This is a genomic window from Mycobacterium sp., assembly GCF_965230835.1.
Classification (GTDB): Bacteria; Actinomycetota; Actinomycetes; order Mycobacteriales; family Mycobacteriaceae; genus Mycobacterium.
The window spans coordinates 288,358-1,211,103 of the sequence record NZ_CBDDLW010000002.1; the positions used below are offsets into that span (position 1 = coordinate 288,358).

Annotated in this window: 783 protein-coding genes, 8 tRNA genes, 1 other RNA gene and 57 pseudogenes (2 of these 849 cut by a window edge); 339 read left to right on the plus strand and 510 right to left on the minus strand. The window is 62.7% G+C overall.

The genetic code is table 11. The features are described from left to right. The 11 genes from coaBC to pyrR form a co-directional block, all read right to left on the minus strand. Window positions 1-1,108: the 5' portion of a bifunctional phosphopantothenoylcysteine decarboxylase/phosphopantothenate--cysteine ligase CoaBC gene (gene coaBC / locus ACO07W_RS01810; RefSeq protein ID WP_421845764.1), read on the minus strand. It extends 143 nt beyond the left edge of the window; the window shows 1,108 of its 1,251 coding nt (coding positions 1-1,108); its start codon is at window positions 1,106-1,108; the stop codon falls past the left edge of the window. Between the two features lie 98 nt (window positions 1,109-1,206). Continuing rightward, window positions 1,207-1,539 carry a DNA-directed RNA polymerase subunit omega gene (rpoZ, locus tag ACO07W_RS01815; protein WP_421840268.1) on the minus strand — a complete coding sequence of 111 codons (333 nt, stop codon included), beginning with the start codon at window positions 1,537-1,539 and terminating at the stop codon, window positions 1,207-1,209. Between the two features lie 88 nt (window positions 1,540-1,627). Continuing rightward, window positions 1,628-2,251 carry a guanylate kinase gene (gene gmk, locus ACO07W_RS01820; RefSeq protein WP_421840269.1) on the minus strand — a complete coding sequence of 208 codons (624 nt, stop codon included), beginning with the start codon at window positions 2,249-2,251 and terminating at the stop codon, window positions 1,628-1,630. Between the two features lie 108 nt (window positions 2,252-2,359). After that, window positions 2,360-2,677 (minus strand): integration host factor, actinobacterial type, encoded by a 318-nt coding sequence (gene mihF / locus ACO07W_RS01825; RefSeq protein ID WP_015355818.1) that lies wholly within the window; start codon window positions 2,675-2,677, stop codon window positions 2,360-2,362. Window positions 2,678-3,082: 405 nt separating this feature from the next. Further along, entirely contained in the window at window positions 3,083-3,907 is an 825-nt protein-coding gene (pyrF, locus tag ACO07W_RS01830; protein ID WP_421840270.1) for an orotidine-5'-phosphate decarboxylase, read from the minus strand. Then, on the minus strand, window positions 3,904-7,281 hold the full coding sequence (carB, locus tag ACO07W_RS01835; protein WP_421840271.1) for a carbamoyl-phosphate synthase large subunit: 3,378 nt from the start codon (window positions 7,279-7,281) through the stop codon (window positions 3,904-3,906). The genes pyrF and carB overlap by 4 nt, the downstream gene beginning before the upstream one ends. Next, the gene (carA, locus tag ACO07W_RS01840; RefSeq protein WP_421840272.1) at window positions 7,281-8,411 is read right to left on the minus strand and encodes a glutamine-hydrolyzing carbamoyl-phosphate synthase small subunit; all 1,131 of its coding nucleotides are present in this window, start codon (window positions 8,409-8,411) and stop codon (window positions 7,281-7,283) included. Before carA ends, carB begins: the two co-directional genes overlap by 1 nt. Then, on the minus strand, window positions 8,404-8,940 hold the full coding sequence (locus ACO07W_RS01845; protein ID WP_421840273.1) for a transporter: 537 nt from the start codon (window positions 8,938-8,940) through the stop codon (window positions 8,404-8,406). Before ACO07W_RS01845 ends, carA begins: the two co-directional genes overlap by 8 nt. Further along, a complete protein-coding gene (locus ACO07W_RS01850; RefSeq protein ID WP_421840274.1) occupies window positions 8,937-10,256 on the minus strand; it encodes a dihydroorotase in 1,320 nt (439 codons plus the stop codon). The genes ACO07W_RS01845 and ACO07W_RS01850 overlap by 4 nt, the downstream gene beginning before the upstream one ends. Then, window positions 10,253-11,230: an aspartate carbamoyltransferase catalytic subunit gene (locus ACO07W_RS01855; protein WP_421840275.1), complete on the minus strand. Its 978-nt coding sequence runs from the start codon at window positions 11,228-11,230 to the stop codon at window positions 10,253-10,255. Before ACO07W_RS01855 ends, ACO07W_RS01850 begins: the two co-directional genes overlap by 4 nt. Continuing rightward, a complete protein-coding gene (gene pyrR, locus ACO07W_RS01860; protein WP_421840276.1) occupies window positions 11,227-11,811 on the minus strand; it encodes a bifunctional pyr operon transcriptional regulator/uracil phosphoribosyltransferase PyrR in 585 nt (194 codons plus the stop codon). Before pyrR ends, ACO07W_RS01855 begins: the two co-directional genes overlap by 4 nt. A gap of 149 nt (window positions 11,812-11,960) precedes the next feature. Between pyrR and ACO07W_RS01865 the strand changes: the two genes are divergently transcribed. The 3 genes from ACO07W_RS01865 to ACO07W_RS01875 all read left to right on the plus strand — a co-directional run bounded on the left by ACO07W_RS01865 (window position 11,961) and on the right by ACO07W_RS01875 (window position 14,559). Then, window positions 11,961-12,641: a class I SAM-dependent methyltransferase gene (locus tag ACO07W_RS01865; protein WP_421840277.1), complete on the plus strand. Its 681-nt coding sequence runs from the start codon at window positions 11,961-11,963 to the stop codon at window positions 12,639-12,641. Between the two features lie 157 nt (window positions 12,642-12,798). Further along, the gene (locus ACO07W_RS01870) at window positions 12,799-14,004 is read left to right on the plus strand and encodes a serine hydrolase domain-containing protein (RefSeq protein ID WP_421840278.1); all 1,206 of its coding nucleotides are present in this window, start codon (window positions 12,799-12,801) and stop codon (window positions 14,002-14,004) included. A 15-nt stretch (window positions 14,005-14,019) separates the two neighbouring features. Continuing rightward, entirely contained in the window at window positions 14,020-14,559 is a 540-nt protein-coding gene (locus ACO07W_RS01875; RefSeq protein ID WP_421840279.1) for a GNAT family N-acetyltransferase, read from the plus strand. A 45-nt stretch (window positions 14,560-14,604) separates the two neighbouring features. Here the strand turns inward: ACO07W_RS01875 and ACO07W_RS01880 are convergent, their stop codons facing one another. The 5 genes from ACO07W_RS01880 to ACO07W_RS01900 form a co-directional block, all read right to left on the minus strand. After that, window positions 14,605-17,445, minus strand: coding sequence for an aminotransferase class I/II-fold pyridoxal phosphate-dependent enzyme (locus ACO07W_RS01880; protein WP_421840280.1), 2,841 nt, complete (start codon window positions 17,443-17,445; stop codon window positions 14,605-14,607). A 265-nt stretch (window positions 17,446-17,710) separates the two neighbouring features. Then, window positions 17,711-18,118, minus strand: coding sequence for an antitermination protein NusB (locus tag ACO07W_RS01885; protein WP_421840281.1), 408 nt, complete (start codon window positions 18,116-18,118; stop codon window positions 17,711-17,713). Next, complete coding sequence (nusB, locus tag ACO07W_RS01890; protein ID WP_421840282.1) at window positions 18,118-18,636, minus strand: transcription antitermination factor NusB; 519 nt, start codon at window positions 18,634-18,636, stop codon at window positions 18,118-18,120. Before nusB ends, ACO07W_RS01885 begins: the two co-directional genes overlap by 1 nt. A gap of 9 nt (window positions 18,637-18,645) precedes the next feature. Continuing rightward, window positions 18,646-19,209: an elongation factor P gene (gene efp, locus ACO07W_RS01895; protein ID WP_421840283.1), complete on the minus strand. Its 564-nt coding sequence runs from the start codon at window positions 19,207-19,209 to the stop codon at window positions 18,646-18,648. A gap of 14 nt (window positions 19,210-19,223) precedes the next feature. Then, window positions 19,224-20,366, minus strand: coding sequence for an aminopeptidase P family protein (locus tag ACO07W_RS01900; RefSeq protein WP_421840284.1), 1,143 nt, complete (start codon window positions 20,364-20,366; stop codon window positions 19,224-19,226). A 33-nt stretch (window positions 20,367-20,399) separates the two neighbouring features. Here ACO07W_RS01900 and ACO07W_RS01905 point away from each other — a divergent pair, with 33 nt between their 5' ends. After that, window positions 20,400-21,098: a B-4DMT family transporter gene (locus ACO07W_RS01905; protein ID WP_421840285.1), complete on the plus strand. Its 699-nt coding sequence runs from the start codon at window positions 20,400-20,402 to the stop codon at window positions 21,096-21,098. Between the two features lie 3 nt (window positions 21,099-21,101). Here the strand turns inward: ACO07W_RS01905 and aroQ are convergent, their stop codons facing one another. The 10 genes from aroQ to ACO07W_RS01955 form a co-directional block, all read right to left on the minus strand. Continuing rightward, on the minus strand, window positions 21,102-21,557 hold the full coding sequence (gene aroQ / locus ACO07W_RS01910; RefSeq protein ID WP_421840286.1) for a type II 3-dehydroquinate dehydratase: 456 nt from the start codon (window positions 21,555-21,557) through the stop codon (window positions 21,102-21,104). Continuing rightward, window positions 21,554-22,642 (minus strand): 3-dehydroquinate synthase, encoded by a 1,089-nt coding sequence (aroB, locus tag ACO07W_RS01915; protein ID WP_421840287.1) that lies wholly within the window; start codon window positions 22,640-22,642, stop codon window positions 21,554-21,556. The genes aroQ and aroB overlap by 4 nt, the downstream gene beginning before the upstream one ends. Beyond that, window positions 22,639-23,181: a shikimate kinase gene (locus tag ACO07W_RS01920; RefSeq protein ID WP_421840288.1), complete on the minus strand. Its 543-nt coding sequence runs from the start codon at window positions 23,179-23,181 to the stop codon at window positions 22,639-22,641. The genes aroB and ACO07W_RS01920 overlap by 4 nt, the downstream gene beginning before the upstream one ends. A gap of 5 nt (window positions 23,182-23,186) precedes the next feature. Next, complete coding sequence (gene aroC / locus ACO07W_RS01925) at window positions 23,187-24,410, minus strand: chorismate synthase (RefSeq protein ID WP_421840289.1); 1,224 nt, start codon at window positions 24,408-24,410, stop codon at window positions 23,187-23,189. A gap of 62 nt (window positions 24,411-24,472) precedes the next feature. After that, complete coding sequence (locus ACO07W_RS01930) at window positions 24,473-24,913, minus strand: prepilin peptidase (protein WP_421840290.1); 441 nt, start codon at window positions 24,911-24,913, stop codon at window positions 24,473-24,475. A gap of 23 nt (window positions 24,914-24,936) precedes the next feature. After that, the gene (locus ACO07W_RS01935; protein WP_421840291.1) at window positions 24,937-25,815 is read right to left on the minus strand and encodes a shikimate dehydrogenase; all 879 of its coding nucleotides are present in this window, start codon (window positions 25,813-25,815) and stop codon (window positions 24,937-24,939) included. Continuing rightward, the gene (locus ACO07W_RS01940) at window positions 25,793-27,037 is read right to left on the minus strand and encodes an endolytic transglycosylase MltG (protein ID WP_421840292.1); all 1,245 of its coding nucleotides are present in this window, start codon (window positions 27,035-27,037) and stop codon (window positions 25,793-25,795) included. Before ACO07W_RS01940 ends, ACO07W_RS01935 begins: the two co-directional genes overlap by 23 nt. Next, window positions 27,030-27,548: a Holliday junction resolvase RuvX gene (ruvX, locus tag ACO07W_RS01945; RefSeq protein WP_421840293.1), complete on the minus strand. Its 519-nt coding sequence runs from the start codon at window positions 27,546-27,548 to the stop codon at window positions 27,030-27,032. The genes ACO07W_RS01940 and ruvX overlap by 8 nt, the downstream gene beginning before the upstream one ends. After that, the gene (alaS, locus tag ACO07W_RS01950) at window positions 27,549-30,257 is read right to left on the minus strand and encodes an alanine--tRNA ligase (RefSeq protein ID WP_421840294.1); all 2,709 of its coding nucleotides are present in this window, start codon (window positions 30,255-30,257) and stop codon (window positions 27,549-27,551) included. A gap of 151 nt (window positions 30,258-30,408) precedes the next feature. Then, on the minus strand, window positions 30,409-30,810 hold the full coding sequence (locus tag ACO07W_RS01955) for a YjbQ family protein (RefSeq protein ID WP_421845765.1): 402 nt from the start codon (window positions 30,808-30,810) through the stop codon (window positions 30,409-30,411). Window positions 30,811-31,012: 202 nt separating this feature from the next. Here ACO07W_RS01955 and ACO07W_RS01960 point away from each other — a divergent pair, with 202 nt between their 5' ends. Next, the gene (locus ACO07W_RS01960; protein WP_421840295.1) at window positions 31,013-31,636 is read left to right on the plus strand and encodes a hypothetical protein; all 624 of its coding nucleotides are present in this window, start codon (window positions 31,013-31,015) and stop codon (window positions 31,634-31,636) included. 56 nt (window positions 31,637-31,692) lie between these two features. Here the strand turns inward: ACO07W_RS01960 and ACO07W_RS01965 are convergent, their stop codons facing one another. Next, on the minus strand, window positions 31,693-33,075 hold the full coding sequence (locus tag ACO07W_RS01965) for a replication-associated recombination protein A (protein ID WP_421840296.1): 1,383 nt from the start codon (window positions 33,073-33,075) through the stop codon (window positions 31,693-31,695). Window positions 33,076-33,229: 154 nt separating this feature from the next. Between ACO07W_RS01965 and ACO07W_RS01970 the strand changes: the two genes are divergently transcribed. The 4 genes from ACO07W_RS01970 to ACO07W_RS01985 all read left to right on the plus strand — a co-directional run bounded on the left by ACO07W_RS01970 (window position 33,230) and on the right by ACO07W_RS01985 (window position 42,615). Further along, complete coding sequence (locus tag ACO07W_RS01970) at window positions 33,230-34,282, plus strand: hypothetical protein (protein WP_421840297.1); 1,053 nt, start codon at window positions 33,230-33,232, stop codon at window positions 34,280-34,282. A gap of 211 nt (window positions 34,283-34,493) precedes the next feature. Next, entirely contained in the window at window positions 34,494-37,853 is a 3,360-nt protein-coding gene (locus tag ACO07W_RS01975; protein WP_421845766.1) for a DUF2126 domain-containing protein, read from the plus strand. After that, window positions 37,853-40,546, plus strand: coding sequence for a circularly permuted type 2 ATP-grasp protein (locus ACO07W_RS01980; protein ID WP_421840298.1), 2,694 nt, complete (start codon window positions 37,853-37,855; stop codon window positions 40,544-40,546). The genes ACO07W_RS01975 and ACO07W_RS01980 overlap by 1 nt, the downstream gene beginning before the upstream one ends. 1,454 nt (window positions 40,547-42,000) lie before the next feature. After that, entirely contained in the window at window positions 42,001-42,615 is a 615-nt protein-coding gene (locus tag ACO07W_RS01985) for a TetR/AcrR family transcriptional regulator (protein WP_421840299.1), read from the plus strand. 165 nt (window positions 42,616-42,780) lie between these two features. Here ACO07W_RS01985 and eccE read toward each other — a convergent pair whose 3' ends face one another. From eccE to eccD, 3 genes are read right to left on the minus strand one after another with little or no spacing between them, the layout of a single operon-like run. Then, on the minus strand, window positions 42,781-44,607 hold the full coding sequence (eccE, locus tag ACO07W_RS01990) for a type VII secretion protein EccE (protein ID WP_421840301.1): 1,827 nt from the start codon (window positions 44,605-44,607) through the stop codon (window positions 42,781-42,783). Further along, a complete protein-coding gene (mycP, locus tag ACO07W_RS01995; protein WP_421840303.1) occupies window positions 44,604-46,040 on the minus strand; it encodes a type VII secretion-associated serine protease mycosin in 1,437 nt (478 codons plus the stop codon). Before mycP ends, eccE begins: the two co-directional genes overlap by 4 nt. After that, a complete protein-coding gene (eccD, locus tag ACO07W_RS02000) occupies window positions 46,037-47,599 on the minus strand; it encodes a type VII secretion integral membrane protein EccD (RefSeq protein WP_421840305.1) in 1,563 nt (520 codons plus the stop codon). Before eccD ends, mycP begins: the two co-directional genes overlap by 4 nt. Before the next feature lie 345 nt (window positions 47,600-47,944). Between eccD and ACO07W_RS02005 the strand changes: the two genes are divergently transcribed. Next, on the plus strand, window positions 47,945-48,589 hold the full coding sequence (locus ACO07W_RS02005) for a TetR/AcrR family transcriptional regulator (protein ID WP_421845767.1): 645 nt from the start codon (window positions 47,945-47,947) through the stop codon (window positions 48,587-48,589). Window positions 48,590-49,051: 462 nt separating this feature from the next. Here the strand turns inward: ACO07W_RS02005 and ACO07W_RS02010 are convergent. Beyond that, a protein-coding gene (locus ACO07W_RS02010) for an IS3 family transposase (protein WP_421840068.1) occupies window positions 49,052-50,280 on the minus strand; the annotation gives its coding sequence in 2 pieces (ribosomal slippage) (window positions 49,052-49,965 and window positions 49,965-50,280; 1,230 coding nt in all). A gap of 365 nt (window positions 50,281-50,645) precedes the next feature. Here ACO07W_RS02010 and ACO07W_RS02015 point away from each other — a divergent pair. Both ACO07W_RS02015 and ACO07W_RS02020 read left to right on the plus strand, forming a co-directional pair. After that, complete coding sequence (locus ACO07W_RS02015; protein ID WP_421840307.1) at window positions 50,646-50,951, plus strand: PE domain-containing protein; 306 nt, start codon at window positions 50,646-50,648, stop codon at window positions 50,949-50,951. A gap of 78 nt (window positions 50,952-51,029) precedes the next feature. After that, window positions 51,030-51,497, plus strand: a pseudogene (locus ACO07W_RS02020) (PPE family protein); the annotation flags it as partial. Between the two features lie 359 nt (window positions 51,498-51,856). Here ACO07W_RS02020 and ACO07W_RS02025 read toward each other — a convergent pair. Then, a complete protein-coding gene (locus ACO07W_RS02025; RefSeq protein ID WP_421846174.1) occupies window positions 51,857-52,093 on the minus strand; it encodes a hypothetical protein in 237 nt (78 codons plus the stop codon). A gap of 159 nt (window positions 52,094-52,252) precedes the next feature. Between ACO07W_RS02025 and ACO07W_RS02030 the strand changes: the two genes are divergently transcribed. The 8 genes from ACO07W_RS02030 to ACO07W_RS02065 all read left to right on the plus strand — a co-directional run bounded on the left by ACO07W_RS02030 (window position 52,253) and on the right by ACO07W_RS02065 (window position 64,632). Next, the gene (locus ACO07W_RS02030; RefSeq protein WP_421840309.1) at window positions 52,253-52,684 is read left to right on the plus strand and encodes a hypothetical protein; all 432 of its coding nucleotides are present in this window, start codon (window positions 52,253-52,255) and stop codon (window positions 52,682-52,684) included. Between the two features lie 186 nt (window positions 52,685-52,870). Next, on the plus strand, window positions 52,871-53,212 hold the full coding sequence (locus ACO07W_RS02035) for a hypothetical protein (RefSeq protein ID WP_421840311.1): 342 nt from the start codon (window positions 52,871-52,873) through the stop codon (window positions 53,210-53,212). Between the two features lie 56 nt (window positions 53,213-53,268). Further along, window positions 53,269-53,565: a hypothetical protein gene (locus ACO07W_RS02040; RefSeq protein ID WP_421840313.1), complete on the plus strand. Its 297-nt coding sequence runs from the start codon at window positions 53,269-53,271 to the stop codon at window positions 53,563-53,565. Between the two features lie 379 nt (window positions 53,566-53,944). Next, window positions 53,945-54,829 carry an ESX secretion-associated protein EspG gene (locus tag ACO07W_RS02045; protein ID WP_421840315.1) on the plus strand — a complete coding sequence of 295 codons (885 nt, stop codon included), beginning with the start codon at window positions 53,945-53,947 and terminating at the stop codon, window positions 54,827-54,829. A 313-nt stretch (window positions 54,830-55,142) separates the two neighbouring features. Then, window positions 55,143-57,059, plus strand: coding sequence for an AAA family ATPase (locus ACO07W_RS02050; RefSeq protein ID WP_421840317.1), 1,917 nt, complete (start codon window positions 55,143-55,145; stop codon window positions 57,057-57,059). Window positions 57,060-57,113: 54 nt separating this feature from the next. Next, window positions 57,114-58,682 carry a type VII secretion protein EccB gene (gene eccB, locus ACO07W_RS02055; protein ID WP_421840319.1) on the plus strand — a complete coding sequence of 523 codons (1,569 nt, stop codon included), beginning with the start codon at window positions 57,114-57,116 and terminating at the stop codon, window positions 58,680-58,682. Between the two features lie 66 nt (window positions 58,683-58,748). Next, on the plus strand, window positions 58,749-62,807 hold the full coding sequence (gene eccCa / locus ACO07W_RS02060) for a type VII secretion protein EccCa (protein ID WP_421840321.1): 4,059 nt from the start codon (window positions 58,749-58,751) through the stop codon (window positions 62,805-62,807). Window positions 62,808-63,330: 523 nt separating this feature from the next. Continuing rightward, window positions 63,331-64,632 carry a hypothetical protein gene (locus tag ACO07W_RS02065; protein WP_421840323.1) on the plus strand — a complete coding sequence of 434 codons (1,302 nt, stop codon included), beginning with the start codon at window positions 63,331-63,333 and terminating at the stop codon, window positions 64,630-64,632. On the opposite strand, the gene ACO07W_RS02070 is transcribed toward ACO07W_RS02065, so the two are convergent. The 3 genes from ACO07W_RS02070 to ACO07W_RS02080 all read right to left on the minus strand — a co-directional run bounded on the left by ACO07W_RS02070 (window position 64,619) and on the right by ACO07W_RS02080 (window position 66,451). Continuing rightward, on the minus strand, window positions 64,619-64,783 hold the full coding sequence (locus tag ACO07W_RS02070; protein ID WP_421840325.1) for a hypothetical protein: 165 nt from the start codon (window positions 64,781-64,783) through the stop codon (window positions 64,619-64,621). The genes ACO07W_RS02065 and ACO07W_RS02070 overlap by 14 nt on opposite strands. Window positions 64,784-64,855: 72 nt before the next feature. Further along, the gene (locus ACO07W_RS02075; RefSeq protein ID WP_421840327.1) at window positions 64,856-65,803 is read right to left on the minus strand and encodes a transglutaminase family protein; all 948 of its coding nucleotides are present in this window, start codon (window positions 65,801-65,803) and stop codon (window positions 64,856-64,858) included. Window positions 65,804-66,046: 243 nt separating this feature from the next. Then, a complete protein-coding gene (locus ACO07W_RS02080; protein WP_421840329.1) occupies window positions 66,047-66,451 on the minus strand; it encodes a heavy metal-responsive transcriptional regulator in 405 nt (134 codons plus the stop codon). 126 nt (window positions 66,452-66,577) lie between these two features. On the opposite strand from ACO07W_RS02080, the gene ACO07W_RS02085 reads away from it, so the two are divergent. The 3 genes from ACO07W_RS02085 to ACO07W_RS02095 are packed head-to-tail and all read left to right on the plus strand — an operon-like array spanning window position 66,578 to window position 69,716. After that, complete coding sequence (locus ACO07W_RS02085; protein WP_421840331.1) at window positions 66,578-66,877, plus strand: DUF1490 family protein; 300 nt, start codon at window positions 66,578-66,580, stop codon at window positions 66,875-66,877. Between the two features lie 55 nt (window positions 66,878-66,932). Then, window positions 66,933-69,278 carry a copper-translocating P-type ATPase gene (locus ACO07W_RS02090; protein ID WP_421845768.1) on the plus strand — a complete coding sequence of 782 codons (2,346 nt, stop codon included), beginning with the start codon at window positions 66,933-66,935 and terminating at the stop codon, window positions 69,276-69,278. A gap of 48 nt (window positions 69,279-69,326) precedes the next feature. Beyond that, entirely contained in the window at window positions 69,327-69,716 is a 390-nt protein-coding gene (locus tag ACO07W_RS02095) for an MmcQ/YjbR family DNA-binding protein (RefSeq protein ID WP_421840333.1), read from the plus strand. A gap of 19 nt (window positions 69,717-69,735) precedes the next feature. Here ACO07W_RS02095 and ACO07W_RS02100 read toward each other — a convergent pair whose 3' ends face one another. Genes ACO07W_RS02100 through aspS form a run of 3 tightly spaced genes read right to left on the minus strand, consistent with a single transcriptional unit; the run spans window position 69,736 to window position 73,050 of the window. Next, window positions 69,736-70,782, minus strand: coding sequence for an FUSC family protein (locus ACO07W_RS02100; RefSeq protein ID WP_421840335.1), 1,047 nt, complete (start codon window positions 70,780-70,782; stop codon window positions 69,736-69,738). Window positions 70,783-70,822: 40 nt separating this feature from the next. Continuing rightward, a complete protein-coding gene (locus ACO07W_RS02105; RefSeq protein ID WP_421840337.1) occupies window positions 70,823-71,278 on the minus strand; it encodes a nitroreductase family deazaflavin-dependent oxidoreductase in 456 nt (151 codons plus the stop codon). 14 nt (window positions 71,279-71,292) lie between these two features. Continuing rightward, complete coding sequence (aspS, locus tag ACO07W_RS02110; protein WP_421840339.1) at window positions 71,293-73,050, minus strand: aspartate--tRNA ligase; 1,758 nt, start codon at window positions 73,048-73,050, stop codon at window positions 71,293-71,295. 114 nt (window positions 73,051-73,164) lie between these two features. On the opposite strand from aspS, the gene ACO07W_RS02115 reads away from it, so the two are divergent. The 3 genes from ACO07W_RS02115 to ACO07W_RS02125 are packed head-to-tail and all read left to right on the plus strand — an operon-like array spanning window position 73,165 to window position 75,556. Beyond that, the gene (locus tag ACO07W_RS02115; protein ID WP_421845769.1) at window positions 73,165-74,064 is read left to right on the plus strand and encodes an oxidoreductase; all 900 of its coding nucleotides are present in this window, start codon (window positions 73,165-73,167) and stop codon (window positions 74,062-74,064) included. A gap of 37 nt (window positions 74,065-74,101) precedes the next feature. After that, window positions 74,102-74,617, plus strand: coding sequence for an SRPBCC family protein (locus ACO07W_RS02120; protein WP_421845770.1), 516 nt, complete (start codon window positions 74,102-74,104; stop codon window positions 74,615-74,617). Between the two features lie 57 nt (window positions 74,618-74,674). Next, on the plus strand, window positions 74,675-75,556 hold the full coding sequence (locus ACO07W_RS02125) for a neutral zinc metallopeptidase (RefSeq protein WP_421840341.1): 882 nt from the start codon (window positions 74,675-74,677) through the stop codon (window positions 75,554-75,556). Window positions 75,557-75,584: 28 nt separating this feature from the next. Here the strand turns inward: ACO07W_RS02125 and ACO07W_RS02130 are convergent, their stop codons facing one another. Beyond that, entirely contained in the window at window positions 75,585-76,070 is a 486-nt protein-coding gene (locus ACO07W_RS02130; RefSeq protein WP_421840343.1) for a hypothetical protein, read from the minus strand. 39 nt (window positions 76,071-76,109) lie between these two features. On the opposite strand from ACO07W_RS02130, the gene ACO07W_RS02135 reads away from it, so the two are divergent. Beyond that, a complete protein-coding gene (locus ACO07W_RS02135; RefSeq protein WP_421840345.1) occupies window positions 76,110-77,714 on the plus strand; it encodes a purple acid phosphatase family protein in 1,605 nt (534 codons plus the stop codon). A gap of 1 nt (window position 77,715) precedes the next feature. Here ACO07W_RS02135 and ACO07W_RS02140 read toward each other — a convergent pair whose 3' ends face one another. Together ACO07W_RS02140 and ACO07W_RS02145 are read right to left on the minus strand one after the other, a co-directional pair. Continuing rightward, a complete protein-coding gene (locus ACO07W_RS02140) occupies window positions 77,716-78,744 on the minus strand; it encodes an Rv2578c family radical SAM protein (protein ID WP_421840347.1) in 1,029 nt (342 codons plus the stop codon). 167 nt (window positions 78,745-78,911) lie between these two features. Then, window positions 78,912-79,685: a CPBP family intramembrane glutamic endopeptidase gene (locus ACO07W_RS02145; protein WP_421840349.1), complete on the minus strand. Its 774-nt coding sequence runs from the start codon at window positions 79,683-79,685 to the stop codon at window positions 78,912-78,914. 677 nt (window positions 79,686-80,362) lie between these two features. Between ACO07W_RS02145 and ACO07W_RS02150 the strand changes: the two genes are divergently transcribed. Beyond that, entirely contained in the window at window positions 80,363-81,262 is a 900-nt protein-coding gene (locus ACO07W_RS02150) for a hypothetical protein (protein WP_421840351.1), read from the plus strand. A 180-nt stretch (window positions 81,263-81,442) separates the two neighbouring features. Here the strand turns inward: ACO07W_RS02150 and hisS are convergent, their stop codons facing one another. Next, window positions 81,443-82,714 (minus strand): histidine--tRNA ligase, encoded by a 1,272-nt coding sequence (gene hisS / locus ACO07W_RS02155; protein WP_421840353.1) that lies wholly within the window; start codon window positions 82,712-82,714, stop codon window positions 81,443-81,445. Beyond that, entirely contained in the window at window positions 82,711-83,385 is a 675-nt protein-coding gene (locus tag ACO07W_RS02160) for an MBL fold metallo-hydrolase (protein WP_421845771.1), read from the minus strand. The genes hisS and ACO07W_RS02160 overlap by 4 nt, the downstream gene beginning before the upstream one ends. 445 nt (window positions 83,386-83,830) lie before the next feature. Between ACO07W_RS02160 and ACO07W_RS02165 the strand changes: the two genes are divergently transcribed. Next, the gene (locus ACO07W_RS02165) at window positions 83,831-84,286 is read left to right on the plus strand and encodes a PPOX class F420-dependent oxidoreductase (RefSeq protein WP_421840355.1); all 456 of its coding nucleotides are present in this window, start codon (window positions 83,831-83,833) and stop codon (window positions 84,284-84,286) included. Between the two features lie 216 nt (window positions 84,287-84,502). Further along, on the plus strand, window positions 84,503-85,384 hold the full coding sequence (locus ACO07W_RS02170; protein WP_421840357.1) for a peptidylprolyl isomerase: 882 nt from the start codon (window positions 84,503-84,505) through the stop codon (window positions 85,382-85,384). A gap of 103 nt (window positions 85,385-85,487) precedes the next feature. Here the strand turns inward: ACO07W_RS02170 and ACO07W_RS02175 are convergent, their stop codons facing one another. The 6 genes from ACO07W_RS02175 to yajC all read right to left on the minus strand — a co-directional run bounded on the left by ACO07W_RS02175 (window position 85,488) and on the right by yajC (window position 93,960). Further along, window positions 85,488-87,890 carry a RelA/SpoT family protein gene (locus ACO07W_RS02175; protein ID WP_421840359.1) on the minus strand — a complete coding sequence of 801 codons (2,403 nt, stop codon included), beginning with the start codon at window positions 87,888-87,890 and terminating at the stop codon, window positions 85,488-85,490. Window positions 87,891-88,031: 141 nt separating this feature from the next. Beyond that, window positions 88,032-88,574 (minus strand): adenine phosphoribosyltransferase, encoded by a 543-nt coding sequence (locus ACO07W_RS02180; RefSeq protein ID WP_421840361.1) that lies wholly within the window; start codon window positions 88,572-88,574, stop codon window positions 88,032-88,034. A gap of 7 nt (window positions 88,575-88,581) precedes the next feature. Continuing rightward, window positions 88,582-90,183, minus strand: a complete 1,602-nt coding sequence (locus ACO07W_RS02185; RefSeq protein WP_421845772.1) for an ABC transporter substrate-binding protein — start codon at window positions 90,181-90,183, stop codon at window positions 88,582-88,584. A gap of 99 nt (window positions 90,184-90,282) precedes the next feature. Continuing rightward, entirely contained in the window at window positions 90,283-91,635 is a 1,353-nt protein-coding gene (secF, locus tag ACO07W_RS02190) for a protein translocase subunit SecF (RefSeq protein ID WP_421840363.1), read from the minus strand. A gap of 4 nt (window positions 91,636-91,639) precedes the next feature. After that, on the minus strand, window positions 91,640-93,460 hold the full coding sequence (gene secD, locus ACO07W_RS02195; protein WP_421840365.1) for a protein translocase subunit SecD: 1,821 nt from the start codon (window positions 93,458-93,460) through the stop codon (window positions 91,640-91,642). A gap of 119 nt (window positions 93,461-93,579) precedes the next feature. Then, a complete protein-coding gene (yajC, locus tag ACO07W_RS02200) occupies window positions 93,580-93,960 on the minus strand; it encodes a preprotein translocase subunit YajC (protein WP_421840367.1) in 381 nt (126 codons plus the stop codon). Window positions 93,961-94,285: 325 nt separating this feature from the next. Between yajC and gabT the strand changes: the two genes are divergently transcribed. The 3 genes and pseudogenes from gabT to car all read left to right on the plus strand — a co-directional run bounded on the left by gabT (window position 94,286) and on the right by car (window position 100,312). Further along, window positions 94,286-95,626: a 4-aminobutyrate--2-oxoglutarate transaminase gene (gene gabT / locus ACO07W_RS02205; protein WP_421840369.1), complete on the plus strand. Its 1,341-nt coding sequence runs from the start codon at window positions 94,286-94,288 to the stop codon at window positions 95,624-95,626. Between the two features lie 7 nt (window positions 95,627-95,633). Beyond that, window positions 95,634-96,515 carry an alpha/beta fold hydrolase gene (locus ACO07W_RS02210; RefSeq protein ID WP_421840371.1) on the plus strand — a complete coding sequence of 294 codons (882 nt, stop codon included), beginning with the start codon at window positions 95,634-95,636 and terminating at the stop codon, window positions 96,513-96,515. 255 nt (window positions 96,516-96,770) lie between these two features. Continuing rightward, window positions 96,771-100,312 (plus strand): annotated as a pseudogene (gene car, locus ACO07W_RS02215) (carboxylic acid reductase). A 66-nt stretch (window positions 100,313-100,378) separates the two neighbouring features. Here the strand turns inward: car and ruvB are convergent. From ruvB to ruvC, 3 genes are read right to left on the minus strand one after another with little or no spacing between them, the layout of a single operon-like run. Beyond that, on the minus strand, window positions 100,379-101,443 hold the full coding sequence (gene ruvB, locus ACO07W_RS02220) for a Holliday junction branch migration DNA helicase RuvB (RefSeq protein ID WP_421840373.1): 1,065 nt from the start codon (window positions 101,441-101,443) through the stop codon (window positions 100,379-100,381). Further along, window positions 101,440-102,054, minus strand: coding sequence for a Holliday junction branch migration protein RuvA (gene ruvA, locus ACO07W_RS02225; RefSeq protein ID WP_421840375.1), 615 nt, complete (start codon window positions 102,052-102,054; stop codon window positions 101,440-101,442). The genes ruvB and ruvA overlap by 4 nt, the downstream gene beginning before the upstream one ends. Then, window positions 102,051-102,617, minus strand: coding sequence for a crossover junction endodeoxyribonuclease RuvC (ruvC, locus tag ACO07W_RS02230; protein WP_421845773.1), 567 nt, complete (start codon window positions 102,615-102,617; stop codon window positions 102,051-102,053). Before ruvC ends, ruvA begins: the two co-directional genes overlap by 4 nt. A 236-nt stretch (window positions 102,618-102,853) precedes the next feature. Between ruvC and ACO07W_RS02235 the strand changes: the two genes are divergently transcribed. The 5 genes from ACO07W_RS02235 to ACO07W_RS02255 are packed head-to-tail and all read left to right on the plus strand — an operon-like array spanning window position 102,854 to window position 106,529. Next, window positions 102,854-103,462, plus strand: a complete 609-nt coding sequence (locus ACO07W_RS02235) for a DUF4178 domain-containing protein (RefSeq protein ID WP_421840377.1) — start codon at window positions 102,854-102,856, stop codon at window positions 103,460-103,462. A gap of 20 nt (window positions 103,463-103,482) precedes the next feature. Then, window positions 103,483-103,995: a DUF2617 family protein gene (locus tag ACO07W_RS02240; protein WP_421840379.1), complete on the plus strand. Its 513-nt coding sequence runs from the start codon at window positions 103,483-103,485 to the stop codon at window positions 103,993-103,995. Beyond that, window positions 103,992-104,423 (plus strand): DUF4247 domain-containing protein, encoded by a 432-nt coding sequence (locus tag ACO07W_RS02245; protein WP_421840381.1) that lies wholly within the window; start codon window positions 103,992-103,994, stop codon window positions 104,421-104,423. The genes ACO07W_RS02240 and ACO07W_RS02245 overlap by 4 nt, the downstream gene beginning before the upstream one ends. A 46-nt stretch (window positions 104,424-104,469) precedes the next feature. Next, a complete protein-coding gene (locus ACO07W_RS02250; RefSeq protein WP_421840383.1) occupies window positions 104,470-104,925 on the plus strand; it encodes a DUF350 domain-containing protein in 456 nt (151 codons plus the stop codon). Continuing rightward, complete coding sequence (locus ACO07W_RS02255; RefSeq protein WP_421840385.1) at window positions 104,922-106,529, plus strand: polyamine aminopropyltransferase; 1,608 nt, start codon at window positions 104,922-104,924, stop codon at window positions 106,527-106,529. Before ACO07W_RS02250 ends, ACO07W_RS02255 begins: the two co-directional genes overlap by 4 nt. A 1,558-nt stretch (window positions 106,530-108,087) precedes the next feature. On the opposite strand, the pseudogene ACO07W_RS02260 reads toward ACO07W_RS02255, so the two are convergent. After that, window positions 108,088-108,336, minus strand: a pseudogene (locus ACO07W_RS02260) (PGRS repeat-containing protein); the annotation flags it as partial. 81 nt (window positions 108,337-108,417) lie between these two features. Continuing rightward, window positions 108,418-108,639: pseudogene (locus ACO07W_RS02265) on the minus strand (PE family protein); the annotation flags it as partial. A gap of 305 nt (window positions 108,640-108,944) precedes the next feature. On the opposite strand from ACO07W_RS02265, the gene ACO07W_RS02270 reads away from it, so the two are divergent. Together ACO07W_RS02270 and ACO07W_RS02275 are read left to right on the plus strand one after the other, a co-directional pair. After that, entirely contained in the window at window positions 108,945-109,094 is a 150-nt protein-coding gene (locus ACO07W_RS02270) for a hypothetical protein (RefSeq protein ID WP_421840387.1), read from the plus strand. A 285-nt stretch (window positions 109,095-109,379) separates the two neighbouring features. After that, window positions 109,380-110,921: an NCS1 family nucleobase:cation symporter-1 gene (locus ACO07W_RS02275; protein WP_421840389.1), complete on the plus strand. Its 1,542-nt coding sequence runs from the start codon at window positions 109,380-109,382 to the stop codon at window positions 110,919-110,921. A gap of 86 nt (window positions 110,922-111,007) precedes the next feature. On the opposite strand, the gene ACO07W_RS02280 is transcribed toward ACO07W_RS02275, so the two are convergent. Together ACO07W_RS02280 and ACO07W_RS02285 are read right to left on the minus strand one after the other, a co-directional pair. Next, window positions 111,008-113,617 (minus strand): hypothetical protein, encoded by a 2,610-nt coding sequence (locus ACO07W_RS02280; protein ID WP_421840391.1) that lies wholly within the window; start codon window positions 113,615-113,617, stop codon window positions 111,008-111,010. Further along, entirely contained in the window at window positions 113,563-117,030 is a 3,468-nt protein-coding gene (locus ACO07W_RS02285; protein WP_421840393.1) for a hypothetical protein, read from the minus strand. Before ACO07W_RS02285 ends, ACO07W_RS02280 begins: the two co-directional genes overlap by 55 nt. A 528-nt stretch (window positions 117,031-117,558) precedes the next feature. On the opposite strand from ACO07W_RS02285, the gene ACO07W_RS02290 reads away from it, so the two are divergent. Further along, a complete protein-coding gene (locus ACO07W_RS02290) occupies window positions 117,559-118,281 on the plus strand; it encodes an aspartate/glutamate racemase family protein (protein ID WP_421840395.1) in 723 nt (240 codons plus the stop codon). Window positions 118,282-118,491: 210 nt separating this feature from the next. On the opposite strand, the gene ACO07W_RS02295 is transcribed toward ACO07W_RS02290, so the two are convergent. Next, the gene (locus ACO07W_RS02295; RefSeq protein ID WP_421840397.1) at window positions 118,492-119,082 is read right to left on the minus strand and encodes a TetR/AcrR family transcriptional regulator; all 591 of its coding nucleotides are present in this window, start codon (window positions 119,080-119,082) and stop codon (window positions 118,492-118,494) included. A 181-nt stretch (window positions 119,083-119,263) separates the two neighbouring features. Here ACO07W_RS02295 and ACO07W_RS02300 point away from each other — a divergent pair, with 181 nt between their 5' ends. From ACO07W_RS02300 to ACO07W_RS02335, 8 genes are all read left to right on the plus strand, one after another. After that, window positions 119,264-120,100 carry a flavin-containing monooxygenase gene (locus ACO07W_RS02300; protein WP_421840399.1) on the plus strand — a complete coding sequence of 279 codons (837 nt, stop codon included), beginning with the start codon at window positions 119,264-119,266 and terminating at the stop codon, window positions 120,098-120,100. Window positions 120,101-120,186: 86 nt separating this feature from the next. Next, a complete protein-coding gene (locus ACO07W_RS02305; RefSeq protein WP_421840071.1) occupies window positions 120,187-121,461 on the plus strand; it encodes an IS256 family transposase in 1,275 nt (424 codons plus the stop codon). A 58-nt stretch (window positions 121,462-121,519) separates the two neighbouring features. Continuing rightward, window positions 121,520-121,870, plus strand: a complete 351-nt coding sequence (locus ACO07W_RS02310; protein ID WP_421840401.1) for a hypothetical protein — start codon at window positions 121,520-121,522, stop codon at window positions 121,868-121,870. Window positions 121,871-121,972: 102 nt separating this feature from the next. Then, window positions 121,973-123,247, plus strand: coding sequence for an IS256 family transposase (locus ACO07W_RS02315; protein WP_421840071.1), 1,275 nt, complete (start codon window positions 121,973-121,975; stop codon window positions 123,245-123,247). A gap of 60 nt (window positions 123,248-123,307) precedes the next feature. Then, entirely contained in the window at window positions 123,308-123,589 is a 282-nt protein-coding gene (locus ACO07W_RS02320) for a hypothetical protein (RefSeq protein WP_421840403.1), read from the plus strand. Then, the gene (locus tag ACO07W_RS02325) at window positions 123,586-124,386 is read left to right on the plus strand and encodes an SDR family NAD(P)-dependent oxidoreductase (RefSeq protein WP_421840405.1); all 801 of its coding nucleotides are present in this window, start codon (window positions 123,586-123,588) and stop codon (window positions 124,384-124,386) included. Before ACO07W_RS02320 ends, ACO07W_RS02325 begins: the two co-directional genes overlap by 4 nt. Further along, complete coding sequence (locus ACO07W_RS02330; RefSeq protein WP_421840407.1) at window positions 124,386-125,159, plus strand: acetoacetate decarboxylase family protein; 774 nt, start codon at window positions 124,386-124,388, stop codon at window positions 125,157-125,159. The genes ACO07W_RS02325 and ACO07W_RS02330 overlap by 1 nt, the downstream gene beginning before the upstream one ends. Window positions 125,160-125,163: 4 nt before the next feature. Then, window positions 125,164-126,378: an NADH:flavin oxidoreductase gene (locus ACO07W_RS02335; protein WP_421840409.1), complete on the plus strand. Its 1,215-nt coding sequence runs from the start codon at window positions 125,164-125,166 to the stop codon at window positions 126,376-126,378. A gap of 11 nt (window positions 126,379-126,389) precedes the next feature. On the opposite strand, the gene ACO07W_RS02340 is transcribed toward ACO07W_RS02335, so the two are convergent. The 11 genes from ACO07W_RS02340 to ACO07W_RS02390 form a co-directional block, all read right to left on the minus strand. Continuing rightward, entirely contained in the window at window positions 126,390-127,145 is a 756-nt protein-coding gene (locus tag ACO07W_RS02340) for a YebC/PmpR family DNA-binding transcriptional regulator (RefSeq protein WP_421840411.1), read from the minus strand. Window positions 127,146-127,233: 88 nt separating this feature from the next. Beyond that, window positions 127,234-127,830, minus strand: a complete 597-nt coding sequence (gene pdxT / locus ACO07W_RS02345; protein ID WP_421840413.1) for a pyridoxal 5'-phosphate synthase glutaminase subunit PdxT — start codon at window positions 127,828-127,830, stop codon at window positions 127,234-127,236. After that, window positions 127,827-128,684, minus strand: a complete 858-nt coding sequence (locus ACO07W_RS02350; protein ID WP_421840415.1) for an acyl-CoA thioesterase II — start codon at window positions 128,682-128,684, stop codon at window positions 127,827-127,829. The genes pdxT and ACO07W_RS02350 overlap by 4 nt, the downstream gene beginning before the upstream one ends. Window positions 128,685-128,693: 9 nt before the next feature. Continuing rightward, the gene (gene pdxS, locus ACO07W_RS02355; protein ID WP_421845775.1) at window positions 128,694-129,590 is read right to left on the minus strand and encodes a pyridoxal 5'-phosphate synthase lyase subunit PdxS; all 897 of its coding nucleotides are present in this window, start codon (window positions 129,588-129,590) and stop codon (window positions 128,694-128,696) included. A gap of 412 nt (window positions 129,591-130,002) precedes the next feature. Beyond that, window positions 130,003-131,058 (minus strand): NUDIX hydrolase, encoded by a 1,056-nt coding sequence (locus ACO07W_RS02360; RefSeq protein ID WP_421840417.1) that lies wholly within the window; start codon window positions 131,056-131,058, stop codon window positions 130,003-130,005. Beyond that, a complete protein-coding gene (locus tag ACO07W_RS02365) occupies window positions 131,058-132,182 on the minus strand; it encodes a glycosyltransferase family 4 protein (RefSeq protein WP_421840419.1) in 1,125 nt (374 codons plus the stop codon). The genes ACO07W_RS02360 and ACO07W_RS02365 overlap by 1 nt, the downstream gene beginning before the upstream one ends. 10 nt (window positions 132,183-132,192) lie before the next feature. Then, window positions 132,193-133,125 carry a phosphatidylinositol mannoside acyltransferase gene (locus ACO07W_RS02370; protein ID WP_421845777.1) on the minus strand — a complete coding sequence of 311 codons (933 nt, stop codon included), beginning with the start codon at window positions 133,123-133,125 and terminating at the stop codon, window positions 132,193-132,195. 26 nt (window positions 133,126-133,151) lie between these two features. Further along, window positions 133,152-133,853, minus strand: a complete 702-nt coding sequence (pgsA, locus tag ACO07W_RS02375; protein ID WP_421840421.1) for a phosphatidylinositol phosphate synthase — start codon at window positions 133,851-133,853, stop codon at window positions 133,152-133,154. Continuing rightward, window positions 133,850-134,428, minus strand: a complete 579-nt coding sequence (locus ACO07W_RS02380; protein WP_421840423.1) for an HIT family protein — start codon at window positions 134,426-134,428, stop codon at window positions 133,850-133,852. Before ACO07W_RS02380 ends, pgsA (ACO07W_RS02375) begins: the two co-directional genes overlap by 4 nt. Then, window positions 134,421-136,475, minus strand: a complete 2,055-nt coding sequence (gene thrS, locus ACO07W_RS02385; protein ID WP_421840425.1) for a threonine--tRNA ligase — start codon at window positions 136,473-136,475, stop codon at window positions 134,421-134,423. Before thrS ends, ACO07W_RS02380 begins: the two co-directional genes overlap by 8 nt. 105 nt (window positions 136,476-136,580) lie before the next feature. Beyond that, window positions 136,581-137,204 carry a PaaI family thioesterase gene (locus ACO07W_RS02390; RefSeq protein WP_421840427.1) on the minus strand — a complete coding sequence of 208 codons (624 nt, stop codon included), beginning with the start codon at window positions 137,202-137,204 and terminating at the stop codon, window positions 136,581-136,583. Window positions 137,205-137,453: 249 nt separating this feature from the next. Between ACO07W_RS02390 and ACO07W_RS02395 the strand changes: the two genes are divergently transcribed. Next, window positions 137,454-137,954, plus strand: a complete 501-nt coding sequence (locus ACO07W_RS02395) for a DUF1990 family protein (protein WP_421840429.1) — start codon at window positions 137,454-137,456, stop codon at window positions 137,952-137,954. Window positions 137,955-137,993: 39 nt separating this feature from the next. Here ACO07W_RS02395 and ACO07W_RS02400 read toward each other — a convergent pair whose 3' ends face one another. From ACO07W_RS02400 to ltrA (ACO07W_RS02415), 4 genes are all read right to left on the minus strand, one after another. Continuing rightward, the gene (locus ACO07W_RS02400) at window positions 137,994-138,338 is read right to left on the minus strand and encodes a cupin domain-containing protein (protein WP_421840431.1); all 345 of its coding nucleotides are present in this window, start codon (window positions 138,336-138,338) and stop codon (window positions 137,994-137,996) included. Between the two features lie 24 nt (window positions 138,339-138,362). Further along, entirely contained in the window at window positions 138,363-138,788 is a 426-nt protein-coding gene (locus ACO07W_RS02405) for a hypothetical protein (RefSeq protein ID WP_421840433.1), read from the minus strand. After that, on the minus strand, window positions 138,785-139,465 hold the full coding sequence (locus tag ACO07W_RS02410; protein ID WP_421840435.1) for a helix-turn-helix transcriptional regulator: 681 nt from the start codon (window positions 139,463-139,465) through the stop codon (window positions 138,785-138,787). The genes ACO07W_RS02405 and ACO07W_RS02410 overlap by 4 nt, the downstream gene beginning before the upstream one ends. 110 nt (window positions 139,466-139,575) lie before the next feature. Beyond that, entirely contained in the window at window positions 139,576-141,078 is a 1,503-nt protein-coding gene (gene ltrA / locus ACO07W_RS02415) for a group II intron reverse transcriptase/maturase (RefSeq protein ID WP_421840437.1), read from the minus strand. 567 nt (window positions 141,079-141,645) lie between these two features. Between ltrA (ACO07W_RS02415) and ACO07W_RS02420 the strand changes: the two genes are divergently transcribed. Next, on the plus strand, window positions 141,646-142,425 hold the full coding sequence (locus ACO07W_RS02420; RefSeq protein WP_421840439.1) for a class I SAM-dependent methyltransferase: 780 nt from the start codon (window positions 141,646-141,648) through the stop codon (window positions 142,423-142,425). Window positions 142,426-142,853: 428 nt separating this feature from the next. Here the strand turns inward: ACO07W_RS02420 and ACO07W_RS02425 are convergent, their stop codons facing one another. Beyond that, complete coding sequence (locus ACO07W_RS02425) at window positions 142,854-143,339, minus strand: hemerythrin domain-containing protein (RefSeq protein WP_421840441.1); 486 nt, start codon at window positions 143,337-143,339, stop codon at window positions 142,854-142,856. A gap of 948 nt (window positions 143,340-144,287) precedes the next feature. Here ACO07W_RS02425 and ACO07W_RS02430 point away from each other — a divergent pair. From ACO07W_RS02430 to ACO07W_RS02440, 3 genes are all read left to right on the plus strand, one after another. After that, entirely contained in the window at window positions 144,288-145,640 is a 1,353-nt protein-coding gene (locus ACO07W_RS02430; RefSeq protein ID WP_421840443.1) for a Rieske 2Fe-2S domain-containing protein, read from the plus strand. A gap of 376 nt (window positions 145,641-146,016) precedes the next feature. Further along, window positions 146,017-146,784, plus strand: a complete 768-nt coding sequence (locus tag ACO07W_RS02435) for an enoyl-CoA hydratase/isomerase family protein (RefSeq protein ID WP_421840445.1) — start codon at window positions 146,017-146,019, stop codon at window positions 146,782-146,784. Continuing rightward, complete coding sequence (locus ACO07W_RS02440) at window positions 146,784-147,422, plus strand: TetR/AcrR family transcriptional regulator (RefSeq protein WP_421840447.1); 639 nt, start codon at window positions 146,784-146,786, stop codon at window positions 147,420-147,422. The genes ACO07W_RS02435 and ACO07W_RS02440 overlap by 1 nt, the downstream gene beginning before the upstream one ends. Window positions 147,423-147,474: 52 nt before the next feature. Here the strand turns inward: ACO07W_RS02440 and ACO07W_RS02445 are convergent, their stop codons facing one another. The 3 genes from ACO07W_RS02445 to ACO07W_RS02455 all read right to left on the minus strand — a co-directional run bounded on the left by ACO07W_RS02445 (window position 147,475) and on the right by ACO07W_RS02455 (window position 150,505). Beyond that, window positions 147,475-147,855, minus strand: a complete 381-nt coding sequence (locus ACO07W_RS02445) for a VOC family protein (protein WP_421840449.1) — start codon at window positions 147,853-147,855, stop codon at window positions 147,475-147,477. A 209-nt stretch (window positions 147,856-148,064) separates the two neighbouring features. Further along, entirely contained in the window at window positions 148,065-149,156 is a 1,092-nt protein-coding gene (locus ACO07W_RS02450; protein ID WP_421840451.1) for a hypothetical protein, read from the minus strand. Between the two features lie 74 nt (window positions 149,157-149,230). Beyond that, entirely contained in the window at window positions 149,231-150,505 is a 1,275-nt protein-coding gene (locus tag ACO07W_RS02455) for an IS256 family transposase (protein ID WP_421840071.1), read from the minus strand. 339 nt (window positions 150,506-150,844) lie between these two features. On the opposite strand from ACO07W_RS02455, the gene ACO07W_RS02460 reads away from it, so the two are divergent. After that, the gene (locus ACO07W_RS02460) at window positions 150,845-151,501 is read left to right on the plus strand and encodes a DedA family protein (protein ID WP_421840453.1); all 657 of its coding nucleotides are present in this window, start codon (window positions 150,845-150,847) and stop codon (window positions 151,499-151,501) included. 601 nt (window positions 151,502-152,102) lie between these two features. On the opposite strand, the gene ACO07W_RS02465 is transcribed toward ACO07W_RS02460, so the two are convergent. Next, window positions 152,103-152,549, minus strand: a complete 447-nt coding sequence (locus ACO07W_RS02465; protein ID WP_421840455.1) for a cupin domain-containing protein — start codon at window positions 152,547-152,549, stop codon at window positions 152,103-152,105. Between the two features lie 281 nt (window positions 152,550-152,830). Here ACO07W_RS02465 and ACO07W_RS02470 point away from each other — a divergent pair, with 281 nt between their 5' ends. Further along, window positions 152,831-154,015, plus strand: coding sequence for a hypothetical protein (locus tag ACO07W_RS02470; RefSeq protein ID WP_421840457.1), 1,185 nt, complete (start codon window positions 152,831-152,833; stop codon window positions 154,013-154,015). A gap of 41 nt (window positions 154,016-154,056) precedes the next feature. On the opposite strand, the gene ACO07W_RS02475 is transcribed toward ACO07W_RS02470, so the two are convergent. From ACO07W_RS02475 to ACO07W_RS02490, 4 genes are all read right to left on the minus strand, one after another. Continuing rightward, on the minus strand, window positions 154,057-154,764 hold the full coding sequence (locus ACO07W_RS02475) for an alpha/beta fold hydrolase (RefSeq protein ID WP_421840459.1): 708 nt from the start codon (window positions 154,762-154,764) through the stop codon (window positions 154,057-154,059). 85 nt (window positions 154,765-154,849) lie between these two features. Continuing rightward, window positions 154,850-155,656 (minus strand): SDR family NAD(P)-dependent oxidoreductase, encoded by an 807-nt coding sequence (locus tag ACO07W_RS02480; protein ID WP_421839996.1) that lies wholly within the window; start codon window positions 155,654-155,656, stop codon window positions 154,850-154,852. A gap of 49 nt (window positions 155,657-155,705) precedes the next feature. Further along, window positions 155,706-157,043, minus strand: a complete 1,338-nt coding sequence (locus tag ACO07W_RS02485) for an IS256 family transposase (RefSeq protein WP_421840121.1) — start codon at window positions 157,041-157,043, stop codon at window positions 155,706-155,708. Window positions 157,044-157,103: 60 nt separating this feature from the next. Next, window positions 157,104-157,442, minus strand: coding sequence for an alpha/beta fold hydrolase (locus ACO07W_RS02490; protein ID WP_421840461.1), 339 nt, complete (start codon window positions 157,440-157,442; stop codon window positions 157,104-157,106). Window positions 157,443-157,524: 82 nt separating this feature from the next. On the opposite strand from ACO07W_RS02490, the gene ACO07W_RS02495 reads away from it, so the two are divergent. The 5 genes from ACO07W_RS02495 to ACO07W_RS02515 all read left to right on the plus strand — a co-directional run bounded on the left by ACO07W_RS02495 (window position 157,525) and on the right by ACO07W_RS02515 (window position 162,695). After that, window positions 157,525-157,719, plus strand: a complete 195-nt coding sequence (locus ACO07W_RS02495; protein ID WP_421840463.1) for a hypothetical protein — start codon at window positions 157,525-157,527, stop codon at window positions 157,717-157,719. A gap of 212 nt (window positions 157,720-157,931) precedes the next feature. After that, complete coding sequence (locus ACO07W_RS02500; RefSeq protein ID WP_421840465.1) at window positions 157,932-158,618, plus strand: TetR/AcrR family transcriptional regulator; 687 nt, start codon at window positions 157,932-157,934, stop codon at window positions 158,616-158,618. A gap of 22 nt (window positions 158,619-158,640) precedes the next feature. Beyond that, window positions 158,641-159,903 carry a cytochrome P450 gene (locus ACO07W_RS02505; RefSeq protein WP_421840467.1) on the plus strand — a complete coding sequence of 421 codons (1,263 nt, stop codon included), beginning with the start codon at window positions 158,641-158,643 and terminating at the stop codon, window positions 159,901-159,903. Beyond that, window positions 159,900-161,564 carry an AMP-binding protein gene (locus tag ACO07W_RS02510; RefSeq protein WP_421840469.1) on the plus strand — a complete coding sequence of 555 codons (1,665 nt, stop codon included), beginning with the start codon at window positions 159,900-159,902 and terminating at the stop codon, window positions 161,562-161,564. Before ACO07W_RS02505 ends, ACO07W_RS02510 begins: the two co-directional genes overlap by 4 nt. A 3-nt stretch (window positions 161,565-161,567) precedes the next feature. Next, window positions 161,568-162,695, plus strand: a complete 1,128-nt coding sequence (locus ACO07W_RS02515) for an NDMA-dependent alcohol dehydrogenase (protein WP_421840471.1) — start codon at window positions 161,568-161,570, stop codon at window positions 162,693-162,695. A 233-nt stretch (window positions 162,696-162,928) separates the two neighbouring features. Here the strand turns inward: ACO07W_RS02515 and ACO07W_RS02520 are convergent. Continuing rightward, window positions 162,929-163,003: transfer RNA gene (locus tag ACO07W_RS02520), tRNA-Val, on the minus strand. A 181-nt stretch (window positions 163,004-163,184) separates the two neighbouring features. Here ACO07W_RS02520 and ACO07W_RS02525 point away from each other — a divergent pair. The 5 genes from ACO07W_RS02525 (at window position 163,185) to ACO07W_RS02545 (ending at window position 164,915) form a co-directional block, all read left to right on the plus strand. After that, window positions 163,185-163,257: transfer RNA gene (locus ACO07W_RS02525), tRNA-Gly, on the plus strand. Between the two features lie 29 nt (window positions 163,258-163,286). Continuing rightward, a tRNA-Cys gene (locus ACO07W_RS02530) sits at window positions 163,287-163,360 on the plus strand. A 13-nt stretch (window positions 163,361-163,373) separates the two neighbouring features. Continuing rightward, window positions 163,374-163,448: transfer RNA gene (locus tag ACO07W_RS02535), tRNA-Val, on the plus strand. A 738-nt stretch (window positions 163,449-164,186) separates the two neighbouring features. Then, a complete protein-coding gene (locus tag ACO07W_RS02540) occupies window positions 164,187-164,450 on the plus strand; it encodes a hypothetical protein (protein ID WP_421840473.1) in 264 nt (87 codons plus the stop codon). Between the two features lie 60 nt (window positions 164,451-164,510). Continuing rightward, window positions 164,511-164,915, plus strand: a complete 405-nt coding sequence (locus ACO07W_RS02545; RefSeq protein WP_421840475.1) for a hypothetical protein — start codon at window positions 164,511-164,513, stop codon at window positions 164,913-164,915. Window positions 164,916-166,062: 1,147 nt separating this feature from the next. Here the strand turns inward: ACO07W_RS02545 and ACO07W_RS02550 are convergent. After that, complete coding sequence (locus tag ACO07W_RS02550) at window positions 166,063-167,337, minus strand: IS256 family transposase (RefSeq protein WP_421840071.1); 1,275 nt, start codon at window positions 167,335-167,337, stop codon at window positions 166,063-166,065. A 113-nt stretch (window positions 167,338-167,450) separates the two neighbouring features. Here ACO07W_RS02550 and ACO07W_RS02555 point away from each other — a divergent pair, with 113 nt between their 5' ends. From ACO07W_RS02555 to ACO07W_RS02565, 3 genes and pseudogenes are all read left to right on the plus strand, one after another. Further along, entirely contained in the window at window positions 167,451-171,254 is a 3,804-nt protein-coding gene (locus ACO07W_RS02555; RefSeq protein WP_421840477.1) for an acyltransferase domain-containing protein, read from the plus strand. Between the two features lie 86 nt (window positions 171,255-171,340). Beyond that, on the plus strand, window positions 171,341-172,615 hold the full coding sequence (locus ACO07W_RS02560) for an IS256 family transposase (RefSeq protein ID WP_421840071.1): 1,275 nt from the start codon (window positions 171,341-171,343) through the stop codon (window positions 172,613-172,615). A 64-nt stretch (window positions 172,616-172,679) separates the two neighbouring features. Beyond that, a pseudogene (locus ACO07W_RS02565) lies at window positions 172,680-173,066 on the plus strand (acyltransferase domain-containing protein); the annotation flags it as partial. 75 nt (window positions 173,067-173,141) lie between these two features. Here the strand turns inward: ACO07W_RS02565 and ACO07W_RS02570 are convergent. Beyond that, on the minus strand, window positions 173,142-173,309 hold the full coding sequence (locus ACO07W_RS02570) for a hypothetical protein (protein WP_421840479.1): 168 nt from the start codon (window positions 173,307-173,309) through the stop codon (window positions 173,142-173,144). Between ACO07W_RS02570 and ACO07W_RS02575 the strand changes: the two are divergent. Then, window positions 173,286-173,477, plus strand: a pseudogene (locus tag ACO07W_RS02575) (hypothetical protein); the annotation flags it as partial. The gene ACO07W_RS02570 and the pseudogene ACO07W_RS02575 overlap by 24 nt on opposite strands. Window positions 173,478-173,645: 168 nt before the next feature. Next, window positions 173,646-174,251, plus strand: a pseudogene (locus ACO07W_RS02580) (polyketide synthase dehydratase domain-containing protein); the annotation flags it as partial. Here the strand turns inward: ACO07W_RS02580 and ACO07W_RS02585 are convergent. The 3 genes and pseudogenes from ACO07W_RS02585 to ACO07W_RS02595 form a co-directional block, all read right to left on the minus strand. Further along, complete coding sequence (locus tag ACO07W_RS02585) at window positions 174,241-175,857, minus strand: hypothetical protein (RefSeq protein WP_421840481.1); 1,617 nt, start codon at window positions 175,855-175,857, stop codon at window positions 174,241-174,243. The pseudogene ACO07W_RS02580 and the gene ACO07W_RS02585 sit on opposite strands and share 11 nt — an antisense overlap. 64 nt (window positions 175,858-175,921) lie before the next feature. Next, complete coding sequence (locus tag ACO07W_RS02590; RefSeq protein ID WP_421840483.1) at window positions 175,922-176,098, minus strand: hypothetical protein; 177 nt, start codon at window positions 176,096-176,098, stop codon at window positions 175,922-175,924. Further along, window positions 176,098-176,250 (minus strand): annotated as a pseudogene (locus ACO07W_RS02595) (hypothetical protein); the annotation flags it as partial. The gene ACO07W_RS02590 and the pseudogene ACO07W_RS02595, both read right to left, overlap by 1 nt. A 72-nt stretch (window positions 176,251-176,322) precedes the next feature. Between ACO07W_RS02595 and ACO07W_RS02600 the strand changes: the two are divergent. The 4 genes from ACO07W_RS02600 (at window position 176,323) to ACO07W_RS02615 (ending at window position 181,904) form a co-directional block, all read left to right on the plus strand. Continuing rightward, entirely contained in the window at window positions 176,323-177,486 is a 1,164-nt protein-coding gene (locus ACO07W_RS02600) for a tyrosine-type recombinase/integrase (protein WP_421840486.1), read from the plus strand. Continuing rightward, window positions 177,483-179,921: a tyrosine-type recombinase/integrase gene (locus ACO07W_RS02605; protein ID WP_421840488.1), complete on the plus strand. Its 2,439-nt coding sequence runs from the start codon at window positions 177,483-177,485 to the stop codon at window positions 179,919-179,921. Before ACO07W_RS02600 ends, ACO07W_RS02605 begins: the two co-directional genes overlap by 4 nt. After that, a complete protein-coding gene (locus ACO07W_RS02610; RefSeq protein ID WP_421840490.1) occupies window positions 179,918-180,505 on the plus strand; it encodes a DUF6262 family protein in 588 nt (195 codons plus the stop codon). Before ACO07W_RS02605 ends, ACO07W_RS02610 begins: the two co-directional genes overlap by 4 nt. Window positions 180,506-180,665: 160 nt before the next feature. Further along, complete coding sequence (locus ACO07W_RS02615; RefSeq protein ID WP_421840491.1) at window positions 180,666-181,904, plus strand: hypothetical protein; 1,239 nt, start codon at window positions 180,666-180,668, stop codon at window positions 181,902-181,904. Between the two features lie 240 nt (window positions 181,905-182,144). On the opposite strand, the gene ACO07W_RS02620 is transcribed toward ACO07W_RS02615, so the two are convergent. Beyond that, window positions 182,145-182,711, minus strand: a complete 567-nt coding sequence (locus tag ACO07W_RS02620; protein WP_421840492.1) for an IS607 family transposase — start codon at window positions 182,709-182,711, stop codon at window positions 182,145-182,147. A 76-nt stretch (window positions 182,712-182,787) separates the two neighbouring features. Here ACO07W_RS02620 and ACO07W_RS02625 point away from each other — a divergent pair, with 76 nt between their 5' ends. The 4 genes and pseudogenes from ACO07W_RS02625 to ACO07W_RS02640 form a co-directional block, all read left to right on the plus strand. Beyond that, window positions 182,788-185,505 carry an SDR family NAD(P)-dependent oxidoreductase gene (locus tag ACO07W_RS02625; protein WP_421840493.1) on the plus strand — a complete coding sequence of 906 codons (2,718 nt, stop codon included), beginning with the start codon at window positions 182,788-182,790 and terminating at the stop codon, window positions 185,503-185,505. A gap of 12 nt (window positions 185,506-185,517) precedes the next feature. Beyond that, window positions 185,518-190,911, plus strand: coding sequence for a type I polyketide synthase (locus tag ACO07W_RS02630; protein WP_421840494.1), 5,394 nt, complete (start codon window positions 185,518-185,520; stop codon window positions 190,909-190,911). An 86-nt stretch (window positions 190,912-190,997) separates the two neighbouring features. Further along, window positions 190,998-192,272: an IS256 family transposase gene (locus ACO07W_RS02635; RefSeq protein ID WP_421840071.1), complete on the plus strand. Its 1,275-nt coding sequence runs from the start codon at window positions 190,998-191,000 to the stop codon at window positions 192,270-192,272. Between the two features lie 88 nt (window positions 192,273-192,360). After that, window positions 192,361-192,450: pseudogene (locus tag ACO07W_RS02640) on the plus strand (acyl carrier protein); the annotation flags it as partial. Window positions 192,451-193,124: 674 nt separating this feature from the next. On the opposite strand, the gene ACO07W_RS02645 reads toward ACO07W_RS02640, so the two are convergent. Continuing rightward, a complete protein-coding gene (locus ACO07W_RS02645; protein WP_421845748.1) occupies window positions 193,125-194,351 on the minus strand; it encodes an IS110 family transposase in 1,227 nt (408 codons plus the stop codon). 381 nt (window positions 194,352-194,732) lie between these two features. Here ACO07W_RS02645 and ACO07W_RS02650 point away from each other — a divergent pair. Beyond that, window positions 194,733-195,026, plus strand: a pseudogene (locus ACO07W_RS02650) (beta-ketoacyl synthase N-terminal-like domain-containing protein); the annotation flags it as partial. Between the two features lie 65 nt (window positions 195,027-195,091). Here the strand turns inward: ACO07W_RS02650 and ACO07W_RS02655 are convergent. Then, on the minus strand, window positions 195,092-196,366 hold the full coding sequence (locus ACO07W_RS02655; RefSeq protein WP_421840071.1) for an IS256 family transposase: 1,275 nt from the start codon (window positions 196,364-196,366) through the stop codon (window positions 195,092-195,094). A 132-nt stretch (window positions 196,367-196,498) separates the two neighbouring features. On the opposite strand from ACO07W_RS02655, the pseudogene ACO07W_RS02660 reads away from it, so the two are divergent. Further along, window positions 196,499-196,804 (plus strand): annotated as a pseudogene (locus tag ACO07W_RS02660) (beta-ketoacyl synthase N-terminal-like domain-containing protein); the annotation flags it as partial. Window positions 196,805-196,865: 61 nt separating this feature from the next. Here the strand turns inward: ACO07W_RS02660 and istB (ACO07W_RS02665) are convergent. Then, window positions 196,866-197,657, minus strand: a complete 792-nt coding sequence (gene istB / locus ACO07W_RS02665; protein ID WP_421839995.1) for an IS21-like element helper ATPase IstB — start codon at window positions 197,655-197,657, stop codon at window positions 196,866-196,868. Continuing rightward, window positions 197,657-198,892: an IS21 family transposase gene (gene istA / locus ACO07W_RS02670; protein ID WP_421839994.1), complete on the minus strand. Its 1,236-nt coding sequence runs from the start codon at window positions 198,890-198,892 to the stop codon at window positions 197,657-197,659. Before istA (ACO07W_RS02670) ends, istB (ACO07W_RS02665) begins: the two co-directional genes overlap by 1 nt. A gap of 92 nt (window positions 198,893-198,984) precedes the next feature. Between istA (ACO07W_RS02670) and ACO07W_RS02675 the strand changes: the two are divergent. The 5 genes and pseudogenes from ACO07W_RS02675 to asnB form a co-directional block, all read left to right on the plus strand. Further along, window positions 198,985-201,042 (plus strand): annotated as a pseudogene (locus tag ACO07W_RS02675) (type I polyketide synthase); the annotation flags it as partial. Between the two features lie 69 nt (window positions 201,043-201,111). Further along, on the plus strand, window positions 201,112-205,365 hold the full coding sequence (locus ACO07W_RS02680) for a type I polyketide synthase (RefSeq protein WP_421845778.1): 4,254 nt from the start codon (window positions 201,112-201,114) through the stop codon (window positions 205,363-205,365). 121 nt (window positions 205,366-205,486) lie between these two features. After that, the gene (locus tag ACO07W_RS02685) at window positions 205,487-206,125 is read left to right on the plus strand and encodes a class I SAM-dependent methyltransferase (protein ID WP_421840495.1); all 639 of its coding nucleotides are present in this window, start codon (window positions 205,487-205,489) and stop codon (window positions 206,123-206,125) included. A gap of 11 nt (window positions 206,126-206,136) precedes the next feature. Then, on the plus strand, window positions 206,137-206,637 hold the full coding sequence (locus tag ACO07W_RS02690; protein WP_421840497.1) for an SRPBCC family protein: 501 nt from the start codon (window positions 206,137-206,139) through the stop codon (window positions 206,635-206,637). A gap of 49 nt (window positions 206,638-206,686) precedes the next feature. Then, complete coding sequence (asnB, locus tag ACO07W_RS02695) at window positions 206,687-208,528, plus strand: asparagine synthase (glutamine-hydrolyzing) (protein ID WP_421840499.1); 1,842 nt, start codon at window positions 206,687-206,689, stop codon at window positions 208,526-208,528. Between the two features lie 187 nt (window positions 208,529-208,715). Here the strand turns inward: asnB and ACO07W_RS02700 are convergent, their stop codons facing one another. The 11 genes from ACO07W_RS02700 to ACO07W_RS02750 form a co-directional block, all read right to left on the minus strand. Then, window positions 208,716-209,948 carry an aminotransferase class V-fold PLP-dependent enzyme gene (locus tag ACO07W_RS02700; protein WP_421840501.1) on the minus strand — a complete coding sequence of 411 codons (1,233 nt, stop codon included), beginning with the start codon at window positions 209,946-209,948 and terminating at the stop codon, window positions 208,716-208,718. Continuing rightward, window positions 209,938-210,774: an alpha/beta fold hydrolase gene (locus ACO07W_RS02705; protein WP_421840503.1), complete on the minus strand. Its 837-nt coding sequence runs from the start codon at window positions 210,772-210,774 to the stop codon at window positions 209,938-209,940. The genes ACO07W_RS02700 and ACO07W_RS02705 overlap by 11 nt, the downstream gene beginning before the upstream one ends. Beyond that, on the minus strand, window positions 210,767-211,609 hold the full coding sequence (locus tag ACO07W_RS02710) for a tryptophan 2,3-dioxygenase (RefSeq protein WP_421840505.1): 843 nt from the start codon (window positions 211,607-211,609) through the stop codon (window positions 210,767-210,769). Before ACO07W_RS02710 ends, ACO07W_RS02705 begins: the two co-directional genes overlap by 8 nt. A 46-nt stretch (window positions 211,610-211,655) precedes the next feature. Next, window positions 211,656-212,423: an SDR family oxidoreductase gene (locus ACO07W_RS02715; protein ID WP_421840507.1), complete on the minus strand. Its 768-nt coding sequence runs from the start codon at window positions 212,421-212,423 to the stop codon at window positions 211,656-211,658. Window positions 212,424-212,435: 12 nt separating this feature from the next. Next, on the minus strand, window positions 212,436-213,038 hold the full coding sequence (locus ACO07W_RS02720; protein ID WP_421840509.1) for a 2Fe-2S iron-sulfur cluster-binding protein: 603 nt from the start codon (window positions 213,036-213,038) through the stop codon (window positions 212,436-212,438). 140 nt (window positions 213,039-213,178) lie between these two features. Continuing rightward, window positions 213,179-213,664 carry an iron-sulfur cluster assembly protein gene (locus tag ACO07W_RS02725; protein WP_421840511.1) on the minus strand — a complete coding sequence of 162 codons (486 nt, stop codon included), beginning with the start codon at window positions 213,662-213,664 and terminating at the stop codon, window positions 213,179-213,181. Continuing rightward, complete coding sequence (gene paaC, locus ACO07W_RS02730) at window positions 213,661-214,425, minus strand: 1,2-phenylacetyl-CoA epoxidase subunit PaaC (protein WP_421840513.1); 765 nt, start codon at window positions 214,423-214,425, stop codon at window positions 213,661-213,663. Before paaC ends, ACO07W_RS02725 begins: the two co-directional genes overlap by 4 nt. Beyond that, complete coding sequence (gene paaB / locus ACO07W_RS02735) at window positions 214,422-214,736, minus strand: 1,2-phenylacetyl-CoA epoxidase subunit B (RefSeq protein ID WP_421840515.1); 315 nt, start codon at window positions 214,734-214,736, stop codon at window positions 214,422-214,424. The genes paaC and paaB overlap by 4 nt, the downstream gene beginning before the upstream one ends. Continuing rightward, complete coding sequence (paaA, locus tag ACO07W_RS02740) at window positions 214,733-215,740, minus strand: 1,2-phenylacetyl-CoA epoxidase subunit PaaA (RefSeq protein WP_421840517.1); 1,008 nt, start codon at window positions 215,738-215,740, stop codon at window positions 214,733-214,735. The genes paaB and paaA overlap by 4 nt, the downstream gene beginning before the upstream one ends. A 41-nt stretch (window positions 215,741-215,781) precedes the next feature. Beyond that, entirely contained in the window at window positions 215,782-219,639 is a 3,858-nt protein-coding gene (locus ACO07W_RS02745; protein ID WP_421845779.1) for a type I polyketide synthase, read from the minus strand. Window positions 219,640-219,688: 49 nt separating this feature from the next. Further along, the gene (locus ACO07W_RS02750; protein ID WP_421840519.1) at window positions 219,689-228,553 is read right to left on the minus strand and encodes an amino acid adenylation domain-containing protein; all 8,865 of its coding nucleotides are present in this window, start codon (window positions 228,551-228,553) and stop codon (window positions 219,689-219,691) included. A 517-nt stretch (window positions 228,554-229,070) separates the two neighbouring features. Here ACO07W_RS02750 and ACO07W_RS02755 point away from each other — a divergent pair. Next, a pseudogene (locus ACO07W_RS02755) lies at window positions 229,071-229,491 on the plus strand (transposase); the annotation flags it as partial. A 240-nt stretch (window positions 229,492-229,731) separates the two neighbouring features. Continuing rightward, window positions 229,732-230,892 (plus strand): phthiocerol/phthiodiolone dimycocerosyl transferase family protein, encoded by a 1,161-nt coding sequence (locus tag ACO07W_RS02760; protein ID WP_421845780.1) that lies wholly within the window; start codon window positions 229,732-229,734, stop codon window positions 230,890-230,892. A 93-nt stretch (window positions 230,893-230,985) separates the two neighbouring features. Here the strand turns inward: ACO07W_RS02760 and ACO07W_RS02765 are convergent, their stop codons facing one another. Beyond that, window positions 230,986-232,212, minus strand: a complete 1,227-nt coding sequence (locus ACO07W_RS02765; RefSeq protein ID WP_421845748.1) for an IS110 family transposase — start codon at window positions 232,210-232,212, stop codon at window positions 230,986-230,988. 377 nt (window positions 232,213-232,589) lie between these two features. On the opposite strand from ACO07W_RS02765, the gene ACO07W_RS02770 reads away from it, so the two are divergent. Both ACO07W_RS02770 and ACO07W_RS02775 read left to right on the plus strand, forming a co-directional pair. Continuing rightward, entirely contained in the window at window positions 232,590-232,820 is a 231-nt protein-coding gene (locus ACO07W_RS02770) for an acyl carrier protein (RefSeq protein ID WP_421840521.1), read from the plus strand. A gap of 40 nt (window positions 232,821-232,860) precedes the next feature. After that, window positions 232,861-234,363, plus strand: coding sequence for a class I adenylate-forming enzyme family protein (locus ACO07W_RS02775; RefSeq protein WP_421840523.1), 1,503 nt, complete (start codon window positions 232,861-232,863; stop codon window positions 234,361-234,363). Window positions 234,364-234,457: 94 nt separating this feature from the next. Here ACO07W_RS02775 and ACO07W_RS02780 read toward each other — a convergent pair whose 3' ends face one another. Both ACO07W_RS02780 and ACO07W_RS02785 read right to left on the minus strand, forming a co-directional pair. Continuing rightward, window positions 234,458-234,682 (minus strand): hypothetical protein, encoded by a 225-nt coding sequence (locus ACO07W_RS02780; protein WP_421840525.1) that lies wholly within the window; start codon window positions 234,680-234,682, stop codon window positions 234,458-234,460. 995 nt (window positions 234,683-235,677) lie between these two features. Further along, window positions 235,678-235,938: a hypothetical protein gene (locus ACO07W_RS02785; protein ID WP_421840527.1), complete on the minus strand. Its 261-nt coding sequence runs from the start codon at window positions 235,936-235,938 to the stop codon at window positions 235,678-235,680. A gap of 755 nt (window positions 235,939-236,693) precedes the next feature. Here ACO07W_RS02785 and ACO07W_RS02790 point away from each other — a divergent pair. After that, window positions 236,694-237,506: a lytic polysaccharide monooxygenase gene (locus ACO07W_RS02790; RefSeq protein WP_421840529.1), complete on the plus strand. Its 813-nt coding sequence runs from the start codon at window positions 236,694-236,696 to the stop codon at window positions 237,504-237,506. Window positions 237,507-237,686: 180 nt separating this feature from the next. Then, the gene (locus tag ACO07W_RS02795) at window positions 237,687-238,277 is read left to right on the plus strand and encodes a hypothetical protein (protein WP_421840531.1); all 591 of its coding nucleotides are present in this window, start codon (window positions 237,687-237,689) and stop codon (window positions 238,275-238,277) included. A 636-nt stretch (window positions 238,278-238,913) separates the two neighbouring features. Here the strand turns inward: ACO07W_RS02795 and ACO07W_RS02800 are convergent. The 6 genes from ACO07W_RS02800 to ACO07W_RS02825 all read right to left on the minus strand — a co-directional run bounded on the left by ACO07W_RS02800 (window position 238,914) and on the right by ACO07W_RS02825 (window position 244,673). Beyond that, window positions 238,914-239,582: a 2OG-Fe(II) oxygenase gene (locus tag ACO07W_RS02800; protein ID WP_421840533.1), complete on the minus strand. Its 669-nt coding sequence runs from the start codon at window positions 239,580-239,582 to the stop codon at window positions 238,914-238,916. Between the two features lie 807 nt (window positions 239,583-240,389). Next, entirely contained in the window at window positions 240,390-240,764 is a 375-nt protein-coding gene (locus tag ACO07W_RS02805; protein ID WP_421840535.1) for a transposase, read from the minus strand. 151 nt (window positions 240,765-240,915) lie between these two features. Next, window positions 240,916-242,190 carry an IS256 family transposase gene (locus ACO07W_RS02810; RefSeq protein WP_421840071.1) on the minus strand — a complete coding sequence of 425 codons (1,275 nt, stop codon included), beginning with the start codon at window positions 242,188-242,190 and terminating at the stop codon, window positions 240,916-240,918. A gap of 172 nt (window positions 242,191-242,362) precedes the next feature. After that, the gene (locus ACO07W_RS02815; protein WP_421840537.1) at window positions 242,363-242,956 is read right to left on the minus strand and encodes an IS110 family transposase; all 594 of its coding nucleotides are present in this window, start codon (window positions 242,954-242,956) and stop codon (window positions 242,363-242,365) included. Window positions 242,957-243,266: 310 nt separating this feature from the next. After that, the gene (locus tag ACO07W_RS02820) at window positions 243,267-243,911 is read right to left on the minus strand and encodes an HAD-IA family hydrolase (RefSeq protein ID WP_421840539.1); all 645 of its coding nucleotides are present in this window, start codon (window positions 243,909-243,911) and stop codon (window positions 243,267-243,269) included. A 387-nt stretch (window positions 243,912-244,298) separates the two neighbouring features. Next, complete coding sequence (locus ACO07W_RS02825) at window positions 244,299-244,673, minus strand: hypothetical protein (RefSeq protein WP_421840541.1); 375 nt, start codon at window positions 244,671-244,673, stop codon at window positions 244,299-244,301. 94 nt (window positions 244,674-244,767) lie between these two features. Here ACO07W_RS02825 and ACO07W_RS02830 point away from each other — a divergent pair, with 94 nt between their 5' ends. Both ACO07W_RS02830 and ACO07W_RS02835 read left to right on the plus strand, forming a co-directional pair. Then, a complete protein-coding gene (locus ACO07W_RS02830) occupies window positions 244,768-246,042 on the plus strand; it encodes an IS256 family transposase (protein WP_421840071.1) in 1,275 nt (424 codons plus the stop codon). Window positions 246,043-246,753: 711 nt separating this feature from the next. Beyond that, window positions 246,754-247,209 carry a hypothetical protein gene (locus tag ACO07W_RS02835; RefSeq protein ID WP_421840543.1) on the plus strand — a complete coding sequence of 152 codons (456 nt, stop codon included), beginning with the start codon at window positions 246,754-246,756 and terminating at the stop codon, window positions 247,207-247,209. A gap of 201 nt (window positions 247,210-247,410) precedes the next feature. On the opposite strand, the gene ACO07W_RS02840 is transcribed toward ACO07W_RS02835, so the two are convergent. From ACO07W_RS02840 to ACO07W_RS02850, 3 genes are all read right to left on the minus strand, one after another. Then, window positions 247,411-247,806: a hypothetical protein gene (locus tag ACO07W_RS02840; protein WP_421840545.1), complete on the minus strand. Its 396-nt coding sequence runs from the start codon at window positions 247,804-247,806 to the stop codon at window positions 247,411-247,413. A gap of 154 nt (window positions 247,807-247,960) precedes the next feature. After that, window positions 247,961-249,634: a tetratricopeptide repeat protein gene (locus ACO07W_RS02845; protein ID WP_421840547.1), complete on the minus strand. Its 1,674-nt coding sequence runs from the start codon at window positions 249,632-249,634 to the stop codon at window positions 247,961-247,963. 118 nt (window positions 249,635-249,752) lie between these two features. After that, the gene (locus tag ACO07W_RS02850) at window positions 249,753-250,157 is read right to left on the minus strand and encodes a DUF732 domain-containing protein (protein WP_421840549.1); all 405 of its coding nucleotides are present in this window, start codon (window positions 250,155-250,157) and stop codon (window positions 249,753-249,755) included. A gap of 136 nt (window positions 250,158-250,293) precedes the next feature. Between ACO07W_RS02850 and ACO07W_RS02855 the strand changes: the two genes are divergently transcribed. Next, window positions 250,294-250,818, plus strand: a complete 525-nt coding sequence (locus tag ACO07W_RS02855; protein WP_421840551.1) for a hypothetical protein — start codon at window positions 250,294-250,296, stop codon at window positions 250,816-250,818. 7 nt (window positions 250,819-250,825) lie between these two features. Continuing rightward, window positions 250,826-251,359 (plus strand): GNAT family N-acetyltransferase, encoded by a 534-nt coding sequence (locus ACO07W_RS02860; protein ID WP_421845781.1) that lies wholly within the window; start codon window positions 250,826-250,828, stop codon window positions 251,357-251,359. Here ACO07W_RS02860 and zapE read toward each other — a convergent pair. Then, complete coding sequence (zapE, locus tag ACO07W_RS02865) at window positions 251,346-252,437, minus strand: cell division protein ZapE (RefSeq protein ID WP_421845782.1); 1,092 nt, start codon at window positions 252,435-252,437, stop codon at window positions 251,346-251,348. The two genes, ACO07W_RS02860 and zapE, sit on opposite strands and share 14 nt — an antisense overlap. On the opposite strand from zapE, the gene ACO07W_RS02870 reads away from it, so the two are divergent. Genes ACO07W_RS02870 through msrB form a run of 4 tightly spaced genes read left to right on the plus strand, consistent with a single transcriptional unit; the run spans window position 252,436 to window position 256,738 of the window. After that, entirely contained in the window at window positions 252,436-253,260 is an 825-nt protein-coding gene (locus ACO07W_RS02870) for a pyrimidine reductase family protein (RefSeq protein WP_421840553.1), read from the plus strand. The two genes, zapE and ACO07W_RS02870, sit on opposite strands and share 2 nt — an antisense overlap. A gap of 60 nt (window positions 253,261-253,320) precedes the next feature. Beyond that, window positions 253,321-254,910, plus strand: a complete 1,590-nt coding sequence (locus ACO07W_RS02875) for an alpha/beta hydrolase (RefSeq protein WP_421840555.1) — start codon at window positions 253,321-253,323, stop codon at window positions 254,908-254,910. A 35-nt stretch (window positions 254,911-254,945) separates the two neighbouring features. Then, window positions 254,946-256,256 carry an arabinofuranan 3-O-arabinosyltransferase gene (gene aftC, locus ACO07W_RS02880; protein ID WP_421840557.1) on the plus strand — a complete coding sequence of 437 codons (1,311 nt, stop codon included), beginning with the start codon at window positions 254,946-254,948 and terminating at the stop codon, window positions 256,254-256,256. A 50-nt stretch (window positions 256,257-256,306) separates the two neighbouring features. After that, window positions 256,307-256,738, plus strand: coding sequence for a peptide-methionine (R)-S-oxide reductase MsrB (gene msrB, locus ACO07W_RS02885; protein WP_421840559.1), 432 nt, complete (start codon window positions 256,307-256,309; stop codon window positions 256,736-256,738). 71 nt (window positions 256,739-256,809) lie between these two features. Here msrB and ACO07W_RS02890 read toward each other — a convergent pair whose 3' ends face one another. Then, the gene (locus ACO07W_RS02890) at window positions 256,810-257,955 is read right to left on the minus strand and encodes an acyl-CoA dehydrogenase family protein (protein WP_421845783.1); all 1,146 of its coding nucleotides are present in this window, start codon (window positions 257,953-257,955) and stop codon (window positions 256,810-256,812) included. Window positions 257,956-258,099: 144 nt separating this feature from the next. Between ACO07W_RS02890 and ACO07W_RS02895 the strand changes: the two genes are divergently transcribed. Then, entirely contained in the window at window positions 258,100-258,795 is a 696-nt protein-coding gene (locus ACO07W_RS02895) for a TetR/AcrR family transcriptional regulator (protein ID WP_421840561.1), read from the plus strand. Between the two features lie 587 nt (window positions 258,796-259,382). Then, window positions 259,383-259,892 (plus strand): hypothetical protein, encoded by a 510-nt coding sequence (locus tag ACO07W_RS02900; RefSeq protein ID WP_421840563.1) that lies wholly within the window; start codon window positions 259,383-259,385, stop codon window positions 259,890-259,892. Between the two features lie 101 nt (window positions 259,893-259,993). Here ACO07W_RS02900 and ACO07W_RS02905 read toward each other — a convergent pair whose 3' ends face one another. The 4 genes from ACO07W_RS02905 to hemE are packed head-to-tail and all read right to left on the minus strand — an operon-like array spanning window position 259,994 to window position 264,010. Next, complete coding sequence (locus tag ACO07W_RS02905) at window positions 259,994-260,743, minus strand: class I SAM-dependent methyltransferase (RefSeq protein ID WP_421840565.1); 750 nt, start codon at window positions 260,741-260,743, stop codon at window positions 259,994-259,996. A 21-nt stretch (window positions 260,744-260,764) separates the two neighbouring features. Continuing rightward, window positions 260,765-261,472 carry a hydrogen peroxide-dependent heme synthase gene (gene hemQ, locus ACO07W_RS02910; RefSeq protein WP_421840567.1) on the minus strand — a complete coding sequence of 236 codons (708 nt, stop codon included), beginning with the start codon at window positions 261,470-261,472 and terminating at the stop codon, window positions 260,765-260,767. A 4-nt stretch (window positions 261,473-261,476) separates the two neighbouring features. After that, window positions 261,477-262,940 carry a protoporphyrinogen oxidase gene (locus tag ACO07W_RS02915; protein ID WP_421840569.1) on the minus strand — a complete coding sequence of 488 codons (1,464 nt, stop codon included), beginning with the start codon at window positions 262,938-262,940 and terminating at the stop codon, window positions 261,477-261,479. Further along, window positions 262,937-264,010: a uroporphyrinogen decarboxylase gene (hemE, locus tag ACO07W_RS02920; protein WP_421840571.1), complete on the minus strand. Its 1,074-nt coding sequence runs from the start codon at window positions 264,008-264,010 to the stop codon at window positions 262,937-262,939. The genes ACO07W_RS02915 and hemE overlap by 4 nt, the downstream gene beginning before the upstream one ends. Before the next feature lie 150 nt (window positions 264,011-264,160). On the opposite strand from hemE, the gene ACO07W_RS02925 reads away from it, so the two are divergent. From ACO07W_RS02925 to ACO07W_RS02935, 3 genes are all read left to right on the plus strand, one after another. Further along, window positions 264,161-264,991, plus strand: coding sequence for an enoyl-CoA hydratase/isomerase family protein (locus tag ACO07W_RS02925; protein ID WP_421840573.1), 831 nt, complete (start codon window positions 264,161-264,163; stop codon window positions 264,989-264,991). A gap of 104 nt (window positions 264,992-265,095) precedes the next feature. Beyond that, window positions 265,096-265,632: a DUF3000 domain-containing protein gene (locus ACO07W_RS02930; RefSeq protein WP_421845784.1), complete on the plus strand. Its 537-nt coding sequence runs from the start codon at window positions 265,096-265,098 to the stop codon at window positions 265,630-265,632. A gap of 13 nt (window positions 265,633-265,645) precedes the next feature. Then, complete coding sequence (locus tag ACO07W_RS02935) at window positions 265,646-266,962, plus strand: HRDC domain-containing protein (RefSeq protein WP_421840575.1); 1,317 nt, start codon at window positions 265,646-265,648, stop codon at window positions 266,960-266,962. 3 nt (window positions 266,963-266,965) lie between these two features. Here the strand turns inward: ACO07W_RS02935 and dxs are convergent, their stop codons facing one another. Next, window positions 266,966-268,891: a 1-deoxy-D-xylulose-5-phosphate synthase gene (dxs, locus tag ACO07W_RS02940; protein ID WP_421840577.1), complete on the minus strand. Its 1,926-nt coding sequence runs from the start codon at window positions 268,889-268,891 to the stop codon at window positions 266,966-266,968. A 363-nt stretch (window positions 268,892-269,254) separates the two neighbouring features. On the opposite strand from dxs, the gene ACO07W_RS02945 reads away from it, so the two are divergent. Further along, the gene (locus ACO07W_RS02945; protein WP_421840579.1) at window positions 269,255-269,698 is read left to right on the plus strand and encodes a CBS domain-containing protein; all 444 of its coding nucleotides are present in this window, start codon (window positions 269,255-269,257) and stop codon (window positions 269,696-269,698) included. A 52-nt stretch (window positions 269,699-269,750) separates the two neighbouring features. Next, window positions 269,751-269,876 (plus strand): annotated as a pseudogene (locus tag ACO07W_RS02950) (hypothetical protein); the annotation flags it as partial. 54 nt (window positions 269,877-269,930) lie between these two features. Here ACO07W_RS02950 and ACO07W_RS02955 read toward each other — a convergent pair. The 4 genes and pseudogenes from ACO07W_RS02955 to ACO07W_RS02970 all read right to left on the minus strand — a co-directional run. Next, window positions 269,931-270,323 (minus strand): transposase, encoded by a 393-nt coding sequence (locus ACO07W_RS02955; RefSeq protein ID WP_421840581.1) that lies wholly within the window; start codon window positions 270,321-270,323, stop codon window positions 269,931-269,933. Window positions 270,324-270,370: 47 nt separating this feature from the next. Then, on the minus strand, window positions 270,371-271,162 hold the full coding sequence (gene istB, locus ACO07W_RS02960; RefSeq protein ID WP_421839995.1) for an IS21-like element helper ATPase IstB: 792 nt from the start codon (window positions 271,160-271,162) through the stop codon (window positions 270,371-270,373). Next, window positions 271,162-272,397, minus strand: coding sequence for an IS21 family transposase (gene istA, locus ACO07W_RS02965; RefSeq protein WP_421839994.1), 1,236 nt, complete (start codon window positions 272,395-272,397; stop codon window positions 271,162-271,164). The genes istB (ACO07W_RS02960) and istA (ACO07W_RS02965) overlap by 1 nt, the downstream gene beginning before the upstream one ends. Window positions 272,398-272,507: 110 nt before the next feature. Continuing rightward, window positions 272,508-273,389 (minus strand): annotated as a pseudogene (locus ACO07W_RS02970) (IS256 family transposase); the annotation flags it as partial. A gap of 126 nt (window positions 273,390-273,515) precedes the next feature. Here ACO07W_RS02970 and ACO07W_RS02975 point away from each other — a divergent pair. Further along, window positions 273,516-274,688: pseudogene (locus tag ACO07W_RS02975) on the plus strand (ArsB/NhaD family transporter); the annotation flags it as partial. Window positions 274,689-274,704: 16 nt separating this feature from the next. On the opposite strand, the gene ACO07W_RS02980 reads toward ACO07W_RS02975, so the two are convergent. From ACO07W_RS02980 to ACO07W_RS03000, 5 genes are all read right to left on the minus strand, one after another. Next, window positions 274,705-275,460 carry an ABC transporter permease gene (locus tag ACO07W_RS02980; RefSeq protein ID WP_421840583.1) on the minus strand — a complete coding sequence of 252 codons (756 nt, stop codon included), beginning with the start codon at window positions 275,458-275,460 and terminating at the stop codon, window positions 274,705-274,707. Next, window positions 275,460-276,170 carry a fluoroquinolone transporter permease gene (locus ACO07W_RS02985; protein ID WP_421840585.1) on the minus strand — a complete coding sequence of 237 codons (711 nt, stop codon included), beginning with the start codon at window positions 276,168-276,170 and terminating at the stop codon, window positions 275,460-275,462. Before ACO07W_RS02985 ends, ACO07W_RS02980 begins: the two co-directional genes overlap by 1 nt. Beyond that, on the minus strand, window positions 276,167-277,072 hold the full coding sequence (locus tag ACO07W_RS02990) for an ABC transporter ATP-binding protein (protein WP_421840587.1): 906 nt from the start codon (window positions 277,070-277,072) through the stop codon (window positions 276,167-276,169). Before ACO07W_RS02990 ends, ACO07W_RS02985 begins: the two co-directional genes overlap by 4 nt. A gap of 167 nt (window positions 277,073-277,239) precedes the next feature. Beyond that, on the minus strand, window positions 277,240-278,469 hold the full coding sequence (locus ACO07W_RS02995; RefSeq protein WP_421840589.1) for a class I SAM-dependent RNA methyltransferase: 1,230 nt from the start codon (window positions 278,467-278,469) through the stop codon (window positions 277,240-277,242). Between the two features lie 35 nt (window positions 278,470-278,504). Continuing rightward, on the minus strand, window positions 278,505-280,502 hold the full coding sequence (locus ACO07W_RS03000) for an APC family permease (RefSeq protein ID WP_421840591.1): 1,998 nt from the start codon (window positions 280,500-280,502) through the stop codon (window positions 278,505-278,507). Between the two features lie 130 nt (window positions 280,503-280,632). Here ACO07W_RS03000 and ACO07W_RS03005 point away from each other — a divergent pair, with 130 nt between their 5' ends. The 3 genes from ACO07W_RS03005 to ACO07W_RS03015 all read left to right on the plus strand — a co-directional run bounded on the left by ACO07W_RS03005 (window position 280,633) and on the right by ACO07W_RS03015 (window position 284,168). Then, on the plus strand, window positions 280,633-281,316 hold the full coding sequence (locus ACO07W_RS03005; RefSeq protein WP_421840593.1) for a potassium channel family protein: 684 nt from the start codon (window positions 280,633-280,635) through the stop codon (window positions 281,314-281,316). A 28-nt stretch (window positions 281,317-281,344) separates the two neighbouring features. After that, window positions 281,345-282,007 carry a potassium channel family protein gene (locus ACO07W_RS03010; protein WP_421840595.1) on the plus strand — a complete coding sequence of 221 codons (663 nt, stop codon included), beginning with the start codon at window positions 281,345-281,347 and terminating at the stop codon, window positions 282,005-282,007. A 247-nt stretch (window positions 282,008-282,254) separates the two neighbouring features. Further along, window positions 282,255-284,168 (plus strand): hypothetical protein, encoded by a 1,914-nt coding sequence (locus ACO07W_RS03015; protein ID WP_421840597.1) that lies wholly within the window; start codon window positions 282,255-282,257, stop codon window positions 284,166-284,168. Between the two features lie 276 nt (window positions 284,169-284,444). Here the strand turns inward: ACO07W_RS03015 and ACO07W_RS03020 are convergent, their stop codons facing one another. Beyond that, entirely contained in the window at window positions 284,445-285,044 is a 600-nt protein-coding gene (locus tag ACO07W_RS03020; RefSeq protein ID WP_421840599.1) for a DUF3159 domain-containing protein, read from the minus strand. A 52-nt stretch (window positions 285,045-285,096) separates the two neighbouring features. Next, window positions 285,097-285,465: an OB-fold nucleic acid binding domain-containing protein gene (locus tag ACO07W_RS03025; protein ID WP_421840601.1), complete on the minus strand. Its 369-nt coding sequence runs from the start codon at window positions 285,463-285,465 to the stop codon at window positions 285,097-285,099. A gap of 165 nt (window positions 285,466-285,630) precedes the next feature. On the opposite strand from ACO07W_RS03025, the gene ACO07W_RS03030 reads away from it, so the two are divergent. Then, window positions 285,631-286,365: an alpha/beta hydrolase gene (locus ACO07W_RS03030; protein WP_421840603.1), complete on the plus strand. Its 735-nt coding sequence runs from the start codon at window positions 285,631-285,633 to the stop codon at window positions 286,363-286,365. Here the strand turns inward: ACO07W_RS03030 and ACO07W_RS03035 are convergent. Both ACO07W_RS03035 and dut read right to left on the minus strand, forming a co-directional pair. Beyond that, window positions 286,362-287,096, minus strand: a complete 735-nt coding sequence (locus tag ACO07W_RS03035) for a DUF3710 domain-containing protein (RefSeq protein WP_421840605.1) — start codon at window positions 287,094-287,096, stop codon at window positions 286,362-286,364. The two genes, ACO07W_RS03030 and ACO07W_RS03035, sit on opposite strands and share 4 nt — an antisense overlap. Before the next feature lie 49 nt (window positions 287,097-287,145). Next, window positions 287,146-287,610 carry a dUTP diphosphatase gene (gene dut / locus ACO07W_RS03040; RefSeq protein ID WP_421840607.1) on the minus strand — a complete coding sequence of 155 codons (465 nt, stop codon included), beginning with the start codon at window positions 287,608-287,610 and terminating at the stop codon, window positions 287,146-287,148. A gap of 25 nt (window positions 287,611-287,635) precedes the next feature. Between dut and ACO07W_RS03045 the strand changes: the two genes are divergently transcribed. Beyond that, window positions 287,636-288,121 carry a DUF3093 domain-containing protein gene (locus ACO07W_RS03045; protein ID WP_421840609.1) on the plus strand — a complete coding sequence of 162 codons (486 nt, stop codon included), beginning with the start codon at window positions 287,636-287,638 and terminating at the stop codon, window positions 288,119-288,121. Between the two features lie 4 nt (window positions 288,122-288,125). On the opposite strand, the gene ACO07W_RS03050 is transcribed toward ACO07W_RS03045, so the two are convergent. Next, window positions 288,126-288,428 carry a DUF4193 domain-containing protein gene (locus tag ACO07W_RS03050; protein WP_003899437.1) on the minus strand — a complete coding sequence of 101 codons (303 nt, stop codon included), beginning with the start codon at window positions 288,426-288,428 and terminating at the stop codon, window positions 288,126-288,128. 192 nt (window positions 288,429-288,620) lie between these two features. On the opposite strand from ACO07W_RS03050, the gene cei reads away from it, so the two are divergent. Then, window positions 288,621-289,271 (plus strand): envelope integrity protein Cei, encoded by a 651-nt coding sequence (gene cei, locus ACO07W_RS03055; protein ID WP_421840697.1) that lies wholly within the window; start codon window positions 288,621-288,623, stop codon window positions 289,269-289,271. Window positions 289,272-289,275: 4 nt separating this feature from the next. On the opposite strand, the gene ACO07W_RS03060 is transcribed toward cei, so the two are convergent. After that, window positions 289,276-290,145 carry an inositol monophosphatase family protein gene (locus tag ACO07W_RS03060; RefSeq protein WP_421840699.1) on the minus strand — a complete coding sequence of 290 codons (870 nt, stop codon included), beginning with the start codon at window positions 290,143-290,145 and terminating at the stop codon, window positions 289,276-289,278. A gap of 133 nt (window positions 290,146-290,278) precedes the next feature. On the opposite strand from ACO07W_RS03060, the gene ppgK reads away from it, so the two are divergent. The 3 genes from ppgK (at window position 290,279) to ACO07W_RS03075 (ending at window position 293,277) form a co-directional block, all read left to right on the plus strand. Next, window positions 290,279-291,073, plus strand: coding sequence for a polyphosphate--glucose phosphotransferase (ppgK, locus tag ACO07W_RS03065; RefSeq protein ID WP_421840700.1), 795 nt, complete (start codon window positions 290,279-290,281; stop codon window positions 291,071-291,073). A 175-nt stretch (window positions 291,074-291,248) separates the two neighbouring features. Beyond that, window positions 291,249-292,760, plus strand: coding sequence for an RNA polymerase sigma factor (locus tag ACO07W_RS03070; RefSeq protein WP_421840701.1), 1,512 nt, complete (start codon window positions 291,249-291,251; stop codon window positions 292,758-292,760). 139 nt (window positions 292,761-292,899) lie between these two features. Then, entirely contained in the window at window positions 292,900-293,277 is a 378-nt protein-coding gene (locus tag ACO07W_RS03075) for a RidA family protein (protein ID WP_421840702.1), read from the plus strand. On the opposite strand, the gene ACO07W_RS03080 is transcribed toward ACO07W_RS03075, so the two are convergent. After that, window positions 293,262-293,657 (minus strand): DUF952 domain-containing protein, encoded by a 396-nt coding sequence (locus tag ACO07W_RS03080; RefSeq protein WP_421845785.1) that lies wholly within the window; start codon window positions 293,655-293,657, stop codon window positions 293,262-293,264. The two genes, ACO07W_RS03075 and ACO07W_RS03080, sit on opposite strands and share 16 nt — an antisense overlap. Before the next feature lie 115 nt (window positions 293,658-293,772). Here ACO07W_RS03080 and ACO07W_RS03085 point away from each other — a divergent pair, with 115 nt between their 5' ends. Further along, on the plus strand, window positions 293,773-293,958 hold the full coding sequence (locus tag ACO07W_RS03085; RefSeq protein WP_082960005.1) for a DUF7455 domain-containing protein: 186 nt from the start codon (window positions 293,773-293,775) through the stop codon (window positions 293,956-293,958). A 65-nt stretch (window positions 293,959-294,023) separates the two neighbouring features. Continuing rightward, the gene (locus ACO07W_RS03090) at window positions 294,024-294,992 is read left to right on the plus strand and encodes a YihY/virulence factor BrkB family protein (RefSeq protein WP_421840703.1); all 969 of its coding nucleotides are present in this window, start codon (window positions 294,024-294,026) and stop codon (window positions 294,990-294,992) included. Here ACO07W_RS03090 and ACO07W_RS03095 read toward each other — a convergent pair whose 3' ends face one another. Next, entirely contained in the window at window positions 294,993-295,232 is a 240-nt protein-coding gene (locus ACO07W_RS03095) for a DUF3039 domain-containing protein (protein ID WP_421840704.1), read from the minus strand. 68 nt (window positions 295,233-295,300) lie between these two features. On the opposite strand from ACO07W_RS03095, the gene ACO07W_RS03100 reads away from it, so the two are divergent. The 3 genes from ACO07W_RS03100 (at window position 295,301) to ACO07W_RS03110 (ending at window position 297,710) form a co-directional block, all read left to right on the plus strand. Further along, window positions 295,301-295,750, plus strand: a complete 450-nt coding sequence (locus ACO07W_RS03100; protein ID WP_421840706.1) for a DUF3099 domain-containing protein — start codon at window positions 295,301-295,303, stop codon at window positions 295,748-295,750. A 165-nt stretch (window positions 295,751-295,915) separates the two neighbouring features. Beyond that, window positions 295,916-296,875 carry a sigma-70 family RNA polymerase sigma factor SigB gene (sigB, locus tag ACO07W_RS03105; RefSeq protein ID WP_421840707.1) on the plus strand — a complete coding sequence of 320 codons (960 nt, stop codon included), beginning with the start codon at window positions 295,916-295,918 and terminating at the stop codon, window positions 296,873-296,875. Between the two features lie 145 nt (window positions 296,876-297,020). After that, complete coding sequence (locus tag ACO07W_RS03110; protein WP_421840708.1) at window positions 297,021-297,710, plus strand: metal-dependent transcriptional regulator; 690 nt, start codon at window positions 297,021-297,023, stop codon at window positions 297,708-297,710. A 21-nt stretch (window positions 297,711-297,731) separates the two neighbouring features. On the opposite strand, the gene ACO07W_RS03115 is transcribed toward ACO07W_RS03110, so the two are convergent. Then, entirely contained in the window at window positions 297,732-298,790 is a 1,059-nt protein-coding gene (locus ACO07W_RS03115; RefSeq protein ID WP_421840710.1) for a DUF4192 domain-containing protein, read from the minus strand. Window positions 298,791-298,895: 105 nt separating this feature from the next. Between ACO07W_RS03115 and ACO07W_RS03120 the strand changes: the two are divergent. Beyond that, window positions 298,896-299,261: pseudogene (locus tag ACO07W_RS03120) on the plus strand (FAD-dependent oxidoreductase); the annotation flags it as partial. 55 nt (window positions 299,262-299,316) lie between these two features. Here ACO07W_RS03120 and ACO07W_RS03125 read toward each other — a convergent pair. Further along, on the minus strand, window positions 299,317-300,591 hold the full coding sequence (locus tag ACO07W_RS03125; RefSeq protein ID WP_421840071.1) for an IS256 family transposase: 1,275 nt from the start codon (window positions 300,589-300,591) through the stop codon (window positions 299,317-299,319). 128 nt (window positions 300,592-300,719) lie between these two features. Between ACO07W_RS03125 and sthA the strand changes: the two are divergent. From sthA to ACO07W_RS03145, 4 genes and pseudogenes are all read left to right on the plus strand, one after another. Further along, window positions 300,720-301,775: pseudogene (gene sthA / locus ACO07W_RS03130) on the plus strand (Si-specific NAD(P)(+) transhydrogenase); the annotation flags it as partial. A gap of 311 nt (window positions 301,776-302,086) precedes the next feature. Continuing rightward, window positions 302,087-303,061, plus strand: coding sequence for a proteasome assembly chaperone family protein (locus ACO07W_RS03135; protein ID WP_421840712.1), 975 nt, complete (start codon window positions 302,087-302,089; stop codon window positions 303,059-303,061). Between the two features lie 35 nt (window positions 303,062-303,096). Beyond that, the gene (locus tag ACO07W_RS03140) at window positions 303,097-304,122 is read left to right on the plus strand and encodes an alpha/beta fold hydrolase (protein WP_421840714.1); all 1,026 of its coding nucleotides are present in this window, start codon (window positions 303,097-303,099) and stop codon (window positions 304,120-304,122) included. Between the two features lie 29 nt (window positions 304,123-304,151). Continuing rightward, the gene (locus ACO07W_RS03145) at window positions 304,152-304,850 is read left to right on the plus strand and encodes a PhzF family phenazine biosynthesis protein (RefSeq protein WP_421840716.1); all 699 of its coding nucleotides are present in this window, start codon (window positions 304,152-304,154) and stop codon (window positions 304,848-304,850) included. Between the two features lie 19 nt (window positions 304,851-304,869). Here the strand turns inward: ACO07W_RS03145 and ACO07W_RS03150 are convergent, their stop codons facing one another. The 3 genes from ACO07W_RS03150 to ACO07W_RS03160 form a co-directional block, all read right to left on the minus strand. Then, window positions 304,870-305,355 (minus strand): peroxynitrite isomerase, encoded by a 486-nt coding sequence (locus ACO07W_RS03150; protein WP_421840718.1) that lies wholly within the window; start codon window positions 305,353-305,355, stop codon window positions 304,870-304,872. A 39-nt stretch (window positions 305,356-305,394) separates the two neighbouring features. Further along, window positions 305,395-305,859, minus strand: coding sequence for a transcriptional regulator NrdR (gene nrdR / locus ACO07W_RS03155; protein WP_421840720.1), 465 nt, complete (start codon window positions 305,857-305,859; stop codon window positions 305,395-305,397). A gap of 172 nt (window positions 305,860-306,031) precedes the next feature. Then, window positions 306,032-306,547 (minus strand): LysM peptidoglycan-binding domain-containing protein, encoded by a 516-nt coding sequence (locus ACO07W_RS03160; RefSeq protein WP_421840722.1) that lies wholly within the window; start codon window positions 306,545-306,547, stop codon window positions 306,032-306,034. A 338-nt stretch (window positions 306,548-306,885) separates the two neighbouring features. Here ACO07W_RS03160 and ACO07W_RS03165 point away from each other — a divergent pair, with 338 nt between their 5' ends. After that, on the plus strand, window positions 306,886-307,794 hold the full coding sequence (locus ACO07W_RS03165) for a transposase (RefSeq protein WP_421840724.1): 909 nt from the start codon (window positions 306,886-306,888) through the stop codon (window positions 307,792-307,794). 111 nt (window positions 307,795-307,905) lie between these two features. On the opposite strand, the gene ACO07W_RS03170 is transcribed toward ACO07W_RS03165, so the two are convergent. Then, window positions 307,906-309,861 (minus strand): WXG100 family type VII secretion target, encoded by a 1,956-nt coding sequence (locus ACO07W_RS03170; protein WP_421840726.1) that lies wholly within the window; start codon window positions 309,859-309,861, stop codon window positions 307,906-307,908. 487 nt (window positions 309,862-310,348) lie between these two features. Between ACO07W_RS03170 and lexA the strand changes: the two genes are divergently transcribed. Further along, window positions 310,349-311,062, plus strand: a complete 714-nt coding sequence (lexA, locus tag ACO07W_RS03175; RefSeq protein WP_421840728.1) for a transcriptional repressor LexA — start codon at window positions 310,349-310,351, stop codon at window positions 311,060-311,062. A 35-nt stretch (window positions 311,063-311,097) separates the two neighbouring features. Here the strand turns inward: lexA and ACO07W_RS03180 are convergent, their stop codons facing one another. After that, a complete protein-coding gene (locus ACO07W_RS03180) occupies window positions 311,098-313,281 on the minus strand; it encodes an LGFP repeat-containing protein (RefSeq protein ID WP_421840730.1) in 2,184 nt (727 codons plus the stop codon). Window positions 313,282-313,748: 467 nt separating this feature from the next. On the opposite strand from ACO07W_RS03180, the pseudogene ACO07W_RS03185 reads away from it, so the two are divergent. Further along, window positions 313,749-314,655 (plus strand): annotated as a pseudogene (locus ACO07W_RS03185) (IS3 family transposase); the annotation flags it as partial. Between the two features lie 31 nt (window positions 314,656-314,686). On the opposite strand, the gene ACO07W_RS03190 reads toward ACO07W_RS03185, so the two are convergent. Next, the gene (locus tag ACO07W_RS03190) at window positions 314,687-315,325 is read right to left on the minus strand and encodes a class I SAM-dependent methyltransferase (RefSeq protein ID WP_421840732.1); all 639 of its coding nucleotides are present in this window, start codon (window positions 315,323-315,325) and stop codon (window positions 314,687-314,689) included. Window positions 315,326-315,786: 461 nt separating this feature from the next. Between ACO07W_RS03190 and ACO07W_RS03195 the strand changes: the two genes are divergently transcribed. Next, entirely contained in the window at window positions 315,787-316,452 is a 666-nt protein-coding gene (locus ACO07W_RS03195; RefSeq protein ID WP_421840734.1) for a TetR/AcrR family transcriptional regulator, read from the plus strand. A gap of 496 nt (window positions 316,453-316,948) precedes the next feature. Here the strand turns inward: ACO07W_RS03195 and ACO07W_RS03200 are convergent. The 3 genes from ACO07W_RS03200 to ACO07W_RS03210 all read right to left on the minus strand — a co-directional run bounded on the left by ACO07W_RS03200 (window position 316,949) and on the right by ACO07W_RS03210 (window position 319,346). Next, window positions 316,949-318,093 (minus strand): IS3 family transposase gene (locus ACO07W_RS03200; RefSeq protein ID WP_421840069.1). Its coding sequence is split into 2 segments (ribosomal slippage): window positions 316,949-317,826 and window positions 317,826-318,093, totalling 1,146 coding nucleotides; the frame shifts between segments, so codons are not numbered across the junction. A 461-nt stretch (window positions 318,094-318,554) separates the two neighbouring features. Further along, window positions 318,555-318,983 (minus strand): acyl-CoA thioesterase, encoded by a 429-nt coding sequence (locus tag ACO07W_RS03205; RefSeq protein WP_421840736.1) that lies wholly within the window; start codon window positions 318,981-318,983, stop codon window positions 318,555-318,557. A 222-nt stretch (window positions 318,984-319,205) separates the two neighbouring features. Then, the gene (locus ACO07W_RS03210; protein ID WP_421840738.1) at window positions 319,206-319,346 is read right to left on the minus strand and encodes a hypothetical protein; all 141 of its coding nucleotides are present in this window, start codon (window positions 319,344-319,346) and stop codon (window positions 319,206-319,208) included. Window positions 319,347-319,444: 98 nt separating this feature from the next. Between ACO07W_RS03210 and ACO07W_RS03215 the strand changes: the two genes are divergently transcribed. From ACO07W_RS03215 to ACO07W_RS03225, 3 genes and pseudogenes are all read left to right on the plus strand, one after another. Then, a complete protein-coding gene (locus ACO07W_RS03215; protein WP_421840740.1) occupies window positions 319,445-320,275 on the plus strand; it encodes a hypothetical protein in 831 nt (276 codons plus the stop codon). Window positions 320,276-321,111: 836 nt separating this feature from the next. Continuing rightward, a pseudogene (locus tag ACO07W_RS03220) lies at window positions 321,112-321,378 on the plus strand (PE family protein); the annotation flags it as partial. A gap of 234 nt (window positions 321,379-321,612) precedes the next feature. Then, window positions 321,613-321,876 (plus strand): annotated as a pseudogene (locus tag ACO07W_RS03225) (PE-PPE domain-containing protein); the annotation flags it as partial. Window positions 321,877-321,938: 62 nt separating this feature from the next. Here ACO07W_RS03225 and ACO07W_RS03230 read toward each other — a convergent pair. Next, on the minus strand, window positions 321,939-323,213 hold the full coding sequence (locus tag ACO07W_RS03230) for an IS256 family transposase (protein ID WP_421840071.1): 1,275 nt from the start codon (window positions 323,211-323,213) through the stop codon (window positions 321,939-321,941). Between the two features lie 115 nt (window positions 323,214-323,328). On the opposite strand from ACO07W_RS03230, the pseudogene ACO07W_RS03235 reads away from it, so the two are divergent. Then, a pseudogene (locus ACO07W_RS03235) lies at window positions 323,329-324,261 on the plus strand (PE-PPE domain-containing protein); the annotation flags it as partial. 183 nt (window positions 324,262-324,444) lie between these two features. On the opposite strand, the gene ACO07W_RS03240 reads toward ACO07W_RS03235, so the two are convergent. The 6 genes from ACO07W_RS03240 to ACO07W_RS03265 form a co-directional block, all read right to left on the minus strand. After that, the gene (locus ACO07W_RS03240) at window positions 324,445-325,605 is read right to left on the minus strand and encodes an acyl-CoA dehydrogenase family protein (RefSeq protein ID WP_421840742.1); all 1,161 of its coding nucleotides are present in this window, start codon (window positions 325,603-325,605) and stop codon (window positions 324,445-324,447) included. A 150-nt stretch (window positions 325,606-325,755) separates the two neighbouring features. Continuing rightward, the gene (gene hflX, locus ACO07W_RS03245; RefSeq protein WP_421840744.1) at window positions 325,756-327,240 is read right to left on the minus strand and encodes a GTPase HflX; all 1,485 of its coding nucleotides are present in this window, start codon (window positions 327,238-327,240) and stop codon (window positions 325,756-325,758) included. An 85-nt stretch (window positions 327,241-327,325) separates the two neighbouring features. Beyond that, window positions 327,326-328,195 carry a diaminopimelate epimerase gene (dapF, locus tag ACO07W_RS03250; RefSeq protein WP_421840746.1) on the minus strand — a complete coding sequence of 290 codons (870 nt, stop codon included), beginning with the start codon at window positions 328,193-328,195 and terminating at the stop codon, window positions 327,326-327,328. A 4-nt stretch (window positions 328,196-328,199) separates the two neighbouring features. Next, window positions 328,200-329,195, minus strand: coding sequence for a tRNA (adenosine(37)-N6)-dimethylallyltransferase MiaA (gene miaA, locus ACO07W_RS03255; protein ID WP_421840748.1), 996 nt, complete (start codon window positions 329,193-329,195; stop codon window positions 328,200-328,202). Window positions 329,196-329,232: 37 nt separating this feature from the next. Further along, entirely contained in the window at window positions 329,233-329,928 is a 696-nt protein-coding gene (locus tag ACO07W_RS03260; RefSeq protein ID WP_421840750.1) for a hypothetical protein, read from the minus strand. Between the two features lie 30 nt (window positions 329,929-329,958). Continuing rightward, the gene (locus tag ACO07W_RS03265; protein ID WP_421840752.1) at window positions 329,959-330,981 is read right to left on the minus strand and encodes a DMT family transporter; all 1,023 of its coding nucleotides are present in this window, start codon (window positions 330,979-330,981) and stop codon (window positions 329,959-329,961) included. Between the two features lie 419 nt (window positions 330,982-331,400). Here ACO07W_RS03265 and ACO07W_RS03270 point away from each other — a divergent pair, with 419 nt between their 5' ends. After that, window positions 331,401-332,753, plus strand: coding sequence for a DUF349 domain-containing protein (locus ACO07W_RS03270; protein WP_421840754.1), 1,353 nt, complete (start codon window positions 331,401-331,403; stop codon window positions 332,751-332,753). Here the strand turns inward: ACO07W_RS03270 and ACO07W_RS03275 are convergent. From ACO07W_RS03275 to recA, 4 genes are all read right to left on the minus strand, one after another. Next, window positions 332,750-333,406 (minus strand): hypothetical protein, encoded by a 657-nt coding sequence (locus tag ACO07W_RS03275; protein WP_421840756.1) that lies wholly within the window; start codon window positions 333,404-333,406, stop codon window positions 332,750-332,752. The genes ACO07W_RS03270 and ACO07W_RS03275 overlap by 4 nt on opposite strands. 21 nt (window positions 333,407-333,427) lie before the next feature. Then, window positions 333,428-334,993: a tRNA (N6-isopentenyl adenosine(37)-C2)-methylthiotransferase MiaB gene (miaB, locus tag ACO07W_RS03280; protein WP_421845786.1), complete on the minus strand. Its 1,566-nt coding sequence runs from the start codon at window positions 334,991-334,993 to the stop codon at window positions 333,428-333,430. An 85-nt stretch (window positions 334,994-335,078) separates the two neighbouring features. After that, window positions 335,079-335,600 carry a recombination regulator RecX gene (gene recX / locus ACO07W_RS03285; protein ID WP_421840758.1) on the minus strand — a complete coding sequence of 174 codons (522 nt, stop codon included), beginning with the start codon at window positions 335,598-335,600 and terminating at the stop codon, window positions 335,079-335,081. Further along, on the minus strand, window positions 335,566-336,606 hold the full coding sequence (recA, locus tag ACO07W_RS03290) for a recombinase RecA (RefSeq protein ID WP_421840760.1): 1,041 nt from the start codon (window positions 336,604-336,606) through the stop codon (window positions 335,566-335,568). The genes recX and recA overlap by 35 nt, the downstream gene beginning before the upstream one ends. A gap of 268 nt (window positions 336,607-336,874) precedes the next feature. On the opposite strand from recA, the gene ACO07W_RS03295 reads away from it, so the two are divergent. Continuing rightward, window positions 336,875-337,531: a (2Fe-2S)-binding protein gene (locus ACO07W_RS03295; RefSeq protein ID WP_421840762.1), complete on the plus strand. Its 657-nt coding sequence runs from the start codon at window positions 336,875-336,877 to the stop codon at window positions 337,529-337,531. A 25-nt stretch (window positions 337,532-337,556) separates the two neighbouring features. On the opposite strand, the gene ACO07W_RS03300 is transcribed toward ACO07W_RS03295, so the two are convergent. Together ACO07W_RS03300 and ACO07W_RS03305 are read right to left on the minus strand one after the other, a co-directional pair. Further along, window positions 337,557-337,751: a DUF3046 domain-containing protein gene (locus ACO07W_RS03300; RefSeq protein ID WP_421840764.1), complete on the minus strand. Its 195-nt coding sequence runs from the start codon at window positions 337,749-337,751 to the stop codon at window positions 337,557-337,559. Between the two features lie 10 nt (window positions 337,752-337,761). Beyond that, window positions 337,762-338,928, minus strand: a complete 1,167-nt coding sequence (locus tag ACO07W_RS03305) for a glycosyltransferase (RefSeq protein ID WP_421840766.1) — start codon at window positions 338,926-338,928, stop codon at window positions 337,762-337,764. Window positions 338,929-338,981: 53 nt separating this feature from the next. Between ACO07W_RS03305 and ACO07W_RS03310 the strand changes: the two genes are divergently transcribed. Beyond that, entirely contained in the window at window positions 338,982-339,422 is a 441-nt protein-coding gene (locus ACO07W_RS03310) for a limonene-1,2-epoxide hydrolase family protein (RefSeq protein ID WP_421840768.1), read from the plus strand. 40 nt (window positions 339,423-339,462) lie between these two features. On the opposite strand, the gene pspM is transcribed toward ACO07W_RS03310, so the two are convergent. From pspM to pgsA (ACO07W_RS03330), 4 genes are all read right to left on the minus strand, one after another. Then, window positions 339,463-340,284, minus strand: a complete 822-nt coding sequence (gene pspM / locus ACO07W_RS03315; protein ID WP_421840770.1) for a phage shock envelope stress response protein PspM — start codon at window positions 340,282-340,284, stop codon at window positions 339,463-339,465. A 17-nt stretch (window positions 340,285-340,301) separates the two neighbouring features. Beyond that, window positions 340,302-341,117 (minus strand): phage shock protein PspA, encoded by an 816-nt coding sequence (gene pspA / locus ACO07W_RS03320; RefSeq protein WP_421840772.1) that lies wholly within the window; start codon window positions 341,115-341,117, stop codon window positions 340,302-340,304. A 149-nt stretch (window positions 341,118-341,266) separates the two neighbouring features. Continuing rightward, on the minus strand, window positions 341,267-341,605 hold the full coding sequence (gene clgR / locus ACO07W_RS03325; RefSeq protein ID WP_421840774.1) for a transcriptional regulator ClgR: 339 nt from the start codon (window positions 341,603-341,605) through the stop codon (window positions 341,267-341,269). Between the two features lie 97 nt (window positions 341,606-341,702). Continuing rightward, window positions 341,703-342,293: a CDP-diacylglycerol--glycerol-3-phosphate 3-phosphatidyltransferase gene (gene pgsA, locus ACO07W_RS03330; protein ID WP_421840776.1), complete on the minus strand. Its 591-nt coding sequence runs from the start codon at window positions 342,291-342,293 to the stop codon at window positions 341,703-341,705. 58 nt (window positions 342,294-342,351) lie between these two features. On the opposite strand from pgsA (ACO07W_RS03330), the gene ACO07W_RS03335 reads away from it, so the two are divergent. Beyond that, on the plus strand, window positions 342,352-342,876 hold the full coding sequence (locus ACO07W_RS03335; protein WP_421840778.1) for an amino-acid N-acetyltransferase: 525 nt from the start codon (window positions 342,352-342,354) through the stop codon (window positions 342,874-342,876). A gap of 35 nt (window positions 342,877-342,911) precedes the next feature. On the opposite strand, the pseudogene ACO07W_RS03340 reads toward ACO07W_RS03335, so the two are convergent. Beyond that, window positions 342,912-345,592, minus strand: a pseudogene (locus ACO07W_RS03340) (DNA translocase FtsK 4TM domain-containing protein). On the opposite strand from ACO07W_RS03340, the gene ACO07W_RS03345 reads away from it, so the two are divergent. From ACO07W_RS03345 to ACO07W_RS03355, 3 genes are read left to right on the plus strand one after another with little or no spacing between them, the layout of a single operon-like run. Beyond that, window positions 345,591-345,902 carry a putative quinol monooxygenase gene (locus ACO07W_RS03345; protein ID WP_421840780.1) on the plus strand — a complete coding sequence of 104 codons (312 nt, stop codon included), beginning with the start codon at window positions 345,591-345,593 and terminating at the stop codon, window positions 345,900-345,902. The pseudogene ACO07W_RS03340 and the gene ACO07W_RS03345 overlap by 2 nt on opposite strands. Beyond that, on the plus strand, window positions 345,899-346,723 hold the full coding sequence (locus ACO07W_RS03350; RefSeq protein WP_421845787.1) for a mycofactocin-coupled SDR family oxidoreductase: 825 nt from the start codon (window positions 345,899-345,901) through the stop codon (window positions 346,721-346,723). The genes ACO07W_RS03345 and ACO07W_RS03350 overlap by 4 nt, the downstream gene beginning before the upstream one ends. A gap of 3 nt (window positions 346,724-346,726) precedes the next feature. After that, window positions 346,727-347,599: an SAM-dependent methyltransferase gene (locus ACO07W_RS03355; RefSeq protein WP_421840782.1), complete on the plus strand. Its 873-nt coding sequence runs from the start codon at window positions 346,727-346,729 to the stop codon at window positions 347,597-347,599. A gap of 76 nt (window positions 347,600-347,675) precedes the next feature. Here ACO07W_RS03355 and ACO07W_RS03360 read toward each other — a convergent pair whose 3' ends face one another. The 8 genes from ACO07W_RS03360 to ACO07W_RS03395 all read right to left on the minus strand — a co-directional run bounded on the left by ACO07W_RS03360 (window position 347,676) and on the right by ACO07W_RS03395 (window position 356,367). After that, on the minus strand, window positions 347,676-349,352 hold the full coding sequence (locus ACO07W_RS03360) for a ribonuclease J (protein WP_421840784.1): 1,677 nt from the start codon (window positions 349,350-349,352) through the stop codon (window positions 347,676-347,678). A gap of 37 nt (window positions 349,353-349,389) precedes the next feature. Then, on the minus strand, window positions 349,390-350,292 hold the full coding sequence (dapA, locus tag ACO07W_RS03365; RefSeq protein WP_421840786.1) for a 4-hydroxy-tetrahydrodipicolinate synthase: 903 nt from the start codon (window positions 350,290-350,292) through the stop codon (window positions 349,390-349,392). 98 nt (window positions 350,293-350,390) lie between these two features. Further along, entirely contained in the window at window positions 350,391-351,158 is a 768-nt protein-coding gene (gene thyX / locus ACO07W_RS03370) for an FAD-dependent thymidylate synthase (RefSeq protein ID WP_421840788.1), read from the minus strand. A gap of 105 nt (window positions 351,159-351,263) precedes the next feature. Next, complete coding sequence (locus ACO07W_RS03375; protein ID WP_421840790.1) at window positions 351,264-352,313, minus strand: restriction endonuclease subunit S; 1,050 nt, start codon at window positions 352,311-352,313, stop codon at window positions 351,264-351,266. Next, on the minus strand, window positions 352,304-353,815 hold the full coding sequence (locus tag ACO07W_RS03380; protein ID WP_421840792.1) for a type I restriction-modification system subunit M: 1,512 nt from the start codon (window positions 353,813-353,815) through the stop codon (window positions 352,304-352,306). Before ACO07W_RS03380 ends, ACO07W_RS03375 begins: the two co-directional genes overlap by 10 nt. Beyond that, the gene (locus ACO07W_RS03385) at window positions 353,815-355,041 is read right to left on the minus strand and encodes a winged helix-turn-helix domain-containing protein (RefSeq protein ID WP_421840794.1); all 1,227 of its coding nucleotides are present in this window, start codon (window positions 355,039-355,041) and stop codon (window positions 353,815-353,817) included. Before ACO07W_RS03385 ends, ACO07W_RS03380 begins: the two co-directional genes overlap by 1 nt. Before the next feature lie 46 nt (window positions 355,042-355,087). After that, window positions 355,088-355,570, minus strand: coding sequence for a dihydrofolate reductase (locus ACO07W_RS03390; protein WP_421840796.1), 483 nt, complete (start codon window positions 355,568-355,570; stop codon window positions 355,088-355,090). After that, window positions 355,567-356,367, minus strand: coding sequence for a thymidylate synthase (locus ACO07W_RS03395; RefSeq protein WP_421840798.1), 801 nt, complete (start codon window positions 356,365-356,367; stop codon window positions 355,567-355,569). Before ACO07W_RS03395 ends, ACO07W_RS03390 begins: the two co-directional genes overlap by 4 nt. 98 nt (window positions 356,368-356,465) lie before the next feature. Between ACO07W_RS03395 and ACO07W_RS03400 the strand changes: the two genes are divergently transcribed. After that, window positions 356,466-357,206 carry an alpha/beta fold hydrolase gene (locus ACO07W_RS03400; RefSeq protein WP_421840800.1) on the plus strand — a complete coding sequence of 247 codons (741 nt, stop codon included), beginning with the start codon at window positions 356,466-356,468 and terminating at the stop codon, window positions 357,204-357,206. A gap of 73 nt (window positions 357,207-357,279) precedes the next feature. Here the strand turns inward: ACO07W_RS03400 and ACO07W_RS03405 are convergent, their stop codons facing one another. The 9 genes from ACO07W_RS03405 to dapB all read right to left on the minus strand — a co-directional run bounded on the left by ACO07W_RS03405 (window position 357,280) and on the right by dapB (window position 364,866). Next, complete coding sequence (locus ACO07W_RS03405; protein WP_421840802.1) at window positions 357,280-358,404, minus strand: acyl-CoA dehydrogenase family protein; 1,125 nt, start codon at window positions 358,402-358,404, stop codon at window positions 357,280-357,282. Then, window positions 358,401-359,594 carry an acyl-CoA dehydrogenase family protein gene (locus tag ACO07W_RS03410; protein WP_421840804.1) on the minus strand — a complete coding sequence of 398 codons (1,194 nt, stop codon included), beginning with the start codon at window positions 359,592-359,594 and terminating at the stop codon, window positions 358,401-358,403. The genes ACO07W_RS03405 and ACO07W_RS03410 overlap by 4 nt, the downstream gene beginning before the upstream one ends. Further along, window positions 359,591-360,373, minus strand: a complete 783-nt coding sequence (locus tag ACO07W_RS03415; RefSeq protein ID WP_421840806.1) for an SDR family oxidoreductase — start codon at window positions 360,371-360,373, stop codon at window positions 359,591-359,593. Before ACO07W_RS03415 ends, ACO07W_RS03410 begins: the two co-directional genes overlap by 4 nt. Before the next feature lies 1 nt (window position 360,374). Then, a complete protein-coding gene (locus ACO07W_RS03420) occupies window positions 360,375-360,758 on the minus strand; it encodes a hypothetical protein (RefSeq protein ID WP_421840808.1) in 384 nt (127 codons plus the stop codon). Window positions 360,759-360,883: 125 nt separating this feature from the next. Next, the gene (locus ACO07W_RS03425; protein WP_421840810.1) at window positions 360,884-362,044 is read right to left on the minus strand and encodes a PPE family protein; all 1,161 of its coding nucleotides are present in this window, start codon (window positions 362,042-362,044) and stop codon (window positions 360,884-360,886) included. 75 nt (window positions 362,045-362,119) lie between these two features. Next, a complete protein-coding gene (locus ACO07W_RS03430; RefSeq protein WP_421840812.1) occupies window positions 362,120-362,932 on the minus strand; it encodes a PPE family protein, SVP subgroup in 813 nt (270 codons plus the stop codon). A gap of 283 nt (window positions 362,933-363,215) precedes the next feature. Beyond that, window positions 363,216-363,671, minus strand: a complete 456-nt coding sequence (locus tag ACO07W_RS03435; protein WP_421840814.1) for a flavodoxin family protein — start codon at window positions 363,669-363,671, stop codon at window positions 363,216-363,218. Then, window positions 363,668-364,132, minus strand: a complete 465-nt coding sequence (locus tag ACO07W_RS03440) for a hypothetical protein (protein WP_421840816.1) — start codon at window positions 364,130-364,132, stop codon at window positions 363,668-363,670. The genes ACO07W_RS03435 and ACO07W_RS03440 overlap by 4 nt, the downstream gene beginning before the upstream one ends. Next, a complete protein-coding gene (gene dapB, locus ACO07W_RS03445) occupies window positions 364,129-364,866 on the minus strand; it encodes a 4-hydroxy-tetrahydrodipicolinate reductase (protein WP_421840818.1) in 738 nt (245 codons plus the stop codon). The genes ACO07W_RS03440 and dapB overlap by 4 nt, the downstream gene beginning before the upstream one ends. A 414-nt stretch (window positions 364,867-365,280) precedes the next feature. Between dapB and ACO07W_RS03450 the strand changes: the two genes are divergently transcribed. Then, window positions 365,281-365,805, plus strand: coding sequence for a GNAT family N-acetyltransferase (locus ACO07W_RS03450; protein ID WP_421840820.1), 525 nt, complete (start codon window positions 365,281-365,283; stop codon window positions 365,803-365,805). Between the two features lie 127 nt (window positions 365,806-365,932). Here the strand turns inward: ACO07W_RS03450 and ACO07W_RS03455 are convergent, their stop codons facing one another. Both ACO07W_RS03455 and ACO07W_RS03460 read right to left on the minus strand, forming a co-directional pair. Beyond that, the gene (locus ACO07W_RS03455) at window positions 365,933-366,406 is read right to left on the minus strand and encodes an SRPBCC family protein (protein ID WP_421840822.1); all 474 of its coding nucleotides are present in this window, start codon (window positions 366,404-366,406) and stop codon (window positions 365,933-365,935) included. A 40-nt stretch (window positions 366,407-366,446) separates the two neighbouring features. Next, entirely contained in the window at window positions 366,447-366,962 is a 516-nt protein-coding gene (locus tag ACO07W_RS03460) for an Lrp/AsnC family transcriptional regulator (RefSeq protein WP_421840824.1), read from the minus strand. 100 nt (window positions 366,963-367,062) lie between these two features. Between ACO07W_RS03460 and ald the strand changes: the two genes are divergently transcribed. After that, window positions 367,063-368,178 (plus strand): alanine dehydrogenase, encoded by a 1,116-nt coding sequence (gene ald / locus ACO07W_RS03465; RefSeq protein WP_421840826.1) that lies wholly within the window; start codon window positions 367,063-367,065, stop codon window positions 368,176-368,178. Window positions 368,179-368,248: 70 nt separating this feature from the next. Here the strand turns inward: ald and ACO07W_RS03470 are convergent, their stop codons facing one another. The 14 genes from ACO07W_RS03470 to ACO07W_RS03535 form a co-directional block, all read right to left on the minus strand. Beyond that, on the minus strand, window positions 368,249-369,283 hold the full coding sequence (locus ACO07W_RS03470) for a nitronate monooxygenase (RefSeq protein ID WP_421840828.1): 1,035 nt from the start codon (window positions 369,281-369,283) through the stop codon (window positions 368,249-368,251). A gap of 5 nt (window positions 369,284-369,288) precedes the next feature. Beyond that, a complete protein-coding gene (locus ACO07W_RS03475; protein ID WP_421840830.1) occupies window positions 369,289-370,677 on the minus strand; it encodes a M16 family metallopeptidase in 1,389 nt (462 codons plus the stop codon). Continuing rightward, window positions 370,655-372,952: a polyribonucleotide nucleotidyltransferase gene (locus ACO07W_RS03480; RefSeq protein ID WP_421840832.1), complete on the minus strand. Its 2,298-nt coding sequence runs from the start codon at window positions 372,950-372,952 to the stop codon at window positions 370,655-370,657. The genes ACO07W_RS03475 and ACO07W_RS03480 overlap by 23 nt, the downstream gene beginning before the upstream one ends. 361 nt (window positions 372,953-373,313) lie before the next feature. Further along, window positions 373,314-373,847: an LppU family putative lipoprotein gene (gene lppU, locus ACO07W_RS03485; protein WP_421840834.1), complete on the minus strand. Its 534-nt coding sequence runs from the start codon at window positions 373,845-373,847 to the stop codon at window positions 373,314-373,316. An 11-nt stretch (window positions 373,848-373,858) separates the two neighbouring features. Then, entirely contained in the window at window positions 373,859-374,128 is a 270-nt protein-coding gene (rpsO, locus tag ACO07W_RS03490) for a 30S ribosomal protein S15 (RefSeq protein ID WP_421840836.1), read from the minus strand. 99 nt (window positions 374,129-374,227) lie between these two features. Continuing rightward, window positions 374,228-375,202: a bifunctional riboflavin kinase/FAD synthetase gene (locus ACO07W_RS03495; RefSeq protein ID WP_421845788.1), complete on the minus strand. Its 975-nt coding sequence runs from the start codon at window positions 375,200-375,202 to the stop codon at window positions 374,228-374,230. A gap of 167 nt (window positions 375,203-375,369) precedes the next feature. Continuing rightward, entirely contained in the window at window positions 375,370-376,062 is a 693-nt protein-coding gene (mntR, locus tag ACO07W_RS03500; RefSeq protein ID WP_421840838.1) for a manganese-binding transcriptional regulator MntR, read from the minus strand. Window positions 376,063-376,576: 514 nt separating this feature from the next. Beyond that, the gene (gene scpB / locus ACO07W_RS03505; protein WP_421840840.1) at window positions 376,577-377,347 is read right to left on the minus strand and encodes a methylmalonyl-CoA decarboxylase; all 771 of its coding nucleotides are present in this window, start codon (window positions 377,345-377,347) and stop codon (window positions 376,577-376,579) included. 10 nt (window positions 377,348-377,357) lie between these two features. Continuing rightward, window positions 377,358-378,680, minus strand: coding sequence for an acetyl-CoA hydrolase/transferase family protein (locus tag ACO07W_RS03510; protein ID WP_421840842.1), 1,323 nt, complete (start codon window positions 378,678-378,680; stop codon window positions 377,358-377,360). Between the two features lie 251 nt (window positions 378,681-378,931). Beyond that, window positions 378,932-379,576: a hypothetical protein gene (locus ACO07W_RS03515; protein WP_421840844.1), complete on the minus strand. Its 645-nt coding sequence runs from the start codon at window positions 379,574-379,576 to the stop codon at window positions 378,932-378,934. Window positions 379,577-379,825: 249 nt separating this feature from the next. After that, window positions 379,826-380,296: a YiiD C-terminal domain-containing protein gene (locus ACO07W_RS03520; protein WP_421840846.1), complete on the minus strand. Its 471-nt coding sequence runs from the start codon at window positions 380,294-380,296 to the stop codon at window positions 379,826-379,828. 251 nt (window positions 380,297-380,547) lie between these two features. Next, window positions 380,548-381,468, minus strand: coding sequence for a tRNA pseudouridine(55) synthase TruB (gene truB, locus ACO07W_RS03525; protein WP_421840848.1), 921 nt, complete (start codon window positions 381,466-381,468; stop codon window positions 380,548-380,550). Continuing rightward, a complete protein-coding gene (locus ACO07W_RS03530; RefSeq protein WP_421840850.1) occupies window positions 381,465-382,148 on the minus strand; it encodes a 4'-phosphopantetheinyl transferase family protein in 684 nt (227 codons plus the stop codon). The genes truB and ACO07W_RS03530 overlap by 4 nt, the downstream gene beginning before the upstream one ends. Further along, complete coding sequence (locus ACO07W_RS03535) at window positions 382,145-383,119, minus strand: metallophosphoesterase family protein (RefSeq protein WP_421840852.1); 975 nt, start codon at window positions 383,117-383,119, stop codon at window positions 382,145-382,147. The genes ACO07W_RS03530 and ACO07W_RS03535 overlap by 4 nt, the downstream gene beginning before the upstream one ends. 159 nt (window positions 383,120-383,278) lie before the next feature. On the opposite strand from ACO07W_RS03535, the gene ACO07W_RS03540 reads away from it, so the two are divergent. Together ACO07W_RS03540 and ACO07W_RS03545 are read left to right on the plus strand one after the other, a co-directional pair. Continuing rightward, window positions 383,279-383,863 (plus strand): DUF3558 domain-containing protein, encoded by a 585-nt coding sequence (locus ACO07W_RS03540; protein ID WP_421840854.1) that lies wholly within the window; start codon window positions 383,279-383,281, stop codon window positions 383,861-383,863. Window positions 383,864-383,872: 9 nt separating this feature from the next. Further along, the gene (locus tag ACO07W_RS03545) at window positions 383,873-385,579 is read left to right on the plus strand and encodes a CocE/NonD family hydrolase (protein ID WP_421840856.1); all 1,707 of its coding nucleotides are present in this window, start codon (window positions 383,873-383,875) and stop codon (window positions 385,577-385,579) included. On the opposite strand, the gene ACO07W_RS03550 is transcribed toward ACO07W_RS03545, so the two are convergent. Both ACO07W_RS03550 and ACO07W_RS03555 read right to left on the minus strand, forming a co-directional pair. Next, window positions 385,538-386,083: a DUF1802 family protein gene (locus ACO07W_RS03550; RefSeq protein ID WP_421840858.1), complete on the minus strand. Its 546-nt coding sequence runs from the start codon at window positions 386,081-386,083 to the stop codon at window positions 385,538-385,540. The two genes, ACO07W_RS03545 and ACO07W_RS03550, sit on opposite strands and share 42 nt — an antisense overlap. After that, complete coding sequence (locus ACO07W_RS03555; protein WP_421840860.1) at window positions 386,080-386,217, minus strand: DUF2277 family protein; 138 nt, start codon at window positions 386,215-386,217, stop codon at window positions 386,080-386,082. Before ACO07W_RS03555 ends, ACO07W_RS03550 begins: the two co-directional genes overlap by 4 nt. Before the next feature lie 35 nt (window positions 386,218-386,252). Here ACO07W_RS03555 and ACO07W_RS03560 point away from each other — a divergent pair, with 35 nt between their 5' ends. Together ACO07W_RS03560 and ACO07W_RS03565 are read left to right on the plus strand one after the other, a co-directional pair. After that, window positions 386,253-387,002: an enoyl-CoA hydratase gene (locus tag ACO07W_RS03560; protein WP_421840862.1), complete on the plus strand. Its 750-nt coding sequence runs from the start codon at window positions 386,253-386,255 to the stop codon at window positions 387,000-387,002. Window positions 387,003-387,051: 49 nt separating this feature from the next. Then, on the plus strand, window positions 387,052-387,996 hold the full coding sequence (locus ACO07W_RS03565) for an NAD(P)/FAD-dependent oxidoreductase (RefSeq protein ID WP_421840864.1): 945 nt from the start codon (window positions 387,052-387,054) through the stop codon (window positions 387,994-387,996). Between the two features lie 54 nt (window positions 387,997-388,050). Here ACO07W_RS03565 and ACO07W_RS03570 read toward each other — a convergent pair. Then, a pseudogene (locus ACO07W_RS03570) lies at window positions 388,051-388,380 on the minus strand (sugar ABC transporter ATP-binding protein); the annotation flags it as partial. A gap of 126 nt (window positions 388,381-388,506) precedes the next feature. Between ACO07W_RS03570 and ACO07W_RS03575 the strand changes: the two are divergent. Further along, window positions 388,507-389,781, plus strand: a pseudogene (locus ACO07W_RS03575) (IS256 family transposase). Between the two features lie 54 nt (window positions 389,782-389,835). Here the strand turns inward: ACO07W_RS03575 and ACO07W_RS03580 are convergent. The 14 genes and pseudogenes from ACO07W_RS03580 to rimP form a co-directional block, all read right to left on the minus strand. Next, window positions 389,836-390,615, minus strand: a pseudogene (locus ACO07W_RS03580) (ABC transporter ATP-binding protein); the annotation flags it as partial. Window positions 390,616-390,619: 4 nt separating this feature from the next. Further along, window positions 390,620-391,927, minus strand: coding sequence for an ABC transporter substrate-binding protein (locus ACO07W_RS03585; protein WP_421845789.1), 1,308 nt, complete (start codon window positions 391,925-391,927; stop codon window positions 390,620-390,622). A gap of 15 nt (window positions 391,928-391,942) precedes the next feature. After that, a complete protein-coding gene (locus ACO07W_RS03590) occupies window positions 391,943-392,728 on the minus strand; it encodes a carbohydrate ABC transporter permease (protein ID WP_421845790.1) in 786 nt (261 codons plus the stop codon). 47 nt (window positions 392,729-392,775) lie between these two features. Next, entirely contained in the window at window positions 392,776-393,699 is a 924-nt protein-coding gene (locus ACO07W_RS03595; protein WP_421840866.1) for a carbohydrate ABC transporter permease, read from the minus strand. Between the two features lie 54 nt (window positions 393,700-393,753). Continuing rightward, window positions 393,754-393,993: pseudogene (locus ACO07W_RS03600) on the minus strand (MATE family efflux transporter); the annotation flags it as partial. A gap of 145 nt (window positions 393,994-394,138) precedes the next feature. Beyond that, entirely contained in the window at window positions 394,139-394,945 is an 807-nt protein-coding gene (locus ACO07W_RS03605) for an SDR family NAD(P)-dependent oxidoreductase (RefSeq protein WP_421839996.1), read from the minus strand. 49 nt (window positions 394,946-394,994) lie between these two features. Next, a complete protein-coding gene (locus ACO07W_RS03610) occupies window positions 394,995-396,332 on the minus strand; it encodes an IS256 family transposase (protein WP_421840121.1) in 1,338 nt (445 codons plus the stop codon). A 72-nt stretch (window positions 396,333-396,404) separates the two neighbouring features. Continuing rightward, a pseudogene (locus tag ACO07W_RS03615) lies at window positions 396,405-397,550 on the minus strand (MATE family efflux transporter); the annotation flags it as partial. A gap of 5 nt (window positions 397,551-397,555) precedes the next feature. Further along, a complete protein-coding gene (locus tag ACO07W_RS03620) occupies window positions 397,556-398,578 on the minus strand; it encodes a DHH family phosphoesterase (RefSeq protein ID WP_421840868.1) in 1,023 nt (340 codons plus the stop codon). Next, window positions 398,553-399,080 carry a 30S ribosome-binding factor RbfA gene (rbfA, locus tag ACO07W_RS03625; protein WP_421840870.1) on the minus strand — a complete coding sequence of 176 codons (528 nt, stop codon included), beginning with the start codon at window positions 399,078-399,080 and terminating at the stop codon, window positions 398,553-398,555. The genes ACO07W_RS03620 and rbfA overlap by 26 nt, the downstream gene beginning before the upstream one ends. Window positions 399,081-399,126: 46 nt before the next feature. Beyond that, window positions 399,127-401,916 (minus strand): translation initiation factor IF-2, encoded by a 2,790-nt coding sequence (gene infB / locus ACO07W_RS03630; RefSeq protein ID WP_421840872.1) that lies wholly within the window; start codon window positions 401,914-401,916, stop codon window positions 399,127-399,129. A 97-nt stretch (window positions 401,917-402,013) separates the two neighbouring features. Next, window positions 402,014-402,361, minus strand: a complete 348-nt coding sequence (locus ACO07W_RS03635; protein ID WP_421840874.1) for a YlxR family protein — start codon at window positions 402,359-402,361, stop codon at window positions 402,014-402,016. A 94-nt stretch (window positions 402,362-402,455) separates the two neighbouring features. Continuing rightward, complete coding sequence (gene nusA / locus ACO07W_RS03640) at window positions 402,456-403,499, minus strand: transcription termination factor NusA (protein ID WP_421840876.1); 1,044 nt, start codon at window positions 403,497-403,499, stop codon at window positions 402,456-402,458. Next, window positions 403,496-404,026: a ribosome maturation factor RimP gene (rimP, locus tag ACO07W_RS03645; RefSeq protein ID WP_421840878.1), complete on the minus strand. Its 531-nt coding sequence runs from the start codon at window positions 404,024-404,026 to the stop codon at window positions 403,496-403,498. Before rimP ends, nusA begins: the two co-directional genes overlap by 4 nt. A 213-nt stretch (window positions 404,027-404,239) precedes the next feature. Between rimP and ACO07W_RS03650 the strand changes: the two genes are divergently transcribed. Both ACO07W_RS03650 and ACO07W_RS03655 read left to right on the plus strand, forming a co-directional pair. Next, window positions 404,240-404,776 carry a hypothetical protein gene (locus ACO07W_RS03650; RefSeq protein ID WP_421840880.1) on the plus strand — a complete coding sequence of 179 codons (537 nt, stop codon included), beginning with the start codon at window positions 404,240-404,242 and terminating at the stop codon, window positions 404,774-404,776. Further along, window positions 404,773-405,261 carry a ferritin-like domain-containing protein gene (locus tag ACO07W_RS03655; protein WP_421840882.1) on the plus strand — a complete coding sequence of 163 codons (489 nt, stop codon included), beginning with the start codon at window positions 404,773-404,775 and terminating at the stop codon, window positions 405,259-405,261. The genes ACO07W_RS03650 and ACO07W_RS03655 overlap by 4 nt, the downstream gene beginning before the upstream one ends. Before the next feature lie 30 nt (window positions 405,262-405,291). Here ACO07W_RS03655 and ACO07W_RS03660 read toward each other — a convergent pair whose 3' ends face one another. From ACO07W_RS03660 to mqo, 8 genes are all read right to left on the minus strand, one after another. Then, complete coding sequence (locus tag ACO07W_RS03660) at window positions 405,292-407,040, minus strand: proline--tRNA ligase (RefSeq protein ID WP_421840884.1); 1,749 nt, start codon at window positions 407,038-407,040, stop codon at window positions 405,292-405,294. A 126-nt stretch (window positions 407,041-407,166) separates the two neighbouring features. After that, a complete protein-coding gene (locus tag ACO07W_RS03665) occupies window positions 407,167-408,759 on the minus strand; it encodes an MFS transporter (RefSeq protein WP_421840886.1) in 1,593 nt (530 codons plus the stop codon). Between the two features lie 22 nt (window positions 408,760-408,781). Further along, window positions 408,782-409,999, minus strand: coding sequence for a uroporphyrinogen-III C-methyltransferase (cobA, locus tag ACO07W_RS03670; RefSeq protein ID WP_421840888.1), 1,218 nt, complete (start codon window positions 409,997-409,999; stop codon window positions 408,782-408,784). A gap of 188 nt (window positions 410,000-410,187) precedes the next feature. After that, on the minus strand, window positions 410,188-411,576 hold the full coding sequence (locus ACO07W_RS03675; protein WP_421840890.1) for a cobyrinate a,c-diamide synthase: 1,389 nt from the start codon (window positions 411,574-411,576) through the stop codon (window positions 410,188-410,190). Window positions 411,577-411,589: 13 nt separating this feature from the next. After that, entirely contained in the window at window positions 411,590-412,204 is a 615-nt protein-coding gene (gene cobO, locus ACO07W_RS03680; RefSeq protein ID WP_421840892.1) for a cob(I)yrinic acid a,c-diamide adenosyltransferase, read from the minus strand. A gap of 32 nt (window positions 412,205-412,236) precedes the next feature. Further along, window positions 412,237-414,153, minus strand: a complete 1,917-nt coding sequence (locus ACO07W_RS03685; RefSeq protein WP_421840894.1) for a magnesium chelatase subunit D family protein — start codon at window positions 414,151-414,153, stop codon at window positions 412,237-412,239. After that, window positions 414,150-414,620, minus strand: a complete 471-nt coding sequence (locus ACO07W_RS03690; RefSeq protein WP_421840896.1) for a GNAT family N-acetyltransferase — start codon at window positions 414,618-414,620, stop codon at window positions 414,150-414,152. The genes ACO07W_RS03685 and ACO07W_RS03690 overlap by 4 nt, the downstream gene beginning before the upstream one ends. Further along, window positions 414,617-416,107 (minus strand): malate dehydrogenase (quinone), encoded by a 1,491-nt coding sequence (mqo, locus tag ACO07W_RS03695; protein ID WP_421840898.1) that lies wholly within the window; start codon window positions 416,105-416,107, stop codon window positions 414,617-414,619. Before mqo ends, ACO07W_RS03690 begins: the two co-directional genes overlap by 4 nt. A gap of 94 nt (window positions 416,108-416,201) precedes the next feature. On the opposite strand from mqo, the gene ACO07W_RS03700 reads away from it, so the two are divergent. The 4 genes from ACO07W_RS03700 to ACO07W_RS03715 all read left to right on the plus strand — a co-directional run bounded on the left by ACO07W_RS03700 (window position 416,202) and on the right by ACO07W_RS03715 (window position 421,123). Beyond that, entirely contained in the window at window positions 416,202-417,230 is a 1,029-nt protein-coding gene (locus ACO07W_RS03700; protein WP_421840900.1) for an alpha/beta hydrolase, read from the plus strand. A 12-nt stretch (window positions 417,231-417,242) separates the two neighbouring features. Further along, window positions 417,243-418,619, plus strand: a complete 1,377-nt coding sequence (mtr, locus tag ACO07W_RS03705) for a mycothione reductase (RefSeq protein WP_421840902.1) — start codon at window positions 417,243-417,245, stop codon at window positions 418,617-418,619. A 169-nt stretch (window positions 418,620-418,788) separates the two neighbouring features. After that, entirely contained in the window at window positions 418,789-419,907 is a 1,119-nt protein-coding gene (locus ACO07W_RS03710; RefSeq protein WP_421840904.1) for a HoxN/HupN/NixA family nickel/cobalt transporter, read from the plus strand. A gap of 97 nt (window positions 419,908-420,004) precedes the next feature. Continuing rightward, a complete protein-coding gene (locus ACO07W_RS03715; RefSeq protein ID WP_421840906.1) occupies window positions 420,005-421,123 on the plus strand; it encodes an alkaline phosphatase family protein in 1,119 nt (372 codons plus the stop codon). A gap of 493 nt (window positions 421,124-421,616) precedes the next feature. On the opposite strand, the gene ACO07W_RS03720 is transcribed toward ACO07W_RS03715, so the two are convergent. The 8 genes from ACO07W_RS03720 to ACO07W_RS03755 form a co-directional block, all read right to left on the minus strand. Further along, the gene (locus tag ACO07W_RS03720) at window positions 421,617-422,396 is read right to left on the minus strand and encodes a 3-oxoacyl-ACP reductase (RefSeq protein WP_421840908.1); all 780 of its coding nucleotides are present in this window, start codon (window positions 422,394-422,396) and stop codon (window positions 421,617-421,619) included. Between the two features lie 3 nt (window positions 422,397-422,399). Next, on the minus strand, window positions 422,400-423,764 hold the full coding sequence (locus ACO07W_RS03725) for an aldehyde dehydrogenase family protein (RefSeq protein ID WP_421840910.1): 1,365 nt from the start codon (window positions 423,762-423,764) through the stop codon (window positions 422,400-422,402). Then, window positions 423,761-424,534 carry a gamma-glutamyl-gamma-aminobutyrate hydrolase family protein gene (locus tag ACO07W_RS03730; protein WP_421845791.1) on the minus strand — a complete coding sequence of 258 codons (774 nt, stop codon included), beginning with the start codon at window positions 424,532-424,534 and terminating at the stop codon, window positions 423,761-423,763. The genes ACO07W_RS03725 and ACO07W_RS03730 overlap by 4 nt, the downstream gene beginning before the upstream one ends. Beyond that, entirely contained in the window at window positions 424,500-425,834 is a 1,335-nt protein-coding gene (locus ACO07W_RS03735; RefSeq protein ID WP_421845792.1) for a glutamine synthetase family protein, read from the minus strand. The genes ACO07W_RS03730 and ACO07W_RS03735 overlap by 35 nt, the downstream gene beginning before the upstream one ends. A gap of 125 nt (window positions 425,835-425,959) precedes the next feature. Then, window positions 425,960-426,514 (minus strand): alpha/beta fold hydrolase, encoded by a 555-nt coding sequence (locus tag ACO07W_RS03740; RefSeq protein ID WP_421840912.1) that lies wholly within the window; start codon window positions 426,512-426,514, stop codon window positions 425,960-425,962. A 248-nt stretch (window positions 426,515-426,762) separates the two neighbouring features. Continuing rightward, window positions 426,763-427,620 carry a type I methionyl aminopeptidase gene (gene map / locus ACO07W_RS03745; protein ID WP_421840914.1) on the minus strand — a complete coding sequence of 286 codons (858 nt, stop codon included), beginning with the start codon at window positions 427,618-427,620 and terminating at the stop codon, window positions 426,763-426,765. A gap of 18 nt (window positions 427,621-427,638) precedes the next feature. Then, on the minus strand, window positions 427,639-428,220 hold the full coding sequence (locus ACO07W_RS03750; RefSeq protein ID WP_421840916.1) for a DUF1707 SHOCT-like domain-containing protein: 582 nt from the start codon (window positions 428,218-428,220) through the stop codon (window positions 427,639-427,641). A gap of 132 nt (window positions 428,221-428,352) precedes the next feature. Further along, window positions 428,353-430,167: a penicillin-binding transpeptidase domain-containing protein gene (locus tag ACO07W_RS03755; RefSeq protein ID WP_421840918.1), complete on the minus strand. Its 1,815-nt coding sequence runs from the start codon at window positions 430,165-430,167 to the stop codon at window positions 428,353-428,355. On the opposite strand from ACO07W_RS03755, the gene ACO07W_RS03760 reads away from it, so the two are divergent. Beyond that, the gene (locus ACO07W_RS03760; RefSeq protein WP_421846175.1) at window positions 430,112-430,312 is read left to right on the plus strand and encodes a hypothetical protein; all 201 of its coding nucleotides are present in this window, start codon (window positions 430,112-430,114) and stop codon (window positions 430,310-430,312) included. The genes ACO07W_RS03755 and ACO07W_RS03760 overlap by 56 nt on opposite strands. Window positions 430,313-430,368: 56 nt before the next feature. On the opposite strand, the gene ACO07W_RS03765 is transcribed toward ACO07W_RS03760, so the two are convergent. Continuing rightward, the gene (locus ACO07W_RS03765; RefSeq protein ID WP_421840920.1) at window positions 430,369-431,133 is read right to left on the minus strand and encodes a FadR/GntR family transcriptional regulator; all 765 of its coding nucleotides are present in this window, start codon (window positions 431,131-431,133) and stop codon (window positions 430,369-430,371) included. Window positions 431,134-431,290: 157 nt separating this feature from the next. Further along, window positions 431,291-432,793: a group II intron reverse transcriptase/maturase gene (gene ltrA / locus ACO07W_RS03770; RefSeq protein WP_421840437.1), complete on the minus strand. Its 1,503-nt coding sequence runs from the start codon at window positions 432,791-432,793 to the stop codon at window positions 431,291-431,293. A gap of 415 nt (window positions 432,794-433,208) precedes the next feature. Between ltrA (ACO07W_RS03770) and ACO07W_RS03775 the strand changes: the two genes are divergently transcribed. Continuing rightward, window positions 433,209-434,471, plus strand: coding sequence for an MFS transporter (locus ACO07W_RS03775; protein ID WP_421840922.1), 1,263 nt, complete (start codon window positions 433,209-433,211; stop codon window positions 434,469-434,471). 148 nt (window positions 434,472-434,619) lie between these two features. Here the strand turns inward: ACO07W_RS03775 and ACO07W_RS03780 are convergent, their stop codons facing one another. The 4 genes from ACO07W_RS03780 to dxr all read right to left on the minus strand — a co-directional run bounded on the left by ACO07W_RS03780 (window position 434,620) and on the right by dxr (window position 439,216). Next, on the minus strand, window positions 434,620-435,474 hold the full coding sequence (locus ACO07W_RS03780; protein ID WP_421840924.1) for a GNAT family N-acetyltransferase: 855 nt from the start codon (window positions 435,472-435,474) through the stop codon (window positions 434,620-434,622). A 64-nt stretch (window positions 435,475-435,538) separates the two neighbouring features. Then, window positions 435,539-436,735 (minus strand): flavodoxin-dependent (E)-4-hydroxy-3-methylbut-2-enyl-diphosphate synthase, encoded by a 1,197-nt coding sequence (gene ispG, locus ACO07W_RS03785; protein WP_421845793.1) that lies wholly within the window; start codon window positions 436,733-436,735, stop codon window positions 435,539-435,541. A gap of 25 nt (window positions 436,736-436,760) precedes the next feature. Further along, window positions 436,761-437,975: a M50 family metallopeptidase gene (locus ACO07W_RS03790; protein ID WP_421845794.1), complete on the minus strand. Its 1,215-nt coding sequence runs from the start codon at window positions 437,973-437,975 to the stop codon at window positions 436,761-436,763. 8 nt (window positions 437,976-437,983) lie between these two features. After that, window positions 437,984-439,216 (minus strand): 1-deoxy-D-xylulose-5-phosphate reductoisomerase, encoded by a 1,233-nt coding sequence (gene dxr / locus ACO07W_RS03795; RefSeq protein WP_421840926.1) that lies wholly within the window; start codon window positions 439,214-439,216, stop codon window positions 437,984-437,986. 244 nt (window positions 439,217-439,460) lie between these two features. Here dxr and ACO07W_RS03800 point away from each other — a divergent pair, with 244 nt between their 5' ends. From ACO07W_RS03800 to ACO07W_RS03830, 7 genes are all read left to right on the plus strand, one after another. Further along, window positions 439,461-440,126 carry a fasciclin domain-containing protein gene (locus ACO07W_RS03800; protein ID WP_421840928.1) on the plus strand — a complete coding sequence of 222 codons (666 nt, stop codon included), beginning with the start codon at window positions 439,461-439,463 and terminating at the stop codon, window positions 440,124-440,126. A 125-nt stretch (window positions 440,127-440,251) separates the two neighbouring features. Beyond that, window positions 440,252-442,000 carry a cytochrome c biogenesis protein DipZ gene (locus ACO07W_RS03805; protein WP_421840930.1) on the plus strand — a complete coding sequence of 583 codons (1,749 nt, stop codon included), beginning with the start codon at window positions 440,252-440,254 and terminating at the stop codon, window positions 441,998-442,000. Window positions 442,001-442,096: 96 nt separating this feature from the next. Next, entirely contained in the window at window positions 442,097-442,675 is a 579-nt protein-coding gene (locus ACO07W_RS03810; RefSeq protein WP_421840932.1) for a fasciclin domain-containing protein, read from the plus strand. Window positions 442,676-442,809: 134 nt separating this feature from the next. Further along, window positions 442,810-443,064, plus strand: a complete 255-nt coding sequence (locus ACO07W_RS03815) for a DUF2631 domain-containing protein (RefSeq protein ID WP_421840934.1) — start codon at window positions 442,810-442,812, stop codon at window positions 443,062-443,064. Window positions 443,065-443,192: 128 nt separating this feature from the next. After that, window positions 443,193-443,801, plus strand: coding sequence for a cysteine hydrolase family protein (locus ACO07W_RS03820; RefSeq protein WP_421840936.1), 609 nt, complete (start codon window positions 443,193-443,195; stop codon window positions 443,799-443,801). Further along, complete coding sequence (locus ACO07W_RS03825; protein WP_421840938.1) at window positions 443,798-444,439, plus strand: cysteine hydrolase family protein; 642 nt, start codon at window positions 443,798-443,800, stop codon at window positions 444,437-444,439. The genes ACO07W_RS03820 and ACO07W_RS03825 overlap by 4 nt, the downstream gene beginning before the upstream one ends. A gap of 23 nt (window positions 444,440-444,462) precedes the next feature. Further along, a complete protein-coding gene (locus tag ACO07W_RS03830) occupies window positions 444,463-445,032 on the plus strand; it encodes a TetR/AcrR family transcriptional regulator (RefSeq protein ID WP_421840940.1) in 570 nt (189 codons plus the stop codon). A gap of 96 nt (window positions 445,033-445,128) precedes the next feature. On the opposite strand, the gene ACO07W_RS03835 is transcribed toward ACO07W_RS03830, so the two are convergent. From ACO07W_RS03835 to pyrH, 6 genes are all read right to left on the minus strand, one after another. Beyond that, window positions 445,129-446,010 carry a cytochrome c biogenesis CcdA family protein gene (locus ACO07W_RS03835; RefSeq protein WP_421840942.1) on the minus strand — a complete coding sequence of 294 codons (882 nt, stop codon included), beginning with the start codon at window positions 446,008-446,010 and terminating at the stop codon, window positions 445,129-445,131. Window positions 446,011-446,023: 13 nt separating this feature from the next. Further along, the gene (locus ACO07W_RS03840; RefSeq protein ID WP_421840944.1) at window positions 446,024-446,533 is read right to left on the minus strand and encodes a protein disulfide oxidoreductase; all 510 of its coding nucleotides are present in this window, start codon (window positions 446,531-446,533) and stop codon (window positions 446,024-446,026) included. 72 nt (window positions 446,534-446,605) lie between these two features. Further along, window positions 446,606-447,709 carry a 23S rRNA (adenine(2503)-C(2))-methyltransferase RlmN gene (gene rlmN, locus ACO07W_RS03845; protein WP_421840946.1) on the minus strand — a complete coding sequence of 368 codons (1,104 nt, stop codon included), beginning with the start codon at window positions 447,707-447,709 and terminating at the stop codon, window positions 446,606-446,608. A gap of 24 nt (window positions 447,710-447,733) precedes the next feature. Continuing rightward, window positions 447,734-448,675 (minus strand): phosphatidate cytidylyltransferase, encoded by a 942-nt coding sequence (locus ACO07W_RS03850; protein WP_421840948.1) that lies wholly within the window; start codon window positions 448,673-448,675, stop codon window positions 447,734-447,736. Between the two features lie 31 nt (window positions 448,676-448,706). Beyond that, window positions 448,707-449,264 carry a ribosome recycling factor gene (gene frr / locus ACO07W_RS03855; RefSeq protein ID WP_421840950.1) on the minus strand — a complete coding sequence of 186 codons (558 nt, stop codon included), beginning with the start codon at window positions 449,262-449,264 and terminating at the stop codon, window positions 448,707-448,709. A 63-nt stretch (window positions 449,265-449,327) separates the two neighbouring features. After that, window positions 449,328-450,125 (minus strand): UMP kinase, encoded by a 798-nt coding sequence (gene pyrH / locus ACO07W_RS03860; RefSeq protein ID WP_421840951.1) that lies wholly within the window; start codon window positions 450,123-450,125, stop codon window positions 449,328-449,330. 269 nt (window positions 450,126-450,394) lie between these two features. Between pyrH and ACO07W_RS03865 the strand changes: the two genes are divergently transcribed. Next, window positions 450,395-450,814 (plus strand): MarR family winged helix-turn-helix transcriptional regulator, encoded by a 420-nt coding sequence (locus ACO07W_RS03865; protein ID WP_421840952.1) that lies wholly within the window; start codon window positions 450,395-450,397, stop codon window positions 450,812-450,814. Window positions 450,815-450,828: 14 nt separating this feature from the next. On the opposite strand, the gene ACO07W_RS03870 is transcribed toward ACO07W_RS03865, so the two are convergent. The 3 genes from ACO07W_RS03870 to rpsB all read right to left on the minus strand — a co-directional run bounded on the left by ACO07W_RS03870 (window position 450,829) and on the right by rpsB (window position 454,002). Further along, window positions 450,829-452,244 (minus strand): amidase, encoded by a 1,416-nt coding sequence (locus tag ACO07W_RS03870; protein ID WP_421840953.1) that lies wholly within the window; start codon window positions 452,242-452,244, stop codon window positions 450,829-450,831. An 83-nt stretch (window positions 452,245-452,327) separates the two neighbouring features. Then, complete coding sequence (gene tsf / locus ACO07W_RS03875) at window positions 452,328-453,152, minus strand: translation elongation factor Ts (RefSeq protein WP_421840954.1); 825 nt, start codon at window positions 453,150-453,152, stop codon at window positions 452,328-452,330. 1 nt (window position 453,153) lies between these two features. Continuing rightward, window positions 453,154-454,002: a 30S ribosomal protein S2 gene (rpsB, locus tag ACO07W_RS03880; protein WP_421840956.1), complete on the minus strand. Its 849-nt coding sequence runs from the start codon at window positions 454,000-454,002 to the stop codon at window positions 453,154-453,156. Window positions 454,003-454,328: 326 nt separating this feature from the next. Here rpsB and ACO07W_RS03885 point away from each other — a divergent pair, with 326 nt between their 5' ends. Beyond that, a complete protein-coding gene (locus ACO07W_RS03885; protein ID WP_421840958.1) occupies window positions 454,329-454,820 on the plus strand; it encodes a M23 family metallopeptidase in 492 nt (163 codons plus the stop codon). Between the two features lie 44 nt (window positions 454,821-454,864). Here ACO07W_RS03885 and ACO07W_RS03890 read toward each other — a convergent pair whose 3' ends face one another. The 12 genes and pseudogenes from ACO07W_RS03890 to rplS all read right to left on the minus strand — a co-directional run bounded on the left by ACO07W_RS03890 (window position 454,865) and on the right by rplS (window position 466,834). Next, on the minus strand, window positions 454,865-455,773 hold the full coding sequence (locus tag ACO07W_RS03890; protein WP_421840960.1) for a tyrosine recombinase XerC: 909 nt from the start codon (window positions 455,771-455,773) through the stop codon (window positions 454,865-454,867). Window positions 455,774-455,806: 33 nt separating this feature from the next. Continuing rightward, entirely contained in the window at window positions 455,807-456,979 is a 1,173-nt protein-coding gene (locus tag ACO07W_RS03895; protein WP_421840962.1) for an alpha-hydroxy-acid oxidizing protein, read from the minus strand. A gap of 35 nt (window positions 456,980-457,014) precedes the next feature. Next, on the minus strand, window positions 457,015-457,866 hold the full coding sequence (locus ACO07W_RS03900) for a siderophore-interacting protein (protein ID WP_421840964.1): 852 nt from the start codon (window positions 457,864-457,866) through the stop codon (window positions 457,015-457,017). A 33-nt stretch (window positions 457,867-457,899) separates the two neighbouring features. Beyond that, window positions 457,900-459,090 carry a DNA-processing protein DprA gene (gene dprA, locus ACO07W_RS03905; protein ID WP_421840966.1) on the minus strand — a complete coding sequence of 397 codons (1,191 nt, stop codon included), beginning with the start codon at window positions 459,088-459,090 and terminating at the stop codon, window positions 457,900-457,902. Further along, entirely contained in the window at window positions 459,087-460,598 is a 1,512-nt protein-coding gene (locus ACO07W_RS03910) for a YifB family Mg chelatase-like AAA ATPase (protein WP_421840968.1), read from the minus strand. Before ACO07W_RS03910 ends, dprA begins: the two co-directional genes overlap by 4 nt. Continuing rightward, window positions 460,598-460,975 (minus strand): YraN family protein, encoded by a 378-nt coding sequence (locus ACO07W_RS03915; RefSeq protein WP_421840969.1) that lies wholly within the window; start codon window positions 460,973-460,975, stop codon window positions 460,598-460,600. Before ACO07W_RS03915 ends, ACO07W_RS03910 begins: the two co-directional genes overlap by 1 nt. 115 nt (window positions 460,976-461,090) lie before the next feature. Beyond that, window positions 461,091-461,912 (minus strand): formate dehydrogenase accessory sulfurtransferase FdhD, encoded by an 822-nt coding sequence (fdhD, locus tag ACO07W_RS03920; RefSeq protein WP_421840971.1) that lies wholly within the window; start codon window positions 461,910-461,912, stop codon window positions 461,091-461,093. Next, window positions 461,912-464,263: an FdhF/YdeP family oxidoreductase gene (locus ACO07W_RS03925; RefSeq protein ID WP_421840973.1), complete on the minus strand. Its 2,352-nt coding sequence runs from the start codon at window positions 464,261-464,263 to the stop codon at window positions 461,912-461,914. The genes fdhD and ACO07W_RS03925 overlap by 1 nt, the downstream gene beginning before the upstream one ends. A 108-nt stretch (window positions 464,264-464,371) precedes the next feature. Next, entirely contained in the window at window positions 464,372-464,677 is a 306-nt protein-coding gene (locus ACO07W_RS03930; protein ID WP_066983311.1) for a DUF2469 domain-containing protein, read from the minus strand. 69 nt (window positions 464,678-464,746) lie between these two features. Then, window positions 464,747-465,524, minus strand: a pseudogene (locus ACO07W_RS03935) (ribonuclease HII); the annotation flags it as partial. Window positions 465,525-465,526: 2 nt separating this feature from the next. After that, window positions 465,527-466,390 carry a signal peptidase I gene (gene lepB, locus ACO07W_RS03940; RefSeq protein ID WP_421840975.1) on the minus strand — a complete coding sequence of 288 codons (864 nt, stop codon included), beginning with the start codon at window positions 466,388-466,390 and terminating at the stop codon, window positions 465,527-465,529. Between the two features lie 102 nt (window positions 466,391-466,492). Then, window positions 466,493-466,834: a 50S ribosomal protein L19 gene (gene rplS, locus ACO07W_RS03945; protein WP_421840977.1), complete on the minus strand. Its 342-nt coding sequence runs from the start codon at window positions 466,832-466,834 to the stop codon at window positions 466,493-466,495. Between the two features lie 346 nt (window positions 466,835-467,180). On the opposite strand from rplS, the gene ACO07W_RS03950 reads away from it, so the two are divergent. Beyond that, window positions 467,181-468,134 carry a hypothetical protein gene (locus ACO07W_RS03950; RefSeq protein ID WP_421840979.1) on the plus strand — a complete coding sequence of 318 codons (954 nt, stop codon included), beginning with the start codon at window positions 467,181-467,183 and terminating at the stop codon, window positions 468,132-468,134. Window positions 468,135-468,146: 12 nt separating this feature from the next. Here the strand turns inward: ACO07W_RS03950 and trmD are convergent, their stop codons facing one another. The 5 genes from trmD to ACO07W_RS03975 all read right to left on the minus strand — a co-directional run bounded on the left by trmD (window position 468,147) and on the right by ACO07W_RS03975 (window position 470,811). Next, window positions 468,147-468,839, minus strand: coding sequence for a tRNA (guanosine(37)-N1)-methyltransferase TrmD (trmD, locus tag ACO07W_RS03955; RefSeq protein ID WP_421840981.1), 693 nt, complete (start codon window positions 468,837-468,839; stop codon window positions 468,147-468,149). A 14-nt stretch (window positions 468,840-468,853) separates the two neighbouring features. Next, entirely contained in the window at window positions 468,854-469,396 is a 543-nt protein-coding gene (gene rimM / locus ACO07W_RS03960) for a ribosome maturation factor RimM (RefSeq protein WP_421840983.1), read from the minus strand. 24 nt (window positions 469,397-469,420) lie between these two features. After that, complete coding sequence (locus tag ACO07W_RS03965) at window positions 469,421-469,663, minus strand: RNA-binding protein (protein WP_085180768.1); 243 nt, start codon at window positions 469,661-469,663, stop codon at window positions 469,421-469,423. Window positions 469,664-469,671: 8 nt separating this feature from the next. Further along, on the minus strand, window positions 469,672-470,190 hold the full coding sequence (gene rpsP, locus ACO07W_RS03970) for a 30S ribosomal protein S16 (protein WP_421840986.1): 519 nt from the start codon (window positions 470,188-470,190) through the stop codon (window positions 469,672-469,674). Window positions 470,191-470,391: 201 nt separating this feature from the next. Beyond that, entirely contained in the window at window positions 470,392-470,811 is a 420-nt protein-coding gene (locus tag ACO07W_RS03975; protein WP_421845795.1) for a nuclear transport factor 2 family protein, read from the minus strand. A 118-nt stretch (window positions 470,812-470,929) separates the two neighbouring features. Between ACO07W_RS03975 and ACO07W_RS03980 the strand changes: the two genes are divergently transcribed. Further along, window positions 470,930-471,814 (plus strand): D-alanyl-D-alanine carboxypeptidase family protein, encoded by an 885-nt coding sequence (locus ACO07W_RS03980; protein WP_421840988.1) that lies wholly within the window; start codon window positions 470,930-470,932, stop codon window positions 471,812-471,814. Window position 471,815: 1 nt separating this feature from the next. Here the strand turns inward: ACO07W_RS03980 and ACO07W_RS03985 are convergent, their stop codons facing one another. From ACO07W_RS03985 to ffh, 5 genes are all read right to left on the minus strand, one after another. Beyond that, complete coding sequence (locus ACO07W_RS03985; protein WP_421840990.1) at window positions 471,816-472,409, minus strand: TetR/AcrR family transcriptional regulator; 594 nt, start codon at window positions 472,407-472,409, stop codon at window positions 471,816-471,818. 1 nt (window position 472,410) lies between these two features. Beyond that, window positions 472,411-474,264 (minus strand): N-acyl-D-amino-acid deacylase family protein, encoded by a 1,854-nt coding sequence (locus tag ACO07W_RS03990; RefSeq protein WP_421840992.1) that lies wholly within the window; start codon window positions 474,262-474,264, stop codon window positions 472,411-472,413. 73 nt (window positions 474,265-474,337) lie between these two features. Then, window positions 474,338-476,149, minus strand: coding sequence for a serine/threonine-protein kinase (locus ACO07W_RS03995; RefSeq protein ID WP_421840994.1), 1,812 nt, complete (start codon window positions 476,147-476,149; stop codon window positions 474,338-474,340). A gap of 117 nt (window positions 476,150-476,266) precedes the next feature. Continuing rightward, window positions 476,267-477,355: an amidohydrolase family protein gene (locus ACO07W_RS04000; RefSeq protein WP_421840996.1), complete on the minus strand. Its 1,089-nt coding sequence runs from the start codon at window positions 477,353-477,355 to the stop codon at window positions 476,267-476,269. 7 nt (window positions 477,356-477,362) lie between these two features. Beyond that, entirely contained in the window at window positions 477,363-478,952 is a 1,590-nt protein-coding gene (gene ffh, locus ACO07W_RS04005; RefSeq protein ID WP_421840998.1) for a signal recognition particle protein, read from the minus strand. 474 nt (window positions 478,953-479,426) lie between these two features. Here ffh and ACO07W_RS04010 point away from each other — a divergent pair, with 474 nt between their 5' ends. Further along, window positions 479,427-481,247, plus strand: coding sequence for a DEAD/DEAH box helicase (locus ACO07W_RS04010; protein ID WP_421845796.1), 1,821 nt, complete (start codon window positions 479,427-479,429; stop codon window positions 481,245-481,247). Here ACO07W_RS04010 and ACO07W_RS04015 read toward each other — a convergent pair. The 11 genes and pseudogenes from ACO07W_RS04015 to sepIVA form a co-directional block, all read right to left on the minus strand. Then, complete coding sequence (locus tag ACO07W_RS04015; protein ID WP_421841000.1) at window positions 481,244-483,760, minus strand: [protein-PII] uridylyltransferase; 2,517 nt, start codon at window positions 483,758-483,760, stop codon at window positions 481,244-481,246. The genes ACO07W_RS04010 and ACO07W_RS04015 overlap by 4 nt on opposite strands. Window positions 483,761-483,829: 69 nt before the next feature. Then, window positions 483,830-484,168, minus strand: coding sequence for a nitrogen regulatory protein P-II (glnB, locus tag ACO07W_RS04020; RefSeq protein ID WP_421841002.1), 339 nt, complete (start codon window positions 484,166-484,168; stop codon window positions 483,830-483,832). Further along, the gene (locus tag ACO07W_RS04025) at window positions 484,165-485,598 is read right to left on the minus strand and encodes an ammonium transporter (RefSeq protein WP_421841004.1); all 1,434 of its coding nucleotides are present in this window, start codon (window positions 485,596-485,598) and stop codon (window positions 484,165-484,167) included. Before ACO07W_RS04025 ends, glnB begins: the two co-directional genes overlap by 4 nt. Before the next feature lie 142 nt (window positions 485,599-485,740). After that, window positions 485,741-487,057: a signal recognition particle-docking protein FtsY gene (gene ftsY / locus ACO07W_RS04030; protein WP_421845797.1), complete on the minus strand. Its 1,317-nt coding sequence runs from the start codon at window positions 487,055-487,057 to the stop codon at window positions 485,741-485,743. 80 nt (window positions 487,058-487,137) lie between these two features. Beyond that, on the minus strand, window positions 487,138-490,746 hold the full coding sequence (smc, locus tag ACO07W_RS04035; protein ID WP_421841006.1) for a chromosome segregation protein SMC: 3,609 nt from the start codon (window positions 490,744-490,746) through the stop codon (window positions 487,138-487,140). 21 nt (window positions 490,747-490,767) lie between these two features. Further along, window positions 490,768-491,028 (minus strand): acylphosphatase, encoded by a 261-nt coding sequence (locus ACO07W_RS04040; protein WP_421845798.1) that lies wholly within the window; start codon window positions 491,026-491,028, stop codon window positions 490,768-490,770. An 18-nt stretch (window positions 491,029-491,046) separates the two neighbouring features. Then, window positions 491,047-491,457, minus strand: a pseudogene (locus ACO07W_RS04045) (OsmC family protein); the annotation flags it as partial. 135 nt (window positions 491,458-491,592) lie between these two features. Then, complete coding sequence (gene mutM / locus ACO07W_RS04050) at window positions 491,593-492,480, minus strand: DNA-formamidopyrimidine glycosylase (RefSeq protein WP_421841008.1); 888 nt, start codon at window positions 492,478-492,480, stop codon at window positions 491,593-491,595. Between the two features lie 55 nt (window positions 492,481-492,535). Further along, window positions 492,536-493,268: pseudogene (gene rnc / locus ACO07W_RS04055) on the minus strand (ribonuclease III). Next, complete coding sequence (locus tag ACO07W_RS04060) at window positions 493,265-493,864, minus strand: YceD family protein (protein ID WP_421841010.1); 600 nt, start codon at window positions 493,862-493,864, stop codon at window positions 493,265-493,267. Before ACO07W_RS04060 ends, rnc begins: the two are co-directional and overlap by 4 nt. Window positions 493,865-493,981: 117 nt before the next feature. Then, window positions 493,982-494,719, minus strand: coding sequence for a cell division protein SepIVA (gene sepIVA, locus ACO07W_RS04065; RefSeq protein WP_421845799.1), 738 nt, complete (start codon window positions 494,717-494,719; stop codon window positions 493,982-493,984). Window positions 494,720-495,050: 331 nt separating this feature from the next. On the opposite strand from sepIVA, the gene ACO07W_RS04070 reads away from it, so the two are divergent. After that, a complete protein-coding gene (locus tag ACO07W_RS04070) occupies window positions 495,051-495,179 on the plus strand; it encodes a hypothetical protein (RefSeq protein WP_421841012.1) in 129 nt (42 codons plus the stop codon). A gap of 110 nt (window positions 495,180-495,289) precedes the next feature. Beyond that, window positions 495,290-496,081: pseudogene (locus ACO07W_RS04075) on the plus strand (enoyl-ACP reductase); the annotation flags it as partial. A gap of 477 nt (window positions 496,082-496,558) precedes the next feature. Here the strand turns inward: ACO07W_RS04075 and ACO07W_RS04080 are convergent. Further along, the gene (locus tag ACO07W_RS04080; RefSeq protein WP_421841014.1) at window positions 496,559-497,224 is read right to left on the minus strand and encodes a DivIVA domain-containing protein; all 666 of its coding nucleotides are present in this window, start codon (window positions 497,222-497,224) and stop codon (window positions 496,559-496,561) included. Window positions 497,225-497,359: 135 nt separating this feature from the next. Continuing rightward, on the minus strand, window positions 497,360-498,298 hold the full coding sequence (gene sigB / locus ACO07W_RS04085) for an RNA polymerase sigma factor SigB (protein ID WP_421841016.1): 939 nt from the start codon (window positions 498,296-498,298) through the stop codon (window positions 497,360-497,362). A gap of 18 nt (window positions 498,299-498,316) precedes the next feature. On the opposite strand from sigB (ACO07W_RS04085), the gene ACO07W_RS04090 reads away from it, so the two are divergent. The 3 genes from ACO07W_RS04090 to ACO07W_RS04100 all read left to right on the plus strand — a co-directional run bounded on the left by ACO07W_RS04090 (window position 498,317) and on the right by ACO07W_RS04100 (window position 500,259). Continuing rightward, the gene (locus tag ACO07W_RS04090) at window positions 498,317-498,523 is read left to right on the plus strand and encodes a hypothetical protein (protein ID WP_421841018.1); all 207 of its coding nucleotides are present in this window, start codon (window positions 498,317-498,319) and stop codon (window positions 498,521-498,523) included. 508 nt (window positions 498,524-499,031) lie between these two features. Continuing rightward, a complete protein-coding gene (locus ACO07W_RS04095) occupies window positions 499,032-499,646 on the plus strand; it encodes a TetR/AcrR family transcriptional regulator (protein ID WP_421841020.1) in 615 nt (204 codons plus the stop codon). A 265-nt stretch (window positions 499,647-499,911) separates the two neighbouring features. Continuing rightward, window positions 499,912-500,259 carry a hypothetical protein gene (locus tag ACO07W_RS04100; protein ID WP_421841022.1) on the plus strand — a complete coding sequence of 116 codons (348 nt, stop codon included), beginning with the start codon at window positions 499,912-499,914 and terminating at the stop codon, window positions 500,257-500,259. Window positions 500,260-500,414: 155 nt separating this feature from the next. Here ACO07W_RS04100 and ACO07W_RS04105 read toward each other — a convergent pair whose 3' ends face one another. Next, window positions 500,415-500,987, minus strand: coding sequence for a hypothetical protein (locus ACO07W_RS04105; RefSeq protein ID WP_421841024.1), 573 nt, complete (start codon window positions 500,985-500,987; stop codon window positions 500,415-500,417). Between the two features lie 187 nt (window positions 500,988-501,174). Continuing rightward, window positions 501,175-502,122, minus strand: coding sequence for a hypothetical protein (locus tag ACO07W_RS04110; protein ID WP_421841026.1), 948 nt, complete (start codon window positions 502,120-502,122; stop codon window positions 501,175-501,177). Between the two features lie 56 nt (window positions 502,123-502,178). Here ACO07W_RS04110 and ACO07W_RS04115 point away from each other — a divergent pair, with 56 nt between their 5' ends. Together ACO07W_RS04115 and ACO07W_RS04120 are read left to right on the plus strand one after the other, a co-directional pair. Further along, window positions 502,179-502,571: a hypothetical protein gene (locus ACO07W_RS04115; protein ID WP_421841028.1), complete on the plus strand. Its 393-nt coding sequence runs from the start codon at window positions 502,179-502,181 to the stop codon at window positions 502,569-502,571. A gap of 64 nt (window positions 502,572-502,635) precedes the next feature. Beyond that, window positions 502,636-502,773 carry a hypothetical protein gene (locus tag ACO07W_RS04120; RefSeq protein ID WP_421841030.1) on the plus strand — a complete coding sequence of 46 codons (138 nt, stop codon included), beginning with the start codon at window positions 502,636-502,638 and terminating at the stop codon, window positions 502,771-502,773. 416 nt (window positions 502,774-503,189) lie between these two features. Here ACO07W_RS04120 and ACO07W_RS04125 read toward each other — a convergent pair whose 3' ends face one another. After that, the gene (locus ACO07W_RS04125) at window positions 503,190-503,606 is read right to left on the minus strand and encodes a zinc ribbon domain-containing protein (protein WP_421845800.1); all 417 of its coding nucleotides are present in this window, start codon (window positions 503,604-503,606) and stop codon (window positions 503,190-503,192) included. A 73-nt stretch (window positions 503,607-503,679) separates the two neighbouring features. Then, window positions 503,680-504,434: pseudogene (locus ACO07W_RS04130) on the minus strand (transposase); the annotation flags it as partial. 423 nt (window positions 504,435-504,857) lie between these two features. Here ACO07W_RS04130 and ACO07W_RS04135 point away from each other — a divergent pair. Further along, entirely contained in the window at window positions 504,858-506,486 is a 1,629-nt protein-coding gene (locus ACO07W_RS04135) for a metallophosphoesterase (RefSeq protein ID WP_421845801.1), read from the plus strand. Window positions 506,487-507,422: 936 nt separating this feature from the next. On the opposite strand, the gene ACO07W_RS04140 is transcribed toward ACO07W_RS04135, so the two are convergent. Next, complete coding sequence (locus ACO07W_RS04140) at window positions 507,423-507,830, minus strand: hypothetical protein (RefSeq protein WP_421841032.1); 408 nt, start codon at window positions 507,828-507,830, stop codon at window positions 507,423-507,425. Window positions 507,831-508,126: 296 nt separating this feature from the next. On the opposite strand from ACO07W_RS04140, the gene ACO07W_RS04145 reads away from it, so the two are divergent. Further along, window positions 508,127-509,194: a class I SAM-dependent methyltransferase gene (locus ACO07W_RS04145; RefSeq protein WP_421841034.1), complete on the plus strand. Its 1,068-nt coding sequence runs from the start codon at window positions 508,127-508,129 to the stop codon at window positions 509,192-509,194. Here the strand turns inward: ACO07W_RS04145 and coaD are convergent, their stop codons facing one another. The 6 genes from coaD to ACO07W_RS04175 form a co-directional block, all read right to left on the minus strand. Next, entirely contained in the window at window positions 509,195-509,689 is a 495-nt protein-coding gene (gene coaD / locus ACO07W_RS04150) for a pantetheine-phosphate adenylyltransferase (protein WP_421841036.1), read from the minus strand. It lies immediately after the preceding gene. 23 nt (window positions 509,690-509,712) lie between these two features. Then, on the minus strand, window positions 509,713-510,267 hold the full coding sequence (gene rsmD / locus ACO07W_RS04155; protein WP_421845802.1) for a 16S rRNA (guanine(966)-N(2))-methyltransferase RsmD: 555 nt from the start codon (window positions 510,265-510,267) through the stop codon (window positions 509,713-509,715). Continuing rightward, window positions 510,264-513,659, minus strand: a complete 3,396-nt coding sequence (locus ACO07W_RS04160) for a pyruvate carboxylase (protein WP_421841038.1) — start codon at window positions 513,657-513,659, stop codon at window positions 510,264-510,266. The genes rsmD and ACO07W_RS04160 overlap by 4 nt, the downstream gene beginning before the upstream one ends. Window positions 513,660-513,701: 42 nt before the next feature. Continuing rightward, entirely contained in the window at window positions 513,702-514,361 is a 660-nt protein-coding gene (locus ACO07W_RS04165; RefSeq protein WP_421841040.1) for a vitamin K epoxide reductase family protein, read from the minus strand. A 5-nt stretch (window positions 514,362-514,366) separates the two neighbouring features. Continuing rightward, the gene (locus ACO07W_RS04170; RefSeq protein WP_421845803.1) at window positions 514,367-515,122 is read right to left on the minus strand and encodes a DsbA family protein; all 756 of its coding nucleotides are present in this window, start codon (window positions 515,120-515,122) and stop codon (window positions 514,367-514,369) included. A 161-nt stretch (window positions 515,123-515,283) separates the two neighbouring features. Continuing rightward, window positions 515,284-516,402 carry an alpha/beta hydrolase gene (locus ACO07W_RS04175; protein WP_421841042.1) on the minus strand — a complete coding sequence of 373 codons (1,119 nt, stop codon included), beginning with the start codon at window positions 516,400-516,402 and terminating at the stop codon, window positions 515,284-515,286. A 201-nt stretch (window positions 516,403-516,603) separates the two neighbouring features. Here ACO07W_RS04175 and ACO07W_RS04180 point away from each other — a divergent pair. Next, a pseudogene (locus tag ACO07W_RS04180) lies at window positions 516,604-516,780 on the plus strand (oxidoreductase); the annotation flags it as partial. A gap of 63 nt (window positions 516,781-516,843) precedes the next feature. Then, window positions 516,844-517,632 (plus strand): aldo/keto reductase, encoded by a 789-nt coding sequence (locus ACO07W_RS04185; protein ID WP_421845804.1) that lies wholly within the window; start codon window positions 516,844-516,846, stop codon window positions 517,630-517,632. 10 nt (window positions 517,633-517,642) lie between these two features. Here the strand turns inward: ACO07W_RS04185 and ACO07W_RS04190 are convergent, their stop codons facing one another. Genes ACO07W_RS04190 through ACO07W_RS04200 form a run of 3 tightly spaced genes read right to left on the minus strand, consistent with a single transcriptional unit; the run spans window position 517,643 to window position 522,275 of the window. Further along, window positions 517,643-518,356, minus strand: a complete 714-nt coding sequence (locus tag ACO07W_RS04190) for an HNH endonuclease family protein (RefSeq protein WP_421841044.1) — start codon at window positions 518,354-518,356, stop codon at window positions 517,643-517,645. Further along, on the minus strand, window positions 518,353-520,596 hold the full coding sequence (gene recG, locus ACO07W_RS04195; RefSeq protein ID WP_421841046.1) for an ATP-dependent DNA helicase RecG: 2,244 nt from the start codon (window positions 520,594-520,596) through the stop codon (window positions 518,353-518,355). The genes ACO07W_RS04190 and recG overlap by 4 nt, the downstream gene beginning before the upstream one ends. Before the next feature lie 2 nt (window positions 520,597-520,598). Continuing rightward, window positions 520,599-522,275 carry a DAK2 domain-containing protein gene (locus tag ACO07W_RS04200; RefSeq protein ID WP_421841048.1) on the minus strand — a complete coding sequence of 559 codons (1,677 nt, stop codon included), beginning with the start codon at window positions 522,273-522,275 and terminating at the stop codon, window positions 520,599-520,601. A gap of 497 nt (window positions 522,276-522,772) precedes the next feature. On the opposite strand from ACO07W_RS04200, the gene rpmB reads away from it, so the two are divergent. Next, entirely contained in the window at window positions 522,773-522,967 is a 195-nt protein-coding gene (gene rpmB / locus ACO07W_RS04205) for a 50S ribosomal protein L28 (RefSeq protein ID WP_421841050.1), read from the plus strand. Between the two features lie 76 nt (window positions 522,968-523,043). On the opposite strand, the gene ACO07W_RS04210 is transcribed toward rpmB, so the two are convergent. From ACO07W_RS04210 to ACO07W_RS04220, 3 genes are read right to left on the minus strand one after another with little or no spacing between them, the layout of a single operon-like run. Beyond that, on the minus strand, window positions 523,044-523,727 hold the full coding sequence (locus ACO07W_RS04210) for a uracil-DNA glycosylase (protein WP_421841052.1): 684 nt from the start codon (window positions 523,725-523,727) through the stop codon (window positions 523,044-523,046). Then, window positions 523,724-523,873 carry a hypothetical protein gene (locus tag ACO07W_RS04215; RefSeq protein ID WP_421841054.1) on the minus strand — a complete coding sequence of 50 codons (150 nt, stop codon included), beginning with the start codon at window positions 523,871-523,873 and terminating at the stop codon, window positions 523,724-523,726. The genes ACO07W_RS04210 and ACO07W_RS04215 overlap by 4 nt, the downstream gene beginning before the upstream one ends. 9 nt (window positions 523,874-523,882) lie before the next feature. Then, a complete protein-coding gene (locus ACO07W_RS04220) occupies window positions 523,883-524,851 on the minus strand; it encodes a thiamine-phosphate kinase (protein WP_421841056.1) in 969 nt (322 codons plus the stop codon). Window positions 524,852-525,047: 196 nt separating this feature from the next. On the opposite strand from ACO07W_RS04220, the gene ACO07W_RS04225 reads away from it, so the two are divergent. Next, a complete protein-coding gene (locus ACO07W_RS04225) occupies window positions 525,048-525,617 on the plus strand; it encodes a DUF3515 domain-containing protein (protein ID WP_421841058.1) in 570 nt (189 codons plus the stop codon). On the opposite strand, the gene ACO07W_RS04230 is transcribed toward ACO07W_RS04225, so the two are convergent. Beyond that, window positions 525,614-526,777 carry a D-alanine--D-alanine ligase family protein gene (locus tag ACO07W_RS04230; protein ID WP_421841060.1) on the minus strand — a complete coding sequence of 388 codons (1,164 nt, stop codon included), beginning with the start codon at window positions 526,775-526,777 and terminating at the stop codon, window positions 525,614-525,616. The genes ACO07W_RS04225 and ACO07W_RS04230 overlap by 4 nt on opposite strands. A 106-nt stretch (window positions 526,778-526,883) precedes the next feature. Next, entirely contained in the window at window positions 526,884-527,891 is a 1,008-nt protein-coding gene (locus ACO07W_RS04235) for an NAD(P)H-dependent glycerol-3-phosphate dehydrogenase (RefSeq protein WP_421841062.1), read from the minus strand. A gap of 97 nt (window positions 527,892-527,988) precedes the next feature. Here ACO07W_RS04235 and cofC point away from each other — a divergent pair, with 97 nt between their 5' ends. The 4 genes and pseudogenes from cofC to ACO07W_RS04255 all read left to right on the plus strand — a co-directional run bounded on the left by cofC (window position 527,989) and on the right by ACO07W_RS04255 (window position 533,443). Further along, window positions 527,989-528,639: a 2-phospho-L-lactate guanylyltransferase gene (gene cofC / locus ACO07W_RS04240; RefSeq protein ID WP_421841064.1), complete on the plus strand. Its 651-nt coding sequence runs from the start codon at window positions 527,989-527,991 to the stop codon at window positions 528,637-528,639. Between the two features lie 221 nt (window positions 528,640-528,860). Next, a pseudogene (locus ACO07W_RS04245) lies at window positions 528,861-530,135 on the plus strand (IS256 family transposase). Window positions 530,136-530,209: 74 nt separating this feature from the next. Continuing rightward, window positions 530,210-532,429 carry an RNA degradosome polyphosphate kinase gene (locus ACO07W_RS04250; protein WP_421841066.1) on the plus strand — a complete coding sequence of 740 codons (2,220 nt, stop codon included), beginning with the start codon at window positions 530,210-530,212 and terminating at the stop codon, window positions 532,427-532,429. 78 nt (window positions 532,430-532,507) lie between these two features. Beyond that, window positions 532,508-533,443 (plus strand): NUDIX hydrolase, encoded by a 936-nt coding sequence (locus ACO07W_RS04255; RefSeq protein WP_421841068.1) that lies wholly within the window; start codon window positions 532,508-532,510, stop codon window positions 533,441-533,443. 58 nt (window positions 533,444-533,501) lie between these two features. Here the strand turns inward: ACO07W_RS04255 and ACO07W_RS04260 are convergent, their stop codons facing one another. The 3 genes from ACO07W_RS04260 to leuC form a co-directional block, all read right to left on the minus strand. Next, window positions 533,502-534,152, minus strand: a complete 651-nt coding sequence (locus ACO07W_RS04260; RefSeq protein ID WP_421841070.1) for an HU family DNA-binding protein — start codon at window positions 534,150-534,152, stop codon at window positions 533,502-533,504. Window positions 534,153-534,377: 225 nt separating this feature from the next. Continuing rightward, entirely contained in the window at window positions 534,378-534,974 is a 597-nt protein-coding gene (leuD, locus tag ACO07W_RS04265; protein ID WP_421841072.1) for a 3-isopropylmalate dehydratase small subunit, read from the minus strand. 23 nt (window positions 534,975-534,997) lie between these two features. Continuing rightward, window positions 534,998-536,446: a 3-isopropylmalate dehydratase large subunit gene (gene leuC / locus ACO07W_RS04270; RefSeq protein ID WP_421841074.1), complete on the minus strand. Its 1,449-nt coding sequence runs from the start codon at window positions 536,444-536,446 to the stop codon at window positions 534,998-535,000. An 84-nt stretch (window positions 536,447-536,530) separates the two neighbouring features. Here leuC and ACO07W_RS04275 point away from each other — a divergent pair, with 84 nt between their 5' ends. Then, window positions 536,531-537,232, plus strand: a complete 702-nt coding sequence (locus ACO07W_RS04275) for an IclR family transcriptional regulator (protein WP_421841076.1) — start codon at window positions 536,531-536,533, stop codon at window positions 537,230-537,232. 182 nt (window positions 537,233-537,414) lie between these two features. Further along, on the plus strand, window positions 537,415-537,933 hold the full coding sequence (locus ACO07W_RS04280) for a PPOX class F420-dependent oxidoreductase (protein ID WP_421841078.1): 519 nt from the start codon (window positions 537,415-537,417) through the stop codon (window positions 537,931-537,933). Between the two features lie 10 nt (window positions 537,934-537,943). Here ACO07W_RS04280 and ACO07W_RS04285 read toward each other — a convergent pair. The 4 genes from ACO07W_RS04285 to ACO07W_RS04300 all read right to left on the minus strand — a co-directional run bounded on the left by ACO07W_RS04285 (window position 537,944) and on the right by ACO07W_RS04300 (window position 540,571). Further along, window positions 537,944-538,016, minus strand: a tRNA-Glu gene (locus ACO07W_RS04285). Between the two features lie 73 nt (window positions 538,017-538,089). Further along, a tRNA-Gln gene (locus ACO07W_RS04290) sits at window positions 538,090-538,161 on the minus strand. Between the two features lie 125 nt (window positions 538,162-538,286). Continuing rightward, window positions 538,287-539,765: a glutamate--tRNA ligase gene (gene gltX / locus ACO07W_RS04295; RefSeq protein WP_421841080.1), complete on the minus strand. Its 1,479-nt coding sequence runs from the start codon at window positions 539,763-539,765 to the stop codon at window positions 538,287-538,289. Continuing rightward, window positions 539,762-540,571 (minus strand): fumarylacetoacetate hydrolase family protein, encoded by an 810-nt coding sequence (locus tag ACO07W_RS04300; RefSeq protein ID WP_421841082.1) that lies wholly within the window; start codon window positions 540,569-540,571, stop codon window positions 539,762-539,764. Before ACO07W_RS04300 ends, gltX begins: the two co-directional genes overlap by 4 nt. Window positions 540,572-540,801: 230 nt before the next feature. Here ACO07W_RS04300 and ACO07W_RS04305 point away from each other — a divergent pair. Further along, window positions 540,802-541,815 (plus strand): annotated as a pseudogene (locus ACO07W_RS04305) (MFS transporter); the annotation flags it as partial. A 133-nt stretch (window positions 541,816-541,948) separates the two neighbouring features. Here the strand turns inward: ACO07W_RS04305 and ACO07W_RS04310 are convergent. The 5 genes from ACO07W_RS04310 to ACO07W_RS04330 all read right to left on the minus strand — a co-directional run bounded on the left by ACO07W_RS04310 (window position 541,949) and on the right by ACO07W_RS04330 (window position 548,406). Further along, complete coding sequence (locus ACO07W_RS04310; protein WP_421841084.1) at window positions 541,949-542,965, minus strand: 3-isopropylmalate dehydrogenase; 1,017 nt, start codon at window positions 542,963-542,965, stop codon at window positions 541,949-541,951. An 84-nt stretch (window positions 542,966-543,049) separates the two neighbouring features. Next, window positions 543,050-544,636 carry a phosphoglycerate dehydrogenase gene (gene serA / locus ACO07W_RS04315; RefSeq protein WP_421841086.1) on the minus strand — a complete coding sequence of 529 codons (1,587 nt, stop codon included), beginning with the start codon at window positions 544,634-544,636 and terminating at the stop codon, window positions 543,050-543,052. A gap of 278 nt (window positions 544,637-544,914) precedes the next feature. Next, a complete protein-coding gene (gene ilvC, locus ACO07W_RS04320; protein WP_421845805.1) occupies window positions 544,915-545,916 on the minus strand; it encodes a ketol-acid reductoisomerase in 1,002 nt (333 codons plus the stop codon). Window positions 545,917-546,001: 85 nt separating this feature from the next. Beyond that, on the minus strand, window positions 546,002-546,520 hold the full coding sequence (ilvN, locus tag ACO07W_RS04325) for an acetolactate synthase small subunit (protein WP_421841088.1): 519 nt from the start codon (window positions 546,518-546,520) through the stop codon (window positions 546,002-546,004). Next, entirely contained in the window at window positions 546,520-548,406 is a 1,887-nt protein-coding gene (locus ACO07W_RS04330) for an acetolactate synthase large subunit (protein ID WP_421841090.1), read from the minus strand. The genes ilvN and ACO07W_RS04330 overlap by 1 nt, the downstream gene beginning before the upstream one ends. A 347-nt stretch (window positions 548,407-548,753) precedes the next feature. Here ACO07W_RS04330 and ACO07W_RS04335 point away from each other — a divergent pair. Further along, window positions 548,754-549,089 (plus strand): annotated as a pseudogene (locus tag ACO07W_RS04335) (PH domain-containing protein); the annotation flags it as partial. A gap of 9 nt (window positions 549,090-549,098) precedes the next feature. Here the strand turns inward: ACO07W_RS04335 and ACO07W_RS04340 are convergent. Then, window positions 549,099-549,941, minus strand: coding sequence for a DoxX family protein (locus ACO07W_RS04340; RefSeq protein ID WP_421841092.1), 843 nt, complete (start codon window positions 549,939-549,941; stop codon window positions 549,099-549,101). 213 nt (window positions 549,942-550,154) lie between these two features. Here ACO07W_RS04340 and ACO07W_RS04345 point away from each other — a divergent pair, with 213 nt between their 5' ends. Next, window positions 550,155-551,276, plus strand: coding sequence for a PQQ-dependent sugar dehydrogenase (locus tag ACO07W_RS04345; RefSeq protein ID WP_421841094.1), 1,122 nt, complete (start codon window positions 550,155-550,157; stop codon window positions 551,274-551,276). Window positions 551,277-551,283: 7 nt separating this feature from the next. Here the strand turns inward: ACO07W_RS04345 and ACO07W_RS04350 are convergent, their stop codons facing one another. Beyond that, a complete protein-coding gene (locus ACO07W_RS04350; protein ID WP_421845806.1) occupies window positions 551,284-551,889 on the minus strand; it encodes a flavin reductase family protein in 606 nt (201 codons plus the stop codon). Between the two features lie 66 nt (window positions 551,890-551,955). Further along, entirely contained in the window at window positions 551,956-553,485 is a 1,530-nt protein-coding gene (gatB, locus tag ACO07W_RS04355; RefSeq protein ID WP_421841096.1) for an Asp-tRNA(Asn)/Glu-tRNA(Gln) amidotransferase subunit GatB, read from the minus strand. Between the two features lie 321 nt (window positions 553,486-553,806). On the opposite strand from gatB, the gene ACO07W_RS04360 reads away from it, so the two are divergent. Then, window positions 553,807-553,995 carry a hypothetical protein gene (locus tag ACO07W_RS04360; RefSeq protein WP_421841098.1) on the plus strand — a complete coding sequence of 63 codons (189 nt, stop codon included), beginning with the start codon at window positions 553,807-553,809 and terminating at the stop codon, window positions 553,993-553,995. A gap of 55 nt (window positions 553,996-554,050) precedes the next feature. On the opposite strand, the gene ACO07W_RS04365 is transcribed toward ACO07W_RS04360, so the two are convergent. Then, a complete protein-coding gene (locus ACO07W_RS04365) occupies window positions 554,051-554,455 on the minus strand; it encodes a WXG100 family type VII secretion target (RefSeq protein WP_421841100.1) in 405 nt (134 codons plus the stop codon). A gap of 120 nt (window positions 554,456-554,575) precedes the next feature. Beyond that, window positions 554,576-554,821, minus strand: coding sequence for a hypothetical protein (locus ACO07W_RS04370; protein ID WP_421841102.1), 246 nt, complete (start codon window positions 554,819-554,821; stop codon window positions 554,576-554,578). A 421-nt stretch (window positions 554,822-555,242) separates the two neighbouring features. On the opposite strand from ACO07W_RS04370, the gene ACO07W_RS04375 reads away from it, so the two are divergent. Next, entirely contained in the window at window positions 555,243-555,923 is a 681-nt protein-coding gene (locus ACO07W_RS04375; protein ID WP_421841104.1) for a class I SAM-dependent methyltransferase, read from the plus strand. A 24-nt stretch (window positions 555,924-555,947) separates the two neighbouring features. On the opposite strand, the gene ACO07W_RS04380 is transcribed toward ACO07W_RS04375, so the two are convergent. Both ACO07W_RS04380 and ACO07W_RS04385 read right to left on the minus strand, forming a co-directional pair. After that, window positions 555,948-557,267 (minus strand): cytochrome P450, encoded by a 1,320-nt coding sequence (locus ACO07W_RS04380; protein WP_421841106.1) that lies wholly within the window; start codon window positions 557,265-557,267, stop codon window positions 555,948-555,950. Window positions 557,268-557,410: 143 nt separating this feature from the next. Beyond that, window positions 557,411-557,632, minus strand: coding sequence for a hypothetical protein (locus tag ACO07W_RS04385; protein WP_421841108.1), 222 nt, complete (start codon window positions 557,630-557,632; stop codon window positions 557,411-557,413). Window positions 557,633-557,650: 18 nt separating this feature from the next. Here ACO07W_RS04385 and ACO07W_RS04390 point away from each other — a divergent pair, with 18 nt between their 5' ends. Then, a complete protein-coding gene (locus ACO07W_RS04390; protein WP_421841110.1) occupies window positions 557,651-558,454 on the plus strand; it encodes a nucleoside phosphorylase in 804 nt (267 codons plus the stop codon). A gap of 239 nt (window positions 558,455-558,693) precedes the next feature. Here ACO07W_RS04390 and ACO07W_RS04395 read toward each other — a convergent pair whose 3' ends face one another. From ACO07W_RS04395 to gatC, 3 genes are all read right to left on the minus strand, one after another. After that, the gene (locus tag ACO07W_RS04395; RefSeq protein WP_421841112.1) at window positions 558,694-559,725 is read right to left on the minus strand and encodes an ATP-dependent 6-phosphofructokinase; all 1,032 of its coding nucleotides are present in this window, start codon (window positions 559,723-559,725) and stop codon (window positions 558,694-558,696) included. Window positions 559,726-559,822: 97 nt separating this feature from the next. Then, the gene (gene gatA, locus ACO07W_RS04400; RefSeq protein WP_421841114.1) at window positions 559,823-561,304 is read right to left on the minus strand and encodes an Asp-tRNA(Asn)/Glu-tRNA(Gln) amidotransferase subunit GatA; all 1,482 of its coding nucleotides are present in this window, start codon (window positions 561,302-561,304) and stop codon (window positions 559,823-559,825) included. Further along, complete coding sequence (gene gatC, locus ACO07W_RS04405) at window positions 561,301-561,600, minus strand: Asp-tRNA(Asn)/Glu-tRNA(Gln) amidotransferase subunit GatC (RefSeq protein ID WP_421841116.1); 300 nt, start codon at window positions 561,598-561,600, stop codon at window positions 561,301-561,303. Before gatC ends, gatA begins: the two co-directional genes overlap by 4 nt. Before the next feature lie 132 nt (window positions 561,601-561,732). On the opposite strand from gatC, the gene ACO07W_RS04410 reads away from it, so the two are divergent. After that, a complete protein-coding gene (locus ACO07W_RS04410) occupies window positions 561,733-562,389 on the plus strand; it encodes an amino acid-binding protein (RefSeq protein WP_421841118.1) in 657 nt (218 codons plus the stop codon). A gap of 8 nt (window positions 562,390-562,397) precedes the next feature. Here ACO07W_RS04410 and ACO07W_RS04415 read toward each other — a convergent pair whose 3' ends face one another. From ACO07W_RS04415 to ACO07W_RS04425, 3 genes are all read right to left on the minus strand, one after another. Beyond that, window positions 562,398-562,826 (minus strand): tautomerase family protein, encoded by a 429-nt coding sequence (locus tag ACO07W_RS04415; RefSeq protein WP_421841120.1) that lies wholly within the window; start codon window positions 562,824-562,826, stop codon window positions 562,398-562,400. Window positions 562,827-562,860: 34 nt separating this feature from the next. After that, complete coding sequence (ligA, locus tag ACO07W_RS04420) at window positions 562,861-564,948, minus strand: NAD-dependent DNA ligase LigA (RefSeq protein WP_421841122.1); 2,088 nt, start codon at window positions 564,946-564,948, stop codon at window positions 562,861-562,863. Window positions 564,949-565,060: 112 nt separating this feature from the next. After that, window positions 565,061-566,074 carry a methionine synthase gene (locus ACO07W_RS04425; RefSeq protein ID WP_421841124.1) on the minus strand — a complete coding sequence of 338 codons (1,014 nt, stop codon included), beginning with the start codon at window positions 566,072-566,074 and terminating at the stop codon, window positions 565,061-565,063. A 36-nt stretch (window positions 566,075-566,110) separates the two neighbouring features. On the opposite strand from ACO07W_RS04425, the gene ACO07W_RS04430 reads away from it, so the two are divergent. Beyond that, entirely contained in the window at window positions 566,111-566,797 is a 687-nt protein-coding gene (locus ACO07W_RS04430; RefSeq protein ID WP_421841126.1) for a sensor domain-containing protein, read from the plus strand. Between the two features lie 18 nt (window positions 566,798-566,815). Here the strand turns inward: ACO07W_RS04430 and mnmA are convergent, their stop codons facing one another. Together mnmA and ACO07W_RS04440 are read right to left on the minus strand one after the other, a co-directional pair. Then, window positions 566,816-567,889 (minus strand): tRNA 2-thiouridine(34) synthase MnmA, encoded by a 1,074-nt coding sequence (gene mnmA, locus ACO07W_RS04435; RefSeq protein ID WP_421841128.1) that lies wholly within the window; start codon window positions 567,887-567,889, stop codon window positions 566,816-566,818. Then, on the minus strand, window positions 567,886-569,067 hold the full coding sequence (locus tag ACO07W_RS04440; RefSeq protein WP_421841130.1) for a cysteine desulfurase family protein: 1,182 nt from the start codon (window positions 569,065-569,067) through the stop codon (window positions 567,886-567,888). Before ACO07W_RS04440 ends, mnmA begins: the two co-directional genes overlap by 4 nt. A gap of 199 nt (window positions 569,068-569,266) precedes the next feature. Here ACO07W_RS04440 and ACO07W_RS04445 point away from each other — a divergent pair, with 199 nt between their 5' ends. After that, entirely contained in the window at window positions 569,267-570,103 is an 837-nt protein-coding gene (locus ACO07W_RS04445) for a class I SAM-dependent methyltransferase (protein WP_421841132.1), read from the plus strand. Between the two features lie 223 nt (window positions 570,104-570,326). On the opposite strand, the gene ACO07W_RS04450 is transcribed toward ACO07W_RS04445, so the two are convergent. The 5 genes from ACO07W_RS04450 to ACO07W_RS04470 all read right to left on the minus strand — a co-directional run bounded on the left by ACO07W_RS04450 (window position 570,327) and on the right by ACO07W_RS04470 (window position 576,446). Continuing rightward, on the minus strand, window positions 570,327-572,453 hold the full coding sequence (locus ACO07W_RS04450) for an MMPL family transporter (protein ID WP_421841134.1): 2,127 nt from the start codon (window positions 572,451-572,453) through the stop codon (window positions 570,327-570,329). A gap of 295 nt (window positions 572,454-572,748) precedes the next feature. Further along, window positions 572,749-573,648, minus strand: coding sequence for a lysophospholipid acyltransferase family protein (locus ACO07W_RS04455; RefSeq protein WP_421841136.1), 900 nt, complete (start codon window positions 573,646-573,648; stop codon window positions 572,749-572,751). Next, window positions 573,645-574,496 (minus strand): GNAT family N-acetyltransferase, encoded by an 852-nt coding sequence (locus ACO07W_RS04460; protein WP_421841138.1) that lies wholly within the window; start codon window positions 574,494-574,496, stop codon window positions 573,645-573,647. The genes ACO07W_RS04455 and ACO07W_RS04460 overlap by 4 nt, the downstream gene beginning before the upstream one ends. Before the next feature lie 139 nt (window positions 574,497-574,635). Beyond that, a complete protein-coding gene (locus ACO07W_RS04465) occupies window positions 574,636-575,592 on the minus strand; it encodes an electron transfer flavoprotein subunit alpha/FixB family protein (RefSeq protein ID WP_421841140.1) in 957 nt (318 codons plus the stop codon). Window positions 575,593-575,645: 53 nt separating this feature from the next. Next, a complete protein-coding gene (locus ACO07W_RS04470; RefSeq protein WP_421841142.1) occupies window positions 575,646-576,446 on the minus strand; it encodes an electron transfer flavoprotein subunit beta/FixA family protein in 801 nt (266 codons plus the stop codon). Between the two features lie 290 nt (window positions 576,447-576,736). Here ACO07W_RS04470 and ACO07W_RS04475 point away from each other — a divergent pair, with 290 nt between their 5' ends. The 3 genes from ACO07W_RS04475 (at window position 576,737) to ACO07W_RS04485 (ending at window position 580,555) form a co-directional block, all read left to right on the plus strand. After that, window positions 576,737-577,579, plus strand: coding sequence for a class I SAM-dependent methyltransferase (locus ACO07W_RS04475; RefSeq protein ID WP_421841144.1), 843 nt, complete (start codon window positions 576,737-576,739; stop codon window positions 577,577-577,579). 14 nt (window positions 577,580-577,593) lie between these two features. Further along, window positions 577,594-579,168: a 1,4-alpha-glucan branching protein domain-containing protein gene (locus ACO07W_RS04480; protein ID WP_421845807.1), complete on the plus strand. Its 1,575-nt coding sequence runs from the start codon at window positions 577,594-577,596 to the stop codon at window positions 579,166-579,168. A 142-nt stretch (window positions 579,169-579,310) separates the two neighbouring features. Continuing rightward, complete coding sequence (locus ACO07W_RS04485; RefSeq protein ID WP_421841146.1) at window positions 579,311-580,555, plus strand: glycosyltransferase family 4 protein; 1,245 nt, start codon at window positions 579,311-579,313, stop codon at window positions 580,553-580,555. Here the strand turns inward: ACO07W_RS04485 and ACO07W_RS04490 are convergent. Further along, window positions 580,552-581,526 carry an SDR family NAD(P)-dependent oxidoreductase gene (locus tag ACO07W_RS04490; RefSeq protein ID WP_421841148.1) on the minus strand — a complete coding sequence of 325 codons (975 nt, stop codon included), beginning with the start codon at window positions 581,524-581,526 and terminating at the stop codon, window positions 580,552-580,554. The two genes, ACO07W_RS04485 and ACO07W_RS04490, sit on opposite strands and share 4 nt — an antisense overlap. Before the next feature lie 1,126 nt (window positions 581,527-582,652). On the opposite strand from ACO07W_RS04490, the gene ACO07W_RS04495 reads away from it, so the two are divergent. Genes ACO07W_RS04495 through ACO07W_RS04505 form a run of 3 tightly spaced genes read left to right on the plus strand, consistent with a single transcriptional unit; the run spans window position 582,653 to window position 586,169 of the window. Continuing rightward, on the plus strand, window positions 582,653-582,829 hold the full coding sequence (locus ACO07W_RS04495; protein WP_421841150.1) for a hypothetical protein: 177 nt from the start codon (window positions 582,653-582,655) through the stop codon (window positions 582,827-582,829). Further along, complete coding sequence (locus ACO07W_RS04500) at window positions 582,826-583,254, plus strand: MmpS family protein (protein WP_421841152.1); 429 nt, start codon at window positions 582,826-582,828, stop codon at window positions 583,252-583,254. Before ACO07W_RS04495 ends, ACO07W_RS04500 begins: the two co-directional genes overlap by 4 nt. Continuing rightward, entirely contained in the window at window positions 583,251-586,169 is a 2,919-nt protein-coding gene (locus ACO07W_RS04505; RefSeq protein ID WP_421841154.1) for an RND family transporter, read from the plus strand. Before ACO07W_RS04500 ends, ACO07W_RS04505 begins: the two co-directional genes overlap by 4 nt. A gap of 353 nt (window positions 586,170-586,522) precedes the next feature. Here the strand turns inward: ACO07W_RS04505 and ACO07W_RS04510 are convergent, their stop codons facing one another. Further along, complete coding sequence (locus tag ACO07W_RS04510; protein WP_421841156.1) at window positions 586,523-587,272, minus strand: CTP synthase C-terminal region-related (seleno)protein; 750 nt, start codon at window positions 587,270-587,272, stop codon at window positions 586,523-586,525. Window positions 587,273-587,365: 93 nt separating this feature from the next. Next, window positions 587,366-588,180 (minus strand): annotated as a pseudogene (locus ACO07W_RS04515) (mycofactocin-coupled SDR family oxidoreductase). A 293-nt stretch (window positions 588,181-588,473) separates the two neighbouring features. Between ACO07W_RS04515 and ACO07W_RS04520 the strand changes: the two are divergent. Genes ACO07W_RS04520 through ACO07W_RS04530 form a run of 3 tightly spaced genes read left to right on the plus strand, consistent with a single transcriptional unit; the run spans window position 588,474 to window position 589,360 of the window. Then, on the plus strand, window positions 588,474-589,064 hold the full coding sequence (locus ACO07W_RS04520) for an OmpA family protein (RefSeq protein WP_421841158.1): 591 nt from the start codon (window positions 588,474-588,476) through the stop codon (window positions 589,062-589,064). Window positions 589,065-589,076: 12 nt separating this feature from the next. Next, window positions 589,077-589,229, plus strand: a complete 153-nt coding sequence (locus tag ACO07W_RS04525; RefSeq protein ID WP_421841160.1) for a hypothetical protein — start codon at window positions 589,077-589,079, stop codon at window positions 589,227-589,229. Further along, on the plus strand, window positions 589,229-589,360 hold the full coding sequence (locus ACO07W_RS04530) for a hypothetical protein (RefSeq protein ID WP_421841162.1): 132 nt from the start codon (window positions 589,229-589,231) through the stop codon (window positions 589,358-589,360). Before ACO07W_RS04525 ends, ACO07W_RS04530 begins: the two co-directional genes overlap by 1 nt. A gap of 125 nt (window positions 589,361-589,485) precedes the next feature. Here the strand turns inward: ACO07W_RS04530 and ACO07W_RS04535 are convergent, their stop codons facing one another. Beyond that, complete coding sequence (locus ACO07W_RS04535) at window positions 589,486-590,130, minus strand: SOUL family heme-binding protein (protein WP_421841164.1); 645 nt, start codon at window positions 590,128-590,130, stop codon at window positions 589,486-589,488. 189 nt (window positions 590,131-590,319) lie between these two features. Between ACO07W_RS04535 and ACO07W_RS04540 the strand changes: the two are divergent. From ACO07W_RS04540 to ACO07W_RS04555, 4 genes and pseudogenes are all read left to right on the plus strand, one after another. After that, window positions 590,320-590,562 (plus strand): annotated as a pseudogene (locus ACO07W_RS04540) (hypothetical protein); the annotation flags it as partial. Window positions 590,563-590,653: 91 nt separating this feature from the next. Beyond that, on the plus strand, window positions 590,654-591,889 hold the full coding sequence (istA, locus tag ACO07W_RS04545; RefSeq protein WP_421839994.1) for an IS21 family transposase: 1,236 nt from the start codon (window positions 590,654-590,656) through the stop codon (window positions 591,887-591,889). After that, a complete protein-coding gene (gene istB, locus ACO07W_RS04550) occupies window positions 591,889-592,680 on the plus strand; it encodes an IS21-like element helper ATPase IstB (RefSeq protein ID WP_421839995.1) in 792 nt (263 codons plus the stop codon). Before istA (ACO07W_RS04545) ends, istB (ACO07W_RS04550) begins: the two co-directional genes overlap by 1 nt. 47 nt (window positions 592,681-592,727) lie before the next feature. Beyond that, window positions 592,728-592,898 (plus strand): annotated as a pseudogene (locus ACO07W_RS04555) (hypothetical protein); the annotation flags it as partial. Between the two features lie 36 nt (window positions 592,899-592,934). Here ACO07W_RS04555 and ACO07W_RS04560 read toward each other — a convergent pair. Beyond that, window positions 592,935-593,426, minus strand: a complete 492-nt coding sequence (locus ACO07W_RS04560; RefSeq protein ID WP_421841166.1) for a MarR family winged helix-turn-helix transcriptional regulator — start codon at window positions 593,424-593,426, stop codon at window positions 592,935-592,937. A 227-nt stretch (window positions 593,427-593,653) separates the two neighbouring features. Between ACO07W_RS04560 and ACO07W_RS04565 the strand changes: the two genes are divergently transcribed. The 3 genes from ACO07W_RS04565 (at window position 593,654) to ACO07W_RS04575 (ending at window position 596,121) form a co-directional block, all read left to right on the plus strand. Further along, window positions 593,654-594,145, plus strand: a complete 492-nt coding sequence (locus ACO07W_RS04565; RefSeq protein ID WP_421841168.1) for a TspO/MBR family protein — start codon at window positions 593,654-593,656, stop codon at window positions 594,143-594,145. 8 nt (window positions 594,146-594,153) lie between these two features. Continuing rightward, entirely contained in the window at window positions 594,154-595,491 is a 1,338-nt protein-coding gene (locus tag ACO07W_RS04570) for a cryptochrome/photolyase family protein (protein ID WP_421841170.1), read from the plus strand. Between the two features lie 84 nt (window positions 595,492-595,575). After that, window positions 595,576-596,121, plus strand: a complete 546-nt coding sequence (locus ACO07W_RS04575; protein WP_421841172.1) for a DUF4333 domain-containing protein — start codon at window positions 595,576-595,578, stop codon at window positions 596,119-596,121. 291 nt (window positions 596,122-596,412) lie between these two features. Here ACO07W_RS04575 and ACO07W_RS04580 read toward each other — a convergent pair whose 3' ends face one another. Next, window positions 596,413-597,150 carry an acetyltransferase gene (locus tag ACO07W_RS04580; protein ID WP_421841174.1) on the minus strand — a complete coding sequence of 246 codons (738 nt, stop codon included), beginning with the start codon at window positions 597,148-597,150 and terminating at the stop codon, window positions 596,413-596,415. A 187-nt stretch (window positions 597,151-597,337) separates the two neighbouring features. Here ACO07W_RS04580 and ACO07W_RS04585 point away from each other — a divergent pair, with 187 nt between their 5' ends. Beyond that, a complete protein-coding gene (locus ACO07W_RS04585) occupies window positions 597,338-598,618 on the plus strand; it encodes a PQQ-binding-like beta-propeller repeat protein (RefSeq protein WP_421841176.1) in 1,281 nt (426 codons plus the stop codon). 9 nt (window positions 598,619-598,627) lie between these two features. Here the strand turns inward: ACO07W_RS04585 and ACO07W_RS04590 are convergent, their stop codons facing one another. From ACO07W_RS04590 to ctaD, 8 genes are all read right to left on the minus strand, one after another. Then, on the minus strand, window positions 598,628-599,320 hold the full coding sequence (locus ACO07W_RS04590; RefSeq protein WP_421841178.1) for an esterase: 693 nt from the start codon (window positions 599,318-599,320) through the stop codon (window positions 598,628-598,630). Between the two features lie 72 nt (window positions 599,321-599,392). Continuing rightward, entirely contained in the window at window positions 599,393-600,598 is a 1,206-nt protein-coding gene (locus ACO07W_RS04595; RefSeq protein ID WP_421845808.1) for a THUMP-like domain-containing protein, read from the minus strand. Further along, complete coding sequence (locus tag ACO07W_RS04600; protein ID WP_421841180.1) at window positions 600,595-601,578, minus strand: class I SAM-dependent methyltransferase; 984 nt, start codon at window positions 601,576-601,578, stop codon at window positions 600,595-600,597. The genes ACO07W_RS04595 and ACO07W_RS04600 overlap by 4 nt, the downstream gene beginning before the upstream one ends. A 22-nt stretch (window positions 601,579-601,600) precedes the next feature. Beyond that, the gene (locus ACO07W_RS04605) at window positions 601,601-602,404 is read right to left on the minus strand and encodes an enoyl-CoA hydratase (RefSeq protein WP_421841182.1); all 804 of its coding nucleotides are present in this window, start codon (window positions 602,402-602,404) and stop codon (window positions 601,601-601,603) included. Beyond that, entirely contained in the window at window positions 602,401-603,252 is an 852-nt protein-coding gene (locus ACO07W_RS04610) for an NUDIX hydrolase (RefSeq protein WP_421841184.1), read from the minus strand. Before ACO07W_RS04610 ends, ACO07W_RS04605 begins: the two co-directional genes overlap by 4 nt. Next, window positions 603,249-604,115 (minus strand): ABC transporter ATP-binding protein, encoded by an 867-nt coding sequence (locus tag ACO07W_RS04615; protein ID WP_421841186.1) that lies wholly within the window; start codon window positions 604,113-604,115, stop codon window positions 603,249-603,251. The genes ACO07W_RS04610 and ACO07W_RS04615 overlap by 4 nt, the downstream gene beginning before the upstream one ends. Window positions 604,116-604,231: 116 nt before the next feature. After that, window positions 604,232-605,467 (minus strand): phosphoserine phosphatase SerB, encoded by a 1,236-nt coding sequence (serB, locus tag ACO07W_RS04620; RefSeq protein WP_421841188.1) that lies wholly within the window; start codon window positions 605,465-605,467, stop codon window positions 604,232-604,234. A 46-nt stretch (window positions 605,468-605,513) separates the two neighbouring features. Beyond that, window positions 605,514-607,235, minus strand: a complete 1,722-nt coding sequence (gene ctaD, locus ACO07W_RS04625) for a cytochrome c oxidase subunit I (protein WP_421841190.1) — start codon at window positions 607,233-607,235, stop codon at window positions 605,514-605,516. A gap of 215 nt (window positions 607,236-607,450) precedes the next feature. Between ctaD and ACO07W_RS04630 the strand changes: the two genes are divergently transcribed. Both ACO07W_RS04630 and ACO07W_RS04635 read left to right on the plus strand, forming a co-directional pair. Then, the gene (locus ACO07W_RS04630; protein ID WP_421845809.1) at window positions 607,451-608,515 is read left to right on the plus strand and encodes an iron-siderophore ABC transporter substrate-binding protein; all 1,065 of its coding nucleotides are present in this window, start codon (window positions 607,451-607,453) and stop codon (window positions 608,513-608,515) included. Window positions 608,516-608,635: 120 nt separating this feature from the next. After that, on the plus strand, window positions 608,636-609,676 hold the full coding sequence (locus ACO07W_RS04635; protein WP_421841192.1) for an NAD(P)-dependent alcohol dehydrogenase: 1,041 nt from the start codon (window positions 608,636-608,638) through the stop codon (window positions 609,674-609,676). A 24-nt stretch (window positions 609,677-609,700) separates the two neighbouring features. Here ACO07W_RS04635 and ACO07W_RS04640 read toward each other — a convergent pair whose 3' ends face one another. From ACO07W_RS04640 to ACO07W_RS04680, 9 genes are all read right to left on the minus strand, one after another. Further along, on the minus strand, window positions 609,701-610,042 hold the full coding sequence (locus ACO07W_RS04640) for a DUF3349 domain-containing protein (protein ID WP_421841194.1): 342 nt from the start codon (window positions 610,040-610,042) through the stop codon (window positions 609,701-609,703). A 92-nt stretch (window positions 610,043-610,134) separates the two neighbouring features. Beyond that, window positions 610,135-611,109 (minus strand): class 1b ribonucleoside-diphosphate reductase subunit beta, encoded by a 975-nt coding sequence (gene nrdF, locus ACO07W_RS04645; RefSeq protein WP_421841196.1) that lies wholly within the window; start codon window positions 611,107-611,109, stop codon window positions 610,135-610,137. Between the two features lie 141 nt (window positions 611,110-611,250). Continuing rightward, window positions 611,251-612,840: a flavin-containing monooxygenase gene (locus tag ACO07W_RS04650; protein ID WP_421841198.1), complete on the minus strand. Its 1,590-nt coding sequence runs from the start codon at window positions 612,838-612,840 to the stop codon at window positions 611,251-611,253. Between the two features lie 150 nt (window positions 612,841-612,990). Next, window positions 612,991-613,731, minus strand: coding sequence for a TetR/AcrR family transcriptional regulator (locus ACO07W_RS04655; protein WP_421845810.1), 741 nt, complete (start codon window positions 613,729-613,731; stop codon window positions 612,991-612,993). A gap of 180 nt (window positions 613,732-613,911) precedes the next feature. Continuing rightward, a complete protein-coding gene (locus ACO07W_RS04660; RefSeq protein ID WP_421840071.1) occupies window positions 613,912-615,186 on the minus strand; it encodes an IS256 family transposase in 1,275 nt (424 codons plus the stop codon). A gap of 238 nt (window positions 615,187-615,424) precedes the next feature. Further along, window positions 615,425-617,590: a class 1b ribonucleoside-diphosphate reductase subunit alpha gene (gene nrdE / locus ACO07W_RS04665; protein WP_421841200.1), complete on the minus strand. Its 2,166-nt coding sequence runs from the start codon at window positions 617,588-617,590 to the stop codon at window positions 615,425-615,427. After that, window positions 617,560-618,006 (minus strand): class Ib ribonucleoside-diphosphate reductase assembly flavoprotein NrdI, encoded by a 447-nt coding sequence (nrdI, locus tag ACO07W_RS04670; protein ID WP_421841202.1) that lies wholly within the window; start codon window positions 618,004-618,006, stop codon window positions 617,560-617,562. Before nrdI ends, nrdE begins: the two co-directional genes overlap by 31 nt. Window positions 618,007-618,035: 29 nt before the next feature. After that, on the minus strand, window positions 618,036-618,275 hold the full coding sequence (gene nrdH / locus ACO07W_RS04675) for a glutaredoxin-like protein NrdH (protein ID WP_421841204.1): 240 nt from the start codon (window positions 618,273-618,275) through the stop codon (window positions 618,036-618,038). Between the two features lie 703 nt (window positions 618,276-618,978). Further along, entirely contained in the window at window positions 618,979-621,015 is a 2,037-nt protein-coding gene (locus ACO07W_RS04680; protein ID WP_421841206.1) for a PAS domain S-box protein, read from the minus strand. Between the two features lie 379 nt (window positions 621,016-621,394). On the opposite strand from ACO07W_RS04680, the gene ACO07W_RS04685 reads away from it, so the two are divergent. Then, window positions 621,395-622,558, plus strand: a complete 1,164-nt coding sequence (locus tag ACO07W_RS04685) for a beta-ketoacyl synthase N-terminal-like domain-containing protein (protein ID WP_421841208.1) — start codon at window positions 621,395-621,397, stop codon at window positions 622,556-622,558. A 228-nt stretch (window positions 622,559-622,786) separates the two neighbouring features. Here the strand turns inward: ACO07W_RS04685 and ACO07W_RS04690 are convergent, their stop codons facing one another. The 3 genes from ACO07W_RS04690 to ACO07W_RS04700 form a co-directional block, all read right to left on the minus strand. Next, entirely contained in the window at window positions 622,787-624,220 is a 1,434-nt protein-coding gene (locus tag ACO07W_RS04690; protein ID WP_421841210.1) for an amidohydrolase family protein, read from the minus strand. An 18-nt stretch (window positions 624,221-624,238) separates the two neighbouring features. Next, window positions 624,239-624,949, minus strand: coding sequence for a class I SAM-dependent methyltransferase (locus ACO07W_RS04695; RefSeq protein WP_421841212.1), 711 nt, complete (start codon window positions 624,947-624,949; stop codon window positions 624,239-624,241). A 421-nt stretch (window positions 624,950-625,370) separates the two neighbouring features. Then, entirely contained in the window at window positions 625,371-625,562 is a 192-nt protein-coding gene (locus ACO07W_RS04700) for a hypothetical protein (RefSeq protein WP_421841214.1), read from the minus strand. A gap of 94 nt (window positions 625,563-625,656) precedes the next feature. Here ACO07W_RS04700 and ACO07W_RS04705 point away from each other — a divergent pair, with 94 nt between their 5' ends. After that, a complete protein-coding gene (locus ACO07W_RS04705) occupies window positions 625,657-626,931 on the plus strand; it encodes an IS256 family transposase (RefSeq protein WP_421845811.1) in 1,275 nt (424 codons plus the stop codon). Between the two features lie 349 nt (window positions 626,932-627,280). Here the strand turns inward: ACO07W_RS04705 and ACO07W_RS04710 are convergent, their stop codons facing one another. Continuing rightward, window positions 627,281-627,850 carry an NAD(P)H-dependent oxidoreductase gene (locus ACO07W_RS04710; protein ID WP_421841216.1) on the minus strand — a complete coding sequence of 190 codons (570 nt, stop codon included), beginning with the start codon at window positions 627,848-627,850 and terminating at the stop codon, window positions 627,281-627,283. Between the two features lie 89 nt (window positions 627,851-627,939). Here ACO07W_RS04710 and ACO07W_RS04715 point away from each other — a divergent pair, with 89 nt between their 5' ends. Beyond that, a complete protein-coding gene (locus tag ACO07W_RS04715; protein WP_421841218.1) occupies window positions 627,940-628,542 on the plus strand; it encodes a TetR/AcrR family transcriptional regulator in 603 nt (200 codons plus the stop codon). A 63-nt stretch (window positions 628,543-628,605) separates the two neighbouring features. Here the strand turns inward: ACO07W_RS04715 and ACO07W_RS04720 are convergent, their stop codons facing one another. Together ACO07W_RS04720 and ACO07W_RS04725 are read right to left on the minus strand one after the other, a co-directional pair. Beyond that, window positions 628,606-629,472 (minus strand): SDR family oxidoreductase, encoded by an 867-nt coding sequence (locus ACO07W_RS04720; protein ID WP_421841220.1) that lies wholly within the window; start codon window positions 629,470-629,472, stop codon window positions 628,606-628,608. 59 nt (window positions 629,473-629,531) lie between these two features. Next, window positions 629,532-630,182 (minus strand): TetR/AcrR family transcriptional regulator, encoded by a 651-nt coding sequence (locus ACO07W_RS04725; protein WP_421841222.1) that lies wholly within the window; start codon window positions 630,180-630,182, stop codon window positions 629,532-629,534. 105 nt (window positions 630,183-630,287) lie between these two features. On the opposite strand from ACO07W_RS04725, the gene ACO07W_RS04730 reads away from it, so the two are divergent. Further along, entirely contained in the window at window positions 630,288-631,766 is a 1,479-nt protein-coding gene (locus ACO07W_RS04730) for a cytochrome P450 (protein WP_421841224.1), read from the plus strand. Between the two features lie 77 nt (window positions 631,767-631,843). Here the strand turns inward: ACO07W_RS04730 and ACO07W_RS04735 are convergent, their stop codons facing one another. After that, a complete protein-coding gene (locus ACO07W_RS04735; RefSeq protein WP_421841226.1) occupies window positions 631,844-632,359 on the minus strand; it encodes a homocitrate synthase in 516 nt (171 codons plus the stop codon). 324 nt (window positions 632,360-632,683) lie between these two features. On the opposite strand from ACO07W_RS04735, the pseudogene ACO07W_RS04740 reads away from it, so the two are divergent. Next, window positions 632,684-633,199 (plus strand): annotated as a pseudogene (locus ACO07W_RS04740) (PPE family protein); the annotation flags it as partial. Here ACO07W_RS04740 and ACO07W_RS04745 read toward each other — a convergent pair. From ACO07W_RS04745 to ACO07W_RS04760, 4 genes are all read right to left on the minus strand, one after another. Further along, window positions 633,142-633,570: a hypothetical protein gene (locus tag ACO07W_RS04745; protein ID WP_421841228.1), complete on the minus strand. Its 429-nt coding sequence runs from the start codon at window positions 633,568-633,570 to the stop codon at window positions 633,142-633,144. The pseudogene ACO07W_RS04740 and the gene ACO07W_RS04745 sit on opposite strands and share 58 nt — an antisense overlap. Before the next feature lie 99 nt (window positions 633,571-633,669). Beyond that, entirely contained in the window at window positions 633,670-633,960 is a 291-nt protein-coding gene (locus ACO07W_RS04750; RefSeq protein ID WP_421841230.1) for a hypothetical protein, read from the minus strand. 350 nt (window positions 633,961-634,310) lie between these two features. Further along, complete coding sequence (locus tag ACO07W_RS04755; RefSeq protein ID WP_421841232.1) at window positions 634,311-635,768, minus strand: FadR/GntR family transcriptional regulator; 1,458 nt, start codon at window positions 635,766-635,768, stop codon at window positions 634,311-634,313. 22 nt (window positions 635,769-635,790) lie between these two features. Beyond that, entirely contained in the window at window positions 635,791-636,984 is a 1,194-nt protein-coding gene (locus ACO07W_RS04760; protein WP_421841234.1) for a thiolase family protein, read from the minus strand. A gap of 59 nt (window positions 636,985-637,043) precedes the next feature. Between ACO07W_RS04760 and ACO07W_RS04765 the strand changes: the two genes are divergently transcribed. After that, window positions 637,044-637,394 (plus strand): Zn-ribbon domain-containing OB-fold protein, encoded by a 351-nt coding sequence (locus ACO07W_RS04765; protein ID WP_421841236.1) that lies wholly within the window; start codon window positions 637,044-637,046, stop codon window positions 637,392-637,394. 27 nt (window positions 637,395-637,421) lie between these two features. Here the strand turns inward: ACO07W_RS04765 and ACO07W_RS04770 are convergent, their stop codons facing one another. The 7 genes from ACO07W_RS04770 to ACO07W_RS04800 form a co-directional block, all read right to left on the minus strand. Next, window positions 637,422-639,587, minus strand: a complete 2,166-nt coding sequence (locus ACO07W_RS04770; RefSeq protein ID WP_421841238.1) for an acyl-CoA dehydrogenase — start codon at window positions 639,585-639,587, stop codon at window positions 637,422-637,424. Window positions 639,588-639,720: 133 nt separating this feature from the next. Continuing rightward, window positions 639,721-640,488, minus strand: a complete 768-nt coding sequence (locus ACO07W_RS04775; protein ID WP_421841240.1) for an SDR family NAD(P)-dependent oxidoreductase — start codon at window positions 640,486-640,488, stop codon at window positions 639,721-639,723. Window positions 640,489-640,556: 68 nt separating this feature from the next. Then, window positions 640,557-641,768, minus strand: a complete 1,212-nt coding sequence (locus ACO07W_RS04780) for a cytochrome P450 family protein (protein ID WP_421841242.1) — start codon at window positions 641,766-641,768, stop codon at window positions 640,557-640,559. Between the two features lie 24 nt (window positions 641,769-641,792). After that, a complete protein-coding gene (locus ACO07W_RS04785) occupies window positions 641,793-642,656 on the minus strand; it encodes an ABC transporter permease subunit (RefSeq protein ID WP_421841244.1) in 864 nt (287 codons plus the stop codon). Further along, window positions 642,653-643,429 (minus strand): ABC transporter permease subunit, encoded by a 777-nt coding sequence (locus ACO07W_RS04790; protein ID WP_421841246.1) that lies wholly within the window; start codon window positions 643,427-643,429, stop codon window positions 642,653-642,655. Before ACO07W_RS04790 ends, ACO07W_RS04785 begins: the two co-directional genes overlap by 4 nt. Further along, window positions 643,422-644,351, minus strand: coding sequence for an ABC transporter ATP-binding protein (locus ACO07W_RS04795; protein ID WP_421841248.1), 930 nt, complete (start codon window positions 644,349-644,351; stop codon window positions 643,422-643,424). The genes ACO07W_RS04790 and ACO07W_RS04795 overlap by 8 nt, the downstream gene beginning before the upstream one ends. Next, window positions 644,348-644,860 carry a GbsR/MarR family transcriptional regulator gene (locus ACO07W_RS04800; protein WP_421841250.1) on the minus strand — a complete coding sequence of 171 codons (513 nt, stop codon included), beginning with the start codon at window positions 644,858-644,860 and terminating at the stop codon, window positions 644,348-644,350. Before ACO07W_RS04800 ends, ACO07W_RS04795 begins: the two co-directional genes overlap by 4 nt. 312 nt (window positions 644,861-645,172) lie before the next feature. Between ACO07W_RS04800 and ACO07W_RS04805 the strand changes: the two genes are divergently transcribed. From ACO07W_RS04805 to ACO07W_RS04815, 3 genes and pseudogenes are all read left to right on the plus strand, one after another. Next, window positions 645,173-645,349 carry a hypothetical protein gene (locus tag ACO07W_RS04805; protein ID WP_421841150.1) on the plus strand — a complete coding sequence of 59 codons (177 nt, stop codon included), beginning with the start codon at window positions 645,173-645,175 and terminating at the stop codon, window positions 645,347-645,349. Continuing rightward, a complete protein-coding gene (locus ACO07W_RS04810; RefSeq protein WP_421841152.1) occupies window positions 645,346-645,774 on the plus strand; it encodes an MmpS family protein in 429 nt (142 codons plus the stop codon). Before ACO07W_RS04805 ends, ACO07W_RS04810 begins: the two co-directional genes overlap by 4 nt. Then, a pseudogene (locus ACO07W_RS04815) lies at window positions 645,771-646,286 on the plus strand (MMPL family transporter); the annotation flags it as partial. The gene ACO07W_RS04810 and the pseudogene ACO07W_RS04815, both read left to right, overlap by 4 nt. Before the next feature lie 51 nt (window positions 646,287-646,337). Here the strand turns inward: ACO07W_RS04815 and ACO07W_RS04820 are convergent. Continuing rightward, window positions 646,338-647,612 carry an IS256 family transposase gene (locus ACO07W_RS04820; protein ID WP_421840071.1) on the minus strand — a complete coding sequence of 425 codons (1,275 nt, stop codon included), beginning with the start codon at window positions 647,610-647,612 and terminating at the stop codon, window positions 646,338-646,340. A 109-nt stretch (window positions 647,613-647,721) separates the two neighbouring features. Here ACO07W_RS04820 and ACO07W_RS04825 point away from each other — a divergent pair. From ACO07W_RS04825 to ACO07W_RS04850, 6 genes and pseudogenes are all read left to right on the plus strand, one after another. Beyond that, a pseudogene (locus tag ACO07W_RS04825) lies at window positions 647,722-650,154 on the plus strand (RND family transporter); the annotation flags it as partial. A gap of 69 nt (window positions 650,155-650,223) precedes the next feature. Continuing rightward, window positions 650,224-651,777, plus strand: a complete 1,554-nt coding sequence (locus tag ACO07W_RS04830; protein ID WP_421841252.1) for an ATP-dependent DNA ligase — start codon at window positions 650,224-650,226, stop codon at window positions 651,775-651,777. A 76-nt stretch (window positions 651,778-651,853) separates the two neighbouring features. Then, a complete protein-coding gene (locus tag ACO07W_RS04835; RefSeq protein ID WP_421841254.1) occupies window positions 651,854-654,109 on the plus strand; it encodes a carbon starvation CstA family protein in 2,256 nt (751 codons plus the stop codon). A gap of 428 nt (window positions 654,110-654,537) precedes the next feature. Continuing rightward, window positions 654,538-655,614 (plus strand): phosphatase PAP2 family protein, encoded by a 1,077-nt coding sequence (locus ACO07W_RS04840; protein WP_421845812.1) that lies wholly within the window; start codon window positions 654,538-654,540, stop codon window positions 655,612-655,614. Between the two features lie 53 nt (window positions 655,615-655,667). After that, window positions 655,668-655,991 (plus strand): SMR family transporter, encoded by a 324-nt coding sequence (locus ACO07W_RS04845; protein WP_421841256.1) that lies wholly within the window; start codon window positions 655,668-655,670, stop codon window positions 655,989-655,991. Further along, on the plus strand, window positions 655,988-656,578 hold the full coding sequence (locus tag ACO07W_RS04850; protein ID WP_421841258.1) for a TetR/AcrR family transcriptional regulator: 591 nt from the start codon (window positions 655,988-655,990) through the stop codon (window positions 656,576-656,578). The genes ACO07W_RS04845 and ACO07W_RS04850 overlap by 4 nt, the downstream gene beginning before the upstream one ends. Before the next feature lie 31 nt (window positions 656,579-656,609). Here ACO07W_RS04850 and arsB read toward each other — a convergent pair. From arsB to ACO07W_RS04865, 3 genes and pseudogenes are all read right to left on the minus strand, one after another. After that, window positions 656,610-658,117: pseudogene (arsB, locus tag ACO07W_RS04855) on the minus strand (ACR3 family arsenite efflux transporter). Beyond that, a complete protein-coding gene (locus ACO07W_RS04860; protein ID WP_421841260.1) occupies window positions 658,114-658,494 on the minus strand; it encodes an ArsR/SmtB family transcription factor in 381 nt (126 codons plus the stop codon). The pseudogene arsB and the gene ACO07W_RS04860 overlap by 4 nt, the downstream one beginning before the upstream one ends. An 80-nt stretch (window positions 658,495-658,574) precedes the next feature. Further along, window positions 658,575-659,054 (minus strand): ArsI/CadI family heavy metal resistance metalloenzyme, encoded by a 480-nt coding sequence (locus ACO07W_RS04865; protein ID WP_421841262.1) that lies wholly within the window; start codon window positions 659,052-659,054, stop codon window positions 658,575-658,577. A 99-nt stretch (window positions 659,055-659,153) separates the two neighbouring features. Here ACO07W_RS04865 and ACO07W_RS04870 point away from each other — a divergent pair, with 99 nt between their 5' ends. Continuing rightward, window positions 659,154-659,513, plus strand: coding sequence for an Rv2640c family ArsR-like transcriptional regulator (locus ACO07W_RS04870; RefSeq protein WP_421841264.1), 360 nt, complete (start codon window positions 659,154-659,156; stop codon window positions 659,511-659,513). Window positions 659,514-659,526: 13 nt separating this feature from the next. Here ACO07W_RS04870 and ACO07W_RS04875 read toward each other — a convergent pair whose 3' ends face one another. The 3 genes and pseudogenes from ACO07W_RS04875 to ACO07W_RS04885 all read right to left on the minus strand — a co-directional run. Next, window positions 659,527-660,429 (minus strand): CobW family GTP-binding protein, encoded by a 903-nt coding sequence (locus ACO07W_RS04875; RefSeq protein WP_421841266.1) that lies wholly within the window; start codon window positions 660,427-660,429, stop codon window positions 659,527-659,529. A 16-nt stretch (window positions 660,430-660,445) separates the two neighbouring features. Then, on the minus strand, window positions 660,446-661,672 hold the full coding sequence (locus ACO07W_RS04880; protein WP_421845748.1) for an IS110 family transposase: 1,227 nt from the start codon (window positions 661,670-661,672) through the stop codon (window positions 660,446-660,448). Window positions 661,673-662,023: 351 nt separating this feature from the next. Beyond that, window positions 662,024-662,656, minus strand: a pseudogene (locus tag ACO07W_RS04885) (amidohydrolase family protein); the annotation flags it as partial. Between the two features lie 93 nt (window positions 662,657-662,749). Here ACO07W_RS04885 and ACO07W_RS04890 point away from each other — a divergent pair. The 3 genes from ACO07W_RS04890 (at window position 662,750) to ACO07W_RS04900 (ending at window position 668,429) form a co-directional block, all read left to right on the plus strand. Then, entirely contained in the window at window positions 662,750-662,959 is a 210-nt protein-coding gene (locus ACO07W_RS04890; protein WP_421841268.1) for a hypothetical protein, read from the plus strand. Between the two features lie 45 nt (window positions 662,960-663,004). Then, window positions 663,005-665,362, plus strand: a complete 2,358-nt coding sequence (locus tag ACO07W_RS04895; RefSeq protein WP_421841270.1) for an arylsulfatase — start codon at window positions 663,005-663,007, stop codon at window positions 665,360-665,362. Between the two features lie 157 nt (window positions 665,363-665,519). Further along, window positions 665,520-668,429: a UPF0182 family protein gene (locus ACO07W_RS04900; RefSeq protein WP_421841272.1), complete on the plus strand. Its 2,910-nt coding sequence runs from the start codon at window positions 665,520-665,522 to the stop codon at window positions 668,427-668,429. A gap of 35 nt (window positions 668,430-668,464) precedes the next feature. On the opposite strand, the gene ACO07W_RS04905 is transcribed toward ACO07W_RS04900, so the two are convergent. The 12 genes from ACO07W_RS04905 to ACO07W_RS04960 form a co-directional block, all read right to left on the minus strand. Continuing rightward, window positions 668,465-668,989 carry a bifunctional adenosylcobinamide kinase/adenosylcobinamide-phosphate guanylyltransferase gene (locus tag ACO07W_RS04905; protein WP_421841274.1) on the minus strand — a complete coding sequence of 175 codons (525 nt, stop codon included), beginning with the start codon at window positions 668,987-668,989 and terminating at the stop codon, window positions 668,465-668,467. Window positions 668,990-669,088: 99 nt separating this feature from the next. Next, complete coding sequence (locus ACO07W_RS04910) at window positions 669,089-669,982, minus strand: hypothetical protein (protein WP_421841276.1); 894 nt, start codon at window positions 669,980-669,982, stop codon at window positions 669,089-669,091. Window positions 669,983-670,385: 403 nt separating this feature from the next. Beyond that, on the minus strand, window positions 670,386-671,660 hold the full coding sequence (locus tag ACO07W_RS04915) for an IS256 family transposase (RefSeq protein WP_421840071.1): 1,275 nt from the start codon (window positions 671,658-671,660) through the stop codon (window positions 670,386-670,388). An 86-nt stretch (window positions 671,661-671,746) separates the two neighbouring features. Beyond that, window positions 671,747-672,148 (minus strand): hypothetical protein, encoded by a 402-nt coding sequence (locus ACO07W_RS04920; RefSeq protein WP_421841278.1) that lies wholly within the window; start codon window positions 672,146-672,148, stop codon window positions 671,747-671,749. A gap of 677 nt (window positions 672,149-672,825) precedes the next feature. Further along, on the minus strand, window positions 672,826-673,317 hold the full coding sequence (locus ACO07W_RS04925) for a hypothetical protein (RefSeq protein WP_421841280.1): 492 nt from the start codon (window positions 673,315-673,317) through the stop codon (window positions 672,826-672,828). A 182-nt stretch (window positions 673,318-673,499) separates the two neighbouring features. Further along, a complete protein-coding gene (locus ACO07W_RS04930; protein WP_421841282.1) occupies window positions 673,500-675,077 on the minus strand; it encodes an alpha/beta hydrolase in 1,578 nt (525 codons plus the stop codon). Window positions 675,078-675,185: 108 nt separating this feature from the next. Next, window positions 675,186-675,482 (minus strand): hypothetical protein, encoded by a 297-nt coding sequence (locus tag ACO07W_RS04935; protein ID WP_421841284.1) that lies wholly within the window; start codon window positions 675,480-675,482, stop codon window positions 675,186-675,188. A 594-nt stretch (window positions 675,483-676,076) separates the two neighbouring features. Next, a complete protein-coding gene (locus tag ACO07W_RS04940) occupies window positions 676,077-677,267 on the minus strand; it encodes an RtcB family protein (protein WP_421845813.1) in 1,191 nt (396 codons plus the stop codon). Window positions 677,268-677,598: 331 nt separating this feature from the next. After that, a complete protein-coding gene (locus ACO07W_RS04945; protein ID WP_421841286.1) occupies window positions 677,599-678,102 on the minus strand; it encodes a hypothetical protein in 504 nt (167 codons plus the stop codon). Then, window positions 678,099-678,431, minus strand: a complete 333-nt coding sequence (locus tag ACO07W_RS04950) for a hypothetical protein (RefSeq protein WP_421841288.1) — start codon at window positions 678,429-678,431, stop codon at window positions 678,099-678,101. Before ACO07W_RS04950 ends, ACO07W_RS04945 begins: the two co-directional genes overlap by 4 nt. Window positions 678,432-678,699: 268 nt before the next feature. Next, window positions 678,700-679,206: a hypothetical protein gene (locus tag ACO07W_RS04955; RefSeq protein ID WP_421841290.1), complete on the minus strand. Its 507-nt coding sequence runs from the start codon at window positions 679,204-679,206 to the stop codon at window positions 678,700-678,702. 108 nt (window positions 679,207-679,314) lie between these two features. Continuing rightward, window positions 679,315-679,611: a hypothetical protein gene (locus ACO07W_RS04960; RefSeq protein ID WP_421841292.1), complete on the minus strand. Its 297-nt coding sequence runs from the start codon at window positions 679,609-679,611 to the stop codon at window positions 679,315-679,317. 941 nt (window positions 679,612-680,552) lie between these two features. Between ACO07W_RS04960 and ACO07W_RS04965 the strand changes: the two genes are divergently transcribed. Continuing rightward, a complete protein-coding gene (locus tag ACO07W_RS04965) occupies window positions 680,553-681,368 on the plus strand; it encodes a type IV toxin-antitoxin system AbiEi family antitoxin (RefSeq protein ID WP_421841294.1) in 816 nt (271 codons plus the stop codon). Continuing rightward, window positions 681,365-682,252 carry a nucleotidyl transferase AbiEii/AbiGii toxin family protein gene (locus ACO07W_RS04970; RefSeq protein ID WP_421841296.1) on the plus strand — a complete coding sequence of 296 codons (888 nt, stop codon included), beginning with the start codon at window positions 681,365-681,367 and terminating at the stop codon, window positions 682,250-682,252. The genes ACO07W_RS04965 and ACO07W_RS04970 overlap by 4 nt, the downstream gene beginning before the upstream one ends. A 323-nt stretch (window positions 682,253-682,575) precedes the next feature. Here the strand turns inward: ACO07W_RS04970 and ACO07W_RS04975 are convergent, their stop codons facing one another. Further along, window positions 682,576-683,550, minus strand: coding sequence for a hypothetical protein (locus ACO07W_RS04975; protein ID WP_421841298.1), 975 nt, complete (start codon window positions 683,548-683,550; stop codon window positions 682,576-682,578). A gap of 864 nt (window positions 683,551-684,414) precedes the next feature. On the opposite strand from ACO07W_RS04975, the gene ACO07W_RS04980 reads away from it, so the two are divergent. Then, a protein-coding gene (locus ACO07W_RS04980; RefSeq protein WP_421840069.1) for an IS3 family transposase occupies window positions 684,415-685,559 on the plus strand; the annotation gives its coding sequence in 2 pieces (ribosomal slippage) (window positions 684,415-684,682 and window positions 684,682-685,559; 1,146 coding nt in all). A 25-nt stretch (window positions 685,560-685,584) separates the two neighbouring features. On the opposite strand, the gene ACO07W_RS04985 is transcribed toward ACO07W_RS04980, so the two are convergent. The 3 genes from ACO07W_RS04985 to ACO07W_RS04995 all read right to left on the minus strand — a co-directional run bounded on the left by ACO07W_RS04985 (window position 685,585) and on the right by ACO07W_RS04995 (window position 692,498). Continuing rightward, entirely contained in the window at window positions 685,585-686,061 is a 477-nt protein-coding gene (locus tag ACO07W_RS04985; protein WP_421841300.1) for a hypothetical protein, read from the minus strand. Between the two features lie 763 nt (window positions 686,062-686,824). Beyond that, window positions 686,825-688,195, minus strand: a complete 1,371-nt coding sequence (locus ACO07W_RS04990; protein WP_421841302.1) for an esterase/lipase family protein — start codon at window positions 688,193-688,195, stop codon at window positions 686,825-686,827. Continuing rightward, the gene (locus ACO07W_RS04995) at window positions 688,188-692,498 is read right to left on the minus strand and encodes a hypothetical protein (RefSeq protein ID WP_421841304.1); all 4,311 of its coding nucleotides are present in this window, start codon (window positions 692,496-692,498) and stop codon (window positions 688,188-688,190) included. The genes ACO07W_RS04990 and ACO07W_RS04995 overlap by 8 nt, the downstream gene beginning before the upstream one ends. 243 nt (window positions 692,499-692,741) lie before the next feature. Here ACO07W_RS04995 and ACO07W_RS05000 point away from each other — a divergent pair. Further along, window positions 692,742-694,016: pseudogene (locus tag ACO07W_RS05000) on the plus strand (IS256 family transposase). Window positions 694,017-694,047: 31 nt separating this feature from the next. Here the strand turns inward: ACO07W_RS05000 and ACO07W_RS05005 are convergent. Further along, on the minus strand, window positions 694,048-694,605 hold the full coding sequence (locus ACO07W_RS05005; protein ID WP_421841306.1) for a caspase family protein: 558 nt from the start codon (window positions 694,603-694,605) through the stop codon (window positions 694,048-694,050). A gap of 614 nt (window positions 694,606-695,219) precedes the next feature. On the opposite strand from ACO07W_RS05005, the gene ACO07W_RS05010 reads away from it, so the two are divergent. Then, window positions 695,220-695,468 carry a hypothetical protein gene (locus ACO07W_RS05010; protein ID WP_421841308.1) on the plus strand — a complete coding sequence of 83 codons (249 nt, stop codon included), beginning with the start codon at window positions 695,220-695,222 and terminating at the stop codon, window positions 695,466-695,468. A gap of 366 nt (window positions 695,469-695,834) precedes the next feature. Here ACO07W_RS05010 and ACO07W_RS05015 read toward each other — a convergent pair whose 3' ends face one another. From ACO07W_RS05015 to pgm, 4 genes are all read right to left on the minus strand, one after another. Beyond that, window positions 695,835-696,161 (minus strand): helix-turn-helix domain-containing protein, encoded by a 327-nt coding sequence (locus tag ACO07W_RS05015; protein ID WP_421841310.1) that lies wholly within the window; start codon window positions 696,159-696,161, stop codon window positions 695,835-695,837. 145 nt (window positions 696,162-696,306) lie between these two features. Next, complete coding sequence (locus ACO07W_RS05020; protein WP_421841312.1) at window positions 696,307-697,404, minus strand: tyrosine-type recombinase/integrase; 1,098 nt, start codon at window positions 697,402-697,404, stop codon at window positions 696,307-696,309. 77 nt (window positions 697,405-697,481) lie between these two features. Further along, a tRNA-Ala gene (locus ACO07W_RS05025) sits at window positions 697,482-697,554 on the minus strand. Window positions 697,555-697,620: 66 nt separating this feature from the next. Continuing rightward, on the minus strand, window positions 697,621-699,255 hold the full coding sequence (gene pgm / locus ACO07W_RS05030; protein ID WP_421841314.1) for a phosphoglucomutase (alpha-D-glucose-1,6-bisphosphate-dependent): 1,635 nt from the start codon (window positions 699,253-699,255) through the stop codon (window positions 697,621-697,623). A 102-nt stretch (window positions 699,256-699,357) separates the two neighbouring features. Between pgm and crcB (ACO07W_RS05035) the strand changes: the two genes are divergently transcribed. The 4 genes from crcB (ACO07W_RS05035) to ACO07W_RS05050 all read left to right on the plus strand — a co-directional run bounded on the left by crcB (ACO07W_RS05035) (window position 699,358) and on the right by ACO07W_RS05050 (window position 702,704). Next, window positions 699,358-699,756: a fluoride efflux transporter CrcB gene (crcB, locus tag ACO07W_RS05035; protein WP_421841316.1), complete on the plus strand. Its 399-nt coding sequence runs from the start codon at window positions 699,358-699,360 to the stop codon at window positions 699,754-699,756. Next, window positions 699,753-700,127 carry a fluoride efflux transporter CrcB gene (crcB, locus tag ACO07W_RS05040; RefSeq protein WP_421841318.1) on the plus strand — a complete coding sequence of 125 codons (375 nt, stop codon included), beginning with the start codon at window positions 699,753-699,755 and terminating at the stop codon, window positions 700,125-700,127. The genes crcB (ACO07W_RS05035) and crcB (ACO07W_RS05040) overlap by 4 nt, the downstream gene beginning before the upstream one ends. Continuing rightward, window positions 700,124-701,245, plus strand: a complete 1,122-nt coding sequence (locus ACO07W_RS05045) for a DUF190 domain-containing protein (protein ID WP_421841320.1) — start codon at window positions 700,124-700,126, stop codon at window positions 701,243-701,245. The genes crcB (ACO07W_RS05040) and ACO07W_RS05045 overlap by 4 nt, the downstream gene beginning before the upstream one ends. Window positions 701,246-701,306: 61 nt before the next feature. Next, window positions 701,307-702,704: an amidase gene (locus tag ACO07W_RS05050; protein WP_421841322.1), complete on the plus strand. Its 1,398-nt coding sequence runs from the start codon at window positions 701,307-701,309 to the stop codon at window positions 702,702-702,704. A 48-nt stretch (window positions 702,705-702,752) separates the two neighbouring features. On the opposite strand, the gene ACO07W_RS05055 is transcribed toward ACO07W_RS05050, so the two are convergent. After that, complete coding sequence (locus ACO07W_RS05055) at window positions 702,753-703,109, minus strand: DUF488 domain-containing protein (protein WP_421841324.1); 357 nt, start codon at window positions 703,107-703,109, stop codon at window positions 702,753-702,755. Between the two features lie 128 nt (window positions 703,110-703,237). Beyond that, on the minus strand, window positions 703,238-704,155 hold the full coding sequence (locus ACO07W_RS05060; RefSeq protein WP_421841326.1) for an HpcH/HpaI aldolase/citrate lyase family protein: 918 nt from the start codon (window positions 704,153-704,155) through the stop codon (window positions 703,238-703,240). Window positions 704,156-704,392: 237 nt separating this feature from the next. On the opposite strand from ACO07W_RS05060, the gene ACO07W_RS05065 reads away from it, so the two are divergent. Beyond that, the gene (locus tag ACO07W_RS05065; protein WP_421841328.1) at window positions 704,393-704,860 is read left to right on the plus strand and encodes an SRPBCC family protein; all 468 of its coding nucleotides are present in this window, start codon (window positions 704,393-704,395) and stop codon (window positions 704,858-704,860) included. Further along, window positions 704,853-706,667, plus strand: coding sequence for a sulfatase-like hydrolase/transferase (locus tag ACO07W_RS05070; protein WP_421841330.1), 1,815 nt, complete (start codon window positions 704,853-704,855; stop codon window positions 706,665-706,667). The genes ACO07W_RS05065 and ACO07W_RS05070 overlap by 8 nt, the downstream gene beginning before the upstream one ends. Before the next feature lie 83 nt (window positions 706,668-706,750). Here ACO07W_RS05070 and ACO07W_RS05075 read toward each other — a convergent pair whose 3' ends face one another. Both ACO07W_RS05075 and ACO07W_RS05080 read right to left on the minus strand, forming a co-directional pair. Beyond that, a complete protein-coding gene (locus ACO07W_RS05075) occupies window positions 706,751-707,689 on the minus strand; it encodes a cation diffusion facilitator family transporter (RefSeq protein ID WP_421845814.1) in 939 nt (312 codons plus the stop codon). 306 nt (window positions 707,690-707,995) lie between these two features. Beyond that, entirely contained in the window at window positions 707,996-708,823 is an 828-nt protein-coding gene (locus ACO07W_RS05080) for an LLM class F420-dependent oxidoreductase (protein ID WP_421841332.1), read from the minus strand. A 204-nt stretch (window positions 708,824-709,027) separates the two neighbouring features. Between ACO07W_RS05080 and ACO07W_RS05085 the strand changes: the two genes are divergently transcribed. The 7 genes from ACO07W_RS05085 (at window position 709,028) to ACO07W_RS05115 (ending at window position 715,767) form a co-directional block, all read left to right on the plus strand. Next, on the plus strand, window positions 709,028-709,408 hold the full coding sequence (locus ACO07W_RS05085) for a hypothetical protein (protein ID WP_421841334.1): 381 nt from the start codon (window positions 709,028-709,030) through the stop codon (window positions 709,406-709,408). Between the two features lie 194 nt (window positions 709,409-709,602). Next, window positions 709,603-711,291 carry a patatin-like phospholipase family protein gene (locus ACO07W_RS05090; protein ID WP_421841336.1) on the plus strand — a complete coding sequence of 563 codons (1,689 nt, stop codon included), beginning with the start codon at window positions 709,603-709,605 and terminating at the stop codon, window positions 711,289-711,291. A gap of 56 nt (window positions 711,292-711,347) precedes the next feature. Beyond that, a complete protein-coding gene (locus tag ACO07W_RS05095) occupies window positions 711,348-711,917 on the plus strand; it encodes a DUF732 domain-containing protein (protein WP_421841338.1) in 570 nt (189 codons plus the stop codon). A gap of 254 nt (window positions 711,918-712,171) precedes the next feature. Further along, complete coding sequence (locus tag ACO07W_RS05100) at window positions 712,172-712,819, plus strand: ABC transporter permease (protein ID WP_421841340.1); 648 nt, start codon at window positions 712,172-712,174, stop codon at window positions 712,817-712,819. Next, complete coding sequence (locus tag ACO07W_RS05105; protein ID WP_421841342.1) at window positions 712,812-714,017, plus strand: ABC transporter ATP-binding protein; 1,206 nt, start codon at window positions 712,812-712,814, stop codon at window positions 714,015-714,017. The genes ACO07W_RS05100 and ACO07W_RS05105 overlap by 8 nt, the downstream gene beginning before the upstream one ends. Window positions 714,018-714,088: 71 nt before the next feature. Then, a complete protein-coding gene (locus tag ACO07W_RS05110) occupies window positions 714,089-714,802 on the plus strand; it encodes an ABC transporter permease (protein WP_421845815.1) in 714 nt (237 codons plus the stop codon). Next, on the plus strand, window positions 714,802-715,767 hold the full coding sequence (locus tag ACO07W_RS05115; RefSeq protein ID WP_421841344.1) for a glycine betaine ABC transporter substrate-binding protein: 966 nt from the start codon (window positions 714,802-714,804) through the stop codon (window positions 715,765-715,767). The genes ACO07W_RS05110 and ACO07W_RS05115 overlap by 1 nt, the downstream gene beginning before the upstream one ends. A gap of 58 nt (window positions 715,768-715,825) precedes the next feature. On the opposite strand, the gene ACO07W_RS05120 is transcribed toward ACO07W_RS05115, so the two are convergent. The 3 genes from ACO07W_RS05120 to ACO07W_RS05130 all read right to left on the minus strand — a co-directional run bounded on the left by ACO07W_RS05120 (window position 715,826) and on the right by ACO07W_RS05130 (window position 719,691). Continuing rightward, window positions 715,826-716,545, minus strand: a complete 720-nt coding sequence (locus ACO07W_RS05120) for a pyridoxamine 5'-phosphate oxidase family protein (protein ID WP_421841346.1) — start codon at window positions 716,543-716,545, stop codon at window positions 715,826-715,828. A 396-nt stretch (window positions 716,546-716,941) separates the two neighbouring features. Next, complete coding sequence (locus ACO07W_RS05125; protein WP_421841348.1) at window positions 716,942-717,757, minus strand: enoyl-CoA hydratase-related protein; 816 nt, start codon at window positions 717,755-717,757, stop codon at window positions 716,942-716,944. Window positions 717,758-717,912: 155 nt separating this feature from the next. Beyond that, complete coding sequence (locus ACO07W_RS05130) at window positions 717,913-719,691, minus strand: acyl-CoA dehydrogenase family protein (RefSeq protein WP_421841350.1); 1,779 nt, start codon at window positions 719,689-719,691, stop codon at window positions 717,913-717,915. A gap of 343 nt (window positions 719,692-720,034) precedes the next feature. Here ACO07W_RS05130 and ACO07W_RS05135 point away from each other — a divergent pair, with 343 nt between their 5' ends. Next, window positions 720,035-721,213: a TetR/AcrR family transcriptional regulator gene (locus tag ACO07W_RS05135; RefSeq protein ID WP_421841352.1), complete on the plus strand. Its 1,179-nt coding sequence runs from the start codon at window positions 720,035-720,037 to the stop codon at window positions 721,211-721,213. A gap of 78 nt (window positions 721,214-721,291) precedes the next feature. On the opposite strand, the gene ACO07W_RS05140 is transcribed toward ACO07W_RS05135, so the two are convergent. The 4 genes from ACO07W_RS05140 to ACO07W_RS05155 all read right to left on the minus strand — a co-directional run bounded on the left by ACO07W_RS05140 (window position 721,292) and on the right by ACO07W_RS05155 (window position 724,637). Beyond that, entirely contained in the window at window positions 721,292-722,002 is a 711-nt protein-coding gene (locus tag ACO07W_RS05140) for a DsbA family protein (protein ID WP_421841354.1), read from the minus strand. Beyond that, window positions 721,999-722,787 carry a maleylpyruvate isomerase family mycothiol-dependent enzyme gene (locus ACO07W_RS05145; protein ID WP_421841356.1) on the minus strand — a complete coding sequence of 263 codons (789 nt, stop codon included), beginning with the start codon at window positions 722,785-722,787 and terminating at the stop codon, window positions 721,999-722,001. Before ACO07W_RS05145 ends, ACO07W_RS05140 begins: the two co-directional genes overlap by 4 nt. Window positions 722,788-723,032: 245 nt before the next feature. Beyond that, complete coding sequence (locus ACO07W_RS05150) at window positions 723,033-723,962, minus strand: DUF808 domain-containing protein (protein ID WP_421841358.1); 930 nt, start codon at window positions 723,960-723,962, stop codon at window positions 723,033-723,035. 198 nt (window positions 723,963-724,160) lie between these two features. Beyond that, on the minus strand, window positions 724,161-724,637 hold the full coding sequence (locus ACO07W_RS05155; protein WP_421841360.1) for a hypothetical protein: 477 nt from the start codon (window positions 724,635-724,637) through the stop codon (window positions 724,161-724,163). A gap of 159 nt (window positions 724,638-724,796) precedes the next feature. Between ACO07W_RS05155 and ACO07W_RS05160 the strand changes: the two genes are divergently transcribed. The 4 genes from ACO07W_RS05160 to ACO07W_RS05175 all read left to right on the plus strand — a co-directional run bounded on the left by ACO07W_RS05160 (window position 724,797) and on the right by ACO07W_RS05175 (window position 729,185). Then, on the plus strand, window positions 724,797-725,507 hold the full coding sequence (locus tag ACO07W_RS05160; RefSeq protein WP_421841362.1) for a TetR/AcrR family transcriptional regulator: 711 nt from the start codon (window positions 724,797-724,799) through the stop codon (window positions 725,505-725,507). A gap of 460 nt (window positions 725,508-725,967) precedes the next feature. After that, window positions 725,968-727,242, plus strand: a complete 1,275-nt coding sequence (locus ACO07W_RS05165; RefSeq protein WP_421845816.1) for an IS256 family transposase — start codon at window positions 725,968-725,970, stop codon at window positions 727,240-727,242. 156 nt (window positions 727,243-727,398) lie between these two features. After that, window positions 727,399-728,703, plus strand: coding sequence for a GH-E family nuclease (locus ACO07W_RS05170; RefSeq protein WP_421841364.1), 1,305 nt, complete (start codon window positions 727,399-727,401; stop codon window positions 728,701-728,703). Further along, entirely contained in the window at window positions 728,700-729,185 is a 486-nt protein-coding gene (locus ACO07W_RS05175; RefSeq protein ID WP_421841366.1) for an ankyrin repeat domain-containing protein, read from the plus strand. The genes ACO07W_RS05170 and ACO07W_RS05175 overlap by 4 nt, the downstream gene beginning before the upstream one ends. A gap of 41 nt (window positions 729,186-729,226) precedes the next feature. Here the strand turns inward: ACO07W_RS05175 and ACO07W_RS05180 are convergent, their stop codons facing one another. The 5 genes from ACO07W_RS05180 to ACO07W_RS05200 form a co-directional block, all read right to left on the minus strand. Continuing rightward, window positions 729,227-729,817, minus strand: a complete 591-nt coding sequence (locus ACO07W_RS05180; RefSeq protein ID WP_421841368.1) for a hypothetical protein — start codon at window positions 729,815-729,817, stop codon at window positions 729,227-729,229. Further along, entirely contained in the window at window positions 729,814-730,908 is a 1,095-nt protein-coding gene (locus ACO07W_RS05185) for a tyrosine-type recombinase/integrase (RefSeq protein WP_421841370.1), read from the minus strand. Before ACO07W_RS05185 ends, ACO07W_RS05180 begins: the two co-directional genes overlap by 4 nt. Window positions 730,909-730,990: 82 nt before the next feature. Further along, window positions 730,991-731,358: a transfer-messenger RNA gene (gene ssrA, locus ACO07W_RS05190) on the minus strand. Window positions 731,359-731,472: 114 nt separating this feature from the next. Continuing rightward, a complete protein-coding gene (locus tag ACO07W_RS05195; protein WP_421840071.1) occupies window positions 731,473-732,747 on the minus strand; it encodes an IS256 family transposase in 1,275 nt (424 codons plus the stop codon). Between the two features lie 268 nt (window positions 732,748-733,015). Further along, window positions 733,016-733,345, minus strand: coding sequence for a hypothetical protein (locus ACO07W_RS05200; RefSeq protein ID WP_421841372.1), 330 nt, complete (start codon window positions 733,343-733,345; stop codon window positions 733,016-733,018). Between the two features lie 120 nt (window positions 733,346-733,465). On the opposite strand from ACO07W_RS05200, the gene ACO07W_RS05205 reads away from it, so the two are divergent. Both ACO07W_RS05205 and ACO07W_RS05210 read left to right on the plus strand, forming a co-directional pair. Next, window positions 733,466-734,344 (plus strand): universal stress protein, encoded by an 879-nt coding sequence (locus ACO07W_RS05205; protein ID WP_421841374.1) that lies wholly within the window; start codon window positions 733,466-733,468, stop codon window positions 734,342-734,344. Between the two features lie 196 nt (window positions 734,345-734,540). Next, a pseudogene (locus ACO07W_RS05210) lies at window positions 734,541-734,655 on the plus strand (hypothetical protein); the annotation flags it as partial. Window positions 734,656-735,037: 382 nt separating this feature from the next. On the opposite strand, the gene ACO07W_RS05215 reads toward ACO07W_RS05210, so the two are convergent. From ACO07W_RS05215 to ACO07W_RS05225, 3 genes are all read right to left on the minus strand, one after another. Then, window positions 735,038-735,271 (minus strand): hypothetical protein, encoded by a 234-nt coding sequence (locus tag ACO07W_RS05215; protein ID WP_421846176.1) that lies wholly within the window; start codon window positions 735,269-735,271, stop codon window positions 735,038-735,040. Next, window positions 735,243-736,820, minus strand: a complete 1,578-nt coding sequence (locus ACO07W_RS05220; protein WP_421841376.1) for a sodium bicarbonate transporter family protein — start codon at window positions 736,818-736,820, stop codon at window positions 735,243-735,245. Before ACO07W_RS05220 ends, ACO07W_RS05215 begins: the two co-directional genes overlap by 29 nt. A 446-nt stretch (window positions 736,821-737,266) precedes the next feature. Further along, entirely contained in the window at window positions 737,267-738,643 is a 1,377-nt protein-coding gene (locus tag ACO07W_RS05225) for a flavin monoamine oxidase family protein (RefSeq protein ID WP_421841378.1), read from the minus strand. 151 nt (window positions 738,644-738,794) lie between these two features. Between ACO07W_RS05225 and ACO07W_RS05230 the strand changes: the two genes are divergently transcribed. Then, a complete protein-coding gene (locus tag ACO07W_RS05230; RefSeq protein ID WP_421841380.1) occupies window positions 738,795-739,037 on the plus strand; it encodes a hypothetical protein in 243 nt (80 codons plus the stop codon). Window positions 739,038-739,497: 460 nt separating this feature from the next. Here the strand turns inward: ACO07W_RS05230 and ACO07W_RS05235 are convergent, their stop codons facing one another. The 9 genes from ACO07W_RS05235 to ACO07W_RS05275 form a co-directional block, all read right to left on the minus strand. Further along, on the minus strand, window positions 739,498-740,838 hold the full coding sequence (locus tag ACO07W_RS05235; protein WP_421841382.1) for an MATE family efflux transporter: 1,341 nt from the start codon (window positions 740,836-740,838) through the stop codon (window positions 739,498-739,500). Window positions 740,839-740,903: 65 nt separating this feature from the next. Next, window positions 740,904-742,277 carry a Y4yA family PLP-dependent enzyme gene (locus ACO07W_RS05240; protein WP_421841384.1) on the minus strand — a complete coding sequence of 458 codons (1,374 nt, stop codon included), beginning with the start codon at window positions 742,275-742,277 and terminating at the stop codon, window positions 740,904-740,906. Further along, the gene (locus ACO07W_RS05245; protein WP_421841386.1) at window positions 742,268-743,317 is read right to left on the minus strand and encodes an ornithine cyclodeaminase; all 1,050 of its coding nucleotides are present in this window, start codon (window positions 743,315-743,317) and stop codon (window positions 742,268-742,270) included. Before ACO07W_RS05245 ends, ACO07W_RS05240 begins: the two co-directional genes overlap by 10 nt. A gap of 2 nt (window positions 743,318-743,319) precedes the next feature. Next, entirely contained in the window at window positions 743,320-744,612 is a 1,293-nt protein-coding gene (locus tag ACO07W_RS05250; RefSeq protein WP_421841388.1) for a PLP-dependent cysteine synthase family protein, read from the minus strand. Between the two features lie 109 nt (window positions 744,613-744,721). Beyond that, a complete protein-coding gene (locus ACO07W_RS05255; protein ID WP_421841390.1) occupies window positions 744,722-745,297 on the minus strand; it encodes a hypothetical protein in 576 nt (191 codons plus the stop codon). Between the two features lie 276 nt (window positions 745,298-745,573). Next, window positions 745,574-747,832 carry a heavy metal translocating P-type ATPase gene (locus tag ACO07W_RS05260; protein WP_421841392.1) on the minus strand — a complete coding sequence of 753 codons (2,259 nt, stop codon included), beginning with the start codon at window positions 747,830-747,832 and terminating at the stop codon, window positions 745,574-745,576. A gap of 37 nt (window positions 747,833-747,869) precedes the next feature. Then, the gene (locus ACO07W_RS05265) at window positions 747,870-748,076 is read right to left on the minus strand and encodes a heavy-metal-associated domain-containing protein (protein WP_421841394.1); all 207 of its coding nucleotides are present in this window, start codon (window positions 748,074-748,076) and stop codon (window positions 747,870-747,872) included. A gap of 111 nt (window positions 748,077-748,187) precedes the next feature. Then, window positions 748,188-749,435, minus strand: a complete 1,248-nt coding sequence (locus ACO07W_RS05270) for an MFS transporter (RefSeq protein WP_421845817.1) — start codon at window positions 749,433-749,435, stop codon at window positions 748,188-748,190. A 144-nt stretch (window positions 749,436-749,579) separates the two neighbouring features. After that, a complete protein-coding gene (locus ACO07W_RS05275) occupies window positions 749,580-750,779 on the minus strand; it encodes a PPE family protein (protein WP_421841396.1) in 1,200 nt (399 codons plus the stop codon). A 679-nt stretch (window positions 750,780-751,458) separates the two neighbouring features. On the opposite strand from ACO07W_RS05275, the gene ACO07W_RS05280 reads away from it, so the two are divergent. Continuing rightward, on the plus strand, window positions 751,459-752,685 hold the full coding sequence (locus ACO07W_RS05280; protein ID WP_421845748.1) for an IS110 family transposase: 1,227 nt from the start codon (window positions 751,459-751,461) through the stop codon (window positions 752,683-752,685). On the opposite strand, the gene ACO07W_RS05285 is transcribed toward ACO07W_RS05280, so the two are convergent. Then, the gene (locus ACO07W_RS05285; protein WP_421845818.1) at window positions 752,588-754,636 is read right to left on the minus strand and encodes a PE domain-containing protein; all 2,049 of its coding nucleotides are present in this window, start codon (window positions 754,634-754,636) and stop codon (window positions 752,588-752,590) included. The two genes, ACO07W_RS05280 and ACO07W_RS05285, sit on opposite strands and share 98 nt — an antisense overlap. Window positions 754,637-755,038: 402 nt before the next feature. Between ACO07W_RS05285 and ACO07W_RS05290 the strand changes: the two genes are divergently transcribed. Both ACO07W_RS05290 and ACO07W_RS05295 read left to right on the plus strand, forming a co-directional pair. Then, entirely contained in the window at window positions 755,039-756,076 is a 1,038-nt protein-coding gene (locus ACO07W_RS05290) for an NAD(P)H-dependent flavin oxidoreductase (protein ID WP_421841398.1), read from the plus strand. A gap of 20 nt (window positions 756,077-756,096) precedes the next feature. After that, window positions 756,097-756,882: a crotonase/enoyl-CoA hydratase family protein gene (locus ACO07W_RS05295; protein ID WP_421841400.1), complete on the plus strand. Its 786-nt coding sequence runs from the start codon at window positions 756,097-756,099 to the stop codon at window positions 756,880-756,882. A 128-nt stretch (window positions 756,883-757,010) separates the two neighbouring features. Here ACO07W_RS05295 and smpB read toward each other — a convergent pair whose 3' ends face one another. From smpB to prfB, 6 genes are read right to left on the minus strand one after another with little or no spacing between them, the layout of a single operon-like run. After that, complete coding sequence (gene smpB, locus ACO07W_RS05300; RefSeq protein ID WP_421841402.1) at window positions 757,011-757,493, minus strand: SsrA-binding protein SmpB; 483 nt, start codon at window positions 757,491-757,493, stop codon at window positions 757,011-757,013. Window positions 757,494-757,495: 2 nt separating this feature from the next. Beyond that, window positions 757,496-758,389, minus strand: coding sequence for a permease-like cell division protein FtsX (ftsX, locus tag ACO07W_RS05305; protein WP_421841404.1), 894 nt, complete (start codon window positions 758,387-758,389; stop codon window positions 757,496-757,498). After that, on the minus strand, window positions 758,389-759,078 hold the full coding sequence (gene ftsE / locus ACO07W_RS05310) for a cell division ATP-binding protein FtsE (RefSeq protein WP_421845819.1): 690 nt from the start codon (window positions 759,076-759,078) through the stop codon (window positions 758,389-758,391). The genes ftsX and ftsE overlap by 1 nt, the downstream gene beginning before the upstream one ends. Window positions 759,079-759,122: 44 nt before the next feature. Beyond that, the gene (locus ACO07W_RS05315; RefSeq protein ID WP_421841406.1) at window positions 759,123-759,548 is read right to left on the minus strand and encodes a hypothetical protein; all 426 of its coding nucleotides are present in this window, start codon (window positions 759,546-759,548) and stop codon (window positions 759,123-759,125) included. Beyond that, entirely contained in the window at window positions 759,545-760,501 is a 957-nt protein-coding gene (locus ACO07W_RS05320; RefSeq protein ID WP_421841408.1) for a mechanosensitive ion channel family protein, read from the minus strand. Before ACO07W_RS05320 ends, ACO07W_RS05315 begins: the two co-directional genes overlap by 4 nt. Next, window positions 760,491-761,606 carry a peptide chain release factor 2 gene (gene prfB / locus ACO07W_RS05325; protein WP_421841410.1) on the minus strand — a complete coding sequence of 372 codons (1,116 nt, stop codon included), beginning with the start codon at window positions 761,604-761,606 and terminating at the stop codon, window positions 760,491-760,493. Before prfB ends, ACO07W_RS05320 begins: the two co-directional genes overlap by 11 nt. 173 nt (window positions 761,607-761,779) lie before the next feature. Between prfB and ACO07W_RS05330 the strand changes: the two genes are divergently transcribed. Then, window positions 761,780-763,147, plus strand: coding sequence for an FAD-dependent oxidoreductase (locus ACO07W_RS05330; RefSeq protein WP_421841412.1), 1,368 nt, complete (start codon window positions 761,780-761,782; stop codon window positions 763,145-763,147). On the opposite strand, the gene ACO07W_RS05335 is transcribed toward ACO07W_RS05330, so the two are convergent. Further along, window positions 763,148-764,749: an FAD-binding oxidoreductase gene (locus tag ACO07W_RS05335; RefSeq protein WP_421841414.1), complete on the minus strand. Its 1,602-nt coding sequence runs from the start codon at window positions 764,747-764,749 to the stop codon at window positions 763,148-763,150. Window positions 764,750-764,758: 9 nt separating this feature from the next. Then, window positions 764,759-764,962 (minus strand): hypothetical protein, encoded by a 204-nt coding sequence (locus ACO07W_RS05340; RefSeq protein WP_421841416.1) that lies wholly within the window; start codon window positions 764,960-764,962, stop codon window positions 764,759-764,761. A gap of 147 nt (window positions 764,963-765,109) precedes the next feature. On the opposite strand from ACO07W_RS05340, the gene ACO07W_RS05345 reads away from it, so the two are divergent. Further along, window positions 765,110-766,120, plus strand: a complete 1,011-nt coding sequence (locus ACO07W_RS05345; protein WP_421841418.1) for an Acg family FMN-binding oxidoreductase — start codon at window positions 765,110-765,112, stop codon at window positions 766,118-766,120. Beyond that, window positions 766,117-766,545, plus strand: a complete 429-nt coding sequence (locus tag ACO07W_RS05350; RefSeq protein ID WP_421841420.1) for a pyridoxamine 5'-phosphate oxidase family protein — start codon at window positions 766,117-766,119, stop codon at window positions 766,543-766,545. Before ACO07W_RS05345 ends, ACO07W_RS05350 begins: the two co-directional genes overlap by 4 nt. A gap of 24 nt (window positions 766,546-766,569) precedes the next feature. Here ACO07W_RS05350 and ACO07W_RS05355 read toward each other — a convergent pair whose 3' ends face one another. Together ACO07W_RS05355 and ACO07W_RS05360 are read right to left on the minus strand one after the other, a co-directional pair. Next, window positions 766,570-767,982 (minus strand): WS/DGAT/MGAT family O-acyltransferase, encoded by a 1,413-nt coding sequence (locus ACO07W_RS05355; RefSeq protein ID WP_421845820.1) that lies wholly within the window; start codon window positions 767,980-767,982, stop codon window positions 766,570-766,572. 214 nt (window positions 767,983-768,196) lie between these two features. Next, entirely contained in the window at window positions 768,197-769,423 is a 1,227-nt protein-coding gene (locus tag ACO07W_RS05360) for an IS110 family transposase (RefSeq protein WP_421845748.1), read from the minus strand. A gap of 374 nt (window positions 769,424-769,797) precedes the next feature. Here ACO07W_RS05360 and ACO07W_RS05365 point away from each other — a divergent pair, with 374 nt between their 5' ends. Beyond that, window positions 769,798-770,796, plus strand: coding sequence for an Acg family FMN-binding oxidoreductase (locus ACO07W_RS05365; RefSeq protein WP_421841422.1), 999 nt, complete (start codon window positions 769,798-769,800; stop codon window positions 770,794-770,796). 17 nt (window positions 770,797-770,813) lie between these two features. Here the strand turns inward: ACO07W_RS05365 and ACO07W_RS05370 are convergent, their stop codons facing one another. Both ACO07W_RS05370 and dosR read right to left on the minus strand, forming a co-directional pair. Beyond that, window positions 770,814-772,538 carry a GAF domain-containing protein gene (locus ACO07W_RS05370; RefSeq protein ID WP_421841424.1) on the minus strand — a complete coding sequence of 575 codons (1,725 nt, stop codon included), beginning with the start codon at window positions 772,536-772,538 and terminating at the stop codon, window positions 770,814-770,816. Further along, complete coding sequence (gene dosR / locus ACO07W_RS05375) at window positions 772,535-773,185, minus strand: hypoxia response regulator transcription factor DosR/DevR (protein WP_421841426.1); 651 nt, start codon at window positions 773,183-773,185, stop codon at window positions 772,535-772,537. The genes ACO07W_RS05370 and dosR overlap by 4 nt, the downstream gene beginning before the upstream one ends. A gap of 584 nt (window positions 773,186-773,769) precedes the next feature. Between dosR and ACO07W_RS05380 the strand changes: the two genes are divergently transcribed. Beyond that, the gene (locus ACO07W_RS05380) at window positions 773,770-774,903 is read left to right on the plus strand and encodes a PPE family protein (protein WP_421841428.1); all 1,134 of its coding nucleotides are present in this window, start codon (window positions 773,770-773,772) and stop codon (window positions 774,901-774,903) included. A gap of 8 nt (window positions 774,904-774,911) precedes the next feature. Here ACO07W_RS05380 and ACO07W_RS05385 read toward each other — a convergent pair whose 3' ends face one another. After that, a complete protein-coding gene (locus ACO07W_RS05385) occupies window positions 774,912-775,259 on the minus strand; it encodes a hypothetical protein (protein ID WP_421841430.1) in 348 nt (115 codons plus the stop codon). Window positions 775,260-775,282: 23 nt separating this feature from the next. Between ACO07W_RS05385 and hisN the strand changes: the two genes are divergently transcribed. The 27 genes from hisN (at window position 775,283) to nuoN (ending at window position 805,264) form a co-directional block, all read left to right on the plus strand. After that, the gene (gene hisN, locus ACO07W_RS05390; protein ID WP_421841432.1) at window positions 775,283-776,071 is read left to right on the plus strand and encodes a histidinol-phosphatase; all 789 of its coding nucleotides are present in this window, start codon (window positions 775,283-775,285) and stop codon (window positions 776,069-776,071) included. 81 nt (window positions 776,072-776,152) lie between these two features. Continuing rightward, window positions 776,153-777,586, plus strand: a complete 1,434-nt coding sequence (locus tag ACO07W_RS05395) for an acyl-CoA dehydrogenase family protein (RefSeq protein ID WP_421841434.1) — start codon at window positions 776,153-776,155, stop codon at window positions 777,584-777,586. A gap of 29 nt (window positions 777,587-777,615) precedes the next feature. Beyond that, entirely contained in the window at window positions 777,616-778,824 is a 1,209-nt protein-coding gene (locus ACO07W_RS05400; protein ID WP_421841436.1) for an acyl-CoA dehydrogenase family protein, read from the plus strand. Window positions 778,825-779,067: 243 nt separating this feature from the next. Then, window positions 779,068-780,039 carry an NADPH:quinone oxidoreductase family protein gene (locus tag ACO07W_RS05405; RefSeq protein ID WP_421841438.1) on the plus strand — a complete coding sequence of 324 codons (972 nt, stop codon included), beginning with the start codon at window positions 779,068-779,070 and terminating at the stop codon, window positions 780,037-780,039. 107 nt (window positions 780,040-780,146) lie between these two features. After that, on the plus strand, window positions 780,147-781,235 hold the full coding sequence (locus ACO07W_RS05410; RefSeq protein WP_421841440.1) for a homogentisate 1,2-dioxygenase: 1,089 nt from the start codon (window positions 780,147-780,149) through the stop codon (window positions 781,233-781,235). A gap of 2 nt (window positions 781,236-781,237) precedes the next feature. Next, on the plus strand, window positions 781,238-782,431 hold the full coding sequence (locus tag ACO07W_RS05415) for an alpha/beta hydrolase family protein (protein ID WP_421841442.1): 1,194 nt from the start codon (window positions 781,238-781,240) through the stop codon (window positions 782,429-782,431). Beyond that, on the plus strand, window positions 782,428-783,633 hold the full coding sequence (locus ACO07W_RS05420) for a CaiB/BaiF CoA transferase family protein (protein ID WP_421841444.1): 1,206 nt from the start codon (window positions 782,428-782,430) through the stop codon (window positions 783,631-783,633). The genes ACO07W_RS05415 and ACO07W_RS05420 overlap by 4 nt, the downstream gene beginning before the upstream one ends. Further along, window positions 783,630-784,547, plus strand: a complete 918-nt coding sequence (locus tag ACO07W_RS05425; RefSeq protein WP_421841446.1) for a hydroxymethylglutaryl-CoA lyase — start codon at window positions 783,630-783,632, stop codon at window positions 784,545-784,547. Before ACO07W_RS05420 ends, ACO07W_RS05425 begins: the two co-directional genes overlap by 4 nt. Next, the gene (locus ACO07W_RS05430) at window positions 784,547-785,182 is read left to right on the plus strand and encodes a TetR/AcrR family transcriptional regulator (protein ID WP_421841448.1); all 636 of its coding nucleotides are present in this window, start codon (window positions 784,547-784,549) and stop codon (window positions 785,180-785,182) included. Before ACO07W_RS05425 ends, ACO07W_RS05430 begins: the two co-directional genes overlap by 1 nt. Window positions 785,183-785,191: 9 nt before the next feature. After that, window positions 785,192-786,430, plus strand: coding sequence for an acyl-CoA dehydrogenase family protein (locus tag ACO07W_RS05435; protein WP_421841450.1), 1,239 nt, complete (start codon window positions 785,192-785,194; stop codon window positions 786,428-786,430). A 7-nt stretch (window positions 786,431-786,437) separates the two neighbouring features. After that, window positions 786,438-787,802, plus strand: a complete 1,365-nt coding sequence (locus tag ACO07W_RS05440; protein WP_421841452.1) for a phosphotransferase family protein — start codon at window positions 786,438-786,440, stop codon at window positions 787,800-787,802. Between the two features lie 89 nt (window positions 787,803-787,891). After that, window positions 787,892-788,437, plus strand: a complete 546-nt coding sequence (locus ACO07W_RS05445) for a YceI family protein (protein WP_421841454.1) — start codon at window positions 787,892-787,894, stop codon at window positions 788,435-788,437. An 89-nt stretch (window positions 788,438-788,526) separates the two neighbouring features. Further along, entirely contained in the window at window positions 788,527-788,928 is a 402-nt protein-coding gene (locus ACO07W_RS05450; RefSeq protein WP_421841456.1) for a hypothetical protein, read from the plus strand. 506 nt (window positions 788,929-789,434) lie between these two features. Next, complete coding sequence (locus ACO07W_RS05455) at window positions 789,435-789,815, plus strand: NADH-quinone oxidoreductase subunit A (protein WP_421841458.1); 381 nt, start codon at window positions 789,435-789,437, stop codon at window positions 789,813-789,815. Window positions 789,816-789,823: 8 nt separating this feature from the next. Next, on the plus strand, window positions 789,824-790,378 hold the full coding sequence (locus tag ACO07W_RS05460) for a NuoB/complex I 20 kDa subunit family protein (RefSeq protein ID WP_421841460.1): 555 nt from the start codon (window positions 789,824-789,826) through the stop codon (window positions 790,376-790,378). Next, window positions 790,375-791,091, plus strand: coding sequence for an NADH-quinone oxidoreductase subunit C (locus ACO07W_RS05465; RefSeq protein WP_421841462.1), 717 nt, complete (start codon window positions 790,375-790,377; stop codon window positions 791,089-791,091). Before ACO07W_RS05460 ends, ACO07W_RS05465 begins: the two co-directional genes overlap by 4 nt. After that, window positions 791,091-792,422 carry an NADH dehydrogenase (quinone) subunit D gene (gene nuoD / locus ACO07W_RS05470; protein ID WP_421841464.1) on the plus strand — a complete coding sequence of 444 codons (1,332 nt, stop codon included), beginning with the start codon at window positions 791,091-791,093 and terminating at the stop codon, window positions 792,420-792,422. The genes ACO07W_RS05465 and nuoD overlap by 1 nt, the downstream gene beginning before the upstream one ends. After that, a complete protein-coding gene (gene nuoE, locus ACO07W_RS05475) occupies window positions 792,419-793,225 on the plus strand; it encodes an NADH-quinone oxidoreductase subunit NuoE (RefSeq protein ID WP_421841466.1) in 807 nt (268 codons plus the stop codon). The genes nuoD and nuoE overlap by 4 nt, the downstream gene beginning before the upstream one ends. After that, window positions 793,225-794,589: an NADH-quinone oxidoreductase subunit NuoF gene (gene nuoF / locus ACO07W_RS05480; RefSeq protein WP_421841468.1), complete on the plus strand. Its 1,365-nt coding sequence runs from the start codon at window positions 793,225-793,227 to the stop codon at window positions 794,587-794,589. Before nuoE ends, nuoF begins: the two co-directional genes overlap by 1 nt. After that, window positions 794,586-797,081 carry an NADH-quinone oxidoreductase subunit G gene (locus tag ACO07W_RS05485; protein WP_421841470.1) on the plus strand — a complete coding sequence of 832 codons (2,496 nt, stop codon included), beginning with the start codon at window positions 794,586-794,588 and terminating at the stop codon, window positions 797,079-797,081. The genes nuoF and ACO07W_RS05485 overlap by 4 nt, the downstream gene beginning before the upstream one ends. Next, on the plus strand, window positions 797,078-798,382 hold the full coding sequence (nuoH, locus tag ACO07W_RS05490) for an NADH-quinone oxidoreductase subunit NuoH (protein WP_421841472.1): 1,305 nt from the start codon (window positions 797,078-797,080) through the stop codon (window positions 798,380-798,382). Before ACO07W_RS05485 ends, nuoH begins: the two co-directional genes overlap by 4 nt. After that, a complete protein-coding gene (gene nuoI / locus ACO07W_RS05495; protein WP_421841474.1) occupies window positions 798,375-798,920 on the plus strand; it encodes an NADH-quinone oxidoreductase subunit NuoI in 546 nt (181 codons plus the stop codon). Before nuoH ends, nuoI begins: the two co-directional genes overlap by 8 nt. Beyond that, complete coding sequence (locus ACO07W_RS05500) at window positions 798,917-799,705, plus strand: NADH-quinone oxidoreductase subunit J (RefSeq protein WP_421841476.1); 789 nt, start codon at window positions 798,917-798,919, stop codon at window positions 799,703-799,705. The genes nuoI and ACO07W_RS05500 overlap by 4 nt, the downstream gene beginning before the upstream one ends. Continuing rightward, window positions 799,702-800,001, plus strand: a complete 300-nt coding sequence (nuoK, locus tag ACO07W_RS05505; RefSeq protein WP_421841478.1) for an NADH-quinone oxidoreductase subunit NuoK — start codon at window positions 799,702-799,704, stop codon at window positions 799,999-800,001. Before ACO07W_RS05500 ends, nuoK begins: the two co-directional genes overlap by 4 nt. Window positions 800,002-800,011: 10 nt before the next feature. Continuing rightward, a complete protein-coding gene (gene nuoL / locus ACO07W_RS05510; protein ID WP_421841480.1) occupies window positions 800,012-801,898 on the plus strand; it encodes an NADH-quinone oxidoreductase subunit L in 1,887 nt (628 codons plus the stop codon). Between the two features lie 181 nt (window positions 801,899-802,079). Continuing rightward, on the plus strand, window positions 802,080-803,666 hold the full coding sequence (locus tag ACO07W_RS05515) for an NADH-quinone oxidoreductase subunit M (RefSeq protein WP_421841482.1): 1,587 nt from the start codon (window positions 802,080-802,082) through the stop codon (window positions 803,664-803,666). Then, window positions 803,663-805,264 (plus strand): NADH-quinone oxidoreductase subunit NuoN, encoded by a 1,602-nt coding sequence (gene nuoN, locus ACO07W_RS05520; RefSeq protein ID WP_421841484.1) that lies wholly within the window; start codon window positions 803,663-803,665, stop codon window positions 805,262-805,264. Before ACO07W_RS05515 ends, nuoN begins: the two co-directional genes overlap by 4 nt. 160 nt (window positions 805,265-805,424) lie before the next feature. On the opposite strand, the gene ACO07W_RS05525 is transcribed toward nuoN, so the two are convergent. After that, on the minus strand, window positions 805,425-806,687 hold the full coding sequence (locus tag ACO07W_RS05525) for an FAD-dependent oxidoreductase (RefSeq protein ID WP_421841486.1): 1,263 nt from the start codon (window positions 806,685-806,687) through the stop codon (window positions 805,425-805,427). Between the two features lie 302 nt (window positions 806,688-806,989). On the opposite strand from ACO07W_RS05525, the gene ACO07W_RS05530 reads away from it, so the two are divergent. After that, a protein-coding gene (locus tag ACO07W_RS05530) for an IS3 family transposase (protein WP_421840068.1) occupies window positions 806,990-808,218 on the plus strand; the annotation gives its coding sequence in 2 pieces (ribosomal slippage) (window positions 806,990-807,305 and window positions 807,305-808,218; 1,230 coding nt in all). Between the two features lie 500 nt (window positions 808,219-808,718). On the opposite strand, the gene ACO07W_RS05535 is transcribed toward ACO07W_RS05530, so the two are convergent. The 4 genes and pseudogenes from ACO07W_RS05535 to ACO07W_RS05550 form a co-directional block, all read right to left on the minus strand. Next, window positions 808,719-809,863, minus strand: a protein-coding gene (locus ACO07W_RS05535; protein ID WP_421840069.1) for an IS3 family transposase whose coding sequence is annotated in 2 segments (ribosomal slippage) — window positions 808,719-809,596 and window positions 809,596-809,863 — 1,146 coding nt in all. Because the reading frame shifts where the segments join, the coding sequence is not laid out codon by codon here. A 40-nt stretch (window positions 809,864-809,903) separates the two neighbouring features. Then, a complete protein-coding gene (locus ACO07W_RS05540; protein ID WP_421841488.1) occupies window positions 809,904-813,359 on the minus strand; it encodes a PPE family protein in 3,456 nt (1,151 codons plus the stop codon). 345 nt (window positions 813,360-813,704) lie between these two features. Further along, the gene (locus ACO07W_RS05545) at window positions 813,705-815,072 is read right to left on the minus strand and encodes a beta strand repeat-containing protein (RefSeq protein ID WP_421845821.1); all 1,368 of its coding nucleotides are present in this window, start codon (window positions 815,070-815,072) and stop codon (window positions 813,705-813,707) included. A 39-nt stretch (window positions 815,073-815,111) separates the two neighbouring features. Next, a pseudogene (locus ACO07W_RS05550) lies at window positions 815,112-817,250 on the minus strand (PPE family protein); the annotation flags it as partial. Window positions 817,251-818,085: 835 nt separating this feature from the next. On the opposite strand from ACO07W_RS05550, the gene ACO07W_RS05555 reads away from it, so the two are divergent. Next, window positions 818,086-819,423 (plus strand): IS256 family transposase, encoded by a 1,338-nt coding sequence (locus tag ACO07W_RS05555; RefSeq protein WP_421840121.1) that lies wholly within the window; start codon window positions 818,086-818,088, stop codon window positions 819,421-819,423. Window positions 819,424-819,472: 49 nt separating this feature from the next. Next, window positions 819,473-820,279 (plus strand): SDR family NAD(P)-dependent oxidoreductase, encoded by an 807-nt coding sequence (locus ACO07W_RS05560; protein WP_421839996.1) that lies wholly within the window; start codon window positions 819,473-819,475, stop codon window positions 820,277-820,279. A gap of 141 nt (window positions 820,280-820,420) precedes the next feature. On the opposite strand, the pseudogene ACO07W_RS05565 reads toward ACO07W_RS05560, so the two are convergent. From ACO07W_RS05565 to ACO07W_RS05590, 6 genes and pseudogenes are all read right to left on the minus strand, one after another. Next, window positions 820,421-820,852: pseudogene (locus ACO07W_RS05565) on the minus strand (hypothetical protein); the annotation flags it as partial. 1 nt (window position 820,853) lies between these two features. Continuing rightward, window positions 820,854-822,128, minus strand: a complete 1,275-nt coding sequence (locus tag ACO07W_RS05570; protein ID WP_421841490.1) for a DUF58 domain-containing protein — start codon at window positions 822,126-822,128, stop codon at window positions 820,854-820,856. A gap of 13 nt (window positions 822,129-822,141) precedes the next feature. Continuing rightward, the gene (locus ACO07W_RS05575) at window positions 822,142-823,119 is read right to left on the minus strand and encodes an AAA family ATPase (RefSeq protein ID WP_421841492.1); all 978 of its coding nucleotides are present in this window, start codon (window positions 823,117-823,119) and stop codon (window positions 822,142-822,144) included. Then, window positions 823,116-823,598, minus strand: coding sequence for a hypothetical protein (locus tag ACO07W_RS05580; protein WP_421841494.1), 483 nt, complete (start codon window positions 823,596-823,598; stop codon window positions 823,116-823,118). Before ACO07W_RS05580 ends, ACO07W_RS05575 begins: the two co-directional genes overlap by 4 nt. Continuing rightward, entirely contained in the window at window positions 823,595-824,572 is a 978-nt protein-coding gene (locus tag ACO07W_RS05585; RefSeq protein ID WP_421841496.1) for a DUF4129 domain-containing protein, read from the minus strand. The genes ACO07W_RS05580 and ACO07W_RS05585 overlap by 4 nt, the downstream gene beginning before the upstream one ends. Before the next feature lie 362 nt (window positions 824,573-824,934). Next, window positions 824,935-825,537, minus strand: a complete 603-nt coding sequence (locus ACO07W_RS05590) for a TetR/AcrR family transcriptional regulator (RefSeq protein ID WP_421841498.1) — start codon at window positions 825,535-825,537, stop codon at window positions 824,935-824,937. Between the two features lie 43 nt (window positions 825,538-825,580). Here ACO07W_RS05590 and ACO07W_RS05595 point away from each other — a divergent pair, with 43 nt between their 5' ends. The 3 genes from ACO07W_RS05595 (at window position 825,581) to ACO07W_RS05605 (ending at window position 829,520) form a co-directional block, all read left to right on the plus strand. Then, on the plus strand, window positions 825,581-826,717 hold the full coding sequence (locus ACO07W_RS05595; protein WP_421841500.1) for a phosphotransferase family protein: 1,137 nt from the start codon (window positions 825,581-825,583) through the stop codon (window positions 826,715-826,717). After that, window positions 826,717-827,832, plus strand: a complete 1,116-nt coding sequence (locus ACO07W_RS05600) for a hypothetical protein (RefSeq protein WP_421841502.1) — start codon at window positions 826,717-826,719, stop codon at window positions 827,830-827,832. The genes ACO07W_RS05595 and ACO07W_RS05600 overlap by 1 nt, the downstream gene beginning before the upstream one ends. Before the next feature lie 341 nt (window positions 827,833-828,173). Beyond that, complete coding sequence (locus tag ACO07W_RS05605) at window positions 828,174-829,520, plus strand: flavin monoamine oxidase family protein (protein WP_421841504.1); 1,347 nt, start codon at window positions 828,174-828,176, stop codon at window positions 829,518-829,520. Here the strand turns inward: ACO07W_RS05605 and ACO07W_RS05610 are convergent. Further along, window positions 829,515-830,486, minus strand: a complete 972-nt coding sequence (locus ACO07W_RS05610) for an alpha/beta fold hydrolase (protein ID WP_421845822.1) — start codon at window positions 830,484-830,486, stop codon at window positions 829,515-829,517. The two genes, ACO07W_RS05605 and ACO07W_RS05610, sit on opposite strands and share 6 nt — an antisense overlap. A gap of 252 nt (window positions 830,487-830,738) precedes the next feature. On the opposite strand from ACO07W_RS05610, the gene ACO07W_RS05615 reads away from it, so the two are divergent. Continuing rightward, complete coding sequence (locus tag ACO07W_RS05615; protein WP_421845823.1) at window positions 830,739-832,013, plus strand: IS256 family transposase; 1,275 nt, start codon at window positions 830,739-830,741, stop codon at window positions 832,011-832,013. A gap of 146 nt (window positions 832,014-832,159) precedes the next feature. Here the strand turns inward: ACO07W_RS05615 and ACO07W_RS05620 are convergent, their stop codons facing one another. Both ACO07W_RS05620 and ACO07W_RS05625 read right to left on the minus strand, forming a co-directional pair. Continuing rightward, a complete protein-coding gene (locus ACO07W_RS05620) occupies window positions 832,160-832,537 on the minus strand; it encodes a nuclear transport factor 2 family protein (RefSeq protein WP_421841506.1) in 378 nt (125 codons plus the stop codon). Between the two features lie 168 nt (window positions 832,538-832,705). Further along, window positions 832,706-833,398, minus strand: coding sequence for a potassium channel family protein (locus ACO07W_RS05625; protein ID WP_421845824.1), 693 nt, complete (start codon window positions 833,396-833,398; stop codon window positions 832,706-832,708). Between the two features lie 174 nt (window positions 833,399-833,572). Between ACO07W_RS05625 and ACO07W_RS05630 the strand changes: the two genes are divergently transcribed. Then, window positions 833,573-835,069: a potassium/proton antiporter gene (locus ACO07W_RS05630; protein WP_421841508.1), complete on the plus strand. Its 1,497-nt coding sequence runs from the start codon at window positions 833,573-833,575 to the stop codon at window positions 835,067-835,069. A gap of 278 nt (window positions 835,070-835,347) precedes the next feature. On the opposite strand, the gene ACO07W_RS05635 is transcribed toward ACO07W_RS05630, so the two are convergent. Genes ACO07W_RS05635 through ACO07W_RS05645 form a run of 3 tightly spaced genes read right to left on the minus strand, consistent with a single transcriptional unit; the run spans window position 835,348 to window position 838,548 of the window. Beyond that, window positions 835,348-836,844, minus strand: coding sequence for a flavin-containing monooxygenase (locus tag ACO07W_RS05635; RefSeq protein WP_421841510.1), 1,497 nt, complete (start codon window positions 836,842-836,844; stop codon window positions 835,348-835,350). Then, window positions 836,789-837,430 carry a TetR/AcrR family transcriptional regulator gene (locus tag ACO07W_RS05640; RefSeq protein ID WP_421841512.1) on the minus strand — a complete coding sequence of 214 codons (642 nt, stop codon included), beginning with the start codon at window positions 837,428-837,430 and terminating at the stop codon, window positions 836,789-836,791. Before ACO07W_RS05640 ends, ACO07W_RS05635 begins: the two co-directional genes overlap by 56 nt. Beyond that, window positions 837,427-838,548, minus strand: coding sequence for an NAD(P)H-dependent flavin oxidoreductase (locus ACO07W_RS05645; protein WP_421841514.1), 1,122 nt, complete (start codon window positions 838,546-838,548; stop codon window positions 837,427-837,429). Before ACO07W_RS05645 ends, ACO07W_RS05640 begins: the two co-directional genes overlap by 4 nt. A gap of 488 nt (window positions 838,549-839,036) precedes the next feature. Here ACO07W_RS05645 and ACO07W_RS05650 point away from each other — a divergent pair, with 488 nt between their 5' ends. The 3 genes from ACO07W_RS05650 to ACO07W_RS05660 are packed head-to-tail and all read left to right on the plus strand — an operon-like array spanning window position 839,037 to window position 842,193. Further along, window positions 839,037-839,999, plus strand: coding sequence for a hypothetical protein (locus ACO07W_RS05650; RefSeq protein WP_421841516.1), 963 nt, complete (start codon window positions 839,037-839,039; stop codon window positions 839,997-839,999). After that, window positions 839,996-840,325, plus strand: coding sequence for a hypothetical protein (locus tag ACO07W_RS05655; protein ID WP_421841518.1), 330 nt, complete (start codon window positions 839,996-839,998; stop codon window positions 840,323-840,325). The genes ACO07W_RS05650 and ACO07W_RS05655 overlap by 4 nt, the downstream gene beginning before the upstream one ends. Beyond that, window positions 840,322-842,193, plus strand: a complete 1,872-nt coding sequence (locus ACO07W_RS05660) for a GMC family oxidoreductase N-terminal domain-containing protein (protein ID WP_421841520.1) — start codon at window positions 840,322-840,324, stop codon at window positions 842,191-842,193. Before ACO07W_RS05655 ends, ACO07W_RS05660 begins: the two co-directional genes overlap by 4 nt. 19 nt (window positions 842,194-842,212) lie before the next feature. On the opposite strand, the gene ACO07W_RS05665 is transcribed toward ACO07W_RS05660, so the two are convergent. Next, a complete protein-coding gene (locus tag ACO07W_RS05665) occupies window positions 842,213-843,025 on the minus strand; it encodes a hypothetical protein (protein WP_421841522.1) in 813 nt (270 codons plus the stop codon). Between the two features lie 123 nt (window positions 843,026-843,148). Here ACO07W_RS05665 and ACO07W_RS05670 point away from each other — a divergent pair, with 123 nt between their 5' ends. From ACO07W_RS05670 to ACO07W_RS05680, 3 genes are read left to right on the plus strand one after another with little or no spacing between them, the layout of a single operon-like run. Continuing rightward, complete coding sequence (locus tag ACO07W_RS05670; protein ID WP_421841524.1) at window positions 843,149-843,730, plus strand: hypothetical protein; 582 nt, start codon at window positions 843,149-843,151, stop codon at window positions 843,728-843,730. After that, window positions 843,727-844,035, plus strand: coding sequence for a PE family protein (locus ACO07W_RS05675; RefSeq protein WP_421841526.1), 309 nt, complete (start codon window positions 843,727-843,729; stop codon window positions 844,033-844,035). Before ACO07W_RS05670 ends, ACO07W_RS05675 begins: the two co-directional genes overlap by 4 nt. A gap of 2 nt (window positions 844,036-844,037) precedes the next feature. Then, window positions 844,038-845,567: a PPE domain-containing protein gene (locus tag ACO07W_RS05680; protein ID WP_421841528.1), complete on the plus strand. Its 1,530-nt coding sequence runs from the start codon at window positions 844,038-844,040 to the stop codon at window positions 845,565-845,567. 203 nt (window positions 845,568-845,770) lie between these two features. Here the strand turns inward: ACO07W_RS05680 and ACO07W_RS05685 are convergent. From ACO07W_RS05685 to ACO07W_RS05695, 3 genes are all read right to left on the minus strand, one after another. Beyond that, a tRNA-Met gene (locus ACO07W_RS05685) sits at window positions 845,771-845,847 on the minus strand. A gap of 128 nt (window positions 845,848-845,975) precedes the next feature. Beyond that, complete coding sequence (locus tag ACO07W_RS05690) at window positions 845,976-848,957, minus strand: UPF0182 family protein (RefSeq protein ID WP_421841530.1); 2,982 nt, start codon at window positions 848,955-848,957, stop codon at window positions 845,976-845,978. 207 nt (window positions 848,958-849,164) lie between these two features. Further along, on the minus strand, window positions 849,165-850,187 hold the full coding sequence (locus ACO07W_RS05695) for a PDZ domain-containing protein (protein ID WP_421841532.1): 1,023 nt from the start codon (window positions 850,185-850,187) through the stop codon (window positions 849,165-849,167). Between the two features lie 79 nt (window positions 850,188-850,266). Between ACO07W_RS05695 and ACO07W_RS05700 the strand changes: the two genes are divergently transcribed. The 3 genes from ACO07W_RS05700 to ACO07W_RS05710 all read left to right on the plus strand — a co-directional run bounded on the left by ACO07W_RS05700 (window position 850,267) and on the right by ACO07W_RS05710 (window position 854,488). Next, a complete protein-coding gene (locus ACO07W_RS05700) occupies window positions 850,267-851,685 on the plus strand; it encodes a zinc-dependent metalloprotease (RefSeq protein ID WP_421841534.1) in 1,419 nt (472 codons plus the stop codon). A gap of 38 nt (window positions 851,686-851,723) precedes the next feature. Beyond that, window positions 851,724-852,578, plus strand: coding sequence for a cyclodehydratase (locus tag ACO07W_RS05705; RefSeq protein WP_421841536.1), 855 nt, complete (start codon window positions 851,724-851,726; stop codon window positions 852,576-852,578). Between the two features lie 566 nt (window positions 852,579-853,144). Further along, window positions 853,145-854,488, plus strand: a complete 1,344-nt coding sequence (locus ACO07W_RS05710; protein ID WP_421845825.1) for an ABC1 kinase family protein — start codon at window positions 853,145-853,147, stop codon at window positions 854,486-854,488. Between the two features lie 30 nt (window positions 854,489-854,518). Here the strand turns inward: ACO07W_RS05710 and ACO07W_RS05715 are convergent, their stop codons facing one another. Next, window positions 854,519-854,785 carry a WhiB family transcriptional regulator gene (locus ACO07W_RS05715; RefSeq protein WP_421841538.1) on the minus strand — a complete coding sequence of 89 codons (267 nt, stop codon included), beginning with the start codon at window positions 854,783-854,785 and terminating at the stop codon, window positions 854,519-854,521. Between the two features lie 434 nt (window positions 854,786-855,219). Beyond that, window positions 855,220-857,331, minus strand: coding sequence for an ATP-dependent DNA helicase UvrD2 (locus ACO07W_RS05720; protein WP_421845826.1), 2,112 nt, complete (start codon window positions 857,329-857,331; stop codon window positions 855,220-855,222). A 109-nt stretch (window positions 857,332-857,440) separates the two neighbouring features. Between ACO07W_RS05720 and mrx1 the strand changes: the two genes are divergently transcribed. After that, window positions 857,441-857,683: a mycoredoxin Mrx1 gene (mrx1, locus tag ACO07W_RS05725; protein ID WP_421841540.1), complete on the plus strand. Its 243-nt coding sequence runs from the start codon at window positions 857,441-857,443 to the stop codon at window positions 857,681-857,683. A 9-nt stretch (window positions 857,684-857,692) separates the two neighbouring features. Here mrx1 and nudC read toward each other — a convergent pair whose 3' ends face one another. The 4 genes from nudC to ACO07W_RS05745 form a co-directional block, all read right to left on the minus strand. Beyond that, complete coding sequence (nudC, locus tag ACO07W_RS05730; protein WP_421841542.1) at window positions 857,693-858,616, minus strand: NAD(+) diphosphatase; 924 nt, start codon at window positions 858,614-858,616, stop codon at window positions 857,693-857,695. A gap of 54 nt (window positions 858,617-858,670) precedes the next feature. Then, window positions 858,671-859,741, minus strand: coding sequence for a potassium channel family protein (locus tag ACO07W_RS05735; protein WP_421841544.1), 1,071 nt, complete (start codon window positions 859,739-859,741; stop codon window positions 858,671-858,673). A 61-nt stretch (window positions 859,742-859,802) separates the two neighbouring features. Beyond that, complete coding sequence (locus tag ACO07W_RS05740; RefSeq protein WP_421841546.1) at window positions 859,803-863,174, minus strand: ATP-dependent helicase; 3,372 nt, start codon at window positions 863,172-863,174, stop codon at window positions 859,803-859,805. After that, window positions 863,129-866,347 (minus strand): ATP-dependent helicase, encoded by a 3,219-nt coding sequence (locus tag ACO07W_RS05745; RefSeq protein WP_421841548.1) that lies wholly within the window; start codon window positions 866,345-866,347, stop codon window positions 863,129-863,131. Before ACO07W_RS05745 ends, ACO07W_RS05740 begins: the two co-directional genes overlap by 46 nt. Window positions 866,348-866,424: 77 nt before the next feature. On the opposite strand from ACO07W_RS05745, the gene ACO07W_RS05750 reads away from it, so the two are divergent. After that, complete coding sequence (locus ACO07W_RS05750) at window positions 866,425-867,210, plus strand: alpha/beta fold hydrolase (RefSeq protein ID WP_421841550.1); 786 nt, start codon at window positions 866,425-866,427, stop codon at window positions 867,208-867,210. 2 nt (window positions 867,211-867,212) lie between these two features. Further along, window positions 867,213-867,515, plus strand: coding sequence for an MGMT family protein (locus ACO07W_RS05755; RefSeq protein ID WP_421845827.1), 303 nt, complete (start codon window positions 867,213-867,215; stop codon window positions 867,513-867,515). Window positions 867,516-867,543: 28 nt separating this feature from the next. Here ACO07W_RS05755 and ACO07W_RS05760 read toward each other — a convergent pair whose 3' ends face one another. The 3 genes from ACO07W_RS05760 to ACO07W_RS05770 form a co-directional block, all read right to left on the minus strand. Next, entirely contained in the window at window positions 867,544-868,398 is an 855-nt protein-coding gene (locus ACO07W_RS05760; protein ID WP_421841552.1) for a TIGR02569 family protein, read from the minus strand. Window positions 868,399-868,502: 104 nt separating this feature from the next. After that, complete coding sequence (moeZ, locus tag ACO07W_RS05765; RefSeq protein ID WP_421841554.1) at window positions 868,503-869,681, minus strand: adenylyltransferase/sulfurtransferase MoeZ; 1,179 nt, start codon at window positions 869,679-869,681, stop codon at window positions 868,503-868,505. Window positions 869,682-869,859: 178 nt separating this feature from the next. Next, entirely contained in the window at window positions 869,860-870,885 is a 1,026-nt protein-coding gene (locus ACO07W_RS05770) for a DUF3152 domain-containing protein (RefSeq protein ID WP_421841556.1), read from the minus strand. A 196-nt stretch (window positions 870,886-871,081) separates the two neighbouring features. On the opposite strand from ACO07W_RS05770, the gene ACO07W_RS05775 reads away from it, so the two are divergent. Next, window positions 871,082-871,768: a TetR/AcrR family transcriptional regulator gene (locus tag ACO07W_RS05775; RefSeq protein WP_421841558.1), complete on the plus strand. Its 687-nt coding sequence runs from the start codon at window positions 871,082-871,084 to the stop codon at window positions 871,766-871,768. Here ACO07W_RS05775 and ACO07W_RS05780 read toward each other — a convergent pair. Continuing rightward, complete coding sequence (locus ACO07W_RS05780) at window positions 871,755-872,030, minus strand: DUF3107 domain-containing protein (protein ID WP_421841560.1); 276 nt, start codon at window positions 872,028-872,030, stop codon at window positions 871,755-871,757. The two genes, ACO07W_RS05775 and ACO07W_RS05780, sit on opposite strands and share 14 nt — an antisense overlap. A gap of 206 nt (window positions 872,031-872,236) precedes the next feature. Between ACO07W_RS05780 and ACO07W_RS05785 the strand changes: the two genes are divergently transcribed. Beyond that, window positions 872,237-872,986 (plus strand): hypothetical protein, encoded by a 750-nt coding sequence (locus tag ACO07W_RS05785; protein ID WP_421845828.1) that lies wholly within the window; start codon window positions 872,237-872,239, stop codon window positions 872,984-872,986. Window positions 872,987-872,995: 9 nt separating this feature from the next. On the opposite strand, the gene ACO07W_RS05790 is transcribed toward ACO07W_RS05785, so the two are convergent. Next, a complete protein-coding gene (locus ACO07W_RS05790; protein WP_421841562.1) occupies window positions 872,996-873,691 on the minus strand; it encodes a ferritin-like fold-containing protein in 696 nt (231 codons plus the stop codon). A gap of 251 nt (window positions 873,692-873,942) precedes the next feature. Between ACO07W_RS05790 and ACO07W_RS05795 the strand changes: the two genes are divergently transcribed. Both ACO07W_RS05795 and ACO07W_RS05800 read left to right on the plus strand, forming a co-directional pair. Beyond that, window positions 873,943-875,523, plus strand: a complete 1,581-nt coding sequence (locus tag ACO07W_RS05795) for a DEAD/DEAH box helicase (protein ID WP_421841564.1) — start codon at window positions 873,943-873,945, stop codon at window positions 875,521-875,523. A gap of 14 nt (window positions 875,524-875,537) precedes the next feature. Further along, the gene (locus ACO07W_RS05800; RefSeq protein WP_421841566.1) at window positions 875,538-876,773 is read left to right on the plus strand and encodes a hypothetical protein; all 1,236 of its coding nucleotides are present in this window, start codon (window positions 875,538-875,540) and stop codon (window positions 876,771-876,773) included. A 17-nt stretch (window positions 876,774-876,790) separates the two neighbouring features. Here the strand turns inward: ACO07W_RS05800 and ACO07W_RS05805 are convergent, their stop codons facing one another. After that, entirely contained in the window at window positions 876,791-877,591 is an 801-nt protein-coding gene (locus tag ACO07W_RS05805; protein ID WP_421841568.1) for a ParA family protein, read from the minus strand. Between the two features lie 487 nt (window positions 877,592-878,078). Here ACO07W_RS05805 and ACO07W_RS05810 point away from each other — a divergent pair, with 487 nt between their 5' ends. The 3 genes from ACO07W_RS05810 to ACO07W_RS05820 are packed head-to-tail and all read left to right on the plus strand — an operon-like array spanning window position 878,079 to window position 880,266. Then, entirely contained in the window at window positions 878,079-878,690 is a 612-nt protein-coding gene (locus ACO07W_RS05810; protein WP_421841570.1) for an acid phosphatase, read from the plus strand. Continuing rightward, window positions 878,687-879,787 (plus strand): isochorismate synthase, encoded by a 1,101-nt coding sequence (locus ACO07W_RS05815; RefSeq protein WP_421841572.1) that lies wholly within the window; start codon window positions 878,687-878,689, stop codon window positions 879,785-879,787. Before ACO07W_RS05810 ends, ACO07W_RS05815 begins: the two co-directional genes overlap by 4 nt. Beyond that, window positions 879,784-880,266: a GNAT family N-acetyltransferase gene (locus ACO07W_RS05820; RefSeq protein ID WP_421841574.1), complete on the plus strand. Its 483-nt coding sequence runs from the start codon at window positions 879,784-879,786 to the stop codon at window positions 880,264-880,266. The genes ACO07W_RS05815 and ACO07W_RS05820 overlap by 4 nt, the downstream gene beginning before the upstream one ends. Here ACO07W_RS05820 and ACO07W_RS05825 read toward each other — a convergent pair. Then, complete coding sequence (locus tag ACO07W_RS05825; protein ID WP_421841576.1) at window positions 880,218-880,649, minus strand: hypothetical protein; 432 nt, start codon at window positions 880,647-880,649, stop codon at window positions 880,218-880,220. The two genes, ACO07W_RS05820 and ACO07W_RS05825, sit on opposite strands and share 49 nt — an antisense overlap. Window positions 880,650-881,020: 371 nt before the next feature. On the opposite strand from ACO07W_RS05825, the gene ACO07W_RS05830 reads away from it, so the two are divergent. Then, complete coding sequence (locus ACO07W_RS05830) at window positions 881,021-881,986, plus strand: diacylglycerol/lipid kinase family protein (protein ID WP_421841578.1); 966 nt, start codon at window positions 881,021-881,023, stop codon at window positions 881,984-881,986. A gap of 282 nt (window positions 881,987-882,268) precedes the next feature. Next, complete coding sequence (gene whiB1, locus ACO07W_RS05835; protein ID WP_421841580.1) at window positions 882,269-882,523, plus strand: transcriptional regulator WhiB1; 255 nt, start codon at window positions 882,269-882,271, stop codon at window positions 882,521-882,523. Window positions 882,524-882,584: 61 nt separating this feature from the next. On the opposite strand, the gene ACO07W_RS05840 is transcribed toward whiB1, so the two are convergent. Both ACO07W_RS05840 and ACO07W_RS05845 read right to left on the minus strand, forming a co-directional pair. Further along, window positions 882,585-884,087, minus strand: a complete 1,503-nt coding sequence (locus ACO07W_RS05840) for a sensor histidine kinase (protein WP_421841582.1) — start codon at window positions 884,085-884,087, stop codon at window positions 882,585-882,587. 53 nt (window positions 884,088-884,140) lie between these two features. Beyond that, window positions 884,141-884,356, minus strand: coding sequence for a biotin/lipoyl-binding carrier protein (locus tag ACO07W_RS05845; RefSeq protein WP_421845829.1), 216 nt, complete (start codon window positions 884,354-884,356; stop codon window positions 884,141-884,143). 204 nt (window positions 884,357-884,560) lie between these two features. Here ACO07W_RS05845 and ACO07W_RS05850 point away from each other — a divergent pair, with 204 nt between their 5' ends. Further along, the gene (locus ACO07W_RS05850; protein WP_116645811.1) at window positions 884,561-884,635 is read left to right on the plus strand and encodes a 50S ribosomal protein bL37; all 75 of its coding nucleotides are present in this window, start codon (window positions 884,561-884,563) and stop codon (window positions 884,633-884,635) included. Window positions 884,636-884,695: 60 nt separating this feature from the next. On the opposite strand, the gene rsrA is transcribed toward ACO07W_RS05850, so the two are convergent. Together rsrA and ACO07W_RS05860 are read right to left on the minus strand one after the other, a co-directional pair. Continuing rightward, window positions 884,696-884,998, minus strand: coding sequence for a mycothiol system anti-sigma-R factor (rsrA, locus tag ACO07W_RS05855; RefSeq protein WP_421841584.1), 303 nt, complete (start codon window positions 884,996-884,998; stop codon window positions 884,696-884,698). Then, the gene (locus ACO07W_RS05860) at window positions 884,995-885,645 is read right to left on the minus strand and encodes a sigma-70 family RNA polymerase sigma factor (RefSeq protein ID WP_421845830.1); all 651 of its coding nucleotides are present in this window, start codon (window positions 885,643-885,645) and stop codon (window positions 884,995-884,997) included. The genes rsrA and ACO07W_RS05860 overlap by 4 nt, the downstream gene beginning before the upstream one ends. A 287-nt stretch (window positions 885,646-885,932) precedes the next feature. Between ACO07W_RS05860 and ACO07W_RS05865 the strand changes: the two are divergent. Continuing rightward, window positions 885,933-886,349 (plus strand): annotated as a pseudogene (locus ACO07W_RS05865) (SDR family NAD(P)-dependent oxidoreductase); the annotation flags it as partial. Between the two features lie 55 nt (window positions 886,350-886,404). On the opposite strand, the gene ACO07W_RS05870 reads toward ACO07W_RS05865, so the two are convergent. Next, the gene (locus ACO07W_RS05870; protein ID WP_421840071.1) at window positions 886,405-887,679 is read right to left on the minus strand and encodes an IS256 family transposase; all 1,275 of its coding nucleotides are present in this window, start codon (window positions 887,677-887,679) and stop codon (window positions 886,405-886,407) included. 128 nt (window positions 887,680-887,807) lie between these two features. Between ACO07W_RS05870 and ACO07W_RS05875 the strand changes: the two are divergent. Continuing rightward, window positions 887,808-888,245 (plus strand): annotated as a pseudogene (locus ACO07W_RS05875) (short chain dehydrogenase); the annotation flags it as partial. 160 nt (window positions 888,246-888,405) lie between these two features. Here the strand turns inward: ACO07W_RS05875 and ACO07W_RS05880 are convergent. After that, window positions 888,406-889,185 (minus strand): SOS response-associated peptidase, encoded by a 780-nt coding sequence (locus tag ACO07W_RS05880; protein ID WP_421845831.1) that lies wholly within the window; start codon window positions 889,183-889,185, stop codon window positions 888,406-888,408. Window positions 889,186-889,238: 53 nt separating this feature from the next. Between ACO07W_RS05880 and aroA the strand changes: the two genes are divergently transcribed. Both aroA and rsgA read left to right on the plus strand, forming a co-directional pair. Then, window positions 889,239-890,549, plus strand: a complete 1,311-nt coding sequence (gene aroA / locus ACO07W_RS05885) for a 3-phosphoshikimate 1-carboxyvinyltransferase (protein ID WP_421841586.1) — start codon at window positions 889,239-889,241, stop codon at window positions 890,547-890,549. After that, the gene (gene rsgA, locus ACO07W_RS05890) at window positions 890,546-891,538 is read left to right on the plus strand and encodes a ribosome small subunit-dependent GTPase A (protein WP_421841588.1); all 993 of its coding nucleotides are present in this window, start codon (window positions 890,546-890,548) and stop codon (window positions 891,536-891,538) included. Before aroA ends, rsgA begins: the two co-directional genes overlap by 4 nt. 57 nt (window positions 891,539-891,595) lie before the next feature. Here rsgA and ACO07W_RS05895 read toward each other — a convergent pair whose 3' ends face one another. The 6 genes and pseudogenes from ACO07W_RS05895 to ACO07W_RS05920 form a co-directional block, all read right to left on the minus strand. Then, window positions 891,596-892,882: a fatty acid desaturase family protein gene (locus ACO07W_RS05895; protein WP_421841590.1), complete on the minus strand. Its 1,287-nt coding sequence runs from the start codon at window positions 892,880-892,882 to the stop codon at window positions 891,596-891,598. A gap of 79 nt (window positions 892,883-892,961) precedes the next feature. After that, window positions 892,962-894,104 carry a ferredoxin reductase gene (locus ACO07W_RS05900; RefSeq protein ID WP_421841592.1) on the minus strand — a complete coding sequence of 381 codons (1,143 nt, stop codon included), beginning with the start codon at window positions 894,102-894,104 and terminating at the stop codon, window positions 892,962-892,964. A gap of 190 nt (window positions 894,105-894,294) precedes the next feature. Continuing rightward, window positions 894,295-894,792, minus strand: a complete 498-nt coding sequence (locus tag ACO07W_RS05905) for a DUF6912 family protein (RefSeq protein ID WP_421841594.1) — start codon at window positions 894,790-894,792, stop codon at window positions 894,295-894,297. A gap of 32 nt (window positions 894,793-894,824) precedes the next feature. Further along, a pseudogene (locus ACO07W_RS05910) lies at window positions 894,825-894,920 on the minus strand (2-isopropylmalate synthase); the annotation flags it as partial. Continuing rightward, the gene (gene ppk2 / locus ACO07W_RS05915) at window positions 894,921-895,784 is read right to left on the minus strand and encodes a polyphosphate kinase 2 (RefSeq protein WP_421841596.1); all 864 of its coding nucleotides are present in this window, start codon (window positions 895,782-895,784) and stop codon (window positions 894,921-894,923) included. 66 nt (window positions 895,785-895,850) lie between these two features. Then, window positions 895,851-897,260: a WS/DGAT/MGAT family O-acyltransferase gene (locus ACO07W_RS05920; RefSeq protein ID WP_421841598.1), complete on the minus strand. Its 1,410-nt coding sequence runs from the start codon at window positions 897,258-897,260 to the stop codon at window positions 895,851-895,853. Between the two features lie 230 nt (window positions 897,261-897,490). Here ACO07W_RS05920 and ACO07W_RS05925 point away from each other — a divergent pair, with 230 nt between their 5' ends. Then, on the plus strand, window positions 897,491-898,054 hold the full coding sequence (locus ACO07W_RS05925; protein ID WP_421841600.1) for an Rv3235 family protein: 564 nt from the start codon (window positions 897,491-897,493) through the stop codon (window positions 898,052-898,054). Window positions 898,055-898,073: 19 nt separating this feature from the next. On the opposite strand, the gene ACO07W_RS05930 is transcribed toward ACO07W_RS05925, so the two are convergent. From ACO07W_RS05930 to ACO07W_RS06000, 15 genes and pseudogenes are all read right to left on the minus strand, one after another. Continuing rightward, a complete protein-coding gene (locus ACO07W_RS05930; protein WP_421841602.1) occupies window positions 898,074-899,231 on the minus strand; it encodes a cation:proton antiporter in 1,158 nt (385 codons plus the stop codon). Window positions 899,232-899,235: 4 nt separating this feature from the next. After that, entirely contained in the window at window positions 899,236-899,718 is a 483-nt protein-coding gene (locus ACO07W_RS05935; protein WP_421841604.1) for a cation:proton antiporter regulatory subunit, read from the minus strand. A 153-nt stretch (window positions 899,719-899,871) separates the two neighbouring features. Next, the gene (gene secA / locus ACO07W_RS05940) at window positions 899,872-902,718 is read right to left on the minus strand and encodes a preprotein translocase subunit SecA (protein ID WP_421845832.1); all 2,847 of its coding nucleotides are present in this window, start codon (window positions 902,716-902,718) and stop codon (window positions 899,872-899,874) included. Between the two features lie 108 nt (window positions 902,719-902,826). Further along, window positions 902,827-903,528: a ribosome hibernation-promoting factor, HPF/YfiA family gene (hpf, locus tag ACO07W_RS05945; protein WP_421841606.1), complete on the minus strand. Its 702-nt coding sequence runs from the start codon at window positions 903,526-903,528 to the stop codon at window positions 902,827-902,829. 333 nt (window positions 903,529-903,861) lie between these two features. After that, window positions 903,862-904,512 carry a ComF family protein gene (locus ACO07W_RS05950; RefSeq protein ID WP_421841608.1) on the minus strand — a complete coding sequence of 217 codons (651 nt, stop codon included), beginning with the start codon at window positions 904,510-904,512 and terminating at the stop codon, window positions 903,862-903,864. 36 nt (window positions 904,513-904,548) lie between these two features. Beyond that, complete coding sequence (locus ACO07W_RS05955) at window positions 904,549-905,379, minus strand: hypothetical protein (protein ID WP_421841610.1); 831 nt, start codon at window positions 905,377-905,379, stop codon at window positions 904,549-904,551. 64 nt (window positions 905,380-905,443) lie between these two features. Further along, window positions 905,444-907,210: an MtrAB system accessory lipoprotein LpqB gene (gene lpqB / locus ACO07W_RS05960; protein WP_421841612.1), complete on the minus strand. Its 1,767-nt coding sequence runs from the start codon at window positions 907,208-907,210 to the stop codon at window positions 905,444-905,446. Continuing rightward, a complete protein-coding gene (gene mtrB, locus ACO07W_RS05965; RefSeq protein ID WP_421841614.1) occupies window positions 907,210-908,889 on the minus strand; it encodes an MtrAB system histidine kinase MtrB in 1,680 nt (559 codons plus the stop codon). The genes lpqB and mtrB overlap by 1 nt, the downstream gene beginning before the upstream one ends. A gap of 196 nt (window positions 908,890-909,085) precedes the next feature. Beyond that, entirely contained in the window at window positions 909,086-909,772 is a 687-nt protein-coding gene (mtrA, locus tag ACO07W_RS05970; RefSeq protein WP_421841616.1) for a two-component system response regulator MtrA, read from the minus strand. Window positions 909,773-909,897: 125 nt separating this feature from the next. After that, a complete protein-coding gene (locus tag ACO07W_RS05975; RefSeq protein ID WP_421841618.1) occupies window positions 909,898-910,530 on the minus strand; it encodes a dTMP kinase in 633 nt (210 codons plus the stop codon). A 45-nt stretch (window positions 910,531-910,575) separates the two neighbouring features. After that, window positions 910,576-912,054: an adenosylhomocysteinase gene (ahcY, locus tag ACO07W_RS05980; RefSeq protein ID WP_421841620.1), complete on the minus strand. Its 1,479-nt coding sequence runs from the start codon at window positions 912,052-912,054 to the stop codon at window positions 910,576-910,578. Window positions 912,055-912,171: 117 nt separating this feature from the next. Next, window positions 912,172-912,777 carry a TetR family transcriptional regulator gene (locus ACO07W_RS05985; RefSeq protein WP_421841622.1) on the minus strand — a complete coding sequence of 202 codons (606 nt, stop codon included), beginning with the start codon at window positions 912,775-912,777 and terminating at the stop codon, window positions 912,172-912,174. 54 nt (window positions 912,778-912,831) lie between these two features. After that, window positions 912,832-913,014 carry a rubredoxin gene (locus ACO07W_RS05990; protein ID WP_421841624.1) on the minus strand — a complete coding sequence of 61 codons (183 nt, stop codon included), beginning with the start codon at window positions 913,012-913,014 and terminating at the stop codon, window positions 912,832-912,834. Then, entirely contained in the window at window positions 913,007-913,204 is a 198-nt protein-coding gene (locus ACO07W_RS05995) for a rubredoxin (protein ID WP_421841626.1), read from the minus strand. Before ACO07W_RS05995 ends, ACO07W_RS05990 begins: the two co-directional genes overlap by 8 nt. Next, window positions 913,204-914,259: pseudogene (locus ACO07W_RS06000) on the minus strand (alkane 1-monooxygenase); the annotation flags it as partial. The pseudogene ACO07W_RS06000 and the gene ACO07W_RS05995, both read right to left, overlap by 1 nt. Window positions 914,260-914,333: 74 nt before the next feature. Between ACO07W_RS06000 and ACO07W_RS06005 the strand changes: the two are divergent. Continuing rightward, window positions 914,334-915,562, plus strand: a protein-coding gene (locus ACO07W_RS06005) for an IS3 family transposase (RefSeq protein WP_421840068.1) whose coding sequence is annotated in 2 segments (ribosomal slippage) — window positions 914,334-914,649 and window positions 914,649-915,562 — 1,230 coding nt in all. Because the reading frame shifts where the segments join, the coding sequence is not laid out codon by codon here. Window positions 915,563-915,599: 37 nt separating this feature from the next. Continuing rightward, window positions 915,600-915,929: pseudogene (locus ACO07W_RS06010) on the plus strand (transposase); the annotation flags it as partial. Window positions 915,930-915,986: 57 nt separating this feature from the next. Here ACO07W_RS06010 and ACO07W_RS06015 read toward each other — a convergent pair. Further along, window positions 915,987-917,261 (minus strand): IS256 family transposase, encoded by a 1,275-nt coding sequence (locus tag ACO07W_RS06015; protein WP_421840071.1) that lies wholly within the window; start codon window positions 917,259-917,261, stop codon window positions 915,987-915,989. Between the two features lie 113 nt (window positions 917,262-917,374). On the opposite strand from ACO07W_RS06015, the gene ACO07W_RS06020 reads away from it, so the two are divergent. After that, a complete protein-coding gene (locus ACO07W_RS06020; protein WP_421841628.1) occupies window positions 917,375-917,848 on the plus strand; it encodes a transposase in 474 nt (157 codons plus the stop codon). 56 nt (window positions 917,849-917,904) lie between these two features. After that, window positions 917,905-918,756, plus strand: a pseudogene (locus ACO07W_RS06025) (IS3 family transposase); the annotation flags it as partial. Window positions 918,757-918,794: 38 nt separating this feature from the next. On the opposite strand, the pseudogene ACO07W_RS06030 reads toward ACO07W_RS06025, so the two are convergent. Together ACO07W_RS06030 and ACO07W_RS06035 are read right to left on the minus strand one after the other, a co-directional pair. Then, window positions 918,795-918,989, minus strand: a pseudogene (locus ACO07W_RS06030) (alkane 1-monooxygenase); the annotation flags it as partial. A gap of 59 nt (window positions 918,990-919,048) precedes the next feature. Beyond that, complete coding sequence (locus tag ACO07W_RS06035; protein ID WP_421841630.1) at window positions 919,049-920,536, minus strand: APC family permease; 1,488 nt, start codon at window positions 920,534-920,536, stop codon at window positions 919,049-919,051. 53 nt (window positions 920,537-920,589) lie between these two features. Between ACO07W_RS06035 and ACO07W_RS06040 the strand changes: the two are divergent. From ACO07W_RS06040 to ACO07W_RS06050, 3 genes and pseudogenes are all read left to right on the plus strand, one after another. Further along, window positions 920,590-920,985 (plus strand): annotated as a pseudogene (locus ACO07W_RS06040) (oxidoreductase); the annotation flags it as partial. A gap of 149 nt (window positions 920,986-921,134) precedes the next feature. Further along, the gene (locus ACO07W_RS06045) at window positions 921,135-921,665 is read left to right on the plus strand and encodes a hypothetical protein (protein ID WP_421841632.1); all 531 of its coding nucleotides are present in this window, start codon (window positions 921,135-921,137) and stop codon (window positions 921,663-921,665) included. Window positions 921,666-921,692: 27 nt separating this feature from the next. Beyond that, a protein-coding gene (locus ACO07W_RS06050; protein WP_421841634.1) for a WXG100 family type VII secretion target crosses the window boundary here: on the plus strand, window positions 921,693-922,746 show its 5' portion. Its footprint extends 323 nt past the window's final position; only the first 1,054 of its 1,377 coding nucleotides appear in the window; its start codon is at window positions 921,693-921,695; its stop codon lies off the right edge, out of view.

The following is a 922,746-nucleotide window of genomic DNA, read 5'->3' on the forward strand; positions in this document are numbered from 1 at the left end:
GACCTTCGCCGACAGCATTGACGACTAGTAGATCACACCCCTTGCGCCGCAATTTGGTGCGGGCGTGAAACAGCACATCACCGTTGGCGTCACCGGTTTCCGCCGCGAAGCCAACAATAGCGCGCATATTGGGCAGCTGCCCGTGCGCGCGGGCCTGCACCGCGCCGGCCAAGACGTCGTCGTTGCGTACAAGTTCAATCATCCCCGGCGCTTCTGAGCCCTCTGAGCCCTTCTTGATCTTGGCGGCTGAGACTCGCGCGGGCCGGAAATCGGCGACAGCAGCGGCCATCACCAGCACATCTGCATCAGGAGCATGCTTCGACACCACATCACCGAGCTGCTGCGCCGAGGTGATGTGCACCACGTCGACACCCGCTGGATCCACCAGCCCGACGGTATGCCCAGAGACTAAAGTCACATCGGCACCGCGCTGGGCAGCGACCCGTGCCACCGCATAACCCTGCTTGCCGGAGCTGCGATTGCCGATGAAGCGCACCGGGTCGATTGGCTCGCGGGTGCCGCCTGCCGTCACCAGCACCTTCCGACCGGCAAGGTCGTAGGGCAGGGCGTCGTGCCGCTCCAGTAGCAACTGAGCGAGAGTGGTGATCTCCTCAGCCTCGGGCAACCGCCCGGCGCCGCTGTCGGCGCCGGTAAGCCGCCCGGACGCGGGCTCGAGCACCACCGCCCCGCGACGACGCAATGTGGCGACATTGTCGACGGTAGCGGGGTGCAACCACATCTCGGTATGCATCGCCGGGGCGAACAGCACCGGACAACGAGCCGTAAGCAATGCTGCGGTCAACAGATCATCAGCCCGGCCGGCCGCCGCCCGAGCCAGCAGGTCCGCGGTGGCCGGCGCCACTATCACCAGGTCGGCCTGCTGCCCGATATGCACATGGGGAACAGCTGGAACGTCGTCGAAAACCCCGGTGTGTACCGGCTGGCCGGACAGCGCCTCGAACGTTGCGGCCCCTACGAATCGCAACGCCGATTCAGTGGGAATCACCCTGACCTGATGGCCAGCCTCGGTGAGCTGACGGACAACCGTACACGCCTTGTAGGCGGCGATACCGCCGGAAACCCCGACAACGATCCGCCTCAGGTCCATCACGCCGGCTCTTTGCCTGCCAGATGCCTACAGACGCCGCGACGTCGCTTTACGAGGCGACTCTCCAAAACGATCACAGCGCCTCCGGCCCGGCCCCGCTACTCGCCCTCAGTGTGTTCGAGCAGATCCGTGTGGATTTCGCGCATCGCTATCGATAGTGGCTTTTCCTGCAGCCCAGGCTCAACGAGCGGACCAACATACTCAAGGATGCCCTCGCCGAGCTGGTTGTAGTAATCATTGATCTGCCGTGCCCGCTTCGCCGCGTAGATGACCAAGGCGTATTTGCTCGAGACCCGTTCAAGCAATTCGTCGATGGGCGGATTGGTAATGCCCAGCGGGGTGTCGTAGGCGCTTTGTCCACCTGACGACGGATCAAACTGATCCGCGAGCGGAACTGCGGCCAACGACGCGTCGGACTGCGAAATACTCACGTAGACAATCTCCTGGCGGCGTAGAGCGGCTGAACGGGCATTGAAGTCGGGGTTGAACGTGGTGGTGAACTCTGTCCGGCCAGATGACTCACGGCGAGCCGGGCACAGTTCCCACCAGCAAGGATACCAATTCCGCGCACGCGGATTCCAATCGACTGTTCACCACGACCTCATCGAAGTCGTCTTGAGCGGCCAATTCGATCCGGGCGGTGTCCAGGCGGCGGCGGATAACCGCAGGTGTCTCGGTGCCACGGCCGACCAGCCTAGCCTCCAGGTCATCCCAGCTCGGTGGAGCTAGAAACACCGCGACGGCCTCCGGCATCGCCTTCTTGATCGCCTTGGCCCCGGCCAGGTCAACCTCGATTAGTACTGGCGCACCGGATGCGGTAGCGGCCCGTACCGGCTCAGCGAGGGTTCCCGATCGGTGCAGTCCGCCGTGGATCTCAGCCCACTCCAGCAGAGCGCCGCGGTCGATCAGCTGCTGAAACCGGGCGGGGCTGACGAAGTGGTAGTCGACTCCGTCGACCTCTCCCGGGCGCGGTGCTCGGGTGGTCGCCGAAATGCTGAAGTGCAGGTTCGGGATGCGCTCCCGCAGACACCGAACCACCGTCGACTTACCGACCGCCGAGGGACCGGACAGCACAACCACACGCCCCGCGGCAGGGCTGCGGTCTGCGGCGCGATCAGCTTCCGGCCCCCAACCCGCGCTCACCAGCACTCCCGGGTGGGCTCTCGCACGAACCACCAGACCTGCCGCACCGGCGAACGCGTAGGACTGCCTACCTGCTCCGCAGGCCACCCGGCCCGCATCACCGGCGAGCTAAGCGGAGCCGAATTTTTCCAGCAGGGCCTTGCGCTGACGATCACCGAGACCACGTAAGCGGCGGGTCGGAGCGATTTCAAGCTCGGTCATGATTTCCTGCGCTTTGACTTTTCCTACCTTCGGCAACGCCTCAAGCAGGGCCGATACCTTCATCTTGCCCAAGACTTCGTCAGTCTCGGCGTCTTTGAGCACCTGCGTGAGGTTGGTACCACCGCGCTTGAGCCGATCCTTGAGCTCTGCTCGCGCTCGACGCGCGGCAGCAGCCTTCTCCAACGCGGCGGCGCGCTGCTCGTCGGTCAACTGGGGAAGGGCCACAGTTCCTCCGTCTCTCCTCGATAGCAATCAGTATTTGTTCTCAGCCGGGTACTCCAGCCAGCGCAGACGACCGTACTCACGCTTCCGGACGAAATCTAACCCGACCCCCCGGTTTCGGGTACAAACTCCCAGCGTGGGCCAGTTTGTGTCGTCGATCAACGACCCGCAAAGCGCCGCTCAGAGTGGCCGGTCGCGGCGTCCTCTGCGCCGAGTCAGGACCAAGCTTCACTCTGAAATAGCATCGCCTAGCTGCGGTTTTCGCACCGCGCCGTCGGCTGGAGCACTCCCGACGACAAGAGCGGCTGATGGTCTTACCTGGCCATCCACAGGTCCGGCGCCATTGATCATCAATAATTCTGGCGTGTCGCGCGTGTCGCGCCGTTGCTTAGCGACTGCCAGCCATCGCTACATTGTCGACAAATACGCAACAGTTTCGAGCATCCGCTGGCCCGCGGCTCGCAGCTCCGGCACCGATGGCCCAGCCCGCAACACCTCACGCGATACCGCCGGTAACAGCTGCCCCGACGCCGCCCCACCCAGGCCGGCGAGTGCAGCAGCCTGCCCACCCTGCGCTCCCACCCCAGGCACCAGCACCGGGCCGCCCAGCGCGCTCAGCTCAGGTGGCTGGACAACCGTAGCGCCGACGACCACGCCCACAGATCCCGGCTCGGGCGCAGCGGCGGCATTGATCGCCGCTGCGTGGTCCACGATGAGCTGAGCCACGGTACGCCCGTCCGCGTCCGCGCGCTGTACCGTCGCACCCTCAGGGTTGGATGTTGCCGCCAGCACGAATACCCCTCGGTCATGTGACGCAGCAACCTCAAGCAGGGGTCGAAGCGAACCAAACCCCAGAAAGGGCGAGGCCGTCACCGCATCCGCCGCCAGCGGCGAGTCACCCGCCCAAGCAGCGGCATATGCAGCCATCGTCGACCCGATGTCGCCACGCTTTGCATCGGCCAACACCAGCACGCCCGACGACTGCAACGCGCCGATGGTGTTTTCGAGCACCGAAAGACCCGCAGCACCATATGCCTCGAAAAACGCGACCTGTGGCTTGACGACGGCAAAGTCGGCGTAGGCCGCCACGCAGATGTCACAGAACGCGGCAAGCCCCTCGGCTGTGGCCGGCAGTTCCCAGGCCCGCAGCAGTTCAGGGTGGGGATCGATGCCCAGGCATAGCGGTCCGCGACGCGACTTCGCGTCCATCAGACGGGCGCCGAACCCAGTCACCGATCGCTGCTTCGCAAACCGATCTTTCGGTGCAGCTCCTGCAATGAGCGCACCCCGATGGCACCGCGAATCCCCGCTTCGATGCCCTGTACGGCAGCCGAAGCGCCCTGCACCGTCGTCACACAGGGGATATTGGCCGCCACCGCAGCGGACCGGATCTCGTAGCCGTCGACACGCGGGCCTGAGTTGCCATAGGGCGTGTTGATCACCATGTCGACCGCACCGGCTCGGATCGCCTCGACTGCCGACACCTCGGGGCGACCAGGCTGCGGAGACTCGAAATGCTTGCGCACCTCTTGGCAAGGAATCCCGTTACGGCGCAGCATCTCTGCGGTTCCATCGGTCGCAAGGACGCGGAATCCCAGGTCAGCCAACCGTTTGACCGGAAACACCAGTGAGCGCTTGTCGCGGTTGGCGACCGACACGAACACCGCACCCTGAACCGGCAACGAACCGTAGGCGGCAGCTTGACTCTTGGCGAAAGCGCTACCGAAATCACGATCGATACCCATCACCTCACCGGTCGACTTCATCTCCGGGCCAAGCAGCGAATCGATAGCCGCACCGTCTGCGCGCCGGAACCGATGGAAAGGCAGCACCGCCTCCTTGACTGCGATCGGAGCATCTGGTGCCACATTGGCGCCGTCCCCAGAAGCCGCTAGCACGCCTTCCACGCGAAGCTGGGCAATGCTGGCACCCAACATGATCCGGGCACACGCCTTTGCCAGCGGGATCGCAGTGGCCTTCGAGACGAACGGCACGGTCCGGCTGGCTCGGGGGTTGGCTTCCAAGACGTAGAGCACGTCGTCCTTCAGGGCGTACTGCACATTGAGCAGCCCCACAACACCGATGCCCCGCGCAATGGCCTCAGTGGCCTGCCGCACTTTGTGAATGTCGGTGCGACCAAGCGTAACCGGCGGTAACGCACACGCGGAGTCACCGGAATGAATACCCGCCTCCTCGATGTGCTCCATAATCCCACCGATGTAGACCTCGGTGCCGTCGCACAAAGCGTCCACGTCTATCTCGACCGCGTCCTCAAGGAATCGGTCGACGAGCACGGGGTGCTCCGGGGATAGCTGCGTGGCGCGGGTGATGTAACCCTTCAACGTCTCCTCGTCGTAGACAATCTCCATGCCACGACCGCCCAGCACGTACGACGGCCTCACTAGAACCGGATAGCCGATCTCCCCCGCGATCCGACGAGCCTGAGCGAAAGTGGTTGCCGTGCCGTAGCGGGGGGCCGGCAATCCCGCGGCGCTCAGCAGGTCACCAAACGCGCCGCGATCCTCAGCCAGGTCGATGGCTTCAGGCGGAGTGCCAACGATGGGAACGCCCGCGTCAGCAAGCCGCTGGGCGAGCCCGAGCGGAGTCTGACCGCCGAGCTGCACGATGACACCTGCCACACCGGCGCCGGGTCCTGGTCGGCAACCGGACTCGCCCATCGCCGACCGCACTTCGGCGTGGAACACCTCCAGAACGTCTTCGAACGTCAACGGCTCGAAGTACAGCCGGTCTGCGGTGTCGTAGTCAGTCGATACCGTTTCGGGATTGCAATTAACCATTACGGTCTCAAAACCCGCATGCGACAACGTCGTTGCCGCATGCACACAGCTGTAATCGAATTCGATCCCCTGACCTATCCGGTTGGGCCCGGAGCCCAGGATCAGTACCTTCGGCTTCTCACTCTGCGGAGCCACCTCAGTCTCGGCGGCCGCATCGATTTCATAGCTGCTGTAGTGATACGGGGTCTTGGCCTCGAACTCCGCTGCGCAGGTATCCACCGTCTTGTACACCGGGTGGATACCCAGCCGCTGCCGCAGCGAACGTACACCGTCTTCCCCTGCCAGTTCCGGTCGCAGCGAGGCAACCTGGCGGTCCGACAGGCCGCTGTGCTTGGCACGCCGCAGCAAGTCTGCGTCAAGCACCGCAGCGTCGACCAATTCGGCACGCAGCACCACCAATTCGTTGATCTGCGCAACGAACCAGGGGTCAACGCCGGATGCGTGCGCCACTTCTTCGACCGAAGCACCCAGCCGCAGCGCCAGTTCGACGTCATAGAGCCGGCCTTCGGCCGGGACTCGCAGCCGGTCTAGCACCTCGCCGACCTCGCCGTCGGCATCTGGTGCGGTCCAGAACCCGGCACGACTGCTCTCCAGCGACCGCATGACTTTGCCCAGCGCCTCGACGAAATTGCGGCCTAACGACATTGCTTCACCGACGGATTTCATCGTCGTGGTAAGAGTTTCATCTGCACCGGGGAACTTCTCGAAGGCGAACCGGGGCGCTTTGACCACGATGTAATCCAGGGTCGGCTCGAAGCATGCCGGCGTTTCATTGGTGATGTCATTAACGATCTCGTCCAGGGAGTAGCCGATGGCGAGCTTCGCGGCGATCTTGGCTATCGGAAAGCCGGTGGCTTTGGACGCCAGGGCGCTCGACCTAGACACTCGCGGATTCATCTCGATGACGATCAACCGACCGTCTTTCGGGTCGATCGCGAACTGGATGTTGCACCCACCGGTATCCACGCCGACCTCACGCAGAATCTCGATGCCCAGGTTTCGCATCCGCTGATATTCCCGGTCGGTTAGCGTCATCGCCGGCGCCACCGTCACTGAGTCCCCGGTGTGCACGCCCATCGGATCGACGTTCTCAATCGAGCACACCACCACCACGTTGTCGTGGCCGTCGCGCATCAACTCGAGTTCAAATTCCTTCCAGCCGTATATCGATTCCTCGATCAACACATTGGCGCTCGGCGAAGCCGCCAATCCGGCACCGGCCATCCGTTCGACATCGTCAGCCGAATAGGCCATTCCAGAGCCCAGTCCACCCATGGTGAAGCTAGGCCGCACCACGACAGGAAGGCCGAGTTCAGCGACCGTTTCTCGAACCTCCTGCATGGTGAAGCACACTCGGCTACGGGCAGATTCACCGCCCACTTTGGTCACGATGTCTTTAAACCGCTGCCGGTCTTCGCCGCGTTGGATGGCCTCGAAATCAGCACCGATGAGTTCGACACCGTAACGTTGCAGCACCCCGTTGTCATGCAGCGCGACAGCGGTGTTGAGCGCGGTCTGCCCGCCCAGGGTGGCCAGCAGAGCATCGATCTTGTTACCGCACTCAGCTTGCTGGGCTATCACCCGCTCAACGAAAGCCGCTGTGATGGGCTCGATATAGGTGTTGTCGGCGTACTCCGGGTCGGTCATGATGGTGGCCGGATTGGAATTGACCAGGCTGACCTGCAATCCTTCAGCGCGAAGCACCCTGCAGGCCTGCGTACCGGAGTAATCGAATTCGCACGCCTGGCCGATAACGATCGGGCCGGACCCGATCACCAGCACGTGGTTCAAGTCGGTGCGGCGCGGCACTACCGGTCCTCCCCGTCCATCAGGTCGACGAATTGATCGAACAGATATTCCGCGTCGTGCGGACCGGCGGCGGCCTCCGGGTGGTACTGCACCGAAAATGCTTTTCCGTCAACAAGTCTGACTCCCTCGACCACGCCATCGTTGGCACAGGTATGACTGACGACTGCGGGGCCAAACGGCGTGTCGAACCGCAGACCTGCCTCCCCTTCCAGCGCGAAACCGTGATTCTGCGCGGTCACCGCGACTCGACCCGTGGCGTGGTCGACCACCGGGATGTTGATCCCGCGGTGGCCGAACACCATCTTGTAGGTCGACAACCCAAGCGCCCGGCCCAGGATCTGATTACCGAAACAAATGCCGAACAGCGGAATACCGGTGCCCAACACCTCCTGGGTAAGCGCCACCATGTGCTCGGCGGTAGCCGGGTCGCCAGGGCCATTGGACAAGAAAACACCGTCCGGCTTGATCTCGGTGATCTGGTCAATGGTCGATGCCGCGGGCAACACATAGCTACGGATTCCGCGCCGGGCGAAGTTCCGCGGCGTGTTTGTCTTGATTCCCAGATCCAAAGCCGCCACGGTAAACCGATGCGGCCCTTCGGGTTCAACGACGTATGTCTCAGGAGTGCTGACGTCACCGGCCAGATCTGCGCCGAGCATCGACTGCTGGGATCGCACCCGCTCCACCAGAACCTCCGGTTCTGCGTGCTCATCAAGTGCCGCCCCGGAGAAAACCCCTGCTTTCATCGACCCTCGGCTACGCAGGTGGCGCACTACGGCGCGGGTATCGATACCGGCTATCCCAACGATGTGCTGGCGGACCAATTCAGCTTCCAGCGTCCCGGTGGCGCGCCAGTTGGACACCCGAGGCGACGGATCCCGCACGGCGTACCCGGCTACCCAGATCTTGCCACCGCGACTCTCGGCATCTTCGTCGTTCCAGCCGGTGTTGCCGATCTGCGGTGCAGTGGCCACCACGATCTGACGGTGGTAGCTGGGATCGGTCAGCGTCTCCTGGTAGCCCGACATGCCGGTGCTGAACACCGCTTCCCCGAATGTCTGCCCGGTCTCGCCGAACGGCGTCCCAGTGAACACACGGCCGTCCTCGAGGACCAGCAGGGCTTTACTCACGAGGCTCCTTCTGTCGGGACTCCTGCCAGCCTTCCAGCCAGACGTTGTATTCGCCGTGATCGCCCGCGCGAAACCCGGTGTCAATCTGCACCCCGGACGGCAGCCGCCACCGGATCACCAATATCCCGTCGCCGACTGCCACCGCACCGGCTCCGCTACCCATCAGGCCACGCTCGGCGCGGACGGCCGTGATCGACTGACGCGGAATCCAAATCGAGCGAGCTCGAACGCGTTGCACCAAGATCCCCTCCTGGTAGCCGATCAATATCGCGCCAGTACGGTAGCCAAGGTCGCCGACCATGACCCGCTCGTTCCAGCTGGGCGCCAAGGTGCAGCCGACATAGCGGCCATGGGTAGCGATCACCGCTGAGCGCACCGTGCCAGGCAGGTTGGGCAGGTCGCCGACCAGTTCCGCCTGCCGCCTGGCGCGAAGCCGCCAGTCACGCAGCATCAGCTGTGTCACCACGGCGATCACCACAACCAGCACCGTCGCGAAGACCAGCGAACCGAACAGAGTTCCCGAGTTCATAGCGGGCTCTTCTGATCTCGCGCGGTGATCTTGCCGCGAAGCATCGTCGCGGTCACGCTGGCAGGCAGAGACATTGCCTCATACGGCGTATTGGCTGACCGGCTCGCCAGATCGGCCCCGGCGACCGTCCAGGTGGAATCGGGATCCACCACGGTCAGATTGGCCGGCTCCCCCACTTCCAACGGTCGGCCGTGATCGGGCAACCCGACGATGCGCGCCGGATTCTCACTCATCACCCGAGCTACATCTCGCCAGGTCAACATGCCCGGTACCACCATGGTCTGCACTACCACCGACAACGCGGTCTGCAAGCCCAGCATGCCGGGACGAGCGGCGGAAAACTCGACACACTTCTCGTGCTCGGCGTGCGGCGCGTGGTCCGTGGCCACACAGTCGATCACTCCATCGGCCAGGGCCTGGCGCAACGCCCGCACGTCAGCGGCTTCGCGCAGCGGTGGATTGACCCGATTCACCCCGTTGTAGCTGGTCAGTCTGCCGTCATCAAGAAGTAGATGATGAGGGGTGACTTCGGCGGTGATCGCAATACCTTGCCCCTTAGCCCATTTAAGAATCTCGACGGTTCCCGCGGTAGAAGCGTGGCAGATGTGCACCCGCGCACCTGCGTCCCGGGCCAGCAGGGCGTCGCGGGCAACAATCGATTCCTCGGCGGCACGGGGCCATCCGGAAAGTCCCAACATGGCGGCGGTACGCCCCTCGTGCGCGACTGCCCCAGCGGTCAGCCTCGGCTCCTCAGCGTGCTGAGCGATCAGCACGCCCAGACCGCTGGCGTATTCCAGAGCGCGACGCATCACCAACGGGTCGTGCACGCAATTGCCATCGTCGGAGAACATCCGAACCTGCGCGGCGCCGGCGGCCATCATCCCCATCTCAGTGAGCTCAGTTCCGGCCAGCCCGGCAGTAACCGCCCCGACGGGGTGCACGTCGACTAGGCCGACCTGTTGACCGCGGTGCCATACGTGGTCGCAAACCACCGGACTGTCCGCCACCGGAGTGGTATTGGCCATCGCGAACACCGCCGTGTAGCCACCAAGAGCCGCTGCTGCCGAACCTGTTTCGATATCCTCGGCATATTCGCGCCCCGGCTCGCGTAGGTGTGTGTGCAGATCCACCAGGCCCGGCAGCAACACCTGACCGGCAGCATCGATAACGTCGACGTCCTTATCCAGACCTGGCACCGTCGCAGCGAGTCCCGGACCGATATCGGCGATCTGACCTTCGTAGCCGGCACTGTCGACCAGTACGTCGACCCGCTCACCCTCGCCATACAATCGGACGCCGCGAAGCAGCACACTCATGCCGCACCCTCTTCAGTAGCGGGCTCAGTACCCACCAACACATGAAACAACACAGCCATCCGCACATGCACTCCATTAGAAACCTGTTGCAACACAGCCGATTGCGATGAGTCCGCCACCGAGGATGCGATCTCCATGCCCCGCAACATCGGCCCCGGGTGCAACACCACTGCATGGCCGGGGAGCATCGCCTGACGTCGGTCAGACATCCCGTACAGAGCCGAATACTCGCGTACCGAAGGGAAGAAGCCGCCATTCATCCGCTCAGCCTGCACCCGCAACATCAACACGGCGTCGGCAGCCGACAACTCAGCGTCGAAGTCGTTGGACACCGAGGCCGGCCAACCAGCCACCCCGACCGGCAACAATGTCGGCGGCGCTACCAGCACCACCTCAGCGCCAAGTGTGTCGAGCAACATGACATTGGAACGGGCCACCCGGCTGTGCAAGATGTCGCCGACGATGACAATGCGCCGGCCTTCGATTCCGCCTAGCCGTTGCCGGATAGTCAACGCGTCCAGCAGCGCCTGAGTCGGGTGCTCATGGGTGCCGTCCCCGGCGTTTATCACTGACGGGCCAGCTGCCTGGTCAGACATAGCCTCACCTGTGAGTGCCGTCCAATCGGCGAGCAAATGCGCCGCCCCAGACGCGGGATGCCGGATAATCAGCGCATCGGCGCCGGCCGCGCGTAGCGTCAGCGCGGTATCGCGCAACGACTCCCCCTTGCCCACCGACGATCCGGTGGCGCTGACGTTGATGACATCGGCGCTCATCCATTTACCAGCAACTTCGAACGACACCCGGGTGCGGGTCGAGTTCTCGTAAAACATTGTGACCACGGTGCGACCGCGCAGCGTCGGAAGTTTCTTGATTTCGCGCCCCACCAGCGCCTGAGCGAACCGGTCGGCATCATCGAGGATCGCCGTGGCCTCCTCGCGGCTCAAGTCACCAGCTGCCAGCAGATGTCGGCTCATTCGGCCCCCGCCCAGGACAGAAACACACCGTCTCGACCATCGGATTCCCTGAGCTGAACGCGCACGCTCTCGCTGCGCGAGGTCGGCACATTCTTGCCGACGTAGTCAGCGCGCAGCGGCAGCTCGCGATGGCCACGGTCGACCAGCACCGCCAGTTGCACGGCCCGCGGCCGGCCCACGTCGCGCAGCGCGTCCAAGGCCGCGCGCACCGAACGCCCGGAATACAGAACGTCGTCGACCAGGATCACCAACGCGTCGTCTACACCGCCGGGCGGGATCGCCGTCGCCTCAAGCGGTCGCGGCGGCTGCATCATCAAGTCGTCGCGATACAGCGTAATGTCCAACGCGCCCCAGCCAATCTCGACACCGCTGTAGTCGGCGATATTCGTTGCCAGGCGCTCGGCCAGGATCACACCACGAGTCGGGATACCCAGCAGCAACACTTGGGGCGCGTCGGGAGCATCCAACGCAGTTTTTTCGATGATCTGGTGCGCAATGCGGGACACCGTGCGACCGACATCGGCTGCGGTCATCAATTCCCGGGATCCCCGGCCGGACGCGGCATCACCGGCTGCACCCATGAGGACCCAGACCTCCTTCTCCGCCTCTCCGGACGGATCGTTAAAGGATGTCGACTGCTCGGCAGCGTAACACTGTCAACCACCTCCAACGACGCGGGGCGCGCAGTAGCGCCAGTCAGGCCGGGCAGTCGAGTTATACGCTGGCGAGAATGGCAGACTCGAACCCCTCAGCGAAATCCACCGGTTCTCGCGCCGAGGTACCACACATCGATTTCGACGCGCTCTACCGCGGCGAGAGTCCTGGCGAAGGCCTCCCACCGGTGTCGACGCCGCCCTGGGACATCAAGGCACCCAAAGAGAGTGTCATCACCTGGCACACCCGAGGATGGATCAGCGGTGCCGTTCTCGATATCGGCTGCGGGCTCGGCGACAATGCGATCTACCTGGCCAGGAAAGGACACCAGGTCACCGGCTTGGATATTTCGCCTGCCGCGTTGATCACCGCAGAACAACGGAGGAAGGACGCTGGGGTCGCCGTGACTTTCGCCGTAGCCGACGCCACCACACTCGACGGATACACCGACACGTTCGACACTGTGATCGACATCGCCATGTTCCATTGCCTCGACGACGCAGCCAAGCGGAGCTACGCCACCGCCGTGCACCGCGCCACCAAATCGGGCGCGAGCCTGTTGCTCAGCTGTTTTTCCGACGCTAATCCCCCCAGCCAAGACTGGCCACGCCCCTCGGTGTCGGAACGTGTGCTGCGCGACGTCCTCGACGACGCGGGGTGGGATGTCGTGTCGCTGGAGCCGGCCACAGTGCGTCGCGAAGTAGACAGTGCCGAAATCGAAATGGCGTTTTGGTATGTCCGCGCGCGACGCCGCTAGTCGGCCTCCATCGGTCGTCGACCGTTCCGGACACCCTCAGGAGCTCACGTGATCGCGGCTTCGGCAACCATGGTGAGCTCAGGCGCACCGATCTTGCAAAGCTAGCTCGTCAGTGGCTGCCAGTCCGCGAGAACCCGCTGTTGCTAACCTAAGGCCGGTGAATCTCGACGGCAATCAGGCGTCCATCCGCGAGGTATGCGATGCCGGCCTGCTCTCTGGTGCGGTGACGATGGTGTGGCAGCACGGACAAGTGCTGCAAATCAATGAGATCGGGTACCGCGACGTCGAGGCTGGGCTGCCTATGCAGCGGGACACGCTGTTTCGCATCGCGTCGATGACCAAGCCAGTCACCGTGGCTGCGGCCATGAGCCTGGTCGACGAGGGCAAGCTGGCGCTAAACGAGCCGATCGCGCGTTGGGCACCGGAGCTTGCCGCCCCTCAAGTGCTGGACGACCCGGACGGCCCATTGGACCGGACCCATCCTGCCAAAAGGGCCATTCTGATCGAGGATCTACTGACCCACACCAGCGGCTTGGCGTATGGGTTTTCGGTATCCGGTCCCCTCTCCCGGGCATACATGCGGCTGCCATTCGACCACGGATCTGATACCTGGATGGCCGAACTGGCCGCGCTCCCGCTGGTGCATCAGCCCGGCGACCGTGTGACGTACAGCCACGCGATCGACGTGTTGGGGATCATTTTGTCGCGCATCGACGACAAACCGCTTTACCAGGTCCTCGACGAGCGGGTGTTGGGTCCGGTGGGAATGACCAACACCGGCTTCTTCGTATCAGCGCGAGCTCGGCAGCGCGCCGCGACCATGTACCGTCTCGACCAGCAGGGCCAGTTGCGGCACGACGTGATGGGTCCACCACATGTCACACCGCCGGCATTCTGCAACGCCGGCGGCGGGCTGTGGTCGACCGCCGACGATTACCTGCGGTTCGTGCGAATGCTGCTGGGCGGCGGGACCATCGACGGTGCTCAAGTGTTGTCGCCTGACGCAACGCGCCTTATGCGCACCGACCGACTAACTGACCAGCATCGACAGCACAACTTCCTCGGAGCGCCATTTTGGGTCGGACGCGGCTTCGGGTTGAATCTGTCGGTGGTGACCGACCCAGCGAAGTCCGCACCGCTTTTCGGGCCGGGTGGCCTCGGAACGTTCAGCTGGCCCGGCGCGTACGGCACATGGTGGCAGGCCGACCCCGCGGCGGATCTCGTCCTGTTGTATCTCATTCAGCATTGCCCAGACCTGTCCGTAGACGCAGCCGCTGCTGTCGCGGGTAACCCGCCACTGGCGAAACTCAGGACGGCACAACCAAAGTTCGTCCACCGCACCTACCGTGCGCTGGGCCTTTAGCGGCAGGACAAGACGATGGCCACGTACTTCCCTGACCACATGGCCGGGCCGCGACTGTTGCTGCGACCGCCCACAATCCACGACGCGGACGCGCTATTCGAACGAGTCGCCCGGGACCCCGAAGTGACGCGATACCTGTTGTGGTCACCGCATCTGGACGTTTCGCAGACACGACGGGTGATCACCGAGCGGATCAATCGCAGCGAAGATGACCGGACCTGGGCGATCGCGCTACGCAACGCCGACCGCGTCATCGGCCTGACCAGCTGTCGACGCCACGCACGTCATTCGGTCGAGGTCGGCTACTGCATCGGCCGGCAATGGTGGGGCGAAGGATTTATGTCCGAAGCGCTCGCGGCGCAGTTGGACGCACTGGCCGCGGACCCCAGCGTGTACCGCGTCTGGGCCACATGCAGTGTCGACAACGTACGGTCGGAAACGCTGCTCGAGCGAGCCGGGTTCGTCTTGGAAGGCCGGCTCGCTCGACACGCCGTATACCCCACCATGGGGCCCCAACCGCGCGACAGCTTGCTCTACGCAAGGATCCTTCGGTGACGCGCAACGATCGAGCGTCGCGTGTGATACCGCCAAGCTGGGCGCTCACACCTGGTCTGGGATTACCTGTAACGCGCTGTCGCCGTTGACCGCCGAGGCGTCGTCCGATACCTCGAAAGCCGGCAGGCCAGCACGAGCGGCCGCAACGGCGTTGCGAGCAGCCTCCATCCGCGCCAACGCCGTCTCGGTGAACACCGACAGCCCCAGTTCGTGGTTGTATCCGTGAATCTCTTTGACGTCGAGCTGAGCCAGGAAGTAAATGATCTCCTTCGACACCACCTGACCCGGGACCAAGACCGGGAATCCCGGCGGGTAGGGCACAACAAAAGTAGTTGACACCAGGGTCTTCCCCTCCGCCAGCCGTCGCCCTGCCATTCCGATCAGCACATGCTCGCGGTCGGACTCTTCGTAGCCCGCGTAGAAAGCCGACCGCATATCACCGAACGAGCTGGCGTCGTTGGGCCGGAAAGCAACGTCGAACGCGCTGAAATCAGGCAAGTGCGGCAGATCCTCGGTGATCTCCTCGATACGGCGCCGCTGCAGAGCGAGGTCGGCAGCGCTGGCCGCCTTCTGGATCCGGTCGAAGTCGGTAGCCACCCGGCGCAGCACGTCGAGCAAATAGTGCACGCTCGACCAGGTGACGCCGATGGTGAAGATCAACAGCACGCTGTTGATCGAAGTCTTGTTGATCTGAATGCCGAATCGCTCCATCAGGATCTTCTCGCGGAAGTCATATCCATTCATCCCGGTCGCGCCGATGAACAGCGTCACCCGAGTCGCATCGAGCACGAACTGATCCGAACGCCACGCCTCGTTCCAATCCGCAAGGGCCCCTTGGCCGACTTGACGGTACGAGCTGACAGCGGAGGCCCGGTACTCGTCGGGGACCAAGTCAGACTCGTCCAGAATGCGAAACCACTTGCTGATCAGCCGATCTTTTCGGACGCGATGACGGAAAACCAGTGCCATGTCGTAGACCAGCCGAACCATATCGAAACCCTCTATATCGACCTGCCGGCGTGCCAGATCCAGCGATGCGAGCAATTGCTGGTTCGGCGATGTCGAGGTGTGGGTCAAAAATGCCTCAGCGAACGAGTCTCGGGCGAGCGCGTTGAAGTCCTGATCGCGCACGTGAACCATTGATGCCTGCCGCAGCGCCGACAGCGACTTATGGGTGGAGTGCGTCGCGTACACCCGAACGCGGGCACGGCCTGGATCGGGAAGAAGTCGGCGGTCGGCCCATTCCGATCGGTCGACGCCTTCCATTGATGTGCGCCAGTTCCGGTATTCCTGAGCGTATTCCGGCGATGAGAGCATGGATTCGAGTCGCTCGGCGGACACCATGGCGGTCCGCTGACGAGCCCACGGCACTGCGGTCGCAAAGGCATACCACGCCTCGTCCCATAGGAAGCAGATGTCCGGCTTGATCGCCAACACCTCCTCCATCACCCGCTGGGGGTTGTAGACGACGCCGTCGAAGGTGCAGTTAGTGAGCAGCAGCATACGCACCCGATGCAGCTGTCCGGCCGCCTCGAGATCCAGCAACGCCTTCTTGATCGTGCGCAGTGGTACAGCGCCATAGATCGCGAACTGCGGCAGCGGATATGCATCCAGGTACATCGGGTACGCGCCTGCCAAAACCAGGCCGTAATGATGCGACTTGTGGCAATTGCGGTCGATCAGAACGATGTCGCCCGGCCGGGTCAGTGACTGCACCACGATCTTGTTGGCGGTCGATGTTCCGTTGGTAACAAAGTATGTGTGATCAGCGCGCCACGTAGCTGCAGCTTTATCCATGGCGATCTTGATATTCCCGTGTGGATCCAGCAACGAATCAAGCCCACCGGAGGTGGTCGATGTTTCAGCCATAAAGATGTTGCGGCCATAGAACTCACCCATGTCCTGCAACGACTTCGAATTGAAGATGCTGGCGCCACGCGCGACAGGAAGAGCATGGAATTGTCCGACCGGCGCCGCCGCATAGGCACGCAAAGCATCGAAAAACGGCGTCTCGAAACGGTTTCGGAGACCCGCCAGCACCGTGCTGTGTAAATCGGTGACATCGTTGAGCCGGTAGAACGTACGATCGTAGACGTCGGAGTCGGTGTCAGTGCCGGCAGCGATCGACTCATCGGTAAGTAGATAAAGATCGATATGCGGTCGCAATTCCCTGATCCACTGGCCACATTCGACCCAGTCGTGCACGGGGTCGGTGACGGCTGCTCCTTCGACTTGGTCGTTGGCACCTAACAATGTGTTCATCAATGGCACCCGGTCGCGCGAACGCAGCGGCAAATCATGACGGATAATCGCGGCCTGGATCTCGCCGTTCAATGCCACCGCGGTTATCGCGTCCTCGACGCTGGGGACCACCAACAGTTCGAACTGCACGTCATCGGAAAGGTTGCGCAGTGCCCGCAGATTCTCCGCCAGGCAATCCGGAGCCGTAGGCGGCGCATCGTCGGCAAGGAGCACCGTGTAGAACTGCTGCTGTTTAGCTTGGGCAACCAGCTCCTGGTCGGCCAGCGGCGCGGATGTGTCGAACAGCGCTGTGCGGTCGCCATATTCGGACAGCAAGCGCACCGCCAGTGACACCTCCTCCGTGAGCCGCACAGTGGAAAGACTTTCGAGGTGAGCGCGGAAAGATGCCAGGTTCTCCGCTCCCGGATACAGCCAATATCGCTCGTAGGCACCAATCCGATCCATCAGGCGCCTCACTCGGGCCAAATCGTGGGAGATCTCCTGACCAGCGAGGTCGACTTCGGCAAGATGACGGCACGCATCGTCGAGCATGTTCCATGTGTCGATCCGCGCATATGACGGATTGGCTACAGCCGCCAACGCGGAAACATGTAGTCGCCGTGGGCGGGCGCTGTCTCGACTCACGTCGTCACCTTCCTCTGATGGAGGTACCGCTATCAGCGCAACTCGTCAATACCGCCACGAGGGCACATCGCTGTGGCCGCCGTGGACCCGCGGGCCTTCGATCCACGGACATCCGTCAGAAGCACCATTGCCACACTCTTCGACCTGACCGCCCAGGCCCGTTGCAGCATCCATCAGGGCCAGTAGCTTTCCATCGTCAACAGGACCCATTGTGTCCCGCCTGCAGCCTGCGCGCGAACATTCGGCCAGGATTCGACTAAGTCGGTTAAGAGTCCAGATCGCCTTCGACGTCCGCGATCCGCCGGCCGCGCCGACTACCCAACGGGTTATCTGCCCGGCGCAGTACCGGCAATTGCGGAAAATCCCGACGCCGCCCGGGCAGATCGGTGACATCACCCAGTGACCGCACGACCGCCTGCGTCAGGCCCATAAGAGCGGCCACCACCGGCAGCAACGGCTGTAGCGGCTTGGCTGCCGTGCGCACGGTACTGATGCGACGGGCCACAATCAAGCGTTCGATGCAGTGGTATAGCCAGGCACCGACGCCCATCGCATAGATCGACAGCGCCGCAGCGACAATTGCCCACCCGAAGGCAGCGCAAACCACCGCGCCGAAAACCACCGTCGCGGCCAACCAAGCAGCCACAACGACGCGCAACTGAAGCCGGCCCATTAGCGCGATCCGTGCTTCTCCGACAGTCGCGAGTCACACCCCCGGACTGCCTCAGCGGCCGCACGGATCTGCGGGGTCAGCAGCATGACCTGGCCCAGCACTCCGTTGACGAAACCCGGTGATTCGTCGGTGGACAGCTCCTTGGCCAGCTCAACTGCCTCATCGACAGCGACCGCCGCCGGCACGTCCTCCGCATGCAGCAGTTCCCACACCGAAACTCGCAATATGGCCCGGTCCACCGCGGGCAACCGGTCCAGTGTCCAAGCCTGCAAATGGGAGCTGATCAGTTCATCGATATGCGCGGCATGCTCACTGACCCCCCGAACCACCAGTGCCGTATAGGGGTGCAACGGTGCTACGTCGCGGTTTGCGTTGGCTAGTGCGGCACGGCCGTCGAGCACGTCGTTGGGGCTCATTCGCCGAGCCTCGGCTTCGAAAAGCAGGTCAACAGCGCGTTTTCGGGCCTGATGGCGTCCTTTGATAAGCCGTGTCGGCTTGCCCGGCTCGCCGTCAGGCATAAGCGGTGCTCATGCGTTCACTCGTCCCAGATAGCTGCCGTCGCGCGAATCCACCTTCAACCTGTCTCCTGTGTTGATGAAAAGAGGCACGTTGATCTGTGCACCGGTCTCTAAAGTGGCTGGCTTGGTGCCTGCGCTGGATCTGTCGCCCTGCAGACCCGGCTCGGTGTGAGTAACTTCGAGTTCCACGGTCACCGGCAGCTCGAGGTACAGCGGCTCCCCATTGTGAAATGCGACCTGCACAGGTAAGCCCTCCAGCAGAAACCGCGCGTCATCGCCCACCAAGGACTCCGGCAATGGATGCTGTTCGTAATCCTCACTGTCCATGAACACGTAGTCCGAGCCGTCGCGATAGAGATAGGTCGTGTCGCGCCGATCGACGGTGGCGGTGTCCACTTTCACACCTGCATTGAACGTCTTGTCGACAACCTTGCCCGACAACACGTTCTTCAGCTTGGTACGAACAAAGGCTGGGCCCTTCCCTGGTTTGACGTGCTGGAACTCGGTGATGGTCCACAGCTGTCCGTCGATCACCAGGACGAGTCCGTTCTTGAAGTCGGCAGTGGTCGCCACGGTCGTTGAGTCTCCTAGAGGATGGTCAGTTCTTTGGTGAACCGGGTCAACAGTTCGGGGGTCTGCCCGGTAGGTTCTGGCGTCTTTGCCGTTCCGCCGCTTACTACCAACGTGTCCTCGATCCGGACACCGCCACGGCCTGGCAGGTAGACGCCGGGCTCCACGGTCACCACGGAACCCCCACGGAGTGTACCGGCGGACCTGGCGCCGATGCCGGGCGCTTCATGGATCTGCAAGCCAACGCCATGCCCCAGACCGTGGGCGAACTGCTCACCGTAGCCAGCCTCGACAATCAGCTCGCGCGCTGCGGCATCCACATCGCGCAAGCCGGCCCCGGGCCGTAATGCGTCCCGTCCGGCCTGCTGCGCCGCAGCGACCAGCTGATAAATTTCACGCTGCCAATCGGCCGCCGGGCCGAGCACGAAAGTGCGGGTCATGTCGGAGTGGTAGCCCGCGACCAGCGCACCAAAATCAATTTTGACGAAGTCACCCGACTTGAGTGCCGCGTCGGTCGGCCGGTGATGCGGGATCGCCGAGTTCGGCCCAGCGGCAACGATCGTTTCGAACGACACCGCGTCAGCACCATGGTCGAGCATCAGAGCTTCTAGCTCGCGGCTCACTTCGCGTTCGGTGCGCCCCGGCCGCAGACCGCCCCGGTCCAGCAAGTCGACCAGCGCGGCGTCAGCCGCTTCGCAGGCCAATCGCAGCAGCGCTAGCTCTCCGGCGTCTTTGACCTCGCGCAACGCTTCCACCGTCCCGGATGCCCGTACCAACTCCGTGGTCGCGCCCGATTGCCTGCCAGACTTCCGCTCGTCCAGCGCGCCCGAAAGGGCATCCAAACCATCCACCGTGACGACGTGGCTCTCGAAACCCAGCTTCTGCACACCTTCTGCAGCCGCCTGCCCAGCCAGGTGGGGCCCGCAGGCCCGTTCGATCGCCACATCGAGCCCCGGTGCTTGCTGCGCGGCTTGACTTCGATACCTGCCGTCAGTTGCCAAAACAGCCTCGCGCTGGTCGGCGAACACCAACAACGCGCCGTTGGACCCAGTGAATCCCGTCAGATATCGCACATTAATCAGATCGGTGACCAGCATCGCATCCAGATCGGCGGCAAGGAGCCCTGCTTTGAGATTGTCTCGGCGCTGGGAATGTGTCACGCCCACTGACGGTACTCGCTACGCTGATGCCTCATGACTACCTGGATGCTGCGCGGCGTGGTTTTCGCTGCCGCAATGGTCGTTGTCCGCCTGTTTCAAGGGACATTGATCAACGCATGGCCGGCGCATTCCGGGTTGATCAGTTTGGTGCTGCTGCTGTTTTTCCTCATCGGCGTGATTGCGTGGGGGTTACTCGACGGCCTTGCCGATGCCAAGGCGAACCCCGACCCGGATCGCCGCCAGGACCTGGCAATGACCTGGCTGCTGGCTGGTCTAGTCGCGGGCGTGACCAGTGGCGCGGCCGCCTGGCTCATCTCATTGTTTTACAAGAGCCTCTATGTCGGCGGGCTCGTTAGCGAGCTGTCGACATTCGCCGCCTTCACCGCACTGTTGGTTTTCGTACCCGCGCTCTCCGGCGTTGCCGTGGGCCGCTGGGAAGTGGACCGGCAGCTCGCCAAGATCCCTGTTAGGCATCACGGGCTTGCCGCTGAGCGCGAGCGCGCCGACACCGACGTGTTCGCTGCCGTCCGCGCCGATGACACGCCGACCGGTGAGATAACACTTGACGCCGACGGAGCCCGGCAAGACGAACCCACAGCAGCCATAGCCACGGCCGAACGCGACGACGCGACCAATGTCATCTCGACAACCTCGAGCGAAGCCCCCACCGAAGTAATCCACACCGAGGCAAACCAGATCAAGCCGTTCGGGGAAGAGCCGACGAAGAATTAGCCGCTAGTCCACAAAACGGCTGGCAATGTACCGCAAGGCAAGCAGATAGCCATCGATCCCAAGCCCAACGATGACTCCAGTGGCGACTGGGCTGAGATAAGAGTGGTGCCGGAATTCCTCGCGGGCGTGCACATTGGAAATGTGCACCTCGATCAGTGGAGCAGTCAGTTCGGAGCAGGCGTCGCGAAGCACCACCGAAGTGTGCGTGAGGCCACCCGCGTTGAGGATCACCGGCTCCCCGGCGTCAGCCGCCCGATGTATCCATTCCAACAATGTATTCTCGCTGTCACTCTGCCGCACAACAGCTTTGAGGCCCAGTTCAGCGGCCTCACGCTCAATCAGCGCGGACAGCTCGTCGTGGGTAGTGCTGCCGTAGACATCGGGCTCGCGTTGGCCCAGTCGGCCCAGGTTCGGGCCGTTGATGACGTTCACGACCACTGGCGCTGTTGCCTTACTCATGACGCACCCAGCCCAGCGTAGGCAGCCGCCAGGAGCGACGGATCCGGCCCCTCCAACCGGCTCGGCTTGGCCAAACCATCCAGAACCACGAACCGAAGCACACCGGCCCGGACTTTTTTGTCCCCCGCCATGAAATCGAGCAGTTGCGGCAATGCATCTGGGTCGTAGCCGACCGGCAGGCCCAGCGAAGCCAGGATCGTGCGGTGCCGTTCGGCGGTCGCGTCGTCGAGTCGCCCGGCGAGTCTCGCGAGCTCTGCCGCGAATACCAGGCCTACCGACACAGCGGCCCCGTGCGGCCACTTGTACTGCTCTCGTCGCTCAATCGCGTGGGCCAAAGTGTGACCGTAGTTCAAGATTTCGCGCAGTGCCGATTCTTTCTCATCGGCGGCGACCACCTCTGCTTTGACAGTGATCGCACGCCGGACCAGCTCTGGTAGTACGTCACCTGCCGGATCCAAGGCAAGCTGCGGGTCGGCTTCGATGAGATCCAAGATAACAGGGTCAGCTATGAATCCCGCCTTGACGACTTCTGCCATGCCGGACACGATTTCGTCGCGCGGCAAAGTCTGCAAGGTCGCCAAGTCGACCAGGACGGCGAGCGGCTGGTGAAACGCGCCGACCAGGTTCTTGCCGGCTTCGGTATTGATACCTGTCTTGCCGCCAACTGCCGCGTCAACCATACCCAGCAACGTTGTCGGCACATGCACGATCGAGACTCCGCGAAGCCAGGTGGCTGCAGCGAACCCGGCAACATCGGTAGCGGCGCCGCCGCCAAGGCTAACGAGTGCGTCTTTGCGACCAATTCCGATGCGGCCCAGAACTTCCCAGATGAATCCCACGACAGGAAGATTCTTCCCGGCTTCGGCGTCTGGGATTTCGATGCGATGCGCGTCGACGCCCTTTTCTGCCAGGCGACCACGGATCGCCTCCGCCGTCTCGGCCAGCACCGGTTGATACAGGATGGCGACCCGGTGCCGGCCGGAAAGCAGCTTGTCCAATTCATCGTGCAAGCCGGTGCCGATCACCACCGGGTAGGGGGGGTCGACGGCCACCCGCATGGTGACCGGTGCGTGGTTGTCCGTCATTCGGCGGCCTTATCTGAGGCGGAAGTGGGAGTGGTGGACTGCAACCGCGAGACGATGTAGCGAACCACGGCCCCCGGATTACGGCGGTTGGTGTCGACCCTGATTGTCGCGACTTGTCGGTACAACGGGGCTCGCTGGGACATCAAAGCGCGGTACTTGTCAGCACGGTTGGGTCCGGCGAGCAAAGGCCGCACCGACTTGCCGCCGGTGCGCCGCACGCCTTCTACAGCACCTATTTCCAGGTAGACGACCATATGGCCGGCAAGGGCCGAACACACCCCGGGACTGGTCACCGCGCCGCCACCGAGCGAAAGAACGCCATCGTGTTCGGCCAGTGCAGCGCGCACGACTTCCTCCTCGATGCGTCGAAACCCCTCTTCGCCATCAGCGGCAAATATCTCGGCAATGCTGCGTCCGGTCTGCTGCTCGATCGCCACGTCGGTATCGAGCAAACCGACCCCGAGCGCCTTGGATAACCGCCGCCCGATCGTGGACTTACCGGAACCCGGCAACCCCACCAACACCGCTACGGGTACCACCGCGCCTATTCCCCCGACACCCGGACGTGACCCACGTTTGATTCGCGGTCAGCTACCGCACGCTGGTATGCCTCGATATTGCGCCGAGTTTCGGTAAGCGAATCCCCGCCGAACTTCTCCAGCGTTGCACGGGCCAACACCAGCGCCACCATCGTCTCGACCACAACTCCGGCTGCGGGCACCGCGCAGACGTCGGATCGCTGGTGGATGGCGACGGCCTCGTCGCCGGTAGCCATGTCGACGGTCGCCAAAGCCCGCGGCACAGTAGAGATCGGCTTCATGGCCGCGCGCACGCGCAACGGTTGACCGTTGGTCATCCCGCCTTCGAGTCCACCTGCGCGATTGGTCGAGCGGACCACTCCATCGGAGCCGGGATACATCTCGTCGTGGGCGCGGCTGCCACGACGGCGCGCGGTCTCGAACCCGTCGCCGATTTCGACACCTTTGATCGCCTGAATACCCATGACCGCCGCCGCGAGTTGGCTATCCAGCCGATTGTCGCCGCTGGTAAAAGAGCCCAGCCCAACCGGAAGACCCACTGCTACGACCTCTACCACACCTCCCAGAGTGTCCCCGTCTTTCTTGGCCGCCTCGATCTCAGCGATCATGTTCTTTTCACTCTGCTCGTCGAAAGCACGAACAGAACTTGCATCGATCGCGGGTAGGTCTTCGGGTCGCGGTGGTGGACCGTCATAGGGCGCCGAGGCGCCGATGGCGACAACATGCGAAAGCACCTCGACACCGAGCGCCTGTCGCAAAAACGCTCGGGCAATCGTCCCAGCCGCCACGCGGGCGGCGGTTTCGCGCGCACTAGCTCGCTCTAACACCGGCCGCGCATCATCGAAACCGTACTTGAGCATGCCGGCGTAATCGGCATGACCCGGCCGCGGCCGGGTCAGCGGGGCATTGCGCGCCGACCCTTCCAGGTCCCGCAGCTCCGACGGGTCAATGGGATCGACAGCCATCACGGTTTCCCACTTCGGCCATTCGGTGTTGCCGATCTCGATCGCGATAGGACCGCCCAACGTACTGCCATGCCGTACCCCGGACAGCACGGTCACCGCGTCGCGCTCGAACGCCATCCGCGCACCGCGGCCGTAACCCAGCCGGCGGCGAGCCAGCTGTTCAGAGATGTCTACCGAGGTAATTTCCACGCCGGCAACCATCCCTTCGACAACGGTCACCAACGCACGCCCGTGCGATTCCCCGGCGGTGATCCAGCGCAACACGTGATCATCTTCCCACGCGCGGTGCGGCCACCACCAAACCCTGGTTCCGGCGCCGACAACGCTCAGTAGACGGCCAGCGCCGCCGCCGCGGCGGTACACAGGCACATTGAGGGACCATGAGGCACCGTCGGCCCTGACTGGCGAAGCGCCGCGATCATTCCAAACAGCGCTGTCAGGAGCGGCGCAGCCAGCGCCGCTAGCAGCCACACCTCGAGACCAAAACAGCCAGCCAGTCCACCGAGGCCGATCGCCAGCTTGACGTCGCCAGCACCCAGCGCCGCTGGTGCCGCCAGGTGCACCAACAGGTAGACACCAGCCAATGTTGCCGCTCCGACCAGTGTCGCGAACCCACGGCCGGCCACGTTGCTGGTCAGCAGAATCACACCGGCGCCGGGCAGAGTCAAAACATTTGGTAGCCGACGTTCCCGAATGTCGTACCAGCTCAGTACCGCAAGCCAGGCAAGAACCAAACCGGCCAATGCACCGGACACGCCAATCCGCATACCCATCCCCCTTTCGGGGCAGGTTAATCCGATAGCGCCAGCGCGCAAGTCATCGCATCACGGGGCGCAGGCTGCCCGGTGAACTGTTCCACTTGCGCGAACGCCTGATGCAAAAGCATCTCTAAGCCGCTGACCACCAGGCCTCCCGCGGCGGTCACCGCGGCGGCTAGCGGTGTGGGCCACGGATCGTAGATCGCATCCAACAGCACCGGGATAGCAGCGAACACACCCGCATACCGCGCCGCCACGTTCGCAGGGATAGTGCTCACCAAAACCGCAGCGGCTGCTACCTCGGCGGCCAACCCGTCACTGTCCAGCCCGCAGAACCGGGTCGCCACGCCAACTTGCTCGCCCAGCTCCACCAACCGGGTGGCTTTGTCCGGATTCCGCGCAATAACAGTGATGTTGGCGAAACCAAGCTCCGCGAGCCCCAAGACCGCCGCTGGCGCGGTGCCGCCTGACCCACAAACCAGGGCACGCTCCGAGGTACGTCCCGACAATGGCCCTAATGGCCCTAATGGCCCTAATGGCCCCAATGCCCCCGCAACGCCGTCGATATCGGTGTTGTCGGCCCGCCAGCCACCCGCGGTGCGTACCAGCGTGTTGGCCGAGCCGACCCGGGCCGCGCGGGCGCTGCGCTCGTCGGCAAACTCCAAAGCTGCGAATTTGCCCGGCATCGTGACCGAGACACCAACCCACTCCGGTCCGAAATCAGCGACGACCGCGGGCAGCTGCTCAGCGCTGCACTCGATGCGATCGTAGGTCCAGCCATCCAACCCCAAAGCACGGTAAGCCGCCAAATGTAGCTGCGGGGAACGGGAATGGGCGATCGGCAAGCCCAGAACCCCGGCCTTTCTGGCGCCCTGTGCGTTTGGCTTGCTAGCGCGCGCTGTCGAGGACACCGTTGTGCTTTGCCAGCTCGATATTCGCCAAATGCTGTTGATAATCCCTGGTGAACAAGGTTGTCCCGTTGCCATCGATGGTGACGAAGTAGAGCCAGTCGCCCGGCGCGGGGTGCTCAGCGGCATGTAGCGCGTCAACGCCTGGCGAGCAGATGGCGGTTGCCGGCAGCCCTTCGGACATGTAGGTGTTCCACGGTGTTCGTTGGGTCCGGTCAGCGTCGGTGGTGGCAACCTCCCGGCGGTCCAGCGGATAGTTCACGGTGGAGTCAAATTCAAGCGCACGGTGTTCGTGCAGCCGGTTGAAAATAACTTCCGCCACCTTCGCGAAATCCCGCACGTAAGATTCTTGCTGCACAAGAGAAGCCACAACGAGGATGTCGTAGGGCGACAGGCTCTGCGCATTAGCTGTTCCCACCAGCCCGGATTGCAAATACTTCGCAGCGCCGGCGCTGATCAAGTTTGCCAAGGTAGTCTCCGCCGAGGCTGCCGGGTCGACATTGAAGCTGCCCGGTGCGATAAGCCCCTCAATCCGGCGATGATCGTCGCCGAGTTCCATCACGGGCTCAAGCGCCCAGGACGGCACCGACAGCCTGGCAGGCGTGCTCTTACGTGCCGCTAAGCGAAGGTCAGATACTGAGACGCAGCGATGGATCCCGTCCAGATCTACGCACGTGGCACGCGAGATCAAGGAAAATATTCCAAGGTTTACTTTGTTCGTCTTCATGTCGGTGGTGTCGTCGAGCTGCCGCCCTTCTGGAATTACCAGCTTCCCCACCCTGTTTTTCGGATCCACCAGTTTGGCGACCGCCGCGGCCGCCGGGATCTCGGTTCGGGTCCGGTAATAGCCGGGCTGGATCGACGAAATCGCGGCGTTACCGTGAGCGGCCTCAAGGAATGCACGGACGGTGGCAACGACGCCGCGTTTGCGCAACGTCTCCCCTACCGCGGTGGTCGAGTCACCAGCGCGTATTCGGATCACGATGTCGCGCTTTCCGACGCCTGTGTAGTCGTTGCCAGAGTTCCACGTTGCCAACAGCTTCGACCCAACGAACACGGCCGCCACAACGACTGCAACAAGCACAGCGACAACAAACCCGCCAGCGACGCGCCGCCGACGGCGCTGCCGCGCCCGTCGCTGCCGGGTCCGATCGACACGCTTGATCCGATGGCTGTGCGGCCCAACCGCTACCGGCACCGCGCGACGGGGGCCGCCCTCAGGCATCGGTGCCTTCCTCAGCGGCCCGACCGGCCAGCACAGTGCGGCGTTGATCCAGCCAGCCCTGCAGAATCGCCACTGCGGCAGCCTGGTCGATCACTGCACGTTGGTTTCTGGATCGTACGCCCGCCTCGCGCAAAGATCGCTGCGCGCTGACGGTGGTCAGCCGTTCGTCGGCCAACCGAACCGGAATGGGAGCAACACGCTGGGCCAACGCTTCAGCCAGATCGATCGCGTCACGGGCCGAAGCGCCGGTGCGGTCGGCTAGCGTCCGCGGCAGTCCCACAATCACCTCGACGACCTCCAGTTCGGCCGCCAGCGCAGCCAGCCGACGCAGGTGCTGGCCCGAACGGTCGCGGCGTACCGTCTGCACCGGAGTGGCCAGGATGCCGTCCGGGTCACTGGATGCTACCCCGATGCGCACACTGCCCACATCGATGCCGATCCGGCGTCCCCGCCCGGCATCATGGTCTGGATCGCCGGGCCGGTCGGGCAACCGATGCTGTACGTTGGCCACTCAACCGACCCGCGCTATCTCTGCACGTACTGCGTCGAGCGCGGCGTCGATACCGGTTGGATTCTTGCCCGAACCCTGCGCAAGGTCGGACTTGCCGCCGCCGCGGCCATCTACCGCCACAGCAAGTTGTTTGACCAGATCGTTGGCGCGGATCCCGAGGTCCTGGGCAGCCGGATTGGCCGCCACGGCGTACGGCACCGTTGAGCCCTCCGTCTCCGAAGCTATCAAGGCGACCACCGCAGGATCACTACCCAGCTTGCCGCGGATGTCGCCGACAAGAGTACGTAGGTCAGCAGCATTCATCCCGCCTGACATCCGCTGCGCTACCACGCGGACGTTGCCTATGCGCTCGGCGCCGGCAGCGGCACTAGCCGCAGCTTCTCGCGCACTCGCCAGCCGGGAGCGCTCAAGTTCTTTCTCCGCAGCCTTGAGCCGGTCTACCAGGTTGGCTACTCGGGCAGGCACCTCTTCGGACGGAACCTTCAGCGACGAAGCTAGCCCGGCCATCAGCGCGCGTTCCTTGGCCAAGTGGCGAAACGATTCCAACCCAACGTAGGCCTCGACCCGACGCACGCCGGAGCCGATCGACGATTCGCCCAGGATCGTCACCGGACCGATTTGCGCCGAGTTGCGCACGTGCGTGCCTCCACACAACTCCAGGGAAAACGGCCCACCGATCTCCACCACCCGCACCTCGTCGGGATAGTGTTCGCCGAACAGCGCCATCGCCCCCATCGCCTTGGCCTTGTCGAGCTGCTCGGTGAAAGTATGCACCTCGAAATCGGCTTGCACAGCCTCGTTGGCGACCTCTTCAATCTGGGTGCGCTGGTCCGCGGTCAACGGACCCTGCCAATTGAAATCAAACCGTAGGTAACCGGGCCGATTCAGCGACCCCGCCTGAACCGCGTTGGGCCCCAACACTTGCCGCAGCGCCGCATGCACCATGTGAGTACCGGAGTGTCCCTGCGTAGCGCCCCGCCGCCAGCCCTCGTCCACCGCCAGCATCACCGTGTCGCCCTCGACGAATTCTCCCGACTCAACATTAACCCGATGCACCCAAACGGTTTTGGCGATCTTCTGTACGTCGGTGACGGCAGCGCGCGCACTCGCGCCAGCACCTGCTCCGGTGATGGCGCCAGTATCAGCCAATTGCCCACCGGACTCGGCGTAGAACGGTGTGCGGTCCAGAATCAGTTCGACTCGGATTCCGTCGACAGCTTCCCTATTCAGGCTATGCGCAGCGACCGGAACTCGCTTGCCATCGACGAAGATGCCTAGAATCCGCGCTTCGGACGTTAACTCGTCGAACCCGGTGAACTCGGTAGGGCCGGCGTCGACCAACTCGCGGTATGCGGTCAGGTCGGAATGCGCGTGTTTACGGGCGGCGGCGTCGGCCTTGGCACGCTGACGCTGTTCGGCCATCAGCTCGCGGAATCCAGCTTCGTCGACCGCCAACCCGGCTTCGGACGCCATCTCGAGAGTAAGTTCGATCGGAAAACCGTAGGTGTCGTGCAGGGTAAATGCGTCCGAGCCGGATACTACGGCGGCACCTGAGGATTTGGTGGCGTCTGCTAGCTCATCGAACAGCTTCGAACCCGCTGTCAACGTGCGATTGAATGCCGTCTCCTCGGCAACGGCAATGCGACTAATCCGCTCGAAGTCGTTGACCAGGTCAGGATATGACGGGCCCATCGCATCGCGCACCGTCTCCATCAGGTCGCCAACGATCGGTGCGTCGATACCTAGCAGCTTGGCCGAGCGGATAACTCGGCGCAGCAGGCGGCGCAATACATAGCCGCGACCGTCATTGCCAGGGCTCACACCGTCGCCAATCAAGATCGCCGCAGTACGGCTGTGGTCGGCGATGATGCGGTAGCGCACGTTGTCTTCGTGGTTACCGACGTCATAACCGCGAGGCGCGCGCGCGGCAACCAGGTCTATGACGGGGCGCAGCAGGTCGGTCTCGTAGACGTTGTGCGCATCTTGCAGGACGAGCGCGACCCGCTCGACACCCATGCCGGTGTCGATGTTCTTGCGGGGCAACGGCCCGAGGATCTCGTAGTCCTCTTTGCTGGTACCTTCACCGCGCTCGTTCTGCATGAACACGAGGTTCCAGATCTCGAGGTATCGGTCCTCGTTGACCACCGGACCGCCCTCGGCGCCGAATTCGGGCCCTCGGTCGTAGTAAATCTCCGACGACGGGCCGCAGGGGCCAGGAATGCCCATTGACCAGTAGTTGTCGGCCATGCCTCGACGCTGGATCCGCTCAACTGGCAGACCGGCAACCTCCTGCCACAGCCCCGCGGCCTCGTCGTCGTCGAGATACACCGTGGCCCAGAGCTTTTCTTGATCCAACCCGTAGCCGCCGTCAGCGATGCTGTTGGTCAGCAATGCCCAGGCCAGTTCGATGGCCTCACGCTTGAAATAGTCGCCGAAAGAGAAGTTGCCGGCCATGGCAAAGAACGTGTTGTGCCGGGTGGTGATACCCACCTCATCGATATCGGGAGTGCGGATGCACTTCTGGATACTGGTGGCCTTCGCGTACGGGGGTGTGCGGGCGCCCAGGAAGAAGGGCACGAACTGGACCATGCCGGCGTTGATGAACAACAGATTGGGGTCGTCGAGGATCACCGAGGCACTCGGCACCTCGGTGTGACCCGCCTTCACGAAATGATCAAGGAACCGCTTCCTGATCTCGTGTGTCTGCACTCTCTCTTCGCTTCCTTACGTCCCTGTGGCGCCTCCGCCATATCGGTCTCATGGCGGCGGCCAATTCCCAGCCTATTCGTCGGACCGCTGGGTGGCTGTCCGTAGACGCATTTCGACCGCACACAGTACCGGCCTGGTGCCAGGCGTCGTCCTAGCCGGCCAGGTAGCTCAATCGCACCGACCGCCTCGGATTGTCGCGGTTGAGATCGACCAGAACGACGCTTTGCCAGATGCCGAGCAACGGTTCACCACCAGAGACCGGCACCGTCACCGACGGAGCGACTATTGCCGGCAACACGTGATCAGCACCGTGTCCCGGGGAACCGTGCGCGTGCCGGTAGCGGTCGTCGCGGGGCAACAGCCGCTCCAACGTATCGATCAGGTCGTCATCGGAGCCGGCACCGGTCTCGATAATGGCCACTCCGGCGGTCGCATGCGGCACGAAGACATTGCACAGGCCATCTGGATGGTCGTTGCGGCGCGCAGCGCAGAATTCACGCAAAGCGCCAGTTAGATCGACGATGCGCCGACGCGCGGTGTCCACGTCTAGCACCTCGGTATTCACCCAACCCAGCCTAACGGGGCATAAGCCACCGTCCAATCTGTTGCAATGCGCAGCCACCGAGACCCCCGGAGAAGCCCGGAGAACCCCGGAGAACACCGGAGAACCATTGCCAGGTCTAGTCAGGAGGAGGAAGGTATTTGTTAGGACCGGTGGCGCCACCGGGGCGCTGCCCCGACGGAGGAGGCCGATCGTGTACGCACGTTCTACCACCATCCAGGCGCAACCCTTGTCGGTCGACATCGGGATCGCGCATGTACGTGATGTCGTGATGCCCGCCTTGCAGCAGATCCCCGGGTATGTCGGGTTGTCGCTACTAGTCGACCGGGAGTCCGGGGAATGCATCGCCACCAGCTCGTGGCAGACGTTGGACGCAATGCGGACCAGCGCCGAGCGGGTCGCACCGATTCGGGACCGAGCCGCCCTGATGTTCTCGGGCAGCGCCAGGGTCGAAGAGTGGGATATCGCTCTGCTGCACCGCGACCACCGCTCGCATGATGGCGCATGCGTGCGAGCCGCGTGGCTCAAAGTGGTTCCGGATCACACCGACCGATCGCTGGACTTTTACCGGACACGGGTACTTCCCGAGATGGAGCATCTAGACGGGTTCTGCAGTGCCAGCCTGATGCTCGACCACCCAGCGTGCCGGCGCGCAGTGTCATGTTCCACGTTCGACAGCATGGAGGCGATGGCCCGAAATCGCGACCGCGCCACCGAGCTGCGCAGCAGGCGCGTCAGAGATTTGGGCGCCGAGGTGCTTGACGTGGCTGAATTCGAGCTGGCGATCGCTCACCTTAGGGTGCCCGAGCTGGTGTGAGCGCGATGAGTTCGGCCCAACGTGCTAACTCACCAACCTCCATCGATCCGGGTGTTTCATCGTCGCGTTTTCTTGCGGATAACCGCTCGCAGCCGCTGCACTCGGCCTGCGATCTCCCGTTCGACACCACGACCGGTAGGTCGATAGTAGTCAACGCCCACCAGCTCATCGGGCGGATATTGTTGAGCAACAACGCCATCCGGGTCATCATGAGAATACTTGTAGCCACGCGCATTACCCAGCGCGGCCGCACCGGAGTAGTGCCCGTCCCGTAGATGGGCAGGCACGACGCCGGCCTTACCGGCCCTGACATCCGCCACTGCCGCGGCCAAGGCGGTCGTTACCGCGTTTGATTTGGGCGCGGTGGCCAGATGGACCGTCGCGTGCGCGAGGGTGAGCTGAGCTTCTGGCATCCCGATCAACGCCACGGTCTGCGCTGCGGCGACCGCAACCTGCAAAGCTGACGAGTCAGCCATGCCGACATCCTCGCTCGCCAGGATCATCAGACGTCGCGCGATGAAGCGGGGGTCCTCCCCAGCGACGAGCATGCGGGCCAAGTAGTGCAACGCGGCGTCCACGTCGGAGCCGCGCACCGACTTGATAAAGGCACTGATCACGTCGTAGTGCTGGTCACCATCACGGTCATAGCGGACCGCGGCTTCATCCAAAGACTGCTCAATGGTCTCGACGCTGACCACAGCGCTGGCCTCCTGAGTCGCTGACCCGATCGTCGCAGCAGCCACCTCTAGCGCTGTCAGCGCGCGGCGCGCATCACCGGCCGCCAATCGCACCAGCTGGTCTAGAGCTTCTGGCTCGACTGCGATCCGCCCTCCCAGGCCACGAGGGTCGTCGATGGCCCGCTGCACTACCGCGCGGATATCGTCAGGCATCAACGGCCGCAACTGCTGGATCAGCGATCGCGACAACAACGGGGCCACCACCGAAAACGACGGGTTCTCAGTCGTCGCCGCCACCAACAGCACCACCCGGTTCTCGACGGCCGACAGCAGAGCGTCCTGCTGAGTTTTTGAGAAACGGTGCACCTCATCGATGAACAGCACTGTCTGCTCGCCGCGCAGAAGCGCCTTCCGGGCGTTCTCTATGACTGCCCGTACCTCCTTGACGCCGGCCGACAACGCCGAAAGCGCTTCGAACCGGCGGCCGGTCGCCTGCGAGATCAAGGCCGCCAGCGTTGTCTTTCCACTTCCAGGTGGGCCGTACAGGATGGCCGATGCCACACCCGAGCCCTCGACCAAGCGACGCAACGGCGAGCCGGGTTCCAGCAGGTGGCCCTGCCCCACCACTTCGTCCAGCGACGCCGGACGCATCCGTACCGCCAGCGGCGCCCCGGCCGACCCGCCCGAAAAGTTTGAGCCATGACCGGTCGTCGTCGTTGGACCGGGCAGGTCAAAAAGACTGTCGGACACGATTTCAGACATACACCCACAGCTTAAGACCCGCGGCGGCGTGAACGGACACGTACGCGAAATGCTCCAATCCGCGCGATTTCAGCGCATATTTGCTAAGTTCCGGTTTGCTAGGTTCCGCGTGCGTACCGACATAAGCGAACTACCAAGCCAATTTAGGACGGCAATGAACCAGCCTCCCGAGCATCCAGGTAACCCAGCTGAGCCCCAAGGCGGCAATCAGGGCCCGCCTGGCTACCCGCCGCCGCCAGGCTACGGAACACCACCCCCGCCGCCGGGATACGGTGCTCCACCGCCGAGCCCCGGCTATGGTCCGCCCGGGGGCCCGCCGCCCGGCAGCTACGGCCCGCCACCCGGGGGATACCCACCGCCTGGCTATAGCCCACCACCCCCACCCCCTGGTTACGGTGCCCCACCCCCCGGCTACGGTGCGCCGCCCCCCGGCTATCCAGCCCAGCCAGGTTTCGGCACCGCACCAAAGTCCGGGTTCAGCATCGGCGATGCCGTGAGTTGGTCGTGGAACAAATTCACCCAGAACGGCGTAGCACTGGTTGTTCCGGTGCTTGCATACGCAGCGGCGCTGGCTGCGCTGATCGGCGTGCTAGCGGTCATTATCATCGGCTTCTCGGACGACACAACCACCAGCTACACCGATACCGGCGCAGCAGTGAACGTGACCTTGGGGCCGGTTGCGAGCATTATCAGTACCTTCGGCTACATCGTCGTGTTCGCCGTGGCGTTGTTCATGCATGCTGGATTGGCGACGGGCTGCCTTGACATAGCCGATGGACGACCGGTGAGCATCGGAACATTTTTCAAACCGCGCAATCTGGGCATGGCACTCGTTACCGGATTACTGGTCGGTGTTCTCGTCGCGCTTGGGTCAGTGCTGTGCATCATCCCGGGCTTGATCATCGCTTTCCTCGCTCAGTTTTCCGTCGTGGCCGCCGTTGACCGGTCCCTTTCACCAATCGAATCGTTAAAGGCCAGCATCGCGACCGTCCGCTCCGATGTCGGGAACAGTCTGCTGTCCTGGATCGTGCAGTCCGCAGCACTGGTGATCGGCGAACTGCTGTGCTTGATAGGCCTGCTCGTCGGCATTCCGGTCGCCGCGCTGATCCAGGTCTACACCTACCGCAGGCTCTCGGGTGGCCACGTCGCGCCGGTAAGTCAGCCAGGCCCCCCAGCCGGTATGCCGCCGGGGTCCCCGCCGGTATAGCAAGGGTTGCGCGACATCAGCTAGCCAGCCCCGACCAAGCGGCCCGGCTTTCTGCAAACGTCGGCAAATCGAGACCGGCCAACCCCATCACTTTTCGCTGGCTGTCTCCAAGCGAGTACGGCTCGACGCCACGCGAGACTTCCGGCCCGAACGAGGCGCCGCCGGACCGCGGCACTGCGGCGTTCTGGTTCCTGTGATGAGATCAGCGAGTATGAGCATCAAAGTTGCGCTGGAGCACCGCACCAGCTACACCTTTGACCGGCTGGTCCAGGTGTATCCGCACGTCGTGCGGCTGCGCCCGGCGCCTCACTCCCGAACGCCTATCGAGGCCTACTCGCTGCACATTGAGCCGACCGATTACTTCATCAACTGGCAACAAGACGCGCTGGGCAACTTCCTGGCACGGCTTGTCTTTCCGAATCCCACGCGGCAGCTGACGATCACCGTCGGGCTGATCGCCGATCTCAAAGTGATCAACCCGTTCGACTTCTTTATCGAGGACTGGGCCGAGATATGGCCTTCGACTGGGCTGGCCTACCCGAAGACGCTGGCCGATGACCTCGAACCATATTTGCGCCCGGTCGACGAAGGCGGCGAAGGGTCAGGTCCCGGCGAAATCGTCCAGGAGTGGGTGCGCAATTTCTCAGTTCCAGCAGGCACTCGCACTATCGACTTCCTGGTAGCGCTAAACCACGCCGTCAACGCCGACGTCCGGTACAGCGTGCGGATGGAGGCCGGCGTGCAGACTCCGGATTTCACACTGCGCACCGGCGTCGGCTCGTGCCGAGACTCGGCCTGGCTGCTGGTGTCGATCCTGCGCCAGTTGGGACTGGCCGCCCGATTCGTCTCCGGCTATCTAGTACAGCTGGCATCCGATGTCGAGGCACTCGACGGACCGTCGGGACCCGCGGCCGACTTCACCGACCTGCACGCGTGGACCGAGGTGTATATACCCGGCGCAGGCTGGATCGGGCTGGACCCGACATCGGGGTTGTTCGCTGGCGAAGGCCACATACCCCTGGCAGCCACCGCACACCCCGCCACTGCCGCACCCATCAGCGGCGGCACTGAGATCTGCCACACGGTGCTCGAATTTTCTAACACCGTCACACGCGTTCACGAGGATCCGCGGGTAACTTTGCCGTACACCGACGAGGCATGGCGAACGATCTGCGCGGTCGGCCAGCGTGTCGACCAACGATTGGCGGACGGCGACGTCGGGCTGACCCTCGGCGGCGAGCCCACCTTCGTGTCGGTAGACAACCAAGTCGACGAAGAGTGGACAACGGCCGCCGACGGGCCGCACAAGCGCGAACGAGCATCCGATCTAGCCGCCCGCCTGAAAGCACAGTGGGCGCCGAAGGGCCTGGTGCAGCGCGGGCAAGGCCGATGGTATCCGGGAGAACCGTTGCCGCGCTGGCAGGTTGCGCTGTACTGGCGCACCGACGGAAGTCCACTGTGGATCAACGACTCCCTTCTTGCCGACCCCTGGGGCGACACGCATACCGGGGGCAACGCACCTGTTCAGAACGAGATGGCCTACCAGGTGCTCGCCGGAATCGCCCAGGGCCTCGGGCTTCCTTTCACACAGGTGCGACCCGCATTCGAAGATCCGCTGAGCCGGCTGGTGGCCGCCGTGCGAATGCCTGCCGGCGAACCGGTGGAGCCTGGCGACGATCTCGGCGCCACCACCAACCCTGACACCACCGCCGGCCGCGCCGCTCTGCTGGCTCGCCTCGACAAGGCCATAACGGCCCCGGCCGTTTTTGTACTTCCTTTGCACCGCCGCGACGACGACCTGGGTTGGGCCAGTGCGAACTGGCGGCTGCGCCGCGGGCGCATCGTTTTGCTCGAGGGCGATTCGCCGGCGGGTCTACGACTCCCCTTGGACTCGATCAGCTGGCGTCCGCCGCGGCCGTCCTTCGACGTAGACCCGATGAGCATCGACGGCACACTTTCGGCCGAACCCAGCCCTTTGGAGATATCCGCAGCCGTCGTGGAAGAGCCCGAGGACGCGCCGCCGACGGCGATGGTCGCCGAGGTCCGGGATGGACTGCTCTACGTCTTCATGCCGCCTACCGACGCGCTTGAGCACTTCGTCGATCTGATCGCACGTATTGAGGCCGCCGCGGCGCAGGTGGACTGCCCCGTGGTGGTCGAGGGGTACGGCCCACCGCCGGACCCCAGGTTAAAGTCGATAACGATTACCCCAGACCCTGGCGTCATCGAGATCAATATCGCGCCTACCGACTCTTTCGCCGAACAACGACGACAGTTAGAAACCCTGTACGAACAAGCACGGCTGGCTCGGCTGTCGACGGAGTCGTTCGACGTAGACGGCACCCACGGCGGTACCGGTGGCGGCAATCACATCACCCTCGGCGGCATCACACCCGCCGACTCTCCGCTGCTGCGCCGCCCGGACCTGCTGGTTTCGTTACTCAGGTACTGGCAGCGGCACCCGTCGCTGTCCTACCTATTCGCCGGCCGGTTCGTGGGCACCACGTCTCAGGCGCCGCGCGTGGACGAGGGTAGTGCCGACGCCTTGTACGAACTCGAGATCGCGTTCGCTGAGATTGCGCGCCTGACATCGTCTTCGAAGAAAGGCACCGCTCAGCCGTGGGTGATCGACCGCGCGCTGCGGCACCTGCTCACCGACATAACCGGCAACACCCATCGAGCTGAGTTCTGCATCGACAAGCTGTTCAACCCCGATAGCACCCGCGGCAGGCTCGGCCTGCTAGAACTGCGCGGGTTCGAGATGCCTCCGCACCTGCACATGGCTATGGTGCAGTCACTACTCGTGCGCTCGCTGGTGGCATGGTTCTGGGAGGAACCGCAGCGCGCGCCACTGATCCAGCACGGCGCCAACTTGCACGGCCGATACCTGTTGCCACACTTCCTGATCCACGACATCGCCGAAGTAGCCGCCGACCTGCGCGCACACGATATCGGGTTCCAAACCAGCTGGTTGGACCCGTTCACCGAATTCCGCTTCCCGCGCATCGGGACCGCCGTCTTCGACGGCGTGGAGATCGAGCTGCGCGGGGCAATCGAGCCATGGAACACCCTCGGCGAGGAATCATCGGCTACCGGCACCGCGCGCTACGTCGACTCGTCGGTAGAGCGCATCCAAGTCCGCATCATCGGCGCCGATCGCCACCGCTATTTGGTGATCTGCAACGGCTATCCAGTACCGCTGCTGGCCACCGATAGTCCCGACATTAACGTGGGTGGTGTGCGGTTTCGGGCGTGGCAGCCGCCTAGTGCTCTGCATCCGACGATCTCAGTCGATGGGCCCTTGCAGTTCGAACTCATCGACCTCACCGCTGGAACATCGCGAGGCGGGTGCACATACCATGTCGCCCATCCAGGCGGGCGCGCTTACGACAAGCCGCCCATCAACGCCGTCGAGGCCGAGGCGCGCCGCGCTCGCCGATTCGAAGCGACCGGCTTCACCCCGGGGAAACTTGATATGTCCGATCTCCGCGAAAAACAAGCCCGGATATCCACCGACATCGGCGCGCCAGGCATTCTCGACTTAAGACGCGTGCGTACCGTGCTGCAGTAATGGTATCCGCAGAAGTGTCACTCGAATCCGATGGATCGTCAGCGGCGTTCACCGACCGCTACGACGCCGACCGCCTACTAGCCGGATACCGCGCTGCCCGCGCCCAGAAGGCCCTGTTCGATGTGCGGCCTGCCGGCTCAGAAGGACTCCGAATCAGCCACGACGAATTCATCGATGAGGCTGGAAATGTTCGACCGGCATGGGCCGAACTGGCCGAGGCGGTTGCGGGGCGCGGCCGAGCCGGGCTGGAGCGGCTGCGCACGGTGGTACACAGCCTGATCGACAATGACGGAATCACCTACACGGGGGTGGATTCCGACCGCGGCGTTGCTGCGGTGGGCCACCCCCCAGAACCACGTCCCTGGATCCTGGACACCCTGCCAATGGTGGTGTCCGCGGCCGATTGGGAGGTGCTTGAGGCGGGTCTGGTTCAGCGATCACGCTTGCTCGATGCCGTGCTCGCTGACCTGTACGGGCCCTGCAGCCTGCTTACCGAGGGCCTCCTGCCACCCGAGTTGGTATTCTCCCATCCCGGTTACGTGCGCGCCGCCAGCGGTATTGAGGTACCCGGGCACCACCAGCTTTTCATGCACGCTTGTGACGTCAGCCGGCTACCGGACGGCAGCTTTGCGGTGAATGCGGACTGGACACAGGCACCGTCTGGCGCGGGCTACGCCCTCGCTGACCGACGTGTTGTCGCGAATGCGATTCCCGACCTGTATGAGAACATTGGGCCTCGACCCACTACGCCGTTCGCGCAGGCGCTGCGCCTGGCGCTTATTGATGCCGCACCCGATGTCGCGCAGGATCCTGTGGTGGTCGTGCTCAGCCCGGGCATCTACTCAGAGACCGCGTTCGATCACGCGTACCTTGCCACGCTATTGGGTTTCCCGCTTGTGGAAAGCGCGGACTTGGTGGTGCGCGACGGCATTTTGTGGATGCGCTCGCTGGGCAGCCTGAAGCGCGTTGACGTTGTTCTTCGTCGTGTCGACGCCGCCTACGTCGACCCACTGGATCTTCGCGCCGATTCCAAGCTCGGAGTCGTTGGTTTGGTGGAGGCACAACACCGCGGAACGGTAACGGTTGTCAATACACTGGGTAGCGGTATCTTGGAGAGCCCTGGACTACTTCGGTTCATGCCCGACCTCGCTGAGCGCTTACTCGGTGAAGCCCCGCTGCTGAGCACCGCTCCGGTTTACTGGGGAGGCATCCGCAGCGAACGCTCGCATCTGCTGAACAATCTGTCGTCACTCTTGATCAAACCCACAGTGGGTGGCCAAACTCTCGTCGGACCCATGCTTTCAGGTGCGCAGCTGGCTGAACTAGCCGCCCGCGTCGAGACAATGCCGCAGCAGTGGATCGGCCAGGAGCTGCCACAGTTCTCCGTAGCGCCCACCGATCACGCCGGTGTGTTGTCGTCTGCCAGTGTCGGCATGCGATTGTTTACCGTTGCTCAACGTAGCGGCTATGCGCCGATGATCGGCGGCCTTGGCTACGTACTGGCCAGCGGGCCCGCCGCGGCTACCTTGCAGACTGTTGCAGCAAAAGATGTGTGGGTACGCCCTACCGAGCGTGCGCTCGCCGAGACGGCGACCCCTCCGTCGTTGGAGCCACCGGCGAAGACTGCGGCGGGTACCTGGGGGGTCAGCTCCCCGCGCGTGCTCTCCGACATGTTCTGGATGGGGCGCTATGGCGAACGCGCGGAGAACATGGCCCGACTGCTGATAGTGGCCCGCGAGCGTTACCACGTCTTCCGACACCAGCAAGACGCGGAAGAAAGCGAGTGCGTGCCAGTGCTGATGGCAGCGCTGGGCCAGATTACCGGCACCGACACCGGCGCGGGCAATGACAGCGCTCACGACCGGGCCGAGATGATCGCCGTAGCTCCCTCCACGTTGTGGTCACTGACTGTGGACCCGGACCGGTCGGGGTCTCTCGTTCAATCCGTGGAAGGGTTGGCCCTGGCGGCCAGAGCCGTGCGCGATCAGTTGTCCAATGACACGTGGATGGTACTGGCCGGCGTAGAGCGCGCGGTCGCGCACAGGTCCGATCCGCCGCAGTCACTCGCGGAGGCCGACGCGCTGCTGGCCTCCGCTCAGGCGGAGACGCTGGCAGGAATGCTCACCCTGTCCGGAGTCGCCGCCGAGTCGATGGTTCACGATGTGAGCTGGACGATGATGGACATCGGCAAACGTATCGAGCGGGGCCTCTGGGTAACTGCGCTTTTGCAGGCCACTCTAACTACGGTTCGGAGCGCCGCTGCCGAGCACACCGTCATCGAGTCAACCCTGGTGGCGTGCGAATCGTCGGTAATCTACCGGCGACGTACTGTTGGCAAGGCCAGTGTTGCCGCGGTGACTGAACTAATGCTTTTTGACGCCCAGAACCCGCGATCGCTGGTGTACCAGCTGGAACGCTTACGGGCCGACATCGGAGCATTGCCCGGCTCATCGGGGTCGTCGCGTCCAGAGCGGGTGGTCGACGAGATCAGTACGCGCCTGCGCCGGTCAGATCCGGCCGAGCTGCAGCGCGACATCACCGACGGGCATCGCACCGAGCTGGCCGAACTGCTCGCGGCGGTGCATGCCGCACTGCGCGACCTGGCCGACGTCATCACGGCTACGCAGTTGGCGTTGCCCGGCGGCATTCAGCCGCTGTGGGGACCCGACGAACGACGGGTAATGCCTGCCTGACAACTTAAATTGCGCACCAGTTGCCGTCTGGCCCGGACGATCACTGCAGTGGGTGGTCTCCGTTGATACGAAAATACACATAATGTGATCGAAGTCACAATTTCTCTACATTTGTCCAGGGCTTTCCCAGGAGCCTTCGAGGTGCCGGGAATTCGCTTTGGGCGTAACATAAATCACACAAAATCGGCCAGCCGAGGGGTGTTCCTCGATGACCTCGCCTGATAAGAAAGGTCACCTTCCGCATGATTGGGACAGTTCTTAGTCCAACACGGGCGATGATGCGCAGCCAGGCGACGAAACATTTACTACGGGCCGAGCCTCGCGAATGAAACAGAAATAGCGGTTGACGGTGCAACAGAACCGGCGGCCGGGACAACACCCGCCAATCCGAACCGTGACCCGAAACGAAGCCGCGACCAATGCGAGGAAATTGAGAATCGCTGAGCTCATGGTAGGCGGACACGACCACAACGGAAAAAGCTCTTACGATGTATTGAGAAGGGCCGTAGCGGCGACGGAATGCGGCACGCGAAGCGCGGCAACACCTGCTAGCAGATCTGCACTATATAAATGGGCCAGCGTCCGTCGCCCGGCCGCATCGAGTTTCGGGAGGACTGCGAACACCGGAGCCGGGAGCACCCGCTCCAGAATGGCTGCCTGATGAACTCAGCCGGTGGGGCCTCGAATTTACTCGACCATGCATCTGCAGCGCAGCAAATAACTGCGCCAGCTCAATCCGTTGAATCTCTCGCTCAGCCCAGGCGCGTGCGCAGGTGACCACGCCGGTACTGGCGACGTCTGGGTCGGAGTGCGTCATCGAAAGCCCACCACGCGTGGACAGCAGCCATCCGGCTGCTGTCTGCCGAACGCTGCACAGGCTTCGGACGCTGACTCGGGATGACCGGCCAGCTCGCAACGAACAGCCGGTGTCGTCCTCAATACGCCAACGCGCGGTCATGAAGGGACCATCCAGTCCATCAACGTGCGCGGCAGCGACTGCACGCGACAAGAACCGATCAGTCGGACTCGTCCGCGGTTCAGCCGCAGGCGCATCGGCAATTTCATGCTCAAGCAGGGTTTGCTGTCTCGGCGGCATCGGCGTTTTACTGGCGCCCGCTTGCGCCCGGCCGATCGCAGCCGAAGCGGACGGCGTCGGCGTCACGGCATGAAGACTTCGCATCTCGTCTACGACGCGCTGCCAGAGAACTCTTGAAATTTTTGCGTCCGCGCCACTGAGCATGTCAAGACCCACAACGAGAAACATCGTTGTCTTGCCGTCTCGGTCTCTGTCTCATCGAGAACCGGCTACCGGCTGCTGCACCTAGACAAACAGCACGCGCGGTCTCATGATGATATGAGAATGTTCGCCTGAACAGCAAACCCCGCCGAATCGTGCGCTATATTCGCGCGGTGAGATAGGACCGGGAGACAGAGCCACCTTGGGAGATGTAACAGTGGCTAGCAGCGTACAGCCCACGTACTGGATAACCGGCGAAGATCGGCGCAAGCTGGTCCTCCAACGAATCTACGATTCGGCCTGCGAGGTTGCCGCCGAGCGCGGACTTGACCAGCTTGACATCGACGTAATCGCGCAACGCACAGGATGCTCACGGGCGACGGTGTATCGCCACGCGGGCGGCAAGAACGCGATTCGCGGCGCGGTGTTGGCCCGCACAGCCGCTCAGATCGTCGCTTCAGTCCAGGAGAAAATTACCGAACTGACCGGCGGAGAACGGATCGTCGCGACGATACTGTTCACGTTGAAGGCGGTTCGCGCCAACACCGTGTCAGCGACAGTGCTGGCAGGCGCGGCCCACCCAACCACCAACAGCTCGCGCTGCACGACGCGGGAATGGGCTGCGGCGACCGCAAAGCTCGCAGGCCTAGACCCAGAGTGCTCGTTTGCCGGAAGGTGGATGGTCCGGGTCATCCTGTCGCTCTTGTTCTGGCCGATGCCGACCAAAGACATGGAAGAACAGACCGTGCGCAGCTTGGTCGCGCCGATGCTGGAATGCCGGCAGCCGACTAATGGCATCGGCTCGTTGCCACACACCAACGGCCACGCCTAGACCCCACCAAGCTTCGCCGGGAACCCCCCGTCGCCTTGATGCGGATTGGCAGCACATCGTCGATGCCGGCGAGCATGCATAATCCGACATGTGAACGCAGCCAACGAGCGCGTGACGTCACGGTGCGAAAGCTACCCGTTCATCAAAGCGGCCGCTCAAGCCGACTTATCGTCTACCGTGACGCGGCTGGTACTGCGTGTTCCGGGCCAATCGTCGGCGCCGCCAGCGGCTTTTTTTCTCAGCAGGCAAAGCGTCCGGCGCACGGCGCCGAGACCCGAACCGTAGAACACGTCCGATCGCCGCGGCCACCGACGCCAGCCGCCGACGGCGCGGTTGGCGTTCCACGGTGGACTCATCTTCATCTGGTACTTGTTGCAATTGGCCGGCGGGCCGTGTGGTCGTGTTCTTCCTACCCAGGTTCAGATAGCGACTTTCCTCAGGACTCCGCCCAATAGCAACCATGACAGGCTCGTCGTCGCCGACGATGACTTCCATCACCGAGGCCTGCTTCTGCACGAAAGTTAGGTCGACCCCATCATCGGGCGGGCCGTCCCGCGGCGGCGACAACACCATAACGGTGCGCGCGGCCACCGCGCTCACTGACTTACCGTCGAACACCGCGATACCGCTTCGCTTGGCCCCGGCAGTGGCAAGAAACAGAAGATCCGGATTGTTGACTGCGGCGATAAGCCCCTCCCAGCGGGCGCGGTTGTCGGCGTGAACCGAAACAACCGTGCCGGTCGCAACCGCTCGCAACGCCATCTGGTGAGCTAACGCGAGCTGTACCCGGGCGTCGATTCGCAGCCGCTTCGGGTATTCGCTGTGGTCGCACAGCGGTATGGCTACCGCGGCGCCGTCGACGTGGCCGATGATTTGCCCGGCGGGTCCGATCGGTACGTTCACAACATCAAGATCGGCTAGACGCACGGTGGTGATGTCAGCGGGGAAGCTGCGGTCACCACAAGGCAGCGTTGCCGTGAATACCCTCCGCTGGGTCCCCGTTGTCCAGAAGAGCGCTCCTGGTTCAGCACGCACATGTCTACGCCTAATCCGCGCTGGCGCAACATAACGCACCAACACTCCCACTCTGGGGTCATCGGGCTTGATGAGTTTGATTGCCACCAAAGTGCTTTCGGAGTGCCATGCCCACCATCTATCGAGCTGGACATCCGATAGCTTCGCCGGGTCAGCCACACATGTTGTCGCGTATACCTTGTCAGCGCGCATGGCCGACCACCTTTCCCGCACCTGATCCAGAGGTGTGGGCTCCAGTAGCACTTCGGTCATCGTTTCGAGCTGCTTCGCCGACAACGCATGGGCGCGGATTCCCTGCTCACGCAACCGCTGCGCCACTCGCTGGGCGGCCGCTTCCAGCGCACGCGGTGCCGCGGTGCGCGACGGGCCACGCGCAACGATACCGGCGAGACTCTCGATAACGTTGAGCCGCAAAATAAGCCATGTGCGGCGTTGCCCAACCAAGGGGCTCTTACCAATGATCTCGGAGTACTGCGTGCGGTAGTCCGAGCCCGACGATACGCGCTGGCCCGCGGAAATAATGTCGATGGCAAGGTCGAGTCCATACTGGCGCATGCATTGAGCCACGAGCTGCACGGGCAGCACATCGTCAGCGGTGACAGCTCTTCCGTTTGCTGCAGTCATCGCCAGCGTCGGCGCCACCTCAAGGACGGCCACCAGCGTCTGGCCCTCCCACCTGACACCGACCGTTTCCGAAACCACACTGCTGTTGATCGAAGCTAGGCGACTACCTGCCGAACGCCGAAATCGAAAAATAAAGACAAATGCGACCACGAACCAGTCCATCAGTGTTCTGCGCCCCCGCACCGGTACCAGCAGCACCAATCCGGCCACAGCTACGACGATGCCTGCCGACCGCGCCGGCAGCACTCTGGCCACAGCCAGCCCCCACATTGCGCACATCAGCAAAGCTAGGAGCTGAATGTATCTCCACCGGCGACGTTGGTTACGGGTCATGGCCGAGGTTGCCGGCTGATGCCCACGAGCAGCATTATCAGCCACAACGCCGTGATCAGCCCCAGAACCAAACCCGCTACCAATGCCGCAGTCGATTTTGGTCGCGCATCGGGCGGTGGATCTGGCGCTGGCATAGCTAATGTGTCGGTGTGCTCAGTCCCGGTACGTTGCCCCCCAGCCGGCATGTCATAGGTGAGGGCAGCCAGGGGGTCGATCAGACCGTGACCGACAACGTTGTCCACCTGCCCCCCGGCTGGGGGGTGCGCGGTGGCGATAATTCGATCTACCACCTCATGCGCGGACAACTCGGGAAACCGCGAACGAAGTAGCGCTGCAGTTCCGGATACGAAAGCTGCCGCAAACGAGCTGCCAACGATAGGAACGAAAGACCGGTCCTTTCCTGGCATCCCGTTGATCAACGTACTGTTGTCGCCCGAGCCCAACGACACGATCCCGTAACCCGGCGCGGCCACATCCACCCACGGTCCAGCCATCGATTCTTTCACCCGAGTGGCGTCGGGAAGCACAAATCCCACCGACAACACCAGGTCGTCAAACCACGACGGCGAAGACACCACCTCAACGTCCGCCCAGTTGCGCGGATCCTGCGAACTAACGTGGTTCACGTCGGGGTTGCTTGCACACTTATTAGAGACGCCACCAGAAGCTCCCCCACCTCCCACATCCCCCGCAGCGGCAACCACGAGCGCATCCTTGCTATCGACAGCGTATTTCAACGCTCCTCCGAGCATTGTCTGATCCCCCGGATCAGAAGACTTTGTGCAAATGGCCACCGAGATGTTTATAACGCGAGCGCCGGAATCCGCCGCATGCACGATCGCCCGCGCCAATGATCGAATGTCGACCGCGGTGCGCGACGTTTTCGGATCGTCGGGTTTGGATGCGCTGTTGTCCAGCGTGAATGCCGCCGATGTCTGGCGGATCGCCATGATCTGAGCATCCGGCGCCACCCCAACGAATCCATCAGTCCCCGAACCAGCACCACCGATGAGACCCGCCACGATGGTGCCGTGTCCATCGCAGTCGGAAAAACCGTCGCCGTCAGCGACGTAATCCCCGCCTGGCAACATTCCAGGTAGTCGCGGCTGAGCCTTCACACCAGTATCGATTACGGCCACCGTTACGCCCGCTCCGGTCGAGAACTTGTGCGCCTGATCTAGGCGCAGCGAGACCGCGGCCGGCGGCATTTGCGCAAGGTCGGAATTCGGTAGCACACCGCCGGTAACGCAGAGAGTTTCTTGGCGCATCGGAAATTCCGGGCTCGGAGGTTCGTCCTTCGGGGCAGCGGCAATATCTGGGATGGGCGGGGAAACGAATGCGTGAGCCGGTATCGAGGAACTTGTGACTACAAGAGCCGACGTAATCGCGGCCACCGCGGCAGATCGCCGGGCCCCCGCTATTAATACGGTCATCGGTTCCGCACGGCGGAGTAGGCACCAACGATCCAAAAAGCCAGCGGCGCAAGCGACAAGATGCACATGAATTCCAACTGCTCGACACGACGCAAGGTAATCGGCGACAGTTTAGCGCCAACAAGCAGCATGCCGCTCAGTACCGCAAGCACACCAATCACCACGACCGCACCTACCACAGACAACAGCTTCGCTGGAGTATCAACTTCGAGTACTGCGGTCACTGACAGACCCGCTGTCACCAGAAACGCCCCGAAGAAAAAGAGGATAGCGTGCGCACGGTCGGTCAACGTTCGTCCTCTTAGCACAAGAACCAGCACTGTTAGCACCGCGACCGCCAATTCACCGTAGAAGTATTGACCATGTGGCTCGAGAGCGGCGACCGCTCCAATTACCACGGATATCACCGCTGCGGTGAACATCCCGGTGAGGTACTTGTTGGCGAGTCGCGACCTCCGCTCTAACAGGGTGTCCTCTGAGTCGGACAACTCCACCTCCGACACCCTGTTGTCGTCCCCAGCATCGGAAACTCCAACAACCATGGCGGCCTCGTTGAGCACACTGTGGTCAATATTCTCACCGGGGACCGGCAAGCTCGGCGGACGAACCCGCGCCAGAAACAGCGCCGTGCCCGGCGCAGCCGCCACCAGGATCATCCCGAGCAGAACAACCATGGTGCCGACATGGCGTGCATCGAACTGAGTGAACGTCAGCACAGTCGCGGATGCCGCGGCGAACCCGGCGCTCAATGTCACCGCGGTATGCACAACAATTCCGATCCTGGTCAAGCGTGCTACCGCCAGGGAGGTTCCAACCACGGCGAACATAGCGGCCATGAAATTAGCAGCGGTCCACTGCCCATCGACCCCGCCTGAGGGTGGGACCGAGACCCATCCAGCGCTGAACGCCAACGGCAATGCCGCTATCCCCAACGCATAGGAAAGCTGTGTCGCAGAACGCCGTCGCTCGGCCACGATCGCCAGGCCAACGAGCAGCACTGCCAGTGTCGCCGAAAGCGGCAGCCACCACCTCCAGGTAGAGACAGACCACCACGCCATTACCACCAACGCCGCCACCAATACCGAAAAAGCGATGACCGAACTCAACCCCAGCGCCCGGGCAGTCGCGGTGGTGAATGACGCGAACTTCACGGCGTTAAACTCCGAGATCGCATCCGCGACGTCTTCAATGAGGGGCTTGAATACCTCTGTGGAATGAATCCGCCTAAGGACGAGCCGAGTACCGTCGACAACTCCAAGATCAGCCAGGGTCTGCGACCGAACGAACGGCGCACCACCCTCGGGAGCCAGCGAGTACACCCCGGTCGCGGTAAACGTTGAGGTAAGACCCTCGTCAGACAGCGCGTTGAGTAAAAAGGGCACCAAATCTTCCATGACCATAGAGAGCGGGGTGTGCATCGTCAGGGACACCTCGACTAGCCATGAGTCCACATGAACTGCAACCCGAACCTGCTCGGGCACGGCAGTCGCGGCGTCGTCACCCGATACGCCCTCGGGACCTTCCGACACAGGCAAGTCGTCTCGCACGGGAAAAACCACCGCTATCGTCCATTTCCCTATGGCCCAAGACAGGGCGCGTAATCGATGGATCAAGCCCAGATCGTCTGAGCGCCGTAAAGTATTGCGAGGTTTCTCCCAGAACTCAACATTTCCGCGCCGGCGGTTCAAAGGTTGCCAGACGCTAGGTGACCTACCGCGAGGGCCGACTGGCGTGCTCGCTAAAATCTGAAATCGGTGCTGTCGCCATCGAACTGCAAGCTGAAATCAGTGTTTGACCGGATTCCACCAATAGCCGCGTGACCGGGAAGCAAACGCGATGGGGTGGCTCATCTCGACACATAGTACCTATGCATTACATAGGTACTATGTGTGGGCATGGACTGGATGACCGGTGAAGGCCGCCGCAAGCTGGTTGTCGAACGAATCTACGATTCGGCGTGTGAGTTGATCGCCGAGAACGGATTTGATCGGCTTGACGTCGACGCGATCGCGCATCGGACGGGCTGTTCGCGGGCGACAGTCTATCGCCATGTGGGCGGCAAGCACGCGATTCGCGGCGCCCTGTTAGCCCGCACAGCCACGCAGATCGCCACCGCCGTGCAAGAACAGGTGAGTAAGTTCAGCGGCGAAGAGCGCATTGTCAGGACCATCCTCTGTACGTTGAGCGCGGTTCGCACCAACGCCGTGTCAGCCACCGCGCTGGCGGGTGCACTCACCCATCCCAGTGCCAACAGTTCGGTGCTGCCGTCCCGCGAACTGGTTGCAGCCACGGTCAAGCTGGCGGGGCTCGACCCGGATCACCCGCTTGCCGGGCGGTGGATGGTCCGAGTTGTCCTGGCACTGTTGTTCTGGCCGATGCCGAATAAAGACATAGAGGAACAAACCGTACGCAGCCTGGTCGCGCCGATGCTTGAATGCAAACAATGGCCCCCTGGCTCCCAGCGCACCCTGCAGCAGCCGCTCAGCACCACAGCCGCCACCGCGCACATCGCGCGGGAACGAGCACCGCAATCGGCGCATACCGCATAGTCGGCTGGCTCCATGCGCTATGTTGCCCACGCCCACCCCGGCGTAGCAGCCCTTTCGGTCTACCAGCACGACTAGCCCCGCGAGCAGGCTACGTCCGCCGCCCTACCGCACGTCCACCACTACGTCACCAGGCAGCAACGTTTCGCCCCTGCCCTGCCCGATCGCGACGAAGAGCCGATGGCGCTGATCTACCTGCCGCAACCACAGTCGCTGTTGTTGCCGGCGCAGCGAGCGGTCACACCACGTTGGCGCCCAAGTGGCCACGCCACGGCGACCCGCGGTTCGAACACGCCGGCTTCGCGACCATCGGCCGGCCACCATGGACACCAGCCGATTCATCCGCGGTAATTCAGCCGAACCGGGCCTTAGGTAACCAGACAGCCCCATCACTTATCCAGTTCAGCCAAACACCGCCAACCAGCACGGGGGCTTGACCCCTTGGGTTGGACACGGGATTTGTGGTTAGGCGGCTTGGGGCAGCGTAGCGGATAGGTGGGTCCTCTCGTAGGTGGCGGGGCTGAGCTGGTTGCAGTAGGAGTGGCGTCGTGTGGTGTTGTAGCGGGCCAGCCAGCGAAAGACCTCGCGTCGGCAGGTGGGGGCGTCGTCCCAGCTGTGTCGGTCTTGGAGGACCTCGCGTTTGAGGGCGGCGTTGACCGATTCAGCCAGGGCGTTGTCGGCGCTCGATCCGATAGCGCCCATGGACTGGGTGACCCCCAACCGGGTACACAGTTTCGCGAAATCCTGTGACGTGTACTGGCGTCCGTGGTCACTGTGGAATACCGCACCACCCAGACTGCCCCGTAGCGCCTCGGCGGCCTTGAGGGCATCTTCGACCAGTTCGGTGCGCATATGCTCTGCGATCGCCCACCCAGTGATCCGCCGAGACCAGCAGTCGATGACGGTGGCCAGATACAGGTTAGCGCCGCTAGCCAGCGGCAAGTACGTGATGTCCCCAACGTATCTCTTGTTGGATTCAGAAGCGGTGAAATCTCGTTTAAGCAGGTCAGGATATTTCTGTGTGGTTTTATCTGGTCTGGTTGTGCGGACACGGCGGCGGCACCGATACCCAGCGATCCCCGCTACGCGCATGACTCGGGCTACTCGCTTGTGGTTGACCCGCTCAGTATCAGCAACACCGTCGTTGAGTTCAGCGGTGATCCGCGGGCACCCATAGGTGTTGTCCTGATCATGTATTGCGCGAATACGCTCGGCCAACACCGCATCAGCAGCGGTTTGAGCTGCCCGCGTGGCTGCTGCCTGACACCAGGTGTAAAACGATGATCGAGCGATCTCGACGACCTGGCATAGCCGCTTCACCTCGAAGGCGTGTCGGTGATCGGCAACGAACTGAAAGCGACTCACCAGTTCGTCTCCCCAGCGAAATACTTGGCCGCCGACCGCAAAATGTCCCGCTCGGTGGCCAGCCGGGTCTTCTCGGCACGCAACGCCTGGTTCTCAGCATGGAGCCGTGCCACCGCTTGTTCGGGGGTCTCGCCACCCGGGGCCCCTACGGCAACCGAACCGGGTTTACGGTGCCGAATCGGCACACCGTGGGCCTTGCACCACGCCGATAACGTTGGGTCGCTCAAGCCAAGCTCAGCAGCGATCATGCTGATCGTCGCACCAGCGGTATCCCGATACAACGCAACCGCATCCCGCTTGAACTCATCAGGGTAACTTTTCCTTGCCATAGGGGTGGATCATCTCGCTTCCCCCAGGAACATCCTGGGATTCAGCGTGTCCAACCCAAGGGGTCAAGCCCCACGCTTCGCCCAGACCGCATTTTCGACCAGCCGCGTCGGGATTACATGCATCATTGAGACGCAATTGCCCATTTCAGTGGTGTTCGATTTGTCTCACGACAACTCTACTATCAGGGATTATGCTGATTTATCAACGTTGCTTTTGTATCTCATCGCGACCTCCCGCCCATGCAGGATAAAGTTGACCACAATGACCCTAATTTCTATCGAGAGCACAGTTCACATAAATTTCACCGATAAATTCTTGGCCATGAACTATCCGGGCATCGATCAGAGCGCTAGGGTGTTGAGGTATGCCTTCACCTATCACTGTTTCGGTGCACACTCCTCAGCTCGAAGAAGCAGCGCAAGAAGTTGAGGTCTTGAGTGATCAGTTCATTGGTGTTATACGCAGCAATTCGGCGGCCACATTTCCAGCTCCCGCTGGTACCGACGAGGTATCGATGCTCGCATCAGAGAAAACCGGGCAATTCTCGCAACAGCACGAGGCTTCGGCGGATCAGCTCGTAGTTGTGTTCAAAAACTATGCCGCAGCACTACGCGCATCGGCAGCCAAATACAACGCCCAAGACTGGCAAGGGGCAAGGAATTTCCTCTAAAACACCGTCACTCTGTAAAGGTTTTCCGATACTCTGTAAAGTCAATTTCCAGGTACGCTAACCTCACGAGGACAGCACATGAGTTACTTGCCACCGGAAGTAATCGCCGGACAATTAACCGCCGGTCCGGGCGCTGCTCCCATGGAAGCGGCTGCCACATCTTACCGCAGTTCGGCGGAGGCCTATCAAAGTCTCGCCGGTAGCGTGGAAGCGCATTCCCAAAGACTGGTCTCCAACTGGTCAAGTGCCGCAAGTCTGCAACTGCGAAAAACAACGCCCCAACTTGTCTCCCATTTGCAGCAACACGGCGCTGCACTGCAAAAAGCGAGCGCGCAAGCAACTACTCAGGCGCAACTATTTACAACTGCCCGAAATTCTATCGTTCCTTTACCTACGATCACGGCGAATCGAACCGAATCAGCCATTTTGCAAGCGACGAATTACTACGGTCAGAACAGCGCAAAAATCGCGAAACTACAAGCCCAATACACAGAATACACGGTGCAGAACAACACAGTCTTGGAGACGTACCGAGCGGGTACCGATGCGAACACCACGTTCACCCCCGTCGAACAGCCCCCACATCTTGTTTCCGCCGTTGCACCAGACCCAGGTACAGGTACCGGTACCGGCCCGGGGAAAGGCGGGGACCAGCCCAATCCGAACCCAACCCCCAACCCCAATCCGAATCCCACCCCAAATCCCACCCCATCCCACACACCGAGCGAATTCATGGCATGGCCCGGAGGAATGGCCATGCCATCAGGATCGATGCCAGGCGGCACGGGCACCGGCTTGACAACGCCTCATGGAGTCACAACTGCCACATCGCCGACACTAACGGGCTTAGGCGGCAAAGGAATACCCAGTTCAACTGGGCCGATAATTAACGAACGCGTTTCCAGCTACGCAGGCCTGCCGGGCGCATCGCCGAAATCCGGGATTCGCACTCCTACCAGTTGGAAGTCCCCCTCGCCCGGAGTCACCGCGCCAAGGACGTCTGGATTTAGCTCTACCCCCACCCCCACCTCGGTCCCCCGGGCCGCTCCCGCCCCTCCTGGTGTGATGATGCCGCCACCGGTAGCGGGTGGTTCCCAGCTTGCTGCCACCGGCGGCGGCGCCGGCAGCTCCAGTCCCCACACTCGGGCTGACGTATCTGGCGGACCAACGGGGCGCCGTCGACGTGGATGAATGGCATTAAGGGGAAAGGAAAAATCCTGTAGAGCAAGGCTACATTTTGGACACAAAATAGCTCCCGCAACACCATCCGGGCGCTAACAACGACGAGGAGGCTAAAAACAGTGGTTGCAGAAGAATCTGTATCAGGACTTTCTTCGATGGTCGGCGGACCTGTAGGAGGATCCGCATCTCGATTCTCGATGGATGTCGACAATCAGCTGACCCAGATACAGAAATTAGAAATGCTCGAAGCGGAAACGTTGGCAAACAATCAGGAGCTGCAACGCATCGCGGAAGAGATGCTAGCCACAGCAGCCAAAGGTAAGATGGCCGATGCCTTCGGGAGGCATTTCGAGGCAATCTTGAAAGTGTGCCGAGAAACGAATGAAAAACTCGGCAGTACAAACGCCACCCTGCGCAAGGGCACAAACACAATGGCAGGCCTGGATGAAGAAAGTGTCGCTATGTTTGCCGTAGACCTCACCAACACTATGGTCGACAACGCGCTCAATAGCGAAGCCTCGTACGGCTATTTCAACAGTCTGGTCAAATAACGAGGCCAGCCGACACCTCAATCGATGCCCGCATATTAACATCGAGCGACCTATAGTCCGCAGCTACGGATAATCCATCTAAAATAGCCAAAGGGGCGAAATGTAAATATTCGAAATCAGCGCGCATAATCAGACGACCCAGCGAAATATCAAGATAATCAGAGATAGCAGGAGGTTTACGACAAAATGACAGCACCAGGTAGGTTCGCACAGGATACCGATGCCCAGGCAGTATACGTAAGGCATTTTAATTTATTGGTTGATAGAACCGGCAAAAATATTTTGTCGTTCCAACAGCACGTTGATGAGTCCGCTCAGTTCTTCCAAGGTCAAGCCGCCCTTGCATTTCAGCACTACCAAGCAAAAGTTCATATGAAGTGCCGACAGGCTCTACAAAGGTTGCAGCAGATCGCCGAAACCCTGCACACCGGACTGGGCCAAACCCTGGGTCAAGACGAACAAGGCGCGGCAGCCTTCAACCAAGGCGACATCGCCGGCGGCAGCTTCTTCACCACGGCGGTAACGTAAAACACGTTAGCATTCTTCCCACAACAACAGCTCGATAAATAAACGGAGGAGCAAAAATGCCATCAAGTCAAATCGTCGTCGATCAGGCCGGAATTGATACGGTAGTCGGTAATCTAACGAGAAATCTCGCCGAATCCGGTGACATTAACGGTGAAATTCGCCAAGAGGCAGCCGCTGCCCAAGGAACCTGGCACGGTAGTTCCGGCAATGCATTTCAGGAAGCGGCAATGAAATTGATGCAGATCAACGAACAGATTATGGAAGAAGCTCGTTACGGTCTGCAAATGTTCCAAAAAGTCACCTCAGAGTTCATGAGCACCGACCAGCAAATCGCAACACAATTCATGCACTAGATGCCAGAAATGCCATGGCTTCACGCTAACCCCTTGGGGAAGCCAAGGTTAAAGCACGTGCCGTTTCATTGGCAGACCAGGGCAACACAGCGCGAGCCTCTGCAAAGGAGTTACCGAACGATTAACTGAACGCATTTTTCAGGTCCGCGCGCCAGCGGTCCAACGCCGCATCTCGCGGCCAGATTCGTTTACCACCGAAACGCTGCGCACTCATGCCCCATGTGCGCGCGCCTTGGTAGCTGCCACGGCTCTAATCCAGATGCTGGAGGGTGCGCACGTCGCTATCCCAGGGTGGTAGTATCCGACTGCTTCCAGCTCGGAGCGGTAGAGGAATATGTCATTTGGAGTAAAACCATTGGGTCAGACTAACGATTCCATCTTGGCAGCAGCCCACCTCAATGTCGATAGCACCCTCTATCTCCTACGGGCGCTTGGAATTGAGAGTGTTCCATTGACATTGGAACTACACGCCAATGTCTACTACAGTCATGAGCAAGCGCTTGTCGATGGCGTCATTGCACCCAAACTTGTAGAAGCCAAGTTCATCGACAGCAACGGTAACATTGACCCTGCCCTAGCTAGATGGTTGCGGGTATTAGAACGTCCGGATATCACCGCATGCGCGATCTCCAGGACAGGCACACATGTGCGGCGAGTGGTCGTAGCGCGGCAAGGCAGGGACCACGTAATGGCTTTGCGCGTCGGCGATGAAGTCGTCGTCCAATCAATATGGTCGCGGGAGCGTTCCGTTGACAATCTGGTGGCTGCACCACTGTGGGATGCGCTGAGGCTGTCCGAAAAGAACATGGACCCGTCACCTGCAGAGATGAAGTCGATTACATGGGAATACACGAAGGATGATTTGAGAAATCAATCCAACGATATTCCGGAGGAAATCCGAAAAGCGCTATCGACACCAGGACCTACTGCAAAAGTCCTCAAAGAACTTATGACCTCCGACGGTCAGCGTTGCGAAATAATGATACAGCAAGAATGGAATCTGAAATCGGTCTATGCCCCTTCTGCGGTATTGCTCGCTGACACGAAATTTGGCCGCGTGGTGTTGGGTACACGTAAAGAACGATCGCACATGATTACAACAATAGGCGCGGGAACCTACGCTCGGTTCCGGACCGCGATAAACGACCTCATCGCCATGGCCCCTTCACGCGATTGGTTTGCTATGGGAGCCGTTGCATCGCCGAATAATAGCGATGCAACAGGCGGGCAACCTAGCCTAAAGGGAACTATGGGTATGCGATAAAACGCGAATCTTGAAGTCTATTCACAAAATTGGTCGACACGATATCCAGCAAAGAATGAACACCATGGCCAAATATTTCCCGCACAGGCGCGATGCGCGACATGCCGTGACGGCCCGCCGACGGGCCTGCGACCGTCCCACAGCCGTATCCTTGTCGGTCGATTGTTAATTGCGATATGGTGGTGGATCGCGACCGTCTAGCCGTCGTGCGGTGGATGCCGGCCGAACGGACACGCCATTCGGCCGACACTTGACTAGCTAGTCGATCCTGCGATTTGAAATTTGGACTATCGTTCGCGAAGGTGGGTTAATAATGGCAGCTGTAGGCGTCGTCAGCCCTTTAAGCATGTTTGTGATGGGTTTTCGCCACCTTCGCAATAATGAGCTTGAACAAGCTCGTCAAGCATTTGCCCAAGCCGTCGTTGCCGACCCGACGATGTGTGATGCTTGGCTCGGCCGTCTTGCCACCGGGGAGCAGACAATCGAGGTGACCGGAGGGGCATACGAGGCACGCAGGAATTTAGGCGCGGCAACCGGTAGTAGCCGCGTGACTGTCGACGATCTCAAGGTTCTGATGACGTTGCACCTGGGCGCATTTCAGCTTCAGGTTCCGCTACGCACCTCGGCGCATGTGGCAGTCGCCTACGCGGCAACGCTTGCCGAAACCAACCCGCCACAGCTGGCCGCCGCAGCCAAGGTGATCGAGCAACATCGGAAAAAGTCTCAGCCACAGTCTGATGACAGCCTTGATGAGGACCTCTTCACATACGTGAAGTTGTGCTTGATGGGGCTTGCCCGGCGGTGGCCTGACATCCTCAGTTTCACCCAAACTCAGCGATGGCAGTCACAAGGAATGCGCGGCAACGACTACCAGGCATCGTATCGTCAGCAGCTCTTGCAGTATCTGGACATCGGATTGCTGGTGTGGAAGACGCGGGCGCTTATTGGCACCGGCAATCCGGGAGAGGCTGAACAGCTAGCGACTAAAGCCCTTGAGCATGAAGGACTTCCCGGTGAAGTGTATCAGCAGCTGAGAATGGCGAAAGGCTATGCACTTCGGGCGCAGGGACGCCGCGACGAATCCATGCGTACGTTCAAGGATCTTCAGGCGGTGTGGGCCAGCAGCGAGGTGGCCGCGGCGATCAGCAGTCCGGACAAGATCATCGAGGTTGTCACCGCCGAATCATTGTCCACTCGTACCGACCCCTGGGATCCAGATTCGGGGCAATCGACTGTTCAGTTGGAAACCGCGGAACGAGACCGCAGCCGTGATGACGTGCGTGCCGCCGCTATGGCGCTGTTGGACAAGCAAATTGGCATGGAAGCCGTCAAAGCGCAGATCAAGCGGCTTGAAGCGTCGGTCCTGGTGGCGCGGCGCCGCGCGGAGCTGGGTATACCTACCGAAGATATCGCGTTGTCGTTCATTTTCTCCGGACCAGCCGGCACTGGAAAGACGACGATGGCGCGGGTGCTGTCCCAGTTGTTGTTCGGATTGGGCATCATCGCTCGCCCCGACGTGATCGAGGTATCTCGTCCGCATTTGGTCGGTGAGTATTTGGGAAAGTCCGCTGTCATGACCAACGGAGTGATAGACAAAGCCTTGGGAGCTTTGTTATTTATTGACGAGGCTTACTCGCTCGTTGGGAAAGGCTATTCTTCCGGCGACGCTTATGGCGAAGAGGTTATCAATACGCTGCTCGCTAGGATGGAAAATGAGCGCCGGACGGACGACCCAGCACGGAAACTCGTCGTGGTGATCGCCGGCTACGACGCAGACATTGACAGGCTTCTAGCGGTCAATGAAGGTCTAGCGTCACGATTCACAACACGAATTCCTTTCCAGTCCTACTCGCCCGAAGACCTGGTGGCTATCGCGGTGCAAATGGCCCGCGACAAGTCCTCGACATTCTCTGAAGCCGCTTGTGCACTACTCCTTGAGCGCACACGGGAATTGGTTAATTACACGGTTCCAGATCTCGATGACGGTGAAATGCCGCGATCGATTGCCGCGATCGACAAAGTGGGCAACGCTCGGTTCATACGCACAGTAACCGAGCTCGCAACGGGACTCCGCGACTATCGACTGGGTAAACTTGACCTGGCAGCCGTCTCTCGTGAGCAACTAATGACCTTCGAACCCCAGGACATCGCTGCGGCGTTCGCCGAAGCCTGCGACGCCCAGAAGATTGCCCTGCCCGGCGACGGCGAGGTTCTCGCCGCGAACAGCTGACCGCCAGCAAGCGGCTAGCAGCAGAAATACCAGATCGCGACCGAGGGGATTTCGTTGTCTGAGTGGGAAGGCCCTGAGCGCCGGCGCCCGCGCGGATTCCGGCTTACCACCAAGTACCAGCTGTCCGGGTGGCGGTTCCTCATCAAACGTATGCGACATGCATTAGTGCGTCGTGATACGCGCATGATTGATGATCCACAGCAATACCAAGCCTCTCCGCTGGCGCTTGGATTAGTCCTGGCCGTGGTGGGCCTTGTCGGAGCACTGGTGCTGGGGTTGGTTTTCCCAGCTGGAAAAGTTGGCAACGCCAAAATTATCGAGGTCAAACAGTCGGGCTCCTTATACATCCACCTTGATGACCGGCTGCATCCTGTGACGAACCTGACTTCGGCCAGGTTGATTATCGGCAAGCCAGATAGTCCCGTCAAAGTTGCTCCAGCTGAGATTTCGAAATATCCCAGCGGCCCTTTGGTCGGCATCCTTGGCGCGCCAAATGATATTCGCGACAGTGACAATCCGTGGTCGGTGTGGACGATATGCGATCTCGTCTCGATACGGTCAGCCGCGCCTGTCCCGTCAGCCGATACGTCGGCGGCACCGCTGATCACGACCGTGGCGTTTAGCGGTCAACTCTCCCGTCAGCCGTCAGCGCGGGCGGTAACGGGCAACATCGCCCGTCTGGTTGCGCATGGCGGCACCACGTGGCTGGTATATCCCCGTCCCGATGGTGTGGTCGTTCGCTCGGCCATAGACCTCAACCATCCGATAGTCACTGATGCGCTAGAGGTGCGTCCAGAAGATTCCGTCCTACCTATCTCACGCGGCCTCTTCAACGCGTTGCCGCTCGAACCGCCCCTAGACGTTCCAGTGATCACGAACATCGGCGAGCCACCGAAATTCGCGTCGAGGCGCTCCTTGGTGGTGGGTGACATCCTCATGACCAGGGCCTTCAAAAAGGAACCCAAGTACTATGTGGCATTGGACGACGGTATCCAACAAGTGGGCGAACCAGCAGCCGAAATGATCGCGAACGCCAACAGCGCAGTGACCGCCTTAGTCGAGGTCGATCCCGGCGAGCTGCTCGCCTATCCGAAAGTCGATCAGCTCCAAGTAGACCACTATCCGAAATCTCCGGTACGGCTCATCCCAGCATCACGATCACCGGTGACATGTTGGTCGTGGTCGAACTATCAGGGTGGACCTGAAGCTCAGATCGACGTCCTCGCTGGTTCGGATCTACCGTTGCTGCCCGAGCAACAAGCATCAGCAGTCAACCTGACGGGGGCAAGCACATCAAAAGAAACGACCGCCAACCGTGTCTACATGGCGTCTAACACCGGCCGGTTCGTCCAGGCGACTGGGGCAGAACACGACGTCAGCAAATGGGCAAGCTATTTTTGGGTCGCAGCCAACGGCGTCCGTTTCGGCCTGGACACCACCGGCGACCCCAAGAAGGGAACTTTGTCGGCGCTGAACCTCCGCCACCCTGCGCCGGCACCGTGGGCTGTGGTCTCGCTGTTCACTCCAGGACCGACACTGTCGCACCGCAACGCGTTAGTCCTGCATAGCGGTATCGCACAAGATCAAATGCTAGTCAATCGCGATACAAGAACGGCGCCTTAGCCAATGCGTATCCTATTCGTCCGCCCAGTATCTCCCCAAAAACCGCCGACGGTAATCCGCCATGAAGTGGACGTTCCGGCGCCTCTGGAAGTCGGCGAAACGTCGTCCGGCCCTAAATGGGCCATGATCGGCATGCCACTGTTGATGGTGGTCGTCATGGCCGGCATGGTAACCATGATGGTCAAGTCAGGACGCCCATTCAACCCACTCACCATCGTATTTCCAATGTTAATGCTTGGCGGAATGGGCACGATGATGGCGAATAACGCTGGGGGGAAGTCCAACAAGGCGGAATTACTAACAGATCGTAAGAGTTCGATCCGCACGTTAGCCATTATACGAGAAAACGTCTTTTCGTGCGGACTAAGCATGCACAAAAACCGTCAGCACTATCATCCGGAATTTAGTACGTTATTAGGGCTTATTGGAACCGACCGGATGTGGGAGGTAACGCCGACTTCTGAGGAATTCACCGCTCTGCGGTACGGTCTGGGCGAGATCAAGCTGGCGGCGCGGATCATGGTTCCCGAGGCTCCTTCTGGCGAATTTCTTGAGCCTGTCTCATGGGTCTCGACGCTACGTTTTCTACAACACCAGTCGACAGTGAAAGGTATGCCGACAGCGTTAACTGTCGCTCAATTCCCCCGAATCAGGTTCTGTGGTGACCGCGATGTCGTACTCGGGGTGGTTCGATCAATGTTAGTGCGCGCAGCCGTTACCCACGGACCAGACAACCTAGCGATCATCCTGCTTACCGATGACACGGATAGCACAGAATGGTCCTGGTTGAAATGGCTACCGCATACTCAACACCCATATGAGGTGGATCGTTTAGGCAAAGCACGAATGATGTATACGGACTGGTCTACGCTGACTACAAGTCTCAGCGGCGAAGAGGAAGGCCGACCTTCCGTCGTAGATTTTTCCCGGAACTTTGTACCGAATCGTGAATTCACCAGTGAGGCGTACCGTCATGTGCTGGTACTCGTGGATTCGTCGTCTCACGAAAAGCGGACCGACTCAGCGATTATCCCCCTCGCTGATGCAACGTGGCTCCTGATTGAGCCGGCCGCCGATGCCTCGAACGAAGAGGAAGGCTTGACGATGCGCTGCGACGCCGACGGCGGCGTGTGGCGCACGGTTCCAAACGACCCAAAGGCAGACCCCATTCGGGTAGCAGTAGCCGACCAAATCAGCATTACCCAAGCCCGTTCCGCAGCCCGCCAGTTAGCTAAGTTCGAAGTCGCTACGCTCTTGAACCTCAATCAGAGCACTGTCCAGGTTGAACGCGGCCGAGATTGGGCCACACTGGTGCGCGTTAAAGACCCGGGCGCTTTGGACCCAATTGCCACATGGAGCACAATCACTCACTATAGCGACAAGAATCGCTTGAAAATTCCTATCGGTTTTACGCCAACCGGCGACCGTCTCAACTTGGACATAAAGCAGGTCGCAGATGGCGGTACCGGCCCGCATGGGATGCTGATCGGTACGACGGGATCCGGAAAATCAGAATTTTTGCGCAACATGGTGCTCAACGCCGCAGTAACTCATTCACCGGACTTACTCAACTGGCTGTTGGTGGACTTCAAAGGTGGACCTACCTTTTTAGGAATGAGCGAATTGCCGCACGTGAGTGCAGTAATAACCAACATGGAAGAAGAAGCCCATTTGGTGAGTCGTATGCGGGAAATGGTCAACGGCGAGATCGAACGCCGCTATGCGGTCCTACGTGCCGCCGACGAGAAATTCCCGCGGGTGGACATCAAGGACATCAAGGACTACGAAACCCAGCGTGAGCGCGGCGCTGACTTACCGCCACTCCCATCGCTCGGCATCATTATCGATGAGTTCGCTGAGCTGCTTCGCGAATATCCCGAATACGCAGACCTCTTCAAAAGAATCGGACGTGTGGGCCGGTCAGTCGGTGTTCACTTGCTGTATGCCTCGCAAACCATGGAGACCGCTGGACGCACCAGCGGGCTGGAAGCTAATATCGGTTACAAGATTGGTCTGAAAACCCTAACGGCTAGCGACTCACGAGCACTGCTCGACGGTTCTGATGCGGCTTTTCGGTTGTCAGGCACGCCGGGCCATGGCGTTTTGAAGACTACCGACGGAACGATGACCGTCTTTCACTCCGGGTTTACCGGCGCCCCGTACCTCCCCCCTCTGAACAGCCGCGAAACTAGCAAAAGTGCCGCATCGAGGCCGTCCGCCAATATTGGCCCGCAAAAATTCACGGCTCATTCCGTGCCGTTGCCCAGCAATAATCAAGTTCACGTCGAAGAGGAGAAACCACAGCACACAGCCGAAGAAATCGAACAGGCACCCACGGTCTTCACGACTGTGGTCGCGCGGTTGCAATCGGGAAGTACGACAGAACCGTACCGTATGTGGCTGCCGCCGTTGTCGGTCAAGACACTTGGTGACGCCGCGCCCACATTGCACGAGTGGACGCCGTCGAACAGCACGGATCCTCCAGAGCTAAATGTTCCATTCGGGCTATTCGATGATCCGAGCCACCATAAACAGCCGACCTGGGAGCTGGATCTCACTACTAACCACCTGCTGATTACCGGTGGTAGCCAGATGGGCAAGTCTACGGCGGTGAAAACACTGGTGTCTTCGTTGGCGCTGAAGAACCACCCCAGACGAGTCCAGATGTATATCATCGATTACGCCGGCGGGGGCCTGGCACCACTGCTCGACCTTCCGCATGTTGGCGCGGTCGCCACGCGAGTCGAGCCGGACGCTATCAACCGCATGCTGGTTCAAACAAAGAATCTTATCGCTGACCGAGAACGCCTTTTTCGCGAACACCGCATTCCGACAATGAGTGCATACCGCGAACTATTGAATCAGCCCAACTCGCCTTTCCTGTCGAAAGATCAATTTGGCGACGTGTTCATGATTATTGATGGGTGGGATGCCGCGGTAGGAGCCGGCCAGATTCTGAGTGGGCGCGGCGGCGAGATAGAGTCGCTCATGTCGGGAGCGCTAAATTACGGGATCCATTTTATACTCACCACATCACGCACCGTGGAGATGCGTGGAATCGAACCTCATATTAATCTATTCGTTGAGCTTCACAGCGGCGAGATGACGAGATTGAAGTCTGCACTGGCGAAAGAAAGGCGACCGGCGCCCGGCTGCGCAATCACCACGGGGTCAGAGCTGCAGGCCCTTGTCGCGCTGCCCCGGGTGGACGGCATTGCAGACACTGAGAGTGCCGGCGAGGGACTTGAGCGCCTAGTAAAAATGGTTGCGGCGCACGAATTTACGCAACAGGTGCAAAAGCTGCGCACACTACCGACTTCGCTTCTGCATAGCGAACTAGCCGAGTCCGTTCCCCCGGTGAACGGTGATGAACGCAGGCGTCTACGTATCCCCTTCGGGTTGCGGGAGTCGACACTACGCCCGGCATACGCCGAAATGTACAAAGAGGCGCATCTAATCATATACGGCGAACCGAAATCAGGTAAAAGTGAGCTGATTGGCACTATCGTCGACAGCATCACCCGGCTATTCCCCACACGGTTCGAGGCTGAGATTATTCTCCTAGATCCGCGCAGCCGCCACTTGGATAAACTACCGGACAAAAACCTTTTTGCGACGGTACGCCGAGATCATGAACTTGAGCCCGTCATCAATGCCCTGAATGACGAATATAATCTGGGTACACGGACCGTACCCGACGATGCGTCCGCTGAGATGCGCAAGGCGCGCTCGTGGTGGCAAGGGCCAGAAATTTTTGTGATCATTGACGACTACCAGATAGTCGCTCCACGGCACTCCTCTCCCCCCATTCACCACCTCCTCCCCTGGGTGCGCAATGACTCGGTCGAACGAGGTTTCCACTTCGTGATAGCACGACAATCGGAAGGACTCATGACAGCCGGACAGTCCGATCCCATACTGCGACAGCTCGCATCCGACCGAGCACCTGCGGTATTGCTTTCGGCCGATAAGTATGACGGCGGGGTCGGCGAGGTTAAGTTTGAGCGTTTTGGCATCCCGGGCCGAGCCCGCTACGTTGAAACCACGTTCGGACGAATCGAGCGTATCCAAGCGGCATGGTCTGGCATTCGCGAGGATGTCACGGCGGAGTTCGACGACGATTAGAGACAATGCCGCTAGTTTCACACGCCGCATCCCGGTAAGCCGGGCTCGCAGGCTTCCGTTTTGTCGCTGGTCAACCAACCGACGACAGGTAGTTTGGCTGAATCCGGCGACTATGCACCATTCGCACGGCGCACGCCCGATCCCAATCGAGAAAAGACCCGACGGCCGCCCTGCGTCCCCCGCTCTGCAACAACGGCCGACGCGACCGTCAACCTCAGATCCGCGCCTACCACCGAACCGCGGAGCAGCCACGCAGCTATCCCTTTGTCGGCGGAGCGGCTGGCGCGCTTCGGCTCTGTGCCCTAACGCGACAACTAGGCCGTAACCCCTCGGTTACGTATCCCTGGGATTCTGCGCCGCTGGCATCTTCGATTAGTTCCGCACGATTAGAGCCGCGTGTTGCTCGATAGGCTCAGCCACTCACCCATGCGGCGCACGTTCAATTGTGCAGACCCGCGCAATCCTCGACAGAGTGTTCTAGGATGTACAAAGAATCGATTCCGCACTCGACTAGGCGGGCATCTTGTCAGGCAGTGGCGATGCAACTGAGGGCATCACCAGGGGAGCTGGTGATGCCGTCTTCGACTCTGCCAAAGGCGCGTCCGGGGGTGGCGGCTATTTCCGAAGCCTCGGCGGCGAGGCCGCAGGTGTCGGCGGCGGCATGGTCGGTAGCGAATTCGGCAAAACTGTCGCTGGCTCCACTGGCTCCGCAGTAGGCAACGCCGCCGGCAGTGTTGCCGGTCAGGCGGCCTCCGAGGCTCTCAGCGGCGGCGGCAGCAGCTTTTTCCGAAATGCTGGCGGCATGGGCCTGAGCATGGGCGCCATGATGGGCGGCAGCATGGCCGGCGGCGAACTCGGAAAGGCCATCGGCGGCACCACTGGCGAAACGATCGGCAACGTGGCTGGCGGTATGGTCGGTCAGGTTGCTGCGGACGCCCTTATGGGTAATGGCGGCAGCTTTTTTCAGAATATCGGCAGCATGGGCGCCATGATGGGCGGCAGCATGGCCGGCGGCGCGATCGGAAATGCCGTCGCTGGCCCCACTGGCGCCATGATCGGCAGCCTGGCCGGCGGTATTGGCGGTCAGGTTGCCAGCGAAGCTATCGCCAACCAGTTTCGGAGTCGAGGTGGTGCCGCCAAGGGCGGCGCCAGCGCCGCTAAGGGCACCGCGAGCGCCGCTAATGGCAGTGCCAACAGAGCATCCCCTGCGTCCGGCGGACGCCAGCGACTCCTCCGAGGTGTCGAAGAAGAAAACAACCCACTCACCCGGTCCCCCAACGGCGGACGCCCGCGCGACCTCAGGGGCGTCCAGGAAGAGACCCACACGCTCACCCCCTCCCCCAACGGTGGACGCGCGCGCGACCTCAGAGACGTCGAAGAACTCCATACACCCACCCAGACCGGCCTGTCTGGGCAAGCCCGCTCTGGTCTAACGGGGCAAACAGCCGAAGTGGCCGATGGTGGTCCGGGCAACACGGGTGGACTGACCACTGGTAACGCAGCCCAGGTAGCGGGGACCAATGGCGCCACTCCAAGTTCGCTTGTGTACGACTTTGCAAATATCGAGGCTATGGCCCAGCAGCTTGAGAAGAGGATCGGCGTAGACCAGCAATTGGTAGAAAGAGCCCGTGCCTTGCGGCTTTCACTAAAAGACAGTGCGAATGGCGCATTCGAGAGTGCCGCCCAGGAGACACTGTTTTTCATAGAGACCGAACGCCAGAAATCTATCGCAGTGTCTCAACAAGCGGTACTCGTCTTGCGAAAAGCCGCCGCGGAAATGGCCAGCAACGAAGCCGCGTTCGCCAAATCGTTCAGATATGGCTAAGCCAGTTCAGCTCCGTTAGCCCGGATGATCCACCGACGACGGCCAATGGAATTCGGCGACGTCGGCATTGGTTCATGGTCATCGGCAACGAGGACGCCGCCGGCTCGGTGGTCAGCAGCGTAGCCATCGCGTCGAGCGAGAACTCCGGCATCCCGCGCCAAGACAGGCACGCACGTTCTCACGCGTCAGGAGCTGAGCACGGCCGAAACCGCGGGGGTCACACCTACAAAACATCACCATCGAACGGCACAACATCGACCGCGACATCGATCACGCTGTTCTCGGAGTTGGTGTAAATGATGCCCCGCAACGGTGGCACATCCGCATAGTCGCGACCACGCCCCACCGTGATATATCGCTGGTCAACCATCTGGTCATTGGTGGGATCAAACCCTAGCCACTCAAACTGACCGGTCCGCTGCGGAGTCCACACCGCAGCCCACGCATGGGTGGCATCACAGCCGACCATCCGGTCCTTTCCTGGTGGTGGGTCGGTGGCCAGATAGCCGGATACATAGCACGCCGCCAGACCGTTAGCGCGCAGACAGGCGAGCCCGAGCCTGGCAAAGTCTTGACACACCCCCTCGCGCGCTGCCAAAACCTCGTTGACGCCGGTGGAAATCGTCGTCGACCCGGAACGGTAGGTGAAGTCGTGATAGATCCGCGACGTTAGATCTTGCAATACCTCAACCAACGGACGTTCGGGCGCAAAACTGGGAGCGGCGTACTCCCGCACTTCATCGGTGATTTCCGGCGGGTTCAGGTCCAGCGCGAAATCAGTCGCGAGCGCCCCGTGGAACCCGGTCGGCCGGGCAGCCTCCCACGGTTCGCACGCTGGACCGTGGCTGTAGAGCCCGGGATCTGGCGGCTTTACATCGACGATGGAGTCGCTGGTGATCGTCAACGCACGATGCGGCTCGGTCACGTGGAAATACGAGCTGATGTTGCCGTAGCCATCGCGGCTCGTGGAGCTGTCGCCTGGAACCGGCAGAATGACCAACCGGTGGGCAACACAGCGTTGCCGCGCAGAGTCCCGCGGCGTCAGAAACCCTCGACCATAGGAACTGGTCACGACGTCGGAATAGCGGTATTCGGTCCGGTGAGTGATTCGGTACCGCCGGGTCTTCGTGGATTCCGTGGCGCAGGCTTCGGGGCCGTCTAGCGAGGTCATTAAAGCGCCCAGCACCAGACGGAGCCGCGCGCCTGCTCGCGCGCCCACGCTGAGCTGGACTCGACTTCAGCCGGCAACGGCACGAATGACCTCCTGACGTCTCTGCAACGACCTACACCACGCACGTGCCCCGTAGTGGCAACGCTGATCACATCACACACCAGGTTTTGCCGTGAGATAGTGCCCCGTTCGTGTGTCGCCCGCGCTGAACTTTTCGTCGGGCCTTTTGCTGAATCGGAGTTCTTATCCCAGGTCGCTTTCTAAAATCCAGCACACTGTGGATTGGTCATGCTCGGTGGGTGCGCCCTTCGAGGCACGGTCAACAAGTGTCTGCAAGTAGCCTTCCAGGGCCACCAGCTCCGCGATTTGTGCCCGAATTTGGTCGATACGGGCATTCAAGAGCTGTCGGACGTGCCCGCACGGCACCTCGCCACGATCGTGGATCACCAGGATTTGGCGTACCTTTTGTAACGTCAGCCCCGCCGCTTGGCCCCGACGGATGAACCGCAACCGAGCCACGGATTCGGGCCCATAGTCACGGTATCCGGCGCCGTTTCGCGCAGGCGGCGGCAGCAGCCCAGCATCCTCGTAGAAGCGAATTGTCTTGGTGCTCGTGTTGCCCAGTCTCGCTAGCTCGCCGATCCGCATTGCCGCACCCCTTGACCTTCCAGCGCGCTGGAAGGATAACACTGAGTTCGCATCGGCTGCCAGTGCCGTCAGGGATGTATCACTGCCATCGACTGGTAGGACCACCACACGAAGGGAGCTCTGTGAATGCCCTCTTGGAACGCCCATTTGGCGAAGACAGCGCCCACCGTCGTCACCGGCGTCGTTGGGCTTGCCGCGTACGAAGCGCTGCGGAAGGCGGCTTCGAGAGTTCGGCTGCGGAAGGCAACTGTCATCGCGACCGCCTGGGGCCTGCGGATTGTCCGTGAGGCCGAGCGCAAGGCCGCGCTAAGCGCCGAACAGGCTCGACTGAGCGTCGCCGACGTGATGGCCGAGGCGCGAGATCGCGCCGGCGAGGAAGGTTCGCCGCTGCTGGTGTTGGACGTGGACGGCGCCCATGAGCACTGATACTGACACCGCGGCCGGTATCACGCTGAAAGTTGTTTCCGACGCCGCCGGGCGGATGCGTGTGCGCACAATTGGGTTTCGCTTCGATGCAGTTCGAGCGGTGGCGATCGAAGATACCGTCAGCAAAGTAACCGGTGTGCATGCTGTGCACGCCTATCCACGCACGGCATCGGTCGTGATCTGGTACACGCCTGAACGCAGCGACAACACCGACATTTTGTCGGCGATCACCGATGCGAAACGACAGCCCGCAGAGTTGGTGCCCGCGCGTGCCCCCCACTCGGCTCGTCCACGTCACACAAGTGTGGTGCGGAGGTTCATCGGAGGGCCTGCTCTGGCGCTGTTCGGTCTGCGACGTCGTAAGCCAGACCACCCGTCGAGCACCGGCTGCGGGACCGGCTCAGCCAGTGCGGGCCAGGTGCCACCGGCCGAACAGAACCGGCGCCAGCAACGGAATTGGTTGCGTCGAGTGTGGCTAACCTGGCCATTGGCACTGCTGACATCCGCCGCCACAATGCTGTTCGGCTCGCACCTGTGGGCGGGATGGTTGGCCTTCGCCGTCACGGTGCCCGTGCAATTCATAGCGGGCTGGCCGTTTCTCAGAGCGGCTACGCAGCAGGCACGGGCGTTGACCGCGAACATGGACACACTGGTCGCGCTGGGTACGTTGACTGCTTTTTTCTACTCCACCTATCAGCTATTTGCCGGTGGACCGCTGTTCTTCGACACCGCGGCGTTGATCATCGCGTTCGTGGTGCTGGGCCGCTACTTCGAGGTTAGAGCCCACGGCAGGGCATCAGAGGCAATTGGCAGGCTGCTGGACATGGGCGCTAAGGAAGCCACGCTGCTTGTCGGCGACGACGAGCGACGGGTTCCGATTGACCAGGTCCGAGCCGGCGACGTGGTGCGGGTTCGGCCCGGGGAGAAGATCCCGGTGGACGGGGAGGTCATCGGCGGGCGCGCAGCTGTTGACGAGTCGATGCTGACCGGCGAGTCCGTCCCAGCCGAAAAGGGATTGGGTGACCACGTTGCCGGCGCGACAGTCAACATCGACGGGCTGTTGACCGTGCGTGCCACCGCCGTTGGAACCGATACCGCACTCGCGCAGATTGTGCGACTGGTCGAACAAGCGCACAGCGGCAAAGCTCCGGTACAGCGGCTAGTCGACCAGGTCTCGGCGGTGTTTGTGCCGGCGGTTGTCAGCGTCGCCATCGCGGCGTTCGCCGGGTGGGCTCTGGTCGTCGCCAACCCGGCAGCTGGGATCAACGCGGCGGTCGCTGTGCTGATCATCGCCTGTCCGTGCGCGCTGGGTCTGGCCACGCCTACGGCTATCACTGTGGGCACCGGTCGCGGCGCCGATCTGGGGATTCTCGTCAAGGGCGGCGAGGTCCTGGAAGCTTCGAAGAAGGTCGACACCGTCGTCTTCGACAAGACCGGTACGCTCACGCGCGCCCAGATGCGGCTTACCGACGTGGTTACCCACATGCTGCCGCAGCCCGATCTGGTGTTGCGGCTTGCGGCCGCGGCCGAGTGCGGCTCCGAACACCCCATCGGCGCGGCGATTGTCGCCGATGCGCGCGAGCGGGGCCTAGAGGTTCCTGCCGCCACCGGGTTCGCCAATCTCGCCGGCTACGGCGTCCGGGCGGAGGTGGACGGCCAGGCGATATTGGTCGGGCGGCGAAAGCTCGTCGAAGAACACGATCTGGTTCTGCCCGACAACCTCGCAGCGGCGGCTACCGAACTGGAAGAGCTCGGCCGAACCGCCGTCTTCGTTGGCCGAGGCGAACAGGTCGTGGGTGTGCTGGCCGTGGCTGACACCGTCAAAGACGAGGCCGCCGCCACTGTCCGCCAACTGCACGCCATGGGGCTGCAGGTCGCCATGATCACCGGCGACAACGCCCGCACCGCGCAGGCGATCGCCCGGCAGGTCGGAATCGACCGAGTTCTCGCCGAGGTATTGCCGCAGGAAAAGGTATCCGAGGTTGAGCGATTGCAGGCCGAGGGCCATGTTGTGGCGATGGTCGGCGACGGCGTCAATGATGCCCCCGCACTGGTGCAGGCCGATCTAGGTATTGCGATTGGCACCGGCACTGACGTGGCCATCGAGGCTTCCGACATCACGCTGATGTCCGGCCAGCTCGACGGCGTCGTGCGTGCGATCCAACTGTCCAGGCGAACTCTGCGCACGATTTACCAGAATCTTGGCTGGGCTTTCGGCTACAACACCGCCGCGATCCCTCTTGCCGCGCTGGGCTTGCTCAACCCGGTGATCGCGGGCGCGGCGATGGGATTCTCCTCGGTCAGCGTCGTAGCCAACTCGCTACGGTTGCGCCACTTCGGCTACGACACGCGCCGGCTCGAAAATCGTTCGACGCATCCCGGGACCCCATCGGTGGAATGACCGACAAATTCGGCTCCGCACGCACCGGAAGCGGAGCAGAATCAAGATATGGCTACGTGGAGCGATGTCGCCCGCATCGTGGGTGAACTGCCGCGCACCGCGGAGCAGGCACCGCACGACTGGCGAGTAGGTAAGAAGCTCATGGCCTGGGCGCGGCCGCTGCGGGCAGCCGAACGCGAAGCCCTGGTGCGGAATGGCTCCGAGCCACCGTCCGGCGACATCCTGGGTGTCCGGGTGTCCGACGAAGGGGTCAAGTTGGCACTAGTAGCCGACGAACCTGAGGTGTACTTCACCACTCCGCATTTCGACGGCTATCCGGCGGTACTGGTTAAACTGGCCGAGATCGGAGTCCTTGCGCTTGAGGAGCTGATCACCGAGGCCTGGCTGACCCAGGCCCCGAAAAAGCTGGCCCGGGAGTTCCTAGCCGATTCGTGCTGACCAGTCTCGCGATCCAAAGCTAGTGGCTCGCGACCACTCGTTGCAGATCATCAGCACAAACCTTGACAACGTTGGCTAGCATCACATCGGTTCTGCTCCGCGCAGCCGATTCCAACCTGCACGCACGGTCACGGGCCGCGTCCGCATGCGCGCTGGCTGCGGCAGGATCTGCATCGGCAACGGCTATTCCCGCCGCAAGATCCCAGACCGCGGCGCGCAAGGGTTGGAATAGCCAGTCGTCAAGGGGGCGAGCGGCCGAGCAGACCAGGTGCAGCACAGAGTTGCCCAGCAACCCCAGTAGCGCGGCCTGCTGATCGACATCGCGAATCGCGTGGCGCATGGCAAATCGGCGTGGCGCTCGCCGCGCCACTAGGCGAGCTGTACTGCGAGCCTCCATAAGCGCACCCAGCTGGTTGTTCAATCGACCAACACTGGCCATGTCGCAGTCGGAAACCACGTGACTCAGATCGTTCAGCATGTCTGCGAGTTCGACGAGGGCGTCGTGCAGTGCGGCCAAAACCGTGGCACGAACATGAGCGAGCAACGTCGCTGGGTTGGCGGGGAACAGGATAATGCTGAACACGATCGCCAGACCACCACCGATCAGGGCGTCGAAGAGGCGTTCGGCGACCACACCGCCTGAGCGGGCGAAAACCAAGACCAGTATCGCCGAAACGGTGGTCTGGTTGATAAACATCAGCCCCTGCGCGATGAAACCACGTCCGATAAGTACCGCCACCGCCAACGAAATGAAGACCGCCGCACCAATAGCCACATCCCCGGTTCCCAGGACAACCTGGACACCGGCGCCCAACACGATCCCCAGCGCTACACCGATGATCATCTGCGCGGCGCGCCGTCCGCGCAGGACGTTCGTTGCCGACAGGCACACTGCGGCGGAGATGGGCGCGAAAAAGGGTTGGGGGTGGTCCAGCACGTCATAGGTGATGTACCAGGCGAGGCCCGCGGCAATCGATGCTTGGGTGATCGGCCACACCACGGCACGCAAACGTTGGACTGCCACGAGGCCGCCGTCTGCAACCCTGGTCAGCAGTGAGGCACTCATGGGGTCTGCTTACCTTGGCTCACCGGGTAAGTCTCGCCAATCACAAGGCGGGATTGGTGCTGACCATCCGATACAGCTCGAACAACGGGATCACCCGGTCCGTCTTCGCCTGGTAATCGGCGAATCGTGGTGCCGCGGCTATGACCTTCGAGAAAGTCTCAGCGCGCTCGGCATCCGGCAGCTCGCGGGCGGTCACATCGAACTCCGCGGTACCGATCTCGATATGAGCCTGCGGATTGGCCCTGAGGTTACCCACCCAGGCCGGATCCGCGTCGGAGCCCGCATAGGACCCCACGATGATCAGCTTTCCGTTGATCCGCAGATAGGCAAGCGGCGTCAGCCTAGGGTGACCGGACTTGACACCCGTCGTCGTGAGCAGCAGCAGATCAGCATCGGCGAACGGGCCGCCGACTTTTCCATCGTTAGCTCGGAATTCCTCAACGATGTCGCTGTTGAATGCCTTCATCGCTTCGGCGTCCGGGCGCTGTTTGGTCATGCCTGGTCAACCTGCTAGGGCTTGGCGTCTATTCCGGACTCTTTGCGCTGTAAGGCGGTGATGGGCGCCGGCGCGTCGGTCAGCGGGTCGATTCCACCCCCGGTCTTCGGGAACGCGATCACTTCACGAATCGAGTCCACTCCGGCCAGCAGCGCGTTGGCCCGGTCCCAGCCAAACGCGATCCCGGCGTGCGGCGGTGCGCCAAACATGAACGCCTCCAACAGGAACCCGAATTTCTCGGCTGCTTCGGTTTTATCCAAACCCATCACCGCGAACACCCGCTCCTGGATGTCGCGGCGGTGAATACGCACCGACCCCCCGCCGATCTCATGGCCGTTGCACACGATGTCATACGCATCGGCTAGCGCAGCACCAGGATCGGTGTCCAGTAGGTTCTCGTATTCCGGCTTGGGCGCGGTGAATGCGTGATGCACAGCGGTCCACGCCCCAGCGCCGACAGTCATTTCACCAGCTTCGACAGCCTCATCGGCTGGCTCGAACAGCGGTGGGTCGACGACCCATACGAAGGCCCACGCAGCGGGATCGATCAGGTTGAGCCGGTGGGCGATCTCGATACGAGCCGCGCCCAGCAGTGCCCGTGACGATTTCGCCGGGCCCGCCGAGAAGAAGATGCAGTCACCGGGATTGGCTCCGACGTGGGCCGCCAAACCGTCCCGCTCGCCTTCGCTCAGATTTTTGGCCACCGGACCACTCAGCGCGCCGTCATCGCCAACCAGCACATAGGCCAGTCCCCGGTGTCCACGCTGCTTGGCCCACTCCTGCCAGCCGTCAAGCGTTCGCCGTGGCTGCGCGGCCCCGCCGGGCATCACTACCGCACCGACATAAGGCGCTTGAAAGACCCGGAATGTGGTGTCTTTGAAGAATTCTGCACATTCGACCAGTTCCAAACCGAATCGCAGGTCGGGTTTGTCTGATCCGAATCGCCGCATGGCTTCCGCATAGCTGATCCGCGGAATGGGCGACGGAATCCGGTAGCCGATCAGATCCCACAACGCTGTGAGGATCTCTTCAGAGAGCGCGATGACGTCCTCAGCGTCGACGAAGCTCATTTCCAGATCGAGCTGCGTAAATTCGGGTTGCCGGTCGGCGCGGAAGTCTTCATCGCGGTAACAACGGGCGACCTGGTAATAGCGCTCCATCCCGCCGACCATCAGCAGCTGTTTGAACAGTTGCGGGCTCTGCGGCAGTGCGTAGAACGAACCCGGACGCAGCCGCGCCGGCACCAGAAAATCACGCGCCCCTTCCGGCGTCGATCGGGTGATCGTCGGTGTCTCGATCTCGACGAAGTCATGGCGCGCCAGCACCCCGCGCGCGGCGGCATTTACCTGGGAACGCAATCGCATTGCAGCTGCGGGACCATCACGGCGTAGGTCCAGGTAGCGGTATTTCAACCGCAGTTCCTCGCCCGCTGGCTCGTCCAGCTGGAACGGCAATGGAGCACACTCGCCAAGCACCGTCAGCGACGTCGCGTTCACCTCGATCTCGCCGGTGGCAATCTCCGGGTTCGCGTTGCCTTCTGGACGGATCTCAACAACACCTGCCACCGCGATGCAGAATTCAGCACGAAGCAGATGAGCCTGTGCAAGCACGTCGGTCGCGCGGAACACTACCTGCGAGATGCCAGTCGAGTCCCGCAGATCGATAAATATGACGCCGCCGTGGTCACGCCGGCGAGCTACCCATCCGGCCAACACCACCTGCTGGCCGGCATCGCGATCCCGTAGCGAACCAGCGGCGTGGCTGCGCAGCACAACGACTCCCTACTCACCGATCAACGATGCACCTGGCTCGAACGACTGCTCAGTCTAGAGGCAGCCGCGGCCCGCACCGCCGACCGGCACCGGGCACGCGGTACCTTTGCCCATATCGCCAGGAAGAAGCAATCGAACGTCGCGGTGGTCGGTCCCGGTGCGGTCGGGACGACCATCGCCGCGCTAGTGCACGCCGCCGGATACCCGGTGTTGCTGTGCGGCCGCACCCCCCGTGACAGCATCGAACTGCGGCCCGACGGCGCCAACTCCATCGTGGTTCCTGGCCCGGTGCACACCAATCCCAAACAGGTCCCGGGCCCGGTCGACCTGGTGATCTTGGCGGTCAAGGCCACCCAGAATGACGATGCACACGGGTGGCTGGCTAGCCTCTGCGGCGAACAGACCGTGGTCGCTGTCCTGCAAAACGGCGTCGAGCAGGTCGAAAGTGTCCAGCCGCACTGTCCATCCTCGGTGATCGTTCCTGGGATCGTTTGGTATGCGGCCGAGACCCAGCCAGCCGGCTGGGTCCGACTGCGTGGCGAGGCGTCGTTGGTGGTGCCCACCGGGCCAGCCGCACAGGCGGTCGCCGAATTGCTGCGCGGCGTCGGTGTCAAGGTCGACTGCGACCCCGACTTCACGACCGCTGCGTGGCGCAAGCTGCTGCTCAACGCGTTGGCCGGATTCATGGCGCTGTCCGGACGGCGGTCTGGAATGTTCCGACGCGAGGATATCGCGGCGTTGTCTCGCCGATACGTCGCCGAATGTTTGACAGTAGCTCGCGCCGAAGGCGCCCAGCTCGACGACGAGGTGGTCGAGGAAATGGTCGACCTGTTCCGGTCGGCTCCCGAAGATCTGGGCACCTCGATGCTCGCCGACCGGGAGACCCACCGCCGACTGGAATGGGACTTGCGCAACGGCGTGATTATCCGCAAAGGCCGAATTCACGGCCTAGCCACACCGATTAGCGACGTCGTGGTGCCGCTGCTAGCCGCGGCCAGCGACGGCCCCGGCTAGATGCCCCGCGCGATGTCGTGGCCTAGTGTTGATGACCATGTTCCCCTGTAAGCGCGTCGACGTGAGCTTCGTCGACCCTGCTTCTCGCGCAGCACCATTTCTGTTCCGCAATAGCGTCGACCTCGCCATCACGCCTGAGCAACTGTTCGAGGTCTTTGCCGACGCCGAGTCTTGGCCCCGTTGGGCACCGGTCATCACAAAAGTGACCTGGACAAGTCCCGAACCTCGCGGCATCGGCACTACCCGCACTGTCGATATGCGCGGGGGGATAGTGGCAAACGAAGAGTTTCTTTCGTGGGAGCCGTTCACTCACATGGCATTCCGGTTCAACGAGTGCTCGACTCGAGCTGTCGCGGCATTCGCCGAGGACTACCGGGTCGAGGATATCCCGGGGGGCTGCCGGCTGACCTGGACGATGGCGCAGAAACCGGCCGGCGCCGCATGGCTGGCGATGTTTATAGCCCGTCCCATACTGAACCTGGCGTTCCGCCGGTTTCTGACCAACCTACGCAAGTACACCGAAGCCCGGTTCACCGAAGCACGGCGACATTAGCTGACTCGGCCCGGGCAGCAAGCCCAGCAGACACATGGCCAGGTTCGGGAGCGTGCGATGACCTTCAACGAGGGTATCCGGATCGACACCAGTACCACGTCGACCTCGGGCTTCGGCGGCCGACGCTTGGCCATCGGCGGCGGCCTCGGCGGACTGTTGATCGTGGTGGCCGCGATGTTCCTCGGCGTCGATCCGGGCGGCGTGTTGAGCCAGCAGCCGCTCGACACTCGCGAAGACGTCGCTCCCGGATTCGACCTGAGCCAGTGCCGGACGGGCGCGGACGCCAACAGGTTCGTGCAATGCCGCGTAATGGCAACCGGGAACTCTGTGGATGCGGTTTGGCAACAGCTCATTCCTGGTCGCTACGAACGCCCGCGGTTGCGGCTGTTCAGCGGCCATGTCCGCACCGACTGCGGTCCCGCTAGCAGCGAGGTGGGGCCCTTTTACTGCCCGATAGATCAGACAGTCTATCTAGACACCGACTTCTTTCACGTTCTGGTTACCCAGTTCGGTTCTAGCGGTGGACCATTCGCTGAAGAGTACGTGGTAGCTCACGAATATGGGCACCATGTCCAAAACTTGCTAGGGGTGCTGGGCCGCGCCCAGCAAGGTGCGCAGGGCGCGCAGGGCAACGGCGTGCGCACCGAACTGCAGGCAGACTGCTACGCGGGCGTGTGGGCGCATTACGCGTCCACGGTGAAACAAGAGAGTACCGGTTCGGCGTTCCTGGAGCCGTTGAGCGACGACGATATCCAAGACGCGCTTTCAGCCGCCGCGTCAGTAGGAGATGATCGCATCCAGAAGCAGGCGACCGGACGAACCAACCCCGAGTCCTGGACGCATGGTTCGGCGGCGCAACGGCAAAAGTGGTTCACCGTCGGGTATCAGACCGGCGACCCGAACAAGTGCGACACTTTCTCCGCCACGGATCTGGGTTAGCGGACCGCGAGCCTCAGCGGTCACGTCTTTACCAGGGCCGGGTCGAGCACTGTACCCCGCTTCCGCCGTTCTGCGACACCACGATTTGTCCGTCGACCGCAATCTCACAGTGGAATTGAGGATTGATCCGCAGGCCACCGCTGGCGGTGACGATCGCCCACTGGTCCGGGCTTGTCAGCGTGGTCGTGTAGACCAGCGGCTGTCCGCCGGCGATCGGGGTGTGCACTGTGTTCATGTACTTCGACGAATCAGCATCGAAGGCGGCCTGGCTGGGCGGATCGGCGTTCATATATTGGATATTGGCCGTGAGGCCGCTGGTAGTTGACACGGTATAGGTGACCTGATGTCCCACTGGATCCGCTTGTGAGATCGCAGGCGTCAGCAGGTTTGCCGCAGCGCCCAGCACCACGGCAAACGTCGCCACCCCGGCGGCCGCGGCGGCCGCTGTTCGCGCGTTCGTCATGTCGACAACGCTACCGGTTTCGGTGGCGATGGTCTGCTGGGCGCGACCCATCTATATCGCCATACTGCCCGACTCGGGTATGAAGCATGAGTGAGCGACGAACAACACAACGCCAGCCGCAGTGACTCAAACCCCTCTGGGGTGGGCGTGGAGACCAGCCGCCGAAGATTCCTGACCGCGGGCGCGGCCTCGGCTGTTGTCGGCATGGGTGTGGGGGTGGGTGGTGCCGCACTGCTGTGGTCGCATCCGCGCGGACCTACTGTCTGGCATCAGGCTGATCGCAGCGGCGCCCCGCCAGTTGGTGGGCTGCATCTGCAGTTCGGCAAGAACGCCGCTACCGAAGTCGTCGTGTCATGGCACACCACCACGGCAGTCGGCAAACCCCGAGTGATGCTGGGTACGCCGAATTCCGGTTTTGGCCGAGTAGTAGCTGCCGAGACGCGAACATACCGGGACGCGAAGTCCAAGACCGAGGTCCGCGTAAACCATGCACGCCTGACCAACCTCACCCCAGACACCGACTACGTGTACGCAGCCGTACACGACGGAGCCAACCCAGAGCTGGGCACGGTACGAACAGCGCCGCTCGGACGAAGCCCGCTGCGATTCACCAGTTTCGGTGATCAAGGTACACCGACACTGGGCAGGTTGGCTGGAGGCAAATATGTGAACGACAACAATGGCTCTCCCGCAGCCGGCGATACCGCGACTGCCATCGAGCGCATTGCACCACTGTTCAATTTGGTCAATGGCGATCTGTGTTACGCCAACCGATCGCAGGACAGGATTCGTACCTGGTCGGATTGGTTCGAGACCAACTCACGCTCGGCACGGTACCGGCCGTGGATGCCGGCTCCGGGCAATCACGAAAACGAACTGGGTAATGGGCCGATCGGTTACGGCGCTTATCAGACGTACTTCGCGATGCCTGATTCAGGCTCTAGCCCAGAACTGCGAGGGCTCTGGTACTCATTCACCGCCGGCTCGGTGCGAGTGATCAGCTTGAGCAACGATGACGTCAGCTTGCAAGACGGCGGCGATTCCTACGTACACGGGTACTCGGGCGGAGAACAGAAGCGCTGGCTTGCCGCTGAACTCGCTGACGCACAGCGCGATACCGCGGTCGACTGGGTGGTCGTCTGCATGCACCAGACGGCTATTTCAACCGCCGACCACACCAACGGTGCCGACTTGGGGATCCGACAGGAATGGCTGCCGTTGTTCGACCAGTACCGGGTCGACCTCGTCGTATGCGGCCACGAACACCATTACGAACGGTCACATCCGGTGCGCGGATCGCTGGGTACCGATACCCAGACACCAGCACCCGTCGACACCCGCACCGACATCATCGACGCAACCCAGGGAACGGTGCATCTCGTCATCGGCGGCGGCGGAACGGCTAATCCGTCCAACTCGCTGTTCTTCCCCAGACCACGCTGCCGCGTGGTTACCGCCGTCGGAGCATACGATCCCGCGATCCAGCGCAAGGCGCCGACATTTGTGACCGAGGATGCGCCGTGGTCGGCGTTTCGCGACCGCGACAACCCTTACGGCTTTGTGGCGTTCGACGTCGATCCTGGTCAGCCCGGCGGCGATACTTCGATTGCGGCTACCCACTACGCTGTCACCGGGCAGCTCGGCGCAATCACCGTGATAGACCAATTCACGCTGCGCAAACCACGCCGCGCTTAACTCAATACAACGTCGGTTGAACTACTTCCGGCACTGCCACGGCTTCCGTCTGTGGCGGGGACGCGCGATGATCTCCGGCCAGCTGATATTTCGTGGCCAGTGCCGCCGCACGATCACGCAACATCTCGCGGTAGCCAAGGGGCAGATACGCGCTACGCCGGTACAACTCGCGGTATCGGCCAACCAGCTCGGGATGTGCGCGCTCCAACCAGGACATGAACCAGCCGCGCGTCGAGCCGCGCAGATGCAGGCCGAAAACCGTCACACCCGTGGCACCCGCGTCGGCTACCTGGCCGAGCAGCCGGTCAAGATGCTCGACCGAGTCGGTGAGGTATGGCAGCACCGGCGCAACCATCACGTGACAGCCCAGACCGGCCTCGCGGATCGCGGTTATGAGCCCCAGCCGCGCTTGCGGTGGCGGCGCGCCCGGTTCAACATCACTGTGCAGATCCCGGTCTGCGACCGCCAGCGACACCGCTACCGACACCGGCACCTCGTGTGCCGCCTCGGCAATCAGCGGCAAGTCCCGCCGGATCAGCGTCCCCTTGGTCAGGATCGATATTGGCGTACCGGATCCGGCGAGCGCGCTAATGATGCCCGGCATCAATTCGTAGCGTCCCTCTGCACGCTGATAAGGATCGGTGTTGGTGCCCAGCGCGACGGTCTGACGCCGCCACGACGCACGGCACACCTCGCGACGTAGGACATCGGCGACGTTGGTCTTCACCACTATCTGAGTGTCGAAATCAGTGCCGCAATTGAAATCGAGGTAATGATGGGTAGGACGCGCGAAGCAATAGCGACAGCCGTGCGAGCAGCCACGGTAAGCGTTGACGGTGTACCGAAATGGCAATGCCGCCGCATCGGGCACCTTGTTCAGGGCAGACTTGCACAACACCTCGTGAAACGTGATGCCCGCAAAATGCGGCGACCGCACACTTCGAACGAAGCGGGTCCGCTGCAACCCCGGCAACGCTCCGTCGTCTATGGGCATGCCGTTGACCGTGACAGCCTGATCAGTCCAGCGCATCCCTTAATTCGAACTTATGTTCGATTGCATGTCAAGCTCGAGGTCCACCAACCCGGGCACCACATGGTGACCTCTCCCCCGGTGGCCCAAGGCCGGCACAAGAGACACCCGATGCCGACTTCCCGTTGGCCATACCCGTGATCAGACGCAACTGCGTCGCGACCCGACTACCTCAGCCAACCCAGGTGCCGTGCCGCGACCGAGTATCCGACGAATACGACCGTATCGATGATCCCGTGCGCGATGATCAGCGGCCAGAGTCGGCCGGTGCGCTGCCACGCATAGCCGAAAGCGAGGCCCATGACCAGATTACCCAGGCCACTGCCCCAACCCTGGTAAAGGTGGTAAGCGCCGCGCAGCAGGCTCGACCAGATCAGCGCGCCGGCATTGCCGGACCCAAGCTGCCGCAATCGGGTGCCGAGATAAGCCACAACGATGACTTCTTCGGCCCAGCCATTCGCAAACGCGAAGGCGATCAATTCCGGCACCCGCCACCAGGTATCGGCAGGCGATGATGCGATCACCGATACGTTCAGACCGGCGGTTCGCGCAACTACATACTGCCCCAACCCCGGCACGCCGATCAGCGCGGCCAACCCAACCCCGCTTAATAGGTCGGCCCGCACCCGATACCTATCCAGCCCTACCCGTGCCGGGCCGTATCCGCTGCGCCACAAAAGGTAGAGCCCGAGTGCACCCCATGCCAGCAGCTGAGCGACAACAGTCAGATTCAGCCCCAAGTCAATAAGATCGAATTGCGATTGACGCGGGTGGAGCTGAACAGCCTGCTTACCCAGATCACGCAGCACCGAATCGATCAATCTGAGCACAGCACTAACAGCACTTAGCCCGAACGTCACAACGAGGACGATGACGACTTCCACCTGCAGCGCACGTCGACCAAGCCGATCGACGACGAACTCTCCGTCAGCCGCGGTCATGTCATCACATCCAGTCGCACATCACGGCGCGAACGCCGGCCATGTGGCAACCAACACCAAGCCCAGGAACGCCAGCGGCCGGGCTGGTGCGCGCTAGCACTGCGGTTGAGTCCCCGCGCAGCGATCTCTTAGACCACGTCGAGTAACAGCGCCGCAGCACTGCCAGTCCGACCACTTGGTTGCCGAGTGCGCGAAACATGGTGCCGGACATAGTACATGGCCGGCGGGCCATTGATACCGGCCTCGGGCAGCGCCCTTTTAGGTTGCGCCCGGCGATATCGCGAGCTCGGCCAAAACGCTAGTCCGGCGACTCCGCTGCCACCGAACGGCCCATCGCTTCGTCGACGAGTCATTCCCGAGTTAACGAGGCGCTGGCATTTACCCACCGAAGCGATCGCTTATTTTTTAAAATACATCACTTTGTGATGGTCATTAGCTCGGGAGAGTTTCGATGCCCTATCAGCACATGCCGGTTCCATGTGGGCGAATTCAGCGGATGCTGCCGTTGGCTGGTTTAGCGGCGCGCAACTGGAGACTCGACAGCCAGCGGAAGCGCAGTCACCGCGGCGCCGCGAGGCTGTGTCACCAGCTCACACCCAGCCGTCGCACCGAGTTTGTCGACTAGTCGCCCGCTCATTGAGCCCACGTCAGCCAACTCGTAGGAAGGGGTTTCAAGCGTGCCCAACGAAGCGCCAGGACCTTTCGACCACACCTCGCGTCAGGGGGAGGCTAATCCGGGTTTCCCCCAACTGCCGCCGTTTGAGGATCTTCCCGTTGGTAGCGACGTGGCCGGCCAATATCGGGCCGCGATCAACGAACAGCTACGTCTGCAACAGGAACAAGTCGGCGTGTACGAGCATCAAGCCGCCGACCTTGATCACCGAGCACGAGCCCTCGGCGATCAAGCAGTCAGCACGCAGCGAGAAGCTAACCAGGCCGCAGAACTAGCCGAATACCACGGCAACTGGCAGGACCAGTTGAGCGAATACCAGGATGCTGTGCAGTACCACCGGGAGTCTGCGCAGGAGTCCGAAACCAGAGCCGCAACATCGACACTGCAACAATTGATGGCCGACGACGACCAAGAACTGCAGCAATACCAGCGCGATGCAGACCGATACCGGCGACTGATCACCTACCACCAGGAACATGCAGCCGAGGCCGAACAACAAGCGCGGGAAATAGAGCGACTCGGCCCGGAATACCATGAGCAAGCCGCTCAGAGCTACGGCGCACAGGCTGAACAAATTCGCGCCTACTCCGACGAAGCACGAGCAAACGCCCGTGGCGCTCTGCTGCTGTACGACCATGCCGCAATTAATGCCGCAGTAACCGAGCTGCGCCGGGTCGCTGCACGCGCGCAAACCAACCTGGATGCTGCTCGCAGAGCACGGTTGCAACTGCAAAACTCAGCGGCTGGGGCCTCGACACAGGCCTCCCAAGACACGCTGGCGCGCCTGGAACAAGTCAACCAGCAAATCATCACCGCCTGCGAAGCAGCACTACGCGATCTCACCACAGCCAACCACGGCATGGCCGACCTGGACCAGCACCTAGCTACCGAATTCCCCGGTTAAAAAGTCGGGATCGTGCAATCCCAGCACAAATCCGATTCCCGATAGGTCCCACCCACCGAACCAACACATCAACTCGCTGTACCGGCTACCAACGCCGATGCCCGATTGCGCGCCCAAGCCCAGATAGACGAGTCGAACAAAGCGGAAGCCGGGATCGAACCCGCAGCGAAGGATAGCGAGCTAGTTACCCAGCCGTGAAAGCACCTCGGCAACAATCGACTCCATCGGTGCCGAAACTTGCTCGCCGGTAGCAAGATCCTTTACGCCAACCATGCCGGCCTCGACGTCACGGTCACCTGCGACCAGCGCGACACGGGCACCGGAGCGGTCAGCGGCGCGCATCGCACCTTTGAGCCCGCGGTCACCATAGGCGAGATCGACTCGGACACCACAGGAACGCAGCTGCGCGGCCAGCACCACCAGCCTGAGCTTAGCCTGCTGACTCAGTGGGACGCCAAACACGTCACACCGGGTCGCCACCCCCGCGCTTTTTCCTTCAGCCCGTAGCGCCAGCAGCGTCCTGTCCACCCCCAGCCCGAATCCGATGCCAGACAAGTCCAGCCCACCGAGCTGGCGCATCAACCCGTCGTACCGTCCGCCGCCGCCGATACCGGATTGCGCACCCAAGCCGGGGTGGACGAACTCGAACGTGGTCTTGGTGTAGTAGTCCAGCCCACGCACCATGCGCGGGTTGATCACGTAGGGAACCCCGAGCGCGTCCAGATAGGCCAGCACGGTGTCGAAGTGCTGCTTTGATGCATCGGACAAATGATCGAGCAGCACCGGCGCACCGGCCGTCATGGCACGCACCTGCGGCCGCTTGTCGTCGAGTACCCGCAGCGGATTAACCGCCGCGCGCCTGCGGGTCTCGTCGTCGAGATCTAATGCAAGCAAGAAGTCTTGCAACAGTTCCCGGTACCGTGGACGGCAGCTTTCATCGCCTAGCGAGGTGATTTCCAGCCGGAAACCGTCAAGCCCCAGCGAGCGGAACCCGGCGTCGGCAATCGCAATCACCTCAGCGTCCAGCGCCGGATCGTCGACCCCGATCGCCTCGACCCCGACCTGCTGCAGCTGGCGATAGCGGCCCGCCTGCGGCCGCTCGTAGCGGAAAAATGGACCCGAATAACTCAGCTTCACCGGCAGCGCAGCACGGTCCAGGCCGTGTTCGATCACCGCGCGTACCACCCCGGCAGTGCCCTCTGGCCGCAGCGTCACCGAGCGGTCGCCACGATCGGGGAATGTATACATTTCCTTGGCCACCACATCGGTGGATTCGCCGACGCCGCGAGCAAACAGCGCAGTGTCCTCGAAGATCGGCAGCTCGATGTGTCCGTAGCCGGCGCGGCGAGTCTCCTCCAGCAGGCCAGAACGGACCGCGACAAATTCAGCCGATTCCGGCGGGACATAGTCCGGTACGCCCTTCGGCCCAGCAAACGCGGCGAAGTCCGTCACCGGCTTAAGCCTTCAAGGAACGGATTGAAGCGCCGCTCGGCGCCGATAGTGGTGGAATTGCCATGTCCGGGCAGCACCACGGTTGTGTCGTCGAGCACCAGAAGTTTGTCGACGATCGAACGCAACAGATCACGACCGCTGCCACCAACCAGGTCAGTGCGACCTATCGAACGTTCGAACAGCGTGTCACCGCTAAAGGCTATGTCCTTGTCGTCCTTGGTCGCCTGATCGACCCGGAAGATCACCGAGCCCCGAGTATGCCCAGGCACGTGGTCGACATTGACCGAAATGCCCCCGAGATCAATCTTGTCGCCGTCGCGGTCGAGTTCGACGACCTGTTTGGGTTCCCGAAAAAATGCTCCTGCCACCAACTGCGCCACTCGGGGGCCCAAACCGTAAATCGGGTCACGCAGCATGAACCGGTCTTCGGGGTGAATATAGGTGGGGCAGCCGAAAGTGTCGGACACCTTCTGCGCGGACCACATGTGGTCGATGTGCCCATGGGTGAGCAACACCGCCGCCGGAGTCAGCCGATTCCGGTCGAGGATGCGCCGCAGCGGGCCCATCGCACGTTGGCCCGGATCCACGATGACAGCGTCGGCGCCAGGCCGTTCGGCCAGCACGTAACAGTTGCACTGCAGCAGCCCGGCGGGAAATCCGGCAATCAACACGGTTCCCAGTTTCCCATCCCTGGCGGTCGGCCCTGATATGGGCTGGGCGGTGCCGGAAATGTGGTGGCGGGCCAGTTTGAACTCAGCGGCCCCGAGCACGCCCGCACCGGCCGCAACCTTTGGCCCGCTGTCCAACCACATCCGCGACCCCAACTGGCGGATACGCCACGTGCATGCCCAATGGGTGTCCACGCGGACACACCCGAAATGCGTGGCGGCCGAGGTTGTATGTGGCCACTGTGAGCGCGGCGGCGATGCGCTTGATTCTGTCCAAGATCCATTCGACGGTTTCCCGGGCCCATCAGCGGGCACTGCAGTCGCTTAGGAGCACAGCCAGTCTCGATGCCGCGATTTGCGAGAAGACACCAGGCTCATCGGTGAGAAGTGCAAGGTGGCAATCAAGCCTCGAACAGATCAGTTGGAAGGTCATCTCTAGGGTGGTTTCATGGCCAGGCAGATAGCTACCACCAAGGTTGCCAACCTACCTGAATTGCTGAACTTCATCCGGCCTCGACACCGTATGGTGCTTGCCACGTTTCGTGCGGACGGATCTCTGCAGACCTCGCCAGTCACCGGGGGCGCTGACGAACAGGGGTGCATTCTCATCGCCAGCTATCCGCAACGGGCGAAGTCGATCAACATCCGGCGCAACCGGCATGCCACCGTCACTGTGTTGTCGGATGATTTTTCCGGCCCCTACGTTCAAGTCGATTGCCACGCCCAGGTGGTTGACCTGCCTGACGCTGTCGAAGAACTGGTCAACTACTACCGGTGTGTTGCAGGCGAACATCCCAACTGGACCGACTACCGGCAAGCGATGGTAAATCAGGGCAAGTGTCTGATCCGCGCCGTTCCGCAGCGTTGGGGCCCGATTGCCACGGGCGGCTTCCCTGCGCCGTAACGACCGAACTCCCCCGGTCTAAAGTTCGCAACATGCCGAAAGCCGCTCAGTGCCGGGGCTGGAAGCGCATCGAACCCATTGGTGAAACGGCTGCTGGGTGCGGCAGGCGAATTGGCAACGGAAAAGTGGGAAACTTGACACGAGTCGCGGCACGCACCTTAGCTTGGATTAGCCATTCGGCCCCGACTCACCGGACAACCATGGAGGACATCGGCCGTGCCGACCAACCAACAACGACGTGCCACAGCCAAGCGGAAACTCGAACGCCAACTGGAGCGCCGCGCCAAACAAGCGCGACTGCGCCGCATCGTGACAATCGCCCTCGGCGGGGTCGCCGTAGTCGCGGCAATCGCAGTGGTGGTGATCACGGTTATCGTCAACAAGGACGACGATCAAAGTACCGCGGCCGCGCCCGAGAGCAGTTCGGCATCCCCCACCCCCTCCCCCCAACCAGGGGCTGCTCCCGCACTGCCGCAGTTTCACCCGTCGGCCGCGCTCGGCGCGGACTGCCAATATCCGGCATCGCCGGACAAGGCCGTCAAATCAGTGAAGCCGCCCCGGACCGGAAAGGTGCCTACCGACCCGGCAGAGGTGAGCGCAAGCATGGTGACCAACCAGGGCAAAGTCGGCCTTTTGCTAGCCAACAACGAATCGCCTTGCACAGTAAACAGTTTCGCGAGCCTCGCCAACCAAGGCTTCTTCAACGACACCACATGCCACCGGCTGACTACCTCACCGAACCTTGCCGTATTGCAATGCGGCGACCCGAAAGGCGACGGCACTGGCGGCCCCGGCTACCAGTTCGCCAACGAGTACCCCACCGACCAATACCCGCCGAACGCCCCTGAGTTGAAGGAGCCGGTCATATACCCGCGCGGCACGCTGGCGATGGCCAACGCCGGCCCTGACACCAACAGCAGCCAGTTCTTCATGGTCTATCGCGATTCGCAATTACCGCCGCAATACACCGTGTTCGGCAAGATACAGGCCGACGGGCTTGCCACCCTGGATAAGATCGCCAAGGCCGGCGTCTCCGGCGGCGGTCAAGACGGACCGCCTGCCTCCGAAGTCACCATCACATCGGTGCTGCTGGACTAGGCGGGATCGGCGAACAAGCGCGGTATCGCGCGAATTCGTGGGCGCGGCGCACTTTCGAGTTCCCGGGCGAGCTTGTGGTGCACCCGAAACTCGGCGCGGCAGGTCACGCGGCGGATGTCACACGGTAGACGTCGTAGACGCCTTCTACGTTGCGGACGACGTTGAGCAGATGCCCGAGGTGCTTGGGATCACCCATCTCGAAGGTGAACCGGCTTATTGCCACCCGGTCACCCGAGGTGGTAACCGATGCCGACAGAATGTTTACCTTCTCGTCCGCTAGAACACGTGTGATATCGGAGAGCAGCCGATGTCGATCGAGGGCCTCGACCTGGATCGCCACCAGAAACACCGACGACGGCGACGGGGCCCACAGCACTTCGATGATGCGCTCGGCCTGCTGCTGCAACGACGCGGCATTCGTACAGTCGGTGCGGTGCACACTGACCCCGCCGCCCCGAGTGACGAACCCCATGATCTGGTCGCCGGGCACCGGCGTGCAACACTTGGCCAACTTGCTCAACACGCCTGGGGCACCCGGCACCGAGACTCCGACATCGTCGGTGCTGCGCGGGCGCCGCAACATCGTGGTCAGGGTGGACCGCTCGGCGAGTTCCTCTTCGGCTTGGTCAATTCCGCCGAGCTCCGCCAACAGCCGCTGCACGACATGCCGGGCCGATACATGCCCTTCGCCGATCGCGGTGTAAAGCGCGGACACGTCGCTGTAGTGCAGTTCGTGCGCGACAGCGGCCATGGAATCGCCGTTGACCAGGCGCTGCAACGGTAGCCCGCCACGGCGTACCTCGCGAGCCATGACGTCCTTACCGGTTTCGAGCGCCTCCTCACGCCGTTCCTTGGCGAACCACTGCCGGATCTTCGTTTTGGCGCGCGGTGACACAACGAACTGCTGCCAGTCCCTCGACGGCCCGGCATTGGCCGCCTTCGATGTGAAAATCTCGACGACTTCCCCGTTTTCCAACTTGCGTTCCAGCGCCACCAGTCGTCCGTTGACCCGCGCACCGATGCATCGATGCCCCACCTCGGTGTGCACGGCGTAGGCAAAGTCCACCGGCGTCGATCCAGTGGGCAGCGTGATCACGTCGCCTTTCGGCGTGAACACGAAAATCTCTTTCACCGCAAGGTCGTAGCGCAACGACTCCAGGAATTCACCCGGATCGGCGGCCTCCCGTTGCCAGTCAAGCAACTGACGCATCCAGGCCATGTCGTCGATTTCGGCGGCGGCATGGGGTTGGGGAACGCCGTTGCGTCCCTTGGCTTCCTTGTAGCGCCAGTGTGCGGCGATGCCGTATTCGGCGGTGCGGTGCATATCGCGGGTGCGGATCTGCACCTCCAGCGGGTTACCCTCAGGACCGACAACCGTGGTGTGTAGCGATTGGTAGACACCGTATCTCGGCTGCGCGATGTAGTCCTTGAACCTTCCTGCCATCGGCTGCCACAGAGAATGCACCACCCCTACTGCGGCATAGCAGTCCCGGATCTCGTCGCACAGGATGCGAATACCAACCAAGTCGTGTATGTCGTCGAAGTCACGCCCCTTGACGATCATCTTTTGATAGATCGACCAGTAGTGTTTGGGCCGCCCTTCCACCGTCGCTTTGATCTTCGACGCGCTGAGTGTGGCGATGATCTCGGCGCGAACCTTGGCCAGATAGGTGTCACGAGACGGTGCACGACCAGCGACCAGCCGAACGATTTCCTCGTACTTTTTGGGGTGCAGGATCGCGAACGCCAGGTCTTCCAGCTCCCACTTAACTGTCGCCATACCCAGCCTATGCGCCAGGGGCGCAATGACTTCCAAGGTTTCGCGGGACTTGCGGGCTTGCTTCTCTGGCGGCAAGAAGCGCATCGTACGCATGTTGTGCAACCGGTCGGCCACCTTGATCACCAGCACCCGCGGATCGCGGGCCATCGCGGTAATCATCTTGCGGATAGTCTCCCCTTCGGCAGCGTTGCCGAGCACGACGCGGTCCAGCTTGGTCACCCCGTCGACAAGATGGCCGACCTCTTCGCCGAACTCCTCGGAGAGCGCAGCCAGCGTGTAGCCGGTGTCCTCGACGGTGTCGTGCAGCAGCGCGGCCACCAACGTGATGGTGTCCATGCCCAATTCCGCCAGGATGTTGGCCACGGCCAGCGGGTGCGTGATGTACGGGTCCCCCGAATACCGCAACTGGGTGGCGTGCCGCTGGTCGGCTACCTCGTAGGCGCGCTGCAGAAGCGACACGTCTGCCTTGGGATGAATCTCCCGATGCACTGCCACCAGCGGTTCGAGTACCGGGTTCACAGTGCTGCGCTGTGCAGTCATCCGTCGAGCCAGCCGGGCCCGGACTCGACGCGAGGCGCTGCTGGTCGCCGTTTTGAGGGTCTCTACCGGCGGCTCAATTGTCTCGCCGACAGGCTCGCTGACCGTCTCCGAAGCCCGCTCCGGGACGCAGGTAGCTTCTTCCTTGGGCGGCGCGACGGCTTGCGGTGTGCTCTGGTCGTCTGCCACAGTGGTCACCTCCGACCTCGAGGATATCTCTCGGTCTATCTGCCGCGACTCTCGTTAGAACATTCCCATCCGCATCGTCGCGCGGCTAGGCCGGATTGCCCCGCTCCTCACCGGACCACGCCGATCCGCATCGTCGCGCGGCTAGGCACAGCTCAAGCTGTGCACTTGCAGCGGCGCAATCGCCTCCCGTCCCCGCAACGCGCGAAGTTCCACGACCACCGCAACAGCTGTGACGATAGCGCCGGCGCGTTCAAGCAGACGGCTCGCCGCGCCAAGGGTGCCGCCGGTTGCCAACACATCGTCGATCAGCACGATATTGCGTCCTTGCACGTCGATGCAGTCGGCAGGAATCTCCATCGCGGCGGCCCCGTATTCCCGCTCGTAGTCCTCGGTCAGAACTGGTGGCGGCAACTTACCTCTCTTGCGAATAGGCAGCACGCCGGTCCCGAGCCGCGCCGCGGTGGCCGCCGCCACCAACGAACCCCGGGAATCGATTCCTGACACCAAATCAGCGCCAGATACGACATCGCACAGCGCGTCGATCACAGCAGACATCGCGTGGCGGTCGACGAACAGCGGCGTGAGGTCCTTGAACTGGACACCCGGCTGCGGAAAATCAGCCACATTCCGGGTCAACTGCGCAATCACGTCGGCCACGGGCACACCGCCCCGAACAGTCATCATTTCGCCATCACTGCATTAACGCCCATCGGTCCATGTTCCAGCCCGCACCCCAGCGGGTCGGGTTTCGGCCTACGGCATACATCTTTGCCGACTTCAACAACGTCCGCTGCTGCCGGTACAGCGGCAACGTTGGAAGCTCGCCCCACAGTACCGGCGCCGCGTCGGCGAGCAACTTGACGCGCTCCGCCGGGTCCACCGACACCGCTAGCGCACCGATGATCTCGTCGACCTGATCGTTTGCATACCCGGACAGGTTGTTTCCATTGCCGCTGTGCAGATCATAGGCATCCATAGCCGATGAACCACTCGATCCGCTGCCGCTCGCCCCGCCGGTGCTGGCCAGCAGAACGTCAATCTTTCCTTCCCTAAGCGCCTGCGGACCCGACGTATCCAGAGCCACATCGGAGACGGCAATTCCGGCCTCTGCGCACGACTTAGCGATAGTCCCGATCGTGGCTGCCAACCGAGGATTGGGCCCGCGATAGCCGACCCGAACCGACATCGGCGCTCCGTCCAGCGCTTCACGAGCCGCAGCTGGATCTGCCCTGCTAAACCGTTCCGCTTCGGCGACACCGTCGGCCGTGGCGACCGCGTCCTGACTCGCCGGGCTCAGTCGTGAGTTAGCGATCGCTACGCCGGCGTCCCGCGCGATCGCATCGCGCGGCGTACACAGGGCGAATGCACGTCGTTTAGGAGGCTCGGACAACGCGCCCCGCGGCGCGAAGATCAACTGCTCGATACCAGCCGAGGGCCAATCCGTGCGCTTGTAGTTGTCTGGAGTAACAAGCGACCCTGACGACCCGGCCGCGACGTCGACCACATCGACGCTTCTGTTTTTGACCCGATCTTGGATATCCGCTCCCTGCGGCCGTACCAGAATCCGCTTGGTGATCGCCCTGGCACCCCACCAACGACGATTGGCGACAAGCACCACGACACCACCGTCCAAGATCGATTCGATCTTGTACGGTCCCGACGACGGGAAGCGTTTCAGGTCAATTCCAGGCTTAAGATCCCAGGTGGTATTCCACAATCGGGCGATCTGTTCGACCTGCTGGACCTTGTTCGTCAGCAACGCCTCGGTGACATTGATATCCAACAGGTCAGCGATGACATGCGAAGGCATCATCGTGGTCGCGGTAAACAACTGCCTATAGTCGGCGACTTCACGGTGCGGCTTGAAGGACACTCGAGCCTTCTTCTGCCCCTGCTTGCATCCGACAGAGGCAATGTCGACATAGCCAGCCCTGGTCGCGGCGTCGAAGCTGGGAAACCGCCCAGACTGAGCTGCCCAGGCCAGTACCAGGTCATCACAGGTCACCGGCTTGTCATCGGAATAAACCGCGTCGTCTGCGATCTGATAGTCGAGCACCAAAGGCGCACCAGCCACCACCGAGATCGTTCCGAAGTCGTGGTCAGCCACTACCTGCCCGTCGGGGCCATGATAGCCAAAGCCAGTGAGTGTGCGGCCGAATGCCTGAGCACCTGCCGATGCCGCACCGATGACAGTGTTGGTGTTGTAGGTGACCAATTCGCCGTCGACCACGTAGTCGATCTGGGCGGCCGCGCTATCCGAACACGAGGTCAGCGGGAATGCCGCCGCCAGCATCGCCACCGTGGCCAAGGCGATCCGCCGCACGACCTTTCGTGAGCCGGTCCCCAAGCTGACGTTGTCTCCGGTTTGCCGCCGCCAGGTGGCCATGAAGACTTACCGCCGGCCGACGTTTCGCTTGCCCGTCGGACGCCGAGTGCCGGTAGGTCGCACTGGCCGCGCCCCCGGCACTGGCTTGTTCGACGCCGCCGGCTTAGCTGAGTCCGTGGCAGGTCGCGACGCGGCTTCGCCGCCGGCCGCGGTAGCCTCCACCGCTTGACCATCAGCGGGTCGGTCCTGTTCGGAGCCGTCCGCGGTGACCTCAGTTACGCCGGTCCGTGACCCAAGATTGCGTCGTTTGACCACACGGCGAGTGTGAGCGCGCACCAACTCGGTGCGCTCACGCAGCGAAACCAGCAACGGAGTGGCAAAGAAGATCGATGAATAGGTTCCAACCATGATGCCGATCAACTGCACCAGCGCCAGGTCTTTGAGAGTGCCGACACCCAGCAGCCAGACTGCTACCACCATCAATGCGACCACTGGCAACACTGAGATCAAACTGGTGTTAATCGATCGCATGAACGTCTGGTTGACCGCAAGGTTCGCCTGCTCGGCGAACGTGCGCCGGGTGGTGTGTTGGAAACCGTGCGTGTTCTCCTCAACCTTGTCGAACACGATGACGGTGTCGTAGAGCGAGAAACCCAGAATGGTCAGCAAACCGATCACGGTAGCCGGAGTGACTTCGAAACCCACCAGAGAATAGACGCCGGCGGTCACGGCTAGGTCGAAAACCATCGCCACAATAGCGGCGATGGTCATATAGCGCTCGTAGCGCACTGTGATGTAGAGAGCAACCAGCACCAGGAAGACCACCAGCGCTATCACCGCTTTTTTGGTGATCTGACCACCCCAGGTCGACGATACGGCCGAGTCACTGATGGCCTTCTTACTCGGCTTACCATCGGCGCCAATGGGCTCGAATGCGTCAAACAGGGCGTTTCGCAGCTTCGCCGTCTCATCGTTGGTCAACGTTTCCGAGCGAATCTGCACCGTTGCCGATTTGCCGCTGCCGACAATAACCACAGATTGTGGATCCGCGCCGAGGGCGGTATGGAAGACGTCTTCCACCTGCTCGACAGCGGCCGTTCCTGTCCCCCCAACGACGGGCATCGACACCGTGGTGCCGCCCTTGAAGTCGATTCCGAAGCTGAATCCGCGAAGGATGATGGACAAAACCGCGACGGCGACAATCGCTCCGCTGATGCCGTACCAGAGCCTGCGACGCCCCACTACCTCGAACGCGCCAGTGCCGGTGTAGAGCCGGGACAAGAAGTTGTGCTGCGGTAACTCGATGGGCCGCGCGCCGTCGGTCAGCTCCACCGCGCCAGAAGTGGCTTCGGCGATTTCGACGGCACCCGCGGTGTTGTCGTTCCCGCCGGTTGCGTCGGTCTTGGCTTTGGACGCCATCGCGTTATCCCCGTCCTGTCTTCGGAGACCCCGAACGAGCCAACGCTCGGCGTTCGCGTGCGATCTGTTGAACAGCTCCCAGCCCGTTGTAGCGCGGCTTCCCCAGCCCGGCAGACTTGGAGGCCAGATACACCAACGGCCAGGTCACCAGGAATACCACGACGACATCAAGGATCGTGGTCAGCCCCAGGGTGAAAGCGAAACCCTTCACCTGGCCGATTGCCAAGAAATACAGCACGGCAGCGGCCAGGAAAGTGACCGCGTTGCCCGACACAATCGTCTTGCGGGCCCGCGCCCAACCGCGCGGCACAGCCGATCGGAACGACCGCCCTTCGCGGATTTCGTCTTTGATGCGTTCGAAGAACACGACAAACGAATCGGCTGTGGTGCCGATACCAATAATAAGACCGGCGATACCCGCCAGATCCAGGGTGTAGTTGATATACCGACCCAAAAGGACGAGAACCGCGAAAACCATTGCGCCGGAAGCAACGAGCGACAAGGCGGTGAGCAATCCCAAGACGCGGTAGTACACCAAGGAATACAGCAGCACCAGAAGCAGTCCAATCGCCCCGGCGATCAGGCCCGCACGCAGCGACGTCAAACCCAATGTCGCTGAAACCGTTTGGGCTTCCGACGATTCGAATGACAGCGGCAGTGACCCATACTTCAAAACATTGGCCAGTTGGCGTGCGCTGGACGCGCTGAACGGCGGGTCTCCACCACTGATCTGAGTCCGCCCGCCAGGTATCGCTTCGTTGATCACCGGCGCACTGACGACCTGCGAGTCCAAGGTGAAGGCCGTTTGGGTACCGATATTGGCAGCGGTGAAGTTGGCCCAGGTATCGGCTGCCGGACCCTTGAACTGCAGGTCGACAACATAGCCGAGTCCACCCTGATTCATACCTGAAGTAGCGTTTTGAATCTGATCGCCGCTGATGATCGAAGGACCCAGCACGTATGCGCTCTTGTGGTCCGTGGAGCACGTCACCAGAGGCAGCTTCGGGTCGTCGTTGCCGGCCAGGATGTCGTCCTGATCGCAACGAGTTGCCTCGAACTGCAGCGCCAGCATTTGAATGTACTGGCCGGTGTTCTGCCGCCACTTCTTCTCTTGGGCGATGCGCTCAGCAAGGTCCTTGCGTGGATCGGGGGGCGCCGGTCGGTCAGCCGGCGGCGCTTCGCCTGCAGCTGGCACTTCGGCCGTCGCCGGGGCCGGCGACGTCACGCTGGGGGCCGGGCTTGGCGTTGGCGCCGGTTCTCGAGGGTAGGGCCGCGGTTGAGCCGGCGGCGGTGCGCCTGGCCGGCCAGGTGGAGTGCTGGCCTGGCCAGGCGGAGTGCCTGGTTGGCCGGGCGACGGTGGTTCGGCACCTGGTGGCCCGCCGGCGGGGGCACCGGGTGCGTCAGGTTGCGCCGGAGCGGGCTGATTTTCTCCCTGAGCCGGCTGGGCCGGCATCGAGTTGAGGACCGGCCTGATGTAGAGCCGGGCTGTCTGTCCGAGATTGCGTGCCTCGCTGCCATCGTTGCCTGGCACCGTGATGACCAGGTTGTCACCGTCGACGACTACTTCGGAGCCGGAGACGCCTAGCCCGTTGACCCGCGCACTGATGATCTGCTGCGCCTGCGCCAAGGCCTCCCTACTCGGACGTGAGCCGTCCGGAGTACGCGCAGTCAATGTGACTCGAGTACCGCCCTGCAGGTCGATGCCGAGCTTGGTGACGGCCCGCTTATCCCCGGTAAGAAACACCAGCAGGTAGACGCCGATGAGTACGACCAGGAAAACCGACAGATAGCGGGCAGGATGCACCGGCGCGGAAGACGATGCCACGTGTCTCGTATCTCCTTGAGAATCGGTTTTTACCCCCGACTGAGCCTACGTGGCGCGGTGGAACTCGCTTCGCGCAAGCGGCTCGTCGGTTGTCCTTGGCTATCCAATCAGGATGCGCGTCAGGATTCCGTCGCTGCCCGGCTTTCTTCTGCGGTAGCTGCCAACCCGGTCGCATGCTCAGCATCCCCGGCGCTGTCGAGCTCGTTGGCGGCGTCATTCACGTCGTCGTCTTCATCAGTATCCGGCGTGATCCGGTCGCGAATCGCCAGCTTCATCCATCGGGTCACAACACCGGGGGCGATCTCCAGGTCGACGGTGTCGTCAGCGATGCCTGCGATGGTGGCTTCCAGGCCGGACGTGGTGTGCACCTTATCGCCGAGTTGCAGCGAATCGTGCAGGTCGATCGTGGCTTGCATCGCGCGCCGCTGACGCCGCGAGGCAAAGTACATAAACCCGCCCATGATGAGCAGGAACGGCAAGAACAAAACCAAACTCTCCATTAACGCGCCTGTCTTTCGTATCCGATATCGCCCAAACATCCGGCAACGGTGCCGAACCGACCCGAAGGTTGTACACCCGTTAACCCGTGTAGCCGTCCAGTCTGCCATTCCCGCAGGTCGCAAACCGACGCGCACCGAAGAAAAACTGCGAAAAACCGTGTTGATAGAACCACGGGACAGTTCCCGGCCTACCGGCTGCTTTCTCAACGAGCACCTATCTGACGGCTCTGGGACCCATGCTCACCTGCGAGTCCCAGCCGGGCATCGGCAAACAGCTACGCTGTGTTCACGACGTGACCAGCGCGCCGCCGTAAGGAGGGATCCCGTGGCCAGCCTGGAGCAAAGCCGCTACCTGGTCACCGAAATCCCGGGTCCGGCGTCATTGGAACTGACCAGACGGCGGATCGCGGCGGTATCCCGTAGCGTCGGGGTCACCATGCCGGTGTTCGTGGTGCGCGCCGGTGGCGGCATCGTCGAGGACGCCGACGGGAACAGGCTCATCGACCTGGGATCGGGCATCGCCGTCACCACGATCGGCAACTCCTCCCCTCGTGTGGTGGACGCGGTGCGCGCACAGGTAGCCGAGTTCACCCATAGCTGTTTCATGGTGACGCCATACGAGCAATATGTCGCCGTCGCTGAGCAGCTGAACCGGATCACGCCGGTGTCCGGCGAAAAGCGATCAGTGCTGTTCAACTCTGGTGCCGAAGCAGTCGAGAACGCCGTCAAGATCGCGCGCTCCTACACGGGTAAACCCGCGGTGGTCGCGTTCGACCACGCGTACCACGGCCGCACCAACATGACGATGGCCTTGACCGCTAAGTCGATGCCCTATAAGAGCGGCTTCGGCCCGTTCGCGCCGGAGGTATACCGGGCGCCGCTTTCTTACCCATATCGCGATGGTCTTGTCGACAAGGAAATGGCGACTGACGGCGAATTGGCCGGCGCGCGCGCCCTGAGCGTCATCGACAAGCAGGTCGGCGCCGGCAATCTGGCTGCTGTCGTCATCGAGCCGATTCAGGGCGAAGGAGGGTTCATCGTTCCGGCCCAGGGGTTTCTGGCCACCCTGCTGGACTGGTGCCGCAAGAATGACGTGGTGTTCATCGCCGACGAGGTGCAAACCGGGTTTGCCCGCACCGGAGCGATGTTCGCCTGCGAGCACGACGGTGTCGATCCGGACCTGATCTGCACAGCCAAAGGCATCGCCGACGGATTACCTCTTTCAGCCGTGACAGGTCGAGCCGAGATCATGGATGCTCCGCACGTCAGCGGTCTGGGCGGCACATATGGCGGAAACCCAGCCGCCTGCGCGGCCGCCTTGGCGACCATCGAGACCATAGAGCGCGACGGCATGATCGAACGTGCCCGACAAATCGAACGCATGGCGACCGACCGGCTAACACACCTGCAGACCAGCGACGATCGGATCGGTGACGTGCGTGGGCGCGGCGCCATGATCGCGGTCGAGCTGGTGAAGTCTGGAACAGCGGAGCCCGACGCCGCATTGACGCAGAAGCTGGCCGCCGCGGCTCACGCCGCCGGCGTCATCGTCTTGAGCTGCGGCACGTTCGGAAACGTAATTCGGCTGCTGCCACCCTTGACCATCAGCGACGAGCTGCTGGCCGAAGGGCTCGACATCCTGTGCGGGATTCTCGGCGACTTGTGACGACCCGGTGCTAGACCTCGTTACCTGCGAACAGCGGCTACCTGATGGACGGACCATCAGCTACACCCAGGCCGGGACCCCAGCGGGTGATCCGATCTTCTACCTGCACGGCGGTCCTGGGTCGCGGCTGGAGGCAGTACTGTTCCACGACGCTGCCGCACGGCATGGATTTCGACTCATTGCGATCGACCGCCCAGGGATGGGACGGTCGACGTTTCTTCCGGGTCGAACGCTGCTCGACTGCCCGCGGGACCTGACGTCGCTTGCCAACGCCCTGAAGCTGGATCGGTTCGGCGTGATCGGCTGGTCGGGCGGCGGCGCGCATGCCACCGTGTGCGCCTACGCCCTGCCTGACCGATTGACCTGCTGTGTGAGCCTGGCCGGATATACGAACTGGGCCGAATTACCCGACGCCGACCGGATGCTGCACTTCGCCGGCGACCGGCTGGCGGTAACTCTCGCCAGAACTTGGCCGCCACTGCTTCGGGTCTTCTTCTGGATGATGCAGCTCAGTGTCCGGTGGAGCCCTAACGCCCTGATCAGGTCGTTGCGCACGTCAGCTTCTTCGGCCGACCAAGCCATCCTTGCCGATCCGGCGTTTGTCGATGTGCTGATCCGCGACCAGCGAGAGGCATTCCATCAAGGTGGGCGAGGCCCGACAACCGATGCCCTTGTCCACTACCAGCCCTGGGGTTATCGTCTCGCAGCGACCCAGGGCAGAGTGCACGTATTCCATGGCACCGACGACACACAAGTGCCGATCGCATACGGCCGTCATCTCGCCGCTCACCTTCCCGACGTCGTCCTACACGAACTTTCCGGCGAGGGGCACCTGTTCCCGGTCACCCATCAGGATCTGATCTTCGCCACCGCGCGATCAGAGCTGTGACCACCGGGATTCCCGCGCCGCGGCATTCGATCTCCCAATCCTGGCCGCCGCCGGAATTTGCGGGATACGCGCAGTCAGAACCGTGAACGTGCACGGCGGCTAACCCCACCCTTCAGGGAGGATTTATGGTGCATATCACACTAAATCAGCCGAGGTCGCCATTGAGTAATATCATTACTTTCGCTAACGTTCTTTCTGGCGGCGCGATGCTGCGCGGTCGGCTCTTCTCATTCGGTCAGTTCAAGGGGATCTGCTATGGAAATCACCACCCGTGACGAGCGTTTTGCCCGCCGCCTCGAAGACCTCTATGCCAACGATGAGCAATTCGCCGCCGCCAAGCCCAACAACGAGATCTCGGAAGCACTCGATCAGCCCGGCGTGGGGATGCCCGACATTTTGCAAACTGTGATGGAGGGTTACGCCGACCGGCCAGCACTCGGTCAGCGCGCGCTGCGGTTTGTCACTGATCCAGAGACCGGTCGCACTGAAGCGCACGCACTCGCGACGTTCGACACCATCACCTACCGAGAGTTGTGGGATCGCTGCGGGGCCTTGCTCAACGCGCTGCGCGCTGAGGATTCGGTCCGGCCCGGCGATCGGGTCTGCGTGTTGGGCTTCTCCAGCGTCGACTACACGACCATCGACATCACGCTAAGCCGATTAGCCGCGGTGTCGGTGCCGCTGCAGACCGGCGCGTCACTGACGCAGCTGCAGCCAATCGTCGTCGACACCGAGCCCACCTTGATAGCGGCAGGAGCCGACTACCTAGCCGATGCCGTCGAGCTGGTCCTGAGCGGGCATGCACCGAACCGAGTGATCGTGTTCAACTACCACCCCGAGGTGGACACACATCGCGAGGCCGTCGAAACCGCCCGTGCCCGGCTGGCCGGTTCAGCCACTGTCGAGACTCTCAGCGAGGCGCTCACGCGCGGCAAAGCCCAGCCCGGAACGCTGGCCTCAGCTGACGCAGACCAGTCGGAAGATCCACCAGCGCTACTGGTCTACACCTCAGGCAGTACCGGCGCACCCAAGGGCGCCATCTACCCGACGAGCCATGCAATGAACTTTTGGCGCAAGTCAGGTGCATGGTTCGAACCTTGCAGTCATCCCTCGATCACTCTGAATTTCATGCCGATGAGCCACATCTTGGGACGTCAGGTCCTCTACAGCACGCTCTCCAATGGCGGAACCGCCTACTTCGCCGCCAAGAGCGACCTGTCGACCCTGTTCGAGGACCTAGCTCTGGTGCGACCCACCGAGTTGAGCTTCGTGCCGCGCATCTGGGACATGTTGTTTGAAATGTTTCAGAGCGAGGTCGACAGGCGGTCGCTCGACGGCACCGACCGGGCAACTGTTGAAGAACAGGTGCTGACCGAGTTGCGGCAGAACCTGCTGGGCGGGCGGTACACCGCGGCAATGACCGGCTCTGCACCAATCTCCGACGAGATGAAAACGTGGGTGGAGTCCTTGCTCGACGACGTGCATTTGGTCGAGGGTTATGGCTCCACCGAAGCCGGGATGATCCTGATCGACGGCATGGTTCGACACCCTGCGGTGATCGACCACAAGCTAATCGACGTTCCCGACCTGGGCTATTTCCTCACCGACCAGCCATATCCCCGAGGCGAGCTGCTGGTCAAGACGCAGAGCCTATTCCCCGGCTACTACCGGCGGCCTGAGACGACCGCCGATGTCTTCGACGCCGACGGCTTTTACCGGACTGGTGATGTCATGGCCGAAGTTGGACCCGAGCAGTTTGTCTACCTGGATCGCCGCAACAACGTGTTGAAGCTGTCGCAAGGCGAGTTCGTGACGGTCTCGAAGCTGGAGGCGGTGTTCGGCGACAGTCCCCTGGTGCGCCAGATCTTCGTCTACGGCAACAGCGCCCGGGCCTACCTGCTGGCAGTGGTGGTGCCCACCGACGAGGAGTTGTCGCGTCACAACGTCGCCGACTTGAAGCCCCTGATCATCGACTCCCTGCACGAGATTGCCAAGGCGTCTGGCCTGCAGTCCTACGAGATCCCGCGCGATCTCATCATCGAGGCCACACCGTTCACCCTGGAAAACGGCCTGCTCACCGGCATCCGCAAGCTGGCTCGACCCCAGTTGAAGAAGCACTATGGTGAGCGCCTAGAACAGCTCTACACCGATCTGGCCAATAGCCAGGCCGACGAGCTACGTGCTCTCCGCAACGACGCTGCCGACCGGCCCGTGCTGGAGACCGTCAGCCGCGCTGCGGGCGCACTACTGGGCAGCGCGGCCAGCGACTTGCAACCCCACGCCCACTTCACCGATCTGGGCGGCGACTCGCTCTCGGCGCTCTCGTTCGCCAATCTGCTGCAGGAAATCTTCAGCGTCGACGTGCCAGTTGGTGTCATCGTCAGCCCAGCCAGCGATCTGGCGGCCCTCAGCGAATACATCGTTGCCGAACAGCGCGCTTCTGCTGCTGGACCGGACGCTAAGCGACCCACCTTCGCATCGGTGCACGGCCGGGACGCGACCGAGGTGCGCGCTGGCGACCTCACATTGGGGAAGTTCATCGACGCCGCCACGCTGACTGCGGCCTCCGATCTGGCCGCCCCCAACACGCAGGTGCGCACCGTCTTGCTGACCGGGGCAACCGGCTTTTTGGGCCGGTACCTGGCGCTGGAATGGCTAGAACGGATGAACTTGGTCAACGGGACGCTGATCTGCCTGGTCCGGGCCAAGTCCGACGAGGATGCCCGCGCGCGCCTAGACAAGACATTCGATAGCGGCGATCCCAAGCTGCTACGGCACTACCGAGAGCTGGCAGCCAATCGCCTTGAGGTGCTCGCGGGCGACAAAGGCGAGGCCAATCTTGGCTTGGATCAGGAAACGTGGCAGCGGCTGGCTGACACGGTTGATGTGATTGTCGATCCGGCCGCCTTGGTCAACCATGTGCTGCCGTACAGCCAGCTGTTCGGCCCCAATGTGCTCGGTACCGCCGAGCTGATCCGACTGGCGCTGACCACCAGGCTCAAGCCATACACCTACACCTCGACGATCGCGGTCGGCGTCGAGATCCCGCCCGCGACGTTCACCGAGGACGCCGACATCCGGGTTATCAGCGAAACCCGACAGATCGACGAGAGCTACGCCAACGGCTACGCAAACAGCAAGTGGGCCGGGGAAGTGTTGCTGCGCGAGGCACACGACCTGTGCGGCCTGCCGGTCGCTGTGTTCCGTTGCGACATGATCCTGGCTGACACGACTTATGCGGGTCAGCTCAACGTGCCTGACATGTTCACCCGGTTGATGCTGAGCTTGGCGGCCACCGGTATTGCGCCTGGTTCGTTCTACGAACTCGCTGAAGACCCAGCGGACGGGGCCCGCCAACGCGCCCACTACGACGGGTTGCCGGTCGAATTCATCGCTGAAGCGATTGCGACCATAGGCGCCCGTAGCGGTGACAGGTTTGCCACCTACCACGTGATGAACCCGTACGACGACGGCATCGGGTTGGACGAATTCGTCGACTGGCTCAACGACGCCGGCTGCTCGATACAACGGATTCCCGACTACGCCGACTGGCTGCGCCGATTTGAGACATCCCTGCGCGCCCTACCGGATCAGCAGCGGCACCATTCACTACTGCCGCTGTTGCACAAAACTATCAGACACCCGAGATCCCTATCTGCGGGTCTATCGCTCCCACAGATCGGTTCCGCGCGGCGGTTCAGGAAGCCAAAGTCGGCCCGGACAAAGACATACCGCACATCTCGGCCAAGATCATCGCCAAATACGTCAGCGACCTGCGACTACTCGGGCTACTCTGAGCTGCACCGCACGGCTGGGGGCAGCCCCCAGCCGTGCGGTGCATGCCCACCCGACCGCGGTTCTTCCTAATCGAACAAATCCGGCTGGCCCAAACCAACGACCCCAGCTGGCGGGGTCATGCCCAAGTGAGCCCACGCCTGTGCGGTGGCGACCCGCCCACGCGGTGTGCGCGCAACCATGCCGGCGCGCACCAAGAACGGCTCGCATACTTCCTCGACCGTGGCAGCCTCCTCCCCGACCGCCACCGCCAGCGTCGAAACGCCCACCGGGCCACCGCCGAAGCTGCGCGTCAGCGCCGACAAAACCGCTCGATCTAGCCGGTCCAGACCAAGTTCGTCGACGTCGTAGACCGCGAGCGCAGCCTTAGCGACATCGCGGGTGATGAAACCGTCTGCACGCACCTCGGCGAAGTCACGGACGCGACGCAGAAGCCGGTTGGCAATCCGCGGCGTCCCGCGTGAACGACGCGCGATCTCAGCGCCGGCCTCGGCGCCCAGCTCGATACCCAGAATTCCGGCAGATCGGGCCAACACCCGATCCAGTTCCGCGGGCTCATAAAAGTCCATATGCGCGGTGAAGCCGAACCTGTCGCGCAGCGGACCCGTCAGCGCACCGGACCGGGTAGTCGCGCCGACCAGCGTGAAGGGCGCTATGTCCAGCGGAATCGAGGTAGCCCCAGGACCTTTGCCGACGACAACGTCGACCCGGAAGTCTTCCATCGCCAGATAGAGCATCTCCTCGGCCGGCCGCGCGATTCGGTGGATCTCATCGATGAACAGCACATCGTGCTCGACAAGATTCGATAGCATCGCGGCCAAGTCGCCAGCACGTTCCAAGGCCGGTCCAGACGTCATCCGCAGCGCCGAGCCGAGCTCGGCGGAGATGATCATTGCCAATGACGTCTTGCCCAGTCCGGGCGGACCGGACAGCAGAATGTGATCCGGTGCGCCACCGCGATTCTTGGCCCCCTCGATGACCAGCTGAAGCTGTTCGCGAACTCGGGCCTGGCCGATAAATTCACGCAACGAACGAGGCCGAAGGCTGACGTCGATGTCGCCCTCGCCAACGGTCAGCGCCGGCGACACGTCACGTTCGTCGAGATCCCCCGACGAATCCTCGGGACTGCTCATCGCGCCTTCCCCAGTAACGACAGGGCAGCCCGCAGCGCACTAGACGTCGTGCTGGCCTCAGCTTGCTCGGAGTGCGCGGCGAGGACCTTATCCGTGGCTTCCTCGGCTTGCTTGGCAGCGAAACCAAGACCGACTAGCGCATCCACCACCGGACCTCGAACCGCGTGTCCGTTCACCGCGGGCGCGGCACCGGGCGCGCCCGCCGCTCCTACCGGACCTACCTTGTCGCGCAATTCCAGGATCATTCGCTCGGCACTTCGCTTGCCGATACCTGGAACCCGGGCCAACGCGGCGACGTCGCCGCCAGCCAACGCCTGCCTCAGCGTCGCTGCATCGTGCACAGCCAGAGTCGCCATCGCGAGCCGGGGCCCCACACCGGAGACCGATAGCAGTGTCAGAAAGAAGTCGCGGGCTTCGCCATCGACGAACCCGTACAGCGTCATCGAGTCCTCGCGCACGATCATCGCAGTAATCAGCCGGGCCTGAGCGCCCTCCCGCAGCGTCGCCAGCGTCGATGGTGTCGCGTTCACCCGATAGCCGACACCGGCGGCCTCAATCACGACGTGATCAAGCGCCACTTCAAGTACTTCTCCGCTGACTGAAGCGATCATCGCGCGGCCCGTGCTTTGACGGCCAGCTTGGCGGTGTATGCGCGACGCTGCTGCTCGGCTAAAGCTTCGGCCTTGGCCATCTGGGCGATCATCGGCGCCCGCCAGCAATGGCAGATAGCCAGAGCCAATGCGTCGGCCGCGTCGGCTGGCGTTGGCTTGGCCTGCAGCCCGAGGATTCTCGTAACCATCGCGGTGACCTGGGCTTTGTCGGCGGTCCCGTTGCCAGTGACCGCGGCCTTGACCTCGCTGGGGGTATGAAAGTACACATCGGTACCGCGCTGCGCTGCCGCCAGCGCAATCACGCCACCCACCTGCGCGGTACCCATCACTGTCGAAACGTTGAGCTGAGAGAACACCCGCTCGATGGCCAACACGTCTGGGTGGTGGGTATCCAGCCAGTGCTCGACGGCATGGTTGATGGCCAGCAGTCGCTTAGACAGAGGTAAGTCCGCCGGCGTGCGTACCACATCGACGTCCAGGGCGGTGAGCTGTCGACCGCGCCCACTTTCGATCAGAGACAACCCGCACCGCGTCAAACCGGGATCGACACCCATCACCCGCACCGCATGCTCCCACTTCGCCGCCAACCAATTTACGAACAATTGTTCGATAGCGTAGTGGGTGAGCTAACCATCGGCCGTGAGGACACGCGGTCGTAACGCCACCTAGAAGCGCCGGCCGCATCTTGGCCCGCGACGCGCGGCAAGACTGTTACGTTGAAGCCGATACTTTCAAGCCCGCATTCGCTCGATTTTGGCTCGATTTTCCTCGATTTCGCTCGATGAAGTAGGGGGTGTGCGTGGGAACACTGTTGGTCCTGGCCGCTCTGGGATTGCTGGTTGCGTCGATCGTGATTTTTCGCAAGGCGCTCCGACAGCCCAAGAACCCCGCTCAGCCAGCAGGGCGCCAAGATCCACTGTCCTTTAGCGCGATGCCCGAATTCGGTCCGCGGCGAATCGGTCCAGGGGCAATCGTCAGCTATGGCGGTGTGGACTACGTGGTGCGCGGATCGGTAACTTTTCGCGAAGGGCCGTTCGTCTGGTGGGAGCATCTGCTGGAAGGCGGCAACCAGCCAATCTGGTTCAGCGTCGAGGAGGAAGACGGACGCCTTGAACTGGCCGCCTTCGTCAAACGCGCCGATCTTGAGTTGGAACCCGGCGGGAGGCACCAGGTTGACGGCGTGATCTATCGCGAATCGGAACGCGGTAGCGCCGGATACACCACTGAAGGTACGACGGGTCTGCCGCCGGGCGGCGAGATGTACTACGTGGACTACACCGACAACGACGAGACGTCCTTGCTGTCATTCGAGCGCTGGGCGCCAAACATGCCATGGGAAATATCGACTGGTAAGTGCGTGCTGCCAGGCGAGCTCACCGTCTACCCCGCTCCCCCGGCGCCCGCCTAGGATTCCTGGGGATTAGGCCAGTGCCGCTCCTTCAGCTCGCCGTAACCCCGTCCGATGTATCGGGAACCAGGCTTGGGCTCGCGCTCAACGCGCCGGCACCGCAGACGCTGGCCCACCATCGCCTTGAGCACCCGGCCGGGGGCGCGCTTGTGCTGGGTGTCTTGGGCGCGTCCCATGTCGTCACGGTGGAGCATGTCACCGGCAGCTTCTCCGAGCAGGTCTCCTGCACGGCGCACGGTCACGGTGGCGATCTGCCCAACCGCACCGATGCCCCCGGCTACTGTCTTCAATCCCAGCGCAATACCTACGATGAGGTGCCGTTTCGTGAACTGGCGCACCGCCTGCGCGAACGGTGTGCACGTGAAACCCGTTGGCTCGGTGGCACGTTCCCGGGCGACGACGCCGCGCTCACTGCACTTGCGGCCGAACCTGACGGCGCCGGTTGGCATTGGCGGACTTGGCATCTGTACCCCCTGCGTCGCTGCGAGGCCGGGGGCACAGTGGTCTACACAACGAGCCATTGGCACCCATGAGCCGCAACCGCCTGTTTCTGCTGGCCGGTGTGCTGGCCATCGCCGCATTCGTGTGCCTGGTAAGCGGAATAGCTCTGTTACATAAAGACATCCGCTCGTACGTTGCCGAGCACTATCAGGAGTACTTCCACGACGCGAACGGGACGCGGTACGTGTGCGAGGGATCACCTGCGCAGGTGGCAGACAGCCTCGCCGCCTATCAAGCACCCGCGGCGCGCGCGTTCAGCGGCGGCGACCACTACTTGCGCTTCCACCGCAACATCGTGATCGTCGGCCCCGATGGCACATATCCGTGCAGTATCCGTGTCGAACGTCTAGGCGGCCGGTACAACCACGGAGCATTCATCTTTCTGGGCCCGGGGTTTTACCCCGGGGCCCCGTCAGGCAGCTCAGGTGGCAGCTCCGGCGGACCGGGAGGCAGCAAGTAAGGCCGCTACTCCGCACACACCCCTAGGGATTGCAAAGGAGACAGTCATGTACCTAGCCGTTGATTTCGGCACCATCAGCGTCGATCCGCTCATCCGGGGCGCCGTCGCCAGCGTGCTGTATTTCCTGGTCGCCGCGGTCGTTCTGGTCGCCGGCTTTCTGATGGTCAACGTGTTGACACCGGGAAATCTGCGCCGACTGGTTTTCATCGAACGACGCCCCAATGCCGTCGTTCTGGCTTGTTCGATGTATACGGCGCTGGCCATCGTCATAATCAGCGCCATCTTCACCAGTTCTAGCCAGTTGGGCGAGGGGCTGCTGGGAGTTGCTGTGTACGGAACGGTCGGCGTGGCTCTTCAGGGTATCGCGCTGGTGATTCTCGAGATTGCGGTGCCGGGTCGTTTCCGTGAGCACATTGACGCAAGGGAGCTGCATCCAGCCGCGTTTGCCACTGCCGCGGTGCTGCTTTCGATGGGGGGCGTGATCGCCGCGGCGCTGTCATGACAACCACCGATCGAGCGGACCCGCAAGTCGCCTCGCCGGTTCCCTTAGCAGAACCTGAGGCGCGTGCGTCCATGCAGTCGTCGGGGCACTGGCGGGTTTTGCTGCTGGCCGCCGTCGCCGCCTGCGCAGCGTGCGGCATCATTTACGAACTTGCGCTGCTGACGTTGTCGGCGAGCCTGAACGGCGGCGGCATCGTCGCCACCTCCCTGATTGTCGCGGGGTACATCGCGGCACTCGGCGCTGGCGCTCTGCTGGCCAAACCGCTGCTCGCGCATGCTGCCATCGGCTTCATCGCGGTCGAGGTGTTGCTGGGCATCATCGGTGGATTGTCTGCAGCAGCGCTGTATGTTGCTTTTGCCTTCGTCGACGGGTCGACATGGGTGCTCGCAGCGAGCACCGCTCTGATCGGCGGATTGGTCGGAGCCGAAGTTCCACTGCTGATGACTCTTTTGCAGCGTGGCCGATTGGCCGGCCCTGCCGATACCGGCCGAACCCTGGCGAACCTCAACGCCGCCGACTATTTGGGTGCACTGATCGGCGGCCTGTTCTGGCCGTTCATTTTGTTGCCAAAACTGGGGATGATCCGCGGCGCGGCAGCCACCGGCATTGTCAACCTGGCGGCAGCCGCGATCGTGGCGCTCTTCTTACTGCGGGTCATCGTTTCTAAACGCGAGCTGCTGGCAGCTTTGTGCACACTGGCCGTGGCGCTCGCGCTGCTGGTCACCCTGCTTATACGAGCGCAAGACATCGAGACGACCAGCCGCCAACAGCTCTACGACGACCCCATCATCGCCTACCGGCGCACCGCCTACCAGGAAATCGTGGTGACCCGCCGCGGCGGCGATATGCGTCTGTACCTCGACGGAGGACTGCAGTTCTCCACGCGCGACGAATACCGCTATACCGAATGTCTTGTCTACCCCGCACTCGGCGACGGCGCCAGCTCAGTGCTCGTGCTGGGGGGCGGCGACGGCCTGGCCGCGCGTGAACTGTTGCGCCAGCCCGGAATCCACACCATCGTTCAGGTCGAACTCGACCCCGCCGTGATCGACTTGGCACGCACAACCATGCGCGATGCCAATGGTGGTTCCCTCGATAGCCCACGCGTGCACGTCCTCATCGACGACGCGATGAACTGGCTACGCCACGCACAGGCCCCGAAGGGTGGGTTCGATGCGGTGATCGTCGATCTTCCCGACCCCGACACACCGGTGTTGGGCCGGCTGTATTCCACCGAGTTCTACGCACTCGCGGCTGGGATTCTGGCGCCTCGCGGGCTCATGGTTGTGCAGGCGGGCAGCCCGTATTCGACCCCTACGGCTTTCTGGCGCACGATGTCAACAATCCAGTCCGCGGGCTACGCAGTTACCCCATATCACGCGCAGGTGCCCACTTTTGGTGACTGGGGATTCGCGCTGGCCCGCCGCGGTGACATCGCGCCCAAACCTAGGGTTCCACCGAACGCCCCGCGGTTGCGCTTCCTCAACCAGCAAGTCCTCAACGCTGCCACGGTCTTCGCGACCGACACCCGCCCCCGGATACTTCAGCCGTCGACACTAGACAATCCGCGCATCGTCGAAGACATACGCAGCGGGTACCGCTGACACAACGGCACGCAACATCCATACCGAGACAGTCTCGTTCTCTGGGCCGCACCGAGCAGATACCGGCTTTCCAGGCACCCCAACGCAAATCTCCCCCAAGCGGGTGCCAAACCTCACCGCCAGCCACCTGGCCAGGACGCACGATCGGTGACGTTTATGGGTCGGTGCCCGGCGCTGGAGCCGGCAACCCGTCCATCCCATTCACACCCAAAAAGCGCCCGCCGGCGCCGCCAGTACCACCGGAGCCCATCGTTGATCCGTCGCCGCCATTGCCGCCGTTGCCGCCATTGCCGACTAGCGTCGCGTCGCCGCCGGCGCCCCCATTGCCGCCTGGCCCGGACAACGTGGCGGTGCCACCGGCCCCGCCGTTACCGCCGTTGCCGAACAAAAACCCACCGTTGCCGCCGGCTCCACCGCTTCCGGCGGGATTGGCACCGGTGCTCGTTCCGCCAGTGCCGCCAGCACCACCATCGCCGAGTAGCAGCGCGTTGCCACCGTCGCCGCCGGCCCCGCTGGTGGTACCGCCAGCCCCGCCGTTACCGCCGGCGCCACCCGAGCCCAGGATCGTGCCGCCCGTGCCGCCAGCCCCACCAGCTCCGCCGACTGAACCCGCGCCATCACTGAAGCCGCCGTCGCCGCCAGCCCCGCCGCCACCGGCCAGACCGCCGACCCCACCAGCGCCGCCAGCATCGCCAGCCCCCGCAGCACCACCATCGAAGCTCGACCCGCCGGCCCCGCCAGCGCCGCCGGCCCCACCAGCACCAAACACTTTGCCGGCCCCACCGAGCCCGCCGACGCCCCCAGCCCCGCCGTTGCCGCCGCCAACAGCCACGCCGCCGGCTCCACCGACACCGCCATTGCCAGCATCGCCGGACACGATGCCGCCCGCGCCACCGATTCCGCCAGCACCACCGGCGCCACCGTCACTGCCGCTAGCACCCACGCCACCGGCCCCACCGACACCGCCATTGCCACCGCCGCCGGCCACACCACCGGCCCCGCCGGCTCCGCCAGCGCCACCGGCGCCACCATCGAAGCCCACCCCGCCAGCACCGCCAGCGCCGCCAGCGCCGCCAGCACCACCGGCTCCGCCGCCGCCAGCACCACCGGCACCGCCTACACCACCATCGGCACCCAGCCCACCGGCGCCGCCAGCACCGCCTAAGCCGCCGGCTCCACCGGGGCCACCCACACCGCCGGCCCCGCCGTCACCACCAGCGGCACCGGCAAAACCCGATCCGCCAGCACCACCGGTGCCGCCGTTGTTAAGCAAACCCGCGGCACCGCCTACACCGCCGTCGCCGCCCACACCGCCGTTGCCGCCCACACCACCAACACCGCCAGCGCCACCCGAACCCGCGAAGCCGACCAGGCCGCTGCGACCTCCCGCCCCGCCGATCCCGCCAGTCATGCCAGAACCGCCCACACCACCAGTGCCGCCAGCCCCGAATAATCTGCCGCCGATCCCGCCGGCCCCGCCCGCACCGCCGGTGCCAAACATCCCACCGGCGCCACCGGCACCACCGTTACCACCATCTCCGAATAGGAAGCCACCGGCGCCACCGGCGCCGCCGTTGGCACCCGCACCGCCAGCACCCCCGGCACCGCCAGCACCGAAGAGGCCGGCGGCGCCACCGGCGCCACCGTTGACTCCAGGTGCCCCCGAGCCTCCGGCCCCGCCGTTACCAAACAAGATCCCCCCGGCCCCGCCAGCAGCCCCACTACCTGGAGCCCCGTTAGCGCCGTTGCCGATCAACGGACGCCCAAACAACGCCAAAGACGGGTAATTGATCGCGTCGAGCAAGTCGTTGAGTAGTTGGTGCTGCGTGTTTTGAGATTCGGTGGACTGAAACGCTTGGGCATTACTGGCCATATTGGCCACAAACTGTTCATGCACAGCAGCTGCCTGGGCACTCAATTGTTGAAAACCCTGCGCGTGGGCGTTGAAAACCTGCGCCAATGCCGCCGACACCTCATCCGCACCCGCTGGAGCGATCGCCGTCGTCGCCGGTGCCGCCACAGCATTAGCCGCAGTGATTGACGAACCGATACCGGCTAAATCACCGGCGGCAGCAGTCAGCTCATCAGGATCCACAGACACAAACGACACGACACCCAATCCCTTCAAACCTCAACAACACAAACTTCCCACGCACTCAATGCGCCGAAGAACTCACCGCAGCCGTGTCGCAACGGCCCCCTAGGCCAGATAACACCCGCACCAACACGTCCTCGAATCCACGCCACCATTGCCGCACAACCACATACAGGCGCATTAACACAGCATAGGCGCGCCGGTTAGCCGCAGTGTCGGTCAACCAAGAGTTTCACCACCGCCACCAGCGAGACGTTCCACGTGACCACTGTCACGTGGCTAGGGGCCAACCGGGCTACCCACCGCGCCGTATTACTAGCATGACCTTCGACATTGCTCTCGTGGTCCTGCTTACCTTGCTCGTGGTGGTCAGCGCCTTGTGTCGGGTCGCGTCTCGGCTAGGCCCCCGGCCCACCGATAGCCTTGCCGAGGAGGCGACCAGATCCCGCGAACTAGCCCACAGCCAGTAAGAAGCCATCCATCCCCGTGTTCAGCCGCCGACAACCTGGCGCCTAAGAACAAAGCACCACGCAAGAATTCAGCGCCAATTCGACAACGTCGCGCCCAACGACATCCAGGTAGGACCAGATCAAGCCACTCGCCGCGGCTTGTGGTAAGCGCCTTGAACATGCACCCCTCCGACGCCTTGCATACCACCGCAAAAACCGGCAAACTCAACCCACCCAGGATCCCGACGATGTTGTCTGATCAAACACAGATCTATATCGCAAAGTCAGACACACTCAGCTTCCACGATGCTCGGGCACCAGAAACCTTACTTTTCAGACGACGACCAACCATGTCTAGGGCGAGGCGAGCGATCCAGCACGGCATTAGATGCAGCGAATTCTGCGGTGATCAGTGACCGCCTCTACAATCAGGATCTCGCGCCCACCACGCCCAGTGACCGGCATTGGAACGCGTACAACATCTTTGCGCTGTGGGCCAATGACGTGCATAGCCTGGGAAATTATGGGTTTGCCCTAGGCCTTTTCGCGGTAGGCCAGGCCGCCTGGCAGATTCTCTTGGCCCTGGTCCTCGGCGCAACCCTGCTGTTCTTCCTGCTGACGCTGTCTGGTCTCATGGGCTACAAAACCGGGGTTCCATTCCCCGTCGCAAGTCGCGTTTCCTTCGGCATACGAGGCGCTCAGATACCCGCACTGATTCGCGGCACTGTCGCCATCGTGTGGTTCGGAATTCAGACCTATCTGGCCTCTCTGGTGCTACGGGTATTGCTGCTTTCCTGCATGCCGAACCTGGAAAATTTCGACAAGAACTCGATCCTGGGTCTCTCGTCACTCGGCTGGCTGACCTTCATGGCGCTGTGGATCGTCCAGACCGTCATCGTCCAGCGTGGAATGGATACGATTCGCCGATACGAAGCGTTCGCCGGACCAATCATATTGATCACCATGACCGCGCTCGCGACATGGGCCTTTATCAGGGCTGGCGGCTCTATCGCTTGGTCTACCGGCCGCCCGCCCAGCGGCGCCGCGATGTGGCGGCAGTGTTTTGCCGGTGGCGCGTTGTGGGTTTCTATCTATTCGACCTTCGTGCTAAATTTCTGCGACTTCACCCGGTATTCTAAGACCCGAAAATCCATCATCCGTGGCAACTTTTGGGGTATTCCTATAAACACGGTCATTTTCGGAGTCATCGTGACGGTGATGGCTGGTGCACAGGTCAGGATCGACGGCGTGGCGATTACAAGCCCCGCCGAGATTGTGCACGCTATCCCCAACACATTCTTGTTGGTAGTCGCTTCCCTGGCCTTGCTGATCTTGACCATCGCGGTAAATCTTATAGCAAATTTTGTGGCGCCGATTTATGCGTTGACAAATCTATTTCCAAGATTTTTTACGTTTCCGCGCGCCGGTTTGTTCAGCGCGGTTATCGGCCTAATAATCCTGCCGTGGCACCTATACAACCAACCGGTGGTTATTATCTACTTCCTGGGCGGCCTCGGCGCATTGCTCGGCCCCTTGTTTGGCGTCATCACGATCGACTACTGGATGATGCGACGCACCAACATCAACATTCCGGACCTGTACACCGAAAACCCCACAGGCAACTACTACTTCCGCGACGGCGTCAACCCTCGCGCCCTCGCCGCGTTCATCCCGGCAGCCATCACCGCACTTCTGATCGCGTATATCCCGGCGCTGGAACCTGTGGCGCCGTTCTCGTGGTTCTTCGGCGCCGTTCTCGCCGCCGCCATCTACTTCTTCCTAACCGACTGCAGAACGGCTGTTCAGGATTCCTCAGCAGAGCCCGTGGCGGCCTCCGCCATTCGCTGATCCGACTCTCCAGAGCTGAGGTCGCTGACGTAGGTTTTTGTTGTTGGCGGCGTGTTTGGGCGCCCAGATGGGCAGGCTCGGCAGCGTCAGCTGGTTCTGAGCATGTTGGCAAGGTTGTCTTGGACTTGCTTCATCTCCCACGTGAGGTCGATTAGGTCGGCCGTTGCCGAATTCGACACCTCGACGAGAGCCTTGTTCATCTTCTCGAGCGCATCCCACTTTTGCTGTGCGGCTTGGCTCATTTGACCACCTGACGTACTTCTTAACGCAGCCTGAGCATCCCTTACCTGGGCTAAGGTGTTTTGAATCTTCCGCAGCACTTCTCGCATCTGCCGCGCTTTTTCATCCATCTCGCTGTAGTTGTACTCAAGAGCATTTGGGTCGCCGCCGGCCGAGGTCATCGGCCCCCCATTATGCTGAATCGACTCCAGTCGATTCTTTGCGTAAGCCTCGCGCAACCGATGCCCCTTAGCGATGGGCTCTAGCTTATTTATCCGCCGCTCCTCTATAGCCGCACGTCGGCGCAGTTCCCGCGCCTCATCCTGCTGTTTCCGCGACAGCTGACGATGCTCATCAAAGTCTTTTTGCAATTTTTCTTTTTTCTTAGTGCGCTGTTCTTCATGTTTTTTGTGAAGCTGCGCTTTCCCTAAGCCGTCCTCGACTTCTAAATCGGCGTGCCATTCGGAATCATGCGCTTTCGGCGTGGCTACTGTCATGGCTTTCACCACCACCGGATTGCCCATAATTGGCCCTATTATCGGGCGCTCCAAAAAACCTTTTACCCCATCTTTATCCGTAAAATTTCCCAGCAGCGGGTAATTGGCTTCCGCCTGAGCCATCCCTTCGCGGTAACCGGCCCTATGATCACGTATCGCACCCTCAGCCTTGCTGATTTGCCCACGCTCCCGTTGCGCCGCGTGTTCGTTATCCCTGGACTGCGTTTCTAAGCGTTCCGCTTTCCTCTCTAAATCCGCTTTTCTCCGCTGATGCTCCCGAATCTCTTGTTCGAGCTGTTTCGCTTTTTGCCCTTCCCGTATATAGCTGAGTTTATGCTCGTTCACCTCTTTCATTGAATCCGTGAGAGACGGCTTCTCGGAAGGTCTAGGGGTCAGAAAGCTCGGCGTATCAGCCATACGGGGATCGGGGCCAGGCGCCCCGAAGGGCTTCGAGTTCAAAAAACTCGGTGAATCCTGCGCCCAACTGGGAACCGGGTTCGACGGCTCAAATCGCGGCATATCTGGGGGGTCATTAAAAGCGCCCGAAATGCGCGGCGGCTCGAAAGACTGAGACGTCCAATCCGGTGCAGCAGCCGAGGCACCCCCAAGGTTCGGTTGATTCATCGAGTTCACCGCACCCGAGGTATTGGGCGAGATGGGATCGTGCAATGGCGCGGGAGCGTTTGGATCGTGAGTGACCAATTGATACCGGTCGTCAGGAACAGAGGGCCTGTTCCCTAACTCGGCTGGTACCGGGGGCTGGTTGCCCCCCGTCGTAGTTGTCGGTGCTTCGCTCCCCGTGACACTCGGTCCCGCCCCTGTCGCCGATGATGTGGGGACTGTTCCGGGCATTTTTGGGGAGCTGTTGGTGCCAGGGTGCGAATCCTGGAAAGGATTCAAGCTTGAAGATTTCTGCCCCGCGCCCCCAGGAGAATGCGGCCCATCGACAGAACCCCCGCCCGGAGGTTTCTGCCCCCCACCACCGCCAGTAGGCGAATCCTCGAATGGGTTCGGGGGTTTCTGTCCCCCACCCCCAGGACTATGCGGCCCATCGACAGAACCCCCGCCCGGAGGTTTCTGCCCCACATCAGCGTCAGTAGTCGAATCTTCAAGACCATCGAACGGATTCGTACTTACCTGCCCCGCACCGCTAGTAGGCGAATCTTCAAGACCATCGAACGGATTCGTACTTACCCGCCCCACATCAGCGTCAGTAGGCGAATCTTCAAGACCATCGAACGGATTCGTACTTTCCGGCCGCGCACCGCTAGTGGCGCCGACATGGCCGCCTTCGTCGGACGTCGAGTCCAGTAGTTCACTCGGTGAAGCGCTGGCAGTGGGGGGATGGTGCGAGAGCTGTGGCTCGTTCTGGAATGCTTGATGGTCGGCTTTGAGTTCATCGCGGTAACGCCCGGCCTGATCGGCGTTTACCTGTGCTACGTGCTGAGTTTCGGGGACCTTCTCGTGGCCATGTTTGGCCAGCTCTTCAAACTGTTGTTCTTTCTGCTGGTGTCGCCCGACCTGTTCGTCGCCATCGATCTTCGCTAGTTGGGCATGTTCAGACTTATAGCGATCAAGATCGCCGGTGGTCTGCTTATAGTGATCGGCCTCCTGACGCGAGTACTGCTCACGGTCTTCTAGCTGGTGCAGATGGTCAAGATCGTCCACCTTGCTCTGATAGAAATCAGCCTTCTGGCGGTGATTGACCTCAAGCATCCGCGCCTCGGAGCCAAGACGTCGGTGCTCTTCAGCGATTTTCAAAGCCTGGTCGCGATCCACAACAGGCGACCCTGACTGAAACTGGTCCGACTTCCCCACCCGGGCCAGATCGCTGTACTGGCGAAGCCGCTCAGGGTCGTCGGCTAGCCGGTGGTACTCCATCCCCCGCTTAAGGTGATGGTCGGCCTGCTCACGATATTGCTGTTCTAACCCCCGATGTTCTGTCCGCTGGTCATGAAGCCACTGCTCATAGTCCGGCAAAGGCTCCCCACGCACCGCTCCACCACCATTGGGTGATTGGGTGACAGCGGACCAGGCAATTCAGCTTCGGGCGAACCCAAGGATGACACCGTTTGCCCAACGTGAGCCTCCGATGGCACCGGCTGCCCAACGCCAGTTGGCAAAGTCTCGGGCGAAACACCAGGTGGTCCAGGGCCATGCATATTGCCCTCGGGCAAACCCGCCGATGACACCGGCGGCCCAGCAGGGGGAACAGTCTCAGGCGGACCACCAGGGGGCACAGGACCATTCACATTGCTCTCAGCCGAAACCGGCGACCCACCAGGGGGAACAGTCTCAGACGGACCACCAGGCGGAATAAGACCATTCCCATTACCCTCAGCCGAAACCGGCGGCCCACCAGGCGGACCACCGGGGGGCACAGGACCATTCACATTGCCCTCAGGCGAAACCGGCGGCTGCACCGACTGCCCGCCACCAGACGACACAGGATCAGGCGGACCGCCCACGAGCGAATCCGCCGATCCCACGGACTGCCCACCAGCTGGTGTCACAGTGTCAGGCGGAGCATTTTCCAGTGAATTCGCCGATGACAAAGGCCCCCCGCCATCGGTGGGGGGAAGCTTGTCCTGGTAACGCTGAGCCAGCCTGCTGTGGTCGTCGGCGAGTTCCCGCGCGTGCCCCTCTAAATCTCTGTTCCGCGCTGCCCAGGTCCGATAATTTTCCGCCCGCGTTTGATGTAGCGCTGCTTCACTCGGGTCGGACTGCGAAGCTAACCTGGTGTGGTAGTCGGCTTGCCGGTCATACTCGCCTGCCTGTCGCGCGTATTCGTCGGCCCGCCCATTGTGTTCGCTTGCTCTTTGCGAATGATACTGAACACGGTCTTGTCGATATTGTTGAAGGTCATTTTCGTGACGCTGCGCTTGGAGTTCACTTGCTTTCGCGCTCGCTAAGTTCTGATCGGCGTTCCATTTTTTGACGTCTGCACCAATCCGATAATTTTCCGCGAGACCGGGGTCATAGTTCTCCACGTCGCTGGGATTTGATGCGAGCTCGGCTTGAGACCTCAATGAGGCCTCTTGCTCTAAATAACTATTCGCCGCCTCCCTTTGCTCCTGCGCCTGTCTTGAATAGAAATCAGCTTGCTCCTGCGAGAAATATTCTTTTTGATCACCCGGAACCGACGGCCCATGCTCTTGCAGCTCTTGCAGGGAGTCCTGGTGATGCTGAGCATGGCTGCTGTGCTCTCTTTCCTGCAACTGAGCCTGAGATGCACGCGTCTTTTGTTCATCTATCAGGGGACGGTAGGTGTCGGCATACTCGGGCCGGTCACGAGCTTGCTGCTCGTAGTAGGCAGTCCGGTCAGTGTGATATTTGTAATTTTCGGCGCCTTCCTGCGCCTGTTTCGTGTGGTAATCGAACTGCTCCTGATGCAGCTCGGATTGGCTGGAGTAGGTTGGCGGGACGCGGCTTTCGACCGGATTATGCGCCGATTCTTCTATACTAGACTCATGAAAGCCCGATTCGAGATTGCCGGCAGGATTATGCTGCAAAGAGTTCGGCGGTAGATCACTATCCAACTGACCCGAAGGTAGATCACTGGCCGGCGGGCTCGAAGGTAGGCCGCTGTCGGGTTGGTCCGACGGTAGACCACCGCGAGTTAGAATACCGTCCGGCGGGACGGTGGGTGGATCACCGCCTGGCGGGCCTGGAGGCGGCAATTCAGAAGGCGTTCGGGAACCAATACCACCCGGTTTGTCTCCAAAACTGGTATCAATGGTTTCAATCCGACTAATCTGATCCCGCAACTTGGCCAGATCCCTGTCGAAGTCCTCTAGATCAGGAAGCGGTGGCGGCCCACCGCTCGGCGGCTCTAGAGGCGTTCGGGAACCAAAGCCACCCGGCTCGTCGTCAAAGAGGTCGTAGAGTTCATGCCCCGGCGGAATAGCCGTCAGGGGGTTCCTTGGTTCCTCGAAAGATTGCGTGATATCGGCAGTGTCTGGCGGATCAACACCCTTACGGCCATAAAAACTGTCGGCTTGCTCGCCAGCCTCGCGAGCAGCCTCGCGATGCTCAGCCGCGGTCGCCCGCGCCTTCTCAGCCTGGTCTCGAAAAAAATCGCGCTGGTCGTATGGGTCTATTCTGTCCGCGAGTGCATCTTCGGCGAGATTTTTGGTTACGACGTCATGCCATTCAACGCCCTTCCTAGGCAAGTGAAATTCTTCGTCATCACGCCATAGGGAATCTACCTTAAATTCTCGCTCTTCCCACCATGCTGGCTCGACCTTCTCCGTCCGCAAAAGATGGCCACCTTCTGCAGCATAGTCGCGACCGCCGCCGGACAGATAATCGCGATATACCTCATCTTTATATCCATAGTAGTCTTCATGACGCCATGGACGTCCCGCACTATCTAAAAGCGGCCTACCTTCGCTATCTAAAACTGGAGCATTTTTTGCATCTTCAATCGCTTGGCGAGCTTCCTGCGGGGATTTCTGCGGGACATCGAATCTTTCTATTCTCTTTTTTCCGTTGTCATCGAATTCAACAACATCTTGATATCTAGGAAGATCGGGGCCCCTTTCTGCCAATTTTTGGAATTTTTCAAGGGATTCAGGATTGTTATATTTGTCATCAAAAGCGCGCCCCAGCGTGTCCCACTCTTCAGCATGTCTGTCCGCGAGTTCTGCCCGCTCGAGATGAAACTTCTGATCGTCCCGAGCCATCTCCTGATAAGTCGATAGTTGCTCATTCGTCGCACCTTCAGCGAGCTTTTCGTAATTCCACTTGGGAGGCGCTCCCGGCTTATCCGGATCGTATTTAAGCAGATCCATATCATCGATACGCCTGGGAACCTCGTTGGCTCTAGCTATATCGACATTGTCGAGGTCCGGTGAATCTTCGGCGCGTTGGAAATATGTGTCTGCTTGTTTTTGAAGCCTAAGACGCTCCGCAATATCCGGATGGCTTCTAGCCATTTCTGGCGTTAACTCGTCCGGTAACGGCCGACGGGAGTCTACCGGTATATCACGGTAATGATTGTCGAAATAGTCGTCGCCGGATAGCGCCCTAGGATCGGGACGCGTCGACCTACTAGCCTGGCGATAATCCTCTTCAGGAATAAGGTCCGGATGTAACTGAGAATGAAGATCTTTGATCTCGCCGTCGAGGTTGTAATCGCGGTCAACTCTCCGATATTCATCCCATAACGGGCCTGATTTAGGCTTGCCCGCGCTCTCCCAAGCGTTCCGTACACGGTCGATATTGGCATGAGCATATGCACGGTCTTGTAGCCGATCTCGCAAATTATCGAATGCGGCTCGCTGCATCCGTTGGTATTCTTCGTCGATTTGGGCGAGCGAAAGATACCTATCCGCGAAGCCTTTGGCCTTCTGCCTATACAGCGCAGCCCAATCCGGTGGGACATAGCTCACAGGCGGAGTCTACCGTGGCTCAAGACTCACGCTCAACACGTACAAGAATCCAAACGAACAAGATCAACGCCACCCGGGTCCGGTTTCATCTGGGTGCGCAGGTGTTGTCGCACACGACAATTCAATGTCGTCTCACATCGGGCTCTGGACGTCAGACGATGCGTCTACGAGGCCGGTCTGAGGTTCACCGTCGGTGCACACGGTATGAAAGCGCCGATCGATCTGGCATCTCATTTCCCTTGAAACGGTGACGTGTTCACCGACAGGCAGATCTGTTGCCACCAGCCAGCCGCGGGCCTGGTCCTCATCACCACGATCAAACAACGACGGCCTTCGCGATCCGCCACACCACCAGGACGTTGGCACCCTAGAACCCAGCACCCCAACGACAAATCCTGGCTTACCTCGGTATCTCCCGACCACGAAACCACGCCAAGCGTCCTACCTTGGAGGCGATTGCCGCACCCCGCCTTTCACTGATACGACCGCCGATGCCCGATACCACCCCGTTGAGGAGACGCCCCACCGATGCGCATTCTTCTAGCTAACGTGAACACCACGAGATCGATTACTGAGAAGATGGCGAACCACGCGGCCTCCGTGGCAGCTCCTGGCACCGAGATCGTTCCCATGACCCCGCTGTTTGGAGCAGAATCCATTGAGGGCAACTACGAAAGCTACCTTGCCGGTGTCGCAGTCATGGAAACCGTTCGGTCCTACCCTGGCGAATTCGACGCCGTAATCCATGCTGGCTATGGTGAACACGGGCGCGAAGGCCTGCAGGAACTTCTCGAAGTGCCCGTGGTGGACATCACCGAGGCATCAGCGAGCACCGCGATGTATCTCGGCCGTCAATACTCAGTGGTGACCACCCTTGACCGAACGGTTCCTCTTATCGAAGACCGACTCAAACTGGCCGGCTTGGACGCCCGGTGCGCATCCGTCCGCGCAAGCGGGCTTACGGTATTGGAACTCGACCAAGACGATCCGCGATATGCCATCGACGCGATTGTTCAACAGATCGAACACGCTGTCCTACAAGACAAGGCCGAGGTTGCCGTGCTCGGGTGTGGCGGGATGTCGCGGCTGAACAGCGCGATCCGCGGTCGCGTAAACATTCCACTCGTTGACGGTGTCCTCGCCGCGGTAACGATTGCTGAATCGCTAGTGCGGCTGGGGCTTACCACGTCCAAAGCCCGCACCTACGCCGCGCCGCAGCCCAAGGCTTTCACAGCTTGGCCGCCACACTGACCGTTTCAACACACCGTTTGACTGACCCCGGCCCCTAATATGCCCTGTTCGTAGCGAAGCCCGAAACCCCGCCGATGCGAACGTTTCGGCTTCTGCGCAGACCTGAGCTAGTCAATGGCGCCTCGTCAAAGAGGCTCTTTCCCGAACTGAAGTCCGGCTGGGTTTGCGCGGCACGCTGACGTGCCATGTTGAGCCCGAAAGTCCAAACGGTCATGGGCCTTTTGCGTGTTCAATCGCGAGTGCCGATATCAGCTTGCTCATACTGGCCATGAGACGGTCGTGGGGAAACTCATTGGGTTGGGTGAGCAGGAGTCGACCCGCGTCCCACACTGTGGCCAGAATCTGGTACGCGACAAGCTCAAAATCGGTGTTCGGGTCAAGTTCCTGCGCGGCCCGAAGGATTTCCTTTAGTTGGCCTGCCAGAGTGCTGCGACCACGTTCGACGCGTCGGTGGAAAGCTGGAGTGCCGCTATCGGCAACAACATAGATTGCCCGCCATCGCTTCGGGGCTTCGGCCACAGCTTTGAGGTAGGCGTCGAATATGCCGATGATCGATGCCACGAGATCACCTTGAGCGGCGGCGGGAGGCGCGCCGGCAATCTGAGCCAGGGCACGCTTTTCCTCGCGGTCAAGCGAGGCACGCAAGAGGTCGTTGGTATCGGCGAAGTGGGCATAGACAACCGGGCGTGTGACGCCGGCGCGACGAGCGACGCTGTCCATGCTGACCACGCCGATTCCGTCGGTATCGATGAGGTCTAGCACCACATCGAGGAGTTGTTCACGCCGCTGTTCCGGGGTCATCCGTGCGGCGTAGGGCCGGTTGCGCCGCGTCGCGACCTGCGCCATTCCCTTGCCCCCTGACCTGCTACGTGGCGTGTGCCCACCGCGCCTTCGTTTGAGCCTTCGTTGCAAAGCTACACAACTGTAGCTATGGTACTGCAACCAATAGCTACAGTTGTGTAGCTTTCGGCGAGGAGGTTAGGTGACCACAACCGCGTCAGGGCGGTACTGCATCATCGGGGCCGGATACGCCGGAAACGGCATCGCTCGGGCATTTCGGCAAGCCGGGATCGCCTACGACCACTTCGAAGCGACCGGTGCGATCGGCGGCAATTGGTCCCACGGCGTCTATGACTCAACGCATCTGATCAGCTCCAAGAAGTCCACACAGTACGTCGAATATCCGATGCCCGGCGACTATCCGACGTTCCCCAGCCGCGACCAGATGCTGCGCTACCTCAACGACTACGTCGATCATTTCCGCTTGCGCGAGAACATCGAATTCGACTGCGCGGTGGTCCAGGTACGACCGCTGGACCGCACTGGATTGGCCGGCTGGTCGGTGCGGCTGGCCTCCGGGGAAGTGCGAACTTACACCGGAGTGGTCGTCGCCAATGGCCATCACTGGCAACGCCACATCCCCAACTATCCGGGCGTGTTCAGCGGGCGACAGCTGCATTCCAAGGACTACAAGCGACCCGCCGATCTCGGCGAAGGGGGTCGAGTTCTGGTGGTAGGTGCCGGTAATTCGGCCAGCGATCTAGCCGTAGAGGCGGCGACCACATTCGGTCGCGCCGATATCTCCATGCGTGGGGGCTACTGGTTCATCCCGAAAACGATGTTCGGCATCCCATCTTCGGAGCTGGATCGAGTGTGGGTTCCGCAGGCGGTGCAGCGACCCATACTCAAGCTTCTGTTGCGCTTGTCGTACGGCTCGTACCAGCGTTACGGACTCGAGCGCCCCAACCATGAGTTGTTCACCAAGGACGTGACGGTGAAGGTCGCGTCTCATCGCTGGTGTAAATGGTCACGGGCGTAGGTTCCGTCGCAACCGACGAAAGCTATGAAGGAGGGGCTACGCCCGTGACCAAGCGAGTATCGCCGATTGAGCGTGTGCGTGTTGAGATGGATCAGTTGTTCGCCGCGACCGAGCGGCCGTTGACCGAGATTTTGGAGGAGGTCGGGCGGTTATCGGTGCGTCTGGTGTTTCAGGTCGCCGTGGAGGCCGAGGTAGAAGCAGTGTTGGGCCGAGCCCGTCACCAGCGTCGGGTTCAGGACGGCCCGGGCGGGTACCGCAATGGGTATCAACCGCCGGCGACGGTGAAGACCACGATGGGCTCGGTCGAATTATGCCGCCCGAAACTACGCGACACCGACGAGCGGTTCTGTTCGCGGCTATTCGGTGCCGGGGTGACGCGCACCCACGCTCTGGAGGCGTTGGTGATTTCGGGATGGGTGCGCGGTTTGTCGGATCGCGACATCGAGGCCGCGTTGGCCGAGGTGCTGGGCTCGCAGGCGGCGTTGTCGCGCTCGACGGTGAGCCGGATTTGTGCGGCCATCAAAGACGAGTTCGCTGCGTGGTCGTCTCGACGCCTTGATGAGCTGGTGTTGGACTACCTGTTCTTGGATGCCTCGAACTTTCGGATGCATCCCAACGCCCCGGCCGAGCCGGTGCTGGCCGCCTGGGGCATCTGCACCGACGGCAAGCCCCTGTTTATTGGGCTGGCCCCAGCCGCAGCGGAGTCGGCTGATGCGTGGGCCGACTTCTTGGCTGACCTGAGGAACCGGGGACTACGCCCGCCGCTACTGGGCATCTCCGACGGGGCGCCGGGCCTGATCGCCGCATGGGAGACCACGTTTCCGGCAAGCCTGCGTCAGCGGTGTCTGATCCATCGCTGCCGTAACGTCATCGCCAAGACACCTGTCGCGGTCCAGGACGAGATCAAAGCCGCGTTCTGGTCGATCTTCGATGACATTGACCAGCCACCCGGCCAGCAGGCCGTGGATGAAGCCACCCGCCGCGCCGAGGAGTTCACCACCACATACCGCGGGCTCTACCCAGCCGCGGTCGCTTGCCTGGCCAACGACTTCGCCTCGCTGAGCGTGCATTTGCGCTTCCCCCGCCAACACTGGACACGCATCCGCCATTCCAACCTCATCGAACGCACCTTCGGAGAATCCCGTCGCCGGGTCAAGGTCATCGGCCGCCTACCCGGCGAAACCAGCTGTCTGTCGCTGGTATGGGCCGTCCTCGACCGCGCCAGCCGCGGCTGGCGCGGAGTCACCCAAACATCAGCGACCAGCCGCCACCTCCAAGAACTACGCCACCAACTGCTCGAGCCACCCCGCCCACTGCATCCCCCCACCACAACAACCACGACCGACACCACCGCCGCGTAACATGACCACCAGGAACATGCGCCCAGCGTTTTTACACCAGTCCTAAGACGCCACCACGGTGAACTCATCGCTGATGTACGCGTTGCTGCACGGTACCGTCGCCCGGCGGGTGGAGATATCCCGGCTTGACGGCGCTACAGTGCATTTCGCCGACGGCAGCGCCCGCGAGTACGACACCATCGTATGGGCGACCGGCTACCGCACCCGATTCCCGTTCTTGGACGAATCACTATTCGTCTGGGAGAACAACAATCCGCTACTCATCGAGCACGTACTAGTACCGCGATACGCCAACATCTACCTGTGGGGCCTGGTGGCACCGAGGTCCGGTGCGGGCCGCATCATCTCCCACGGCGCAGACTTCGTAGCCGAACTCGTCGATATGGGTCGCGTCTCATCGCTGGTGTAAATGGTCACGGGCGTAGGTTCCGTCGCAACCGACGAAAGCTATGAAGGAGGGGCTACGCCCGTGACCAAGCGAGTATCGCCGATTGAGCGTGTGCGTGTTGAGATGGATCAGTTGTTCGCCGCGACCGAGCGGCCGTTGACCGAGATTTTGGAGGAGGTCGGGCGGTTATCGGTGCGTCTGGTGTTTCAGGTCGCCGTGGAGGCCGAGGTAGAAGCAGTGTTGGGCCGAGCCCGTCACCAGCGTCGGGTTCAGGACGGCCCGGGCGGGTACCGCAATGGGTATCAACCGCCGGCGACGGTGAAGACCACGATGGGCTCGGTCGAATTATGCCGCCCGAAACTACGCGACACCGACGAGCGGTTCTGTTCGCGGCTATTCGGTGCCGGGGTGACGCGCACCCACGCTCTGGAGGCGTTGGTGATTTCGGGATGGGTGCGCGGTTTGTCGGATCGCGACATCGAGGCCGCGTTGGCCGAGGTGCTGGGCTCGCAGGCGGCGTTGTCGCGCTCGACGGTGAGCCGGATTTGTGCGGCCATCAAAGACGAGTTCGCTGCGTGGTCGTCTCGACGCCTTGATGAGCTGGTGTTGGACTACCTGTTCTTGGATGCCTCGAACTTTCGGATGCATCCCAACGCCCCGGCCGAGCCGGTGCTGGCCGCCTGGGGCATCTGCACCGACGGCAAGCCCCTGTTTATTGGGCTGGCCCCAGCCGCAGCGGAGTCGGCTGATGCGTGGGCCGACTTCTTGGCTGACCTGAGGAACCGGGGACTACGCCCGCCGCTACTGGGCATCTCCGACGGGGCGCCGGGCCTGATCGCCGCATGGGAGACCACGTTTCCGGCAAGCCTGCGTCAGCGGTGTCTGATCCATCGCTGCCGTAACGTCATCGCCAAGACACCTGTCGCGGTCCAGGACGAGATCAAAGCCGCGTTCTGGTCGATCTTCGATGACATTGACCAGCCACCCGGCCAGCAGGCCGTGGATGAAGCCACCCGCCGCGCCGAGGAGTTCACCACCACATACCGCGGGCTCTACCCAGCCGCGGTCGCTTGCCTGGCCAACGACTTCGCCTCGCTGAGCGTGCATTTGCGCTTCCCCCGCCAACACTGGACACGCATCCGCCATTCCAACCTCATCGAACGCACCTTCGGAGAATCCCGTCGCCGGGTCAAGGTCATCGGCCGCCTACCCGGCGAAACCAGCTGTCTGTCGCTGGTATGGGCCGTCCTCGACCGCGCCAGCCGCGGCTGGCGCGGAGTCACCCAAACATCAGCGACCAGCCGCCACCTCCAAGAACTACGCCACCAACTGCTCGAGCCACCCCGCCCACTGCATCCCCCCACCACAACAACCACGACCGACACCACCGCCGCGTAACATGACCACCAGGAACATGCGCCCAGCGTTTTTACACCAGTCCTAAGACGCCACCTCGATATGCAACGCCTGTTCCCTATCCCCTTATCGGATCTGGTCGCCACCCGAGTACCGGCACGCAGCTCGATGCTGGCCGGCTCGGCGGAGATTCTCCACCGAATCAAGATGCTTCGACGTTCGTTGCGCTGGTATGCCCGGCTCGGCCGTCTCATCGGCGGAGGGCTGGCCGTCCGCGCCCTGCCCGGATGCCCGGCTGCCGCCGAATCCAGCACAACCAACCCGAGAGAACGCCGGCACGCACGCATGCCGCAACCAGCCGACTGCGCGGAGTCCATGGCATGACGCTGCCCAGTCCCACCCGGCGCAATTGCGCCGTCATCACCGGCGCGTCCTCCGGCATCGGCGAGGCGCTTGCAGAAGGACTTGCGCGCCGCGGTTACTCGTTGATCCTGGTTGCGCGCCGCGCGAATCGGCTGCAGAAACTGGCCGACCGGCTCGGCGACGAACATGGCGTCTGCACCGAGATCCGTGGCTGCGACCTGGTCGATCGCGGCGCGCGGGCCGAACTCACCGATGACCTGGCCACCCGCGATGTCGCGATCTTGTGCAACAACGCCGGTTTCGCCACCTATGGGAACCTCGCGCGGCTGAATCAGCAACAAGAGATCAGCGAGGTGGAGCTGAACTGTGTAGCGGTGCACCAGCTCACCCTGGCCGTGTTGCCTGCCATGGTCGAACGCAAAGGCGGCGCAATCCTGATCACCGGCTCCACCGCAGGCAATCAACCCGGTCCCGGCAATACCACCTACGCCGCGACGAAGGCCTTCGCCAACACTTTCGCCGAGTCCTTACACACCGAACTCTCCGGCACCGGCGTCACCTGCACACTGCTAGCGCCCGGCCCGGTCCGCACCGAATTCGGCCAGGTTGCCGGACTGGCGAATCTGGAACGGCTGCTCCCGAATCCCCTATGGGTAAGCGCCCCGCAGGCCGCGGATGCGGCAATCGCGGCCATGGCCAAAGGCAAGCGTCGAGTAGCGCCGGGCGCGTTCGCCAAGGCGCAGACCTTGGGCGGCCAGTACACCCCACGGGCCATCATCGGACCGCTACTGCACAAGGTCTACGGAAAGGTCACGTGATGCAGTGGCAACCGCCGATCCGCAGCGGCGGCCGAAGGCTCGGTGATGATCTTCGCCGGGCGTTCACGCTGGCCGACCCGCGCCACACCTTGTACCGCAACGCGCACTATTTCACGGCCACAGTCGAAGTAGATCCTGACCAGATGCAGCCCTGGATGCCGCCGGGCGTGCGGCTGGCCGATCCGCCTCGCGCGGACGTCTTCACGGCGTTCTTCCCAGACTGCAATTTCGGGTCGGTCTATCACGAGGCCGGGCTGTTCGTGCACATCAAGGCCGGCCGAAAGATCGGGATCCATTGCCCGTGGATGATCCTCGACGACGATGTAGCCCTGATCCTCGGGCGGGAACTGCTCGGCTACCCGAAAAAGCTCGGGGAAATCGAATGGCGGCTGACCGATACCGAGATCCGCGCCGACGCTACCCGGCGAGGCCAGAAATTGATCTCAATGAACGGATATCTCGGGGAAACCCTCACCGCCGGGCCCCCGATCTTAGGCCGCCCACACCGCAATGTCGCAGGCCTGGCTGGGCTTTTCGTACCTTGGGTATTGGCCTTCACCCCGACCGAGAAACCGATCGAGGTGCGACGCGTCGACGACTTCGTGCTGCGGATCGACGGCTGCGAACGTGATCCGCTCGACAAGATGGGTCTGGGTCACGTGATCGAGGCGCGGCTGCACCGTGTCGATCTTTCCGCGGGAATGCCGCCTATTCCGATCCGCCCACTAACTCCGCTGTTCACTGTGACGCGCTTACGACCGAGAGTGCTCTGACACGATGACTGACATACTCAACCAACCTGTCGAACTTCCCTGCGGCGCGACACTACCCAACCGTGTCGTCAAGGCCGGCATGAGTGAGCAGCTGGCCGCCCGGAACGGGAGCGTCACCGACGATCTTCTGAAGCTTTATGCGACCTGGACGCGCAGCGGGGCTGCACTGTTGATCACCGGCAACGTGATGATCGACCGAACCAGTCTGGTAGAACCTCGCAACGTCATCGTGGACACCGCCGCCGCCTCACCTGGATTGCGGAGTTGGGCCGAGACCGTACATCAGACCGGCACCAAGTTGTGGATTCAGATCAACCATCCGGGCCGGGTGTCCACAGTGCCGTTTACGTGTCGCCCCGTCGGCCCGTCTGCGTTACGCGAACCCGTGCCCGGCTTCAGTTTCCGAAAGCCACGTGAACTGTCGGGTATCGAGATCCAGCAGCTCATTGCCCGCTACGCACGCACAGCCGCCCTCGCGGTGGAAGCCGGGTTCGACGGCGTACAGATCCATGCCGCGCACGGTTTTCTGCTGTCACAGTTTCTGTCCCCGCTGGCCAATACCCGCACCGACCGGTACGGCGGTAGCGCGGCAGGGCGACGCCGCATACTGCTCGAGGCTGTGGCCGCCGTTCGCGAAGCCGTCGGGCCGGCAACACCTGTGACAGTCAAGCTCAACTCAGCCGACTTCCAGCACGGCGGTTTGAACGAAGACGAATCCCTAGATGTCGCACGGGCACTCGCCGATTCCGGGATCGATCTGCTGGAGATCTCCGGCGGAAATTACGCCATGCCAGCAATGGAAGGCGTCGCCCACCGCGGCACTACCGGCGGCTACTTCCTGCGCTACGCCACTCGAATCCGAGGCGCGGTGCCCATTCCGCTCATGATTACCGGTGGGATGCGCACTCGCGCCGCCATGGAGCGGGCCTGCGCCGAAGGGATCGACATGATTGGAATTGCCCGCCCGATGGCGTTTGTGCCCGACTATCCCGCCCGCATTCTGGCGAGCGAGCGTGAGCCGCTACTGCCCCGCGGGCCGCGCGCCACCGGTTACCGCCCCTTGGACGGGTATCTCCAATTGGCCACCCACAACCACCAGTTCCACCGCATGGCCGCCGGGTTCGCCCCAGGACGTACCGCCGGATTCGCCACAGTTGCTAAAGCACTGGTGCGTATCGGCGTTGCGGCGGCAACCCAGGTTGTTGTCCCCGGCAAGTAGTCGACTGTAGGTCAGTCGTCGTCCAGCGCGGCCAGCACTTCGTCCGACAACTCGATGTTGGTCCATACGTTCTGCACGTCGTCGCTATCTTCCAGGGCCTCGACGAGCCTAAAAACCTTTCGGGCACCGTCGATATCGACCGCAACACTGACTGAAGGCTGAAAGCTGGCCTCAGCGGATTCGTAGTCGATGCCGGCATCCTGGAGCGCCATGCGAACCGCCACCAGATCACCAGGCTCCGAGATGACCTCGAAGCTGTCCCCCAGATCGTTGACGTCCTCAGCGCCAGCCTCTAGTACCGCGGTCAGCACGTCGTCTTCGCTCAGCCCGTTCTTTTCCAATGTCACCACGCCTTTACGGGAGAACAGGTAAGACACGGACCCCGGATCGGCCATGGCGCCGCCACCACGTGTCATCGCCACCCGCACCTCACTAGCCGCGCGGTTGCGATTGTCGGTAAGACACTCAATCAGCACCGCCACACCATTGGGTGCGTAGCCTTCGTAGGTGATAGTCTGCCAGTCCGCGCCACCGGCCTCCTCGCCCGCACCCCGTTTACGAGCACGTTCGATGTTCTCGTTGGGCACAGAACTCTTCTTGGCCTTCTGGATCGCATCGTAGAGCGTCGGGTTGCCCCCTGGGTCGCCACCACCGACGCGGGCCGCGACCTCTACGTTCTTGATCAACCGAGCGAACATCTTGCCGCGACGGGCGTCGATGACCGCCTTCTTATGCTTGGTGGTGGCCCACTTAGAATGGCCGCTCATCGCCGTCCTTACCTCAAATCTTCTGTAGTTGTGGCCAGACGAGTCTACGTGGATAGCCGATCGCAGCGAATGTCACGCCGGCTCAGCCCTACCGCTGGCCTCTGACGATATCGACGAACAACTGGTGAACGCGGCGGTCGCCAGTCACCTCCGGGTGAAACGCGGTTGCCAGCACAGGCCCCTGCCGCACCGCGACAATGTGGCCTCCGGTCCGCGCCAATACCTGCACACCGTCACCGGCCCGCTCAACCCACGGTGCCCGGATGAAAACCCCACGTACCGGATCATCGAGACCGGCAACCACGATATCGCCTTCAAAAGAGTCAACCTGACGCCCAAATGCATTTCGCCGCACCGTCATATCAATCGCGCGCAGTGGCAGCGCCGCGCGGCCGTTGGCGCCAGCGTCCAGGATCTCGCTGGCCAGCAGGATCATCCCGGCGCACGCGCCATAAGCGGGTAGTCCTTCGGCCAGCCGCGCACGCAATGGCTCCAGCAAATCCAAATCAAGCAGCAGGTGGCTGATTGTGGTGGATTCCCCACCGGGAATCACCAGCGCATCCACCGCGTCAAGCTCGTCGCGGCGTCGCACCGGCATCGGGTAGGCCCCGGATTCGCGCAGTGCGGCCAGGTGCTCCCGAGTATCACCTTGCAGGGCCAGAACACCGACCCGCGGGGCGCTCACTGCCCACTCGCTGAAACGTCAGCCGGCTGCTCGCGCAAATAGCGGGTCAGCCCCTCCTGCATCACCGCCGCGACCATCGCGCCGCTTCTGTCGAAAATCTTGCCTTGGGTCAGAGCGCGGCCAGCCTGCGCGGACGGCGATGACTGATCGTAGAGCAGCCATTCGTCGGCGCGGAACGGTCGCATGAACCACAGCGCATGATCGAGCGAGGCGACCTGCAGATCGTCGCGTTCCTCCGGGTGGATCGACCACGCCGTACCCAGCAACGTCAGATCGCTCATGTAGGCCAGCGCGCAGATGTGCAGCACCGGATCGTCGGGGAGCCGGTCGCGGTGGCGGAACCACACCTGTTGCTGGGCGGCCTTGCCGGATCTGGGCACCAGTAGATTCTGCGGCACCCTGCGCAGTTCCCATTCCGCGAACTGCTTGAAACCCTCGCCGTCGAACGCCTTCATGCCGATGACTTCGGGCAGCTCCTCAGGATCCGGGGCCGGAGGCATCTCGTCTTGGTGGGTGACACCCTCCTGAACAGTCTGAAACGACGCCGACATGTCAAATATGATGCGGCCGTGTTGCAGAGCGCTGACCCGACGGGTGCAGTAGGAGCCGCCGTCACGGACCCGCTCGACCATAAAGACCGTCGGCGCCATGGGGTCGCCCGGCAGCAAGAAATACCCGTGCAACGAGTGCACCTGGTAACGCTCGTCGACCGTCCGCACCGCGGACACCAGCGACTGACCCGCCACCCGCCCACCGAAGGTCCGAGTACGGTTTTCGCCGCTTACATCGACCACACCGCCCCGGAAAATATCGATCTCAAGCTGTTCGAGAGCAAGAATTTCCTGGATCGCCATGCAGATCGGTTACCAGCCGCGCTCAGCGAGCCGGTGTGGCACAGCGATCTCCTCCACGTTGATGCCCACCATCGCCTCGCCCAGCCCACGCGACACTTTGGCCAGCACGTCTGGGTCATCGTAGAACGTGGTGGCCTTGACAATCGCGGCCGCACGGTGCTCGGGAGCACCGGACTTGAAGATCCCCGAACCAACGAACACGCCCTCGGCGCCGAGCTGCATCACCATCGCCGCGTCGGCCGGAGTCGCGATACCCCCGGCGGTGAACAACGTGACGGGCAACTTGCCCGACCGAGCCACCTCGACAACAAGCTCGTAAGGCGCTTGCAACTCCTTTGCCGCGACGAACAACTCGTCCTCGGATAACGACGTCAGCCGACGGATCTCACCACCGATGGCCCGCATATGCGTTGTGGCGTTGGAAACATCACCGGTACCGGCCTCGCCCTTGGAACGAACCATCGCCGCGCCCTCGCCAATGCGCCGCAACGCCTCACCTAGATTGGTCGCACCACACACGAACGGCACAGTGAATTTCCATTTGTCGATGTGATGACCGTAGTCGGCCGGCGTCAACACCTCGGACTCGTCGATGTAGTCCACCCCGAGGCTCTGCAGGATCTGCGCCTCAACGAAATGTCCAATCCGGGCTTTGGCCATCACCGGGATAGTGACCGCGGCAATGATGCCCTCGATCATGTCCGGGTCGCTCATCCGCGACACCCCGCCCTGGGCCCGGATATCAGCCGGCACCCGTTCCAGCGCCATCACCGCGACTGCCCCGGCGCCCTCGGCGATACGAGCCTGTTCCGGAGTGACGACGTCCATAATGACGCCGCCCTTCAGCATTTCGGCCATACCGCGCTTGACGCGCGCGGTGCCCGTCTGGCTGGCAGCCGACCTCAACGGCTGGTCCTTGCTCGACGGTGCCCCACCCGAGGGATACGACTGAGCCCCATTTGATTGGGCGGCGCTGTCCACTTAACCGTTCTCCTTCACCCTGATACCGCAACCAGTCTAGTAGTGACCTGTCGGCGAGTTTTCGCAGCTCTCCTCGCCCTGCGCGAGGCTGACACGGCGGCTATCCCAACCGGTTAGCCGCCGCAGCTGCTTTGGCGCCCAGTTGGGCGAATCTGGTACCCGATTGGGTTCGGCACCCGCCGGCACGTGGGATGATTTTGCCGTAGACGGCGTCGAAATCGGCCCTCGTGACAGAGCGCTTTAGCGCGGGTCGCTCGAAAAGTTGGGCGCGAATCGCTGACGTGTCCAGGTTGGTAGGAACCTCACGATCCTTTGCGATCATCCGGCCAGGCGCGCATTAGTGAATCGGCACCGGGGCATGCCCCAAACGCACTCCGCCGGCAGCAGCTGAGTCGTCGATCACTTGGTTGGCTGCCGGCAACAGATCGCCGAGTTGCAGCGGGTATACCAACTCGCCGGCAGCGGCGAGTTCAGCGATGTCGTTTGCATCGCACCAGCGAGCACGGTGAATACAGCGGCGCTCCAGTTCAGCACGCTCTGCGACTGGCAGCTCGAACCGACGAGTCCGGTACACCAGGTAAAACTCCTCGCTATCGATCATCGAGCCGTTGAATTCAAACACCTCGTCACGGCGCCAGATGGGTCCAACGAGGTCAGCTGGTTCCACCCGCAAGCCGGTTTGATCGGCCAACTCACGTGCGCCGGCCTCGGCCAATCGCTCACCGTGACGCACCGGTCCGCCGATGGTGAACCACCATCGTGGTGTGGCACCGTCCCGCGAGGCCGGATTCGCCGAACCCACTCGACACATCAGTAACACCGCACCGCTATCGTTCAGCAGCACCACTCGCGCCGAGGTGCGGTGGTTGAGCACGCGGTGATCGCCATGTGCGAGGGCGTGGGGCCGCTCGGCGATTTCAAAATAGGTAGGCAACGTTGCGGTCCCACCGAGCCGCAGGCCACGCACAACAGGTCGCCCGCCAAGCGCGATTGTGTCACGGACCGCGTCGTTGTGAAATCGGCGGGCCAGCAGCAGCCGGGCTTCGGCGTCGGCCAACTCGGCGATCAGTGCCGCCGGCAACGACACCGGGTCGACCAGTGCCAGCGCGGCCGACAGCTCGTTTTCGGCGTTCTCGCGCTCATTCCGTGCGGCGCACTCCGCGGCATCGGCCAGAGCGGCTAGTCGCCGACCCTCGGGAGAACCGCCGTACGCGTCGACCGCGACCGCACGCGCCACCACCGCTCGCCGCGCGAGCGCACCGTCCAGCGCCTGCCAAGACAGGTCATAGCGAACATTGAGACGGTTCAGCCGATTGGCAGTTTGGTAACCCCAGGCGCCGACCCCAACCAGCGCAACCGCCAGCGTCGCGATGGCTACAACCAGCCACATCATCAGCTGGCTACTTGGACCTTGACGCCGGCACCGGCCACCGTCTCGTACACCCGCATGATCTGGCTGGCCACCACCGACCAATCGTACCGGCGGACCGCTTCGGAACCGGCCGCCAGATAACGCTCCCGCACGACGTCGTTCTCGAGCACCGAGATAAGGGCCTCAGCTAGCGCTGCGCCATCATCGACTGGCACCAAGCTGCCAAACTCACCGTCACCTAGCACTCGCCGGAAGGCATCCAGGTCACTGGCAACCACCGGGGTTCCGGCAGCCATCGCCTCAACGAGGACGATTCCGAAACTCTCGCCGCCGGTGTTGGGCGCACAATAGACGTCGGCGCTGCGCATCGCCGACGCCTTCGCCGCATCATCGACCTGCCCCAAGAAGCGCAGGTGTTCCACCAATCCGCCTGCTTGACTGCGTAATTGGTCCTGGTCACCGCGTCCAACGATCATTAGCTGCACATCCGGGAAGTGTTCCACCACCTTGGGCAGCGCTGCGAGCAGAACCGCAATGCCCTTGCGGGGCTCGTCATAGCGCCCCAGAAACAGCACCGTCTTCCCGGCCCGTGGATATCCGTCTAGCCGCGGAGCAGCGGCGAAGGAATCGACGTCGACCCCGTTGGGGATCTCCACAGCGTCGGATCCGAGCGCCTCCATCTGCCAGCGCCGAGCCAGATCCGACACCGCGATCCGACCGACGATCTTTTCGTGCATCGGCCGCAGAATGCCCTGGAATACCGACAACGTCAGCGACTTGGTAGTCGAGGTATGAAATGTCGCCACAATCGGACCCTCAGCGATGTTTAGGGCCAGCATCGACAGGCTCGGCGCATTGGGCTCGTGCAGGTGTAACACATCGAAATCACCCTGCAGAAGCCATTTTCTGACCTTTCGGTGAGTCGCTGGGCCGAAGCGCAGCCTCGCTACCGAACCGTTGTAGGGAATCGGGACGGCCTTACCACCCGAAACGACATAGTCGGGCAACGCTGCATGCGGCGAAGCCGGCGCCAGAACACTGACCGAGTGCCCGCGCATACGCATCACCTCAGCCAACTGCAACACGTGCGACTGGACCCCGCCCGGAACATCGAACGAGTACGGGCAGATCATGCCGATCCGCATCAGACTTTCCTCACGGGGATTCCAGGTGCGCCCGCCGGGCATCAGAGAGATCTGCCAACCACTGCGGCTGCAGCATGTGCCAGTCCTCGGGATGGGCCGCGATGTTCTCCGCGAACTGGTTTGCCAACGCCTGGGTGATCACGCCGACGTCGCCGCTGGCACACTCCAGCTCCGGATGCACGCTGAAACCCCAGCCTGCGCCCTCAAACCAGCAATGCGCGGGCAGCAGCGCGGCCCCCGTCTCAATCGCCAGCTTGGCCGGCCCAGCCGGCATCCGGGTGGCCTCGCCGAAAAAGTCAACCTGAACACCGGTCCTGGTGAGGTCGCGCTCGGCCATCAGACACACCACGCGGTTGTCCCGCAACCGCTCACACAAAACCGCGAAAGGCGGTTGAGAACCACCGGACAGCGGCAGCACCTCAAAACCAAGTCCCTCGCGGTAGTCGATAAAGCGCCGGTAGAGCGACTCGGGCTGGAGGCGCTCCGCGACGGTAGTGAAGGTGCCATACATCTGCGCTAGCCACATTCCGGCCATATCCCAGTTGCCGCTGTGCGGCAATGCCACCACGACACCACGGCCCGCGTCCAAAGCCGCGTCCAGATTGTCGATCCCGTGGAACGAGTCACAAAGCTCTCGGGCAACCCTGGAGTGGTTCATCGTCGGCAGCCGAAAGGCCTCCCGCCAGTAACGGCCGTAGGAAGCCAACGAGGCGCGCATCAACGAGTCCGGCACGTAGCCGGGACGCACACCCAGCACCCGAGCCAGGTTCTTACGCAGCTGCTCTGGCCCCCCGCGACGGGCCGCGTAGCGCGCCCCGGCGTCGAAAGCGTTACGCGCGGCAAATTCAGGCATCGCCCGAACAGCCGCCCAACCGGCCGCATACGCCCAGTCCGTCGGCGCACGCGGGGTAAGGCGGCTCAGCAAGCGGCGAGGCGCCTCAATGACCTTCCGGCCCGCGGACGTCGGGATCACGGATCACTCTTTCCGAGATTGTCTGGGCCGGACTCCGCATGACCGCTGGTGTTCTCCGACCCCGGCGCGGCAATACGTTCGCCCGCCCCCGGCGAGGTCCGCACCCTATGCAGCCGCTGCGCACAGGTAACCACGCTGGCCACCGCCAAAACCCACATCGCTACCGGCAACGCCCACGGCATCGTGATAACGGGAAACTGCGTCAGCCAGGCACCGGCCAGCACGATAATCAGTCGTTCCGGGCGTTCGATGAAGCCGCCGTCGCCGCGCAGTCCGCTGGCTTCGGCCCGGGCTTTGATGTAGGAAATCACCTGCGAGGTGACCAAGCAGATCAACGTCGCCACCACCAGCGGTCGGTCCCGCATGTGAAACGCTATCCACCACAACAGGCCGCAGAAAACGGCGCCGTCACTGATCCGATCACAGGCAGCGTCAAGCACCGCGCCGAAGCGCGTGCCCCCGCCCCGCTCGCGCGCCATCGCCCCATCGAGCATGTCGAAAACCACGAAGAACGCCACCACAAGCGCGCCGGAGAACAACTTGCCCATCGGGAAAAGGGTCAGCGCCGCCACCACAGTCGCGGTGGTGCCCACGATCGTCACGGCATCTGGCGTGAGGCCAACTCGGAGCAAGGCTCTGGCGAGAGGGTTGGTGACCCGCGCGAATGCCGCTCGGGACAAAAACGGCACCTTGCTCATGGCTGGCTGGCCCATTCGTCGGCCAACAATCGGCGAGTGTCGCGTAGCAGCTGCGGAATCACCTTGGAGCCGCCGACGATGGTGATGAAGTTCGCGTCACCGCCCCACCGCGGCACAACGTGCACGTGCAGGTGCTCGGCCAGCGACCCTCCCGCCGAGGTCCCCAAGTTCATACCGACATTGAAGCCATGCGGCCGCGACACATTCTTGATAACGCGGATCGCCTTCTGGGTGAACGCCATCAGCTCTGCGCTCTCCGCATCGGTCAAGTCCTCGAGTTCTGACACCCGCCGGTAGGGCACCACCATCAAGTGCCCGGGGTTGTAGGGATAGAGGTTCAGCACGGCATAGACCAGCTCGCCGCGGGCGACCAACAATCCTTGTTCGTCCGACAGGTGCGGGATGTCGGTGAACGGCTGCGACCGGGTCGCGTCGCCGCGCTGCAGCGGCGCTTCCGCGAGGTAGTTCATCCGGTACGGAGTCCACAAACGCTGCAGCTGGTCACGCTGGCCAACACCGCGATCCAGGATGGTGCGGTCGTCGGCGGCACTATCTGTGCCCGGGTCCTCACTCACAGCTGGCCGCTTTCACCAGTTCCGCTGTAGGTGCCGAGTTTTGACGGCCAGCGATCCAGTCGACGATAGCTGTGATCGCGACGTCGCGAGAGACCCCGTTAATTTGCGTGCGGTCACCGAACCGGAAGCTCACCGCGCCGGCCGCCACGTCGCGGTCGCCGGCTAGCAGCATGAAGGGCACCTTCTGGTTAGTGTGGTGCACGATCTTCTTCGCCATTCGATCGTCGCTGCTGTCCACCTCGACCCGCACCCCGTGCGTTTTCAGTTGCGCTGCAACATCTTCCAGATATCCAACATGCTCGTCGGCGACCGGGATACCGACCGCCTGAACAGGCGCCAGCCACGCTGGGAACGCCCCGGCGTAGTGCTCGGTGAGGATGCCGAAAAATCGCTCGATCGACCCGAACAGCGCTCGGTGGATCATCACCGGCCGTTGGCGGGTTCCGTCAGGCGCGGTGTACTCGAGATCGAAGCGCTCCGGGAAGTTGAAGTCCACCTGGATCGTCGACATCTGCCACGTGCGACCCAGCGCGTCGCGTGCCTGCACCGAGATCTTCGGACCGTAGAACGCCGCACCGCCGGGATCGGGCACCAGCTCCAACCCCGATTCCTCGGCCACCTCGGCCAGTGTGGCGGTGGCCTCCGCCCAGATTTCGTCGGAGCCGACGAACTTTTCGGGGTCCTTGGTTGACAGCTCCAGGTAGAAGTCGTCCAGCCCATAGTCGCCAAGCAGGTCGAGCACAAACGTCAGCAGTGACGCCAGCTCGTCACGCAGCTGCGCGCGCGTGCAAAAGATGTGCGAATCGTCCATCGTGAAGCCGCGCGCCCGGGTCAGCCCGTGCACCACACCGGACTTCTCGTAGCGATACACAGTGCCAAATTCGAAGAGCCGCAACGGAAGCTCCCGATAGGACCGCCCGCGCGAGGCGAAAATCAAGGTGTGCATTGGGCAGTTCATCGGCTTGAGGTAGTAGTCCTGGCCCGGTTTGCGCACCGCTCCGTCGTCGTCTCGCTCTGCGTCGAGATGCATCGGCGGGAACATGCCGTCCGCGTACCAGTCGAGGTGGCCCGAGGTGTGGAACAGCTGCGCCTTGGTGATGTGGGGAGTATTGACGAACTCGTAGCCGGCCTCAATGTGCTTGCGACGCGAGTACTCCTCCAGCTCCCTGCGCACAATGCCGCCTTTGGGATGAAAGACCGGCAGACCGGAGCCGATTTCGTCGGGGAAGCTGAACAGGTCCAGCTCAACACCCAGCTTGCGATGGTCGCGGCGCTGCGCCTCGGCGAGCAGCTCAAGGTGGTGGTCCAGCGCCTCCTGGGACTCCCAGGCGGTCCCGTAGATGCGTTGCAGACTGGCGTTTTTCTGATCACCTCGCCAATAGGCGGCGGAGCTGCGCGTGAGCTTGAACGCCGGGATGAAGCGGGTGGTGGGAATGTGCGGACCGCGACAGAGATCGCCCCAAACACGATCCCTGGTGCGCGGATTGAGATTGTCGTAGGCGGTGAGCTCGTCGCCGCCGACTTCCATGATTTCAGAGTCGCCGGACTTGTCGTCGACGAGTTCCATCTTGTATGGCTCGCTGGCGAGCTCTGCAAGAGCCTGCTCTTTGGACTCGTAGACCCGGCGCGAGAACAGCTGTCCGTCCTTGACGATCTGGCGCATCCGCTTTTCCAGCGCCGCCAAATCCTCGGGGGTGAAAGGTTCAGAAACGGCGAAGTCGTAATAGAAACCGTCGGTGATCGGCGGCCCGATTCCCAGTTTGGCTTCCGGGAAGAGATCTTGCACAGCTTGGGCAAGAACGTGCGCAGTCGAGTGCCGGATGACACTGCGTCCGTCGTCGGTGTTGGCCGCCACCGGGGTGACCTCAGTGTCGGAGTCGGGCACCCAGGCCAGGTCGCGCAGTTTGCCGTCGGCATCACGGACCACCACGATCGCGTCGGGCGCGCCGCGCCTCGGTAACCCTGCCTCGCCGACCGCGGCGGCCGCAGTAGTCCCCGCAGGAACCCGGATCGGGGCTGCTGGGGCGAGGTCTGCGGCGGCGCTCATCGGTTCGGTCTCCAGGGTTTGAATATGGGCGGAAAGTGTCTAGGTAGGTTTCAGCCGTGTCTAACGATCGCGACCATGCTATCGGTGCGAACCTCGACCGCGGCCCTACGGCTGGCTGGGCTTGGGGCGCACGAACAAGCCGTCGGCTTCGGTAAGCAGCGTGTCGCCATCGGACAACCGGCCCGACACGAAGATCTTGCGCCCCTCAGCGTGGTCGACAACAGCATCGATCTGCAGCTCTTTTTCGATCGGCACGATGTTGCGGTAGTTGAGCTTGAGGTATGCGGTGCGTTGGAAGAGACCGCCCGTGTGCACCGAAGAAGCCAAGCCCAGCACATTGTCGAACAACAGCCCTAGGGCTCCACCATGCGCGGCTCCGTCGCGCCCGAGGTGAAACCGAGCGAACCGGACCCATCCTCGAATCCGGCCGTCTTCAGTCTTTCCGACCGACATGGGGACAGTCAGGATGTTGCCGCGCACCGGCAGGTCCATTCGGCGACCTGACGGCGATTGCCATTCGTCGACGTCGAAAGGGCTCAGCAGCGCGGATGCTTTCTCCAGCAGATCCGCCGCCTCGGTGATCACTTCGTCGGGCGCATCGGCAGCCCGGGCACGGTCCTGCACCGCACGTACCGCATCAATGAACCTGCCGTAATCAGGCCCACCGCTACGGGTCGGTTCGCGCGGATTGGCTCCTCCGCCGGTGGGCCCAACGTGTTCGCTAGCCACCAGGCAGTATTTGCACCTTGACAGCAAAAGTGCAACCGCCGACCAGTTGACCCGCGTGAAGCGGTGTCGACGGCGTGGTCACGGTCAGATGGTACGAACCTGAGTCCATGGCCCACTCCCAGCTAAGAAGTCTGTCGTTGCGTGGCGATTTCCACGCACGCGAATTGACCGTGGGCGAGTCAGCGATGTGTCGGCGATATCAGTGACAGTTGCCACTGCGGCGGCAGTTTCGCGTGGCAAGCTGGGCAGGTGGACCTGGACAGCCTCACCAACCTACCCCTGACCTATCCGGAGGTGGGTGCAACCGCGTCTGGCCAACTACCTGCAGGGTATGGCCACCTCAGCGTCGTGACTCAGATCGGCTCAGGTGATCAGCGCTTCGAGCAGGCCGCTGACGCCGTCATGCACTGGGGCATGCAACGCGGCGCCGGGCTACACGTGCAGGCCAGCTCCGAGGTCGCAGTTGTCTCCGCGGTGCTCCTGGTAGGAATCGCCTTCCTACGCGCCCCGTGCCGCGTGGTGTACGTCGTCGACGAACCCGACGTGCGCGGATTCGGATATGGCACCCTGCCGGGCCATCCGGTGTCCGGCGAAGAACGGTTCGCCGTACGTCGTGATCCCACCACCTCCGAGGTGTTCGCTGAAGTGATGTCGTTTTCCCAGCCCGCGACCTGGGCAACCAAAGTCGCAGGGCCGTTTGGAGCCGTCGCGCAGCGCGTCATAGCCAAGCGCTATCTGCGCGCGGTTTGACCGCTCGAACCGATCCGTTCGAGCGCCAGCACATGCCTGCTATGTCGCGGCAGGAAGGGACTTGAGCACGGTCAGCATGACCACTGAATCCTCGACGGCGTGCAAAGCGTGCCGTTCGCGCGGAATCGCGACGTAGTCGCCGGTCCGACCGTCCCAAGCGTCGTCTCTGGTGGTCAGGCGCACGTACCCCTGCAGTACCTGTAGCGTTGCTTCACCCGGACTGTCGTGTTCGGACAAGTCGTGGCCGGCAAGCAGCGCCAGCACCGTCTGGCGAAGTTCATGCGTGTGTCCGCCGTGGATGGTGTGGGCGGCCCTGCCGCTGTGTGAGCGTTTGGCCTCCGCGAGTTTTTCGGAGCCCAGGCTGGTCAACGAGATGGATTCCATCGGTATGTCCTTATCAGCCGTCTCTTAGCTGTTCAGTAGCAGTGTCCCCGCCACAACCAAGGCAATCACCTTGACCACCTCCAAGGCAATGTAGACATGGTGCTCACGGGACCGCGGCACATCCTTTCCAGCCAGAACCTGGTTGGAGCGGCGAGTCAAGCGCGGACGGACCGCGATCAGCTGAAAAAACAAGGCAACGAACACGACCGAAAACCACACCACGATTTCCACCGGCGCCGCACCGAACGCCATGCTCACCACGATGACAAGCGCCAAGCCGACTTCAACGCTATTGAGTGCACGGAAGACCAGGCGACCGATGCCGAGCCCGATCCGCAATGTCACATCGGGCGCTCGAAACTTCAGCGGCGTTTCTAGAAACGAGATGGCCAACAACATGCCAAGCCAAACAAAGGTGACGGCAACCTGAATGGCGGCTCCGATGCTCATTCGGTAGTACCAACCTGGGTGAGGTGGGCCAGACATAGATCCGGCTCGACGAACGCGTCCAGCCGGTCGACCGTAACCGGGGCCGACCTGGTTTCCAGAGCGCCTTGCATCAGACCGAGATGAATTGGGCAGATAACACTGGCCCGGGTCTCAGCGAGTTCCAGGAACGGACAATGCCGCAAGCCGACTTGTGGCTGTCCGTCAGACACTCGGCGCTCAGGGGCGAAACCCAGCTCGTCAAGCACCTCGATCAATTGGTCGATCGACTCCCCCGCGCCGCCGGCACCGGCCCCCGAATCCAACCCTGATTCCAGGGTCCGCCCCCACGCCCGACCTGCAGCCAGCGCCTTTTCCCGCGGGTTCTTCTCAGCCGTAAGGCTTTTAGCGAGGATCTCAGCGAGCAGCCGGTAACTCCGCACACCGCCACGATCCATCTGCCGAACGGCCCGGAACATCAGCGGTGGCCGCCCCGGCCCGCTGTGGCCGGGCTCAACCTGCTCCACCTGGCCGCCGCCGACAAGGCTGTCGAGATGGAAGCGGACAGTGTTGGGATGCACACCCAACTCGTCGGCGATCGCAACGATGCTCATCGAAGCGCCAGACGCTCGCAACACCCGCAGCACCTCGCGACGACGTCCGGCCGGTGGGGCGACTGCTCTGGCGTGCTCGTACGTCATTGGTAGTCAGGGGCGCAGTTCCCGCGTTGCGGGCCTGTTTCCCCATTCCCCTTTCAATCCGTGCGTGCGGTTTTCCCGCACACGGCTTACCGATGATCTTCTGGACATGGTTACGCGGCCTTCGGGTATTGGATGGTGCCGCGAAGCCGGTGCAGGCCGTGTTCGTTAAACCACTGTTCGGTCCATTGATCGGCTTGACCAGCACGCAGGTTACGGCCACGCTTTGCCACCATTAGGCGAAACAACCGCCACCACACATACCCGTCGATCTGCCCGAACTTGACCGCGGCGTTGCCAGTACGAAAGTAGTTACCCCAGCCCCGCAGGATCGGATTCAACGACACGATTATCGTCCGAATGTCCAGACCTGCGCGCGAGCGCCCAGTCAGGCCACGAACCTTCTCACGTAGTCGTTTCATCGCTGCGCGGCTCGGCCAACGGTGCAGGTAGTAACGCACGATCCGGCGCTGCTCCCACAACCGCCCCGACATGCGCGCCCGGAAGTGACAGCCCAGGAAATCCAAGCCCTCACGGCCGTCCCGCAGATCGATTACCTTCGTTTTATTCGGATGTAGCCGCAATCCCAGCCCAGCCAGGATTTCTCCAACCAAGACCAAGGCGTGCTCGGCTTGTGCCGCACTGCGGCACAACACCACACCATCATCGGCGTAGCGCACCAACTCACCCACCGCGCGGCGGGTCAGTTCGGTATCGAGCACATGCAAGAAGATGTTGGCCAAAAGCGGGGAAATAACCCCGCCCTGCGGGGTGCCAGCGACCGTCCGCTGGGCCACCCCATCAACCAACACTCCTGCCTGCAGCCACAGACGCAGCAGTTTGAGCACCCGACGATCCGACACCCGCCTGGCCACCTGTTCCAGCAGGCGGTCATGGTCGATCTCGCCGAAGAAATCAGCGATATCAAACTCGACCACAAACACCTGACCCGCGATGAAGCCGGTACGCAACCGCTCCATCGCCTGAGTAGCCGAACGCCTCGGACGAAACCCATACGAGCACGACAAGAAGTCCGCCTCGAAAACAGGCTCCAACACGATCTTGGCAGCCGCCTGGGCCACCCGGTCTCGAACCGTGGGAATCCCCAACGGCCGCTTACCGCCACGGGGTTTAGCGATCTCCACCCGGCGTGTCAACGCCGGACGGTACACACCCCGGCGCAGGTCCTGACGTAACTCACGCAACATGCGGTCCACGCCATAGTCCTGCACCGCAGCCACGGTGACACGATCCACCCCAGCCGCACCCTTGTTCCTCAACACCCGCTCCCACGCCTCCCACAAGACGTCACCCCTGTAGATACGGTCATACAGGGCGTGGAAACGCCGACCCTCAGACTGCTTGGCCGCAGTCCATAGCGCGCGTTGCAGTTGTCGCACTTTCACCGGCGACGCCTGCAACGGCTCGTCGTCGGCTACGACAGGCCATAGCCTGCCGGGGTGGTTGGACCGAGACACCTCGGTCATGCCCTCACGCTTACCTCCGTCACGCGCGTGATCAAAGTTGGGGTCCTTTCCTCCCGGCGCGTTATGTTGCACGCCGATCAGCGGTACTACGACCCCATCGGACTCCCGCTGCCCTCCACGAGATTTCACCATCGGCTTATACCCGCGGTCTTTGCCCGACGCAGGCTGAGCAGACGGGTCTCTCCTGTTCCGAACCAGACTATGTGCACGTGCCGCCTCCCATACCCCGGAAAGACCCGGTGAGCTAACCCCGGACCAGGGCTCACCAGACATGGCCTTCGCCGTGATATGAGCGGCTCGGCTCTCCCGTTGTGAATCTGACGAGGCTGCAGAGTTCGCTTGACGCTACGGCCCGCGCACTTGCTCCCTCCGAAGAGGCTTTCGACACCCCGCTCAGCCCGCCGTGTCTCCACAACGAACCGGGGCCTGCTACCCGGCGCTCCGGTACCTACCGAGACGGGACTCCCACCCGCTAGCCCAATCCAACTTTCAGGACGCACCATACGGTAGCATTTTACACAATTCGAAATGTAAAAACGAAGGAGGCCGCTGGCCTATGCGCGACACGCGCCGGTCACTTTTCGGCACCTTCCTGACACCAGCATTGGGCGCCGCCTCATCCAGCGGCCACGGCCGAGACTACTTTCCATCGTGAGAGCCAACAAACGACACACCTCGGGGCAGTCGTCATCCCCGATGCCTTTGGCAAATCGAGCCGATGACAACGTCCAAGGACACTGGCTGCTGGCGCGATTGGGCAAGCGGGTGCTGCGCCCCGGAGGTGTCGCGATGACTCGGACCCTTTTGACCGGCGCCCAGGTGAACGGCGCCGACGTGCTTGAGTTGGCCCCAGGCCTGGGCCGTACTGCAGCCGAGATCCTGGCTCGCGGCCCACGGTCGTACGTCGGCGCCGAAAGCGACCCCGATGCTGCCGGTTTGACCCGCAAGGCCATCGCCGGACGCGGCGAAGTCCTTACCACCGACGCAACCGATACGGGATTGCCGGACGCGAGCACCGATGTCGTCATCGGCGAGGCCATGCTGACCATGCAAGGCAATGACGCCAAAAACGCGATTGTCTCCGAAGCCTCGCGCGTACTGAGGCCTTACGGGCGCTACGCAATCCACGAACTGGCCCTGACGCCGGACGACGTCCCCGAGGAAATCAGCACCGACATCCGACAATCACTTGCCCGGGCGATCAAAGTCAACGCACGCCCACTGACCGTCGCCGAGTGGTCGCAACTGCTGGCAAACCATGGGCTGATCGTCGACCACGTTGCGACCGCCCCGATGGCGCTATTGCGACCGCGACGCCTGATCGCCGACGAAGGCCTCTTCGGCGCACTGCGGTTCGCTAAGAACGTGCTTCTACAACCCGCTGCTCGCCGACGAGTCCTGACAATGCGCAACACATTCCGCAGGCATCGTGACCGATTGACCGCTGTGGCCATCGTTGCCCACAAACCCGGCTAGATCAGCCGACGGATCGTTGACGCCACCGACAACCAGACACCGCGGCGAGATTGAATCAGCATCAGCGCCACCGCGTATGACCGAGCCCTTACAAAGCCGAGAAACCTACGGCCCCGGCCGGGCCACGCATACGCGAATCGACCGATGGATTTCCGCCGACGGCGCCGCATTGTTATGAGCAGACCAAGACAACGCCGTAACAAGCAGCAGGATGGGATAAGAAGATCCGCCGCAAACCTTCCGCACGCAAGGAACTCGACCATCGCCGATGCTCGCCGCTAGCTTCGCACAGCGCAGTCGACTATGCCGGTGCACGACCCGTGGTCGAGATGCGCAGTGCGGCTATAGCTTTCGTCACGTTGACCGAGAAAGCACGGTACCGACCGAGGCTAGGCGCGGACGTCAGTCCGGGCCGGCAGGGACGTCGTTTATACCGCGCGCGCCAGCGCCGCTTTGCCCCTGGTGCGAAGCTTGTACAGCCCCGAGCCGCGCATCTCGTCGATGCAGGCGGCCATTTTGGCACCCAGCTCCTCAAGCTCGGCGTCGGTAATCTGCACCGACGGGGGCGCCGGAATCAGGACGCGTTCCTCGTCGTCGGCATGCTCTTCCAGAACAGTCTTGAACGAGTCCCACTCCCGCTCGTAGCCGGGCGCGCTCTGGGGGGTGTGCAGCAACGTAGCAAGCTGGTCGACCACCCGGCGATGCTCAGCATGGGCGACCGCTACCAGCTTGCCGGCGGCCGACAGAGCCGGGTAGTAAAGGTCGTCCTCGATGCGAAAGTGAATATCCAGTTCGATCAGAATCTCATCGAACAGATCATGCCGCTCTTCGCTGTTCACCGGCGCCTCGCTAACCTTGCGGCCAAGGCCCTTGATCACGCTGTTGTGTTCCTTCAATACTTCGTAGGCGTTCACTTCCCCGTCACTTCGTAGGCGTTCACTTCCCCGTCCTTTCCGCCACGCCAAAAGCTGCACGCCCGCCGCCGCGAACGTCGATCATTCGCCATGAGCACGCGATCCAGCAGCGCTCGACCATGGCGCCGTACCTCCCTCAACTACTCAGCGCCAAGATCACGCCAAGATCACGGTGCCCGCAAGTAAGCCTTCAACCCCGAAACTTGTTTGCGTTCACCTGTGCAATGGATGCGACCTAATCAACCGTAACGTCGGTATCGCCCCACGCCACGGATCCCCAATTGTGAAGTACCTGTGAATCAACTTATTATCTTCTGTGCATCGCAACAATCCTTGATTATTGGGCGTCAATATGTTCTCGCGAACCCATGAGAGCCCGTGCACGTCCGATGGCAAAACACTTTTACAAAGATGGTTGGCCAATTTCGAATTAGGGCATACTCACCTGGCAGTCAGAGACCAATTCTCTTGACCGCCTTCACAAGTGCCGGGGTAACCACCTAGGCGCGGAAGAGGCTGCCGCAATGCGTTCCCAGTATACGCGCGTTGGCAATTACCGCATCTGACGTTCGACGACAGCGAACCACGCCCTGGGGTCTGCTCGACCAGTTGCTAGGCCAGCAAGGAAAACGCTTCTCAACTAGGGCGGTACGTTGTCAGCGCCGTTGCTGATAAGCGGGCATTGATTGCCGTCGACACCCAACTGCCACCTGGCGACTCGCACCGCACGAACCGCCCAGCGCCGAATCGTGACCTACGCCGCCCGTTGCACCGACCTGGCCAGGGCAACCGTTTCCATGCTGCTCGCCACCACAACTCGACTGCCGGCCGGCGAACCCAATCGGCCGCCAAGCGACAAATACCGCTTTATGATGGCCTACACGATCCCAACGATTTTTCGTGCCGGCCCGATACTCGGCCACGCTCGTGACATCGGCCGGCCCCCAGGTGACGGGAGAGCTGATCTTGGCAACCGCCCGCTTCGAGGACCGTCTCGCGACCGAAAATCGATCGAACTCAGCCGATCGGAAGCCAGCTCACAAGCGCGTCAACCCCCGGCCACAGCGACTCCACACCTGGTTCAACCTGATTCCTGTCGCCGAATACGAAAAAAGAGGCCGACCCGAGCGCATCCTCTTCCTTGACACGTTCGTCACGATCACACCGAAAACCAGCGACTCGCAATACGACGTGCTCTTCGAAGGAGAGCACCCAATGACCGCCGTCGTCGAGTTCGGCGTCATTTTCGTCTGGTACGGCGAGCATCTGCAAAGGCCCGACCGCCCATTCCCGATCCTGTTTGCAAAACCGTACGAGTCCACCTACGTGACCAGCACCGCGACGCTGTTTCACGATACCCACGTCATGGATTTTGTCGAGAACGGATCGGACAACCTGCATTTCGGCGCGGTGCACCTCTGGGAATACTCCAAGATCTACGACCACAGAGTCAACGACGACACCATAACCCTGAAACAGGACACACGATTCCGCTACGGCTCATGCTCGACCCGACGCACGATCCGGTGGCTGTCGAAGGTGCTTCCCAAATTGGAACTCACCCAAGACTACGTCTACCACGGACCGGGCCTCGCCGTCGTCGGCGCCACAGGCTCGCGAATACCCCGCATGCACGCGCTGGTGAGCCTCACACCGGAGGGCCCCCATCAGACCCGCGTCTATGTCACGCTGGCGATCGATCCGACGACCTTCCCCGCCGCGGTGGAAAACTTCTACCGAGCAGCCACCAGGGGGCGCCGACTCTGCGACCTGCTCGCCAAGGTAATGGCGAATTACATCAAAAACGAGTTCGACGTCGACGCGATCATCTGGAAGAACAAGAAGTATCTGGGCGCTTCGGCCCTCCTTCCTTCTGAGAAGCACCTCCGCGACGTGATTAGCTGGGGTGAGACTTTCTACCCCAAAGACTTCCAGGCTCCACTCACGCCCGTGCGGCCGGCAGACCAGCCGCGCTGGCGGCGCCTCGACACTGCCGAGAAAGTCACCGCTGACGCGGTGCGCCGTTACACGGTCAACGACGCAGAGTTGATCGCACGGCGTGATGCTGGCGGCGCCGTCCGGGTCTACGACGCGTTCTGCCCGCATCAGGGGGCGCATCTCGGATTCGGCGGGGTCGTCGAGCGCGACTGCCTGCGATGCCCCTTTCATGGCTTCTATTTCGATGCCGACGGGCGCTGCATCGGGCCCAACATCGACAACCGGGGCACTTTCATTAAGTCACTGAATCTGAGTCCGATATCGAATCGGGTGCGCGACGGACAAATCGAGGTGTGGCTCTAAGCGAGGCGATACCCGCTGTTGTAACGGCCAATTCGGCTCTATAGCCCTAGTTTTGGCACGTCATTTCGGTGCGGGAAGTCAAGATACCTGTTTGATGTTGACCAACGCGACGTGAGCAGGCGGCATCACCATCTCAATCGGCACTATCAGTGATGTCTTGGACGGCGAGAAATCTCCGGCGGCCCAGGATGCTTCGACGTATCCAACACTCTCGCCGCAGGTTGCCTACGTCGATGGGCAGCGCGTCTCGACCGCCGGCCCATCATGCTAGATTATTGATCTAGATTGATAATCTAGCCGGCCGGCCTCGACTTTGGGTAAACCTAGGCCCGATGTCGCCAGCTGGTTGTCGGACATCAACTGGTTGGAGGTATCTGTGGGAGTCGCCATCAGCAGTCGGGGAAGAGTGCGTGTGCTGACGCTGGATGACCCAGCTCGGCACAACTGTCTGTCGCGAGAGATGGCGGTCGATTTAGCAGAGGCGATCAACGGATTCAGCCGCGATGAGAGCGCGGATATTCTCGTCATCACGGGCGCTGGCAATCAGGCATTCTGTTCAGGTATGGACCTGCGTGGCATGCATGAGGTTGCCGACCATCCCTGGACTTACCTGGCAGGGCCACTCGGTTTTGCACGGTTGGAAGCCGGCAAGCCCACAGTCGCGGCGGTCAACGGTTACTGCTTTGCCGGTGGTATGGAGCTTGCCGCATGGTGCGACTTCCGGGTGGCGGCCAGCAATGCAGAGTTCGGCGCACTCAACCGGCGCTGGGGGGTGCCGTTCACCGATGGCGGCACCCAACAGTTCATTCGGCACATGGGCAAGGGCAATGCCCTATATCTGCTGGAGACCGGTGTCCGCGTCAGCGCGCAGCGCGCACAGCAGCTGGGGCTCGTTCAAGAAGTTGTCGGCGAAGGCGAGGCGTTACAGCGGGCCCTGGAACTTGCCCAACACATGACCACCTATCCGCAAGCTAGTCTGCGGGCCGATCGCATGGCCGCGATTCGGGGTCAAGGTTTGCCGTTGTCAGAGGGGCTGAAGCTGGAGTGGGACCTCACTGTGCCAACTGCCTACGACGCCGGCACGGCCGAGGGGCTACGCCGCTACGACGTCGGTGATCGGCCCGCCGCTCCGGCTCCGCGCTGATGACAATCTCAACCGTTGAAAAGGTGCTTGACGCAGCCGAGCATCTGATTCATCGGCGCGGCTACGACGGCTTCAGCATGGCCGACCTCGTTTCGGCCAGTGGGGTGAGCAACGGCAGCGTCTATCATCATTTCGGCACAAAGGACGGTGTGCTCGGCGCACTATTGCTGAGGGTGGTCGAGAACTACCAAAATTCGATCCTGATTGTGCTCGACGACCATCCCGATGATCCCGAACAAACGGTCCACGCGATTGTCACAACTCACCTGCAGTGGACCGAGAGCCATCCTCGACAAGCCAAGATGTTGCTGGAGTACCGGCATGTGGTGACCGCGCAGCCGTACCGTAGACGGTTGCAAGCGCTGAATCATGCTTTCCTAGACCGCCACACCTCGTGGCTGCAGGCGCAGGTGCGAGCAGGACGCATACCCGACGTAGATATCGAGGCCGCCCATGCGATGGTATTCGCCCCCGCACAGGAGCTATCGCGCCGTTGGCTCACACAACGCAGCACTCGACCGCCCACCCAGTTCGCCTCCGTCCTGGGGGCGGGAGCCTGGGCGGCAATGTCGGCCGCCAACAAGACCATCGATGTTCGGCCAAATGGCGAGCCCGTGGAAAGACCGGCTAAGAACTGAAATCGGCGCCGGGGACACAGCAACTGCGAGGGCATCCCACCTGTCCACGAATTCAGTCCCCATCGGCTCGTGAATCGTGGCGCAACGGATGTTCGGGCGGCACCTGAACAAAGATCAGCCGCACACCGTCGGGATCGACAACATGCATCTCGTGCAGCCCCCACCGTTCTTGACGGGCCTCGCGGGCGATATGAACACCACGACCGGTGAGTTCACGCTCGGCGGCGTAGATATCGCGGACCTGCAGCCACAACGTTCCGCCCGCATCCGACTCACCGTGGCCTGCTAGCTCAAGCAGCGACGGCCCTAGAAAAAACACGATCCCAAAGGCGTAGTCACGAAAGATCGCCAAACCGATGTCGTCCCGATAGAAAGCCACGGAGCGTTCGTAGTCTGTCGGCCGAATCAGGAAGCGGCAGTTCAGAATCTCCATGAGTGCATGTGTACCAAATGTTGGCGGTGCGACGCATCAATTCGTGATCGCCGCGAAATCGGGGCAGCTGCTGGTTTTGCGCGAGATGCGGAGGCCGGCCTGCCCCGCCCGAGCCACATCAGCACAGGATGGTCGGGCATGTTGGGTGCGAGAGCGATGGGACCGCTTCGATTGATTGAGTGAGGCGGTCCCACCGCTGCTGATGAGTTCTAGCTGTTCGTGGTTGTGTGACTGCCGTAGAACGCGTTGCTGTATTCGAGGGCCGCCGAGTTGGGGATGCCATTGCACGTCGGCGATGCTTGTGCGGTAGCGACGGTGGTTGGGCAGGGCGTATCGCGGTCTAGAGACCACCAGTGCACGCCGGCCAGGCCTGCTTTTTGGGCGTAGGAGTTGACTGCCTTGACGTTATCGATGGTTGTGACCTCGTCTGCCGTGTCGTTTTGTCCGAGCATCAGGGTGACTTCGGTTCGATTCGCCGGCGTCTCGAAGGAGTGCTGCAGGTTTTTGACCGCCTGTATCGCCGACTGGCCCATGTCGCACTTGCCGTTGGAGACGACACACGCACCCGGGCTGGCGCTGCCGTAATCCATGGCCATGAGGTTGACGCTGTAGTCCTTCAGCGACGACTGCTTAAGTTGGCTCATGACTTGTTGGCCGAGTGCGTTTAGACCACCGAAGCTTCCATCGGATGCGGCCAGGGTCGCGAGGGTGAACGAGACGTGAAGCTTCGGCTTAGTTGCCTGAGCGTGCTCGGCAGTCGTGATTATGTTGGTTACGTCGGCGGCCGTTTGGCCGCCTTCAATGTCATAGTCGATACCGGCAAGCTGCGCCGAGTCGTAGTTCGCCAGAAATTTGTCCATGCCATCGTTTGATGTGCAGGTGAACACGCCGGCGTGGCCGCCGGTGGAAATTGTGTAGTCGAGTCCGGCCGCCGAGAATTTGCTGATGTTTGCCTTGGCGAGAGTGCTTCCGGGAATTTGGCCCCATTTTTCTTGACCGCATTCCCCGGTCGCAAATGCCAGGGTGACGGAGTCGAGCTGCGGTAAGGCGGTTGCTTTTAGGCTTCCCGGTCCGACAAGTGGGATAGCGCTGCCGGTAACCGCGGTTTGTATCTGGTGGGTGCTCCAGTCCAACGAAATCGTGGCGTCTTTGTAGGGACTCGTCGCCGGAGCAGAAGCGCCGTGCGCCATGCCGTAGCCAGCGGCCACAAGCATCGATGACGCGGTTACCGCCAGCACTGCTGTGGACCCCAGTATTCTTGATACGTTCACCGTTTTGGGCGAGTTGGATACATCGGTCATGCCCCTAAAGCGTCCGGCGGGTGGCGTCTTAGGACTGGTGTAAAAACGCTGGGCGCATGTTCCTGGTGGTCATGTTACGCGGCGGTGGTGTCGGTCGTGGTTGTTGTGGTGGGGGGATGCAGTGGGCGGGGTGGCTCGAGCAGTTGGTGGCGTAGTTCTTGGAGGTGGCGGCTGGTCGCTGATGTTTGGGTGACTCCGCGCCAGCCGCGGCTGGCGCGGTCGAGGACGGCCCATACCAGCGACAGACAGCTGGTTTCGCCGGGTAGGCGGCCGATGACCTTGACCCGGCGACGGGATTCTCCGAAGGTGCGTTCGATGAGGTTGGAATGGCGGATGCGTGTCCAGTGTTGGCGGGGGAAGCGCAAATGCACGCTCAGCGAGGCGAAGTCGTTGGCCAGGCAAGCGACCGCGGCTGGGTAGAGCCCGCGGTATGTGGTGGTGAACTCCTCGGCGCGGCGGGTGGCTTCATCCACGGCCTGCTGGCCGGGTGGCTGGTCAATGTCATCGAAGATCGACCAGAACGCGGCTTTGATCTCGTCCTGGACCGCGACAGGTGTCTTGGCGATGACGTTACGGCAGCGATGGATCAGACACCGCTGACGCAGGCTTGCCGGAAACGTGGTCTCCCATGCGGCGATCAGGCCCGGCGCCCCGTCGGAGATGCCCAGTAGCGGCGGGCGTAGTCCCCGGTTCCTCAGGTCAGCCAAGAAGTCGGCCCACGCATCAGCCGACTCCGCTGCGGCTGGGGCCAGCCCAATAAACAGGGGCTTGCCGTCGGTGCAGATGCCCCAGGCGGCCAGCACCGGCTCGGCCGGGGCGTTGGGATGCATCCGAAAGTTCGAGGCATCCAAGAACAGGTAGTCCAACACCAGCTCATCAAGGCGTCGAGACGACCACGCAGCGAACTCGTCTTTGATGGCCGCACAAATCCGGCTCACCGTCGAGCGCGACAACGCCGCCTGCGAGCCCAGCACCTCGGCCAACGCGGCCTCGATGTCGCGATCCGACAAACCGCGCACCCATCCCGAAATCACCAACGCCTCCAGAGCGTGGGTGCGCGTCACCCCGGCACCGAATAGCCGCGAACAGAACCGCTCGTCGGTGTCGCGTAGTTTCGGGCGGCATAATTCGACCGAGCCCATCGTGGTCTTCACCGTCGCCGGCGGTTGATACCCATTGCGGTACCCGCCCGGGCCGTCCTGAACCCGACGCTGGTGACGGGCTCGGCCCAACACTGCTTCTACCTCGGCCTCCACGGCGACCTGAAACACCAGACGCACCGATAACCGCCCGACCTCCTCCAAAATCTCGGTCAACGGCCGCTCGGTCGCGGCGAACAACTGATCCATCTCAACACGCACACGCTCAATCGGCGATACTCGCTTGGTCACGGGCGTAGCCCCTCCTTCATAGCTTTCGTCGGTTGCGACGGAACCTACGCCCGTGACCATTTACACCAGCGATGAGACGCGACCGTCCGGCGCAAACATCAACATTTGATTTCATGCCAGCAGCTTTCGCGTCTCGCTCTTCCGATTCGCATTCGCGCCACCCGCAGCTACCGCAGCAACCCGCCGAGCCACGTGGTGACCACGGCAGCGTGGTACAGCTACACGTCCTGAAACCACACAACGCATCCTCAGAGGCATTGCGCCGCGCGGCCAACGCGCCTCAGGCATCCTTAACACATGAACGTCGACGCCCTGCTGCAGTCAATCCCGCCTCTCGCGGTGTATCTACTCGTTGGCGGCGTGGTGGGGGTCGAAAGCCTGGGCATCCCCCTACCCGGAGAAATCGTGCTGGTCAGCGCCGCGTTGCTGTCATCGCATCAGGAGTTGGCAGTCAACCCGATCGGCGTCGGAGCCGCCGCGGTGATTGGGGCTGTGGCCGGCGATTCGATCGGGTACACAATCGGTCGCCGGTTCGGGATGCCACTCTTCGACCGACTCGGCCGCCGGTTCCCGAAACACTTCGGTCCTGGACATGTCGCGCTGGCCGAGCGACTGTTTAGCCGCTGGGGCGTCCGAGCGGTGTTTTTCGGGCGTTTCATCGCGCTGCTGCGGATCTTGGCCGGGCCGCTCGCCGGCGCCTTGAAAATGCACTACCCGCGCTTTCTGGCGGCCAATGTTTCCGGCGCCATCTGCTGGGCCGGCGGCACCACAGCACTCATCTACTTCGCCGGCATAGCCGCTGAACGTTGGCTGGCACGGTTCTCCTGGGTCGCCCTTCTCATCGCCGTCGTGTGCGGCGTTGTCGCCGCAATCTTGCTGCGTGAACGCACGGCTCGCGCGATCGCCGAACTCGAGGCCGAGCACTTCGGTAAGACCGGCACTACCGCGGCATGACTTTTCTGTCCGTGTGATACGACCGAATCCGGTGGCCGGCTTGCCCGGTTCGACCCGAAGCTGAGCCGCCCGCGCGCGACACCCTCCCCTACCGCATTCCCGCCCTTTGAGCCCACTAGCTTTTTCAATCTTCAATTGCCGACCATCGATCCACGTTCGACGTTGGTCGACACGCAGCCGAACTAACCTGATGCACCCACAACGAGGTTTTCTCCGGGACGGAATTCGGCGCAGTTCGCCCAGAATCGAGCACGGGCTGGACCCAGGGTGATTGACAAAGTCAAGCGGCTCTGCAAAGCACCGTCGTCACGCCTGGCAAAGCCGACCTGGACTATCAAACCAGGCCCCTACCTTCAGATCAGGGCGCGCTGACTAACCACGCACGCCAGGTTGCCAAGCCAGAAACCTTACCGGGCTTGGCCATGCAGCAAAAATATCCGCATTTTGGCCGATGTTTTTTGCCCGGCAGAATTCGATGATGACGTGATCATCGTCCGTGCAGCTAACCCTAAACAGAAAAAGGCGATGCTCATTAAGGCGCATGGGACGTGCCGGCAAATGGCACGGATCCGCGTGGAATCACAAGACAGCGGCGCGCGAGCTACGTACAGGCCGCGGGTGCGTCGACAACGGGGGCAACATCGGCAGACACGGTGAACGTCGACAACGTCTCAACCTCGTCAGAGCCGTGGTTCATCCCTCGGTGTACGACACCCGGGTCAGCGTAGAGCACCTCGCCGGGACCGTACGCCACCACGTCACAAGTCTTCGCGTCCTGAACCTCAAGAGTGCCCTTGGTGATGATCGAGTACTCAAAGCCCGGGTGAGAATGCCACCCGCTGCTGGCCCCCGGCATTATTTGCAAACGTTGCACATAGAAGGCGGTATCCTTGCCGGTCGTCACGATGGAAATCGCGGTGTTAGTGGCGCCTTTGGCAATATCGGTGCGAACGACCTGTCCAACAGAGGGCGTGGCAGCAGCCGGGCCGGACAAGATTCCCGCGGCCACCGCGACCGGAACCACCATTGTGATGGCGTGCTTTCTCAACGTTTTTCTCCTTCGTGAACCTGCGCACTCAAAGCTGGATCCGCGCCCCCGAGCGGGGAGTATCGCCGGCTGTGCACACCTCGCTACGTGTGGCCGGTGTGTTTTCCGGCGTGCGATTGAGCGTAGTACGGGGACTTCAACGCGCACACTCGGTCTTTGCGCAACCCGATCGGCGTCGCGCAAAGCGCGTTCTCGATGGCGTCGGCGGCTGTCTCGGCCGACGCCCGCCGCCACCGGCCATCAGCGTCTCGCCGCAATGTGTTGCGGTGTAACAACTTCCGGTGTCGCCACATGTACCCTTAGCAGCCACCCAGGAGGCCGGAGCTTTGCCCAGGCGCAATAATTCACCGCTGCCGCACTTCGCTGGCGACAACACAGCTGACGGCGACGATGGGGCCGGCGATGAACCAGTTGCACCGCCTTTTCGGCGTGCTCCTAGATTTGCCGAACCGCCGTTTTTTGATCACGACCCAATCGACGATCCGGCCGCGCAATACCGGGCCGCAATCAACAACGAGATTCGCGTCCACGACGAAGCCGCTCTCGATGCACAGCACCAGATCGACGCACTCAGTGAGCGCACGCAGGTAGCACTTAGCTACCAGCAAGACGCCCGATATGCCGCCCAACAAGCTGACTATCACCGCAATTGGCAACAGCACGTCCAACAGACCCAACAGCAAGCCGAGGGCTTCGAAAAGCAGTCGAAAGAAGGCAAGCAGCAAGCCGCGAAATACCGGAAATGGGCCGAAGAAGACGGGCAGCTAGAGCAGCACTGGCGAGAGTCGGCGCGCACGCACTCGTCTCTGGAAGAGTACTGCCACAAAAAGGCCGCCGAACATCAGCAGCTCGCGCAGGAGCACCTTCGGCAGGCCGAACAATACGAGCAGCAAGCGCAACATGCCGAACAAAAAGCACTGGCTGCCAGCTCCCGAGTGCGCCAGCTGGAGCAGCTGGGAGCCGATGGCAATGCGCGGGCTGCTGAGCGTTACCGTCAGCGGGCAGTTGACTTGGGTTGGCACGCTAGGGACGAGGCCGCGCGTATCCGTGGCAGCGATGCCTTCCCCGCTGTTGACCATGCCGAGGAGAGTCTGGCTCATGCACGTAGCCGGGGCCGGGCGTATCGCTTGTTGGGTGAGTATTTCGACGTCCCACCGCCACCACCGCTGGGGGGTGGGCATCATGTGGTGGTCTATGACCACGACGCCATCGATGCCGGGATCCGCGAGCTGAACCAGATCGCCGCTCGCGCGCAAGCCAACCTCGATGCCGCCCGCCAAGCCAGACTCGATTTGCGTCAGGGCGCGACCGGGGCCTCCGCGGATGCCTCTGAGCTAGCCCTTGTGCAGGTCGAGCAGATCAACGCTCGAGTCTTGGCCGCCGTGGTAGGCGCCCTGCGTGATCTTGGGGTAGCCAACGACGACATGGCCTGCCTCGATCAGCAAAACGCGGCCGCCTTCCCCTAACACCCCCACGGCTACGGCAACCTGGCCGCGCTACAACACGTCTAGGCGGCGAATCGTTGAGCACGAGCGGGGAACATCGCGCAACTGATGGCATCGTTGACGGCCTCAGGCTGCTCACCGGGCAGCATGTGGCCGGCCGAGGGAATGTGCACGTGCGCAGAGCCGCGGATGGTGTCGGCAAGCTCTCGTGAGTGCGTTAGCGGCGTCACCGGGTCGCTACCGCCGCTCATGACAACCGTCCTGGCCCGGATTTGGTCGAGGGTCGCGTACTGGTCATAGTTGCGTAGCGAAGGTAAGAATCCAGCGACGGTTGGTACGGGCGCGGTGACCACTGCCTCGGCGGCAACAGTCAACATTGCGCGTTGCGTAGGCCAGATTCTGCACAGCGTTGAGCACACCGGTCCGGCTAGTGCTTCGAGGGCCGACCTGGGAATACGGTTGGCCAATGTAAGCAGCGTGCCGAGTCCGGGTGCGGCCAACAATCGGCCCAGACCCCGCTGGCTGAGTTTGCGCGCGGCGGTAGCTACGAGAACCAGACCTTGCGGATCGACTGGCCGATTGGTGTGTGGGCGGGCGAGGTAGGCCAGCGCCGTCATCCCGCCCATAGAATGGCCGACCAAAGTCAGCGGTCCGCTAACCCGGAGCGCGGCGAGCACGTCAGCAAGGTCGCTGGCTAGCCGGTCGATTCGGTAGGCTGCGTCCAGATGCCGGTGTAAAAGGCAGGGCCAGTTTCGCTCCGCTGTTAGCATACGGGCGTCTGGTTCGGCGGCAGGTCGATTCGCGGGTTGGGGGTTGTACGGGCCGGTCGTGGTTCGTGCGCCGGCGATGTTTGGGCTATGAGGGCGCTGGTGGTTGTTTCTGCGTGGTCGAGGTGGCGACCGCAGGCGATTCGGGACGCTGACCAGTGGCGCGACGCGATGCCGCGGTGATGAGGGTGCGCTGCCAGTCGGGTGGGACCGCAGCGAAGATTCCGCGGTCGATAGTGGCCAGCGCCTGTGCAGCGACCTCGGCGGGGTCGATGCCGTCGGTGGACATGCCTGTCGAGACCAGGGCGGGGCAGATCATGCTCACGCCGATCGGCGTGTCGGCCAGTGCCAGCGCGGTGTGTTCGGCCACGGCCACGACGGCGTGCTTGGAGGGTCCGTAAGCGCCGCCGCTGGGAAAGGTCAGCACCCCAGCCAATGAGCCGGTGATCAGGATGTGCGCGGGCTGGTTCGCGGCCAGCAGTCTGGGTACGAACGCACGCAAGCCGTTGACAACGCCACCGACGTTGACCGCGAACACCCTGTTCCAGTCAGGAGCGGCCACTTCCCACGGAGCACCAAAGCTCCTACCGGTGATTCCGGCGTTCAGGCACACGACCCGGGCGTCGCCGGCGGCTTCAGCGAGCGATTCGACCGCATCCGGCATGGCAACGTCAGTGGGAACCGCTTGTGCCCCCAGTGACTGCGAAACTTCGCTCAATGTGACGGTGTCGATGTCGGCGAGCACGAGGTTGGCTCCACGGTCGGCCAGTGCATGCGCCAACGCGCGCCCGATGCCACTAGCTGCGCCGGTCACCACCGCTGTCATCCCATTCAGATCCACATTGTGCAGGCTATCGACCACGGCCACGCCGCCGTGGCAAACGGTTTCCCTCACCTCCCCTTACTGGGACCGGGTGGGCGTCGTCACGCGTGCGTGCGCCTCGCTACGCCGTGGCGGAGACGGGATCTGCCTGGCCGGTAGGTGCTTGACTTTGAGGCGGTCGCAGTTGGCGGGGTGAGTCGAGCAGGGATCGGCGTAGGTCTTGCAGCAGTCGGGTGCCGACCGGTGTCATGGTGAGGCCGCGCCAACCGGCCGAGGCGCGGTCGAGCACGGCCCACACCAGGCTGATGGCGCTGGTCTCGCCGGGGAATCGGCCAATGACCTTGGTCCGTCGCTTAGTTTCTCCAAAGGAGCGCTCAATGAAATTTGAGTGCCGAACGCGGCCATGGTGTTCAACCGGAAACCGCAGATAGGCGGTCAGCCCTGCTTTGTCGGTGAGCAGGATCCGCATAGCCGCCGGGTAGAGGTCGGAGTATTTAGCGGCGAACGCCTCGATCCGCTTGTCGACGATCTCAACCAGCTGCGGTCCCGGCTCGATACCCAGGCCGGTGGTATCAAAAATCGCCCAGTATCCGTCACGGACCTCGACTTGCATCCCGGTGGGGATCTTCGCAAGCACGTTGCGAAGGCGATGAATAAGACATCTCTGGCGCAACGCTTTTGGGTAGATTTGTTCGATGGCTGCGATCAGTCCCTTGGCGCCGTCAGAGACGATCAGCAGCGGAGTGGCAAGACCGCGTTCGCGCAGGTCGGTCAGGAAGTCGGACCACGCGTCGGTGGACTCTCCGGTCCCGGGTGACAATCCGACGAACACGGGTTTGCCCTCGGTGGTGACGCCCCAGGCGGCGAGCACAGGCTCGGCCGGCGACCCGGGATGCATCCGAAAGAAACTGGCGTCCAAAAACAGGTAGTCCAGAGCGATCTCACCGAGTGGGCGACGAGCCCACGCCTGGTATTCGGCCCGGATCGCCTTACAGACTTCCGAAACCGCGGACTTGGAGATCGCCGCCTGATCGCCGAGCGCTTCAGCGAGGGTGGCCTTGACATCCCGGACGGACAGGCCGCGGATGAACGAGGCGATCACCAGCGTTTCCAGGGCGTTGGTTTTCGTCACATGCTTACCGAACAGCCGAGAGGCGAACGCTTGCATGGTGCCACGCAGTTTCGGCCGCTCCAAGGTGACCGCACCTGTGGTGGTCTTGATGGTCACCGGCCGATATCCGTTGCGCGAACCGCCGTTAGCGTCGGCACAGGCGGCGGTACGTTGGTAGCGTTCACGACCGAGGAACTCGGTGACCTCAGCCTCCAGGGCCGCCTGCATCAGTAGCTGGGCGCCGAGGCGGGCGATTTCTTCAAGGATTTCAGGCAGTTCCCGATCCTCGGCGAACAGGGCGTCGATTTTGGTGCGGATACGGTCGGTCGCTGATACGCGGACAGGCACGGGCGTGACTCCTTCTTCGCAGACTTGCAGGTCGTGAAGCGGAACCTACGCGCGTGCTCCCTATTTACACCGGATCCCGGACACGACCATTCGGTAGGTGTCGGCGGGTGCGGCGCTTGATTCGCCGTGACCGCGGTGGTCGTAGGCAATAACCCGTACGTTGTCGCCATAGCGCCGCAACAGGTAGTCGATTTGACTCGACCAGACTGCATTGTTGACGAAGAGTCCATGCAGCAATACCACGGTGTGACGCGGCGATGCGGCGCCGTAGTCACGCACGGCTAATGCGACCCCGTCACTTGTCGTCACCTCCACGTCGGTGTGTCTGAGAATGCGCAAGATGGGCTGGCCAACACGAGGGATTGCCGGCTCTGCGGCGGTCGGCGTAACGAGGTTCATGACTCAACTCCTTTTCGGTTCCGGGAGCCAGAGTCATAGACGTGGATGAGAACAACCGGGTCTACTTCATGAAAAACTTCTCATGCTGACCCGGCTGGCTGGAGCAGCAGGCACCTTGGGTGACGGCGGGTCGATCGCCGGCCATGGGCATCGCTTCTTCGCCCGACACCCATACGCGGCCGCCGTCAAAGCCACGTTTCACCCGGATGCCGCCGACAACGCTCGCCGAACAACCCACCCCCAGACGACTGCCCTTGCGGTGCGCAAACGTCCATAATCAACCAGTCGATTGGTACGAGCCACCTTGGCGTGGCGGCCTGTCTTGCACCACCTGTCCTGCCCAACGTCGTTTTCTTGCGGATGAAGCCACTCCACGGCAGCGGTTTCGCGGCGGATATGATCTAATCAATTGATCGATTGATTTGTGATACACGACTCTTCCTCAACAGCCAACGGTGACCCACCAGCAACAATCGAAAGCGGGCGTGGATGAGCGCTACACCGGCACAGCTCGGCCGGCCGGTCGGCGCCAGCAACGAGCACACGCGCCAGCGGATTCTGACCGCCACGATGCGCTGCGTCGCCGAAGTGGGCTACTCGCAGGCGAGCATCCGCGAAATCGCCAAGGCTGCGGGCATGACCAGCGCCAGCCTGTATCACTACTTCCCCACCAAGGCTGAGCTGCTCACGGCGGCGGTCAACGAGATTGAGACGATTGCGCTGCCACGGCTACGAGCCGCCGGCGCTCGCGGCACCGACGTGGTCGAACGGCTCGACGCTGTGCTCGACGAATCGGATCAACTGATGCGCGAGTATCCCTACCTAGCTACCTTTGAGCGCGCCATCAGAGCCGAAAGCGCCGCATTCGTCCGCAAGAAGTCTCCCGGTCAGGCTGACTTCGCGGTGTTGCGCGACATCATCGCAGGCATTGTGGCCGACGCCCAACGGCAAGGATTCTTGGAAAGCGGCATTAGCGCCGACGGAGCCGTCGACGCGATCTACGCATTGACACGCGGCCTTACTGAGCAAGCCGCCGTCCTCCCACCCGGCGAGTATCACAGCACGCTGCGTGCCGCCAAAGCACTGCTACGCGGATCTCTGTTTTCCGGCCAACCCGCACCCCCGCTGCCGAACAGATCTGAGGGGCCAAAGCCGTACACAGAAGAAGTGAAGTGAGCTAATCAGAGGAGTAGCTGTGGTGTTATGTCCGAACCTGCCCGCCGGCTTCGATTTCACCGATCCCGACATCTACGCTAAGCGTCTCCCCGTAGACGAGCTCGCCGAGCTTCGCCGAACAGCGCCGATCTGGTGGAACGAGCAACCGATTGGCAAAGGCGGATTCAATGACGGCGGCTTCTGGGTGGTAACCAAGCACAAGGACGTCAAGGAGATATCGCTGCGTAGCGACATCTTCTCGACCTACGAGAACACCGCAATCCCCCGCTATCCCGACGACGTGGAGCGGGCAAACATCGACGTGGCCCGAGCATCGATCCTCAATATCGATGCCCCACACCACACCCGGCTGCGCAAAATCATCTCCCGTGCTTTCACACCGCGAGCAGTCGGGCGTATGCGCGCCGAACTCAACGAACATGCGCAGGCCATAGTCAAAGCCGCAGCAGCACAAGGCTTTGGGGACTTTGTTGAGCAGGTGTCCCGCGAGTTGCCGTTGCAGGCCATCGCCGGCCTGCTCGATGTGCCGGTGGCCGATCGCACGAAACTGTTCCGCTGGGCCGACGAAATGACCGGAAGCGAAGACCCCGAATACGAAGACATCGACGGCCAGGCTTCATCGGTGCAGGTGCTGACCTACGCGATGGAGATGGCCGAGCTGAAGACAAAAAACCCCGGCGAAGACATTGTCACCACACTACTGCGCGCCGATATTGACGGAGAGAAGCTGTCCGACTCGGAGTTCGGCTTCTTTGTTCTTACCCTGGCCGTAGCCGGAAACGAGACAACTCGGCATTCGATTACCCAGGGCATGATGGCGTTCAACGACTTTCCTGATCAGTGGGACTCGTACCGGCGGCTGCGACCAGAGACCGCCGCCGACGAAATCGTGCGGTGGGCTACACCGATCACCGCGTTTCAGCGCACCGCACTTGAAGACACCGAGGTGAGCGGAGTAGCGATCAAAAAGGGCCAACGGGTTGTATTGTTCTACCGCTCAGCCAACTTTGACGCAGACGTTTTCGACGATCCGCATTCGTTCAACATTTTGCGCAGCCCCAACCCGCAGGTTGGTTTCGGTGGCACCGGAGCGCACTACTGTATTGGCGCCAACTTGGCCCGCACGACGATAAACCTCATCTTCAATGCGATCGCAGACCACATGCCTGACCTGCGTCCGCTGTCCCCACCGCAACGCCTGCGTTCAGGGTGGCTCAATGGCATCAAGCACTGGCAGGTCGACTACACCGGCGGGTCATCATCGCGGTGTCCGGTGGCCGAATGACCCCACGGCACCGGGGCATTTCGCCGCCGGCGGCCACCAAGCGGCTGGCCGCGGCGGCATCGCGAGCTGGTAAGGAACTATGGTCCCTACACCGGGCGGCCCGCGCCGGTGCGCTACGCCCCGTACCGCCGTGGCGGCTTGGCCGAGTGGTCCAGTCGGTGCGCAGATATGGACCGACAGGCGCAGCGGTGACCATAGCCGCCGCCCGCCATGGAAGCCGGGCCGCACTGATCGATGAGCGTGGCGCGGTCAGTTTCACCGAGCTAGAGGTCCGATCCAACGCCATAGCCAACTCATGGCGGACGCGGGGACTGCGCGCTGGCGACGGCGTGGCCATCCTCGCTCGCAATCACCGAGGTTTTCTGGACGCGCTGTTCGCAGCCGCCAAATGCGGCGCACGAATCATTCTGCTCAATACCGACTTTGGCGCCCCACAACTGCGCGACGTGCTCGACCGTGAAGGCGCCGATCTGCTCGTCCACGACAGTGAATTCGCCCACCTGACCTCCGATGCGTCGTACCGACTGGGGTGTATCACGGCGTTTAGCGATGCGTTGGTGCCAAATAGCCTCGAATCGGCGATCCGCGACGGTGATCCCTCGCCGCCACCGGCGCCCAGCGGCCGCGCCAAACTGGTCATTCTGACCAGCGGCACCACTGGAACACCGAAGGGAGCTCCAAGATCCGAGCCACGATCGATGCTGCCCGTCGGTGGTCTGCTCAGTCGGGTGCCGTTTCGTGCCCGTGAAGTGACCGAATGCTGCGTTCCACTGTTCCACGGGCTCGGCTTTGGTCACATCATGTTGGGCTTGCTGCTGGGCTCAACACTGGTGTTAAGGCGCCGCTTTGACGCGCGACAAACCGTAAAAAATCTTGCCGAACACCGTGTCACCGCCATGATCGCCGTGCCGATCATGCTGCGCCGAATGCTGGATTTGGGACCTGCCGCTCGATCAGAACTTGACCTCGCGGCGCTTCGGATCGTCTTCGTGGCGGGCTCCGCGCTGGGGACAACACTGTGTCTCGAAACCATGGATGCCTTCGGTCCGGTCCTTTACAACATGTACGGGTCCACCGAGGTCGCTTCCGCCACCATCGCCACACCAACCGACCTGGCAAACGAGCCAGGTTGTGTTGGAAGGCCAGTGCCCGGCGCGGTGGTCAAGCTATTCAGCGATACCGGTCTTGAGGTGCCGGCGGGGCAGCAAGGACGAATCTTCGTCGGCAACAGCATTCAGTTCGACGGCTATACCGACGGCGGCGGGAAACAACGCATCGAAGGGCTGCTCGCTACCGGTGACATCGGTCACTTCGATTCCGTGGGAAGGCTTTTCATCGACGGACGCGACGACGAGATGATCGTCTCGGGGGCGGAGAACGTCTTCCCTGCCGAAGTCGAGGAGACGCTGAGCGCCCATCCCCAGATCCGCGAAGCGGCCGTCATCGGCGTGCCCGATGACCAGTACGGCCAGCGACTGCGCAGCTTCGTCGCGCTCCGCCACAATGCTCAGCTGTCGGAACAGGAGGTCAAAGACTATGTACGAGATCAGCTGGCGCGGTTCAAGGTTCCCCGCGATGTCATTTTTGTCGAGCAGCTGCCCCGCAACCCGACCGGCAAGGTCGTCAAGCGCCTGCTCAGCGCCGACACCGTAAACGAGTGACCGATGCAGACCAAAGGGGCACTGATCTGGGGGCTCAACGAGCCGTGGTCGATCGAGCAGATCGAGCTGGGCGACCCGTGCGCAGGTGAAGTGAAAGTTCAGCTGGAGGCCGCCGGGATGTGTCACTCGGACCTTCATCTCGTCACCGGCGGTGTGCCGATGGCGGGCTTTCCGGTGCTGGGCGGCCACGAGGGCGCCGGAATCATCACCGACGTTGGCCAAGGAGTTGAAGATCTGGCGGTCGGCGACCACGTAGTGCTGTCCTTCATCCCCGCATGCGGCAAGTGCTCGTCGTGCCAGCAGGGCGCGCGTAATCTGTGCGACGTCGGCGCTGGCGCGTTGCTGGGTGTCGCCGTCGCTGACGGAACATTTCGCGTTCATGCCGGTGGGCGGCCGGTTTATCCGATGGCCCTGCTCGGCGCGTTTTCCCCCTACACCGTCGTGCATCAGACGTCGGTAGTGAAAATCAACCCCGCCATCCCGTTCGAGGTGGCTTGCATCGTTGGCTGCGGTGTCACTACTGGCTACAGCTCGGCGACCCGCATGGCCGCAGTGGCGCCGGGCGACGACGTCGCGATTATCGGTATCGGCGGGTTGGGGATCTCAGCGCTGCAGGGCGCCGCACATGCTGGAGCTCGCCGTATCTTCGCGGTTGACCCGGTCGAATGGAAGCGTGAGCAGGCACTCAGGTTCGGCGCTACCCATGCGTATCCCTCCGCCGAGGCAGCTCTAGCCGGGATCGCCGAAGCCACGTGCGGGGCCATGGCCCGCAAAGTGATCGTGACCGTGGGGGATGTCGATGGCGCACAGCTCGATACGTGGATGTCGCTGACCAGCAAAGCGGGCACCTGCGTCCTGGCCGCGGTGGGCAGCATGCTGAACACGGCAGCGACGGTGAACACGTCGATGATGACGCTGCTGCAGAAAAACTTGCAAGGCAGTCTTTTCGGCGGCGCCAACCCCGACCACGATATTCCTCGCCTGCTGTCGATGTATCAGCTGGGAAAGCTCAACCTCGACGACATGGTCACGCGCCAATACCGGCTCGAGCAGATCAACGATGGCTACCGCGACATGCTGGAAGGCCGCAACATCCGTGGCGTGATCCGCTACACCGATGCGGACCGCTAAGCACGCTGCGGCCGTCACGATTCATGAGCTATGTCATACCTGCGACCGCTTGACCCGCTGACACCGATCAGCACAGCCAGCGGCTAGGCCGACCACCATTTCGACGAATCTGACCCCGCAGCTGCGAACCCACATCGCCATCACGCACACGAAAACGGGCGGTTCAACAGTGACCAGCGAGCACAAAGTGGACAACCAACCGGGTCATCGGCCGCATTCATGCAGGCCAAACATGGTGGTCCCGGCTGGGATCGAACCAGCGACCTTCCGCGTGTGAAGCGGACGCTCTCCCACTGAGCCACGGGACCGACGCCGAGAGACGAACGAGGTCGAAGACTAGCACGATCGACCAGCTGACAGAACGCGCCACATGCGCTCCACGCGAACGCGCGATAGCCTAGCAGCACAACGTTCCAAGGGATTTGTGCGCGCCCGCTCGGGTCGACTATCGTCGTGCTTCGCACCGGGCGACGATCTCGTTCGTTGCGCGCGGATGTAGCGCAGTTGGTAGCGCATCACCTTGCCAAGGTGAGGGTCGCGGGTTCGAATCCCGTCATCCGCTCGAAGGTGCTAGTGGCATCAATCCCCAGCGGTGGAGTGGCCGAGTGGTGAGGCAACGGCCTGCAAAGCCGTGCACACGGGTTCGATTCCCGTCTCCACCTCCAAAATCAAGACCCAGCGCGATTAGCTCAGCGGGAGAGCGCTTCCCTGACACGGAAGAGGTCACTGGTTCAATCCCAGTATCGCGCACCAGCGTTTGTGCAGGTAGAAGGCATGTTTTAAGCCTCAACTAGGCGGCCGTGTCAGATAAATGCCAGATGCGCTCGGCGGCTCGGGACGACCCGAGAGGCAAACCGACGACCATGCAGCAGCGGGCGATTTGCTGCATTTGCGGGCAACTGCGCACCACCAGTTCGAAGTACCGGCGACTCGATGCGAACCATAGGTGCGGCGGCACCGATGAAAAAGACCGCCTTCGGGCGCATCACGCGACCGCCACCGGTGCCCGGTCGACTGGTGCACCACCAGACCCACAAAGGCCGACGAGTACAACCTGGGCAGCGGTCACATACCCAACCGCATCCCTGAATCAAAGCGACCTCGATCATCTTAGTCGCGACCAGGCTCGGCGAGTGCTGAAACCCCGCATCAATGCACATCCGGTGCGAGCGTGGTCATGGTCGTTGCTATCGGCGACGATCGCGCTCGTAGATGCTGCGTTTGAACCACGCCCCGCGGCCTAGCTTACGACCGTGCCTCGCAAGATGAGCGTCAGGCACCCCGACACATCCGAGAGCATTCCTCCGGCCAGTCATGACCTGCTGGCAAGCTCAGTGTGTGACCGCTGAGTCAGACTGCAGCGCGGATAGCAATCCGGCCGCTCGCAGGGCAGCGGTTTAGGCGGCGCGGGGACCGAGCGCCGAATGTCGCTGCTAAAGCTGGTGGCCGCTGGAACCGGCGTAGTCACGCCAATTCGGCACGGCAATATTCGTGTTGCTAGCGTGGCTACTCAGCCACCAGCCGGCGCCGGTGCCCGGCGGCACCGGATGGTTCGACTGGTTGAGCCACGTATATGGCACCGGCCTGTTTAGCGCTGCTCGCACTAGGGCCACAATTCTCGCCGTCGTCGGTATTGGCGGTGCAGCGCTGGTGGCCTACCGGCGCCAAGACACCACCGAGCGCGCACACGAAGCCGCGATCGCAGGACAAAAAACCGCGCCCGAACAGCACACACTTCACTCGAGGAAGTATTAGCTCGACCGCGACCGCCACCAACTTGAGATAAATCGACAGAAGGATGATCCCGAAAGGGAGTTGCGCACCCGTTTCGCCACCCTCGCCGAGCAATTAGGATCACCGAATTTCGCCGTACGTCATGCGGGCGCATATGCGATGGCATCTCTCGCGGACGATTGGCATCGCTTCGGGAATGACGATGAACGCCAGGTATGCGCAGACCTTCAATGCCCACAGTTGCGGCAACCACGTCCTCCCACCGAAATCGTGCCGGGGTTGCAGGAGCTCCCAAACGACAAACCGGCCGAGGACCTTGAGGTTCGGAAAACCATTGTGACCCTGCTCGACGCCCTGCCTCCGCTTCATAGAACCCACTTCACCTACGCCGATCTGAGTAATGCCCGGTTCGAGCACGCACAGCACAATGACGGAACCAACTGGGCCAACGGAGTGATTCCGCAAGACGTCGTGCCGGCGGACTAGAGGGCCGATCCACCGGGTAGATCCCACGGTGTCTTGGTGGAAAAAATATGGGAGGGCTACCGCGACAGTCCCGGTGGCTCTGGTGCCCATTATTACCGCGGCCGCAGATCGAAGTCGTTGGTTCTCTCTGCGTCGGCAGCGGGATGGGCGGGCTCGGTATTGACGTCGCCGTGGCCTTCGGCGACTCGAGCGCGGTCCTGGTGATTGGACCAGACCCGGGGATGCGAACAAGGGCACGCTACAGCGTTGGCGTGCCACGCCAGTACAGCTAGAGCCCTGATCGAGAGACGGTCGAGGATTCCTTTAGATCGCCTTGGACTCGATTGCATCCAGTTGTCGACGCTGTAGAGTCGCCGCGTACACCATTGGCCTTGGGGTCCATAGTGTTTCGCGTACTACCCGTGCGATATAAGGGCCTGATTGTGCGAGATCAGGTATTTAGACAAGGAGTTTTGGCCTTGGGGTCCATAGTGTTTCGCGTACTACCCGTGCGGTATAAGGGTCTGATTGTGCGAGCTCAGTTTTTAGACAAGGTGATTCGACGCTTTTTCACCAGTAGCTAAAGCAGCACCTGACTCGCCAGCTAGCCTGGTCCGTGCACTATTCGATAGCGATCACGGAATCCAGTAACCATCAGAGGATTTCGCGAAGTTCTGCAGACGGCTTAGTCACCTAATCGATGGGCACCATTGGGCCTCCTGCCGACAACCCGCTCAAGTCGCTGGACGGCGCCCTCAAACGCGAAGTCGCTCTGAGACCCAACAGCTGGCCCGACGAGCCCAGCCGACAAATCCCGTGTCCACCGCAGGGGCCAAGCCCCCCAGAGCCAACCGCCAATAGCCGCTGTACCCGGATGAAATATCGAGGTATACGTTGACCCCGAAACCGTTTCGACCCGAGCCGAATCAGCTCTCAAGCAGCCCGCCGTTTCCGGATGCACAATTCGTCTCAGGTCCACCACCTTTCGTCACACCACTGGTGCCTCTCGTCCTGTCCGCCCGCACAGATTCAGCTCTGCGCGACGAAGCACATACGCTGTTGGCTCTCCTCGCGGCCGACACGAATGTGACTGTGACAGACCTTGGCTTTTCCGGTGGCGTCTTAGGACTGGTGTAAAAACGCTGGGCGCATGTTCCTGGTGGTCATGTTACGCGGCGGTGGTGTCGGTCGTGGTTGTTGTGGTGGGGGGATGCAGTGGGCGGGGTGGCTCGAGCAGTTGGTGGCGTAGTTCTTGGAGGTGGCGGCTGGTCGCTGATGTTTGGGTGACTCCGCGCCAGCCGCGGCTGGCGCGGTCGAGGACGGCCCATACCAGCGACAGACAGCTGGTTTCGCCGGGTAGGCGGCCGATGACCTTGACCCGGCGACGGGATTCTCCGAAGGTGCGTTCGATGAGGTTGGAATGGCGGATGCGTGTCCAGTGTTGGCGGGGGAAGCGCAAATGCACGCTCAGCGAGGCGAAGTCGTTGGCCAGGCAAGCGACCGCGGCTGGGTAGAGCCCGCGGTATGTGGTGGTGAACTCCTCGGCGCGGCGGGTGGCTTCATCCACGGCCTGCTGGCCGGGTGGCTGGTCAATGTCATCGAAGATCGACCAGAACGCGGCTTTGATCTCGTCCTGGACCGCGACAGGTGTCTTGGCGATGACGTTACGGCAGCGATGGATCAGACACCGCTGACGCAGGCTTGCCGGAAACGTGGTCTCCCATGCGGCGATCAGGCCCGGCGCCCCGTCGGAGATGCCCAGTAGCGGCGGGCGTAGTCCCCGGTTCCTCAGGTCAGCCAAGAAGTCGGCCCACGCATCAGCCGACTCCGCTGCGGCTGGGGCCAGCCCAATAAACAGGGGCTTGCCGTCGGTGCAGATGCCCCAGGCGGCCAGCACCGGCTCGGCCGGGGCGTTGGGATGCATCCGAAAGTTCGAGGCATCCAAGAACAGGTAGTCCAACACCAGCTCATCAAGGCGTCGAGACGACCACGCAGCGAACTCGTCTTTGATGGCCGCACAAATCCGGCTCACCGTCGAGCGCGACAACGCCGCCTGCGAGCCCAGCACCTCGGCCAACGCGGCCTCGATGTCGCGATCCGACAAACCGCGCACCCATCCCGAAATCACCAACGCCTCCAGAGCGTGGGTGCGCGTCACCCCGGCACCGAATAGCCGCGAACAGAACCGCTCGTCGGTGTCGCGTAGTTTCGGGCGGCATAATTCGACCGAGCCCATCGTGGTCTTCACCGTCGCCGGCGGTTGATACCCATTGCGGTACCCGCCCGGGCCGTCCTGAACCCGACGCTGGTGACGGGCTCGGCCCAACACTGCTTCTACCTCGGCCTCCACGGCGACCTGAAACACCAGACGCACCGATAACCGCCCGACCTCCTCCAAAATCTCGGTCAACGGCCGCTCGGTCGCGGCGAACAACTGATCCATCTCAACACGCACACGCTCAATCGGCGATACTCGCTTGGTCACGGGCGTAGCCCCTCCTTCATAGCTTTCGTCGGTTGCGACGGAACCTACGCCCGTGACCATTTACACCAGCGATGAGACGCGACCGCTTTTCCCTCGCCACGGTGCGCAGGGAGATGTCCGAGCGACGCGCCGTGATCCTCGCCGCTGACCGGGAAGGAGCAGCGCGCGGACTTCAGGCGATCGCCAACGACGGGTTCGAGTCCCTGGTATTCCGGACGCCACGCGGTGCCCAATCCCCCGGTGACGCCCGCATTGTCCACGTCTTCTCCGGCGTCGGTCCCCTGTGGACTGGTATGGCCGCGGATCTGCTTGAGCAATCTGAGGTGTTCCGGAGCCGGATGCAGGACTGCGACCGGGCACTGGCCGAACACGTGCCGTGGTCACTGTTCGACGTATTGCGCGGTACGCCGGGCGGACCCGAGTTGGAGTCCGTGGAGGTAATTCAACCCGTCTACTTCGCCCTCGCCGTCGCATTATCGGCCGTGTTGCAGGAATGCGGTGTACATCCGACGACGGTGGTGGGCGCCAGCCTCGGCGAGATCGCGGCCGCACATGCCGCAGGTGCGCTGAGTCTGGCCGCCGCCACGAAGATCGTGGTCTTGTTGAGCCGGATGCAGAGCGCCGCCGTCGGCGAAGGCGAGCTGGCCTCGGCCCGGATATCCCGGGCCGAGCTGCTCGAATGGCTCCAAACCGACAACCTGCGCAGGCGGGTGCATTTCGCCGGCAGCAATGGCCCCCGCTCGGTGCTGTTCAGCGGCGAGCGCACAGCTGTGCTGGAACTCGTCGGCGCGCTAACCGACGCTGGGTTCCGGGCAAGTGTCCTGAGTAATCGCCTGCCCGTGCACGGGCCAGGCCTCGTGACCGACCCGGCGATCCTGCTCGCCGGTGCTGCCACTGTCGCGCCGGTGTCCTCCGCCATTCCGTTCCACTCCGGTTTTGTGGGCGGACCGTTCGACACCGCGGGGCTTGACGGACCGTATTGGTATCGCATGGCCACCTCCGAGATCCGGCTCGAGCAGGCCGTGCGCCGCCTGGCTGAGGCGGGGGCGCGCACCTTCCTCGAGCTCAGCCCGCACCCGACCCTGCTGGGCGCGATACAGGAAACCCTGGAGGACGTAGCCGCGACGAAATCCGCGGACTGTCCGACCGGTGTCATAGGCACGCTGCGCCGCGACCAGAACTCGGCTACCTGTCTGCTGACCGCCCTCGCCCAGCTGTACGCATTGGGCGGCAACGTCGACTGGGCCAACCTGTTCCGCGGTACGCGGGCGCGGCAGATCACGCTGCCAACACATGCGGGCAGCGATGACGCGAACGCCGAGACAGGCCCGCTAGCAAGCGACAACGTCCACACCCAGTTCTCGCAGCTAGCCGACAGCGACCAACGGCTATGGACCGATCGGCTCGTGCGCAGTCAAATCGCCGTGCTGCTCGGGAATCACGACGAGGTGCGGTCTGACACCTCATTCAAGGACATGGGTTTCGACTCGATCGCCAGTGTCACACTGCGCAATCTGCTCGTGGAGGCCACCGGTCTGGCTTTACCCGTCACACTCCTGTTCGACCACCCGACACCAGCCGCGGTCGCCGACTGCATCCACGCAACCTTGGCCGGCGCCACCACCCCCGTTCCAAACGAAACCCCTACGCAGGTAGCGAACACCGAAGAGCCGGTTGCGATCGTCGGTATGGCGTGCCGGTTTCCGGGCGGGGTTGGTTCGCCGGAGTCGCTTTGGCGGGTGATCGAGTCTGGGGTGGATGCTGTGTCGGATTTTCCGGTTAATCGTGGTTGGGATTTGGCTGGGCTATACGATCCAGAGCTTGGCCGGGTCGGCACGACTTATGCTCGCGCCGGCGGTTTTCTTCATGATGCCGATCAGTTTGATGCCGCGTTCTTCGGGATTAGTCCGCGTGAGGCTTTGGCGATGGATCCGCAGCAGCGGGTGCTGTTGGAGGTGTCGTGGGAGGCGTTGGAGCGGGCGGGGATCGATCCGACGCAGCTGCGCGGTAGTAGCACGGGCGTCTTCGCGGGTGCGCTACACCAGGATTACGGCCCACGCATGCACGAGGCTGACGAGGCGGTCCAGGGCCATGTGCTGACCGGAACAACGATAAGCGTCGCCTCTGGGCGGGTTGCGTATTCGTTGGGTTTGGAGGGTCCGGCGTTGACGGTGGATACCGCGTGTTCGTCGTCGTTGGTTGCGTTGCATTTGGCAGGTCAGGCGCTGCGGCGCGGTGAGTGTTCGCTGGCGTTGGCCGGTGGTGTGACGGTGATGTCTAGCCCGGGTGCGTTTATCGAGTTCAGCCGGCAGCGTGGGTTGGCTCCAGATGGCCGGATCAAGCCCTTCGCGGCGGCCGCCGATGGTACTGGTTGGGGCGAGGGTGTGGGTGTGTTGGTGTTGGAGCGGCTTTCAGATGCTCAGCGTCACGGGCATCGGGTGTTGGCTGTGGTGCGTGGGAGTGCGGTCAACCAAGACGGTGCCAGCAATGGGTTGTCGGCGCCGAATGGTCCGTCGCAGCAGCGTGTTATCCGGGCGGCTCTCGATGATGCCCAGCTAAGCGCCGATCTCGTTGATGTCGTCGAAGCACACGGCACCGGTACCACACTTGGTGATCCCATCGAGGCCCAAGCCCTGATCGCAACCTACGGCCAGGACCGCCCGGCAGACCGGCCGTTATGGCTAGGCTCGCTGAAATCTAATATCGGCCACACCCAAGCCGCCGCGGGAGTCGCCGGAGTCATCAAAACAGTACTGGCCATCCAGCACGGCGTGTTACCGAAAACCCTGCACATCGACACCCCCACCCCCCACGTCGACTGGTCAACGGGCACAGTACAACTGCTCACCGAGGCCCAACCCTGGCCCGAAACCGGCCGCCCCCGCCGCGCAGGCGTATCAGCCTTCGGCATCAGCGGCACCAACGCCCACATCATCATCGAACAACCACCCGAACCCACCGAAACATCCAGCGACACCACCGAACCCACCGAAACGTCCCCATCTTCGCCCACCGGCGAACCCGACATAGCCACCACACCTACGGTTCTGCTGCTGTCTGCCCGCACCAACGAGGCGCTACGCGCCCAGTCCGCCCAACTACACCAAGCCGTGACCAACCATCCAGAATGGATGCCACATACACTGGCCCACGCATTAATCACCCAACGCGCCATGCTCGACCACCGCGCAGCCGTGCTGGGAACCGACCGCGAACAACTACTCGCTGGCCTCGACGCACTGGCCACCGCAACCGAACATCCCGCTGTAGTCACCGGGTCGGCCACCACCACCAGCCCAGTATTCGTCTTCCCCGGCCAAGGCGGGCAATGGACCGGCATGGCAACCGAACTACTGGCGTCATCAACAGTATTCGCCGACGCGATCGCCGAATGCGAGCACGCACTACAGCCCTACGTGCCATGGTCACTAACCGAGGTCTTAACCAACGGCCAACCACTCAACGACGTCACCATCGTTCAACCCGCACTATTTTCCATGATGATCAGCCTGGCCCGAGTCTGGCAATCCCTCGGCGTACACCCAGCCGCAGTCATCGGCCACTCACAAGGCGAAATCGCCGCCGCCGTCATCGCCGGAGCCCTCGACCTGCACCAAGGCGCCAAAATCGTTGCCCTACGCAGCCAAACACTAACCGAAATCACCGGTCACGGCGCAATGGCCGCCATCGCACTCAACCCCGAACAAACCACCACACTCATCCAACCCTGGCAAAACCACCTATCCATCGCCGCACACAACAGCCCCACCAGCACCGTCATCGCCGGAAACACCAACGCCATCTACCAACTACTCGACCACTGCGAACAACACAAGGTCGCGTCTCATCGCTGGTGTAAATGGTCACGGGCGTAGGTTCCGTCGCAACCGACGAAAGCTATGAAGGAGGGGCTACGCCCGTGACCAAGCGAGTATCGCCGATTGAGCGTGTGCGTGTTGAGATGGATCAGTTGTTCGCCGCGACCGAGCGGCCGTTGACCGAGATTTTGGAGGAGGTCGGGCGGTTATCGGTGCGTCTGGTGTTTCAGGTCGCCGTGGAGGCCGAGGTAGAAGCAGTGTTGGGCCGAGCCCGTCACCAGCGTCGGGTTCAGGACGGCCCGGGCGGGTACCGCAATGGGTATCAACCGCCGGCGACGGTGAAGACCACGATGGGCTCGGTCGAATTATGCCGCCCGAAACTACGCGACACCGACGAGCGGTTCTGTTCGCGGCTATTCGGTGCCGGGGTGACGCGCACCCACGCTCTGGAGGCGTTGGTGATTTCGGGATGGGTGCGCGGTTTGTCGGATCGCGACATCGAGGCCGCGTTGGCCGAGGTGCTGGGCTCGCAGGCGGCGTTGTCGCGCTCGACGGTGAGCCGGATTTGTGCGGCCATCAAAGACGAGTTCGCTGCGTGGTCGTCTCGACGCCTTGATGAGCTGGTGTTGGACTACCTGTTCTTGGATGCCTCGAACTTTCGGATGCATCCCAACGCCCCGGCCGAGCCGGTGCTGGCCGCCTGGGGCATCTGCACCGACGGCAAGCCCCTGTTTATTGGGCTGGCCCCAGCCGCAGCGGAGTCGGCTGATGCGTGGGCCGACTTCTTGGCTGACCTGAGGAACCGGGGACTACGCCCGCCGCTACTGGGCATCTCCGACGGGGCGCCGGGCCTGATCGCCGCATGGGAGACCACGTTTCCGGCAAGCCTGCGTCAGCGGTGTCTGATCCATCGCTGCCGTAACGTCATCGCCAAGACACCTGTCGCGGTCCAGGACGAGATCAAAGCCGCGTTCTGGTCGATCTTCGATGACATTGACCAGCCACCCGGCCAGCAGGCCGTGGATGAAGCCACCCGCCGCGCCGAGGAGTTCACCACCACATACCGCGGGCTCTACCCAGCCGCGGTCGCTTGCCTGGCCAACGACTTCGCCTCGCTGAGCGTGCATTTGCGCTTCCCCCGCCAACACTGGACACGCATCCGCCATTCCAACCTCATCGAACGCACCTTCGGAGAATCCCGTCGCCGGGTCAAGGTCATCGGCCGCCTACCCGGCGAAACCAGCTGTCTGTCGCTGGTATGGGCCGTCCTCGACCGCGCCAGCCGCGGCTGGCGCGGAGTCACCCAAACATCAGCGACCAGCCGCCACCTCCAAGAACTACGCCACCAACTGCTCGAGCCACCCCGCCCACTGCATCCCCCCACCACAACAACCACGACCGACACCACCGCCGCGTAACATGACCACCAGGAACATGCGCCCAGCGTTTTTACACCAGTCCTAAGACGCCACCCAACACAACATCCACGCCCGCCGCATCAACGTCGACTACGCCAGCCACTGCCACCACATCGACCCCCTACACACCCCCATCCACAACGCACTACCCAACATCACCGCACACACCAGCAACATCACCTTCTACTCCACCGTCACCACCACAGCCCTCGACACCACACAACTAACCACCGACTACTGGTACACCAACCTGCGCAACCCCGTCCGATTCTGCGAAGCCACCCAAACCGCCATACACGACGGACACACCACCTTCCTCGAGATCAGCCCCCACCCCGTCCTGACCCCCGCCCTAGAACAAACCACCGAAACCACCACCACCACCGACACCCTGATCACCGCCACACTGCACCGCGACAACGGCGGATGGAAACGCCTACTCACCAACGCAGCCCACCTAGCCACCCACACAATCCCCATCACCTGGCCCACCACAACACCCCACAACAACCACACCCCAATCGACCTACCCACCTACCCCTTCCAACACCAGCGATACTGGATCAACGCCACAACCACAGCCAGCAACCTCAACACCATCGGCATCGACCCAAACCGCCATCCCCTCCTCGGCGCCTCGATACCAGTAGCCAACACCGATCAACTCCTGCTGACCGGCACACTGTCCCAACACACACAGCCATGGCTAGCCGACCATGCCGTATGGGACACAGTGCTCGCACCAGGCACAGCACTACTGGAACTCGCCACCCACGCCGCCCACCAAACCGGCTGCGCCACCGTAGCCGAACTCACCCTGCACGCACCGCTAATCCTGACCGCTGACCAAACACGCCGACTACAAATCACCATCGAAGCACCCGACGAAACCAACCGACGCCAACTCAGCATCCACACCCGACCCGAACACCCAACCAACGACACCGCATGGACCCGCCACGCCACCGCCCTGCTGTCACCCACACCCCCAACACACACACCCACCAGACTCGACACCACCTGGCCACCAAACAACGCAACACCAGTCAACATCGACAACCTCTACGAAAAACTCGCCGAAACCGGATACCACTACGGGCCCGCCTTCCAAGGACTACAAGCAGTCTGGCGACGCGACACCGAACTATTCGCCGAAGTACAACTACCCCAACCACAACAAGACACAGCCGCACAATTCGCAATACACCCAGCACTACTCGACGCAGCACTACACCCACTGCTCATCGACAACAACCAAACCAACCAAAACCACGCCCTACAACTACCGTTCACCTGGACCGACGTCACCATCCACTCCACCGCAGCAACAACCCTACGAGTACACATCACCACGACCAGCGATGCCGTCTCGATCGTGGCGACCGACCCCTACGGCGGGCTAGTCGCCGAGATAGGCGCACTAATCAGCCGCCCCATCACCATCCAACAACTCCCCACAGCAAACACACCCAACCTCACAGGTCTGCTGCATCTAGCCTGGACCGAAACCCCACTGCCCGACACCTGCATCACCACAAACCTCGCCGTCCTCGGCCAAGACGTCCTCGGACTAGGTCTGCCGCTTCGGACCGAACTAGAAACCGCCGAAGCCGGCGACACCGTTCCTAGGCACTGAGCGAAACTGAGTTTTGCTCGGTGGGAGGCCCCGAACGGTGTTGGGGCTCCTGGCTTCCCGCGTTCGTGGTCCCGGGCGGACATGCAGATCGTGTCTGTGGTCCTGGCATGGGGTGGCGGGTTGCCTCACGCTCGCGGATGCTTGATTGGGCCTGCGTGGTCCGATGCCTGGCCACATCGCTCTGGTGTGGTCGGGGCGGTGCCACGCGACGCCGAATCGTGTGTCCGAGCGCGCGCCGTCCGATCGCCACGCTCGCAGCGTGGTGACGGGTGGTCTGTGGGTGGTGGGCGGTCAGTGGTTTCTGCCAGTGCTGCGCGCCCCACTTGCTGGTGTAGGCCGGGTCGACGGCGATCACGCTGATCCCGGCATTGGTGGCCATGGCGAGCAGTCGAGCGCGGAGTTTAGCGGTGGGCATACCCGAGACGACCTGGCGGAACCGGCGGCGCCGGCCGTGCTTTTCGCGGGTCTTGCTGTCGGTGAAATCGAGGTCCTCGACCGCGATGGCCTTGACCCCAGTGTTGTTGGCCCAGTGCAGCAGAGCGGTCAGGGCGTGGCGCAGTTGGGCGTCACGCCGGTCGGTGCCGTCAGACAAGTCGTAGCCGAACGTACGTGGGGCACCGATCGGGTTGCCGTGGGGGTCCAGGCGCCAGGCGGCGAGGTGATCGGCGTTCATGTCCACCCCGACAAGCTCGCCGGTGCGCAACGCCTCCAACGGCACCGTTGGTGGCTGCTTGCGTTGCCAGGAGGCGTCGAGGTACCAGCGCTGCTTGGCTGACGAGAAATGGATGCGGTAAGCCACCGCCTGGTTCGCGGTCACCCGGTCGGCCCATTCCTGGCCCCGATGGGCAAACTGCACCGTGGCGGATAGGACGTAGCGGCCATGCGGGGCGTTGGCCAGGTGCTCCAACGCAGCCGGCAGGCGCAGCGATAGTTCACCATCGCTGGTCACCCGGATAGTTTCGTTGCCCCAGCGTTTCCCCGACTCGCCGTCGGCGGACAAAAACCAGCGGGCTGCTTCCCATTGATCGCGCCACTGCTGCTCGGTGAGCCCGGACTCGGTGAGGTGGTGTCGCTTGCCGAGCAACCGTTTTCCGCCGCGCACCACGCTCACATGACCGGCGCCCCGGTCAGCCTCCACCGCGGCGAAGCGCTGTTGCAGGACCGCCAAACGCCTGGTCTTGGCGAACCACTCGCCTCGGGTCCGGTACCCGCCCGGCATACCTCTGCTGCTCTTGGCTCCTAACTCCTGGCCAAGCCGGTGACCGATCATCGCGATACCTTCGCGCAGGGACTGAGCATGTGCTGACTGCGCTCGCCGGGCCAGCCCCCACTGATCATGGGTGGCTTTCGTGATGGCCCCCGCCCACCTCGACGACGACTCGGCCGTCAGGTCGCGTTTGCGCTCAGCCCAAGCATCGTTGTCGTGGTCCAAACCGGTCCGCACCCGCGCCGCCAGGTCAGCGCTGGCCAACCGGCCCAGATGCCTACCCACCTGACGCAGCACCGCCTCATCAAAGCCGGTCAACCCTTTCAGCCGGGTACGAATGCACACACCGGTCACGGGATCGGCGACGAACGGGGCAGCTATCTGGCGCAATGGGCTCACGACGAGTCTGCCCCCGGCTGGATCGCGGCCACATCGAACCAGCCGCTTCGCCACTGGCAGGACTTCAACGAGTACACCGCCTCGAACAGCGGGCCGCCAGCTCAGCCACCGGGATACCGACCCGTGCAGCGACCGCGGCCGGGGCAAGGTCACAATCCTGCCGACGGCGGTCGGCTTTGGCGTGCTTGCGCCGCCGTCGCTGCTCGACTCGCGCCTGTGACTGTTCGGTCTTCGTGCTCATCACCGGCCATCCTTACCGACACCACCGACAGTTTCAGCGCCCACAACCGCCTGCGGGCCGATATCACGCTGCGCGCAGCCAACAGCTTTCAATGCACGGTTACGCGCAGAACGACGCCCGTACAGGCGCGCGCAGAACGACGTCAGCACCTCCATTATCTGTAGTGAGGACACAGGTTGTTCTCCACGTACTTCATGACGAGATGTCGGTAGATGCTGACAGCAATGTCTATAGTATGTCATGACGTTATTGACGTCAGTCAGGTGTGTCAATCCTTGTTGCTTGAGGAGGAGCGGGCGGTGGCGTTCCAGGCGTTGCGGATCGAGGCACCGGCCGATGGCCGGACCGCGTGGACCGTGGTCGATGAGGGCTACGAGGTTCACCCCGAGGCGGCGGCGTGGCTGTATTCGCTTCGGTTCGGGGCCGACCGCGCGGAGAACACCTGCCGGTCCTATGCCCGGCATATCGCGGCGTATCTAACGTGGCTGTCGGAGACGGGGCGCGACTGGCGGTCGGTGACCAGTAAGGACGTCGCGTCATTCGTCGTATGGTTGGAACGCACACCGGACCGTCGGCGGCGAGCCCCCGGTCCGACGCCATTGAACGAGACGACCCGGGCGCCGAACACCATCAACGCGATCACGACGGCCGTTCGTGAGTTCTATCGGTGGTCGTACGCCCACGATAGGGTGCCCGAGCCTGTGGTGCGCCGGTTCGAGCGTGCCCGCATCCGTAAGAGGGTTCCGCGACCGGCGCCCAAGGCGTTGAGTACTGATCAGGTGCGGCAAGTGGTCGCGGCGTGTCGATCCGCTCGTGACGTCGTGCTTGTTCTGTTGATGTGGCGGTGCGGATTACGGATCTCCGAGGCGTTGGGACTTCGTATCGAAGATATGCACTTTCTTCCGTCATCAACCCACCTGGACTGCGACGTCGCCGGCCCACACGTGCATGTCGTGCGTCGAGATAATGAGAACGGCGCATCGGCCAAGTCCCGTCAACCCCGCTGGGTTCCAGCTGATGCCAGCGTCGTTGACGCTTACCGTCGGTATCGCTGGGAACGTGACGACGTGCCGTCGGCGGCGGCGACAAGTTTCGTCTTCGTGAATCTGAAGTCGGGTGTTATCGGGGCGCCGATGACACCATCGGCCGCTGAGGATTTGTTCCGGCGGCTCACCACGAGGTGCGGTTTCAAAGTTGAACCGCACATGCTGCGTCACTCGTTTGGGACAGCGCTGGCCGAGGTCGACGTACCGGCAGACCTAATCCAAGTGCTGATGGGCCACGCCTCGATCCAATCGACTGAGCGGTATCTGCATGCGAGTTGGGAACGCATGTGCGACGCCGTTGACCGCCTGGCAGCCCGCTACCCGTTACCGGTGCTGGTATGACAGTAGCGCCGCTTTTCGACGAACCGCGCTCATCGCTGACCATCGACGGGCGGATGACCGCGCTACGGTGCCTGATTGACTCCGACTGGCGTCGTGATTGCTGGGATGATCAGCGGCTCGTTTTGCGTTATCGCCGCGATGACCCCTACCTCGGCGGGCGGTACTGCTGCGCGCCGGGGTGCGACGCTCAGACCCAAGACAAAAAGCGTGGGCTGTGCAAGACCCACCGCAGCGCGTGGCAGCGCTGCGGGCTCCCGCTAGACGAGTGGGTGAACGGTTTGCCCCCAGTCGATCGCGAGGCCGCACGTTTGTGCGCTGTTCAACGCGACACCCGTCAGTGTGAGCGGCCGTCGATCACCGCGAACCGCTTATGTAACGCTCATCAGCAGCAGTGGCTACGTGCGAAGCATCGCGGTGAGAGCCTCGCCGAGTTCCTCATGTGGGCAAGCCCGCACCGAAGCCTCGGGATTTGTATGGTCGCCAGTTGCAGTTTGCACGTGCATTTGTCGGGGCTGTGCCCCGGCCACCACTCGGCGTGGCTGCGGGCGGGAAAGCCGACCAAACAGCACCTCGATGCTTGGTTGTTGACTGCGGCACCAATCACAAACACGTTGGAGATCAACCTTATTGGGCTGCGGCCGCTTGCGGCGATGGAGGTTCGTTACGCGTTGCAGCGCCGCGACCGTAGCGGAGCTAAGACCGACCCGAGCTTCCTGGTCACCTGGATCAACCTGTTGCGGACATCGCAAGCCGAATCGATCCTCGACACCTCATCAACCGATTTAGCGGCCCTCAATGCAGTCACGCGCAGCGTGGCCGCCGTCGCGGGGGACTGCGTCAGTCTGGCCTACAGCTCACCTGACGCCGAGCGCCGAAAACTACGCTGGGACGCCCGGGTGTTCGGCCACACGTCCGCGACCGTCTGGGATTTCAGCGGGATCACACAATCGTGGCTTCGTGCCGCGGTGCAGGATTGGGCGTTCATCGCCCAAACCCGGATCACCGCGGCCTCGGTGCGAAGCTACGTCAACGGCATGCGCGTGCTGTCGGAGTCACTTGCGCTTCGCGACGACGGCGGTCACGACAGGTCGGCGGTCGGACGGGCCGATATCGAACGTTTCGCAACGCATCTAGCCGCGCTGCAACGCCAGGACACGATCACCGCATGCAGCCGCAACCAGCGCCTGCGGACCGTCCGCCATGTGCTCAGCGAAGCAAGGGGCCAGGGACTGCTCGCCGGGGTCGATGACCGTTTCTCGATCACGCGGGAACTTCTGCCACGCAAGATCGAGATCGAAGAAGAACCGGGACGAGCGCTACCGGAATCAGTCATCGACCAGCTCCTGCATGCCGAGAACCTCGCGCTGCTCGCCGAGGTTGTCAGTGACCGGGGCGTGCTTGGCGAGCACGCACCCACGCAGCTGCGACTCATGATTGAAACGCTCATCGAGACCGGCCGCCGGCCCCGTGAGGTCACTCACCTGGCCCTCGACACGGCAGGCCGGGACAATCAAGGACACCCAATCCTGTTCTACGACAACACCAAATCCGGCCGGTTGCGACGCCAGCTACCCATCGGAGAAGACCTCCACGCTCGGCTTCTGCGTCAGGCGCAATGGGTGCGGCAACAATTCCCGGACACCGCCCCCACCATGCTGGTGATGTTTCCTCGGCCGACCAAAAACGCCGGCGGCACAGCGCCGATCAGGGTGGCGTCGTTTTGGTACTGGGTACGCCAGTGGATCGAGCAGCTGCCCACCCTGATAGGCCTTAACCGTGGCGCTGATGGCGCGCCAGCACCGTTCCCACGAGGCGACATCACTCTCTATAGCTTCCGGCACAGTTTCGCCCAACGTCACGCGGACGCGGGCACACCAGTCGATGTCCTGCAGAAGCTGATGGACCACGACGATATTAAGACAACCCAGGGCTATTACCGCGTCACCGCCACACGCAAACGCCTGGCCGCCGAACGGGTCGCCCAGATGCGTCGGGACTCATCGGGCAAACGCGCACCCGCCGCTACCGATACCAGCGGACGGCTTCGCGAAGAACGCGGAGAAGTGGCCGTCCCGTTCGGACTCTGCCTCGAACCCAGCAACGTCAAAGCCGGCGGGCAAGCATGCCCAATCCGCTACCGGTGCATCGGCTGCGCCGAATTCCGATCCGACCCATCCCACCTACCCGACCTCATCGCCCACGTAGACGAACTCGTCCGCGCCCGCCAACGCGGCCTGGCCATGCAAGCACCCGACTGGAGTCTGGTGCCCAAACAGGAGATCGCCAAGCTGCGCTCCCTGATCCACACACTGCAACAAGACCTCGACGCACTACCCGAAGACGAGCGCGCCACAGTCGAAACCGCGTGCCAAGACCTACGGACGATCCGCCGTTCGGTACCCGCGCATTTCCTCCGAAAGCCAACGATGCCATGACCCCCAACCAGCAGCCCGACGCTAAACGCTGGGACGCTCTGGTCGAATCCCGCCGCCAAGACAGCGAACACAAGCGCCGCGCCGTCGAACAAGCACTCAGCGCCATGCAACGCGACGGCGACATCGTCACCATCGCCTCCGTCGCCCGTCGCGCCGGTGTCTCCCGAGGACTGATCTACAACGATCCCGGCCTCAAACAAGCGGTCGTCGAGGCCCGCACACGCCAGGAAGCCATAACCCCGGCCGCGCCTTGCCTGCAACCCCGATCCGTCGTCTCCCATCGGGATCTCATCAACGCACTCGCACTAGCCAAGCACGACCTCGTCGACCTCCGCCGTGAAAACACCGCACTGCGGAAACGTCTCGGCCTGACGATCGGCTCCGAACTCGACGCATCTCTCGGCGATACCCACCCGCAAACACTGCAATCACTACGGGAACGCCTCACCGACCTAGAAGCCGAACTCATCGAAGAACGCCGCCGCCGCGAAACCCTCGCGGCCGAAAACCAAGACCTACGCGAGGACCTCGACGCCCAACGAGAAAACTTCCGTAACCTCATGGCCAAACTGAACCGAACATAAGGCAAGTCCTTATGCCAATCCCCATCCGATGCTGGCTCAATCACAGGTGACGGGCGGGGCCGACACCGAACCAACATGCGCGCCACTCGCGGCAGTTTGTCCGACCTCAGCACCAAGACGGCCACACGCGTGGACAGTCGAGTGTGATGAACTTGCGGGCATGCCGAAAAGTCGTGGCCGCCGTAAAAGCGCTAAAGCCAAGCCCGCCCGCCGTAAAAGTGGCCCTTCCCACCCCGCAGACCAGCTGGTGGGCAACGCCCGGAGGATCGGTGGTTTCGATGATGCGCTACACGCAGAGATGTGGGCCAGCGCCGCGCTAGGAAAAGCCTGGGCGAAAGCCGAGTTGGGCGACAAGGAGGCAGAACATCAGCGATGCATACAAGTCGCCGGTCGAGCCAACGCCAAACCCACCCCGTATGAGTTAGAGGCCCTCGTAGCGCTCGCCCGTGTCGCACCTGCTGAGGCCGGGACACCACTGCACGACGCCATCACCGCCTTGACCAAAACCCACCCGCTGCCGTCCTGGTCGACCGACGTGACCTGGACCCCGCACACCGCCTGGCGCGCGGTCGATGTCTACGACAGCGCACGCACACTGCTCATCGACTACCACGGACCCGTACCCCATACGCTGATGGCAGACCTCGACCACGTCGGCGGCCTAGAGATACGCGACATCCTGATCCTGCCCCCCAACGCTGCCAAAGACTGGCAAGACATTCGCCCGCTTGGCCAAGTGCCCATGGCGTTGACGGCGGCCCCGGCGGCTGAGGTGCTCGCCGAGCTGGCCCACGCACTGCGCATCACCGACATGACCTGGCCACGCAACGATGATGAAGACTTCACCGATTGCCGCTCACTGGCCTGGTCCCGCTGCCGTGACCACCTGCGCGACTGGCCAGAACACAAAGAGTTGACCGAATCACAACGGACTCGAATGATCGCCGAGTTCCTCGCCCACAGCGACCACGGCGACGACGACAGCACGGCCCGGTTTCTGGCCGGGCTGCTGCTCGACTACGGCGAAGGCTACATCCATGCTGGACCGCTGCATTGGAGTCCCGGCGAAGTGATGGTCTTCCTGTCTAACTGGCTGCCACGCAAAGCCGTCCTCGAACCCGCCGACCGCGAGGCCCTGCCGCAGGTGCTGCGCGCATGGCTAACGTTTGCGCTTACCCGCCGAGGAATCGCCCCCGAATGGATCAGCCCCGTCATCGCCGCCGTCGATACCTCTTTGCCCGACTTCGACGAGGCCATCGACGACGAAACCGCCTGGGGACCAGCAAAACAGCTCGTCAACGCATTGACCCACCGCGGCGTCGATTTCAATGACTCTGATGCCATCAACCAAGCAATCCGTCAACTCAACGCCGAAAACCAAGCCCACACACCACCATGAACGCCGCGACCAACCACGCCGTCCCACAGAAGGTTCGCCGCCACTTCAAACCTCACCGCTAGCAAAACCCGCCACGCCGACCAACTCCCCGGTCGACGCTCATCATCCGCTTGGAAACCACCAACCCGGCGCTGTCGCAGGCAAGTTGACCCATCGCAATAACTCCAGGCCGCAGAAAAGAGATGTGTCGCCGCCCGCCAACCGTGGCGCACAGCCTCCTCACCAAGACGCGACAGTCGCTTACCGCTGCAACTCCTTGAACATGTTCATAACGTTAGTGGGACCTTTGGCCTGCATAAATGGGCACTCACTACAGATAACCTCCACCATGTCCCGCACCAAATCGTCGTCAACTTCGCCGTCGTCGAGCACCACCAGCCGGCGACCATGCGCAGACAGTGCGGACTCCACCAGCTCAGTGTTCATCCGCCCTAACCGGTCACGATGCTCGACCACAACCGCGGTCACCTTCGGATCGGCCAGCAGCCGCCGGACTTTCGTCCGCGACCCGTTCATCCCAGACCCAACCTCAGCTTCGACCCGCACCACCGTTCCGCCCGCCTCAGCGGCCCAACTCGTCAACCGAGCGACCTGACGATCCAAGTCCGACTTCTGATCATGCGAAGACACCCGCGCATACAACCCGAATGCCGCGGCTGGCGCCGCCCCGGCGGGCATGTCAGGAGAAACCAGAACCGTCCTCTCGTTCACCCGCACAGCCGGAACCGGCAGCGTCCCCTCCCGAAACCACCGATACGCCGTCTGCGGATGCACACCCTGAGCACGCGCCCACTCCGTCAGATTCACACCAACAGCGTACTCACTCGAACGTTCATACGCTCACTATTACTCAGTAATTCGGCAGCAGTTCTCGACCCTAATCATGTGCTACCGCACACCGAAACCCGAACCAACCACTGCTCAACTACCCGACACCACAACCACCGTGGTGCACCAAACCCTCGAATACATCCAAAAATGGCTCGCCGACGACCGATTCACCAACGATCAACTAGTTATAGCCACCCAAGGCGCGGTAGCAGCCGCACCAGGAGAAAGCGTCAACGACCTAGTCCACGCACCACTGTGGGGACTGCTACGCACCGCACAATCTGAATACCCCGGCCGGTTCATACTCCTCGACCTCGACCAACGGCACGCATCACACGACGCCCTACCCCGCGCCCTAGCCACCGGCGAACCCCAACTCGCCCTACGCAACGGCACACTGACCATCCCACACCTCACCCCCACCACCACCGACCACACCCTCGAAATCCCAACCAACACCACAACCTGGCAACTCGACACCACCAGCAAAGGCACCCTGGACAACCTCACCCTGACCCCCACCCCCACCGCCCACACTGCCCTAACCTCCGGCCAGGTCCGCATCGCCGTACGAGCAGCAGGCATCAACTTCCGCGACGTGCTGCTGACCTTAGATATGGTCGATCAAAACGGCCTAGGCGGCGAAGCCGCCGGCATCATCATCGAAACCGCCCCCGACGTCACCGATTTCGCCGTCGGCGACCGCGTCATGGGCCTAATGCCCGGATCCTTTGGCCCCATCGCCATCGCCAACCACCACCACCTAGCCCCACTACCCGACAACTGGACCTACGCCCAAGGCGCATCAGTACCCATCGCCTTCCTCACCGCCTACCACGGTCTAATCGAACTAGCCAACCTACAAGCCGGCCAATCCGTACTCATCCACGCCGCAACCGGCGGCGTCGGCATGGCCGCACTCCAACTCGCCCACCACATCGGCGCCGAAATCCACGCAACCGCAAGCCCCGCCAAACACGACCTCCTCCACACCCTCGGCCTCGACGAAAACCACATCTCCTCCTCCCGCAGCCTGGAATTCGAAGACCGAGTCCGTCACGCAACCCACGGACGCGGCGTCGACGTCGTCCTCAACTGCCTAGCCCGCGAATACGTCGACGCCTCCCTACGCATCACATCCCCACACGGCCACTTCCTCGAAATGGGTAAAACCGACATCCGCGACGCAAAACACGTCAACACAAACCACCCCAACCTGACCTACCTATGGTTCGACCTCCTACAAGCCGAACCCAGCCACATCAGCCGAATGCTCACCCAACTCACCCCCCTGTTCACCACAGGCGCCCTACACCCACTACCCACCTCCGCATGGGACATCCGCCACGCCCCCCAAGCCATGCGACACATCAGCCAAGCCCGCCACACCGGCAAGCTCGTACTCACCATGCCCCCAACAACACTCGACCCCGACGGCACAGTCCTCATCACCGGCGGCACCGGCACACTCGGATCTCTACTCGCCCGCCACCTCGTAACACAGCACCGAGTCCAACACCTCCTACTACTCACACGACAAGGCATCACAGCACCAGGCGCCACAGACCTACACGCCGAACTAACCGCCGCCGGCGCACACATCACCATCACCGCCTGCGACACCACCAACCGCGACGCACTCGCACACACCCTGGCCGCCATACCACCCAAACACCCCCTCACCGCCATCATCCACGCCGCAGGCCTACTCGACGACGCACTACTAACCTCACTAACACCCACCCAAATCGACCGAGTACTCCAACCAAAAATCCACGCCGCCTGGAACCTGCACGAACTAACCCGCGACACCAACCTCGCCATGTTCGTGCTCTACTCCTCCACCACCGCCATACTCGGCGGACCCGGACAAGCCAACTACGCCGCCGCTAACGCCTTCCTCGACGCCCTCGCCGAAAACCGCCGCGCCGCCGGACTACCCACCATCTCCATCGCATGGGGCCTATGGCAACACACCAGCACCATGACCAGCCACCTCACCGACACCGACCTAGCCAGACTCCACCGCGCAGGCATCAACGCCCTCACCGACAACCAAGCCCTCACCCTCTTCGACACAGCAATCACAAGCACCCACGCACACCTCACCGCAACACACCTCAACACCCAAGCCCTACACAACAACAACGAAATCCCCCCACTACTACGAAAACTCATCCAAACAACAACCCCCCAAACCACCACAGCGCCACCAACCACAGCGGGCAGGAACGACGCGCCGCAAGCACTCAGCCGCCGCCTGGCCTCGCTCACCGAGCCGGAGTGCCGGCGGCTGCTGGTCGATCTCATCCGCGACCGAGCGGCCCTGGTACTCGGCTACGGATCCCGCGCCGCGATCGGTGTCCGGCAGGAATTCAAACAGCTCGGACTGGACTCGCTCACCGCGGTGGAGCTGCGCAACAAGCTGAACACCGCCACTGGACTGCGGCTACCGACCACGATCGTCTTCGACCACCCGACACCCGAGGATCTCGCGACGCACCTGCTTGAGGAACTGGCACCGGCAGCGGCCGCGCCGGACGGGCCGCAACGCTCCAACGACGAGATCCGGCGGCTGCTTGCGGCGATAGATCCCGAGCGGCTGCGGCGGTCCGGCCTCCTGGAGGCCCTAAGCAAGCTAACGGACGGCACCGCGCCCGATGTGACCCATAGCCCGGAACAACAACCCGTCGCCGACGCATCCGCGCAACTCGACGATCTCGGCGCGGACGACCTCATCAATCTGGCCTTCGGCGCCACCAACAACTAAAGGGAAACGGACATGGAGACGACCACGCCAACCCCGCCGCAGACCGACGACAGAGCCACCCGGCTGACCGAGGCACTGCGCCACTCTCTCAAGGAGAACAAGCGCCTCCAGGCCGAGCACGACGAGTTGCTGCGGGCCTACCGCGAACCGGCGGCCATTATCGGCATGGCCTGCCGGTTTCCCGGCGGCATCACCACGCCGGAAGACTTCTGGCGACTACTGGCAGACGGCAGAGACGCGATCACAGAGTTCCCGACCGACCGCGGATGGGACCCAGATCTGTACGACCCCGACCCCGACCGTTCCGGCGCCAGCTACGTCCGCCACGGTGCATTCCTGCGCGACGCCGACCGATTCGACGCCGCCTTCTTCGGTATCAGCCCGCGCGAGGCGATCGCCATGGACCCACAGCAACGACTGCTGCTGGAGACCGCCTGGGAGGCTTTCGAACTCACCGGCATCGCCCCTGGGACGCTCTCCGGAAGTCGCACCGGCGTCTTCATCGCCGCCTCCCCGCTCGGCTACGGCACCGGAGCGCACACCGCCACCGAAGGTTCCGAAGGCTACCTGCTGACCGGCACCACAGTCAGTGTCGCGTCAGGACGACTGGCCTATACCTTCGGCCTGGAAGGACCGGCGATGACCGTGGACACCGCGTGCTCGTCGTCGCTGGTCGCGCTGCACCTGGCTCTTCAGTCTCTGCGCAGCGGCCAGTGCGATCTCGCGATCGTGGGCGGCGCCGCTGTGATGGCCCAGCCACACATGTTCATCGAGTTCAGCCGACAACGCGGGCTCGCCCCAGATGGCCGCTGCAAGGCCTTCTCCGGAGATGCCGACGGCACCTCTTGGGGGGAGGGCGTTGGTGTGCTGGTGCTCAGCAGGCTATCGGACGCGCAGCGTGACGGGCGCCGGGTGCTGGCCGTGGTGCGAGGTAGTGCGGTCAACCAAGACGGTGCCAGCAACGGACTAACCTCGCCTAGCGGTGGGGCCCAGAAGAAGGTGATCCGCCAAGCACTCGCGGACGCAGGTTTGGCCGCGTCCGACGTGGACGCGGTGGAGGCGCACGGCACCGGCACCCGGCTCGGCGATCCCATCGAGGCGCGGGCATTAATTGCGACCTACGGTCGGGAACACTCGCCGGAACGGCCTCTGTGGCTGGGCTCGGTGAAATCCAATATCGGCCACACCCAGTTGGCCGCCGGCATGGCCGGAGTCATCAAAACAGTACTGGCCATGCAGCACCGCATGCTGCCGCGCACCCTTAACGTGGACCAGCCGACACCGCACGTCGACTGGTCGGCCGGGACCGTGCGGCTGCTCACCGAGCCGCAGCTCTGGGAAGACAACGGACAACCGCGTCGAGCTGCGGTGTCCTCGTTCGGCATCAGCGGCACCAACGCCCACATCATTATTGAAGCCCCGACGGATGCCGGGCCTGTCGCGGCCACTATTGCGACTGACCCGGATCCCGCAGGCCAGAGAATCAATCGAGCGCCCAAGGACTCCGATCGAAGATTCGAAGAAGCCACTGCATCTGCACGCCCCTGGCTGCTGTCCGCCGCTGATCCGATCGCGCTGCGCGCGCAGGCCGATCGGCTACACGCCGCCGTGACCGCGGACGCGAAGGCCGACCCGGCGGCCATCGCGCTGGCGCTGGCAACCACCCGAGCACAACTGACTTATCGGGCCGTTTTGTTCGGCACCGAACGCGAAGAGCTTCTCGAGGGTCTGGCATGGCTGTCCGGCGATACTGCACGACGAGCGGATTCCATTGTTTCCTCCGCCCCTCCCGTCGTCGGTGTCGCTGTTTCCGGCGACGCGCCGGTGTTCCTGTTCACCGGGCAGGGCGCGCAGCGGGCCGCCATGGGACGCGAACTTTACAACCGCTATCCGGTTTTCGCCGAGTCCCTAGACCACATCTGTGCCCTATTCTCCGAGCATGATGTGGCGTTGCGCGATGCGCTGTTCGCCGATCCGGGCTCAAGCAAGGCTGCTCTGCTCGACCGGACAGCGTGGACACAGCCCGCATTGTTCGCCATCGAGGTGAGCCTGTTCCGGTTGGTCGAATCGTGGGGTGTGCGCCCCGGTTATCTACTCGGTCACTCGATCGGCGAACTGGCCGCCGCACATGTCGCGGGCGTCTTCTCGCTTCCCGACGCTGTCAGTGCGGTCGCGGCACGCGGCCGCTTGATGCAGCAGCAGCCAGCGGGCGGGCTGATGGCGGCCATCGAGGTCGGCGAACAAGATGTAGTCGGGCTCTTGGCCGAGCACCCCGGAGCTGTCTTGGCCGCGGTCAACGGCCCAACGTGGGTTGTCATCTCGGGCGACGAGGGTCCGGTGCGCGCGGTGGTGGCACTGCTGCGCGCCGAAGGCCGGCGCACCAAGGAACTAAGGGTCAGCCACGCCTTTCATTCGCCACGCATGGACGGCATGCTCGACAGCTTCCGCGCGGCGTTGTCCGCACTGACACTGCACGAACCGCAGCTTCCGGTGGTTTCCAACCTCACCGGCCGGACCGCCACCGCCGAAGAACTGCGCTCAGTCGACTACTGGGTGCGGCAGGCCCGCGGCACGGTCCGATTCCACGACTGCGTACGCACCCTGCTCGACGATGGAGTACGCACCTTTCTCGAGCTGGGCCCGGACGGGGTGTTGTCCGCGCTAGTCCGCGATTCCGCCGGGCCCGATGCCGTCACGGCAGTTCCGCTGTTGCGCCGCGGGCGCCCCGAGGCTGCCACCGCGCTGACCGCCCTGGCCCATGCCCACGTGCGGGGCGTGGCCGTGGACTGGCGCGCGCTCCTAGATGCACGGGCCGGCGCGTCGTACCCGGCAGACCTGCCAACCTACGCCTTCCAAGGCGAACGGTTCTGGTTGACCGCCCTGGAATCTGGGGTGGAGCCAGCGGATCTGGGCCTCGCACCAGCCGGGCACCCGATGCTCGGCGCAGCGCTGGCTCCGGCGGACGGCACTGGGCTGGTGCTCACCGGCCGACTATCGCCGACAGCCCCGAGCTGGATCGCCGACCACGTCGTACTCGGCGAAACCGTGCTGCCCGGCACGGCCTACATTGACCTGGCTCTGCACGCCGGGCGCCTGATCGACTGCGACACGGTGGAAGAACTCGACCAGGAGAGTCCGCTCGTCCTCGTCGGCAACGAGGTGGTGCACCTGCAGGTGATCGTGGGCGTCGCCGACGAATCCGGGCGCCGCTCGATCGCGTTCTACTCGCAGCCGCATGCGTCGGCCCGGCCCGGCCCCGACGTCGGACCTTGGACCCGCCATGCCTCCGGGGTACTGGTCGCATCGGAAAGGTCCGAGCCCGATGTCGTGAGAGACCTGCCGGGTGCGGACGACGCGTGGCCGCCGCCCGGCGCCGAATCCGTAGACTTGACCGGCTTCTACGAGGCTGTCACACGCGACGGCCTCGCCTACGGCCCGTCCTTCCGTGGTCTGCGCGCGGTGTGGCGTTCGGGCGACGACATCTTCGGAGAGGTGGTCCTGCCCGAGCCGTTCCGTGCGGACGCGGCTCGATATCACATCCATCCCGCGCTGCTCGACGCCGCGCTGCACGCTGGTCTGCTTGGCACGACCCACGGCAAGGTCATGCTGCCGTTCGCGTGGGTCGGTGTGCGAATGCACCGGACCGGTGCTGATGCGCTGCGCATCCATCTGAGGCCGGCCGGTCCGGAGGCGATGGCCCTCAACGTGACAGATACCCACGGTGTCTCGGTGGTCTCGGCGGAGACGCTTCGGGCACGGCCAGTCTCACTCGAGCAGCTGCGGGCGCCAGCACGCAGCCGGGCGACCAAGAACCTGTATCACGTGGCGTGGTCGCCGATCCCGGCGCCAACGGATTCTTCCCCCGATTTCGACCTCGTCGCAGTCGGCTCTGGTCCCGCGCCAGAAGTTCTTGTGAGCGAGCATTTTTCGGATATAGATACGCTCGCGGCCGCAGTGAACGACGGCAGGCCATTGCCCGCCGCTGTACTCCTGACCGTTCCCGTCGACACCACCGCTCCGGTTCCCGCCGCCACGCGCGCCGCGGTGCACACAGTGCGGTCACACGTGGTGGCCTGGCTGGCAGATCAACGGTTCGAGGCGTCCCGGCTGATCGTCACCACCCGCGACGCGGTGGCAGCGGTGCCTGGCGACAAGGTCGAGGGGCTGATCCAGTCGCCGGTGTGGGGTCTGGTTCGCGCGGCCCAAGCAGAAAACCCTGGTCGAATAGTACTTCTGGACGTTGACGAACCGATCGGTGAGTCGCCGGAAGGACGAGCTGCCCTGGTGTGGGCGGCTCTTCCGGAGTCCGGTGAGCCACAAGTCGTGTTACGCCGCGGCACCCTATTCGCCCCGCAGCTGGCACACATCGGCAACGCGCTCGCGTCGGCCACGGACACAGCACGCCTGAACCGTGAGGGCACGGTCCTGATCACAGGGGGTACCGGTGCTCTCGGCGGGCTTGTCGCCCGATATCTGGCTGAAGAGCACATCGTACGATCCCTGCTCCTGCTCAGCCGCGGCGGCGACGCGGCACCGGGTGCCGACGAGCTGGTAGCGGAACTGACCGCCCTCGGCGCCGAGGTAACCGTGGCGGCCTGCGACGCCGCCGACCAGGAAGCATTGGCCGCGGTGTTGGATCGCGTTCCCCCGGAACATCCGTTGACCGCGGTAGTACACACAGCGGGCGTCCTCGACGATGGCGTTCTCTCCACGTTGACGCCGGAGCGGGTCGACGCCGTCTTGCGCCCGAAGATCGATGGCGCCTGGAATCTGCACGAACTGCTCCTGCCCGTTTCCCAGCCGGGTTCGGACGAAAGCCGCGCCGTGCCAGTACCGCTGATCCTTTTCTCGTCCGCTGCGGCGATCTTGGATGGCGCCGGGCAAAGCACCTATGCCGCCGCCAACACCTTCCTCGACGCCTTGGCTTGTCGCCGAACCGAACTCGGCATGCCGACCGTATCGCTGGCCTGGGGTACCTGGCAGGTCGAACGCGGCGGGATGGCAGCCGCGCTGGACACGCCGACCCTAGCGCAGCTGCGCCGTATCGGCGTGTTGCCATTCCACGCCGACGACGGAATGGCGACGCTCGACCTCGCGCTCGGCGCCACCCTGAGCACCACCACCGATGAGCAGGCGACGCAGCTATCCGCTTTAGTACCGTTGCGACTCGACCTGACCACGCTGCGTACCGAGACCGCCACGGTTCCTCCGCTGTTGGCCAGTCTCGCCCGAAGTGCCGGCAGACCCGCCACCGACTCGGCAGATCGCGTCGCCGCGACGCAACTACGTGCCCGGATCACCGGCCTGGCCGAGGATGAGCGTCTCCAGGTCCTGCTAGATCTAGTCCGACGCGGCGTATCTGAGGTGGTCGCGTCTCATCGCTGGTGTAAATGGTCACGGGCGTAGGTTCCGTCGCAACCGACGAAAGCTATGAAGGAGGGGCTACGCCCGTGACCAAGCGAGTATCGCCGATTGAGCGTGTGCGTGTTGAGATGGATCAGTTGTTCGCCGCGACCGAGCGGCCGTTGACCGAGATTTTGGAGGAGGTCGGGCGGTTATCGGTGCGTCTGGTGTTTCAGGTCGCCGTGGAGGCCGAGGTAGAAGCAGTGTTGGGCCGAGCCCGTCACCAGCGTCGGGTTCAGGACGGCCCGGGCGGGTACCGCAATGGGTATCAACCGCCGGCGACGGTGAAGACCACGATGGGCTCGGTCGAATTATGCCGCCCGAAACTACGCGACACCGACGAGCGGTTCTGTTCGCGGCTATTCGGTGCCGGGGTGACGCGCACCCACGCTCTGGAGGCGTTGGTGATTTCGGGATGGGTGCGCGGTTTGTCGGATCGCGACATCGAGGCCGCGTTGGCCGAGGTGCTGGGCTCGCAGGCGGCGTTGTCGCGCTCGACGGTGAGCCGGATTTGTGCGGCCATCAAAGACGAGTTCGCTGCGTGGTCGTCTCGACGCCTTGATGAGCTGGTGTTGGACTACCTGTTCTTGGATGCCTCGAACTTTCGGATGCATCCCAACGCCCCGGCCGAGCCGGTGCTGGCCGCCTGGGGCATCTGCACCGACGGCAAGCCCCTGTTTATTGGGCTGGCCCCAGCCGCAGCGGAGTCGGCTGATGCGTGGGCCGACTTCTTGGCTGACCTGAGGAACCGGGGACTACGCCCGCCGCTACTGGGCATCTCCGACGGGGCGCCGGGCCTGATCGCCGCATGGGAGACCACGTTTCCGGCAAGCCTGCGTCAGCGGTGTCTGATCCATCGCTGCCGTAACGTCATCGCCAAGACACCTGTCGCGGTCCAGGACGAGATCAAAGCCGCGTTCTGGTCGATCTTCGATGACATTGACCAGCCACCCGGCCAGCAGGCCGTGGATGAAGCCACCCGCCGCGCCGAGGAGTTCACCACCACATACCGCGGGCTCTACCCAGCCGCGGTCGCTTGCCTGGCCAACGACTTCGCCTCGCTGAGCGTGCATTTGCGCTTCCCCCGCCAACACTGGACACGCATCCGCCATTCCAACCTCATCGAACGCACCTTCGGAGAATCCCGTCGCCGGGTCAAGGTCATCGGCCGCCTACCCGGCGAAACCAGCTGTCTGTCGCTGGTATGGGCCGTCCTCGACCGCGCCAGCCGCGGCTGGCGCGGAGTCACCCAAACATCAGCGACCAGCCGCCACCTCCAAGAACTACGCCACCAACTGCTCGAGCCACCCCGCCCACTGCATCCCCCCACCACAACAACCACGACCGACACCACCGCCGCGTAACATGACCACCAGGAACATGCGCCCAGCGTTTTTACACCAGTCCTAAGACGCCACCTCTGAGGTCCTCGGCCACGCCAATCCCGCCGCTATCCCGCCCGACCAGCCATTTAGCGACCAGGGCTTCGACTCTCTCACCTCGATCGAGCTGCGTAACCGCCTGACCGCAGCCACTGATCTGCGGCTGCCATCGACGCTCGTCTTCGATTACCCCACGACCCGCGAGCTGGCCAGGCACCTGAACGAGTGCCTCCCGCGTGCCGACGTCCCGTCGGCCGCCCCAGTGCTGGCTGCACTCGACCAGCTGGCGCCAGCGCTGGCGAGTTTAGCGCCAGACCACCCGGAACATGCCCGGATCGCCCGGCGGTTACACGCCCTAACCGTCGAGTGGACCGAACGGGGTGTGACGGACCCCCTTCCGGACGCGGGCGACAAAGGCACCGGCGGACGGGTATCGCTGGATTCGGCGGACGACAACACAGTATTCGACTTCCTGACCAACGAGCTCGGCATCTCCTAGGGCTTACCGGACAAAGCGCTCGCAACTTATTAGGGGGACTCGCGGTTGAGCTCTAGATGTGGATCACAACCTGTTGTGCTGCTGACCGGCAGCATGTTCCCGGCTGCGCGCACTTGCGAAGACCCACCAATGTTGGCGCAAAAGGCACGTAGCTATCCGAAGTCAACACACCGAGCGGTTCGGGCCGTTCGCGTCAGCGCAGTCACACACAACGGGAGACACGCCTTAGCCACTCTGCTCCCGATTAGGCGAAATGTCCCTATTCAGCGCAAGCGGAAACGCGCAATTTCTGCCCCAGCTGAGCGAGCCAGAAAGACATCTCACGAAGTTAAAAGTCAAGCCACGAGCGAGGGAGGAGGTGGAAAGGCTAGATGTTCGGTGTAGTGCTGGCCGGTTTGCAGGCAGTGGTGGAGTTGGCCGAGGAATTTGTTGAACAGATGTCGTTGGGCTTGGTGGTTCCAGTCTCCTGCGGCGCGGCGGGTGTCGTAGTGGCGACGGGCGCCCGGCGAGGCGCGCAGCGATGCCAAAGCCCAGATGGGACCCACGGCGGCCAGGCGCCGGTTCTTGATATGGCGGTGCAACACGAGGGTTTTCTTGCCGCTGGCGCGGGTGATCGGCGCGGCTCCGGCGAATGCTTTCAGTCCGCGGGCGTCGGTGAAGCGGGCGCGGTCATCACCGATCTCGGCGAGTACCCGGGCACCGGCCAGGTTCCCCAGTCCGGGGAAGCTGGTGATGATCGTGGAGTCCGGGTGCTGCTCAAAATGGGCGGTTGCCGCCTCGGCGAGATCAGCAGCAGTGGTGCAGGCAGCCTCGAACTGACCCAGCAGCCCTGCCAATTGGATACCCATCGCGTTCTCCACGACCGGTGGTTGGTGCAGGTAGGTGTCGGTGAACACCTCCCGCAACCGTTCGATGTCACGGTCGAGATGGCGGCGGCGGCCGGCCTTGGCCAGCAGTCGGCGCAGTCGGGCCGGGGTCAGCTTGGTCGCCTGGGTGGGGGTTGGTGCAGCAGCCAAGATGGTGCGCGCATCTCGACGAGCCAGCCCGCCCTCGGGCAGGTCGGCGAACGCGGTGATGGCCGCCGGGTAGAAATCTTTGAGCACATCGCGAATCTGGTTGCCGATGTGTTGACGTGCCCATACCGCGTCTTGCTGAGCGCGGGCCAGCACCCGGATCGCCTGGGCCAACTCGGTGTCGGCGGGCAATGGGCGGTGCGCGCCGGGGTCGGTGCGCACAATATTGGCCAGCAGCACCGCGTCGGCACCATCGGATTTGGCCCCCGACACCGCATACCGTGCCCGATACCGCGAAGCCGCCAACGGGTTGATCGGATAAATCACCCGGCCAGTTTCTCGCAGCGCCGCCACCCACAGGCCACGATCAGTTTCCATCCCCACTGGTATCGGATCAGCGGCACTGTCACCGGCCTCAGCCAGCAACGTCAACAGCTGCGCGAACCCGGCCGCATCATTGCCCAGCCGTGCACGGGCTACCACCCTCCCGTCGTCATCAACCACAGCAACATCGTGATGCTCAGTAGCCCAGTCGATTCCACAAAACAAGCCCAAGACGTCCTCACTTTTTCGTCGGTGGATGGTTGCGCCGTTACCGGTGGACTCACGCGGCGCCCTAATCGCGGGACTCCAAGGTCCGTCATCTCACTAGCCGTCCGTGACTCCAGCACATCGCAGGACTTCGTTCTGTCGAAGAGCTCAAGGCTCGAGAACAACCATCAGGAAGTCACCCCTGCGACGGGCTCGGGCAACGGAATCTCACCACCAACCCGACAAGACCTGCCGCCAGACGCGCCGCTCTTTCTCAAGTCGTCGAACGACGGGAACACCAGACGTCACCTGACGGCAGATCCCGCAAGAAACAGGCCCCGGTCACCAACACCCGGACCGGTAACCAATCCCTACTAAACGATTAGGAGCGGCCAGACTGTGCCGACAAGCAGTGAGACTGAGGAGAAGCTCCGCTATTTCCTCAAGCGCGTAACGTCCGAACTGCAGGTCAGCCGGGAGCAACTGCGCAAAAAGGAATACACCGAAACCGAACCGGTCGCCATCATCGGCATGGCCTGTCGCTATCCGGGGGGTGTCGACTCTCCCAACACTCTGTGGGACTTGGTCACCGAGAGCCGTGACGCGACCACACCGTTCCCCGACGATCGGGGCTGGGATTTAGACAGCCTCTACGACCCCGACCCCGATACCCCCGGCAAGACATACACCCGCAACGGCTGTTGGTGGCGTCTTAGGACTGGTGTAAAAACGCTGGGCGCATGTTCCTGGTGGTCATGTTACGCGGCGGTGGTGTCGGTCGTGGTTGTTGTGGTGGGGGGATGCAGTGGGCGGGGTGGCTCGAGCAGTTGGTGGCGTAGTTCTTGGAGGTGGCGGCTGGTCGCTGATGTTTGGGTGACTCCGCGCCAGCCGCGGCTGGCGCGGTCGAGGACGGCCCATACCAGCGACAGACAGCTGGTTTCGCCGGGTAGGCGGCCGATGACCTTGACCCGGCGACGGGATTCTCCGAAGGTGCGTTCGATGAGGTTGGAATGGCGGATGCGTGTCCAGTGTTGGCGGGGGAAGCGCAAATGCACGCTCAGCGAGGCGAAGTCGTTGGCCAGGCAAGCGACCGCGGCTGGGTAGAGCCCGCGGTATGTGGTGGTGAACTCCTCGGCGCGGCGGGTGGCTTCATCCACGGCCTGCTGGCCGGGTGGCTGGTCAATGTCATCGAAGATCGACCAGAACGCGGCTTTGATCTCGTCCTGGACCGCGACAGGTGTCTTGGCGATGACGTTACGGCAGCGATGGATCAGACACCGCTGACGCAGGCTTGCCGGAAACGTGGTCTCCCATGCGGCGATCAGGCCCGGCGCCCCGTCGGAGATGCCCAGTAGCGGCGGGCGTAGTCCCCGGTTCCTCAGGTCAGCCAAGAAGTCGGCCCACGCATCAGCCGACTCCGCTGCGGCTGGGGCCAGCCCAATAAACAGGGGCTTGCCGTCGGTGCAGATGCCCCAGGCGGCCAGCACCGGCTCGGCCGGGGCGTTGGGATGCATCCGAAAGTTCGAGGCATCCAAGAACAGGTAGTCCAACACCAGCTCATCAAGGCGTCGAGACGACCACGCAGCGAACTCGTCTTTGATGGCCGCACAAATCCGGCTCACCGTCGAGCGCGACAACGCCGCCTGCGAGCCCAGCACCTCGGCCAACGCGGCCTCGATGTCGCGATCCGACAAACCGCGCACCCATCCCGAAATCACCAACGCCTCCAGAGCGTGGGTGCGCGTCACCCCGGCACCGAATAGCCGCGAACAGAACCGCTCGTCGGTGTCGCGTAGTTTCGGGCGGCATAATTCGACCGAGCCCATCGTGGTCTTCACCGTCGCCGGCGGTTGATACCCATTGCGGTACCCGCCCGGGCCGTCCTGAACCCGACGCTGGTGACGGGCTCGGCCCAACACTGCTTCTACCTCGGCCTCCACGGCGACCTGAAACACCAGACGCACCGATAACCGCCCGACCTCCTCCAAAATCTCGGTCAACGGCCGCTCGGTCGCGGCGAACAACTGATCCATCTCAACACGCACACGCTCAATCGGCGATACTCGCTTGGTCACGGGCGTAGCCCCTCCTTCATAGCTTTCGTCGGTTGCGACGGAACCTACGCCCGTGACCATTTACACCAGCGATGAGACGCGACCTGCTGTTTCCTCGAAGGGGCGCCGCTATTCGACGCCGCGTTCTTCGGCATCGGACCGCGTGAGGCCTTGGCGATGGATCCGCAGCAAAGACTGCTGCTCGCGACAACATGGGAGGCCTACGAGCATGCGGGGGTGGATCCGACTACCCAGCGCGGCAGCCGCACAGGCGTCTTCATGGGTACTGGACAGCAGGATTACGCTACCCGGCTACAGCAGTCTACGGAGAACCTGGAGGGTTACCTCCTGTCCGGAGCAGCGGCGAGTGTGCTCTCCGGTCGGCTGTCATATGTGTTTGGGCTGGAAGGTCCGGCGTTTGTCAACGGCAAGTGAAAACTGATCAGGTTTCGGCAATCGAAAATTGACCAGCTTGGTTTCATTGGTCCTCGGCTGTGGTGGTGTGGCCGAGGTCTCGGTCTTTGATGCGGTAGCTGTCTCCTTTGAGGGCGATGACTTCGGCGTGATGGACGAGTCGGTCGATCATGGCGGCGGCGACTACGTCGTCGCCGAACACTTCGCCCCACCGCCCGAAGGGCTTATTCGAGGTGACGATGAGACTGGCCCGTTCGTAACGCGACGACACGAGTTGGAAGAACAGATTGGCGGCTTCGGGTTCAAACGGGATGTAGCCGACTTCATCGACAACCAGCAGGGGGTAGCGGGCCAGCCGCGCCAATTCGGCTTGCAGGGTGCTGTTGTGATGGGCGCGAGCAAGACGATCAACCCATTGCGAAGCGGTCGCGAACGCAACGCGGTGACCTGCTTGACAAGCGCGCATCGCAATCCCGATCGCCAGGTGGGTCTTGCCGGTCCCTGGTGGGCCGAGGAACACCACGTTGTCTTTAGCGGTGACGAAGTCCAGGGTGCCCAGATGGGCGATGATGTCGCGTTTGAGACCGCGGGCATGATCGAAGTCGAACTCTTCCAACGATTTACGTGATGGGAAGCGGGCAGCGCGGATGCGCCCTTCGCCGCCGTGAGATTCCCGAGCCGACACCTCACGCTGCAGACACGCCGCGAGGAATTCTTCATAGCTCCACGCTTCGGTTCGGGCGCGCTCAGCGAGACGTTCGATGGCCTCACGCAGCGTCGGGGCTTTCAACACCCGGGTCAGATACGCCAGCTCGGCGGTGACATCACGGCTGCTGGTCGCGGTCTTGGCAGCCATCACGCCACCGGCCCGTCAAGGCCCAACAAGGCGTCGTAATCAGCGAGACGGCGTTGTTCGACCTCCACGTGATGCGGTGGACCAACAACCTCGAGCCGTTTGCGCCGCAGCAGTTTCGCGGCCTGGACATGTTCGGGATCGCTGATCGTTTGATGTTTGGCCCAGATCCGGTCGTGGTCGGCGACCAGCGTGCCGTCACACCAGACCCGCACCCGGTTTAGATCTGCGATGATCTCGATACGGCGGCCGATCGCGGCCGGATGCACCGAGTAATCGTTGCTGTCGAGGCGCACGTAATGATCGCGAGGCAACCGCGTTGAGCGTCGCCATCCGATGCTGGGCCCAACCGGCGGCAATGCCAGCATCGCTGCGGTATCGGCGGCGATGCGATCTGCTGGCCGGCATCCCAGCACCCGATGCTGGCGGTGGTTGGCCCCCACCAGCCAGGCCTGCAACTGGATGTTGAAATCGGCTGGGGAGCCAAACACCCGCCCCGGCAAAAACGCCCGCTCCAAATAGTCATGGAACCGTTCAACCAGACCCTTGGCCTCAGGATCAGCGGGTTTACAGATCCCTACCGTGGTGGCCAAGGTCCCGCGGAAAGCCTGACATGCCGGGGTCAACTCTGGTCGGCGTGCCCGCCACCGCCCGACCGCGCCCTCACCATCCCACACCAACACCCGTGGAACCGCACCCAACGTCGAAAGATGCTGCCACCAACCGGCATACAAGTCTTCGGCAGCGCGTGTCGGAATCAACAGCGCCGAAGCCCACCGTGAATACCCACACACCATGGTCAACACCGGTAACGTCGCCGCCCTACGAACCTGGCCATACCCCACCGGCACCACAACATCGGGAAACCAGAAGTCACACTGCCCGACCTCACCGGCCACATACGTCGTCCGTGACACCGGATCCGGCGCCAAATACAGTGGCCGTAACTCACGCACCCGCCCACTCAGTGTGCGGATCGAATACGACCAACCGATCCGCTCAGCAATCACCGTCGCCGGCATCCGCGGATAGGCCGCCAACAACTCCCGAATCCGCGGCTCGGCCTCATCAGCAACAGAACCCCTCACCGCACGCCGATACTTCGGCGGCCCATCAGAAGCCAACGCCGACTTCACCGTATTCCGCGAAATACCCATCACCCGCGCAATCTCGGCAATCGGCAACTGCTCCGACCGGCGCAACCGGCGAATCTCAGCCCAATCCTCCACGTTCAACACCTGCCTCCTCCTTGACACATAGCCAAGGCACTCTAGGAAGCTGGTCAATTTTCAATTGCCGCCCACTGGTCAGTATTCAGTTGCCGCCGACAGCGTTGACGGTGGATACCGCGTGTTCGTCGTCGTTGGTCGCGTTGCATCTGGCCGTGGCGTCGCTGCGGCGCGGCGAGTCCACGATGGCGCTGGCCGGCGGCGCAGCGGTGATGGCATTGCCGGGCATGTTCGTGGAGTTCTCGCGGCAGCGTGCCCTATCTCCAGATGGCCGCTGCAAGTCGTTCGCGGCGGCCGCCGATGGTACTGGTTGGGGCGAGGGTGTGGGTGTGTTGGTGTTGGAGCGGCTTTCAGATGCTCAACGTCACGGGCATCGGGTGTTGGCTGTGGTGCGTGGGAGTGCGGTCAACCAAGACGGTGCCAGCAATGGGTTGTCGGCGCCGAATGGTCCGTCGCAGCAGCGTGTTATCCGGGCGGCTCTCGATGATGCCCAGCTAAGCGCCGATCTCGTTGATGTCGTCGAAGCACACGGCACCGGTACCACACTTGGTGATCCCATCGAGGCCCAAGCCCTGATCGCAACCTACGGCCAGGACCGCCCGGCAGACCGGCCGTTATGGCTAGGCTCGCTGAAATCTAATATCGGCCACACCCAAGCCGCCGCGGGAGTCGCCGGAGTCATCAAAACAGTACTGGCCATCCAGCACGGCGTGTTACCGAAAACCCTGCACATCGACACCCCCACCCCCCACGTCGACTGGTCAACGGGCACAGTACAACTGCTCACCGAGGCCCAACCCTGGCCCGAAACCGGCCGCCCCCGCCGCGCAGGCGTATCAGCCTTCGGCATCAGCGGCACCAACGCCCACATCATCATCGAACAACCACCCGAACCCACCGAAACATCCAGCGACACCACCGAACCCACCGAAACGTCCCCATCTTCGCCCACCGGCGAACCCGACATAGCCACCACACCTACGGTTCTGCTGCTGTCTGCCCGCGGGAGCACCGCCTTACGGGGCCAAGCCGAGCGCCTGGCGGCCCATCTACGTGACACATCAACAGACATCCGATATGTCGCCCACGCATTAATCACCCAACGCGCCATGCTCGACCACCGCGCAGCCGTGCTGGGAACCGACCGCGAACAACTACTCGCTGGCCTCGACGCACTGGCCACCGCAACCGAACATCCCGCTGTAGTCACCGGGTCGGCCACCACCACCAGCCCAGTATTCGTCTTCCCCGGCCAAGGCGGGCAATGGACCGGCATGGCAACCGAACTACTGGCGTCATCAACAGTATTCGCCGACGCGATCGCCGAATGCGAGCACGCACTACAGCCCTACGTGCCATGGTCACTAACCGAGGTCTTAACCAACGGCCAACCACTCAACGACGTCACCATCGTTCAACCCGCACTATTTTCCATGATGATCAGCCTGGCCCGAGTCTGGCAATCCCTCGGCGTACACCCAGCCGCAGTCATCGGCCACTCACAAGGCGAAATCGCCGCCGCCGTCATCGCCGGAGCCCTCGACCTGCACCAAGGCGCCAAAATCGTTGCCCTACGCAGCCAAACACTAACCGAAATCACCGGTCACGGCGCAATGGCCGCCATCGCACTCAACCCCGAACAAACCACCACACTCATCCAACCCTGGCAAAACCACCTATCCATCGCCGCACACAACAGCCCCACCAGCACCGTCATCGCCGGAAACACCAACGCCATCTACCAACTACTCGACCACTGCGAACAACACAACATCCACGCCCGCCGCATCAACGTCGACTACGCCAGCCACTGCCACCACATCGACCCCCTACACACCCCCATCCACAACGCACTACCCAACATCACCGCACACACCAGCAACATCACCTTCTACTCCACCGTCACCACCACAGCCCTCGACACCACACAACTAACCACCGACTACTGGTACACCAACCTGCGCAACCCCGTCCGATTCTGCGAAGCCACCCAAACCGCCATACACGACGGACACACCACCTTCCTCGAGATCAGCCCCCACCCCGTCCTGACCCCCGCCCTAGAACAAACCACCGAAACCACCACCACCACCGACACCCTGATCACCGCCACACTGCACCGCGACAACGGCGGATGGAAACGCCTACTCACCAACGCAGCCCACCTAGCCACCCACACAATCCCCATCACCTGGCCCACCACAACACCCCACAACAACCACACCCCAATCGACCTACCCACCTACCCCTTCCAACACCAGCGATACTGGATCAACGCCGCGTCATCCGGCATGATGTCCGCACTTCGAACCTCGGGTGACGAACCGGAGCATGACAACGCCGCCGCCGAACTGCGGGTGCGACTGGCAGGATTGCCGGAGTCGACGCACATGGGCGTGTTGGCAGACCTCGTGGTGGAGAACGCTGCCGCAGTGCTCGGGCTCACGGACCGCATGTCGCCCGGACAAACTTTCTTCGATGCAGGCTTCGTGTCGGCCACCGGACTCGAGTTGCGCAACCGACTGGTCACGGCGACCGGGGTCCGGCTACCGGTCTCGGCGGTTTTCGACCATCCCACACCGCAAGCACTCGGCAAGCGACTGTTGACCCTGCTCACTGACGCGCCAGACATATCAGGGACGGTCGTCGCCGAGCGACCCACTGATGGCGTGGAACAGACCGACGTCGACGTGGACGATGACCCGATCGCGATCGTCGCGATGGCTTGCCGGTATCCGGGCGGAGTGCGCAGTCCAGAGGACCTGTGGCGGTTGGTGATTGACGAAGTCGACGCTGTCACCTCGTTTCCGCGCGACCGCGGATGGAATCTGGCCGAACTGTACGACCCAGACCCAGACCGGGCTGGGCGTTCATACGTACGCGAAGGTGGTTTCATTGCCGAAGCCGACCACTTTGACAGCGCGTTCTTCGGCATCAGCCCGCGCGAGGCCCTGGCGATGGACCCACAACAGCGGCTGACCCTAGAAACCTCCTGGGAACTGTTCGAAAGAGCAGGTCTCGACCCGGTGTCATTGCGCGGTAGTCGAACCGGCGTATTCCTGGGTATGAGCGGCCAGGATTATCAACTGCTGCTGGGTGCCGCAGGTGCGAGCGGGACCGAGCTCGAGGGCTATCTGATGACAGGCAATGCGGCTAGTGTGCTAACTGGCCGGCTGTGCTATACGTTCGGTCTGGAGGGTCCAGCGGTGACGGTGGACACCGCCTGCTCGTCCTCGCTGGTGGCGATCCACCTAGCGGCACAGTCGGTTCGGTCCGGGGAGAGCGATCTCGCGCTCGCCGGTGGAGTGACGCTACTGGCGACCCCGCAGGCTTTCGTCGCCTTCAGCCGGCAGCGTGCTCTGGCACCGGACGGCAGATGTAAACCCTTCTCCGCAGAGGCCGATGGCACCGGGTGGGGCGAGGGTGTGGGGCTGGTGCTCCTAGAGCGGATGTCGCGGGCCCGGCGGTCCAACCATCAGGTACTCGCGGTCCTGCGCGGTAGCGCAATCAATCAGGACGGCGCGAGCAACGGCCTGTCCGCCCCCAACGGCCCGGCACAGGAGCGAGTGTTGCGTCAGGCGCTTGCCAATGCGGGCTTGACCGCCACCGACGTAGATGCGGTAGAGACGCACGGGACCGGCACCGCGTTGGGTGACCCTATTGAGGCCGAGGCGCTACTGGCCACCTACGGGCGGAGCCGCCCGGAGGGGTTGCCGCTGTGGCTCGGAGCACTGAAATCGAATATCGGACACACCGCTGCGGCCGCGGGCGTGGCCGGAGTGATCAAGACGGTGAAGGCGATGCAGCACGGCGCGCTGCCGCGCATCCTGCACCTGGATAAACCAACACCGCACGTAAATTGGGATGCGGGTGGTGTCGTGCCGCTCATACAGACGATCAGCTGGCCGAAGGCAGAGCACCCGCGCCGCGCAGGGGTCTCCGCATTCGGCATCAGCGGAACCAACGCGCACCTCATCCTTGAGCTGCCGACTCCAGAACCGGTTGCGCCGCAGGATATGACGACACAACCGTTGCAGCCCAAATCCGAATCAGCGGCGGCACTCATCCCGTGGCTTCTGTCCGCGCGGTCTGAGAATGCCCTGCGGGTGCAGGCCGGGCAGTTGCGCGACCATCAGTTCGAGAAGGCCCCCGTCGGCGACGTGGCCCGCGCGCTGCTGGCCCGGTCCAGTATGAACCACCGTGCGGTCATCCTCGCTGCAAGCCGAGCGGAGTTCGACGCCGGCCTGTCGGCACTCGCCACAGGCACAGAAGCGGCGGGCGTGGTGCGCGGCCGGTGCATTCAGGGCCGTGTGGCGTTCCTCTTCCCCGGCCAGGGTAGCCAGTTCCCCCGAATGGGCGCGGGGTTGTACGAGCGGTACCCGGTGTTCGCGGCGACGCTAAATCACCTTCTCACCCTGCTCGACGGTGAGCCGGTCGCTGACTCCGCCGTATCTGACGCACGGGGCGGTCCGACGCTGCGCGAGGTGCTGTTCGCACCGGCGGATACGCCGACGGCCGCACTGTTGAACGATCACGCATACACCGAACCCGCCCTGTTCGCCGTCGGGACGGCCATTTTTCGGCTGCTGGATTCCTGGGGAATTTCCCCAGATATATTGGTAGGAACCGGAATCGGAGAACTAATCGCTGCCCATGTCGCCAACGTGCTATCCGCTCCGGACGCCTGCCGCTTGGTAACGGCGCGTACCCAACCTGAGCAGTTCGCCACGATCGTAAGCACACTGACCTTCCACCCACCGACCATCCCCCTGTTACCAAGCCGCTCCGCCGCCTCACCATCGGCCATACGCTCACCCGAATACTGGATACGGCGCCTCCACGAGCCAGCCTCCTCTGTCGACGGGGCACACGCCGCCGAAACAGCAGATTTCGACGCCGTGGTATCGCGCATTCTTGACGACGGCGCGAGCACTATGGTTGAGGTGGGACCAGGTGATGCCCTCTCGGCGCTGGTGCGGGAGGCGGCCAAAGAGCGCTCGGTGCTGGCAGTTCCTGCGCTTCCGCGAGATGATCGCCCAGAACTCGACAGTGTGCTCTACGCGCTGGCGCTTCTTCATGTGCGCGGAGTGCCGGTGAAGTGGTCGGTCTTGCTCGGAGCGCCGGACACCGTCCGTGCGGCGAGCTTGCCCACGTACGCCTTCCAAGGGCGACGGTATTGGCCAGACGTTACCGAAGTTCAGCAGCCAACAGCCGTATCCGCCCAGACGCCAACCGAAAACGCCCAGAAGCTCGATGAGCCGGACGCGGCGGTGCTCCATGCTCGACTCGCAACGCTGTCCGACACCGACCGGCAAAGTGAACTGCGAGCGCTGATCGCTCGTCGTGTCGCCGCCGTGCTCGCTCATCCAGGCACCAACGAGGTCGAAGCCGCGGACAGTCTGCCGGAGCTGGGCATCGATTCGCTCGCAGCGACTCAGGTGCGCGCCGCACTGACCACCGTGACTGGGGTGAGGCTTTCGGCTACAGCCGTGTTCCAGCACCCGACCTTGGACGCTTTGGCCGAGCAGCTGTGCCTGAAATTGGTCGACGCCGGTCTGGTTCCGGCTGATCCTACCGTGGCGGCCCTGCCGCGATCAGTGGTAGCCGAGGCCCCGAGCGATCGGTCGGGCACGATCACAGCATTGGCCGCACGCGCCGCTGAAGAGGGCCGGATCGCAGAGTTCAACCTCTTCTTGCAGGCGGCTTCTGGGTTTCGCCAGACGTTCGCCAATGCCGCGGCCGAGCAGCTCGATGCTGTACGGCGTCCCGCCCCCGTGCGTCTGGCGCACGGGCCCGCTAGGTCGGTGTTGATCTGCTTTCCGTCCTTCGCCACCCGCTCGGGCGCGCACCAGTACGCTCGGTTCGGCGCCGAAGCTCGCGACGTCTTGGACACGTGGGTATTGCCCGCTCCCGGGTTCGCCCCGGAAGAACCACTACCGGAAAGTGTTGCGGCGTTGGCTCGACTGCACGCCGCCGACGCGCTGCGGGTTGCAGAAGGTCGGCCAGTCGCGCTGCTCGGCCACTCGGCCGGAGGCTGGATCGCGCATGCCGTCGCTGAACATCTCGACAACCTCGGCCATCCCGCCACAGCGGTCGTGCTGCTGGACAGCTACGTGCCGGGGCACCCCGTGTTGGCGCGAATCCAGGAGCTCCTGACCGCCACTACAGCCGAACTCGAAAACGAGACACAGTGGGACGACACGGTTCTCACCGCCATGGGTGGCTACTCGCGCCTTTTCGAGCCCTGGCGGCCGAGCCCGCTCGATCTCCCCGCGGCGCTAATCCGGGCAGCAGATCCGTTGCCCGGCTTCCCTGTTGAGCATTGGCGTGCCCAATGGCCGGGCCCCTCGGAGCCAGTAACGGTCGACACGCCTGGCAATCATTTTTCGATGACGGCCGATCATGCCTCCACCACCTTCAGCGCCGTGCGCTCACATCTCACCCGAATGTCCCACGAAACACTCCTAAATTCCGAATCATGAACAGAGAAGCTAAGATTGGCGACCGATGACGCACAACACCGAACGACCGAGCACCGAAACTGACGCCGCAGTACGTGACGGATACGAGCCGTACCACAGGCGCGCCCTGACCTTCTACGACATGCTCGTCTTCAAGGGCAGCGCACCGCTGGCCTGGCGTTGCCCAGCAAACAACTTGATCGAACTGTACAAGCGCAGTCTGGGCGCCCGACACCTTGAACTCGGAGTCGGCACCGGATACCTGATGGCCCGCTCCCGGTTTCCGGTAGCCAACCCGAACATCACCCTTGTCGACATGAACGAGATGACTCTCGACTACACCGCGCAGCGGATGCGAAACTTCAACTGCACCAAAGTCATCGGCGACGCACTGCAGCCGCTGCCGGTGCCGGAGGACAGCCACGACTCGGCGGCGCTGAGCCTACTGCTGCATTGCATCCCGGGCACCCTGCTAGAGAAGGGCGTGGCGATCAAGCACGCGGCAGCCGCAGTCCGGCCGGGCGGCATCGTATTCGGCGGCACCGTGCTGTCGTCGGGCGTCCCGGTCTCCGCCGTCGGCCGCTGGCTGATGAACAACCTGAATAAAAAGGGCGTCTTCCACAACGAACAAGACAGCTTCGAGGATCTGCGTACCGTCCTGGAACAGAACTTCGACGACTACGAGATCTACAACCGCGGCTGCGTCGGCCTATTCCGCGCCCGCAAGCCCGAGCACGCCGCGCCCGAGATCCCCACTGAATCAACCGATGAAATCAAATGACTAGGAGCCCGATGCCCAACCTCTGGAGACCGATCGATGAAGCAGACGACGCGTTGTTCGGCACTGCCACTTTGTGCCACGCCCACTCCGTCGAGGTGCCCTACCCGGCAGAGGACACCTGGGCGGCGCTTACCGGCGAGGGAGTGCAAGCCTGGACCAAGGGCCTGAAGCGACTCACCTGGACCTCACCACGCCCATTCAGTGTCGGTGCCACCCGCGAGATCGAGATGCGTGGCGGTTTCATGCTGCGCGAGCGCTTCTTTCGCTGGGACGAAGGCAAACGCAAGACCCTAACCGGTGTCGAGGACACTCTCGGAATGTTCCGGCACCTGGTCGAAGACTATGCGGTCGAGGACACCGAGTGCGGTTCGCGGCTCAGTTGGCGCTGGGCGGCCGAGCTGAAGCGGCCATGGTCGCTGTTTCAAAACGCGTTGGACCGGTTCATGTTCGAGCCGACCTGCCGCTCGCACATCGACGGGCTGGCCACGTATCTGGCCGACAGCAATCGCTGACCTGCAGCGCTCTTGAACCGAACGACGAAACTCTCAGGGAATAGCACATATGTGTGGAATCACCGGGTGGATAGCCTTCCGACAAAATCTAGAGACGCAGCGGCCCGCGCTCGACGCGATGATCGCCACGATGGCTCGGCGCGGCCCGGACGCCCAGGGTGCCTGGGTGGCGGGCAACGCGGCTCTGGGCCATTGCCGACTGGCCGTTATTGACATCGAGGGCGGCGTGCAGCCAATGACCGCCGACACACCGGATGGCCCGGTGGTGCTGACTTATAGCGGAGAGATATACAACTTCCGTGAGCTGCGGGATGAGCTGCGCAGTCGCGGACACAACTTCCATACCGCCAGCGACACCGAGGTCGTGCTGCGCGGCTATTTGGAGTGGGGTGAGCAGGTTGCCGACCACCTCGACGGTATGTACGGGCTAGGCATTTGGGACGCACGCGCGGACAAGCTGATCCTGCTGCGCGACCGGCTTGGCATTAAACCGCTGTATTTCTTTGAGACTGAGGACGGCGTTCTGTTCGGCTCGGAGGCCAAGGCGATCCTGGCCCATCCTTTGGTCGAGACGGTGGTAGACACCGACGGGTTCCGCGACCTGTTCGGGTTCGTGAAGGCGCCGGGCCGGTCCGTGTGGGCGGGCATGAGTGAGGTACGGCCGGGCAGTCTGGTAATCGTCGACCGATCCGGGTTGCGCGAGCGCAGCTACTGGCGACTCGAGGTCACCGAGCATCGGGATGATATGGAGGCGACCGTACGCCGTGTGCGGGAGCTGCTGGAGGCCAGTGTCGGCCGCCAGCTCTACGCCGATGTGCCCCAGTGTGTGCTCCTGTCCGGCGGGCTCGACTCCAGCGCGCTGACGGCTCTGGCCGGTCGGCGCATGGCCGAGGCCGGTGAGCAGGCCCGCACCTTCGCGGTCGACTTCGAACAACCGGAAACCTTCCTCCCTGACGAGATGCGCGGTTCTCGGGATGCACCGTTCGCTCGACAGGTCGCCGAGCATGTCGGCACGTTACACAACGAGATACGGATCGACTACCGGGAGTTGTCCGATCCCGCGGTGCGCCAGGCCGTGGTCAGGGCGCGCGATCTGCCGTTCGGCTTCGGCGAGGCGGATTTGTCACTGTTCCTGCTGTTCAAGGCGATTCGCGAACATTCGACGGTGGCCCTGTCCGGCGAGTCTGCGGACGAGATCTTCGGCGGCTACCCGTGGTTCCACATGCCGGTCGTGCAGCAGATTCCGCTGTTCCCGTGGGTGACCGCCTCCACTCTCGGCGAAAGGGTTCACCCAACCAAGCTGATCAATACCGATTTCTTCGCGCAGACGCTCGATCTGCCCACGTATATGACACAGCGGTGGGCGGAAGCGGTGGGTGATCTGCCCGAACCGAACGGCGAGGATCCGCATGAGCGTCGAATGCGCGAGTTCTGCTACGTCCACCTGACCGCTCTACTGGCGTTGCTGCTGGATCGTAAGGACCGGATGAGCATGGCGGTCGGCCTCGAGGTTCGGGTGCCGATCTGCGATCACCGGCTGATCCAGTACGTGTTCAACACCCCGTGGTCGATCAAGGCTTTTGGCAGCCAGGAGAAGAGCCTGCTGCGTGCCGCGGTCCGCGACACGCTGCCTGCCGCAGTGGTCGACCGCGTCAAGTCGATGTACCCGACTACTCAGCAGCTGCAGTATGTAGACGCCTTGCAGCGTCAGGTAAGTGGTTTGTTGTCCGAGGATCACCAAGCGCTGGACTTTTTCGACCGTGCAGCACTTAACACGGCCGTGCGCCGGGAAGCGGCGGCGGTCGTGTCTGACGAGCGAGAGGCGTTTGAGCGCGTGCTGGACATGTCCGTCTGGTTGGACACCTATCGCCCAACGATCAAGCTCTCGTGATCTGGAATCCTCAAATGAGGATCTCGCACCTTGGGCGTGATCACGGTACGGGAATAGTCGTATTACATTCGGTAAGTACAAATGTGAGACGTCCCAGCGGGGTGACGATCGACGGCCCGGTCGCGGTTGGCTGCACCGGCTGGCACCGGAACGGCCCTGACGGACATCACCGTGGTATCCATCAGTCTCATGTGCTGCTCTCTACGGCGATCTCGCGAAGCGCCGACACCGAGCCGAGCGCCTCGACGTGGGTATTGAACAACGCGTTGAAGCCGAACCGCAGCAAATCCGGTTGACGGTGATCCACGACCACCCGTTCGGCCGCGAGCGCAAGGACCAGATCCTGTGCCCGGTCGTGCCGCAGTGAGACATGACTCCCCCGCGCGGCAGGCTCGCGTGGGGAGGCGAGCGCAAAGCTTCCCTCGGGCAGCAGCCGGTCGAACGCACGGATGAAGAAGTCAGTCAGCGAGGTGCTTTTCTCCCGCACATCCGATAATGCGACGCGGTCGAAAATCTCTAATGCCGCCTCCAACGTCGCCATCGCGAGCATGGAGGGGGTGCCGATTCGTCCGGATCGGACGCCCTGGTGCGGCCGCCAGACCGAAGACATGTCGAACGGGGCGGCGTGTCCGGCCCACCCTGTGAGCGGAAAATCCAACTGATCCGCGATCCGGGCCGAGGTGTATAAGTACGCGGGAGAACCTGGCCCGCCTGACAGGAATTTATAGGTGCAGCCGACGGCGAAGTCCGCGCCGTCGGCGCGGACATCAAGGGGCAACGCCCCGGCCGCGTGGGAGAGGTCCCAGATCGCCAATCCTCCGGCTTTGTGCACGAGCTCCGTGAGCAGGCCCATATCCCGCAACTCCGCCGAGCGGTAGTCCACCGTGGACGAGAGCACCACCGCGAGCGAGTCGGCGCACTGTTGAATCTGGCTGGGGAATTCCGCGTAGGAAGACTCGACGACCCGGAGCCCGAGTAGTCGCCCGATCGAGTGGGCCATGTACCGGTCAGTCGGGAAGTCGTCCTTGTCAACCAAGATGACGTCACGGCTCGCGGCGCGTCGGCACGCCGCGCAGAGGGCGTTGAACAAATGCACGCTCGTGGAGTCGCCGACGACGACCTCGCCCGAGTGCGCCCCGATGATCGGGGCGATCTTGTCGCCGAGCCTGGCCGGAGCCTCCCACCAGCCGTGCTGCTCCCATGAGGCGATCAAATCCCCCGACCACTGGTCCTCGACCAGTTCACGCAACCGCTGCGGGAGCCATGAGACAGGCGGGCCCAGCGAGTTCCCGTCAAGGTAGACCACGTCGTCGGGCAGAGCGAACCATCTTCTGTCTGCCAGGCCGTCGTACCGGGCGTCGAGCCCGGCGGCTTCCTCCGCCAATGCGCGGAACGTCTCGGTCGACGGGCTAGCGCGCATCGTGAAATAGCTCCCTCAACAGGTCGCGGGAAACGTCGCACGGCGCGGACCCCGGTTCGACCAAGACGTAGTGGCCCACATCCTCAAGGACCACTGTCCGCAGGCCGACGTGCGTCTCGGCGTAGTGGACGAACTGCGCTGGAGGCACTTCCGCGTCCTTCGTGCCATACAGCAGGACGGTACGCACGCCTGTCGCTCCGTACGTCGCGAGACGGGTCAACGGGTCGACCAGCGCAAGTTTCTCCGCCATGCCGTCAGGGCCACACAACATCGCCAGGGCCGCTCCGTCGCTCAGCCCTGTGTCGATCGAGTTCTGCAAGTCGGTGATCGGTGCGAGCGCGAGAATCCCGCGCGGACCGGCCGAAGCATGCCAACGATGCCTCTGCGGGAAAAAACGTCGCGTGCCGCACCACAGCGCCAGCTGCCCGCCTGAGCAATGACCCGCCAACAGATAGTCCCCGGAATCGAACACCGTGTCCAAGAAAAGGACGAGGTCGTCGTACAACGCCTCGAAGGACTCAGACATGCCGGATCGGGCGTATTCCGGAAGGTATACGCGGAATCCTTGCGAGCCGAGGTAGGCCGCGTAGGGGGTCATGTGCAGACGGTTGTAGCGCCAGTACCCGCCATGCAGGAGCACGACAGCGGGGGCATCCTCGTCTTCGGCAGGCCACAGGTCGAAGACCTGGTGCGGCAAGTTTCCGTATCGCTCGTGCGCAGGGGCCAGTTTCGGCTTGAGGCCGATGACCCGCGCCTCTTCGGCGAGGGCCTCAGGAGTTTTCACTGGCGCGGCGGAAGGATCCGGGGCCGAGATGACGTCAGACATGGGTACGCGCCTCCCATATTTCTGGGAACAAGGGATCGCGAGCCGCATTAATGAGGTACTGCACACCCGACGTCCCTGCGCTGCCGACCTTTTCACCGATGAGGCGCAGTGTGATCGCGATATGGTGAAAGTTCCACTGGCGAAACGCCTCCGCGATGTCCGTGAGCTGCTCGGCGATTCGGAAGAGGGCATGATCTTGCGGGAAAGAATAGATATGCGCCCAAAGCTTCGCGATCTGCTCGGACGGCTCGTGCTGTCGCGTGAAATCTCGATGCAGCACCTCGTCGGGGACAGCGAAACCTTGTTCCGCCAAGCAAAGGAGCGCGGCGTCGTAGAGGGACGGCGAATCGTAGAATTCAGAAAACTTCGAACCATGGGGCGGCTCCTTCTGGAATTTCGCCGCCAGGAAGGCGTTCCGTTTGCCAAGCAAAACCTCCATCTCTCGGTAGGCGTGCGAGTCCGCGCCCGACGCGGTCTGAAACGATTTTCTCAAAGCCCCGAACTCGTGGGGCGAGAGCCGTGCTATCGGCTCCCAGCTGGCCAGCAACGATTTCAGAGCGTTCAAGCTCCGGCGCAGGCACCGCTGCGCGTGGTCGAGACGCCCACTCAGGAAGGCGGTCTTGGCGAGGGACCATTCGTGGACCAAGAGGGAAAAGAACAATTCCGTGATCTGCGTAACGACGATGAAAGCCATTTCATCCTCGGAATCGCTGATGCAGTCTTGTAGAGACCGCAACACCGTCGGTTTGATGTACTCCTCGTAGGTGAGCGACTGGGGTTGCGGGCTTGCATCCCTCGCCGTGTTCACGTCCTTGGCAAGAGCGTTCGCGTACATGACTTTTCTCCGTTGTCGAGCTCGGGTGTTTTCTGTCGGCATCTATTCAAAATCCCAAGAAACCCCCTCCGCTCGCGTCGATGATCTGCCCCGTGATCCACTGGGAATCGTCCGACGCGAGGAATGCCACGATCTGCGCTATGTCCTGTGGCTGGCCGATCCTGCCGAAAGCGGAGACGGCTGCCGCCTCCGCCATCATTTTCGGGTCTTTCAGTGTCGGATTGATGTCTGTCTGGGTGAAACCGGGCGAGACACTGTTCACCGTGATCCCCCTGGGAGCCACATGCAAGGCGAGCGTCGTGCTGAAGGTGTCGAGAGCGCCTTTCGTCATGGAATACGCGATAATCCTGGGTAAGACGAAGCGCGTGACTCCAGAAGAGATATTTACAATCCTTCCGTTGTCACAGATATTCTGAAGACCATTCTTCGCGATGAAAAACGGCGCTTTCGTGTTGATTGCGAAAACTTTATCGAACTCGTCTTCCTGCACGGCTTCTATATGGCGAGGCAAGGTGATTCCGCAATTGTTCACTAAGATATCGACGGCAGCGGGCAAACCGGCCTTCTCCAGCGATGCGAGGATTTTCCTCCAAAGATCGGCGGAAACATCGGACGTGCCGATCTCCTGCCGCACGGCAGAACATGCGCCGCCGGCGCTCCGGATCAGCTGCACCGCCTTGTCCGCAGCAGTCTCATCCCGGCCAAAATGCATCACGACATACGCGCCGCGTCGGGCGAGTTCAACAGAGATCGCACGCCCAATGCCGCGGGTTCCGCCAGTGACCACGGCAATCTTCCCTTGTAACAAACTCATGCCTGCCTATTCCTAAACATCGAAATCGATCACGCCAACGGGGTCTAACGAAACGGCCTGACACGTCAATATGTAGTCGTCCTCGATATCTCTCTCTGTTAAGACATAGTTGGCGCGCATCTGAAACTTTCCTTCTTCGGCTTTGGCCACGCACATTCCGCACAGGCCTTTCAGACAGGAGAACGGAATATCATGGACGGTCTCCGCGATCGCGCCAAGGCACGGCTTGCCCGCAGGCGCTTGGACGGCGTAATTTCTGCCCCGGTATCGGACGCGCAGGCTGACCGTCCCATGGCCACCTGGCGGCGAGGGCTTCGCCTCGAGCAGCTCGGTGGCAGACGAGGAAACCTCGGCTTCCCAACCCAAGGCGCGCGCTGAATACCGCACAATCTTTACGAATTCTTCCTCGCCAAACACATAGAAGGCGAGGCGATCAGTGTCTCGGAAGCCGAACGCGGTCAACGTGTCCCGAAACTCCGCAGGCGTTTGCATGCCCGCGGCGTACCCGCCGCCTGACTGCACATGCACGATGCTGAACGTGCTGAGATGCTGGTCTTTAAGTTCGCAAATGCTGTTGTGGACCCTGCTCGAACCCCGCCGCGCGCCGAAATACATCAAGACGGTCCTGCGGCCCCTGTCTTCGGTCAACTTTTTGAGAACGGGCTCGACAGCGACGGCTCCGCGGGCATCCGTGATCAGAACATTCCAGTCGCTCCTAGAATCCAGGCGCTCGGGACGAGCCGGATACGGCTGCTTCACCGGCGGCACCCCCTCGACTTGACGATGGAAAACATTTCGCCGCAGCTCCCGCACACCTGATACGACTGACAGAGCGTCAGGCCGAATCTCGACCCGCTCGCCATATCCTTGGACCCGCAGTGGGGGCACGGCGTGTCGACTCCAGGCGTTTCGAGCGGAATAGAGCGGTCGAGCAATTTATTCCGACCGTTTTCCGTGATCTGGTCCGCATCCCAGATTTCGTCCTGAACCCGTTTGACCGTGACCTCGCCGAAACCCAGACTCCTCGCCTTCTCGACGATGTTTTTCTCTATTTCCCAGAAACCGGGGCAGCCCCCATACGTCGGAAGAATCGATATTTCTATGTGAGCTTCTCCGATCACTCGGACACCCCGCAGCATGCCCATATCCTCGATAGTCATGAAGGGCAGTTCGGGGTCTGCCAGCGCGGAAAACGCGTCGAGGACATCCTGGGGAGCGTCGAACACGGGTTGCGGGGTCACCAGGATCCTCCTTGGCCGCTCCGATACACCGACTGCATCGTGTCGATCAAGTCGCCAAAACCATCAGTGTGCGCATCGGGGCTCACCGCAGCGCTGGCGTGCACCCCGGGGACATCGGGAAACACGATGTCGCCTTCGGCGAGCGCACTTTCGACGTCTGCGCGCCATTTCCCGTAGAAACGCTTAGGGTCGCCCGCTATGCCCTTCTCGATCATCGTCGAAAGCGCCGCGTCCTCTTCGAAAAGTTGATTCGCGTGCGGAGCGACGTCGAACACTGCGGTTCGGAGACGTTCGCCGCTCTCCTCCGTCCCTGTGGCGAGCACCTTCGCCCATTGTCTGGCATGCGCCAAATGGTTCTCGTTGTCCAATCGCGCGGCCCGTGCGTATTGCGCGAAGAACTCCGAGCGGGAGCGCGAAAGGTCTTCGTATAGGTGCCAGCAGTAGGTCGTGTACAACAATTGCCGGACGATAGTCCTGGCGAAGTCGCCGTTCGGGATTTCGAGCATTGTGTAATTTTTGTACCCGTGGGGCTCCCTGCCGAAAATTAGCGCGTCGATATCGCCGCACCCTTCTTCTTGGGCGACATATTCCCCGTACAGCATTTTCGCATGACCGAGCAGATCGATGGCTATATTTGCGAGAGCCATCTCCTCTTCCAAGACCGGCGCGCGCGTGATCCATTCACAAAGCCGCTGGGCCAGGACCAGTGCATTGTCCGCCAAGCGCAGCGTGAACTCGAGAAGCGCGCTCTGGACTTTCATTGCGCCGTGTCGCGGCCGGGCGATAGCCGCTCTTCCGTAGATATGGGCGAATATTTTCCCGCGTTCCGAAACGGCTTGCTCCGTACATTGTTGAAATACGACTCGTATTTCTCGGTCTCTCCGTTGTAGATCGTCTCGGAGGGCACGACCCACACGGAAGCCGGCTCCCCTCTGCGCGCGTACAGCGCACGGGCGTTGTAATGGGCATGCTCTGGCGATACGGCGAGAATGGCGCCAACGTGCTGGTGGGCTATTCCTTTTCGAGAACGAATGAACACTTCCCACTGTATGAGCGAATCGTGAATGGTCACTGCTCCTCCAAGGCGTGGACCGGCGTTCCACGTCGTATCGTTCGCGTGGACGCCGACTGCGTCTGGCGTAACGCCGCGCGCACCCAAGCCCCGTCCTCGTGGGCTTTTTTCCTACGTTCGAACCGTTCTTGGGAGCACTGTTCGGTCTTTCGAATGAGATCTCGGTATGCGCGCAAGCTGATCGGCGTGTAGCGATAATGCCCCGCTTGCTCGTCCCAAGCGATCGCCGGGTCCGGGAGCGAAAGCCCGAGTTGTTTCGCCTGCGGCACAACGAGGTCGATGAATTTTTGCCGTAACTGATCGTTCGAATGGAATCGGATTCTCCATTTGATGCCGTTCTCTGTCGCGGCCGTGAACGCGACAGAGCCTGTTTCCCCACCGCTTGGGTCTGGCACGACGAAGGTGTCCGGCGGGCCGAAGATGAAGGCCAATGCGGGAAACCACCAACGGTCGACCGCGTCCTGCGCCATCTGGCGTTGCTCGTCGGTGCCGTGGGCCAGCTCGCGCAGCAACTCCCAGCCCTGCCGGACATGGAACGCCTCCTCAAGGCATATTTTCTGCATCGCGCGGGCGTAGGGGCCGTAAGAGGTGCGGCAGAGTGGCCTTTGGTTGACGCTTGCCGCCCCGTCGGTTAACCAAGCGATAGCCCCGACGTCTGCCCACGTCAGGCTCGGGTGGTCGAAAGCCGCTGAATGCCGGACCTGCCGTTTGAGGAATTCCCCCATGAACGCCTCATACGTGATCCCCAGCGTGGCAGCCGCGTAATAGAGCAAAAGACCGTGACCAGCCTCGTCCTGAACCTTGGCCACGAGGATCATCTTTTTCTGCAACGACGGCGCGCGCAGGATCCAGTCAGATTCGGGCTGCATGCCGACGATCTCTGAATGAGCGTGCTGCATGATAACTTTCTCCAGCGTCCGCGAGTACTCGACCGGCAACGCGTCCTCCGGTTCGTACACTTCTTCCATAACGTTCGTTCCCATCGGCTCGGCACTGCGTTCCACATGGAGATCGGGCCTCGCTCAAGCCCTGGTTTGTGTCCTGGTCACCGCGAGCCTGCCGCCCGGTCTGCCGCTGCGGCAACGACTCTGTCCCCACCGGCCAACACGTCCTGGAGGATGGCTCCCACAGCGTTCAGGCTGTCCCCCTCGAGCATGGTGTGATGGTCGGAATCGACGCCGTGAACCAGCAATTCGTGCGCGCAATATTCTTGCCAGGCCGCAGATTTATCCGGCAGACCCGACGGGTCAACACAGTCCGAATCTGTCTCGTCCGCTCGCATTGCATCGATGAAATGGACTTCGCAATCCAACCTTGCAGGCCGATACTGGCTGACGACCAAGATGTTGTTGCGCACAACGTTTCGGATCCGTGTCAAATCGTCATAGGACAGCAAGGCGGTGACATCGGCAGCAGGATCTTGCGCATCGAGCAACCGCCCCATGAACGACTCGACAATGCCAACGACGGCTTCTTCGTCGGTCGGGAAGGTCGCGGGGGCGGGGCTATCGGCCATGATCACGAAATCGACATCCTCACCCGCGCGCAGCAGCTTTTCGGCGACCGCGTGGGCAACGACACCGCCGTAAGACCAGCCGAACAGTCGGTACGGCCCGCTCGGCCAGACCGAACTTATGAGGCCGATGTACTGCTGAACCATCGCGTCGAAACTGTGCGCGACGTATGACCTTTCGTCCAGCCCTGTGGACTGCAGTGCGTACACGGGCTGGCCCTCCTCGAAAAACTTGAGCAGTTTGAGGTACGCCCACGAGATGCCGCTACCCGGGTGGAAGCAGAACAGCGGCGGCCGGTCGCCGTCCTGCCTGAGGCTGAGCAGCACCGGAAATTTCTCAGCGCAGCCGTCTTCGCCCGGCCGCTCGACGAGAAATCCGATGAGCCCACGCAGGGTCGGGTTCTCGATCACCGCTTGTGCGGTCATCGAGAATTTCGTTTTCTCGCAGATCTCAGCGGCCAGAAGCGCCGCCTGCATGGAATCTCCCCCGAGGTCGAAGAAGTTTCCCGTGACCGACGCGCGCATGTTCCCCAGTCGTTTCTTCCACAGGTCGTAGACCACTCGGTATTCTTCGCGCCGCGACACATCGACGCGGTACTCGGCGGCGAGGCGCTCGAATTCGCGCTCACCGAGGTCGTGCTCATGGAAAGCCTTGTTCGCGTCGTACACGCGTTCTTCCTCGGCCTGCCGTGCGCGCGCGGTCCGCGTTCCGTCGCCTACCCACGCCTTGACCCGGTCGAACGCGTACCGCGGGTAATCCCCGCCAAGTCGGTTGCGGGGTACGGCCGCTCTGGGCGGCATGTCTGCCGCGCCTTGTTCCCACAAGGCGGCGAGGCTCGCTAGGAGCATACGGGTGTCCGGATTGCTGCCCTTCGCCTTGCGCATCGTCTGCACATCGGCGAACTGCGCCTGCTCGCCGACGCTGGCCCTGAGAAATTTGACCAACGTGTCGCCAGGGCCGATTTCGACCACCACGTCGGGGATAAGGTCGGGTTTCGCCGCCCCGCCCGTCCCGAAGAGCGTGTGCGCGCCTTGGGCGAACCGAACTGTCGACCGCAGGTGGCGCACCCAGTATTCCGCATCGATCCGTTGCTCCGATCCCGCCCATCTGCCTTCGAGCATGCTCACGTATGGGCGCGCGGGCTCGCGCGGGGCAACTGTCGCCGCAGCATCGCGGAATACGTGGAGGTGATTGTCGAGCAAATGCGAATGCGGCGCGATGGTCAGGGCGATCCTCCGCGATTGCACTCCCTTGATTAGTAGTTTCCTCTCCAATGCGGCCACAGACGCCTCGTCCCCCGAGACGAGGCAGGACGATGGGGTGTTGACAGCGGCCAGCGACACACCTGCGGTGAGGTGCGGCAGAATGTCCTCTTCGGCCAAAGGAACGCTCACCGAGACTCCGGGAACTCGATCGAGCAACCGGCACCGCTCTGCGAGTAGGTACAACATGTCTTCGAGCCTCAACGCTCCGGCCAGGCACGCCGCGACGTACTCGCCGAGAGAATGCCCGACCATCACCGTTGGCTCGATTCCGTGGGCTATGAGAGTTTGGGCCAGGCTGTACTCCACCACGGCAAGGGCGACGAGTCCCTCCGACTGCAGCATCTCCGTGTCGCGCAGAAATGAGTCTCGGATCTTGGCGCCGTCGTCGCCAAGCAGCCGGACGCATTCGTCCACCGAAGCCCGGAAAGGCTCGATGGAGCGATAGAGCTCTCGGCCCATGCCAGGGTATTGGCTTCCCCCACCGGGAAAAGCGAAGCACACTTTCACGCCATCGGCTGCAAGCGGCAAAACGCCGCGGCGAGATTGGTCCGCGAGCGCCGCCGCCGCACCCTCGCGTGAGTCCGCGACGACGGCGGAGCGATACCTGAATTGCTCGCGATGCGAGCGCACGTAGGCCGCAACGTCGCTCAAGGAAGCGTGTTCGCGCTGCTTGAGGTAATCGGCCAGGGCGCGCAGGTTGTTGCGAAGGCTGTCCGCGGTGTGGGCGCTGACCGGGATGACCTCCCATGCGGGCTCGCCATGCGCGACCGGGATGCCGGGCGAGACGACGTCCTCCTCGGGGCGGAACTGTTCGAGGATGAGATGTGCGTTTGTGCCCCCGATGCCCAACGAGCTGACCCCAGCGCGGCGCCCGTGCGCGCCGGGACAGTTCCACGCCATCGAGTCTTTCGAGACCCAAAACGGGCTGTCGCCCAACCGGAGCTCGGGGTTTTCGGCTTCGAAATTCGCGGTGGCCGGTATCAAGCCACGTTCGACGGCCAATGTCGCCCTAATAAACCCGGCGATTCCTGACGCGACGCTCAAATGGCCGATATTGCCTTTGACCGACCCGAGTCCGCAGATGTTCCTCCGGCCCGTGGATTCACCGTACGCTTGGGTGAGCGCGGCGACCTCAATCGAGTCGCCCAGCGCGGTTGCCGAGCCATGGCCCTCGATGTAGCCGACGGTTTCGGCCATCACGCCGGCACTGGCCAACGCGTTGTCGATCACCTCGTGTTGGCCCGCAACACTCGGCGCGCTGAATCCCACTTTCCGTCTCGCGTCGTTGTTGACCGAGCTGCCCCTGATGACGGCATGGATATGGTCCGAATCGCGGATCGCGTCCTCTAATCGCTTGAGGACCACCGCCGCCGCGCCATCGCCAGGGGCCGTGCCGTTAGCTTTCGCGTCGTAGGGGCGGCATATCCCGTCAGGAGAGAACGGCCCCCCTGGGATGTACACGTACCCTGCGAAGACCGTCGGGTTAATAGAGCAGGCCCCGACAAGCGCGGTGTCGGAGTTGTATTCGAGCAAGTCCTGGCAGGCGAGGTGAATGGCGACGAGGGAGCTAGAGCACGCAGTGTGGACCGAGAGGCTTGTGCCGGTGAGGCCAAGGTGATACGAAACCCGCGGAGCCGCCGTCCCGACCGAGTTGGCCGTGGAGGCGTGCATCAGCTCCACGGTGCCCGGCCCGCCGCCGAACTTCGGGTACAGAAACGAGGACAGGTATCTGCTGTCGGCGACCGAGGCGTACACGCTGATCGGGGTCCGGGACCGGTCGCGGATATGGCCGGAAGCCTCAAGCGCCTGGTAGGCAACTTCCAGCAGCACGCGTTGTTGCGGATCGAGGATTGCCGCCTCGTACGGAGTGTATCCAAAGAACTCGTGGTCGAAGCGGTCGAAGGCCGCGACAGGGAAACAGGTCTTCACCAGGTTCGGGTTGTCCCACGCCTCGTCGTGCGAGTCACCGAGCACGCGGGAGAACTCGTCCTTGGTCACTTCCCGGCTGGCCACCGTCCCGCTCAGCGATTGGTCCCAAAATTGCCCGACGCTCTCCGCGCCCGGAAACCGGCACGCCATGCCGATCACCGCAACCGCGGAATCACCGTATCCGTCGTTCGTCATACGACTCAATGCGCATACCTCGTCTTAGAAAACTGATATCGGGCTCGTTCTATTGCGCGCTGCGCTTTCGCACGATTCGTCGCGAGCGATTCCGCTGCCGCTTCTCGACTCGTGTTGCCGCCGTCAGCACGGCAACGTCCTCCTCGATGGATTCTTCCGGCCCGGTCTCTGCCCCTTGCGCGTCCACAGCTGTGTTATCGGTCGGCTGGTCGACGAGTAGATGGTCGCTCACATGCGCGGCAAGGCTTCTGGTGTTCGGAAAACGGAACAGGTCCACCATGACGAGACGATCCGTCAGTCTTTCCCGTAGCAGATACAAAGCGCCGGACAGAGTCAACGAGTTCGCGCCCATGTCGAAGAAATTCTTGTCGACATCGACATACTCGATCCCCAGCTGCTGACGCCAGACCTCGGTGATTGACGACATAGCCTCGGTTAACTTCGAATCAGGCCGCCCTGCCTGGCCGTCGGCATGGTCGGCTTTTCCTGTCTCGGCGTTCTGCAGCGTCCACTGCTCTCCGATCCGCCAGCGCTGCGCCGACTCTTGGGCTTCACTCACCAATGCCCGCATATCTGTGCTCTCCGCCATGCGCACAGTCGCTGTCAATCTGTCCACCCGGCTTGGGGCGCGCGCGATCATCCGGTTCTGGTACACAGATGATCCATCGATCCCTACAACGAGGCGGCTACCTGGCAGAAACGTCGAGATCTCGAGCGAATCGAGCGCCTGGTCGCGTTCGAGCAAGACATATCCACGACGCTCGGCCAACGAAAGCTCGTCTCGCGTACCATTCCGACCGACCCCATGCCACGCGCTCCACGCGATGCTCCGCGCCAAACCGCCACTTGATTGGGCCATCGCATCGACGAACGCGCATTCCGCGGCGTACGCTGACGCCCCTGCTCCGCCGTAGATCCCGTTCACCGAGGAAAAGAAGGTGATGGGGACGGAGCCGTCGGAGACTCGCCGCAGCGCGAGCGCACCGTGAATCTTCGAGCGCAACGAAGCCCGCCACGACTCCAGTGTGTGCGCGGCCACCGGTCTGGACTCCCAGCTACTGGCGAGATGCCAGAAATGCGCGGGCGCCTCGCGCCAGGCCTGCGCCGCTTCGGCGACGGCTTGAGAAAGCGAAGCCGAGTCGGCAACGTCAACGCTGTGATAGCGGACATCGGCTCGCCGGGTAAGGCTGGCGAGGCTCCGGTCTGCGGCCTCCTGCCAGCTCGGGGAGCCCGGCTCGGATCTGCCGAGAACCAAGAGCCTGCGGACCCCGCCGCGCAACAACCGGCTACACACCTCGTAGCCGACGCCACTCAAACCTCCTGTGACGACGTGGAATCCGTTCGCGGCGATAGATCTGCCCAGGTCGAGGCTATCCGCCACCACGTTGCTCAGCCCGAACACGTGACGGCGACCCGCCCGATACGCGACTGCCATGTCCGCCTCGTCAAAGGAGAGCTCGCGGACGACCGTTTCGGCTTCGGGGAATTCCAGGTCGAGATGGACGACAGCAATGTGGTCTGCCTCGCTCGCGACTGAACGCAACAGCGCTGCTGCCGCCGACGTGATCGGGCAAGCCCTTCCTCCTTTGGGGAGGCTTTGCGAGCCAAGGCTCACCAGACATAGCCGCGTTCTCGGCAATTCCTCTCTCATTGCGGCCACGCTTTTGCCAAGTAGGAACAGGCTGTCAAGTGTCACCCGTTGCCGCTGGCCGTAGTAATCGTCGTCATCGACGCTCTCACTTTGGCCGAAACCGCCAAGGAACACGATCGAATCGATCTGTCCACGACGCTCCGCAATATCGCGGAGCGAGGCGAGGTAGTCAGCCTGGTCCTCCACGTTGACGGCGTAGTCGTCTTCGCCATCGTTGGCCCATCGGTCCCCCAGCCGAACGATCACCGCCGAACAACCTGCCTGGACGAGGTTGTTTTGGACGCTCAGCGCCATGTCCGAAGACCGCTGCGAGTCGTCGCAGATGATGACGGCGCTCTTCGGCGAGCTTGAAGGGACGGCGTTCTTCGCGTGCCACGTGGGAGCGTAGAACCAGTTCGGGAACTTGGCAATTAGCCCGAGCGCTCTTTTACCTGCCTCTATCTCCCGGTCGAAGTCCCCGTTGAGCAGACGTTTCGCGAGTGCGCTCCGCTGGATTTTCCCGATCTCTGTCTTCGGTATGTCCGCCTTGGACACCAAGAACGTATAGTGCGGCGTCACCCCGATGTCGTCTCTGATCTTATTCCGGACCTGTTGGTACAACGCGCTGTCCCTCGCAGCGTCGCCTCCTGCGGCGACTAAGGCCACCGCCAATTCGTCCGTCTTCGCGTTTTTGCCCCGCACCGGGAACGCTGCAACGTAAGACCGCAGAACTTCAGGCAATTCCTCCACACACCGCTCGATCTCGTGGCTGTAGTAGTTCACCCCGTTCATGATGATGACGTCCTTGACGCGCCCGGTCAGGTAAAGCTCGCCATTGCGGATTAGCGCAAGATCTCCGGTCTCGAACCAGCCGTCCGCGGTGAACGACGATGTGTTCGCCGCGTCGTTGTTGAAGTAGCCCGACGTCACAGACGCGCCCCGCACTTGGAAACGTCCTTCCTTTCCCTCAGGAAGGACGTTGTTGCACTCGTCAACTACCCGCATGCTGAATCCCGGGTAGGGCTGCCCGCAGCTCACGAAACCGTCCTTGCTGCCACAGGTGTCGGTGGGTTTGTGGTCTTCCTGCCGGAACACGGAGTCCGTTACAACGGAACAGGTTTCGGACATGCCCCAGCCTGGATGCACCACGTCGGGTGCGAGCCCTTTCGGAGCCAACGCGCGCAGGAACGCCTGCACGACTTCTGCGACCACCATCTCGCCCGCATTGGTGATATGGCGGACACTGCGCAGATCCCACGGCTTGTCGGCGATGGCCGCGGCTCTCTCCGCCACCAATCCGAACGCGAAGTTCGGAGCCCAGGTCACTGTCACGTCGTGGCGGTCAACCTGTTCCCACCACCGCAAGACATCCTCAAGGACCCACGATGTGGCCGCGTGTATCTGGCGGCAACCCAGATACACATCCCGCAGATGCGACATCACCACTCCGGTCACGTGGTCAAGCGGTATCCAGTTGAATGACACGTCTTGCGCGGTGAGCTCGTTCATGACCGTCGCGCCCTCGCTGCGCGCGAGCACGTTGCGGTGCGTCAGCCGCACCGCTTTCGGCCTACCCGTGCTGCCGGAGGTCATGAGCATCAAGAACACGTCGTCTGGATCTGGGCTATGCCAGGCCCGTTCCTGCGCGCAGAAAGCCTCAGGGGCGCATTGGAGCTCGTCGATGCTCACCGTGCGCATGAGTTCCTTGTCGAAGAGGTCGCGCATGCCCGACAACTCGCCAAGCTCAGCGTCACCGCCGAGAACTACTGGGAAATCGAGCAGTTCGAGGACGACCGCCAGCTTTTTCGCGGCAACCCGGCCTGCTGAGAACGAGTTGACGACGGTCATCGGGACCGCGATGTATCCACCGAGTATGCATGCCCATAGCGCGGCGATAAACTGCTTGCTGTTGTCGAGCTGAAAAACGACCTTGTCCCCGACAGCGAGCCCCAAGTCCCTCAGCCTGGCCAGCAGTGCTTTGGCTTCCCATAGCAGTTCTGCGTAATCGGATCGTACGACTACACCTGCTTTATCGATGTGGACGATACTCTCCTCCACATTTCGGGAGATCGCTCGCAGCAGGACGTCTGACCAAGCTTCCAGCGTTTCGACGCCGAGCTTCTGGCCATGGCTGACGGCTATCGCGTCGCCGCAGTCTTGTCCCACACCGGTCGTTTCCGACGAGTCGATTCTGATGAAGCGCTTCGCTACCTCGTTCATGTCGATTTCGAGCGGCGAGCTCACCTGGCCCGCGTACTCGCGGTCGACCGAGACGGCCAGGACACCGGGCAACGCACGGAGTTCTTGCGTCCACGAACGGATCTGATCCTCGCCGTCGCCAGCAATCGCGGCCAGCGTGGCTTCGTCGACCTCGCCGTCAGGCATCCTCGGTATAGAACTCACCGCACAGGGGACGATGTCATACGCTCCGGACAGCTCGGCCACCACGGCCGATACCGCTGTGATGGCGCCTTCGCGCACCGGGACGTAATACGCATGCACGACTGGCCGGGGCCCGTCCGACATCAGACGAGCGAAGCACTCGCCCACCGAGTTCAGCGCGGAGATACGCTCGCGCGTTTCCTCCGCCGCGCTCCGCTCGCGGCAGGGCGGGAGCGCGAATTCTGTTGCAAGCCTTTCCGAAGCGGCTCCGACCTTCTCCCCCAGGGAAAACCGCACAACGCGCAATGCCGCGAAGAACCGCGTGAGCAGCGTACTTACGAACTCTTCGCCGTACAGGCGTGTGTCGAACTCTACCCGCACACGGCCCATTTCAAAGCCTTCGGGCGGCACCACATCGAAGAATAGGTCGAACTTCGAAGCCTTGTTCATCGCAGGCACAAGATTGTGGGAGCGCGACCCTAGCTTGAGCACGGCGGGTTGAACGTTCTGCAAGCTAAGCATGATTTGAAAAATCGGATGCACACCAAGCCTGCGAGGAGGGTTGATCAAGTCCACGATCTTCGCGAACGGATATTCCTGGTAGCGGATATCGGCCACGTCTGAATCCCAAACCTCGTGCAGGAAATCCGCCAAGGTGAAATTGCTCCGGATCTGGGTCCGCAGTGGCACAGAGTTGGCGACCATGCCCACCGTTGCTTCCAACTCTTTGCTAGTTCTCGCCGACACAGGCGTCCCAATTACGATGTCAACGCCGAACCCAGCGCTGTGCAGCGTCAACGCCAACGCCGCATGGAGCACAGAGAATTCTGTGACGTTCGAGTGGCGGGCAGCGTCTCGCACCTCGTCGAACACCGACGACGGCATCTCCTGCTCCAACATCGCCGCGTTCGATCCGCCGTCAGACCCTCGCCTGTGCTCCGCGCCATGCGTAGACACCTCGGCAGGGATAGCGCGCAGTCTTTCCTTCCAGTATTTCTCAGGCGAATCGTCCGTGCCGCCCAGCAGCGTTAAACTGCGCCGCTCCGCGTTGACGAGCGCGCAATAGTCACTGTAGTGGAACGTAACAGCGGGCCAGTCGACCTCGACTCCGTCTCGGAGCTTCTGATATGCCAGGGACAGATCCCGCGCGAAGAGCGACAACGACCAGCCGTCTATCGCGATGTGATGGATCACGAATACGAACGCTTGCTCCCTTCCCAGAGCTCGGACGATCCGTGCGGCGATCGGAAGGTCCGCACGCAAGTCGAAGGTTCGGGCCAGTCCCTTTTTGACCGCGCTGTCGAACTCGTCCGGCGAGACGTCTTCCACTGGCACAGCGACTTTCCGCTCCCCTGGCGGGTGGACGCGCTGCCAAACCCCCCGGCTGTCCTCCTGGTAGGTCGTACGCAAGCTCTCGTGCCGATCCACCGTCAGTTGGAGTGCCTCAGCCACCAGAACGGCATCGACATCCTCCGGGAGGGAAACGGAAAAACCGATGTTGTAAGCGGTTTCCTGCGGGTTTGACTTGTGGAGGAACCACATGCCCAGCTGTTCGAAGCTCAACGCAGGCGTCATCGGTTTCATGGCTTCGCCTGGTTGTGTCCGGTCCGGTTCACCTTTCGCCTCGGCCCGTGTCAGAGCGTCAGCCGGGATCTCGGCGAATCGCAACCGGGACCGGAGTCCCCGCGGGGTGGGGTTGCGGAAAATCTCAGATACTCCGAGGGAAACCTGCGCGCCCGATTCCTCAACGCTTTTGCGAATTCTCATCAATAGCGTGGCCGCGAGGATCGAGTGACCGCCAAGTTCGAAGAAATTGCCCCCGGCGTTCACACTGCCTGCAGGTAGATGTAGGACTTCTTCGAAATTCGAGATCAGCATCCGGAGCCAAGGGTCGGTCTCTTCGCGATCCACCGCGCCCTGCGAAGACGTAACCCCAGCGCCGAACGTCGCCCAAGGGTCCGGCAACTTTTTCACGTCGAGCTTGTTGTTGGCGGTAAGGGGGACGCCGTCGATTTCGACGAGGAATGCCGGGATCATGTAGGCGGGCAGGGTCTCGGCCAAAAAGTCCAGGACCTCCTTGGTCGACAAACCCCGCCGCGCACTTATGAAATAGCCCACCAAAACGGTAGTGGCCCCACGCTCTTCGGACGGTGGAGAAGCCGCGAGAACCCATGCCTCTCGCACATCGGGATGACGCATGATCGCCGTGGCTACCTCGGCGGTCTCTATCCGGTGCCCGCGTATCTTGACCTGGTTGTCACTCCGGCCGTAGTAGTAGAGTTCGCCATCAGCCTCCCGCGAACCAAGGTCGCCCGTTCGGTAGGCACGCAGCGTCCGGCCACCGACCTCGAGGTCTAGGAACTTTTCTCTTGTCAGGGCTGCACGGTTGACATACCCGTCCGCCACGCCCGTCCCCACGACGTAGAACTCGCCGACGCAGCCAAACGGCCTCGGTTTCCGGCGCCCGTCCAGGACGAATATCCCCATGCCGGGAAGCTCGCGGCCGATGGGACTGCCATTCTTATGCGCGGCAAAGCCGTCTAGCTGGTTGACGCGCAACACCTTTAGCGTGGTGTGCACGGTGGTCTCCGTGATCCCGTACATGTTTGCCAGTACCGGATCGAAGCCGTCCAAATGGCTCACGGCTTTGGTAAGGGCTTTCGGGTTTAGCGCCTCGCCGCCGAACACCACTACGCGAACGCTCCGCAAATCGGCGCCACTCGCCGCGCGCGCGAGCTGGCTGAACGCCGTAGGCGTTTGACTCAACACAGTCACCTGCTCACGCCTGATGAGCTGAGCGAAATTGTTCGGGTCCACACTGTCGCCCGTCGACACAACCACAAGCCTGCCTCGGGTCAACAGCGAACCCCAGATCTCCCATGTGGAAAAATCGAACGAATACGAGTGGAAGACGGTCCACACGTCGTCCTTGCCCACTGGCAGCACCTCGCCACACGACCGCAGCAGCGACAGCACATTTTTGTGGGTGATGCGCGCACCTTTCGGCTTCCCCGTCGACCCCGAGGTGTAAAGAACATAGGCGATATCGTCGCTGCGGGCCGCGCTTTGACCATCAAGACCTACGTCTGCGCGGTCTTGCGCCGCGCGACTCATGTCTACGACCACCGACGCTTGCAGGCGCGCCGCCGCATCCTCGGCAAGCTGCCGCGTGTGCGCAACGCCGTCGTGCACAAGCGCTTTCGACCCAGCGTCGTCCAAAATATCGGCGACCCTTGTCAGCGGGTACCGAGGATCTATGGGCAGATATGTCGCGGAGCACTTCATGATTGCCAGCATCGCCACGACCATGTCAGCGCCGCGTTCTGTGATCAGACCCACGAGATCGCCTGGCCGCACGCCCATTTCGGTCAAGCTACGAGCGACACGGTCGGCTCGTTCATCGATTTCCAGGTACGTGTACGACAGCGCTCCGTCGACAACAGCAACAGCGTCCTGCCGCTCCTTAACGACGTTCTCAAACGCCTTGTCTATCGTCAACGACTCGTCGTCCCAGTCGGCCAGCACGTCGGGCCTAGCCAACGCCTCGTCTTCCTGCCGAGTGAGCACCGACGTCTTTGTAAGCATTTCGTCCGGGCCGCATGAAGCAAATTGCGCGATGACACGTTCGAGCCGTTCCGCAAACGACTTTGCCGCAACTCGCTCTTCATCTTCGTCGACGTGGACGAAGAAACCGTCGGCAGACTTCCGAATATTGCACAGCAGCGCTTCGCTCACGCCTCCGGATATGTAGTGAACTTTAGTCGAGCATCCGGCCAATTCGATATCATGCCCGAACGGCACGACGTTCACCGTTGTCCTATACAGGCTCTGATCCACCCCGGAAATGCCAAGGTTCATCAGTACGTCTTCGATACGATGCCTTTGATGCCGACGCAAGCCATCTATTTTTTCCCGCACCTTCTTCAAAAAACCGCCGACACTGTCTTCCATGTCCACTCTTACCCTCAGCGGAAGCACATTTGAAGAGGTTCCGTAGGCACGCAACGCTCGACTACCCGCCCTGCCGATAGTTGTTACGCCGATGACAGTGTCCCGACTGGCCTCAATCTGATGCACCACATAGACGACCGCAGCCACGAGCGCCTCTATTGCGGAGACCCCGTACTGTTGGGAAATCTTCTGCAGAAGCTCTGCTTGCTCCCCTTCGAAACTCACCAATTCCCGCGAGTAGGCACTTGCAGCGCCGATGTCGTCCTTCGGACTGACAGCGCCCTCATCAATGCCCGAAAGCTCTGCCGACCAGTAACACTGGTCTTCAGCACGCCTTTCCGAATCTTCGTAAGACTGCTCCTCCTCATACAGAGCATCCCTCGTCTCCGTCCAATTATGGGGATATTCGCCACCCATAACCAGGTAATTGTATAATTGCGCAACCCTTTTGGTGAGAAGTGTGTAACTATATCCATCCAATATGATATGGTGCATATTGATAGGCCAATAAACATGCCCGCTGCCATCCCGGTAGAGATATTGCACGGGCAGTGCGTTTTCCATCAAATCTACGCGACTAGAAAGATGCGTCTCGACACGACTTTTTACATATTGCCACGGGTCTTCCCCGGGTGCGATATCGACGCATTCTACGTGTGGCTGCTTTTCATCGCCTGTCCAGATTCGAGCACCGTCTCCAACGTCGACGAAGCGCGCAGAGAAGGTCTCATTCTCTGAAAGCGCGATTTGTATTGCACGTTCCAAGGCCAACGCGTCGACCGGTCCGGCGATCTCCAGACACTCACAAGTGTTGTAAATAGAAGACGTATGCTCGCCCATCAACTCGGAGGCCAAAATTCCCTGCTCTGCGCGAGTTAAGGGTTTTCTACCATCCTGCCACCTCATACAGGTAGCAACACCGCGCACCGTTTCGCGCTCCAAATCTTCCATCGAAATCTCCAGTAACTAAGCAGTTAACGAGCTGCACCAATATGCGAGCCGCAAACACGACTCAGGTTGTACTTGCCCCTTGGAGTTGGACACTGGATACGTGGTCGGTACGAGGCCATTGGTTCTCTCTGCGTCGGTAGTGGGATAGCTAATCTGGATGCTCATGCTGCGGACATTCATGCCGAGGTTGCGGCTTTCCTGGAAGAATTGTGTGGGTATCTCAAGACCAGCGGCCCGACCCGGCTGGCGGGTCAATGGCTGCGTTAGCTACCGGCGTTAAAACGTCGAATCTCCTTATCTCAAACCTGATCCCGCACAGTTTTCAGACCCCGATCCCGCACAGTTCGGGCGCGAAACCCTATGGACCCCAAGGTCAATGGCGTCCGCGGCGACTCTACAGCGTCGACAACCGGATGCAATCGCGCACAAGAGGATCTGGAGAAGCTCTCGAACATCTCTCGATTAGCGCTCTAGTTCTACCGGCGCTGCGCATCAACGCTGTCGGCGCCCTTCTTGACATCCCGGCCAGCACCGCGACACCATCGCAAGGGCGACCAATCCGACGCGGTCAACAGCACCGCCGCCGCAGAGGCTTTGGACGCGTTCGACGCCGCGTGGGGGCACCGGTGTCCGGCAACAATTCGTTTGTGGCGCAACGCCTGGGACGAATCCATCCCGTTTCCGGGACTACGACACCGAGATAAGGAAGGTGATCTGCTCGACCAATGCGATCGAATCGTTGAAGGCCCGCTACCGCCGCGCCGTGCAGGTCAGGGGCCGCCTTCCCGACTGAGCAAGCCGCCCTGAAATGGCAACACTTAGCCACCCAGTCGCTCGACCTGACCGGGACCGGACAGAAGCGATGGACTACGCGCTGGAAACCAGCCTTGAACGCCTTAACACTAGCCTTCGCCGACTGCATGCTGGGAAGCGAAACCTTCGAACCGAAAATTCCACTTACACCATTAATCCGGCAGACCCGGCCGCCCAGATACTGGCCTGCCAAAAATATTATTGAAAATGGAGCGTGTTGCGCTGACATGATATTTTTAGATCCTATACAGCGGTTCTATCTTCGCGAAAAAAGTCGCGGTGTTGTACATGCCGAACTCGTCGGCGATGTTGACGCGCAGCTCTTGGCGCAGGCGTTTGCAAAAATGTTGCGCGGTTACCGCGTGATGCGATGTTTCGTCAATGCGGACGCTGAGGTGCCATTTCTTTCGGAGTTGCCCTCGCAGGAGATACCCTCGCTCGAAGTTCGCCCTTTAGAGGAGAGCTCTTTGCGGGAGGAATACTGCAAGCCCCTGCGCACCGGCGGCCCTCTCGTTCGCGCCGTGCTTCTCCAGGGCTCGCCAGCGTCAAAATTCGTGTTCTGCGGTGACCATATTGCGGGCGATGGCGTGAATCTCTTGGCGATCTATCGGAATCTGCTTCTCGAATATGACCGGCTTCTCAAGGCGTCTCGACGCAGTATTATTGATAGTTCTCCTAGCGTTTTCGATAATGCACCTGACTCATGGGATCCCGAGCGGGGGTTGTGGGATAAAATAGCGGAAGGTCAGTTCTCCGCATATCAGACCAAGCGGATTGAAGAGGCGACACGACAGGCCCTGTCTCTCCCATATCAGCACAACGGGAAAAAACCGCCAGAACCGGGCGTTTGCGAAGGTGAGCGCGTTGACGTAGCAAGAATATCCTTTCCGGATTCCGATTCGCAGGCTCTTCGATTATTGGCGCGCGAGCGGAACACGAGTCTGCATGGCCTTGTCTGCGCTGCGGTTATTTTTGCTATCAGGAAATTGCTTGGAAAACAGGATTCCAATACCATGGCTTGCACCTCACCAATAAACCTGCGGCCTTTCCTGGGCATCGGCAATGATGTTATACACCCCTGTGTTTCCACACATTTTTACCGCGCGGAAGTCTCGCCGGAATCCGATCCGTTTGATTTCGCGAAATCAATACGAGCTAGCCTAGTTCGGACATCTGAATCAGATGAGAAGTTTTATGAGCTTTTACTTCTCTTGCGAGCCCATGAATTGCCTTTTCATAAATTGACGCAGATTTTTGCAACGAGCGCATATGTCTCTAATTTAGGCGCATGGGAAATGCCGCGGGACATCGGCGGATTGAAGGTCGAGAATCTGCGCTTTATGCCTTTTCGGGAATCCTATCACTTAAAAAACGGAACCGGACCGGTTATGGCTACCGTTGCCAGCCTCAATGGCGAACTCAGCATTGAGCTACCGCACTGTGTAGATGGGTTTTCGACTTCTTTCATGACAGTGCTCGCCGCAGAGATTAGTAAATTTCTAACGGGATTTATTCGAGAGCGGTAACAGCCCTAGACAAAGCTTAATGCCGAGAACCCACCATCGCCACAGCGCGACACCTTGCCGAGAAACAAGAAAGACATCTCACGAAGTTAAAAGTCAAGCCACGAGCGAGGGAGGAGGTGGAAAGGCTAGATGTTCGGTGTAGTGCTGGCCGGTTTGCAGGCAGTGGTGGAGTTGGCCGAGGAATTTGTTGAACAGATGTCGTTGGGCTTGGTGGTTCCAGTCTCCTGCGGCGCGGCGGGTGTCGTAGTGGCGACGGGCGCCCGGCGAGGCGCGCAGCGATGCCAAAGCCCAGATGGGACCCACGGCGGCCAGGCGCCGGTTCTTGATATGGCGGTGCAACACGAGGGTTTTCTTGCCGCTGGCGCGGGTGATCGGCGCGGCTCCGGCGAATGCTTTCAGTCCGCGGGCGTCGGTGAAGCGGGCGCGGTCATCACCGATCTCGGCGAGTACCCGGGCACCGGCCAGGTTCCCCAGTCCGGGGAAGCTGGTGATGATCGTGGAGTCCGGGTGCTGCTCAAAATGGGCGGTTGCCGCCTCGGCGAGATCAGCAGCAGTGGTGCAGGCAGCCTCGAACTGACCCAGCAGCCCTGCCAATTGGATACCCATCGCGTTCTCCACGACCGGTGGTTGGTGCAGGTAGGTGTCGGTGAACACCTCCCGCAACCGTTCGATGTCACGGTCGAGATGGCGGCGGCGGCCGGCCTTGGCCAGCAGTCGGCGCAGTCGGGCCGGGGTCAGCTTGGTCGCCTGGGTGGGGGTTGGTGCAGCAGCCAAGATGGTGCGCGCATCTCGACGAGCCAGCCCGCCCTCGGGCAGGTCGGCGAACGCGGTGATGGCCGCCGGGTAGAAATCTTTGAGCACATCGCGAATCTGGTTGCCGATGTGTTGACGTGCCCATACCGCGTCTTGCTGAGCGCGGGCCAGCACCCGGATCGCCTGGGCCAACTCGGTGTCGGCGGGCAATGGGCGGTGCGCGCCGGGGTCGGTGCGCACAATATTGGCCAGCAGCACCGCGTCGGCACCATCGGATTTGGCCCCCGACACCGCATACCGTGCCCGATACCGCGAAGCCGCCAACGGGTTGATCGGATAAATCACCCGGCCAGTTTCTCGCAGCGCCGCCACCCACAGGCCACGATCAGTTTCCATCCCCACTGGTATCGGATCAGCGGCACTGTCACCGGCCTCAGCCAGCAACGTCAACAGCTGCGCGAACCCGGCCGCATCATTGCCCAGCCGTGCACGGGCTACCACCCTCCCGTCGTCATCAACCACAGCAACATCGTGATGCTCAGTAGCCCAGTCGATTCCACAAAACAAGCCCAAGACGTCCTCACTTTTTCGTCGGTGGATGGTTGCGCCGTTACCGGTGGACTCACGCGGCGCCCTAATCGCGGGACTCCAAGGTCCGTCATCTCACTAGCCGTCCGTGACTCCAGCACATCGCAGGACTTCGTTCTGTCGAAGAGCTCAAGGCTCGAGAACAACCATCAGGAAGTCACCCCTGCGACGGGCTCGGGCAACGGAATCTCACCACCAACCCGACAAGACCTGCCGCCAGACGCGCCGCTCTTTCTCAAGTCGTCGAACGACGGGAACACCAGACGTCACCTGACGGCAGATCCCGCAAGAAACAGGCCCCGGTCACCAACACCCGGACCGGTAACCAATCCCTACTAAACGATTAGGATAACCTGATGGGACAAGTGCGGGAGATGCTGGTCGAGCTCACGAAGCGACCAGACCTCGTAGCGACGATCGCCGACAACGACAACATCACTGATTTCGGGATCGACTCTGGCGACATCATCCGCCTGACGTTGCTGATCGAGGAGAAGACGGGTGTCGAAGTCTCCTTGGAAGACGTCACGTCGGCGCGTTCGATCGCAGACTACGAGAAGCTGATTGTCTCGGGCGGTCCGGCGTGATCAGACGACCGAGGACAAGCGCGGGAGGCCGACTGTGTGGATGACGCAGGTTTTGGAAAGAAATTTTCAGTACCACGCCGACCGGGTTGCCATCATCGATTCGTACCGTCAAGTCACCTGGCGGCAATTCTTCGAGCGCACAGCGCAGTTGGCGGCTGCGGTGCGCGAGTTGGGCGTGCGCCAGGGGGAACGGGCGATCATTGTGTCCAACGATCGCATCGAAGTCCTGGAGCTGTACTTCGCCCTCGCGCGAGCGGGGGTGGTGTTCGCTCCCATCAACCGGAGCATCAACGGCGAAGAACTCGCGTATACGCTCCACAATGTACGCCCGAGCCTTGTGTTCGCCACCGCCGAGCTGCTCTCAAAGCTCGATTTCGGCGATGTCCCAGCGTTTGCCGTCGACACCGACGACTTCGCGCGGCTCGGGGTCTCGGCCCCGTCGCGCCCCTTGCTCCCCGCTGTCCCCGAAGACACCCCCGCCGCGATCTTCCACACCTCGGCCACCACTGGCCGGTCGAAGGGAGTCGTCGTCGACCAGGCGTCGTTCCGGGCGATCGCCTTAGGCTGGTTGTCCGAGGTCGGCAGGGACGAGCACATGGTGCTGCTCAATTGTTGCCCGCTGTTCCACGGCAGCTCGGTGCTGTCCCTCACGTACATGACGCAGGGCGCCACTGTCGTGCTGATGGGAAACTTCTCCCCGCAAGCAGCCTTGGCCCTTAGCGCTAAGCATCAGGCAACCCATATCTGGCTGGTGCCGCAAATGTTGCGCTTCATCTTGAAATCGAAGGCATTGGACTCCACAGACCTCAGCTCCGTGCGGGAAATCCTCTACGGAGCGGCTCCGATGCCGCGTGCCCTCCTCGCGGAGGCCGCTCGACGGATCTCCTGTGGTTTCCGACAGGTGTACGGGATCACCGAGGCCGGAGGCCCTTTCATGACGCTCGGCCCCGACGAGCACGCCGCCCTTGCCGAGGACGCGGCAGCGATCCCGGTCGGCAAGGTGATCCCAGGGATGAGCATAGGTTTCCTCGACGAAGAAGGCGTCAACTTCGCCCCGGGCTCAAGCGGCCAGATCTGTGTCCGAGGCCCAGGCGTGATGCACGGCTACCGCAACAACCCGGAAGCCACCGCCGAAGTCTTCGCCAATGGGTGGCTGCTTTCCGGCGACATCGGCTCCATTGACCACGACGGTCTCGTGACGTTGATCGACCGGGTGAAAGATGTCGTGCTTCGCGCGGGCCAGAATATCTATCCCCGCGAGATCGAGGACGTTCTGCATGCGCACGCCGAGGTTGCCGACGCCGCCGTCATCGGCATCCCTGACGACGAGTACGGCGAAGTGCCCGTCGCGTACGTCGTCCCGGTCGCGCCAGTCTCCAACGCTGAGGAATTCATCCTTGGCCTCAGGAAACATCTGGCCGCGCATTTGACGCCCTACAAGACGCCAGCCGATATCGTCTTGTTGGAAGTCATGCCACGCAATCCCTCGGGCAAGATATTGAAGAAAGCTTTGCGTCTCGACTACGCCGAGCGGAGCAACTAGGGACTAGTACTGCAGGGTTAGATCGAGGTCTTTGGTTCTCCCTGCGTCAGTAGTAGTGCAGGTGGACTCGGTATTGATGTCGTCGGCGCCATCGCTACCAGGCCACCGGGCTGGCTAGGATCTGGCTGGCAATCAAGAGCAGCGCGTCGAAGAGCCGTCGAAACTCGTTGACCGTCAATGTGATTAATTCTTCAGATGAGGGCTGGATGTCGCGTTCAGTCACGATGGCCACTGCGAGGAAAGCGTGGGCGAGCATGGCCCAGCGGCTTATAACGGCCAAAGCGCGACTCAATACAGGCAAGACCGCCGAGAATTCCACCTATCATCGATCCAGGCCTACCGGATACGTAGAGAATTGACCTTCCGGCATTTTCTCCCATAATCCTCGCTCAGGATCTCCCTCACTTCTATGTCGGTAACTTCCGTCCAGGTGATGCATAGCTCCGGTCCACATCGTCTTTCCGTCGACCACATCGCCAGCAGAAACCGTTTTCTGGTAGGACCTCGTAGTGATCCACAGCTTTCGATGCTGCCCTTGCCCGCGCATGCAGTCTCAACGATCACATTACAATCGCTTTGCCGTCCATTGTTTTGCCAGTTCGCCTAGCAGCAGGGCGATTTCGCGGTCTCACCGTTGTGCAGCACGCCGATACCACATAGCCGCCCCTGGCGTTGAGTGGCCCAAACGTGACATCAATTCTGCCAACCTGGCCCCGGCTTGCGCGGCCAGCGCAGCACCACTGCGCCGTAAGTCTTACCAGCGCCGATCGTATCGCTTCACATCGGAACGCGCCCTGTCAAAGTGCCTGCCTGCGTTGTCGGCTGTAGGTATCGCCCGCTCTTCACCGGCAATAACAGTGAATCGCCACCACGGGCAACATGCCGCGCGAGATGGGTTTTTACGGCGGGCACGATGTGTGGCGGCATCGCTATAGCGCGGATTCCTGCATCCGACTTCGGTTCACCGACTAGCCCGCCACCATCGACGCATACGGTCGCACGCCGAACCTTCGCCACGCTGGCTTTCAGGTCAATATAGGATCGGCTTAGCTCGGACCAACTCACCAAATCGGAGTACACACCACGCCGCCAACGGCGCCATAGGCCGGGACTACTGCGGCATTTCGGATTCCGGAGCTTCCAGCTTGTTGATGCTGGCTGGCTTGGGCTTGATCTTGTGGGTTTCGGTGCGACGCTTCGGCTCGCGCACAGGCTAGTTTCAATCAGCCGATATCGGTCCGGGCCGTTTCCAGGATCGTCCGCAGCAGCGAGTACGCATGAGCCCGCGTCGTGGGCTTCGCCTCCAGCCTTCATCTATACCGCCAAACTCGCGATCAACGCCGGTACGTGGTCGATTTCCTCGATGTCGATCCGATCAGGCGTGGACCAATGCGGTAGGTGGTCAGCCGCCCGCAGCGATGCAGTGGCGGACCGTGCGCGGTGGGGGCACACATCGAGACGTTCAGCGACAGCCGCCACCGAAGCCAGACGCCGTTGGCACCGGACCTCACCGAACATGCGGATCACCCGTTCACGCAGCTCAGGCGGATAACTATTCACCGGACGCGTCGCCACGGCTGCACTCCCCCCTGCAAAACCGACACGTCGGGGTGATTCGGCTCGCGCTGTTTCGCTGAGACAACCTCAGTGGAGATTGAGCAGCGATCTCAGCTCCAAAAATCTCACCACGCGACGCGCTTTTCGCAATGCGCCGCGCTCACATGGGCCTACCGTCGACATAAGGCCAGCTAGCTGCGTTGAAGTGAGGGCGTCCCGAAATACCGTGAAACTGTATCTTGTGGTCAAGATTACCCAAGAAAAAAGTAAGAATATTAAGAGTGAGAATCTTGTCGCTTTTCTATTCCATTCAGATCACAGAAGCATTACAGTCACTGTTATTGAACGCCTACTAGGCGTTTAAAATTTGAGCCCTAGAGACCGAATCATTCTTGACCGTACGCGTCACAGAAGACTGTTCCGGGGAAAATTAAGGCAGGTTACTCTCCATTATCAGGGTGCAAAACCTGTTATATACAGTGCATGAAAAAACTTTGACGGAAGGCTCTCCCGCGTGCTAGAAGAATTCTATATATACCACGTACTGCCCCGAAGTATATTCGAAGCGGATTCCAATGAAGATCAGGTATCCGGTTTCCCATCAGGAAAACTCCTATGACTCGTTTTCATATTGGATAATAACCCAGAGTGCCCTCATAACAAAAAGCCGAATAGGACTCCAAGCATTCCGGGGTGACGGTTTTTACAGATAGCGGAATCAAAAAAGAGCAAACTAGGAAATCAAAATATTGATCCGGTGAAGGTGATTCATAATGAAAAACCCTATCGCATCTATCATTGGCGCTACCGCGCTAACCCCGTGCCTTTTCGTCTCCCTACCAATGGCCAAGGCCAACGCTCATGGCTATGTCTCGACTCCGCCTAGCCGCCAGGCTCAGTGCCAACAGGGAATAGTCACCACCTGCGGCACCGTCAAGTACGAACCTCAGAGCGTGGAGGGGCGCCAGGGACAGCGCAACTGTCACGCTGGCATAAAAAGATGGGACGCCCTCAATGACGACAGCCGGCCGTGGAAATCCACATCGGTCGGCACAGTGACTTCGTTTACCTGGACAAAAACCGCAGTACACAGGACCGCTAACTGGGAATACTATATCGGTTCCACCAGGATCGCCAAAGTCGACTACAACAACAAAGTTCCTCCTTCTACTGTCACTCACCAATTAGACCTGAGCGGATTCAGCGGTCGTCAGAAACTTCTCGCCATCTGGAATATCGGCGATACCCAAAACGCGTTCTACTCATGCGTCGATCTGCAAATCGACGGAGGCGACCCACCGCCACCCACCTCAACAACAACACCACCACCGCCCACCACAACAACACCACCACCGCCCACCACAACAACACCACCGCCACCCACCACAACAACACCACCGCCACCCACCACAACAAGAACACCACCAGCCGGCGGAGTAAAACGATGGGCTGTCGGCGCGACTTATGCGATCGGTGACAGAGTCCGCTACCAAGGTAGGACGTATCAATGCCTGCAAGCGCACACAGTCCACGCGTCGAATTGGACCCCACCCAACACACCGGCGCTCTGGAAGATGATGTATTGACCGCCGCGGCAAATTATATCCGGAATTCAATGCAAGCAACCGTTCTCCTAGCCTCGACTAGGACTTCGAAAACACGGACATATCAAATTGAGTAGTCGCCGGCGTTGCGACAGGCATCGCCTCGATCGTACGAAATTTCGGTGGCATGTAAGAAAACAACCCGAAGGAGAAAAGGTGAAAATGTCAACTATTCGGCGCGCCGTCAGCTTGGCCCCTTTCGCTTCGCTCCCAGCGACTGGGCTAATGCTGCTTGGCAATTCGGTTCAGGGACACAGAAAAGTCGGGGCGCGGGTTTCGCGACCAGCACCGCCGAGCGCGGTCTGCGGGTCACCCTGGACTGTCAAGGTCGCTGATGTTCTTGACTGGATCGATTTTCCCAGCGCTGTCCAGATCACCCAGCTAGGCCGCACCGTCGGCGACAAAGCAACCAAGACCGTCGCCCGCTCCATGAAAGGGCTGCCGAGTGAGGTGTGCATTTGGTTCGGCGGGGTGAGTCTCACCTTTCACAGGTGCACCGCTGGATATCACGTGTCAATACCAGGTATGACGCGCCATACGGGGCATGACCACTCCATGGCACAGCCACGCAGAGGTGATCGCGAGCAGATCAAAGTACGTGCCGCGGCCGTCGTTTGCACACGCTTGCGCGAGATCGCCGCAGAACATGGCACAAGTGTCAGTCAACTCTCAGCGGACTTGTTGGCGATGGCCGTCGGCCATCCTGAAACCGTCCGCGAACTTGACAAAGCAACCTTGCCGCAGGCGATATAGGCACCGCGGCCCAGACAGACGCCCATAAACATATAGCGGCGCGGATCAAACGGCTGAAATGACGAAGGGTGGCGGCTTCGGTCTCGTTGTCCCCACAGGCCGCATACAGCCGTCAAGGTGCTCACAAATGAGTTCAACGCCGATCTGGACGCCGCCGTCTTTCGCTTCTGGCCGATCCCTGGTTGGTGCGAGCGCCCGAGTGCAATTTTTCGACACAAGAGCAACCTGGGCCGTCTAGAGCTGAGCACGTTCCTAGTCGTGATGCCTAGCTAGGTGATCCGAAAACATGTGCGGGCTCCGAGCCAAGAACGCTTGGCGAACATGGTCACCAACCCGGACAGGTCGTACTCGATTGGCGCAGCGTGGCATGTGCCGCATAACAGCGTCAGATCTGTGTTCTTCCAGCTAAGTGCGGCACCACGTTCAGGCACGAGCGGGTCGACCATTTCTCGAGCGGATCGGCCGTTGCCTTCGCGGAATGGGCGCGCAAAGGTTGCGCACCCGTCCCGCGCACGGCCACGCCGCTGGTGTCACCCTCGGCTGCCACCGGCTCGGCTGGCTTCTGCCACCCCGCCAACCGGCCGAGCCGCCTACACCATGCTTGTGACATCGGCCGGGTCTTTCGTCCCCCCGTGACTATTTGTAATTCGGGTCATTCGATGAAGAATCTGCATTTTCGCTATATAGATAGCTGTCCAATCTTTGTTCTATATCAAAACTAGCTTCCGGAACGTCATAGGAGAAAATAATCGCAACTCGGTCATGCTCACCTAAAACGGGACGTACACTGTGCAGGCAAGTTTTTCCTTTCATGAGGAGCAAGGTTCCTTGACGTGGTTTTACTGCCACTTTCTTGCCAAGAGTGGCACGTACACCTTTCAATTCCAACAAGTTATCCAGCACCTGCTGAGCCTTGGAATACCGGGCGCCCTCGAGAAGGATGCGATAGCCGGGATACAGTTCCGTCTCGCCGCCTTCGACTTCATTCAAGTAGAGTATTCCGGTCAGCTCATTTCGATCGTAGTGCCAACGATATTCACCCCCCGGCGACGTAATATTGACATTGACCCCCACTTGAGCATTGGCTAGCGGTGTCAGAATTTTCCCCGAAGCAGCGTTCACCACGTGGTTTATCTCTCGATATAATCGATCAATTTCAACGAGATGTTTCCCGATTTGCCCCCCGTCGATAACACTGTAATCCAAGGAACGGCCACGTCGATTTCGATAGATATGCGGAATCTTGTGGGATTGTCGATACATTTTGACGAGCGATAGAAAATGCTCAGATTCCGATTTCGTCAAGAAATCATGGTCAACCCAGTACCTTTTCGCGCCGTATTCCTCGGCGCCAACAATCGCACCGTCGGACAAGTTGATCCGCGTCGCCGGGCTCGGGCGATCATCACCAGTAGAGGGTTTCAGAACAGCACTCTTGACGCCCGACAGATGAGGCCGCCCACCCCTCGAAGGGCGGCATTGACAGCCGGGAGGATGCGAGATGCATCGATCATCAAAAGGGCCAGCGACCGGAGATTTCGACCACGAACGCAAACTACCGCCGCTCACCGCTGGGCCCCCCTTCGCCGGCTGACTGCACTGCGCGGAAGTTCCATACTTACCCCACCAGCCATGCCATTAACCGGGCGCGAGCCAACGAGAGCACTTCCTCTAGAACCGAGTCGGTCTAACGACGGATGATAACTAACGGATCTATCACCAAAAACCTTCGCTGAATGCGGAATTTTCACAACCCGTCCTGTTCGTATTTAATATTTTTCTTTAGAGCGAGCGAAGCGGCCATATACCCCCCGGTACGATAAAAACATGGCCGGTACCGAATTTGGATAAATAAGATAGTCGGGAACTAGCCCTATGGCGATCCTAGAAAGAATAGATAACCAAACACATTCAGCTGATCATATCCGTGGAAGGCCAGGAAAACGAAGGACCGAAACGCGCCATGCCGGCTCTATCTCGGCTGTTTTTTGCCGTGGTTTTATTTACGAGATGGAACCGACATCCACTGGCGAGGTCGTGTGATTCGGTCGCAGCCAACATGAGCCTCCTGGTTGTTATTGCCTTCGTCCGCTCGGCCTGAGCTTAAGATGACTAACGAAGGCGGCACGCGTCCAGTTCACACAAATCGCAAAAGCGGTAAACGCCCTGATCAAGCCGGTGTGTCGACACCGGGAACCTCGTATGACGGTCAGTGAGCATGGCGCGGTAGACGACGTCGGAGAGTCGGCGTTTGAGGATGCGTAGGGCTTCCATGCCGCCGTCGCCGTTGTTTTTGCATCGGTCGAGTAGTTGTCGTGCGGGTGGGTAAAAGCGGGCTTGGGTGATCGCGATGCGGTGGATCGCGGCGTTGAGTTGACGGTTGCCGGTGCGTGAGAGGCGATGTCGCTGCTTGTTCGATGACCACACTGGTAGCGGCGCGGTGCCGTTGTAACGGGCGTAAGCATCTTTGGAACGGAACCGATTCACACCGGCGGTTTCGCCGAGAATCTTTGCCCGCAGTCAGTGCGCCGCAGCCCACGATCGCCAGCAGCGATGGCGCGCTCTGGCTGACACCGGTGGTCAGGTGGCGTCTTAGGACTGGTGTAAAAACGCTGGGCGCATGTTCCTGGTGGTCATGTTACGCGGCGGTGGTGTCGGTCGTGGTTGTTGTGGTGGGGGGATGCAGTGGGCGGGGTGGCTCGAGCAGTTGGTGGCGTAGTTCTTGGAGGTGGCGGCTGGTCGCTGATGTTTGGGTGACTCCGCGCCAGCCGCGGCTGGCGCGGTCGAGGACGGCCCATACCAGCGACAGACAGCTGGTTTCGCCGGGTAGGCGGCCGATGACCTTGACCCGGCGACGGGATTCTCCGAAGGTGCGTTCGATGAGGTTGGAATGGCGGATGCGTGTCCAGTGTTGGCGGGGGAAGCGCAAATGCACGCTCAGCGAGGCGAAGTCGTTGGCCAGGCAAGCGACCGCGGCTGGGTAGAGCCCGCGGTATGTGGTGGTGAACTCCTCGGCGCGGCGGGTGGCTTCATCCACGGCCTGCTGGCCGGGTGGCTGGTCAATGTCATCGAAGATCGACCAGAACGCGGCTTTGATCTCGTCCTGGACCGCGACAGGTGTCTTGGCGATGACGTTACGGCAGCGATGGATCAGACACCGCTGACGCAGGCTTGCCGGAAACGTGGTCTCCCATGCGGCGATCAGGCCCGGCGCCCCGTCGGAGATGCCCAGTAGCGGCGGGCGTAGTCCCCGGTTCCTCAGGTCAGCCAAGAAGTCGGCCCACGCATCAGCCGACTCCGCTGCGGCTGGGGCCAGCCCAATAAACAGGGGCTTGCCGTCGGTGCAGATGCCCCAGGCGGCCAGCACCGGCTCGGCCGGGGCGTTGGGATGCATCCGAAAGTTCGAGGCATCCAAGAACAGGTAGTCCAACACCAGCTCATCAAGGCGTCGAGACGACCACGCAGCGAACTCGTCTTTGATGGCCGCACAAATCCGGCTCACCGTCGAGCGCGACAACGCCGCCTGCGAGCCCAGCACCTCGGCCAACGCGGCCTCGATGTCGCGATCCGACAAACCGCGCACCCATCCCGAAATCACCAACGCCTCCAGAGCGTGGGTGCGCGTCACCCCGGCACCGAATAGCCGCGAACAGAACCGCTCGTCGGTGTCGCGTAGTTTCGGGCGGCATAATTCGACCGAGCCCATCGTGGTCTTCACCGTCGCCGGCGGTTGATACCCATTGCGGTACCCGCCCGGGCCGTCCTGAACCCGACGCTGGTGACGGGCTCGGCCCAACACTGCTTCTACCTCGGCCTCCACGGCGACCTGAAACACCAGACGCACCGATAACCGCCCGACCTCCTCCAAAATCTCGGTCAACGGCCGCTCGGTCGCGGCGAACAACTGATCCATCTCAACACGCACACGCTCAATCGGCGATACTCGCTTGGTCACGGGCGTAGCCCCTCCTTCATAGCTTTCGTCGGTTGCGACGGAACCTACGCCCGTGACCATTTACACCAGCGATGAGACGCGACCGGTGGTCATCTCCTCGATCAGTTCGTCAATCTCCACGGTCAACAACTCACAAGTGACCCACCAGTCGCAACGCCAGTCGACGGACAAGGCTGTTGTCCTGTTGGCCGTTTACGTGAGTGGCGACCTTGTCGAATGCGCTGCGGCGCTCGATTCGTGCCGGCGGTACCCAGCCCGGGTCGAGCTCGTGCAGGTGCCAGCGCAGTCTGCAGATGATTCGGGTGCGCTCAGCGATGAGGTCTTCACGATGATCGACCAACAACCGCAGGTCAGGATCGACACCTTCGAGGCGCGCTACCGGTAGGTCGGGTTCGCCAAGCGCGGCTCGGGCAATCGCCAGGGCATCGATGGGATCGGACTTGCCATAGCCACGTGCCGAGTCACGCCCATGGGCCATCAACTTCGGTGGCACACGTACCACCGATTCCCCGGCGGCAATCAAGTCGCGCTCCAGTCGCCTTGTCATGCGTCGGCAGTCTTCGATCGCCCACAGTCGTTGCGCACCCTGACTTTCGGCCCAGCGCAGCAGCCGTAGGTGGTCATCTGTGGTGGTGCCAACAGTTTTCGTTGATCCCTGGCGGCCCAGATCATCGACGGTGACCGCGGTGTGGTTGTGCTTGTGGGCATCGATCCCAATGACCATCATGAACAGGTGTCTCCTTCACCGTGGGTGGCACGGACCGGTCGGTCGACATACGCCAATAGGGGGCGGTGCCACGCTCCTCTTAAGCCAGATCCACCGGTCTTCTCAGCGTCGACCGACCGCAGTAGAGACAGCAGCCACGAAGGCAGTTTGTAAACGAGCGAATCAGCCGACTACACCAGCGTGACATTGGCGTTTCTAAAGAAACGAGACACCTCACGCCGCCCACGCCCCCACCTCTGTTGGCTGCCACTTGCGACGATAAGTGGCGGTGATTTCGCGGCGTTAAGTGACGTGCCGTGCATTCGCTTTAGGCGATCAGTAAGGTGATACCGCCGTCGGTGAGTTTGATCGTGACCCCGGACAGATCGGTTACGACCACGTCGGCGTCCGCCAGTTCGGCTGCCTGGTGAGTGGTCGTGACGGCCAGTACTTGCGCTCCTGCAGCGCGGCCAGCTCTGATGCCTGCGGGCGCATCCTCTACGACCAGACACTGCTGTGCCTTAAAGCCCAACACAGCAGCCGCCTTGAGGTAGCCTTCTGGGCTTGGCTTGCCGGTGGACACGTCTTCTGCGCTGATCAGTAACTTTGGAGCGGGGAGCTGCGCTGCCGCGAGTCGAGCAGTCATCAATGAGCGCTCCCCTGAGGTCACTGCGGCCCATTGCCAGCGCGGTAGGGCTTCGAGTATTCGGCGTGCCCCTGGCAATGCCACGACACCATCGAGATCAGCTAGCTCCAGGGCGAGTTCCCGGGCTATCGCCCCGGATCGCTGCTGTGGCGCGACGAATTGCGGGACGATGTCCTCGGTCCGTCGACCGTGACAGACCTTTAGCACTTCTTGAGTATCGGCGTTGTACTCCTTTGCCCAGATACGCCAGGATCGTTCGACTGCGGCGCCTGAATCGATCAGGGTGCCATCGATGTCGAACAAGATTGCCTTGCCGTCCAGCATCATCGACAGCACCTTAAAGGTCCAGCAACCGCACCGGAAGGCGTGTCGCTAACGATCGTTGACAAGACACCCGTGGTTGGTTGGGGTTTTGGCAGGACGGCCCTGTAAAGCTTCCCGTGTCCGCGGCAATGTAAACGTGCCGGCGCAGCAGCGACCTCCACCGGTACCGCGAACCCATCCTGAGCCGCCGCCGACACCCCCACCACACCCGGCTCCATCGCAAACACCATCACCCAAAACGTCCCCAAAAACCCACGCCCACACTAGACATCACAGGCGGATACCGGCCAAGGTTAACCCGCCACGGCCATATCCTGCAGCTTCGCACCCGCTACTACGTCAAGCGGTTTTGGCACCATGACGCCTCGCCGTAATGTGACGCCGCGGACCCTAATCTGGACGCCGATCGCCACCTACATCGCCTGCGCTCGGGCGCGTCGTGATCAGCCCAGGTTTTCCTCGCAGGCGCGCCCACGTGTCGGCTGCGCTGTATTCAGGATCCTTGAGTAGCTGGGTAAACAGATAAGCGGCGATGGCGGGCACAACCATCCACATACCGTTGAGGACGAAGAACTTGAAATAGCTGAATACATCCGGTCGGATATCGACGAATCCTTTGATGGCTTCGACACCAAAAAACACGCTGACGGCGTAGAACTGCATAAATCCAACTACCACGAAGGCCTTGTATGCCTTCTGCACGTTGTCCCTTAGCAGGTTCCGCAGGACGTGGGGTCGCGTCTCATCGCTGGTGTAAATGGTCACGGGCGTAGGTTCCGTCGCAACCGACGAAAGCTATGAAGGAGGGGCTACGCCCGTGACCAAGCGAGTATCGCCGATTGAGCGTGTGCGTGTTGAGATGGATCAGTTGTTCGCCGCGACCGAGCGGCCGTTGACCGAGATTTTGGAGGAGGTCGGGCGGTTATCGGTGCGTCTGGTGTTTCAGGTCGCCGTGGAGGCCGAGGTAGAAGCAGTGTTGGGCCGAGCCCGTCACCAGCGTCGGGTTCAGGACGGCCCGGGCGGGTACCGCAATGGGTATCAACCGCCGGCGACGGTGAAGACCACGATGGGCTCGGTCGAATTATGCCGCCCGAAACTACGCGACACCGACGAGCGGTTCTGTTCGCGGCTATTCGGTGCCGGGGTGACGCGCACCCACGCTCTGGAGGCGTTGGTGATTTCGGGATGGGTGCGCGGTTTGTCGGATCGCGACATCGAGGCCGCGTTGGCCGAGGTGCTGGGCTCGCAGGCGGCGTTGTCGCGCTCGACGGTGAGCCGGATTTGTGCGGCCATCAAAGACGAGTTCGCTGCGTGGTCGTCTCGACGCCTTGATGAGCTGGTGTTGGACTACCTGTTCTTGGATGCCTCGAACTTTCGGATGCATCCCAACGCCCCGGCCGAGCCGGTGCTGGCCGCCTGGGGCATCTGCACCGACGGCAAGCCCCTGTTTATTGGGCTGGCCCCAGCCGCAGCGGAGTCGGCTGATGCGTGGGCCGACTTCTTGGCTGACCTGAGGAACCGGGGACTACGCCCGCCGCTACTGGGCATCTCCGACGGGGCGCCGGGCCTGATCGCCGCATGGGAGACCACGTTTCCGGCAAGCCTGCGTCAGCGGTGTCTGATCCATCGCTGCCGTAACGTCATCGCCAAGACACCTGTCGCGGTCCAGGACGAGATCAAAGCCGCGTTCTGGTCGATCTTCGATGACATTGACCAGCCACCCGGCCAGCAGGCCGTGGATGAAGCCACCCGCCGCGCCGAGGAGTTCACCACCACATACCGCGGGCTCTACCCAGCCGCGGTCGCTTGCCTGGCCAACGACTTCGCCTCGCTGAGCGTGCATTTGCGCTTCCCCCGCCAACACTGGACACGCATCCGCCATTCCAACCTCATCGAACGCACCTTCGGAGAATCCCGTCGCCGGGTCAAGGTCATCGGCCGCCTACCCGGCGAAACCAGCTGTCTGTCGCTGGTATGGGCCGTCCTCGACCGCGCCAGCCGCGGCTGGCGCGGAGTCACCCAAACATCAGCGACCAGCCGCCACCTCCAAGAACTACGCCACCAACTGCTCGAGCCACCCCGCCCACTGCATCCCCCCACCACAACAACCACGACCGACACCACCGCCGCGTAACATGACCACCAGGAACATGCGCCCAGCGTTTTTACACCAGTCCTAAGACGCCACCGGACGTAGATCAAAACTATCGCGAACAAGCCCGACCAGTATTCGACCCAGATCATGAGTGGATCACTGTGCAGGAAACGCGTGTCGGCAACGGCGTAGGCCCAGAAGTACCACTTTGATGTGTCCTGAGCGGTGGCACCGTTGACCCAGCTGTGAAAAATCGCCCACGTCAGATCCCAGCCCAGGGGAAAAACGATGGCCAGCACGCACCAAGTGACGATGAAGGAGGTAAACCGCTGTTCGCGGCTAGAAGCGCTCCCCCAGACAAAGGGCGCGGCCAGAGCTAAGATCCAGCAGCTAAGTACGCCGGTCAAAGCAATGTTGCTCAGTAGCAGAGGGTCGATCACTCCCCCGACGACCAGGGCCATACAGATCGCCGGGATCAGCATGGAAAGTGCTAGCCAAAACAGTTGTACCTTGGCGAAATTCTGCATGATTCCACCCCTTAGCGAAGTAGCTGTTGCGGGCGCCAGCTGAGCGGTGGCAGCGGCGCATTCACTTGCAGGATGCTACGCGGAGCCGCCTATGCCCATCGGCAATGGGCGAAAAATCATGAGCTGCAGCGCGCGACGGTCCACAACCCGTGCACCGTTCGGTTGGCTTATTTCTAGCACCGATCATCTATGGAACGCTGTGGCCAAACGCTAGGATTAAACGATGCGAATCCGCCCTATGGGACTACTAGCGTTACCACTGGCGATGCTCGTTTACTGCTCTGCCGGCACCGCAACGGCAGCACCATCGGAGGCCGAGTCGGCTGCTGAGTCGGTCCGCGCGGACATACCCGAAGTGACGCAAATCGTCGAACTCACCGAGGAAAACGACCCGAACAACCTGATCGGGCGACCAAACGGTTACGTTGCTGCCGCTGTGCTTTTCGATTCGCGAGTGAACTGCGAGTCCCCAGGAGTGAGATGCGGTGCGACTATTGAGCAATGGCCAGATCAGGCTGCAGCACAGAATCGCGCCGACTACATCCAGTCGCACCTGAAGTCGGCGTCGATGCTGCTCAAAGAGTGGACCACGGTAAAAGGGCAACTGTTGTTGAGAGTCTCAGGCGGCCTAACACCCTCTGCCGCCAAGGACTACGAAACGGCTTTTAACAACACCTAGCGGGCGCCCGTCTCGTAGCACCCACCGATTTCCACAGCCAGAGCACGCTCGGCGCAACGAAGCCACGCCTGGCCATTACAATGCGTTGCCCAGCAGAGAACGGCTCGATACGCATTGTTGCAGAGCATGTTCGAGGCACGGAGAGGTTTCTTGGCCGACCCCGGCAACCATGCCCAGGCCAGCCGTTTCCGGCCCGCTGCCTCAGCTAAACAGGGGCGCACCCGGCGTTGTGGGGTTTGCCGCTGGCTGATCACCCTTGTGCAAATGTGCGCCCAGCACCTTCCACAGTTCTTCTGCTCTGGCCCGAGTCAGGAAAAATGATCCACGCAGGGCCACCGGTAGCTTGCCGCCGCAGTCTTCGAGCTGGCGCCTGGCTTCGCCGGGCGAAGCCCAGGCCGGCGGGCCGAGGTGGCCCAATAACAGATACATGCCCTGCCGGCTGGGTTCGGCATCCAACAAGATAGCGGCGTGAGTGACCACTTGCGCATCCTGGGTGGCTTGGGGCGGCCACACCAACTCGATGTTTACTTGCTCATTCGTCGGAGCACTTGCGTTTACCTGCGGATTCAGAGGCGCGCTGGTGTGGTCGTCCGTCATAGCTCACATAGTGCCAGAAAGTCCGTCCGCCGTTAGGTTTTCCCATCACACGAAATTTGCGGGATTTCTCCCGCCCACCGATCGGTCTTTTGCGCACTGCCCCTCTGGCGGGGACGTCCGGGCTGTCCCGCCGCGGGCCACGGATTTCGAATGGTCACTCGCCAACGCGCGACACGACGTCGAGGCGGCACGCGCATGACGCACGAATCGGTACGTCGGCGCGCGCCGCTGCCAGCGCGAGCTGGCGCCCGATGATCGTGGCCTCGGCGGTACGACCAAGTCGCCGCAAGCACTCGTGATACCCGTGCAGGCTCCACACGTTCCCCGGATGCTGACAAGGCCGTGCCAAAGTCGCGTCCAGTCCGAGATCCGCGGCGTACACGGCGGCGGCTTCGTCGACGCGACCCTGTTCGAGCAGCAGTGCTCCATAGGCGTGCCGGGTGGGCTGCATCCAGCCCCATGGCTCGTCGTAGGGCAATGCGTCGTCGAGCTCGACGGCGCGCCGCAGCAGGCCGAACGCGTCGTCGAAACGTGCTTCGCGGTAAGCGATCTCGCCGTCGAGCATGGCAGCGGCTACCGCGAGGACGTCTCGGCAGGTGTTGTTGAACAGGTAGCGGGAGGCCGGTATACGGCTATACGCCTCGGTAAACGCGGCGCGCGCGGTGCGTGCCTGCGTAAGCTGTCCGGTGGCTGCCAACGCGATACCGCGCCCGTAATGAATCGTTGCCGTAGTGGCGCAGTAGAGGTCAGGGTCATTCGGCAAGCGTTGGGCAATTAGCTCGTCCCACCGACCAAAACGCACCAACGCATGGGTCCGCAACGGCACAAACGCCTCAAGCCAGTCGGCCATCGGAGGTGATTCGATCGACAACACCTCGGCGGTCAACTCGGCGGCAAGCTCGTCGGCAGCCTGCAACGCGACCTCCGACTTCCCCTCGAACATTGCCGAATACACGATGAAATGCAGATCGTGCGCACGGTAGAGCGAGTAGAAGTTCAATGGGCCCTCGCGACGTACGAAGCGCCGATCTGCCTGCACCGCAGCAACATTTGCCGTTACCGAGCTGCGATAGTCACCGCACAACACGTCGATATGGCTCGGCATGTGCTGCAGGTGCCCAGCATCAGGAACCAAACCGCGCAACAGGTCTGCTGCCGGCAAAGCGTCCTCCGGAGTCGCCGACATCTCCATGGTGTGCACATATAGATGCAGGATTCCTGGATGCTGGCGACCCGCCGGCACAGCGAGCGCGTCGTCGAGGATACGTTTGGCTTCGACTACCCGTGAGCCGGCGGCGGGTTCGCCCGTGGCGGTGTCCCACAGCGCCCACGCTGTGACGTTGACCAGTGCGTCGGCAGCGAGTGCTTGCACGTCGATGTCACTCAGATAAACCGCAGCCAGCGCCGCCATTGCGTCGGCATACGCAGCCAGACCCGATTGCAGCGCGTCACTATCGTTGGGGTCGTCGGTGGGAAAGCGGGCCCGCAGCGCGGCGATGAGATCTCGCTCGACGGGTCCAGCCCGTCCGTGGGCGGCCAGCTCTAGTTCCCTGCGCGCACGGCCCAACGACGAAGACCGGTCGCTCGGGTCGAATGCCTCCCACGTCTTGTTGTAGTTGGGCCCGACTGAATATGCGATTCCCCACCGGGCGATAGCCAGCGCCGGATCGAAGTCCAGGGCGCGTTCGAAACAGCGGATCGCCTCTTCATGATTGAACGCGTACGCCCACACGAGGCCGCGGTCAAACCAGATCTGCGCTTGCGCAGACTCGGTTTCGATTGGCCGGTGGAAGGACCCGAGATCGAAGTACTGGTCGCCGGCCGCCATGACTCGCACCATAGTCGGCGCGCCTCGGGAACGAATCGACCCCGACGGGGAATCCGAGAACGCCTCGGACGTCCCCGACGTCCCGGTGTTTCCTACAGTTCGGCCAATACCAGCTGGGCTAGCCGCCGGTGGGCTTGTCTGAGGCCCCCGCGCCGCTCGAAAGCGCTGTAGGGCAGTACGCGGTCGCCGCGATCGCGGTGAACTTGGCAGCACTGTTGCCGTGCAGACCAGGATTGCCCTTTTGGACGACCGTGACGACGTCGGCCGTGTGCTTACCCTGGGAAACCAGTTTGCACACCGATTTACCGGCCGCTATCGCCAGATTCGCATCTTGATAGGTCAAACCAGCTTGCCGCAGTGCATCGAGAAATTGCTGATCAATCGTGTCGGCATGCGCCGGTGCGGCCATTCCGATCGCGGCGGCCGCGCCTATCGCCGTCAGTAGAAATCTCATGATCGACTGATCGTCGCAGAGCAGTGGCAGGTGCGCACCCCGTGCAAACGCCGTCACGCAGATGTTCACCGTCGCGTAACACTGATCTGATGCGGCATAGGCGCGTTCCGCCCCGCAACTGGCGGCTGAGCGGTAACCCCTCCCCTTCGCCCCAGCAGGTGTGCGATCATGCGAAGGTCCCCGACAAGGGAATCCAGGAGGCAAAATGCACCGCCGGCTGGTCGTCCTGACCACCCTGCTCGTCGTTGCAGCGGGCCTTTTTGCGGTGGGGCGTGCCGCTCCACTGGCTTGGGCCGGCGACGCCCCAATCGGTCACATCGGCGACACACTGCGCGTCAACACCGGCAGCTACGTCGCCGACGTCACCGTCAGCGACGTGGTACCAGTTCCCCCACCGCCAGGATTCGGCTATAACCGCAGCGGCGTTCCGATCAAGAGTTTTCCCGGCAGCACGGTCACTCGCGCCGAGGTGACCATCCGAGCAATCCAGGTGCCCAACTCCTTCATCATGGCGAAATACTTCAGCTTCAACGGCGTGACACCGTTCGCGGACGCCTACAAGCCACGGCCCTCCGACGCCCCCGACGCACTGGACACTGCCTTGGCGAATGCCCCACAGGGCGCGACCGTTCGCGGCGGGGTGTATTGGGAGGCATACCGCGACCCCGTCTCCACTGTCGTGCTGCTGGACAGGAAAACGGGCCAGCACCTCGCGCAGTGGAACCTGTGACTTGACCATAAAGATCGCCACGACAACCTCCGTCGATCCCAACGAGCTGGCCGCTGTCGCCGCACGCACCTTTCCGTTGGCGTGCCCGCCGTGGGTGCCCGCGGAGAACATCACGTCGTTCATCGACACGCAGCTATCGGCGGCCCGCTTTGCCGAATTTCTGAACGATCCGCAACGCGCGATCCTCACCGCCCAGCGTGACGGCCAAATCGTCGGATACGCCATGCTCATTCACGGTATTTCCGACGACACAGACGTCCAGGAAGCGGTCACCGTGCGACCCGCCGCCCAGTTGAACAAGCTGTACCTGCTGCCGGATCTTCACGGCCAAGGCGCTTCGACGACGTTGATGGACTCGGCGTTGGCTGTCGCTGCCGATTGGGGCGTCCGCTGCGTGTGGCTAGGCGTCAGTCAGGTAAATGTGCGCGCACAACGCTTCTACACCAGGTGCGGCTTCGAAACCAGCGGGACCAGGACGTTTCGACTCGGCTCCCATCGCGAGAACGACTACGTGATGGTCCGCCCGGTCAGCGGGCGGTAAGCGCCACCAGCCGCGATGTCGCGCGCAGATATTTCTTGCGATAGCCGCCGGCCAGCATCTCGTCGCTGAATATCGTGTCCAGCTTGGCTCCAGAGGCTGTCACGGGCACGCCGGCGTCATACAAACGATCGGCGAGGGCCACGAGCCGCAACGCAACGTTTTGGTCGTCGATGCGACGCACACCGGTCAGAAACACTGCCGTCACACCCTCGATCAACGTCAGATACCGCGACGGATGCATGCTGGCCAAGTGCGCACACAGCGCGTCAAAGTCGTCGAGGGTCGCGCCGTCGACAACTTCAGCGCGGGCGACGACTTCCTCATCCCGCAATGGGCCAGGCGCCGGCCGCAGGTCACGGTGCCGGTAGTCTGCTCCTTCTATCCGCACGGTGGTGAAAATGCCTGCCAGCGTGTTGATCTCCCGCAGAAAGTCCCGAGCGGCAAACCGCCCTTCACCAAGCTGCTCGGGCAGGGTGTTGGAGGTGGCAGCCACCGACACGCCCCGCTCGACCAGCGACGAAAGCAGTCGTGTGATCAGCGTGGTGTTTCCCGGATCGTCTAGCTCGAACTCGTCGATGCATACCGCCACGTAGTCGGCGAGCAACTCAACGCATTCAGCAAAGCCGAACACTCCCGCTAGCTGCGTCAGCTCCCCGAATGTCGCGAATGCTTTAGGGCATCCGCGCGCGGCAGGCCCGGATTCGGGCAGCTGGTAGAAGGCCGACGCCAGCAAATGAGTCTTGCCGACACCGAACCCGCCGTCGAGGTATAGGCCGACGCCGGGCAATACCGCCCGCTTGCCGAACAGTCTCTTGCGCCCCGCCCGCCGCGCGACGGCCTGAACACAGAACTCCTGGCTGGCCACCACCGCCGCGGCTTGTGTCGGTTCTGCCGGGTCGGGCCGATACGTCGCGAAGCGCACCTTGGCAAAGGTTGGCGGCGGCCGCAATTGAGCGATCAAGCGCTCGGGCGACGCAGCCGGATACCGATCCACCAGACGGTGCACCCGGCCGCAAGCCTCCGCCGAGGTGGACCCGTGCATCCTGGCACTGTAGCCACGTGCTGCAATCGAACCCATGCCCGACTCTGAGGCCGGTACCGGCGCGGGCCGTGCCACCGAGGCGCACCTGACGCTCCTGGGACCGCAACGTGTCCTCGACGACCGCGAACTCACCGAGTTCTATCGCTACCCGCCCGACCTAAACCGCGCGTGGTTGCGGGCAAATTTCATCGCCAGCCTCGACGGGGGCGCTACCGCAGAAAACACGAGCGGCGCCATGGCCGGACCCGGCGACCGAGCGGTGTTCAACCTGCTGCGTGAACTCGCCGATGTGATCGTCGTTGGCGCCGGCACCGTGCGCGTCGAGGGATATTCCGGGGCACACATTGCAGTTGCCCAACGCCAACAGCGGCAGGCGCGGGGCCAGAGCGAAGTCCCGCAACTGGCGGTCGTGACAAAGTCGGGGCGCCTCGACCGGAATATGGCAGTGTTTACCCGAACAGAGGTGCCGCCGCTGGTGATCACCTGCGCGGCGGCCGTCAGACAAGCCAAAGACCAGCTCGCGGACTTGGCTGAAGTGGTCGCCTGCTCCGGCGACGATCCCGGTGAGATCGACCAGGCCGCGCTGCTGGCACGCCTCGCCGGGCGCGGTATGCGCCGCATTCTGACTGAAGGTGGGCCAATGCTGCTCGGCGCGTTCCTTGAGCGCAGCCTGCTCGACGAGCTGTGTCTGACGATCGCGCCAATGATCGTCGGCGGCGCGGCCCGCCGCATCGCGACGGGCTCCGGCCAACTGCTGACGCGGATGCGCTGTGCCCATGTGCTCACTGATGAAGCCGGCTACCTATACACCCGCTACATCAAGTGCAGCAACGCCGACGCGATTCCCAGCGTGGGTTGAGCTGGAGGCACCCTCTCGGTTGCGGAACAGAGCTGGGCGCTCAGGCCCACCACGGCGCGGATGGCTACTGTGGTCGGCATGAGTCGGCACATGAGGTCCGCCACGATGTTGGTCGCGGCGACTTTGTCGACAACCACAGTCCTGACCGGGTGCGTCCCCTCCTTCGGCGCGGACCCCCGTTTTGCCACCGACTCCGGCGCCCGGCCACAAGGTGCGGCCGCCACAACACCAACGCCTAGCGGCCCACCGCCGATCGCCGCACCCAAGAACGACTTGTCGTGGCAAAACTGCACGTCACGGGTGTATGCGGACGCCGCAATCCCGCCCGCGCCCGGCATAACGTTGGATTGCGCCAGCTTCGACTCCGACCTCGACCCGGTCAACGGTGGGGCGGGCATGGTGACTATCGGTGTGGTGCGCGCTCGCTCCAGCCAAACCCCCACCGATTCAGGACCCCTCGTTTTCACCACCGGCTCCGACATCTCGTCATCGACCCAGTTGCCGCTATGGCTCTCGCACGGGGGCACCGACCTGCTCCGGGACCACCCGATTGTCGCGATTGACCGGCGCGGCATGGGCATGTCGAGTCCTCTTGACTGTCGTGACCTTTTTGACCGCGACGAGATGCGAGATCAAGCGCAGTTCCAGGCCGGCGACGACCCGGTGGCCAACCTTTCCGAAATCTCGAATACCGCCACCGTTGACTGCACAGACACCATCGCGCCGGGCAGCTCCGCCTACAACAACGCGCACGCCGCCTCGGATATCGAGCGACTGCGCAAGCTCTGGGACGTACCCACAGTCGCGCTTATCGGAATTGGCAACGGCGCTCAAGTGGCTCTTGCCTACGCCGGATCACGCCCCGACAAAGTCGCCAGACTCATCCTCGACTCTCCACTTGCATTGGGGGCCAGCGCCGAATCCGCCGCCGAGCAGCAGGTCAAAGGCCAGCAAGCGGCACTCGACGCGTTCGCCGCACAATGCGTCGCAGTAAATTGCGCATTGGGCGCCGACCCCAAAAAGGCGGTCAGCGAGCTGCTCTCGGATGCCCGCTCCGGCGGCGGGCCCGCCGGAGCATCGGTTGCGTCGATCGCCAACGCCATCATCACCGCCTTGGGCTTCCCCACCGGCGGCCGCGTCAACAACACCACAGACCTGGCCAACGCACTGGCGGCCGCGCGCTCCGGTGACACTAACCTGCTGTCGAACTTGATTAACCGGACCGATGCCATCCGGGACTCCGATGGCCAGTTCGTCAACTCATGCAGCGACGCGCTCAACCGCCCTACTCCTGACCGGGTGCGCGAGCTGGTGGTCGCCTGGGGGAAGCTCTACCCCGAGTTCGGCACGGTTGCCGCGCTCAACTTGATCGAATGCGTGCACTGGCCCAGCAGTTCACGACCGCAACTGCCCGAAAACCTGAAGATCAACGTTTTGTTGCTGGGCGTGCAGAACGATCCGATCGCCGGCTCCGAAGGGGTCGCGGCCACAGCAGCCACCGTGATCAACGCCAACGCCGCCAGCAAAAGAGTGATGTGGCAGGGCATCGGCCACGGCGCCAGCATTTATTCGGCCTGCACGGTACCGCCGATCATCGAATATCTAAACACCGCCAAACTTCCCGACACCGACACGTACTGCCCGGCCTGATATTTCGGGTCCGAGCCGCCGGGTTCAACGTCCCGGTGTACGGTGCGCTGGTGACGGAATCAGAGTCGACCAGCACCGGCCTGCGTGATTCCCTATTGGCCACGTTCCGTCCCCGCACCAGCGCACCGAGCGCGGCGACGATCTTGCGGTCGGTGTTGTGGCCAGCAGCCATTTTTTCGGTGATTCACCGCAGCATTGTTCTGACAACCAACGGCAACATCACCGACGATTTCAAGCCCGTCTATCGGGCGGTGCTGAACTTCCGTCTGGGCTGGGAAATCTACAACGAGCACTTCGACTATGTCGACCCGCACTACTTGTATCCGCCCGGCGGAACCCTGCTGATGGCACCGTTCGGGTATCTACCTTTTGCTCCGTCGCGCTACCTGTTCATCTTGATCAACCTGGTGGCCATCCTGATCGCCGCCTACTTGTTGTTGCGGATGTTCAAATACACGTTGACCTCGGTGGCCGCTCCTGCCCTACTGCTGGCCATGTTCGCTACCGAGACTGTGACCAACACATTGGTGTTCACCAACATCAACGGCTGCATCTTGCTGCTGGAAGTGCTGTTCCTGCGGTGGCTGCTCGACGGCCGAGTCGGCCGTCAATGGTGGGCCGGCGTCGCGATCGGGGTGACGCTGGCGCTCAAACCGCTGCTCGGTCCACTGCTCTTGCTGCCGCTGCTGAATCGCCAATGGCGGGCGCTGGTGACGGCCACCGCGGTCCCCTTAGCTATCAACATTGCAGCGTTACCGCTGATCAACCGCCCGATGGATTTCTTCACCCGCACGCTGCCCTACATTCTGGGGACCCGTGACTACTTCAACAGCTCGATCCTGGGCAATGGCGTCTACTTCGGCCTGCCCACCTGGCTGATCCTTTTCCTACGGATCCTGTTCACCGGGATCGCGATCGCCAGCATGTGGCTGCTGTATCGCTACTACCGCACCCGGGATCCGTTGTTCTGGTTCACCACCTCGGCGGGGGTTCTTCTGCTGTGGTCGTGGCTGGCGCTGTCGCTCGCCCAGGGTTACTACTCGATGATGCTGTTCCCGTTCCTGATGACGATCGTGCTGCCGAACTCAACGATTCGTAATTGGCCGGCATGGCTGGGGATCTACGGCTTCATGACGCTGGACCGCTGGCTGCTCTTCAATTGGATGAGGTATGGCCGCGCACTGGAATACCTCAAGATCACCTACGGCTGGTCGCTGCTACTGATCGTCGTGTTCACCGTGCTCTACTTCCGCTACCTGGACGCAAAGGCGGAGAACCGGCTGGAAAGCGGCATTGACCCAGCGTGGCTGACGACTGCGCGTGTCCGCGCTAGCCTGGACCAATGAGCCGCGCCGGCGATGATGCAGCGATATGCGATGAGAAGGAGCGGCGCCAAATGACTTCCGAGATCAGCGACTCGTCAGGTCCACGCTTGCAACTAACCGATGACCAGTGGCGTCAGAGACTGAACTCACAGGAGTTCAAAGTGTTGCGCCGCTCGGGCACCGAACGGCCCTTCACCGGTGAGTACACCGACACCAAAACGCAGGGCATCTACCAGTGTCGGGCCTGCAACGCTGAGTTGTTCGGCAGCACCGAGAAGTTCGAGTCGCATTGCGGCTGGCCGTCGTTCTTCGACCCAACGACGTCTGAGGCGGTCATTCTGCGTCCCGACCACTCACTGGGTCAGGCCCGCACCGAGGTGTTGTGCGCAAACTGCCACAGCCACCTGGGCCATGTGTTCGCCGGCGAGGGGTACCCCACGCCGACCGACTTGCGTTACTGCATCAACTCGATCTCGCTGCGCCTCGTCCCAGTGCATTCATAGCGGCAGCCACCCCGCAGCATCAGCCTCACGCTGCGGGTCGGCTCCGCCACACAACGACGACACCCAGCCAGCTAGAACGTGCGCGCAATGATCTCTTTCATGATCTCGTTGGTGCCGGCGTAGATCTTCTGTACTCGGTTGTCCACCCACATGCGCGAGATCGGGTACTCGGTCATGTAGCCGTAGCCCCCGTGCAGCTGGAGGCACTCGTCAAGAACCGCCATCGCCCGCTCGGTGGTCCACCACTTGGCCATCGCCACCGTCGGCACGTCAAGTTGGCCTTTGATGTGCTGTTCGATGCAGTAGTCGATGAAAACCCGACCGATTTTGGTGTCGGTGGCAACCTCGGCGAGGGTGAATTTGGTGTTCTGAAACGAAATGATCGGCTTACCGAAGGCGTGGCGCTCCTTGGTGTACTGCAACGTAGCCTCCAGCGCGGCTTCCATCAAGGCTACTGAGCCGACTCCGATGATCAGCCGTTCCTGCGGCAGCTGCTGCATCAGTTGAACGAAGCCCTGACCTTCGGCTGCACCGAGCAGGTTCGACGCTGGCACTCGAACATCCTCGAAGAACAGCTCTGAAGTGTCCTGCCCGCGCTGACCGATCTTGTCGAGCACGCGTCCGCGACGGAAGCCCTCCCGATCTCCCTCCACCAGAAACAGGGAGATGCCCGCGGACTCGTCCGCGCCGCGAGTCTGGGCCGCTACGACCACGAGGTCGGCTTGAGCGCCATTGGTGATGAAGGTCTTCGATCCGTTGATGACGTACTCATCACCCTCGCGTGCCGCGCGGGTCTTGATGCCCTGTAGATCCGAGCCGGTGCCCGGTTCCGTCATCGCGATCGCCCCGACTGTCTCACCAGAGGCCATCCGCGGCAGCCAAGCCTGCTTCTGCGCTTCGGTTCCGTAGGCCAGCAGATATGGCGCGACGATGCCGCTGTGCAGCGGCGCGCCCCACGAACAGTCCCCGATCCGGGACTGCTCCTCGATCAGGACCGCTTCATGAGCGAACGTCCCGCCCCCACCCCCGTACTCCTCGGGGATCGATGTGCACAAAAGACCCAGTTCGCCGGCCTCGTTCCACAGGTCCCGGTCCACATGGTGTTGTTCGATGAACTTATCCATGTTGGGTTTGATCTGGTTCTCGAAGAATGCGCGTGCCAAGTCACGGACCGCGTCGAGATCGGAATCTAGCCATGGAGAGCGGTATTGAGTCACGTTCCGTTTGGCCCTTCGTCGTTGTGCGCTCTGGCCGTGCTCGGTGGCGTCGACCATCGACATCCCACACGGCGATACAGTTTGTATCACGCGGTTACAGTCGATACAAGGTGTATCGGCGTAGTGACTGGGTAGGGTGGGTCGGTGGGCATCACCGGGACCGTTAACGGCGGCGACACCGCCGCGGCCCGACGCGAACAAATCCTGGTTGCCGCCCGCGCGGTGATCGAGGAGCACGGGCCGGGAGCGCTCACCGGGCAAATCGCCGACCGCGCCGGTCTGGCTCGACCAAACTTCTATCGACATTTCCCCAGCAAAGAAGCCCTCGATCTGGCCCTCGCGCGGCAGGCCTACCACGAGCTGCGGGCGGCAATCCGCGCCCGCTTCGATATCAGCGGCACCCCCCTCGATGCCATCCGCGCCCCCATTTACGCCCAGGTCGCATGGGCGGAGGAACACCCCAACCTCTACCGGTTTCTCGTCAGCCGCGGACACCACCAGACCACCAAGCGGCCCCATGCAGCGCGTAGCGCCTTCGCCGCCGAACTCGCCGCTGCGGCCGCCCGATACGTCGAGAGCTTCGGCAACGAACCCAAGGCCGCCGAGGCGACAATGGCAGGCATCCTCGGCCTCGTAGACGCCTCCGTGCTGTGGTGGCTCGACCACGGCGCAGGCACCCGCGAACAGCTCGTCGACACCCTCACCGACCAAACCTGGCTGATCATCAACCAGCATCTCCGCGTCATGGGCGTTGAGGTCGACCCCAGCGCCCCCCTACCCGCCAGCGCCCTTACGCTGCGAGGCCTTCCAGCAACGTTCAATGACGGCGCGGCCGACTAGCACTAGCGCCCTTCCGGTCGAAGCGCGACACACTTCACCTGTGCCGTTCAAGCTGCCACTTCCGCCTCAAGAAGCCGTCGGCCGACCGCAACCGAGCCGACTTCACAATTTCGCGAATGACGTCAGATCTTTCCCGTCAAAGTACGTGACGAAATATTGAAGCAGCGCAATCTCACGTGCTGACAGTTTCTTTCCGAACAGCTAACGCACGTGTCAAATACTTATGAGAATCGCGCAACGCGTAGTAAGCCATTCGCAAAAGAACGGACACTGAACGTGAACAAACGTCGCAGTCTAACCGAACTAGATGAAACGACACCCTAAAGCTTGTGAACATTGACAAATATCACAATTCGACCGCTGGGATTTCACCAGGAAGCCAAGGTAAAAGATACCCGAAAACGGCTCTTGCCAGGGGAAACGATCGCGGAGAATACGGCCATCGAGTCGTGTTAGCCGGCGCGAGATGCCACCGAGCGCGAGTAGCGCGGCGCCGCCGAAGTCAACGCTCTTACGATTCATCGACCGGTCTAGTTTACGCATATTTGCCGATGTTCTTCCGCCCCGCGGAAGCGCAAGCTTTAAGCATGAATTCTTGGACCGCTAGCACCGCGGACAACCAGGATCAGGTGACGAACCACGACCAGCTCGCCGTTAGGACACGACAGGAAACTGCGGCCCGTCCGCCCGCAGAGCCGAACTACGACAGGCCGGCTGCCGAGGTATCCGCTTCAGCCGATGACGCTGCTCGCCATGACGTAGATGACTGTGCCGGTATCGGCTGCGAAATGGACGAGCTGGAGGAATTGGCACAACTCACGCAAACTCACCTTGATGAAGCGCGCAAAATAATCCTGGAAGCGGGTGCAGGCGCCGAAGCCGACGTCGACGCTGCCTGGCTGGCGAGATTGCTGCTACAAAAAGGAGCGGCTGAAGCCCCAACGGATAGCTCCGAGGAAGACCTATTACGGCGGGAAGAGGTCGCCCAAGAAATAGTCGACACGACGAGAAGAGCGGTCAACGACCTGGATGCGATCAGCCGCGACATGGCACGATTCCGCGAACAAATGCGTCAGGGGAAAGACCAGTCCAGCTGAGGTCGCGTGCAGCTCCGGGGCGAATCCGCGCCAAAGCGGACGCCTGATCATCGAACACGCCAGCGCGACCCGTGATGCCCCGCTAGTGAAGCGGCGGCAACTCAATCAAGCCGCGTGGCGTGAACTTCCCAGAACGGCACTGACGCTATGCCGTTGACCAGCCACGGTTCGATAATCCGGAAGCGTTCCAACACGGCCTGGATCTGGTCGGCCATATCGGGGTATCGCGCCGCCATCGCATCCAAATTTCCTACACTCGTCGTGGTGCGATAGGTAGTCGGGCCCAAGTAGGTGATGTCCCACCCGCCGTCGGGAAGAACAAGCCGGAAGTCGTCCTCGGAAAGCGAACGTATGGCGTTGACGCCGTTGACGTTGTGCGTACCGAATTCGAACATGTACAGCCGCGCTCCGGGCTTCGTCGCTCGGTGTAAGGCCTGCACATACGACTTCTGCAACTGAGGTTCGCTGCTGAAGGTGTGGTAGAAAGCGCAGTCGACGACAGTGTCGAAGCGGTTGTCGAGCCCATCCAACTTTGTCGCATCGGCCAGCTGGAAATCAACCGAGACTCCCGCCTTCTGCGCGTTCTCCCGGGCACGCTCGATCGCCGCCGCCGATCCGTCGATGCCGGTGACCGAGTAGCCCTTGGACGCGAAATAGATGGCGTGGTGCCCTGGGCCGGTGCCAGGGTCGAGCACTTCGCCCTTGATGGCGCCCAATGCCACCAGCTGCTGGACCACCGGCTGCGGACCACCAATATCCCATGGCGTGGCGGCGGGCAGGCCGTGCGCCACACCGTCGTCTCGGTACATGTCCTCGAAACGGGTGGGATCGTTCGGATCCGGTTGGGTCATGTGCACTCCTCTTTCTCAGGGTTAGGGCAACGAGTTCACCAATTGCTCCACCGGCACTCGCGGCCCGGTAAAAAACGGCGTCTCCTCGCGGGTATGGCGTCGGGCATCGGTGGCACGCAGGTCCCGCATCAGGTCGACGATGCGGTCCAGTTCAGGTGCTTCGAAAGCCAGGATCCATTCATAGTCGCCGAGAGCGAACGCCGGAACCGTGTTGGCCCGCACGTCCTTGTATCCGCGGGCAGCCATGCCATGCTCGGCGAGCATGCGGCGGCGTTCATCGTCGGGCAGCAGATACCACTCATAGGACCGAACGAACGGATACACGCAGATGTAAGCGCCTGGTTCCTCACCGGCGAGAAATGCCGGGATATGGCTCTTGTTGAACTCTGCCGGGCGGTGCAAACCGACGCTGCTCCACACCGGGGTGCAAACCCGTCCCAGCGTGGTGAGCCGCCGGAAATCGGCGTAGGTGGCTTGGAGTGCTTCGACTCGTTCGGCGTGAGTCCAAATCATGAAGTCCGCATCTGCCCGCAAGCCCGCGACATCGTAAAGGCCGCGGACCACAACGCCACGCTCCTCTTGCTGCTTGAAGAACGTGGCTGTCTCGTCGATGACGTGTTCCCTGCCCTCCGCTCGCCCGTGACTGAGCTCTCCGGGACGCACCGAGAACACCGAGAACATCAAGTAACGCAGCATCGAGTTCAAGGCGTCATAGTCAAGGCGAGGCATGGCTCTATGGTGCCAGTTGCGTTTTCGCCGCCTCGATGTCCCCGATCACGCGGCTCACCGCCCGATCGGCCGCCGCGACACACGCGGGCACTCCGATACCTTCGAGGAAGTTGCCCGCCACGGCCAGGGTCGGCGGCAGGCCGGCGTGGATCTCGGCCACGAGATCCGCGTGACCAGGACCGTACTGCGGCATCGCATCGATCCAGCGCTGCACACGAACATCGATCGGGTCGACGGCCAGACCGAATACGGCCGCCAGGTCGGTCACCGCCCAGGCCCGCAATTCGTCGTCGGAGACACTCACCGCCAGGTCGCTCGGAACATCACCGAAGCGCCCGAAAGACAATCGCAGCAGCTGCGTGTCACCCCGCAGGGCCCACTTGCGAGAAGACAAGGTGATCGCCTTGGCATGCGTGCGCTCACCACTGGCCACCAGCACGCCCGAGCACTGCGGAAACGGCGTATCACCAGCTACCGCGAGACCGACCACCGCCGACGAGGCGCTCACGATCTGGTTCGCCGCAGCGCCAGTGCGAGGGGCCACAGCGGGTGAGCCGCCTGCACCATCTACCCCGCCGACCAATCGCGCTAGCCGGGCGGCCGGGATCGCCAGGATCACCGCATCGGCATACCAGCGAGCACCACGATCGTCGGTCAGCGTCCATCCGGGTTCGGCGCACTCGAGCGTCTCCACAGCCGACGGCACCCACCGCGTGCGGCTGCGGCCGACAAGCTCGTCGACCAGTACTTGATATCCGCCGGCCAGCGCTCCGAATACGGGTGCACCGGTATTCTCGGGCAAACCTTGCCGGACCGCATCGATCAAGCTGGGTGCACCCCGGTCGAGGGCTGCAGCGACACTCGGAGCGGCCGCGCGGAGCCCGATCGTCGCCGCCGATCCGGCATATACACCGCCAAGCAGCGGGTCCACCGAGCAGGATACGACCTGCTCACCGAAGCGATCAGTGACCAAGTCGGCCACTGCTGGGTCGCTACCCGTCTGCCAGCGCAGCGGGCGAGCGGCTTCACCGTCGATGCGCGCGACAGTGGCGTCATCGACCAGGCCAGCCAGAGACGCCGCCGCGGAAGGGATCCCGGTCACGGTATCGGTGGGCAGTGGGTGCAGCCGTTGCCGGCTATAGATCAGCGGCCTGACCCCACTGGTGGCCAGTTGGCGCTCCGACAGGCCCAAATCGTCCAGCAGCGCCGGCACCTCCGGCCTGCGTAGCACGAACGCCTCGGCGCCCAGGTCCATCAGCTGACCGCCGACCCACTCGGTGCGCAACACTCCCCCCAGCCGGTCAGCCGGATCGAACAACGTAATGGTCGCATCTTCTCCGGCGGCAACCCGCAACCGGTACGCCGCAGCCAAACCAGAGATTCCGCCGCCTACAACGCAATACGACGCTGCGCCAGGTTCCCGGCCCGGCCCGGGGCCGGGCCGGGAACCTTCGTCGCCAAAACTCATAGCGAATGAACCAGCGACACAAGGTCGGTCAGCACAGCGGGATCGGTCTCGGGAAGCACCCCGTGACCGAGATTAAAAACATGGCCAGCCGCACCCGCGTCGACAGCACGACGCCCGTCGTCGACAACGGCCCGCGCAGCACGCTCGACGACTGGCCAGCCCGCCAAGACAACGACCGGATCCAGGTTGCCCTGCAACGCCGTGCCCGCGTGCACCCTGCCGGCCGCATCGGTCAGTGCAGTCCGCCAATCCACGCCTACGACAGTCGCTTTTGCGGGCTGGTCGCCGGACTGGACAGCTTCCGACATCGCGCCCAGCAGCTCTGCGGTCCCGACCCCGAAGTGCGTCATCGGTATGCCGTGGCCGGCCAGCGTGCCGAACACCCGCGCGCTGTGCGGCAGCACGTAGTGACGATAGTCAGCCAGCGACAGCGTCCCCGCCCACGAGTCGAACACCTGGATGGCATCGACTCCTGCATCTATTTGGCCCTGAAGAAACGCGATGGTGAGGTCGGTTAGTTTCGTCATCAAAGCGTGCCAACTCGCCGGCTCGGCCAGCATCATCGCTTTGGTGCGGGCATGATGGCGGCTTGGTCCGCCCTCGACCAGATAGGACGCCAACGTGAACGGCGCTCCAGCGAATCCGATCAGTGGAACATCGCCCAGCGCGGCGACCAACAGCGAAACTGCCTCGAATATGGGCTGGATTGCTTGTGAGTCAAGGGGCCTCATAGATTCGATATCGGCGGCGGTACGCACTGGGTCTGCGATGACCGGTCCAACGTCGGCGACGATGTCCACACCAATTCCAGCGGCGCGCAGGGGCACGACGATGTCAGAAAATAGGATTGCGGCATCGACGTCGTAGCGGCGCACCGGCTGCAGGGTGATCTCACAAGCCACCTCAGGTTCGAAACAGGCCGCCAGCATGCTGCGCTGTTCGCGCAAGGCCCGATACTCGGGCAGCGAGCGGCCGGCCTGCCGCATAAACCACACCGGCACGCGGCCGGGCTTGCGGCCAGCAACCGCGGCCAGATACGGCGACTGCGGAAGTTCACGACGGGTACTCATTGGTCTCAATGCTGCCACGGCCGTGCCCGGGGCCCCCGCGCGCTTGCGGCACCGGTGCGGGTCGATCCCGGGCGAAAGACGTCGCCGAACGTCGCTGCGTAGCATCGACCGTTGCTGAACACACGTCACCAGCGACCATCAGGAGCGCCGATGCCAGCCAGTTACGACGATTTTCCCAGCCTCCGCTGCGAACTCAGCGCCAACGGCGTGTTGAATCTGATTCTGGACGCGCCCGGACTGAACTCAGTCAGCCCACAAATGCACCGGGATCTGGCCGACATCTGGCCGACGATAGATCGCGATCCCGCGGTGCGTGTGGTCCTGGTCCGCGGTGCGGGCACCGCGTTTTCTTCCGGCGGCAGCTTCGATCTGATCGCCGAAACAATCGGCGACTACCAAGGCCGGCTCCGAATCATGCGCGAAGCCCGCGATTTGGTACTCAACATGGTCAATTTCGACAAACCAGTAATTTCGGCGATCCGGGGTCCCGCGGTTGGCGCGGGCCTGGTCGTCGCGCTACTCGCCGATATTTCCGTGGCGGGGCGAACCGCGAAAATCATCGACGGGCACACCAAACTCGGCGTAGCCGCAGGAGACCACGCGGCCATTTGCTGGCCACTACTGGTTGGCATGGCCAAGGCGAAGTATTACCTGCTCACCTGCGAGCCCCTGGCTGGTGAGGAAGCCGAACGCATCGGCCTAGTCTCCACCTGCGTCGAGGACGACGACGTGGAGCCAACCGCGACCCGTCTGGCCAACAATTTGGCGCACGGTGCTCAAAACGCGATCCGCTGGACCAAGCGCAGCCTGAATCACTGGTACCGCCTATTTGGGCCCACCTTTGAAACGTCACTCGGCCTCGAATTTATCGGTTTCAGCGGCCCGGACGTCCGCGAGGGACTTGCCGCGCACCGGGAGAAGCGACCCGCGCAATTCGACGCCGGATTTGCCGCAGGCGGCAGTGGCGCCGATGGGCCCTAGTCGCACGACACGGCGCGCCTGTTTACCGGCATTGGGCGAAAGGTCTACCGTCCAATGTTGTGACTTCAGCCGAACCCGCGCCGTTCCGCAAGGCGGTAGCGGCAATGAAAGCGGTCAACGTCCGGCCGGAGATAGAGCTCGGCCCCATCCGGCCTCCGCAACGGCTAGCACCTTTCAGCTACGCCCTGGGAGCCGAGGTCAAGCATCCCGAAGTCGACATCGTCCCGGAAAGATCCGAAGATGACGCATTCGGCCGGCTGATCCTCTTGTACGACCCGGACGGCTCCGAAGCTTGGGACGGAACGATCCGCCTGGTCGCCTACATCCAAGCTGACCTGGACTCGCACGAAGCCATCGATCCCCTGCTGCCAGAGGTGGCATGGAGCTGGCTGGTCGACGCTCTTCAAACGCGCACCGGGCAGTTAACCGCCCTAGGCGGCACAGTTACCGCCACCACATCGGTGCGATACGGCGACATCTCCGGCCCGCCGCGCGCCCACCAGCTGGAGCTCCGGGCGTCGTGGACGGCGACCACACCAGAGGTAGACACCCATGTCGAGGCGTTCTGCGATGTCCTCGAACACGCCGCGGGCTTGCCGCCGGTCGGAGTCACCGACCTCGGCGCCCGGTCACGTGCCTAATATATTTTCTGAGATGTCGACCTCGGAGGATGTTCAACCGCCCATCGACGAAACCGACCCCACCCCGCTGCTCCACCCAGTCAGCGGGGTTCCGGACCTCTGCGTGACTGTCGACCAGATCGCAGCGGCCGCAGAACTCCTCGACCGTGGGCATGGACCATTTGCCATGGACGCCGAACGGGCGTCTGGATTCCGGTATTCCAACCGTGCCTATCTGATCCAAATCCGACGGGCCGGCGCCGGCACGGTGCTTATCGACCCAGTAAGCCACGGCGGCGACTCGGTGACCGTGCTGCGACCAGTCGCCGAGGTGCTCAACAACGGCGAGTGGATTCTGCACTCTGCAGATCAGGACCTGCCGTGTCTCGAGGAGATCGGCATGCGGCCTTCGGCCCTCTACGATACTGAGCTCGCCGGGCGGCTAGCCGGTTTCGAGCGGGTTAACCTGGCGGCCATGGTGCAACGACTGCTCGGTCTAGGCCTGGCCAAAGGCCACGGCGCAGCCGACTGGTCCAATCGCCCGTTGCCCACTGCTTGGCTCAACTACGCCGCCCTAGACGTGGAACTTCTCATCGAACTGCGCGCGGCGATCTCGGAGATTCTCGCCCACCAGGGCAAAACCAGCTGGGCTGCCCAAGAATTCGAACATCTGCGAACTGCCCTGCCGACGGCTTCCCGCCGGGACCGATGGCGGCGAACGTCGGGTATCCATAAGGTGCACGACCGGCGAGGCCTAGCCGCGATCCGCGAATTGTGGTCGGCGCGCGATCATATCGCCCAGCGTCGCGATATTGCGCCCCGTCGAATCCTGCCGGATTCGGCTATCGTCAACGCCGCCCTTGAGGACCCTAAGTCAGTCGACGACCTCGCCGCTTTGCCGGTATTCGGTGGGCGCAACCAGCGCCGCAACGCCGCGGCATGGCTGGCCGCGCTCCAGGCGGCGCGGGAAACCTCGGATCTGCCGGAAATGAACGAGCCGTCGAACGGGCCTCCCCCAGCAGCTCGGTGGAGCAAGCGGAAACCCGAGGCCGCTGCCCGGCTCGATGCGGCACGCGCGGGTCTGGCGGAGGTGTCCCAGCGCGTCGGAGTACCGACGGAGAACCTGGTCTCGCCTGACCTCGTGCGACGGCTTTGCTGGGATTGGGAAGATGCTTGCGCAGATGAAGCGGAGCCAGCCAAAACCATCGACGAATACCTACTCACCGGCCAAGCACGAGCCTGGCAGCGTGAACTCGTGGTGCCCATTCTGGCCGCGGCAGTGACCCGGGCCGTGGAGGCAAGCGCAGAAATCGACGACGGCGCCGACACATCCGAGTCAGCAGCACGTTAACCGCTAGTCGAGCTGCTCGCGGATCTCGTCTACTGCCTGGTTGTCCGATGCAGAAGCGCCCAGCGCAGCAATCCAGCCGGTGATGCGACGGGCCACGTCCTGGTCGGTAAGCCCCAGCTCGGCCAGCACCTCGCTTCGGGACGCGTGATCGCAGAACACCTGGGGCAGCCCGACGTCGCGGCACGCGACGTCGATCTCCGCGCGCCGCAATGCGGCCGACACCGCTGAACCCACACCACCATTGACCCCGTTGTCTTCCAGCGTGACGACCAGCTTGTGCTGCACAGCCAGCTCCAGAACACAATCGGACACCGGCAACACCCACCGGGGGTCGATCACCGTCACGCCGATCCCTTGATTGTGCAGCCGCTTGGCCACCGCCAACGCCATCGATGCGAAAGCGCCGACAGCGACCAGCAACACATCGCGCGTCAGCGCGCTGGCCGGCACCGCGATTACATCCACACCGGAACACCGCTGCAGCGCTGGAATATCTTCGCCTACATCGCCTCTCGGGAAGCGTATTGCTGTTGGCCCGTCGTCGACGGCGAGCGCCTCACCAAGTTCCTCACGCAGCCGGGTGGCGTCCCTGGGGGCGGCCACCCGAATACCGGGCACAATGCCCAACATTGACAAGTCCCATACACCGTTATGGCTGGCACCGTCTGGTCCGGTTATCCCGGCCCGATCAAGCACCATGGTGACCGGCAGCTTGTGTAGCGCCACATCCATCATGATCTGGTCGAAAGCCCGGTTGAGGAACGTCGAGTAGATCGCTACCACCGGGTGCATTCCACCCATCGCAAGCCCAGCCGCCGACGTCATCGCATGTTGTTCGGCGATGCCCACATCGAACAGCCGGTCCGGAAAGTGCTGCCCGAAGGCCGTCAACCCGGTAGGACCAGGCATGGCCGCGGTAATGGCCACGATGTCTCGCCGCTGTCGGCCATAGTCGACGAGCGCGTCGGAAAAAGTCGCCGTCCAGCCCAGACCCGCGGCCTTGGTGGCTTGCCCGGTGGCCGGGTCGATCGGAACCGTCGAGTGCATCTGCTCGGCTTCATCGGCTTCCGCCGGCGCGTAGCCCATCCCCTTCCGGGTAACGACATGAACGATCACTGGGGCGCCGAAGCCGCGGGCCCGGCGCAACGCGACCTCGACCGCCCGTTCGTCGTGGCCATCGACCGGTCCGACGTACTTCAGCCCGAGGTCAGTAAACAGCAGCTGCGGTGACAACGAGTCCTTCAGGCCGGCTTTCACGCTGTGCATGAAGTGATAGCAAACCTCCCCGATTAGCGGCACCGCACGCAGCGTGTCGCGGCCTTTCTCAAGGAATTGCTCGTAGCCCGGCTGCAAGCGCAACGTTGCCAAGTGGTCGGCTACACCGCCGATTGTCGGGGCGTAGCTGCGTCCGTTGTCGTTGACCACGATGACAACCGAACGGTGGGCGGCCGCGATATTGTTTAGCGCCTCCCAGCACATACCACCGGTCAGCGCACCGTCACCAACCACCGCCACGACGTGCCGGTTGCGGTGCCCGGCCAACTCGAATGCCTTGGCCAAGCCGTCCGCGTAGGACAAAGCAGCGCTGGCGTGGCTCGACTCCACCCAGTCGTGTTCACTTTCGGCGCGCGACGGATAGCCCGACAACCCACCCTTTTTTCGCAGGTTGTCGAACTCTTGGCAGCGTCCGGTCAGCATCTTGTGCACGTAGGCCTGGTGACCCGTATCGAAGATAATCGGGTCGTGTGGCGAATCGAACACTCGGTGCAGCGCCAACGTCAATTCGACGACACCCAGATTCGGCCCCAAATGCCCGCCTGTCGCGGCGACTTGATGGATCAGGAACTCGCGAATCTCACCAGCTAGATCCTTCAGCTGAGCTTGAGAAAGGTGCTGCAGATCAGCGGGGCCGCGGACCTGTTCGAGCATCCTGACAGTCTACGCAAGCACCGCAAGTCACCCGCTGGCAAACCACACCCAGGTAGCACGCACCTTTAGATATCTGCGCCGGTGACCGATGACTCGCAGGCGGATACAGGTAAACCTCATGCCGGCGGTTGGTCGCGCCGTCGACGAACTGAGCGACAAGAAAGTCTGCAACGTTACTTCCCGACCAGCCCTCCGCCATTCCGCATGGGCGACACCACCAGCGATGTCGTGGCGGTGATGTCACTCAATAGTCTTCGCGATCCATCTGTGCATGCATTATTTCGCGTTTCATTGAACACACAGCTTCGTCCACGCCCAGCGCGGACCATTGAGCCACCCGCATAGCGCACGTATGGTCGCCGTATGCGTGCCGAGGAAATCGCAGAAGATTTCCCAGTAGTCAGCGTCGATTCTGATGCACTAAACGCGGCCCGCATGCTTGCCGAACACGGCTTACCCGGACTCCTCGTCACCGGCGCATCAGGAAAACCCTATGCGGTGCTGCCCGCTTCTCAGGTCGTTCGATTCATCGTGCCCAGTTACGTGCAGGCCGATCCCGCACTCGCCGGTGTCCTCAACGAATCTATGGCCGACCGCGCCGCCGAGTACCTCGGTGGTAAGACAGTCCGCGATGTGATCCCCGACCAATTGCGCGACATACCCGCGGCCGACGCGGACGACACCATTATTGAAGTGGCTGCTGTGATGGCGCGGTTGCGAAGTCCGTTGATAGCCGTCGTCAAGCACGGCAGGTTGCACGGGGTGATCACCGCATCGCGCCTGCTGGCCGCGGCGTTGACACATTGATCTCGATGGCAGCACCGCGAAGCCGTCAGCGCAAAGAACGACAGGACAGTCCATGAGCGCCATCGCGATCACGGTGTTCGCGACTGCCTACGTGCTAATCGCGACCGACCGCTTCAACAAAACCCTAGTTGCACTGACGGGCGCGGCAGTTGTGGTCACCTTGGGGGTGATCAGTTCGGTGGCGTCTTAGGACTGGTGTAAAAACGCTGGGCGCATGTTCCTGGTGGTCATGTTACGCGGCGGTGGTGTCGGTCGTGGTTGTTGTGGTGGGGGGATGCAGTGGGCGGGGTGGCTCGAGCAGTTGGTGGCGTAGTTCTTGGAGGTGGCGGCTGGTCGCTGATGTTTGGGTGACTCCGCGCCAGCCGCGGCTGGCGCGGTCGAGGACGGCCCATACCAGCGACAGACAGCTGGTTTCGCCGGGTAGGCGGCCGATGACCTTGACCCGGCGACGGGATTCTCCGAAGGTGCGTTCGATGAGGTTGGAATGGCGGATGCGTGTCCAGTGTTGGCGGGGGAAGCGCAAATGCACGCTCAGCGAGGCGAAGTCGTTGGCCAGGCAAGCGACCGCGGCTGGGTAGAGCCCGCGGTATGTGGTGGTGAACTCCTCGGCGCATGTCAACGGCAAGTGAAAACTGATCAGGTTTCGGCAATCGAAAATTGACCAGCTTGGTTTCATTGGTCCTCGGCTGTGGTGGTGTGGCCGAGGTCTCGGTCTTTGATGCGGTAGCTGTCTCCTTTGAGGGCGATGACTTCGGCGTGATGGACGAGTCGGTCGATCATGGCGGCGGCGACTACGTCGTCGCCGAACACTTCGCCCCACCGCCCGAAGGGCTTATTCGAGGTGACGATGAGACTGGCCCGTTCGTAACGCGACGACACGAGTTGGAAGAACAGATTGGCGGCTTCGGGTTCAAACGGGATGTAGCCGACTTCATCGACAACCAGCAGGGGGTAGCGGGCCAGCCGCGCCAATTCGGCTTGCAGGGTGCTGTTGTGATGGGCGCGAGCAAGACGATCAACCCATTGCGAAGCGGTCGCGAACGCAACGCGGTGACCTGCTTGACAAGCGCGCATCGCAATCCCGATCGCCAGGTGGGTCTTGCCGGTCCCTGGTGGGCCGAGGAACACCACGTTGTCTTTAGCGGTGACGAAGTCCAGGGTGCCCAGATGGGCGATGATGTCGCGTTTGAGACCGCGGGCATGATCGAAGTCGAACTCTTCCAACGATTTACGTGATGGGAAGCGGGCAGCGCGGATGCGCCCTTCGCCACCGTGAGATTCCCGAGCCGACACCTCACGCTGCAGACACGCCGCGAGGAATTCTTCATAGCTCCACGCTTCGGTTCGGGCGCGCTCAGCGAGACGTTCGATGGCCTCACGCAGCGTCGGGGCTTTCAACACCCGGGTCAGATACGCCAGCTCAGCGGTGACATCACGGCTGCTGGTCGCGGTCTTGGCAGCCATCACGCCACCGGCCCGTCAAGGCCCAACAAGGCGTCGTAATCAGCGAGACGGCGTTGTTCGACCTCCACGTGATGCGGTGGACCAACAACCTCGAGCCGTTTGCGCCGCAGCAGTTTCGCGGCCTGGACATGTTCGGGATCGCTGATCGTTTGATGTTTGGCCCAGATCCGGTCGTGGTCGGCGACCAGCGTGCCGTCACACCAGACCCGCACCCGGTTTAGATCTGCGATGATCTCGATACGGCGGCCGATCGCGGCCGGATGCACCGAGTAATCGTTGCTGTCGAGGCGCACGTAATGATCGCGAGGCAACCGCGTTGAGCGTCGCCATCCGATGCTGGGCCCAACCGGCGGCAATGCCAGCATCGCTGCGGTATCGGCGGCGATGCGATCTGCTGGCCGGCATCCCAGCACCCGATGCTGGCGGTGGTTGGCCCCCACCAGCCAGGCCTGCAACTGGATGTTGAAATCGGCTGGGGAGCCAAACACCCGCCCCGGCAAAAACGCCCGCTCCAAATAGTCATGGAACCGTTCAACCAGACCCTTGGCCTCAGGATCAGCGGGTTTACAGATCCCTACCGTGGTGGCCAAGGTCCCGCGGAAAGCCTGACATGCCGGGGTCAACTCTGGTCGGCGTGCCCGCCACCGCCCGACCGCGCCCTCACCATCCCACACCAACACCCGTGGAACCGCACCCAACGTCGAAAGATGCTGCCACCAACCGGCATACAAGTCTTCGGCAGCGCGTGTCGGAATCAACAGCGCCGAAGCCCACCGTGAATACCCACACACCATGGTCAACACCGGTAACGTCGCCGCCCTACGAACCTGGCCATACCCCACCGGCACCACAACATCGGGAAACCAGAAGTCACACTGCCCGACCTCACCGGCCACATACGTCGTCCGTGACACCGGATCCGGCGCCAAATACAGTGGCCGTAACTCACGCACCCGCCCACTCAGTGTGCGGATCGAATACGACCAACCGATCCGCTCAGCAATCACCGTCGCCGGCATCCGCGGATAGGCCGCCAACAACTCCCGAATCCGCGGCTCGGCCTCATCAGCAACAGAACCCCTCACCGCACGCCGATACTTCGGCGGCCCATCAGAAGCCAACGCCGACTTCACCGTATTCCGCGAAATACCCATCACCCGCGCAATCTCGGCAATCGGCAACTGCTCCGACCGGCGCAACCGGCGAATCTCAGCCCAATCCTCCACGTTCAACACCTGCCTCCTCCTTGACACATAGCCAAGGCACTCTAGGAAGCTGGTCAATTTTCAATTGCCGCCCACTGGTCAGTATTCAGTTGCCGCCGACAGGCGCAGCGGGTGGCTTCATCCACGGCCTGCTGGCCGGGTGGCTGGTCAATGTCATCGAAGATCGACCAGAACGCGGCTTTGATCTCGTCCTGGACCGCGACAGGTGTCTTGGCGATGACGTTACGGCAGCGATGGATCAGACACCGCTGACGCAGGCTTGCCGGAAACGTGGTCTCCCATGCGGCGATCAGGCCCGGCGCCCCGTCGGAGATGCCCAGTAGCGGCGGGCGTAGTCCCCGGTTCCTCAGGTCAGCCAAGAAGCCGGCCCACGCATCAGCCGACTCCGCTGCGGCTGGGGCCAGCCCAATAAACAGGGGCTTGCCGTCGGTGCAGATGCCCCAGGCGGCCAGCACCGGCTCGGCCGGGGCGTTGGGATGCATCCGAAAGTTCGAGGCATCCAAGAACAGGTAGTCCAACACCAGCTCATCAAGGCGTCGAGACGACCACGCAGCGAACTCGTCTTTGATGGCCGCACAAATCCGGCTCACCGTCGAGCGCGACAACGCCGCCTACGAGCCCAGCACCTCGGCCAACGCGGCCTCGATGTCGCGATCCGACAAACCGCGCACCCATCCCGAAATCACCAACGCCTCCAGAGCGTGGGTGCGCGTCACCCCGGCACCGAATAGCCGCGAACAGAACCGCTCGTCGGTGTCGCGTAGTTTCGGGCGGCATAATTCGACCGAGCCCATCGTGGTCTTCACCGTCGCCGGCGGTTGATACCCATTGCGGTACCCGCCCGGGCCGTCCTGAACCCGACGCTGGTGACGGGCTCGGCCCAACACTGCTTCTACCTCGGCCTCCACGGCGACCTGAAACACCAGACGCACCGATAACCGCCCGACCTCCTCCAAAATCTCGGTCAACGGCCGCTCGGTCGCGGCGAACAACTGATCCATCTCAACACGCACACGCTCAATCGGCGATACTCGCTTGGTCACGGGCGTAGCCCCTCCTTCATAGCTTTCGTCGGTTGCGACGGAACCTACGCCCGTGACCATTTACACCAGCGATGAGACGCGACCATCAGTTCCGACGACGTGCTCTACTCCCGCGAGACCGGAATCGACTGGGATGTCATCCTTCTGCTGCTTGGAATGATGATCATCGTCAGCGTGCTGCGCCAGACCGGTGTATTCGAGTACATCGCAATCTGGGCGGCCAAACGCGCCAAAGGCTCTCCGTTGCGGATCATGATCCTGCTGGCGCTGGTAACCGCAATCGGGTCCGCGTTGCTCGACAACGTCACCACCGTGTTGCTGATCGCGCCGGTCACGCTGTTGGTCTGTGATCGGCTCGCAATCGGCGCTCAACCGTTCTTGATGGCAGAAGTGTTCGCGTCGAACATCGGCGGCGCCGCAACTCTGGTCGGTGACCCGCCCAACATCATCATCGCTAGCCGGGCGAACTTGACATTCAACGACTTCCTCGAGCACATGGCGCCGATCGTGATCATCGTGATGATCGTTTTCATCGTCATGCTGCCGCGCTTGTTCCGGGGCTCATTCGCTGTCGAAGCCGAGCGGGTCACCGACATCATGTCGCTGGAAGAACACGAAGCCATTCGAGATTCCATGCTGCTCATCAAGTCCGGCGTTGTGCTCACCCTGGTGTTCGCTGCGTTCGTAGCCCATCCGATACTGCACATCGAACCTTTTGTAGTGGCGCTGCTCGGCGCCGGCATCTTGATCGTGACCTCGGGGCTGACCCGCTCGGAGTACTTATCCAGCGTGGAGTGGGAAACGCTGCTCTTCTTCGCCGGCCTATTCATCATGGTCGGTGCGTTGGTGACAACCGGAGTCGTCGACCAGATGGCGCGGGCAGCGATCGAGCTGACCGGCGGGAACCCGCTACGAACCGTGATGTTGATCCTGGCCGTTTCGGCTCCGGTTTCCGGCGTTATCGACAACATCCCCTACGTCGCCACCATGACACCTATCGTGACTGAACTGGTCGCAATCATCCCGGGTCACATCCCTCCGCATTCGCTGTGGTGGGCGCTGGCACTGGGCGCCGACTTCGGCGGCAACCTGACCGCCGTCGGCGCGAGTGCCAATGTGGTGATGCTCGGAATCGCCCGGCGCGCAGGCAGCCCCATCTCCTTTTGGGAATTCACCCGCAAGGGCGCAGTCGTCACCCTGGTATCGCTTGCGCTCGCAGCGATCTACCTGTGGTTGCGCTACTTCATATTCGGCTGAGTCCGCTGCCAACGAATCAGCTGTACTTTGCCAGAAACCGCCGAAACAAGAGCCAGCCGATAGCCAGGTTGTAGCCGACGCCAAGGAGCACGTACGGCCACCACGAGCCGTGGCTACTGGCGACCCAGAATGCTTTAGCAGCCCAGTACGGCGGCAACACACCAAAAACCAGGTTCCACCCGGAATCGATGAACCACGGTAGACACGGCAGGCCGGCGATGAGCATCCCCAGCCCGCGCAGCGCGGCCAAACCCTGAATTTTGTTATTCGCCAAAGCAAGAATTAGCAGCAGCGTCACCACCGCTGACAGTCCGGCCAAGAGGCCGATCGGGATCAGCGATCCAATCAAACCGGATCCGAGAATCCCGCTCAAAGACAGCGTGGCGACGACGTAAACCGCAGTCAATACGATCACCGTCACCGCGCGATAGACGAAAAACGCTGACAGCGGCACCGGGCTGATTCGCAGCGCGGTCATGGTTCCGGCATCGATCTCATCGAGGACGAGGAACGCAGCCAACCCACCAACAACGGCAATACTGGTCAACAGTAGGAAAGCAGTGAGCACCAGCGGATAGTAGGGAGCCAGGTCGAATCCGTTGCGACGAAACAACATCACGGCGACGCGAGGGGTGAGCAATGCGACACCGGTGGTCCAGATGACCGGAGCAACAACGATCATGATCAGCAGCGGATCACGGTAGGTGCCGCGGATATCGTTGCGGCCGAATGCCGCAATTGCCCGCATAGCCAACGACGGCGACCCAGCCATCACAATCCCCCAGCCGTGGTGACGACGTATCGAGTGAACATCGCTTTGGCCACCCAATACAGCCCCGCGAGCCACACTGCTGGGTACACCACCGCGTAAGCAAGCTGCCAGGTCATCAACGTCACCTGGCCGAAAGCGGCTCCCAGCAGCATTAGTGGCCCCTGAGCAGGCAGCAAATACAGCAGCGGGGCCGGCCATATCCCCGAGTAGTGCAGCACCGGCAGGTTCATCACGGCCAGCGGAATGATCGCCGCCAAAAACCAATCGCCGATCGACGCGAAAGGCAGCGAGGAGGTGAATCCCACCAGCAGCATCAGCAACGTCCCGAGCACCACCCCAGCCACCATTGGCACCAGCTGGTAGTGGACTCCGTGTGCGACAGTGACAACCACTGCTGCCACGAGAACTGAGATAGCCAGCAGCACAACGAGTTTAGCCGCCAGGTACTCAGCAAACCGCAGCGGTGTGGAGATCACCGCGCCCAGTGTGCGCTCCTGCTTTTCGAAGAAGACCGTGCCCGCGACGAAAAAGAACCCGATGACGCAGATGTCTCCCAGCAGAACGTAAGGTTCGGCAACCAGACGCAGTCTGTGCGGCATAGGCAGCAGCACGGCCAGCCACATCAGTCCGGAGAAAACCGCCGCATGCAGGAAACGCTGCCTGAACTGCAGGGTTACTTCAAGTCTGAGCGCGCTGGCGAACCGGGTCACGCCAATTGCCTCCCGGTGATTTCCACGAAGACGTCGTCGAGGCTGGCCTCCCTGCTGTGAATGGTCTCGACATGGTGCCGGCGCAGCACCTCGTGAAACGCCGGATCGTCAGCGAGGGTATCCATCGCGAACTCGGCGACCTTCAGATCACCCTGCCGTCCGCGGTAGTGCACTTGCACCAAGCGTCGGCTGCGGGCGATTTTCAGCTCGGCGGGTCGATCCAGGGCCACGATCGTTCCGTCGACGATGAAAGCAACCCGATCGCACAGCTCGTCCGCAGTTGTCATGTCGTGCGTTGTGAGAAAGACGGTCCGACCGCGCTCTTTCAGCTCAAGGATGAGGTTTTTGACTTTGCGGGCATTGACTGGGTCCAGACCGGAAGTCGGCTCGTCGAGAAACAACAATTCGGGGTCATGGAGTAGCGATCGGGCGAAGGTCAGCAGCATCTGCATTCCCTTGGAATACCCGCTCACCCGGGTATCAGCGGCATCAGCGAGGCCCACGGTGTCGAGCAATTGCACCGGATCCGCGGTCGGACCGTCGTACAGCGAGGCAAAAAATCGAAGATTCTCCAGGCCGGTGAGCTTCTGGTAGTGGTTCGGCAACTCGAACGAGACACCGATGCGCTGGTAATAGTCAGCGCCCCAGCTGGACGGTTCTCTGCCCCACACCGCCGCCTCGCCCCCATGGCCGCGAAGCAGCCCGATGAGAAGTTTCTGGGTTGTCGACTTACCGGCGCCGTTGGGGCCCAGAAACCCGAAGATCTCACCGCGACCGACGGTGAACTCCAAACCCCGCACCGCCTGCTCTACAGCCCTCGGATAAGTGAAGGTGAGCCCGCGGACTCGGATCACCTCAGGTGCAGCGCCGGACGATGCGGCGCCGGACAGGAGATTGTGCATGGACCTGGCTGTCTCCTTCCGGGAGCACGGGCCGGAACGCCCGGGTACTGGCCACCCTATTGTTCACCGAACGAGGCATGTTGTTCATTGAACGAGGTGTGATGAAGCCGGCGCGGTCGCCAAGAATCCACCGACCGGATTTAGACACTCGCCGCAGCGATGGACAGCTAGCGAGTCAACAGGGCAACGCACTCGACGTGGTGAGTCAACGGGAACGAGTCGAACAACCGAATATGCTCGACGGCGTAGCCATGACCGCGATAAAACCCGATGTCGCGAGCGAAAGACGCTGCTTCACAGCCGATATGCACCACGCGCGGTACGCCTGCCGACGCGAGCAGGTCAATGACGTCACGTCCGGCACCCGACCGCGGCGGGTCCAGCACGGCCGCATCGGCGCCCGCTGTTTGCGCCACTAACGCGCGGCGCGCTGAGTCGTTGACGACCTGCACCTGCGGTAGATCGGCCAGCGCGGCCAGCGCAGCCCGTGACGCCGCCCGGGAGGTGTCGACTGTTAGCACTTGGCCTGACTCCCCTACCGCCTCGCCCAATCCCGCGGCGAAAACGCCCACGCCGCCATACAGATCCCAGATGGTCATCCCTGCGGCGGGTTGTACCCAGTCGGCGACCAGGCTGCTGTACACCCCAGCGGCATCGCGGTGCGCCTGCCAGAAGGCTGTTACCGGCACTTTCCAGCTGCGCCCGTGAACGTGCTGCGCTGAATAATGACTTCCCTCTATCACCTTGGTTCCGGTCCGCTTGCCCCGCCGCATAGAGCACACCACGTGGCGTTCGCCGTCATCGTCGACCACCACGTGAACTCGGGCACTCGGGGGCCAGTCAGCTGCAGAAAAAGCCCGAGCCAGGGTGTCGTCTAGCCCCTCCAACATGCCCGCTGGCAACTGCCCGCAGCCCAAGTCGGTCACTAGTTCAGTGCTGCGGTAGCGGTGAAAACCCGGGCGATGGTCTGGTCCGACGTCGAGCCGGACTCGGGTGCGCCAACCGGTTGAGCCGCGGTCGGAGAGCGTTTCAGCGCCCAAGTTGGCGCTTTCCCAGGAATGTCCGCCGAGCCGGTCCAGCTGGTTGGCGACCACGTGTGCCTTGAACGCCCGGGCCGCCGTCGGGGCTGCGAACGCTAGATCGCAACATCCGGCACCATCTACGGCCGCGATCGGACACAACGACGCGATTCGGTCGGCCGATGGCTCGATCACCTCGATAACCTCTGCATGCCAATAAGAACCGCGTTCCGCGGTGACTCGAACCCGCACCCGTTCACCGGGTAGCGCATAGCGAACGAACACCACACGCCCTTCGTGGTGTGCGACGCACCGACCCCCGTTGGCGGGTGCACCGGTGACCAAGATCAGGTCACTAGAGGCACGCTGAGACGACACGCCTGCACCTCCACATTCAGCTCGCGAGTCGACGGTCAATCGAAGATTCCCCGACGAGCGTCACCTGGCGCCGCATGCGGCTCCAGGGCTTTGATCCGCTCCGATGACGTCAGTTGCCAGGGAACCGAGGTCACCATCACGCCAGGCATGAACAGCAGCCGGCCCTTGAGACGCAGCGCGCTCTGGTTATGCAACAACTGCTCCCACCAGCGACCCACCACATACTCCGGGATGAACACCGTGACCACGGTGCGCGGCGACTCCTTGATGACCCGCTTGACGTAGTGGAGTATCGGCCGGGTGATCTCGCGGTACGGCGAGGCGATGACTTTGAGCGGCACGCTGATGTCGCTCTCTTGCCACTGCCGCACCAGTTCACGAGTTTCCACGTCGTCGACGCTGACCGTGACGGCCTCGACCACATCCGGACGGGTAGCTCGCGCATAAGCCAGCGCACGCCGAGTTGGCAGATGCAACTTCGACACCAGTACAACGGCGTGATTTCGACTTGGTAAGACCACGTCGTTGTCGCCAGCAGCGGCTTGCTCCTCCAATTCGCGGCTGATGGCGTCATAGTGCCGGCGGATCATCTTCATCACGACAAACAAAAAACCCATCGTGACCACCGCGATCCACGCGCCAGCCAGAAACTTGGTTACCAACACAACTAGCAACACTGTGCCCGTAGACAAGAAACCGATAGTGTTCACCACCCGGGAGCGCAGCATCTTGTTCCGCTCCGCCGGCTCGGTTTCCACCCGAAGCAACCGCGTCCAGTGCCGCACCATGCCTATCTGGCTCAGCGTAAACGAAATAAACACACCGACGATGTACAGCTGGATCAACGCGCTGAGCTGCGCACCGAAAGCAATTATCGCCAACAACGCCGACACCGTCAGGAAGGCGATGCCGTTGGAGAAGGCTAGTCGGTCGCCGCGCGTATGCAGCTGGCGCGGAAGATAGCTGTGCTGCGCCAGCACCGAACCGAGGACAGGGAAACCATTGAAGGCGGTGTTGGCGGCCAACACCAAGATGAGCGCGGTCACTGCCGTGATCAGCATAAAACCGATGTGAAAGCTCCCGAACACCGCCTGCGCCAGCTGCGCTACCACCGTCTTCTGGTTGTAGGCCGGCGGTATGCCCACCAGTTGTTTGACAGGGTCGTCGACCACCTGAACACCGGTTTTTTTGGCAAGCAGGATCATGCCCATAAACAACGTCACCGCGACCCCACCCAGCATCAGCAGAGTTGTCGCCGCATTGCGCGACTTTGGTTTCTGAAAGGCGGGTACGCCGTTACTGATGGCCTCCACACCGGTCAGAGCAGCGCATCCGGAGGAAAACGACCGAGCCACCAGGAACACCAGCGCGAAACCGACGATTTGTCCGTGTTCAGCACGCATCGCAAAGCCCGCGGATTCGGCCCGCAGTGAATCTCCCAACACAAAGATGCGGAACAAACCCCAACCGAGCATCGCGGTCAAACCGATAATGAAAGCGTAAGTCGGGATAGCGAAAGCCAAACCGGACTCTCGAACACCACGCAGATTCATGGCCGTCACCAGCAAAATCGCGGCCACGCAGAACCACACTTTATGTTCGGCCACGAACGGGATCGCCGAGCCGATATTGGACATCGCCGATGCCGTTGAAACCGCAACGGTGAGAACGTAATCAACCATCAACGCGCTGGCGACCGTAAGGCCAGCGTTGGAGCCCAGGTTGGTGGTGACCACTTCGTAGTCGCCGCCACCCGAGGGATAGGCGTGCACGTTTTGCCGGTAGCTGGCAACCACGATCAGCAGGACCACGGCCACCGCCAAGCCTATCCACGGTGCCATCGAGTAGGCGGCTAGTCCCGCGACCGACAGCATCAGGAAAATTTCTTCCGGCGCGTAGGCCACCGAAGACAGTGCATCGGAGGCGAACACCGGCAGGGCGATCCGCTTGGGCAACAGGGTGTGACTCAGCCGGTCGCTACGAAATGGCCGGCCGATTAAAAGCCGACGCGCAGCGGTTGAAAGTTTGGACACGAGAGCCAAGAGTAGGCCCACCTAGGTTTGGCGGTAGCGTTCCCTAGACGGGAATGTTTGAACCGTAATTGGTTGGCCAACGTGGGTTGCCCAGTGAGTTCGACCAAGAAAGCAGCCGAGAGGACCTCACGTGCGGGTTGTTGTTATGGGGTGCGGCCGGGTGGGATCTTCGCTGGCTGGTGGCCTGTCCCGGCTCGGCCACGATGTCGCTGTAATAGACCGCGATGGCGCCGCCTTCAACCGGCTCAGCCCGGAATTCGCCGGTGAGCGGGTGCTAGGCCAGGGATTCGACCGAGAAGTGCTGCTACGGTCCGGCATCGAAGGCGCCGATGCGTTCGCCGCGGTGTCGTCTGGCGACAACTCCAATATCATCTCGGCGCGGCTGGCCCGGGAGACCTTTGGTGTGGCGCGCGTGGTCGCGCGAATCTACGACGCCAAGCGCGCCGAAGTCTACGAACGCCTGGGCATCCCCACCATTGCCACCGTGCCCTGGACTACCGATCGCCTACTACACGTACTCACCCGGGAGACCGAGACCGCTAAGTGGCGGGATCCGACCGGTACCGTCGCCGTCTCCGAGGTGGTCTTGCATGAGGACTGGGCCGGGCGGCGAGCCACCGACTTAGAGCAGGCCACCGGCGCACGGGTTGCGTTCCTGATCCGATTCGGAACGGGGGTGTTGCCGGAACCGAAGACCGTCATCCAAGCCGGCGATCAAGTCTACGTCGCCGCAATATCCGGGCGTGCCGCCGAGGCAGTGGCCATCGCCGCCCTGCCGCCCAGCGAGGACCTAGACTCGGGCGCCCGCCGATGAAGGATGCCGAGATTGAGGAGCGGCGGAGATGAAAGTAGCTGTCGCCGGGGCCGGCGCGGTCGGCCGATCGGTCAGCCGCGAGCTGATCGGCAATGGCCACGAAGTGACCTTGCTGGAGCGCAACCCCACACATCTGGACCCCGACGCCATCCCGGCCGCGCAATGGCTGCTCGGAGACGCCTGTGAGCTGAGCCTGCTCGAGTCGGTGCACCTCGAGGATTTCGATGTCGTGGTAGCCGCTACCGGTGACGACAAGGTCAACGTGGTGCTGAGCCTCTTGGCGAAGACCGAGTTCGCGGTGCCTCGGGTGGTCGCCCGGGTCAACGATCCGCGCAATGAATGGCTGTTTACTGATGCCTGGGGTGTGGATGTCGCGGTCTCCACCCCACGCATGCTGGCGTCGCTGATCGAGGAAGCCGTCGCTGTCGGCGACCTGGTGAGACTGATGGAGTTCCACCGGGGTCAAGCCAACTTGGTCGAAATCACCCTGCCCGACGATACGCCGTGGGGCGGTAAACCCTTTCGGAAGCTGCAGTTGCCGCGGGATGCTGCGCTGGTAACAATTCTTCGCGGCCCGCGAGTCATCGTGCCCGAAGCCGACGAGCCACTCGAAGGTGGAGACGAATTGCTCTTCGTGGCGGCCGCTGAGGTGGAAGAAGAGCTGCGCCAGCTACTCCGACCGAACCCCTAGGCCGCGGCTGTCGGCCCCGGAAAATGGCTAATCGAAGCTGCCGCCGGGGTCGCAGTCGGTGGTTGCCGGCGCGGCCGCTACGACGTCGAGATCGACAACAACCTGGCTCTAAACCTCAGGTAGGTACCATATGGGACCAGTCGGTGTCGTCAGCGGCCGGTGAGGGTATTCGGGCAGTTGGTGGCGGAGTCGTTGCGAGAGGATTTGCGGTTCTGTCGGGTCTGCCTCACAACCGGGGAGGGATCTGGTGACCTTTCCGACACAGGATGAACCGGGTCGGCCTGGGTTCGATCATGCTGAGTCCGGTGTTCCTTACGGACCGGTGTCGGTGTATGACACCGGCGATCCGGAGGCTGTGGGCACGTTTTTCGCTGATCAGCAGCGTTTCCACCAGGGGTTGGCGCAGGCAAACCAGAGCGTCATCGACGAGCACGCCGGTTTGATCCGTGAAGCCGATCAAATTGGACAAAAAGCCGATATTCATCACCAGCAGGTGATCGAATTCAGCAACCAGGCCAGTGCGGCCACCCCGCCACCGGTCAAACCACCGGTTTATCCGCAGGTCGTTGAGCATGCCCCACAAGACGACGATGCCTATCAGCAGGCCCAGTACCACGACTATCAGACCCGACAGGCCAGCGCGCGCGTCGATGATCATCTCCGCGAAGTTGACCAGCATCTCGGGCAAGACGACCAGCAGGCCTATCAGCATTACCAGCTAGCCCGTCAAGCCCGCGAGTCGGCCGATGAACATCTCGCCGAGACAGAGCATTACACCCAACAATTCGAACAGCAGGTCGCTGAGCATGCCCGACAAGGGAACGAGGCCTATGGGCAGGCCCAGTATCACGACTATCAGGCCCGAGAGGCCAGCGCGCGCGTCGATGATCATCTCTGGGAAGTTGACCAGCATCTCGGACAAGATGACCGACAGGCCTATCAGCATTACCAGCTGGCCCGTCAAGCCCGCGAGTCGGCCGATGAACATCTCGCTGAGGCAGAGCATTACACCCAACAATCCGAACAGCACTTTCAGCAAGCCCGGGACAAGGTCTATGCGCCAGTCCGCCAGGCCTACGAGCAGGCTAACCAGGCCCGAAACACGGCCTATGAGCAGGCCGACGACGACTTGGACGAGGCCTACGACATTGCCGACGAGGACTTGGACGAGGCCTACGACATTGCCGACGAGGACTGGGACGACGAGCGTGCGAGGATTCGCCAGGCCGAGAAGGACGCTAATGCGAAGGCCGACGAGACCCGAAATAAGGCCTATGCACAGGCCGACCAAGACTGGGACGATGCCCTCACGCGAGCCGACCGGCACTGGGAAGAGTCCCGTACGAGCACTCGGCAGGCCCAGCACAAGGAGGCCGATCAGGTCCAGGATAAGGCCTATGAGCAGGCCGAACAGGCTAGAACCAAGGCCTACGAGCAGGCTGATCAGGCCCGAACCAGAGCCTATGAGCAGGCCGAACAGGCTAAAACCGAGGCGCTTGCGAAGGCCAAGGAGGACTGGAAGGGCGCCAAAGCGCAGGCCGACCAAGCCCGGGAGGACGCCATCGCGCAGGCCGACCAAGCCCGGGGGGACGCCATCGCGCAGGCCGACCAAGCCCGGGACAAGGCCCTCGCGCCGTTCCGGGACCAGGCTCGCGCTTCCCCGGAAGCCCGTGAGTTGCGGGAGAAGGCTGCAGATGCGGCTTTTGATCGCGACTTTTACCGCCGGATTGAGCTGGAAACCCGTCGTCAGGCGGGAATTATCGAGGATTCTCATCCTGGTGTTTTGTCAGCTGGTCCCCGCGCTTGGGCGTATCGGGAGTTGGGCCTTAATTTTGCTGGTCTCACATCACCGTCGATCGGCGGGGATGGGGGTGGTCGTCAGTTGGTGTACGACCAAGCCGGCATTGCGGCCGCTATTCATGAGTTGCAGCAGATAGCCGCGAAAGCCAAAGCGAGTCTGCAGCAGGCACAACAAGCCCGCCTGGCGCTAGCCGAAAGCCAGTCTGGGCGCACAGCAGATGAATCCCGGGCTCAGTACGAGCAGGTCGAGCAGACCAACAAGCGCATCCTGGCTGCGGTGGAGGCGGTTCTGCTGAAACTGCGCGAGGCGAGCGATAACATGGCCGCCCTCGAACAGCAAACAGCCGCTAACTACCATTAGCCCGAACCCGTGAGCGACACATCCTGAACTACTGCCACGGAAAAGGGCCTCCGTCGCGTTGTGTGGACGACGCTAGATGACCGAATTCGGCTGAGCGTCCACAACAATAACGAGACATGTCGCACGACAAGGTCCTAATCAAGTCGCATCCCCACCCGGTCCAACTATCCAGCGCCAGACTGGCGAGCTGCCCGACAGTTCGTACGGACACCCTCGCACGAGGCGGGTCAGCCCAACGGAAAGTCAGACCCCCACCGAATAACTCACCCACCATCTTCACTCTTGAATGGACTTGATCGCGACGTACGTCGCCAACGCTGCCGCCGCGGTGAGCGGCCAGCCCATTCCGATCCGCGCCACCGCCAGCCAACCGGTTTGATCGGCGTCATAGAGGAGTCGCTGGACCACGAACCGGGCAGCGAACACCAGCGCCCAGCCGAGAGAGGCGATGTCGAATGCGTAGACAGCACGAGGCGTGTCGCGCCAGTCGCGATTACGCCCGCTGGCCCAGCTCCAGAGATAGCCGACCACGGGCCGGCGGATTAGCACCGACACGGCGAAAACTACTGCCCACAGCAACGACATCCAAATACCCAGCAGGAAGTAGCCTTTGGATTGGCCCACCAGGTAGGCGATCAGTGCGCACACCGCGACACCGAAAAATCCGGAAACCGCCGGCTGCGCCGATTCGCGCCGCATCAGCCGCCAGACCAGCACCAGGGCGGCGATGGCCAACGCAGACCCGATCGCGGGGAGCAGGCCGCCGACGCTAGATACCGCAACGAAGACCACCACCGGCAGCGACGAGTAGACCAGACCGCTTATTCCGCCCGCCTGTGCAAGCAGACGCTCGATGTTGTTGCTTTTAGCGTTCATGCCGTGGCTGCACGCACCGCGTGGCGCTGGGCGACGCCAACCTTACCTGCGGTCAACGCTGAATTTCGTAGTGCGGGTTGTAGATGGCCTTGCTGCCGTTCTCCAGCTTGCCCATCCGGCCATGCACCCGCAGCGTACGGCCTGAGTCGATACCAGGTATCCGGCGTTGCCCCAACCACACGAGCGTGACGCTGTCGCTGCCGTCGAACAATTCGGCGCGAACCCCACCGGAGCATCCTTTGCCGTTGGTTTCCACGCTACGCAACGTACCCACCATCGTGACCTCCTGGCCACGCTGGCAATCGATGGCACGTTGTGCACCGGTATTGGCAACTTCGTGAGATAACTCATCGGCGTCGCGCTGCTCCGGGTCCTCCGTCAACCTACGGGTGAGCCGGCGTAAATACCCCTGGGCGGCCATGGCCCCTCCTGACACTAACCTTCGTGATGGAAGCTCATCTAGCTAGCGCCGCATTCCACCTATGCAACGGTCACCGTAGACCTGTTGGTTCCCCAACGCCACCGAACCACGCGGTTGGCATGGGCGATGTTGGAACACCGGCGCAAGCCCGGGCAATATCGTGGCGTGATTGTCGATCTGCGCGGTGTCACGACCGTGTTGTTACCCGGAACCGGATCCGATGACGACTACGTCGCTCGCGCGTTTTCCGGCCCCCTGAATGAAGTCGGTGCGGTGCTGCTGGCGGCGACGCCGCAGCCGGATCGTTTGATCGAAGGCTATCTGAGCGCCTTGGACGACGCCGCGCGTGCCGGTCCGATCGGCGTGGGCGGTGTCTCGATCGGGGCTGCGGTGGCTGCCGCGTGGGCGCTTGCCCATCCCGATCGCACGATTGCCGTGCTGGCCGCGCTGCCACCCTGGACGGGAGCGCCGGCAGACGCACCAGCCGCGCATGCAGCGCGATATTCAGCATCCCAGCTGCGCCGCGAGGGTCTGGCGGCCACAACAACGAAAATGCAGGCATCCAGCCCACCCTGGTTGGCCGACGAGCTGACCCGGTCGTGGCGGGTTCAGTGGCCGCAGCTGCCCGACGCGATGGAGGAAGCGGCGGCTTACATCGCACCCAGCTGTGCCGAGCTATCCACGTTAAGCGCGCCGTTGGGGGTGGCGGCCGCGGTCGACGATCCAATCCACCCGGTGCAGGTCGGTGTCGACTGGGTTTCCGCGGCACCACACGCGGCGCTGCGCACGGTGACCCTGGACGAGATGGGCGCGGATGCGGCAGTCCTAGGTGCGGCCTGTCTGGCCGCTTTCACCGACATCCAGGATGTGCGATGTGCGCGGCTGCCGAACAACGATTAACCACCGGTGCTGCGCAACTGCTGCATCGCCGATCCCTCAGCACCGCGGCGTGGGGCCGATTCGGTGGAGTGCTCCTCCTCAGCGTGATGCGCGGCCGCCTCGCGCAGCTGTGCGACCATCGGCTCGGGCAGCTCGACTGGCAGCGGCGTGCGTACTGGCAACGGCGTATCGCCACGGCGAACCACTGTGTCGGCCAGCGCTTCACGAGCTTCCTCGGTCAGCGCATCGATGGTCTCATGCCCGGCACTGACGACGCACCGGATCATCCAGCGGTAGCCGTCGACTCCGATGAAGCGCACCACTCCGACCCCAACACCGACCACCTCACGGCCCCACGGGCCATCCTTGATCGTGACTTCAGCCGAGTCCTTGCGCAGCGAGTCGGCGAGTTCGGCGGCCACCTGCCGCCACAGGCCACCCGTCTTGGGCGCAGCGTAAGCGGCAATAGTGAAACGCCCGTTGGGTGTGACCACCCAAACGGCGCTGGGAACTCCGGTATCGGTCAGTTCGACCTGCACCTGGCCCGCCGTGGGCATCGGAATCAAGACCGAACCTAGGTCGAGTCGGGCTAGCTCCGCGACAGCGGGGGTGTCGAAGTCGTCGATATCGAACGGCCCCTCCAGCTCGTCGGCATGGTCGTCAACCTCTGCCGAGGTGACTTCTGTGGCGACGGGAGTGTCCACGGTCAGGTCTTTGGCTTGGTCTTTACCAGAGCGTTTACCGAATGCCATCACGAGCGCCGCTCCTCCTCATTGCTTCGCTCTGCATCGTCACCGGAGGTCACAAACTGGCATGTCCGCCGGAGGATCCATGGCCACCGTCGCCGCGGGTTGTCTCAACCAGCCCGGCCTCGTCGAACGACGAGACCTCGACCAGCTTTACCAACTCGACCCGCTGCACCAGCAACTGGGCGATACGGTCACCACGCTGCAAGGTAATCGGGGCCACCGGGTCGAGGTTGATCAGCGCAACCTTGAGCTCGCCACGATAGCCAGCGTCGATTGTGCCCGGACTGTTGACGATCGACAGTCCCACCCGGGTGGCCAATCCCGAGCGCGGATGGACCAGGCCAACCATGCCGAACGGGATGGCGACCGCGATCCCCGTCCGTACCAGGGCTCGATGCCCAGGCGCGAGGCTGACGTCTTCTGCACTGTAGAGATCAACCCCGGCGTCGCCGTCGTGAGCGCGGCTGGGCAGGGGAAGCTCTGGGTCGATACGGACAACGGCCAGACTGGTCGACACGGGGCCACAGACTACCCTTGACCGCGTGTCTAGTACGCGCATCGCGCCGCATAGCGTGCGATACCGCGAGCGACTGTGGGTGCCGTGGTGGTGGTGGCCGTTGAGCTTCGCCGTGGCGGCGCTCATCGCGTTCGAAGTCAACATGGGTGTTGCGGCCCTGCCTGACTGGGTGCCGTACGCGGTGCTGTTCACCGTCGCGGTCGGTGCCCTGCTGTGGCTGGGCCGTGTGGAAATCCGGGTGACCACCGACTCCCCGACAGTCGGCGAAGTCGAGCTCTGGGCCGCAGGTGCACATCTGCCCATCACTGCGATCGCCCGGTCTGCCGAAATCCCGCGCACCGCCAAGTCAGCGGCTCTGGGCCGCCAACTCGACCCGGCCGCCTACGTGCTGCACCGGCCCTGGATCGGAAAGATGATCCTGGTGGTTCTCGACGACCCCGATGACCCAACGCCATATTGGCTGGTGAGTTGCCGTCACCCGGAGCGGGTGCTGTCGGCATTGCGCAGCTGACCGATCACGCCGCGCAGTCGGTACAAATCATCACGCCGTTCTTCTCACTAGCCAGCCGGCTGCGGTGTTGCACCAGGAAGCAGCTTGAACAGGTGAACTCGTCAGCCTGCTTGGGAACCACTCGCACCGACAGTTCTTCGCCCGACAGATCGGCTCCGGGCAGCTCGAACGACTCAGCGGATTCAGACTCGTCCACGTCGACCACGGCCGACGCCGCCTCGTTCCGCCGTGCTTTAAGTTCCTCTAACGAATCCTCGGAGACATCATCGGTTTCGGTCCGCCGTGGCGCGTCGTAGTCGGTAGGCATGGTCCTATCCCCGTCCTATCCCCTGTAAGCCCTCATTACCTCAAGCAACGCTTTGTACCAGCGTCGAACGCTTCCGCCAAACGATTCGTGCCCGTATCCTGGCACATTTAAGTGTGATTTATGTCACATCAAGGATTTGAGCCTTGTGTTTGGCCTTCAACGGTGCGATTTAAGTGCAGCTAAAGTGCAAATGTGGTCGCACAAATCACTGAGGGTACCGCCTTCGACAAACACGGCCGGCCTTTTCGGCGACGCAACACGCGACCGGCGATCGTGGTGCTGGTGTTTCTCATGGTGGCGACGGGCGCGATCTGGACAATGGCGCTGACCCGACCGGCATCCGTGCGCGAGGCGGCGGTGTGTAACCCACACCCGCAGCCGGACGCCTCGAAGTCGACCGAACTTGGTGAGCAGGTTTCACGTACGAACATGACCGACGTCGCACCCGCAAAGCTCGCCGACACCAAAATTCACGTACTCAACGCCAGCGGCCGAGGCGGTCAAGCCGCCGACATCGCGGGCGCACTGCAAGACCTGGGCTTTGCTCAACCGACCGCCAGCAACGACCCGATCTATGCCGGCGCTCGACTCGATTGCCAGGGACAGATCCGCTTCGGCACCGCCGGGCAAGCAGCCGCCGCCGCGTTATGGCTAGTAGCGCCGTGTACCGAGTTGTTCCACGACGGCCGCGCCGATGAATCCGTGGACCTTGCCCTGGGCACCGACTTCACCACGCTGTCACGAAACGACAACATCGAAGCCGTGCTCACCGGCCTCCGACCCGGGGCTACCGAGCCGCCGGATCCCACGCTGATAGCCCAAATCCACGCCAACAGCTGCTGAAAGCTCAATCCTGAATCGCCCCGAGACCGTTGAACCGCTCCAAGGCCGCGACCAACTCGTCGGCAATTCCCGGCGCGGCGGCGATCACGAGCCCGGCCTCACCAACATCCTGCGAAGGCAACGAAACGCGGGCACCCGCCTCGGCGGCTATCAATGCACCCGCCGCGCGGTCCCACACCTGCAGCCCGTGCTCGTAGTAGGCGTCCAGCCGGCCGGCCGCGACCATGCACAAATCCAGCGCCGCTGACCCGATGCGGCGCACGTCGCGGACCACCGGCAGCAGCCGGGCCAACAGTGCAGCCTGAGCAGTACGACGACCCGTCGAATACCCGAAACCGGTGCCCAGCAACGCCATTGACAACTCACTGACGTCGGCACAGCGCAACACGTGCGTCCCGTGCTCGCCGGTGACGTGCGCTCCGAGGCCGTCGGCCGCCGAATACACGCAGCCAGCGACAACGTCTGCGACCGCGCCGGCTACCGGGACACCACCGACCTGGGCCCCCACCGACACCGCATAAGCCGGAATCCCGTAGACGAAGTTCACCGTGCCGTCGATGGGATCGAGGACCCACGTGACGGCATTGGCGGGTGCGGACGTCGCATCGGCTGGTCCCCCACCTTCCTCGCCGAGAATCAGATCACCCGGCCGCAGTTGAGCCAACCGATCACGCAACAACCGTTCGGTGTCGGTGTCGACTACGGTCACCGGATCGGTCGGCGTGCTCTTGGCGCGCACCGCACCGCTGCCGAGGGCACCAGTAGCGGTGCCGAACACCTCGGCGCGGCGGCCGCGTACAAATTCAGCAGCCTCGGCCGCCAGCGCTTCGGCCACCGCGCGTAGCCGCGCCGGCTCGTTGTCAGGTCGCGTCACCGGCCTATCGCATCACAGCGGCCGGGAGTGCCGCGCACACGGCCAGCGAGCAATCAACGGGCCCGACCCGCCTGTACCGGCCGGGTCGTCGAGCTAAAGTGAGCCACACCCAAGTCGCCCTGAGGAGAAGTCGATGACCAGCACCGACCCTGGGACCCAGATCGCCGGTGCCACACCGCAACATCGTGGGTTCGGCGTCGATGTCGGCGGCAGCGGCATCAAGGGCGCAATCGTCGACCTGGACACCGGCCGCATGATCGGCGACCGAATCAAACTGCTGACCCCGCAGCCAGCCACCCCGTCCGCGGTCGCCAAAACCATCGCCGAAGTAGTCAATGGATTCGGCTGGACGGGACCGCTCGGGGTGACCTATCCCGGCGTTGTCACCCACGGCGTCGTCCGGACGGCAGCCAACGTCGACAAGTCATGGATCGGAACCAATGCGCATGCCGTCATCAGCGGCGCGCTCGATGGCCAACAGATTACGATTCTCAACGACGCCGATGCGGCCGGTCTCGCCGAAGAACGCTACGGCGCCGGCAAGAACAACTCTGGACTGGTTGTGTTGCTCACTTTCGGCACTGGAATCGGGTCTGCAGTGATCCATAACGGCACCTTGATACCCAACACCGAGTTCGGTCACCTTGAGGTCGGGGGTAAAGAGGCCGAGGAGCTGGCCGCATCATCGGTAAAAGACAAGCACGGCTGGAGCTACCAGAAGTGGGCAAAACAGGTGACAAGAGTGCTGGTAGCGATCGAGAATGCGATCTGGCCCGACCTGTTTATCGCTGGTGGCGGCATCAGCCGCAAAGCCGAGAAGTGGGTGCCTCTGCTCGACAACCGCACCCCCGTCGTTCCCGCAGCCCTACAGAACACCGCCGGGATAGTGGGCGCCGCCATGGCCTCCGCCCAAGACACCAACCATTGAATTTTGCCCGCTCGGTAAGTAAGACCGCACACTGTAGTACAATGGTCAACGGCGACCGCCCGACCGATAGCGCGCGAGTACTCACGCTATATCGACGCCGACATACGACAAAGCAGAGACTTTCGGTTACGCACGCCCAAGCCCACCGGAAGCGAGTCCAAGTGAAGGGGTCTATGTGGCCGCGTCCAAGGCAAGCCCGGCAACCGATGAGCCGGTGAAACGCACCGCCACCAAATCCCCGGCCAAACGCGCAGCGGCGAAATCCGCCAACGGATCGGCCCCGGCAAAGCGGCCCGCTAAGACAGCCCAGGCGACCAAGTCGGCCTCGGCGACCCCCGACGCCAAGACAGGGGGCAGCCCGAGCAAAACCCGCGGCGCGGCCAAAGTCGGCGCGAAGGCACCGTCTCCCCGATCAAGAAAGTCAACTACGCCAGAAGACGCCCCGACAGATCCCGCGGTCACGCTTGACACCGAACCGGAGATCGACGCCGAACCCAGCGACGACCTTGAGATCGACGCCGACCTCAGCCTCGAAGACCTTGAGGATGTGACACCGGACAGCGAGGATACCGACGGCCTCCAGCCCGGCGACGCGACGGCGGACGGCGATAGTCCCGCTGCGGCCGCAAGCCCCGGCGGGACTACCGGCGATGACGACGAAGACATCCCGGAGCCCAGCGAAAAGGACAAAGCGTCTGGCGATTTCGTCTGGGATGAAGACGAGTCCGAGGCATTGCGCCAGGCCCGCAAGGACGCCGAACTCACCGCCTCCGCCGATTCGGTTCGCGCTTACCTGAAGCAGATCGGGAAAGTCGCGCTGCTCAACGCCGAGGAAGAGGTCGAGCTGGCCAAGCGGATCGAAGCCGGCCTGTACGCGACTCAATTGATGACCGAATTGACCGATCGCGGAGAAAAGCTGCCCGCCGCGCAGCGTCGCGACATGCTCTGGATCTGCCGCGATGGTGATCGCGCGAAAAACCACCTGCTGGAAGCCAACCTGCGGCTGGTGGTTTCACTCGCGAAGCGCTACACCGGTCGAGGGATGGCGTTTCTCGACCTGATCCAGGAGGGAAACCTAGGCCTTATCCGCGCGGTCGAGAAATTCGACTACACCAAGGGCTACAAGTTCTCCACTTACGCGACGTGGTGGATTCGCCAGGCCATTACTCGCGCGATGGCCGATCAGGCCCGCACCATCCGGATTCCGGTGCACATGGTCGAGGTGATCAACAAGCTGGGCCGCATTCAACGCGAGCTGCTTCAGGATCTGGGCCGCGAACCCACACCTGAAGAGCTGGCCAAAGAGATGGACATCACCCCGGAAAAGGTTCTGGAGATCCAACAGTACGCTCGTGAGCCAATCTCGTTGGACCAGACCATCGGCGACGAAGGCGACAGTCAGCTCGGCGATTTCATCGAAGACAGCGAAGCCGTAGTCGCCGTCGATGCGGTGTCGTTCACGTTGCTGCAGGACCAACTCCAGTCGGTGCTAGATACGCTCTCGGAACGCGAAGCCGGCGTCGTCCGGTTGCGTTTCGGCCTGACCGACGGCCAGCCCCGTACCCTTGACGAGATCGGCCAGGTCTACGGCGTTACCCGCGAACGCATCCGCCAGATCGAATCAAAGACGATGTCGAAATTGCGCCATCCCAGCCGTTCGCAGGTCTTGCGCGACTATCTCGACTAAACCTCGACACCACCGCCGAAGCCTTGATGGCGCGGAAGCACCCGTTCGCACGGCCCTGGCCGGCAAACGGTGCGGCTAGCGTTGCCCTTGCCGAGCAATAGATTCGGCCAGCCGCAGACTGCGGCCCTATGGTGACTCCATGTCTGCGGATCGCATCGCCGTCTCGTCCGGCTCCGACTTCGAGTCCGTTGTCGGCTACTCACGCGCAGTACGTGTTGGACCGCACGTGTCGGTAGCCGGGACAACCGGCGCCGGCCCAGCCAACGATATCGCCGCCCAGACCCGAGATGCCCTGGACCGCATTGAGACTGCGCTCAGACACGCGGGGGCAACGCTCGCTGACGTGGTCCGCACCCGCATCTACGTCACCGACATTTCACGGTGGCGCGAGGTGGGCTACGTGCATGCGGAAGTTTTCGGAGAGCTTCGCCCCGCGGCGACAATGGTTGAGGTTTCAGCGCTGATCGCGCCCAACCTGCTGGTTGAGATAGAGGCTGACGCCTACCTAGAGTCCTGAGCTGCTTGGCCAACTTCAGGAGCCGGCCCGAAGGTACCGTCAGCAGCCGGCCGGTAGGCAGTGGCTTTGATTACGGCGCGCACCGGGAGCGGACCGTACAGATGCGGGAACAGCATCGATTCGGGATCCGTTGGAACGCCAGGCTCCCACCGCACGGGTGAGTCCAGTGCCGTGGAGTCGATGTAAAGCAGTACTAGGTCACCGCGACCCCGGTAAAGCCGGTTGGCCGGCAAATGCACTTGCCCAGGCGCCGACAGGTGGATGAACCCGCCCGCGCCGTTGGAGTTGGGCTGAATTTCGCCGCGGTCGCGAGCCTGCGACCACCCCTGCGTCCCGCACAGGTGCACCAATACCGAAGGAGAAGGGGGCATGATAGCCATCATGCCGGAATTGCGGATGACAATGGTGAGAAACGACACACCGATACCGGCGGGGGAACACAGCGAAAGCCCCAATCGTCTGACAGAGTGGAGACACGCCAGAAACGGGGAGGCCATGAACGCAACTCTGACTAGTCCCGAGCTGACTCGAGCAGATCGGTGTGATCGCTGCGGGGCAGCGGCCCGTGTCCGCGCCAAGCTGCCTTCTGGGGCCGAACTTCTCTTCTGCCAGCATCACGCTAACGAGCACGAGGCGAAGCTGACCGAACTGGCCGCTGTGCTGGAGGTAAGCGGAAGCTAGATGCGCCCACCTCGGCGGTCGCCGATATCGACCGCGCGAGCCGCTTTGGGTCATGCTGGACTGGTATGAGCGACGAGGTTCCGAAACCATCCCGCCATCACGTCTGGCGAATCAGTCGCAGGACCCTTGCCAAGAGTTGGGATGACTCGATATTTTCCGAGTCAGCCGCAGCCGGTTTTTGGTCGGCGTTGTCGCTCCCGCCGCTGTTATTGGGAGTACTGGGAAGTTTGGCTTACGTAGCGCCGCTGTTCGGCCCGGACACCTTGCCCGCCATCGAACAGCGCGCGATCTCGATGGCCCACAGCTTCTTCTCCGACAGTGTGGTCAACGAGATCATCGAACCCACTATCCGAGACATCACCAACGGCGCCCGCGGCGAGGTGGTGTCTTTGGGCTTTGTGATCTCACTGTGGGCAGGATCGTCGGCGATCTCGGCATTCGTAGATGCGGTCGTCGAGGCGCATGACCAAACTCCCCTGCGCCACCCCGTGCGACAGCGATTCTTCGCCCTGTTCCTGTACGTGGTGATGCTCGTGGCTGTGGCCGCAACCGCGCCGTTGGTCGTCGTTGGTCCGCGTAAGGTGGCCGAGCACATCCCCGACAGCTGGGCCAACGTGCTGCGCTACGGCTACTACCCGGCGCTGATTTGCGGCCTGCTGCTCGGGGTGATGATCCTGTATCGGGTGGCGTTGCCGGTTCCGTTGCCGACTCATCGGCTGGCCCTGGGCGCGATGCTGGCGACGGCGGTATTCCTGATCGCTACGTTGGGCTTGCGGGTCTATCTGGGGTGGATCACCAGTACCGGTTACACCTACGGCGCGCTGGCCACGCCGATCGCGTTCTTGCTGTTCGCATTCTTCGGCGGTTTTGCGATCATGCTTGGCGCCGAACTCAACGCCGCCGTTCAAGAAGAGTGGCCGGCACCGGTAACACATGCGCGTCGGCTGCGTGAGTGGCTCGTTTCGCGAACCGGCAGAACGGTGAAATCGACGTCATCCCGCCCAGACGGACCGGTGGCCGACCATCCGAGTTGATCAGCCCTTCTTCAACGTCTCGTAGATCTTCTTGCAATCCGGACACACCGGCGACCCCGGCTTGGCCGAACGAGTGACCGGGAATACCTCACCACACAAGGCAACGACGTGACTTCCCATGACGGCGCTCTCAGCGATCCGATCTTTCTTGACGTAGTGGAAGTACTTGGGGGTATCGCTACCAGTCCCGTCGTCAACGCGTTCTTCAGTATCGGGGCGTTCGATCGTCTGGGTGTCCATACCTAACATTGTGCCTCCTGGTTGTGCTGGGCTTTGTCCTACCAACCAGATCAGCCGAAAGCGGCAACATGTGGGACAGTGGAGTAATGAAGCGCGGCTCCGAGCTGGGTTTCGGTGGCCAGTTCGAGGACAGATTCGACGACTTTGACGATAAAAGTCGGCCGGTACTGATCACCGCCGCCGCAACGTCGTACGAGGAACAGCATCGAGCGCGGGTGCGCAAGTACCTAACCCTGATGGCGTTCCGGGCTCCGGCGCTCATCCTGGCGGCAGTAGCCTACGGCGCCTGGCACAACGGTCTGATCTCGCTGCTGATTGTCGGGATTTCGGTGCCGCTGCCGTGGATTGCGGTCCTGATCGCCAACGACCGGCCAGCCCGCCGCACAGACGAGCCTCGACGATTCGATCAAGCCCGCACGCGCACCCCGCTATTCCCGACCGCCGAACGGCCGGCGCTGGAACCCCGGCGACACCAAGCACCTCAGTCGGACGCGCGAGGCTTCTGGGACGAGAGGTAGCCGGAGTTTCCGGATAACCACCCACCCACCGAACTTCTCAGGACATTCTCAGGTCATCGTCGTATTCCTGCAGGTCACAGGGTACGAGATGGTCGCCGACCGGGAACTCTAGGTGCCGCTATCTCGTTAAACCACGTGAAAGGACAATCCGATCGGGAGGGCGCTATGGCAAATGCCACCACAAGCCGGGTTGAGGGCGATCTGGACACTCAAAGCCCCGCAGCAGATCTGGTGCGCGTATATCTGAACGGCATCGGCAAGACGGCGTTGCTCAGTGCCGCCGATGAAGTCGAACTAGCTAAGCGCATCGAAGCGGGCTTGTATGCCCAGCATCTGCTCGAAACTCGCAAACGCCTCGGCGAGAACCGCAAGCGTGATCTAGCAGCGGTAGCGCGCGATGGACAAGCCGCGCGACGCCACCTGTTAGAAGCAAACCTGCGCCTGGTGGTGTCGCTGGCTAAGCGCTACACCGGTCGGGGAATGCCCTTGCTCGACCTCATCCAAGAAGGCAACCTGGGCCTGATCCGCGCGATGGAGAAGTTTGACTACACAAAGGGATTCAAGTTCTCGACCTATGCCACGTGGTGGATCCGCCAAGCCATCACCCGCGGGATGGCAGACCAAAGCCGCACCATCCGACTGCCCGTCCACTTGGTCGAGCAGGTCAACAAACTGGCGCGGATCAAGCGCGAGATGCACCAGAACCTGGGGCGTGAAGCCACCGACGAGGAGCTCGCCGCCGAATCCGGTATCCCCGTGGACAAAATCAACGACTTGTTGGAGCACAGTCGCGACCCGGTGAGTCTGGATATGCCAGTCGGCTCCGAGGAAGAGGCCCCATTGGGCGACTTCATCGAGGACGCCGAAGCTATGTCCGCCGAAAACGCCGTCATCGCCGAACTTCTGCATACCGACATCCGCAGCGTGTTGGCCACTCTCGACGAACGAGAACACCAAGTCATCCGACTGCGCTTTGGCCTCGATGACGGGCAGCCCCGCACCTTGGACCAGATCGGCAAGTTGTTCGGCCTGTCTCGCGAACGTGTTCGCCAGATCGAGCGGGACGTCATGTCCAAGCTGCGCAACGGCGAACGGGCCGATCGGCTGCGGTCCTACGCGAGTTGACGCCAGCAACCAACCAGGCGCAATAAACCACGGAGCAGCCGGTTTGCCCGCCGAATCAGCGGCGGGCAAACCGGCTGTTGTGTCGCGTCTTGGGAAACATTCACCCAGCCGGCCAAGTAGACTCATCAGCGATGGAGGATCCTGAATGAACGACTTGGTTGATACCACCGAGATGTACCTGCGGACGATCTACGACCTTGAGGAAGAGGGCGTGACGCCGCTGCGGGCCCGGATTGCCGAACGGCTGGAACAAAGCGGTCCCACTGTTAGCCAAACCGTGTCCCGGATGGAGCGAGACGGACTACTCCGGGTGGCAGGTGACCGCCATCTTGAGCTGACCGACAACGGCCGGGAACGCGCCGTAGCCGTGATGCGAAAACACCGCCTCGCCGAACGACTGCTCGTCGACATCATCGGCCTGCCCTGGGAAGAGGTCCACGCCGAAGCGTGCCGGTGGGAGCATGTGATGAGCGAGGATGTCGAGCGCCGGCTAGTTAAGGTGCTCAACAACCCGACCACCTCGCCGTTCGGCAACCCCATTCCGGGCCTGTTGGACCTGGGCGGCCCCGATTCCGCCGCCTATGACGCCAACTTGGTCCGGTTGACTGAGTTGCCGGTCGGATCGCCGGTAGCGGTCGTCGTCCGCCAGCTCACTGAACACGTTCAGGGCGATATCGGGCTGATCACCCGGCTAAAAGACGCCGGCGTAGTACCTAACGCGCGCGTCACCGTCGAATCCGCCGCCAGTGGCGGGGTGACCATTATCATCGCGGGTCACGAGAACGTCACTCTGCCGCACGAGATGGCGCACGCTGTCAAGGTCGAGAAAGTCTGACTCGGCCGAAACTCGTAGCACCTATCCTGCGCACCTGCCAAACGGCTGTCGCGGTGGAAGCACCACGCCGAGCCGCGCAGCTAGGCGGTAGCCGGTGACCGCGAGCGCACGGATGTTCTCGGGCCGCAGCCCAGACTGCAGCGCGGTGTCCAGCATCCCCGCCATGCGGTGGCCTGGCTCGCAACGCAGCGCGGCCTCCAGCGACATCCCGGCCAGTGGCCCGTCACCGCGGGCATAGGCGCTGAACGCCAACAACACCAGCGCTTCCACCCGCCAAGGCTCGGGCATCACGCGCACCAACAATGCCCACAACGACTCTGCTTCAGCGGCGTTGTCGCAAACGGCAAAGGCAAACAACGCGTCACGCACCCCGACGTCGTCCAGTGAACAGCCCAACTCTGCTAGTTGCGCGTCGGACAGCGGTTGGCCGTCAGCTACCCGAGCGGCTGCAGCCATCGCGTTTTCCACATCGCGGCGGCAACACCCCGCGGGATCAGAGCGGTACGCAATTTCCCGGGCTGCCGCCCGTTGCCCCAAGACAGCGGCTAGCGCGTCGCTTCGCGCTGGTTCTGCAGGGGCGATGACAGCCTGCAGGTCGGCGCGCCGAGAGTAGAGGCGGCGACCATCCAGCACCGCCGCCGCCGCCAGAGGCGACGCCGATGGATCGTCGATCACGCCGCTAGAACCACAACCGTCGGCACAATGCCAGCGGCCGCCGCACGCTATTCGGTCCACCACATGCGCCGCTTGCAGAACGATGCCGCGCTGGGATAACTCCCTCGTGAGCGCGTCGCACAGCTGTCGATATTCCTGATTGCACATTCGGCACTGGGAGCCGTCGGCATCCACGAACACCGCGATCGCGCCCTCGGGATCAGCCGCTGCGGCGACTTCGGCGAGACGCCCAACCCGATCGGAGAGCTCAGCGGATAGGTCGACGCGCATCACCGACCCGAGTTCTCCGTCGTTCACCGACACCAAGACCAGTGACTTCTCCGGCACAAAGCCGAGAATGGCCGGTAGTGCCGCGATTAGCGCCCCGGGGCGGTTGGTGCCAACGTCAGGTCGATGCTTCGTCATGAGCGCCAACACTGACAACCGGTACCGTCAGCCGACGTCCGCGCAACGTGACTGGGCCATTCGTCTGTGCAGAAAGTCACGACTGTGGGCTCTATCGTCTATCCCATGAGTTCGAGCCGCGAGTACGACATCGTCATCATCGGTTCAGGCCCGGGCGGGCAGAAGGCCGCGATTGCAGCGGCCAAGCTGGGCAAGTCGGTCGCGCTTATCGAACGTGGCCGGATGCTCGGCGGGGTCTGCGTCAATACCGGAACCATCCCCTCGAAGACGCTGCGCGAGGCGGTGGTCTATCTGACTGGGATGAACCAACGCGAACTCTACGGCGCGAGCTACCGAGTCAAGGACAAGATCACCCCGGCCGACTTGTTGGCGCGAACCCAGCATGTGATCGGCAAACAAGTCGACGTGGTGCGCTCACAATTAATGCGCAACCGGATCGACCTGGTGTTGGGCCACGGCCGTTTCCTCGACGGTGGCGTCTTAGGACTGGTGTAAAAACGCTGGGCGCATGTTCCTGGTGGTCATGTTACGCGGCGGTGGTGTCGGTCGTGGTTGTTGTGGTGGGGGGATGCAGTGGGCGGGGTGGCTCGAGCAGTTGGTGGCGTAGTTCTTGGAGGTGGCGGCTGGTCGCTGATGTTTGGGTGACTCCGCGCCAGCCGCGGCTGGCGCGGTCGAGGACGGCCCATACCAGCGACAGACAGCTGGTTTCGCCGGGTAGGCGGCCGATGACCTTGACCCGGCGACGGGATTCTCCGAAGGTGCGTTCGATGAGGTTGGAATGGCGGATGCGTGTCCAGTGTTGGCGGGGGAAGCGCAAATGCACGCTCAGCGAGGCGAAGTCGTTGGCCAGGCAAGCGACCGCGGCTGGGTAGAGCCCGCGGTATGTGGTGGTGAACTCCTCGGCGCGGCGGGTGGCTTCATCCACGGCCTGCTGGCCGGGTGGCTGGTCAATGTCATCGAAGATCGACCAGAACGCGGCTTTGATCTCGTCCTGGACCGCGACAGGTGTCTTGGCGATGACGTTACGGCAGCGATGGATCAGACACCGCTGACGCAGGCTTGCCGGAAACGTGGTCTCCCATGCGGCGATCAGGCCCGGCGCCCCGTCGGAGATGCCCAGTAGCGGCGGGCGTAGTCCCCGGTTCCTCAGGTCAGCCAAGAAGTCGGCCCACGCATCAGCCGACTCCGCTGCGGCTGGGGCCAGCCCAATAAACAGGGGCTTGCCGTCGGTGCAGATGCCCCAGGCGGCCAGCACCGGCTCGGCCGGGGCGTTGGGATGCATCCGAAAGTTCGAGGCATCCAAGAACAGGTAGTCCAACACCAGCTCATCAAGGCGTCGAGACGACCACGCAGCGAACTCGTCTTTGATGGCCGCACAAATCCGGCTCACCGTCGAGCGCGACAACGCCGCCTGCGAGCCCAGCACCTCGGCCAACGCGGCCTCGATGTCGCGATCCGACAAACCGCGCACCCATCCCGAAATCACCAACGCCTCCAGAGCGTGGGTGCGCGTCACCCCGGCACCGAATAGCCGCGAACAGAACCGCTCGTCGGTGTCGCGTAGTTTCGGGCGGCATAATTCGACCGAGCCCATCGTGGTCTTCACCGTCGCCGGCGGTTGATACCCATTGCGGTACCCGCCCGGGCCGTCCTGAACCCGACGCTGGTGACGGGCTCGGCCCAACACTGCTTCTACCTCGGCCTCCACGGCGACCTGAAACACCAGACGCACCGATAACCGCCCGACCTCCTCCAAAATCTCGGTCAACGGCCGCTCGGTCGCGGCGAACAACTGATCCATCTCAACACGCACACGCTCAATCGGCGATACTCGCTTGGTCACGGGCGTAGCCCCTCCTTCATAGCTTTCGTCGGTTGCGACGGAACCTACGCCCGTGACCATTTACACCAGCGATGAGACGCGACCTCCTCGACCCACACACCATCTTGGTCGAGGAAGACGCCCGCGGCGAGAGGGTAACCCTAAGCGCCGACTACATCGTCATCGCCACCGGCACCAAACCGGCGCGGCCCTCCGGAGTTGAGTTCGATGAGGAGCGGGTGCTGGATTCCGACGGGATCCTCGACCTCAACTCACTTCCCACATCGATGGTGGTGGTCGGTGCCGGGGTCATCGGGATCGAGTACGCGTCGATGTTCGCCGCGCTGGGCACCAAAGTGACGGTCGTGGAAAAACGAGACAGCATGCTGGACTTCTGCGACAGGGAGATCGTTGAGGCGTTGAAATTTCATTTGCGCGACCTTGCCGTGACATTCCGGTTCGGCGAGGAAGTGACCGCGGTCGACGTCGGCGCTGCCGGCACTGTCACCACCCTGGCCAGTGGCAAGCAGATACCCGCCGAGACGGTGATGTACTCGGCCGGCCGGGAAGGCCAGACCGAACATCTAGATCTGGAGAACGCCGGGCTCGATACCGACCATCGGGGCCGGATTTTCGTCGACGACGAATTCCAAACCAAGGTCGACCACATCTACGCCGTAGGCGATGTCATCGGCTTCCCCGCACTGGCGGCGACCTCAATGGATCAGGGACGGCTGGCCGCCTATCACGCGTTCGGCGAGCCAACCGAGGGAATAACCGCGCTGCAGCCGATCGGAATCTATTCGATTCCCGAAATATCCTATGCCGGCGCCACCGAGGTGGAACTGACGAAAAACTCCATCCCTTACGAGGTAGGCGTGGCCCGGTACCGTGAGTTAGCCCGCGGGCAGATCGCCGGCGACTCCTACGGCATGCTAAAGCTGCTGGTTTCCACCGAAGATCGCACGCTGCTCGGGGTACACATCTTCGGCACCAGCGCCACCGAGCTGGTGCACGTCGGTCAGGCGGTGATGGGATGCGGCGGCACCGTCGACTACCTCGTCGACGCGGTGTTCAACTATCCAACGTTCTCTGAGGCCTACAAAATCGCCGCACTAGACGTGACAAACAAGATGCGCGCGCTCGACCAATTCCGCCGCTGATCGTCGGTCTAACAGCATCCTTCGACGACTGATCGGCGACCCGTGAGGCGCTGACCATCTAGCAAGGTAGTACGGTCACAACACGCATCGAACTCCGTCCGCCGAACCACGGGTCGGCGCGCGAAGATTCAGCATCCCTAATGCGGGGCTGGGACTGGCAGCACGTTTCGACCGCCCGCCGGTCGACGCCGAGTACGATGCCGCGCGGCCCCGTTTCCACCACAATGATGTGCTGGATTCACGTTGAATTATTCGTGCGGACCGATTTTGAGAGACACTGGTTACGGGACCGTGCAGAGGAGGCAACACCGATGGCCCACGATCACGACCCAGACGAGGGACAGTACTACCAGCCCGGGCAACCCGGCATGTACGAACTCGAGTTTCCGGCGCCCCAGTTGTTGACCTCCGACGGACGTGGACCGGTGTTGATTCACGCTTTGGAGGGTTTCTCCGACGCCGGTCATGCGATCCGGCTGGCCGCCGCGCACCTTAAGGCGGCCCTCGACACCGAGCTGGTCGCATCCTTCGCGATCGACGAACTTCTCGATTACCGCTCGCGGCGACCGCTGATGACTTTCAAAACCGATCGCTTCACCAGCTACGACGATCCGCAGCTCACCTTGTACGCGCTGCGCGACTCCGCCGACACGCCGTTTCTGCTGCTGGCGGGCATGGAGCCGGATCTGAAGTGGGAGCGTTTCATCACCGCGGTGCGGCTGCTGGCGGAGCGACTCGATGTTCGTCAGACCATCGGCCTCGGCACCGTCCCGATGGCAGTTCCGCACACCCGACCGATCACGATGACCGCACACTCCAACAACAAGGATCTCATCACCGATTTCCAGCCATGGATCTCAGAGATCCAGGTCCCGGCCAGCGCGTCCAACCTGCTGGAATATCGAATGGCCCAGAACGGTCACGAGGTCGTAGGGTTCACCGTCCACGTGCCGCATTATTTGACACAGACCGACTACCCTGCCGCCGCCCAGGCACTGCTTGAGCAGGTGGCTAAGACCGGATCGCTGGAGTTGCCCCTGACAGCTTTGGCTGAAGCCGCAGCAGATATCCGGGAGAAGATCGACGAGCAGGTTCAGGCAAGCGCGGAGGTGGCTCAAGTGGTCTCGGCCCTCGAGCGCCAGTACGATGCCTTCATCGACGCTCAGGAGAACAGATCGTTGCTCACGCGTGACGAGGATCTGCCGAGCGGCGACGAGCTTGGCGCTGAGTTCGAGCGATTCCTGGCTCAGCAGGCAGAGAAGAAGTTCGACGACGACTCCACGTAGCGGTCGTTCGTCGGCCCGACAACGAGGTTGGCCGGATGACCGAACGGAAACGCAAACTTCGCCCGGTGCGGGAAGTGACTGTCCCGTCGCTGCAGTACCGCACTATCCACGGCTACAAGCGAGCTTTCCGGATCGCAGGGTCCGGCCCGGCGATCCTGCTGATCCACGGAATCGGCGATAATTCCACCACCTGGAACGGTATCCAAGCCAAACTCGCTCAACGGTTCACCGTCATCGCCCCGGATCTCTTGGGCCACGGTCAGTCCGACAAGCCACGGGCCGACTATTCAGTCGCGGCATACGCCAACGGCATGCGGGATCTGCTCAGCGTGCTCGACATCGATCGAGTGACCATTGTGGGGCATTCGCTCGGCGGCGGGGTGGCGATGCAATTCGCCTACCAGTTCCCGCATCTGGTAGACCGACTCATCCTGGTCGCCGCCGGTGGGGTCACCAAGGATGTCAACGTCGTCTTCCGGTTGGCCTCGCTACCGATGGGCAGCGAAGCGCTGGCGCTGCTGCGGTTGCCGCTCGTTCTACCAACCGTTCAACTGGCCGGGCGCGTGGTGGGCCGTGCACTTGGCACCAGCGGCTTGGGCCGCGACCTGCCCAACGTACTGCGGATACTGGACGACCTACCGGAACCGACGGCCTCTTCTGCGTTTACCCGTACCTTGCGAGCGGTGGTGGACTGGCGCGGGCAGATCGTCACGATGCTGGATCGGTGTTATTTGACCGACGCGATCCCAGTCCAAATCATCTGGGGCTCGCGAGACGTAGTGGTCCCGGTCCAGCACGCATCAATGGCGCATGCCGCGATGCCCGGCTCGCGACTGGAGATTTTCGAGGAATCCGGACATTTCCCGTTTCACGACGACCCTGCCCGCTTCATCGATATCGTCGAGCGCTTCATCGACACCACAGAGCCTCCCGAATACGACCAGGAAACCTTGCGCGCATTGCTTCGCGCAGGTAGTGGTGCGAACACGGTCGCAGGCCCGGCCGAGACTCGCGTGGCGGTCCTGAACGCTATGGGCTCCGACGAACGCAGCGCTACCTGACCGACCGCCAAAGGTCGTAGAGTCGACTCATGGGCGTCGACGTGGCCGTGTTGCGGGTGTTTACTGATGCAGCTGGGAATTTCGGAAATCCGCTGGGCGTGGTCGACGCCAGCACGGTAGAGCCGCAGGACCGACAGCGCCTCGCAAACCAATTGGGCTACAGCGAAACCATATTCGTCGATCTTCCGGTCAGTGGCACGGCCTCCGCCCACGCCACGATCCACACCCCCCGCACCCAGATTCCGTTCGCGGGTCACCCGACCGTGGGACTCGCATGGTGGCTGCGTGAGAACGATATGCCGATCAAGACGCTGCAGGTGCCCGCAGGCATCGTTCAAGTGAGCTACCAGGTGGGGCGCAGCGGCGACCTCACCGCAATCAACGCGCGCGCCGAGTGGGCACCTGAGTTCACCATCCACGACCTCGACTCACTCGACGCTCTCGCGTCCGCCGAACCCGATGATTTCCCTGATAACGCCGCGCACTACCTATGGGCATGGACCGATCGGGCCGCAGATTCGCTGCGGGCGCGGATGTTTGCCGCTAACCTCGGTGTGCCCGAAGACGAAGCGACAGGCTCCGCTGCCATTCGGATGACGGACTACCTGAGCCGAGACCTCACCATCACCCAGGGCAAGGGGTCGATGATCGAAACCACCTGGAGCCCGGAAGGCTGGGTCACAGTCGCCGGCCGAGTCGTCAATGACAGTGTGAGACAAGTCAGCTGACGCCCGAGCGGATACGTAATCAGCTGCTTCGGTATAGCACAGCGCTCAGGTGATCCTGCAAGGGTTGTCCGACAGCGCCCATCTGCAGCGAGTAAGAAAGTTCGCTGCCGTCGATGCGGAAGGAACGGCTCAGTGCGGCCACCTCTTTGGCCGTCGGAGTCAATCCGATCGCCGTTGTGGCCAAAACGAGTTCGATGACATTGCCACTCGCCGAATACGTTCCCACTTCGATTTCGGTGATACCACTGGGATGCGCAAGAACCAGCTCGACGTGACCGGGTTCCGGCACCCGGAGGTAACCCGCCTCAGCGTGCAACGGCTTCCCGTCGGCTACCGCGCTGGTCTTCTGCACGTAGGCCAGAAACGGTTTGCCCACATGCGAGAACACGATTTCCTCGTGATATTCGAACGGCTCGATCGTTGGGTACTTACCCGCGCCTTGGCCCGACCACGTACCCAGCAATGATTCCAGGGCCTCTAGCTGAGGATGCAAAACAGCCTGCATAAGGGAAGCCTAGACCGGCAACCGCGAGTCAGTCGGTCGTTAACCCGGGGTTGATGCGTTGCGGTGCCCACGAAGCGCCGCGATTTCGCGCTCGAAATCATCTGCCGACGAGAAGGATCGGTACACCGACGCGAACCGCAGATAGGCCACCTCGTCAAGTTCACGCAACGGCCCCAGGATCGCCAGACCAACCTCATGACTTGGGACCTCTGGCAACCCGGCAGCCCGTACCGTGTCTTCGACCTGTTGGGCTAATAGATTTAGGGCATCGTCGTCAACCTGGCGCCCCTGGCATGCTCGACGCACACCGCTGACGACCTTTTCCCGGCTGAAGGGTTCGGTAACGCCGCTGCGCTTGACCACCGCCAGGACCGATGTCTCGACAGTGGAGAACCGACGGCCGCACTCCGGACACGATCGGCGGCGCCGAATCGCCTGCCCTTCGTCAGTTTCCCGCGAATCAATGACCCGGGAATCGGGATGGCGACAGAACGGACAATGCATGACCGCTCCTTTGCCGTGGTGACATCCGGGTAAGGCAGACCGCTGCGTCCTTCCTGAGAGTACCTGGGCGCTCCGCCTCAGAGCCATCGCCGCGGCGATGCGCACAGGGTCAACTTCACAATCATCAAAACTAGTTGGTGCAGATAGTTTTCCGCAGTACACCTCAAAGCCTTCAGCCGACAGGGGCAATCAGGGTCTGCCCGGCCGCCAGCACCGTGGAGTCGAGGGCGTTCAGTGCGCGGATACGATCGACAACTTGCCGAACCGGGGCGTCTGGGGCGACCCGAGCGGCTACATCGCGAAGAGACTCCCCCGCTTCCACCCGTACCACCGCAAGTGAATCAGGCATGGGGGCCGAATCCGAGGTGTCGGCGTTAAAGATTGCCCCGAAATGCCCGACCAGACCGAGCCAGAGGGTGGTCAGCGCGGCGAGTAGGGCGAGCCCCACCGTCGTTGCCGGTGTGACTGGACTTCTCCGATGAGACGCGGTCGACATACGAACGCCACTGCCCGCGTACCGCAGCGGCGCACCCGGCGGCCTCGACGGCCCTGGCCGCCGGGTTTGGGCTATCCCACGCCGCCCTGACCGCGTTTCCCAGAACGGGTCATCGGCCGGACCGGTGATCAGTTCTTTCGGCGGACGCCGCAAACTCTGAGTACGCGGCGGGCGTGCTTGCATGAGTGCCATGTTCGTTCCTTCAGATCGCCGTTATCGCTCGTGTGTTCGATACTGTATGCGCTCAAACGTTCCAATCCGAACATTTGAGCGAAGCGTGTCGCGCGAGCAAGACGCTAACCCAGGCCACCGACATTGAGGTTCGGTGTTCGGCCGCGGACGGCCTGGCCACCGACTGGAACACCGTGGTGATTTCTGAATGTTGAGTGGTCGTTTGCGGTTTTGTCTGGAGCCGACTGGTGTCCCTGTTGGGGAACTTGGAGCTGCTCGATAGCGGACTTCTGCTTAGGGAATGTCTGGGCTATGCCGGTCGCACCCGGGATTGACCTGGATTCGCCGAAAGGACATTCGTGGAACTGGTTTTGGGTATCGATTTGGCGTGTCGGGCTGCGCACCAGGCATCGCTGGCCCGCCCGGATGGGACGTTCTTGTGGACCGGCAAGAGGTTCTTCAACCCGGCCCGGCGAACTCGACAAACTCTGGAAGGAGATCGACCTGGGCGAGCGCGACAGCCCACGAAATCCCGGCAGCTGTGGGGACCTAGCACCGATGAGGGGATCGACTTCGCTGAATTAGCCGGCGATATCGCCGTGGAGGCCGAACAAGCCCAAATCCTGACCGAACAGATCGAAGACCTCGACGAACGCTGCGCCAACCTCTACGCCGAAGCCGACCCCACCACAATCATCGCCTCGGCCCCCGGTGTTGGACCGGTCACCGGTGCTGTGATCGCCGGGCGCATCGGCGACCCACACCGCTTCTACTCCCTGGCCGCGATCCGCGCCTACTCGGGTCTGATCCCCAAACTCAGCCTGTCCGGACAAACACACCACCAACACGGGCTGACCAAAGCCGGCGACCCACTGCTGCGTGAAGCCCTGTTCACCGCCGCTGACCAAGCCCGCAAAACCGACCCCCACCTCGCCGCGAAATACAAACGACTCATGAACACCGAGCGACACCACGACTCCGCGATCTGCCACATCGCCGCCACCCTGCTGACCCGCATCGCCACCTGCTGGCGCACCGGCCAGCACTACATGCTTTGCGACACCAACGGCCAACCCATCACCACCAGACAAGGACACCACATCGTGTACACCCACCACACCGTCGACAAACACACCCGCATCAAAGCCGCCAACACCCGCCAATCCCAACGCCGAAAAAACGCAACAGGCCGGAAACAAAAAAACCCACCACACACCCCCACTTTCCGACCCCACAACACAAACCCAAAAACCGCCGGAGCCGCATAACCTCGTAAACATTCAGCCTTGTAGGAAATTATTCCTGATTTGCGCTTGGTTTCGATGACATTATCTGGTGGGTTTTTTTATAGACGCCGGGACCGATATGGCCAGTACAGTTCAGATTGTGCGTTCGAGGCGCTGGCGTAACTGGTTTTGGACGGCCGCTTGTTCGTCGGTTCCATCCCGGAGTAACTGGGGCAAACTCCCCGTGACCTGCAGGTGTCTCTCCAGGTCTTCTTGGAGTTGGCCGGCTTGCTGCACAAACCCGGCGCTGGTTGCCCCGGAACTGGTTTCGCCGACCTCGGCGATCAGTGACCGCACCTGCTGCAGGTTCTCCTTCTGGCGGCCGACAATGGTGTCGATGCGATCCGCAAGGGCATGAACCTGCTCCTGGTCATTGACCAGAAACGACCCAGACGCCCTGCCACCAAAACCTCCGGGTAACCCAGCTCCTGCACTTCCGGTCGCACCTGAATTTTCGCCATCTGACCACTGCTGACATTTCAGTCCCAGCTCATCAAAATGAGCGGCTGTGTCTGTGTAGTAATGTCTAGCCGCTTCCGGCATTTCCGGGTTTTGCTCAATTACCCGCCGGAATGCGGCAGCCGAACGATAATACTGCTCTGCCTGACGCTGTCTGTACAGGAGGGATTCTGACCTGTTATTTCCTCCGGGTTGTTCAGGTTGAAGCGGCGGCTCATGACCTAGATTAACTGCGTCTTCAAACCCTTTATGGCCTAGATCAACTGCACGCTCAAACCCTCGTAGGTCAACATCCCGGGATACGCCTGGGAGAATGCGGGCTTGGCTGCCGCCTGAGGCAGATAGAGAGTCCCCATCCAACCGGGAAGATGGGTCTGGTGGTGGGCTTTGCGGCCCCCGCCGCCAATCGTCCAGCAAACTTTCGTAGGCGTCTTTTCGCTCGTTGAAGTCCCGGAGTGTGGCGTTAAGACCGGATTGAGCTGCAGTGATGTCTCCCGAGTTCGGCAAGGGATTGGCCTTAACCTGGTCGAGACGCGCCGATGCCTGCCTGACCGCAGTATCGGCGTCGGCGAGGTGAGCAGCACTGCTGTAGGCGTCTGCCAGACGCCGAGAATGATTGAACTGGTCAAGCAGATGTTGGTCAGGAACCGGGCCAGCCTCGTTGAGGCGTTCCCGCAACACATCTGCTTGTTGCCGATACGTGTCCGCAGCACTGTGAAGCTGTTCCGACGAGGCCGGCGCGACCTGCTGCGAAAACTGCTCAACCTCCTGCTGCCGGAGTGCAGCGGCGCGCTGTGTGGCGATTTCGGCGGCCCGGCGCTCCGCAGCGGCAAAGTCGGGCGCATCCATAGCCCGCTCGCCTGGGTTTAACCCATCGAGAACGTACTGCGCCTGATCCCGGAAAACATATTCTGAGCCAACGATTGGATCATCCATGATCTTGCCCGCAGCGGCATCGGCTAGATTGAGACGTCCTTGCAGGTCGCCTCGCCCTGCCGATTCAGCGGCCTGTTCGACGAGCTGTTGCGTGTCCGGCGGAACATAAGGGCGCGACGGCACCACAGCTCGAGCCGCGTCGAGTTCTTCCGGTGTGGCAGTGGCAACGTTGTCAAACCAATCCGCGTGGAACCGATGGTTGGCGGCTTCGGCTTCAGCTACGAACCGCTCACGAACAGCATCACCGCCGGAAGTCACGGGTGGAACAAAATCACCGCCCCCAGAAGCACCGGGCGAATCAACCGGAGGCAACGGAGGGTCGGACGTTGAGGACCCACCGTCTGGTCCTTCAGATGGCGGTGGAGGGCCGCCCGGAAGCTTGGACCGCGGCTCATAGGATTCCACCAGCCCGGATGGGGAAAACCCACTATGACCGGAACCCGAAATAGGGCCTGCTGTGCCCCCACCGCCAACAACACGTCCCCCGGCAGGGGGCTGTTGATCATCAATACCGGCGAAAAATGAGGTGCTTTCGCCCTCGGGGGTGATAAAGCTGCCCTCGGCCTCTTTGACATTATCGGTCACGCGAACGGCGGGACCGGAGGCCCCGTCATCATCACTGCCATACGACAGTTGGGGATCTGGCGTGGTCACGGGCACCCATCCAGACGAGACGCACGCATGTTTGCGTTCACGATCCATTCGGGGTGGAAAATAGCCAGCGGTATGCCGGGTAAACGCTTACGGTTCATCTGGTAACGGTGTTCAGCCCACGCTGGGTCCACATTCAGCCGCAACAAGCTTGCAAACTCGAAGATCCCGACTGAATAACCAAACCAGTCAACAACACCGCAACCCCCACCAGAGCCCCTACTCCAACCATGACCCCATCAAGCCGCAAGCCAGCATGCCCACCCTAACGCCTTGACACCAGTTAGGAACTCAACAAGCCCCCTCACGCCTTGGCACTAGCTAGGGACTGAAGATCCGCGACGCAACCGGCACCATGAATCGCCGACACCATATCGGCGACAACGTCATGCGCGCGCCACGCAGCAAAAATCGACGGCAGCCGCAGCTGCGACACACGGAGTCGAACACATGTTTGATTCTGGTTCTCGGTAGGGCTACATTCAGTGCCATGAGCGACAGCGGCGAAACCCAGGTTGGTGGCGGAGCTACACACGCACAGGACGGCGAACATGCGGTGGATTCAGCGCTGACCGAACGCCAGCGCACCATCTTGCGGGTCATCCGCGCATCGGTCACCAGCCGTGGTTACCCACCCAGCATCCGGGAAATCGGCGACGCTGTCGGTCTGACGTCAACGTCGTCCGTGGCTCATCAACTACGCACCCTGGAACGCAAGGGCTACCTGCGTCGCGACCCGAATCGCCCCCGGGCAGTCGACGTACGCAGCGCCGATGACATCACTGCATCCGAGCCGGCCACCGAGGTCGCCGGCTCGGACTCCTTGCCGGAGCCCACGTTTGTCCCCGTCCTCGGGCGCATCGCCGCTGGCGGCCCAATCCTTGCCGAGGAAGCCGTCGAAGACGTCTTCCCATTGCCCCGTGAGTTGGTCGGCGAGGGCAGGCTGTTCCTACTCAAGGTGGTTGGCGAATCCATGATCGAAGCCGCGATCTGTGACGGCGACTGGGTTGTCGTGCGTCAGCAAAACGTCGCCGACAGCGGCGACATCGTTGCAGCCATGATCGACGGTGAGGCTACAGTCAAGACTTTCCGGCGAGCGGGCGGTCAAGTGTGGCTGATGCCGCACAATCCGGTCTTCGACCCGATTCCCGGCAACGACGCGACCGTGCTCGGCAAGGTGGTCACGGTGATCCGCAAGGTTTAGTGGGAGCCGCACTCACACCCTGCCACCGGCGGCGTCTAATCCGCCTTGACGAAGCCGTTCGCTTGTGCGGCTTCTTCGCTGGCGAACCAGATTTCGGCGAGTGTGTCGTGGTAGAGGGCGCCGCCGGGCGTGTAATACAAGCCGAAACGAGTACTGGCCTTGATCGGGTAGCCGCTCGGCGCTTGATATGGGTCGTCCAGCGGCAGATGGATCGTCGGTCGCGCCGCTCGCCCTTGTCCCCTCCCGGCCGCAGGCGCTTGGGCCTCGTCCAGCTCCTCGTCCGGTCCGTATCCGCCGCCGGGAGCCACAATCGAATGTCGCCCGGTGTCGACATCAGCGGCGCCGCTGCCAGCATCCCGTTGTTCGGCGCCCGGAAAGAAGGTTTCCGAAAACGGCGCGCCCACATCATAGGCGTCCGGAGCCGCCCCCTCGGGAACCGCCGCGTCCGCAAAATAGGCGTCCCGCCCGAAGGCTTCCGTGCCCACCGATTCAGAAATGCTGCGTTCGCGCGCAAGAACGTCGGAAATGTCGGCATACGTCACGACAGGCGTGGGTGTGGTGTCCGCCTCGTCAGCGTCGTCCTCCTCGAACTCGAATTCCTCATCGGCCTCCGGCAGCAGATCACTAAAGTAATCACCACCGCGGTGGGCATATTCGCCCGAACCGGTGGCAGCCGCGGCTCCGCGAGGCCAGTTGACCCGCGATACGGGTCCGACATCTCGCTCCGAACGCTTCGGCGGATACGGGTCATCGAATCCGAAAGGCTCGGGGTCCACATCGGTGTCAACGTGCGGCCAATCACCGCCCGCGGTCACGTTGTAGCGGGCATCGTGGTCGTATTTGTTGGCATATCCAGCAATCTCCTTGCCGGCGCGGCGCCGCCGCAATCGAAACACCAACAACAGGAGCATCACGATCACCAGCGCAGCTCCGCCGGCAGCCACCAACCACCACCGATGCCAGGTGAATTTCTTGGCCTGCGACGGGGCCGCCGAACTACTGGGTTGGTCCTGGCCCGGCACCTGCAGCCCGGACAGCGACGGCGCCAGCTTGGCCGGATCGGTGCTGAACGTATTGTTCGCACGGTCCCAAGAGATCGTCCCTTCGCTGAACTTCTGCGAGACAATGTCGCCGTCAGCAGTTTGGTCGCCCACCGGCGCGCCGAGCTCCCCCGTGGGGCCGCCAAGCTTGTCCCACGCAACCTTCATAGCCCCGCGCACAACAAACGCACCATGGTCGGGAGTCCAAAAAATTACCGGTTCGCCGGCCGCCGAAAACACGACGATGCGGCTGGCAGGCGTGAGACCGCCGTCTTTCTCGTTGGCAACTGGGAAACCCAGATCGCTACTGGCCGGCCCACCCAATGACTCGTACTTGGCCAGGATTTCACTCTCAACGGCATTCGCCCCTGTTGCCGGCGTGAAAAACACCTTGCCGCCGTCGAAGTCTTGGGCGATACCATCACCGCCGACCGGATACTGGTCCCCCTTCTTCGCGCCCAGCGGACCGGCGCTTCCCCCCGCGGCACGCCAGGCCATGGCGATCGCTGCGGCGGGATCGACTTCGACTCGCAGATCACCAAGTTGGTCGCCCAGTCCCTGCGGTTCTGTGGTGAATTCGCCAGATTTTCTGTTCCAAGAGACTTCGCCACCACTGAATTTCTGCGAAGTGACGTCGCCATCGTAGGTTTCGTCCCCCACCGGAACACCGAGGACACCGCCCGAACTGCCGAGTTTGTCCCACGCCGCGTTGATGGGGCCACGCACGACGAACGCACCATGTTCGGATGTCCAATAGATCACCGGGTGGTCGCTGGCCGAGAAGGTACTTACTCGACTGTCGGGTCCGGCAAGGCCGGTGACCTCGTTGATTGTCGGAAAACCGAGGTCGCTGCCGGCTGGCCCACCCAACGCTTCGTACTTCTCCAGGATCGGACCGTATATCGATCTGGCGCCCGTGGCCGTCGTGTACAGCATCTTGCCGTCGTCGAAGTCCTGGGCGAATCCCTCGCCGATCGGGTAGACATCACCGACCTTGGCGCCGAGCGGCGAACTTGTGCCGCCAGCGGCCTTCCACTCGGCGGTGATAGCGGCTTCGGCCTCACTCGCCGGGGACGCCGACGCAGCCGGTGCCAGCAATACCGCGGCGGCCGCGATGGTCGCCAAGCTGAGCAGCGTACGTCCTACCACCTTGCTCAATTGACCTCTCTGCGCATTCACCAAGCCTCCCAGCCGATGCCCTGCCCAACCCGCGACGCGGTGGATCCGCCGCTGGCGGGCCGTCCCCAGCTACGGTCCATATTGTTGTCGGGCTCGCATTACTTTGCTACAGCGAACGACAATTGCGAAGTCTAATCGCAAATATTGCGAAACCGGTTCTCAGCCGATGTCCAAATGATGCCGTACCGCACCAACGCCGCGACGTGCCACGCGCCAACACACAGCTCTAGGAGACTACGAGGGCGTTCAGCGGTTCGGCGGACGGGTACCAGGCCTGCGCCTTGATCCGCTCGGTCACGAAACCGAGCTGCGCGAAACGCGCGTCGCCGATCTGAGCGGCACGCTGCTAGCCGCACTCGCGAACCGCCAGTTTTACACCTGGTGGTTGACCCGTAATCGTAGATGCGGCTTGAGGTTCCAGCAGCCGGCGATGATTCGGCCACCTGTGCCACGTCTGAGACTGAGCCGGGATGAAGGCGAGCGACGCGAAACGGCTCAAAGAGCTTGAGGCGGAGAACGCCCGGCTCAAGAAGCTGGTCGCCAACCAGGCCCTCGACATTGACATGCTGCGCGAGTTGTCGGCGGGAAACTGCTGACCCCGGACCGTAAGCGCCGCGCCGTGACGGCGTTGCGTGAGCGGTTCGGGGTCTCTAAACGCCGAGCCTGCATGGTCGTTGGCATCCACCGCTCCACGATGCGTCGAAGACCGTCACCGATGTGCAGCAAGGGAACTGAGCTGCGCGCCTGACTGCGCCGATTCTCCCTCGAACGGCCTCGGTGGGGGTGGCAACGAGCGGCCAAGATGGCGCGGCGAGCCGGCTGGAAAGTCAACGATAAGCGTATACGCCGTATGTGGCGTGAGGAGGGCCTGCGGGTGCCGCAGCGGCGCAGGAAGAAGCGTTTGATCGGTGTTGGTGCCGCTGTGGGGGCGATGTCGCCGACTCGTCCGAACACGACCGCTGATGGCCGAACCATCAAGATGTTGAACGTGATCGACGAGTTCACCCGCGAAGCGCTGGCGATCGCCGTGGATCGCTCCATCGACGCCGACGGTGTCGTAGAGGTCGTCGACCGCCTCGCCCGCGAGCGAGGCGCGCCGAGCTACGTACACTTCGACCACGGTCCCGAATTCGTGGCCCGGGCTGTCAACGATTGGTGCCGGTTTACCGGTGTCGACTCGAGTCATTTAACGGCCGTCTACGCGACGAACTGCTCAACGCGTGGCACTTCGACTCGCTGCTCGAAGCCCGCGCGATCATCGAAGACTGACGCCACGACTACAACACCAACAGGCCCCACTCTGCCCACGACCAACTCACTGCAGCCGAATTCGCCCAACGATGGCCTACGACCCGCCAACCTGACGCTGCATAGCAGCCGGATCGCCGAAACTCGATGGAGCGGATTACCCCCGCTTTGCTACCACAAAATAGCTAGATGCTCCTCTATATATTTTGTCAGTGTCAATAATCTGAAAATTCACATTTTTAATTAAATCGTCCAGCTCGGAGCTTTCTAACCTTCTTATAGGGATAGGGATTATTCCAATTTTGCTCAATATCCGGAACGCCTGTATTTGGATACCAACTGAAAGTGATAGCTTATCTCGCAAGCAGGGTGTCACCGAAATAATCAGGCCCCCAGGCTTCAGTAGCCCATGTATTCTTTGCAGAACCTTCTGGGGATTAGGCACTGTGTGCAACACATTGAAAGCTAGAATCGCATCGAATGTTTCTTCCTGGTACCTCTCATCGAAGATATCGGCTTGCACAAAACTCACATTCTTGACGCCACGAGCAGCTGCTTTAGCTTTCGCTAATGCAATCATTTTAGATGAGATATCGATGGAATGGATCTCCGTAACCTCACTGGCAAGCTCACAAGATGTGGTGCCTGTTCCGCATCCATAATCCAAAATAACGTCGCTAACCTTGAGATGCTTTCTGGCGTTCTCCCTGCTTTTGCTATGAATATACTCGAATCGTTCCTCGGTTTTATCGTACTTCTTTGCGGAATTATCCCAGAACTCTTCCGATTTATCCATTTCCCTAGTTCCCTCTCGCAATTATTAGAGCGCCCACCAATCGTATGGTTGTGCGCCTTGTCCTGGCGTTGCGGACGTGGGCCTCGCGGTTATGCCGCTTTCGGCTGCGTTGCGGGTGTGTGGTTGTCCTTGCGTCATTGGCGGGGCCGGCTTGATGCCGTGGGGTCGATCTCTGCGCGACGTCAGCCCCGCGACAGCTACGAGCGGGTTTATGGCCAGCAGAATCCACACACGGTTAAGCACGTTCATCGACAGCCGCCCCCGCCGAACCGTGAAGCGAGTTCGACGCTCAGCAGCGCTGTCCGGTCGGCGCTCCGCGCTCTGGGGTCGACCTATCCCAATGTGGTCTGTCCTTCCACTCAGGGTTCGCCTCGGGCCAATCGTCGGACCAGATTCAGAGCAAACCTAAGACACTAAGTGGATAGAGTCAATCCACTTAGTTCGCTCACTACACTGCGGATGTGGATTCTGAGCGAGCTGCGGTACGACCGCTACGCAGAGATGCCGCGCACAACCGACAGCGCATCGTCGACGCAGCACGCGATCTTTTTGCCATGCGTGGGCTCGAGGCCAGTCACAATGAAGTGGCCCATCACGCCGGTGTCGGTGTAGGCACTGTCTACCGGCGTTTTCCGACCAAGGAATCTCTTGTAGATGCCATCTTCGAGGATGGGATCGACGAGATCACCGCGCTTGGTCGTTGCGCCTTGAACAAGCCCGACTCGTGGCTGGGCTTGGCGTACTTCGTCGAAGAGATGTGCCAACTCACGGCACGGGATCAAGGACTTCGCGAAGCCGTGTTCAGTCGCGAATACGGCGGGGATCGGGTCGAGGCGGCGCGCGTACGGCTGTACCCCATGGTCGCCGAAGTCGTGGAGAGAGCTCGGGCCGACGGCTATCTGCGCGCGGACATCAATGACAGCGACCTGGCACTGATGTCGATCATCGCCGGCGCGGTCAACGAGTTCGCGGGCGATATCCGCCCCGATTTGTGGCGGCGCTACGTGACGATCTTCCTGGACGGGATGCGCGCAGATGGCGATCAGGCCCTACTGCCGGTTGAGGCCCTCAGCGCCGATCAACATGACGCTGCGATGCGGAGTTGGAATCCCCGCGCACACAGTTAACTGCCTGACTCGCCCAAGTGCCCCGCTCATCCCACATGCACGCCGCAAGCAAGCATTCCTACACACGGAACGTGAGTTGTGGCTTGCTTCTGGAGTGTCGGATCGGCACCCGAGCGCCCGACACCACAGCGAATAACGTCCCCCTCTAAAACTTCGCTCGCAGCGGCAATCTGGGTGATCGTCGCACCGTCGGTGTCCCGGAACTGCGCGACCGCATCACGGCTGACTTACCGGGAAATATTTCCTTGCCTTCGCGTTGGATCAACTCGCTTTCCCCGGGAAACTCCCAGGATTGAAGGCGTCCAACGCACGGGGTTAACCTCCCTGCGACCACCCTCAGCTGACGGAATCAACACCTAATGATCCCCCTGCTCGGGCAATTCTGTTAACGGCCGCACCGCTACTCCCAAGGCGGCGTTGGCCTACAGAAGGCTGTGGCTGGTCCCCGATATCGGGTCCACCTGGAATTAGAGCCAGGTTGTTGTTGATCTGGATTTTAGTTGATGTCGCAGGCTATGGGGTGATGGGTGTGGCTGCATTGGGCAGCGTATTCGGCCGGAGTGCGATAACCCAGCGATGAGTGGCGGTGGCGGTGGTTGTGCTCGTGTTTGAAATCGCTGATCACCACCTTGGCTTCGAGCAGGTCAGTCCAGTAGTTGCGGTTCAGACACTCCTTTCGTAAGCGGCTGTTAAAGGATTCAATGTAGGGGTTTTTCCAGGGCTGACCTGGGGGGATATAGGTCAGCCCGACTTTTCCGTCGCAAAACTGCTGCAACGCTTGAGAAATCAGCTCCGGCCCGTTGTCCATGCGCAGCACCGTGGGCGGACCCCCGGCAGTGGTGAACACTCGCTCGAGCTCGTCGACCAGCGCCTCGGCGGTGATGGAGCGTGCGGTCATGTCCAGCAGCGACTCGCGAGTGTGCTCATCGAGCATCGAGGCGATCTTGACCGACCTGCCGTCGATAGTGGAGTCAAACTGAAAATCCAGCGCCCACACCACCTTGGGGGCATCGGCGATGATCGGCGGCACTGAGGGCACACCACCACGTTTGCGTGGGGAGCGGACGGCGACTTGCAGTCCCTCTTGGCGCCACAGCCGGTGGATCTTCTTCTTGTTGACCTGGTGATGCTCGTCGTAGCGCAACGCCGACCACGCACGGCGAAACCCGTGACAGGGGTGTTTGCGGGCGTAGGAACGCAGCCAGGCCCGCAGATCGGCATCCGGGTCCGCCGGGGTCTGGTCGATACGGACACGTCGGTAGGTTGAGCGGGCCAGCCCAACCGCTTGGCACGCCAACCGTTCTGAGATGCCCTTGACTTCTGTGAGCATGTCCACGGCGCGGCGTTTGGCGGCTGGGCTCAAAATTTTCCCTTGGCCACCTCACGTAGGGCGTCTTTGACGAGCTCGGCCTCGGCCAACAGCCGTTTGAGCCGCCCGTTTTGCTCGCGCAGTTCCTTGAGCTCGCGGGCCGCATCGAGATCCATTCCCCCGTAGGCTCGGCGCCAGTTGTACAGGGTGGCCGCCGATACCCCCAGCTCGGCAGCGATCTGCTCACCGGAGCTGCCGCCGGCGGCCAGCTCATCAGCTCGGCGCAGCTTGCGCACAATGTCTTCGGCGGCATACCTCTTACGACCAGCCATTTCCTTGTCCCTTCCAGCCCACGTTTAGGGCCACGAGACTCTAAAACAAGCTGGACTCATTCACGGGGAACACGCCAGCTGCGAGCCACCAAACCAGCCGCATACCCCATGGACCACAAAACAGGTCCCCCTCAGCTGCACCATGCTGATCGCGGTGATCGCCTAGTCGTGCGCTGAGTCGACTGGTGGCATACAGGGCCCCAGCGCGGTCAGGTTGGTACGCAAGTGGGTCAGCACGAGACGCAGTCCGATGGCAACGTCCGCGCCCGGATGTACCCGACTGCCGGCGATCTCAAGCGGGCAATCGCTGCAAGCACTCCACGCGGTATTGGTGTTCGGTTAATCTGTTGAGCACCAGCCAGGTTCGGTACCGCCAAATCGGCGAGTCAGCTTCAGCCGCCTCCCTACCAGATCCCCACGCGCCATCAGATATACCGATCCTGCGGCTTGGGGTGGACTGATCACAAACGGGTTAGCTTCTCGCGAAAGTCTGCGGGTGACTCGCGCAGACTGCCCGCCTCTGGGTCATAGTGCAGGTGTGCCGTTTTGGCCAATGCAATCAATCGCTCCGACCGCGCCTCACTAACGCGATAAACGATATCGCAGCCGTAGCGATGAAAATCCTGTGCGGCCATCTCAATCAGTAGCCGCTCCCGATACCGCGCTTCAGATTTATAGATGACCGCCAAATCAGCGTTGATCATGGTGGCACCCCCTTCGGAATACTCTGGCACCCCTCTGGCAGTCATGAATTGCACTCGGGCCTCGTTGAGGAAGGCAACCAAGCTGTCGTTTCCTAGATGATCACCGCGGTTGATGTGGGAAAGCATGATCGGCAGCTCAACCCGATATTGAAACCGCTCGGGTATATCGATAATCACTCTGGCCATCTACACCTCCCTGCCGAGACATCGCGGCAAAAATCCTCGACCAAAACCGCGAACCTTCTTCCTAAGTCGGCACTGCGGCCGCAACCATGGCCAGTGCGGACGCATTGCCGGCAGTGTAGATCTGCTGCCCGACGTAACGTCGGCTGCCGGCCGTGCGAGCCATCAGGCCGAACATAGCGGTACTGGATTCGACGCGGCAGCTTGATCAATTTCGCGGCCCCCTCAGCGCTGCGGGCGAGTCGTGCCGTAGAGCTTCCAGGCGGCCGGCCGCCTATCGCCACCGGCTTGAGAGACCGCGACCACGAGCTGCCCAACAACCTCCGCGCCAACAACCGCGTAGAACACCGGCGCCGCGCAGGTCATACCCGTAATTGCTCTTGCCCCTGTTGGATTCACCACTCAACGCCTAACCTGGTTATCCGAAATACCGTGAATTGGATGAGAACGGACGCCAGGTACGGATGACCACCGACGCGCCTCAGACGGAACCAGACCCTGGGATTAGCGCGGCAGAACTCGCACATAAGTCCGGCCTGCGCGAACATCTGGTGCAGCTCTTCATACCGGCCGACACTTCCGGTTCAGTTCCGGTGTACCGCGCCGGCGCCGTACCACTGGCCAAATACGTCAAACGGCTCACCGACATAGGCACTCCCACGTCGGCGATTGAGGCTGCTGTCAACGAGCTGCACAATAATCCTGGCGCGCTGCTACAGATCAGCCTGGCCGCACGCGAGGCCCCTAGCCGCCGCAGCCGGAGATTTTCCATCTCCGGCGTTGCCGCGGCAGTAGCACTAATCGTTGCCGGAGTGATCGGTGGCCTCATTGGCGCAGCCAGCGGCGACTCCTCACCGCCTGCGGCTGCGCCGCCGACGGTGACCATGCCGGTTACCGTGACCGCGAAGGCACCACCGATCGACGTGAGCGTGCCTAAGCTGGCGGATCCCGTGTGCGCCAAATGGGCTCCTATCAACAAGAAGTATCGGGCCAAGTTGTCGGCTTGGCTTAAAACTGACTCTCGTGTTCCAGCAAAACGGTGGTCTCCGGAGCAACGCGCCGTCACGCTGGCTGTGGTGCCGGTGTTAAATTCTGAAGCGAAGGATCTCGCCGTGCTTGCTGATAAGGCATCGGATCCGGTGCTGAAGGTGGTGCTGCGGGTCCAAGCGAAGTACATTTCGTTGTTCGCGTCGCGGCTTCCGAAATACGCACCCGCCGATCGGCGACTTTGGCAGGCGGGAATCGATTTCGGCAACGCCGTCAACAGCCGGTGCTATGCGATGGCGCCGCGATAGCTTGCCCGAATCGGCAAGACGGTGCTGTTGCCCACGCAAAGCGCTGCCGGTACGCAGTGAGCCCGCCGGCGATCCGCTCACTGCGAGCGGGCAGGCGCGCCGCAAGAAATCAAGAAACACAGTCACGGTCGACCAGATGCATGTCCACCAGGTTGACCGTGAACACAACATCCCGATAGCGCCTGCCACCACCGAAAGCTGGTCGACGAACGTGGGGCGGCAGGATCGCTGTAAGCACAACGTCCATGTCACCAATCGTTGCTGCCGCCGCTCGGCCAGCTCTGCGGTATCGATGCGGACACCGTCTGCACAAACGCGGTAGGTGTCGTGAAACAGCGACATTTCCCGGGCCGCTTCCTCAACGTCGTCGGGCCCACGGCAGTCGGGGCAGCCGAAAACCCGGTAATCCTCGCGTCGCGACGTGATCAATTCGTGGCAATTTCGGCTCGTTACCTGCCGCAAAGGACCGCCATGCGTAGATTGCCAGAAGTCACTGCGGGAGGTCATTCCGCGCCAAACCCCGGTCGTCGCTCCCCGATATCAAGCCCAGCGGCACGTAGAACCTGGTTGTTGTTTATTTGAATTCGTCTGATTCCACAGGCTTTGAGATATTGCATCCCCCACCGTGTCTGTCTGCGTTGTTTCTGCACCCCCACCCGAGCACACCGGATTCATTCGCAATGAAACCCATGCCGGTAAGGAAAAGAGTTGTCAAAATCGCCAGACAAGCGTGCACGTCCCGTTCTACTCTGGCGGGAGTCGCCTTGCTCGTTGCGGGGTCGCGAACCTCCTCGTTTTCACCAGGGCGGGCGCCGATCGTCGAGAAGGGTTGGCCGATGTCATATTTGGTTGCTGAACCACAGATCATGGCGGCGGTTGCCGCGGACGTGGCGGCCATCGGCTCAGGAATCCGCGCCGCCAATGCCGCCGCTGCGGGTTCGACATCGGGCCTGCTGGCTGCGGCTGGCGATGACGTATCGGCGGCAATCGCGAACCTGTTCGGCGCATACGGCCAGCAGTACCAGGCCGTCGGGACACAGCTTTCGGCGTTTCACAACGACTTCCACCAGGCACTGACCGCCGCCGCTACCGCCTATACCCAGGCCGAAGCCGCCAGCGTCGCCACCCTTCAAAGGATGCTCGAGGCACCCGCGGTCACACCCGCCGCAGCGGCGGTGCCGAGTGCGGCAGCCGTGATTCCGCCATTCCCAGCAAACCCTCTGTCGATACTCATGACCGGCACCGGAACCGCGATACCAACACAGTCATTCATGGCTAAAGCCAATGAACTGTATATCCGGTCGACAAGCCTCACCCCGCCAATAGGTCTAGTCACCCCTGAGGAGCTGTATCCGCTCACCGGCGTCAAAAGCTTGACCCTAAACAAGTCAGTGGCCGAAGGATTAGCCATCCTCGACAACGCGCTTTACGAACAAATCGCTGTCAACGGGGAATCAGTGACCGTTTTCGGCATTTCACAAAGCGCCGTCATCGCCTCGCTGGAAATGCAGAACCTCGCCGCAGGGACGTCCGCATTTGGCGCGAGTCCGCCCGACGCTACTCAACTCAACTTCATTCTGACCGGCAATGAGATGAACCCGAATGGGGGGTGGCGTCTTAGGACTGGTGTAAAAACGCTGGGCGCATGTTCCTGGTGGTCATGTTACGCGGCGGTGGTGTCGGTCGTGGTTGTTGTGGTGGGGGGATGCAGTGGGCGGGGTGGCTCGAGCAGTTGGTGGCGTAGTTCTTGGAGGTGGCGGCTGGTCGCTGATGTTTGGGTGACTCCGCGCCAGCCGCGGCTGGCGCGGTCGAGGACGGCCCATACCAGCGACAGACAGCTGGTTTCGCCGGGTAGGCGGCCGATGACCTTGACCCGGCGACGGGATTCTCCGAAGGTGCGTTCGATGAGGTTGGAATGGCGGATGCGTGTCCAGTGTTGGCGGGGGAAGCGCAAATGCACGCTCAGCGAGGCGAAGTCGTTGGCCAGGCAAGCGACCGCGGCTGGGTAGAGCCCGCGGTATGTGGTGGTGAACTCCTCGGCGCGGCGGGTGGCTTCATCCACGGCCTGCTGGCCGGGTGGCTGGTCAATGTCATCGAAGATCGACCAGAACGCGGCTTTGATCTCGTCCTGGACCGCGACAGGTGTCTTGGCGATGACGTTACGGCAGCGATGGATCAGACACCGCTGACGCAGGCTTGCCGGAAACGTGGTCTCCCATGCGGCGATCAGGCCCGGCGCCCCGTCGGAGATGCCCAGTAGCGGCGGGCGTAGTCCCCGGTTCCTCAGGTCAGCCAAGAAGTCGGCCCACGCATCAGCCGACTCCGCTGCGGCTGGGGCCAGCCCAATAAACAGGGGCTTGCCGTCGGTGCAGATGCCCCAGGCGGCCAGCACCGGCTCGGCCGGGGCGTTGGGATGCATCCGAAAGTTCGAGGCATCCAAGAACAGGTAGTCCAACACCAGCTCATCAAGGCGTCGAGACGACCACGCAGCGAACTCGTCTTTGATGGCCGCACAAATCCGGCTCACCGTCGAGCGCGACAACGCCGCCTGCGAGCCCAGCACCTCGGCCAACGCGGCCTCGATGTCGCGATCCGACAAACCGCGCACCCATCCCGAAATCACCAACGCCTCCAGAGCGTGGGTGCGCGTCACCCCGGCACCGAATAGCCGCGAACAGAACCGCTCGTCGGTGTCGCGTAGTTTCGGGCGGCATAATTCGACCGAGCCCATCGTGGTCTTCACCGTCGCCGGCGGTTGATACCCATTGCGGTACCCGCCCGGGCCGTCCTGAACCCGACGCTGGTGACGGGCTCGGCCCAACACTGCTTCTACCTCGGCCTCCACGGCGACCTGAAACACCAGACGCACCGATAACCGCCCGACCTCCTCCAAAATCTCGGTCAACGGCCGCTCGGTCGCGGCGAACAACTGATCCATCTCAACACGCACACGCTCAATCGGCGATACTCGCTTGGTCACGGGCGTAGCCCCTCCTTCATAGCTTTCGTCGGTTGCGACGGAACCTACGCCCGTGACCATTTACACCAGCGATGAGACGCGACCGAATGGGGGTATGCTCTCGCGTTTCCCGGACCTGTCTGCCCCGAGTCTGGGGATGACGTTCTACGGCGGGACTCATTCAGACACGATCTACCCGACGGCCATCTACACCCTCGAGTACGACGGTTTTGCCGACTTCCCACGGTACCCACTTAATTTCATCGCTGATCTCAACGCGGTGATGGGAATCGTCTACGTCCACTCCCAGTATTTTGAGTTGACCCCAGCACAGATCGATAGCGCTATTGAATTGCCGACCTCTCCGGGATATTCCGGAAACACCACCTACTACATCATCGAGACCGAGAATCTACCGCTGCTGGAACCGGTGCGCGCGATTCCCGTCATCGGCAACCCGATAGCCAACCTGCTCCAACCACCGTTGGAGGTCATCGTTAACTTGGGCTATGGCGACCCGGAATTCGGCTACTCGACAAGTCCGGCTGACGTGACAACGCCGTTCGGTTTGTTCCCGGATGTCAGCCCGGTCACCGTCTTCAACGCGCTGGCTGATGCCACCCAAGAAGGAATCCAAGACTTCACCGCTGACATTCACGCCTTGCAGGCGAACCCGCCAACGCTCCTGCCATCGTTCGAGTCTGTGCAATCGGCGAATTTCATGACAATGGCGGCGGCTGCCCCGACACCGATTGAGGTTGTCAACACACTGACACAGATCACCGCGAACACCTATGCCCTGCTGCTTCCGACCGCAGACATCGGACTTGCCCTCGTCACTACCTTGCCCGCCTACGGCGTGAGCCTGTTCGTGGACCAACTCGTGCAGGGAAACCTCATCAACGCGATCGGTTTGCCGGTCGCGGCCAGCGTGGGCTTGGCCACGATATCGGGCGGGATTTACGCCCTCGTCCTGCTGAGCACCCTCCAAAGCAACATCAGCGCTATCGAGAGCCTCCTTGTCTAGCTCCAACGCCGTCGAGTGATTTCCCCGGCTCTGCGCCGGTTGGTCCGGCAGCTTCGGCCATCCCGATCACCTCGTCCATGCGTGTTCAGATAGATCAGCGGTCCACACGCGCCTCTGCCAGGACCACACTCAGATCCCGGTCCGCTGACCGTTCGTTTTAGCTGCCAACGGCCAGCGGGATATCTAGACTCCCAGACCGCGGCCGATGATCTCCTTCATAATCTCGGTCGTGCCGCCGTAAATCGTTTGCACCCTCGAATCGAGATAGGCCCGAGCTACCGGGTATTCGCGCATGTAGCCGTACCCGCCGTGCAGTTGCAGGCAACGGTCGATCAGATAGACCTGCTTCTCAGTGGAATACCACTTGGCCATCGCGGCCTGCTCAACAGTTAGCTTCCCCTCCAGATGCAGCGCGATGAACTCATCGACCATGATGCGCACCATCGTTGCCTCGGTCGCTAACTCAGCCAGCAGGAAACGGCTGTTCTGAAAGTTGCCGATCGGCCTACCAAAAGCTTTACGCTCCTTGGTGTACTGCAACGTCTGCTCCAGCACCGCTTCCATCCCGGCGGCCGCCATGACGGCGATAGAGATCCGTTCCTGCGGTAGATTCTGCATTAGGTAAACGAACCCCAAACCCTCTTCACCAAGCAGGTTTTCGGCTGGAACCACTACATCGGTAAAGGACAACTCCGCAGTGTCTTGCGCGTCCAGTCCGATCTTGTCCAGATGCCGGCCACGTTCGAATCCGTCCATACCGCGCTCAACAACAAGCAAACTGAACCCGTGCGCGCCTTTCTCAGGATCGGTCTGCGCCACCACAATCACCAGGTCGGAATTGATGCCGTTTGTGATGAATGTCTTCGATCCGTTGAGCAGGTAGTGATCGCCCTGCTTAACCGCGCGGGTCTTGATGCCCTGCAAGTCGCTACCGGTTCCCGGCTCGGTCATCGCGATCGCGGTGATCAGCTCCCCCGTGCAAAACTTGGGTAGCCAACGCCGCTTCTGTTCGTCGTTGGTCAGCGCAAGGAGATACGGGGCAACGATATCGTTGTGCAGGCCGAAGCCAATCCCGCTGTACCGCCCGGCGGAGGTTTCCTCGGTGACGATCGTGTTGTACCGGAAGTCACTGTTACCCCCGCCGCCGTACTCCTCGGGGACCGCCATGCCGAGAAACCCCTGTTTACCGGCTTCGAGCCACACCCCGCGGTCGACGATCTTGGCCTTTTCCCATTCGTCGTGATGCGGCGCAACGTGGCGGTCAAGAAAGCCACGGTAAGACTCGCGAAACAGTTCATGCTCAGCTTCGAACAGAGTGCGTTGGTATTTGACGGAACTGCCCATGCGTTCGGCCTCCGGTTGTGCGATGAGAAGAACTCCTCCGCCAACATATCAACCGGACGGTTGGTCGGCTCATTCTGGGGAGATCGCAGCGCTGAGTCCGCTTGGGCGAAGCCGGCATTGCGTACTTGCGTTGCGCTGTTAGCGGTAGGGCTATCCGCGCGGAACGGACGTTGAAGAAAAGTCCCGCAGTCTGGCGGCCAGCGCCACCGGAACCCGCGCCTTGATCCAGGTGCCGTCAGAGATGTGTTCAGATTGCTGAACTCGCCCGTGCGCACGCACACGGGCCACAAGGTCGCCGCGGTTGTACGGGATCACCACGTCCACGGCCGTGTCAGTGGGAACCGCGAGCTCGGTCATCCGCCGCCGCAACGCGTCAACACCATCCCCGGTTCGCGCCGAGACGAACACCGCCCCCGGCAGAGCGTTGCGGAGCTTGGCCAGCATCAGATCGCTGGCAACATCGATTTTGTTTACCACCAGCAACTCTGGCGCCGACTTCCCGTGATGGTCGGCGATAACCTCGGAAATCACCTGGCGAACCGCGTCAATCTGAGCTAGCGGATTGGTGTCGGAAGCGTCGACAACATGCACCAGCAGATCCGCGTCGACAACCTCTTCCAACGTGGAGCGGAATGCCTCGACCAGTTGGGTGGGCAGATGCCGCACAAAGCCGACAGTGTCAGTGAGCACACACGGTCCAGCTCTACCCGAACCAGGGTCAAACTCCACGCGGCGGGTTGTGGGTTCCAACGTGGCGAACAACGCGTCCTCCACCAGCACCCCGGCACCGGTCAGCGCGTTGAGCAGGCTGGACTTGCCCGCGTTGGTGTAGCCAACAATCACAATCGACAAAAGTTCACTGTCCCGCCGGCGCCTACGCTGGGTATCTCGCACCTTTTTCATGGCCTTGATATCGCGTCGAAGCTTGGCCATCCGCTCTCGAATACGGCGCCGATCGGTCTCGATCTTGGTTTCACCAGGACCGCGCAAGCCCACCCCTCCGCCGCTACCGCCGGCGCGACCACCGGCCTGCCGCGACATCGATTCCCCCCAGCCACGGAGCCGCGGCAGCATGTACTCCATCTGAGCAAGCTCTACCTGGGCTTTGCCCTCACGGCTGGTGGCGTGCTGAGCGAAGATGTCGAGGATCAGCGCGGTGCGATCGATGACTTTGACCTTGACCGCCTTTTCCAACGCGGTCAATTGCGCCGGGGACAGTTCGCCGTCGCAGATGACAGTGTCGGCTCCGGTTGCAACCACCACTTCGCGAAGTTCAGCCGTCTTGCCCGAGCCGATATAGGTGGACGGATCGGGCCGGTCGCGCCGCTGGATGAGCCCTTCGAGTACCTGCGAGCCGGCAGTCTCAGCCAGCGCCGAAAGTTCAGCCAGGCTCGCTTGATTGTCCGCCGCGCTGCCCTCGGTCCACACCCCGACCAACACCACCCGCTCCAGCCGCAGCTGGCGGTACTCGACCTCGGAGACATCGGCCAGTTCGGTCGACAGTCCGGCGACTCGGCGCAGTGCCCAGCGGTCGTCAAGAGCCAGCTCACCTGCACTCGGCGCAGGGGCGGACCGCCCCGCTGACGATTCGGCGGAGTCTGAAGGGCGCCCACGGGGCGAGTCTGGATATGTCATGGCTGGCATCCGATCGTGGCACGCCGCCAGCGGTCGCGCATCCGAATATTCGGCCGCCATAGGCGCGTCCACGTCCACGCTGGAATCACGTCAGCGCGTTCCACCAGTCATCGGCGACTTCGCCACGAGCGACCAGCACAGACGGACCGCGCAAGAAGCTGGTGGCAGCGGTGACGGTGACCACAACATCGCCGCCAGGCACATGCACGGTGAGCGTGCCGGTCTCGGCACCTGTGTGCGCCAGCCCGGCGACGGCCGCCGCCACCGTTCCGGTGCCGCATGAGCGGGTTTCGCCCACACCACGCTCATGAACACGCATCCGAACCGCACCGCCGGCCGGTACCGTCAGCACCTCGATATTGACGCCCTCGGGAAACTGGGCGCAGTCGAAACCCACTGGCTCTGAAAAGTTCAGTGCGCCAAGTTCATCGATGCCCAGTTGCGGGTCAACGCAGGCCAGGTGCGGGTTTCCTACGTCGACCGCCAACCCCCGGAAACGCCGTCCCCCGACCACTGCCTCCCCGGCACCCAGCTGGTTGGCCTTGCCCATATCGACAGTGACATCGGCCTCGGTCGCGTCGACATGGTGCAGCGTGACCAGCCGCGGGCCCGCGACCGAACCGACCACAAACTCCCCGCGACTCTCCAACCCACAAGCACGCAAGTAGTGAGCAAACACTCGCACGCCGTTCCCGCACATCTGCGCGGTCGAGCCGTCGGCGTTGCGGTAGTCCATGTACCAGTCGTCTCGGCTGACACCGTCAGGCAGGCGGTCGAGTACACCGGCCGCCACAGCCGCACCCGCTGTAGTAACACGCAGCAACCCGTCAGCACCGAGCCCGCGGCGCCGGTCGCACAGCGCGGCCACGCGGGCAGCGGTGACCGCCAACTCAGCCTCGACATCAAGCAGCAGCACGAAGTCGTTTTCGGTACCGTGCCCTTTGGCGAAGATCACCAGTTCAGGGTACGCGTCCAGGCGAGCGCCGCCGCCATATCCGCAAGGCGCTGTCCACAGCACGAGCGCGTTCGGCCGCTCCGGGTGAGGCTGCCGTCGCGCTGACATCCAGCCACTGCACCCGGTGATCCCGGCGAAACCAGGACCGCTGCCTTCGCACATACCGCCGAGTACCCCGATAGGTCCGCTCTACCGCTTCGCCCAGCGCTTGTTCCGTTAGGACAACTCCTCCGCCGGTTCGCAGACCGGCATCGAACGCCGCAATCACCTGCGCGTAACCCAGAGCACGTGACGCGGTGACCCCGTCGCGCAGACCCACACCCAGCAGCGCGCGGACCTCGTCAACCAGACCGTGGTCGAACATCAGCTGAGTACGCGCCGCCAGTCGCTGATCGAGAACTGTTGTTTGACAATCTAATCCAACAATTGCGGTGTCCCACCGAGCGGCACCGATCTGCGGCGCGGACGCGGCGAACGGCTTTCCAGTGAGTTCGACCACCTCTAGCGCGCGAACGGTGCGCCGACCGTCGGTGGGCAGGATCGCGGCCGCCGCGGCCGGATCACGGCGAGCCAGTTCGGCATGCAGACCACCTGCTCCAACTTCGGCGAGCCGCTGCTCCCACCGCGCGCGCACACCGGGATCGGTCGCCGGAAACGACCATTCGTCGAGCAGCGACTGGAGGTAGAGCATCGACCCCCCCACCATGACCGGCACCGCTCCGCGGGCCGCGATGGCCTCAACGTCGGCGGCTGCCGACCGCTGAAACCGGGCCACGGTTGACGTTTCGGTGACATCGAGAACATCGAGTTGATGATGTGGGATACCGCGACGCTGCGCGACGGGCAGTTTGGCGGTCCCGAGGTCCATGCCGCGATACAGCTGCATCGCGTCAGCATTCACAATCTCGGCACCAACTTCGCCACTGAGTCGCTCAACAACGTCGAGAGCCAGTTGCGACTTGCCGGTACCCGTCGGACCGATAACAGCCAGGGGTCTCATGGCCCGGCTTTCTCGGCTGTGCCCATGAACCCCGCCCTCACGGCTGCCACACGCCGGCGAAGTACCCCACACCATAGGGCGCCCCGCGGTAGAACTCTTTGGCCGATCGCGGCCCGGACTGGGTCAATCCCGCCAACACCTGAAAGGCCACCCGTCCACAAACTTCTGCGGGCAGCTCAGTCAGCGCGGATACATTGCCGCCTGCCAACGCGTCGTCAACAGCCAGTTGCACATCAAGACTGCCGGGGTCGTAGCCGCCGGGCGCGGCCGGTGTCAGCGTGTGTACCCCGTCGGCGACGACGAGCACCCCGATCGGATCGGGTCGCTGGTCGATCTCGGCGCGCAGCTCGCCGCCCCGAGCCAGTGCGATGCCGGGATCGTGGCTCGCCGCATAGACACGAACCTGCGCGCTGGCCTCCGGTTGAGCCTGCCCGCGCAGCCAGGCAGCCACCAGCGCACACAACGGCAGTTCGGCTGGGGACGCACACCCATGGCCGGCCTGCGGCGCGAGCTGAACCCGCAAATCGACGCCAAAGCCTGCAAATGTGCCAACGCAGTCTGGGCCCACTGCGTCGTCCGCACTCCCCGTTCCAACGACGATCCAAAACGGTGGCAATGAGGCTGCGGCCGTGATTGCCGCCGCTCCCAGATCGGCAACCTCGGCCGCCGCCGATCCGGCAAGTTCAGGAACGAGAACCGGAGCAGACGGAACAATCGCAATGGCGCTCAGCACGTCACCAAACTAGCGCCTCTGCAGGCCGAATCACCGGTTGGATGCAGCACCGTGCGACGAGGCCGAGCGTCCCGCGTTGCCCTTAGAGCTACCCGGGCGGTCTTGTTCATCGGCACTATCGAAACCAGGTCCCTCGGCTGCCGACGCTAGATGGTGACCGCCGTCGCGGGGACCGCATCCCCCATCGGCCGACTCTTCAGCCACCATCTCCGCCTCGCCTCGGGCCAGAGCCACAGTGGCGACGACCATGAGCACTACCGCCAATGCCACCACAACCCGGCCGGGCCGCGTGGTGTCGAATGTCTCGCCGAGCACCACCATGCCAAGCATCCCGCCGATCAATGGCTTGGCCACGACAGATGTTGGCAGTGAGGCGGTAAGCGAACCGGCACGGAACGACGATTGTTGAAAGATCATTCCGCCCAGTGCGGCAACTATCCACGCGTAGAACTCCAGCGCACGAAACAACGCACCCGCACCGTCGTCGACCAGTTCGACAACCGCCTTGGTCAAAACGGCGAATAGTGCCAGCGAGCAGCCCGCGACCACCGCCAACAGCACGGCGGCCACCGACCCTTGCCAGATCCGCGCGGCCAACACGCAAAGCACCATTATTGGCCCCATGACCAGCGCTACCACCAGCCACGTTGCTAGTGAACCCCGCGAGACACCGGCATCCGGGTCACCCACTGCGATAACCACTGCCAGCGAGCCGGCCAATAGTGCCGCCCAGGTCCACTCCCAGCGGGTCACCCGGCTGCGCATCACGTGTGCGTAGATAGGCAGTGCAAACAGCAGTGCCGTTACCTGCAGCCCGGTCACCAACATCACCGAGCCCAGGGCCAAGGCCGCAGTCTGCAGTATGTAGTTCGCGAGCGCCCCGCCGCCACCCAACCACCATCGAACATCGCGCAGCGACAGCCAGAAAAGCGCGAGGTGCCCGACCTCCTCATCGGTGATTTCCTGCGCGGAGCGCTGCCGAACCACATTCCCGATCGCAGATGCCAAAGCCGCAAAAAGAGCAAGAACACCGGCAATTTGCGAATTCGTCATCGGCGACCTCCTCCCCGCGTCTGGCCCGCGAACCACTATCACCATCGGGCATCCACTACCCGGTTACCGAATGTTTCCACCAAGGGTCACATAATTTTGGCTGCGTGCGGTCGCGGATTCAGCAAACCCATGCGCAACACCTAAATTAAGAAACCGCGCAAGAACCGATAAAGGAAGTGGTCAAGAACCGGCGACAGCCCTGGTCTCCGGTGGCGGCTACAGATTGCTCAGACCGCTGACGCTGGGTTACGCATCAGACGCATGCTGCGCCTTCCCAGCTGCTTCACATACTGTTGGAACTGGTCGGACGAACAGGTGACGGCGTCGGGGCCGTGCCAACGCGCCGACCGCAGAGGCGCCGCTTCGCGCGGCAGGTACGCGGGATATCGCCGTGTGAAGATGTAAGGGTAGGAGAGCGCATGACATCCGACCAACCCGGTAGCAACGAATCGACCGGGCCGCGACACCGGCCAACTCCCGGGCCGGCACCACGTCCGGGGCCGCGCCCTGGCCCGCGGCCAGCGCCAAGACCTGTCTCCCACCCGGTGGCTGCGCCCTCAACCAGCGATCCGCGCCGGTTTGGGCGGGTCGATGACGACGGCACGGTATGGCTGATTACCTCGGCCGGCGAACGCGTCATCGGCTCCTGGCAAGCCGGCGACCCCGAAGCCGCATTTACCCATTTCGGCCGGCGATTCGATGACCTGCGCACCGAAATCACGCTGATGGAGGAACGGCTGGCGTCTGGGACCGGTGATGCCCGCAAGATCAAAGCCAGTGCAATCGCCCTGTCCGAAACGCTGCCGACGGCAAGCGTGTTGGGAGACGTTGACGCTCTGGCTGGCCGGTTGACGAGCCTCCGTGAGCACGCCGAGACCATGGTGGCCTCGGATCGCTCCAAACGTGAGGAGCACCGGAACGCGCAGACTGCCCGCAAGGAAGCACTTGCCGTCGAGGCCGAGGAGTTGGCCGCCAACTCGACGCAGTGGAAGGTTTCCGGTGACCGACTGCGGGCAATCCTCGACGAATGGAAGACGATCAGCGGCCTCGACCGCAAGGTCGATGACGCACTGTGGAAACGCTACGCAGCAGCCCGAGAAACGTTCAACCGGAGGCGCGGAACGTATTTCGCGGATCTAGACCGGGAGCGGTCGGATGTCCGGCAGGCGAAAGAACAGCTCTGCAGGCGCGCCGAAGGGTTCGCAGAATCGACAGACTGGGCCGCCACCAGCGCAGAATTCCGAAAACTACTCACCGAATGGAAAGCCGCGGGACGCGCGAGCAGAGAGATTGACAATGCATTGTGGCGCCGTTTCAAAGCTGCACAGGACATATTCTTCACCGCTCGCAATGCCGCCTCGGTCGAAAAGGACGCCGAGTTGCGGGCCAACGCCGCCGCCAAAGAAGCGCTGCTGGCCGAGGCGGAAAAGATCGACATCGCCAAACACGATGCCGCCCGATCAGCCTTGCGGTCGATCGCCGAGAAGTGGGAAGCGATTGGAAAAGTGCCGCGGGAGCGGTCCGCCGAGCTAGAGCGGCGGCTGCGCGCTATCGAGAAGAAGGTGCGCGACGCCGGCGAGTCGAACTGGTCTGATCCCCAGGCGCAGGCCCGCGCGGAGCAATTCCGTGCCCGGGCCGAGCAGTTCGAACGGCAGGCCGCGAAGGCCGCCGCGGCTGGCCGGACCAAAGAAGCCGACGAGGCGAACGCGAAAGCCGAACAATGGCGGCAGTGGGCTCAGGCCGCTGCCGAAGCACTGACCCGCAAACCCTAGCGGTCGTCGGGTTTTGCCGCAGTCCCAGGATCCGAATTGTCAAGGCCATCGGGGTTACCGTTGAAGCCATCCAACAGTGTTCTGGACTGCTGCTGCGCGACGACGCGGCGACGCTGTTCCTCGGCGGCAAGTTGCACCACGGTGCGCGACCACACCACCCGGGCCCAGTGAAATGTCAACAAGATCACGGTTATCCAGGCAACGAAAAGCCCGACACCGGGACCAGGATGACCTGCGGCCACCGTCTGCCGCGACCAGACGGCCAACAGCCCGGTAGCGCTGGCCATCGCCGAACCCGCCAACGCCACCCAGGCCAACGCCCAGCGCCGGGTCATCAGCGCCAGCATCGAGAAACCCGCCCCGAACACCAGAGCCAACCAGGCGAAGACCCGCGAAGGCAGGGCTACCGCCGCCGCGCCGGCACCGTGGCTGCTGAACAGCACATCCCAACCTTGGACATTGCCGGTGTGCGGCAGCACGAACGATCCCAGCAGCACAAACACCAGGATCGCGACGACCAAAGCCCTCGCACCAGGCTCGATCTCGCGTGCAATGCGACGCTCCGCCGCTTCGATCTCAGCCCGGATATCGTCGAAATCCGCCACGCCGTACTCTCCGTTCTTGGCCGCATCGGGGCCTTGTCCGAGCGGCATTCGAAGCCACACCTACCGTGTCTATCGGCCGCACCCACCGGGTTGGACAGCCGCAACGGGCTGCTTGGCGACCGGGATTCCGAGTGCGACGCGCGGTCGCTGACCGGCCGCGTGCGCGTCGCCAGCGCGAGTGCGGCGGTGGGTCAGAATTCCGGCGTCTGCAATGAGATGGTGCGGCGCGGCGTCAGTTACCTGGACGGTGATGATGTCGCCGGGACGCACGTGCGAGTCGCCGGCTTGATGGCTTGCACTGAAATGGACCAGCCGACCGTCGCGTGCACGTCCACTCATACGCGCAGTGCTGGCATCTTTGCGTCCTTCGCCGGTGGCGACGAGTAGTTCTACTGTCTTCCCGACCACACCGAGATTCTCCTCTAGCGAGATCTGCTCCTGAACCTCGACCAGCCGCTCATAGCGTTCCTGCACGACGGCTTTTGGCAGCTGCCCGGCGTATTCAGCCGCCGGCGTTCCAGGGCGTATGGAGTACTGGAAGGTAAACGCCGCCGAAAACCGAGCTTGGCGCACCACGTCGAGGGTGGCCGCAAAATCCGTCTCGGTCTCACCAGGAAACCCCACGATCAGGTCAGTGGTGATCGCGGCATCTGGCATCGCCGCCCGCACCCGCTCGATGATCCCGAGATAACGCTCGGCACGGTAGGACCGCCGCATAGCCCGCAGGATCTGGTCCGATCCGGACTGCAGCGGCATGTGCAGCGCGGGGCAGACGTTCGGGGTCTGTGCCATCGCCTCAATGACATCATCGGTGAACTCGGCCGGATGCGGGGACGTGAAGCGGACCCGCTCCAGCCCGTCGATGCGTCCGCACTCTCTCAGCAGCTCGGCAAACGCGCCCCGATTGCGAGGCAATTCGGGGTCGGCGAACGAAACCCCGTAGGCGTTGACGTTCTGGCCCAGCAGAGTGACTTCGACCACGCCCGAATCAGCGAGGGACTGGACCTCGGCCAGAATGTCAGCCGGACTGCGATCGACCTCTTTGCCACGCAACGTCGGAACGATACAGAAAGTGCAGCTGTTGTTGCAGCCGACTGAAATGGAAACCCAAGCAGCATAAGCAGATTCGCGGGAACTCGGCAATGAGGAGGGAAACTGCTGCAACGCTTCCGCGATCTCTACCTGGGCAACCTTGTTGTGACGGGCGCGGTCGAGCAAGGTGGGCAGCGACCCGATGTTGTGAGTCCCGAAGACGACGTCGACCCACGGCGCTTTACGTAATACGGTTTCTCGATCTTTCTGGGCCAGGCAACCACCGACTGCGATTTGCATGTCGGGATTGCCGCGCTTCCGCGGAGCCAGGTGGCTGAGGTTGCCGTAGAGCTTGTTGTCGGCATTCTCACGAACAGCGCAGGTGTTAAAGACCACCACATCGGCGTCGGCTCCGGTGGCCGCGGGCCGGTAGCCGGCTGATTCGAGCAGCCCTGCTAGTCGCTCGGAATCGTGGACATTCATCTGGCAGCCGTAGGTGCGGACCTGATAGGTACGCACCGGTCCTGCCGCAGAATCGGCAGCATGCCCGGGCTGCATGGCACCGCCCACCATGCCTGCAGCTCCGGCGTCTCCGGCCACCATCGACGTCACGGAGCCATGGTACGGCGACGAGCCCGCTGGCAACCGCTCGGATCGCGCTACCTGCGGCTCGGCGGACCGTCTGCCGTTAGACGCGGCGTCGGTCCCGCTCAGCGGCAAGGGCGGCACTGACCACCTCGCAAGCCAATGTCTGGCTGTAGCCACGGCGCGCCAGCATTGCCACCAGGCGCCGGCTAACCCGCGCGTCGTCCTCGCCCAGCGCCGCCCGTCGCAACCTCGACCACACAAGCTGCTCAGCCCGCTCACGCTCGGCACCGGCATCAATCCCGTCCAGTACTGCCGCGATCACGTCGTCGCCGACACCCTTGGTCCGCAGTTCAGCAGCTAAGGTTCGTTTACTCTTTCCCGCGTTCGCACGCCGAGATTGCACCCACTGTTCGGCGAAGTCAGTGTCGTCTACCAGACCAACCGCAGCCAACCGATCCAATACGCGGTCACTGACGCTGGATGTGTAGCCGCGTTTTGCCAGCTGGCCAGACAACTCCGCCCGGGTTCGCGATCGCGCGGTGAGCAGGCGCAGGCACAGGGCCCGCGCCTGCTCTTCGCGCGCCGGCTCAGAAGTCGACGGGGGCGGGCAAGACACTGTCATCAGTCACCACTGCACCGATGCCGAGCTTTTCTTTGATCTTCTTCTCAATTTCGTTAGCTATGTCGGCGTTCCCCAGCAGGAAGTTGCGGGCATTCTCCTTACCCTGACCAAGTTGCTCGCCCTCGTAGGTGTACCAGGAACCAGACTTGCGGATGAAGCCTTGGTCCACGCCCATATCAATCAGAGACCCTTCCCTACTGATGCCCTTACCGTAGAGAATGTCGAACTCGGCCTGTTTGAACGGTGGTGAAACCTTGTTTTTGACGACCTTGACTCGTGTGCGGTTGCCAACCGCTTCGGTACCGTCCTTAAGCGTCTCGATCCGGCGCACATCCATGCGCACCGACGCGTAGAACTTCAACGCCTTTCCGCCCGTTGTTGTTTCCGGCGATCCAAACATCACGCCGATCTTCTCGCGGAGCTGATTGATGAAGATTGCCGTGGTGCCCGAGTTGTTCAGCGCACCCGTCATCTTCCGCAGCGCCTGACTCATGAGCCGGGCTTGCAGTCCGACGTGGCTGTCCCCCATCTCGCCTTCAAGTTCCGCACGCGGCACCAACGCCGCTACCGAGTCGATGACCACGATGTCGAGTGCCCCCGAGCGGATCAACATGTCGGCGATCTCGAGCGCCTGTTCACCGGTGTCTGGTTGACTGACCAACAGGGAATCGGTGTCGACACCGAGCTTCTTGGCATATTCCGGATCCAGCGCGTGCTCTGCGTCGACGAAAGCCGCCACGCCACCGGCGGCCTGGGCGTTGGCCACCGCATGCAGTGCAACGGTGGTCTTACCCGAGGACTCCGGGCCATAGATCTCCACCACACGGCCACGTGGCACACCACCGATACCCAAGGCCACATCCAGGGCGATGGACCCGGTCGGAATGACCGAAATCGGCTGACGCACCTCATCGCCGAGCCGCATCACCGAACCTTTGCCATAACTCTTCTCGATCTGGGCCATTGCCAGTTCGAGAGCCTTCTCGCGGTCAGGGACTTGCGCCATGATGCTCTCCTGTAGTCAGTGTTCGGCGACTGGGGATCGGTCGGTTGGCCGTCACACTAGGCAAGACCACCGACAAGTCGGCCCGTTCGAACAGCCATCACAGTAGCCGAACATCTGTTCGACATAAATCGGACACGCCGTTGCCCGGTGCGTGCAGGTCAATTTGCCGCGCGGCTCCAAACACAGCGGTGGCATGTGGCAGCATCAGCGAGCGAACGACCGCAGACAACCGTCCGACCAAGGAATCTCACAGAACCCGGAGAAGTACGTGAATATCTCCGAGCAACTGTCCGAGATATCGGATTATGGTGGGTTTTTCGCCCTGACCGTGGGCGGGAACGCACAAGGATGGCACCCAGTCGCCCAGTTCTACGCACGCGGCTGTGCGGACCTAATCGACACCACCGTAGCGCGCTACCGCACTACGGAGTTACGGATCGGCGCCTCTCTCGTTCAGCTCGGCCATGCCGCGCGATTATGGTCACCCGTCCTCGCCTGCGCCCTGTGTCACGGCGTTATTCCGGACTTGACCGACCTGCAACGTGCCGATGACGGGACGCAACTAAGAATTCCCGAGCCGGTCGGAGAACCCGTCGACCGCCACTCGCCGTCTCCGGACCTGCTGTACCGCGTGGTCGTACACAATCATTTGGAACCGCTCGCGGCGGGTCTGCGGGTCAAGGTGGCGCCCGGCCTGTTGTCCGGCAATATCGCCTCGGCCCTCGTCGGAGCATCCAAGGCACTGCTTTCGGTGCGACCAGACTTACGTCAAGAGATCGTCAGGATCACTCACTCCTTGTTGAGCATGGGTTGCCTGGCGGGAACCGGCATCGTGTCTGGCCCCGATCTGGCCTTCACCCGTCGCAGCTGCTGCCTTTACTACCGCACTGCCGCTGGGTCCAAGTGCGGCGATTGTGCGCTTTAGTGACTGCGGCTCCAGCCAGCGCCGATCACCACTCATCCCGGGGAACATCGAAGTCGGCGCAGAGCGCTCGCCAGACGTCGCGGGGCTCGACGCCGCCTTCGATCGCCTCGGCAGCGGTCTGACCGTCGAAGCCACTCAGCACGTGGTCGAGCAGCACAGATGAGCCATAAGCAGTACCGAATCGCAGAGCAACCCGCTCGTGGAATTCCGTCAGCCGCACGCCAGTCAAGCTACCCGGCCAACGCGAGCGCTTCGTGGCACGTACGTACCGGATCCGCGACCGCGACGAGACTGGCCGCAGCCAGTTGCGCGGCGTCGCGGTAACCCGGCGACGACAACACGTCGTCGACCGCGGTGACCAACGCGTCCGCGGTCAGTGGCCTAATCAGTCGCGCACTCCCTTGCCGGACCACCCGATTCGCCATCTCCCACTGATCCCCGCCGCCGGGCACCACTACCAGCGGCACCCCGGCCAGCAGCGTCTTTGCCACCATGCCGTGACCGCCGCCGCAGATCACTAGATCGGCACGAGTCAATAGTTCTGCCTGACGTCCCAGCCCAACCACAGCCCAGGGCGGCGCCGGCAGATCCGCTCCGCCCAACCGCGACACCACCAGCCGCGAACCCGACGGCAGGGTGTCGCCGGGCACCAGACTTTCCAACGCGACCTCGGCCAGACCAACCGTCCCGGTCATTGCGGTGGACGGCGCGACAACCACCACTGGCCCAGAACCTGGGGGTGGTGCTAGCACCTGGTCGGTCGGCTCGAAGTGCAGCGGACCCACCACCACGGCTTCCGCCGGCCAATCCGGACGGGGAACCTCCAACGCCGGCAATGTCGCGATCAGCCGACGCAGCGGCCCGGGATCGCGAGCAGGAAGTCCGATTTGGGCCCGGACAGCCGCACGTTGCCGCAGACCAGCACGCCAAGACCGCGCCGTCAACCTTCGCATGGTGGCATCACGCAACCGACCACCGATACCCGTGCCCGGTGCCAGGCCGCTGCCGATCGGCGGCAGCCCTTTGGACGGCAGGTACAGCGGATGCGGGTTGAGCTCGATCCACGGGATACCCAGCAACTCGGCAGCCATGCCGCCGCACGCGGTGATGACATCGGAGACCACCAGGTCAGGCGCTAGGTCGCGCACAGCATCCAGGTTCAACAGCGCCATCCGTGCGGCGCGCCGATGGATCCTGGCTCCGGCATCGAGATCGTCGTCCAGCGCTACCAGCCCCTCAAGCGGGGCGGCGTCAACGCCGGCGGCGCGGGCAGCATCGTGCCATTCCGCTCCGGTGAACAAGGTGGGCTTATCGCCGGCTTCGGCGAACCGCTGGCACAGCGCGATCGCGGGAAACGAGTGCCCGGGATCCGGCCCGGCGACCACTACGACGCGCACCAGCAATAGCCTGCCACAGCGCACAGCGCCCAGATTCGCCTACGCTGGCAACCATGACCGAAGTGACCGAGACATCCCCCGAAAGTATTGCGAACATTCGCACCGTCGAGGGTTTCCTGAATGCTCTGCAGGACGCAGATTTCGACGCCGCGGACGGGGCATTGGACGATAACCTCGTCTACGAGAACGTTGGGCTGCCGACGATCTACGGCCGAAGCCGGACGATGAAGCTGTTCCGGCGGATGGAAGGCCGCGGCGAATTCGAGGTGAAGATTCACCGAGCCGCCGCTGACGGCGCCGTGGTACTCACCGAACGCACCGACGCGCTGACCTTCGGTCCACTGCGACTTCAGTTCTGGGTCTGCGGCGTCTTCGAGGTGAACAACGGCCGGATCACGCTCTGGCGCGATTACTTCGATTTCTTCGACATGTTCAAGGCGACCGTGCGTGGCCTGGCCGGGATTGCGCTGCCCGCCCTGAAGGCGACGCTCTAGCTCACCGGCCCAGCGCGAAGCGACGCGTCTTGACCCGCAGCTAACTCTGCGGCAATCCGCCGAGTTCGTCGAAGGCTTGTGCCCAGCCGGCCAGGCGGTCGGTGGCTCCAACCAACTCCGCCCGATAGTTTCGGTGCGAAGCCGTCTCCGCACGCCGCGCACCGTCACCGTTGGCTGAAGAGACCAGTTGCGCCGCGGCGGTAACCATTTCGTTGTATTGGCGAACGCCGGCATTCAATTGCGCGGTGAACGCGTTGATGGTGGGCGCCAGATATGACCGCGACTGTGCGCAATGGTGCGCGATCCGCTCCATTGACACCACCTCGGCAGCGGTTGCCGCCATCGCCGCGGAAGTCTGGTTGGCCGCTGTGGTCAAGTCACGGATCTCGGCCGGCGGCAGCATGGCGCCCCGCTCCATCACTCCCAACAACGAAAAGAACCCGCGTTCAGAGGCCCCGAGCGCAGACATCGCTGTCCGCGCGGCCGAACTCGCCGGGGGCAGCCGACGGGCATTACCCAAGCGCCGAGCCGGCAGCGGCTCCGAACACAGCCACCGGTAGCGAAGCAGCAACAACGTGGCCGGAACGGCCGCACCCGACGCAACCACGCCCGTGATCAGCAGCACCCATACCGGGGTGTTCCAGGAGGCGAGTAGCGCCGTCAGCAATCCCCAAAGTAGGCACCCGGCCCCGAATACCAAGCCCCACCGCCGGGCACGGCGGCGGCGGCGCAACAGCTTGCTGCGCGGATCGGTCGCGACGCTGATCTTGCGGGCAACCACGTCGGACCAGCCGCCAGCGGTGTCGAGACCTTGCTGAAGCAGTACCCGCCACCGCACATTCTGACCTGCGTTCACCGCCATCTCAGAGACCGTCTGCCCTACTGCTGGCCAAGCGGCTTCTCGGCAATCGAGCCACCGCTGGCCTCGCTGCCTGACGCAGGAGTGGCTGTTGTGCCACCTGCCGGCAGCGTTTCACCGCGCATCGATGCGCGGATCTGCTCCAGCCGGGAATGACCGGCCATCTGCACACCCGCTTGCTCGACCTCGAGCATCCGGCCTTGCACCGAACTCTCCGCAAGTTCAGCTGATCCGATCGCATTCGCGTAGCGCCGTTCAATCTTGTCGCGCACCTCGTCGAGAGTTGGAGTGTTGCCCGGCGCGGCAAGCTCACTCATCGAGCGCAGCGACGCACTGACCTGCTCCTGCATCTTCGCCTGCTCGAGCTGGCTGAGCAGCTTGGTGCGCTCGGCGATCTTCTGCTGTAGCACCATCGCATTGCGTTCGACGGCCTTCTTCGCCTGATCCGCCGCGCCCAGAGCCTGATCGTGCAATGTCTTGAGGTCTTCAACGCTCTGTTCGGCGGTGACCAGCTGGGCCGCGAAGGCCTCGGCGGCGTTAGTGTACTCGGTTGCTTTGGCACCGTCTCCAGAAGCGGTGGCCTGATCAGCCAACGTCAAGGCTTGGCGCACATTGATTTGGAGCTTTTCTATATCCGCCAGCTGTCTGTTGAGACGCATCTCCAATTGCCGCTGGTTGCCGATCACCTGAGCAGCCTGCTGGGTCAGCGCCTGGTGGGTGCGCTGCGCTTCCTCGATGGCCTGTTGAATCTGGACTTTAGGGTCAGCGTGCTCGTCGATCTTCGCGTTGAACAGCGCCATGATGTATTTCCACGCTTTGACGAACGGATTGGCCATCAGGTAGCTCCGCCTTCCGCTTCTTGTGTGCTCTCGATGAGCCCCAGGCAGGCCCGCGTGCCTGCCCTGAAGCTCAATTTAGTGGGTCGAACCCGATCACGCCCTACCTCAACGATGGATGTCGCGCCTACGTGCCGTCCGGGGGCGGCTCAGGCCACGACCAAAGAGGTTACTGGCGGAATGACGACTTTAGTTCCGGCGTCAATGCTGGCAGCGGCGACTCCAGCAGGTGAAGCAGTGGCGGTAAGGCGCTCCTCACGTGCCATCCGCTCAGCCGCGCCAACGAGCACCGCCGACATGGGAGTCCGCAGTGCGTCGCAAATGGCGCTGAGCAGCTCACTGGATGCCTCCTTGCGACCGCGCTCTATCTCGGACAGGTATCCAAGGCTGACCCGCGCCGAATCGGACACCTCGCGCAGCGTCCGGCCCTGCGAAGTCCGCGCCCGCCGCAGTTCGTCACCAATGACCTCGCGCACCAATGACGCCATCGTGCTCTCCTTCATCCACTCGAAGCCGGCTCGTCTCGGCACTCAAACCGCAACCGTCATCAGATGAACGCCGACAGCGGTGGTGTTGGTTCCCGGATCAACCGGCAGCGCGGCGAACTGCGCGGACCGTGGAGGCCACATAGTCAACACCGGTAGCGATGGTGAGCACGATCGCGGCCGCCATCACCCCCACTGCCGCCAGATGCAGCGTGCCCGACAGAGGTAGAACAAACAATCCGATCGCCACGGCTTGGACCACAGTCTTGAGTTTGCCGCCCCAACTGGCGGGAATAACACCGCGGCGGATTACGGCCAATCGCAGCACAGTGACCCCGATTTCGCGGGTGAGGATGATCCCCGTGACCCACCACGGCAAATCGCCCAACATCGACAGGCCGACCAGCGCTGCGCCAATTAGCGTCTTGTCCGCGATCGGATCGACGAACGCGCCGAATTCGGTCGCCATGCCGTACGTACGAGCCAGCAGGCCGTCAAACCGGTCGGTAAGGCTGGCAACCGCGAATATCGCCCACGCCGCTATGCGAGCGGGAGATTCGTGGCCGCCGTCATAGAACAGCACAAAGAGGAAAACCGGGACCAGCGCTAGCCGCGAGAGGGTCAAGACATTGGCGAGGTTGGCGATACGGACAGAACTTACCGTCGGATCCGTTTGAGACTGCCCCGGCACCGCAACAGAATAACGGTTGCCTGCCTTGCGTCATCCACGATATCGATACAGTTCTTCCGTGACCAATAGTTCACGGGAGCCCCGGCCGGTGGTCCGGCGCGCGCGAACGTCTGATGTCTCCACAATCAAACGGCTCGTTGACACCTATGCCGGAAAGATCTTGCTGGAAAAGAACCTCGTCACGCTCTATGAAGCTATCCAGGAATTCTGGGTGGTCGAACACCCCGATTTCCCGGGCACAGTGGTCGGTTGCGGAGCGCTGCACGTGTTGTGGTCCGACCTCGGCGAAATTCGCACGGTCGCAGTCGACCCCGCTATTACCGGGCGCGGTATCGGCCACGCGCTGGTGAGGAAGCTGCTTGAGGTCGCCCGTGAACTTCAGCTGGAGCGGGTTTTTGTGCTGACCTTCGAGACAGATTTCTTTGGTAAACACGGGTTCACCGAGATCGAAGGCACCCCTGTCACTGCTGAAGTGTTCGAAGAGATGCGCCGATCCTATGACATCGGGGTCGCCGAATTCCTGGATCTGAGCTACATCAAACCAAACATACTGGGCAATTCCCGTATGCTCCTGGTTCTCTGATCAACTGAGGCGCCGCGGAACGCACCCCTTCGCCGCTACTGGTCGCTGACTTCCTCCGAGTCCGGTTCGCCGCCCACACCTCGGATCGCTGCGAGCGTCGCCGCGAGTTCATCCGGCTTGACCAGCACCTGGCGCGCCTTCGAGCCTTCGCTGGGTCCGACTATGCTACGAGTCTCCATCAGGTCCATCAACCGTCCAGCCTTGGCGAAACCAACCCGCAGCTTGCGCTGCAGCATCGACGTGGATCCGAACTGGCTGGACACCACCAACTCCACAGCTTGCAGGAAAACATCCATGTCATCGCCGATGTCTGGGTCGACGTCGGTACGCTCCCCAGTGGGCTTGGCGGTGGTGACGCCCTCGGTGTATTCGGGTTCAGCCTGATCTTTGGTCGCGGCAACTACAGCGTGTATCTCCTCGTCACTGATATAGGCACCCTGCAGCCGGACCGGTTTGCCCGCGCCCATTGGCAGGAATAGGCCGTCGCCCATGCCGATCAGTTTTTCCGCGCCCGCCTGATCCAGGATCACCCGACTGTCGGTGAGCGAGGAGGTCGAAAAAGCCAACCGGGACGGCACATTGGTCTTGATCAGCCCGGTGACCACATCGACTGAAGGGCGCTGGGTGGCCAACACCAGGTGAATACCGGCGGCACGTGCCTTCTGGGTAATCCGCACGACCGCGTCCTCCACATCACGCGGGGCGGTCATCATCAGGTCGGCTAGCTCGTCAACGATGGCAACGACGTAGGGATACGGACGGTACTCGCGCTGGCTGCCCGGCGGCGCCGTGATGGCACCCGATCGCACCCTGGAGTTGAAATCGTCGATGTGGCGCACCCGGGATGCCTGCATGTCCTGGTAGCGCTGCTCCATCTCCTCGACCAGCCACGCCAGCGCGGCGGCAGCTTTTTTCGGCTCAGTGATGATCGGAGTGATCAGGTGCGGAATGCCCTCGTAGGGGGTCAGTTCCACCATCTTCGGGTCGATCAGAATCATTCTGACCTCTTCCGGGGTTGCCCGGGTCAGCAGCGATACCAGCATGGAGTTAACAAAACTGGACTTTCCCGATCCTGTCGCGCCGGCGACCAGCAGGTGCGGCATCTTGGCCAGGTTCGCCGAGACAAAATCGCCTTCGATGTCCTTGCCCAACCCGATAACCAGTGGGTGGTGGTCGCGGCGGGTGGATGGCGCGGTCAGCACGTCGGCTAGCCGCACCATTTCGCGATCAGTATTGGGTACCTCGATGCCGACCGCCGACTTGCCGGGGATTGGCGCCAGCATGCGCACGCTCTCGGTAGCCGCCGCGTAGGCGATGTTTTTCTGCAGCGCGGTGATCTTCTCCACCTTGACCCCAGGCCCCAGCTCGACCTCGTAGCGGGTAACGGTAGGCCCGCGAGTGCAACCGGTGACTGAGGCGTTGACCTTGAACTGAGTGAGTACGTCGCCGATGGCGCCCGCCATCTGGTTGTTGGCGGCACTGCGTCTTTTGGGTGGATCGCCGGCTACCAACAGGTCCAGCGAAGGCAGCGTGTACGGACCTTCGACGACCCGATCCAGCTCTTCGGTGTCGCGTTTCGCCGATCGAGGGCGTCGACGCGCGCGCGAATTTGTCGATTCCGACACTGATTTGCTGCGGTCATCATCCGCAGCGGAGCTGGCCGCCGGCCACACCGACATCTCGTCGTCGGCAGAGCCGTCCTGGGACTCGTCGTAGTAGCCGCCCGAAAGATCCTCGGTCGCCGCGTCGGCATCGCTGCCATATGCATATTCCGCGTCGTATTCGGCGTTATCTTCGCCGTGATAGTCACCCTCGAATAGCCCGGTACCAAACATGCCACGCACGGCATCCGGAACCTCGCGGATGGTGATCCCGGTCAGCAGGAGCAACCCGAACAGCACGCCGATGAATAACAAAGGCGCGGCGATCCAGGCGGTCAACCCGTCCGAGAGCGGACCACCGATAGCGAAACCGACGAATCCCGCAGCACTGCGACGCGATTCCGGGGCTTCGGGTGAACCCGCCCAGAGGTGGAGCAGTCCGAGAAACGACAGAACGATCAGACAGAAACCAAGAATCAACCGCGGTCGCGTGTCGGGATTGGGAGGGGTCCGCATGAGGACCACACCTATGGTCGCGATAACCACTGGAAGCAGAACAACAGCCGAGCCGATAAACATCCGCAGTGTGGTGTCTACCCAGGCACCGACCGGCCGCGCGGCGTCGAACCAGGAGCTCGCGGCAACGACGACAGCGAGGCTCAGTAGCCCCAACGCGATTCCGTCGCGACGATGTCCGGGTTCGATGTCACCAGCCCGCCCAATCGAGCGCGCCGCGCCGCCAGCGCCCTTGGCTGCCATCATCCAGGTTGCGCGCATGGCCCGACTGCAGGTGAATCCGGCCGAAACCAACAGTGGCCGATTGCGCCGCTTGGCGAGCCTGCTCGCCGGCCTCCTGGGCGCTGGACGGACACGTCGGTACCCACCCCGCGAATTCGCCTGTGACCTGCTGTTTCGAGTTCCCTGGCGGGCGGCGGTCTTGCTAGACATACCGGCAAGACTAGTCGCAAACACAACATCTACACCACTCGCCACACTGGTAACGCCAATCTCCACTCCCGGCGTCTGACCTATCCCCAGACGGCTGAGTAGGGTGACAAGCGGCGACAAAAGTCGTGCCGCCACTCACACACGGAATTCCCAGGAGGCCCCAGCATGCCCGTGGTCGTAGCCACCTTGACCGCCAAGCCCGAATCGGTCGACACCGTCCGCGACATCCTCGCCAACGCGGTTCCCAAAGTGCACGGCGAAGCAGGCTGTCAGTTGTATTCACTGCACCAGACCGGTGAAACCTTCGTTTTCATCGAGCAATGGACCGACGCCGAGGCCCTCAAGGCCCATAGCACCGCGCCCGCGGCCGTCGAGATGTTCACCGCAGTCAGCGAACACCTCGCCGGAGCGCCAGACATCAAGTTGCTGCAGCCCGTTCCGGCAGGTGATCAAGCCAAGGGACAGCTGCGCCCCTGATGGATCGTGCGCTCGAGGGCAAAGTTGCCTTCGTTACCGGGGCTGCGCGCGGTCAGGGCCGGGCTCATGCCATTCGGCTAGCAGCAGATGGCGCCAATGTCATCGCGGTCGACCTGTGCGAGCAGATCGCCAGCGTGCCGTACCCGCTGGGCACCCGAGAAGACCTGGCAGCCACCGTCAAGTTGGTCGAGGACACCGGCGCGCACATCGTGGCGAAACAGGGCGATGTTCGCGACCGGGCATCGCTGCTTGCCGCGTTGCACGCCGGCCTGGACCAGTTCGGACGACTCGACATCGTGGTGGCCAACGCCGGGATCGCTCCTATGCGTTCCGGCGACGACGGCTGGCGCGACGTCATCGACGTCAACCTCACCGGTGTCTATCACACGGTGGAGGTTGCGATTCCGGTCATGATCGAACAAGGCGACGGCGGATCGATTGTGCTGATCAGTTCGACCTCCGGCCTGGTCGGCTTAGGCAGCCCCAATGCGGGCTCCATCGGCTACAACGCCGCCAAACACGGGCTGGTGGGGTTGATGCGTACCTATGCGAATCTGCTCGCACAGCACAGCATCCGGGTCAATTCGGTGCATCCGACTGCCGTCGACACACCGATGGTCAACAATGAGTCCATCCGAGAGTGGCTTACCGCACTTGTCGCGGAATCCGGCTCAACGGCCAACATGGGTAACGCGCTACCGGTACCGATTTTGCAACCCGAGGACATCGCCAACGCCGTAGCATGGTTGGTGTCCGACCAAGCACGTTATGTCACCGGCGTCACCTTGCCCGTCGATGCCGGTTTTGTAAATAGGCGGTAGGCGGTGTCCCGGAATCGGTCGGCACGACCTGTCTTCAGCCCAACGTTGTTGGCCGCCGTCGAACAGAACCAGCCGCGTGACCGCCGGTTGCTCGACGACGACCTCGCGGAACTCTTTCTGCCCTTCCCGTTGCGGTGGCTCACCGGTGCAGCTCGCTCGATGGTGCTGCGTCGCCTCGTCATCGGCGCTTCGGAGCGCTTCAGCCGCGTCCAGTGGGCAAATCTGTCTGGCCGGAGACGGTTTATCGACCGCAAACTCGAAGAAACGCTTAACGACATCGACGCAGTGGTCATCCTCGGCGCCGGGTTAGACACCCGCGCCTACCGGTTGACTCGGCAGGTCCGCGTCCCGGTCTTCGAAGTAGACCTGCCGGTCAACATCGCCAGGAAGGCCAGAACAGCCCGGCGGGTACTCGGCGAACTTCCGCTGTCAGTTCGGCTGGTGGCACTCGACTTCGAACACGACGATCTACTCACCGCGCTGGCCGAACACGGCTATCTCACCGACTACCGGGTCTTCTTTATCTGCGAGGGCCTCACCCAATACCTCACCGAAGCCGGCGTCAGGCGGACTTTGGAGGGACTACGTGCGGCCGCTCCGGGTAGCCGCGCGGTGTTCAGCTACGTGCACAAGGACTTCATCGACGGGACGAATCGGCGCGGTGCCCGCACGCTCTACCGCTCCGTCCGACAACGGCGGCAACTGTGGCATTTCGGCCTGCAGCCCGACGCGGTCGCGGGGTTTCTCGCCGGCTACGGTTGGCGCCTGGTCGAACAGGCCGGGCCTGACGACCTGGTACGTGCCTATATCGAGCCCACCGGCCGCAAACTCAAAGCATCACAGATCGAATGGTCTGCCTATGCCGAGAAAGACTAAATCCGCCCGACAGCTAAACATCTGCGAAAAAGCACTATAAGCAGCGATGCTGCCAGTCTCTTGCGGGAACGGCGGCTCAGATCTCGATAACTGTCGGCACAATCATCGGCTGCCGACGGTAGGTTTCCCCCACCCACTTGCCTACTGTGCGACGCACCCCCTGAGCGATCCGAATCGGATCGGTGACGTTGTCAGCGGCCAACGCTTCCAGCTCTGCCTCGACCTTGCGCACGGCCGGCTCGAGCGCTTTGGGATCCTCGGAGAACCCCCGTGAATGCAGTTGCGGCGCCGCCACAGGACGCCCGGTGCCGCGCTCGACCACCACAGCGACCGCGACAAAACCCGAGGACAAAATGAGTCGCTCGCCCAAGGTGATGTCGCCGACGTCACCGGTAATCAGGCCATCAACAAACATCTTGCCGACTGGAACCGCCCCCGAAATGCTGGCCCGGCCACCGACCAGGTCGACACTGACACCATTCTCTGCCAACAGGATCGACTCTTTTGGCACTCCCGTGCTAGCAGCCAGCTTGGCGTTAGCGCGCAGCATCCGCCACGTCCCATGCACCGGCATGACGTGACGCGGCCGCACCCCGTTGTACAGGAACAACAGCTCCCCGGCGCACGCGTGACCTGACACATGCACCGAAGCTTGGGCGTTGGTCACAACGCGGGCTCCGATCTTGGACAGCTCATCAATCACGCCGTAAACGGCCTCTTCGTTGCCCGGGATCAGCGATGACGATAAGACAATGAGATCACCCGCGGTCAACGTGATGCTGCGATGCTCGCCGCGCGACATCCGCGACAACGCCGACATCGGCTCGCCCTGGGTGCCGGTAGTGATCAACACCACCTGCTCGGGCGCCATCATCTCGGCAGCTCCGATATCAATCACCTGGGAATCGGATACCTGTAAGAATCCCAGCTTGCGGGCGATGCTCATGTTTCGCACCATCGATCGCCCGACGAATGACACCCGCCGCCCCAGTGCGACAGCAGCGTCGATAATCTGCTGCACCCGGTCCACATTGGAGGCGAAACACGCCACGATGACGCGCCCGTCGGCTCCTCGAATCAGCCGGTGCAACGTCGGGCCCACGTCGCTTTCGGAAGGCCCGACACCGGGAATCTCGGAGTTGGTCGAGTCGCACAAGAGCAAATCCACACCAGCGTCTCCGAGCCGCGACATACCGGGCAAATCGGTGGGACGGCCATCGGGTGGTTGCTGGTCCAGCTTGATATCGCCGGTGAATAGCACAGTGCCAGCGCCCGTGTAGACCGCGATTGCCAGCGCATCGGGAACCGAGTGATTGACGGCGAAAAATTCGCACTCGAAAACCCCGTGCCTGCTGCTCTGCCCCTCGGCAACCTCTACGAACACCGGCTTGATGCGGTGTTCACGGCATTTCGCGGCAACCAGCGCCAACGTGAATTTCGAACCGACCACCGGGATATCGGACCGCAGCTTGAGCAGGAAGGGGATCGCCCCAATATGGTCCTCATGCGCGTGGGTTAACACCAGCGCCTCGATGTCGTCGAGTCGGTCTTCGATGATACGGAGGTCGGGCAGGATCAGGTCGACTCCGGGCTCGTCGTGCCCAGGGAACAACACTCCGCAATCAATGATCAACAGCCGGCCTAGGTGCTCGAAAACCGTCATATTGCGGCCGATTTCGTTGATGCCACCTAACGCCGTAACCCGCAACCCGCCCGAAGTCAGCGGACCTGGCGGGGCGAGTTCTTCGTTCACTGGTATTTCACCGCCGGAGCTGCCCGGCCGGTGCCATTCATCGAAGCACCGAAGCGGCGCGCATGTCCGCGGCCAGTGCGGCAACCTGCTCCGGCGTCGCGGCCATCTGCGGCAGCCGGGGATCACCGACCTCTATGCCCTGCAGGCGCAACCCCGCTTTAGACAACGTCACCCCACCTAAGCGACTCATCGCGTTACAGAGCGGGCTGACGGCCAGGTTGATCTTGCGTGCGGTGGCAACGTCTCCGGAACCGAACGAAGCCAATAGCTCTCGAAGCTGACCGGGCGCGAGATGAGAAATCACGCTGATAAAGCCGACGGCCCCCACGGCCAACCACGGCAGATTGAGCGCATCGTCGCCGGAGTAGTAGGCCAACCCGGTGTCGGCCATCACTTGGGCACCGCTATGCAGATCGGCCTTAGCGTCCTTCACTCCGACAATGTTCGGATGTAGCGCCAGCTCGCGAAGCGTGTCGGGCTGTATGGGTACGCAAGACCGCCCGGGGATGTCGTAGAGCAGAACCGGCAGGTCCGTCGCGTCGGCAACGGCGCTGAAGTGCGCCACCAGCCCGGTCTGGGGCGGCTTCGAGTAGTAGGGGGTTACCACCAGAAGGCCGTGCGCGCCTTCGGCCGCACATGCCTTGGCCAGCCTGATGCTGTGCGCCGTGTCGTAAGTACCTGCGCCTGCGACGACACGGGCCCGGTTCCCCACCGCCTCCAGCACGACACGGAGCAGCTCAAGCCGCTCATCATCGGTGGTGGTTGGTGACTCGCCGGTGGTTCCCGAGACCACCAGACCATCGCACCCCTGATCCACCAGATGGTTGGCCAGTCGCGTCGCCGCAACGGTGTCAAGAGAGCCATCGGCAGCGAACGGTGTCACCATCGCTGTCAGCAAGGTTCCCAGGCGTGCAGGAACGTCGAATTCGACGGTGGTCACGGCTTCCAAGGTTACCTGGCGGCAGCAAGCCGCTGGGTACCCGATGGTGTTGTGTCTGCCCCTACGGTGGGCTTCCCCTCACTCCGATTCACGCCTCACTACTCTTCGGTGGCGAGCGGGCTGGTGGCGACCTCGGTACCGTCAGCCAGGGCGCTGACCTCGAAGTCAGCGAACACCGCGGGCGCGATGCCGACGAGTTGCCGGAGACACTCAACGGCCAGCCGCCGAATTTCCACGTCAGCGTGCTCGCTGGCCCGCATCGCGACGAAGTGCCGCCAGGCTCGGTAGTTTCCGGTCACCAGGATGCGGCTTTCGGTCGCATTGGGCAGTACGGCACGGGCCGCTTGGCGTGCCTGTTTTCTCCGCAGGACGCCCAGCTTATCTGTCGTCGTCTCACCCCCAGAGAGCTTGGCTTCTAGCTTGGCCAGCAACTCCGCATATGCGGCGCGGCTCTCGTCGGCGGCGTCGGCCAAGATCTGCAGCAACTCAGGATCGTCGCCCATTCCCGGCGGTACGACGACCCGCGAGTCGCCTTCGGGCACGTAGCGCTGCGATAGTTGCGAGTAGGACAAATGCCGATGCCGGATCAGCTCGTGGGTGCACGAGCGCGAGATTCCGGTGATGTAGAAGGACACGCTCGCGTGCTCAAGCACCGACAAGTGCCCAACCTCGATGACGTGCTTCACGTATCCGGCGTTGGTAGCAGTGCGGGGATTGGGCTTGGACCAACTCTGGTAGCAGGCTCGGCCGGCGAACTCGACCAGTGCGCTGCCACCATCGGCGTCGGTGACCCAGGGCACCTCCGGAGGAGCCAGGAAATCGGTCTTGGCGACTAGTTGCACGCGCAGCTGCGCCGTCTCGGCCACGGCGCTCACCCTAACCCGACCATCGGCGGCCGCCGTCGCACTGGTGGCGCCGAGTCTGCGCAGGACATGTTTCGGTCCGCTCGGGTGCCCCGTGCGGGCTCGCCGCTAAACCGCAAGTTCGCCCGAGACCACGAGCGGCAACAGCAAGCGGCGGTATGCGGACAGCCATCGGCACTCGGTTCGACGCGCCTGGCACTGCCCGCCCAGGGCGGTGATCGCCTGCGTTGTCCCGGTGCTAAGACCTCGGACATCTGGCACTCGAACGTCGAGCAATTCTGCAGGCCGGATCCGCTGGTGACTCCCCGAGGTTCCGGCAACTTTCTGCTGCAGCGCGTCGGTGACATCGCGATGGCGCACTGCTGACCACAGCGCCGACGTGTCGCCAAATTTGGGTGTCAGTACCACGAACTCTGTACTTGCCACTGCCATTTCCACGGGCAGAGCCATCACATTCCAGATTCGCGGGACTCTGGGATTCAGTTTGGAGAACAGCACGCAGGGTTCCGACAGGAGGAACTTGCCGCTTTTGACCAGTCCCGCATCGACGATTTGGGGTTGTGCGCCTTCATCGAAGGCCGGGAGGCTGAAGTGGGCGACCACGTCGTCGAAGTCAGCCGGGTTGAGCGATACGGTCGACCGATCAGCCAGGCAAGATAGCGGTACTTCATCAGAGATCGACTCCACCGTGGCGACCATCAATGCTTCTGCGGCCGCGATCACACGTCGGTTGGCCGCGATCTTCTCATCGAAGGCGCCCAGCAACTGGGCTACCCGCAACCGGTCGGGCCCGGAAACAGTCTGGACTGAAATATCTCGGAGAATTCCCTGGTTGAGTAGAGGCTGCCCGGTTCCGGCGCGATGTTCATTGAGCTTGCAGGTTTGCAGTGCGTAATACCAATATTGCGTCTCTTGCCGGTTCTTCGCCAGACATACCAGCGCGTTTTCGGTCGCCCAGATATCGGAATCGCAGTAATGAACGCTGCCGCAATACGATCCAACGCGGCCAACCACTATCAGTGGGCCGCGTGCGTTATGTTCGCCCGTATAACCGATCGGCCCGTTGGCGCCATACACGGGAAACCGCCCGGTCGCTTTTCGCGCTGGCGCGCAACTCCCGTTGCGGAAATCGAGCTGATCGCCCAATCTCACCTCCACCGCGCTTGCTCCACTCGAACCACTTGCTCCCGTACCGCCTTGTCCAATCGTGCGGAATCGTCGAGCGCAGCCAGCAGATCCGTTGTCAGCCGAGCGATCTTCTGCCTGGCTGGCTCCCCGTCACTGTCAGTTGTCGCGGCGCCCACATAGCGTCCCGGCGTGAGTACGTAGCCCGCAGTTCTGATTTCATCTAGCGTCGCTGACTTACAGAATCCTGAAACATCTTGGTAAGAAATTTCTTTCGCAACCGCTGAGGGGGTTCCCCGCCACGCGTGGTAGGTGTCTCCGATACGGGTGATTTCCTCGCTGGTCAGGGCGCGCTCAGCACGGTCTACCAGGTAGCCGAGTCTGCGGGCGTCGATGAACAGCACCTGTCCGCAGCGGTTGATCCTGCCACCAGCTGTCTTGTCGGTGGCAAAAAACCACACGCACACTGGAATCCCGGTGTTGCGGAACAATTGCGTGGGCAAGGCGATCATGCACGACACCAGGTCTGCCTCCACGATCCGAGCCCGAATATCACCCTCCCCGCCCGTGTTCGACGACATCGAGCCGTTGGCCATGACAACACCAGCCTTAGCCCCCGGCGCCAACTTAGACAAAATGTGTTGGATCCAGCCAAAGTTCGCGTTGCCAGCGGGTGGAATGCCGAAGCGCCACCGGTGATCCTGCTCATCGCGGGCCCAATCCTTGATATTGAAGGGCGGATTCGCCATGACATAGTCCATCTGCACATTGGCGTGTTGATCGGCGACAAACGTGTCGCCCCACCGCGTGCCCAGCCCTGTGTCCTCGATGCCGTGCACGGCGAGGTTCATCTTGGCCATCCGCCAGGTCTCTTCGACACTCTCCTGGCCGTAGATGGAGACGGCGCTGGTGTCTCCGTCATGCTCACTGACGAACTTTTCGGTCTGCACAAACATCCCGCCAGAGCCGCAGCACGGGTCGTAGACTCGTCCGCCCGACGGTTCGAGGACTTCGACGATCAGGCGGACGATGCTAGGCGGGGTAAAGAACTCACCGCCGCGCCTTCCTTCCGCGCGGGCGAAGTTACCCAGGAAATACTCGTAAGCCTCCCCCATCAGGTCACGGGCGCGGTGCTGACCCTGCCCACTAAATCTCGCGGTGCCGAGTAAGTCGATCAACTCCCCCAGCCGACGCTGATCGACCTTGTGATAGTGCGCGGGCAATGTGTCAGCTAGCGCGGGGTTTGCCGACATCACAGCGTTCATTGCCGCGTCGACGAGCTGACCTGTGTTCTGAGATGTTGATTTGCTCGCCAAACGCTTCCAGTGCGCCGACGGCGGCACGACGAAACCGTTGCCCTGTTGTTCTTCTCGTTCATCCTGCGCATCGGAAACGTACTTGAGGAACACCAACCCCAGAATGACGTCTTTGTACTGGCTGGCCGAAAGAGACCCGCGCAGCTTTTCGGCGGCTTTCCAGAGTGTGTCTTTGATATCTTTCGTCGTCGAAAGCTGCTGGGACGTACCTCGGTTCATCAGCTGACCCGCTTGGCAATCGCGCGCAACTCCCCGGCCAGGTCACCCCTACCGGAGACGGCGAATCCGCCTAGCCCAAGCCAGGAAACCATCGACTCCAGCTCTGCGGCGAGCGCTGCGGCAACCTGCGCCCGGGACACTTGGACAGCATCAAGGGGCTCGGCGTAGGCGCCAACCACGCGTAATGCGTTGGCTGCACGGTCAGCTTTGAGGTCGACCCGTGCAACCAGGCGTCCATTGAACAGGAAAGGCCATACGTAGTAGCCGTACCGGCGTTTGGCTGCCGGCGTGTAGATCTCAATGCGGTAGTGGAAGCCGAATACTCGCTCGACTCTCGGCCGGAAGAAGATCAACGGGTCGAACGGACACAACAAGGCAGTGCCTCGGTCAACGCGTGGCACCGTTCGGCCGGCACGCAGATATGCCGGAGCCGACCAGCCAGCAACATCTACCCGTTCGATCTGACCCGCGGCCAGCAAATCAGCGATAGCTGGCTTTATCTGCCGGGCCGACAGCCGGAAGTAGTCGCGGATGTCGGCCTCGGTGCCCACTCCCAGCGCGGTGGCAGCGCGCAGCGCCAGTTCACGAATGGCTTCGTCATCGTCGATCTGCCGGGCCAGGACCGTCGGCGGCAGCACCCGCTCCGCCAGATCGTAGTGGCGCGCGAAACCGACCCGAGTGGCCGTTGTGAGCACACCGGACGCGAACAGCGCCTCGGCCACCCATTTGGTGTCGCTGCGCCCCCACCAGGGGCCGTTTGCTCCGCGCGGCTCGGCGTCAAGGTGCGCCTCGATCTGGCCGGCCGTGCTAGGACCTAGCTCGGCGACGGCTGCAACAACGTCGTCGACCAGCTGCGGGTTTGCCTTGACCACTTGAGTGCCCCAGCGACCGTGCCGGTAGTGACGCATCCGCCAGCGCAGCAGCGGCCAGTCGTCCACGGCCATCAACGCGGCCTCGTGCGCCCAGTATTCGATGAGCAGCCGTGCCGAACGCCGACCCCACGCAGCTCGGTCAAGAACATCGCGATCGTAAGGTCCGAGCCGGCTGAATATCGGCGCGTAGTGGGCACGCACCGCCACCGACACCGAATCCAGCTGCAACACGTGAATCCGTGAAATCAGTCGCTTGAGATGTGCACGGGTGATCGGGCCAGCCAACTTCTGCTGGTCAAAGCCTTGCGCCGCGACCGCCACCCGACGGGCTTGCCCCGCGGTCAGGGTGCCCATGAGCCGCCGCGACATTGCCGAGGGAAACACATAGGGCGAACTTCGCTCATGGCCGGTAGTAGCTGTGTAGCCGGTAGCGCAGCCCGGATCGACTGACCAGCCAGTCCCCGGTCTCGGCACGCCACGAATCATCGAGCACCGGCGCCAGGACATCGGCGTCGTCCCGCTGCAGCTCAACATCTACCTCGGTGACCTCGCACCGGGTCGCCTGCGGCATCGCCAACGCATAGATTTCCGCGCCACCGATCACCCAGGTGTCGGGCTCGGTAAGCGCCTGTTCAAGAAAACCACATACCTTCGCTCCGACCGCCGTAAAGCCGGCTTGCCGGGTGAGAACGATATTTCGGCGGCCGGGCAGTGGCCGAACCTTTGCCGGCAACGACTCCCAGGTCCGCCGCCCCATCACCACAGTGTGATCCATAGTGAGCTCTTTGAAGCGGCTTTGGTCCTCGGGCAGCCGCCACGGGATACCACCGTGACGCCCGATCACCCCAGCCGTCGACTGAGCCCAAATCAGGCCCACCGTCATACTGCTACTGGGGCTTTGATCGCCGGGTGCGGATGATAGCCGTCGATGACGATATCGTCGTATGTGTAGTCAAAAATTGAATTTCTTTCGGCGAGAGAAAGTTTCGGGTACGCGCGCGGCTGGCGACACAGCTGTTCACGGACCTGCTTGACGTGGTTATCGTAGATATGACAGTCACCACCGGTCCAGATGAATTCGCCGACCGAAAGATTGGCTTGTGCGGCCATCATGTGCGTGAGCAGGGCGTAGCTGGCGATGTTGAACGGCACACCGAGGAACAGATCGCCACTGCGCTGGTAGAGCTGGCAGCTCAACCGCCCGTCGGCCACGTAGAACTGGAAGAACGCGTGGCACGGCGGCAGCGCCATCTCGGGGATTTCGCTGACGTTCCAGGCCGAAACGATGATGCGCCGGGAGTCTGGATCGGTGCGCAGCAAATCGAGTGCGGCGCTGATCTGATCGATGTGTACGCCCGAGGGGGCCGGCCAAGACCGCCACTGCACACCGTAGATCGGACCAAGATCCCCTGTGTCGCTGGCCCACTCGTCCCATATCGTGATGCCATGCTCGTGCAGCCACCCCACATTGGAATCGCCACGCAGGAACCACAGCAACTCGTAGACAACAGACTTGAAATGGATCTTCTTGGTAGTCAGCAACGGGAAGCCGGCCGACAAGTCGTAGCGCATCTGCCGGCCGAACAGGCTGCGTGTTCCGGTGCCGGTGCGGTCTGATTTTGCCGTACCTGTGTCGAGCACCTCACGCAGCACGTCCTCGTAAGGAGTCGCGATCGGCACGCCGTTAGCTTAGCGGCGATCGCAAGCGCGGCGAAGCCGGGCGCGGCGGATCGACGCCACCAAACCACCGGCGAGGCGCCCAGAGTACAACGGAAACCATGCCGAATATCAACGATGGCGTCGCTACCGGCGACGGTACATGCACTGTCGGTCTGTTCACCCCCGATGGCCCCGGCCCCTGGCCCGGCGTAGTCATGCTGCCCGACGCCGGCGGGGTGCGTGACATCTTCGATCAGATGGCAGCCAGACTCGCCGACTTCGGTTACGCCGTGCTTCTTCCCGACGTGTATTACCGCGAAGGCGGCTGGGCGCCGTTCGATATGGCGAGTGCGTTCACCGACGCACCGGAGCGCAAGCGAATCATGTCGATGATCACCAGCCTGACATCGGAGCGGATCAACACCGATGCCGCGGCATTCTTCGATTACTTGACCGGCCGCCCCGAGGTGACCGGCCAAAGATTCGGCGTGTGTGGTTATTGCATGGGTGGTCGGATGTCGGTGGTGGTGGCCGGGCGGCAGCCGGATCGGGTGGCGGCCGCGGCGTCGTTCCACGGCGGCGGCATGATCACCGACAGCCCAGAAAGCCCGCACCTGCTGGTCCGCCGGATATCGGCGATGGTCTACCTGGGTGGCGCCGAGAACGACCCATTGTTCACCAACGAAGACGCCGAACAGCTCGCCAAAATGCTGACCGCGGCGGGTGTGACGCACCGCATCGAGTGGTACCAGGCCGCCCACGGATTCGCCGTGCCAGATAACCCGTCCTACGACGCCGCTGCCGCCGCGCGGCATTGGACCGCGCTCACCAACGTCCTTGGCGCGGCACTGCCGGGCTAGCCCTCGCGCGCGGCTGCGAAGCCGCGCAGATAATACTGTCTTCCTGCAACTTTGTGTTGCCGCCGCGACCGCGTTAGCTCACAGGTAGGTCGACCAACTCGGCCAGCCGGGCACGATGACGGTATGCGGTGCCGAAGGCCAGTTGGTCGCTCTTGGCCCGCTTCAAGTAGAGATGCGCCGGATACTCCCAGGTCATCCCGATGCCGCCGTGTAGTTGTATGCACTCCTCGGCAGCGTGTAGCGCAACGCCGCTGCAATAAGCCTGGGCGATGGACACGGCAATGGCCGCATCTTCGTCGCCTGTCGCACAGGTGTCGGCCGCGTAGCGAGCCGCCGAGGTCGCCGAACCGACTTCCAGCCAAAGGTCTGCGAGCCGGTGCTTGATCGCCTGATACGAGCCGATGGCACGACCGAACTGCTTGCGCTGTTTGGCATAGGCCAGCGTGGTATCGAAACACCACTGGGCAAGGCCGAGTTGCTCCGACGCGAGCAAACCGGCGCCCATCTGCAGCGCCGCAGAAATCGCGGTCGCTACTGCCGCGTCGCCCGAAGCCGAACCGACACGCGATGACGGCGCCCCCGACAACCGAATTTCGGCGAGAGGTCTCGTCATATCTAAGGCCAACAGCGGCAACACCTCGACACCGTCGCCGACCCGGGCCACGGTATGCAGCTCAAGTCCATCCGAGCCGATGACCGGCACCACCAGGACATCGGCCTCGCAGGCGCCGGCGACACTGCTGATCCGTCCGGACAAGCCGTCGGAACCAGTGCGCACTCCCGAGACCGGGCTTCCTGGCGCGGTGCACAACGGCACCGCCAGCGCCGCGGTCACCTCACCTCGGGCCAGTGCTGACACGATTTCGGTGTCGCCAGCACACAACAACGCAACGGTGGCGAGCACGGCGCTGGACAAAAACGGTACCGGTGCGACCGCCCGGCCGATCTCCTCCATCACGACTGCGGCCTCGCGTGCACTGGCCCCGGCGCCGCCGAGCGACTCGGGCACCAGTAAACCCGCCACGCCCAAGTCGGCGGCCAGCACCTGCCACACCGCGGAGAAATCTGGTGGCATGGAATCGTAGAGCCGAGTGACCGATTCAGGCGGACACTGTTGGGCAAACAGTTGCGCGACACTGTCTCGCAAAGCCTCGTCGGTGTCGGAGTACAGCAGATTTCCCACGCTGCGCCTGCTCATCTGTCCAGGTCCTTCCAGGCAACGTTCTTGTCGACACGATGTTCGCCGGGTAACCCCAGGACCCGCTCAGAGATGATGTTGCGCAGGATCTCTGAGGTACCGCCCTCGATTGAATTGGCGCGTGCCCGTAGGTATCGATAGCCAGGCCCCCGACCGGTCAGGTCGACGGTATCGGGTCTGCGCATGGACCAGTCGTCGTAGTGCAGACCAGTTTCGGCGTGCAACTCAATCTCAAAACCCGAGATCTGCTGTGCAAGGCAGGCAAATGCCACCTTCATACCCGCGCCTTCTGGTCCGGGCTGTCCGGCTTCCGCCCGCTGTCGCAGCCGCTCGCCGCTGAGACACAACACCTCCGCTTCGACCCATAGCCGCATCAACTCGTCGTGCATCGCAGGATTACGCAGCGCTGAGTCGTCACGCCAGGCTTTCGCGACCTGGCTGATCATCCCGCTTTCTCGGGGGACGCCGGTTTGCGAACCAATGGCAACGCGTTCATTGTTGAGCGTGGTCGTCGCTACTTGCCAGCCGCCACCTTCGGGACCGAGCCGGTTGGCGTCGGGAATCCGGACGTCGGTGAGAAACACCTCGTTGAATTCCGCCTCGCCGGTGATCTGGCGCAGCGGCCGAATGTCAACACCGGGTTGGGTCATGTCACAAAGAAAGTAGCTCAGACCCGCATGTTTGGGCACATTCGGATCGGTGCGTGCGACCAGGATCGCCATCTGCGCATGCTGCGCCATCGAGGTCCAGACCTTCTGGCCGTTGACAACCCAGTCCGCGCCGTCACGGACGGCACGGGTCGCCAAGGCTGCCAAGTCAGACCCTGCTCCCGGTTCGCTGAACAGTTGGCAGTAGATATGTTGGCCAATAAACAAGGGACGTAGGAACTTCAATTTCTGCTCGGTTGTACCGAAGGCCGCGATAGTCGGTGCGGCCATACCCAACCCAATGAAGTTTCTGCCGCCGCCCGCCGGGGGCGCGCCCGCGGCAGCGAGCTGGGCATCGACCTGCGCCTGATACGTGCGCGGCAGATCAAGCCCGCCACTGCCGGACGGAAAATGAACCCAGGCCAACCCTGCGTCGAACCGGGCACCGAGAAAATTCTGCGCGCCGCTGGTGGTCGGGTCGTGCTGGTCGAGCAGTGCCCGCACCCTCGCATTCAGGTCCGCGGCGACGCCATCGGCGGTCATTGCCCAGCGCCCGACTGGGACCTGAATCCCAACGCATTGCCCAAGAGCAGACCGCCATCAATGACCATGGCCTCACCGGTGATCCAGCTTGCGGCATCCGAAACCAGGAAGGCGACCGCATCCGCTACGTCGACTGGTTCACCGATACGCCCGAGCGCAATCGTCGCCGCCAACGGGTCCTCATTGTCTTTCCAGAGCGCCTCGGCGAGCCTGGTCCGCACCACACCCGGACAAATCGCGTTGACTCGGATACCTGGCGAAAGTTCCAAGGCCAGTTGCTTGGTCATGTGAATGAGCGCAGCCTTGGTGGCGTTGTACATACCCATGGCTGGTGCATAATCCAGGCCTCCAATGGAAGCGGTGTTGACCACTGCACCGCCGTGTTGCCCCATCCAGGCCTTGACGACGAGCGAGGTCCACATCAGCGGGGCCCACAAGTTGACATCGAAGATCTTCGTAAAGCGAGCGTGGTCCTGTTCGGTCAGTGGCCCAAAGGCCGGGTTGGTCCCAGCGTTGTTGATCAAAATGTCCACGCTGCCGAAGCGCTCGAGGGTGAGGTCGATGCAACGTCGTGCGGCATCTTCATCGACAGCGTGGGCGCCCACTCCCAGCGCCCGGTCTCCGATTTCTGCGGCCGCCGCGTCCGCGGACTCCTGCTTGCGCGCGGTGAGCACCACGCTGGCCCCCGCCGCGGCGAGTCGATGCGCTATTGCCAACCCGATTCCCCGTGAAGCGCCAGTGATAATCGCGGTGCGCCCGGAAAGGTCCAGTGTGGTCATGTCAATTCACCATCGCTTTCATTTGTTCAGCAGACCAGATGCACCGCAGCCCGGTGTTCCGGAAGCGGGAGTCCGCGAAATCCATAAGGCCGCCAAGCTCGAAGGCGGCGACCGATTCCCGGCCTGGCGCATGCCGCGCGACACCGCCCGAGCGTGCAACGCCGATCTGGTTGTCGGTATCGATCGCGACCGCTTGGACGCCCAGTTCGCTCGCCGCACGAATGGTTCGGAGCGAAACCTCACCGCGACCCGATATCAGCGGGGTCATCGGGGTGCCGTACTGATCACCGCGCCGATCCCGCCGCACCTGTGCAACGAACACGATGGACGAGAACTGCTCGCACAACCGCCCGCCACCGAGCTCATCGATGGTCAGCACAGGCACGAATCAGGACACACCGGGGACCGCTGTGATCGACGCGCGGTAGGGGCCGCATGCCAACAGATTACGGCGTGCTGGCGAGCTGCTGACGGTAAACCCGTTACACAGTTGCGTCCTGTCCAGCTACGTCAGACGACAACCTGTTTGGGCATCACGATCGGTCTTACCCCATAGCGCGGTCCGGCAGTAGCGCCGGCCCCGCCTTTGGCCGTTGCCATTCCCGGCAGTCCGGGGATTCCTGCCATCGGTGCGGCTTCTTCTGCCGGTACGGCCCATTCGGTGCCCTCCAACGCCGTAGCCCCGGAAGTCATCTCGGGGGCAGCGGCAGACCAACTCGTCGGCACTGACAGCCCGCCCACCGAAGCCGCCCCGCCTAGGCTCGCTGGCGCTACCGTGTGCGCTAAACCCACCGCTGCTGCGGCGGCTGGCGCGACGCCGGCGGAGACAGCCTCGGCTGCTGGGGTCAGTTCACTGAGTGCGTTTCCCAGGAACACTGAGGTGGAGATGCCGGCCATAGAGAACCAAGCAGCGGTGTTGACTAGGCCGTTGACCGCATTTTGTACGAACGATGTGCTGAGCATGGTCTCGATCTCCTGAACAATTCCGTCCAGTCCGGTCGCGTTACTAGCCGACGCGAGCGGCGAAGCAAGGCCTATGACGGCGCTCGGCAGTCGGTGGATGAGCGACCCCAGCCCCACCTGAGCGGCCGCGCCCGACGCGGCAGCATGTCCGACGGCGGCGGACTGGCTGGCCAACCCCGCCGGGTTGGTGGCCTGCGACGGAGCGATCAACGGGTTCAACGCGCCGGCTGTCGCCGAGGAGGCCGCGTAGCCGTACATGGCCATCGCGTCTTGAGCCCACATTTTCGCGTAGTGCGCCTCGGTCTCGGCAATCGCCGGCGTGTTGTGACCCAGGATGTTGGTCGCGACCAGCTGCGCCAGCAGAGCCCTGTTGGCGGCAACCTGGGCCGGCGGAACCGTCATGGCGAACGCCGCCTCGAACGCCGCAGCCGATGCCATCGCTTGCGAGGCGGCATGGGCGGCGGCTTCGGCTGTGTAGGTCAACCAGGCCAGGTATGGCTGGGCGGCAGCGGTCATCGACATCGATGCCGGACCCATCCATTGCTCCGTATTGAGCTGCGCGATCACCGACTCGACAGACTCTGCCGTCGTGTTCAGCTCGGCGGCCAGGCCGTTCCACGCCGCCGCGGCGGCCATCATCGGTGCCGCACCGGCGCCGACGTACATCCGTGCGGAGTTGATCTCAGGGGGTAGAGCACCGAAATCCATTGTTATTTTGTTCCGTTTCTGTCCACGAATATCGCTGCTTTTCGGTTGCGTACGGCTCCGTTGACGCCTGCTTCCCTAGCCGGTGGTCAGCTTGGGCATGACGATGGGTTTGACGCCGTACCGCGGCGCACCGAAGCCCGCGCTGCTGCGCGCGGCCAAGGCCAAACCCGGTACTCCGGGAATCGCCGGCGCCGGCTGCGCGGCTGGGGTGGTCCAGCCTGCGCCCTGCAGGACACCAGTCTCCGAGCTCGACACCAACGTGGCCTGTCCCGCCCAGCTGGGCGGCACCGAAACCGCGCCAACCGAAGACGCCGCGCCCACGCCCGCCGATACAGGGGTGCTGACGGCCGATTCCGTAGCCGCCAGATCCGCTAAACCGGCGCCCTCGATCGCCTCTATACCTAGTTCACCCAGTTCGACCTCTTCAGCAGCCGGAAGAAGACTGCCGCCGGCAAGGCCGATCAAGTCCGAAGTCGCCGAAGCCCAGTTCCCCACCCCGATATTCGTCATATTGGCGAGAGCAGACACCCAAGCGGGCATCTTGTGGGTCACCGAGGAGGCCAGGCTCGCGGCATCTGACAAAGGCATCGCGGTTACTGATGAGTTGGCGGCCTCTGTGGCCTCATACGTACCGGCACTGACCCCAAGGGTGTGCACAAACGTCTGATACATGGCTGCCGCGTCGGCGTTGATCTTTTGGTAAAGGGTGCCGTACGCGGTGAACAGTGAAGCCTGAAGCGCTGATATCTCGTCTGCGGCTGCGGGAACCACGCCCGTGGTGGTTGGGGCTAGAGCGGCCGCGTTCTGCGCGTCCATAGTCGACCCGATGGCCTCCAGCTTGCCGGCCGCAGCGGCCAACTCGGCTGGTTGCGTAGTCACGAATGACATCGATAGCTCCTCGCGTTCGAAATGCACCCAGCGACAATTGCGGAACAAATCCTGTGAATTAGCTACTTAGATTCTGTGAATTAGCTGGCGGCATCCTGTATATCGGGATAAGATTAGCAATCGACACCTTTCCAGTGCCGACTGAAAGGCGTTGGTATCTAATGCATTTACGGCTTCTTAACGCTGGCGGCAACCGTCTTAACATCAACCGGTCGAATGCGTCATCTGACCGCAACAGCGTTAGGCCCGCTGGCGCCGCATGGCTCTCTCCGGCCGCTCTTCGCTACTCCATCAATGTCGCCGCGAGCGTGCCGCCGAGCTCAAAGGCGCTGTCGCGCCCGCCAACTCCTATGGCACCGGCCACCTCGAGCACCTCGGCAGCCTTGGTCAGCGACAACCCCGTAGCCAACTTGCCGACGGAGGCCGCGGCGCCCACGGTGTCGTTGTTGCCATGCACCCACAGACCGTAGGGACGACCAGCGACATGATCCAGACTCGGGTAGTACACGGTGTCGAAGAAATGTTTGAGCGCCCCGGACATGTAGCCGAAGTTCGCTGTGGTGCCAAACAGATAGCCGTCGGCATCAAGCATGTCGCAGAGGTTCGCCGCCAAAGCCGGGCGCGAAACCACATCGACGCCCTCGATGCCCGGGGCGTTGGCTCCGGCGAGCACCGCCTCCAATAGCTCGCGAGTGGCCGGTGACGGAGTATGATGCACCACCAACAGCGTCTTGCTCATTGACGCGCCTGCAACTCGACAGCCTTTTTCATCACTTCCCGGGCGCGGCGCCGGTCGCCGGCGTAGTCGTAAGCCCGCGCCAACCGGTACCAGCGACGCCAGTCGCTGGGTTGTTCCTCCAGCTCACCGCGAACCGCATCAAACAATTCATCAGCCGCCGTACGCTCAAATCGACCCGACGCCCGTCTTGGCAGCGCACCGACGTCCAGTTCCATTCCGTCGTCGGCGATCAGCCTGGCAAGCTTTTGGTGCGCAAGCCCTGCTCGCAGAGTTGCAACCATGGCCCACAGACCGATGACAGGCAGGATCAACAACGCCACCCCGAGGCCGACCGCGGCGCCCCTACCCGAACCAACCATCGCGACGGCGATGCGACCGAGCATGACAAAGTAGCCCAGCATCGCAACGCACATGAAGGCGATCAGCACCTTGATGCCTACCGTGCGCACGGCAGTCGTCATGGCAGATCGAGCAGCGGCTCAAGGCCAACCGTGAGACCGCCACGCTGGTGAATACGACGCACGGCCAGCAGCACACCGGGCACAAACGAGGTGCGATCGAGACTGTCGTGACGGATGGTCAGCGTCTCGCCCGCGGTACCGAACAGCACCTCCTGATGCGCGACCATTCCAGCCAGCCGCACCGCATGCACTGGGATTCCGTCGACGTCAGCGCCGCGTGCCCCTGGCACACTTGTAGTGGTGGCATCGGGGTTGGGCGCTAGGCCTTTTCGAGCCTCGGCGATTAGCTTGGCAGTGCGCGTGGCTGTGCCCGACGGTGCGTCTGCTTTGTTCGGATGATGCAGCTCAACGACCTCGGCGGAGTCAAAGAACGGTGCGGCCTGCTTTGCGAAGTGCATCGACAACACTGCCCCGATAGCGAAGTTCGGCGCAATCAGTACACCGGTGCCTGGTTTAGCCGCCAGCCACGACCGCACCTCTTGCAGCCGTTCGGCGGTGAAGCCGGTGGTGCCTACGACCGCGTGAATTCCGTTGTCGACAAGAAACTTCAGGTTGTTCATCACGACGTCCGGATGGGTGAAGTCGATGACGACCTCGGTGTGTGAGTCGGTCAGCCGGCTCAGCGGATCTCCAGCGTCGACCTCCGCGGACAATGTGAGGTCTTCGGCCGCCAAGACGGCCGCCACCATCGTCTCCCCAACTTTGCCTTTAGCTCCGAGCACCCCAACCCGCATGTCTTTCACCCTAGACCGAGCTGATCGGCCCTACCCAGGTAGGCGGGTCGGTCTGCACAGTCACCATCGCCTGGCCGCGGATCGACCGCGCCGACGCTCGCGGCCGGCCTCCGCACATCGAGCAGCCTTCTTCGTGACACACGCTCGGCGACCACAAGACGGCATCGAAACTGCCGGCAACCGCCCATCAATGGTGACAGAGCATTCTCGGCGGTTAGTGTTTGCTGGTATTACATATATTCGTTCGCGATGTGGTTAACAAAATGTCCAGGCCATTCCACAACTCTGACCATTCGACAAACGCAAAGAACACACCGCTCTATCGGACAAACGTGTGGCTGCTGTCAACTACACCAGCAAGTCCCTAGGCTCAGATGGTTTGACGCGGTAGGTTGCGGCAGCGGAGGTGCACACGTGAAAACCAGCGACATTACGATCCGCGAAGCACAGCGGGTCGATTTCACCAGCGTCGCCGAGATGCACTATCCGGTTTGGCGGCAGTCCTGGACTGGCATCTTGACCACGGCGGTTCTCGACCTGCTGGGCCCTGCAAGCCGGTGGGCTGCGGAATTCTATCCGCAGAGCTTGAGTCGTACCGGGTGGGCGATGTGGATCGCCGAGTCCGACGGCAAGACGCTCGGCATGAGCATCTTCGGTCCGGAGCCCGCATACGATAATCGCATTCACATCGACGCTCTTTATATTGCCGAGGAAAGCCAACGGCACGGCATCGGTAGCCGCCTGCTCAACGCGGCCCTGCTCTTGAATCCTGAAAAAGACTTGATCTTGTGGTGCGCGGAGAAGAACGACAAGGCGCGCCGCTTTTACGAGCAACAGAACTTCCACGTGGACGGCCGAACGTTCACGTGGAACCCGCTGCCCGGTGTGAATGTCGCCCACGTGGGCTATCGGCTATACCGGCCAACGTGCCAAAGCTGAGCTAACGGTCAATAACCACGCGCCCGTCCTCGGCCCGCGAGACCCGACCAGCATCTCGTCCTCGCCCTTGTGCAGCATCGCCGCTAGGTAGTCTCCGCAGCTGAAGCACCAGCCGCGGTCTGGCTAGCTATCCAGCTTCGGCGCGCTGTTTTAGGCGCTGCAGGGTGAGCTGAATATGCTCGGCGTTCGCGGCCGCGCGATCGGGAACGCCGGTGGCATGCCGGGCGAGTTTGCGTAACCAGCCGGGCCGCCGGTCCCACGTGCTCTCGGTGACCCGGCAGCCGTCTTTGGCCGCAGTAATGTCGTACCGCCAGCGCGCAATCGGGACTACCGTGTGCCGCACATCGAACGCGAAGACGCGGCCAGGTTCTGCGTCGGTGACAGTGCATTTAGTGGTCCAGCGCCGGCGGGAACTGACGTTGTGCCCGACGAACACCGCACCTGGAAGAACTGCATCGGCGCTGGGCGCATCTCCACACCACTCCATCGCCACCGCCTCCTCGGCTAGGGACGCCAGCGTCGGCAGATCGGTGATGAGTTCGTACACCACTTCGGGAAGGGCGGCTATCTGCACGGTCGCCGTCGCGGATGGACCAGGCATCCAACGATCATAGCCAGCCCTTCCAGAGGTCCCGTCCGGACTAGATGGGCGCGGCTCCACGCAGATGTTCGAAGATCAGCGACGTCTGGGTGCCGGCGACGTCGGCGTCGGCGTTGAGGTTTTCCACGACGAAAGATCGCAGGCCTTCGGTATCGCGTGCGGCGACGTGCAGGATGAAATCGTCGGCTCCAGCCAGGAAGTAGACATCCATCACTTGCCGCTTGCGGCGGATCTGCTGGATGAAGGTGCGAATCTTCCCGCGCGCGTGGGACTGCAGAGTGACCGAGATCATCGCCTGCAGAGGCAATCCAACTGCGACGGGATCGATGTCGGAATAGAACCCGCGGATCACACCGTCATCGACCAACCGCCTAACCCGACCATGGCACGTTGACGGCGCGATTCCGACCGACTCGGCGAGCGCATTGTTGGCAATTCGCGCGTCGGCGTGCAGCACGCTCAGGATTCTGCGGTCCACCTCATCGAGTTCGACTGACCGAACATCCTTCGGCGAGTCCCGTAGTCGGTCGGCCAATAATGATTTTTCATCGGACATATTCCGAATATATCGAAGTATCGTCATCTTCATTGCGCTCCCCTCGAACTTTCTTCACACTTGAAGGACGGCAGTCAACCAATCCGGGCAGGGGGAGATGATGCGAGTCGGAATTCCGACCGAAACCAAGAACAACGAATACCGGGTGGCCATCACCCCGGCTGGCGTCGCGGAATTGACTCGTCGCGGTCACGAGGTGCTGATCCAGGCCGGAGCAGGAGAAGGCTCGGCGATCACCGACGGAGACTTCAAGGCGGCCGGCGCCCAAATGATCAACGCTGCCGAACATGTGTGGGCCGACGCTGACCTACTACTCAAAGTCAAGGAACCAATTCCGGCCGAGTATGGCCGACTGCGGAGCGGCCAAATCCTGTTCACCTATCTACATTTGGCCGCTTCACGAGCCTGCACCGACGCATTGCTGGCTTGCGGCACAACATCAATCGCCTACGAAACCGTTCAGACCCCCGATGGCGGGCTGCCCTTGTTGGCTCCGATGAGTGAAGTTGCCGGACGACTGTCCGCTCAAGTCGGGGCCTATCACCTGATGCGAACCCACGGTGGCCGCGGCCTGCTCATGGGCGGGGTTCCCGGCGTCGAACCCACCGACGTCGTGGTAATCGGTGGTGGCAGCGCCGGCTACAACGCCGCGCGAATCGCGAGCGGCATGGGCGCAACCGTGACAATTTTCGACATCAACATCAACAGGCTCCGCGAGCTAGACGCCGAGTTCGGCGTACGCGTGCGCACCCGGTACTCGTCGACCTACGAACTCGAAGATGCCGTGAAACGGGCAGACCTGGTGATCGGAGCCGTCCTGGTACCCGGCGCCAAGGCACCCACGTTGGTTTCCAATTCACTGGTCGCACACATGAAACCGGGTGCAGTCCTGGTGGACATCGCCATCGACCAAGGCGGATGCTTCGAAGATTCACGCCCGACCACACACGATTGCCCAACATTCGCAGTCCACGACACGCAGTTCTACTGCGTGGCGAACATGCCCAGTGCGGTGCCCAAGACCTCCACCTTTGCCCTGACCAATGCGACGATGCCGTATGTGTTGAAGCTCGCCGATCAGGGCTGGCATGCGGCTTGCCAGCTAGATCCCGCCCTGGCGAATGGCCTTTCAACACATGCCGGCAAGCTGTTGTGTGAGCGAGTCGCGACCGCCCTGAGTTTGCCGTTCAGCGACAAGACCGAACTACTAGCCTAAGGACCGGATTGCCGCGAACGCGGGCACCCAGCACCACTACCGCCATCGCCCAATGATTTTCGCTACGAAACTACGCTGACCGGACGTCCGGGGTAAGGGAAGCGATAATATCTGCCGCCGGCCCGGGACTGGCCTGCCGATACGCAGTTCCCGCCCAGAGATTCATGCCGTGTGGATCATCCCACTCAACTGCCGCCGTCCGGATTGGCTTAGTCATCTGGTTGACCTCTGGATAGCCTGCGGGCGCGACGTGGTCGAGCAGGCGGGTGAAGTTGTTAGCCAGACCGCGCGCATAGCGACCCGAGAATGCCCGAGTCACTAACGTGGCGTCGAACTCCGGATTCTTCAAAGCGACACGGTGAGCCGAGTTGGTTCCGGCTTCATCGCTGAGCAGCAGTGCGGTACCAACCTGCGCGGCCACCGCTCCCCTGCGCAGCACGGCGGCGATATCCTCCGCGGTGCCCAGACCGCCGGCTGCGATAAGCGGGACATCATGCGCGCTGCCGATCCGATCGATTAGCTGATGCAGCGACTCGATACCTGGTTCCATATCCGGAGCGAAAGTGCCGCGGTGCCCACCCGCATCGGGCCCCTGGACCACCAGGTTGTCCGCGCCGGCCGCAACGGCCACCCCAGCCTCATAGGCCGACGTCACAGTGACCGATACCAAGATTCCCAGCGCGCTGAACCAACGCATCACATCCGGTGCGGGGGCGCCGAAAGTGAACGACACCAACTCGGGCCGAATGTCGGCTACCATCTCGAGTTTTCGTTTCCAGTCGTCGTCGTCGCCGTACTCTGGCTGGCCCACTTCGACCCGATAGTGCTCGGCAATCTCATCCAGCTCTTCTGCATAGCATTCCAGCTGCCCCCAGTCGGCAACGCTCGGTTGGGGTACAAACAGGTTGACGCCGATCGGACCGGTCGTGGCGGCGCGCGCGGCAGCAATATCATCGGCGAGCCGCTCCGCGCGCAGATAGCCACCCGCGACAAAACCTAGCCCGCCCGCGTTCGAAACCGCCGCAGCCAAAGCCGGGGTGCCAGGCCCACCCGCCATCGGTGCCCCCACAATGGGCACTGCGATGTCCCAAAAGCCCAGTACCATTAGGTTTAATCTACCATCGCTCGAAGTTGTTGCGGCAGCGATCGTTTCGAGCTATAGGGACCGATCACAGCAGCGCCGTAGCGTTTACTCAGCACGCGTTGAGCAACGGCATTAACCTCCTCGACGGTGACCTGCTCGATTTCATGCAAGGTGTGCTCGATACTGCGGTGCGCGCCGTAGTTCAACTCGCTGCGCCCCATCCTGCTCATCCGGGAACTCGAATCCTCAAGGCCAAGCACCAGTCCACCCCGCAACGACCCTTTAGCGAGGCGGCACTCCGCCTCGGTGATGCCATCGCGTGCCACCGCCTCCAGCACGTCAGTGGTCACCCGCATCACCTCAGCGAAACGTTCGGGCAAACAAGCGGCGTATATCGAAAACGAGCCGCTGTCGGCAAACATGTCCAGCGCGGAGTAGACCGAGTAGGCCAACCCGCGGGCTTCCCGTACCTCTTGGAACAGGCGGGAACTCAGGCCGCCGCCCAGCGCGGTGTTCAAGACAGATAGCGCCCATCGATGTTCCCAGCCTCGTCCGGGCGTGCGCACACCCAACGACATGTGAGCCTGCTCAACTTCGCGATGCCCCAGTGCCAGCGTGGGCCCGCCATTAACCCGGCCGGCACCCTTGCGGGGCGCGGCGGGCTGCCGACCACGCACCAACCGCGGACCAAAATGCTCGCGCACCAACGCGACCACTTCGTCGTGATCGACATTGCCGGCCACGGCGACGACCATCCGATCTGGCGTGTAACGCCGCACGTGAAACGAGTGCAATTGAGCGCGCGTCATCGCCGACACCGATTGCGCGCTCCCAATTACCGGTCGGCCCACCGGGTGCGCGCCAAACAACGCCGTCATGAACATGTCGCCCAGCGCGTCCTCCGGGTCGTCATCGCGCATCGCGATCTCCTCGAGGACAACGTCGCGCTCCAGCTCGACATCATCAGCCGCGCAACACCCATTGAGCACAACGTCAGCGACCAAGTCGACGGCCAGCGCTAGATCGCTGTCAAGCACATGCGCGTAATAGCAGGTGTGCTCTTTGGCAGTGAAGGCGTTGAGTTCCCCACCAACTGCGTCCATCGCCTGTGCGATGTCCACCGCCGAGCGGGTCGGTGTCGACTTGAACAGCAGGTGCTCGAGAAAGTGCGCTGCCCCAGCCACAGTGGCACCCTCGTCGCGCGATCCCACCCCGACCCAGACCCCGACCGACGCCGAGCGCACCGCAGGCAAATATTCAGTGACCACACGCAGCCCGCCGGGCAAGGTGGTACGGCGCAACGCACCCTGGCGCTCAGATGTGGCCCCGGCTATGTTCGGACTCTGCCGCAGTGCACCCCCGCGGCCGGGGCGTGCCCCGGCCGCGGCCGTGTCAGCTGCTGGCCGTAGCGGCATCGGCCGACGTGGTCTCCGAACTGGGGGAAGCTGAATCTGGCCCGGTCGAACTTTCCTCTTCGTCCACCAGCACCAGCGAAATCTTGCCCCGCTTATCAATGTCGGCGATCTCGACTCGCAGCTTGTCGCCAACCTTGACGACGTCCTCGACCCGCGCGATGCGCTTGCCCCGGCCAAGCTTAGAGATGTGAACCAAACCATCCCGGCCCGGTAACAGCGATACGAAAGCCCCGAAATCGGTCGTTTTGACCACCGTTCCGAGGAATCGCTCCCCTATCGTCGGCAGCTGCGGGTTGGCGATCGCGTTAATGCGGTCGATCGCGGCCTGCGCCGACGGCCCATCTGTGGCACCGACGAAGACAGTACCGTCGTCCTCGATCGAGATCTGCGCACCGGTTTCCTCGGTGATTCCGTTGATGACCTTGCCTTTGGGGCCGATGACCTCGCCGATCTTGTCCACCGGGACCTTGATGGTGGTCACCCGCGGCGCGTACGGACTCATCTCGTCGGGCGTATCGATCGCTTCGGCGATGACCTCCAAAATGGTGAGACGTGCATCCTTGGCCTGGGCCAGCGCACCTGCGAGCACCTTTGAAGGGATACCGTCGAGCTTGGTGTCCAGCTGCAGGGCGGTGACAAAGTCCTTGGTGCCGGCAACCTTGAAATCCATGTCACCGAACGCATCTTCGGCGCCGAGAATATCGGTCAACGTCACAAAACGACGTTCAACGGCGCCGCCCTCTACCTCTACATCGTCGGAGACCAGACCCATCGCGATGCCCGCCACCGGCGCCCGCAGCGGCACTCCGGCATTAAGCAGCGCCAGGGTGGACGCGCACACCGACCCCATCGACGTCGAACCATTGGAGCCCAGAGCTTCGGATACCTGGCGGATCGCGTACGGGAAGTCCTCGACGCTCGGCAGCACCGGCATCACGGCCCGCTCGGCCAGCGCCCCGTGCCCGATCTCACGTCGCTTCGGTGAACCGACCCGGCCGGTCTCGCCGGTAGAGAACGGCGGGAAGTTGTAGTGATGCATGTACCGCTTCGATGTCTCTGGTCCCAGCGAGTCGATCTGCTGGGCCATCTTGACCATATCGAGCGTCGTCACACCAAGGATCTGGGTCTCTCCACGTTCAAACAAGGCGCTACCGTGCGCCCGCGGGACCAAGGCGACCTCAGCCGACAACGCACGAATGTCGGTGATACCGCGGCCATCGATGCGGAAATGGTCGGTCAGGATGCGCTGCCGAACCAGCTTCTTGGTCAGCCCGCGAAACGCCGCGCGGACCTCTTTCTCACGCCCCTCATAGGTGTCGGCGAGCCGCTCGAGAACCTCGGCCTTGAGCTCCTCAGTCCGCTGGTCGCGCTCAGCCTTGCCACCGATGGTCAGCGCAGCCGCCAGCTCCTCGGTGGCCACCGAGGACACCGAGTAGTAGACGTCTTCGCCGTAGTCGGGGAACAACGGATACTCGCCCGCCGGCTTCGCCGATGCGCCGCTGGCGTCGGCAAGCTCCTGCTGCGCTGTGCACAGCGCAGCAATGAACGGCTTGGCCGCCTCCAAACCCTCGGCCACCACACTTTCCGTCGGCGCCTGGGCACCGCCTTCAACAATGTCTATAACGTTTTCGGTGGCCTCCGCCTCGACCATCATGATGGCAACATCCGGCTCGTCGGTGTCCTTGCCAACGATCCGGCCGGCGACGACCATGTCGAATACGGCGCGCTCAAGCTGCTCAACGGTGGGGAACGCAACCCAAGTACCGTCGATCAGCGCTACGCGCACGCCACCGATCGGGCCGGAGAATGGCAGACCGCCCAACTGAGTGGACGCCGACGCGGCGTTGATTGCCAACACGTCGTATAGATCGTTGGGGTCCAGACTCAGAATCGTCACCACGACCTGGATTTCGTTGCGCAGGCCTTCCACAAACGACGGGCGTAGTGGGCGATCGATGAGCCGGCAGGTCAAGATCGCATCTGTGGACGGCCGCCCCTCGCGGCGGAAGAACGAACCGGGGATACGGCCAGCCGCATACATCCGCTCCTCGACATCGACCGTCAGCGGGAAGAAGTCAAAATGATCCTTGGGAGTCTTGCTGGCGGTGGTTGCCGACAGCAGCATGTTGTCGTCATCCAAGTAGGCGACCACCGCGCCGGCGGCCTGCTGGGCCAGCCGGCCGGTCTCGAAACGAATGGTGCGGGTGCCAAAGCTCCCGTTGTCGATGGTGGTGGTCGCCTCAAAGACGCCCTTTTCAATTTCAGCTACAGACATGACGTCCGTGCGGCCTTTCTCGGGTATTGGACTGTTTCGCGTGGTCACAGACAACCCGGAGGGGTCAGGAACCACTCACCGACCCAAACGGGCCCGCGAGCTTCCCCAAGAGCAAAGCCTGAATGCGGCTGCGGCCGTCGATCGAAGCGGCCGACCTGTCCCAGATTCCGGGGAGCCCGGCAGCCACTACCGAAGACCGCCCGATGCAGACCGGGCTACTCCCGTTGCGCCTCGCTGGAACGGCACACGCGGATCTGCGCGGGCCGCACCACTGCCTTGGACCGAACCGGCCCAGAACGCCATCACTCTACACGGGTGGACAGCCAGCAAAAGGACGACCCGATTTGCCGTGGCTGCCGCGTCACGCCGAAGAGCCGTCTGTAACGTCCTCAACGCACACCACAAACAGTCGCTGGGTGTACGTATAGCCCATGCCGCTGACGCAATCCTCGACGCTGACAGGCGCATCAAGGTCGGTCAGGATCTCGGTGGCCCGCTGCCGGTGCGGCACGGACGTGTCGCGGCAATCCACCCGCACCGGATCGGTGTTGTGGTCAGGGTCAACGCTCATGCAGCCGCCGATCACCCAATCGATATCGAGGCAGACGGTGTTGTTGGAGCGATTGAACGCATTGCGCATCGAATAGGAAGAGTCGACGTCAGCCGGACACTTCGCGCGGTCGGCAACCGAAGCGACAACCTTGAAGTTGGACTCGGGACTGCCGCACACCGCTTTGGTCGCTTGCGGCCGGTCCGGCGTTCCGCCGAGCTCAAGGCAGTCCCCCACCTTGAGGTCCGCGACATTGGCCGATGTCGAGCACCCCGACAGTCCAGCGCATACAACGACGAGTAAAGCGCACGAGGCCGCCGTGGCGGCCACGAGCAAAGCGCGCACGCAGCCGCGGATCAGCGACGCAGGCCCAGCCGCTCAATGAGCGACCGATAACGCTCCACGTCGATCTGGGAGATGTATTTGATCAGCCTGCGCCGCCGCCCCACCAACAGGAGCAGCCCGCGTCGCGAGTGATGATCGTGCTTGTGCACCTTGAGATGCTCGGTCAGGTCCGCGATCCGCTTGGTCAGCAGTGCGATCTGAGCCTCCGGGGACCCGGTATCGGTGTCGTGTAGGCCGTAAGAACTCAGGATCTCTTTCTTCTGCTCGGCTGTTAGCGCCACGAAATATCTCCATCAATTGGTCCGCGTTCACAAATTATCGGGGCACGGCCACCGCGAACCGCAGCACGCGCCGATGTCGTCGGGCAGTCTAGCAGTGCATCAACCGCCAGCCAGCAGGGCGCGCGCTCGCTCGGTATCGCCGCCCATCGCAGCGATGAGTTGTTCTACCGAGTCGAACTTCTGCTGCCCACGGACGCGCGCGACGAAATCTAGTGCCACATGCTGGCCGTACAGGTCGGCAGTAGTGTCCAGCACGTACGCCTCGACGGTGCGAACACGTCCGGAGAATGTCGGGTTGGTGCCCACCGACACCGCGGCCTGGTAGCGCTCACCCGGAACGACGGTGCCAGTCACCGGTCCGTCGCCGAGCACAGTGAACCATGCAGCGTAAACGCCGTCGGCCGGGATTGCCGAGTATATCGGCGGCGCCACGTTAGCCGTGGGAAAGCCCAGCTCAGCGCCCCGACCGTGCCCCCTGACCACGACACCCTCGACGCGATGCGGGCGACCCAGCGCCTCGGTGGCCGCGATCATGTCGCCGGCGTCCACGCAGGACCGGACGTAGGTGGATGAGAATGTCACAGATTCGTTGCTGTGCCGTTCCGACAGCAGCGACATCGACTCCACGGCAAAACCGAACCGCTCGCCGGCCCGGCGCAAGGTACCGACGTTGCCGGCCGCTTTCTTGCCAAAGGTGAAGTTCTCGCCCACCACCACCTCGACCACATGCAGGTTCTCGACCAGTAGCTCATGGACATAGCGGTCTGGCGTGAGCTTCATGAAATCGGTGGTGAACGACATCACCAGGAACACGTCAATGCCCAGCTCTTCGACCAGCTCGGCGCGGCGGGTCAGGGTAGTCAACTGTGCCGGATGACTGCCGGGATAGACCACTTCCATCGGGTGCGGATCGAATGTCATCAGCACAGTCGGCACTCCGCGCGCTCGACCGGCTTTCACCGCGTGCGAAATCAGTTCGGCGTGTCCGCGGTGCACCCCGTCGAATACTCCAATGGTGAGCACACATCTGCCCCAGTCCGTCGGGATCTCATCTTGGCCGCGCCACCGCTGCACGACAGCAAGCCTACGATGCATGGTGTCACTCCGGCTCGGGCTACCCACCAGTATCTGGCGCCATCCACCAGCGCCAGGCTCTGGTTCGCAGTCTCGGGGCACCTGTAGAGCGGCTTGTCGCGCTCTTCCTGAGTCGTCGCTGTCCAGATGAATCCGGGCCCCAGCCGCTACGCCACCACCCAGATCGCCTGGGCGGCCGGGCTGCCCAATTCGACGGTGGTCTGGGCGCCCCCGGCTGATTCGATCGCCACCGAGATCACGCCAGCGAAGTCACGCCGCTTCAGAACGCGCAACTGCGAGTCCAGGCTGATCCCTACGCTGTCGAAATAGCGCAGCATCTCCGGGTCAGCGTCGGAGATGCGGGCCACTGTCCCGGTGTCACCGTCTGCGCAGGCCCACAGCTGGCGCGCCGGCGGTTTCGGCACCCGACCGTCGGAACCGGGGATCGGATCACCATGCGGATCGCGCCGCGGGAATCCCAGCTTGGCCTCAATGCGCGCAATCAGGCGCTCTGACACGGCATGCTCGAGTACCTCGGCCTCGTCGTGCACTTCGTCCCAGCCGTAACCAAGCTCGTGGACCAAGAAGGTTTCCAGCAGACGGTGCCGGCGCACCATCGCTAAGGCTGCCCGCCGTCCCGTGTCGGTCAAGGCCACCGCGCCGTACTTCTCATGGTCGACCAAGCCCTGCTCGGCGAGTCTGCGTATCGACTCCGAGGCCGTGCTCGCCGACACCCCGATCTTCTGCGCCAGCATCTTGGTGCTGACCTTTTCCCGCGACCACTCCTGCGCGGTCCAGATGACCTTCAGGTAGTCCTGGGCAACTGCAGTAAGACCGCCAGGCTCTTCGTCAGCCCTCACAACTGAAAAGTCTAGGCACTCCGCACACTATTTCCATCGAGCCTACGGCCAGGACACATCAATGAACCATCAGATTTCAGCCGCGCCACCGAACGGGCGCGCCCCCGAACCCACTGACCGTGGCTGACGGCGCCCTAGCCACAAGCAACACTGATACACCAACATCGAAGAAAGCTTCTTGATCACCGCAGCGATTTGGCGGGCCTAGTCAAGCAGGATGCCCATGCCAAGACGGTCGGCACCGAACGGCCGAACACTTCAAACCGGTACTAGGTCCGGCGCTGCTGCGCGCCGCACGCCAGCACCGAAGCGAGCGCGGCGTAGACCACAGTTTTGTTGTCGGCCATTTACCAGTCCTCACAGGTCGGCGTCCGCGAAACGCTAAGATCCTCTGTCGACCACTGCCAGCACACCGGTACGAACTGCAAACGGCGACGCTATACCCATCCTGGCGAGTACCGTTTCCCTGCGCTTTAGGGTTACCTTTCGAGCCCTGCGACTATCAAAAGGCCCATCAAAAGCGTGGAGCGCGCTTTTCGCTGAAAGCCTTTATGCCCTCATGGTAGTCGGTTCCGAAGTAGGTGTCGCGCCGTAGGCCGTGCAGATATTCAAAGGTCACGGGACTTAGCGGCGCCGCTTCACTGAGTAGGCGGATCGACTCTTTGGCCGCCGCAATAGATTCGGCTGAACGCGTCGTGAGCGTGAATGCCATCTCGTATACCGTCTTCTCAAGTTCGGCAGCGGGCACGATCCGGTTGACGATACCAACTCGCTCCGCTCGTTCTGCAGAAATTTTTTCCGCAGAGAAAAACATCTCTTTGACTACATTAAGCGGGATATGGTTCATGAAGTTCAAAAGACCCGAAGCATTGTAGGGTAAGCCCAGTTTCGCCGGAGTCACCGCAAATGCAGCCGTTTCGTCGGCGTATACTAGATCACACGAAATAACAAGATCACAGGCACCGCCCCACACTGATCCGTGAACCATAGCGATTACCGGTGCGGGAAACATTTTGACCGTACGCAACAGCTGTTCGAGCGGATCAGTGTACGGCAGTGGATCGACATCTGCTTTTGGCAGTTCGTTCACATCATGGCCAGCCGACCATACGCTTCCAGCCGTTGCGCTACGTAGAACAACAACTCGCGCGGATCGTTTCTTGAAGTCTTCGAACGCTGCGATTACTTCTGCAATAAACTCGGTGCTTAGCGCGTTTCTTTTCGCATCCCGATCGAAAGCTATGGTGCCGATACTTTGTTCAAGTGAAGAATTAATCAGCGGCACAATTTTCCTTTCAGATTAAGGTGACGTTACGCGCGGCAGCCTGAAGTTCGGCGCGAAAGTCCGGATGAGCTATCGCAATCAGCGCGTCAGCCCGCTCCTTGGTCGACTTGCCACGTAGGTTCACCGCACCGTACTCCGTCACGATCCATTCGACGTCCATGCGCACATCGGTCACCATCGCAACCTTGGGAACGATGCACGACACCGCACCTTTTTTCGCCGTTGACGGCAGCGCAATAACCGATTTGCCACGGCGGGCAAGCGAGGCACCTTTGACGAAGTCGAACTGACCGCCCGATCCGCTGTACTCGTGCTCACCGATGAATTCAGCATTTACCTGGCCATAAAGGTCGACTTCGATCGCGGTGTTGATCGAGATGAAGTCGTCATGAGCCGCGATCGTTCGAATGTCGTTTACATAAGACGAGGGATAGCTTTCGAACGAAGAGTTGTCATTCATAAACGCGTAGGATTCTGCGGTACCGAAGGCCACTGTATAGACATGCTTGCGGGTATGCAGAGTCTTGCGATTTCCGGTGACTACACCGTCACGAATCAGCTTAGCCATTGACGGAGAAAATAGCTCAGTGTGTAGACCTAAGTCGGAATGCTCGCCAAGAGCAGTCGCCACGCCGGACGGAATCCGGCCAATGCCAAGCTGGATTGTTGCACCATCAGGGACCATAGGCGCTACTAGAGCGCCAATAGCGCGGCCTTCCGACGACGGTTCTGAGGCACCAACCTCGATCAGGGAAACATGGTTCTCCACGATGGCTGAAACCTCGCTGACATGGATCGTTGATTGCCCGAAAACCCGCGGCATGTGACGGTTCACTTCGACGATCAACCGCTTCGCACGGCGGGCAGCGATCGAGGCAAAGTCATTATTGGTACCCAGCGAAAAATAGCCACCATCGTCCATCGGCGAAACAGTTATCAGGAAGGTATCGAGATCGATTATTTCTTCGAACAGCCGCGGAATCTGACTGAAATGCACAGGGACGAAACTTAGCACCTTGTTCCCGGTTTGAGCTTGACGTTCGATAATCATCCGGTCAGGCTCGCCTATAAAAAAACTATATGCATGAACCTTATCAATCAAATCATCGGCTAATAGCGATTTCGCTAAAGGCTCCATTGCAATTTTGTAATACAAACGGATGTCACCTAGGTCGTCGGCGCGTAAACGATTTGCGAGCGCATTCAACAACGCCGGTGGTTGACCCACTGCCATTCCGCACGAAATCACCTCACCACTTGCAATCGGCGCGACTGCATCCGCTGGCGTTGTGAGTTTCTTGCCGTAAAGAGCAATCGTGGCGTCAGCGTTCACGTGACCTCCTTGCGTGCCTGTGCAGTCGACGTGCACCTTACGCATGCACGCGATACAACATTGGTGGGTGACTCAGTCTGCAGTGACTTTGAGTTGATGAATTGGTGTTAGCTATCGGCGCAGCTCAAAAACTCAATAACCTTGTCGCGGTGCTTCTCATACGCAGTCCGAAAATTCTGCGTGTGAAGCCGCACGCCACAAAAAAATTGCCGAGAACTGACCACTCGGCGTCGATGCCGGCGTACTGACTACTACCACTTGACGCCGAGGACATAGCAAATGTGCAACGGGCCACTGTAGGCACCCATACTATCCTCGTACAGCGACTTTGCGTAAGACCTAAGAGGACCGGGGGTGAGATCCACCAAGAGGTGTCGATCGTCAATAAAGCGTTGCAAGCTACGGCGGAAGAAAGGATCGACGTCGGGGTACTGGTCCAGAACTGGCTGAGCCCTGCCAATCCAATTTACTGTTTCACTAATGAACTTCGGGGTGGCTGCGTCTCGCGCCGGTGTACCTGGTTTGCCGGCATCCGTCCACGCAGTTGAAATGCGGTCACTCTCGGCCATGAGAGGCACGATCGCCATGCAGAGAGCGCGGTCCGCAGCGCGGGCGTCATCGCCAGCTATCGCGCCGGTCGAAGTCGAGGGAACACTCACCGCGGTCGGCGCTGGCGCTGGCCGAGTGGCCAGCGCGATGATGCCAACTGCAAGCGCGGCCACACCGATCACGATCCCCGCAATCACAAGTCCATTTCCGGAGCGAGGTGGCGCAGCGTACTGCCAGCCGTAGTCCGGGACACCGGGCACGGGAGGCCCCCCAGAAACCGTGCCAGCAGCCGGCTTGTCCGGAGCACTCGACCCGGGCGAAGCGCTCGAGGTGCCATGCTGAGTCATAAGACGAGGATAGACGCGCATCCACATCACGACACCCGCAAACTACCAACATCACACTCCGTTGGACGCCCCGACCAGTACCAAGTGGCTTTCGCAAGTTCATTCGCGGTTGAGTCCACCGCTCTGGGGACCCGCAAAAATGGTCGCCCAATTTTCGATACGCGGTGTGGCGAATCGGTTTAGTAGGGTTACCGGACAGCTACTAGTCACGACCTCGGCGTGCTGCTATAACGGTGGCCTGGCCCTCGGCTAAACCGAATCAGTCGACCGGTCGCCAGCTTTGCGTCGCGGTCGCATGCTGACCACGAATCTGCACACCCCGGTGGGGGTGTCGTGGGCATCGCGCAACGAGACGTCAACGTCGATGTCGCAGCCCTCTCCGGCTTGAAGAGAGGTCTGGATTTTCTCAGCAACCGCCGAATCAACTCTGCTGCTCGCGGTGATGCCGCCGTGCGCGGGCCGTCGATATTCTATTGTCCCGCTGCGTATGACGGTGTAGGCACCCGTTCCGGACGCACCCGCAGCCATCACCGCCGCGCCAGCTCCAGCGACTTCAGCTACCCCGTAGATCACCGGAGCATTGACGTCGCCATTGTGATTGATGTGCTCGGGCTTGGGCCGTCGAAGAATGGCTTGCACCGATCCGTCCTCACCAAGTTCGGTGTCCAGGTCGAGCCATACAATCCATGGCATTGCCGTCATAGCTTCGGTCGCGGCCACCCAATCCTCCTCTGGCAAAAATCAACAAGCTTTGGCCGGCCCCGGGCCAACAGCCAACCAGCACCGGCCGGACTCAACCACGAGTGTTACTCACCAATACCGGCACCGGTCCGCCGGGCCTGGGTTTGAGGCGATGTGATTGGCCTGGGTGCTCTGGACCTCACGCTGTGTAGTCCCAACTCATCGAGCACCCGCTGCCCCGACGTCGACTCTGCGCAACCGGACCGACATTGCGCTGGTCGATCGAATAGCTACATCGTCGCCGGGCGGATCACGACGACCGGCTTGGTACGCGAACCCTGGTCACGCAGCAGGGCGATCACCCGTCCATCTGCCCCGCTGGCGGCATATACCCCGTTGATGCCGGAAGCCGAAAGCGACCTGCCGTTGCTGGTCGACTCGGCCTCCTCTGCAGTCAGTTCGCGGCGCGGAAACATCAGCAGGCAGGCCTCATCGAGAGTCAAACTCAGACTGGGCCGCTCCGCGAGGTCATCGAGCGAGTACGCACGGTCCAGCTCGAAGGGACCGACGCGGGAACGACGCAGCGCCGTCACATGGCCGCCAACGCCAAGCGCATCGCCAAGATCGCGGGCCAGCGCACGAATATAGGTTCCCGACGAACAGTCGACTTCGACATCAAGATCGATAACGCCTTCCAGGGCGGCTCCGGATCCTCTTCGCGTGGCAAGCATCTCGAACCGGTCGATGCGTACCGGCCGAGCTTCCAGCTCCACCGCGTGGCCCTCGCGGGCCAGTTGGTAGGCGCGACGGCCACCGACCTTGATCGCACTCACCGCAGACGGCACCTGTCGGAGTTCACCGCGCAGCCCCGCGATCGCGGCGGCGATCTCCTCCGCGGTGACGTGCTCAGCCGAAACCGAACGAAGCAACTCACCTTCGGCGTCCTCGGTTGACGTGGACTGGCCCAGGCGGATGGTGGCGGCATACGACTTCGATGTTTCTGTCAACAGGCCAAGAATCTTGGTCGCACGGCCTATACCGATCACCAGCACGCCGGTGGCCATCGGGTCCAGGGTTCCCGCGTGGCCCACCTTGCGGGTAGCGAAGATTCGGCGGCACCGTCCCACCACGTCGTGGCTCGTCATTCCGGAGGGCTTGTCCACCACGACCAGCCCTGGATCAAACCCCGGACCGGTTGAGCGTTCATTCATAGCACGATCGCCGTCAGCACAAGCCCCTGATCGACCGACCAGCGCCCGGTCAGTGTCGTCAGCGCCCGACCAGACAACGCAGTCGGGTCGATCAGAATGCGGGAGACGAAGCGGCCCGCCGACCCGGAGCTGTCTGTGTCGAAGGTGATGTGGGCGTCCTCGAATCCCAGCCATCTCTTGGTCAGAGGAAACCACGCCTTATAGGTTGCTTCCTTGGCGCAGAAAAGAATTCGGTCCCAATGCAGTGGCGCTGGCACCGCGTGGGGTATCTCACTGCGTTCTGCCGGCAGGCTGATCGCGTCCAGCACGCCGTCCGGTAGAACATCGTGCGGTTCAGCGTCGATCCCCACAGACCGCACCGCGGTGCTACGCCCCACCACGACACCGCGGTAGCCGGTGCAGTGGGTGAGGCTGCCCACCACATTCTCGGGCCAACACGGTTCTCCTTTCTCGCCTTTGAGTATCGGCACCGGCGGCACGCCGAGCTGACCTAGCGCGATCCGGGCGCAGTGGCGGACGGTGATAAATTCGCTGCGCCGCTTGGCAACCGACTTGGCGATCAGCGGCTCCTCCTCGGGCAGCGCGCTGAGGCCGGGCGGGTCCGAGTACAACTCCGCGGATGCCAAATCCTCGACCGCGGTACCGGGCAACACCGCCCGCACCAACCTGCCTACCGTCATCGTGACTGCCGCTGGCGCAACCGTTCCCGAAACTGCGCTGCCTGTACCCGCATCTCGGGAGTGATGACGAAATGACCGCCAAAGTCGTTGAGGTAGCCCGGTGCGTATTGCGGGTCCGGCAATACCTGACGCAACCAGCTGTGTGGCTTGCGGCGGCGCCACTCACGTGGATAACCCACCGACACCTCTTCGAACCGCACATCGTCGTACCACGTGGTTCGCGGAATGTGCAGGTGACCGTAGACCGAGCAGACCGCGTTGTACCGGGTGTGCCAGTCAGCGGTCTTGGTGGTTCCACACCACAGCGAAAACTCCGGGTAGTACAACGCGTCGCAGGGTTCGCGCACCATCGGAAAGTGGTTCACAAGGACAGTGGGTTGCATCCAGTCCAGCTGTTCGAGGCGCGTACGGGTGGCCTCCACTCGTTCCCAACACCAGGCTTCGCGGGTGGGGTAAGGCTCCGGGGAGAGCAAGAACTCGTCGGTTGCCACGATGTTGCGTTCCCGGGCAATAGCCACACCCTCGGCCTTACTGGTCGCCCCCTGCGGCAAGAAGCTGTAGTCGTAGAGCAAGAACATCGGCACAATAGTGGCCGGACCGCCCCGCTCAGTCCACACCGGGAACGGGTGCTCGGGCGAGACAACGCCCAGCTCGTCGCACATATTCACCAAGTAGTCGTAGCGCGCGCGGCCGAAGATCTGCATCGGATCCCGGTTGGTGGTCCACAGCTCGTGGTTGCCTGGTACCCAGATCACCTTGGCGAACCGTCGCCGCAGCAGGTCCAGCGCCCAGCGAATCTCGTCGGTGCGTTCGGCGACGTCCCCGGCGACGATCAGCCAATCCTCCGGTGAGGAAGGGTGCAGCGATTCGGCCACGGGCTTGTTGCCTACGTGGCCGGTGTGCAGGTCGGAGATTGCCCACAGCGTGGTCTCTCTGCGGCCCGTCTCCTGCTCCGAACTTTTCGACGTCACGATTAACCACCCTAACGATCCGGTGCGGTAGCCCCAGTACGCCTATAGGCCACCCCAGCCGCGCGGTCTCCGAGTTGGAACATGTTCTCGTTCCACTGTGACGACGCGGACACGACTTGTACACTCCCGCCAAAAGGACCACCAAAAACAGGGAGTGTCGTGTTCGCCAAGATGCGTCTGATCGCAGCGCTTAGTGCGCTGGCCACAGCCGTTTTAGCGGGCACCCTGGGCTGGCAGACCACGCCGCCCACGCGAACCGCGGGCCAATCCGTTCAGCTGCGATCGACCGCGACACCGCTAGCCACCACGATGAAGAGTCCGATCATCGACACCACCGACCCACGCCCGTTCGACCCGTGCGAAGACATCCCGTTTGATGCCGTACAACGGCTCGGATTGACGTTCACCCCGCCCGAACACGAAGAGGGGCTGCGCTGCCATTACGACGCAGGCAACTATCAGTTGGCTGTCGAGGCCATCACGTGGCGCACTTACGCCCAGACGCTGCCCCCCGACGCGATAGAGACAACCGTGAACGGCCATCGCGTCGCCCGGTACTGGGTCACGAAGCCGACCTACCACAACAGCTTTTGGTACTCGTCCTGCATGGTGACCTTCAAGACCAGCTACGGGGTGATCCAACAGTCGCTGTTCTACTCGACTGTCTACTCCGAGCCCGATGTCGACTGCCCGTCCACCAACCTGCAGCGGGCGCATGACCTCTCCCCGTACTACGTTTTCTAACCCGGGGTCGTGAGCACAACAGCAACCGCCACGCCCAAACTACGTTCGCTAACTAAGCAACTCGGCGACGCTGCTGTGACCCGACTGCTGGGTCTGCCGCGCGCATCCACCAGCTACACAGTGAGCCGCGTCCGGATCCCGATGCGCGACGGCATCCACCTGGTCGCCGACCACTACGCACCCACGAACGTAGCTACGTCGAAGCCTGCCGACACCTTGCTGGTCCGCGGGCCCTACGGACGTGGATTGCCGTACTCGGTCGTGTTCGCCAAGCTATATGCCGCCCGCGGCTACCACGTCGTGCTGCAGAGTGTCCGCGGAACCTTCGGGTCCGCGGGGCAGTTCGAGCCAATGATCAACGAAGCCGCCGACGGCGCCGACACCGTCGAATGGCTGCGTCGCCAACCCTGGTTCACCGGAAAGTTCGGCACTATCGGTGTGTCGTACCTGGGCTTCGCCCAATGGGCGCTCCTGGCTGACCCGCCGCCGGAGCTCGCCGCCGCAGTGATCACCGCCGGCCCACACGACCTGATGGCCTCGGTGTGGGGTACCGGCGCGTTCACGGTCAACGATTTCCTGGGCTGGAGCAATCAGGTTTCCCGCCAGCAAGATTCCGGGCCCGTCCGCACCCGAATCCGCCAGCTAACCACCCAGCGCAAGGTGACGCGGGCAGCCCGTGAATTGCCGATGGGTGCGGCGGCCCGGGCGTTGCTTGGGAGCCGCGCACCGTGGTTCGAATCCTGGGTGGAACACTCCGACCACAACGATCCGTTCTGGGACCGGCTGCGTTTCCCGGCGGCGCTGGACCGCGTGCGGGTTCCAGTGCTGCTCGTGGGTGGCTGGCAGGACATTTTCCTGAGTCAGACACTGCAGCAGTATCGACAACTGCGCGACCGCGACGTCGATGTCGCGCTCACAGTCGGGCCATGGACGCACAAGCAACTGCTGAGCAGGGCGCTGGCCAGGAGCACCCGGGAAGCACTGGAATGGCTAGACACACACCTGGGCGGTGCGCCCGACACTCGCTGTCGCAACGCAGTTCGCGTCTTCGTCACCGGGCTGGGCTGGCGCCACCTAACGGACTGGCCGCCACCGACCGCCCCACATGTGTTTTACCTACAGCCCGAAGGCAGCCTGCGGGAGACCGCCCCGGCCGCCGAGGCTGCGCCGGCCACGTTTCGCTATGACCCCGCCGATCCGACACCTACCACTGGCGGTCCGCTGCTGACGCCGAGCGGCGGGTACCGCGACGACAGCCGGCTCGCGTCGCGCGATGATGTGCTTACCTTCACCGGAGCTCCGCTCACCCATGACGTGCATATATACGGCAACCCTTTGATCGAGCTGACGCACTCTTCGGACAATCCCAACGTCGACGTTTTCGTCCGAGTCAGCGAAGTCGACGCCAGGGGCCGATCCCGCAATGTCAGTGACGGCTATCGGCGGCTGGGCAACTCCGCAGAAACCATCACGATCGAACTCGACGCCGTCGCTCACCGCTTCAACGCCGGCGCACGTGTGCGGGTACTACTCGCCGGCAGTTGGTTCCCACGCTACGCACGCAACCTTGGCACGCCCGAACCCGTGCTGACCGGCCGCCAGCTGAAACCGGCTACCCATGTCGTCCACTTCGGAACCTCCCGGCTGGTGCTGCCCGTCGGCCGACCATGCCCCTCAGCCGACGGCGTCGCGGACTCGGGCCGCGATGTCGGCTAGCGCGGCATCGTCGTGCACCGGCGCCGCGAAAGTAGGGGTAACCGGAATCTGTACCCAGCTGGTGCAGCCGCCGAAGTCAGCGGTGCGGGTAAGCGGCTCTGGCTTTGCGAGCGGAATCGCCGACACAACCAGAACAGCCAGCCTGTGTTTGGGCCGGAAGTCGAGTCGATCACCACATACCGATTCGGCAGTCCAGATATGCAGGTCCAAAACGTCGTCCAGCCCTTGAGGCCGGTTGACCGGCACCGCGGCAACAACTTTCGCCGCAGCCCGCACCAGTACCTGCTCGGGTGTGCTGTCGGCGGCGGCCCGGGTCAGCAAATCCCGATGCTCCGGCCTGACCCGCTCCGCGTGGCTATGCGCGATCGTCGGGAACAACAAAAACTCGTGGGCCGCCACCTCGAATCGCTTCTCGCCGATGCCTCCTTTGCGCAGCAGTATGGTTTGGCGGCCGTCCAGCAGCGCGTGCACCGCCGCGCTCCACTCTTTGAGCGCGAGCGTCACCGCGGTCCCACTTCGACCAGCCGAGCCATCGCCTCACGCCGGCGCTGCGGTGGGGCGTTTTGCGACCGCATGGTCACGGCCTCGGCGGTCGCGGCGGGCTGCAGCCCGCGCAGTTCGGTGATGTTCCTGCACATCCTTCAACGATAGGCCCGATAGCTACGGTAATTGCATGACCGACGACATCCTGCTGACCCACACCGACGCGCGAGTGCTGACTCTCACACTCAACCGACCTGAGGCGCGCAACGCATTGTCCGAAGAACTGCGGAAGCGGTTTTTTGCCGCCCTGGGCAACGCTGAGATCGACGATGACGTCGACGTGATCATCCTTACCGGCACCGACCCGGTGTTTTGCGCCGGACTCGACCTCAAGGAGCTGGGCGGACAATCGACGCTGCCAGACATCTCACCGAAGTGGCCGGCGTTGACGAAACCCGTTATCGGCGCGATCAACGGTGCCGCCGTCACCGGCGGATTGGAGCTGGCATTAAGCTGCGACATCCTGGTCGCCTCCGAGCAGGCACGTTTCGCAGACACCCATGCTCGAGTGGGCCTCCTGCCCACCTGGGGCCTCAGCGTTCGACTGCCGCAGAAGGTCGGCGTGGGCCTGGCGCGGCGGATGAGCCTGACCGGGGACTACCTGTCGGCGACCGAAGCACTGCGAGCCGGCCTGGTGACCGAAGTGGTGCCACACGATCGACTGCTGATTGCTGCCCGCAGCGTCGCAGACTCTATCGTGGGCAACAACCAGAACGCTGTTCGAGCATTGCTCGCTTCCTATCACCGAATCGACGAGTCGCAGACCGCCGCTGGTTTGTGGCTGGAAGCAAACGCGGCCAAGCAATACCGGACCAGCGGCGACGACATCGCCGCAAACCGCGACGCCGTGCTGCAACGCGGACGCGCGCAGCTGCGCTAGCCGGACGCTGGCACTTGTGGAATAAAGGCCACGAGCGGACGCTTGGCCCATGGCCAAAAACTACGATGCCATCGTCCTCGGCGGCGGCCCGGCTGGCTTGAGCGCCGCGCTGACCCTAGCCCGCGCCCGGCGGTCCGTGCTGGTGACCGACGCAGGGCAAGGCCGCAACGTCCGGTCGGCCGGAGTCCGCGATTTCTTGACCCGCGACGGTTGTGCGCCCGCCGATTTGGCGTCTGCCGGTCGAACCGAGATCACCCGCTACGGGGGCCAGTTTGTCGATCAGCAGGTTGTTTCCGCGCGCCGCGACGGCTCTACTTTCGAGGTGATCGTCGAAGACGGGAGCTCCATTCATGCGCGCAAGCTGCTGCTCGCGTCCGGCCTGGTCGACGAGTTGCCCGATATCAAAGGCCTCGCGCAATTGTGGGGCACCGATGTGCTGTACTGCCCGTACTGTCACGGCTGGGAGGTAAGAGACCAGCGGATCGGGGTGCTGGGAACCATCGCCGAGTCGGTGCATCAGGCTCTGATGTTTCGGCAGTGGAGTCCAAAGATAACGCTGTTCCTCAATGACACAATCCGTCTCAGCGAATTCCAGCGGGTCCAACTCGACGCGCGCGAGATCGCCGTCGTGACACCAGCCGTGACCGCAGTCAGCAGCTGCAACGGTCGACTCGATGCCGTGGAGCTGGCCGACGGCACTCAGGTGGCGGTAGCGGCACTGGCGCTGCTGCCCCGCATGGTGGCGCGAACCGAATTCGTCGGCGGCCTGGGCCTTCGCATAGTTCCGCACCCGTCCGGGTTCGGGGAGAATGTGGAAACTGATGACACCTGCCACACCTCGGTCGCCGGGGTTTATGCCGCCGGGAACGCCGCAGATATCTCCGCGCACGTGGTGAACTCGGCCTCTGCTGGGCTGTTGGCCGCAATGGCTATCAACGCTGACCTTGTCGAGGAGGACACGGACCGAGCCGTTGCGGCACGGGGTCGCAGCTGACGTCAGGAGACCCGTGGGAGCCGCCGCGCCCGGTAGCCCGGCATCGTGTGGCTCTCAGACCAGGCGAACCCCGGTTCGACTATCGAAGAAGCACACTTCGTTCGAGTGCGGCACAACTGCCAGCGTCTCCCCCACGCTAACCGCGGTCCGGCGGTCCGTTCGAAACACAATGCGTTGCGCACCCAACGACCAGCCCTGCTGCAGCGCGGGCGTCGCGTAGACAAACGATTCGAAACCGAACTCTTCCACCAGGTCGACCTGCACGATCAATGATCCCGAAGTGGCTCGGCCCCGTTCGGCCGAGGAGACATCCCACGACTCCGGCCGAATTCCGACCAGGACGCGATTCTGGTCGGCCGCTCGGAGCGGAACAGGCAGCGACAGGGTCGCGTCTCATCGCTGGTGTAAATGGTCACGGGCGTAGGTTCCGTCGCAACCGACGAAAGCTATGAAGGAGGGGCTACGCCCGTGACCAAGCGAGTATCGCCGATTGAGCGTGTGCGTGTTGAGATGGATCAGTTGTTCGCCGCGACCGAGCGGCCGTTGACCGAGATTTTGGAGGAGGTCGGGCGGTTATCGGTGCGTCTGGTGTTTCAGGTCGCCGTGGAGGCCGAGGTAGAAGCAGTGTTGGGCCGAGCCCGTCACCAGCGTCGGGTTCAGGACGGCCCGGGCGGGTACCGCAATGGGTATCAACCGCCGGCGACGGTGAAGACCACGATGGGCTCGGTCGAATTATGCCGCCCGAAACTACGCGACACCGACGAGCGGTTCTGTTCGCGGCTATTCGGTGCCGGGGTGACGCGCACCCACGCTCTGGAGGCGTTGGTGATTTCGGGATGGGTGCGCGGTTTGTCGGATCGCGACATCGAGGCCGCGTTGGCCGAGGTGCTGGGCTCGTAGGCGGCGTTGTCGCGCTCGACGGTGAGCCGGATTTGTGCGGCCATCAAAGACGAGTTCGCTGCGTGGTCGTCTCGACGCCTTGATGAGCTGGTGTTGGACTACCTGTTCTTGGATGCCTCGAACTTTCGGATGCATCCCAACGCCCCGGCCGAGCCGGTGCTGGCCGCCTGGGGCATCTGCACCGACGGCAAGCCCCTGTTTATTGGGCTGGCCCCAGCCGCAGCGGAGTCGGCTGATGCGTGGGCCGACTTCTTGGCTGACCTGAGGAACCGGGGACTACGCCCGCCGCTACTGGGCATCTCCGACGGGGCGCCGGGCCTGATCGCCGCATGGGAGACCACGTTTCCGGCAAGCCTGCGTCAGCGGTGTCTGATCCATCGCTGCCGTAACGTCATCGCCAAGACACCTGTCGCGGTCCAGGACGAGATCAAAGCCGCGTTCTGGTCGATCTTCGATGACATTGACCAGCCACCCGGCCAGCAGGCCGTGGATGAAGCCACCCGCCGCGCCGAGGAGTTCACCACCACATACCGCGGGCTCTACCCAGCCGCGGTCGCTTGCCTGGCCAACGACTTCGCCTCGCTGAGCGTGCATTTGCGCTTCCCCCGCCAACACTGGACACGCATCCGCCATTCCAACCTCATCGAACGCACCTTCGGAGAATCCCGTCGCCGGGTCAAGGTCATCGGCCGCCTACCCGGCGAAACCAGCTGTCTGTCGCTGGTATGGGCCGTCCTCGACCGCGCCAGCCGCGGCTGGCGCGGAGTCACCCAAACATCAGCGACCAGCCGCCACCTCCAAGAACTACGCCACCAACTGCTCGAGCCACCCCGCCCACTGCATCCCCCCACCACAACAACCACGACCGACACCACCGCCGCGTAACATGACCACCAGGAACATGCGCCCAGCGTTTTTACACCAGTCCTAAGACGCCACCAGCGACAGGTCGGGCAGTTTCACGACGCCGTCAGCCACCGCGGCGTCGATCAGATTCATTGCCGGTGCCCCGATGAAAGTAGCCACAAAAGTGTTGACCGGCTTGTCATACAACGCCCGCGGGGTGTCAACCTGCTGCAGCACCCCATCTTTGAGCACAGCTACCCGGTCGCCCATGGTCATCGCTTCACCCTGATCGTGGGTGACGTAGATAGTGGTTGTGCCCAGCTGGCGCTGCAATCCGGAGATCTGCGAGCGGGTGCTCACCCGCAGCTTGGCATCCAGATTCGACAGCGGCTCATCCATGCAGAAGACTTGGGGCCGACGAACAATGGCGCGTCCCATTGCAACTCGTTGCCGCTGACCACCCGAGAGTTTGGACGGCTTGCGGTCAAGTAGCGCGGTCAGTTCCAGCATGTCAGCCACATCGGCCACTCGCCGCCGGGTGTCTGCCCGTGAAATACCGGAGTTTCGCAATGCGAAACCCATGTTTTGGGCCACCGTCATGTTCGGGTAGAGAGCATAGTTCTGAAAAACCATCGCCACGTCGCGCTCTCGCGGCCGAAGGTGCGTCACATCTACGTCGCCAATCGTGATATGGCCGCTTTCCACGGATTCCAGCCCAGCCAGCATTCGCAGCGTGGTGGACTTACCGCAACCAGAAGGCCCGACGAGCACCAGGAATTCGCCGTCGATGATGTCGAGGTCCAAATTGTCGACAGTAGGCGCAACGGCACCAGGGTAGCGATGGGTGACACCGTTGTACTCGACTCTGGCCATGGCGCTAACCCGGCAACTTACGCTTTACCTGACGATCCAGGATTAGCTGCAGTCGCTTTTCAACTTCGGTGAAGGTGGCAAATACGTCGTCTCCCGTCAAGCCGATAGATTCCAGTCCAGCGGAGATGATACGGTCGCCGCCCGGCAGAAAGACGCGAGCGTAATCCTGTAGGCGGGTGTGCGGAAGCTGATCGAGTGCTACTCGAGCGCGCGGATTGTCGGCCAGGTATCGCTGCTCTGCGGGGTCATCGATAGCGGACTTTCGCACCGCGAGATACCCCGTGTTCTGACTGAAATAGCCAGTGTTCGCCGGGTTGGTAACAAATGCAACGAACTTAAGCGCATTGAGCTTTCGCTCATCGGACAGCTTCGCCGGAATCGCCAGCCCCGCCCCGCCCGTCGGACATGCCGGCGCTCCGCCCGGGCCGGTGGGCAACGGTGCGGCACCGAAGTCGAATCGGGCCGTAGTGGTGATACCAATCAAGTCTCCGGTGGATGCCACCGCCGAGGCCACGATGCCAGTTGCGAACTCGTTAGCGATGTCATTGGCGATAGAAGCATAACCCTTGCGATGGATGGAATCCCGAAAGAAGTTGCCTGCCAACAGTGTGGCAGCTTCGGTGAACATCAAATTCCACTTGTCAGAGTAGGCGCCGCCGAACGACCAATTCAGCCCTTGGAACGTCCAAGAGATCAATTCGTTATTCGCCCAACCGTGCGCCCACCGTCCAGCATCTACGACGCGCTGTAGACGTCCGCCCCATTCGTCGAACTCTGGCCAACTAACCGGCCCACGGTCGGGCAGTCCGGCCTTTTCCCATAGTTCCTTGTTGTAGTAGAAAAGCGGAGTCGAGCAAGAGTAAGGAAGCGCATAGTGTTTCCCGTTGAATTCGTAATCAGCCAGCAGCGTGTCGACGTAATCTGTTGTTTCTAAATCGATTTCAGAGAAAAGATCATCGATCGGAGCGATGACACCGCTGAGGGCGAAATGAAACCACCAAATATCATCCAGGACGACGACGTCTGGAACGTCGGTTCCAACGAGCGCAGCATTGAACTTCTGCGCCACTTCGTCATAATCCTTGCCGGCGTCGATCAGCTTAACGGGTAGATCCGGGAACTGCTCCTGAAAGCGTCGGATCAGTTCCTGTTCCACTGCGGTCGATTGACCAGGATGATTCGACCAGAACGCAATCGGCCCCGACCCCGACTTCACCGACGTGCTGCCGCCCATCCCGGCACAGCCAGCTGCAAACCCCGCAGTCACCGTGCCCATCACTGACATGAACTGCCGGCGGTCCAACGCGTTGATACCCACCATCGCGCCCTAGCCCTTGACCGCGCCTGAAGTGAGGCCCCGGATCATATGCCGTTGCAGGACAACGAAGACAAGCAAAATCGGCAGCATAGCTAGTAGGGTTACCGCCATCACTGGACCCCAGTTCGTCACGCCCTCGGCTTGCTGGAGAAACGTCAGGCCCACTGGCAGCGGCGCTACCGACTCGTCGTCGGACATCAAGAACGGCCAGAGGTACTCATTCCATTCGCTGACCACTGTGATCATACCGAAGGCCACCATTGTGGGCCCAGACATCGGCAACACAACCCGCAACAGCAGTTGCCACCAACGCGCGCCATCCATGCGAGCGGCCTCGATGATCTCGGTTGGCAGCGAAAGAAAATGGTTGCGCATCAAAAAGGTTCCGAACGCGACCCCGGCGAGTGGCAGGATGATGCCAGCAAAAGTGTTGCGCAGACCCAACTGCGACATCAACGCGTAGTTTGAAATCACGGTAATCTGGTTAGGCACCATCAGCGCGGCGATGATCAGCGCGAATACCGCCGTTCTTCCGGGGAACCGCACAAAAACCAAGCCGAATGCGCTGAGCACGCCGAGCGCGAACTTCACCGCGGCCAAGACCGAGGTGATAATCACCGAGTTGCGAAGAAAAATCCAGAACGGAATCTGCTCGGTAGCCGTGCGATAGTTCTGCGGATTCCAACGCGGCGGCCACCAGGTGGTTGGCTGCGAATAGATGTCGGGCTGGTCTTTGAACGATGTGAAGAAGACGAATACCAGTGGTCCCGCGATCAGCACGCCAACCAGCGCCATCGCGACATAGCCAAGGACCAGCGAGGTCCTGCCGGGGCGTCCTCGCGTCACCGCTGCTGTCCCCGATCCATCACCCGCACCTGGTAATAGGTGATGAACAGCAGAGCGAGGAACATGATCGTGGCGACGGTCGCACCGTAACCTGCCCGGAAATTTCTGAATGTCTCTAAATACACCTGGTAAACCATGGTGGTGGTGCCAGTGCCCAGCGGGCCACCCCGGGTCATGACGTTGATGATGTCGAAGACCTGTAACGAATTGATCAATACCGTAATCGACAGGAAAAACGTCGTCGGGCGCAGTTGCGGCAACAGCACTCGGCAAAAAGTGGCCCACCGGCCCGCGCCATCGATTTCGGCTGCTTCCAACAGGTCCCGGCGCACTCCCTGCAGTGCAGCCAGATAGATGACAAAGGTGTAGCCGAGGTTCTTCCAAATATAGGTGACGGTAACCATGAACAGGGCCCAGTGCGGCTCCTGATAGAAATCGGGCACGCTGACCCCGATCCGATGCAACAGATCCTGCACCACACCGAAATGCGGGTCGAAAACAAACTGGGCTGCCAGACCGACGGCGGCACCGGAAATCACAAACGGTGCGAACACTGTCGAGCGCGCCAGGTTGCGTCCCCGCAGCGGTTGATCAAGCAGCATCGCCAGAACCAGCCCCAAGACCATTGAGCCGACCACTGCCGCCGCGGTGAACACCGCCGTGTTGAGCACAATCTGTCTCGTATCCGAACGAGCGAACCATTCAGAGTAGTTAGACAATCCGACGAACTGAGCCGTGGGATCAGAGATGTTCCAATCGAAGAACGACAGCCGGATATTGTCCGCCAACGGGCGGTAGACGAACAGCAACAGCAACGCCACGTTGGGGCCGACCAAGAGAACAAACAGCGCATGGTCGCTCGATAGTCGATGTCGCCGCCGTCGACGCTTCGGCGCACGTGTTTGCTGCGCCGTCGTCATCGGCGCAGTGTATCGGCCCGGCGCCGGTCTCGTTCGACGAAACCGCAGTACCGCTCACGGCGCTCCCGTTATCGCCCACCGACCGCTGAGCGACCGCCACCCGACGAAGATCAGCCGCAGTGCGATGAACGTGCTCAGTCCCGACCAGATCCCGGCTAGACCCCAGCCGTACGCCAGCGATAGCCAGATCAAGGGCAGAAAACCGGCCAGCGCGCTGATGACGGTTGCGGTACGCATGAATGCGGCGTCGCTCGCGCCTAGCAGGACACCGTCTAACGCGAAAACAACTCCGGCAACGGCTGCGTCCAGATGCCGGTGTAAAAGGCAGGGCCAGTTTCGCTCCGCTGTTAGCATACGGGCGTCTGGTTCGGCGGCAGGTCGATTCGCGGGTTGGGGGTTGTACGGGCCGGTCGTGGTTCGTGCGCCGGCGATGTTTGGGCTATGAGGGCGCTGGTGGTTGTTTCTGCGTGGTCGAGGTGGCGACCGCAGGCGATTCGGGACGCTGACCAGTGGCGCGACGCGATGCCGCGGTGATGAGGGTGCGCTGCCAGTCGGGTGGGACCGCAGCGAAGATTCCGCGGTCGATAGTGGCCAGCGCCTGTGCAGCGACCTCGGCGGGGTCGATGCCGTCGGTGGACATGCCTGTCGAGACCAGGGCGGGGCAGATCATGCTCACGCCGATCGGCGTGTCGGCCAGTGCCAGCGCGGTGTGTTCGGCCACGGCCACGACGGCGTGCTTGGAGGGTCCGTAAGCGCCGCCGCTGGGAAAGGTCAGCACCCCAGCCAATGAGCCGGTGATCAGGATGTGCGCGGGCTGGTTCGCGGCCAGCAGTCTGGGTACGAACGCACGCAAGCCGTTGACAACGCCACCGACGTTGACCGCGAACACCCTGTTCCAGTCAGGAGCGGCCACTTCCCACGGAGCACCAAAGCTCCTACCGGTGATTCCGGCGTTCAGGCACACGACCCGGGCGTCGCCGGCGGCTTCAGCGAGCGATTCGACCGCATCCGGCATGGCAACGTCAGTGGGAACCGCTTGTGCCCCCAGTGACTGCGAAACTTCGCTCAATGTGACGGTGTCGATGTCGGCGAGCACGAGGTTGGCTCCACGGTCGGCCAGTGCATGCGCCAACGCGCGCCCGATGCCACTAGCTGCGCCGGTCACCACCGCTGTCATCCCATTCAGATCCACATTGTGCAGGCTATCGACCACGGCCACGCCGCCGTGGCAAACGGTTTCCCTCACCTCCCCTTACTGGGACCGGGTGGGCGTCGTCACGCGTGCGTGCGCCTCGCTACGCCGTGGCGGAGACGGGATCTGCCTGGCCGGTAGGTGCTTGACTTTGAGGCGGTCGCAGTTGGCGGGGTGAGTCGAGCAGGGATCGGCGTAGGTCTTGCAGCAGTCGGGTGCCGACCGGTGTCATGGTGAGGCCGCGCCAACCGGCCGAGGCGCGGTCGAGCACGGCCCACACCAGGCTGATGGCGCTGGTCTCGCCGGGGAATCGGCCAATGACCTTGGTCCGTCGCTTAGTTTCTCCAAAGGAGCGCTCAATGAAATTTGAGTGCCGAACGCGGCCATGGTGTTCAACCGGAAACCGCAGATAGGCGGTCAGCCCTGCTTTGTCGGTGAGCAGGATCCGCATAGCCGCCGGGTAGAGGTCGGAGTATTTAGCGGCGAACGCCTCGATCCGCTTGTCGACGATCTCAACCAGCTGCGGTCCCGGCTCGATACCCAGGCCGGTGGTATCAAAAATCGCCCAGTATCCGTCACGGACCTCGACTTGCATCCCGGTGGGGATCTTCGCAAGCACGTTGCGAAGGCGATGAATAAGACATCTCTGGCGCAACGCTTTTGGGTAGATTTGTTCGATGGCTGCGATCAGTCCCTTGGCGCCGTCAGAGACGATCAGCAGCGGAGTGGCAAGACCGCGTTCGCGCAGGTCGGTCAGGAAGTCGGACCACGCGTCGGTGGACTCTCCGGTCCCGGGTGACAATCCGACGAACACGGGTTTGCCCTCGGTGGTGACGCCCCAGGCGGCGAGCACAGGCTCGGCCGGCGACCCGGGATGCATCCGAAAGAAACTGGCGTCCAAAAACAGGTAGTCCAGAGCGATCTCACCGAGTGGGCGACGAGCCCACGCCTGGTATTCGGCCCGGATCGCCTTACAGACTTCCGAAACCGCGGACTTGGAGATCGCCGCCTGATCGCCGAGCGCTTCAGCGAGGGTGGCCTTGACATCCCGGACGGACAGGCCGCGGATGAACGAGGCGATCACCAGCGTTTCCAGGGCGTTGGTTTTCGTCACATGCTTACCGAACAGCCGAGAGGCGAACGCTTGCATGGTGCCACGCAGTTTCGGCCGCTCCAAGGTGACCGCACCTGTGGTGGTCTTGATGGTCACCGGCCGATATCCGTTGCGCGAACCGCCGTTAGCGTCGGCACAGGCGGCGGTACGTTGGTAGCGTTCACGACCGAGGAACTCGGTGACCTCAGCCTCCAGGGCCGCCTGCATCAGTAGCTGGGCGCCGAGGCGGGCGATTTCTTCAAGGATTTCAGGCAGTTCCCGATCCTCGGCGAACAGGGCGTCGATTTTGGTGCGGATACGGTCGGTCGCTGATACGCGGACAGGCACGGGCGTGACTCCTTCTTCGCAGACTTGCAGGTCGTGAAGCGGAACCTACGCGCGTGCTCCCTATTTACACCGGATCCCGGACACGACCCCGGCAACCGGCAACTGAGCCACCATGAACCACCACGGCACTCCGATCGCAGCGAGCACCGATCCATCGTGGGTGAACAATCCGGGCAACACCGTGCTACCGGTCGCCAATATCGCGGCCAACAGTCCCGCCGGCAGCAGCGAAAAAACTGTCACCCGCCAAGCCACCCACTTGGCGTGCCCAACGTCACCTGCCCCCAACGCGGCACCCACCAACGACTGCGCGGCAATAGCCAGCGAATCAAGTACCAGGGCCAAAAACCCCCACAGCTGCATCACCACCTGGTGAGCCGCGAGCGCGGCAGCGCCGAATCTAGCGGCCACCGCCGCTGCCGAGACGAAACAAACCTGAAAGGCAAGGTTTCGCACGATCAGGTCACGAGCCATGGCCAGTTGGGCGGTCACAACGACACGGTCAAAGCGCAGCGGCACCCGCTCAGCCAGCAGTGCTGCCCCGAAAAGCAGCGCCGCCAACCACTGACCGACTAAGTTGGCCACCGCGGAGCCGGCCAACTCCATCCGGGGCAGCCCTAGCCAGCCGTAAACTAGCGGCGGGCACAAAAGTGCCGACACCCCGAAACCGGCTACCACATAACGCAGCGGCCGCACGGCGTCCTGCACTCCGCGCATCCAACCATTTCCCGCAAGCGACACGAGTATCGCGGGAGCGCCCAGGATAGCGATTCGCAGCCAGGGCAGCGCCGCGGCGGCGATGGCTCCACTTCCCGAGCCTTTCGGATCCCCGGGGTTCGCCCCGGCAATCACTGACACCAAGGGCACAGCAGCGGCCTCCACCGCGGCGACAGTCAAAAAGCCAAGCCCCAAGGCCAACCAGGTGGCCTGGACGCCCTCGGTGACCGCCCCTACCCGATCGGCCGCTCCAAAGCGGCGAGCCGAGCGCGCGGTGGTGCCGTAGGACAGAAACGTCGCTTGGGAGCCAACCAGGCCGAGCACCAAGATTCCGATAGCCAGACCCGCCAAGGGCAGCGCCCCAAGGCGCCCGACCACCGCGGTGTCAAACAACAGGTACAACGGCTCCGCAGCCAGCACGCCCAACGCGGGCAACGCCAACTGCGCGATCTGCTTGCCCCCTGCGGCGGGTCGGGCAGCCTCGGGCCCGGCTTCACTCAAGACTGTCAGCCAAGCGCCGCGCGCAGCGACGCCACAACGTCATCGATCGAGCCGGCAGTCGAATACCCGGCGGCCCGCCGGTGGCCGCCACCACCGAATCCGGCCGCGATTGCTGCCAGATCCACGTTGACCTTGGCCCGCATCGAAACCGACCACCGCTGCAGATCGACTTCCTTGAAGACCGCTGCGACTTCAGCCTGCTGGGTAGTGCGCACGATATCGACGATGCACTCGACTTCCTCCGGACGTGAGCTGACCCAGTCCTTGTTATCGACGACGACATAGACCAAGCCGTGACCATTCGCCGCCTCGGGCAACAATTTCGCAGAACCCAAAACCCTCGACAGCATCGGCAACCACGCGAACGGATGGCTGTCCATCAATGAGCGACTAATCGCCGCGTTGTCCACGCCTATCTCGACCAGCCGGGCCGCGAGCCGAAGGGCGCGTGCGCTAGCCCACCGAAACGACCCGGTGTCTGTGGTCAACCCGGCGTAAATGCAGTGCGCTACGTCAACATCGATCGGCTTGCCCCACGCATCGAGAATTTCGGCAATCATCATCGTGGTGGAATCTGCTGACGGGTCGACGAAATTGGCCGTGCCGAACATGTCGTTGGAAGCGTGATGGTCGATAACCAGTAGCTCCCGGTCGGGGCCCGCTAAATCGCTTAGAGCGCCGAGCCGCTTGACGGTCGGAACGTCGACGGTCACCACCAAATCGATGTCGCGGCACATCTGCTCAGGCCTGACCAACAGGTGGCAGCCGGGCAGCGATTGAAGCGACTCCGGCAGTGCCGCAGGCTCGGCGAAAGCGACCTCCACCTGTTTGCCGCATGCGTCGAGCACCGCTGCCAGAGCCAGACCGGCGCCAACGGTGTCGGCGTCGGGATGCACGTGGCAGATCACCGCGACCCGGGCCACGGCCGACAGAAGTTCAGCGGCGCCAACAGCGTCGACGCGGGCCCCCGCGAGCCCGTTGTGACGCCGCTCTGCGGCTAGCTCAGTCTTCGGATCGATCGTTGTCACCAGCGCCCACAGCCTCGTGCCCATCGCAAGGTCGAATGTCTACTCCGGCGGAATTCGGTGGTACGGCTACCGAGCCACCAGAACGGTAGGGATCAGCCTCACCCGCAGGCTTGGCGTCAACCCGTACCCGAGCCAGGTCAGCGTCCGCGGCGCGAGCGCGGGCCAACAGCTCCTCCATCCGATGCACACTGTCGGATGTCGTATCCCTGGTGAATGTCAAGGTAGGGGTGAAGCGCACACCGGTACCCGCCCCAACCTTGGTTCGCAGCACGCCCTTAGCCCGCTCCAGCGCCGCTGCGGCGCCCGCGTAGTCCGGCTCGTCATCCAATGTGTGTCCCATCACCGTGTAGTAGACCGTCGCATCGTGCAGGTCGCCGGTCACCTTCGCGTCGGTGATGGTCACCCCGAACAGCCCCGGATCCTTGATCTCATACTCGATCGCCGACGCGACGATCGTGCAGACCCGTTTGGCCAACCGGCGCGCCCGGGCTGGGTCAGCCATGGCCAGGCCTCCTAGCCACCGTGGATGCCCCATATCAGTTCATCCATTAAGTGCGTTCTTTCTGAACCAGCTCGTAAGACTCGATGACGTCGCCCTCCTTGAGGTCGGAGTAGCCCAACGTGATACCGCACTCGAAGCCGTCGCGAACCTCTGTCACATCGTCCTTTTCCCGGCGCAACGAGACCACCGAGAGGTTTTCGGTAACCACGATGTTGTCCCGCAACAGCCGAGCCTTTGCGTTGCGACGCACCACACCGGAGGTGATCAGGCAACCGGCGATAAGGCCAACCTTGGAGGAGCGAAACAGCGCCCGAATCTCGGCACGACCCAGCTGGACCTCTTCGTAGACCGGCTTGAGCAAGCCGCGCAATGCCTTCTCGATCTCGTCGATCGCCTGGTAGATAATCGAGTAGTAGCGGATGTCCACGCCGTCGCGAGTGGCCAGCTCAGTTGCCTTGCCCTCAGCTCGGACATTGAACCCGATGATCACCGCGTCCGAGGCGGACGCCAGGTTGACGTTGGTCTCGGTGATGCCACCGACGCCACGGTCGATAACGCGCAACACCACCTCGTCGTCGACCTGGATGCCCATCAAGGCCTCTTCCAGCGCCTCGACAGTACCGGCGTTGTCGCCCTTGAGGATCAGGTTCAGCTGGCTGGTTTCCTTGAGAGCCGAATCCAGGTCCTCGAGGCTGATCCGCTTGCGACTGCGCGCCGCCAAGGCGTTGCGCTTGCGGGCGCTGCGCCGGTCGGCGATTTGGCGGGCGATACGATCCTCGTCGACGACGAGGAAGTTGTCGCCTGCGCCGGGCACCGACGTGAAACCGATCACCTGTACCGGACGCGACGGGAGCGCAGCCTCTATATCTTCGCCGTGTTCGTCGACCATCCGACGAACACGGCCATACGCATCGCCAGCAACGACAGAGTCGCCAACCCGCAGTGTGCCGCGCTGCACGAGGACGGTGGAGACCGGCCCGCGACCACGGTCCAGGTGCGCTTCGATCGCCACTCCCTGGGCTTCCATATCGGGGTTGGCGCGCAGGTCCAGGGCGGCGTCAGCCGTCAGCAGCACCGCCTCGAGCAATGCCTCGATGTTGGTGCCCGCCTTCGCCGAGATGTCGACGAACATCGCTTCGCCGCCGAATTCCTCGGCCACTAAACCGTATTCGGTGAGCTGGCCACGGATCCTGGCCGGGTCGGCCCCCTCCTTGTCGATCTTGTTGACCGCAACCACGATCGGCACATCAGCGGCCTGCGCATGGTTGACAGCCTCAATAGTCTGCGGCATCACCCCATCGTCAGCCGCTACCACCAGGATGGCGATATCGGTGGCTTTGGCCCCACGTGCACGCATTGCGGTGAACGCCTCATGGCCGGGGGTGTCGATGAAAGTAATCAACCGCTCGGCGCCATCCAGATTGACTCCGACCTGGTAGGCACCAATGTGCTGGGTAATGCCGCCAGCTTCAGCCTCACGAACGTTGGCTTGTCGAATCGTGTCCAGCAGCCGAGTCTTACCGTGGTCGACGTGACCCATCACCGTCACTACTGGCGGCCTGGTCTGGCGCGCCGACTCGTCCCCGGCATCCTCGCCGTAGGAGAGATCGAAGGATTCAAGTAGCTCGCGGTCCTCGTCTTCTGGGCTGACAACCTGAACGTTGTAGTTCATCTCGCTGCCCAGCAACTCAAGCGTCTCGTCGCCGACCGATTGTGTCGCCGTCACCATCTCGCCGAGATTGAACAGCGCCTGCACGAGGGCAGCCGGGTTGGCGTCGATCTTCTCGGCGAAATCCGACAGCGACGCGCCACGTGCCAATCGGATGGTTTCGCCGTTGCCGTGCGGCAACCGCACACCGCCGACAACTGGCGCCTGCATGGAGTCGTATTCCTGACGCTTCTGCCGCTTGGACTTGCGGCCGCGCCGGGGCGCACCGCCCGGCCGTCCGAACGCGCCAGCAGCTCCGCCGCGCTGCCCAGGACGACCGCCACCGGGCCCGCCCCCGCCGGGACGCCCGCGGAAGCCGCCGCCGGGTGGCGCACCCGCCCCGCCGCCCCCACCGCCGCGGTAGTTGCCGCCGCCCGTGTCGGAGCGACCGCCGCCCGGCCCACCAGGACGGCCGCCGGGTCGCGGCGCGCCGGAACGCGGCGGGCGGGGTCCCCCAGCGGCACCACCGGGACGTGGCGGCATGCTGCTCGGCGAAGCTCCCGGACGTGGCGCACCTGGCCTGGGCGCTCCAGGACGTGAGGCCGGCGGACGTGGAATGGGTCGGTCTACAGGTTGCGCCGATGAGAACGGATTGTTGCCGACGCGCGGAGCACGCGCCCCCGGCTTTGGCGCCGGACCCGGCCGAGCTCCGGGAGCCATGCCTGGATGCGGTGTCGGATGGCCGGGCGGCTTTCCCGGTCTAGGTGTTGGCGGCTGTTCCGGAGCCGAAGTCGTTGCAGCGGCCGGCGCTGCGGCGGCCGCCGGCGGTGTGGCTTGAGCGGTGGCAGTCGCCGCTGCGCCGGATTCGGCGGCCACTGCAGGTGCGCCGATCGCCTCTCCGTTGCCAGCAGCGCTTCGCACCGCGTCGCTGAGAGGCTTGTCGGGGCCCTTGTCAGGAGCTTTGGCGGGACCTTTTACTTCGCCCTTCGCGGGACTTTTTGCCGCGTCCTTGGCGGGCGCCGGTTTGGCGCCACCGAATGACTCGCGAAGACGCCGTGCTACGGGCGCTTCAACCGTCGACGACGCCGACTTGACAAATTCGCCCTGCTCATTCAGCCGGGCGAGAACTTCCTTGCTGGTAACACCGAGTTCCTTAGCCAACTCGTGTACGCGGGCCTTACCTGCCACTACATCTCCTGTCCATGAGGCGACAGTCGTGGGCCGCGCCTCGGGTTTAGCTATGACGCATGGTCATCGGGACTTCACGGTGTACTCATATTCGTTGCTACCTATTCTGTTGCTCGGTGGTCGAAGGCACTTCGAGAGCACCTACGTACTCGACCACCGCGGATGTGTCCGGTAAACCGGTGATGCGCAGCGCTCTGGCAAAAGCTCTCCGCCGGATCGCTTGTTGTACGCACCGCGGCACGGGATGCAGCCACGCACCCCGCCCCGGCAGGCTAATGCCTGTATCAACGATCACGGCGCAGTTGCCGTTCCCGGTCGACACAGCCACCACTCGAAGCAGTTCGACGGCCAACTCTCGCTTCCGGCACCCGATACACGTCCGCACCGGTCCGCTGGGACTATCCGGGCGTTGGTGCGCCGAGACCGAAAGCTCGCGCTGGATCACGGCTTAGTCTAGCGTCACCCGACCGGCAGCTATAACCGCCCGGCAATGCACCACAAGGTTGGGGGCCCAGCACCCCGCAGAATCCGTCGCCGGGCTAGCGCTCATGTGCCATGCCGCTACTCGCGTCCTGTTCGACGTGGCCGGACGGATTCCCCGGCGAGTCGCCGCGGATGTCAATACGCCATCCCGTTAGCCGAGCAGCCAGCCGCGCATTCTGACCTTCCTTGCCGATGGCCAGCGACAATTGGAAGTCGGGCACCACAACGCGGGCTGCCCGAGCGGTCTGGTCGATCACTGACACCGAAACCACTTTGGCCGGCGACAACGCATTGGCGACGAATCGGGCCGGATCGTCGTCGTAGTCGATGATGTCGATCTTCTCCCCGGAAAGCTCGCTCATGACGTTGCGAACTCGTTGCCCCATCGGGCCAATGCAAGCACCCTTCGCATTCAGACCCGGGACGCGCGATGCCACTGCGATCTTGGAGCGGTGGCCGGCTTCACGGGCCACCGCCACGATCTCCACCGAACCGTCCGCAATCTCGGGGACCTCCAGGGAAAACAGCTTCCGTACCAGGTTGGGGTGGGTACGAGACAAGGTGATCATCGGCTCGCGGGAACCGCGAGTTACACCGATCACGTAACAGCGCAGTCGGTTGCCGTGCTCGTAGCTCTCGCCGGGGGCTTGTTCTGCGGCCGGGATCACTCCCTCGGATGCCTTCGTCTCGCTACCCATCCGGACCACGACCAGCCCGCGCGCATTGGCCCGGCTGTCTCGTTGGATCACTCCCGCGACGATCTCGCCCTCTCGGGTGGAGAACTCGCCATAGGTGCGTTCGTTCTCGGCGTCACGAAACCTCTGCAGCATCACCTGGCGTGCCGTGGTGGCCGCGATACGACCGAAGCCTTCAGGGGTGTCGTCCCATTCGCTGATGAGATTGCCGTCGTCGTCCGTCTCGGTGGCGATCACCCGCACCACACCCGTTTTCCGATCGATCTCTATTCGCGCCTCGGTCTGATGTCCCTGGGTGTGGCGGTAGGCGGTGAGCAGAGCGGACTTTATCGTTTCGAGCAGTTCATTGACCGAAATACCTCGGTCAACCTCGATCGCGTGCAGCGCGGCCATGTCAATGTTCACGCTCCGGCCTCCATCCCAGCCCGACCCATCGTCGCTAATTCCAGTTCCGCCTGGGCTGGCGGCGAAAATTCAACCTGGACAACAGCTTTTGCGACATCGAGTAATCGAATCTGACGCACCACCCAATCCCGGTCCTGCCGGACAACCAGCGTCACCACACCATCACGCGTCTCACCAACTCGACCCGTCAGCTGCGCTCCGTCGGACAACACCAGTTCGACCTTGCGGCCCCTCGCGCGGCGGAAGTGCTTTTCGCTGGTCAGCGGTCGTTCCACCCCGGGTGAGCTGACCTCAAGGACATAACGCTCCCGGACGCTATCCAAGCCATCCAGCAAAACCGACGCCGAGCGTGACAACGTGGATATCGTGTCCAGGTCGAGGGCAGAATCGCCGTCGGCGATCACAGTAATCCGCGGAGGCCGAGCCCGCGTGTCGATTACCACGTCCTCGATCTCGTAGCCGGCGCGCGCGAACTCTGCGCCGAGTAGCTCGAATACCTGCGTCTGCGAAGGTAGCCCGGTGGTCAAGGCGAGCTCCTCATCTTGAGTTGTCCGGTCGTCTGGCAGACGTCGCTGCCCAGACAGCTCCCGCGGTCCCGCCGGCGCATGCCGGGTGGAACCAGGAGAGCTAGCTACCAACGATACGCCAGGGATCCTGAATAGCCGCACGATCGGGTAGTCGAGGCCGCACCGCACCGTGTCCTCCATCGTGGCGCCCTGCCCTAGTGGCAGGATGTGGCTGTGAACCGAGCAGTTCCCATCATCAACAGGCGGGGCGCGCTCGCCGGTGGTGCTGCTCTTGCTGCACTCGGGTTGGTGGTCTCAGCCTGCGGTGAGTCCCCACCCGAGACGCCTCAAGTCGAGCAGCTCCTGGGGCCGTTGGGCCAAGCCCGGCATGACAACGCACTTGCCACCGCCGCCGCTGCAGACGTAGGGAACCCGCCACAGATGGCGGCCGCACTGACCGTAGTGGCCGGCCAACGCGCCGCGCACGCCCGGGCTCTTGCCACCGAGGTTGCCCGAGTAGCCGGCAAGCTTGTCACCGACACCGGCAACTCCCCCAGCACCAGTCCTAGCCCCAACCCAACCGAGGAAGCCCCCCCGCCGCCGCCACCGTCGCTGCCCGACGTGGTCGATTCGTTGCGTCGGTCGGCAGAGGACGCCAACCGACTGGTAGCGACAATGTCGGGTTACCGAGCTGGGCTGCTCGCATCCATCGCCGCCTCCTGCACCGCGTCCTACGAAGTTGCGTTGGCCTCCGGCGGTCCGTCCATATGACCTCCGCCGAACCGACTCCAGCAACCACCCGTAAGCGGTCTCCCAACAGCGAGGACACGAACAATGAGGCGCTGTGCGATGCCCTCGCCATCGAACACGCCACCATCTACGGCTACGGCATCGTGTCCGCGCTGTCGCCCCCCAGCGCGAACCCGTTGGTAGTCGAAGCGCTGCACCAGCACCGTCAGCGTCGCGACGACGTCATTGCGATGCTGACCGCCCGAAAAGTATCCCCACCGGTCGCCGCCGCCGGCTACCAATTGCCCATGCAGCTAGACAGCGGCGCGGACGCGGCGCGACTCGCGGTGCGCATGGAAAGTGACGGCGCGACTGCCTGGCGCGCAGTCATCGAGCACGCGAAGACAGCGGATGATCGTGCGTTTGCTTCGACCGCTCTAACCCAGAGCGCTGTCCTGGCGGCGCGCTGGAACCGAGCTTTGGGCGCTTGGCCCATTACCTCGGCTTTCCCCGGCGGCACCGAGTAGCTCGATCCGTGCCTCGTTCCGGGCCCATCGCTATCCTCTGACGGCGGCCGTGATATCGGTCGCCAGAGTCGGGCCGGCGGCCAGCTCGCGCTTATGACCGGCGGCTCGGTTACGTAGCTCGACCACACCGTCTGCCCAGCCCCGACCCACCACGACAATCCAGGGCATCCCCAGCAGCTCGGCGTCCTTGAATTTGACCCCGGGCGACGCCTGTCGGTCATCGAGCAGCACAGCAACACCTAGGCGATCCAACTCGCCGGCCAGCTCCGTGGCTCCGGCTCGAGCCTGGCCGTCTTTGTTGGCGATGACCAGGTGGACGTCAAACGGCGCGATAGCTGGCGGCCAGCACAAACCCAGCTCGTCGTTGTGTTGCTCAGCGATCACGCCAACCAGCCGCGACACGCCAATGCCGTAGGAACCCATGGTCAGTCGTACCGGCTTGCCGTCCTCGCCCAGCACGTCCGCGGTGAAGGCATCGGTGTATTTGCGACCAAGCTGGAAGATATGCCCAATCTCGATTCCGCGAGCCATCACCAGCCGACCGGCACCATCAGGGGAGGGATCGCCTTCACGCACCTCAGCAGCCTCGATGATGCCGTCGGCGGTGAAGTCGCGTCCGGCGACCAAACCAACGACATGCCGACCATGCTGGTCCGCCCCGGTGATCCAGCTGCTGCCGTCCACCACTCGCGGGTCGACGAGGAATTGAACACCATTGTCCTGCAATGCTTTCGGCCCAATGTATCCCTTCACCAGAAACGGGTATCTGTGAAAGTCGTCATCGTTGAGTAACGCGTATTCGGCCGGGTCCAACGCGGCAGCCAGCCGCCTGTCGTCGACCTCACGGTCACCGGGCACGCCGATGGCGAGCAGATCCCAGTCCCCCCCAGGTTGGCGGACCTTGATCATGACGTTTTTCAGGGTGTCCGCAGCGGTGATCGTGCGGCCCAGTTCAGCCTCATTCGCCCACGCCACAAGACTGGCGATGGTAGGTGTGTCGCCGGTGTCGTAAACAACGGCTTCGGGTAGACCATCGATCGGCAGCGTCTCTGGACGGGCCGTGGCTACCGCTTCGACGTTGGCCGCGTAGCCCGACTGCGGACACCTCACGAAGGTGTCTTCACCGATTGGGCTCTCGGCCAGGAACTCTTCAGAAGCGCTGCCCCCCATGGCGCCGGATACCGCGGCCACAATCACGTAGCGAACCTGCAGCCGATCGAATATGCGTTGGTAGGCATCCCGGTGCGCGTGATAGGCCGCTTTGAGCCCGGCACTGTCTATATCGAACGAGTACGAGTCCTTCATGACGAATTCCCTGCCACGAAGAATGCCCGCCCGCGGCCGCGCTTCGTCGCGATATTTGGTCTGGATTTGGTACAGCGTGAGCGGAAAATCCTTATAGGAGCTGTATTCGCCTTTCACAGTCAGGGTGAACAGCTCCTCGTGGGTGGGGCCCAGCAGATAGTCGTTGCCGCGGCGATCCTGAAGCCGAAACACCCCTTCGCCGTACTCCGTCCATCGGTTCGTGGTTTCATACGGCGCTCGCGGTAGTAAAGCGGGAAACAAGATCTCCTGGCCGCCGATCGCGTTCATCTCGTCACGCACGACTCGTTCGATGTTGCGGAGTACGCGCAACCCCAGCGGCAGCCAGGTGTACAGCCCAGGTGCGACAGGCCGGATGTATCCGGCCCGGACCAGCAACCTGTGGCTGGCCACTTCGGCGTCGGCGGGGTCTTCGCGCAGAGTACGCAAGAAAAGCTCTGACATCCGGATGATCACAGGCCGCAAGCCTAGTGGCAATCCGGCACGGCGCGGCGTTGGGTGAAGCGCGTCGCCCTTTAGCCAAGACCTACCGACGACCCGGAACCCGGCAGCGACCGCCTGCCCTAGCAGGAGGCGGAACGCCTACAGCTCTCCGGCGTCAATCGCTTCCTTGACCTCTTGCGCATGGGCGACCTGCGCGGGGGTGTACCCGATGAACAACGCCATGCAGCCGACGAGGACGGCGGCACCGGCCACCCATAGCAAGCCGTAGGTGTAACCGTGATCAAGCGCGCTTAACTGGACATCGCTCATGAACTTCACCGGACCTGTAGTACCGCCCAGGTACAAAGTGCGCGAAGTGATCACAGCCTGAATGACCGCGAGCACCAACGGTCCGCCCAGGCTTTGCAGCATCAACGCGATTGCCGATACCGGACCGATCTGGTCAAAACCGACACCGGCGATCGCCGACAGGGTCAGTGGAACAACAACCATCCCAATGCCGATGCCGCCGACAACGATTGGCATAACCAGGTGGGGGAAGTAAGACACGCCACGATGCATGAACGCCGAGCCGTAGAGCATTGCGACCAACAGCAGCCAGCCACCGCCGATTGTCAATACGCGCGGCGAAAACCGTGATACCAGCTGCGAAGAAATGCCCAGGCCGATACCCATCGCGATGACGAACGGGATGAAACCGATGCCCGCGCGCAACGCGCTGTACCCCAGAATGTCCTGCACGTAAAGCCCGATGCAGACGGTCAAGCTAAACATGACGCCACCAGCCAGAAGGATGGCACCGAATGTCACCAACCGGTTTCGGTCACGGAAGAGGTGGAACGGCACAACCGGGTTTTCCGCTGTTCGTTCGACCACGACGAAAGCTATTCCGGCCGCCAAGGCCACCAGACCCGAGCCGACAGTGATGCCGGAGGCCCACCCCTTCTCCGGGCCAATCGAGAAGGCGAAAACGGCGGCGGTGCACGCCAAGGTGGCCAGCATGGCCCCGGTAGCGTCGAGCTTCATCCGCTCACGGTTCGTTTCCCGCAGCGCTGTGCGGGCCAAGTAGACAATGAGTAGCCCGATCGGCACGTTGACCAGGAACGCCAGCCGCCATGACACCTCGGTCAACGCGCCACCAACCACAAGCCCCATCACCGAGCCGAGTGCGGTCATCGCGGCGAATACAGCGGTGGCGGCGTTGCGGGCGGGACCTTTCGGGAAAGTCGTCGCCACCAACGCAAGCCCGGTCGGAGAAGCGATCGCCGAGCCTATCCCCTGCGACAACCGAGCGATAACCAACGTCGCTTCGTCCCACGCGACCGCACACAGCACTGAGGAGATGGTGAATAGGGCGACGCCGACAATGAACGTGCGTTTGCGCCCGATCGTGTCACCAAGGCGCCCACCGAGCAGCATCAGCCCGCCGAATGTCAACACGTACGCGGTGATCACCCAGCTACGACCGGCATCGGTCAAGCTCAGCTCGTTCTGAATCTTAGGAAGGGCGACAATGGCGACGGTGCTGTCCATCGTCGCTAGCAACTGCATTCCACCGATAGCGGTGACCGCGGCGATGAAGCCGAAGGACGGCAGCCACGTGGGGTAATAACTGGTCGTGCGACCCGAAGCGGTCTCTGCTGAGCGCGCCGAACGCCCCGGAACACGACGTTCTGAGCTATCCGATGTCCAATTATGGACTGCCCGCTCTGTGTCGTTGAGAGCCGTCATAGCGGGTTACCTTACAGTAATCTTAAGAAAGGTTTAAACCCCCGAAGGCCGCCACCGCCCCAATAACGATGATCGCGGGAGGTCGAATACCTTCCGAACGAACTTTCTCCGGCGTGTCGGCAAGCGTCGCCCGCAGCGTCTGCTGGGCTGGTGTCGTCCCCTGCTGAACCACGAGCACCGGCGTATCCGCAGGTCGCCCGCCTTTTAATAGGGCATCGACAAATAATTCAATGCGCTCGACCGCCATGAGCAAAACAATGGTGCCCGTCATCGCAGCCAATGCGTCCCAATTCACTAACGATTCGGGGTGGTCGGGCGCAATATGGCCACTGACCACGACAAATTCATGGTTCATACCTCGCTGCGTGACCGGAACGCCCGCCAGCGCAGGTACCGCTATGGCACTTGTCACACCCGGTACAACGGTCACCGGAACACCGGCGTCAGCACACGCCAGCACCTCCTCGTAGCCGCGAGCGAACACAAACGGATCGCCACCTTTGAGGCGCACCACAAAGCTCCCCGAACGGGCCCGTTCAATCATCACCGCATTGATTGCGTCCTGCGCCATCGCGCGGCCGTAGGGGATTTTGGCGGCGTCGATTACCTCCACCTGCGGCGGTAGCTCGGCGAGCAGTTCGGGCGGTGCTAGTCGGTCAGCGACCACAACATCGGCATGGGCGAGCAGCCGGCGCCCGCGCACAGTAATCAGTTCAGGATCGCCGGGACCGCCGCCGACCAGTGCTACCCCACCACGCACGACGTCGGTACTTCCAGAGCCTTCGGTGGTAATAAGCCCCTGTTGCAAAGCCTCACGGATGGCCGATCGGATCGCCGCCGAACGGCGATGCTCGCCGCCAGCCAACACACCTATCGACAGCCCCGCGTAGCCAAACGACGCCGGGGTGACCGCCGACCCCTCGACAGCGATGTCGGCTCGGACACAAAAGATGCGGCGACGATCGGCCTCGGCGACAACAGCTGCGTTCACTTGCGCGTCGTCGGTGGCAGCAATGGCGTACCAGGCGCCGTCGAGGTCACCGTCTCGGTAGTCGCGCACCGACAAGGTGACCTGGTCCATCGCCTCGACGGCGGGGGTGGCGGTACGCGCGATGACATGCACGTCCGCGCCGCTGGCGATGAGCAAGGGCAGCCGCCGCTGGGCGACCGTACCTCCGCCGACCACGACGGCTTTCTTGCCGGCTAGCCGCAATCCGACCAGGTACGCACTCTGGGACACCCGCCAAGCCTAGTGGCGATCGCTAGCGCGGCGTTGACGACGGGCGAGGCGGATCGACACCAAACAACCACGCGGCGATCGCCAGCGCGGCGTTGACGACGGGCGAGGCGGATCGACACCAAACAACCACGCGGCGATCGCCAGCGCGGCGTTGACGACGGGCGAGGCGGATCGACACCCATGCACCGCTAACCAGGCGTATGCGCCGCAGCATTCGCCACAAAGCGCGCCACCGCATCCGGAGCGGCAGCCGGATGAGTATGCAGGTATGAAGCGTGCACGCCGCCATGCACCACGCCTTCGCGCATCGCATCCGTGCCTGAGCCCGCGTGCTGACCGCGATACGCCCACGCCGGCGGGTAACTGTCTGTGAATTCCACCGCAGTGCGGTGGAATTCGTGCCCTATCGTTCGCTGGCCGACTGAATACAGCGGCGAGTCGGCAACCGCGACAGCGTCGCGATAGCCCAGTGTGAGGTGCTGAGTGAACCGGGCCGAACCAGCCAGCACTCCGCACATCGGGTGTCCGTCGAGTTCGGAAACCAGATAGATCAGGCCGCCGCATTCCGCATGCACCGGTACGCCGGTAGCAGCTAGCTCGCTGATCTGGCGACGCACGACCTCGTTGGCCGACAACTCTGAGACGAACTGTTCGGGGAATCCGCCCGGCAAGAGCACCGCGGCCGTGTCGTCGGGCAGCGGCTGGCTGAGCGGATCGAACTCGACCACATCGGCGCCAGCCGCCCGCAAAAGCTCCGCATGTTCGGCGTAGCCGAAGCTGAATGCCTTGCCCGACGCCATCGCCACCACCGGTCGGGTTTGGCAACGACACTCGCCTACCGCAGCCGCCGGATCCCATGGCGCACCGGCAGGCCGGCTGCCCGCGGACGCCAACACCGCGGCAAGGTCGACGTGCCGAGCGACCAGGGAGGTCATCGCGTCCACAGCGAGCCGCGCCTTGCGGCCGTATTCGACAGCAGTCAGCAGACCTAGATACCTTGTCGGAAGCTCTAATTCGGCAACGCGTGGAATCGCTCCGAGCACCGGGATCCCGACCTGCTCGCAGGCTTGGCGAAGCACCATCTCGTGTCTGTCCGACCCGACCCGGTTGAGGATGACACCGCTGACCCGCGTCCCGGTGTCGAAGGTAGCGAAACCGTGCAGCAGCGCGGCGATGCTGTGGCTTTGACCGCGCGCGTCGACCACCAGCAAGACCGGGGCACCGAGCAGACCCACAATACGCGCGGTGGACCCCGCCGCCGCGCTGGTTGCGGCAAGCCCGATGCGCCCGTCGAACAGACCCATCACGCCTTCGATCACGGCTACGTCCGCAGCATGCGCCCCGTATGCGTACAGCGGGCCAATGAGCTGCTCACCTACCAACACCGAGTCGAGGTTGCGACCAGGCCGGCCCGCTGCCAGGGCGTGATACCCGGGGTCGATGAAGTCCGGGCCAACTTTGAAGGGTGCGACGCGGCGGCCAGCCTGACGCAGGGCTCCGATCAGGCCAGTTGCGACCGTGGTCTTTCCGCTGCCCGACGCGGCGGCGGCGACGACGACCGCGGGTACCGAGGTCATCGGGCTTGTGGCCTCACCATTCGATACCTTTCTGACCCTTGCGCCCCGCATCCATAGGGTGTTTGACCTTGGCCATTTCGGTGACGAGATCTGCGACCCCGAGCAGCGCCGGTGGGGCATCGCGCCCGGTGATCACCACGTGCTGTTTGCCGGGCCGAGTCCGCAACGCATCGACTACCTCGTCGATGTCCAACCAGCCCCACTTCAGCGGGTAGGTGAACTCGTCCAATACGTAGAAGTCGTGGCGCTGCGCAGCCAGCCGGCGCGCGATCTCGGCCCAGCCGTCCGCGGCTTCCGCAGCATGATCGCGGTCGCTGCCGGCCTTACGTGACCATGACCAGCCCGCACCCATTTTGTGCCATTCGACCGGTGCACCGATCCCGTTTAACTCGTGCAGCTGGCCGAGTTCACGGAATGCTGTCTCTTCGCCTACCTTCCACTTCGCGCTCTTGACGAACTGAAAGACGGCGACGTCCAACCCAGCGTTCCACGCGCGCAAGGCCATTCCGAATGCGGCCGTCGATTTCCCTTTGCCCGCTCCGGTATGCACAGCCAGCACCGGCGCGCTGCGCCGCGCCCGCGTGGTCAGGCCGTCGTCGGGGATCTGCAGCGGATTGCCTTGTGGCATAGGCGAGTAGTCTTCCGTTCTGGTTCGAGCACCTAGGCTGCGCTGCGCACTGCCTGCGTCAGATGGTCCGCGTGCAGCCGCTCCAGTCGCACGGCGGGCGCGCCCAGCTGACGAGCCAGCTCCACTGCTAGCCCCAGCCGCACATAAGACGTCTCGCAGTCCACCACCACCGCCGCAGTTCCTTCGGCGACTAGCCGGGACGCTGCGAAACGACTACGGCCTAGCGGGTCCGGGCCCGCGTTGGCCCGGCCATCGGTCAGCACCACCACCAAGGGACGTCGAGCACGGTCGCGTACTTTCGCCCGGATAATCAGCTCACGCGCGGCCAGCAGGCCTTCGGCGAGCGGAGTCTTGCCGCCGGTGTCAAATCCCGCCAGACGCTGGCCAGCGATGTGCGCCGACGACGTCGGCGGAAGCAATACCCGCGCAGCTTGCTGCCGGAAAGTAATCACCGCGACCTTGTCCCGTCGCTGATAGGCGTCACGCAACAAGGACATGGTGGCGCCGCTGACCGCTGCCATACGATCCCGGGCAGCCATCGACCCGGAAGCGTCGACAACGAAGATCACCAGGTTGCCCTCACGCCCCTCGCGGACTGCGCGTCGTATGTCATCCGGATGCGGGCGCAGCGGCCCAGCTCCAGACGCCCGCTCGGCCGCAGACAGCAGAGTCGCGAACAGGTGTAGTCCATGTGCGCTGGCCATGGCATTGGCTGAGTCACCACTGGCGGCCACCACGATGCCAGAAACGTTGCGGGCCCGGGACCGTCGTCCCGGTGCGCCCTCACCAACACCCGGAACGGTCAGTGCGCGGGTGCGGAAGATTTTCGACGGCGGCGCACTGGGTTTCGGCGTCGATGGAGTGGAAGGCGGAACCGGACAACTCGGGTCGTCGCTCATCTCATTCGACGGCGCGGGTGGTGTCTGCTGGGGACCCTGTTGCGGCAGAGTTGAATCCTCGTTCGACGGCGCGCCACCGCCGGGCGGGTCGGGTTCGGGTTCAGGTTCGGGGTCCTCCGCTGGTTCGCTGCTAGCCTGCTCCAGCGCCTGGTCTAGCTGTTCGCGATCGATACCGGGGTCGTCGAAAGGATCGCGGCGACGTCGGTGCGGCAACGCCAGTTCGGCTGCCACCCGGATGTCCTGCTCCGCGACGGTGCGCGCGCCACGCCACGCCGCGTGGGCAGCCGCAGTTCGTGCCACCACCAAGTCGGCCCGCATGCCGTCCACGTCGAAAGCCGCGCACAGTGCCGCGATACGCCGCAATTCGTTGTCCGGCAGCACAACATCGTCGACGATCGCTCGTGCGGCGGCAATCCGGCCAGCAAGCTCGGTGTCGGTGTCGGTGTAGCGGCTAGCGAACGCATCGGGGTCTGCCTCGTATTCCATCCGCCGGCGGATGACCTGCACCCGAACGTCAACATCACGAGATGCCTGAACGTCGACGGTGAGACCGAACCGATCGAGCAGCTGCGGACGCAGCTCACCCTCTTCCGGATTCATGGTGCCGATCAAGACAAACCGAGAGTCGTGGGAATGCGAGACACCATCGCGTTCGATGTGAACGCGTCCCATCGCGGCCGCATCGAGCAAAATGTCGACCAGGTGGTCGTGCAGCAGGTTCACTTCGTCGACGTAGAGCACGCCCTGGTGGGCACGGGCGAGCAGTCCCGGCGAGAATGCGTGCTCGCCGTCGCGCAGCACCCGCTGCAGATCCAATGAACCAACCACCCGGTCCTCAGTGGCCCCGAGCGGCATCTCGACCAAGCCAGCGTCGGCATTTCCAGTCGCGACTGACAACAGCGCAGCGAGCCCGCGCACCGCGGTCGATTTCGCCGTGCCCTTCTCTCCCCTGATGAGCGCGCCGCCGATCTCTGGACGGACGGCACACAGCAACAATGCAAGCTGCAGCTGCTCCTGACCGACAATCGCGGTGAACGGGTAGGGCTTCATCGCTCGGCCGCCAGTCCGGAGCCGGGCCGCAGCATCGGCAAATGCGGAATGCCGTCGTCAATGAAGTCGGCGCCGTCACGGACAAACCCGTGCCGGGCGTACATATCCGCCAGATAGGTCTGCGCGTCAATCCGACACGGATAGTCACCCACCTCGGCCAGCGCAGCATGCAGCAGCCGGGTAGTGTGCCCCTGCCCCCGGGCACTGCGTTGGGTGCACAGCCGGCCCAAGCGAAACACCTTCGCACCTCCGGCGTGCTCCTCCATCAGCCGCAACGTGCACACCACGTCGCCGTTCGGCATTTCCAGCCAGAAGTGCCGGGTTTCGGCCAACAGATCGCGGCCGTCCAACTCGGGATAAGGGCATGCCTGTTCGACGACGAAAACCTCCACCCGCAGCTTGAGCAACTCGTAAAGCGTGCGGGCATCAAGGTCTTTGGCCCAGACTCGGCGCAGCGCGGCAGTCATGCGGCACCTAGCTCAAGTGTCCGGGTGCCCCATGCCCAAACTTCGTCGTACAGTGCGGGCTCACGCGACAACTCGGCCCCCAGCGACGGCACCATCTCTTTGAGCATGGGCAGCCAGGACTGATACCGATTGGCAAAGCACCGCTTCAACACCTCCAGCATGGCCGGTACAGCCGTCGACGCTCCCGGCGAACCGCCCAGCAAGGCCGCGACGCTGCCGTCGGCGGCACTGACGATGGTAGTGACAAACTCAAGCACCCCGCCTTTGCGCTTGTCTCGCCGGATCACCTGCACCCGCTGGCCGGCAACGATCGACTCCCAGTCAGATTCCGCTGCGCTGGGCGCAAATTCGCGTAGGACGCGGATCCGGTCGGGTTCGGAGAGCCGCAGCTGGCTAAGCAGGTAGCGCACCAGTGTCAACTGGGACACGCCCGCGCCAACCAGGGACAACAGGTTGTTCGGCTTGACCGATCGGACCAGATCGCTCAAGTGGCCGTGCTTCAGGAACTTCGGCGACCAGCCCGCGAACGGACCGAATACCAGCCACGACTTGCCATTGACCCACCGCAAATCCAGATGCAGTGCCCCGAGCGGTGGGGCTCCCGGCGACGGAACCCCATATACCTTCGCTTGATGCGTGGCAACGAGCGCTGGGTCGGCGGCACGCAGGAACCTGCCGCTAATCGGGAAGCCCGCGAATCCCCTGACCTCCTTGATGCCGCATTTTTGCAGCAGCGGCAGCGCCTCACCACCGGCCCCGATAAAGACGAATTTGGCATTCATCTTGCGCTTTTCGCCGGTACGGCGGTTGCGAACAACAAGCACCCAGCTGCCGTCGGACTGACGGGACAGGTCGCAGACCTGGTGACCGAACAGCGCAGTCGCGCCATTGCGCACACAAAAGCCAATGAGTTTTCGAGACAGCGCGCCGAAGTCAACATCTGTGCCGTTGGGTGCCCAGTTAAGCGCAGTCGGCTCGGAGAAGTCGCGGTCGGCGGCCATGAACGGCAGTCGGCGGCCGAACTCGTCCGGATCGTCGATCAACTCAGCACCGGCAAACAGCGGGTTGTCGGCCAGCGCCGCGCGCCGCCGCCGCAGATAATCGACATTTTCGGCGCCGTGCACAAAACTCACGTGCGGGACAGCGTTCAAGAAGCTGCGGACATCGGTCAGGATTCCGTTCTCCACCGCATACGCCCAGAACTGTCGCGTGACCTGGAACTCCTCGTTGATGCGCACCGCCTTGCTCACGTCGATCGAGCCGTCCGCCCGTTGCGGGGTGTAGTTCATTTCGCACAACGCCGAATGCCCGGTGCCGGCGTTGTTCCAAGGACTGCTGCTTTCGGCTGCGACGGCATCCAGCCGTTCGATCAAGGTGATCGACCAGTTCGGCTCGAGTCGCCGCAGCAACGCCCCCAGGGTCGCGCTCATGATGCCCGCTCCGACGAGAACGACGTCGGTTCGCGTGGATCTGGCTAGCGGTGACAAGAGTTCGTCGGCCCTTTCTTCGACTGTAGCGGCCCCCAGGCTATCTCGACGGGTACAAGCGCCACCAACCCTCACTACGCTCTAAGCTGACCTCGTGACCGGCTGGGTGCCCGACGTTCTTCCCGGTTATTGGCAACGCACGATCCCGCTCGGGCTCGATCCCGACGGCGAGGGCGATATCGTCGCGACTCTCACCCGCCGCGGAACCGCCGCTGGACGCCACGCCGAGACCGGCCATGCGGTCCTCGCGGTACACGGTTACACCGACTACTTCTTCCACACCGAACTTGCCGACCACTTCGCCGACCGCGGCTTCGAGTTCTATGCGTTGGACCTGCGCAAGTGCGGACGCTCCCGACGAACGGGTCACACCCCACACTTCGCCACCGATCTAGCCCGCTACGACACCGAGCTCGAGCGGGCCCTGACGATCATCGGCGAGCAGGACCAGTCACCGAACGTCCTGGTCTACGGTCACTCCGCCGGTGGGCTCATCGTGTCGCTGTGGCTCGACCGGCTGCGCGAACGCGGCGCTACTGCGAGCGCGGGCGTGCGTGGCCTGGTGCTCAACAGCCCGTTTCTGGATCTGCCGGGGCCCGCGTTCTTGCGTCGCCGAATAGCCTCAGCCGCGATCGCCGCCATGTCTCGGGTGCGCCCCAAAAGCGTGGCCCGGGCACCGAGCGAGGGCGGCTATGGCACCACGCTGCACCGGGACTACGACGGTGAGTTCGACTACGACCTGCAGTGGAAACCGATAGGCGGGTTTCCCATCACCTTCGGCTGGGTACATGCCACGCGTCACGGCCAGAAACGCTTGTATCGCGGACTCGACGTCGGTGTGCCCAACTTGATCCTGCGTTCGGATCACACCGTGTCCGAAAGTGCCCAACCAGCCGCTCTTCAACGGGGCGACGCGGTTCTCGACGTCGCCCAGATTGCCCGGTGGGCGGGCTGTATCGGCAACCACACCACGATCATTCCGGTGACAGACGCCAAACACGACGTGTTCCTGTCGCTGCCCCAGCCGCGCCAGGTGGCTTATCGCCAGCTAGACGTCTGGCTGGACGACTACCTCCGCATCCTGAACGAAACCGACGCTTCGGCATCCTCGGAGAAAGGGTGAACGTCCCACAACATGGAAACCTACGACATCGCAATCATCGGAACCGGTTCGGGAAATAGCATTCTCGACGAGCGCTATGCCGGCAAACGGGCCGCGATCTGTGAGCATGGCACCTTCGGTGGCACCTGCCTGAACGTCGGATGCATCCCGACCAAGATGTTCGTCTACGCCGCGGAGGTCGCCCAGACGATCCAGGGGGCGGCCCGCTACGGCGTCGACGCACAGATCAACCAAGTGCGCTGGGACGACATCGTCTCCCGGGTGTTCGGGCGCATTGATCCGATCGCGCTCAGCGGAGAGGACTACCGGCGCTCCGCGCCCAATATCGACGTGTACGGCCACGCCAGCTTCGGCGCTGTTCAGGCCGACGGGCGCTACTTGTTGCGCACTGACGCCGGTGAAGAATTCACCGCAGACCAGGTGGTAATCGCGGCCGGCTCGCGACCAACCATTCCACCGGCGATTCTCGCGTCCGGGGTCAGCTACCACACCAGCGACACCGTGATGCGGATCAGCGAACTGCCTGAGCACCTGGTGATCGTTGGAAGTGGCTTCATTGCAGCTGAGTTCGCGCACGTCTTCTCCGCGCTCGGTGTCCGTGTCACTTTGGTGATCCGGGGCAGCACCATGCTGCGGCACTGCGACGACACGATCTGCGAACGATTCACCCGCATCGCCTCGAGCAAATGGGAACTCCGCACGCAACGCAACATCGTGGGCGCGGAGAACCGCGGCTCCGGCGTCGCGCTGAAACTCGATGATGGCTCGACCATCAATGCTGACCTGCTGCTGGTGGCGACCGGCCGGACCTCCAATGCCGATCTGCTGGCCGCCGATCAAGCCGGTGTGGACGTCGAGGACGGCCGGGTGGTGGTCGACGAATACCAACGGACTTCTGCACGCGGGGTTTTCGCGCTCGGCGATGTCTCTTCGCCGTATCAGCTGAAACACGTCGCCAACCATGAAGCACGTGTTGTACAGCACAATCTGCTGTGCGACTGGGATGACACCGAATCAATGATCGTCACCGACCACCGGTACGTACCGGCGGCGGTGTTCACCGATCCCCCGCTGGCCGCCGTCGGGTTGACCGAAAATCAAGCCGCTGCAAAGGGGATCGACATCTCAGTTGCGATACAGACCTACGGTGACGTCGCTTACGGCTGGGCTATGGAGGACACCACCGGAATCGTGAAGCTCATCGCCGAGCGCGGCTCTGGGCGCCTGCTGGGCGCGCATATCATGGGCTACCAGGCGTCGTCGCTTATCCAGCCGTTGATTCAAGCAATGAGCTTCGGGCTGACTGCTCGTGAAATGGCGCGCGGCCAGTACTGGATTCATCCGGCGCTGACCGAAGTGGTCGAAAACGCGCTATTGAATCTGCAGTGACATCAGAGTCGACGCCGCGGCGAATTGGGGTTGGCTAAGCCGCCAATGACATAGTCACGAGCTCATCCCCCGCGCGAAACCCGCCGCCAGGCTTGCAATCGTGTTGCATCTCGTTTGACAAGAAATCTACAGTCGGTGCTGCTGTTTTGCCCTAGCTGGAAGGACCGACATGGCCAGCAGCTCGCGTGCCGGGTGGCCGTCATCGCACCCAACATTGCGCAGCTCCTTGACACCTGCGGAATGGTGGCGTCTGGGATTGATGTCGGCTGTCATCGTCGTGCTGCATCTCGTTGGCTGGATGACCTTGGTCTTTCTGGTGGAACCGGCGAAATTCGCCGTGGGCGGCAAAGTGTTCGGCGTCGGCATCGGGCTGACGGCCTACACGCTCGGTATGCGACACGCATTCGACGCCGACCATATAGCCGCTATCGACAACACCACCCGCAAGCTGATGAACGACGGTCAGCGCCCGCTTGCGGTCGGGTTCTTTTTCTCGCTGGGCCACTCAACGGTGGTCTTCGGGCTGGCGATAGCGCTGGCCGCCGGGATCCGCACCATCGCCAGACCAGTAAGCGATCACTCCTCAACGCTGCACCACTACACAAGCCTGGTCGGCACCACCGTCTCAGGTTTGTTTCTGTATCTGATCGCCGTCCTTAATGTCGTCATACTGATCAGCATTCTGCGAATGTTCGCGCAGCTGCGTCGCGGCATCTACGACGAAGCCGAGCTGGAACGCCAGTTGAACAATCGCGGACTGATCAATCGCTTTCTGGGCCGGTTTGCCAACTCGATCAGCAAGTCGTGGCACGTGTACCCAGTCGGGTTGTTGTTCGGGCTGGGTTTCGACACCGCCACTGAGATCGCCCTGCTGGTCCTGGCGGGCACGAGTGTGGCAGCCGGATTGCCCTGGTATGCCGTCATGTGTCTGCCGGTGCTTTTCACGGCAGGCATGTGCCTGCTGGACACCGTCGACGGTTCTTTCATGAGCTTCGCCTACGGGTGGGCCTTCTCCAATCCGGTGCGCAAGATCTACTTCAATATCACTATCACCGGGCTCACCGTGGCCGTCGCGCTGCTAATCGGCAGCGCGGAATTACTGGGCTTGTTCGCCGACGAATTCGACTGGCAAGGGGCGTTCTGGGAGCGGATCAGAGGTCTCGACCTCAATACGGTCGGCTTCCTGGTCGTCGGGATGTTCGTCATCACGTGGATGGTCGCCCTGCTGATCTGGCGTTACGGCCGCATCGAAAACAAATGGATCCCGGCGGCTGAACGGCTTCAGTAACTACTCCCCGGCGTGAACTACTCCCCGGCGTGCCACCTGCGCAGGTTTTCCACCGGCACCGCGGCCGCCTCCGGCTAACCCTGACAAACTAGCCAGCATGTCTGGGTCGATCTGCGATGTGCTGCCGGCCGCCGCAGCGCTGCTCGCAGTCCCCGCTTCGGTCGACCGGCTCGGGCTGACCGACTACGTCGGCGATGTTGATCGCGTCGCGGTGTTGCTCATCGACGGTATGGGCTGGCATCTGCTGCCAAAGTTGGCCGGCTCCGCGCCGCTTCTCGCCGCCGCTCTGGCCGGTAGCGAGGGACGGCTAGACCAACTGACGTGCACGTTTCCGTCCACCACACCGACCAGCCTGGTGTCCCTGGGCACCGGTGCTCAGCCGGGTGAGCACGGCGTCCTGGGCTTCACAGTCAAGGTTCCGGGCTCCGAGCGAGTGCTCAACCACATCCGCTGGCGCGGCGACCCACCGCACCGCCATTGGCAGCCGCTGCCTACGTGGTTCGAGCGGCTGAGGCAAGCCGAAGTAGGTGCGCGAGCGGTACTACCCGAGTGGTTCATCGGCAGCGGATTGACCGAAGCCGCCTATCGTGGCGCACGGTTTTGCCCTACACGCCCCAATGACGACTACGCGCAGGTGCTGGCCGACGAGCTGCGGGCGGCGCCGGGTCTTGTCTACGGTTACGTCGCCGAGCTGGATACCGCGGCCCATCTATTCGGCATCGGTGCTGCTGAGTGGCTCGAGGCCGCAACCCGTGTCGATACACTGCTCACTCGGCTGGTCGAGACCCTGCCGCCGCGCGCGGCACTGGTCGTGACCGCCGACCACGGCGGCCTCAACGTTCCGGCCAATGCCCGCATAGACATCGACACCGACCCAGGACTGACAGCGGGCGTCCGAGTAGTGGCCGGAGATCCGCGAGTGCGTTATCTGCACACTGAGACGGGCGCAGCCGCCGATGTGCTGGCCAGTTGGAGCGAGACGCTCCACGGTTGGGCAGAGGTCTGCAGCCGTGCGGAGGCCGTGGCCTCCGGAGTGTTCGGGCCAATGAACCCACGTCACCTGTCTCGGATCGGCGATGTCGTGGTCACCTGCAGCGGCGCGACTGCCGTGCTGGCGACGAGCCACGAACCTCCGGAAACAGCTCGTCTCATCGGCTTTCACGGCGCAGCCACCGCAGCTGAAATGGCCATACCGCTGCTCGTTTTCGGGGGCTGAATGCCGAGCCGTTGAGTCTGGTGACAAACCACGGCGAAAGCCGACACAGCGATACGGCCAACGCGCGAACGAGGCGCCAAGAGCAGGGGGCAGACGATCAACCGGTAGTCGGCGCCTCAGCCATGGCCGGGGCGACTTCTTCGCCAACACAACGGTCCCGCCGGCGACCATATGGGCGCCGGACTCATCGTTGCTCAGGTGACGATCTCGACAGACAACAGCACCGACGCGCAACACCGCGTTTGCGAGCCAAATCATGAATCGTGTTGAGAGATCCTGCGGATGGCGACCGACCCCTCGACGGTCGACCTCCACAGACCTGCATCATGACTAGCCTCTACCGGCACGATTCTTCGCCGCTGAAGAAGTGCCGACACGCCGTCGCACAGTGCAACGAGCAGAAAGACAACAAGCCCGATCATGCTCGAGAACACTGGTGCAGCAGAAAGCTACCTGGCTCCAGGAGGGTGTGCAAATCGACACACAACCTGACTTACAGCGGTGTGACGTAGGCCGAGCTAATGCCACCGTCGACCAAGAACGTCGACGCGGTGATGAACGACGCATCGTCGCTGGCGAGAAACGCGACCGCAGCGGCAATTTCGTCCGGTTCAGCGAAGCGCCCCAGCGGCACATGCACCATCCGGCGCGCGGCCCGCTCCGGGTCCTTAGCGAAGAGCTCTTGCAGCAGCGGAGTATTGACCGGCCCGGGGCAGAGCGCGTTGACCCGGATGCCCTGCCGAGCGAATTGCACGCCCAGCTCGCGCGACATAGCCAGCACTCCACCTTTGGAAGCGGTGTAGGAGATCTGCGATGTTGCCGACCCCAACACCGCGACGAACGACGCCGTATTCACGATCGAACCCTTGCCGACAGGCGCCATGTGGCGCAGCGCCGCACGGCAGCACAGGTACACCGATTTCAGGTTGACGTCCTGGACTCGCTGCCATGCCGCCAGCCCGGTGTTTTCGATCAGATCGTCCTCGGGAGGCGAGATGCCGGCGTTGTTGAACGCAATGTCGACTGACCCGTAGCGATTCACCGCGGCATCGAAAAGCGCATTGACCGCCGCTTCGTCAGACACATCGGTTGGCACGAACATGCCGGCGAGTTCGTCGGCTACCGACGCCCCCGCCTCACAGTCAACGTCACCGACGACGATTCTCGCGCCTTCGGCATACAAGCGGCGGGCAGCGGCCAAACCTATGCCGTCGGCGCCGCCGGTGATCACAGCCACTCGGCCCGCGAGTCGTCGGGCTAGATTGACCTCCACCACCTAGTCCTCTCCGACAGCAATGAACACATTCTTGGTCTCGGTGAAATGCAGCGGTGCGTCCGGCCCGAGCTCACGGCCCAGGCCCGACTGCTTGAAACCGCCGAACGGGGTGCTGTAGCGCACCGACGAGTGCGAGTTCACCGACAGGTTACCGGACTCGACAGCGCGCGACACTCGCAGCGCGCGGGACACGTCGTTGGTCCAGATGGAGCCGGACAGCCCGTAGCCGGTGTCGTTGGCCAGCACGACGGCGTCGTGTTCGTCGTCGAACATCTGCACCGTTACCACCGGCCCGAAAATCTCTTCGGTAACTGTGCGGTCGGTGCGTAGCGGTGTGAGAACTGTTGGCGGAAACCAGAATCCGCGTCCATCCGGCATATCGCCACGAAACGCCACCGGAGCGTCCTCGGGGACATATGAGGCCACCTTGTCGCGATGGGCAGCCGAGACCAGCGGCCCCATCTCAGTGTCACGGGAACTCGGATCGCCGACGACAACACTGCTCACCGCCGGCTCGAGCAACTCCATGAACCGACCATAGATGCTGCGTTGCACCAGGATCCGGCTGCGGGCGCAGCAGTCCTGCCCGGCGTTGTCGAACACACCGGCCGGCGCGGTCGCGGCCGCGAGCTCTAGGTCACTGTCTTCGAAAACGATGTTGGCACTTTTGCCACCCAGTTCCAACGTCACCCGCTTAACGTGCGCCGCCGCGCCGGCCATCACCTTCTTTCCGACTTCGGTCGATCCGGTGAACACGACCTTACGAATACCGGGGTGCGTGACGAACCGCTCCCCGACTACAGCGCCTTCTCCTGGCAACACAACCAGCAGGTCTTCGTCCAACCCCGCCTCGACCGCCAGCTCGCCGAGCCGCATTGTGGTCAGCGGCGTCCATTCAGCGGGCTTGACCAGCACCGCATTGCCGGCGGCTAGAGCCGGGGCGATTCCCCAGGACGCGATCACCATCGGGAAGTTCCACGGCGTGATCACTCCAACTACGCCCATCGGTTCGTTGAAGGTGACATCGAGGCCGCCGGAAACGGGAATCTGTTTGCCAGATAACCGCTCCGGGCTGGCGGCGTAATACTGCAACACGTCACGAACATGCCTGGCTTCGCCCTCAGCAGCAGCGATCGGGTGTCCCGAATTGGCAACCTCGAGCGCAGCCAGCTCGTCGACGTGAGCGTCGACTGCAGCGGCGAATTCGCGCAGACCGGCGGCTCGCTGCGCCGGCGATCGTCGCGCCCAGCGCCGCTGGGCGACCTGGGCACGCTGAACCGCGTCGTCAACGGCGGCAACGTCGGCGTGTTCGACCGACCGCAACACTGTCTCGGTAGCGGGGTTGATCACCTCGATCATGTTCATGCGCTCACCGACCCGCCGTACGACCGAGCGGCGTCGACCACGGCCGCGAACAACCGCGGGTCGCTCAGCGACTCCTCCGGATGCCACTGCACTGCGAGCACGAAATTCTCTCCCGGCAGCTCCAGCGCCTCGATAACACCGTCTGCGTCCCACGCGCTGACTACCAGGTTCTCGCCGAGTTTGGCGACCGCCTGATGGTGGTAGCAAGAAACTTTGACCGACTCGCCGAGCAGTGCGGCCAAACGGGTTCCAGCAACCGTGCTTACCGGCAAGGTGGTGAACACCGCGTTGCCGGCTCGATGCCCTGGATGCCCGAGCAGATCCGGCAGATGCTGGTGCAGCGTGCCGCCGAGGGCCACATTGAGTACCTGCATACCGCGACAGATACCCAGCACCGGCAATCCGCGATCCAAGGCGCCTTGAAGCAGCGCGAACTCCCAGGCGTCGCGGACGGCAGCCGGCTCGTCGGTCTCCGGATGCGCCTGCTGACCGTAGGAGGTGGGGTCGACGTCCTTGCCGCCAGTAAGCAGCAGACCGTCCAGGCTGTCCAACACCCGTTCTGCGGCGCCGGGTTGCACCGGCTGCGGAGGCAACAGCACCGCGACACCGCCAGCCATGGCGACACCCTGGAAGTAGCTCGCCGGCAGAAAACTCGCCGAGACGTCCCACACCCCGGTCTGCGCTTGGTCCAGGTAGGTGGTCAAGCCAATTAGCGGCGCGGCACGGCGGTTCGCTTTAGAGACGCTCAAAGCCACGCGTCCTTTCCCAATCGGTGACCGCCGAGTTGAACGCCGCCAACTCCACGCGCGCGTTGTTCAAGTAGTGGGCGACTACCTCGTCGCCGAACGCCTCGCGGGCAACCGTCGATTTCGCGAACTCTGTAGCGGCCTCGTCGAGGGTAGTGGGCAGCCGTTCGGCACTGCCACTCGTGGAGGCCCGATAGGCGTTGCCGGGACAAGGCTCAGGTAACTCAAGACCTTGTTCGATACCGGATAACCCGCCGGCGATCAGCGCCGCGACCGCGAGGTATTGATTGACATCCCCACCGGGAACCCGGCATTCGATTCGTAGGCTGCGCCCGTGACCGACCACACGCAACGCACAAGTACGGTTATCCAGTCCCCATGCGACTGCGGTAGGCGCGAAGCTGCCTTCGGCGAATCGCTTGTAGGAATTGATGTTCGGCGCGTAGAACAACGTAAGTTCCCGCAGTGTGGTTAGCAGGCCAGCAACGAAACTGCGGAACATGGGCGACATGCCGTGCGGCCCATGGGGATCGTGAAACGCAGCAGAGCCGTCGGCACCACGCAGTGAGATGTGGATGTGGCAGCTGTTTCCTTCGCTCTCGTCATATTTCGCCATGAACGTCAGGCTCTTGCCGTGCTGGTCGGCTATTTCCTTGGCACCGTTTTTGTAGATGGCATGGTTGTCGCAGGTCACCAGCGCCTCGTCATAGCGGAAACCGATTTCCTGCTGACCGGTGTTGCACTCCCCCTTCACTGTCTCGACCCGCAAACCCGCACCCTGCATGCCCAGGCGAATATCACGCAGCAATGGCTCCATCCGCGACGACGCCGCTATCGCGTAGTCGATGTTGTAGTCGCTGGCTGGTGTCAGCTCGCGGTAGCCGTCTGCTAGTGCCTGCCGAAATGACTGATCGAACACCATGAATTCCAGCTCGGTAGCGACATCGGCGATCAATCCCCGATCATTGAGTCGGTCGAGCTGGCTGCGCAGGATGCGACGCGGTGAGACAGCGACTTCACTGCCGTCGTTCCAGCCCAGGTCGGCGATCACCAGCGCTGTGCCCGGCAGCCAGGGAGTAAGCCGGAGCGTAGTCAGATCCGGCTTCATCACCATGTCGCCGTAACCCGTGTCCCAACTGGACATCGCATAACCCGGCACAGTGTTCATCTCGACGTCGACGGCGAGCAGATAGCTACAGCAGTCGGCGCCGTTGGCGGCCACTTCGTCGACAAAGAAACCGCCCGCCACCCGCTTGCCGACAAGTCGGCCCTGCATGTCGGCAAAGGCCACGATCACCGTGTCTACGTCGCCGGCTTCGACCATTCGCTCTAGCTCGGTTTGGGACAACCGCAGAGAAGTCACGTCCGCTAGTCAACCATCCCCGGCCCGTCAGGCGCCGTGCCAGAAGCCCGAAAACCCATTGCCGGTCCCTATCTGCGAAACCAGCGCTACCACGTGCTAGCACGCAACACGATCTCAGCGGCTACCTGCGCCATAAACTCCTGCGCGTTCTCCCGGCCGCGGAGATCCACCACGCGGTAGTCGGCGTAGACGAGGCGCTGGCTGGTATCGGCCAGGGCTCGGGCCTCGGGCGAACTCGTCAGCACTGTCGTGCTGATCTCCACCGGCGGGCATTGTCGGTCGCTATTGACGCTATTGAGATCGGGTACCCGCGGATGACCACGGTCGATAACCACTAGGCCAACGAACCTGCCCAACCTGGTCGCGGCAAGTTCCCAGGCGAGCTCAGCACCCGAGCGGTCGCCCACTACCACCGCCCACCCGATTCCCAGAGCATCGAGGATTCCGACCACAGATTTGGACGTCAGCCGCGAATCCGGGCCAATCACCACGGTCCGAAGCGATGCCGTGTGCAGACGCGCGCACAACCCTTCGTACGCGGCTGGCGTTCGTTGCTCAGCGGCCAGCACGACGACGACAACACCTTTTTCCGGACCGGACACCACCACAGAGATCGGAAACCCGTCGATTGTGTTCACCATGGAGGACACCCCCGCAAGCTACCGGATGTTGCTTGTGCGCAGTCAGTCTCGCTGCCTTCTCGATGCGAACCCACAGCTGCTTCTCCGCTGGGACTAATCTGCGCCGGAAATCGCCGCCACACCCGCACCGGCCCACCAGTCACCGGCCGACGGCGATCGTTGTCACCGACAACCTACACAATCCGGAAGACATATCCACCTCGCAGCAGACAAGCAGCCGACCTACCCTCGTGCGACCAGCAGGGCACTCACGGCAAGGTAAGGATCTCGACTCCAGTTTCGGTTACCAGCAAAGTGTGTTCGAACTGCGCGGTCCACTTGCGGTCGGCAGTTACTACCGTCCAGCCGTCATCCCAGATCTGGTAGGCCAATGAGCCCAGGTTGATCATCGGCTCGATGGTGAATGTCATGCCCGGCTGAATGACCGTCTCGACCGAAGGTTCATCGTAGTGCAAGACGGCCAGCCCGTTATGAAACGTCGTACCGATACCGTGACCGGTGAAGTCACGAACCACGCTGTACCCAAACCGATTTGCGTACGACTCGATGACACGACCAACGACGGACAACGCGCGCCCGGGTTTGACGGCGTTGATCGCACGCATCGTTGCCTCGCGGGTGCGCTCAACGAGCAGCCGATGTTCTTCGGAAACGTCGCCGGCCAGGTAAGTGGCGTTGGTGTCGCCGTGCACACCATCGATGTAGGCGGTGACATCGATGTTGACAATGTCACCGTCGGCGATCACCGTCGAATCGGGTATTCCGTGGCAAATGACCTCGTTGAGCGACGTGCAACACGACTTCGGAAATCCTCTGTAGCCCAGAGTCGATGGATAGGCTCCGCGCTCCACCATGTAGCCGTGGGCGATCCGGTCTAGTTCGTCGGTCGTCACCCCCGGCTCGACCGCCTGGCCCGCCGCAGCCAACGCGCCTGCCGCAATCCGACCGGCCACACGCATCTTCTCGATCACGTCCGGCGTCTGGACCCATGGCTCGGAGCCTTCCTGAGCGGTGGGCTTGCCAACGTACTCCGGGCGTTGGATCAGATCGGGGACCGGCAGAGTCGGAGACAGCTCACCGGGAGAAAGAGCGGTGCGTGCGGGCATCCTGCTAGCTTAATCAGGTCATCCCCGGCGGTGCAGGAAAGTCCTTCGCGGTCCCCTGATCACAACCGAGCCGCACACCACCTGACCTGTCAGCACAACATGCGGCGTTCCCTCGGCTGGTGCGTCTTTGCGGCGGTCAGTGGCGCTGCCCACATAAACTTCCACGTCATCGATCGAGGCGCTGGCCCCAGCGGGCAACCGAATATGCAGCGAACCAAACCTCATATCGATTTCGACGACGACCATGGGCCCGGCGAAACGGGCCTTGGTGAGATCGAGATCGACTGAACCCAGCCGCCGCACCAGGGCCAGCCGGGAGGGCACGACCCACTCGCCGCGGCGCTTCAGGGAACCGGCCCAGCCACGTAGTTCCACTCTGTCGGCCGTAGACGTCACGATCGCACCCGGCCCCGGCAAGTCGACAACCAGCCCATCGAGCTCATGCCGGGTACGCGCGATGGACACTTGAGACGAGCGTTGCTCGAACTCGTTAATGTCGATAAGTCCAAGCGCTACGGCGTTGTGTAGTCGCCGCATGGTGCCGTTGCGGTCGGCGTCCGAGACCCGCAACGCCACCATGTCCCCATCGGTCTCCGTCATGGCCTTCCCTGATGTTCCGCCGGCGGCGATGTGTTCCTACCTTCGCAACGTACCGCTGCCTGCGGCGAAACGAGGAACTCCAACCCGGCGACCATCAACTAGATTGGCACATCCGCTCGACGGCGGACTGCCTTAGGCCAGGTAGCCGGGCGGCAACGATTCGAGCATCAGCTTGGTCATCCGAAGCGCGTACTCCGAACTACCGCCCCCGACGATCAGCGACGCGAACGCCAGATCCCCCCGGTATCCGGCGAACCAAGAATGAGATCCTCCCGGGAATTCGGCCTCACCGGTTTTGCCGAATACCTCGCCGCAGTCAGCGATCTCCCTGGCGGTGCCATTGGTGACCACCAGCCGCATCATCGACCGCAGCGCGTCGATCATGCGCGGGGTGATCGGTTTGGTGTCACCTTTGACGGTTGTCGGCCGGCCGACGATCAGCTGTGGAAGAGGGGTTTTGCCGGCCGCGATCGTAGCCGCGACCAGGGCCATCCCGAACGGGCTGGCAAGCACCTGACCTTGACCGAAGCCGTCCTCGGTGCGCTCAGCCAGGTTCACCGTCGCCGGGACCGATCCCGTCACGGTGGTGATTCCGTCCACCAGATAGTCGAGCCCCATGCCGTACCGGGCTGCCGCCTGTGTCAGACCGCGTGGCGGCAATTTGCTGCTCAGTTCGGCGAATGTGGTGTTGCACGAACTCGCGAATGCGCGCGAGAGCGGAACCATGCCAAGGTCGAAGCCACCGTAGTTCGGGATGGTTCGGTGCCCGATGTCGATCTCGCCGGGGCAGCCCAGCATGGTGTTGGGGGTTGCCATCTCGCGCTCGATCGCCGCGCCCGCGGTGATCATCTTGAAAGTCGATCCCGGCGGGTACAGACCGGTCGTGGCGATTGGGCCGTCTGCATTGGCGCCTGGGTTCTGCGCGATCGCCAAAATCTCCCCGTTCGATGGTTTGATCACAACAATCATCGCTTTGCCGCCACGGCTGTCTACGGCGTGTTGGGCGGCGTTCTGCACCACCCGGTCCAATGTGATCGAGATTGACGGTGCCGGCGACGGCGCGACTTCGTGCAGCACTGTCACGTCGACACCGTTCTGGTTGACGCTGACCACCCGCCAACCTGCCTCACCGTCGAGTTCGTCGATCACGGCTGCTTTGACTTGGCTCAAGACGACCGGAGCGAAGTGTTCGTCGGTGGGCAAGAGGTCGGCTAGGGGTGTGATCACGACTCCGGGCAGTCTTCCAATCGCTGCGGCGACTCGGTTGCTGTCGTCGGCTTGCAACGTAATGAGATCCAGCGGCCGAGTCGCGGAGCTAGCTTGCTCAGCCAGGATTTGCGGGTTCAGAGTGTCGTCGAAAGGACGTAGCGCATCTACGACCGCGCGCGCAGTCCCCATCAGATCACGGCCCGCTTGGACGGCATCCAGCGAGTAGTGGTATCGATAGCCCGGGATCAACACGTCACTGCCGCCGACTTCATTCACCGAGGCACGTCGCGGCGGGTTGGTTCGCAGCGCGAAAGTCTGATGTTCGCCAAGCTTGGGGTGCAGCCCGGTGGTAGTCCAGCGAACCCGCCATCGCCCCTCATCGCGGGCCATCTTCAAACGACCGTCGTATGTCCACGTCCGGTTCTTGGGCAGATGCCACGTGAAGCGGTATGCCACACTGCCGCTGTCCAGCGCATACTTCGAGCTGAGAATCCGCGCATCCAGGTGAGTGGCCTGCAGCCCAGACCAAGCGGCGTTGAGTGCTTCGCGGGCTTCGTCGGGGGTGTCGCTGAGTTGGGCTGCAGCTGCGGTGTCGCCGATAGCCAACGCCGCGAAGAACTTTGCCGCGGCCGGTCCTGGTCCCTGGACTCGCGGAGTGCAGGCCTGGGTGACAGCGACGGTCATGACTACAGCGAGCAGACCTGCAGCCCGCGATGCTGGTGAGGTAAGAGTTGCCATTGATGCCGATGTTAAGCAATCCGGCGGCGGCTCCGCTGAAGGCGCACCGAGACTCGATCGTTACCCAGATCCTCGGGCCGGGGCCATCACATACGAACGCAATGCCGGCGCGGACGCGCAGCGCTGCCTAGCGCGGCTGCTATGACGGCACCGCTTCCGATGAGATGTTTCGCGGCATCCACCAATGCCTCGCGAAGCGAGTCAGTCGACCCATTCGATAGCGGCGTATTCGTTCATGCCACCACGTCGAGGCCCGGCGTCCACGTCGGCGGCCGGCGGCCGTTGATGGTTTCGGCAACGCAGACGGAGCTCGATGAAAAGCTGCTTGGTAGCTGCCTTAGCGGCATCCACGTCACCGGCGACGACCCCGTCGACGAGCATGGTGTGCTCGCGTTCGAAGGAGCATTCCGCACCGATCGGGTTACCGCGCATGTAGTGGTCAAGCTGACCTAGCAGCGAATCGTAGAGTTCGAGGTAGAGCGCGTTGTGGCTGGCGGCCACTACAGCACGGTGTAGTGCGATGTCGGTGGCGATAGCGTCCTCGACGTCCTGCGACGCGACCTGCGCCGGAGACCACAGATCGTTGCGGTGCCGCAGCAGCTTACGCAACTCTGCGATGTCCTCGTCATCACGTCGCTGCGCCGCCAGCCCTGCTGCTGTGACCTCTAGGGTGTACCGCAGCTCTAGCAGGTCGCGCTCTTTGGCCGCGGCGAAGTAGTCGGATAGCGCCGAGCCACCGCCGAGCGACAGCACATACGTGCCAGAGCCCTGCCGCCGTTCCAGCATCCCCGCATGCACCAGGGCCTGGACAGCTTCCCTAATTGTGTTGCGGGACGCTCCGGTGAGTTCGGACAATTCAGATTCGGTGGGAATGCGCGCGCCGATAGGCCAGTGTCCCGAAAGGATCTCCGCACGGAGCTGGTCGGTGATTTGGCCAATCAGTGTTTGACGGCGTACAGGCTGCACAAAGGCCCATCGTAGCGTGCGGCAAAAATCACGTTGACCAAATTCATTGGTAGTCAGGGGCGCAGTTCCCGCGTTGCGGGCCTGTTTCCCCATTCCCCTTTCAATCCGTGCGTGCGGTTTTCCCGCACACGGCTTACCGATGATCTTCTGGACATGGTTACGCGGCCTTCGGGTATTGGATGGTGCCGCGAAGCCGGTGCAGGCCGTGTTCGTTAAACCACTGTTCGGTCCATTGATCGGCTTGACCAGCACGCAGGTTACGGCCACGCTTTGCCACCATTAGGCGAAACAACCGCCACCACACATACCCGTCGATCTGCCCGAACTTGACCGCGGCGTTGCCAGTACGAAAGTAGTTACCCCAGCCCCGCAGGATCGGATTCAACGACACGATTATCGTCCGAATGTCCAGACCTGCGCGCGAGCGCCCAGTCAGGCCACGAACCTTCTCACGTAGTCGTTTCATCGCTGCGCGGCTCGGCCAACGGTGCAGGTAGTAACGCACGATCCGGCGCTGCTCCCACAACCGCCCCGACATGCGCGCCCGGAAGTGACAGCCCAGGAAATCCAAGCCCTCACGGCCGTCCCGCAGATCGATTACCTTCGTTTTATTCGGATGTAGCCGCAATCCCAGCCCAGCCAGGATTTCTCCAACCAAGACCAAGGCGTGCTCGGCTTGTGCCGCACTGCGGCACAACACCACACCATCATCGGCGTAGCGCACCAACTCACCCACCGCGCGGCGGGTCAGTTCGGTATCGAGCACATGCAAGAAGATGTTGGCCAAAAGCGGGGAAATAACCCCGCCCTGCGGGGTGCCAGCGACCGTCCGCTGGGCCACCCCATCAACCAACACTCCTGCCTGCAGCCACAGACGCAGCAGTTTGAGCACCCGACGATCCGACACCCGCCTGGCCACCTGTTCCAGCAGGCGGTCATGGTCGATCTCGCCGAAGAAATCAGCGATATCAAACTCGACCACAAACACCTGACCCGCGATGAAGCCGGTACGCAACCGCTCCATCGCCTGAGTAGCCGAACGCCTCGGACGAAACCCATACGAGCACGACAAGAAGTCCGCCTCGAAAACAGGCTCCAACACGATCTTGGCAGCCGCCTGGGCCACCCGGTCTCGAACCGTGGGAATCCCCAACGGCCGCTTACCGCCACGGGGTTTAGCGATCTCCACCCGGCGTGTCAACGCCGGACGGTACACACCCCGGCGCAGGTCCTGACGTAACTCACGCAACATGCGGTCCACGCCATAGTCCTGCACCGCAGCCACGGTGACACGATCCACCCCAGCCGCACCCTTGTTCCTCAACACCCGCTCCCACGCCTCCCACAAGACGTCACCCCTGTAGATACGGTCATACAGGGCGTGGAAACGCCGACCCTCAGACTGCTTGGCCGCAGTCCATAGCGCGCGTTGCAGTTGTCGCACTTTCACCGGCGACGCCTGCAACGGCTCGTCGTCGGCTACGACAGGCCATAGCCTGCCGGGGTGGTTGGACCGAGACACCTCGGTCATGCCCTCACGCTTACCTCCGTCACGCGCGTGATCAAAGTTGGGGTCCTTTCCTCCCGGCGCGTTATGTTGCACGCCGATCAGCGGTACTACGACCCCATCGGACTCCCGCTGCCCTCCACGAGATTTCACCATCGGCTTATACCCGCGGTCTTTGCCCGACGCAGGCTGAGCAGACGGGTCTCTCCTGTTCCGAACCAGACTATGTGCACGTGCCGCCTCCCATACCCCGGAAAGACCCGGTGAGCTAACCCCGGACCAGGGCTCACCAGACATGGCCTTCGCCGTGATATGAGCGGCTCGGCTCTCCCGTTGTGAATCTGACGAGGCTGCAGAGTTCGCTTGACGCTACGGCCCGCGCACTTGCTCCCTCCGAAGAGGCTTTCGACACCCCGCTCAGCCCGCCGTGTCTCCACAACGAACCGGGGCCTGCTACCCGGCGCTCCGGTACCTACCGAGACGGGACTCCCACCCGCTAGCCCAATCCAACTTTCAGGACGCACCATCCATTCATCCTACGATTTTGCCGCCGTAGAGAGGATGGACGTTGACCACGACCACGAACGACACTCAGCCTGGCGCGCAGGACACAGCGCCGACCATATCGGCGGCCGCGCTGCGGGGCGGTCGTCTGATCGTCCTGGCCGCGATCTTGCTGTTCGCCATGTGCCTTCGGTCGGCGGTCACTTCCCTGACGCCGCTGCTCGCCGCCATCTCCCGGGATATCGGCTTCGGCGCAACGGTCATCGGCGTGTTAGGGATGCTGCCCACGGCCATGTTCGCCATCGCCGGATTGGTCACTCCTCCCCTCACCGAGCGTTTGGGCCTGGAGCGCACGACGCTAGCCGCCGTGATCGCGACGGTCATCGGCATGGCAACGCGCCCAATGATGTCCACGACCGGTGGACTGCTGCTCCTGTCCTGCCTGGCACTGCTGGGCATGGGCATCGGCAATGTGGTGCTCCCGCCGTTGGTCAAGCGGTACTTCACGCATCGCGTCGCGCTGATGAGCGCGGCGTATCTAGCCGTCCTACAAATCGGCACCACCGTTCCAGCGCTCACCGCTGTTCCGTTGGCTAACGCCTACGGCTGGCGCGTCTCATTGGCGGCGTGGGTGATCGTTCCTGTCGCGGCCCTGCTGCCGTGGATCGGTGTCGTGATCGCCCGGCGTGGTCATGACGTAGACGACCATTCAGCGAGAACAACTGTGGGTTCAGCTGCCCCGGGCAAGGTTTGGCGATCACCACTGGCTTGGGGCATGGCCGGCATGTTCGGAATGACATCCCTCACCACGTATTCGATGTTCACGTGGATCCCCGAGATCCTGGCCTCCGCGGGCGGAAGCGCCGCCCTCGGCGGAGGGATGGTGGCGTTGTTCTCTGCAGTGGGATTCTTTGCCACATTGGCAGTTCCCCCTCTCGCCGGCCGGATACTTAATCCCTTCCCACTCGTCGTCGTCTGCTTGACCTGTTTTCTGATCGGATTCGGCGGGCTGCTGTGGTTGCCGATGACTTCCACCGCGGTATGGATGATCGCATTGGGGATCGGGCAATCCACCTTCCCGCTCGGGATCACCCTGGTGAACCTGCGGACGCGCACCGCCGCGGGCTCCGCGGCTCTGTCCGGATTCATCCAGGGGGTCGGATACGCCGTTGCATGCCTGGGACCCGTGTTGTTCGGTGTGCTGCACACGATCACCGGCGGCTGGTATGCGCCGTTCGGGCTCCTGCTGGTCGCACTTGCCGTGCTGGGCATCGGAGCAATTCAGGCGTGCCGCCCGCAGATGCTAGAGGACAGCTGGAGCCGCTGACTCCCCGAGGCGGAATGCGGCCCCGCACCACTGCCTGGCGCGTCCTGATCGCGGACCGTATTCGCCTCGGCCCCATCGCAACGCAGCGTGCAAAGCGAGACGAAACCGGTACCGCCGCGGCAGGGAGCCCGAAGCCGAGTCAGCCCGATTAGTCCATCAGCACCGTCGCGAAGGTACCGACTTCGGCAAAGCCAACCCGGGCGTACGCCACACGGGCAGCGTCGTTGAAATTGTTCACGTACAGGCTGGCGACACGCCCACTACCGACGATTACGGCAGCCAGCATTGCGGTCCCGGCTGTGCCCAGGCCAAGGCCCCGCCAGTCAGGATGAACCCAGACCCCCTGAATCTGGCCAACGGCTGGAGACTGCGATCCGACTTCGGCCTTGAAAACGACCTGCCCTTGCTCGAACCTGGCCCAAGCCCGTCCCGCCGCAATCAGCGCAGCTACCCGACGGCGGTAGCCGCGCCCCCCGTCTCCAGTGCGCGGGTCGACGCCAACTTCGCCGATGAACATGTCGACAGCGGCTACCAGATAGGCGTCCAGTTCTTCCGGCCGCACCTGCCGCACGCCAGGGTCGACCCGGCACTTCGGATGGCCGCGCAGCGCCATCAGCGGCTGGTTGTCGCGCACGTCGCGCGCGGGCCCCCATGCGGATTCCAGCCGCCGCCACATCGGCAGCACCAAGTCTGCCCTGCCCACCAGCGACGAGCATCGCCGCGCTGCGCTCATCGCCTCGTCGGCGAATGCATTGAGATCGTTTGGTCCGCCGCGCAGCGGAATGAGGTTGGCACCGGCAAAGCACAGCGACTCTTCGGCGCCTCGTCGGGTCCAGAGTTCTCCGCCAATCGACTTGGGGTTGATGCCGTGATCAGCCACCCGCGCGGCCACCATGCACGATTCGACGGGATCGTTGTCGAGGACCCGCCACAAGGCAGCCGGGTCACGCACCATGGACACACGCCGCTCACCGACAAGGCGCAGAACGGGCGGAGCCGACATCTGGCGAACTCTCTGTGGTGCGAACTGGGGCAACTAATACAGAACCGACAAGCAACCGGCCCTATCAGCTTACGGTCACAATCGGCGAACCGCTCGATGTCGCGCCGGGATCGCGCCCAGTTTCGCCGCCAGCCCCCTCCGCTACCGCACTATCCGCTTCAGCAGCGAGGCGCATCGCCTCCTCAATCAGTGTCTCGACGATCTGCGCCTCTGGCACGGTCTTGATCACTTCACCTCGCACAAAGATCTGGCCCTTGCCGTTGCCCGAGGCAACACCCAGGTCAGCCTCGCGCGCCTCACCCGGGCCGTTGACGACGCACCCCATCACAGCTACCCGCAGAGGCACGTCGAGACCGTCCAGGCCCGCACTCACCTCGTTGGCAAGGGTGTAGACGTCGACTTGGGCCCGCCCGCACGACGGACAGGAAACAATCTCAAGCGAACGTGGTCGTAGGTTCAGCGACTCAAGAATCTGATTGCCGACCTTGACCTCCTCGACCGGTGGCGCCGACAGCGATACCCGGATGGTGTCGCCAATACCCTTCGACAACAGCGCACCAAAGGCCACCGCTGACTTGATGGTGCCCTGGAAAGCCGGTCCGGCCTCGGTGACACCCAGATGCAGGGGGTAATCACACTGTGCGGCCAGCAACTCGTAGGCGGAGACCATCACCACCGGATCGCTGTGCTTGACACTGATCTTGATATCGCCGAAGCCGTGTTCTTCGAACAGCGATGCCTCCCACAACGCCGACTCCACCAGCGCTTCGGGTGTGGCTTTGCCGTATTTGGCCATGATCCGTTTGTCCAGCGAGCCGGCATTCACGCCGATCCGGATGGGGGTCCTGGCCGCGTCGGCCGCTTTGGCGACCTCTCCGACTCTGCCGTCGAATTCCTTGATATTGCCCGGATTTACCCGCACTGCCGCGCAACCGGCGTCAATAGCGGCGAAGATGTACTTCGGCTGGAAGTGAATGTCAGCGATCACCGGAAGCTGACTGTGTTTAACGATCTCGGCCAGGGCGTTGGCGTCCTCCTGCCGCGGGCACGCCACCCGCACAATGTCGCATCCCGCCGCGGTCAACTCGGCGATCTGCTGCAATGTCGCGTTGACCTCGTGAGTCTTTGTGGTGCACATCGACTGGACCGAGATCGGATAGTCGCTGCCAACCCCGACGTCGGCAACCATCAATTGGCGCGTGCTGCGCCGGGGAGAAAGCGAGGGCGCCGGTGGTTCCGGCATACCCAGACCAACGGCCACTGGTGCCCCTTCCATCCAGTTCGTATTACTGGAACAACCTGATCGGATTGACCACGTCGGCAGTGACGGTCAACAGCATGTATCCGACCACGAGAACCAAAACCACATACGTCGCGGGCATGAGCTTGAGGTAGTTCACCGGCGCGGCCGCGACCATTCCACGAGCCGACCGGACCATGTTGCGTATTTTCTCGAACACCGCGACTGCAATGTGACCACCGTCGAACGGCAGCAACGGCACGAGGTTGATCGCACCCAAAATCAGATTCAATTGGGCCAGGAAGAACCAGAATGCCACCCAAAGCCCATGGTCAACGGTGTCGCCGCCGATGATGCTGGCGCCGACCACGCTGATTGGCGTCTCTGGATCGCGCTGTTCGCCCCCGATAGCGCGCACCAAGGCACCAACTTTGCCGGGAATGGCGACCAGCGCTTTGCCCACTTCGGCTGTCAGGTCAGCGGTGAAGGCGACGGTGCCCGGCACGGCAGAGAACACCCCGTATTGCGTAGGTCCTACTTGGGCGGCACCGACCCCGATGGCCCCCACGTTGACAGGCTTGAGTCGCCCCCCCTGCCCATCGGGAATCCACCGTTGAGTGGAGGCGATGTCCACATTGACCGTCACCGGTGTGCCGTCACGCTCGACGACGATGGGAACGATGCCGTGCGACTTCCGCACCGCTTTGGCCATCTCGTCAAAGGTGGAGACCGCAGTGTCGCCGACCTTGACGACAACGTCGCCGGCCCGAATTCCCGCCTCGGCGGCCGGTCCGGGCCCGGTGCAGCTGCCAAGCTCACCCTGAGTCACTTCCGGTGCGATGCAGCCAGTTTCACCGACCAGAGCTGTTGTGGGCGGATGCAGGTTAGGCAACCCCCAGACCAACGCGATCCCGTAGATGAGCGCGAGGCAAATCACGAAGTTCATTCCCGGCCCGGCGAACAACACCGCGGCACGCTTCCAGGTCGCTTGCTTGTACATCGCGCGGTCGTGTTCGTCGGGATCGAGGTCCTCAACCGGAGTCATGCCGGCGATATCGCAGAAGCCGCCCAGCGGAACAGCCTTGAGCCCGTACTCGGTTTCACCCCGCCGCGTTGACCACAATGTGGGGCCAAAGCCCACAAAATAGCGACGCACCTTCATGCCGGTAGCGCGCGCCACCCACATGTGGCCGCACTCGTGCAAGGCCACCGAGATCAGGATGGCCAGTGCGAACAACACAATTCCGACAACGAACATCATCAGATGAGTCAAGACCTTTCTAAAGCCATTCCGGAGACCTTTCCGGAAACCACTGCCGGGCTCGCACTGGCCACCGCGCGCTGAGCCCGTCCGCGCGCCCAGCGCTGCGCGTCAAGTACGTCATCCACGGTAGCGGGTGCGACGGCCCATTTGTTGGCGTCATGCAACACGTCGGCGATGGTGCCGACGATGGCCGGGAAACCAATCCGGCCCGCAAGAAACGCTGCCGCTGCTTCTTCGTTGGCAGCGTTGTAGACGGCGGTCATGCACCCACCCAGCTCACCAGCCTGCCTGGCCAGCTCGACCGCGGGAAAAACGTCGACGTCCAGGGGCTCGAACTCCCAACGTGCCGCGGTGGTGAAATCGCAGGCAGCAGCGGCGCCCCTGACCCGGTCCGGCCAGCCTAAGGCTAAGGATATTGGCAGCTTCATGTCCGGCGGACTGGCCTGGGCGATGGTCGAGCCATCGACGAAGGTGACCATCGAGTGCACGATCGACTGGGGATGTACCACCACCTCGATGCGGTCATAGGGAATGCTGAAAAGCAGATGCGTTTCGATAACCTCAAGGCCTTTGTTGACTAGCGACGCCGAGTTCAGCGTGTTCATCACGCCCATGGACCAGGTCGGGTGCGCGCCTGCCTGATCCGGGGTGACATGCTCGAGATCAGCCGCTGACCAGCCGCGGAACGGCCCTCCAGAAGCCGTCAGGACCAACTTGGCGACTTCATCAGGGGTCCCGCCACGCAGGCATTGGGCTAGCGCGGAGTGCTCAGAGTCAACGGGCACGATCTGACCGGGGCGAGCTGCGGCCAGCACCAGCTCCCCCCCAGCGACCAGCGATTCCTTGTTGGCCAGGGCAAGGCGCGCGCCTGACTCCAGCGCGGCCAGCGTCGGCCGCAGGCCCAACGCTCCGACCAGCGCATTGAGGACAACATCGGCCTCTGTTGACTCGACGAGCCGGGTGACCGCTTCAGGACCTTGGTACGGAATGTCACCGACCCGCTGCGCCGCATGGGCGTCAGCAACAGCGATGTTGGTCACCCCGGTTTCGGCACGCTGCCGCAGCAGCTTCGCCGGATCACTCCCCCCGGCGGCGAGCCCGACCAGTTCGAATCGCTCCGGATTGGCCGCGATGACTTCCAGCGCCTGAGTGCCGATCGAACCGGTACTGCCCAGCACCAACACCCGCAAGCGACCCCCCGCATAGTCGTCGCCGCAGCCGCCCGCATCGTTGGTCACCCACCCATTGTGCCGTCTACCAGCGGTCCAGCGCTGCCCCCGTCCCGGCGAGCTCACGTCGGCATTTTTAGCCTGGAAAACCCCTGCGCCCGCACGGCAATAGCGCACCTGACGCAAATCAAAGGTTTTCGGAGGTTTCTAGACCCGTCCATGCCGGCTGTCACTCCGAATCTGTTATGTGCGGCCGGAGGAACGGCGGCGATTGCCGTTCAAAAGCCGTCATTAGCAAAGGAATCGAAACGCGATGATGAACGTTCGAGCCACGACATTGGCAACAGCGGGCCTTGCGACGATGGCGATTGTCGGTTTAGCGGGATGCTCCAGCACCGAGACCGCGCCGCAAAGCACCCAGGACGCCCAATCGGCGAGCAGCACCGCGGCGCCGGCCACCACGTCCGCGACGGCAGACCCCGCCGCAGACCTGATCGGTCCTGGGTGCGCGGATTACGCAGCGCAGAATCCCAGTGGTCCCGGTTCAGTAGTCGGAATGGCACAGGACCCGGTAGCCACCGCGGCAGCGAACAACCCGATGCTAGCTACCCTCACCGCGGCATTGTCGGGCAAGCTGAACCCGGAGGTAAACCTCGTCGACACCCTCAACAGCGGCGAATATACGGTTTTCGCACCGACGAACGCCGCGTTCAACAAGCTTCCCGCAGCCACTCTCGATCAACTCAAGACCGATGCCGACCTCCTCACCAGCATCTTGACCTACCATGTGGTGGCCGGACAGGCGAGCCCGAGCAAGGTCGAGGGCACGCACGTAACCCTGCAGGGCGCCGAAGTAACGGTGGCGGGCGCCGGCAACGATCTGAAGGTCAACGACGCCGGTCTAGTCTGCGGCGGAGTGCACACTTCCAACGCGACGGTGTACATGATCGACACTGTGCTGATGCCTCCAAGCCAATAGCCGACAACGACCATGGCAAGGCAGCCGAGTACGTGGGCTGCCTTGCCATGGAGGCCGGCGGCGATCAGCGCGCCGCGATTGACCGTCTAGCTAAGCCGCGACCCACACCGCAATGAATCGAGAATGTGTTGACCCTTGCACTCGTTGGCCTCCTCGGAGGCATCATCACCGGAATATCACCCTGCATACTGCCGGTCTTGCCCGTGATCTTTTTCTCCGGAGCGCAGGGCGCAGCCACCCAACCGACACCGAAGTCGCAAGACGAAGGATCGGTGGCAGTCCAGCCCAAGCGCGCGACGTCAGCTACCTGGCGCCCCTACCGAGTGATCGGCGGCCTGGTGCTCAGCTTCAGCGCTGTGACCCTGCTCGGCTCGGCGCTGCTGTCCCTACTGCACCTTCCGCAGGACGCCATCCGTTGGGTAGCGCTGGTCGCACTGGTCGCGATAGGCATCGGCCTCATCTTTCCGAAATTCAACGAACTGCTGGAGCGGCCGTTCTCCCGTATTCCGCAAAAGCGATTCACCGCTGCCGGCGACGGTTTCGGGCTGGGCCTAGCGCTGGGCGTGCTGTACGTGCCATGCGCAGGTCCAGTTCTGGCCGCGATCATCGTGGCCGGCGCTACTTCCAGCATCGGCGTGGACACGGTAGTGCTGACCTCGGCATTCGCTGTCGGGGCGGCATTACCACTGTTGTTCTTCGCGCTGGCCGGACAACGGATCGCCGATCGGGTGACCGCTTTCCGACGCCGTCAACGCGGGATCCGCATCGCCGCAGGAATCGCGACAATCGTGCTCGCGGTGGGGTTGGTGTTCGATCTACCAGCCGTGCTGCAACGGGCCATTCCTGACTACACAGCTTCGTTGCAGGACAAGGTCGGCAGCTCTGAGCAAATCCGCGAGCAACTGAACCTCGGCGGAATCGTCAACGAGCAGAACGCTGAGCTGTCCAAGTGCAGCGATGGGGGTGTGCAGCTCGAAAACTGCGGCACCGCACCCGATCTCGCGGGTATCACAGGTTGGCTCAACACACCCGGCGAACAACCCATCACGTTGGGCTCGCTGCGCGGCAAGGTCGTGCTGGTCGACTTCTGGGCTTACTCGTGCATCAACTGTCAAAGAGCCATCCCACACGTCGTCGGCTGGTACCAGGCTTATCGAGACCTTGGTTTCGAAGTCGTTGGCGTGCACACTCCGGAGTACGCGTTCGAAAAAGTTGCCGACAACGTGGCCAAAGGAGCCGCGGATCTGAACATCACATATCCGATAGCGCTGGACAACAACTATTCAACGTGGACCAATTACCGAAACCGCTACTGGCCGGCCGAGTATCTGATCGACGCCAACGGCACCGTCCGGCATATCAAATTCGGAGAAGGTGACTACAACGTCACCGAACAGTTGATCAGACAGCTGCTCACTGCCGCCAAACCAAACATCGCGCTGCCGCAGCCGGTAGACGCGCCCGACCTTACACCGCAAACCAGACTCACCGTCGAGACCTATTTGGGGGTCGGCAAAGTGGTCAACTACGGCGGCAGCAGCAGCTACGACCAAGGGTCGGCGACGTTCAGCTATCCGCCGACACTCGCCGCCAACAGCTTCGCTTTGACCGGCCCCTGGTCGTTGGATTACCAAGGCGCGACCGCCAACGGCGACAATTCAGCCATCAAACTCAACTACCACGCAAAAAACGTCTATATCGTGGCGGGCGGCACAGGCACCCTCACGACCGTTGAGAACGGAGAGCCGACCACGCTGCCGATCACCGGGCCGCCGACCTCGCACCGCATCGTCGCTGGTGACCAACTGACCAACGGAACGCTCGAGGTGCGACCCAGCAAAGGCGTTCAGGTCTTTTCCTTCACCTACGGCTAATACCCATCCAGATCGCGATCGGCTCCGAAGAAAACATGTCGGGTTTCGGCAAGAAACTACCGACCAACCCAACACTCAGCAAAGGAGCGAACCCACATGAAAACGAAGAAAGCAACCGTATCCACCGGTTTGGCTGCGGCCGCCATGACGGCGTTGGCGTTGGCAGCATCTCCCATCGCGACGGCTGAGCTGGTCGGGCCGGGTTGCACCGACTACGCAACAGCGAATCCAACAGGTCCAGCTTCGGTGCAGGGGATGTCGCAGGTTCCGGTTGCGGTGGCGGCCTCGAACAATCCGCAGCTGACAACGTTGACCGCGGCATTGTCCGGCAAGCTCAATCCCCAGGTGAATTTGGTGGACACCCTCAACAGCGGTCAGTACACGGTGTTCGCGCCGACTGACGCCGCATTCAACAAGCTGCCGGCGTCCACCATCGACCAGCTTAAGACCGACTCGGCGATGCTGAAGAACATCCTCACCTACCACGTGGTGCAAGGGCAGGCAAGCCCGGCCAAAGTTGTGGGCACACATCAAACCCTGCAGGGCGCCAACCTCACGGTGGCCGGCCAAGGCAATGACCTCAAGGTCAACGACGCCAATGTCGTCTGTGGCGGAGTAGCCACTTCCAACGCGACGGTGTATTTGATCGACTCGGTGCTGCTGCCGCCCGCCTAGCAGACCCGGAGCTGAATCCTCGCTGTTGTGCTGGGCTCCGCGGCAACGCACAGGCCCGGACGCGGTTGGAGCCACATGTGCCAGAATGTTGAGGCACAGTCCGAGTCTGACGCCCAGCTCAACGGAGGATCAGCGTGGCCAGTACCGAGGTGGAACACCTCACCACCGTCGACACCGCCGAGGTGCCTTCGGCGGCGTGGGGGTGGAGCAAGATCAACCATCGGACCTGGCACATCGCCGGCTTCTGCGGATTCGTGCTCCTGCTGGCGATGCTCCGGGGCAATCACGTCGGCCACGTAGAAGACGTGTTCCTGGTGCTGTTTGCCGCGCTCGTATTGTTTGTCCTGGTACGCGACCTGTGGGGTCGACGGCGCGGCTGGATCAGATAGCCTTCGCAGACCTGCCGAGCCACACGTCGCGGCATAGCGGCAGCTCGCCGTAGACCGCAGTCACACCATCGCGGCCGACAAGTCGTGACTTGCTCTAGGACGGTCGTCCTAGTAGCGTTGTGTCCACGATGCCAACTGCGAGTTCGACCGCCGTGCTGCTCATCGATCCGTACAACGACTTCACCTCGGTTCTCGGCAAAGGATGGCCGCTGATCCGCACGGTGGCCAACAAGGTGCACCTGATCGACAACCTCAAGCGCGTACTCAAAGAAGCGCGGCGGGTCGGAATCCCGGTGGTGTATGCCCCGCACCAGCGCTACCGATCCGGCAAGCGAGGCGACATGAAGTGGCCCAGCCCGAGCCAGTTGCTCGCCCGCCGTAGCCACTTCTTCGCAGATGAGCGGTACGGCGGCCGCTTTCGGACCGACCTCGCACCCCAGCCTGGCGAGTTCGTGGCCTCCGAGCATGCCGTCTCCAGTGGATTCGGTGGCACCAACCTCGACGAGCACCTCCGATCGATCGGGGTTCAAAACTTGGTCATCTGCGGTCTGCTGACGAATACGTGCGTTGAATCGACCCTGCGCCAAGCGGTCGACCTAGGCTATGCGGTAACCGTGATCAGCGACGGTGTCGCTGCCTGGAGCCACGATGATCACGCCGCCGCGCTCGACGGCTCGCTACGCGAGGTCGCACACGCAGTGGTGACGGCGAAAACCTGGGTCGGGTCGGTGCAATGACCGCCGACACATTGTTCAACCGGATCACAAACCGCGCAGTGAAGCGCCTCGCCGATACCATGCTGCGTGGGCGCCTGTCCTACCTCGGTGGCGACACCGCACTCGTTCTGGTCGGAACGCAGCCGGACTTGCTCGCCGATGCCGCCGTGCTCGCAAGACTGGTGCGCCTGAAGGCGGCAGCACGGACCGCCGCGCTACCAGTTGTCTACACGCCGGCATTGTCACCGACTCCGGAGAACGGCATACACAACCCGACGCCAAGCCAACGCGCTCTTGTTGAAAGCAAGCTTCTGCGTCCAGGCACAGCGGGCGCCGATATCCACCCAGATCTCGCGCCCGGGATGGATGACATCGTCATGAAACCATGCCCAGCACTATCGGCATTCGCGGGCGCTGCGCTCGCCGAGCAGCTCGTCGCTTTAGGCGCCGAGCGCATTGTGCTGGCAGGCGCACGTACCGACGTCGAGGTCGACTCCACGGCGCGCGACGCCGTGGAGCTCGACATGCAAACCACCATTGTCTCGAACTGCTGCGTAGGTACCAGCCCGGCCAACCACAGCGCATCGATCGCGACAACGCTGCCACGGATGGTGCACAGCGTCGTGACGCTGGACGACCTGATCGAACGGCTGCGCTAGTGGCCTCCGACAGCAAAGAGCGCATGATCCGCAGCGCATACGCATTGTTTCGCGAGCGCGGTTACAGCGGCACCGGCTTTCGCGACATAAACGCCCATAGTGGCGTGCCCCGCGGTGCGATCTATCACCACTTCCCCGGCGGCAAGAGCGAACTCGCCGAGAACGTCATCCGACTTGCCGACCGCGAAGTCGGCGATGCGCTTGAAATGGCATTCACCCAACAACTCGACCCGATCTCAACGCTCGCCGCATTCGTAGCCGGCTGGACCCGGCACGTACGCGAGCACAACTTCAACGCTGGCTGCTCGATCGTCGCAATCGTGGCCGAATCACAGCACGACGCACCCCAACTCGCCGATGCCGCCGCCCAAGCATTCCAGCGTTGGCAGGCGGTCTTCGCGGCTTCGCTGCGGCGCGAAGGCACGCCGCCACACCGCGCGCGGCGTCTCGCGACGCTCGCGGTCGCGGCCGTGGAGGGCGCAGTCGTACTCTGCCGCGCCGCACGTTCGACACAACCCCTCGACGAGGTCGGACACGAACTACGGGAAACGTTCGAGAACGCGTTGTCCGCTCGACCACCAGCCCGCAATTGAGCTCAGGCCAGACCGACCCCAGCTTTCGGTAAGTCCGGCACCTGGAACATGGCTAAGTAATCGGCGTCGAACGTCCGAGCATGAGTGGGCAACCGATCAACGACGCGCCCGCCGGTACCAAGTCCCAGCGAACGCTGCCAGCACAAGCACGGCCAACGCCACCACCCACGGCCACGCACCATACCGATGCACCCAGCCAGCCAACACACCTTGCACACGGCCGGCCGCCGCAATCACCCCGTCCCGCGGAGATGTCATCGCTCCAGCGGTTGCGGCAAACAGCCGCACCTCGTAGAGGCCGTAGTAGGCCACATACAGTCCGACCAGCACCAGCAGCCCACCACTGATCCGATGCACGAATGGCAGGATTCGCCGCATCCGGTCGACCAACGCCGAGCTGGCCGTTGCGGCGGCGATCGCAAGCACGCCGACCACCAGGGTCAGACCCGCGACGTAGGAGAGGTAGACGGTCGCACTTCCCAGGATCGAACCACCCCGCAGGCCTGCGCTCGTGACCGCGAGAAATGGCCCGATAGTGCACGACAACGAAGCGAGCGCATAGCTCACCCCGTAGCCGTACATGGAACCCAACCGAACCGTCGGCGCCCAGCGCGCGCCGACCGGCCCGCGTGTCAGGACCGTCAACTCTCGACCCGACAGCAGCCAAACCCCCAGCGCAATGAGCGCTATGCCGATCAGCACCGTCACATACGGCAGGTAACGCTGCACAGTGCTAGCCGCCGAGATCGTCAGTGCGCCGAACGCGCCAAAAACCGTCACGAAACCGAGTGCCATCCCGGCGGTTGCTGCCAGAGCCCGGCCGACTTGGGTCACCGGCGACATTAATTCCGGGCGCTCGGCGTTCCGGCGCCCACGCACCACCAGAAGCAGGTACGCGGGAAGCATGGCGAACCCGCACGGATTCAGCGCTGCCACCAGGCCAGCGGCAAAGGCTAAACCGATCAGAGCAGTATTCACTTCGACGAGACGATCAGGACGTCAGTGCGGCTACCCGATCGGACAACTCCTGTTGAGACATGGCCGAAGTGGGGTTGTTGGCGAATGTCGACGAGCCATCGGCACGATAGAACACATAAGCCGGCTGCCACGGCACGTTGTAGCGCGCCCAGACTGAGCCGTCAGCATCATTGAGATTGGTGAAGTTCAAGTTGTACTTCGAAACGAAGTTCTGCATCGCACCGACATCCGAGCGAGCGGCAACGCCGACGAAACTGACACCGGGATTGGCAGCAGCCACTTGAGCGACGCTGGGGGCTTCTGTGTTGCAGAACGGACACCACGGCGTCCAAAACCACAACACCGCCGGCTTGCCTTGCAGGCTAGCGCCATCGAAAGGAGCACCACCGAGGGTGGTTGCGGTGAACTGCAGACGATCATCAGCGGCCAACGCACGCGGAGCATTGGCCAGGCCAAACATCAGGACAACCACCGCCAGAACCGAGGCGAACAAGTTGATCGGGGACAGGAGACGACGAATCATGGCAGACCCTCTTTGCTGGGTGTTTTGCTCTGATGACGTAGTACCGGTCGCTACGGTTCAGCAGGCCGACTTTTAGCCTTCGGCGGCAAGCTGTCCGCAGGCGGCGCTGATCTCCCGGCCCCGAGTGTCTCGCACCGTGCAGGAGACCCCTTTCGCCCGAACACGCGTGACGAAGTCCCGCTCAACCGGCTTAGGGCTAGCGTCCCAATCACTGCCCGGAGTCGGGTTGAGCGGAATCACGTTGACATGCACCAGTGGTCCAAGCGCACGCTGCAACCGCCTACCCAACAGGTCGGCCCGCCACGGTTGGTCGTTGACATCTCGAATCAGTGCGTATTCGACAGAAACACGCCGGCCAGTCGCGTCCGCGTAATACCTCGCCGCATCCAAGGCCTCGTCGATGGGCCACCGGTTGTTTACCGGAACCAGTGTGTCGCGCAGCGCGTCGTCCGGTGCGTGCAGGGACAAAGCCAACGTAACGCCGAGTTGTTCGTCGGCGAGCCTGCGGATCGCCGGGGCTAACCCCACTGTCGACACGGTCACCGACCGAGCCGAAATTCCGAAACCGAACGGCGGGAGTTCGGTAATGCGATGAACCGCGGCCAGCACCCTGGCGTAGTTGGCCAGCGGCTCCCCCATCCCCATGAAAACCACATTCGACAACCGGCAATCGAAGTCGTCCCGAGACACGGCGGCACCGGCACGCACCTGCTCGGCGATCTCCGCGGTGGAAAGGTTGCGTGTCAACCCGCCCTGGCCAGTAGCGCAGAAAGGACAGGCCATGCCGCAACCGGCCTGCGACGAGACGCATAACGTCGTGCGCTTCGGGTAGCGCATCAGCACCGACTCGAAGGTGGCGCCGTCTACAGCCCGCCACAACGTCTTCCGAGTCTGGCCGGCATCGCAGGTGAATTCACGCGACACGGTGAGCAGGTCCGGAAACATTGTTTCGGCAATCAGGGCACGTGCGGCCGCCGGAAGGTCGGTCATCTGGCGAGGATCGGCGATCAGCCGGCCGTAGTACTGGTGCGCAAGCTGTTTGGCCCGAAAGGCCGGCAACCCCAGTTCCGCAACGGCGGCGGCGCGACCCGCCGAATCGAGGTCGGCCAGGTGCCGCGGTGGCCGCCGAATCGAGCCGTCCCCGCGCGGCTCTTCGAACATCAACTCGCGAACCATGACGTGTCCAGTGTGCCGGTCGCGTCAGCTCAGCAGTGTCAGGACGATCCAGGCCGCAACCGCGGACGGAAGCAGGCCATCGAGCCGATCCATCAGACCACCATGACCGGGTAGCAAGCGACCCATGTCCTTGATTCCGAGATCGCGCTTGACCTGCGACTCGACCAGATCGCCGAGAGTGCAGGTCAGCACAAGGACAAGACCCAGTACCGCGCCCACCCAGAGCGGTCTGCCGGCCAGCAAAGTTACAGTCAGAATCGTTGCGGTGACACCGCAGACCAATGAGCCAGCGAGTCCCTCCCACGACTTCTTCGGGCTGATCCTCGGTGCCATCGGGTGCTTTCCGAACAGGACCCCCACGGTGTAGCCGCCGACGTCGGAGGCAATGACTGCGATCATCAACGAGTACACCCGCCCCGCGCCATCCTCCGGGTACACCAGCAACGCACCGAACGAGGCGAACAGCGGAACCCACGCCGCCAAGAAGATAGTGGTGGACACGTCCCGCAGGTAGTTTCCCGAAAACGACGGAACAGCCGGACTTTCGTCCAGGCTGCTGCGCGGCCGATCGTCTCGCATGAATAGTCGCCAATTCATGCAGATCACAACCGTACCAGCGAATCCGACCAACGCGCCGAGGGCGCCAAACGGCCAAGTCAGCCAGATAGTGGTTTGGCCTCCGAGCAGCAACGGTATAGCCGGAACCACGTAGCCGGCTTCGCGCAGCCGCCGCACCACCTCGTGAGTGGCGATGAAGATGCCGACAGCGACGATAGCAACCCACAGTCGAGGAGCGAGTTGAAGCGCTGCGATGAGGCAGCCACCAATAGCCAGTGACACGACGATCGCAGCGGGCAAATCGCGTCCCGCCCGCGACGTTTTCTCTTGCGGCTGCTGCGCGATGCCTCCGGCCTCACGCGCCGGCCTGTCGGGCGGGGTGCCGGCGCCAGAATCGCTGGAATTCACAGACTTAAACGGACATAGCTACTAGCGGCCGCTAGACCTCTAGCAGCTCGCCTTCTTTGTGTTTGACCAATTCGTCTATCTGCACAACGTATTGATGCGTGGTCTTGTCCAAATCCTTTTCCGCGCGACCCACCTCATCCTCGCCCGCTTCGCCTTCCTTGCGGATGCGATGCAGCTCCTCCATCGCTTTGCGCCGGATATTGCGCACTGAAACCTTGGCGTCCTCGCCCTTGGATTTCGCCTGCTTGACCAGCTCCCGCCGACGCTCCTCGGTGAGCTGAGGCACGGCCACCCGAATGAGGGTGCCGTCGTTGGAGGGGTTGACTCCGAGGTCTGAATTGCGGATGGCCGTCTCAATGGCATTCAACTGGCCAGCCTCGTACGGCTTGATCACGACCAGCCGCGCCTCGGGAACGTTGATGCTGGCCAGCTGCGTAATAGGCGTGGTCGCACCGTAATAGTCGATAGCGATCCGTGAAAACATGCCCGGGTTGGCTCGACCCGTCCGAATCGTCGACAGGTCGTCGCGAGCCACCGACACGGCCTTCTCCATTTTCTCTTCGGCGTCGAAGAGAGCCTCATCGATCATGTGCCCCGCTCCTCTTCATCGCTAAACTCCGATGGTCCCAAACGCCGATCATCGCGTCTTACCTTAAGTGGTGACTAGCGTCCCGATCTTCTCACCAGCAACCGCACGCGCGATGTTGCCACTGGTCAGCAGGTTGAACACAAGGATCGGCATGCCATTGTCCATGCACAGGCTGAACGCGGTGGCGTCGGCTACTCGCAAACCACGGTCAATAACCTCGCGATGACTGATCGAGGTAAGCAATTCGGCCTCGGGATTCACCCGCGGATCCTCATCAAACACACCGTCGACCGCCTTGGCCATCAACACAACGTCCGCGTCGATCTCCAGCGCCCGCTGCGCCGCGGTTGTGTCCGTGGAGAAGTACGGCAGGCCCATGCCTGCCCCGAAGATCACCACGCGCCCCTTCTCCAGATGGCGTACCGCCCGCAATGGGAGGTAGGGCTCAGCCACTTGGCCCATGGTGATCGCGGTCTGGACCCGGGTGGCGATGCCTTCCTTCTCAAGAAAATCCTGCAGCGCAAGGCTGTTCATAACGGTACCGAGCATCCCCATGTAGTCCGAACGGGTGCGCTCCATGCCCAGCTGCTGTAGCTGTGCGCCACGGAAGAAGTTGCCCCCACCGATGACCACAGCGATCTGCACGCCACCGCGGACGACGTCAGCGATCTGGCGGGCCACCTGTTCTACCACCTCGGGATCCAGCCCAACTTCGCCGCCGCCAAACATCTCGCCGCCGAGCTTCAGCAAGACCCGTGAGTACGCGGAGGGAGGATTCGAAACTGGTGATGCCAACACACCGTTGGTGCCCACCGGCTCCGGCTTCGGAGCCGCCGAACCGGCGACGTCGGACTCCGTCATCAGACTCCTCGCATGACAGTGCCATCCCAGCGAACACCCAGGACGGCATCTCTTATCCTGCCTCATCGCCTCACACTGGCGTGGGCGGGGTGCATTCTGTGCCCAGCTGGCAATCTAGGTCTTTAGCCCAGCCGGGCCGCGCAACGCCACGACGCGGCAACTTTTCGCCCGCGGCCGGGTTCAACAGTCCCGAAGATACGGATTGCCGCGTCACGCGAAGACCCTTGTTCTAACGCTTGGCCCCCAGCACATATGTCAAACTCCTTGATATGGGTCAAGCCGAAGATGCCCCGCTGGGCTACCTGCTCTACCGGGCCGCAACAGCACTACGACCTGAGGTGTCTGCCGCATTGAGCCCCCTGGGCTTGACGCTCCCCGACTTCGTCTGCATGCGAATCCTGGCTCAATCGCCGGGATTATCCAGCGCCGAACTGTCCCGACACGCTGGTGTCACGCCGCAGGCAATGAACTCCGTGTTGCGCAAGCTGGAAGAAATCGGAGTTGTGGCACGGCCTGATTCGGTGTCGTCAGGGCGCGCCTTGCCGGCCACGCTGACCGGTCCCGGTCAAGAGCTGCTGAAGCGCGCCGAAACCGTAGTACGCGCCGCCGATGCCCGTCTCCTGGCCAAATTGACCGCGGATCAGCAACGCGAATTCACCCGAATGCTTGAGCGACTCGGATCGGATTGAGGCCAAGCGCAGTGTTACCCCTGGGCGTGAATCTTGGCCCAGGGACGGGCCTCTTCAAGTTCATAGGCCAGTTCGAGGAGCCGAGCCTCGTGTCCCACGTCCGCTGAAAGCATCATGCCCACCGGCATGCCATCCGCCGATTGGGCCAGGGGCAATGAGATCGCAGGTGCACCGGTGACATTCTGCAGCGGCGTGAAGGCGACCCAATCACTGAGCCGATCGAGCACCTCCTGAAAATCAACCGGCGCGAGATATCCGACCCGAGGCGTCGGATCGGCGACGGTCGGCGTAAGCAAAGCGTCATAGGTACCGAAGAACTGAGCGCTGCGCCGACGAAGCCTGCGCAGCCGAGCGATCGCAGCTGGCAGCCGGGCAATGTTGCGACTGGCATGCCTGGCTAGACCTAACGTCAGATTGTCCAGCCGGGCGCGCTGGAACGAGTTTCCGAACGCCAGCCGGCCGGTTCGCGACTGGGCCAATGCCAGCAGGCCCCAATACAGCACGAAGTCGACGGGCACGTTGTTGGACACCGGGAACCGGTCAAGGCGTTCAACGTGGTGTCCGAGCTCATCAAGCAGCCCAGCGGTCTTGAGTGTTAGTTCTCGCATTTCGGGCCCGCATTCGCGGTCAACCGAACGAGTTACCACAGCAATCTTCAGCCGCCGCTTTCCGGGCCCAGCGACGTTCCCGATCGGTGGCAGTCGGTGGGGCTGCCAGCTGCGCTCCGCCTCTCGATAAAAAACAGCGGTGTCGCGCACCGAGCGAGTCAGCACTCCATTGGCGACGATAACCAGTGGCAGCCGCCGCAGCTGTGGGTCCAACGGCAACCGGCCGCGCGACGGCTTGAGTCCGACCAGACCATTGCAAGCGGCCGGGATGCGAATCGAACCGCCCCCGTCGTTGGCGTGGGCAATCGGGACCACGCCCGCGGCGACGAACGCTCCTGATCCGGCCGACGACGCGCCGGCGGTGTAGTCGGTATTCCATGGATTGCGGACCGGACCCAGTCGCGGATGTTCGGCGGCCGCGCTGAAGCCGAACTCTGACATCTGCGTTTTGCCGAGTGAGATCAGCCCGCTGCCCAGAAATACCCGCGCTATCTCGCTGTCATTGACCGCCGGCTGCGGCACCCACGCGTCAGTGCCGCGCATCGTCGGCTGTCCGGCTACGTCGACGTTGTCCTTAATGAAACTCGGCGCGCCCGAAAAGAAGCCGCTGATGTCGCGCTGCCGATCTATGTCGGCGCCCCGCGCCACGTCAAACGCCGCAAAAGCCAATCCGTTTAGGGCCGGATTGACCGCTTCCGCGCGCGCGATCGCGGCCTCAACGACCTCGGCTCGGGCGACCTGACCAGACCGGATCGCCTCACTGAGACCGACCGTGTCGAAATCGCCGAGGGCATCATCACCAAAAGCGTGTATCCGTGGCATACGCACGACGCTAGCCCGGTTGCGGCCCGTAGCTTGGTGGCGGTTGTGTCCCTGATCGAAGCTCCTAGCTTCTCCTCGCCGGGCTAGGCCTGCCCCACCTCGAACCGAACAAACCGCGTCACGGTCACGCCGGCCTCGTCAAGCAGGGTTTTGACTGTCTTCTTGCTATCCGAAACCGAAGCCTGTTCGAGCAATACGGAGTCCTTGAAGAAGCCGGCCAACCTGCCCTCGATGATCTTGGGTAGCGCCTGCTCGGGCTTGCCTTCGGCCTTGGCGGTCTCTTCGGCGATCCGGCGTTCGCTGGCCACGACATCCTCGGGCACGTCGTCCCGGGAGAGGTAACGCGCCTTCAGCGCGGCGATCTGCAGCGCAACCGCGTGCGCGGCCTCGACACCCGCCTGGCCGCCGCCTTGGTACTCGACCAGAACGCCCACCGCTGGCGGCAAATCGGCCGAACGCCGGTGCAGGTAGGTTTCGACAGTTCCGTCAAACGAGGCGACGCGGCGCAGCTCAAGCTTCTCGCCGATCTTGGCCGACAGCTCCGCGATCGCCTGCTCGACGGTCACGTCACCGGTGCTGGCACCCTTGAGCGCCTCGACGTCAACCGCGTTGGCTGCGGCAGCGGCAGCAACGATCTGATTCGCCAACGCCTGAAATTCAGCATTCTTGGCGACAAAGTCAGTCTCGCAGTTCAGCTCGATGAGCGCGCCGTCCTTGGCAGCGACCAAGCCCTCGGCTGTCGCCCGTTCGGCGCGTTTGCCGACGTCTTTGGCGCCCTTGATCCGCAGGGCCTCGACAGCTTTGTCGAAGTCGCCGTCCGATTCGACCAGCGCGTTCTTGCACGCGAGCATTCCGGCACCGGTCAGTTCCCGGAGCCTCTTAACGTCTCCGGCGGTGAAGTTCGCCATATCAGCCTTCCGAAGGGGTTGATTCGGTTTCGCCGGCAGCGGCGTCCGTCGGGGTACTGGGTGATGCAGTTGCGGAAGTTGCTGTCGCCAGCAGCTCTTGCTCCCATTCGGCCAGCGGCTCGGCGGCTTCAGCCTCGGGTTTGCCGTCGCCGCGGCTTAGCCCGGCCCTGGCCTGCAGGCCCTCGGCGACCGCCGAGGCGATCACCTTGGTGAGCAAGGCAGCCGAACGGATCGCGTCGTCGTTGCCCGGGACTGGGTAGTCGACCTCGTCGGGATCGCAGTTGGTGTCGAGGATTGCGATGACCGGGATGCCCAGCTTGCGGGCCTCACCGACGGCGATGTGCTCCTTGTTCGTGTCGACGACCCAGATGGCCGAGGGCACCTTCGACATATCGCGGATACCGCCAAGGCTGCGGTCCAGCTTGTTCTTCTCCCGGGTCAAGCCCAAGATCTCCTTCTTGGTGCGCCCCTCGAAGCCACCGGTCTGCTCCATCGCTTCTAGCTCTTTGAGCCGCTGCAGCCTCTTGTGCACAGTGGAGAAGTTGGTGAGCATGCCGCCCAGCCAACGCTGGTTCACATACGGCATACCGACGCGGGTGGCCTCGGCGGCCACCGACTCCTGAGCCTGTTTCTTGGTGCCGACGAACAGCACGGAGCCCCCATGGGCCACCGTTTCCTTGACAAACTCATATGCCTTGTCAATGGAGGTCAGCGTCTGCTGCAAGTCGATGATGTAGATGCCGTTGCGGTCGGTGAAGATGAACCGCTTCATCTTGGGGTTCCAGCGACGGGTCTGGTGCCCGAAGTGGGTGCCGCTGTCAAGCAGCTGTTTCATGGTTACAACAGCCATGGCCGGCTATTCCTTAGTGGTTGTCGGTTGTTTACCCGGTATCGGGTGACGCCGGGCCCTGGCGCCTGCTGCGATGCCGAACCCGTGGACCGAGATCCCCCTGAAGGAGAAAACCGCCGCGGGACCGCCCGGCATGCCGTTGCGAACCCCCAGAAACAGAGCCGCGGTGCAGGCGCGCGAAGTCAGCCCGTTAACGAGCTGCGCCGAGCAGTTTACACGGACCCAGCTGGTAGTTTTTCGCCCGGCAGCGGTCCACAGAGCGAGCACTGTCCACACAACGGCGAATGCGGTTGGCTTCGTCGCCGTCGCGGCGCTGAACTGGGCAGGTGCGGTGGGCGATGCTGATCCTGTGCTCGGCGCTGGCGTTTACGGCCCCGGCTCGCGCGGACGGCTCCCGACTGGCGTGGCCATTGCGACCGTCCAGCACCGTGGTCAGACAATTCGACGCTCCGTCGCCTGATTGGCGTCGGGGGCACCGAGGTGTGGATCTGGCCGGCGCTCCTGGTCAGGCGGTCTACGCCGCGGGGTCCGCGACCGTCGTCTACGCCGGGTCGCTCGCGGGCCGACCGGTCATTTCCCTGGCCCACCCGGGCGGGCTATACACCAGCTATGAACCGGTCAACGTGACCGTTCAAGCCGGCCAGCTGGTCACAGATAAGACGATGATCGGCACGCTGGTGGCGGGGCATCCCGGCTGCCCGGTGACCGCGTGCTTGCATTGGGGAGCGCGGTGGGGTCCGGCGTCAGCAGCCCACTACCTCGACCCGCTGGGGCTGCTGGCCTCTACCCGGATACGACTCAAGCCGCTAGGCGGCTAGCGTGCGTCACAACAATCTGCCGGGTCGCACCGAACGAGGGCGCGTCAGGCCCGCGGATGAGCCTGATCGTGCACCGCCCGCAGTCGCGAAACCGCGACATGGGTGTAGAGCTGCGTGGTGGCCAGGCTGGAATGACCGAGCAACTCTTGGACAACCCTCAGGTCGGCACCGCCTTCAAGGAGGTGGGTCGCCGCACTGTGCCGCAGCCCGTGTGGCCCCATGTCGGGTGCGCCGTCGACGGCGGCCACGGTCTGGTGGACCACGGTGCGGGCCTGCCGTACGTCGAGCCGCCGGCCGCGCGCGCCGAGCAGCAGCGCAGGTCCGGACTCCGCGTTGACCAGCGCTGGTCGGCCGTCGGCCAGCCAGGCTCGCAACGCTTCGGCAGCCGGCTCACCATAAGGCGCGGTGCGCTGCTTGTTGCCCTTGCCAAGCACTCTCAACAGCCGATGCCCAGCGTCGATGTCGTCGACGTCCAGGCCACAGAGTTCACTCACTCGGATCCCGCTGGCATACAACAGCTCGACGATCAGCCGGTCCCGCAATGCCAGCGGATCACCTTGCTCGGCTCCAGATCTAGCGGCCGACATAGCCTCCAACGCCTGGTCCTGGCGCAGCACAGACGGCAGTACGCGATGGGCCTTGGGTACTTGCAGCCGCACCGCGGGGTCGGCGGACAACAGACCACGCCGGGCTGCCCACGCGGTGAAGGCTTTGACCGCAGAGGTACGCCGGGCCAACGTCGTCCGCGCTGCCCCGGAACCAGCAGCCACGGCCAGCCAGGAACGCAGCACGGGCAGGCTCAAGGCCTCCAGGCTAGCTGCGTGGTCAGCGAGAAAAGCGAATAGTGACCGCAGATCGCCCAGATAGGCGCGGCGGGTGTGCACCGAACGACCGCATTGCAAAGCCAGGTAGTCGTCGAATTCGTCGAGGATAGCCGCACTGTGATCGGGCACTCCCCCACGCTCGCAGACACAACGCGGCCAGTGTCAGTCGACGCGCCGCAGCGTTTCCGGGGTGAGATCTTTAAGCGTGGGGTAGCCGTCGACGGCCATGATCAAATCTGCCTCGGCAAGCATCATGCGCAGCACGTGCACGATCCCGTCGACGCCTCCAAGAGCCAAGCCGTACGCATAGGGACGGCCGAGACCAACGGCGGTCGCGCCGAGCGCCAGCGCTTTGACGACGTCGGCACCGCTGCGGACTCCAGAGTCGAACAACACCGGCAGTCCGGCTGCCGCCTCGACTACCCCGGACAGACAATCCAGCGCGGGCAGGCCGCCGTTTGCTTGCCGACCACCGTGGTTGGAGCAGTAGATGCCGTCAACACCGCCGTCGCGCGCTCGGCGCGCGTCATCAGGGTGACAGATGCCTTTGAGAATCAGCGGCAGCGTTGTCAGCGAACGCAGCCAAGGAAGGTCATCCCACGTCAGTGGGCTGCCGAAGAGCCGAATCCAGTGCAGCACCGCGGCCTGCGGGTCGTCTTCCGGCGGTTTTTGCAAACCGGCGCGAAATACCGGATCGCTGGTGTAGTTGGCCAGACAGTGCCCGCGCAACTGAGGGAAATTCGATGTCGCCAAGTCACGCGGGCGCCAACCCGGCACCCAGGTATCCAACGTAACGACGATTCCCTTGTACCCGGCGGCCTCGGCACGCCGCACCAGGCTGGCAGCCAGGTCGCGGTCGGTGGGCGTATACAACTGAAAAAAGCCCGGAGTCGCGCCGAACTCGGCTGCGACGTCCTCCATCGGGTCTGTCGTCAGCGTCGACGCGACCATCGGGACCCCAGTGCGGGCGGCGGCGCGGGCGGCCGCCAGATCGCCGTGGCCGTCCTGTGCGCACAACCCGATGACTCCGATCGGCGCCATGAAAATCGGTGATGGCAGCGTCATCCCGAACAGCTGTACCGACAGATCGCGCTGTGCCGCGCCAACCAGCATCCGCGGGATCAGACCCCAACGCTCGAAGGCGGTGACGTTGGCACGCTGAGTGCGTTCGTCGCCGGCGCCACCGGCTACATACGACCACACCGGCGGCGGGATCGCCGCGGACGCCTTGGACTCTAGCTCCGCGAAGGCCATCGGCAGCGACGGCACCACTCCCGAAAGGCCCTGCAGATAGATTTCGAACTGGTAATCCCCAAAATGAGGTGAGAGTGCCATTCTTCGACCATGCCATGCGGCGATCAGGCTGCCCGCTATTGCGCCCCGGACTCCGCCTCAGCGAGTTCTTTCTTCCACTTCCGGAACGACTCTTCGGTGCGTCCGCGCCGCCAATAGCCGGAGATCGATGCTGCCCACTTAGCGTCAACACCACGCACATTGCGAATATAGGGACGCAAGTTATGCATGACAGCTTGCGCCTCGCCGTGAATGAAGACGTGCACCTGCCCGGGGAGCCAACGGGTGTTGGTGACCGCCTCGATCAGCGGCGCGAAGTCGCCGGCGCGGTTCTCGGGAGCCAAGTCGGCGCGCCCACCCCGATAGACCCAATTAATCTCAACCGACTCCGGCGCGATCAACGGCATCTCGTCGTCAGGGCCGGGAACCTCAATGAATACCTTGCCGATTGCATTGGCAGGCAACGCTTCTAAGGCGGTGGCGATGGCCGGAAGCGCGGATTCATCACCTGCCAACAGGTGCCAGTCAGCGGCCGGGTCGGGGGTGTAGGCACCACCTGGACCCATCACGTACACGGGCTGTCCGGGTTGGGCTGCGCGCGCCCATGGACCGGCGACCCCGTGCTCGCCATGTACGGCGATATCCACGGCAATCTGGCGGGCGGCAACGTCGACGCGACGAACGGTCATCGTCCGCACTGAAGGCTGCATCTCCGGCGGCAGTTCAGCAAAACGGTCCTGGGTCAGCGGGCGGGGCAAAGCGGCGACATCGACATCGTCGGCGAGGAAAACCAGCTTGATGTAGGAGTCGGTGAACTTGCTCGGCACGAAGGTGTCGAAGTCGTTACTGCCAAGCACCACCCGAATCATGTGCGGTGCGAGTTGTTGGGTACCAACGACTTCGAAGGTTTGCACTGGTCGACCCGCCAATTTTGCTCCTGTCCAGACTCAGCCCCATGTCGACTATACGAGCCGCTGCTTGATGGGTTCGGCCGCGGCCTGGGCGGGACCAGCTCGCACGATTCGCCACCGGCCCTCGCGCTGCTCGGCCAACCCGGCTACCTCGAGGGTCGCTAACGGGCCCAATATCTGTGCGGGCACCAGCGCAGCGGCTACGGCGATCTCATCGATCGTGGCTGTGCCGCGACCCGGCAACGCGTCGTAGACGTGGCGTTCGGCGGCGCTGAGCTGATCGAACACTGTGGTAGGCCGCGGTTCTTCCGGGGCTAGCTCACCGATGCGACCGACCAACTCGACGACATCGTCGGCGCGGGTAACCAGCTCGGCGCCATCACGCAGCAGATTGTGGCAACCAGCCGACGCCGACGAAGTCGCCGGCCCGGGCACCGCAGCGACCACCCGGCCCAACGCCCGCGCCCAGGCGGCGGTATTCGCAGCGCCGCTGCGCAAGCCTGCTTCAACCACCACAGCAGCTCCTGCAACGGCAGCCACCAAACGATTGCGGGTCAAAAACCTGTGCCGGGCCGGACGAATGCCGAGCGGGTACTCGGTGAACAAAAGCCCATGCTGGGCAATGCGATGCAGCAGCCCCGCATGACCGGCCGGATAGTGCACATCCAACCCGCTCGCGAGAACCGCGACAGTGCTTCCATCGCACGCCAGCGCTGCCCGATGAGCTGCGCCATCGATGCCGTAGGCAGCTCCGGAAACAACAGCGACGTCGCGTTGGGCCAACCCAACAGCCAAATCGGCCGCCATGTGTTCGCCATATGCTGTCGCAGCCCTGGTCCCAACCACGGCAGCAGCTCGCTCCGCAGTCTTGTCGAGACGCGCGGGCCCCACAGCCCACAACACCAGCGGCGGACCTGCACAGGGTCGCCGCGCCTGCACTCCGGCACCTCCGAACGCAGCAAACGCAAAACCCGGCCATTCGTCGTCGTCCGGAGTGATCAACCGCCCACCTCTGCGAGCGAGCTGTTCAAGATCGTGTGCAGCTCGGTCGATTCCACGCCTGGATTCGGTGTGTCGCCTCAGATTGCCACTGACCAGCCCGCGCTGGATCCGGTCAGCTGCTTCCACCGGACCAGAACATCGCACCAGTTCAGCGAGTTCAGCGCATGGCGGTTCGGCAACTCTAGAAAGATATGCCCAGGCCCGCGACACGGGATCGTCGACCGACGGTGGACAACTCATCGCTGCAGTCCCGGTTGCCGGAAACTCAGCGCAGCCGCAGCTTCGTCCAGGCCCGGCGCGGTTCTGCCGGCCAAGTCGGCCAAGCTCCAGGCGACCCGCAAGGTGCGATCTAGGCCGCGGATGCTGAGCAACCCACGTTCTAGCGCCGTGCGCAGCGGGTCCATCGCAGCGCTACCGGGACGGAACTTCCGTCGCAGCAGCGGCCCGCTTACCTCGGCGTTGGTGCGAAAACCGTGCGGCCGCCAACGCTCGGCCGCGGCATCCCGGGCCAGCGCCACCCGACGGCGCACCTGCGCCGTCGACTCGCCGTCCGCGGCCGCAAAAACCCCGCCGCGCACCGGATGCAGGTGCGCGCGCAGGTCTACCCGGTCGAGCAGTGGCCCGGACAGTCTGCCCAGATAACGTCGTTTGGCCGCCGGCGCACAGATACAGTCCCGCGGATCAGCCGGTGCGCACGGGCATGGGTTTGCCGCCAGCACCAGCTGGAAGCGGGCCGGATAACATGCCACACCGTCGCGACGTGCGAGGCGAACTTCGCCGTCCTCCAACGGTGTCCGCAATGCGTCCAGCGCGCTGGCACTGACCTCTGCGCACTCGTCTAGGAACAGCACCCCACGATGCGCGCAGCTGGCGGCGCCCGGCCGGGCCATCCCCGAGCCCCCGCCGACCAGCGCCGCGACGCTGGAACTGTGATGTGGCGCAACGAATGGCGGCTTAGTGATCAGCGGGGTGTCCTCGGACAGCAGTCCGGCTATCGAATGGATGGCGGTGACCTCAAGCGCCTCACTGTCCCGCAATGCCGGCAATATTCCCGGCAGCCGTTGAGCCAACATGGTTTTGCCCACCCCTGGCGGTCCAGTCAACATCAGGTGATGAGCCCCGGCTGCGGCTACTTCGACCGCGAAGCGTGCTTGGGATTGCCCGACGACGTCGGCCAGTTCGGCAGCCCCCTCCCCGACTGTGGCGGCGGTGGTGATCCTCTCGGCCAAGCCCACCGACCCGTTGAGCCAGCTCTGCAGTTGTCCCAGAGTGCGAACACCCCAGACGTCGATACCGTCCACCAAGCTGGCTTCGGCGAGGTTGCCCGCCGGAACAACGACGGCCGACCAGCCATCGCGTTTGGCGGCAAGCACGGCAGGCAGCACGCCGCGCACCGGCCGCACCCTGCCATCCAACGACAACTCCCCGAGCAGCACTGTCGTCTGCAGACGGTGCCAGGGCTTTTTTCGCTGGGCCGACAGCACCGCAGCTGCCAGGGCGCAGTCGTACACCGATCCCATCTTGGGTAGCGTGGCCGGCGATAGCGCGAGCGTTAACCGAGCCATTGGCCAGCTATTGCCGCAGTTGGTGACCGCCGCCCGGACTCGGTCGCGAGACTCCTGCAGCGCCGCATCCGGAAGACCCACCAGGTGCACACCCGGCAAGCCCGAGGTGATGTCTGCTTCGATCTCCACTGTTTCCCCGTCCAAACCACGCACGGCCACCGAGAACGCACGCCCCAACGCCATCAGCCGATTCCCTTCAGATGGGTGAGTTCCGGGTTCCGGTTACGGCCGATCCGCACACCGATCACATCGAGCCGGACTGCGGCCCAGCGCTGGTCCTGACCAGCCAGCCACAATCCGGCCAGGCGGCGTAACCGGCGGACCTTGGTCTCGGTGACCGCGTGCGCCAACCCGCCATAGCCGTCTCCGGTGCGGGTCTTGACCTCGACAAACACCACCGTTTCTGCGGCCGCATCGCAGGCGATTACGTCAAGTTCGCCGTAGCGACAGCGCCAGTTGCGGTCCAAGATCCGCGATCCCAGGCGATCCAGGTAATCGACAGCCAACTGCTCGCCCAAGGCGCCCAGCTGCGCCCGAGTCATCGTCTTCAGGGTTGTCATACGCCCACATTGCGTGCCGCCTCTGACATCGCCGCCCCCGCCTGATGGCCCAACACCGCAAGACCTATTAGCTGTCCCCAGTTGGGCATTGATCCCCAAGCGCGATCTACGTCGGCTATGTGACGCGGTCCGCCCTGGTGTAAACGTTCATCGAATCATCCCGCAAGAACGCCACCAGCGTGATCCCCGACTCTTCGGCCAACGAGACCGCCAGCGACGACGGTGCGGAAACGGCGGCCAGTACGGGAATACCGGCCATCAGCGCCTTCTGCGTCAACTCGAACGAGGCCCGTCCACTGACCAGGAGCACCGACGCTCCCAGCGGTATTCGATCCTGCTCCAGCCCCCAGCCGATGACCTTGTCCACTGCATTGTGGCGGCCAATGTCCTCTCGCACGGCGCACATTGATCCGTCCACTCCGAACAGCGCCGCGGCGTGCAGCCCACCGGTAGTCGCAAATACCTTCTGCGCGCTCCGAAGCTGGCTCGGCAAATCCTTCAGGGTTGCCGCGGCGACGGTGGCGGGATCGTCGCCAGGGGCGAACCGGCTGATCAGCCGCACCGATTCCAGCGATGCCTTACCGCACACTCCGCACGAGGATGTGGTGTAGAAGTTGCGGGTTACGTCTAGATCGGGCAGCCGTGCGCTCGGCGCAAGGGTGACATCGAGGACGTTGTAAGTATTGGCGCCGTCATCCCCGCGACCGCCGCAGTAACGAGCGGTCAGCACATCTTCGCGATGTGCGATCACCCCTTCGGCGAGCAGAAAGCCTTGCGCAAGCTCAATATCCGAGCCGGGAGTACGCATGGTCACCGTCACCGCAGTTCCGTTGACACGGATTTCGAGCGGTTCTTCGACGGCCAGCGTGTCCAAGCGGGTGATCGCCTGATCGGAGGTGAGATGCGTGACACGCCGACGCGTCGTGACGTGCCTCACTACGTCACCGGTTCAACACGGATGATGATCGCTTTTGACACCGGGGTGTTCGATGCGGCCGCAGTGTGATCTAGCGGAACCAGCGGATTGGTCTCCGGATAGTAGGCGGCGGCATTGCCCACTGGAGTCGAATAGGCCACCACCAGGAAATCCGATGCCCGTCGTTCTTGCACGCGGTTGTCGGCGTCGGTCCACTCCGACACCAAGTCGACGCGGTCGCCTGCGTTCAACCCCAGCGCCGCGATATCAGCAGGGTTGATAAATACCACCCTGCGACCGCCCTTGACGCCGCGATACCGGTCGTCAAGTCCGTAGATCGTGGTGTTGTACTGATCGTGACTGCGAAGTGTCTGCAACACCAGCCGGCCGGGCGGCACCGAGACCCACTGCAGCGGGTACACCGCGAAGTTGGCTTTTCCCGTGCTGGTCCGGAATTCACGCGCGTCGCGCGGCGGGTTCGGCAGCTGGAATCCGTCGGGCGCGCGTACTTTGCGGTTGTAGTCTTCGCAGCCGGGAACCACCGCCGCGATCGCGTCGCGGATCGTGTCGTAGTCACCGGCGAACCGCTCCCACGGCACCGGGTGGCCTGGACCGAAGAGCTGGCGAGCCAGCTGGCAGACAATCTCAACTTCGCTGCGAAGCTGATCGCTGGGAGGATGCAGGCTGCCCCGGGACAGATGCACCATCGACATCGAATCCTCGACCGAGACCAACTGTTTGCGCCCATCGCGCATGTCTCGATCGGTGCGGCCCAGCGTCGGCAGAATCAGTGCAGTCGCACCGTGGACGAGGTGGCTGCGGTTGAGCTTCGTTGAAATCTGCACGGTCAGTGCGCAACTACGCAAGGCCGCCTCGGTTACCTCAGTGTCGGGGGTAGCCGACGCGAAGTTGCCGCCCATCCCCACAAACACCGTCGCTCTTCCATCCCGCATGGCGCGGATCGCGGCGACAGTGTCATAGCCATGTTTGCGCGGACTGACAATGCCGAACTGACGGTCCAGCGACGCCAAAAACTCCTCGGGCATCTGCTCCCAGATTCCCATCGTGCGGTCGCCCTGCACGTTGGAATGCCCGCGCACCGGACACACGCCCGCACCCGGCTTGCCGATCATGCCGCGCAGCAAGAGCAGATTGGTGACCTCGGCAATCGTGGCAACCGCGTGGCGGTGCTGAGTCAAGCCCATCGCCCAACACACGACGGTGCGCCGTGACGCCATCAACATCTCAGCAATCCGGTCGAGTTGTGCTCGTTGGACACCGGTCGCGCCGAGCACGGTGTCGATATCGATCGCGAGTGTGCGGCGCCGATAGTCATCGAACCCGGCACAGTGCTGGTCGACGAACGCCCGATCAACAACGGTGCCCTCAGCACGGTTGTCAGCTTCGAGGAGCAATTTGCCCAACCCGGCAAACAACGCCATATCGCCGCCGATGCGGATCTGGACGAACTCGTCGGCGATCGAAGTGCCGTGGCCCACGACGCCGTTGACTTTCTGCGGGTCCTTAAACCGGATCAAACCCGCCTCGGGCAACGGGTTGACGGCGACGATCTTTGCGCCGCGGGACTTTGCTTTTTCCAGTACCGACAGCATCCGCGGATGGTTCGTGCCTGGATTTTGTCCAGCGATGACAATGAGGTCGGCATGCTCGACGTCGTCGACGGTGACCGTACCCTTACCGATGCCAATCGACTCGGTCAGCGCTACACCCGAGGACTCGTGGCACATGTTGGAGCAGTCGGGCAGGTTGTTCGTGCCCAGGCAGCGAACCAACAGTTGATAGCAAAACGCCGCCTCGTTACTCGTACGTCCGGACGTATAGAACACAGCCCGATCGGGACTGTCCAACGAATTGAGCTGCTCAGCGATCAGCCGGTAGGCGGCATCCCAGCTGATCGGTCGATAGTAGTCTCCGCCGCTCTCCGACCCCGGACGCAACACCATGGGGTGCGTGAGGCGGCCCTGCTGAGACAGCCAATACTCGGGCTTAGCGGAAAGCTCACTGATCGAGTGCCGGGCGAAGAAATCCGGCGTCACCGTGCGCTTTGTGGCCTCCTCAGCGACGGCTTTCGCACCGTTCTCGCAGAACTCAGCCAACTTTCGCCCGCCGTGCGCCTCCGGCCACGCACAACCGGGACAATCGAAGCCTTTGCGCTGATTCAACCGCGCCAGAGCCGCTGCGGCACGCACCGCGCCCATCTGCTCCAGCGCACGCTGCAGCGACACGGCGACGGCCCGCAGACCTGCGGCTTCGCGTTTTCGCGACGTGACCGTTGCCGCATGCTCGTCGTAGTCGGCGAGGATGTCACGAGACGCGGCTAAGCGCTGGAACCTCACGGCCTCAACGTACATGGGTTGCAAACCGCTCTGTCGGCAAGAGCGGACTCAACGGGCGTTCGGCATGAGCAATCGCCGGCCCAACAGCAGCTCCGCCCAGCCGGCCGCTGCGCATGGAGCCACCTACTCGGGCAGCCGCAGTTCGGGTTTCTCGACTTCTTCGATGTTGACGTCTTTGAACGTGATCACCCGCACCTGCTTGACAAACCGCGCCGGCCGGTACATGTCCCACACCCAGGCGTCGGCCAGTCGCAGCTCGAAGTAGACCTCGCCGTCGGCGTTGCGCGGCACCATCTCAACACTGTTTGCCAAATAGAAGCGTCTTTCGGTTTCTACGACGTAGCTGAACTGGCCGACGATGTCTTTGTATTCGCGGTACAGCGAGAGCTCCATCTCGGTCTCGTACTTTTCGAGATCCTCAGCACTCATCTGCTCAGACGTCCCTCTCCCCGACAATGTGCCCGACTTACACGCTGAGAGCCCTATGGGCCCCGAAAGCCCACTGGTGACCCGCGCCGCCGGGTTGAAACTCTGGCCCCATCCTTCCTCACCGGATTTCGCCGTCCTCGCCGGGAGGGTCCGGTTCGGTTCCGACCAACGGCGAAGCGGTACACGCGACCGCCGCCCGACGGACGTTCACGAACGAGTATCGGTGCTGCGGGCAGGGCCCTAGTCGGGCCAACGCCCGGCTGTGCGCGGCTGTGCTATAGCCCTTGTGCTCGCCAAAGCCGTAGCCAGGGTGGTCGGCGTCCATTGCGACCATCAACCGGTCCCGGCTGACTTTGGCCAGCACGCTTGCCGCGGCTATGCAAGCGGCCGCCGCATCGCCACCGACCACCGGCAGTGACGGCACCGGCAGGCCCGGCACTCGAAAACCGTCACTTAGGACATACCCGGGCCGCACCTCCAGCCCAGCCACCGCACGCCGCATACCTTCGATATTGGCCACATGCACGCCGCGGCGGTCTACCTCGACCGACGGAATGAACACTATGTGATACGCCAGCGCGTGGCGACAGAGCAAGGGGAATAGCTGCTCCCGCGCTTTGGGGCTGAGTTTTTTCGAATCGTTGAGGGCGTCGAGGCTGGCCGGTCGCCCCGGCCCCAATACGCAGGCCGCTACCACCAGCGGACCAGCGCAGGCACCACGACCCACCTCGTCGACTCCTGCCACCGGCCCCAGACCGCCGCGGTGCAACGCGGACTCCAGGGTGCGCATCCCCCGCGAGCCCCCGGACCTGCGGACCACAGCTCGAGGTGGCCAAGTCGTGGCCATGGCTACTGGCCCTGCTGCGGGTTCGGCGAACTCACCGAACCCCATCGAGAGGGAGGCCACACGATGAACCTGGCTTTCCCGATGACGTTGCCAACAGGCACCGTTCCCGACATCGGATCGCCAGTACACAACAACGCACAGTGCGCACGCGAATCCGCGGAGTGAGTCCGGTTGTCGCCCATCACCCAAATGCGGTCGGGTGGAACGGTGATCGGTCCGAACTCGCTACCCAGGCACGGGTACACCGCCGGGTCTGCATTCATGGTGTCCGGATCCAGGTAGGGCTCCTTGAGCCGCTTGCCGTCAACGGTAAGACCGGTATCTGACCGACACTGGACGGTCTGTCCGCCGACCGCAATAATACGCTTGACCAGGTCGTTCTCATCGGGAGGTACGAAGCCGATGAACGACAGCGCATTCTGCAGCCAGCGCAGTGCGGTGTTCTGTGAACGGATCGAATGGTAGCTGACGTTCCACGACGGCGGCCCTTTGAAGACGACAACGTCGCCAGGTTTCGGTGAACTGAAACGATAGGTGAGTTTGTCTACCAAAATGCGGTCGCCGACACAGGTCGAGCACCCGTGCAACGTGGGTTCCATAGACTCCGATGGAATCAGGTAAGGACGAGCCACGAACGTCAACATTATGTAGTAGAGAACCACCGCGATAACCGCCAGAATCGCGAGTTCCCGCAGCGTCGACCCCTTGGCGTGCTCCGGCTCGTCGGGTTCGTCTGCCTCAGCACCCACGTCAGAAACCTCGTCGACAGCATCGCCAAGGGCACTTGGCTCCCCCGAGCTGAGGTTCGGCTGCACCGGAACAGCGTCGGGCTGGGGCTCAGATGGGGAGTCGGTGGTTTCGGTCACGAGATCAGCGTAGCCAGCGTCGGTCGGGCCCCGATAAAACCATTGAGCAACCACCAACCAATCCGCCGAGGCGACTCGGGATGGTCACCAAGGCGTTCCCGCTCAGCGCTTCTCCTTGATCTTGGCTTTCTTGCCGCGAAGTTCACGCAGGTAGTACAGCTTGGCGCGGCGTACGTCACCACGTGTCACCACCTCGATGCGGTCGATGTTCGGTGAATGCACCGGAAAGGTCCGTTCGACCCCCACACCGTAGCTCTCCTTGCGCACCGTGAACGTCTCGCGGATGCCACCGCCTTGGCGACGAATCACAGCGCCCTTGAACACCTGGATACGTTCTTTGGCGCCCTCGATCACCTTGACGTGCACGTTGATCGTGTCGCCCGGGTTGAAGGGCGGGATGTCGTCGCGCAGCGACACCTTGTCGACGAAGTCCAGCCTGTTCATGGGAAAGACTCTTCCTTGCGGTAGCGGCTCCGTTGACTGCCCCACGCAGGCGTGAGTCAGTCGTCAAGGCCGATAGTTTTCGGGCTTCTGAGCGCGTCTCGCAGCAGGTCCGAAGCGGCCCAAGCCGCCGACAACCACTGGAGACAACTGCTCAATTGTGCCAGACGATGCGCATGCCGGAAAAATCACAGGAAAGCTAGTGCTCCGCAGGCGCTCCAGGGAGCCAGACAATGGTAGATATGACGTAGGTCAAACCGCGCGAGTCGAACCCGAGACTGGCGGGACACCCGGGCACATGGCGATGTGGCCGCCCACTTGCAGGTCTTGGCGATGTTGGAGCAAAGCAATGCGTGCACGGTCGCTGACGTTTTTCACCGCGGTAGTGGCAGTACTGGTGATGGCGATAGTTGGCGTCGCCGGCTATGAGGCAAAAATAGCGGCGAGCCGGTTCGGCGCTCCCGAGCGCAAGCCGTCCCATCCTTATGGACAACCACAACCCCGGCTGGTCGAACTGATGCTGCGGGCGATCACACCACCGGCAGCGCCGGGGGCGGTGCTGGACAGCGAGTTGATCGGACTGCGGACGCGCATCAGGCAGGCGACCGACGAGGCTACCGCTAGCGGTGCGACGCTCTCGGTGGCGCTGTTTGACCGTGATACCCACCAACTGCTCTCCAACGGAAACACCCACATCGTTGCCACCGCCTCAGTGGCCAAGCTCTTCATCGCCGACGATCTCCTGTTGCAGGAATCCGAGGGAAAGATGACGCTGTCCGAGGAGGACCGGCAGGCATTGGATGTCATGTTGCGATCCTCTGACGACGGCGCCGCGCAGAGATTCTGGGAGCAAGACGGCGAAAACGCCATCATCACCGAAGTCGCCAAACGATACGGATTGGCGTCAACCGCACCACCGAGCGACGGACACTGGTGGAACACAATCACCTCCTCACCCGACTTGATCCGCTACTACGAGATGTTGCTCGACGGCTCCGGCGGACTGCCGCGGGAAAAAGCCGGCATCATCGTCAACGACCTCGCCCAGTCCACACCCAACGGTGTCGATGGCTATCCGCAGCGGTTCGGCATCCCGGATGGTTTGTACGCCGAACAGGTCGCGGTGAAGCAGGGCTGGATGTGCTGCGTCGGTGGCAATTGGCTGCACCTGTCGACCGGGCTGATCGGCTCTGATCGCCGCTACATCATGGTGATCGAATCGCTGCAGCACTCCGATGATGCGACCGCAAGAGCGACGATCACCCAAGCCGTCAAAACGATGTTCCCCAAGGGCCGGATCTGACCCCCGCAATCTCTAGTCCGGGAGAGACAAGTCCGGACGGCGCTCGCGGGTGCGCTGTAGCGAAACCTCGTTGCGCCAGGCGGCAATACGAGCGTGGTCACCGGATAGCAGGACATCTGGGACATCCAGACCACGCCAGCTCGGCGGCCGCGTATAGCTCGGCCCCTCCAGCAATCGGTGCAAAGCCGCGGAGTGCGAGTCATCGTGATGCGATGCAGGATTTCCGAGGACTCCATTCAACAGCCTCAACACGGCTTCGATCATCACGACGGCAGCCGACTCCCCGCCCGGCAGTACGTAATCGCCGATTGAAACCTCTTCGACGCGCAACCGCCGCGCGGCATCCTCAACAACGCGCTGGTCAATGCCCTCATAGCGGCCGCAAGCAAAGACCAGGTGTGCCTCGGCGCTCCAGCGCTGAGCAGTGGCCTGAGTAAACAGCGTGCCCGCGGGCGTGGGGACCACCAAGAGAGTTTCGCTAGAACAAACTTCATCAAGCGCTTCGCCCCACACCGGCGCCTTCATCACCATTCCCGGTCCCCCGCCGTAAGGGGCGTCGTCCACCGAGTGGTGCACGTCGTGCGTCCATCGCCGCAGATCGTGCACTCCCAAGTCAACCAGGCCAGACTCAATCGCCTTACCTGGCAGCGATTGTCGCAGTGGGTCCAGGCAAGCCGGGAAAATCGTGACCACGTCAATTTTCATGGCAATGTGCGCGTCTATCCAAGATCCAGCAAGCCATCGGGTGGATCGATCTCGATGATGCCTTCGCCCAACGACACGGACGTGACGATCGCGCCGACGAACGGCACCAGCACCTCGTGGCGTTCACGGGCGCCCTCGGCCAACGGGCACCGCACCGCCAGCAGCTCACCGGCGGCGGTGTGCAACACCTCGGCAACGACGCCGACTTCCAGCCCCGTTTTCGTCTGTACCAGAAGACCTTCCAGCTGATGGTCGTAGTAGGTATCCGGCTGATCGATTGGCGGTAGATCATCAGAGTCAATGACGAACAAACTGCGCCGCAGCGCGTCGGCAGCGTCACGATCGGTCACTCCGGCCAAACGGACCAGCAGCCTCCCACCATGTTCGCGCACACCGTCGACCACGAAGTTGCACTCCTGATTGCCGGGGTCCGGCAACCTAGCACGCAAAGTGGCACCCACCGCGAACCGGGCATCTGGATCATCGGTGCGAACCTCGACCACGACCTCACCGGCGGTGCCGTGCGCTTTCACCACACGCCCGACTGTCAGCTCCACGGAAGTTCCATGAGGACCGTTTTGTTATCGATCGGTGTCCACTACGTCAACGCGGATACCGCGGCCACCGATGCCGGCTACCAACGTTCGCAACGCCGTCGCGGTACGCCCCCCGCGACCAATCACCTTGCCAAGGTCGTCGGGATGTACGTGGACTTCCACAGTGCGCCCGCGCCGGCTGGTCACCAGGTCTACTCGGACATCGTCGGGGTTGTCGACGATTCCACGGACCAAATGCTCGACAGCGTCGACCACGACCGTACTCACAGCGCGAGTCAGCTTTCGGTGGTCGACTCGGACTGCTCGCCACCGTCGGCCGGCGCGTCCGTCTGCGCAGCCTTAGTTGCGGCCTCGGCCTCAGAGCCGGACGCAGTGTCGGGTTCTGCAGCCTTGGCAGCCTTTTTGGCCGAAGCCTTTTTCTTAGGCCGGGTGGCCTCTGCAGCGGGCGCGCCGTCCGCGGCGGCCAAAGCGGCATTGAACAGCTCAAGCTTGCTGGGCTTGGGCGGGGCGACCTTCAACCGACCTTCGGCACCGGGCAGACCCTTGAACTTCTGCCAGTCGCCCGTGATTTTCAGCAGCTTGAGGACGGGTTCGGTGGGTTGGGCCCCCACTGACAGCCAGTACTGGGCACGCTCGGAGTTGATTTCGATGAGGCTTGGCTCCTGCTTGGGGTGATACCGGCCAATCACCTCGATCGAGCGGCCGTCACGCCGGGTACGAGCGTCAGCAACCGCGATGCGGTACTGGGGATTGCGGATCTTGCCAAGCCGGGTCAACTTGATCTTCACAGCCATAGTTACGCGATTTCTCCTGTATGTGTCACGCTGCAATTCAGCGACCCAGGCAGGATCGCCTGGCTCCGGTTTTGCCTCGCGTGTGTGACCAACCACGCAAGCACCCCGTAGGAGTGGGTCGCGCGGCGGACAGCCGCCCATTGTGCCAGAGGTGAGGCTACGCCAGAAATGCGCCCGAAATCGGCGCAGTCTCCGATTGCGTTACATCGCTTTCTGGAAGCACTTGGTTTCAACGCGGCGGGACATCCGCCATCCATCCGCGGTACGCACAAACTCGTCGTCGTACCACAGCCCGCAGAACAGCACCTGCTCGCTATCTCCGCCAAGCACCATCGGGTTGAAACAGATCACCCGCGACGACGCGGTATCGCCTTCGATGCGTACCGAGAAATTGCCCAGCATGTGCGCATACACAGGGAAGTTCGGCAAGACTTGCGCAAGCCATGCTTTCACTTCGGGATACCTACCATCAATGCCACCGAGCGCCCGGTAGTCGATGTAGGCGTCGGGAGTGAACACCTGGTCAAGGTCGTCGAATCGGCGTAGGTCGATGGCCGTGGAGTAATCCACCAGCAACTGCTGGATCTCCAACCGGTCGGAGATTTCGGCAAGGCTCAACATGTCTCGATTCAACACCTCACCATCCGCAGTTGATCGCTAGGGATAGGCCGCACCGCGGCGGCGTGCGCCGCCGTTGACGTTAGGCGCCGGATGCCGCCGGTCGTTAAACTGTTCGGCCATGCGAAATCTCATGGCCGCCGTCATTGCTGCACTCGCCGTCGGCGCCTGTGGTGCCGCCATCAACGCCGTCCCCGCATCGGCCGACTCAAGTGTTCGACCGATCGGCTCCGCACCCATCCCCGACGGCCCAGCGCAGACCTGGATCGTTGCCGATCTCGACAGTGGTCGGGTGCTCGCCGGTCGCGACCAGAATGTAGCCCATCCACCGGCGAGCACCATAAAAGTCTTGTTGGCACTGGTGGCGCTAGACGAACTCAAGCTAAACGACACCGTCGTCGCCGATGCCGCGGACACCGAGGTCGAGTGCAACTGCGTCGGAGTGAAACCTGGACGCACCTACACCGCGCGTCAACTGCTCGACGGCCTGCTTCTCGTTTCGGGCAACGACGCAGCAAACACACTGGCGCACATGCTCGGCGGCCACGACGTCGCCGTTGCCAAGATGAACGCCAAAGCCGCGGCCTTGGGCGCGACAACCACTCACGCATCGACGCCGTCTGGCCTCGACGGACCAGGCGGCTCCGGGTGGTCGACCGCACACGACCTAGCGGTCATTTTCCGGGCAGCGATGGCCAACCCGATGTTCTCCACGATCACAGCCGAACCATCAGCGATGTTCCCTGGTGACGACGGCGATCACCCGATCACCAACCAAGACGAGCTGCTACAGCGGTACCCGGGCGCTATTGGCGGGAAGACAGGCTATACCAACGCGGCCCGCAAGACATTTATTGGCGCCGCTGCGCGTGGTGGCCGTCGGCTAGTGATCGCAATGATGTACGGACTGATCAAGGAAGGCGGACCGACGTACTGGGATCAGGCTGGGAGTCTGCTCGACTGGGGCTTTGCTCTCGACCCGCACGCCAGTGTCGGAGCGCTGTGACTCACCGGGCTCCCAGCCCGTTCAGCAATTCCGTCAAAACCGGAATCCGCAGCTCTTCGATCTCGGGTTGAGGTAGCACCCCTCGCACCACCGCTGCGCCGTCGAATACGTTCGTCAACAAAGCCACAAGGACGGGGCCGGTTTCCGCTCGGAAGTAATCAACCCCGGGCAGCGCACATGCGGCATCGTAGATCTTCGCCGAGTATTGCTCGAGCACGTTTTGCAAGGTGACTTTCAGCTTCTCGTCGGTGCGCGCCGCGATCATCAGTTCATACAAGACCGCGTTGGTCGGGCCACTGGTGATGTCCCGCAGTATTCCCAGCGCCGCGTCCAGCGCCGGCCAGTGGGAAGGTATATCGGCAACCTGCTTGGCGAACGACTCCAGCTGGCGACGCAGCACCTCGTTCGCTGTGGCCGCCATGAAATCACCCATGCTTTCGAAGTGCCGGAAAAGCGCCCCTGCAGACACTCCCGCACGCTTGGCGATCACCGCAGCTGACGCCCGCGCATACCCGACCTCGATGATGGTCTCGATGCTGGCATCGAGAAGCCTTCCGATGGTTTCTTCGCGGCGCTGCTGCTGAGTCCGGGCCATCTCAGCCACCCGCAGCTACGGCAGTAGTTTGCCCGGCACGAGCAGCCCACTCCCCTGCCCGCTTCAGGTAACGACCCGACCTCACGGTGTGACCGTAGCCGGCACGGAATTGCCCGGCGCGAAAGACAACTGCACCGCCCACGCCCGTGGCAACCACCGTCGCATCATTGCGATTGACCATGCGCCGCAAGCCACCATAGAACGGAACCTCAGTCTCGTGGTAGCCATCCACGGATTCGTCGAGGAAGGCCGGGTCGATCACGACGAAGTCCGCACGGTCGCCCTCACGCAAAGTGCCGGCATCAATGCCAAACCACTCGGCCACTTCGCCGGTCAACCGATGCACCGCGCGTTCCACCGGTAGGAACGGCGTCCCCGCCCGGTAGGCATCCCGCGTGCGCTTGAGCAGTCGCAGTCCGAAGTTGTAGAAAGCCATGTTGCGCAGGTGCGCGCCCGCGTCGGAGAAACCCATGTGGACGCTGGGCTCGGCGGCCAGCTTGTTGAGCTGTTTGGGCCGGTGGTTGGCGACAATGGTGGTCCATCGAACGTTACGTTCACCGTTTTCTACAAGCACATCGAGGAAGGCGTCGAGCGGGTGCAGTGCACGCTCGTCGGCTATCGACCCGAAGCTCTTGCCGATCAACGAGGTGTCCGGGCATTCGACGATCACCGCGTCATGCAAATCCCGATGCCACAACGACGGGCCGAGCCGGACACGGTCGAACTCACGCCGGAACCACCGACGGTAGGACTCGTCGGCCAGTAGCTCGTTGCGCTCTAATTGTTCACGCAGATGGAGGGCAGCCGTTCCGGCGCCGAACTCTTCGAAGACCGGCAGATCGATTCCGTCGGAGTACAACTCAAACGGTACCGGCAGGTGCTGGAACCGGACGCTGGAGCCTAAAACCGCGTTGAGCAAGCGGGTAGCGCGCCCGAAGACATGAACCGCAAGCGGCATCGACTTGGCGTCGGCCGAAACCAGCATGCTCATCCGGACTCCGCGACGAAGGCCGAATATCCGGCTACTGGCCACGAAGAAGAGCAATGCCGATGCCAGCATCGCCACGTTGGGCGCACTCTGCAGGATTCGGCCGCGCCTGCGCAGCACTGAAATCAGCTTGCGCCGTTCACGCCATCTCGCGAAAGTGGAGGGCAGCGCACGTGATCGGAATCGGTCACCGTCGAGTTTGTCGATCGCCGCATCCATCCCGGACATGCCAAGCATCCCGGCTTCTAGCGCGTCGTCGAGCAATTTCGCCATTTTGTCCAGTTCGGCATCGGTGGGCCGAACGGTGTCATCGGTGGCGCGTTCCAGGCCGAGCACCGCCGCCCGCAGATCTGAATGGCCAAGCAGCGAGCTCACATTCGGACCTAATGGCAGAGCATCGATCGCGGCCACATATTGGGCCGCGGTGGACCAGGTCTTGCTGGTGTCTAGTGCGCCGAGGACGTATTCGCGCGGTACCGCCTCGACCCGGCTGAAGAGGTCCGCGGCGTCTTCGGAGTCGGCGTAGACCGTCGACAACGAGCAGTTGCCCAACAGCACCGTAGTGACACCGTGGCGCACCGACTCGCGCAGACCCGGGTCGAGCAGAACTTCGGCGTCGTAATGGGTGTGCACGTCGATGAAGCCGGGCACGACCCACTTCCCCGCGGCATCGATCACCTCAGGACAGCCGGTTTCGTCAAGCAACTCCGTCGACACCACCGACACCACGCCATCCCTGATACCCAACGTACGGATCTGTGGCGCGGTGCCGGTGCCGTCGAACCACAGTCCGTCACGAACAATCACGTCGTAGGTCACCGCTACCTCCGGGGAGTTGGGGTACCCGCAATTTAACTTAGATAGCAATTGCTCGCAATCTATGTTTGGGTATGTGACTGCCAAAAGCACCGGTTCAGCTGGCCACAGGGGCCAGCCCAGATCAGCCCCCCGGCCCCGACGGCGTTGTCGTTGGAGCCGCCGACGTATCGGTTGGTGTCGGAGACGGTGCTCCCGGGGGTGCTCCCGGCGGCACTGCCGTGTTGGTTCCGGAGGGGGGATCGGGCACCGTCACCGGATCTGGAACGGTGACCACCGGAGGCGTATCGCCAACCCAGCTGGCTACCACGGGATTTCGGAAGACGCCCGCCTGTTGCCCACACTCATTGCTTTGGACGGTGACGACCATTTCGCCGACGAGGTCGCCCTGCGGCTGCGGTCGCAGCGATACCGCTTGCCGCGTGGTCTGCGTGCCCTTCGAACCGTTCGGCCCGATGCACGGAAACCGCACAGTTTCCGGCGGCGCCTGCCACCTACCGTCCACGAAGTGCAGCACGAGCGGGCGGGTGCCGCCCGGCGCTTTCACCCTCGTGTGGTCTTTCCCATCGAGCATGACCGCGGCCGCCGAGCAACCAGTCGGCGTGCAGGAAGTCCGAAACGCCCACCAGGTGATCACGTCCGGAGGTTGCGGACTCGGGTGGTCGTTGTACGTCTGCTTCGAACGTTCGAGCTCGATGCGGTAGATGCCCTTCAGTTCAACCGGCGCCGCTGCCGCAGTGCTGGTCACCGCGGAGCTCGGCGCCGGCAAACTGGTCGTAGGAGACGCTTGTGTCACCGGGCTGCTAGTTCCCGTCGAGGTTGTGTAGGTGCTACGTCCGATCACGATGCCCAAGGCGAGCAGGCCTGCAACCAGTAGTACCGCTGCGGCACGGACCACGATCCGACGCGGCCTGCGCCGAAACGGCGCCGACTGCCCAGTCGATGAAGAGAATTCGTTCAGACGCCGCGCCAAGGTCGCGGCCGCCACCTGCAAAATCGTGGCTCTCCGCGGCAATTTCGCAACCTGCGGCTTCGAAGCCGGAACTGGTTGTTCAGATTCGCCGGCCGAATCGCGCCAACCGTAAGCCGGATAGTCGACGACATAGACGTCCTCGCCGGCCGCCCCCGTGCCAACAATGTCGGAATCGAGATCATTGGCCGGAAGACCGGCCAGGTCATGGACTGCGCGGGCCAACTCGCCGCAACTCCCGAACCGCCAGGCGGGTTCGGCGGCCAGCGCTCTGGAGAACACGTCGTCGAGGCGCGCGAGGTCGGGGCGCAGACCGCTCAGCTTAGGCGGCGCAGACTGCTCCATCGGCGCGCCGGTGAGCAAGTGAAACGCAGTAGCCGCTAGCGCGTACTGGTCCGCACGCTGGTCGATGGCCGCGCCCACCAGCTGCTCCGGCGCCGCGTAGCCGACCGTGCCATTCGGGTCGCCGAATCGGCGGGCCAAACCCCAGTCGGTCAACAGAATCTTCGGATCGGCTCCCACTGGCTTTGTCAGCAGAATGTTCGCGGGCTTGACATCGCGATGCAATAGTCCACGCTCATGGGCGTAGTCGAGAGCAGCCGCAGCGGCGGTGAGAATATTTAGCACCTCGCCCACCGGCAAGACCGCCGGAAATCGCTCCCGCATCAGCTGCGCGGCGCTGACCCCCTCGGCGTAGTACATCGCGATCCACAGCTGTCCGTCGCATTCGCCGCGGTCATACACTTCCACAATGTTCGGGTGATACAACTTTGTCGCGATCGCCGTCTCGCGCAGAAATCGCGAATGAAATTCGTCGTCCGCCGACATCGCTGGTCCAAGAATCTTCAACACCTGCCAGCCCGGCCATCCCGGCTGACCGACCAGGTAGGTATCACCCGTCGGTCCCGAACCCAGCAACCGCGCGACGGTGTAACCAGCGAAGGTCGCACCGTTGGCCAACGCCATTCCGCGATAGTAGCCGCGATAGCGCCACCTGGCGCAGCCGCGTGCGCCTGCTGGAGGTCAGCGATCTCCGTGCGGCTCAACCGCAGCGCACCCGCGATCGTTCCCGCGATCGGTCAGCTAGTGTTGCGGTCGAAACATCTTGCCGCGCAGCACGACAAGGTCGGGTTTGCTCAGTACGTCAGGACCCAGCCGCGGATCGTCTCGGTAGCACAACAGGTCAGCCGAGGCCCCATGCTCTAGGCCCGGCCGCCCCAGCCAGCGTCGAGCGTCCCAACATGCGGCGCCCAAAGCATCAGTTGAGCTCATACCGATGGCGTTGAGCGCTTTGACCTCGTCAGCGATTCGCCCATGTGCGACGGTGCTACCGGCATCACTACCGGCATAGACGGGCACACCGGCAGCCCAAGCCGCGGCGACCCGCGAAAAGCCCCGCGCATACAGGTCGCGCATGTGGGCAGCGTAGGTCGGATACCGCACCGCGGCGTCGGCGATTCCCGGGAAGTTCTCAAGGTTGATCAGCGTGGGTACCAATGCGGTGCCGTGCTCGAGCATCAGCGCAATGGTGTCGTCGGTGAGCCCGGTGCCGTGTTCGATGCAATCAATGCCCGCGTTGATCAACCCAGGAAGCGCGTCCTCGCTGAACACATGTGCGGTGACCCGCGCCCCATGGGCGTGCGCAACATCGATCGCTTCCTTGAGCACGTCGTCGGACCAGAGCGGGGCTAGATCGCCTACTTTCCGGTCAATCCAGTCACCGACCAGCTTGATCCAGCCGTCCCCGCGCAGCGCCTGCTGGGCGACGGCGGCCGGCAACTGCGATTCATCGTCAAGCTCAGCCGCAAAGCCCGGGATATAGCGTTTCGGTCTGGCCAGGTGCCTTCCGGCCCGGATGATCCGAGGTAGATCTTCTCGATCGTCGAGACTACGAGTGTCAGTCGGCGAACCGCAGTCGCGTAGTAGCAGCGCCCCGGCGTCGCGTTCGGTTTCAGCCTGCGCGATAGCTTCATCGAGTTCGATAGAGCCGTGCTGACCAAGCCCAACGTGACAATGCGCGTCCACTAGCCCAGGCAGGATCCAGCCCCCGCCAGAAGCACCGAAAACGGTGTCGGCCTCGGCAACCGGCTCGACACTGATCCGGCCGTCGACGATCCAAAGTTCGACGGGCGCCTCGTCAGGCAACCCCAACCCCCGCACGTGCAGACGCACGGTGCCGCTACTTCTTGCCGGGGAACTTCAGCTTGGACAGATCGATGTCCGCCAGCCCGGGCGGCAGTTCGTCGAGACCTTCCGGCATCTGCGACAAGTCAGGAAACCCGGGCGGCAAGCCCGGCATCCCAGCCATGCCCGGCATCGCCCCGCCAGGCCCAAACGGGCTCTTGACCTTGGGCGGCGTTGGGCCGCGTGCCCCCTTTTTGCCCTTCTTGCCGCCCTTGGCCTTAGCGCCCCGACTTTTTCGCGTCGCCGACTTGCGGCCCACGCCAGGTATGCCCATGCCCCCGAGCATCGACGACATCATCTTGCGCGCTTCGAAAAAACGGTCGACGAGCTGGTTGACTTCAGATACCGACACGCCGGAACCGTTGGCGATACGCAGCCGCCGCGAAGCATTGATCATTTTCGGATCGGCACGCTCTTCGGGCGTCATGCCGCGGATGATGGCCTGTACCCGGTCGAGCTGCCGGTCGTCCACCTCAGCCAGCGCATCCTTCATCTGGGCCCCGCCAGGCAACATGCCCAGCAGGTTTCCGATCGGACCCATCTTTCGAACGGCGAGCATCTGTTCAAGGAAATCCTCCAGCGTCAGCTCTCCGGCACCGATTTTGGCGGCCGCGGCTTCAGCCTGCTCGGCGTCGAAGACCTGCTCAGCTTGTTCGATCAGACTCAGCACATCGCCCATGCCCAGAATGCGGCTAGCCATCCGGTCTGGGTGGAAGACATCGAAGTCTTCCAGCTTCTCGCCGGTGGAGGCGAAAAGGATCGGCACACCGGTCACTTCGCGTACGGACAACGCTGCCCCACCACGAGCGTCGCCGTCGAGCTTGGTCAGCACGACCCCGCTGTAGCCGACTCCGTCGCCGAACGCCGCAGCCGTGGTGACGGCGTCCTGGCCGATCATCGCGTCCAGGACGAACAGCACCTCGTCGGGGTTTACCGCCTCCCGAATAGCTGCGGCCTGAGCCATCAGCTCCTCATCAATGCCGAGCCGTCCGGCGGTGTCGATGATGACGACGTCGAAGTGTTTGGCTCGAGCCTCGGCAAGCCCGGCCGCCGCGACAGCAACTGGGTCTCCGGGACCTGATTCCGGCGAAGCACCAGGATGCGGGGCGTACACCTGCACGCCGGCCCGCTCCCCGACAACCTGTAGCTGATTCACCGCCGCCGGACGCTGCAGGTCGCAGGCCACCAACAGCGGCGTGTGCCCCTGGGCTCGCAGCCACGTGGCCAACTTGCCAGCCAATGTCGTCTTACCGGAGCCCTGCAGGCCCGCAAGCATCACAACGGTGGGCGGCACTTTTGCAAACGCCAGCTCACGAGTCTGGCCGCCGAGGATGCCAATCAGTTCATCGTTGACAATCTTGACGACCTGTTGCGCCGGGTTGAGGGCTCCGGAAACCTCGGCGCCTTTGGCGCGCTCCTTGATCCGGTGAACGAACGCCCGAACCACCGGCAGCGAAACGTCGGCTTCCAGCAGCGCCAGCCTGATTTCACGGTTGGTGGCATCTATATCGGCGGCGGTTAGTCGCCCCTTGCCGCGCAGCCCTTGTAGGGCGCCGGTCAACCGGTCGGACAACGATTCAAACACGCTCCCCAGACTAGTGGTGACCGCCAGCACGGCGAAGCCGGGCGCAGCGGGTCACCACCAGACAAACCCCGTGGTGACCGCCAGCACGGCGAAGCCGGGCGCAGCGGGTCACCACCAGACAAACCCCGTGGTGACCGCCAGCACGGCGAAGCCGGGCGCAGCGGGTCACCACCCCAGAAGCCCGCGACACTTTATGGGCTGCGAGGACACGCCCAAACACACCGCAGTGGCTTCAGTGTCGGTGAAGGTGTTACCCACTACCGTCCACGTCCTAAATGTGCGCGGCTGCGGCCGGTAGCCGCGTCAGCGTGGCGCACGCGCGCTGAAAACCGTTGCCGTGCTAGATTTCACAGCCACCACCGCTGCATAAGACCCGTCGAAAAAGCCGAGGCTTTCGTCGGCTGCCGGTTCAGCGCGTCGCCGACGACGCCGGTATCGTGCAGCCGGGCCGCAACGGAGCTATCGCGGCATCACATACGGCCGACATCACGACGACCGGCCAAGCATCAAGTTCCGGGGGGAGCAGCGTTGACGCAGCCGGCCAGCAGCATCTCTGACGTAGCCGAGCCCACCGCGGAAGGCGGCCGACCGCTGCGCGGCTGGCAACGCCGCGCATTGGTCAAGTACTTGGCCGCTGGGCCCCGCGACTTCCTTGCCGTGGCGACTCCCGGATCCGGGAAAACAGCGTTGGCCTTGCGTATAGCAGCCGAACTGCTTAGCCATCGCACCGTCGCACAGATCACGATCGTCGTACCCACCGAACACCTGAAAGTTCAGTGGGCACAGGCCGCGGCACGATATGGACTTTCCCTGGATCCGAAGTTCTCCAACTCCAACCCGCAGACATCGCCCGAGTACCACGGCGTGACGATTACCTACGCCCAGGTGGCGTCGCATCCAACACTGCACCGGGTGCGCACCGAGCAGCGCAAGACGCTCGTGGTTTTCGACGAGATCCACCACGGCGGTGATGCCAAGACCTGGGGCGACGCTATCCGAGAAGCGTTCAGCGACGCCACGCGCCGACTCGCGCTGACAGGCACACCGTTTCGCAGCGACGACAGCCCGATCCCTTTCGTCACCTACGCCCCCGGCGCCGACGGGCTGATCCGGTCGCAAGCCGACCACACCTACGGCTATGCGGAGGCTCTCGCTGACGGCGTGGTTCGGCCGGTTGTGTTCCTGGCCTACTCCGGGCAGGCGCGGTGGCGGGACAGCGCAGGCGAGGAGCACGCGGCGCGGCTCGGTGAACCATTGTCAGCTGAGCAGACCGCACGGGCTTGGCGTACCGCGCTCGACCCTTCCGGTGAGTGGATGCCCGCGGTAATAGTGGCCGCCGATCGGCGGCTACGCCAGCTACGTACGCACGTGCCCGATGCCGGCGGCATGATCATCGCCTCCGACCGCAGTGCCGCTCGCGCCTACGCCAAGCTTCTGACACAGCTGACCTCGGAAACCCCCACGGTCGTCCTCTCCGACGACCCTGGATCCTCGGAGCGGATCACCACATTTGCCGAAAGCACCGGCCGCTGGCTAGTCGCGGTCCGCATGGTGTCCGAAGGCGTGGACGTTCCCCGGCTCGCGGTGGGCATCTACGCCACCAGCGCCTCGACACCGCTGTTCTTTGCTCAGGCCATCGGCCGATTCGTTCGCTCGCGCCGGCCTGGTGAGACCGCAAGCATCTTCCTGCCATCGGTGCCAAACCTGCTCCAGCTGGCCAGTGAGCTCGAGGCGCAGCGCAACCATGTGCTCGGCAAGCCGCACCGCGAGTCATTCGACGATCCACTTGATAAAGATCCGGCCACCAAGACACAGACTGAACAGGGCGACGCCGAGAAAAGCTTCACTTCGCTGGGCGCCGACGCAGAGTTGGATCAGGTCATCTTCGATGGATCCTCCTTCGGCACGGCCACCCCCGCGGGGAGTGACGAAGAGGCCGACTACCTAGGTATCCCAGGCTTGCTCGACGCCGACCAGATGCGCGCTCTGCTGCACCGCCGCCAAGACGAGCAGCTTCAAAAACGGGCGGCCGCCGGAAAGTCCGCTCCGGCGACATCGGTGCCGGCAGCGCCAACACACAACCAGCTTCGCCAGCTGCGCCAAGAACTCAATACGCTGGTGTCGGTAGCGCACCACCGCACCGGCAAACCACACGGCTGGATCCACAACGAACTCCGCCGCCGCTGCGGTGGTCCGCCGATAGCCGCGGCGACCCGCGAGCAACTCAAAGTTCGGATCGACGCGTTGCGGCAACTTACCTCCGAGCTGCCCGCAGCGGGTTCCCAGCGGCCCTAATCGCCGAGTGGCTCGCCGACCATAACGTCGGTCGTGGCGCCCAGAACAGCCAACAGGTGTCGTTCCACCGAGGATCGCAGGCCTGCATCGCACCGTGCGGACGTCTCAGCGGGGTTAGACTCATCCGGGCGTGTCACGCAGAACACATCGGCCGCGGTCGATCCGAATGTGTTGACTTTCGCCCAGACAATGTCTGCTCCTGAGCGCTCCAGCGCCCGCGCGAGCAACGCAAGCAAGCCCATCTTGTCCATGGCCCGGATTTCGAGAATCAGCTGACCGGCAGCTGCGGTGTCGAGCCACAGGATGCGCGGCGGAGCTGTCGAGCGCGTGACAGGAACTCCCACTTGCACGTCGCCTGCGCGAACGGACGCCGAGCTGGCGGCTTCGCTGTCGCGCGTCTCCAGCGTGTCGCGGACATCCACGTCGCCGTTAACCGCTCCGACGAACTCTTGGCGTAACAGCTCCACGGCGGGTGGGGAACCGAAAAGAGGGGACACAACGAATTCGGTGATCGTGACACTCTCGTGGATATTGACCGACGCCGAGTGCACACGCAGCGAGTTCAACGCCAGTACCGCGGCGGCTTTAGACACCACTCCCCGCTCGTTCGGTGCAACCATCACCACGTCGATACGTTCGCTGTCGCGCGGACTGATTTCTACGTGCACCCCGTGATCAGCCGCCAAGGCGAGATAGTGCGGTGCGGTGGGTTGGGCCTGAGGCAATGACTCGCCAGCCATCACCATCCGGCAGCGACGCACCAGATCTTCGACTAGGCAGGCCTTCCAGCCGGTCCACACCCCAGGACCGGTGGCCTGGGAGTCCGCTTCCGACAAAGCGTGCAGCACTTCGAGCAATTGCGGGTCCCCGCCCAAGGCCGCGGACACTGCCTCGATGATATTGGAATCGTTCAAGTCACTTCGGGTGGCTGTGACGGGCAGCAAGAGATGGTGACGAACCAACTTCGACAGCATCTGAGTATCCACTGGTGATAACCCCAGTCTGGTACCGATCGTGATTGCCAGTTCAGCCCCGAGCACACTGTGATCTGCGCCACGACCTTTGCCGATATCGTGCAGCAACGCACCAAGCGCAAGCAAGTCGGGACGCGCCACACGGGTAGCCAATGGGGCGGCGTGAACGGCGGTCTCCACCACATGGCGGTCTACAGTCCACCGATGCGAGACGTCGCGAGGGGGCAAGTCGCGTATGGGCCCCCATTCCGGCAACAGCCGGCTCCAGAGGCCGGTGCGGTCGAGTGCCTCAATCGTGGCAACCGTGGTCGGACCGGCACTGAGCACCACCAACAGGTCATCCAAAACCTCGCGCGGCCAAGGTGTTGGCAACTCTGGTGCGTGATCAGCGAGGCGCTTCAGGGTCGCTGCCCCAATGGGTATTCCGGTGTCGGCGGATGCGGCAGCGACTCGTAGCACCAAGCCGGGATCGTTCGCGGGTTGCGCATCGCGGGCGAGCACGATTTCACCGGCATATTCGACGACCCCGTCGTCGAGCGGTCGCCGCTTCGGCCGACGGACCAAGGCCGAGATCCCGCGCCGCGGCAGGGCGTTGACGGCAGTTCGCAGCCCAGATTCGGCCTGATAGCTGATATGCCGGCCGGCATTTGACAACACGCGCGCCAGGTCGAATCTGTCTCCGATGTGCAAAGCCGCGCTGATCTCGTCCGCGTGCTGGGCCAACAAGAGATCGCGTCCGCGGCCAGACACTCGATGCAGTTCAGTACGCACGTCGAGCAGCGTGAGGTAGGCGTCATCCAGCGAACATGCCTGCATATCCAACGGCTGTACGCTGTGGCGGTCGATGAGCTGAGCGGCAGCCAGCGCGTCGAGCAGATGAACGTCGCGTAGCCCGCCACGACCGGACTTGAGGTCGGGCACGGCGAGGTTTGCGATCCGGCCGAAACGCTGCCAACGGGCGTGTGTCATTTCGACGAGTTCGTCCATGCGGGCGCGGATTCCGTTTCGCCACTGCCGTCGCACTCCGCTAGTCAGCTCCGTCGACAACTCCGCGTTGCCAACGATGTGACGTGCTTCCAACATGCCCAGTGCGACCACCATGTCAGAACTCGCGATGCCCAACGCCTCGGTAACCGTTCGCACGCTGTGGTCGAGACGAATGTTATTGTCCCACAGCGGGTACCATAGCTGATCGGCAACTCGCCCGAGTTCGTCGGCGGGCGCGTCATCGTGCAGTAGCAGCAGGTCGAGGTCCGAATAAGGCAGCAGCTCCCGACGACCAAGTCCCCCCACCCCGATGATCGCGAAATTGCTCGCATCGGTGATCCCGATCTCGGCAGCCTTCGCGATCAACCAGGACTCGTGGAGTTCCAGCCACGCCTGGCGCAGTTCGGCCGGATCACGTTCACGATGCCCGCCTGATAACAGCTGACGTCGCCCGGCAGCCAAATCAGTTACCGGACCTGGACTTCCCGCTTCTGCTACAGATGGGGCCTCCGACGCCGATGGCCCGGACGATTCCGGCCGATGCGGGTTCATACCTGTGCTAGCAACCGGTTTCGCACCCAGCCGGAACGTTCGGCTCGATTCAGCAATGCGGGGCTAGCCTCATATCGCATCGTGTCCGCGTTCACCGGTGCGCACCCGCACAATTGTGTCGACCGGGCTGACCCACACCTTTCCGTCACCAATCTTGCCGGTGCGCGCAGCACGGACGATGCTGTCCACGACTTTGTCGACAACAGAATCGTCGACGACGACCTCGATACGCACCTTAGGGACGAAATCAACTGAATACTCTGCGCCACGATAAACCTCAGTGTGGCCTTTCTGCCGCCCATAGCCCTGGATTTCGCTGACCGTCATCCCCAAGACGCCCGCATCTTCGAGGCTCGTCTTGACGTCGTCGAGCGTGAACGGCTTTATGATCGCGGTGATCAGCTTCATTGCGGCTCCACCTCTACTTTCTCGCCCATTCGCTTGTCCAGGCCGTTGCGGGTGTCTGACGCCATGTCCAGACGGGGAAGAACCGAACCGCTGGCTACCGCGAAATCGTAGCCACTCTCTGCGTGCTCAGCCTCGTCGATACCCGACGATTCTTGCTCAGCATCCAAACGCAACCCAATCGTATATTTCAGGATCAAAGCCAAGATAAGGGTGACGACGCCAGAATAGACGAGAACGCTGAATGCACCGGCTGCCTGCCGTTCCAGCTGAGCAAAGCCGCCACCGTAGAACAGTCCTTTGGTCACTCCTTCGACACCGTTGATGGCCGAGCTCTCTGGAGCGGCCAGTAGACCGACCAGCAACGTGCCCACCAGACCACCGACCAGATGCACCCCGACCACATCCAACGAATCATCGAACCCGAACCGAAACTTCAGCCCGACCGCCAGCGCGCACGCAACACCGGCCACCGCACCGACGACCAAAGCTCCTAGCACGTTCACCGATGAGCACGACGGAGTAATGGCAACCAGACCTGCAACGATTCCAGAAGCCGCGCCGAGTGTAGTGGCCTTGCCATCACGAATGCGCTCGGTGAGCAGCCAGGCAAGCATCGCCATGGCAGTCGCCACCGTGGTCGTGATGAACGTCGAAGCGGCGACACCGTTGGCGCTCAGCGCTGACCCTGCGTTGAATCCATACCAACCGAACCACAAGAGCGCCGCACCGAGCATGACAAACGGCAGATTGTGCGGGCGAAACAGCGTCGTCGGCCAGCCACGCCGCTTGCCCACGACGATCGCCAGGATCAGGCCGGCAATACCGGCGTTGATGTGGACTGCGGTGCCGCCGGCGAAGTCAATCGCGTGCAGCTTGTTGGCGATCCAGCCGCCGTGTTCAGCGGTGGAGCCGTCGAACGAGAACACCCAATGCGCGACCGGGAAGTACACAAACGTCGCCCACAGTCCCGCGAACAAGAGCCAGGCACCGAACTTCAACCTGTCGGCCACAGCCCCCGAGATCAGGGCAACGGTGATGATCGCGAACATCAGCTGGAACCCGACAAACACAGTTGCCGGCAGAGTTCCCACGAGCGGGATATTCACCGCTGCGGTCTGCGCACTCGGGTCCGCGGCGGCACCGTTGATGCCAATGAGGCCCTTGAGCCCCCAGTACTGAGTAGGGTCGCCAGCGATATTGCCGACATCGTCGCCGAATGCGATGGAGAAGCCGTAGAGCGCCCAAAGCACCGTCACGACACCCATCGCGCTGATGCTCATCATGATCATGTTCAGCACGCTTCTGGAGCGCACCATGCCTCCATAGAAAAACGCCAGGCCCGGCGTCATCAACAGCACAAGTGCGGCACTCACCAGCATCCAGGCGGTATCGCCGGTATCGGGAACGCCCATGATCGGGAATTGGTCCACGCGCTATCACCTCCGGTCCACGTTGGCAGGGCTCCAGGCTTATGACTGGCGGCCTGATCCAGAACCATGCGCAAAGGTTGTTGCGGCAATGGGACCGCCATGTTTCATTGGGATTAACGTAAGACTTGCTGTGAACACACTCTCAGCCGAGCAGGGCGTCGACGAACGCCGTCGGTTCAAAGAGCGCAAGATCGTCAGCGCCTTCACCCAGGCCGACCAGTTTCACTGGGACGCCGAGCTCTTGTTGAACGCGGAAAACAATGCCACCCTTAGCCGTCCCGTCCAGCTTGGTCAGCACAACGCCGGAAATATCGACCACATCGGCGAAAACCCGCGCCTGAGCCAACCCGTTTTGCCCGATCGTGGCGTCCAGCACTAATAGCACCTCGTCGACGGCTGCCCTCCGGGTTACTACACGCTTAACCTTGCCGAGCTCATCCATCAGCCCGACTTTGGTGTGCAGCCGCCCGGCGGTATCGATTACCACAACATCGGCACCTGCAGCGATTCCTTTGTCCACTGCGTCAAATGCGACTGACGCCGGATCAGCGCCCTCAGCTCCTTGCACTACATCCGCACCCACCCGTGCGGCCCAGGTCTGCAATTGATCAGCCGCCGCGGCCCGGAAAGTGTCAGCCGCGCCCAGCACCACACGGCGCCCGTCAGCCACCAACACGCGCGACAACTTGCCAACGGTGGTGGTCTTGCCGGTGCCGTTGACGCCGACGACCAGAAGCACCGAGGGGTGGTCTTGATGCGGCAGCGCACGGATCGAGCGATCCATATCGGGTTGCAACTCCGCGATCAGCACGTCGCGCAGCACCGCGCGAGCGTCGGTTTCAGTACTTACGTTGCCGCTGGCCAGGCGACCGCGCAGTTCGGCCACCACCGAAGCGGTGGCCACCGGACCCAGGTCGGCGACCAACAGTGTGTCTTCCACCTCCTGCCAGGAGTCCTCGTCGAGGTCGCCGCCTCCGATCAGGCCCAGGATGCTGCGCCCCAGCGCGTTCTGCGACCTGGCCAGTCGTCCGCGCAGGCGTTCCAGCCGGCCTTCCGGCGGTTCGATGGTTTCAATTTCCGTGGCTTGCGCCACCTCGCTGGCTGGTTCGGCAGGCGGGGGCGAGACATCCTCAACTGCGTCGGGAGGCTCAAGTTCGGGCTCAAGTTCGGGAGGCTGGGCGGCGCCGATCGTGCGCTTCGAAGCGTCGCGAGGGACGCTCGCGTCGTCGCCGACAGCGGGCAGCCCGCCGCTATCGATCCGATCGGGGGCCGGTGCCGACTGACTGAAAGTGATGGCCGACGACGCCGCGTAGCCGCCAGATCGGTCGATCACCTTGGACTCGGGGCGAGCGGACAGATTGATACGCCGCCTGCGGTAAACCACCGCGCCCAGGGTCAGCGCGAAGATGACGACTAGAGCGGCGATGACCGCGATGGCGATCCACAGACCTTCCGACACGGTGACATCCTTCCAGGGGCGCAGCTCAATGCCGACAGCCAGGGCCGCGCGCGAACGGGCCACCTGTCGCGAAAAGAACCTCAGGAGGAACTAGAGACCAGCTGATCCACTTGCTGGCCGCGTATCCGCTGCGAGATGACCGCGGTGATGCCGTCATTTTGCATCGTGACTCCGTACAGCGCGTCAGCGACTTCCATCGTGGGTTTCTGGTGCGTGATGATGAGCAGCTGCGACTTCTCCCGCAGTTGTTCGAACAAGCCGATCAGGCGACGCAGATTAACGTCGTCCAGCGCGGCCTCCACCTCGTCCATTATGTAGAAGGGCGACGGACGCGCACGGAAGATCGCGACCAGCATCGCAACTGCGGTCAACGCCTTCTCACCGCCAGACAGCAAAGACAGCCTGGTGACTTTCTTACCAGGCGGACGTGCCTCCACCTCAATACCTGTGGTGAGCATGTCGCCGGGCTCGGTCAATCTCAGCCGACCTTCCCCGCCAGGGAACAGCGAACTGAAAACTTCACGGAATTCGCGTTCCACGTCCACGAACGCGTCGCTGAACACCTGCAGAATGCGGGCGTCGACGTCCGCCACGACACCGAGCAGATCCTTGCGCGCGGCCTTGACGTCCTCAAGCTGAGTAGACAAAAAGTTGTAGCGCTCCTCCAAAGCAGCAAACTCCTCAAGCGCCAGCGGATTCACCTTGCCTAACTCGGCCAGCTCGCGCTCGGCACGTTTGGCCCGGCGCTCCTGAGTGACGCGATCGAACGGCATCGGGGCGGGCGCCGTTACCTGTTCGCCGCGCTCGCGGGCTTGCTCGAACTCTACGAGCTCAAGCTCTGTGGGCGGCAACGGAACCTGTGGACCGTACTCGGCAACCAGGTCAGCCGGCGAGATTCCGAACTGCTCCAGCACCATTTGTTCAAGTTGCTCGATTCGCAGCGCCGCTTGGGCATTCGCCACCTCGTCGCGGTGGAGCGAATCGGTAAGTCGGGTTATCCGTTCGCTCAGCGTGTTCGTCTCGTCGCGAACCTGTGCCATCGCGGTCGAGCGCTGTTGGCGTTCGGCGGCCAGTGCGTCGCGCAATTGCGACGCCGATTCGATCACCCGGTTCAGCCGCCGCGCCAACAGCCGTCCGGAATCGGCGACCGCAGCAGCTACCTCAGCTTCACGCAGTCGCGCCGCCCGCGCTCGTTGCGCCCGCAGCCGTGCCTCCCGTTCGGCCGCAGCCTGACGTCGCAACGAATCAGCACGGCCGCGTACCGCATTGGCGCGCTCCTCGGCCGTTCGAACCGCCAACCGGGCTTCCACTTCCACGCCACGAGCGCTCTCGACTGCCTCGGCGATGAGCTGTCGGTCGGCAGTTTCGACCTCGTGCGCAGGCTGGCTCTCTTCAGCGTTTCGCAGCCGAGCTTCGAGTTCGGACACCTCGGCGAAGGTCTGCGCACGACTTGCTTCCAATTCCTCGCGCTGCTGCAGCAACCGTGTCCAGTCCTCTTCGGTCGCACGCGCCTCCTGGCCCAGCCGGCCTAGTTGCTCATACATTGCCGATATTGCGGTGTCGGACTCGTTGAGCGCCGCCAAAGCCTGCTCGGCGGAGGCCTGCCGCACGCCTTGCTCGATCAATGCGCCGGACAGCGCGGCGCCGAGCTGAGCCACCTGCTCTTCAGCAGCGGTCAGCTCGCTGCCCGCTTTGTCGATCTCCGAGGTGATCTCCAGGGTGGATGGCTTGCGGTCCGAACCACCGCTCACCCATCCGGCACCCACGAGATCACCGTCAAGGGTGACCGCGCGTAGCCAAGGACGGACCGCTACCAAATCCAGCGCTTCAGCCAGGTCGTTGACCACCGCCACTCCCGAGAGCATGGCGGCCATCGCGCCGCGCAACCGAAGTGGCGCCTCAATCAGGTCTAGCGCCCACAAGGCGCCACTAGGCAGCACAACCGCGTTCGCGGGTTCGGGATCTGGTGGGGCAGGCCAGTCGCTCAGCACAAGAGCCGCGCGACCGCCATCGGATTCTTTGAGCGCGGTGACCGCCGTACGCGCCGCGCCCGCACTGTCGGTAGCCAGCGCGTCGGCCGCTGACCCGAGCACTACGGACAACGCCGCCTCATACCCCGAACGCACCTTTACTAATTTTGCCACCGCTCCGTAAAGCCCTGAGCCACTATGGTTTTGGGCAAGCCACGCCGCACCATCCTTGCGCTCGAGGCCCACCGACAACGCATCGATGCGGGCTCTTAGCGAAGCGACCTGTCGTTCGGCATCGCGGTCGGCGGCTTGGAGTTCGGCGACGCGCTCATCAGCCAGCCGCAACGCCGCCACTGTCCGTTCATGCTGTTCGTCAAGCGCAACTTCACCCTGGTCAAGTTCACCAACGCGGGCCTGCAAGCTTTCAAACTCCGCGTGGGTCTGTTGGGCGCGTCCAGCGGCCTCCTCGATCCGCTCCGCCAACCGCGCACCGCTTTCGTCGATCGATTCCACTCGGGCGCGCATCGTCTCCACCTGGCCGGCGAGCCGCGCTAGGCCTTCGCGCCGGTCTGCCTCTGCGCGGACCGCCGCTAAGTGGGCCCGCTCAGCCTCCGCAGCGCGATGTTCACATGCAGCTAGCTCGGTACGAGCGGCCTCCAGCCGGGTGCCTGCGGCCGCCAGCTCCGCTAACAGCTGCTGCTCAGCCACAGCTACCTGTTGGGCTTCGGCCTCGAGCGCATCGGGGTCGGTGTCGCTGATCGGCACCGGCTCGATGTCGAGATGGTGGGCACGTTCGGTGGCAATGCGTATCGTTGCGCTGACTCGTTCGGACAACGCGGACAGCCCGAACCAAACGTTCTGGATCGACTCCGCCTTGCTCGATAGCGCTACCAGCGCTTCCTCGTGTGCCGCCAGCTCTGCGGATGCCACCGACAGGCGAGCGGCGGCTTCGTCATGCTCGCGGCGCATCCTGACCTCGGCCTCGAGGATCGCCTCCTGCTCGCCCCGTCGGCTAACGAGGTCGTCGGCGGTTAGCCGGAGTCGGGCATCGCGCAGGTCGGCTTGGATGGTCTGTGCGCGTCGGGCCACTTCCGCTTGCCTGCCCAACGGTTTGAGTTGGCGCCGCAGCTCGGTAGTCAGATCGGTGAGCCGGGCTAGATTTGCCGCCATGGCGTCGAGCTTTCGCAACGCTTTCTCTTTGCGCTTGCGGTGTTTGAGCACACCTGCGGCTTCTTCGATAAAGGACCGGCGGTCCTCGGGGCGGGACTGCAAGATCTCGTCGAGCTTGCCCTGCCCCACAATCACATGCATCTCGCGGCCGATACCGGAGTCGCTCAACAACTCCTGAACGTCCATCAAACGACAGCCGTTGCCGTTGATTTCATACTCGCTGGCGCCATCACGAAACATCCGCCGGGTAATCGACACCTCGGTGTACTCAATCGGCAGCGCATTGTCGGAGTTGTCGATGGTTACGGTGACCTCAGCGCGGCCCAGCGGCGCCCGCGACGAGGTGCCAGCGAAGATGACGTCCTCCATCTTGCCGCCCCGCAGCGTTTTCGCCCCTTGCTCCCCCATCACCCACGCCAGGGCATCAACCACGTTTGACTTGCCAGAGCCGTTAGGCCCGACAACTGCGGTAATTCCTGGCTCAAAACGCAGAGTCGTCGGCGCAGCGAACGACTTGAAGCCCTTCAGCGTCAGACTCTTGAGGTACACGACCAGCTAGACTACCTGCGGTTACCGCTCGCTGAAGCCATTAATCTGCTCGGTCGGCTGCGACCAATCGGCGACGACGTTGTCGACCCGGCCCGGCGTGGTTCCGCCTTGCAGCAACCGCAGCAGATCCTCACCGGCCGCACGCGGACCCTGGGCAACCACCAGCACGCGACCGTCGGCGTGGTTGGCCGCATATCCGGTAAGACCCAACTCCAACGCCCGACAGCGAGTCCACCAGCGGAAACCTACGCCTTGCACATGCCCGTGTACCCAGGCAGTCAGCCTCGTGGGCGCATCGAAAGACCCAACATCAACGACATCGAGAGCGACGGTGGTGCCCGATGCCAAGGTGCGCCCCACCGTGCACGCTAGGTCGATGGCGCGGTCGACGACCTGGACAAGGCGCTCTTTGTCCGTGTCGCACATGCCCGAGAGGTCGAGCTCCATGGTCTCGGTTAGCAGCGGATACTGCTCCCGTTCCCGGTCAGCCGCTCCGGCTACCTTGACCACTACGCGATAGTCGTCTCCCAGCCGCCGGACGAGCGGCTGCTCACTGGCCATGCCGCTGCACGCAGCGAGCGCGATCTTGAGTAGCTCGCCGGGAGTGAATACTCCGTCGACGTCCTCGGAGCCGACCAGCACCTGCGCGCCTCGCGAGCTGTGTCCCGTGTAGCGGCGCGAACCGGTGCGTTCGACCCAAAGCTGCGTCATCAGCACTCCTCTATCGTCGTTTGAACCCAGCGGTAAGGCTGGCTTGCCACGCGACAAGACCGGCCAATTCCCGTCCTGCGCGCGCCAAAACCGCCGGCGCGCGGTCACACCCACTTGAGCCGCGCAGCACAGAACTTACCGGCGTGGTCGTGTCTGACATTTCGGGCAGTAAAACGACGACCGGTTCATAAACCTTTCCCGCCGCATCACCGCGCCGCAGCGCCGGCAGTTTTGGCCTTCTCGACCGTAGGCGTCCAGCGACCGGTCGAAATAGCCCGACTCGCCGTTAACGTTGACATACAGCGAGTCAAACGACGTTCCCCCCTCGGCGAGCGCATCGCGCATGACATCGGCGGCCGCGTTCAAGACGTGCGCAAGCTGCCGGCGGGTGAGCGTGGCCGCAACCCGAGCACCGTTCACCTTGGCCCGCCACAACGCTTCGTCGGCGTAGATATTGCCGATTCCGGACACCACTTGCTGATCAAGGAGCTGTCGCTTCAACTCGGAATGCTTGCGCCGCAAACACTCAACCACGCAGTCCACGTCGAATCGCGGGTCAAGCGGATCTCGCGCCAGATGCGCCACCGGCACCGGCAGCACGCTCTCGTCCACGGTGACCAAGTCGGCAAGCAGCCAGCCCCCGAAGGTGCGCTGATCGACAAAGCTCAGCGCAGTCCCATCATCGAGTCGTGCGGAGATCCGAACATGGTCGGCGCGAGGAACGGCACCGAGCAACATCTGACCGCTCATGCCCAGGTGAACCACCAGTGCGGTGTCGGTAGGTAGCCAGCCATCGCGGTCGCCAGATTCTTGCCGCGCGTCCAGTGTCAACCACAGGTACTTGCCGCGCCGATCGGTCCCGCTGATCCGAACGCCCTGAAGGCGCGATACCAGGTCGACAGGTCCAGCTTCATGGCGACGGACCGCGCGGGCATGATGCACCCGGACCGCGGTTATTTCCCTGCCCACGACATGTGCCTGCAAACCTCGCCGCACCACCTCGACCTCGGGTAGTTCGGGCATCTAGTGATGATCGCAAGCCAGGCGGAACCACGCGAAGCGGGTCATCACAAGCGGCCTAGGCCGAGGTTTTACCTGGCATGGCACTTCCCGGCACTTCCCGGCACGTCCAGTGCCGCCCAGGCCGCTGCAGCTGCCTTTTGCTCGGCTTCCTTCTTGGAGCGGCCCACACCCGAACCGTGTTCTGTTCCCATCACGACAACCACCGCGGTGAACTCCTTGTCGTGATCCGGGCCAGTAGAGGTCACCAGGTAGGAAGGCGCACCCAGGCCTCGCCCCGCGGTCAGTTCTTGCAAGCTGGTCTTCCAATCCAGCCCGGCACCCAGCCGGGGCGCAGCATCCAGCAGCGGTTCGAACAGCCGCAGAATTACCTCGCGCGCCGCCTCGATCCCGTGTTGCAGGTAAATGGCGCCCAGCAGGGATTCCATGCTGTCAGCCAGGATGCTGGCTTTGTCGGCACCACCAGTGTTTACCTCGCCGCGTCCCAGCAGTACATGAGCACCCAGACCGACTTCGGACAGGTTGCGGGCGACGTCGGCCAACGCCTGGGTGTTCACCACGCCAGCCCGGAGTTTGGCCAAGTCCCCCTCCGAGCGGTCCGGATGACGCTGAAAAAGCTCCTCAGTGATGGTCAGCCCCAAAACGGCGTCGCCCAGAAACTCCAGCCGCTCGTTGGTGGGCAATCCACCGTTCTCGTAGGCATAGCTGCGGTGCGTCAACGCCAGCGTGAGGAGTTCGTCGGGTAAGTCGACGCCAAGCGCGTCGAGCAGAGCCTGTCGTACTGCCGTCACTGCTCACCTCGCTCTGCTCCGTCCGGGCTGTCCGGTGTTTCTGGTGTGCGCCATCCCGCCAGCTTGGCCCATCTCGGGTCGACGCGGTCATGGCGATGGCTGGGTTCAGCGGCTAGCGAGGTGCCACATTCCGGGCATAGTCCCGGGCAATCGAGTCGGCACAGGGGCGAAAAAGGGAGTTCCAGGCCGACGGCATCGATGATCGGCTGCTCAACGTCGATTGTGTCGTCAACCACACGTCCGACCTCGCCTTCCTCGGTAGTCGCCTCAGTGGTGCTGGCCGGGTAGGCAAACAATTCGGTGAGCGCCACCTGCACGCGGCTGCGAATAGCGGCCAGACAGCGAGAGCACTCGCCGGTGATGGGCCCGGCCACTGTGCCAGTCACCAAAACGCCTTCGGAAACCGACTCCACCTGTAGATCCAACTCGAGCGGGGCACCCCGGTCGATCGCTATCAGATCCAAGCCGATCCGTGCGGGGCACCTAATCGTGTCGCGCATCGTGAACATGGCTCCGGGTCGCCGGCCGAGACGCGCAATATCGAGCACCATCGGCGAAGTCCGATTGTGCTGCACCGTCCGGCTGTGCCTGACCATAGGAGAAATCCTACGGCGCGCGCCGCAAAGCGCCAGGACGCACTCGCTACTGCTGGTGTGCGCTATCCCACTCGGGACGAGAGCACGCTAAAACTGTCCCGCCAGCAGACCTTACGGCTATCTCGTGGCGTAGTCGTGAGTGCCAGCGGCGGTGCGAAGCTGATGACGCCCACGACCGACCGAGCGAATAGTTCCGTTGAGAAATTCTTCGAACTCGGCGAGCTTGGTGTCGACATACACGTCGCACTCGCCGCGCAGCCGATCGGCCTCAGCGTGCGCAGTGTCGACCAGGCGGGTGGATTCGGCGTTGGCCGCCTGGACCACCTCGTTTTGGGCCACCAGACGCTGTTGCTCCTTGATTCCCTCTTGCACAGCGTTCTCGTACGAGACATTGCCGCTTTCGATCAGGCGATCGCATTCGGATTTTGCGCGGCTGACGCTGGCCTCATACTCGCGTTTCGCCGCCGCGCCGATCCGAATCGCCTCCTCTCGAGCCTCGCCGACGATCCGCTCGCTGTGCTGGCGCGCCTCACTCACCATCCGATCAGCCTGCGCTTTAGCATCGGACAAGATCCGATCAGCCTCAGTGCGTGCGTGGTTAAGCATCGAATCCGACTCGGTGGTTGCCGAGGAGACCATGGAGTCGGCGTGCGCCTTGGCCTCGTGGAGCATCGAATCGCGCGCGTCCAGAACGTCCTGCGCGTCATCCAACTCGCCGGGTATCGCGTCTTTGATGTCGTCAATCAGCTCCAGCACATCACCGCGAGGCACCACACAGCCTGCGGTCATCGGCACGCCACGGGCTTCTTCGACAATGCCGCCCAATTCGTCCAGCGCTTCAAAGACTCGGTACACGACCATACCCTCCTGGCATCGTTGTTGTTACCAGTGTGCCTGGTGTTAAGTCTGTGGCCGCGCTGCCGGCGTCGGTGTGTCGGCCCGATTTCCGGCTCAAAAGACTCTTCAGGACCCTGGCAGAGGCCGTTCCGGCGTCCCACGAGCGGCTGCCCTGACCACGCAATCACAACAGCGCATCGCGGCGAACGTCGCGATCGGGCCGCATCAATGGCCACCAAACACCCGGGCGCACCGGATGCCCGCGATCGTCGCCCCCGGCCATCAGGGCCGACCCACACTCAGATCCCTGACGGTCGGGCTATCAAAGGTTGGTGGGTATGCTGGCTCAGTGAACGGCACTCCGAACTACGCCACAAAAGACGAGAAAACCACCGCGCTCACGCTATATATTTTCCCCACGCCGGTGGAGATCCAGCGTACTAAGTACCGTTTTCCCGAGCATTTTCTGCCGACGTAAATCGGATCGCTGTTCAGTATCCCGGAAAGCGCGATCAATCTGGATTGCCACCCCTTGAGAGCATCCCAACCCTGGCCGACGACATCTTTACTATGATGAAAACCGCGGCCCGCCAGGTAAACCAAGACAGCACCGGCGAACTCGGCGATACAACCTTTGTGTTGCGCTCCTTCCTCAAAATTGGCGGCTCGCGCGGCACCGCGGCCTCGGTGGTCGAAATGATGCGCACGGCGGCCAATGACCCCGAAGCCCGCCAACTTGTTAGCGACCCATACACGCTAAGCACAGACCGCGGCGCCGAACCCAAACTCGGTCCGCAGCCAGACTTTCGATGGCTCCGCGGACGCGAGGTCGCCCCCGAGCTTGCCGGATTCTGGGTCGGTGGATTCGTTTGGGCACCCTGCAACACACGAATAGTTAGGCGTAGCAACGCATTACAAAACTCCGCTTACGGTCGGCGGTTCCGTTACTCGGAAACAATGAGTCTAGGAAAGTCGTTCGTAGCGCCAATCGCCTCAGCGATTGTCACCGGCGTCGCAGCGGGTTTCTGGGCGCTGGGTAGCCGATACCTCGGACGGCTGCCTCGCCGATGGCTGGAACGCTTCATGCCGAAGACAGGAACCGGTCCCAGCCCACGGATGCGCCGGCGCGGCCACTACTCGGTCGAGACGTACACAACCACTACCACCGGTGCCCGCTACATGGCCACGTTCGCGCAGCAGGGCGACGCCTACGCCGGGACCGCCGTCTTGTTTGCTGAAAGCTGTCTAGCACTGGCGCTCGATCGCGCTAGGCTCTCCCCGCTGCAGGGAGTTCTCACCCCCGCCGCGGCAATCGGTGACGCGTTGCTGAACCGCCTACCCGCAGCTGGGGTGTCCATGGCGACCACCAGGCTGAGTTGATCCGGGGCGCACCTAGCCCCAACAAGGATCGATTCGCCGTACCAGCGCCAACCCCGTGTCTTCGTTCTGGGTTGGGGCAAAGCCAAGAACAATATTGCGCCCGGGCAACCAACTCAACGAGTTCAGGTGGAACCCACCCAGCCGACTCTCTCCAAGCCTTCCGATTGAGGGCCAGCACGAGGGACGAGGAAGGTGTTTTACCTAACTCATCTCGAACGGTCAGACGCGCTCGGTCGAGAACCCGGGCAGAGGCGTCGGCGCCTTGGCCGTACTTGCGTCTAGCCGAGGCCGGCCGGATAGCTGGCCGGCCGCTGCGTAGCTTTGATATCGCACGCCACTCAATTTAGCCGGTCCACCCGTTGAGCAGGGGGAACTGCTCCCACCGATTTCTTAAAACAATTTTGCTTGATTCCAGCAAGAAATTATCTCGGATTGCAGCCACAAATTATCGAAAAGCACGCCAAGAGAATCTACCGATTACGCGGCCGTGCCATTAGTCGTTTTTCTATTTGAACGCCCTCGGGCCTGATTTTGATATTTCGGCAAGTCTTTAGCCAAAATCGCTAGGGCAGATTTAAGAACGCTATTCTCATGCTTTAGTTGATCAATCTGACGTGCCTCTGCAGCGGACCGGACGCTTCCAGAATCGCCTCCGCGGGATATATTTGTACGCCTCGCTTCAACGACAACTTCAGTAAACATATGGGCATTGACCCCAGGCTGAAGACCACAACTATCATCAGCCCTCGACATGCCACTTCCGCCATTTGACCGGACGATATGCCCATTTTGCCGTCGAGACAATTCGCCATCAACGTTACCGGCGCCGTGATTGTCGTCGCCAAGTTTCTGCAGCGCCAAATATTTTCGAGCGAGTTCTTGCTCTCGCTGATTCAAAGATTCCTCCCATTTGCGGTACTTCTGCTCGCACCGCTCAAGAGTAATTTCCCATTGCGCGCAAGCTTCTTCCCGATGAACAAAGCCCTCACGTTCGTCACGGAACCTTTTGGACTCCTCAACATGCAGGAGCAACTGGTCCTCAACCATCTCAAGGAGGAGATCAACCTCTTTTTCGTCGTAGCCACGCCGCCCAAGGGATGTTCGCCGGAACGAAACATTATGAACATCAGCAGGCGTCAACACCATGGCCTTCTCCAATAAGTTAAGATCGATCCCAGTCCTACAATACTGCCCATATTATTAGCGTTTTCCGGCAAAGTCCATAGTCCGCACAATCATTATTGACGAATAACCCCTTTCCCCGCACCTGCCCCGCTGTTAGCTGGCGTAGGCGCGTAGTCGGTTGGCTGGTTGGCTGGTGCGTAGCTTGGCGATGGCGCGTCGTTCGATTTGGCCGATGCGGCCTTTGGAGAGGTCGAGCAGGGTGGCGATTTGTCCGAGGGTGTGTGGTTGTCCGTCGTCGAGGCCGAAGCGTAGTCGGATGACGTGGTGTTCTCGTTCGGTGAGGGTGGCCAGGACGGTGCGGATGTCGGTGTGGAGTAGTTCGGTGATGACGGTGTTTTCGGCGGACATGGTGTGGGTGTCTTCGATGAAGTCGCCCAGTGGGGTGGTGTCGGTGGAGCCGATGGGCATGTCGAGGCTGACGGGTTCGCGGCTGTGGTCGAGCAGGTCGTTGATTTTGTTGATGGGGATGCCGCAGTGGGCGGCGAGTTCGGCGTCGGTGGCTTCGCGGCCGAGGTTTTGGTGGATTTCGCGTTTGGTTCGTGCGATTTTGTTGACTTGTTCGACGAGGCCGACCGGTAGTCGGATGGTGCGGCTTTGGTCGGCCATGCCGCGGGTGATGGCTTGGCGGATCCACCACTGTGCGTAGGTGGAGAATTTGAATCCTTTGGTGTAGTCGAATTTCTCTACCGCGCGGATCAGGCCGAGGTTGCCTTCTTGGATGAGGTCGAGCAGCGGCATTCCTCGGCCGGTGTAGCGTTTGGCCAGCGATACCACCAGGCGCAGGTTTGCTTCCAGGAGGTGGCGGCGCGCGGCGTGTCCGTCGCGGGCTATGGCGGTGAGGTCGCGGGTGTGGTTGCGGGTCAGGTGTGTGCTGGTGTCGAGTAGATGCTGGGCATAGAGTCCGGCTTCGATGCGTTTGGCGAGGTCGACTTCGTCGGCGGCGCTCAGCAGCGCGGTCTTGCCGATGCCGTTGAGGTAGATGCGCACTAGATCGACGACTGGTCTCAGCGCCCGTGCGGTGCCCTCTGCCACAGCGACCTCCTAATCGAATTGCCGTTATTTAACGTTTACGTCATTGCCTACGTAATTGCTGGGTATGGGGTTCACCTCGATCCGCGCCGCAGGTGGCTGGTTGCTGGTTGGTCGTGCCCGGTTGCCCCCGCCGGGGAGCTGGGGCTGGCCCTGCCGACGGTGGTGGTGTCATGGCCGTCGCGGTGTGAGGCGGGGGGCTTGGATTGGCCAGCACGGGTGCTGTGAGCTGGTACAGCGTGGCCTCCTGGAAAGTCCGTGGCCCGGTCGAACCGAGCCCGCCGCGCGGGTGCGGAACCACGCCACATAGTCACATACCCACGGCATCTGAATTCGTTCAGTATTTGTATACCAGCGATATAGATATACCAACAGTATGTGGGGATGCAACCGGTGCGGCCCCTCGTGGGCCATACCGGCGCCGTACCGCCGGCGACACCCCGGATCAGCCACCACCACCGCCACCGAGCCCAGCACCACATCACACCGGGCCCAACACCCGACGAAACGGCCGTTTTCCGGCACAAACACCAATACGAGGGCGCTATGACCAGCCCCGGGACACACCCACACCCCCACCCCACGACCACCCCGGGGCCGGCCCCGACCAGCCCCACCTCAGCCAACCGGCCACCCCACACCAACCCCGCCCGACCACCCCACCCAACCCACCAAGTCCACCAGTATTCGCATACCCGTAGTATGCGAATACTGGTCGGGGTCGTATCATCGATACATGGCCAGGCTGACACGAGTCGAACAACGCGCCGCCACACGCGCGGCCATCTTGACCGCCGCACGCGTTCGGTTCCTCCGCGACGGCTACGCGGCCACCAGCCTCGACCAGATCGCCGATGACGCCGGCTTTTCCAAAGGCGCTGTCTACTCCAACTTCCGCGACAAACCCAACCTATGCCGCGAAGTCCTCCTCGGCATCCACGCCGAAAAACGCGCCCAGGTCTCATCGATCACCACCGCACCCGGCGAAGTAACCGACCTAATCAACACCATCGAGGAATGGCTCGAAAAAACCTTCGGCGACCCCGGCTGGACAATGCTCGAAATGGAATTCGCCGTCGCCGCCCGCGGCAACCCAGAACAAAACCACATGATCACCGCAATACACGAAGGCATCCATACCACCATCACCGACGCCATACGCGCCCTAGCCACCCGAACCGGCACCAACCACTTCGACACAACCACCCTCAACGAAATGACAGACCTCATCGTCGCAACAGCCCTCGGAGTCGGAGTACGACGCGCCGTCAACCCAGCAATAACAATGACACCCGCAATACACGCAATCCGTAAAGCGCTTAGCGGAAAAAATACGCTCACGCATCATTAGCCAGCCACCAGACAACCGGCCCTCCGGGACTGTCGCGGTAATGGCGTAAATAGCCTGGCAGCCTCCCCGGGGCGTCGGGGACGGAAAGATCGCGTGATGCGTGGAAATTTCGGGGCTGTATAACGGCATCGAAGAATCGGGCCGCCCGGGCTTTAGCTGATACCTGGTCTGTGCAGATCTTGTCGCGGGAAGGATATTGGTCATGTCGACTATGGCAGTAACTCGGGCTTGAGCGCGCCGGTGGCGCTGGCGGATTATCCGCGTGGTGCTCGCCGGGAGCCGCACGCCCGACGAAATCGTGCAGATCGCCCAGCTCATCGCCGGAAAAGACCGTCTTGCCGTCGACTCCGCTGCCTGGGATGTCCTCGGCAACGAAGCCGCACAACTCTTAGCGGTTCCCTCCGGCGACGGCACCATGCTTGATGCGTCCAGCAACGGCCGCTACGCGCGGAAAGTGGTGGGCGCCTGCAAAAATGAACGGGCGCACCGCCTATACTGGACAGCTCCGTTGCCGCAGAACCTTGACCAGCTGGCCCCAGCGGACCCGTCGGTACTCAGGGTCAGCGTCGACGACATGCACCGCGCACCAGCGCAGGCTCGCCCAGCGACCTGACCGAAATTCTTCGGCGGGCACGAGCGATCTACACCGATGACCAACCTATGGATAGCTGAAGTCCGAGGCTTGCGCCCAAGACGTTGGTCAACCTGGGGTAAACGTTCAGACCGACGTATTTGGGTGATACTGCTATCGGCTTTCTTGCCGGTTGATTATTGGGCGTATTGGGCGGCTTCGTGTTGTTGCCGGGAATTCATTTCTTCTGTGTTGTTCCGTAGAGCTCGAAGAACCCGATCGATACCATCGATAAGCAACCTGTTGGTATTGATTATTTCTTGATACCGCGTTTGGGACCCCTCCGTTGTTTTTCCTTGCGCTTCACTCAACCGGGAAATAGCATTGCGTGCAAGTTCTATTGCGTTATTGAGTTTAGAACGAATGTTTCCTAATTCGTCCATACTGACATCGAGACTCGCAAAGTCGTAGACCAGCTGGTTTCCATCGTCACGCGCCGGCACCGCGTACTTACTGGGAGCGCCAGTCGTGTCGAGTTCACGGCTCAACAACGCCCACGCGCGTGATTTTCCGCCGGCCGAAGAGGCCTCCGGGTACTGTTGTTCTAATCCTGCGATTTGGGTTTCCGCCTGCTTGGCCTGACCCAAATGAAATTCGTACGCCTTTTGCCCCTCGTCGAAGCGCTCGTCGAGTTCGGCGGCTCTGTGTTCAAACCTGTCACGCTCACGGTCAAAGACAGGAACCTGCTGCACCGAGTGGTCGGCCTGCATCTCGGCCTGCGTGTAGGCCTGATCCCGGGCCTGGTCGGCCTGCGTGCAGGCCTGATCCCGGGCCTCGTCGGCCTGCGTACAGGCCTGATCCCGGGCCTCGTCGGCCTGCGCGTAGGCCTGATCCCGGGCCTCGTCGGCCTGCGCGTAGACCTGTTCACAGTCCTGGTCGGCCTGCGTGCAGGCCTGTTCACAGTCCTGGTCGGCCTGGGTGTAGGCCTGATCCCGGGCCTGTTCGGCCTGGGTGTAGGCCTGAACCCGGGCCTGTTCGGCCTGCGCGTAGCCGGGCCTCGTCGGCCTGCGTGCAGGCCTGATGCCAGTCCTGGTCGGCCTGCGTGCGGGCCTGATTGGCCTGCGCGTAGGTTTGATGCCAGTCCTGGTTGGCCTGCGTGTAGGCCTGATTCCGGGCCTGGTCGGCCTGCGTGCGGGCCTGATTCCGGGCCTGGTCGGCCTGCGCGTAGGCCCGTACACAGTCCGCGTCGGCCTGCATGTAGGCATCATTCTGAGCATTGCCTGCCTGGGTGTAGGCCTGTTCACAGTCCTGGTCGGCCTGCGCGTAGGCCTGGTCGCAGTCCTGTTCGGCCTGCGCGTAGGCCTGATCCCGGGCCTGTTCGGCCTGCGCGTAGACCTGATCCCGGGCCTGTTCGGCCTGCGCGTAGACCTGATCCCGGGCCTGGTCGGCCTGCTGGTAAGCGGTGGTTTTGAGTGTGTTGGCGTTTTGTTCGATGCCGCGGGCGTGCTCTTCGTTCCAGTCAGCCCTGTTGTACAGCTTGTCGGCTTTTTCGTGGTACCGCGACCCGGATACGAGATCACGGATGGCTTGGTGGCGGCTTTCGGATTCGCGGGCGACCGCGTCGGTGTATTTCTCGACAGTGCTGTGTGGGACGTGCGAACGATGTTGGGTGTAGAGAGTGTCGTAATGTTGTTTCTGCTCGGCGATATAGGCACGTATCGCATTAGCGTTGCCGGTCTCGAAAATGTTTGGCGGGACGTCTCTTGCTGCGCTCAAACTCGGTTGGCTTGTTGGATCGACAAAACCAGAACCGTCCCCGTTATCAAGTCGGGGCCGTTTAGCAGGAAGCTCGTCGTCGTAATCGGGATTGCCGTCGTCACGCCGATGTGAACTAGGTCGGGTCACTGTTTATCACACCAGGGTTGTTCTAACGCCAGTTTCTGTTCGTGTGCATCAGCTCCTTGCTGCGCGTGAACGTGATGCGACATCAGCGCACGGTCGTAGCGCCGTTCAGGCTGGCGAGCTTCCCATTCAAGCTGGTCGCGTTTACCGTCAAGGGTGTCAACGCGCCGACGAAGTCCCCCAAGATCGTCAGCTACCTTCAGGTGAGGGTCCTCCAACGGTGTGTTGTGGTCCTTGATCTGACGAAACCGGGCAACCCGCTGTCGGTTCCGGTCAGCCCGCTGCTGGTACCGGACGGCGTGCCGCTGCTCCTGGCGAGTCCACCGTTGGTGCTGTTCAGCCGCTTGTTGTGTTGTCTTTTCCAGAGTGTTGGTTTGTTGTTCGATGTCACGGGCTTGCCGGTTGATGTGGTTCGCGTCGGAGCGCATTGCTTCGGCCTGCTCGTGAGATAGCGCCCCCGATACAAGATGCCGGAGGGCTTTGTTGTCGCCCATGTGATTCGGTACGGATCGTGCCGTGGCACTCATCGACGACCGATCGGTGCGCATCAACAACTTCTTGGTGGAATTGTTGTTGATCGGCGAAAAGCTGACGGACAGCCTCAGGATCGTCGGTGTCGTAGATCGACACCGACGATCGCCCAACGGGATCTGATAGCACGGGGTTAGGTAGATCCCGATCGAGTGTCCCGATGTCGAGCGGGAAGAGCCATGCTCAACGGACGAGGTCATGTTCCCCATCCCGCGAACACCGCATCTGCACCGTCCATCCGCACTCGCCTCCGCCCCAAGTTGAACAGCCACGTCATCGTTCACAGGTAGTCATCGATGCACGCATCACCACAGTGATCACTTGGTTAAGTGAACCAGTTACTTATCGATTTGTCTTCTCTAGCCAGATAGCGCTGACACAGACGGTTTGCTACATGCAAGGGGACCGCGCCATACGGGGAAACTGCAGGAACCCACGGCGTGTTCCCCGCAGGGGCCCAACCTGCCTTGGAGTCTCACGGCCCAAAAATCCGGAGAGGAATTTTGACCTTCTCCCGCGATTGAAGGTCGCGGGATTCCTTATGCCGTTTGGGCGTCGTTGGGTCTTCTCGCTTGTGGAAGCACACCCGCATCTGTGGGTGTTGCCTCCGGCCCGGAGGTGAGCGCGGGCTGGGTGGCCCAAGCCAGGATTGTGTTGGCGGCATGAACGTCGGCGTGGTCTTGGTGCCACATATGGCGCACCGGAATTCCGCTTGGCTCTTGCGGTTTCCCCTGGGCACTGTGGCCACAGGTGCGGCACTGCAGACTGCTGAATACGGCCGGCACATAGACAAGCGCTGTGCCTGACGCGGACGTTTTATCTTCCAAACGCTGGGTGATCAATCCCCAGCAGCTGGCGTATATACCTCGGTTCAGGCCAGCTTTGGCGGCTTTCCCATTCGGGAGGAAACGACCCGGCTGATCGGGGTCAGGTTTGGGTTTGGGTGCTCGCACCATGTTGCAGCTCGGCAGTTTCTCGACCGCCACCACGCTGTATGTGGCGGCGATCCGGGTGGTGGTCTTCTCAACCCCAGAACCCCAACGCACCGTCGCCGATCGCCAGCACCGGAGCGGTCATCCCGCCACACTTACAGTCGCGCAGTAGGTCGGCCATGACTCGGCGGATTCACGGTAGCCGTCGGTCAGCGCCACCAGCTCCTTACAGCCATCAGCGCGGACCCCGATCATCACCAGCAAACACAGCGTGGTCTGCTCCAAACCAACCTTGAGATAGATGCCATCAACCCACACCTAGACCTCGTCGGCGCCAGACAGATCCCCAGCGGCAAACGCGCAGGCCTCGTCTTGGCACCGCGCGGTCAGCCCGGTGATCGTCGATGCCGACAATCCAACTCCCGAACCCAGGAACTGTTCAAGTGCCAGGCCAAAATCCCCGCTCAACAGACCATGGAGGTACAGCAGCGGCAACACCTCGGCCATCTGCGGTGACGTGCACACCCACGCCGGCAAGATCGCCGAGAAAAACCGCCGACGTTTCCCGAATCAGGGTCGACACGGCCGTCGTTGACCCGCAGAGCCGCAACCTGGACCGCCCCGACCGCAGCCAGCACTCCGCGGGACAGGTGATAGCCGTTACCTACCACCAAGCGATAACCGTTGTCATCACGCTGATCGGCGAACTGCTCCACATACGCAGCCACCCCAGCGCTACAGCGCCGCAGCCAGCATCCACCAGGCACCCTCACCGACAATCCCATCAAGCACCGAGCGATCCTCAACAGTCTCGCCGCTGACCTCCTGCGCATCCTGAACTACGGCCAGCACGGACGTACCTTTCCAACCGGCACGCCAACACCGATCCTCGATCACAACCACTTCAACTTTCAGATCATCCTCGGGAAGATGCACCCACTTTGACACCCATCACCGAAGCTCATCCACAAGATACAATCATCGCTCAAATATGTTCTGGCACAATGTCTAACACAAAGAACTTGAGATTCTTCATGGACACTTCCACACCGAACGTAGCCCTAGAAAAATTCAGATCAGGCTTCATAGAGAGCTTGTTCCAGTCGGAGACAACCGACGGCGTGGGAGTGTTCATCAGATCTTTTTCTTTTGGTTCCTCGTCCTCAACGGCGCTTCGGGATGACCCAAGGGCATGATTCTTTGGTGCTTGTGAAACGTTTGACCGCGGCCGGAGAGATCCCTGACACTGGGGTTCCCCAGGCTCTGGCGGCCCGGATGACGATGGCTGAACAGTACGAGTGGCACCAGGCCTATCTGCGTCGCCATCGAGTGTCCCGGCGCAACTTTCTGTGCGGGTCGGCAGCGTTAGCGGCTGCGGCTGTTGTGGGGACTTCGCCGTTTGGGCGACGTGCGTATGCCCAGGACACTGCTCTGGCCGTGGCAAATCTGAGAGTCGGATACGGCGCCGATGCCTCTAGCCAGTTGCGCTTGTCGGCGCAGCTTTCCCGAAACCCGAACGCCACCAAGGTCTTTGTCGATCATGGCCCCACACCTGAGCTGGGTACGACGGTCGAGGCGGAGGTACGCAACCTGGTGACGCAGATCCCGAACAGCGATGCTGGGGTACTGGCCGCCGAACAGTTCTACGTCCACGCCTCGCTGGATGGCCTACCGGGTCGCACATCACACTTTTACCGCTGGCGCACCGAAGACGGGTTCACTAGCGGCATCCGCTCGTCTACGACCGCGATGCCCAATACACGAAACAGCATGGGGTGGTTTCGATTCACGATGATGGGGGATCAAGGCACCAATCACATGCCGCTGCTTCCTCCGGGACTAACCCGCGGTGACTATGACGACAACTACTACATACCCAACGACCACCCGTGGGTGCCCCACGCCGACAATGTGCTCAAGCAGATCATCGCTGCACAGCCGGATTTCCATGTGCTGGCGGGCGACATCGCCTACGCCGATCCTACCGGCATGGGCAAGCCAGAGAAGTTCGTTCGGGCAGGCCAGCCCCCGACCGGCTTCGACAAGTTCAATCCCTATGTTTGGGATGTATATCTCGGGTCGATCGAGGCTAGCGCTTCGACCACCCCGTGGATGTTCGCCACTGGCAACCACGACATGGAAGCCGCTTACCCGATCCACGGCTACGGCGGCCATCTGGCCCGGCTCAACTTCCCCGGCAACGGTCCGGCTGCTTGCCCGTCGGTGTACTCCTTCGTGTACGGCAACGCCGCCGTGCTTTCGCTGGATGCCAACGACGTAACCTACGAGATCACCGCCAACACTGGGTATTCTGGCGGCACCCAAAATGCCTGGGTGGAAAACACATTGGCTACCCACCGCGCCAACCCCAACATCGACTTCATTGTCTGTTTCTTCCATCAATGCGCCTACGCCACCGTCGAGGAACACGCCAGTGATGGCGGCGTGCGGGCAGCCTGGGTTGACCTATTCGACCGCCATCAGGTGGACGTGGTGCTGCAGGGCCATAATCATGCGTTCGAGCGATCAGACCCAATTCGAGGGGGCGCACCGACCAGAGTGGCCAAGGATAACTCCATCGTCTACCCCGAAACAGATGGCACCGTCTACTACACAGTGGGTTCAGCCGGACGACCGAAATACCGATTCCAACCCGGGGAGCAGGAGAGCTACCGTGGACACGAACTGGCCTCTACTTACGTGCCCAACAGCTACGTCTGGACCTCCGACGGCGAAAAGCAGCCCGAAAGCATCAGCTGGTCGCGGGTACGGTTCCGCAACTACGCTTTCATCCGAGTCGACGTGCGACCAGGGACTTTCGTCAGCGAAATGGCCGTCACCGCCGTCGACGAGTACGGCAGAGAATTCGACAGGCTGATATACCGCCGCAAAGTCCGCACCTGATAGGAATGAATACCGAGGCATCCGAGCGGCGTTATTTTGTTATCGCAGCTGCCGCCCTGGTCGTGGCCATCGGTTGTTCGTTCACAACAGTTTTCGTGGCTCGCCGCCGGCGCCGCCGCTAACTGCCCGACAGATGTGCCAGATGCGATCCTGAAAGCCCTTGTTTTGCAGGTAACTTATCCATGCGGTATCCGAAAGAGTTCCGTGATGAGGTCGTTGCTGTGGCCGCTAGGAGTCAGGTGCCGCTGAGTCAGATCACGAGGGATTTCGCGATTTCGTGAAGTTGTCTGTGGCTAATCCCCGATATCGAGGACCAGCCAATATCGCCGAACACCGTAAAGCTATCGCGCCACGCAGCCCGCACGCGACAGCCTTTCACTCCGACAGAGGAACCCGATTTCGCTCGACGCAAGTCACCCGACTACTAGCCACCAACGGGCTACCCGGATCGATTGGCCGGGTCGACGTCACCGCGCCCCGGGACGACTCACTCTGGCCGGTTTTGAGGCCATCCAGGCAACCACCCAGGCGGCAGAAACCATTGCGCATCCCGAGTGGCAACCGCATAGGGGCAACACGTCAACAGAGACCGGAGACCTCACGCCAAACCCGTTGCCGCCCGATGGTGAATCCACTGGATCAAACGTCGCCCAAGACCTACCGACTCACGGCTTTCGCAAGAGCTCTACCCATCGTCGGATCTAATCGTTCCACTGTTGAGCTCTTGCCAGCTCAAGTTCACGCCATCGCGAACACACCACGAATCGCTAAGCCTCGACCGGAGCCTCCTTTGAAGACCGCGCTCGCCGGCCCTGGTTTTCAGCCTGCGGCCTGGCCAGAAGCACAGTTGGCTGGGCCCTCGGATGGGCCGGCGCGGGATTCACTCACAACGCCGTCGCGTTGCCCTCCCGCCGATTTTCTGCGTCCCGAGTCTGGCTAGCCAACGGATGGGATCGCTGGGATCGCCGGGATCGCCGGCACCGGCGGAGGCGACGGAATCGCCGGGATCGCCGGCACCGGCGGAGGCGACGGAATCGCCGGAATCGGCGGCACCGGCGGAGGCGACGGAATCGCCGGAATCGGCGGCACCGGCGGAGGCGACGGAATCGCCGGAATCGGCGGCACCGGCGGAGGCGACGGAATCGCCGGAATCGGCGGCACCGGCGGAGGCGACGGAATCGCCGGAATCGGCGGCACCGGCGGAGGCGACGGAATCGCCGGAATCGGCGGCACCGGCGGAGGCGCGGGCTCATCAGCCTTTGCCTGGCCCGCACCGAAGCCAAGCACGCCAACCACGATGCCGACCGCGATAGCGGCCCTTGAAATGAAGTGCTGCAATTTCATCGCGACTCTCCTCGTTCGTGTCCGCCAACGCCGGGAATGCGCCCACCAGTGCGCGCGTGGTCTGCTGTCTACCCGCCATGTGCGAAATCGGCAACCGGACGCCGGTAGCCGTCGTTGACCGCGACTCGCCAAAGCTGGACCACAGCGCCTCCGCGATGGGAGGATGATCCCGCCAGCGCATGCGGTCAGGCCGCGATACGGTGATAGCGTACGTCGACGAAAACAGTGTCGCGAAGACGAAGCGATAAGCATCTCGTTGCCGCACCGGCGATATCCGCCATGGCTAACAGCTGGCAATGACTGACCCGACCGATCACCGTTGGCATTTATCAAAAGGACTGGCCGTGGCACAGAAGATGACAACCCTCAGCGACAGGATCGGCGCGCTTCGCAGTCTGCTACGAATAAGCGATAGCGAATACGAAGCCTTCATGAACACCTATAGTCAGCTATTCATAAATTCACCTGAAAATACCAAGACTGACTACGAAAACGGCGTGCCCATGGCGGGCTACAAGCAAGGTAGCAGCAAAGATCTAGAGCTGTACTACCGAATCATCCATCTATTGTGCACGCTGGGCTCCGTGGAGAAAATGTACATGCCTCCGGTGCTAAACCCGAAAAAATCGGTGATGGAGAATCAGATTCTCCTAGAAGAAAAGATGGGCAGCGACCTCAACGTCGGCCCAGGGTCGAAAGTACTGGAGATCGGCTGCGGCTGCGGCGCCATCGCCGCCAGCATGCAGGAGATTACCGGCGCCACCATGTATGGCATCAACATCGATCCATCACAAATCGAGAAGTCATGGCGCAACCCAGCACTCCGGAAGGAAAATTTTTCCGTCGGCGATTTCAACAAACGCTTTCCGTTTCCCGATAACTCGTTCGATTCGGTCTACGCAATACAACCGATGACCTACATCTCGGAGCCCGATCACACACTCACCGAAATATACCGCGTTTTGAAACCCGGCGGAGTTTTCGGATTCAACGATGTCGCGGCGCTGGACAACTACGATCGCAACAATAGCACTCATCAACTGTTGATTCAGCACACACGCGAACTCACCGCCTTTGGCGGATTCTGGCACTACAAGTACTGGGAGGACGCGTTCAGGAAGCCTGGATTCGAGCTACTCAAATCCGAACCTCAAATGGCGGTGGAAAACATCAAGAAAGAAGTCGCCCTCTACGACAAGTACGAGAAGGCGTTCTCATTTCTTTCGAAGATCCATGTGATTCCTCGCAAAATCTTCTTGCTGATCCGTCGCATGCACGCCAATTGCAATTCCTACATAACGGCCGAGGAAAAGGGCTTGATCTCCCTCAACTGGTACGCGATCATGCGGAAAGCAGAAGCCTAGCTACGAGCCTTCACTCACACTGAATCCAAAACGCTCGCGCAGCCGTCGGTTCACTGATTCAGGCAACAACTCGGACACATCACCACCGAGCATCGCGACCTCTTTGGCCAACGAAGACGACACGAACGAATACTGCGGCGTAGTCGCAACAAAAAAGGTGTCGACGCCAGCAATATGCTTATTCATCTGGGCCATCTGCAGCTCGTACTCAAAGTCGGTTCCGGTACGCAGACCCTTTACGATAGCGGTCATCCCAAGGGATCTGACGAAGTCGACAACCAGACCTTCACCGGCCTCCACCCGCAAGTTGGGCAGGTGCGTCGTCGATTCGCCGATCATCGCTATCCGGTCTTCGAGATCGAACATGCCTTTTTTGATCGGGTTGAGCAGAATCGCAACGACCACTTCGTCGAACTGGGCCGCCGCACGCTCGAATACGTCTATATGACCCAACGTCACCGGATCAAACGACCCCGGACATACCGCACCGCTCATGTGCGATGACGCTACACGGTGGTTCAGAGCCGCTCAGCCAGCTCCAAACGGGTGTCGCCGTAAACCCGCTGCGGCCATGGACTCCAACCGGCCGGCCAGGTCAACGGCGCGCTGGTGGCTGCTCGCTCCACCACCGCAACGGTTGATTCGTGCACCCAGCCATACGTGGCGAGTCCTTCCACGAGAACATCAACCTCGACAGTGGCCATGTCGTAGGGGGGGTCGGCCAGCACAAGGTCCACCGGGGAGGAGGTTCCAGCCTTCACCACCGCCGAAACCGCGCCTCGGCGCAGCGTCGCGCCGGCAAGCCCCAGAGTCGCCACGTTGCGCGCGATAACCGCCGCGGTGCGCTGATCGGATTCCACGAAAAGCGCGGATGCGGCCCCTCGGGATAACGCCTCCAGACCCAGCGAACCTGAACCGGCATACAGGTCCAGCACCGCTAGACCCGCCAAATCCCGATGTGCGGTAACAATGTTGAACAGTGACTCGCGCACCCGGTCGGTGGTCGGCCTGGTACCACGCGCCGGGACGATGATGCGCCGCCCCCCAGCGACGCCGGCGATGATCCGGGTCAGCTGACTACCACCAGCAAGTCTCCGCCTTCGACTTGTGCGGTGCTCGACACAGCTACGCGCTCGACCACACCATCGTCGGGCGCTGTGATCGGCGCTTCCATTTTCATTGCCTCGATAGTAGCGATGGTCTGACCAGTACTGACGTGCTCACCGGCGGAGACTGCAACCGTGACAACCCCGGCGAAGGGTGCGGCGATGTGCCCTGGGTTGCCCCGCTCGGCTTTTTCGGCAGTCGGCACCGAACTGGCGATGCTGCGGTCGCGCACCAACACCGGCCGCAGCTGACCGTTGATGATGCACATAACCGTTCGCATGCCTCGCTCGTCAGGCTCAGAGATGGCCTCAAGACCGATCAACAGTTCAACCCCGGGCTCCAGCCTCACCTTGTGCTCTTCGCCTTGCCGCAAGCCGTAAAAGAACTGGTTGGCCGACAATTGCGACGTGTCGCCGTAGCTTTCACGGTGCTCCACAAATTCCTTTGTCGGGATGGGAAATAGCAGTCGATTCAGGGCCGCTTGGCGAGTAGGCCCGGCCAGCGACAGCGCAGCCGCATCGTCCGCTGTCAAGTGCTGCGTCGGCCTGGCCGACGTCCGGCCCGCCAACGCCGCGGAACGCAACGGCTCGGGCCACCCACCGGCAGGATCACCCAGCTCGCCTCGAAGGAACCCCAATACAGATTCCGGAATATCGAATCGCGCTGGCTCAGCAGCGAACTCATCGGCACTAACACCGGCGCCAACCAGCGCCAACGCCAGATCTCCGACCACCTTCGATGACGGAGTGACCTTAATTAACCTACCCAGTACCCGGTCGGCGCCGGCGTAGGCCTCCTCGACCTCCTCAAACCGATCCCCCAGCCCCAAAGCAATTGCCTGCTGGCGCAGGTTGGACAACTGCCCGCCTGGAATCTCGTGATGGTAGACACGTCCCGTCGGCCCCGGTAAACCGGATTCGAAGGGCGCATATACCTTTCGCAAAACCTCCCAGAACGGCTCCAACGCGGATACCGCAGAAAGCGACAGACCGGTGTCGTACTCGGTGTTCGCGGCCGCAGCAACGATAGAACTCAATGCGGGCTGGCTAGTGGTTCCTGCCAGCGGTGCCGCAGCGCCATCGACGGCGTCAGCACCTGCATGCCACGCAGCAACATAGCTGGCCAACTGGCCGCCCGGTGTGTCGTGGGTGTGCACGTGCACCGGCAGATCGAATCGACTGCGTAACGCACTGACCAACCGCTGGGCTGCCGACGCGCGCAACAATCCAGCCATATCCTTGATGGCTAGCACATGCGCGCCGGCTTCCACGATCTGCTCGGCGAGTTTGAGGTAATAGTCGAGCGTGTACAGGCGCTCTGCCGGGTCAGCCAGATCCCCCGTATAGCACATCGCCACTTCTGCTACTGCACAACCTGTTTCGCGTACAGCATCGATCGCCGGACGCATCGATTCAAGGTTGTTGAGTGCGTCGAAGATGCGGAATATATCGACGCCGGTGGCCGTTGCTTCTTCCACGAATGCCGACGTGACCGTCTCCGGATACGGCGTGTAGCCAACGGTATTGCGACCCCGCAGCAGCATCTGAAGACAGATATTCGGCATTGCTGCACGCAACATGGCGAGCCGCTCCCACGGATCTTCCTTCAAAAACCGCAGCGCCACATCGTAAGTCGCACCACCCCAGCACTCTACCGACAGAAGCTGCGGGGTGAGCCGGGCAATGTAGGGGGCGACCACCAACAGGCCACTGGTACGGACGCGGGTGGCCAGCAACGACTGATGCGCATCGCGAAACGTGGTGTCAGTAACACCTACAGCCGCAGAAGTCCTCATCCAACGTGCGAAACCCTCCGGCCCCAACTCGACGAGTTGTTGCTTGGACCCGGCGGGCGGCGCCGCTGCCAGGTCGATGTCGGGCAGCTTGTCATGTGGGTAGATCTTCGACGGGCGTGAGCCGTGCGGCTTGTTGACGGTAACGTCGGCTAGATAGTTCAAGATCTTGGTGCCGCGGTCGGCGGACCCTCGCGCGGTCAGCAGCTGCGGCCGGTCGTCGATAAACGATGTGGTGATATGTCCGTCCCGGAAGTCCGGATCGTCCAGGACCGCCTGCAGGAAGGGAATATTCGTCGACACCCCTCGAATCCGGAACTCCGCGATGGCCCGCCGCGCGCGAGCTACCGCAGTTGGAAAGTCACGGCCCCGGCAAGTCAACTTAACCAGCATCGAGTCAAAGTGCGCACTGATCTCGGCACCCAGGTTAGTGCTGCCGTCCAGCCGGATACCGGCACCGCCGGGCGTGCGCAGAGCGCTTATCCGACCGGTGTCAGGACGAAAACCATTCGCCGGATCCTCGGTCGTGATCCGGCACTGCAGCGCTGCGCCGTGCGGCATGATGGCTTGCTGCCGCAGCCCCAGATCATCGAGCGTCTCCCCCGCAGCAATGCGCAACTGACTAGCGACCAGGTCGACGTCGGTGATCTCCTCGGTCACAGTGTGCTCGACCTGAATCCGCGGGTTCATCTCTATGAACACATATCGACCACTCTCATCGAGCAGAAACTCAACGGTACCCGCGAAGCTGTAGCCGATATGGCGGGCGAAGGCAACCGCATCTGCACACATCTGGTCACGTAGCTTGGCGTCCAGATGCGGCGCTGGGGCCAGTTCGATGACCTTTTGATGGCGACGCTGCAGACTACAGTCACGCTCATGCAGATGGATGACGTTGCCGCGAGTGTCAGCCAGAATCTGCACCTCGATGTGGCGTGGATTGACCACCGCCTGCTCGAGATAAACCGTGGGATCGCCGAACGACGATTCGGCTTCCCGACTGGCAGCTTCAACCGCTTCCGCTAAACCTGCAATATCGCTGACGCGGCGCATACCGCGGCCTCCGCCACCCGCAACGGCTTTGACGAACAAAGGAAACCGCATGCCGGGTTGAGCCGAACCGGCCGCCGCAACCAGTTCGTCCGCCGAAGCCGAGGGCGCCGACGACATGAGCACTGGCAGACCCGCTTCTGCGGCCGCAGCGATCGCGCGGGACTTGTTTCCAGTCAGCTCTAGCACTTCAGCACCGGGACCAACGAAGGTGATGCCGGCAGCCGCGCATGCCGCAGCCAAATCAGGGTTCTCCGACAGAAATCCGTAGCCCGGGTACACGGCGTCGGCACCCGCCCGAATAGCCGTTTCGACGATCTCGTCGACCGACAGATAGGCGCGCACGGGGTGTCCGACGTCGCCGATCTGATAGGACTCGTCGGCCTTAAGGCGATGCTGCGAGTTGCGGTCCTCGTACGGGTAGACAGCCACCGTGCCGATTCCCAATTCGTAGGCGGCGCGGAATGCGCGAATCGCGATCTCGCCGCGATTGGCTACCAGTACTTTGGAGATCACCTTGGCCCCTTACCCTCGCCCCGCCTCGTGAGTTTGAGACGCTCAGATGAGCGTCGACCAATAGTCCCAGAAGCGGACCATGATGAGCAGAAACACTGCCGTGAACCAGAGTGCGGCAATGGACCATCGCCATTGGTAAACCACCCGAGTAACCGCACGGGCGCGGCGCCTCGGTCCGTTTCTCTCGCCTGCGACCGATGGCCGAAACACAACGGCAGCGGTCACCACCAACAGAGTGATGGTGTCCGCCCAAACCACCATGCAATATGGGCACAACGCACCGATGCGGTACAGGCTCTGGAATATCAGCCAATGCACGAACACCGCGCCGCTTAGGGTGCCGAGCGCCAAACCTAACCAGTACCACCGCGGCAAAGGAACTTTAGCCACCGCCAGCACTCCGGTGACCACCACCACGGTGAAGCCCGCAATACCGACGAGCGGGTTGGGAAAACCCAGCAACGACGCCTGAGGTGTTGTCATCACCGAGCCGCATGACAACACGGGGTTGATGTTGCAGGGCGGCACATAATCCGAGTCGAGAAGAATCCTGATCTTCTCCACCGTCAGCGCCATCGAAAACAACAGACCCATCGAACCTGCGATCAGCACCCACCACGCGCTAGCCCCCGGCACTCGGACGTCGCTGCCAGCATCCGGCGCCAGGTCGCCGGATCGCTCGGCGGGTTGAGCTGACACCACGTTCGTCAGGACGTCTCGGGGGCTACCGCCGCGTCAAGGCCCGGCACATCGCCCACGATTTCCTTGATCTTGGCGACCAGCGCTTCCGGTGTGGACCAATCGTAGTCAGCGCCGTTGATCCGAACGGTGGGAGTTGCGTGCACATTCGAAGCGGCGGCCAGGCCGTCGACCATCTTGATGTACTTCCCACTGTTGACGCAGTCCGGCACCTTGCCCACTACCCCGGCTTCACGGGCGATTTCAATCAACCGCGCGTTGTCGGGAAAAGATTTGCCGACTTCCGAGGGCTGGATGTCCTTGCTGAACAATGCGGTGTGGAAACGACGGAAAGCGTCGAGGGACTCGTCGGCTACGCAGTAGGCCGCGGCACCCGCGCGCGACGGATAATCCTGATTCATCGGGCTGTCGAGAATAGCGACCATGGAATAGTCGGCCGCGATGGCACCGGTGTCGATGAGCTTGGACACGGTCGGCCCGAATCCACGCTCGAAACTACCGCACGCCGGGCATAGGAAGTCCTCATAGAACGACACCACCGCTTTGGGCTCGTCGGTGCCGGGCCGGGTTACCAGCTTGCTCGACGCCACACGGACCGAGTGGCCCGACCCAGTGGCTTGATGGTGCGATGTCACGATGTAAAAGACGAGCGCAACTGCGAAGACCACCACGAACGCGGTGCCACCGATCTGGATAAGCCAGCCGGATTTGGCACCGGCGGACTTCAGGTCGAATCGCGCTGAGCGTTTAGGTTTGTCGGCCACGGTTTCGCTGATCCTCACTTATTCGATTCGTCGGTTGTTGCCCCGACCAAGGTCAGGCGACGGCGCTTCCACACTACCGGCGGCTTTGACAGTACCGGCGGCATCGAGTGGAGAGCGCGCCCGGCGACGATCCAGACCGCGAATAGGCCGAGCAGTACGGTTCAGACCCGGCTCAGGTGAGCCCGCAGCGCCGAAATCAGTTCACGTGTCCCGTCCGCACTGCCGCCGCCAAGCTGAAACAGACTGAGGAACCCATGCGTCAGCGAACCCAGGCGACGCACGTCGACCGGGGTGCCAGCGGCTTGCAGCGCTTTTGCGTAGCTTTCACCCTCATCGCGGAGCGGGTCAAAACCCGCAACGGCAATGAGCGCGGGAGCCAACCCCGACAACGATTCGGCCAGCAGCGGTGATATCCGCGGGTCAGCCGCATCGATATCGGCATCCCTGAGGTATTGCGCATGGAACCAATCGATGTCGCGCTTAGTGAGCAGGAAGCCATCGGAAAACAGCCCCATCGACCGTGTCTTCGCAGTGAAATCGGTCCTCGGATAGAGCAGCCACTGCAGCACAGGCGCGGGCCCACCGCTTTCACGTGCCAACTGGGCTACCACAGCCGCTAAATTGCCGCCCGCACTATCGCCGCCAACCGCGACCTTGCCCGGCAGTGCGCCGAGTTCCTGGGCGTGCTCGTATGCCCACGTGAACGCCGCATAGGCATCGTCGACCGCAGCCGGCGCCGGATGCTCGGGAGCCAACCGATAGTCGATCGCCAGGACGTGTATCTCGGCGTCGCGGCACGTCAACCGGCACAGCGCGTCATGGGTCTCCAAATCCCCGATCGTCCAGCCACCGCCGTGATAGAAGACAAGCAATGGAGCCGGCAACCGACTGAGCGGGCGATAGTGGCGCGCCCGGATCTCGCCGGCCGGACCAGGGATCGACACGTCGGTGACGCCGACGTGAATCTGCGGACCGGGCATCGCCGCGCACATTTCCCGCATGTGAGCGCGAGCGACGATGGGATTGTCATTGACGACCATGCCGCTCATGCCGAGGATCCGCCAGCTCGACAACACCAGCTGTAGCGTGAGGTCAAGAGTATTACCGTCGATGACGACCGATCGACGGCCGGTAAGCAGCTGCTTCGCGGCCATCGGTATCCCTGGGATGACCTTCACACCGAAGCGGCTGACAGTGTCCCGGAGGTGACTAGCCCACTGGCTAGGCACGCGCAGCGTGTCGGGATTGAGGCCCGGCCCCCCTGCCAGACTCTTTGTCATTGCCTGCTCCCTGGGAAAACGTGGTCAAACTGGACGCACAACTGTACGTGGTAACCCTAGCGGCGAATACCGCCCACAGCTGCGCCTCGGCTCAGCTGAGCTGTGACCCGCGCACGAACTTGAGTACCTCGACGATCTCAACCCGATTGCCACCGCCGTCGAAGGCCGAGGTCAGTCATGAGCCCAGGTGTTGATTGGTGACATATTCACCTGAGTAATATCGTGATCCCCGAGTCAGCTAGACCCACCCGGATTGCGAGCAACATCGACGTGTTGGACTTTGAACTCAACCGCGACGACATGGCGTCGATTTCCTCGCTCGAAGATGGAGCCCGGCTTGGCCCACATCCGAGATCCTTCAATTTCGCAGGTAGGTGAGATACGTTGGCTGGCGATTCGGTCGCGGCGGTCCCTTCAATCGCACTCAATGACGAGCACACGATGCCGGTGCTTGGCCTTGGCGTCGCGGAATTATCGGATGACGAGACCGAACGCACGGTATCGGCCGCCCTGGAGATCGGGTGTCGTCTCATCGATACCGCCGCGGCGTACGGCAACGAGGCTGCCGTCGGGCGCGCGATCGCATCCTCTGGGATTCCACGGGAAGAACTGTTCGTCACGACCAAGCTAGCGACCGCTGACCAGGGTTTCAGCGTATCTCAGGAGGCTTGCAGCGCCAGCTTGGAGCGACTCGGTTTGGACTACGTCGACCTCTATCTGATTCACTGGCCGGCCCCGCCGGTAGGCAAATACGTGGACGCCTGGGGCGGTCTGATTCAGTCCCGCGGCGAGGGGCACGCTCGGTCGATAGGTGTGTGCAACTTCACCGAAGAACACATTTCGACGCTAATTGACCTCACGTTCGTCACCCCGGCCGTCAACCAGATAGAGCTACACCCCCAACTCAACCAGCACGAACTGCGTCACTCCAATGCTCAGCAGAACGTCGTCACGCAGTCCTACACTCCGCTGGTCCACGGCCGACTGATGGACAATCCAACCGTGACCTCGGTCGCCGCCGCGTACGACAAGACACCCGCGCAGGTGATGCTGCGGTGGAATCTGCAATTAGGCAATGCGGTCATCTTCCGCTCAACCAAACCCGACCGGATCGCCAGCAATCTTGATGTTTTCGGCTTCGAACTGGCCACCGAGCACATGGACACGTTGAACAGCCTCAATGACGGCACCCGGGTATGGGGAGATCCACTAACCTACGCCGGCACCTGAGCACTGCGGTTTACCCCGTTGGGCAGGTGGCTGCGGCCGCCCGCAGCACAGCCGTCGAAGCCCTGTCAACGGGTAATGAGTAACCACGCAGCACAACGATGAACTGCATAGCGTACTGGCAATAGAACGCCTTGTTCGGCGGCATCCAGCGAGCCGGCGGTGAATCGCCTTTATCCTGATTGGCCTGCCCCTGGACAGCCAGCAAGTTAGCTGGATCGTTGGCGAACCGCAGCCGCGCCGCATCGGCCCAGCCGAAGGCACCCATGTCCCAGGCATACGACAGCGGGACAATATGGTCGATCTGAACCGAAGCACCAACACCGGCGCCCCGTTGGAAGGCAACGGTGCTGTTCGTGTAGGGGTCATGCAGAGTCCCGGTGGCCACGGCATGCGGACACCGTCTGATCGCCACATACGTCTTGTCGACGAGATCCCGGTTGAGGATGTCGTTGCGGGTATCACACCCGTTGTGGCCCCCAGGCGCCCCGTTGTTGTCACTCCAGGCGACCCCGAACGCCTTCCTACGGTAGTCGTAGCGATGCATCCGGCGGGGCAACACCTCAATGCCCGCGAGCACGTCGGTGCCCGGCTGCACTGTCGGGAGGTCAGCGCGCGCCGCGAACTCGTCGGACTGCCTGGCCGCCGATGAATCTAACGTCTGATGAGCCACCACCAGCGCGAGCACAGCGCTCACCGACAGACATAACAGCAATTTTCGGCTCATGCCTTGTCCAAGTATTCAATGCGTTCGGTTTCGGTGAATCGCGCTGCCAACAAAGCCAATCCGGGATGCGCTGGCGCAGAACACGTGTGGGCGCGAGTACAGAAGTCCCGCGCGGCTTCGATGAACTCCCGGTGATCGGCCAGCGAAAGCAAACGTAGTGTGATCGCCTTGCCAGACTGGTTGCGGCCCAGTACGTCTCCTTCCCGACGCTCTTTGAGATCGAGCTCGGCGAGGGCGAAGCCGTCCATGGTCTCGGCGACCGCGCACAGCCGACGACCGGCCGGGCCTCCCGGCGAAACCCAGCTGGCCAGCAGGCACAAACTCGGATACTCGCCACGTCCGATGCGCCCACGCAGCTGATGTAACTGGCTGATGCCGAACCGGTCGGCGTCCATCACCAGCATTACCGTCGCGTTGGGCACGTCCACACCAACCTCAATGACGGTGGTACACACCAACACATCGATCTCGCCGGACCGAAAAGATGCCATAGCGGCATCCTTGTCGTCGGGGGACAACCGTCCGTGCATGAGTCCGAGTCGCAGATTCGCCAGCTCACCGGAACGTAGTCGAGCGTATAGGCCTTCGGCCGTGGCTGAAGGCCTGACGCCAGCCTGACCATTCTTTGCCTGTCCACCACCAACATCGCGCTCGTCGGTCTCGTCGATTCGAGGCGCGACGACGTAGGCTTGGCGGCCAACTGCGACCTCCTCGACGATGCGCTGCCAGGCACGGTCGAGCCAGGTGGGCTTGTCCTTCACGAAGATCACGTTGGTGGTGATCGGTTGGCGTCCGCGCGGGAGTTCACGCAACGTCGAGGTCTCGAGGTCACCGTAGACAGTCAACGCGACGGTTCGCGGTATCGGCGTGGCAGTCATCACCAGCAAGTGCGGGGTAACACCGGCCGGGGCCTTGGCACGCAATTGGTCTCGTTGTTCGACACCAAACCGGTGCTGCTCATCAACCACCACCATGCCTAAGTTGTGAAATTCGACCGCGTCCTGCAGCAGTGCGTGAGTTCCAATAACGATTCCGGCCTGACCGCTAACAATCTCAGCGCGGACTTGCTTCTTCTGGGGCGCGGTCATAGAGCCGGTGAGCAGGATTACCCGAGTAGCGATTTCAGACCCGCCGAGCTGGCCTCCCATCGCCAATGGGCCCAGCACATCGCAGATCGATCGTAAATGTTGGGCGGCAAGAACTTCGGTCGGTGCGAGCAGCGCGCACTGGTAGCCTGCGTCCACCATCTGCAGCATCGCCAGTACCGCGACGATGGTCTTGCCGGACCCCACCTCGCCCTGCAACAGGCGGTTCAGCGGACGGGTCGCCCCAAGCCCTTCGGACAGCACCTCGAGCACCCGACGCTGGCCCTCGGTCAGCTCGAACGGCAATCTGCGCGACAGTTCAGCAACCAGACCGCCAGATCGCGGCGGCGCCGGGGGCCCCGATTCCGATAACTCACCATGGCGGCGAGCCACCAAAGCCCACTGCAGACCTACGGCCTCGTCGAAAGTCAGCCGTTCGCGGGCACGCCGACGTGTGGATTCGCTTTCGGCCAAGTGGATGGCGCGCAACGCTTCATCTTCGGACATCAGATCGTGCTGGGCACACAGTTCCGCAGGCAACGGGTCGGCCACGGGATCGAGGACGTCGAGCACCTGGCGCACACACGCAAAGATGTCCCAACTCTGCAGCTTCGTGCTAGCCGGATAAATGGGATAGCAGCGACGTTCGAACTCCGACATCAACACCTCGCCGCTGACGGCTTGCGAGGCATCGGCGATGCTCTTCAGCGATCTGGTGCCGCGGTTTTTCCCGTCCGGCGAGTCGAGAATTAGGAAGGCCGGGTGGGTCAGATGCAGCTTTTCTCGGAAGAACTCGACCTCGCCGGAGAGCATTACCGTGGTGCCCTCGGTGAGCCCCTTCATGATGTAGCCCGCGTTGAAGAACGTGGCAGTCACCTTGCCTCGACCAGAACCGACGGTGACAAGTAGGTATTTCTTCCTGGGATTCTTCTTCATCGGGCGGGCTACGGCACCGGTGACCTTGTCGACCACGGTGATGTGCTCACCAGCTTGGGGACGCTCGCCGTCGGCGCCCCGCACCGTGGCGCCCTCGGTATAACTACGCGGGTAGTGCCGCAGCAAATCATCCACAGTCCGGATACCGAAGACGTCGTCGAGGCTGCCTGCAGCCTTGGCGCCGAGGACGCAATCCAGCCGATCGCCCAGCGACGCCACCGCTACTCCACCCCAATCAGCAGCGCGTCGCCACGGTGCCCGGTGAAATAGACCACCAGTTCGGTTCCCGGATGATGATCATGCACGTGCTTGTCCAAGATGTCAGAAATGTCCTCCGCCGCGTCCCCGTCAACGCGGGCACCCACCAGCATCGTTACCAACTCCCCTCCGGAGGCCAGCAACAGATCCAGCAGGCCGATCGCAGCCGCAGCAACGTCATCCGCGACAATCAGCACCTCGTCTCCTGCGATGCCCAGGCCATCGCCAGGATCGCAGGTCCCTGCCCAGGTCAACGCCTTTTCAGTGGCGACGCGCACCGATCCGTGCCGGGCGGCGCCGGCAGCGCGAGCCATGGTGTAGCCGTCGTCGACGGCATGGCGACCCGGGTCATGCACCGCCAGTGCAGCCAACCCCTGCACCATCGACCCAGTCGGCACGGGCACCACATCGATGCCCCAGCCGATGGCCGCCGTACAGCCAGCCACCAGTTCCTCGGCCGCCACATAGCCGTTGGGCAGCACCATCACCTGAGCGGCGCCGGTATCCACCACGGCCCGCACCAATTGATGAGCGCTGACCGGAGCAACAGGCGCGACCGCATCCTGATCCGGTCGCAGCACGCAGGCGCCCTCGTCGGCAAATAATGCAGCGGCACCGTCGCCGTCGACAACAGCCAGCACGGCGCGTTCCCGCGTCCAGCTGCCTGCAGGCAGTCCAGTGCCCGCTGTGCTCAACGCCGAGATCACGATCCGGCTCAATTGTCCTGCTGCGATTCCCGCTTGAATGGCGGCACCGGCGTCGTCGGTGTGGACGTGCACAGAGTAGCTGCCCTGCGTCGCCTCGGGAGCCTGCGCAATCGCCACCGATTCGCCCAGTTCCCGGAGCCGGTCCCGCAACCCGTCGGCCGCTGCGGCATCACAAGCCGACAGCAGGTACATCACTTCGAATTGCGGCGCGGGGCGGCTCGTGGCCGCGTCTGCCGGCAGCGGACGCGGCGACGGCTCATAGATGGAGCGCGCGGGCGCCTGCCCGATGATCGTCGAACGCAATGCGTCCAGCATGACTAGTAGGCCCCGGCCGCCGGCGTCGACTACACCTGCGTCGGCGAGGACGTCGAGCTGCTCAGGGGTCTTCTCTAAGGCGACAACGGCAGCATCACCAGCCGCGATGACTGCATCGGCCAGCCCCTCTCCACCGCTTACGCACCGCTCGACAGCACTGGCGGCCGCCCGCAGCACCGAAACAATGGTTCCCTCGATCTCATTGCCGCCCATCGATGCGACGACCAGCTCAACGCCACGCCACAGCGCGGCCGCAAGCAGTGCGGCGTCGACGGCCGGCACTGCCCAACCAGGGTCGGCGGCCGCACTTGCAGTCACATCGGCGAAGCCGCGCAGAATCTGGGACAAGATCACACCAGAGTTGCCGCGCGCTCCGTTCAGAGCGCCGGCAGACAGAGCGGCCGCGACTCGAGCGACATCGTCGGTGCCCGCCTGCGAATTGGCTTCAGCAAGCGCGGAACGCATGGTGAACAACATGTTGGCCCCGGTGTCAGAATCGGCCACCGGGAACACATTGAGCCGGTTGATTTCATCGATGTGGGTGATTAGGTCGCTGACGACGGTGTGCGCCCAGTCCCGCAGAGCCGCGGCGTCCAACACACGATCGGGCGTGCCCACCTTGACCCCACCTTCCTCCCCACCGGTCCCCGATTGGCGCCAGCGTAGCCTGGCGCAGATGGTGGACTCCTGGCTAGTTTGTGTCGGCCGTATAGGGAGCCGCTCCGCCCTCCGAGTTCTCGATGGCTCGACCGGGCGCTGCGCCCGCCAACAGGGCTGACAACGGGGGGTATCCGTGCGACCCCGGGCCCCGCCCGTGAATCTCCTTTCGATATAGCGCAGCGTAGCGACACACCCCGACAGTTTGACGCGCCAGCTTGATCGCGCAGGATAGCGGCCGGATTATGATTCTCGGTCGAGCACCGAAGGCGGGAGCTAGCGCATCCTGCCGAGCTAGAGCGGCGGTGGCGCCGCGTCGTCAGCTGCTACACACGCAGGATCGTTTTGGTGCTTGTCCACAACCCCGGCTATCCTGAGTTAGCCCGGGCCATCCCGGGCCATCCCGGGCTGTCCCGGCCAGCTTGCCGGACCCTAGCAAGAGATTTGAGGAGTTCAGAATGGCCGCTGTGTGCGATATCTGCGGGAAAGGCCCCGGCTTCGGTAAGTCGGTGTCGCACTCCCACCGCCGCACCAGCCGCCGGTGGGACCCCAACATCCAAACAGTGCACGTCGTGACCCGCCCCGGCGGCAACCGACAGCGACGCAACGTCTGCACATCCTGCATCAAGGCAGGCAAAGTCACCCGCGGCTAGAACCCACTAGGCCCGCACCAGCATCTCAGCCATCTCCGCACCGATCAGTCGGCGCGGGCAATCGCAGCTCACTCGGCTAGGGCAACCGCCAGTCGATCGGCGTTGCACCCATTCCCGCGAGCAGTTCGTTGGTGCGAGTGAACGGCCGGGACCCGAAGAACCCACGCGAAGCCGACAGCGGTGAGGGGTGCGGCGACTCGATCGCAGCGCAATTTTCGGCCTTCAGCATCGGCTTCAGGGTCGACGCGTCGCGGCCCCATAGAATGGCCACCATCGGCTGTGACCGCGCGGCCAGCGCGCGGATGGCGCACTCTGTGACCGCTTCCCAACCCTTGCCTCGATGCGAGGCGGGATTGCTGGGGCGTACAGTCAACACTCTGTTTAGGAGTAAAACACCGCGCTGCGCCCAGGGCGTCAGATCGCCGCACGCCGGCCGCGGATACCCCAGATCCGCCGCGTACTCCTCGAAAATATTCGCAAGGCTACGCGGCAGCGGACTCACCTTGGGCGCCACCGAGAAGCTAAGACCCACCGCATGCCCGGGTGTCGGGTAAGGGTCTTGCCCAACGATCAGGACTCGAACGCTGTCGAACGGGAAAGTAAAGGCGCGCAAGACGTTCGCCCCGGCGGGAAGGTACTTGCGCCCGGCGCTGAGTTCCGACCGGAGGAACTCCCCCAGCTTTGCCACCTGGTCGGCAACGGGCTCCAACGCGGCCGCCCAGCCCGGTTCCACGAGTGCGGACAGTGGCTGAGCGGTCACGCGGACTCCGCACCGATCTGCAGCGAGTCGCGGGCGACCCGCAGGGATTTCGGGCAACAACGGAAAACTCCCAGAAAGCTATCCTGGAAGCGGTCGAACGCGGCTCGGTCAGTGCACCTCGATTGGGCGATCACGTAGACGGTCACCGCGCCACACTAGCTCCCGAACGAATCCCAGCCCGCGTATCCTCCCCACTTTTGACCATCTACGAGCACCTCGGGCGGCCCCTCGACAACCCTCCCGATAACCCGCCAACCCACGGGTGTCGAACCAGCAAAACAAGCCACCAGGGCGTGGTCTTCACCGCCGCCGAGCACCCATGACCATGGGTCTGCACCGACTGCGGCCGCGACAGCAGCAAGCGCATCGCAGTCTGGCGTCAACGCCGCAGCAGACAACTCGATACTCACCCTGGAAGCGGCCGCAACATGTCGCAAATCAGCTACCAGACCGTCGGAGACGTCAATCATCGCCTGAGCCCCGGCCCCTGCGGCCGCGACTCCCTCGCCATAAGGCGGGTTGGGCACCACGTGCCGGCGTCGGAACTCATCGAACCCTTTAGTCCCGCTGTGCCACAACGCATAACCTGCAGCCGAGCCACCCAATTGCCCGGCGACAGCGACGACCGAACCAGCTTGCGCGCCGGCTCGCAATACCGGTAGCCGACCATCAAGGTGACCCAACACCGTCACCGACACTACCCACTGCGGACAGCGGACCAGATCGCCACCGGCTATCCCAGCGCCGATCCGATCCGCCTCGTCCCACATCCCGTTGACCAGCGCCCGAACCTGAACGGCTGGGGTGTCTGCTGGCCCGCCAAAACCCACCACGAAGGCCGTCGGTCGCGCGCCCATCGCCGCGATGTCGGCACCGTTAACAGCGATTGCCTTGCGGCCTACATCGTGCGGTGTCGACCAATCCAGCCGAAAGTGTCGATCCTGCACCAGCATGTCGGTCGAAACCACGGTTCGGCCATCGTCGGCTGATACCACCGCAGCATCATCGCCGGGCCCGAGCAACACCGCGGCGGGTTGCTGGCGGTCCCGAATCACCTGGTTGATTACGGCGAACTCGCCGAGCTGCCCGAGCGTCGGGGACTTCCCCGATGCGTCATCGCGCACGCCTCCTCCTCTGGTGCATTCTGGCCACGCAGGGATTCCCCAGCGGTCATCCGGCCTGCGGTACGTTGAAACCCTGCCTGCGCAGCCGGACCGCGCCAGTGTATGAGCCCACACGAACCAAAAGCACCAGATTAGGCCGCTAGCGGCTCCGCACAGCTAGGCGGGGCAGTCGACTCGAGACGGAGAGGCAGCGCAGTTGACCGCCGACGCCGATTCGGACCAACCACCGCGTGCCCTGATACTCGCCGCACTCGTGCTCGCCGTGGCGGCACTCGGGGTGATATTGGTCGTCGCGGCTACTCGACACGCCCCACAGCGACCAGTGCCAATACCGGCTGTGCCCGCACCGCAGGCCGCGAGCCCCTCATGCCAGGCGTTGATGGCGGCATTGCCGCAGCGACTCGGGGAATACGAGCGCACACCCGTGGCGCAACCGGCGCCCGAAGCCGCGACCGCCTGGCGAGCTGGCCCGGACGCCAATCCGGTGGTGTTGCGCTGCGGACTTGAGCGACCGGCAGACTTCGTCGTGGGGTCCCCCATCCAAATCGTCGACGGAGTGCAGTGGTTCCAGATCGGAGCCGAAGCGCAATCACGCGGCCCGGGGACCGCGACGGCTGACAGATCCACGTGGTACACCGTCGATCGACCGGTGTATGTGGCCCTGACGCTTCCCTCTGGATCGGGGCCCACCCCCATTCAGGACTTGTCCGACGTGATCGACCACACCATTGCGGCGGTGCCCATCGATCCGGCTCCGGTTGGCTAGCGTAGCCCGACTCCCCGTGCCAATGCCGTGTCAACCATGGTCGCCAGCAAGGTGGGATAGTCGACACCACTAGCTGCCCACATCCGCGGATACATCGATATTTCGGTGAACCCCGGAATCGTATTGATTTCGTTAATCACCGGCCCATCATCGGTCAGAAAGAAGTCCACCCTGGCCAGACCCTGGCAGTCGACAGCCGTGAACGCTCTGATTGCCAACTGGCGAACCGCGTCTGCGACATCGTCGTCGACCTTGGCGGGCACGTCCAATTCGGCCGAATCGTCGAGATATTTGGTCGCGAAATCGTAGAAAGAATCCTCACGCCCCCGCACCCCGGCAACTCGGATCTCGCCGAGCGTACTAGCTTCCACTGTGCCATCCGGCATTTCGAGCACACCGCATTCCAGTTCACGTCCGCTAATCGCAGCCTCGACAATAACCTTCGGATCATGCCGGCGGGCCTGGGCTACTGCGGCGGGCAGCTGGTCCCAGCTCGATACCCGGCTGACCCCGATCGACGAGCCACCCCGCGCCGGTTTAACGAATGCCGGCAAACCCAACCGCTCGCGTTCCTCGGGTTCCAGGGTCGCCCGTGACGGGCGCAACACAGCGTATTCCCCGATGGGAAGCCCCTCGGCATCGAAGAGTTTCTTGGTGAATTCTTTATCCATGCAGACGGCGCTGGCCAGCACTCCGGCACCGACGTAGGGAACACCGGCCAGTTCGAGCAGGCCCTGGAGGGTGCCGTCCTCGCCGTAGGGGCCATGCAACACCGGGAAAACCACGTCCACCGAAGCTAAAACCCCCGCGGCGCTGGTATCGGCGCTTGATTCCAGTGCCACCAACTGGCCACCTCGCCGCGGATCGGCGGGTAACGCCAGCTCAGTGCCCGATCCGAAATCTACCTGGGGCAGTTGCCGGTTAGTGATCGCCAGCGCATCAGGGTCACCGTCGGTGAGCACCCACGAACCTTCTGCGGTAATGCCGACGGCGATCACGTCAAACCGCTGTGGGTCAAGGTTACGCAGGATGCTGCCGGCGGAAACACACGAGATGCTGTGCTCGTTGCTGCGCCCACCGAACACGACGGCTACCCGAGTCCGGCCGCTGCGTGGTGGGAGTGGCGGCTCCGGTGTAACAGGCCGATCGCTGGCATTCACAACCTGGAGAGGCTACCCGGCCGGACGCCGGCAGGCCCGGGTTGTCTACCCGATCTGCGGCTTTAGCCTGGTCCAAGACGTTATCGACCGTCGTTAACACCGATAGTTACTCAGGTTTCGTGCTGCGGCCCAAAAGCAACGCCATCGCCTGGTCGACCGACAATCCCTTGTGACACACCCGGTGCACGGCTTCGGTAAGGGGCATCTCGACGTCATAGCTAGACGCCAGGGCCAACACCGACTCACACGACGTCACCCCCTCGACGACGTAGCCATCCTTGGCCTGCAGAGCCGACTGCATGGTCTCGCCCCCGCCCAGGCGTTCACCGAACGACCGGTTACGCGAGTGCGGCGAGGTGCAGGTGGCCACCAGATCACCTACTCCGGCCAGACCGGCCAGGGTTGCGCCTTTCGCGCCCAGCGCGATGCCGAGCCGGATGATTTCTGCCAACCCCCGGGTAATGATCGCCGCGGAGGTATTTTCGCCCAGGCCCACGCCGACCGCCATCCCGCACGCGAGCGCGATGACGTTCTTGCAGGCTCCGCCTACTTCGGTGCCTACGACATCGGCATTGGTGTACGGGCGGAAGTAACCGCTGTTGAGCGCACGCTGCAATGCGACCGCACGACTAGAATCGCTGCACGCGATGACGGTTGCCGCGGGCTGGCATTCGGCTATCTCACTAGCAAGATTGGGTCCGGAAAGCACCGCAACGTGTGAGGAATCTACACCGGTCACCGACACGATCACCTGACTCATCCGCATCAGGGTGCCCAGCTCGATGCCCTTGGCCAGGCTGACCAGAGTCGCATCTTCGGACAACAGCGGGGCCCACTGCTCGAGATTGGTCCGCAGCGTCTGCGCGGGCACTCCCAGCAGTACCGTCGAAACGCCCTGCAGAGCCTCGCTCGGATCGGCAGTGGCCTGAACGCCCGGTGGCAGCAGCGCACCAGGCAGATAGTCGAGGTTGTAGCGCGTGGCATTGATCTGGTCGGCGAGTTCAGGTCGCCGCGCCCACAGCCTGACCTGGCCTCCCGCCTCGGCGAGTACTTTGGCCAGAGCCGTTCCCCAGGCACCGGCACCCATGACTGCGACGGTTCCCGTGCTGGCCATCGGCACCTCCTGTCTGTAGCCCCGTCTTTACATCGATCTCGGCGTCTACGCGCGGCTCGTCGATGACGTGACGAGCGACGCTGGCAGGATAGCGCTCATGAGCGGCACACGGGCCGAGGACGCCGGTGACATCGGCTTGATCATCGCCGTCAAGCGGTTGGCCGCCGCCAAGACGAGATTGGCCCCAGTGTTCTCGGCTCAGACTCGGGAGAATGTGGTGCTGGCAATGCTGCTCGACACGATCACCGCGGCTGCCCATGTCGGTTCATTGCGCTCGATCACCGTCATCACACCTGACCAAGCCGCGACGGCTGCGGCGACCGAGGTCGGCGCCAACGTGCTGGCCGACCCCACACCCGAAGGTGATCCTGACCCGTTGAACAAAGCGATTCTCACCGCGGAACGCGTGGTCGCCGAGTCTTGCGCCAATATCGTTGTGCTGCAAGGCGATTTGCCAGCTTTACAGACACAGGAACTTTCCGACGCGGTCGTCGCCGCGCGCGATTATCAACGCAGCTTCGTCGCTGACCGACTGGGGACCGGAACCGCCGCGCTCTGTGCCTTCGGAACCGCACTCGATCCGCAATTCGGGCCAGATTCGGCCACGCGGCACCGCCGCTCGGGCGCCATAGAACTCACTGGTCCCTGGCCTGGGTTGCGATGCGACGTCGACACGCCAGCCGACCTGGCCGCAGCGCGGCGGCTCGGAGTGGGGCCCGCTACCGCACGAGCCCTCACACACCGCTGACAGGCCCTGCGATGCAGGTGCAGGTTGCCGCTGTTCGAGCTTGCCGACGGATGAATGTCAGACCAATGGGAGACAGATGTCGGCGGAGCGCTGGCGGTCGCGTCTCATCGCTGGTGTAAATGGTCACGGGCGTAGGTTCCGTCGCAACCGACGAAAGCTATGAAGGAGGGGCTACGCCCGTGACCAAGCGAGTATCGCCGATTGAGCGTGTGCGTGTTGAGATGGATCAGTTGTTCGCCGCGACCGAGCGGCCGTTGACCGAGATTTTGGAGGAGGTCGGGCGGTTATCGGTGCGTCTGGTGTTTCAGGTCGCCGTGGAGGCCGAGGTAGAAGCAGTGTTGGGCCGAGCCCGTCACCAGCGTCGGGTTCAGGACGGCCCGGGCGGGTACCGCAATGGGTATCAACCGCCGGCGACGGTGAAGACCACGATGGGCTCGGTCGAATTATGCCGCCCGAAACTACGCGACACCGACGAGCGGTTCTGTTCGCGGCTATTCGGTGCCGGGGTGACGCGCACCCACGCTCTGGAGGCGTTGGTGATTTCGGGATGGGTGCGCGGTTTGTCGGATCGCGACATCGAGGCCGCGTTGGCCGAGGTGCTGGGCTCGTAGGCGGCGTTGTCGCGCTCGACGGTGAGCCGGATTTGTGCGGCCATCAAAGACGAGTTCGCTGCGTGGTCGTCTCGACGCCTTGATGAGCTGGTGTTGGACTACCTGTTCTTGGATGCCTCGAACTTTCGGATGCATCCCAACGCCCCGGCCGAGCCGGTGCTGGCCGCCTGGGGCATCTGCACCGACGGCAAGCCCCTGTTTATTGGGCTGGCCCCAGCCGCAGCGGAGTCGGCTGATGCGTGGGCCGACTTCTTGGCTGACCTGAGGAACCGGGGACTACGCCCGCCGCTACTGGGCATCTCCGACGGGGCGCCGGGCCTGATCGCCGCATGGGAGACCACGTTTCCGGCAAGCCTGCGTCAGCGGTGTCTGATCCATCGCTGCCGTAACGTCATCGCCAAGACACCTGTCGCGGTCCAGGACGAGATCAAAGCCGCGTTCTGGTCGATCTTCGATGACATTGACCAGCCACCCGGCCAGCAGGCCGTGGATGAAGCCACCCGCTGCGCCGAGGAGTTCACCACCACATACCGCGGGCTCTACCCAGCCGCGGTCGCTTGCCTGGCCAACGACTTCGCCTCGCTGAGCGTGCATTTGCGCTTCCCCCGCCAACACTGGACACGCATCCGCCATTCCAACCTCATCGAACGCACCTTCGGAGAATCCCGTCGCCGGGTCAAGGTCATCGGCCGCCTACCCGGCGAAACCAGCTGTCTGTCGCTGGTATGGGCCGTCCTCGACCGCGCCAGCCGCGGCTGGCGCGGAGTCACCCAAACATCAGCGACCAGCCGCCACCTCCAAGAACTACGCCACCAACTGCTCGAGCCACCCCGCCCACTGCATCCCCCCACCACAACAACCACGACCGACACCACCGCCGCGTAACATGACCACCAGGAACATGCGCCCAGCGTTTTTACACCAGTCCTAAGACGCCACCCCGCTGGCAACGCCACCGGGTGATAGGCCATGATCGCACTGTGACCGAAACCGAAGCCAGCCCAGTCACAGGCTCGCGGCCTGATGACAATTCGTGGCATCCAGGCGACTCTGCGCTGACAGCACCGCCGGCCGCGACCCCTGCTAGCTCGACCGACGAGCTGCCCGCGGACCGCTATCTGAACAGGGAACTGAGCTGGCTCGACTTCAACGCGCGCGTGCTCGCGCTGGCTGCTGACAGCTCGATGCCGCTGCTAGAGCGAGCCAAATTTCTCGCGATCTTCGCCTCCAACCTCGATGAGTTTTACATGGTTCGAGTGGCCGGGCTCAAACGCCGCGACGAGATGGGGCTATCGGTGCGCTCCTCCGACGGACTGACACCACGTGAGCAACTACGTCGCATCGGCGAGCAGACTCAGCAGATCGCCAGCCGACATGCACACGTTTTCCTTGATTCGGTGGCACCAGCGCTCGGCGAGGAAGGCATCTACATCGTCACGTGGGCCGATCTGGATCGGACCGAGCGCAAGCAACTGTCGGCGTACTTCAACGAGCAGGTCTTCCCGGTACTGACACCGCTGGCCGTCGATCCGGCGCACCCGTTCCCCTTCGTCAGCGGGTTGAGTCTGAACCTGGCCGTCACCGTGAAGCAGCCTGAGGACGGCGCGCGGCATTTCGCCCGGGTAAAGGTGCCCGACAACGTCGATCGCTTTGTAGAGCTCAATAGCGGCAACGACGACATCAGCGCTGAGGGTCGCGCCGTCCAGCGATTCTTGCCGGTCGAAGAACTGATCGCGGCGTTTCTTCCGGCGCTGTTCCCGGGAATGGAGATCGTCGAGCATCACGCGTTCCGCATCACCCGCAACGCCGATTTCGAAGTCGAAGAGGACCGTGACGAAGATCTCCTGCAGGCACTTGAGCGAGAACTCGCACGCCGCCGGTTCGGTTCTCCGGTCCGGCTCGAGGTCGCCGATGACATGACCGAGAACATGATGGAGTTGCTGCTGCGTGAACTCGACGTGCATCCCAATGACGTCATCGAAGTGCCCGGTTTGCTCGACTTGTCGTCGCTGTGGCAGATCTACGGCGTCGACCGGCCCGCGCTTAAGGATCGGACCTTTGTTCCGGCCACCCATGCCGCTTTCGCCGAGCGCGAGACTCCCAAGAGCATCTTCGCAACGCTGCGCGAAGGCGATGTGCTGGTGCACCACCCGTACGATTCGTTCTCAACCAGCGTGCAGCGTTTCATCGAGCAGGCCGCTGCTGATCCTGATGTGCTGGCCATCAAACAGACGCTGTACCGCACATCTGGCGATTCGCCGATCATAAGAGCGCTGATCGATGCCGCCGAAGCCGGAAAGCAGGTGGTCACGCTCGTCGAGCTCAAGGCCCGGTTCGACGAGCAAGCGAATATCAGGTGGGCGCGCGCACTAGAACAGGCTGGCGTGCACGTGGTGTACGGGCTGGTCGGGCTCAAAACGCACTGCAAGACCGCGCTGGTGGTGCGCCGCGAAGGCTCGGCGATCCGCCGGTACTGTCACGTGGGCACCGGCAATTACAACAGCAAGACAGCGCGGCTATACGAAGACGTTGGTCTGCTAACCGCGGATCCGGACATCGGGGCCGACCTGACTGACTTGTTCAACTCGCTGACCGGGTACTCCCGCAAATTGTCCTACCGCAACCTGTTGGTAGCGCCGCACGGCATTCGGACCGGCATCATTGAACGCGTAGAGCGAGAGGTTGCCGCCCACCGTGAAGCCGGCCCCGGAGCCGGCAAGGGCGGCATCCGGCTAAAAATGAACGCACTCGTCGACGAACAGGTGATCGACGCGCTCTATCGCGCATCGCAGGCCGGCGTGCGAGTCGAAGTGGTGGTGCGCGGCATCTGCGCATTGCGCCCGGGGGCAAACGGATTCTCCGAGAACATCTTCGTCCGCTCGATTCTCGGCCGTTTCTTGGAACACTCGCGGATCTTACATTTCCGTGCCCTCGACGAGTTCTGGATCGGCAGCGCCGACATGATGCACCGCAACCTCGATCGGCGAGTCGAGGTGATGGCGCAGGTCAAAGACCCACGGCTGACCGCGCAGCTAGACGGATTGTTCGAATCCGCGCTCGACCCGTCGACCCGATGCTGGCAGCTCGGACCTGACGGGCAGTGGACCGCGTCGCCGCAGAAAGGCCACCGCGTGCGTGACCACCAAGTGTCACTGATGGAACGGTACCGCAGCCCCTAACGCTGGTATTTCCGGCCAATTCCGGGCCATATCCTCGACGCGGACTTGTCCGCGCTGAATTGACTTGCAGGAGTTAAGGTGTCGATCCAGAAAACGCAAACCTCAAGGAGTTCCGGAGGCCGGATCGTGCTTGCCGCCGGCGCGGTATTGTGGCGCCCTGCCCAGGGCAAGACGATTGAGCTTGCAGTGATTCACCGCCCTCGCTACGACGACTGGTCGCTGCCAAAAGGCAAAATCGATCCCGGCGAGACCGCGGCGGTGGGCGCCGTCCGGGAGGTACTCGAGGAAACAGGTCACCACGCGCAGCTTGGCCGCAAGCTTAGCCGGGTGAGTTATCCGATCGAGCAAGGCGTCAAGAAGGTGCACTATTGGGCGGCGCGCAGCAACGGCGGGGTATTCGCCCCGGGCAACGAGGTAGATGACCTGGTCTGGCTGCCCATTGATCTAGCGATGAAAAGACTCGACTACGCACCGGATCGAAAGGTTCTACGCCGGTTCGCCAAACAACCAGCCAACACAAAGACCGTTCTGGTAGTCCGGCACGGCGCAGCGGGCAGCAAGTCGCGCTTCGCCGGTGACGACACCAAGCGCCCCCTGGACAAGAAGGGCCGTGCTCAGGCGGAGGCGTTGGTCGCACAACTGCTGGCATTCGGCGCCACCGACGTGTATTCGGCCAACCGAGTGCGCTGCCAGCAGACGGTCGAGCCACTAGCTGCCGAGCTGGGCGTGGCAATCCACAACGAACCCAGCTTGACCGAGGAGGCATACGCCACCAACCCGAAACGCGGACGGCTGCGGGTACTACAAATCGCCGCTCAGGCCCCAACACCAGTCATCTGTACTCAGGGCAAGGTGATTCCGGATCTGATCGCATGGTGGTGCGAGCGCGACGGGGTGCGTCCCGACAAGTCCCGCAACCGAAAAGGAAGTACTTGGGTGCTGTCGCTTTCAGGCCGCCGCCTGATCGCCGCCGATCACATCGGCGGCGCGCTGGCGGCACACGTCCGGGCCTAACACGCGGGTACCCTCGGAGGCCATCGCTGCCGCGAAAGGTACCCGCGTGTGTGCTGAATTACTTGCGGCCCCGCCTGGTGGCCTTTTTGGCCGGAGCCTTGCTGGCCGGTCTCTTTGCCGCGGCCTTCTTGGCCGGAGCTTTGGTTGCCGCCTTACGCACCGAAGGCTTTGTGGTGCTCTTCTTCACCGTCTTGGCTGTCTTCTTGACAGGAGCCTTGGTGACTTTGGCGGCCTTCTTGGCCGGTGCTCGGGTCGCAGCCTTGGTGGCCGGCGCCCGCTTCGTGGTTGCCTTCTTGGCGGGAGCTTTGGTGGCCTTAGCCGCCGTCTTGCGAGACGTAGCCGCCGTTTTCGCTTTCTTGGCAGGCGCCTTCTTAGCGGTCGTACTCGCCACCACACCTCGCTTGACAGCGGGCCCGTCGGAAGGGAGACGCTGCGCACCAGACACAACCGCTTTGAATTGCGCACCCGGGCGGAAGGCCGGGACCGACGTCGGCCGCACCTTCACGGTCTCGCCGGTACGCGGATTGCGGGCCACCCGAGCCGCGCGGCGTCGCTGTTCGAATACACCGAACCCGGTAATGGTGACGCTGTCGCCCTTGTGCACCGCGCGCACAATGGTGTCGACAACATTCTCGACGGCAGCGGTTGCTTGCCGACGGTCCGAGCCCAATTTCTGTGTGAGCACTTCAATGAGCTCTGCTTTGTTCATCCAAACCCTCCGAAGTCAGTGGTCCTCGTTTTGGAACCGACTAGTGGACACGGTAGTGCCTTACCTAGCTGATTTCCAAGAGCCACGCGAAATTTCAGCCTGAAGCAACCACAATATTCGCAATCTAGTTGCCTCCCTTGACCGATGGAGCGGCCGAAATGTGAGCCTCGCTAACGTGTACTCACTGGGGGTTATTGGTGTTGAAATTCGACTCCTTTCGACACTTCAAGAGCGTGGCTGAGTACGCGGTTTCCAAGTGGGACGGGCCGACTCAAACGATTCGATTTCGTCGAGTTTTCGCAGCGTAAGGGCTATATCGTCAAGTCCGGAGAGCAAGCGCCACGCAGTGTGATCGTCAATCTTGAACGGCAGCACCGCCGTTCCCGCAGTGATATTTCGATCTTGAAGATTGGCAGTGATTTCCAGGCCCGGTTGCTGCTCGATGAGCTTCCAGAGAAGTTCCACACCGTCTTGGGCAACTTCGGCGGCCAGCAACCCAGCTTTGCCGGCGTTGCCGCGGAAAATATCACCGAACCTAGACGAGATGACCACCCGGAATCCGTAGTCCATGAGCGCCCACACCGCGTGCTCGCGTGATGAACCAGTGCCGAAATCAGGTCCGGCAACCAGCACAGAACCTCGGTCAAAGGGGCTGAGATTTAGGACGAATGAGGGATCCGAACGCCAGGTTGCGAACAAGCCGTCCTCGAAACCGGTTCGACTGACGCGCTTCAAGAAGACCGCGGGAATGATCTGATCGGTGTCGACATTAGACCGACGGAGCGGCACTCCGATGCCGGTATGGGTGTTAAAAGCTTCCATTGCGATTCCTCGATTCGTCTCTGTCAGTCCAAATCGGCCGGAGCCGAAAGCGTGCCGTGAACCGCGGTCGCCGCAGCGACAGCCGGCGACACCAAATGCGTACGGCCCCCTTTGCCCTGCCGCCCTTCGAAGTTCCGGTTGGACGTCGCAGCACAACGCTGGCCGGGCGCCAGCTGATCGGGGTTCATTCCCAGACACATCGAGCAGCCCGCCTGCCGCCACTCGGCACCGGCTGCGGCAAAAATCTCGCCTAGCCCTTCGGCTTCGGCCTGCGCACGTACCCGCATCGAGCCTGGCACTACCAGCATTCGCACACCTGGGGCCACCTTGCGGCCACGCAAGACGTCGGCCACCACCCGCAGATCTTCAATACGCCCATTGGTGCACGACCCGACGAATACGGTGTCAACTTCGATATCGCGCATTGGCAGTCCGGGGCGAAGGTCCATATACGCCAACGCTTTCTCAGCGGCCTGCCGCTCCCCTTCGTCGGCCATCAATTCGGGATCCGGCACAACATCGGCCAGCGGCACTCCCTGGCCGGGATTAGTGCCCCACGTGACAAACGGGCTCAGCGTGGCGGCGTCAAGATACACCTCGGTGTCGAACACAGCCCCGGCATCAGTGCGCAGTTGTTTCCAGTATGCGACCGCAGCGTCCCAGTCGGCCCCTGACGGTGCATGCGGGCGATCGCGTATGAACTCGTAGGTGATCTCATCTGGAGCCACCATGCCCGCTCGCGCACCGGCTTCGATGCTCATGTTGCAGATCGTCATCCGCCCTTCCATCGAGAGCGACTCGATGGCACTGCCTCGATATTCGATGACATGTCCTTGTCCGCCGCCGGTGCCGATCTTGGCGATCAAAGCGAGGATGACGTCCTTGGCTGTCACGCCGCCGGGCAGCTGGCCATCCACCGTTACCGCCATGGTCTTAAACGGCCGCAACGGCAGCGTCTGGGTGGCAAGCACATGCTCCACCTCCGAGGTACCGATGCCCATCGCTAGCGCACCGAAGGCGCCGTGGGTCGAGGTGTGGCTGTCGCCACATACGATCGTCATTCCCGGTTGCGTGAGACCCAGTTGCGGTCCGACGACATGCACGATGCCCTGTTCGATATCACCCATGGGATGCAGCCGGACACCGAATTCGGCGCAGTTTCGCCGTAGCGTTTCTACTTGGATACGCGACACCGGGTCGGCGATCGGTTGGTCGGTGTCAACAGTTGGCACGTTGTGATCCTCGGTGGCGATCGTCAGATCCGGCCGCCGAACCCGACGGCCGCTGAGCCGTAGACCATCGAAAGCCTGCGGACTGGTTACCTCGTGTACCAGATGCAGATCGATGTAAATCACGTCTGGCCCGCTGGCCTCCGAGCCAGCGCTCGATACCACAACGTGGTCCGCCCAGACCTTCTCGGCCAGCGTACGTGGACTGTCTGCGACCGCCGCCCGCTCCGTCTGCAATGCCATCTCGAATTGCCTCGATTCGCTCGTTCGCGACTCGCCAGCCAATCCAAGCTGTACTCTCATAATGCGAGACGCTAGTATCTCTTTGTGAGACAGCATAGCGGTATCGGCGTTCTCGACAAAGCCATGGGGATAGTGCACTCGATCGCGGAATCCCCATGCGGATTAGCCGAACTATGCGACCGAACCGGCTTGCCCAGGGCTACCGCCTACCGGCTGGCGGCAGCCCTGGAAACGCACCGGCTGCTGGGGCGCGATGACGAGGGCCGTTGGCAACTTGGTCCAGCGGTCACCGAACTCGCAGCCCATGTCAACGATCCACTGCTGGCCGCAAGCGCGGCAGCGCTGGCCGAGCTACGCGAAACCACCGGTGAAAGCGTGCAACTGTACCGCCGCGAAGGTAGTTCGCGAGTCTGCGTCGCCGCGCTGGAACCGGCTGTCGGCCTTCGCGATACGGTTCCGGTTGGCTCACGATTGCCGATGACCGCCGGGTCAGGGGCCAAAGTGCTGTTGGCCCACGCAGACACCGCCACGCAGGCGGCCGTGCTACCGAAGGCAAAATTCAGCGACAGGACCCTGGCCGAAGTGCGCCGTCGCGGATGGGCGCAGAGCGTGGCGGAGCGAGAACACGGGGTGGCGAGTGTTTCGGCACCAGTATTCGATCATCGCGGCAGTGTGGTCGCGGCCATATCAATCTCCGGTCCGATCGAGCGAATGGGACGCAGCCCCGGGGCCCGCTGGGCCGTCGACTTGCTGGCTGCAGCAGAGGCACTCACTCGCCGCCTCTAGTTGGCCGCGTCACAGCCCAATTTGAAAACTATCAACGAAGGAGCCGAGCGCCGCAGACCCCGGCAAGATCAACCGACACGGCGCGCGCTACATCTCATGACGTGCGCTAAGCCTCGAAAACGAAGCCTGGCCCACTAGCGTCCGCTGGCTCACCTCAATTGGCGGCCTGTCACACTGGCGCCATGGGAACCAATCAGCGCGCGCGCATCGTCATGTCCGAGGCCGAGATCGCCGACTTCGTCGCCAACAGCCGTACCGGCACGCTGGCCACCGTTGGCCCCGACGGCCAACCTCACCTGACGGCGATGTGGTACGCCGTGGTCGACAACGAAATCTGGCTGGAGACCAAAGCTAAGTCGCAGAAGGCCGTCAACCTCAGGCGGGATCCGCGAGTCAGCTTCCTTATCGAAGGCGGCCACACCTACGACACGTTGCGCGGGGTGTCGTTCGAAGGCGTTGCCGAGATCGTCGAAGATCCCGAGACCCTGTTCCGGATCGGTGTCAGTGTCTGGGAGCGCTACACAGGCCCCTACAGCGACGAAGCCAAGCCCATGGTCGACCAGATGATGAACAAGCGAGTCGGCGTCCGCATTGTCAGCCGCCGCACTCGCTCTTGGGACCACCGCAAACTTGGCTTGCCGAACATGCCGGTCGGCGGTTCGACGGCAGCGGCCGCGCTGGGGACCGGCCAGTCTGGCTAACGTTCTCTTGTAGCCCCGATGGGATTCGAACCCACGCTACCGCCGTGAGAGGGCGGCGTCCTAGGCCGCTAGACGACGGGGCCCTGAACCGATCCGAGCAGTCAGCATAACGCACCCCGGAGGGCCCACATAATCGCTGGCGGTGGTGAAGCTTTGCTGGGGTACCAGGACTCGAACCTAGAATGGCTGAACCAGAATCAGCTGTGTTGCCAATTACACCATACCCCAATGGCCGACCAAACCCGCTGTTCAGAAGGCGTATTGCAGGATTAACCTGCGTCTTGCGACCACCGCTGCCAACCGTTGTCGGCCGACGTGCACACTACCAAAGACTCGTCCGGCAAACCTCCTCGTCAAGCCACATGGTTACGCGCAGCCCGCAACCGATGCAGGCTGCGCTCCCGTCCGAGCAGCTCCAACGACTCAAATAACGGCGGGCTCACCGACGATCCGGTGGCAGCAACCCTGATGGGACCGAACGCCTTGCGCGGTTTGAGACCGAGGTTCTCAACTAGTGCTGCTTTGAGCGCCTGCTCAATCTGCGGAGTACTCCAGTCGAAGATGCCGTCCAGTGCCACAATCGCCGCGTCGAGCACCGGGATCGCGTCGTGCCCCAATTCCTTGGCGGCAGCCTTCGGGTCGATCTGGTACTCGTCGTCGTTGAAGAACTTGAGTAAGGTCCACGCGTCGCTGAGCACAACAATTCGGGTCTGGACGAGTTGGGCGGCAGCGGCGAATCCCGAGTCGTCCAGGTCGAGGTGATGGCCGTGCCCGGCCAGGTAGGCACGCAGCCTGGCGGTGAAATCATCCACATCAAGCATCCGAATGTGCTCAGCGTTGAGCGCGTCAGCCTTTTTCTGGTCGAATCGGGCCGGGTTGGAGTTGACGTCGACCACGTCGAACGCGGCCACCATCTCGTCCAAGCTGAACACGTCGTGGTCGTCGGCAATCGACCAGCCCAGCAATGCAAGATAGTTCAGCAGCCCTTCCGGGATGAGGCCTCGCTCACGGTGCGCAAACAGATTTGACTGCGGGTCGCGCTTGGAGAGCTTCTTAGTTCCCTCCCCCAATACGGCTGGCAGGTGCGCGAATTCAGGAATACGCTCGGCCACCCCGATCCGGATTAATGCCTGGTACAACGCTAGCTGACGCGGAGTCGATGACAGCAAGTCCTCACCGCGCAGCACATGTGAAATCTGCATCAGCGCGTCGTCGCACGGGTTGACCAAGGTGTACAGCGGATCGCCATTTGCACGTGTCAACGCGAAATCAGGCACTGAACCGGCGGCGAACGTGGTGGGTCCGCGCACGAGATCATCCCAGCTGAGAGCGTGGTCCGGCATCCGTAACCGCACCACCGGCTTACGGCCATCGGCCACGTAGGCCGCACGCTGCGCTTCGGTCAGATGACGGTCGTAGTTGTCGTAACCCAGCTTGGGATTGCGACCGGCGGCCACATGGCGGGCCTCGACCTCCTCCGGCGTCGAAAATGCATGGTAAGCCTCGCCTGCCGCGAGCAGGCGCTCCACAATGTCGCGGTAGATGTCGCTTCGTTGCGACTGCCGGTACGGACCGTAAGGCCCACCGACCTCGGGTCCCTCGTCCCAGTTCAGGCCTAGCCAACGCAACGCATCGAGCAGTGCCAGATAGCTTTGTTCGCTGTGTCGCTCGGCGTCGGTGTCCTCAATGCGGAAGACGAACGCACCGCCGGTGTGCCGGGCATAGGCCCAGTTGAACAATGCGGTACGGACCAGCCCAACATGGGGAGTTCCGGTGGGTGACGGGCAGAATCGGACACGGACCGCGACTGGTTCCGAGGCGGCCGGAGTCATGACTTTCCTTTCCGGACTACGGGATTAGCGAGTGTACCGATTCCCTCGATTGTGACCGACACAGTGTCGCCGTCCTCGATAGGACCAACTCCTGCCGGTGTTCCGGTGAGAACGAGATCGCCTGGCAGCAATGTCATTACCCCAGAAATCCATTCCACGATTGCACCGATGTCGTGGATCATGTGTGAGGTACGGCTAAGCTGCTTGACTTCACCGTTGACTTCGGTGCGTAGTTCAAGATCGGCGGGGTCACGGGCGCCCAGGTCGGTCACGATCCACGGGCCGACCGGGCAGAAGGTGTCGTGCCCTTTGGCCCGCGTCCATTGACCGTCGGATTGTTGCTGGTCGCGGGCCGACACATCATTGCCGATCGTGTAGCCAAGGATGTTGTCAGCAGCCGCGGCTGCGGGAACGTCCTTGCATGCTCGGCCGATCACCACTGCCAACTCACCTTCGAAATGCACCGGTGATGCGTTCGCGGGCAGCCGAATCGGCACATTCGGCCCGACAATCGCGGTGTTGGGCTTAAGAAAGATCATCGGATTCTTCGGCGGTGCACCCGCCGCAAAGCCACCCATCTCAGCCACGTGGTCGGCATAGTTCTTGCCGACGCACACGACCTTGCTAGCCAGGATCGGAGCGAGCAGCCGGACTTCGTTCAACGGCCACGAGCGGCCGGTGAAGGTCGGCGTACCGAACGGGTGCTCCGCGATCTCGCGGACAGTCATTCCATCAGGCTGGTCGGGCTCACCTTCGATGCTGACGAAGGCGACACCGTCCGGGCTGGCGATTCGGCCAAGGCGCATTCCCTTGAGCCTAGTGACGGTCGCCAACCCGGCGCAGCCGGGCACAGCGGGCCGGCACAATCCCATCCAGTGACGGTCGCCAACCCGGCGCAGCCGGGCACAGCGGGCCGGCCCTCAAGTCGGTCGCCACCAACCGAACTCCCTATTGGCTGCCAGGAATTATCGCAGGTATGTGCGAGCATGGTCGGATGCCGAAGGTGCCGGCCGGCGTAGGCGCACGCTGGTCGATCATGATCGTCTCATTGGGCGTGACGGCAAGCTCTTTCCTTTTCATCAACGGCGTTGCCTTCTTGATCCCCAGGCTAAGAGACGCGCGCGACACCCCGCTGGTTCAGGCCGGCCTACTGGCGTCGATGCCCAGCTGGGGCATGATGGTCACGCTGGTCGGTTGGGGCTACCTGCTAGACCACTTCGGCGAGCGGATCGTGATGACGGTAGGTTCGGCGCTTACCGCGGCCGGGGCCTATGCAGCAGCATCGGTGCATTCGCTGCTGTGGACAGGCGTCTTCCTGTTCCTTGGTGGCATGGCCGCCGGCAGTTGCAACAGTGCTGGCGGGCGCCTGGTGTCCGGCTGGTTCCCACCGCAGCAGCGCGGACTGGCGATGGGAATCCGCCAAACCGCTCAACCGCTGGGCATCGCCTTGGGCGCGTTGGTAATACCCGAGCTGGCCGAAAGCGGTTCGAGAGCGGGATTGATGTTTCCTGCAGCGATGTGCGCGTTGGCGACAGTGGCCAGCGCCATCGGCATCGTCAACCCACCGCGCGTATCGCGCAAGATGGCCACGCCAATGGAGTTAGCGAACCCTTATCGCAGTTCATCAGTGTTGTGGCGAATACACGCAGCCTCAGCGCTGCTGATGATGCCCCAAACAGTGACTGTGACATTCATGCTGGTCTGGCTGACCAACCACCACGGCTGGGGCATCACAGCAGCCGGCGGTTTGGTTACCATCTCTCAGCTGCTCGGTGCGGTGGGCCGCATTGCTGTCGGACGCTGGTCTGACCACGTGGGCTCGCGAATGCAACCAGTTCGCACGATCGCCGCGGCCAGCGCTTCGGCACTGTTCCTGCTGGGCCTCACCGACAATCTGGGTTCACGATATGACGTGGTGCTCATGGTGGCCATCGCGGTGATCGCGGTGCTCGACAACGGCTTGGAAGCCACTGCTATCACCGAGTACGCCGGCCCATATTGGAGCGGACGCGCACTGGGCGCCCAAAACACCACGCAGCGGCTGATGGCCGCTGCCGGGCCCCCACTATTTGGAGCGCTGATCACCGCGTCGGCCTATCCGGCAGCATGGGCGCTCTGTGGATTGTTTCCGCTGGCAGCGGTACCTTTGGTGCCGACACGCTTGCTGCCGCCCGGGTTGGAATCTAGAGCGCGGCAACGATCCGTTCGCCGACGTCGGTTGAGGCGAGCCGTTCAGTCCCGCGAGTTGCCAAATAGGTTTCGACCGCCCGGTCCACCCGGGCGGCGGCGTCGACCTCGCCAAGGTGAGCAAGGAGCAGCGCCACCGACATGATCGCGGCCGTCGGATCAGCGATGCCCTGACCCGCGATGTCCGGCGCACTGCCGTGCACCGGTTCGAACATCGACGGATTGGTTCGGGTGGCGTCAATATTTGCACTGGCGGCCAAGCCAATGCCTCCACACACCGCCGCAGCCAAATCGGTGACGATGTCCCCGAAAAGGTTATCGGTGACAATCACGTCAAAGCGGCCCGGATCAGTCACTAAATAGATGGTGGCTGCATCAACATGGTGGTAGGCGACCTCGATATCGGGGTACTCTTCAGCGACCTCCTGGACGGTCCGCCACCACAACCCCCCGGCGAAGGTCAGCACATTGGTCTTGTGCACCAGCGTAAGGTGCTTGCGACGCTGCTGTGCCCGTTCAAAGGCGTCCGCGACCACTCGGCGAACGCCGAACGCGGTGTTCACGCTGACCTCGGTTGCCACTTCGTTCGGCGTACCGACGCGTATCGCACCGCCGGTACCGGTGTACGGGCCTTCGGTACCCTCACGCACCACCACGAAGTCGATGTCGGTGCCCGGCTCCAAGCTCAACGGGCTCTTGGTCCCCGGATACAACCGTGCTGGCCGCAGGTTGATGTGGTGATCTAGCTCGAAGCGCAGGCGCAGCAGCAGCCCTCGCTCGAGCACGCCGCTGGGTACCGACGGGTCACCGATTGCTCCCAGCAGGATGGCGTCGTGCTCCCGCAGTTCGGCGACCACAGAATCAGGAAGTATCTCGCCAGTGGCGTGGAAACGCCGCGCTCCTAGGTCGTAGCTGGTTTTCTCGACACCCGGCAAGACCGCGTCAAGAACCGTAACCGCTTCGGCTACGACCTCAGGCCCGATCCCGTCGCCACCGAGAATCGCAAGTTTCATCAGCGCCGCTCCTCCTCATCGCTTCGCCCTGCATCGTCGCCGGCCAACCCTCATCAGCTTCGCTCTGCATCGCCGCGGCGCGGGTCAAGAAAGATCGACCACCTTAATTTTGTTGGCGCCCACCGCCGCCGCGATCGCAGAACGCTCATCCTCGGGCACATCCTGATCCAACCGGAGCAGAATCGTCGCGCCTGGGCCTTCAGCGTCCTCGGACAGCTGCGCAGCCTGGATGTTGACCCCGGCGGCCCCAAGCAAGGTCCCGATCTTGCCCAGCGCCCCAGGCTGATCGACATAGTTAACTACCAGGTTCGTGCCCTGCGCGCGCAGGTCGAAGCTGCGACCGTTGATCTGCACGATCTTCTCGACGAGCTGCGGTCCAGACAACGTGCCCGCGACGTTGACTACCGAACCGTCCGCGGCCACAGCACGCAGATCGACGACACTGCGGTGGTTCGGGCTTTCCGTCGCCGTGGAAATATCTGCAGAAACGCCACGGTCGCTAGCCAGCGCCGGCGCGTTGACAAAGGTCACCGCATCCTCGATAACTGCGGAGAACAAGCCACGCAGCGCCGAGAGTCGCAACACCTCGACGTCTTCGGCCGCCAGCTCGCCACGCACTTGTACCGACAGCGATACTGGCAGCTCGTCGGACAATGCGGCGGTTAACACCCCGAGCTTGCGGACCAAATCCAGCCACGGCGCGACCTCTTCGTTGACAACTCCGCCGCCTACGTTGACCGCGTCGGGAACAAATTCGCCTGCCAGGGCCAGACGCACACTCTCAGCGACATCGGTGCCGGCCCGATCCTGCGCCTCAGCGGTAGAGGCGCCTAAATGCGGTGTGACCACCACCTGCGGCAGCTCGAACAGCGGGCTGTCGGTGCATGGTTCAGTGGCAAAAACATCAAGGCCGGCGGCGCGAACGTGTCCACTTGTCACCGCATCAGCCAAGGCGGCCTCGTCCACGAGGCCGCCTCGCGCGGCGTTGACGACAATCACACCAGGCTTGGTCTTCGCCAGCGCGTCCTTGTCAATCAGACCTGCCGTTTCCGCAGTTTTGGGCAAGTGCACCGAGATGAAGTCAGCTCGGGCCAGCAAGTCGTCCAGGGGCAGCAGTTCGATACCCAGCTGCGCGGCACGGGCCGGCGACACGTAAGGATCGTAGGCGACGATGTGGGCGCCGAAAGCTGCGATTCGCTGGGCAACCAGCTGACCTATCCGACCCAGCCCCACGACACCGACCGTCTTGCCGAAGATCTCGGTGCCAGAGAACGACGACCGCTTCCACGTGCGAGCGCGCAGCGAGGCGTCCGCCGCCGCAACTTGGCGGGATGCGGCCAACAACAACGCCAAAGCGTGCTCAGCGGCACTGTGGATATTCGAGGTGGGCGCATTCACCACCAGAACACCGCGAGCGGTGGCCGCATCCACATCGACATTGTCCAGCCCAACACCGGCACGCGCGACGATCTTCAGCTTGGGAGCCGCGGCGAGCACCTCGGCGTCGACGGTGGTGGCTGACCGCACCAGCAGAGCGTCGGCGTCCGGTACCGCAGCCAACAGCTTCTCCCGGTCTGGACCATCTACCCAGCGCACCTCTACCTGGTCTCCCAGCGCGGCGACGGTTGATGGAGCAAGTTTATCGGCGATAACAACAACAGGCAGGTTCACGCAAACAGCGTAATCGGCTCCGCTGAACGTGGTTACCCGGGGATTCGGGCAGGACGGCGGTCACGCGCTGGATGCGCAACAACACGAGCTCCCGACATGATCGCCGCCCGCCCAAATCCTGATGACAACCGCAGCGCGTAACGGACCGCCCACCTCGAGCACAAGTTCGCCAGCCGGGCTGGCATAACCTCGATCGCAACGACTGTCAGCGACACCGAAACCACATCCACGACTCGCCGGGTACTGTCGCCGCAATTGAAGTATCGGCGCCCGTGCAGCTACGCCGTTTCGGTGATCGGCCGGTCGACCCAGCTCATCAAATCACGCAGCTTCTTGCCAGTTACTTCGATGGGATGCTCGGCATTCTGGCTGCGCAAGTCCTCAAGCTGCCGATTGCCGCCCTCGACGTTGGCTACCAGCTTCTTGACAAAGGTGCCGTCCTGGATCTCCGCCAGAATCCCGCGCATACGCTCCTTGGTGCCAGCGTCGATGACCCGCGGGCCCGATAGATACCCGCCGAACTCCGCGGTGTCAGACACCGAGTAGTTCATCCGGGCAATACCGCCCTCATACATCAAGTCGACGATCAGCTTGAGCTCGTGCAGCACCTCGAAATAGGCCATCTCGGGCGGATAGCCCGCCTCGACCATCACGTCGAATCCGGCTTTCACCAATTCCTCTGTGCCACCGCACAATACAGCCTGCTCACCGAACAAGTCGGTTTCGGTCTCGTCTTTGAAGGTGGTCTTGATGACGCCAGCCCGGCTACCGCCGATAGCTTTGGCGTAGGACAGCGCCAGCGCCTCCCCACTGCCGGTCGGGTCTTGATTAACGGCGATCAGACAAGGCACGCCCTTTCCGTCGACGAACTGGCGGCGCACCAGGTGCCCGGGGCCCTTCGGCGCGACCATCGCTACGGTGATGTCGGAAGCCGGTCTGATCAGCTCGAAGTGGATGTTGAGACCGTGACCGAAGAACAACGCGTCACCGGCCTTGAGGTTGGGTTCGATGTCGTTGGTGAAGATCTCGGCTTGGGCGGTGTCTGGGGCCAGCAGCATGACCACGTCGGCCCAGGCGGCCACCTCGGCCGGGGTGCCCACCTCGAGGCCCTGTTCCTCGACCTTTTCCCGGGATTTCGAGCCTTCCTTTAGCCCGACACGCACCGCGACACCGGAATCACGCAGGCTAAGCGAGTGCGCGTGCCCCTGGCTACCGTAGCCAATCACACCAACCTTACGGCCCTGGATGATCGACAGGTCCGCATCGTCGTCATAGAACATCGTCAACGACTGCCCTGACACGTTTGTCACGTGAGTATCTCCTTCTTTGTTAAACACCCTGTGAGAGCAGGAATTTGGGCTGAATCTACTTGGCGGTGCCTACACCGCGCGGAGTACGGGACAACGAGACCATTCCCGACTGCGCAATCTCGCGAATCCCGAACGGCTCGAGCACGCGAAGCAGTGCCCCAAGTTTGCCGCGGTTGCCGGTCGCCTCTACCGTCAACGACTCCGGGGAAACATCAATCACCTTGGCGCGGAAAAGATTCACCGCTTCGATCACCTGGCTGCGGGTACCGGCGTCGGCACGAACCTTGATCAACGCCAACTCCCGGGCCACCGAGTTGTCGTCGTCTTGTTCAACGATCTTGATGACGTTGATCAGCTTGTTGAGCTGCTTGGTGATCTGCTCGAGCGGAGTCTGCTCAGCGGAGACCACAATGGTCATCCGCGACATATCTTTCTGCTCGGTGGCGCCGACAGCCAACGACTCGATGTTGAAACCGCGGCGGGAGAACAACGCCGCAACCCTCGCGAGCACACCAGGTTTGTCTTCCACCAACACCGACAAGGTGTGAGTCTTCGGCGATGCCCCAGCGCCCATCAGGCGTGGCCTTCGCTTTCGTCATCAAACAGAGGCCGAATGCCGCGAGCAGCTTGGATCTCGTCATTGCTGGTCCCAGCTGCCACCATAGGCCACACCTGCGCGTCTGCTCCCACGATGAAGTCAATTACTACCGGTCGGTCGTTGATCGCCCGCGCTTGAGCAATGACATCCGCCACATCCTCAGCACGCTCGCAACGTAATCCGACACAGCCCAGAGCCTCGGCCAGCTTCACGAAGTCGGGGATACGGCGGGAGTGCGTGGCCAAGTCGGTCTGTGAGTATCGCTCTTGGTAAAACAAGCTTTGCCACTGCCGCACCATGCCAAGGTTGCCGTTATTGATTAGCGCGACTTTGACCGGTATCCCTTCGACGGCACAGGTTGCCAGTTCCTGGTTGGTCATCTGGAAGCAACCATCACCGTCGATCGCCCAGACCTCGGTATCCGGGTGCGCGATCTTGGCGCCCATGGCCGCGGGGATAGCAAACCCCATGGTGCCCAATCCCCCAGAGTTCAGCCACGTGCGCGGCTTCTCGTACCTGATGAACTGAGCGGCCCACATCTGATGCTGGCCAACGCCTGCAACGTACACAGCATCCGGGCCGGTGATCTCACCGAGCGTAGAAATCACGTACTCCGGGCTCAAACTGCCATCGCTCTGCGGCCCGTAGCTGAGCGGATAGGTGTTCCGAACACCGTCGAGATAAGCCCACCACTCGGTCATCTCGATGTTGCCCGGAATCTCGTAATGGCGCAGCATCTCGACCAGCCCGATGATGACGGCCTTGACATCGCCCACGATTGGTACGTCGGCGTGCCGGTTCTTGCCGATCTCAGCCGGGTCGATATCCGCGTGGATGACCTTGGCCTCCGGAGCGAATGAGTCGAGCGTGCCGGTGACCCGATCATCGAAGCGGGTGCCCAGCGCGATCAGCAAGTCGCTGCGCTGCAGCGCTGCCACCGCGGCCACGGTGCCGTGCATGCCGGGCATCCCCAAGTTCTGCCGATGACTGTCCGGAAATGCCCCGCGCGCCATCAGCGTGGTGACCACCGGGATGCCGGTCAATTCGGCCAACTCTCGGAGCTGCTCGGTTGCCTCGCCGCGAATGATGCCGCCACCGACGTACAGCACTGGCTTGCGCGCGCCGGCGACAAGCTTCGCAGCCTCACGGACCTGCCGGGTGTGCGGTTTGGTGTTCGGCTTGTAGCCAGTCAAATCCATCCGCGGTGGCCAGCTGAATGTGCATTGGCCCTGCAAAACATCCTTGGGGATATCGACGAGTACCGCGCCGGGACGTCCGGTGGCTGCGATATGGAAGGCTTCAGCCAGCACCCGGGGAATGTCATCGCCGCAGCGCACCAGGAAGTTGTGCTTGGTGATCGGCATCGTAATGCCCGAGATGTCGGCCTCCTGGAACGCATCGGTCCCAATCAGCCGACTGCCGACCTGCCCGGTGATGGCGACCACTGGAATCGAGTCCATCTGGGCATCGGCCAATGGTGTGACCAGATTGGTGGCGCCGGGACCGCTGGTCGCCATACATACCCCGACTCTGCCGGTGACATGCGCATAGCCGGCGGCGGCGTGACCGGCGCCCTGCTCGTGACGAACCAGCACGTGGCGTAGCTTCTTCGAATCGAACAGGGGGTCATACACCGGCAGCACGGCGCCGCCCGGAATCCCGAAGATGACGTCGACGTCGAGTTCCTCCAGCGATCGGACCACCGACTGCGCGCCAGTGAGCTGCTGAGGTGCAACGCGTCTCGTCGGGGAGCCCGACGACTTCGCGGCGGGCTGCGATGCGTCCGGCACGCTGCCGGCCGAGTCTTGATACCCCGATTCCGGCTTCGGCGCCGGCGCCGATGGCTTGGTGGGTGCGCTCACGATTTCCTCTTCGTCCTGACTCGCTTGGGAAGTCTCGGTGGTGGGCAACAAAAAACCCCCGTCAGCTCAGCAGCTGCACGAGGGTTGCGCGTTGATGTTCGATTGGCTAATCAGCCACCAACGCGCCGACCAATTACTACGAGCATTCCCGGCTTTCCGGCGGTGTCCATAGCGCCTGACGGTAGTCTTCGCACAGCTCAGCCGTCAAATCCGCGGCCACCCCGTGGCAGCACCGCCACTGTGCGGGATCAGCCGCCGATGAGCATTGGTGAAATGATGCTCGGGTGGCTACTGGTTCGTCTGCTCCCCTACCTACCGGATCGCCCGTGGTGATCAAAGTGTCGGCGATGGCACACCTAGCCGTTGGATTTCTCACTCTGGGCCTGTTGGTGCCGATCCTCATCTGGCCGGCGAGCGCCGCGTTGCTGGTCATTCCGGTGGTGTTGTCGACGTTGATCATCCGACTACGTACCGCCGCCGACGTCCAGGGCGTGACCGTACGGACGCTGCTGACTAGCCAAACGGTGCGCTGGGATGACATTGACGGCCTACGGTTCACCAGAGGATCTTGGGCCCGCGCCCAGCTCAACAGCGGCGCGGAACTGCGATTGCCAGCGGTGACCTTCGCGACGCTGCCGCAGCTTGCCGAAGCCAGTTCCGGACGAGTTCCCAACCCGTACCAGTCCGAGAGTTCAGCCGAACGGATTCACACCGTTGAGCAGCACCCATACGGCGATAGCGGCGGCAACACCACCGAGCAGAGCAACAAATGACCCGATGAAAGGCCGATGAGCCCAGCCCCGGCCCGCGTCAAGACCGTATCGGCCTGGACCGGCAAGGATGACGGCGACCGCCACCACGACGAGAGTGATCTGGTATTCGTAGCCGTTCGGCAGGAAAGACGAGAAGGTGGGGGCATGCGGTGCGGATAGGCCGGCAAGCAGGCCGTTGAGCAAGAAGGCGAGCGCTCCCGCGGCCGCAAGTGGAGTGAACAAACCCAGCACGAGCAGCACTCCGGCAACGATCGCGCCGCCGGCGCTCACGGAAGCGAGGACGTCGGCGTGCTGATAGCCGACATCGGACAGCGAGTTCCGGAACCCGGTCAAGCCCTGGCCCCCCCACCAGCCGAACAGCTTCTGCAGCCCATGGGCGATCAGAACCACCCCTAACCCGATCCGCAGCACCAGCAGACCGAGATGCTGAGTACCGCGGCGACCGCCGGTTCGTATCCGCTCGTTGTCCTCGTCCGAGTCGTACTGTTCGGGCGAGGCCGGCAGCGGCCGTGCCTGCGGCTGGACGTAAGGCAACGGCTCCTGGGCATCAGCCAGGGTGTATCCGGAGTTGGAAATGCCTGGGTTGGCGGAATCGTAAGACGGGATGACGGCCGTAGTTCCAGCGGTACCAAAGTCACCCGAATAGCTGACCGGTGTCAGATCATCTTGAGGATCGACCACGCTTGCCGAGGCTGGCCGTCCCGGTGTTGGCTCCAGGGATCCGTCTGGCCGCCGCCAACGTGAGTCATTTGAACTGGTCACCCGTGTAAGAGTAAGGGCATTTAGACCTGAATTGGGGATTTGAGCGACCCTTTCGCCAGACAAATCCGCAGTTCGCCTGCGAAACAGGTGCGTAGAGACCTAAACAGGCGCTTCGCGCGCTCCTTGTGCGGGGCCAAGCATCGGCTGAGCCACGGCGGCTCCCCCGTAAAGGCAGGTGGCGGCGGCGCCCGCAATGTCCGTAGCCTGTCGGTCATGCGGATCCGGGGGTCACTTCAATGCGGGCTCGCCGTGCTGTGTGCGGCCGCTCTGGTATTCAGCGGCTGCGCACGATTCAATAACGCCCAGTCGGAGCCTTTCACCACCAACCCAGAACTGCGGCCCCAGCCGAGCTCCACGCCTCCGCCACCGCCTCCGCTGCCACCGATACCTTTTCCCAAGGAATGTCCGGCACCGGGGGTCATGCAAGGCTGCCTAGAGAGCACTAGCGGCCTGATCATGGGCCTGGACAGCAAAACCGCGCTGGTCGCCGAGCGCGTCACCGGTGCCGTCAAGGAGATCTCCGTCAGCGCCGAGCCGAAAGTCAAAATGGTCATTCCGGTCGACCCGGCCGGTGACGGCGGTTTGATGGACATCGTGCTTTCGCCCACCTACTCGCAGGACCGGTTGATGTACGCCTACGTCAGCACGCCCACCGACAACCGAGTCATACGCGTGGCCGACGGAGACGTTCCCAAGGACATCCTGACCGGGATCCCCAAAGGCGCGACCGGAAACACAGGGGCGCTGATCTTCACCAGCCCGACCACCCTCGTCGTGCTCACTGGGGACGCCGGCAACCCGGAGGCAGCCGCCGATCCTGACTCATTGGGCGGCAAGGTGCTGCGAATCGAGCAGCCGACCACTATCGACCAGGCACCGCCGACGACCGCGCTGTCTGGCATCGGCTCGGGCGGCGGCATGTGCATCGACCCCATCGACGGCTCGTTATACGTTGCCGACCGCACTCCCACCGCAGACCGATTGCAGCGCATCACCAAGAACTCGGATGTCTCCACGGTGTGGACATGGCCGGACAAGCCGGGCGTGGCCGGCTGCGCGGCCATGGACGGCACCGTGCTGGTCAACCTTGTCAACACCAAACAGACGGTGGCTGTCCGACTCGCTCCGTCTACCGGCGCTGTCACCGGTGAGCCCGACGTTGTCCGAAAGGACACGCACGCACACGCCTGGGCGTTGCAGATGTCACCAGACGGCAATGTCTGGGGCGCAACTGTCAATAGAACCGCAGGCGACGCTGAAAAACTTGACGACGTGGTATTTCCGCTCTTCCCACAGGGCGGCGGGTTCCCACGCAACAACGACGACAAGACCTGATTACCGGCTAGGGTAAGTCGAGTGTGAACCGCGGGACACCATATCGGCGTGGTGCGTCGATCGGTTCGCTCTCAGCGAGCCCGGTGTCCACGTCGTCGCCTGGATCTAACCCGTCGACGTCGGAGCGGTAGAGCAGATCCTGGGCAGACTCCGGAACCCAGGCAGCTACCGGCTCCAACAGGTAGACCACGTGATCACCAACCTCGCTCCAACTCGCCGTCCTACCCACGAACCAGGCCACCGCGTCATCGAGAATCGGCATGCCGGCCGGGCCGCTGCGCCACGAGCAGCGATCAAACTTTTTGGCCTGATCGCCTGCCGCCTGGGTACCAAACAGTTCGGCGAGAACTTGGTGCCGCCGCGACAAGACGTGTACCGCCAGGTACTCAGACCGGTTCGCCACGCCAACCGTGGGGCTGCTGGTAGGCATACCGACCATAAAGCTGGGGGGTTGCACACTCGTTTGACTGGTCAAGCTGACCAGGCAACCCGATGGCTGACCGTCTGCCTGGGTGGTCACTACGAACACCGGATAGTCGAGCATCGCCATCAACTGGCCGAACAATTCATCTGCCATAACAACATCATGGATTGACATCGTGTGTTCTGACAGCGCTTCGCAACAATCTTCGTCGGCTAGCTAACGAAAGATCGCGACTATTTGATCCAGGTGGAGCTGCTAACCCTGCCCGCAGGCCGCCAGAACGAGCTCGCGTACCCGCACCGCATCCGCCTGCCCGCGGGTGGCTTTCATCACCGCGCCTACGATCGCACCCGCCGCGGCAACCTTGCCACCACGAATCTTTTCCACCACATCAGGATTGGCCGCAAGGGCTTGGTCAACCGCCGCCTGGGTCAGCGAGTCGTCGCGCACCAGTGCCAAACCGCGTGCGGTCATCACCTGCTCCGGTTCCCCTTCACCGGCCAGCACGCCTTCAACGACTTGGCGAGCCAACTTGTTCGACAGCTTGCCCTCGTCGACCAGAGCCACCACCGAGGCGACCTGAGCTGGGGTGATAGCCAGTTCATCCAGAGCGACGCCGGCTTCATTGGCCTTTTGCACCAGAAAGTTGCCCCACAATGCGCGAGCAGCCTCGCTGGACGCACCTTGTTCGACTGTCGCGGCAACTAATTCCACGGCGCCAGCGTTCACAAGATCTCGCATTACCTCGTCGGTGACACCCCACTCCTGCTGAATTCTCTTGCGGCTCAACCAGGGAAGCTCGGGAATCGTCTGCCGTAGTCGCTCTACCAACTCATGGCTGGGCGCGACGGGTTCTAGGTCGGGCTCGGGAAAGTACCGGTAGTCCTCGGCAGTCTCCTTGGCGCGACCCGGACTGGTGTACCCGGCCTCATGAAAGTGCCGAGTCTCCTGAGTAATATGTCCGCCGGACACCAGGATTGCGGCCTGGCGTTGCATTTCGTAACGTACCGCGACTCCTACGCTCTTCAGCGAATTGACGTTCTTGGTTTCGGTACGAGTGCCAAATTCGCTTGCCCCTGCCGGCTTCAGCGAAACGTTGGAATCGCAGCGCATTGAACCCTGATCCATGCGGACATCGGATACATCTAATGCGCGCAACAGATCTCGTAATGCCGACACGTAGGATCGCGCGATCTGCGGCGCCCTGTCCCCGGTTCCCACGATGGGTTTTGTGACGATCTCGATCAGCGGCACACCGGCACGGTTGTAGTCGATCAGCGAACCGGTGGCGCCTTCGATCCGGCCAGTCTCGCTGCCGATGTGAGTCAGCTTGCCCGTGTCTTCCTCCATGTGAGCCCGCTCGATATCTACCCGCCAGGTAGTCCCGTCATCGAGCGGCGCCTCCAAGTATCCGTTGATGGCGATCGGCTCGTCGTATTGCGAAATCTGGTAGTTCTTTGGCATATCGGGGTAGAAATAGTTCTTCCGGGCGAACCGGCACCAGGGCACGATTTCGCAGTTCAACGCCAAACCGATGCGGATCGCAGACTCGACCGCGGCCTGGTTGAGCACCGGCAACGCGCCGGGTAGGCCCAGGCACACCGGGCACACCTGAGTGTTGGGTTCGGCGCCGAAGGCGGTGGCGCAGCCGCAAAACATCTTGGTCGCTGTGGAAAGCTCGACATGAACTTCGAGCCCGAGCACAGGATCAAATCGCGCAATGACATCTTCATACTCCAGCAGATCCGCCCCTGAAGCCCTGGATGCGTCGGCAGCAACAGTCATGGGCTTGATCCTAGTTCTAGGCGTTGCTCGAGCGAACGCCTCGTCAGCGCAGCCCTTGGCCTGCCAGCTGGTCGCGCAGCTGTAGCCGCTGGTGAACCGATGACCATGACAAACACTGCCTGAAGGACCGTTTTCGACGCCAACCTGCAGCCTGTCGCCAGCTGATCTCCAAGATGGCCCGCTATCTTCGATAGTCGTCCAGCCGAGTCCTTGTACCTTGCAGCAATTGCCGAAATGGCTGGGATCCGTGAGCCAGTTAGGTTAGGAGAGGCCAGAGATGCGGCAGGGACTCGTGCGTTTCTCGACAGCAGCAGCGGCGGCATGCTAGGGCCAAACGAGATCCCCTCAGACGTATGGGAGTTGCCACCGATCGTCATGCCCAACGGCGAGGTCTTTGGCCCGCGGCACCTTCCGCAGCCCGGTCGCGTCGACCCCGGCGGGTGGCATCCAGGCATGCTGTACGGGAGACAGGCGTGGGATGCCTACAAGCTGGAGCGCCACCGCCAGTGATGTAGGACAGCCAGGCCGGTCCCCAGGGGCAGACGCCGACGATTCAACGACGGTCCTAGTATTGCGTAGCCCTGCTTCGGTCAGCGTCTATAGCTTCATCGGCACCTTGACTTACTGTTTGAACCACACCGCTAGTCACGTCAGCAAGCTGCTCATTACGTTCCAGCAATACTTGCCTCCTTTGCTGAAACGCATCAGATGTATCACCCTGGAAAGCCTCGGCCACGGAAGCAGTCAGTTGTCTAGCCTCAGCGTTAATCGCATGAGCTTTATCGATTCTTTGCCGCAAATCCGTCACACCCTGCGAGATGCCAGTTTGATCAACTAAAATTTTGACCGTTGGTGGCGCTGACGCCAATATCGACACCCCCGACGACACCACCCGCAGCAGCCTGCTTAGCAAAATCCTCGTATTCTTTGGCCCGCTTGATGTATGTCGCATCATCCAAGCGTAATTCATTCTCGTCGAGTTTGTTAGAAACGATCTCGTTATCCAGATCGGCCGCTCTGCGCCGCAGATCTGCCGCTTCCTTGAAATGCGCGGTTTGGCGTTCTTCATATGCTTCAGCCGCTTCTCGCCTTAGCGCCGCTTCTTCCGGATCTGTAGCACTGTCGTCGGCCAGGGCGCGTTGACGGCTTCGAAGATCGAATTCAACGCGCCTTTCTGATGTTCCTCTTCAGCCAGACGTTTTAGAGCGGCGGAATCAGCCTGTTTCGATGGTATTTTGGATTTGATTTTATCGGCATGAACACGACGAATCCTTGCCGCCGAATAATAAGACGCAGCAGTACGGCTGAGATCTTTCTCAATTTCACCAACGGTCATCGCCAACGAGCGAGGAGTCCCGGGGGTGAAAACCTGGACCGCCGTCGATTCCGGATGATTCGCGCCTATCATCTGGCTGAGTCACGATCGCCCTTCTGGGTTAAGGCCTTCTTGCGTGGTGGACTGACGCTTTACGTATTGGGGTCGACGTGTCATGGCGTGCACGCAGATATCCTCGGTTCGAGTATACGGTTCCACCTAGTCGGCTTTCTGCGGCAAAGGATTCCGTATGTTCGCCTACCGCGAACCACGAAGAACCGACCATATCGGCGCGGTGGCAAACGTCCTATCAACCCTCTGACACAGAACCCCCTGAGAAAACCTCAACGGTCGCCAACGCGGTGGATAATTGATGAGAGTCCGCGTAGCGGACCGACAAAGGACGGGTTGGCCGTGCGACCGCCGCGCAACCTGCGCGCGGATGGGAGGTAGGAGATTGTCCAGCGCTCATCCCAGTCTGGCTACCAGCCAGCGCGAACACTGGCAAGAAACCTACCGAGCACATCCGTGCATGTATGGATCGGACGCCTCCGAGCCGGCGCTGTACGCAACCCAGGTTTTCCAGGCCGCCGACGTTGAGTCGGTACTGGAATTGGCAGCCGGTCACGGCCGCGACGCATTGCACTTCGCCCGTGCCGGCTTCACGGTGTTGGCCACCGACTTCAGCGACGTGGCTGTCGCCGAGATCCGCCGACTCGCAGAAGCCGCAGGCCTCACCGAGCGGATACAGGCTGCAGTGCACGACCTGCGCGAATCCTTGCCTGTGCAAGCTGAATCAATCGACGCTGTGTTTGCTCACATGGCACTATGTATGGCTCTGTCTACCAGAGAAATTCACACGGTCGTCGGCGAAATTGGCCGAGTGTTGAAGCCGGGCGGAACATTGATCTATACCGTTCGCCATACCGGCGACGCGCACTACGGGACGGGTCAGGCTCACGGCGACGACATCTTCGAATGCGGCGGGTACGCAGTCCACTTCTTCTCCCGCGACCTACTGGAGAGCTTGGCTTCCGGCTGGACAATCGAGGAGGTGCATGACTTTGAAGAAGGCGATTTGCCACGGCGGCTTTGGCGGGTCACCGCCACCAAACACCGCTGAGCTGCCGCAGACGGACGTTAACCGTTAGACCGGAACTCTGTCGAACAATGGCGTAAGCCGCAGCTTTGCCCCGCGTTTGGGAACAGTGGTGATGTTGCGGACCACGGGCCTCTCCGATCCGACGGGTTCGGCGGCACTGACACTGAACTGGCGGAAGATTTCTTGCAGGATGACAACGCCCTCGGTGAGGGCAAATCCGAAACCAAGGCACCGCCGCACACCCCCACCGAAGGGTAGCCATGTATTCGGCGCGACACTGCCGTCCAAGAACCGGCTGGGACGAAATTCAGTGGGGTTTTGGTGAGATTCCTCGCTGGCGTGCGACAGCAGGATCGACGTGTTGACCACCGTCCCGGCGGGCAGTTTCCAGCCACCGATCTCGGTGGGAGCGGTGACCTTTCGCGCAGTCGAGGCAATTACTGTGTGCCTGCGCATCCCCTCTTTCAAGACCGCTTCCAGAAAACTTTCGTCGCCACTGGCAGCCGCGGAGATCGCCTGGCTTTGGATTCCGGGTGAGTTTGCAAGTTCCCACAACGTCCAAGAAAGTGCCGCCGCGGTTGTCTCATGGCCAGCCAACAACAGCGTGATGAGCTGGTCACGCAGTTCCGCATCGGTAAGCGGCGCGGCCGACGCGTCGGTAACTTGAATGAGTCTCGACAATACGTCGGTTCGGGCGGACAGATCGGAAACGCGACGGCGTGCTGCGATTTCGCGGTACAGAATGTCGTCAATCTTGCGTTGGTTGTCGAAGAAACGCTTCCATGGGTTTACCCGTCTTAGGACGGGGCGCGAACGCCCCGCAAGAACTGCCGGGTGGATATTGATGATGCCCTGCAGACGGCTAATCAACTCTTTGCTGACATTCTGGTCAGCGACTCCGAAGACGACTCGCAGAATGATATCCAGGGTAAGTGCGTTCATACAGTCGAGACCGTTGATGTGGGCATCGACCGGCCACCGTGCGATGTGCTCACGCGCCACCGCGGCGATCATGTCGCGGTATCCGCGCAACGCAGCTCGGGTGAACGCGGGCATCAGCAGCGTACGCATCCGAGCATGTTCAGCTTCATCGGTCATCAGCACCGAATGCTCGCCCATCACAAACCCAAGGATGTGGTTACCTTCGCCTGCGTGCAGCAACGCCGGGTCAGCGGCAAAAATCTCTTTAATGTGTTCGGGGCGGGTATAGACCACCAGATTGTCGGCATAGGGAGGCACCCGCAACGAGAACACATCCCCGTACCTGCGACGCATTGCCGGCAGGAACCATTCTCGAAACCTCAGGTACAGCACACTTTGCACATAGCGGGGTAGCCGCGGCCCAGGCGGCAAAGGCGCAGGCATCACACGAGCCTGCCGAATTCCGACGCCGCATCAGCCAACATCACCACCGCAGCGCGGTCTTTGAACGCTCTGCCGATCCCAAGACGCGCGGTTGCCATGGCTGCCCCCATGCTCATATAAAAATGTTCCGTGTAGAACGATGATTATCCCGCGAGGTTCCCGGTGTGCAACAGTCCCGCACCAACCGCGGCCAGCCGGCCGCCGCGACGGCAGTCGGCCCGAGCACGGCCATTCGGACCCCGGTCGACCAGCACACCTCGTCCACTAGGGTCGACAAGCGTGTGGGCAATCGGATACGCGACTGGCACGAACCCAGCCAGACACCACCGCGTTGCCCGCGCGAGCGGCAACGACCGTCGCAACATGACCGTCAGATTCGCACGATGAGCAACGATCAAGACCGCTATCCGCTGATTGGGCGAAAGGCATTCGACGCGCCATCGGTGTTTCGCCCGACGAATCTTTTGCGCGAGGCCCGCCGTCAGAAGTCGTTACCGAACAAAGCTGTTCCGCAAGTCTGCGTTCTGGATCCCGACGGCGACATCGTCCGCCACCTAGAACGTACTGGGACGGGATACCGCCACTCCGGCTGGGCCTGCTACCACACCGACATGTGGGTCACCGAGGTCGACGGCCTTGAACTCGGCGTCGTCGGAATGGCTGTGGGTGCGCCGTTCGCGGTGCTCGTCGCCGAGCAACTCACCGCCTCCCACGCGGCTTTGGTCGTCAGTATCACTTCCGCCGGACGCATCAGTGGCAGCGAGACCCCACCATATTTCGTGCTCATCGACCGGGCCCTTCGCGATGAGGGAACCAGTGCGCACTACGTCGCGCCCGGCGAATGGAGTCAGCTCAATCCGAGTCTCAAACACAAGCTCCGAAATACCTTCGACAACAACGGAATCTCGGTCGTCTCCGGAAGCTCTTGGACGACCGATGCGCCTTACCGGGAAACCGCGTCGGCCATCAAAGACGCCGAGAGCCGCGGGATCGCATGCGTGGAAATGGAAGCCGCTGCACTATATGCATTTGCATCCGCGGTCGGTCAGAACGTGGTCTGCCTAGCACACATCACCAACACAATGGCCGTCGATGGTGACGACTTCGAGAAGGGAACCGACAATGGGGTGAGCATCTCACTCGTGGTTGCATCCGTTGTTGCCAAGGCCGTACTCCATTGCCCCTGACTGCCATACGGCAGTGGTTTCGGCGGCGCACCAATGTCGACGAGCTACACGGTGGACGGGATATCGACGCGCAGTAGAACTCGTCCAGGACGACTGAATTCTGCCCCATCACGTCCAGTCCGCCCGGCCGCTGTCGCGCTGGTAGCCGCGCGACCACCGTGAATCGACGCTCGCGCGGGCAGATCGAGATCCCCCAGCCGCTGCAGAGCTTGCCCAAGCTCACCTGGGGCTTGCCGGCATCAGCCGAAGAAAGCCGCGGCGTCTTCGTAGCGGCTTTCGGGCACCAGCTTGAGTTGGCGCACGGCATCAGACAGCTTCACCAGGCCGATGTCCTGCCCACGCAGCGACACCATCTTGCCGTACTCACCCGCATGCGCTGCGTCGGCGGCATTGACCCCGAACCGGGTGGCCAGCACCCGGTCGTAAGCCGTCGGAGTCCCGCCCCGTTGGACATGACCTAGCACAGTCACCCGGACATCCTTGTTGATCCGCTTCTCCACCTCGAACCCGAGTTGGGCCGCCACGCCAGTGAATCGTTCGTGCCCAAACTCGTCAATCCCGCCTTCGCGCAACTCAATCGAGCCCTCGACAGGTTTGGCACCCTCAGCGACCACGCAAATAAAGTGTGAGTCGCCGCGTTGGAAGCGCCGTTTGACCAGCCGACACACCTCTTCGATGTCGAACGGCTGTTCCGGAATAAGCGTCATGTGAGCGCCGGAAGCCAGACCGGAATTCAACGCGATCCAGCCGGCGTGCCTACCCATCACCTCTACCAGCATCACCCGTTGATGGGATTCAGCGGTGCTGTGCAACCGGTCGATGGCTCCTGTGGCCACTGTCAGTGCGGTGTCGTGGCCGAAAGTCACATCCGTGCAATCGATGTCGTTGTCGATCGTCTTCGGCACCCCGACGACGGGAACATTCTCTTCAGACAACCAGTTAGCGGCTGTCAGTGTGCCTTCGCCGCCGATCGGGATGAGCACGTCAATGCCATTGTCATCCAGCGTCTGCTCGATCTGGCTAAGCCCGGTCCGCAGCTTGTCGGGATGCACGCGTGCTGTGCCCAGCATCGTTCCCCCCTTGGCAAGCAACCGGTCATTGCGGTCGTCATTGCGCAGTTGCATGCGCCGATTCTCCAGTAACCCCCGCCAACCGTCCTGGAATCCGACCACCGACGAGCCATACCGAGCGTCACAGGTCCGTACCACCGCTCGAATGACCGCGTTGAGGCCGGGGCAATCGCCGCCTCCGGTGAGAACTCCAATCCTCATGCCATTATCTTGCCCTGTGGCAGGGCCGCGGGCGCGTGCACACGCAAAATCGCCCCAAATGACCTATTCAGCGCGATTTTGTAGCTACTCGACGCCGCTATATGGCCGGCCGGATCGGCCCACGGGCGGCCTCGTAGGCGGCCCCCACTCGATACAGGCGATCGTCGGCAAGAGCCGGCGCCATGATCTGCAGGCCGACCGGCAACTCGTCGTCCGGGGAAAGCCCGGAAGGCACTGACATGCCGCAGTGGCCGGCCAGGTTCAGCGGCAACGTGCACAGGTCGAACAGGTACATCGCCAGTGGATCATCGACCTTCTCCCCCAGCGGAAAAGCGGTAGTCGGCGTTGCAGGTGATACCAACACATCCACCGATCGATAGGCCTCGTCCAGATCCCGGGCGATCAAGGTACGCACCTTTTGCGCCTGGTTGTAGTAGGCGTCGTAGTACCCCGCCGACAGGGCATAGGCGCCGATCATGATGCGGCGCTTAACCTCCGGTCCGAAGCCTGCCGCGCGGGTCAACGCCATGACTTCTTCGGCACTGTGGGTGCCGTCGTCGCCGACTCGCAGCCCATACCGCATCGCGTCGAAGCGCGCCAGGTTCGACGACACCTCCGACGGCAGGATCAGATAGTAGGCAGCAAGCGCATGGTCGAAATGCGGACAATCGACTTCGCTAACCTGCGCGCCCAGAGCGGTCAACTGCTCGACAGCGGCCTCGAAAGAGGCCAGCACTCCCGGCTGGTAGCCGTCACCGCGCAATTGTCGGACCACCCCGACGCGCACACCGCGCAAATCACCGTTCGCGCCCTCCTTCGCCGCACCGACCACGTCGGGCACCTCGGCGCCCAACGACGTGGAGTCGCGGGTGTCGTGCCCGGCGACCACCTGATGCAGCAGCGCGGTGTCCAGGACGCTGCGTGCACAGGGTCCTCCCTGATCCAGCGACGATGCGCAAGCCACCAATCCGTAGCGCGACACCGTGCCATAAGTGGGTTTGACACCCACGGTTGCAGTCAGCGCGGCGGGCTGGCGGATAGAGCCCCCGGTATCAGATCCGATGCCCAACGGCGCCTGGAAAGCCGCCAACGCGGCTGCTGTGCCACCGCCGGAACCACCGGGTACCCGGTCGACGTCCCACGGGTTGCGGGTAGGACCGTACGCGGAGTTCTCGGTCGACGAGCCCATCGCAAACTCGTCCATATTGGTCTTACCCAGAATCGGAATGCCGGCCGCGCGCAGCCGCGCGGTCAGAGTCGCGTCGTAGGGAGATCGCCAACCTTGCAGAATCTTGGACCCGCACGTGGTGGGCATGTCGACGGTGGTGAACACGTCCTTGAGCGCCACGGGGACTCCGGCCAACGGCGACGGCAGCTGCTCGCCGGCAGCCAGACTCGTGTCAACGGCAGCAGCTGCCGACAAAGCCTGGTCGGCCGCTACATGCAGAAAGGCCCGATACCGGCCGTCGGTTGCCTCGATTTGGTCCAGACACGCTTGGGTGAGCTCGGTAGACGACAGCTCTTTGTCGGCGATCTTGGCAGCCAGTGTCGCCGCGTCCGACCGGATCACGTCTGTCACTGCTCCTCCCCCAGGATCTGCGGTACGGCGAAGCGCCCGTCGACAGCTTCAGGCGCTTCGGCAAGCGCTTCTTCCTGCGTCAAGCACGCAACGATTTCGTCGGCACGCGTGACGTTGACGTCTTTGAGCGGATTGTCCGTCGGTTCGACGCCGGTGACGTTGACGGCTTGGATCTGGCTGACATGAGTAAGGATGGCATCGAGTTGGCCGAAGAAGCTGTCCAGCTCGGGTTCGGTCAACGCCAGCCGGGCAAGCCGAGCCAAGTGAGCCACCTGGTCGCGGGAGATCTGGGACACAAGCGAAAAGCCTAGCCGCGAGAGCGAAGAGGGTTTCACGCCCACCGCTCTTGGCCTGCTCCATGACGGTTCGCCGCGTCGATAGCGCCGGCCGAAATACTGCGGGAACAATGCTATGCAAAAGTATTGGCCGTGCCTTCGTATCTGCTGCGCATCCGGCTAGCCGACCGACCGGGTAGCTTGGGGTCGCTGGCCGTGGCACTCGGTTCGGTGGGCGCCGACATCTTGTCGCTCGACGTGGTCGAGCGCAACACCGGCGAGGCGATCGACGATCTCGTGATCGACCTACCGCCCGGCGCAATGCCCGACACATTGATCACCGCCGCCGAGTCGCTCACCGGTGTCCGGGTGGAAAGCGTGCGACCACACATCGGACTCCTAGACGCCCACCGCGAGCTAGCGCTTCTCGACCATGTCGCCGCGGCTTCCGACAAGGCGTCTCGTCTTCAGGCTCTCGTCGACGAAGCTCCAAGGGTGCTCAGGGTGAGCTGGTGCACGGTGCTACATAGTTCACAGGCCGAACTGCACCGCCTCGCGGGCAGCCCAGGCGCGCCAGAGACCCGAGCAGACTCGGCGCCGTGGCTACCGATTGAGCGAGCCACTGCGCTCGACGACAAAGCCGACTGGGTGCCGCAGGCATTGCGCGATCTAGACATCACCATGGTGGCGGCGCCGTTGGGCGACCCGCACACCGCAGTGGTGCTGGGCCGCCCCGGTCCTGAGTTCCGGCCATCGGAGATAGCCCGCTTGGGCTATCTCGCCGGGATCGTGGCGACGATGCTGCGTTGAACGCCGCCCTACTGGCTAGAGAGCAGCGCTCCGAGTGTCTGCTGGTTTCGCACTAGCCAGTCCGCCTCTTCCCCAGCGGCCGGCAAGATCAGACCCGCTTCCATGACCGAGGTCGGATCGACTTCAGCCAAGCCAATCAACAGGGCCCGAGCTTCCTGGCCGGTAATCGAAACCCACGCCTGTGACAGCTCAGTTAGCAGGCGGGCGCGTGTCTCGCGGTCTCGCCCAGCGCGAATCGTGCCATTGATCGCCGAACAGTTATTGGGTTTGCCGGCTGTGAAATATGTCGTCGGATCGTATTCGACGAAGACGACGTGAACGAATCCTCGGGGTGCGCCCGTGACGGTGGAGTGAATGTCGGTGATCGCTTCGGCCAGGTTGGCGCGAGTATCAGCACTCAGCGAACCGGCCGGGACCAGACACTGATAGAACGGCATCACCCACTATGACATGAACCACTGTGTCGGGGCATCATTGCGTCGCGTCCCGAATTTCCGCGGGCCCGTCTGCCAACAGCGTTCGAAAACCGTCCTCGTCGAGAATTGGTACCCCAAGCTCGACAGCTTTGTCGTATTTGGATCCCGGCGAGTCACCGACGACAACAAAGGAGGTCTTTTTCGATACCGTACCGGCGGCCTTGCCGCCACGCACAACAATGGCCTCCTTGGCGTCATCACGGGAGAAACCGGCCAATGAGCCGGTGACAACGATGGTCATCCCGACCAGGTTCCGCGGCGTCCTCTCATCACGCTCATCTGCCATCCGCACCCCGGTGGTGCGCCACTTGTCGATGATCTCGCGATGCCAGTCGATGCTGAACCACTCGGTGACCGCTGCGGCGATGGTCGCTCCCACGCCCTCGACGGCGGCCAACTCTTCGGTGGACGCAGAAAAGATTGCGTCGATATCGCCGAATTCAGTAGCCAAGGCGCGCGCGGCTGTCGGCCCGACATGGCGGATCGACAACGCCACCAGCACTCGCCATAGCGGCGCTGCCTTGGCGTTGCCGAGGTTAGCCAACAACCGACGACCGTTGGCGGACAACGACCCGGCTTTGGTCCGGAAGAGGTCGGTGCGCAGCAGATCGTCTTCGGTGAGGCTGAACAAGTCGCCCTCATCGCCAATCACCTCCGCCTGCAGCAGGGCAGCCCCAGCTTCGTAGCCCAACACCTCGATGTCCAGGGCGTTTCGGCTGGCAACGTGATAGACCCGCTCCCGCAGCTGGCCCGGGCAACCGCGCGCGTTGGGGCAGCGAATGTCAGCGTCGCCTTCCTTCTCCGGCGCCAACGTAGTACCGCATTCCGGACATGCGGCAGGCATGACGAATTCGCGTTCGGTGCCGTCGCGCAGGTCCACGACGGGTCCGAGCACCTCGGGTATCACGTCGCCTGCCTTGCGAATGACCACCGTGTCGCCGATCAACACGCCCTTGCGTTTGACCTCCGCGGCGTTGTGTAGCGTGGCTTGGCCGACCGTCGAGCCGGCAACTTTCACCGGGGTCATGTACGCGAACGGCGTAACTCGCCCGGTTCGGCCAACATTTACCCGGATATCGAGCAGCGTGGTCTGCGCCTCCTCCGGCGGATACTTGTAGGCGATGGCCCAACGCGGGGCCCGCGCGGTGGAGCCCAGCCTGCGCTGCAGCGCCACCTCGTCGACTTTGACGACCACCCCGTCGATCTCGTGGTCCACCTCGTGTCGATGCTCACCCCAGTAGTCGACTCGTTCCTGGATACCAGCCATATCGTTGGCCAGGCTGGTGTGCTCGGAGACCGGCAGACCCCAAGCCCGCAGCGCCAGATACGCGTCATGCTGGGTGGCTGGACGAAACCCCTCGGTGTAGCCCAGACCGTGACATATCATCCGCAGCTTACGACGCGCGGTGACCGCCGGATCCTTCTGGCGCAGTGACCCCGCCGCGCTGTTGCGGGGGTTGGCAAACGGCGCCTTGCCCTCCTCCACAAGACTCGCGTTCAGCGCCTGGAAATCGGCGAGCTGAAAGAAGACCTCACCGCGCACCTCGAGAACGTCAGGCACCGGATAGTCGTCGCTGGCCACGAGCCGTCCGGGAACGTCATCAATGGTGCGGGCATTCAACGTGACGTCCTCACCGGTGCGGCCATCGCCCCGAGTCGCGGCACGGGTCAACCGTCCGTCACGGTAGACCAAAGACAATGCGACGCCGTCGATCTTAAGCTCACACAGATAGCTCAGGCGGTCGCCGATCGCGGAGCCGACGCGGGCAGCCCAAGCAGTGAGTTCCTCTGCACTGAACGCATTGTCGAGGCTGAGCATCCGTTCGAGGTGCTCGGCGGGCTCGAAATCCGTCGCAAAGCCGGCGCCGCCGACCAGCTGCGTGGGCGAGTCTGGGGTGCACAGCTCGGGATGCAGCTCCTCAAGCGCAACCAGTCTGCCAAGCAGCTCGTCGAACTCCGCATCGGAGATGATTGGTGCGTCGCGCACGTAGTAGCGGAACTGGTGCTCGCGGACCTCATCAGCGAGGTCGCGCCACTGCCGCAGCACCATGGCAGCGTCTTGATCAGCGTCCGCTGAGCTCACCATGGCAGGCTAGCCGAGGATTCTGACACAGGCGGGCTCGGCGAGGGTGCGGCCATAGTCAAGCGCTGATCTCCAGGCACCGCCCACAATAGAATCTGAGCACCTTGCCAGCTCAGATCGCATCCAAGTTCCGGACGAACACGTCGGCTGCCGCCCCGGCCAGCCCCATCGCAGTCTGAGCCCACCGCGGGGTTGCGCCTGCTAAGCCGCATCCCGGGGCGACACCGATACGATCGACCAGCGCCGAGGGGCTAAACCCGAGCCGATCCGTTACCGCAGCCAACGCGGCCACCACTTCATCCGCCGACGGCGGCAGCTCCGGAGCTGTTGTCGCAATGACACCCAACATGACGGCACGGCCGGACTCGACAAACGCCGCGATACCGTCCAAATCCGCCGCCTGAAGCGTGCTTGTATCCACCGATATCGCACTAATACCGCTGCGCTGCAGGAGGTTCCACGGCAGCCCCGGCGAACAGCTGTGTACTAACACGTCGCCGCCGACCGCCTCGGTGCAGGTGTCGAGCATGCGGCCGGCCAGCTCGGCGTCAAGCGGCGCGACTGGAGTCAGCGCTGTCACTCCGGACAGCCGGCCACCCAGGGCTGCAGGCAGCGACGGCTCGTCGAACTGCACTACGACGGAGGTTCCGAGCCTCCGGGCCAGCGTCGCGCGATGCGCCGCGACGCCCTCAGCCAGCGACGCGGTCAAGTCACGCACGGCGCCGGAGTCGGTGATCGCCCGGTGTCCGTTCGCGAGCTCCAAACCAGCGGTCAGCGTGATAGGTCCGGGAGCCTGCACCTTCACCGCCTGCCCGCCGCTCGGCAACCCGGCTTTCTCCCATGCCTCTTCCAGGGCGTCCATATCTTCGCCGAGGATGCTGACGGCTCTGCGCGTCACCGCCCCGGGCCGATTGACGAGGCGATAGCCGCGCGGCACGGTGTCGATGGCCACATCGATCAGAAGTGCGCCCGCTCGCCCCAGCATGTCGGCACCCACTCCCCTGGCGGGCAGCTCGACGATGTGGACCAGCGCCCCGGCCAGGTCGCCGACGACTACCTCGGCGGCCTGGCGAGCGTCGATTCCTGGCCACGATCCGACGCCACTGGCTGTTGCGAAAACACTCACCCACCAAACCGTATTCGATATGCGCAGCGCGAACTGATGTGCCCTCGGGTAGCCTCCTGGCCAGGAAGGACCGCGTCTGTGCCTGTGACTGCTCGAACCCTGCTGCTGAGCTGCGCAGTATTGCTATGCACCGCATGCTCTCGGGTTGTCGGCGGCACCGCGTTGCCCGTTTTCGGCGCTAGCCCGGAGGCAAAACCGCATGCTCCAGGCGTAGCCGTGGACGCGGTGCTTCTCGACCAGTCGCGAATGCGCGCGATTACCGGCGCCGGCGACGACCTGACGATCATCCCCACGATGGACATTTCATATCCGGTGGATATCGACGATCTCGCCCAAACCGCGCCGCCACAATGCCGTTTCATCTACGCCGAGACAGCCACCTTCGGACCCGATGTCGAAGAATTCCACAAGACAACCTTCCAGGACCCGCCCGATGGCGCTTTGATCTCCGAAGCTGCCGCAGCCTATCGGGACGTCGACAGTGCCCGGCGCGCCTTCGAGGCTCTAGTGGCCAACGTCGCGGACTGCGCGGCTAGTTCGACCGGGTGGCTGTTCATCGGGAACTGGCGCACCGATGGCGAGTCGCTGCAGCTTCGGCCCGGCGACTGCGGCCGCGACTATCGGGCCCAATCAGCGGCTTTGCTGGAAGTAACTTTCTGCGGCTTTGCGGAATCCGTGTCTGACATCGTGATGACCAACATCGCCGCTAACGTGCCCGAATGACAGCTCTGATATGCGGGATCAACCCGTCCCGGCAATCGTGGCACTGCCGAGCACCTCGTCGCCATCGAGGTCAGGGCGGTACAAAACCATCGTTTGGCCACGCGCCACGCCGCGCAACGGGTTGCGCAGCCGCACGAGAAGCTTGTCATCTGCCAACTCGGCTACGGCATGGGCAATTTCACCGTGCGCACGCACCTGAACCGCACATTCGAAACGGCCCGAAGGTGGCGAGCCGGCAGTAAAGACCGGGTCACGACCGGTGAGCTCATGCACGTCGAGGTCAACCACATCACCCACCTGCACGGTCGCGGTGTCCGCATCGATTGCTGTGACGTAGCGCGGGCGACCGTCCGGCCCGGGTCCGCCGATACCCAGACCTTTGCGCTGACCAATAGTGAAACCATGCACCCCGTCATGGGTGGCAAGTACCGTGCCGTCCGCATTGACGACAGTCCCTCGGCGAACACCAATATGCTGACCGAGAAAGGCCCGTGTGTTCCCGGACGGGATGAAGCAAATGTCGTGGCTGTCTGGCTTGTCCGCCACAGCCAGGCCACGACGAGCGGCCTCAGCACGAATCTGCGGCTTCGGGGTGTCGCCGATCGGGAACGCGGCGCGACGCAACTGCTCGGCGGTCAGCACCGCCAGTACATAGGACTGGTCCTTGTCCCGGTCGACGGCGCGGCGCAGCCGGCCGCCCGATAGCCGGGCGTAGTGACCGGTGGCCACCGCGTCAAACCCCAACGCGAAAGCCCGCGTCGCCAGGGCTGAGAACTTGATCTGCTGATTACACCGCACGCAGGGGTTTGGTGTTTCCCCGCGGGCGTACGACAAGACGAAGTCTTCGATCACGTCTTCTTGGAACTTGTCAGCAAAATCCCACACATAGAACGGGATTCCGAGTATGTCGGCAACCCGGCGTGCGTCTGAGGCGTCTTCTTTGGAGCAGCATCCCCGCGCACCAGCGCGCAACGCGCCGGGCTCGCGTGACAGCGCCAGGTGCACACCGACGACATCGTGCCCGGCATCGACCATCCGGGCGGCGGCGACCGACGAGTCGACACCACCGCTCATCGCGGCGAGTACCTTCACCCGGGCGCCCCTGCGGCAGCCAGGGCTGCCCGTCGGGCACGATCCACCGCCGGTGGCAGCACTTGCAGTGCCGAATCGATGTCGGAATCAACACTATTGTGTCCCAGCGAAAGACGCAGCGATCCGCGTGCGGTGGCGGTATCGGCGCCCATAGCGATCAACACGTGCGATGGCTGTGGAACGCCTGCGGTGCACGCCGAACCGGTCGAGCACTCGATTCCGTTGGCATCCAACAGCATCAACAACGCGTCTCCTTCGCAGCCACGAAAAGTGAAGTGCGCGTTACCCGGCAACCGCAGCGAACCACGCGCGCCGTTGAGTCGAACGTCGTCAATCTTGGCCAGCACACCGTCGACTAGGCGGTCTCGCAACGCCTGCAACCGCACGCTGTTGGCTTGAATTCCTTCCACCGCAATGTGTGTCGCAGTTGCCATTCCAACCGCACCGGCGACATCAGACGTGCCGGAGCGTATGTCGCGCTCCTGCCCGCCACCGTGTGACAGCGGCACGCAAGCGACGTCGCGCCGCAGCAGCAACGCACCCATGCCGCACGGACCGCCGAACTTGTGCGCCGCCACGCTCATCGCCGAGAGCCCACTGGCACCGAAGTCCACCGGCAACTGTCCCACCGCCTGAATGGCGTCGCTGTGCATAGGGACGCCGCACTCGGCGGCAACGGACGCAAGGTCGGCGACGGGCATGATGGTGCCGACCTCATTGTTGGCCCACATCACCGACACCAGTGCCACGTCATCGTGGCTTTGCAGCACCTCGCGCAGCGCGGCTGCAGACACCGAACCGTCAGCAGCCGTCGGCAGCCACGTCACCTCGGCGCCCTCATGTTCAACCAGCCAGTCGACCGAGTCCAGCACCGCATGGTGCTCCACCTCAGTTGTGACGATGCGGCGGTGCCGTGGCTCCGCGTCGCGGCGGGCCCAGTAGATCCCCTTAACCGCCAGGTTGTCACTCTCGGTGCCACCCGCGGTGAAGATCACTTCCGACGGCCGCGCACCTAGTTTGTCCGCGATCAGCTCCCGGGATTCCTCCACCCGGCGGCGCGCCGCGCGACCAGCGGTGTGCAGTGACGATGCGTTCCCGACCTTGGCCAACTCGGCCGCCATCGCCTCGATGGCGGCAGGGTACATCGGGGTGGTAGCGGCGTGATCGAGGTAGACCATGACGAAACCAGGATACTGGCAGGCCTGTCTGCCCAGAGCGGCAGCGCACGCCCACGATCTGACGGCTGCACCGGCGAGACCGCCACCGCGACTAAATGGCAAGACCATCGTTGGCTGGCCAAGCCCGAAGTATGCACCGTACCCATAGACCAGCTAGACAACCACCGTGGTGTGGGGCGCTCGGTAAAGTTGTCTTTTGATGGACAGGGTGGCCAACGGGAAAATCGATGCCAGCGCCCTGACTGGCGTCTCCGAGACAGCATTGCTGACCCTGTACGGCAGGGCCTATCAGGCACGGCAGACAGACGCCATCATCGACGATCCCATGGCGATCCATCTCGCCGACGGCATCAACTGCGATTTCGATAAGTTCGGCCGCAAGGGCCAGGAGATGGCCTTGCGCTCGCTGGCCTTCGACGGTTGCGCAATCGAGTATCTGCGCAAACATCCCACCGCAACGGTCGTCGCCCTGGGCGAAGGCCTGCAGACCAGCTTCTGGCGGTTAAGCAACGCTTTGCCGGGTGCTCAGTTCCGTTGGTTAACAGTCGATTTGCCACCCATCATCGAATTGCGCCAGCGACTACTGCCGTCATCGCCTCGGATAGCAAACCTCGCGCAGTCCGCACTGGACTACAGCTGGATGAACCACGTAGATAGCGACAATGGGGTCTTCATCACCGCTGAAGGTCTACTGATGTACCTGCAGCCCGACGATTCGATGGGACTGATCGCCGAGTGCGCCAGCCGATTTGCGGGCGGCCAGATGCTCTTTGACCTGCCGCCAGTAGTGGCTAAAAAGCTTGCGCCGAAAGGCATGCGATCGTCACGGCAGTACCGTATTCCGCCGATGCCGTTTAGCCTGTCGTTGTCTCAGCTGGCAGGGTTGGCCGACACCGTTCCTGGCGTCGCAGCAGTGCACGACCTACCGATGCCGAAAGGTCGGGGCCTGGTATTCAACACGCTTTTTCCCGCTTTCTGGCAGCTGCCGGGAATACGACAGCTCCGCGGCGCATACACGTTGCTGGAATTCGCCTGAACCGACTGCACAGTCACCGTCGCCGATACGCGCAGCTTATGAAGATCACCGCAACGCGCTCCGCAACTGGGCCGATTTCACCCCGAAACGAAACAAATTCGACAACGTAAAATATTGTGGCCGTGGGTAGTTCATGTTTCTACCGGGTTGTCGTCGTCCAACCGCAGGCCGGTGTCACCAACAGCCGAAACACATACCGCGTCAACCTGTTGCCGCAGACCCGCTATCTCAGGGTTGCATCCTCGGGTTCAGATGGCCGGTCCACACCCGCGGTGTGCGCGGTGTCTGGCGACCGTCGTTGGCGAGCGAGCAACGACGGCCACCAGGTGATAGGTCCGATTTGCAGAGCCAGGGCCGGCACCAGCAGAGAGCGGACTACCAGAGTATCGAGCAGGACACCGAACGCGACGATGAACGCGAGTTGAGCAAGGAAGAGCAACGGGATGACCGCCAGCGCCCCGAAGGTCGCGGCCAGCACGATACCGGCGGAGGTGATAACCCCGCCAGTGACGGCGAGACCACGCTGTATGCCGACGGTTGTTCCGTGCTGGACAGTCTCCTCGCGCACCCGGGTCATCAGAAAGATGTTGTAGTCGACACCGAGAGCAACCAGGAACACAAACCCGAACAACGGCACCACCGGGTCCGAACCAGCGAAGTGGAATACATGGTTGAACAACATCGCAGCCACACCCAGCGTCGCGGCGAACGACAACACCACGGTGCCGATCAGCAACAACGGAGCAACCAACGCCCGCAACAGCACAACGAGAATCACCAGCACCACGATCAACACGATCGGGATGATCACGCGACGATCCCGGGCAGCGGTGCTCTGAGTGTCGAGCTGGGTCGCCGTGGGGCCGCCAACCAGTGCGTTCGAGCCGGGGACTGCGTGCACGGCGGCGCGAATCCGGCTGACCGTAGCTACGGCGGCCTGGGAATCGGCCGGGTCGGACAAAGTGGCTTGGATCTGAACCCGGTTGTCCACAACCACCGGTGGTCTACCCGGCGCCCCAATACTCGCGGCGCTGACTCCCGGTACGGCAGCGACGATCTCGACGACCTGAGGCGCTGTGTCGGCCCTGGTGATGACCAGGGTGGGCGACCCGGATCCGCCCGGGAAATGGGCGGCGAGGACACGCTGTCCGGACACCGACTCGACCTGGGTCAAAAACACCGCGCTCTGGGAGGTGCCGCTGGACTTGAGTTGAGGCGCAAAGCCGGCGCACACCAGAAGCAGCAAGCCGGCGACTATCCATACGCTGGTGCGATGCACGGTAATCTGCCGAGCAAGGCGCCACCACAATCCGGTTTCGCGATCGGGCTCCCGTTCCGGTCGCAGCGGCCAGAACACGCGTCGGCCAACCAAGGTGAGCACGGCGGGCAAAAAAGTCAGCGCCGCAACCAGCGAGCATGCGATGCCGATCGCAGCCACCGGCCCCAGGCCGCGGTTGGAATTCAGATCCGACAGCAGCAAGCACAGCACGCCCAGAATCACCGTGCCTGCCGATGCACCAATCGGGGCCAGCACCGCTCGCCAAGCCTGCCGCATTGAGCCGAACCGGTCGCCGTCGTGGCGCAATTCTTCCCGGAACCGGGCCACCAGAAGCAACGCATAGTCGGTGGCCGCACCGAAGACCAGAATGAACAGAATGCCCTGGCTTTGCCCGTTAAGCGCAATGGCACCGGTGCTCGCTAACATGTAGACGATCGCGCTGGCCAACGAGAGCGCAAACACGGCCGAGACCAGCACAATCAGCGGCAACAGCGGGCTCCGGTAGACCGCCACCAAGATGATGATCACCATGATGCCGGCCACCAGCAGCAGGGTCGTGTCGATCCCTGAGAACGCCTTGCTCAGGTCGGCAATCTGAGCTGCCGGACCAGTGACCAGAACCCGCAAACCCGCCGGTGCGCCGGCGCCGACGGCGTGCCGAATAGCGTTCACCGTGGGTGTGGGGTCGTCGCTGGCGCTGATCGGGACGACGATCTCGGCTGCCTTACCGTCAGCCGAAATCGCTTGCGGCGACGCCGGCGCCGTGACCCCGGCTATCCCGGTCACCGAAGCGGCGATGCCAGCGAGAAAAGAACTATCTGCATCGGTGAGCGCTCCCTGCCGCTCCGCCACAATCACTGCCGGTAGCGATGAGGACTCGCCGAATTCTTTCGCCACGTCCCCCGCCCGCGTCGACTCGGCACTGACCGGCAGAAACGCCGAGGAGTCGTTTTGTGCGACCGCAGCGAGCTTGCCGGCGTACGGGCCACCAAGCGAGCCGATAACCAGCCAGGCCAGCAACGTCAGCGCAGGCAGCAGCCAACGTCGGCGCCGCCGCGGTTCACGATGCATAGCGCAGTCCCCGGAAACGGCAGCGCATCGGTCGCCAAGACCAGCATCCGATAACGGCGGTGACTAGAGGCAATCGGAGCGGCTCGCGTGGTGTGGACGGCGCGTGCATGGTTCCCACATAATTTCACGCATTTAAACGTTAACCAAATTAACATTTATGCGGCGCTGACACGTGACAGATCTACTCACGAAGCCACCTGCAGGTCGGCGCCTGCTCAGAACGAGAAAGTAGAGACGACACCGGGCAATCGCACGCAGTAGGACCGTGACCGAGGCGGACGATAACCCACCTCGGCTACTCGCCCTCTCGAGTGGCTAGTGAGCGCGCATTGGCCGCTCCACCCCCGACATGTCGTGACGCGCCCAGACGCAGAGCGGATTGGCATCGAACAGCCAAAGCACGCCGGTCATTACCCGGTAGTTGCAAGGATTCAGCCCGCACCCACGCCACGGTGCGGCTGACGGTGAGCAGCCGGCGGATCGACCGCCCCAATGTGTCATCGCCGACATAGGCGGGGACCGTCGATATGCGGCCATCGACGTCACGATACGTCAGCCGGAGCGGCTGAACAGGACGACCGGCGTCGATCGCAGCCTGAAACATGGCCGGATAAAAGGACCCGGAACCTCGATGCGATTGTTCGGTCTGCCCACACCAGGTGGTGCCCTCGGGGAAAGCGACCACAGTCTGACCTGCCCGCAACCGGCGAGAGACCGCATCAACTACGCCGGGCAGCCGCCGCAGGTTAGTGCGTTCGATCGGAATGATCTTCAGAATGCGGGCCACAAGCCCGACCGCTGGCCCGGTAAACATGTCGGCACGGGCAACGAATGATCCCGGCATTACCGCCCCGATAGCGAATACGTCCAGCCACGACATGTGGTTGCTGACCACCAAGACACCGCGCAGGTTGCGAATCGGGCTACCCGACAAAGCGATTCGGACGCCGAAACAGCGCAGGACCAAACGACAATAGGCGCGTTGCACGCGCGCCCGGCCGGGCAGCGGCACACCGAGCAGCGCCACCCCGGGAGCCAGAATCATCGCCAGCATGACACGAAGCGCGACCCGCAATGCGACCAGCCACCGAGGTGATCGCGACGCATCACCTAGCCGCACGCAACTGACGTCACATGATGTACGAGGCAGCCAGGGGTGCGCGGTGGCTACGTGGCTGCGGGTCGAGCTGTTCACTGGCCCGCCATCTCCGACGCCGCCGAAACCGACCGCAGTCGGCGCAAATAGCGGGTATCGGCGCGACGCTTGTCCAGCAACACGCAAAAGTCGCCTACTCCGAATTCGGGGTCATGCGCCGGCTCACCGCACGCCTGCGCACCCAGCCGCAGATAGCCGCGCATAAGCGGCGGAACCGCCGGCCGTCGCGGCGGCGGAATGTCGTCGATAGTCTTGCCGTCCACGCACACCGGTCGGTAGGGACGCACTCGGTATTGCGGCGGCGCGGCATGACGGCTCAGAACGAAGTCGCGAACCCCGCGGATCTGGCTACCTGGCGGCTCATGAGCCGAAGCAACAGAATCACCGCTGATTGGCACCGAAACGCAGCCGACTACGTAGTTATAGCCACAGCGATCCAGGTAGGCAAGGATGCCCGCCCACATCAGCAGCACTACCCCGCCGTTGCGGTGACCTTCGCGCACAACAGCGCGGCCCATCTCCACCATGGACGGCCGCAGTGGATCGAACGCGCCAACGTCGAACTCTGTCGCCGTGTAGACGCCGCCGGCGGCGATCGCGCCAGATGGTGCGAGCATCCGATAGCAACCCACCAACTCACCGCTGCCATCGTCGCGAACCAGCAGATGGTCGCAGTACTCGTCGAAGCGGTCGACATCCCGGCCGCCCTCGGCCGGTGGCAGCGTGTATCCGGGCGTGCTGCTGAACACGTCGTACCGCAGCCGCTGCGCGGCTTCGATGAGGCTGGAATCAGTGGACAGCAACAGAGAATAGCGAGGCCCGGCTGACGATTTTGTTTCCGGACCCTGCGGCTTCTCGCTGGGTATCAGGACAGAAGCAATGCTCATGCGACCAACGTGACGCAGCCGGTCAGCTAATCGGCATCGACGCCGTGACGTGTCGGTGCACGCTAGATGACAAACTGTCGCGGCAAAACAGCGAACCGCAGCTCGTCAGCCTCGCATCGCCCCCATGTGAGGCGAGGTGTCAGCCCTTGCGAGCTTTGACCGCGTCGGTCAGCTGCGGAGCGACCTTGAACAAGTCACCAACCACACCGTAGTCAGCGATCTCGAAGATGGGCGCCTCTTCGTCTTTGTTGACCGCGATGATGGTCTTCGAGGTCTGCATACCCGCACGATGTTGAATTGCCCCGGAGATACCCAGCGCAATGTAGAGCTGCGGGGACACAGTCTTGCCGGTCTGACCCACCTGAAACTGGCCCGGGTAATAGCCGGAGTCAACCGCGGCCCGCGATGCCCCGACCGCCGCCCCCAGCGAGTCGGCCAGTGCCTCGACCACACTGAAGTTGTCCGCGCTGCCCACACCCCGACCGCCGGAAACCACCACGCTGGCTTCAGTCAGCTCGGGCCGGTCGCCAGCGACCGCGGGCTCGCGGGAAACGACCTTGGTGGCGTTCTCAGCGGGTGCGGGCACCTCGACGCTGACCTGTTCACCCGCCCCGTCTGCAGGCTGCGCCTCAACGGCCCCCGAACGCAGCGTGATCACTGGGGTGTCGCCATTGACCCGCGCGTCCACGGTGAAAGCGCCACCGAAGATGCTGTGGACACCCACCGCGCCTTCTTTGACCTCGATCACGTCAACGAGCAGACCGGACCCGATGCGGGCCGCCAGTCGGCCGGCGATCTCCTTACCATCGGCAGTAGCGGCCAATAGCACAGCGGCCGGAGCCGAAGACTCGGCCAAACCGGCCAGCACGTCGACAACCGGGGTGATCAGGTAGCTGTCGACGACATCGGACTCAGCGACGTAAATCTTGGCGGCACCAGCCGCCTTGAGCCCGTCTATCAGCGGCGCGGCCGTCCCGGGCGCACCGACCACGACGGCGGCTGGCTCTCCCAGCACACGGGCGGCGGTGATCAATTCGGCGCTGACCTTTTTCAGCGCGCCTTCGGCGTGCTCGACGAGCACCAGTGCTTCAGCCATGAGTTATTCGCTCTTCTCGTCTTGGAAGTGGTTGGGGCAGCAGACGCTGGCGATCAGATAATTTTCTGGCCGACCAGGTACTGGGCGATCTGGTTGCCGCCCTCACCCTCGTCGGCGACTTTCTCCCCGGCGGTCTTGGGCGGCTTCGGAGTCGACGTCAGCACGGTGGACCCAGCATTGGCCAGGCCGACCTCGTCACCCTCGACACCGATCTCAGCCAAAGTCAACACCGTGACTTCCTTCTTCTTAGCGGCCATGATGCCCTTGAAGGACGGGAAGCGCGGCTCGTTGATCTTCTCGTTGACACTGATCACTGCGGGCAGTGCGGCCTCGACGACGAACACCCCTTCGTCGGTCTCGCGCTCGCCGGTGATCGTTCCGCCCTCGATCGACACCTTGCGCAGGTGGGTGAGCTGCGGCAGGCCCAGGTACTCGGCGATGATTGCCGGAACCGCGCCGCCCACACCGTCAGTGGATTCATTGCCGGCGATCACCAGCTCGGTACCCTCCACGGTGCCTAACGCACGGGCCAGCGCCCATCCAGTTTGGATGACGTCAGAACCGTGGACCCCGTCGTCCTTGAGGTGGACTGCTTTGTCAGCCCCCATCGACAGAGCCTTGCGGATCGCCTCGGCGGCGCGCTCCGGGCCTGCGGTCAGCACGGTCACTGACCCCTCCACGCCGTCGGCGGCCTCCTTTTCGCGGATCTGCAAAGCCTCTTCCACTGCGCGCTCGTTGATCTCGTCCAGCACCGCATCGGCGGCTTCGCGGTCCAGCGTGAAATCGCCGTCGGTCAGCTTGCGCTCCGACCAGGTGTCTGGGACCTGCTTGATCAGGACCACGATGTTCGTCATAGGTGCGGTTCGTCCTCCTCGAAGGCGTCCGGCAGCGGTGGGCTGCAGGACCTTGGTCACGCCATCGCACCGGAATGTTACTAGACGGTAACTTCTTCCGGTGCGCCCCCACACCATAGCGGGTCGTGCTGACCGGATTGCCCACCTCTCCCCCGCAGGCGGTGGGACTTCCCAATGGCTGGATGCAAGGCGCTTTCCCTGGTTCCAACGGCGCCCAGGAACTATTCGGCCCGCTCGGTATACAGTGCCCAGTTCGCGAATCTGCCCGTTCGGGTTAGCCTGCCTTAGCAATGAGCGCAATCGTTCCAGACACACCACAGCACGTCCCCGCCGACAGTGCGGCGGCGGTCGCCGCGGCGAACCCTCCGACATTGACGCTGACGGGCGAACGCACCATCCCCGATCTGGACATCGAGAACTATTGGTTCCGGCGCCACCAAGTGGTCTACGAGCGGCTGCAGCCGCTCTGCGCGGGCCGCGACGTGCTAGAAGCCGGCTGCGGCGAAGGATACGGTGCCCACCTGATCGCCGAAGTGGCGCGCCGGGTGATCGCCGTAGATTACGACGAGGATGCAGTAGCCCATGTCCGCAACCGCTACCCCAGCGTAGACGTGATGCGGGCAAATCTGGCCCAGCTGCCGTTGCCGGAGGCATCCATGGACGTGGTGGTGAACTTCCAGGTCATCGAGCATCTGTGGGATCAATCCCAGTTTGTCCGCGAGTGCGCCCGAGTGCTGCGCCCCTCCGGACTGCTAATGGTGTCCACCCCCAATCGGATCACCTTTTCCCCTGGTCGCGACACCCCGATCAACCCGTTTCACACGCGTGAACTCAACGCCGACGAACTGACCGAACTCCTGGTCGAAGCTGGGTTCGCTGACGTTGATATGCGCGGGTTGTTCCACGGGCCGCTGCTGCGGGAAATGGACGCCCGCCACGGCGGTTCCATCATCGACGCACAAGTAGCGCGCGCAGTGGCCGACGCTCCATGGCCAGCTGAGCTGGCAGCGGATGTCGCAGCTGTCACCACTGCCGACTTCGACGTGATCGGCGCCGGCCGGACCGGTCATGACGACGACGCTCCCCACATCGATGACAGCTTGGATCTCATTGCGATCGCGGTGCGCCGTTGACCAGTTCCCAGACCATTTCCACGGACCCAGTGCCGGGCTTGTTCACCCTGGTCCTGCATACCCACCTGCCCTGGCTGGCCCATCACGGCCGCTGGCCCGTGGGCGAGGAATGGCTCTATCAGTCCTGGTCGGCGGCCTACCTGCCGCTGTTCCGCGTGCTGCGCGCGCTAGCCGAAGAAGATCGGCGCGGACTGATCACTCTGGGCATGACACCGGTGGTAAACGCTCAGCTCGACGACCCGTACTGTCTCGACGGGATGCACCGCTGGCTGGCCAACTGGCGGCTGCGTGCAGTCGAGGCCGCCACTACGCGCTCCACACCCCGCTCCAAATCAGCCGGCTATCCGTCCTGCACACCCGAAGCGTTGCGCGCCTCCGGCTATCGCGAGTGCACCGAGGTCGATCGGGCACTCGACGACTTCGCGGCACTCTGGCGACACGGTGGTAGCCCGTTGCTACGAACTCTGGTTGACGCCGGCACCGTAGAGCTGCTGGGCGGCCCGCTGGCCCACCCGTTTCAACCACTGCTCGCGCCTCGGCTGCGTGAGTTCGCTCTGCACGAAGGGCTAGCCGACGCGCAGCTGCGGCTGGCTCATCGGCCGGCAGGGATCTGGGCGCCCGAGTGCGCCTATGCACCGGGCTTAGAACGCGACTACGCCGCCGCGAACGTCAGCCACTTCATGGTCGACGGCCCGTCCCTGCACGGCGACACCGCCCTCGGTCGGCCGGTCGGCGACACCGATGTCATCGCTTTCGGACGTGACCTACAGGTCAGCTATCGGGTTTGGTCACCGAAGTCGGGCTACCCCGGGCACGCCGCCTACCGCGATTTCCATACCTACGACCACCTCACCGGCCTCAAGCCGGCCCGGGTCACCGGCCGTAACGTGCCCTCGGAAGCCAAGGCACCCTACGACCCCGAGCGCGCCGACCACGCTGTGGACATCCATGTGGCCGACTTCGTTGACGTGGTACGCGCCCGATTGCTCGCCGAATCTGAGCGAATCGGGCGGCCGGCCCATGTCGTCGCGGCATTCGACACCGAGTTGTTCGGTCACTGGTGGCACGAAGGCCCGACGTGGCTGCAACGCGTGCTGCGGGCCCTGCCCACCGCTGGCGTGCGCGTGGGCACGCTGCGCGACGCGATTGCCGAGGGGTTCGTCGGAAATCCAGTCGAATTGCCCTCTAGCTCTTGGGGTTCCGGCAAGGACTGGCAAGTATGGGACGGCGCCAAAGTAGCCGATCTAGTCCAGCTCAACACCGAAGTGGTTGACACGGCGTTGACGACCGTGGATAAAGCGCTCGCACACACCGCTTCCCTGGACGGGCCTACCCCGCGCGATCACGTGGCCGATCAAATCCTGCGCGAAGCGCTACTCACGGTGTCCAGCGACTGGCCATTCATGGTGAGCAAAGACTCTGCCGCCGACTACGCCCGCTACCGCGCGCACCTGCATGCGCACGCCACCCGCGAGATCGCCGACGCGCTCGCGTCAGGCCGCCGCGACAGCGCGGAGCGGCTGGCGACCGGCTGGAATCATGCCGACGGCCTGTTCGGCGCCCTCGACGCGAGAAGGCTACCCCAGTGAAAGTCCGGATCACGCCACGAAACCAGGCGCCGCGGGCCATCGCGCACGACGACGCCGGCCTCAGTCCGCCAAGCAATAGATGGCCCGGAAACGTGTCCGTACATCCGCCGCAGTCCCGGCGGCGCAGAAGGGGCGGGAGCGCGTGAAGATTCTGATGGTGTCGTGGGAGTACCCGCCAGTGGTCATCGGCGGGCTGGGCAAGCACGTCCATCATCTCTCCACCGCACTGGTCGCAGCCGGCCACGACGTCGTGGTGCTCTCGCGCCGTCCTTCCGGTACCGATGCCTGCACACATCCGTCGTCCGACGAGTTCAGCGAGGGTGTCCGGGTCATCTCGGCCGCCCAGGATCCGCACGAGTTTACTTTCGGCGACGACATGATGGCTTGGACCCTTGCGATGGGCCACGCGATGATCCGCGCCGGGTTACCTCTGAAGATCCATGGCAGCGATCGCTCATGGCGTCCCGATGTGGTGCATGCACACGACTGGCTGGTAGCACATCCAGCCGTTGCACTCGCCCAGTTTTATGACGTGCCAATGGTTTCCACCATCCATGCCACCGAGGCCGGCCGTCATTCGGGCTGGGTTTCCGGAACGCTAAGCCGCCAGGTACACGCGATCGAGTCGTGGTTGGTACGCGAATCCGATTCACTTATTACCTGTTCGGCGTCGATGAGCGACGAGATCACCGAGCTGTTTGGCCCCGGATTAGCCGAAACCACAGTGATCCGCAACGGCATTGACGCCGCACGCTGGCCATTCGCCGCGCGCCGCCCGCGCACCGGGCCACCCGAACTGCTCTACCTGGGGCGGCTGGAGTACGAGAAGGGCGTGCACGACGCCATCGCCGCACTCCCCCGGATCCGACGCCACCACCCGGGCACCACGCTGACTGTCGCGGGGGAAGGCACCCAGCAGGACTGGCTAATAGAACAGGCCCGAAAGCACCGGGTACTTAAGGCAACCAGGTTCGTCGGGCACCTCGACCACACCGAACTGCTGGCCTTGCTGCATCGGGCCGACGCCGCCGTGCTGCCCAGCCACTACGAGCCGTTCGGCCTGGTAGCCCTGGAAGCGACCGCGGCCGGCACTCCGTTGGTGACGTCGAACATCGGCGGCCTGGGCGAGGCCGTGATCAATGGGCAGACCGGCGTGTCATGCGCACCCCGCGACGTGGCCGGGCTTGCCGCCGCGGTGCGGACCGTGCTCGACGACCCGACTGCCGCACATCAACGGGCGACGGCCGCCCGGCAGCGACTCACCTCAGACTTCGACTGGCAGAACGTGGCTCAGGAAACCGCACAAGTTTATCTAGCTGCCAAGCGCAGTGAACGGCAACCGCAACAACGGCTGCCGATCATCGAGCATGCGTTACCGGACCGCTAGAGATCCTCGATACCAACCGCCTCTGCACAATAACGCCACAGCAGCGCACGATCATTGACGCTGTAACGGGTCCGCGGCAAATAGTGCTCGGTGCGTGGTCGCCTATCGTGCCAGAAGCGGCCCGTTGGCTGCGCTGGGCTGGTCGCCGCGAGCCATACAGCCGTGTCCGCGCCCTCGGCCGCGGTGCGCAACATCGGACCGGTCAGCGCCCGGAAGCCCGGGAGCGCTGCGGCCACGCCGGGAGTATCCGACCATCCCGGGTGCATGGAGTACACGCGGATGTGCTGGCCGGCCCAGCGGCGCGCCAAGATCGGGGTGAGCGCCACCTGTATTCGCTTGGTGCGCGCGTAGGCAGTGACGCCACGGTATCGGCCGTCGCGGTACTCGGGATCCGCGACAGGCAGCGGTTGGGTATACATTCCGCCAGACGACATCAGGATTACCCGCGCATCACCGGAATTGGCCAGTATTGGGACCAGCCGCTCGGTCAACAGCACCGGCCCCAGAACATGGGTAGCCAAAGTGAGCTCATGGCCGTCAGGAGTCTCAACTCGGGCGTCGGGCAGCACACCGGCATTGTGGATGAGCACATCCAGCCGTGACATTCGGCTGGACAGGTCAGCGGCGAATGCGGTGACGTCGGCCAGGTTCGACACATCGCACACCTCCACCCGAACGTCGGCATCCGAATCTTCGGCAACGATCTCCTCACTGGCCCGTTCACCGCGCGCACGGTCACGTACGGCCAGCACAACAGTGGCACCCAACTTCGCCAGGCCTGCGGCCACCGCCTTGCCGATTCCGCGATTGGCGCCGGTCACAAGCGCAGTTCTGCCTTTCAAGGCACCGGGTGGTGGATCGTCGGTCTCGCCCAACCGCCGGAGCCGATAACCGATACGCGTATAGCCTGGGATTATCGCGCGATCGAGGGCGGTGTCGAGCAGTGGCCGGATGCCTTTGTGAGCACTCATGGACATCAATGGTGCACCGAACATCGACAGGATGCCGGCGAATCCGCGAGGACCTGCGCGATGGGCCGATCGAGTCAAGCGGCGCGGACGAACCACATACCCAGGTCTTCGGGCGGCACGCTGCCCGGGGCGTCTTCGCTTGACTGCGTTCGACCTGGCATCTGGGCGCAATACCCGAGGCCTAATTCCTAGCCCCTAAGTGGCTAGAACACAACCAACGTCAGCCTGGCGGGCAATCTCACCGGTGCGGTGCTCCGGCACTGTCAGACCTGCGGAACACGAGCTTTGCGTAGTTCAGCCAGTGAAGTCCGACTTCAACGCCTTTGGGACGACCGGATGATGACTCGTGGGTTGGAGTCAGACACGATCTGGGCAATTCGGGCTTTCAGATAGATCGGGCAGCAGGGAGCGTGGCCCGTTCACGTCTGGTGCCGACCATCAGAAGCCGACCCCGCTGCGACACGCCAGCACAGCGGTTTCGGACACATCTGACATCAACGCGCGTGAGCACCGCACTGCTCATAGATCCTCCGGATCTGCCGAAGCGAAAACTCAAAAGGCAGAATGACTAGCTCACATTGAGAGTTGCTAGAGATGCAATCGAGAGATACTAGAGTTTTAATCGAGAACCATTCGAAGATTGCTCAAAATTGCTTTCTACCTGCACTAAATCCGTATCTCGAGGATCTACCGCAACCGAGAACTACCTAGTCATATACTTAAAAGTTGCTGCAAAAAAACGCATTTGATTGCATTCGGTTGCCGACGCTGTAGAGTCGCCGCAGCCGGCACCACCTACCCTGGCGTCCATAGGGTTTCGCGGCTCAGCATGCGGGATCGGTTTTGAGATAAGGAGATTCGCCGCTTTTGCACCAGCAGCCAACGCTGCAATTGACCCGTCAGCCAGGTCGTGCCGTTGGACTCGAAGTACCCACCCAATTGCTCGACGAAAGCCACAAACTCAGCATGAATGTCTCAACATGAGCATCCAAATTAGGATGCGTGTCACATATTCTTCCGGCACCGTTCATAATTTTCGCCGTACTCTGAAATCTGTTCGGGTGCCGATCGGGTTTGTGGTGTCTGACCGATATCGACGCCATCCGGCAATAAAAAGGGGATGTCAGTGATGAACGCGACCCGTCATGGGCCACTGAGCCTGACCACGCTCTATGGCCGGTTGTGTGTCGATGGCGTCGATGGCGGTGGCGTGATCAGCGGTGCGGTCACCATGTCGGTGGCGGGGTTGGCTCAAGCGGTTATCGGTGATCGTGGTGTCGATCGACGCCGGGGGCCACAATGATCGGACACCTCAAGCGTGCCTGGATTCCGCTGCTGATCCTGGTCGTGGTGGCCATCGGCGGTTTCTCGGTCAACCGAATCCGCAGCTTCTTTGGTTCCGAAGGCATCATGGTCACACCGAAAGTCTTCGCTAACGACGCCGAGCCGTTCGACCCCAAGGTCGTGACCTATGAGATTTCTGGCTCGGGAAGCCACGCCGACATCAACTACCTCGACCTCGACGCGAAACCACAGCGCGCCGACAACGCGGTCCTGCCCTGGAAACTCACCCTAAAAACCACCGCACCGTCTGCAGCGCCGACCATCCTGGCCCAAGGCGACGGCGACTCAATCACCTGCCGAATCACCGTCGATGACAAAGTCAAAGCCGAGAGGACCACAACCGGGGTGAACGCCTTGACCTACTGCTTTGTGAAGTCCGCATGAGCGCCCCCACAACAGAGGCACCCACCGACGCATTCGCGCCGCTACCTGCCCCGGCGCGACCATGGCTGCCGCGGATGATCCGCACCTTCGCCATCCCACTGATCCTTGGCTGGGCAGCTGTCATCGTGGCCCTCAACGTCATCGTGCCCCAGCTCGAAGTCGTCGGACAGATGCAAGCGGTGTCCATGAGCCCCGAACAAGCCCCCGCGATGATCTCAATGAAACGCATGGGCAAAGTCTTTGAGACAGGCAACTCCGACAGCACAGCGATGATCGTGCTGGAAGGCCAAAAACCCCTCGGCGCTGACGCCCACCACTTCTACGATCAAATGATCGTCAAGCTCAAAGCCGACACCACACACGTCCAGTCCCTCCAAGACTTCTGGGGCGATCCCCTAACCGCCACCGGCGCCCAAAGCAGCGACGGCAAAGCCGCCTACGTTCAAGTACAACTAGCCGGCAATCAAGGCGAGTCCCTGGCCAACGAGTCGGTCGAATCGGTGCAAAACATCATCGACAGCCTCACCCCACCACCCGGGGTCAACGTCTTCATCACCGGCTTCGCCGCCCTATCAGCCGATCAACAACAAGCCGGCGACCGCAGTCTGCAAGTCATGGAAATGGTGACCTTCACCGTAATCATCGTGATGCTGCTGCTGGTATACCGATCCATCATCACCGCCGCAATCATGCTGTCCATGGTCGTTTTTGGACTCCTGGCCGCCCGCGGAGTCGTGGCATTCCTTGGCTACCACCACATCATCGGCCTATCAACGTTCGCCACCAACCTGCTCGTCGTGCTCGCCATCGCCGCAGCCACCGACTACGCCATCTTCCTCATCGGTCGCTACCAAGAAGCCCGCGGCAGCGGCCAAGACCGCGAATCGGCCTACTACACGATGTTCAGCGGAACCGCCCACGTCGTCTTAGGCTCTGGACTCACCATCGCCGGAGCCACCTTCTGCCTAAGCTTCACCAGACTGCCCTACTTTCAAACCCTCGGCGTGCCACTAGCGATCGGCATGGTCATCGTCGTGGTCACCGCACTGACCCTCGGACCGGCAATCATCGTCGTCACAAGCCGATTCGGCAAACTCCTCGAACCCAAACGCATGGCACGAGTACGAGGCTGGCGCAAGATCGGAGCCGCCGTCGTACGCTGGCCCGGCCCCATCCTGATCGCCACCATGGCCCTAGCACTGGTCGGACTACTAACCCTGCCCGGATACCACACCAACTACAACGACCGCGCCTACCTACCCTCAGACCTACCCGCCAACGAAGGATTCGCCGCCGCCGAACGCCACTTCTCCCAAGCCCGAATGAACCCCGAAGTACTCATGGTCGAAAGCGACCACGACCTACGCAACTCAGCCGACTTCCTCGTCATCAACAAAATCGCCAAAGCCATCTTCGCCGTCGAAGGAATATCACGCGTACAAGCCATCACCCGCCCCGACGGCAAACCCATCGAACACACCTCCATCCCATTCCTCATCAGCATGCAAGGCACCACCCAAAAACTCACCGAAAAATACAACCAACAACTAACAACAAACCTGCTCAAACAAGCCGACTACATGCAGCAAAACATCGATGAGCTACAACAGCTCGTTGACGTCAGCCAGCAGTTGGCCGAGGCGAACCACGGCATACTTACTCAGACTCAGAAGACAGCGGTTGACGTCCGGGAGCTGCGGGACCACATCGCCGACTTCGACGATTTCTTCCGCCCCATCCGCAACTACTTCTACTGGGAAAAACACTGCTTCGACATCCCCGTCTGCTGGGCAATCCGGTCAGTGTTCGACACCCTCGACGGTATCGACCTCACGTCCGAGGACATCGACAACCTGCTGCCGCTGATAAAACGTCTGGACACGCTGCTTCCGCAGCTGACAGCAACTCAGGAAAAGACAATCCAGACCCTAAAGAGCACGAAGGCCGCAATGCTAAGGATGCATTCCACGCAGAAAGGCATGCAGGACCAAGCCGCAGCGATGCAAAAAGACTCATCAGCAATGGGCGAAGCCTTCGACGCCTCACGCAACGACGACTCGTTCTATCTGCCCCCCGAGGTATTCGACAACGCCGACTTCAAACGCGGCATGAAACAATTCCTCTCACCAGACGGACACGCGGTGCGCTTCATCATCAGCCATGAAGGCGACCCCATGACCCAAGCCGGCATCGACCGCATCGACAAAATCAAAACCGCCGCCAAAGAAGCCATCAAAGGCACACCACTAGAAGGATCCACCATCCACCTAGCCGGAACCGCCGCCATGTTCAAAGACATGTCCAACGGCAACACCTACGACCTACTCATCGCCGGAATCGCCGCACTCTGCCTCATCTTCATCATCATGCTGATCATCACCCGCAGCGCCGTCGCCGCAGCCGTCATCGTCGGAACCGTCGTCTTCTCACTAGGAGCATCCTTTGGACTCTCAGTGCTCATCTGGCAACACATCCTCGGCGTAGAACTGCACTGGATGGTGCTCGCAATGGCCGTCATCATCCTGCTCGCCGTCGGCGCAGACTACAACCTGCTCCTCGTCGCCCGACTCAAAGAAGAAATCCACGCCGGAATCAACACCGGCATCATCCGAGCCATGGGCGGCAGCGGATCCGTCGTCACCGCCGCCGGCCTCGTCTTCGCCTTCACCATGATGTCCTTCGCCGTCAGCGAACTACGCGTCATGGCCCAAGTCGGCAGCACCATCGGAATGGGACTACTCTTCGACACCCTCATCGTCCGAGCCTTCATGACACCAGCAATCGCCGCCCTACTCGGCAAATGGTTCTGGTGGCCCCAAGTCGTACGCCAACGCCCCAAACCCGAACCATGGCCCACCCCACCACCAACACCAAAACACTCATCTCTACGCGTCCAAGACCTCACCACAGCCTAAAGGCCAACACACTCACCAAAAGCAAGCACCAAGCTCGCCCCAGTTCGCCAAGGTTCAGGCAGCTTGTGCTTGTCTGACGGCGGTTAGCCATGGCTTTGGCGGGCCACAGGTAGCCCAGTTTTCACGCGTCGCACAGAAGAGCCAATCGAGGCGTTGCCCCTGCACCCGGCTGCGGCCAACCGAGCAGGTCAGCTTGGTTGGCTAGCGAATACTCTCGGCCACGCCGAGGTGTCCCAACAACCGTGAGGTCAAAGTTACGCCGTCTTGTTCCGAAGGCTGCACATAAGTGCATTTTTCCGATTGGGGCACCGCAAAATTCACTGTTCTACGGCCCGGCCCAGGTTGTACCTGGATCAGATTTCAACGGCGATATCTCTTTCGTCTGCGGCCTTCGACGAGGCGCGTTTAGCGGCGGCCAGCAACAGGCCTGTCACGATGGGATGCGGTTGTTCGATGGTCGACCGATTCTGCGGCACGAACAACGTCGCCACGTAGAACGGATGGCTTGGCAACTCGAAGATGCGGGCCTCATCGTCATCGTCGGTCCCGGTGACGATCAAGCCGCCTTCTTCGATCTGCTGTCGGTAGACCGGGTTGAGCCCGAAATTGCAGTAGTACTGCTCGGCGGTCCGACTTGCTCCGCAGCACTGGACGGCCAAAGACCCTGGCCGCAGATTCACTGGCATGGTTTGGCCAGCCAGCGAGCACGTCAGCGACGAGATGAACAGCACAGAACTATACGGATCGTATTCGGCGTGCTGTGCGTCATCGAACCCGAGAACGTTGCGGGCGTATTCGAGAATGATGTGTTGACATCCCCCGCATGTGCCCAGTGTCGGCACGGCGTTTTCGCGTCCGAAGCGCAGTGCGGCAAGCGCCCCGAGCAGGCTGCGGTAGGGGCTTCCCGGGGCGCACCACAGCGCGTCAGCAGTTACGATCGAGCCAAGATCGGAGACCAGCGGTTCGGTAGGTAGCCAGTCCACCGAGACCCTGAGTCCGAGCGCCGCCGCGGAATGGGCAATTGCCGCATTGGTAGCCACGTGCGGGGCGTAGGAGTCGTCGAAATCGCCAATGACGGCCACGATTAGCGGATCAGTCAACATGGTGCACACCGTAGCGGCGGAACAACCACCAGCCCACTGATTTTTGACACCGGCCAGCGCCGGGCAATTGTCACGAGCTGTCGATGAAAGCTCTTAGCGCTTGTTTACGAACCCGGCATCAACGGGCAACGTCACGCCGGTGATGTATCGGGCTGCGTCGGAGACGAGCCAGGCCACCGCGTTGGCAATGTCTTCGGGTTCAAGGATCTGCACAGGCAGCGCGTTGCTCCAATCCGGCACCACCGTGTTGTCGCCGCCGAGACCTCGATCAGGTGCCGCGAGTATTCATTGTCGATCATTGGTGTTCGCACCCCACAGGGATGAATCGAGTTGACTCGGATATTGTGCGGCGCAAGGAGATTTGCGTATACGCGCATCAACCCCACGACACCATGCTTGGCGGCCGCGTAGCCGATAGAACCCGCCTGGGCAAGTGCGGTGCCTACTAGCCCCGCCGCCGAGCTAATCAGCACGATCGATCCCCCGTCGCCTTGCGCGATCATCGTTGGCGCCACGACGTCGACCGTGTGGTAGACACCGGTCAGGTTTACGTCGAGCACGTCCTGCCAGTCCTGTGCGCCGATCCCGGCGTTGGCCACCACGATGTCCACCCGGCCGAACGCGTCAAGGCCGGCGCTCAGCGCGGCGGTTAACGAAGCACGATCGCGCACATCAGCTTTGCGGGCCACGATGCCGGCACCGGTGTCTTCGACCAGCTTGACTGTTGTGGCCAGGTCATCGCCGCTGGCGAGCGGGTAGGGCACACTGGCGATCTGGTCACACAGGTCGACGGCGACGATATCGGCCCCCTCGTTGGCCAGCCGCACCGCGTGGGCTCGCCCCATGCCACGAGCGGCGCCGGTAATGAACGCAACCGTGCGTTTACGAACACCCTTTGCCGCACTCATCAGCGCATGGCCGCCTTGACCACGAACAGCGGCTGGACTAGATCGATACCCAACATCGACATGGCACCCATAGCTATCACATACCAACCTCCGATCCATCGGCTTCAGGAAACGACGTCTGATTTGCTTTCTGACATAGCGCGTCTCAAATATGCACCTTCCACCGGCAACGAGGCCCGACACGCCTGTGATGCACGGTCGCGCGCCCCAGAAACTGGTCCACGAAGTCTGTACACCTGTTGTAGGTCCACCGTTGTCTTAGTACTGTGCAACAATCGGCGGGAGGAGCGGTGGTGGGTTCTAGTGCCGGCTTGGATGGATCGGCTGCGCCCACTGAAACGCAACGAATTCCGAGATTCCAACGGCGTCCGCTTGGCATTCCCTGGCTTCTCGGCCTACTGGTTGTTCCGTTGTTGCTAGCGGCGATCGATAACAGCGTGTTCAAGCGACCGCAGTCTGTTACCGGGCCGACCGGAGACCTGCCGACCCTGACAACGGCCCGTGCCACCTCGGCTCCTAGCCGCTGCACCGGCTTGCAGGATTCCATCAACACCGTGATGGACGGGCCGATTCCCTTTGGAAACGACGAGGTCGACCTAAACCAGGCCGTCAGTCAGATCCTGTCCCGGGTGGCAGACAAACTCAAGGTTTGTCCGAACGCGCGCGTGCGGATCAACGGCTACACGGATAGCACTGGCAGCGAGGGCATCAACATCGAATTGAGCACTCAGCACGCTGCTCTCGTCGCAGACTTCCTCGTTGCCCATGGCGTTGCCCGCCATCTCGTCTCCACTGAGGGGCTTGGTTCGATGAATCCGATCGCCAGCAACGACACACCTGAGGGTCGCTTCCAAAATCGCCGCGCCGAAATCGTGGTCAGCTAAGGAGAATCTGGCATGGATTTCTTGGTCCACTGGTGGCACTACCTGGCTTCCTTCGCGGCTGGCTCGGCTGTCGCCTGGGCGATCGTTGCCCTGTTGATCAAACCCGGCAGCGACGAGGCCACAACGGCCACGCCAGCATCGTATGAGGTGGGAGCGGCCCAGTAGTGGAGGACGCGTATTGGTGGCTGGCCGGCACCTCGTTTGGACTCGGCGTGGTGCTGACGTTCACGTTGATGGTCCGGCCCGTCAAGCATCACCTACCGGTGGAGGCGTCGGTGGCCCGGACCTCGGCCTAGCGTGGATGGCGGGGTCACCAAGAGCGTCACCGACGAGCTCGGCCTGACGCCCGTGCCGATGCCGACGTCGATTCCGCGTTGACCTCCGGCAAAGCATGACGGGTGAACTACGCCAGCGACCTCGATCAGCGTCTCGATACCGGAACGGCAACCTCGTTGCGGCGCAGACACGGAAGAGTCCATGGCGGGTCGTAGAACCAAGCCACTGGTGGACCAGCCGGCGCGAACTCGGTGTCCTCGAGCAAACCGAGCAATTCTTCGGTCCGCGACGCAACCGCACTCGGTCCACGGTCACCGGTGAAACGCAATACCGCGAAGTTCTCAGCCGGCACCGCGACGAGTTTGACCGCGTTATTGTTTGGCTCAGGCAGGGTGTCCAGCGTCCATTGGGCCGGCATGAAAAACCGAATTGCCCAGGCACCGTCGGGCCCAGCCTCCTGCGATACTGGAGCCGTCATCGCGATTCGTTCGCCTCCACCGTCCTCGCCGCGTTGCTGGCTGACGGGAGCTGTCATCGCGATTTTCGAACTGGCGTGGTTTGCACCGAAAATGTAGCCGGCCAGCGCACGGAATCCACGACTACGCGCGCCTTCTTCTGTGTCACTGACGACGGTCTCTGCTGCGACACGAGGGCCGTAACGGCGGATCTGCAGGCCATTGCCGATCTGTTCAACAGTGTGGGCAGGTTCTTCGGTGCCCACCCGCACTCCGACGACCAACCCCGCTGCCTCAGCGAGTTGGGTCAGCAACCGCGTGATAAGTCCCAGCATCCGAGCATCCGCCTTTCGGAGTCGCCTTGTTGTCTCCCGTCAATGATCCACCACGCCACTTCCACAGCACCGAACTGCGCGCGCAGCAATATCCTGGGGTGAGCTGCGGCGCGCGGCCGCAGCGCCGTGACGCCAGTAGCCTTTCATCGGTAGATCAGCTTATTAGGCGCGAGAAATCGGAGCTATGCGATGAAGCCGCAGGACGTGGGCAGACACTTCGCCTACCGCTACGACCCTTGGCTGGCCCCGATGTGGCTGCCGTTTCGGTGGCCAGCCGCCCAGGGCGTGACACTGACCGACGGTGGCCTTTTTGTAGCGCGCTACGGGCCGTTTCGCGCCGAAACGCGGTTGTCGAACATCAGCGACGCCCATATCACCGGGCCGTACCGATGGTGGACTGCGGTGGGCCCACGACTGTCGATGGTCGACGATGTCGGCGGCAACTGAATACTGACCAGTGGGCGGCAATTGAAAATTGACCAGCTTCCTAGAGTGCCTTGGCTATGTGTCAAGGAGGAGGCAGGTGTTGAACGTGGAGGATTGGGCTGAGATTCGCCGGTTGCGCCGGTCGGAGCAGTTGCCGATTGCCGAGATTGCGCGGGTGATGGGTATTTCGCGGAATACGGTGAAGTCGGCGTTGGCTTCTGATGGGCCGCCGAAGTATCGGCGTGCGGTGAGGGGTTCTGTTGCTGATGAGGCCGAGCCGCGGATTCGGGAGTTGTTGGCGGCCTATCCGCGGATGCCGGCGACGGTGATTGCTGAGCGGATCGGTTGGTCGTATTCGATCCGCACACTGAGTGGGCGGGTGCGTGAGTTACGGCCACTGTATTTGGCGCCGGATCCGGTGTCACGGACGACGTATGTGGCCGGTGAGGTCGGGCAGTGTGACTTCTGGTTTCCCGATGTTGTGGTGCCGGTGGGGTATGGCCAGGTTCGTAGGGCGGCGACGTTACCGGTGTTGACCATGGTGTGTGGGTATTCACGGTGGGCTTCGGCGCTGTTGATTCCGACACGCGCTGCCGAAGACTTGTATGCCGGTTGGTGGCAGCATCTTTCGACGTTGGGTGCGGTTCCACGGGTGTTGGTGTGGGATGGTGAGGGCGCGGTCGGGCGGTGGCGGGCACGCCGACCAGAGTTGACCCCGGCATGTCAGGCTTTCCGCGGGACCTTGGCCACCACGGTAGGGATCTGTAAACCCGCTGATCCTGAGGCCAAGGGTCTGGTTGAACGGTTCCATGACTATTTGGAGCGGGCGTTTTTGCCGGGGCGGGTGTTTGGCTCCCCAGCCGATTTCAACATCCAGTTGCAGGCCTGGCTGGTGGGGGCCAACCACCGCCAGCATCGGGTGCTGGGATGCCGGCCAGCAGATCGCATCGCCGCCGATACCGCAGCGATGCTGGCATTGCCGCCGGTTGGGCCCAGCATCGGATGGCGACGCTCAACGCGGTTGCCTCGCGATCATTACGTGCGCCTCGACAGCAACGATTACTCGGTGCATCCGGCCGCGATCGGCCGCCGTATCGAGATCATCGCAGATCTAAACCGGGTGCGGGTCTGGTGTGACGGCACGCTGGTCGCCGACCACGACCGGATCTGGGCCAAACATCAAACGATCAGCGATCCCGAACATGTCCAGGCCGCGAAACTGCTGCGGCGCAAACGGCTCGAGGTTGTTGGTCCACCGCATCACGTGGAGGTCGAACAACGCCGTCTCGCTGATTACGACGCCTTGTTGGGCCTTGACGGGCCGGTGGCGTGATGGCTGCCAAGACCGCGACCAGCAGCCGTGATGTCACCGCCGAGCTGGCGTATCTGACCCGGGTGTTGAAAGCCCCGACGCTGCGTGAGGCCATCGAACGTCTCGCTGAGCGCGCCCGAACCGAAGCGTGGAGCTATGAAGAATTCCTCGCGGCGTGTCTGCAGCGTGAGGTGTCGGCTCGGGAATCTCACGGCGGCGAAGGGCGCATCCGCGCTGCCCGCTTCCCATCACGTAAATCGTTGGAAGAGTTCGACTTCGATCATGCCCGCGGTCTCAAACGCGACATCATCGCCCATCTGGGCACCCTGGACTTCGTCACCGCTAAAGACAACGTGGTGTTCCTCGGCCCACCAGGGACCGGCAAGACCCACCTGGCGATCGGGATTGCGATGCGCGCTTGTCAAGCAGGTCACCGCGTTGCGTTCGCGACCGCTTCGCAATGGGTTGATCGTCTTGCTCGCGCCCATCACAACAGCACCCTGCAAGCCGAATTGGCGCGGCTGGCCCGCTACCCCCTGCTGGTTGTCGATGAAGTCGGCTACATCCCGTTTGAACCCGAAGCCGCCAATCTGTTCTTCCAACTCGTGTCGTCGCGTTACGAACGGGCCAGTCTCATCGTCACCTCGAATAAGCCCTTCGGGCGGTGGGGCGAAGTGTTCGGCGACGACGTAGTCGCCGCCGCCATGATCGACCGACTCGTCCATCACGCCGAAGTCATCGCCCTCAAAGGAGACAGCTACCGCATCAAAGACCGAGACCTCGGCCACACCACCACAGCCGAGGACCAATGAAACCAAGCTGGTCAATTTTCGATTGCCGAAACCTGATCAGTTTTCACTTGCCGTTGACAGACGACGGACTTACCTTCGGAACCAACGCACAGGCCGGGGTCTGCATCCACTTCGAGCCACGGATCCACCGTGTCGTCGGATTTCGCGACCATTCCGCCCTTACCGTAACCGTCGCAGACGTCGAGGGTTTGGTCGCCGCGCTCAACACCATCGATTAGTACGTTCCCGATCGCTGGGCTCAACCTAGACGCCGATCACGTCGGCAGAGAATCCAATTCAGCCTGAAACCCGCGCATTCCGACCACAACCCCAGTAAAGACACGATGTGCGGCCTGCAGGTCGGCGTCCGGCAGATCTCTGAGCGCAGCATGAGTGTGCACCCCCAGCGGGTTAAAAAACGACCGAGCGGTGTCGAGTCCCTGTTCGGCGTACCGAAGAACGACCTTGCGCCGGTCAGCGGGGTGAGCTTCCCGAACAATATGGCCAGACTCGATCAGCCGGTCTACCAAGTAGGTGATGGCGGCACCCGACATACCCATACGCTGGCTGAGATCCCCCGCCGTCATCGGCTGGCCGGCAGTTTCAGCCACCATTATGTGCAACAGAGCGCGGAAGTCGGCGGGTCGCACGTCGTGCGACAAAGCGAAAATCCGACCGATCTGATCGGATTCGGCCGATAGCTCGCGAACGTCAGCCGCGATCAACGCTTCCAGTGCGGCCCGTTCGGGCCACGCGTCAGATTCCATAGCGCTGTGCACCACATCCAGATTCCAGGAAATTTCAATTGATTAATGTTTAATATACTGAAATGCTTACTTGTGTTGCCTCTGGCCTTGCATCCAGCCAGGCAACACCATTGACCCCGGGAACTCCGGTTGGAAACGTTCATAGCGAGCACCCCGCTCATCCCGGCCAGTATCGCCCTGATCGGACGGCCACTGGAAGCCCCAAACGACCCGAGAGGAGCACCCCAATGGGTACCAAACCTGAGCGCTTGACCTTGGCCCTCACCGGCTTGGCAGTTGCGGCGGCATCCGGCAGCGGCAGTCTGGCTAACCCCGGGCGCAACCTCACCTGGTATGCGCAGCTCCGCAAGCCGCCGTATCAGCCGCCCGCCAAGGTATTCCCGGTGGCCTGGACGGCACTCTACGCAGACATCGCGACCACCTCCGCGGTAGCCATCGACCGACTTCGCGCCGCGGGAAGCCGTGACAAGACACGCCGATACATCGGCGCGTTGGGCGTCAACCTGCTCCTCAACGCCGGATGGAGTTGGCTGTTCTTCGGCTACCGCAAACTGGGAGCCGCTTCGATCGGTGCAGCAGCGCTCACGGCCAGCAGCGCCGACCTCGTCCGGAGAACCGGCGATGCCGACCCGCAAGCTGGATGGGCGCTGCTGCCTTACCCACTGTGGTGCGCATTCGCCACCGTGCTGTCGACACACATCTGGCAACTCAACCGCTGAACCGCGAAATGACATCGGTGTTGTGGTTTCGCCGCGATCTACGACTGCGCGATCACCCGGCACTTGTGGCCGCCGCCGACAACGACGAAGTGCTGGCCTGCTTTGTGCTCGACCCACGCCTCGTGGCGTCGGCGGGCCAGCGGCGCCTGCAATTCCTCGGTGACTCGCTGCGGCACCTCAACGACGAGCTGGACGGCCGGCTACTGGTGAGCCACGGGCGGCCCGAAGAGCGTATTCCGCAAATCGTTAAGGAAATCGACGCGTCGTCGGTGCATATCTCTGCAGATTTCACACCGTTTGGGCGACGCCGCGACGCGCGGGTACGCACCGAGCTCGGTTCAGTGCCGCTGGTGGCGACGGGGTCTCCGTATCTGGTTTCACCCGGCCGTGTCACCAAGGCCGACCGCTCCCCCTACAAAGTCTTCACACCGTTCTATCGCAACTGGCGCGAAACCGGGTGGCGGCCGCCGCCGAAATCCAGCGCCGATTCGGCTCACTGGCTGGAACCGACGCAGGTGACCGACGAACACTGCGAAATCCCAGACCCTGGCGTCTCGATCGGCATCACTGCCGGCGAGACAGCGGCGCTTGCGCAATGGGCAGCGTTCCGAGACGACGGACTGGACCGCTACAACCACGACCGCGACCGGCCGGACCTGTCGGGCACCAGCCGAATGTCGGCGCATCTCAAGTTCGGCACCATCCATCCCCGGACGATGGTCGACGGCCTGGATCTAAGCAGCACCGGCGCAGGAATGTATCTGCGACAGCTGGCATTCCGCGACTTTTATGCCGCGGTTCTGTTCCACTGGCCGAACAGCGCCTGGCGCAACTGGAACAGCGCGTTCGACAGCATCCCTATGGAGACGGGCGCTGAAGCCCGGCGGTTATTCGAGGCATGGAAAGCCGGCGAAACCGGTTTTCCGATCGTCGATGCCGGTATGCGTCAGCTCCGCGAGACCGGGTTCATGCACAACAGGGCGCGAATGATCACCGCATCATTTCTGGTCAAAGACCTTCATCTGCCATGGCAGTGGGGCGCCAGTTGGTTCCTGAATCAACTCGTGGACGGCGATTTGGCCAGCAATCAGCACGGGTGGCAGTGGTGCGCGGGATGCGGCACCGATGCCGCGCCGTATTTCCGAGTGTTCAACCCAACCAGACAAAGCCAAAAATTCGACCCGACAGGCGTCTACGTTCGACGATGGATCCCCGAACTACGCGTCGCCGACGATGTTGAGCCCCCAGCGAGCGCGCGACCACCCGAATACCCACCGCCGATCGTCGACCACAACACCGAGCGTCTGGAAGCCCTGCGCCGATATCACAGCAACGTCCATATTTAGCGGATCTTTCCCGATACACTCACCAGAACCTGTTTGGCATGCGATTATCGGCCAATTCGCAGTTATCGACGCCAGGGAGGCGATATGGCTCACACGATCGTTCGCACGTTGCTGGTGTCAGGTGCTGCAGTAGGGCTGATGGCCAGCGCCGGAGCCTGCTCGTGTTCGATCGGATCGTCCTCGCACTCGGTAAGCAAAAGCGATGTCGCCAATCAGATCACCGCCAAGATGACCGACTCCGACGGCAACAAGCCGGAATCGGTGACCTGCCCAGGCGACCTGCCGGCAAAGGTAGGGGCGCAGCTGAATTGCCAGATGAAGGTCCAGGGGCAAGACTTCAACGTCAACGTCACGGTGACCAGCGTTGACGGCCGGGACGTCGGATTCGACATGGTGGAAACGGTGGACAAGGACCAGGTCGCCCGAATAATCAGCAATAAGCTGTTCCAGCAGGTGGGCGCCAGGCCAGACTCAGTGACCTGCCCAGACCACCTGAAAGGCGCCGAAGGTGCGACGCTGCGGTGTCACCTCACCGACGGCAGCAAGAAGTACGGAATCTGGGTGACTGTCACTGATGTCGATGCCGGCGACGTCAAGTTCGATTTCAAAGTTGATGATCATCCCGAATAGTCCTGTCGGGGATCAACCAGCGCTCATCTTCGTAGCGGACGCCACTGGCCTGAGCGGAGGCGAAATACGACAGTCGCCACCACCCTGCGACGTGAATCGCGCCAACCGGGTAGGCCCTATTGGCGAATCATAATGAGGGAATCAGACTGCCGTTAAGGCGATTTCAGATATCAACGAACTCTGGGCCAATGATCTCGCGGCACGAACCGCAGCCTACGCTCTTCAAGCATTGCGGTTATTGCGCTGTGACCGCATAATTTTGCCGCCCGCGCGAACTGGCAGTGCACCGACTTACTGGGCCGCCTTTTTGCGTTCTATATCGGCTAGTGCCTCAGCAAGTTCGGCGCGCTGCGCGGCCGCGGCCTCCCAGGACACCTTCCGGTTCTTCACCACTTTGGCTGGTGCGCCTACGGCGATCGAATAATCGGGGATGACCCCGCGAACCACAGCGTGCGATCCCAGCACACAACCGCGTCCAATAGACGTGCCGCGCAGCACTGTCGCCTTCACACCGATCCACGTGTCCGGTCCGATCCGCACCGGCGACTTGACGATGCCCTGATCTTTGATCGGCAACGTGATGTCGTCCATGCGGTGGTCAAAATCGCAGATGTAGCACCAGTCGGCCATCAACAGCGAATCCCCTAGCTCGATGTCGAGGTAGGCGTTGATGACGTTGTCGCGGCCGAGCACCACCTTGTCACCAAACCGCAGCGAGCCCTCGTGCGCGCGGATCGTGTTCTTATCTCCGATGTGCACCCAGCGCCCAATCTCCAACTGCGCTAGTTCGGGCGTCGCGTGAATCTCGACCCCCTTGCCGAGAAACACCATGCCACGGGTGATGATGTGCGGGTTGGCCAGCTTGAACTTCAACAGCCGCCAGTAGCGCACCAGATACCACGGAGTGTAGGCGCGATTGGCTAACACCCACTTCAACGACGCCAGCGTAAGGAACTTGGCCTGGCGCGGATCGCGCAGCCGAGATCCAAACCAGCGACGATGCAGCGGCGCACCCCACATGGTCGTCATGGGCGGAAAGCTTAGCCCGGCCAAATTGCGCGCGGGAACGATGGTCTGAGAAGCCGGGCTTCACGCGGAGGCGAGCCGGCACCAGTTACCCTCACCTGTACTCGATCGATGCTCACGCAAGACCACCAGGTCCGCCGTTGGGCAGCCAGCGTTGGGGAAGGATTTCAGAACCCTGCAAAAAAATCAGGTGCTTGCCCGATGTCTCCTGGCGGCCGTGCTCACGGTCACTCTCGGCGGTTGCGGCAACACGGACTCATGGGTTGACGCGGCGCCAGCACAAGGCTGGCCCGCGCAATACGGTGATGCCGCCAACAGCAGCTACACCACTACGACCGGTGCCACGGCGCTCAAACTACGGTGGACGCGCTCGGTGAAAGGCAGCTTGGCAGCCGGACCCGCGCTGAGTTCCCGTAGTTACGTTGCGTTGAATGCGCAGACCCGGGTCGGATGCTCACTCATGGAGTGGGAGAACAACGACAACGGCCGGCAGCGTTGGTGCGTTCGCCTGGCGCAGGGCGGCGGCTTCGCTGGCCCGCTGTTCGACGGCTTCGACAACCTCTATGTCGGACAACCAGGGGCGATCATCTCCTTTCCGCCCACCCAATGGACCCGCTGGCGACAGCCCGTCATCGGGATGCCATCGACGCCTCGTTTTCTGGGAAACGGTCGGCTGCTGGTCAGTACACATCTAGGACAGCTACTCGTTTTCAACGCGCACCGCGGCACCGTGGCCGGCAACCCGGTGGACTTGGTAGAGGGCATCGATCCCACCGATCCGGGGCGCGGACTCGCCGATTGCGCGCCGGCCCGGCGAGGGTGCCCCGTCGCGGCCGCCCCGGCTTTCTCGACGGCAAGTGGAATGTTGGTAATCGGTGTCTGGCAACCGGGCGCGCCCGTTGCGGAGCTGGTCGGACTCAGGTATCGCGCAGGCCAACTTGCCCGAGCCTGGACCAGCGACGCGGTCGCCGCCGGAGTCCTGGCCAGCCCGGTGCTGTCCGCCGACGGATCCACTATCTACGTCAATGGCCGCGATCTTCAGCTGTGGGCACTCAACGCCTCCGACGGGAAGCCTCGATGGTCTGTACCGCTGGGGTTCCTCGCACAGACCCCGCCCACCGTCACTCCGCAGGGCCTGATCGTGTCCGGCGGCGGCCCCGAAACCCAACTAGTGGCATTCCGAGACGCCGGTGATCACGCCGACTTGGCCTGGCGACGCGATGATGTCACACCGTTGTCGACATCGAGTCTGGCCAGCTCCAATGCCGGTTACACGGTGACCGGCGCGCCTTCGCGCGACGCCGAACCCGGGTTGTCGCTGCTCGTCTTCGATCCGGCCGACGGCCACACCATCAACGAATATCCATTACCCGATGCCACCGGGTATCCCATCGGAGTCTCGATCGCCAAGGACCGCCACGTCGTAACCGGCACCAGCGACGGCCAGATCTACAGCTTCGCGCCGGCTTAGCCGGCGTGGTTAGATTTCCTCAAGGGCAAGCTGCGGGATAGCGCTGCGCGGAACCCGGGCTTGACTGGCCCCAGCGAATGGCGGCAGCAGCTGGCCCTGCGCGAAGTAGAAGATGATATCGCTGTCGGTGATCGCGAAGTTCTGGTAGTTGGACGGGTCCATCCCCGCCGTAGGCAAAATCACGCCGGCCAGCGGAGTCTGATGTTGCAAGTCACGCTGAACGATCGGGAATATGGTGTCCAATGGCGTCGTGTCGGGCGCGAACAGTGTGTCGAAAGTAATGGGCCGCTTGCTGTCGAGGTTGTAGTTGAAGGCCTTGTACCAGGTGAACGGACGGGACCCACCCAGGTCCTGGAAAAACTTGAGCACAACACTCTGGGTGCCCTGCGGTGGTTCGCCGGAACTGAGCTGTTCCGAGCTGGCATCCAACTGGTAGGGCTGGTTACGCCTGGCGGACGCTTGCGCGACATTGAGGAATCCGTCTCGGTTTCGGCTCAGATAATCCGTCAGCGCCTGCTGGTCGGGATAGTCCACCGGGTATCGCATGTCAAGGGTGTAGCCAGAGCCCGAAGCGTGCACGTGGCAGATCGGGGCGGTTTCGATGGTGCCGTCCAAGGTCGCGCAGGACGATGGCTCGGCGGCGGCCGGCCAACCCAACAGGACCGCAGCAGCCAGCACCGCAATCGCTATCAAACAACGCATCGTCGAATTGTCCTCACAAACCGGAAATGGCGGTGGGCCGCAACGGGTGACCGCAGCCAAGCGTACCCGGAGCTACCGAGAAGGACGGCATACGAACGCCGTTGCACGACCCGCAGCGCCGGAACCAATGCGCGCGATGACTACCGACAATGACCGGCCACCCCGCAGCCGGAGCCGTCGCCGGAGGGCGTCGGGGTCTACGTGAACACCGCGGATCAGGATCTCCAGCGCACCGCAATCCAGGGTCGTCAGTGCCCGGCGCAGCCGACGCTCGTCGAATGCAAGCTGCTCGAGCACCTCGAAACCGCGCACGGTTGGCGGCAACTGGTTTCCGGAAAGGTACGCAATGTCGGGATCAAGCTGCCACAGCCCATACCGGGCACCGTAGTGGCGCACCAAGCCGGCTCGCACCACTGCTCCGTCTGGGTCGACAATCCATCGCCCCGCGGGACGCACCGGGCAGTCGTCCGGATCGACCGATGTGATCTGGGTGACCTGTTTCGCGCCATCGATGATGCTGGCGCGACGCCGCACACCCTGCCCAGCCAGCCCGGCAGACCACAAACAGGCTTCGCGGACCGAGCCGCGATAAGACGTCACCTCGATCTCGCCATCGAAACCAAGTTGGCCAAGCTGATCGAAATCTATTCCCGGAGAGCACTTGATCACCACGTCTCGACCACGATAGGTGTCCAACAGGCGGTCCAGCCCCGGCCGGTAGTCCCCCGGGCGCCAGCGGCGCCGCCCATTGCCCCGACGCGCCGGATCCACCAGCACAGCTACCTCACGAGTCACCGGACGAAGCGCGTCGGCACGGCACAGATCGGCGTCGGCGCCCAAGTTATGCCGCGCCATCGCCAACCGCACGGGGTCGATATCACTGCCCAACGTTCGGCTCGCCGAGCCGCGCAACGCCGCCAATTCGGTTCCGATGGAACACGTTACGTCGTGCACAACACGACCAGCCAGCCGTTTTGCCCGGTGCAGTGCCACCGGTGCGGCGGTCGCTTGCTGCAGAGCTTCGTCGGTGAACAACCAGTCGGAGATGCCACACAATCCGGCCAGTTTGTGGGTAGCGCGACGTCGCAGCAGGGTCGTCTCCACCAGGATCGGCGCCCGGCCACCGAAGCGAGCACGCGCCGCGGAGATGTCGGCAATCCGGGTGGTGCCGGTCAGCTCGAATTTCGCGACCGCGGCGAGCGCCTCGGCGCCCGCCTCCGACCTCAGGTAGCTGACGTCGTCGGCGCTGAAACTGAGGCCAGCAACGCCACCGCTCAGGACGGTTTGACCCCGGTGATCATTACGTTGTAAAACCAACCCTTCGGCGCCAGGTGGCGCCAGACATTGGCGTCCACCCAGCTCAACGCCCTCCAGCTGGCGAAGGCGAATCTCGCCCAGCCCCAGCCGAGCTTGCCCGGTGGCACTGTCGACTCGAAGGTACGCACAGGCCAACCGAGCATCGCGGCGGTGAACTCCTCGCTGGCGGTGCGAACCTGCACAGCGCCGACGTTCGTCGCCATGTTTTCTAGATCCTTGGGATCGAAGGTGTGTAAATCGACCACCCACTCCAGCGCCGCCGCGCGCGAGTTCTCGTCAAGTTCTTCCTGCGGGCGACGCCAGCCACCCAGTCCGGGCAGCTTCACCGCGCGAATGGTTGCGTTCCAGGTCAGGTTCGCCAACGCGCGCGCGTACCCGTTCCCAACGGTGGTCGGCTCGCCGGCGAACACGAACCGGCCGCCCGGGCGCAGCACCCGCATCACCTCGCGCAGCGACAGCTCGACATCAGGAATATGGTGCAGCACGGCGTGGCCCACCACTAAGTCGAAGGTGTCGTCGTCATACGGGATGCCCTCTGCATCGGCCACTCGGCCATCGATGTCCAATCCCAGTGACTGCCCATTGCGGGTAGCCACTTTGACCATGCCAGGTGACAAGTCGGTGACCGAGCCTCGTCGGGCGACACCAGCTTGAATCAGATTGAGCAGGAAGAAACCGGTACCGCAGCCCAGTTCCAAAGCTCGGTCGTAAGGCAGCTCCCCGACGACGTCATCGGGGACGATGGCGTCGAATCGGCCCCGCGCGTAGTCCACACAGCGTTGGTCGTAGGAAATCGACCATTTGTCGTCGTAAGACTCGGCTTCCCAGTCGTGGTAGAGCACCTGGGCGAGCTTGCTGTCCTGCCGTGCGGCTGCCACCTGCTCAGCCGTGGCATGCGGATTGGGGACGGCATCAGTAGCGGTCTTCGAACTACTCGTCATGAAGGGCAGCCTAACTGGCGCGTCATAACTCCGGGCCGGCGCCACAACCTTGCGCAGCGCCACCGCCATAACGAGCGGCAAATACCTCGCCATAGCGGCGGCGTTCGTCGGCCAGTCGCTGCCCGGGCTCTGGTTCGAATCCATGGTCGAAAACGGCATTGATACCGGCTTTGGCTGCGGCCATCGCTTGTGCTGGGCTAGCCGCGAAGCGCTGCGCCCAGGCCGCGGCGGCGCTGTAGACGTCATCGGGCGCCACCATGTCGTCGATCACACCGAGCATCAATGCCTCCTCAGCGTCGAAAAAGCGACCGCTGAACACGAGCTCCTTGGCTCTGCTGGGTCCGACCGCACGAGACAAGCGGGCCATTCCGCCGCCACTGGGGATCAGGCCGGCCAGGATCTCGGTAGCGCCGAACTTCACGTTGTCGCCGCCGACCCGCCAATCAGCGGCCAAAGCCAATGTTAGCCCGGCGCCCAGCGCGTAGCCGGTGACCGCGGCCACGGTCGGTTTGGGGATCGCCGCGACGGCGTCGACCGCCGCACGCCGAACTTCCACCGCCGCGCCGGCTTCCGGCGCGGTCAACGTCCGCAGTTCGGGCATGTCGTCGCCGGAAGAGAAGATCTCGTGGCCGCCGTAGAGGATCACCGCGGCGACATCGTCGCGACCACCCAGCTCGGCTGCAGCGGCCGCGATTTCCCGATAAACCTGTCGGGTCATTGCGTTGGTAGGCGGGCGCGACAGTACCAAGGTGGCCACGGCACCCTGGCGCACCACGCCCGGATCTTGCGGGCCAGCATCGACCACAACACTGACGAATTCGGTCATCGGAATCCTGGCGGCGGCAAACCCGACGATCCGCCCGACAACCGGGCCTCGTGGTAGCGGTCGGAGTCGAAGAACTCGATCTCCCAATTGTCGCCCTTGCGCTCCAAATGCGGCTGGACCGTCACGATCTGGCGCTCAATCCCTAGTACATCGGCAACGGTTCGGCCGGCCAACGCGTCCAGCTGAGTCCACGTCGGCGGCAGCAGGAAGGTGTGTCCGGCGGCGAATTCATCGATTGCGGCCTGCGGCGTCTCCCAACCGGCACGGTCGGATTCGGTGTTCTCGCCGTCGGCTCGCTGGCCCTCGGGTAGCGCTGCGACAAAAAAGTATGTGTCGTACCGACGAGTGAGTTCGGCCTCCGGAGTGACCCAATTAGCCCACGGCCGCAACAGATCCGATCGCAACACCAGCTCTTCGCGGCGCAGGAAGTCGACGAAAGACATCGTGCGGTCGGCCAGTGCGCGGCGAGAATCCCCGTACACCGAGGCATCGCCGACGATGCTGTCTGGATCGCCGGCCGGCCCGGCAAACAAAACTCCTGATTCTTCGAAGGTCTCACGGGCTGCTGCGCAAACCAGTGCCTCAGCCAAGTCGGGTTCGATGCCGAATCGTTGCGCCCACCACTGCGCCGGAGGACCCGCCCAGGCCCCCTGCCGGCCCAAGTCGGCATTGCGGTCACGATCGTCAACTCCCCCGCCGGGGAATACCGTCACCCCGGCGGCGAAGTCCATGCGGGAATGACGACGCATCAAAAAGACGGACAGTCCCGTGGGACTGCCAGGGTTTTCGCGGACCAGCATCACAGTCGCTGCCGGCCTTGGGACCAGTGGTTGGTGTGGTGAGTTCATAAGCTCCTCCGGTGGGCCGCACGCGTTCGAACCCGCCTGGCGAAGTATCGCCCGTCCACGACATCCAGAGCGATCTCCTGGCCGAACGCGGTGGACAAGTTCGAAGCGGTGAGCACGTCGGACAGTAAACCTGCGGCAACCACTTGAGCCTCGGACAGCAGCAGGCAGTGGCTGAAGCCGGGCGGCACCTCTTCGACGTGATGGGTGACCAACACTAAGGCGGGCGCGTCGGGGTCGGCGGCCAGGTCGGCCAGTCGCGCCACCAACTCCTCGCGGCCACCCAAGTCCAGGCCCGCGGCGGGTTCGTCAAGTAGCAGCAACTCCGGATCCGTCATCAGGGCACGCGCAATCAAGACTCGTTTGCGTTCGCCCTCGGACAACGTGCCGTAGGTGCGATCGACCAAGTGCTCAGCGCCAAGATTCTCCAGCATGTCGATCGCCCGGTGGTAGTCGACCTCATCGTAGTTCTCCCGCCACCGGCCCAACACCGAATAGCCGGCCGACACGACGAAGTCACGCACGACCTCGTCGCTGGGCACACGCTGGGCCAAAGCCGACGAACTCAGGCCGATCCGCGCACGCAGCTCCGAGACATCGACCCGCCCCAGCCGCTCACCGAGCACAAAGGCGATGCCCGACGACGGGTGCTCGGTCGCGGCCGCGATGCGCAGCAACGAGGTCTTCCCGGCCCCGTTCGGACCGATAATCACCCAACGTTCGTCCAGCTCAACCGACCAATCCAGCGGCCCTACCAGCGCATGCCCACCACGGCGCAAGCAAACATTCCTAAAGTCGATCAAGAGGTCGGGGTCGGTTGCGTCGCTGCTGGTTTCGGAGCCGGTTAGCGAGCCGGTATCGGGCACCCAACCATGGTGCCGTACGGCAACGGTGCGACGGCCGCCGGGTTGCTCCCGCCCCGTCGCCGCAAGCAGGATCGGCCCAAAGTCACAGATTATGGGCGATGGTACGTCTGGCCGTGCTACTCGGCGGGGATTTCGACGCGCCGCACACCGCAATCGCCAGCATCCGCGGCTTCGATCTCCCCGCGGGTTACACCCAGCAGAAACAACACCGTATCGAGGTATGGATGGCTTAGCGACGCATCAGCGACCTCACGCAACGCCGGCTTGGCGTTGAATGCCACGCCCAGCCCAGCAGCCGCCAGCATGTCAATATCGTTGGCGCCGTCGCCTACCGCGACTGTCTGCTCCATCGCGACGCCAGCCTGATCCGCGAAATGCCGCAACGCCTTGGCTTTACCCGGCCGGTCTACGATTTGGCCGACGACTCGGCCGGTGAGCTTCCCGTCAATAATCTCAAGCTCATTGGCGGCGACATAGTCCAACATGAGCTCGTCCGCGAGCGGTTCGATGATGCGCCGGAAGCCACCCGAAACCACTCCGCAGCGAAAACCCAGCCGGCGCAGTGTCCGAATGGTCGTCCGAGCACCAGGCATCAGTTCCAGCTGAGCCGCGACGTCGTCGATCACCGTCGCCGGTAACCCCGCCAAAGTGGCTACCCGCTGCTCCAGCGACTCCGCGAAATCCAGCTCGCCACGCATCGCAGCCTCGGTGATGGCTGCTACGGCGCCTTCGGCGCCTGCCCGCGCGGCCAGCATCTCGATAACCTCGCCCTGGACCAGCGTCGAATCGACGTCGAACACGATGAGCCGCTTTGTACGCCAAGCCAATCCGTAGTCCTCGACCGCCACATCGACGTGCTTGTCGATAGCAACCTTCGTTAAGGCGTTCCGCAACGGTCCACCGACTCCGTTCGGCACCGAGACCCGCAGCTCCAAACCGGTGACCGGATAGTCGGAGATGCCACGGATGAAGTCGATGTTGACGCCGAGCGCGGCCACCTCGCGAGCCACAGCACCGAACGCCCCAGCGGTAATCGGCCGACCAAGAACAAAAATCGTGTGTGTTGACGGTTCTCGAATGATCGGTAAGTCTTCGCTGCGGTCGATCGTGACGTCTAGACCCACACCGTGGATAGCGGCGCCAACGTCGTCCCGCAAGGCAACACTATCGGCGACTTCCGCCGCGCAGGACACCAATACGCCCAGCGTCAGCCGGCCTCGGATGACCACCTGCTCGACATTGAGAAGCTCGACGCCATGCCCCGAGAGCACCTCAAAAAGCGCAGATGTCACACCTGGCTGATCTACACCGGTCACCGTGATCAGCACCGACACCTTGGGTGAAGCGCTCACCGGCGACTCCCGCCCGGCCCCGCCGAGCGGATGCGGCGACGCTGCATCAGCTGGAAGTCAGCTCGGCCGGCTCGTCATGATGACGCCCGACGTGAGCTTCGGTGCGAAGCCGCTCCACCATGTGCGGATAGTGCAACTCGAACGCGGGACGTTCCGAGCGGATACGGGGCAACTCGGTGAAATTGTGCCGCGGCGGCGGGCAGCTAGTCGCCCACTCCAGCGAGTTGCCGTAGCCCCACGGGTCATCAACGGTGACAACCTCCCCGTAGCGCCAACTCTTGAAGACGTTCCACACGAACGGAAGCATCGACGCCCCCAGAATGAACGCTCCAATGGTCGATACGACGTTGTAGGGCTCAAAGCCGTCGCTCGGGAGGTAGTCGGCATAGCGGCGCGGCATACCCATATCGCCGACCCAGTGCTGCACCAGGAACGTCGTATGGAATCCGATGAACGTCAACCAGAAATGCAGCTTGCCCAATCGCTCGTCGAGCAGCCGACCGGTCATCTTCGGGAACCAGAAATACACGCCGGCGAACGAGGCGAACACGATCGTGCCGAACAGCACGTAGTGGAAGTGCGCGACCACGAAATAGCTGTCGGTGACATGGAAGTCTAGCGGCGGGCTAGCCAGCAACACACCGGTCAGACCGCCCAGCAGGAAGGTGACCAAGAAGCCGACCGAGAACAGCATCGGCGTCTCAAAGGTCAACTGCCCCTTCCACATGGTGCCTATCCAGTTGAAGAACTTGATCCCGGTCGGCACAGCGATCAGAAAGGTCATGAAGGAAAAGAACGGAAGGAGTATGGCGCCTGTCGCATACATGTGGTGCGCCCACACCGCGACCGACAGCGCGGCGATCGACAACGTCGCATAGACCAGTGTGGTGTAACCAAAGATCGGCTTGCGCGAGAACACCGGGAAGATCTCAGTAACAATCCCGAAAAACGGCAGCGCGAGGATGTAGACCTCTGGGTGGCCGAAGAACCAGAACAGGTGCTGCCACAACAGAACTCCACCGTTAGCCGAGTCGTAGATGTGGGCCCCCAGATGCCGATCGGCGGCCAGGCCAAACAACGCCGCGGTGAGCAACGGGAACGCGATCAAGACGAGGATGGAGGCCACCACGATGTTCCAGGTGAAGATCGGCATCCGGAACATCGTCATCCCGGGCGCGCGCATACATACCACGGTGGTGATCATGTTGACGGCGCCCAGGATGGTGCCGAGACCGCCAATCGCGATGCCCAAAATCCAGAGGTCGCCACCGACCCCGGGCGAGTGGACGGCATCAGTCAGCGGGGTGTAGGCGGTCCAGCCGAAGTCAGCGGCCCCACCCGGAGTGATGAAGCCAGCAGTACCAATCGTGGCCCCGAACAGGAATAACCAGAACGAGAGGGCATTTAACCGCGGGAATGCCACGTCGGGTGCGCCGATCTGAAGCGGCAACACCAGATTGGCGAAGCCGAACACAAGCGGGGTCGCGTAGAACAGCAGCATGATCGTGCCGTGCATGGTGAACAGCTGGTTGAACTGCTCGTTCGACAGGAACTGCAGGCCCGGCGTGGCCAGCTCAGTGCGCATCAACAGTGCCAGTAGGCCTCCGATAAAGAAAAAGGCGAAGCAGGCGACGCAGTACATGATGCCGATCATCTTGTGATCGGTCGTGGTGATCAGTTTGTAGAAAAGGTTCCCTTTGGGACCCGTCCTAGGCGGGTACGGGCGAATAGCCTCAAGTTCTCCCAAGGGGGGTGCTTCGGCTGTCAACAGCTCCTCCAAACATCCATCCGGACCGGGGCGCTTACCACTTCTGAGGAGCATCTTAGCCGTCGGTCCGGCCGGGGTTGGGCCTGGTCCTACAAACTGTCGTAAACGCCTCTCCCGGGGCGGCGAGACGTCTGGGCAGACGGGTCGGACATGGCCCTGTTACCGTCCGATGTGTGCTATTCGGCAGGACACCGGCCAACCGGGCCGCCGCCTCAATAGCAACGGTGGTCGTAGCGGTGACCGTCACGTGCGCCGGGTGCGGATCCGATACGCCCCCCACCACCGCCACGCAGTCAGTGACCACTCCGACAACCAAGATCGCGGGAGCGGGAGTGCTAGGCAACGACCGCCGCCCCGACCAGGCGTGCGCGCCGGAAGCCGCTGCCGCTGATCCGGGACCGCCCAGTCGGCAGGCCCGAAACGCCGCAGGCGTCGACCCCGACGTGGCGCGGGTGCCAGCCGAGCCACAGCGCATCGTGGTGCTCTCGGGTGACCAGCTCGACGCGCTCTGCGCGCTCGGCCTGCAATCGCGGGTGGTCGGGGCTGCATTGCCAGACGACTCCACCAACCAGCCCTCATACCTGGGCAGTGTTGTGCACGAACTGCCCGGCGTCGGAACTCGCCGATCCCCCGACTTGCGCGCCGTCGCGGCAGCGCACCCAGATCTGATCCTTGGCTCGCAGGCGTTGACACCCAAGTTGTACCCGCAGCTGGCAGCAATCGCCCCGACCGTGTTCACTGCCGCACCTGGAGCGGACTGGCAAGACAACCTTCGCGGTGTCGGTGCCGCGACCGCGCGTAGCGCCGCTGTGGACACGTTGATCGACAAGTTCACCCAGCGGGCCGCCCAGATCGGCACCGACCACGACGCAACCCATTTCCAGGCCTCGATCGTCGAGCTAACGGCCGACACCATGCGGGTATACGGTGCCTCCAACTTTCCGGCCAGCGTCTTGAAGGTAGTCGGAGTGGACCGTCCCGCATCACAGCGGTTCACGGACAAGGAGTACGTCGAATTCGGTACTACCGATGCTGACCTCGCCAAAGCACCGGATTTCGCGGCGGCCGACGCCGACATCGTCTACGTATCGTGCGCGTCGCCGGCTGCCGCGGAACGTGCGGCCACCGTTTTGGACAGCGACCCCTGGCGCGAGCTGTCCGCCACACGCGACAATCGAGTCTTTGTGGTCAACCAGCAGGTATGGCAGACCGGCCAGGGTCTAATCGCTGCCCGCGGCATCGTCAACGACCTGCGCTGGGTGAATGCCCCGATCAACTAGTCCAGCGACGATGCCCGGCAAACGGCCCGCCAACCCTGAATCAGGGTGCAGCGTTAGACTTTCGGGGTACCCGCGGCTATGAGTTCGCGCCGCATTCCGAAGAAGGAAGATTTGAGTGCCATGAGCACGGTTTCCGCGTACGCCGCCACCTCGGCTACTGCACCGCTGACCAAGACCACGATTACCCGTCGCGACCCGGGCCCGCACGACGTGGCCATCGAAATCAAGTTCGCCGGGATCTGCCACTCCGACATCCACACGGTCAAAGCCGAGTGGGGCCAACCGAATTACCCCGTAGTCCCTGGCCACGAGATCGCCGGCGTGGTGACCGCGGTCGGTTCTGAAGTGTCCGCGCACAAAGTCGGTGACCACGTCGGCGTGGGCTGTTTCGTCGACTCCTGCCGTGCGTGCAGTAGCTGTGCAGCCGGACTCGAGCAATACTGCACGCGCGGGGCGACGATGACTTACAACAGTGTCGGCCGCGACGGCGAGCCGACATACGGCGGCTACAGCGGCGCGATCGTCGTCGACGAGAACTACGTTCTTCACATACCCGACGCGCTGCCGCTAGACGTGGCGGCGCCACTGCTGTGCGCAGGAATCACCCTCTTCTCACCGCTGCGTCATTGGAATGCCGGACCCGGCAAGAGGGTGGCCGTGATCGGCCTGGGCGGGCTTGGGCACATGGGAGTCAAACTCGGCGCAGCGATGGGCGCCGAGGTATCAGTGCTGTCGCAATCACTGAAAAAGATGGAAGATGGCCTACGACTAGGCGCCAGCAGCTACTACGCCACGTCGGACCCCGAAACTTTCCGCAAGCTACGCGGCAGCTTTGATCTGATTCTGAACACCGTGTCGGCCAATCTCGACCTCAGCAAGTACCTAAATTTGCTCGACGTCGACGGCACCCTGGTTGAGCTGGGAATCCCTGAGCACCCCATGCCGGTACCCGCTTTCGCCCTGGCGCTAAGGCGTCGCAGCCTGTCCGGGTCGACCATCGGCGGGATCGCCGAAACGCAGGAGATGCTGAATTTCTGCGCAGAACACGGCGTGACGCCCGAAATCGAAGTCATCGAACCTGATTACGTCAACGAGGCCTACGAGCGTGTCCTGGCCAGCGATGTACGCTACCGCTTCGTCATCGACACGTCAGGCCTGTGACATAGCCGCGCAGTCACTCCCCGGCTAGTCCTGTCCTGCTTCGGCGCCCGCGACAACACCAGCCAGCGGCCACCCCGCCGCCGCCAAGGTGCCCGCCACCCGCTGGATATCCTCCGCCGTGGCGGCGTGGTGGGTGATTTCGGAGATGAACTCGACGATCTCGTCGCGGTCTATTACCCCGTCAGCAACGGCCGGCGATCCGGCTGCGGTGATGTTGCGGACCACCTCACTGATCTCCGCCTCGGTCAACGGAGTGCTGCGCAACAATGCCAGCAGCGGCACCCGGTCCGGGCCGGGCACACCGTCGGGATACCCGACCTGCAGCCATCGGAGTACCGAGCTGAGAAAATCAGAAGTCGTCGTCACCTGACCAGTGTCGCGGCAATCACGTCATCAGTGCCAACCATGAGACGACATCGTTGACACAATTCATATGTCGTTCATGGCCCGATCGCGGCTTAGAACTCCCAGTCCTCGTCTTCTGTGTTGACCGCCTTGCCGATGACGTAGCTAGAACCCGACCCGGAGAAGAAGTCGTGGTTCTCGTCGGCGTTGGGTGACAGCGCTGAAAGGATCGCCGGGTTTACATCGGTCTCGTCGCGCGGGAAAAGCGCCTCATAGCCCAGGTTCATTAGCGCCTTGTTCGCGTTATAGCGCACGAATTTCTTGACGTCTTCAGTCAGCCCGACCTCGTCGTAGAGATCCTGGGTGTACTCGACCTCGTTGTCGTACAACTCGAACAACAAGTCGTAGGTGTACTCCTTGAGTTGAGCACGCTTGGCCTCGTCAACCAGCGCCAGGCCCCGCTGAAATTTGTAGCCGATGTAGTAGCCATGAACGGCCTCGTCGCGGATGATCAGCCGAATCATGTCCGCGGTGTTGGTCAGTTTGGCTCGGCTCGACCAATACATCGGCAGATAGAACCCGGAGTAGAACAGGAAGCTTTCCAGCAGTGTGGACGCCACCTTCTTTTGGAGTGGTTCGTCGCCTCGGTAGTACTCGAGCACGATCTCGGCCTTGCGCTGCAAGTTGCGGTTTTCCTCCGACCAGCGGAAGGCGTCATCAATCTCGGCGGTTGAGCACAGCGTGGAGAAGATCTGACTGTAGCTCTTGGCGTGCACCGACTCCATGAATGTGATGTTGGCCAGGACGGCTTCCTCATGCGGGGTGAGCGCATCGGCCATCATGCTGACCGCTCCCACGGTGCTTTGGATGGTGTCCAGCAACGTCAGGCCGGTGAACACTCGCATCGTCAGCTGCTTTTCGGCAGCGGTCAGCGTTGCCCACGACGGCAAGTCGTTAGACACCGGCACCTTCTCGGGAAGCCAGAAATTTCCGGTCAGCCGATCCCAAACCTCGGCATCTTTGTCGTCTTGGAGCCGGTTCCAGTTGATCGCTGAGACCCGGTCGATGAGTTTCGTATTTTCGGACACCAGAACTCCACTTCACATGCCTGTTTGGCTGCCGGACTGTCTACGGCACTTAGACCTCAAACACTACCCCTGGGGTACGACAAGCTCACGCAACACAATCGGTTGTGTCTTCGTGTCGCGAACACGGCTGCCGAACTCGCCCTACGTCGACTTGGCGGCAGCAGTATTACCCCGCGATGAGCCGGGCGAAACCCCGAAGAACTGGTACTCAGCGGGCTTGATCGAGCGGGTAGCCATCCAATACTGCCAGGTATATCCACCCCACAGCACGGTGTTCTTGCCGTGCTCGTTCAAGTACCAGCTGCTGCAGCCCCCGCTATTCCACACCGAGCCCGCCAGCTTCTGTTGCAGTTCCTCGTTGAAGCGGTCCTGGGCCGCGCGGGTCGGAGCCAGAGCCTGCGCCCCCAACCGGTCGCATTCGGCAATCGCGTCGGCGACGTAGCGGATCTGGGATTCGATCATGAACACCACCGAGTTGTGACCCAGCCCGGTGTTGGGGCCCAGCAGGAAGAACAAGTTGGGCATATCGGCCACCGTGATCCCGCGATGCGCGCAAATGCCCTCGCGATTCCAACGCTCAACCAGATCCTCACCCTCGCGCCCCTTGATTTGGACGTAGGTATAGGAGTCAGTCACATGAAAGCCCGTCGCGTATACGATGACGTCCGCTTGTCGGGACGTTTCGTTGCCCGCGGCATCTGCGGTCACGATCCCGTCACGCGTGATCCGGGCGATCGGATCGGTGATCAGTTTGGTTTTCGGGTCCGCCACGGCGGGATAGTAGGTCGAGGAGTTCAGGATCCGCTTGCACCCGATTCGGTAGCGCGGGATCAGCTTGCGTCGCAGTTCCCGATCTTTCACCGAGCGTCGAATGTTCCATTTGGCGACGGCCTCAAGGATCTTCAGCGCGTTCGGCCGCGCGGTCATGCCATACGCCAGAGCCTCCTGGCCCCAGTAAATCGCGAGGCGCACCAGAGCTCGCAAACCTGGCACATTCTCGAAAGCGCGACGCAGCCCCACCGGGAGCTCTTCGTTGGTACGCGGGACCACCCACGGCGGGGTCCGTTGGTAGAGCTGCAGCTCAGCGACCTGCCCCAGGATCTCCGGGACGATCTGAATCGCGCTGGCGCCAGTCCCGATGATCGCCACCCGTTTGCCGGTCAAATCGACGCTGTGGTCCCACTCAGCGGAATGGAAAGCAGCACCTCCGGCGTCGCTGAACTCGTCGCGCCCCTCGATCTCGGGGAAGGATGGGATGTGCAACGCACCCGCTCCTGAGATCAAGAACTGCGTGATGTATTCGCGGCCATCGGCGGTGAACACATGCCACCGGGACTCATCGTCGTCCCAGTAGGCGCGGTCAACCAGTGAATCGAATGTGATGTAACGCCGCAGACCGTATTTCTCGGTGACCCCTTTCAGATAGTCCCAGATTTCGGGCTGATAGGAGAACAGGCACTTCCAGTCCGGCTTCGGTTCGAATGAGTACGAGTACAAGTGCGATGGGATGTCGCACGCGCAGCCGGGGTAGCTGTTGTCACGCCAGGTGCCGCCAACATCATCGGCCTTCTCCAAAATGACGAAATCGGTACCCTGTTGTTGCAAGGCGATCGCCATGCCCAAACCAGAGAATCCGGTCCCGATAATGACGGCTCGGGTATACACCGGCGCCTTGGGCACGTTGTTCGTCGAATCCGCTTCTGTCACGGCGGAGGTCGCGCCACTAGTCATAGTTCGGTCTTCCTATTGAGGCCGGTAGCTGGGCACTAGCCGGGGCAGCTAAATCTATAGGCGTCTCACCGACGCAAATACCCGGTACCCAGGGTATCGGATACGCGGAGCGTTTTCGACCAATGCCGCGATATCGACGCCGCCCAGCGCTCAGCTCGCGGCCGGGCTGCGTGGAACCGCATCGTGGATGGGCTGGTCGGGGTCCATCGCGATGCCAAGCAGCTCGGCGGTACCGACAATGACGCCCATCATGATCGTCGTCAGATGCGCGACGAACTGCTCGTGCGACATTCGCCGCTGGCTGTCGGGTTCCGAACCCAACCACCACTCGGTGGCTGACGCCGCCGAACCAAAGGCAGCGAATGCGGCGAGTTCAAACGCTTCGCGGTTCAACTGCATCTCGCGCAGTTCGTTGTTGAACATTTCAGCCATGGTCAGGGTGATTTCGCGAGCCTCGCTGAGAGTCCGCACCGTCGCCTCGGACTGCATGGTGGATCCGCCCTGAATGAACACACGCAACACGTTGGGATGTTCATCGACGAGGCTGACATACTCCTCGACACTGCGCCGGATAACTTCGCGGGCCGAGTCGGTAGCCAAGTCGATCGACGGGAAGATCGCCGCCCACAGCATGTCCCGCAAACGTTCTCCGATGGCATGGAAGAGATCGGATTTGTCGGTGAAATGCCGGTAGATCTTCGGCTTGGCGGTGCCGGCCTCTTCGGCGATCTCCCGCACACTCAGTTCGGGCCCAAGACGATCAATGGCGCGGAAAGCGGCTTCAACGATCTCGCCGCGCACCTTCTTGCGGTGTTCACGCCAACGCTCGCTACGTGCGTCGACTTTCGCACCTGTATTCCCGCTGGGTTTGGGCCGGCTCGCTCCGCGCACGTTAAGCACCTTACCGTCTCGCGGCCGCTGACCTGGGCAGACTTCCAGTTCCTGGGCTTCGGCGACGCGCATAGCCAAAAAGAACTCGTTGACGAGCGCCAACTACCCCATGCAACGAGCCAAGAGGTGGCGTCTTAGGACTGGTGTAAAAACGCTGGGCGCATGTTCCTGGTGGTCATGTTACGCGGCGGTGGTGTCGGTCGTGGTTGTTGTGGTGGGGGGATGCAGTGGGCGGGGTGGCTCGAGCAGTTGGTGGCGTAGTTCTTGGAGGTGGCGGCTGGTCGCTGATGTTTGGGTGACTCCGCGCCAGCCGCGGCTGGCGCGGTCGAGGACGGCCCATACCAGCGACAGACAGCTGGTTTCGCCGGGTAGGCGGCCGATGACCTTGACCCGGCGACGGGATTCTCCGAAGGTGCGTTCGATGAGGTTGGAATGGCGGATGCGTGTCCAGTGTTGGCGGGGGAAGCGCAAATGCACGCTCAGCGAGGCGAAGTCGTTGGCCAGGCAAGCGACCGCGGCTGGGTAGAGCCCGCGGTATGTGGTGGTGAACTCCTCGGCGCGGCGGGTGGCTTCATCCACGGCCTGCTGGCCGGGTGGCTGGTCAATGTCATCGAAGATCGACCAGAACGCGGCTTTGATCTCGTCCTGGACCGCGACAGGTGTCTTGGCGATGACGTTACGGCAGCGATGGATCAGACACCGCTGACGCAGGCTTGCCGGAAACGTGGTCTCCCATGCGGCGATCAGGCCCGGCGCCCCGTCGGAGATGCCCAGTAGCGGCGGGCGTAGTCCCCGGTTCCTCAGGTCAGCCAAGAAGTCGGCCCACGCATCAGCCGACTCCGCTGCGGCTGGGGCCAGCCCAATAAACAGGGGCTTGCCGTCGGTGCAGATGCCCCAGGCGGCCAGCACCGGCTCGGCCGGGGCGTTGGGATGCATCCGAAAGTTCGAGGCATCCAAGAACAGGTAGTCCAACACCAGCTCATCAAGGCGTCGAGACGACCACGCAGCGAACTCGTCTTTGATGGCCGCACAAATCCGGCTCACCGTCGAGCGCGACAACGCCGCCTGCGAGCCCAGCACCTCGGCCAACGCGGCCTCGATGTCGCGATCCGACAAACCGCGCACCCATCCCGAAATCACCAACGCCTCCAGAGCGTGGGTGCGCGTCACCCCGGCACCGAATAGCCGCGAACAGAACCGCTCGTCGGTGTCGCGTAGTTTCGGGCGGCATAATTCGACCGAGCCCATCGTGGTCTTCACCGTCGCCGGCGGTTGATACCCATTGCGGTACCCGCCCGGGCCGTCCTGAACCCGACGCTGGTGACGGGCTCGGCCCAACACTGCTTCTACCTCGGCCTCCACGGCGACCTGAAACACCAGACGCACCGATAACCGCCCGACCTCCTCCAAAATCTCGGTCAACGGCCGCTCGGTCGCGGCGAACAACTGATCCATCTCAACACGCACACGCTCAATCGGCGATACTCGCTTGGTCACGGGCGTAGCCCCTCCTTCATAGCTTTCGTCGGTTGCGACGGAACCTACGCCCGTGACCATTTACACCAGCGATGAGACGCGACCAGCCAAGATTCCATCATCGGCTTCACCGGCGGCGAGCGATAAGCGGGCACACGGCTACACCAGTAGCCGCAGCCGCTAGCACAACTACTTCAGGTGCAACGTTTATGCCGACCTACAGCATGCAGGACACGCAGCCTTCGACTTCGGTGCCTTCCAACGCCATCTGTCGCAGCCGAATGTAGTACAGCGTCTTGATCCCCTTGCGCCAAGCGTAGATTTGCGCCTTGTTCACCTCACGGGTGGTCGCGGTGTCTTTGAAGAACAACGTCAGCGAAAGCCCTTGATCCACATGCTGGGTAGCTGCGGCGTAGGTATCGATGATCTTCTCGTAGCCAATCTCGTAGGCGTCCTCGTAGTACTGCAGATTGTCGTTGGTCATGTAAGGCGCCGGGTAGTAGACACGGCCGATCTTGCCTTCCTTGCGGATCTCGACCTTCGACACGATGGGGTGGATTGACGACGTCGAATGATTGATGTAGGAGATCGATCCGGTCGGCGGCACCGCCTGCAGGTTCTGGTTGTAGATGCCATGCTGCTGCACCGAATCCTTCAGCCGTCGCCAATCGTCCTGGGTCGGAATCCGGATGTCCGCGGCCGCGAACAGCTCGCGCACCTTCTCAGTCTTGGGCTCCCAGGTCTGCTCGATGTACTTTTCGAAGAATTCCCCCGAAGCGTACTTGGACAACTCGAAACCTTTGAAACACGTTCCACGTTCGATCGCTATGCGGTTCGACGCAGCAAGCGCGTGGTAAAGCACCACGTAGAAGTAGATATTCGTAAAGTCAACGCCTTCCTCGGACCCGTAGAAGATGCTCTCACGCGCCAGGTAGCCGTGCAGGTTCATCTGGCCAAGCCCAATCGCATGAGAGTCGTTGTTACCTTGCTCGATCGAAGGCACTGACGTGATGCGAGTCTGGTCGCTCACCGCGGTCAGCGCACGAATAGACACGTCGATGGTCTGGGCGAAGTCCGGTGAGTCCATCGTCTTGGCGATGTTCAGCGACCCAAGGTTGCACGAAATATCCTTGCCCACTTTGGCATACGACAAATCGTCGTTGAACAACGATGGGGTGGACACCTGGAGGATCTCCGAGCACAGATTGGAGTGGGTGATCTTGCCCGCGATTGGATTGGTTCGGTTCACCGTGTCTTCGAACATGATGTAGGGATAACCGGATTCGAACTGTAGCTCGGCGAGCGTCTGGAAAAATTCTCGCGCCTTGATCTTCGTCTTGCGAATGCGCGCATCGTCGACCATTTCGTAGTACTTCTCGGTCACTGCGATGTCGGCGAACGCCACGCCATAGACCCGTTCGACATCGTAGGGCGAGAAAAGATACATGTCGTCGTTACGCTTGGCCAGCTCGAAAGTGATGTCTGGGATCACCACCCCCAGGCTCAACGTTTTGATCCGGATCTTCTCATCGGCGTTCTCACGCTTGGTGTCCAGGAAGCGGTAGATGTCGGGGTGGTGGGCATTCAGGTACACCGCACCGGCACCCTGGCGGGCTCCCAGCTGGTTGGCATAGGAGAACGCATCCTCGAGGAGCTTCATGATCGGAATAACACCCGACGACTGATTCTCGATGTTCTTAATCGGCGCTCCGTGCTCACGAATATTACTCATGAGCAACGCAACTCCCCCGCCGCGCTTGGAAAGCTGCAGAGCAGAGTTGATCGATCGCCCGATCGACTCCATGTTGTCCTCAATGCGCAACAGAAAACAACTCACCGGCTCGCCGCGCTGCTTTTTGCCCGAGTTCAAAAATGTCGGGGTCGCCGGCTGGAACCGGCCGTCGATGATCTCGTCGACCAGTTTCGTGGCCAGTGTGGTGTCACCGGCAGCAAGCGTCAATGCCACCATGCAAACGCGGTCCTCGAAGCGCTCAAGATAGCGCTTCCCATCGAAGGTCTTTAGCGTGTAAGACGTGTAGTACTTGAACGCACCCAAGAACGTGGGAAACCGGAACTTCTTCGCGTAGGCGCGGTCTAGCAATGTCTTGACGAAGTTGCGCGAGTATTGGTCGAGAACCTCACGCTCGTAGTAGTTCTCGCGAATCAAGTAGTCGAGCTTCTCGTCCTGGTTGTGGAAGAAGACCGTGTTCTGATTGACGTGCTGCAAGAAGTACTGGTTGGCGGCCTCGTGGTCTTTGTCGAATTGGATTTTGCCGTCCGCATCGTACAGATTCAGCATGGCGTTGAGCGCGTGGTAGTCCGTTTCGTCGGCCACGACATGAGCGCCGGACACTACAGGCTCTGCAGCGACGGTTGGTGACACGTCTGTTCCTTCCAGAATTCAGTAAGGCCCGAACGGACGGCAACCACGTCGTCCTCGGTACCCATCAGCTCGAAGCGGTAGAGATAGGGCACGCCGCATTTGTGGGCGATTACATCACCGGCATGACAGAACTCTCGCCCAAAGTCGGTGTTGCCGGCGGCGATGACCCCGCGCAGCAGCGCTCGATTGCACTCGTTGTTCAAAAAGGCGATGACCTGCTTGGGCACATAACCGTCAACACGGCGTTTCGAAGCAGGCCGGCGGCCCCCGTAGGTGGGCAGTACCAGCACGTACGGCTCATCGACTTGGATACGCCCATGCAGCGGTATCCGCGTGGCGGGAATTCCCAGCTTCTCTACAAAGCGGTGGGTGTTCCCCGACACGCTGGAGAAATACACCAGGTTGCGCGCCTGCACCGCAACATCCTTACCTATCGCCGGCCTCGCTAGGCGCTCAGTGCCGCGCCGGCCAGCGCCTTGATGCGATCGGGCCGAAAGCCCGACCAGTGGTCGTTTTCCGCCACCACGACGGGAGCCTGCAGATAGCCCAACGCCATCACATAGTCGCGCGCCTCGGAATCTAGCGAGATGTCGACTTTCCGGTAGGTGATGCCTTGCTTTTCCAACGCCTTCGAAGTGGCGCTGCATTGCACACACGCTGGCTTGGTGTAGAGGGTAATGCTCATGAAGGTACCGCTCCTTTGCGGGAGGTTGGGGACTTGTCTGAGGAACTTGATAAAGCTGGCAACGAATCAGGTATCACTTCCGCACCGTGTTCAGCGCTCCGTCAAAACCCAGATCCCCGTCCTCCGGCTCCGATGCGCTCGGGCCGAATCCGGGAAGCTCATCGGGCCCCGTGAATCTAATGGAACCTGGCGAACCTGGGATCTGCCGGTGCTCGAAACACTACACCTAGGGGGTCGCAACGGGAAACGATACAAGATGTTCTGAACAACATTCTTGAAACTCACTGGTCGCAAGCCTGTCCGGCTCACCGCCTCGGCGTGTCGCGGATCGCAACACGCTGCTCGGATATCCATGCCGCCGGGTCTACCACCAGCCACCGACATTTACGCTTTGCGCGTGCTCGTGAATGATCAAGACCGCTAACTGGAGGAAGTAGTGATTCCTGATTTGCCAGTGGTCGTCTGCGGGCAGAGCCCGAGGCGACCCCGGACAACAACGGCCAGATCACGCAATGATCAGCCCGCCAGGCGCCCATGTGCTGGCACTACAGCGCAACGCGCCACCTGAGCTGCGACCACCCAATGGTCGCGCCTGACCCGCTTCCGGATCCGACAATTCTTGATCGGGGCTTGATCGGGTTACGCGACGGTATTTTCGCTGGCTGCCTGATGCATGACCGTGTCAGCGAGGATCTCGTCTCCGTCACAGCGGTTGCCCTGGTCGATACTCCCACTGCTCGGCGAAGTAGCGGCTGGCGCCCCCACCGAAGGCTTTTTCCTGATACATGGCGGTGTCGGCGTCCGCGAGAATCTGGTCTCCGTCACGGCGGTCGTCGTCTTCGATCACCACGATGCCGATGCTCGCGCGCACGGCCAGCATGTCATCGGCGACGCACGTTGGTTCGGCCAGCGCCTCGTGTACCCTGCCCACGATTTCGTCTAGTTGTGGGCGCGGGATCTGACCCAAGATCAGGGCAATGAATTCATCACCACCGAACCGGCCCACGACATCTGAGGAGCGCAGCGCGGCCTGAAGGCGTTTGGCTGCCGCCTGCAGAACGAGGTCGCCAGCACGGTGACCTTGGGAGTCATTGATGGTCTTGAAACCGTCCAAATCGATGAATAAAACCGCACCCAGCGTCGTTGCGTCTGCGGAGCCGAGGTGCTCGTCAATGCGAGCGATCAACTGCGCGCGGTTGGGCAGTCCGGTCAGCGCATCATGGGTGGCATCGTGGGCCAGCTGCTCACGCGCGTTGTGTTGGGTGGTGATGTCCGCCAAGGAAATGAGGACCGCCGAATCGTCGGGCTCCTCGGGATTGAGCAGTCTGGAATGCGCCGAAAGCCATCGGCGATGACCGTCGGTGAGGCGATCGAAACGGAGGATGCGGCCGGTTTGATCTTCGCGTTCCCGAAGGAGCGCGCACAGCTCGTGCTGTCCACAGTCGCTTGCTTGGTTGTGCGGTTGGCAGTGGGGAAACGTTGCAGCACAGGAAAAATGGTCATCGGCGAGGTCTGGGGTGGTGATTCCCAAGATCCGCTTGGCCGCCGGGTTTACCGACTCGATGCGGCCATCGCGGTCCACCACCACAACCCCGTCTTCCAGAGATGCCACCACGGTTTGGAAGTGCTGTTCGGCTCGGCGGCGAGCGGTGTGATCGCTGCACAACAGCACGAAACCCTCGTCCATGACGGTTGCCGATACCCGCATGGCCAGAGCCGCACCATCTGATCTGTAGTGAGTGGAGTCCAAAACGCCGCCGTCAACGACGATGGCAAGGGGATCTAGCGGGGCGCCAACAGCGTCGCCGAGCGGCAGCTCTAGCACCTCTGCGGCCGAGCGCCGGTAGATCTTTTCGGCGGCGGGATTCCAGCTCGTGACGATGCCCTCGAACGTGGTGGCTATCACCGCGTCGCTGACATGGTCGACAAGAGCGGCCTGATACCGAAGCGTCCCTTCGACGGCTTTTTGGGCACTCAAGTCACGAAGGACTACCTGGTAGGCGGGTTTACCTTTCCACGTGGTGCGCACCGAAACCGATTCCACGCAGATCGGCGTCCCATCCAAGCCCACCAAGACCGCCTCGGCGGGACGGGACACGTCACCAACACTGTCAAGCGAGGAAATGCGCGCCAGTATCGACGATGCTGAGCCGCGGCTCATTACTTCAGTGATGGGGCGGCCAAGGAACTGTTCTTGCGACGTTCCGCCCAACCACCTGATGCCGGCCGGATTGATGTACACGAACCGGCCGCTTTGGTGGACGCAGATCATATCGGGGCTGTGCTCGATCAATTGCTGGTATCGGCGCTGTTCTTCGGCCGCTTTGTGGCTACTTAGGTCATGCAGGATTACCTGATGGGCCGGTCTGCCCGCCCAGACGGTGAGTACCGCGACTGATTGCACGTACAGCGGAGCGCCGTCCAAGCTCAGTATGACGACCTCGGCCGGGTCAGTGGTGTCGCCAATACGCTGAAGCGACGCGATGCGGGCCAACATCGCGGGGGCCAATTCGGACGGTACGAACTCGGTGATGGAACGGCCGAGGAACTGCTCCTCCGCTCTCCCACCGAGCAATCTGACACCGGTCGCGTTTACATAGACCAACCGGCCGTCTTGGTGCACGCAAACGATTTCGGGGCAATGGTCGATCAGCCGTCGGTAACGCAGGGCGACAAGATGGCCGTCGCAACAGTGACTTTCCTCCGGAAAATCCGACAGCCCCCGGCTGGGTGTCGTCATATCAACCACGATTTCGCGTCATTTATCCCCCGCCTGGTTGACCTCGAAGCCGAGCTGTTACATCGACGTTAAACATTACAGAAGGCCGGCCTCAAACCGTAGATCGCGATGCGCGCATCGCGGCGATTCCGCCCTGGTAGAGGCGGTGGCCCGACGACCCCATCCCCGGGATCGACACGGGCTTGGACACATGGGTTTCCGGACGACAACCGCAACCCAGAAATCAAGATCAACCAGTCTTCATCACCTCACACTGCTGCCGAGCGCTGGAACCTGGCTCGCCGGGGAACGCTCGAAGCTTCCCAATCACGTTCGCCCAGTGAAACGTCGGACGTGGAGGTACCCAGCCGGGGTGCTTCCACAACCGAAAGGGGAACACATGTTCAAGCAGACCACGGCAATCACCGGCATCGGGGTGGTCAGCGGATACGGGTGGGGCAAGGACTGCCTCTGGGAAGGTCTACTCAGCGGAAAACCCGCCGCCACGCTGGTCCCGGGATTTGGGCTCAACCGGGACGAGGACGCGTGGCTGGCGCTGGTGTCCGACGAAGGCGACCCTGCTGACGGCCGCAGTCGCTCGGGCCAAGCGATGCGAGCTGCCGCCCGGGAAGCGGTCAACGATGCGGTTAATCGCGGCTGGGTCCCGGGTCGGCAGGTCGGCGTTATGTACGCGTATTTCTCACACGACATCGAGGAATGGCGCCGCTTCTACTACCAGGATGGCGGGTCTCGGCGATCCCGAGACTTCTTAGCCTTACTCGCGTCTACCCCGGTTTCGCTGCTGGCGCAGGAGTACGGCTTCCACGGTCCGGCCATGAACATCACGGCGATGTGCGCCTCGGGCACTGCCGGGTTGATCACGGCGAAGATGTGGCTGGATTCCGGGATTGCCGACGACGTCGTGCTTGTCGCGACATGCCTGTCGGGTACCCCCGAATTTGTGCATCATCTTGTGCAGCTCGGGGTGGCTGTCGTCGATACGGACCCGTTGGATGCCTGCCGACCCTTCCAGGAGGGTAGTCGAGGATTTCCCTGGGGCGAGGCATCGGTGGCGTTCGTTCTCTCACGTCGCAACGGCCAGCCATACGCCAACGTGCTCGGTGGGGCCATGTCCCACGACGCCTATCACGTAACCTCTCTGAACCCCGCAGGCGTCCACGTCGAAACATGTGTGCGCAACGCTCTGGACAATGCCGGGATCGACGCACGCCACGTGCGGTACTTCAACGCCCACGGGGCCGGAACCAAGCAATGCGACACTGCCGAAGCCGCGATCCTTGACAAAGTCCTTGGCGACCAGGCACAGGTGTACTCGGTCAAACCGCTAGCCGGGCATTGCCAGGGGGCGGCTGCCTCCGTGGAATTGGCTGCGGCCGCGCTGGCCTATGAGCGTGGGATTGTCCCGGCGTCGCCGCACGTCGCACCCGCTCATCCACGCCTGCTCGACGGAGTTACCCCCAGAGAGGAGGGGATCACGCTGAAGACATCGCTCGGATTGGGCGGCCACAACGCCGCTGTGGTACTGACAGATCCGTCCCAGTGATTGTCGACTAGTGGCTTATCGGCCTGATTGCCGGTAGCCCGCTGAACGCGGACCGAAGGGCCGCAGTTCGTCACCTCACCTGGTCACCCGTAACTGGTTGACTCCTAAGAGGTGTGGTGTTCGAGCCCTTCGGTCCGCATTCACGGGGCGACTGAAAAACGCGGAATGTTCGGATAAACCGCTTGCGCGGACGGGCGCGGAGGCGCCGACAGCCTCGGCCAGGGCCGCTTAATTTTGGGGGTTGCTGGCCTCAAGCGCCTCTACCGCATTTTCGACGGGGTTCGAAAGTGCGGTGAGCTTCCAACCGCCGAGTGGGGCAACACTGCTCGCGAGCCTGGCATAGGCCGCGTCGATCAACTGGATGCCGCGCCGTTCCACATCAGCTGGCAGCGTCCCGTTTTGGACGACTGTTTGTCCATTGACGAGGACCCGGTCGATGTCACGGGTGGTCGCTTGCATGACGATGGAGTCAACCGGGTCAATGACGGGCCGTATATGCAGCCGATCGTTGCGCAGCAACACCAAATCCGCGGCCTTGCCCACCTCGATCGACCCGCATACGGACTCAAGCCCCAGTGCCTTTGCGCCCAGCAAGGTCGCCGCGCGCAGGATTTGACGAGTGCTCACCGGCAACTCGCCGACAACGCCAAGTCCCGATCGTTCGAGAACCGGCTGCAGTGCGGCGCCACGCTCATGCTGCAGCAATATCCGCATTGACGTAAACAGATCGCCGCTATTGTTCGACACGATGTCAGCACCGATGCCAGCGGTGAGCCCCAGCGAGGTGGCACGCCGAAATGCCGGATACCCCACGCCCATCTGCAGCTCGATATCCGGCGTGGTGGCGATGGAACAGCCCGCGTCGCGCAGCAGGGTCAGATCGTGGTCGTCGCATGTATTGGCGTGGGAGTGGATCTGTCCTTCCTGGAGAAGTCCCGCCTGAGCGTAAAGCTGCACCTCCCGCATTACTGGGTGCATCCATAGACAATGGGTATGCATGGTGATCGGTACGTCGAGGTCGTTTGCAGTCGTGATTTCGCGGATGGTTTCGCTGAACGGGTGAACATTTAGCTCGGTCAGCGCGGCACCCATGCGGACCAGCCCATCGTCGGACGGGAAATGGGACTCACGCACCCTGCGGGCGTCGAGGAAGCGGTCGTCTGCAGTGGTGAATATCGGCTGTTCTTGTGGAGAGGGGTAGAAACCGTAGCACCACAAGGCTCGAACGCCGCTGTCTTTTATGCCTTGGACCGCGGCGTCGGAATGCTGCGGCGAGTTCATGATGTGCGAATGGTCCAGCGTCGTGGTGACACCCGCGGCCAGCGCATCCAAACCGCCGGCGTACTGGGCGGCATAGACATCGTCGGGCTGGTGCAATCCCGCGAAGTGCAAACGTATGCGCCAGGCGTAGTCGTTGAGGTTCCAGTTGGCCGTGACCCCACGCATGGTGGTCTGCCAGAGGTGGCGGTGGCTATCGACAAACCCCGGAACTATCCACCGATTCGCAGCGTCGATGGTTTCGGCATTGAGCCCGGATAGGTCATCCTCAATGGCAACGATACGGCCGTTCTCGACGAGAAGGTCGGCTTGTCGGAACTCTGCGGTCAACGGGTCGCCGACGAGAACTGAGCCGCCGGCGATGACCGAGCGTGTAGCTAACACCAACGTTTCCTTGTTTGGTTACTCGGCTTTGTGCGCGGCGAGCAAGAAGGCGGGCATCTTGAGTCGGCGTTTCTCATCGACCTCGTAGTCGTCCAACGAAACACCCGAGGCCTGGGATAGGAGCTCAGCCAGGTGCGCATGGATGAATGCTGGCCGGATTTCGTCGATCTCCCAACATTGCGAAACGGCTTCCCTCAGCGCGTCTTCGGTGACGACATTGGGTAGGGACGTATGCGGGGGCAGCGCAATGCCGGCCGGGAACGCCTCCGCTGAGAAGACCAGAACATAGTACGACGCTCCGGGCGCGCCGGCGCGATGTACCGAGCGCACGTAATCGGCACGCGCTTCGACTGGAAGCGAGTGAAACAGGGTGCTGTCAATGATGGTGTTGAACCGGCCTTCGGATCCGGGCGGATAGCTGGTAAACGAGGTAATGTCGCCCTGCGCGAACGTGGCCGTGCTCAGTTTCCGGTCTCTGGCCGTTTGCGTGGCCTTGGCGATCGCAGCCGCTGAAAGGTCGATACCGACCACTATGTGGCCGTGCGCAGCCAGGGCAAGCGACAATTCGGCGACACCACAACCGGCGTCAAGCACGTCACTGCGGATTTCGCCAGCCCGAATCAGCGCCGCGATTTCTGGTTGCGGCTCGCTGATGTTCCATGGCGGCGAACCCGCGAAGGCGCCTTGTTCACGGTAAGCTTCTTCCCAATCCATCAAGCTATCGGTCATAGGTTGACACCGTAGCGAAGCCAAATGATCTTGCGTGGCGCAGGACATTAGGCCACCTGCCGGAACCCCCACACAGGCTCCGTCGTCGCGGGCGTGGCACAAAAAAATCGCGTGTTCGGTGCATCCATCGCCTGTTGCTTAACCACCGCCCGAGCGGTTCGAGAACTGAACTCGATGAGCCGGCCAGTGCTACGGCAGGTGATGTGACCAGTGTGATAGAAGTAAAGTGATGTGACAACTGAGGTTCGGGTACTGTGACGTGACAGGTGAGATTTGAGTGACGACAAAAATCTGTATATCGTTGGGGCACATGACTTTTGATTACTTACAGTGCGAGATGATCCGTTGGCGTGCCGCAGCGGAGAGATTCTGCGACGACTCCACCTTGGGCGACCTGGATCAACAAATCGCAACGTTCCTGTCACCGCAGCCCGCCACCGACGACGCACCCGTGAGTCACCGCGACGTGGTGCGGAGCGGGATGGCGATCATCCGCGATATCCACCTGATGGTGCTCGATGCGCGGCTCAGTGAACTCGAACAACGATGCCATCAGCGCCGGGCCCCGTCGAGCAGCCCTGGGTCGCGTCTCATCGCTGGTGTAAATGGTCACGGGCGTAGGTTCCGTCGCAACCGACGAAAGCTATGAAGGAGGGGCTACGCCCGTGACCAAGCGAGTATCGCCGATTGAGCGTGTGCGTGTTGAGATGGATCAGTTGTTCGCCGCGACCGAGCGGCCGTTGACCGAGATTTTGGAGGAGGTCGGGCGGTTATCGGTGCGTCTGGTGTTTCAGGTCGCCGTGGAGGCCGAGGTAGAAGCAGTGTTGGGCCGAGCCCGTCACCAGCGTCGGGTTCAGGACGGCCCGGGCGGGTACCGCAATGGGTATCAACCGCCGGCGACGGTGAAGACCACGATGGGCTCGGTCGAATTATGCCGCCCGAAACTACGCGACACCGACGAGCGGTTCTGTTCGCGGCTATTCGGTGCCGGGGTGACGCGCACCCACGCTCTGGAGGCGTTGGTGATTTCGGGATGGGTGCGCGGTTTGTCGGATCGCGACATCGAGGCCGCGTTGGCCGAGGTGCTGGGCTCGCAGGCGGCGTTGTCGCGCTCGACGGTGAGCCGGATTTGTGCGGCCATCAAAGACGAGTTCGCTGCGTGGTCGTCTCGACGCCTTGATGAGCTGGTGTTGGACTACCTGTTCTTGGATGCCTCGAACTTTCGGATGCATCCCAACGCCCCGGCCGAGCCGGTGCTGGCCGCCTGGGGCATCTGCACCGACGGCAAGCCCCTGTTTATTGGGCTGGCCCCAGCCGCAGCGGAGTCGGCTGATGCGTGGGCCGACTTCTTGGCTGACCTGAGGAACCGGGGACTACGCCCGCCGCTACTGGGCATCTCCGACGGGGCGCCGGGCCTGATCGCCGCATGGGAGACCACGTTTCCGGCAAGCCTGCGTCAGCGGTGTCTGATCCATCGCTGCCGTAACGTCATCGCCAAGACACCTGTCGCGGTCCAGGACGAGATCAAAGCCGCGTTCTGGTCGATCTTCGATGACATTGACCAGCCACCCGACCAGCAGGCCGTGGATGAAGCCACCCGCCGCGCCGAGGAGTTCACCACCACATACCGCGGGCTCTACCCAGCCGCGGTCGCTTGCCTGGCCAACGACTTCGCCTCGCTGAGCGTGCATTTGCGCTTCCCCCGCCAACACTGGACACGCATCCGCCATTCCAACCTCATCGAACGCACCTTCGGAGAATCCCGTCGCCGGGTCAAGGTCATCGGCCGCCTACCCGGCGAAACCAGCTGTCTGTCGCTGGTATGGGCCGTCCTCGACCGCGCCAGCCGCGGCTGGCGCGGAGTCACCCAAACATCAGCGACCAGCCGCCACCTCCAAGAACTACGCCACCAACTGCTCGAGCCACCCCGCCCACTGCATCCCCCCACCACAACAACCACGACCGACACCACCGCCGCGTAACATGACCACCAGGAACATGCGCCCAGCGTTTTTACACCAGTCCTAAGACGCCACCCAGCCCTGCAATCAGAAACGCTTGCTAGAGTTCGCACCGGCACGCGTGATGCCACCCTCGCCCGGCGCCACGAAAACCGCTCGCACGCAAGGGTTCCACCGCACCGAAACCCGCACCGAACTCAAGACCACCTACACACGAACCAACGCAGCATATAAGTGGCTCTCAGTCGCGAAAACGCCCACTGCGCATGGCGCCAAACGAGACGACTCGTGTTCCAGCCTCGAACCGTTGCACGGGAGTCGCTACCTGCAGGGGCTCATGCGGGCAAGCGTTTCTCGCCGGCCGCAGCCGTCAACTCACTTCGGCCGCCAACTTGCCGACAACGTCGCGCAGGTTAGCCGAGATCTCCCGGCTCTCCGCGGGTGCGCCGCCAGCCAAGGACTGCAACGGCACTGACAACGTGATCGCATCGATGACCCGCGCGCCCGCGATGCCCAACGACGTGCGGGCCGCGTCATGCGCCCACGCCCCGCCATAGCGACCCATCGCTCCGCCAATGACGGCCACCGGCTTGCCCTTCAGCGCGCCGTCGCCATAGGGCCTTGACAGCCAGTCGATCGCGTTCTTGATCACCGCCGGGATGCCGCCGTTGTATTCAGGCGTGACCACCAGCACAGCATCGGCGTCAGCTGCGGCCTCCCGCAGTGCCAGCACTGGTGCCGTCACACCATCTGGGGTGTCGATGTCCTCGCTGTAGAACGGCAACTCGCCCAGCCCGTCGAACACAGCAACGGCGATGCCCCTAGGAGCAACGTCAGCCGCGTGTTCGGCCATCTGGCGGTTGACCGATGCCGCGCGCAGGCTTCCCACGAGTGCCAAAACCTTGATGTCCGACGTGATCTCTGGCGTGGTGTAGGGCATGTCCGGCTTCCCTTCGCTGATTGGTCTACATCCTTGCACAATGAAGCGGACCATAGTCCGATTTATTCCATCCGCGCTACAGTGCACGTGTGATCGGAGCCGAGCAGTCCGGCGGCCTACCCGTCTCTGCCCCCCAGGAGCGCGGTGACGCCGCGCGCAATCGCGTCCTTCTCCTCGATGCGGCGCGGCGGCTCGTCTCCGAGCGCGGAGCCGACGCCATCACCATGGACGAAGTGGCTGCCGCGGCGGGCGTCGGCAAGGGCACGCTTTTCCGCCGATTCGGCAGCAGGGCCGGCCTGATGATGGTGCTGCTCGATGACGACGAACGAGCCAGCCAGCAAGCCTTTCTGTTCGGCCCGGCACCGCTGGGCCCGGATGCGCCCGCGCTAGACCGCCTGATCGCATTCGGCCGGGAGCGGATGCGCTTCGTTCATAACCACCATGAGCTGCTGTCAGCAGCCAACCGCGATCGACAAACCCGCTATAGCGCTGCAGCGTCGGTGCACCGCACCCATGTACGACTGCTGTTGCAGTCGGCTCAAACCAGCGGTGACCTCGACGCCCAGACCGACGCGCTGCTGGCGCTGCTCGATGCCGACTACGTCGAGCATCAGCTCAACGACCACGCTCACACCCTGCAAACCCTAAGCGACGCATGGGAAAGCCTGGCGCGCAAGCTATGCGGCCGGTGAGCGCAGACAACACGACGAATCTTGCGGCATCGGATCGCGACGGCCAATTATCGACGTCGCGAATTAGCGTGGTGGTGGACCCGGGCGAAGCGCACGTGTGAAGAAAACGTTGACTCGACGCATCACCAGGCTGTAGGGCCACCACGCCAGGCGCTTAAACGCGTACAACGCCCGGATGTCAGCAGACGTGTAGACCAGGTACCGGTCCTTGGCGACCCCGGACAAGATCTTCTCGGCCGCTTTCTCCGGCGACACGGCGTGACTGCCGAACCGCTCGACCCACCGAGCGACCTTCGGGTGATCACGATCAACACCGGCAATCTCAACGGTATTGACTAGGGGGGTCTGCACTGCACCCGGTACCACCACTGACACCCCGATGCGGTGCCGCGCCAAATCGAAGCGCAGCACCTCAGACAACCCGCGCAATCCGTATTTGCTGGCGCTATAGGCCGCATGCCAGGGCAGCGCAACCAGCCCGGCCGCTGAAGACACGTTGACCAAATGCCCGCCACGGCCGGCCGCCACCATCGGCGGAACAAAGGTCTCGATGACATGGATCGGGCCCATCAAGTTGATCGCGACGATTTTGCTCCAGTGCTCGTGCGTGAGCTGGTCGACGGTTCCCCAAGCTGATACGCCGGCGATATTCATCACGACATCCATACTGGGATGCCGAGTATGAATGTCAGCCGCGAATGCGGCGACGTCGTGATAGTTGGCGATATCAAGAGCCCGATGCTGCGCTACCTGCGCACCCAGCGCGCGGACATCAGACACCGTTTGCGCTAATCCGGCCGCGTCGCGGTCGGTCAGATACAGTTCGGCGCCCTGTTCGGCGAGCCGCAACGCGGTAGCTCGGCCGATACCGCTCGCCGCACCGGTGACCAGACACCTCTTACCCGCAAAATATCGCCCGGATACCGCCATGATCGTGACGATAGCGACTGCGACGCGCAGGACCGAGTTCTCCCATCACATTGTTTTCCTCAGCCGGTCGGGGAACCGCCCCAAAGCGCATTGAGCCACATCTGTTCGAGCACCCGAACCCGACGCTCAGGGTCGCCATCACGGCCGACCAGGAAAGTGTCGCCAGTCAGCATCAACGCGGTAGTCGCCGCCAATGTTCGGATCAGGGTTGGGAGGTCGCCACTGATCGGGCGCGCGGTTCCCGCCTGCACCTCAGCCTCGACGACGGCGGCGATCTCCCGGAGGACGACCTCAAACTGCTGATCGAGGATATCGCGGATCTCGATGTCGGTATGGCGAGCAGCGCTACACGCCGTCATCACCGGGTCGTTGTGCGCGTAGACGGCTGCGGCGCTACCGACCATTCGCTTGGCGAAATCTTCGGGCGACTCGCCCGCTTGACGGGGAGCAAAATGCTGCGTGCGTTCCTCCAGTTCCTCAACCGCCTCAGCCAAGATCTGGGCGAGCACGGCATATTTGGAATCGAAGTAAAAATAGAATCCGGATCGGGCTACCCCGGCCCGCCGGCTGATGGTGCTGACCGACAGTTCAGCGAACGGTTTGTGCTGCAACAGTTCGCGCACCGCCTGCATGATCGCTTGCCGGTGTTTGTCACCGCGCCGTCTCGTCGCCGGCACACCCTGCTCGTCGTTGATGGCATGGCTGCTCACGCCCTGACCTTGCACCACAACATGCCAAAATCAAACTTGACAGCCGTCAAGTTTGACCGAATCATGGACGTCAGTGGCGGCTGTCACCACCGATAAGGAGCGGCAATGGCGGCGATCAACACCCCCGCATACCTGCTGGACCAAGCCAAACGTCGGTTCACACCGTCGTTTAACAACTTCCCCGGCATGGCTCTGGTCGAGCACAGGCTGCTGAACACAAAGTTTCCGGAGAGCACTCTCGCCGAGCCCCCGCCAGGCAGTGAGCTCAAGCCCGTCCGCGGTGATGCAGGAGCGCCGGTCCTCGGACACCTCATCGAGATGTTGCGCGGCGGACCCGACTACATGATGTTCGTGTACAAAACCAAGGGCCCGGTCGTATTCCAGGATTCGAGGTTCTTAGCGGGAGTGGCGGCTCTGGGGCCCGACGCCGCACAAGTCATCTACTCCAACCGCACCAAGGACTACTCGCAGCAGGGCTGGGTCCCGGTGATCGGACCGTTCTTCCGCCGCGGCTTGATGCTGCTCGACTTCGAAGAGCACATGTTCCACCGTCGGATCATGCAGGAGGCGTTCGTTCGCTCCCGGCTCACCGGCTACATCGAACAGATGGACGCGGTGGTGTCGCACGTGACTGCCAACGATTGGGTGATCAACGACGCACGTTTCCTGCTTTACCCAGCGATGAAGGAGCTCACGCTCGACGTTGCCTCGATGGTGTTCATGGGCCACGAGCCTGGCACCGACCACCAGCTGGTCACCAAGGTGAACAAAGCGTTCACCACGACGACGCGCGCCGGCAACGCGGTAATCCGCACCAGCGTGCCGCCGTTCACCTGGTGGCGCGGTCTCAAGGCACGGAATCTGTTGGAGAACTACTTCACCGAGCGAGTCAAGGAGCGCCGCGGCAAAGACGGTGACGACCTCCTGACGGTGTTGTGTCAGACCGAAGACGACGACGGCAATCGATTTTCCGACGAAGACATCGTCAACCACATGATTTTCGTGATGATGGCCGCCCACGACACGTCGACGTCTACCGCGACGACGATGGCCTACCATCTGGCAGCCCACCCGGAGTGGCAGGATCGCTGCCGCGAAGAATCCGACCGGCTCGGCGACGGACCGCTAGACATCGAATCGCTAGAGAAGCTGGAAACCCTCGATCTGGTGATGAATGAATCGATTCGGCTGGTGACTCCCGTCCAATGGGCGATGCGCCGAACCCTGCGCGACACGGACCTGCTGGGCTATTACATTCCGAAGGGCACCAACGTCATCGCCTACCCAGGGATGAATCATCGCCTGCCGGAACTGTGGACCGACCCAATGAAATTCGATCCGGAGCGATTTACCGAGCCCCGTAACGAACATAAACGCCACCGCTACGCATTCACACCGTTTGGCGGCGGCGCACACAAATGTATTGGCATGGTTTTCGGACAACTAGAGATCAAGACAATCCTGCACCGTCTGATGCGCTGCTACCGTTTCGAGCTATCACGACCCAACTACCAGGCCCGCTGGGACTACAGCGGCATGCCCATCCCGGCGGACGGGATGCCGATTGTCCTGCGCCCCCTTTAGCAACCTTCTCCCACGAACAGCCGTAAAGTCGCATTTCACGAGGACGGCAACCCCGATTCTGCGCCACCTCGGCGGAGTCACGCGATCAGCCGGTTGGCACACGTGATCAGCGCGCGCAGTGCGGATTGAGTCGGATCATTCGCCCAGCCCATCGCCCACGCAACACGAAACCCATTGGTACCACAAATGAAAGTGGCGGTGCGCCCGCATGATCGCATCTGATGGAACTTCACCGTCTCGACCATGATCGCTCGGTCGTGCAGCATCGCGGTGAGCGCCGCGATCGGGCCGCCAGCGGTCGCGGTCGATGTGCTGATCTGGTCGCCGATGGCGATGGTGGCCCGGAAATGGCGAGCCTGCGGACCCAGCCACCCACCTGGCCGCGCGACCTCGGTACAAGCCCAATGCCCCAGCCGAACGGGACCATCAGTACCGGCGTAGGTTGCGACGAAGCTCTCCCATGACATCACCGCGGCTGGCTCTCGCAGACCCAGCGGCAACGCAGTGCCGAAGTGGTCAGCGAACCAGGCACTGGCGACGCGGCGGTCAGCCGAACCACTCTCGAGGTCGAGATTCAGGCGGAATGTTGTCATTGTGCCGGTCTTCCCTGGTCAGCAGGAGCGACCGACGGCAGTAGCCTCCGACCCACAGCGGGGGGTCGGTCTGGATCAAACCCCGCTGCGGGTGCTGGCTACTACGGCACGCTGATGAAGACGCACGATCGGTCACAGTAGACGCCGTGCACCGGCAGCGCAAGACCCTTGCTTCAACCGATTTTTACGAAAACCGCAACTTTTCGCTGACCATTTTCATAGACTTCCATTCACCGGTCGAGTGATGTGATCAATGGCATGGGGGTAGCAGAGGCACGTATCCCGGACGGCAATGTTGCTAGTCAAGCGAAGGGACAAGAATCGATGAGTTTCCTGACAGCTGCTCCGGAAATCACTTCGTCACTAATGCACTCCGGCGCGGGTTCTGCGCCCATGCGTTCAGCTGCTGCCGCCTGGGACGGGTTGGCTACCGAGTTGAGGTCTGCGGCAAATTCTTTTTCGTCGGTGGTTTCGGATTTGGCAAGCCAGGCATGGCAGGGGCCGGCATCTCTCCAGATGGCTGCCGCGGCGGCACCGTATTCGGGATGGTTGGCCGCCGCGGCAACTCAGTCATCGGGGGCCGCGACGCAGGCCAACGCCGTGGCCAGCGCGTTCGAGGCGGCGTTGACGGCCACCGTGCATCCACTCTTGGTGGCCGCTAACCGTAATCAGTTCGTGCAATTGGCTATATCGAATTTGTTCGGACAGAATGCGGCAGCGATTGCGGCGATGGAAGGCGAGTACGAGCTAATGTGGGCTGCCGACATCGCCGCGATGCTCGGCTACCATAGCGGCGCGTCGGCCGCGGCCGCGCAATTGGCGCCAATACCGCAGCTGCTGTAGGAACTGCCAAGCCGGATCGCCGGCGCGGCCTCGAGCAATCCGGTAAACGAATTTTTCAAGCAACTTGAAGCCACACAGATCGCAGTCAATACCGACTTGATCGCCAGCGAACTCGCCCTCGACCCTCGGTCCCCCAGCCAGAGTTCTACCAGGGCCTGCTGACTGGCAGCGATGCGCAGGTGTTCGACAGCGGCCAGATCGGAGGCCTCGTCGGCGCGTTCGACCAAAGCCTCGCCGCTGGTGCGAACCTGGTCGGCTTCATACTGGGCGATGGATAGGCGACGGCCGTCGGCCGAATGACCGAATTGTGGTGCCGTGTTCTCGGCAGCTGGATCACGTTGATCGGTCTTGTGGGTTTCAGTCCGCAACGCGGTCCCCTATGACACCTTCTTGGCAGAACATGTCCCGGCATCGCACAGCCACGTACGAATGCAGCCGGCGCGTCCGATCACGATGCGCACCGCAAACTACCCGCGCATTGAAAAATGACGAGCGTGCTCGGTGCGCCGAGCCTGCGCATCGCGCTCAAGTAGGCGAATAATCACCACCGCCGAGTGCGGCCAAATCACTCGAAAATTCCCACCGATATGAGGAAACGGCCCGCCGCGAGTGGCAACGACGATAACATCTGCAGACAGCAGGGCAATACATACCACAACTCGGCACACGTAGAGAAAGGCGCGGCCGATGAGCTTGAAGAGTACCAAAAAAATGCGGGCCGTTCGAATTGCGACCGCCGCGCTGATCGCCGCATTCACGGCGATATCAACTAGTTGCGCAGCGGAATCGACCCCAGTTGACGGCCCCGGGATGCAGCAGCCGCAATGGGTTAGCGCGCCATCTCATCTGCTGGGTTTTCCCAACAACCGGTGCGCCGCGCCAGCGCACCCCGGTGTCGTGCTCATCATGCCGGGCCACCCGCTAGCCCGCTCGACCGCCCCGCTCGCGGTCAACCACGGTTTCGCCATGAAGCATCAAGCCCAAGGTATGCCCATACAGTAGCGTCGGTCGCGGTGGTATTGGCCGCGCCAAAACGGTTGCCGCCCGGAGCCGCGCAGACCAGGTCCACGTTGCCCGGCTGAACCGTGCAGCTTTCGACGCGTAATGCTTAGAGCCACCATGAAGCTGCGGCGTTCAGATGACGACGAATGCGGTGCCGAGCCAGGCTGTCGTCGCCCGCGCCGATCGCGTCCAGAATCCGAAGGTGCGCATGTTCAATCGCCATGACATCGCTTCGAGTCAGCAGTTCTTTCCCGGTGCTGGCCCAGTGCCGGCGAAACAACTCGATAAGTATCCGTAAGAACAAGTCCAGCAACGCATTTTCTGCCAGCTGCGCCAGCCCGATGTGAAACCGGAACTCCTCGACGGTGGCGGTTCGGACGTCGTCTGCAGGTTCGTCAAAAGCCGACCGGCCATGTGTGTCGATGAAGGCCGCGATCTTGGACTCGCTGCGTCGATTGACGATGGTTGCGACATTGTCGATCTCAATGGCATCGCGAACGCAGCGTAAGTCCTCTCGGTGCGGCTTGCGATACTGCAGGTAGAGCGCGATGGTGTCAATACTGGCCTGGGCCTCAGGCTTGGTGACAACCAGGCCGCCGCCTGGACCGCGGCGCATCTGCGCGATCGCATGGTATTCCAGCAGCCGCACCGCTTCCCGCAGCGCCGCGCGGCTCACCCGGTAGCGTTCTAGCAGTGCGGTCTCAGTCCCGAAGACCGAACCGACCTGCCAGCCACTGGCGGCGATATCGTCGGCGATGTTGGCGGCCAACACCTCGGCCAGCTTTCCGCGTGGCGCCTCGACATCGTGTCGCTCTGCTCGACATGGCTTGTCGGACGGTGTCGTATCCGCGGCGCGCTGGTGCTCCTCCAGCCAGGCGATCACCGCTTCTACATGTCGCTGACTGAGCATTTTCGCCTGAGCCGGATCCCCGGCTGTGACCGCTGCCACGATGTCGGAATGGTCGTGGTGCACCTGCTCGAACGCCTCAACGACATCAGTCGCAGAATCCGTCCGCGACTTCCGCATGCATCTCCTGGTCAACCGCATCAAAATGTCGATAAACAGTTGCAGAACAGGGTTTTTCGATTGCTCTGCGAGCGCGATGTGAAACTCGTCGGCCGGTGCCGACGCCCCCGGCTTCCGATGTTTCTCTGCCCGCAAAACCGCTCGCAGCCGGTCGATGCCGGCCTCGTCGATACGCTCCGCGGCAAGAGCCGCAGCCAGCGGTTCGAGTACCAAGCGCGCGTTCAACAGGTCGCCGAGGGTAGTACCGAGGTACTCGAGGTAGATCACGACCGCGCGGGCAGCGGGGCCCGCATCTGGTTCACAGATGAGCAACCCGCCGTTGGGTCCGCGGCGCATCCGAGCGACCTGATGGTGCTCGACGAGCCGGACAGCTTCGCGCAACACCGATCGGCTCACGCCGTAGTGTTGTTGTAAAGCGCTTTCGGACCCAAGCAATTCGCCAACGGTCCAGCCACGGCGCACGATATCAGCCTCGATGCGGCGCGCGATTTTCGACGCTCGTTTGTCCGGCCGGGTGGTTCGTGATTCGACGCTCAATTGAGCTCTCCCACAGAATGACTCAGCATGTGAGCAACATGCATCCCGCAACGGGACCACCACCGACAGAAACCACGGCGACTTCAGGACGCCGCAATAGTTGCCGCTGTCCCGCCTCACCGCGCAGCTGCGCGCATCCTTCGTGCAGTGCCCAGTAACCATGCATGCGCCCGGCCGAGAGTTGACCACCGTAGGTGTTCAGCGGCAACTCGCCGTCACGGGCAATCCGCGCACCGCCCTCGACGAACGGACCGCCCTCGCCGTCCGCGCATATCCCAAGGGCCTCCAGCCACGCAATAGCCAGAAACGTGAAACCGTCGTACAACTGCGCGATGTCGAGGTCGGCGGGCTTCAAATCCGTTCGTGACCACATCTGCGCCGCGGCATCCGACATCGCCATCTTCGGGTAGTCATCACGATGGAACCAGCCACCGGCGCCGTCCGCCCCACCGATCGCCTCGACCGCCACCGGACGGTGCGGGCAATTGCCAGAGTAGTCCGCACCCGAGATCACCAGTGCGATAGATCCGTCGATAGGCACGTCGCAGTCCAGGAGCCCAAACGGAGTCGACACCGGCCGTGCACCGAGATAGTCGGCCATCGTCATCGGCTCGCGATAGACCGCTAACGGATTCAGCGCAGCGTTGCGCCGTGCGTTGAGGGCCAGCCAACCCAACTGCTCCTTGGTGGTTCCGTACAGTTCCATGTGTCGACGGCAATTCGGAGCCAGCCAGTTTGCAGCGGAATAGGCTTGGGCCGCAATCAGATCTGCAATGTCGGCCATTGGCCCCCCAGCGGGACGCGACACGCCAGCGGGCGCGTCCAGCAAGCGCGCCAGCGGCGAAGCCGGCGCGTCCTGGTCCGGCGATACCGGGACGCTCCCGCCCATCATTTGCATAGTCCGGTAGACCACAACGTGGTGAGCGCGCCCTTCGGCGACGGCACGGCACGCCGACATCACCGGGCTTAACAGACCACCGCTTCCAAAACCCGTTCCACAATTCGTGGCGTCAATCTGCAGCTGGGCATTGACCTCGGCAGCCGGGGTGTCACCCAGAGTGGCCATGCCATCGATATCCGTGGCTGCCAGGCCGGCGTCATCAATTGCGCCCAGTACCGCTTCCATAGTCAGCTCTAAACCCGGGATGCCGGTACTGCGGCCGATCCGCGAAATGCCGATGCCCGACACGATCGCGTCCTTTTCGAAATACCTCATCTGCACCGTCCGCGAGACCACACGCACACATCGAAATAATAGAGTGTACTGTATTTTCCGTGCCAGTCGATCCGGCCTCCCAGCTGCTCATCGAGCACTGTGCCGATTGCATGCGTTGGATTCATCCGGCGAGCGGCGAATGCCGCGACTGCGGCGGCCCATTGATCGCACGCGCGGTATCGGGATACGGCACGGTGTTCACCTATACGGTCAATCATCACCCGTTCAATCCCGACACCCCGACACCCTATGTGATCGCCATCGTCGAACTCAGCGACCAAAGCGGGCTCCGCGTGGCCGCTAATATCGTTGACTGCGAACCGGATTCAGTGGCATGCGGGATGCCCGTCAAGGCCCGACCCGAAAAAGGTATTGGCGGCGCACCGGTGTTCGCACCAACCATGCGCTGACGAGCGGGCGCCGCTGGTATCGGCGCCCTAGTTGATCAACGGGTCACGCGGCATACCAAGAATCCGCTCCGCAATCTGGTTGCGAGTCACTTCCGAAGTGCCGCCGGCAATAGCCATGCCACGAGCACCCATGACCATCCGGCCGACCAGGGCACCGGGCCCATCGACCAGCGCAATCTCCGGCCCCGCCAGGGCCGCCGAGATCGCGGCGCCCTCAATCATATGCTCGGCGAGCTTGAGTTTGGTGACGTTACCCTCCGGACCCGGGCCCGCTCCTTCGACGCTACGAGCAGCCCGGCGCAAGTTCAGCAGCCGCAGCGCGTGATCGTCGGCCAGATATGACCCGACGCGGATTTGCGCGCCCGCCAATGTATCTGGGCTCCGCTGCGCCAATTTCACCAGCTTCGCGTCCAGGCCTGCGTAGTATGACCCACCACCGCCGATGCTGACCCGCTCGTTGCCCAGCGTCGCTCGGGCCACCGTCCATCCGGAGTTGGGCGCCCCAACAACGTCCTCATCGGGCACGAACACGTCGTTGAAGAACACTTCGTTGAATTCCGAACCACCGGTGATCTGCCGCAACGGTCGCACTTCGACCTCCGGCGATTTCATATCGATAATCACCGTCGTGATACCCGCATGTTTGGGAGCGTCCGGATCGGTGCGCACCGTGGCCAGGCCACGGCTGCAATACTGCGCACCGCTAGTCCACACCTTTTGTCCGTTGATCTTCCAACCCCCGGGCACTCGGGTGGCGCGAGTCTTGACCGATGCCGCATCCGATCCCGCCTCGGGTTCGGAAAAGAGCTGACACCAGATCTCGTCCTGACGCAACGCCTTCTCGACAAACCTTTCAATTTGCCAGTCAGTTCCATGTTGGATCAGGGTCAAAATCACCCATCCGGTAATCGAGTAGTCCGGGCGCTTGATACCAGCTGCGCGGAACTCTTCTTCAATAACCAACTGCTCCACAGCGTCCGCGGCGAGACCCCACGGCTTCGGCCAGTGCGGCATCACGTAGCCGGTCGCGATCAGCCTGTCACGTTGTGCGCTCTTGTCCAGGGCGGAAATCTGGGCAGCGTCAGCGCGAATCCGGGTGCGAAGTTTTTCGGCCTCGGCGGGAAGATCCAGACTGTTTTCGCGGGCAACACCGGCCGCAGTGCGCTCGAAGACGTCCCGGGCCGGCGCGTCACCGCCCAACAACCCAGCAATAGCCAGCGCCCGGCGCAAATGCAGGTGCGCATCGTGCTCCCAGGTGAAACCAATCCCGCCGTGCACCTGAATATTGAGCTCCGCATTGCGTGCGTAGGCCGGAAACGCCAGTGTCGCCGCAACCGCGGCGGCGAGCCTAAACTGCTCTTCGTCCTCAGCTGCCGCACGCGAAGCATCCCAGACCGCCGCGATCGCTGACTCGACAGCGACCAGCATGTTCGCGCAATGGTGCTTCACGGCCTGGAACGTGGCGATGGTGCGGCCGAACTGCTGGCGCACCTTGGCGTACTCGACGGCGGCATCAACACAGTCGGCCGCCCCACCGACAGCTTCGGCGGCCAGCAACACCCGCGCGCGAGCCAATGCCGATTCGCAAGCCCCGCGCACAGTATCGGCGGCAGCAACGTTGACGTTGTTGAGGCTGACCCGTCCGGAACGCCGAGTCGGATCCAAGTTTTCGGGCACGTCTACCGACACCCCCGCGCGATCCCGTTCCAGCACCAACACATCATCACCAGCTGCGATTAGCAGCAGCTCGGCGAGCCCAGCGCCCAGTACCACCCCCGCGTCGCCGTGGGCAACACCATCCTCGATGCGCACCCCGGCACCCAGCCCAACACCGGCGGTGACCGTTCCGTTGGTCAGGCCCGGTAGCAGCCTCGACTTTTGTTCAGCGGTGCCGTCATTGGCAATCACCGCCGATGCGATCACGGTTGGCAGGAAGGGGCCCGGCGCCACCGCGCGACCGAGTTCTTCGACCACCACGACGAGTTCAGGGAGGCCGAATCCCGAGCCGCCGTACTCTTCGCCGACGTGCAAACCGAGCCAGCCGAGCTCTGCCATGTCACGCCAGAAGGCAGGTCGCGCTTCGTCTGCCGCATCGAGAAGCGACCGCGCCGCCCAGCGCGCCTTCTGCGAAGTCAAGAACCCGCGCGCGATGTCGGCGAGTTCACGGTGGTCGTCAGTCAGTGCGATACCCATCAGGGCCCTCCTCGCAGCGCAACCCGGACCACGTCGTGGCCGGGCTTGGTGTGATGGCCACCGAGCTCCGGAAGGGAGCGCAGCGACACGCAAAGAGTGTACTCAATACACCCAACCCGGACGCCCCGGCCGTCTACTTGGGCGCGAACCGCTGTCCCGCGTCCAAGCGCAGACACTGACCATTGAGCATTGGGTTGTCCACAATTGCCGCTGCCAGCTTGGCGAACTCCTCGGGACGACCCATTCGCCTGGGGAAGGCTGCATCGCGGGTCAGCGCAGCCGCCATCTCGTCGGGACCCCTTGCGGTCAAACCGGTCAGGAACAGACTCGGGGCGATCGCCAACACCCGGATACCCAGAGATCCCAGGTCTCGCGCCATTGTCAGGCACATGCCCGCAATCCCAGCCTTGGCGGCGCTGTAGGCGACCTGCCCGATCTGCCCCTCGAACGCCGCGATGGACGACGTGTTGATGATGACGCCCCGCTCTTCGTCCTCGGGCTCGTTCTTGCTCATGTGGCTCGCAGCGAGCCGGCTTATGTTGAAGGTCGCGATGAGATTGAGGTCGATCACGCCGCGGAAGGCATCGAGATCGTGCGGACCGGTTTTGGTCATCGTCCGCTGGGCAACGGCGCCGCCGGCGGTAGTCACCACCACATGCAGGCCGCCAAGTGCGTCAACGGCGGTCTGCAATGTCTGTTCGGTGCCAGTGAAGTCGGTGACGTCGACCGGGTAGAACGCGCCGCCCCCACCGCTCAAGCCGTCGGCGACGCTCTTCCCATCGGACGCCTCCCGATCAAGCACCGCAACCTGCGCGCCGCCTTCGGCCAGGAGTTCGGCGGTGGCACGACCCATTCCCGACGCGCCGCCGACAACCACCACCTTCTTCCCGCTGATCTCCATTGTGTCTCCTTGTCTGAGTCATGACCGCGTTTATCTAGGCACGTTAGCGTGCCCACCCTGATCGGCCCTCAGCCCATGATCACCGGGAGGCCTCGCAGACGGTTGAGCAGGGGTACCGGTTGCAGACTCAGCTCCTCGGCCGCCACCGCCAAAGTCAGGTTCGGGAAGCGTTCGATCAGGTTGGCGATCGCGATCTGTGTTTCCATCCGGGCAAGATGCGCGCCCAAGCAGAAGTGATTTCCTTTACTAAAGGCGAGATGGTTGTTGGGGTCGCGGGTGATGTCGAAACTATCGGGTTTATCGAACTCCGCGGGATCGCGGTTCGCCGATGCCAGCAACGCCATTACCATTGCCCCTTGCGGGATGGTCACGTCGTGCAACGTGATGTCTTCGGCGGCGAAAGTCGTTGCCTCGGTGCCTCCGACGGTGCCGGTGTAACGCAGCATCTCCTCGACCGCACTATCGATCAGCTCAGGTTGCTGCTTCAGCAGGGCGAACTGCTCGGGGTGAGTCAACAGGGCGGCGACACCATTGGTTATCAGGTTGAAGGTGGTCTCGTAGCCAGCCGCGATGAGCAGGAAAATCATTGCGATGACTTCGCCCTCGGACAGGCTGTCGTCATCCTCGGAGGCGTGAATCAACCCGGTCAGAATATCCTCTGCGGGGTCGGCACGACGCTGGTCGATCAATCCCCGCAAGTAGTCAACGAAGCCGTCCATTCGCTCTGCCGCGCCCTCAAGGCCGTAGGTAGCCACGCCGTCAAACAGCAACTCGATGTAATCGTGGAAGGTGGACCGATCCTGCTCAGCCACCCCCACTATCTCGTTGATGACCGTAGCCGGCACCGGCAGCGCGTACTCCTGCTGTAAGTCGACGTGCTGTCCGGGCTCCATCGCGTCCAGCAATTCACGGGTGACAGTCTCTACTCGGTCTCCCAGAAGAGCGATCGCTCGCGGGGTGAACGAGCGGCTGACCAGCTTGCGCAGCCGCATGTGCTCGGGGTCGTCCTGGTAAATCATGCCGGAGGTGAGCAGCCGCAGCGACTCTGGCAGTGGCAGCGGTTCGGCGCCGGGGACAACGCGGCGGATTCTTGGGTCGGTGACCATATTCAGGCAGTCTCGATAGCGCGACACGAAGTACACGTCCTGATCTCCCATCAACGCCAGCCGCCCGCGATAGACCGGGGCCTCGCGCCGCATCCAGTCGTAGTAGCGGTGCTGGTTGGCGTTGAACTCGGCGCTGCCGACGACGATCGGGTGGTTGATCTCGAAATCGATCACAGTTTCCATAGATTCTCCCGTTCGTTAGCCGCGCAAGTCGCGACGGTGGAAAATGGCCGCGGCAAGCGCCATCAAGATCGCACTTGCCGCGGCCAGGACGGTCAAGTGTGCGACGTCGATGCCACTGACCAGCGGGTTGGCAGCGTTGAAGTAATACCAGGGGCTGATCTTGGCCCCGCCCGCCAAAGCATCGGACAGCGGCAGTATTGCGCTGGTGGTAAACGCAACCGCAGCCAAGGCGCCAGCGCCGGCAGTGGCTAAGCGTCGGTCGCCGGTGATAGCCGCAATCAGGATCGCCATCACTCCGAAAAGGATGCCGAGCATTACGGTGTGAGTCACCGCGCCGATGATGCCGCCGGCGGTCAACCCGAGGTTTCCGATCAGGTCGGCAACCACCAGACCGACCGACAGCAGCACTGCTACGACCAGCACATGAACGACCATCGCCCCGGCTTTGGTGAACAGAAAGGTCAGCCGATCGACCGGAGCGGCGAGCAGCAGTCCGAGAGTTCTGCTCTCTTCCTCGCCAGCGGTAGCGCGGGCGGCGGAGATCACCGCGACGGCAACCGTACCCGCGGGAGCGACAACCGACATGAGTTCGGCGTTGGTGAAACCGATTCCGGAGGTGAGGTCGCCGCCGGGAAATGCCTTCGCGATCGCGTCGACGAATGCCGCGGGCAAGCCGGCGAAAGTATCCCGCAATGGTGGCCAGAGCGCACCGACAAACGCACCCATCGCGATCATCAAGGTGCCGACGACAGCGGCGAGCATCAGACGGTCACCAATAGACTTCACCAGCAATGCCGTCACCATCCGGCCACGATGTGCATTGGGAAATGCCTTGCGATACTTCGCCGATTCTCCGAAAGAGGTGGCCACCTTCGTCATCCCGTCAGGTCGCGCCGCTCGAAGGCGGCCCCCGCGGCCACGAGCGCACCGGCGGCCAGCACCGCCAACACGGCTACATGCTGCGCGCTGAGACCGTTGCGCAGCGGATCTGCCCCGGCGTAGTAGTACCAGGGGCTAAGCCGAGCCCAGCTGTGCAAGCCGGCTAAAGGCAACATGGCATTGGTGACGTAGCTGACGGCAGCAGCTATCCCGGTAGCGCCGGCTGCCAGGCTGGGCTTGCCGGTGGCGGCTCCGATCGCTAGGGCAACCGATCCGAACGCGGCCGCGAGCAGGAAAAGATGCACCGATGTGGCGACCACACTGGTTGCTGCCACACCGATGCCAAACACTGCCGCGGCCACAGCCGCAGACACCCCGAACAACGCCACACATACAGCGAGCGCAATCGCCAGCCCGCTGGCCTTGTCGGCGAGAACCGCACGGCGCGTGACTGGTTGGGCGGCAAGCAGGTCCAAGGTTCCCGTTGCCTCCTCCCCCGCAACGGCGGCGGCACCAGTCACCACCGCATACGTCACTAAAGCGAACGGGGCAATCAGGTTGAACACTTCACCCACGACATAACCGCCTGGGACATCGGCGCCGATAAAGGCATTCAAGGCGTCGGGGAAACCTCTGGTGAGATCGGTGATGGTGTCTTGCAGGCCGGCGCTGATGGCCAACGCTGCGACCGTGAACAGCGCCAAGACAACAGCCAGAGTAATTACCGGCAGACGACGTTCGGCTAGATCTTTGGTCAGCACCGCGCTAGGCATCGGCGCGCTCGTTCGCCGGGTCCGCTCGATCGACGCCGGTCCGGTAGTAGGCCAGGAACACCTCTTCAAGATCGGATTCTCGGCTGTTGAGGTTGACCACCTCGTGGCTCATCGCGGCTTTGAGAATGCCGTTGACCGAACCTTCGAAAGACACCTGGGCGTGCCGGTGGTCCACTTCGACACTACGTACACCCGCCACGCCACTGAACAAGTCACCAGGGACCACCGCTGCGAACTCAAAGTCAATGCGGCGGATGGCTTTACGTTTGAGTTCAGCAACGCGCTCGACCACGATCAGCTCACCCTCGCGGATGATGCCCACGCGGTCGGCGACCCGTTCGACTTCCGAAAGAGTATGCGAGGACAAAAATACGGTGCGTCCGTCGTCACGCACCTCGTCGAGCATCGCATGGAATTCCTGTTGCACTAACGGATCTAGCCCCGCGGTGGGCTCATCAAGGATCAACAACTCCGGTCGGTGCATGAAAGCCTGAATAAGACCGATCTTCTGCCGATTGCCAGTGGAGTAATCCGCGACTTTGCGGGACAAGTCGGCGCCCAACCGCTCGGCCAGCGCATCGACGTAACGTTGGTCGACTCCGCCACGAAGCTGCGCGAAGTACCGAAGTGTCTGCGCACCCGTCATTTTCGGGTACAACGCCAAGTCCCCGGGCACATAGCCGATCAGGCGCCGGATCTTCAGCGACGCGTAATGACTGTGCAGCCCCAAGACTTCGGCATATCCAGCCGACGGGCGAATCTGGTCGAGCAAGGTGCGAATGGTGGTCGACTTCCCAGCGCCGTTGGGACCCAGGAAGCCAAATACCTCCCCGCGGCACACCTCGAGATTCAAATCCTTCACCGCGGCGATCTCACCGAAGTTCTTACTCAGCTCTTCGGTGCGGATCGCCGGCCCGCTCACGCGTGATCTTCCCCGGTCTGACCAGGGAAATCTTGCAGGGCCTTGGTCACAACTTGTTCCATATAGGCTGACAAATCTCGCATCTGCTGCAGCCGCCGAACGCGCTCCGGCGGGGCGTCACGCAGCGCCCGCAACCCGGCGTCAGCAAGATCCTGCATGTCAGCCATCGCACGAACACGTTGCTGCTCCCCAGCCAAGAAGGCGTTGGGCCGCAACCGAAAATAGGTGCGCCGATCCCCCGCGATCCCCAACCGCTCGACAAAGCCGAACTGGATCAGCATCCGCGCATTGATGCTGATACCGCCACTACTCGCCGCCAGCGCCGTCGCCAACTCCTCGGAAGACTGCCGTTCCGGATCGCAGACCAGCAGCCAACCCAGCAGTCGGCCCGCCAGCCGGGTCAGGCCGTTGGACTCGAAGTACCCACCCAACTGCTCGACGAAAGCCATGATCTCAGCGTTCGTACCACCATCGATGCGCGCGCCATCTACACTGTCGTTGACGCTCACAACATTCACTGTAGTGTGAAATTACGTCAGCTGTCGAGATATCCGGCAGCTGTGTCGCGGGCCGCTAATCGCGATCTTCCCCGCAGGACAGCCCAACCGGACGACAGCTACCCAACCGAATTTCCGAATCCAGTGCCGCTCGTCACGGGTGCGAATACGCAGTGAGCTAGACCACAGGATCGGATCGAGAATTTGCTTAGCCGGACTTGACGTTCACAAGTTTCACCGTACTCTGAAATCTGTTCGGGTGCCGATCGGGTTTGTGGTGTCTGACCGATATCGACGCCATCCGGCAATAAAAAGGGGATGTCAGTGATGAACGCGACCCGTCATGGGCCACTGAGCCTGACCACGCTCTATGGCCGGTTGTGTGTCGATGGCGTCGATGGCGGTGGCGTGATCAGCGGTGCGGTCACCATGTCGGTGGCGGGGTTGGCTCAAGCGGTTATCGGTGATCGTGGTGTCGATCGACGCCGGGGGCCACAATGATCGGACACCTCAAGCGTGCCTGGATTCCGCTGCTGATCCTGGTCGTGGTGGCCATCGGCGGTTTCTCGGTCAACCGAATCCGCAGCTTCTTTGGTTCCGAAGGCATCATGGTCACACCGAAAGTCTTCGCTAACGACGCCGAGCCGTTCGACCCCAAGGTCGTGACCTATGAGATTTCTGGCTCGGGAAGCCACGCCGACATCAACTACCTCGACCTCGACGCGAAACCACAGCGCGCCGACAACGCGGTCCTGCCCTGGAAACTCACCCTAAAAACCACCGCACCGTCTGCAGCGCCGACCATCCTGGCCCAAGGCGACGGCGACTCAATCACCTGCCGAATCACCGTCGATGACAAAGTCAAAGCCGAGAGGACCACAACCGGGGTGAACGCCTTGACCTACTGCTTTGTGAAGTCCGCATGAGCGCCCCCACAACAGAGGCACCCACCGACGCATTCGCGCCGCTACCTGCCCCGGCGCGACCATGGCTGCCGCGGATGATCCGCACCTTCGCCATCCCACTGATCCTTGGCTGGGCAGCTGTCATCGTGGCCCTCAACGTCATCGTGCCCCAGCTCGAAGTCGTCGGACAGATGCAAGCGGTGTCCATGAGCCCCGAACAAGCCCCCGCGATGATCTCAATGAAACGCATGGGCAAAGTCTTTGAGACAGGCAACTCCGACAGCACAGCGATGATCGTGCTGGAAGGCCAAAAACCCCTCGGCGCTGACGCCCACCACTTCTACGATCAAATGATCGTCAAGCTCAAAGCCGACACCACACACGTCCAGTCCCTCCAAGACTTCTGGGGCGATCCCCTAACCGCCACCGGCGCCCAAAGCAGCGACGGCAAAGCCGCCTACGTTCAAGTACAACTAGCCGGCAATCAAGGCGAGTCCCTGGCCAACGAGTCGGTCGAATCGGTGCAAAAGGTGGCGTCTTAGGACTGGTGTAAAAACGCTGGGCGCATGTTCCTGGTGGTCATGTTACGCGGCGGTGGTGTCGGTCGTGGTTGTTGTGGTGGGGGGATGCAGTGGGCGGGGTGGCTCGAGCAGTTGGTGGCGTAGTTCTTGGAGGTGGCGGCTGGTCGCTGATGTTTGGGTGACTCCGCGCCAGCCGCGGCTGGCGCGGTCGAGGACGGCCCATACCAGCGACAGACAGCTGGTTTCGCCGGGTAGGCGGCCGATGACCTTGACCCGGCGACGGGATTCTCCGAAGGTGCGTTCGATGAGGTTGGAATGGCGGATGCGTGTCCAGTGTTGGCGGGGGAAGCGCAAATGCACGCTCAGCGAGGCGAAGTCGTTGGCCAGGCAAGCGACCGCGGCTGGGTAGAGCCCGCGGTATGTGGTGGTGAACTCCTCGGCGCGGCGGGTGGCTTCATCCACGGCCTGCTGGCCGGGTGGCTGGTCAATGTCATCGAAGATCGACCAGAACGCGGCTTTGATCTCGTCCTGGACCGCGACAGGTGTCTTGGCGATGACGTTACGGCAGCGATGGATCAGACACCGCTGACGCAGGCTTGCCGGAAACGTGGTCTCCCATGCGGCGATCAGGCCCGGCGCCCCGTCGGAGATGCCCAGTAGCGGCGGGCGTAGTCCCCGGTTCCTCAGGTCAGCCAAGAAGTCGGCCCACGCATCAGCCGACTCCGCTGCGGCTGGGGCCAGCCCAATAAACAGGGGCTTGCCGTCGGTGCAGATGCCCCAGGCGGCCAGCACCGGCTCGGCCGGGGCGTTGGGATGCATCCGAAAGTTCGAGGCATCCAAGAACAGGTAGTCCAACACCAGCTCATCAAGGCGTCGAGACGACCACGCAGCGAACTCGTCTTTGATGGCCGCACAAATCCGGCTCACCGTCGAGCGCGACAACGCCGCCTGCGAGCCCAGCACCTCGGCCAACGCGGCCTCGATGTCGCGATCCGACAAACCGCGCACCCATCCCGAAATCACCAACGCCTCCAGAGCGTGGGTGCGCGTCACCCCGGCACCGAATAGCCGCGAACAGAACCGCTCGTCGGTGTCGCGTAGTTTCGGGCGGCATAATTCGACCGAGCCCATCGTGGTCTTCACCGTCGCCGGCGGTTGATACCCATTGCGGTACCCGCCCGGGCCGTCCTGAACCCGACGCTGGTGACGGGCTCGGCCCAACACTGCTTCTACCTCGGCCTCCACGGCGACCTGAAACACCAGACGCACCGATAACCGCCCGACCTCCTCCAAAATCTCGGTCAACGGCCGCTCGGTCGCGGCGAACAACTGATCCATCTCAACACGCACACGCTCAATCGGCGATACTCGCTTGGTCACGGGCGTAGCCCCTCCTTCATAGCTTTCGTCGGTTGCGACGGAACCTACGCCCGTGACCATTTACACCAGCGATGAGACGCGACCTGTGCAAAACATCATCGACAGCCTCACCCCACCACCCGGGGTCAACGTCTTCATCACCGGCTTCGCCGCCCTATCAGCCGATCAACAACAAGCCGGCGACCGCAGTCTGCAAGTCATGGAAATGGTGACCTTCACCGTAATCATCGTGATGCTGCTGCTGGTATACCGATCCATCATCACCGCCGCAATCATGCTGTCCATGGTCGTTTTTGGACTCCTGGCCGCCCGCGGAGTCGTGGCATTCCTTGGCTACCACCACATCATCGGCCTATCAACGTTCGCCACCAACCTGCTCGTCGTGCTCGCCATCGCCGCAGCCACCGACTACGCCATCTTCCTCATCGGTCGCTACCAAGAAGCCCGCGGCAGCGGCCAAGACCGCGAATCGGCCTACTACACGATGTTCAGCGGAACCGCCCACGTCGTCTTAGGCTCTGGACTCACCATCGCCGGAGCCACCTTCTGCCTAAGCTTCACCAGACTGCCCTACTTTCAAACCCTCGGCGTGCCACTAGCGATCGGCATGGTCATCGTCGTGGTCACCGCACTGACCCTCGGACCGGCAATCATCGTCGTCACAAGCCGATTCGGCAAACTCCTCGAACCCAAACGCATGGCACGAGTACGAGGCTGGCGCAAGATCGGAGCCGCCGTCGTACGCTGGCCCGGCCCCATCCTGATCGCCACCATGGCCCTAGCACTGGTCGGACTACTAACCCTGCCCGGATACCACACCAACTACAACGACCGCGCCTACCTACCCTCAGACCTACCCGCCAACGAAGGATTCGCCGCCGCCGAACGCCACTTCTCCCAAGCCCGAATGAACCCCGAAGTACTCATGGTCGAAAGCGACCACGACCTACGCAACTCAGCCGACTTCCTCGTCATCAACAAAATCGCCAAAGCCATCTTCGCCGTCGAAGGAATATCACGCGTACAAGCCATCACCCGCCCCGACGGCAAACCCATCGAACACACCTCCATCCCATTCCTCATCAGCATGCAAGGCACCACCCAAAAACTCACCGAAAAATACAACCAACAACTAACAACAAACCTGCTCAAACAGGTCGACGATATGCAAACCACCATCAACCAGATGGAGGAGATGCGAAATATCACCCTGCAGATGGTCAATGTCACCCACGGCATGGTCGAACAGATGAACAAGACCGTGGTTGACGTCGAGGGGCTGCGGGACCACATCGCCGACTTCGACGATTTCTTCCGCCCCATCCGCAACTACTTCTACTGGGAAAAACACTGCTTCGACATCCCCGTCTGCTGGGCAATCCGGTCAGTGTTCGACACCCTCGACGGTATCGACCTCATGACCGAGGACATTCAGGACCTGCTGCCGCTGATGGCACGTCTAGACACACTCATGCCCCAGATGGCGGCGTTGATGCCCCAGATGATCCAGACCATGAAACATATGCAGGCCCAGCTGATGACTATGCATTCCACGCAGAAAGGCATGCAGGACCAAGCCGCAGCGATGCAAAAAGACTCATCAGCAATGGGCGAAGCCTTCGACGCCTCACGCAACGACGACTCGTTCTATCTGCCCCCCGAGGTATTCGACAACGCCGACTTCAAACGCGGCATGAAACAATTCCTCTCACCAGACGGACACGCGGTGCGCTTCATCATCAGCCATGAAGGCGACCCCATGACCCAAGCCGGCATCGACCGCATCGACAAAATCAAAACCGCCGCCAAAGAAGCCATCAAAGGCACACCACTAGAAGGATCCACCATCCACCTAGCCGGAACCGCCGCCATGTTCAAAGACATGTCCAACGGCAACACCTACGACCTACTCATCGCCGGAATCGCCGCACTCTGCCTCATCTTCATCATCATGCTGATCATCACCCGCAGCGCCGTCGCCGCAGCCGTCATCGTCGGAACCGTCGTCTTCTCACTAGGAGCATCCTTTGGACTCTCAGTGCTCATCTGGCAACACATCCTCGGCGTAGAACTGCACTGGATGGTGCTCGCAATGGCCGTCATCATCCTGCTCGCCGTCGGCGCAGACTACAACCTGCTCCTCGTCGCCCGACTCAAAGAAGAAATCCACGCCGGAATCAACACCGGCATCATCCGAGCCATGGGCGGCAGCGGATCCGTCGTCACCGCCGCCGGCCTCGTCTTCGCCTTCACCATGATGTCCTTCGCCGTCAGCGAACTACGCGTCATGGCCCAAGTCGGCAGCACCATCGGAATGGGACTACTCTTCGACACCCTCATCGTCCGAGCCTTCATGACACCAGCAATCGCCGCCCTACTCGGCAAATGGTTCTGGTGGCCCCAAGTCGTACGCCAACGCCCCAAACCCGAACCATGGCCCACCCCACCACCAACACCAAAACACTCATCTCTACGCGTCCAAGACCTCACCACAGCCTAAAGACGAGAAGATATTCACCAGCGTCGAGCACCAGGCTCCGGGCAGGCGCGAGCCATGCCAAGCTGAATCGTGCTCCTTTTTGACGTGGCCATCACGTCGGCGGTCGTAGCTGGCACCTCGTCGCGCCTGGCCAAGGTCGCGCGGATCGCGGATCTGTTGCAGCGCGCCGCGCCGGATACCGAACTGGTCGCGATCGTCGTGTCATGGCTCTCAGGTGCACTGCCACAGCGGAATATCGGTGTCGGCTGGGCGTCACTGCGGTCGCTACCTCCGGCCGCGCCGGACCCGGTGCTCACCGTCACCGAGGTAGACGCCGCTTTCTCCGAGATCGGTGCGGTAGCGGGCAAGGGCGCCCAGGCTAGCCGCGCTGCGCTTCTTGAGAGGTTGTTTTCCGCGGCAACCGAATCCGAGCAGACCTTTCTGCTGCGACTGCTGAGCGGCGGGCTGCGGCAAGGCGCCCTGGGCGGAATCATGGCCGACGCGGTCGCCAAGGCCGCCGGAATCCCTGCCACCACCGTGCAGCGCGCCGCGATGCTGGGCGGAGATCTGCCGAAGGCTGCAGCCGCGGGTTTGGCCGGCGGGGCAGCGGCGCTCAATTCGTTCACGCTGCGGGTCGGCCAGCCGATTGGCCCGATGCTGGCGAAGACCGCGACCGACACGACCGATGCCCTCGAACGTCATGGCGGTACAACGATTTTCGAAACCAAACTCGATGGCGCGCGGGTGCAGATCCACCGCTCCGGAGATGACGTCACCGTTTTCACCCGAAGTCTTGACGACGTGACCGCCCGGCTGCCCGAGGTAGTTGACGCGACGCTGGCCCTGCCGGTGCACGACCTCGTCGCCGACGGCGAGGCGATCGCGCTACATCCGGACAATCGACCACAACGCTTCCAGGTCACCGCGTCGCGGTTCGGCAGGTCTGTCGATGTAGCGGCCGCCCAGGCCGCACAGCCGCTTTCGGTGTTCTTTTTCGATATCCTGCACCAAGATGGCGTCGACCTGCTCGACGCATCGACCACCGAGCGACTGGCGGCTCTCGACACGCTGGTCCCAGCCCCACAACGGGTCGATCGGCTGCTGACCTCCGACGTATCGGAGGCGGCCCGCTTCCTGGAAGCTACCTTGGCCGCCGGTCACGAAGGGCTGGTGGCAAAGTCACCGTCCGCGCCCTATCTGGCCGGTCGTCGTGGAGCCGGCTGGCTGAAGATCAAGCCCGCACATACCCTCGATCTGGTAGTGCTCGCCGTCGAGTGGGGTTCCGGCCGGCGCCGCGGGAAACTCTCCAACATTCATCTGGGCGCGCGTGATCCGGCGTCGGGTCGATTCGTCATGCTGGGAAAGACTTTCAAGGGCATGACCGACGCCATGTTGGACTGGCAGACCGTCCGGTTTCGCGAACTAGCCGTGAACGAAACAGACAGAACCGCCGATGGGCCAGCCGGCAGTGGCATCGTCGTGGTGCGACCCGAACAGGTCGTGGAGGTGGCTTTCGACGGGGTGCAGGGATCGTCGCGCTATCCGGGTGGGCTGGCGCTACGGTTTGCCCGGGTGGTGCGCTACCGCGACGACAAGGGCCCCGGCGAGGCGGACACCATCGATACCGTACGCGCGCTGTACTGAACCGCCGCCAACATGAATCCCGCAGGGCGCTACCTACCGCGGGCAGCGGTGGGTTCACCCGCGTAGCGTTCCTGCCGTGCCGGTCCACCGTCAAGACATCGACTACATCCGCACCGAGGCCGACCAGCCACCTGTCGCGATCATCGACCGCTCCCCCATCAGCGTCAGACACAAAATGTTTTTCGGAGCCATCGCGGTGATTGGCGCGATCGCGTGGGCGATTATCGCGTTCGTCCGCGGGGAGACGGTGAACGCGGTCTGGCTGGTGGTGGCGGCGATCTGCACATATGTCATCGGATTCCGCTTCTACGCGCGGTTGATCGAAATGAAGATCGTGCGCCCCCGCGACGACCACGCCACTCCTGCCGAACGTCTCGACAATGGGGCCGATTACGTACCCACCGACCGACGCGTGGTGTTCGGTCACCACTTCGCGGCCATCGCTGGGGCCGGGCCACTGGTTGGTCCGGTGTTGGCCGCGCAGCTGGGTTACCTGCCCAGCACCATATGGATCGTGGTGGGCGCGGTGCTCGCGGGCTGCGTGCAGGACTACCTGGTGTTGTGGATTTCCACTCGACGACGTGGCCGTTCCCTGGCACAGATGGTTCGCGACGAGCTCGGCGCCATGGCAGGCACGGCCGCCCTGCTGGGGATCCCGATCATCATCGTGATCCTCATCGCGGTCCTGGCGCTCGTGGTGGTGCGGGCGCTGGCGCAGAGCCCCTGGGGTGTCTTCTCGATCGCCATGACCGTTCCCATCGCTCTGTTCATGGGCTGTTACCTGCGATTCCTGCGCCCCGGCCGGGTAACGGAAGTGACCGTGATCGGCTGCGCGCTGCTGTTGCTGGCGGTTGTCTCCGGTAGCTGGGTCGCCACGACATCCTGGGGCGCCGCCTGGTTCAGCTTGTCACCGGTGGCGCTGTCTTGGCTGCTCATCGGCTACGGATTCGCGGCATCGGTGCTGCCGGTCTGGCTGCTGCTAGCCCCGCGGGACTACCTTTCGACCTTCATGAAGGTCGGCACCATTGCCCTGCTCGCGATCGGTGTCTGCCTGGTGCGCCCGGTCATCGCGGCGCCCGCGATATCGCAGTTCGCCGCGAGGGGCGACGGACCGGTGTTCGCCGGCGCGCTGTTCCCGTTCTTGTTCATCACGATCGCATGTGGCGCGCTGTCTGGATTTCACGCGCTGATCTCCTCTGGGACCACACCCAAAATGCTGGAAAAAGAGGGTCAGATGCGCCTGATCGGGTATGGCGGCATGATGACTGAGTCGTTCGTCGCGATAATGGCGTTGCTCACCGCGTCGATCCTCGACCAACACCTGTACTTCACCTTGAACGCGCCAGCCGCGAAGACAGGCGACACCGCGACCACCGCCGCCCAGTACGTCAACGGCCTCGGCTTGTCGGGACGCCCAATGACGGCCGACCAAATCAGTCAAGCCGCGGCTAGCGTGGGCGAGCAGTCAATCGTGTCGCGAACCGGCGGAGCACCGACACTGGCATTCGGAATGTCGGAGATGCTGCACCAGGCGTTCGGCGGCGCGGGATTCAAAGCATTCTGGTATCACTTCGCGATCATGTTCGAGGCGCTGTTCATCCTCACCACAGTCGATGCGGGCACCAGAGCTGCGCGTTTCATGGTCTCAGACGCGTTGAGCAACCTGGGTGGCCCGCTGCGCAAGCTGCAAGATCCGCGCTGGCGTCCCGGCGCCTGGATATCCAGCCTGGCAGTGGTCGCCGCCTGGGGCAGCACCCTGCTCATCGGCGTGACCGATCCGCTGGGCGGCATCAACACACTATTTCCGCTATTCGGTATCGCCAACCAGCTGCTCGCGGCTATCGCGCTGACTGTCATCACCGTGATCGTGATCAAGCTGGGGCGACTGAAGTGGGCGTGGATCCCGGGCGTCCCGTTGCTGTGGGATCTAATCGTCACACTGACGGCGTCGTGGCAGAAGATATTCTCCGCCGATCCTGCCGTTGGCTACTGGACTCGGCATTTCCAATACTCGGCAGCCAGGCAAGCCGGCGAGACGGCCTTTGGCTCGGCGCACGACGCCCACCAACTTGACGACGTCATCAGGAACACCTTTATTCAGGGCACCTTGTCGATCATTTTCGCCGCGGTGGTTGTGGTCGTCTTCGTCACCGGAATCATCGTCGCGCTTAAGTCGGTTCGCGGCTCGGGACGGCCATTGACCGAAGAAGACCCGGTGCTGTCGAAACGATTTGCGCCGTCAGGGTTGATTCCCACTGCCGCAGAGCGGAAGGTGCAAAGGCAATGGGACGGTACCCGGCGACCACCCGGCCCACCACGAGCCAAGCGGTAACCGGCAGCCGAACCTGCTCGGCGTTGGCCAACCAATCATTTGCCGGCGCATGACTGGCGCGGCCTTGGCTGCGGTTGCGCAGTTCACCGCGGCAGAAATTCGGGCGCTTCCGCCTTACCCGCCGCTCTACCCAACGTTACGACATGCTGCGCTAACCAGGGTCGGTAGCACTTATGCGTTGCCCAGCATGTCATACAATGAACGGCTACCAGCCACAGCACGATGTAGGAGACAGCGGCTTCCATCACAGCGGAGGAGTTTGCCCCGTGTCATTGACGACGGGTCGAGACGACCAGGTGTTCACGGGCGAACCCCCAGCAAAACCCACCAGCATAAGCAGCTCCGCGGCCGGACCGAGCCCCTCTGCAGAAGCGGTCGCAGCTGCCGGTCCTGGACACCGAGAAACCACCACGCCGCCGGGACACCGAATGCTGCTCGCGCGGCGCGCTGCAATTGCGGTCTGGGCCCTTGTCGTTGTGCACCAGACACTGACAGCCGGGTTCGCGTTCGACCGAGGGCTACTGCTGCTCTACATCAGCACCGGGTTGGTCGCGGCGAGCATCGGCCGCCGCCGCAAAGTACTGATGGTTTTTCGCGATTGGTTTCCGCTCGCGCTGGGGCTGTTGCTCTACGACCTCAGCCGCGGCGCTGCGATGTGGGTCGGCAGACCCACGCTGTGGCAGCTTCAGCCAGAAGTAGACCGCTGGTTGGGCTTTGGGGCCGTGCCGACGGTCTGGCTGCAAGAGCACCTCAAGATGCCCACTCCGCCATGGTGGGAGGTGATCGTCAGCAGCGTTTATATGTCGTATTTCATCGTCCCGTACGCCGTTGCAGGCTGGCTCTGGGTGCGCAATCGAGACGATTGGAAAGCGTTCGTGGTGCGATTTGTCGCGTTGTCTTTTGCCGCGGTCGCTATATATGTCGTCATACCGGCGGCCCCACCATGGGCCGCCGCCCACTGCACGACCGACGACATCGCCGGCGGCCCCTCCAACCCCACATGCATGTTCGCGAACCCAGCAAGCGTTCCCGACGGCGGGCTGCTCGGCGCCGTGCATGCCCACCACGCCGGTGCCCATCAGTTCGTGGAACGAATCTCGACGCGGGGCTGGGACACGCTGCACTTGCACTCCGCGGGTGCGCTGGTCGACTCGGGACAGGCCAGCGTGAACCTGGTGGCGGCGATTCCGTCGCTCCATGCCGGGCTCACCGCCATGGTTGCGGTATTCCTCTGGCACCGTGTCCACCGCCGATGTCGTCCGTTCCTGATGATCTATGTGCTGACTATGGCCTTTGCCCTGGTTTATTCCGCCGAGCACTATGTCGTCGACATCCTGATCGGCTGGGCATTGACAGCGCTCGTGCTGAGTGTGATCGGCCAGGTTGAATCGCGTTGGCTGCTCGGATCCGGGCGTTCGCCTGAGGCGACCACGGCGAACTCGACGCACGATGCTGGTAGCACAGCTGCGAAAGAGCCGCGACAAGCCGACCTCCTCGATGACTAAATCCAGTACGGAATGTACGTTTGTACATGTACATCCGTACACAAGGAGGGGTCTTGGCTTATCTGTTCCTCGTGTGTGCGATCGCCGCCGAGGTAGTGGCTACTAGCCTGCTCAAGAGCACAGACGGCTTCACTCGGCTGTGGCCGACCCTGGCCTGCCTGGCGGGCTACTCGGTTGCGTCGGCACTGCTGGCGCTATCGATCTCGCGCGGTATGCAGACCGATGTCGCCTACGCGTTGTGGTCGGCACTCGGCACGGCCGCTATCGTCCTCATCGCGGTGCTGTTCCTCGGCTCGCCGGTGTCCGCGGCAAAGATTGCAGGTGTTGGCTTGATTGTCGTCGGCGTCGTCACGTTGAACCTGGCCGGGGCCCATTGAGCCCGGCAGTCGAGCGGCGTCCGCGCGACCCGGCCGGTCGCCGGCAGGCGATCGTCGAGGCGGCTGGACGGGTGATCGCCCGCCAAGGGCTTGGCGAGCTGACCCACCGCAGGGTGGCCGCCGAAGCGGACGTCCCGGTGGGGTCGACGACGTATTACTTCAGCGATCTCGACGCGCTGCGACAAGCCGCGCTCGCGCACGCGGCAACCGCGGCGACCGACGACCTGGAGCAGTGGCGCCGCGATCTCGACGAGCACGCCGAACTTCCCACCACACTCGCCCGGCTCGCCGCCAACTACCTACACAACGAAGATCGGTATCGCACACTCAACGAGTTGTACATCGCAGCGGCCTATCGACCCGAGTTGCAGCGCCTGGCCCAGCTGTGGCCGCAGGGGCTGGTCGCCCTGCTCGAACCGCGCGTTGGCCGACAGGCGGCCGAGGCAGTCACCGTGTTTCTGGACGGCGCCACGCTGCACTCCCTCATCAGCGGTACCCCCCTGCATACCGACGCGCTCGCCGACGCGATCAGCAGGCTCGTCGAAGACGCTCCACCAAGAGATGCCAACGGCCTCGAACGCTCATAGGTCGGCCAAGCAGGCGTTCGCCGCCTGACGCTCAGTCGAGCCCGGCGACGAGGTCGCGGTAGAGGTCGTCGACCCGGCGAGCGATGTCGTTGCGGACCAAGCGCATCCGCTCAATACCGTCGATGCCGCGCTCGGAGGGTTCATCGGTGAGCCATATGTCGAGCTGAACGCCAGTAGGCGGCTCGACGCGGGCTTCACGGCCAAGGACGATCACCCGGTCGACCCGCCGCAGGAGATCGGGATCAATGGGTTTCGGATGCTCGCCGGAGATGTCGATGTCGACCTCGGCCAGCGATTCGGCCGAAAGCGCGTTGAGCGCGGTTCCGGGGCGCGTGCCCGCCGAGTGGACCTCCACCAAGGCACCGGCGGCTTTGCGCATAAGCCCAGCAGCCATTTGTGATTTTCCTGCGTTCTTGACGCAGACAAACAGCACGCTTGGGTTGGCAGCCGTCACGGCGCGGTGCTTTCGGCGACGGCGAAGCGCGCCCGTAGTGCGAGTGAGACATACACGAGCGCGACCAGGACCGGCACCTCAATCAGTGGCCCGACGACGCCGGCCAGCGCCTGGCCGGAAGTAGCCCCGTACGTGGCGATGGCCACGGCGATGGCGAGTTCGAAGTTATTCCCGGCGGCGGTGAAAGCCAGCGTGGTGGTGCGCGGGTAGCCGAGACCCAGACCGACGCCGAGCAAGTATCCCCCACCCCACATGATGGCGAAGTAGGCCAGCAGGGGCAGCGCGATGCGGGCGACGTCCAGCGGGCGACTGGCAATCTGGTCACCCTGCAGCGCGAACAAGATGATGATGGTGAACAGCAGTCCGTAGAGCGCCCACGGCCCAATCCTGGGCAGGAAGCTCGACTCATACCAAAGCCGGCCCTTAGCCTTTTCCCCCAGCCGCCTGGACAGATAGCCGGCCAGCAGCGGGATGCCCAGGAAGATCAGCACCGACTTGGCAATTTCCCATGCGGATGTCGAGATGGTGGTCTGTTCCAGACCGAGCCAGCCCGGCAGCACCGACAAATAAAACCAGCCGAGCACCGCGAACATCACCACCTGGAAGACCGAGTTCAGGGCGACCAGGACCGCGGCAGCCTCGCGGTCGCCGCAAGCCAGGTCATTCCAGATAATCACCATCGCGATGCAGCGGGCCAAGCCGACGATTATCAAACCGGTGCGGTATTCCGGCAGGTCCGGCAGCAGCAGCCAAGCCAACGCGAACATCACGGCCGGGCCAAGCACCCAGTTCAACACCACCGAGCCGATCAACAGTCGACGGTCCCCGGTGACCGTGTCGAGCCGGTCGTAACGAACCTTCGCTAGCACCGGATACATCATGATCAGCAGACCCAGGGCGATCGGCAGTGAAATCCCGTCGATCTCAACGTGATTCAGCGCGGTGTTCAAGCCGGGTATCAGCCGGCCCAACAGCAGCCCCATCGCCATCGCGATCCCGATCCAGACCGGAAGAAAGCGATCTAGCAGCGACAGCTTCTCGACAAGACCTGCATCGGTGGCGGTGTCAGTATCGATGTCGGTCATGCGCGCACCCCTTCATTTGACGGCCTGTCGGCAATGCTGAGCAGGGCTGACAACTTTCTGATCGTTTCGGGAACTATGGAGTAGTAGACCCAGGACGCGCGGCGCTCCGCGACCAGAAGTCCGGCGTCACGCAGCACCTTCAAATGGTGCGAAATAGTGGGTTGGGAAACGTCGATGTCTGCGGAGATGTCACAGACACAGGCCTCGCCACCGGCATGGCTCGCGACCGAACTGAACAACCGCAATCGCACTGGGTCGGCCAGCGCCTTCAGAATGGCAGCCGCTTCGTCGGCCGCCTCGGCAGCGAGCGGTTCACGCACCAGCTGAACAAACTCGCAGTCGGACGCATTGGTCAACGACCACTCTGATTTCGACATAGGTCTATATTGACACATATCGAATCCATGGGCACGACGAACATCCGTGTCGACAATGCGTCCGGCCGCAACCGCCTCCCTCAACAACAACGCGCGCCGACCTCGACCGGCTCGACGCCGTCGGCGGCACCCCCGCAGCAGACATCCCCGTTGGCGACGCCCGCCTCCACACGCTGGGGACCACTGTCGAACGTCTCCGAATCCGCCAAAACGGTGTAGACCTCCCACCTCTCCCCGGCGGGTCCGGCCACCCAGACCTTGTCCTGGGTGGCATAGCAACAGGTGGTGCCAATCTCCTCGTCGGTGACCAGGCCCGCCCTACCGAGCCTGGCGATCTCGGCGCGTACCGCGTCACTGGACTCAACTTCAACGCCAAGGTGGTTGACCGTACCGCCGCGACCAGGGTTTTCAACGAGTACCAACTTCAGCGGCGGCTCGGCGATCGCAAAGTTGGCGTACCCAGGCTTGACCTTTGCGGGTTCGGAATTGAACAGCGCCGAGTAGAAAACGACCGCGGCGTCGAGGTCGTCGACGTTCAGGGCGAGTTGTATGCGGGACATGACATGACCCTCCTTGCTTATGTGACTTATATCGAATTACCGCACCCCCAGGATGCCACCTTTTTGACATAAGTCAATGATTGAGGCAGGGTTGGCGCTATGCCCAAGGCCCTGCCGATGATCGATATGTCCGCGCCGGTGTGCTGCGCGCCGGTGGCGGCCGGGCCGATGACCGACGAAGACGCGCTGCACGTCGCGCTGCGGCTCAAGGCACTAGCTGATCCCGCCCGCGTCAAGATCATGTCGTACCTGTTCAGCTCTTCAGCCGGTGAAGAAAACAGCGGCGCTTTGGCCGTGGCCCTTGATTTGACCGAATCGACCGTAAGCCACCACCTGAGCCAGCTGCGACGGGCCGGCCTGGTCGACTCGGAACGCCGGGGTATGAACGTCTACCATCGACCGCACCGCGACGCGGTCAAGGCATTGTGCGCGGTCTTGGACCCCGGGTGCTGCCCCTAGTACGAAACTCGGCTCAGACGTTGGCATGGCAGGCATCGAAGGCCTTGCGCAACGTTTCGGCGTCGACGGCGCCCCGTGCACCGATCGCCACGATGCGAGTCCGCGCGACACGCGACCCCCAAGGGTCAAGCAACGAGATTTCTAACCTGCGCCCCACCGTCTGCAGCACCACGCGAGTGTCGGGATGATCGGCGGCGTAGATGATGCCTTTGCAGCGATAGACCGAGCCGGGAAGCTCGCGGCGAACCGTCTGCTCCAACGCATCCAGTGACAGTGGCCTGTCTGACTCGTAACTGCAGGTCTCAAAGTCACGACCGTGGTTATGATCGCCGTCCACGGCCTCGACGACAACATGCCGGGATGCGTCGAAGCGGCCTACACCAAGCAAGACCTCGAAAGGCACCTCGCAATAGTTGGCTTCGAGGATGCGCACGCGGCGCAAATTGTGGTTGATCCACGACCGCACCAGAGCGGTCTGGGCAGGCCCGGCAAGATCTACCTTGTTCACGATGACCAGATCGGCTGTGCCGACCTGACGCAACTTCAGCATCGCAAGTCCTGGCGCATCCTCGATGTGGGCAAAGGCCTGGTCGGCGTCGACCACACACGTCACGCTGTCGAGGCGAACCTTGTCGGCATGGGCGGAATCGTTGAACGTCACCCAGATGCCGAGCGGATCGGCGACACCGCTTGCCTCCAGCACGATGTACTCAGGCGGTTGATCCGTCGACAGGAGTCGGGCGACAGCGCCTACTAAATCGTCGCGAATCTGACAGCAGACACATCCGTTGGCCAGGCTGATCACCTCATCGTCGACGTCGACGACGAGATCGGCATCGATGTTGATCGCACCGAAGTCGTTGACTAACACGCCTACTCTCAGGCCGTGGTCACTGGTGAGGATCCGATTAGACATCTCACGAAGTTAAAAGTCAAGCCACGAGCGAGGGAGGAGGTGGAAAGGCTAGATGTTCGGTGTAGTGCTGGCCGGTTTGCAGGCAGTGGTGGAGTTGGCCGAGGAATTTGTTGAACAGATGTCGTTGGGCTTGGTGGTTCCAGTCTCCTGCGGCGCGGCGGGTGTCGTAGTGGCGACGGGCGCCCGGCGAGGCGCGCAGCGATGCCAAAGCCCAGATGGGACCCACGGCGGCCAGGCGCCGGTTCTTGATATGGCGGTGCAACACGAGGGTTTTCTTGCCGCTGGCGCGGGTGATCGGCGCGGCTCCGGCGAATGCTTTCAGTCCGCGGGCGTCGGTGAAGCGGGCGCGGTCATCACCGATCTCGGCGAGTACCCGGGCACCGGCCAGGTTCCCCAGTCCGGGGAAGCTGGTGATGATCGTGGAGTCCGGGTGCTGCTCAAAATGGGCGGTTGCCGCCTCGGCGAGATCAGCAGCAGTGGTGCAGGCAGCCTCGAACTGACCCAGCAGCCCTGCCAATTGGATACCCATCGCGTTCTCCACGACCGGTGGTTGGTGCAGGTAGGTGTCGGTGAACACCTCCCGCAACCGTTCGATGTCACGGTCGAGATGGCGGCGGCGGCCGGCCTTGGCCAGCAGTCGGCGCAGTCGGGCCGGGGTCAGCTTGGTCGCCTGGGTGGGGGTTGGTGCAGCAGCCAAGATGGTGCGCGCATCTCGACGAGCCAGCCCGCCCTCGGGCAGGTCGGCGAACGCGGTGATGGCCGCCGGGTAGAAATCTTTGAGCACATCGCGAATCTGGTTGCCGATGTGTTGACGTGCCCATACCGCGTCTTGCTGAGCGCGGGCCAGCACCCGGATCGCCTGGGCCAACTCGGTGTCGGCGGGCAATGGGCGGTGCGCGCCGGGGTCGGTGCGCACAATATTGGCCAGCAGCACCGCGTCGGCACCATCGGATTTGGCCCCCGACACCGCATACCGTGCCCGATACCGCGAAGCCGCCAACGGGTTGATCGGATAAATCACCCGGCCAGTTTCTCGCAGCGCCGCCACCCACAGGCCACGATCAGTTTCCATCCCCACTGGTATCGGATCAGCGGCACTGTCACCGGCCTCAGCCAGCAACGTCAACAGCTGCGCGAACCCGGCCGCATCATTGCCCAGCCGTGCACGGGCTACCACCCTCCCGTCGTCATCAACCACAGCAACATCGTGATGCTCAGTAGCCCAGTCGATTCCACAAAACAAGCCCAAGACGTCCTCACTTTTTCGTCGGTGGATGGTTGCGCCGTTACCGGTGGACTCACGCGGCGCCCTAATCGCGGGACTCCAAGGTCCGTCATCTCACTAGCCGTCCGTGACTCCAGCACATCGCAGGACTTCGTTCTGTCGAAGAGCTCAAGGCTCGAGAACAACCATCAGGAAGTCACCCCTGCGACGGGCTCGGGCAACGGAATCTCACCACCAACCCGACAAGACCTGCCGCCAGACGCGCCGCTCTTTCTCAAGTCGTCGAACGACGGGAACACCAGACGTCACCTGACGGCAGATCCCGCAAGAAACAGGCCCCGGTCACCAACACCCGGACCGGTAACCAATCCCTACTAAACGATTAGGTGAGCACGGCGCCAGCGCGATCTGCAGCTTCGAACCGAAACTCGGGTCGTGGTAGGTATTCACCGCTTCGACGTAGGCACCAAGAATGGCGTCGATCCCCTCGACGACGTCATCGGGCGGCAGGCCGCCGGACGAGGCGCCTAAGTCCATCGAGCCACGACTGGGATGAAAACGCAGGCCGATCTTTTGCGCGGCTGCCACCTCCGCACCGAGCAGGTCACCACCGCCGGACGGAAAGATGTACTGGTGGTCCATTGTGGTCGAGCAGCCGGTAAGCGCTAGAGCGGCGAGCGCGGCACTGGCCGCGGCGTGTTCAAGCTCTGCATCTATTTTCGCCCACAGTGGATACAACGTGGTCAACCATTCGAACAGCGTTCCGTCTTGGGCGTATCCGCGGGTGATCCACTGGCTCAGGTGGTGATGAGTGTTGACAAGGCCCGGTGTAGCCAGACAACCACGGCCATCAACGCGCGTAGCACCAACCACCGTTGGCGCGGGACCGTCGGCGACTGCCGCAATTAGCCCGTCGGAGACCACGATGTGCCCGCTGCGGTACTCGGTGCCAGCGTCGTCGACTGCCGCGATAGCGATACCGTCAAGCACAAGATCGGCCATGCGCCATCCTGCGTCGTTAGCTGCGAACCTGTCAATTGCCGACCGATGCGCCGCTGGATCAGATTTCAGCGGTCATCGCGGCGATGGCGCTCGTTGAAAGTTGTTTTCCTTGGTCATGACTGGCAACCATTTGCATTCGTAATCGATGCTGAATCCGATTTCTGCAGCGTCGACCGCAACCGAGAATCGGTATTGGATATTTGCGGCGCCGAAAAACTCAGACGGGCTGGCGCATCGGGGCTAGGCTTCGCAGAATCGACACTTGTCGACCCATTTGGTGCGGTGCGCGGCTTGAAGATCTGACGAGCGGTAACTGGTCGCGCAGATCAAGCGAAGGGAAAAACCGACATGCCGCAGCAGCCTGAGCACTCCGGCCGTCACGTTCTGCCAATTCCGGATACCCCCGCCAAGGGCAGGATCGCGCTGGACGCCAGAGAGGCTGAGTTTCCTGCCTATCGGCCGCTTCGCCCTCCAGCTGGGGCACCCAACGTTGTGGTCGTGCTGATCGACGATATGGGTGCGGGCGCGCCGAGCGCGGTCGGTGGGCCGTGCCGGATGCCTGCGATGGAGCGTGTCGCGCAGCGGGGTCTGACATACAACCGATTCCACACCACAGCGCTGTGTTCTCCCACCAGGCAAGCGCTGCTAACAGGCCGCAACCACCATGCGGCCGGCATGGGTTCGGTGTGTGAAGTCGCGACCGGCGCGCCCGGCAACGACAGCGTGCGCCCCAACACGGTGGCCACCGTGGCAGAAATGTTGCGGCTCAACGGCTACAGCACGGCGGCATTCGGCAAAATGCACCAGACGCCGACATGGGAGGTCAGCGCCTCGGGACCGTTTGATCGATGGCCGACCGGCGACGGTTTTGAACGATTCTTCGGATTCGTGGGCGGCGAGACGAATCAGTGGGCACCCACCTTGTACGAGGGAACAACTCCGGTCGAGCCGTGGGGCACCGCCGCGGACGGATACCACTTCTCCGAGGACATGGTCGACAAAGCGATCGCCCACGTCCGGAATCTGCACACCATGACTCCCGACAAGCCATTTTTCCTCTACGTGTCGTTCGGCGCGACCCACGCACCACACCATGTTCCCGCCGAATACATCGAGCGCTACCGCGGCCGATTTGACCGGGGTTGGGATACCGTCCGCGAGGAAACCCTGGCGAACATGAAGCAGCGCGGCATCGTGCCCGAGGACACCGTACTCACTGATCGGCCCGAGGGCGTGACGGCTTGGGCGGACCTTAACGACACGCAACGCTCCGTGTATGCCCGGCTGATGGAGACTTATGCTGGTTTCGCTGAGCACACTGACGCTCAAGTCGAGCGCCTCATGGACACGCTCGAAGACATCGGGGTCTACGACGACACCTTGTTCATCTATATCGCCGGTGACAACGGAGCCAGCGCCGAAGGCGGCGTAGATGGCACATTCAACGAGTTGATGGCGCTGAACGCAATCCCGCAGAGTCTTGGCGAAGTGCTCAGCCGCATCGACGATATCGGCGGGCCCATGGCCTTCAACCACTATCCGGTCGGGTGGGCACACGCAATGAACTGCCCGTATCAGTACACCAAACAGGTGGCCTCGCACTTCGGGGGAACCCGCAACTCGATGGCGCTGAGCTGGCCGGCCACGGTGCGTGACGCCGGCACTGTCCGCCCGCAATTCACCCATGTGATCGACATCGCCCCGACGATCTTGGAGGCCGCCGGGCTTCCAGAACCGATCTCGGTCAACGGTGTATCCCAGAAGCCGATCCAAGGCTGTTCTCTGGCATACACGTTCGACAACGCCGACGCGGCCGAACGGCACATCACCCAATACTTCGAAATGTTCGGCAACAGGGGCATCTACCACCAGGGGTGGACAGCTGTCACCCGCCACTACTTGCCGTGGATCACCCGGCAACGACCCTCATTCGACGCCGACCAGTGGGAGCTCTACGACACGACAACGGACTGGAGCCAGTCTCGCGACTTATCTACCGAAATGCCAGACAAGCTACGTAAACTTCAGCAGCTCTTCCTCATCGAGGCGTCGAAGTACGACGTCTTTCCACTCGACGACCGCACCTACGAGCGGTTCAACGCGTCACTCGCGGGACGACCGGACCTTCCTGGGGGCCGCACGACAATGACCTTCTACCCAGGCATGGACCACCTGATGGAAAACACCGTCCTCAACGTCAAGAACCGCTCACACACCATCACCGCCGAGATCGAACTGTCCGACAAGGCGACCGACGGCGTGCTCATCGCCCAAGGAGGCCGATTCGCTGGATGGAGCTTTTATGTGAAGAACTCCCGCCTCAAATATGCCTATAACTGGTTCGACAGCGAACACACCACGATCGAATCCACCGCGCCACTCCCCACGGGAGTCGTTAACGTCAGGTATCACTTCGCTTTCGAAGGCGGGGCGCCCGGAGCCGGCGGTACCGGGCGGCTCTACGTAGGCGACCAGCTTGTCGGTGAGGGACGCATCGAGCGGACAGTTCCCTACGTATTCTCCGCCGACGAGACCTTGGACATCGGTCGTGATCTGGCCCTGCCTGTTACTAGTGACTACGCCGAAGGTCATGCCAACGCGTTCCAAGGCACGCTCAGGTGGGTCCGAATCGACCTCGAAGATGACGATGTCGGTCACCACGAACCGGAGGCAAACAAGTACCGCCGAATCATGGCGCACCAGTAGGCCCGCAGGGATTTGCCCGTCGAGGGTCTTTGCGCGAAATTTCACCAGTACAATGCCGGTAAGCGGTCGTGCGTTGTGGTGGCGGCCGCAGGGGCGTTGGCTGTGATGCTGCACCGCGGCCGATGCCGACCTTCGGGGCATGCAAAGGAGCATGCGCATGGAGACACAAGCACCTGACAAGCGCCCACAGCTGTCGCACCGCGGCCGGGTCCTGCTCATCGCCGCAGGCGGGTTTTTTGTGCTACTGCTCGTCGCCCCTCGCCTGTTGGACACCTACGTCGACTGGTTGTGGTTCGGGGAAGTCGGCTTTCGCCGCGTCTGGGCCACGGTGCTGGCGACCCGGGCAGCGATCTTCGCGGTGATATCGCTCGTAGTGGGCGGCGCTGTGCTGCTCGCGCTGGTACTGGCCTATCGCTCGCGGCCGGTGTTATTGCCGAACATCACCGAGCACGACCCCATCGAACCCTATCGAACTCACGTCATACGCCGGTCGCGAGTGATCGCATGGGGCGTCGCTGCCACCATCGGCGTAATGAGCGGCCTGGTCGCTCAATCGAACTGGGAAACCGTGCAGCTGTTCCTCCATGGTGGCTCATTCGGCATCGCCGACCCCGAGTTCGGCCATGACATCGGCTTCTACGCCTTCGAACTGCCTTTCTATCGCTCAGTGCTCAACTGGCTGTTCGTCGCGGTGCTACTCGCGTTCTTTGCGAGTCTGGCGACGCACTACCTGTTCGGCGGCCTCCGGCTGACAACGGGCAAGGGCATGCTCACCCAGCCGGCGCGGGTTCAGCTCGCTGCGCTCGCCGCCACATTCATCGCGCTGAAAGCCGTCGCCTACTGGTTCGACCGGTATTGGCTGTTGTCGGGAAGCCGCAAAGAACCGACCTTCACTGGCGCTGGCTATACCGACATCCATGCCGAGCTGCCCGCCAAGCTCGTTCTCCTCGCTATCGCCACGCTGTGTGCGGCTTCCTTTATCGCAGCAATTTTCCTGCACGACATCCGGATTCCGGCTATGGCCGCAGCATTGCTGCTGCTGTCCTCCCTGCTCGTCGGTGGCGCCTGGCCGCTGCTGATGGAACAGTTCTCGGTGCGCCCGAACGCCGCAGATGTGGAGCGACCGTTCATACAGCGCAATATCGAGGCCACCCGTCAGGCCTACCGGCTCGACGGCGACTGGGTCGAGTACCAGGACTATCCGGGTGTGGGAACCAAACATCCGCACGACGTTCCCGCGGACGCGACCACGATTGCCAACGTTCGCCTTCTAGACCCAAATGTGCTTTCCCGAACCTTCACCCAGCAGCAACAACTGAAGAATTTCTACAGTTTCCCCGAACATTTGGACATCGACCGGTATCGGCTCAACGGCGATTTGCAGGACTACATCGTCGGCGTACGGGAGTTGTCACCAAGCAGTCTCACTGGCAATCAACGCGACTGGATCAACCGGCACACTGTCTACACCCACGGCAACGGATTTGTCGCCGCACCGGCGAACCAGGTCAACGCGGCGGTTCAAGACGCGGCGCACACAGCCGACAGCAACAGCGGGTACCCCATTTACACGATCAGCGACATCGCATCCCAGGCTTCCGGCGACCAACTCATCCGGGTCGACCAGCCGCGCATCTACTTCGGCGAAGTGATCGCACAAGCCGATCCGGATTATGCGATCGTCGGGGGCAGCCCAGGTTCCGCGCCTCGCGAGTACGACACCGACACATCGAAGTACACATACGTTGGAGCCGGCGGGGTTCCGATCGGAAACTGGTTCAACCGCACCGTGTTTGCCGCCAAGTTCGCCCAGCACAAGATCCTGTTCTCCCGCGACATCGGGTCGCAATCCCGGGTGATCTTCCACCGCGCTCCAACGGAACGCGTGAAGCGCGTCGCGCCCTGGCTGACTACCGACGCGAATTCCTACCCGGCGGTGGTTGACGGACGGATCGTCTGGATCGTCGATGCCTACACCACGTTGGACAACTACCCCTACGCCCAGCGCACCTCTCTTGAGGGGCCCACGGTAAGCGCTACGGGCGTTGTGCGATCACCCAATCAAGTGTCGTATGCCCGTAACTCGGTTAAGGCCACCGTCGACGCCTACGACGGCACCGTGACGCTGTATCAGGTCGACCGAGATGATCCGGTTCTGCAAGCGTGGATGCGTATCTTCCCCGGCAGCGTGCAGCCCGAAGAAGAAATCTCCGACGAGCTGCGTGCTCACTTCCGCTACCCCGAAGACTTGTTCAAAGTTCAGCGTGAACTACTCGCTAAATATCATGTCGACGAGCCACGGGAATTCTTCACCACCAACGCTTTTTGGTCGGTGCCGAGCGACCCGACAGTTGACACCAATCCGACCCAGCCACCGTTTTATGTGCTTGTTGGCGACCAACAGACCGCACAGCCGGTTTTCCGGCTCGCCACCGCAATGGTCGGTTACAACCGGGAGTTCCTCTCGGCATACATCTCCGCGGACTCCGACCCGGCGAACTTCGGCAAGCTGACCGTCTTGCAGTTGCCCACAGACACCCTGACGCAGGGGCCGCAACAAATACAAAACTCGATCATCTCCGATACCCGGGTAGCCTCCGAGCGAACACTGCTGGAACGCTCCAACCGAATCCACTATGGCAATCTGCTCACGCTGCCGATCGCCGACGGGGGCGTGCTCTATGTGGAACCGCTCTACACCGAACGGATCTCGGGTACGGCCGACAGCGCCACGTTTCCCCAACTTTCGCGGATCTTGGTCAGCTTCCGGCCGCCCGGCGCCGATGGCGGACTGCGCGTCGGCTACGCCCCCACCCTCGGCGAAGCCCTCGATCAGGTATTCGGGCCCGGAACCGGCAGTGCGGCCACCGCACCCGGGGGCGACAACGCCACCACACCACTGCTGGAAGCCGCACAACCGACCGCACCGGGGCTCACTCCCCCAGCGACGCCGCCAACAGGGCGAGGCGATTCCGCGGCTGAACTCAAGGAGGTCATCGCCGAGCTACGCAAAGCACTCGACCGAGCGCAAAAGGCAGTCGATGACCTAGAAAACCCAGGCCCGTAGCGAACCGAAAACCAGCTGCGCGCCGGACGAAACCCTCACAACTTGAGCACACGACCAGCGATGAGCAGATGCACTTCGTCGCACACGGTTGCCACGCGTTGGTTGATCATGCCCAGCAGATCCCGAAACAGCACACCCGAACGATGAGAAGGCACCACACCTAAACCCACCTCATTGGTCACCACAATCGCATCGGCCAGCCCGGCTAGCGCCCGACACAACGCGTCGAGCTGTACCTCGACGGCAGTGTAAGCGTCGACGGCCGGCACATCCCACAACTCGTCGCGGTCCATGAGGCCGGTGAGCCAGGTGCCCAGGCAGTCCACCAGGACGGGAAGGCGCGTATCGGACAAAACGGTTGCGACGTCAGCGGTTTCCGCCGTCAGCCAAGCCGCCGGGCGACGCGCGCGATGCAGCTCAACCCGGGCGTCCCAGTCGGGATCACTGCCATCGGCGGGGCGGCCGGCCGCGATGTAGACCGCGGCGTCGACATCGGCCAGCAGACCTTCAGCGTGCTTGGACTTTCCCGAGCGGACGCCACCGGTGACCAGTATCCGCATTACGTCATCGTAAGCGGAGCGTTCTCGCCCACACCGACAGCGTTCGCTCGTCAGAGCTCTACGACGGCACGGACCTGCATCGGGCCGACGGCGACCAGCCTAGCGATCGTCACCTTCGTGGGCTTCCCTGGCGACCTGGATGAGCTGCTCGGTCAGCTCATCTGTCGACTTGTTCAGCAGCGCGGGATCATATCGCTTCGACGCGGCTCCAACCGCCGCAACACCAACAAACGCATCGGCCAGGCTCGGGATGTCCAGCCGCTGTTTCACCTCTTCCGGCAGAGAATCCAATCCTTTGATGACGGCCTGGCGATACTCGTAGCGATACTTGTCCCGTAGTGCACGTGCCAACTCGATCCCCCGTTTTGAGACAACTAGTTCCGACTCTGAGATCGTCCGATCCAACGAGTCGTATTGAAACTGCCAGCCTCGGCGGAGGGCGCCTAAGTTCTCTCGGTAGACATCACGACCACAAGGCTGATCTGATTTTTCCCTTCGATCCGCGCGTACCAGTTCTGACGGCATCGTCATCTCTGGAAGCACGTCATTGCCGAGGAAAAATTGGTTCAGGACGGGAAACAACGCCGCCGAAAATTCGATTTCGTTGTGCAGGGATTTTGCATCGCTCAGAATGCGAGCGTACTTGTCGTGGCGAGGGCCGAAACTCGAATGGGGATCGCGCACCTGACCCCGCCGGGCCTGGACTGTATCGGTGGTGTTCAAGTACGTCGCAAAAGAGCCGAGGACAATACCCACCAGGAGCGCGGCCACAACCATGATCGGAATCCATGCGGTGCGCCACCGATCTCGTGGATGTGAGGCCTGCGCCGTATCGCCCGCCTGTCGTGCACCGGCGGCGCGGAAAGGCAGCGCCGCGGCCTGCTCCTGCGGGAGGGAATTCTTGGCCTCACCCGGGTCCGCCTGCTCCCCCGGCTGAACAGACCCTCCGTCCGTTTCATCTGGCACGGGCGCGACAGTACCGCACAGTCGCATCTAACCTGGTGAGGGAAATCAGCCTGTCGGCTGAAGCGGTCCGACAGGGCAGCGGGCTACCTCAACGTAGCCGTCGGCCTATGGCTATGTTCCGCGACCACACAGGGCGAATTCCAACACCCCGGCGTCGGCGCTTCGTCGTCGAGCTTGAGAGCCGAAGGCGCCACCGCCTGGGAACCTGTATTGGCCGGATCAGTTCTCGCTTTGGGGCCGGGGCATGTCGGGACACATCTTCATCAGCGCGCCCGTGGCCTCGTAGGTCATCATGGATACTCGCAGTAGTTTTGCGTCATCGTCAGGCGGCGGTGGAGTCCCGGGAGGGCGGTTAGCCGAGTCGCGCTGGAGTTGGGTGGCGTCTTAGGACTGGTGTAAAAACGCTGGGCGCATGTTCCTGGTGGTCATGTTACGCGGCGGTGGTGTCGGTCGTGGTTGTTGTGGTGGGGGGATGCAGTGGGCGGGGTGGCTCGAGCAGTTGGTGGCGTAGTTCTTGGAGGTGGCGGCTGGTCGCTGATGTTTGGGTGACTCCGCGCCAGCCGCGGCTGGCGCGGTCGAGGACGGCCCATACCAGCGACAGACAGCTGGTTTCGCCGGGTAGGCGGCCGATGACCTTGACCCGGCGACGGGATTCTCCGAAGGTGCGTTCGATGAGGTTGGAATGGCGGATGCGTGTCCAGTGTTGGCGGGGGAAGCGCAAATGCACGCTCAGCGAGGCGAAGTCGTTGGCCAGGCAAGCGACCGCGGCTGGGTAGAGCCCGCGGTATGTGGTGGTGAACTCCTCGGCGCGGCGGGTGGCTTCATCCACGGCCTGCTGGCCGGGTGGCTGGTCAATGTCATCGAAGATCGACCAGAACGCGGCTTTGATCTCGTCCTGGACCGCGACAGGTGTCTTGGCGATGACGTTACGGCAGCGATGGATCAGACACCGCTGACGCAGGCTTGCCGGAAACGTGGTCTCCCATGCGGCGATCAGGCCCGGCGCCCCGTCGGAGATGCCCAGTAGCGGCGGGCGTAGTCCCCGGTTCCTCAGGTCAGCCAAGAAGTCGGCCCACGCATCAGCCGACTCCGCTGCGGCTGGGGCCAGCCCAATAAACAGGGGCTTGCCGTCGGTGCAGATGCCCCAGGCGGCCAGCACCGGCTCGGCCGGGGCGTTGGGATGCATCCGAAAGTTCGAGGCATCCAAGAACAGGTAGTCCAACACCAGCTCATCAAGGCGTCGAGACGACCACGCAGCGAACTCGTCTTTGATGGCCGCACAAATCCGGCTCACCGTCGAGCGCGACAACGCCGCCTGCGAGCCCAGCACCTCGGCCAACGCGGCCTCGATGTCGCGATCCGACAAACCGCGCACCCATCCCGAAATCACCAACGCCTCCAGAGCGTGGGTGCGCGTCACCCCGGCACCGAATAGCCGCGAACAGAACCGCTCGTCGGTGTCGCGTAGTTTCGGGCGGCATAATTCGACCGAGCCCATCGTGGTCTTCACCGTCGCCGGCGGTTGATACCCATTGCGGTACCCGCCCGGGCCGTCCTGAACCCGACGCTGGTGACGGGCTCGGCCCAACACTGCTTCTACCTCGGCCTCCACGGCGACCTGAAACACCAGACGCACCGATAACCGCCCGACCTCCTCCAAAATCTCGGTCAACGGCCGCTCGGTCGCGGCGAACAACTGATCCATCTCAACACGCACACGCTCAATCGGCGATACTCGCTTGGTCACGGGCGTAGCCCCTCCTTCATAGCTTTCGTCGGTTGCGACGGAACCTACGCCCGTGACCATTTACACCAGCGATGAGACGCGACCTGGAGTTGCGCACCGAGCCCAGTTCCGTCAGCCCACTTGTTTAACTGCTCTTTCACGGCTGGTGTGGAAACGGAATCCGCTGCGGCCCGCAGCTTGTCCCCCATTGCCGACTCGCGGTCAGCTATGGCAACTATGTCGCTGTGTTCGCCGGGACCGGTCGACAGCTCATTGTTAATCGACGGAACCATCTCCATCCATTCCCGTCCGAGCTGAGCAACGATGGCGCAGTCATCAGCTGATCCAACAGCATCAGTGGCGGTATGGGTGTTGCTCTTTACGATCCAGATCGCTGCTGCGCCGCCGCAGACAACAAGCACCAAAGCGGTTGACACCCACAACCAGGTCTTTCTGATCGTCCTCATAGTCACCTGCCCGCTACTATCATGGGCCGACCCGTCGGAATCTCGAACTGTCCATCTTCGAGTCGCCAGCCCCCGACTGCGTGGTAGCGCCATTCCTTGCCCGGCGGCACCGGCGATGGGGGCAACGGTGGTGATACCGGTGGCGGTGACGATCCTGGGCCCTGAGGAATGGGGATGCGCCGGTCGACAACATGGATGTGAGGCGTGTGGTTTTCGGGTGTTGCGGGGAAGGTCGGGACGATTCCAGCTGTCTCGCTCATGATTTTGCCAGCGACTTCGTGTTCGACCCCCATCAGTTGTGTGGCGCGTTGTCTGATGTCGCCGGCGAATGCCTGCGCTTGGGCTTGGCGAGCAGAGTTCACGATTCGCGACGGAATGAATGCCATCGACAGCGCCGTCATTGCCTATTGCCCAGAACATCTAGGAAGGCCATGACCTCGCCACCCGGCTGGCACTCCTGCGTCACGACTAATGACCATCGCTACTGTGATGGCCGGCAATGCTCAACAGCAGCGCAGCCCTGTGGCGAGACACCAGGTTCGGTGTTTGTCCGCATAATAGTCAACACGGTGATGGCTAGCCATAGGTCCACAGATATTGCTGCGATGGCCAGAACCCATTTTTTTGTGCGGCATTTTGATGCCCATTTCCCTGTGCTTATGAATGGCCGATGGTTTTTAGTCGGCGGTGATGACATCAGGTGTGGGGATGTTGTCTTGGGCGATGTCGCCGGGGAAGCACGGCGTCCCGCCGATGATCGTTAGGGGCTTTCCCGGTTCGCCTGGGGCTTCTATTTGTAGGGTGTAGCCGTTGGGGGCGTAGCCGAATTGGTTGGGTTTGCGCGACCAGTCTTCGCGTTGGCCTGCCCACCAGCCCCAGCTTCGCCAGATGTTTCCGGCGTGTGTGATGACTGTGGTGGGGTCGATTCCAGGGGGAATAACCACCCAACGCCAATCCGCGAATGCGTATGTGGGGTCAGGGACCGGATCGTCTTGGCACGGGCTGCTGCTTCCGCCGTAACCTCGGCTGTGCTCGAAGCTGATGCCGGGGGGCAGGGCGTTGATGGTTTGTTGGAGGTAGCCGATGATGGTGTCTTGGGCTTGTTTCTGGCTGGTGGGGATTTCCAGGTGAGGTTTCCAGCCGGGGGGACGAGGCACAAACGAGGTCATTGATCCTCCTGAATCGAGGGGGGTGGCCCCGGCGGGGACGGGGGGGCCGAGGCGATGCCGTGCACAACTGGCAACCGGCACCACAAGTAGCAGCACAGCAGCTATCGCTGCTGCTGTGCACACGGTGGTGCGTCTTCGTGCCCGTGAGCGGGAGGTGTGTGGGGTGGGGGGTGTGGGGGTTGTCATGGCATCGGGTGTGGGGGGTGTAGCCCGGCGATGATGGCCCCCATGTTGTCTAGTGCCCTGTTGCCTTTGTCCCAGTATGAGCTGTGGGCGCCACCGGAGAGCCCGAGTTCGTACCAAGGTCCGGCGGGGCCGGGACCGGCTTGCAGGTCGATGGCACCGAATCCGGTACTGGCTGGATTAGCACCCAGGATTTGTTGCGGTAGGTGGCCGATGGGGTCGTTTCCGGCCAGTAGCGAATACACGTGCGCACCGGGGTTGAGGGCCAGGTCTGCGGCGTGGTCGGTGAGCATGCCGGGGCTGGCCACCGCGATCACGTTATCGGCAGCCAGTTGATGGCCTTCGGTGGCGGCTGCACCTACCAGGGTGGAGCCGTAGCTGTGCCCGATGATGGTATCGATAGAGGCCGCCCCCTGGTGGGAGGCGCGCATCCCGTCCTGGAAGGCATCAAAAGCACCTGCCCCGTTGCGGGCCGGGTCAGGGAAAGCGGCATCCACGAGGTCCATTGGCCGGTCATAACCCATCCACGTCGTCACCGCCAACCGCCCGTCCAAGTCTCCATTCGATGCTCGCAGAGCTGCGAAATACATGTCTTGGGCGTGTTTGGTGGCGTCGGTGATGTGGGTGAGGTCGTCTCCGGTGCCGGGTACGAAGGTGGCGTTGCGGGCGGCGGTGTCGGGGTCACCCACTGAGATCGCGGCATGGCCGTGCTCGTCTAGCAGCCCTAAATACCGTTTCACCCCGCCTTGGGGTTGCAGCGCGTCACCGACATGACGGTATTGGTTGAGGGAACGCTGGGCTGACTGTAGTTGTGAACGCATATCGGCGAGCTGGCCTGCGGTGGCGGCATCGGGGTCACCCATGTACTGGGCGGCTGCCAGCTCGTCGTAGCGGTGCTGCAGGGCCTCTACCCGCGCGGTGGTGTCACGGGTCAATTCGTCGAGGTGTTTCTCGTTAAACCGGGTTTTATCATCGAACGGCATCCCCGGATGATTCCCAATCCCATGATCGCGGGCATACGCCTGGTCTTTCTGCTCCTCGGTCAAGGAATTCCACCAACGGGAGAACTCTTTCGGATCCTGTGGCCCCCCGGGTTCTTCACCTGTCCCATGCCCTGGTGGGGAGGTTTTGTAGTCGGTGGCCGTGATCATGGGATGTGGCGGTGTGGTTGGTGTTTCCGGGAAGGTGGGGGCGATTCCAGCTGTCGCGGTAGTGATTTTGGCGGCTACGTCGTGTTCGCTACCAATAAGTTGTGTTGCGCGTTGTCTGATGTCAGCGGCGAATGCCTGTGCCTGGGCCCGGCGAGCGACCTGCTCCGCGGCGGTGCCACCGCTCCAAGTGTCGACCACTGAGAGATCTTCACCGACAACAAAACCCGCGTCATGCGCGTCCTCAACGGCATAAAGCACCCTGCGCTGGACACTACCGATAGTTCCCGCACCGTCACGGGCGATCTTGCTGGCCTGACGTAGTTGGTCGGCCTTGGCACTGACACTTGTGAGGTCAGCACGGGTACGCTCCCGCAGCCCGTCACCGCCAGCACCGTCCCACACCACAGCAAGGGACTGGTTACGCATCTGTAAGAACACGTTTTCCCACTGATCGGCGGTCTTGCTCCAGCGGTGGGCAGCCGCAACGAGATGTTCAGTGTCCCAAGCATAGATTTGCGATAACGCTGGCAACACCTACACCACCCGGCTCTGCCCTACCGCCGTCATCTCGGCCGCGGAAGTCGCTTCATTCGTGACGTACCCACCCGCGCCGGCCGCTACCGCACAGGTCGTCGCCTGCGCGCGAGCCGCTAACGCCCCCGCGGCGAGGCCAACTGTTGTGTCGGCACTGCCGACCGCCGCTGCGGTGGGCTGAAACAACTGCCCCGACGAGCGCGGCACTGAAACGCCAAGTTCCGTGCCGAGCGCATCCCATTGGCTGGCCATGGCTCTTAACTGGCCGACATCGATCCGCAGATCAGCTGATTCCACCCCGGCAAGTCTAATGACCAGGGCGATGGCAGCAACTCATCACAGGTCGAGCCATCATACGATAGCGCACTCAGGGCTAAATCGTGACTCGGCATGGACACGGCGGGGCAAACCGGAGAGCAGTTCACGCGAGGGGCGCGGAACAGTCTCTACTCTGGTCCGCATGTCTTGTGCGCGTTGCCGGCCTGGCCGCCAATGGATAGCCGCCCACAGTGCGCCGGCGGCCAAGCCCAGCGTCGTAGGTAGCGTCAGAATAAGAGCGAGCCTGAACAAACGACGGTGGCGTAGCCGGTGCACATCCCTTGACATCGGATCTGACATGAGCCGGCTTGTTGCAGGGTGTTTGGTCGGATCTTGCCTTCCCAGATGCGGCTTGGGTTACGCTCCTGAGGCTGTACGTTCACCGGCCCAGGCGATGGTGCACATTTCGCAGTAATCGCGGTTGATAACGAGTTCGGTGCAGTTGAAACCGCTCTGCGGTCAGGCCAGAACCCCAGCCAGGCCGATCAGGCTATCCAGCACCATGGCCAAGATTGATGAGCCCACGACAGGACGTAGCGGTCGTATGCGCTGATATATAGCGGCCATCGTCTCCTAGGTTCCCTTGATGTTCAATACCTGTCGCAGCTCATGCTCTACGTCTACAAGCTCTGCCGCGTCGGCCATGACGACGTCGATGTCCTTGTAGGCATCTGGGATTTCGTCAACCCACTCTTCGCCGTGCCGGTATTCAATGCCCTTCATACGATCGGCCAAGTCATCGGCAGTGAAACGTTTACGAGCCTCGGTGCGAGAGAATCGACGACCGGCCCCGTGCGGCGCCGAACAGAGTCCGGCTTGGTTACCCTTGCCGCGCACAATGTATGAGCGAGTTCCCATTGACCCGGGGATAACTGCTCGCACGCCCTCGTGCGCGTCAATCGCGCCCTTGCGAGTCAACCAGACATTGCGCCCGCCGTGATGTTCTTTCTGCGTGTAGTTGTGGTGGCAGTTGACTCGCTCTACTTCAATCTCAGCGGCGCTATCGGGATCGCGTCCCATCCAGTGCGCGAGTGATTGACGAAACCGGTCCATCATCTCAGCTCGGTTGGATAGTGCGAATCGCTGCGCCCAGTTGAGGTCAGCAATGTATTGACCGAACTCGGGTGTGTGCTGCGGCAGGTAGGCGAGGTCTGGGTTTGGCAGGTCTATCCACCATTGCTGACACAGCTTCTGGGCCACCTTGATGTGGCGCTGCGCGATCCTGTTGCCCACTCCCCGGCTGCCTGAATGTAGGAACATCCATACTCGGTCGGCCCCATCAAGGCATAGTTCAATGAAGTGGTTGCCGCCGCCGAGTGAGCCGAGTTGTTCTCGCCATTTTGGTGAATGGGTGAGATCTACCTGACGCGCGGAGGCTTGCGACTCGAGATCGTCGATGCGCTCTTGTGTGAACGGGTAGCGGTTGGTTTTGCGGTTGTAGTTTCCTGGCGACAATGGAATCGCGGACTCGATCGACTCCCGCAGCACTGATAGGTCCCGGCGATCGATGTCGCCGCCAGTAAATATGGTGCGCGCCGCGATCATTCCGCATCCGATGTCAACCCCAACGGCTGCCGGGATCACAGCGTCAACTGTCGGAATTACTGTGCCGACGGCTGAACCCTTGCCGTTGTGGGCATCTGGCATGAGCGCGACATGCGGATGCACAAACGGCATGGATGCGGTTTGTTTGGCCTGCTCGACGGTGTTGTCATCGATACGGGATGCGAAGTTCAATAGCTTGTGGCCAGCGACCCTCTGCACAGTCATGCGTTCAATGCTCCTAGTTGTGTCAAGCCAATAACGCTGCTCTAAATCTGTTCATTTTTGACCTCCGCAACGGACGTAGCTGCCAGGCGATCCATGCCGGCATCATGTGCATCAGCAGGGGTCGTAATGCGTGCGCGAACGGGAACATGGTCGGCCGCAGGCGACCCTCAACACGCGCAGCTCGCTTACTGCGCCGCAGTTACCTTGGCAGCCAAGGCAACCTGTCACGAATGCTGGCCTGATGCGAGCCATCAGAGCGCCGATCTGGGTGACGATCACTCGTGCCGCTCGTGGCTGGCAGCCCGATCGCTTTGCTTGGTACGAATCAGCTTTTTTCTTGATACTTCGGCATGTTAGGGCACGTTTTTCTAAGTTCAGCTATGGCATAGAAAACCAGTGCCATAGCCTTACCGACTTTTTCCGTATTATCAGGCGGCTCCGGCCCGCGAGGACGGTTAACTACTTCTTCCTGAAGTTTAGCGATCTTCCTCGTACCCGACGCCCACTTATATAGCTGAATTTTGAGGACTGGTTCGGAGACGGTATCCGCTATTTCTTGAAGCTCATCACTCATCTCCGATTCACGCTCGGCTACCGAAAGCCAGTCACTGCGTTCACCAGGGCCGTTCGACAATTCATTATTGATTTCTGGAATTAACCTATTCCATTTACGGGTAATTTGTTCGACAGCAGCGCAGTCCTGTGGCGAGGCGGCAGGTTCGGTGTTTGTCCGCATAATCGTAAACACGGTGATGACCGCTAGACACACGACCACAGATATGGCCGCGATGGCCAGAACCCGTTTTTTGTGCGGTATTTTAATGTTCATTTTCCTTGACTCATGAATGGCCGATCGGCTGGAATATCGAATCGCCCACCATCCGGGGTCGGCAAGTATAGAGGTAGCCGGGGATTTTCTACTTGAAGCTGGTAGATATCTTTGATATCAATCGGCTTCCACGCATTTTGACCAAACTGAAATTGCGGCCCCCCGGCGAGGCTGTTATTCGCCACCCATTGCTGTACGTGTTCGTCCTCGAATTCGTATCCGATCCATGTCTCTTGGTACCACTGACCGCCACGCTGAACCCAGCGCACATGGTCTGAAGCACCGTTAAAACCCTCACCAACCAAACGGAACCGATGCTCTTCCTGCACGGTTAGTCCTGGCTGTACGCCCCACCCATTGCCGGGCACCGGCACAACATCATGAAGTCCCGAGGTCGGCCCAACCACCGGTGAAGACGACAGGTCTTTACGCCACCGTTTCGGGACCGAAACAGGTCCTACCGGAGGCCCCCCACCCGGACCACTGGGATACGGGTGATCGTAGTCGATATCCCACCGGCCACCCCCGGCCGCAGAATCTGGCGGAGCAGGCGGCTCCCCCGGATAACGCCATGGCCCCAGAAGAGGGTCCACAGGATCATCGTGCGGCCCCCCCGGGTTGTTCACCTGTCCCATGCCCTGGGGGTGGGGCGGTTTTGTAGTCGGTGGCCGTGATCATGGGATGTGGCGGTGTGGTTGGTGTTTCCGGGAAGGTGGGGGCGATTCCAGCTGTCGCGGTGGTGATTTTGGCGGCTACGTCGTGTTCGTGCCCGATGAGTTGTGTTGCGCGTTGTCTGATGTCGGCGGCGAATGCCTGTGCCTGGGCCCGGCGAGCGACCTGCTCCGCGGCGGTGCCACCGCTCCAAGTGTCGACCACTGAGAGATCTTCACCGACAACAAAACCCGCGTCATGGGCGTCCTCAACGGCATAAAGCACCCTGCGCTGGACACTACCGATAGTTCCCGCACCGTCACGGGCGATCTTGCTGGCCTGACGTAGTTGGTCGGCCTTGGCACTGACACTTGTGAGGTCAGCACGGGTACGCTCCCGCAGCCCGTCACCGCCAGCACCGTCCCACACCACAGCAAGGGACTGGTTACGCATCTGTAAGAACACGTTTTCCCACTGATCGGCGGTCTTGCTCCAGCGGTGGGCAGCCGCAACGAGATGTTCAGTGTCCCAAGCATAGATTTGCGATAACGCTGGCAACACCTACACCACCCGGCTCTGCCCTACCGCCGTCATCTCGGCCGCGGAAGTCGCTTCATTGGCGACGTACCCACCCGCGCCGGCCGCTACCGCACAGGTCGTCGCCTGCGCGCGAGCCGCTAACGCCCCCGCGGCGAGGCCAACTGTTGTGTCGGCACTGCCGACCGCCGCTGCGGTGGGCTGAAACAACTGCCCCGACGAGCGCGGCACTGAAACGCCAAGTTCCGTGCCGAGCGCATCCCATTGGCTGGCCATGGCTCTTAACTGGCCGACATCGATCCGCAGATCAGCTGATTCCACCCCGGTGAGTCTAATGACCAGGGCAAAGTCAGCAACTCATCACAGGTCGAGCCATCACACGATGACGCGCTGAGACCGCCGGCCGCCGAGCAGACCCCACTCTCGTCGGCGTGCTCAATCAGCGATACCCACTCGCCGCTTCGGAGGCGGGGCGACGCCACGACGATGTTGGTGTCAACGATGATTACGGCCAGGCACGTCCGACAATGCCTCAGGTGGAGCCTAACCGCCCGGTGAACGCCCATGGCTTCCCCTCCAGCAACGCTGAAGATTCCTCCGGGTTCTGTTGCGGTTCCCGGCAGTTGGTTCACGCATCGGCTCCCCTCACGGGGCCTCGCTCCCTTTCACAGGGACTGCGCATCACTGCGCCCCAGCGCTACCGTTCACGGTGAGGCCCGCCCGGCCAATAACCGTGCCGCCCCAACACCACTGAAAACTCACGAAGCTCACTCCGTGTGATGTCCCCAAAAACAGCCTATGAACAGCGCCTATCCCGTATTCAGCATCTAGATAACTCGGTAGCCCGATCGACGTTGCCGCAACCTCGGCAGTCATCTTGATCGACTCGTGCCCAAGCTGGCACGACACATTGGCGATCGGAGCCCCGGCGTCCAGTAGCCAGTATGCCCATCTCGGCTGGACCACTTGATATTTCACTGGAAACGCGGAGCATCACAGCGTTTACGCTGTTCAACCGGTGGAGCTAAGGGGACTCGAACCCCTGGATTCGGTGCCCGTCGACGTCTCTAACAGCGCTTTTAGTCTCCTTCGATCGATTTCAGTGCAGTTGGTCACCTGCGAGTTTCGGTTCGGCGTGTTGACGGCGTCAACGCGGCGGACCGCGCCTATGGACCGCACGTTCTCAGCACGCCCCCTCTCCAGTCACTGTCATGTACATCCTTAGTTTGTTACCATTGACCAAAGAAAGGTGGTGACTGACAGTGGCTCGCGTCATCCCACGCTCGGTCGCCGACGTGGTCGAGCAGCTCGAACTCGACGGCGACCTGGTCGTGACGTCAGATCGGCTGGCCGCGGTCATACGCCAAGTCGGGCTCGACAGCGACGAAGCGGCGACACAGCGCCTCGCCTACGAACTCCAGCGCGGCGGCTGGCTGGGAAAACTGCGCACCCGCCACGCTTGGGAGTTCCTGCCCGGGGCGCGCGGCGGTGCCTACGGCTCTGGTGATCGGTTTATCGAGTTCCGCGCGCAGCGCGCCGCGGACCCCGATTGGCGCGGTGTGCTGGCAATGGAAACGGCCGCATCGATCCTCGGGCTGGCCCAGCGGTTACCGGAGCAAGAAGTCGTCGCCCTCCCGGCCGAGCAACCCCTTCCCAAAGCACTTGCCGGTGATTGGCGCTATGTCCGCATCGAGTTGCCCGAGGCCGGGCTGACAACGGTCAACGGACTGCCGTCATGGAACCCCGAGGGACTGATCGTCGGTATTGCGGTGCGCCCGTCGGCCTACAAGGACGTAGCTGGCCTCAGCCAATGGCTGCCGGATGCCGTCCCGCACGTGAACCTCGATACCATCATCGGCTTGCTGAAGACTAGGCCACGTGCAGCGGCGCAGCGTGCCGCATACCTTCTCGGGTCGGCAGGCAACAACGACGCCCGAACCGCGATCGTCGCCACCTACCCAGCGACACAGACGGTCTGGCTTGGACGGCGTGTCGCCGGTGCAGGTTTCTTCGACGCCGAAACCAACGTCAATGACACTCTGCTGCACCGATACCTCACCGTGGGCACCGGATCGTGACCCGGATTACCGAGGGTCACCTCGCGCGCCACTATCAAGGCGTCAGGGGTGGACGCGATGCCGCTCTTCTCGACATTGCCCAGGATCACGCGTTGCATCTGCTTCACAACGCCGAGCTCTTCGCACGCGGCCTGGTTTTCAAGGGCGGCACCGCGCTGCGAAAGTTTAGAGCAGGCAACGCTGGCCGTTTCTCGACCGACCTCGACTTCGCCGCGCCCGATGAAGAGGTGGCGCTCGCCGCTTTGCAGGCTCTCGACCGCGTCGAGGTCGACGGCTTCATTTTCGCGATTGAAAATCTCGGTGACGACGGTCGGCGTGGTGACCTGTTGGTCGACACGCCATTCGGCCGGCCACAGCTGGGTGCCAAGATAGAGTTGGCCCCACACGCGCTCAGCCTGGCACCCGAGATCCTCGACCCTGTGCGACTACCGATCCACGACAGGTACGACTTCGTCCTGCCGACAACTCCCGTAGTGCGCGTTGAGGAGGCCGTCGCTGAGAAGCTCGCACGCTACCGCCGAGTGTCGCTGGCACGGGACCTCTACGATCTGCAATGGTTCGCAACCTCGGGTGCACTCGATGAGTCCCTCGCCCGCCGACTCTGGGTGCTTAAGGTCTACCGCGACGTCGTTGTCGACGGCCGCGGAACCAAGCCAGTCGACCCGCAGGAGATCCTCAGGACCCGGGACGAGAGTGAGTTCCGTCAAGAAGACATCGGCTACCTCACCAGGCCTGTGCATATCAAGGACTGGATCGCCACCATCCGCAGCCGCTATGCCTTCGTTGCTCACCTCGACGCCGACGAGCAGCGTTGGGCCCAATGCAACGAGCGAGACCTTCACGAGGTGGAAACGGCCCTCGCATCTTTTCCTGCTCACACCTGAGATCGCGAACCACGAAGCAAAAGAACAACTTCCGACGAAATGACTAGCCCCGGACGAGTCCGCACCGGAGCGAAGTATCGAGCCGCCTGTCGAACCTACGACCTCTGGGTTATGAGCTACGTACAGCGAGTTTCACGTGTTCGTGTGGTCCCGAAAACGCAGGTCACTGACCTTCAGGTATCCGGCCCGTTGCACCAGATTGCGCCGATTCCGGCCGGTTTCACGTGTTTTGTTCCCAAACTTGTTCCCAAATGAGCCGGGCTACGGGGCACTCAGTAGCAAGGTAATTCCTGGGGCCTCGAGCCACGGTGGCGGGGGTGACACTACGTTGGAGGTTTCCGACGTGGCTGGCCAGTGAAGAGAATGTGAGACTTGGGTGGCGGCTTAGAGTCAAACCCGGAGTATTGGAACTTGATTCCGGTCTGAGAGTTCGTCCACCCACCTGGGGTGCCAATCGATGGATAGAAGGTCCATGGCGGCGCAATCACCCAGGGTGTTGCAGCACTGGCCATCTGCGTCAAGCATCTATTTTTCAGGCGAGTTTGTTTCAACAGGACTGCCAGACGTTCCGGCTTCGGGCTGCGAACAACAGTGCTGATCGTGTTATGTCTTTTATCCAGAACCACGCCCATCACATCTTCACCAACCGCGGCGCACACCTTGCCAGCCTCGACGACGGCTTCGATCAGAATTTCTCGTATGACGTAGGGCTCGAACAGATTTGGTAGGCCGGCGATCAGCTGTCGCGCCTTCTCGAAGATGGTTTTGTCGACTGTGCCGATGGCGTGCATCGTGAATTGGGTAGGCTGCAATGTATTCGGCGCTAGTTCGATCGCATCTGAACTTGCTCCGGCAACTGTGATGCGGAACATAACTCCCATAATTTGGTTGTCTTTGCGTTGAACGCCGGAAGCAAGCACCGCCGTGGTGTACTTGTTGGCGATCGCGGGTTTGAGACGCGAGTAAGCGTCAGCAATCTTTGTTTGAATCTGATCGCGAATTGCTCGATAGTGCGTACCCGTGCTGCCGATCGACAACATCATGCCCGACTTCTCGGATAGGCCGTCAAACCCTGTGATGGCTTCGGCTATGAGTTGATCTGTCGGCTTGCCGTCAAGGTAGGCGAGGCCGCTGTATCCCAGAGCCAGCCAGCAGTCGGACCCAACAGCTATCACGGTCTTGTTGGCGTTCACGTCCCAATCCGGGCTTTTATGTTTCGGGGTGGGCTGCACGCTCACGTAACGGTCGCTGGCGTGAATTGCGTAGCGCTGTGTCGTCACCGCCGCAATCAACGTCATGCATTTGAGGTTAAGCCTCGATACCGACAAGAACGAGAAGTAGCGAGAAGTAGCACTGATCAGGGCCAACGAGATCGCACATCGATCGCAGAGCTTTTGTCGGCGTCAGGTGAAGACCGACCCTTAATCGTCGCGCGCTCTGGTCAGTATTCAGTTGCCGCCGACAACGCTGTCCGCTTGGTGAACTCCGCGGGCTGCTTGCGCGGAGCGGGGCGAAACAGGCTGCGGCGATGTGGTGGGCGGCTACGAGGAGCTATGAACCGGGAGGCGCACCGGTCAGCGCCTACCCCGCTGCCGCTTTCGCTTTCTTTGCCTAGTCGAGGCCGCCGGCCGTTGTCCTGGCTTCGGCTTGTCCGGTTCCGGAGGCCGCAGGTCACCGGAGTTGGTTCGGTGTCGATCCGGTCTGCTATCGAGTTCGATGTCGCCGTTGTCGAAGTGTTTCAGCCCGGGGACAATTGCGAGTGGCCAATGCGGCGTCACTAGCGCTTCCAGCGCGTGAGCCAGGTTGAACAGGTCGTCGGCTAATTGCTGCAGCATCTGCAACGTGGGGTGTATCTGCACAGGACCCTGCTGCTGGTGCTTCTTTGGTCGGTAATAGCGTGAAGAGACGAGGCCGTCTGTGCCCATAGGAACTAACCACCAGTAGCCGTGCACCACGTCGTTGCGCCCGTCGCGCAGAATAGGGACTTCGGCTCGCGCGAGAAGCTCGAAGACGGCCTTCTGTAAGGCCGTCTGTTGAGGTTTTGAAGCCCTCTTGAGTTTGTTCTCAAGGATGCTCCATTCCGCATGGCGTGTTCCCCGTGAATGAGTCCAGCTTGTTTTAGAGTCTCGTGGCCCTAAACGTGGGCTGGAAGGGACAAGGAAATGGCTGGTCGTAAGAGGTATGCCGCCGAAGACATTGTGCGCAAGCTGCGCCGAGCTGATGAGCTGGCCGCCGGCGGCAGCTCCGGTGAGCAGATCGCTGCCGAGCTGGGGGTATCGGCGGCCACCCTGTACAACTGGCGCCGAGCCTACGGGGGAATGGATCTCGATGCGGCCCGCGAGCTCAAGGAACTGCGCGAGCAAAACGGGCGGCTCAAACGGCTGTTGGCCGAGGCCGAGCTCGTCAAAGACGCCCTACGTGAGGTGGCCAAGGGAAAATTTTGAGCCCAGCCGCCAAACGCCGCGCCGTGGACATGCTCACAGAAGTCAAGGGCATCTCAGAACGGTTGGCGTGCCAAGCGGTTGGGCTGGCCCGCTCAACCTACCGACGTGTCCGTATCGACCAGACCCCGGCGGACCCGGATGCCGATCTGCGGGCCTGGCTGCGTTCCTACGCCCGCAAACACCCCTGTCACGGGTTTCGCCGTGCGTGGTCGGCGTTGCGCTACGACGAGCATCACCAGGTCAACAAGAAGAAGATCCACCGGCTGTGGCGCCAAGAGGGACTGCAAGTCGCCGTCCGCTCCCCACGCAAACGTGGTGGTGTGCCCTCAGTGCCGCCGATCATCGCCGATGCCCCCAAGGTGGTGTGGGCGCTGGATTTTCAGTTTGACTCCACTATCGACGGCAGGTCGGTCAAGATCGCCTCGATGCTCGATGAGCACACTCGCGAGTCGCTGCTGGACATGACCGCACGCTCCATCACCGCCGAGGCGCTGGTCGACGAGCTCGAGCGAGTGTTCACCACTGCCGGGGGTCCGCCCACGGTGCTGCGCATGGACAACGGGCCGGAGCTGATTTCTCAAGCGTTGCAGCAGTTTTGCGACGGAAAAGTCGGGCTGACCTATATCCCCCCAGGTCAGCCCTGGAAAAACCCCTACATTGAATCCTTTAACAGCCGCTTACGAAAGGAGTGTCTGAACCGCAACTACTGGACTGACCTGCTCGAAGCCAAGGTGGTGATCAGCGATTTCAAACACGAGCACAACCACCGCCACCGCCACTCATCGCTGGGTTATCGCACTCCGGCCGAATACGCTGCCCAATGCAGCCACACCCATCACCCCATAGCCTGCGACATCAACTAAAATCCAGATCAACAACAACCTGGCTCTAATTCCAGGTGGACCCGATATCGGGGACCAGCCACGCAGGCACATCCGCGCCTGCCAAGTCTGAATTTTGGCCGCCACGGAGGGTCACCAGCACACGCTTCATCGCCATCTCGACGTGACCGCCTGCCACTGCGACCGATCCGACAGCGTGGAAGAGCCTCACCTGGTGTAGAGCGTCCGCTTCGCGATTGGGCTTACCCATGATCCGGACGGGACGCATCGAAGCGAGATTCATGTCGTCGCTGCCAGGTGGCTGTATGAATGTGCAATCCGCCAGCACTCTCGTACCCGATTCCGTGAAAACGGTGTACGGGATGGCCTTGTCCAAGCTGCCTGGAAGGAGAGCGCTGATCGCGCCATCATCGCCGAGGGCGGTGCTAATGATCTTGTTGTACTCCTCGCGACTTTCGGCGTCGTCTGGGATATCTGCGTCGGTGAATAGCGGAATCGCGTGGCCGTCGACGTGTACAAACATGCATGGATCATGCCACCGACAGGTGGTCGGACGCCTCTCATTTCAGGGCGACCTGCTCGTTCTGTCCACTTGCACCTGGCGGTAGTGCATTCGAACCTGGCGGACCCCGCAGGACGTTCCACTGCCATCAGTGCGGAATATGCAGCAATCGAATATGCAGGGTTCCCAGTAGAGACCGGTGTTTCGATCGGTGAATCACGAAGTTCCGCAGTCCCCTGCTTCGCCGAATGACTACACGGGGACGGCTGTTCGACCGACTGGGTTGTGTATTACCGGGCGGGAACTCCTCCGGGGATAGCTGATTCGAGTAAGCGAGCCACTCGTGATATTCACGAATAACCGTGCCCAGATACACGATCTGCAGCCGCGCTAACGACCTCAGTCCGGAGATGCGTACCCGGGGCCAAGTAGCGCGACCCAGCGATCAGCTCGACGGTCCCGTACCGCGGAATGACCCGGACACCGTCGCGGCCAGCGTGCAGCCCTTCGCGGAATTAAGTGTTGCTTCGCTCAAGGCCAGCGGACCAACTGGCCGCCCTCACCTTAGAAAACGACCGTGCAAAACATGACCGCGCCAGCGCAGGATCACCATTACTGCTGTTCGAACGATTGCTGAAGCGTCACTGAACTCGTGTGACGGCCCGTCGCTAGCGAACCGCGCGGATCCGTGTCGCCGGTTCATCGACGGGAACATTAAAATTAAGCAATTGGCCCCGGCGGATGGGCACCGCAAAAGTCATCGCCAACAACGACGAGGGTGTCACTAGGGCCAGACCAGGAATGCGGAGTGCACACCGTTAGCTGATTCCGCGTCGGCCACGTCTCGCACCTCTAGGGTGTAGCCGCCGGGGTTGAGCGCAGACGTCCGGTATTGGACCTCACTGTTTCGTAGTACCTTATGAACTTCTTCAACCACTCCCCCGTGCTCGTCGCGCACAGTGATCGCGACGCTGCGGCGCCCAGCCGCTGACGATATCGTCGCTGTCACGGAGTCTCCGGCTGAGAGTATCTCCGGCATCGCGACCGAAAGATCCTCGATGCTAACGGCTTTGACGATTATCGATTCGGATCTGACCACCGATTCGACCTCGTCGAGAGCGGCACTGTTGCATTGCAGGTGCCCGTGCTTGTCGGCGATGCGTCTGATCGAATTATCGTCGAGTGGAATGCCTTTGGGACCCGACGCCGCTGACACGGTGCCATCGCCTGCAAGGTCGTGATGGCCGAGAAGTTCTGAAAATACGTAGTGACTGTTGATGAGGGAGGCGGACGCGGTCGTCGGCTGCTTAGTGCCAACGATGGCGTGACGGCGCGTCGGAGTATTGTTATCTGCGGATTCGGCTTGTTCAAGATGTTGGTAGAAGAGGGCGGCGTCGCGGCGAACCGAGTTTTGCAGTACCGAGTCTGTTTGATCGACAAGGTATTCAAGCTCCTCGCCTCCGTGGTTGACACATGCATAGCTTGGCAGCAGCTGGTGCACCGATGGGAACGAGAGCACGGCTTGGTGGAGGTGTTCGCCGAATCGGCCGAGTCTTGGCATCGGCCCGTTGGCGAGGACGGCGAGGGCTTTGATTGCCCCGCGGTACGGGGTGCCCAGGGTGATCATTTTACGGGTGAGTGGTGCTCCTCCTTCGTTGCTGATGTACCAGCGGGCGATGAGGCCACCCATCGAGTGACATACGAAGGTAATCTTGGCGTCACGATTTTGTGGCGCGCAGTCGCGCCACCGGTGTAGCGCTTCTTCGGCGTATTTCTTGAGCTGGCGGGCGGTGTAGCGGTTGGACAGGCGCCAATCGTAGGGGAAGAGAACCGGATTGAGATCGCCAAACTGCTGAGGGGCAACGCTGGCGCGTGTGGCGCGCAGTCGTTCGACCAGCTTCTCGTATCCGTGAATCGGTGTCCACAGGCCCGGGATGAAGTGCAGTGTCGATATCAGCTCTTTAGCTTCGACGCCGTCCTCGGGCTCCCGGTCGCCGATATCGGCGGGTAACTGCAGGTCCCCGATATGCCTGCCCAGGGTGGCCAACGCCGCCAGCACCGTCGTTGGCTTTGAGGACCACACTTCCGCACCGTTGCGTCGTAAAGTGCTCCCGGTGATCCCGGGGATGACCACGATGAGGTCGTTGTCAGCCATCTTCGCCTGCAAGTCCTTCCAGAATCCGTGCGGCCTCGCGGAATTGGGGCTTCGCCGGCGCCAGTCGCTCACAAAGGCGCAGCCAGTCCGATACGCGCGCGGGCAGTGCTTCGGCGGCCACCTCGATGAGGGCACGCCCGTGGGCTGCGACCTGCGGGCCGACTTCATCGTCCAATAGGGCGACACCTAGGTAGTACGAGACGGATACGGCGAGTTCGGGTTTGGAGGCCTGGGTGGCCTCTTCCGTCAGAACGGCAGCAGCTTGGCGAAGTACCTTGATGTCGTGGTGTTCGGCGATGTCGGTGAGCAGCCGTTCAATCTGATCCGCATCGGCGTCGACGGCGGCCGCGGCAACGTCGGTGTGCAGCGAGATCCGGCTGAGTTCGATGAGGCTGACTGCGGCGCCGGCGCGTGGACTGTCGTGGCGCGCCCGCAGGTGTCGGCCCACGGTGTCGCCGCGTAGGACTTCGCCTTGCGTACCCAGGAGCGCGATGCGCTGGTTCAAGTCGGCTTCGAGGAACTGTTCGGCGAGGTCATACGAGTTTGTGACGATGTACTTGCCGTGGATCTTCCTGAGTTGGTAGGTCGCATCTCGATTTACGGCGATAATTTGGTTGTAGCGGCGTCGGTCGCGGATATCTCTGAGCGCCGCCGCGCGTGCCGGGACGACGAGGAGGGCTTCGTCGATGGCGCTCTCGTAGTCGTCGCCGAGCAGGTGGTTGTTCTGCTCTAGGAAGGCGTCGGCGGTCGTGTAGTCCGGCGCTGATGCCCAGCGCATCGCCCAATCGATCTTCTGTTGTTCGATTGCTGCCCAGTCGGGCACATCGGTGCCGGTGGAGCGGCGCCACAACAGGTCGAACTGGACCCGGCTGGCGTCGCGGATTCGCCGCGCGAGCCGGCGGATGTGAAGCAGCAGCATCGGATTCGCCGGGCCAAGTTCGTCGATAGCCGTGCGGATCCATGCCGGTGCGCGGGGATGTCCTAGGGGTATGCCGTCGACGATGGTGTAGAGCAGCTGTGCCCGCGCAGGGGGGTCGAGGTTTTCCAAGCATTGGGTGACGAGTTGATCGAGCCGGTCGAGGTCTTCGCCAAGCTGATCGAGAGCTATTGCCAGGGTGGCAATTGTCTTGCCGCAGGTCTCGACGTCCTCGAAACCTAGTTCAGGGACGGCCAGATAGTGCTCAACTGCGGCGATAGCGGTGTCGCGCGCATTCGCTGCCTGCCGGCGATCAACCTGAAGACGCGCCCGAATGCCCATTGCCGAGGCCAGGCCGGCGCGATGTGAGCTGTCGGAATCAAGCAGCTTAGTCGACAGCGCCACCGCGTCGTCGATTGCGGCCAGGCCGACTTCGATGCGGCCGGCCATCCCGTATAGAGCGGCGAGGTTGCGCTGCGCGGTGGCGTACTGGCGTGTTTGGGACAGACCGGCCTCACCCAGCAGTTGCAGTGCACGCCCGGCGTATCGCACGGCCTCGCCGGGGCTGGACTGTGCCGCTTTGGTGGCCTCGATGTAGATCGTCGCCAGCTGCTCGCTCGACATCAGCTGCTGCGCCAGTAGCTGTTCGCCCTCCCTGGCGGCCTGGGCTGCTAAGCGCATGCCAGCCTTCGCGTTCCCAGTTTGCACGGTATAGATCGCGACGACGGCACGGATAGTGGCGGCGTGCACCTTGTTGCGGGCGTCGGCCGTCGATAGCTGCACATACAGCTCGATCGCTTCGGCACCGGCATCGGCGGCCTCGGAAAACCGCCCGGCGGCGGCTAGACGCTGACAATAGTTCGACAGCACCCGCGCGATGTCACCATCAAGGCTGGGATTGTGCTCGCGCGCGGCGCGGTAGTACGCCAACGCTTGCTCGCTGGCGTCGAGGCCTTCACTAAGGTGTCCGGTGAGTGTCAGCGTGTTGGCGTAGTTGTCAAGCATCAGCGCCAGGGCGGGCCGCTTGGCCTCTTCGTGATCGGCGATGTCGCGCATCATCTCGATGGCCGCGCCGGCGGGCCCCATAGCCGCCTCCGCACGGCCCGACTCCAACAGCATGTTCGCGTAATTTGTCAGCGCTCCAGCATAATTCATGGTCTCGGCCGCCGACAGCGACGGCATTGTCTGGTAGCCGCCGATAGCTTCGGCTGTGGTCGCCAGGCCGCGTTCGTGTTGTCCGACTTGGTCATATCGCGCACCGAGGTCGCTCAGCGTTTCCAGCAGAGCGGGCCGCCATGCGTCGTCGATGGCCACCAGTTCCCCCATGATGCTGCGAGCGTTCTCGGTGACGTTCACGGCATCGGCCAGGTCTCCGCGTTCGGCGAGGTGACTGCCCAGGTTTTGCAGTGCTTGGGCCAGGGCGGCTCGATCTCGTTGTGCTCCTGTGGCATTGGCGACACCTTGAAGTGCATCGACGGCGTCACGGCTGGCGTCGACGGCCTCGTCGATGCGGCCTTCCATGCTCAAGGCCAGCGCCAGGATGTTGCGCGCGATGCCGATGCGATACCGGTTGTCGCCGCCGATCTGCGCGAATTGCTCCTCAAATTGCACGGCTTGCGCGGCGACGGTGGAGGCTGTGGCGTCTTGGGCTTCCATCAGCGCGCCCGCCAGATTGTGTGCCACGGCGGCGAGGTCGATGACGAATTCTGGCCGCTGGCTTACGAGCCTGTTGTAGGTTGCAACGGCGCGGCGTCCGGTCTGGACCGCTCTGGTGATCTGGCCGGTGGACTTGTAGAGGGTGGCGAGGTGCGCCAGCGCGGGAGCCAGGTGCTGTTCACGATCGCCTCGGGTGAGGTCATCAGCAGCCGCAGCGGCGTCTTCGGCGAGGGATAGTGCGCCGGTGACGTCGCCGCGTACGGCCTCGGCGATGGACACGGCCAGTGCGGCTGAAACAAGATCTTTTGAGAGCCAGGGCTTTTCACGCAGCAAATCCAGCCCGCGCCTGCCAACGCGGGCGACGTATCTCCACAGGTAGCGAACTAAATGGGGGCTGGGCGGCGAGCTCGTCGGAGAGTCCGGCGCGCCGGGTTCGCCGACCAGCGCGACCGCGATCCGAAGGGCGATGTTCTCGTCGCGGGCGGCGCCGCGCTCGCCGAAGTGCTGCGCGATCAAGGAGTGAGCGAAGCGGTACACCGCGTCCCCAGCTTCGGAGTCCTCCACGATGTAGGCGCCCATCGGGGCGAGCGTGGCAGCCACGTCATCGCGGTCAAGCTCCTGCGTGGTGGGCGCGCGGGTAGCATTGGCGATCGTCAGCCACTCCCGCTCTGGTAGCCCCGCGCCGAACCCGTATGGCAACACATAGAGAAGGTCAGCTGCGGCGCCCAGCTTCGACTCGTCATAGGAGCGGGCAACCAGCTGGTCTAGCGCAACGCCGAGTGAACCAGCTATGCCGGCGCCCGTGGGCTCTGCGCTTATCGCCGGTTCACGCGCGTGAGCGATTAGGAGATCGGCCAGCACGAATGGTGGCGGGTCCTCGCCCACGGGTCTGCGACGTAGTCCTCTGAGCACGCCAGCTGGATCGTCGTCCGGTGCGGTCGGACCGAGTTGGTCGTCGAGCATTTCATCTATGGCGCACCATGCCGATTCCTTACGTTGGGGGCTGTCGAGATCGAGGATGCGGTCGGGTGCGGCGAGCACGGCGGCGATTGGAACGAGGTCCGTGGTTTCGCCAGCGGCTGCCCATTGTGGGGGTTGAGATGCGCGCCGCTGCCGCGGCACGCTCACTGGGGTCGGTCGGGTTGTGACGATGACGGTGGCCACCATGCTGAACGGGGTTACAACTGCCTCGATGACGTGCGGGGGTTCGGTTGCCTCGGTGATTCCGTCGAGGGCGACCACTGGCACCGACGCACCGCTGTCCCTTTGGCGCTGCAGGGCACCGCATATCTCGAATACATTGCGGCGTAAGGCCGTTTCCTCGAGCAGACCACGCGCCACCAGGACGCGGTCGATCATTGCCGCGATGGCGTCGGTGCTGAGGCCTGTGACATCGATGACGACCGCCGGCGGGGTATCGGCGGCTACGCTATCAACACGGGTATCCAGCGACAAAGCATGGTGGAGCAGAGCCGACTTGCCGCTACCCGCGGCGCCTGTGATGACGTATACGCCGCGCTGCCCCTGAGCCCACCAGTTGGACACGGTTGCAACTTCGTCATTCCGGCCGAAGAACGGCGATGCCATCGGCGTACCGGTGAGCACTTCGGCCACGAAGAGCGGACCCGCAGCGGCCGACCACAGCGGGTTGCGTATGAAGGGCCGGGCATCGCCGGTCTGGATGAATCTTGGCTCGGTCGGCGCCGCCGCGCGGTCCCACTGCTTGATCAACGCGTCCCACAGGTCATCGCCTCGGATGAAACGATGATGTGTTGACCAGCGCCGTCGAATGTCGTCTGCGTGCGGGCCGTCGGGTCGCGGACCATCTCGCAGTAGGCGCTCCGAGCGGGTCGCGTCTCATCGCTGGTGTAAATGGTCACGGGCGTAGGTTCCGTCGCAACCGACGAAAGCTATGAAGGAGGGGCTACGCCCGTGACCAAGCGAGTATCGCCGATTGAGCGTGTGCGTGTTGAGATGGATCAGTTGTTCGCCGCGACCGAGCGGCCGTTGACCGAGATTTTGGAGGAGGTCGGGCGGTTATCGGTGCGTCTGGTGTTTCAGGTCGCCGTGGAGGCCGAGGTAGAAGCAGTGTTGGGCCGAGCCCGTCACCAGCGTCGGGTTCAGGACGGCCCGGGCGGGTACCGCAATGGGTATCAACCGCCGGCGACGGTGAAGACCACGATGGGCTCGGTCGAATTATGCCGCCCGAAACTACGCGACACCGACGAGCGGTTCTGTTCGCGGCTATTCGGTGCCGGGGTGACGCGCACCCACGCTCTGGAGGCGTTGGTGATTTCGGGATGGGTGCGCGGTTTGTCGGATCGCGACATCGAGGCCGCGTTGGCCGAGGTGCTGGGCTCGTAGGCGGCGTTGTCGCGCTCGACGGTGAGCCGGATTTGTGCGGCCATCAAAGACGAGTTCGCTGCGTGGTCGTCTCGACGCCTTGATGAGCTGGTGTTGGACTACCTGTTCTTGGATGCCTCGAACTTTCGGATGCATCCCAACGCCCCGGCCGAGCCGGTGCTGGCCGCCTGGGGCATCTGCACCGACGGCAAGCCCCTGTTTATTGGGCTGGCCCCAGCCGCAGCGGAGTCGGCTGATGCGTGGGCCGACTTCTTGGCTGACCTGAGGAACCGGGGACTACGCCCGCCGCTACTGGGCATCTCCGACGGGGCGCCGGGCCTGATCGCCGCATGGGAGACCACGTTTCCGGCAAGCCTGCGTCAGCGGTGTCTGATCCATCGCTGCCGTAACGTCATCGCCAAGACACCTGTCGCGGTCCAGGACGAGATCAAAGCCGCGTTCTGGTCGATCTTCGATGACATTGACCAGCCACCCGGCCAGCAGGCCGTGGATGAAGCCACCCGCCGCGCCGAGGAGTTCACCACCACATACCGCGGGCTCTACCCAGCCGCGGTCGCTTGCCTGGCCAACGACTTCGCCTCGCTGAGCGTGCATTTGCGCTTCCCCCGCCAACACTGGACACGCATCCGCCATTCCAACCTCATCGAACGCACCTTCGGAGAATCCCGTCGCCGGGTCAAGGTCATCGGCCGCCTACCCGGCGAAACCAGCTGTCTGTCGCTGGTATGGGCCGTCCTCGACCGCGCCAGCCGCGGCTGGCGCGGAGTCACCCAAACATCAGCGACCAGCCGCCACCTCCAAGAACTACGCCACCAACTGCTCGAGCCACCCCGCCCACTGCATCCCCCCACCACAACAACCACGACCGACACCACCGCCGCGTAACATGACCACCAGGAACATGCGCCCAGCGTTTTTACACCAGTCCTAAGACGCCACCCTCGAGCGCGGGTCCGAGCAGATGCTGTCGTACCTTCTCGGGGCCGCAGGCGGCGAGAAGCCCGAACCAGCACCACTCCCCCGCGGGCGGATTGACTCGGAAATGGTTGTAGAGCCGCACCACTGAATCGACGGCGTTGCCAGCATGGCAGGTATCGACGATGACCAGGATCTGGTTGGCGCCAGTAGCCGCGACTTTGGTAACGACCTCTACGGCGTCGATCCCGCCGCTGGGATCGTTGAGGCTGTCGTGGGCCAGCAGGCGCACATTGGTCGAGCCAGCACCGGGTATTCCGTGGCCCGACCACATAAACACGACGCCGCCGGCGTCGTCGGAGAAGTGGCCCGCGCAATCGCGCAGCGCGGCTCCTATGGCGGCTTCATCGGCATCGCGCAGAAAGCGGGCAGCGAAGTGGTCGCCGACCAGTTCGGCGATGGTCTGAACCTCATCGGCCGAGCCGACCAACTCTGGTAGGCGGGCGTAGTGGTCGATGCCCACGCCGATGAAGAGCGCTTCACCAGGGTCGTCCTCCACCGTCTAATCATGGCTCAGGCCGACTCCGTTGATGACGGACCACGCCGACACGCGGTGGCCGGTGGGCCCCGCGCACAGCAGCAGCTGATCCCAGGTGTCAGTGCGGCCCGTCCGTGACCTTCGGCCCGCGAGTGGGTGCTCGATAATCGGATTGACGCAGCAACGGCGCATGTCGCGGCATATTCATGGATAACTGGGTTGTCAATCAAGCGCGCCCGGCGCACTATCGCGCCCATTGGCCGACCCACGACGCCGTCCCCGAAATACCTAGATGACATCGTCAGCCCGCCGCACACGAATCGCCAGCGATGGCAGCGCCGTATGAGTGCCCGTCCTTAGATGCACTAACTTCACTGCATCGCCGAACATCACACCTCTTGCACACAGGTCACGAAACGATAACGCAATTTCGTCCGTATGAAACTATTTAGGTTCCACTACCATAGCGATTCATGAAGGAAAGACGGTGTCCTCGATGCGGCGGCGCGCTGCCCGCTGCCCCCTGGCCACCGAAGCCTGGACGTCCTGCAGTTTGGTGCTCACAGCGATGTCGACGCGCCGCGTACGAGGAGCGCCGGGCCGCCGCGAACAGCGCTATCGGGGTGCGGGTCGAGATGGTCGAGAAACCCGTCGAACGGCTCGTTGAGCGGGTGCGAATCGAAACCCAGCGCGTACCGGTCAGCCCGGCGGAAGCGGCACAAGTCGTGCTCGGTTCTCCCCGTGCCTGCCGCACTGTCTTGGAGTCCCTGGCAGCGGAGGCTGACGCCGGCCGCCTTGACTCAGGAGTCCACGCCCCGACGCTTCGGGCAGCTACCCGGTTGCTTCAATCGCTCAAGAACGCGCGCCTCATCAACGACCAATAGAGGCGGCTGCCCATGCCATGGCCGTGGCAAGCATCCGTTCCAAGGCGGATCGCTGGCTACTCGCCGGCACATGGTGAGCGCCGTGAAAGACGACGAGCACCTGTTCGTTTGCCCCACGGCCCGCAACCACGCAGGCGATGGCGGTAGCTGACGTCGCACCGGCACTAGCGACCATAAGGCGGCGGTCGCACCCACCAGTTGGAACTCCGCGTCACGCGCGGCGAGACTACCGCCGAGGAGGCCGTCGCCGACATGATCGCCCGCTAGCCACTGGGCGTAGCCGAGACACTGCGCCGACGTAGCGCGGATCGGCGTCAGCTGCGACTCGGAGCCAACAGCTTTCGATACTCGGACGAGTCCGCCAAGCTATGGCCGATCCAACAGGCTGGACGGAAATAGTGAGTACTGAGGCGCTGGCGCCGGAACACGAGCGGGCTTCACGCGTCTATGACTGGTACGTGTGAGACCCACAGAGGCGCCGCTGGCCGCAACTGCGTGGTCCGGCTTCGGAATCGGGCACACCTTGAAAATGTCAAGGCAAGCGTCGATATCGCCTTGGGTCATCCGCCACTTCCGGCCGACCTTCCGCCCCGGTATCTTCCGGGAACGCAGCTGCGCGGCCAGCCATTTCTCCGATACGCCGCCGATGCGTTCGGCCGCCTCGGTGAGGTCAAAGGTCAGCGAATCGCCCATGATAGAACCCGGTAATAGTCAACAGACACAACAGATTCTGTTATCACAGTCGAGATGCCGCCATGTCCCGTAGCGTTCGGCAATGGAGCCATGATTCACGGTAAGCCCAGCCCAGTCCCCCCGCTACAGCCACCATCGGAAATCTTCACGGATTTTCGGAAAGCCCAGCGGTCGCCGCCAACCGGACGCTAATCGCGGCGGCTGCCGCCTGGGCGCTACGCCGGTCCAGGTGCCCGTAGGTGCCGACCGTTGTTTCGATCGACTCGTGACCGAGGTGCCGCTGCACTACCGCCAACGGGATGTTATCGGCAATCATCCACGACGCACAGGTGTGACGCAGATCGTGAATCCGCGGCTGCTTTCCTAATTCGGCCCTCGCCACCGCCGGTGCCCACACGCGCCGCGAGAAGCCCTGTGCCCGCACATAATCACCGGCGCGGTTGCGGAACAGCCAATCACCGTCGTAGTCCAGCTTGTCGAGCACACTGTGGGCAACATTGATCGTACGCACCGAATTATTCGACTTCGGCGGCCCGAGCTTCACGCCGCCGTCGACGACCTTCCAAGCACGCACAATGCGCACTGTTCCTTGATCGATATCGACATCGCCGGGCCGCAGTGCAGTCGCCTCGCTCCAGCGGGCACCCGAGGCCACAAGGAATTCCACGAAGGGGCGCCAGTACCCCGTCACCTCGTTGAGGAGTGTCGCGAACTCCGCCTCGGTGAGGCAGACCATTTCCCGTCTCTGCCAGCGCGGCAACCGAAGTCCACGGCACGGATTGGTGCCCAGGTGCCCTGCAGCCACCGCAGCGTTCAACGCGCCGGAAAGGAAACGTTGTTTGTTCGCGATGGTCTTGCCCGAAGCCTCATCGTCGGCCATCGCGTTCACCCAGGCCGCGATGTCGTCGCGCCCGAGGGCCACCAATGGCGTCGCACCCATCACCGGCGCGATGTCGTTGGCAAGGTATGCCCGATAGCGCTGCACCGTCCCTGCTTCCACCCCGGTCAGGTGATCCAGGTGCTGGGTGATCCACTCCTCAACCGTCAGGGCCGCCGCAGCATTGGTCGCAGAGGCCAGAACGTCCATAGCCTTCGCCGGCCCTACCCGATTAACCAAATCCTTGAACTGAACAGCCTTGGCATGATCGTCGAACGACATCGAGGACTGTTTGCCCTCCGCGCGGAACAACACTGATGTGTACGCGCTGCCATCCTTGCGGGTACGCAGCCGGAGGGTCGCCATGCAGGCACAATACGCCCGATGTTGACGGGAGTGTTGACGAGGAATCCACGCAAGTCGTCTGACCTGCGGTTTTTCGGTGGAGCTAAGGGGACTCGAACCCCTGACCCCCACACTGCCAGTGTGGTGCGCTACCAGCTGCGCCATAGCCCCGCAAAGTGATGCCCATCGAAGCTACACCACTGTCAAGATGCGTTCAAAACGCCTGATCACAGCGTCTCACCCGATCACCGCGTTCACCACCTCACGCGCGGTCTGTTGGACCTCGGACAGATGTTGCGGTCCGCGGAAGGACTCCGCGTAGATCTTGTAGACGTCCTCGGTGCCCGACGGTCGTGCCGCGAACCAGGCATTGGCTGTGGTGACTTTGAGCCCGCCCAGCGGCGCACCGTTGCCCGGCGCGTTGGTCAGCTTGGCGGTGATCGGCTCACCGGCCAACTCGGTAGCGCCCACCTGGTCGGCCGACAGCTTCGCCAGCCGAGCTTTCTGCTGACGGTCAGCGGGTGCGTCTACCCGCGCATAACTCGGGGCGCCGTATTGTTCGGCCAGCGCTCGGTACCGCTGCGATGGTGTGGCTCCTGTGGCGGCCAAGATCTCGGCCGCCAACAACGCCATGATGATTCCGTCCTTGTCGGTGGTCCACACTGATCCGTCCCTGCGCAGAAACGACGCCCCCGCCGATTCCTCGCCGCCGAAGCCGAGCGTGCCGGCGCTCAAACCGTCGACGAACCACTTGAACCCAACCGGCACCTCGACGAGTCCACAGCCGAGGCCCGCGACCACGCGATCGATGATCGACGAGCTGACCGCGGTCTTACCGACCGCGATACCCCCTGGCCAAGATGGCCGGTGCCGGTAGAGGTAGTCGATGGCCACCGCGAGGTAATGGTTCGGCTTCAGCAGCCCGTCGTCCGGTGTGACGATGCCATGCCGGTCGGCATCGGCATCGTTGCCGGTTGCGATCTGGTAGCGGTCCCGGTTGGCGATCAACGACGCCATCGCGGCCGGCGAGCTGCAGTCCATCCGGATCTTGCCGTCAGTATCGAGGGTCATAAACCGCCACGTCGCGTCGACCAGTGGATTGACCACGGTCAATTCCAGATTGTGCCGTTCGGCGATATCACCCCAGTAGTCGACACTGGCCCCGCCCAGCGGGTCAGCTCCAATGCGTATCCCGGCCTCGCGAATGGCAGCGACGTCGACCACATTCGGCAGGTCGTCTACATAGTTACGCAGGTAGTCATGGCGCCGCGCGGTCCGCAACGCACGTTGTAGCGACGTGCGCTTCACCGCTGCCCCGCCGTCACGCAGAATCTCGTTGGCTCGTCGGGCGATTGCGTTGGTCGCATCGGTGTCCGCTGGGCCACCGCTGGGCGGGTTGTACTTGAAGCCGCCGTCAGACGGCGGGTTATGCGACGGGGTGACCACGATCCCGTCGGCCAGACCTTCAGCGCGACCACAGTTGTAGGCCACGATGGCGTGGCTGATCGCCGGCGTGGGCGTGTAGCGGTCGCGACTGTCCACCACCGCTAGCACGTCATTGGCCCCGAGAACCTCTAACGCCGAGACCCAGGCCGGTTCCGAAAGCCCATGGGTGTCACGTCCAACGAACAGCGGGCCTGTGGTGCCGTGCGCGGCTCGGTACTCGACGATGGCCTGGGTAATGGCCAGAATATGAGCTTCGTTGAACGCTGCGCGCAGCGCCGAGCCGCGATGCCCGGACGTGCCGAATACCACCTGTTGAGCCACGTCGTCGGGGTCGGGTTCTGTGGAGTAGTACGCCGTCACCAAATGAGACAGATCAACGAGGTCTTCGGGTTGGGCCGGCTGACCGGCGCGCGAGTTGGCGACCATAGCTACCAATTCTGCTCATAAGCCCCTTCCCCCGTCTTGCTCAGGCTGATCCAGGCTCTACGCTGCGAAGCACGCGATCGGTGGACCGAAAGGAATCGACCAGTGGCACATCACGACTATCGCGAACTGGCCGCGATTTTCGCTGGCGGAGCCCTCGGTGCGCTGGCCCGCGCGGCGCTGGGCACCCTCGCTGTCCCCGACCCGGCACGATGGCCATGGCCCACATTCACGGTCAATATCGTGGGCGCCTTTCTGCTCGGCTACTTCACCACCCGGCTGCTGGAGCGGCTACCGGTGTCGAGTTATCGACGTCCGCTGGCCGGTACCGGACTGTGCGGAGGGCTCACCACTTTCTCCACGATGCAGGTCGAAACGGTCAGGATGATCGAACACGGCCATTGGGCTTTGGCGTCCGCCTACACCCTCATTAGCGTCGTGCTCGGATTGATCGCGGTGCACCTAGCAACAAAAATGGTGCGCCGGGTGCGGGTGGGCAGATGACGGCAATGACGGCCGCGGTGTGGGCGGGCACATTCCTCATCGGCGGCATCGGGTCGGTGACCCGTTTTCTGGTAGACCGTGCCGTCGCCCGCAGAATGGCGCCAGCGTTTCCCTTCGGCACTTTGACGGTGAACATCACCGGTGCGGCGCTGTTGGGGTTTCTCGGCGGCCTGGCTTTGACCGAAGATATCGCGCTGCTGGCCGGCACCGCGTTCGTCGGCTCCTACACAACATTTTCCACCTGGATGCTCGAAACCCAGCGACTCAGCGAAGAGCGCCAGCTACGTTCGGCGTTTGCCAATATCGTCGTCAGCGTCATACTCGGACTAGCGGCGGCCCTACTGGGGCAATGGATCGCGAGATTGATATGAGCGAACAAAGCTTGAAGCTGACGGTCTACTTCGGCGAACGGCAACGCGCGGTCGGCGAAGCCAGGCGGTTCCTCGCCGACGCGATGCTGGATCTATTCGGCTCCCAGGACATCGCAACCAGCGTGATGATGCGCGGGATCACCGGTTTCGGGTCTAAAGGGGATCTGCGCTCGGACCAGTCGCTGAGCCTGTCCGAGGACCCGCCGGTGACCGTTGCCGCCGTCGATGTTGAGCCGAAGATCCGCTCCCTGGTCAACGACGTGACAGCGATGACCGGCCACGGCCTGGTAACACTGGAACGTGCCCGACTGATCACCCAGCACAGCGGCCCAGCGGCGCTGAGCGGCATCGACAGCCCAAACGGAGACGCGGCCAAACTCACCGTCTACGTCGGTCGCCAAGTGCGCGTTGCCGGCGCACCAGCCCAATACGCCGTCTGCAAGCTCTTGCATCGGCATGGATTCGCCGGTGCCACAGTGCTTCTCGGCGTCGATGGCACGGCGTACGGCCGGCGTTGCCGGGCGCGGTTCTTCGGCCGCAACGCCGGTGTTCCGCTGATGATCATTGCCATCGGATCGGCCCCGCAAGTGTCGGCCGCCGCGACGGAGCTGTCCCAGGTGGTGCCGCACCCACTACTGACGATCGAGCGGGTGCGGCTGTGCAAACGCGATGGTGAACTATTCGCGCGCCCCCAGCAACTGCCACCAAGCGATGATCAAGGACGGACGCTGTGGCAGAAGCTTATGGTGCACACCGCCGAAGCAACCCACCATGAAGGCTTACCCATCCACCGCGCATTGGTGCGCCAACTGTTGCAGTCCGAGACAGCGCGGGGCGCGACGGCACTGCGCGGCATCTGGGGCTTTCATGGCGACCATAAACCACACGGAGACAAGCTATTTCGGATCTCCCGCGGAGTACCGGTGACAACGATCATCGTCGATACACCCGACGCCATCGCGCGCAGTTTCGACATCGTCGACGAACTGACGACCCGTCACGGACTGGTAACCAGCGAGATGGTTCCGGCGGCGATGTCTCTTACCGGGCCGCCCGATGGACCAGCCCATGAAGCGCAGCAGACCCGCGAAACCCCGATCGCGCAGTACGACTACTAGGCAAAGCCCTCCCGGGCGCCAGCGCCTTGTTCGCGTTGCCGCGATCCGGCAATGTGAGGCCATGTCTGACGTAGACCCCTGCTACGCCTCAATCTCAGATCTATCGAGGAGCTTCGCCAGCCGGGAGTTGTCGCCCGTAGAGGTCGCCAGGGAGCACCTGGACCGCATCGATCGGCTCAACCCCACGCTGGTGGCGTACGCGACGGTCCTGCCGGAACAGGCGCTTGCCGACGCAAAGCGCGCCGAAGAGGAAATGGCGCGTGGAGAACACCGCGGCCCTTTGCACGGTGTTCCAATCGCCGTGAAGGACCTCTTCTTTACCCGAGGCGTTACCACCACCGCCGGTATGGCGATCTATCGAGACTTCGTTCCCCGCTACGACGCAACGGTGATTTCCGCCCTGCGGCGCGCCGGGGCGGTGCTGCTCGGCAAGCTCAATCTCACCGAGGCCGCGTGCCCCGAATATCATCCAGACTTTCCGGTTCCGGTGAATCCGTGGAGTCGGCGTCATTGGGCCGGAGCCTCTTCTAGCGGGTCGGCCGTGGCTGTCGCGGCAGGCCTGTGCACGGCGAGTCTGGGGACAGACACCGGCGGGTCGATCCGCTACCCGTGCACCATGAACGCCGTTACCGGCCTAAAGCCGACCTGGGGGCGCGTCAGCGTCCGCGGCGCGTTCGCGATGGCGCCGTCGCTGGACACCGTCGGACCGATGGCGCGTAGCGCCGAGGACGTCGGCCATCTGCTCGGGGCCATCGCGGGCGCAGATCCCAAGGATCCGACCGCACTCACCGCTCCGGTGCCTGACTATGCCGCGGGTCCGCCGGAGGCCAAAGCAATCCGGATCGGGTTCGATCCCAGCTTCGTGCTCGATCCTGTCGATCCGGAGGTTTCTGGGGTCGTCCGTGCGGCGCTAGACGCCCTCGAAGGTCTCGGAGCGTTCGTTCGCGAGGTGTCGATGCCTGCAACGACGCCGCTGGCAGCCGGATGGGGAGGCTACGCGGCCGCCGAAGCGGCCGTCGTGCATGCCGCGACGTTTCCGTCCCAGTCAACGCAGTACGGCCCGTCCGTCCGGCAATTCCTCGACGCTGGTCATGCGGTGTCCGGTATGGACATCGCACGTGTCGAAAACGCGCGACGCGTCTTCACCGGCAAGCTGGCGGCACTGTTCGACGACATCGACTTGCTCATCGTGCCCGTCTCGCCCGTAGCGAATCTGACACTCGATCGGGTCTCGGAGTTGCTGGGCGATCCCGATGGGGTGCGCACGATGCTGGCGTTCACCGCCCCGTTCAACTTCGCGGGCAACCCGACGATCACTGTTCCTGGCGGTTTCGATTCGCGCGGCGCGCCGATCGGCTTCCAGCTCGTGGCGCGCCACCTCGACGAGGCGCTTCTGGTCAAGGCGGGACGGGCTTTCCAGCTCGCAACCGATTGGCATTGTCGCCGCCCGCCGGTTTAGCGCCGAACGCCGCTCTCGTAGCTCATCAGTCGACCGTGCTACGCCGACTCAGCAATCGTCAAGGATTTTCGCCAGCACCGCCGCGTGGCTGCCATCCACCTGGCGAGTGGCGGTGACCAGGGTTACCACGCCACCCTTAGTCAGCGCGCGTAGCTCCTCCAGGGGCGAGCTGGCGCATAGTTCGGCCTGGTAGCGCGCGGCGAACTCGTCGAAAAGCGCCCGGTCGTGGTGATACCACTCACGCAGTTCCTTCGACGGCGCAACATCCTTACACCACAGGCCCACCCGCGGATCGTCCTTGCGAAATCCTCGCGGCCAGATGCGATCGACGAGGACACGTTGACCATCCTCGGGGCTGACGTCGTCATAAACCCGAGCCAGCCGGATCCGGGATCTTCGACCCATACCGGCAGCGTATCGCCAATATGACAACGCGAAACTCGAATCGCCACCAATACCCGCTTAGCCAGCAACCACTTCGGTGAGAGTTCCTGGCAAACGCGTGTTCGGTCTTCGCTGAAAAGTGCGGTCGATCAATAGTGATACGTGTCCGACGGCGCGGGCATGTGGACCGGTTCATCCTCGAAATCGGACACCACGATTCCGTAGGCACGGGCCAGGTCAAGGATCTTGGTGGCCCTGGCAATGCGCGGCAGATCAGACCCGTTGCGGATCTCTCCGCCGTCGCGGGTGAATTCAGCGAAAAATTCTTTCGCCCAGGCGATTTCATCCTGCGACGGCGATAGCCCCTCATTCACCACGGGACATTGGTCCGGCGACAGGCAAATCTTGCCGGTCATCCCAAACTCGACCGACACAGCCGTGGCCTCAATGAGCTTCAGCGCGTTGGAGCCTATGGTCGGCCCGTCGATCGCACTGGGCAGATTGGCTGCCCGCGCCGCAATCGTAAAGCGCGACCGTGCATACGCCAGGGTGCCGGCGTCTTCGCCAAACCCGGTGTCACGACGGAAATCGCCGATACCGAACGCGAGCCGAAACGCCCCCTTGGCGGCAGCAATCTCAGCGACTCGCTCCAAGCCTCGGGCCGTTTCAACCAACGCGACAATCGGCACGTTAGGCAGCCGTTTCGCGGTCTCGGTGACATGGTCTACCGATTCGACCATCGCCAGCATCACTCCGCCGACTGAGCTACCGGCCAGTGTGGCGAGATCGTCCGCCCACCACGGGGTGCCGAAGCCATTGATGCGAACCCAGTCGGAGTTGCCGGTGCTAAGCCAACGCACCACGTTGTCGCGGGCGGCTTCCTTATCTTTAGGCGCCACCGCATCCTCGATATCAAGAACAACGATGTCGGCGCGCGAATGCGCCGCAGCCTCGAACCGGTCGGCATGCGCGCCGTTGACCAACAACCAACTGCGGGCAAGAACCGGATCGATGCGTGAGCCGATGTCGGCGGGATCTACCGCGTCGTAGTTGCCTTGTTCATACATTGCGCGATCTGTCGTCTCTTCGTTCCGTCGGTGTCGAACTCTGGCTACCTAGACGGTAGCGGCGGCATGTCCGGCGGGTCCCAGCCACCTGCCCGTTTCACGCGGAGGGCCATGCCGTGTTGGCGAACAAGATGATCGCGGCCGGATGCCCGGCGCCACTTGTTGCCACGCATTGCCGCGCAGAGAACGTGCCCCGATCACCTAACCTCCAGCGACTCGCCTGACACCGGCGCCGCAATGGTGTTTGATGGCGACGTGGCAGTCAACAGCCGCAGCCGCACGATCGCGGCCCCGCCGCAGGCGATCTGGGACGTACTGGCCGACTTCGGTTCCGTGAGCTCCTGGGCCGATAACGTCGATCACTCATGCGTGCTGAGGCACGGCCCCGACGGCCGAACTTTAGGCACCACCCGCCGGGTGCAAGTGGGAAGCAACACCCTGGTCGAACACATCACCGAATTCGATCCGCCCGCGACGCTGGCCTACGACATCACGGGTCTGCCCGCCCGGTTGCGCAAAGTCGCCAATCGGTGGACGCTACGGCCCAGCGGTGACGCAACCCAGGTGACGCTGACCAGCACCGTCCAGATCGGCGCCGGCCCGCCAGCTCGCCTGCTCGAGCATTTGATCCTTCGTTTTCTGGCCAAGCAGTCCGACGTGTTGCTCGCCGGGTTGGCGCGACGATGGGAGAACACACATGTCTGATCGCCCCGACATCGTCGTCGTAATGACCGATGAGGAGCGCGCGGTGCCGCCCTACGAATCGGACAACGTGCTGGCGTGGCGGCAGCGAACGCTGAGCGGCCGTCGCTGGTTCGACGAACACGGAGTGAGTTTTTCCCGGCACTACACCGGTTCGCTGGCGTGTGTGCCCAGCCGCCCAACGATATTCACCGGCCACTATCCGGATCTACACGGAGTCACCCAGACCGACGGTCTGGGCAAGCGATTCGATGACTCGCGCCTGCGCTGGCTGCGTGCCGGCGAAGTGCCAACGTTGGGCAACTGGTTTCGCGCAGCCGGGTATGACACCTACTACCAAGGCAAGTGGCACATCTCGCACGCTGACCTCGACGACCCGTTCACCGGTGAACCACTGGCCACCAACGACAAAAACGGCGTCGTCGACCACGCCGCGGTGCGGCGCTATCTGGAATCCGACCCACTGGGCCCGTACGGCTTTTCCGGCTGGGTAGGCCCCGAACCGCACGGTGCAGGCATGGCGAACAGCGGTTTGCGCCGCGACCCGCTGTTCGCCGACCGGATCGTCGCGTGGCTCGAAGACCGCTATGCTCGCCGCCGCACCGGCGACGCACACGCGATGCGTCCATTCCTGTTGGTGGCCAGCTTCGTCAATCCACATGACATCGCGCTGTTCCCGGCCTGGGCGCGTCGCAGTCCGCTAAGCCCGTCTGCGGCGGTTGACCCACCGCACGTTCCGGCCGCGCCGACCAGCCACGAGGACCTGCGAACCAAACCGGCTGCACAAATCGCCTTCCGAGAGGCCTACTACTCCGGTTACGGTCCGGCGCGACCGATCGCGCGTATCTATAAGCGCAACGCGCAACGCTACCGCGACCTGTACTACCGGTTGCACGCCGAAGTCGACGGACCGATAGACCGGGTGCGTCGCGCTGTCACCGACGGCGGGTCCGATAACGCTGTGCTGGTGCGCACGTCCGACCATGGAGATCTGCTCGGCGCACACGGCGGGCTGCACCAAAAGTGGTTCAACCTGTACGACGAGGCAACCCGAGTGCCGTTCGTCATCGCCCGCTCCGGCCAGACGGCCACGACGCCACGCACGATCTGCGCACCGACCTCACACGTCGACTTGGTGCCGACGCTTCTCGGTGCGGCCGGTATTGATGAGGACCTTGTGGCCGCTCAGCTGGCCGAGTCGTTCTCCGAAGTACATGCGCTGCCCGGCCGCAACCTTATGCCGGTGGTCGACGGTGCCCCCGCCGACCACGACAGGGCCATCTACCTGATGACACGCGACAACGTGCTCGAAGGCGACACCGGCGCGTCCGCGGTAGCCCGGCAACTGGGTCGTACGGTGCACCCGCCCGCGCCGCTGCGAATCAAGTTGCCCGCGCATGTGGCCGCCAATTTCGAGGGTTTGGTTGTTCAGATCGACGACACCGATGCAGCCGGCGGCGCCGGGCATCTGTGGAAACTGGTGCGCACCTTCGACGACCCAAGCACCTGGACCGAGCCTGGCGTGCGCCATTTGGCCGCAAACGGTCTTGGCGGCGAGGCGTATCGCACTGACCCACTAGAAGACCAGTGGGAACTCTACGATCTGACCGATGATCCCATCGAGTCCGATAACCGCTGGACCGATCCGAACCTGCATGAGCTGCGCCAGCATTTACGCACGCGGCTAAAACAGGAGCGCACGGTGTCGGTGCCGGAGCGCAATCGACCGTGGCCGTATGTCAGCCGACAGCCACCGGACAGCGAGTCTGAGGGGCCGGCGCGTCGGGTGCTGGGGCGCTTCGGACGGTAGCTGAACACCGGCAGGCAAATCGTCGCCCCTCCCCGAACGCCCCCGGACAATTCCCCGGGGCGCGTCCGCAGAGGCAAGCGTTGTCACGGGTGCTGCGACCCATTGGTGAACTCGTGGTCGCCCGGGTAGGCGTGGATGAGCGCACTGCCAACTTTGGGGACGGCGTGGGTTAGTTCGTGTTCCGCGTCGTGAGCAATGCGGTGGGCCTGTGTAAGGCCCAGGGACGGGTCGACGTCGAGTTCGGCGTCAGCGTGCAGTCGGTGCCCAATCCAGCGCATCCGCACGCTGCGTACCATCTGCACCCCGGACTGCGCCGCGAGCACCTGTTCGGCCGCATCGACTAGCTGAGGGTCGACTGCGTCAAGGAGCCGACGAAATACATCACGCACGGCGGAGCGCAGCACGGCAAGGATTGCCACGGTGATCAGTAGACCCACAATCGGGTCGGCAAGCGGGAATCCGAGCGCGACGCCGCCGGCGGAGAACACCACCGCCAATGAGGTCAGACCGTCGGTGCGCGCGTGCAGGCCGTCGGCGACCAGCGCCGCCGAGCCGATCCGCCGCCCGACCCGAATACGGTAGACGGCAACCCATTCGTTTCCGACGAACCCCGCCGCGCCGGCCAGCGCCACCCAGCCGAGGTGTTCGATCGGATGCGGGTGGATGAGCCGCGTAGCGGCTTCGTAGCCAGCAACGACGGCCGAGAAGGCGATCATCGCGATCACGAATAACCCGGCCAGGTCTTCGGCACGCCCGAATCCGTAGGTGTAGCGGCGGGTTGCCGCCTTTGTCGCTAACGCGAACGCAATCCATAGCGGTACTGCGGTGAGAGCGTCGGAGAAGTTGTGGATGGTGTCGGCAGCCAGAGCCACCGACCCAGAGACGATCACGATGACGATCTGGGTAATGGTCGTCAACCCGAGCACCAGCAGACTGATCTTGACCGCCCGGATGCCGGCTGAGCTGGATTCCAGGACATCATCAATACTGTCGGCGGCATCGTGGGAGTGCGGCGCGAACATCTCCTTGATTGCCTGGCGCAGTCCGCGGGGGTGATCGTGGGTATGCCCTGTTTCATGGGCATGGGCGTGATCGTGGACGGTAGCGGATTGAGTGTGCAGGTGGGTCATCGGTGGGTGGCCCTTTCTGGGATCAATCCCGTCGGAATCCACATGCTGAGCCGTTGCCACTGCGAACCAACCGAGCATGACGGCCACCGACCGGATCTCTTCTTATTTGCGTTACTACGCAGATAGTAGGGGTTTGGCTGCTGGTCCGCCAGCGGCCAGCCCTGGCGGCCTGATAGAGGTGCGCACTTCGGGCGCTGGCTAGCGCAATTGCGCGGCTTCGGCTGCCAACTCGTCGAGCCGACGAAGCGTCTGGTCACGAGGGGCAGTGGGCAGGTCGAACAGAACTCGCTCGACCCCCAGGCGCCGGTAACCCTCCACCGCTTTGGCCGTTGATTCTCCGGCGTGGCAAACGGTCACCGGCACGTCAGAACCGGCGACGGCGCGCAGCTCGGCAAGCGGACCCGACAGCAGTCCCGGCGACGGGCCTACCGCGATCCACCCGGCGTTTAGGCGGGCGATGCGCCCAAAATTCGCTGACCCGCCACCCAGGTACAGCGGTGGATGTGGTTGCGTGACCGGTTTCGGCCAGCTGTAGAGCGCGTCGAAATCCACAAATTCGCCATGGAACTCAGCCTTATCCTGCGTCCAGATCGCAATCATCGCACGTAGCCGCTCTTCGGCCACCCGGCCGCGGACCGCGGGATCGACGCCATGGTTGGCGACTTCTTCACGTAGCCAGCCCACCCCAGCGCCGAAGATCACTCGTCCAGCCGACACCACGTCGAGCGAGGCAACCTGTTTGGCAGTCACGATGGGGTCCCGCTCCGGGATCAACGCGATACCAGTACCCAATATCAGTGTCTGGGTGACGACTGCTGCCGCCGTCAACGACACGAACGGATCCAGCGTGCGGTAGTACCTCGGCGGAATCGGGCCACCGGCGGGATGAGTGCTCACGATGTTGACCGGGATGTGCGTGTGTTCCGCCAGAAACAGCGAGTCAAACCCGCGCTGCTCGACGGCGGTGCCAACTTCGGCCGGGCCGATGCCCTGGTCAGTGATAAACGTCAGAACACCGAAACGCACGCAAACTCCCATCGACGTTGCCCAGGTTTTAGTATCTCGCTTGTCGCCATGGTCGAGCGGTGCGCCCCACGCCCCGAACCCGATGCCGCCGCACAGACGCTAATTGCCAACGACAACAACCGAGTTGACGCGCACCAGACGCCCGCGTGGGGCTTCTTTTCGCTGCTGGCACGAGTGTTGGCGCATCGGTAGCATCGGGGCACTATGGCCGAACCCGTCTCCCCGCAACAGACGATCATGCTCGACCAAGCGCTCATAGAAATGACGGCCTCCGGCGGTCGCGTCGAAACACGAACACCTGACAGCGCCGTCGTAGTGACCGGCAAACCGGTGAATCATCTTCTCCATCTGCTGCTGTCGTTGTTCCTATGCACCCTGTGGGCGCCAGTCTGGCTGATTGTTGCCGCAACCGGAGGCGAACGCCGTGTCACCGTCAGCGTCGACCCAAATGGATTGGTGTATCAACGAAAGGCTCCGTTGACGGCGGGCCGCATCATCCCGATCGTCCTTGCGGTGGCCTGGGGGATTCTCATCCTGGCGGTATTCGTGGTTTGCATCTCGGCGTTCGTCACCAGCAGCCAGTAGTGCCGCGGCAACCGGTCATCGGATAGCGAAAAGCAGTCCGCCAAAACGATCTTGACTCGCGCGGCGTCCGCACGCGCACTGCCTCTCGGGCTATATCGGGCGTCAAGGCAGAGCCGAAGCACCCGTTATGTGCAACTCGGCGCCGACCGACATTGCGCGCATGTCCGTTGACCTACATGAGAAGGTTGATCCTCATGGAGATCCCCTTTTCCAACGGGATGCTTAGCCGTTTGAGCCGCCGCGGCGCCGCGCTCGACCTGATGGAGGAGATCGAAGACGACTCTGCCGAGTCCCTTAATGCATCCGAACTGCTCTCCGACGAGCCGGCCCTGCTGTTGCAGAAGATGGAGAATCGTCTGGTCCGGCACCACTTGGCCAACCCGGACGTGCTGAGCAGCCAGCAGCTGCGCAAGCTGCGGTACATCCTCAACTTCGCCCGACTCGCCGATTTCGAACCGGGGGCAGCGGGACCCAGTGGACACCGCGGGCGCGGGGACATCTCGGTGGGCGCCGAAATCGCGCCCTGGCGATCCCGAGTCACCGACGCTCTCTACGGGCCGCTGCGCGAGGAGACAGATGCAGTCACCGCCCTAACGACAGCACGAGACATGTTGGCAAGTCTGGAAGCTAGTCAAGACGACCAACGCAACGTGCTTATCGAACGTCACGGCAGTGACTTCTCCCCCACCGAACTCGACGCCGAAGTCGGATACAAGAAGCTTGTCACGGTCTTCGGCGGCGGCGGGGGCGCGGGTTTTGTCTACATCGGTGGTATCCAGCGGCTGCTAGAAGCCGGCCAGGTGCCCGACTACATGATCGGCTCGTCCTTCGGGGCGATCATCGGCAGCCTCGTCGCCCGCGCAACCCCGATACCGATTGACGAATATGTCGACTGGGCAAAGACGGTGTCCTATCGCGCCATCCTGGGCCCCGAGCGCCTACGCCGCCGTCACGGACTGGCCGGAATGTTCGCATTGCGCTTTGATCAATTCGCGCACACCCTGCTTAGTCGTGCCGACGGTGCACAACTGCGCATGTCGGATCTCGCGCTCCCGCTCGATGTGGTGATCGCCGGGGTGCGAAGGCAGCCGTACGCGGCACTGCCCTCCAAGTTCCGATATCCGGAACGTGCGGCCGTGAAACTGCGATCGCTTCCGTTCCTTCCGATCGGGATCGGTCCGTGGGTGGGGGCACGCATGTGGCAGGTAGCCGCCTTCATCGACGTGCGGGTAGTCAAACCGATCGTTATCAGCGACGCCGACCAGACACGCGACGTCAACGTCGTCGACGCGGCCTCCTTCTCCTCAGCCATCCCAGGTGTGCTGCACCACGAAACCAGCGACCCGCGCATGGTGCCGATCCTGGACGACATATTCGCCGAGCAGGACATCGCGGCGATGGTCGACGGCGGCGCAGCCAGCAACGTCCCGGTCGAGTTGGCGTGGAAACGGGTCCGCGACGGGCGCCTGGGCACTCGCAACGCGTGCTACCTGGCCTTCGACTGCTTCCATCCGCACTGGGACCCGCGGCATCTCTGGTTGGCCCCCATCACCCAGGCGATCCAGTTGCAGATGATGCGCAATCTCCCGTACGCCGATCACCTCGTCCGATTCGAGCCCACGCTGTCTCCGGTGAACCTCGCGCCGTCCGCCGCGGCCATAGATCGCGCCTGCACGTGGGGACGCTCTAGCGTCGACCCGGCAATTCCGGTGACCTCCGCATTACTGGCGCCCACCTGGTGGATCGGTGATGGCCCCCCGGTTCGGGCCGCCAAGCCCAAGATATCCGCGAAATCGACCGCGTCGTCGATGAGCGCGGTGATGGCCGCGATTCAGATGCCGACCAGCCGGTTCAAGCGGTGGCGAAACCGCCACCTGACCTAGACCGGCCAGCGCGCCTGCGCCGCCGCTGGGATCGGGGCTGTGACTACCATGGCCCCATGCCTGAGCCGGACGAGGCGCTCGACGACGCCGAAGACGGCGGCGAGACTGTTTTCTATGCCGAAGACGGCATCGCGGACGAGCCGGGACACCAGTCGTGGCGCAGCACCTGGGGTAGCGCGGTGGCCCTGCTCATGGTGGGTGTCGGATTGGCCGGGATGATCGTCGTTGCTCATTGGGCACTAGCGAAGTCAAAGCCTGCCCCCGCCGCCACGCGGCCGGCGGCGCCAGCTAGCGCTCCTGCGCCAACCGAAGGCACTATGACTCCACCCTCGGCATGGACAACTTCGGAGCCCGCGGTTGCGCCACCGTCGATCTCATCCACACCGGATCAGGACAGCAAGTACATCCACGACCTCAACGAGCAGGGCATCTCATTCTCTGATTCGGAGGCAGCCATCCACAACGGCAAGATCGTGTGCCAAAACATCAGCCGCGGGATGACTGTGCAACAGGTCGTGGCGGAATTCCGCGCGAGCAGTCCCGCGTTCAGCCACGCCGCCCACGACTATGTGGCCATTTCGGTACATACGTACTGCCCGCAGCACGACGAACTCGTCCAACGGTAGTTTCGCAGGCCACCTGCCAGTGCCCCAACGGCGAGGTAACTTCTGAAAACCTCGGCGCGCCAACCGGCCATCGCGGCCACATGCTGGGTCTGCATCTGCTCAAATCCCAGCCGGCTGGAACCGCCACATAGCCCGGCATGTATTCGCAAATACGTTCGAATAAGCTGCCTGCTCTTAGATAGTTCGCTAGGCTCAGTACACCGACCCAGACAAAACGGGCCCCGCGACGCCGAGCAGGAGGCGCAGCCGACTTTATGGACTTCATCGAGTTCGTCCACAACCGCTGGTCGGTCCTGTCGTTTCTCGCCTACCAACATATGAGCCTCGTGGTGCAAACACTGGCCCTAGCAACGGCGTGCGCTCTTGTGGTGGGCGTGCTGATCTACCGCTCACCGTGGGGCATAGCCGCCGGCGACGCGCTGACCTCTATCGGCCTGACCATTCCCTCATACGCGCTGTTGGGGGTGCTGGTCGCCATCGTCGGGATCGGCGTACTGCCGTCGGTAATCATGCTGGTGTTCTTCGGCATCTTCCCGATTCTGCGAAACGTCTTGATCGGGCTGACCAGCGTCGATAAGACTCTCGTCGAGTCGGCGCGAGGCATGGGGATGAACCGGCTGGCCACCCTACTGCGCCTCGAACTTCCCCTGGCCTGGCCGGTGATTATGACCGGTGTGCGGGTATCGGCTCAGATGCTGATGGGTATTGCCGCGATCGCCGCGTTCGCGCTGGGACCTGGTCTCGGCGGCTACATCTTCTCGGGCATCTCGCGGTTCGGAGGCGCCAATGCAACCAACTCCGTCGTTGCCGGCACTCTCGGCATCCTAATCCTGGCAATCATTCTCGACACCGTGCTCAACATCATCACTCGCCTCACAACCCCAAGGGGGATTCGTGTCTGATTCGACAACAGTCGAATTCGCACCATCCGGCAACGGCAGCCCACAACAGACCGGCGGCGCTCGCATATTGCTGGACGGGGTCACCAAGAGATACAACGCGAAATCAGCACCAGCGGTGGACAACATCACCCTGGAGATCGCGGCCGGTGAGATCGTGATGTTCGTCGGACCGTCCGGATGCGGCAAAACCACCACGATGAAGATGATCAACCGTCTCATCGAGCCGACCAGCGGGCGCATCCTCATCGGCGACGACGACGTCACCAAGAGTGATCCCGACCAACTTCGGCGTCACATCGGCTACGTCATCCAAGGCGCCGGTCTCTTCCCGCACCTCACCGTCGAAGACAACATCGCGATCGTGCCGCATCTGCTCAAGTGGGACAAGAAGCGAATCGCCGCCCGAGTCGACGAGCTGCTTGATCTGGTGAACCTCGAACCGTCGCAATACCGCAACCGCTATCCCCGCGAACTCTCCGGCGGCCAGCAGCAGCGGGTCGGGGTGGCCCGGGCGCTAGCCGGCGATCCCCCGGTTCTGCTGATGGACGAGCCATTCGGGGCCGTCGACCCAATCACCCGTCAACGGTTGCAGGACGAATTACTGCGGCTGCAAGAAGAATTGCGCAAAACCATCGTCTTCGTCACCCACGACTTCGACGAGGCGGTCAAGCTAGGTGATCGGATCGCCATCCTGAAGCAAGGCTCCAACATCGTGCAGTACGACACCCCGGAAGAGATCCTGGCGCGCCCGGCCAATGACTTCGTTCGCGGCTTCGTCGGGGCCGGTGCCGCACTCAAACAGCTCACGCTGACTCGGGTCCGCGACGTCGAACTGCACGAGGCGGCGGTGATGCACATCGGCGACGACCCGGCAGCGGCGATCCATCGGGCCGGCGTGATCGACCGCCAGCACGTCATCGTGCTCGACGCCCACGATCGGCCGCTGCGCTGGGTGTCAGTGGAGGATCTCGCCGACCCAAACACGCTGAAGAACGTGACACGCAACGAAGACCTCGAAAAGATTAACCTCGCTTCGACACTCAACGATGCACTCGACGACATGCTCATGTCATCGCACGGCGTCGTGGTAGTGACCGGCCGACGGGACACCTATCAGGGAGTGATCAGGGTCGACACGATCATGAACGCAATGGCCGAGATGCGCGACGCGGCCAGCTCAGCGGAGTCGGCTTCGTGACAACCACCGCACCGGACCTCGACGTCGAAAAGGAAAAATCAGCGTTCTATGCGGCGCCGGACCGGCCAAGCCTGGTTCGCTGGGTGCTGCAACCACTTATCTGTGCGGTCGCCGTTGTCGGCTCTCTGTCGTACGTCAAGTTCGCGGATGTGACTGAGTCCGAACGACGTTCCCTCGGCGTGCAGCAGCTGTTGACCCTGCTGCGCCAGCACATGGTGGTGAGCTTGTCGGCGACTCTTTTGACCTGCGCTATAGCGATCCCGTTGGGCGTCCTTTTGACCCGTGGCCAGATGCGGAAATACTCCACGCCGATCATCACGCTCGCCGGCTTCGGCCAAGCAGCACCGGCAATCGGCCTGATCGCCTTGGGCGCAGTGTTTTTCGGAATCGGCACCACCGGTGCGGTCATCGCCTTGACAGTTTACGGCGCCCTGCCGATCGTCGCGAACACCGTCATCGGGCTAGACGGTGTCGACCCCCGTTTAGTGGAGGCGTCACGGGGAATGGGACTCTCAGCATTCGCAACCCTGATGCGGGTCGAGCTGCCGCTGGCATTGCGAGTGATCATTGCCGGAGTGCGGACCGCGCTGGTCCTCATCGTGGGCACCGCCGCGTTGGTGTCATTCACCGGAGCGGGTGGTCTGGGACAGTTGATTACCGCCGGCGTCAAACTTCAGCAGCCGACGACGTTGATCGTGGGTGCCATCCTCGTCGCCGCGCTCGCGCTGTTCATCGACTGGCTGGCACGAATCGTCGAAATCATCGCGGCACCAAAGGGGGTGTGATGCGATTCCGTGCGCTTGGCGTCGGTGTCGTGGCGGTTGTCTGCGCCGTTCTGTCAGTTGGGTGCGGTTTGCGCTCATCCAGCGGGGCCGTGCTTTCGGCGAAACCAGGCGAGATCAAACACTATGACTCCTTAGAAGGAGTGGAGATCACCGTCGCGGCAAAGGATTTCACCGAACAGTTGATCTTGGGGAACATGCTCTCGATCATCTTGAACGCTGCCGGAGCCGACGTCACCAACCGCACCAATACACCCGGAAGTTTCGGCGTACGCCAGGCCTTGATCAAAGGCGAAGCGAACATCGCGCCGGCTTACACCGGCACCGCATGGATCGAGTACCTCGGCCACGAGAATCCGATCCGGAACGCGACAGAACAATGGGAAGCCGTCAAGAAGGCGGATAAGCCCCATGGTTTGACATGGCTCCCGCCGGCACCGCTGAACAATACGTACGCGATGGCGATTCGCGAGTCGGAAGCCAAGCGCCTCGGAGTGACCAAGCTTTCACAATTGAAGAGGCTACCCAAGAGAGACATGACGTTTTGCGTCGAGAGCGAATTCGCAAGCCGCAATGATGGTTTCGTGCCGATGCTGCACGCATACGGGATCAATCGAAGCGACATCGAGCGCGTCACAACCTTGAATACCGGTGTCGTATACACCGCAACTGCCAACGGAGACTGCAACTTCGGCGAGGTCTTCACCACAGATGGCCGTATCCCGGGACTCAAATTGCGAGTGCTGGAAGACGACAGACATTTCTTCCCGCTCTACAACCTCACCGAAGTGATCAACACCAAGCTGCTAGACGCGCACCCAGAATTGGCCGAGATCTTTGCCCAGCTCAACCCCAAGCTCACCAACAAGACGATGGCGGCGCTGAACGCAAAAGTCGACACCGACGGCGAGGATCCAGCTATCGTGGCACGCGACTGGTTGATCCAGCAGGGCCTGCTGACGGCATAGCCAGCCCAGCGACACAGATCGTCCCGTGGCATCAAAGCTTGACGCAAGTCAGACATGTTCAGCTGACCTGCAATGGTTGTCCGCATCGCCGATAGGGCATCAGGTACGGCGGCACTGCGATGTTGGGGTCAAGCTCCGACGCCGGTACCGGAGCGTGGGCGGTCAAGCTGAGGGGCAGGACGCCCGCCCAGTACGGTAGTGCGAGATCTTCAGCTTCGTCCTTCGGGCCTCCGGCGCCTACCTTTGCCGATACGTCGACCAGATCGAGAGCAAGAACGGCCGAGGCGGCCAGCTCGCGCAGGTTCGGGCCTCTCGCGTCGGAAGCACGACCGCGGGCTACATGGTCAACCACCGCGGCCAGCGCGTGCAGCTTTTCTTCAGCGTCGTCCACCAACCGTGCTGACCCCGTTGCCACAACGGAGCGGTAGTTCACCGAATGATGAAACGCCGACCGTGCCAGCACCAAACCGTCGATGAGGGTCACCGTGACGCACACCGGCAGACCCGAGCGCGCCGACTTGGCGGCCAGCATAGGACCGCTGCCGGTGGAACCGTGAATGTAGAGGGTCTCACCGAGACGCGTGTGAATGGTCGGTAGAACAACCGGGCAACCGTCACGAATGTAGCCGAGGTGGCAGGTCAAGGCCTCGTCGAGAATCCGGTGAACGGTCTTGCGGTCGTAGCGAGCCCTATCTCGGTTGCGCGTCGGGGTGGTGGCCGCCGTTTGCTTGTAGGACTGCATCGCGTCCTGGGGTGTGCCGTCATCGCCAGTCACCATGCAAGCCTCCAAATATTGTAGTAGTACATACTGATTATCACTCCAGTACAATACTGATTGTAGCCGGCGATGTCGACCGGTGCGCACACTCGTGACTGGCCTTCGGTGCCCGATACTGTTGAATGACAGCCGTTCTCATCTGCGGCACCAACCGTGGGCGACGTTGCGCTGTAGCGCGGCACACCGCCTAAGCAGGCGTCGACAACAGCCCCACCCACGCCACCAATGTTTGGCGCCAACCCGCCGGCGCAGAACCGCTAGGTGGGGTTGGCCACTTTGGCAGCCAGTTCCGCTTTGATCAGTGCGCGGATTCGTCGTGCCGCTTGGGTTTCTGCGTGCGGCAATCAGCCGACCGCCGCTAAGGCGCAGTGGTTGGCGCGGATCGAGAGATCGCCGTCATTTTCCGGTGAAACGAGGTTTGCGCTTGCCGGCGAACGCAGCAAGCCCTTCCTTGGCGTCCGCAGAGCGCACGACCTCAAGCACGAAGCGTTGCTCTATCTTTCGCGCGTCCTCGTCATCGAGCCAACCACTGCTCAGGATCGAAGCCTTGGCATTGCGAACCGCCAGGGGTCCATTCGCGGCGATGCGCGCCGCGATCTGTCGGGCCTTCTCCAACGACTGGCCCGTCGGCACGACGTGCCCTACCAGACCGAAGTGGTACGCCTCAGCGGCGGTGAGTGGGTCGCCGGTCAGAATCATCTCCATCGCCTTGGTGTACGGGATCTGACGCTTGAGCCGCACCGTGGATCCCGCTCCTACAATAAGCCCAAACTTAGCCTCAGGCAAGCCGAAAGTTGCGTGTTCTTCAGCAATTCGAATATCGGTCTGTTGCAGCATTTCACAGCCACCGCCTAGACAGGGGCCGTTGACCGCAGCGATCAGCGGGGTAGCGAGCGACCGGCTCAGCAGCAGCCCCGCACTGATGGTGCCGCCCGCAGACGTCCCCTCCGCCGGCGGCTCGGCTCCGGCCGATGGCTTCGCTCCCCTGACCATCCAGCCGTCCGCCAAGTAACCACCGACGCAATAAGATGAGCCCTCACCGGTGATGATCGCAACCCGGATGGATTCGTCGGCGTCGATGCGATCCCATGCCTGGGCCATCAGAGTTAGCATCTGCGGCGTCAGCGCGTTCTTCCTGCGTGGATTATTCATCGTGAGGATCACGACATCGCCGTCGCGTTCGAACTTCAACTGTGGTTCGACTGCCTCCACGCCAGCTCCTTAGATTGCTTGCCCCGTTCGCGCTAGCAGCTAGCCAGCCCAACCGGTGAACTCCCCGCTTCTTTGTTCCCTCATTTGACACCTACCAGAAGCGAAGGCACCGGACCATACCGGTGGCACGCCGCCTGCCGCTGCAGGCATCCCGGTCATCCCATGTCGACTAATGCGACGGCATCCTCGAGAGACACCGGAGCATCGTCCAGCAAACGGTGCTGAATCGCGTCCTCAGTGTTCACCCCGTCAGATTCCAGCGGGTCGCGTGGGCGCAGGCGGTGGGTGATAACCAAGCGGGCCAGTAGGAGCCGGCGTGCGTCGTCTCCAGCAGCACCGGAATCGGCGCCTTCAACAGCCAGCAGCACTGCGCTCGCAGCGTTGTAGAGACCGGTAGTCACAGTGCGGCATTCCTGTTCGCGATGCGGGTCTGCGGCCACGTCGACCGCGAACCGAATTGCTTTGTCGAGGTAGTACACAAGTTCCCCGCGCAAACCGGCAGGAACGGTGCTGGATTGGTTCAGAACGCCGCCCAACGCCGAATGAAGGGCCTCATGACCTTTGTCCTTCTTCACCGCGCGGGTGACAACATCGAGCGCGTTGATGTTGCTCGTCCCCTCCCAGATCGTGCCGAGCTGAGCGTCACGGACCAGACGCGCATTCACAAAGTCCTCGACGTAGCCGTTGCCGCCCCGAACTTCAAGAGCACCCGCCGCGACCTTGACGTTGTCCCTGCATGCACGGAACTTCACCAGCCCGGTCAACAAACGCAGCGTCGCCTGGTCTTCGATGTCACACAGATGAGCGGCGTAGTTCACCATCGACAGTGCTTGCTCGGTCGGCACCATGATCTTGAGCAACTGACGGCGCAGCAGGGGCTTGTCGATCAGCTTCTCACGAAATGCCGTACGGCTACCAGCAACTACCATCGCTTCGTTGAGGCATCGACGCATCATCGCAGCGGCACGTACCCCTTGCGACAGACGACATAGGTTGACCTGATCGATCATCTGCACGAAACCGCGATCGACGTCGCCCACCAGGTATGCGGTCGCACCATCGATAAGGAGTTCACCACTAGCCATCGACCGGGTGCCGAGCTTGTCCTTCAGCCGCACGATGCGATAGCGGTTGCGCGTACCGTCCGGGAGCCGGCGAGGCATGGCGAACAAACCTAGTCCCCTGGTCCCGCCGCCGGCGCCCACCGGGCGCGCCAGGATCATCGCGATGTCGGCATCGGTATGTGAACAGAACCACTTGTCGCCGTACAACTTCCACCGATCCAGACCATTCGAATCGATACCGTCGTGCTCAGCGGTGGTTTCGCTAGCGCCTACGTCAGAGCCACCGGCCTTCTCGGCCATGAACTGGGCCCCCTTCCACATAGTGGATGGGTCCTGCGACAGCATGCGTGGAAGCACATAGTCCTTGAGCGCCGGGCTACCGAATCTCGCGATGACATACGCCGAGGTGTCGGTTGCACTGATCGGACACGTCAGACCAAACTCGGCTTGAGTGAAGAGGTACTGGAGCGCGAACTTCACACTGGGCGGCAGCGTGCCACTGAAGTCCAGCACTCCGTCACGATGGCTGACCGCATGCATACCGAAGTCCTCGTATGCGATCTTCTCCATCTCGCGGTAGGCAAGGTGGTATTCGATCCAGTCCTCGTCACGACCAAATCGGTCACGAGGATGCAGGACCGGCGGATGGCGGTCTGCAATCCGGGCCAGCTCGCTGAGCCTGCCGCCGGCCAATTCGCCGAGCCTGTCGAAGTGCGGCTCGAGGTGATTGCGCAGTTCTGGGGTGAGATAGCGGGCCAACACAGTCTGAAAGGCACGGTCGCAGCGCCAAAAGTTCATGCCTGCGGTGTCGTTCGCGATGTGCCCGACCGACGTCCACGTTCCCGTCGGGCTAACGTCGATTGTCGTCAAAGCGTCCTCCGCATACGGCCGTAGGCAACAAAATCTTGCTCTCGTCACCTGCAATTCAAAGAGTGCGGGATGTCAACCACCCGGCCACGACGGAAATGCCGGTGCGGAAATCACGCACCGCAAGACATCTCTGTTCGATCACAAAGTTCACTATCGCTAAACCACACTGTTTCTAACCTGCCGACTACCGACCCGTCTCCCCATCCGTATTACAAGCTGTGGGCGAAAAAGTCAACAAATAACCCAGTTATCCGCCATCTACAAATCACGTGGCAGTTCGCCCGACCGAACGGAACCTGACACCGAAACTATGCGCAGAGTGCATATACGTTAAGTTCGGGGCATGGCCCGCCCAGCCCCTACAGCACTCAAAGCGCAAGCCGGCACCGACGCACGCCGTGACGTGGTGCTCACAGCCGCGGCGACTCTGTTCCGTCGGCGGGGGTTCAACGGTGTCGGGATAGACGACATCGGAGTGGCGATCGGACTCACCGGCCCGGCCGTCTACCACTATTTTCCCGGCAAGAACGGCTTGCTCGCCGCGATCATCGACCGGCTCCTGACAAACCTCGAAACAGCCGCCGAAATCGCGCTCCCGACAAGCGGGGGCGGCGGGCCCGTCGACAACATGATCGCGGCAGCGCTCGCCGCTCCAGACAGCCTTGCCGTCTGTCTTCGCCAACTCGGCTATCTCGACCGCGACGCGCGAGCTCCGTTGGAAGCCAGGTGCCGAGCAATGGTCACAGCTGTTAATAGCTATGGGGCGCAGAGCCATAGACCTCACTTGCGCGCCCGGGCAATCGCCGGGGCGATAGTTAGTCTTTCCCTTGCGAAAAGCCCCGCTACTGTGAACGTGCCGGCGCTAGGAGCCGAGTGTTTCCGGCGTATCCTCGCTGTCCCGTTACCACCGCGATCGGCAATCGAGCCTCACGCCGCACGCATGGACCTGCGACGCCGAGCAGCGCGCGCCTTTCGACCGGAGGCGATCCTTGCCGAGGCGGCGCGGCTCTTCCATCAGCGCGGATTCAACGGTGTTTCGCTCGCCGATATCGGCGCGGAGTGCGGCATCACTGGTTCGGCTGTCAACCGGCGATTCGGCAGCAAAGAGAAGCTCCTGGCCGCCGCGTTTACCCGGTTTGGCGATCAGATCGGGGCCGCGATCTACCATGCGCTGGCAACCGCGAACCAACCGGCCACCGCAGTGACCCACATGGTTTCGAGCTATGCCACGGCAGCCGTCAACACCCGTGACCTTGTCTGCCTCAACATGTTTGAGACTCATCATCTGCCTCGGGAGGACCGGCAGGAAAGACGCAAGCGACAACGGGCCTACGCTGACGAGCTCGCGTTCGTTCTCGCCGAAGCCGACCCGTCGATCAGCTCGGTCGAGGCGAAAGCCCGCGCACGAGCGGCATACTCGGTCATCAGCGAAGTCATCCACAACGACGAACTGGCAGCGCGTGAAGGTCTCACCGAAGACCTAACTGCGCTGGCTCTGGCGGTTCTCGGACAATCGCCGTAGTACGGGAGACCTATCGACAACCGTTTTCACCAGCGAACCGGTAAGCCACTGACGCTCAGCGACGTCGCGGAGGCTGACCTAGGCCGGTGACGCGTCGGGGCTACCGAAGCCGATGACTTCGCCCCGATTGATCGACACCCAATCGCGAGCCTCTAGGTAGGGCCGGAACGTCTCGGCGATGCGGCGCTCGTCGTCGGGGGTCTTCGGCCGCTGCAGCTCGTAGAGGTGCGGGAACTCTGTCCAGGCGACGACTGCGTCCCAAAGCCGCAAGGCCTTATCCCCCACGGGCGGGTCGATGAGAACCGGCCCGAAGAGGCATTGACCATCAGGAAAGAACATGGTCGGCACCCCGTAGCCGCCAGCGTCGACCACCCGCTGATGCTCGGTTAGCACCTCGTCGCTGGTGGTGGGATCGGCGATCGCCTGGTCCACCAGCTCCGGCTCCAAGCCCAGTTCCGCAAGCAGGTGACGTGCGACAGCCTTCTCATGCGGCTTGTGCCCGTCAACGTGCAACGCCCGGCCAGCGCGTGCATACCACGCGTCGAGATCGGCCATCGACCGGCGACGCAGCAAGGCTCCGATGCGCATCATCGACCAGCCGTAGGACCACTCCCGCTCCCAAGGATGCTTCTTACCCTCCTGGCGGTTTATCTCTTCGAGGCTAAAGAATCGCCAGTTCACCGTAAGCCCGGTCAGGTCGCGCACCTCACGGATCCACAGCGAGGTCTGGTAGGCGTAGGGACACATCACGTCGAAGTGAAAGTCGACGGACTCCGGTCGGTTCGTCACATCGTGAACCTGAGGTTGCGGGCAGCCAACTCACCGAGCTCGCCGTCCCCTTTCCAGCTGATCGCGCCGGAGTCGATCGGAATCTGCGGGTCGATACGCCCGCACGCAAGCTGGATGAAGGTCGTCGAGTCGGTAGTGACTTCGACATCGGGGTTATCTAAGTGATCGACTCGCTTCGCGCGGCCATCAACGACGACGTCGAACTCACCGACGATAGGTCCGGTGAGATGGAAAGCGATGCTCTTTCCGTCTGGCAGACGCACCTTCTTGCCGACGATGTAGCCCAGCGAACTCTCCACCTCGGCCAGCGCGATCTCGGCGGCGACCCCGGTATCGTCGGTCGCCCGGCCCAATGGTGCCGTGATGTCACGCACGTGAACCCAGAAGTCGAACACCCGGATTGCCAGGAAACGCCCGTAGGTGCCCTGACCTGTCGGCATCCATGAGGGGCGCTGGAAATCCTCCGCCGAAAGCGAAGCCAGGTCCCGCCGACGACCAGCGAAGGTCGCACGGACTCGTTCGACGAAAGCCACTGTGTCGAGACCGGCGGTCTCGCGCAGGAAGTCGGAGGTGCGGTCAAATGGCGGCGGCGTCGCGGCGTCTTCGGGGAGCCAGCCCGACATCACCGCTTCCATCATGGTGACGTGGCTGACCACGTCGCGGACCTTCCAGTCTGGGCACAAGGACTGGACCTGCCACTCGGCCTCATTCAGGTCGGCACAGAGCTTTTCGACCTCGGAATAGCACCCTTGCAACGCTGACCGCGTCTCCTCAAGACCCGTCATCGCTCACCCGCTGCCATCACGACCACCGGGCGGTCGATCGCTTTGTGTTCCGTCACAGACACCTCCAGTCGGTTGTGTACCGACGCAGCAGCGGCGGCACCTTCGGCTCGGCCTCATCGACGACACGGTGTCGCTGGCCGTGACGTGACACACGTGCGGTCCTAGATTCTTCGATGCTGCCACGGACGTCCCCAGCAGCAAGAGCCACCCCACTGTGCTGAACTAAATGGGGCATTAGCAAGGCACTAGGCGAAGAATTGACCTCGCTGCCCGAATCGCAGCAGGTGCGTGAGCGCGACGGCTGCCGCTCCGACAACCGCTCCGATCAGCGCGGATATCCCGGTACCGACCAACCAGGCCAGCACGGCGCCGGCGGCCTCGACGGCATGGCGGACCTCACCCTCGACACCGTGAACCCAGCCGTACGGGGCATGCCAACCTAGATCATGGCTCCCCGCAAGCAAGATGTGGCCGCCTACCCAGAGCATGGCGGCGGTCCCGACCACCGATATCGCGAAAAGTAGTTTGGGCATTCCAGCGACCATGGCTCGGCCAATTCTCTTGCCGAATCGAGATGCCGTCGTGCTGAGCATTAACCCGACATCATCCATCTTGACGATGACGGCAACGACGCCGTACACCGCGGCGGTGATGACCAGCGCAACGACGGCAAGGACGATCAGCCGTGGCACGAACGCCTGCTCGGCCACCTCGTTGAGGGCTATCACCATGATCTCGGTGGACAGAATGAAGTCGGTACGGATCGCACCAGCCACGACTTCGCGCTCGGCGATCGGCGCCACCGTGTGAGCATCATGTCCGCGGATACCTCCCCACGCCTTCTTGGCGCCCTCGTAGCACAGGTAGGTGGCACCGAGCATCAGCATCGGCGTCAGCAGCACCGGCGCAAACTGACTGAGCAGCATCGCGGCCGGCAGGATGAACAGCAGCTTGTTACGCAGGGAACCCACCGCGATGCGTTTAACGATGGGCAACTCGCGCTCAGCGCCGATCCCACGCACGTATTGCGGCGTCACCGCGGTGTCGTCTATGACCACCCCGGCCGCCTTCGCGGTTGCACGGCCGGCGGCGGCCCCAAGGGGGTTAACAGAGGCCGCGGCCAACCGTGCCATGGCCGCGACGTCATCCAGGAGTCCGAACAGACCCCCGCTCATCGCGCCGCCGCCATGGCGTTGCAGGGTACTCGCACTGTTCCTGCCGTTTTTCGCCACTTGTCGCGCCTGAGCCGGTTCCGCACCGCCTGCTGCTGGGTTTGGCTGCCTCTTCGACGTGCCGCCATAGGTCGACGAATTCGTCGCGGATCCAGGTGAACTGGGTGGTGAGATCCACGTAGCCCGCACGCCGGGACTTAGCTAGTGCAACCCGTTGAGCCCGTTTTGGCCCAATAGGAGTCCGCCAGTGCCACCAATGCCGGGGCTGCCGCCGTTGCCGCCGTTGCCGATGAGCATGGCGTTTCCGCCCATCCCGCCAGCCCCTTCGTCTGGGCCGCTACCGGTGCCGCCGGCACCGCCGCTACCCCATAGCTGGCCGCCGGTGCCTCCGTCACCGGTCTGGCTGATTCCGCCGCTGCCGCCGGACCCGCCGAAGCCGAGCCCACCGGCGTTGCCACCGGGCCCGCCAGCCCCGCCAGTTGAGCCGATCCCACCGAACCCGCCGGTGCTCAAAAGCCAGCTGCCAGGCCCGCCGGCCCCGCCGCTGCCGAACAACAGGCCATTGTTGCCGCCTGAGCCCCCAGCCCCGCCGATGCCGAAGCCGGTGCCCCCGGCCCCGCTGGGACCGCCGAGCAAGCCCGCCACCCCCGCCGGAGCCCCCGGCTCCGCCGAGGCCAACGCTCCCAAACCCGACAGCGCCTCCGTGACGACCTCCGAAAATTCATCGTAAATGTGTTTGCCTGTCTACCTGAACGGACCTAGTCATCCCCTTCTGTCAACAAGGTAGTCAACCTATGCTGATTACGTCCACCGTGGTCGGCATAAGAGAGTGGAGGCGTGAGTACACAACGGGTGCAGAACAAGCAGGGCTCAGTGCTGAGCACCGAACTGATCTTGACAACAGCGCTACGGCTGGCCGAGCAGGCCGGCGGGCTGGATAAACTATCGCTGCGACAGGTAGGCAAAGATCTAGCGGTCGACCCAACCGCCATCTATCGGTACTTCCGCAGCAAGGACGAACTTGTGGCAACGATGGTCGATCGCATCGTCACGGAAATGTTGCCTGCAGAAGAGGAACTAACTGGCGACTGGCGCTCCCGGCTGACCGCTCTTGCCGAACACGCCCGGCGGGTCTTCACCGCCTACCCTTCACTGACCATCGTCGTGGCGAGTCTGCACACCACTATGAATATTGACACGGCCGTCAGCACCCGGCAGCTCGAAATTGGCTATGCGGCGCTGACGGAGGCGGGCCTCAGCGATTACGACGTTGTTCACTTTTATGACGGTCTCTTCACCTTCATACTTGGGTTCGGATTCGTCGATGCATCGTTTGGCGCCAACCCTGACGAGGGACGGGCGGCGCTGCGCGACCGCTACGCGGAGCTCGCGACCCAACGGTTCCCCAATCTCTCCCGGGTAGCTGCCATTGCCCACCCCAACACTGATGCGGTCTTCAGGTTCATCCTTGCGTCCTACCTCGACACGATTGAGCGATACGCAGCGACGACGAAGCGCACCACAGACCAAGGTGCCCCTCTCGTTTAGCGGGATCGGCTATACGGCTCGAGTTCGGCGAGGCTGGCACGCTGACTCTGACTGGATCATGACGACAAACGACTGCCACAACACTCCGAAACGGAGACCAAATGAGCCATCGTGGCCTGATCGGATGCCGTCTGACACCACCATCAGGTAGACGACATTGGCAGGCAGCACAGAGCCCCCAAACTCCGCGTAACGGCACCACCAGAGATCTGCCGGTTTCTCGCCGCTAAAGGAGCCAAATACCCACTTCGCGATCAAAAATCGTTACGTTGTAGGAATCTGATGACATCGTTGACCGTCTGTTCCGGAGCTTCGTGCATAAGGAGGTGCCCTAGGTCGCGTCTCATCGCTGGTGTAAATGGTCACGGGCGTAGGTTCCGTCGCAACCGACGAAAGCTATGAAGGAGGGGCTACGCCCGTGACCAAGCGAGTATCGCCGATTGAGCGTGTGCGTGTTGAGATGGATCAGTTGTTCGCCGCGACCGAGCGGCCGTTGACCGAGATTTTGGAGGAGGTCGGGCGGTTATCGGTGCGTCTGGTGTTTCAGGTCGCCGTGGAGGCCGAGGTAGAAGCAGTGTTGGGCCGAGCCCGTCACCAGCGTCGGGTTCAGGACGGCCCGGGCGGGTACCGCAATGGGTATCAACCGCCGGCGACGGTGAAGACCACGATGGGCTCGGTCGAATTATGCCGCCCGAAACTACGCGACACCGACGAGCGGTTCTGTTCGCGGCTATTCGGTGCCGGGGTGACGCGCACCCACGCTCTGGAGGCGTTGGTGATTTCGGGATGGGTGCGCGGTTTGTCGGATCGCGACATCGAGGCCGCGTTGGCCGAGGTGCTGGGCTCGCAGGCGGCGTTGTCGCGCTCGACGGTGAGCCGGATTTGTGCGGCCATCAAAGACGAGTTCGCTGCGTGGTCGTCTCGACGCCTTGATGAGCTGGTGTTGGACTACCTGTTCTTGGATGCCTCGAACTTTCGGATGCATCCCAACGCCCCGGCCGAGCCGGTGCTGGCCGCCTGGGGCATCTGCACCGACGGCAAGCCCCTGTTTATTGGGCTGGCCCCAGCCGCAGCGGAGTCGGCTGATGCGTGGGCCGACTTCTTGGCTGACCTGAGGAACCGGGGACTACGCCCGCCGCTACTGGGCATCTCCGACGGGGCGCCGGGCCTGATCGCCGCATGGGAGACCACGTTTCCGGCAAGCCTGCGTCAGCGGTGTCTGATCCATCGCTGCCGTAACGTCATCGCCAAGACACCTGTCGCGGTCCAGGACGAGATCAAAGCCGCGTTCTGGTCGATCTTCGATGACATTGACCAGCCACCCGGCCAGCAGGCCGTGGATGAAGCCACCCGCCGCGCCGAGGAGTTCACCACCACATACCGCGGGCTCTACCCAGCCGCGGTCGCTTGCCTGGCCAACGACTTCGCCTCGCTGAGCGTGCATTTGCGCTTCCCCCGCCAACACTGGACACGCATCCGCCATTCCAACCTCATCGAACGCACCTTCGGAGAATCCCGTCGCCGGGTCAAGGTCATCGGCCGCCTACCCGGCGAAACCAGCTGTCTGTCGCTGGTATGGGCCGTCCTCGACCGCGCCAGCCGCGGCTGGCGCGGAGTCACCCAAACATCAGCGACCAGCCGCCACCTCCAAGAACTACGCCACCAACTGCTCGAGCCACCCTGCCCACTGCATCCCCCCACCACAACAACCACGACCGACACCACCGCCGCGTAACATGACCACCAGGAACATGCGCCCAGCGTTTTTACACCAGTCCTAAGACGCCACCCAGAGGTCGTCGCCGAGGCTGGGCGCGTTTACGGCAAGGTCTATGACGCCGCCGCTGCAGCTGTGCATCACCTGGCCGGGGTGTTGAAGAACTCTGCCGGTATGGGCGGCACCGATAATGCCGGGCATTCCTGGTGCTTGAAGTACGACGCGTTGGTTGGTGGCCGCAGCGGTAGGGCGGGCCTGATGGAAGCGGCGACCGCCAGCATCATGGGTGCGGCCCAATGCTCAGATCTGTTGGCGGCTACCGCGGTCAATCATCAAAACGCCGACCAGCAGTCGGCGATGAACAACCCTGATGCCCCGGCGTTTCCACCGACTGCCAAGCCCATGTTTTTGGTGCCAGCGATCCCGTCGGCCGAGGGCGGGCACGGCGATGTGCCGGGCTGGTGGCACACGATCCAGGCTTACGTGCAGGGCGAAATGTGGCCCAATGGTCATCAGGATCAGTTGCGCGCGGCTGCTGATGCCTGGCATTCGGCGGCCGGCGAGCTACGTTCTGCAGCCGATATCGCTAACGACGGTGTCATCGGCTCGGTGCGTGCCCAGAAGTCACCGGAGTTTCCGATCGCGGCGACCAACTGCACCTTGGTTCGCGATTCGCTGAAGTCGATCGCTGAGGGGTTCGACGCAGCCGGCAAGACGTGCTCGGAATACGCACACGCAATCGACGAGGCGCACTCGCAGATCCTGCACGAGATGGCCGAGCTTGGTCTAACAGTGGCGGTCACCGAAATCGTTGCCTTGGTTCTGATTCCGTTCACAGTGGGCTTTAGCGAGGGAGCATCGAAGGTCGTTGACGTCGCCCGTTTGACCGCGACAGGCGCCCGGATCGCGACAATCATCCGAGAATTTCGTGTCGCCGCAGAAGTCTCCAGCTTGCCAGCGATCGGTGCGGCCGGTAACGCGGCGCGGGCGGTGGCCGAGCTTTCCCCGCTACTGGCGGCTCGTGCGCAGCTGTTCCTTGCTGAGGGAACTACGCCCGGGCTATTGGGGACCGAAGGCCTCGACTTGTTGTCGCGGCCTTACATCAGGGCCGGAACCCGAAGAGCTGCTGAGGAAGCGGCCCGGAAGACGCCCGACGGGGCGTACTACATCAGTGCCACCGATGAGGACGTGTTGATTCCGGTGTCCAAGCAGTACGAGGACACCATATTGAACCTGCCAAAGACCCCGGACGGGAAATACTTCATGGGGGCCGATGGTGTCCGCTACCCAGTCGATCCGACCTACCACCTCGGCCACGTTGAGGGCAAGGAGTGGTGGCGAATTCGCGACATGGCTATCCAACAACACTGGACACGCCAGCAACTCATTGAGTACTGCAACCGACCCGAGTTTTATCAGGTCGAGGACGCACCGGGAAACATGAGCCACATGTACGAACTAGCAAGGGAAGCAGGATGAACGTAAACGATCGTGACCGCGAAGGGCGGACCCCGCTGCACTACGCCGTGATTGACGCACCGGTCGGCCTCGACCACACAGCAGCATTGGACGATCCAGCCCTCAAAGCCGAAAACCACAGCGCGATAGTCGAATTCATTCGAGCCAACTCCCAACGTCTGCTTGAAGCCGGAGCAGACGTAAACGCATCCGATGACGCAGGTTCCACACCGCTGCACTTCGCGGCCAAAGGAGAAAGCCACGAGGCCGTCCGTCTACTGCTCGACGCCGGCGCCGATGCCAATGCTAGGAACGACAAGGGCGAGACACCGTTGTACAACGCCGTGCGCAACACCACACCCGCGGCCCTCAACATCATGCGGCTGCTCCATGAATCTGGCGCCGACCCGACCATCGAAACAGCCAAAGGAGGAAGCGCGCTGAGGTTCGTGAGGCGCTACGGAAAGCCCGAGGAGAAGGAACTCTTTGCCGATCTGCTCTAGTTGGGATCGGGTTCGGCGCAAGAAACTTATCGGCCAGCGCTTCACCACCCGCGACTTTCGAAATACGCGTCGAAAGTCGTCAGGCTGCGGCATTCGTGGAGTTTGGAAGTCCCCAACGGCGTTTCCCACTCCACTCTTTCAGCAACCGGGCGGCTAGATTCTATGTACGGCGACAAAGCGGGAATGCCACTGGCGGCAATGTCGTCTCGTTCCCTACGCTCGGCATACTCCTCTTGATAGTCGGTCAGCGCACCTTCGAACCAGAAGGTCAGTAGACCACCGTCCCCGGTCAGGCACTCATTCGCGGCCGTCTGCTCGTCACCGTCGTAGTACACCTTCGCCCTGACACACCGCGCCTCATCGCGACCACGCTTGCGAAGTAGGTACCTTCCGGGCCGCGCCGGATCCCAGTCACCCTCCCAGTGCACGTCATGGCGCTCGACTGCGCGGGCCTCCCCCCTTGCCGCGATGTCGTTAGCGGTCTTAGCCAGGCTCTTGGCAGCGTCCGCGATTTTGTTGGCGTCACCGGCCTTTCTGTTGGCGAGGTGCGCGTAGATGACAGCAACTATCGCCGCGATGCCAGCTATGCCCCCAAACACAACGCCAACAATGGCGATCACATGGTCGCTCACGTCAGAAAACCCCCCAGCGCGTCCGCAGCCTCCTGGGCGCTGCGCCGGTCCAGGTGCCCGTAGACATCGACGGTCGTTTGAATGGATTCGTGGCCGAGGTGGCGCTGGATCACCGTTAGCGGTGTGCCGGCTTGGATGAGCCAGCTCGCGCAGGTGTGGCGCAGGTCGTGGATGCGTGGCCGTGGTGTGAGCTTGGAGCGTTCGATGGCCGGCCACCACACGTTGGTGCGGAAGTTAGGTGCCCGCACGGGCCCGCCGGCGGCGCGACGTCCCCGCCCGGGGTTTGTGAACAGCCAGTCGCCGGTGTAGTCGAGTTTGTCGAGCACGGTGGCCGGGACGTTGATGGTTCGCACCGAGCGGCGCGTCTTGGGCGCTCCGATGCGGTACCCGCCGCCCCCGCGCTTCCACGCCCTGCTGATCCGCACGGTGTGCTGGGCACGGTCGATGTCGGAGGGTCGCAGCGCGGTGACCTCTGACCAGCGCGCGCCGGAGGCGACCAGGATCTCGACCAGCGGACGCCAGGGCTCGGTGATTTCGGCCAGTATGGTCGCGAAGTCTTCCTTGGTGAGGAACACCATTTCCTGACGTTCCCCGCGGGGCAGGCGGGTGCCGGCGGCCGGGTTGGAGCCGATTCGACCGGAGACCACCGCCCCGGCCAGCGCGGCCGACAAGAAGCCGTGTTTGTTGGCGACAGTCTTGGGGCTTGCGCCGCCGTGTTCCATGGCCTGTACCCACCGCTTCACGTCGTCGCGCGTCAAACCGCCCAGCGCCACCGCGCCCAGCACGGGCGCAATGTCCTTGCGCACGTAGCTGCGGTAGTCCTCGATCGTGCGGGGGTCGACGCCGGTGAGGTGGTCGATGTGGTGTTTGAGCCAGTCGGCGACGGTCATGCCTGCTGTGGCTCGCGGTTCGCGGTCGATCCGGTGCAGTTCCATCGCTTTGTCGGCGCCGAGTTGGTCGACTGCAACGCGGAACGTCTCGGCCATCTCGGGGTTGTCGAACGTCAGGCAGGTCTGCTGGCCGCGACATCGGAAGAACACTCGGTGCGCCGTCGTGCCGTCCTTGCGGACGTTGCTGCGAATCGACGCCATAGCCAGGATCGTAGCCGCTGTGGTGAATAATGTGGTGAAAGACGATCCTGGTCTATATTTTTACCGTTTGACCTGCTATTATCGGTGGAGCTGCCGGGAATCGAACCCGGGTCCTACGGCATTCCCTCAAGACTTCTCCGTGCGCAGTTCGCTATGCCTCTACTTGGATCACCCGGTCACGCGAACTAGCCGGGATGACGATCCCAGTCGCTGTGGTTGTCCCGATGCGCCCCGCGACCGAACGCATCGGTGGATCCCTCTAGCTGATGCCAGGCTCCGGGCCGAGGGCGTTCCCGGTCTGACAGACTAGCCGTCGCTTAGGCAGCGAGAGCGTAGTCGCGCTGATGTGAATCGGCGCTTATATATTTGCAACGACGCTTACGGTGGTCTCTTGCCTGCACCGGCACGCTTCCCTTGATTCGATGCGCGAAGTCGAAACCGTTCAGCCCCTCGCATCCCTGCCGACCTTCGGCGGGACTATCAATATTACGCCGCAATCGACCGGCGGCGGTGGCGTCTTAGGACTGGTGTAAAAACGCTGGGCGCATGTTCCTGGTGGTCATGTTACGCGGCGGTGGTGTCGGTCGTGGTTGTTGTGGTGGGGGGATGCAGTGGGCGGGGTGGCTCGAGCAGTTGGTGGCGTAGTTCTTGGAGGTGGCGGCTGGTCGCTGATGTTTGGGTGACTCCGCGCCAGCCGCGGCTGGCGCGGTCGAGGACGGCCCATACCAGCGACAGACAGCTGGTTTCGCCGGGTAGGCGGCCGATGACCTTGACCCGGCGACGGGATTCTCCGAAGGTGCGTTCGATGAGGTTGGAATGGCGGATGCGTGTCCAGTGTTGGCGGGGGAAGCGCAAATGCACGCTCAGCGAGGCGAAGTCGTTGGCCAGGCAAGCGACCGCGGCTGGGTAGAGCCCGCGGTATGTGGTGGTGAACTCCTCGGCGCGGCGGGTGGCTTCATCCACGGCCTGCTGGCCGGGTGGCTGGTCAATGTCATCGAAGATCGACCAGAACGCGGCTTTGATCTCGTCCTGGACCGCGACAGGTGTCTTGGCGATGACGTTACGGCAGCGATGGATCAGACACCGCTGACGCAGGCTTGCCGGAAACGTGGTCTCCCATGCGGCGATCAGGCCCGGCGCCCCGTCGGAGATGCCCAGTAGCGGCGGGCGTAGTCCCCGGTTCCTCAGGTCAGCCAAGAAGTCGGCCCACGCATCAGCCGACTCCGCTGCGGCTGGGGCCAGCCCAATAAACAGGGGCTTGCCGTCGGTGCAGATGCCCCAGGCGGCCAGCACCGGCTCGGCCGGGGCGTTGGGATGCATCCGAAAGTTCGAGGCATCCAAGAACAGGTAGTCCAACACCAGCTCATCAAGGCGTCGAGACGACCACGCAGCGAACTCGTCTTTGATGGCCGCACAAATCCGGCTCACCGTCGAGCGCGACAACGCCGCCTGCGAGCCCAGCACCTCGGCCAACGCGGCCTCGATGTCGCGATCCGACAAACCGCGCACCCATCCCGAAATCACCAACGCCTCCAGAGCGTGGGTGCGCGTCACCCCGGCACCGAATAGCCGCGAACAGAACCGCTCGTCGGTGTCGCGTAGTTTCGGGCGGCATAATTCGACCGAGCCCATCGTGGTCTTCACCGTCGCCGGCGGTTGATACCCATTGCGGTACCCGCCCGGGCCGTCCTGAACCCGACGCTGGTGACGGGCTCGGCCCAACACTGCTTCTACCTCGGCCTCCACGGCGACCTGAAACACCAGACGCACCGATAACCGCCCGACCTCCTCCAAAATCTCGGTCAACGGCCGCTCGGTCGCGGCGAACAACTGATCCATCTCAACACGCACACGCTCAATCGGCGATACTCGCTTGGTCACGGGCGTAGCCCCTCCTTCATAGCTTTCGTCGGTTGCGACGGAACCTACGCCCGTGACCATTTACACCAGCGATGAGACGCGACCCCGGCGGCAAACGAATGACCTTCCCGATCGGATCACGAAATTAAGCGGCCACAGATCTACCGGACGCGCCTTTGTCGCAGTTGAGTGCGTCGTTGCGCGTCTTAGGTACGCCCAAGATTTGGCCTGCCTGGTCGCGGTCTGGTCAGCCGCCATCAGCGATCCACGCATCAGCGTTAGCCGGCGTCTTCGGCGAACGGGCTGGTTGTCGTGTATCGCTTGCGTGGGGCCAGCTGTACCCGGCGGCGTTCCGCCGCTCGATTCGGGCCATGTCGTCATTAGCTATGCCGAGTTCAGCCAACGCGCTTCGAGCCGCGTCGATAACGTGTTGGTTGATCTGTTCGAGCCGCACGAGCCTGTCGCGAGAAGCCACCGCCGAGGCACCCGTCCCAACGTCGGCGAGGGAGACGTCTCTCACCACATCTCGATCTATCAGCGCCTCGTGGCGCACTTGAGCGACAATCAGGATGAGCACGACGGCGACATTGATGGTGGAGAGGCGAAGGGCTGTGGGCCGTTCGGTTGAGGACTAAATGCCCATGACCGAAGAGTATTCGGGGAATAGGGTCTTCAGTACAGACTCAAGGAGAACAAGATGTCGACAACCGTTAAGCGCTATGGCATCGTCGTCGGAGTCGATGGATCGGCGGCATCGAACGCCGCCGTCTTCTGGGCGGCACATGAAGCGGCGCTGCGCAATCTCCGGTTGACTTTGGTTCACATGTTGAGAGCATTCGTGCCGACGTATCCGCAGCTGTCGATGCAAGACGGCGTTGCGCTATGGCAGGAAGACGACGGCCAACAAGTTCTCGAGCAGGCAGTCAAGATCGCGGAAGACGCCGTGTCGAAGCATCAACGGATCGCGATCGCGAGCGAAATGAAATATTCACCCCCGATCCCGACACTGGTCGAGTTGTCCGGAGAGGCAGAGATGGTCGTCGTCGGCTGTAACGGGCGCGGCGCGGTGGGGCGGGTCTTGCTGGGTTCAGTAAGTTCGGGCGTGGTGCGCAACGCGACTTGCCCGGTCGCGGTCATACGCGACGAAGCGTCTAGGCTGCCGAATTCCAATCGAGCTCCGGTTTTGGTGGGAATCGATTGTTCGCCCGCTTCGGAGCTTGCGCTGGCTATTGCGTTCGATGCAGCATCGCGGCGCGGCGTCGACCTGACCGCGCTGCACGCGTGGAGCGACAGCGCGGTGCACCAGAGCCCTCGGCTTGACTGGAAGTCGGAAGCGGAGCAGAGCCTCGCCGAATATGTCGCGCGCTGGCAAGAGCGCTACCCCGAGGTGAACGTGCACCGAGTCGTCACACTTGATCACCCCGGTCGAGCCCTGATCGAAGAGTCTGAATCGGCTCAGCTTGTGGTCGTGGGCAGCCACGGCCGAGGTGGCTTGACCGGCATGTTGCTAGGTTCGGTCAGCAACGCGGTCATTCATTCCGTCCATACGCCAGTGATCGTGGCGAGGCCATCGTAACGGCTTGACTCGGTCGAGCCGGGTAATAGCGTCTCTGGTGAATGGAGGAGAGCGCGATGTCTGTTCCGGGGGCATCCAGGTTGAGTACCAGGGGCTAGCGATCCGGCGTTGACGACGGGCAGTTGGCCGGCTGGCGGTAGCTGGTGTGTCTTGGCCGAGTCTGCGGCAGAGCCGTCTTTTCGCGCTTGGAGGCGCAGTGGTCACGGTAGAGGCGGATATCGATCGGGTCGAGCGCAGGTTGGGGGCGGGCCAGGCCGCGATTGCTTCGAGGTGCAGCCGGGCCGGTGCGGTTGTGTCCTCACCGGGGGCGCCGGCGGGTGTGAGGTGGGTGAGCAACACGTGCAGGCGGTTGACCGTTTGGCTTCGCATCTTGGCCAGGCCGTCACGATGTTCCACCGATGCGCGCATGGCGGTGACTGCCGCATCGATCGTGGCGGTATTCAACGAGGTGGCCGTCATTGCGGCAATACCCACCGAAACTGCTTCGGCCTCATCGGTTTTGCGTTAATGCCCGGTGGACAGCACCCGCAGCAGTGCGGCCAGTGCGGCGGGCACCTCCATGCCGTCGGCGAAACGGCGCAGCGCCCGGTAGCCTTGCGGGCTGACCGGGACTCGAATGACGTCCAGCGGTTAAAGCCTCGAAGCGCTTGGCTGCAGACCACGCCCTCTTGGCAACGATCTAACAAGTTGGAACTAGAGCCAGGTTGTTGTTGATTCGGATTCAGTCGACCGGTATCCCACGGCTGCCCTGGTGGGATGTAGGTCAACCCGACCTTGGTGTCGCAGAACTGCTGCAACGCTTGCGAAATCAGCTCCGGCCCGTTGTCCATGCGCAACCACTGTGGGTGGGCCGCCGGCGGTGGTGAACACCCGATCGAGCTCGTCGACGAGCTCGATCTCAGTGCCGGAAGTCCCCCATTCTGACATCGTCGGTTTGCTCACCGGCGTCGAGCAATGCCAGGTGCTGTGGCTGGAACCACCGGTTAAGCAGGAGGCGCAACGGCACCAGCATCGCGATGAACAAGGGGAACAAGATTCCCGCCGGGCTGCTCTTGAGGATCCACAACACCACCAGACAGAGAAGCTGGACCAAGGTAAAGAGGTGGATGACCTTCCAGGGAACATGACGAACGTAGTGGGTGTTGGGGTACAGGTTGCGGTCCGTCAACCACAGTTTCAACCGCGCATAGAAGTCCGTCCCGGTGAGGGTGGCGAAACCCATGAACAGGAACAGGCCGAAAAGTACCTCCGTCGGAATTTTCTTGATCAGCGGCAACATGAAAACTGAGGTCGCGATCAGGATATGAATGGCGAGCGGGGAGATTCGATTTTCTCGGACAGCCAGGATGCGCTCGGCGCCGGAATCGTCGTCTTGTCGTGTGGTCGCCAGACTCTTGACGTGGTTGAGGGAATGGACGGTGGCCGCCACCATCCAGGGCAAACCGAACACCGAGCACACCGCGGTGATGACGCTGACGACAGCCAAGTCCAGGTGATAGCCACCACCTTTTCGAAGGGCATGCGAAGGGCTGTTGACCAGACGAGTCGTAATATTCTGGTCGAGAAACAGCAGAACGGCGACCAGGATAGCCGGCCCGAGGCAGGCGACAATCAGCCAGACGGGCACCGAGAACATGTCGACGAGCCAGGACCGGCCGGTGGTGGTGCCGAAATGGTCGGGAACGGCCACGTCCGCCACCTTGACGTCCGACAACGTCAAGGCGAATATTGTCATCAGCGCTATGGCGATAGCGGGCCCGAAATCTGCCACGAATTCACGGAACCTGCGCTGGAGATACCTGGTCTGCAGGAAAGTCTTGAAGGTGCGGGCCAGCAGGAATGTGCCCAGTGCCAGGACCACAGTCATCAGCGCGGTCGCGTCGTCGCGCGGTGACGCGGTGAAGGGCGACACCACGGAGCGCGCTGCTTCGACGATAAAGATGACGGCGATGAGGACGGCGAAGATCTCGTCGACGAAGCGGGTGAAGAACTTCATGAGCGCGCTGGCATCGGTCACCACGAGGACGAGCATGAGAATGCCCGACCAGACTCCTACCCAGGCGTAGACCGGCAAAAAGGGAAGGTCGAAACGCCGGCACATCGTGTACAGCAGGCCGGTGAAGATCACGATGGGGCCGGTGCCGCCCAACAGTGTCAGGGGTTGGGCGGACGAAAGCGCAAACAGGATTCCGCCGATGGCGGTTACCACAATCATTTCCACGATGCCGATCTCACCGTGGGTCATGACACTGTTGAGGCCACCGAAGGCAATAGCATTCGCAAGGCAGGCGAAAAAAAGGAAACTTACAGACGCTGAGACTTTCGAATGTAGCCCGTCCTTGAAGTCGCTGACGTAGGAAGGCAGCTTGCGCTGCACATCCGCCCGAAGACCGCCGCCCAGCCGGCCAGTGTAGGTCAGGAGGCCGACCTCCTGCGCTTGTGGGGCGTCCGAGGCGCTGCTCCGATTATTTGACACGCATTCACCTTAATCGACACAGTGCGGTGCTCTCAGCGACTTTCAGACAAGTCGTCGATGCCCGAAACGGGTGAGGGCGAGTGCGCCTGACGGTCGCCGATCCGTGACAACGTCCAAGTCGGCAACGCTGTGCTCACGAAATCCCAGCGAACCGCGAATCTAGTTGCGGTGGAACCTATTCGTTCGACTAGACCAACCCGGTCGTAGAGCCAGGTTGTTGTTGATTCGGACTCAGTTGATTTCCCAGGCTATGGGGTGGTGGGTTTGCCTGCATGCCGCATGCGTACTCGGCCGGAGTGCGGTAGCCCAGCGCTGAGTGGCGGTGGCGGTGGTTGTGCTCGTGTTTGAATCGCCGATCACCACCTGCGCTTCGAGCAGGTTGGTCCAGCTCCGACGTCGGGTCAATACACTCGGCAAACGCCCGCACCACGTATCACTAGGCAGGTTCACCCCGTCGACAATTTCGCCGTCACCTCTTGCGCAGCGCGTTTACCTGACGAAATCGCTCCGTCGATGTAGCCGGTCCAGCGGGTAGCCGTTTCGGTTCCCGCCCAATGCACCAGACCATGCGGCGCGCGAAGTTGCGGGCCTAGCTGCGTCCATACGCTGGGTTTCATATGGGCGCCATAGCAACCGCCACTCCAGACATCGACAGACCAGTCCTTATCCGCGTAGTCGATAGGATTTTTGGCTTCCTGGCCGAAGCACTTGGCGAAATGATCGATGACGAGGCAACGGCGGTCGGCCGGCGGCAGCGCGCTGATCTCGCGCGCCCGGTGGCCCTCAATAAAGCCGACAAGCATGCCGACCGCTCCGTCGGGCGGAGAGTTGTCAAACGTCATTGAGACGGGGTCCTGCGGCGAAATAGACATGCCGTTCAACCCATTCCGACGCCAAAATGGCTGGCGGTAGACCGCAACACACTTGATGACCGCGCCCATCGGCGTGTTCTGAATCAGTTGTGCGCGCCGGCCGGGCAGGGATGGCTCAAAGGTGATCCCGGCGGTCAAATGAGGAGGGATCGCAACGACGGCTGCGTCAGCGCAGAAAGCCTGAGTCTGATTGGTGAACACCTCGACTTTTGTCTTGTCCTGCAAGATCGAGCCGACCGGAGCCGATAGGCGTACCGGCGTCTTGAGTCGGGCCGCGAGCTCGGTTGCGAGGCGCTCGGTTCCGCCGACGACGCGCTGCTCTTGTGCTCCGTTTGTCGTGTCGATCAAACGATCCAGGCTGCCTCCCGAATGTATATAAAACAAGAAGTGGAGCATCGAAAGTTCCGCGGGCTCAGCGGCGAAAACCGACGTGGCGATCAAAGAGATGAGATCGCGAGTTTGGCGGAATCGGACGTTGCAGCGAAGCCAACTTTGGAGTGTCATCGAGTCCCACAGTTGCGCCCGCGGCGCATCCCACGGAGCGTCAAGCGGCACACTCCGCGCCATCCGCTCGACACGACGCTGAGTAAGGAAGAGTTCCGCCAGAACGAGTTTCGGGTACGGCGGCGTTGATCGAAACCGGGCCTTCTTGTCTGGGGCCCGAAAACCGATCGACTCGCCTTCGACGAATGTGTCGAACAAATCTAGACCGAGCTCCGAGGACAAAGAGAGTGCGTGATCTTGAGTCGGTCCGAGCCATTGGCCACCTAACTCGACAACGCTGCCGTCTGCGAACTCGTGGTTGACCACCCGGCCGCCGACTCGATCCCGCGCTTCCATCACTACGACCTGGTGTCCAGCCTTTTCGAGTTCGTGGGCGGCGGTTAGGCCCGCCAAGCCGGCTCCGACGACGACGACTGTTCGGGTCAACTTTCCCGCCTGATTCTGCATGCGTTACCTCCCCTGCCTGGCTCCGATGGGCCAATTTGGCACGTCCTCGACCTGTGGCGATGTTGACGGCGCCAGCCTGCGCTCAGGGCGGGTTCTCGACCTTCTGCTGTGGGCGCGACCGCAAAGCTTCGACTAGAAGGAGCTGCGGCACGTGCCATGGCATCAGCTTAGGCCCCTCGAACCGCGTGCAGACGCCTTCATACGGACACAAGACAAACAGCTCGACCGCGCACCCGCGGTCCTGATCGAAGAACTGTCTCGTTTGGAGTCCATCGCGGACGACACACTGGTAGATACCATCAACGGGCCATCGGTGCTCGACATCATTCCCGTCGAGTTGCGCGCCTACCACCCATCCACAACATCGGTAAAAATGCCGCCTGCCCAAAGCTAGCGCGAGCCGACACGACAGCCGGCCGATACATTGGACGAGCGAACCGTACTGTCGACTGCCAGGACAACAACGGGAGGTAGGCATGACGAAACGATTCCGATACCTAATGGCCGGTGGTGCCACCGCGGCGGTTATCTGTGCTCCCATCGCCGCAGCACAAACCAGCACCGAATCTCCACCGCCGACGCAGACCGGGACAACCGCGGAGCCGGTAGTACCCGCCGAACCAGCGCCAACTGTGGTGCCAGCGATCCCACTCGTTCCTGCGATGTCAGTCACCCCGACATCACCGCCCAGCTAGCTAACGGCAAACAACAACAGATCCCTGGTTTCGCGCACACGCTCGATGGCAGTCACCGCTGGGGCGCTTTTTGCCACTGCCCCACCGGCGTTCCATGTTGGTGAATTGGGTTCAAACAGGGCCGCTGATGCCCGATGTGAACCCGGCCTTGCCGCCGGGTCAGGTTGTCCGAGGCAAGTCACGGTGAAACCGGCGTAGTAGCAGCATTGCTGTCACGGTGAAACCCGTGCTCAGTCCCATCCACACACCGGGGCCCTGCAAATGCGCCGGGAACGCTAGCAACAGCATCGCCGGCAAACCAACAACCCAATAACCGATCGACGTGGCCCGAAGCCCCGTCGCGGTGTCGCCAATGCCCCGCAACAACCCGACCGCTATGTTCTGCGTGAAGTCCACGATCTGCTGAATGATCGCGAAGAGCAGGAACGTCTTGGCCAGCATGATGGTCGCCGAGTCGGCAAGGTCGAGGAACGGTCGTAAAACCACATGCGGCGCAACCACATACAGCAGCCCGAGGGCGGCGGTGGTAAGCCATCCGAGGAGGAGCGCTGAGGCGGCTATCCGCCGAGCATGTTCTTTGTCGAGTCTGCCGATCGCGCGACTGATCAGAATTGATGCGCCGTGCGAGAGACCGATGCTGATCTGGAAAGCAATGCGGGTCAGCTGGACTACTACATTGTGCGCGGCCAGGGCGATCGGCCCAAAGGCTCCCATCACGACCGCAGCAAGAGACGTGATGCCGGCCTCGGAACCGTAGGTGAACGCAATGGGGATGCCGAGGCGCACGATGCGCCCTGCTGTTCGAGCGTCGGCCTTCCACCCATCGACTGCCAATAGTGGGGCAAGACGATCGTCGCGGCGCAGCACCAGGTAGAAGACGGCGACAGTGATCATCTGTACCAGCGTTGTGGCCAGACCGATTCCAGCCAGCCCAAGCTTCGGGATGCCCAGAAGACCGTAGATGAACACCAGGTCCAACGCAGCGTTCAGTCCGATAGCGGCGATGCTGACAGCCAAAAGCGGACCTGGCCGACGCATACCGACACTGAACTGACGCAGAACATTAAGCCACACCATGGGGATCAATCCGGGAGCCAGCGCGATCATCATTGGCCGCGCCAATTTCAACACGCTCTCCTCCAGCGCAAATAGCGACAAAACATAGCCGAGGCCGATCAGTGCGACTCCCAGGAGCACGGCAGCGACTGTGGCCACCAAGAAAGCTGACCGGTTGATCTGACGTATTTCTACCTGCGCTTGGTCATCCAGACCGTTGCCACCGGAACGAATTTCGCCCTGTCCGGCCGCGCCGGCGACCAGATTTCCCGCGGCGGTCACCACACCCACACACATGGTGCGCATCGCGTTGTACAGGGCCGCCGCAAGTCCACCGGCGGCGATGGCCTGCACTCCGATGAGACCCATCACAGCCAAATCGGTTGTGGTTAACGCAACCTGGGCGAACTGGACGCCGGCTATCGGCGCCGCCAACGCAGTCAACTGTCGGCTAGCACATGCCAGATCGGCGAGACGAGTTCTGGGCGTTTGATCCAACCGCTGACGGCTCACCGTCGATAGCCATTCTCGTCAAGTTTCCAGCGAAACTTACCTTGGTCGTCGCGGCACAGCACGATCTTTGGGGGCAATGGAAGCTGATGAAACTCAGACTCATTCTTATCCATTTGGTAGCCGGCGGTATTGGGGTAGATCAGTAGGTCACCGTGACCCGGCTCCCGCGGCAGCACGATTTTGCGCCAGGTCAGCATGTCATATTCCAAGCAACTGGCTCCGCCGACGCAGCTGCGCACGGAGTTGGCCAGCTCGACCCCGGCTGCGCGTTCTTGCGGCCACAGCATGGGCTCAGGCAGGAATTCGCTCGACTTCCATTGCTCTGAGAGACTCATGCTCAGGCCGTCAACAGTAACGATCCCGTAGTCGCTTCTCTGCTTGTACCCTTGCACCGGGAACACCGTGAAACCCGCCCCGTCGAGCAAGGCTCGACCTGGTTCAACCAGAAGTGTGGTTTCGGTGTTGACGAACCTATCTCCGACTGTGCCTGGATCGCAGGCGGATTCGCTAGCCAAGATCGCAGCTAGCATTTCTGCTCTGGCTGGCGACTGATGATATGGGTAGAAATGGCTGAAGGTCTTGTTACCGTGAAAATCGGTCTCAGCGGCGTCGCGCAGGAACCGCGTCCAGACGTCACCATCGAGGTATTCCACCGCGAACCCGCCACCAATCGAAATGGCCGTCGCCGCGAGGCCACGTGCCCGGGCTTCGACGACCCGGTCGACCAATTGGTCGGCGAGCTGCGCGCGTGGTTGTACCGCGTATCCGCTTAGGTGAAAGGAGAACCCGTCCATTGACACTCGAGACCGCTGCGCGGCGCATCGCCGCAACGCGGTGTCCAGTTCCACCGTGTCGAGGCCAAACCGACTGTTCTGGTTAATGTTCGGGAGTACCCGCAACACGATGCGCATGTGGTCGCCACGACCAGCCAGCGTGATCACCCGGTCGAGTTCGTCGAGAGCGTCGACTGCGATCAGACAGCCGTGGCGAGATGCCAGCCAGAGCAGATCCTCGCTCTTGGCCGGACCCGTCACCGAAATATCGCGACCGCGCACCCCACGGGATAACGCGTGTACCAGTTCCGGAGCGCTAGAGACGTCCACCCCGGCCCCCGTCTGAGCGCATACCGATAGCCAGCATCCGGCCTTGTTCGCCTTCTTGGCGAAGAGCACTTGTCCGCGCACCCCAGACGCCGCGATGACACCGGCAAAGGCCTTCACGTTGTCGGCAAACTGCGCCGGAAACAGCACGTGGAATGGCCCGCCCACCGCGTGAGCCATATCAGCCAACAGCGAGGGATCGGCCGCAACATGGCGAAACCAGGACGGAACGATCGCCGGTAAGGACAGCGAATCGGTCGCTAGCTCCACAGCCGGACCTCCTGCCCACGCCCCAGCGCGATCGCCTGAGTGGCCAACGCATGCGCCACCGGGATATCGGTGATAGCCATTCCGCTGTTGAATGCGAAAACCCGGTCCGCCTGGTCTCGCCTGGCCTGCGCTGTTCCGGCGAGGATGTCGGGCAGTTCCGCGTCCAACGGCAGCGAGCCGTCTTCATTGGCGAAACGGGTACCAGTCACCGCCAGCTGACCGGCGGTAGTGGCGACCGCATAGTCGGCTTCGCGCAGTGACGACGGATGAACCCCCGTCCCGTTCACCGAGATAAACAGCGCCCCTGGCTTCAACCACCTTGTACGCAGTTTGACCTCGGTGGCCGGGCCAGCCGATGTCGCGACCATGACGTCGGCGTCGCGTGCGGCTTGCTCAGGATCGGTCACCACTTCGATGTCCCGGTCAGGGTGCCGCTCACGAAGGTAGGAGCGCACGGCGGCGATCCCGTCGGGATGCGTGGCAAACAGTAACAACCGGTCCAAGTCTGGGAGAGCGGCGAGTAGAAATGGAAAGGTCTCTCTGCCTTGTGCTCCGGAACCACTGACCAGCGCGGTGCGCGCTGCGGTCGGGGCACATGCGGCGGCGATTAGCGCGGTACTGGCCGAAGTTCGCAGCGTGGTCACTCGGGTGCAATCCATAAAAGCCAACGGCACACCCGCCTTATCGTCGTAGAGAATGATGGTGATGTATTCCTTTTTGCCAGCGTCGTTTTGCGCGTAATAATCTTTGAAGGCCAATATCTGCAACCCGCCGTCATAGCCGGGCATCGCGTAGGACACTGAATCTCTGTACGGCGAACGCATCATAATTTTCGCTGGGGCTCGCGACGATCCTCCAGCCACCCGCAAGTATGCAACCCGGACAGCTTCGATCACGTCGTGCGGAGCAACCGGGAGATCGGCTATGTCGCTGCGGGTCAGAACCGGTAGCGCCACGCCCTCACGAGGCAGTATCTGCTGCACCGGTTGGCTTGCCGCCGAAGAACGCGGGTGCGATGTTCCGCTCTCGGTATTATTCATCATCAAACCACCGACAGACGCGTGGGATTGACATCCATATGCTTGCGTTTCATCGTCAGATTGCTGCTTCTCTGAGATGACTTCTCGCCGCCGCCTTTTCCGCTGAGGACTTTTAAGCATGAGGGCTGATCTGCGACAAGGCGAGGTGTCGTGGTGGTGGGGTCCACAATTGTTGTGCAGCGTGTCCAACGTGCGACGATAGCCTCGTTAGGCGCGCTGATCTGGTCGGGCCCGCTGGGCGCGACGGCGCCGAGCAGTTGGTGGCGGCGACAGTAGTCATCGTTGTAGATGGTGTCGAAATAGCGTTGCGAGCTGTCAGGAAAAATCGCGGCGATCCTGGTGCCGCGCGGGTAGTTTCGCGCAGCCCAGCCAGCGACCAGAGCGACCGCGCCGACACTCCATCCGCCGCTGGTGTAGTGAGTAGCAGCCAAGTTGCGGCACGCCCACACGGCTTCGGCGGGAGCGACCCAGTGCACCTCGGTGAATGCGCTGTAGTCGACGTTGCGAGGGTAGATGCTAGACCCCAGCCCGCGCATCAGCCGTGCAGTTGCAGGTTGGCCAAAGATTGTTGAGCCGACGGTATCCACACCGATCAACTGCATCGCAGGGTTGTATTGGCGCAGCACCCGGGCCACCCCGGCAGAGTGTCCGCCGGTGCCCACAGAGCACACCAACACATCGATATCTGCCAGGTCGTCAAGTAGCTCTAAAGCCAAAGACCCGTAGGCCTCCACATTGTCGGGGTTGTTGTACTGGTCCGGACACCAGGCATCGGGCTCGGCGGCCAACAATTCGGCAATGCGGTCTTTACGGGCCTGCTGCCAACCACCGACCGGATGCATTTGCCCAACCAAGTCCACTCGCGCGCCGTATGCGGCGAGCATGTGCCGGATGATCGGCTCCATGCCGGGATCAGTAACCAAGGTGACCGGATGGTGATACACCACGCCGGCTAAGGCCAGACCTAAACCGAGTGTGCCACTGGTAGATTCGACAATTCTGGCGCCGGGCAGCAACTCGCCGCGCAATCGGGCGCGTTCGACCATACGCATGGCGGGGCGATCTTTCATACCGCCGGGATTCGCCCCTTCGAGTTTGGCCCAATAGCCGCGGCCGCTGCCGAACGGTTCCGAGATCCATAGCACCGGAGTGTTACCGACCATTGCGCCGACTCGGCGATACCGATCTCGGACCTGTGGACACCGAGGTGGGACGGGGCGAACTTGGGAAAAGGGTTGGCGAGTAGCCAGATTCGACGAGCCGTGCAAGACGTCGACGGGCAGGAAGTGAGTCATGTAATCCTCGCTTGAGCAGCGCGACCACTTGAACAGGGCGCGGCAATCGACAATGGCCAGCGGACACCGGCCAAATGCGCCAAGGGCACATCGGCCTGACGCTGTCCAATCAGCGACGAGCGAGGCAGAACCGGGTCAACAAGTCTCGACCAGGCACAACGACAGCAGCCATGCCACCGGGCGGGCCCCGCCCCGTGGAGACGATGGGACGGCCCACGACGCCGATGACGGCCACCACCGTGGCCACCAGGCAAAGCGCCACCAACCCGGTGGCCGGTCGCGGCAGCACAGCCGTGGCGAACTGTTCATGATGTTGCGACGCCACCGAACCGTCGAGAAGGTGCGCATGATCAACGTTGACCGCAAACTCAGCACCTAACGAGGCCAGCAACGGATGTGCAGCGTGAGCTGCATGGTGCTGCGCCGATAGCAGGCCGGCGTGGGCGCCGACAGCTACGAGCGCCCACACCAGTACCACCACTGCCGTCAGCGAACGCCGCCAGGGGCGCTTGCCGTGGGGGAACTTCAGCACGGGCCGGCCCAAGCCGCCCGCGCCCGGCAACCGCTTACCGTGGGGAATAGCTCCTGCGCCGTCGGTCATGTCGGTGACCGCGCGGCTAACCGGCGCAAGCCCGCTCACCGCACAGCCTGGCGGTGAGCATGACGTCGCATACCGGACATCCACCCGAACGAGTGTATACCCCCCAGTGGTATTAGGCAACGGGCCGGCGTTTGAACGATCACGATGTGACACGACCGAGTTCTGTTGCACCGCGTGCAAACGTCTGCCTCAGCCGCCCGGAGGAACACACCACTGGCGGTGCTCATCCAGGGTCTGGTGGCGCCAGAAACTACTCGCCCTGGACGATCCGCCGCCATCACTGGCTTCCGGCAGTCAACGCAGTATGGTCAGGCCGCGGGGGCCTACACGGCGACTTCGGAAAATCGCCGAGCGTCGCGACTAGCCCATGCTCGGCTTGAATCTGCGCAGCCGCAGGCTGTTACTGACAACAAAAACCGAAGAAAAGGCCATTGCGGCACCGGCCAGCATGGGGTTTAGCAACCCGGTGGCCGCCAGCGGCAACGCGACGATGTTGTAGGCGAAGGCCCAGAAGAGATTGCCCTTGATGGTCGCCAACGTCTGCCGGGAAAGCTGGATCGCGTCGCCCACAGCCCGCAGATCTGCGCGCACTAGGGTCAGGTCGCTGGCCTCGATGGCGACATCGCTGCCAGTGCCCATCGCCAGCCCAAGATCGGCTTGAGCGAGTGCGGCAGCATCGTTTACGCCATCGCCGACCATCGCCACTACCTTGCCGTCGGCCTGCAGCCGCTTGACCGTTTCCACCTTTTCGTGCGGCAGAACTTCGGCGATGACATGCTCCACGCCAACCTGGCCGGCGACCGCCAGGGCGGACGCCTTGTTGTCACCGGTGAGCATGATCGGCGTCAAACCGAGCGCACACAATTGGGAGACAGCCTCGGCCGAGGAGAGCTTGACTGCATCGGCCACCACAAGCACCCCGCGCGGTTGATCATCCCAGCTGACCACAACCGCTGTTTTGCCCTCGGCCTCAGCCTGACCCATGGCCTGCATGAGATTCTCCGGCAGCTGGTGCGACTGGTCCGCCAACAATTTCCGCCTGCCCACGACGACGACGCGATTATCGACGACGCCCCGCACACCCAACCCCGCTAGGTTGGCGAAATCCTTGACGGTCGGCAGGTCGCCGACCTTGTCGCGCGCGCCCTGAACGATCGCCCGAGCAATTGGGTGCTCAGAGGCGTCTTCGAGCGCGCCCGCCAACCACAGCACGTCATCTGGTTGTTCACCATCGGCGGTGATCACATCGAGCAAGGTCATGGTGCCGGTGGTGACGGTACCCGTCTTGTCGAGCACGATCGTGTCGATGCGCCGGGTCGATTCCAGCACTTCGGGTCCTTTGATCAGAACTCCAAGTTGCGCGCCGCGTCCGGTACCGACCATCAACGCGGTCGGCGTGGCCAGACCCAGCGCGCACGGGCAGGCGATGATCAGCACCGCCACTGCCGCTGTTAATGCCTCCGCGAGCGATCCCCCAACGGCCATCCAGAACCCGAATGTTGCCAGCGACAAGCCGATCACGATGGGCACAAAGATCCCGGAGATCTTGTCAACCAACCGCTGCGTCGACCCCTTACCGGATTGCGCGTCTTCGACCAGCCTAGCCATCTGCGCCAATTGGGTGTTGGAACCGACCCGGCTGGCACGCACCACGATTCGGCCGCCGAAGTTGACTGTGGCACCGACCACCCGGTCATCGGGACCAACCTCGATCGGCACCGACTCTCCAGTGAGCATTGACGCGTCCATCGCGGAGGAGCCCTCGATCACCACCCCGTCGGTGGCGATCTTCTCGCCCGGACGCACCACGAACTCGTCGCCCGCGACGAGGTGTTCGATCGGAATACGTTGCTCCACACCTTGCCTGCACACGACGACATCTTTGGCGCCCAGTTGCAGCAGCGCGTGCAGCGCGGCCCCGGCACGTCGCTTGGCCCGGGCCTCGAAGAACCGACCGGCAAGGACCAACGTGGTAACACCTGCTGCGACCTCAAGATAGATGTTTCCGGTGCCGTCGGCAGGCGCGATGACGAGCTCGAACTGGTGTCTCATACCAGCCGTACCGGCCGCACCGCAGAACAACGCGTAGACCGACCAGCCCAGCGCGGCAATCGTGCCCATCGAGATCAGCGTGTCCATAGTGGCGGTGCGGCGGCGCAAGTTGGCCCACGCTGCCCTGTGGAAAGGCAACCCACCCCACACCACCACCGGTGCGACCAGCATCAGCGACAGCCATTGCCAGTTGGTGAACTGCAGTGGGGGCACCATCGCCATGGCGACAACCGGCACGGTCAGCACCAGTGACAGCAGCAGCCGCTGCCGCAACAGTCCGGCTCGATCCGACTCCACCGGTATCGCCACCCCGCTACCAGCAATCGCCCGGCTCGGCGTGAGGGGCTCCGCGCTGTAGCCGGCTTGCTCCACCGTCGCCACTAGCTGCTCCGGTGAAACATCAGCCAGATACTCCACGCTAGCTTTCTCGGTGGCAAAGTTCACCGAGGCGCTGACCACCCCATCGACCTTGTTGAGCGCCTTGTCGATTCTGGCTGCGCACGAAGCACACGTCACTCCCCCAAGCCGAAGCTCAATATGGCGAGTCGTTGCCGTGGCGACGCCCATGATGTTCCCCTCAGGACAATCTTGCGAAAAGGTGGTTTCAGCCGGCCACTGCGTAGCCGGCCTCTTCAACCGCGTCCTTGATCGCATCCGTTCCGATCGGGACGTCGCTGTCGATGGTTACCGCGCCACTGGCTAGGTCCACGTCCACAGCCGTGACACCACCGATACCACCAATTTCTTTCCGCACCGCAGACACGCAGTGACCACAAGTCATCCCAGTAACGGTGACTGTTACGGTGCCCATGTCACTCTCCAATCCGTGTGGACCATGGCAGACGCGAACCAACGCTACTGTACCCCTATAGGGTATACAAGGGGTTTCGCAACAGCCCGATACTCTCCATGCTCTAGCCTCTCACCGCGATTCGACGCTCGGCTCCTTGAAATGGTGGCGGCGGTCCAGAATGTGCAGTGCCAACGCCGCGATACTGCCCACCAAAACTAGTCCAGCCCACACGAGTTTGCCCATCCCAACCCCGGGTGCAGCGTCCGCGAGCACTCCGATTGCCAGATTACCGACAAGGAGCCCGGTCCCGACGATGGTGTTGTAGAAGCCATAATGCGTGGCCACCCGCTGGCCTCCCGCCAGCGAGACCACGGTGTCCATCTCGAACGGAAACACTGCGGCGGCGCCAACGGCCAGCATGGCGGCCGATGCTACGAGTGCGGCCAGTGCCGGAAAAACTCCGAAACGACCAGCGTCGGGCGCAATGGCAAGCGGCAGAAATGAGGCCGCCAAGATGGTCACGCCGATAGCCAGGCTGCGTCCGCGATTCCAGCGCGCGGCAAGCCAGCTGGTGATGTGTAGCTGAGCAGCGACCGCCACGAGGCCCGAAGCAACGAAAAGTGCTGCCAGTAAGAGCGGCTCGCGATTCGGTGCGAGCCTGGACGCTTCTAACGGCATCGCGAGGAAGATCTGCGAGGACAACACATATGAGCCGGTCATCACTACGGCGAACAGCAGAAATGACGGGTTGCCGATAACGGCTCGCCACTCGCGCAGCGTCGACGTTTGCTCTGTTTCGGGATCAGCCTCGCGCCGAGGCAATATCATCAGCTGAGCCGCCGTAAGCCCCGCCGATAACACCGCAGCCGATAGCGCGCTAAGCCGGAAGTCGATGGTCACCAGCGCCAATCCGATTAGTGGGCCGAGCAAGATCCCGGCCTGATAGAAAATGTTGAAAATCGCAAAAGCTTCTACGCGGCGATCACCGGTATCAGCAGCAAGGTAGGCGCGGATTGCCGGGTTGAATAGCGCCGCAGTTAGACCCGTTGCAGCCGCAGCGATCAGCACAACGGGCAGTGACTGCGCAAAAACCAGCAGGGCGAACCCACCGGTGCGCAGCAGGCACCCGGCAACGATCACCTCTTTGTAGCCAATCCGGTCGGCGAGCGTGCCGCCAATGATGAACATGCCTTGCTCGGAAAAGTTTCGGATACCCATAACCATTCCGATTGCCCACGCAGCCAGTCCCAGCGAACCGGCAAGGTAAGCGGCCCAATACGGCATTAGCATGTAAAAGCCGAGGTTGATGCCAAACTGGTTCATCATCAGTATCCGGCTGGCCCTCGGTAAACTGCGGAATTGCGCGATGAGCACCATTACCGCATCGCCCCGGTTGGGTTGCCGGCCATTTGTGCATCTCCCCTGTCTCGAAATCACCGGTGCGATGGTTGCTGTGCTGGCCACGTGGCCACCATGCGATGTCACCGCCGGTCGACCAAAAACAGCTTGACGGCCTTTCGGTCATCCCGACCAGCGCGGCACCATGATGGGCCGGGGCAGGAAGCGGGTATCGGCATTAACAACCCCATCTGTGCCGCGCCCGGCTAAACCCGCTAGTGGCGCGCCCAGCAGGCCTCCCGGTCCGCCGGTTCCAACGCTTGGGGCAGCGCCCAGACTGGTTTCCGGCAGTACCGTAGCGGTAGACCGTATCGCCGGGGCCGCCGCAGCCCAGGTCTGCGGCACGGATAACGCCCCAACCGATACCGCCCTGCCCACACCCGCCGATACCGCCGCGTCTCCGAGTCCTACGGAGCCTGTCGATCCCAGCGAGCCTGAACCGAGCCCTGCTGCAAGGACCGACGCGAGCCCGCCGCTCAAGCTAGATCCGACGGCCGCATTGCCAGCCGCGCTGACCTCCGGCATCAGATTGTTCACCTGGTTCGCGTTCGATAGCAGTGAACTCGATATCCACCCGACCGAACTGGTCATCGACATGCCGGTTTGCAGAAAGTCCAGTGATGAGCTCAGCGACGGCGTAGACGGCGTCGGCGATGCCGACGAAAGAGGTGAAGTGAGCTGCTGCAGCGCCGCGGGCACCGTTGATGTCACCTGTGACAGCATCGCTTGCGTGTTGGCGCTAGCGGATGTGCCGGTGGCTTCAGCAACTGCGACGCCCTGCCCGGCGATCCGGGCTGGATTGGCACTGGACTGGGGTGGTGTGAACGGGGTCAGCGCCGCCGCAGTTGCTGAGGAACCAGCGTACCCGTACATCGCGGCCGCATCCTGAGCCCAAATCTCCGCGTAGTGAGCTTCGGTGGCCGCGATCGCGGGGGTGTTTTGTCCGACAATGTTCGTCGCGGTCAGCGACACCAATAGGCTACGGTTGGCCGCGATCACCGGCGGCGGCACCGTCATCGCCAACGCTGCTTCGTAGGCGGCCGCCGCGGCCCTGGCTTGGTCGGCCGTCTGCTCGGCCTGGACAGCGGTGGAAGTCATCCACGCCAGGTAGGGGACGACCGCGGCCGCCATCGATATCGATGCTGGGCCTCGCCACGACCCCCCAGTCAGTCCCGAGATCACCGAGCTGTAAGACCCCACCGCGGAATGCAATTCGGCAGCCAGCCCATCCCAAGCCGTAGCGGCGGCCAGCATCGGTCCTGAACCGGGACCAAAATATATTCTCCCGGAGTTGACCTCCGGTGGACGCGCTCCAAAATCCATTGCTGCAACGCTCCTTAGCTAGCTGCGGTCATGTTGACGGTCTCGGCTGCCACATACGAAGCGGCACTGGCCGCAATCGCGGCGATGAGCTGTCCATCCAGCGCCGGGTCTTGAACGCTGACCGCCTGCTACCGGGCTTCGTGTGTAGCGAATGGTGTTGCGGTAAAACCCGATGCCTCGTCCACGGCGGACACCACCCCATCGGCCGTGGCACCCGGGACAACGTTTCCGGCGCACATCACCGAACCAGTACCTGTTAGCCGACGCGATCAGCATTTCCGGCTGTGTGGTCACGAATGACATGGGCATTCCTAATCGTTTAGTAGGGATTGGTTACCGGTCCGGGTGTTGGTGACCGGGGCCTGTTTCTTGCGGGATCTGCCGTCAGGTGACGTCTGGTGTTCCCGTCGTTCGACGACTTGAGAAAGAGCGGCGCGTCTGGCGGCAGGTCTTGTCGGGTTGGTGGTGAGATTCCGTTGCCCGAGCCCGTCGCAGGGGTGACTTCCTGATGGTTGTTCTCGAGCCTTGAGCTCTTCGACAGAACGAAGTCCTGCGATGTGCTGGAGTCACGGACGGCTAGTGAGATGACGGACCTTGGAGTCCCGCGATTAGGGCGCCGCGTGAGTCCACCGGTAACGGCGCAACCATCCACCGACGAAAAAGTGAGGACGTCTTGGGCTTGTTTTGTGGAATCGACTGGGCTACTGAGCATCACGATGTTGCTGTGGTTGATGACGACGGGAGGGTGGTAGCCCGTGCACGGCTGGGCAATGATGCGGCCGGGTTCGCGCAGCTGTTGACGTTGCTGGCTGAGGCCGGTGACAGTGCCGCTGATCCGATACCAGTGGGGATGGAAACTGATCGTGGCCTGTGGGTGGCGGCGCTGCGAGAAACTGGCCGGGTGATTTATCCGATCAACCCGTTGGCGGCTTCGCGGTATCGGGCACGGTATGCGGTGTCGGGGGCCAAATCCGATGGTGCCGACGCGGTGCTGCTGGCCAATATTGTGCGCACCGACCCCGGCGCGCACCGCCCATTGCCCGCCGACACCGAGTTGGCCCAGGCGATCCGGGTGCTGGCCCGCGCTCAGCAAGACGCGGTATGGGCACGTCAACACATCGGCAACCAGATTCGCGATGTGCTCAAAGATTTCTACCCGGCGGCCATCACCGCGTTCGCCGACCTGCCCGAGGGCGGGCTGGCTCGTCGAGATGCGCGCACCATCTTGGCTGCTGCACCAACCCCCACCCAGGCGACCAAGCTGACCCCGGCCCGACTGCGCCGACTGCTGGCCAAGGCCGGCCGCCGCCGCCATCTCGACCGTGACATCGAACGGTTGCGGGAGGTGTTCACCGACACCTACCTGCACCAACCACCGGTCGTGGAGAACGCGATGGGTATCCAATTGGCAGGGCTGCTGGGTCAGTTCGAGGCTGCCTGCACCACTGCTGCTGATCTCGCCGAGGCGGCAACCGCCCATTTTGAGCAGCACCCGGACTCCACGATCATCACCAGCTTCCCCGGACTGGGGAACCTGGCCGGTGCCCGGGTACTCGCCGAGATCGGTGATGACCGCGCCCGCTTCACCGACGCCCGCGGACTGAAAGCATTCGCCGGAGCCGCGCCGATCACCCGCGCCAGCGGCAAGAAAACCCTCGTGTTGCACCGCCATATCAAGAACCGGCGCCTGGCCGCCGTGGGTCCCATCTGGGCTTTGGCATCGCTGCGCGCCTCGCCGGGCGCCCGTCGCCACTACGACACCCGCCGCGCCGCAGGAGACTGGAACCACCAAGCCCAACGACATCTGTTCAACAAATTCCTCGGCCAACTCCACCACTGCCTGCAAACCGGCCAGCACTACACCGAACATCTAGCCTTTCCACCTCCTCCCTCGCTCGTGGCTTGACTTTTAACTTCGTGAGATGTCTAATCGCATCCACGATCGTCGCCGGATCGCCGCTGAAGAGGGACAGACCAATGTCATAGGCCGCATATTGCGGCGCTGTGATGAGGTCACGCACGTCGACGAGTAGCGAAGTCGGCAAATTCGCCGGCCCAATGGCTATTCCGTCCCAATTGACCAGTGTCCAGCCACTCTGCGGACCACCTTCCACCACGACGACGCCAGTGTTGGGCAGCGAATTAGTGACTGCGAGCAAAGGATTGGGATTGTCGACATTCGCTAACACCCCGGCCGAGATAGTGCCTGCGCTTGAGTACGCCACAGCCGTGACGTTGCCGTCAGCGGCCACCACCGGGTTCGCGACGGCAGTGTTGTATATCGTTTCCAATGCACCAGTGAAACCGCGGTTGAAGACCACCCCGTTGAAGTCGGTGGATCCGGGGGCCAGGTTGGGTGTCAGCGGAAGCCCGAGCGTCCACGCCACCGGGCCAGCCGTTACGAGCAGGCCCGCGGGACTGGCTTGCGGGAAGTCCTCGAAGATTCCGGCGTTGATCTCATTGAGTGCGGACAGTTCCTGGACGCTTATGCCCAGCATGCTCGCCAACGGTGCGGCGGTCTGCTGTGTCCTGATCAATTGCGAGTCGAAGAGCGCGGCGAAGGGGCCCCGCGGCGCGAGCATGTCAGCAACGTCCAGCGCCTGTTGCTGGCCCATCGCATTGAGTCCAGGTCCGGGCACCGCCGTGTCGAGCAAGTCCGCCACGTTGGCGTCCGTCTCGCCATGCCGCACGAAATTTATGACGATCGATTTCTCGTTGCTACCGTCCCCGTCATTGCCGAACAGCAGACCGGCTTTGCCGCCGGCCCCACCGAAACCTTCATCAGCAGAACCCCCAGCACCCCCATCACCAAACAACAAACCAGCATTACCGCCGGCCCCACCGAAACCCTCACCAGCAGAACCCCCAGCACCCCCATCACCAAACAACAAACCAGCATTACCGCCGGCCCCACCGAAACCCTCACCAGCAGAACCCCCAGCACCCCCATCACCAAACAACAAACCAGCATTACCGCCGGCCCCACCGAAACCCTCACCAGCAGAACCCCCAGCACCCCCATCACCAAACAACAAACCAGCATTACCGCCGGCCCCACCGAAACCCTCACCAGCAGAACCCCCAGCACCCCCATCACCAAACAACAAACCAGCATTACCGCCGGCCCCACCGAAACCAGCAACTTCACCGTTTTGCCCGAGTCCCCCGGTTCCCCCGATACCGCCATTGCCCCCCAAGAGACCGCCGCGGCCGCCGACTCCGCCGAAGCCGGCGGCCGTACTGGCGGCCCCGGCTGCGCCACCGTTACCACCGATGCCACCATTGCCGAACAAAATGCCCCCGGCTCCCCCGGCGCCGCCGTTGGCGCCCGCACCGCCGGCCCCGCCGTTACCACCGTTGCCGAACAGGCCGGCCGCACCGCCGGCCCCTCCGTTGACACCGATGCCACCCGAGCCACCACTACCACCGTTGCCCCACAGGATGCCGCCTGCCCCACCGTTGGCCCCAGAGCCAGCAAGCGCGTCAGCGCCGTTGCCGATCAACGGACGCTCGAACAGGGCAAGAAACGGCGCGTTGATGCCGTCGAGAATGTCGTCGAGGACCGTCTTCAGCACGTTTTCAGACTCGGTAGCCGAAAAAGTTTGAGCCGTGCTGGCCAGATTGGTCACGAACTGCTCATGCACGGTGGCAGCCTGGGCGCTGAGAGCCTGAAAGCCTTGGGCGTGAGCGTTAAAAACTTCAGCTAGCGCTGTGGACACCTCATCAGCGCCGGCCGGAGCGATCGTTGTAATCGCCGGCATCGCGGCCGCATTGGCTGTGGTGATCTGCGATCCGATAGCAGCCAAGTCACCGGCAGCGACGGTCACCTCATCAGGAACCACCGACACAAACGACACAACAATCAACCCCTCCTCGGTAACTTCAACGGACCCAACACCACACGCTCAACGACAGCGACACAGGGTTTGCCGCGGCTGCGGCCGGCTTCGACCTAACTCTGCCATCTGCGCCGCGCCCGAGGAAGCCATTACGCTCACCAGCCGATGACGCGATCACCCGGTGAGCCAGTGAACTGCATGCAGTGCTGCAAAACGCATTGCACAGGTGTGTACTGTCTGGTGCAATGCTCAACAATGGAGCCTCGGGGGTAGGTCTGATGCGGAGGCGGTCAGAGATTCTGACGACAGGCGCCAATTCCGGTTTGGGGATAACGCAGGCACTAGAACGCGCTGCGCGTAGGAGGATCTTCGCGCAGCGCTCAACAGTCGCCTCTGCTTGGTAAAGGTACCGACAACAATATGGCCGCCAAGTCATCTAGAGCGACTGCAACGCAACGCTTCCTGCATCAGACAGGCGCCTCCGTGCCGGTTGTGTGCGGGCCGATGTACCCCGGCTCGAATCCGGAACTTGTTGCCGCCGTGTCGGCGGCCGGCGGGCTCGGTGTCGTTCAACCGCTCACGATGACCTATCTGTACGGGCACGATTTTCGCGAAGGCCTCCGCCTGATCCGACGCGTCACCAACGGCCCGATTGGCGTCAACTTCACGTTGATGTCAAACCGCGCCTACATGAAGCGAATGCAGTCCTGGATGGATATCGCGATTGAAGAGAACGTGAAGTTCTTTCTCACATCCCTGGGACGACCCGACGGAATCGTCAAACGCGCTCACGAGCATGGAATCACCGTCTACCACGATGTGGCCACGGCCAAGTTCGCCAAGGCCGCCGTTGAGGCTGGCGTTGACGGCCTGAACTGTGTCAACTACCGAGGCGGAGGTCAAACGGGAGCCATCTCCGCCGAACAGCTCGCCGAAGAGCTCGCTCCGTTCGGGCTGCCACTGATCTGCGCTGGCGGGGTGGCTGGTAAGCAAAGCTTCAAGGACGCCTTGTCACTGGGATACTCGGGCGCGCAAGTCGGAACGCGGTTTCTTGCAACCAACGAATGCAAGGTGTCCGACGCATACAAGCAAGCGATCGTTACCGCAGCAGAGTCGAACATCGTGTGGACGAACAAGCTCGCGGGGGTCAATTCTTCGGTGATAAGCACCCCCGATGTCGAGTCAGGAGGACTACGCACCGGGAAAAGCTTGAGTTTCTTGCTTCGCAATCGCCGCACGAAAAACCTTGCCCGGATGCTCCTTAGCATTCGGGCAGCCGGAAAATTCAAACGTGTCTCGTATGACTCCGACTACCAGTTGTGGCAAGCCGGCAAGGGCGTTGGTGAAATCGACGGTGTCGAATCCGTCGCTGATGTGATGGGCACGTTCGAAAACGCCTATGCCGAATGGATCGACGACGAACCCAGCCACCCAAACCAGGCCCTGATGGAGTTCTGACGGTGTGCTCCGATCGCGTTGTGGTTGAGGTCGCCGAAGGAATCGCCACCGTCAAGCTGAACCGTCCGGAGAAGCTCAACGGGCTCGATCAAGAGACCATTCGCGGCCTGCTGAGGGCGGCGCGCCGCATCGCCAGTGACCGATCTGTACGCGTAACAATCCTGTGCGCGGAAGGCAAAAGCTTCTCTACGGGGCTTGATTTCTCCTGCCTGCAAGCCAAGCCGACATTCGCCCCATGGATCTTCGTCAAGCGGCCGCTTGCGCTGATGAATCGCGCACAACGGCTATCGATGGCCTGGCGTGACCTGCCGACGCCGGTAATCGCGGTGATTAGCGGCATGTGTCTCGGCGGAGGACTTCAGCTTGCCATGGGAGCTGATTTTCGCTTCGCAAGCCCCGATGCTGAATTCTCGATTCTAGAGATCAGCCTGGGCCTGGTTCCCGACATGGGTGGGACCCAGATGTTTAGCGAGCTGATCCGAATGGACAGGCTCAAAGAACTCGCATTAACCGGAGAATTCGTTACCGCACAACGAGCCGAGGAGTACGGGCTTGTCACCCGTGTCACCGAGGACCCGATGCAGGAAGCCATGGTCCTTGCGCGAAAACTAATGCAGCGAAGTCCCGACGCGCTTGCGGCAACAAAGAAGCTATTTCACGCCAATCGGTTCGGGACGCTTCGAGCGCGTTTGAGACGCGAACGCTGGGCACAACTACGGGTGCTTGGCCGGCCGAACCAGAAGCGTGCCATGGAGAATCGTGCTTCCAAGGACGTCGCGTCATTCGGAGATCGCTCGATCATCTGACGCTGACCGCGCAGACACAGACAGCTCAATCCTGAGTCAGGACAACCGGCCACCTAGGCGGCGTCGAACTCATCGGCGATGCCGCAGTACTACTTCAGTGCCAAAGCGCCACGCGCCGTGTGAACTGCTCAGCTCATGCCTTTGGCGCGGCGGCCCAACTCGCGCCGCACTTCACGCTGAGCATCTCGGCGGGCCATGTCTTGTCGTTTATCGCGCGCTTGCTTTCCGCGAGCCAGGGCGAGCTCGACCTTGACCCTGCCCTCAGAGAAATACAGCGACAACGGCACCAGCGCAAAGTTGCCTTCGCGGATCTTGCCGATAAGGCCGTCGATCTGACGGCGGTGCAACAGCAACTTGCGGTTGCGCCGCGGTTCGTGGTTGGTCCAGCTGCCCTGCAGATACTGCGGGATATGCATGTTGCGCAGCCATACTTCGCCGTCGTCAACGGTTGCAAATGCGTCGACCAGGGACGCCTGGCCTTCGCGCAGACTCTTCACCTCGGTACCGAGCAACGCGACGCCGGCCTCGAATACCTCGATAATCGCGTAGTTGTGGCGGGCTTTGCGATTAGAGGCCACAATCTGCCTACCTGAGCCGGACTTCTTGGCCACTCCTACCGCCGTATGTACATGCGCAAGGTCCCATACGCTGTCAGCCCGGCCATCGACACACCGACCAGCAGCAGGATCGGACAGATGTAGAGAATGTCTGCATAGTCCACCCGGGCTATCAAATGAGCTTGGTAGAACTGGTTAAGCGCGTTGTCTAAGAACCATGCACGCACCATGATCAAGCCCACAGCTGCGATGATGACACCGATAGTCGCTGCAAGCATCGCCTCGACCAGGAACGGCAATTGCGTGTACCAGCGGCTGGCGCCGACCAACCGCATGATGCCGACTTCGGTGCGTCGAGTGTAGGCCGCGACTTGGACCATATTGGCGATCAGCAAGACAGCACCGAATGCCTGGACCAAGGCCACTGCGAACGCAGCCCGGCTCAAACCGTTGAGCACGGCGAACAGCCGATCGATCAGATCCTTCTGATTGAGGACGCCGCGCACACCCGGCTGGCCGCGCATCGCGGAGTCGAAGTCCTTGTGCTGTTCCGGATTGTCCAACTTGACGATGAACGATGCGGGAAACGACTCCTTGCCAGCGACATCCTTGAATTCGGGGAATCTACCGATGGCGTCCTGGTAGGCGTCGTCTCGGTTGAGGAAGCGCACCGACTTGACGTCGGAGCGGTTCTCGATCTGGTCGCGTAGCGCCTTGCACGGGTTCGCGTCGCACGACAAGTCATTGGCTGATACGTCGTCGGTAAGAAAGACCTGCGTCTCCACCCGGTCGAGGTAGATGTTGCGGGATTGGTCAGCCAACCGGACAACCAGCAGTCCGCCGCCGAACAGACCGATCGAAATCGCGGTCGTCAGGATCATCGCAGTCGTCATGGTGACGTTGCGGCGAAGGCCAGTCAGAACCTCGTTGAGCAGGAAACTGAAACGCACTAGCGATCCATCCCGTAGACACCGCGCTGTTCATCTCGGACCAGCCTGCCCAACGCCAACTCGACGACCCGCTGCCGCATCGAGTCAACGATGTGGTGGTCGTGGGTTGCCATCAGCACCGTCGTCCCGGTCCGGTTGATCCGCTCCAACAAATCCATGATGTCCTTACTGGTATCGGGGTCGAGGTTGCCGGTTGGTTCGTCGGCCAGCAGCACCAGCGGCCGATTGACAAACGCGCGAGCAATCGCGACCCGCTGCTGCTCACCGCCGGAAAGTTCGTGCGGTAGCCGGCTCGCCTTACCCGACAGGCCGACCGTCTCCAGCACGTCGGGCACAACCCGGTTGATCGCGTCGGTGCGCCTGCCGATGACTTCCAGGGCAAACGCGACGTTTTCGTACACAGTCTTTTGCTGCAACAACCGAAAGTCCTGGAAAACGCAGCCGAGGACCTGGCGCAGACGCGGGATGTGGCGACCGCGCAGCTTGTTGACGTGGAACTTGGAAACCTGGACATCGCCGCTGGTCGGCGTCTCGGCGCCGAGCAGCAGCCGCATGAATGTGGACTTTCCTGAACCGGACGGGCCGATCAGGAAAACGAACTCACCCTTGTCGATCTTGACGTTCACATCGTCCAACGCCGGACGCGCTGACGACTTGTAATGCTTGCTGACGTGGTCCAGGGTGATCATCACGGCTCGCCAGTGTAGCGCCGAGTTGCGTTGACAGGCGAAAATCAGCTCGCAGGCTGCGGTGAACCGGACAGCAGTGCCTGCGGAGGCGGTATCTCCACCGGCGATGGCCAGGTGATATCGGGGCTCAACGAGCCAGGACCGAACGATGGCGGCAGCACGAACTGTGCTGGGCCACTTGCACCGTTGGGCCCGCTCGGTGCGATGCTGGTGGTCGGCGTCGCTTGTGGTGACTCGCGCACGTTGGTCCGTGGCACCCACGTGTAATTCGGGTTGGGCACATAGCCCGGCGGTACAACCTGAGAGGGCGACGGCTCCGGTGTGCGGTAGGTCGCATAGACCCACCACACGGCCAAGAACGCCACAATCAGCACCAGGGTTGAGGTGCGGACCCGCCCGCCAGCCAGATATCTCGGCCAGCGCCGCGACGCACCCTCGCGCGCTTTCGGGGTCTTGAGCGTGAATTTCACCGTTGCTGCCCCGCACCCTGGCTTTTGTCTTCGTCGGCGACGCCCGAGGCCGCCGAGGAGTCGGTCGCGGCGACGATGCCGGCGCGGGTGAGCGCCCGGACCACAAGCACCCGTAGCTGCCGGCCGGCTTCGAATTGCTGTCCGGGCAGGGTGTGAGCCACCAACCGAAGCGTGACGGTGTCGAGCTCAATGCTCTCCATCCCCACCACCCTGGGCACTTCCAACAACAAATCCCCCAGCGCCTTGTCACCGCGCACCTGCTCACACTCCTCGTGCAAGACCGCGTTGACCCGGCCTAAGTCGGCACTGGTCGGAACAGGGATGTCCACGACCGCGCGAGCCCAGTCCTTGGATAGGTTGACTGACTTGACGATATTCCCGTTGGGAACGGTGAACACTTCACCGTCACTAGAACGCAGCTTGGTCACCCGCAGCGTGACCTCTTCCACCATCCCGGCTGCGTTCTCCGGCGAGCCAAGCATGCTCAATTCGACCAGGTCACCAACTCCGTACTGCTTCTCGACGATGAGGAAGAAACCGGCGAGCAGGTCCTGGACCAGACGCTGGGCGCCGAAACCCAGCGCCGCGCCCACCACGGCCGCGGGTCCCACCAACGAACCGACCGGAATCGCCAGCATGTCGATGATCTGATATGCGACGAGGACATAGACAAGGACTATCGAGACCCAGGAGATCACCGACGCCACCGCCTGCCGGTGCTTGCTGGCCTCAGAACGCACCAACGCGTCGCTTTCGGCAAAACCGAGGTCGAGACGCTGGCCAACCTGTCGCGCCAGCCAGGAGACGAATCGGGCCGCCAGTACCGCCCCGATGAACAGCAGGAGAATGCGCAGACCGGTATTGACAATCCATAGACCGATTTCGCCGTGCCAGAACTCGTTCCAGCCTCGCGCGGCAGACGCCGCAGCCAAGACAGTCGTGTCAGTCGTCATCTGGGCGATTGCGCCACCGGATCCCCGCTTCCAGGAACCCGTCGATGTCCCCGTCCAGAACGGCCGACGGATTGCCCACCTCGTATTCGGTGCGTAGATCCTTGACCATCTGATATGGGTGCAGCACGTAGGAGCGCATCTGATTGCCCCACGAGCTACCGCCTTCTCCTTTCAACGCGTCCAGCTCGGCTTGCTCTTCCAAACGTTTACGTTCCAGCAACTTGGCCTGGAGAACCCGCATCGCCGCGACCTTATTCTGCAGTTGCGACTTCTCGTTCTGGCAGGTGACGACGATGCCAGTGGGCACGTGGGTCAGGCGGACAGCGGAATCGGTGGTATTCACCGACTGCCCACCGGGTCCGCTGGACCGATAGACGTCGACTCGCACATCACCTTCGGGGATGTCGATGTGGTCGGTGGTATCCACCACCGGGAGGACCTCGACTTCGGCGAATGAGGTCTGACGACGGCTCTGGTTGTCGAACGGGCTGATCCGGACCAACCGGTGGGTGCCCTGTTCGACAGACAATGTGCCGTAGGCAAACGGCGCGTGCACAGCGAAGGTCGCGCTCTTGATGCCAGCTTCCTCTGCGTAAGAAGTATCAAATACTTCGACGCGGTAATTGTGCTGCTCAGCCCACCGAACATACATCCGCATCAGCATCTCGGCCCAGTCTGCGGCGTCCACCCCACCCGCACCCGAACGTATGGTGACCAGTGCCTCGCGCTCGTCGTACTCGCCCGACAGCAGGGTGCGTACCTCGGTGGCCTCGATATCGGCGCGCAGCGCCTTGAACTCGGCGTCAGCCTCGGCGAGGGCATCGGCCGCGGCCGCTTCCTCCTCCTCGGCGGCGAGCTCATAGAGCACCGGCAAATCATCGAGACGGCGCCGCAACTCCTCGATTCGCCGCAGCTCTCCTTGAGCGTGCGACAATTCACTGGTGACCCGCTGCGCGCGGGCCTGATCGTCCCACAGTTTCGGGTCGGACGCCTCGTGCTCGAGCTTCTCAATGCGGCTCGGCAAACCTTCGACGTCGAGCACCCGCTCCACCGTTGTCAGGGTGGCGTCAAGGACGGCGATTTCGGCTTGACGGTCAAGTTCCACAACCGTCCACGTTACCGGCGCCACCGTACGGGACCGATGTTCAGGTCACCACCGGCGCGACAGCGATTAGCATCGAGTAGCCAGCATGTGCATAGCGACTGCGGCGCGACAGCCCATTGCGTCCAGTCGCCCGTCCAGCCGTCCACGAAGCGGGCTTGAAGAGAAGGCTTAGCATGCGTCCATATCACGTCGCGATTGTCGGCTCGGGGCCTTCGGGGTTCTTCGCCGCCGCGTCGCTCCTGAAGCTCGCCGATTCGTCCGCCGAGATCGGCGTTGCCGTCGACATGATCGAGATGCTGCCGACGCCCTGGGGACTTGTGCGCTCCGGCGTTGCTCCCGACCATCCCAAGATCAAGTCGATCAGCAGGACATTCGAAAAAACCGCCGAAGACAGCCGCTTTCGCTTTTTCGGGAACGTGGTCGTCGGCGATCACATCCAACCCGCCGAGCTCGCCGAACGCTACGACGCCGTGATCTACGCAGTGGGAGCGCAGTCTGATCGTGCCTTGAACATTCCCGGTGAGGATCTGCCAGGCAGCATTTCTGCGGTTGATTTCGTGGGCTGGTACAACGCGCATCCACACTTCGAGCAGATGTCGCCGGGCCTACCGAGCGGCCGCGCCGTCGTTGTCGGCAACGGCAATGTGGCCCTCGATGTGGCGCGCATCCTGGTCACTGATCCTGAGACGCTGGCCCTTACCGATATTGCCGATCATGCGCTGGTGTCACTGCGTCCTTGCGGTATCGAAGAAGTGGTGGTGATCGGTCGCCGTGGTCCGCTGCAGACCGCATTCACCACGCTGGAGTTGCGGGAACTCGGTGAGCTCGAGGGTGTCGACGTGGTGGTCGATCCCGCACAGCTGGTTGGCATTAGCGATGAGGATGCCGCCGCGGTGGGCAAGACGGCCAAGCAGAACCTCAAAGTGTTACGCGACTACGCGGGTCGCGCGCCACGGCCTGGTCATCGCCGAATCGTGATGCGATTCATGACCTCCCCGATCGAAATCAAGGGCGAGGGCAAAGTCGAGCGCGTGGTGCTCGGCCGCAACGAGTTGGTCACCAACGACAGTGGGTGGGTATCGCCCAAGGACACCGGCCAGCGCGAGGAACTGCCAGCGCAGCTGATCGTGCGGTCTGTCGGCTACCGCGGTGTTCCCACTCCGGGACTACCGTTCGACGACAAGCGCGGAACTATTCCCAACACCAACGGTCGGGTAGACGGCAGCCGTAACGAATACGTCGTGGGGTGGATCAAGCGCGGGCCGACAGGGGTAATCGGCACCAACAAAAAGGACTCTCAGGAGACCGTCGACACCGTGATAGAGGACCTTGTCGGCGGCCGGGAAAGCGGGCTGGCGGAATTCCCCGCGGACCATGCCGCGAAGCTGGCCGAGTGGCTGGCCACACGCCAGCCGAAGCTGGTCACGTCGGAGCACTGGCAGATCATCGACCGTTTTGAGCGAGCAGCTGGCGAACCGCACGGACGTCCCCGCGTCAAGCTGCCGAACCTGGCCGACCTGCTGCGCATCGGCCACAGCTGATCAGGATTCGAGGAGTACCCCGGGGTTCAAGATCCCAGCCGGGTCAAGCGCGGACTTCGCGGCCTGCAGGGCTAGGGCGAACGTGTCGGGGCGTTGCCGGTCATACCAGGGCCGGTGATCACGGCCGACTGCGTGGTGGTGAGTGATGGTGCCGCCGGTGTCGGCGATCGCCTCGGACACTGCTGTCTTGATCTCGTCCCACTGCGCGTCGAGAGAACCCCATCGCCCACTGGCGTATATGCCGTAGTACGGAGCCGGGCCGTCCGGGTACACGTGGGTGAACCGACAGGTCACCAGGCCAGTCCCGCAAACCTGCTCGATCACTGTCCGGGCGGCCTCGGTTACCGCAGCATGCAGAGCATCGAACCCGTCCCAGGTGCATGCGGTTTCAAACGTCTCCGCGATGACAGAACGACGTGCCAGTGCATCCCGCTGATAGGGCATTCGCAGAAACGCTGAGCGCCACTTCACCGACGCGTCAGACCCCCCAGCGCAGTCTTGTTGCGGTGTTTGGCTGTCGGCCCCCCGGCTGCGTCGCGCGGTCACAGTGCCACCACACCCGGCCGCAATCTCGACGGCTCGGTCCAGCCACGGGTCCACAGCATGATCAGCCGATTCGAAGGCCAGCACCAGCAGCCCCCCAGCTGTTGGTGTGCCCGCGTTGAGGAACGCCTCGGCTGGGTCAAGCAGCCGGCAATTCGCCGGGTAGAGCCCGGCCTGCGCGATCGTTCGTGCTGCGGCCACCGCACCACACCAGTCGTCGAACGCCACCGAAGCCGTAACCTGCCAGCGGGGGCGGTCCTGCACACGCATCCACGCCTCAGTGATGATTCCCAGCGTGCCTTCCGAACCGAGAAACAGCCGGTCCGGGGACGGTCCGGCACCGGATCCAGGCAATCGGCGAGACTCGCTGATCCCTGCCGGGGTGACGACCCGCATCGATTCGGTCAGATCGTCAATATGGGTGTATAGCGTGGCGAAGTGGCCGCCGGCGCGGGTGGCCAACCAGCCGCCGAGGCTGGAGAAACTAAACGACTGCGGGAAGTGGCGCAGCGTCACATCGTGTGGGCGAAGCTGATCCTCTATCGACGGCCCCAGCGCACCCGCCTGAATCCGCGCAGCCCTGCTAACCCGGTCGATCTCAAGAACCGCACTCATGGCGCCTACGTCCACCGTGATCGCTGGCTGGTCGAAACGCGGTTCGACACCGCCAACTACTGAGCTGCCACCCCCGTATGGGATGACTGGAATCTCCTCATCCGTACACCAGTCGAGTACGTCAACCACGTCTTGCTCGCAGCGCGGCCGAACGATCAGGTCGGGAACCCAGTCCAGGTGACCGTGCAGGTTGCGCACCACATCACGAAATGCTTTGCCCCGAGCGTGGCCAGCACGATCAACCGGATCGGCCGAACAAAGCGTGGCCAGCGACTCCGGCGGGGCTAGCCGCGGGGCCGGCAAACCTAGGGCAGCCGGGTCGGGAGGCCGGTGGTCAGTCAGATCATGATCCGGCAGAAACGCCGCGACCCGATCCTGCAGATCACGCGTCTGCTGCTCGGAAAGCGCATCCTCGACTGTGCCCCATCCCCACCAAGAACGCATTGCACGACGCTAGGATTTGAGCACGGTGAGCGTTGCACCGCCGAGTAGCAGGAGTAGCGCCGCGCAGACAGCCCAACCGGTACCGGCGAGCCAGCAGATGGTCCCCACTGCGGCGAGCACCGGCGTTAGCGCGAAGAGCACCAATATCGGATGCTGCCGAATTACTTGGAGAGCACTTTTCGCCCGGACCCGCTCGATTTCTCTGCCTCCCATGCCTTCAGGATGCCAGCTGACAATGACAACGCAAGCATCGATCAGTTGTCCTCGTGTTCATCGTTGCCGTAAAACAGCATTTCGCGGCTCTGCTCCAAGGACCAACGGCCCTACTCCCCTAGGTTTTTCCGTCATAGCCTCCGTGTTGTGAACGTTGAGGTTCTCAAAGAAGCGATCTCGCTGGCCTGCCGGGCGCCGTCCGTGCACAACCGACAGCCATGGCGTTGGGTGGTAGAAGGCGGCCTCGAAGGCCCCGCCGTTCAGCTGTTCGTGGATCATCAGCGAACAGTGCCGGCCACGGATCACTCCGGCCGCGAAACCATCATCAGTTGTGGTGCCGTACTTGATCACCTACGGGTCGCCATGACAGCCGCACAGTGGCTGGCACACATCGCTCGCTTCCCCAACCCGAACGACCCCGATCATCTGGCAACGGTCGAATTCAGCCCCATCGACTACGTCACCGAAACGCAGCGCGACCGTGCCCGAGCCGTTTTGCAACGCCGGACCGACCGACTTCCGTTTGATTGCCCCACCTACTGGCACCTCTTCGAACCCGTTCTGCGCAGCACATTCGATGACCATGTTGCGATACTTGATGTTCTGGCCGATGAAATGCGGCCGAGACTGGCAGAGGCTTCCCAGCTAAGCGAAGCCCTTCGCCGCGATGATCCGCTTTACCACGCCGAACTTGAATGGTGGACTTCGCCGTTCGCGTTGGCCGAAGGTGTGCCGCCCGGCGCGCTGCCGTCGGATACCGAACGCCTCCGGGTTGACATCGGCCGGGAATTTCCAGTCCGGGGCCACCAAGACCGTCGCGCCGAAATCGCCGCGGACGCGTCGAAAATCCTTGTGCTGTCAACACCTGAAGACACGCGTGCCGATGTATTGCGTTGTGGTGAGGTGCTGTCGACTGTCCTCCTTGAGTGCACCATGGCCGGGATGGCGACCTGTACGTTGACTCATCTGATCGAATCGAGCCAGAGCCGCGGCATCGTGCGCGCGCTGATCGGTGGGCGAGCCAACCCCCAGGTACTGATCCGCGTAGGAATCGCCCCGCCAATTGAGGAGCTTCCCGCTACAACACCGAGGCGTTCGCTAGACAGTGTGCTAGAGATTCACCGAATGCCGGAGAGGCTGAGAGAGGGTGAGCCATGAGCGACGATCCCGTTACCTTGCTGCAAGAAGACGAGAGTTGGGGTCTACTAGGTAGCGTCGCTCTGGGCCGGCTGGTAGCCAACGTCGCCGGCGAGCCTGAGATTTTCCCGGTCAATTTCGTCTTGCAAGACCGCACTGTGCTGTTTCGGACCGCAGAAGGCACCAAGTTGTTTTTAGCCGCGTTGAACAGCAATGTGGCCTTCGAAGCCGACGACCACAACGTCGCCGAAGGTTGGAGTGTGATCGTGAAAGGCCATGCCCGGATACTGAAAACCAACGCACAGATCCAAGAAGCCGAACGCGCTCAGCTAATGCCGTGGATCGCGACGCGGAAACTGCACTACGTGCGAGTGATCCCGTCGGAAATCACCGGCCGCCGCTTCAAATTCGGTCCGGAGCCAGACCGAAGCGAAGCCTTTTCATGATGTGACCAAAACCCCAGTCCTATCTCACACGACCAGGGACAATGTCCTGCGCGCGCGAGATGCCTTGCGTCGCTTGCTAATCGCCACCAACCGCGCTACCGCAGTCTCGATTCCGCGCGCCAGCTGATCAACATCAGCCACCACGTCATAGTCAGTGAGGATCCCAAAGAACAAATCGTCGGCATAGCTCAGTATCGCTACGCCAGTCCGCAATTGCATCGCGATCGGCGGAACCGGGAACACTGCGAGCACGCGCCTGCCCATGATCTCCAGCGGCCGACGCGGCCCGGGCACATTTGTGGCCACTGTCACGACACCATGCTGAGGAAACCGTGTGAGCAGTCCGACAGCCCAGCCAGCCAGCGCGAACGGAATACCGCTAGCAATCGACACGAACGCATTTCCAGCCTCGCGCTGGCCCCCTGCTTTCGTCCGGCCCAGTCGTGCGTGCACGGCCCGCAGCCGCTTAACCGGATTCTCCTCGTCGACCGGCAGATAAGGAAGCATCAACGAAACCCGGTTGTCGGTCACGCCGAAAGCGTCGGTCGAGCGCACTGACACCGGCACCAGCGTGCGCAAAGAATCAGCCCTTGGCAACTCGCCGCGCCCCACCAGCATGTTGCGGAAACTCTCGGTAATCGCAGCCAGCGCAACATCGTTGACAGTCACGTCGAACGTCTGACACACCTGCTCGACATCAGCCAGCGGGACCCGGGCCCCGCCGTATCGGCGCAGGTCGCCAATCGGCCCGTTCAGCGGCGACAAGGTCGGACGCAACATGCCCACGGCAATCTGTGCCGCGCCCTGCACGACCGATACCGCACCCGCCGCAATGGCCGTCGACGCGTTCCATAGCCCACCGAGTACCCCCAGCGGAGTGACTGTGGACAAGGCGCGCAACAAGCCCGGCCTTTCCGGCTCCGCAGCGGCACGGACATGGCGGACGAGGCTGTCGCTGACGGCACCAAAATCGGGGTCGCACAGCCCGGTAAGCATATGACTGGCCGCGACTCCGTCGGCCATGCAGTGATGGATCTTGGTCAGCACCGCCCACCGGCCGTCGGCAAGGCCTTCAATCACCCAAATCTCCCAAAGCGGCCGATCGCGGGCCAGACGCCGCGCCATGATATCCGCGGTCAACCTAAACAGCTCTTGGTCCGCACCGGGGTTCGGCAGCCCCACGCGCCGCACATGCCGGCCGATATCAAAGTCAGGATCGGGCACCCACCTGGGCGCGCCCAGGTCGAACGGACGCCGCCGCAGCCGTTGCCCGAGCCGAGGGCAGGCTCGCATCCGTCGAGCGAACATTGATTCCAACGCCGCCTGGTCAGGCGCCGGACCTTCGATGACCGCCAACCCCCCGATTGCCAAGCTGACCTTCCGATCAGCGTCTTCCACCTTGAGGAACCCGGCATCAAGTGTCGTCAGGTGGTCCATGATCAGGAACCTTCCCGGCTGCTCGTGTTTTGTCTGCAACCCGCAGCACCACTCTGCTCCTGAGGGCTTCGGTGCGGGCAGGGCCAAAAGTCCTTCGCCGCCGGGGGCTTCGTGCTCTGCCACCGCGCGGGTCGTCGCACGAACCTTGATACATAGCCACGGTTGGCGATCGGACACCTTGTCGGACGAGAAAGACATCTCACGAAGTTAAAAGTCAAGCCACGAGCGAGGGAGGAGGTGGAAAGGCTAGATGTTCGGTGTAGTGCTGGCCGGTTTGCAGGCAGTGGTGGAGTTGGCCGAGGAATTTGTTGAACAGATGTCGTTGGGCTTGGTGGTTCCAGTCTCCTGCGGCGCGGCGGGTGTCGTAGTGGCGACGGGCGCCCGGCGAGGCGCGCAGCGATGCCAAAGCCCAGATGGGACCCACGGCGGCCAGGCGCCGGTTCTTGATATGGCGGTGCAACACGAGGGTTTTCTTGCCGCTGGCGCGGGTGATCGGCGCGGCTCCGGCGAATGCTTTCAGTCCGCGGGCGTCGGTGAAGCGGGCGCGGTCATCACCGATCTCGGCGAGTACCCGGGCACCGGCCAGGTTCCCCAGTCCGGGGAAGCTGGTGATGATCGTGGAGTCCGGGTGCTGCTCAAAATGGGCGGTTGCCGCCTCGGCGAGATCAGCAGCAGTGGTGCAGGCAGCCTCGAACTGACCCAGCAGCCCTGCCAATTGGATACCCATCGCGTTCTCCACGACCGGTGGTTGGTGCAGGTAGGTGTCGGTGAACACCTCCCGCAACCGTTCGATGTCACGGTCGAGATGGCGGCGGCGGCCGGCCTTGGCCAGCAGTCGGCGCAGTCGGGCCGGGGTCAGCTTGGTCGCCTGGGTGGGGGTTGGTGCAGCAGCCAAGATGGTGCGCGCATCTCGACGAGCCAGCCCGCCCTCGGGCAGGTCGGCGAACGCGGTGATGGCCGCCGGGTAGAAATCTTTGAGCACATCGCGAATCTGGTTGCCGATGTGTTGACGTGCCCATACCGCGTCTTGCTGAGCGCGGGCCAGCACCCGGATCGCCTGGGCCAACTCGGTGTCGGCGGGCAATGGGCGGTGCGCGCCGGGGTCGGTGCGCACAATATTGGCCAGCAGCACCGCGTCGGCACCATCGGATTTGGCCCCCGACACCGCATACCGTGCCCGATACCGCGAAGCCGCCAACGGGTTGATCGGATAAATCACCCGGCCAGTTTCTCGCAGCGCCGCCACCCACAGGCCACGATCAGTTTCCATCCCCACTGGTATCGGATCAGCGGCACTGTCACCGGCCTCAGCCAGCAACGTCAACAGCTGCGCGAACCCGGCCGCATCATTGCCCAGCCGTGCACGGGCTACCACCCTCCCGTCGTCATCAACCACAGCAACATCGTGATGCTCAGTAGCCCAGTCGATTCCACAAAACAAGCCCAAGACGTCCTCACTTTTTCGTCGGTGGATGGTTGCGCCGTTACCGGTGGACTCACGCGGCGCCCTAATCGCGGGACTCCAAGGTCCGTCATCTCACTAGCCGTCCGTGACTCCAGCACATCGCAGGACTTCGTTCTGTCGAAGAGCTCAAGGCTCGAGAACAACCATCAGGAAGTCACCCCTGCGACGGGCTCGGGCAACGGAATCTCACCACCAACCCGACAAGACCTGCCGCCAGACGCGCCGCTCTTTCTCAAGTCGTCGAACGACGGGAACACCAGACGTCACCTGACGGCAGATCCCGCAAGAAACAGGCCCCGGTCACCAACACCCGGACCGGTAACCAATCCCTACTAAACGATTAGGCAGCCATGAACGTGCATTTCCCGGACGCCGACACCATTCGCATGATCCTCACCCTGGCCACCCGGGCACCCTCCATCCACAACACTCAGCCGTGGCGGTGGCGAGTGGCCGCCGCAGCTCTGGACCTGCACTCAGACCCAGACATGCAGCTCCGCAGCACCGATCCAGACGCACGTGATCTGACCATGAGCTGCGGCATCACGCTGCACCACTGCGTCGTCGCTTTGGCGGCGATGGGCTGGCAAGCGAAGGTGCACCGCTTTCCCGACCCCACCAACCCCCGGCACTTGGCCACTATTGAGGTCCAACAGCACATTCCCGATCAGTCCGACATCACTTTGGCCGCGGCCATACCGCGGCGGCGAACCGACCGGCGGGCTTACAGTTCCTGGCCAGTTGCCGGAGGCGATATCGCGTTGATGGCTGCCCGCGCAGCACGCAACGGGGTTATGCTCCGCCAAGTCGACACCTTGGACAGGATGAAAGACATCGTCGCGCAGGCCGCCTTGGACCACACCAACGACGACCGGTATATCCGCGAGCTGACCACCTGGAGCGGCCGGTACGGCTCGGAAGCTGGGGTTCCGGCCCGGAACCAGCCGCCCTCGGACCCCACCGCCCCGATTCCCGGACGCGTGTTCGCGGGACCGGGCCTGACCCAGCCACAGGGCATCGCGCCCGCCGACGACAACGCCGCGATCCTGGCACTGGGCACCAAAGACGACGACCCCCTGGCCCGACTGCGCGCTGGTGAAGCGACCAGCGTCGTCTTATTGACCGCAACCGCGATGGGGTTGGCGTGCTGCCCGATCACCGAGCCGCTGGAGATCCCGGAAACCCGCGAAGCAGTACGCGCCGACGTTTTCGGCGCCAGCGGCTACGCCCAAATGCTGCTCCGGGTAGGTTGGGCCCCCATCAATGCAGACCCGTTGCCATCGACACCACGGCGCGGCTTGTCGCGCGTGGTCGAGTGGTCAGCACATGGCCCGGTAGTGACCCAATAGTCGACGAGACCGGGTTGCTAGACCAACGGCGCCGTCCAGCACAGCAGCGTTCCATCCGCGCCCTCCCGCGGCCCGACCATGAACTCACCTCCTGCCTGCTCGGCACGCCGCCGCAGGTTGGTCAGTCCGCTGCCGGTGACCTGGTCGGGCATGCCGCGGCCGTTATCGCTTACTTCGATGCATAACGCGTCGTCGACCTTCAGCCGAACCGTCAACGCAGTGGCGTTCGCGTGCCGGACCGCGTTGCTGACCGCTTCCCGCACCACGGCCTCAGCGTGATCAGCAAGCGCGCCGTCAACCACCGACAACGGCCCCACGAATTGGACGGTAGTGCGTAAACCCGAGCCGGCGAATTGAGCTACTGCGTCATCGATTCGCTGCCGAAGCCTCGTGATGCCCTGCGATCCGCCATGTAGGTCAAAAATAGTCGTCCGAATCTCCTGAATGACTCCCTGCAGATCGTCTACAGCATCCGAGAGTCGTTGCTGCACTTCAGAATCACGCGCACGCGGGATACTCCCCTGCAACGCGAGACCAACAGCGAAGAGCCGCTGGATGACATGGTCATGAAGGTCACGCGCAATACGATCCCGATCGGCCAGTACGTCAAGTTCGCGCATCCGGCGCTGCGAGGTGGCCAGCTGCCACGCCAGAGCGGCCTGATCGGCAAAAGCAGCCATCATCTCAAGTTGTTCGCCGGCGAATGATCCAGCACTACCGCGGCGCAACACAACAACGACACCGGCGACCGTATCGGCAGCTCGAAGAGGCAGCAGCAGCGCCGGACCGACATCGTCCGGTACGTCCAGACCCGCTAAATCAAGCCGCTCGACCTGGCGGGGAATGCCACTGACGAAGACTTCGCCGAGTGCGGTGTCAGCCACCGGAATGGTCCGCTCGCCGGTTAAGGCCACCGCGTTGCCCACTGTTTCGATCACCAGCAGCTCGGCCACGTCAGCGGCCTCGGCGTGCTCGTCGAGGGCAATGGCGACCAACGCCGCGTCTGCCCCCGTTAGCTTTAGCGCTTCCTCGGCGACAAGGCGGAACACGGCCGCGGGTTCAGTGCCTGACAACAGTTCGGTCGCGATATCACGAGTGGCTTCAATCCACGATTGCCGAGCCTTGGCCTGCTCGTATAGCCGTGCATTCGCGATGGCGATACCTGCAGCCGCGGCCAACGCCTGCACCAGCACCTCGTCGTCATCGCTGAATGGCTGTCCGGTGGTCTTGTCGGTCAGGTACAGAGTTCCGAACGATTCACCGCGCACCCGAACCGGAACCCCGAGGAAGGTCAGCATCGGCGGATGATGCGCCGGGAAACCCACCGAGGCCGGGTGCTGTGAAATATCGTCTAGCCGCAACGGTTCTGGTTCGTCGATGAGCAGGCCAATGACGCCTTTGCCTTCGGGGAGGCGGCCGATGCGTCGGACGGTTTCCTCGTCGATGCCCTCATGGACGAAGTGCAGGACATGATTCTCTCGATCATGGACCTCTAGGGCGCCGTATCGAGCGTCGACGAGATTGGTTGCCGAATGCACGATCGAGCGCAGGGTCGCATCCAGTTCCAAGCCCGAAGTGACCAACAGCATGGCGTCCAGCAGCCCGTCGAGGCGATCGCGCCCCTCCACGATCTGCTCGACGCGATCCTGGACCTCGACCAGAAGCTCACGCAGCCGCAGCTGCGAAAGTGCATGGTGCAGCGGACGCATAACGGCATCGGATTGGTCCTCAGCCATGGTCATCGGTCGCCGGATCGCCGCGAGCGTTTCAATTCCGTCGCGAATACCGCTGCCTGCGTACGGCGTTCCATGCCCAGCTTGGCCAGCAGCCGGGATACGTAGTTTTTGACTGTCTTCTCGGCCAGAAACATCCGGTCGGCGATCTGCTTGTTGGTCAGGCCCTCACTGAGCAGGCCGAGCAGCGTGCGCTCCTGGTCGGTGAGCCCCAGGAGCGGATCCGGCTCTTCGGTAGCACGCCGCAGTTTGGACATCAGTGCCGCCGCGGCCCGATTGTCGAGCAAAGATCGCCCCGCACCCACTTCTTTGACCGCGTGGGCCAGTTCCATTCCCTTGATGTCTTTGACGACGTATCCGCTGGCACCGGCCAGAATGGCATCCAACATAGCTTCGTCGGACGTGTACGACGTTAAGATCAGACAACGTATGTCAGGCATCCGCGACACCAGGTCGCGGCACAGTTCGATGCCATTGCCATCCGGCAACCGCACGTCGAGGACGGCCACGTCCGGGCTTGCCGCGGGAATCCTGGCCATGGCCTCGGACACCGAGCCGGCTTCACCGACCACGTCGAGGTCGGGGTCTGCCCCAAGCAGGTCGATAAGGCCACGCCGCACCACCTCGTGATCGTCGACCAAGAAGACTTTTACCAAGTCGTCACTCCCGCGATCCGCCGATTTCTCCAGCTTGCTGGAGCGTATCGCTCGCAGGAGGGATAGCGGCAGTGCCTCCACCTCGACCGCTCATGTCCGCACCTGGGCGCCATCGGTCGCGATGCGATCGCAATCCAGAAATCCCGTGGTGTTGTGTCGCGGTCGCCGCATGCCACGCCCAGCAACTGCACACCAACCCAAGAGAGGCCGACGGCCTCGGCGGATTCACAGATTGTGCCCGGATTCCATTCAGGCTCATCGTGAACAAAAGTCACGGGCCCCACAGCGTGGCGATGATTAAATCCCTTGATACACAACGATATTGAAGCATTTTTGGGTAGCCGTTCGCCCAAAATCCACCTCGCGAGACGTTCATCGCGTCTCGCGATGAACGCTCCGGGGCAACCGCCGGCCGGCGGTACGCTAACCGCGGAGCGACCGGTCAACCTTCTCTCATCAACCAGCAGGCGGACGGCACCTTTTTGGCGCCGTTCCTCACCATCAGGAGAGCCACCTCCGTCTTCCGCCAACCCGCGGGAGCGGCCAGTGGGCCGCATTCAGCCAAAATTTAGGGGCGTGGGGTAATGGATTTTGCGTTCTTGCCGCCGGAAATCAACTCAGCGCGCATGTACACCGGCCCAGGGCCGAGCTCAATGCTGGCTGCCGCGGGAAACTGGGATGCGCTAGCCACCGAATTGACATCCGCGGCCGAGGGTTACGGCTCGGTGATCTCGTCGTTGACCAGTATGCACTGGTGGGGACCAGCGTCAGCTTCGATGGTTGCCACCGCTAACCCATTCATGGATTGGCTGGGTTCAACCGCCGAGCAGACGAAGCAAACCGCCAACCAAGCCAGAGCAGCAGCAGCGGCGTTTGAGCAGGCCTATGCGATGACGGTGCCACCAGCGGTGGTTTCGGCCAACCGCACCCAGCTGAAATCGCTTATAGCGTCGAACATCTTTGGACAAAACACAGCTGCGATCGCAGCTACTGAGGCCGAGTACACCGAGATATGGGCTCAGGATGCTGCCGCGATGTACGGCTACGCCAGTACCGCGGCCGCCGCGCGGCAGCTAACACCATTCTCATCCCCACAGCAAAGCCCCAACCAGGCCGGACCGACCGCTCAGAGCTACGCGGTCAGCCGGGCTGTCGGCAGCGCCGCGGGAACAGCACAAAAGACGTTGTCGCAGTTGGGTTCGTCGGCATTGCAGGTACCGCAGAACTGGCCGGGCATCCTTCCCGCAGACTTCACCGTCCTGGATGCGATTCTCGGCGTATACGCGACGGTCGGTGTCACACAGGACATTGAGTCGGTGTCGGCAGGGATCATCAGCTCAGAGAGCAGTTTGGGCCTGTTGGACACCACAACGACCGCAGCGCAGCTGGCGCCGGCCGGGCTGGGCTCCGCCTTGTCCGCCGCAAAAGGTGGTGGCGTTGCCGGCCCGGGCCTGTCCGGCGCAGCCACCGCGAGCATTGGCCGGGCGGGGTCGATCGGACAGTTGTCCGTACCAGCGTCCTGGGCCGCTCCGTCGACGGGGCCAGCCACCCCGCTATCGGGTTCCGGTTTGACCACGATCCCCGGGACCGACGTGCCCGACCAGGGCATGCCGGGTGCACCTGGCATGCCCGTAGGCTCGGTCAAGCGAGCTTCAAGCGTCGTGCCTCGCTATGGGGTTCGGCTCACGGTAATGCCACGCTCACCCGCAGCCGGGTGACACCGCGGCTAGTCCACAATCGGCTGGCGTGGCTCTGGCGGCTCCGGCGGAGCGAACCGCCAGTTGTCCGGGTTTTTCGGCGAGTACACGACCGGAAGTAGTTGGCCCATCACTGGCCATTGGTCGACGTCCACCGCCATGCGCTGATAGACCGCATGCTCATTGATGGTCGGTCCGTTGATAACACCGGCCACGGTGACATATTGCTCACCGTCGGCGTCCGGTCGTGGGCTAACACCTGTCACCAGGAGCGTGCCGTGAGCCAGCGCACCGCGCGTGCCACGGGGGAAGAACCGCGGGGCAAGAAACACCACCAGAACCGTGACCAGTATGAGCAGCGCAGCGAATTCCCACACACCGCCATGGTAGGACTGCTGGCATGAGTCGCGACGATCTGATGTTCGCACTAGAGCTGGCCGACCGTGCGGACACGCTGACTCGGGCCCGGTCCGGCGCCCTGGACCTTCGTATTGACACCAAACCGGACCTAACCCCGGTGACCGATGCCGATCGAGCCGTCGAATCCGAAGTGCGCGAGATGCTGCAGCGCGACCGGCCCAGCGACAGCGTCGTCGGCGAGGAGTTCGGCGGGACCACTACCTTCACTGCGCGGCAGTGGATCATCGACCCCATCGACGGCACTAAGAACTTTGTCCGTGGGGTGCCGGTGTGGGCCAGCCTGATCGCGTTGCTCGAAGATGGCGTCCCGTCGGTGGGTGTGGTGAGCGCACCGGCACTGCAGCGTCGCTGGTGGGCGGCTCACGACCAGGGCGCCTTTGTCTCGGTGGACGGCGCCGCGCCCCGCCGACTGTCGGTTTCCTCTGTGGCAGAGCTAGGTTCGGCAAGCTTGTCGTTTTCTAGTTTGTCGGGTTGGGCACAACGCGGGTTGCGTGAACGCTTCATCGAGCTGACCGACGCGGTGTGGAGAGTCCGTGGCTACGGCGATTTCCTGTCCTACTGCTTGATCGCCGAGGGGGCCGTCGACATTGCCGCCGAACCGGAAGTATCGGTGTGGGATCTGGCCGCGCTGGACGTTCTGGTGCGCGAGGCCGGCGGTCAGTTCACCAGCCTCGACGGCACCGCCGGACCGCACGGCGGAAGCGCGGTAGCGACCAACGGCCTCCTCCACGAAAAGGTTTTGGCCAGGATCAACGCTGAAAGCGTGTGAATTGGCTAACACGACCCTACCTATCTTACTCCGGAGTAAGATAGGGTTAGGCGCATCACCCCAACGACCGAAGCTGCTGATATGACCCAGACCGTTCCCACTTCACGTTCCAACTCCAGTCCGTCTTCAGGGCCGTTGCGCCCGCGCCCCAAACGGCGCGGCCAAAAAACCGGTATCGGGATGGAGCCGCACAAGCGGACTGGGACCGACGTCGCGCTGGCGCTCATCGCCCCACTCGTCGGCCAGGAATTCCTGGACAGACATAAGCTGCGCGACCCGCTCAACCGGGGCCTGCGCTACGGCGTGAAGACCTTGTTCTCCACTGCCGGGGCCACCAACCGCCAGTTCAAGCGCGTCCAGAGTCTGCGCGGTGGGCCGACCCGGCTCAAGTCCAGCGGCAAAGACTACTTCGACCTGACACCCGACGATGATCAGAAGCTGATCGTCGAAACGGTCGATGAGTTCGCACAAGAGGTGCTACGGCCAGCCGCCTACGATGCCGACGAGGCTGTGGCGTATCCGCCCGATCTAATCTCCAAGGCTGCCGAGCTGGGCATCACCGCAATCAACGTTCCCGAGGATTTTGAGGGAATCGCCGAGCACCGATGCACAGTGACCAACGCGCTGGTAGCCGAAGCGTTGGCGTACGGCGATATGGGACTGGCGCTGCCGATCCTGGCGCCCGCCGGTGTGGCCTCCGCGCTCACCCACTGGGGCAGCGCCGACCAACAAGCCACTTACCTCAAAGAATTCGCCGGGGAGAACGTCCCGCAAGCCTGCGTGGCCATCGCCGAACCGCAACCGCTGTTCGACCCCACTCGGCTTAAGACGACCGCGGTTCGCACGCCATCTGGGTACCGGCTCGACGGGGTCAAGTCATTGGTTCCGGCGGCGGCGGACGCCGAGCTGTTCATCGTCGGCGCGCAGCTAAACGGCCGGCCAGCGCTGTTCATCGTCGACTCATCCGCCCAAGGGCTGACGGTCAGGGCCGACCCGAGCATGGGGATTCGCGCGGCAGCCTTGGGCCACCTTGAGCTGTCTGGGGTATCAGTGCCGCTCAGCGCTCGGCTGGGCGAGCAGGATGCCCCCGAATCCGATTACGCCACGGCCTATTCAGAGGTAATCGCCCTGGCCAGGCTGGGCTGGGCGGCACTGGCAGTCGGCACATCACACGCGGTGCTCGACTACGTCATACCCTATGTGAAAGAACGTGAAGCCTTCGGCGAGCCGATCGCCCGGCGACAGGCCGTGGCGTTTATGTGCGCCAACATCGCCATCGAATTGGACGGGCTGCGGCTGGTCACCTGGCGTGGCGCGTCTCGCGCCGAGCAAGGGCTGCCGTTCGCCCGTGAAGCAGCGCTGGCCAAGCGACTCGGCTCCGACAAGGGCATGCAAATCGGCTTGGACGGCGTGCAGCTGCTGGGCGGCCACGGCTTCACCAAGGAACACCCAGTCGAACGCTGGTACCGCGACCTGCGGGCCATCGGCGTCGCCGAGGGCGTTGTCGTCATCTAGTCCACACTTTCCCAAGCGAAAGATCAATCATGGCAATCAATCTGGAACTGCCCCGCAAGCTGCAGGCAGTGTCGACGAAAACGCATCAGGGTGTCGCGGAACTGGTGCGACCGATATCACGCAAGTACGACCTGAAGGAGCATGCCTACCCGGTCGAACTCGACACCCTCATCAGTCTGTTCCAAGGCGTGGCAGACGCGAACTCCGTCGAGTTTGCCGGCGCCGATGAGCTCCGCAGCGCCGAAGGCACCGAGGACAACCACAACGGCGTCAACATGTCCGCGCTGGTGCAGACCCTGGAGGCAAGCTGGGCCGATGTTGCGATGGTGCTGTCCATGCCGTATCAGGGCCTGGGTAACGCCGCCATCTCTGCGGTGGCCACCAAGGAACAGCTGGAGCGCCTGGGCGACGTATGGGCAGCTATGGCTATCACCGAGCCGGGCTTCGGGTCGGACTCGGCAGCCGTGTCGACGACCGCGACCCTTGACGGCGACGAGTATGTGATCAACGGCGAAAAGATCTTTGTCACTGCGGGCGCGCGCGCTACGCACATCGTGGTGTGGGCCACCCTGGACAAGTCGATGGGTCGCCCAGCGATCAAGTCGTTCGTCGTGCCGCGCGAACACCCCGGCGTCACGGTAGAACGGCTCGAAAAGAAGCTCGGTATCAAGGGTTCAGATACCGCGGTGATCCGCTTCGAGAATGCCCGCATCCCCAAGGACAACCTGCTGGGCAACCCAGAAATCGAGGTCGGCAAAGGCTTTTCCGGCGTCATGGAGACCTTCGACAACACCCGTCCGATCGTGTCGGCGATGGCCGTCGGAATCGGCCGCGCCGCCCTAGAGGAGATCCGCAAGATCCTCAGCAATGCCGGCGTCGAGATCTCCTACGACCAGCCGTCACATGCGCAAAGCGCCGCGGCCGCTGAGTTCCTGCGGATGGAGGCGGACTGGGAGGCCAGCTACCTCTTGGCGCTGCGCGCGTCGTGGCAGGCTGACAACAACATCCCGAACTCAAAAGAAGCGTCCATGAGCAAGGCCAAGGCCGGTCGGATGGCCAGCGATGTCACCTGCAAGACAGTCGAACTGGCTGGCACTGCAGGCTATTCCGAACAGACGCTACTAGAGAAGTGGGCCCGCGACTCCAAGATCCTGGACATCTTCGAGGGCACCCAGCAGATCCAACAGTTGGTGGTCGCCCGCCGCTTGCTCAACTTGTCATCCTCCGAGCTCAAGTAGCCGACGGATTCACCGACAAGCCTCGTCGACTCGGCGCGATTTTGTGTTCGTGATGCTCGTGTGCTGAACCCGCGTCGTGGATCTGCCCGGCCCACCCCACGCGGCCGTTGCTGACACGACCTCGCTGGGCCCTAGATCGGGTGCAGTACTTCCGCAGCCACAGGCCGGGCGGTGGTGCGGGTCATTGTGGGTTCTAGATTGGGGCGGAGGCTCCCCGCCTCTAACCCTGACGACGGAGGTGGCATGCGCGCGGTACAAGTGACTCGGTTGGAAGGTCCAGACACGATCGAGGTAGCCGATGTCGACGAGCCGGCTGGCGACGGTGTGGTCGTTGAGGTACACGCCGCTGGCGTGGCATTTCCTGACGCCTTACTGACGAGAGGTCTCTACCAGTACCGGCCGGAGCCGCCGTTTGTGCTCGGCGCCGAGATAGCCGGGGTGGTTCGATCTGCGCCGGAAAACGCCCATGTCGGTCCCGGCGACCGTGTGGTCGGCCTGACGATGCTCACCGGCGGCATGGCCGAGGTCGCGGTGTTGTCACCGGACAGGGTGTTCAAGCTGCCCGACAGCGTCAGCTTCGAAGCCGGCGCCGGCTTGCTGTTCAACGACCTCACAATGTATTTCGCGCTGACTGTGCGAGGTCGATTGCAGCGAGGCGAGACAGTGCTGGTCCATGGCGCAGCAGGCGGTATCGGAACATCGACGCTTCGCCTAGCTTCGGTATTCGGCGCTGCACGCATCATCGCGGTAGTGAGCACAAACGACAAGGCGGCGATCGCCACCGCGGCCGGAGCCACCGATGTGGTATTGGCCGACGGATTCAAAGACGCGGTCAAGGAGCTAACAGGCGGCCGCGGCGTCGATATCGTCGTCGATCCGGTCGGTGGCGACCGGTTCACCGATTCACTCCGCTCGCTCGCTCCGGCGGGGCGGCTGTTGGTCATCGGATTCACCGGCGGCGAGATTCCAACAGTAAAGGTAAACCGGCTGCTGCTCAATAACATTGACGTGGTCGGGGTTGGGTGGGGCGCCTGGTCACTCACCCACCCAAGCGCGCTGGCCGAGCAGTGGACCGGGTTAGAACAGCTACTCGCCTCTGGCCAGCTGCCCCCTCCTGCGCCGGTGGTCTATCCGCTGGCGGACGCCAGCGCCGCGGTTGCGTCCCTGGAAAATCGGACCGCTAGCGGAAAAGTGGTATTGCGCGTCCGCGATTGACCCGCAACGCGTCTTGGACCGCGAGCCTTGCACGAACAAAAAAGAAAAAGTAATGTTATTTTTATCTTTATCGCCCGCCGCGGTCGCCACCAACCTCGGGATTCGCCATGGAATCGTTTGTCCACCTGCGGAAAGGCAAGACACCACGCCGACTGCACGCCGACCTCGACGGTCTCAAGGACGACGAGCTCGGACGCGGTGGCTTCACCGGCCGGACCGCCAACATCTACCGGCGTAACGACCCGACCGCGTACCGCTCGGAAGGCCCCCTGCGCCCCGTCGACGTCTTAGCTGAAGAGCTCGAACCTACCGACGCCACCGATGTCAGCGGCGGGCCGTTGCTCATGTTTGCCAACGTCGACTGCCGCATTCTGCTGAGCCGTCGCCACGATCCGATGCCGTTCTACATCCGACACGTCGACGGTGACTTGCTGTGCTTCGTCCACCAGGGCAGCGGGCTGGTGGAAACCGAGTTCGGGCCACTGCGCTACCGCGCCGGCGACTGGGTATACCTCCCGAAGGCATGCACCTGGCGGCAGGTCCCCGATCACGCAACCACCCTGCTGATGATCGAGGCAAGCGATGAGTTCCGGGTTCCCCCACCCGGTCCACTGGGGAGGCACTTCCCGTTCGACCCGTCCCAAGCCACCATTCCCGAACCCGCACCGCTCGTGGATGAGCAAAGTGAATATCAGGTGCGACTGGTCCACGAGGGGGGCCCGACAACGCTGTTCTATCAACACCATCCGATCGACGTCGAGGGCTGGCGCGGTGACAATTTCGCATTCAGCTTCAACATCGACGACTACAACGTCATCACCTCTGACAGTGTCCACCTTCCACCAACGGTGCATCTTTTTATGCAGGCCACCGGCGTCTATGTGATGAACTTCCTGCCGAAACCAGCCGAAGGTGTGCCCGGCACCGAACGCACACCGTGGTATCACCGCAACGTCGACTACGACGAAATCGCTTTCTTCCACGGCGGCTCGCTGTACGGCGTCCCGATGCCACCGGGCCTGATTTCGCACGCCCCCCAAGGGGTCCACCATGGCGCTCCCGAGAAGGCGCGGGAGCGAGCCCGTCGCACCTTCGGCGAGCATTCGCGCGTCGATTGGCAAGTCATTGCCATCGACACCCGCCGCCGGCTGACACCGTCAGCCGAGGTACTGGCACACGACCTCGGGCGGCACTGATCATGGAAAACGCACCGGCCGCGAGATGCGAATACACCCGTATTCCCTATCTCGTTGCTTTCCAGAACAATTCCGGAGTTCGGGACGTCTACGGCGGTTTAGCCGAGGTCACCGTACTGGAAAGCTATCTGCTCAAGCCGAACGACCGGCCATCGGATACCGTTCTCATCTTCATGCACCCAATCGGCGGCGGCGCCTACCTGCCGATGATCAACGCGCTGGCCCGAGCTGGCCACCACGTCATCTACTGCAACAGCCGGTTCCGCGGCACGGACTCGGCACTGCTGATGGAGAAAGTGGCCGAAGATCTTGGCGAATGCATCAAAGATGCCAAGAATCGGCTGGGATACCGCAAGGTGGTGCTGGCAGGGTGGAGCGGCGGAGGCTCGCTGTCGGTGTTTTACCAGCAGCAGGCCCAGCAGGCAACAATCACGTCGAGCCCGTCCGGCGACGGACCCAACCTCACCACGCTCGACCTGCCGGCCGCGGACGGCATTCTCCTACTGGCTGCACACGTCAGTCGGCACGGCACGCTGACCGAGTGGCTGGACGCATCAATCCTCGACGAATCCGACCCCTCCAAACGCGACCCCGAGCTGGATCTCTACGACCCTGAAAACCCCAACCAACCGCCTTACAGCGAAAAATTTCTGGCCCGCTACCGGCAAGCTCAGATCGACCGGAACCGCCGTATTACCAAGTGGGTCAAGCAAATGCTCGCCGAGTTGAAGGCCGGCCACAACCCGGACGCCGACTTTTGCTTTGTTGTACACGGGACGATGGCCGATCCGCGCTGGCTGGACCCGCGCGTTGATCCCAACGAACGCACCCCCCGAACCTGCTATCTCGGCGAACCGGCAACGGTCAATATGAGCCCGGTCGGGTTAGCCCGTTTCTGCACGCTGCGAAGCTGGCTGTCGCAATGGAGTTACGACGACGCCCGAGCCGACGGCGTGGCCTGCGGGCGCGATCTTAAGATCCCCGCCCTGGTGATCGGCAACCTGGCCGACGACGCCTGCACCCCCAGCCACACCCGTCGACTCTTCGACGCCATCGGCCACAACGACAAGGAGTTACACGAAATCCCAGGCGCTACGCACTATTACGCCGGGCCAGCACAGCGCGACAAACTGCGCGAAGCGGTCAACACCGTTACCGACTGGCTGGTCCGCCACGGCTTCGCGAGTTCGCAATGACACTAACCGGAGCGCTGGACGGTATCAGGGTGCTCGAACTCGGCACCTTGATCGCCGGCCCGTTCGCTGGGCGCCTGCTCGGCGACATGGGCGCCGACGTGATCAAGGTGGAACCGCCCGGCGCCCCAGACCCGTTGCGAAACTGGGGCCAGGCCGAACTCGACGGCAATCACGTCTTCTGGACGGTGCATGCCCGCAACAAACGAGCCATCACACTCGACCTGCGCCGGCAACGCGGCCGAGAGCTGTTCCTCGACCTGGTGGAGAAATCTGACATCGTGGTGGAGAACTTTCGTCCGGGCACGCTGGAAAAGTGGAACCTGGGTTACGACGAGCTCCGCCAACGCAACGCGGGGATCATCTTGGTTCGGGTGTCCGGCTACGGCCAGACCGGACCCGATGCGCACAAGGCCGGCTACGCGTCGGTGGCTGAGGCGGCCAGCGGACTGCGACACCTCAACGGCTTCCCCGGCGGGCCGCCGCCCCGGCTTGCACTGTCGCTGGGAGACAGCCTGGCCGGAATGTTCGGCGCCCAAGGCGCCTTGGCTGCGCTCTACCGCCGCAGCGTCACCGGGCTGGGCCAGGTGGTCGACGTCGCGCTCACCGAATCCTGTTTGGCTGTGCAGGAGTCCACGATTCCGGACTATGACGTTGGTGCAGTGGTACGCGGCCCGTCGGGCACGCGGCTGGAAGGTATCGCCCCGTCCAACATCTACCGCAGCGCTGACGGCTCGTGGGTGGTGATCGCAGCAAACCAGGACACCGTGTTCACCCGCCTGTGCCAGGCGATGGGGCGCCCAGAATTGGTCGCCGACGCGCGGTTCGCCACGCACAGCGCCCGCGGCACGAACCAGGATGAACTCGACAAGATCATCGGTGCATGGGCGGCCGACCGGCAACCCGGGGACATCATCGAAACACTTTCCGCCGCAGGCGTGATCGCAGGACTGATAAACACCGTGGCCGAAGTGGTCAACGATCCACAGCTGCGGGCCCGCGGAATGCTGGTCGACCACTATGACGAACGAGTGCAGCGGACCGTCTTGGGCCCGGGAATCGTGCCGGTTCTCTCTGAGTCCCCGGGTAACGTCCGCAACGCCGGACCGGCGCGCCCCGGACAACACAACGAGGACGTCTATACCGGGCTGCTGGGCAAGACCGCCGAAGAACTCGAAAGGTTGCGCGCCGAGGAGGTGCTGTGAACCGCCTTTCGCCCCCCGCAAAGGTAGAGATCCGCGAGGTGTCGCTGCGCGACGGTCTGCAGATCGAGAAGCCCATCCCGTTGGCCGCCAAGCTGGAACTGCTGGCTGCCATCGCAGCCACCGGAGTGCGCGAGGTGGAGGCCACAGCATTCGTCTCCCCGTCGAAGGTGCCCTCGATGGCGGACTCCGCGCAGCTGGCCGCTGAACTGCACCACTACCCCGAGATCGAGTTCTCCGCGCTGGTCGCCAGCCCCAATGGCGCTAGGCGGGCGATCGCCGCGGGGCTGCGAGCCATCGAATACGTGGTGGCGGCAAGTGACACGTTCAGCGCAGCCAATGTCGGGCGGACCAGCGCGGAAGCGACCAATCAGATCGGCGAGATAGTCGCCATCGCCCACAACAGCGATGTCACAGTCGAGGTCATCGTTGCTACGTCATGGGATTGTCCGTTCGATGGACCTACCGAACCGCGGCGGGTGCTCGATATAGCGGCCGCCGCACGCGATCACGGTGTGGACCGGTTCTCAATCGCCGACACGATCGGCACCGCCACTCCAGGACGGGTGCACTCGTTGATCGCGCAACTAAGACCGGTGATTGGCGACACTCCGCTGGGCGGTCACTTTCACAACACCCGCGGCGCCGGCCTGGCCTGCGCGTACGCAGCGGCGAGCTCCGGTGTGACGCGGCTCGACGCTTCAGTCGGCGGGCTCGGCGGTTGTCCATTCGCCCCAGGCGCCACCGGCAATATCGCTACCGAAGATCTAGTGTACCTGTTGCGTGACAGCGGTATCGGTGTCGATGTCGATGTCGATCTGCAAGCATGCATCACCGCAGCTGAGGTCGCGCAAACCATTGTCGGTCATGAACTTCCGAGCGCTCTACTGCGCGCGGGCGACCGGATCCGGTCCTGATGTCCGCTCCTGCAGCATCGCGAATGCTGAGTTCCAAAGGCCGCCAAACCCGCGGCGCGATCGAGCAGGCAGCTCGGAAACTGTTCGCCGAACGCGGTTTTCACGGCACCACGCTGGCGGACATCACGTCAGCTGCTGGAAAATCACCGGCGGTTTTCTACCGGTATTTCACCGACAAGGAAGATCTTCTTGCCGCCCTGGCCGAATCGTTTCTGCACGACGTCCTCGCCCCGTCCGGACTGAGCTTGCGGCTGCCCGACTCCCCCGACGACGACGCCTTCTTCACGTCGGTGGTCACCGGTTACTGGAACATGTTCAAACAACACATCGGCGTCATGATCGCCGTCGCTCAGCTGGCCGCTACCCAGCAGCGATTCGCAACCGTCCAAAACGGATTTCGGCGTTTCGGCATGGACATTGTGGCCGCATCGGTCCGCCGCGCTCAGGAGCAGGGCTACGGCGCTGAACTCAATCCAGAACATACCGCGGCCGCCATCTCGCTGCTGTTCGAGAACTTCACCACAGTGTTCGTCGGTCCGTCCGGTCTCGGGCTGGACATCAGCGATGAAGATGCCATCAGAACCTTGGTGACGGTCTGGAAAAAAACTCTGTACGGCGGCGTAGCGAGATCTTAGGAGAAGAAGGTGGATTTTGACGTCCCCGAGCGTCTTCGCGGCCTGCTCGCCGAGATCGATGAATTCATCGAGGACCAGATCAAGCCGCTGGAGCGCGAACACATTCACTACTTCGACCACCGTCGAGAATATTCCCGCACCGCCTGGGAAAACGGTGGTGTGCCCCGACCGGAGTGGGAGGATCTGCTCAGCGAGATGCGCAGGCGGGCAGACCGGGCGGGCTGGCTGCGCTACGGCTTGCCGTCTGCGTTCGGCGGCCGTGACGGGACCAACGTTGACATGGCCGTGATCCGGGAACATTTGGCACACAAGGGACTCGGACTGCACAACGACTTGCAGGACGAGTCGTCTATCGTCGGAAACTTCCCACAGGTCATCATGATGGACCGGTTCGGCACCGACGAGCAGAAACAGGAATGGACCGAGGCCCTCATCACCGGCACGCGGTCGATGGCGTTCGGGCTGACCGAACCTAATCACGGGTCAGACGCCACCTGGCTCGAAACCCGCGCCGAGCAAGACGGCTCCGACTGGGTCATCAATGGCGCCAAGCGATTCAATACCGGCGTGCACCGCGCCACCCATGATCTGGTGTTCGCCCGCACCTCAGGTGAGTCCGGCCAAGCTCGAGGTATCACTGCGTTCCTGGTGCCCACCAAGACACCCGGCTTCAATGTGCCCTACTACTGGTGGACCTTCAACATGCCCACTGACCACGCCGAGGTCGAGCTTGTGGAGGTTCGGGTGCCGGCCGACGCGGTGCTCGGCCAGGTTGACCGCGGCCTCGAAGTCGGCCAAACCTTCCTGCACGAAAACAGGATTCGCCAGGCTGCCAGCAGCCTGGGCGCCGCCCAGTACTGCATCGACCGAGCCGTGGCCTACGCCAACGAACGCACGGTGTTCGGCAAGCCACTGTCAGTGAACCAGGCCGTGCAATGGCCGCTTGTCGAACTGCAGACTGAAGCACAGATGGTCCGGTTGCTGGTGTACTACGCGGCATCACAGCTGGACCGCGATCATCACCTAGAGGTGTCCGACAAGGTCTCGATGGCCAACTACCGCGCCAACAGGCTGGTATGCGAGGCGGCCGACCGAGCGATGCAGGTGTTCGGTGGGGTCGGCTACAGCCGTCATGAGCCGTTCGAGCACATCTACCGCCACCATCGTCGCTACCGCATCACCGAGGGCGCAGAAGAGATCCAGATCCGCCGGGTAGCCCAGCGACTGTTTAGCTTTGGCAAGAAGTGACCTATCCATGACCGAAACCCAGCGACTCCTGGATATATTGCCCGCCGCATTACGCCCGGTCCTGCGCGGCAAGGTGGCAATCGAAAATCTGCGCCTCCTCACCGGCGGAGCAAGCCGCAGCACGTGGGCATTCAACGCCGTGGTCGGTGGAACCCGCCATTCGCTGATCCTGCGTATCGGTCCGCTCGATGGCATCCACGCCGGCATGGAGCTCGAAGCCTGGGTCCAGTCAGCGGCCGCGGCGGCAGGGGCACCAGTCCCTCGCATCCTGACGTCCGATGACTCCGCTGCGGCACTTGGTAATCCGTTCCTGATATGCCAGAAGGTCGAGGGCGAGACCATCGTGCGGCGGATCCAACGCCAACTTGACGACGCAGGTCGGGGACGGCTGCTGCGTCAGTGTGCGCAAGCGCTGGCCGCAATCCACCAGGCTGATGCCCGCGACCCTCGCCTAGCCCGCGGGGACCAAATCGTGCAGTGGCGCGAGCGACTCGATGCCATGGGTGACAACACCGCCACCTTCGAGTGGGGGTTCGCGTGGCTCGCGGCCCACCAGCCGCCGCCGTCGCCGGAGGTGCTCGTGCACGGCGACTACCGGATGGGGAACCTCGTCGTCGACTCATCCGGACTTGCAGCTGTTTTGGACTGGGAGCTGGTACACATCGGCGAGGCCTACGAGGACCTCGCATGGTTCTGCATCCGCGCATGGCGGTTCGGCGCGCCGGCCTCCCGCGGGGCCGGCGGTCTGGACACCATCGAGAGCTTTCTGCGGTCCTATGAGGAAGCCAGTGGGACCACCGTCGATCGAGTTGTGTTTCATTGGTGGCTGGTGCTGGCCACACTGCGCTGGGGGGTCATCTGCCGATACCAGGCAGAGCGACACTTGAGCGGGCGAGTCCGCTCGGTGGAGCTGGCCGCAATAGGCCGTCGGGTCTGCGAGACCGAGTGGGATCTGCTCGACTTGCTCGACGAGCCGCGCGGTGAAGATACACATCACGCGACAGCCCGAAACGAGCCATCAGGCCTGTCGGTGGCTGGCATTCACGGCCGTCCGACCGCGCCGGAACTTGTCGCCGCGGCGGCCGAATTCCTCGAAAACGATGTGCGGGAGGCAACCAGCGGCCAGGTGAACTTCCACGCGAGGGTGGCGGCCAACGCTTTGCGCATGGTCGAACGCGAGTTGCTCGACAAAGACGAGTCGGCCGTCCGCGCAGCACTGAGCACACTGGGCTTCGCCGATGAATCCACCCTTGCCGCCGCCATCCGGGCCGGCGACCTAGATGGCCGCAGTGGCCCGAAAACCACCTCCTGCCTGCGCGCGCTGGTAGGACATCGGCTGGCGATCGCTCACCCGGGCTACACACAGGGGTAGGGTTCGGCTCATGTCCGCAGTTGAATCCGGCACCGTCAACGCGGTCGCCAATCAGCTGTTGGCCACCATCGCCGATAGATGAGGTAGCGATGAACGCGCTGGAAGAATTGCTGGCCGATCCTGCTGCCGCCGGATCGTGGCACCTGGTTCCCGAACGCTCGACCGTCAGCTTCTCGATCAAGAACATGTGGGGCCTGCTAACCGTCACCGGTAGATTCACCGAGTTCACCGGCGACGGCCAGCTCAACCACACCGGCGAAGTTTCTGGCCGAATCAACCTGCGCGTTGCGTCGCTAAGCACCGGCATACGCCGCCGCGATAAGCACCTGCTCTCCCCGGACTTCTTCGACGCCGACCGCTTCGGCCAAATTACGGTCGTTGTTGCCGCGGTGACGCCCACTGGCGGCGCGACCGCGCAGGTGCGGGCCGACTTCAGCATCAAAGGCATCACCGCGCCCGTGACACTGCCCGCGACCATCACCAGGCTCGACGACGGCTCGGTGCGAGTGTCGGTACAAGCCGAGGTCAACCGCTCCCAGTTCGGCCTGGGTTGGAATGCCCTGGGCATGGTTTCAGCTACCGCTGCCGCAACCGCCGATGCCGTCTTTGTACCTGCACCCAGGCACGCTGAATGAATCCCATCGCCTCACCACCGCAGCGCCGATAGCATCATCGACGACCGCCGCGCGGGAGTTACCGGACCACCACCAGTACGATCTGCACCGTGCCCGTCTCTAACGACAGCCTGCGGATCCTGGTGTACAGCGACAACATCAAGACCCGCGAACAGGTCATGGCTGCCCTAGGCACCCGTCTACACCCGGATCTGCCCGAATTGAGCTACGTCGAAGTGGCAACTGGTCCGATGGTGATCCGGCACATGGATGCGGGTGGCATCGATTTGGCGATCCTTGATGGGGAAGCGACACCGACCGGCGGGATGGGGATCGCCAAACAGCTCAAAGACGAACTGGCAGTATGCCCGCCGATCCTGGTGCTCACCGGTCGCCCAGACGACGCCTGGCTGGCTCGTTGGTCTCGCGCAGAGGCTGCGGTGCCCCATCCCATCGACCCCCTTGTGCTGGGTCAGACAGTTATTGGCCTGCTAGGCGCCCCGACGTACTAGGTGCGCGAACGCGCACCCGACAGACCCCCGGGCAAATACCGACAGCGCCTCGATCACGTCGAAAATGCCTCGCGTTCTCGGCTATGGCTGCTGTCCAGAGACTCAGGGCCCGCCGGCAAGGCACCGAAGAACACCATCCCGAACCTGCCGGAAGCCATAGTGCCCAGCCAAAGACGCCGCCGCTGCTGCGCCGGCACCGCACCCGGCCATCGCGACCGTCCCCGCGGCCCGCATCTCCTGGTATCAGTCCTGGGCTGTGGTCATCACCGCCGCGTTCCGGCCGAACGTATTCGACGCCACGAGCTGCTATGAGCGCAGCGCGGTTAGCTGACGCGGCCGCCAGTTGGCCGATCACAACCCAAAGCCTGACCCCCGGGCAATGGCTACCCGCGTGGCGCGACTATGTTGAAGGTCACTGTGATGGTCTACCAACCCGTTCAGTCACAGCAGCCTGGTCATCGCCCGGCCGCTGAGCTGGCAGCCCGTACGACGGATCATGGAGCGAGTTGAACGTCTACATACCCATCTTGGTGCTGGCGGCAATCGCCGCAGCTTTTGCCGTGGTCTCGGTTGTGATCGCTAGCCTTGTCGGCCCGTCTCGCTTCAACCGGTCGAAAGTGGCGGCCTACGAGTGCGGAATCCAGCCGACCGACGCCGGTGCCGCCAGCGGCACCGGCGCAAAGAGCGGGCAGCGTTTCCCGATCAAGTACTACCTGACCGCGATGTTGTTCATCGTCTTCGACATCGAAATCGTGTTCCTCTATCCGTGGGCGGTCAGCTACGACGCACTCGGCACGTTCGCGCTCGTCGAGATGGTGGTGTTCATGCTCATGGTGTTCGTGGCCTACGCCTACGTGTGGCGCCGCGGGGGCCTGACGTGGGATTGAGGTAGGACGTGGGACTAGAAGAACAGCTGCCCGGCGGAATTCTGCTGTCCACGGTCGAGAAAGTAGCCGGCTACGTCCGCAAGAACTCCCTGTGGCCGGCAACATTCGGGTTGGCCTGCTGCGCGATCGAGATGATGGCGACGGCCGGGCCGAGATTCGATCTAGCGCGATTCGGGATGGAGCGGTTCTCGGCCACACCGAGGCAGGCCGATCTGATGATCGTTGCGGGGCGAGTCAGCCAGAAGATGGCGCCGGTGCTACGCCAGATCTATGACCAGATGGCCGAGCCGAAATGGGTCTTGGCGATGGGCGTGTGCGCATCGTCGGGGGGGATGTTCAACAACTACGCGATTGTGCAGGGCGTCGACCATGTCGTCCCGGTGGACATCTACCTGCCCGGCTGCCCGCCGCGACCCGAAATGCTGCTGCACGCAATCCTCAAGCTGCACGAGAAGATTCAGGAAATGCCGCTGGGTGTCAACCGGGAGCGGGTCATCGCCGAAACGGAGGAAGCCGCGTTGACGGCCAAGCCGACGATCGAGATGCACGGACTACTGCGATGAGCGCGTCGGACCGCGATTCTCGGGAGACAAAAGACCGTCCCGCACCCACCACCGAAGAAGTGGTCGACGTTCGGCGCGGAATGTTCGGTGTTTCCGGCACCGGTGACACCTCCGGATACGGACGACTGGTGCGGGAGGTCGCGCTTCCGGGCAGTAGCCCCCGTCCGTACGGCGGCTACTTCGACGAGATTGCCGACCAGTTGGCGGAGGCACTGAAGCGCGATGACGTCGAATTCGAAGACGCGATAGAGAAAGTCGTGGTCGACCGCGCAGAACTCACGCTGCACGTTCGCCCAGACCTGCTGCCGCAGGTTGCTCAGCAGCTGCGCGACCAGCCGGGATTGCGTTTCGAGCTATGCCTCGGTGTCAACGGTGTGCACTACCCACACGAAACCGACCGTGAATTGCATGCCGTGTATCCACTGCAGTCGATCACCCACAATCGCCGCCTGCGGCTGGAAGTGTCTGTACCGGAAAGTGATCCGCACATCCCATCGTTGTTTGCGATCTACCCGACAAACGACTGGCACGAGCGCGAGACCTACGATTTCTTCGGGATCATCTTCGACGGGCATCCGTCGCTTACCCGAATCGAGATGCCTGACGACTGGCAGGGACATCCGCAGCGTAAGGACTACCCGCTCGGTGGCGTCCCTGTCGAATACAAGGGCGCGCAGATACCTCCGCCCGACGAGCGGAGGGGCTACAACTGATGAGCAAAGCGAGTACGACGGCGCACGACGGAGCCGGCGCCGCCGAAACCGTCCTGGTCGCTGGCGGTCAAGACTGGCAACAGATCGTCGACGCCGCGCGCAAAGCGGACCCTGGCGAACGAATCGTCGTCAACATGGGGCCCCAACACCCGTCCACGCACGGGGTTTTGCGGCTCATCCTGGAGATCGAAGGCGAGACAGTCACTGAAGTCCAGTGCGGAATCGGATACCTACACACCGGAATCGAGAAGAACCTCGAATACCGCTACTGGTCCCAGGGCGTCACCTTCGTGACCCGGATGGACTACCTGTCCCCCTTCTTCAACGAAACCGCCTACTGCTTGGGCGTAGAGAAGCTGCTCGGCATCACCGACGAGATACCCGAGCGGGTCAACGTGATCCGGGTCATGATGATGGAGCTCAACCGAGTTTCGTCGCATCTGGTCGCACTGGCCACTGGCGGCATGGAGCTGGGTGCGATGACCCCGATGTTCATCGGTTTTCGGGGACGCGAACTCATCCTCAAAGTGTTCGAATCGATCACCGGTTTGCGGATGAACAGCGCCTACATCCGGCCCGGCGGCGTGGCGCAGGATCTTCCACCCAACGCCGCCAGCGAAATCGCGGAAACCATCAAACAACTGCGCCAGCCCCTGGGCGAAATGGAAGACCTGCTCAACGAAAACGCAATCTGGAAAGCACGCACTCAGGGCGTCGGCTACCTGGACTTGACGGGATGCATGGCACTGGGAATCACTGGCCCGGTGCTGCGTTCCACCGGGTTGCCGCACGACATGCGGCGCAGCGAGCCCTACTGCGGATACGAGAACTACGAATTCGACGTGATCACCGACGACAGTTGTGATGCCTACGGCCGCTATATCATCCGCGTCAAAGAGATGAAGGAATCGCTAAAGATCGTTGAGCAGTGTCTGGACAAGTTGAAGCCGGGCCCAGTCATGGTCGATGACCGCAAGATCGCCTGGCCGGCCGACCTGAAGGTCGGTCCCGACGGCATGGGCAATTCCCCCGAGCACATCGCCAAGATCATGGGCGGCTCGATGGAGGCATTGATCCACCACTTCAAACTGGTTACCGAGGGGATTCGGGTTCCGCCAGGCCAGGTCTATGTGGCGGTCGAATCACCGCGCGGTGAACTGGGCGTCCACATGGTCAGCGATGGCGGCACTCGCCCCTACCGGGTGCACTACCGGGACCCATCGTTCACGAACCTGCAGTCGGTGGCCGCGATGTGCGAAGGCGCGATGGTCGCCGATTTGATCGCCGCGGTCGCCAGCATCGACCCGGTCATGGGCGGGGTTGACCGATGACCGGACCGCAAGCCAACGGAGGCGAACGGGTATTTATCCGGCTTGGCCCACCGCCAGAAGAGCCCAACCAATTCGCGTCCGACGATGCTCGGCAGTCGTATCCGCCTGAGGTGCGAGCCCGGCTGGAGGTCGACGCCAAGGAGATCATCGGCCGCTACCCGAATCAGCGGTCAGCGCTGTTGCCACTGCTGCACCTAGTACAGTCCGAGGACTCCTGCCTGACCCCAGCGGGTTTGGAGTTCTGCGCCGGCCAGCTGGGATTGACCGGAGCTGAAGTTTCGGCGGTAGCAAGTTTCTACACCATGTACCGTCGTGAACCCACCGGGGAATACCTGGTCGGAGTGTGCACCAACACGCTGTGCGCAGTCATGGGCGGTGACGCGATATTCGACACCCTCAAAGACCACCTCGGCATTGCCAATGACGAGACCACCGCGGATGGAACGGTGACCCTGCAGCACATCGAATGCAACGCCGCTTGCGATTTCGCTCCGGTGGTGATGGTCAACTGGGAATTCTTCGACAACCAGACACCAGAGTCCGCGCGCGCACTGGTGGACTCCCTGCGTTCGGGAACACCGATGCCGCCTACCCGCGGTACCCCACTGTGCGGTTTCCGGGAGACATCGCGCGTGCTGGCAGGACTACCCGACCAGCGTCCCGAACAAGGACAAGGAGGTGCCGGCGCCGCCACGTTGGCTGGGCTGCGGGTAGCGCGGCAGAACGGTATGCAGGCACCAGCTGCCCCCGAGACCGGGCCGGTAGCCGAGCCACCTACCCCAGCTGACCGGGAAGGACAGTGATGGCTGCCGCTGGCCCCGCGGGCGCCCAGGCGACACCGCTGACTCCGGTGCTCAGCCGCTTCTGGGACGACCCCGAGTCATGGACGCTGGCGACCTATCAACGCCACGAGGGCTACCGGGCGATGCGGAAAGCTCTGGCAATGCAGCCCGCCGAAGTGATTCAGACCGTCAAAGATTCCGGGTTGCGTGGGCGCGGAGGCGCGGGCTTCTCGACCGGGACAAAGTGGTCGTTCATCCCGCAGAGCGATTCGAGCGCGTCCGCCAAGCCGCACTACCTGGTGGTCAATGCCGACGAGTCGGAGCCGGGTACCTGCAAAGACATCCCGCTGATGCTCGCGACACCCCACACGCTGATCGAGGGCGTCATCATCGCTGCCTATGCAATCCGCGCCAACCACGCGTTCATCTATGTGCGCGGTGAGGTGTTGCCAGTGTTGCGCCGCCTGCAGAACGCGGTGGCCGAGGCCTATTCCGCCGGTCTTCTCGGCCGCGATATCGCCGGCTCGGGATTCGACCTGGAGCTGGTGGTGCACGCGGGCGCGGGCGCCTATATCTGCGGCGAGGAAACCGCATTGCTCGATTCGCTGGAAGGCCGGCGTGGTCAGCCCCGGCTACGCCCGCCCTTTCCGGCAGTGGCTGGGTTGTATGGCTGCCCCACCGTGATCAACAACGTCGAAACGATTGCCAGTGTCCCGTCGATCATTCTGCACGGCATCGAATGGTTCCGGTCGATGGGCAGCGAGAAATCGCCTGGATTCACGCTGTATTCACTGTCCGGGCACGTCACTCGCCCAGGTCAGTACGAGGCTCCACTAGGCATCACGTTACGCGAGCTGCTCGACTACGCCGGCGGAGTACGAGCGGGACACCGACTCAAATTCTGGACTCCGGGAGGGTCCTCAACACCATTGCTTACTGCTGAACATCTCGACGTGCCGCTGGACTACGAGGGCGTGGGTGCGGCGGGCTCGATGCTGGGCACCAAAGCGCTGGAGATTTTCGACGAGACCACGTGCGTAGTACGCGCGGTGCGCCGCTGGACCGAGTTCTATAAGCACGAATCATGCGGGAAGTGCACACCCTGCCGAGAAGGCACCTTCTGGCTGGACCAAATCTACGAGCGGCTCGAGACCGGCGGCGGCACCGACGGAGATATTGGCAAGCTGTTGGATATCTCGGATTCGATCTTGGGAAAGTCGTTTTGCGCGTTGGGCGATGGCGCGGCGAGCCCTGTGATGTCGTCAATCGAGCACTTCCGCGACGAATACGTCGCACACGTCGAAGAAGGCGGGTGTCCTTTCGACCCCCGGGACTCCATCCCCACGACAGGGCAGGAAGACAGGGAAGGCGCAGAGCCCCGATGACCACATCCTCCGGTGCCGCCGGCACCGAAACCGGCGGCGGCGTAAGCCAGCCGACGATGGTGACTCTGTCAATCGACGGCGCCGAAATCAGTGTTCCCAAAGGGACCCTGGTGATCCGCGCGGCCGAGTTGATGGGCGTCCAGATTCCACGGTTCTGCGACCACCCGCTACTCGAACCGGTCGGCGCCTGCCGTCAGTGCCTGGTCGAAGTGGAGGGACAGCGCAAGCCACTGGCATCGTGCACCACCGTCGCCACCGACGACATGGTGGTGCGAACCCAACTCACCTCTGAAGCCGCCGACAAGGCCCAGCACGGTGTGATGGAACTGCTGCTGATCAATCATCCGCTGGATTGCCCGATGTGCGACAAGGGCGGCGAATGCCCGCTGCAAAACCAAGCAATGTCCAACGGCCGAGCCGATTCTCGTTTTACCGGCGTCAAGCGAACGTTCGCCAAGCCCATCAATATCTCCTCCCAAGTGTTGCTGGATCGCGAACGTTGCATCTTGTGTGCCCGATGCACCAGGTTTTCCGACCAGATCGCCGGCGACCCCTTCATCGATATGCAGGAGCGCGGCGCCCTGCAGCAGGTCGGCATCTACACGTCCGAGCCCTTCGACTCCTACTTTTCGGGCAACACGGTTCAGATCTGTCCGGTAGGCGCGCTAACCGGTACCGCATACCGATTCCGGGCACGCCCGTTTGATTTGGTTTCCAGCCCGAGTGTGTGCGAGCACTGCGCGTCCGGCTGCGCACAACGCACCGACCACCGCCGCGGCAAGGTGCTGCGTCGACTCGCCGGTGACGACCCCGAAGTCAACGAAGAATGGAACTGCGACAAAGGCCGCTGGGCATTCAACTACGCGACCCAGCCGGACCTAATCACCACTCCCCTGATCCGCGATGCTGGTGGCGCCCTGGTGGCAGCGTCGTGGTCGCACGCGATGGTAGCGGCGGCTCGGGGGCTCAAGGACGCCCGCGGGCGCGCCGGCGTGCTGGTCGGCGGCCGAGTCACCGTGGAAGACGCCTACGCGTATGCGAAGTTCGCGCGGATCACGTTGGACACCAACGACATCGACTTCCGGGCCCGACCGCATTCGAGCGAGGAGGCCGACTTCTTGGCAGCCCGCGTCGCAGGGCGGCCCGTCACCGTCAGCTATTCGGACCTGGAATCAGCGCCGGTGGTTCTGCTGGTCGGGTTCGAGCCCGAAGACGAGTCGCCCATCGTGTTCCTGCGGTTACGCAAGGCGGCACGCAAACACGGCGTTCCGGTGTACGCGATCGCCCCATTCGCCACTCGTGCGCTGAAGAAGATGTCTGGTCACTTACTCAAGACGGTTCCCGGCGAAGAGGCTTCGGCATTGGATGAGCTGGCGACCGGCGAGGTAGGAGACCTGTTGGCCTCCCCCGGCGCGGTCATCATGGTCGGCGAACGTCTGGCCACGGTGCCCGGCGGACTATCCGCCGCAACGCGCCTCGCTGACGCCACCGGGGCAAGCCTGGCGTGGGTGCCCCGCCGGGCCGGAGAGCGCGGCGCCCTCGAAGCCGGTGCGTTGCCCAGGCTCCTGCCAGGTGGCCGGCCAATGGCCGACGACGCGGCCCGCTCACAGGTGTGCGCCGCCTGGAACGTCGACGAACTGCCGCCCGCGGTTGGCCGTGACACCGATGCCATTCTGGCCGCCGCTACCGACGGGAGCCTCAACGCGCTGCTGGTCGGCGGCATCGAACCCGCCGACTTCGCGGATCCGGACGCGGTGCTGACGGCCCTGGACGCCGCCAGCTTCGTTGTCAGCCTGGAACTTCGGCACAGCGCGGTCACCGACCGCGCCGACGTGGTTTTTCCGGTCGCACCGACAACACAGAAGTCCGGCGCGTTCGTGAACTGGGAAGGCCGCTACCGTGGGTTCGGCCCCGCCCTACCGGCAAGCACGCTACAGAGCACCCAGCCCGATCATCGTGTACTGGATGCACTGGCCGATGAAATGGGTGTGTACCTAGGCGTGGCCACCGCCGAAGCGGCCCGCGCAGAATTGTCCAGGCTGGGCAGCTGGGACGCCAAACGCGCCGCCAGCCCAGCTATCGCCGCCCGCAAACCCATCAATCCTGGCGCGGGTGAGGCCATACTGACCGGCTGGAGGATGCTGCTCGACGGCGGCCGCTTGCAAGACGGCGAACCGCATCTGGCCGGGACCGCACGTACGCCGGTGGTGCGGCTGGCGCCTGGTACCGCGGCCGAGATAGGCGCCGCCGAGGGCGATCTCGTCGCAGTCAGCACATCGCGAGGTGCGATCACCCTGCCGCTGGCCGTCACCGACATGCCCGACCGGGTGGTGTGGCTTCCGCTGAACTCACCGGGCTCCGCGGTTTACCAACAACTGGGCGCAACGATCGGGAGCATCGTGGCAATCGGAGTTGGCGCCGCAGCAGACGATACAAAACCCAGCGATGTGGCCGCTCCTCCCGCTTCCGAGGCAGAGGAGCGGCGCATATGACCCTCACGGCCTTCGGACACGACACCTGGTGGCTTGTCGTTGCCAAGGCGATCGCGATCTTCGTGTTCCTCATGCTGACGGTCCTGATGGCGATCCTGGCCGAGCGGAAGCTACTGGGCCGCATGCAGCTGCGTCCCGGCCCAAACAGGGTGGGCCCGAACGGTTACCTGCAAAGCTTGGCGGACGGAATCAAGCTGGCGCTGAAGGAAAGCATCACCCCTCGTGGCACCGACTGGCTGGTTTACATGCTGGCGCCTGTGATTTCGGTGATTCCCGCATTCACTGCGTTCGCGTTCATTCCGTTCGGCCCCGAGGTATCGGTGTTCGGTCACCGGACGCCGCTGCAGCTGACCGATCTTCCCGTCGCCGTGTTGTTCATCCTGGGGTTGTCGGCGATCGGCGTGTACGGCATCGTGCTAGGTGGCTGGGCGTCAGGGTCCACCTATCCGCTGCTGGGCGGGGTTCGCTCAACCGCCCAGGTGATCTCGTACGAGGTCGCGATGGGCCTGTCCTTCGGGGCGGTCTTCCTCTACGCCGGTACGATGTCGACATCGCAGATCGTGGCCGCCCAAGACCGCGTCTGGTACATCTTCTTGCTGCTGCCTTCATTTGTCGTCTACCTCATCTCGATGGTGGGCGAGACTAACCGGGCGCCGTTCGACTTGCCCGAGGCCGAAGGTGAACTGGTCGCGGGTTTCCACACCGAATACTCTTCGTTGAAGTTCGCGATGTTCATGCTCGCCGAATACGTCAACATGACGACAGTCTCGGCGCTGGCCGCCACCATGTTCCTCGGCGGCTGGCATGCTCCCTGGCCGCTGAACATGTGGGACGGCGCTAATACAGGCTGGTGGCCGGTGCTCTGGTTTACCGCCAAGGTATGGGGCTTTCTGTTCATCTATTTCTGGCTTCGAGCCACGCTCCCCCGGCTTCGATACGACCAGTTCATGGCACTGGGCTGGAAATTACTGATCCCAGCTTCTCTGGTGTGGGTGATGATCGCTGCGGTTGTCGCCTCGCTGCGGAACGCGGGCTACGCACATTGGACCCTGGTCCTGGTACTAAGCAGCCTCACTGTCGCTGCGGCGCTGGTGCTTTCGCTGCGAAAACCATTCAGCGCCCCAAGCGCTCGCGCGCTGGCGCGGCGGCACCGTAGAGAGCGCGCCGAGATCGAAAACCTACAAAGCCCTGACGGGCCAGAAACCTTCAGCGGCCTCGAACCGGTATTCCCGACACCACCGTTGCCGGCGCAAGCCACTACCAAACCGGTCGGTGCCAGCAAGGAGAACGCACGTGGCTAAGTTCTTGGACGCCCTAGCAGGATTCGGCGTGACGTTTGGCTCAATGTTCAAAAAGCCGGTCACCGAGGAGTATCCGGAGGAGCCCGGGCCCGTGGCACCGCGCTATCACGGCCGTCACCAACTCAACCGGTACCCAGACGGTCTGGAGAAATGCATCGGCTGCGAACTATGCGCCTGGGCCTGCCCAGCGGATGCGATTTACGTCGAAGGTGCCGATAACACCGAAGCGGCGAGGTATTCGCCGGGAGAACGCTACGGCCGGGTGTACCAGATCAACTATTTGCGTTGCATCGGTTGCGGGTTGTGCATCGAGGCTTGCCCAACGCGTGCACTGACAATGACCAACGACTACGAGATGGCCGATGACAACCGCGCCGATTTGATCTACGAAAAGGACCGGCTGCTGGCTCCGCTGCTGCCGGAGATGACCGCGCCGCCGCATCCAAGAACAGCGGGCGCTACCGACAAGGACTACTACCAAGGAAACGTGACCGCGAACGGCCTGCGCGAAAGCCAGACTTCCGGAGATTCCCGATGATCGCGGTACTCGCCACGAAAGCGGCAACCGAAGCGATCACCCGCACTTCCACCGGCGAAGCTGTGTTGTTCTGGGTGCTGGGGACGCTGGCGCTGATCGGGGCACTCGGGTTGGTGCTGGCCGTCAACGCCGTTTACTCGGCGATGTTCTTGGCGATGACCATGATCATCCTGGCCGTGATGTACCTGGCCCAGGACGCACCGTTCTTGGGCGTCGTTCAAGTCGTGGTGTACACCGGCGCGGTGATGATGCTGTTCTTGTTTGTGCTGATGCTCATCGGCGTGGACTCCGCGGAATCACTGAAGGAAACACTGCACGGCCAACGAGTCGCTGCGGCAGCAGCCGGTGTGGGGTTCGGCGTGCTGCTGGTCGGCGCGATCGGCAATGCGGCAACCGGAAGTTTCGCCGGACTTAACGCCGCCAACGCAAACGGCAACGTCGAAGGATTGGCGGCACTGATCTTCTCACGCTATTTGTGGGCATTCGAATTGACCAGCGCACTGCTGATCACCGCGGCTGTGGGGGCGATGGTGCTGGCGCACCGAGAACGTTTCGCGCAACGCAAGACTCAGCGCGAACTCTCCCAGCAGCGTTTCCGCCCCGGCGGTCATCCCACCCCGTTGCCCAGCCCGGGCGTGTACGCCCGCCACAACGCGGTTGACATGGCCGCGATGCTTCCGGACGGCTCCTATTCAGAGTTGTCTGTCCCGCCAATACTGCAGACCCGCGGGGTCGACGGCCCGCAGACTCCGGCGCGCGACGCCATCAAGGGAGGTGCGTCATGAATCCGGCCAATTACCTCTACCTCTCGGCGCTCCTGTTCACCATCGGGGCGTCGGGTGTGCTGCTACGCCGCAACGCGATTGTGATGTTCATGTGCGTCGAGCTGATGCTCAATGCCGTCAATTTGGCGTTTGTCACTTTCGCGCGGATGCATGGTCGACTCGACGGGCAAATGATCGCCTTCTTCACCATGGTGGTAGCCGCGTGCGAGGTCGTCGTCGGCCTGGCCATCATTATGGCGATTTTCCGTGCCCGAAAATCAGCGTCGGTTGACGACGCGAATCTACTCAAAGGCTGAGAACGCCACGATGACACACTTAACCTGGCTGCTGGTGGCCCTGCCATTGGCTGGTGCCGCGATCTTGCTGTTGGGCGGCAGACGCACCGATCGGTGGGGGCATTGGTTGGGCTGTGCGGCGGCCCTCGCCGCGTTCGGGGTAGGCGCCAAACTGCTGGCGGACATGCTCAGCCGGGACGAAGCCGACCGGATGATCGACCAGAAGATATTCACCTGGATACCCGTCGGGCAACTACAGGTCGACTTCGGGTTTCAGATCGACCAGTTGGCTATGTGCTTTGTACTGCTGATTTCCGGAGTCGGCTCGCTGATTCACATCTATTCGGTCGCCTATATGGCTGACGACCCGGACCGCCGCAGGTTCTTCGGCTATCTCAACTTGTTCTTGGCGTCGATGCTGCTGCTGGTCGTCGCGGACAACTACGTGTTGTTGTATGTCGGGTGGGAAGGCGTCGGCCTGGCGTCCTATCTGCTGATCGGTTTCTGGTATCACAAGCCGTCGGCGGCCACCGCGGCCAAGAAGGCGTTCGTGATGAACCGGGTCGGAGACGCCGGCCTTGCCCTGGGCATGTTCGTAATGTTCAGCAACTTCGGCACTCTCTCATACGCAGGGGTGTTCGCCGGCGCGCCCGGCGCGAATCGCGGCGCGCTGACCGCGATCGGTTTGTTGCTGCTGTTGGGTGCGTGCGCCAAGTCCGCACAAGTTCCGCTGCAGGCTTGGTTGGGCGACGCGATGGAGGGCCCCACCCCGGTGTCCGCGCTCATCCACGCCGCAACGATGGTAACCGCCGGCGTGTACTTGATCGTGCGGTCGAACCCGCTGTACAACCTGGCGCCGGACGCGCAACTGGCGGTGGTCGTCGTCGGCGCGGTCACGTTGCTGCTTGGGGCGTTCATCGGCTGCGCCAAGGACGACATCAAGCGCGCGCTGGCTGCCTCGACGATGAGCCAGATCGGCTACATGGTGCTGGCCGCCGGGCTGGGTCCGGCCGGCTACGCATTTGCGATCATGCACCTACTCACTCATGGTTTCTTCAAGGCAGGGCTGTTCCTGGGGTCTGGCGCGGTGATCCACGCAATGGACGAAGAGCAGGACATGCGCCGCTACGGTGGCCTGCGCGCCGCTCTGCCGGTTACCTTCACAACCTTCGGGCTGGCATATCTGGCGATTATCGGTGTTCCGCCGTTCGCGGGCTATTTCTCGAAAGACGCCATCATCGAAGCGGCGTTGGGCGCCGGCGACACCCGCGGCTATGTGCTGGGCGGGGCCGCATTGCTAGGCGCCGGGGTCACAGCGTTCTACATGACGCGGGTCATGCTCATGACCTTCTTCGGCCAGCGTCGCTGGGCTCCGAGCGCTCATCCGCACGAAGCACCGAAGTTGATGATGTGGCCCATGATCTTGCTTGCTGTGGGCTCGGTGTTCTCGGGCGGCCTACTGGCCGTGGGGGGAACTTTGCAGCACTGGCTAGAACCGGTTGTGGGCGTCGGCGAGGAAACCACCCATGCCCTACCAACCTGGGTCAGCAGCACCCTGGCTTTGGGCGTTGTCGCCATAGGTATCGCGGTGGCCTACCGGATGTACGGCACCGCCCCTATCCCGCGGGTGGCCCCCGTCAGAGTCTCGACGCTGACGAAGGCGGCACGCGCCGACCTCTACGGCGATGCCTTCAACGAGGAGGTGTTCATGCGCCCTGGCGCGCAGCTGACCCACGCAGTGGTCGGGGTCGACGATGCTGGTGTGGACAGGCCAGTCAACGCGCTTACTGGCCTGGTGGGTTGGGCGTCGAATCGGCTTCGACAAACGCAAACTGGCTTCGCCCGCAGCTATGCGTTATCCATGCTGGCTGGTGCGGTCCTGGTGGCCGCGGCGATTCTGGCGGTGCAGCTGTGGTGAGCCGCGCCGGCGACGATGCAGAGCGAAGCGATGCGGAGGAGCGGCGCGTCATGCCTCACGCCGGCGACGATGCAGAGCGAAGCGATGCGGAGCAGCGGCGCGTCATGCCCGCCGGCGACAATGCAATGCAAAGCAGCCATGTGGGGGCATCTCCCACCTGCCGGAGAGAGGAGCGGCGCCGGTGAGCGGCATCGGATGTCTGACCGTTCTGTGGCTGGTGCCGCTAGCCGGTGCTGTGCTAATCATCCTGCTGCCCCCACGACTAGGGCAGCTGGCCAAGTGGACTGGCCTGGTGGTCAGCGTATTGGTGCTGGCCCTGGCAATCGAGGTCGCGGTCAGCTTTGACACCGCCAGCGCCGCCCCGTACCAATTCGTCGAAGATCATTCGTGGATACCAGCATTCGGCGCCGGCTACACCGTCGGTGTGGACGGCATCGCGGTAGTACTGGTGCTGCTCACCACTGTGCTGATTCCACTGCTGCTGGTAGCCGGCTGGAACGACGGTGGCCAACGCACACGCGGCGTACACGCTTACGTGGCCTTGACTCTGGCTATCGAGTCGATGGTGCTGATCTCAGTGATCGCGCTCGACGTGTTGCTGTTCTACGTGTTCTTCGAAGCCATGCTCATCCCGATGTATTTCCTCATTGGTGGTTTCGGCCAGGGTTCCGGTCGATCACGTGCCGCGGTGAAGTTCCTGCTGTACAACCTGTTTGGCGGGTTGATCATGCTGGCAGCGGTGATCGGCCTCTATGTGGTGACAGCACAGCACGGCGCCGCCACGTTCGACTTCCGCGAGATCGTGTCCGGTGTTTCGTCGGGCCGCTACGGCGTGGACCCCGCGGTGTCCAAAGCGCTGTTCCTAGGCTTCATGTTCGCGTTCGCCATTAAGGCGCCATTATGGCCGTTCCACCGCTGGCTGCCAGACGCCGCCGTCGAGTCCACTCCGGCCACGGCGGTGCTGATGATGGCGGTGATGGACAAGGTGGGCACCTTCGGCATGCTGCGCTACTGCCTACAGTTGTTTCCGGATGCCTCAACGTATTTCCGACCACTGATAGTAACTTTGGCCATCGTCGGGGTTATCTACGGCGCCATTGTGGCCATCGGCCAAACCGACATGATGCGGTTGATCGCCTACACATCGATTTCGCACTTCGGGTTCATCATCGCGGGTATTTTCGTGATGACCACCCAGGGCCAGAGCGGATCGACGTTGTACATGCTGAACCACGGCCTGTCGACTGCTGCGGTCTTCCTGATCGCCGGCTTCCTCATATCAAGACACGGCAGCCGCAAGATAGCCGACTACGGCGGTGTGCAGAAGGTGGCCCCAATCTTGGCCGGCACGTTCCTCGTCTCGGCGTTGGCAACCCTGTCGTTGCCCGGTCTTGCCCCGTTCATCAGCGAATTCCTGGTCCTGCTAGGTACATACAACCGCTACTGGCTGGCGGCAGCATTCGGCGTCACCGCGCTAGTTCTCTCGGCGATATACATGCTTTGGCTCTACCAGCGCGTGATGACCGGCCCCGTGGCTGGCGGCAACGAACGAATCGGTGACCTGGTGCCGCGCGAAATGGTGGTGGTTGCCCCGCTGATGGCGCTGATTCTTGCGCTCGGCGTTTACCCCAAACCGATGCTCGATCTCATCAACCCGGCGGTCGAGAACACGATGACCACCATCGGTCAGCATGATCCCGCGCCCAAAGCGACACAACCAGTTTCGGGCGTAGGCGTGGCCCGGACAGCCGGAGGACCGCACCAATGAGCCTACCCAGCCCCAACATCGAGTACTTCCTGCTGTCTCCGATGCTCATTGTGTTCGGCGTCGCGGTGGCCGGCGTGCTAGCTGAGGCGTTCCTGCCACGCCGGCTGCGATATGGCGCGCAGGTCACCCTTGCCCTCGGCGGTTCGGTGTCAGCACTTATCGCAGTTGTTGTGGTGGCCAAGTCGGTCCCAACGACCGGTCACGGCGCAGTGTTGGGGGCGATGGCTATCGACCGACCTACCCTGTTCCTACAGGGCACTGTGCTGCTGGTCAGCGTAATGGCGATCATTTTCATGGCTGAACGCAGCTCCGGCGGGCAGATGCTTCGGGTGGGTCAGGTCGCGCTAGCCGCCGGCAACCGGGGCCACATTGCCGGGCTGGATTCCTTTACGCCCCAGGCTTCGGCGGTTCCCGGCAGCGACGCCGAGCGCGAGGCCGAAGACGCCGGCACTGCCCAGACGGAGCTCTTCCCGCTAGCGATGCTCGCTGTCGGGGGCATGATGGTTTTTCCGGCTTCCAATGATCTGCTGACAATGTTCGTCGCCCTGGAAGTTTTGTCGCTGCCGCTGTACCTCATGTGCGGGCTGGCCCGTCATCGGCGCCTGCTGTCGGAGGAAGCGGCGCTGAAGTACTTCCTGTTGGGTGCGTTCTCGTCCGCGTTTTTTCTTTACGGCGTCGCGTTGCTCTATGGCGCGACCGGCACGCTGACCCTGCCGGGTATTCGCGATGCGCTGGCAGGGCGCAGCGACGATTCGATGGCGCTGGTCGGTGTCGCGTTGCTCTCAGTCGGTTTGCTTTTCAAGGTGGGCGCGGTTCCTTTTCACTCCTGGATTCCCGACGTGTACCAGGGGGCACCCACACCGGTCACCGGGTTCATGGCGTCGGCCACGAAGGTAGCGGCGTTTGGTGCGCTGCTGCGAGTGGTCTATGTTGCGCTGCCACCGCTGCACGACCAATGGCGGCCTCTTCTCTGGGCGATATCGATCTTGACCATGGCGGTGGGCACCGTCACCGCCGTGACCCAAACTGACGTCAAGCGGATGCTCGCCTATTCGTCGGTCGCACACGTCGGTTTCATCCTCACCGGCGTGATCGCTGACAACTCCGCCGGTCTCTCGGCAACGTTGTTCTACCTGGTCGCCTACAGCTTCAGCACTGTGGGCGCGTTTGCCATCGTCGGGCTGGTCCGTGGCGCCGATGGGCAGGAAGACGCCACCATGTCCCACTGGGCCGGGCTGGGACAGCGCTCTCCCCTTGTCGGCCTGATGGTTTCGATGTTTCTGCTCGCGTTCGCCGGGATTCCGTTGACCAGCGGATTCGTCAGCAAATTCGCGGTGTTCAAGGCTGCTGCCCAAGGCGGGGCGGTACCCCTGGTGATTGTCGGTGTGATTTCCAGCGGAGTGGCGGCGTACTTCTACGTGCGAGTGATCGTGCTGATGTTCTTCACCGAGGCATCCGATGCCACGCCGCATGTAGTGGCACCAGGAATCCTCAGCAAGGCCACCATTGCCACCTGCGCCGCGGTAACTGTCGTGTTGGGCATCGCCCCGCAGCCACTGCTCGACCTGGCCGATCACGCCGCCCACCTGTTGCCCTGACTCAGCCCCGCACGGAATGGACGCTCTTCACCATCCAGAGCCCAGGCCGGGGTATGAACCCGTCGCCCCAATGAGATATCTGGCGATGCGCTCGGTGAGATACGGACCTCAAACGCTGCCCGGAGCGCTGTTGGCGGACCAAAGCATGCCGCGCCCCTAGCTATTGCGACCGCAGCTGCCCGGACCGACGAGCGTACAGCGGCGCGTGATCGGCGCGCACCCCCACGCCCAGAAAATGGGCGGAAACGACAGCCAGAAAAGGGAACCGCTCGAACACTGTCAGCATCTTACTCGGCCCACCAACGTTCTCACCGCGTAGAACCGGGCCTACCATGCGCTTATGCATAATTCGTTGGACTGCCTGGGTCACGGCCGCGGATAAAACCCGGCGACGTCGGACCGCGACAAGATGGCGATTCGAAACACGTTGGCGGCGAAGATGCTTGGCAAGAACGATAGCTGCCCCAACAGCGTCCTGCACCGCGAGGTTGATGCCCACGCCGCCCACCGGGGACATCGCGTGAGCCGCGTCGCCGATACAGAGCAGACCGTCGGTGTGCCAACGACGTAGACGGTTCACCCGCACATCCAAGTGCTTGACGTCGTCCAGCGTCAGCTCCGCCACCGATGCAGCGGCTTCCGGTAGCAACTGCACGATTTCGCTGCGCAATACGTCAACACCACGCGTCCGCAACTGCGCATCGCTGCCCTTTGGCCCGACGTAGGCGACCTGCATGTAGTCCCGATGCGACGATATCCATAACGCCTTGCCTGGCGCTGAGCGGAAGCCGGAGACGTTCGCGTTCGGCAACCGAAACAACCACAAGTCGAAGTCGACCTGGTACTCGTGCGGGATTAGCCCGGCCTCTGACCTAGCCCGTGACCAACGACCGTCGCATGCGACGGTGAGATGGGCTGACAGTTCCCCGGGGCCTTCAGGCCCTTCATAGCGCACACCGGTGACCCTGTCGCCCTCGCGAAGCAAGCCAGTTACTTCGGTGCGCATCCTCAATGTGAACGTCGGCTCAGATTCCCCAGCCTCGGCGAGCAGGTTCAACAAATCCCACTGCGGCACCAAAGCAATGTACGGGTGCGGCTGCCGCAGCCGCTTGAAATCGGCGACCGTCACCGATCGCCCGGCCCGGTCAAATTTCATTTGCCGCACTACGCTGTGCGGAAGGCTGGAAAACCGCTCCGCGAGGCCCAGCTCGTCAAGAAGCCGTAGGGTCGCCGAATGCACCGTAGAACCTCGGAAATCACGCCGGAAGTCGGCATGCTTCTCTAACACGGTGACATCCACGCCGGCACGGGCCAACAGCAACCCGAGCACCATTCCGGCCGGTCCGCCACCGACGATCACACATGTGGTCGAGCCCACTTCCGTCGGAGCCGGGTTTGCTCGATTCTGCTGTTCAGTTCGCACAGGTTCAGCCTTTGTCTCCAATAAACGGAAGCGTCCAGGCGCTGGCCAATTCCGATACCAATGTGGGCCTGACGGCGATCACCAATCGCGACCACGCTGACGATCTCGCTGCCAGGGGGACAGTGTTGACAGGCGTCTCCGCTGGTTATGAGGAATCGTTGATCTGCGCGGCGGCCGTCGGAGCGCCCAGAATTGCCGCAGCCGCCCTCCTGCCCATCGTTTGCTTCGTGGGGGCTTGACCCCTTGGGTTGGACACGCTGAATCCCAGGATGTTCCTGGGGGAAGCGAGATGATCCACCCCTATGGCAAGGAAAAGTTACCCTGATGAGTTCAAGCGGGATGCGGTTGCGTTGTATCGGGATACCGCTGGTGCGACGATCAGCATGATCGCTGCTGAGCTTGGCTTGAGCGACCCAACGTTATCGGCGTGGTGCAAGGCCCACGGTGTGCCGATTCGGCACCGTAAACCCGGTTCGGTTGCCGTAGGGGCCCCGGGTGGCGAGACCCCCGAACAAGCGGTGGCACGGCTCCATGCTGAGAACCAGGCGTTGCGTGCCGAGAAGACCCGGCTGGCCACCGAGCGGGACATTTTGCGGTCGGCGGCCAAGTATTTCGCTGGGGAGACGAACTGGTGAGTCGCTTTCAGTTCGTTGCCGATCACCGACACGCCTTCGAGGTGAAGCGGCTATGCCAGGTCGTCGAGATCGCTCGATCATCGTTTTACACCTGGTGTCAGGCAGCAGCCACGCGGGCAGCTCAAACCGCTGCTGATGCGGTGTTGGCCGAGCGTATTCGCGCAATACATGATCAGGACAACACCTATGGGTGCCCGCGGATCACCGCTGAACTCAACGACGGTGTTGCTGATACTGAGCGGGTCAACCACAAGCGAGTAGCCCGAGTCATGCGCGTAGCGGGGATCGCTGGGTATCGGTGCCGCCGCCGTGTCCGCACAACCAGACCAGATAAAACCACACAGAAATATCCTGACCTGCTTAAACGAGATTTCACCGCTTCTGAATCCAACAAGAGATACGTTGGGGACATCACGTACTTGCCGCTGGCTAGCGGCGCTAACCTGTATCTGGCCACCGTCATCGACTGCTGGTCTCGGCGGATCACTGGGTGGGCGATCGCAGAGCATATGCGCACCGAACTGGTCGAAGATGCCCTCAAGGCCGCCGAGGCGCTACGGGGCAGTCTGGGTGGTGCGGTATTCCACAGTGACCACGGACGCCAGTACACGTCACAGGATTTCGCGAAACTGTGTACCCGGTTGGGGGTCACCCAGTCCATGGGCGCTATCGGATCGAGCGCCGACAACGCCCTGGCTGAATCGGTCAACGCCGCCCTCAAACGCGAGGTCCTCCAAGACCGACACAGCTGGGACGACGCCCCCACCTGCCGACGCGAGGTCTTTCGCTGGCTGGCCCGCTACAACACCACACGACGCCACTCCTACTGCAACCAGCTCAGCCCCGCCACCTACGAGAGGACCCACCTATCCGCTACGCTGCCCCAAGCCGCCTAACCACAAATCCCGTGTCCAACCCAAGGGGTCAAGCCCCGTGGTTGGTGGTCGACAGTTTATGCCCCTCATCCTGGCAACACGCTGAGTCGTCTGATTCGTAGGCGTTAGCCAATACGGGGCTGCGCGTTGAGGCCGTTCGTGGAACAGAGTTAGTGGGCCACAGGAAGCGTGCTGCACGCCGACGTCTTCCTGATCGACGGTGAAAGAACGTTACGCATCGGAAGACCGCTTCCCCCGATGGGCTTGACTTCCTCTAAACCCTCAATTACGAGGAACCGGGATCCGCTGAGAGCCCGATACGCATGGCCGACAGCGTCAGTGACGCACCGCCGGTCACTGGGTTGCTAGTTAAAGAACCCAGACTGCATGTCGCCGGTGTTGAAACCGCCCGAGCTGTTGGTTCCCGTGTTCAGCACACCCGAGTTATCACCGGTCCCAGTGGCTGGTCCCCGATATCGGGTCCACCTGGAATTAGAGCCAGGTTGTTGTTGATCTGGATTTTAGTTGATGTCGCAGGCTATGGGGTGATGGGTGTGGCTGCATTGGGCAGCGTATTCGGCCGGAGTGCGATAACCCAGCGATGAGTGGCGGTGGCGGTGGTTGTGCTCGTGTTTGAAATCGCTGATCACCACCTTGGCTTCGAGCAGGTCAGTCCAGTAGTTGCGGTTCAGACACTCCTTTCGTAAGCGGCTGTTAAAGGATTCAATGTAGGGGTTTTTCCAGGGCTGACCTGGGGGGATATAGGTCAGCCCGACTTTTCCGTCGCAAAACTGCTGCAACGCTTGAGAAATCAGCTCCGGCCCGTTGTCCATGCGCAGCACCGTGGGCGGACCCCCGGCAGTGGTGAACACTCGCTCGAGCTCGTCGACCAGCGCCTCGGCGGTGATGGAGCGTGCGGTCATGTCCAGCAGCGACTCGCGAGTGTGCTCATCGAGCATCGAGGCGATCTTGACCGACCTGCCGTCGATAGTGGAGTCAAACTGAAAATCCAGCGCCCACACCACCTTGGGGGCATCGGCGATGATCGGCGGCACTGAGGGCACACCACCACGTTTGCGTGGGGAGCGGACGGCGACTTGCAGTCCCTCTTGGCGCCACAGCCGGTGGATCTTCTTCTTGTTGACCTGGTGATGCTCGTCGTAGCGCAACGCCGACCACGCACGGCGAAACCCGTGACAGGGGTGTTTGCGGGCGTAGGAACGCAGCCAGGCCCGCAGATCGGCATCCGGGTCCGCCGGGGTCTGGTCGATACGGACACGTCGGTAGGTTGAGCGGGCCAGCCCAACCGCTTGGCACGCCAACCGTTCTGAGATGCCCTTGACTTCTGTGAGCATGTCCACGGCGCGGCGTTTGGCGGCTGGGCTCAAAATTTTCCCTTGGCCACCTCACGTAGGGCGTCTTTGACGAGCTCGGCCTCGGCCAACAGCCGTTTGAGCCGCCCGTTTTGCTCGCGCAGTTCCTTGAGCTCGCGGGCCGCATCGAGATCCATTCCCCCGTAGGCTCGGCGCCAGTTGTACAGGGTGGCCGCCGATACCCCCAGCTCGGCAGCGATCTGCTCACCGGAGCTGCCGCCGGCGGCCAGCTCATCAGCTCGGCGCAGCTTGCGCACAATGTCTTCGGCGGCATACCTCTTACGACCAGCCATTTCCTTGTCCCTTCCAGCCCACGTTTAGGGCCACGAGACTCTAAAACAAGCTGGACTCATTCACGGGGAACACGCCACCAGCCCCGCCGGACGTCGAGTTACCCACACCCACATTGCCGCTGCCCACATTCAAGATACCTATGTTGCTGTCTTCACCGGTGTTGCCGAAACCCACGTTCCCGCCACCACTCGAGTTGAAGAAACCCGAGTTACCCATACCGAAGGCACCCGTGTTCGTGTTCGCCAGCCCCGAGTTTCCGTCACCGACGTTGTTGAAGCCCGAGCTACCGGTCCCGGTGTTGTTGAAACCCGAGTTCGGACCCGTTTGGTCAGTCGAGCTACCAATACCGGTGTTCAAGTCCCCCGAATTGAACAAGCCCGTGTTGGTGTCACCGGAGTTACCCCACCCGGTGTTCGTGTTACCGGAGTTGGAGCCACCCGTATTCACCGAACCTGAATTCAAGTCGCCGGTGTTGAAGTTACCCGAGTTGCCCCAGCCCATGTTGTCGGCGCCGGCGTTGCCGACTCCGAAGTTACCTGCACCGGCATTGTCGAAGCCGAAGTTGATACTGCCCGCGTTCGAGAAGCCGGTGTTGGTGGCTCCGGCGTTCCAGAAGCCGGTGTTGATGTTGCCGGCGTTGGAGAAGCCGAAGTTTCCGTCACCGGAGTTGAAGAACCCGATGTTGTTATCGCCGGAGTTGAAGAACCCGATGTTGTTGTTCCCCGAGTTCCCGAAACCAAAGTTCCCGATCCCCGTATTCAGCGCACCGATCCCCACCTGATTGTCACCGGTGAGCCCAAAGCCGATGTTGTTGTTGCCGTTGTTTCCAAAGCCGAAGTTGCCGTTACCCAAGTTCCCGAAGCCCAAGTTGGTGCTGCCCATATTGCCGCTACCCAAATTGAAGGAACCGAGGTTGCCGCTACCAACATTCGTCGAACCGATGTTGCCGCCGCCCAGGTTCCCGCTGCCAATATTGCCGCCGCCGAAGTTCCCATCGCCGATGTTCCCGCCACCGAGGTTCAGGTTGCCGATGTTGCCGCTACCAATGTTGGTGTCACCAAGGTTCCCGCTACCCAGATTGAAAGAGCCAATGTTGCCGCCACCGAGGTTCACATTCCCGAGGTTGCCGCCACCCAGGTTCCCGTTACCGATATTGCCGATACCCAAATTCGACAAGCCGGTGTTGCCACTGCCCAGGTTGAAGTCGCCGGTGTTGCCGATACCCAAATTCCACGCACCGGTATTACCGAAACCGGTATTGAGCGCCGCCAACTCCGGCGGCAACGCTGCGGCCAACCCAGCCGCAGGCGGCAGCCCCAGAGCACCAGCCGCAGCCGCGCCCGCGCTAGCCGAAGCCTGGGCCGCCGCAGCTGCAAACCCGCCAAGACCGGCAAAACTAAAGAACCCGTTGAAGAACCCCGACTGCATGTCACCGGTGTTGAAGCCGCCCGAGCTGTCGGTGCCCGAGTTCAGCACACCCGAGTTGAAACCGGTCATAAACCCGCCGGAAGTCGAGTTTCCGATACCCGTGTTGTTAAACCCAGTGTTGAGAATACCCGCGTTACTGGCATCACCGGTGTTGCCGAATCCGGCGTTCCCGCCGTCACCCGCGTTGAAGAACCCCGTGTTGCCCACACCGAAAGTACCCGTGTTCGTGTTCGCCAGCCCGGAGTTGGTGTCACCGGTGTTGTTGAAGCCCGAGCTACCGGTCCCGGTGTTGTTGAAGCCTGAGTTCGGGCCCGTTTGGTCAGTCGAGCTACCAATACCGGTGTTCAAGTCTCCCGAGTTGAACAAGCCCGTGTTGGTATCACCCGAGTTGCCCCACCCCGTGTTGACATCACCCGAATTGGAGCCACCCGTGTTCAGGGTCCCCGAGTTGAAGTTGCCGGTGTTGAACATCCCGGAGTTCCCGACGCCCATGTTGTCGGCGCCGGCGTTGCCGACTCCGAAGTTGCCGCTGCCGGCATTGTCGAAGCCGAAGTTGATACTGCCCGCGTTCGAGAAGCCGGTGTTGGTGGCACCGGCGTTCCAGAAGCCGGTGTTGATGTTGCCGGCGTTGGAGAAGCCGAAGTTGCCGTCGCCGGAGTTGAAGAACCCGATGTTGTTATCGCCGGAGTTGAAGAACCCGATGTTGTTGTTCCCCGAGTTCCCGAAACCAAAGTTCCCGATCCCCGTATTCAGCGCACCGATCCCCACCTGATTGTCACCGGTGAGCCCAAAGCCGATGTTGTTGTTGCCGTTGTTTCCAAAGCCGAAGTTGCCGTTACCCAAGTTCCCGAAGCCCAAGTTGGTGCTGCCCATATTGCCGCTGCCCAAGTTGAATGAGCCGGTATTGCCGCTACCAACATTCGTCGAACCGATGTTGCCGCCACCCAGGTTCCCGCTGCCAATATTGCCGCCGCCGAAGTTGCCACTACCGGCGTTCCCGCCACCGAGGTTCAGGTTGCCGATGTTGCCGCTACCTATGTTGGTGTTACCAATGTTCCCGTCACCGAGGTTGAAGAATCCCCGGTTGCCGCCGCCGAGGTTCACATTCCCGGTGTTGCCGCCACCGAGGTTTCCGTTGCCGATATTCCCGCTGCCTAGATTGGCGTTGCCGGTGTTGCCAGCGCCCAGGTTGAAGTCGCCGGTGTTGCCGGCACCCACATTCCACACACCGGTATTACTGATACTGGCATTGAACGCCGCCAGCCCCGCCGGCAACGCAGCCGCAAACCCACCCGGCGGCACCGCAGCCGCAAGCCCACCCACCGGCAACGGAGCCGCACCCACCGCAGCCAACGGAGCCAACACCGGGCCCACCGCAGCAGCCACCGGAGCAACCGCCCGAGCCGCCGCCGCACTAGCCGCAGCCAACGGCGCAGCCACCGGACTAGCCGCCACCGCCCCAGCCACCCGCGCACCCGCCGCAGCAACACCAGCAGCCACCGGACCCGCCACAACCGAACCGACCGCCTGACTCAGACCAGACAACCCCGCCAAACCCTGCTGCCACGACGGCAACGCCGCCGCCGCAGCAGCCGCCCCACCGTGATAACCCACCATCGCGGCCACATCAGCGGCCCACATCTCCTCGTAAATACCCTCCGCAGCAGCAATCGCCGGCGCATTCTGCCCAAACACATTCGACAACACCAACTGCACAAACGCATTCCGATTCGCCGCAATCACCGGCGGGGGCACCATCGCCGCCCGAGCCGCCTCAAAAACCCCCGCCACAACCTTGGCCTGCCCCGCCGCCCCCGCAGCCCGAGCCGCCGCCGCACTCAACCACCCCGCATACGGCGCCGCCGCAGCCAACATCGCCGCCGCCGCCGACCCCTGCCACGACCCACCAGCCAACCCCGACGTCACCGACCCAAACGACTCCGCCGCCAAACCCAACTCCGCGGCCAACCCCTCCCAGGCCACCGCCGCCTCCAACATCGGCGCAGAACCCGCACCCGAAAACATCCGCAACGAATTAATCTCCGGCGGCAACACCGAATAGTTCATGACGCCTAGCCCCTTCTTTGGGTCCAACACCACTCGCCAACGAAAACATCCAGACAGCCCGCCAACCAAGCATTGGCAACCACCGACGTCACTCGATCGCTAGAAACAAACTCTAAGGACATCACCACACATTTTCTGCAGTTTCACAAAATCCATCGACACATCGACACCAAACGGACTCAACTAACGCGGCTAGATCAGCAAAGCCGCCCTGGTAAAAGCCGGTTCGCCCAGACCAAAGTTAGGCGGCCATCGCTATCCGCGCGACGGCCGCTCTCGTCCTTGTAGCCAGGCATAGCTATTGCGCTACAGCAACCACTGAGCCCACGAAGGACTTGGCATCCGCTAGGACTGGCCGAAGAAACCCGACTGGTCATCACCCTGGTTGTAGCCACCGGAGCTGCCACTGCCCGAATTTGCAAAACCCGAGCTAGAGGTACCCGAAATCAGTAAGCCACTGCTAGTGGCTCCGGAATTGCCCCAGCCAACGTTGCCGGAGCCCGAATTGGCGAAGCCAGTGCTGGGGCCAGTGCCCGAGTTGATAGCGCCCGCGGTTGAATCGGCGCCGATGTTCGCCAGGCCAGAAGTCGAGCTACTGGTGTTCAAGAAGCCCGAGCTACCGGTTCCGGTGTTCCCGAAGCCCGAATTCGGGCCAACCTGGTCGACGGTGAAACCGATACCTGTGTTCAAGTTGCCCGAGTTGAACAGGCCGGTATTGATGTCACCCGAGTTGCCCCATCCTGTGTTGGTGTCGCCCGAGTTGTGTTCACCGGTATTCAGATCGCCCGCGTTGAAGTTTCCCACGTTCTGCGTACCCGAATTGCCGATTCCCATATTATTGGTACCCGCGTTCCAGAAACCGACATTTCCGCTTTGGCCGTTACTGAATCCCAGGTTGGTGCCGCCCGCGTTCCCAAATCCGGTATTGGTGCTACCCGCGTTCCAGAAGCCGGTGTTGACGTCGCCGGCGTTGGAGAAGCCGAAGTTGCCGTTCCCGGAATTGAAGAACCCGATGTTGTTGTCACCGGAGTTGAAGAACCCGATGTTGTTGTTCCCCGAGTTCCCGAAACCCAAGTTCCCGATCCCCGTGTTCAGCGCACCGATACCCACCTGATTGTCACCGGTGAGCCCAAAGCCGATGTTGTTGCTGCCGCTATTCCCAAAGCCCAGGTTGTTGTCACCTAGGTTCCCGAACCCGATGTTGGTAGAGCCGAGATTCCCTTGACCCAGGTTGAAGGAACCGAGATTCCCACTGCCCACATTGGAACTACCGATGTTGCCACTGCCCCAGTTTGCGCTGCCAATATTGCCGAAACCGAAGTTGCCGTCGCCGGAATTACCACCACCGAGGTTGATATTGCCGAGGTTGCCGCCGCCGAAGTTGGTGTTACCAATGTTGCCGCTGCCCAAGTTGGCAAAGCCGAAGTTCCCGCTGCCCAGGTTCAGGTTGCCCATGTTCCCGCCACCGAAGTTCAGGCTGCCGAGGTTCCCGTTACCGAGGTTGAAAGAACCCACGTTTCCGCCACCAATATTCCAGCTACCGAGGTTTCCGATCCCCGTGTTGACGCCGGGTAGGGCAAATGCCGTAGGCGCTGGCCCGGCCAGCAAGCTGGCCACGCCGGTGTTGATCGATGTCTGGGCGGCCGCAGCCGCCGCCGCGGCACCTCCAAGACCCGCGAAACTAAAGAAGCCGTTAAAGAAACCCGACTCCATATCACCGGTATTGAAACCACCGGAGCTGCCGATCCCTGAATTCACCAGACCGGAGTTAGTGGTGCCCGTGTTCGCCAAACCGGTGTTTGTTCCACCCTCGTTGCCGATGCCCACATTGGTGGCACCGGGGTTGCCGATGCCAACGTTGCCGGCACCGGAATTCAGCAGGCCGACGTTGAAATCGCTTGTATTCACGAAGCCAGAGCTTGAGGCGCCCATGTTCTGAAATCCGGAGCTAGCGCTGCCCGCGTTCTCAGAGCCAGAACTGCCGTCGCCGGGGTTATTGAATCCTGAACTGCCGGTGCCCGTGTTCCCGAAGCCCGAGTTGGGGCCAGCTTGGGTGTCGGAGCTACCGAAACCCGTGTTCAAACTACCTGAGTTAAAGCCGCCGGTATTGACGTCGCCGGAGTTGAAAAAGCCGGTGTTGGTGTCACCTGAGTTGAACAAGCCCGAGTTGGCACTACCCGAGTTTCCCCACCCCGTGTTCGAGGCGCCCGAGTTGGCGTCTCCCACGTTCGAGCTGCCGGCGTTGAAACTGCCCATGTTCGCGCTGCCCGCGTTCCCGAAGCCGAAGTTCGACGAACCGGCATTCCCAAAGCCCATGTTCGCGCTGCCCGCGTTCCCGAAGCCGAAGTTCGCCGAACCCGCATTCCCAAATCCGGTGTCGGTGGCACCGGCGTTCCAGAAGCCGGTGTTGATGTTGCCGGCGTTGGAGAAGCCGAAGTTGCCGTCGCCGGAGTTGAAGAACCCAATGTTGTTGTCACCCGAGTTCCCGAAACCAAAGTTCCCGATCCCCGAGTTCAGCGCACCGATCCCCACCTGATTGTCACCGGTGAGCCCAAAGCCGATGTTGTTGTTACCGCTATTGCCAAAGCCGAAGTTCCCGCTACCCAAGTTCCCGAAACCAATATTGCTCGATCCGTTGTTTCCGATTCCTAGGTTGAACGAGCCGAAATTTGCGTTGCCAATGTTCGAAGATCCCAGGTTTCCGCTACCGATATTTCCGTCGCCAAGATTACCTAAGCCGGAATTTCCATCGCCAAAGTTCCCAAAACCGAAATTAATATTGCCAAGGTTTCCGTCACCGAGATTGGTGTTACCAAAATTTCCGCTACCCACGTTGAAGAGGCCGGAATTTCCGCTACCGAAATTCGCCTGACCGGAATTTCCGCTGCCTAGATTGGCGTTCCCCATATTCCCACTGCCCAGGTTGAGCCAGCCGGTGTTGCCGCCACCGAGGTTTCCGTTGCCGATATTCCCGCTGCCTAGATTGGCGTTGCCGGTGTTGCCAGCGCCCAGGTTGAAGTCGCCGGTGTTGCCGGCACCCACATTCCACACACCGGTATTACTGATACTGGCATTGAACGCCGCCAGCCCCGCCGGCAACGCAGCCGCAAACCCACCCGGCGGCACCGCAGCCGCAAGCCCACCCACCGGCAACGGAGCCGCACCCACCGCAGCCAACGGAGCCAACACCGGGCCCACCGCAGCAGCCACCGGAGCAACCGCCCGAGCCGCCGCCGCACTAGCCGCAGCCAACGGCGCAGCCACCGGACTAGCCGCCACCGCCCCAGCCACCCGCGCACCCGCCGCAGCAACACCAGCAGCCACCGGACCCGCCACAACCGAACCGACCGCCTGACTCAGACCAGACAACCCCGCCAAACCCTGCTGCCACGACGGCAACGCCGCCGCCGCAGCAGCCGCCCCACCGTGATAACCCACCATCGCGGCCACATCAGCGGCCCACATCTCCTCGTAAATACCCTCCGCAGCAGCAATCGCCGGCGCATTCTGCCCAAACACATTCGACAACACCAACTGCACAAACGCATTCCGATTCGCCGCAATCACCGGCGGGGGCACCATCGCCGCCCGAGCCGCCTCAAAAACCCCCGCCACAACCTTGGCCTGCCCCGCCGCCCCCGCAGCCCGAGCCGCCGCCGCACTCAACCACCCCGCATACGGCGCCGCCGCAGCCAACATCGCCGCCGCCGCCGACCCCTGCCACGACCCACCAGCCAACCCCGACGTCACCGACCCAAACGACTCCGCCGCCAAACCCAACTCCGCGGCCAACCCCTCCCAGGCCACCGCCGCCTCCAACATCGGCGCAGAACCCGCACCCGAAAACATCCGCAACGAATTAATCTCCGGCGGCAACACCGAATAGTTCATGACGCCTAGCCCCTTCTTTGGGTCCAACACCACTCGCCAACGAAAACATCCAGACAGCCCGCCAACCAAGCATTGGCAACCACCGACGTCACTCGATCGCTAGAAACAAACTCTAAGGACATCACCACACATTTTCTGCAGTTTCACAAAATCCATCGACACATCAAAAATGGTTCAGCCGCCGGCTCTTCCGCCGCCGTTCGGGGAAACCAGGAACCCGCTCGGCTCAGCCACTGAAATAACCCCAATAGCCCGAATAATCCGAATAGGCCGGCCCGTTTTTGGACATCCGCTTTCCGCCGGAACGCGGGGTTAACGCAGCGCGGCGATCAGCGGCGCCCCAGTCGATAACGACGGCAGCTCACCCTGACCGACCTCAACTAGCGCTATAACCGCGCGCTACATCTCCGAAATCTATGCCCGTTCCTCAATGCGCAGATCCGCGTTCAATTTCGGCGTGATGAGGATGGAGACCAGCACCTACGGTAACGCCGGGAGGTGCTCAGGGGATTCCTGCAACCTAGGGTTGCAGCTTCACCTGCCCGGGCGGCAACCGCCTGAAGTTCATCGATCACCTGCGGGGGCCATGCCACAGCGAGACGCACAATCGTCGCCAAGATGGCGTATTTAGCCGGGAAGCGCTTGTAGATTCTCCGCTACTAGCCCCCTAGTGCGACCACTATGTCGCGTGTCGAGGTGGCCGAGTAGGCCCGCGGACAGTCACCTCACAAATGGGCGGGTGGCCAGGGTCGTGTCCGGGATCCGGTGTAAATAGGGAGCACGCGCGTAGGTTCCGCTTCACGACCTGCAAGTCTGCGAAGAAGGAGTCACGCCCGTGCCTGTCCGCGTATCAGCGACCGACCGTATCCGCACCAAAATCGACGCCCTGTTCGCCGAGGATCGGGAACTGCCTGAAATCCTTGAAGAAATCGCCCGCCTCGGCGCCCAGCTACTGATGCAGGCGGCCCTGGAGGCTGAGGTCACCGAGTTCCTCGGTCGTGAACGCTACCAACGTACCGCCGCCTGTGCCGACGCTAACGGCGGTTCGCGCAACGGATATCGGCCGGTGACCATCAAGACCACCACAGGTGCGGTCACCTTGGAGCGGCCGAAACTGCGTGGCACCATGCAAGCGTTCGCCTCTCGGCTGTTCGGTAAGCATGTGACGAAAACCAACGCCCTGGAAACGCTGGTGATCGCCTCGTTCATCCGCGGCCTGTCCGTCCGGGATGTCAAGGCCACCCTCGCTGAAGCGCTCGGCGATCAGGCGGCGATCTCCAAGTCCGCGGTTTCGGAAGTCTGTAAGGCGATCCGGGCCGAATACCAGGCGTGGGCTCGTCGCCCACTCGGTGAGATCGCTCTGGACTACCTGTTTTTGGACGCCAGTTTCTTTCGGATGCATCCCGGGTCGCCGGCCGAGCCTGTGCTCGCCGCCTGGGGCGTCACCACCGAGGGCAAACCCGTGTTCGTCGGATTGTCACCCGGGACCGGAGAGTCCACCGACGCGTGGTCCGACTTCCTGACCGACCTGCGCGAACGCGGTCTTGCCACTCCGCTGCTGATCGTCTCTGACGGCGCCAAGGGACTGATCGCAGCCATCGAACAAATCTACCCAAAAGCGTTGCGCCAGAGATGTCTTATTCATCGCCTTCGCAACGTGCTTGCGAAGATCCCCACCGGGATGCAAGTCGAGGTCCGTGACGGATACTGGGCGATTTTTGATACCACCGGCCTGGGTATCGAGCCGGGACCGCAGCTGGTTGAGATCGTCGACAAGCGGATCGAGGCGTTCGCCGCTAAATACTCCGACCTCTACCCGGCGGCTATGCGGATCCTGCTCACCGACAAAGCAGGGCTGACCGCCTATCTGCGGTTTCCGGTTGAACACCATGGCCGCGTTCGGCACTCAAATTTCATTGAGCGCTCCTTTGGAGAAACTAAGCGACGGACCAAGGTCATTGGCCGATTCCCCGGCGAGACCAGCGCCATCAGCCTGGTGTGGGCCGTGCTCGACCGCGCCTCGGCCGGTTGGCGCGGCCTCACCATGACACCGGTCGGCACCCGACTGCTGCAAGACCTACGCCGATCCCTGCTCGACTCACCCCGCCAACTGCGACCGCCTCAAAGTCAAGCACCTACCGGCCAGGCAGATCCCGTCTCCGCCACGGCGTAGCGAGGCGCACGCACGCGTGACGACGCCCACCCGGTCCCAGTAAGGGGAGGTGAGGGAAACCGTTTGCCACGGCGGCGTGGCCGTGGTCGATAGCCTGCACAATGTGGATCTGAATGGGATGACAGCGGTGGTGACCGGCGCAGCTAGTGGCATCGGGCGCGCGTTGGCGCATGCACTGGCCGACCGTGGAGCCAACCTCGTGCTCGCCGACATCGACACCGTCACATTGAGCGAAGTTTCGCAGTCACTGGGGGCACAAGCGGTTCCCACTGACGTTGCCATGCCGGATGCGGTCGAATCGCTCGCTGAAGCCGCCGGCGACGCCCGGGTCGTGTGCCTGAACGCCGGAATCACCGGTAGGAGCTTTGGTGCTCCGTGGGAAGTGGCCGCTCCTGACTGGAACAGGGTGTTCGCGGTCAACGTCGGTGGCGTTGTCAACGGCTTGCGTGCGTTCGTACCCAGACTGCTGGCCGCGAACCAGCCCGCGCACATCCTGATCACCGGCTCATTGGCTGGGGTGCTGACCTTTCCCAGCGGCGGCGCTTACGGACCCTCCAAGCACGCCGTCGTGGCCGTGGCCGAACACACCGCGCTGGCACTGGCCGACACGCCGATCGGCGTGAGCATGATCTGCCCCGCCCTGGTCTCGACAGGCATGTCCACCGACGGCATCGACCCCGCCGAGGTCGCTGCACAGGCGCTGGCCACTATCGACCGCGGAATCTTCGCTGCGGTCCCACCCGACTGGCAGCGCACCCTCATCACCGCGGCATCGCGTCGCGCCACTGGTCAGCGTCCCGAATCGCCTGCGGTCGCCACCTCGACCACGCAGAAACAACCACCAGCGCCCTCATAGCCCAAACATCGCCGGCGCACGAACCACGACCGGCCCGTACAACCCCCAACCCGCGAATCGACCTGCCGCCGAACCAGACGCCCGTATGCTAACAGCGGAGCGAAACTGGCCCTGCCTTTTACACCGGCATCTGGACGCAGCCGTGGCCAGAACGTAGATGGCCAGTACACCTAGCGGAGCCAGCAGCGGCAGCCACGGCAACTGCAGCGGAAAGGACGTCGCAGCTAGTCCGGCAAAGGAAAAGCCAATGGCGGCAACGATTGTCGGCCAACTTCTGATGACCACATTCGCCGCAGCGCCAGCACCGAACCGACATACCAGATACCCCGCAGCGCAAAGTCCAGACAGCCCGGCCCACACGTGCGATGGATCGGACAAGAGGATCGCCGACACCGACAGCAGCACGGCAAGCGTCGCTGCCGGTCGAAACAGCACCCCTACCCCCACAGTGATCGCCGCAACAACTCCTGCGACAACGGCTACTCCGTGTGCCGCAACGCCAGCTGAACCAACCATCAGCAATCCGAATACCGTTGAAAAAAGCCGGCTGCCGGGTTGCACAACGAAGGGCATGTCAGCGCCTTCCCCGTCGCCGTCCGCGCACTCGGCGGCGATCAGGCAGCGCACCCATCGACTGCTCCAACGAGCGCGTGCTCGGCCAGGCCAACACATCAACGCCGACCGCAGCCATGTCCCGGTACATCGAGGAGCGCTGAAGCGCCCACATCCGGTCCACCAAGGGATCCTGCTTGCCCTCGAACGGGGAATTGTCCAGAATGTCGACGGCGACCACGACATAGCCGCGTCTGCGCAAATCGAGCAACGCCAGTGCGAATTCGGTATCAAGCAGCGTGGAGAACGCGATCACAATCGCCCCCACGGGAACAGCTGCGCGCGGTGCCAGTGTGCCAGTTGCTGTTTCGAACCCGTCACCGACGCCCAGCACGATATCGAGCACTCGATAGAATTGACGCTGGCCAATATCCGCACCGAGCCACCGCGGGTGGTTACCTCCGAGGGCAACGATCCCCGCACGGTCACCGTTTCGCAGTGCCGTCTGTACCACTTGGGCTGCGCCGCGTACGACTCGTTCAGTGGCTTCGGTCGCCGGGCCCGCAGGTTGCCGGTAGTTGTCGATCAGCACCACCACGTCGGCAGCCCGATCGGTCAGCCGCTGCGTGACATGCAATTGTCCGCGACGCACGCTCACCGGCCAATTCACCGCCCGAAGCTGGTCACCGGGAACATAGGGGCGAATGTCGGCGTACTCGACGCCCGGGCCGGTATGCCGGGTGAGGTGAGTACCCAACCGGTCGAGCAAGTCAGTCCGCGGGATCGGGGTCGATTGCGGCGGCGTCAGCGGAAATACGATGACCTCGGCGGCATCCACTACCCCAGTCCCGGTCAGCAATCCACCACGCGCAACCACATCAACGCGCACCCGGATGGGGTAACGGCCCCAGCGTTGCGCCACTGTGGTGGCTGTTTTCGTCGTGGAGGTATTCGAAGCAAGAACGTCCAACTGCATTCCCGGCACTGTCGAGACAGCGATTTTGATCATCACCGGCGCGGAATCCACTTCGGACGCCATGGCTGCCGAGACAGTCACCCGAGCCTGCTCGTTCTCGAAGCACCGTTGCGAATCGGGCTCGGCATATACGTGAATTCTCGGTACCGTTTTCTGCCAGCTGATCGAGCACAACACACCAAGAAGCGGCGCCGCGAACGCGATCAGCTGCCAATGAGAAGCAATAACGGCGGCCGCCAGCGCAAATCCAGAGCACGTCGCAATCGTTCGAGTTAATCCTGAAGCACGCCAACGTAACTCAACTTCACGAGTTTCTTTCACATTGCACCACCGGCTATCCAGTTCCACCGCGTGTCGAATCTGCTCGAGGGACCGGCAGGCGCCGCAACAATTCTCCGACCACATCGACGCCCTGAATCTTGCGCACCCACATCTCCGGGCGCAAAGTGATCCGATGCGCAACCGCTGCGATGGCAAGAGCTTTGATGTCTTCGGGAATCACATAGTCCCGGCCGAGCAGCAGGGCACGAGCGCGAGCCAGCTGGACCAAGTCGAGCTCCGCCCGAGGACTGGCGCCCACTGCGACTTGCGGATGATTTCGGGTGGCCGTAGCCAGCGACACGACATAGTGCAAGACGTCCTCGTGCACGGTTACCCGCTCCACGGATTCGCGCATAGCCAGCAGATCGTGCGCATCCACGACCTGGTTCACTGTCGCCTCGGCCGAGCCGCGGTCCAAGCGGCGACGCAGCATCGACGTCTCATCATGTTCGGACAGATACTGCAGTTCCAGCCGGATCGCGAAGCGATCCAACTGAGCCTCCGGAAGCGGATATGTGCCCTCGTACTCGATGGGGTTGTCGGTGGCCAGAACGATAAACGGCATGGGCAGTTTGTGCGTTTGACCGTCGATGCTCACCTGGCCTTCGGCCATCGCCTCAAGCAACGCCGCCTGAGTCTTAGGTGGCGTTCGGTTGATCTCGTCGGCAAGCAGCAAGTTGGTGAATATGGGCCCGGAGCGAAATTCGAACCGGCCCGACTGCATGTCGTAGATGGTCGAGCCGAGCAGATCCGCAGGGAGCAGATCAGGAGTGAACTGGACTCGGGTGAATCCGAGCCCAAGTGCGGCCGCGAAGGATCGCGCGATCAGCGTCTTGCCAAGGCCCGGCAGATCTTCAATAAGCACGTGGCCCCGCGCAAGGACAGCGGTCAAGATAAGCGTGAGCGCGGATCGCTTTCCCACTACGGCACGCTCGATTTCGTCGAGTACAGCCTCACAGTGGGCAGTAGTTGTCGCGGCCGGCATAGTCATAGTTGCTCCAACTTCTGCAGAATCGTTTCGAGCGCCGCGCGGCCAGGACCGCGCTGATTCTCGCCGGTACGCGAAACGTTGTTCGGATTAACCCATTCCCACAGTTCGGCGCCGAAAAGCATTCGTCCGGTTTCGGCATAAGTTGCCGGATCCTTGGCGTGCTTGTGGCCGGTAGCGAGTTCGAACCGGCGGGCAAGCATCGGACGCAGATGTCGGTCCCAGTCCGCCCGGGTCGAGTCCGACCACCGAATCGTCGTCTCGGTGGCCGATCGCCAACGGACCAGCGCATCACCCAGGTCGTCAGATTCCGGCTCCGGCACCGGGTGGTTCCGGCGCCCCAGTACACGGCGGATATTAAGCAGCACCAGGGCCAGGGCGAGGCCCGACGCGGCAAGTACGAAGCTGCGATCCTGCAGTATCAGCGCCAACAACTCGATCCCTGCGATGAGGCAAACACCCAGCAAAATAAGCCGTTTCATGCTGTACCTCCGAAAATGCTGCCGTCGCCCGACCGCGAAGCAAGTTCGTCGAGGACGAGACGAAGCACACGCACCGCCACTTCGCGATGGTCTTCGTTCATCACGTGCGGGCTGAACCGCGCCTCGGCGAAGAGGTCCACCAACTGGACGGCGTTGTCGCCACGCAATGCCTGATGCTCAACGGCTCGGGCCAAGACCTCTGTCGGGGTGTCGAACTCTTGGGGGGCCGCCTCGGGGAAATTGGCCAGTTCCCTCTCCATCGCCGAGTAGCACGCGATGATCGCCTCGCGTGGTTCGCGTCGCCAGTCCGCCATCTCTGCCAGCCCGAGTTCGGCAGCCCGCATTAGCGATTCCGAACGCGTCGCCGATTCCGCGGCTCCGACGTGTTGATCAACAGCTGCTCTCCGCGCGGTCGTACCTCGCCGCCGGGCCACAATGACCGCCCCTGCGGTGATCATCAGCAGCGTCACCACAGCGCTCACGAGCAGGACTCCGAATGCATCCCCAGAATCGTTACGCGGGGGCGGCCCCGGCGAGGTCGCGGTATCCGGTACCGCCGACTCCGCGGGTGAATCCACAGTAGGCGCGGGCAGACTGACATCGTGCGGCACGAATGTTCGAGCCAGCAGTACCACGATCAGTAGCCAAGCTGCGAGCACCGCGACACTGATCAGCACCACGCGCCAACTCGGCCGCTCCCCGCCGCGGCCGTCGTCGAGCAGTTCGGATATATCGCCCGCATTCGGCGCCACCGCGCGTGGATCCAACAGTCGCACGACAAGGGCGACTGCCATGAGCGTGAGCGTAGCGGCGAGTGCCACGACAATGATCACCCAAGCCGGCCCGCTGCCAACAGCGTCGGCGAGCCGCGCACCATCACGAGCCGGCAGATATCCGCGCAGCGCACTACCAGCAACGATCAAAAGAACGATCAGGACGACAACGCGCCCCGTCGGCTTGTCAATACCGGGCATCGGCACCACTCGACACGTTGCCTGCCGCCGTTGCGGCCTGAGTAATAGTTCAACCTGGCTTGCTTCATACTGGCACGCCAGCCACCCGTGCCGCCAGCAAAAGCGCCACTAGCCGCGACAACGAATCATCCGGTAACGGCACTGCGGCGGATCCGGCGCACCGGTCACTGCTGCAGCGACCGCCACAGGCAGGTCACCAACGATGCGTGCTGCGCCCGGCCTACTGGGCGCATCGCTACCGACTCACGAGAACGCGACGAACGGTTCGTGGCTGCCATCGAGAACTGCCAAATGCCCGATCGCCGGACCCAATCCGCGACTAGCGCCGTTGACCATCGCAGCCCGGCTGTCAAGTCGACCCCTCAGCGGGTGACCCCGTGTACGACGATGGCGGCGGTTTGGTCCACCCAGCAATCGTCAAGTTCTTCCTCCGGTCGCACCAGCATGCGCAACATGGTTGCGCCCCCGATCAACTCAATCAACCGGTCCGGATCAACATCGGGATGCGCCTCGCCGCGTTCGACGGCCTCATGCAGGCGTTGCCGCACCGCGGCGAACACGTTAGTGAAGCGCACCAGCACCCGGGCGTTGAGCGCAGCGTCTGCTGCCATGTCGGCTACCAACCCGGGCAACGCGGCCCGCACCACCGGTGTAGTAAATACATCGCGAGTGGCTGCGATCATCATCCGGATATCCGCGGCGATGTCGCCAGCCGGGGCCGCCAACGCGGTGGGTGCGACTGGGAATGCCGCTTCATGCACCAGCTCGGCCTTACTCGACCATCGCCGATACAGCGCCGATTTTGTCGTCTCGGCCCGTTCGGCGACCGCAGCCAGACTGAGATTCGTATAGCCGGTTTGAACGAGCAGCTCCGCAGTGGCCAACAAGATAGCCGAGTCGATGCGCCGGTCCCGGGGCCGACCGGCCGCCGAGGACTTGTCAAGAGTGGACGGGTCTGCTTTCATAACGCTACCAACCGTATCGTAATTGCTTCATGGAGGGCCAACCGTGGCCAATCAACCCGCGTTGGAAGACATAGACCGCCTTCAGCGTTCGAGCCGTGACGCCACCACACTGCCGGCGGTGATGTCACGTTGGCTGTCGGGCGTGCTGCCCGGAAGTCCGACACCCCAGGTAACCGTGGAGAGCGGTGTCACCTCGACAGGCATGTCGTCGGAAACAATCATCTTGACCGCACGCTGGCAGCAGGACGGCGAGACGATAAAGCAGAAATTGGTTGTCCGGGTGGCACCGGCCGCCGACGACGTGCCCGTTTTTCCGACCTATCGACTCGACCACCAATTCGAAGTGATCAAGCTGGTCGGCCAGTCCACCAACGTCCCAGTTCCGCAGGCGCGCTGGATCGAGACTACCGGCGACGTTTTGGGAAAGCCCTTCTTCCTGATGGACTACGTCGAGGGCGTCGTGCCGCCGGACGTCATGCCATACACCTTCGGCGACAATTGGTTCGCCGACGCCCCCGCCGAGCGCCAGCGCGAACTGCAGGACGCCACTGTTGCGGTGCTAGCCGCGCTGCACTCGATCCCGAACGCCGAGAATAGATTTGATTTTCTCTTGGAGGGCCGGTCCGGAGAAAACGCGCTAGCTCAGCACTTCCAGTGGGCACGGTCCTGGTATGACTTCGCGGCAACAGATCTCGGTCGATCCCCGTTACTAGAACGGGCTTTCGAGTGGTTAGGAGAACACTGGCCCCAGGACGCGGCCGCCCGCGAACCGGTGTTGCTCTGGGGCGACGCCCGAATAGGAAATGTTCTGTACCAAAACTTCACGCCGGTAGCGGTACTGGACTGGGAGATGGTTACGCTGGGCCCACGCGAACTCGATGTTGCCTGGATGATATTCGCGCACATGGTCTTTCAGGAACTAGCAAGTTTAGCGACTTTGCCTGGATTACCGGACGTAATGCGCGAGGAGAACGTGCTCGCTACCTACCAACGGCTAGCTGGCGTAGAACTAGGTGACCTGCACTGGTTCTATGTGTACTCCGCAGTTATGTGGGCGTGCGTGTTCATGCGCACCGGCGCGCGGCGGGTCCATTTCGGCGAACTCGAAAAACCAGACGATGTCGAATCGCTGTTCTACCACGCCGGATTGATGAAGCGTCTTATCGGAGAGGATCAGTAATGCTCGGACCACTCGACGAATACCCGGTTCACCAGATTCCCCAACCGATCGCATGGCCGGGCTCTTCCGACCGCAATTTCTACGACCGCTCTTACTTCAATGCCCACGACCGCACCGGGGATATCTTCCTGATCACCGGTATCGGCTACTACCCCAACCTCGGCGTGAAGGACGCTTTCGTCCTGATCAGACGCGGCGACGTGCAGACTGCGGTGCACCTGTCGGACGCTATCGACTCCGACCGACTGCACCAACACGTCAACAGCTACCGAATCGAAGTCAACGAGCCATTGCGCCGACTCCGGGTGGTACTCGATGAAACCGAGGGCATCGCAGCCGATCTCACCTGGGAGGGCTTGTTCGACGTCGTCCAGGAGCAACCGCACATCCTACGGTCCGGCAACCGGGTAACACTAGACGCCCAGCGCTTTGCCCAGCTCGGTAGCTGGAGCGGTCAGATCATGATCGACGGCGAACAGATCGCTGTCGACCCGGAGACCTGGCTGGGCAGCCGCGACCGATCTTGGGGCATTCGCCCGGTCGGTGAGCGCGAACCGGCCGGCCGGCCGGCCGACCCACCGTTCGAGGGCATGTGGTGGCTCTACGTTCCGATGGCCTTCAGTGATTACGCCATCGTGCTCATCATCCAAGAGGATCCCAACGGGTTCCGTTCGCTCAACGATTGCACCCGGGTCTGGCGAAACGGCCGCGTCGAACAGCTGGGCTGGCCCAGAATCACCATCGATTACCGTTCCGGAACCCGCATCCCGACCGGAGCGACCATCGAAGCCAGCACCGCCGACGGCACACCAGTCCACTTCACAGTGGAATCTAAATTGCCGGTAATGACCCATGTGGGTGGCGGCTACGGCCGCGATGCGGACTGGCTGCACGGAATGTGGAAGGGCGAGAAATTCGTCGAACGACTGACCTACGATATGTCGGACCCGGCGATCATCGCCCGATCTGGCTTCGGCGTCATCGACCACGTAGGCCGCGCTGTTTGCCGCGACGGCAACTCGGAGCCGGTAGAAGGCTGGGGCCTCTTCGAGCACGGCGCGTTGGGCCGACACGACCCGTCGGGGTTCGCCGACTGGTTGGCGGTCGCACCGTAGCCTTCGCTCCGGGCCAGGCGGTCGTGGCCCTGATCCGCCCGGTCGTATCGAATTGCCCGGAACCGTGATCGCCACGTTCGTCATCAGGCATGACGGCCACCCACTGCGGCAGCCCGGGGCAGCGAATCGACGACGTCATATCCTCCTTCGACGATGGCGAGGCCGCTCGCGCCACCATCACGCCATGCCCCCGGGGTTCCCCATCGCGACGGTGCGCCCGTACAGGACAGTACGGACTTCAGCGCACCTACCTTACGAGAGTCTGAGCTGTTCAGCGGCCCGCGAAGGCAACGCCAGCCAATTTAGCGGACGGATCCGTCGAAATGCGGTTGACTAGAGGCGTGTCAAACCCCCCATGGACTGTCGACGTTGTCGTGGTGGGCGCCGGTTTTGCCGGGCTGACTGCAGCCCGCGAGCTGACGCACCAGGGCCACAACGTGCTGGTACTCGAAGGCCGAGATCGCGTAGGCGGTCGCTCCTTCACCGGCAGCGTCGCAGGTTTACCAGCTGATATGGGCGGCGCGTTCGTCGGCCCCACCCAAGACGCGGTTTTAGCCCTGGCTGCCGAGCTGCAGGTGCCAACCACCCCGACCCATGACGAAGGCAAGAACGTCATCCGGTGGCGCGGCTCGGCGCGCAGCTACCGCGGTACTATCCCCAAACTTTCGTTGACCGGGCTAATCGACATCGGCCGGCTACGTTGGCAATTCGAAAGAATCACCCGAACTGTTCCGATAACCGCCCCCTGGGATGCGCAGCGCGCACGCGAACTCGACGACCTGTCGCTCGGCGGGTGGTTGCGCTCAGTCCACGCAACCGCCTCATCGCGCGACCTGATGGCCATCATGGCCCGGGTGACGTGGGGTTGCGAGCCCGATGACGTGTCGATGCTGCACGCCGCTCGCTACGCGCGCGCGGCCGGCGGCCTAGACCGGCTGCTTGACGTGGAGAATGGCGCCCAGCAAGACCACTTCCAGGGCGGCACCCAGCAGATCGCCCAGCTGGCGGCGGCTGAACTGGGCACACGTGTTGTGCTCAACGCTCCAGTACGTCGCATCGACCGGCACGGTGGCGGCGTGACCATCACCTCCGATCGAGGCCGGGCTGAAGCTGGCTTCGTCATCGTCGCCATCCCGCCGGCCCATCGCTCCTGCATCGAATTCACTCCCCCCCTTCCAGCCGAGTATGAGAACCTCGCCGACCACTGGCCGCAGGGCCGGCTAAGCAAGACGTGTGCTGCCTATTCAACGCCGTTTTGGCGAGCCAAGGGCTTCTCCGGCCAGGCACTGTCGGACAAAGGCCCGGTGTTCATCACCTTCGATGTCAGTCCGCACGCCGACGGACCGGGCGTCCTGATGGGGTTCGTTGATGCCCGCGGATTCGACACGATGCCCAAAGAACAACGCCGCCACGCCGCGTTGCGCTGCTTTGCTTCCCTGTTCGGCGACGAAGCACTCGAACCGCTCGACTACATCGACCAGCGCTGGGGCACCGAGGAATTCGCTCCGGGCGGACCGACTGCTGCAGTGCCACCGGGCTCGTGGACAAAATACGGGAAATGGCTGCGCGAACCGGTTGGCCCAATTCACTGGGCCGGCACCGAAACCGCAGACGAATGGACCGGCTACTTCGACGGCGCGGTGCGGTCCGGCCAGCGCGCGGCGGCCGAGATTGCCGCCATGTTATGAGCTGATCTGCCGGAACCGGGAGTGACTGCTCACTGACTTGGCTAGTGCCCGCAACCGGCGGTTCACTTCTTGGTGCTGCTCCAACATCGAGCAGTGGCCACCCGACAACTCGACACAGTCCACGACGTTGGGGGCAACGTTAGCGATCCTGCGGGATTGGCTGATCGGCGTCAACCGGTCACGTTCGCTGCCGATAACCAAAGTGGGTACCGTCAGGCCAGTCAGGTCGAGGTGCCGAGGCCCTAATTCGTCGACAAGCATCCGTACGCAACCTCCTCGCCCGGCGGGTGAGGTTTGCGCAAACAGCTCATAGACCAGCCTGGCTGCACTTGGGTGGGCATTGCCCGCGACCGCCAGCAAAGAAACCAGGTACCGGGCAGGGATACTGGCCGCTCCCAGAAGCGGAATCCCGCCGAACGCGCTTATCAGGCCACGCCCGGCCATAACCCGCGCCGGCGACAGCCCCCGCGGAACCGGCAACAGTCTGACCTTGCGCAACAGGTCACCAGTAGCCGTGTTGATCAGGGCTGCACCGTCGACACGACGGTGGACTTTGTGCCGGTAGCGCTCCGACCACGCGGCGATGGCAATCCCACCCATGGAATGGCCGACGACAACCGCACGCTCATGCGGGTCTAGCGTCGCCTCCAGCACGGAATCCAGGTCGGCTGCAAGGTGTTTGAGGCTATAGCCACCGCGCCGCGGTACCCCGCTTTGTCCGTGGCCGCGATGGTCGAAGGCGATGACCCGGTAATCGGTCGCCAAGTCGGCGATCTGGTAGGCCCACACACGGATAGCGCAGACAATGCCGTGCGACAGCACTATCGGGTAGCCGTCGGGCGGACCGAAGACCTGTGTATGCAACGGGGTGCCGTCTGTCGCGCGGACCGTTAAGGTACGGCTCGGCGGTAACGAATCAGGCAATTGGCTTGGCGCACCGTCACTGGCGGTTCTTCGAGCACCCATCGCCGCTCCCCCTTCGAACACGGCCACGCTGCCGCCTTCCGGTTGCGGCCGATTGTAACGTGAAATCGGCTACGCACTGCTCAAATTAGCCAAACACGGCGACAAAAACCACCCCTCGCGCAACAAGGTCGCGTCTCATCGCTGGTGTAAATGGTCACGGGCGTAGGTTCCGTCGCAACCGACGAAAGCTATGAAGGAGGGGCTACGCCCGTGACCAAGCGAGTATCGCCGATTGAGCGTGTGCGTGTTGAGATGGATCAGTTGTTCGCCGCGACCGAGCGGCCGTTGACCGAGATTTTGGAGGAGGTCGGGCGGTTATCGGTGCGTCTGGTGTTTCAGGTCGCCGTGGAGGCCGAGGTAGAAGCAGTGTTGGGCCGAGCCCGTCACCAGCGTCGGGTTCAGGACGGCCCGGGCGGGTACCGCAATGGGTATCAACCGCCGGCGACGGTGAAGACCACGATGGGCTCGGTCGAATTATGCCGCCCGAAACTACGCGACACCGACGAGCGGTTCTGTTCGCGGCTATTCGGTGCCGGGGTGACGCGCACCCACGCTCTGGAGGCGTTGGTGATTTCGGGATGGGTGCGCGGTTTGTCGGATCGCGACATCGAGGCCGCGTTGGCCGAGGTGCTGGGCTCGCAGGCGGCGTTGTCGCGCTCGACGGTGAGCCGGATTTGTGCGGCCATCAAAGACGAGTTCGCTGCGTGGTCGTCTCGACGCCTTGATGAGCTGGTGTTGGACTACCTGTTCTTGGATGCCTCGAACTTTCGGATGCATCCCAACGCCCCGGCCGAGCCGGTGCTGGCCGCCTGGGGCATCTGCACCGACGGCAAGCCCCTGTTTATTGGGCTGGCCCCAGCCGCAGCGGAGTCGGCTGATGCGTGGGCCGACTTCTTGGCTGACCTGAGGAACCGGGGACTACGCCCGCCGCTACTGGGCATCTCCGACGGGGCGCCGGGCCTGATCGCCGCATGGGAGACCACGTTTCCGGCAAGCCTGCGTCAGCGGTGTCTGATCCATCGCTGCCGTAACGTCATCGCCAAGACACCTGTCGCGGTCCAGGACGAGATCAAAGCCGCGTTCTGGTCGATCTTCGATGACATTGACCAGCCACCCGGCCAGCAGGCCGTGGATGAAGCCACCCGCTGCGCCGAGGAGTTCACCACCACATACCGCGGGCTCTACCCAGCCGCGGTCGCTTGCCTGGCCAACGACTTCGCCTCGCTGAGCGTGCATTTGCGCTTCCCCCGCCAACACTGGACACGCATCCGCCATTCCAACCTCATCGAACGCACCTTCGGAGAATCCCGTCGCCGGGTCAAGGTCATCGGCCGCCTACCCGGCGAAACCAGCTGTCTGTCGCTGGTATGGGCCGTCCTCGACCGCGCCAGCCGCGGCTGGCGCGGAGTCACCCAAACATCAGCGACCAGCCGCCACCTCCAAGAACTACGCCACCAACTGCTCGAGCCACCCCGCCCACTGCATCCCCCCACCACAACAACCACGACCGACACCACCGCCGCGTAACATGACCACCAGGAACATGCGCCCAGCGTTTTTACACCAGTCCTAAGACGCCACCCGCAACAACCGCCGGCCGTCTAAGCCGGCCGCGCCCGCAAGGCCGACAGCCGCAGGCAATTACGCTGAAGCGAGGTGGACAGGAGCGCTGATCAGTGGTACTCCAGCGCGGCCACAGTTCGCCAACTCGGCCAGGTTGTCTCCCAGAGCCGGTGGATACGACCATCGCGGTAGGCGGCGATGATCACAACTTCGATCCGGACGGGAACCTCATCGGGTCGAGATATAGTGATCCATACCCGGGCCGCAACCTTGTCTTCTGCCTCCACCCATGCCTGTTCATCGTATTCGACTACGTAGCTGATGGACGTCGCGTAGAGCCTGCGGTGATTGTCTCGGAATTCGGCGAAGTCTTGCCTCAGACCGTCGGAACACATCACGAGATCAGGGTCGTAGTAGTACTCGATGAGTGCAGCATTCTTGGCAACAACCATCTGATCGAACATCTCACGAAGCCGTACAGCTAACACCGAGCCAAGCTTAGCGGTTTACCCGACCAGGTACGGAGTCAAGCCAGCGCTTGCGGCCAGAGGCTAGTCCATACTCTTTTCCGCACAAGGCTTTCCGTGCCCGGCCCCCAGTCCGGAACGCGCCTGACAGACGCCGCCCGCCCCGGCCGCGCACCCGATCGCCACTGATCAAACCTCGCGGTCAATCGGCGCCCGAGGAGGCTTAGCGCTGTGGATCGTCGAACGGATGAAACCCTCCAACGAGCTATCGGCGATGAACAACATTTCGTCCCCGGCTTCAAGAACATCATCAGGCCGAGGCACCAGAACATTGCCGCCCCGAAGTACGGTCACCAAAGCGGTGTTGGCCGGTAGCTCTAACTCTCCTACTCGCTGACCTACGAGTGGATTATCCTCGGGCAGAGTAAGTTTCGTCAATGCTGCCTGCCCCTCCCGGAGCCCCATCAAACGGACCAGGTGACCCACGTCGATGGCGCCCTCGATTCCAGCAACCATGGCGCCGGGAGTCGAGACTGCCACGTCGATACCCCACGCCTGGCTGAACAGCCAGGCGTTGCGGACGTCATTGATCCTGGCAACTACTCGGGGTACCCCAAACTCCGACTTGGCCAGCAGGCCTACTACCAGATTGGCCTTGTCATCTCCGGTCGCGGCGATCAGGACATCGCACGTCTGCGCGCCGGCCTCCTGCAAAGTTGTTAGTTCGCACGCGTCGGCGTTGAGCCAATCCGCTTCGGGTACCGTATGCGGTTCGAAGTTCCGGCGCTCTCGCTCGATCAGCAAGATCTTATGGCCGGAGCCGAGCAGCTCGCGCGCCACGGATCGACCGACGTTCCCGGCGCCGGCTATCGCGACTCGCACTTTTCGCTCTGCCACCCAGCCATCTTGTCTCATGCGGGTCCGGACAGAACCGCGACATCCCCCCGTACACCAAGCACCCCACCAGGGTCTCCTGATTTACTTGCAGCACGCGGCGAGTCGCACAGCGGTGCGGTGTCTTCGTCGCTGCCAAGATTATGTCTGAACGGGACGTAGATGAGTTTGCACCAGCTGGACCTAACGCTGCTGATCGGTGGTTTCGTGCTACTGGCAAGCATCGTCGGCACACGAGTGGCCACCGGCGTGGGGTTCCCCAGCCTGCTCTTTTTCCTACTGGTAGGTGTCGTGCTCGGCACCGACGGGTTAGGGCTTGAGTTCGACGACGTAGAACTGGCCAGGAACGTGGGCACATCCGCGCTGGCTTTGATCTTGGTCGAAGGCGGTTTGACCACCCGGTTCAGCGATATTCGAAAGGTGCTCGCGCCTGCGAGTGCTTTGGCCACCGTCGGCGTGGTTGTCAGCACGGTGACTACTGCGGTTGGCGCACACCTGCTGCTCGGTATGGACTGGCAGCTAGCGCTATTGCTCGGAGCTATCGTGTCACCCACGGACGCCGCAGCGGTGTTCTCGGTACTGCGTGTGCTCCCACTACCGCGACGCGTGGCCGGCCTGCTTGAGGCTGAGTCCGGCTTCAACGACGCGCCCGCCGTGATTCTCGTGCTGATGTTCAGTGTGGTGCCTTTCGTTTTCGAGCCGGAGCATGCCGTCACCGATCTCGTCTACGAGCTCGTCGGTGGCTCCGCGATCGGATTGACGGTCGGTTATCTCGGCTCCGTCGCGCTACGCCGTATCGCTTTGCCCGCATCCGGCCTGTACCCCATTGCGACCTTCGGGCTAGGACTGGTCTCGTTCGCCGCCGCCGGCAGTATCCATGCCAGCGGATTCATCGCCGCGTATCTGGCCGCGGTCGTGCTGGCCAACTCGGGGCTGCCACACAGGTCGGCGACCCGTTCCTTTGCCGAAGGAGTCGGCTGGTTGGCACAGATCGGGCTCTTCGTGCTGCTCGGCCTGCTCGTGAAGCCAAGCGAGCTGGCAAGTGACGTGGTTCCCGCGGTTGTCGTCGGACTCGTGCTACTGCTGGTTGCCAGGCCGTTGTCGGTTGTGGGATCACTCGCCGCGTTTCGCATTCCCTGGCGCGAGCAGGCCTTTTTGTCGTGGGCGGGTCTGCGGGGCGCAGTGCCTATCGTGCTGGCGACCTTTCCGGTCGTTGCGGGCGTTCCAGACAGCCACCGCCTGCTCAACATCGTGTTCGTCTTGGTGGTGGTGTTCACCTTGGTGCAAGGCCCCAGTCTGCGCCCGATCGCGCATTGGCTGCGCCTATTTTCTCGCGAATCCACCCGCGAGATCCAGGTTGAAGCCGCACCGCTCGACATGCTCGACGCCGAACTGCTGACCATGACCGTGCAATCACCATCCCGGCTGCACAACGTCACCATCCTCGAACTCCGGCTACCAGACCCGGCAGTAATCACGCTGATCATCCGAGACGGCCACACCTTCGTCCCGCTGCCTGATACTCGTATAGCGACCGGAGACGAACTATTGATCGTTACCACCAGTAGAACGCGCGCTGCAGCCGAATCCAGACTTCGCGCGGTAAGCCGGCGAGGCAAACTCGCGTACTGGTTCGACGAGTACGGAGCACCTGACTGATGCTGACCGCGGGAGCTCGCACCCGCCCAGAGCCGCTTCCAAGTGATCCATCCGCAAGCGGGGGCTGACGCCGTCAAGGCAACATCAAGACCGCCCCGTTCAGGCGGTTTTGCCGGTGCACGACGAACCCTGGCGCTGGCAGTCGCCGCTGGATGCTCGAAGCCTTCGCACACACAGTGATGCTGGTCAGTTGACGGTAGACGCGGGTGCTACCTGGCTTCATAATCCGACCAACGACCGAATCGATCAATTCTGCGATTGCCGCAACTCATTCACCGCTACGCGATTTCGTAGTCGGCAAGCAGTGGGCTGGTCATCGCCTCGCGAAAACGGGCGAAGCTCCACGGCCACGCTGCTGGGACCCCGCGCTGATCGAGATACCAACTTCGACAACCGGTTACCCACACAGTCTTGCGGGCCGCTGCTACCCGTTGCGCCTCGAAGCGCGCGGTGGCACCAGGGCTGGCACTGATCTGGCGGCAGTCACCGCGACGCAGCAAACTGACGAGCTGCAGCACGTACCCAATCTGCGCCTCGGCGACGTCGATCAACGAGAAGTTGCCAACCGGCCCGTTGGGGCCGTTAATCATGAAGAGGTTGGGAAACTCGGGCACCGAGACCGACAGGTAGGCAAACGGGCCCTGCGACCAGGCTTCGTCGAGACGCGCCCCACCGCGACCGAGGACTTCAATCGGGCGCAGGAAGCGATCGACTCGAAACCCGGTCGCGAGCACCAGCACGTCGAGTGGGTGCAGCACACCGTCAACGGTGCGGACACCTGCGCCTTCTAGGTGCGCGATGCGTTCGGCAACCAGGTGGGCGTTGGGCCGCTGAATCGCGGCATAGAAGTTCGCCGAGATAATCAAGCGTTTACATCCTGCCCGGTAATCAGGCCTCAGCTTCTCCCGAAGAACCGGATCGGCAACACTGGTCTCGAGATTGGCGCGGGTGAGGTCCTGCAGCGACTTCAGCTGCGGCGACTGGGCATCAATCACCGCGTTGGCGAAGTGCCGGACAAAATCGTCGCTCAGCTCTTCGCGCTGGGCCACCATCGCACTCAGATCGCCACGATATCGAGCGCGTTCCGCTTCGGCGATTGGCGGATTCTCGACGGGCAGAATCCACTGCGGGGTGCGCTGAAACAAGCGTAGTTCGCCTACCGCGTCGATCAACGCACCGGTGATCTGCACCGCCGTCGAGCCGGTACCTATCACCCCAATCCGAGCTCCATCCAAAGGCACGCTGTGATCCCAGCGTGCGCTGTGGAACACACTGCCAGCGAATTCATCCACGCCTTCTATGTCGGGATACTGCGGGTGGTGCAACACGCCAGTGGCAGCGATCACCACATCGGCGACGTCTTGTTCTCCGGTAGACATATCTATGCGCCAACGCGATCCGTTGTATTCCAGGCGAAGTACCTCGCAGCCATAACGGATCAGCTTGTCCACTCCGTACCGTTGGGCAACGGCCACTAGATAGCCGAGAATCTCTGCACCGGGCGAAAACACGTGGCTCCATTCCGGATTCGGCGCGAAAGAGTACGTGTAGAGATGCGACGGGACGTCGCAGGCGACGCCCGGGTAGGTGTTTTCCCGCCAAGTGCCACCCAGTCGGGCTGCTTTCTCGTACACCGCGACATGATCGATGCCCGCCTCGCGAAGCTTGATGGCAGCAAGGATTCCCGCCATACCGGCGCCAACGACTACGCAGCGCAGGTCAGACATCTCGACGTCGACGCGGCCGCAGCCCGTCGAGCGTGAGTGAGACGACAAAATCAGCGACCACCTCGGCAGTCACGCCGTCGTCAGTGGTCATCCGCCGATGCGCCAGCTGCCCAATTAACGCCGCGAGCGTAAACGCCACCATTCGCGGTGGTGCCGGTACCACGTCCCCCCGGTCCTGAGCTAGCACGATAAGCGTCTCGATCTCATCGATGAATCGCTCGTAAATCCCACCCAGGTGCTTCTCGAACCGATCCCCCAGCGCGTAGGCGTCACGGAACAACAGCTTGACGGTGGCCTTATCGGCTTCGAAGAATTCGAACGTGGCCCGAACCGCGGCGCGAAACAGCGCCTCCTGATCTTTGTTCTCAGCGAGTCCTGCCAGTTCCGCAGCCAAATGGGAACGCAGCGCCTCTTCCTGAACGGCCATCAGCGTGTGGAACAGACTGTCCTTCGAGTCGAAGTACCAGTATATCGACCCGTACGCCAGACCGGCCTGCTTCGCGATATCAGCAATTGTTGTGGCGTGGAAGCCTTTTCGGGCGAAAACCACCTTGGCAGCAGTCATGATTTCGTCACGGCGCTGAGATTTTTCCTCGTCGCTGACCGCGCGCCACCGCCGCGTGGTTTTGCTCATCGCTCAGCCAGCTGCTCGAGCTTCTCCACGGCTTCGACGAACTCTTCCACCATGTCCAGCACCACAGCACGAGCGGGCCGCACCTTGTTCAATGCACCGACGACCTGGCCGACGAAGTAAGTGGCCAGCTCGCGCGCATGTGAGTCCCGTTGACTAGCAGCCTGGTGGATGCGGACTTGGGACCTCCCAATCAGCGCCGTCTGCAGCGGCATACCAAGCGGATCGGGGGTGTCGGGCCGTTCCCACTCCTCGGTCCACGCGGTCCGCAGCATCCGAGCGGGCTTTCCGGTGAGTGATCGTGACCGCACCGTGTCCGATGACGTCGCTGAAAGAAACTTGTCTTTGACCACTGGCGGCGTTTCAGCCTCTTCGGTGGTCAGCCACACCGATCCGCACCACACACCCTCGGCGCCCAGCGCTAGCGCCGCGGCGACCTGGCGGCCGCCCGCGATTCCGCCCGCAGCCAGCACGGGTACCGGCGCAACGGCATCAACCACTTCCGGGACCAGAACCATCGTCGATACCTCTCCGGTGTGGCCGCCAGCCTCGGTGCCCTGAGCGACGATGAGGTCCGCACCGGCCGCAGCGTGGCGGACGGCATGTCCGGTAGTGCCGGCCAGTGCGGCTACCAGGACATCGCTAGCGTGCGCCCGCTCGACCAGCTCGGCGGGCGGAGGGCCGAGAGCGCTGGCGACAAGCCGAATCTCATGCGCGAAGGCGACGTCCAGCAGCGGTTCGTAGCCTTTGGGCGACACGTTGAGACCGCCACCGCGCGACTTCCGACCCGGTTCGCCCGGCACGCCGTACCGCGCCAGCAAGTCATCGACGAACGCGCGGTGCTCATCAGGCAGCAACGCCGACACCTGTTCCGCGTCGATCCCGCCCTCCTCGGCACCCACGTACTTCGGCGGTAGCAGCAGATCGACACCATAGGGTTTGCCGTGCGTCTGCTGCTCAATCCATGTCAGCTCGGTCTCGAGCAGCTCTGGCGTATGGGCGACAGCCCCGAGGATTCCGAAACCACCAGCATTCGACACCGCGGCGACGACGTCGCGGCAATGGCTGAACGCGCAGATCGGGAATTCCACACCGAGCATCTCGGCGAGCCTGGTCCGCATGAAATTGACCGTAACGACGTAATGACTGATATGTCAATCGACTAGTGGTCACCGCGATCCCGGATGCCTAGGGTTCAACATTGACGAGCAGACATCGACCGCTATGATCTCGCCCCCGAACCAGACGATGATGCCAACCACCGCCAATCCACCGCTGGTTCGCTCCGGCGGCTCGAGCCCGATCAGATCACGTCCGGCGGCCTCACCACCGAAGCGCAACGACAGATCGAGAGATGCGGGATCGATCCAGCGGCCCGCGCACGCCCAGCAACCGCGGGAGCAGCGTCGACGGATCATTGCCGCCCGCGCCGACCCGCTGTCGTAGCCAACAGCAGGTACCAGCTGGCCAGGCGCTACAGCCCCAAAGACACCACTGCTCGGACACCGCAGCGTCCCGCATGGCGGCGACGCTAGCCAGTTGTTGACTGATATGTCAATCTGTAATGGAAGCCACACGGGGCAGCGACTCAGCCCGACCAAGGAGAGTCATGGACGACGAATTGCGTTCAGCTGCCGCACCGCGATGGCGCGGCATACCAGGCCGAATGGAGGTCTGGTACGCCACCCTGTCCGACCCCGCAACGCACGCCGGGTTGTGGCTGCATTATGAGATCGTGGCCCCGACCACGGGCCAAGCGCCTTTCGGACACGGCTGGGCGAGCTTCTTCCCGGCCGACTGCCCGCCGTTTACCGAGCGTTTCGGACCCACACCCGTGCAGCCCACGGGCGCTCTATGGTTCAGCGGCGCGGGCGTCGAGGCCGCACCGGAGAGGTTCACCGGGCAAGCCGGGACACTGCGCTGGGACCTACGATGGAAGGACGCCGGCCCACCGCTGTGGACGTTTCCGCGCTCCGCCTGGGAGCGTGAGCTGCTGCCCGGCGCTCAGGTGGTGATCGCCCCAACGGCCGAATTCAGAGGCAACCTAGCTGCTTTCGCTCAACGCCACTGCGTGCAGGGCTGGCGCGGTGCCGTCGCCCACATATACGGGCATGGCAACGCCAAGCGCTGGGGCTGGATCCACGCCGACCTCGGCGGCGGGGACATCCTGGAGGTAGTAACCGCAGTATCCCAGCGGCCAGCTTTGCGCAGGCTTCCACCGATAGCGTTTGTCCGGTTCCGTCTCGGCGGCCGCGATTGGCCCGCTGGACCCGTGCCGTCCGTGCGGATGCACACCACGCTGGGGGTTCGGCATTGGCAACTTTCCGGACGTATCGCTGGGCGCAACGTGTTGATCCGTGTTGACCAGCCCGAAAACAAGTGCGTCAGCCTGCGCTACACCGATCCCGATGGCGCCACCGCGGTGTGCACCAACACCGAGCAAGCCGATGTCTACGTCGAGGTCGGAGACCGCACCTGGTCCGTGCTCGGCACCGGACACTCCGAAGTCGGGCTGCGCGCCGGCCCCGATAGCTCCGAGGCACCGCCCGTAAACGAAAGGAACCCCGCATGAGCTTCCTTCTCGACCCGCCGATGCTCGTCGCCTCCGGATTATGGATCGAACGCACCCTGCCAGAAGAAAAGCGCGACGTTGCCGAAGCCGCGACGCTGGGCGCATTTTTCAGCACATCATTTGGGCTGTACCAAAACGTGCCGGGCCTTGGAGTGCTATGGCGCCCGTTCGGGTCCCAGAGCGGCCGCGACTTCATGTGGAACAGCGGGGTTTTCGACGTCAAGACCAGCGAAATCCGGTGGCCAATGCACGCCGCCGCCGGCATCATCTTCGCGACCTACCCGTTCTTCATCAAGTTGGGCCGCAAGCTCGGCCGTCGGCGATGACGCGACTGGCCGACCGTGCGACGGCCTCGTTCGGTGCCGCGCTGCTACCTGAAGAGCACGGAGGTCCACCTCCAGCGCAAATCCTCGAACGGGTTAACCGCTACGTTTCACAACTACCGAGGACGACCCGCTTCGCGATGCAAGCCGGGTTGGCGGGAATGGCCGCCGCCAGCTACCTCACAACAGGCCGGTCTCTACAGCGGCTGAGACCCGAATCACGCGCTGCGGTGCTACGGCGCGTGGCCTCCCTCGGCCCCGAAGCTGACGCCGCGGTGGAGGGGTTGAAGGCCCTGGTCTTGCTCGCCAGCGGCGCCGACGCGTACGCAGCCGAACTACTTGACCGTGCCCGACGCCACGAGGTGGCGCGACCCGATGCGGCGCTGACGGTTGTGCCATCCGCCGAGATCAACTCTGTCGTCACCACCGACGCAGTCGTCATCGGTTCGGGCGCCGGCGGCGCAATGGCCGCTCGGACACTGGCGCGCAACGGATTCGACACGATCGTGGTTGAGGAAGGCCGCCGCTGGACGGTCAACGAGTTCCGCACCACCCACCCGATGGATCGCTATGCCGGCCTGTACCGCGGCGGCGGCGCTACCGCGGCGCTCGGCCGACCCGCCGTGGTGCTGCCGATCGGCAGGGCGGTAGGCGGTAGCACCGTTGTCAACTCTGGCACGTGCTACCGACCGCCAGAGGCCGTCCAGTGCCGCTGGCGGGATCATTTTGGACTCGCTGTCGCCGACCCGGCTCGCCTCGCCGGATACCTCCGCGAGGTCGAGGAAACCCTCAGAGTCGGGCCTGTGCCCATGCCCATCATGGGACACAACGGACGCACTCTGCTGCACGGCGCCGAGGTCCTCGGGTGGCGGGCCGCGCCAATACCCCGAAACGCCCCGGGATGCGACGGCTGCTGCCAATGCGCGCTCGGTTGCCCGGCAAACGCAAAGTTCGGCGTGCACCTCAACGCGCTGCCCCAGGCGTGCGCGGCCGGTGCGCAGATCGTGGCGGACGCGCGAGTTGTGCGGTTGCTCCACACCGGGCAACGCGCGAAGGGCGTCCGAGCCAAACGACGTGACGGCACGACCTTCGATGTGCTGGCGTCGACGATCGTCGTCGCTGCCGGCGCGACCGAAACGCCGGGCCTGTTGTGGCGCAGCGGCCTTGGGAATCACCCCCGGCTGGGCCGAAACCTCGCACTGCATCCCGCCGTTGCGTTGGCTGGCAGCTTCGGGCACGACATCCACGCCTGGCGTGGGGTGCTACAGAGTGCGGCTGTCAACGAGCTGCATGAGTCGGACGGCATCTTGATCGAGGCGACATCGACACCGCCGGGCATGGGGTCAATGGTGCTTCCGGGGTACGGCCGTGAGTTGCTCGGCTGGCTCGATCAGGCACACCGCGTCGCGACCTTGGGAGCGATGGTCGCCGACCAGGGCTCCGGCCGTGTGGTCAAGTCGAGGCGCGGCGACGCCGTGGTCCTCTACAACATCATGCGATCTGACGCGGCAAAGCTCATGGTCGCGGTGGAGGCCATGGGGCGGTTGCTGTTCGCCGCAGGCGCGATCGAAGTACTCACCGGCTTGCCGACAGCCGGCTCCGTCCGCTCCCCTATCGAGCTACGGTCGGTGCTGCGCCGGACCAGTCCAAAGAGCTTGCATGTTGCGGCTTTTCACCCGACCGGCACCGCTGCTGCCGGCAGTAACCGTGAGATCTGCCCTGTCGATGTCACTGGACGACTGCGTGGCGTCGAGGGGGTTTGGGTCGCCGATGCGTCTATCCTGCCCAGCTGCCCTCAGGTGAACCCCCAGGTATCGATCATGGCCCTGGCGCTCGCAGTCGCTGACGAAGTCGTCGCCGCTCGTAGCTAGGCGCTAACCGCCCCGGAAATCAATGCTTCTTGACCACCGCACGCGGTGCTGTCCGCCACAACCGGCTGCCATCGTTTTGCATATGGGGCGGCTCAAGAAGCAAGACGGCTAGTCCGTCGAGTAAAACCGGGCGAACCCAATCACCCAGTTCGATAACCTCTCCCGGTTCGGGTTGACGGTCCAGGTGGTCGCGAGCGAGGTCGATGGGCACAAGTTCCTGCACCGCTTCGATGGTCGCGCAGTTAGGCAGCTCACTGAGCCCAGGCAATGTGATGAATAGCCCGTCGTTGCTAGACAGATGCAACCCAACTGCCGCCAGCGCCCCGATGATGCCTTGTTGGGTGCCGCCATGTCCGGACAGATGCACGCTCAGTTCCGCAGCGCGCTCACGAGCCTCATTGCTATGCAACACTTCTCGCTTGGCGCGGCCACCGAACTCCACCAGCTGTCGCGTGGCGGCGCCGAGTGCCCCAGGGAGAACGACGGCGAGCCCGGGATCGGCATCTACAGGGCAAACCCGTTCGAGGAAACGCGCTGCCAGTTTGATGATGTCGGCACGAACCGCGTGCGGGTCACCATGGGCGCTACGCCAGGCCAGGCACGCGCTCGAATTATGTGATGTGTAAGGAATCCGATCATCAACGAGCAACTGATGACGAGTGGCGCCCGCAGGAAAACCGAGGCCCGCGGCCGTCAGCTCATGGAGCAGGGCGCGGGCCTGACGGCCGGTGCCGGGCGTGTAGAGATTGTCGGTGTCGTCAATCCCAATAAGGATGTCTACGCCGGACAACGCACCAGTGTCAGGAATGGATCGACGCCTAAGCGCTGCCATCACAGACCAATCGTTCGCGGCCGACCATCCATAACGGCCCGTAGCTACGCACTTACCGATGTTAGCCTGTGAATTAGCCGTCAGCGCAGATCAGCTCGGGTATTGGCCGCCTATCATCGACTCATGACCGTGGTGCAACAACCGACGGCCGGGTCCACGGTCACCAGAGAAATAACGTTTCCCGTCCTCGCCGGCGCCGCTATCGTTCTTTCCACCGATAGCTGGCTTCCGTTAGGACTCCCCGGGCACCGCGGACTAGTCTGGCTGACCGCGCTGGTGGCGGTCGCGTTGGTGACGGTGAGACGTGAGACGGTGGTTGCGGTTGGGGCGGCGTCCACAGTCGCGACGATGCCAATGCATGGGTTGAGCGATCCGATCTGGGCTACCCGTTATGTGTCAGCCGCGATATTGCTGTACATGGTGGCCTGTCTGTCGTCGGCCCGGAGGCGCCGATGGATACTGTCCTTGGCAGCCGGGCCGATTCACCTTGTTGCCCTAGCCAATTCGGTCTTTTCAATCCACCGGGCGTGGCATCTGGCGCTGGTATCGCACGGGTTGGTTGAGCGGGCCGGCTGGCACCTGGTTTTCGGTTTCCTCGCGGGCCTGCTCGCCTGGGTTGTGGCTTCCTGCTTCGGTTCTGAGCCTTGTTCAGATGTTGGCAGCGGGTTCTTGAGTTCACGGCTATCCGGGAAGCGGCGGCTATGACGCTGCGCGTTGTTCCCGAAGGCTTGGTTGAGATGAGCTCGGAGGTAGAGGCGATTACCGCACAATTGGCGGCCGCGCATGCGGCCGCGGCCCCGGTGGTCTCGATGGTGGCACCGCCAGCGGCCGACCCGGTATCGATTGCTGCCGCTGCCGTGTTCAGTGCTCGCGGCAGCCAACACACGCTGACGGCGGCAAACGGTGTTGAAGTATTGGACCGTGCCGGGTTGGGGGTGAACCTGGCCGGCACCGGCTATGCTGCTGGCGATGCGACGGACGCGGCGACGTATCCGGCAGCGGGCAGCTGAGCATGACAGCGCCGGTGTGGATGGCAGTTCCCCCCGAAGTGCATTCAACCTTGCTAAGCAGCGGTCCGGGCCCCGGCCCGCTACTGGCGGCAGCAGAAACGTGGGCATCGTTGAGCGCCCAATACCATGTGGCGGCAGCGCGATTAACGGCCATTATGACGAGGTCGTCCACAGTGTGGGAGGGGCCGACAGCCGACAGATATGTCGCAGCACACATGCCGTATTTGGCATGGTTGGAGTTGGCCGGCCGGCTCAGCGCTGAAGCGGCCACCCAACACCAGGAAGTCGCCACCGCCTACACGGCCGCGACATCCACAATGCCGACACTGCCGGAATTGGCTGCCAACCGCGCGATGCATGCATCTTTACTAGCCACAAACTTCTTTGGGATCAACACGATTCCGATTTCGCTCAACGAAGCCGAGTACGGTCGAATGTGGCTCCAGGCTGCCACCACGATGGCCACCTACCAAGCTACGAAGGACGCGGCCCAAGCTAGCGGCGGGCCCGGCGGTGGTGGTGGCGGCGGTGGCGGCAGGGGTTCGTTTACATTGCCCACTGTCAAAGAAATCTGGGAAATGCTCTTCGGGCCCGACGGTGAAAGGATCCCCGGCCAGGGCCAACCCAACTGGAGTCCATTGCAATATTTGGAGAACCTGACGAACTTTTTCCACGGCAACGCCCAAGCGCTGGCCTGGATCGAAGAAAACTTGCCGGGCTTGCTCAATCCTTCCCAGTTTCCCGCACTCATCAGCTACTTCATCGCCTGGCAGACCTACCGCATCGTCAACTGGACACTGCGGACGCTGCGATTCATTCTGCAAGAACTGCCGCTGCTCCTACAGGTTGGCGTAAGCGTGTCTATCGCAAGTTTGAGCGGGCTGGCCGGTCTATCGGGATTGGCCGGAGCCACTGTCGAACCGGCTGGCGCCGACCTGCCGCAGCCCGCGGTGCTGGGCGTGCAATCGCCAGCAACGGCTGCCTCGCCAGCAATCGACCTGGTCGTCCCGAACGGCCCGACAACAGCGGCCGCCTCGGTGGCGTCTCCCCCGGCAACCGCGATCTCGGCGAACGCGGCGTCCACGGCCCCGCCGATACCTCCGGCCCCGATCAGCGGGACCGAAGGCTTCGGGTACATGATCGGCAGCGCTGGGCTCAGGACCGATGCGCAGGCGCGGTCACGTGTCACCGATACGATCCCCGCTTCATGGACCGCCGCATCATCTCTAGGCGTCACAACGCCCATACACCACCAGGGACGGACGCGGCGACGACCGCACTCGGTCGCCAGCCCCGGATACCGCTACGAATACTTAGAAATCGATGATGCTTCCGGCCCCGCGACAGCACCAGTTCGACAGCGACCGGCAGAATCGAGCGCAGGCGCCGAGCGGCGTGGTCCTGCCAGTGCCCCATCGAGGCACGAGGTTCGCGCGGCCGGTCTCACCACCTTGACTGACAACACCTACGGTGACGGTGCGCGCGTCCCACTGCTACCCAGGACCGGGAACGAGCAACCTCAGACGTCATGACACCGCGCGCGTCCTCAATCGCTGGCCCGCTGGTTCGATGTCGAATGCAGAAACCATGCCGCCGTCGTACCGCTGGCCCGCCCGACAGGCGCGACATGCGAAGGTGGTATTTGATCGACGCGCGCTAGGTGGACATCCGAGTCCGACACATGGCAATCGCAAATGGAAATGGCCTCGGAGTCTCCTCCGAGGGCCATTTCCGCTGGTAGCGGGGACAGGATTCGAACCTGCGACCTCTGGGTTATGAGCCCAGCGAGCTACCGAGCTGCTCCACCCCGCGTTGGTGAATGCAAGGTTACCGAACACCTGTGAACCTCGCCAAATCGCATGCCCAGCGGCCTTTCACAAGCCGATTGGGCCGCCGATTCCACGATCCAACGATCAGTTCTCACCGATTCGTTACCACCGCTATTTGGCGCTGTTGAACTTCGTGATGGCGTCGTCGAGGCGCTGCAGCGCCAACCCGTACGCGGCGAAGTCGCCCTTCTTCTGCGCGTCGCGGGCCGCACCGATGGCCGCCTGAATCTCCTGTATGGCAGCGGACTTGGCCGCGGACAATGTGGCCGCGCCATCTGGAGCCGGGGGAACCGCCGCCGGCGGTTCCGGTGATGATGGCGCTCCGGCTGGTTTCGGAGGACTCTTCGGCGGCTTCGGTTGCGTGGCGCCTTCGGCAGGCTCAATCCCGGTGGCCGCAGCGGCGGCTCCCGGCCCGAACAACGCAGTGAGCGCGTCACCGACGGTGGGACCGTATCCGACCTTGTCCCTGTACATCATCGCCACGCGGATCAGACGCGGGTAAGACGATGCGGCGTCGCTGGTCCCGGGAGAAGCATAAACGGGTTCGACGTATAGCAGCCCCCCTTCGGCCACCGGCAGCGTGAGCAGATTTCCCCACTTGATTCGGTTCTGGTTGTCACGCCCGATCACACCGAGGTCCTGCGACACCGTGGTGTCGGTGGTGATCGCGTTGTTGGCCAGCTTGGGCCCGTTGACCTGACCAGGAATGGTCAGCACAGTAATTTTGCCGTATGTCGCCGGGTCGGAACTGGCACTGATGTAGGCGGCGAGATAGTCACGCTTGAACCTGTTCATCGCACTGGTCAGCTGGAACGCTGCCGAATTGTCGTTCTTGGCAATGTTGTTCGCGACGATGTAGTAGGGCGGTTGATAACTGCTCGCGGTCGGATTCGGGTCCAACGGCACGTCCCAGAAGTCCGATGTGGAGAAGAACGTCACGGGGTCGTTGACATGGTATTTGGCCAGCAGCATCCGCTGCACCTTGAACAGGTCCTCGGGGTAGCGAAGATGCGCGGCCAGTTGGGGTGTGATGTCACTCTTGGGCTTGACCGTGCCGGGGAACACCTGCATCCAGGCTTTCAGCACGGGGTCCTGTTCATCCTGCTGATACAACGTGACGCTGCCGTCATAGGCGTCCACCGTGGCCTTCACCGAATTGCGGATGTATGAGACCCGTTTGTCGGGCACCAGCCGGTTGAACGCCACCTCGTTGGAGTCAGCCGTCGCCGACGACAGCGAGGTGAGTTCGGAGTAAGGGTAATTGTCCAATGTGGTGTAGCCGTCGATGATCCACACCAGGCGCTTGTTGACAATCGCCGGGTACACCGCGCTGTCGGTGGTCAGCCATGGTGCGACCGCCTTGACTCGCTGCGCCGGGTCTCGATTGAACAAAATCTTGCTATTGGACCCAATCACGTTGGAGAACAGGAAATTTCGTTCAGCGAATTTCGCGGCGAACACGCTTCGGGATAACCAGTTTCCAACTGGGACCCCGCCACTACCGGCGTAGGTGTAATTCTTGGCTTCGGTGTTGGTCTCGTAATCGTATTCCCGGTCCGGCCCATTACGTCCGACGATCGCGTAGTCAGCCGAGGTATCGGAGATGACAGGTCCGAAATAGATCCGCGGCTGGTCCAGTTGCGCCGGCCCATCTGACACGACACTGCCGTTGGCGCCGACAACATTGACCAAAAACTCGGGGTAACCACCATTTTGGTTGGGATCGTTGGCGATGCCTCGCACGGTGTTGGCCGGGGAGGCGATAAAGCCGTTGCCGTGGGTGTAAACGGTGTGCCGGTTAATCCAGTCCCGCTGGTTGTCGATCAGCCGGTCTGGGTTGAGCTCACGGGCCGCGACGACATAGTCACGCAGATCGCCGTTGCGGTCGAGATAGCGATCAATGGAAAGCTGATCGGGGAAGTAGTAGAAGTTCTTTCCCTGCTGGAACTGGGTGAACGCCGGGCTGACGATCGTAGGGTCAAGCAACCGGATATTCGAAGTGGTAGCCCGATCAGCGGCCACCTGCTGAGCTGTTGCCCGCGCGTCACCGCTGTAGTTGCGATAGCTCACCACTTCCGACGTCAAGCCATACGCCTGCCGGGTAGCGGCGATGCTTCGACTGATGTACTCGCTTTCTTTTTGCGCGGCATTGGGTTTGACGCTGATCTGCTCAACGATCAGCGGCCAGCCGGCTCCCACAATCAATGATGACAACAGCAACAGAACCAGGCCGATGGCGGGGATTCGCAGATCGCGCAGAACAATCGCGGAGAAAACTGCCGCCGCGCAAATCAGGGCGATCGCCAAGAGAATCAGCTTGGCCGGAAGCACCGCGTTGATGTCGGTATAGCCGGCGCCAGTGAACGGCTTGCCGCCGCGCGTGTGTGACAGCAGCTCGTAGCGGTCCAACCAATACGCAGCGGCTTTGAGCAGCACCAGCACACCGACCAAACTGACCAACTGAATACGTGCGGCGCGGCTTACCGCACCGGTCCGCCCGGACAGTCGAATGCCGCCGAAGAGATAGTGCGACAGCATGTTCGCCAACAGCGCCAAAAAAACGGCAACGAGCAGGTAAGTAAGTACGAGCCGGTAGAACGGTAACTCGAATGCGTAGAATCCGAGGTCCTTGCCGAATTGCGGATCACTCACCCCGAAGTCGCCGCCGTGCAGGAACAGCTGGACTCGCACCCTGTAGCTTTGCGCTACGACGCCAGCCAGCAACCCGATCACCGCGGGGATCCCAAAGCCCACCGTGCGCAACCGGGTCAGCACGACAGCGCGATACCGCGCCACCGGATCGTTTTCACTATTCGGGACGAATACGGGCCGGCTGCGGTAGGCCAGCGCGAGGCCGGTGAACACGATGCCGCCGACCAGCAGCCCTGCCACCAAGAACACTAAGAAGCGGGTAGCCAGCACGGTGGTAAACACCGAGCGATAGCCGAGCTCACCAAACCACAGCCAGTCGACGTAAGCGTCGATCAAACGCGGACCAGCGAGAAGCAACACCATCGCAGCCAGAGCGACAATGATCAGAATCCGGCTACGCCGAGTCAGCTTCGGCATCCTTGCGGCGGGGCGCATCCCCACTAGTTGCCCTCCCTAACTTTATTTGGCAAGCATCAACGCAGCTGACCGACATTCTCCCGGCCGTTTCCGGGCCGATTGATGCCGGTTTGTCGAAGATTTCTGTCGATGTTCACAACTTTACGCATCGCAGCATCGGAGTTGACGTGCTAGTCCGATCATGTGAACCTCGGCCCATCAATTACTGCCCGGCTGTGCCCAGGAATTGGCTTAGCAACTCGGCATCTGCCCGCCCGATGTCATCGCGTGCAGCGCGTCCACCGCTTGGGTGAGGGTCTCGACTTTCACCAACTGCAGACCAGGCGGATTGTCGGAAGCCGCCTCATAGCAGTTCTTGGCGGGCACGAGAAACACGGTGGCCCCGGCTGCACTGGCAGCAGCCATTTTGTGAGTGATGCCGCCGATGGGGCCCACCTCGCCATCAACGGAGATCGTGCCGGTACCCGCAACGAACGTCGACCCGACCAGGTCACCGGTGGTGAGCTTGTCGACAACCGCCAGGCTAAACATCAGCCCAGCAGACGGCCCGCCGACGTTGGCCAGGTGAAAGTCCACGACGAACGGGGCCCACGGCGCATCGAGCACCGCGACCCCCATAAAGCCGTAGTCTCGATCTTCACTAGTGCCCAGCGTGATCTCCGCGATGCCGGCCGGCGCGTTCTTGCGACGAAAATCGACGGTCAGCACCTGGCCAGGTTTGGTGTTCTTCAGCAATGCAGTGAACTGCTCGACATCAGCTACAGGAGTGCCATTGACCGCGTCAATCGCATCACCGGACTTCAGGGCACCCGCCGATGGCCCTGGATCGTTAACTGCGGCGACCGTAACCGCACGCGGATACTTCATGTATCCCAAGGCGGCGTACTCGGCATTGTCCTCGGACTGCTTAAAATCAGCGTTGTTGGCTTTGTCGATGTCATCCCGGGACTTGTCCGGCGGATAGACGAGGTCGCGCGGTATTAGCTGTTCTTGGCCCGAAAGCCACAGCGTCACAGCTTCGCCTAAGGTCAGGCCGTCGCGCTGGGACACTGTCGTCATGTTGAGGTGCCCCGAAGTGGGGTGGGTTTGAATTCCTTCGATCTGGACCACCTGCTTGCCGTCGACCTCACCGAGAGTGTCGAACGTTGGGCCGGGCCCAAGCGATACAAACGGCACTTTCACCACCGCCAGTAGCACGCCAAACGCCACGATCGGCACCAGCGCGACCAATAAGGTCAAAATCCGCCTGTTCACGCCGCATACAATAGACGGACCCGGCCGGAAACGTTTCAGCTGCGAGCTTGATCGCAGATTGCACTATTCTGTTGCCCAGGTGGGTAACGTTGAAAGCATGGCTGACCCGGCTTTCGGTTTCTCCACCGGAGACGACCCCAAACGCGACGAACGCGGGAAAAACGATCCCAGCTCCGGCTCGGGTTCTGAACCGTTGGGTCCGTTCGGCTCGTTTGGCGCTGGCGGTGAGTTCGACATGGCCAATCTAGGGCAGATCTTTACCCGCCTGGGTGAGATGTTCGGCGGCGTCGGTACCGCAATGGCTTCGGGCAAATCCGCTGGTCCGGTCAATTACGATCTAGCTCGGCACGTCGCATCGAGCTCTATCGGGTCGAGCGCGGCCATCCCGGCCACAACGACTTCGGCGATCGTCGACGCGGTGCACCTAGCCGAGACCTGGCTGAACGGGGCGACTTCCCTACCCGCTGGCACGACCAAAGCGATGGGCTGGAGCCCCACCGACTGGGTCGACAGCACCCTAGAGATCTGGAAGCGGCTGTGCGATCCGATGGCGCAGCAGATCTCGTCGGTTTGGGCCTCGTCGCTGCCAGAGGAGGCCAAAAGCATGGCGGGCCCCCTGATGTCGATAATGTCGCAGATGGGGGGCGTGGCCTTCGGGTCGCAGCTGGGCCAAGCGCTGGGCCGGTTGGCGCGCGAGGTACTCACGTCGACCGACATCGGTCTACCACTGGGCCCCAAGGGGGTCGCCGCAATCATGCCGGGCGCTGTCGAATCGTTCGCGGCCGGTCTTGAGCAGCCGCGCAGCGAGATATTGACCTTTCTGGCAGCCCGTGAGGCCGCCCATCATCGCCTATTCACCCACGTCCCTTGGCTGGCCAGCCAACTACTTGGCGCCGTCGAGGCTTACGCCAGGGGCATACAGGTTGACATGAACGGGATCGAGGGACTGGCACGCGATTTCAATCCAGCGTCGCTGACCGATCCAGCCGCCGTGGAACAGTTGCTGAGCCAGGGTGTATTCGAGCCCAAGGCAACGCCAGCCCAGACGCAGGCGCTGGAGCGGCTTGAATTGCTGCTCGCCCTGATCGAAGGCTGGGTACAGGCGGTGGTGACCGATGCGCTGGGCGAGCGGATCCCAGGCACGGCGGCCCTGAGCGAGACGCTTCGTCGACGCCGGGCCAGCGGCGGCCCCGCCGAACAAACCTTCGCCACTCTCGTTGGCCTGGAGTTGCGGCCACGCAAGCTACGAGAGGCCGGCGAGCTCTGGCAGCGTCTGACACAGGCCGCCGGCACAGACGCCCGCGACGCGATCTGGCAACACCCGGATCTACTGCCCGATACCGATGATCTCGACGATCCGTCCGCGTTCATCGACCGCGTGATCGGCGGCGACACCGACGGTATCGACGAGGCGATCGCCGAGCTCGGACGCGACCGTGATGTCCCCGACACCGAAGTCCCGGGCTCCGAGGGCGACGGCGACGCTGTGGATAGCTGAACGACGCTCTTGTTTGCACCGTGGCACAGTCTCAGGCCATGCCACCGGTAGCCAGCCCCTTGTATTCGCTGAACCCGGCCATGCCGGTGTTGCTGCGACCGGATGGCGCTGTCCAGGTGGGCTGGGATCCGCGCCGGGCTGTATTGATCCGTTCGCCGGGTGGACTTACCGCTCCTTACCTGGCTGCGCTGCTGCGATCCATGCGTTCTCCGACGCCCATGATCGAACTGCAACGCCGGGCCGCTGACCGCGGTTTGCGCGACCGTGACGAGCTGGCCAACCTGGTTAGGCAGTTGGTCAAAGCAGGTGTCGTATCCCGCAACAACCGACATTCTCGCGGCCGGACCGCGTCGGTTCGGGTTCACGGTCGCGGTCCGCTGTCCGACCTGCTCGTGCAGGCTCTGCGGTGTTCAGGGGCCCGAATTAGACACAGCAGCCAACCGCATGCGGCCCCTACCCCGGCGAACACGGATTTGGTGGTCTTGTCGGACTACCTGGTGACCGATGCACGCATGGTGCATGATCTGCACAACGAAGGCGTCGCGCACCTTCCCGTTCGTGTTCGCGACGGCATCGGGTTGGTCGGACCATTGGTGATCCCAGGAGCGACCAGCTGTCTGCGCTGCGCGGACCTGCACCGTCGTGACCGCGATGCGGCCTGGCCGGCGATCGCCGCGCAGCTGCGCGACGCTGTAGGAGTAGCCGATCGAGCCACCCTGTTGGGGACGGCCGCGCTGGCGGTCAACCAGATCAACCGGGTGATAGCGGCGGTGCGTAGGCAAGACGGCGTGACCGATCCGCCGTCCACGCTCAATGCCACACTGGAGTTAGATCTCGATGCGAGTTGCATCGTGGCGCGTCCGTGGAACAGGCACCCGCTGTGCTCGTGTTGACGCGTGCCGCTGATCACCCTTATCGGCTAGCAGGCCGGCGGTCCGGCATCACTCGTCCGGCGCTAGCCAAGCCGTCCCTGTTCTGGGACATTTGTCGAAACAGCCGCATAAGCCCTGGCCAGATCGTCCAGCACTCCCTCCGTCAAGGTGCGATCGTTGCGATGCCTGTCCAAGGTTTCAATGATCGCCCTGAACAGGGCGTCGGCGGCGTCGTGCTGAGTCTGTTTTGCTGACATGATTTTTTAGTCCACCCTCCGGACGTGGGTTTTGATCGGTCACGCGATCGCGACTGGCAAGAGACTACATATTGTGCTGCGCATCAATTGATTTGGCCGAACTACCAGGAGATGGACTGCTGACCGAAGACCGCGAGGGCGGACGGCCTGCTCGATCTGCCTTGTCAACACCATCAACCGGACGCAGACCGCTTCCACCGCAGGTGCGCTCGAACGTCGCTGCGCTACCGATTGGGCCGCTCAGGTGGTGTTCGCCGGTCCACAGCAGCGCTTGGCGTTCAGCACGGACACAGTTGTTGCAGGATCAACGCAGTGTCGGGCCAGCCGGTGATGGATGATGGACATGTGTCAGAGATCAAACGTGGGCGCGCTGCGCGTAACGCGAGACTGGCCAGCCTGCCGGTCGGCATGGCTGGCCGAGCAGCTCTCGGCCTGGGTAAACGACTCACCGGCAAGTCGAAGGATGAAGTCACCGCCGAGTTGATGGAGAAGGCGGCCAACCAGCTCTTCACCGTGTTGGGCGAACTCAAGGGCGGCGCGATGAAAGTCGGCCAGGCGCTGTCGGTGATGGAAGCCGCAATCCCCGACGAGTACGGCGAGCCTTATCGCGACGCGCTGACCAAGCTGCAGAAAGACGCCCCACCGCTACCCATCGCTAAAGTGCACCGGGTACTCGACGCGCAGCTAGGAACCAAGTGGCGGGATCGGTTTAGTTCATTCGACGACACCCCGGTGGCCTCGGCCAGCATCGGCCAAGTACACAAGGCGGTGTGGTCCGACGGCCGCGATGTTGCCGTCAAGATCCAGTATCCGGGTGCCGACGAGGCACTGCGGGCCGACCTCAAAACGATGCAGCGATTGGTCGGCGTGCTCAAACAGCTTGCACCTGGCGCCGATGTGCAGGGCATTGTCGACGAGCTGATCGAACGCACCGAGATGGAACTCGACTATCGGCTCGAGGCCGACAACCAGCGAGCTTTCGCCAAGGCATACCAGGGAGACCCGCACATAGCCGTTCCACACATCGTGGCCAGTGCACCCAAGGTGGTAATCCAGGAGTGGATCGAGGGCATACCGTTAGCGCAGATCATCCGCACTGGTACCCCCGACCAGCGTGACTTGATCGGAACCCGGCTGATCGAGCTCACGTTCGATGCCCCCCGCCGGCTGGAGATGCTGCACGGTGACGCGCATCCGGGGAACTTCATGCTGCTGTCCGACGGCCGGATGGGCGTCATCGACTTCGGTGCCGTAGCACCACTACCCGGTGGTTATCCCATCGAACTCGGCATGACCATCCGATTGGCCCGCGAAAAGAACTACGACTTGCTGCTGCCCACGATGGAGAAGGCCGGATTGATCCAGGCTGGCCAACAAGTATCGGTGCGCGATATCGATGAAATGCTGCGGCAGTACGTTCAGCCGACTGAGGTCGAGGTCTTCCACTACACCCGCAAATGGATTCAGCGAATGACCGGCAACCAGATGGACCGGTCGGTCGCGCAGATCAAGACCGTGCGGCAAATGGACTTGCCAGCCAAGCTGGCCATTCCGATGCGGGTGATCGCATCGGTCGGGGCAATTTTGTGCCAGCTGGATGCACACGTGCCGGTCAAGTCACTCATGGAGGAGCTGATACCCGGTTTCGCCGAGCCCGACACGGCCGCCATCTAACGACGCCAATCCTCAGGCCTAGCCAGCCGACTAGGCCGCAGCCGGACTCAACTGCTTGCGTGGGCGTCCACGCGGGCGCTTGTGGCTGACAACCGAGCCCCGATCAAAGATCTCGCCGCCCCACACCCCCCAAGGTTCAGACCGTTCGAGCGCAGCCGCCAGACACTGGCGCCGGATCGGGCAACTCGCACAGAGTGTCTTGGCGCGCTCGAGGTCGGCTTGGTTGTCGGCGAACCATAGGTCGGGGTCGCCAACGTGACACGGCAACGTCTGCTTCGGAACTGCCGGTGCCGACATGTCCATTTCACCTGCTTCCTGATCTGTTCGCTGTCCTTGCGGGTGATCCGGACCAGGTCAGGAAATTGCTGACGCAAAAACTGTGGCCACGGATCCGGGTGACTTCGGGTCCGTGGCCATCTGGCAGAAAACGGGGCTGGCTAGGTAGCGCTCACCTAAAGCCTCGATCCACGGACGCGGCAGTCGCGGCGGCGACGCGGTGCTTGCCCGCTGCCGCCGGTGCAGCATGGGGTGTTACCGCGGCCGGCGTCAGGGCAGCCGCGGATACACCGAAATCATTGATGTTGAACATCGTGGCCCCCCTTACATCACTCGTTGCCGGCGGATACCCGCCCTATGCCGTAGCAGAACGCGGTTTCGAGAGTAAACGGTAGCAGCCGCTACCGACAAACGATTTTCTGACCTGCGTGTTTGCGCCGCCAAGGCAGCGACCGTCAGGCCTGGCCCGGGGCCGAGCAGGTTCGGCGCCGAACCAACTCCGATACATCGGGTCCGTACTGTTCGAGCTTGCGCGCACCAATACCCGGGATCACAGTAAGCGCGCTTTCGTCGGCGGGTAGCAGCTCCGCGATCGCTATCAACGTGTTGTCGGTGAACACGACATAAGCAGGCACGTTCTGTTCCTTAGCGGTGTTGAGCCGCCAGGCCTTGAGTTGCAGCAACAATTCCTCGTCGACATCGCCGGCACATGTTTCGCACCGCCGCAGCATCACTGCGGCCGGCGAAGACAGGTCGTTGTTGCAGATCCGACAACGTACCGCGGCTCCTCGGTTGCGCCGCGATCTGCTCACATCGGGGCGGATTTGCGGCGCAATCCCATTGAGAAACCGTGAGGGCTTGCGGCTCTGGCGTCCACCTGGAGCCCGCGACAGTGCCCAACTCAGCTCCAGATACACCCGTGCTCGGGTAACACCGACATAAAGCAGGCGACGTTCTTCCTCGACGCGTTCGCTTTCCGGGCCGTGCGCCAACGCGTGCGAGATGGGCAGCGTGCCGTCGACCAAGCCGACCAGGAAGACCGCATCCCACTCCAGCCCTTTGGCCGCGTGCAGCGAGGCCAACGTGACGCCTTGCACGACCGGCGGATGCCGCGAGTCGGCTCGTTTCCGGAGTTCACCCACCAGCGCTGGCAGCCGCAGCTGCGGATGCTGGGCCACCTCGTCGTCGGCCAACTGCGCCAGCGCGTTCAGCGCCTCCCAACGCTCCTTAGCCCGGGCGCCGACTGGCGGCTCGGTGGTCAACCCCAGTGGTTCCAGGACCCCACGCACCACATCGGGCACTGCCTCGTCGACGCGTTGCTCGGCCGCGCGCTGCAGTGCCACCAGCGCCTGCTTGATCTCCTGTCGGTTGAAGAACCCTTCACCGCCACGGACTTGGTAGACAACACCCGCTTCGGTCAACGCTTCCTCGTAAACCTCCGACTGCGCATTAACCCGATAAAGAACGGCGATCTCAGATGGTGCGGTACCCGAGTCGATCAGCCGAGTGATCGTGGCAGCGACTGCGGCGGCCTCGGCAGCCTCGTCGGAATACTCGCGGAATGATGGGGCCGGCCCCGCCTCACGTTGGCCGGACAGCTGCAAGCTACTGCCAGCGGCTCGGCGCCGGGCGGCGGTGATCACCTTGTTGGCCAACTCCACGACCTGCGGGGTAGACCGATAGTCGCGCTCTAGGCGCACAACCTTGGCGTCTGGGAAGCGCCGCGAAAAGTCGAGCAGGAAACGAGGCGAGGCGCCAGTGAACGAGTAGATCGTCTGATTGGCGTCGCCGACCACAGTGAGGTCATCTCGATCGCCCAACCAGGCCGACAGCACACGCTGCTGCAACGGCGTGACGTCCTGGTACTCGTCGACAACAAAGCAGCGATAGCGGTCCCGGAACTCTTCAGCCACGGCGGCATCGTTTTCGATCGCGGCCGCGGTGTGCAACAACAGGTCATCAAAGTCGAGCAGGGCCACTCCGTCGCCGCGGGTCTTCAAAGCTTCGTAGGCGGAGTAAACGACCGCGATTTGCGCGGCTTCTAGCGGCGTGTCACGGCAGGCTGTCGCCACGGCAGCCACATAGTCTTCGGGGCCGATCAGCGACGCCTTGGCCCATTCAATCTCACCGGCCAGGTCACGGATGTCATCAGCGCTCGCATTCAGCTTGGACCGGCTGGCCGCGCGGGCCACCACCGCAAACTTGCTGTCAAGCAGCTGCCAGCCGGTGTCGCCGATCACTCGCGGCCAGAAATACCGCAGCTGGCGGTTCGCAGCGGCGTGAAAAGTCAATGCCTGTACGGTGCCAGCACCGCTCCGCGCGGTCGCGTCAAGCGACCGCAGCCGAGCGCGCATCTCCCCCGCTGCACGCTGGGTGAACGTCACAGCCAGCACCTGCCCAGGCGCAACATGACCGCTCGCAACCAGCTGCGCGATACGGCGAGTGATGGTGCGAGTCTTGCCAGTTCCGGCGCCCGCGAGCACACAGACAGGTCCGCGCGGAGCCAGCACGGCGTCACGCTGCTCGTCGTCCAGCCCGGCGGTCGATGAGTCTGCGACCATTGGCATGGCCATCATCTTGACAGCGATAGCTGACAATCCTGGTATTGCCATACGCGTCGTGTTTTTCTCGGCCCAACGGCCAGCCAAGATCGTGGCCGGGATACCTTAGCGACCTATGACTAACGCTGCCCTCACCGTCTACACAACGTCATGGTGCGGCTACTGCCTTCGCCTCAAAACAGCTCTCAAAGCCGCAGGAGTCTCCTTCGATGAGATCGACATTGAACGCGATGCCGCTGCTGCGGAGTTTGTCGGCTCGGTCAATGGCGGCAACAGAACGGTTCCAACGGTGAAGTTCGCTGACGGGTCTACGCTGACCAACCCCAGCGCAACCGAGGTCCAAGCGAAGCTGGCTTAAGTAGGCGAGTTAGTCACACGCCGCCCAGGATTCGATGATCACGCGGGCGATCGAGATCGACCCAGGAAGCAGCAGTTTCGATTGCGATCTGCTGGTCCAGTCGCCGGCTTCGAGCGCTGCACGCACCTCGTCGCGGGTGAACCAGTTGGCTTCGGCGATCTCGCCGTCGTTGAACGAAAAGTCCTGGTCTGGGTCACCAAGGGCGTGAAAGCCGACCATCAGAGACCGTGGGAACGGCCATGGCTGGCTACCTAAGTAGCGCACATCACGCACAGTCAAGCCGATTTCCTCGCGGATCTCCCGAGCAACGCAAACTTCGAACGACTCGCCAGCCTCGACGAACCCGGCCAGCAAGGAGAACATCCGCTCAGGCCAGACCGCCTGCCGAGCCAGTACCGCACGTTCACCACCGTCGTGCACCAGGCAGATCACCGCAGGATCGATGCGCGGGAACTCTTCGTGGCCGGTAAGCGGGTTGACTCTCGACCACCCCCCCCTCGCCGGCTTCGTCATGGTACCGTCCACCGCGCTGAATCTGGCGCTGTCATGCCAGTTGAGCAGGGCGGTTGCCGACGACAACAATTGACTGCTGGTGTCGTCAATGATCCGCCCGAGTCCTCGGAGGTCCACGACTTGGGCCTGCGGATCAGGTTCGGCGGGGGGCTCCAGTGCTGCTCGAATAGCCCAAACATGTCGGCCGCCCTCGATGCGGCCCAGAAACACCGCGTCTGGCGGTGGCTTATCGGCTAGGGCGGCAGCAGCGCCAAGAACCACACGACCGTTGGCTACCAGCACCTGATTGCGGGCATCCACCCGCAATATCGCCGCGTGAACCCAACCGGCGGCCGCCGCTTCGAGATCGGTCCGGACCTGGTCAGCCCGGTCGGCGCCGACTCGGGACAACAGCGGCACATCCCTTAGCTGAAACTCCACGTTAGGCCGCCTGGCAACCGGCTACGGCCGGCCTCGGTAATCGTGGGATCTCCACTAGTGCCCCGAAGTTCGCACATACAGCAGGCGATCGTTGGCTTCGATGGCATCCACTTCGGGCGTACCGATACGCAACAATCGGCCATCGCGCACGATCCCGAGCACGATGTCACTTAAATGCCGTGGCGACCCACCTATCTCGCTCGGCTCAACCTCGCGTTCGGCGATAGCCAGGCCGGCGTCGGGTGTCAGCAGATCCTCGATCATCTCGACAACGCTGGGCGTGTTCGTGGCAATACCCAGCAGCCGGCCGGCAGTCTCCGAGGAGACCACCACAGAGTCAGCTCCCGACTGCTGCAGTAGGTGCTGGTTCTCGGCCTCCCGAATAGACGCCACAATCATCGCTTTCGGCGCGATCTCGCGAGCGGTCAAAGTGACCAGCACCGCGGTGTCGTCACGGTTGGTCGCCACAATGATCGAGGCCGCATGCTGGGCACCGGCCAGCCGCAGCACGTCGGATTTGGTGCCGTCGCCGTGTACGGTGACCAGGCCCGCTGCAGCGGCGCTTTCGAGGCCAGGCTGATCCGTATCGACAACGACGATGCCACCTGGGACTACCTCGTCACCAAGCATCGCGGCGACCGCCGTTTTGCCCTTGGTGCCGTAGCCGATGACGACGGTGTGGTTACGCACCTTGCTCCTCCAACGCTGGATCTTCAGTGCCTGGCGGGATGTTTCCGTGAGGACCTCGAGCGTCGTCCCAACCAACAAGATCAGGAACGCGATCCGCAGCGGCGTGATGACGAAGATGTTGACCGCGCGTGCCAGTTCGGAAATCGGCGTGATGTCGCCGTAGCCGGTCGTCGATAGTGTCACCGCCGAGTAGTACAGGCTGTCTAAAAAGGTCAGCCGATCCCCTTGTGCGTCCCGATACCCGTCACCGTCAAGGAAGACGATTACGGCGACGACCAGCAAGGCCACCACGGCGATGGCCACCCGACGCGAAATAACCCGGGCCGGACTGGCCAAACGCTGCGGAATGCGCAGCACACCGACAAGCGCGTAACTGGGCTGGGCGGTCAACGTTTCGTCAAGACGCCTCAGCCGCCTCCAGCTAGCTTTTGCCACGGAGATCCGTCATCGCTCTAGCCCAACGTACGAAACACGCACGCCACAACTGTAACCGCGGTTAGGCGTCGGCACCGCGCCCGGAGTCGGCGAGGAGCGCAACAAGCTCTGCGGGCTCAGGCAACTCTTCGGGCACTATGGTGGTTCCGCTGCGCACGTAGTAGAAGGCGGTCCGTACCAAGGATTCGGGACATCCGTTCAAGGCGGCCCACGCCAGTCGGTAGACAGCGAGTTGTATCGCGGCCTGGCGCATGTCTTCCGGCCCGCGCGGAGGCTCGCCTGTCTTCCAGTCCACCACCGTCGCGCCACCATCGGAATCGGCGAAAACCGCGTCCATCCTGCCACGTACCAAGGTGTCCCCGATGGGCATCTCGAAAGGCACCTCGACGGCGACCGGCGTGCGTGCAGCCCATTGCGATGCCGCGAATGCCGACTGCAGTGTGGCTAACTCGCCGGAGTCGCCGACCTCGGAGTCGGCCGCCCCTGGCAGATCGCCCAAGTCGAACAACAGCTCAGCACCGTAGAACCGCTGAATCCAAGCGTGAAAAGCCTTTCCCAGCAACGTATGCGGATCCGGGCGAGCCGGAAGCCGATGTCGCAGCCGCTGCGCTGCAGCTGCAGGATCTCGGGCCAGCTCCACCAAACCGCTAACCGACACTTGACTTGGCCCCGTGCGGACGGGCGGCTGTGCTAAACGCGCACGCTCGGCCAGCAGCGCATCGACATCGGCGACCCAATCGTGGATGCCGAAGTCGGCGCGGTCGGCCGAGGTCGCGGCTCCGGCCACCATTGCCGCTCCACGCTCGATGTCGCTGCGGCGCCCAACCAACGGGTCGCCGGGCCAAACAACCTCAACTACGTCGTCGCGCAGTGGGTTTCGTTCACCGGCGCTCGGGGTTGGCGCCCACTCCTCGACAAGCCCACATGGCTGGCCGGCAGCGGTCGAGTGATCGATGACCTGTTTGATCTCGCACAAGAAGTCGGAGGGTCCACGCGGTTTGATCCCGGTGGCACCCCACTGGTGACCAGACACCAGCAAGGTGTCCTCCGCACGAGTAAGGCCCACATAAAGCAGCCGCCGCTCCTCATCGATGCGCCGCTGGTCCAGCTGGCTGCGGTGCACCGAGATCTTGTCCGAAAGCTGCTTTCGATCGGTTACGTCCGACACGTCGAGCACCGGCACACCAAAGGCGCCTGCCGACGCACGGTCACCGCGCAGTAGTGGCGGCAGTTCTGCGGGGTCGGTGAGCCATGTACTCCTTGATGCAGTTGACGGGAACGTGCCGCCGGAAAGGTGCGCCACTGCCACGACCTGCCACTCCAGCCCCTTCGCCGCGTGAATCGTGAGCACCTGAACCCGGTCTCGCGCAACCGCCAACTGCGCGGATGGCAGCCCGTTCTCGACCACCGCAGCGACATCTAGGTAAGCCAGCAGACCCGCAACCGAGGTCTTCGAGGATGCCTCGATTCCGGCCCCGCCGGCTCTCTCGGCGTAGCCGGCAACCACGTCGGCGAACGCGTCGAGGTGCTCAACGCCCGCCCAGCCCGGTGCTGTTATCCCCGGTGTCGCCGCCGCGGCGCGGACTTCACAGTCGACACCCAGCACCCGACGAACCTCGGAGACGAGGTCAGTGAGGGCATGGCCGAGATGCCCACGCAGAAAATTCAGCTCGACGGCCAACGCGCTGATGCGCTCGTATCCGTCGGCCGAATACCAGCTCGATGGTCCGGGATCGCTAATTGCATCGGCCAAACACGCAGCGTCAGCGTCATGACTGGTCGCTAGCGCCACCAGCTCAGGCGAGAGCAACTCGCGCGACGCCCCGCCGGAATCCGAGGGCGTTCCCAAGCTCGTACCAAGCACCAACGCGCGGCGCCACAGTGCGGCGAGATCGCGGCCACCGAGCCGCCATCGTGGACCCGTCAACACCCGCATGGCCGCCGCGCCAGCCGTCGGGTCGGCGACCAGCCGAAGCATGGCTACCACGTCGGCAACCTCCGGAATGGAGAGCAGGCCAGCCAGCCCGACAACCTCGACGGGGATTCCCCGGGCCCGCAGCATGTCGGCGATGGGTGCGGCGTCAGCATTGCGGCGTACCAGCACCGCCGCGGTGGGTGGGGCGCCGCCCTCGGCCCGAGCGCGGCGGTAACACCCGTCCAGATGGTCGGTAATCCACTGGCGTTCGGCCTGTACGTCAGCGAGCAATGCGCAGCGGACAGTGCCAAGCGGCGCATCCGGGCGTGCGCCCAGAGGACGCACCGACACCGACCGTCGCCGTGCCTCCGCCGATACGGCGTTGGCAACGTGCAGGGCTCGTGGTGGATTGCGCCAACTGGTCCGCAGCTCCAAAACCTGCGCGGGGGTGCCGTCGGATCGGGGGAAGTCAGTTGTGAACCGGGGTAAGTTCGTCGCTGACGCGCCGCGCCATCCGTATATGGACTGAATCGGGTCGCCAACCGCCGTCAGCGCCAACCCATCATCGACGCCGCCACCAAACAACGATGACAACGCAACCCGTTGCGCATGCCCGGTGTCCTGGTATTCGTCGAGTAGCACCACCCGGTAGCGATTTCGCACATCGACGCCGACCTGTGGAAAAGCCGCTGCCAACCGAGCCGCCGACGCCATCTGCGCGCCGAAGTCCATCACTTTCTCGGCACGCATGCGGTCCTGAAGCGCCTCGATCAGCGGCACGAGTTCAGCACGCTCGGTCTGCGTCTCCAACATCCGGAGCAGCGACTGGCTCGGACCGCGGTCACGTTGGTTGGCGCCCGCTGGCAAAGCGTGGACCAGCCTTTCCAGCTCCATGTGAGTAGCGCGGAGTTCCTGGGTATCCACCAAGTGCTCAGTGAGCTGGCCCCACAACCGCAGCACTATCGAGGCGACGGCGGCTGGCGTCCGGTCGGTACGCAGCTCCGAGTTGTATCCGTTGACTATGTCGAAGGCCAGCTGCCACAGCTCAGTCTCGCTGAGTAACCGGGTGTCAGGTTCGACGGGCAGCAGCACTCCGTAGTCACGAAGCAACGAGCTTGCGAACGCATGATATGTGCTCACCACCGGGGTGCTCGCAGATCCGAGGGCGAGCCCGTCCGCCCCCAGATCGGTACCGGCCAATCTGGCCAGCCGGGACCGCACCCGGCGCAGCAGCTGACCGGCGGCCTTGCGGGTAAACGTCAATCCCAGCACCTGTCCGGGTTCGGCATAGCCGTTCGCGACAAGCCATACGACGCGCGCGGCCATCGTTTCGGTTTTGCCGGCTCCGGCTCCGGCAACCACAACAAGCGGGCCAGGTGGCGCGGCAATGACGGCCGCCTGTTCCTCGGTCGGCGGGAAGAGCCCCAGCGCGCACGCCAATTCGGTAGGGCTGTATCGCTGCCCGGCCGGATTCACAGCTGAACCGACGCGTCGGTGCCGACATGAGCCGGACAGCATGGCCGTATCGGGCAGTGCGAACAGCCGCTATTAGGCCGGGCCACGAACTGCGGCCCAGCTGTCACATCAGCCGCTTGGTGTACGACATGGCGCCATGCATCGCGGGCCTCCGATGTCAATGGGTCCTGCTCACGTTGGGTAGCGCCGCTTGCCCCGGCCCTCCCCGGATAAACCAGCCGGGCACCACCGGGCTCCACACCCCCTTCGCCGGCCGGCAGCATGCCTTCCGCTACCGCGAGCTGGTACATGGCCAGCTGGGCATGGTGCTGAGCATCGTCCTTGGTAACTGGGTTCCGGCCGGTCTTTACGTCGACGATCACCAGCCGACCGGCCGCGTCGCGCTCCAGCCGATCAACCCGGCCGCGCAACCGAACCGTTCTGGCCGGGTCAGTGTCTCCGCGCCATTCGACGATTCCGTCGACGTCGATCTCCACGCCGACCTCCGTCAGCTCGCCGCGAGTCTGCGCGCGCCACTCCAGGAACGCCTGGATCATGGAGCGGTGCCGGGCGAACTCGTTTGCCGAATACCAACGCGACTCGTAGGGCAGGTGCTCCCATAGCGCATCCAGCGCGGCCAGCAGCTGCGACTCGCTCTTGGCGGGCTCGGCGATCAGCGCATGCAGCACCGAGCCGACTGTTGACCGCAGCTCCCGGGCGTTAGTCCCGCCGTGCTGTTCAGCCAGCCAGCGCAGCGGGCAATCGCTGAGTGTCTGCAGAACAGAGGGAGTCAACGTGACCGGATCGTCGCCGCCGCAGAGCGGCTCAGCAGTGCTCACTGGGATCAGGCCGTGCCATCCGGCCGGATCCGCCCCCGGAACACCCGCTCGGGCCAACCGCGCCAATTGTGTTGCCGCACATTCGCGAGTGTCATCGTCAACTGCGCCTTCGGGGGCGCAAACAACACCGCGCAGTCGGCCCACCACGGCAGCGGCCGACAACACGCGCGGTGCCGATACAGCCTGCGCCGCGTCGTTTTCACGCGCAACACCGGCCCAGCGCGCAATCTCGAAAAAGAAAGCCGACGGCAATGCGGCTTCCCCGCCGCTTCCGCTCACGTCCGCGTCTACGGCCGTCACGAATAATCGCTTCCGGGCCCGACCCATAGCGGACACCAGCAGCCGCCGCTCCTCGGCCAGCAGCGGAGCTCGCGCCGAGGCATCCGAGGTAACGCCGTCGAGTTCATCGAGGAGCCGTTGAGTGCCCAGCACCCCGCCGCGCGGAACCGTGTTTGGCCACAACGCGTCTTGCAAGCCGGCGATAACCACCAGATCCCACTCGTGTCCCAGCGCTGCATGCGCGCTGAGCACCCTGATCTGCTCCGGTTCAACGACCGGGGCGGGGCTTACCCCGGGCAGCCGCAATGCCGCGACGTGCTCGATGAATCCGCGCAGCGACGCACCCGACGTCCGCGACACATAGTCTTCGGCAATGTCGAACAAGGCGGTCACCGCCTCCAGATCCCGGGCGGCCTCAGCACCAGCCGGCCCGCCGCGTTCGATCGCAGCCAACCAGCGGCGCTGCAGCCCGGAACGGCGCCAGGCCGCCCACAGGACATAGCGCGGGTCCGGGTGACTTGAACGATGGCAGCGACTAGCTGCGGCCAGCACCGCACCCACCCGCCTCAACGCGCGAAACTGTGGCCGCGACAGCCCCCGGTCACCGTCGGATTCTGCCCGCTCGAGGACCGACCCCCGACCGCTCGCACCCGACAACGCATCGAGCAGCAGATCAGCCACTTTCGCCCGGGGGCGGCCCGGCTGAGCCCGCTGCAGTGCCCGGCGCAGCTGGCGAAGCGCAACCGGATCGACGCGGCCAATGGGTCCAGTCACCAACTCCAGAGCCTGGTGACTTTCGAGCCCGTCAGCTGTCGCCGACAGTACGGTGAGCAGCGCACGCGCCGCCGGCTCTTCGGACAACGGCCCGCCAATCGCAGGCACAGCCACCGGGACACCAGCAGCAGCCAGCGCGCGCGGTAACCGCGCGGCGGCCCGCGGCACCGACCTGACGATCACCGCCATCTGAGACCATGGCACCCCGTCAATTAGATGCGCGCGGCGCAATGTGTCGGCGATCATCGCCGCCTCTGCGTGCGGCGAGGCGGCCAGACGTGTCGTAACAGATCCGTCCTCGGTGCCGGTGCCCTCAATCCGCCTACCGGCGCTGACTCCGGGAAGTAGGCACGAAATGCCGCTGACGGCGCGCGCCACAGCCGGAGCACAGCGGTGCGAAACCTTCAGCGTCAGCGACGGACACGCATCAGCCAGCAGATCAGTGGACTCACCGCCGCGGAAGCCGAACACAGCCTGGTTTGGGTCACCGGCTATCAAAGCCAGTTCGGCGCCTTCCGCCAGCACCCGAACCAACCGGGCCGCCTGCGGGTCAAGTTGTTGGGCATCGTCGACCAGCAGTACCTTTACCCTTGCGCGTTCAGCGGCCAGCAACTCTGGGTCGATCGCGAAGGCCTCCAAAGCCGCACCGACCAGCTCAGCGGCACTCAGCGCGGGCGCCGTCGCTTGCGGCGTCGCCGTACCAACCGCCGCACGCAGCAGCATTACCTGCTCGTACCGTCGAGCGAATTGGGCCGCGGCGGTCCATTCTGGACGGCCGCACCGTCGCCCAAGGCGCTCAAGCTCTCGCGACTCCACGCCGCGTTCGAAGCAACGCGCCAGCAGATTTCGCAGCTCGTTGGCGAAGCCGGCGGTGCTCAGCGCAGGCCACAAATGCTGCGGCCATGCAGTATCGGCGGCGGGGCCATCTTCAATGTCACCGGCCAGTAGCTCACGGATGATGGCATCTTGCTCAGCGCTGGTGATCAACCGTGGGGGCGCGTCGCCGACGCGATCTGCAGCCCTCCGCAAGACAGCGTAGGCGTAGCTGTGGACCGTGCGTACCAGCGGCTCCCGTACCGCCGCATAGCCATGACCGCTGCTGCTACGCGCCGCCCGCGCGGCCAACAACACCTTGGTCAACTGGCTGCGTTCGAGCATCCCGATTCGGCCAGAGCCGGTAAGCAGCAGAACCGATTCCGGATCGGCGCCGGCGGCGATGCGAGCGGCCGCGGTCTCGACCAGCAGCCTGCTCTTGCCGGTTCCTGGACCGCCGAGGATGCGGACCAGGCCATGAGCACTCGGCGCCAGCAGGCCGCGCACCTCAGCATCCCAGCGGTGTGACATAGCGGCATGAGATCACAAGGCTCTGACAACTCAGGCCACGGCGAAAAAGCGGCCGCAAAGACTGGCATCATCGACGCGTGAGCGCCAACCTCCACGTGCACCAATACGGTCCTTCCAGCCCAGCGGAGGTGTTGGCGATCCACGGCGTGACTGAACACGGGCAATCCTGGAACCAGTTGGCCGCGTTTTTGCCCGAAATCAGCATCGTCGCGCCTGATCTGTTGGGCCACGGTAAATCATCGTGGGCTGCGCCGTGGACGATCGACGCCAATGTTTCGGCACTGGCGGCGCTAATCGACGATCGCACCGACAGTCCGGTAGTGGTGGTTGGACATTCGTTCGGTGGCGCTGTCGCGTTGCAACTGGCCGCCGCATGCCCCGACCGAGTAGCAGCGCTGGTACTGCTCGACCCAGCGGTCGGCCTCAACGGTTTGCAAGTGCGCGAAGTAGTCGAGGCAATGGTGGCCTTCCCCGACTACGCCGACCCGAACGAGGCTCGCACCGAGAAGGCAGCCGGGGCCTGGTCGGATGTGGACCCCGCGGTGCTCGACGCCGAACTCGACGAGCACCTCATCGCATTGCCAAATGGACGGTATAGCTGGCGGATGAGCCTACCCGCGATGGTGTGCTACTGGAGTGAACTTGCGCGCGGCATGGTGCTGCCGCCGGTCGGAACGCCAACCACTCTGGTGCGAGCGGTGCGCGCCTCGCCGCAGTATGTGAGCAAGCAACTCGTCGACGGCCTTCAAGAACGGTTGGGGGCCGATTTTGAGCTGCTGGAATTCGAGTGCGGGCACATGGTGCCGCAAGCCAAACCGTCCGAGGTTGCTGCAGTAATCCGCAATCGGCTGAAATGTCGCTGACGATGCCACCGGTAACCGACAAGCATGTCGAACACGTGCGCTCGCTGGTCGCAGCCATCCCGCCCGGCAAAGTCGCGACCTACGGCGATATCGCTACCGCCGCAGGCCTTTCCAGCCCGCGTATTGTCGGATGGATCATGCGGATAGACTCCTCGGATCTACCTTGGCACCGGGTCATCACCGCCTCGGGCCGCCCTGCGCGACACCTGCGGACCCGACAGCTGGAGCTATTGCGTGCAGAGGGCGTCCTCAGCGTCGATGGTAGGGTCGCGCTGCGCGAGGTACGCCACCAATTCCTGGGATGAGCAGCCGCGAAGACCGCGCCACTCAGTACTAGAGGATGAGCCGAACAAGAGCCGCCGTGCGAGCCAAACCCGGAAACGCTGCAGCCGTGGACCGCGGATGTAGCGCATGCACCGAAAGCCGGAACATCAACGCGCGCAACAACATCTGCGGCCACTCCGGCAATGCGCTCCAACGCTCGACGAGCCCATCGTCGGCCTCGCCCCATGACAGCGCATCGACGGCGGCCACGCCCGCAGCCCAGGACGCAGGACGCCAGTACGGGGCAATATCGGTTATCCCCGGAGCGGCAGTGCCGGTGAAAAGCACTGTTCCGTAAAGGTCTCCGTGCACCAGCTGGTTGGGGCTCTTGGTCGGCTTCCGCAGGCTGGCGAGCTGGCCCACTAGTTCCATCGATCGCTCTGCCTCTGCCACCGCGGGGGCTGGCCGCGCACCCGGTGGGATCGACTGCAGCGGCCGCTCCTCCCAGGCTGCACGGTCAGCCACGATGAATACATCAATATCCGACCAAGGCGTGGTGGGCCCTTGGGTGAGGAACCGGGGGCGCTCCAGCTTCCCAGTCGCCTCATGAAGTCGCACCGCAGCCGAAATGACCTCGTCGTGTCTGGCTTCGGCTGTGCCAGCAACGAACGTGTCCGTCCGCCAACCAGAAACCACGTACCGCCCGTCAGTCGAGCGGACCGGCCGAGCCAGGCGTACGCCATCGACGAACAAGGTCTCCCGAACTCGAGCCGACCAGGCCGCCCGAGCCGGATCGGTTACCACCGACAACACGACTTCGCCGCACCGCCAGCCACCTTCCCAGGTAGCGCCCAAGGGAGCGGGCTGCGCGCCAGTCAATCCGAACGCCGTCAGCACATGTTCGGGCGGTGGCTCGACACTCACAGGGATTAGCGTAGTCGGGCGACCATGCGGCTTGGCGCGACCCGCTGAGGAGCCGGAGAATCGACGGCTATAGAGCCCATCGAGAAGACCGAACTTCTCCTGGACTAGTACATCACCATGTCGGGCTGCATCTGGCTGGCCCATGCCGTGATTCCACCTTGCAAATGAACCGCGTCGGAGAAGCCAGCTTTCTTGACCGTGGCCAGCGCCTCGGCCGAGCGAACGCCCGTCTTGCAATACAAGACGAGCGTTCGATCCGACGGCAGCTTGGCCAGACCTTCACCAGAGTCGATCAACGACTGCGGGATCAGCTGGGCACCGTCGATATGCACGATGTCCCACTCCACCGGCTCGCGGACGTCTATCAGGACGAGCTTCCTGCCGGAATCCATCAACTCGCGCAACTGCTGCGGGGTGATGGCGGATCCGCGAGCCGCGTGGGCGGCATCGTCAGAAACCATGCCGCAGAACTGCTCGTAGTCGATCAGCTCGGTGATCTTCGGTGTCGCCGGATCTTTGCGGATCGTAATGGTTCGGAAACCCATTTCCAGAGCGTCGTACACCATCAACCTGCCCAACAACGATTCACCGATACCCGTGATCAGCTTGATCGCCTCGGTACCCATCACCGACGCGATCGAGGCGCAGATGATGCCCAGCACACCGCCTTCCGCGCAGGACGGGACCATCCCGGCCGGCGGCGGCTCGGGGTAGAGGTCACGGTAGTTGAGGCCCTGACCGTTGGGGGCGTCCTCCCAGAACACCGAGACCTGGCCCTCGAAGCGATAGATAGACCCCCAAACGTAGGGCCGTCCGGCTAGGACAGCCGCGTCGTTGACCAAATACCGCGTCGCGAAGTTGTCCGTACCGTCGACAATCACGTCGTATTGCTTGAACAAGGTCACCGCGTTCCCCGGAGCCAGCCGGAGTTCGTGCAACCGAACCTTTACCAGCGGGTTGATCGCGACGATCGAGTCGCGTGCTGACTGAACCTTGGAGCGTCCGACATCGGCGGCGCCGTGGATGATCTGACGCTGCAAGTTCGATTCGTCAACGACGTCGAAGTCGATGATGCCAATGGTGCCGACACCGGCAGCCGCCAGGTACAGCAGCGTCGGCGCTCCGAGGCCACCGGCACCGATCACCAGAACACGCGCGTTCTTGAGTCTCTTCTGTCCGTCAACACCCAGGTCAGGGATGATCAAATGACGGCTGTATCGGGCCACCTCTTCGCGACTCAGCGAGTCAGCAGGCTCGACTACTGGCGGCAACGATGTTGACACCGAATACCTCCTCGCTCGCCTTGTCTATTCGAAGGCTATTCGAACGTCCACTGCGCGTGGTACGACCAGCACCATCACAACAATTGTCGAATACGACAGCAACCAAGCACATTCCCATTCAACGCGCAATCCAGCTACTTGCTTCCCCGCGCAACCCTAATGTGTCGCGACAAAGCCGCTATGCGATCGGGTACGGCCAGGGATTGAAACGGCAGGTCTTGCCGTCAGCTTTGACCCAATCAGGGTCGAACTGAGCGACATCGTCATTGGCGGTGGAAAACGTCTGTTCCATCATCACCGGAGCTAGGCCGCCCTGCCTATCGCACGGCTCGTGGCTTAGGTACCCGATGGCGTGCCCGACCTCGTGATTAATCACGTACTGCCGGTAGGAACCGATGTCGCCCTGAAATGGAACCGCTCCGCGCACCCATCGCGCTTCGTTAATGAAAACCCGCGACTGCCGGTCGGGTCCGAAGGACGGGTTAAAGCAGGAGGTCTCCAGTGGGAATTCGTAGCCGCATCCCCCTCGCACCGTCACCGGCGACACCAGCGAAACCCGGAAGTCTGGTTTCCCGCTGTCAATCCGGATGAATCCGAACTGCGGGTCGTGCGTCCAGCCCTTGGGATTGGCTAACGTCTGGTCGACCATCTCAGCAAATGACTCGTCGCCGCCGTACATCGAGGGATCGAGCCCATTCTCGATCTCGATGGTGTAGCGGAACACCTTGGCCGTACCCTGACCGAACTGTGGTGTCACACCCGGAACCACATGCCACGTCTTCTCGCCAGCCTGAGTAAAGTAGCCGCCGTCTGGCAGCGTGCCGGCCGGAAGGTTGGCGTCGAACTCGGCCAGGCCGCGCGGTGGCACGTCGATGATTGCCGTACCTACCGCACCGATCGCAGGCGGGCTTTGGGCAGGCCGCGATGCAGCAGGCTGCGGCGCGTTCGTTCCGGTCACCGTCTGATACACCACCACCACAGTGACCGCCACCAAAATGGGAAGCGCGTAGGCGCGCCAGCCATAGGTCGACACGAACCAGCCCAACCATGATTGTTTACGCCATTGGCGCGGGCGCCCGCGGTCGACCCGGGTCCGTCCGGCGTCCTCGCCGACCGGGTCACGCAGGGCCCGCAACGGCTCACGCCAATCGTCGTGCAGCACCGGCATCTTGTCGATGCCACGCCCTGGCCATGGCGACGTCACTTCCCCAGGATGGCATAGCCGGCGCTGGGCGCTACCCTGGCGCGCCCGTCTACGCCTCCGAGCTGGGGTCTGCCGCCACCGATAGCGCCAGTTCGGGCCCGCCGGACGCGTCGGGTAGTAATGTCGGTGCGACACACCGCTGGGCCGCAAAGCAAGAAGCCGGCCTTCGGAACAGGCCCGAATCAGATGAGGACCGATGAGCGATCTCGCCAAGGCGGCACAACGACGAGCTGTGAAGTCGGCCGTCCGGGCCCGGCCGGTCGACGACGTAACCGCATCAAACCGGCGGGGCAACCGGCTGCCCCGCGACGAACGGCGGGGCCAGCTCCTGGTGGTAGCCAGCGACGTCTTCGTCGACCACGGCTACCACGCCGCCGGAATGGACGAGATCGCCGACCGGGCAGGGGTCAGCAAACCCGTCTTGTACCAGCACTTTTCGAGCAAACTGGAACTGTATCTTGCGGTCCTGCACCGACACGTCGACAACCTGGTCTCCGGCGTACAACAAGCACTGCGCACAACTACCGACAACCGTCAGCGGGTGCACGCGGCGGTCCAAGTGTTCTTCGACTTCATCGACCACGACAGCCAGGGCTACCGGCTGATCTTCGAGAACGACTACGTCACCGAGCCCGAGGTCGCCGCTCAGGTGCGGGTGGCCACCGAATCGTGTATCGATGCAGTATTCGCCCTCATCGCCGCGGACTCTGGACTTGACCCTCACCGCGCCCGAATGATCGCGGTGAGCCTGGTCGGCATGAGCGTCGAAGCAGCAAGGTACTGGCTCGATTCCGATCGACCGATTTCCAAGTCAGACGCCGTGGAGGGCACCGTGCAATTCGCCTGGGGCGGGCTTTCGCACGTGCCGCTTACTCGCTCGTAGCGCCCTTCGCAGCAGACCCAGCTGCAGCCGAATCCACCCCGATACCGAATCCGACCCGGCGCCCGTCGGCGACACCAATCTCCACATAAGCCACCTTGGCAGCGTGAATGAGGAAACGACGGCCCTTCTCGTCGGTCAGACTCAACAGACCCACTTCCTTGCCAAGGGCATCACTAACCAGTTTTTCCACCTCAGCGGGCGTCTGCGCACTGGTGAACGCCAGCTCGCGGGTACTGTCCGTGATACCGATCTTGACCTCCACAGGGGCCCCTTCCATTGGCGTTCCATCACAAGCGTGTCAGCCAGCAGGCTAGTAGACCATCAGGATGCGTATAGCCCCCTGCCCCCGGCCGACAATTCGCGCAAAGCGAAACCGAGTCTGGCTTGCTGGTCACGGTTAGGTCCCAGCCGTCTCGACACGCCGCGTAACGCCAGGTCCGGCATCACCGCGCAGATACCATCGGCACCATCAGCAACACAGTTAGCAACCTCCATCGCGACTTCCCGACCGCTCGGGACGTCCAGGACCACCCGGACGAACAGAGCTACGAATACCGCCTAGATTCCTCGCACGGCGCCGAAGAGGAATGGGTCTGGCCAGCTGATCGCCGATGGCGACCGGTCGCAGCCATCATCGGAGCCGTAGTCGCACTCGGCGCCGTCGCAACCGCAGTCATCATCAACGGCGGCGACAGCGCATCGACCAAGGCCACTGTTGGGGCGCCAACCCCACAGACGGCCGTGTCCACCACGCGACAACCCACAGCGCAGCCCCGCACACCGCCAAGCGCCTCAACCGCCACCGTGCCCAGCCCCTCCCCGAATCAACGCCACCCGGAGACGGTAACCACAGTGACGCAGCCCAGCGCTTCGCCGAGCGCCGCGGCACCACGAATACCCACCGCGGCACCGCCGCCGGTAGCCGCGCCACCGCGCGCAACGTTGCATCCGCGCACGGTCGTCTACAGCGTGACCGGAACAAAGCAGCTCCTCGACCTGGTAAACGTCGTCTACACCGACGCTCGGGGCTTCCCCGTCACCGACTTCAACGTGTCGCTACCTTGGACCAAGATGGTGGTCCTGAACCCGGGCGTGCAGACTCGATCCGTTGTCGCCACCAGCATCTACGGTCGGCTGAACTGCTCGATCGTCAACGCTGAAGGTCAAACGGTCGTAGCAGCGGCCAACAACACCATCATTGCGACATGCACGCGCTAACAGACCCGCCTAGCTGAGCCCGAGTTCGCGCATCCGTTGGTCATGGGTGTGCTGCAGCCGATCGAAGAACACACCGAGGTGGCTCAGTCCGCCGGTGCCGGATACCACCAAATCGACCAGCTCATCATGGTCGGCCAAAACGAACTGAGCCTGGGTGATTGCTTCGCCAAGCAGCCGACGGGACCACAACGCTAACCGGCTGCGCTGTTTGCCGCTTGCTGTGACTGCGGCGCGTACTTCAGCAACGACAAACTGAGAGTGCCCTGTCTCTGACAGGGCGGCCCGTACCACATCGGCGACCTCGTCAGGCAGCCCGCCGGCGATCTCCAAATACAAGTCAGCGGCCAGCGCGTCGGCGACATACGTCTTCACCAAGGCCTCTAGCCACGTGCTAGGCGTCGTCAGCCGGTGGTAGTTCTCCAGCGCCGAAACGTACTTCGCCATCGCAGACACCACGTCGACTCCACGACGCTCCAACGCGTCGTGAAGCAGCTCATAATGCCCCATCTCGGCAGCGGCCATACTCGCCATCGAAATCCGCCCACGCAGGTCCGGTGCCATGCGCGCCTCGTCGGTTAACCGATAGAAAGCCGCCACCTCGCCGTACGCTAACAACGCAAACAACTCATTGACGCCAGGATGATCCGCCGACAGCTGTGGCCTGGGCGAATCGGCCACCGAGTCGGCGGAAGAGGGCGAAGTCATGGCAACACTGTAGTCGCCGCGGCGAACAGGAAATGGGCGCCCGCTAGCCGAGCAGCTATCATGCTCTCAGGTAGTGGCTGTATCCCTGTATTGCCGCCACCGATGAAATGTGCGTGCACGTGGCTGGCCCGCCAGGGTGCGTGGGGCCGGCGACTCGGCGAAGTATCGGAGTCGGAACTCGTGTGCGCGTGAACCGCCACCGAGAAATTCCTAACCCGCCGATACCTCACCGAAAGGTCCCCCACGAACGTATGACCGCCCTGAAAAGCACAACTGAACCTAGCTTTGCCAAACTTGGAGTGCGCGACGAAATAGTGCGCGCCCTGAGCGAAAAGGGCATTGAGCGCCCCTTTGCCATCCAAGAACTCACACTGCCGCTAGCCTTGGACGGCGAGGACGTGATCGGCCAAGCCCGTACCGGCATGGGCAAGACACTCGGGTTCGGCGTACCACTGTTGCAGCGCATTACCGCCAGCAGCGGGACCCGACCGCTCACCGGCGCACCACGCGCTCTGATCGTGGTACCCACTCGCGAACTGTGCCTGCAAGTCACAGAAGACCTAGCCACCGCGGCCAAATACCTGATCGCCGGCACCGAAGCCGACAACGGACGTCCTTTGTCGGTGGTGTCCATCTACGGCGGGCGTGCCTACGAGCCGCAGATCGAGGCACTACGCGCCGGCGCCGACGTCGTGGTGGGAACACCGGGCCGGCTCCTCGACCTATGCCAACAGGGCCACCTACAGTTAGGCGGCCTGTCTGTGCTCGTCCTCGACGAGGCCGACGAGATGCTCGACTTGGGATTCCTGCCCGATATCGAGCGCATCCTGCGCCAGATTCCCACCGACCGGCAATCGATGCTGTTCTCGGCCACCATGCCAGACCCAATCATCACGCTGGCCCGCACCTTCATGGTGCAGCCCACCCACATCCGCGCTGAGGCGCCGCACTCCTCTGCGGTGCACGACGCCACCGAGCAGTATGTCTATCGCGCCCACGCACTGGACAAAGTGGAATTGGTCAGCCGCGTCCTGCAGGCCCGGGACCGGGGTGCGACGATGATCTTCACCCGCACCAAACGCACTGCCCAAAAGGTGGCAGACGAGTTGACCGAGCGCGGCTTCGCCGTCGGTGCCGTGCACGGGGATCTCGGCCAGGTAGCGCGTGAGAAGGCGCTCAATGCGTTTCGTACCGGCGACATCGATGTACTGGTAGCTACCGACGTCGCCGCCCGCGGCATCGACGTCGACGATGTCACTCACGTCATCAACTACCAGTGCCCCGAAGACGAGAAAATGTACGTCCACCGCATCGGGCGCACCGGTCGCGCGGGCCGCACGGGAGTCGCGGTGACTCTGGTGGACTGGGACGAGCTGCCCCGCTGGACAATGATCGATACTGCGCTAGGCCTCGGCTCCCCCGATCCAGCCGAGACCTACTCGAGTTCACCACACCTCTATGCCGAGCTCGCCATCCCAGAGCACGCCCGCAGCGCCATCGGCCCGCCACGCAAATCTCAGAACAAGCGCCGCGGCGCCGACCGCGACGGCCAGAGCAGCAGCAGGAACGCCAACAAATCACAACCGCGTACACGCGACGGTTCCAGACGACGACGCACCCGCGGCGGCAAACAGGTAGCCGGGCGCCCCGCGGCTAGCACGATCGCGAACGGCGAAACTACACCCGAGACCGTGTCAAGTTCTAAGACGGCTTCTGGACCCGACTCCGGGTCCGACACCCCGACTGGAAACGCCACGACCAGCCGGCGCCGCCGTCGCCGGCGTGCACGCCCGGCAAACGTCAACGACAATGTAACCGCACCAACCAACTGAGCCTGCGCTCAACGATGACCCCACCTGAACGCCGCACTAAGACCGATATCCTGGCCGCTGCGGCGATCGCGGTTGTGGTCGCCACGGCCGGCGTGCTGATCTGGTGGACCAGCGACGCGCGTGCCACCATCAGCCGGCCGGCCGCCATTCCCGCGCACACCCCGACACCAGCCTCCGAAGTTCCGGCGGCGCTGAATCAGCTGTGGACCGCGCCCAGCCCGGCCACACACGTGCCCGTAGTAGCGGGCGGGACAGTGACCACAGGCGACGGACGCGAAGTAGAAGGGCGCGATCCGGCCACCGGACAGGCGATCTGGAGCTACGCGCGGGACACCGAGCTGTGCGGGGTGACCTGGGTCTATCACTACGCTGTGGCGGTCTACCGAGATGGCCGCGGCTGTGGTCAGGTCAGCACCATTGATGGATCCACCGGGCGTCGCGGCCCCGCTCGCAGCAGCTACGCCGATCCCCGCGTGCGTCTGTCCTCCGACGGCGCGACCGTGTTGTCGGCCGGCAACACCCGCCTAGAACTGTGGCGTGCCGATATGGTCCGGATGTTGGCCTACGGGGAGATCGACGCTCGGGTGAAACCCTCAAACCGAGGACTGCACTCTGGATGCACGCTGGAATCGGCCGCAGCCAGCTCCGCGGCCGTATCTGTGCTCGAAGCCTGCCTGAATCAGGCTGAGCTGCGGCTCGTTCTTCTACGCCCGAGCAAGGAGGACGATGAGCCGGAACAACGCTTTGTCCCCTTACCCGAGGTGCAACCAGGTTCAGGCGCTCGTGTGCTGGCCGTCTCGCAGACCAACACCGCCGTGTACCTGCCTGGAAAACTCGGTGCCCAGCCGAGAGTAGACGTGGTCGACGAGACCGGCACCACAGTGGCGAGCACCCTGCTAGCCAGGGCGCCGTCGGCCTCGGCTGCGATGTCGCGGACCGGCAACCTGGTGACGTGGTGGACCGGCGACGCACTGCTGGTGTTTGACGCAAGCACCCTCACGTTGCGCTACACCATTGCTGCGGGCGAGACGACTGTGCCGATAGGGCCAGGTGTAATGATGGCAAGTCAGCTGCTCGTGCCGGTCACTGGCGGGATCGGTGTCTACGACCCGGCTAGCGGCACCGACCAGCGCTACATCCCGGTGAACCGACCGCCCGACACGTGGAAATCCGGCACGGCCGTGATCCCAGCCGTCTCCGGTTCCAAAGTGTTCGAGCAGCGGGGCAACACAGTGGTCGCGCTCGGCTGACGACGACTCCGCGAACGTTAAGACTCCACCGCGAAGATGGGCAGCGTCTTGCCAGACTTCCAATGCTTGAGCAGCGCTTGCGCCAGTTCCCGATAGGCCAGTGCGCCTTTGTTCTTACGCGCGGCCAGTACCGACGAGCCTGACGCGCTGGCCTCGGCAAATCGCACCGTACGCGGAATCGGTGGGGCCAGCACCGGCAGCTCGTAGCGGTCGGCGATGTCGAGCAACACATCTCGGGTGTGGGTCGTTCGGGGGTCATACAGAGTTGGCAATGCGCCTAACAACCGCAGATTTGGATTCGTGATCTGCTGAACGTCGGCGACCGTGCGCAAGAACTGACCAACACCGCGATGCGCCAGCGTCTCGCACTGCAGCGGTACGATCACCTCGTCGGCGGCCGTCAGCCCGTTGAGAGTCAGCACGCCCAACGACGGCGGGCAATCGACAATGACCACGTCGAACTGGTCAGAGAGCTTGGCCAGCGCTCGTTTGAGCGCGTACTCGCGGCCGGCCCGCATAAGCAACATCGCTTCGGCGCCTGCCAGATCAATATTGGCAGGAAGCAGCGTCATTCCTTCTATCGTCCCGACCAACGCAGCATTCGGTTCAACCTCACCGAGCAGCACCTCGTGCACCGACACCGCTAGTTTGTCGGGGTCTTGACCCAACGAGAAGGTCAAACAACCCTGCGGATCTAGATCGACGAGAAGCACTCGCCGTCCCATATCCACCATCGCCGCACCCAGCGAGGCGACCGTCGTAGTCTTAGCCACCCCACCCTTCTGGTTGGCCACCGCCAATACCCGGGTCTCAGTCACAAGCGCCGCTTCTCCTCATCGCTTCGCTCTGCATCGTCGCCGTCGCGGTCACAAGCGCCGGTTTTTCTCATCGCTTCGCTCTGCATCGTCGCCGTCGCGGTCACAAGCGCCGGTTTTTCTCATCGCTTCGCTCTGCATCGTCGCCGTCGCGGTCACAAGCGCCGGTTTTTCTCATTGCTTCGCTCTGCATCGTCGCCGTCGCGGTCACAAGCGCCGGTTTTTCTCATTGCTTCGCTCTGCATCGTCGCCGTCGCGGTCACAAGCGCCGGTTTTTCTCATCGCTTCGCTCTGCATCGTCGCCGTCGCGGTCACAAGCGCCGCTTCTCCTCATCGCAAGTGGCTAGGGGTACCACCCCCTCGGAGCGTGCCCCGCCTGCTGGCTCTATCCTTTCGTCCTCGCCGCGCGGTCACAGTGCCATCCTGACATGTTCGCTGCGATACGGTTCGAGCGACGGGCCCGACACGTCGTCCGGCACAATCTGTCGGCATGGGCGTGCACAACCATCGACTGCTGCTGCTCCGCCACGGTGAGACCGCTTGGTCAGAATCGGGCCAGCACACCGGTCGTACCGACCTGGAGTTGACCGCCACCGGGACGATGCAGGCAGAGCTGGCGGGACAAGTTTTGGGCGAACTCGAACTTCGCGACCCAGTGGTGATAAGCAGCCCACGCAAACGAACACTTGCCACAGCCGAGTTGGCTGGGCTTGCCGTCGACGAGGTGTCTCCCGTACTCGCTGAATGGGACTATGGTTCCTACGAAGGCTTGACAACGCCACAGATCAGGAAATCGGAACCAGGTTGGCTGGTCTGGACCCACGGATGCCCCGGGGGTGAAAGTGTGGTTCAAGTCAGCGATCGCGCCGACCTTGCCGTGAAGATCGCACTCGACTACATGGCGTCACGCGACGTGGTGTTTATTAGTCACGGCCATTTCTCCCGTGCAGTGATCACGCGCTGGGTAGAGCTGCCGCTCGTTTGTGGCAGCCGGTTCGGTATGCCCACCGCCTCAATCGGGATCTGCGGGTTCGAGCACGGGGTACGACAGCTCGGTTCGCTCGGGCTAACCGCTCGTTCACACCCGATCGCGCCCAGGTGAACGCCCCGGAGCCACCGTTCGCGCTATGCGGGCCGGACGGAGCACTTGTTGCCGAAGGCGTGCAAAAGCGCTACGACGACTTGAGTGCAGCACGTGCAGCACTGCACTCCGGATCCGCGCCAATACTGTTGGGCGCATTACCTTTCGACGCAAAAGGCCGCGCCGCTTTGATGGTGCCCGACAACCTGTTGCGCGACAAGGAGCTGTCTGACTGGCCAACCGATCCGATGCCAACGGCCCGAATCAGCGCCACTCTCCCAACTCCCGCGGACTACCGCAACCGGATTGAACATGCACGAGACCAGCTGGCCGCTCCTGAAAATTCGTTGCGCAAGGTGGTGCTAGCCCGCGCCGTCCAACTGGCCGCCGACGCCCCGCTGGACGCCCGCGTCATCTTGGGCCGGCTACTTGACGCAGACCCAACCGCCTACGGGTATCTGGTCGACCTGACGCCAGCGGGCGGCGACTACACGGGGGAAACTCTGGTTGGCGCCAGCCCGGAACTACTGGTCGCGCGGTCCGGCAATCGCGTAACGTGCCGGCCATTCGCTGGCTCGGCCCCTCGGGCCGCTGACCCCGAGCGCGACGCCGCCAACGGGGCCGCGCTGGTCCGCTCGGCCAAGAACCGCCTAGAACACCAACTGGTTATCGACTCTGTACGCGCAGCCTTGGAGCCGGTGTGCGATGACCTCACAATCGCAGCCGAGCCTCAGTTGAGCCGCACCGCAGCAGTTTGGCACCTGTGCACGCCAATCAGCGGCCAGCTGCGCGACACCTCAACCACGGCAATCGACCTCGCATTGGCGCTGCATCCCACCCCCGCGGTTGGGGGTGTACCAACCGGGGCCGCCTGCGAACTCATCACCGCACTGGAAGGCAACCGCGGTTTCTACGCGGGAGCTGTCGGTTGGTGCGATGCCCGAGGCGACGGCCAATGGATAGTGTCGATCCGCTGTGCGCGCCTGTCGGCCGACCGGCGCACCGCGCTCGCGCATGCTGGCGGAGGAATAGTCGCTGAATCCAATCCCGACGACGAAGTCGACGAGACCACCACGAAATTCGCCACAATATTGAACGCGCTGGGAGTTAGGCAGTGACCGAAGAAATACGCCGTGCTACACCGGAAGACACTGCCGATATTGCGGCCATGATTCACGAGCTGGCCAAATTCGAGCGCGCTTCAGATCAATGCACAGTAACCGAAAAACAAATCACTGCAGCACTTTTCGGAGATTTTCCGACGGTGCGAGCGCACGTCGCCGAAGTTGACGATCAGGTGGCCGCCATGGCGTTGTGGTTCCTTAACTTCTCCACTTGGGACGGTGTAGCGGGCATTTACCTTGAGGACCTCTACGTGCGGCCACGTTTTCGCCGCCGCGGGCTAGGCCGAGCGCTGCTATCGACGCTGGCAGGCGTATGCCTAGACAACGGCTACACACGCCTGACGTGGGCGGTGCTGAATTGGAACTCAGATGCCGTCGCGCTCTATAACGAGGTCGGCGGACAGCCCCAGGACGAGTGGACCACCTATCGGGTTTCCGGCTCGCAACTGGCTGAGCTGGCCGAACCACGCTGATCACCGCCTGCCGCCCATCGCACAGCAGCAGGGCTGAAGAGCAACGCCAAGACGGTAAGCGCCACGACACCAACGGGAACCCCCCACGCGACCCGATGTGATCCGATCACCAGGTACCAAACCACCGGCAGGAGGAGCAGCTGGGTGGACACTGCCATCCCCCGACCCCACCGCTTGCCAGCCACGAGTGCCCATCCGGCTCCCAGCACAGCGCCACCGACCAGCACAAACCAGACCGCGGTGCCCAAACCGCTGACCACACGCTGGTCAGCTCCTGCAAGCCCGCGCACCACCAGCACCACGGCGACAACCACCGCCGCTGCGCCCTGAATAGTGACAATCAGCCCTGCGCCGCGCACGCTGGCTGGGGCACGAACAGTCACAATGCCAGCCTAGCCGCCCCCTCCTCAGCAGCCCGTTACCCGGCCCGCATCGTCGCCGAGCCCAAGCCCCATCGCCCGGCTCCTCAGCAGCCCGTTACCCGGCCCGCATCGTCGCCGAGCCCAAGCCCCATCGCCCGGCTCCTCAGCAGCCCGTTACCCGGCCCGCATCGTCGCCGAGCCCAAGCCCCATCGCCCGGCTCCTCAGCAGCCCGTTACCCGGCCCGCATCGTCGCCGAGCCCAAGCCCCATCGCCCGGCTCCTCAGCAGCCCGTTACCCGGCCCGCATCGTCGCCGAGCCCAAGCCCCATCGCCCGGCTCCTCAGCAGCCCGTTACCCGGCCCGCATCGTCGCCGAGCCTAAGCTCATGCGTCATGCGGGCCATGTTGATCGTCAACCCTACGGCCACTTCCACCACTCCGGCCGGGCGCGATCTGGTAGCACACGCGCTCAAAAGCAGGCTGCGGCTCACAGTTGAACACACCCGCCACCCTGCACATGGCCCCGAACTCGGAAAGGCGGCAGTTGCAGACGGGGTCGATTTGGTGGTGGTACACGGGGGCGACGGAACTGTGAGTGCTGTCGTCAATGGAATGCTCGGCCAACCCGGCTCTACGCCGAACGGACCTGTGCCCGCAGTTGCGATCGTGCCTGGCGGCTCGGCGAACGTGCTGGCCCGAGCACTGGGAATCTCCCGCGACCCGATCGCCGCCACCAATCAGCTCATCCAGCTCATCGACGACTACCGCCGCCACCAGCAGTGGCGGCGTATCGGCTTAATCGACTGCGGCGAACGGTGGGCGGTGTTCAACGCAGGAATGGGTGTCGACGCAGAGGTCGTCGCCGCAGTGGAGGCCGAACGCAACAACGGCCGCAAAGTCACGGCGTGGCGCTATATCCGCGCGGCGGTTCCTGCAGCACTGGCCTACACCCGCCGCGAACCGGCCCTTACACTGCAACTTCCCAATCGCGACCCAATTACCGGAGTGCACTTCGTCTTCGTCTCGAACGCCAGCCCGTGGACGTACGCAAACGACCGGCCAGTGTGGACAAACCCTGGCTGCACGTTCGAGTCAGGGCTCGGCGTGTTTGCCGTGACCAGTATGAAACTAGTTCCCACCCTGCGGGTGGTCCGGCAGATGAACGCAAAACGGCCCAAATTCGACTTCACGCAGCTCATCAACGACGATGACGTCGCTTGCCTGCGAGTCACCTCGATGGGTACCCCGATCGCGACTCAGTTCGACGGCGACTACCTTGGCGTGCGGGAAACCATTACGTTCCGAGCCGTCCCGAACGCGCTCGCAGTCGTTGCCCCACCGGCGAAAAACCTGCCCTGAACTGGGGTTATCTAAACCAGGATGCGGTCGCCGGGCACACACGAGGACCAACTTGCGCGGAAGTCTAGTACAACAGAGTAAGAATATGTATAAGAGATCATCAAAGTGAGATAGCCCACGAGCAGGCGTAACACTATTGACATCTGTCGATCCTGTGAAACTATTAAAAGGTTGCATGCAGGGATTGCGTAGGGGTACGGATAGTTTTCCCGTGCACGAGCTAACAGCCGGGGAAAATCGCCCGTGCGCCGTGCTGCGCACCATAGTGAGGAGTAAATACTAATGGATTGGCGCCACAGAGCGGTCTGTCGCGACGAAGATCCGGAGCTATTTTTCCCGGTTGGGAACAGCGGTCCGGCACTCGCGCAAATCGCTGACGCAAAACTGGTCTGCAATCGGTGCCCAGTTACGACAGAGTGCCTCGGCTGGGCCCTGACCACCGGCCAGGACTCGGGCGTCTGGGGCGGCATGAGCGAAGATGAGCGGCGTGCGCTGAAGCGTCGCAACTCGCGGACAAAGGCCCGCACCAGCGTCTGACAACGCAGTTTCCGCACGCGGCCCCGACGAAGGTCGGGGCCGCAACGCTGTGTTGGACGTCTTACAACACCAACCGGCCCCGCCGACCTATCGGTACTCGCAAGACGACGTCGGTGCCGCCATCGGTGGCTTGTTGCATATCGAGTGAGCCGTCCAGCTCTGCCGACACCAAGGTTCGCACGATCTGCAAACCCAGGCTGTCGGACTTCTCCATGTTGAATTCGTGTGGCAAACCACGCCCGTCGTCGTGCACCACGACATCGAGCCAACGCGCCGAGCGTTCGGCGCGAATGGTCACAGACCCTTCGTCGGCCGCCGGGTCGAACGCATGCTCGATCGCGTTCTGGACCAGCTCGGTGATCACCATGATCAGCGCCGTCGCGCGGTCAGAGTCCAGCACACCCAGGTAGCCGACCCGTTCTATCCGGATAGGCCTGTCGACCGAGGCCACATCGTTCATAATCGGCAGAATCCGGTCAATGACCTCGTCGAGGTTTACCTGCTCGTCCACCGACATCGACAAAGCGTCATGGACCAACGCGATCGATGACACCCGCCGTACGGACTCGATCAGAGCCTCCCGCCCTTCAGGGTTGGAAGTCCGCCGAGCCTGCAACCGCAACAGCGCTGCCACCGTTTGCAGGTTGTTCTTAACTCGATGGTGAATTTCCCGGATCGTAGCGTCCTTCGAAATCAAGGCACGGTCTCGCCGCTTCACCTCGGTTACATCGCGGATCAAGATCGCAGCACCGTTATTCGAGCCATGCACCACCAGCGGCAATGTCCGTAGCAACACCGTGGCACCGCCCGCGTCGAATTCCATACGCATGCTCGAGCCACCCGCCAGCAACTCCTGCACATGCTCTGCCACCTCGTCCGCCTCGAAGGGGTCCGAGATCAGCGGCCTGGTCACTTCGACGAGATTGCGGCCCTCCAACTCGGTGTTCATGCCCATCCGGTGGTAGGCCGATAGTGCGTTGGGGCTGGCATAGGCGACCACGCCGTCGACATCCAACCGGATGAAGCCGTCGCCGGCCCGCGGTGTAGAGCGGGACAGAGCGACATCGCCGACATCGGGAAATGTGCCTTCGGCCAGCATCTGAACCAGATCGGAAGCGCAATCCCGGTAAGCGGTCTCGAGATGGCCGGGCGTACGGCGAGCCGCCAGTTCCGTTTGATGCCGCGTCAACACGGCTACCACCTGGCCGCCGTACTGCACCTGAGAGGCCGCAATGTAATGAACCGGCAGCTGCAACGAGTGCAATTCACCCGCATCACTTCCCTGCGTGGTAGCGCTCGAGGCGAATGCCTCGGCGACCAAAGACAGGTCATCGGCGGCAACCACGCTACCTACCGCGTCACGTTGTAGAACCGTGGGCTCGGTATTCGGCCGGCACTGCGCTACACATACCAACGCACCATCGTCGCGGCATACCCACATCAGATAGTCGGCAAATGACAGGTCCGCGAGCAGCTGCCAGTCTGCAACCACCGCGTGCAGATGGTTGACCGCATTGCCGGGCAGCATCGTATGTTCGGCAAGCAAATCACCGAGAGTGGACATCAGTGACTCCCGAGTCGCTCGTGAATGACAAAGGGTACGTACTTTGTCGCCGGCTAGCTGATGACAGCAATCAAGTCGCCGGCCTGAATGACATCGCCCACCGAAACACTGACGTTGCTGACGGTACCGGCAGTTTCGGCCAGCACCGGGATCTCCATCTTCATCGACTCCAGCAGCACGATGATGTCGCCCTTGCCGATGGAGTCGCCTTCGCTAACAACGACCTCGAGCACGCTAGCCACGATCTCGGCGCGAACATCCTCGGCCATACACACCCCACTTACTTCGGACATTTCCGCATGCTGACTGCTGGTCCACTAAGGCTTCCACCAGGCTCATGTACATCGAACCACAAGCCCTCTTAGCGCCGCGGCTCGCGGGCTATTGGGCCAAGCATCGGGCCGCGTGAGACACTGTGCACCAAGCGGCAGGCGTTGGCTTGCCCCGCATCTGACGACCTAGGGAGGTTCCCGATGGCCAAGCGTGGCCGCAAGAAGCGCGACCGCAAGCACAACAAAGCTAATCACGGGAAGCGCCCCAACGCCTAGCCCGCAACAATGTAGGCCACTTCGCCACCGCAGACAGCGACGAAACCAAACCCAGCGCGGTTATGGACCTCTCCTGATGATGGTGGTCCGGCGGATCTCCAGCCGCAGACGCTCGCGCAGGCCCTCGGGCGCCCTTTCGCTGCACTTGGCTGCGATCAGCGCCTTGATCCGCTCCTCAAGCCCATAGTGCTGAAAGCATTCTGGGCATGCCTCAAGATGCTGGCGCAGCCTGTGACGCGTATCGGAGGTGCACTCACCGTCGAGCAGGGTCCACACCTCGGCGATCACTTCGGCACAACCCACGTCACCATGCGAACCGTCGGCATGAGCACACGGGTCGGAATCGCTGGAGAACTCGCTCATGACGACACCTCCTCGTGAGCTTGTTGACCACGGACGAAGCCGCGTTCCTTGGCGACATCAGCCAAAAGACCACGTAGCTGACGTCGGCCGCGATGAAGCCGCGACATCACAGTGCCGATAGGCGTCTCCATGATCTCGGCAATATCCCTATAGGGAAAACCTTCAACGTCAGCGTAGTAAACCGCCATCCGGAATTCTTCTGGCAATGCCTGCAGGGCTTCTTTGATCTCGGTATCTGGTAGCGCCTCCAGTGCCTCGACCTCGGCCGAACGCAACCCGGTCGAGGAGTGCTGGGCATTTGCCGCCAACTGCCAGTCGGTGATTTCTTCCGTCGGGTATTCCGCCGGCTGCCGCTGCTTCTTTCGATAGCTGTTAATGAAGGTATTGGTCAGAATCCGGTACAGCCATGCTTTGAGGTTGGTGCCGGCCTGGAACGACCGGAATCCCGCATAGGCCTTCACCATCGTCTCCTGGAGCAAATCCTCGGCGTCCGCGGGGTTGCGCGTCATCCGCAGCGCGCCACCGTATAGCTGATCCAGCAGGGGAATCGCATCGCGCTCGAACCGAGCCGTCAACTCCTGGTCTGTCTCCTCCGGCGAGTCCGGCTCGCGCCCCTCCGAACCGGTGGCGCCGTCGCTGTCGGCCATCTTGATTAACACGGTCCCTTCGGTCGCGGAGTTACCGGACAACGCCGCCAGCGGCGCCCAACGCACATGGAAGCGATCCAGCCGCTGCGCACCCAACTGGCTCGTCGCGGCTGACACCAGACTCCCCTCCTTCAATCTAGAGGCCGTTGCCGACAGCGTCTGCCCCGGTCTTGACAAAACCAAGACAACCGTAGAAGCAACATCAATCAACACCGATTGGCGACCCGCTATTTCCGGTGCCGGTTGAACTGGGGCCGATAGAGCGAACAGCACGTTAATGTGACGCCATGTCCCTAAACGGCAAGACGATGTTCATCTCAGGTGCCAGTCGCGGTATCGGCCTTGCGATAGCCAAGCGAGCTGCGCGTGACGGCGCCAACATAGCCTTGGTCGCTAAGACGGCCCAGCCACATCCGAAGCTGCCCGGCACGGTATTCACCGCGGCCAAGGAGCTTGAGGACGCGGGCGGTCAGGCGCTGCCAATCGTCGGAGACATCCGTGATGGAGACTCGGTCAACTCCGCGGTAGCCAAGACCGTCGAGCAGTTCGGCGGCATCGACATCTGCGTCAACAATGCATCGGCGATCAACGTAGGGTCCATCACTGACGTCCCGCTCAAGCGCTTCGACCTGATGAACGGCATTCAGGTACGCGGCACATATGCGGTGTCACAAGCTTGCATTCCACATATGACAGGCCGCGAGGGTGGCGTCTTAGGACTGGTGTAAAAACGCTGGGCGCATGTTCCTGGTGGTCATGTTACGCGGCGGTGGTGTCGGTCGTGGTTGTTGTGGTGGGGGGATGCAGTGGGCGGGGTGGCTCGAGCAGTTGGTGGCGTAGTTCTTGGAGGTGGCGGCTGGTCGCTGATGTTTGGGTGACTCCGCGCCAGCCGCGGCTGGCGCGGTCGAGGACGGCCCATACCAGCGACAGACAGCTGGTTTCGCCGGGTAGGCGGCCGATGACCTTGACCCGGCGACGGGATTCTCCGAAGGTGCGTTCGATGAGGTTGGAATGGCGGATGCGTGTCCAGTGTTGGCGGGGGAAGCGCAAATGCACGCTCAGCGAGGCGAAGTCGTTGGCCAGGCAAGCGACCGCGGCTGGGTAGAGCCCGCGGTATGTGGTGGTGAACTCCTCGGCGCGGCGGGTGGCTTCATCCACGGCCTGCTGGCCGGGTGGCTGGTCAATGTCATCGAAGATCGACCAGAACGCGGCTTTGATCTCGTCCTGGACCGCGACAGGTGTCTTGGCGATGACGTTACGGCAGCGATGGATCAGACACCGCTGACGCAGGCTTGCCGGAAACGTGGTCTCCCATGCGGCGATCAGGCCCGGCGCCCCGTCGGAGATGCCCAGTAGCGGCGGGCGTAGTCCCCGGTTCCTCAGGTCAGCCAAGAAGTCGGCCCACGCATCAGCCGACTCCGCTGCGGCTGGGGCCAGCCCAATAAACAGGGGCTTGCCGTCGGTGCAGATGCCCCAGGCGGCCAGCACCGGCTCGGCCGGGGCGTTGGGATGCATCCGAAAGTTCGAGGCATCCAAGAACAGGTAGTCCAACACCAGCTCATCAAGGCGTCGAGACGACCACGCAGCGAACTCGTCTTTGATGGCCGCACAAATCCGGCTCACCGTCGAGCGCGACAACGCCGCCTGCGAGCCCAGCACCTCGGCCAACGCGGCCTCGATGTCGCGATCCGACAAACCGCGCACCCATCCCGAAATCACCAACGCCTCCAGAGCGTGGGTGCGCGTCACCCCGGCACCGAATAGCCGCGAACAGAACCGCTCGTCGGTGTCGCGTAGTTTCGGGCGGCATAATTCGACCGAGCCCATCGTGGTCTTCACCGTCGCCGGCGGTTGATACCCATTGCGGTACCCGCCCGGGCCGTCCTGAACCCGACGCTGGTGACGGGCTCGGCCCAACACTGCTTCTACCTCGGCCTCCACGGCGACCTGAAACACCAGACGCACCGATAACCGCCCGACCTCCTCCAAAATCTCGGTCAACGGCCGCTCGGTCGCGGCGAACAACTGATCCATCTCAACACGCACACGCTCAATCGGCGATACTCGCTTGGTCACGGGCGTAGCCCCTCCTTCATAGCTTTCGTCGGTTGCGACGGAACCTACGCCCGTGACCATTTACACCAGCGATGAGACGCGACCGCCGCGAGAACCCGCATATCCTTACGCTCTCACCGCCGATCCTGCTCGAGCCCAAGTGGCTCAAACCGACGGCCTACATGATGGCTAAGTTCGGAATGACACTGTGCGCGCTGGGCATCGCCGAAGAGATGCGCACCCACGGCATCGCGTCCAATACCTTGTGGCCGCGCACGCTGATAGCCACCGCGGCGGTGCAGAACTTGCTAGGCGGCGACGAGGCGATGCAACGGGCACGCAGGCCTGAAATTTATGCCGACGCGGCCTACGCGATCCTGAACAAGCCCGCGCGTGCGTACACCGGCAACTCAGTGCTGTGCGAAGACGTTCTCCTAGAATCCGGCATCACCGACTTGTCGGTTTACGACTGTGTTCCAGGCGCGCAACTCGGCGTCGACCTCTGGGTGGACAGCGTCAACCCGCCCGGGTACCGCACACCCTAAGCAACGATCTGCAGTCGGCTGTACAGGAGCTAGCGAGGCTGCTTGCGCGTCGCGCGCCGCCAAGATTGTCACCAATGACATCACGGTGCGCCCGCGGTGAGCCTGCCCATCGGGGCCCGACAGACGAAGCGACAGTGCCGTGCAAAGCTGGTTCTGCGTTCTAGAGCAACCGCAGCTGTCCAGGCTGCGCCTCGGCGCGCTCAAGGAGCTCGGGGCCATTGTTGCCCACACTGTTCACCAGCGTGGATACGGGACGCAGCGCAATGTCGTGGACATCCGGCCGCCGTGCTAGCAGCTCTGGATCTAGCGGGGCGTCGGGATTTAGCCAGTCGTCCCAATCGTCTTCGGCCAACATCAGCGGCATCCGGTCGTGGACCCGGGACAACTCCCCCACCGCGTCAGTGGTGATGACCGTGCAGCTCAACAGCGGCGGACGGGAACTGCCCGACTTCCAGACCGACCAAAGCCCGGCCATAAAAACCATTTCGCCGTCTTCTCGGTGCATAAAGAACGGTGTTTTCGCGCTCTTCCCGCCGACCACGACGTCAGGATTGATCCGCCATTCGTACCAGCCGTCCATCGGCACAAGGCAGCGCTTGTTCTGCGCCAAGTTACGGAAAACCGGCGACGTGGCGACCTTGTCTGAACGCGCGTTGATAAGCAATGGGCCCTTGGTGTCGGGTGTGCCATCAGAATTGGCCCCGGTCCAAACCGGAAGCAGACCCCAACGCATGAGCCGCACCCGGCGAGCCGGTTGGTCGTCTGGCTCGCTGTGGCGGCTCACCACCGCCGCGATCGAATCAGTGGGGGCTACGTTGTAATTGGCGTTGCAGGTGCGTGCCCCGGTTCCGGGGACGGATGCCGCTGTTATTTCATCGATCGCGTCAATCTTCTCGGCAAGCCGCGCCGGGTCAGTGGTGATCGCAAACCGCCCGCACATCACTCCATGGTGCCCGGTACCCACGACAGCTGCAGACACGGCAGGATGAAACGGTGACAAGCAACGAGCCGAAGCGGCCATGGCCGGCCCCATCTGCGCCGACTCCGGTGCGTGCAACGGTGACCGTTCCAGGCTCGAAGTCACAGACCAACCGGGCCCTGGTGCTGGCCGGACTGTCGGCCGCCCAGGACGTGGGCGCATCGACTATCACAGGTGCGCTACGCAGCCGCGATACCGACCTGATGATCGGAGCGCTGCGGACCCTGGGCTTGCGGATCGACGAGGCCGGGTCCGAGCTGAAAGTCAGCGGCCGGATCGTCCCCGGCGCCAACGCCCGGGTTGACTGCGGCTTGGCTGGCACCGTGTTGCGTTTTGTTCCACCGCTGGCGGCGCTGGCCAGTTCGGCGGTTGACTTCGACGGCGACCAGCAGGCTCGGGCCAGGCCCATCGCGGCGCTGCTGAATGCGCTGCGCGGCCTCGGCGTCACGATCGACGGCGCGGGCCTGCCTTTCCGGGTTCGGGGCCATGGGTCGGTTACCGGCGGTACGGTTGCCATTGATGCTTCGGCCTCATCGCAGTTTGTCTCCGGCCTGCTGCTGTGTGGGACGTCGTTCACCGACGGCCTGATCGTTCGGCACGTCGGCTCTACACTGCCGTCTGCCCCACATATCGCGATGACCGTGGCGATGCTGCGGCAAGCCGGCGTCGACGTCGACGACTCGACTCCCAACCTCTGGCAGGTACAGCCGGGTGTGGTCGCGGCCCGGCATTGGGACGTCGAACCTGATCTGACCAACGCCGCTGCGTTCCTGGCAGCAGCCATGGTTAGCGGAGGCATTGTTCGCATCACCGGTTGGCCGGCCACCAGCGTCCAGCCCGCCGAGAGCATCCTGGACATTCTGCGAATGCTGAATGCCACTGTCACCCTTACTGATTCATCCCTCGAAGTATGCGGACCGGCGGCATATGACGGGTTTGACGTCGATCTATGCGCCGTCGGCGAGCTCGCCCCGTCGGTGGCGGCGCTGGCGGCCCTAGCCAGTCCGGGATCGGTATCGCGGTTGAGCGGCATCGCGCATCTGCGCGGCCACGAAACCGACCGGCTGGCCGCGCTAAGCAGCGAAATCAACCGCCTGGGCGGCGATTGCCAGGAGACGCCCGATGGCCTGGTGATCACGGCAACAGAAATGCGGCCTGGTCTCTGGCGGGCGTACGCCGACCATCGGATGGCTATGGCCGGCGCCATCCTCGGCCTGCGGGTAGCCGGAATCGAGGTCGACGACATCGCTGCCACCACCAAAACGCTGCCCGACTTCCCGCGACTGTGGGCGAGCATGCTGGCCGATCGGAGGTCCGGCGGTTGAGACCGGACGACTACGACGAGTCGGACGCCAAGGTTCGCTCAGGTAAAGGCTCGCGACCCCGAACCAAGACCCGCCCCGGGCACGCCGATGCAGAAGCTGCCATGGTTGTCGGTGTCGACCGGGGGCGCTGGGGCTGCGTTCTGGGCGGACGCCCCGATTGGCGGGTTACGGCGATGCGGGCGCGCGAACTCGGTCGCACCCCGATCGTCGTCGGCGACAATGTCGACATTGTCGGCGATCTGTCCGGGCGCCCCGACACTCTGGCACGCATAGTCCGGCGGGGATCAAGACGAACGGTGTTGCGGCGCACCGCCGATGACACCGACCCCACCGAGCGGGTGGTCGTTGCCAACGCGGACCAGCTGCTGATCGTGGTGGCGCTGGCCGACCCGCCACCACGCACCGGGTTGGTAGACCGTGCGTTAATCGCTGCCTACGCCGGCGGGCTCACGCCGATTCTGTGCCTTACCAAGACCGACCTTGCTCCGCCCGAACCATTCAGCGCACAGTTCGCCGACCTAGATCTGACAGTCGTGGTCGCCGGACGCGACGATCCCCTAGCGACCGTGGCGGACTTGCTCGACGGCAAAATCACCGTGTTGCTCGGACATTCCGGGGTTGGCAAGTCGACGTTGGTCAATCGCCTTGTCCCTGAGGCTGACCGGGCGGTCGGCGAAGTCACTGAGATTGGCAGGGGACGACATACGTCGACACAATCGGTGGCGCTATCGCTAGGAGACTCGGTGCCAGGTTCGGGCTGGGTGATTGACACCCCGGGAATCCGCTCGTTCGGGTTGGCCCACATCCAGCCTGACGACGTGCTGTTGGCTTTCTCTGACCTCAGTGAGGCCACTCAGGACTGTTCTCGCGGTTGTGGGCACATGGGTCCACCAGCCGACCCGGAGTGCGCACTAGACACCTTGTCTGGGGCGGCGATGCGCCGCGTCGCCGCGGCTAGGCGCCTGCTGACGACGCTCAAAGAGAACTGACCGCGCGTCTACTGCCGGCGCTTCGCTCGGGCCTCACGATCAGCGCCGCGTCTGAGTTCAGGCAGCTAAATCTTCTGTGCCACTGACCAATCGAGCCGCGGCGGCCTTGTCGCGCCGCCAACCCCGTACCGCAGCGATCGCGGACTTGAGCCCACGCCGGCGGCCATTCGTCGGGTCGGTGCATGCGAAATCCGGACCCAACTCGACGAACATCCGCTCGCTGCGGGTTTCCGGCGCGTCGTCAACGTTGTCTCGAAGATACTTGTTCGGCACTGACAGTTTGGCCAGGGTGCGCCACGTCTTGCCGTATTGCACCAAGAAAGAGCCAGTGGTGTAGGGCAAGTCGTACTTGTCGCAAATCTCGCGCACTCGCACCGAGATTTCGTGGAGGCGGTTACTTGGCAAATCCGGATACAGGTGATGCTCGATCTGATGGCACAGGTTGCCGCTCATGAAACGCAGCGCGGGACCGGCGTCGAAATTGGCACTGCCCAGCATCTGCCTCAGGTACCACTGACCCTTTGTTTCGCCAACCATGTCCGTCTTAGTGAACTTCTCGGCACCGTCCGGGAAATGACCACAGAAGATAACAGCGTTGGACCAGACATTTCGGATCACGTTGGCCACCACGTTGGCGATCAGGGTGGATTTGTACGTCGCGCCCGGTGACAATGACGTCAGCGCCGGGAACGCGACATAGTCCTTGAAGACCTGGCGGCCAGCTTTGACAGAGAATTCCCGCAGCCTGATCTTGGCCGCCACTCGGTCCGCCCGGCCTTTGAAGATCTTGCCGATCTCCAAGTGCTGCAACGCAACGCCCCACTCGAAGCCGACTGCGAGGACGAAGTTCCATACCAGATTGAAGAAGTTGTAACGCTTCCAACGCTGGTCGCGAGTAACGCGCAGCATCCCGTAGCCGACGTCGTCGTCCATACCGAGAATGTTGGTGTACTTGTGATGCACAAAGTTGTGGGTATAACGCCAGTGCTTAGCCACCCCGGTCATGTCCCACTCCCATGCCGAGGAGTGAATTTCGGGGTCATTCATCCAATCCCATTGGCCGTGCATCACGTTATGGCCAATTTCCATGTTCTCGATGATTTTGGCCAGACCCAGGGTCACGGTTCCCACCCACCATGCAGGCTTTCGCGAACTGGCCGCCAACAGCACCCGGCCGCTTACCTCAAGCACGCGCTGGGCGGCAATAGTGCGACGGATGTAGCGGGCATCACGCTCACCACGCGAGTCTTCAACGTCCTGGCGGATGGCATCCAACTCAGTAGTCAGGTTTTCGATGTCTGCGTCCGTCAAATGCGAAAATACGTCGACGTCCGTGATCGCCATCGTCTTCCCTCCCTACAGTGGTACGCCCCGACCTACGCTATCGTAACCTACGCTTCCGTAGGTTACCTCGGAGTAGCCTCTAGATGTCCAGTCGGCAATCACCCGATGCCGCCGACACACACGTCTGGACTCGGGTTCCTGGTTCGTGCTCGACACCCGTCCTCAAATCGCGGACGTGCCCTTCTACCAGATCGACCACACACGACTGGCAAATGCCCATCCGACATCCAAAAGGCATCTGAACGCCCGCACCCTCACCCGCATCCATCAGCGATGTCGCAGCGTCAGCTGCCACACTCCTACCGCTGCGCGCGAAGGTAACCATCCCGCCCGCTCCGGCTGGCGCCGCCTTGGACACAGCGAATCTCTCCAGATGCAGCCGATCGCTGATACCCGCGGCGGACCAGACACTGTCAGCCTGTTTGAGCATGCCCTCAGGCCCGCAGACCCAAGTCTGGCGTTCACGCCAGTCCTGCACTTCCGCGCCAAGCTGGTCAAGATCCAACCGACCCTCGACACCCGTCTGGCGAACACGCAATCGATAGCCGGGGCGATCAGCAGCCAACGCGGCCAACTCGCTGGCGAACATCACGTCAGAATCGGTGCGCGCCGAATGCAGATGCACAATGTCGGCAACCTGGTCACGACGCGCCAAGGTCCGCAGCATCGACATCACAGGCGTGATCCCAGATCCTGCGGTGAGAAACAGAATCAAAGGCGGCGCCGGGTCAGGCAGCACAAAGTTGCCCTGAGGCGCGGCCAGTCGTACGACGGTGCCCGGCTCAACCCCCGCCACCAGGTGAGTGGACAGGAAACCCTCGGGCATCGCTTTCACGGTGATGGTCACCGTCCGCGCCAACTCCGAGGTCAGCGGGCTCGACGTCAGAGAATATGACCGCCACCGCCATCGACCGTCTATCAACAACCCGATCCCCAGGTACTGGCCAGGCTGATAGTCAAAGTTGAAGCCCCAGCCCGGCTTCAGGACCAGGGTCGCGGAATCTTCCGTCTCCCGGCGAACCTCTAGGACACGACCCCTCAGTTCGCGCGCGGACCACAGCGGATTCGCAAGTTGCAGATAGTCGTCGGGTAATAGCGGCGTGGTGATACGCGTGGCTATCTTGCGCAGTGCGTGCCACCCCGGATGCCTGTCTGCCCCGACAACGGTCGCGCGCTTGGTGTCGACGACATTGCCAGTGATCGGCGCGTACTTCTTGCCCATAGGAAGCTCCTGATCACGGTAGGGCCATTAGCGTCCGCCCAGGTTAGGAGCGGCTTTCCCCGATCAACAAAACCTACGGTACCGTAACCTACGGTACCGTAGGGGGCCGCGGTACCTCGAATACGTCACACCTTAGAGCTCGACAGTAGCCGCGTCCCCACGCACGCCACGAGACATTGCTCGTCGGGCCTCAAAGCAGCTCAAGCAAGAACGGCAGCTCCTGGTTCCCGTACCAAGCCAAGTCATGGTCCTGAGCGTCACCAACAATAAGATCGGCGTCCTCGTCCCCGAGGTCGGCAGCGTCAATAACCGCAATCGCCGCTGTGACCGCAGGCTCAGCGCCCGCGGTATCAACATATGCGGCCACCACCTGATCGATCCCGACAGGCCGAGCCAATCTGACGACGGCATCGTCAAGATCGGGGCGGTTGGTGGCATCGTCGACTTCGGCAGCCAACACCGCGCGCCGCGGCAACGAGTCGCCATCATCAGCTGCCAACAGGCGCAGCGATGCTAACGCCGCCTCACGCAACGCCACCTCGGCTAGTTCATCGTCATCACCCTGAGAATAGGATTCGCGCAAGGTCGGAGTCACCGCGAAAGCAGTACCGTTGAGCGGGTACAACGAACCTGCCGAAACAAGATGCTGCAACATCGCCACAGTCGCTGGGATGTAAACCTGGATCATCGGGCCAACATCCGACCACCAGCCATCCCGCGACGACCCGCTGCACCCGGCTCCGCCGCACTTGCGATCGTCACAGCCACCCCGCGACGACCCGCTGCACCCGGCTCCGCCGCACTTGCGATCGTCACCTAATCCCCCATCAACTTCGCCGCATAATCATCAACGTAAGTCATCAGCTCACGTGGCGGCCGCATGTAATTGCCGCTCACGACCGGCCGCTCCGGCAGTTTCACCTCAGGTTTCACCACATCGCGATAGTCGATCGTCGATAGCAGATGGGCCATCATGTTCAGCCGCGCGTGTTTCTTGATGTCAGATTCAACGACATACCAAGGGCTGGCCGAGGTATGAGTGTGCACCATCATCTGGTCTTTGGCGCGCGAGTAATCCTCCCACCGGTACACCGATTCAATATCGGTTGGGCTGAGCTTCCACTGCCGGACGGGATCGTTCCGTCGCGCCTTGAACCGGCGCAGTTGTTCAGTGTCAGAGACCGAAAACCAGTATTTGCGCAGCAGAATCCCGTCGTCGATCAGCATCTGCTCGAATATCGGCGTCTGGCGCAAGAACAGTACGTACTCCTGCGGTGTGCAAAATCCCATGACCTTCTCGATGCCAGCGCGGTTGTACCACGAACGATCGAAGAGCACCATCTCGCCCCTGGCAGGTAGATGAGCGATGTAGCGCTGGTAATACCACTGGCCGCGTTCCCTGTCGGTCGGCACCGGCAGAGCCGCTACCTGCACCACCCGCGGGCTGAGGTATTGGGTAATCCGCTTGATCGCACCACCCTTGCCCGCGGCGTCGCGGCCTTCAAAAATGACCACGACGCGCGCGCCGGAATGGCGCACCCACTCTTGCAACTTCACGAATTCTGTTTGCAAACGCAACAATTCCGCTTGGTACAGAGTGTCGGGGATCTTGCGCTCAGCTGAGCCAGTCTTTTTCTTCTTGGCCTTGGGCTGCGCCCCGTCGTTTGTCGCGGTACTCACATCATCGAATGCTATATCCACCCAGCATCGAATGCTATATCCACCCAGCGATTTCGGCCCCGGCAACTACCGGCACGTTTCTAGAAGCTCGTCGAGCGATTCCGTCAGCAGCCCCGGCAGCATATCGACGTCACTCATCGCCTCACGGTCGGCATTGATGCCGAAATACAGCATGCCGTCGTAGGACGTCACACCGATCGCCAGCACCTGGTTGTGCAGCAGCGGCGGCACCGTGTAGGCCTCCAGCAACTTGGTACCGGCGACGAACATCTGCGACTGAGCTCCCGGAGCATTGGTGATCAACAGGTTGAACAACCTCGCAGAAAATGTCGTCGCCACCTTGATGCCCATGGCGTGCAGAGTGGGCGGCGCAAACCCCGCCAGCGTCACGATTGTCCGCGCATCGACCAGACTTGGGGCCGCTGGATTTGATTCGGTGGCGTGCGCGATCTGCGATAGCCGAACCACGGCGTTGGCCTCCCCAACCGGCAGGTCGACCAGGAAAGGCGTCACCTCGCTGATCGCCTGGCCCGGACCGGTGGAGTCAAGCTGGTCCTCGGCGTATACCGACTGGGGCGCCATCGCCCGAATCGTCGCTGTCTGTGCCACCCCTTCATCGCGCGACAACAGCCAGTTACGCAACGCACCGGCGACCACCGCCAGCACCACATCGTTTACGTCACAGTCGTAGCGCGCCCGCACAGTCCGATAGTCGTCGAGGCGTCCGCTGGACACGGTTAGCCTCCGATTGCGCGAAACCGGCGCATTGAGCGGGCTACTGGGAGCGGTGCCGCGAGCCACCGTTCGCACGACATCTACGATTCGGCGACCAGCATCGACTAGCTGACCGGAGTTGGTTGCCAACCCGGCGATCGCGGAGCCGACAGCCTGCAACTGCGCCCCCGGCCCCGCCACCCAGTCGCTGATCGCGCCTAGGACCAATCGAGTTGCCCCAGGGTCACCTTCCGGTATCCAGATGTCCTCGGGAAACGGCGGCGGACGCCGCGTTCGGTCGGCGATAACGTGGCCAATAGCTAGTGCAGTAACACCATTGATCAGCGTTTGGTGAGACTTCATGTACACCGCGACGCGGTTCTTGGACAAGCCTTCGACGAGATACATCTCCCATAGCGGACGCGACTTGTCCAGCGGCCGCGCGGCCAGACGCGCGATCAGTTCGTGCAGTTGCTCATCGCTACCCGGTGAGGGCAGCGCGGACCGCCTGACGTGATAAGTGATGTCGAAGTCGCGATCGTCAATCCACACAGGCCGGGCCAGACCCATCTTCACCTCGCGGATCTTCTGCCGGTAGCGCGGTATCTGGGGTAGCCGCTGTTCGACAGTGGCCAACAGCGTCTCGTAGCTCAATCCGGCACGCGGACGCCTCAGGATCAACAGCGTGCCGACGTACATCGGGGTCGCGGAGTCCTCCAATTGATAGAAGGAAGCGTCCGACGCGGACAAACGGGTCACCATTACGGCCCTGTCCTTCTGGTCAATTCATCACCACTTCGTCGGGTAGACCAATATTGTCGCCCACGGTAACCGCCAGTCCACGCACGTAACGGCGCGGGTACACGACGGCCTCGATTGTGCGATGATTGCAGGCGACCGAAAGTCAGAAAACATTTGTCTGCCACTCTCCAGCAGGCTCTGCGGTTCGAATCGTTGAATTTGTTTCACACGTTTGAGTTGGGGAGTGCCCGTTGACCAGTCGTCCCATCGCGAGCCCACACCGCCGCGACACCTTCACTGTGCTGCCCGTCGTCGAATACGAGCCACCGACGTGCAACGTCTCGCAGTTCCGCCAATCATCCCATGCGACCTCGCGGCCGCAGATCCCGCGTGCGCATCGCCGGCATTCCAACCGGCAGCACGCCAGTCCGCCACCACTCGAAGCAGCCGAAATCACGTCGCCGTCGATGCGCCAAGCGGCAATCTTCGCCGACGCCGCCCTGCGCCGAGTGCTGGAAGTCATCGACCGACGCCGCCCAGTCGCCCAGCTACGCTCAGTGCTAGCACCGGGCCTCGTGGAGTCCGTGCTCTCAGTCAACCTCGCGACAGTTGGATCAGCACCCGGCCACGCCGGCGCTGCGCTACTGCGCAAGATGCGGCTTCAGCGCGTACGGCGCGACGGCCCAGACCCCGCAGCAGAGGTGTTTGGCACTTACCGCCGCGGAGACCGGGTTCACGCGATCGCCTGCCGCGTGGAAAAGGTGCCCGCAACCAGTGGAGCCCGGTGGCTGGTGGTAGCCCTGCATATCGGTTGACCATCTGTGGGCCGCAGCGCTAATCCAGCGCCGTAGATCTGGCCGGCAATGGGTTGCCGACATAGCGGGCCAATACCGGACCCACGATAGCCATGATGAAAACGTACGACATCGCCAATGCTGTGGCCGTCGGGATCGATGTGCCGACCAATCCGATGATTATCAGTGAAAACTCCCCCCGGGCAATGAGCGCGGCACCGGCGCGCAGTTGGCCGCGCCGTGCCACTCCGTCGCGCCGGGCAGCGAACATGCCGGTGAGCACCTTGGTAACCGCAGTAACCACAGCCAATATCAGGGCCGCAGGAAGCATCGGCAGGAGTTCTCTAAATTCAACGGACAATCCGATCGCCAGAAAGAAGATCGCGGCGAACAGATCTCGTAGCGGTCCGAGCACCTTGCGTGCACGTTCGGCGGTATCGCCAGTCAGGGTGAGCCCAACCAGAAACGCACCAACGGCAGCAGACGCGTGCAGAAATTCGGCAAGTCCGGACACAATCAAGGTAAGACCCAGGACCCGTAACAACAGCTGCTCGGAATCTGGATGTGAGACTAGCCGGCCAACGTGGTGGCCCCAGCGAAACGACGCAGTAAACGCCACCACCAGAGCGGCCACAGCGGCGGTCACGCTGCCGACGGCTTCGAACCAGTTGCCGCCCGAGGCCAGAACTGTGAACAGTGGCAAATATGCGGCCATCGCGAAGTCCTCGAGTACCAGCACCGACAGTACGGCCGGTGTTTCCCGATTACCGAGCCGGTTCAAGTCTTCGAGCACGCGCGCGACAACACCCGAGGATGAAATGTAGGTGACACCAGCCAACCCAAGAATGGCGACGCCGTCCAACCCGAGCAGCCAACCGGCCAGGGCGCCGGGTGTGGCGTTGAGGACGACATCGTACGCTGCAGAAGGCAGATGGCGTCGCAAGCTGCTAGCGAACTCGGTCGCGGAAAACTCCAGCCCCAGAGTCAGCAACAGCAATACGACACCGATCGGCGCACCCGTGGTGACAAAGTCGCCGGCAGCAGTCACATGAAAAATGCCACCGTTACCGAGCGCCAGCCCCACCACCAAGTAAAGCGGTATCGGGGAAAGCGCGAATCTGCGCGCCAGAGCGCCCAACACCGCGAGGGTGGCCAGGAGGGCGCCGAGCTGAAACAGTAGCGCCTCCGATACTTCCACCAGTTCAACCCTTGTCGACGATCTGCGCGACCCCGGCAAGACCGTCTTCGGTGCCGATCACTATCAGCACATCACCGACCCGCAGCAGTTCGGCCGGTCCCGGCGAGGCAAGCACGTCGTCGTTGCGCACAATCGCAACGACCGATGCACCGGTGCGGGTGCGAGCCCGGGTGTCGCCGAGCGGGCGGTTCGCGAACGGGCTACCCGGACGAATATGAACCTGACCTGTGTCGATACCCGGCACTTCACGTGCCAACTCAGTGAACCGTTCCGCGATCCGCGGTGCGCCCAGAATCTGAGCTACTGTGTCGGCCTCTTCGCTAGTCAGGTGGAGTACCGGCCGTGCCTGGTCAGGATCGTCGCGGGCATATACCACGACGTCGAAGTCGCCACCGCGCCGTGCCACAATACCGATCCGGTTGCCTGCCCGAATGGTGAACTCATAGCGCAGGCCCACGCTGGGCAACAACACCTCCTTGACATCCATGCCGTCAATCCTTGACGAAGAGTCGCTCAGACTAAAGCGATACCGTCAATTTCCTTCCAGCCGAGCCGTCGACGAACAGAATCGATATCGAACCGATCAGCTTCGTAGCACCAGTAGCGGCCGTCGCGCAGCCGCGCTGACGGTACGCACGCTCTAGCGCTTTTTGACCGATTTCGGCGGCTTGGGCCCTCGGCCTTGACGGCGAGCGGCTTCGCGCCGCTCCCGCCGGCTCGCGCCTGCCGGCGCGAGCGACGCATCGCCGCCACCGCGCCGTTGTACCTCGTTCGAGCCGTCCTCAGCGGGCCCCGAATAGGTCAACGGGGGCGACTGCGCGCCTGAACTGTCAATGCCCTTGGCCCGCAATTTCGTCGGGGCCTCTTCCCGTTCAGCAGCGGGCGTGCCGTTCGAGGTGTGCTGCTGTGCCGCAGCGGCGGCGGCTGTCGCGAATTCGGTGAGGTCCTCGGGCTCTGCGACGGGGCCGACCTGCGGGGCCGGGACCGCCTCCACGGTGACATTGAACAGGAAGCCGACCGACTCCTCTTTCATTCCGTCGAGCATGGCCATAAACATGTCGTAACCTTCGCGCTGGTACTCGACCAGCGGATCACGCTGCGCCATGGCACGCAGCCCGATTCCCTCTTTGAGGTAGTCCATCTCATAGAGATGTTCACGCCACTTCCGGTCGATCACATTGAGTAGAACATTGCGTTCCAGCTGCCGCATCGCGCCCGCACCTGCGAGTTCTTCGAGCTCGGCTTCCCTTGCAGCATAGGAGCTTTCGGCATCCTCACGCAGGGCTACGAGCAGCTCTTCAACAGTGAGATCGTCACGCTCGGAGTCTTCGTCCGGGCGCGTCAACGTGTCGGCTTTGACCCCCACCGGGTACAGCGTCTTAAGTGCTGCCCACAACGCATCCAGATCCCAATCCTCGGCATACCCTTCGCTACACGCGCCGTGGACGTAGGCGGCGATGACTCCGAAGAGCATGTCCTTGGCCTGCTGCTGTAAGTTCTCGCCCTCAAGAATGCGCCGTCGCTCAGCGTAAATCACCTTGCGCTGCTGGTTCATCACCTCGTCGTACTTCAGGACGTTCTTACGGACCTCAAAGTTCTGTTGCTCGACCTGGGTTTGAGCACTCTTGATGGCCCGGGTCACCATCTTGGCTTCAATCGGCACATCATCGGGCAGGTTTAACCGGGTCAACAACGTCTCAAGCGCAGCACCGTTAAACCGGCGCATGAGCTCGTCGCCCAGCGACAGGTAGAACCGCGACTCCCCCGGATCGCCCTGGCGACCAGATCGACCGCGCAACTGATTGTCAATCCGCCGCGAATCATGGCGTTCGGTGCCCAGCACGTACAGGCCGCCGGCCGCGATCACTTCAGTCGCCTCGCCGCTGGCCTCGTCCTTGACTTTAGGCAGCTCCTCGTGCCAAGCCTCCTCGTACTCGTCAGGCGTCTCCACCGGATCGAGTCCGCGGGTACGTAGCCGCTTGTCCGTCAGAAAGTCGACATTGCCTCCAAGCACGATGTCAGTGCCGCGGCCGGCCATATTGGTGGCGACAGTGACGGCGCCGCGCCGGCCCGCCTCGGCGATAATCCCCGCCTCTTGCTCGTGGTACTTGGCGTTGAGCACGTTGTGCGGAATGCGCCGCTTGGTGAACTGCCGCGACAAATACTCCGAGCGCTCGACACTAGTGGTGCCGATCAAGACCGGCTGACCCTGCTGGTAGCGCTCGGCTACGTCATCGACTACCGCAAGGTATTTGGCTTCCTCGGTCTTGTAGATGAGGTCTGACTGGTCTTCGCGGACCATCGGCATGTTGGTGGGGATGGTGACCACACCGAGCTTGTAGATCTCGTGCAGTTCGGCCGCTTCGGTTTGAGCGGTACCGGTCATGCCGGCCAGCTTGTCGTAAAGCCGGAAGTAGTTCTGCAGCGTGATGGTAGCCAGGGTCTGGTTCTCAGCCTTGATCTCGACGTGCTCCTTGGCCTCGATGGCCTGGTGCATACCTTCGTTGTAGCGACGGCCGACCAACACGCGCCCGGTGAACTCGTCGACAATGAGGACCTCGCCGTCGCGAACGATGTAATCCTTGTCGCGGCTGAACAGCTCCTTGGCTTTCAGCGCGTTGTTGAGGTAGCTGACCAACGGAGAGTTGGCTGCCTCGTAGAGGTTGTCGATGCCAAGTTGGTCTTCGACGAACTCCACCCCTAGTTCATGCACGCCGACGGTGCGTTTACGCAGGTCGACCTCATAGTGTGTGTCCTTCTCCATCAACGGCGCCAAGCGCGCGAACTCGGTGTACCAGTTCGAGGCGCCGTCAGCGGGCCCGGAGATGATCAGCGGGGTGCGGGCCTCGTCAATCAAGATGGAGTCGACCTCGTCAACAACGGCAAAGTTGTGCCCGCGCTGCACCAACTCCTCCAAAGAGTGCGCCATGTTGTCACGCAGGTAGTCGAAGCCAAACTCGTTGTTGGTTCCGTAGGTGATGTCAGCGTTGTACGACGCTCGACGTTCGTCGGGCGTCATGCCGGACAAGATCACCCCAACCTGCAACCCAAGGAACCGGTGCACGCGGCCCATCCACTCGCTGTCACGCTTGGCCAGGTAGTCGTTAACGGTGACAATGTGGACGCCTTCGCCGGCCAGGGCATTGAGATAGGCAGGCAACACGCAGGTCAGGGTTTTACCTTCACCGGTCTTCATCTCGGCGACGTTGCCCAGGTGCAGGGCCGTGGCACCCATCACCTGCACGTCAAACGGCCGCTGGTCGAGCACTCTCCAGGCGGCTTCACGGGCCACCGCGAACGCTTCAGGCAGTAGGTCGTCGAGGCTTTCGCCATCGTCGAGGCGCTTTCTGAACTCGTCAGTCTTTGCCCTCAACTCGGCGTCAGTGAGCTTCTCGACGTCGTCGGACAACGTATTGACATAGTCGGCCACCCGCTTCAGACGCTTGACCATGCGACCTTCGCCAAGGCGCAGCAACTTCGACAGCACAGCTATGTCCCCTGTTGGATGTAGATCTTCGACATAAGGCGCCATCCATCGTAGGTGACACGTCCGCGACGGTGTCGAACGTCGGACTGTGCGCCGATCAGCACCTGGTCAGGCGAGGCGGATCAACCCGTAGTCGTAGGCATGCCGACGGTACACGACGGACGGCCGTTCGGTGTCTTTGTCGAAGAACAAGAAAAAATCATGTCCGACAAGTTCCATCTCGTACAACGCGTCGTCGACTGACATCGGCTTGGCATGGTGTTCCTTAGTGCGAACGATCCGTCCGGGCGCATGCTCGTTGCGGTCGACGCCGACTCGGTCGCGGTCCCGATGCTCGGTTGATTCAGCATCAGTCAGCGCGGCGGCCCGAACCGGCGCCGCCGCGGCGGTAGCTTTGGCTAGCGAAACAGGCGTTTTGTCCCCGTAGTGCACTTTGCGGCGGTCCTTGCCACGGCGCAGTCGGCTCTCGAGTTTGACCACTGCCGACTCCAAAGCGGCGTAGAAGCTGTTCGCGCCGGCCTCACCGCGAACAATTGGCCCGCGCCCGCGAGCGGTGATTTCTACTCGTTGACACGATTTGCGCTGGCGACGGTTGCGTTCATGGTCGAGTTCGACGTCGAACAGGTAGATAGTTCGGTCAAACCGCTCCAGGCGAGCGAGTTTTTGTGAGACGTAGGTGCGGAAGTGATCGGGGATCTCGACATTACGGCCCTTGAATACGATCTCGGCCTTCGCTGTCGGTTCAAGTGGTTCGTCCGTTCCAGCCGATTGGTCTAGAACCAGCTCGGAATCCACGGTTAGCCTTGACATACGCCACAACTCGTTTCTCTCGTGTCACACGCACCCTGCGTGCCTGGCATTCAGATACGCGCCGACGAGGTGAGAGCGGTTTGAGAAACGTCACCGCTGCAGGCGGCTCGCCGATGCAAGATGTCGAGTACTCACCTCCCGCCGCACGTACTGCTTGCTACCTCGACCTGGGAATATCGTGACCTTGAATCATTAAGACTGATCTCGACGTTAGCCTCTGTTCGCCTTGCCGTGCCACCCAATTGGCAGACGCGTTGCGAGTTCTTCACGTTCTCTTGGCAACTTCATTGCTTCAGGCAGTTTCTGACCGCTGCCCAGCCTGGGAGGACTCCGTCAAGCCGAGGCGATCGCCAGTACGGCAGCCACCTGCACGCCAGCTGTTTTCAGGATCCGGACCGACTCGCGGGCCGTCGCCCCAGTGGTGACAACGTCGTCGACGATCACGACCTCATTGCGCAACTGGCGGCGCTGCAACGCCACGCGACCAGCAATGTTGCGTTTTCGGGCCGACGCGCCAAGGCCTGCCGAGTCCCGGGCCACAGCCCTGATTCGCAATGCCTGGACGACGGTGACGTCCGGATGTCCCGCCGTGGCGACCAGCGACAACCCGGCAATCCGCGCTATTCGGGCGACAGGGTCACCACCGCGTCTTCGCGCCGCCAAGCGTCGCGTCGGCGCAGGAACTATCGTCAACGGGGTTTGGACAATGCCCCACGACAGCAACCGGTCCATGCCGGCAGCGAGTACCTGCGCCATCGGCGACACCAGGTCGCCCCGGCCGCGTTCCTTTATCGCGAGGATCGCTTGACGCCGCGCGCCCGCATAGTGGCCCAGAGCGAATACCGGAACCTGTGGATCCACGCGCGGGCTCACCACGTGCGGTCGGTCGTCAGCCAGCGAGAGCTCCATTGCGCAGGCGTCGCACCAGCGAGTCGATGGCGCCCCACAGCCACCGCACTCCAGCGGCAGGATGAGGTCGAGCACAACGCAAGCATGCCTGCCGGGTATGACACCGCGGGTCTAGTCGGAACCTCTGAGCAGCGACGGCCAGCTGAAACTGAGCACGCCCTGGCTCAACCCGGTGATGAGGTTTTCCAGATGGCGCAGCGGCAACTCTGTTCGCCATTCCGGCAAGGTGGCCGAGAGCTCCAAGGTATCTAAGCCAGGATTCACATCGGTAAGCAACAGCCCACGTGGCAGCTCAGGCAGTGGCACCCGATAGGCAGGACACCGCGCCGGCAGTGTCCATCGTCGTCTTCTGGTAATCAAGGCCCTCGGTCGAAGCCACAACATCGTCCCCACCAAGTCGACACTTACCTCGATGCTTCCCCAGCCAGGCAGACGCGCCCAGCTCAGTCTGGCGTTTCCGTCGTCGCATAACTCACCACACAGCCGCGGTGCCGCTTGACGCAGCACGTCATTGAAAATCTCTGCCGGCAGTACCGACGACAATTCCGCGGGCGCGGCCACCACCAGCGGCGGAACTCCCGGACGGATGTGCACATTCCGTAGCACCGCGACTGCGCGGTCTAGGTGCTGTTGATCCCACCTAATGTCTCGTGCCGCGACCCGGACCTGGCCAAGCTGACCGAACGCGAGCCCCTGCGGTTCGAGTGCCGCGTCCAGCTCGGTGACGGTCAGCATCACATTGTGGTTGCCGATGCGTACCGTGACTTGCTTGCCGACGAGCAGCTGCTGCAGCGTCGTGAACAACGTCCGGTAAGGCGCCGCAACTGCTTGCGCAGCTCCGTTGCCGACTAACGGCAGCCCCGTCGCCGACCACAACGATGACAGCGTGTCCAACGCACCGAATGGATCATCCCAACGCAACCTGGGAACTCTAGGCGACATCGACAAGCGCCTCCTCACAGCGAGGGTAGCCGGTGCGGCAAACCCACAATTTGAAGGCTGACCCTCACCCCGGCAATACCGGCACCGCCCCGGGCACCATCAGTCCCGATACCTCCGACCAGCCCTGCCGACCTTCCCCGGCCGAAGCAGAGTACATCAGTACCCCCCGCGGGCCCGCCACGTACACCGTCGACGGGTCGGCCGCAATCGCGTCTACCGGAACCTGCAATCCGCGAGCCGGCGCGTCGGAATTCACTCCGTCGAGATTCACATATGACACCGGGTGAGCAACATCGGTGCGGGTTACCACGATGTCGCCACCGGTTCGCCAGTACAAAGACACCACCGAAGAGCCCAGTCCGAAACCCAGCCGCCGGGGGAATATCAGAGCGAACTGACCGGCTGTTGTTTGCTCGACGCCCGCAAGGATCACTTGCCCACCAATCACCATCGCCGCACGGGTCCCGTCACGGGACAGCTGCAGGTCGGTGATCGGCCCCGGGAACCGGCTGGTAACTGCGGTTGAATCTACCGGTATGCGCGTTGGCTGCCCCGACGCCGGTTCCTGGATCGCCCGCAGGACATTGTTAGCGTCGACCACCACCCAAACCGCGTCGTCGAGCGACCAGCTGGGCCGCGACAGACTATGTCCGTCGGCGGACTGAACCGCCTCGCCACCGAGATCACCGATCCACAACGAAGCAGCGACGTCCGGAGCGCCGCGCCGGAGGGTCACCACCGACGCAACCCTGTTGCCGCTGCGCGAGAGCGCAGCGGCGGTCTGCTCCGCCATCCGTCCGTATGCTCCGGGCACGGTGGCGACGCTCTGTCCGTCCTGCGCTACCAACGAACCGTTGACCAAGGCGTACAAACCCGCGCCCGCGCCGTCGGCCACACCAGGGTCGGTAGCTGCTACATCGGACGTTTTCCAGCCGTCAGCGAACCTATCGTCCAATGGTGCGCCATCGGCGTTGATCACGTACGGCCCCCTGATGTCCGCCCGGGCCAACGTCCAGATGATCTGCGCGGCGAGCAGTTGCCTGCTGTGCGGATCGGTGGTGGATAGTTTCTGCAGGTCAATGCGGGCGCCGCCGTAGCCGCGGCCAACTCCGGTCTTACTACCGTCGGCGCGGGTCACGGGCCCGCCCAGCTGTAACGGCGGGGCGAGCAAATTCCGCACCGTGTGCACCATCTCGGGACGCGGTCCTGCCAGCAGCTTGGAAATGAGCTCTGTCGCCATTAGATCGCGGTCGGACACCGCCACGTAGCGCGGATCGGGCACTACGGTTTTGCCAGTAGGGTCGGCGAAGTACAGCGTATTGCGTTTGTAGGTCGCCTGAAATTGCTGCCAGTCCAAGAAGACGCCGTTGGGCAACCGGTCGATCCGCCAACCACCCGACGTTTTGACCAAGTCGATCGGCCCTGGATCCGGCAGCATCCCCTCGGCGGTCTCGAACACCCCCATGTCGGACAGCGAACCCAGGATGTCAGCCCGCATGATCACCGAAACTTTTTCGGCACTCCGTGTTTCGACGAACACCACGTGATCGATCAGCAGCGCACTGCCGGCGTCGTCCCAACCATTGGAGGCCGATTCGGTAAGGAATTGACGTGCCGCCAGATGCCGGTTGGCCGGGTCGGCTGTGGCTTTGAGGAATTCGCGCAGCAACAGGTCGGGGTCCATGCCCGGTGTTGGTGTCGGCAGATTCGAGGGCGCCAGCCGCTCGACGGTACCGATGGCCTGCGGCGCCGAGGAACTGGGTACACCTGCGCAGCCGACAAGAACAACCGCCAGCAGCGAAAAGGCCAGTACCACGTGGAGCCGCCGCATTACCCGCGCCTCTCGGCATGCTCGCGGTGGTGCTGACGCTCTGCGGAGTCAGTCGAGTTCGGTTGCGCCGCCGATTGCGGTATTGGCTTCATGGGCAGAGGGCTCGTAGTGACTTTGTGGCCGCGCACAAGGGGAAGCGACAACCGGAAGCAAGCCCCCTTGCCGGGCTCGCCCCATGCTTCTAGCCGACCCTGGTGCAACCGCGCATCCTCGATACTGATCGCAAGACCCAGCCCTGTGCCGCCAGACTGTCGCACCCGCGACGGGTCCGAGCGCCAGAACCTGCTGAACACCAGTTTCTCCTCACCGGGCCGCAGCCCGACCCCATAGTCGCGGACGGTTACCGCGACCGTGTCTTCGTCGGCGGCCATTCGGATCCGCACCGGCTTATGTTCAGCGTGGTCGATGGCATTGGCTATCAGATTGCGCAGTATCCGTTCGACCCGTCGCGCATCGACCTCCGCGATCACCTCTTCGGCGGGCATCTCCACGAGTAGTTCGATGCCGGTCTCCTCGGCCAGGTGGCCTACATTGCCCAACGCGTTGTTTACCGTGTCGCGCAGGTCGACCGACTCGACCGACAACTCAGCCACCCCGGCGTCGTGCCGGGAGATCTCTAGCAAGTCGTTGAGCAGCGTCTCGAACCGGTCCAGTTCGCTGACCATCAATTCAATGGACCGCCGCAGCGTCGGATCGAGGTCGGAGCTGTGATCGTAGATCAGATCAGCGGCCATCCGCACAGTCGTCAGCGGTGTGCGCAGCTCGTGGCTGACGTCAGAAGTGAACCGGCGCTGCAGGTTGCCGAACTCTTCGAGCTGGGTGATCTGTCTGGACAGACTTTCGGCCATGTCGTTAAACGACACTGCGAGCCGCGCCATGTCGTCTTCACCGCGCACGGGCATACGTTCGGACAGATGGCCCTCGGCGAACCGTTCGGCGATCCGCGACGCAGACCGCACCGGAACCACGACTTGTCGCGAGACGAGCAACGCTATTCCGGCAAGCAACACCAACAGCACTACGCCACCGGTAGCCATGGTCCCGCGCACCAGCGTGATCGTGGCCTGCTCGTTGACCAGCGGAAAGATCAGATACAGCTCCAGGTTGGCCACCCGCGACGAGGTCGGTGTGCCAACGATGAGCCCCGGCCCTGAGAAGCCCTCGGTGTGCACCGTCGCGTACTGGTAGGCCGCTTGACCGACCTTGATGAAGCCCCGTAACGCCGCTGGCACCTGGTCGACGGGTCCGGCGCTGGAAGCCGCCCGCGGCCCATCCCCCGGCACCACCAGCACCGCGTCGAACGCCCCGGCTAGACGGGCTCCCGAGGCCGGTTCGGTTTTCGAGGTCAAGGTGTTGCGGGCGAGCTGCAAACTACTGTCCAGCGAGCGAGTTTCTTCGCCGTTGACGATCCCGGTGACCGTGGTGCGCGCGCGCTCGACCTGGTCGATGGCGGCTTTGACCTTGATGTCGAGGACACGATTCGTAACTTGACTGGTAAGCACGAAGCCGAGGGCCAAAATAACTGCGAACGAGAGTCCAAGAGTCAGCGCCACCACTCGCAGCTGCAACGACCGCCGCCAAGCGACGCCCACAACTCGACGCACCGCGGTCATACCGCGCGTCATCGGGCCAGAGCGCCCCCATCTGCTCCGAACCCGTCGCCGCGAGCCCCACATCATAGGCGCCGTCCCGAGCACGTGGCAGAAACCCGCACTCCCCCGCAGGCAACAGAGACAGCTGCTACTAACCGCTGTGCGGCCGCGGGTTCCGCCACATTTCGAGGATTTCTATCGTCACCAGTGGTGGTTTTACGGTTTTTCTCGGCATCGCGGCGCTCCTCAGCATCGCAGCGCTCTGCATCGTCGCCGCCGCGGATCACGGAGGTCCGGCCTTGTATCCCACTCCTCGAACGGTCAACACCACGGTCGGGTTCTCGGGGTCTTTCTCGACCTTGGCCCGGAGACGCTGGACATGCACATTCACCAGACGGGTATCCGCTGGGTGACGATATCCCCACACCTGTTCGAGCAGCACATCACGAGTAAACACCTGGCGAGGTTTACGCGCCAATGCGACCAACAGGTCGAATTCCAGCGGCGTCAGTGATATCTGCTCGCCATTGCGAGTGACCTTGTGCGCCGGCACGTCAATGTCGACGTCGGCGATGGAGAGCATCTCGGCGGGCTCGTCGTCGTTGCGGCGGAGCCGCGCCCGCACACGCGCGACTAACTCCTTAGGCTTGAACGGCTTCATGATGTAGTCGTCGGCGCCGGACTCCAGGCCCAACACCACATCCACGGTGTCAGTTTTGGCGGTCAGCATCACGATCGGCACACCGGAATCGGCGCGCAGTACCCGGCACACATCGATACCGTTCATACCGGGCAACATCAAATCCAACAGCACCAAATCTGGGCGCAGCTCGCGCACCGCGGTCAGTGCCTGAGTACCGTCGCCGACAACTGCGGTGTCGAAGCCTTCCCCGCGCAGCACGATGGTGAGCATCTCGGCCAGCGAAGCATCGTCGTCGACCACCAAAATCCTTTGCCTCATGGTGTCCATGGTGTCACCAGATCGCGACAAAACTCAGACACCACACGGGCGTTTCTTGGCCGATCGGGGCAATTGCCCCCAAATTTGGGTTTAATGGGGCCGGAACGGGCCGCTGGAGCCGGCCTGGAGGCCGCTCATGTGCCCGCCAAGGTGCCTGCCAGCCGGCCCGGGTCGATGCTTTCATCGACCACTAGCCAGGGCCCACTCCATTTCGCAGCGGCCAAGCCGGCGTAAACGACGCCCGTGCGCTGTTGAAGTTCGTCGTCGCGTTCATAGTTGTCGCGCTCCCGGCCTGGCTCAATCCGTGCACGGTTGCGGGCTCGCTGCCCCGCGACATCAGCAGACACGGCTAGCAGCACGTGCCAGTCTGGCAGAGGTAGCCCCATTCTCTGGTATTCGAGCTGCTGCACCCAAGCCACTACCTCTCCAGACCAGTCCTCATAGAGGCGTGCCGCGCTGTAAGCCGCGTTGGACGCTACGTAGCGATCCAGGATGACCACATCCTGGTCGCTACGTAGCACCTCGATTTGTTCGGCCGCGTCGGCCCGGTCGAGCGCAAACAGCATCGCCATCGCATACACCGACGATGCGAGGTCACCGTGTTCGCCGTGCAGAGCCTCCGCGGCGAGGTCGGCGGCCACCGATTGCCCATACCGCGGAAAAGCCAGCGTGGTCACTGACTTGCCAGCAGACTCGAAGGCCGTGCTCAGACCCCGAGTCAGCGTGCGCTTGCCGGCGCCGTCAACTCCCTCGATAGCGATCAGCACGGCACAAGCCTATTAGCCGGCTTCTCGCGACCATGGAACTTCAGCTCAGTAGCGGTAGTGGTCCGGCTTGTAGGGCCCTTCAACGTCGACACCAAGGTATTCGGCCTGGTCCTTGGTCAGCTTGGTCAGATGTCCGCCCAGGGCCTCGACGTGGATACGAGCCACCTTCTCGTCGAGATGCTTGGGCAGCCGGTAAACCTCGTTATCGTATTCGTCGTTCTTGGTCCATAGCTCGATCTGGGCGATCACCTGATCGGCGAAGCTGTTGCTCATCACAAACGATGGGTGCCCCGTGGCGTTGCCGAGGTTCAGCAGACGGCCTTCGGACAGCACGATGATCGACTTGCCGGTTTCGCCAAAGGTCCACAGATCGACCTGCGGCTTGATGTTGGTACGCGTCGCCCCGGAGCGCTCCAAGCCGGCGATGTCGATCTCATTGTCGAAGTGGCCGATGTTGCCCAGGATCGCGTGATCCTTCATTTGCTTCATGTGTTCCAGCATGATGATGTCTTTGTTGCCGGTAGAGGTCACCACAATGTCGGCGTCGGCGATGGCCTCCTCGACCGTCTTGACGTCAAAGCCCTCCATCATTGCCTGCAGCGCGTTGATGGGGTCGATCTCGGTGACGCTCACGCGCGCCCCCTGGCCTTTCATCGCCTCAGCGCAGCCCTTACCAACGTCGCCGAAGCCACAGATCAGGACATTCTTACCGCCGATGAGCGCGTCGGTGCCGCGGTTGATGCCGTCGACCAGCGAGTGCCGGGTGCCGTACTTGTTGTCGAACTTAGACTTTGTCACCGCGTCGTTGACGTTGATAGCCGGGAATGCGAGGTCGCCGGCCGCAGCGAACTGGTACAACCGCAACACACCGGTGGTGGTTTCCTCGGTGACGCCTCGGACCGACTCGGCGATCTTGGTCCACTTTCCCTTGTCGGTCTCGAAGCGAGACCTCAGCAGGTTCAAGAAGACCTTCCACTCGGCGGGGTCATCCTCTTCGGCAGGCGGAACCACACCGGCCTTTTCGTACTGCGCACCCCGCAGCACCAGCATGGTGGCGTCACCACCGTCGTCGAGGATCATGTTGGCCGGCTTGTCGGGGTCGGGCCAGGTCAGCATCTGCTCGGAAGCCCACCAGTACTCCTCGAGCGTTTCACCTTTCCACGCGAAAACCGGTACACCCTTGGGCTCCTCAGGGGTGCCGTGCGGGCCTACGACAACCGCAGCCGCGGCGTGGTCCTGGGTCGAAAAGATGTTGCACGATGCCCACCGGACTTCGGCGCCTAGAGCCGTCAGAGTTTCGATCAGCACCGCCGTCTGAACGGTCATGTGCAGCGAGCCCGAAATACGGGCTCCCTTCAGTGGTGCCACCTCGGCGTACTCACGTCGCAGCGACATGAGGCCAGGCATCTCGTGCTCGGCGATCCGCAATTCTTTGCGACCGAATTCCGCCAGCGACAGGTCGGCAACCTTGTACTCGATGCCATTACGAACGTCGGCGGTCAGCGAGGTTTCGGTCGTCGTCATAGCGTGTTTCATCCTTATTTTTGGGGACTAGGGAATCCGAGCGGGCAACGCAGCCTAAATACGCTCTCGACCCCACTCTAGCGGCCCGTCTTAGCGGGCGGATATCAGCCCCGCAGATCAGGGATGGTTGACGACCCCATGACGCTCCGCGAACGGCGTCATTAGCCGCGCCAGGTCGGCCGCCACGTCGTGGTCGGCCTCGGGCGGCATCGACACGTAGCTCAAGGCCAGCCGCACGATCGCACGCGCCAACAGACCAGCATCATCGTCGCTGGTCGCGACCCAAGTTTGGGTGAACGCCGACGCCAGCCGGTCAGACGCTCGGGTGATGATAGGCGCGCTGTTCGTCGTGATGAGCTGCAGCAGATCCGGCTTGGCGACACCACACAGCAGCGAGATCACCAGCGGGTCTGTGGCGGTTTCGGAGAAGAACGAACGAAACCCTTGCAGAAAGGACTCGTAGATGCGGCCAACGTTGGCGTCCAGGGCTTCATGAACAGTGTCGACCAAGCGATCGGTCAGCCGCAGCGCGTAACCTTGCGCCAAGCCCTGGCGCGAACCGAACTCGTTGTAGATGGTCTGTCGACTGATCCCGGCGGCACGCGCCACGTCAGACAACGTAATCGCCGACCAGTCACGGCTCAGCAGCAGATCCCGCATCGCATCTAGCACCGAATCGCGCAACAGGACTCGGGACGCTTCCGCATAAGAAATCCGCTTCACAGGCGAGACAATATCTGGCTTTTCAGCGATGCGGGGCAGTGACGTCGGTGTCGATCACGAGCGAGCCACGGCCACCATCACGAAGTCTGACTTGGCCGCGCCGCAATCCGGGCAACTCCATTCCTCGGGGATGTCATCCCACCGGGTGCCGGGCTCGATGCCGTCTTCCAACCAGCCCAGCGCTTCGTCGTATTCGAAGCCGCACTGGACACACTGAAATAGCTGGTGATCACGCAATTGGTTGCCCGCCCATTTCGATCTTTACGAGGTTCTTTTCGAAATCGAACTTCTCGCGAACCGCGCAGTCCGGACAGTTCCAGTCGTCGGGAATTTTCTCCCATCGCGTGCCCGCTGAAAAGCCCTCTCTGGCATCGCCTTTGACCTCGCCGTAGACATAGCCGCACACCGGACATTGGTAAGCGGCCATCACTGATCGGCGCCGTAACGCGCCAGCAGCTCCTCCCGTAGGCGGGGCTGGAGGTTAACCCTGGTGATATCGCCGGCGTAGTGATCGAGCACCCGGTGGTCCATCACCTTGCGCCATAGCGGCGGGAAGTACGTCAGCGAGATCATCGACGCGTATCCGCTCGGCAGGTTGGGCGCACCCTCCATGCTGCGCAGTGTCTGGTAGCGGCGAGTGGGGTTGGCGTGGTGATCGCTGTGCCGCTGCAGGTGATACAAGAACAAGTTGGTGACAATGTGGTCGGAGTTCCAGCTGTGTACCGGCGTACAGCGCTCGTAGCGGCCATTTTTCATCTTCTGCCGCAACAGTCCGTAATGCTCAAGGTAGTTGACCGCCTCCAACAGCGAGAAACCGAAAACCGCTTGAATGACGACAAATGGGATCAGCGACGGCCCGAACGCCGCTATCAGGGCACCCCACAGCACCACTGACATCGCCCAGGCATTGAGCACGTCGTTGGACAGATACGTCTTAGGGTTCCAGGGGCTGACACCGCGTCGGCGCAGCCGCTGGGCCTCCAGTCGAACTGCCGAACGCAAGCTCCCGATCACACTACGCGGCAAGAACTCCCAGAATGTCTCTCCGAAGCGGGCCGATGCCGGGTCCTCCGGCGTGGACACCCGTACGTGGTGACCGCGATTGTGCTCGATATAGAAGTGTCCGTAGCACGTTTGCGCCAGGGTGATCTTGGAAAGCCAGCGCTCCAGCGAATCCTTCTTGTGCCCCATCTCGTGCGCGGTGTTGATGCCCACCCCGCCGAGCACGCCGACCGACAGGGCCAACCCAATCTTCCCGACCCAGCCCAGCGCACCGTCGTAACCCAGCCAGCTGAGGTCGGCGGCGGTGAACAGGTAGGCCCCCAAGACCACGCTGAGGTACTGCAGCGGGACGTAGCTGTAGGTGCAGTACCGGTAGTACTTGTCGTTCTCCAGCCGCTGCATCACTTCGTCGGGCGGATTCTGACCATCAGGGCCAAAACGCAGGTCGAGAATCGGCAGCAGGATGTAGACGAGGAAAGGACGGGGCTTGACCCCTTGGGTTGGACACGCTGAATCCCAGGATGTTCCTGGGGGAAGCGAGATGATCCACCCCTATGGCAAGGAAAAGTTACCCTGATGAGTTCAAGCGGGATGCGGTTGCGTTGTATCGGGATACCGCTGGTGCGACGATCAGCATGATCGCTGCTGAGCTTGGCTTGAGCGACCCAACGTTATCGGCGTGGTGCAAGGCCCACGGTGTGCCGATTCGGCACCGTAAACCCGGTTCGGTTGCCGTAGGGGCCCCGGGTGGCGAGACCCCCGAACAAGCGGTGGCACGGCTCCATGCTGAGAACCAGGCGTTGCGTGCCGAGAAGACCCGGCTGGCCACCGAGCGGGACATTTTGCGGTCGGCGGCCAAGTATTTCGCTGGGGAGACGAACTGGTGAGTCGCTTTCAGTTCGTTGCCGATCACCGACACGCCTTCGAGGTGAAGCGGCTATGCCAGGTCGTCGAGATCGCTCGATCATCGTTTTACACCTGGTGTCAGGCAGCAGCCACGCGGGCAGCTCAAACCGCTGCTGATGCGGTGTTGGCCGAGCGTATTCGCGCAATACATGATCAGGACAACACCTATGGGTGCCCGCGGATCACCGCTGAACTCAACGACGGTGTTGCTGATACTGAGCGGGTCAACCACAAGCGAGTAGCCCGAGTCATGCGCGTAGCGGGGATCGCTGGGTATCGGTGCCGCCGCCGTGTCCGCACAACCAGACCAGATAAAACCACACAGAAATATCCTGACCTGCTTAAACGAGATTTCACCGCTTCTGAATCCAACAAGAGATACGTTGGGGACATCACGTACTTGCCGCTGGCTAGCGGCGCTAACCTGTATCTGGCCACCGTCATCGACTGCTGGTCTCGGCGGATCACTGGGTGGGCGATCGCAGAGCATATGCGCACCGAACTGGTCGAAGATGCCCTCAAGGCCGCCGAGGCGCTACGGGGCAGTCTGGGTGGTGCGGTATTCCACAGTGACCACGGACGCCAGTACACGTCACAGGATTTCGCGAAACTGTGTACCCGGTTGGGGGTCACCCAGTCCATGGGCGCTATCGGATCGAGCGCCGACAACGCCCTGGCTGAATCGGTCAACGCCGCCCTCAAACGCGAGGTCCTCCAAGACCGACACAGCTGGGACGACGCCCCCACCTGCCGACGCGAGGTCTTTCGCTGGCTGGCCCGCTACAACACCACACGACGCCACTCCTACTGCAACCAGCTCAGCCCCGCCACCTACGAGAGGACCCACCTATCCGCTACGCTGCCCCAAGCCGCCTAACCACAAATCCCGTGTCCAACCCAAGGGGTCAAGCCCCCTGTTCTTGGATGCCTCGAACTTTCGGATGCATCCCAACGCCCCGGCCGAGCCGGTGCTGGCCGCCTGGGGCATCTGCACCGACGGCAAGCCCCTGTTTATTGGGCTGGCCCCAGCCGCAGCGGAGTCGGCTGATGCGTGGGCCGACTTCTTGGCTGACCTGAGGAACCGGGGACTACGCCCGCCGCTACTGGGCATCTCCGACGGGGCGCCGGGCCTGATCGCCGCATGGGAGACCACGTTTCCGGCAAGCCTGCGTCAGCGGTGTCTGATCCATCGCTGCCGTAACGTCATCGCCAAGACACCTGTCGCGGTCCAGGACGAGATCAAAGCGGTGGCGTCTTAGGACTGGTGTAAAAACGCTGGGCGCATGTTCCTGGTGGTCATGTTACGCGGCGGTGGTGTCGGTCGTGGTTGTTGTGGTGGGGGGATGCAGTGGGCGGGGTGGCTCGAGCAGTTGGTGGCGTAGTTCTTGGAGGTGGCGGCTGGTCGCTGATGTTTGGGTGACTCCGCGCCAGCCGCGGCTGGCGCGGTCGAGGACGGCCCATACCAGCGACAGACAGCTGGTTTCGCCGGGTAGGCGGCCGATGACCTTGACCCGGCGACGGGATTCTCCGAAGGTGCGTTCGATGAGGTTGGAATGGCGGATGCGTGTCCAGTGTTGGCGGGGGAAGCGCAAATGCACGCTCAGCGAGGCGAAGTCGTTGGCCAGGCAAGCGACCGCGGCTGGGTAGAGCCCGCGGTATGTGGTGGTGAACTCCTCGGCGCGGCGGGTGGCTTCATCCACGGCCTGCTGGCCGGGTGGCTGGTCAATGTCATCGAAGATCGACCAGAACGCGGCTTTGATCTCGTCCTGGACCGCGACAGGTGTCTTGGCGATGACGTTACGGCAGCGATGGATCAGACACCGCTGACGCAGGCTTGCCGGAAACGTGGTCTCCCATGCGGCGATCAGGCCCGGCGCCCCGTCGGAGATGCCCAGTAGCGGCGGGCGTAGTCCCCGGTTCCTCAGGTCAGCCAAGAAGTCGGCCCACGCATCAGCCGACTCCGCTGCGGCTGGGGCCAGCCCAATAAACAGGGGCTTGCCGTCGGTGCAGATGCCCCAGGCGGCCAGCACCGGCTCGGCCGGGGCGTTGGGATGCATCCGAAAGTTCGAGGCATCCAAGAACAGGTAGTCCAACACCAGCTCATCAAGGCGTCGAGACGACCACGCAGCGAACTCGTCTTTGATGGCCGCACAAATCCGGCTCACCGTCGAGCGCGACAACGCCGCCTGCGAGCCCAGCACCTCGGCCAACGCGGCCTCGATGTCGCGATCCGACAAACCGCGCACCCATCCCGAAATCACCAACGCCTCCAGAGCGTGGGTGCGCGTCACCCCGGCACCGAATAGCCGCGAACAGAACCGCTCGTCGGTGTCGCGTAGTTTCGGGCGGCATAATTCGACCGAGCCCATCGTGGTCTTCACCGTCGCCGGCGGTTGATACCCATTGCGGTACCCGCCCGGGCCGTCCTGAACCCGACGCTGGTGACGGGCTCGGCCCAACACTGCTTCTACCTCGGCCTCCACGGCGACCTGAAACACCAGACGCACCGATAACCGCCCGACCTCCTCCAAAATCTCGGTCAACGGCCGCTCGGTCGCGGCGAACAACTGATCCATCTCAACACGCACACGCTCAATCGGCGATACTCGCTTGGTCACGGGCGTAGCCCCTCCTTCATAGCTTTCGTCGGTTGCGACGGAACCTACGCCCGTGACCATTTACACCAGCGATGAGACGCGACCATCAAAAAGCCGCGTTCTGGTCGATCTTCGATGACATTGACCAGCCACCCGGCCAGCAGGCCGTGGATGAAGCCACCCGCCGCGCCGAGGAGTTCACCACCACATACCGCGGGCTCTACCCAGCCGCGGTCGCTTGCCTGGCCAACGACTTCGCCTCGCTGAGCGTGCATTTGCGCTTCCCCCGCCAACACTGGACACGCATCCGCCATTCCAACCTCATCGAACGCACCTTCGGAGAATCCCGTCGCCGGGTCAAGGTCATCGGCCGCCTACCCGGCGAAACCAGCTGTCTGTCGCTGGTATGGGCCGTCCTCGACCGCGCCAGCCGCGGCTGGCGCGGAGTCACCCAAACATCAGCGACCAGCCGCCACCTCCAAGAACTACGCCACCAACTGCTCGAGCCACCCCGCCCACTGCATCCCCCCACCACAACAACCACGACCGACACCACCGCCGCGTAACATGACCACCAGGAACATGCGCCCAGCGTTTTTACACCAGTCCTAAGACGCCACCGAAGCGGCTATGCCAGGTCGTCGAGATCGCTCGATCATCGTTTTACACCTGGTGTCAGGCAGCAGCCACGCGGGCAGCTCAAACCGCTGCTGATGCGGTGTTGGCCGAGCGTATTCGCGCAATACATGATCAGGACAACACCTATGGGTGCCCGCGGATCACCGCTGAACTCAACGACGGTGTTGCTGATACTGAGCGGGTCAACCACAAGCGAGTAGCCCGAGTCATGCGCGTAGCGGGGATCGCTGGGTATCGGTGCCGCCGCCGTGTCCGCACAACCAGACCAGATAAAACCACACAGAAATATCCTGACCTGCTTAAACGAGATTTCACCGCTTCTGAATCCAACAAGAGATACGTTGGGGACATCACGTACTTGCCGCTGGCTAGCGGCGCTAACCTGTATCTGGCCACCGTCATCGACTGCTGGTCTCGGCGGATCACTGGGTGGGCGATCGCAGAGCATATGCGCACCGAACTGGTCGAAGATGCCCTCAAGGCCGCCGAGGCGCTACGGGGCAGTCTGGGTGGTGCGGTATTCCACAGTGACCACGGACGCCAGTACACGTCACAGGATTTCGCGAAACTGTGTACCCGGTTGGGGGTCACCCAGTCCATGGGCGCTATCGGATCGAGCGCCGACAACGCCCTGGCTGAATCGGTCAACGCCGCCCTCAAACGCGAGGTCCTCCAAGACCGACACAGCTGGGACGACGCCCCCACCTGCCGACGCGAGGTCTTTCGCTGGCTGGCCCGCTACAACACCACACGACGCCACTCCTACTGCAACCAGCTCAGCCCCGCCACCTACGAGAGGACCCACCTATCCGCTACGCTGCCCCAAGCCGCCTAACCACAAATCCCGTGTCCAACCCAAGGGGTCAAGCCCCGACCAACCCAGAGCAACGTCTGCGACGCGGTTTGCCAGCCGGCCTGGTTCATCAGCCAGATGTTCGGCAGCATGACGATCAGCGCGGTCGGGGCGATCAGACCCATGAGCCACAGGTAGCGCTTCTTGTCCCGCCATTCCCCCACCTGGCTCTCTTGGGGAAGTCCCGGTTCGCCGGGTCGGATTTGTGTCGTCATATGCCAAACCTCCGCATGAATCACACTACGCAGCATTAGACAATACGACGCCTTTTGTCCTATGTCACTCGGCTATCCACCTTTTGCGCCTCTCTACGGCCCAGCACTGAGTGCCTACGCCCGTAGCCGACATAGATCGCGATCCCCAACAACAGCCAGATGCCAAACCGCATCCAGGTCAACGCGGTCAGGTTCAGCATCAGCCAGAGGCAAGCGCATATAGCAGCAATTGGGAGTGCCGGTACCCACGGAGCCCGGAAGCCGCGTTCCAGATCCGGCCGAGTCCAACGCAGCACGATCACCCCGGCGGAAACAAGGATGAACGCGAAGAGCGTACCGACGTTGACCATTTCCTCGAGCTTGGTTATTGGGAACACCGACGCCGTAGCAGCCACCACCACAGCCACTAACACGGTGATCCGTACTGGGGTTCCCCGCGAACCGGTCCTGGCCAATTGGCGCGGCAACAGCCCATCTCGCGCCATCGCGAACAACACCCGGCACTGCCCGAGCATCAACACCATCACCACGGTGGTCAGCCCTGCTAACGCCCCGATAGAAATGATCCCGCTAGCCCAGTACACGCCGTTGGCTTTGAATGCGGTGGCAAGGTTGGCGGGTCCGCCGCCCGGCACGGTTCGCAACTCGGTGTAGGAAACCATGCCCGACAGCACGACTGAGACCGCGACATAGAGGACCGTGACGACCCCCAACGACGCCAAAATGCCCCGCGGAACGTCGCGCTGCGGGTGCTTGGTCTCCTCGGCCATGGTGGCCACAATGTCGAATCCGATGAACGCGAAAAACACGATTGACGCGCCCGCTAACACCCCGTACCAACCGTAATTGCTGCCCTCCGCGCCGGTCAGCAAGGACAATAAGGACTGTTCGAGCCCGCTTCCGTGGCGCTCGGGTTCGGGCTCAGGAATGAACGGCGAGTAGTTCGCGGTCTTCACGTAGAAGGCACCTACCACAACGACCAGAAGAACCACCGACACCTTGACCGCGGTGACCGCCGCGGAGAATCTGGACGACAGCTTGGTGCCTTGCGCACACAGGACCGCCACCAGGCCCACAATGAGCAACGCACCCCAGTCGATATCCAACGATGCGAGATGAATTGAGCCACTAACGAATCCGAGCACTGTGCCCAGATAGCTCGACCAGCCCTTGGCGACCACGGCGGCGCCTATCGCCAACTCCAGCACCAAATTCCAGCCGATCGCCCAAGCCAGAAACTCACCGAAAGTGGCGTAGGAGAACGTGTAGGCGCTGCCCGCCACAGGAAGCGTCGAGGCGAACTCGGCGTAGCATAGCGCCGCCAGCGCGCAGGTAGCGGCTGCGATCAAAAACGATATCCAGATCGCCGGGCCGGTTATGTCACCAGCGGTCGAGGCAGTCACGGTAAAGATGCCCGCCCCGATCACCACCGAGACACCGAAGACCACAAGATCCCACCAGGTGAGGTCCTTACGTAGCCGAGTCGTCGGCTCGTCGGTATCGGCGATCGATTGTTCGACCGACTTCATCCTCCATCTAGTGGCCATTCAGCGTCCTCTTCGTCGTCAACTGTGCCGCACAGTACTGGGTACGCTGGGGAATGAGCACGCGTATGCTCTCGGATTTCTTTGCCCGTGTGACGGTTTACGAGCGTGATGAGCTACCGACCCTACCGGCGAACCGTGCCAAAGTCCCGCAGGACCGGCACCTACACCTGCTGATGGCCCGCGGGGCAATCGAGTTCGAAAGCCCGTTCCCGGGCCTGCTGAAAGATATGGTGACCGCAGGCGCGCCGATGTTGGAAAACCGGCCGGATTGCATCTATCTGGGCGCCGCGGGCCATGTGCTTGGGACAGGTCATACGCTGCGCAAGGAATTCACTGCCTATGCACCAAGCCGGCCACATCTGGAATGGCAGCTGCGTCGGCGAATTCTCGAGACCGACAACGTACGCATTGTGCGGCGCGCCGTCTCCGAGCCACGGTGGGCGCATCGAAGTGCTGCTCTACGCCACCTAGTCCGTCGCACGCCCATCCCCTTAGGGGTGGGGTACATTGAAGGCATGGACGCGTGTGAGAACCGTTCTAATTCCCTCGGCGAACAATCCGGCGGGCTGCTGGCGATGAGTACGACAGGTACCTTCGCATGACATCACCCGCACCACCGCAGCCTAGCCAACACGAACCGCTCCACGATGGATCCGCATCGATTTACGACACTGGTAATCCCGACGCTGTTACGAGGTTTTTCGCCAGCCAGGAGCAACGCCACCAGCAACTTGGAGACCGGTACCAATCCCTCTTCGAGGAGCGTCTCGGCTTAATCAATGAAGTACAACACGCCCACCGGCAGGCCAACGCCTACCACCGTGAGGTAGTCGAAAACCGTGAGCTAGATCCGCAGAACCTAAAAAACGCGAACGAGGTCCGGGACCAAGCCGAGCGCGCCCACGCGAAGAGCGACCAGAACTGGGAACAAGCCCGGCACTACACGCACTACACGAAGGCAACCACGGCACGGCCGGCAATGATTCAAAGTTCACTGCTCGATTCAGTTGACCATCACCACATCGCCAGCCGCCAAACACCCCCGATGAGAAACCTTGATACCCCCGATTTGGTATCGAGAGCCCAAGTCCCCTCGACCTCCGTATTCGCAAAGTCGCCCCGCCATTAAGGTGCTACGGATTTTGGAGCCGATCACATGACCACTCCCGGTGCTGGTTCGAATAACGACTCCAGCGGATCACCATCCCCTCCCGGATTTGACGGCGGGGCGTCGCGCGATCCGCTGCCAAGTCCTGGCAGGGATGACCAGAGCGATCCTGTGCCGCCTGCCGCCGCAAACGCGGGCCTAGGCGCGCCTGCCACCTCGGGTGAAGACTATTATATGAACGAGGGTCTAGGGCCGCCCGCTGCCGCTGGCGCCAACGATTCCCAGGCAACCGATTATCTCCAGGTAACCAACTACACGGCTCCCCAGAAAAGCCACTACGCGCCTTTGGTTCCTCGTACCCTCGATGGGGAACCTACTTATCAAGGTCTTACTTATCAAGGCGGCGACAGCGAAAGTATTTATGAGGCACTACCGGGCGGCGGTTCCGGGCCAGCGCCGATGGAAAGCCCGCCGCCGCTTCCTCCTCCTCGGCGCCCGGATATGGGTTCGCCATTCCGCAGCGAAAGTAGTAATGCTGGAATTAGTCATGAGTTGGGGGAAGTCGCCGAAAACGGACAAGCAACCCCAGATTATTCCGCGATGACTCAAAGCCTTAGTAAACGGATAGGAGACAATCTTGATGCGTCGTATCATAGCTTAGCTTCAGCAGAACGGTATCGTGAACTTAAGGAAAGATTTCCCAATAATGCTAGCCAATATCGTCGAGTAGAGGAAGCATTCCGAAGACAAGCTACAGAGTATCGAAATGCTAATCGCGAGCTGACTCGACAATACAGTGATTTAATGCAAAAGGGACAGACATACCGGCAGCTGCGTCGTATGCAGGGCGGCTCTGCGCGAGCGGCGGAACCCCAGCTTGGGGGTAACGAGGCGCGGGGAACCAACTTTACTGATAGCGCGACGTTACCTCGTGGACTAGGGGCTGGTCCGCGAATCGGGCAGTCGTTCGATGAAGGTGGTGCAGAAAAATCCCGGAGCTTGCCTACACTGTTTGCACATCAAACGGATGATCCCCCAAACGGTGGACAAGCTGCGCGAGGCCTGCAGCAGGCACCAAGCCCCGGCGCCTCCGCGGAGAGTT

Excerpts from the sequence above, each read along its gene's own strand:
- leuC (WP_421841074.1), bottom strand. The coding sequence starts at position 536,446 with ATGGCATTGCAGACGGAGCGGGCGGCGGTCGCAGACAGTCCACGTACG.
- ACO07W_RS05600 (WP_421841502.1), top strand. The coding sequence starts at position 826,717 with ATGCTCGGACCACTCGACGAATACCCGGTTCACCAGATTCCCCAACCG.
- ACO07W_RS02445 (WP_421840449.1), bottom strand. The coding sequence starts at position 147,855 with ATGGAGATTCTGAACTGCCGCTTCCTGATTCGGCCGACAGACTACGAA.
- ACO07W_RS02410 (WP_421840435.1), bottom strand. The coding sequence starts at position 139,465 with ATGACGTACGAGCACGCCAGAGCAGTCGCCCCACCGGCCGGACGTCGT.
- ACO07W_RS04760 (WP_421841234.1), bottom strand. The coding sequence starts at position 636,984 with ATGAGGTATTTCGAAAAGGACGCGATCGTGTCGGGCATCGGCATTTCG.
- ACO07W_RS04235 (WP_421841062.1), bottom strand. The coding sequence starts at position 527,891 with ATGGCCAGCACGGGAACCGTCGCAGTCATGGGTGCCGGTGCCTGGGGA.
- yajC (WP_421840367.1), bottom strand. The coding sequence starts at position 93,960 with ATGGAGAGTTTGGTTTTGTTCTTGCCGTTCCTGCTCATCATGGGCGGG.
- tsf (WP_421840954.1), bottom strand. The coding sequence starts at position 453,152 with ATGGCGAACTTCACCGCCGGAGACGTTAAGAGGCTCCGGGAACTGACC.
- ACO07W_RS01930 (WP_421840290.1), bottom strand. The coding sequence starts at position 24,913 with ATGCGGATTGGCGTGTCCGGTGCATTGGCCGGTTTGGTTCTTGCCTGG.
- ACO07W_RS05645 (WP_421841514.1), bottom strand. The coding sequence starts at position 838,548 with ATGCGGACCAGGCTCGCCGAGATGCTCGGTGTGGAATTCCCGATCTGC.
- ACO07W_RS04500 (WP_421841152.1), top strand. The coding sequence starts at position 582,826 with ATGATCGGACACCTCAAGCGTGCCTGGATTCCGCTGCTGATCCTGGTC.
- ACO07W_RS02140 (WP_421840347.1), bottom strand. The coding sequence starts at position 78,744 with ATGCGCTGGACTGATCAGGCTGTCACGGTCAACGGCATGCCCATAGAC.
- ACO07W_RS02450 (WP_421840451.1), bottom strand. The coding sequence starts at position 149,156 with ATGACCGATGTATCCAACTCGCCCAAAACGGTGAACGTATCAAGAATA.
- ACO07W_RS03240 (WP_421840742.1), bottom strand. The coding sequence starts at position 325,605 with ATGGGCAGTTCCGTCAAATACCAACGCACTCTGTTCGAAGCTGAGCAT.
- ACO07W_RS02330 (WP_421840407.1), top strand. The coding sequence starts at position 124,386 with ATGCAGTGGCAACCGCCGATCCGCAGCGGCGGCCGAAGGCTCGGTGAT.
- ACO07W_RS05640 (WP_421841512.1), bottom strand. The coding sequence starts at position 837,430 with ATGAGCAAAACCACGCGGCGGTGGCGCGCGGTCAGCGACGAGGAAAAA.
- ACO07W_RS03345 (WP_421840780.1), top strand. The coding sequence starts at position 345,591 with ATGCCCGTGGTCGTAGCCACCTTGACCGCCAAGCCCGAATCGGTCGAC.
- ilvC (WP_421845805.1), bottom strand. The coding sequence starts at position 545,916 with ATGTTCTATGACGACGATGCGGACCTGTCGATCATCCAGGGCCGTAAG.
- ACO07W_RS04635 (WP_421841192.1), top strand. The coding sequence starts at position 608,636 with ATGAGCACGGTTTCCGCGTACGCCGCCACCTCGGCTACTGCACCGCTG.
- ACO07W_RS02050 (WP_421840317.1), top strand. The coding sequence starts at position 55,143 with ATGGCAGCTGTAGGCGTCGTCAGCCCTTTAAGCATGTTTGTGATGGGT.
- whiB1 (WP_421841580.1), top strand. The coding sequence starts at position 882,269 with ATGGATTGGCGCCACAGAGCGGTCTGTCGCGACGAAGATCCGGAGCTA.
- ppgK (WP_421840700.1), top strand. The coding sequence starts at position 290,279 with ATGACCAGCACCGACCCTGGGACCCAGATCGCCGGTGCCACACCGCAA.
- ACO07W_RS05745 (WP_421841548.1), bottom strand. The coding sequence starts at position 866,347 with ATGTCACACCGCTGGGATGCTGAGGTGCGCGGCCTGCTGGCGCCGAGT.
- ACO07W_RS05225 (WP_421841378.1), bottom strand. The coding sequence starts at position 738,643 with ATGCAGAATCAGGCGGGAAAGTTGACCCGAACAGTCGTCGTCGTCGGA.
- ACO07W_RS05095 (WP_421841338.1), top strand. The coding sequence starts at position 711,348 with ATGCCTGAGCCGGACGAGGCGCTCGACGACGCCGAAGACGGCGGCGAG.
- mtr (WP_421840902.1), top strand. The coding sequence starts at position 417,243 with ATGGAAACCTACGACATCGCAATCATCGGAACCGGTTCGGGAAATAGC.
- ACO07W_RS02840 (WP_421840545.1), bottom strand. The coding sequence starts at position 247,806 with ATGACGGACGACCACACCAGCGCGCCTCTGAATCCGCAGGTAAACGCA.
- ACO07W_RS04415 (WP_421841120.1), bottom strand. The coding sequence starts at position 562,826 with ATGCCGTTCTATCAGTGTCTGGTCCCGGCCGGTTCGCTGAGTGCTGAT.
- ACO07W_RS03950 (WP_421840979.1), top strand. The coding sequence starts at position 467,181 with ATGCGTGCACGGTCGCTGACGTTTTTCACCGCGGTAGTGGCAGTACTG.
- ACO07W_RS04190 (WP_421841044.1), bottom strand. The coding sequence starts at position 518,356 with ATGAGCCGAAAATTGCTGTTATGTCTGTCGGTGAGCGCTGTGCTCGCG.
- ACO07W_RS04865 (WP_421841262.1), bottom strand. The coding sequence starts at position 659,054 with ATGTCCCGCATACAACTCGCCCTGAACGTCGACGACCTCGACGCCGCG.
- ACO07W_RS04985 (WP_421841300.1), bottom strand. The coding sequence starts at position 686,061 with ATGTTTGTACACGTCGACGGCCACGCGATTCCGCTATTCACCGACGCA.
- ACO07W_RS03425 (WP_421840810.1), bottom strand. The coding sequence starts at position 362,044 with ATGGATTTCGGTGCTCTACCCCCTGAGATCAACTCCGCACGGATGTAC.
- ACO07W_RS02100 (WP_421840335.1), bottom strand. The coding sequence starts at position 70,782 with ATGAGTGCCTCACTGCTGACCAGGGTTGCAGACGGCGGCCTCGTGGCA.
- ACO07W_RS01875 (WP_421840279.1), top strand. The coding sequence starts at position 14,020 with ATGGCCACGTACTTCCCTGACCACATGGCCGGGCCGCGACTGTTGCTG.
- ACO07W_RS05935 (WP_421841604.1), bottom strand. The coding sequence starts at position 899,718 with ATGGATGTCAAGGAGGTGTTGTTGCCCAGCGTGGGCCTGCGCTATGAG.
- ACO07W_RS02930 (WP_421845784.1), top strand. The coding sequence starts at position 265,096 with ATGAAAGCGGTCAACGTCCGGCCGGAGATAGAGCTCGGCCCCATCCGG.
- ACO07W_RS03710 (WP_421840904.1), top strand. The coding sequence starts at position 418,789 with ATGGCCAGCAGCTCGCGTGCCGGGTGGCCGTCATCGCACCCAACATTG.
- ACO07W_RS02560 (WP_421840071.1), top strand. The coding sequence starts at position 171,341 with ATGGATCAGTTGTTCGCCGCGACCGAGCGGCCGTTGACCGAGATTTTG.
- ACO07W_RS05420 (WP_421841444.1), top strand. The coding sequence starts at position 782,428 with ATGACACTAACCGGAGCGCTGGACGGTATCAGGGTGCTCGAACTCGGC.
- nuoK (WP_421841478.1), top strand. The coding sequence starts at position 799,702 with ATGAATCCGGCCAATTACCTCTACCTCTCGGCGCTCCTGTTCACCATC.
- ACO07W_RS05790 (WP_421841562.1), bottom strand. The coding sequence starts at position 873,691 with ATGACTTCGCCCTCTTCCGCCGACTCGGTGGCCGATTCGCCCAGGCCA.
- ACO07W_RS02900 (WP_421840563.1), top strand. The coding sequence starts at position 259,383 with ATGAATTCTTGGACCGCTAGCACCGCGGACAACCAGGATCAGGTGACG.
- ACO07W_RS05355 (WP_421845820.1), bottom strand. The coding sequence starts at position 767,982 with ATGGACCACCTGACGACACTTGATGCCGGGTTCCTCAAGGTGGAAGAC.
- ACO07W_RS03925 (WP_421840973.1), bottom strand. The coding sequence starts at position 464,263 with ATGTACGTTGAGGCCGTGAGGTTCCAGCGCTTAGCCGCGTCTCGTGAC.
- ACO07W_RS02085 (WP_421840331.1), top strand. The coding sequence starts at position 66,578 with ATGCCCTCTTGGAACGCCCATTTGGCGAAGACAGCGCCCACCGTCGTC.
- ACO07W_RS03390 (WP_421840796.1), bottom strand. The coding sequence starts at position 355,570 with ATGACGGTGGGCCTGATTTGGGCTCAGTCGACGGCTGGGGTGATCGGG.
- ACO07W_RS05920 (WP_421841598.1), bottom strand. The coding sequence starts at position 897,260 with ATGGTGACCCGTTTGTCCGCGTCGGACGCTTCCTTCTATCAATTGGAG.
- ACO07W_RS03205 (WP_421840736.1), bottom strand. The coding sequence starts at position 318,983 with ATGGCCAGAGTGATTATCGATATACCCGAGCGGTTTCAATATCGGGTT.
- ACO07W_RS04875 (WP_421841266.1), bottom strand. The coding sequence starts at position 660,429 with ATGTCTAATCGGATCCTCACCAGTGACCACGGCCTGAGAGTAGGCGTG.
- ACO07W_RS02145 (WP_421840349.1), bottom strand. The coding sequence starts at position 79,685 with ATGACCGCGGCTGACGGAGAGTTCGTCGTCGATCGGCTTGGTCGACGT.
- ACO07W_RS01970 (WP_421840297.1), top strand. The coding sequence starts at position 33,230 with ATGAACCAGCCTCCCGAGCATCCAGGTAACCCAGCTGAGCCCCAAGGC.
- truB (WP_421840848.1), bottom strand. The coding sequence starts at position 381,468 with ATGAATGAACGCTCAACCGGTCCGGGGTTTGATCCAGGGCTGGTCGTG.
- ACO07W_RS05870 (WP_421840071.1), bottom strand. The coding sequence starts at position 887,679 with ATGGATCAGTTGTTCGCCGCGACCGAGCGGCCGTTGACCGAGATTTTG.
- ACO07W_RS03135 (WP_421840712.1), top strand. The coding sequence starts at position 302,087 with ATGGCCCACGATCACGACCCAGACGAGGGACAGTACTACCAGCCCGGG.
- ACO07W_RS06015 (WP_421840071.1), bottom strand. The coding sequence starts at position 917,261 with ATGGATCAGTTGTTCGCCGCGACCGAGCGGCCGTTGACCGAGATTTTG.
- ACO07W_RS04135 (WP_421845801.1), top strand. The coding sequence starts at position 504,858 with ATGACGATGGCTGAACAGTACGAGTGGCACCAGGCCTATCTGCGTCGC.
- rpsP (WP_421840986.1), bottom strand. The coding sequence starts at position 470,190 with ATGGCTGTGAAGATCAAGTTGACCCGGCTTGGCAAGATCCGCAATCCC.
- rpsB (WP_421840956.1), bottom strand. The coding sequence starts at position 454,002 with ATGGCTGTTGTAACCATGAAACAGCTGCTTGACAGCGGCACCCACTTC.
- nuoL (WP_421841480.1), top strand. The coding sequence starts at position 800,012 with ATGACACACTTAACCTGGCTGCTGGTGGCCCTGCCATTGGCTGGTGCC.
- ACO07W_RS04430 (WP_421841126.1), top strand. The coding sequence starts at position 566,111 with ATGTGCCCTCGGGTAGCCTCCTGGCCAGGAAGGACCGCGTCTGTGCCT.
- ACO07W_RS04945 (WP_421841286.1), bottom strand. The coding sequence starts at position 678,102 with ATGAACATTAAAATACCGCACAAAAAACGGGTTCTGGCCATCGCGGCC.
- ACO07W_RS06035 (WP_421841630.1), bottom strand. The coding sequence starts at position 920,536 with ATGGCCACTAGATGGAGGATGAAGTCGGTCGAACAATCGATCGCCGAT.
- ACO07W_RS04840 (WP_421845812.1), top strand. The coding sequence starts at position 654,538 with ATGCTGCTCGCGCGGCGCGCTGCAATTGCGGTCTGGGCCCTTGTCGTT.
- ACO07W_RS04705 (WP_421845811.1), top strand. The coding sequence starts at position 625,657 with ATGGATCAGTTGTTCGCCGCGACCGAGCGGCCGTTGACCGAGATTTTG.
- hpf (WP_421841606.1), bottom strand. The coding sequence starts at position 903,528 with ATGTCAAGGCTAACCGTGGATTCCGAGCTGGTTCTAGACCAATCGGCT.
- ACO07W_RS03780 (WP_421840924.1), bottom strand. The coding sequence starts at position 435,474 with ATGTCGGCTCCGCCCGTTCTGCGCCTTGTCGGTGAGCGGCGTGTGTCC.
- ACO07W_RS05775 (WP_421841558.1), top strand. The coding sequence starts at position 871,082 with ATGAGCGATCTCGCCAAGGCGGCACAACGACGAGCTGTGAAGTCGGCC.
- ACO07W_RS05830 (WP_421841578.1), top strand. The coding sequence starts at position 881,021 with ATGCGGGCCATGTTGATCGTCAACCCTACGGCCACTTCCACCACTCCG.
- ACO07W_RS05580 (WP_421841494.1), bottom strand. The coding sequence starts at position 823,598 with ATGAAACGGCTTATTTTGCTGGGTGTTTGCCTCATCGCAGGGATCGAG.
- ACO07W_RS03210 (WP_421840738.1), bottom strand. The coding sequence starts at position 319,346 with ATGACCTGCGCGGCGCCGGTGTTCTACGCGGTTGTTGGCGCGGAGGTT.
- ACO07W_RS02165 (WP_421840355.1), top strand. The coding sequence starts at position 83,831 with ATGGCCAGGCAGATAGCTACCACCAAGGTTGCCAACCTACCTGAATTG.
- ACO07W_RS04575 (WP_421841172.1), top strand. The coding sequence starts at position 595,576 with ATGGCTCACACGATCGTTCGCACGTTGCTGGTGTCAGGTGCTGCAGTA.
- ACO07W_RS02815 (WP_421840537.1), bottom strand. The coding sequence starts at position 242,956 with ATGGTCATTGGGATCGATGCCCACAAGCACAACCACACCGCGGTCACC.
- pyrR (WP_421840276.1), bottom strand. The coding sequence starts at position 11,811 with ATGGGTGCAGCCGGTGATGCCGCGTCCGGCCGGGGATCCCGGGAATTG.
- ACO07W_RS05290 (WP_421841398.1), top strand. The coding sequence starts at position 755,039 with ATGGCCGCCAAGTCATCTAGAGCGACTGCAACGCAACGCTTCCTGCAT.
- ACO07W_RS05410 (WP_421841440.1), top strand. The coding sequence starts at position 780,147 with ATGGAATCGTTTGTCCACCTGCGGAAAGGCAAGACACCACGCCGACTG.
- ACO07W_RS02715 (WP_421840507.1), bottom strand. The coding sequence starts at position 212,423 with ATGAGTTTGTTACAAGGGAAGATTGCCGTGGTCACTGGCGGAACCCGC.
- ACO07W_RS05500 (WP_421841476.1), top strand. The coding sequence starts at position 798,917 with ATGATCGCGGTACTCGCCACGAAAGCGGCAACCGAAGCGATCACCCGC.
- crcB (WP_421841318.1), top strand. The coding sequence starts at position 699,753 with ATGACGGCAATGACGGCCGCGGTGTGGGCGGGCACATTCCTCATCGGC.
- ACO07W_RS04730 (WP_421841224.1), top strand. The coding sequence starts at position 630,288 with ATGGCGGCGATCAACACCCCCGCATACCTGCTGGACCAAGCCAAACGT.
- ACO07W_RS02590 (WP_421840483.1), bottom strand. The coding sequence starts at position 176,098 with ATGAGCACGAAGACCGAACAGTCACAGGCGCGAGTCGAGCAGCGACGG.
- ACO07W_RS04975 (WP_421841298.1), bottom strand. The coding sequence starts at position 683,550 with ATGACGTTGATTGCGGCGGTGACGACACAGCGCTACGCAATTCACGCC.
- nuoE (WP_421841466.1), top strand. The coding sequence starts at position 792,419 with ATGACCGGACCGCAAGCCAACGGAGGCGAACGGGTATTTATCCGGCTT.
- ACO07W_RS05445 (WP_421841454.1), top strand. The coding sequence starts at position 787,892 with ATGAACGCGCTGGAAGAATTGCTGGCCGATCCTGCTGCCGCCGGATCG.
- ACO07W_RS03995 (WP_421840994.1), bottom strand. The coding sequence starts at position 476,149 with ATGGCGTTGGCCAACGGTGCGACCTTCGCTGGTTACACCGTCGCGCGG.
- coaD (WP_421841036.1), bottom strand. The coding sequence starts at position 509,689 with ATGAGCGGTGCGGTATGTCCGGGGTCGTTTGATCCGGTGACGTTGGGT.
- ACO07W_RS04095 (WP_421841020.1), top strand. The coding sequence starts at position 499,032 with ATGGCCAGGCTGACACGAGTCGAACAACGCGCCGCCACACGCGCGGCC.
- nuoH (WP_421841472.1), top strand. The coding sequence starts at position 797,078 with ATGACCCTCACGGCCTTCGGACACGACACCTGGTGGCTTGTCGTTGCC.
- ACO07W_RS05270 (WP_421845817.1), bottom strand. The coding sequence starts at position 749,435 with ATGGTGCTCATCGCGCAATTCCGCAGTTTACCGAGGGCCAGCCGGATA.
- ACO07W_RS05880 (WP_421845831.1), bottom strand. The coding sequence starts at position 889,185 with ATGTGCGGGCGGTTTGCGATCACCACTGACCCGGCGCGGCTTGCCGAG.
- ACO07W_RS02510 (WP_421840469.1), top strand. The coding sequence starts at position 159,900 with ATGACCCCACGGCACCGGGGCATTTCGCCGCCGGCGGCCACCAAGCGG.
- ACO07W_RS05665 (WP_421841522.1), bottom strand. The coding sequence starts at position 843,025 with ATGGCAGCGCTTAGGCGTCGATCCATTCCTGACACTGGTGCGTTGTCC.
- ACO07W_RS04565 (WP_421841168.1), top strand. The coding sequence starts at position 593,654 with ATGGGTACCAAACCTGAGCGCTTGACCTTGGCCCTCACCGGCTTGGCA.
- ACO07W_RS04375 (WP_421841104.1), top strand. The coding sequence starts at position 555,243 with ATGGGAGGTAGGAGATTGTCCAGCGCTCATCCCAGTCTGGCTACCAGC.
- ACO07W_RS03270 (WP_421840754.1), top strand. The coding sequence starts at position 331,401 with ATGACATCCGACCAACCCGGTAGCAACGAATCGACCGGGCCGCGACAC.
- ACO07W_RS02420 (WP_421840439.1), top strand. The coding sequence starts at position 141,646 with ATGCCTTTGGCAAATCGAGCCGATGACAACGTCCAAGGACACTGGCTG.
- nusB (WP_421840282.1), bottom strand. The coding sequence starts at position 18,636 with ATGCCTGACGGCGAGCCGGGCAAGCCGACACGGCTTATCAAAGGACGC.
- ACO07W_RS04015 (WP_421841000.1), bottom strand. The coding sequence starts at position 483,760 with ATGAACCCGCATCGGCCGGAATCGTCCGGGCCATCGGCGTCGGAGGCC.
- ACO07W_RS05070 (WP_421841330.1), top strand. The coding sequence starts at position 704,853 with ATGTCTGATCGCCCCGACATCGTCGTCGTAATGACCGATGAGGAGCGC.
- ACO07W_RS02720 (WP_421840509.1), bottom strand. The coding sequence starts at position 213,038 with ATGTATTTCGGCGCGCGGCGGGGTTCGAGCAGGGTCCACAACAGCATT.
- ACO07W_RS03435 (WP_421840814.1), bottom strand. The coding sequence starts at position 363,671 with ATGAGCAAGACGCTGTTGGTGGTGCATCATACTCCGTCACCGGCCACT.
- dxs (WP_421840577.1), bottom strand. The coding sequence starts at position 268,891 with ATGCTCGAACAGGTCCGCGGCCCCGCTGATCTGCAGCACCTTTCTCAA.
- ACO07W_RS04535 (WP_421841164.1), bottom strand. The coding sequence starts at position 590,130 with ATGCTGGGACTTATCACGCGGTTGCTGACCCAACTCGCTGAGGCAGCG.
- ACO07W_RS03145 (WP_421840716.1), top strand. The coding sequence starts at position 304,152 with ATGGGCGTCGACGTGGCCGTGTTGCGGGTGTTTACTGATGCAGCTGGG.
- ACO07W_RS02775 (WP_421840523.1), top strand. The coding sequence starts at position 232,861 with ATGACGCAGGTTTTGGAAAGAAATTTTCAGTACCACGCCGACCGGGTT.
- ACO07W_RS05810 (WP_421841570.1), top strand. The coding sequence starts at position 878,079 with ATGGGCGTGCACAACCATCGACTGCTGCTGCTCCGCCACGGTGAGACC.
- ACO07W_RS03275 (WP_421840756.1), bottom strand. The coding sequence starts at position 333,406 with ATGCCGCTCGGACAAGGCCCCGATGCGGCCAAGAACGGAGAGTACGGC.
- ACO07W_RS05405 (WP_421841438.1), top strand. The coding sequence starts at position 779,068 with ATGCGCGCGGTACAAGTGACTCGGTTGGAAGGTCCAGACACGATCGAG.
- ACO07W_RS02870 (WP_421840553.1), top strand. The coding sequence starts at position 252,436 with ATGCCCGACTCTGAGGCCGGTACCGGCGCGGGCCGTGCCACCGAGGCG.
- ACO07W_RS02475 (WP_421840459.1), bottom strand. The coding sequence starts at position 154,764 with ATGCTAACAGCGGAGCGAAACTGGCCCTGCCTTTTACACCGGCATCTG.
- ACO07W_RS02015 (WP_421840307.1), top strand. The coding sequence starts at position 50,646 with ATGCCTTCACCTATCACTGTTTCGGTGCACACTCCTCAGCTCGAAGAA.
- ACO07W_RS03265 (WP_421840752.1), bottom strand. The coding sequence starts at position 330,981 with ATGACGAATTCGCAAATTGCCGGTGTTCTTGCTCTTTTTGCGGCTTTG.
- ACO07W_RS05895 (WP_421841590.1), bottom strand. The coding sequence starts at position 892,882 with ATGGCGATCACGGACGTCGACGTATTTTCGCATTTGACGGACGCAGAC.
- ACO07W_RS05440 (WP_421841452.1), top strand. The coding sequence starts at position 786,438 with ATGACCGAAACCCAGCGACTCCTGGATATATTGCCCGCCGCATTACGC.
- ACO07W_RS02700 (WP_421840501.1), bottom strand. The coding sequence starts at position 209,948 with ATGCGCGCTAGCCCGTCGACCGAGACGTTCCGCGCATTGGCGGAGGAA.
- ACO07W_RS03740 (WP_421840912.1), bottom strand. The coding sequence starts at position 426,514 with ATGGTGAACACAATCGACGGGTTTCCGATCTCTGTGGTGGTGTCCGGT.
- ACO07W_RS02070 (WP_421840325.1), bottom strand. The coding sequence starts at position 64,783 with ATGCCGGAGTTCTCGCTCGACGCGATGGCTACGCTGCTGACCACCGAG.
- ACO07W_RS03985 (WP_421840990.1), bottom strand. The coding sequence starts at position 472,409 with ATGGCCCGGACTCAGCAGCAGCGCCGCGAAGAAACCATCGGAAGGCTT.
- ACO07W_RS02635 (WP_421840071.1), top strand. The coding sequence starts at position 190,998 with ATGGATCAGTTGTTCGCCGCGACCGAGCGGCCGTTGACCGAGATTTTG.
- ACO07W_RS03980 (WP_421840988.1), top strand. The coding sequence starts at position 470,930 with ATGCGAAATCTCATGGCCGCCGTCATTGCTGCACTCGCCGTCGGCGCC.
- aroQ (WP_421840286.1), bottom strand. The coding sequence starts at position 21,557 with ATGAGTAAGGCAACAGCGCCAGTGGTCGTGAACGTCATCAACGGCCCG.
- ACO07W_RS05900 (WP_421841592.1), bottom strand. The coding sequence starts at position 894,104 with ATGGGCAAGAAGTACGCGCCGATCACTGGCAATGTCGTCGACACCAAG.
- ACO07W_RS04310 (WP_421841084.1), bottom strand. The coding sequence starts at position 542,965 with ATGAAACTTGCGATTCTCGGTGGCGACGGGATCGGGCCTGAGGTCGTA.
- ilvN (WP_421841088.1), bottom strand. The coding sequence starts at position 546,520 with ATGGGCGCTGGGGCATCGCCGAAGACTCACACCTTGTCGGTGTTGGTG.
- ACO07W_RS02245 (WP_421840381.1), top strand. The coding sequence starts at position 103,992 with ATGAGCCGCAACCGCCTGTTTCTGCTGGCCGGTGTGCTGGCCATCGCC.
- ACO07W_RS05400 (WP_421841436.1), top strand. The coding sequence starts at position 777,616 with ATGGCAATCAATCTGGAACTGCCCCGCAAGCTGCAGGCAGTGTCGACG.
- istB (WP_421839995.1), bottom strand. The coding sequence starts at position 197,657 with ATGGCTGCCAAGACCGCGACCAGCAGCCGTGATGTCACCGCCGAGCTG.
- ACO07W_RS03380 (WP_421840792.1), bottom strand. The coding sequence starts at position 353,815 with ATGAACCGAGGTACGTCCCAGCAGCTTTCGACGACGAAAGATATCAAA.
- ACO07W_RS02460 (WP_421840453.1), top strand. The coding sequence starts at position 150,845 with ATGAACGTCGACGCCCTGCTGCAGTCAATCCCGCCTCTCGCGGTGTAT.
- ACO07W_RS05195 (WP_421840071.1), bottom strand. The coding sequence starts at position 732,747 with ATGGATCAGTTGTTCGCCGCGACCGAGCGGCCGTTGACCGAGATTTTG.
- ACO07W_RS02630 (WP_421840494.1), top strand. The coding sequence starts at position 185,518 with ATGGAGACGACCACGCCAACCCCGCCGCAGACCGACGACAGAGCCACC.
- ACO07W_RS04790 (WP_421841246.1), bottom strand. The coding sequence starts at position 643,429 with ATGCCTAGCGCGGTGCTGACCAAAGATCTAGCCGAACGTCGTCTGCCG.
- ACO07W_RS03115 (WP_421840710.1), bottom strand. The coding sequence starts at position 298,790 with ATGACGAAGCATCGACCTGACGTTGGCACCAACCGCCCCGGGGCGCTA.
- ACO07W_RS02820 (WP_421840539.1), bottom strand. The coding sequence starts at position 243,911 with ATGATGCTGGACGGCAAGGCAATCTTGTTCGACATCGATGGCACCCTG.
- ACO07W_RS02180 (WP_421840361.1), bottom strand. The coding sequence starts at position 88,574 with ATGATGACTGTTCGGGGCGGTGTGCCCGTGGCCGACGTGATTGCGCAG.
- ACO07W_RS05955 (WP_421841610.1), bottom strand. The coding sequence starts at position 905,379 with ATGTCGCCTAGAGTTCCCAGGTTGCGTTGGGATGATCCATTCGGTGCG.
- ACO07W_RS04260 (WP_421841070.1), bottom strand. The coding sequence starts at position 534,152 with ATGAACAAAGCAGAGCTCATTGAAGTGCTCACACAGAAATTGGGCTCG.
- rlmN (WP_421840946.1), bottom strand. The coding sequence starts at position 447,709 with ATGGTTCGCGAGTTGATGTTCGAAGAGCCGCGCGGGGACGGCTCGATT.
- ACO07W_RS05100 (WP_421841340.1), top strand. The coding sequence starts at position 712,172 with ATGGACTTCATCGAGTTCGTCCACAACCGCTGGTCGGTCCTGTCGTTT.
- ACO07W_RS02855 (WP_421840551.1), top strand. The coding sequence starts at position 250,294 with ATGCACCGCCGGCTGGTCGTCCTGACCACCCTGCTCGTCGTTGCAGCG.
- ACO07W_RS05465 (WP_421841462.1), top strand. The coding sequence starts at position 790,375 with ATGAGCGCGTCGGACCGCGATTCTCGGGAGACAAAAGACCGTCCCGCA.
- ACO07W_RS04380 (WP_421841106.1), bottom strand. The coding sequence starts at position 557,267 with ATGCCTGCGCCTTTGCCGCCTGGGCCGCGGCTACCCCGCTATGTGCAA.
- lpqB (WP_421841612.1), bottom strand. The coding sequence starts at position 907,210 with ATGCGGCGGCTCCACGTGGTACTGGCCTTTTCGCTGCTGGCGGTTGTT.
- ftsE (WP_421845819.1), bottom strand. The coding sequence starts at position 759,078 with ATGATCACCCTGGACCACGTCAGCAAGCATTACAAGTCGTCAGCGCGT.
- ACO07W_RS04900 (WP_421841272.1), top strand. The coding sequence starts at position 665,520 with ATGGAGACACAAGCACCTGACAAGCGCCCACAGCTGTCGCACCGCGGC.
- ACO07W_RS04920 (WP_421841278.1), bottom strand. The coding sequence starts at position 672,148 with ATGAGGACGATCAGAAAGACCTGGTTGTGGGTGTCAACCGCTTTGGTG.
- ACO07W_RS02315 (WP_421840071.1), top strand. The coding sequence starts at position 121,973 with ATGGATCAGTTGTTCGCCGCGACCGAGCGGCCGTTGACCGAGATTTTG.
- ACO07W_RS04345 (WP_421841094.1), top strand. The coding sequence starts at position 550,155 with ATGCGGATCCGGGGGTCACTTCAATGCGGGCTCGCCGTGCTGTGTGCG.
- ACO07W_RS01940 (WP_421840292.1), bottom strand. The coding sequence starts at position 27,037 with ATGCCTGAGGGCGGCCCCCGTCGCGCGGTGCCGGTAGCGGTTGGGCCG.
- ACO07W_RS04185 (WP_421845804.1), top strand. The coding sequence starts at position 516,844 with ATGCCGGTGCTTGGCCTTGGCGTCGCGGAATTATCGGATGACGAGACC.
- ACO07W_RS02255 (WP_421840385.1), top strand. The coding sequence starts at position 104,922 with ATGACAACCACCGATCGAGCGGACCCGCAAGTCGCCTCGCCGGTTCCC.
- ACO07W_RS02935 (WP_421840575.1), top strand. The coding sequence starts at position 265,646 with ATGTCGACCTCGGAGGATGTTCAACCGCCCATCGACGAAACCGACCCC.
- ACO07W_RS05395 (WP_421841434.1), top strand. The coding sequence starts at position 776,153 with ATGACCCAGACCGTTCCCACTTCACGTTCCAACTCCAGTCCGTCTTCA.
- ACO07W_RS02945 (WP_421840579.1), top strand. The coding sequence starts at position 269,255 with ATGCGTGCCGAGGAAATCGCAGAAGATTTCCCAGTAGTCAGCGTCGAT.
- recX (WP_421840758.1), bottom strand. The coding sequence starts at position 335,600 with ATGACAGTGTCTTGCCCGCCCCCGTCGACTTCTGAGCCGGCGCGCGAA.
- ACO07W_RS02035 (WP_421840311.1), top strand. The coding sequence starts at position 52,871 with ATGACAGCACCAGGTAGGTTCGCACAGGATACCGATGCCCAGGCAGTA.
- ACO07W_RS05795 (WP_421841564.1), top strand. The coding sequence starts at position 873,943 with ATGACCGCCCTGAAAAGCACAACTGAACCTAGCTTTGCCAAACTTGGA.
- map (WP_421840914.1), bottom strand. The coding sequence starts at position 427,620 with ATGCCCGCACGCACCGCTCTTTCTCCCGGTGAGCTGTCTCCGACTCTG.
- ACO07W_RS04870 (WP_421841264.1), top strand. The coding sequence starts at position 659,154 with ATGCCCAAGGCCCTGCCGATGATCGATATGTCCGCGCCGGTGTGCTGC.
- ACO07W_RS03655 (WP_421840882.1), top strand. The coding sequence starts at position 404,773 with ATGACCTCCGCCGAACCGACTCCAGCAACCACCCGTAAGCGGTCTCCC.
- ACO07W_RS04525 (WP_421841160.1), top strand. The coding sequence starts at position 589,077 with ATGGATTTCTTGGTCCACTGGTGGCACTACCTGGCTTCCTTCGCGGCT.
- ACO07W_RS02185 (WP_421845772.1), bottom strand. The coding sequence starts at position 90,183 with ATGCTGGCGGCGGCATTCCCGCTGACCTCGTGTTCGGATAGCGCGGCC.
- ACO07W_RS03750 (WP_421840916.1), bottom strand. The coding sequence starts at position 428,220 with ATGACGGAGACCGATGGGGACATGGTGGCGTTGCGGGTCTCGGACGCC.
- ACO07W_RS03685 (WP_421840894.1), bottom strand. The coding sequence starts at position 414,153 with ATGAAGCCCTACCCGTTCACCGCGATTGTCGGTCAGGAGCAGCTGCAG.
- ACO07W_RS02980 (WP_421840583.1), bottom strand. The coding sequence starts at position 275,460 with ATGGCTGGGTCGCCGTCGTTGGCTATGCGGGCAATTGCGGCATTCGGC.
- dprA (WP_421840966.1), bottom strand. The coding sequence starts at position 459,090 with ATGAGTTGTCCACCGTCGGTCGACGATCCCGTGTCGCGGGCCTGGGCA.
- ACO07W_RS04955 (WP_421841290.1), bottom strand. The coding sequence starts at position 679,206 with ATGCGTAACCAGTCCCTTGCTGTGGTGTGGGACGGTGCTGGCGGTGAC.
- ACO07W_RS04475 (WP_421841144.1), top strand. The coding sequence starts at position 576,737 with ATGAGCGCAATCGTTCCAGACACACCACAGCACGTCCCCGCCGACAGT.
- ACO07W_RS05720 (WP_421845826.1), bottom strand. The coding sequence starts at position 857,331 with ATGCCAATGGTCGCAGACTCATCGACCGCCGGGCTGGACGACGAGCAG.
- ACO07W_RS02005 (WP_421845767.1), top strand. The coding sequence starts at position 47,945 with ATGACCGGTGAAGGCCGCCGCAAGCTGGTTGTCGAACGAATCTACGAT.
- ACO07W_RS04810 (WP_421841152.1), top strand. The coding sequence starts at position 645,346 with ATGATCGGACACCTCAAGCGTGCCTGGATTCCGCTGCTGATCCTGGTC.
- cobO (WP_421840892.1), bottom strand. The coding sequence starts at position 412,204 with ATGCCACAAGGCAATCCGCTGCAGATCCCCGACGACGGCCTGACCACG.
- rpmB (WP_421841050.1), top strand. The coding sequence starts at position 522,773 with ATGGCCGCTGTGTGCGATATCTGCGGGAAAGGCCCCGGCTTCGGTAAG.
- ACO07W_RS02830 (WP_421840071.1), top strand. The coding sequence starts at position 244,768 with ATGGATCAGTTGTTCGCCGCGACCGAGCGGCCGTTGACCGAGATTTTG.
- mtrB (WP_421841614.1), bottom strand. The coding sequence starts at position 908,889 with ATGATGTGGGGCTCGCGGCGACGGGTTCGGAGCAGATGGGGGCGCTCT.
- ACO07W_RS03975 (WP_421845795.1), bottom strand. The coding sequence starts at position 470,811 with ATGTTGAGCCTTGCCGAAATCTCCGACCGGTTGGAGATCCAGCAGTTG.
- ACO07W_RS05060 (WP_421841326.1), bottom strand. The coding sequence starts at position 704,155 with ATGTATGAACAAGGCAACTACGACGCGGTAGATCCCGCCGACATCGGC.
- ACO07W_RS04785 (WP_421841244.1), bottom strand. The coding sequence starts at position 642,656 with ATGACGAAGGTGGCCACCTCTTTCGGAGAATCGGCGAAGTATCGCAAG.
- ACO07W_RS04860 (WP_421841260.1), bottom strand. The coding sequence starts at position 658,494 with ATGTCGAAATCAGAGTGGTCGTTGACCAATGCGTCCGACTGCGAGTTT.
- ACO07W_RS04360 (WP_421841098.1), top strand. The coding sequence starts at position 553,807 with ATGCTAGGGCCAAACGAGATCCCCTCAGACGTATGGGAGTTGCCACCG.
- ACO07W_RS03150 (WP_421840718.1), bottom strand. The coding sequence starts at position 305,355 with ATGCAGGCTGTTTTGCATCCTCAGCTAGAGGCCCTGGAATCATTGCTG.
- ACO07W_RS05055 (WP_421841324.1), bottom strand. The coding sequence starts at position 703,109 with ATGGGTCGAAGATCCCGGATCCGGCTGGCTCGGGTTTATGACGACGTC.
- ACO07W_RS02555 (WP_421840477.1), top strand. The coding sequence starts at position 167,451 with ATGAGACGCGACCGCTTTTCCCTCGCCACGGTGCGCAGGGAGATGTCC.
- ACO07W_RS05675 (WP_421841526.1), top strand. The coding sequence starts at position 843,727 with ATGACGCTGCGCGTTGTTCCCGAAGGCTTGGTTGAGATGAGCTCGGAG.
- ACO07W_RS03440 (WP_421840816.1), bottom strand. The coding sequence starts at position 364,132 with ATGACGACTGCCGTGCGCACGGTAGGCATCAAGGTGCTGATCGCCTTC.
- ACO07W_RS04775 (WP_421841240.1), bottom strand. The coding sequence starts at position 640,488 with ATGGAGATCAGCGGGAAGAAGGTGGTGGTTGTCGGCGGCGCGTCGGGA.
- dapB (WP_421840818.1), bottom strand. The coding sequence starts at position 364,866 with ATGCGGGTTGGGGTGCTCGGAGCTAAAGGCAAAGTTGGGGAGACGATG.
- ACO07W_RS02760 (WP_421845780.1), top strand. The coding sequence starts at position 229,732 with ATGCGATGTTTCGTCAATGCGGACGCTGAGGTGCCATTTCTTTCGGAG.
- ahcY (WP_421841620.1), bottom strand. The coding sequence starts at position 912,054 with ATGACGACGACCGAAACCTCGCTGACCGCCGACGTTCGTAATGGCATC.
- ACO07W_RS05615 (WP_421845823.1), top strand. The coding sequence starts at position 830,739 with ATGGATCAGTTGTTCGCCGCGACCGAGCGGCCGTTGACCGAGATTTTG.
- ACO07W_RS02710 (WP_421840505.1), bottom strand. The coding sequence starts at position 211,609 with ATGTACGCGAACGCTCTTGCCAAGGACGTGAACACGGCGAGGGATGCA.
- ACO07W_RS03870 (WP_421840953.1), bottom strand. The coding sequence starts at position 452,244 with ATGCCACGGATACACGCTTTTGGTGATGATGCCCTCGGCGATTTCGAC.
- ACO07W_RS05545 (WP_421845821.1), bottom strand. The coding sequence starts at position 815,072 with ATGGAGTCGGGTTTCTTTAACGGCTTCTTTAGTTTCGCGGGTCTTGGA.
- ACO07W_RS06020 (WP_421841628.1), top strand. The coding sequence starts at position 917,375 with ATGAGACGCGACCATCAAAAAGCCGCGTTCTGGTCGATCTTCGATGAC.
- ACO07W_RS02335 (WP_421840409.1), top strand. The coding sequence starts at position 125,164 with ATGACTGACATACTCAACCAACCTGTCGAACTTCCCTGCGGCGCGACA.
- ACO07W_RS03010 (WP_421840595.1), top strand. The coding sequence starts at position 281,345 with ATGAAAGTAGCTGTCGCCGGGGCCGGCGCGGTCGGCCGATCGGTCAGC.
- ald (WP_421840826.1), top strand. The coding sequence starts at position 367,063 with ATGCGAGTCGGAATTCCGACCGAAACCAAGAACAACGAATACCGGGTG.
- ACO07W_RS05755 (WP_421845827.1), top strand. The coding sequence starts at position 867,213 with ATGCCACCGGTAACCGACAAGCATGTCGAACACGTGCGCTCGCTGGTC.
- ACO07W_RS02250 (WP_421840383.1), top strand. The coding sequence starts at position 104,470 with ATGTACCTAGCCGTTGATTTCGGCACCATCAGCGTCGATCCGCTCATC.
- rsrA (WP_421841584.1), bottom strand. The coding sequence starts at position 884,998 with ATGAGCGAGTTCTCCAGCGATTCCGACCCGTGTGCTCATGCCGACGGT.
- ACO07W_RS02105 (WP_421840337.1), bottom strand. The coding sequence starts at position 71,278 with ATGACCAAACAGCGCCCGGACGCCGAAGCGATGAAGGCATTCAACAGC.
- ACO07W_RS05365 (WP_421841422.1), top strand. The coding sequence starts at position 769,798 with ATGAACGTGCATTTCCCGGACGCCGACACCATTCGCATGATCCTCACC.
- ACO07W_RS05800 (WP_421841566.1), top strand. The coding sequence starts at position 875,538 with ATGACCCCACCTGAACGCCGCACTAAGACCGATATCCTGGCCGCTGCG.
- ACO07W_RS03080 (WP_421845785.1), bottom strand. The coding sequence starts at position 293,657 with ATGGCTATCATGCCCCCTTCTCCTTCGGTATTGGTGCACCTGTGCGGG.
- ACO07W_RS02340 (WP_421840411.1), bottom strand. The coding sequence starts at position 127,145 with ATGAGCGGCCATTCTAAGTGGGCCACCACCAAGCATAAGAAGGCGGTC.
- ACO07W_RS04820 (WP_421840071.1), bottom strand. The coding sequence starts at position 647,612 with ATGGATCAGTTGTTCGCCGCGACCGAGCGGCCGTTGACCGAGATTTTG.
- ACO07W_RS02795 (WP_421840531.1), top strand. The coding sequence starts at position 237,687 with ATGTCAACTATTCGGCGCGCCGTCAGCTTGGCCCCTTTCGCTTCGCTC.
- pyrH (WP_421840951.1), bottom strand. The coding sequence starts at position 450,125 with ATGACGGAGTCCGACGTCGCCGGTTCGGCGGCTCCGAAGCCGGAGCCG.
- ACO07W_RS03090 (WP_421840703.1), top strand. The coding sequence starts at position 294,024 with ATGAGCGACGAGGTTCCGAAACCATCCCGCCATCACGTCTGGCGAATC.
- ACO07W_RS04680 (WP_421841206.1), bottom strand. The coding sequence starts at position 621,015 with ATGACGACACCCAGCCGGGGGCTGTCGGATTTTCCGGAGGAAAGTCAC.
- ACO07W_RS05660 (WP_421841520.1), top strand. The coding sequence starts at position 840,322 with ATGACGCGACTGGCCGACCGTGCGACGGCCTCGTTCGGTGCCGCGCTG.
- ACO07W_RS03715 (WP_421840906.1), top strand. The coding sequence starts at position 420,005 with ATGTCTGGGTCGATCTGCGATGTGCTGCCGGCCGCCGCAGCGCTGCTC.
- frr (WP_421840950.1), bottom strand. The coding sequence starts at position 449,264 with ATGATCGATGAGGCTCTCTTCGACGCCGAAGAGAAAATGGAGAAGGCC.
- ACO07W_RS02845 (WP_421840547.1), bottom strand. The coding sequence starts at position 249,634 with ATGGCGGCCGGCGACCAGTACTTCGATCTCGGGTCCTTCCACCGGCCA.
- ACO07W_RS05335 (WP_421841414.1), bottom strand. The coding sequence starts at position 764,749 with ATGCGTTCTTGGTGGGGATGGGGCACAGTCGAGGATGCGCTTTCCGAG.
- secF (WP_421840363.1), bottom strand. The coding sequence starts at position 91,635 with ATGGCGTCCAAAGCCAAGACCGACGCAACCGGCGGGAACGACAACACC.
- ACO07W_RS03810 (WP_421840932.1), top strand. The coding sequence starts at position 442,097 with ATGAAAACGAAGAAAGCAACCGTATCCACCGGTTTGGCTGCGGCCGCC.
- ACO07W_RS05650 (WP_421841516.1), top strand. The coding sequence starts at position 839,037 with ATGGACGACGAATTGCGTTCAGCTGCCGCACCGCGATGGCGCGGCATA.
- ACO07W_RS04490 (WP_421841148.1), bottom strand. The coding sequence starts at position 581,526 with ATGAGTGCTCACAAAGGCATCCGGCCACTGCTCGACACCGCCCTCGAT.
- ACO07W_RS03470 (WP_421840828.1), bottom strand. The coding sequence starts at position 369,283 with ATGGTACTGGGCTTTTGGGACATCGCAGTGCCCATTGTGGGGGCACCG.
- ACO07W_RS03665 (WP_421840886.1), bottom strand. The coding sequence starts at position 408,759 with ATGACGGCTCTCAACGACACAGAGCGGGCAGTCCATAATTGGACATCG.
- gatB (WP_421841096.1), bottom strand. The coding sequence starts at position 553,485 with ATGACTGTTGCTGCCGACGCATCCAGGGCTTCAGGGGCGGATCTGCTG.
- ACO07W_RS03400 (WP_421840800.1), top strand. The coding sequence starts at position 356,466 with ATGCCGAATATCAACGATGGCGTCGCTACCGGCGACGGTACATGCACT.
- ACO07W_RS03050 (WP_003899437.1), bottom strand. The coding sequence starts at position 288,428 with ATGCCTACCGACTACGACGCGCCACGGCGGACCGAAACCGATGATGTC.
- ACO07W_RS04990 (WP_421841302.1), bottom strand. The coding sequence starts at position 688,195 with ATGGCTGACAACGACCTCATCGTGGTCATCCCCGGGATCACCGGGAGC.
- ACO07W_RS02790 (WP_421840529.1), top strand. The coding sequence starts at position 236,694 with ATGAAAAACCCTATCGCATCTATCATTGGCGCTACCGCGCTAACCCCG.
- ACO07W_RS03405 (WP_421840802.1), bottom strand. The coding sequence starts at position 358,404 with ATGAGCAGGCGCAGCGTGGGAAATCTGCTGTACTCCGACACCGACGAG.
- ACO07W_RS04925 (WP_421841280.1), bottom strand. The coding sequence starts at position 673,317 with ATGACCTCGTTTGTGCCTCGTCCCCCCGGCTGGAAACCTCACCTGGAA.
- ACO07W_RS02810 (WP_421840071.1), bottom strand. The coding sequence starts at position 242,190 with ATGGATCAGTTGTTCGCCGCGACCGAGCGGCCGTTGACCGAGATTTTG.
- ACO07W_RS05860 (WP_421845830.1), bottom strand. The coding sequence starts at position 885,645 with ATGGCCGACAGCGACGGCGCCACCGGTTCGGAGGGGCGCGAGCCGGAC.
- ACO07W_RS04915 (WP_421840071.1), bottom strand. The coding sequence starts at position 671,660 with ATGGATCAGTTGTTCGCCGCGACCGAGCGGCCGTTGACCGAGATTTTG.
- ACO07W_RS02770 (WP_421840521.1), top strand. The coding sequence starts at position 232,590 with ATGGGACAAGTGCGGGAGATGCTGGTCGAGCTCACGAAGCGACCAGAC.
- ACO07W_RS04370 (WP_421841102.1), bottom strand. The coding sequence starts at position 554,821 with ATGACCGTTGGTGAAATTGAGAAAGATCTCAGCCGTACTGCTGCGTCT.
- ACO07W_RS02990 (WP_421840587.1), bottom strand. The coding sequence starts at position 277,072 with ATGCACAATCTCCTGTCCGGCGCCGCATCGTCCGGCGCTGCACCTGAG.
- zapE (WP_421845782.1), bottom strand. The coding sequence starts at position 252,437 with ATGGGTTCGATTGCAGCACGTGGCTACAGTGCCAGGATGCACGGGTCC.
- ACO07W_RS03125 (WP_421840071.1), bottom strand. The coding sequence starts at position 300,591 with ATGGATCAGTTGTTCGCCGCGACCGAGCGGCCGTTGACCGAGATTTTG.
- ACO07W_RS03865 (WP_421840952.1), top strand. The coding sequence starts at position 450,395 with ATGGGTCAAGCCGAAGATGCCCCGCTGGGCTACCTGCTCTACCGGGCC.
- ACO07W_RS04510 (WP_421841156.1), bottom strand. The coding sequence starts at position 587,272 with ATGTTGACTGATCCGCTAATCGTGGCCGTCATTGGCGATTTCGACGAC.
- ACO07W_RS05905 (WP_421841594.1), bottom strand. The coding sequence starts at position 894,792 with ATGATCCAGGTTTACATCCCAGCGACTGTGGCGATGTTGCAGCATCTT.
- ACO07W_RS01850 (WP_421840274.1), bottom strand. The coding sequence starts at position 10,256 with ATGAGTGTGCTGCTTCGCGGCGTCCGATTGTATGGCGAGGGTGAGCGG.
- ACO07W_RS04365 (WP_421841100.1), bottom strand. The coding sequence starts at position 554,455 with ATGAATTACGCTTGGATGATGCGACATACATCAAGCGGGCCAAAGAAT.
- ACO07W_RS03555 (WP_421840860.1), bottom strand. The coding sequence starts at position 386,217 with ATGTGCAGGAACATCACCGAACTGCGCGGGCTGCAGCCCGCCGCGACC.
- ACO07W_RS01885 (WP_421840281.1), bottom strand. The coding sequence starts at position 18,118 with ATGGGCCGGCTTCAGTTGCGCGTCGTTGTGGCTGCTTGGTTGGCCGCG.
- ACO07W_RS05710 (WP_421845825.1), top strand. The coding sequence starts at position 853,145 with ATGGATGATGGACATGTGTCAGAGATCAAACGTGGGCGCGCTGCGCGT.
- ACO07W_RS05015 (WP_421841310.1), bottom strand. The coding sequence starts at position 696,161 with ATGGGCGATTCGCTGACCTTTGACCTCACCGAGGCGGCCGAACGCATC.
- paaC (WP_421840513.1), bottom strand. The coding sequence starts at position 214,425 with ATGAAAGTCCAGAGCGCGCTTCTCGAGTTCACGCTGCGCTTGGCGGAC.
- ACO07W_RS03675 (WP_421840890.1), bottom strand. The coding sequence starts at position 411,576 with ATGACCTCGGTACCCGCGGTCGTCGTCGCCGCCGCCGCGTCGGGCAGC.
- hemE (WP_421840571.1), bottom strand. The coding sequence starts at position 264,010 with ATGAGTACCCGTCGTGAACTTCCGCAGTCGCCGTATCTGGCCGCGGTT.
- pspM (WP_421840770.1), bottom strand. The coding sequence starts at position 340,284 with ATGGCGGTGAACGCAGGTCAGAATGTGCGGTGGCGGGTACTGCTTCAG.
- ACO07W_RS05085 (WP_421841334.1), top strand. The coding sequence starts at position 709,028 with ATGGCCGAACCCGTCTCCCCGCAACAGACGATCATGCTCGACCAAGCG.
- ACO07W_RS02875 (WP_421840555.1), top strand. The coding sequence starts at position 253,321 with ATGGCTACTGTGGTCGGCATGAGTCGGCACATGAGGTCCGCCACGATG.
- ACO07W_RS03560 (WP_421840862.1), top strand. The coding sequence starts at position 386,253 with ATGACCGACGACATCCTGCTGACCCACACCGACGCGCGAGTGCTGACT.
- hisN (WP_421841432.1), top strand. The coding sequence starts at position 775,283 with ATGAGTCGCGACGATCTGATGTTCGCACTAGAGCTGGCCGACCGTGCG.
- istB (WP_421839995.1), bottom strand. The coding sequence starts at position 271,162 with ATGGCTGCCAAGACCGCGACCAGCAGCCGTGATGTCACCGCTGAGCTG.
- ACO07W_RS02835 (WP_421840543.1), top strand. The coding sequence starts at position 246,754 with ATGCGAATCCGCCCTATGGGACTACTAGCGTTACCACTGGCGATGCTC.
- ACO07W_RS04175 (WP_421841042.1), bottom strand. The coding sequence starts at position 516,402 with ATGACAAAGAGTCTGGCAGGGGGGCCGGGCCTCAATCCCGACACGCTG.
- leuD (WP_421841072.1), bottom strand. The coding sequence starts at position 534,974 with ATGGAAGCTTTTAACACCCATACCGGCATCGGAGTGCCGCTCCGTCGG.
- ACO07W_RS02705 (WP_421840503.1), bottom strand. The coding sequence starts at position 210,774 with ATGTCTGACGTCATCTCGGCCCCGGATCCTTCCGCCGCGCCAGTGAAA.
- ACO07W_RS03725 (WP_421840910.1), bottom strand. The coding sequence starts at position 423,764 with ATGAACATGATCGAGGTGATCAACCCCGCTACCGAGACAGTGTTGCGG.
- ACO07W_RS04395 (WP_421841112.1), bottom strand. The coding sequence starts at position 559,725 with ATGAGGATTGGAGTTCTCACCGGAGGCGGCGATTGCCCCGGCCTCAAC.
- ACO07W_RS04300 (WP_421841082.1), bottom strand. The coding sequence starts at position 540,571 with ATGCGCCTTGGCCGAATCGCCAGCCCGGACGGTGTCGCCTTCGTCAGC.
- ACO07W_RS02750 (WP_421840519.1), bottom strand. The coding sequence starts at position 228,553 with ATGGAAGATTTGGAGCGCGAAACGGTGCGCGGTGTTGCTACCTGTATG.
- ACO07W_RS03910 (WP_421840968.1), bottom strand. The coding sequence starts at position 460,598 with ATGGCGTTGGGGCGTGCGTTCTCGGTGGCCGTGCGTGGTTTGGACGGG.
- ACO07W_RS05175 (WP_421841366.1), top strand. The coding sequence starts at position 728,700 with ATGAACGTAAACGATCGTGACCGCGAAGGGCGGACCCCGCTGCACTAC.
- ACO07W_RS02080 (WP_421840329.1), bottom strand. The coding sequence starts at position 66,451 with ATGCGGATCGGCGAGCTAGCGAGACTGGGCAACACGAGCACCAAGACA.
- ACO07W_RS03760 (WP_421846175.1), top strand. The coding sequence starts at position 430,112 with ATGACTACAGCGAGCAGACCTGCAGCCCGCGATGCTGGTGAGGTAAGA.
- ACO07W_RS04105 (WP_421841024.1), bottom strand. The coding sequence starts at position 500,987 with ATGCAGGCCGACCACTCGGTGCAGCAGGTTCCTGTCTTTGACCGTGAG.
- ACO07W_RS04560 (WP_421841166.1), bottom strand. The coding sequence starts at position 593,426 with ATGGAATCTGACGCGTGGCCCGAACGGGCCGCACTGGAAGCGTTGATC.
- ACO07W_RS05260 (WP_421841392.1), bottom strand. The coding sequence starts at position 747,832 with ATGGGCGTCGCCACGGCAACGACTCGCCATATTGAGCTTCGGCTTGGG.
- ACO07W_RS02360 (WP_421840417.1), bottom strand. The coding sequence starts at position 131,058 with ATGATGTGGCTGGTTGTAGCCATCGCGACGCTGGCGGTTGCGCTGGTT.
- ACO07W_RS02495 (WP_421840463.1), top strand. The coding sequence starts at position 157,525 with ATGCTGACCCGGCTGGCTGGAGCAGCAGGCACCTTGGGTGACGGCGGG.
- ACO07W_RS03310 (WP_421840768.1), top strand. The coding sequence starts at position 338,982 with ATGACCGAAGTGACCGAGACATCCCCCGAAAGTATTGCGAACATTCGC.
- ACO07W_RS02275 (WP_421840389.1), top strand. The coding sequence starts at position 109,380 with ATGCTCGGGCACCAGAAACCTTACTTTTCAGACGACGACCAACCATGT.
- eccE (WP_421840301.1), bottom strand. The coding sequence starts at position 44,607 with ATGACCCGTAACCAACGTCGCCGGTGGAGATACATTCAGCTCCTAGCT.
- ACO07W_RS02605 (WP_421840488.1), top strand. The coding sequence starts at position 177,483 with ATGACAGTAGCGCCGCTTTTCGACGAACCGCGCTCATCGCTGACCATC.
- ACO07W_RS01865 (WP_421840277.1), top strand. The coding sequence starts at position 11,961 with ATGGCAGACTCGAACCCCTCAGCGAAATCCACCGGTTCTCGCGCCGAG.
- ACO07W_RS05705 (WP_421841536.1), top strand. The coding sequence starts at position 851,724 with ATGCCACCGGTAGCCAGCCCCTTGTATTCGCTGAACCCGGCCATGCCG.
- mycP (WP_421840303.1), bottom strand. The coding sequence starts at position 46,040 with ATGACCGTATTAATAGCGGGGGCCCGGCGATCTGCCGCGGTGGCCGCG.
- ACO07W_RS04770 (WP_421841238.1), bottom strand. The coding sequence starts at position 639,587 with ATGGGTATCGCACTGACTGACGACCACCGTGAACTCGCCGACATCGCG.
- ACO07W_RS05075 (WP_421845814.1), bottom strand. The coding sequence starts at position 707,689 with ATGTTCGCGCCGCACTCCCACGATGCCGCCGACAGTATTGATGATGTC.
- ACO07W_RS02685 (WP_421840495.1), top strand. The coding sequence starts at position 205,487 with ATGCTCGTCTTCAAGGGCAGCGCACCGCTGGCCTGGCGTTGCCCAGCA.
- glnB (WP_421841002.1), bottom strand. The coding sequence starts at position 484,168 with ATGAAGCTGATCACCGCGATCATAAAGCCGTTCACGCTCGACGACGTC.
- ACO07W_RS03915 (WP_421840969.1), bottom strand. The coding sequence starts at position 460,975 with ATGACAACCCTGAAGACGATGACTCGGGCGCAGCTGGGCGCCTTGGGC.
- ruvB (WP_421840373.1), bottom strand. The coding sequence starts at position 101,443 with ATGAGCAGTCCCGAGGATTCGTCGGGGGATCTCGACGAACGTGACGTG.
- ACO07W_RS04895 (WP_421841270.1), top strand. The coding sequence starts at position 663,005 with ATGCCGCAGCAGCCTGAGCACTCCGGCCGTCACGTTCTGCCAATTCCG.
- ACO07W_RS02745 (WP_421845779.1), bottom strand. The coding sequence starts at position 219,639 with ATGACGAACGACGGATACGGTGATTCCGCGGTTGCGGTGATCGGCATG.
- asnB (WP_421840499.1), top strand. The coding sequence starts at position 206,687 with ATGTGTGGAATCACCGGGTGGATAGCCTTCCGACAAAATCTAGAGACG.
- ACO07W_RS06045 (WP_421841632.1), top strand. The coding sequence starts at position 921,135 with ATGACATCACCCGCACCACCGCAGCCTAGCCAACACGAACCGCTCCAC.
- ACO07W_RS05275 (WP_421841396.1), bottom strand. The coding sequence starts at position 750,779 with ATGGATTTTGGAGCGCGTCCACCGGAGGTCAACTCCGGGAGAATATAT.
- ACO07W_RS04610 (WP_421841184.1), bottom strand. The coding sequence starts at position 603,252 with ATGAACTCACCACACCAACCACTGGTCCCAAGGCCGGCAGCGACTGTG.
- ACO07W_RS03455 (WP_421840822.1), bottom strand. The coding sequence starts at position 366,406 with ATGCCTGGTCCATCCGCGACGGCGACCGTGCAGATAGCCGCCCTTCCC.
- ACO07W_RS02125 (WP_421840341.1), top strand. The coding sequence starts at position 74,675 with ATGACCTTCAACGAGGGTATCCGGATCGACACCAGTACCACGTCGACC.
- recA (WP_421840760.1), bottom strand. The coding sequence starts at position 336,606 with ATGGCGCAAGTCCCTGACCGCGAGAAGGCTCTCGAACTGGCAATGGCC.
- ACO07W_RS03095 (WP_421840704.1), bottom strand. The coding sequence starts at position 295,232 with ATGGACACCCAGACGATCGAACGCCCCGATACTGAAGAACGCGTTGAC.
- lexA (WP_421840728.1), top strand. The coding sequence starts at position 310,349 with ATGAGCGACAGCGGCGAAACCCAGGTTGGTGGCGGAGCTACACACGCA.
- ACO07W_RS03460 (WP_421840824.1), bottom strand. The coding sequence starts at position 366,962 with ATGTCCGATGAAAAATCATTATTGGCCGACCGACTACGGGACTCGCCG.
- ACO07W_RS03100 (WP_421840706.1), top strand. The coding sequence starts at position 295,301 with ATGTGGGACAGTGGAGTAATGAAGCGCGGCTCCGAGCTGGGTTTCGGT.
- miaB (WP_421845786.1), bottom strand. The coding sequence starts at position 334,993 with ATGGTGGCCGGAGACGCCGGAGCTGCAGGCATGGTGGGCGGTGCCATG.
- ACO07W_RS05680 (WP_421841528.1), top strand. The coding sequence starts at position 844,038 with ATGACAGCGCCGGTGTGGATGGCAGTTCCCCCCGAAGTGCATTCAACC.
- ACO07W_RS02290 (WP_421840395.1), top strand. The coding sequence starts at position 117,559 with ATGCGCATTCTTCTAGCTAACGTGAACACCACGAGATCGATTACTGAG.
- ACO07W_RS02305 (WP_421840071.1), top strand. The coding sequence starts at position 120,187 with ATGGATCAGTTGTTCGCCGCGACCGAGCGGCCGTTGACCGAGATTTTG.
- ACO07W_RS05045 (WP_421841320.1), top strand. The coding sequence starts at position 700,124 with ATGAGCGAACAAAGCTTGAAGCTGACGGTCTACTTCGGCGAACGGCAA.
- ACO07W_RS04450 (WP_421841134.1), bottom strand. The coding sequence starts at position 572,453 with ATGCATCGTGAACCGCGGCGGCGCCGACGTTGGCTGCTGCCTGCGCTG.
- ACO07W_RS05995 (WP_421841626.1), bottom strand. The coding sequence starts at position 913,204 with ATGGCCGCTTACCAATGTCCGGTGTGCGGCTATGTCTACGGCGAGGTC.
- ACO07W_RS03075 (WP_421840702.1), top strand. The coding sequence starts at position 292,900 with ATGTCTGCGGATCGCATCGCCGTCTCGTCCGGCTCCGACTTCGAGTCC.
- ACO07W_RS04465 (WP_421841140.1), bottom strand. The coding sequence starts at position 575,592 with ATGGCTGAAGCACTGGTGCTCGTCGAGCACGCCGAAGGCGCGCTGAAA.
- ACO07W_RS02625 (WP_421840493.1), top strand. The coding sequence starts at position 182,788 with ATGTGCTACCGCACACCGAAACCCGAACCAACCACTGCTCAACTACCC.
- ACO07W_RS02040 (WP_421840313.1), top strand. The coding sequence starts at position 53,269 with ATGCCATCAAGTCAAATCGTCGTCGATCAGGCCGGAATTGATACGGTA.
- mutM (WP_421841008.1), bottom strand. The coding sequence starts at position 492,480 with ATGCCCGAACTACCCGAGGTCGAGGTGGTGCGGCGAGGTTTGCAGGCA.
- ACO07W_RS05350 (WP_421841420.1), top strand. The coding sequence starts at position 766,117 with ATGAGCGACGATCCCGTTACCTTGCTGCAAGAAGACGAGAGTTGGGGT.
- ACO07W_RS04910 (WP_421841276.1), bottom strand. The coding sequence starts at position 669,982 with ATGCGACTGTGCGGTACTGTCGCGCCCGTGCCAGATGAAACGGACGGA.
- ACO07W_RS02270 (WP_421840387.1), top strand. The coding sequence starts at position 108,945 with ATGACCTTCGACATTGCTCTCGTGGTCCTGCTTACCTTGCTCGTGGTG.
- gltX (WP_421841080.1), bottom strand. The coding sequence starts at position 539,765 with ATGACTCCGGCCGCCTCGGAACCAGTCGCGGTCCGTGTCCGATTCTGC.
- ACO07W_RS04140 (WP_421841032.1), bottom strand. The coding sequence starts at position 507,830 with ATGAAATTGCAGCACTTCATTTCAAGGGCCGCTATCGCGGTCGGCATC.
- ACO07W_RS05050 (WP_421841322.1), top strand. The coding sequence starts at position 701,307 with ATGTCTGACGTAGACCCCTGCTACGCCTCAATCTCAGATCTATCGAGG.
- ACO07W_RS02325 (WP_421840405.1), top strand. The coding sequence starts at position 123,586 with ATGACGCTGCCCAGTCCCACCCGGCGCAATTGCGCCGTCATCACCGGC.
- ACO07W_RS04390 (WP_421841110.1), top strand. The coding sequence starts at position 557,651 with ATGAGCAACGATCAAGACCGCTATCCGCTGATTGGGCGAAAGGCATTC.
- ACO07W_RS02350 (WP_421840415.1), bottom strand. The coding sequence starts at position 128,684 with ATGGCGATCCAGGAAATTCTTGCTCTCGAACAGCTTGAGATCGATATT.
- ACO07W_RS04905 (WP_421841274.1), bottom strand. The coding sequence starts at position 668,989 with ATGCGGATACTGGTCACCGGTGGCGTCCGCTCGGGAAAGTCCAAGCAC.
- ACO07W_RS02455 (WP_421840071.1), bottom strand. The coding sequence starts at position 150,505 with ATGGATCAGTTGTTCGCCGCGACCGAGCGGCCGTTGACCGAGATTTTG.
- ACO07W_RS05485 (WP_421841470.1), top strand. The coding sequence starts at position 794,586 with ATGACCACATCCTCCGGTGCCGCCGGCACCGAAACCGGCGGCGGCGTA.
- ACO07W_RS05585 (WP_421841496.1), bottom strand. The coding sequence starts at position 824,572 with ATGCCCGGTATTGACAAGCCGACGGGGCGCGTTGTCGTCCTGATCGTT.
- ACO07W_RS02095 (WP_421840333.1), top strand. The coding sequence starts at position 69,327 with ATGGCTACGTGGAGCGATGTCGCCCGCATCGTGGGTGAACTGCCGCGC.
- ACO07W_RS03690 (WP_421840896.1), bottom strand. The coding sequence starts at position 414,620 with ATGACTGCCGCGCTGCGCCGAGTCTGGGCCAAAGACCTTGATGCCCGC.
- ACO07W_RS02610 (WP_421840490.1), top strand. The coding sequence starts at position 179,918 with ATGACCCCCAACCAGCAGCCCGACGCTAAACGCTGGGACGCTCTGGTC.
- ACO07W_RS05610 (WP_421845822.1), bottom strand. The coding sequence starts at position 830,486 with ATGGGTGCTCGAAGAACCGCCAGTGACGGTGCGCCAAGCCAATTGCCT.
- ACO07W_RS02405 (WP_421840433.1), bottom strand. The coding sequence starts at position 138,788 with ATGAGCATCGGAGCCGCCATTCAGGTTGCCGTCACCTTTGTTTGGCTT.
- ACO07W_RS02550 (WP_421840071.1), bottom strand. The coding sequence starts at position 167,337 with ATGGATCAGTTGTTCGCCGCGACCGAGCGGCCGTTGACCGAGATTTTG.
- ACO07W_RS04145 (WP_421841034.1), top strand. The coding sequence starts at position 508,127 with ATGACTGACCCGACCGATCACCGTTGGCATTTATCAAAAGGACTGGCC.
- ACO07W_RS02600 (WP_421840486.1), top strand. The coding sequence starts at position 176,323 with ATGTCTATAGTATGTCATGACGTTATTGACGTCAGTCAGGTGTGTCAA.
- ACO07W_RS05090 (WP_421841336.1), top strand. The coding sequence starts at position 709,603 with ATGGAGATCCCCTTTTCCAACGGGATGCTTAGCCGTTTGAGCCGCCGC.
- ACO07W_RS03110 (WP_421840708.1), top strand. The coding sequence starts at position 297,021 with ATGAACGACTTGGTTGATACCACCGAGATGTACCTGCGGACGATCTAC.
- ACO07W_RS01855 (WP_421840275.1), bottom strand. The coding sequence starts at position 11,230 with ATGAGCCGACATCTGCTGGCAGCTGGTGACTTGAGCCGCGAGGAGGCC.
- ACO07W_RS03190 (WP_421840732.1), bottom strand. The coding sequence starts at position 315,325 with ATGGATAAATCGGAAGAGTTCTGGGATAATTCCGCAAAGAAGTACGAT.
- nuoF (WP_421841468.1), top strand. The coding sequence starts at position 793,225 with ATGGCTGCCGCTGGCCCCGCGGGCGCCCAGGCGACACCGCTGACTCCG.
- ACO07W_RS04125 (WP_421845800.1), bottom strand. The coding sequence starts at position 503,606 with ATGGTGCGAGCACCCAAACCCAAACCTGACCCCGATCAGCCGGGTCGT.
- ACO07W_RS03430 (WP_421840812.1), bottom strand. The coding sequence starts at position 362,932 with ATGTCATTCGTGACTACGCAACCAGCCGAGTTGGCCGCTGCGGCCGGC.
- clgR (WP_421840774.1), bottom strand. The coding sequence starts at position 341,605 with ATGGCGTCATTGGTGCGCGAGGTCATTGGTGACGAACTGCGGCGGGCG.
- ACO07W_RS04660 (WP_421840071.1), bottom strand. The coding sequence starts at position 615,186 with ATGGATCAGTTGTTCGCCGCGACCGAGCGGCCGTTGACCGAGATTTTG.
- ACO07W_RS03735 (WP_421845792.1), bottom strand. The coding sequence starts at position 425,834 with ATGGTCGAAGCCGGCGACGTAGACACGGTGATCGTGGCCTTTGCCGAC.
- ACO07W_RS05020 (WP_421841312.1), bottom strand. The coding sequence starts at position 697,404 with ATGGCGACCCTCCGGCTGCGTACCCGCAAGGATGGCAGCGCGTACACA.
- pgm (WP_421841314.1), bottom strand. The coding sequence starts at position 699,255 with ATGGTCGCCAACTCGCGCGCCGGTCAGCCGGCCCAACCCGAAGACCTC.
- ACO07W_RS03230 (WP_421840071.1), bottom strand. The coding sequence starts at position 323,213 with ATGGATCAGTTGTTCGCCGCGACCGAGCGGCCGTTGACCGAGATTTTG.
- ACO07W_RS04930 (WP_421841282.1), bottom strand. The coding sequence starts at position 675,077 with ATGCGTAACCAGTCCCTTGCTGTGGTGTGGGACGGTGCTGGCGGTGAC.
- ACO07W_RS02655 (WP_421840071.1), bottom strand. The coding sequence starts at position 196,366 with ATGGATCAGTTGTTCGCCGCGACCGAGCGGCCGTTGACCGAGATTTTG.
- cofC (WP_421841064.1), top strand. The coding sequence starts at position 527,989 with ATGAGCGGCACACGGGCCGAGGACGCCGGTGACATCGGCTTGATCATC.
- ACO07W_RS04505 (WP_421841154.1), top strand. The coding sequence starts at position 583,251 with ATGAGCGCCCCCACAACAGAGGCACCCACCGACGCATTCGCGCCGCTA.
- ACO07W_RS02905 (WP_421840565.1), bottom strand. The coding sequence starts at position 260,743 with ATGACCCAACCGGATCCGAACGATCCCACCCGTTTCGAGGACATGTAC.
- ACO07W_RS01845 (WP_421840273.1), bottom strand. The coding sequence starts at position 8,940 with ATGAACTCGGGAACTCTGTTCGGTTCGCTGGTCTTCGCGACGGTGCTG.
- ACO07W_RS02120 (WP_421845770.1), top strand. The coding sequence starts at position 74,102 with ATGTTCCCCTGTAAGCGCGTCGACGTGAGCTTCGTCGACCCTGCTTCT.
- nrdH (WP_421841204.1), bottom strand. The coding sequence starts at position 618,275 with ATGAGCATTACCCTCTACACCAAGCCAGCGTGTGTGCAATGCAGCGCC.
- ACO07W_RS02075 (WP_421840327.1), bottom strand. The coding sequence starts at position 65,803 with ATGACCTCGCTAGACGGCCCCGAAGCCTGCGCCACGGAATCCACGAAG.
- ACO07W_RS05655 (WP_421841518.1), top strand. The coding sequence starts at position 839,996 with ATGAGCTTCCTTCTCGACCCGCCGATGCTCGTCGCCTCCGGATTATGG.
- ACO07W_RS05150 (WP_421841358.1), bottom strand. The coding sequence starts at position 723,962 with ATGAGCGGGGGTCTGTTCGGACTCCTGGATGACGTCGCGGCCATGGCA.
- ACO07W_RS02915 (WP_421840569.1), bottom strand. The coding sequence starts at position 262,940 with ATGAGTTTTGGCGACGAAGGTTCCCGGCCCGGCCCCGGGCCGGGCCGG.
- ACO07W_RS05170 (WP_421841364.1), top strand. The coding sequence starts at position 727,399 with ATGGGCGGCACCGATAATGCCGGGCATTCCTGGTGCTTGAAGTACGAC.
- ACO07W_RS05065 (WP_421841328.1), top strand. The coding sequence starts at position 704,393 with ATGGTGTTTGATGGCGACGTGGCAGTCAACAGCCGCAGCCGCACGATC.
- hemQ (WP_421840567.1), bottom strand. The coding sequence starts at position 261,472 with ATGCCTCGCCTTGACTATGACGCCTTGAACTCGATGCTGCGTTACTTG.
- ACO07W_RS05840 (WP_421841582.1), bottom strand. The coding sequence starts at position 884,087 with ATGTCCACTCTCGGTGATTTGCTTGCCGAACATACGATGCTGCCCGGC.
- ACO07W_RS03085 (WP_082960005.1), top strand. The coding sequence starts at position 293,773 with ATGAACGCAACTCTGACTAGTCCCGAGCTGACTCGAGCAGATCGGTGT.
- ACO07W_RS05215 (WP_421846176.1), bottom strand. The coding sequence starts at position 735,271 with ATGTCAGAATGGGGGACTTCCGGCACTGAGATCGAGCTCGTCGACGAG.
- ACO07W_RS02365 (WP_421840419.1), bottom strand. The coding sequence starts at position 132,182 with ATGCGGATCGGCATGATCTGCCCGTACTCGTTCGATGTTCCGGGCGGG.
- ACO07W_RS01965 (WP_421840296.1), bottom strand. The coding sequence starts at position 33,075 with ATGTCTGAAATCGTGTCCGACAGTCTTTTTGACCTGCCCGGTCCAACG.
- ACO07W_RS03385 (WP_421840794.1), bottom strand. The coding sequence starts at position 355,041 with ATGGGCACCCTGACCGCGGGGCAAGCCCGTCGGGTGGCGGTCGCGGCG.
- ACO07W_RS05320 (WP_421841408.1), bottom strand. The coding sequence starts at position 760,501 with ATGACGACTGACACGACTGTCTTGGCTGCGGCGTCTGCCGCGCGAGGC.
- ACO07W_RS03160 (WP_421840722.1), bottom strand. The coding sequence starts at position 306,547 with ATGGCACTCATGCAAGCACGCCCGCCGCGTACTCAGAGTTTGCGGCGT.
- ACO07W_RS03025 (WP_421840601.1), bottom strand. The coding sequence starts at position 285,465 with ATGGCCGCCCAGGGGTATTTACGCCGGCTCACCCGTAGGTTGACGGAG.
- ACO07W_RS04460 (WP_421841138.1), bottom strand. The coding sequence starts at position 574,496 with ATGAGCATTGCTTCTGTCCTGATACCCAGCGAGAAGCCGCAGGGTCCG.
- ACO07W_RS04440 (WP_421841130.1), bottom strand. The coding sequence starts at position 569,067 with ATGGTCTACCTCGATCACGCCGCTACCACCCCGATGTACCCTGCCGCC.
- ACO07W_RS04280 (WP_421841078.1), top strand. The coding sequence starts at position 537,415 with ATGGGAACCAATCAGCGCGCGCGCATCGTCATGTCCGAGGCCGAGATC.
- ACO07W_RS01975 (WP_421845766.1), top strand. The coding sequence starts at position 34,494 with ATGAGCATCAAAGTTGCGCTGGAGCACCGCACCAGCTACACCTTTGAC.
- ACO07W_RS05245 (WP_421841386.1), bottom strand. The coding sequence starts at position 743,317 with ATGAATAATACCGAGAGCGGAACATCGCACCCGCGTTCTTCGGCGGCA.
- ACO07W_RS03530 (WP_421840850.1), bottom strand. The coding sequence starts at position 382,148 with ATGACGGTAGGCAGGTTGGTGCGGGCGGTGTTGCCCGGTACCGCGGTC.
- ACO07W_RS03595 (WP_421840866.1), bottom strand. The coding sequence starts at position 393,699 with ATGACGACGGCGCAGCAAACACGTGCGCCGAAGCGTCGACGGCGGCGA.
- ACO07W_RS03755 (WP_421840918.1), bottom strand. The coding sequence starts at position 430,167 with ATGGCAACTCTTACCTCACCAGCATCGCGGGCTGCAGGTCTGCTCGCT.
- miaA (WP_421840748.1), bottom strand. The coding sequence starts at position 329,195 with ATGAGACCCCTGGCTGTTATCGGTCCGACGGGTACCGGCAAGTCGCAA.
- ACO07W_RS03410 (WP_421840804.1), bottom strand. The coding sequence starts at position 359,594 with ATGACCGCCGATGGCGTCGCCGCGGACCTGAATGCGAGGGTGCGGGCA.
- ACO07W_RS05205 (WP_421841374.1), top strand. The coding sequence starts at position 733,466 with ATGTCGACAACCGTTAAGCGCTATGGCATCGTCGTCGGAGTCGATGGA.
- ACO07W_RS03475 (WP_421840830.1), bottom strand. The coding sequence starts at position 370,677 with ATGCCGCTACGGCCAGCAGCTGACACGGCCGCGGCCGGGGCACGCCCC.
- sigB (WP_421840707.1), top strand. The coding sequence starts at position 295,916 with ATGGCAAATGCCACCACAAGCCGGGTTGAGGGCGATCTGGACACTCAA.
- ruvA (WP_421840375.1), bottom strand. The coding sequence starts at position 102,054 with ATGATCGCTTCAGTCAGCGGAGAAGTACTTGAAGTGGCGCTTGATCAC.
- ACO07W_RS02925 (WP_421840573.1), top strand. The coding sequence starts at position 264,161 with ATGCCAGCCAGTTACGACGATTTTCCCAGCCTCCGCTGCGAACTCAGC.
- ACO07W_RS03020 (WP_421840599.1), bottom strand. The coding sequence starts at position 285,044 with ATGAACGCTAAAAGCAACAACATCGAGCGTCTGCTTGCACAGGCGGGC.
- ACO07W_RS05740 (WP_421841546.1), bottom strand. The coding sequence starts at position 863,174 with ATGCTGTCCGGCTCATGTCGGCACCGACGCGTCGGTTCAGCTGTGAAT.
- ACO07W_RS05265 (WP_421841394.1), bottom strand. The coding sequence starts at position 748,076 with ATGGGCACCGTAACAGTCACCGTTACTGGGATGACTTGTGGTCACTGC.
- ACO07W_RS05540 (WP_421841488.1), bottom strand. The coding sequence starts at position 813,359 with ATGAACTATTCGGTGTTGCCGCCGGAGATTAATTCGTTGCGGATGTTT.
- ACO07W_RS04590 (WP_421841178.1), bottom strand. The coding sequence starts at position 599,320 with ATGCGTTGTTTGATAGCGATTGCGGTGCTGGCTGCTGCGGTCCTGTTG.
- ACO07W_RS05120 (WP_421841346.1), bottom strand. The coding sequence starts at position 716,545 with ATGGTGACTGGCGATGACGGCACACCCCAGGACGCGATGCAGTCCTAC.
- ACO07W_RS03415 (WP_421840806.1), bottom strand. The coding sequence starts at position 360,373 with ATGACCACACTGGACCTTTCCGGGCGCACCGCGATTATCACTGGCGCT.
- ACO07W_RS03820 (WP_421840936.1), top strand. The coding sequence starts at position 443,193 with ATGCCAACTGCGAGTTCGACCGCCGTGCTGCTCATCGATCCGTACAAC.
- ACO07W_RS05430 (WP_421841448.1), top strand. The coding sequence starts at position 784,547 with ATGTCCGCTCCTGCAGCATCGCGAATGCTGAGTTCCAAAGGCCGCCAA.
- ACO07W_RS05575 (WP_421841492.1), bottom strand. The coding sequence starts at position 823,119 with ATGACTATGCCGGCCGCGACAACTACTGCCCACTGTGAGGCTGTACTC.
- ACO07W_RS04470 (WP_421841142.1), bottom strand. The coding sequence starts at position 576,446 with ATGACGAACATCGTGGTCCTGATCAAGCAGGTCCCAGACACCTGGTCG.
- ACO07W_RS02440 (WP_421840447.1), top strand. The coding sequence starts at position 146,784 with ATGACAATCTCAACCGTTGAAAAGGTGCTTGACGCAGCCGAGCATCTG.
- msrB (WP_421840559.1), top strand. The coding sequence starts at position 256,307 with ATGACTTCCGAGATCAGCGACTCGTCAGGTCCACGCTTGCAACTAACC.
- ACO07W_RS03215 (WP_421840740.1), top strand. The coding sequence starts at position 319,445 with ATGACCACCGACGCGCCTCAGACGGAACCAGACCCTGGGATTAGCGCG.
- ACO07W_RS04445 (WP_421841132.1), top strand. The coding sequence starts at position 569,267 with ATGGACAGGGTGGCCAACGGGAAAATCGATGCCAGCGCCCTGACTGGC.
- ACO07W_RS03895 (WP_421840962.1), bottom strand. The coding sequence starts at position 456,979 with ATGGCACTCTCACCTCATTTTGGGGATTACCAGTTCGAAATCTATCTG.
- ACO07W_RS05115 (WP_421841344.1), top strand. The coding sequence starts at position 714,802 with ATGCGATTCCGTGCGCTTGGCGTCGGTGTCGTGGCGGTTGTCTGCGCC.
- ACO07W_RS02615 (WP_421840491.1), top strand. The coding sequence starts at position 180,666 with ATGCCGAAAAGTCGTGGCCGCCGTAAAAGCGCTAAAGCCAAGCCCGCC.
- ACO07W_RS05845 (WP_421845829.1), bottom strand. The coding sequence starts at position 884,356 with ATGGCCGAGGATGTTCGCGCCGAGATCGTGGCTAGCGTGCTCGAGGTC.
- ACO07W_RS05135 (WP_421841352.1), top strand. The coding sequence starts at position 720,035 with ATGGCCCGCCCAGCCCCTACAGCACTCAAAGCGCAAGCCGGCACCGAC.
- ACO07W_RS05340 (WP_421841416.1), bottom strand. The coding sequence starts at position 764,962 with ATGGGAGGCAGAGAAATCGAGCGGGTCCGGGCGAAAAGTGCTCTCCAA.
- nuoD (WP_421841464.1), top strand. The coding sequence starts at position 791,091 with ATGAGCAAAGCGAGTACGACGGCGCACGACGGAGCCGGCGCCGCCGAA.
- ACO07W_RS04570 (WP_421841170.1), top strand. The coding sequence starts at position 594,154 with ATGACATCGGTGTTGTGGTTTCGCCGCGATCTACGACTGCGCGATCAC.
- ACO07W_RS02515 (WP_421840471.1), top strand. The coding sequence starts at position 161,568 with ATGCAGACCAAAGGGGCACTGATCTGGGGGCTCAACGAGCCGTGGTCG.
- ACO07W_RS02400 (WP_421840431.1), bottom strand. The coding sequence starts at position 138,338 with ATGGAATCCATCTCGTTGACCAGCCTGGGCTCCGAAAAACTCGCGGAG.
- ACO07W_RS05370 (WP_421841424.1), bottom strand. The coding sequence starts at position 772,538 with ATGACCATGGCTGAGGACCAATCCGATGCCGTTATGCGTCCGCTGCAC.
- ACO07W_RS04385 (WP_421841108.1), bottom strand. The coding sequence starts at position 557,632 with ATGTTGCGACGGTCGTTGCCGCTCGCGCGGGCAACGCGGTGGTGTCTG.
- ACO07W_RS05715 (WP_421841538.1), bottom strand. The coding sequence starts at position 854,785 with ATGTCGGCACCGGCAGTTCCGAAGCAGACGTTGCCGTGTCACGTTGGC.
- ACO07W_RS02295 (WP_421840397.1), bottom strand. The coding sequence starts at position 119,082 with ATGACCCCGGAACAGCGGCGTGAACAACTCCTCGATGTGGTGCTAGAC.
- ACO07W_RS04650 (WP_421841198.1), bottom strand. The coding sequence starts at position 612,840 with ATGACTAGTGGCGCGACCTCCGCCGTGACAGAAGCGGATTCGACGAAC.
- ACO07W_RS04605 (WP_421841182.1), bottom strand. The coding sequence starts at position 602,404 with ATGACCGAATTCGTCAGTGTTGTGGTCGATGCTGGCCCGCAAGATCCG.
- ACO07W_RS04060 (WP_421841010.1), bottom strand. The coding sequence starts at position 493,864 with ATGGTCAGGCACAGCCGGACGGTGCAGCACAATCGGACTTCGCCGATG.
- ACO07W_RS04600 (WP_421841180.1), bottom strand. The coding sequence starts at position 601,578 with ATGACGAGTAGTTCGAAGACCGCTACTGATGCCGTCCCCAATCCGCAT.
- ACO07W_RS03035 (WP_421840605.1), bottom strand. The coding sequence starts at position 287,096 with ATGGCATTCGGTAAACGCTCTGGTAAAGACCAAGCCAAAGACCTGACC.
- mrx1 (WP_421841540.1), top strand. The coding sequence starts at position 857,441 with ATGACTAACGCTGCCCTCACCGTCTACACAACGTCATGGTGCGGCTAC.
- mtrA (WP_421841616.1), bottom strand. The coding sequence starts at position 909,772 with ATGGACACCATGAGGCAAAGGATTTTGGTGGTCGACGACGATGCTTCG.
- pgsA (WP_421840421.1), bottom strand. The coding sequence starts at position 133,853 with ATGAGCAAGGTGCCGTTTTTGTCCCGAGCGGCATTCGCGCGGGTCACC.
- ACO07W_RS04685 (WP_421841208.1), top strand. The coding sequence starts at position 621,395 with ATGTTCAAGCAGACCACGGCAATCACCGGCATCGGGGTGGTCAGCGGA.
- ACO07W_RS03830 (WP_421840940.1), top strand. The coding sequence starts at position 444,463 with ATGATCCGCAGCGCATACGCATTGTTTCGCGAGCGCGGTTACAGCGGC.
- ACO07W_RS03515 (WP_421840844.1), bottom strand. The coding sequence starts at position 379,576 with ATGACTCAGCATGGCACCTCGAGCGCTTCGCCCGGGTCGAGTGCTCCG.
- ACO07W_RS02690 (WP_421840497.1), top strand. The coding sequence starts at position 206,137 with ATGCCCAACCTCTGGAGACCGATCGATGAAGCAGACGACGCGTTGTTC.
- ACO07W_RS03930 (WP_066983311.1), bottom strand. The coding sequence starts at position 464,677 with ATGAGTGCTGAGGATCTCGAAAAGTACGAGACCGAGATGGAGCTCTCG.
- ACO07W_RS05185 (WP_421841370.1), bottom strand. The coding sequence starts at position 730,908 with ATGGCGTCGATTCGCAGCAACGTCCGCAAGGACGGCACGACGGCGCAC.
- ACO07W_RS02320 (WP_421840403.1), top strand. The coding sequence starts at position 123,308 with ATGCAACGCCTGTTCCCTATCCCCTTATCGGATCTGGTCGCCACCCGA.
- ACO07W_RS02090 (WP_421845768.1), top strand. The coding sequence starts at position 66,933 with ATGCGTGTGCGCACAATTGGGTTTCGCTTCGATGCAGTTCGAGCGGTG.
- ACO07W_RS02500 (WP_421840465.1), top strand. The coding sequence starts at position 157,932 with ATGAGCGCTACACCGGCACAGCTCGGCCGGCCGGTCGGCGCCAGCAAC.
- pspA (WP_421840772.1), bottom strand. The coding sequence starts at position 341,117 with ATGGCCAATCCGTTCGTCAAAGCGTGGAAATACATCATGGCGCTGTTC.
- rplS (WP_421840977.1), bottom strand. The coding sequence starts at position 466,834 with ATGAACAGGCTGGACTTCGTCGACAAGGTGTCGCTGCGCGACGACATC.
- ACO07W_RS05380 (WP_421841428.1), top strand. The coding sequence starts at position 773,770 with ATGGATTTTGCGTTCTTGCCGCCGGAAATCAACTCAGCGCGCATGTAC.
- ACO07W_RS02130 (WP_421840343.1), bottom strand. The coding sequence starts at position 76,070 with ATGGGTCGCGCCCAGCAGACCATCGCCACCGAAACCGGTAGCGTTGTC.
- ACO07W_RS05670 (WP_421841524.1), top strand. The coding sequence starts at position 843,149 with ATGACCGTGGTGCAACAACCGACGGCCGGGTCCACGGTCACCAGAGAA.
- ACO07W_RS05330 (WP_421841412.1), top strand. The coding sequence starts at position 761,780 with ATGCGTCCATATCACGTCGCGATTGTCGGCTCGGGGCCTTCGGGGTTC.
- ACO07W_RS04695 (WP_421841212.1), bottom strand. The coding sequence starts at position 624,949 with ATGACCGATAGCTTGATGGATTGGGAAGAAGCTTACCGTGAACAAGGC.
- ACO07W_RS01980 (WP_421840298.1), top strand. The coding sequence starts at position 37,853 with ATGGTATCCGCAGAAGTGTCACTCGAATCCGATGGATCGTCAGCGGCG.
- ACO07W_RS05415 (WP_421841442.1), top strand. The coding sequence starts at position 781,238 with ATGGAAAACGCACCGGCCGCGAGATGCGAATACACCCGTATTCCCTAT.
- hflX (WP_421840744.1), bottom strand. The coding sequence starts at position 327,240 with ATGACATATCCAGACTCGCCCCGTGGGCGCCCTTCAGACTCCGCCGAA.
- rbfA (WP_421840870.1), bottom strand. The coding sequence starts at position 399,080 with ATGGCTGACCCAGCCCGGGCGCGCCGGTTGGCCAAACGGGTCTGCACG.
- ACO07W_RS05250 (WP_421841388.1), bottom strand. The coding sequence starts at position 744,612 with ATGACTCACTTCCTGCCCGTCGACGTCTTGCACGGCTCGTCGAATCTG.
- ACO07W_RS05010 (WP_421841308.1), top strand. The coding sequence starts at position 695,220 with ATGGTCGAGAAACCCGTCGAACGGCTCGTTGAGCGGGTGCGAATCGAA.
- ACO07W_RS03590 (WP_421845790.1), bottom strand. The coding sequence starts at position 392,728 with ATGGCGCTGGTTGGCGTGCTGATCGCGGGACCACTGGTATTCGTCTTC.
- ACO07W_RS04720 (WP_421841220.1), bottom strand. The coding sequence starts at position 629,472 with ATGGCGGTATCCGGGCGATATTTTGCGGGTAAGAGGTGTCTGGTCACC.
- ACO07W_RS01905 (WP_421840285.1), top strand. The coding sequence starts at position 20,400 with ATGACTACCTGGATGCTGCGCGGCGTGGTTTTCGCTGCCGCAATGGTC.
- ACO07W_RS02490 (WP_421840461.1), bottom strand. The coding sequence starts at position 157,442 with ATGAACCTCGTTACGCCGACCGCCGCAGAGCCGGCAATCCCTCGTGTT.
- aroB (WP_421840287.1), bottom strand. The coding sequence starts at position 22,642 with ATGACGGACAACCACGCACCGGTCACCATGCGGGTGGCCGTCGACCCC.
- thrS (WP_421840425.1), bottom strand. The coding sequence starts at position 136,475 with ATGAGCGCCGCCGCAGACCTCGCCCCAGCAGCCCCGATCCGGGTTCCT.
- ACO07W_RS03825 (WP_421840938.1), top strand. The coding sequence starts at position 443,798 with ATGACCGCCGACACATTGTTCAACCGGATCACAAACCGCGCAGTGAAG.
- ACO07W_RS03800 (WP_421840928.1), top strand. The coding sequence starts at position 439,461 with ATGATGAACGTTCGAGCCACGACATTGGCAACAGCGGGCCTTGCGACG.
- nrdR (WP_421840720.1), bottom strand. The coding sequence starts at position 305,859 with ATGCATTGTCCGTTCTGTCGCCATCCCGATTCCCGGGTCATTGATTCG.
- ACO07W_RS05590 (WP_421841498.1), bottom strand. The coding sequence starts at position 825,537 with ATGAAAGCAGACCCGTCCACTCTTGACAAGTCCTCGGCGGCCGGTCGG.
- ACO07W_RS03140 (WP_421840714.1), top strand. The coding sequence starts at position 303,097 with ATGACCGAACGGAAACGCAAACTTCGCCCGGTGCGGGAAGTGACTGTC.
- ACO07W_RS04580 (WP_421841174.1), bottom strand. The coding sequence starts at position 597,150 with ATGACGACCATGTGGGGTGCGCCGCTGCATCGTCGCTGGTTTGGATCT.
- ACO07W_RS03840 (WP_421840944.1), bottom strand. The coding sequence starts at position 446,533 with ATGATTCGTCGTCTCCTGTCCCCGATCAACTTGTTCGCCTCGGTTCTG.
- ACO07W_RS05165 (WP_421845816.1), top strand. The coding sequence starts at position 725,968 with ATGGATCAGTTGTTCGCCGCGACCGAGCGGCCGTTGACCGAGATTTTG.
- ACO07W_RS03790 (WP_421845794.1), bottom strand. The coding sequence starts at position 437,975 with ATGATGTTCGTTGTCGGAATTGTGTTGTTCGCACTGGCCATCCTGATC.
- trmD (WP_421840981.1), bottom strand. The coding sequence starts at position 468,839 with ATGAAAATTGACGTGGTCACGATTTTCCCGGCTTGCCTGGACCCACTG.
- ACO07W_RS03565 (WP_421840864.1), top strand. The coding sequence starts at position 387,052 with ATGGCCAAAAACTACGATGCCATCGTCCTCGGCGGCGGCCCGGCTGGC.
- ACO07W_RS03480 (WP_421840832.1), bottom strand. The coding sequence starts at position 372,952 with ATGTCTGTAGCTGAAATTGAAAAGGGCGTCTTTGAGGCGACCACCACC.
- ACO07W_RS04735 (WP_421841226.1), bottom strand. The coding sequence starts at position 632,359 with ATGACAACATTCCGCCTGAATCTCGACCTCGAGAGTGGTTCGGCTGAC.
- ACO07W_RS04710 (WP_421841216.1), bottom strand. The coding sequence starts at position 627,850 with ATGCCCTACACCACGCCAGAGATCACGTCGGACATCAAGGTTTTGGCA.
- ACO07W_RS05145 (WP_421841356.1), bottom strand. The coding sequence starts at position 722,787 with ATGACGGGTCTTGAGGAGACGCGGTCAGCGTTGCAAGGGTGCTATTCC.
- istB (WP_421839995.1), top strand. The coding sequence starts at position 591,889 with ATGGCTGCCAAGACCGCGACCAGCAGCCGTGATGTCACCGCCGAGCTG.
- ACO07W_RS05630 (WP_421841508.1), top strand. The coding sequence starts at position 833,573 with ATGAGTTTGCACCAGCTGGACCTAACGCTGCTGATCGGTGGTTTCGTG.
- nuoN (WP_421841484.1), top strand. The coding sequence starts at position 803,663 with ATGAGCCTACCCAGCCCCAACATCGAGTACTTCCTGCTGTCTCCGATG.